This window comes from Aliivibrio friggae (assembly GCF_057368515.1).
Map to the genome: position 1 here is coordinate 633,491 of NZ_CM170648.1, position 922,746 is coordinate 1,556,236.

842 protein-coding genes, 19 tRNA genes, 1 other RNA gene, 5 pseudogenes, 1 riboswitch and 1 other annotated feature (2 of these 869 only partly in view) are annotated in these 922,746 nt (G+C 38.9%); of the genes and pseudogenes, 475 read left to right on the forward strand and 392 right to left on the reverse strand.

Features of this window, described 5'->3' with window-relative positions:
* From recB to AC2INI_RS02955, 3 genes are all read left to right on the forward strand, one after another.
* Positions 1-951, forward strand: partial view of an exodeoxyribonuclease V subunit beta gene (gene recB, locus AC2INI_RS02945; RefSeq protein WP_486305311.1) — the 3' end only. The gene continues 2,676 nt to the left of window position 1, outside the view; the window shows 951 of its 3,627 coding nt (coding positions 2,677-3,627); the start codon falls outside the window, past its left edge; it ends in the stop codon at positions 949-951.
* Positions 944-2,962, forward strand: a complete 2,019-nt coding sequence (gene recD, locus AC2INI_RS02950; RefSeq protein WP_122036066.1) for an exodeoxyribonuclease V subunit alpha — start codon at positions 944-946, stop codon at positions 2,960-2,962. Before recB ends, recD begins: the two co-directional genes overlap by 8 nt.
* Positions 2,963-3,190: 228 nt before the next feature.
* Positions 3,191-3,523 carry a DMT family transporter gene (locus AC2INI_RS02955; protein ID WP_371413447.1) on the forward strand — a complete coding sequence of 111 codons (333 nt, stop codon included), beginning with the start codon at positions 3,191-3,193 and terminating at the stop codon, positions 3,521-3,523.
* Between the two features lie 65 nt (positions 3,524-3,588).
* Here AC2INI_RS02955 and argA read toward each other — a convergent pair whose 3' ends face one another.
* Positions 3,589-4,929, reverse strand: a complete 1,341-nt coding sequence (argA, locus tag AC2INI_RS02960; RefSeq protein ID WP_122036062.1) for an amino-acid N-acetyltransferase — start codon at positions 4,927-4,929, stop codon at positions 3,589-3,591.
* A 153-nt stretch (positions 4,930-5,082) separates the two neighbouring features.
* On the opposite strand from argA, the gene AC2INI_RS02965 reads away from it, so the two are divergent.
* The 3 genes from AC2INI_RS02965 (at position 5,083) to tcdA (ending at position 7,628) form a co-directional block, all read left to right on the forward strand.
* The gene (locus AC2INI_RS02965; RefSeq protein ID WP_486305312.1) at positions 5,083-5,466 is read left to right on the forward strand and encodes a DUF2850 domain-containing protein; all 384 of its coding nucleotides are present in this window, start codon (positions 5,083-5,085) and stop codon (positions 5,464-5,466) included.
* Positions 5,467-5,640: 174 nt separating this feature from the next.
* Positions 5,641-6,741 (forward strand): murein transglycosylase A, encoded by a 1,101-nt coding sequence (mltA, locus tag AC2INI_RS02970; protein ID WP_122036058.1) that lies wholly within the window; start codon positions 5,641-5,643, stop codon positions 6,739-6,741.
* A gap of 77 nt (positions 6,742-6,818) precedes the next feature.
* A complete protein-coding gene (gene tcdA, locus AC2INI_RS02975) occupies positions 6,819-7,628 on the forward strand; it encodes a tRNA cyclic N6-threonylcarbamoyladenosine(37) synthase TcdA (RefSeq protein ID WP_122036055.1) in 810 nt (269 codons plus the stop codon).
* Positions 7,629-7,724: 96 nt separating this feature from the next.
* Here tcdA and csdE read toward each other — a convergent pair whose 3' ends face one another.
* The gene (csdE, locus tag AC2INI_RS02980) at positions 7,725-8,159 is read right to left on the reverse strand and encodes a cysteine desulfurase sulfur acceptor subunit CsdE (RefSeq protein ID WP_122036053.1); all 435 of its coding nucleotides are present in this window, start codon (positions 8,157-8,159) and stop codon (positions 7,725-7,727) included.
* Between the two features lie 24 nt (positions 8,160-8,183).
* Positions 8,184-9,401: a cysteine desulfurase CsdA gene (csdA, locus tag AC2INI_RS02985; RefSeq protein ID WP_486305313.1), complete on the reverse strand. Its 1,218-nt coding sequence runs from the start codon at positions 9,399-9,401 to the stop codon at positions 8,184-8,186.
* A gap of 369 nt (positions 9,402-9,770) precedes the next feature.
* On the opposite strand from csdA, the gene AC2INI_RS02990 reads away from it, so the two are divergent.
* Genes AC2INI_RS02990 through rlmM form a run of 3 tightly spaced genes read left to right on the forward strand, consistent with a single transcriptional unit; the run spans position 9,771 to position 12,146 of the window.
* Positions 9,771-10,679: a transcriptional regulator GcvA gene (locus tag AC2INI_RS02990; protein ID WP_122036050.1), complete on the forward strand. Its 909-nt coding sequence runs from the start codon at positions 9,771-9,773 to the stop codon at positions 10,677-10,679.
* Positions 10,672-11,058, forward strand: coding sequence for a DUF423 domain-containing protein (locus AC2INI_RS02995; RefSeq protein ID WP_486305314.1), 387 nt, complete (start codon positions 10,672-10,674; stop codon positions 11,056-11,058). Before AC2INI_RS02990 ends, AC2INI_RS02995 begins: the two co-directional genes overlap by 8 nt.
* Positions 11,055-12,146 carry a 23S rRNA (cytidine(2498)-2'-O)-methyltransferase RlmM gene (gene rlmM, locus AC2INI_RS03000; protein ID WP_105054109.1) on the forward strand — a complete coding sequence of 364 codons (1,092 nt, stop codon included), beginning with the start codon at positions 11,055-11,057 and terminating at the stop codon, positions 12,144-12,146. The genes AC2INI_RS02995 and rlmM overlap by 4 nt, the downstream gene beginning before the upstream one ends.
* Before the next feature lie 216 nt (positions 12,147-12,362).
* On the opposite strand, the gene xni is transcribed toward rlmM, so the two are convergent.
* The 5 genes from xni to queF form a co-directional block, all read right to left on the reverse strand.
* Positions 12,363-13,151 carry a flap endonuclease Xni gene (xni, locus tag AC2INI_RS03005; RefSeq protein ID WP_446703274.1) on the reverse strand — a complete coding sequence of 263 codons (789 nt, stop codon included), beginning with the start codon at positions 13,149-13,151 and terminating at the stop codon, positions 12,363-12,365.
* 93 nt (positions 13,152-13,244) lie between these two features.
* Positions 13,245-14,603, reverse strand: coding sequence for a nucleotide 5'-monophosphate nucleosidase PpnN (ppnN, locus tag AC2INI_RS03010; protein ID WP_122036044.1), 1,359 nt, complete (start codon positions 14,601-14,603; stop codon positions 13,245-13,247).
* A 95-nt stretch (positions 14,604-14,698) separates the two neighbouring features.
* Positions 14,699-16,261 (reverse strand): GGDEF domain-containing protein, encoded by a 1,563-nt coding sequence (locus AC2INI_RS03015; RefSeq protein WP_122036041.1) that lies wholly within the window; start codon positions 16,259-16,261, stop codon positions 14,699-14,701.
* Between the two features lie 173 nt (positions 16,262-16,434).
* Positions 16,435-18,657 (reverse strand): tetratricopeptide repeat protein, encoded by a 2,223-nt coding sequence (locus tag AC2INI_RS03020; protein WP_122036038.1) that lies wholly within the window; start codon positions 18,655-18,657, stop codon positions 16,435-16,437.
* A 95-nt stretch (positions 18,658-18,752) separates the two neighbouring features.
* The gene (gene queF / locus AC2INI_RS03025) at positions 18,753-19,598 is read right to left on the reverse strand and encodes an NADPH-dependent 7-cyano-7-deazaguanine reductase QueF (protein WP_122036036.1); all 846 of its coding nucleotides are present in this window, start codon (positions 19,596-19,598) and stop codon (positions 18,753-18,755) included.
* 107 nt (positions 19,599-19,705) lie between these two features.
* Here queF and syd point away from each other — a divergent pair, with 107 nt between their 5' ends.
* Both syd and AC2INI_RS03035 read left to right on the forward strand, forming a co-directional pair.
* Positions 19,706-20,254 (forward strand): SecY-interacting protein, encoded by a 549-nt coding sequence (syd, locus tag AC2INI_RS03030; protein ID WP_122036034.1) that lies wholly within the window; start codon positions 19,706-19,708, stop codon positions 20,252-20,254.
* Between the two features lie 99 nt (positions 20,255-20,353).
* A complete protein-coding gene (locus AC2INI_RS03035) occupies positions 20,354-21,127 on the forward strand; it encodes a Zn-ribbon-containing protein (protein ID WP_122036033.1) in 774 nt (257 codons plus the stop codon).
* 87 nt (positions 21,128-21,214) lie between these two features.
* On the opposite strand, the gene AC2INI_RS03040 is transcribed toward AC2INI_RS03035, so the two are convergent.
* A complete protein-coding gene (locus tag AC2INI_RS03040; protein WP_061005246.1) occupies positions 21,215-21,664 on the reverse strand; it encodes a YaiI/YqxD family protein in 450 nt (149 codons plus the stop codon).
* A complete protein-coding gene (locus AC2INI_RS03045) occupies positions 21,664-21,933 on the reverse strand; it encodes a hypothetical protein (RefSeq protein WP_122036031.1) in 270 nt (89 codons plus the stop codon). The genes AC2INI_RS03040 and AC2INI_RS03045 overlap by 1 nt, the downstream gene beginning before the upstream one ends.
* Positions 21,934-22,884: 951 nt before the next feature.
* On the opposite strand from AC2INI_RS03045, the gene AC2INI_RS03050 reads away from it, so the two are divergent.
* From AC2INI_RS03050 to AC2INI_RS03080, 7 genes are all read left to right on the forward strand, one after another.
* Positions 22,885-24,255, forward strand: a complete 1,371-nt coding sequence (locus tag AC2INI_RS03050; RefSeq protein WP_122036029.1) for a PTS sugar transporter subunit IIC — start codon at positions 22,885-22,887, stop codon at positions 24,253-24,255.
* Between the two features lie 32 nt (positions 24,256-24,287).
* Positions 24,288-24,593, forward strand: a complete 306-nt coding sequence (locus AC2INI_RS03055) for a PTS sugar transporter subunit IIB (protein ID WP_486305315.1) — start codon at positions 24,288-24,290, stop codon at positions 24,591-24,593.
* An 86-nt stretch (positions 24,594-24,679) separates the two neighbouring features.
* Positions 24,680-26,089 (forward strand): glycoside hydrolase family 1 protein, encoded by a 1,410-nt coding sequence (locus tag AC2INI_RS03060; protein WP_122036026.1) that lies wholly within the window; start codon positions 24,680-24,682, stop codon positions 26,087-26,089.
* Positions 26,090-26,115: 26 nt separating this feature from the next.
* A complete protein-coding gene (locus tag AC2INI_RS03065; protein WP_486305316.1) occupies positions 26,116-27,051 on the forward strand; it encodes an ROK family protein in 936 nt (311 codons plus the stop codon).
* 11 nt (positions 27,052-27,062) lie between these two features.
* Complete coding sequence (locus tag AC2INI_RS03070) at positions 27,063-27,386, forward strand: PTS lactose/cellobiose transporter subunit IIA (protein ID WP_122036022.1); 324 nt, start codon at positions 27,063-27,065, stop codon at positions 27,384-27,386.
* Between the two features lie 70 nt (positions 27,387-27,456).
* Entirely contained in the window at positions 27,457-28,461 is a 1,005-nt protein-coding gene (locus AC2INI_RS03075; RefSeq protein WP_122036020.1) for a LacI family DNA-binding transcriptional regulator, read from the forward strand.
* 255 nt (positions 28,462-28,716) lie between these two features.
* The gene (locus AC2INI_RS03080; RefSeq protein ID WP_486305317.1) at positions 28,717-29,994 is read left to right on the forward strand and encodes a carbohydrate porin; all 1,278 of its coding nucleotides are present in this window, start codon (positions 28,717-28,719) and stop codon (positions 29,992-29,994) included.
* Positions 29,995-30,069: 75 nt separating this feature from the next.
* Here the strand turns inward: AC2INI_RS03080 and AC2INI_RS03085 are convergent, their stop codons facing one another.
* Complete coding sequence (locus AC2INI_RS03085; protein WP_486305318.1) at positions 30,070-30,378, reverse strand: DUF3301 domain-containing protein; 309 nt, start codon at positions 30,376-30,378, stop codon at positions 30,070-30,072.
* A 4-nt stretch (positions 30,379-30,382) separates the two neighbouring features.
* Complete coding sequence (locus AC2INI_RS03090; protein ID WP_486305319.1) at positions 30,383-31,420, reverse strand: DUF3549 family protein; 1,038 nt, start codon at positions 31,418-31,420, stop codon at positions 30,383-30,385.
* A gap of 102 nt (positions 31,421-31,522) precedes the next feature.
* Between AC2INI_RS03090 and AC2INI_RS03095 the strand changes: the two genes are divergently transcribed.
* Both AC2INI_RS03095 and truC read left to right on the forward strand, forming a co-directional pair.
* The gene (locus AC2INI_RS03095; RefSeq protein ID WP_122036013.1) at positions 31,523-31,837 is read left to right on the forward strand and encodes a YqcC family protein; all 315 of its coding nucleotides are present in this window, start codon (positions 31,523-31,525) and stop codon (positions 31,835-31,837) included.
* Between the two features lie 22 nt (positions 31,838-31,859).
* Positions 31,860-32,624 (forward strand): tRNA pseudouridine(65) synthase TruC, encoded by a 765-nt coding sequence (gene truC, locus AC2INI_RS03100; RefSeq protein WP_486317278.1) that lies wholly within the window; start codon positions 31,860-31,862, stop codon positions 32,622-32,624.
* 99 nt (positions 32,625-32,723) lie between these two features.
* Here the strand turns inward: truC and suhB are convergent, their stop codons facing one another.
* Positions 32,724-33,527 (reverse strand): inositol-1-monophosphatase, encoded by an 804-nt coding sequence (gene suhB / locus AC2INI_RS03105; RefSeq protein WP_122036009.1) that lies wholly within the window; start codon positions 33,525-33,527, stop codon positions 32,724-32,726.
* Between the two features lie 207 nt (positions 33,528-33,734).
* Between suhB and trmJ the strand changes: the two genes are divergently transcribed.
* The 21 genes from trmJ (at position 33,735) to AC2INI_RS03210 (ending at position 52,822) form a co-directional block, all read left to right on the forward strand.
* Positions 33,735-34,472: a tRNA (cytosine(32)/uridine(32)-2'-O)-methyltransferase TrmJ gene (gene trmJ / locus AC2INI_RS03110; RefSeq protein WP_486305320.1), complete on the forward strand. Its 738-nt coding sequence runs from the start codon at positions 33,735-33,737 to the stop codon at positions 34,470-34,472.
* A gap of 96 nt (positions 34,473-34,568) precedes the next feature.
* Positions 34,569-35,075: a Fe-S cluster assembly transcriptional regulator IscR gene (gene iscR, locus AC2INI_RS03115; protein ID WP_122036005.1), complete on the forward strand. Its 507-nt coding sequence runs from the start codon at positions 34,569-34,571 to the stop codon at positions 35,073-35,075.
* Between the two features lie 31 nt (positions 35,076-35,106).
* Positions 35,107-36,321, forward strand: coding sequence for an IscS subfamily cysteine desulfurase (locus AC2INI_RS03120; RefSeq protein ID WP_122036003.1), 1,215 nt, complete (start codon positions 35,107-35,109; stop codon positions 36,319-36,321).
* A gap of 32 nt (positions 36,322-36,353) precedes the next feature.
* On the forward strand, positions 36,354-36,731 hold the full coding sequence (iscU, locus tag AC2INI_RS03125) for a Fe-S cluster assembly scaffold IscU (RefSeq protein ID WP_045101377.1): 378 nt from the start codon (positions 36,354-36,356) through the stop codon (positions 36,729-36,731).
* A gap of 127 nt (positions 36,732-36,858) precedes the next feature.
* Complete coding sequence (gene iscA, locus AC2INI_RS03130) at positions 36,859-37,182, forward strand: iron-sulfur cluster assembly protein IscA (protein ID WP_045101378.1); 324 nt, start codon at positions 36,859-36,861, stop codon at positions 37,180-37,182.
* Positions 37,183-37,197: 15 nt separating this feature from the next.
* On the forward strand, positions 37,198-37,713 hold the full coding sequence (gene hscB, locus AC2INI_RS03135; RefSeq protein ID WP_122036000.1) for a co-chaperone HscB: 516 nt from the start codon (positions 37,198-37,200) through the stop codon (positions 37,711-37,713).
* Between the two features lie 35 nt (positions 37,714-37,748).
* On the forward strand, positions 37,749-39,602 hold the full coding sequence (gene hscA, locus AC2INI_RS03140; RefSeq protein WP_486305321.1) for a Fe-S protein assembly chaperone HscA: 1,854 nt from the start codon (positions 37,749-37,751) through the stop codon (positions 39,600-39,602).
* Positions 39,603-39,604: 2 nt separating this feature from the next.
* The gene (fdx, locus tag AC2INI_RS03145; RefSeq protein WP_122035996.1) at positions 39,605-39,943 is read left to right on the forward strand and encodes an ISC system 2Fe-2S type ferredoxin; all 339 of its coding nucleotides are present in this window, start codon (positions 39,605-39,607) and stop codon (positions 39,941-39,943) included.
* Between the two features lie 115 nt (positions 39,944-40,058).
* Positions 40,059-40,259, forward strand: coding sequence for a Fe-S cluster assembly protein IscX (iscX, locus tag AC2INI_RS03150; RefSeq protein WP_122035993.1), 201 nt, complete (start codon positions 40,059-40,061; stop codon positions 40,257-40,259).
* A 230-nt stretch (positions 40,260-40,489) separates the two neighbouring features.
* Complete coding sequence (gene pepB / locus AC2INI_RS03155; protein ID WP_486305322.1) at positions 40,490-41,776, forward strand: aminopeptidase PepB; 1,287 nt, start codon at positions 40,490-40,492, stop codon at positions 41,774-41,776.
* Between the two features lie 143 nt (positions 41,777-41,919).
* Positions 41,920-42,354 carry a nucleoside-diphosphate kinase gene (gene ndk, locus AC2INI_RS03160; protein WP_122035990.1) on the forward strand — a complete coding sequence of 145 codons (435 nt, stop codon included), beginning with the start codon at positions 41,920-41,922 and terminating at the stop codon, positions 42,352-42,354.
* Positions 42,355-42,595: 241 nt separating this feature from the next.
* Complete coding sequence (gene rlmN, locus AC2INI_RS03165; RefSeq protein ID WP_122035988.1) at positions 42,596-43,714, forward strand: dual-specificity RNA methyltransferase RlmN; 1,119 nt, start codon at positions 42,596-42,598, stop codon at positions 43,712-43,714.
* 30 nt (positions 43,715-43,744) lie between these two features.
* Complete coding sequence (gene pilW / locus AC2INI_RS03170) at positions 43,745-44,506, forward strand: type IV pilus biogenesis/stability protein PilW (protein WP_122035986.1); 762 nt, start codon at positions 43,745-43,747, stop codon at positions 44,504-44,506.
* Positions 44,496-45,413 carry a cytoskeleton protein RodZ gene (rodZ, locus tag AC2INI_RS03175; RefSeq protein WP_486305323.1) on the forward strand — a complete coding sequence of 306 codons (918 nt, stop codon included), beginning with the start codon at positions 44,496-44,498 and terminating at the stop codon, positions 45,411-45,413. The genes pilW and rodZ overlap by 11 nt, the downstream gene beginning before the upstream one ends.
* Before the next feature lie 12 nt (positions 45,414-45,425).
* Complete coding sequence (gene ispG / locus AC2INI_RS03180) at positions 45,426-46,544, forward strand: flavodoxin-dependent (E)-4-hydroxy-3-methylbut-2-enyl-diphosphate synthase (RefSeq protein WP_122035983.1); 1,119 nt, start codon at positions 45,426-45,428, stop codon at positions 46,542-46,544.
* A gap of 41 nt (positions 46,545-46,585) precedes the next feature.
* The gene (gene hisS / locus AC2INI_RS03185) at positions 46,586-47,854 is read left to right on the forward strand and encodes a histidine--tRNA ligase (RefSeq protein ID WP_122035981.1); all 1,269 of its coding nucleotides are present in this window, start codon (positions 46,586-46,588) and stop codon (positions 47,852-47,854) included.
* 11 nt (positions 47,855-47,865) lie between these two features.
* Positions 47,866-48,477 carry a YfgM family protein gene (locus tag AC2INI_RS03190; protein WP_486305324.1) on the forward strand — a complete coding sequence of 204 codons (612 nt, stop codon included), beginning with the start codon at positions 47,866-47,868 and terminating at the stop codon, positions 48,475-48,477.
* 10 nt (positions 48,478-48,487) lie between these two features.
* Positions 48,488-49,645 carry an outer membrane protein assembly factor BamB gene (bamB, locus tag AC2INI_RS03195; protein ID WP_122035978.1) on the forward strand — a complete coding sequence of 386 codons (1,158 nt, stop codon included), beginning with the start codon at positions 48,488-48,490 and terminating at the stop codon, positions 49,643-49,645.
* Positions 49,646-49,825: 180 nt separating this feature from the next.
* Positions 49,826-51,328: a ribosome biogenesis GTPase Der gene (der, locus tag AC2INI_RS03200; protein ID WP_122035975.1), complete on the forward strand. Its 1,503-nt coding sequence runs from the start codon at positions 49,826-49,828 to the stop codon at positions 51,326-51,328.
* Positions 51,329-51,402: 74 nt separating this feature from the next.
* Positions 51,403-52,281, forward strand: coding sequence for an alanyl-tRNA editing protein (locus AC2INI_RS03205; protein WP_486305326.1), 879 nt, complete (start codon positions 51,403-51,405; stop codon positions 52,279-52,281).
* A gap of 307 nt (positions 52,282-52,588) precedes the next feature.
* Positions 52,589-52,822, forward strand: a complete 234-nt coding sequence (locus AC2INI_RS03210) for a zinc ribbon domain-containing protein (protein ID WP_486305327.1) — start codon at positions 52,589-52,591, stop codon at positions 52,820-52,822.
* On the opposite strand, the gene xseA is transcribed toward AC2INI_RS03210, so the two are convergent.
* Positions 52,815-54,149: an exodeoxyribonuclease VII large subunit gene (gene xseA / locus AC2INI_RS03215; protein WP_122035969.1), complete on the reverse strand. Its 1,335-nt coding sequence runs from the start codon at positions 54,147-54,149 to the stop codon at positions 52,815-52,817. The genes AC2INI_RS03210 and xseA overlap by 8 nt on opposite strands.
* Before the next feature lie 208 nt (positions 54,150-54,357).
* Here xseA and guaB point away from each other — a divergent pair, with 208 nt between their 5' ends.
* The 3 genes from guaB (at position 54,358) to AC2INI_RS03230 (ending at position 59,420) form a co-directional block, all read left to right on the forward strand.
* On the forward strand, positions 54,358-55,821 hold the full coding sequence (guaB, locus tag AC2INI_RS03220; RefSeq protein WP_045101396.1) for an IMP dehydrogenase: 1,464 nt from the start codon (positions 54,358-54,360) through the stop codon (positions 55,819-55,821).
* Positions 55,822-56,030: 209 nt separating this feature from the next.
* Positions 56,031-57,584 (forward strand): glutamine-hydrolyzing GMP synthase, encoded by a 1,554-nt coding sequence (guaA, locus tag AC2INI_RS03225; RefSeq protein WP_045101397.1) that lies wholly within the window; start codon positions 56,031-56,033, stop codon positions 57,582-57,584.
* 276 nt (positions 57,585-57,860) lie between these two features.
* Entirely contained in the window at positions 57,861-59,420 is a 1,560-nt protein-coding gene (locus tag AC2INI_RS03230; RefSeq protein ID WP_486305328.1) for an AbgT family transporter, read from the forward strand.
* A gap of 72 nt (positions 59,421-59,492) precedes the next feature.
* Here the strand turns inward: AC2INI_RS03230 and AC2INI_RS03235 are convergent, their stop codons facing one another.
* From AC2INI_RS03235 to AC2INI_RS03245, 3 genes are read right to left on the reverse strand one after another with little or no spacing between them, the layout of a single operon-like run.
* Positions 59,493-60,128, reverse strand: a complete 636-nt coding sequence (locus AC2INI_RS03235) for a helix-turn-helix transcriptional regulator (RefSeq protein WP_122035965.1) — start codon at positions 60,126-60,128, stop codon at positions 59,493-59,495.
* Between the two features lie 60 nt (positions 60,129-60,188).
* Positions 60,189-61,466 (reverse strand): L-cysteine desulfidase family protein, encoded by a 1,278-nt coding sequence (locus tag AC2INI_RS03240; RefSeq protein ID WP_486305329.1) that lies wholly within the window; start codon positions 61,464-61,466, stop codon positions 60,189-60,191.
* A 17-nt stretch (positions 61,467-61,483) separates the two neighbouring features.
* Positions 61,484-61,873 carry a Rid family detoxifying hydrolase gene (locus tag AC2INI_RS03245; protein ID WP_486305330.1) on the reverse strand — a complete coding sequence of 130 codons (390 nt, stop codon included), beginning with the start codon at positions 61,871-61,873 and terminating at the stop codon, positions 61,484-61,486.
* Between the two features lie 291 nt (positions 61,874-62,164).
* Here AC2INI_RS03245 and AC2INI_RS03250 point away from each other — a divergent pair, with 291 nt between their 5' ends.
* Positions 62,165-63,469 (forward strand): SLC5/6 family protein, encoded by a 1,305-nt coding sequence (locus tag AC2INI_RS03250; protein WP_122035959.1) that lies wholly within the window; start codon positions 62,165-62,167, stop codon positions 63,467-63,469.
* Positions 63,470-63,565: 96 nt separating this feature from the next.
* On the opposite strand, the gene fghA is transcribed toward AC2INI_RS03250, so the two are convergent.
* The 4 genes from fghA to AC2INI_RS03270 form a co-directional block, all read right to left on the reverse strand.
* Positions 63,566-64,408 carry an S-formylglutathione hydrolase gene (fghA, locus tag AC2INI_RS03255; protein WP_486305331.1) on the reverse strand — a complete coding sequence of 281 codons (843 nt, stop codon included), beginning with the start codon at positions 64,406-64,408 and terminating at the stop codon, positions 63,566-63,568.
* Between the two features lie 217 nt (positions 64,409-64,625).
* On the reverse strand, positions 64,626-65,774 hold the full coding sequence (locus tag AC2INI_RS03260; RefSeq protein ID WP_486305332.1) for an S-(hydroxymethyl)glutathione dehydrogenase/class III alcohol dehydrogenase: 1,149 nt from the start codon (positions 65,772-65,774) through the stop codon (positions 64,626-64,628).
* Positions 65,775-66,068: 294 nt separating this feature from the next.
* On the reverse strand, positions 66,069-67,358 hold the full coding sequence (locus tag AC2INI_RS03265; protein ID WP_122035953.1) for a dicarboxylate/amino acid:cation symporter: 1,290 nt from the start codon (positions 67,356-67,358) through the stop codon (positions 66,069-66,071).
* Between the two features lie 159 nt (positions 67,359-67,517).
* On the reverse strand, positions 67,518-68,666 hold the full coding sequence (locus AC2INI_RS03270; protein WP_486305333.1) for an S-(hydroxymethyl)glutathione dehydrogenase/class III alcohol dehydrogenase: 1,149 nt from the start codon (positions 68,664-68,666) through the stop codon (positions 67,518-67,520).
* 189 nt (positions 68,667-68,855) lie between these two features.
* Here AC2INI_RS03270 and AC2INI_RS03275 point away from each other — a divergent pair, with 189 nt between their 5' ends.
* Positions 68,856-69,728 carry a LysR substrate-binding domain-containing protein gene (locus tag AC2INI_RS03275; RefSeq protein ID WP_122035949.1) on the forward strand — a complete coding sequence of 291 codons (873 nt, stop codon included), beginning with the start codon at positions 68,856-68,858 and terminating at the stop codon, positions 69,726-69,728.
* 2 nt (positions 69,729-69,730) lie between these two features.
* Complete coding sequence (gene tadA, locus AC2INI_RS03280; protein WP_486305334.1) at positions 69,731-70,261, forward strand: tRNA adenosine(34) deaminase TadA; 531 nt, start codon at positions 69,731-69,733, stop codon at positions 70,259-70,261.
* Between the two features lie 94 nt (positions 70,262-70,355).
* Here tadA and AC2INI_RS03285 read toward each other — a convergent pair whose 3' ends face one another.
* The gene (locus AC2INI_RS03285; protein ID WP_162922543.1) at positions 70,356-70,514 is read right to left on the reverse strand and encodes a hypothetical protein; all 159 of its coding nucleotides are present in this window, start codon (positions 70,512-70,514) and stop codon (positions 70,356-70,358) included.
* Between the two features lie 163 nt (positions 70,515-70,677).
* The gene (gene mltF / locus AC2INI_RS03290; RefSeq protein WP_486305335.1) at positions 70,678-72,162 is read right to left on the reverse strand and encodes a membrane-bound lytic murein transglycosylase MltF; all 1,485 of its coding nucleotides are present in this window, start codon (positions 72,160-72,162) and stop codon (positions 70,678-70,680) included.
* 362 nt (positions 72,163-72,524) lie between these two features.
* Here mltF and purL point away from each other — a divergent pair, with 362 nt between their 5' ends.
* The 4 genes from purL to AC2INI_RS03310 all read left to right on the forward strand — a co-directional run bounded on the left by purL (position 72,525) and on the right by AC2INI_RS03310 (position 78,208).
* A complete protein-coding gene (gene purL, locus AC2INI_RS03295) occupies positions 72,525-76,421 on the forward strand; it encodes a phosphoribosylformylglycinamidine synthase (protein ID WP_486305336.1) in 3,897 nt (1,298 codons plus the stop codon).
* Positions 76,422-76,619: 198 nt separating this feature from the next.
* The gene (locus AC2INI_RS03300; RefSeq protein ID WP_122035941.1) at positions 76,620-77,129 is read left to right on the forward strand and encodes an RNA methyltransferase; all 510 of its coding nucleotides are present in this window, start codon (positions 76,620-76,622) and stop codon (positions 77,127-77,129) included.
* Positions 77,130-77,298: 169 nt separating this feature from the next.
* Positions 77,299-77,625, forward strand: coding sequence for a DUF3622 domain-containing protein (locus AC2INI_RS03305; protein ID WP_274443932.1), 327 nt, complete (start codon positions 77,299-77,301; stop codon positions 77,623-77,625).
* Positions 77,626-77,722: 97 nt separating this feature from the next.
* Positions 77,723-78,208 (forward strand): GreA/GreB family elongation factor, encoded by a 486-nt coding sequence (locus AC2INI_RS03310; RefSeq protein ID WP_486305337.1) that lies wholly within the window; start codon positions 77,723-77,725, stop codon positions 78,206-78,208.
* Positions 78,209-78,278: 70 nt separating this feature from the next.
* On the opposite strand, the gene AC2INI_RS03315 is transcribed toward AC2INI_RS03310, so the two are convergent.
* The 3 genes from AC2INI_RS03315 to AC2INI_RS03325 are packed head-to-tail and all read right to left on the reverse strand — an operon-like array spanning position 78,279 to position 80,678.
* Positions 78,279-79,346 carry a succinylglutamate desuccinylase/aspartoacylase family protein gene (locus AC2INI_RS03315; protein WP_486305338.1) on the reverse strand — a complete coding sequence of 356 codons (1,068 nt, stop codon included), beginning with the start codon at positions 79,344-79,346 and terminating at the stop codon, positions 78,279-78,281.
* A complete protein-coding gene (gene rimK, locus AC2INI_RS03320; RefSeq protein WP_122035937.1) occupies positions 79,333-80,238 on the reverse strand; it encodes a 30S ribosomal protein S6--L-glutamate ligase in 906 nt (301 codons plus the stop codon). Before rimK ends, AC2INI_RS03315 begins: the two co-directional genes overlap by 14 nt.
* Positions 80,238-80,678: an ATP-dependent zinc protease family protein gene (locus tag AC2INI_RS03325; RefSeq protein ID WP_122035935.1), complete on the reverse strand. Its 441-nt coding sequence runs from the start codon at positions 80,676-80,678 to the stop codon at positions 80,238-80,240. The genes rimK and AC2INI_RS03325 overlap by 1 nt, the downstream gene beginning before the upstream one ends.
* 492 nt (positions 80,679-81,170) lie before the next feature.
* Here AC2INI_RS03325 and AC2INI_RS03330 point away from each other — a divergent pair, with 492 nt between their 5' ends.
* Positions 81,171-82,517, forward strand: coding sequence for a sodium-dependent transporter (locus tag AC2INI_RS03330; protein WP_122035933.1), 1,347 nt, complete (start codon positions 81,171-81,173; stop codon positions 82,515-82,517).
* Between the two features lie 111 nt (positions 82,518-82,628).
* On the opposite strand, the gene AC2INI_RS03335 is transcribed toward AC2INI_RS03330, so the two are convergent.
* From AC2INI_RS03335 to AC2INI_RS03350, 4 genes are all read right to left on the reverse strand, one after another.
* Entirely contained in the window at positions 82,629-84,830 is a 2,202-nt protein-coding gene (locus tag AC2INI_RS03335; protein WP_486305339.1) for an immunoglobulin-like domain-containing protein, read from the reverse strand.
* A 460-nt stretch (positions 84,831-85,290) separates the two neighbouring features.
* On the reverse strand, positions 85,291-85,479 hold the full coding sequence (locus AC2INI_RS03340) for a DUF4250 domain-containing protein (protein WP_122035928.1): 189 nt from the start codon (positions 85,477-85,479) through the stop codon (positions 85,291-85,293).
* The gene (locus AC2INI_RS03345) at positions 85,479-85,685 is read right to left on the reverse strand and encodes a YaeP family protein (RefSeq protein WP_122035926.1); all 207 of its coding nucleotides are present in this window, start codon (positions 85,683-85,685) and stop codon (positions 85,479-85,481) included. The genes AC2INI_RS03340 and AC2INI_RS03345 overlap by 1 nt, the downstream gene beginning before the upstream one ends.
* Positions 85,686-85,813: 128 nt before the next feature.
* Positions 85,814-86,707 carry a dihydrodipicolinate synthase family protein gene (locus AC2INI_RS03350; RefSeq protein WP_486305340.1) on the reverse strand — a complete coding sequence of 298 codons (894 nt, stop codon included), beginning with the start codon at positions 86,705-86,707 and terminating at the stop codon, positions 85,814-85,816.
* A 291-nt stretch (positions 86,708-86,998) separates the two neighbouring features.
* Here AC2INI_RS03350 and AC2INI_RS03355 point away from each other — a divergent pair, with 291 nt between their 5' ends.
* The gene (locus AC2INI_RS03355) at positions 86,999-87,877 is read left to right on the forward strand and encodes a MurR/RpiR family transcriptional regulator (RefSeq protein WP_122035922.1); all 879 of its coding nucleotides are present in this window, start codon (positions 86,999-87,001) and stop codon (positions 87,875-87,877) included.
* A 60-nt stretch (positions 87,878-87,937) separates the two neighbouring features.
* On the opposite strand, the gene nagA (AC2INI_RS03360) is transcribed toward AC2INI_RS03355, so the two are convergent.
* Positions 87,938-89,098, reverse strand: a complete 1,161-nt coding sequence (nagA, locus tag AC2INI_RS03360) for an N-acetylglucosamine-6-phosphate deacetylase (RefSeq protein WP_486305341.1) — start codon at positions 89,096-89,098, stop codon at positions 87,938-87,940.
* A 257-nt stretch (positions 89,099-89,355) separates the two neighbouring features.
* On the opposite strand from nagA (AC2INI_RS03360), the gene AC2INI_RS03365 reads away from it, so the two are divergent.
* Genes AC2INI_RS03365 through nanQ form a run of 4 tightly spaced genes read left to right on the forward strand, consistent with a single transcriptional unit; the run spans position 89,356 to position 93,039 of the window.
* Entirely contained in the window at positions 89,356-90,063 is a 708-nt protein-coding gene (locus tag AC2INI_RS03365; protein ID WP_486305342.1) for an N-acetylmannosamine-6-phosphate 2-epimerase, read from the forward strand.
* Complete coding sequence (locus AC2INI_RS03370; protein ID WP_486305343.1) at positions 90,060-90,935, forward strand: N-acetylmannosamine kinase; 876 nt, start codon at positions 90,060-90,062, stop codon at positions 90,933-90,935. Before AC2INI_RS03365 ends, AC2INI_RS03370 begins: the two co-directional genes overlap by 4 nt.
* A 59-nt stretch (positions 90,936-90,994) precedes the next feature.
* A complete protein-coding gene (locus AC2INI_RS03375; protein WP_486305344.1) occupies positions 90,995-92,512 on the forward strand; it encodes a sodium:solute symporter family protein in 1,518 nt (505 codons plus the stop codon).
* Positions 92,513-92,568: 56 nt separating this feature from the next.
* Positions 92,569-93,039, forward strand: coding sequence for an N-acetylneuraminate anomerase (nanQ, locus tag AC2INI_RS03380; RefSeq protein ID WP_486305345.1), 471 nt, complete (start codon positions 92,569-92,571; stop codon positions 93,037-93,039).
* A 123-nt stretch (positions 93,040-93,162) separates the two neighbouring features.
* On the opposite strand, the gene AC2INI_RS03385 is transcribed toward nanQ, so the two are convergent.
* From AC2INI_RS03385 to tsaA, 15 genes are all read right to left on the reverse strand, one after another.
* Positions 93,163-94,431, reverse strand: a complete 1,269-nt coding sequence (locus tag AC2INI_RS03385; protein WP_486305346.1) for a RidA family protein — start codon at positions 94,429-94,431, stop codon at positions 93,163-93,165.
* 84 nt (positions 94,432-94,515) lie between these two features.
* On the reverse strand, positions 94,516-95,136 hold the full coding sequence (gene ureG / locus AC2INI_RS03390) for an urease accessory protein UreG (protein WP_122035906.1): 621 nt from the start codon (positions 95,134-95,136) through the stop codon (positions 94,516-94,518).
* Positions 95,137-95,146: 10 nt separating this feature from the next.
* Positions 95,147-95,812 (reverse strand): urease accessory protein UreF, encoded by a 666-nt coding sequence (locus tag AC2INI_RS03395; RefSeq protein WP_486305347.1) that lies wholly within the window; start codon positions 95,810-95,812, stop codon positions 95,147-95,149.
* Between the two features lie 11 nt (positions 95,813-95,823).
* Entirely contained in the window at positions 95,824-96,312 is a 489-nt protein-coding gene (gene ureE / locus AC2INI_RS03400; protein WP_486305348.1) for an urease accessory protein UreE, read from the reverse strand.
* A gap of 71 nt (positions 96,313-96,383) precedes the next feature.
* On the reverse strand, positions 96,384-98,087 hold the full coding sequence (ureC, locus tag AC2INI_RS03405) for an urease subunit alpha (RefSeq protein ID WP_486305349.1): 1,704 nt from the start codon (positions 98,085-98,087) through the stop codon (positions 96,384-96,386).
* Positions 98,087-98,440, reverse strand: a complete 354-nt coding sequence (locus AC2INI_RS03410) for an urease subunit beta (protein WP_486305350.1) — start codon at positions 98,438-98,440, stop codon at positions 98,087-98,089. The genes ureC and AC2INI_RS03410 overlap by 1 nt, the downstream gene beginning before the upstream one ends.
* Positions 98,441-98,450: 10 nt before the next feature.
* Positions 98,451-98,753 (reverse strand): urease subunit gamma, encoded by a 303-nt coding sequence (locus AC2INI_RS03415; RefSeq protein WP_122035896.1) that lies wholly within the window; start codon positions 98,751-98,753, stop codon positions 98,451-98,453.
* Between the two features lie 15 nt (positions 98,754-98,768).
* Positions 98,769-99,632: an urease accessory protein UreD gene (locus tag AC2INI_RS03420; RefSeq protein WP_486305351.1), complete on the reverse strand. Its 864-nt coding sequence runs from the start codon at positions 99,630-99,632 to the stop codon at positions 98,769-98,771.
* A 370-nt stretch (positions 99,633-100,002) separates the two neighbouring features.
* On the reverse strand, positions 100,003-100,590 hold the full coding sequence (locus AC2INI_RS03425; protein ID WP_486305352.1) for an ATP-binding cassette domain-containing protein: 588 nt from the start codon (positions 100,588-100,590) through the stop codon (positions 100,003-100,005).
* Entirely contained in the window at positions 100,574-101,335 is a 762-nt protein-coding gene (locus AC2INI_RS03430) for an ATP-binding cassette domain-containing protein (RefSeq protein WP_486305353.1), read from the reverse strand. The genes AC2INI_RS03425 and AC2INI_RS03430 overlap by 17 nt, the downstream gene beginning before the upstream one ends.
* A gap of 1 nt (position 101,336) precedes the next feature.
* Positions 101,337-102,104, reverse strand: a complete 768-nt coding sequence (locus tag AC2INI_RS03435) for an ABC transporter permease (RefSeq protein ID WP_486305354.1) — start codon at positions 102,102-102,104, stop codon at positions 101,337-101,339.
* A 16-nt stretch (positions 102,105-102,120) separates the two neighbouring features.
* Entirely contained in the window at positions 102,121-103,104 is a 984-nt protein-coding gene (locus tag AC2INI_RS03440) for an ABC transporter permease (RefSeq protein ID WP_486305355.1), read from the reverse strand.
* The gene (locus AC2INI_RS03445) at positions 103,095-104,699 is read right to left on the reverse strand and encodes an ABC transporter substrate-binding protein (protein ID WP_486305356.1); all 1,605 of its coding nucleotides are present in this window, start codon (positions 104,697-104,699) and stop codon (positions 103,095-103,097) included. Before AC2INI_RS03445 ends, AC2INI_RS03440 begins: the two co-directional genes overlap by 10 nt.
* 472 nt (positions 104,700-105,171) lie before the next feature.
* Entirely contained in the window at positions 105,172-106,887 is a 1,716-nt protein-coding gene (locus AC2INI_RS03450; protein ID WP_122035886.1) for a proline--tRNA ligase, read from the reverse strand.
* Positions 106,888-107,036: 149 nt separating this feature from the next.
* Positions 107,037-107,735, reverse strand: a complete 699-nt coding sequence (tsaA, locus tag AC2INI_RS03455; protein ID WP_486305357.1) for a tRNA (N6-threonylcarbamoyladenosine(37)-N6)-methyltransferase TrmO — start codon at positions 107,733-107,735, stop codon at positions 107,037-107,039.
* A 145-nt stretch (positions 107,736-107,880) separates the two neighbouring features.
* On the opposite strand from tsaA, the gene AC2INI_RS03460 reads away from it, so the two are divergent.
* Both AC2INI_RS03460 and ykgO read left to right on the forward strand, forming a co-directional pair.
* Entirely contained in the window at positions 107,881-108,138 is a 258-nt protein-coding gene (locus tag AC2INI_RS03460; protein ID WP_061005174.1) for a type B 50S ribosomal protein L31, read from the forward strand.
* On the forward strand, positions 108,138-108,275 hold the full coding sequence (ykgO, locus tag AC2INI_RS03465) for a type B 50S ribosomal protein L36 (protein WP_486305358.1): 138 nt from the start codon (positions 108,138-108,140) through the stop codon (positions 108,273-108,275). The genes AC2INI_RS03460 and ykgO overlap by 1 nt, the downstream gene beginning before the upstream one ends.
* Before the next feature lie 62 nt (positions 108,276-108,337).
* Here ykgO and AC2INI_RS03470 read toward each other — a convergent pair whose 3' ends face one another.
* Genes AC2INI_RS03470 through metN form a run of 3 tightly spaced genes read right to left on the reverse strand, consistent with a single transcriptional unit; the run spans position 108,338 to position 110,890 of the window.
* Entirely contained in the window at positions 108,338-109,147 is an 810-nt protein-coding gene (locus AC2INI_RS03470; RefSeq protein WP_486305359.1) for a MetQ/NlpA family lipoprotein, read from the reverse strand.
* A gap of 41 nt (positions 109,148-109,188) precedes the next feature.
* Positions 109,189-109,866: a methionine ABC transporter permease gene (locus tag AC2INI_RS03475; protein ID WP_061005169.1), complete on the reverse strand. Its 678-nt coding sequence runs from the start codon at positions 109,864-109,866 to the stop codon at positions 109,189-109,191.
* Positions 109,856-110,890 (reverse strand): methionine ABC transporter ATP-binding protein MetN, encoded by a 1,035-nt coding sequence (gene metN, locus AC2INI_RS03480; protein WP_122035880.1) that lies wholly within the window; start codon positions 110,888-110,890, stop codon positions 109,856-109,858. The genes AC2INI_RS03475 and metN overlap by 11 nt, the downstream gene beginning before the upstream one ends.
* Positions 110,891-111,132: 242 nt before the next feature.
* Between metN and gmhB the strand changes: the two genes are divergently transcribed.
* On the forward strand, positions 111,133-111,684 hold the full coding sequence (gmhB, locus tag AC2INI_RS03485; RefSeq protein ID WP_045101430.1) for a D-glycero-beta-D-manno-heptose 1,7-bisphosphate 7-phosphatase: 552 nt from the start codon (positions 111,133-111,135) through the stop codon (positions 111,682-111,684).
* Between the two features lie 68 nt (positions 111,685-111,752).
* On the opposite strand, the gene AC2INI_RS03490 is transcribed toward gmhB, so the two are convergent.
* Positions 111,753-112,637, reverse strand: coding sequence for a LysR family transcriptional regulator (locus AC2INI_RS03490; RefSeq protein ID WP_045101431.1), 885 nt, complete (start codon positions 112,635-112,637; stop codon positions 111,753-111,755).
* A 142-nt stretch (positions 112,638-112,779) separates the two neighbouring features.
* Here AC2INI_RS03490 and AC2INI_RS03495 point away from each other — a divergent pair, with 142 nt between their 5' ends.
* From AC2INI_RS03495 to AC2INI_RS03555, 13 genes are all read left to right on the forward strand, one after another.
* Positions 112,780-113,190 carry a RidA family protein gene (locus AC2INI_RS03495; RefSeq protein WP_371413440.1) on the forward strand — a complete coding sequence of 137 codons (411 nt, stop codon included), beginning with the start codon at positions 112,780-112,782 and terminating at the stop codon, positions 113,188-113,190.
* An 89-nt stretch (positions 113,191-113,279) separates the two neighbouring features.
* Positions 113,280-114,743, forward strand: a complete 1,464-nt coding sequence (locus tag AC2INI_RS03500; RefSeq protein WP_122035876.1) for an aldehyde dehydrogenase family protein — start codon at positions 113,280-113,282, stop codon at positions 114,741-114,743.
* Between the two features lie 56 nt (positions 114,744-114,799).
* The gene (locus AC2INI_RS03505; protein WP_122035874.1) at positions 114,800-115,789 is read left to right on the forward strand and encodes a membrane dipeptidase; all 990 of its coding nucleotides are present in this window, start codon (positions 114,800-114,802) and stop codon (positions 115,787-115,789) included.
* A gap of 99 nt (positions 115,790-115,888) precedes the next feature.
* Entirely contained in the window at positions 115,889-117,481 is a 1,593-nt protein-coding gene (locus tag AC2INI_RS03510; protein ID WP_486305360.1) for a BCCT family transporter, read from the forward strand.
* Between the two features lie 120 nt (positions 117,482-117,601).
* Positions 117,602-119,287: a hypothetical protein gene (locus AC2INI_RS03515; protein WP_486305361.1), complete on the forward strand. Its 1,686-nt coding sequence runs from the start codon at positions 117,602-117,604 to the stop codon at positions 119,285-119,287.
* Positions 119,284-120,015 carry a DUF3726 domain-containing protein gene (locus AC2INI_RS03520; RefSeq protein ID WP_122035868.1) on the forward strand — a complete coding sequence of 244 codons (732 nt, stop codon included), beginning with the start codon at positions 119,284-119,286 and terminating at the stop codon, positions 120,013-120,015. Before AC2INI_RS03515 ends, AC2INI_RS03520 begins: the two co-directional genes overlap by 4 nt.
* A gap of 165 nt (positions 120,016-120,180) precedes the next feature.
* Complete coding sequence (locus AC2INI_RS03525) at positions 120,181-120,348, forward strand: hypothetical protein (protein WP_162922540.1); 168 nt, start codon at positions 120,181-120,183, stop codon at positions 120,346-120,348.
* A 262-nt stretch (positions 120,349-120,610) separates the two neighbouring features.
* Positions 120,611-121,639, forward strand: a complete 1,029-nt coding sequence (locus AC2INI_RS03530; RefSeq protein WP_122035866.1) for an ABC transporter permease subunit — start codon at positions 120,611-120,613, stop codon at positions 121,637-121,639.
* Between the two features lie 3 nt (positions 121,640-121,642).
* The gene (locus AC2INI_RS03535; protein ID WP_122035865.1) at positions 121,643-122,695 is read left to right on the forward strand and encodes an ABC transporter permease; all 1,053 of its coding nucleotides are present in this window, start codon (positions 121,643-121,645) and stop codon (positions 122,693-122,695) included.
* 39 nt (positions 122,696-122,734) lie between these two features.
* Positions 122,735-124,579, forward strand: a complete 1,845-nt coding sequence (locus AC2INI_RS03540) for an extracellular solute-binding protein (RefSeq protein WP_486305362.1) — start codon at positions 122,735-122,737, stop codon at positions 124,577-124,579.
* Positions 124,580-124,653: 74 nt separating this feature from the next.
* Positions 124,654-125,661 (forward strand): ABC transporter ATP-binding protein, encoded by a 1,008-nt coding sequence (locus AC2INI_RS03545; RefSeq protein WP_122036163.1) that lies wholly within the window; start codon positions 124,654-124,656, stop codon positions 125,659-125,661.
* Positions 125,658-126,626 carry an ABC transporter ATP-binding protein gene (locus AC2INI_RS03550; protein ID WP_486305363.1) on the forward strand — a complete coding sequence of 323 codons (969 nt, stop codon included), beginning with the start codon at positions 125,658-125,660 and terminating at the stop codon, positions 126,624-126,626. Before AC2INI_RS03545 ends, AC2INI_RS03550 begins: the two co-directional genes overlap by 4 nt.
* 70 nt (positions 126,627-126,696) lie before the next feature.
* Entirely contained in the window at positions 126,697-127,023 is a 327-nt protein-coding gene (locus AC2INI_RS03555) for an MliC family protein (RefSeq protein WP_486305364.1), read from the forward strand.
* A gap of 81 nt (positions 127,024-127,104) precedes the next feature.
* Here AC2INI_RS03555 and AC2INI_RS03560 read toward each other — a convergent pair whose 3' ends face one another.
* Complete coding sequence (locus tag AC2INI_RS03560) at positions 127,105-127,713, reverse strand: YitT family protein (protein WP_122035858.1); 609 nt, start codon at positions 127,711-127,713, stop codon at positions 127,105-127,107.
* Positions 127,714-128,058: 345 nt separating this feature from the next.
* Here AC2INI_RS03560 and glyA point away from each other — a divergent pair, with 345 nt between their 5' ends.
* Both glyA and AC2INI_RS03570 read left to right on the forward strand, forming a co-directional pair.
* The gene (gene glyA, locus AC2INI_RS03565; protein ID WP_045101444.1) at positions 128,059-129,309 is read left to right on the forward strand and encodes a serine hydroxymethyltransferase; all 1,251 of its coding nucleotides are present in this window, start codon (positions 128,059-128,061) and stop codon (positions 129,307-129,309) included.
* A 255-nt stretch (positions 129,310-129,564) separates the two neighbouring features.
* Positions 129,565-134,052 (forward strand): SslE/AcfD family lipoprotein zinc metalloprotease, encoded by a 4,488-nt coding sequence (locus AC2INI_RS03570; RefSeq protein WP_486305365.1) that lies wholly within the window; start codon positions 129,565-129,567, stop codon positions 134,050-134,052.
* Positions 134,053-134,127: 75 nt separating this feature from the next.
* On the opposite strand, the gene AC2INI_RS03575 is transcribed toward AC2INI_RS03570, so the two are convergent.
* Both AC2INI_RS03575 and AC2INI_RS03580 read right to left on the reverse strand, forming a co-directional pair.
* Positions 134,128-134,454, reverse strand: coding sequence for a hypothetical protein (locus AC2INI_RS03575; RefSeq protein WP_122035855.1), 327 nt, complete (start codon positions 134,452-134,454; stop codon positions 134,128-134,130).
* An 84-nt stretch (positions 134,455-134,538) separates the two neighbouring features.
* Positions 134,539-136,527: a methyl-accepting chemotaxis protein gene (locus tag AC2INI_RS03580; RefSeq protein ID WP_486305366.1), complete on the reverse strand. Its 1,989-nt coding sequence runs from the start codon at positions 136,525-136,527 to the stop codon at positions 134,539-134,541.
* Between the two features lie 178 nt (positions 136,528-136,705).
* Between AC2INI_RS03580 and nrdR the strand changes: the two genes are divergently transcribed.
* The 10 genes from nrdR (at position 136,706) to AC2INI_RS03630 (ending at position 146,107) form a co-directional block, all read left to right on the forward strand.
* Positions 136,706-137,155: a transcriptional regulator NrdR gene (nrdR, locus tag AC2INI_RS03585; RefSeq protein WP_060993574.1), complete on the forward strand. Its 450-nt coding sequence runs from the start codon at positions 136,706-136,708 to the stop codon at positions 137,153-137,155.
* Position 137,156: 1 nt separating this feature from the next.
* Complete coding sequence (gene ribD / locus AC2INI_RS03590; protein WP_486305367.1) at positions 137,157-138,278, forward strand: bifunctional diaminohydroxyphosphoribosylaminopyrimidine deaminase/5-amino-6-(5-phosphoribosylamino)uracil reductase RibD; 1,122 nt, start codon at positions 137,157-137,159, stop codon at positions 138,276-138,278.
* Positions 138,279-138,281: 3 nt separating this feature from the next.
* Positions 138,282-138,938: a riboflavin synthase gene (locus tag AC2INI_RS03595; protein ID WP_122035850.1), complete on the forward strand. Its 657-nt coding sequence runs from the start codon at positions 138,282-138,284 to the stop codon at positions 138,936-138,938.
* 37 nt (positions 138,939-138,975) lie between these two features.
* Positions 138,976-140,085: a bifunctional 3,4-dihydroxy-2-butanone-4-phosphate synthase/GTP cyclohydrolase II gene (gene ribBA / locus AC2INI_RS03600; RefSeq protein WP_122035848.1), complete on the forward strand. Its 1,110-nt coding sequence runs from the start codon at positions 138,976-138,978 to the stop codon at positions 140,083-140,085.
* A gap of 149 nt (positions 140,086-140,234) precedes the next feature.
* Positions 140,235-140,705: a 6,7-dimethyl-8-ribityllumazine synthase gene (ribH, locus tag AC2INI_RS03605; RefSeq protein WP_122035847.1), complete on the forward strand. Its 471-nt coding sequence runs from the start codon at positions 140,235-140,237 to the stop codon at positions 140,703-140,705.
* Positions 140,705-141,172 carry a transcription antitermination factor NusB gene (gene nusB, locus AC2INI_RS03610; RefSeq protein ID WP_122035845.1) on the forward strand — a complete coding sequence of 156 codons (468 nt, stop codon included), beginning with the start codon at positions 140,705-140,707 and terminating at the stop codon, positions 141,170-141,172. The genes ribH and nusB overlap by 1 nt, the downstream gene beginning before the upstream one ends.
* An 84-nt stretch (positions 141,173-141,256) precedes the next feature.
* Positions 141,257-142,255, forward strand: coding sequence for a thiamine-phosphate kinase (gene thiL, locus AC2INI_RS03615; RefSeq protein ID WP_486305368.1), 999 nt, complete (start codon positions 141,257-141,259; stop codon positions 142,253-142,255).
* Positions 142,252-142,755, forward strand: coding sequence for a phosphatidylglycerophosphatase A (gene pgpA / locus AC2INI_RS03620; RefSeq protein WP_122035842.1), 504 nt, complete (start codon positions 142,252-142,254; stop codon positions 142,753-142,755). Before thiL ends, pgpA begins: the two co-directional genes overlap by 4 nt.
* Positions 142,756-142,758: 3 nt before the next feature.
* Positions 142,759-143,886 (forward strand): substrate-binding domain-containing protein, encoded by a 1,128-nt coding sequence (locus AC2INI_RS03625; protein WP_122035840.1) that lies wholly within the window; start codon positions 142,759-142,761, stop codon positions 143,884-143,886.
* Positions 143,879-146,107, forward strand: a complete 2,229-nt coding sequence (locus AC2INI_RS03630) for a LuxQ periplasmic sensor domain-containing protein (protein ID WP_486305369.1) — start codon at positions 143,879-143,881, stop codon at positions 146,105-146,107. The genes AC2INI_RS03625 and AC2INI_RS03630 overlap by 8 nt, the downstream gene beginning before the upstream one ends.
* Here AC2INI_RS03630 and AC2INI_RS03635 read toward each other — a convergent pair.
* The gene (locus AC2INI_RS03635) at positions 146,104-146,379 is read right to left on the reverse strand and encodes a hypothetical protein (RefSeq protein ID WP_446703369.1); all 276 of its coding nucleotides are present in this window, start codon (positions 146,377-146,379) and stop codon (positions 146,104-146,106) included. The two genes, AC2INI_RS03630 and AC2INI_RS03635, sit on opposite strands and share 4 nt — an antisense overlap.
* A gap of 83 nt (positions 146,380-146,462) precedes the next feature.
* Between AC2INI_RS03635 and AC2INI_RS03640 the strand changes: the two genes are divergently transcribed.
* A complete protein-coding gene (locus AC2INI_RS03640) occupies positions 146,463-146,813 on the forward strand; it encodes a putative quinol monooxygenase (RefSeq protein WP_486305370.1) in 351 nt (116 codons plus the stop codon).
* An 80-nt stretch (positions 146,814-146,893) separates the two neighbouring features.
* Here the strand turns inward: AC2INI_RS03640 and dxs are convergent, their stop codons facing one another.
* The 3 genes from dxs to xseB are packed head-to-tail and all read right to left on the reverse strand — an operon-like array spanning position 146,894 to position 149,929.
* Positions 146,894-148,777 (reverse strand): 1-deoxy-D-xylulose-5-phosphate synthase, encoded by a 1,884-nt coding sequence (dxs, locus tag AC2INI_RS03645; RefSeq protein WP_486305371.1) that lies wholly within the window; start codon positions 148,775-148,777, stop codon positions 146,894-146,896.
* A 20-nt stretch (positions 148,778-148,797) separates the two neighbouring features.
* On the reverse strand, positions 148,798-149,694 hold the full coding sequence (ispA, locus tag AC2INI_RS03650; protein WP_486305686.1) for a (2E,6E)-farnesyl diphosphate synthase: 897 nt from the start codon (positions 149,692-149,694) through the stop codon (positions 148,798-148,800).
* On the reverse strand, positions 149,687-149,929 hold the full coding sequence (gene xseB, locus AC2INI_RS03655; protein WP_122035830.1) for an exodeoxyribonuclease VII small subunit: 243 nt from the start codon (positions 149,927-149,929) through the stop codon (positions 149,687-149,689). The genes ispA and xseB overlap by 8 nt, the downstream gene beginning before the upstream one ends.
* 277 nt (positions 149,930-150,206) lie before the next feature.
* Between xseB and pomA the strand changes: the two genes are divergently transcribed.
* The 3 genes from pomA to thiI all read left to right on the forward strand — a co-directional run bounded on the left by pomA (position 150,207) and on the right by thiI (position 153,510).
* Positions 150,207-150,971, forward strand: coding sequence for a flagellar motor protein PomA (pomA, locus tag AC2INI_RS03660; RefSeq protein WP_122035828.1), 765 nt, complete (start codon positions 150,207-150,209; stop codon positions 150,969-150,971).
* Positions 150,972-150,986: 15 nt separating this feature from the next.
* The gene (locus AC2INI_RS03665; RefSeq protein WP_122035826.1) at positions 150,987-151,919 is read left to right on the forward strand and encodes a flagellar motor protein MotB; all 933 of its coding nucleotides are present in this window, start codon (positions 150,987-150,989) and stop codon (positions 151,917-151,919) included.
* Between the two features lie 142 nt (positions 151,920-152,061).
* Positions 152,062-153,510 (forward strand): tRNA uracil 4-sulfurtransferase ThiI, encoded by a 1,449-nt coding sequence (gene thiI, locus AC2INI_RS03670; RefSeq protein ID WP_122035823.1) that lies wholly within the window; start codon positions 152,062-152,064, stop codon positions 153,508-153,510.
* A gap of 47 nt (positions 153,511-153,557) precedes the next feature.
* Here thiI and AC2INI_RS03675 read toward each other — a convergent pair whose 3' ends face one another.
* Positions 153,558-154,490, reverse strand: a complete 933-nt coding sequence (locus AC2INI_RS03675) for a LysR family transcriptional regulator (RefSeq protein WP_486305372.1) — start codon at positions 154,488-154,490, stop codon at positions 153,558-153,560.
* Positions 154,491-154,704: 214 nt separating this feature from the next.
* Between AC2INI_RS03675 and AC2INI_RS03680 the strand changes: the two genes are divergently transcribed.
* Positions 154,705-155,508 carry a DMT family transporter gene (locus tag AC2INI_RS03680; protein WP_486305373.1) on the forward strand — a complete coding sequence of 268 codons (804 nt, stop codon included), beginning with the start codon at positions 154,705-154,707 and terminating at the stop codon, positions 155,506-155,508.
* A gap of 62 nt (positions 155,509-155,570) precedes the next feature.
* Here the strand turns inward: AC2INI_RS03680 and AC2INI_RS03685 are convergent, their stop codons facing one another.
* From AC2INI_RS03685 to AC2INI_RS03715, 7 genes are all read right to left on the reverse strand, one after another.
* Positions 155,571-156,161, reverse strand: a complete 591-nt coding sequence (locus AC2INI_RS03685) for a DJ-1 family glyoxalase III (RefSeq protein WP_122035817.1) — start codon at positions 156,159-156,161, stop codon at positions 155,571-155,573.
* Positions 156,158-157,051: a 2-dehydropantoate 2-reductase gene (gene panE, locus AC2INI_RS03690; RefSeq protein WP_486305374.1), complete on the reverse strand. Its 894-nt coding sequence runs from the start codon at positions 157,049-157,051 to the stop codon at positions 156,158-156,160. Before panE ends, AC2INI_RS03685 begins: the two co-directional genes overlap by 4 nt.
* Before the next feature lie 106 nt (positions 157,052-157,157).
* Positions 157,158-157,931 carry a nucleoside-specific channel-forming Tsx family protein gene (locus AC2INI_RS03695; protein ID WP_486305375.1) on the reverse strand — a complete coding sequence of 258 codons (774 nt, stop codon included), beginning with the start codon at positions 157,929-157,931 and terminating at the stop codon, positions 157,158-157,160.
* A 282-nt stretch (positions 157,932-158,213) separates the two neighbouring features.
* On the reverse strand, positions 158,214-159,557 hold the full coding sequence (locus AC2INI_RS03700; RefSeq protein WP_486305376.1) for an AmpG family muropeptide MFS transporter: 1,344 nt from the start codon (positions 159,555-159,557) through the stop codon (positions 158,214-158,216).
* A 91-nt stretch (positions 159,558-159,648) separates the two neighbouring features.
* Positions 159,649-160,209, reverse strand: a complete 561-nt coding sequence (locus AC2INI_RS03705) for a peptidylprolyl isomerase (RefSeq protein ID WP_486305377.1) — start codon at positions 160,207-160,209, stop codon at positions 159,649-159,651.
* The gene (locus tag AC2INI_RS03710; RefSeq protein WP_122035807.1) at positions 160,209-160,778 is read right to left on the reverse strand and encodes a YajG family lipoprotein; all 570 of its coding nucleotides are present in this window, start codon (positions 160,776-160,778) and stop codon (positions 160,209-160,211) included. The genes AC2INI_RS03705 and AC2INI_RS03710 overlap by 1 nt, the downstream gene beginning before the upstream one ends.
* Before the next feature lie 14 nt (positions 160,779-160,792).
* Complete coding sequence (locus AC2INI_RS03715) at positions 160,793-161,938, reverse strand: methyltransferase (protein WP_122035805.1); 1,146 nt, start codon at positions 161,936-161,938, stop codon at positions 160,793-160,795.
* 93 nt (positions 161,939-162,031) lie between these two features.
* Here AC2INI_RS03715 and bolA point away from each other — a divergent pair, with 93 nt between their 5' ends.
* The 11 genes from bolA to alr all read left to right on the forward strand — a co-directional run bounded on the left by bolA (position 162,032) and on the right by alr (position 172,677).
* A complete protein-coding gene (gene bolA / locus AC2INI_RS03720; RefSeq protein WP_122035803.1) occupies positions 162,032-162,346 on the forward strand; it encodes a transcriptional regulator BolA in 315 nt (104 codons plus the stop codon).
* A gap of 391 nt (positions 162,347-162,737) precedes the next feature.
* Positions 162,738-164,078 (forward strand): Na(+)-translocating NADH-quinone reductase subunit A, encoded by a 1,341-nt coding sequence (locus tag AC2INI_RS03725; protein WP_216822085.1) that lies wholly within the window; start codon positions 162,738-162,740, stop codon positions 164,076-164,078.
* Positions 164,079-164,081: 3 nt separating this feature from the next.
* Positions 164,082-165,326 carry an NADH:ubiquinone reductase (Na(+)-transporting) subunit B gene (locus tag AC2INI_RS03730; RefSeq protein WP_216822084.1) on the forward strand — a complete coding sequence of 415 codons (1,245 nt, stop codon included), beginning with the start codon at positions 164,082-164,084 and terminating at the stop codon, positions 165,324-165,326.
* A complete protein-coding gene (locus tag AC2INI_RS03735) occupies positions 165,316-166,083 on the forward strand; it encodes a Na(+)-translocating NADH-quinone reductase subunit C (RefSeq protein ID WP_122035801.1) in 768 nt (255 codons plus the stop codon). Before AC2INI_RS03730 ends, AC2INI_RS03735 begins: the two co-directional genes overlap by 11 nt.
* A complete protein-coding gene (locus tag AC2INI_RS03740) occupies positions 166,083-166,715 on the forward strand; it encodes an NADH:ubiquinone reductase (Na(+)-transporting) subunit D (protein WP_122035799.1) in 633 nt (210 codons plus the stop codon). Before AC2INI_RS03735 ends, AC2INI_RS03740 begins: the two co-directional genes overlap by 1 nt.
* Positions 166,716-166,722: 7 nt before the next feature.
* A complete protein-coding gene (gene nqrE, locus AC2INI_RS03745; RefSeq protein ID WP_045101477.1) occupies positions 166,723-167,319 on the forward strand; it encodes an NADH:ubiquinone reductase (Na(+)-transporting) subunit E in 597 nt (198 codons plus the stop codon).
* Positions 167,320-167,348: 29 nt separating this feature from the next.
* Positions 167,349-168,575 carry an NADH:ubiquinone reductase (Na(+)-transporting) subunit F gene (gene nqrF, locus AC2INI_RS03750; protein ID WP_045101478.1) on the forward strand — a complete coding sequence of 409 codons (1,227 nt, stop codon included), beginning with the start codon at positions 167,349-167,351 and terminating at the stop codon, positions 168,573-168,575.
* Between the two features lie 212 nt (positions 168,576-168,787).
* Complete coding sequence (locus AC2INI_RS03755) at positions 168,788-169,774, forward strand: FAD:protein FMN transferase (RefSeq protein ID WP_486305687.1); 987 nt, start codon at positions 168,788-168,790, stop codon at positions 169,772-169,774.
* Between the two features lie 11 nt (positions 169,775-169,785).
* The gene (gene nqrM, locus AC2INI_RS03760) at positions 169,786-170,019 is read left to right on the forward strand and encodes a (Na+)-NQR maturation NqrM (RefSeq protein WP_122035795.1); all 234 of its coding nucleotides are present in this window, start codon (positions 169,786-169,788) and stop codon (positions 170,017-170,019) included.
* Between the two features lie 146 nt (positions 170,020-170,165).
* The gene (gene dinB / locus AC2INI_RS03765) at positions 170,166-171,251 is read left to right on the forward strand and encodes a DNA polymerase IV (protein WP_174213448.1); all 1,086 of its coding nucleotides are present in this window, start codon (positions 170,166-170,168) and stop codon (positions 171,249-171,251) included.
* A 214-nt stretch (positions 171,252-171,465) separates the two neighbouring features.
* On the forward strand, positions 171,466-172,677 hold the full coding sequence (gene alr / locus AC2INI_RS03770; protein ID WP_122035791.1) for an alanine racemase: 1,212 nt from the start codon (positions 171,466-171,468) through the stop codon (positions 172,675-172,677).
* Between the two features lie 107 nt (positions 172,678-172,784).
* Here alr and AC2INI_RS03775 read toward each other — a convergent pair whose 3' ends face one another.
* Positions 172,785-174,239: an aminoacyl-histidine dipeptidase gene (locus AC2INI_RS03775; RefSeq protein WP_486305378.1), complete on the reverse strand. Its 1,455-nt coding sequence runs from the start codon at positions 174,237-174,239 to the stop codon at positions 172,785-172,787.
* 826 nt (positions 174,240-175,065) lie between these two features.
* Here AC2INI_RS03775 and AC2INI_RS03780 point away from each other — a divergent pair.
* From AC2INI_RS03780 to AC2INI_RS03800, 5 genes are all read left to right on the forward strand, one after another.
* Positions 175,066-176,358 carry an NCS2 family permease gene (locus tag AC2INI_RS03780; protein WP_122035787.1) on the forward strand — a complete coding sequence of 431 codons (1,293 nt, stop codon included), beginning with the start codon at positions 175,066-175,068 and terminating at the stop codon, positions 176,356-176,358.
* A gap of 37 nt (positions 176,359-176,395) precedes the next feature.
* A complete protein-coding gene (gene gpt, locus AC2INI_RS03785; RefSeq protein WP_045101484.1) occupies positions 176,396-176,854 on the forward strand; it encodes a xanthine phosphoribosyltransferase in 459 nt (152 codons plus the stop codon).
* Positions 176,855-176,997: 143 nt separating this feature from the next.
* Positions 176,998-178,242 carry an esterase FrsA gene (gene frsA / locus AC2INI_RS03790; protein WP_122035785.1) on the forward strand — a complete coding sequence of 415 codons (1,245 nt, stop codon included), beginning with the start codon at positions 176,998-177,000 and terminating at the stop codon, positions 178,240-178,242.
* 166 nt (positions 178,243-178,408) lie between these two features.
* A complete protein-coding gene (gene proB, locus AC2INI_RS03795; protein ID WP_122035783.1) occupies positions 178,409-179,518 on the forward strand; it encodes a glutamate 5-kinase in 1,110 nt (369 codons plus the stop codon).
* A gap of 15 nt (positions 179,519-179,533) precedes the next feature.
* On the forward strand, positions 179,534-180,790 hold the full coding sequence (locus tag AC2INI_RS03800; RefSeq protein ID WP_162922539.1) for a glutamate-5-semialdehyde dehydrogenase: 1,257 nt from the start codon (positions 179,534-179,536) through the stop codon (positions 180,788-180,790).
* Between the two features lie 82 nt (positions 180,791-180,872).
* On the opposite strand, the gene lipA is transcribed toward AC2INI_RS03800, so the two are convergent.
* The 12 genes from lipA to leuS all read right to left on the reverse strand — a co-directional run bounded on the left by lipA (position 180,873) and on the right by leuS (position 193,559).
* The gene (gene lipA, locus AC2INI_RS03805) at positions 180,873-181,838 is read right to left on the reverse strand and encodes a lipoyl synthase (RefSeq protein ID WP_122035781.1); all 966 of its coding nucleotides are present in this window, start codon (positions 181,836-181,838) and stop codon (positions 180,873-180,875) included.
* Complete coding sequence (gene lipB / locus AC2INI_RS03810) at positions 181,831-182,508, reverse strand: lipoyl(octanoyl) transferase LipB (RefSeq protein WP_486305379.1); 678 nt, start codon at positions 182,506-182,508, stop codon at positions 181,831-181,833. Before lipB ends, lipA begins: the two co-directional genes overlap by 8 nt.
* Positions 182,509-182,645: 137 nt before the next feature.
* A complete protein-coding gene (gene ybeD / locus AC2INI_RS03815; protein WP_060993532.1) occupies positions 182,646-182,915 on the reverse strand; it encodes a DUF493 family protein YbeD in 270 nt (89 codons plus the stop codon).
* 119 nt (positions 182,916-183,034) lie between these two features.
* Positions 183,035-184,210, reverse strand: a complete 1,176-nt coding sequence (locus tag AC2INI_RS03820; RefSeq protein ID WP_122035777.1) for a serine hydrolase — start codon at positions 184,208-184,210, stop codon at positions 183,035-183,037.
* Positions 184,211-184,469: 259 nt separating this feature from the next.
* Complete coding sequence (locus AC2INI_RS03825) at positions 184,470-185,276, reverse strand: septal ring lytic transglycosylase RlpA family protein (RefSeq protein ID WP_122035775.1); 807 nt, start codon at positions 185,274-185,276, stop codon at positions 184,470-184,472.
* Positions 185,276-186,397: a rod shape-determining protein RodA gene (gene rodA, locus AC2INI_RS03830; protein WP_122035773.1), complete on the reverse strand. Its 1,122-nt coding sequence runs from the start codon at positions 186,395-186,397 to the stop codon at positions 185,276-185,278. Before rodA ends, AC2INI_RS03825 begins: the two co-directional genes overlap by 1 nt.
* On the reverse strand, positions 186,397-188,274 hold the full coding sequence (gene mrdA / locus AC2INI_RS03835) for a penicillin-binding protein 2 (protein WP_122035771.1): 1,878 nt from the start codon (positions 188,272-188,274) through the stop codon (positions 186,397-186,399). Before mrdA ends, rodA begins: the two co-directional genes overlap by 1 nt.
* Positions 188,275-188,277: 3 nt before the next feature.
* The gene (gene rlmH / locus AC2INI_RS03840; protein WP_045101495.1) at positions 188,278-188,748 is read right to left on the reverse strand and encodes a 23S rRNA (pseudouridine(1915)-N(3))-methyltransferase RlmH; all 471 of its coding nucleotides are present in this window, start codon (positions 188,746-188,748) and stop codon (positions 188,278-188,280) included.
* A gap of 4 nt (positions 188,749-188,752) precedes the next feature.
* Positions 188,753-189,070, reverse strand: coding sequence for a ribosome silencing factor (gene rsfS / locus AC2INI_RS03845; protein WP_486305380.1), 318 nt, complete (start codon positions 189,068-189,070; stop codon positions 188,753-188,755).
* A 56-nt stretch (positions 189,071-189,126) separates the two neighbouring features.
* The gene (gene holA, locus AC2INI_RS03850; protein WP_486305381.1) at positions 189,127-190,161 is read right to left on the reverse strand and encodes a DNA polymerase III subunit delta; all 1,035 of its coding nucleotides are present in this window, start codon (positions 190,159-190,161) and stop codon (positions 189,127-189,129) included.
* 2 nt (positions 190,162-190,163) lie between these two features.
* Positions 190,164-190,721 carry an LPS-assembly lipoprotein LptE gene (locus tag AC2INI_RS03855; protein ID WP_162922561.1) on the reverse strand — a complete coding sequence of 186 codons (558 nt, stop codon included), beginning with the start codon at positions 190,719-190,721 and terminating at the stop codon, positions 190,164-190,166.
* A gap of 261 nt (positions 190,722-190,982) precedes the next feature.
* Positions 190,983-193,559 (reverse strand): leucine--tRNA ligase, encoded by a 2,577-nt coding sequence (gene leuS / locus AC2INI_RS03860; protein WP_486305382.1) that lies wholly within the window; start codon positions 193,557-193,559, stop codon positions 190,983-190,985.
* Between the two features lie 166 nt (positions 193,560-193,725).
* Here leuS and AC2INI_RS03865 point away from each other — a divergent pair, with 166 nt between their 5' ends.
* On the forward strand, positions 193,726-194,208 hold the full coding sequence (locus AC2INI_RS03865) for a zinc ribbon-containing protein (RefSeq protein WP_122035763.1): 483 nt from the start codon (positions 193,726-193,728) through the stop codon (positions 194,206-194,208).
* A gap of 68 nt (positions 194,209-194,276) precedes the next feature.
* On the opposite strand, the gene lnt is transcribed toward AC2INI_RS03865, so the two are convergent.
* The 5 genes from lnt to miaB form a co-directional block, all read right to left on the reverse strand.
* On the reverse strand, positions 194,277-195,782 hold the full coding sequence (gene lnt, locus AC2INI_RS03870; RefSeq protein ID WP_486305383.1) for an apolipoprotein N-acyltransferase: 1,506 nt from the start codon (positions 195,780-195,782) through the stop codon (positions 194,277-194,279).
* Positions 195,783-195,878: 96 nt separating this feature from the next.
* Positions 195,879-196,757, reverse strand: a complete 879-nt coding sequence (corC, locus tag AC2INI_RS03875) for a CNNM family magnesium/cobalt transport protein CorC (RefSeq protein WP_486305384.1) — start codon at positions 196,755-196,757, stop codon at positions 195,879-195,881.
* 69 nt (positions 196,758-196,826) lie between these two features.
* Complete coding sequence (ybeY, locus tag AC2INI_RS03880; protein ID WP_486305385.1) at positions 196,827-197,288, reverse strand: rRNA maturation RNase YbeY; 462 nt, start codon at positions 197,286-197,288, stop codon at positions 196,827-196,829.
* A 37-nt stretch (positions 197,289-197,325) separates the two neighbouring features.
* Positions 197,326-198,399 (reverse strand): PhoH family protein, encoded by a 1,074-nt coding sequence (locus tag AC2INI_RS03885; protein WP_486305386.1) that lies wholly within the window; start codon positions 198,397-198,399, stop codon positions 197,326-197,328.
* Between the two features lie 147 nt (positions 198,400-198,546).
* Complete coding sequence (miaB, locus tag AC2INI_RS03890) at positions 198,547-199,971, reverse strand: tRNA (N6-isopentenyl adenosine(37)-C2)-methylthiotransferase MiaB (protein WP_122035753.1); 1,425 nt, start codon at positions 199,969-199,971, stop codon at positions 198,547-198,549.
* 218 nt (positions 199,972-200,189) lie between these two features.
* Here miaB and AC2INI_RS03895 point away from each other — a divergent pair, with 218 nt between their 5' ends.
* Positions 200,190-201,344, forward strand: coding sequence for a 2-octaprenyl-3-methyl-6-methoxy-1,4-benzoquinol hydroxylase (locus tag AC2INI_RS03895; RefSeq protein ID WP_486305688.1), 1,155 nt, complete (start codon positions 200,190-200,192; stop codon positions 201,342-201,344).
* A gap of 220 nt (positions 201,345-201,564) precedes the next feature.
* On the opposite strand, the gene AC2INI_RS03900 is transcribed toward AC2INI_RS03895, so the two are convergent.
* The 20 genes from AC2INI_RS03900 to lolB form a co-directional block, all read right to left on the reverse strand.
* Positions 201,565-201,639, reverse strand: a tRNA-Gln gene (locus tag AC2INI_RS03900).
* A 50-nt stretch (positions 201,640-201,689) separates the two neighbouring features.
* Positions 201,690-201,774 (reverse strand) — tRNA-Leu (locus tag AC2INI_RS03905).
* A gap of 115 nt (positions 201,775-201,889) precedes the next feature.
* Positions 201,890-201,964 (reverse strand) — tRNA-Gln (locus tag AC2INI_RS03910).
* Between the two features lie 50 nt (positions 201,965-202,014).
* A tRNA-Leu gene (locus AC2INI_RS03915) sits at positions 202,015-202,099 on the reverse strand.
* 114 nt (positions 202,100-202,213) lie between these two features.
* Positions 202,214-202,288 (reverse strand) — tRNA-Gln (locus AC2INI_RS03920).
* Between the two features lie 50 nt (positions 202,289-202,338).
* Positions 202,339-202,423: transfer RNA gene (locus AC2INI_RS03925), tRNA-Leu, on the reverse strand.
* A gap of 130 nt (positions 202,424-202,553) precedes the next feature.
* A tRNA-Gln gene (locus tag AC2INI_RS03930) sits at positions 202,554-202,628 on the reverse strand.
* Positions 202,629-202,678: 50 nt separating this feature from the next.
* Positions 202,679-202,763 (reverse strand) — tRNA-Leu (locus AC2INI_RS03935).
* 76 nt (positions 202,764-202,839) lie between these two features.
* Positions 202,840-202,916 (reverse strand) — tRNA-Met (locus AC2INI_RS03940).
* Positions 202,917-202,948: 32 nt separating this feature from the next.
* A tRNA-Leu gene (locus AC2INI_RS03945) sits at positions 202,949-203,033 on the reverse strand.
* Between the two features lie 76 nt (positions 203,034-203,109).
* Positions 203,110-203,186: transfer RNA gene (locus tag AC2INI_RS03950), tRNA-Met, on the reverse strand.
* A 32-nt stretch (positions 203,187-203,218) separates the two neighbouring features.
* A tRNA-Leu gene (locus AC2INI_RS03955) sits at positions 203,219-203,303 on the reverse strand.
* 115 nt (positions 203,304-203,418) lie between these two features.
* Positions 203,419-203,493 (reverse strand) — tRNA-Gln (locus AC2INI_RS03960).
* A gap of 50 nt (positions 203,494-203,543) precedes the next feature.
* A tRNA-Leu gene (locus AC2INI_RS03965) sits at positions 203,544-203,628 on the reverse strand.
* A 99-nt stretch (positions 203,629-203,727) separates the two neighbouring features.
* Positions 203,728-203,804, reverse strand: a tRNA-Met gene (locus AC2INI_RS03970).
* A gap of 306 nt (positions 203,805-204,110) precedes the next feature.
* Positions 204,111-205,202, reverse strand: a complete 1,092-nt coding sequence (gene ychF / locus AC2INI_RS03975; protein ID WP_122035749.1) for a redox-regulated ATPase YchF — start codon at positions 205,200-205,202, stop codon at positions 204,111-204,113.
* 19 nt (positions 205,203-205,221) lie between these two features.
* On the reverse strand, positions 205,222-205,812 hold the full coding sequence (gene pth, locus AC2INI_RS03980; RefSeq protein ID WP_045101508.1) for an aminoacyl-tRNA hydrolase: 591 nt from the start codon (positions 205,810-205,812) through the stop codon (positions 205,222-205,224).
* A gap of 179 nt (positions 205,813-205,991) precedes the next feature.
* Positions 205,992-206,939: a ribose-phosphate pyrophosphokinase gene (locus tag AC2INI_RS03985; RefSeq protein WP_122036154.1), complete on the reverse strand. Its 948-nt coding sequence runs from the start codon at positions 206,937-206,939 to the stop codon at positions 205,992-205,994.
* 38 nt (positions 206,940-206,977) lie between these two features.
* A complete protein-coding gene (ispE, locus tag AC2INI_RS03990; RefSeq protein WP_486305387.1) occupies positions 206,978-207,844 on the reverse strand; it encodes a 4-(cytidine 5'-diphospho)-2-C-methyl-D-erythritol kinase in 867 nt (288 codons plus the stop codon).
* A complete protein-coding gene (lolB, locus tag AC2INI_RS03995) occupies positions 207,841-208,467 on the reverse strand; it encodes a lipoprotein insertase outer membrane protein LolB (RefSeq protein ID WP_486305388.1) in 627 nt (208 codons plus the stop codon). The genes ispE and lolB overlap by 4 nt, the downstream gene beginning before the upstream one ends.
* 168 nt (positions 208,468-208,635) lie before the next feature.
* Between lolB and hemA the strand changes: the two genes are divergently transcribed.
* Genes hemA through kdsA form a run of 6 tightly spaced genes read left to right on the forward strand, consistent with a single transcriptional unit; the run spans position 208,636 to position 213,953 of the window.
* Positions 208,636-209,892 (forward strand): glutamyl-tRNA reductase, encoded by a 1,257-nt coding sequence (gene hemA / locus AC2INI_RS04000; protein ID WP_045101511.1) that lies wholly within the window; start codon positions 208,636-208,638, stop codon positions 209,890-209,892.
* A gap of 38 nt (positions 209,893-209,930) precedes the next feature.
* Positions 209,931-211,019: a peptide chain release factor 1 gene (gene prfA, locus AC2INI_RS04005; protein WP_060990395.1), complete on the forward strand. Its 1,089-nt coding sequence runs from the start codon at positions 209,931-209,933 to the stop codon at positions 211,017-211,019.
* Positions 211,019-211,885, forward strand: coding sequence for a peptide chain release factor N(5)-glutamine methyltransferase (gene prmC, locus AC2INI_RS04010; protein WP_122035745.1), 867 nt, complete (start codon positions 211,019-211,021; stop codon positions 211,883-211,885). The genes prfA and prmC overlap by 1 nt, the downstream gene beginning before the upstream one ends.
* Before the next feature lie 3 nt (positions 211,886-211,888).
* A complete protein-coding gene (locus AC2INI_RS04015) occupies positions 211,889-212,272 on the forward strand; it encodes a SirB2 family protein (RefSeq protein WP_122035742.1) in 384 nt (127 codons plus the stop codon).
* 2 nt (positions 212,273-212,274) lie between these two features.
* Positions 212,275-213,087 carry a SirB1 family protein gene (locus tag AC2INI_RS04020; RefSeq protein WP_486305389.1) on the forward strand — a complete coding sequence of 271 codons (813 nt, stop codon included), beginning with the start codon at positions 212,275-212,277 and terminating at the stop codon, positions 213,085-213,087.
* Positions 213,088-213,098: 11 nt separating this feature from the next.
* Positions 213,099-213,953, forward strand: a complete 855-nt coding sequence (gene kdsA, locus AC2INI_RS04025; RefSeq protein ID WP_486305390.1) for a 3-deoxy-8-phosphooctulonate synthase — start codon at positions 213,099-213,101, stop codon at positions 213,951-213,953.
* 85 nt (positions 213,954-214,038) lie between these two features.
* Here the strand turns inward: kdsA and cobA are convergent, their stop codons facing one another.
* From cobA to AC2INI_RS04050, 5 genes are all read right to left on the reverse strand, one after another.
* Positions 214,039-214,824 (reverse strand): uroporphyrinogen-III C-methyltransferase, encoded by a 786-nt coding sequence (gene cobA / locus AC2INI_RS04030; RefSeq protein WP_486305391.1) that lies wholly within the window; start codon positions 214,822-214,824, stop codon positions 214,039-214,041.
* 128 nt (positions 214,825-214,952) lie between these two features.
* Positions 214,953-215,771, reverse strand: a complete 819-nt coding sequence (locus AC2INI_RS04035) for a formate/nitrite transporter family protein (RefSeq protein WP_122035736.1) — start codon at positions 215,769-215,771, stop codon at positions 214,953-214,955.
* Between the two features lie 96 nt (positions 215,772-215,867).
* Positions 215,868-216,197, reverse strand: coding sequence for a nitrite reductase small subunit NirD (gene nirD / locus AC2INI_RS04040; protein WP_486305392.1), 330 nt, complete (start codon positions 216,195-216,197; stop codon positions 215,868-215,870).
* A 17-nt stretch (positions 216,198-216,214) separates the two neighbouring features.
* A complete protein-coding gene (gene nirB, locus AC2INI_RS04045) occupies positions 216,215-218,776 on the reverse strand; it encodes a nitrite reductase large subunit NirB (protein WP_486305393.1) in 2,562 nt (853 codons plus the stop codon).
* Positions 218,777-219,068: 292 nt separating this feature from the next.
* The gene (locus AC2INI_RS04050) at positions 219,069-220,943 is read right to left on the reverse strand and encodes a methyl-accepting chemotaxis protein (RefSeq protein ID WP_486305394.1); all 1,875 of its coding nucleotides are present in this window, start codon (positions 220,941-220,943) and stop codon (positions 219,069-219,071) included.
* A gap of 396 nt (positions 220,944-221,339) precedes the next feature.
* On the opposite strand from AC2INI_RS04050, the gene ushA reads away from it, so the two are divergent.
* Complete coding sequence (gene ushA, locus AC2INI_RS04055) at positions 221,340-223,001, forward strand: bifunctional UDP-sugar hydrolase/5'-nucleotidase UshA (protein ID WP_162922537.1); 1,662 nt, start codon at positions 221,340-221,342, stop codon at positions 222,999-223,001.
* Between the two features lie 190 nt (positions 223,002-223,191).
* Positions 223,192-223,268 (forward strand) — tRNA-Pro (locus AC2INI_RS04060).
* A 124-nt stretch (positions 223,269-223,392) separates the two neighbouring features.
* Here the strand turns inward: AC2INI_RS04060 and AC2INI_RS04065 are convergent.
* Both AC2INI_RS04065 and AC2INI_RS04070 read right to left on the reverse strand, forming a co-directional pair.
* Entirely contained in the window at positions 223,393-223,827 is a 435-nt protein-coding gene (locus AC2INI_RS04065) for a DUF411 domain-containing protein (protein ID WP_486305395.1), read from the reverse strand.
* A gap of 110 nt (positions 223,828-223,937) precedes the next feature.
* Positions 223,938-226,640: a copper-translocating P-type ATPase gene (locus AC2INI_RS04070; protein ID WP_486311222.1), complete on the reverse strand. Its 2,703-nt coding sequence runs from the start codon at positions 226,638-226,640 to the stop codon at positions 223,938-223,940.
* Positions 226,641-226,722: 82 nt separating this feature from the next.
* Between AC2INI_RS04070 and cueR the strand changes: the two genes are divergently transcribed.
* Positions 226,723-227,124 (forward strand): Cu(I)-responsive transcriptional regulator, encoded by a 402-nt coding sequence (cueR, locus tag AC2INI_RS04075; protein ID WP_486305397.1) that lies wholly within the window; start codon positions 226,723-226,725, stop codon positions 227,122-227,124.
* A 31-nt stretch (positions 227,125-227,155) separates the two neighbouring features.
* Here the strand turns inward: cueR and AC2INI_RS04080 are convergent, their stop codons facing one another.
* The 6 genes from AC2INI_RS04080 to AC2INI_RS04105 all read right to left on the reverse strand — a co-directional run bounded on the left by AC2INI_RS04080 (position 227,156) and on the right by AC2INI_RS04105 (position 233,912).
* Positions 227,156-228,010, reverse strand: a complete 855-nt coding sequence (locus AC2INI_RS04080; protein WP_122035720.1) for a thioredoxin family protein — start codon at positions 228,008-228,010, stop codon at positions 227,156-227,158.
* 332 nt (positions 228,011-228,342) lie between these two features.
* Positions 228,343-229,170 (reverse strand): SDR family oxidoreductase, encoded by an 828-nt coding sequence (locus tag AC2INI_RS04085; RefSeq protein WP_122035718.1) that lies wholly within the window; start codon positions 229,168-229,170, stop codon positions 228,343-228,345.
* A gap of 154 nt (positions 229,171-229,324) precedes the next feature.
* The gene (gene proX, locus AC2INI_RS04090) at positions 229,325-230,332 is read right to left on the reverse strand and encodes a glycine betaine/L-proline ABC transporter substrate-binding protein ProX (protein ID WP_486305398.1); all 1,008 of its coding nucleotides are present in this window, start codon (positions 230,330-230,332) and stop codon (positions 229,325-229,327) included.
* A gap of 2 nt (positions 230,333-230,334) precedes the next feature.
* The gene (gene proW / locus AC2INI_RS04095; RefSeq protein ID WP_486305399.1) at positions 230,335-231,420 is read right to left on the reverse strand and encodes a glycine betaine/L-proline ABC transporter permease ProW; all 1,086 of its coding nucleotides are present in this window, start codon (positions 231,418-231,420) and stop codon (positions 230,335-230,337) included.
* A gap of 4 nt (positions 231,421-231,424) precedes the next feature.
* Positions 231,425-232,612 carry a glycine betaine/L-proline ABC transporter ATP-binding protein ProV gene (gene proV, locus AC2INI_RS04100; RefSeq protein WP_122035710.1) on the reverse strand — a complete coding sequence of 396 codons (1,188 nt, stop codon included), beginning with the start codon at positions 232,610-232,612 and terminating at the stop codon, positions 231,425-231,427.
* A gap of 394 nt (positions 232,613-233,006) precedes the next feature.
* Positions 233,007-233,912, reverse strand: coding sequence for a TIGR01777 family oxidoreductase (locus AC2INI_RS04105; RefSeq protein ID WP_486305400.1), 906 nt, complete (start codon positions 233,910-233,912; stop codon positions 233,007-233,009).
* Between the two features lie 133 nt (positions 233,913-234,045).
* On the opposite strand from AC2INI_RS04105, the gene yfcE reads away from it, so the two are divergent.
* Positions 234,046-234,594, forward strand: a complete 549-nt coding sequence (gene yfcE, locus AC2INI_RS04110; protein WP_122035705.1) for a phosphodiesterase — start codon at positions 234,046-234,048, stop codon at positions 234,592-234,594.
* A gap of 74 nt (positions 234,595-234,668) precedes the next feature.
* On the opposite strand, the gene AC2INI_RS04115 is transcribed toward yfcE, so the two are convergent.
* Both AC2INI_RS04115 and AC2INI_RS04120 read right to left on the reverse strand, forming a co-directional pair.
* Positions 234,669-235,214 (reverse strand): regulatory protein ToxS, encoded by a 546-nt coding sequence (locus AC2INI_RS04115; protein WP_122035703.1) that lies wholly within the window; start codon positions 235,212-235,214, stop codon positions 234,669-234,671.
* The gene (locus tag AC2INI_RS04120) at positions 235,205-236,086 is read right to left on the reverse strand and encodes a winged helix-turn-helix domain-containing protein (protein WP_486305401.1); all 882 of its coding nucleotides are present in this window, start codon (positions 236,084-236,086) and stop codon (positions 235,205-235,207) included. The genes AC2INI_RS04115 and AC2INI_RS04120 overlap by 10 nt, the downstream gene beginning before the upstream one ends.
* A gap of 216 nt (positions 236,087-236,302) precedes the next feature.
* Between AC2INI_RS04120 and htpG the strand changes: the two genes are divergently transcribed.
* The 10 genes from htpG to AC2INI_RS04170 all read left to right on the forward strand — a co-directional run bounded on the left by htpG (position 236,303) and on the right by AC2INI_RS04170 (position 249,394).
* Positions 236,303-238,201 carry a molecular chaperone HtpG gene (htpG, locus tag AC2INI_RS04125; RefSeq protein WP_122035699.1) on the forward strand — a complete coding sequence of 633 codons (1,899 nt, stop codon included), beginning with the start codon at positions 236,303-236,305 and terminating at the stop codon, positions 238,199-238,201.
* Positions 238,202-238,467: 266 nt separating this feature from the next.
* Entirely contained in the window at positions 238,468-239,112 is a 645-nt protein-coding gene (gene adk, locus AC2INI_RS04130) for an adenylate kinase (RefSeq protein ID WP_122035697.1), read from the forward strand.
* 83 nt (positions 239,113-239,195) lie between these two features.
* On the forward strand, positions 239,196-240,161 hold the full coding sequence (gene hemH, locus AC2INI_RS04135) for a ferrochelatase (RefSeq protein ID WP_486305402.1): 966 nt from the start codon (positions 239,196-239,198) through the stop codon (positions 240,159-240,161).
* A 350-nt stretch (positions 240,162-240,511) separates the two neighbouring features.
* Complete coding sequence (tig, locus tag AC2INI_RS04140) at positions 240,512-241,810, forward strand: trigger factor (RefSeq protein ID WP_486305403.1); 1,299 nt, start codon at positions 240,512-240,514, stop codon at positions 241,808-241,810.
* A gap of 105 nt (positions 241,811-241,915) precedes the next feature.
* Positions 241,916-242,539 carry an ATP-dependent Clp endopeptidase proteolytic subunit ClpP gene (clpP, locus tag AC2INI_RS04145; protein WP_012549607.1) on the forward strand — a complete coding sequence of 208 codons (624 nt, stop codon included), beginning with the start codon at positions 241,916-241,918 and terminating at the stop codon, positions 242,537-242,539.
* An 86-nt stretch (positions 242,540-242,625) separates the two neighbouring features.
* Positions 242,626-243,912: an ATP-dependent protease ATP-binding subunit ClpX gene (gene clpX, locus AC2INI_RS04150; protein ID WP_122035693.1), complete on the forward strand. Its 1,287-nt coding sequence runs from the start codon at positions 242,626-242,628 to the stop codon at positions 243,910-243,912.
* A 131-nt stretch (positions 243,913-244,043) separates the two neighbouring features.
* Positions 244,044-246,395 (forward strand): endopeptidase La, encoded by a 2,352-nt coding sequence (gene lon / locus AC2INI_RS04155; RefSeq protein ID WP_486305404.1) that lies wholly within the window; start codon positions 244,044-244,046, stop codon positions 246,393-246,395.
* Between the two features lie 173 nt (positions 246,396-246,568).
* Positions 246,569-246,841, forward strand: a complete 273-nt coding sequence (locus AC2INI_RS04160) for an HU family DNA-binding protein (protein WP_162922536.1) — start codon at positions 246,569-246,571, stop codon at positions 246,839-246,841.
* A 201-nt stretch (positions 246,842-247,042) separates the two neighbouring features.
* The gene (gene ppiD, locus AC2INI_RS04165) at positions 247,043-248,899 is read left to right on the forward strand and encodes a peptidylprolyl isomerase (RefSeq protein WP_122035687.1); all 1,857 of its coding nucleotides are present in this window, start codon (positions 247,043-247,045) and stop codon (positions 248,897-248,899) included.
* Positions 248,900-249,088: 189 nt separating this feature from the next.
* On the forward strand, positions 249,089-249,394 hold the full coding sequence (locus tag AC2INI_RS04170; protein WP_486305405.1) for a ComEA family DNA-binding protein: 306 nt from the start codon (positions 249,089-249,091) through the stop codon (positions 249,392-249,394).
* Between the two features lie 103 nt (positions 249,395-249,497).
* Here AC2INI_RS04170 and AC2INI_RS04175 read toward each other — a convergent pair whose 3' ends face one another.
* Positions 249,498-250,853, reverse strand: a complete 1,356-nt coding sequence (locus tag AC2INI_RS04175; protein ID WP_486305406.1) for a peptide MFS transporter — start codon at positions 250,851-250,853, stop codon at positions 249,498-249,500.
* A gap of 385 nt (positions 250,854-251,238) precedes the next feature.
* Here AC2INI_RS04175 and rfaH point away from each other — a divergent pair, with 385 nt between their 5' ends.
* Positions 251,239-251,733: a transcription/translation regulatory transformer protein RfaH gene (gene rfaH, locus AC2INI_RS04180; RefSeq protein WP_122035681.1), complete on the forward strand. Its 495-nt coding sequence runs from the start codon at positions 251,239-251,241 to the stop codon at positions 251,731-251,733.
* Positions 251,734-251,781: 48 nt separating this feature from the next.
* Here rfaH and asnB read toward each other — a convergent pair whose 3' ends face one another.
* From asnB to nagA (AC2INI_RS04200), 4 genes are all read right to left on the reverse strand, one after another.
* Entirely contained in the window at positions 251,782-253,449 is a 1,668-nt protein-coding gene (asnB, locus tag AC2INI_RS04185) for an asparagine synthase B (RefSeq protein WP_122035679.1), read from the reverse strand.
* A 288-nt stretch (positions 253,450-253,737) separates the two neighbouring features.
* A complete protein-coding gene (locus tag AC2INI_RS04190) occupies positions 253,738-255,342 on the reverse strand; it encodes a cation:proton antiporter domain-containing protein (protein WP_486305407.1) in 1,605 nt (534 codons plus the stop codon).
* 81 nt (positions 255,343-255,423) lie between these two features.
* A complete protein-coding gene (gene nagC / locus AC2INI_RS04195) occupies positions 255,424-256,638 on the reverse strand; it encodes a DNA-binding transcriptional regulator NagC (protein WP_486305408.1) in 1,215 nt (404 codons plus the stop codon).
* A 2-nt stretch (positions 256,639-256,640) separates the two neighbouring features.
* Positions 256,641-257,777 (reverse strand): N-acetylglucosamine-6-phosphate deacetylase, encoded by a 1,137-nt coding sequence (gene nagA, locus AC2INI_RS04200; RefSeq protein ID WP_122035673.1) that lies wholly within the window; start codon positions 257,775-257,777, stop codon positions 256,641-256,643.
* Positions 257,778-258,176: 399 nt separating this feature from the next.
* Here nagA (AC2INI_RS04200) and nagE point away from each other — a divergent pair, with 399 nt between their 5' ends.
* Both nagE and glnS read left to right on the forward strand, forming a co-directional pair.
* Complete coding sequence (gene nagE, locus AC2INI_RS04205; protein WP_122035671.1) at positions 258,177-259,667, forward strand: N-acetylglucosamine-specific PTS transporter subunit IIBC; 1,491 nt, start codon at positions 258,177-258,179, stop codon at positions 259,665-259,667.
* A 175-nt stretch (positions 259,668-259,842) separates the two neighbouring features.
* Positions 259,843-261,501, forward strand: a complete 1,659-nt coding sequence (gene glnS, locus AC2INI_RS04210) for a glutamine--tRNA ligase (RefSeq protein WP_486305409.1) — start codon at positions 259,843-259,845, stop codon at positions 261,499-261,501.
* 78 nt (positions 261,502-261,579) lie between these two features.
* On the opposite strand, the gene fcrX is transcribed toward glnS, so the two are convergent.
* Entirely contained in the window at positions 261,580-262,023 is a 444-nt protein-coding gene (fcrX, locus tag AC2INI_RS04215; RefSeq protein ID WP_122035667.1) for a ferric iron uptake transcriptional regulator FcrX, read from the reverse strand.
* Between the two features lie 180 nt (positions 262,024-262,203).
* Between fcrX and AC2INI_RS04220 the strand changes: the two genes are divergently transcribed.
* Complete coding sequence (locus AC2INI_RS04220; RefSeq protein WP_122035665.1) at positions 262,204-262,668, forward strand: hotdog fold domain-containing protein; 465 nt, start codon at positions 262,204-262,206, stop codon at positions 262,666-262,668.
* Positions 262,669-262,722: 54 nt separating this feature from the next.
* Here the strand turns inward: AC2INI_RS04220 and fldA are convergent, their stop codons facing one another.
* The 3 genes from fldA to AC2INI_RS04235 form a co-directional block, all read right to left on the reverse strand.
* Complete coding sequence (gene fldA / locus AC2INI_RS04225) at positions 262,723-263,250, reverse strand: flavodoxin FldA (RefSeq protein ID WP_122035663.1); 528 nt, start codon at positions 263,248-263,250, stop codon at positions 262,723-262,725.
* A gap of 58 nt (positions 263,251-263,308) precedes the next feature.
* Positions 263,309-263,530 carry a DUF2788 domain-containing protein gene (locus AC2INI_RS04230; RefSeq protein ID WP_122035661.1) on the reverse strand — a complete coding sequence of 74 codons (222 nt, stop codon included), beginning with the start codon at positions 263,528-263,530 and terminating at the stop codon, positions 263,309-263,311.
* An 86-nt stretch (positions 263,531-263,616) separates the two neighbouring features.
* On the reverse strand, positions 263,617-264,393 hold the full coding sequence (locus AC2INI_RS04235; RefSeq protein ID WP_486305410.1) for an alpha/beta fold hydrolase: 777 nt from the start codon (positions 264,391-264,393) through the stop codon (positions 263,617-263,619).
* Positions 264,394-264,487: 94 nt separating this feature from the next.
* On the opposite strand from AC2INI_RS04235, the gene seqA reads away from it, so the two are divergent.
* From seqA to AC2INI_RS04250, 3 genes are all read left to right on the forward strand, one after another.
* On the forward strand, positions 264,488-265,036 hold the full coding sequence (seqA, locus tag AC2INI_RS04240) for a replication initiation negative regulator SeqA (RefSeq protein WP_122035656.1): 549 nt from the start codon (positions 264,488-264,490) through the stop codon (positions 265,034-265,036).
* A 48-nt stretch (positions 265,037-265,084) separates the two neighbouring features.
* Positions 265,085-266,731: a phosphoglucomutase (alpha-D-glucose-1,6-bisphosphate-dependent) gene (gene pgm / locus AC2INI_RS04245; RefSeq protein WP_486305411.1), complete on the forward strand. Its 1,647-nt coding sequence runs from the start codon at positions 265,085-265,087 to the stop codon at positions 266,729-266,731.
* A 73-nt stretch (positions 266,732-266,804) separates the two neighbouring features.
* Positions 266,805-267,560: a Nif3-like dinuclear metal center hexameric protein gene (locus tag AC2INI_RS04250; RefSeq protein WP_486305689.1), complete on the forward strand. Its 756-nt coding sequence runs from the start codon at positions 266,805-266,807 to the stop codon at positions 267,558-267,560.
* 100 nt (positions 267,561-267,660) lie between these two features.
* On the opposite strand, the gene AC2INI_RS04255 is transcribed toward AC2INI_RS04250, so the two are convergent.
* On the reverse strand, positions 267,661-268,950 hold the full coding sequence (locus AC2INI_RS04255; protein WP_122035650.1) for a citrate synthase: 1,290 nt from the start codon (positions 268,948-268,950) through the stop codon (positions 267,661-267,663).
* 392 nt (positions 268,951-269,342) lie between these two features.
* On the opposite strand from AC2INI_RS04255, the gene sdhC reads away from it, so the two are divergent.
* The 9 genes from sdhC (at position 269,343) to AC2INI_RS04300 (ending at position 280,861) form a co-directional block, all read left to right on the forward strand.
* On the forward strand, positions 269,343-269,738 hold the full coding sequence (sdhC, locus tag AC2INI_RS04260; protein WP_486305690.1) for a succinate dehydrogenase cytochrome b556 subunit: 396 nt from the start codon (positions 269,343-269,345) through the stop codon (positions 269,736-269,738).
* Positions 269,732-270,079, forward strand: coding sequence for a succinate dehydrogenase, hydrophobic membrane anchor protein (gene sdhD / locus AC2INI_RS04265; RefSeq protein ID WP_122035645.1), 348 nt, complete (start codon positions 269,732-269,734; stop codon positions 270,077-270,079). The genes sdhC and sdhD overlap by 7 nt, the downstream gene beginning before the upstream one ends.
* The gene (gene sdhA / locus AC2INI_RS04270; RefSeq protein WP_122035643.1) at positions 270,079-271,845 is read left to right on the forward strand and encodes a succinate dehydrogenase flavoprotein subunit; all 1,767 of its coding nucleotides are present in this window, start codon (positions 270,079-270,081) and stop codon (positions 271,843-271,845) included. The genes sdhD and sdhA overlap by 1 nt, the downstream gene beginning before the upstream one ends.
* A gap of 12 nt (positions 271,846-271,857) precedes the next feature.
* Positions 271,858-272,571 carry a succinate dehydrogenase iron-sulfur subunit gene (locus AC2INI_RS04275; RefSeq protein ID WP_122035641.1) on the forward strand — a complete coding sequence of 238 codons (714 nt, stop codon included), beginning with the start codon at positions 271,858-271,860 and terminating at the stop codon, positions 272,569-272,571.
* Between the two features lie 122 nt (positions 272,572-272,693).
* Positions 272,694-275,510, forward strand: a complete 2,817-nt coding sequence (sucA, locus tag AC2INI_RS04280; RefSeq protein ID WP_122035639.1) for a 2-oxoglutarate dehydrogenase E1 component — start codon at positions 272,694-272,696, stop codon at positions 275,508-275,510.
* 19 nt (positions 275,511-275,529) lie between these two features.
* Complete coding sequence (gene odhB, locus AC2INI_RS04285) at positions 275,530-276,741, forward strand: 2-oxoglutarate dehydrogenase complex dihydrolipoyllysine-residue succinyltransferase (protein ID WP_486305412.1); 1,212 nt, start codon at positions 275,530-275,532, stop codon at positions 276,739-276,741.
* Between the two features lie 152 nt (positions 276,742-276,893).
* Complete coding sequence (gene sucC / locus AC2INI_RS04290) at positions 276,894-278,060, forward strand: ADP-forming succinate--CoA ligase subunit beta (protein ID WP_122035636.1); 1,167 nt, start codon at positions 276,894-276,896, stop codon at positions 278,058-278,060.
* Complete coding sequence (gene sucD / locus AC2INI_RS04295) at positions 278,060-278,932, forward strand: succinate--CoA ligase subunit alpha (RefSeq protein WP_122035635.1); 873 nt, start codon at positions 278,060-278,062, stop codon at positions 278,930-278,932. Before sucC ends, sucD begins: the two co-directional genes overlap by 1 nt.
* A 318-nt stretch (positions 278,933-279,250) precedes the next feature.
* Entirely contained in the window at positions 279,251-280,861 is a 1,611-nt protein-coding gene (locus tag AC2INI_RS04300) for a methyl-accepting chemotaxis protein (RefSeq protein ID WP_486305413.1), read from the forward strand.
* A 53-nt stretch (positions 280,862-280,914) separates the two neighbouring features.
* Here the strand turns inward: AC2INI_RS04300 and znuB are convergent, their stop codons facing one another.
* Together znuB and znuC are read right to left on the reverse strand one after the other, a co-directional pair.
* A complete protein-coding gene (gene znuB / locus AC2INI_RS04305; RefSeq protein WP_486305414.1) occupies positions 280,915-281,700 on the reverse strand; it encodes a zinc ABC transporter permease subunit ZnuB in 786 nt (261 codons plus the stop codon).
* Positions 281,697-282,467, reverse strand: a complete 771-nt coding sequence (gene znuC / locus AC2INI_RS04310) for a zinc ABC transporter ATP-binding protein ZnuC (RefSeq protein WP_122035632.1) — start codon at positions 282,465-282,467, stop codon at positions 281,697-281,699. Before znuC ends, znuB begins: the two co-directional genes overlap by 4 nt.
* Positions 282,468-282,555: 88 nt before the next feature.
* Here znuC and znuA point away from each other — a divergent pair, with 88 nt between their 5' ends.
* The 6 genes from znuA (at position 282,556) to AC2INI_RS04340 (ending at position 291,609) form a co-directional block, all read left to right on the forward strand.
* On the forward strand, positions 282,556-283,440 hold the full coding sequence (gene znuA, locus AC2INI_RS04315) for a zinc ABC transporter substrate-binding protein ZnuA (RefSeq protein ID WP_486305415.1): 885 nt from the start codon (positions 282,556-282,558) through the stop codon (positions 283,438-283,440).
* A complete protein-coding gene (gene mepM / locus AC2INI_RS04320) occupies positions 283,437-284,777 on the forward strand; it encodes a murein DD-endopeptidase MepM (protein ID WP_486305691.1) in 1,341 nt (446 codons plus the stop codon). Before znuA ends, mepM begins: the two co-directional genes overlap by 4 nt.
* A gap of 163 nt (positions 284,778-284,940) precedes the next feature.
* Entirely contained in the window at positions 284,941-288,345 is a 3,405-nt protein-coding gene (locus tag AC2INI_RS04325) for a helix-turn-helix domain-containing protein (protein WP_486305416.1), read from the forward strand.
* A gap of 519 nt (positions 288,346-288,864) precedes the next feature.
* A complete protein-coding gene (locus AC2INI_RS04330; RefSeq protein ID WP_045101569.1) occupies positions 288,865-289,092 on the forward strand; it encodes a FeoA family protein in 228 nt (75 codons plus the stop codon).
* A gap of 1 nt (position 289,093) precedes the next feature.
* A complete protein-coding gene (gene feoB / locus AC2INI_RS04335) occupies positions 289,094-291,370 on the forward strand; it encodes a Fe(2+) transporter permease subunit FeoB (RefSeq protein WP_486305417.1) in 2,277 nt (758 codons plus the stop codon).
* Positions 291,367-291,609 carry a FeoC-like transcriptional regulator gene (locus AC2INI_RS04340; protein ID WP_486305418.1) on the forward strand — a complete coding sequence of 81 codons (243 nt, stop codon included), beginning with the start codon at positions 291,367-291,369 and terminating at the stop codon, positions 291,607-291,609. The genes feoB and AC2INI_RS04340 overlap by 4 nt, the downstream gene beginning before the upstream one ends.
* Positions 291,610-291,943: 334 nt before the next feature.
* Here AC2INI_RS04340 and pta read toward each other — a convergent pair whose 3' ends face one another.
* Complete coding sequence (gene pta, locus AC2INI_RS04345) at positions 291,944-294,109, reverse strand: phosphate acetyltransferase (RefSeq protein ID WP_060990454.1); 2,166 nt, start codon at positions 294,107-294,109, stop codon at positions 291,944-291,946.
* A 101-nt stretch (positions 294,110-294,210) separates the two neighbouring features.
* Complete coding sequence (locus tag AC2INI_RS04350) at positions 294,211-295,407, reverse strand: acetate kinase (RefSeq protein WP_061001859.1); 1,197 nt, start codon at positions 295,405-295,407, stop codon at positions 294,211-294,213.
* A gap of 319 nt (positions 295,408-295,726) precedes the next feature.
* Between AC2INI_RS04350 and yfbV the strand changes: the two genes are divergently transcribed.
* Positions 295,727-296,176 (forward strand): terminus macrodomain insulation protein YfbV, encoded by a 450-nt coding sequence (yfbV, locus tag AC2INI_RS04355; protein ID WP_045101574.1) that lies wholly within the window; start codon positions 295,727-295,729, stop codon positions 296,174-296,176.
* A 113-nt stretch (positions 296,177-296,289) separates the two neighbouring features.
* On the opposite strand, the gene argS is transcribed toward yfbV, so the two are convergent.
* Positions 296,290-298,023, reverse strand: a complete 1,734-nt coding sequence (gene argS / locus AC2INI_RS04360; protein ID WP_486305419.1) for an arginine--tRNA ligase — start codon at positions 298,021-298,023, stop codon at positions 296,290-296,292.
* 183 nt (positions 298,024-298,206) lie between these two features.
* On the opposite strand from argS, the gene AC2INI_RS04365 reads away from it, so the two are divergent.
* Entirely contained in the window at positions 298,207-298,803 is a 597-nt protein-coding gene (locus AC2INI_RS04365; protein WP_486305420.1) for a VOC family protein, read from the forward strand.
* 79 nt (positions 298,804-298,882) lie between these two features.
* Here AC2INI_RS04365 and AC2INI_RS04370 read toward each other — a convergent pair whose 3' ends face one another.
* The 3 genes from AC2INI_RS04370 to AC2INI_RS04380 all read right to left on the reverse strand — a co-directional run bounded on the left by AC2INI_RS04370 (position 298,883) and on the right by AC2INI_RS04380 (position 301,897).
* On the reverse strand, positions 298,883-300,121 hold the full coding sequence (locus AC2INI_RS04370; protein WP_486305692.1) for an NAD(P)/FAD-dependent oxidoreductase: 1,239 nt from the start codon (positions 300,119-300,121) through the stop codon (positions 298,883-298,885).
* Positions 300,122-300,148: 27 nt separating this feature from the next.
* Positions 300,149-301,216 (reverse strand): methyltransferase, encoded by a 1,068-nt coding sequence (locus tag AC2INI_RS04375; RefSeq protein ID WP_486305421.1) that lies wholly within the window; start codon positions 301,214-301,216, stop codon positions 300,149-300,151.
* A gap of 105 nt (positions 301,217-301,321) precedes the next feature.
* Complete coding sequence (locus tag AC2INI_RS04380) at positions 301,322-301,897, reverse strand: hypothetical protein (protein WP_486305422.1); 576 nt, start codon at positions 301,895-301,897, stop codon at positions 301,322-301,324.
* Between the two features lie 139 nt (positions 301,898-302,036).
* Between AC2INI_RS04380 and AC2INI_RS04385 the strand changes: the two genes are divergently transcribed.
* Genes AC2INI_RS04385 through AC2INI_RS04465 form a run of 17 tightly spaced genes read left to right on the forward strand, consistent with a single transcriptional unit; the run spans position 302,037 to position 317,295 of the window.
* The gene (locus AC2INI_RS04385; RefSeq protein ID WP_486305423.1) at positions 302,037-302,756 is read left to right on the forward strand and encodes a beta-ketoacyl synthase chain length factor; all 720 of its coding nucleotides are present in this window, start codon (positions 302,037-302,039) and stop codon (positions 302,754-302,756) included.
* Between the two features lie 3 nt (positions 302,757-302,759).
* Positions 302,760-303,557: a lysophospholipid acyltransferase family protein gene (locus tag AC2INI_RS04390; protein WP_122035616.1), complete on the forward strand. Its 798-nt coding sequence runs from the start codon at positions 302,760-302,762 to the stop codon at positions 303,555-303,557.
* 7 nt (positions 303,558-303,564) lie between these two features.
* The gene (locus AC2INI_RS04395) at positions 303,565-303,822 is read left to right on the forward strand and encodes a phosphopantetheine-binding protein (RefSeq protein ID WP_242504782.1); all 258 of its coding nucleotides are present in this window, start codon (positions 303,565-303,567) and stop codon (positions 303,820-303,822) included.
* Positions 303,823-303,833: 11 nt separating this feature from the next.
* Positions 303,834-304,085 (forward strand): acyl carrier protein, encoded by a 252-nt coding sequence (locus tag AC2INI_RS04400; RefSeq protein ID WP_122035612.1) that lies wholly within the window; start codon positions 303,834-303,836, stop codon positions 304,083-304,085.
* A complete protein-coding gene (locus AC2INI_RS04405) occupies positions 304,085-304,645 on the forward strand; it encodes a COG4648 family protein (RefSeq protein ID WP_122035610.1) in 561 nt (186 codons plus the stop codon). The genes AC2INI_RS04400 and AC2INI_RS04405 overlap by 1 nt, the downstream gene beginning before the upstream one ends.
* A complete protein-coding gene (locus AC2INI_RS04410; protein WP_486305424.1) occupies positions 304,621-306,009 on the forward strand; it encodes an AMP-binding protein in 1,389 nt (462 codons plus the stop codon). The genes AC2INI_RS04405 and AC2INI_RS04410 overlap by 25 nt, the downstream gene beginning before the upstream one ends.
* An 11-nt stretch (positions 306,010-306,020) precedes the next feature.
* Complete coding sequence (locus tag AC2INI_RS04415; protein ID WP_122035605.1) at positions 306,021-306,395, forward strand: ApeI family dehydratase; 375 nt, start codon at positions 306,021-306,023, stop codon at positions 306,393-306,395.
* A 1-nt stretch (position 306,396) separates the two neighbouring features.
* Entirely contained in the window at positions 306,397-308,088 is a 1,692-nt protein-coding gene (locus AC2INI_RS04420) for a glycosyltransferase family 2 protein (RefSeq protein WP_486305425.1), read from the forward strand.
* Positions 308,078-309,613, forward strand: coding sequence for an HAL/PAL/TAL family ammonia-lyase (locus AC2INI_RS04425; protein ID WP_122035601.1), 1,536 nt, complete (start codon positions 308,078-308,080; stop codon positions 309,611-309,613). The genes AC2INI_RS04420 and AC2INI_RS04425 overlap by 11 nt, the downstream gene beginning before the upstream one ends.
* Positions 309,613-310,074, forward strand: coding sequence for an acyl-CoA thioesterase (locus tag AC2INI_RS04430; protein WP_122035598.1), 462 nt, complete (start codon positions 309,613-309,615; stop codon positions 310,072-310,074). The genes AC2INI_RS04425 and AC2INI_RS04430 overlap by 1 nt, the downstream gene beginning before the upstream one ends.
* Positions 310,067-310,687, forward strand: a complete 621-nt coding sequence (locus AC2INI_RS04435) for a LolA family protein (RefSeq protein WP_486305426.1) — start codon at positions 310,067-310,069, stop codon at positions 310,685-310,687. The genes AC2INI_RS04430 and AC2INI_RS04435 overlap by 8 nt, the downstream gene beginning before the upstream one ends.
* Before the next feature lie 13 nt (positions 310,688-310,700).
* The gene (locus tag AC2INI_RS04440) at positions 310,701-313,037 is read left to right on the forward strand and encodes an MMPL family transporter (RefSeq protein WP_486305427.1); all 2,337 of its coding nucleotides are present in this window, start codon (positions 310,701-310,703) and stop codon (positions 313,035-313,037) included.
* Positions 313,037-313,666 (forward strand): DUF3261 domain-containing protein, encoded by a 630-nt coding sequence (locus tag AC2INI_RS04445; RefSeq protein WP_486305428.1) that lies wholly within the window; start codon positions 313,037-313,039, stop codon positions 313,664-313,666. Before AC2INI_RS04440 ends, AC2INI_RS04445 begins: the two co-directional genes overlap by 1 nt.
* Before the next feature lie 5 nt (positions 313,667-313,671).
* Entirely contained in the window at positions 313,672-314,862 is a 1,191-nt protein-coding gene (locus AC2INI_RS04450) for a beta-ketoacyl-[acyl-carrier-protein] synthase family protein (RefSeq protein WP_486305429.1), read from the forward strand.
* Positions 314,859-315,329, forward strand: a complete 471-nt coding sequence (locus AC2INI_RS04455) for a hotdog family protein (RefSeq protein ID WP_045101592.1) — start codon at positions 314,859-314,861, stop codon at positions 315,327-315,329. The genes AC2INI_RS04450 and AC2INI_RS04455 overlap by 4 nt, the downstream gene beginning before the upstream one ends.
* Positions 315,330-315,337: 8 nt before the next feature.
* Positions 315,338-316,063 carry a 3-ketoacyl-ACP reductase FabG2 gene (locus tag AC2INI_RS04460; protein WP_122035585.1) on the forward strand — a complete coding sequence of 242 codons (726 nt, stop codon included), beginning with the start codon at positions 315,338-315,340 and terminating at the stop codon, positions 316,061-316,063.
* Entirely contained in the window at positions 316,060-317,295 is a 1,236-nt protein-coding gene (locus tag AC2INI_RS04465; RefSeq protein ID WP_486305430.1) for a beta-ketoacyl-ACP synthase, read from the forward strand. The genes AC2INI_RS04460 and AC2INI_RS04465 overlap by 4 nt, the downstream gene beginning before the upstream one ends.
* A 126-nt stretch (positions 317,296-317,421) precedes the next feature.
* On the opposite strand, the gene AC2INI_RS04470 is transcribed toward AC2INI_RS04465, so the two are convergent.
* On the reverse strand, positions 317,422-317,868 hold the full coding sequence (locus AC2INI_RS04470) for an META domain-containing protein (RefSeq protein WP_122035581.1): 447 nt from the start codon (positions 317,866-317,868) through the stop codon (positions 317,422-317,424).
* Between the two features lie 304 nt (positions 317,869-318,172).
* Positions 318,173-318,451 carry a 50S ribosomal protein L25 gene (gene rplY, locus AC2INI_RS04475; protein ID WP_060990479.1) on the reverse strand — a complete coding sequence of 93 codons (279 nt, stop codon included), beginning with the start codon at positions 318,449-318,451 and terminating at the stop codon, positions 318,173-318,175.
* Positions 318,452-318,675: 224 nt separating this feature from the next.
* On the opposite strand from rplY, the gene AC2INI_RS04480 reads away from it, so the two are divergent.
* The gene (locus tag AC2INI_RS04480) at positions 318,676-319,101 is read left to right on the forward strand and encodes a cytochrome c (RefSeq protein ID WP_486305431.1); all 426 of its coding nucleotides are present in this window, start codon (positions 318,676-318,678) and stop codon (positions 319,099-319,101) included.
* A gap of 35 nt (positions 319,102-319,136) precedes the next feature.
* Here AC2INI_RS04480 and radD read toward each other — a convergent pair whose 3' ends face one another.
* The gene (radD, locus tag AC2INI_RS04485; protein WP_486305432.1) at positions 319,137-320,861 is read right to left on the reverse strand and encodes a DNA repair helicase RadD; all 1,725 of its coding nucleotides are present in this window, start codon (positions 320,859-320,861) and stop codon (positions 319,137-319,139) included.
* A gap of 193 nt (positions 320,862-321,054) precedes the next feature.
* Here radD and AC2INI_RS04490 point away from each other — a divergent pair, with 193 nt between their 5' ends.
* On the forward strand, positions 321,055-322,206 hold the full coding sequence (locus AC2INI_RS04490) for a lipase family alpha/beta hydrolase (protein WP_486305693.1): 1,152 nt from the start codon (positions 321,055-321,057) through the stop codon (positions 322,204-322,206).
* Between the two features lie 94 nt (positions 322,207-322,300).
* Complete coding sequence (locus AC2INI_RS04495) at positions 322,301-323,833, forward strand: phospholipase D family protein (RefSeq protein ID WP_486305433.1); 1,533 nt, start codon at positions 322,301-322,303, stop codon at positions 323,831-323,833.
* A gap of 146 nt (positions 323,834-323,979) precedes the next feature.
* On the opposite strand, the gene AC2INI_RS04500 is transcribed toward AC2INI_RS04495, so the two are convergent.
* On the reverse strand, positions 323,980-324,471 hold the full coding sequence (locus AC2INI_RS04500) for a VOC family protein (protein WP_122035569.1): 492 nt from the start codon (positions 324,469-324,471) through the stop codon (positions 323,980-323,982).
* A gap of 324 nt (positions 324,472-324,795) precedes the next feature.
* Between AC2INI_RS04500 and AC2INI_RS04505 the strand changes: the two genes are divergently transcribed.
* Together AC2INI_RS04505 and AC2INI_RS04510 are read left to right on the forward strand one after the other, a co-directional pair.
* A complete protein-coding gene (locus AC2INI_RS04505) occupies positions 324,796-325,362 on the forward strand; it encodes a TetR/AcrR family transcriptional regulator (protein ID WP_486305434.1) in 567 nt (188 codons plus the stop codon).
* 99 nt (positions 325,363-325,461) lie between these two features.
* Positions 325,462-325,968: a GNAT family N-acetyltransferase gene (locus AC2INI_RS04510; RefSeq protein WP_486311223.1), complete on the forward strand. Its 507-nt coding sequence runs from the start codon at positions 325,462-325,464 to the stop codon at positions 325,966-325,968.
* Positions 325,969-326,118: 150 nt separating this feature from the next.
* On the opposite strand, the gene AC2INI_RS04515 is transcribed toward AC2INI_RS04510, so the two are convergent.
* The gene (locus AC2INI_RS04515; RefSeq protein ID WP_486305436.1) at positions 326,119-326,778 is read right to left on the reverse strand and encodes a CatA-like O-acetyltransferase; all 660 of its coding nucleotides are present in this window, start codon (positions 326,776-326,778) and stop codon (positions 326,119-326,121) included.
* A 166-nt stretch (positions 326,779-326,944) separates the two neighbouring features.
* Here AC2INI_RS04515 and AC2INI_RS04520 point away from each other — a divergent pair, with 166 nt between their 5' ends.
* The 4 genes from AC2INI_RS04520 to AC2INI_RS04535 all read left to right on the forward strand — a co-directional run bounded on the left by AC2INI_RS04520 (position 326,945) and on the right by AC2INI_RS04535 (position 331,616).
* Positions 326,945-327,439, forward strand: a complete 495-nt coding sequence (locus AC2INI_RS04520) for a YcxB family protein (RefSeq protein WP_486305437.1) — start codon at positions 326,945-326,947, stop codon at positions 327,437-327,439.
* A gap of 316 nt (positions 327,440-327,755) precedes the next feature.
* Entirely contained in the window at positions 327,756-328,850 is a 1,095-nt protein-coding gene (locus AC2INI_RS04525) for a Fic family protein (protein WP_486305438.1), read from the forward strand.
* Between the two features lie 386 nt (positions 328,851-329,236).
* The gene (locus AC2INI_RS04530) at positions 329,237-330,706 is read left to right on the forward strand and encodes a GIY-YIG nuclease family protein (RefSeq protein WP_486305439.1); all 1,470 of its coding nucleotides are present in this window, start codon (positions 329,237-329,239) and stop codon (positions 330,704-330,706) included.
* Entirely contained in the window at positions 330,699-331,616 is a 918-nt protein-coding gene (locus tag AC2INI_RS04535; RefSeq protein WP_190395073.1) for a hypothetical protein, read from the forward strand. The genes AC2INI_RS04530 and AC2INI_RS04535 overlap by 8 nt, the downstream gene beginning before the upstream one ends.
* 252 nt (positions 331,617-331,868) lie before the next feature.
* On the opposite strand, the gene secF is transcribed toward AC2INI_RS04535, so the two are convergent.
* From secF to AC2INI_RS04555, 4 genes are all read right to left on the reverse strand, one after another.
* Entirely contained in the window at positions 331,869-332,768 is a 900-nt protein-coding gene (secF, locus tag AC2INI_RS04540) for a protein translocase subunit SecF (RefSeq protein WP_122035557.1), read from the reverse strand.
* 3 nt (positions 332,769-332,771) lie between these two features.
* On the reverse strand, positions 332,772-334,595 hold the full coding sequence (gene secD / locus AC2INI_RS04545; RefSeq protein ID WP_486305440.1) for a protein translocase subunit SecD: 1,824 nt from the start codon (positions 334,593-334,595) through the stop codon (positions 332,772-332,774).
* Positions 334,596-334,707: 112 nt separating this feature from the next.
* Positions 334,708-335,250 (reverse strand): hypothetical protein, encoded by a 543-nt coding sequence (locus tag AC2INI_RS04550; RefSeq protein WP_486305441.1) that lies wholly within the window; start codon positions 335,248-335,250, stop codon positions 334,708-334,710.
* A gap of 71 nt (positions 335,251-335,321) precedes the next feature.
* Positions 335,322-336,236 (reverse strand): LysR family transcriptional regulator, encoded by a 915-nt coding sequence (locus tag AC2INI_RS04555; RefSeq protein ID WP_122035551.1) that lies wholly within the window; start codon positions 336,234-336,236, stop codon positions 335,322-335,324.
* Between the two features lie 160 nt (positions 336,237-336,396).
* On the opposite strand from AC2INI_RS04555, the gene AC2INI_RS04560 reads away from it, so the two are divergent.
* From AC2INI_RS04560 to AC2INI_RS04580, 5 genes are all read left to right on the forward strand, one after another.
* Positions 336,397-337,437: an HlyD family secretion protein gene (locus AC2INI_RS04560; protein WP_045101623.1), complete on the forward strand. Its 1,041-nt coding sequence runs from the start codon at positions 336,397-336,399 to the stop codon at positions 337,435-337,437.
* Positions 337,438-337,439: 2 nt separating this feature from the next.
* Entirely contained in the window at positions 337,440-339,044 is a 1,605-nt protein-coding gene (locus tag AC2INI_RS04565) for a DHA2 family efflux MFS transporter permease subunit (protein ID WP_486305442.1), read from the forward strand.
* A 69-nt stretch (positions 339,045-339,113) separates the two neighbouring features.
* Complete coding sequence (gene rsuA / locus AC2INI_RS04570) at positions 339,114-339,815, forward strand: 16S rRNA pseudouridine(516) synthase RsuA (protein ID WP_122035547.1); 702 nt, start codon at positions 339,114-339,116, stop codon at positions 339,813-339,815.
* 202 nt (positions 339,816-340,017) lie between these two features.
* Complete coding sequence (locus tag AC2INI_RS04575) at positions 340,018-341,223, forward strand: Bcr/CflA family multidrug efflux MFS transporter (RefSeq protein WP_122035545.1); 1,206 nt, start codon at positions 340,018-340,020, stop codon at positions 341,221-341,223.
* Positions 341,224-341,910, forward strand: a complete 687-nt coding sequence (locus AC2INI_RS04580) for a DUF2913 family protein (RefSeq protein WP_122035543.1) — start codon at positions 341,224-341,226, stop codon at positions 341,908-341,910.
* 77 nt (positions 341,911-341,987) lie between these two features.
* Here the strand turns inward: AC2INI_RS04580 and AC2INI_RS04585 are convergent, their stop codons facing one another.
* Positions 341,988-343,433: a DUF2867 domain-containing protein gene (locus AC2INI_RS04585; protein WP_486317274.1), complete on the reverse strand. Its 1,446-nt coding sequence runs from the start codon at positions 343,431-343,433 to the stop codon at positions 341,988-341,990.
* 126 nt (positions 343,434-343,559) lie between these two features.
* Between AC2INI_RS04585 and AC2INI_RS04590 the strand changes: the two genes are divergently transcribed.
* The 6 genes from AC2INI_RS04590 to fabV all read left to right on the forward strand — a co-directional run bounded on the left by AC2INI_RS04590 (position 343,560) and on the right by fabV (position 352,406).
* Entirely contained in the window at positions 343,560-344,939 is a 1,380-nt protein-coding gene (locus tag AC2INI_RS04590; RefSeq protein WP_486305444.1) for an MATE family efflux transporter, read from the forward strand.
* Positions 344,940-345,063: 124 nt separating this feature from the next.
* Positions 345,064-345,735 (forward strand): ABC transporter ATP-binding protein, encoded by a 672-nt coding sequence (locus AC2INI_RS04595; RefSeq protein ID WP_122035537.1) that lies wholly within the window; start codon positions 345,064-345,066, stop codon positions 345,733-345,735.
* Positions 345,716-348,169: an ABC transporter permease gene (locus tag AC2INI_RS04600; RefSeq protein WP_486305445.1), complete on the forward strand. Its 2,454-nt coding sequence runs from the start codon at positions 345,716-345,718 to the stop codon at positions 348,167-348,169. Before AC2INI_RS04595 ends, AC2INI_RS04600 begins: the two co-directional genes overlap by 20 nt.
* Positions 348,169-349,290, forward strand: coding sequence for a lipocalin-like domain-containing protein (locus AC2INI_RS04605; protein WP_486305446.1), 1,122 nt, complete (start codon positions 348,169-348,171; stop codon positions 349,288-349,290). Before AC2INI_RS04600 ends, AC2INI_RS04605 begins: the two co-directional genes overlap by 1 nt.
* Positions 349,291-349,455: 165 nt before the next feature.
* Positions 349,456-350,625 carry a Na+/H+ antiporter NhaA gene (gene nhaA / locus AC2INI_RS04610; protein ID WP_122035531.1) on the forward strand — a complete coding sequence of 390 codons (1,170 nt, stop codon included), beginning with the start codon at positions 349,456-349,458 and terminating at the stop codon, positions 350,623-350,625.
* A gap of 578 nt (positions 350,626-351,203) precedes the next feature.
* The gene (gene fabV, locus AC2INI_RS04615) at positions 351,204-352,406 is read left to right on the forward strand and encodes an enoyl-ACP reductase FabV (protein WP_122035529.1); all 1,203 of its coding nucleotides are present in this window, start codon (positions 351,204-351,206) and stop codon (positions 352,404-352,406) included.
* A gap of 116 nt (positions 352,407-352,522) precedes the next feature.
* Here fabV and AC2INI_RS04620 read toward each other — a convergent pair whose 3' ends face one another.
* From AC2INI_RS04620 to AC2INI_RS04650, 7 genes are all read right to left on the reverse strand, one after another.
* A complete protein-coding gene (locus AC2INI_RS04620) occupies positions 352,523-354,205 on the reverse strand; it encodes an aspartate:alanine antiporter (protein WP_122035527.1) in 1,683 nt (560 codons plus the stop codon).
* Between the two features lie 145 nt (positions 354,206-354,350).
* Positions 354,351-354,614, reverse strand: coding sequence for a GrxA family glutaredoxin (locus tag AC2INI_RS04625; protein ID WP_122035525.1), 264 nt, complete (start codon positions 354,612-354,614; stop codon positions 354,351-354,353).
* A gap of 226 nt (positions 354,615-354,840) precedes the next feature.
* Entirely contained in the window at positions 354,841-355,695 is an 855-nt protein-coding gene (locus tag AC2INI_RS04630) for a MurR/RpiR family transcriptional regulator (RefSeq protein ID WP_122035523.1), read from the reverse strand.
* 338 nt (positions 355,696-356,033) lie between these two features.
* Positions 356,034-357,677, reverse strand: coding sequence for a pyridoxal-dependent aspartate 1-decarboxylase PanP (gene panP, locus AC2INI_RS04635; RefSeq protein ID WP_122035521.1), 1,644 nt, complete (start codon positions 357,675-357,677; stop codon positions 356,034-356,036).
* Positions 357,678-357,839: 162 nt separating this feature from the next.
* Positions 357,840-358,352 carry a hypothetical protein gene (locus AC2INI_RS04640; RefSeq protein WP_122035520.1) on the reverse strand — a complete coding sequence of 171 codons (513 nt, stop codon included), beginning with the start codon at positions 358,350-358,352 and terminating at the stop codon, positions 357,840-357,842.
* Between the two features lie 122 nt (positions 358,353-358,474).
* Entirely contained in the window at positions 358,475-359,374 is a 900-nt protein-coding gene (locus AC2INI_RS04645; protein ID WP_122036144.1) for a LysO family transporter, read from the reverse strand.
* A gap of 87 nt (positions 359,375-359,461) precedes the next feature.
* The gene (locus tag AC2INI_RS04650) at positions 359,462-360,388 is read right to left on the reverse strand and encodes an HDOD domain-containing protein (RefSeq protein WP_486305447.1); all 927 of its coding nucleotides are present in this window, start codon (positions 360,386-360,388) and stop codon (positions 359,462-359,464) included.
* Between the two features lie 385 nt (positions 360,389-360,773).
* Between AC2INI_RS04650 and AC2INI_RS04655 the strand changes: the two genes are divergently transcribed.
* Positions 360,774-361,403 carry a TfoX/Sxy family DNA transformation protein gene (locus tag AC2INI_RS04655; protein ID WP_122035516.1) on the forward strand — a complete coding sequence of 210 codons (630 nt, stop codon included), beginning with the start codon at positions 360,774-360,776 and terminating at the stop codon, positions 361,401-361,403.
* A gap of 129 nt (positions 361,404-361,532) precedes the next feature.
* Here the strand turns inward: AC2INI_RS04655 and AC2INI_RS04660 are convergent, their stop codons facing one another.
* On the reverse strand, positions 361,533-362,084 hold the full coding sequence (locus AC2INI_RS04660) for a hypothetical protein (protein WP_122035515.1): 552 nt from the start codon (positions 362,082-362,084) through the stop codon (positions 361,533-361,535).
* A gap of 275 nt (positions 362,085-362,359) precedes the next feature.
* On the opposite strand from AC2INI_RS04660, the gene AC2INI_RS04665 reads away from it, so the two are divergent.
* Both AC2INI_RS04665 and serC read left to right on the forward strand, forming a co-directional pair.
* Entirely contained in the window at positions 362,360-363,661 is a 1,302-nt protein-coding gene (locus AC2INI_RS04665; RefSeq protein WP_486305448.1) for a DUF945 family protein, read from the forward strand.
* A gap of 183 nt (positions 363,662-363,844) precedes the next feature.
* Entirely contained in the window at positions 363,845-364,927 is a 1,083-nt protein-coding gene (gene serC / locus AC2INI_RS04670; protein ID WP_486305449.1) for a 3-phosphoserine/phosphohydroxythreonine transaminase, read from the forward strand.
* Between the two features lie 126 nt (positions 364,928-365,053).
* Here serC and cydC read toward each other — a convergent pair whose 3' ends face one another.
* The 4 genes from cydC to ald all read right to left on the reverse strand — a co-directional run bounded on the left by cydC (position 365,054) and on the right by ald (position 370,936).
* The gene (gene cydC / locus AC2INI_RS04675; protein ID WP_122035510.1) at positions 365,054-366,775 is read right to left on the reverse strand and encodes a heme ABC transporter ATP-binding protein/permease CydC; all 1,722 of its coding nucleotides are present in this window, start codon (positions 366,773-366,775) and stop codon (positions 365,054-365,056) included.
* On the reverse strand, positions 366,768-368,540 hold the full coding sequence (cydD, locus tag AC2INI_RS04680) for a heme ABC transporter permease/ATP-binding protein CydD (RefSeq protein WP_486305450.1): 1,773 nt from the start codon (positions 368,538-368,540) through the stop codon (positions 366,768-366,770). The genes cydC and cydD overlap by 8 nt, the downstream gene beginning before the upstream one ends.
* A 152-nt stretch (positions 368,541-368,692) precedes the next feature.
* The gene (trxB, locus tag AC2INI_RS04685; RefSeq protein WP_486305451.1) at positions 368,693-369,658 is read right to left on the reverse strand and encodes a thioredoxin-disulfide reductase; all 966 of its coding nucleotides are present in this window, start codon (positions 369,656-369,658) and stop codon (positions 368,693-368,695) included.
* 159 nt (positions 369,659-369,817) lie between these two features.
* A complete protein-coding gene (gene ald, locus AC2INI_RS04690) occupies positions 369,818-370,936 on the reverse strand; it encodes an alanine dehydrogenase (RefSeq protein WP_122035506.1) in 1,119 nt (372 codons plus the stop codon).
* 156 nt (positions 370,937-371,092) lie between these two features.
* On the opposite strand from ald, the gene lrp reads away from it, so the two are divergent.
* From lrp to serS, 5 genes are all read left to right on the forward strand, one after another.
* On the forward strand, positions 371,093-371,584 hold the full coding sequence (gene lrp / locus AC2INI_RS04695; protein WP_045101653.1) for a leucine-responsive transcriptional regulator Lrp: 492 nt from the start codon (positions 371,093-371,095) through the stop codon (positions 371,582-371,584).
* A gap of 281 nt (positions 371,585-371,865) precedes the next feature.
* Positions 371,866-375,153 carry a DNA translocase FtsK 4TM domain-containing protein gene (locus AC2INI_RS04700; protein WP_486305694.1) on the forward strand — a complete coding sequence of 1,096 codons (3,288 nt, stop codon included), beginning with the start codon at positions 371,866-371,868 and terminating at the stop codon, positions 375,151-375,153.
* Positions 375,154-375,195: 42 nt separating this feature from the next.
* On the forward strand, positions 375,196-375,807 hold the full coding sequence (gene lolA, locus AC2INI_RS04705) for an outer membrane lipoprotein periplasmic chaperone LolA (RefSeq protein WP_122035502.1): 612 nt from the start codon (positions 375,196-375,198) through the stop codon (positions 375,805-375,807).
* 19 nt (positions 375,808-375,826) lie between these two features.
* Positions 375,827-377,173 carry a replication-associated recombination protein A gene (locus AC2INI_RS04710; protein ID WP_486305452.1) on the forward strand — a complete coding sequence of 449 codons (1,347 nt, stop codon included), beginning with the start codon at positions 375,827-375,829 and terminating at the stop codon, positions 377,171-377,173.
* 121 nt (positions 377,174-377,294) lie between these two features.
* On the forward strand, positions 377,295-378,602 hold the full coding sequence (serS, locus tag AC2INI_RS04715) for a serine--tRNA ligase (protein WP_486305453.1): 1,308 nt from the start codon (positions 377,295-377,297) through the stop codon (positions 378,600-378,602).
* Between the two features lie 266 nt (positions 378,603-378,868).
* On the opposite strand, the gene trxC is transcribed toward serS, so the two are convergent.
* A complete protein-coding gene (gene trxC / locus AC2INI_RS04720) occupies positions 378,869-379,303 on the reverse strand; it encodes a thioredoxin TrxC (RefSeq protein WP_045101658.1) in 435 nt (144 codons plus the stop codon).
* 144 nt (positions 379,304-379,447) lie between these two features.
* Positions 379,448-379,771: an HI1450 family dsDNA-mimic protein gene (locus tag AC2INI_RS04725; protein WP_045101659.1), complete on the reverse strand. Its 324-nt coding sequence runs from the start codon at positions 379,769-379,771 to the stop codon at positions 379,448-379,450.
* A 183-nt stretch (positions 379,772-379,954) separates the two neighbouring features.
* On the opposite strand from AC2INI_RS04725, the gene AC2INI_RS04730 reads away from it, so the two are divergent.
* Positions 379,955-381,259 (forward strand): inosine/guanosine kinase, encoded by a 1,305-nt coding sequence (locus tag AC2INI_RS04730; RefSeq protein ID WP_122035496.1) that lies wholly within the window; start codon positions 379,955-379,957, stop codon positions 381,257-381,259.
* An 82-nt stretch (positions 381,260-381,341) separates the two neighbouring features.
* On the opposite strand, the gene AC2INI_RS04735 is transcribed toward AC2INI_RS04730, so the two are convergent.
* Together AC2INI_RS04735 and gap are read right to left on the reverse strand one after the other, a co-directional pair.
* Entirely contained in the window at positions 381,342-382,217 is an 876-nt protein-coding gene (locus AC2INI_RS04735; RefSeq protein ID WP_486305454.1) for a D-hexose-6-phosphate mutarotase, read from the reverse strand.
* Between the two features lie 247 nt (positions 382,218-382,464).
* A complete protein-coding gene (gap, locus tag AC2INI_RS04740; RefSeq protein ID WP_122035493.1) occupies positions 382,465-383,457 on the reverse strand; it encodes a type I glyceraldehyde-3-phosphate dehydrogenase in 993 nt (330 codons plus the stop codon).
* Positions 383,458-383,792: 335 nt separating this feature from the next.
* Here gap and msrB point away from each other — a divergent pair, with 335 nt between their 5' ends.
* Complete coding sequence (gene msrB, locus AC2INI_RS04745; protein ID WP_122035491.1) at positions 383,793-384,200, forward strand: peptide-methionine (R)-S-oxide reductase MsrB; 408 nt, start codon at positions 383,793-383,795, stop codon at positions 384,198-384,200.
* 92 nt (positions 384,201-384,292) lie between these two features.
* Here the strand turns inward: msrB and AC2INI_RS04750 are convergent, their stop codons facing one another.
* Entirely contained in the window at positions 384,293-385,129 is an 837-nt protein-coding gene (locus tag AC2INI_RS04750; RefSeq protein WP_486305455.1) for a DUF2989 domain-containing protein, read from the reverse strand.
* A 119-nt stretch (positions 385,130-385,248) separates the two neighbouring features.
* On the opposite strand from AC2INI_RS04750, the gene AC2INI_RS04755 reads away from it, so the two are divergent.
* Positions 385,249-385,530: a YeaC family protein gene (locus tag AC2INI_RS04755; protein ID WP_162922533.1), complete on the forward strand. Its 282-nt coding sequence runs from the start codon at positions 385,249-385,251 to the stop codon at positions 385,528-385,530.
* A gap of 134 nt (positions 385,531-385,664) precedes the next feature.
* Positions 385,665-385,814, forward strand: a complete 150-nt coding sequence (locus AC2INI_RS04760; RefSeq protein WP_162922532.1) for a hypothetical protein — start codon at positions 385,665-385,667, stop codon at positions 385,812-385,814.
* A 23-nt stretch (positions 385,815-385,837) separates the two neighbouring features.
* Here AC2INI_RS04760 and AC2INI_RS04765 read toward each other — a convergent pair whose 3' ends face one another.
* On the reverse strand, positions 385,838-386,683 hold the full coding sequence (locus AC2INI_RS04765; RefSeq protein WP_122036141.1) for an ion transporter: 846 nt from the start codon (positions 386,681-386,683) through the stop codon (positions 385,838-385,840).
* 584 nt (positions 386,684-387,267) lie between these two features.
* On the opposite strand from AC2INI_RS04765, the gene adhE reads away from it, so the two are divergent.
* Positions 387,268-389,919, forward strand: a complete 2,652-nt coding sequence (adhE, locus tag AC2INI_RS04770; protein ID WP_122035487.1) for a bifunctional acetaldehyde-CoA/alcohol dehydrogenase — start codon at positions 387,268-387,270, stop codon at positions 389,917-389,919.
* 169 nt (positions 389,920-390,088) lie between these two features.
* On the opposite strand, the gene AC2INI_RS04775 is transcribed toward adhE, so the two are convergent.
* The 3 genes from AC2INI_RS04775 to sodB form a co-directional block, all read right to left on the reverse strand.
* A complete protein-coding gene (locus tag AC2INI_RS04775) occupies positions 390,089-390,760 on the reverse strand; it encodes an SDR family oxidoreductase (RefSeq protein ID WP_486305456.1) in 672 nt (223 codons plus the stop codon).
* A 222-nt stretch (positions 390,761-390,982) separates the two neighbouring features.
* On the reverse strand, positions 390,983-391,489 hold the full coding sequence (locus AC2INI_RS04780) for a VC2046/SO_2500 family protein (protein ID WP_065591538.1): 507 nt from the start codon (positions 391,487-391,489) through the stop codon (positions 390,983-390,985).
* A gap of 208 nt (positions 391,490-391,697) precedes the next feature.
* The gene (gene sodB, locus AC2INI_RS04785; RefSeq protein WP_122035481.1) at positions 391,698-392,282 is read right to left on the reverse strand and encodes a superoxide dismutase [Fe]; all 585 of its coding nucleotides are present in this window, start codon (positions 392,280-392,282) and stop codon (positions 391,698-391,700) included.
* A 235-nt stretch (positions 392,283-392,517) separates the two neighbouring features.
* Here sodB and grxD point away from each other — a divergent pair, with 235 nt between their 5' ends.
* Positions 392,518-392,853, forward strand: coding sequence for a Grx4 family monothiol glutaredoxin (grxD, locus tag AC2INI_RS04790; protein WP_060990545.1), 336 nt, complete (start codon positions 392,518-392,520; stop codon positions 392,851-392,853).
* Positions 392,854-393,010: 157 nt separating this feature from the next.
* Here the strand turns inward: grxD and AC2INI_RS04795 are convergent, their stop codons facing one another.
* The 3 genes from AC2INI_RS04795 to rnt form a co-directional block, all read right to left on the reverse strand.
* Positions 393,011-394,324 carry a response regulator gene (locus tag AC2INI_RS04795; RefSeq protein ID WP_486305457.1) on the reverse strand — a complete coding sequence of 438 codons (1,314 nt, stop codon included), beginning with the start codon at positions 394,322-394,324 and terminating at the stop codon, positions 393,011-393,013.
* A 196-nt stretch (positions 394,325-394,520) separates the two neighbouring features.
* Positions 394,521-395,849 (reverse strand): Na+/H+ antiporter family protein, encoded by a 1,329-nt coding sequence (locus tag AC2INI_RS04800; RefSeq protein ID WP_122035477.1) that lies wholly within the window; start codon positions 395,847-395,849, stop codon positions 394,521-394,523.
* Positions 395,850-395,946: 97 nt separating this feature from the next.
* Positions 395,947-396,615, reverse strand: coding sequence for a ribonuclease T (gene rnt, locus AC2INI_RS04805; RefSeq protein ID WP_174213457.1), 669 nt, complete (start codon positions 396,613-396,615; stop codon positions 395,947-395,949).
* Between the two features lie 200 nt (positions 396,616-396,815).
* Here rnt and motY point away from each other — a divergent pair, with 200 nt between their 5' ends.
* Positions 396,816-397,694 carry a flagellar protein MotY gene (gene motY / locus AC2INI_RS04810; RefSeq protein WP_122035473.1) on the forward strand — a complete coding sequence of 293 codons (879 nt, stop codon included), beginning with the start codon at positions 396,816-396,818 and terminating at the stop codon, positions 397,692-397,694.
* Between the two features lie 70 nt (positions 397,695-397,764).
* On the opposite strand, the gene AC2INI_RS04815 is transcribed toward motY, so the two are convergent.
* The 10 genes from AC2INI_RS04815 to AC2INI_RS04860 all read right to left on the reverse strand — a co-directional run bounded on the left by AC2INI_RS04815 (position 397,765) and on the right by AC2INI_RS04860 (position 405,775).
* Positions 397,765-398,199 (reverse strand): DUF2753 domain-containing protein, encoded by a 435-nt coding sequence (locus AC2INI_RS04815; protein WP_486305458.1) that lies wholly within the window; start codon positions 398,197-398,199, stop codon positions 397,765-397,767.
* Positions 398,200-398,343: 144 nt separating this feature from the next.
* Positions 398,344-398,760, reverse strand: a complete 417-nt coding sequence (gene gloA, locus AC2INI_RS04820) for a lactoylglutathione lyase (RefSeq protein ID WP_446703581.1) — start codon at positions 398,758-398,760, stop codon at positions 398,344-398,346.
* Between the two features lie 44 nt (positions 398,761-398,804).
* Positions 398,805-399,440, reverse strand: coding sequence for an endonuclease III (gene nth, locus AC2INI_RS04825; RefSeq protein ID WP_122035468.1), 636 nt, complete (start codon positions 399,438-399,440; stop codon positions 398,805-398,807).
* An 18-nt stretch (positions 399,441-399,458) separates the two neighbouring features.
* Complete coding sequence (locus AC2INI_RS04830) at positions 399,459-400,145, reverse strand: electron transport complex subunit E (protein WP_122035466.1); 687 nt, start codon at positions 400,143-400,145, stop codon at positions 399,459-399,461.
* Complete coding sequence (rsxG, locus tag AC2INI_RS04835) at positions 400,145-400,777, reverse strand: electron transport complex subunit RsxG (protein ID WP_122035464.1); 633 nt, start codon at positions 400,775-400,777, stop codon at positions 400,145-400,147. Before rsxG ends, AC2INI_RS04830 begins: the two co-directional genes overlap by 1 nt.
* A 4-nt stretch (positions 400,778-400,781) precedes the next feature.
* Positions 400,782-401,837, reverse strand: coding sequence for an electron transport complex subunit RsxD (gene rsxD, locus AC2INI_RS04840; protein ID WP_122035462.1), 1,056 nt, complete (start codon positions 401,835-401,837; stop codon positions 400,782-400,784).
* 2 nt (positions 401,838-401,839) lie between these two features.
* A complete protein-coding gene (gene rsxC, locus AC2INI_RS04845) occupies positions 401,840-404,386 on the reverse strand; it encodes an electron transport complex subunit RsxC (RefSeq protein ID WP_486305459.1) in 2,547 nt (848 codons plus the stop codon).
* 3 nt (positions 404,387-404,389) lie between these two features.
* On the reverse strand, positions 404,390-404,971 hold the full coding sequence (rsxB, locus tag AC2INI_RS04850; protein ID WP_486305460.1) for an electron transport complex subunit RsxB: 582 nt from the start codon (positions 404,969-404,971) through the stop codon (positions 404,390-404,392).
* A 2-nt stretch (positions 404,972-404,973) separates the two neighbouring features.
* A complete protein-coding gene (rsxA, locus tag AC2INI_RS04855; protein WP_045101682.1) occupies positions 404,974-405,555 on the reverse strand; it encodes an electron transport complex subunit RsxA in 582 nt (193 codons plus the stop codon).
* A gap of 144 nt (positions 405,556-405,699) precedes the next feature.
* Positions 405,700-405,775 (reverse strand) — tRNA-Asn (locus AC2INI_RS04860).
* 475 nt (positions 405,776-406,250) lie between these two features.
* On the opposite strand from AC2INI_RS04860, the gene uvrB reads away from it, so the two are divergent.
* The 3 genes from uvrB (at position 406,251) to AC2INI_RS04875 (ending at position 410,350) form a co-directional block, all read left to right on the forward strand.
* A complete protein-coding gene (gene uvrB / locus AC2INI_RS04865) occupies positions 406,251-408,281 on the forward strand; it encodes an excinuclease ABC subunit UvrB (protein WP_486305461.1) in 2,031 nt (676 codons plus the stop codon).
* 300 nt (positions 408,282-408,581) lie between these two features.
* Entirely contained in the window at positions 408,582-410,003 is a 1,422-nt protein-coding gene (gene luxO, locus AC2INI_RS04870) for a quorum-sensing sigma-54 dependent transcriptional regulator LuxO (protein ID WP_122035454.1), read from the forward strand.
* 14 nt (positions 410,004-410,017) lie between these two features.
* Positions 410,018-410,350 carry an Hpt domain-containing protein gene (locus AC2INI_RS04875; protein ID WP_254052644.1) on the forward strand — a complete coding sequence of 111 codons (333 nt, stop codon included), beginning with the start codon at positions 410,018-410,020 and terminating at the stop codon, positions 410,348-410,350.
* On the opposite strand, the gene yvcK is transcribed toward AC2INI_RS04875, so the two are convergent.
* A complete protein-coding gene (gene yvcK, locus AC2INI_RS04880) occupies positions 410,343-411,221 on the reverse strand; it encodes a uridine diphosphate-N-acetylglucosamine-binding protein YvcK (RefSeq protein WP_122035450.1) in 879 nt (292 codons plus the stop codon). The two genes, AC2INI_RS04875 and yvcK, sit on opposite strands and share 8 nt — an antisense overlap.
* A gap of 254 nt (positions 411,222-411,475) precedes the next feature.
* Positions 411,476-411,623: riboswitch (molybdenum cofactor riboswitch) on the forward strand.
* On the opposite strand from yvcK, the gene moaA reads away from it, so the two are divergent.
* The 4 genes from moaA to moaE all read left to right on the forward strand — a co-directional run bounded on the left by moaA (position 411,612) and on the right by moaE (position 413,783).
* Positions 411,612-412,601 carry a GTP 3',8-cyclase MoaA gene (gene moaA, locus AC2INI_RS04885; protein WP_045101687.1) on the forward strand — a complete coding sequence of 330 codons (990 nt, stop codon included), beginning with the start codon at positions 411,612-411,614 and terminating at the stop codon, positions 412,599-412,601. Its footprint overlaps the riboswitch before it by 12 nt.
* Before the next feature lie 12 nt (positions 412,602-412,613).
* Positions 412,614-413,093, forward strand: coding sequence for a cyclic pyranopterin monophosphate synthase MoaC (gene moaC / locus AC2INI_RS04890; protein ID WP_045101688.1), 480 nt, complete (start codon positions 412,614-412,616; stop codon positions 413,091-413,093).
* Complete coding sequence (gene moaD, locus AC2INI_RS04895) at positions 413,090-413,335, forward strand: molybdopterin synthase sulfur carrier subunit (RefSeq protein WP_065591555.1); 246 nt, start codon at positions 413,090-413,092, stop codon at positions 413,333-413,335. The genes moaC and moaD overlap by 4 nt, the downstream gene beginning before the upstream one ends.
* A gap of 1 nt (position 413,336) precedes the next feature.
* Positions 413,337-413,783, forward strand: a complete 447-nt coding sequence (gene moaE / locus AC2INI_RS04900) for a molybdopterin synthase catalytic subunit MoaE (protein ID WP_486305462.1) — start codon at positions 413,337-413,339, stop codon at positions 413,781-413,783.
* A gap of 124 nt (positions 413,784-413,907) precedes the next feature.
* Here the strand turns inward: moaE and AC2INI_RS04905 are convergent, their stop codons facing one another.
* The 5 genes from AC2INI_RS04905 to cmoA all read right to left on the reverse strand — a co-directional run bounded on the left by AC2INI_RS04905 (position 413,908) and on the right by cmoA (position 419,094).
* Positions 413,908-414,873, reverse strand: a complete 966-nt coding sequence (locus AC2INI_RS04905; RefSeq protein WP_122035447.1) for an alpha-L-glutamate ligase-like protein — start codon at positions 414,871-414,873, stop codon at positions 413,908-413,910.
* A gap of 3 nt (positions 414,874-414,876) precedes the next feature.
* On the reverse strand, positions 414,877-416,385 hold the full coding sequence (locus tag AC2INI_RS04910) for an inactive transglutaminase family protein (protein WP_122035445.1): 1,509 nt from the start codon (positions 416,383-416,385) through the stop codon (positions 414,877-414,879).
* 108 nt (positions 416,386-416,493) lie between these two features.
* Positions 416,494-417,261, reverse strand: a complete 768-nt coding sequence (locus AC2INI_RS04915) for an ATP-dependent zinc protease family protein (protein WP_486305463.1) — start codon at positions 417,259-417,261, stop codon at positions 416,494-416,496.
* A gap of 79 nt (positions 417,262-417,340) precedes the next feature.
* Complete coding sequence (gene cmoB / locus AC2INI_RS04920) at positions 417,341-418,315, reverse strand: tRNA 5-methoxyuridine(34)/uridine 5-oxyacetic acid(34) synthase CmoB (RefSeq protein WP_122035441.1); 975 nt, start codon at positions 418,313-418,315, stop codon at positions 417,341-417,343.
* A 50-nt stretch (positions 418,316-418,365) separates the two neighbouring features.
* Positions 418,366-419,094: a carboxy-S-adenosyl-L-methionine synthase CmoA gene (cmoA, locus tag AC2INI_RS04925; protein WP_122035439.1), complete on the reverse strand. Its 729-nt coding sequence runs from the start codon at positions 419,092-419,094 to the stop codon at positions 418,366-418,368.
* Positions 419,095-419,462: 368 nt separating this feature from the next.
* Between cmoA and aspS the strand changes: the two genes are divergently transcribed.
* The 16 genes from aspS (at position 419,463) to nadA (ending at position 433,963) form a co-directional block, all read left to right on the forward strand.
* On the forward strand, positions 419,463-421,238 hold the full coding sequence (aspS, locus tag AC2INI_RS04930) for an aspartate--tRNA ligase (protein ID WP_045101696.1): 1,776 nt from the start codon (positions 419,463-419,465) through the stop codon (positions 421,236-421,238).
* A gap of 150 nt (positions 421,239-421,388) precedes the next feature.
* Positions 421,389-421,910 carry a crossover junction endodeoxyribonuclease RuvC gene (ruvC, locus tag AC2INI_RS04935; RefSeq protein WP_045101697.1) on the forward strand — a complete coding sequence of 174 codons (522 nt, stop codon included), beginning with the start codon at positions 421,389-421,391 and terminating at the stop codon, positions 421,908-421,910.
* 91 nt (positions 421,911-422,001) lie between these two features.
* Complete coding sequence (gene ruvA / locus AC2INI_RS04940) at positions 422,002-422,625, forward strand: Holliday junction branch migration protein RuvA (RefSeq protein ID WP_045101698.1); 624 nt, start codon at positions 422,002-422,004, stop codon at positions 422,623-422,625.
* A gap of 73 nt (positions 422,626-422,698) precedes the next feature.
* A complete protein-coding gene (gene ruvB, locus AC2INI_RS04945; protein ID WP_122035437.1) occupies positions 422,699-423,712 on the forward strand; it encodes a Holliday junction branch migration DNA helicase RuvB in 1,014 nt (337 codons plus the stop codon).
* Positions 423,713-424,089: 377 nt separating this feature from the next.
* Positions 424,090-425,676: a cytochrome ubiquinol oxidase subunit I gene (cydA, locus tag AC2INI_RS04950; protein WP_162922557.1), complete on the forward strand. Its 1,587-nt coding sequence runs from the start codon at positions 424,090-424,092 to the stop codon at positions 425,674-425,676.
* 17 nt (positions 425,677-425,693) lie between these two features.
* Entirely contained in the window at positions 425,694-426,830 is a 1,137-nt protein-coding gene (gene cydB, locus AC2INI_RS04955; protein WP_122035432.1) for a cytochrome d ubiquinol oxidase subunit II, read from the forward strand.
* An 11-nt stretch (positions 426,831-426,841) separates the two neighbouring features.
* Entirely contained in the window at positions 426,842-426,949 is a 108-nt protein-coding gene (cydX, locus tag AC2INI_RS04960; RefSeq protein WP_012550467.1) for a cytochrome bd-I oxidase subunit CydX, read from the forward strand.
* The gene (locus tag AC2INI_RS04965) at positions 426,942-427,244 is read left to right on the forward strand and encodes a cyd operon YbgE family protein (protein ID WP_122035430.1); all 303 of its coding nucleotides are present in this window, start codon (positions 426,942-426,944) and stop codon (positions 427,242-427,244) included. Before cydX ends, AC2INI_RS04965 begins: the two co-directional genes overlap by 8 nt.
* Positions 427,245-427,424: 180 nt before the next feature.
* Complete coding sequence (ybgC, locus tag AC2INI_RS04970; protein WP_122035427.1) at positions 427,425-427,835, forward strand: tol-pal system-associated acyl-CoA thioesterase; 411 nt, start codon at positions 427,425-427,427, stop codon at positions 427,833-427,835.
* The gene (tolQ, locus tag AC2INI_RS04975) at positions 427,825-428,508 is read left to right on the forward strand and encodes a protein TolQ (RefSeq protein ID WP_122035425.1); all 684 of its coding nucleotides are present in this window, start codon (positions 427,825-427,827) and stop codon (positions 428,506-428,508) included. Before ybgC ends, tolQ begins: the two co-directional genes overlap by 11 nt.
* Entirely contained in the window at positions 428,508-428,954 is a 447-nt protein-coding gene (gene tolR, locus AC2INI_RS04980; protein WP_122035423.1) for a protein TolR, read from the forward strand. The genes tolQ and tolR overlap by 1 nt, the downstream gene beginning before the upstream one ends.
* Positions 428,955-428,970: 16 nt before the next feature.
* Complete coding sequence (gene tolA / locus AC2INI_RS04985) at positions 428,971-430,047, forward strand: cell envelope integrity protein TolA (protein ID WP_486305464.1); 1,077 nt, start codon at positions 428,971-428,973, stop codon at positions 430,045-430,047.
* 10 nt (positions 430,048-430,057) lie between these two features.
* Positions 430,058-431,410: a Tol-Pal system beta propeller repeat protein TolB gene (tolB, locus tag AC2INI_RS04990; protein WP_486305465.1), complete on the forward strand. Its 1,353-nt coding sequence runs from the start codon at positions 430,058-430,060 to the stop codon at positions 431,408-431,410.
* Between the two features lie 33 nt (positions 431,411-431,443).
* Positions 431,444-432,007: a peptidoglycan-associated lipoprotein Pal gene (gene pal / locus AC2INI_RS04995; protein ID WP_122035416.1), complete on the forward strand. Its 564-nt coding sequence runs from the start codon at positions 431,444-431,446 to the stop codon at positions 432,005-432,007.
* Positions 432,008-432,032: 25 nt separating this feature from the next.
* Positions 432,033-432,803 carry a tol-pal system protein YbgF gene (gene ybgF, locus AC2INI_RS05000; RefSeq protein ID WP_122035414.1) on the forward strand — a complete coding sequence of 257 codons (771 nt, stop codon included), beginning with the start codon at positions 432,033-432,035 and terminating at the stop codon, positions 432,801-432,803.
* A 110-nt stretch (positions 432,804-432,913) separates the two neighbouring features.
* Complete coding sequence (nadA, locus tag AC2INI_RS05005) at positions 432,914-433,963, forward strand: quinolinate synthase NadA (RefSeq protein ID WP_122035412.1); 1,050 nt, start codon at positions 432,914-432,916, stop codon at positions 433,961-433,963.
* 85 nt (positions 433,964-434,048) lie between these two features.
* Here nadA and AC2INI_RS05010 read toward each other — a convergent pair whose 3' ends face one another.
* Complete coding sequence (locus tag AC2INI_RS05010) at positions 434,049-434,504, reverse strand: hypothetical protein (RefSeq protein WP_122035410.1); 456 nt, start codon at positions 434,502-434,504, stop codon at positions 434,049-434,051.
* Positions 434,505-434,723: 219 nt separating this feature from the next.
* On the opposite strand from AC2INI_RS05010, the gene AC2INI_RS05015 reads away from it, so the two are divergent.
* Positions 434,724-435,503 carry a hypothetical protein gene (locus AC2INI_RS05015; protein ID WP_486305466.1) on the forward strand — a complete coding sequence of 260 codons (780 nt, stop codon included), beginning with the start codon at positions 434,724-434,726 and terminating at the stop codon, positions 435,501-435,503.
* Positions 435,504-435,539: 36 nt separating this feature from the next.
* Here the strand turns inward: AC2INI_RS05015 and AC2INI_RS05020 are convergent, their stop codons facing one another.
* Positions 435,540-436,019: an ATP-dependent zinc protease family protein gene (locus AC2INI_RS05020; RefSeq protein ID WP_486305467.1), complete on the reverse strand. Its 480-nt coding sequence runs from the start codon at positions 436,017-436,019 to the stop codon at positions 435,540-435,542.
* Between the two features lie 279 nt (positions 436,020-436,298).
* Between AC2INI_RS05020 and AC2INI_RS05025 the strand changes: the two genes are divergently transcribed.
* The 4 genes from AC2INI_RS05025 to AC2INI_RS05040 all read left to right on the forward strand — a co-directional run bounded on the left by AC2INI_RS05025 (position 436,299) and on the right by AC2INI_RS05040 (position 441,116).
* Complete coding sequence (locus tag AC2INI_RS05025) at positions 436,299-437,315, forward strand: helix-turn-helix domain-containing protein (RefSeq protein ID WP_130086690.1); 1,017 nt, start codon at positions 436,299-436,301, stop codon at positions 437,313-437,315.
* Positions 437,316-437,492: 177 nt separating this feature from the next.
* On the forward strand, positions 437,493-438,869 hold the full coding sequence (locus tag AC2INI_RS05030) for a metal-dependent hydrolase family protein (protein WP_486305468.1): 1,377 nt from the start codon (positions 437,493-437,495) through the stop codon (positions 438,867-438,869).
* 58 nt (positions 438,870-438,927) lie between these two features.
* Entirely contained in the window at positions 438,928-439,569 is a 642-nt protein-coding gene (locus AC2INI_RS05035; protein ID WP_486305469.1) for a DUF3299 domain-containing protein, read from the forward strand.
* Positions 439,570-439,856: 287 nt separating this feature from the next.
* The gene (locus AC2INI_RS05040; RefSeq protein WP_122035404.1) at positions 439,857-441,116 is read left to right on the forward strand and encodes a metal-dependent hydrolase family protein; all 1,260 of its coding nucleotides are present in this window, start codon (positions 439,857-439,859) and stop codon (positions 441,114-441,116) included.
* A 30-nt stretch (positions 441,117-441,146) separates the two neighbouring features.
* Here AC2INI_RS05040 and AC2INI_RS05045 read toward each other — a convergent pair whose 3' ends face one another.
* Positions 441,147-442,154 (reverse strand): helix-turn-helix domain-containing protein, encoded by a 1,008-nt coding sequence (locus AC2INI_RS05045; RefSeq protein WP_486305470.1) that lies wholly within the window; start codon positions 442,152-442,154, stop codon positions 441,147-441,149.
* 276 nt (positions 442,155-442,430) lie between these two features.
* On the opposite strand from AC2INI_RS05045, the gene AC2INI_RS05050 reads away from it, so the two are divergent.
* From AC2INI_RS05050 to AC2INI_RS05065, 4 genes are read left to right on the forward strand one after another with little or no spacing between them, the layout of a single operon-like run.
* Positions 442,431-443,558, forward strand: coding sequence for an HlyD family secretion protein (locus tag AC2INI_RS05050; protein WP_486305471.1), 1,128 nt, complete (start codon positions 442,431-442,433; stop codon positions 443,556-443,558).
* Entirely contained in the window at positions 443,548-444,567 is a 1,020-nt protein-coding gene (locus tag AC2INI_RS05055) for a DUF2955 domain-containing protein (protein WP_486305472.1), read from the forward strand. Before AC2INI_RS05050 ends, AC2INI_RS05055 begins: the two co-directional genes overlap by 11 nt.
* A gap of 25 nt (positions 444,568-444,592) precedes the next feature.
* Positions 444,593-445,654, forward strand: a complete 1,062-nt coding sequence (locus AC2INI_RS05060) for an AI-2E family transporter (protein ID WP_122035397.1) — start codon at positions 444,593-444,595, stop codon at positions 445,652-445,654.
* A 2-nt stretch (positions 445,655-445,656) separates the two neighbouring features.
* Positions 445,657-446,310 (forward strand): potassium channel family protein, encoded by a 654-nt coding sequence (locus tag AC2INI_RS05065; RefSeq protein ID WP_486305473.1) that lies wholly within the window; start codon positions 445,657-445,659, stop codon positions 446,308-446,310.
* A gap of 52 nt (positions 446,311-446,362) precedes the next feature.
* Here the strand turns inward: AC2INI_RS05065 and AC2INI_RS05070 are convergent, their stop codons facing one another.
* Both AC2INI_RS05070 and AC2INI_RS05075 read right to left on the reverse strand, forming a co-directional pair.
* Positions 446,363-446,902 carry a DUF3332 family protein gene (locus tag AC2INI_RS05070; protein ID WP_486305474.1) on the reverse strand — a complete coding sequence of 180 codons (540 nt, stop codon included), beginning with the start codon at positions 446,900-446,902 and terminating at the stop codon, positions 446,363-446,365.
* Positions 446,903-447,334: 432 nt separating this feature from the next.
* A complete protein-coding gene (locus AC2INI_RS05075; RefSeq protein ID WP_122035391.1) occupies positions 447,335-447,925 on the reverse strand; it encodes a UPF0149 family protein in 591 nt (196 codons plus the stop codon).
* A 309-nt stretch (positions 447,926-448,234) separates the two neighbouring features.
* Here AC2INI_RS05075 and AC2INI_RS05080 point away from each other — a divergent pair, with 309 nt between their 5' ends.
* From AC2INI_RS05080 to AC2INI_RS05135, 12 genes are all read left to right on the forward strand, one after another.
* Positions 448,235-448,687, forward strand: a complete 453-nt coding sequence (locus AC2INI_RS05080; protein WP_486305475.1) for an L-alanine exporter AlaE — start codon at positions 448,235-448,237, stop codon at positions 448,685-448,687.
* A gap of 125 nt (positions 448,688-448,812) precedes the next feature.
* Positions 448,813-449,607: a DUF3450 domain-containing protein gene (locus AC2INI_RS05085; protein WP_486305476.1), complete on the forward strand. Its 795-nt coding sequence runs from the start codon at positions 448,813-448,815 to the stop codon at positions 449,605-449,607.
* Positions 449,607-450,926 (forward strand): MotA/TolQ/ExbB proton channel family protein, encoded by a 1,320-nt coding sequence (locus AC2INI_RS05090; RefSeq protein WP_486305477.1) that lies wholly within the window; start codon positions 449,607-449,609, stop codon positions 450,924-450,926. Before AC2INI_RS05085 ends, AC2INI_RS05090 begins: the two co-directional genes overlap by 1 nt.
* Positions 450,919-451,455 carry a MotA/TolQ/ExbB proton channel family protein gene (locus tag AC2INI_RS05095; RefSeq protein ID WP_122035382.1) on the forward strand — a complete coding sequence of 179 codons (537 nt, stop codon included), beginning with the start codon at positions 450,919-450,921 and terminating at the stop codon, positions 451,453-451,455. Before AC2INI_RS05090 ends, AC2INI_RS05095 begins: the two co-directional genes overlap by 8 nt.
* Positions 451,446-451,850 (forward strand): ExbD/TolR family protein, encoded by a 405-nt coding sequence (locus tag AC2INI_RS05100; protein WP_486305478.1) that lies wholly within the window; start codon positions 451,446-451,448, stop codon positions 451,848-451,850. The genes AC2INI_RS05095 and AC2INI_RS05100 overlap by 10 nt, the downstream gene beginning before the upstream one ends.
* On the forward strand, positions 451,850-452,467 hold the full coding sequence (locus AC2INI_RS05105) for an energy transducer TonB (RefSeq protein ID WP_486305479.1): 618 nt from the start codon (positions 451,850-451,852) through the stop codon (positions 452,465-452,467). The genes AC2INI_RS05100 and AC2INI_RS05105 overlap by 1 nt, the downstream gene beginning before the upstream one ends.
* Positions 452,464-453,684 carry a tetratricopeptide repeat protein gene (locus AC2INI_RS05110; RefSeq protein ID WP_486305480.1) on the forward strand — a complete coding sequence of 407 codons (1,221 nt, stop codon included), beginning with the start codon at positions 452,464-452,466 and terminating at the stop codon, positions 453,682-453,684. Before AC2INI_RS05105 ends, AC2INI_RS05110 begins: the two co-directional genes overlap by 4 nt.
* Positions 453,685-453,816: 132 nt before the next feature.
* Positions 453,817-453,904 (forward strand) — tRNA-Ser (locus AC2INI_RS05115).
* Between the two features lie 167 nt (positions 453,905-454,071).
* Positions 454,072-454,458 (forward strand): thiol-disulfide oxidoreductase DCC family protein, encoded by a 387-nt coding sequence (locus AC2INI_RS05120; RefSeq protein WP_486305481.1) that lies wholly within the window; start codon positions 454,072-454,074, stop codon positions 454,456-454,458.
* Positions 454,459-454,494: 36 nt separating this feature from the next.
* The gene (locus tag AC2INI_RS05125; RefSeq protein WP_486305482.1) at positions 454,495-455,202 is read left to right on the forward strand and encodes an SDR family oxidoreductase; all 708 of its coding nucleotides are present in this window, start codon (positions 454,495-454,497) and stop codon (positions 455,200-455,202) included.
* A gap of 179 nt (positions 455,203-455,381) precedes the next feature.
* Positions 455,382-456,743, forward strand: a complete 1,362-nt coding sequence (hflX, locus tag AC2INI_RS05130) for a GTPase HflX (protein WP_122035370.1) — start codon at positions 455,382-455,384, stop codon at positions 456,741-456,743.
* 411 nt (positions 456,744-457,154) lie between these two features.
* Positions 457,155-457,580 carry a GNAT family N-acetyltransferase gene (locus tag AC2INI_RS05135; RefSeq protein ID WP_486305483.1) on the forward strand — a complete coding sequence of 142 codons (426 nt, stop codon included), beginning with the start codon at positions 457,155-457,157 and terminating at the stop codon, positions 457,578-457,580.
* A gap of 98 nt (positions 457,581-457,678) precedes the next feature.
* Here the strand turns inward: AC2INI_RS05135 and AC2INI_RS05140 are convergent, their stop codons facing one another.
* From AC2INI_RS05140 to AC2INI_RS05150, 3 genes are all read right to left on the reverse strand, one after another.
* Positions 457,679-458,659 (reverse strand): zinc-dependent alcohol dehydrogenase family protein, encoded by a 981-nt coding sequence (locus AC2INI_RS05140; RefSeq protein WP_486305484.1) that lies wholly within the window; start codon positions 458,657-458,659, stop codon positions 457,679-457,681.
* 125 nt (positions 458,660-458,784) lie between these two features.
* Positions 458,785-459,102, reverse strand: a complete 318-nt coding sequence (locus AC2INI_RS05145; protein WP_274443341.1) for a hypothetical protein — start codon at positions 459,100-459,102, stop codon at positions 458,785-458,787.
* A gap of 63 nt (positions 459,103-459,165) precedes the next feature.
* Positions 459,166-460,326, reverse strand: coding sequence for an MFS transporter (locus tag AC2INI_RS05150; protein WP_486305485.1), 1,161 nt, complete (start codon positions 460,324-460,326; stop codon positions 459,166-459,168).
* A 396-nt stretch (positions 460,327-460,722) separates the two neighbouring features.
* On the opposite strand from AC2INI_RS05150, the gene AC2INI_RS05155 reads away from it, so the two are divergent.
* Both AC2INI_RS05155 and AC2INI_RS05160 read left to right on the forward strand, forming a co-directional pair.
* Positions 460,723-461,352 (forward strand): oxidase, encoded by a 630-nt coding sequence (locus tag AC2INI_RS05155; RefSeq protein WP_486305486.1) that lies wholly within the window; start codon positions 460,723-460,725, stop codon positions 461,350-461,352.
* A gap of 383 nt (positions 461,353-461,735) precedes the next feature.
* Positions 461,736-462,164, forward strand: coding sequence for a hypothetical protein (locus AC2INI_RS05160; protein ID WP_122035359.1), 429 nt, complete (start codon positions 461,736-461,738; stop codon positions 462,162-462,164).
* A gap of 281 nt (positions 462,165-462,445) precedes the next feature.
* On the opposite strand, the gene AC2INI_RS05165 is transcribed toward AC2INI_RS05160, so the two are convergent.
* On the reverse strand, positions 462,446-463,129 hold the full coding sequence (locus AC2INI_RS05165; RefSeq protein ID WP_122035356.1) for a transposase: 684 nt from the start codon (positions 463,127-463,129) through the stop codon (positions 462,446-462,448).
* Positions 463,130-463,407: 278 nt separating this feature from the next.
* Between AC2INI_RS05165 and AC2INI_RS05170 the strand changes: the two genes are divergently transcribed.
* Both AC2INI_RS05170 and AC2INI_RS05175 read left to right on the forward strand, forming a co-directional pair.
* On the forward strand, positions 463,408-464,421 hold the full coding sequence (locus AC2INI_RS05170) for a hypothetical protein (RefSeq protein WP_122035354.1): 1,014 nt from the start codon (positions 463,408-463,410) through the stop codon (positions 464,419-464,421).
* A 303-nt stretch (positions 464,422-464,724) separates the two neighbouring features.
* Complete coding sequence (locus AC2INI_RS05175) at positions 464,725-464,919, forward strand: hypothetical protein (RefSeq protein WP_254052643.1); 195 nt, start codon at positions 464,725-464,727, stop codon at positions 464,917-464,919.
* A gap of 271 nt (positions 464,920-465,190) precedes the next feature.
* Here the strand turns inward: AC2INI_RS05175 and AC2INI_RS05180 are convergent, their stop codons facing one another.
* The 4 genes from AC2INI_RS05180 to AC2INI_RS05195 all read right to left on the reverse strand — a co-directional run bounded on the left by AC2INI_RS05180 (position 465,191) and on the right by AC2INI_RS05195 (position 466,833).
* Positions 465,191-465,508 (reverse strand): CcdB family protein, encoded by a 318-nt coding sequence (locus tag AC2INI_RS05180; protein ID WP_122035352.1) that lies wholly within the window; start codon positions 465,506-465,508, stop codon positions 465,191-465,193.
* Positions 465,509-465,754 carry a type II toxin-antitoxin system CcdA family antitoxin gene (locus AC2INI_RS05185; protein ID WP_122035350.1) on the reverse strand — a complete coding sequence of 82 codons (246 nt, stop codon included), beginning with the start codon at positions 465,752-465,754 and terminating at the stop codon, positions 465,509-465,511. It abuts the gene before it with no gap.
* 293 nt (positions 465,755-466,047) lie between these two features.
* Positions 466,048-466,410 carry a DUF333 domain-containing protein gene (locus AC2INI_RS05190; protein ID WP_486305487.1) on the reverse strand — a complete coding sequence of 121 codons (363 nt, stop codon included), beginning with the start codon at positions 466,408-466,410 and terminating at the stop codon, positions 466,048-466,050.
* Between the two features lie 30 nt (positions 466,411-466,440).
* Positions 466,441-466,833: a cystatin domain-containing protein gene (locus AC2INI_RS05195; RefSeq protein ID WP_486305488.1), complete on the reverse strand. Its 393-nt coding sequence runs from the start codon at positions 466,831-466,833 to the stop codon at positions 466,441-466,443.
* 284 nt (positions 466,834-467,117) lie between these two features.
* Here AC2INI_RS05195 and AC2INI_RS05200 point away from each other — a divergent pair, with 284 nt between their 5' ends.
* The gene (locus AC2INI_RS05200; RefSeq protein WP_486305489.1) at positions 467,118-469,628 is read left to right on the forward strand and encodes a bifunctional diguanylate cyclase/phosphodiesterase; all 2,511 of its coding nucleotides are present in this window, start codon (positions 467,118-467,120) and stop codon (positions 469,626-469,628) included.
* A gap of 39 nt (positions 469,629-469,667) precedes the next feature.
* Here the strand turns inward: AC2INI_RS05200 and AC2INI_RS05205 are convergent, their stop codons facing one another.
* The 4 genes from AC2INI_RS05205 to AC2INI_RS05220 all read right to left on the reverse strand — a co-directional run bounded on the left by AC2INI_RS05205 (position 469,668) and on the right by AC2INI_RS05220 (position 475,487).
* Positions 469,668-470,579, reverse strand: a complete 912-nt coding sequence (locus AC2INI_RS05205) for a homocysteine S-methyltransferase family protein (RefSeq protein ID WP_486305490.1) — start codon at positions 470,577-470,579, stop codon at positions 469,668-469,670.
* A gap of 114 nt (positions 470,580-470,693) precedes the next feature.
* Complete coding sequence (locus tag AC2INI_RS05210) at positions 470,694-471,176, reverse strand: peptide-methionine (S)-S-oxide reductase (RefSeq protein WP_486305491.1); 483 nt, start codon at positions 471,174-471,176, stop codon at positions 470,694-470,696.
* A gap of 71 nt (positions 471,177-471,247) precedes the next feature.
* Positions 471,248-472,102, reverse strand: a complete 855-nt coding sequence (locus tag AC2INI_RS05215; RefSeq protein ID WP_122035340.1) for a carboxylate/amino acid/amine transporter — start codon at positions 472,100-472,102, stop codon at positions 471,248-471,250.
* 217 nt (positions 472,103-472,319) lie between these two features.
* A complete protein-coding gene (locus tag AC2INI_RS05220; RefSeq protein WP_486305492.1) occupies positions 472,320-475,487 on the reverse strand; it encodes a chitinase C-terminal domain-containing protein in 3,168 nt (1,055 codons plus the stop codon).
* A gap of 1,067 nt (positions 475,488-476,554) precedes the next feature.
* Here AC2INI_RS05220 and AC2INI_RS05225 point away from each other — a divergent pair.
* Positions 476,555-478,273, forward strand: coding sequence for a methyl-accepting chemotaxis protein (locus AC2INI_RS05225; RefSeq protein WP_486305493.1), 1,719 nt, complete (start codon positions 476,555-476,557; stop codon positions 478,271-478,273).
* A 124-nt stretch (positions 478,274-478,397) separates the two neighbouring features.
* On the opposite strand, the gene AC2INI_RS05230 is transcribed toward AC2INI_RS05225, so the two are convergent.
* Positions 478,398-478,889, reverse strand: coding sequence for a type II secretion system protein (locus tag AC2INI_RS05230; RefSeq protein ID WP_486305494.1), 492 nt, complete (start codon positions 478,887-478,889; stop codon positions 478,398-478,400).
* A gap of 166 nt (positions 478,890-479,055) precedes the next feature.
* Positions 479,056-479,152, reverse strand: an RNA gene (gene ffs / locus AC2INI_RS05235) — signal recognition particle sRNA small type.
* A gap of 410 nt (positions 479,153-479,562) precedes the next feature.
* Here ffs and AC2INI_RS05240 point away from each other — a divergent pair.
* A complete protein-coding gene (locus AC2INI_RS05240) occupies positions 479,563-481,455 on the forward strand; it encodes a sensor domain-containing diguanylate cyclase (protein WP_486305495.1) in 1,893 nt (630 codons plus the stop codon).
* 14 nt (positions 481,456-481,469) lie between these two features.
* Here AC2INI_RS05240 and rsmS read toward each other — a convergent pair whose 3' ends face one another.
* From rsmS to dinG, 4 genes are all read right to left on the reverse strand, one after another.
* The gene (rsmS, locus tag AC2INI_RS05245; RefSeq protein WP_486305695.1) at positions 481,470-481,631 is read right to left on the reverse strand and encodes a pleiotropic regulatory protein RsmS; all 162 of its coding nucleotides are present in this window, start codon (positions 481,629-481,631) and stop codon (positions 481,470-481,472) included.
* Between the two features lie 34 nt (positions 481,632-481,665).
* Positions 481,666-482,217: a primosomal replication protein gene (locus AC2INI_RS05250; protein ID WP_122035328.1), complete on the reverse strand. Its 552-nt coding sequence runs from the start codon at positions 482,215-482,217 to the stop codon at positions 481,666-481,668.
* Between the two features lie 14 nt (positions 482,218-482,231).
* Complete coding sequence (locus AC2INI_RS05255; protein WP_486305496.1) at positions 482,232-483,002, reverse strand: TSUP family transporter; 771 nt, start codon at positions 483,000-483,002, stop codon at positions 482,232-482,234.
* A gap of 104 nt (positions 483,003-483,106) precedes the next feature.
* Positions 483,107-485,191, reverse strand: a complete 2,085-nt coding sequence (gene dinG, locus AC2INI_RS05260) for an ATP-dependent DNA helicase DinG (RefSeq protein WP_486305497.1) — start codon at positions 485,189-485,191, stop codon at positions 483,107-483,109.
* Positions 485,192-485,718: 527 nt separating this feature from the next.
* Here dinG and AC2INI_RS05265 point away from each other — a divergent pair.
* The 15 genes from AC2INI_RS05265 to AC2INI_RS05335 all read left to right on the forward strand — a co-directional run bounded on the left by AC2INI_RS05265 (position 485,719) and on the right by AC2INI_RS05335 (position 499,581).
* Entirely contained in the window at positions 485,719-486,666 is a 948-nt protein-coding gene (locus AC2INI_RS05265) for a porin (RefSeq protein WP_122035322.1), read from the forward strand.
* Positions 486,667-486,743: 77 nt separating this feature from the next.
* Complete coding sequence (locus tag AC2INI_RS05270) at positions 486,744-487,364, forward strand: YccT family protein (RefSeq protein ID WP_486305498.1); 621 nt, start codon at positions 486,744-486,746, stop codon at positions 487,362-487,364.
* Between the two features lie 479 nt (positions 487,365-487,843).
* Positions 487,844-488,767: a porin gene (locus tag AC2INI_RS05275; RefSeq protein WP_486305499.1), complete on the forward strand. Its 924-nt coding sequence runs from the start codon at positions 487,844-487,846 to the stop codon at positions 488,765-488,767.
* A gap of 84 nt (positions 488,768-488,851) precedes the next feature.
* Complete coding sequence (locus tag AC2INI_RS05280; RefSeq protein WP_486305500.1) at positions 488,852-489,463, forward strand: DUF2057 family protein; 612 nt, start codon at positions 488,852-488,854, stop codon at positions 489,461-489,463.
* A 178-nt stretch (positions 489,464-489,641) separates the two neighbouring features.
* Positions 489,642-489,767 (forward strand) — a sequence feature (His leader region).
* Between the two features lie 72 nt (positions 489,768-489,839).
* Complete coding sequence (gene hisG, locus AC2INI_RS05285; protein ID WP_428194072.1) at positions 489,840-490,736, forward strand: ATP phosphoribosyltransferase; 897 nt, start codon at positions 489,840-489,842, stop codon at positions 490,734-490,736.
* 5 nt (positions 490,737-490,741) lie between these two features.
* The gene (hisD, locus tag AC2INI_RS05290; protein ID WP_486305501.1) at positions 490,742-492,061 is read left to right on the forward strand and encodes a histidinol dehydrogenase; all 1,320 of its coding nucleotides are present in this window, start codon (positions 490,742-490,744) and stop codon (positions 492,059-492,061) included.
* A 9-nt stretch (positions 492,062-492,070) separates the two neighbouring features.
* Positions 492,071-493,111 carry a histidinol-phosphate transaminase gene (hisC, locus tag AC2INI_RS05295; RefSeq protein ID WP_486305696.1) on the forward strand — a complete coding sequence of 347 codons (1,041 nt, stop codon included), beginning with the start codon at positions 492,071-492,073 and terminating at the stop codon, positions 493,109-493,111.
* Between the two features lie 66 nt (positions 493,112-493,177).
* Positions 493,178-494,251: a bifunctional histidinol-phosphatase/imidazoleglycerol-phosphate dehydratase HisB gene (gene hisB / locus AC2INI_RS05300; protein ID WP_486305502.1), complete on the forward strand. Its 1,074-nt coding sequence runs from the start codon at positions 493,178-493,180 to the stop codon at positions 494,249-494,251.
* Between the two features lie 8 nt (positions 494,252-494,259).
* Positions 494,260-494,874, forward strand: a complete 615-nt coding sequence (hisH, locus tag AC2INI_RS05305; protein WP_486305503.1) for an imidazole glycerol phosphate synthase subunit HisH — start codon at positions 494,260-494,262, stop codon at positions 494,872-494,874.
* A gap of 186 nt (positions 494,875-495,060) precedes the next feature.
* Positions 495,061-495,798: a 1-(5-phosphoribosyl)-5-[(5-phosphoribosylamino)methylideneamino]imidazole-4-carboxamide isomerase gene (hisA, locus tag AC2INI_RS05310; RefSeq protein ID WP_122035305.1), complete on the forward strand. Its 738-nt coding sequence runs from the start codon at positions 495,061-495,063 to the stop codon at positions 495,796-495,798.
* Complete coding sequence (gene hisF, locus AC2INI_RS05315; RefSeq protein ID WP_122035303.1) at positions 495,780-496,553, forward strand: imidazole glycerol phosphate synthase subunit HisF; 774 nt, start codon at positions 495,780-495,782, stop codon at positions 496,551-496,553. Before hisA ends, hisF begins: the two co-directional genes overlap by 19 nt.
* A complete protein-coding gene (gene hisIE / locus AC2INI_RS05320; protein ID WP_486305504.1) occupies positions 496,550-497,170 on the forward strand; it encodes a bifunctional phosphoribosyl-AMP cyclohydrolase/phosphoribosyl-ATP diphosphatase HisIE in 621 nt (206 codons plus the stop codon). Before hisF ends, hisIE begins: the two co-directional genes overlap by 4 nt.
* 147 nt (positions 497,171-497,317) lie before the next feature.
* The gene (locus AC2INI_RS05325; RefSeq protein ID WP_486305505.1) at positions 497,318-497,809 is read left to right on the forward strand and encodes a type II secretion system protein; all 492 of its coding nucleotides are present in this window, start codon (positions 497,318-497,320) and stop codon (positions 497,807-497,809) included.
* A 123-nt stretch (positions 497,810-497,932) separates the two neighbouring features.
* Positions 497,933-498,619, forward strand: coding sequence for a TIGR01621 family pseudouridine synthase (locus tag AC2INI_RS05330; protein WP_486305506.1), 687 nt, complete (start codon positions 497,933-497,935; stop codon positions 498,617-498,619).
* Positions 498,616-499,581, forward strand: a complete 966-nt coding sequence (locus tag AC2INI_RS05335; protein WP_486305507.1) for a class I SAM-dependent methyltransferase — start codon at positions 498,616-498,618, stop codon at positions 499,579-499,581. Before AC2INI_RS05330 ends, AC2INI_RS05335 begins: the two co-directional genes overlap by 4 nt.
* 83 nt (positions 499,582-499,664) lie before the next feature.
* Here AC2INI_RS05335 and AC2INI_RS05340 read toward each other — a convergent pair whose 3' ends face one another.
* The 11 genes and pseudogenes from AC2INI_RS05340 to AC2INI_RS05390 all read right to left on the reverse strand — a co-directional run bounded on the left by AC2INI_RS05340 (position 499,665) and on the right by AC2INI_RS05390 (position 510,014).
* Positions 499,665-500,066 carry a GspS/AspS pilotin family protein gene (locus tag AC2INI_RS05340; protein WP_486305508.1) on the reverse strand — a complete coding sequence of 134 codons (402 nt, stop codon included), beginning with the start codon at positions 500,064-500,066 and terminating at the stop codon, positions 499,665-499,667.
* Between the two features lie 78 nt (positions 500,067-500,144).
* Positions 500,145-500,447 carry a YciI family protein gene (locus AC2INI_RS05345; RefSeq protein ID WP_486305509.1) on the reverse strand — a complete coding sequence of 101 codons (303 nt, stop codon included), beginning with the start codon at positions 500,445-500,447 and terminating at the stop codon, positions 500,145-500,147.
* A gap of 104 nt (positions 500,448-500,551) precedes the next feature.
* Positions 500,552-500,899, reverse strand: coding sequence for an acyl-CoA thioester hydrolase YciA (gene yciA / locus AC2INI_RS05350; protein ID WP_254052654.1), 348 nt, complete (start codon positions 500,897-500,899; stop codon positions 500,552-500,554).
* Between the two features lie 178 nt (positions 500,900-501,077).
* Positions 501,078-501,623: a septation protein A gene (locus AC2INI_RS05355; protein WP_486305510.1), complete on the reverse strand. Its 546-nt coding sequence runs from the start codon at positions 501,621-501,623 to the stop codon at positions 501,078-501,080.
* Positions 501,624-501,811: 188 nt separating this feature from the next.
* Positions 501,812-503,062, reverse strand: a complete 1,251-nt coding sequence (locus AC2INI_RS05360; RefSeq protein ID WP_122035284.1) for a dicarboxylate/amino acid:cation symporter — start codon at positions 503,060-503,062, stop codon at positions 501,812-501,814.
* 316 nt (positions 503,063-503,378) lie between these two features.
* Complete coding sequence (gene trpA, locus AC2INI_RS05365; protein WP_486305511.1) at positions 503,379-504,185, reverse strand: tryptophan synthase subunit alpha; 807 nt, start codon at positions 504,183-504,185, stop codon at positions 503,379-503,381.
* Complete coding sequence (gene trpB / locus AC2INI_RS05370) at positions 504,185-505,375, reverse strand: tryptophan synthase subunit beta (RefSeq protein ID WP_045101776.1); 1,191 nt, start codon at positions 505,373-505,375, stop codon at positions 504,185-504,187. The genes trpA and trpB overlap by 1 nt, the downstream gene beginning before the upstream one ends.
* Before the next feature lie 10 nt (positions 505,376-505,385).
* Positions 505,386-506,797, reverse strand: a pseudogene (trpCF, locus tag AC2INI_RS05375) (bifunctional indole-3-glycerol-phosphate synthase TrpC/phosphoribosylanthranilate isomerase TrpF).
* A 4-nt stretch (positions 506,798-506,801) separates the two neighbouring features.
* Entirely contained in the window at positions 506,802-507,809 is a 1,008-nt protein-coding gene (trpD, locus tag AC2INI_RS05380; protein ID WP_486305512.1) for an anthranilate phosphoribosyltransferase, read from the reverse strand.
* Between the two features lie 10 nt (positions 507,810-507,819).
* Positions 507,820-508,428 carry an aminodeoxychorismate/anthranilate synthase component II gene (locus tag AC2INI_RS05385; RefSeq protein WP_486305513.1) on the reverse strand — a complete coding sequence of 203 codons (609 nt, stop codon included), beginning with the start codon at positions 508,426-508,428 and terminating at the stop codon, positions 507,820-507,822.
* The gene (locus AC2INI_RS05390) at positions 508,428-510,014 is read right to left on the reverse strand and encodes an anthranilate synthase component 1 (RefSeq protein WP_486305514.1); all 1,587 of its coding nucleotides are present in this window, start codon (positions 510,012-510,014) and stop codon (positions 508,428-508,430) included. The genes AC2INI_RS05385 and AC2INI_RS05390 overlap by 1 nt, the downstream gene beginning before the upstream one ends.
* Before the next feature lie 408 nt (positions 510,015-510,422).
* Between AC2INI_RS05390 and rnm the strand changes: the two genes are divergently transcribed.
* Both rnm and AC2INI_RS05400 read left to right on the forward strand, forming a co-directional pair.
* On the forward strand, positions 510,423-511,268 hold the full coding sequence (gene rnm / locus AC2INI_RS05395; RefSeq protein WP_486305515.1) for an RNase RNM: 846 nt from the start codon (positions 510,423-510,425) through the stop codon (positions 511,266-511,268).
* 46 nt (positions 511,269-511,314) lie between these two features.
* Entirely contained in the window at positions 511,315-511,935 is a 621-nt protein-coding gene (locus tag AC2INI_RS05400; protein WP_122035272.1) for an L-threonylcarbamoyladenylate synthase, read from the forward strand.
* 40 nt (positions 511,936-511,975) lie between these two features.
* On the opposite strand, the gene AC2INI_RS05405 is transcribed toward AC2INI_RS05400, so the two are convergent.
* The 4 genes from AC2INI_RS05405 to AC2INI_RS05420 all read right to left on the reverse strand — a co-directional run bounded on the left by AC2INI_RS05405 (position 511,976) and on the right by AC2INI_RS05420 (position 519,443).
* Entirely contained in the window at positions 511,976-514,333 is a 2,358-nt protein-coding gene (locus AC2INI_RS05405) for a response regulator (protein WP_486317275.1), read from the reverse strand.
* A gap of 116 nt (positions 514,334-514,449) precedes the next feature.
* Positions 514,450-515,604, reverse strand: coding sequence for an acyl-homoserine-lactone synthase (locus tag AC2INI_RS05410; RefSeq protein ID WP_486305697.1), 1,155 nt, complete (start codon positions 515,602-515,604; stop codon positions 514,450-514,452).
* A gap of 170 nt (positions 515,605-515,774) precedes the next feature.
* The gene (locus tag AC2INI_RS05415; RefSeq protein ID WP_486305517.1) at positions 515,775-518,231 is read right to left on the reverse strand and encodes a response regulator; all 2,457 of its coding nucleotides are present in this window, start codon (positions 518,229-518,231) and stop codon (positions 515,775-515,777) included.
* Positions 518,232-518,240: 9 nt separating this feature from the next.
* Positions 518,241-519,443: an acyl-homoserine-lactone synthase gene (locus AC2INI_RS05420; protein WP_486305518.1), complete on the reverse strand. Its 1,203-nt coding sequence runs from the start codon at positions 519,441-519,443 to the stop codon at positions 518,241-518,243.
* A 272-nt stretch (positions 519,444-519,715) separates the two neighbouring features.
* On the opposite strand from AC2INI_RS05420, the gene rluB reads away from it, so the two are divergent.
* Complete coding sequence (rluB, locus tag AC2INI_RS05425; protein ID WP_486305519.1) at positions 519,716-520,777, forward strand: 23S rRNA pseudouridine(2605) synthase RluB; 1,062 nt, start codon at positions 519,716-519,718, stop codon at positions 520,775-520,777.
* A gap of 113 nt (positions 520,778-520,890) precedes the next feature.
* Here the strand turns inward: rluB and AC2INI_RS05430 are convergent, their stop codons facing one another.
* Positions 520,891-521,631 carry a YciK family oxidoreductase gene (locus AC2INI_RS05430; RefSeq protein ID WP_486305520.1) on the reverse strand — a complete coding sequence of 247 codons (741 nt, stop codon included), beginning with the start codon at positions 521,629-521,631 and terminating at the stop codon, positions 520,891-520,893.
* Positions 521,632-521,793: 162 nt separating this feature from the next.
* On the opposite strand from AC2INI_RS05430, the gene sohB reads away from it, so the two are divergent.
* Positions 521,794-522,855: a protease SohB gene (sohB, locus tag AC2INI_RS05435; protein ID WP_122035260.1), complete on the forward strand. Its 1,062-nt coding sequence runs from the start codon at positions 521,794-521,796 to the stop codon at positions 522,853-522,855.
* Positions 522,856-522,927: 72 nt separating this feature from the next.
* On the opposite strand, the gene AC2INI_RS05440 is transcribed toward sohB, so the two are convergent.
* Positions 522,928-523,173 (reverse strand): YciN family protein, encoded by a 246-nt coding sequence (locus AC2INI_RS05440; RefSeq protein WP_122035258.1) that lies wholly within the window; start codon positions 523,171-523,173, stop codon positions 522,928-522,930.
* Positions 523,174-523,573: 400 nt separating this feature from the next.
* Between AC2INI_RS05440 and topA the strand changes: the two genes are divergently transcribed.
* The 4 genes from topA to AC2INI_RS05460 all read left to right on the forward strand — a co-directional run bounded on the left by topA (position 523,574) and on the right by AC2INI_RS05460 (position 529,634).
* Positions 523,574-526,213 carry a type I DNA topoisomerase gene (gene topA / locus AC2INI_RS05445; RefSeq protein WP_486305521.1) on the forward strand — a complete coding sequence of 880 codons (2,640 nt, stop codon included), beginning with the start codon at positions 523,574-523,576 and terminating at the stop codon, positions 526,211-526,213.
* Between the two features lie 198 nt (positions 526,214-526,411).
* Positions 526,412-527,830 carry an SLC13 family permease gene (locus tag AC2INI_RS05450; protein ID WP_486305522.1) on the forward strand — a complete coding sequence of 473 codons (1,419 nt, stop codon included), beginning with the start codon at positions 526,412-526,414 and terminating at the stop codon, positions 527,828-527,830.
* A 3-nt stretch (positions 527,831-527,833) separates the two neighbouring features.
* Positions 527,834-529,174, forward strand: a complete 1,341-nt coding sequence (locus tag AC2INI_RS05455) for an ATP-binding protein (RefSeq protein ID WP_122035254.1) — start codon at positions 527,834-527,836, stop codon at positions 529,172-529,174.
* Positions 529,161-529,634, forward strand: coding sequence for a response regulator (locus tag AC2INI_RS05460; RefSeq protein ID WP_122035252.1), 474 nt, complete (start codon positions 529,161-529,163; stop codon positions 529,632-529,634). The genes AC2INI_RS05455 and AC2INI_RS05460 overlap by 14 nt, the downstream gene beginning before the upstream one ends.
* Before the next feature lie 59 nt (positions 529,635-529,693).
* On the opposite strand, the gene AC2INI_RS05465 is transcribed toward AC2INI_RS05460, so the two are convergent.
* Complete coding sequence (locus tag AC2INI_RS05465; RefSeq protein ID WP_486305523.1) at positions 529,694-530,689, reverse strand: 2-hydroxyacid dehydrogenase; 996 nt, start codon at positions 530,687-530,689, stop codon at positions 529,694-529,696.
* A gap of 251 nt (positions 530,690-530,940) precedes the next feature.
* Between AC2INI_RS05465 and AC2INI_RS05470 the strand changes: the two genes are divergently transcribed.
* Positions 530,941-532,647, forward strand: coding sequence for a phospho-sugar mutase (locus tag AC2INI_RS05470; RefSeq protein WP_486305524.1), 1,707 nt, complete (start codon positions 530,941-530,943; stop codon positions 532,645-532,647).
* Between the two features lie 95 nt (positions 532,648-532,742).
* Here AC2INI_RS05470 and AC2INI_RS05475 read toward each other — a convergent pair whose 3' ends face one another.
* Positions 532,743-533,381 (reverse strand): LysE family translocator, encoded by a 639-nt coding sequence (locus AC2INI_RS05475; protein WP_122035246.1) that lies wholly within the window; start codon positions 533,379-533,381, stop codon positions 532,743-532,745.
* A gap of 222 nt (positions 533,382-533,603) precedes the next feature.
* On the opposite strand from AC2INI_RS05475, the gene AC2INI_RS05480 reads away from it, so the two are divergent.
* From AC2INI_RS05480 to AC2INI_RS05490, 3 genes are all read left to right on the forward strand, one after another.
* Positions 533,604-534,437 (forward strand): AraC family transcriptional regulator, encoded by an 834-nt coding sequence (locus AC2INI_RS05480; RefSeq protein ID WP_174213455.1) that lies wholly within the window; start codon positions 533,604-533,606, stop codon positions 534,435-534,437.
* Positions 534,438-534,509: 72 nt separating this feature from the next.
* On the forward strand, positions 534,510-535,223 hold the full coding sequence (locus tag AC2INI_RS05485; RefSeq protein ID WP_486305525.1) for an AzlC family ABC transporter permease: 714 nt from the start codon (positions 534,510-534,512) through the stop codon (positions 535,221-535,223).
* Complete coding sequence (locus AC2INI_RS05490) at positions 535,220-535,540, forward strand: AzlD domain-containing protein (RefSeq protein WP_486305526.1); 321 nt, start codon at positions 535,220-535,222, stop codon at positions 535,538-535,540. The genes AC2INI_RS05485 and AC2INI_RS05490 overlap by 4 nt, the downstream gene beginning before the upstream one ends.
* A gap of 20 nt (positions 535,541-535,560) precedes the next feature.
* Here AC2INI_RS05490 and AC2INI_RS05495 read toward each other — a convergent pair whose 3' ends face one another.
* Positions 535,561-536,175, reverse strand: a complete 615-nt coding sequence (locus AC2INI_RS05495) for a fumarylacetoacetate hydrolase family protein (RefSeq protein ID WP_122035239.1) — start codon at positions 536,173-536,175, stop codon at positions 535,561-535,563.
* Positions 536,176-536,382: 207 nt separating this feature from the next.
* Between AC2INI_RS05495 and AC2INI_RS05500 the strand changes: the two genes are divergently transcribed.
* Positions 536,383-537,213: a helix-turn-helix domain-containing protein gene (locus AC2INI_RS05500; RefSeq protein ID WP_486305698.1), complete on the forward strand. Its 831-nt coding sequence runs from the start codon at positions 536,383-536,385 to the stop codon at positions 537,211-537,213.
* Positions 537,214-537,300: 87 nt separating this feature from the next.
* Here the strand turns inward: AC2INI_RS05500 and AC2INI_RS05505 are convergent, their stop codons facing one another.
* Complete coding sequence (locus AC2INI_RS05505) at positions 537,301-538,110, reverse strand: GNAT family N-acetyltransferase (protein WP_486305527.1); 810 nt, start codon at positions 538,108-538,110, stop codon at positions 537,301-537,303.
* Between the two features lie 391 nt (positions 538,111-538,501).
* On the opposite strand from AC2INI_RS05505, the gene AC2INI_RS05510 reads away from it, so the two are divergent.
* The 9 genes from AC2INI_RS05510 to dcuC (AC2INI_RS05550) all read left to right on the forward strand — a co-directional run bounded on the left by AC2INI_RS05510 (position 538,502) and on the right by dcuC (AC2INI_RS05550) (position 547,659).
* Positions 538,502-539,458: an MBL fold metallo-hydrolase gene (locus AC2INI_RS05510; protein WP_486305528.1), complete on the forward strand. Its 957-nt coding sequence runs from the start codon at positions 538,502-538,504 to the stop codon at positions 539,456-539,458.
* Positions 539,448-539,756 carry a hypothetical protein gene (locus tag AC2INI_RS05515; RefSeq protein WP_122035233.1) on the forward strand — a complete coding sequence of 103 codons (309 nt, stop codon included), beginning with the start codon at positions 539,448-539,450 and terminating at the stop codon, positions 539,754-539,756. Before AC2INI_RS05510 ends, AC2INI_RS05515 begins: the two co-directional genes overlap by 11 nt.
* On the forward strand, positions 539,744-540,610 hold the full coding sequence (locus AC2INI_RS05520) for an MbnB/TglH/ChrH family RiPP precursor modification enzyme (RefSeq protein ID WP_486305529.1): 867 nt from the start codon (positions 539,744-539,746) through the stop codon (positions 540,608-540,610). The genes AC2INI_RS05515 and AC2INI_RS05520 overlap by 13 nt, the downstream gene beginning before the upstream one ends.
* Positions 540,603-541,331 (forward strand): HvfC/BufC family peptide modification chaperone, encoded by a 729-nt coding sequence (locus AC2INI_RS05525; RefSeq protein WP_486305530.1) that lies wholly within the window; start codon positions 540,603-540,605, stop codon positions 541,329-541,331. Before AC2INI_RS05520 ends, AC2INI_RS05525 begins: the two co-directional genes overlap by 8 nt.
* Positions 541,324-541,905 (forward strand): HvfX family Cu-binding RiPP maturation protein, encoded by a 582-nt coding sequence (locus AC2INI_RS05530; protein WP_122035227.1) that lies wholly within the window; start codon positions 541,324-541,326, stop codon positions 541,903-541,905. Before AC2INI_RS05525 ends, AC2INI_RS05530 begins: the two co-directional genes overlap by 8 nt.
* A 111-nt stretch (positions 541,906-542,016) precedes the next feature.
* Positions 542,017-543,597, forward strand: a complete 1,581-nt coding sequence (locus AC2INI_RS05535; protein WP_486305531.1) for a cytochrome ubiquinol oxidase subunit I — start codon at positions 542,017-542,019, stop codon at positions 543,595-543,597.
* A complete protein-coding gene (gene cydB / locus AC2INI_RS05540) occupies positions 543,597-544,733 on the forward strand; it encodes a cytochrome d ubiquinol oxidase subunit II (RefSeq protein WP_486305532.1) in 1,137 nt (378 codons plus the stop codon). The genes AC2INI_RS05535 and cydB (AC2INI_RS05540) overlap by 1 nt, the downstream gene beginning before the upstream one ends.
* Positions 544,734-545,062: 329 nt before the next feature.
* A complete protein-coding gene (pepT, locus tag AC2INI_RS05545) occupies positions 545,063-546,292 on the forward strand; it encodes a peptidase T (protein WP_486305533.1) in 1,230 nt (409 codons plus the stop codon).
* A gap of 2 nt (positions 546,293-546,294) precedes the next feature.
* The gene (gene dcuC, locus AC2INI_RS05550; RefSeq protein ID WP_122035217.1) at positions 546,295-547,659 is read left to right on the forward strand and encodes a C4-dicarboxylate transporter DcuC; all 1,365 of its coding nucleotides are present in this window, start codon (positions 546,295-546,297) and stop codon (positions 547,657-547,659) included.
* Positions 547,660-547,748: 89 nt separating this feature from the next.
* On the opposite strand, the gene AC2INI_RS05555 is transcribed toward dcuC (AC2INI_RS05550), so the two are convergent.
* Complete coding sequence (locus AC2INI_RS05555; protein WP_045101802.1) at positions 547,749-549,005, reverse strand: adenylosuccinate synthetase; 1,257 nt, start codon at positions 549,003-549,005, stop codon at positions 547,749-547,751.
* A 135-nt stretch (positions 549,006-549,140) separates the two neighbouring features.
* Here AC2INI_RS05555 and AC2INI_RS05560 point away from each other — a divergent pair, with 135 nt between their 5' ends.
* From AC2INI_RS05560 to AC2INI_RS05570, 3 genes are all read left to right on the forward strand, one after another.
* Positions 549,141-550,031, forward strand: a complete 891-nt coding sequence (locus tag AC2INI_RS05560) for a LysR family transcriptional regulator (RefSeq protein ID WP_162922529.1) — start codon at positions 549,141-549,143, stop codon at positions 550,029-550,031.
* A gap of 197 nt (positions 550,032-550,228) precedes the next feature.
* Positions 550,229-551,623, forward strand: coding sequence for a glutamate decarboxylase (gene gad / locus AC2INI_RS05565; protein ID WP_122035212.1), 1,395 nt, complete (start codon positions 550,229-550,231; stop codon positions 551,621-551,623).
* Between the two features lie 117 nt (positions 551,624-551,740).
* Positions 551,741-553,618: an aspartate:alanine exchanger family transporter gene (locus tag AC2INI_RS05570; protein ID WP_486305534.1), complete on the forward strand. Its 1,878-nt coding sequence runs from the start codon at positions 551,741-551,743 to the stop codon at positions 553,616-553,618.
* 90 nt (positions 553,619-553,708) lie between these two features.
* Here the strand turns inward: AC2INI_RS05570 and AC2INI_RS05575 are convergent, their stop codons facing one another.
* Positions 553,709-553,912: a hypothetical protein gene (locus AC2INI_RS05575; RefSeq protein WP_486305535.1), complete on the reverse strand. Its 204-nt coding sequence runs from the start codon at positions 553,910-553,912 to the stop codon at positions 553,709-553,711.
* A 184-nt stretch (positions 553,913-554,096) separates the two neighbouring features.
* On the opposite strand from AC2INI_RS05575, the gene AC2INI_RS05580 reads away from it, so the two are divergent.
* Positions 554,097-556,016: an alpha/beta fold hydrolase gene (locus AC2INI_RS05580; protein WP_486305536.1), complete on the forward strand. Its 1,920-nt coding sequence runs from the start codon at positions 554,097-554,099 to the stop codon at positions 556,014-556,016.
* 86 nt (positions 556,017-556,102) lie between these two features.
* Here the strand turns inward: AC2INI_RS05580 and AC2INI_RS05585 are convergent, their stop codons facing one another.
* Positions 556,103-557,701, reverse strand: a complete 1,599-nt coding sequence (locus tag AC2INI_RS05585) for a DUF1214 domain-containing protein (protein ID WP_486305537.1) — start codon at positions 557,699-557,701, stop codon at positions 556,103-556,105.
* 149 nt (positions 557,702-557,850) lie between these two features.
* Between AC2INI_RS05585 and AC2INI_RS05590 the strand changes: the two genes are divergently transcribed.
* Positions 557,851-558,783, forward strand: coding sequence for a LysR family transcriptional regulator (locus AC2INI_RS05590; protein ID WP_486305538.1), 933 nt, complete (start codon positions 557,851-557,853; stop codon positions 558,781-558,783).
* A 16-nt stretch (positions 558,784-558,799) separates the two neighbouring features.
* Here the strand turns inward: AC2INI_RS05590 and AC2INI_RS05595 are convergent, their stop codons facing one another.
* Positions 558,800-559,684 (reverse strand): LysR family transcriptional regulator, encoded by an 885-nt coding sequence (locus tag AC2INI_RS05595; protein ID WP_486305539.1) that lies wholly within the window; start codon positions 559,682-559,684, stop codon positions 558,800-558,802.
* A 135-nt stretch (positions 559,685-559,819) separates the two neighbouring features.
* Here AC2INI_RS05595 and AC2INI_RS05600 point away from each other — a divergent pair, with 135 nt between their 5' ends.
* Both AC2INI_RS05600 and AC2INI_RS05605 read left to right on the forward strand, forming a co-directional pair.
* Positions 559,820-560,125, forward strand: a complete 306-nt coding sequence (locus AC2INI_RS05600; protein WP_486305540.1) for a monooxygenase — start codon at positions 559,820-559,822, stop codon at positions 560,123-560,125.
* Between the two features lie 21 nt (positions 560,126-560,146).
* Positions 560,147-560,518, forward strand: coding sequence for a hypothetical protein (locus AC2INI_RS05605; protein WP_122035193.1), 372 nt, complete (start codon positions 560,147-560,149; stop codon positions 560,516-560,518).
* Between the two features lie 58 nt (positions 560,519-560,576).
* Here AC2INI_RS05605 and AC2INI_RS05610 read toward each other — a convergent pair whose 3' ends face one another.
* The 3 genes from AC2INI_RS05610 to AC2INI_RS05620 form a co-directional block, all read right to left on the reverse strand.
* Positions 560,577-561,530, reverse strand: a complete 954-nt coding sequence (locus AC2INI_RS05610; RefSeq protein ID WP_486305541.1) for a DUF2860 domain-containing protein — start codon at positions 561,528-561,530, stop codon at positions 560,577-560,579.
* Between the two features lie 85 nt (positions 561,531-561,615).
* Positions 561,616-562,425, reverse strand: a complete 810-nt coding sequence (locus AC2INI_RS05615; RefSeq protein ID WP_486305542.1) for an AraC family transcriptional regulator — start codon at positions 562,423-562,425, stop codon at positions 561,616-561,618.
* A 15-nt stretch (positions 562,426-562,440) separates the two neighbouring features.
* Positions 562,441-562,983, reverse strand: coding sequence for a LysE family translocator (locus tag AC2INI_RS05620; protein ID WP_486317276.1), 543 nt, complete (start codon positions 562,981-562,983; stop codon positions 562,441-562,443).
* A 213-nt stretch (positions 562,984-563,196) separates the two neighbouring features.
* Here AC2INI_RS05620 and blaALI point away from each other — a divergent pair, with 213 nt between their 5' ends.
* Entirely contained in the window at positions 563,197-563,937 is a 741-nt protein-coding gene (gene blaALI, locus AC2INI_RS05625; protein ID WP_486305544.1) for an ALI family subclass B1 metallo-beta-lactamase, read from the forward strand.
* A gap of 65 nt (positions 563,938-564,002) precedes the next feature.
* On the opposite strand, the gene AC2INI_RS05630 is transcribed toward blaALI, so the two are convergent.
* The gene (locus AC2INI_RS05630) at positions 564,003-564,527 is read right to left on the reverse strand and encodes a DUF1993 domain-containing protein (protein WP_486305545.1); all 525 of its coding nucleotides are present in this window, start codon (positions 564,525-564,527) and stop codon (positions 564,003-564,005) included.
* A gap of 599 nt (positions 564,528-565,126) precedes the next feature.
* Between AC2INI_RS05630 and brnQ the strand changes: the two genes are divergently transcribed.
* Together brnQ and AC2INI_RS05640 are read left to right on the forward strand one after the other, a co-directional pair.
* Positions 565,127-566,419, forward strand: coding sequence for a branched-chain amino acid transport system II carrier protein (gene brnQ / locus AC2INI_RS05635; RefSeq protein ID WP_486305546.1), 1,293 nt, complete (start codon positions 565,127-565,129; stop codon positions 566,417-566,419).
* Positions 566,420-566,729: 310 nt separating this feature from the next.
* Positions 566,730-567,197: a DUF2127 domain-containing protein gene (locus tag AC2INI_RS05640; RefSeq protein WP_486305547.1), complete on the forward strand. Its 468-nt coding sequence runs from the start codon at positions 566,730-566,732 to the stop codon at positions 567,195-567,197.
* Between the two features lie 115 nt (positions 567,198-567,312).
* Here the strand turns inward: AC2INI_RS05640 and AC2INI_RS05645 are convergent, their stop codons facing one another.
* Positions 567,313-567,927, reverse strand: coding sequence for a porin family protein (locus tag AC2INI_RS05645; protein WP_122035179.1), 615 nt, complete (start codon positions 567,925-567,927; stop codon positions 567,313-567,315).
* Between the two features lie 336 nt (positions 567,928-568,263).
* Between AC2INI_RS05645 and AC2INI_RS05650 the strand changes: the two genes are divergently transcribed.
* The 6 genes from AC2INI_RS05650 (at position 568,264) to AC2INI_RS05675 (ending at position 576,350) form a co-directional block, all read left to right on the forward strand.
* Positions 568,264-569,127, forward strand: a complete 864-nt coding sequence (locus AC2INI_RS05650; protein ID WP_122035177.1) for a winged helix-turn-helix domain-containing protein — start codon at positions 568,264-568,266, stop codon at positions 569,125-569,127.
* Positions 569,118-569,597 carry a hypothetical protein gene (locus tag AC2INI_RS05655; protein WP_122035175.1) on the forward strand — a complete coding sequence of 160 codons (480 nt, stop codon included), beginning with the start codon at positions 569,118-569,120 and terminating at the stop codon, positions 569,595-569,597. The genes AC2INI_RS05650 and AC2INI_RS05655 overlap by 10 nt, the downstream gene beginning before the upstream one ends.
* A gap of 285 nt (positions 569,598-569,882) precedes the next feature.
* A complete protein-coding gene (locus tag AC2INI_RS05660; protein WP_486305548.1) occupies positions 569,883-571,196 on the forward strand; it encodes an anaerobic C4-dicarboxylate transporter family protein in 1,314 nt (437 codons plus the stop codon).
* Positions 571,197-571,339: 143 nt separating this feature from the next.
* Positions 571,340-573,139 (forward strand): sulfatase-like hydrolase/transferase, encoded by a 1,800-nt coding sequence (locus AC2INI_RS05665; protein ID WP_486305549.1) that lies wholly within the window; start codon positions 571,340-571,342, stop codon positions 573,137-573,139.
* A gap of 287 nt (positions 573,140-573,426) precedes the next feature.
* On the forward strand, positions 573,427-574,359 hold the full coding sequence (locus tag AC2INI_RS05670) for a TAXI family TRAP transporter solute-binding subunit (RefSeq protein ID WP_486305550.1): 933 nt from the start codon (positions 573,427-573,429) through the stop codon (positions 574,357-574,359).
* A gap of 83 nt (positions 574,360-574,442) precedes the next feature.
* Positions 574,443-576,350: a TRAP transporter permease gene (locus tag AC2INI_RS05675; protein ID WP_486305551.1), complete on the forward strand. Its 1,908-nt coding sequence runs from the start codon at positions 574,443-574,445 to the stop codon at positions 576,348-576,350.
* A 78-nt stretch (positions 576,351-576,428) separates the two neighbouring features.
* Here AC2INI_RS05675 and AC2INI_RS05680 read toward each other — a convergent pair whose 3' ends face one another.
* Entirely contained in the window at positions 576,429-578,003 is a 1,575-nt protein-coding gene (locus tag AC2INI_RS05680) for a methyl-accepting chemotaxis protein (RefSeq protein WP_486305699.1), read from the reverse strand.
* A gap of 374 nt (positions 578,004-578,377) precedes the next feature.
* On the opposite strand from AC2INI_RS05680, the gene AC2INI_RS05685 reads away from it, so the two are divergent.
* Both AC2INI_RS05685 and AC2INI_RS05690 read left to right on the forward strand, forming a co-directional pair.
* A complete protein-coding gene (locus AC2INI_RS05685) occupies positions 578,378-579,478 on the forward strand; it encodes a transporter substrate-binding domain-containing protein (protein ID WP_486305552.1) in 1,101 nt (366 codons plus the stop codon).
* Between the two features lie 88 nt (positions 579,479-579,566).
* Positions 579,567-580,268 (forward strand): class I SAM-dependent DNA methyltransferase, encoded by a 702-nt coding sequence (locus tag AC2INI_RS05690; RefSeq protein WP_486305553.1) that lies wholly within the window; start codon positions 579,567-579,569, stop codon positions 580,266-580,268.
* An 82-nt stretch (positions 580,269-580,350) separates the two neighbouring features.
* On the opposite strand, the gene AC2INI_RS05695 is transcribed toward AC2INI_RS05690, so the two are convergent.
* Entirely contained in the window at positions 580,351-581,214 is an 864-nt protein-coding gene (locus AC2INI_RS05695; RefSeq protein ID WP_486305554.1) for a LysR family transcriptional regulator, read from the reverse strand.
* 99 nt (positions 581,215-581,313) lie between these two features.
* Here AC2INI_RS05695 and AC2INI_RS05700 point away from each other — a divergent pair, with 99 nt between their 5' ends.
* The 3 genes from AC2INI_RS05700 to AC2INI_RS05710 all read left to right on the forward strand — a co-directional run bounded on the left by AC2INI_RS05700 (position 581,314) and on the right by AC2INI_RS05710 (position 584,011).
* On the forward strand, positions 581,314-581,490 hold the full coding sequence (locus AC2INI_RS05700) for a hypothetical protein (RefSeq protein WP_162922527.1): 177 nt from the start codon (positions 581,314-581,316) through the stop codon (positions 581,488-581,490).
* 94 nt (positions 581,491-581,584) lie between these two features.
* Entirely contained in the window at positions 581,585-582,520 is a 936-nt protein-coding gene (locus AC2INI_RS05705; RefSeq protein ID WP_486305555.1) for a LysR family transcriptional regulator, read from the forward strand.
* Between the two features lie 285 nt (positions 582,521-582,805).
* Positions 582,806-584,011 (forward strand): NupC/NupG family nucleoside CNT transporter, encoded by a 1,206-nt coding sequence (locus AC2INI_RS05710; protein ID WP_486305556.1) that lies wholly within the window; start codon positions 582,806-582,808, stop codon positions 584,009-584,011.
* 234 nt (positions 584,012-584,245) lie between these two features.
* Here the strand turns inward: AC2INI_RS05710 and AC2INI_RS05715 are convergent, their stop codons facing one another.
* From AC2INI_RS05715 to AC2INI_RS05735, 5 genes are all read right to left on the reverse strand, one after another.
* Positions 584,246-585,154, reverse strand: a complete 909-nt coding sequence (locus AC2INI_RS05715) for a glucosaminidase domain-containing protein (RefSeq protein WP_486305557.1) — start codon at positions 585,152-585,154, stop codon at positions 584,246-584,248.
* Between the two features lie 92 nt (positions 585,155-585,246).
* Positions 585,247-585,744, reverse strand: coding sequence for a peptidylprolyl isomerase (locus tag AC2INI_RS05720; RefSeq protein ID WP_486305558.1), 498 nt, complete (start codon positions 585,742-585,744; stop codon positions 585,247-585,249).
* A 50-nt stretch (positions 585,745-585,794) separates the two neighbouring features.
* Positions 585,795-586,646, reverse strand: a complete 852-nt coding sequence (bla, locus tag AC2INI_RS05725) for a class A beta-lactamase (RefSeq protein WP_486305559.1) — start codon at positions 586,644-586,646, stop codon at positions 585,795-585,797.
* A gap of 42 nt (positions 586,647-586,688) precedes the next feature.
* A complete protein-coding gene (locus AC2INI_RS05730) occupies positions 586,689-587,606 on the reverse strand; it encodes a 1-aminocyclopropane-1-carboxylate deaminase/D-cysteine desulfhydrase (RefSeq protein ID WP_486305560.1) in 918 nt (305 codons plus the stop codon).
* A gap of 81 nt (positions 587,607-587,687) precedes the next feature.
* A complete protein-coding gene (locus AC2INI_RS05735) occupies positions 587,688-588,032 on the reverse strand; it encodes a YajD family HNH nuclease (RefSeq protein ID WP_065591705.1) in 345 nt (114 codons plus the stop codon).
* Between the two features lie 71 nt (positions 588,033-588,103).
* Here AC2INI_RS05735 and AC2INI_RS05740 point away from each other — a divergent pair, with 71 nt between their 5' ends.
* Positions 588,104-588,571, forward strand: a complete 468-nt coding sequence (locus AC2INI_RS05740; protein ID WP_122035145.1) for a methyltransferase family protein — start codon at positions 588,104-588,106, stop codon at positions 588,569-588,571.
* On the opposite strand, the gene AC2INI_RS05745 is transcribed toward AC2INI_RS05740, so the two are convergent.
* Entirely contained in the window at positions 588,568-588,831 is a 264-nt protein-coding gene (locus tag AC2INI_RS05745; protein WP_486305561.1) for a DUF2798 domain-containing protein, read from the reverse strand. The genes AC2INI_RS05740 and AC2INI_RS05745 overlap by 4 nt on opposite strands.
* Before the next feature lie 111 nt (positions 588,832-588,942).
* Between AC2INI_RS05745 and AC2INI_RS05750 the strand changes: the two genes are divergently transcribed.
* The 7 genes from AC2INI_RS05750 (at position 588,943) to AC2INI_RS05780 (ending at position 596,176) form a co-directional block, all read left to right on the forward strand.
* Positions 588,943-589,812, forward strand: a complete 870-nt coding sequence (locus tag AC2INI_RS05750; RefSeq protein WP_122035141.1) for a LysR family transcriptional regulator — start codon at positions 588,943-588,945, stop codon at positions 589,810-589,812.
* A 108-nt stretch (positions 589,813-589,920) separates the two neighbouring features.
* The gene (locus AC2INI_RS05755) at positions 589,921-590,697 is read left to right on the forward strand and encodes an outer membrane lipoprotein-sorting protein (RefSeq protein WP_045101835.1); all 777 of its coding nucleotides are present in this window, start codon (positions 589,921-589,923) and stop codon (positions 590,695-590,697) included.
* A gap of 34 nt (positions 590,698-590,731) precedes the next feature.
* Positions 590,732-591,961: an ABC transporter permease gene (locus AC2INI_RS05760; protein WP_486305562.1), complete on the forward strand. Its 1,230-nt coding sequence runs from the start codon at positions 590,732-590,734 to the stop codon at positions 591,959-591,961.
* The gene (locus tag AC2INI_RS05765; protein WP_486305563.1) at positions 591,951-593,183 is read left to right on the forward strand and encodes an ABC transporter permease; all 1,233 of its coding nucleotides are present in this window, start codon (positions 591,951-591,953) and stop codon (positions 593,181-593,183) included. The genes AC2INI_RS05760 and AC2INI_RS05765 overlap by 11 nt, the downstream gene beginning before the upstream one ends.
* Positions 593,184-593,193: 10 nt before the next feature.
* Positions 593,194-593,877 (forward strand): ABC transporter ATP-binding protein, encoded by a 684-nt coding sequence (locus AC2INI_RS05770; protein ID WP_486305564.1) that lies wholly within the window; start codon positions 593,194-593,196, stop codon positions 593,875-593,877.
* A gap of 131 nt (positions 593,878-594,008) precedes the next feature.
* The gene (locus AC2INI_RS05775) at positions 594,009-594,914 is read left to right on the forward strand and encodes a DnaJ C-terminal domain-containing protein (protein WP_122035131.1); all 906 of its coding nucleotides are present in this window, start codon (positions 594,009-594,011) and stop codon (positions 594,912-594,914) included.
* Between the two features lie 65 nt (positions 594,915-594,979).
* A complete protein-coding gene (locus AC2INI_RS05780; RefSeq protein ID WP_486305565.1) occupies positions 594,980-596,176 on the forward strand; it encodes a hypothetical protein in 1,197 nt (398 codons plus the stop codon).
* Here AC2INI_RS05780 and AC2INI_RS05785 read toward each other — a convergent pair.
* Positions 596,173-597,027, reverse strand: coding sequence for an SIS domain-containing protein (locus AC2INI_RS05785; protein WP_486305566.1), 855 nt, complete (start codon positions 597,025-597,027; stop codon positions 596,173-596,175). The two genes, AC2INI_RS05780 and AC2INI_RS05785, sit on opposite strands and share 4 nt — an antisense overlap.
* Positions 597,028-597,288: 261 nt before the next feature.
* On the opposite strand from AC2INI_RS05785, the gene murQ reads away from it, so the two are divergent.
* From murQ to AC2INI_RS05810, 5 genes are all read left to right on the forward strand, one after another.
* Positions 597,289-598,191, forward strand: coding sequence for an N-acetylmuramic acid 6-phosphate etherase (gene murQ / locus AC2INI_RS05790; RefSeq protein ID WP_486305700.1), 903 nt, complete (start codon positions 597,289-597,291; stop codon positions 598,189-598,191).
* Between the two features lie 63 nt (positions 598,192-598,254).
* Positions 598,255-599,706: a PTS N-acetylmuramic acid transporter subunit IIBC gene (gene murP, locus AC2INI_RS05795; protein ID WP_486305567.1), complete on the forward strand. Its 1,452-nt coding sequence runs from the start codon at positions 598,255-598,257 to the stop codon at positions 599,704-599,706.
* Between the two features lie 153 nt (positions 599,707-599,859).
* Positions 599,860-600,399: a YaeQ family protein gene (locus AC2INI_RS05800; protein WP_122035123.1), complete on the forward strand. Its 540-nt coding sequence runs from the start codon at positions 599,860-599,862 to the stop codon at positions 600,397-600,399.
* Between the two features lie 111 nt (positions 600,400-600,510).
* A complete protein-coding gene (locus AC2INI_RS05805) occupies positions 600,511-601,224 on the forward strand; it encodes a sulfite exporter TauE/SafE family protein (protein ID WP_122036121.1) in 714 nt (237 codons plus the stop codon).
* Between the two features lie 121 nt (positions 601,225-601,345).
* Positions 601,346-602,137: an arylamine N-acetyltransferase family protein gene (locus tag AC2INI_RS05810; RefSeq protein ID WP_486305568.1), complete on the forward strand. Its 792-nt coding sequence runs from the start codon at positions 601,346-601,348 to the stop codon at positions 602,135-602,137.
* Positions 602,138-602,310: 173 nt separating this feature from the next.
* Here the strand turns inward: AC2INI_RS05810 and AC2INI_RS05815 are convergent, their stop codons facing one another.
* Positions 602,311-604,263, reverse strand: a complete 1,953-nt coding sequence (locus AC2INI_RS05815) for a BCCT family transporter (protein ID WP_122035119.1) — start codon at positions 604,261-604,263, stop codon at positions 602,311-602,313.
* A 449-nt stretch (positions 604,264-604,712) separates the two neighbouring features.
* Here AC2INI_RS05815 and AC2INI_RS05820 point away from each other — a divergent pair, with 449 nt between their 5' ends.
* Entirely contained in the window at positions 604,713-606,749 is a 2,037-nt protein-coding gene (locus tag AC2INI_RS05820; RefSeq protein WP_486305569.1) for a prolyl oligopeptidase family serine peptidase, read from the forward strand.
* 131 nt (positions 606,750-606,880) lie between these two features.
* On the opposite strand, the gene AC2INI_RS05825 is transcribed toward AC2INI_RS05820, so the two are convergent.
* Positions 606,881-608,368: an oligopeptide:H+ symporter gene (locus tag AC2INI_RS05825; protein WP_486305570.1), complete on the reverse strand. Its 1,488-nt coding sequence runs from the start codon at positions 608,366-608,368 to the stop codon at positions 606,881-606,883.
* Between the two features lie 454 nt (positions 608,369-608,822).
* Between AC2INI_RS05825 and rsgA the strand changes: the two genes are divergently transcribed.
* The 8 genes from rsgA to AC2INI_RS05865 all read left to right on the forward strand — a co-directional run bounded on the left by rsgA (position 608,823) and on the right by AC2INI_RS05865 (position 620,158).
* Entirely contained in the window at positions 608,823-609,869 is a 1,047-nt protein-coding gene (gene rsgA, locus AC2INI_RS05830; RefSeq protein ID WP_486305571.1) for a ribosome small subunit-dependent GTPase A, read from the forward strand.
* A 316-nt stretch (positions 609,870-610,185) separates the two neighbouring features.
* Positions 610,186-611,790 (forward strand): BCCT family transporter, encoded by a 1,605-nt coding sequence (locus AC2INI_RS05835; RefSeq protein ID WP_486305572.1) that lies wholly within the window; start codon positions 610,186-610,188, stop codon positions 611,788-611,790.
* Positions 611,791-612,004: 214 nt separating this feature from the next.
* A complete protein-coding gene (locus tag AC2INI_RS05840) occupies positions 612,005-613,984 on the forward strand; it encodes an S-type pyocin domain-containing protein (RefSeq protein ID WP_486305573.1) in 1,980 nt (659 codons plus the stop codon).
* A 1-nt stretch (position 613,985) separates the two neighbouring features.
* Entirely contained in the window at positions 613,986-614,255 is a 270-nt protein-coding gene (locus AC2INI_RS05845) for a bacteriocin immunity protein (protein ID WP_486305574.1), read from the forward strand.
* A 267-nt stretch (positions 614,256-614,522) separates the two neighbouring features.
* Entirely contained in the window at positions 614,523-615,479 is a 957-nt protein-coding gene (locus AC2INI_RS05850) for a ComEC/Rec2 family competence protein (protein WP_486305575.1), read from the forward strand.
* The gene (locus AC2INI_RS05855; RefSeq protein WP_486305576.1) at positions 615,479-616,798 is read left to right on the forward strand and encodes a trypsin-like peptidase domain-containing protein; all 1,320 of its coding nucleotides are present in this window, start codon (positions 615,479-615,481) and stop codon (positions 616,796-616,798) included. Before AC2INI_RS05850 ends, AC2INI_RS05855 begins: the two co-directional genes overlap by 1 nt.
* Entirely contained in the window at positions 616,791-617,243 is a 453-nt protein-coding gene (locus AC2INI_RS05860; protein WP_486305577.1) for a hypothetical protein, read from the forward strand. Before AC2INI_RS05855 ends, AC2INI_RS05860 begins: the two co-directional genes overlap by 8 nt.
* Before the next feature lie 2 nt (positions 617,244-617,245).
* Entirely contained in the window at positions 617,246-620,158 is a 2,913-nt protein-coding gene (locus AC2INI_RS05865; RefSeq protein WP_486305578.1) for an AAA family ATPase, read from the forward strand.
* A gap of 159 nt (positions 620,159-620,317) precedes the next feature.
* On the opposite strand, the gene AC2INI_RS05870 is transcribed toward AC2INI_RS05865, so the two are convergent.
* Both AC2INI_RS05870 and AC2INI_RS05875 read right to left on the reverse strand, forming a co-directional pair.
* Positions 620,318-621,295: a phosphotransferase gene (locus AC2INI_RS05870; RefSeq protein ID WP_486305579.1), complete on the reverse strand. Its 978-nt coding sequence runs from the start codon at positions 621,293-621,295 to the stop codon at positions 620,318-620,320.
* A gap of 34 nt (positions 621,296-621,329) precedes the next feature.
* Positions 621,330-621,788, reverse strand: a complete 459-nt coding sequence (locus AC2INI_RS05875; protein ID WP_045101852.1) for an RNA methyltransferase — start codon at positions 621,786-621,788, stop codon at positions 621,330-621,332.
* Positions 621,789-621,882: 94 nt separating this feature from the next.
* Here AC2INI_RS05875 and AC2INI_RS05880 point away from each other — a divergent pair, with 94 nt between their 5' ends.
* Together AC2INI_RS05880 and AC2INI_RS05885 are read left to right on the forward strand one after the other, a co-directional pair.
* Positions 621,883-622,356, forward strand: coding sequence for a LabA-like NYN domain-containing protein (locus tag AC2INI_RS05880; RefSeq protein WP_300177848.1), 474 nt, complete (start codon positions 621,883-621,885; stop codon positions 622,354-622,356).
* Between the two features lie 163 nt (positions 622,357-622,519).
* Positions 622,520-623,902 carry an alpha-amylase family protein gene (locus AC2INI_RS05885; protein ID WP_486305580.1) on the forward strand — a complete coding sequence of 461 codons (1,383 nt, stop codon included), beginning with the start codon at positions 622,520-622,522 and terminating at the stop codon, positions 623,900-623,902.
* Between the two features lie 121 nt (positions 623,903-624,023).
* Here the strand turns inward: AC2INI_RS05885 and AC2INI_RS05890 are convergent, their stop codons facing one another.
* Both AC2INI_RS05890 and AC2INI_RS05895 read right to left on the reverse strand, forming a co-directional pair.
* Complete coding sequence (locus AC2INI_RS05890) at positions 624,024-625,031, reverse strand: OmpA family protein (protein WP_486305581.1); 1,008 nt, start codon at positions 625,029-625,031, stop codon at positions 624,024-624,026.
* 146 nt (positions 625,032-625,177) lie between these two features.
* Positions 625,178-627,169, reverse strand: a complete 1,992-nt coding sequence (locus AC2INI_RS05895) for a methyl-accepting chemotaxis protein (protein ID WP_486305582.1) — start codon at positions 627,167-627,169, stop codon at positions 625,178-625,180.
* A 290-nt stretch (positions 627,170-627,459) separates the two neighbouring features.
* Between AC2INI_RS05895 and hinT the strand changes: the two genes are divergently transcribed.
* From hinT to lpoB, 4 genes are all read left to right on the forward strand, one after another.
* Complete coding sequence (gene hinT, locus AC2INI_RS05900; RefSeq protein WP_122035091.1) at positions 627,460-627,810, forward strand: purine nucleoside phosphoramidase; 351 nt, start codon at positions 627,460-627,462, stop codon at positions 627,808-627,810.
* Positions 627,811-627,879: 69 nt separating this feature from the next.
* A complete protein-coding gene (locus tag AC2INI_RS05905; RefSeq protein WP_486305583.1) occupies positions 627,880-629,277 on the forward strand; it encodes a COG3014 family protein in 1,398 nt (465 codons plus the stop codon).
* A complete protein-coding gene (locus AC2INI_RS05910; RefSeq protein WP_122035087.1) occupies positions 629,277-629,666 on the forward strand; it encodes a YcfL family putative periplasmic lipoprotein in 390 nt (129 codons plus the stop codon). Before AC2INI_RS05905 ends, AC2INI_RS05910 begins: the two co-directional genes overlap by 1 nt.
* Positions 629,667-629,715: 49 nt before the next feature.
* Positions 629,716-630,306, forward strand: a complete 591-nt coding sequence (gene lpoB, locus AC2INI_RS05915) for a penicillin-binding protein activator LpoB (RefSeq protein ID WP_122035085.1) — start codon at positions 629,716-629,718, stop codon at positions 630,304-630,306.
* A 72-nt stretch (positions 630,307-630,378) separates the two neighbouring features.
* On the opposite strand, the gene AC2INI_RS05920 is transcribed toward lpoB, so the two are convergent.
* Entirely contained in the window at positions 630,379-632,139 is a 1,761-nt protein-coding gene (locus AC2INI_RS05920; protein WP_486305584.1) for a methyl-accepting chemotaxis protein, read from the reverse strand.
* 436 nt (positions 632,140-632,575) lie between these two features.
* Between AC2INI_RS05920 and AC2INI_RS05925 the strand changes: the two genes are divergently transcribed.
* Entirely contained in the window at positions 632,576-632,914 is a 339-nt protein-coding gene (locus tag AC2INI_RS05925; protein ID WP_045101861.1) for a YggL 50S ribosome-binding family protein, read from the forward strand.
* Between the two features lie 94 nt (positions 632,915-633,008).
* Here AC2INI_RS05925 and AC2INI_RS05930 read toward each other — a convergent pair whose 3' ends face one another.
* Positions 633,009-633,752, reverse strand: a complete 744-nt coding sequence (locus AC2INI_RS05930; protein ID WP_486305585.1) for a class I SAM-dependent DNA methyltransferase — start codon at positions 633,750-633,752, stop codon at positions 633,009-633,011.
* A gap of 441 nt (positions 633,753-634,193) precedes the next feature.
* On the opposite strand from AC2INI_RS05930, the gene AC2INI_RS05935 reads away from it, so the two are divergent.
* From AC2INI_RS05935 to AC2INI_RS05960, 6 genes are all read left to right on the forward strand, one after another.
* Positions 634,194-635,030 (forward strand): phosphotransferase, encoded by an 837-nt coding sequence (locus tag AC2INI_RS05935; protein ID WP_486305586.1) that lies wholly within the window; start codon positions 634,194-634,196, stop codon positions 635,028-635,030.
* Positions 635,031-635,158: 128 nt separating this feature from the next.
* Complete coding sequence (gene ycfP, locus AC2INI_RS05940; protein ID WP_122035077.1) at positions 635,159-635,710, forward strand: alpha/beta hydrolase YcfP; 552 nt, start codon at positions 635,159-635,161, stop codon at positions 635,708-635,710.
* Between the two features lie 380 nt (positions 635,711-636,090).
* Positions 636,091-637,380: an NAD(P)/FAD-dependent oxidoreductase gene (locus AC2INI_RS05945; RefSeq protein ID WP_122035075.1), complete on the forward strand. Its 1,290-nt coding sequence runs from the start codon at positions 636,091-636,093 to the stop codon at positions 637,378-637,380.
* A gap of 173 nt (positions 637,381-637,553) precedes the next feature.
* On the forward strand, positions 637,554-638,858 hold the full coding sequence (locus AC2INI_RS05950) for a DEAD/DEAH box helicase (RefSeq protein ID WP_122035073.1): 1,305 nt from the start codon (positions 637,554-637,556) through the stop codon (positions 638,856-638,858).
* Between the two features lie 9 nt (positions 638,859-638,867).
* Positions 638,868-639,314 carry an exoribonuclease R gene (locus AC2INI_RS05955; RefSeq protein ID WP_122035070.1) on the forward strand — a complete coding sequence of 149 codons (447 nt, stop codon included), beginning with the start codon at positions 638,868-638,870 and terminating at the stop codon, positions 639,312-639,314.
* 391 nt (positions 639,315-639,705) lie between these two features.
* On the forward strand, positions 639,706-642,075 hold the full coding sequence (locus AC2INI_RS05960) for a cellulose-binding domain-containing protein (RefSeq protein ID WP_486305587.1): 2,370 nt from the start codon (positions 639,706-639,708) through the stop codon (positions 642,073-642,075).
* A 131-nt stretch (positions 642,076-642,206) separates the two neighbouring features.
* Here the strand turns inward: AC2INI_RS05960 and AC2INI_RS05965 are convergent, their stop codons facing one another.
* The 3 genes from AC2INI_RS05965 to AC2INI_RS05975 form a co-directional block, all read right to left on the reverse strand.
* Positions 642,207-643,673: a carbon starvation CstA family protein gene (locus tag AC2INI_RS05965; protein WP_486305588.1), complete on the reverse strand. Its 1,467-nt coding sequence runs from the start codon at positions 643,671-643,673 to the stop codon at positions 642,207-642,209.
* A 157-nt stretch (positions 643,674-643,830) separates the two neighbouring features.
* Complete coding sequence (gene btsR, locus AC2INI_RS05970) at positions 643,831-644,547, reverse strand: two-component system response regulator BtsR (RefSeq protein ID WP_122035066.1); 717 nt, start codon at positions 644,545-644,547, stop codon at positions 643,831-643,833.
* Entirely contained in the window at positions 644,540-646,222 is a 1,683-nt protein-coding gene (locus tag AC2INI_RS05975) for a sensor histidine kinase (protein ID WP_122035064.1), read from the reverse strand. Before AC2INI_RS05975 ends, btsR begins: the two co-directional genes overlap by 8 nt.
* Positions 646,223-646,464: 242 nt before the next feature.
* Between AC2INI_RS05975 and AC2INI_RS05980 the strand changes: the two genes are divergently transcribed.
* Positions 646,465-647,055, forward strand: coding sequence for an acetate uptake transporter (locus tag AC2INI_RS05980; RefSeq protein ID WP_446703753.1), 591 nt, complete (start codon positions 646,465-646,467; stop codon positions 647,053-647,055).
* A gap of 77 nt (positions 647,056-647,132) precedes the next feature.
* On the opposite strand, the gene AC2INI_RS05985 is transcribed toward AC2INI_RS05980, so the two are convergent.
* Positions 647,133-647,294 (reverse strand): heat-shock protein HtpX, encoded by a 162-nt coding sequence (locus AC2INI_RS05985; RefSeq protein WP_122035060.1) that lies wholly within the window; start codon positions 647,292-647,294, stop codon positions 647,133-647,135.
* A gap of 304 nt (positions 647,295-647,598) precedes the next feature.
* Here AC2INI_RS05985 and htpX point away from each other — a divergent pair, with 304 nt between their 5' ends.
* Together htpX and AC2INI_RS05995 are read left to right on the forward strand one after the other, a co-directional pair.
* The gene (htpX, locus tag AC2INI_RS05990) at positions 647,599-648,474 is read left to right on the forward strand and encodes a protease HtpX (protein ID WP_122035058.1); all 876 of its coding nucleotides are present in this window, start codon (positions 647,599-647,601) and stop codon (positions 648,472-648,474) included.
* A gap of 141 nt (positions 648,475-648,615) precedes the next feature.
* The gene (locus AC2INI_RS05995) at positions 648,616-649,101 is read left to right on the forward strand and encodes a YehS family protein (RefSeq protein ID WP_122035056.1); all 486 of its coding nucleotides are present in this window, start codon (positions 648,616-648,618) and stop codon (positions 649,099-649,101) included.
* Positions 649,102-649,187: 86 nt separating this feature from the next.
* Here AC2INI_RS05995 and AC2INI_RS06000 read toward each other — a convergent pair whose 3' ends face one another.
* Both AC2INI_RS06000 and AC2INI_RS06005 read right to left on the reverse strand, forming a co-directional pair.
* Positions 649,188-649,712, reverse strand: a complete 525-nt coding sequence (locus AC2INI_RS06000; RefSeq protein ID WP_486305589.1) for a hypothetical protein — start codon at positions 649,710-649,712, stop codon at positions 649,188-649,190.
* A 108-nt stretch (positions 649,713-649,820) separates the two neighbouring features.
* Complete coding sequence (locus AC2INI_RS06005; protein ID WP_486305590.1) at positions 649,821-651,110, reverse strand: dicarboxylate/amino acid:cation symporter; 1,290 nt, start codon at positions 651,108-651,110, stop codon at positions 649,821-649,823.
* A 392-nt stretch (positions 651,111-651,502) separates the two neighbouring features.
* Between AC2INI_RS06005 and AC2INI_RS06010 the strand changes: the two genes are divergently transcribed.
* The 3 genes and pseudogenes from AC2INI_RS06010 to mepK all read left to right on the forward strand — a co-directional run bounded on the left by AC2INI_RS06010 (position 651,503) and on the right by mepK (position 655,326).
* Positions 651,503-652,912 carry an amidohydrolase gene (locus tag AC2INI_RS06010; RefSeq protein WP_122035050.1) on the forward strand — a complete coding sequence of 470 codons (1,410 nt, stop codon included), beginning with the start codon at positions 651,503-651,505 and terminating at the stop codon, positions 652,910-652,912.
* Between the two features lie 144 nt (positions 652,913-653,056).
* Entirely contained in the window at positions 653,057-654,598 is a 1,542-nt protein-coding gene (locus AC2INI_RS06015; RefSeq protein ID WP_486305591.1) for a L,D-transpeptidase family protein, read from the forward strand.
* Between the two features lie 175 nt (positions 654,599-654,773).
* Positions 654,774-655,326 (forward strand): annotated as a pseudogene (gene mepK / locus AC2INI_RS06020) (peptidoglycan L,D-endopeptidase MepK).
* Positions 655,327-655,441: 115 nt separating this feature from the next.
* Here mepK and asnS read toward each other — a convergent pair.
* A complete protein-coding gene (gene asnS / locus AC2INI_RS06025; protein WP_122035043.1) occupies positions 655,442-656,842 on the reverse strand; it encodes an asparagine--tRNA ligase in 1,401 nt (466 codons plus the stop codon).
* Between the two features lie 268 nt (positions 656,843-657,110).
* Between asnS and queD the strand changes: the two genes are divergently transcribed.
* The 6 genes from queD (at position 657,111) to AC2INI_RS06055 (ending at position 663,335) form a co-directional block, all read left to right on the forward strand.
* Positions 657,111-657,473 (forward strand): 6-carboxytetrahydropterin synthase QueD, encoded by a 363-nt coding sequence (queD, locus tag AC2INI_RS06030; protein ID WP_105054575.1) that lies wholly within the window; start codon positions 657,111-657,113, stop codon positions 657,471-657,473.
* Between the two features lie 225 nt (positions 657,474-657,698).
* Positions 657,699-658,847 (forward strand): efflux RND transporter periplasmic adaptor subunit, encoded by a 1,149-nt coding sequence (locus AC2INI_RS06035; RefSeq protein WP_122035041.1) that lies wholly within the window; start codon positions 657,699-657,701, stop codon positions 658,845-658,847.
* Positions 658,840-660,123, forward strand: a complete 1,284-nt coding sequence (locus tag AC2INI_RS06040; protein ID WP_486305592.1) for a TolC family protein — start codon at positions 658,840-658,842, stop codon at positions 660,121-660,123. Before AC2INI_RS06035 ends, AC2INI_RS06040 begins: the two co-directional genes overlap by 8 nt.
* Positions 660,120-661,337, forward strand: coding sequence for an ABC transporter permease (locus AC2INI_RS06045; RefSeq protein ID WP_122035036.1), 1,218 nt, complete (start codon positions 660,120-660,122; stop codon positions 661,335-661,337). The genes AC2INI_RS06040 and AC2INI_RS06045 overlap by 4 nt, the downstream gene beginning before the upstream one ends.
* Positions 661,338-661,339: 2 nt before the next feature.
* Positions 661,340-662,623, forward strand: coding sequence for an ABC transporter permease (locus AC2INI_RS06050; protein WP_486305593.1), 1,284 nt, complete (start codon positions 661,340-661,342; stop codon positions 662,621-662,623).
* Positions 662,624-662,663: 40 nt separating this feature from the next.
* Entirely contained in the window at positions 662,664-663,335 is a 672-nt protein-coding gene (locus AC2INI_RS06055; RefSeq protein WP_122036117.1) for an ABC transporter ATP-binding protein, read from the forward strand.
* Positions 663,336-663,408: 73 nt separating this feature from the next.
* Here the strand turns inward: AC2INI_RS06055 and AC2INI_RS06060 are convergent, their stop codons facing one another.
* Positions 663,409-664,425 (reverse strand): endonuclease/exonuclease/phosphatase family protein, encoded by a 1,017-nt coding sequence (locus AC2INI_RS06060; protein WP_486305594.1) that lies wholly within the window; start codon positions 664,423-664,425, stop codon positions 663,409-663,411.
* A gap of 184 nt (positions 664,426-664,609) precedes the next feature.
* Between AC2INI_RS06060 and sbcD the strand changes: the two genes are divergently transcribed.
* The 8 genes from sbcD to AC2INI_RS06100 all read left to right on the forward strand — a co-directional run bounded on the left by sbcD (position 664,610) and on the right by AC2INI_RS06100 (position 674,033).
* The gene (gene sbcD / locus AC2INI_RS06065; RefSeq protein ID WP_486305595.1) at positions 664,610-665,854 is read left to right on the forward strand and encodes an exonuclease subunit SbcD; all 1,245 of its coding nucleotides are present in this window, start codon (positions 664,610-664,612) and stop codon (positions 665,852-665,854) included.
* Positions 665,851-669,531, forward strand: a complete 3,681-nt coding sequence (locus AC2INI_RS06070) for an AAA family ATPase (protein WP_486305596.1) — start codon at positions 665,851-665,853, stop codon at positions 669,529-669,531. The genes sbcD and AC2INI_RS06070 overlap by 4 nt, the downstream gene beginning before the upstream one ends.
* A 57-nt stretch (positions 669,532-669,588) precedes the next feature.
* Positions 669,589-670,074, forward strand: a complete 486-nt coding sequence (locus AC2INI_RS06075) for an acyl-CoA thioesterase (RefSeq protein WP_065591754.1) — start codon at positions 669,589-669,591, stop codon at positions 670,072-670,074.
* A gap of 168 nt (positions 670,075-670,242) precedes the next feature.
* Positions 670,243-670,674: a DUF2000 domain-containing protein gene (locus tag AC2INI_RS06080; protein WP_486305701.1), complete on the forward strand. Its 432-nt coding sequence runs from the start codon at positions 670,243-670,245 to the stop codon at positions 670,672-670,674.
* 218 nt (positions 670,675-670,892) lie between these two features.
* Positions 670,893-671,057 (forward strand): hypothetical protein, encoded by a 165-nt coding sequence (locus tag AC2INI_RS06085; protein ID WP_486305597.1) that lies wholly within the window; start codon positions 670,893-670,895, stop codon positions 671,055-671,057.
* A 124-nt stretch (positions 671,058-671,181) separates the two neighbouring features.
* A complete protein-coding gene (locus tag AC2INI_RS06090) occupies positions 671,182-672,336 on the forward strand; it encodes an amino acid permease (protein WP_486305598.1) in 1,155 nt (384 codons plus the stop codon).
* A 101-nt stretch (positions 672,337-672,437) separates the two neighbouring features.
* Positions 672,438-673,604 carry an amino acid permease gene (locus AC2INI_RS06095; protein ID WP_122035025.1) on the forward strand — a complete coding sequence of 389 codons (1,167 nt, stop codon included), beginning with the start codon at positions 672,438-672,440 and terminating at the stop codon, positions 673,602-673,604.
* A gap of 69 nt (positions 673,605-673,673) precedes the next feature.
* Positions 673,674-674,033, forward strand: a complete 360-nt coding sequence (locus AC2INI_RS06100; protein WP_486305599.1) for a DUF2799 domain-containing protein — start codon at positions 673,674-673,676, stop codon at positions 674,031-674,033.
* Between the two features lie 79 nt (positions 674,034-674,112).
* Here the strand turns inward: AC2INI_RS06100 and AC2INI_RS06105 are convergent, their stop codons facing one another.
* The 5 genes from AC2INI_RS06105 to pabB all read right to left on the reverse strand — a co-directional run bounded on the left by AC2INI_RS06105 (position 674,113) and on the right by pabB (position 679,722).
* Complete coding sequence (locus AC2INI_RS06105) at positions 674,113-674,661, reverse strand: hypothetical protein (protein ID WP_122035018.1); 549 nt, start codon at positions 674,659-674,661, stop codon at positions 674,113-674,115.
* A gap of 191 nt (positions 674,662-674,852) precedes the next feature.
* Positions 674,853-676,214, reverse strand: a complete 1,362-nt coding sequence (locus AC2INI_RS06110; protein ID WP_122035016.1) for an L-serine ammonia-lyase — start codon at positions 676,212-676,214, stop codon at positions 674,853-674,855.
* Positions 676,215-676,310: 96 nt separating this feature from the next.
* Positions 676,311-677,561: an aromatic amino acid transport family protein gene (locus AC2INI_RS06115; protein ID WP_122035014.1), complete on the reverse strand. Its 1,251-nt coding sequence runs from the start codon at positions 677,559-677,561 to the stop codon at positions 676,311-676,313.
* A gap of 185 nt (positions 677,562-677,746) precedes the next feature.
* The gene (locus tag AC2INI_RS06120) at positions 677,747-678,328 is read right to left on the reverse strand and encodes a CoA pyrophosphatase (RefSeq protein WP_486305600.1); all 582 of its coding nucleotides are present in this window, start codon (positions 678,326-678,328) and stop codon (positions 677,747-677,749) included.
* A gap of 23 nt (positions 678,329-678,351) precedes the next feature.
* The gene (gene pabB, locus AC2INI_RS06125; protein WP_486305601.1) at positions 678,352-679,722 is read right to left on the reverse strand and encodes an aminodeoxychorismate synthase component I; all 1,371 of its coding nucleotides are present in this window, start codon (positions 679,720-679,722) and stop codon (positions 678,352-678,354) included.
* Between the two features lie 167 nt (positions 679,723-679,889).
* On the opposite strand from pabB, the gene AC2INI_RS06130 reads away from it, so the two are divergent.
* From AC2INI_RS06130 to AC2INI_RS06155, 6 genes are all read left to right on the forward strand, one after another.
* The gene (locus tag AC2INI_RS06130; RefSeq protein WP_486305602.1) at positions 679,890-681,416 is read left to right on the forward strand and encodes a fumarate hydratase; all 1,527 of its coding nucleotides are present in this window, start codon (positions 679,890-679,892) and stop codon (positions 681,414-681,416) included.
* A 148-nt stretch (positions 681,417-681,564) separates the two neighbouring features.
* The gene (locus AC2INI_RS06135; RefSeq protein ID WP_486305603.1) at positions 681,565-681,921 is read left to right on the forward strand and encodes a DUF2799 domain-containing protein; all 357 of its coding nucleotides are present in this window, start codon (positions 681,565-681,567) and stop codon (positions 681,919-681,921) included.
* Between the two features lie 151 nt (positions 681,922-682,072).
* On the forward strand, positions 682,073-683,107 hold the full coding sequence (locus AC2INI_RS06140) for an efflux RND transporter periplasmic adaptor subunit (protein ID WP_122035002.1): 1,035 nt from the start codon (positions 682,073-682,075) through the stop codon (positions 683,105-683,107).
* Positions 683,108-683,109: 2 nt separating this feature from the next.
* A complete protein-coding gene (locus tag AC2INI_RS06145) occupies positions 683,110-684,189 on the forward strand; it encodes an efflux RND transporter periplasmic adaptor subunit (RefSeq protein WP_122034999.1) in 1,080 nt (359 codons plus the stop codon).
* Positions 684,189-687,266 carry an efflux RND transporter permease subunit gene (locus AC2INI_RS06150; RefSeq protein WP_122034997.1) on the forward strand — a complete coding sequence of 1,026 codons (3,078 nt, stop codon included), beginning with the start codon at positions 684,189-684,191 and terminating at the stop codon, positions 687,264-687,266. The genes AC2INI_RS06145 and AC2INI_RS06150 overlap by 1 nt, the downstream gene beginning before the upstream one ends.
* Before the next feature lie 270 nt (positions 687,267-687,536).
* Entirely contained in the window at positions 687,537-687,923 is a 387-nt protein-coding gene (locus AC2INI_RS06155) for a DUF2750 domain-containing protein (protein ID WP_023603139.1), read from the forward strand.
* Positions 687,924-687,998: 75 nt separating this feature from the next.
* On the opposite strand, the gene AC2INI_RS06160 is transcribed toward AC2INI_RS06155, so the two are convergent.
* Positions 687,999-689,189 carry a cystathionine beta-lyase gene (locus AC2INI_RS06160; protein WP_486305604.1) on the reverse strand — a complete coding sequence of 397 codons (1,191 nt, stop codon included), beginning with the start codon at positions 689,187-689,189 and terminating at the stop codon, positions 687,999-688,001.
* Between the two features lie 159 nt (positions 689,190-689,348).
* On the opposite strand from AC2INI_RS06160, the gene AC2INI_RS06165 reads away from it, so the two are divergent.
* The 9 genes from AC2INI_RS06165 (at position 689,349) to AC2INI_RS06205 (ending at position 698,307) form a co-directional block, all read left to right on the forward strand.
* Entirely contained in the window at positions 689,349-689,699 is a 351-nt protein-coding gene (locus AC2INI_RS06165) for a hypothetical protein (protein ID WP_486305605.1), read from the forward strand.
* A gap of 238 nt (positions 689,700-689,937) precedes the next feature.
* Positions 689,938-691,083 carry an L-threonine dehydrogenase gene (gene yiaY, locus AC2INI_RS06170; protein ID WP_486305606.1) on the forward strand — a complete coding sequence of 382 codons (1,146 nt, stop codon included), beginning with the start codon at positions 689,938-689,940 and terminating at the stop codon, positions 691,081-691,083.
* 159 nt (positions 691,084-691,242) lie between these two features.
* Entirely contained in the window at positions 691,243-691,842 is a 600-nt protein-coding gene (locus AC2INI_RS06175; RefSeq protein WP_122034989.1) for a GTP cyclohydrolase II, read from the forward strand.
* A gap of 224 nt (positions 691,843-692,066) precedes the next feature.
* Positions 692,067-693,320 carry an imelysin family protein gene (locus tag AC2INI_RS06180; protein WP_486305607.1) on the forward strand — a complete coding sequence of 418 codons (1,254 nt, stop codon included), beginning with the start codon at positions 692,067-692,069 and terminating at the stop codon, positions 693,318-693,320.
* Positions 693,321-693,443: 123 nt separating this feature from the next.
* Positions 693,444-694,844, forward strand: a complete 1,401-nt coding sequence (locus AC2INI_RS06185) for a di-heme oxidoreductase family protein (protein WP_486305702.1) — start codon at positions 693,444-693,446, stop codon at positions 694,842-694,844.
* A 10-nt stretch (positions 694,845-694,854) separates the two neighbouring features.
* The gene (locus AC2INI_RS06190) at positions 694,855-695,874 is read left to right on the forward strand and encodes an imelysin family protein (protein WP_486305608.1); all 1,020 of its coding nucleotides are present in this window, start codon (positions 694,855-694,857) and stop codon (positions 695,872-695,874) included.
* Complete coding sequence (locus AC2INI_RS06195) at positions 695,864-696,979, forward strand: DUF1513 domain-containing protein (protein ID WP_486305609.1); 1,116 nt, start codon at positions 695,864-695,866, stop codon at positions 696,977-696,979. The genes AC2INI_RS06190 and AC2INI_RS06195 overlap by 11 nt, the downstream gene beginning before the upstream one ends.
* Positions 696,980-697,063: 84 nt before the next feature.
* Positions 697,064-697,717 (forward strand): MBL fold metallo-hydrolase, encoded by a 654-nt coding sequence (locus tag AC2INI_RS06200; RefSeq protein WP_486305610.1) that lies wholly within the window; start codon positions 697,064-697,066, stop codon positions 697,715-697,717.
* 203 nt (positions 697,718-697,920) lie between these two features.
* Positions 697,921-698,307 (forward strand): hypothetical protein, encoded by a 387-nt coding sequence (locus AC2INI_RS06205; RefSeq protein ID WP_122034978.1) that lies wholly within the window; start codon positions 697,921-697,923, stop codon positions 698,305-698,307.
* 162 nt (positions 698,308-698,469) lie between these two features.
* Here AC2INI_RS06205 and AC2INI_RS06210 read toward each other — a convergent pair whose 3' ends face one another.
* Both AC2INI_RS06210 and AC2INI_RS06215 read right to left on the reverse strand, forming a co-directional pair.
* On the reverse strand, positions 698,470-699,384 hold the full coding sequence (locus AC2INI_RS06210) for a DUF3943 domain-containing protein (protein ID WP_122034975.1): 915 nt from the start codon (positions 699,382-699,384) through the stop codon (positions 698,470-698,472).
* A gap of 180 nt (positions 699,385-699,564) precedes the next feature.
* Positions 699,565-700,737 (reverse strand): aromatic amino acid transport family protein, encoded by a 1,173-nt coding sequence (locus AC2INI_RS06215; RefSeq protein WP_486305611.1) that lies wholly within the window; start codon positions 700,735-700,737, stop codon positions 699,565-699,567.
* Between the two features lie 240 nt (positions 700,738-700,977).
* On the opposite strand from AC2INI_RS06215, the gene AC2INI_RS06220 reads away from it, so the two are divergent.
* Positions 700,978-702,213, forward strand: coding sequence for a CinA family nicotinamide mononucleotide deamidase-related protein (locus tag AC2INI_RS06220; RefSeq protein WP_122034971.1), 1,236 nt, complete (start codon positions 700,978-700,980; stop codon positions 702,211-702,213).
* A 51-nt stretch (positions 702,214-702,264) separates the two neighbouring features.
* On the opposite strand, the gene yfaE is transcribed toward AC2INI_RS06220, so the two are convergent.
* The 5 genes from yfaE to ubiG form a co-directional block, all read right to left on the reverse strand.
* Entirely contained in the window at positions 702,265-702,543 is a 279-nt protein-coding gene (gene yfaE / locus AC2INI_RS06225) for a class I ribonucleotide reductase maintenance protein YfaE (RefSeq protein ID WP_122034969.1), read from the reverse strand.
* 83 nt (positions 702,544-702,626) lie between these two features.
* Positions 702,627-704,699, reverse strand: coding sequence for a sensor domain-containing diguanylate cyclase (locus tag AC2INI_RS06230; RefSeq protein ID WP_486305612.1), 2,073 nt, complete (start codon positions 704,697-704,699; stop codon positions 702,627-702,629).
* Positions 704,700-704,879: 180 nt separating this feature from the next.
* The gene (gene nrdB / locus AC2INI_RS06235; RefSeq protein ID WP_486305613.1) at positions 704,880-706,013 is read right to left on the reverse strand and encodes a class Ia ribonucleoside-diphosphate reductase subunit beta; all 1,134 of its coding nucleotides are present in this window, start codon (positions 706,011-706,013) and stop codon (positions 704,880-704,882) included.
* A 173-nt stretch (positions 706,014-706,186) separates the two neighbouring features.
* Complete coding sequence (nrdA, locus tag AC2INI_RS06240) at positions 706,187-708,463, reverse strand: class 1a ribonucleoside-diphosphate reductase subunit alpha (protein ID WP_122034962.1); 2,277 nt, start codon at positions 708,461-708,463, stop codon at positions 706,187-706,189.
* Positions 708,464-708,961: 498 nt separating this feature from the next.
* Entirely contained in the window at positions 708,962-709,666 is a 705-nt protein-coding gene (gene ubiG / locus AC2INI_RS06245; RefSeq protein ID WP_122034960.1) for a bifunctional 2-polyprenyl-6-hydroxyphenol methylase/3-demethylubiquinol 3-O-methyltransferase UbiG, read from the reverse strand.
* A gap of 324 nt (positions 709,667-709,990) precedes the next feature.
* Between ubiG and gyrA the strand changes: the two genes are divergently transcribed.
* Entirely contained in the window at positions 709,991-712,627 is a 2,637-nt protein-coding gene (gyrA, locus tag AC2INI_RS06250; RefSeq protein ID WP_122034958.1) for a DNA topoisomerase (ATP-hydrolyzing) subunit A, read from the forward strand.
* A gap of 524 nt (positions 712,628-713,151) precedes the next feature.
* On the opposite strand, the gene AC2INI_RS06255 is transcribed toward gyrA, so the two are convergent.
* A complete protein-coding gene (locus tag AC2INI_RS06255; protein WP_122034956.1) occupies positions 713,152-713,859 on the reverse strand; it encodes a DUF3581 domain-containing protein in 708 nt (235 codons plus the stop codon).
* Between the two features lie 209 nt (positions 713,860-714,068).
* Between AC2INI_RS06255 and AC2INI_RS06260 the strand changes: the two genes are divergently transcribed.
* From AC2INI_RS06260 to rplT, 10 genes are all read left to right on the forward strand, one after another.
* The gene (locus tag AC2INI_RS06260) at positions 714,069-714,617 is read left to right on the forward strand and encodes a phosphatase PAP2 family protein (RefSeq protein ID WP_122034954.1); all 549 of its coding nucleotides are present in this window, start codon (positions 714,069-714,071) and stop codon (positions 714,615-714,617) included.
* Positions 714,618-714,678: 61 nt separating this feature from the next.
* Complete coding sequence (gene yegD / locus AC2INI_RS06265) at positions 714,679-716,031, forward strand: molecular chaperone (protein WP_122034952.1); 1,353 nt, start codon at positions 714,679-714,681, stop codon at positions 716,029-716,031.
* A 71-nt stretch (positions 716,032-716,102) separates the two neighbouring features.
* Positions 716,103-716,420, forward strand: coding sequence for a N(4)-acetylcytidine aminohydrolase (gene yqfB / locus AC2INI_RS06270; protein WP_122034950.1), 318 nt, complete (start codon positions 716,103-716,105; stop codon positions 716,418-716,420).
* A 77-nt stretch (positions 716,421-716,497) separates the two neighbouring features.
* Positions 716,498-717,682, forward strand: a complete 1,185-nt coding sequence (locus AC2INI_RS06275; RefSeq protein WP_486305614.1) for a multidrug effflux MFS transporter — start codon at positions 716,498-716,500, stop codon at positions 717,680-717,682.
* Between the two features lie 56 nt (positions 717,683-717,738).
* On the forward strand, positions 717,739-718,821 hold the full coding sequence (locus AC2INI_RS06280; RefSeq protein WP_122034948.1) for a site-2 protease family protein: 1,083 nt from the start codon (positions 717,739-717,741) through the stop codon (positions 718,819-718,821).
* Positions 718,822-718,846: 25 nt separating this feature from the next.
* Entirely contained in the window at positions 718,847-719,593 is a 747-nt protein-coding gene (locus AC2INI_RS06285) for a sporulation protein (protein WP_486305615.1), read from the forward strand.
* A gap of 228 nt (positions 719,594-719,821) precedes the next feature.
* Positions 719,822-721,750, forward strand: coding sequence for a threonine--tRNA ligase (gene thrS / locus AC2INI_RS06290; protein WP_122034944.1), 1,929 nt, complete (start codon positions 719,822-719,824; stop codon positions 721,748-721,750).
* Between the two features lie 84 nt (positions 721,751-721,834).
* Complete coding sequence (infC, locus tag AC2INI_RS06295; protein WP_486305616.1) at positions 721,835-722,305, forward strand: translation initiation factor IF-3; 471 nt, start codon at positions 721,835-721,837, stop codon at positions 722,303-722,305.
* Between the two features lie 108 nt (positions 722,306-722,413).
* A complete protein-coding gene (gene rpmI / locus AC2INI_RS06300; RefSeq protein ID WP_005419080.1) occupies positions 722,414-722,608 on the forward strand; it encodes a 50S ribosomal protein L35 in 195 nt (64 codons plus the stop codon).
* A 40-nt stretch (positions 722,609-722,648) separates the two neighbouring features.
* Positions 722,649-723,002 (forward strand): 50S ribosomal protein L20, encoded by a 354-nt coding sequence (gene rplT, locus AC2INI_RS06305; protein ID WP_122034940.1) that lies wholly within the window; start codon positions 722,649-722,651, stop codon positions 723,000-723,002.
* Between the two features lie 86 nt (positions 723,003-723,088).
* Here rplT and AC2INI_RS06310 read toward each other — a convergent pair whose 3' ends face one another.
* Genes AC2INI_RS06310 through AC2INI_RS06335 form a run of 6 tightly spaced genes read right to left on the reverse strand, consistent with a single transcriptional unit; the run spans position 723,089 to position 727,636 of the window.
* Positions 723,089-723,868 (reverse strand): heme ABC transporter ATP-binding protein, encoded by a 780-nt coding sequence (locus tag AC2INI_RS06310; RefSeq protein WP_486305617.1) that lies wholly within the window; start codon positions 723,866-723,868, stop codon positions 723,089-723,091.
* Positions 723,868-724,905, reverse strand: coding sequence for a FecCD family ABC transporter permease (locus tag AC2INI_RS06315; protein ID WP_486305618.1), 1,038 nt, complete (start codon positions 724,903-724,905; stop codon positions 723,868-723,870). Before AC2INI_RS06315 ends, AC2INI_RS06310 begins: the two co-directional genes overlap by 1 nt.
* A 12-nt stretch (positions 724,906-724,917) precedes the next feature.
* Positions 724,918-725,766, reverse strand: a complete 849-nt coding sequence (locus AC2INI_RS06320) for a heme/hemin ABC transporter substrate-binding protein (protein ID WP_486305619.1) — start codon at positions 725,764-725,766, stop codon at positions 724,918-724,920.
* Positions 725,763-726,182: an ExbD/TolR family protein gene (locus tag AC2INI_RS06325; protein ID WP_486305620.1), complete on the reverse strand. Its 420-nt coding sequence runs from the start codon at positions 726,180-726,182 to the stop codon at positions 725,763-725,765. The genes AC2INI_RS06320 and AC2INI_RS06325 overlap by 4 nt, the downstream gene beginning before the upstream one ends.
* Entirely contained in the window at positions 726,179-726,862 is a 684-nt protein-coding gene (locus AC2INI_RS06330; protein ID WP_486305621.1) for a MotA/TolQ/ExbB proton channel family protein, read from the reverse strand. The genes AC2INI_RS06325 and AC2INI_RS06330 overlap by 4 nt, the downstream gene beginning before the upstream one ends.
* Positions 726,863-726,883: 21 nt before the next feature.
* Complete coding sequence (locus AC2INI_RS06335; RefSeq protein WP_486305622.1) at positions 726,884-727,636, reverse strand: energy transducer TonB; 753 nt, start codon at positions 727,634-727,636, stop codon at positions 726,884-726,886.
* Positions 727,637-727,792: 156 nt separating this feature from the next.
* Between AC2INI_RS06335 and hutW the strand changes: the two genes are divergently transcribed.
* The 3 genes from hutW to hutZ are packed head-to-tail and all read left to right on the forward strand — an operon-like array spanning position 727,793 to position 730,233.
* Positions 727,793-729,151 (forward strand): heme anaerobic degradation radical SAM methyltransferase ChuW/HutW, encoded by a 1,359-nt coding sequence (hutW, locus tag AC2INI_RS06340; protein ID WP_122034926.1) that lies wholly within the window; start codon positions 727,793-727,795, stop codon positions 729,149-729,151.
* Positions 729,152-729,185: 34 nt separating this feature from the next.
* Positions 729,186-729,677, forward strand: a complete 492-nt coding sequence (hutX, locus tag AC2INI_RS06345) for a heme utilization cystosolic carrier protein HutX (RefSeq protein WP_486305623.1) — start codon at positions 729,186-729,188, stop codon at positions 729,675-729,677.
* A 28-nt stretch (positions 729,678-729,705) separates the two neighbouring features.
* Positions 729,706-730,233 carry a heme utilization protein HutZ gene (gene hutZ / locus AC2INI_RS06350; protein ID WP_122034921.1) on the forward strand — a complete coding sequence of 176 codons (528 nt, stop codon included), beginning with the start codon at positions 729,706-729,708 and terminating at the stop codon, positions 730,231-730,233.
* Positions 730,234-730,412: 179 nt separating this feature from the next.
* On the opposite strand, the gene AC2INI_RS06355 is transcribed toward hutZ, so the two are convergent.
* The gene (locus tag AC2INI_RS06355; RefSeq protein WP_486305624.1) at positions 730,413-732,611 is read right to left on the reverse strand and encodes a TonB-dependent hemoglobin/transferrin/lactoferrin family receptor; all 2,199 of its coding nucleotides are present in this window, start codon (positions 732,609-732,611) and stop codon (positions 730,413-730,415) included.
* 318 nt (positions 732,612-732,929) lie between these two features.
* On the opposite strand from AC2INI_RS06355, the gene pheS reads away from it, so the two are divergent.
* From pheS to AC2INI_RS06380, 5 genes are all read left to right on the forward strand, one after another.
* Entirely contained in the window at positions 732,930-733,913 is a 984-nt protein-coding gene (pheS, locus tag AC2INI_RS06360; RefSeq protein ID WP_045102137.1) for a phenylalanine--tRNA ligase subunit alpha, read from the forward strand.
* Between the two features lie 17 nt (positions 733,914-733,930).
* Entirely contained in the window at positions 733,931-736,318 is a 2,388-nt protein-coding gene (pheT, locus tag AC2INI_RS06365; protein WP_486305625.1) for a phenylalanine--tRNA ligase subunit beta, read from the forward strand.
* A 523-nt stretch (positions 736,319-736,841) separates the two neighbouring features.
* Positions 736,842-737,138 carry an integration host factor subunit alpha gene (locus AC2INI_RS06370; protein ID WP_060990903.1) on the forward strand — a complete coding sequence of 99 codons (297 nt, stop codon included), beginning with the start codon at positions 736,842-736,844 and terminating at the stop codon, positions 737,136-737,138.
* Positions 737,139-737,333: 195 nt separating this feature from the next.
* Positions 737,334-738,347 (forward strand): succinylglutamate desuccinylase, encoded by a 1,014-nt coding sequence (locus AC2INI_RS06375; protein ID WP_486305626.1) that lies wholly within the window; start codon positions 737,334-737,336, stop codon positions 738,345-738,347.
* Between the two features lie 86 nt (positions 738,348-738,433).
* Positions 738,434-740,215 carry a M3 family oligoendopeptidase gene (locus AC2INI_RS06380; RefSeq protein ID WP_486305627.1) on the forward strand — a complete coding sequence of 594 codons (1,782 nt, stop codon included), beginning with the start codon at positions 738,434-738,436 and terminating at the stop codon, positions 740,213-740,215.
* Between the two features lie 132 nt (positions 740,216-740,347).
* Here the strand turns inward: AC2INI_RS06380 and AC2INI_RS06385 are convergent, their stop codons facing one another.
* Both AC2INI_RS06385 and AC2INI_RS06390 read right to left on the reverse strand, forming a co-directional pair.
* Entirely contained in the window at positions 740,348-740,830 is a 483-nt protein-coding gene (locus AC2INI_RS06385) for a YajQ family cyclic di-GMP-binding protein (RefSeq protein ID WP_045102132.1), read from the reverse strand.
* 16 nt (positions 740,831-740,846) lie between these two features.
* Positions 740,847-741,899, reverse strand: a complete 1,053-nt coding sequence (locus AC2INI_RS06390) for a 3-deoxy-7-phosphoheptulonate synthase (RefSeq protein WP_122034906.1) — start codon at positions 741,897-741,899, stop codon at positions 740,847-740,849.
* A gap of 209 nt (positions 741,900-742,108) precedes the next feature.
* On the opposite strand from AC2INI_RS06390, the gene AC2INI_RS06395 reads away from it, so the two are divergent.
* Positions 742,109-742,993, forward strand: coding sequence for a putative PEP-binding protein (locus AC2INI_RS06395; RefSeq protein WP_486305628.1), 885 nt, complete (start codon positions 742,109-742,111; stop codon positions 742,991-742,993).
* A 79-nt stretch (positions 742,994-743,072) separates the two neighbouring features.
* Here AC2INI_RS06395 and AC2INI_RS06400 read toward each other — a convergent pair whose 3' ends face one another.
* Positions 743,073-744,425 (reverse strand): hypothetical protein, encoded by a 1,353-nt coding sequence (locus tag AC2INI_RS06400; RefSeq protein ID WP_486305629.1) that lies wholly within the window; start codon positions 744,423-744,425, stop codon positions 743,073-743,075.
* A gap of 89 nt (positions 744,426-744,514) precedes the next feature.
* Here AC2INI_RS06400 and AC2INI_RS06405 point away from each other — a divergent pair, with 89 nt between their 5' ends.
* On the forward strand, positions 744,515-745,363 hold the full coding sequence (locus AC2INI_RS06405) for a CvfB family protein (protein ID WP_162922522.1): 849 nt from the start codon (positions 744,515-744,517) through the stop codon (positions 745,361-745,363).
* Positions 745,364-745,526: 163 nt separating this feature from the next.
* Here the strand turns inward: AC2INI_RS06405 and AC2INI_RS06410 are convergent, their stop codons facing one another.
* Positions 745,527-747,080: a diguanylate cyclase gene (locus AC2INI_RS06410; protein WP_122034897.1), complete on the reverse strand. Its 1,554-nt coding sequence runs from the start codon at positions 747,078-747,080 to the stop codon at positions 745,527-745,529.
* 197 nt (positions 747,081-747,277) lie between these two features.
* Here AC2INI_RS06410 and AC2INI_RS06415 point away from each other — a divergent pair.
* The 13 genes from AC2INI_RS06415 (at position 747,278) to AC2INI_RS06475 (ending at position 769,011) form a co-directional block, all read left to right on the forward strand.
* Positions 747,278-747,354: transfer RNA gene (locus tag AC2INI_RS06415), tRNA-Val, on the forward strand.
* Between the two features lie 921 nt (positions 747,355-748,275).
* A complete protein-coding gene (locus AC2INI_RS06420; RefSeq protein WP_486305630.1) occupies positions 748,276-751,308 on the forward strand; it encodes a hypothetical protein in 3,033 nt (1,010 codons plus the stop codon).
* Positions 751,293-757,475: a DEAD/DEAH box helicase gene (locus AC2INI_RS06425; RefSeq protein WP_486305631.1), complete on the forward strand. Its 6,183-nt coding sequence runs from the start codon at positions 751,293-751,295 to the stop codon at positions 757,473-757,475. Before AC2INI_RS06420 ends, AC2INI_RS06425 begins: the two co-directional genes overlap by 16 nt.
* 22 nt (positions 757,476-757,497) lie before the next feature.
* Positions 757,498-759,156, forward strand: a complete 1,659-nt coding sequence (locus tag AC2INI_RS06430) for an NERD domain-containing protein (protein WP_486305632.1) — start codon at positions 757,498-757,500, stop codon at positions 759,154-759,156.
* 174 nt (positions 759,157-759,330) lie between these two features.
* The gene (locus AC2INI_RS06435; RefSeq protein ID WP_486305633.1) at positions 759,331-760,224 is read left to right on the forward strand and encodes a hypothetical protein; all 894 of its coding nucleotides are present in this window, start codon (positions 759,331-759,333) and stop codon (positions 760,222-760,224) included.
* A 363-nt stretch (positions 760,225-760,587) separates the two neighbouring features.
* Entirely contained in the window at positions 760,588-762,165 is a 1,578-nt protein-coding gene (locus AC2INI_RS06440; RefSeq protein WP_486305634.1) for a DNA cytosine methyltransferase, read from the forward strand.
* Between the two features lie 264 nt (positions 762,166-762,429).
* Complete coding sequence (locus AC2INI_RS06445; RefSeq protein ID WP_122034880.1) at positions 762,430-762,861, forward strand: LysM peptidoglycan-binding domain-containing protein; 432 nt, start codon at positions 762,430-762,432, stop codon at positions 762,859-762,861.
* Positions 762,862-763,062: 201 nt separating this feature from the next.
* Entirely contained in the window at positions 763,063-763,281 is a 219-nt protein-coding gene (locus AC2INI_RS06450; protein WP_486305635.1) for a uroporphyrinogen decarboxylase, read from the forward strand.
* Positions 763,282-763,285: 4 nt separating this feature from the next.
* A complete protein-coding gene (locus tag AC2INI_RS06455; protein WP_486305636.1) occupies positions 763,286-764,026 on the forward strand; it encodes a hypothetical protein in 741 nt (246 codons plus the stop codon).
* A gap of 269 nt (positions 764,027-764,295) precedes the next feature.
* Positions 764,296-765,147 carry a MurR/RpiR family transcriptional regulator gene (locus AC2INI_RS06460; RefSeq protein WP_486305637.1) on the forward strand — a complete coding sequence of 284 codons (852 nt, stop codon included), beginning with the start codon at positions 764,296-764,298 and terminating at the stop codon, positions 765,145-765,147.
* A 129-nt stretch (positions 765,148-765,276) separates the two neighbouring features.
* Entirely contained in the window at positions 765,277-766,638 is a 1,362-nt protein-coding gene (gene dcuC, locus AC2INI_RS06465; RefSeq protein ID WP_486305638.1) for a C4-dicarboxylate transporter DcuC, read from the forward strand.
* 63 nt (positions 766,639-766,701) lie between these two features.
* On the forward strand, positions 766,702-767,955 hold the full coding sequence (gene pepT, locus AC2INI_RS06470) for a peptidase T (RefSeq protein WP_486305639.1): 1,254 nt from the start codon (positions 766,702-766,704) through the stop codon (positions 767,953-767,955).
* A 183-nt stretch (positions 767,956-768,138) separates the two neighbouring features.
* Positions 768,139-769,011, forward strand: a complete 873-nt coding sequence (locus AC2INI_RS06475; RefSeq protein WP_122034868.1) for a DMT family transporter — start codon at positions 768,139-768,141, stop codon at positions 769,009-769,011.
* Positions 769,012-769,100: 89 nt separating this feature from the next.
* Here the strand turns inward: AC2INI_RS06475 and AC2INI_RS06480 are convergent, their stop codons facing one another.
* The 3 genes from AC2INI_RS06480 to AC2INI_RS06490 all read right to left on the reverse strand — a co-directional run bounded on the left by AC2INI_RS06480 (position 769,101) and on the right by AC2INI_RS06490 (position 772,896).
* Positions 769,101-770,273 (reverse strand): MalY/PatB family protein, encoded by a 1,173-nt coding sequence (locus tag AC2INI_RS06480; RefSeq protein WP_486305640.1) that lies wholly within the window; start codon positions 770,271-770,273, stop codon positions 769,101-769,103.
* A 9-nt stretch (positions 770,274-770,282) separates the two neighbouring features.
* Positions 770,283-771,737, reverse strand: coding sequence for a Na+/H+ antiporter NhaC (gene nhaC, locus AC2INI_RS06485; protein WP_486305641.1), 1,455 nt, complete (start codon positions 771,735-771,737; stop codon positions 770,283-770,285).
* Positions 771,738-771,873: 136 nt separating this feature from the next.
* The gene (locus AC2INI_RS06490) at positions 771,874-772,896 is read right to left on the reverse strand and encodes a LacI family DNA-binding transcriptional regulator (RefSeq protein WP_486305642.1); all 1,023 of its coding nucleotides are present in this window, start codon (positions 772,894-772,896) and stop codon (positions 771,874-771,876) included.
* Positions 772,897-773,112: 216 nt separating this feature from the next.
* On the opposite strand from AC2INI_RS06490, the gene yciA (AC2INI_RS06495) reads away from it, so the two are divergent.
* On the forward strand, positions 773,113-773,523 hold the full coding sequence (yciA, locus tag AC2INI_RS06495; RefSeq protein WP_486305643.1) for an acyl-CoA thioester hydrolase YciA: 411 nt from the start codon (positions 773,113-773,115) through the stop codon (positions 773,521-773,523).
* A 114-nt stretch (positions 773,524-773,637) separates the two neighbouring features.
* Here the strand turns inward: yciA (AC2INI_RS06495) and AC2INI_RS06500 are convergent, their stop codons facing one another.
* Positions 773,638-774,090, reverse strand: a complete 453-nt coding sequence (locus tag AC2INI_RS06500; protein ID WP_486305644.1) for a DUF417 family protein — start codon at positions 774,088-774,090, stop codon at positions 773,638-773,640.
* 125 nt (positions 774,091-774,215) lie between these two features.
* Here AC2INI_RS06500 and AC2INI_RS06505 point away from each other — a divergent pair, with 125 nt between their 5' ends.
* The 5 genes from AC2INI_RS06505 (at position 774,216) to AC2INI_RS06525 (ending at position 778,214) form a co-directional block, all read left to right on the forward strand.
* Positions 774,216-774,776 carry a TetR family transcriptional regulator gene (locus tag AC2INI_RS06505; RefSeq protein WP_486305645.1) on the forward strand — a complete coding sequence of 187 codons (561 nt, stop codon included), beginning with the start codon at positions 774,216-774,218 and terminating at the stop codon, positions 774,774-774,776.
* A 33-nt stretch (positions 774,777-774,809) separates the two neighbouring features.
* The gene (locus AC2INI_RS06510; RefSeq protein ID WP_122034854.1) at positions 774,810-775,190 is read left to right on the forward strand and encodes a VOC family protein; all 381 of its coding nucleotides are present in this window, start codon (positions 774,810-774,812) and stop codon (positions 775,188-775,190) included.
* A 172-nt stretch (positions 775,191-775,362) separates the two neighbouring features.
* A complete protein-coding gene (locus AC2INI_RS06515) occupies positions 775,363-775,938 on the forward strand; it encodes a glutaredoxin family protein (RefSeq protein WP_122034852.1) in 576 nt (191 codons plus the stop codon).
* Between the two features lie 2 nt (positions 775,939-775,940).
* Positions 775,941-776,627 (forward strand): TVP38/TMEM64 family protein, encoded by a 687-nt coding sequence (locus tag AC2INI_RS06520; RefSeq protein WP_122034850.1) that lies wholly within the window; start codon positions 775,941-775,943, stop codon positions 776,625-776,627.
* Positions 776,628-776,777: 150 nt separating this feature from the next.
* A complete protein-coding gene (locus AC2INI_RS06525) occupies positions 776,778-778,214 on the forward strand; it encodes an amidohydrolase (RefSeq protein ID WP_486305646.1) in 1,437 nt (478 codons plus the stop codon).
* Positions 778,215-778,266: 52 nt separating this feature from the next.
* On the opposite strand, the pseudogene AC2INI_RS06530 reads toward AC2INI_RS06525, so the two are convergent.
* A pseudogene (locus AC2INI_RS06530) lies at positions 778,267-779,611 on the reverse strand (MATE family efflux transporter).
* Between the two features lie 493 nt (positions 779,612-780,104).
* Between AC2INI_RS06530 and AC2INI_RS06535 the strand changes: the two are divergent.
* Positions 780,105-780,986, forward strand: coding sequence for a sulfite exporter TauE/SafE family protein (locus AC2INI_RS06535; protein WP_122034843.1), 882 nt, complete (start codon positions 780,105-780,107; stop codon positions 780,984-780,986).
* A gap of 85 nt (positions 780,987-781,071) precedes the next feature.
* Positions 781,072-781,638, forward strand: coding sequence for an elongation factor P-like protein EfpL (gene efpL, locus AC2INI_RS06540; protein WP_122034841.1), 567 nt, complete (start codon positions 781,072-781,074; stop codon positions 781,636-781,638).
* A gap of 192 nt (positions 781,639-781,830) precedes the next feature.
* Here efpL and AC2INI_RS06545 read toward each other — a convergent pair whose 3' ends face one another.
* The 5 genes from AC2INI_RS06545 to AC2INI_RS06565 form a co-directional block, all read right to left on the reverse strand.
* Positions 781,831-783,009, reverse strand: coding sequence for a threonine/serine exporter family protein (locus tag AC2INI_RS06545; RefSeq protein WP_486305647.1), 1,179 nt, complete (start codon positions 783,007-783,009; stop codon positions 781,831-781,833).
* Positions 783,010-783,095: 86 nt separating this feature from the next.
* Positions 783,096-784,517, reverse strand: a complete 1,422-nt coding sequence (gene rsmF, locus AC2INI_RS06550; RefSeq protein ID WP_486305648.1) for a 16S rRNA (cytosine(1407)-C(5))-methyltransferase RsmF — start codon at positions 784,515-784,517, stop codon at positions 783,096-783,098.
* Between the two features lie 144 nt (positions 784,518-784,661).
* Positions 784,662-787,298 (reverse strand): MlaD family protein, encoded by a 2,637-nt coding sequence (locus AC2INI_RS06555; RefSeq protein ID WP_122034835.1) that lies wholly within the window; start codon positions 787,296-787,298, stop codon positions 784,662-784,664.
* Positions 787,276-788,502 carry a PqiA/YebS family transporter subunit gene (locus AC2INI_RS06560; protein ID WP_486305649.1) on the reverse strand — a complete coding sequence of 409 codons (1,227 nt, stop codon included), beginning with the start codon at positions 788,500-788,502 and terminating at the stop codon, positions 787,276-787,278. The genes AC2INI_RS06555 and AC2INI_RS06560 overlap by 23 nt, the downstream gene beginning before the upstream one ends.
* A gap of 17 nt (positions 788,503-788,519) precedes the next feature.
* Positions 788,520-790,313 carry an ABC transporter ATP-binding protein gene (locus AC2INI_RS06565; RefSeq protein WP_486305650.1) on the reverse strand — a complete coding sequence of 598 codons (1,794 nt, stop codon included), beginning with the start codon at positions 790,311-790,313 and terminating at the stop codon, positions 788,520-788,522.
* Positions 790,314-790,409: 96 nt separating this feature from the next.
* Between AC2INI_RS06565 and AC2INI_RS06570 the strand changes: the two genes are divergently transcribed.
* The 14 genes from AC2INI_RS06570 (at position 790,410) to rmf (ending at position 811,388) form a co-directional block, all read left to right on the forward strand.
* The gene (locus tag AC2INI_RS06570) at positions 790,410-790,862 is read left to right on the forward strand and encodes a GAF domain-containing protein (protein WP_486305651.1); all 453 of its coding nucleotides are present in this window, start codon (positions 790,410-790,412) and stop codon (positions 790,860-790,862) included.
* A 105-nt stretch (positions 790,863-790,967) separates the two neighbouring features.
* Complete coding sequence (gene proQ, locus AC2INI_RS06575; protein WP_122034826.1) at positions 790,968-791,594, forward strand: RNA chaperone ProQ; 627 nt, start codon at positions 790,968-790,970, stop codon at positions 791,592-791,594.
* A 17-nt stretch (positions 791,595-791,611) separates the two neighbouring features.
* Positions 791,612-793,633 (forward strand): carboxy terminal-processing peptidase, encoded by a 2,022-nt coding sequence (gene prc / locus AC2INI_RS06580; protein WP_486305652.1) that lies wholly within the window; start codon positions 791,612-791,614, stop codon positions 793,631-793,633.
* Positions 793,634-793,787: 154 nt separating this feature from the next.
* Positions 793,788-794,459 (forward strand): hypothetical protein, encoded by a 672-nt coding sequence (locus tag AC2INI_RS06585; RefSeq protein WP_486305653.1) that lies wholly within the window; start codon positions 793,788-793,790, stop codon positions 794,457-794,459.
* Between the two features lie 157 nt (positions 794,460-794,616).
* Positions 794,617-797,220 carry an aminopeptidase N gene (pepN, locus tag AC2INI_RS06590; protein WP_486305654.1) on the forward strand — a complete coding sequence of 868 codons (2,604 nt, stop codon included), beginning with the start codon at positions 794,617-794,619 and terminating at the stop codon, positions 797,218-797,220.
* A gap of 107 nt (positions 797,221-797,327) precedes the next feature.
* Entirely contained in the window at positions 797,328-797,552 is a 225-nt protein-coding gene (locus tag AC2INI_RS06595; RefSeq protein WP_486305655.1) for a DUF2835 domain-containing protein, read from the forward strand.
* A 157-nt stretch (positions 797,553-797,709) separates the two neighbouring features.
* Positions 797,710-802,542 carry an NAD-glutamate dehydrogenase gene (locus tag AC2INI_RS06600; protein WP_486305656.1) on the forward strand — a complete coding sequence of 1,611 codons (4,833 nt, stop codon included), beginning with the start codon at positions 797,710-797,712 and terminating at the stop codon, positions 802,540-802,542.
* A 272-nt stretch (positions 802,543-802,814) separates the two neighbouring features.
* A complete protein-coding gene (pyrD, locus tag AC2INI_RS06605; protein ID WP_122034814.1) occupies positions 802,815-803,825 on the forward strand; it encodes a quinone-dependent dihydroorotate dehydrogenase in 1,011 nt (336 codons plus the stop codon).
* 217 nt (positions 803,826-804,042) lie between these two features.
* Positions 804,043-804,582 (forward strand): cell division protein ZapC, encoded by a 540-nt coding sequence (locus AC2INI_RS06610; protein WP_122034812.1) that lies wholly within the window; start codon positions 804,043-804,045, stop codon positions 804,580-804,582.
* Positions 804,583-805,079: 497 nt separating this feature from the next.
* A complete protein-coding gene (gene rlmKL, locus AC2INI_RS06615) occupies positions 805,080-807,197 on the forward strand; it encodes a bifunctional 23S rRNA (guanine(2069)-N(7))-methyltransferase RlmK/23S rRNA (guanine(2445)-N(2))-methyltransferase RlmL (RefSeq protein ID WP_486305657.1) in 2,118 nt (705 codons plus the stop codon).
* Positions 807,198-807,203: 6 nt separating this feature from the next.
* The gene (locus AC2INI_RS06620; RefSeq protein ID WP_065591114.1) at positions 807,204-807,446 is read left to right on the forward strand and encodes a glutaredoxin family protein; all 243 of its coding nucleotides are present in this window, start codon (positions 807,204-807,206) and stop codon (positions 807,444-807,446) included.
* Positions 807,427-809,340, forward strand: coding sequence for an ABC transporter ATP-binding protein (locus tag AC2INI_RS06625; RefSeq protein ID WP_486305658.1), 1,914 nt, complete (start codon positions 807,427-807,429; stop codon positions 809,338-809,340). The genes AC2INI_RS06620 and AC2INI_RS06625 overlap by 20 nt, the downstream gene beginning before the upstream one ends.
* 8 nt (positions 809,341-809,348) lie before the next feature.
* Positions 809,349-811,013 (forward strand): DUF3466 family protein, encoded by a 1,665-nt coding sequence (locus tag AC2INI_RS06630; protein WP_122034804.1) that lies wholly within the window; start codon positions 809,349-809,351, stop codon positions 811,011-811,013.
* A gap of 201 nt (positions 811,014-811,214) precedes the next feature.
* Positions 811,215-811,388 (forward strand): ribosome modulation factor, encoded by a 174-nt coding sequence (rmf, locus tag AC2INI_RS06635; protein WP_446703898.1) that lies wholly within the window; start codon positions 811,215-811,217, stop codon positions 811,386-811,388.
* 191 nt (positions 811,389-811,579) lie between these two features.
* Here the strand turns inward: rmf and fabA are convergent, their stop codons facing one another.
* On the reverse strand, positions 811,580-812,098 hold the full coding sequence (fabA, locus tag AC2INI_RS06640; protein ID WP_122034802.1) for a bifunctional 3-hydroxydecanoyl-ACP dehydratase/trans-2-decenoyl-ACP isomerase: 519 nt from the start codon (positions 812,096-812,098) through the stop codon (positions 811,580-811,582).
* Between the two features lie 65 nt (positions 812,099-812,163).
* Positions 812,164-813,831 (reverse strand): AAA family ATPase, encoded by a 1,668-nt coding sequence (locus AC2INI_RS06645; RefSeq protein ID WP_486305659.1) that lies wholly within the window; start codon positions 813,829-813,831, stop codon positions 812,164-812,166.
* A 180-nt stretch (positions 813,832-814,011) separates the two neighbouring features.
* Here AC2INI_RS06645 and matP point away from each other — a divergent pair, with 180 nt between their 5' ends.
* Positions 814,012-814,458 (forward strand): macrodomain Ter protein MatP, encoded by a 447-nt coding sequence (matP, locus tag AC2INI_RS06650; RefSeq protein ID WP_122034797.1) that lies wholly within the window; start codon positions 814,012-814,014, stop codon positions 814,456-814,458.
* Between the two features lie 69 nt (positions 814,459-814,527).
* On the opposite strand, the gene AC2INI_RS06655 is transcribed toward matP, so the two are convergent.
* Together AC2INI_RS06655 and AC2INI_RS06660 are read right to left on the reverse strand one after the other, a co-directional pair.
* Complete coding sequence (locus tag AC2INI_RS06655) at positions 814,528-815,082, reverse strand: YceB family lipoprotein (protein ID WP_486305660.1); 555 nt, start codon at positions 815,080-815,082, stop codon at positions 814,528-814,530.
* A gap of 672 nt (positions 815,083-815,754) precedes the next feature.
* Complete coding sequence (locus AC2INI_RS06660; RefSeq protein ID WP_486305661.1) at positions 815,755-816,210, reverse strand: hypothetical protein; 456 nt, start codon at positions 816,208-816,210, stop codon at positions 815,755-815,757.
* A gap of 268 nt (positions 816,211-816,478) precedes the next feature.
* Here AC2INI_RS06660 and ccoN point away from each other — a divergent pair, with 268 nt between their 5' ends.
* The 10 genes from ccoN to ttcA all read left to right on the forward strand — a co-directional run bounded on the left by ccoN (position 816,479) and on the right by ttcA (position 826,496).
* A complete protein-coding gene (ccoN, locus tag AC2INI_RS06665; protein WP_045102080.1) occupies positions 816,479-817,909 on the forward strand; it encodes a cytochrome-c oxidase, cbb3-type subunit I in 1,431 nt (476 codons plus the stop codon).
* A 12-nt stretch (positions 817,910-817,921) separates the two neighbouring features.
* The gene (gene ccoO / locus AC2INI_RS06670) at positions 817,922-818,533 is read left to right on the forward strand and encodes a cytochrome-c oxidase, cbb3-type subunit II (RefSeq protein WP_122034790.1); all 612 of its coding nucleotides are present in this window, start codon (positions 817,922-817,924) and stop codon (positions 818,531-818,533) included.
* A gap of 10 nt (positions 818,534-818,543) precedes the next feature.
* Complete coding sequence (locus AC2INI_RS06675) at positions 818,544-818,726, forward strand: cbb3-type cytochrome oxidase subunit 3 (protein ID WP_122034787.1); 183 nt, start codon at positions 818,544-818,546, stop codon at positions 818,724-818,726.
* Positions 818,723-819,694 carry a cytochrome-c oxidase, cbb3-type subunit III gene (gene ccoP, locus AC2INI_RS06680; RefSeq protein WP_486305662.1) on the forward strand — a complete coding sequence of 324 codons (972 nt, stop codon included), beginning with the start codon at positions 818,723-818,725 and terminating at the stop codon, positions 819,692-819,694. Before AC2INI_RS06675 ends, ccoP begins: the two co-directional genes overlap by 4 nt.
* 101 nt (positions 819,695-819,795) lie before the next feature.
* Complete coding sequence (locus AC2INI_RS06685) at positions 819,796-820,275, forward strand: FixH family protein (RefSeq protein WP_122034783.1); 480 nt, start codon at positions 819,796-819,798, stop codon at positions 820,273-820,275.
* 18 nt (positions 820,276-820,293) lie between these two features.
* Positions 820,294-822,672, forward strand: a complete 2,379-nt coding sequence (locus tag AC2INI_RS06690) for a heavy metal translocating P-type ATPase (RefSeq protein ID WP_486305663.1) — start codon at positions 820,294-820,296, stop codon at positions 822,670-822,672.
* Positions 822,665-823,498 carry a cbb3-type cytochrome oxidase assembly protein CcoS gene (gene ccoS / locus AC2INI_RS06695; RefSeq protein ID WP_486317277.1) on the forward strand — a complete coding sequence of 278 codons (834 nt, stop codon included), beginning with the start codon at positions 822,665-822,667 and terminating at the stop codon, positions 823,496-823,498. Before AC2INI_RS06690 ends, ccoS begins: the two co-directional genes overlap by 8 nt.
* A 95-nt stretch (positions 823,499-823,593) precedes the next feature.
* On the forward strand, positions 823,594-824,346 hold the full coding sequence (gene fnr / locus AC2INI_RS06700; protein WP_060990993.1) for a fumarate/nitrate reduction transcriptional regulator Fnr: 753 nt from the start codon (positions 823,594-823,596) through the stop codon (positions 824,344-824,346).
* A 149-nt stretch (positions 824,347-824,495) separates the two neighbouring features.
* The gene (gene uspE, locus AC2INI_RS06705) at positions 824,496-825,443 is read left to right on the forward strand and encodes a universal stress protein UspE (RefSeq protein ID WP_486305664.1); all 948 of its coding nucleotides are present in this window, start codon (positions 824,496-824,498) and stop codon (positions 825,441-825,443) included.
* 129 nt (positions 825,444-825,572) lie between these two features.
* On the forward strand, positions 825,573-826,496 hold the full coding sequence (gene ttcA, locus AC2INI_RS06710; protein ID WP_486305665.1) for a tRNA 2-thiocytidine(32) synthetase TtcA: 924 nt from the start codon (positions 825,573-825,575) through the stop codon (positions 826,494-826,496).
* 93 nt (positions 826,497-826,589) lie between these two features.
* Here ttcA and AC2INI_RS06715 read toward each other — a convergent pair whose 3' ends face one another.
* The 3 genes from AC2INI_RS06715 to AC2INI_RS06725 are packed head-to-tail and all read right to left on the reverse strand — an operon-like array spanning position 826,590 to position 828,831.
* A complete protein-coding gene (locus tag AC2INI_RS06715; RefSeq protein ID WP_486305666.1) occupies positions 826,590-827,237 on the reverse strand; it encodes a DUF2987 domain-containing protein in 648 nt (215 codons plus the stop codon).
* A gap of 1 nt (position 827,238) precedes the next feature.
* Positions 827,239-827,973 (reverse strand): glucosaminidase domain-containing protein, encoded by a 735-nt coding sequence (locus AC2INI_RS06720; RefSeq protein WP_122034771.1) that lies wholly within the window; start codon positions 827,971-827,973, stop codon positions 827,239-827,241.
* A 9-nt stretch (positions 827,974-827,982) separates the two neighbouring features.
* Complete coding sequence (locus AC2INI_RS06725; RefSeq protein ID WP_486305667.1) at positions 827,983-828,831, reverse strand: DUF2189 domain-containing protein; 849 nt, start codon at positions 828,829-828,831, stop codon at positions 827,983-827,985.
* Between the two features lie 326 nt (positions 828,832-829,157).
* On the opposite strand from AC2INI_RS06725, the gene potA reads away from it, so the two are divergent.
* From potA to AC2INI_RS06750, 5 genes are all read left to right on the forward strand, one after another.
* A complete protein-coding gene (gene potA, locus AC2INI_RS06730; RefSeq protein WP_122034767.1) occupies positions 829,158-830,276 on the forward strand; it encodes a spermidine/putrescine ABC transporter ATP-binding protein PotA in 1,119 nt (372 codons plus the stop codon).
* Complete coding sequence (potB, locus tag AC2INI_RS06735; RefSeq protein ID WP_045102066.1) at positions 830,260-831,117, forward strand: spermidine/putrescine ABC transporter permease PotB; 858 nt, start codon at positions 830,260-830,262, stop codon at positions 831,115-831,117. Before potA ends, potB begins: the two co-directional genes overlap by 17 nt.
* Positions 831,117-831,887 carry a spermidine/putrescine ABC transporter permease PotC gene (gene potC / locus AC2INI_RS06740; protein WP_122034765.1) on the forward strand — a complete coding sequence of 257 codons (771 nt, stop codon included), beginning with the start codon at positions 831,117-831,119 and terminating at the stop codon, positions 831,885-831,887. Before potB ends, potC begins: the two co-directional genes overlap by 1 nt.
* A 110-nt stretch (positions 831,888-831,997) precedes the next feature.
* Positions 831,998-833,032 (forward strand): extracellular solute-binding protein, encoded by a 1,035-nt coding sequence (locus AC2INI_RS06745; RefSeq protein ID WP_122034763.1) that lies wholly within the window; start codon positions 831,998-832,000, stop codon positions 833,030-833,032.
* A 209-nt stretch (positions 833,033-833,241) separates the two neighbouring features.
* Complete coding sequence (locus tag AC2INI_RS06750; protein ID WP_122034761.1) at positions 833,242-834,285, forward strand: extracellular solute-binding protein; 1,044 nt, start codon at positions 833,242-833,244, stop codon at positions 834,283-834,285.
* Positions 834,286-834,373: 88 nt separating this feature from the next.
* Here the strand turns inward: AC2INI_RS06750 and cobB are convergent, their stop codons facing one another.
* A complete protein-coding gene (cobB, locus tag AC2INI_RS06755) occupies positions 834,374-835,087 on the reverse strand; it encodes a Sir2 family NAD+-dependent deacetylase (protein ID WP_486305668.1) in 714 nt (237 codons plus the stop codon).
* A gap of 100 nt (positions 835,088-835,187) precedes the next feature.
* Entirely contained in the window at positions 835,188-835,298 is a 111-nt protein-coding gene (locus AC2INI_RS06760; RefSeq protein ID WP_371413437.1) for a DUF3894 domain-containing protein, read from the reverse strand.
* Here AC2INI_RS06760 and AC2INI_RS06765 point away from each other — a divergent pair.
* Complete coding sequence (locus AC2INI_RS06765) at positions 835,255-836,166, forward strand: LysR family transcriptional regulator (RefSeq protein WP_486305669.1); 912 nt, start codon at positions 835,255-835,257, stop codon at positions 836,164-836,166. The genes AC2INI_RS06760 and AC2INI_RS06765 overlap by 44 nt on opposite strands.
* A gap of 292 nt (positions 836,167-836,458) precedes the next feature.
* Positions 836,459-837,679: a NupC/NupG family nucleoside CNT transporter gene (locus AC2INI_RS06770; protein ID WP_486305670.1), complete on the forward strand. Its 1,221-nt coding sequence runs from the start codon at positions 836,459-836,461 to the stop codon at positions 837,677-837,679.
* A gap of 137 nt (positions 837,680-837,816) precedes the next feature.
* On the opposite strand, the gene AC2INI_RS06775 is transcribed toward AC2INI_RS06770, so the two are convergent.
* The 6 genes from AC2INI_RS06775 to AC2INI_RS06800 form a co-directional block, all read right to left on the reverse strand.
* The gene (locus AC2INI_RS06775; protein WP_045102058.1) at positions 837,817-838,107 is read right to left on the reverse strand and encodes a putative quinol monooxygenase; all 291 of its coding nucleotides are present in this window, start codon (positions 838,105-838,107) and stop codon (positions 837,817-837,819) included.
* Between the two features lie 75 nt (positions 838,108-838,182).
* Positions 838,183-838,494: a cupin domain-containing protein gene (locus tag AC2INI_RS06780; RefSeq protein WP_122034755.1), complete on the reverse strand. Its 312-nt coding sequence runs from the start codon at positions 838,492-838,494 to the stop codon at positions 838,183-838,185.
* 12 nt (positions 838,495-838,506) lie between these two features.
* The gene (locus AC2INI_RS06785) at positions 838,507-839,163 is read right to left on the reverse strand and encodes a Qnr family pentapeptide repeat protein (protein ID WP_122034753.1); all 657 of its coding nucleotides are present in this window, start codon (positions 839,161-839,163) and stop codon (positions 838,507-838,509) included.
* 179 nt (positions 839,164-839,342) lie between these two features.
* On the reverse strand, positions 839,343-839,774 hold the full coding sequence (locus AC2INI_RS06790; RefSeq protein ID WP_122034750.1) for a hypothetical protein: 432 nt from the start codon (positions 839,772-839,774) through the stop codon (positions 839,343-839,345).
* A gap of 149 nt (positions 839,775-839,923) precedes the next feature.
* Positions 839,924-840,535, reverse strand: coding sequence for a sugar O-acetyltransferase (locus AC2INI_RS06795; RefSeq protein WP_486305671.1), 612 nt, complete (start codon positions 840,533-840,535; stop codon positions 839,924-839,926).
* Positions 840,536-840,585: 50 nt separating this feature from the next.
* Positions 840,586-841,029, reverse strand: coding sequence for a PACE efflux transporter (locus AC2INI_RS06800; protein ID WP_486305672.1), 444 nt, complete (start codon positions 841,027-841,029; stop codon positions 840,586-840,588).
* Positions 841,030-841,213: 184 nt separating this feature from the next.
* On the opposite strand from AC2INI_RS06800, the gene AC2INI_RS06805 reads away from it, so the two are divergent.
* Positions 841,214-841,375 (forward strand): CCGSCS motif protein, encoded by a 162-nt coding sequence (locus AC2INI_RS06805; RefSeq protein ID WP_486305673.1) that lies wholly within the window; start codon positions 841,214-841,216, stop codon positions 841,373-841,375.
* Positions 841,376-841,422: 47 nt separating this feature from the next.
* On the opposite strand, the gene AC2INI_RS06810 is transcribed toward AC2INI_RS06805, so the two are convergent.
* Both AC2INI_RS06810 and AC2INI_RS06815 read right to left on the reverse strand, forming a co-directional pair.
* The gene (locus AC2INI_RS06810; RefSeq protein WP_486305674.1) at positions 841,423-841,749 is read right to left on the reverse strand and encodes a DUF4144 family protein; all 327 of its coding nucleotides are present in this window, start codon (positions 841,747-841,749) and stop codon (positions 841,423-841,425) included.
* Between the two features lie 21 nt (positions 841,750-841,770).
* On the reverse strand, positions 841,771-843,702 hold the full coding sequence (locus AC2INI_RS06815) for a transglycosylase SLT domain-containing protein (protein ID WP_486305675.1): 1,932 nt from the start codon (positions 843,700-843,702) through the stop codon (positions 841,771-841,773).
* Positions 843,703-844,018: 316 nt separating this feature from the next.
* Here AC2INI_RS06815 and AC2INI_RS06820 point away from each other — a divergent pair, with 316 nt between their 5' ends.
* Positions 844,019-845,326 (forward strand): polysaccharide deacetylase family protein, encoded by a 1,308-nt coding sequence (locus AC2INI_RS06820; protein ID WP_486305703.1) that lies wholly within the window; start codon positions 844,019-844,021, stop codon positions 845,324-845,326.
* 38 nt (positions 845,327-845,364) lie between these two features.
* Here AC2INI_RS06820 and AC2INI_RS06825 read toward each other — a convergent pair whose 3' ends face one another.
* From AC2INI_RS06825 to AC2INI_RS06845, 5 genes are all read right to left on the reverse strand, one after another.
* Entirely contained in the window at positions 845,365-845,763 is a 399-nt protein-coding gene (locus AC2INI_RS06825; protein WP_162922520.1) for a DUF3465 domain-containing protein, read from the reverse strand.
* 63 nt (positions 845,764-845,826) lie between these two features.
* On the reverse strand, positions 845,827-846,372 hold the full coding sequence (locus AC2INI_RS06830) for a VRR-NUC domain-containing protein (RefSeq protein ID WP_486305704.1): 546 nt from the start codon (positions 846,370-846,372) through the stop codon (positions 845,827-845,829).
* A 68-nt stretch (positions 846,373-846,440) separates the two neighbouring features.
* Positions 846,441-846,566, reverse strand: coding sequence for a hypothetical protein (locus tag AC2INI_RS06835; RefSeq protein WP_256372595.1), 126 nt, complete (start codon positions 846,564-846,566; stop codon positions 846,441-846,443).
* A gap of 160 nt (positions 846,567-846,726) precedes the next feature.
* Positions 846,727-847,383, reverse strand: coding sequence for a class I SAM-dependent methyltransferase (locus tag AC2INI_RS06840; protein ID WP_122034732.1), 657 nt, complete (start codon positions 847,381-847,383; stop codon positions 846,727-846,729).
* Between the two features lie 75 nt (positions 847,384-847,458).
* Positions 847,459-848,811 (reverse strand): MATE family efflux transporter, encoded by a 1,353-nt coding sequence (locus AC2INI_RS06845; protein ID WP_486304411.1) that lies wholly within the window; start codon positions 848,809-848,811, stop codon positions 847,459-847,461.
* Positions 848,812-848,934: 123 nt separating this feature from the next.
* On the opposite strand from AC2INI_RS06845, the gene AC2INI_RS06850 reads away from it, so the two are divergent.
* Both AC2INI_RS06850 and AC2INI_RS06855 read left to right on the forward strand, forming a co-directional pair.
* Positions 848,935-849,879, forward strand: coding sequence for a LysR family transcriptional regulator (locus AC2INI_RS06850; RefSeq protein WP_045102047.1), 945 nt, complete (start codon positions 848,935-848,937; stop codon positions 849,877-849,879).
* Between the two features lie 101 nt (positions 849,880-849,980).
* A complete protein-coding gene (locus AC2INI_RS06855; protein ID WP_486304412.1) occupies positions 849,981-851,591 on the forward strand; it encodes an NAD(P)/FAD-dependent oxidoreductase in 1,611 nt (536 codons plus the stop codon).
* 101 nt (positions 851,592-851,692) lie between these two features.
* Here AC2INI_RS06855 and AC2INI_RS06860 read toward each other — a convergent pair whose 3' ends face one another.
* The 6 genes from AC2INI_RS06860 to AC2INI_RS06885 form a co-directional block, all read right to left on the reverse strand.
* Positions 851,693-852,130: a PaaI family thioesterase gene (locus AC2INI_RS06860; RefSeq protein ID WP_045102045.1), complete on the reverse strand. Its 438-nt coding sequence runs from the start codon at positions 852,128-852,130 to the stop codon at positions 851,693-851,695.
* 133 nt (positions 852,131-852,263) lie between these two features.
* Positions 852,264-852,926: a hypothetical protein gene (locus AC2INI_RS06865; protein WP_486304413.1), complete on the reverse strand. Its 663-nt coding sequence runs from the start codon at positions 852,924-852,926 to the stop codon at positions 852,264-852,266.
* Positions 852,927-852,998: 72 nt separating this feature from the next.
* Entirely contained in the window at positions 852,999-853,799 is an 801-nt protein-coding gene (locus AC2INI_RS06870) for a PhzF family phenazine biosynthesis protein (protein ID WP_486304414.1), read from the reverse strand.
* A 16-nt stretch (positions 853,800-853,815) separates the two neighbouring features.
* Positions 853,816-854,241, reverse strand: a complete 426-nt coding sequence (locus tag AC2INI_RS06875) for a DUF1090 domain-containing protein (RefSeq protein ID WP_486304415.1) — start codon at positions 854,239-854,241, stop codon at positions 853,816-853,818.
* Between the two features lie 207 nt (positions 854,242-854,448).
* Positions 854,449-854,994: a sugar O-acetyltransferase gene (locus AC2INI_RS06880; RefSeq protein WP_486304416.1), complete on the reverse strand. Its 546-nt coding sequence runs from the start codon at positions 854,992-854,994 to the stop codon at positions 854,449-854,451.
* A gap of 107 nt (positions 854,995-855,101) precedes the next feature.
* A complete protein-coding gene (locus tag AC2INI_RS06885) occupies positions 855,102-855,365 on the reverse strand; it encodes a hypothetical protein (RefSeq protein WP_486304417.1) in 264 nt (87 codons plus the stop codon).
* 171 nt (positions 855,366-855,536) lie between these two features.
* Here AC2INI_RS06885 and AC2INI_RS06890 point away from each other — a divergent pair, with 171 nt between their 5' ends.
* The gene (locus AC2INI_RS06890) at positions 855,537-856,310 is read left to right on the forward strand and encodes a carbohydrate deacetylase (RefSeq protein WP_486304418.1); all 774 of its coding nucleotides are present in this window, start codon (positions 855,537-855,539) and stop codon (positions 856,308-856,310) included.
* Here the strand turns inward: AC2INI_RS06890 and AC2INI_RS06895 are convergent.
* The 3 genes from AC2INI_RS06895 to AC2INI_RS06905 all read right to left on the reverse strand — a co-directional run bounded on the left by AC2INI_RS06895 (position 856,300) and on the right by AC2INI_RS06905 (position 857,714).
* Positions 856,300-856,695: an ACT domain-containing protein gene (locus AC2INI_RS06895; protein ID WP_122034712.1), complete on the reverse strand. Its 396-nt coding sequence runs from the start codon at positions 856,693-856,695 to the stop codon at positions 856,300-856,302. The two genes, AC2INI_RS06890 and AC2INI_RS06895, sit on opposite strands and share 11 nt — an antisense overlap.
* A gap of 44 nt (positions 856,696-856,739) precedes the next feature.
* Complete coding sequence (locus AC2INI_RS06900; RefSeq protein ID WP_122034711.1) at positions 856,740-857,087, reverse strand: RidA family protein; 348 nt, start codon at positions 857,085-857,087, stop codon at positions 856,740-856,742.
* A gap of 120 nt (positions 857,088-857,207) precedes the next feature.
* Entirely contained in the window at positions 857,208-857,714 is a 507-nt protein-coding gene (locus AC2INI_RS06905; protein ID WP_486304419.1) for a hypothetical protein, read from the reverse strand.
* A 150-nt stretch (positions 857,715-857,864) separates the two neighbouring features.
* Here AC2INI_RS06905 and AC2INI_RS06910 point away from each other — a divergent pair, with 150 nt between their 5' ends.
* Positions 857,865-858,188, forward strand: a complete 324-nt coding sequence (locus tag AC2INI_RS06910) for a hypothetical protein (RefSeq protein WP_486304420.1) — start codon at positions 857,865-857,867, stop codon at positions 858,186-858,188.
* Here AC2INI_RS06910 and AC2INI_RS06915 read toward each other — a convergent pair.
* The 16 genes and pseudogenes from AC2INI_RS06915 to AC2INI_RS06990 form a co-directional block, all read right to left on the reverse strand.
* Positions 858,180-858,659: a hypothetical protein gene (locus AC2INI_RS06915; protein ID WP_122034707.1), complete on the reverse strand. Its 480-nt coding sequence runs from the start codon at positions 858,657-858,659 to the stop codon at positions 858,180-858,182. The two genes, AC2INI_RS06910 and AC2INI_RS06915, sit on opposite strands and share 9 nt — an antisense overlap.
* Entirely contained in the window at positions 858,660-859,013 is a 354-nt protein-coding gene (locus AC2INI_RS06920; RefSeq protein WP_486305705.1) for a YkgJ family cysteine cluster protein, read from the reverse strand.
* A 5-nt stretch (positions 859,014-859,018) separates the two neighbouring features.
* Entirely contained in the window at positions 859,019-859,354 is a 336-nt protein-coding gene (locus tag AC2INI_RS06925; RefSeq protein WP_122034703.1) for a zinc ribbon domain-containing protein YjdM, read from the reverse strand.
* A 108-nt stretch (positions 859,355-859,462) separates the two neighbouring features.
* Positions 859,463-859,594 carry a hypothetical protein gene (locus AC2INI_RS06930; protein ID WP_274443168.1) on the reverse strand — a complete coding sequence of 44 codons (132 nt, stop codon included), beginning with the start codon at positions 859,592-859,594 and terminating at the stop codon, positions 859,463-859,465.
* Between the two features lie 102 nt (positions 859,595-859,696).
* Positions 859,697-859,978 carry a hypothetical protein gene (locus AC2INI_RS06935; RefSeq protein ID WP_486304421.1) on the reverse strand — a complete coding sequence of 94 codons (282 nt, stop codon included), beginning with the start codon at positions 859,976-859,978 and terminating at the stop codon, positions 859,697-859,699.
* Positions 859,979-860,071: 93 nt separating this feature from the next.
* Positions 860,072-860,833 (reverse strand): ribonuclease H1 domain-containing protein, encoded by a 762-nt coding sequence (locus AC2INI_RS06940; protein ID WP_486304422.1) that lies wholly within the window; start codon positions 860,831-860,833, stop codon positions 860,072-860,074.
* Positions 860,834-860,944: 111 nt separating this feature from the next.
* Positions 860,945-861,826 carry a DMT family transporter gene (locus tag AC2INI_RS06945; RefSeq protein ID WP_486304423.1) on the reverse strand — a complete coding sequence of 294 codons (882 nt, stop codon included), beginning with the start codon at positions 861,824-861,826 and terminating at the stop codon, positions 860,945-860,947.
* Between the two features lie 23 nt (positions 861,827-861,849).
* A complete protein-coding gene (locus tag AC2INI_RS06950; protein WP_486304424.1) occupies positions 861,850-862,620 on the reverse strand; it encodes a GNAT family N-acetyltransferase in 771 nt (256 codons plus the stop codon).
* A gap of 52 nt (positions 862,621-862,672) precedes the next feature.
* Positions 862,673-863,269, reverse strand: a complete 597-nt coding sequence (locus tag AC2INI_RS06955; RefSeq protein ID WP_486304425.1) for a glutathione S-transferase family protein — start codon at positions 863,267-863,269, stop codon at positions 862,673-862,675.
* A gap of 203 nt (positions 863,270-863,472) precedes the next feature.
* Positions 863,473-863,964, reverse strand: coding sequence for a type II secretion system protein (locus AC2INI_RS06960; protein WP_486304426.1), 492 nt, complete (start codon positions 863,962-863,964; stop codon positions 863,473-863,475).
* Between the two features lie 244 nt (positions 863,965-864,208).
* Entirely contained in the window at positions 864,209-864,991 is a 783-nt protein-coding gene (locus AC2INI_RS06965) for a phosphotransferase (RefSeq protein ID WP_486304427.1), read from the reverse strand.
* Positions 864,992-865,017: 26 nt separating this feature from the next.
* Positions 865,018-865,200 carry a hypothetical protein gene (locus AC2INI_RS06970; protein ID WP_486305738.1) on the reverse strand — a complete coding sequence of 61 codons (183 nt, stop codon included), beginning with the start codon at positions 865,198-865,200 and terminating at the stop codon, positions 865,018-865,020.
* Positions 865,195-865,358, reverse strand: a pseudogene (locus AC2INI_RS06975) (transcriptional regulator); the annotation flags it as partial. The gene AC2INI_RS06970 and the pseudogene AC2INI_RS06975, both read right to left, overlap by 6 nt.
* A gap of 35 nt (positions 865,359-865,393) precedes the next feature.
* On the reverse strand, positions 865,394-865,846 hold the full coding sequence (locus tag AC2INI_RS06980; RefSeq protein ID WP_486304428.1) for an NUDIX hydrolase: 453 nt from the start codon (positions 865,844-865,846) through the stop codon (positions 865,394-865,396).
* 21 nt (positions 865,847-865,867) lie between these two features.
* A complete protein-coding gene (locus tag AC2INI_RS06985; RefSeq protein ID WP_045102021.1) occupies positions 865,868-866,200 on the reverse strand; it encodes a YnfA family protein in 333 nt (110 codons plus the stop codon).
* A gap of 78 nt (positions 866,201-866,278) precedes the next feature.
* Positions 866,279-866,680 carry a YunG family protein gene (locus AC2INI_RS06990; protein WP_122034671.1) on the reverse strand — a complete coding sequence of 134 codons (402 nt, stop codon included), beginning with the start codon at positions 866,678-866,680 and terminating at the stop codon, positions 866,279-866,281.
* Between the two features lie 236 nt (positions 866,681-866,916).
* Between AC2INI_RS06990 and AC2INI_RS06995 the strand changes: the two genes are divergently transcribed.
* Both AC2INI_RS06995 and AC2INI_RS07000 read left to right on the forward strand, forming a co-directional pair.
* Positions 866,917-867,189: a type II toxin-antitoxin system TacA family antitoxin gene (locus tag AC2INI_RS06995; protein ID WP_045102015.1), complete on the forward strand. Its 273-nt coding sequence runs from the start codon at positions 866,917-866,919 to the stop codon at positions 867,187-867,189.
* Positions 867,186-867,692 (forward strand): GNAT family N-acetyltransferase, encoded by a 507-nt coding sequence (locus AC2INI_RS07000; RefSeq protein ID WP_486305706.1) that lies wholly within the window; start codon positions 867,186-867,188, stop codon positions 867,690-867,692. Before AC2INI_RS06995 ends, AC2INI_RS07000 begins: the two co-directional genes overlap by 4 nt.
* A gap of 86 nt (positions 867,693-867,778) precedes the next feature.
* Here the strand turns inward: AC2INI_RS07000 and AC2INI_RS07005 are convergent, their stop codons facing one another.
* Positions 867,779-868,660, reverse strand: coding sequence for an NAD-dependent epimerase/dehydratase family protein (locus AC2INI_RS07005; RefSeq protein ID WP_486304429.1), 882 nt, complete (start codon positions 868,658-868,660; stop codon positions 867,779-867,781).
* Positions 868,661-868,785: 125 nt separating this feature from the next.
* Positions 868,786-869,316, reverse strand: coding sequence for a GNAT family N-acetyltransferase (locus tag AC2INI_RS07010; protein ID WP_486304430.1), 531 nt, complete (start codon positions 869,314-869,316; stop codon positions 868,786-868,788).
* A 359-nt stretch (positions 869,317-869,675) separates the two neighbouring features.
* On the opposite strand from AC2INI_RS07010, the gene AC2INI_RS07015 reads away from it, so the two are divergent.
* Both AC2INI_RS07015 and AC2INI_RS07020 read left to right on the forward strand, forming a co-directional pair.
* A complete protein-coding gene (locus AC2INI_RS07015; protein WP_486304431.1) occupies positions 869,676-869,924 on the forward strand; it encodes a type II toxin-antitoxin system Phd/YefM family antitoxin in 249 nt (82 codons plus the stop codon).
* Positions 869,914-870,197: pseudogene (locus AC2INI_RS07020) on the forward strand (type II toxin-antitoxin system RelE family toxin). The gene AC2INI_RS07015 and the pseudogene AC2INI_RS07020 overlap by 11 nt, the downstream one beginning before the upstream one ends.
* 241 nt (positions 870,198-870,438) lie before the next feature.
* Here AC2INI_RS07020 and AC2INI_RS07025 read toward each other — a convergent pair.
* From AC2INI_RS07025 to AC2INI_RS07110, 18 genes are all read right to left on the reverse strand, one after another.
* Positions 870,439-871,131 (reverse strand): hypothetical protein, encoded by a 693-nt coding sequence (locus AC2INI_RS07025; RefSeq protein ID WP_486304432.1) that lies wholly within the window; start codon positions 871,129-871,131, stop codon positions 870,439-870,441.
* A 7-nt stretch (positions 871,132-871,138) separates the two neighbouring features.
* Entirely contained in the window at positions 871,139-871,858 is a 720-nt protein-coding gene (locus AC2INI_RS07030) for a hypothetical protein (RefSeq protein ID WP_486304433.1), read from the reverse strand.
* A 766-nt stretch (positions 871,859-872,624) separates the two neighbouring features.
* The gene (locus AC2INI_RS07035; RefSeq protein ID WP_486304434.1) at positions 872,625-873,782 is read right to left on the reverse strand and encodes a hypothetical protein; all 1,158 of its coding nucleotides are present in this window, start codon (positions 873,780-873,782) and stop codon (positions 872,625-872,627) included.
* Between the two features lie 141 nt (positions 873,783-873,923).
* Complete coding sequence (locus tag AC2INI_RS07040; RefSeq protein ID WP_486304435.1) at positions 873,924-874,706, reverse strand: hypothetical protein; 783 nt, start codon at positions 874,704-874,706, stop codon at positions 873,924-873,926.
* A 234-nt stretch (positions 874,707-874,940) separates the two neighbouring features.
* Positions 874,941-876,227, reverse strand: coding sequence for an RES family NAD+ phosphorylase (locus tag AC2INI_RS07045; RefSeq protein WP_486304436.1), 1,287 nt, complete (start codon positions 876,225-876,227; stop codon positions 874,941-874,943).
* Positions 876,228-876,363: 136 nt separating this feature from the next.
* Entirely contained in the window at positions 876,364-877,173 is an 810-nt protein-coding gene (locus AC2INI_RS07050) for a class I SAM-dependent methyltransferase (RefSeq protein ID WP_486317268.1), read from the reverse strand.
* A gap of 142 nt (positions 877,174-877,315) precedes the next feature.
* Positions 877,316-878,077, reverse strand: coding sequence for a hypothetical protein (locus AC2INI_RS07055; protein WP_486304438.1), 762 nt, complete (start codon positions 878,075-878,077; stop codon positions 877,316-877,318).
* Positions 878,078-878,313: 236 nt separating this feature from the next.
* Positions 878,314-878,847, reverse strand: a complete 534-nt coding sequence (locus AC2INI_RS07060) for a GNAT family N-acetyltransferase (protein ID WP_486304439.1) — start codon at positions 878,845-878,847, stop codon at positions 878,314-878,316.
* A gap of 240 nt (positions 878,848-879,087) precedes the next feature.
* Positions 879,088-879,495: a VOC family protein gene (locus AC2INI_RS07065; RefSeq protein ID WP_486304440.1), complete on the reverse strand. Its 408-nt coding sequence runs from the start codon at positions 879,493-879,495 to the stop codon at positions 879,088-879,090.
* A gap of 388 nt (positions 879,496-879,883) precedes the next feature.
* On the reverse strand, positions 879,884-880,078 hold the full coding sequence (locus AC2INI_RS07070; RefSeq protein ID WP_486304441.1) for a zinc ribbon domain-containing protein: 195 nt from the start codon (positions 880,076-880,078) through the stop codon (positions 879,884-879,886).
* Between the two features lie 211 nt (positions 880,079-880,289).
* Positions 880,290-881,309 (reverse strand): formate dehydrogenase subunit gamma, encoded by a 1,020-nt coding sequence (locus tag AC2INI_RS07075; RefSeq protein WP_122034644.1) that lies wholly within the window; start codon positions 881,307-881,309, stop codon positions 880,290-880,292.
* A gap of 16 nt (positions 881,310-881,325) precedes the next feature.
* Complete coding sequence (gene fdh3B, locus AC2INI_RS07080) at positions 881,326-881,934, reverse strand: formate dehydrogenase FDH3 subunit beta (protein WP_045102000.1); 609 nt, start codon at positions 881,932-881,934, stop codon at positions 881,326-881,328.
* Between the two features lie 13 nt (positions 881,935-881,947).
* Positions 881,948-884,803 carry a formate dehydrogenase subunit alpha gene (locus AC2INI_RS07085; RefSeq protein ID WP_122034642.1) on the reverse strand — a complete coding sequence of 952 codons (2,856 nt, stop codon included), beginning with the start codon at positions 884,801-884,803 and terminating at the stop codon, positions 881,948-881,950.
* A 12-nt stretch (positions 884,804-884,815) separates the two neighbouring features.
* A complete protein-coding gene (locus tag AC2INI_RS07090) occupies positions 884,816-885,013 on the reverse strand; it encodes a twin-arginine translocation signal domain-containing protein (protein WP_045101998.1) in 198 nt (65 codons plus the stop codon).
* A 79-nt stretch (positions 885,014-885,092) separates the two neighbouring features.
* Positions 885,093-885,692 carry a TorD/DmsD family molecular chaperone gene (locus AC2INI_RS07095; RefSeq protein WP_486304442.1) on the reverse strand — a complete coding sequence of 200 codons (600 nt, stop codon included), beginning with the start codon at positions 885,690-885,692 and terminating at the stop codon, positions 885,093-885,095.
* Positions 885,693-885,697: 5 nt separating this feature from the next.
* The gene (locus AC2INI_RS07100) at positions 885,698-887,374 is read right to left on the reverse strand and encodes a 4Fe-4S dicluster domain-containing protein (RefSeq protein WP_486304443.1); all 1,677 of its coding nucleotides are present in this window, start codon (positions 887,372-887,374) and stop codon (positions 885,698-885,700) included.
* 203 nt (positions 887,375-887,577) lie between these two features.
* On the reverse strand, positions 887,578-888,150 hold the full coding sequence (locus tag AC2INI_RS07105) for a DUF3306 domain-containing protein (RefSeq protein ID WP_486304444.1): 573 nt from the start codon (positions 888,148-888,150) through the stop codon (positions 887,578-887,580).
* A complete protein-coding gene (locus tag AC2INI_RS07110) occupies positions 888,131-888,592 on the reverse strand; it encodes a DUF3305 domain-containing protein (RefSeq protein ID WP_486304445.1) in 462 nt (153 codons plus the stop codon). The genes AC2INI_RS07105 and AC2INI_RS07110 overlap by 20 nt, the downstream gene beginning before the upstream one ends.
* A 164-nt stretch (positions 888,593-888,756) precedes the next feature.
* Between AC2INI_RS07110 and AC2INI_RS07115 the strand changes: the two genes are divergently transcribed.
* Positions 888,757-889,596, forward strand: a complete 840-nt coding sequence (locus tag AC2INI_RS07115; RefSeq protein WP_486304446.1) for a formate dehydrogenase accessory sulfurtransferase FdhD — start codon at positions 888,757-888,759, stop codon at positions 889,594-889,596.
* A 124-nt stretch (positions 889,597-889,720) separates the two neighbouring features.
* Here the strand turns inward: AC2INI_RS07115 and AC2INI_RS07120 are convergent, their stop codons facing one another.
* The 11 genes from AC2INI_RS07120 to AC2INI_RS07170 all read right to left on the reverse strand — a co-directional run bounded on the left by AC2INI_RS07120 (position 889,721) and on the right by AC2INI_RS07170 (position 902,665).
* On the reverse strand, positions 889,721-891,778 hold the full coding sequence (locus AC2INI_RS07120) for an HD domain-containing phosphohydrolase (RefSeq protein WP_486304447.1): 2,058 nt from the start codon (positions 891,776-891,778) through the stop codon (positions 889,721-889,723).
* 174 nt (positions 891,779-891,952) lie between these two features.
* Complete coding sequence (gene mltC, locus AC2INI_RS07125) at positions 891,953-893,107, reverse strand: membrane-bound lytic murein transglycosylase MltC (protein ID WP_122034633.1); 1,155 nt, start codon at positions 893,105-893,107, stop codon at positions 891,953-891,955.
* Positions 893,108-893,346: 239 nt separating this feature from the next.
* Positions 893,347-895,239: a methyl-accepting chemotaxis protein gene (locus AC2INI_RS07130; protein WP_486304448.1), complete on the reverse strand. Its 1,893-nt coding sequence runs from the start codon at positions 895,237-895,239 to the stop codon at positions 893,347-893,349.
* Positions 895,240-895,596: 357 nt separating this feature from the next.
* Positions 895,597-896,235: a pyroglutamyl-peptidase I gene (gene pcp, locus AC2INI_RS07135; RefSeq protein WP_486304449.1), complete on the reverse strand. Its 639-nt coding sequence runs from the start codon at positions 896,233-896,235 to the stop codon at positions 895,597-895,599.
* A 9-nt stretch (positions 896,236-896,244) separates the two neighbouring features.
* Positions 896,245-897,150 (reverse strand): DUF979 domain-containing protein, encoded by a 906-nt coding sequence (locus AC2INI_RS07140; protein WP_122034628.1) that lies wholly within the window; start codon positions 897,148-897,150, stop codon positions 896,245-896,247.
* Positions 897,144-897,833, reverse strand: coding sequence for a DUF969 domain-containing protein (locus AC2INI_RS07145; RefSeq protein ID WP_486305707.1), 690 nt, complete (start codon positions 897,831-897,833; stop codon positions 897,144-897,146). Before AC2INI_RS07145 ends, AC2INI_RS07140 begins: the two co-directional genes overlap by 7 nt.
* A gap of 213 nt (positions 897,834-898,046) precedes the next feature.
* Positions 898,047-899,291, reverse strand: coding sequence for an NRAMP family divalent metal transporter (locus AC2INI_RS07150; RefSeq protein WP_122034625.1), 1,245 nt, complete (start codon positions 899,289-899,291; stop codon positions 898,047-898,049).
* Between the two features lie 114 nt (positions 899,292-899,405).
* Complete coding sequence (locus AC2INI_RS07155) at positions 899,406-900,362, reverse strand: 5-oxoprolinase subunit C family protein (protein WP_122034623.1); 957 nt, start codon at positions 900,360-900,362, stop codon at positions 899,406-899,408.
* Positions 900,359-901,075, reverse strand: coding sequence for a 5-oxoprolinase subunit PxpB (gene pxpB, locus AC2INI_RS07160; RefSeq protein WP_486304450.1), 717 nt, complete (start codon positions 901,073-901,075; stop codon positions 900,359-900,361). The genes AC2INI_RS07155 and pxpB overlap by 4 nt, the downstream gene beginning before the upstream one ends.
* A gap of 2 nt (positions 901,076-901,077) precedes the next feature.
* On the reverse strand, positions 901,078-901,818 hold the full coding sequence (locus tag AC2INI_RS07165) for a 5-oxoprolinase subunit PxpA (RefSeq protein WP_486304451.1): 741 nt from the start codon (positions 901,816-901,818) through the stop codon (positions 901,078-901,080).
* Positions 901,819-901,879: 61 nt separating this feature from the next.
* Positions 901,880-902,665: a putative hydro-lyase gene (locus tag AC2INI_RS07170; RefSeq protein WP_486304452.1), complete on the reverse strand. Its 786-nt coding sequence runs from the start codon at positions 902,663-902,665 to the stop codon at positions 901,880-901,882.
* A gap of 149 nt (positions 902,666-902,814) precedes the next feature.
* Here AC2INI_RS07170 and AC2INI_RS07175 point away from each other — a divergent pair, with 149 nt between their 5' ends.
* On the forward strand, positions 902,815-903,708 hold the full coding sequence (locus AC2INI_RS07175) for a LysR family transcriptional regulator (protein ID WP_486304453.1): 894 nt from the start codon (positions 902,815-902,817) through the stop codon (positions 903,706-903,708).
* 22 nt (positions 903,709-903,730) lie between these two features.
* Here AC2INI_RS07175 and AC2INI_RS07180 read toward each other — a convergent pair whose 3' ends face one another.
* The 4 genes from AC2INI_RS07180 to AC2INI_RS07195 all read right to left on the reverse strand — a co-directional run bounded on the left by AC2INI_RS07180 (position 903,731) and on the right by AC2INI_RS07195 (position 910,278).
* Entirely contained in the window at positions 903,731-906,622 is a 2,892-nt protein-coding gene (locus AC2INI_RS07180; RefSeq protein ID WP_486304454.1) for an alkaline phosphatase family protein, read from the reverse strand.
* A gap of 337 nt (positions 906,623-906,959) precedes the next feature.
* The gene (locus AC2INI_RS07185) at positions 906,960-907,310 is read right to left on the reverse strand and encodes a hypothetical protein (RefSeq protein WP_061002434.1); all 351 of its coding nucleotides are present in this window, start codon (positions 907,308-907,310) and stop codon (positions 906,960-906,962) included.
* A 63-nt stretch (positions 907,311-907,373) separates the two neighbouring features.
* Entirely contained in the window at positions 907,374-907,904 is a 531-nt protein-coding gene (locus tag AC2INI_RS07190; RefSeq protein WP_486304455.1) for a GNAT family N-acetyltransferase, read from the reverse strand.
* Positions 907,905-908,025: 121 nt separating this feature from the next.
* Positions 908,026-910,278, reverse strand: coding sequence for a peptidase U32 family protein (locus tag AC2INI_RS07195; protein WP_122036099.1), 2,253 nt, complete (start codon positions 910,276-910,278; stop codon positions 908,026-908,028).
* Positions 910,279-910,460: 182 nt separating this feature from the next.
* Between AC2INI_RS07195 and AC2INI_RS07200 the strand changes: the two genes are divergently transcribed.
* Complete coding sequence (locus AC2INI_RS07200; protein WP_486304456.1) at positions 910,461-911,111, forward strand: glutathione S-transferase; 651 nt, start codon at positions 910,461-910,463, stop codon at positions 911,109-911,111.
* 9 nt (positions 911,112-911,120) lie between these two features.
* On the opposite strand, the gene AC2INI_RS07205 is transcribed toward AC2INI_RS07200, so the two are convergent.
* The 7 genes from AC2INI_RS07205 to AC2INI_RS07235 all read right to left on the reverse strand — a co-directional run bounded on the left by AC2INI_RS07205 (position 911,121) and on the right by AC2INI_RS07235 (position 914,994).
* Complete coding sequence (locus AC2INI_RS07205; RefSeq protein ID WP_122034609.1) at positions 911,121-911,585, reverse strand: GNAT family N-acetyltransferase; 465 nt, start codon at positions 911,583-911,585, stop codon at positions 911,121-911,123.
* 129 nt (positions 911,586-911,714) lie between these two features.
* Complete coding sequence (locus tag AC2INI_RS07210; RefSeq protein WP_122034607.1) at positions 911,715-912,155, reverse strand: GNAT family N-acetyltransferase; 441 nt, start codon at positions 912,153-912,155, stop codon at positions 911,715-911,717.
* Positions 912,156-912,374 carry a DUF6500 family protein gene (locus tag AC2INI_RS07215; protein WP_486304457.1) on the reverse strand — a complete coding sequence of 73 codons (219 nt, stop codon included), beginning with the start codon at positions 912,372-912,374 and terminating at the stop codon, positions 912,156-912,158.
* An 18-nt stretch (positions 912,375-912,392) separates the two neighbouring features.
* On the reverse strand, positions 912,393-913,238 hold the full coding sequence (locus AC2INI_RS07220; RefSeq protein ID WP_486304458.1) for a sulfurtransferase: 846 nt from the start codon (positions 913,236-913,238) through the stop codon (positions 912,393-912,395).
* Between the two features lie 35 nt (positions 913,239-913,273).
* Positions 913,274-914,059: an SDR family oxidoreductase gene (locus tag AC2INI_RS07225; protein WP_486304459.1), complete on the reverse strand. Its 786-nt coding sequence runs from the start codon at positions 914,057-914,059 to the stop codon at positions 913,274-913,276.
* 12 nt (positions 914,060-914,071) lie between these two features.
* Entirely contained in the window at positions 914,072-914,491 is a 420-nt protein-coding gene (locus AC2INI_RS07230) for a GNAT family N-acetyltransferase (RefSeq protein WP_122034601.1), read from the reverse strand.
* Positions 914,492-914,547: 56 nt separating this feature from the next.
* Complete coding sequence (locus tag AC2INI_RS07235; protein ID WP_122034599.1) at positions 914,548-914,994, reverse strand: GNAT family N-acetyltransferase; 447 nt, start codon at positions 914,992-914,994, stop codon at positions 914,548-914,550.
* Positions 914,995-915,180: 186 nt separating this feature from the next.
* On the opposite strand from AC2INI_RS07235, the gene AC2INI_RS07240 reads away from it, so the two are divergent.
* On the forward strand, positions 915,181-916,860 hold the full coding sequence (locus tag AC2INI_RS07240; RefSeq protein WP_486304460.1) for a chitinase: 1,680 nt from the start codon (positions 915,181-915,183) through the stop codon (positions 916,858-916,860).
* A gap of 85 nt (positions 916,861-916,945) precedes the next feature.
* Here the strand turns inward: AC2INI_RS07240 and AC2INI_RS07245 are convergent, their stop codons facing one another.
* The 4 genes from AC2INI_RS07245 to AC2INI_RS07260 form a co-directional block, all read right to left on the reverse strand.
* Positions 916,946-917,437 carry a hypothetical protein gene (locus AC2INI_RS07245; RefSeq protein WP_254052628.1) on the reverse strand — a complete coding sequence of 164 codons (492 nt, stop codon included), beginning with the start codon at positions 917,435-917,437 and terminating at the stop codon, positions 916,946-916,948.
* A gap of 209 nt (positions 917,438-917,646) precedes the next feature.
* Positions 917,647-918,042 (reverse strand): copper resistance protein, encoded by a 396-nt coding sequence (locus AC2INI_RS07250; protein ID WP_122034593.1) that lies wholly within the window; start codon positions 918,040-918,042, stop codon positions 917,647-917,649.
* A gap of 120 nt (positions 918,043-918,162) precedes the next feature.
* Positions 918,163-918,597, reverse strand: coding sequence for a hypothetical protein (locus AC2INI_RS07255; protein ID WP_151655121.1), 435 nt, complete (start codon positions 918,595-918,597; stop codon positions 918,163-918,165).
* 136 nt (positions 918,598-918,733) lie between these two features.
* The gene (locus tag AC2INI_RS07260) at positions 918,734-920,290 is read right to left on the reverse strand and encodes a BCCT family transporter (RefSeq protein WP_486304461.1); all 1,557 of its coding nucleotides are present in this window, start codon (positions 920,288-920,290) and stop codon (positions 918,734-918,736) included.
* Between the two features lie 329 nt (positions 920,291-920,619).
* On the opposite strand from AC2INI_RS07260, the gene AC2INI_RS07265 reads away from it, so the two are divergent.
* The 3 genes in view from AC2INI_RS07265 to AC2INI_RS07275 are tightly spaced (at most 32 nt apart) and all read left to right on the forward strand, a layout consistent with a single transcriptional unit that may run on beyond the window.
* The gene (locus AC2INI_RS07265) at positions 920,620-921,009 is read left to right on the forward strand and encodes a PepSY domain-containing protein (protein ID WP_045101978.1); all 390 of its coding nucleotides are present in this window, start codon (positions 920,620-920,622) and stop codon (positions 921,007-921,009) included.
* A 32-nt stretch (positions 921,010-921,041) separates the two neighbouring features.
* Positions 921,042-921,698 (forward strand): response regulator transcription factor, encoded by a 657-nt coding sequence (locus AC2INI_RS07270; RefSeq protein WP_122034585.1) that lies wholly within the window; start codon positions 921,042-921,044, stop codon positions 921,696-921,698.
* A 15-nt stretch (positions 921,699-921,713) separates the two neighbouring features.
* Positions 921,714-922,746, forward strand: partial view of an ATP-binding protein gene (locus AC2INI_RS07275; protein ID WP_486304462.1) — the 5' portion only. Its footprint extends 332 nt past the window's final position; the window shows 1,033 of its 1,365 coding nt (coding positions 1-1,033); it begins with the start codon at positions 921,714-921,716; its stop codon lies off the right edge, out of view.

Sequence of the window (922,746 nt, forward strand, 5' to 3'; positions counted from 1 at the left end):
TTATACCAAGAAACTCAGGATGATCATAGTGAGTTACATGCCAGTAAATTAATTGAACCCGTTAAGAGTAATTGGTGGATGACCAGTTATTCAGGCTTGGTAAAACAAGGTAATCATCATAATGATGCCTCGTTAGAACTCATTAATTTGGATATCGATTCAGCTGAAGATAAAGACGAGAAAGAGTTAGATTTAGAGCCAGAGCGCACCATCTTTACTTTCCCTCGCGGTGCCAGAGCGGGTACGTTTTTACACTCATTATTTGAAGAGGTTGAATTTACTCAACCCATTAACAGCGAAGAAAATACACAAATAATTATTAAGCTTCTAGAGAAAGAAAATTACGATGTTGAATGGTTAGAGGTCGTTCAAACCATGATGCAGCGAGTGTTAGATTGCCCGTTGGATGGCCAAGATTTATGTTTATCAAATAAAGGCCCAACTCAACGCTTGGTCGAAATGGAGTTTTTACTTCCTATCACGTTATTGAACTCAAGCTTGGTTAATAAAACTATCGCGAAACATGATGAAGTTTCAGCACGAGCAGGGGATCTTGGTTTCTCTACGGTTAGCGGCATGCTAAAAGGTTTTATCGATTTAGTGTTTGAGCATGAAGGTAAATATTACGTTCTCGATTGGAAATCAAATCATCTGGGAGACTCCCCAGAATGTTACGGTGGAGAAGCCTTAGTTGAGGCGATGCGAGATCACCGTTATGACTTCCAATACCAATTATATGCTTTAGCGCTTCATCGATTCTTGAAAAGTCGCATTGCCGATTATGACTACGATACGCATTTTGGTGGTGCGTATTATATTTTCTTGCGCGGTGTTGAAGAGACTCACGAGGGGTATGATGCCAACGCTAATGGCGTATTTTATTCAAAACCGAGCAAAGTATTGTTAGAAGAGTTAGAGACATTGGTAGATGGAGAAACAATCGATGCTTAAGCAATTACAACACTTAATGGCTCATGGTGTACTTCGCCCATTGGATCTTCAATTTGCTAAATTTATCGCTCAACAAGAAAAAAATAGCGATAAAAATCTCATTATGCTGTTGTCTGCGATTACAAGTCATGAGTTAGGAAAAGGTCACGTCTGTATTGATATTGAGCAGATAGAACAGGGCGACCTTTTTACCTTACCTGCGAAATATCGTGATGCGCTATTAGAATTAGTTCCAGAAAAAAGTAGCTGGATTTCTGAGTTAACCAATGCTTCTACAGTATCAAATGGTACAGAAGCAAAGCCTTTAGCCTTTGATGGTGCTCGTTTGTATTTACAACGTTACTGGGCATTTGAACAACGAGTATCTAATCGTATTACTAAAGCGGCGCAAAGTGTTGCGGTAAACCTTCAGTTATCGAATACGTTGGATGAGCTATTTGCCCGTCAGTATCATTTCTTATTTTCAGCATTGAAAAAGTTAGAGAATAATAACCAAGTTTCTCGCCAACAATTAGTGTGCGATATGCTTGATGTTGTTCAGTCTGATGATCTGGATTGGCAGGCAATTGATGCAATTCTGTTAGCGGCGACTAAATCTTCTGAATTAGAAACGTTAGATCAATTAATTCCAAATAACCACTGTGTTAATTGGCAAAAAGTAGCAGCAGCTGTGGCGTTAACTCGTCGATTCTCTGTTATTTCTGGTGGTCCAGGAACGGGTAAAACAACCACAGTAACCAAGCTTTTGGCCTCCTTAGTGACACAAGCTCAGCAGGATAATAAAAGCATAGCGATTAAACTGGTTGCTCCAACCGGTAAAGCCGCGGCGCGTTTGACCGAGTCCATTGGTCAGGCGGTACAATCCATTGGTTTAGCACCTGAAGTGAAAGAAGCGATCCCAACTGATGCGAGTACACTGCATCGCTTACTTGGCTATATTCCCAATCAAGTGGATTTTCGTCATAACAAAGCCAATCCATTACACCTTGATGTATTGGTGGTGGATGAAGCGTCTATGGTCGATTTGCCTATGATGGCACGACTACTCGATGCGGTACCAGAGCATGCTCGCGTCATTTTATTGGGCGATAAAGATCAGCTTGCTTCGGTTGAAGCGGGAGCGGTGTTAGGTGATATCTGTCAGTTTACCAAAATGGGTTACAGTCAGAATCAAGCCCAACAATTATCTCAATTAACAGGCTTTAATCTACCGGCACAGTCGCATAATAACGCGGTTGCAGATAGCCTATGTATGCTGCAAAAGAGCTACCGTTTTGATGCGCGTTCAGGTATTGGGCAACTTGCCAAAGCCATTAATGAAGGCAGTAAATTTAAAGTAGAAGCTGTATGGGCCAAAGGGTTCTCAGACATTCGTTTTCATGATTTAAGTAATGATAGCTATAACGCAATGATCACCATGATGGTTAATGGTTACCGTAGTTATTTAGGTCATATTCACGCAGGTGATAAACCAGAAGTTGCATTGAAAGCCTTTAACCAAATTCAATTATTATGTGCAATGCGAGAAGGGGATTTCGGCGTTGTTGGTTTAAATCAACGTATTGAGAAAGCGCTGAAGAAATCCGATTTAATTCCTCATGGTGATGAAATTTGGTATTCAGGTCGTCCTGTCATGGTCACACAAAATGATTATGGCGTTGGTTTGTATAACGGTGATATTGGTATCGCAATGCCAGACCCTGTTGATCAACGTTTACGTGTTTATTTTGATATGCCAGACGGTTCAATTCGTGGTGTGTTACCAAGCCAGTTACCTGAGCATGAAACCGTTTATGCCATGACGATCCATAAATCTCAGGGCTCTGAATTTGAACATACTGTCTTGGCATTACCTGCTGAGTTCAGCCCAATTTTAACCCGAGAGTTAATTTATACTGGTGTGACTCGAGCAAAGAAAAAACTCGATCTGTTCGCAACAGAAAAAGTGGTGGCTCGAGGGGTGATGATTAAAACTCAGAGGAATAGTGGCTTAACGTCGTTGATGAGTTAGAGCAATAACAGTGGCTAGTAAAGGAAATAGTAGTCACTGTATTATTTCATATACGTAATAGTGATTTTCGTCAGCACCTCTAGTAAATCTTGAATAAATGCCTATAATTGCGCCTCTAAAATTCGGAAGGAATGCCGGATATTCTGTTTTTATTCCAATGTTATAAATTAGATGATTGATTACATTGGGTCTAAGGCGTTCACTTATATGTTTAAGTTACTTGTTTCAATGCCGCCTGCGATGGCGCTTATCATTGCGATTATTTCAGAAGTAATAGCAACCTCTTATATTCCTAAAACAGAGCAATTTACTAAGCTATCTCCAAGTATAATTGTCGCTGTGGGTTATGCGATTGCTTTCTTTTTACTTTCAGTAACAGTAAAAACCATGCCTGTAGGAATTGTTTACGCAATATGGAGTGGTGCTGGAATTGTCTTAGTGGCGGGTATTGGATACTTTGCATATGGGCAAAAACTAGATTTACCTGCAGTAGCGGGAATCGCCCTTATTCTATCTGGTGTACTCGTTGTTAATTTATTTTCTAACACTGCTGGTCACTAGAGTTTAAGCTTACTCGTTTTATAATAAAGGCCGCAACTGAATCACTCTATTGCGGCCTTTATTTATTATTGAGTCTTTAATACTAAAATTTTCGATTTACGCTGAAAGTTGTACAGTTTCTGCTTTGTCATTGGTAAGTGTGAAACATCAACTTCAACGAAGCCTTGCTCTCTAAACCAGTGGAGACTGCGAGTGGTCAGAACAAATAGTTGTGATAATTTGAACTGTTTTGCTTTAGTGCGTAAACGGGTAAGTAAGGTAACTCCGCGGTCACCATCTCTATAATCTGGATGAACGGCAACGCAACCCATCTCTGCCATTCCGTCTTCAGGAAAAGGATATAAAGCAGCGCAAGCAATCACTAACCCATCTTTTTCTATAATCGTAAATTGGGCAATCTCTTGCTCTAATTGTTCTCGAGATCGACGAACTAAAATACCTTCTTCTTCTAATGGATGGATTAAATCCATAATGCCACCGATATCATCAATCTCAGCATCACGAATTTGCTCTGAGCTCGCCATAACAACTTGAGTTCCAATACCATCAAAAGAAAATAGCTCTTGGATTAATGCGCCATCTTCTTTGTAACTGATCAAATGGCTACGAGGAACACCCGCTTTACATGCAGTGATTGAGCCTTTTAAAAATCGAATGGTTCCGGTTGAATTACCATCATTTAGATCTATGTTCTCTTCTAATCGTTTAAGAATAACTTCTGCTTCACTTGGAAATAGCTCTGCTAAAATTTGCCCATTTTCATTCAAAACGCCTTGCTCAGAACAAAATCCAATGAGTTTGTCTGCGTTCAGACGAATAGCAAGTTGTGTTGCGACATCTTCTGAAAGTAAGTTAAAACACTCACCAGTAACGGAGCTAGCAACAGGGCCAAGTAGAACGATAGATTGTTGGTCGAGCATTCTATTTATACCGTTAGTATCGATACGACGTACACGACCGCTGTGACAGTAATCGACACCATCATCAACACCAAGAGGTTGAGCAATAATAAAGTTGCCACTAATGACATTAATTTGTGCACCAGCCATCGGTGTATTGTTTAAACTCATCGATAAGCGGGCGGTAATATCGAGCTGAAGCTGACCTGCTACTTGTTTGACGAGCTCTAAGGTTTGCTCATCAGTAATTCTTATTCCTTTGTGGAAAGGCGCATGATGAGCAGTTGACTTAAGTTGTTCACGCATTTGAGGGCGAGTACCGTAAACAATGACAATACGTAAACCGAGTGAATTTAAAAGCGCGATATCATTAACGATGTTAGCAAAGTTAGGATTAGCAATGGCTTCGCCACCAAGCATAATCACAACGGTTTTATCGCGGTGAGCATTTACATAAGGAGCTGATTGACGAAAGCCTTTAACTAGCGCTGTGCTACGAAATTTCACTATACTTCATCCATGAGTGATTTTTTATGTTGTTATAATGACTATTTATTTACTTATCTACAAGTGTTTAGTACAAGGTCACATAAGTTTTTCTTAATATTTCTATTATTTGCCGATATGCTTATATATCTGTTGGTTTTATTAGGCATTACAATGAGTCAAGCTCAAGAAAAAGAGTTGAGAAAAAGAAAAATCCGATTAATGCTATTAATTGGTTTTGTTGCTGTGGGTTTAGTTGCTTCGATATTTGCGGCAATGTTTAGAGCGGGTGTTTTTGCACAAATGCCTGCGTCTCAATTGTATGGTAACTGGGTTGAGCAAGGAGTCCCAAGTTATGCTCGAGACAGTTTTACTATCAGTGCTGGTGGAATTTATACTCATGGGCGTCTAATTAGTACTAAGTTTGATTTTGATGGTAGTCAATTAAGCTATAAGCATGGTGGAACAACATACATCTATATGGTTGAAGATAATGATGGTGCGCAATTGCTTCGAACTAAACCTACGCATTATAAATCCAGCTTCCGTAAACAATAATCGTTATACCTTCCAAGTAAGTACTTTGTAGTGGCTTACTTGGATAATTCCCCACAGGTTTGTGTCAAGTTTTGTTAAAATTCTCCTTTTCTTACATTTATTGCAGTGTAAGGAATTGCTCTCCCTCTATTTGTTTGTCATTCTTCTCGCACTATTTATCAATAAGGCTTCATTGTGTTTCGTAAATTTTCTCTTGTATGTGTTCTTCTTGCTCTAGGTGGTTGTGCTGATCGTCCTACGGATCGCGCTCAGCAATATCTTGATGGTGGATTCAGTAATAACTTAAACGAAGTTAATGAGATTGAATCGGATAAGCCTTCTGATTTTAGTGCCTTTAAAAAACAAAGTGCAGAAGTTATTAAGCGTTCTGAGTCGATGTCATTACGTTATGAAGAACTGTACGTTCAATTGCAAAAATGGATCGATGAGAGCTCTAATCCAGCAGAGCTTTCAACCTATGGTATTCAATTTGCTCAAATGGGCGGCGGTGACAAGCAGGGGAATGTAATGTTCACTGGTTACTTTTCTCCTGTGATTGAAATGCGCCACACGCCAAATGAAACGTTTAAATATCCAGTTTATGATAAACCTGATTGTGGTTCAGATTGCCCAACACGAGCAGAAATTAATGCAGGTGCATTATCTGGTTTAGGTTTAGAGCTTGGTTACTCTGACAATATGATTGACCCGTTTATTATGGAAGTTCAGGGTAGTGGCTTTATTCATTTTGGTGATGATGACAAGCTTCAGTATTTTGCCTACGGTGGTAAAAATAATCACCCTTACGTAAGTATTGGTAAGGTATTGATTGAGCGTGGCGAAGTTGAACGTAAAGATATGTCACTTAAAGCAATTAAAGAGTGGGTTGCTAAAAATGATGAAGCGACGGTTCGTGAGCTGTTAGAAACCAACCCATCTTATGTGTTTTTCTCTCCACGAGACGCTCACCATGTACTAGGTACGGCTGGGATCCCTTTACTTGCTGGCGCGGCGGTTGCGGCGGATCGTACTTTATTGCCTATGGGAACCCCTATACTTGCAGAGGTACCTCAATTAGATAAAGACGGTAAGTGGACAGGTAAGCATGTGTTGAAAGTATTATTGGCATTAGACACCGGTGGAGCAGTAAAAGAAAATCATTTAGATCAGTATTATGGAATGGGATCTGAGGCGGGTATTGCTGCGGGTCACTTTAAACATTTTGGTCGTGTTTGGAAATTAGGCTTAATCGATACGGAAACAGAAAACCCGTGGGTAATGCCGAAAAAGAAATAATCGACATTGAACCTTGATCTTCTAAAAAAGAGTGCGTATAAATCGTGCTCTTTTTTGTTTTTGAGTAAGGTAACCCCATGCGCGAATTAACCACTCCTGCTTCTGAAAGTTATGACCAACGTTTTGGTGGCACTCGCCGTTTGTATGGTAATAGTGAAGTAGAAATTATGCGTGCTGCACATGTATGTGTTGTAGGTATTGGTGGTGTAGGCTCTTGGGCTGTTGAAGCGTTAGTTCGTACTGGCCTTGGTGAGATTACCTTGATTGATATGGATGATGTATGCGTCACTAATATTAATCGTCAAATTCATGCAATGACAGGTACTATTGGTCAAAGTAAAATTGAAGTAATGGCTGAACGTATTAAATTAATCAATCCTGAATGTAAGATTAACTTAATTGATGACTTTATTACGCCTGAAAACCAAGCTGAATACATTTCTAAAGAGTTTGATTACGTGCTTGATGCTATCGATAGCATGAAACCTAAAGCGGCATTACTGGCGTATTGTAAGAGTAATAAGATTAAAGTGATCACGACGGGTGGGGCGGGTGGTCAAACCGATCCGACTCAAATTCAAATCACTGATTTAACCAAAACAATTCAAGACCCATTAGCGAAAAAATTGCGTGACACTTTGCGTCGTCATCATAATTTTACGAAAAATCCAAAGCGTAAATTTGGCATTGATTGTGTTTACTCAACAGAGCATTTGAAATACCCACAAGCGGATGGCTCTGTATGTGCGACTAAAGCAACTGCTGACGGCCCAAAACGTATGGATTGTGCGAGTGGTTTTGGTGCAGCTACGGTGGTAACTGCGACCTTTGGTTTTGTTGCGGTGTCGAGAATTGTAGAGAAGTTGATTGAAAAGCACGGTAAATAGGGACTAGGATTCAGGACGGTCGCAAGCTCCCTCAAGGTTTCAGGTATAAGCGCTATTATTCCAACGCTCTCCCTGAATCCTTCAAGCGAAGCGGCCTTAAGCCTGCTCTATTAGTTCATTTATCGTTTCAATGATAGCTTTAAGTCCATTACCACGTGATGGGCTTAAATGTTCAATTAGCCCTAATTGAGCAAAATACCCATCCATATCAAACGTGCTAATCTCTTGTGCCGTTTTATTATTAACCGCAGCCATTACTAACGCGATAAGTCCGCGAACAATTCTTGCATCAGAATCAGCACAGAAAAAATAAACCCCATCGATTACTTCATGCTGTAGCCACACTTTGCTTTCACAGCCTGAAATCGTCACATTATCTTGTTGCAGTTCTTCAGGCATTTTAGGCAGTTTTTTACCTAATTGAATCACGTTACGGTAACGATCTTCCCACCCTTTTGCTTCACTCATTAAATTGAGAACAGTTGTGTGAGTAATATCAAAACCAAAAGGTGACGATGGGAATGTAGACATAAATAAAATACCTTAAATTTGAGCTTATAGCATATCTGCGGCTTTATTTAGCGCGTCGATAAAACGTTGAACATCTAGCTTCGTATTATACAAGGCAAATGAAACGCGTACAGTACCCGTTAGCCCTAATGCATCTAGCATAGGATGAGCGCAATGATTACCAGAGCGAACGGCAATGCCTTGTTGATCAAGTAGAGTCGCTATATCTTGGTGGTGGACGCCATCAATAACAAAAGAAAATAGGCTCGCGTTATCTTGTAAACCGATGAATCGTAAATCTTCAATACCTTTGATGCCATCAATAGCCATCTGGCGAAGTTCATTAATATGAGCATTAAGATCATCATGGGCGAATTGCTTAACCCAGTTAATCGCTGTAGCAAAAGCAATCGCACCAGCAACGTTTGGTGTACCAGCTTCAAATTTCCCTGGAAGCTCTGCAAAAGTGGTTTTCTCAAATGAGACTTTCTCAACCATTTTACCGCCACCATGCCACACTGGCATAGATTCTAATAAATGCTGTTTGCCATAGAGAGCACCAATGCCAGCTGGAGCAAATAATTTATGGCCAGAGAACACATAAAAATCGGCATCCATTGCTTGAACATCAATATCATGATGAACAATCCCTTGAGCACCATCAATAACAACAATAGCACCTATCTGATGTGCAGTTTTAATGATGTCATCAACGGGGTTTAATGTACCCGTTACATTAGTTACTTGAGCCACGGCAACAATTTTGGTGCGCTTGGTTACCAATGACTCAAATGCATCCATATCTAATGTGCAATCGGTTTTCATTGGAATTTTTACAACGGTTGCTCCCGTTTGCTCTGCGACAATTTGCCAAGGCACAATATTCGCGTGATGTTCTAATTCACTTACTAAGATCTCATCGCCTGCTTGCAGTGTGCTTCGCGCATAAGTTTGAGCAATTAAATTAATCGCTTCGGTTGCACCGCGAGTCCAAATGATTTCTTTACTGCTGTTGGCATTGATGAAGTGTTGAACGGTTTCACGAGCTTGTTCAAATTGCAGTGTTGCTGAGGCGGTTAAGCTATGACTGCCACGATGTACATTAGCATTACTTTTTTGGTAGTAATCTTGAATCGCATTTAATACCGATAATGGTTTTTGCGTAGTCGCTGCGCTATCAAAATAGGCAATCGGCTGACCATTAACATCTTGGGTTAAAGCGGGGAATTGAGAGCGAACAGCGTCAATAGTAAATGCAGTCATAGTGATTTCTTTAATAAGGGTAAGCAAACAGAGAGAATGATGCGGATTTCTGTCTCGTAAGTCAAAATTACAGACAAAAAAAAGCACCGTATTAAACGATGCTAATAATCTTTCTAACCAAAAGGTCAAAAATACAGGAAATAATTGGGTACTGTTTACAAATAGTTGTAATCAATACTCGGGCTCTAACAGTCGAGCCAATATGCAAACACAACATTGCAGTTTAGAGGGATAAAAAATACTCAGGGAGGAATATATGTCTTTCCTCTAAACTACGGGGGCAATATTAGGTTTTATCTGGTAGTTCGGCAATGGACAATTTATAATACTAGGTATTAAAAAAACTAATGGTTCAGAATGTGAGTTCTTATGTCTCGAAGATTACCACCTTTAAATTCTTTGCGTGTGTTTGAAGCGGCAGCTAGACACTTAAGCTTTACTCGTGCTGCGGAAGAATTGTTTGTTACTCAAGCTGCAGTTAGCCACCAAATCAAAGCGTTAGAAGAATTTCTTGGTTTGAAATTATTTCGACGTCGTAATCGTTCTTTACTGCTTACTGAAGAGGGGCAAAGTTACTTTTTAGATATTAAAGAAATTTTCTCTTCGTTGTCAGAAGCAACAGATAAAGTATTGGAAAGAAGTGCGAAGGGTGCACTAACCATTAGTTTACCGCCAAGTTTTGCTATTCAATGGCTTGTTCCACGTTTGTCGGATTTTAATAATAAAGAACCTGACATTGATGTTCGAATTAAAGCGGTTGATATGGATGAAGGCTCTTTGACTGAAGATGTGGATGTTGCTATCTATTATGGTCGTGGTAATTGGCCTGGTTTACGTGTTGATTTGTTATATCAAGAGCAACTATTACCATTATGTTCACCGCAAGTGTTGTTAAATGAAAAACCGTTAGCAACGATTGACGATCTACGTTTTCATACGTTATTGCATGATACATCACGTAAAGATTGGAAGTCGTTTGTAAAACAATACAATTTAGAAGGCATGAACGTTAATCATGGGCCTATTTTTAGTCATTCAACCATGGTGTTACAAGCGGCAGCTCATGGACAGGGAATCGCATTAGGAAATAATGTCCTTGCTCAACCAGAGTTAGACGCGGGTCGTTTGGTTGCTCCTTTTGAAGAAGTATTAGTAAGTAAAAATGCCTTTTATTTAGTATGTAGTGAAAAACAGGCTGACACTGGAAGAATTGCGACCTTTAGAGAGTGGATCTTAAGTAAAGCTCGCAGTGAACAAGAGATCATCGACGATGAATAGTCGCTTATGTCTACTTATTGCTAGCTTTAGTGGTGCAATAAGTGTTGGTTTAGGCGCTTTTGGTGCTCATGGTCTAAAGTCGGTTTTATCGCCATATCTACTTGATGTGTATGAGACTGCAGTGCAATATCAAATGTGGCATACGCTTGCTCTGTTTGGATGTGGAATTTTGTTGAGAAATTCATTTTCAAAAGGGGTATCATACGCCGCCTTGCTATTTACCATTGGAATATTACTTTTCAGTGGTAGTTTATATGCATTAGTGTTCACCGGAATAAAATGGTTTGGGCCAATTACTCCATTAGGTGGACTCTGTTTTATTATCGGTTGGCTAACGCTGGCTGTTTCAACTTATCGTTTGACTGAGGTTTCAAAGTGAAACAAGTAATGTTCTATTGTCGCTCTGGTTTTGAGAAAGAGTGTGCAGGTGAGATCCAAGATAAAGCCACTCAACTTGAAGTGTTTGGTTTTCCTCGCCTAAAAAATAATACAGGCTATGTGCTATTTGAATGCTACCAGGAAGGCGATGCAGATAAATTGATCCGTGAGATTAAATTTAATGAGCTGATTTTTGCTCGTCAAATGTTTGCGGTAGCAACTGAATTAAGTGATTTACCTTCAGAAGATCGTATCTCACCAATTTTGAATGCATTAGTTGATGTTGAAAATTTACCATGTTGTGGTGATATTCGTATTGAAACACCTGATACGAATGAAGCAAAAGAATTATTGAAATTCTGTCGTAAATTTACAGTACCAATGCGTATCGCATTACGTGGTAAAGAGATGCTAACACCAAGAGATTCAGACCGAATCCCTGTCATGCATATTTGTTTTATTGCACCGGGTCAGTGTTACGTTGGTTACTCTTATACCAACAATAACTCAAAATTCTTCATGGGTATTCCTCGTCTGAAGTTCCCGTCTGATGCGCCAAGCCGTTCAACACTTAAGTTGGAAGAAGCGTTTCACGTATTCATTCCACGAGATGAGTGGGATACTCGCTTAGCTTCTGGCATGTGGGGCGTTGATTTAGGTGCCTGTCCAGGTGGTTGGACTTACCAACTTGTTAAGCGTTCTATGTTTGTTCATGCAATTGATAACGGCATGATGGCACAGAGCTTAATGGATACAGGCCAAGTAAAACACCACATGGTTGATGGTTTTAAATTTGAACCAGCAAGAAAGAACGTAACGTGGATCGTGTGTGACATGATTGAAAAGCCTGCACGAGTTGCGCACCTTATGGGTGAATGGTTAATTAAAGGTTGGGCTAAAGAAGCACTATTTAACCTTAAATTGCCAATGAAAGGCCGTTACGATGAAGTACTTCAAGATATTGAAAACTTAAAAGAGTTTTTGAAGAAGAATAACTTCCAATACAAGCTTCAAGCGAAGCACTTGTATCATGACCGTGAAGAAATTACGGTTCATATCCAAGCGATTTCTAATATTTCTCCTCACTAATATTGATGTAATACCAATTATTGAGAGATAAAAATAAACGCCCGCAGGTCATTTGATCTGCGGGCGTTTTTATTTAAGATAAACTATGCACATAGAAGCTAATATGCTTTTCCTCAAAAGAAGGATGGCTATATTTGGTGCTGATGGCTCAGCAATGACAAACAGCTTTTTTGCTCCAAAGCACATTAGCTTCTATATATTGTGGGATTTATAATTCTAGTCCCTAGTCCCTAAATCAGGCTTTACATAGCGAATATCTTGCAAATTAAACCCAAGTTCAATATCGGTTCTTAACCCTGCAACCTTACGGCACAGAATAGCTGTGTCATAATGCTCATCAAACTTCTTACGATATTTTTTCGGTAACTCTTCAGATTCGTTTGCCGCTTCAATCGTTGGGAATTGAGTTAAAATTTCTAAGGCAGCTTTAGGACCTACACCTGGGATCCCCGTAATTTTACTTGAGCTAATTCCAGCCAGTCCCCAATAATCAGCTAATTGCTCAGGCTTTAGACCAAACTCTTTTTCAACAAAAGGGGCATCCAACCAACGATGTTGAAAGTAATCACGAATTCGCAGCGTTGGAGACAGTAATTGGCAATACCCTTTATCTGTCGAAATAATAGTGACTTGTTCATTATGGGAGGCAACTTTATTAGCAAGAGTTGCGACTAAATCATCGGCTTCATCACCATCAGATAACAAGGAATCAATGCCGAGTTTCCACCATGCATCTTGAATATCATCCATGCCTTTTTGTAGAGCTTCAGGCATTGGTTTTCTGTCTTCTTTATATTTCGGTAACACTTCTGCTCGCCAACCTCGATCTTGTAAGTGGTGGTCAAATACAGCGATGATATGGGTTGGTTCAGTTTCTTTTAAAATACGATTTATTGTGCGGCTCGTTGTGGTGATTACCGCTTGAATGTCATCTTGGTTTGGTTGAGCTGAGTGAACACGACGAATAAGATTTAATGCGTCAATAATAACCAGATGAATTGCCATAACGTATTCATTCCTATCTAGAAAAAAAGAAAAAGCCTATGCGTTTAGCATAGGCTTTATATTGTACGTTACAGAAGGGGAGATATTCCAGCCTTAATCTACAACGATTTCATAGCAAGGTTCGTATTTGGAACCTGGTAGTTTCATGCGACCCTGTTCAACAAAGTCTTGAAGAAGACGATCCATCTTTTTCATTAATATAGGATCACCGTGTAATTTAAACACGCCATGCTCTTCTATTTCAGCGATACCTTCAGCTTTGACATTACCAGCCACAATCCCTGAAAACGCTTGGCGTAGGTTGGCAGCAAGATTCTCTGTGGGCTGATCTAAATGTAAATCAAGTGAAGACATTGCTTCATGAGTCGGTTCGAACGGGTGTTGGAACTCAGATTCAATTTTTAGTGCCCAGTTAAAGCTATAAGAATCATCAGTCGCTTTACGATACTCTTTCACTTTCTTGATACCATGATTGATAATTATGGCTGCTTTTTCTGGATCACCAACCACAATCTCATAATAATGAGTTGCCTCTTCTCCAAGCGTTTCACGAATAAAGGTATCAATAGAAAGGAAGTAAGCTTCACTCTCTTCTGGCCCAGTTAACACAATTGGCATCGGTTGCTGGCGGTTAGCTGGATTCATCATGATACCTAAGATATACAACAATTCTTCTGCTGTACCAGGGCCGCCAGGAAAGATCACAATACCATGAGCCATACGAACGAAGGCTTCTAATCGTTTCTCAATGTCTGGCATGATGATCAGTTCATTTACGATAGGATTTGGTGGCTCAGCAGCGATGATTGAAGGTTCAGTTAATCCGACAAAACGACTGCTTGAATAACGTTGTTTCGCATGACCAATCGCAGCCCCTTTCATCGGTCCTTCCATTGCGCCAGGGCCACAGCCTGTGCAAATATTTAATTCACGTAACCCTAATTCATGGCCTACTTCTCGAGTGTATTGGTATTCAATTGGATTAATTGAATGACCGCCCCAGCAGACCACTAAATTTGGTTCTATTCCAGTATGTAGGGCTTTAGCATTGCGCAGAATACTGAAGACGAGATTAGTTAAATGGGTATCTTTGGTGAGATTTAGACGGTTATGATCCGCGATTTGCATATTAACGTAAATCATATCGCGTAAAACAGAAAAGAGATGTTCCTGTATTCCTTTAATAATATTTCCATCAACAAAGGCGTGTTCAGGTGGGTTACTTAGCTCAAGTTTAATACCTCGGTCACGACGAGTTACAGATACGTCAAAAGACTTGTATTTATTAAGGAGTTCTTTTGAACTGTCAGTATGACTGCCTGAGTTCAATACGGCTAATGTACAATTTCGGTACATTCGATATAAATCACTAGAAGCGGTTTTTTTTAATTGGTCGACTTCTAATTGTGATAGCAAATCCATGCTACCTGCCGGACTAATATGAGTGATCATATAGTGCCTCCCTAGCTGTTTTTATTATTGTTTAATTACTAAACTTACACAGCAATGGGAGGATTTGCGAGAAAAAGACAACAAAAATGAGAGGTTTACAAATATATGAGTTGCTCAGTACCTTTGGATTTCTGTTTGTACAGAGCATCAATAGCGCGCTTGATTACTTTTTCAGGAATATCACTGTTAGTAAATTCAGAGCTGCAAATAGAGACTGTTATCTGAACGTGGTCGTTTTTAAACTTGAAGGGAAGTTTTGAAATAGCCAATTGAATCGCTTTAAGTACTTTATTCCTTTCTTCTTTTTCGGTTTCTGTAAATAAGATTAAGAACTCTTCGCCACTAAAACGAGCAACAAAGTCAGTATCAGCGACTTGATTTTCAATAGTCTTGGCAATAATTGATAGCGCTTTATCACCAGCGAGATGACCAAAACGTTCATTAATACGTTTGAATTGATCAATATCTATCATCGTTAAAACAAGTGAGTGTTGATGACGAACCCAACGTTTGTACTCTAAGTCTAAACGTTCATGCATAGCTGCACGGTTGTATACTTTGGTTAGTGGGTCTTTAAATACGCGTTGCTGTTGATCATCTAACTGACGACGATATTCAAGTGTTTCTTCATACAAGTGGTTTAATTTTTTTGTTGTATATTCATGGCGCTCAATTAATGCAGACTCACGCTCTTGCATGGCATTATTTCGCTCTGATAAGTCTCGCATTTCACTTAACAGCATCGCCATTTTTTCTTTATGCTCTCGCTCGCTCGCTTTACTTTCTAATAGGCCTTCAGCTTGCTTAATTAAGAGCGAATACTCTTCATTAAGTAATGAGCGTTGTTCTAAGTAAGATTGTCCCTGAGCTTGGTTCTGCTCGCTGGTTTTTATAATCTGAGCGACTTGAGTATTAACATCACCAACGAAGACTTGTGATGCCTTACGTTCATTGTTCGTGCCTTCTAAAACTAATTGCAGCGTTTGCAATGCTAAATCAATAAGAGAGATTGCATCTGTGCCGGTTAATAGTTTATTGCGGATCTCAAGTAACTTATTACCTGATGAACTATTGAAATCAAGCTCTGAGATAAGATGCTGTAATTCGTTACTTAACTGCTCTTGAGTATCAACATCAATAATTTCATTGTTGTTGATTTCAGAAGAGAGTTTACCAACAGAAATGAATTTAATCGCACGTTCATATAATTCAACTAAGCGGACAATACGCTGAACATGCTTACAGCCATCTTGAGAAGGGTGTTGCAGAAGAATTCGCAAATCACGTTTAAGGCCAGCAGGAAGACCAACGACACGTTGAAGAGTTTCACCGCAGTATGAAATATGGTCATTCATAACTGCGTGCTCTCTTTGTACCGTCATTTTATAGCGGTTAATAAGGCGCTCAAAGGTGGCGATTTGTACCGTAAGATCGGACGTATTTTCTACTTGTTCGATACTTGATGCAAGTTCTACAATCTCTTTATCTAGCTCGCTATCATGATGTTTACACGCAGCACAAAAGCGCAAGATAATGCGTTTTAATAGCAATATTTCACGACGTGACTTCAAGGTAGAATCACGGTGTGATAAACGTGTTTGATCTAGCTGTTGCTTTAATTGACTTAATTCTGAGGCAACGATGGATACTTCAATCATAATAACCTAGGAGGCAATCCCTGTATTTATAAAAACTGTTAAACTATTGATAGGATCAATTTATTTATAATAACAAAATTATAAGTAACAGGTTTGAAAAAATGTAACATTTGTTTAATTGATAATCATTTAGTAATGAATATTATTAAATTTGTGATGTGTTAGCCAAATCATTAATTAATGCCTTGGCTTGTCACTTTAATCAAACCTTGATTAATCGCTTGCTCACACGCAGAGAGTATATTATTACTAGCAAAACTTGCCGCTGGAGCGTTATCTATTGCTCGGTAGTGAACCCATTGGCTTTCAGTACCTTCTTTATTATTGTTACACGCGTTGTTTGTTGCCATAAGAAGAATATCGATCAGTTCTCGATCATTAATAGCAGTATACGCTCGTGGTAAAAAAGGATACTCAACCATTCCTATATTTACGATTCTGTTTGTCATGGCTTTAGAGTCAAAATTATTAATCCAACGTTGAATTGTTTCAGCCATTTCTTGAGTACTACATGTTGAATCGGATTTATGCTCAATGTAAAGAAAACTTGCATCTGAGAAGTGATAAATGCGACTAGGTAAAGTAACTACGGTTGATAGATAATCGCCAAACTCTTTTTCAATGGCTAAGCCACCTTGGTAACCATGAGTAAAATACAGCTCTTGTAGCATGGGTACATGAAAGAGAGTAAAGCGAAGACGATCACTTAACGGTTCATTGATTAACTCACCTAAATGCCACTGTTCTATATTCGTACTACTTTGTTGTAAAGATGATGGTAATCTTTCGGTTAATAAACGGAAGTTACGTAATCCACTTCTTGGGTGTGTGTAGTACTTATTTAATAGCAGGTGTAAACGCTTTTTCAAAAAACGGTTTACTTGCTGTTTTCTGAAAGCATAGATAGAAATTACCGTTAATAATACAAGAAGAAAGCCGGCAATTTTTTGGATTTTTCGTGTTTGTAAGTGATTATCTTTTAATTGTAATTCTAAGCCTTGATAGTGCAAAAATTGTTCAACGATGCTTTTTTGTTGGCGAAATACTTCTTCATTAATTTCATTTTGAACCGCTTGAATCGATGAGTTTAATGTCTCATATTCTCTTTGGGACTTTAGCGCGAGTTCATATAGCCCCATTTTCTCATAGGTTGTAGAAAGCAATTTTTGAGATTGTAATTTTAACGAAACATCATTATCTCGTTTACTGTATTTAATGGCTTTTTGTATTTGTTCAATAGCAAGTTCTGCTTTATTTTTTACTAGATAAAGCTTGGCTTGCAAGAGCGCTGCATTGGCTTTTTGTTTTGGTAACTCGACATACTCATTAAGATTATTTGCTTGCTTAAGGTAGTGCTCACTTAACGCATAGTTATAAAGTGAAAAGTAGGTATTAGCGATATCTAAGCGTAGTGAAATGAGTTTGTTAACGTTGTTTTTTTCTTTTTCCTGATCCAGTGCATTAAAATATTGAACTAGTGCTAAGTTAAATCGACCTTGTTTTAAATGGATCTGAGCAATTAAAATTAAGACATTTGAGAGTTGCTCACTCTTATTATAACGACCATAAAATTCAGCAGATTGAGAGGCATGCTCTAATGCTTTATCTAGCACTTGTCTTTGGAAAAATAGTTGGCCAAGCAAAAAATTCGCACTGGCTAATTGACCACTTTGGTCGGCTTCAATCGATTGCCAATACGCGCTCAATAATTCAGTCAACGCTTGATCAAATTGTTTGTTTTTTAAAAAATGTTTACCATAAGACAGGTGATAATAAATCATGCTACTAGGGTCGTTAAGTGAACTTCCGTGAGATAGGGCCTGTTTATAATACTGTTGGGCTTTGCTGTTATTATCTTGTTTAGATTCAACTTCTGCATGGATTAATGCCAACCCAAAATAGAGCTTTTGATGAATCGCAATTTGCTTATCAAATTCATTTAACTCACGACTAATATCATCCAAAATAACATTCGTTTCATCGACGTCATTGGTTAAATTCCACCAAAGCCCCGCATAGATTAATTTTGACTCTAAGTAGCCAGCCTGTAAGTGAAACTCTTGAGCAAGTGATATTGCTTGTTTGATCGCTTTTATTGATTCGCGATTACGACCAAGGCGTTTATTTGCAAGTGCTTTAATTTGGAATGCTTCTACGGTGCTAATCGGAGTTCGAATAGTTCGTTCTGAATCATTATTAACCTGTATGCGATTAGGGTCTTGTTCTGGAGTGATCTGACGTTGCTCTAAATATTGTTCAGCAATAGTTCGGGATTGTTCAGGGTTTGTATCGAGCAATTGATAAGCGTCATTTAAAATAGGCGCAGAAAAAAATTTAGCCCAAGCTGAAAGCGGTAGAAAGAGAAAAATAAGAAGAAAGCATTGGCGCAAAGACATGTAAATAATCCATTAGAAAGCAACCGTTACATACTAGCGATGTGGTGAGATTTGTCTACTAAGATCTATTCTTAGTAGACAAAATAGAGCGTTTTTTACTGGCGAGCTAAACGAAGGTTGTGAGTTGGTTTCTCTATATGTGAACTGCGGAATGGATTAATATCTAAGCCGCCACGACGGGTATAACGAGCAAATACGGTTAACGAATTTGGCTTACAGAATTTCATAATATCAGTATAGATACGCTCAACACATTGTTCATGAAATTCATTGTGTTGGCGGAATGAGATTAAGTAGCGCAGTAGCTTCTCACGATCAATTTTATTGCCTATATAACTAATCTCAACACTGCCCCAATCTGGTTGGTTTGTAATTAAGCAGTTAGATTTCAATAAATGACTGTGTAAGGTTTCTTCAACTAACTCTTCAGACGTGCTTGATTGTAAGTATTCAGCATCAAACTCATAATTATCAATAATGATATCTTGGTTATCGATACATTCACCAGTCATATCAACAATAGGCTGTTGAGAGTAAGTTTGAACTGGGTGGATCTCAACCTTTACATCACCGCCTGCACAGGCACTTAAATCTTTAATTAAGGTGCGAGTAACGTCATCCCATGATGCAAATTTAGTTTGGTTAAAGCTGTTCAAATATAATTTAAATGACTTTGATTCAACAAGGTTTGGGCTGGTTGCAGGCAGAGTGACATCGCCAACGGCTACTTGAGGTAAACCGTTTTGGTTTAGCCAAGATAGTTCATAAAGCGTCCATACATCACAACCAACAAATGGCAGTTCATCACCTAAATTAAGATCGTCTCGGTTTAAACTACGAGGAACGGCTTGCAGCAATTCTGGTTCATAGCTGTGTTTATATTCGGTTTTTTGGCCAAGAGTCAGAGATTTTAGCTCATCAGCATTGGTGTATTTAGTCATATTGAAAATGCCAAAAGTAGATTAGAATAAGAATAACGGAGTAAACAGTCGTTATTCATTTAATGTAACCTAGTTTACTTGAATTTTTGCCTTATTAGGAGAATCGAATGCCACTTTCGGTAGAGCAAGCGCTTGCTAACTTTAGTCAACGTTATGTTGAAGCATGGAAAACAAAACATAATAGCCTTCCGATAAATGAAGAATTAGTGGGATTAGCTTCTCCTTGTATTGATGAAACTCGTGATTTAGAAATTTCATGGCAACCCGTTAATCGTGATGAAAGCATTCGCTTAGTTAATATTGAGCAAGGTATTGAGCTTGATTTACATGACGATTTCCATGCCTTTTATGGCGCACAATTCAGTGCTGATATGATGGCAAAATTTGGTGATATGAATGTAGAGTTGCTTCAAGTATGGAGTGATGAAGATTTAGAACGCTTACAAGGTAATATGTTAGGTCATCTTGTGATGCAACGCCGATTAAAATTAGTCCCAACATTATTTATTGCCGTCACCGATGATGAAATGGAAGTGATCTCTATTTGCAATCAAACAGGTGAAATTATTTTAGATACGGTTGGCACCAAGAAAAGAACTGTATTGGCTAAAACAATGACTGAGTTTTTAGAAAAGCTTGAACCTGTTGTTGAATAAGCTCGGTTATTAAGATAGATAAAGTGCCATGATTTAATAGATTCCGATAAACGTATTTGTCGGAATTTTTATTGTAAAGATGTTAGGAAAGAAGCGGTAATGTTTGTAACTGAATTAGATTTTGAAGTGTATTGTGATACCTCAATGGCAGCAGTAGAGAAAGCCATCAATTATTGTTTAGATTGTCTACGTTATAACGGACAAGTAATTGGGCGCGAGCTACCAGTGGTTATGAAAGGAACCAACTTTGTTGCTCGAGTGGTTTGTCCTGAAGAAGATTCACTTCACCCAGATAATCATAGTCCGCAAGTAAAACTAGCATTTAAACAATTAAGTGAATTTGGATTACTACAACCTAAAGTTAAGATTGTTGGTCAAGACATGAACTCTGATCCAAGTGATGAGAGTGAAAAGATAAGTTGGCAAATTCTTTATACTAGCCACTTACATACTTGTTCTCCGATCCGTCATGGTGAGACATTTCAGCCAATCCCACTCTATCGTTTACCTGCTGTTGCTAATGGCGATCAAAAACAGTTTATTAAATGGCAAGAAGATTGGAGTGCTTGTGATCAATTACAAATGAATGGTTCTGTTGTTGAGCATCCGTCTTTGCATGAAATTAGCTCAAGTAAAAGTCATTTATTTAAGCGTGGTTGGGATTTATGCCGCCGTATGGCTGTAGTTAGTGGTATTCCAACGTATTTATATATTTATCGTGTTGCTGGTGAAAGCAAAGAAAAAGAACTCGCTCGTAAATGTCCAGTATGTGACGGTGAGTGGGCGTTAGAAGAGCCAGTTCACGAAGTGTTTGATTTTAAATGTGATGAGTGTCGATTGGTCAGTAATCTGTCTTGGGATTTTAAAGACTGATATTAATAAAATACTTATTCCGATAAAAAAATGGGAGCTCATTGTGAGCTCCCATTTTTTATTTTTAACGTTCTATTTTTTAGCTATTTATTTTTTAAATTTAGCAAGAATACGATCTAGTTGATTGGCAAATTCACGTCGGTCAGTTTGTGACAGCGCTGCAGGGCCACCAGTTTGAATACCACTGGCGCGCATTGTCTCCATAAAATCACGGATGTTCAGTCGTGCTTTAATGGTTGCTTCTGTATATAGTTCACCACGAGGGTTTAATACTTGAACTTTCTTTGCGATTAACTCTGCTGCCAAAGGTATATCACCACTGATCACTAAATCACCCGCTTCTGAGCGTCTTACGATTTCATCATCTGCAACATCAAAGCCAGATTCAACCTGTATTGATTTAATGTTGAAAGCGGTTGGTACCGGAATATAGTGGTTTGCAACAAAAGTAAGTTGAATACCAGTACGTGTAGCGGCACGACAAAGTACTTCTTTGACGACTTTTGGACATGCATCAGCATCTACCCAAATTTGCATTATTTGTTCTCCAGAGCAGCTAAACGTTGTGACAACTCTTTTACTTGAAGTTCAAGTTGAGCAATACGTTCATCTGCTGTTAATGGGGTCTCTTTGACTTCAATTTTTGGAATGTTTGAAGTGGACTTAAAGGATTTAACCGCAGTAATAATGGCTGGCATTGGTACTTGAGTTGTTAATCGTGAGCGAACAAGAGCCGTTGTTGGTTTTTTTCCTTCATCGGTCAAGTCTTGCAATATTTTTTGCAGTTCATCCGTTACGTTTTTCATTATGACGTCCTATGTTTCATATGAACTCATGATAACTAAAGATCAACATTTCTACTATAAGAATAAATACGTGATCTAGATCTCTCTATTTTAGACGGAATAGTTAAAGAAAAATGGAAAAATAGGAATTAGTCTGTGCGAGATCTCTCACACAAAAGGTGAGAAATATCGTTTCTTTTATCATAAATAAACACCATTTGTTTGTTAAGTTACTGTTTTGTAAGGTTGGTTTCTTTTTGATTTGATATATTGAAACGAGAAGTAAATAAAAAAGTGTCGCTATACCATTGTTCAAAAAAGTCAAAAGCGTAATCTTATTGGTGTCGGAAGGATGCTGACACGGAACAGGAATTGACCAAGGATTTGGTACGCTTCAGGATGAGGCACTCGGTTACTTAGGATGAGTAATCGGCATGGAAAGCAAAATCGGACATTGAATGGATTCAATAGTAACTAGGATGGTTACTACTAAGGAAAGACAATGGACACCTCTAGGATAGAGGAAGGATTAAACATCAGGATGATGTAAAGGACACCGCTTAAGGATTAAGTGAAGAGAGTTAGCGAAGGATTGTTAACGGATCAGGATTAGATCATGGACACCGCTAGGACAGCGATGAAAGGAATACGCTGACGGATTTCAGCATACTATCAAGGATTTGATGTACGGAGCACCATAAGTAGCCGGATCGCTGCGAGTAGAGTTATGACCCCATTAGGCAAAAGCTTAATGGGGTTTTTCTTTTTAAATCACCTTAAACACTCCCTCCCAAAATAATCTAAGTAATAAATTTAAATTACGTAGATCACATTTTTATTATTCGTTTAATTAATAAGCGTGAGTTGAATCAAATTTGCTCAATCACGCAATGTAACCGGTTACTGAAACCGGTTACATTGGTTTCAAGTTAATTTAATTCGCATGTTTAAAATTCAATTCAGGGGTGAAAAATGAGTACGCAAGCGGCAACGATGCAAAGCACAATAATGGAGAAGGTAAATAAAATCCTTCCTAAACTCTTAAAGGTCGTTAATTCAAAACCAATTGTCGCCATTAAAGAAGGCTTCATGTTGACCATGCCACTGACCATTATTGGCTCAGTATTTTTATTACTTGCGTTCGTTCCTATTGATGGCTACGGCGAATTCATGGCTGGCATTTTCGGTGCTAATTGGTCAACACCACTATTCCAAGTTGTAGGCGCAACATTCGATATTTTGGCGCTAATTGGTGCTTTTGGTATCGCTTACACTTACGTTAAATATGAAGGGCACAATGGCGTAAATGCGGGGGTATTAGCTATTGTGTCTCTTCTTATTGTGATGAATGCGTTTGTTGTTGCTCCTGATGGCGTGACGCATATAGGTGGTGTTATACCAAAAGCTTTCCTTGGTGGTAAGGGCATGATTGCAGCTATTGTTATTGGCTTAGTTGTTGGCATGATTTACTCAATGGCCTTTAACCGTAACTGGGTTATTAAATTGCCAGACAGCGTACCTGAAGGGGTATCTAATGCCTTTAAATCTCTTATTCCTGGTTTTCTAATTATCACTCTTGCTTTCTTAACCTACATATTCTTTGAAGTCGTTTTTGAAAAAACCTTTATTGAAACCATTTATCACATCATCCAAACACCATTACAAAGTATGTCTGATTCATTCTTTGGGGCTGTCGGTATTGCTCTACTTATTTCTCTACTTTGGTGGTGTGGCGTTCATGGTCCAGTCATTGTTATGGGCATTATGGGACCAATCGTAACGGCGAATGCACTTCATAACCAATCAATAGTAAATGCAGGTGAAGTACTGATTGCTGGTGAGAATGGAAAGATAGTGACTAACCAATTTGTTGACCAATTTATTACCGTTGGTGGTTCAGGTCTAACGTTTGGTTTGGTGTGTTGTATGGTGCTATTTGCCCGTTCTATTCAGTTTAAACAACTAGGTCGTCTCTCTTTTATTCCAGGTATTTTCAATATCAATGAGCCTGTAATTTTTGCAACACCAATTATCTTTAACCCAATTATGTTTATTCCATTCGTAACGGCTCCTGTACTGTCTGCAATCATGGTTTATACCTCAATTAATATGGGGTTTGTTGGACCATTCACCGCAGTTCAAGTGCCATGGACAACACCAATAGTATTGAGTGGATTTATTGTTGGGGGGTGGAGTGCCGCAGTATTACAGGTTGCAGTTTTCTGTATGACGCTATGTGTGTACTTCCCATTCTTTAAGTATCTAGACAAATTAACGGCGCAAGAAGAAACGAAATCAGCAGCGCCAGAAACAGAATCTGTAACAACGACAGCAACAGCTTAATTGAAATTTATTGGATTATTATCGAGGTTATTATGAAAAAGATTTTACTACTATGCGCAGCGGGAATGTCAACATCTATGGTTGTAAAAAAAATGCGTGAATCAGCGGCACAACAGGGATTAGAGATTTATATCGAAGCCCATGGTGTTGAGACAATTCAAGACTATTTAGCTGAATATGATTTATTTCTATTAGGGCCACAAATCCGCTTTAAAAAAGATGAGCTGCAGAAATTAGCTGATGAAGTAAATAAGAAGGTCGAAGTTATCGACATGATGGATTACGGCATGATGAAAGGTGACAAAATCCTTAAAGATGCATTGGTACTTTTAGGTTAATAACATTCTAGGCCTAGGATGACTTAGGTTAAAACAAACATCAGTTGGCTATCGATTCGTTAGCAGCAGTAAAGCAGGAATTCGAGATGAAATTTGCAAATGATTTTTTATTAGGCGCAGCAACCGCTTCTTACCAAATAGAAGGTGCATGGGATCAAGATGGAAAAGGTCCAACAAACTGGGATGAGTTTACTAAAATCCCAGGAAAAACGTTCGAAGGTACTAATGGTGATGTCGCTATTGACCATTATAATCGTTATAAAGAAGACATTGCATTAATGGCTGAAATGGGGCTGGAGTCCTACCGTTTCTCAATATCTTGGGCTCGTATTTTCCCTAATGGTACTGGTGAGATTAATCAAAAAGGTATCGACTTTTATAACAACATAATTGATGAATGCTTAAAGTATGGCATCGTTCCTTTTGTTACTTTATATCACTGGGATTTACCACTAACACTAGAAAAAGAAGGTTCATGGTTAAATAAAGCAACTTGTGATGCGTATGTTGAGTTTGCAAAACTATGTTTTAATGAATTTGGAGATCGTGTTAAACATTTCATTACCTTTAATGAAACCGTAGTTTTCTGTGCGCTAGGTTACATGGCAGGCGCACATCCACCGGGGATCCAAAATGATCCTAAGAAATATTTCCAAGCTACACACAACGTATTTTATGCTCATGCTAAAGCGGTTATTGAATACAAAAAATTAAATCAATTTGGTGAAATTGGTTTGAGTCATGTATTTAGCCCTGCGTTTGGAGTAGATGATTCAGAGACGAGTCATTTTGCTGCAATGCATGCAAATCAATTTAGTATGAACTGGTTCTATGATCCTATTCTGCTTGGTAAATACCCAGAATACGTAGTTAAACAACTACAAGAAGAAGGGAACTTACCTGATTGGACAGATGAAGAGTTGCAAACTATTTTTGAAGCAGCGCCTTTGAATGACTTTATGGGGCTGAATTACTATCAACCACAGCGTGTTGAAAAAATTGAAGGTGGTGTAGCGTCTCGCACGATTACTCGTGAAAACTCAACAGGATCACCAGGCAATCCAAGTTACGATAATGTGTATCGCACAGTAAAAATGGACGATAAAAAATACACTAAATGGGATTGGGAAATTTCACCAGAAGGCTTTGTTGCTGGGCTTGAAATGATAAAAGAGCATTATGGTCAGATCAAGCTTTACATTACAGAAAATGGTTTGGGAGATGAAGACCCGATTATTGATGGTGAAGTGTGTGATATTCCACGAATTAACTTTATTAAAGATCATCTAGGCGCAGTTAAAGAAGCGGTTCGTCGAGGCGTTCATATTAAAGGGTATTACGCTTGGTCTGCGATTGATTTATTGAGCTGGTTAAATGGCTATAAAAAACAATATGGTTTTATTTATGTCGATCATCAAAATGGATTAGCACGTAAGAAAAAAGCGTCGTTCCATTGGTTTAAAGACGTTATCGCTACCCGTGGTGAAAACATTTAACGAAAATAAAGGGAGAGGCTCGTATTATGGCAACGTATATTTCATTTGATATTGGTGGTACAGACATAAAGTTTGGCGTGTTAAATGAGCAAGGACAAGTTCTTGAGCAAGGTAAGGTAAAAACCGAAGCTTGTGGTCAACAAATCATAGCCACGCTTGTCGATATAAAAGATCAGTGGTCAAAAAAGTATACGTTTGATGGTGCAGCTTTCTCTCTTCCTGGATTTGTTGATGTAAATACAGGGTATTTAAAAACCGGTGGAGCAATAGATGACTTTTATGGTTTTCAGTTTAAAGATGAGCTGACCAAAAGATTATCTTTACCTGTTGAGTTAGAGAATGATGTTAATTGCGTAGCCCTTGCTGAAAAATGGCGCGGCAAAGCACAAAATGTTGAGAATTTTATCTGTATTACGATAGGCACTGGAATTGGTGGCGCTATTTATATCAATAACCAAATGGTTCGAGGTCATTCTTTTATGGCTGGAGAATTTGGTTATATGTTTACCAAAAATATATTTGATATTGAAGATAAAGCAACAGCTAGTATGAGCTTTACTGCCTCCGTTAGAGAAGGGTTGAGACGTCGTTATTCGGATTTAAAAAATATTAATAGTATTGATGATTTATCAGGAAAAGATATTTTTAATCTCGCATCAACTGGTGATGACATTGCAATAAAAGTAATTGATGATTTTTATAATAATATTGCTATTGGATTATATAATCTTACTTTTATTTTAAATCCAGAAAAAATAATCATTGGTGGAGCAATAAGTAGTAGAGAAGACTTAATTTTTAACATTGAAGAAAAATTTAATCATATTATTAAAAGCCAAGGTTCAATTAATAAATTTAGTGTTAAAGAGTTAGTTTCGATTGAAAAAAGCACTTTCAATAATGACAGTGGATTAATCGGGGCGGTATATCACTTTTTAACGATGAAAAACAAATTTAAATAGGAATAAATAACATGTTAGTTGGTGAAGAATTAGAAACTACAGTAATGGAATTAATTATTAATGCAGGTGAATCAAAATCATGTGCAATGGAAGCATTGCGAGCGGCAAAATCTGGAGAGTGGGATAAAGTTGATGAGCTTTTAAAGCAATCTGCAGAAGCTTCAAAAAGAGCGCATGATGTACAAACACAACTCATTGGTATGGATGAAGGAGAAGGTAAAGTACCCGTTAATTTAATTATGGTGCATGCCCAAGATCATATTATGACCTCAATGCTTGCGAAAGAGATGATTCAAGAGTTAATTGAGATCCATCGCGCATTGCAGAATAAATAATAAAGTGTATTTAGCGTAATAACTTAGATATTATTACGCTAATTTCATATACATATTTTTGAGGGCTTCAATGGCAACAATCAATGACGTATGTAAGCTTGCTGGTGTCTCTAAAGCAACCGTTTCTCGAGTAATGAATGGGAAAGGACCAGTAAAAGAAGAAACAAAAAAACTGATTTTTGATGCAATGGAAACATTGAACTATAAACCGAGCCTCGTAGCTCAAGCATTGGCAACAAATAGTTCGAATAGTATTGGCCTTATTGTGTCTTTCTTTGATGGTTATTATTTTGGTATTTTACTCAAAGAGGCGACAAGAATTGCAGAAGAATCAGGAAAACAGTTAATTGTTACTGATGGTCATAACCAACTTGAAACTGAAATTGAAGCCATCAATTCATTAGTAGCAAGAAAGTGCGATGCTATTTTAATTTATAGTCGTACTATGACGGCTGATGATTATTGTGATATTCAAAAGAAATTGCTTATCCCACTTGTTGTTATTAACCGAACGTTACCTGATGGGCTAGGGCATGCAGTGGCTTTTGATCAATATGATGCAAGCCAAATGGCCATTGAGCATCTTATTGAATTAGGCCATAAAAAAATAGCAATGATTACCCTTAATCAGGGTTCAAGTACTGGGCAAATTCGCTTAAAAGGAGCGAAAGAAACGCTTACAAAACATGGTATTAATGATGATGAGAACTTAATTATTATAAAAAATGGTAAGTTAGAAGATGGATACCAAGCATGTAAGGAATTGCTTAAGCGTTCACGAGATATTACCGCTATTTTTTGTTTTAATGATCATTTAGCACTAGGGGCGATTAAAGCATTAAAAGAGATGAATATCCGCATTCCTGAAGATATTTCTATTGTGGGTATTGATAATGATGAGATTTCTGCTTTTTTATCTCCCGCATTAACAACAATTAATGTACCAATTCAAGAGATAACTCAATTAGCAATGAACAAAGCTTTAAAATTAATATCAGATAAAGAAGTTAAACCAACAACTGAAATATTAAAAGGTAAGTTAATTGTTCGAGATTCTAGTTGTAAACTTAAGTAAATATAAAAGGGTTATTTTAAATGTAACCCTTTTATATGTCGAATACTTGTTTTTAATATTGAAAATAAATCTAAAAATAAAATATATATAAATATAAAACATGCGTGATCAGGTTAATGTTTGAAATTAATTGTAGTTGAATAATATTTGTTTGAAAGTGAATAATTAAAATAGTTCATTAATGAGTCGGTATTTATAAATCGATAATATTATGAAAATTTGAAACTATTATTTAAATAGATTAAAGGAATTACAATGAAATTATTACCTATCGCTTTTGCTGTTGCGGCAACATTTACATCACCTTATATTTTGGCCGAAAAAGATCCATTAGATAATATTCAAGTAGATGATCAGCAACCGTTAGTTATTTCACCAGCAACAGACATTCCTGATGGAATCATTTTTTCTGGGTATGCTCGTTATGGTTTCCATTTCTCAGATGATGTAGAAAAGTACGTTTCTGCTGATGGGCAATTAATTGGAAATGCTACTGGGCGTTTGGGGAATGAAGGTAATGGTGGTGAGTTTCAATTTGCCAAAGGGTTTGTATCAGATAATGGTACGATTTGGGATGTTGTATTAATGCTAGAGCATTGGGGTGATGACGTTGGTTTGAAGAAATTCTATGCGGGGGCTACGAATGTTTTTGAATCACAACCTAATGCTTATATTTGGGCTGGCCGAGATTTCCACAACCGACCTCAAACAGGGTTGAACGATTATTTCTGGATGCAGAATGATGCTCAAGGTGCAGGTATTAAAAATCTTGAATTTGGAAGTGTAAAATTCGATATGGCTGCGGTAGCACAAGTTGATGAGAATGGCGGTACAGGCGATAGCGGAAACTATGCGATTACTTCTAAATTGCATGATATTAATTTAACAGGTGCTCTAGACCTTTCTTTTTACGCAAACTATGGCTTTTCCTCTAAAAATACTGAAACCGACAAGGATACCGAAACTTGTTCGGGTACGGGGGTAGCTAAACAGTGTTATGTGGATGATATTGATTCCTATCAACTAGCAATTGAATTAAATCATAGTGTTGGAATGTTAAGTAACAAATTTGTGACTCGCTATGGCAATAATGTCGATAATAATATCTTTAATAAAACAGAAGACCTTTCTACTTTACTAATGCAATTAGAAGGTAAGCTAGTGATGAGTAATCAAACTAATATTGAATATTTAGTTGGCTACCAGTCACTAGAAGATAAAAATGCCAGTCAAGATGATCGTGCGAACTACAGTGCAATTGTGCGCCCAACCTATGCATGGAACAGTATTCACTCAACTTGGTTAGAAGCGGGATATTCATTAGTTGATTTTGATAATCAAAGCGGAAAAAACGATGCATGGAAAGTAACGCTATCTCAAAATATTAGCTTTGATATGGATTCAGGTGCACGCCCAATGCTGAGACTTTATGCAACGGTGGGTGATTCAAATACAGAGGTTGATTTAACTCGTGGAGAAACGGGTAAACAAGATACCTTTGCTGTTGGTGCTATGTGGGAAGCTTGGTGGTAAGAGAAAGAGTATAAAATAAGGGGGGAATTGAGCAGGCTGCAACATTATGGGCCTGCTCAATTTTCATTAAAGCACTTAATATTCTTCTGCCATACGATATGGAGGTAAATTAAACTTTGCCGCTTTAAAGCCTACCATGATCAATTTGCCCGTATAGTGATCATCACCAACAGAAGAAAATTCAAATTCATACGTGGTATATAAGCGTTTCTTGCCACTTGGTAAGCGAAAACCATATGATCCTCTTGCGACACTTAATAGCTGTAGTTCCATTTTTTTACAGTATTGCTGGATAGCTTGATGTGCGTATTCTGATTGTCTTCTTTGTTGCCAAAAAAGAAAACAGAAAAAGGTTAAGCCAAGTATCGCAAAAAGATTATCCATATCATTAGCTCTTGGTGGTTTGCTGTAAAGTTAATAGTGCGTCTGCTAGTTTAGGATCCGCTTCACCATGAAGGATCTGTAGCATGCACATACGTAATTTAGGTTGCATTACTAAATCGGAAAACAGCTGGTTGAACAGTTGTTGATCGCCCGTTTGAGCTAAACGAAGTAAAAATAAATTCGCAGTCGCTATATCTTCTAATCCTGTCCAGCAACGACCAGCAATCGCTACCAATACTTCAGGGTGACTTAAACGTTCACTCGATAAAATTTGAGTTAATGCTTGAGATAAGATTTTTGTTTCCGCACCAGAAAGAGCACGAATATGTGCAGATAGTAAAAATAGATCAGTACCATCATCACTACAAAGATCGCTAATGATTTCTTGCTGCTTTAGCGCTAACTTCTCTGGCAGCTCAATGTGCTCTAAGCAGCCAAGAGTTGCATATAAAACCGTAGTGGGTAAATGCGGTAATGCTTTACGTAATGCAACGCCATTATTTTCTTTATCAAGATTTGCACAGACATCCGCTAAGCCCTGCACCCCAACAAACTGCCAGTTATCCCAACCATTATTACCAGAGAGGTAAGTTTGAGCATGCTCGTAATACTGACTCATAGGCTGTTTCAGCGTGGTACGTAATACACTGTGAAACATGGCCATCTTGTCATCTTTAGGCTTAAACGTGTATGGGTTACTTGAAAGCTTTTGTTGTTGCTCTTCGTTTAGATCGCCATTTAATGATACGCCAATAGCTTCAACAACATATTTAATAAAGTTACCGATATCACCTTGTTGTAATAAACCGCGTTCATCTAAAGGAAGTTTTAAAAACCAAATCCAAGGTTGTTTACTTTTATTCCAATATGCAATTGCTAAATGAGCATGACGTTGAAGAGGATAAGGATAAGGTTGCTGAGCCGCTTCTATGGATTCAAATTGTTTATTTGAAATAGGTTGTACACGACGACCTAAATCATAAATTGTGTATTCACAGTCTGATTGTTGTATCAGTTGGCTAAGCGTATAAATCTGGTCCATGATATGTCTTATTCTATGGTTAATATCGTGATTATACCCAAGCCTTGATAAGATGGTATCCTTTGTCATTAAAAGTATCAGAGAGTGCGAGTTCAATCGGTTATGACAGCATCGTTAGTATTATCAGAGTTACTAGAGCAGTTAGCTCAACAATTGGACTATCATGGGCACTGGCAAATTACAGCACCATCGATAGCTGATTTATCAAGTACAGAACCTTTTTCAATCGATACCTTATCTGCTACGGAATGGTTACAGTGGATTTTCATTCCAAAAATGAATCAGCTAATTTCTCATGGTCAACCGACGCCAAAAGGGTTTTCGATTGCGCCTTATATTGAAGAAGCATTAAAAGATGTTGATGGCTACATTGACATTGTTCGTTTATGTCACGCCATTGATGCATTAGGTAAATAAAGTGAATACAGAAGAAAACGCAGTGACTCACGATGAGTTATTAGAAGAGCAGGTTGAGCCAATTGAGCTTGAGATTGTTTATCGTGACGAGCACTTAATTGCGATTAACAAACCTGCGGGAATGCTAGTACACCGCTCGTGGCTTGATAAACATGAAACCGTATTTGCCATGCAGACATTGCGAGATCAAATTGGTCAACATGTCTTTCCATTACACCGTTTAGACAGACCAACGTCAGGCATACTTTTCTTTGCATTATCAAGTGAGATTGCCGCTCAAGTTTCGCCGCTATTTGCGAGTCGAGAAATTAAGAAAACGTATCATGCGATAGTTCGTGGTTGGATAGAAGAAGCGGATACGTTGGATTATCCTCTTAAAAAAGAGTTGGATAAAATAGCCGATAAAAAGGCCTCAAAAGAAGTTGAAGCAAAAGAGGCTATAACGGAATATAAGCCATTAGCTAAGGTGGAGTTACCTTATTCAACCGGTAAATTTCCAACCAGTCGTTATTGCTTAATGGAGCTTAAACCTCATACGGGTAGAAAGCATCAGCTTCGTCGTCATATGGCACACTTACGTCATCCAATCGTTGGGGACACGAGTCATGGTGATGGTAAGCATAATCGATTATTTAAAGAGAACTTGGATAGCCACCGTTTATTATTACATGCATCAGAACTAAGTTTTACTCATCCAATTACGAATGAAAACATAGTAATAAAAGCAAACGTTGATGAAACATGGCAGAGATTAATGGCAGAGTTTGGTTGGGATGTTGAGTTATAGAGCATCGGATTAAAGACAATAAAAAAGGGAAGTGAGATAAACTCACTTCCCTTTTTTTTAATTAAGATTTTTAATTCAAATCTTGATAATCAATTAAGATTATTTAGCCATTGCTTCGCTGCCGTTTTCACGGATTTTCTTAAGCATAGACTTAACGATACGTGGGCTACCAGCTACTAGGCTACCAGTTTTCATGTAGTCAGTGTTGCCAGTGAAGTCAGTACAGATAACGCCAGATTCACGAGCGATTAGGTCTGCTGCTGCCATTTCCCAAGGCTTAAGGCCAAGAGCGAAGAAACCATCGATGCGAGCTGCAGCTAGGTAACATAAATCTAGAGAAGGACAACCAGAGCTACGGATATCAGAACATTCAACAAACATTGCGCTCAATACTTTTGAGTAGCTTGCTGCGTGTTGTTTTTGACGGTATGGAAGACCAGTCGCAAGAATTGTTTCGTTCATGTCTTTTAATTCTTGAACACGAACACGTTGGTTGTTGCGTTGAGCACCAGCACCACGTTGAGCTGTGAATAATTCATTACGGATTGGATCGTATACACAAGCCACTTCTGTACGGCCTTTAATGCGAACCGCAATAGAGATAGAGAAGTGTGGGATACCTTTAACGAAGTTAGTCGTGCCATCTAATGGGTCAATGATCCATTGAACGTCAGCGTCTTTGCCTTCGATTAGGCCAGACTCTTCAGAAATGATGCTGTGATCAGGGTAAGATTTCTTGATCATGTCAACAAGCATGTATTGAGCATCGTTTTCGATGTTCGTAATAAACTCGTTATTGCCTTTTTTTGTTGTTTCAATTTTGTCAGTTTGCTCAAAAGATTTAGCAACAAAGTCACCGGCTTTACGCGCAGTACGTATAGCAATATTTAGCATTGGATGCATAGTTATATCCCAAAAGATGTTAAAGAACAGAAATCGCGGCGAGTATACACAAAGTAGTTATCAAAAGGAAGCGTTTATTTTTTGTTCAGTTGGTAGGTTTATTATAAAAAAATCGAGGCAAGGTTAAAATCTCGGGTATATAAAGAGGAAAGGGTAATTGCTTTATGATAGTATCCGGCGGCTCTTTTCATCAGATGGAAAAATAACATGTTAGATAGAATTCGTATTGTCCTTGTTGGTACCAGTCACTCAGGAAACATTGGTTCAGCAGCTCGCGCAATGAAAGTAATGGGGTTAACTAATATGGTATTAGTAGCACCAGAATGTGAAGTTGATGGCCAAGCCATTGCATTAGCAGCAGGCGCAAGTGATATTGCGAATCGAGCTCGTATTGTTGATACATTAGATGAAGCTATTTCAGACTGTGGTTTGGTTATTGGCTCTAGTGCTCGCTCAAGAACGCTTGAATGGCCAATGCTTGAACCACGTGAAGCAGGCGTTAAAGCGATTGAAGAAGCGCCAACGCACCCTATCGCATTTATTTTTGGTAGAGAAAGAGTTGGATTGACTAATGAAGAATTACAGAAATGTCATTTTCATGTGTGTATCCCAGCAAATCCTGAGTACAGCTCACTAAACTTAGCGATGGCTGTACAAACAATCAGTTATGAAGCTCGAGTTGCTTGGTTAGATAGTCAAGCATATAAAGGGGAATCAAAAGAAGTAGAATACCCTTTAAATTTTGAGTTAGAGCTATTCTATGAGCATCTTGAAAAAGTGATGACAGAGACTGACTTTATTAATAAGGCTCACCCTGGCCAAGTAATGAATAAAATGCGTCGTATGTTTAACCGTGCTCGTCCAGAAACGCATGAATTACGTACGTTACGTGGGATCTTGACTGCTGTAGAAAGAAGCATGAAAGACGAAAATATAAGCAAGTAATAATACCTGACTAAAATACTAGGTTAAATACTTGACCAAAACAGTCAGGTATGGGAAGATTCATTCCATACGAATAGTGTGGATATGAGGTAACTTATGAAATTAACTTCAAAGGGAAGATATGCAGTAACAGCAATGCTTGATGTTGCACTGCATGCCAAAGAAGGTCCTGTACCGCTTGCTGATATATCTGAGCGACAAGGGATTTCATTATCTTATCTTGAGCAATTATTCTCTAAATTACGTAAAGCTGGCTTGGTTGCAAGTGTCAGAGGTCCTGGTGGTGGTTATCGCTTAGGATTAAGTGCTGATAATATTGCGGTAGGAATGGTTATTTCTGCTGTTGATGAATCGGTTGATGCAACCAAATGCCATGGTAAAGAAGGCTGCCAAGGTGGAACTCGTTGTTTAACGCATACCTTGTGGCGTGATTTAAGTTCACGTATTAGTAGCTTTTTAGATGGAATTACACTTGGTGAACTGATGGTCGACAATGAAGTTCAACAAGTATCAGATAGACAAAATATCGATGCAGCCTTAAATAATGGGTTAGCAACGGGTTCTAAAATAATAAATTCTGTGGGTGTTAATGTCCGCCTTTGACGGTCAAACGTCTGTATTCTCGGAGATGAAAATGAAACTGCCAATTTACTTTGATTATTCGGCGACTTGTCCTGTTGATGAGCGTGTAGCGAATAAAATGGTTCAACATATGACAATGGATGGATGCTTTGGTAACCCAGCATCACGTTCGCACCGTTACGGCTGGCAGGCTGAAGAAGCGGTTGATACAGCTCGTGACAACATCGCTAGCCTACTAAATGCTGATCCTCGTGAGATCGTATTTACATCAGGCGCTACAGAATCAGATAACCTTGCAATTAAAGGTGCTGCGCATTTCTACCATAAGAAAGGCAAGCACGTAATTACTTGTAAAACTGAGCATAAAGCAGTTCTTGATCCGTGCCGTCAGCTTGAGCGTGAAGGGTATGAAGTTACTTACCTAGATCCAGAATCTAATGGTTTAGTTGACCTAGCTAAATTAGAAGCAGCGATGCGTGAAGACACCGTGCTTGTTTCTATTATGCATGTAAACAACGAAATTGGTGTGATTCAAGACATCACTGCAATTGGTGAGCTTTGTCGTTCACGTAAAATTATTTTCCATGTTGATGCAGCACAATCAGCAGGTAAAATCCCTCTTGATGTACAAGAAATGAAAGTGGACTTAATTTCTCTTTCTGCTCATAAAATGTATGGTCCTAAAGGGATTGGCGCATTGTACGTTCGTCGTAAACCGCGTATTCGTTTAGAAGCACAAATGCACGGTGGTGGTCATGAGCGTGGTTTCCGTTCTGGTACATTAGCAACTCATCAAATCGTTGGCATGGGTGAAGCGTGTCGTATCGCAAAAGAAGAGATGCAAAAAGATTATGACCATTGTTTAGCAATGCGCGATCGTCTTCTTGATGGTGTTAAAGATATGGAAGCTGTACATATTAATGGTGATTTAGACCAACGTGTACCACATAACTTAAACATCAGCTTCGAATTTGTTGAAGGTGAATCACTGCTAATGGCATTGAAAGATCTTGCGGTTTCTTCGGGTTCAGCATGTACGTCAGCAAGTCTTGAACCATCGTATGTATTACGTGCGTTAGGTCTAAATGATGAGCTAGCACACAGTTCAATTCGTTTCTCATTTGGTCGTTATACGACGGAAGAAGAGATTGATCATGCAATCACACAAATTAGCCAAGCAGTAAATAAACTGCGTGATATGTCTCCATTATGGGATATGTATAAAGAAGGCATCGACTTAAACACGGTTGAGTGGGCACACCACTAACACGGACGTTCCAGAATTTAGAGGTATTTATCATGGCTTATAGCGAAAAAGTAATCGATCACTACGAAAATCCACGTAACGTTGGTTCATTTGAAAAAGATGATCCATCAGTTGGTAGCGGTATGGTTGGTGCACCAGCGTGTGGTGATGTTATGAAATTGCAAATCAAAGTATCTCCAGAAGGTATTATTGAAGACGCAAAATTTAAAACATACGGTTGTGGTTCAGCAATCGCATCAAGCTCACTAGTTACTGAGTGGGTTAAAGGTAAAACATTAGACGAAGCAGCAGCGCTTAAAAATGCTGAAATCGCTGAAGAGCTAGAATTACCACCAGTGAAAGTTCACTGTTCAATCTTAGCGGAAGATGCGATTAAAGCAGCGGTATCTGATTACCGTAATAAACACTAAGATTAAGTAACGTTATAAAGCGTCTGTTTACGTGATATCGTGTAAATACGGCGCTTTATTGTCTAATATAGGTCGTTATTGATTAACGACACCCATGACCACAAACAAATATAGTAAAGGTTGTAGTATGGCCATTTCAGTAACTGAAGCAGCAGCAAGCCGTGTTCAAACATTTCTTGAAAACCGAGGAAAAGGCATTGGTCTACGTTTAGGCGTAAGAACCTCTGGTTGCTCTGGTATGGCGTATATTCTTGAATTTGTTGATGAACTAAACGAAGAAGACCAAGTATTTGAAGAGTTTGGGGTTAAGATTATCATCGATCCAAAAAGCTTAGCTTACATGGATGGAACTGAATTAGACTTTGCTAAAGAAGGTCTAAATGAAGGTTTCCAATTCAACAATCCAAACGTAAAAAGTGAATGTGGGTGTGGTGAAAGCTTCAACGTATAGAGCATAACGTTAACTATGAATCATTTTGAATTATTTGGGCTGCCAAACCAGTTTGAACTGGATGGTGGCCTTCTTTCTGCTCAATTCCGTGAATTGCAGAAACGATTCCACCCTGATAACTTCGCGACTTCGTCAGAACGTGACCGTTTACTTTCCGTTCAAAAAGCGGCGCAAATTAACGACGCTTATCAAACGCTAAAAAATCCAGTCTCCCGTGCAGAATACTTACTTTCAGAACAAGGTCATGACATTCGTGGTGAACAAACGACGATGCAAGATCCAATGTTTTTAATGCAACAAATGGAACTGCGAGAAGATCTAGAAGATATCTCATCAAGTTCAGATCCTGAAAGTGCGTTATTTGATTTTTCTGAAAATGTTTCCGCAATGCGTAAATCACAATTGTCTGAATTAAAAAAACAATTAGACGCGGATGCATGGCAAGAAGCGGCACAAAGCGTACGTAAATTGAAGTTTATTGATAAGCTCAATCAAGAAGTCGAAAAGTTAGAAGATAAATTATTAAATTAATCTTTGTTAGATTAATTAAGTGAAGGATATTACCCATGGCATTTCTACAAATTTCTGAGCCTGGACAAAGTGCTGCACCACATCAACATAAACTAGCAGTCGGCATCGATTTAGGCACAACTAACTCACTAGTCGCTTCGGTTCGAAGTGGTGAAGCAAAGACATTACCGGATACAAAAGGCAATGTAATTCTTCCGTCCGTAGTGCAATATCAAAACGATAAAATTTGTGTGGGTGCCAACGCTTACCAGTCTGCGGCTTTAGAGCCTCAAAATACCATTATTTCGGTAAAACGTTTAATGGGCCGTTCGCTGAAAGACATTCAAACACGTTACCCTGATTTACCTTACCAATTTAAAGAAAGTGATAATGGGTTACCTGTTATTAATACACCTCAAGGTGATGTGAACCCAGTTCAAGTATCAGCAGAGATCCTTAAATCATTATCTAACCGAGCTCAAGCAACGTTAGGTGGCGATCTTGAAGGCGTTGTCATTACAGTACCGGCTTATTTTGATGATGCTCAGCGCGCAGGAACCAAAGATGCAGCAACATTAGCTGGCTTAAATGTGCTTCGTCTATTAAATGAACCAACAGCCGCTGCGATTGCTTATGGCTTAGATTCAGGTCAAGAAGGCGTTATTGCAGTTTATGATCTTGGTGGTGGTACGTTTGATATTTCAATCCTACGTTTATCGAAAGGCGTATTTGAAGTATTAGCAACAGGTGGTGATTCTGCACTGGGGGGTGATGACTTTGATCATGCATTAGCGCAATGGATTAAAGACCAAGCAGGTATTACATCAGCACTTTCTAATCAAGAACAGCGTGAGCTTTTGACATTAGCAACAGAAACTAAAGTGGCATTGTCAGATGCAGACTCAGTGACTGTTTCTTTTAAAGAATGGTCAGGCAATATTACAGTTGATATTTTTAATCAATTAATTCAATCGTTAGTGAAGAAAACACTAATGGCTTGTCGCCGTGCATTAAAAGATGCAGATATTACCGCAGAAGAAGTAATGGAAGTGGTTATGGTTGGCGGTTCAACAAGAACACCTATCGTACGTAGCTCTGTTGGTGACTATTTTGGTAAAACGCCGTTAACCAGTATCGACCCTGATCAAGTAGTTGCTATTGGCGCTGCCATTCAAGCGGATATTTTAGTAGGTAATAAACCTGATGCTGAAATGTTATTGCTTGATGTTATTCCATTGTCTCTAGGTATAGAAACCATGGGCGGGTTGGTTGAAAAAATCATTCCGCGTAATACCACGATCCCTGTAGCGAAAGCACAAGAATTTACCACTTTTAAAGATGGTCAAACAGGCATGATGGTTCATGTCGTTCAAGGTGAGCGTGAAATGGTGGAAGATGGGCGCTCTCTTGCTCGCTTCTCATTGAAAGGTATTCCACCGATGACGGCGGGTGCTGCACATATCCGAGTGACTTACCAAGTGGATGCTGATGGTCTTTTATCTGTAACTGCAATGGAAAAAAGTACCGGTGTTCAATCTCATATTCAAGTTAAGCCTTCTTATGGTTTAAGTGATAATGAAGTAGCTAGCATGCTGAAAGATTCAATGACGTTTGCTAAAGAAGATATGCAAGCTCGTGCATTAGCAGAGCAGCAAGTTGAAGCTGACCGTGTTATCGAAGGATTAGTTGTCGCGCTTAATAATGATGGCGATGCATTACTATCCAAAGAAGAACAAGCAGAAGTTTTACAAGCAGTTGAAGCGTTGATCACAGTACGTCAAGGTACAGATACGCAAGCAATTGAAGATGGAATTAAACACGCTGATGAAGCAAGCCAAGAGTTTGCTGCGCGTCGAATGGATGCATCTATTCGCGCCGCATTAGCCGGTCAATCTATTGATGAGGTATAGAAATGCCAAAGATTATTGTTCTACCACACAATGAGTTATGCCCAGAAGGTGCAGTACTTGAAGCAAATGAAGGCGAAACGGTTTTAGATGTAGCCCTTAAAAATGGTATTGCGATTGAGCATGCGTGTGAGAAATCATGTGCATGTACAACGTGTCATATTGTTATCCGTGAAGGGTTTGATTCACTTGAAGAAAGTGATGAGCTTGAAGATGACATGCTAGATAAAGCATGGGGTCTAGAACCAGAATCTCGCCTTGGTTGCCAAGCGAGAATGGCAAAACAAGATTTAGTGGTAGAAATTCCAAAATATACACTAAACTTAGCATCAGAAGATCATTAATCTTCAAAACCTAAGATGTTAAATAAGAGGGCAAGTTTTGAGAAGTAAGTGATTACTCGCCTCAAGCTTGCCTTTTTTATTAGCTATAAAATGACCAATTTAAAAGGAGTTTACAATGAGTTTGAAATGGATAGATTCTAGAGAAATAGCGATTGAATTGTCAGATAAGTATCCGGATACGGATCCAAAAACAGTGCGGTTTACTGATTTGTGCCAATGGGTTTTAGAGTTAGATGACTTCGATGATGATCCTAAACATTCTGGAGAAAAAGTATTGGAAGCGATAGTGCTTTGTTGGATGGATGAATGGGATTAGTTCACTAAAATTAATCAATTCAGTTATAACGTCTAAATTCCCACCAACTGCTTAGATCAATCTCTTAGATTTTGCTGAAATTCCTTGTATCGCCAAGGTAAAGTAGGCAAATTATATTAAAAGAACATTCTGTTCGCTTATTACCGGTTTGTATTAACGCAATATAAATAATTGGCAGAGCTAATCTGTATGATTGTATGGAGTTATTGCGTGCTTAAAGGAGATTCACCATGTCACAAAAGTTGACTGTACAACTTTCATCAATTGCTGCACCTACTCATTGGGGTGACAACGCACCGCTTTCATTTACGGCTGAAGGTGCTGTTATCCACTGTACTGACAGCGACGTTTATAGTGCAATTCAGCGTGCAGCTCGAAAGTTAACAGGTCAAGGTATTGTTGCTGTTGAACTAGAAGGTTCAGAGTGGGATTTAGAGTCTATTTGGTCTTTTGTTCAAGGCTTCCGTGATTCGAAAAGCAATAATGACGTGACTTGGACTGGGCTTGCAGCGGCAGATGAAAAAGAGTTGAATGATCGTATTTTGACGACTAATTGGACTCGTGAAGTTATCAATAAAACGGCAGAAGAAGTAGCCCCTCGTCAGTTAACGACAATGGCTGCTGAGTTTATTAAGTCGGTGGCGCCTGCTGGTACCGTTACGGCGAAGATTGTTAAAGATAAAGATTTACTTACTGAAGGTTGGACGGGTATTTATGCGGTAGGTCGTGGCTCAGAACGTACTTCAGCGATGCTACAGTTAGATTACAACCCGACGGGCGACGAAAATGCACCAGTATTTGCATGTTTGGTTGGTAAAGGCATTACGTTCGATTCAGGTGGTTACAGTATTAAACCGTCTGGCGGCATGGCATCAATGAAAGCGGACATGGGCGGCTCTGCATTAGCGACGGCTGGCCTTGCAATGTCGATTCTTCGTGGTTTAGACAAACGTGTTAAATTGATTTTATGTTGTGCTGAAAACATGATTTCTGGTCGAGCATTAAAGCTAGGCGATATCATTACCTACAAAAATGGTAAAACAGTAGAGATCTTAAATACCGATGCAGAAGGTCGTTTAGTATTAGCTGATGGTCTTCAATTTGCTTCAGCACAAAACCCAGAGCTTATTATCGACTGTGCAACACTAACCGGTGCAGCTAAAATGGCAGTAGGTAATGATTTCCATTCATTATTAAGCTTTGATGATGAGTTAAGTCAAAAAGCACTTGCTTCTGCTCAGGAAGAAAATGAAGGGCTATGGCGCTTACCGTTAATGGAATTCCACCGAACTATGTTGCCATCAAGTTTTGCTGATTTAGCAAACATTGGATCTGGTCCATATTCACCAGGTGCAAGTACAGCTGCAGGTTTTCTTTCTTACTTTGTTGATGATTATAAGAAAGGATGGTTGCATATGGATTGTTCAGCAACTTACCGTACTGCCCCGTCAGATAAATGGTCAGCAGGAGCTACAGGGGTTGGTGTAAGAACATTAGCAAACCTTTTAACGAAATAAATAGAATGAAGATCGAGTCATGCTCGGTCTTCTTTTTTCTTTTAGATAATTCCCATCAGTATTTTTATTGTCGATTTAAGAGAATAGAGAGTACTGTTTAGAATTAATATAAGATCTAAAAAGACACTTTAAAGGAAAGTAAAATGACAATAGAACGTACTTTTTCAATTGTAAAACCAGACGCTGTTAAACGTAATTTAATTGGCGCTATTTATCGTCGTATTGAAAAAACAGGTATGCAAGTTGTAGCCGCGAAGATGCTTCTTTTAACCAAAGAGCAGGCGCAAGGTTTTTATGCTGAACATGAAGGTAAAGAGTTCTTTAATGCCTTAGTTGAATACATGACATCAGGACCTGTAATGGTTCAAGTACTTGAAGGTGAAGATGTAATTGTTCGTTACCGTGAGTTAATGGGAAAAACAAACCCAGAGCAAGCTGCATGCGGAACTATTCGTTCTGACTATGCAATAAGCATGCGTTACAACTCAGTTCATGGTTCAGATAGCCCAGAATCAGCGGCTCGTGAAATTGCGTATTTCTTCGCTGATGATGAAATTTGTTCTCGTCCAGCAGAATAAAGTCACGCTAAAAAGTGAGCTAAGCTTTCTATATTAACTAGAAACTAATCGCTTCACTTCCTATAAGAGCAGTGTAGCTTACGCTGTCTGCCTATCTGCTCTTATAGTATCCAGGCACGAAGTGCATATAGTTTCTATTCTTTGATTTTTCCTCATACCTCTACCTCTAGTAATATTCTCTCAAAACTTGTACAATTCTGCGCCCGATATTCGCGGTGATGTTATTTATCAGAGAGGCAACATGACTACAGCTAAAATCAATCTACTGGACTTTGATCGTAAAGGACTTCGAGCATTTTTTTCTGAGGAATTAGGAGAGAAAGCATTCAGAGCCGATCAAATTATGAAGTGGATGTATCACTTTGGTTGTGATGACTTCGATCAAATGAATAACATCAACAAAAAACTTCGTGAAAAACTAAAACATAAGTGTGAGATCCGTGCACCTTACGTATCTGAAGCTCAACATTCTGCTGATGGTACGATTAAGTGGGCAATGAAAGTTGGTGATCAAGACGTTGAAACGGTATATATCCCAGATGGAGACCGTGCAACATTATGTGTTTCTTCTCAAGTGGGTTGTGCACTAGCCTGTACATTCTGTTCAACGGCACAACAAGGTTTTAACCGTAACCTTAAAGTATCTGAAATTGTAGGCCAAATTTGGCGTGCAGCTCGTGAGATTGGTTTAGAGAAAGAAACAGGTCGCCGCCCAATTACCAATGTTGTAATGATGGGCATGGGTGAGCCACTACTAAACATGAAAAACTTGATCCCATCACTAGACATCATGCTTGATGATCTTGGTTTTGGTCTGTCTAAACGTCGTGTAACAGTATCTACATCAGGTGTTGTTTCAGGTTTAGAGCAAATGATTGGTAAAGTTGATGTTGCTTTAGCTATCTCTCTTCATGCACCAACGGATGAATTGCGCAGTGAAATCATGCCGATTAATGACCGTTGGAATATTGAAGCGTTTTTAGCGTGTGTACGTGAGTACATTGCTTCATCAAATGCTAACCGTGGTCGCGTGACCGTTGAGTATGTTCTGTTAGATCATGTTAATGATGATATGAACCATGCAAGACAACTCGCAGAACTATTAAAAGAAACGCCTGCGAAGATTAATTTGATTCCATTTAACCCATACCCTGGGTCACCATACAAGAAACCAAGTAATTCACGAATTGATCGATTCATGAAAACACTAATGGAATATGATTTTACGGTAACCGTTCGTAAAACACGTGGTGACGATATCGATGCTGCTTGTGGCCAGTTGGTTGGCGATGTAATCGATAGAACTAAACGTACTCAAGTTAAACAGCAAGGCGAAGGGATCCCTGTTAAAACTGTTTAATCTTGGTGTATAACAGCAAGGGAAGGCAGAATGAAAAAATGGCGAGCAGCACTAATAACGTTTGGATTATTGATTAGTGCTGGTTGTGTCACTGTTAATAAAATAGATGACATGAGTAAAGAAGAGGAAATTCGAGCAGCAGAAGCTCGAATTGCCCTTGGATTAAGCTATTTGAATGCGGGGGATATGATCAAAGCCCGTGAAAATTTGGAATTGGCTGCACAGTACGCCCCTAACTATTACCGTTCTCAAACCTCCCTCGCTTATTATTACCAACAAGTCCAAGAAACCGCTTTAGCTGAAAAGGCTTACAAACGAGCATTACGTTCTTCGTCAAAAAATGGTAATGTATTAAATAACTACGGCGTTTTTCTTTGTAAAAATGGCGAATATGAGAAAGCCCAGCAAAATTTTTCTCAAGCAATCGAATTACCTGACTACTATCTTGTTTCTACAAGTTATGAAAATGCCGCAATGTGTGCATTGAGTAGTGGGGATAAAGTGACAGCTAAAACGTATTTTGAGCGCTCGCTGGCTCATGATCCAAATCGTGTTCGTTCTACCCTTCAATTGGCAAAATTGAATATTGATGAAGGCAACTATTCAGAACCGAGAGTTTTACTGTTTAAATTTAATAAGAAGTACGGATATAAACCCATTAGCCTAAGCTTACTCATAGAATTAGAAAAAAAAGCAGGCAATATGCACTTAGTTAACAAGTACGCAAATATACTTGGGACAGAGTATCCGGACTCCATCGAATATCAGAACTATATAAATTATGACTACTGAAAATATTGAAACAACAAGTGAAGTAAAAGAGACTCTTATTGCTCCTGGGCAATTATTGAAAGAAGCCCGTGAAGAGCTAGGACTAACACTTGAGGAAGTCTCATCTCGCTTGCGTTTACGTGTCGAAGTTTTACAACAAATTGAAGCTGACGAATTTGACATGGGGAAATTAGCCACGTTTACTCGGGGTTATTATCGATCTTACGCCAAAGTGGTCAACGTACCAGAAGTTAAAGTATTAAATGCCTTAGATCAGCTTGGTAAAACCTTAATAGAAGAGCATGACATGCAAAGTTTTTCTCGTAAGACAAAAAGAGAAAAACATGACAATCGTATTATGAAACTAACATGGGTTATTTTTGCTCTGATCTTAAGTATGTCTGTTTTGTGGTGGTGGCAAGAGCAAGCTCAACTAGAAAGCACACAGGATGTTACGTTGATAAGTGATGTAGCAACGGCAGAAGCAATTGAACCAACAGAAAATGATGCTACTGCGACAGAGCTGGAACCAACATTAACAGAAGCTGAAATGCTTGAGTTAGATACTAAGGTTTCTGATCTAGAAACAGATCCTGCTGAACTTGAAAAGCAAATTGAAGCAGAGCCTAAGGCTGTTACTCCGGTTGAAGCAAAAGCTGAGAAAATTGTTGAGACAAAAATTATCGTGACTGAAGATGTGACGATGACCTTTAATAGCGATTGCTGGCTACAAGTTCAAGACGCTTCAAACAATCGTTTGTATTCTGGCGTAAAAAAAGCAAATCAAACATTAAAACTAACAGGTAAAGCCCCTTATAAATTAATTATTGGCGCACCAAGTGCCGTGACACTAACTTATAAAGGCAAACCTGTTGATTTATCTGCTTATCCAGCAGGTAAAGTTGCACGATTAACCTTACCTCAATAATGAGTTGATTCCATGCATATAGAGTCCCCAATTAAACGTCGCCAATCTACTCGCATTTATGTGGGTAATGTTCCTATTGGTGATGGAGCGCCTATCGCTGTTCAGTCAATGACAAATACATTAACGACTGATGTTGCTGCGACGGTAGCCCAAATTAAAGCACTTGAAAAAGTAGGCGCTGATATTGTTCGAGTTTCAGTGCCAACAATGGATGCTGCAGAAGCGTTTAAGATCATTAAACAGCAAGTATCTGTGCCATTAGTCGCTGATATTCATTTTGATTATCGTATCGCATTAAAAGTTGCAGAATATGGCGTGGATTGCTTACGTATTAATCCAGGCAATATTGGTAATGAACAACGAATTCGTTCTGTTGTTGATTGCGCAAGAGATAAAAATATTCCAATTCGTATTGGGGTGAATGGCGGCTCATTAGAAAAAGACATTCAAGTAAAATACAAAGAGCCAACAGCAGAAGCGTTACTTGAATCAGCAATGCGCCATGTAGATATCTTGGATCGAATGAACTTCGACCAATTTAAAGTCAGCGTAAAAGCATCAGATGTCTTTTTAGCGGTAGATTCTTATCGACTATTGGCTAAGCAAATATCTCAACCATTGCATTTAGGTATAACTGAAGCGGGCGGTGCACGTGCAGGCTCTGTGAAATCGGCAGTAGGCTTAGGTATACTTCTATCTGAAGGTATCGGTGACACATTGCGTATATCATTAGCTGCTGATCCAATTGAAGAGATCAAAGTTGGTTTTGATATTCTAAAATCATTACGTATTCGTTCTCGCGGTATTAACTTTATTGCGTGTCCAACGTGCTCTCGTCAAGAGTTTGATGTTATTAGTACGGTTAATGAGTTAGAACAGCGTCTAGAAGATTTAATCACACCAATGGATGTTTCTTTGATTGGTTGTGTGGTTAATGGCCCAGGTGAAGCAGAAGTGTCTCATTTAGGCATTGCCGGTAGTAATCGAAAAAGTGCATTCTATGAAGATGGCATTCGTCAAAAAGAACGCTTTGATAATGACAATATTGTGGACAAGCTAGAAGCGAAGATCCGTGCGAAAGCAGCAATGCTATCTAAAGAAAACCAAATTGATGTTAATCAGATCGACTGATTAGCAAACCAGATATAAATGAAATCCATCGGGAAGTGAACGTGGCTAAAGCAATCCAAGCAATTCGAGGCATGAATGACTGCCTTCCAACACAATCTCCATTGTGGCACAAAGTTGAAGATAGCGTAAAACGCGTAATTAGTGCATATGGTTACAACGAAGTACGTATGCCGATTGTTGAACAAACAAACTTATTCAAACGTGCTATTGGTGAAGTAACAGACGTTGTTGAAAAAGAGATGTACACGTTTGAAGACCGTAATGGCGACAGCCTAACGCTACGTCCAGAAGGGACTGCGGGTTGTGTACGTGCAGGAATTGAAAATGGTTTACTTTACAACCAAGAACAGCGTTTATGGTACATGGGTCCTATGTTCCGTCATGAGCGCCCTCAGAAAGGTCGTTACCGTCAATTCCATCAAGTAGGTGTTGAAGTCTTTGGCTTAAATGGCCCAGATGTTGATGCTGAACTTATCATGATGACTGCTCGTTTATGGCGTGAACTAGGTATTGATAAGCACGTACGTTTAGAACTTAACTCTATTGGTTCATTAGAGTCACGTGCTAACTACCGTATCGCATTAGTTGAATTTTTAGAACAGCATTTAGATGTGTTAGATGACGATTGTAAACGTCGTATGCATACAAACCCAATGCGTGTTCTTGATACGAAGAATCCAGATGTACAAGCTATTTTAGGTGATGCACCTAAGTTATCTGAGTACTTAGATGATGATTCAAAAGCACATTTTTCTGGATTATGTGAACTACTTGACGCTGCTGGCATCCAATATCAAGTTAATGAACGTTTAGTTCGTGGATTAGATTATTATAACCGTACTGTTTTTGAGTGGATCACTGAAAGTCTAGGTGCTCAAGGAACAGTATGTGGTGGCGGTCGTTACGATGGTCTTGTTGAACAACTAGGTGGTAAAGCAACTCCAGCTGTTGGTTTTGCAATGGGCCTAGAGCGTTTAGTGTTATTAATGGAAACATTAGAATTAACCAATGTACGTCGCTCAGTAGACGTGTACATGGTGACTTCTGGTGAAGGTACATTGATGGCTGGTATGAAGCTAGCTGAATCACTACGTGAACAAGTTCCAGGCTTACGCGTTATGTGCCACTTCGGTGGTGGTAATTTTAAAAAGCAATTTAAACGTGCAGATAATGCTGGTGCTGCGGTTGTTCTTATCTTAGGTGAGAGTGAAGTGGCTGAGCAAACGGTAAACGTTAAAAACTTACTTACTGGTGAGCAAGAAACTTTAGCTCAAGCAGATGTGTTCGCAAAATTAGCTGATTTGATTTAAGAGGATAGGACGTGGAAGCCTACGAAACTGAAGAACAACAAGTTGAAGCCATTAAAAGTTGGTGGAAAGAAAATGGCAAGGCAGTCGTTGTTGGTGGCGTTGTTGGTATAGGAGCTATTTTAGGCTGGAAATATTACCAATCAGCACAAGTTGAAGCGAAAGATATCGCTTCAATGTCTTATGAGAAAACACTAACGGCTTTACAAGCGTCTGGTGCAGAAGCGGCTGAATCGACTCAGGCGTTTATTAGCGCAAATGCAAGCAGTGAGTATGCAGTTCTTGCTGCCCTTCAGTTAGCAAAAGTACAAGTAGAAGCAGGCCAACTGGATGCGGCTCTTGAGCAATTAAACTGGATTGCAAGCAACAGCAAAGACGAGTCATTAATTGCTACGGCTCAAGTGCGTGCTGCTCGAATTCAAGCAGAACAAGCACAGTTTGATCTAGCATTAGCGACATTAGAGGGTGTTAAGCCTGCGAGCTGGGCTGCTCGTGTTGCTGAGTTAAAAGGTGATATTGCTCTTCGTCAAGGTGATGTAGCAACGGCTCGTTCTGCTTATACAGAAGCACTACAAGCTGGTATGAACCAAGCAGTTCAAATGAAACTGGATGACTTAGCAGAGTAAGGACAACTGAATGCGTAAGGTGTTAAAAAAAGCGGCATTATGTACCTTTGGTTTCTCCATGCTTTTTGGCTGTGCGAGCGAAGAAGATACAATCGTAATGGCACCGGTTCCTGTGGTTCAAAATCAATTTGAACCAACAACGGAATGGACAAGTTCAATTGGCGATGGTGTTGGGCATTATTTTTCTCGCTTAACGCCAGTGTATGCTTATCAAAAAGTTTATGTTGCAAGTCGAGATGGTCTTGTTAAAGCGCTTGATCCTGAAAATGGAAAAACCATTTGGGAAAAAGATTTAGAGCAAGATGATACCGCTCGTTTATCTGGCGGTTTAACTCTGACTTATGGCAAAGTCTTCATCGGTTCAGAAAATGGTGAGATAATCACTCTTGATGCTGAAACTGGGGAAGAGTTATGGCGTAAAAATGTAGATGGTGAAGTACTTGCTAAACCATTAGCAGACGAAGGTTATGTCATTATTCATACGAGTCGCGGTGCATTAATTGCTTTTGATGCTGAGACAGGCGATGAGAAATGGCAGATCAACAGTGAAGTGCCTAACTTAACCCTACGTGGTGATAGTGCGCCAGTTAGTATTTCTGGTGGTGTGTTCTGGGGTATGTCTAACGGTCGTTTAGCCGCTGCATTGATCTCTAAAGGTCAACTGTTATGGCAGCAACCAGTAGGTACACCAAAAGGCGCAACTGAAATTGATCGTTTAGTTGATGTTGATGCGTCTCCGCTTATTTTAGGTGGGCGATTATATACCATTGGTTATAATGGTCAGCTAATTGCATTGGAACTTCGTACTGGGCAACCAGCATGGAAGCGCAATTACTCATCAGCGATAAATATGTCATCAGATGGTAAACGTCTTTTCTTAGTAACAGAGAAAGATCACGTTGTGGCAGTAGATGCTCGAAGTGGTACTGAGCTTTGGAACAATGAAGAGCTTGAATACCGTCAGCTGACATCACCGATGATTATTGATAATTATATCGTTTTAGCTGACAGTGAAGGTTATCTACATTGGTTAGATAGAGATACTGGACTGTTCGTTTCTCAACAAGAGATCGACAGTGATGGTATCGCTGTATCCCCAATTATTGTTGAAGATGGCTTTTTAATTGTCACTCGCGAAGGCGATATCAAAAAAATGCGAATTAAATAAGTTTTATTTGCTATAATTGTGAATTGGCTCCAAGTCCTTTTGACTTTGGGGCCTTTTATTGTTTTTAGATAGTGAAAGATAATCCAATTTGGTGATGGTTTTTATCCGTTCATATTAAAAAAACTATTATCAAATTGGTATTAGCTCGCGCTATGCCTATGATTAAATTAAGAGGTATATATGATTCCTGTTGTTGCTCTGGTAGGGCGTCCAAATGTTGGTAAATCGACGCTGTTTAACCGTGTTACGCGTACAAGGGATGCATTAGTTGCTGACTTTCCAGGCTTAACTCGTGACCGTAAATACGGCCGTGCTAAGTTAGAAGAGCTTGAATTCATTTTGATCGATACCGGCGGTATTGATGGAACTGAAGAAGGTGTAGAAACTAAAATGGCAGAACAGTCATTAGCTGCGATTGAAGAAGCTGATGTTGTGCTATTTATGGTTGATGGCCGTGCTGGTTTAACATCATCTGATGAAGCGATTGCAAAACACTTACGTTCACGTGAAAAGCCAACGTTCTTAGTAGTAAATAAGATCGATGGTATTGATGCTGATGCGGCAAGTGCTGAATTTTGGCAATTAGGGATGAACAAAGTTTATCAAATTGCCGCTTCACATGGCCGTGGTGTAACGTCTCTACTTGAATTAGCGCTTGCTCCTTTCATGGAAGAGCTAATTGAAGAATCTTTGAAAGATGAAAATGGTGAGATCATGGATCTTACTGAATTTGAAGATTTCGAAGAAGAAGAAAAAGAACGCACAGAAGAAGACGCAGAAAATGATTTCTCACGTCTTCAAGATCAACCAATCAAACTTGCGATTATCGGTCGTCCTAACGTAGGTAAATCAACGCTAATTAACCGTATTTTAGGTGAAGAGCGTGTGGTTGTTTACGATATGCCTGGTACAACTCGTGACTCTATTTACATTCCAATGGAACGTGAAGGTCAAGAATACGTACTTATTGATACTGCAGGTGTTCGTCGCCGCGGTCGTATCAATGAAACGGTTGAGAAATTCTCTGTAATCAAAACATTGAAAGCGGTTGAAGATGCGAACGTAGTATTACTTGTTATCGATGCTCGTGAAAACATCTCAGATCAAGATCTAAGCTTATTAGGCTTTGCATTGAACGCGGGTCGTTCATTAGTTATTGCTGTGAATAAGTGGGATGGTCTTGATAATGAAGTTAAAGAGAAAGTGAAATCTGAGCTAGATCGTCGTCTAGGCTTTGTTGACTTTGCTCGTCTTCACTTCATCTCAGCTCTACATGGCACAGGTGTTGGTCATTTATATGAATCAGTACAAGAAGCTTATGTATCAGCGACTAAGCGTGTAGGTACATCTGTTCTTACTCGTATCATGAAGATGGCTCAAGATGATCACCAACCACCAATGGTTCGTGGCCGTCGTGTGAAACTGAAATATGCTCACGCAGGTGGTTATAACCCACCGCTTATCGTTATTCACGGTAACCAAGTAAAAGAACTGCCTTCTTCTTACAAACGTTTCTTAATGAACTACTTCCGTAAATCATTAGAAATTATGGGTACACCTATTCGTATTCAATTCCAGAATAGTGAAAACCCATTTGAAGATCGCGGTGGCAAGTTGACTCTATCTCAAGAGCGTCAACGTAAGCGTCTAGTTGGCGCAGTGAAAAACCGTCATAAAAAGTAATCGTAATTACTTTATTTATACATATTGAATAATAAAACGCCCATCTTGTTGGGCGTTTTTTTTAGGTAAAAATCATGAACGTATTATCTGCAACAGAGATTCTTTTTTGCCATAACACATGGCACCACACGTCACTTGTTCAACTGATTAAAGAAACAGAACAAGGTAAGTGGTTTGTAACCAAAGAAACGCCTTTTCATCCAGTTAGTCATATTTGGCCAGATCATCCAGAAGATAAAGGGGCTGTGCAAATCGGCGACAATGAATATTCAATCCTTGCCTGTCAAACGGGTGCGATTGAACTGGCAACCGGCGAATTATATATAGATAAAGACATTCCAATTAAACGTGGTGAAGCGGGATGGGTGTTTGTGGTTGCACATTTAATATCTGAAAATGTCGATTTATCAGTAGAAAATATTGTTACCTTACGGGTTGATAAAGAATATCAAGATGCGTTAAGTCGTGGCCATAGCGCGGGGCATATTGCTTATTTAGCTTTAAATAAAGTGCTTCATGCTAATTATTGGCGTAAAGATGCAGATAGAAAAGATGAGCTAGGCCACTACAACTTTAATAGTTACGCTCAAGAGACCAGTTTTGTCACAGAAGACCATTGTGAAGATGTTTATCGTTTAGGTAAAACACTGCGTAAGCGTGGGCTAAATAGTGCAGAAATGATGTCAGCGCTTGATTCAATTGAAGAGCAAGTAAATCAACAGATTAGTGTATGGTTAGCCTTAGAAAATGAGGTTTCTATCGAGTGTGAGGGTAAAGCGTTAACTGATTCACGTTACTGGATTGCAGATTTTGGTATAGATGGAATAGCTAAACTACCTTGTGGTGGAACTCACGTCTCTTCGTTTAAAGATTATCAAGAGATTAACGTTCAACTTAAAGCGCGAGGTGAACAAGAGCTATTGATGTTAACTCGCTCAACTAAACGAGTTTAAAATTGAAATTACATCAGATGTAACTCTTATTCTGTATATTATGTAATTTCCATTTTTTTGACAGAAATGGATATGTAAAATACTGATTGATGTGCTGGATCTTCTATTTTAAATGGTATTAATTGAAATTTAATATCGTTTAAAATTGAAAAACAGGATATGTAACTAATGCTTTCGGGGTGTGGTTATATAAATGTTCTTAAAGGGCATGATCGCTGATCAGATCCCTATAAGCATGAAGATCTGCACTTTTTGATGCATACAGAGACACAGTCTTTATTTGAAATAGATTAAGAAGGAAAAGACGATGCAAATAAACGAATGTCCTAAATGTCAGTCTGAATTACGCTGGCAGAGAGAAGGATATCATTGTGATTTTTGTCAGGTCGATTTTAAAAAAGTGGCTTATTGCCCAGATTGCAGTAAAGAGATGGAAAAGCTTAATGCGTGTGGTGCACCAAGCTATTTTTGTCATGATTGTAATGAGTTGAAATCAAAATCTCGTGCCAAAACAGAATTTGTAGAAACAAGTCTTAGTTAATTACGGTAGATGTAATTTCACCATCGACAAAGCGAGTGGTTATGTTCTCACCAGCTTCGACTTGCTTTGTTGATGTGACAACAGCCCCTTTCTTATTACGAGTAATGGAGTAGCCACGCTGTAATGTCGCTAATGGGCTGACGGTATCTAGTTTCTCAGCGGCCAATGCTAATTGATGACGTTGCATGAGTAGGTTTCTATCCATTGAATCTAATAAGCGACGTTTTAACTCTTCAATACGTAACTTATCTTGAGAGACTTTTTTTGCAGGTGATAGGTTGCTTAAACGTAAAGTCAGATTTTCAATTTTATGCTGATGACGCTGCAGGCGTTGCTGCATATACGTCATTAAACGTTGATTTAGGTCATCTAGCTTCTGGCTTTGACTGTTTAACTGCATTTGTGGATGCTGTTTTTCAAGACGATGTTGAAGTGCTGATAATTGACGTTGTTGCCCTGCTAAATAGCGATCCATTGCACTATTTAAACGGCGTTTCTGATGCGTTACGATTTGCAGTTGAGAAGATAAATCTCGGCTCACTAATTCGGCAGCAGCAGAAGGCGTTGGTGCTCTTACATCAGCAACAAAATCGGCAATAGTAATATCGATCTCATGACCAACAGCACTGACGATAGGGATCTCACTTGCCGCAATCGTTCTTGCAACGATCTCTTCATTAAAACACCAAAGATCTTCTAATGAACCGCCGCCACGTCCAACGATTAAAATATCACATTCATTACGACTGTTTGCTCGACCAATGGCTTGCGCTATTTGGATTGCAGCGTTGGCACCTTGCACTAAGGTTGGGTAGATAACCACTGGGAGGTTAGGATCGCGTCGTTTTAATACATTTAAGATATCAAATAGGGCTGCGCCTGTTTGTGAGGTAATGATACCGACACGTTTTGGTTGTTCCGGTAATGCTTTTTTTGCGGTTTGAGCGAATAGGCCTTCAGCAGCCAGTGACATTTTTAGTTGATCAAATTCTTGTTGAAGCCGACCGTCACCTTCTGGTTGCATACTCTCAATAATTATTTGATAGTCACCACGAGGTTCATAGAGAGAAAGGCGAGCTTTAACAAGAACTTGTTTACCGTTTTGTGGCTTAAAAGTAACGCGGCGGTTATTGCCCTTAAACATGGCACATTTAACTTGGGCGCGACTGTCTTTTAGGGTGAGATACCAGTGTCCAGAGACTGGAACGGTTAGATTTGATATTTCGCCAACAAGCCAAACAATACCCATCTCATTTTCTAATAATAAGCGGACTTCAGAGTTAAGACGAGAGACTGTAAAGATGCGAGGATTAGAATCGAGAGACATGTAAATGCCTTAGACATGAGTATAGGAATTAGCGGCAATATAATACATATCAAGGGGGGTAATGCAAATTAAAAATAAAAAAATGTGTAGCCAAGCGATTGCGCTGTGCGTATAATCCGTCTGCAATATCAAATCCAAAACACTTTATTATGCGAAACGATAAAGTGGGATTTATTCCTTTAAACACTTATGTTGTGAGATATTGCAAATGCTACGAATCGCAAAAGAAGCTTTAACCTTCGATGACGTTTTACTCGTCCCAGCACACTCCACAGTTCTTCCTAACACCGCTGATCTTCGCACTCAGTTAACGAAGACTATCTCTCTAAATATCCCAATGATTTCAGCATCAATGGATACAGTGACAGAAGCGCGCCTTGCTATTGCATTAGCGCAAGAGGGTGGCATCGGTTTTATCCACAAGAACATGTCTATTGAACAGCAAGCTGAACAAGTTCGCTTAGTAAAAATCTTTGAAGCAGGCGTTGTCTCTGCTCCAGTAACCGTTCGTCCTGACGCAACTATCCAAGATGTGAAAGAACTGACTGAAAAACACGGTTTTGCTGGCTTCCCTGTAGTAACTGAAACTAACGAACTTGTTGGTATAATTACTGGTCGTGATGTTCGTTTTGTAACAGACTTATCTAAGAAAGTTGACGTTGTAATGACGCCAAAAGCACGCCTAGCTTCTGTTAAAGAAGGTGCAACTCGTGAAGAAGTTCAAGAGAAAATGCATGAAGCGCGTGTAGAGAAAGTATTGGTAGTGAACGATGAGTTCCAACTAACCGGTATGATCACAGCAAAAGACTTCCATAAAGCAGAACGTAAACCAAATGCATGTAAAGATGAACGTGGTCGTCTACGTGTAGGTGCTGCGGTAGGCGCTGGTGCTGGTAACGAAGAGCGTGTTGCTGCTCTTGTTGAAGCAGGCGTTGATGTTTTACTTATCGATTCATCTCACGGTCATTCAGAAGGCGTTTTACAACGTATTCGTGAAACTCGTGCTTCATTCCCTGATCTACAAATCATTGGCGGTAACGTAGCTACTGGTGCAGGCGCTAAAGCATTAATCGATGCTGGTGTAAGTGCAGTTAAAGTAGGTATCGGCCCAGGTTCAATCTGTACTACTCGTATCGTTACGGGTGTTGGTGTTCCTCAAATTACCGCTATTTCAGACGCAGCAGAAGTTGCAACTGCTCATGGTATTCCTGTAATCGCTGATGGCGGTATCCGTTATTCTGGCGATATCTGTAAAGCAATTGCCGCTGGCGCATCATGTGTCATGGTTGGCTCAATGTTTGCTGGTACAGAAGAAGCACCTGGTGAAGTTATTCTTTATCAAGGTCGTTCATACAAATCTTACCGTGGCATGGGCTCTCTTGGCGCTATGTCTCAAGGTTCTTCAGACCGTTACTTCCAATCTGATAATGCAGCGGACAAACTTGTTCCTGAAGGTATCGAAGGTCGTATCGCTTATAAAGGTCGTTTAAAAGAGATCGTTCACCAACAAATGGGTGGTTTACGTTCAAGCATGGGCCTAACAGGTTCAGCAACGATTGAAGACATGCGTACTAAAGCTGAATTTGTTCGTATCTCTGGTGCGGGCATGAAAGAATCACACGTACATGATGTTCAGATCACGAAAGAAGCACCAAACTATCGTTTAGGTTAAGAGAAGCGCCTAGGCTAATTTTTCTTTGCAGAATTTTCCGGTTCGTTGTCAAAGGTACTCATTTACATTTGTAAACTCCGTACCTTTTCCTAGAGCTCGAATGATTCTGCTTTGAAATATAAAGAAAAAGACTTTGTACCAAATTCAATTTTAAGCGTGTGGTTTTATAGTGAAGCCACACTAAATAAATGACTTTTTGAGAAAGACTAATGACGACTAATATCCACGATCAACGCATTCTTATTTTAGATTTTGGTTCTCAATACACGCAGCTTGTTGCGCGTCGTATCCGTGAGATTGGTGTTTACTGTGAACTTTGGAGCTGGGATGTAGAAGAATCTGACATCCGTGATTTCAATCCAGATGGCATCATCTTATCTGGCGGTCCAGAAAGTGTGACTGAAGAAAATTCTCCTCGTGCTCCTCAATATGTATTTGATTCTGGTGTTCCTGTATTTGGTGTGTGTTACGGCATGCAAACAATGGCAGAGCAACTTGGCGGTAAAGTAGCAACATCTACTGAGCGTGAATTTGGTTATGCAGCAGTACAAGTAACAGGTGAATCTGCGCTATTTAAAGATCTTGAAGCAACTCAAGATGTTTGGATGAGCCACGGTGATAAAGTTGTTGAAATTCCAGCTGATTTCGTGAAAATTGCAGAGACAGAAACTTGTCCTTACGCTGCAATGGCGAATGAAGAGAAAAAATATTACGGTGTTCAATTCCACCCAGAAGTAACACACACTAAAAACGGCCTTAAAATGCTTGAGAACTTTGTTCTTAATGTATGTGGTTGTGAAGGTCTGTGGACTTCAGCATCGATTATTGAAGATGCTGTTGCTCGTATTAAAGAGCAAGTCGGTGATGATGAAGTCATTCTAGGTCTTTCTGGTGGTGTTGATTCATCAGTCGTTGCTATGCTTGCTCACCGTGCAATTGGCGATAAGCTAACATGTGTATTTGTTGATAACGGTTTACTTCGTTTAAATGAAGCTGAACAAGTTATGGAAATGTTTAGTGAAGGTTTTGGTCTTAAGATCATTCATGTTGAAGCTGAAGAACGTTTCTTAGCGGCGCTTGGTGGTGAATCAGATCCTGAAGCGAAACGTAAGATCATTGGTCACGTATTTGTAGATATTTTTGATGAAGAGTCGAAGAAACTATCAAATGCTAAGTGGCTAGCTCAAGGTACTATCTACCCAGATGTTATCGAGTCAGCAGCATCTAAAACCGGTAAAGCGCACGTTATCAAGTCTCATCACAACGTTGGTGGTCTTCCTGATGACATGGAAATGGGTCTTGTTGAGCCATTACGTGAACTGTTTAAAGATGAAGTACGTAAGATCGGTTTAGAATTAGGTCTTCCATACAATATGCTTTATCGCCACCCGTTCCCTGGACCTGGTTTAGGTGTTCGTGTTCTTGGTGAGATTAAAAAAGAGTACTGTGACTTATTACGTCGTGCTGATGCGATCTTCATTGAAGAGCTGCACAATGCGGATCTTTACCACAAAGTATCTCAAGCATTCACTGTATTCTTACCTGTACGTTCAGTTGGTGTTATGGGCGATGGTCGTAAATATGATTGGGTTGTCTCTCTACGTGCAGTAGAAACGATTGACTTTATGACGGCGCATTGGGCACATTTACCATACGATTTCCTAGGTAAAGTATCTAACCGTATTATTAATGAAGTTAGTGGCATTTCTCGTGTTGTTTATGACATTTCTGGTAAGCCACCAGCAACAATCGAATGGGAATAATCCCTGATTCAATGAATCTGGTTTAATTTAAGAAAGCGCCGAAAGGCGCTTTTTTTGTTTCAGTTGTAAAGTATAATGAACTATATTGTTGGCTATTTGTTTCGGTGAAAACTTATCTTACAAAATATATGTTTGCACTTCTAAATTATTCAACTAAATGCTCTATTTATTCTTTAAGTGGTTTACACTGTTTCAGCAAAAGAAAAGTTAAGAGAAGTCACATAATTTCCAAATTCTTTTCTGAAAATACAACATTAATAATAGATGGAGTTACGGATGAGTAGCCAAGCAGCAGAGAAAGCATCTAAGCCAAGTGGTATGGATCGTTTTCTAAATACAATCGAACGAGTAGGTAACAAGATCCCAGATCCTGCACTACTGTTTTTCTGGGGCCTTTTAATTGTTTGGGGTCTTTCAGCGCTATTATCACAAGTACAATTTGACTTGATTCATCCTGTTACTCAAGATGCAGTTCAAGTGAAAAACCTTTTAACTGGTGATTCTTTAGCAAACTTTTTAGCAACTATGGTAACTAACTTTACCGGTTTTGCTCCACTAGGTATCGTATTAGTGGCAATGCTAGGTGTTGGTGTTGCTGACTCTTCAGGCTTTATTCAAACTGGCCTAAAGAAAATGCTGAACTTCACTCCAGCTAAATTACTAACACCAATGCTTATTCTTGTTGCTATCGTGTCACACACAGCAGCAGATGCAGGTTATGTATTAGTTATTCCACTAGGTGGTATCATTTTCCACGCGGCGGGTCGTCATCCGTTAGCGGGTATTGCAGCAGCATTTGCCGGTGTATCAGGTGGTTTCTCTGCTAACTTTATCCCATCGGGTATTGATCCATTACTTGCTGGCTTTACACAAACAGCAGCACAAGTATTAGATACTTCTTACATCGTTAATCCATTAGCAAACATCTACTTTACTGGTCTTTCTTCAATTTTAATTGTTGTGATTGGTTGGTATGTAACCGAGAAAATCATTGAGCCTCGTTTAGCTAAAACACCAGTAGATAAAGATGCAGAAACAGCGCCAGATTTAGGTTCATTTACTGAGATTGAATCAAGAGCATTTAAATTTGCTGGTTGGGCAATGGTTGCAGGTATCGCGCTACTTATCGTGCTTATTTACCCTGAAGATTCAGCACTTCGTTCTCCTGATGGTGAAATTACCTCATTCTCTGCACCACTAATGAAGTCTATTGTTCCACTTATCTTCATTCTATTTATCATCCCTGGTATCGTTTTTGGACGTGTTTCTGGTACGTTTAAAAGCAGTAATGATGTAATTAAAGCAATGTCAGAAACAATGGGCACAATGGGTGCCTACATGGTTATGTCATTCTTCTGTGCGCAGTTCTTAGTTGCTTTTAGCCAATCAAATATCGGCACAATCTTAGCAATGTACGGTGCTGATGTACTTAAAGCAATGGAGCTTCCTGGTCAGCTAACCATTATTGGTATGATTTTGCTTACTGCGTTTGTAAATCTACTAATTGGTTCTGCATCAGCTAAATGGGCATTAATTGGTCCTGTACTAGTTCCAATGCTAATGGGTGTTGGTATCTCTCCTGAGCTATCTCAAGCGGCATACCGTGTAGGTGATTCTGTTTCAAATATCATCTCACCACTAATGGTGTTCTTCCCATTAGTTGTGGTTTACTGCCAACGTTACGTTAAATCAACGGGTATCGGTACACTGGCTTCTCTAATGATGCCTTTCTCTATCGCAATGCTAATTGGTTGGACAATCTTCTTACTAGCGTACTGGGCTCTAGGTATTCCACTAGGTATCCAAGCGCCATATACATATAACCTGCCGGGTTAATTTGTATTAGTAAAAATAAAAGCCCTGAGAATGATAAGTTCTCAGGGCTTTTTTGCATTTCAATGTTCGGTATTACTTAAATTTTCTTAGATAACGATAAACAGAGTCTTTAGATACATTTAGAATATTGGCGGTTATTTGAGTCGCATCTTTTATATTAAACGCCCCTTGATGATGTAAGCGCTCAACAATGGTTCTTACTCTTCGAGACACCGCAATACTTTCGTCTTCCAATACTTCGCTTTGTATTCTAGCTATCGAGTCTGTCAGCATTTCAATACTGTCTTTGGCAAAGGTTTCAGGTGACGCTGCTAATTGATTTGTTTGTGGGAATAGGTCCATAAAGAAGCTATTCATCGGCACATCAAGATTAGAATTAATACAAAGTAAAGCGATAGGAGTACCTGCCTCATTTCGAATCATCGAAGTAACAGAACGCATTAATTCACCTTTCTCTGTTCGGGTGAAATAAGGCGTTGATACATCGGATCCGGCTTTCAATTTTTCGAGTGCAAGATTGGTAATGGGCGCACCAATACCGCGACCAGTGACATGGCCATTAGCAATTTTAATGATTGATGGATTGTCAGAATCAAGAGAGTGCAGTACCACTTCAACATGTTTTCCAAACATAGCAGCAATGCCATCAACAATACTATAAGTTGATTTCAGTATGAGTTTATCGGCAGTAGAGAGTTTATGTAGCATATGTTTTCTTTATGTTGGTAAAAAGATGATGTCACTTAGCGTGTAAGTGACATCTTTTCATTATGACGCCATTATTTCAATGATTTCATGATCTATATTTGGCATTCCTGTGGTTATCATTCTACCGATGTTCTTAATGGTTTTTTCTACATCTTCAGCAATAACGCCCTGTTTTGTTACGCAATGATTATTCAAAGCGAGTAGGGATGACTTCATTGCTGATTGAGCACTGCTGCCTACTTTCATTGCACAGGTTGATTTCGCACCATCACAGATCATTCCGCTGGTATCACTAATGGTATTTTGAATTGCAGAGCAAGATTGTTCGAATGTACCACCAGCCAAATATACCATCGCCATTGCAGCAGCAGCAGAGGTTACGGCATTACCACAAAATGCTGATAGTGGTGGATAATGAGATTTAATATAAATAGCCCCAAGGTGACTCATAATAAATGCTCTTGCTAATGCTTCTTCATCTGCATTATAAAAGTCAGCCATTTTAACGACAGGAATTGTTGCTGCTATACCTTGATTACCGCTACCATAATTAGACATCGCCGGTAAGGTTGCACCGCCCATTCGAGCGTCAGATGCTGCAGAGGTATAGATTAAAATATCACTGTCTAAGCTTTTTGAAAGCAGCCCAGTATCTATGTTCTTTTGATAAGTTCGGCCCACTTCTAAGCCGTATGGGTTATCCAATCCTTCTTGAGCAAGAGCAATATTGAGTTCTTTAGCTTCAAGGATAAATTTAATGTCATCAAATTTGGCTTGAGTAGCGAAATCATAAATCGAGGAAATAGTGATATCGACGCCATCACAAATAGAAGCGGTAGAGGCTTTTGGTAATGAAGAATCAAGTGTATAGGTGACATTACCATCAAGTCGTTTTTCTACAATGAGAGTATGCCCCCCACAGATGGTAACCTCTGCGTGATGTTGTAAGCCTTTAACGATAACGCGACAATAGATAAATTCATCAGTGGCCTCTCGTTTTACTTGAACTCGACCTGCATCAATAAGCTGTTGTGCTTCATTTACTTGAGATTCTGTCAGTTTTGCAAGTACTTCTAATCCAGCATCTGGGTTTCCACCAGTGGCGCCAGTAGCTGCGGCAATAGCAAGACCAACTCTACCTGTTCTTGGAACAAAAACACCCATACTATTTTTATACAAATTATCAGAGACAAAAACATCAATAGTTTCTGGTTTTTCTCCAAGCATCTGTGTTGCTACGCTTGTCGCATAGGCTGCACAAATAGGTTCAGTACACCCAAGGGCTGGTTTCACAACATTTTTTAAAATAGTAATGTATTGCTTCCAGGTAGAGTTCATTTTGTTCACCTTTTTAGTTATACCGTTGTTTTCTTATGAGCAATTGCTTCGACTTCAACTAATACGCCAAGCGGAAGATCTTTTACCGCAAAGCAAGAGCGTGCAGGGCAGTCGGTATGAAAAACGGTTTTATATACTTCATTAAATGCAGCGAAATCAGTGATGTTAGCAAGGTAGCAGGTTGTTTTTAAAACCGTATTTACATCGCCGTCAGCAGCTTCGATTACTGAAATTAAGTTTTTAAGAGACATTTCAGATTGAGCGGTAATCCCTCCTTCTACAACAGTTCCTGTTGAACCATCTACCGGTAATTGACCTGATGTAAAGATAAGACCATTAAATGCGGTGCCGTGAGAGTAAGGACCGATTGCTTCTGGTGCTGATTTTGCCACGATAATTTGCTTCATATGTATTGTCCTTTTTTGCAACTATTTTTGATTTTAAGTTTCAACTCTAAATATGCAAAAATAATTGCATTTAGTTTGTGTGAGTTGAATTTATGCTTATTTGTAAGGGATTGCAATTACTTTGTAGCAATTTTTTGTTTATTTTACGAACTGAGATCTCGCTATCATTTCAAATAAATTTGCATTGTTATTTTTAAATTAGAGAGTAGATTCTTCAAAAGTTGCAAGTTGGCGGCGATTTGTCGCTTTAAAATTATAAAAATAGTGATCCCTACAAAGATGGAGTTTTATATGAACACAGCTACATTAGCAGGACTTGGTCGTGGTCAAAGTGATATGACTGATTCTGAATGGAAAAAGGCCACCAAATTCGATAGCGTTGATATTGGTTGGATTGTTATCAGTATTGGTATGGCTATAGGGGCTGGGATTGTCTTCTTGCCTGTTCAAGTTGGGATTATGGGGATTTGGGTTTTCCTTCTGTCTTCAATTATTGGCTACCCAGCAATGTATTTGTTTCAAAAACTTTTTATCAACACCCTTGCCGAAGCAAAAACATGTACAGATTACCCAGGTGTGATTACTGGATATTTAGGTAAAAACTGGGGTGTGGCTTTAGGTGCTCTTTATTTCATTATGTTGGTTATTTGGGTATTGGTTTATTCATTAGCGGTAACCAATGATAGTTCTTCATACTTACACTCGTTTGGCGTTACTGAAGGGCACTTAAATGAGAATGTTTTCTATGGTTTAGGGCTGATCTGTGTTCTTGCTTTTATTGGCTCTAAAGGTGAGAAATTACTATTTAAACTATCTGGCTTTATGGCTGTAACGGTACTTTCATTAGTTGCTGTTATGGGCTTATTACTGGTTTCTCGTTGGGATTTTGCTAACGTTCCTGCTATTGGTTCGTTTGGCCCAATGTTAAAAGATGCGATTATCACGCTTCCATTCACATTAACGTCTATTCTTTTTATTCAATCTCTTAGCCCTATGGTTATCTCATATCGCTCACGTGAGACATCAATTGAAGTTGCGCGTTACAAATCACTAAGAGCAATGAATATTGCTTTTTCAATCTTATTTGTTGTTGTTTTCTTCTTTGCGGTATCGTTTACTTTTGCTATCAGCCAAGAGCAAGCCGCTGAAGCGATGAATAAAAATATCTCCGCTCTAGCCATTATTGCTCATTACTTCCCAGGAAGCTGGGCAACAGTTACAGGTATCGTGATTAATATTTTTGCTGTAGTAACGTCATTCTTCGGTGTATTTATGGCATTCCAAGAAGCGTGTCGTGGTTTAGCGATGAATGTTTTACTAAGACGTATGGATGAGTCTGCAATTAACAAAGAGTTAGTTAATAAACTTATCACAGTATTTATTGTTTTACTGGCTTGGTCAGCAGTCGCATTAAATGCACCTATCTTATCTTTCACATCAATTTGTAGCCCTGTATTTGGTTTGGTTGGTTGTTTAATTCCGGCTTACCTTGTTCATAAGGTACCAACACTTCATAAGTACAAAGGCTTATCAACTAACCTAATTATTGTTACAGGTATTCTTCTTTGTATCTCTCCAGTGTTAGCGTTTATCTAATTATAGAAAATTAATATATAGACATAAAAAATCCCAGAGAAGGAGAACTTACTCTGGGATTTTGCTATTTATGCTTTTGCTTATCTTAAATCAGTATTATTTATTTAAATAAGCAGCATGAAACTCTAGATGTTCATCAATAAACGTCGAAATAAAGAAGTAGCTGTGGTCGTAACCTGGTTGCATTCTTACTTCTACATCGGCACCAGATTGCTCTGCAGAAGAAAGCAGATATTCAGGTTTTAATTGTTCTTCTAAGAAACCATCAGCTTCACCTTGGTCTACTAAAATTGGCAATTTAGAGCCTTTTTTAAGTAGTTCTGAGCTATCGTATTCTTTCCAAGTCTCTTTATTATCACCAAGATATAGGCCTAATGCTTTTTGACCCCAAGGACAATTGATTGGGCTAGAAATAGGGCTAAACGCAGAGATAGACTGATATGCATCTTGGTTTTTCAAGCCAATGGTAATTGCACCATGACCACCCATACTATGCCCTGAAATCGATTTTTTATTTGAAACAGGGAAGTGATCTTCAATTAAAGATGGCAGCTCTTTTGTTACGTAATCATACATATGGTAATGACGATTCCATGGCGCTTGAGTTGCATTTAAGTAGAACCCTGCACCCAGACCAAAATCGTAAGCTGCTTCTGCATCATCAGCAGCATCTTCACCACGAGGGCTCGTATCCATAGCAACAATAGCAATGCCTAAGTCAGCGGCTTTTTTGAATGCCCCTGCTTTTTGCATGAAGTTTTCATCAGTACAAGTTAAGCCTGATAACCAGTATAAAACAGGAACAGGATTACTTTCAGAAGCGTTCGCTGGTAGAAAGATAGCAAAGCGCATATCACAATTTAGTGTAGATGATGTATGTGTATATTGTTTGTGCCAACCACCGGCAACTTTTGCTTGGCTGATATTTTCGATTGTCATGATGAGCCCTTTTATATTTTGATTCATATCAGCGAGATCACTGTATTGAATAGAGATCTACTGGTTGATTTTGAAGTGCTTTAAAATGAAGAATGAAACCTTCGCAAGATTATCTATAAATTGCGCCACCCACGCAGATAAACATACTTTCTTGATATAAAGCACTTAAAGATCAAAAGTAGAATAGGGGCTAGAGTATCTAACCCCTCACTTTTACTTATTTATCCATATGTAGAACAGTACGGATAGATTTACCTTCGTGCATTAAGTCGAACGCTGCGTTTACATCAGCAAGACCCATAGTGTGAGTGATGAAGTCATCAAGAGCGAACTCACCTTGCATGTAACGGTCAACGATACCTGGAAGCTCAGTACGGCCTTTAACACCACCGAATGCAGAGCCACGCCATACACGACCAGTCACAAGTTGGAAAGGACGAGTTGAGATCTCTTGACCAGCACCAGCAACACCGATGATGATTGATTCACCCCAGCCTTTGTGACAACACTCAAGTGCAGCACGCATTACGTTTACGTTACCGATACACTCAAAAGAGTAATCCACGCCGCCATCAGTCATTTCAACAATTACTTCTTGAATTGGCTTATCGAAGTTTGTTGGGTTAATGCAATCAGTTGCACCTAATTTTTTAGCTAGCTCGTATTTGCTTTCGTTCAAGTCAACACCGATGATGCGGCTTGCACCCGCCATTTTAGCGCCGATGATAGCTGAAAGACCGATACCACCAAGACCGAATACAGCAACCGTGTCGCCTTTTTCAACTTTAGCCGTGTTAAGAACCGCACCCATACCAGTCGTTACGCCACAACCTAGAAGACAAACTTCTTCAAGTGGTGCTTCTTTAGAAACTTTCGCTAGAGAGATTTCAGGAAGTACTGTGAATTCAGAGAACGTAGAGCAACCCATGTAATGGAAGATAGTTTCACCGTTGATAGAGAAACGACTTGTTCCATCAGGCATAAGGCCTTGACCTTGAGTTTCACGAACCGCCTGACAAAGGTTAGTTTTGCCAGATTTACAGAATTTACACTCACCACACTCAGCAGTGTAAAGAGGGATAACGTGGTCACCAACTTCAACGCTTGTTACGCCTTCGCCGATCATTTCAACAATACCGCCGCCTTCATGGCCTAGGATTGAAGGGAAGATACCTTCTGGATCATCACCAGAAAGAGTAAATAAATCAGTGTGACATACGCCAGTTGCAACGATGCGAACTAAAACTTCACCAGCTTTAGGAAGTTGAACATCCACTTCTTCCATTTTAAGAGGTTCGCCAGCAGCCCAAGCTACCATTGCTTTAGATTTAATTGATGTTTGACCTGGTTTAATATCAAGAGCCATTGGTTTTTCCTTATTAATATATTCGGATGAGCAGTCAACTAAAGCGTAGTTGAGTTTTGTATTTCTGCCCTCTCGTTTTGATGTGGCTAGTATAGGTGTTTCTAAAGAATTGATAATCCCCCTAAAATGAAAATGATTTTTACGAAAATGTAATAATACTTAGACTTTTAGTTGATCACGGAGTCTTTATGATTAGAAAGGTAAATAATAAAGGGAGGTATGCGCTAATATCGAATAAAAAGTGTGAAGCATAAAACAGCCCGCTAGAGGTTATCCAACGGGCTTTCATAGAGGTTATGCGGAGTAAGATGTTTGAGATAATGATTGCTTTTCAGTTAGTGGCTTTTGTTTCTTCTGCCATTTATCAATGACTAAAGCGGCAATCATATCCCCCTCAACGTTAACCGCAGTACGGAAAGTATCAAGTGGACGTTCAATGATTAACAGGATTGCGATAGCTTCTAATGGGATCCCTGCAGCCAAAAGAACTAATTGCATGCCTGACATAGATCCTGATGGCATTCCGGGTGCACCAACAGAAGATACCATTGCCATAATAAAAATCATGACTAATCCTGAAGTTGTTAAATCAACCCCAAAAAGTTGAGCTAAGAATATAGCAGCAACACCTTCAAATAATGCAGTTCCATCCATATTCATTACCGCACCAAGGGGTAATACCATACTGCTTGTACTTTGTGATACACCAAGTTTTTCTTGGGCACTTTGCATTGCTAATGGCAAAGTTGCAGAGCTAGAAGAGGTAGCAAAAGCCATCGCCATAGGAGCGGATATTGCTTTAAATAAGGTTGTATATTTAATGCCTGTTGCTAGTTTTGCAATCGTTGGTAAAACAATAGCGCCATGAATTAAAGTAAGAATAAAAACCAGTAGAGCAAATAGAGCTAACTGTTCAAATAAAGACTCACCACCACGGATACTAAAATCAAAAATAATGGCAAATACTGCGAGTGGAGATAATTTAATTATCCAACCTACTATCGTATTAATACTTTTATTTAAGCCATTGAGTAGATCAAAAATAGGGTGTTTTTCTGGTAATGAGGAGAGTAAAGCTAATCCCAACATGAATGAAAACACAACGATAGCGAGCAAATTTCCCTGAGATAATGCAGCAACTGGATTTACAAAAGCCATATTTAGCAGTTTACCTGCAATGGCAGCGCCACCAGCGGACTCTTCGCTAATGAGCTGAACGTTGTCACCAACAGGTGCAAACTCCGTCAGAGGTTGCCATGCAGGTAATAGTAATGAGGCACCTAAACCAAGAGAAATGGCCAACAGTGTAGTAAAGCTATAGAACAGTAGGGTATTACGACCGACTTGCTTTAGGCGAGTGATAGAACCAATACTTGTTATGCCTTGAAGTAAAGAAAACATAACGACCAGACCAACTACCATTTTAAGCAAACCGATATAAGTGACTTTACCTAGCATCACTAATTGATACCAAGAAGCTTGTGTTACGTCAGTTGTCGGAGAAATAAATAGGGTAAAAAGCCATGCAAGTAATGCAGCTAGTAGCAATTGCAAAGGCAAAGATTGACGAAGGTTAGTCAACATAATCATGGTTTCCAGTGGTTTGGATAGGAGGCTTTATACGTTTATTGAAGGACTTTTCCTTTAATAAACATATGTACCTTTAAAAAATAAAGCCCGTTTGAAATGAATCTAACGGGCTTTACGTTTAGTTAATGATGGTTAAATTTTAAATGTTAGAGCTTATTTATCCATATGTAGAACAGTACGGATAGATTTACCTTCGTGCATTAGATCGAACGCTGCGTTTACATCAGCAAGACCCATAGTGTGAGTGATGAAATCATCAAGAGCGAATTCACCTTGCATGTAACGGTCAACGATACCTGGAAGCTCAGTACGGCCTTTAACACCACCGAATGCAGAGCCACGCCATACACGACCAGTCACAAGTTGGAATGGACGAGTTGAGATCTCTTGACCCGCACCAGCAACACCGATGATGATTGATTCACCCCAACCTTTGTGACAACACTCAAGTGCAGCACGCATTACGTTTACGTTACCGATACACTCAAAAGAGTAATCCACGCCGCCATCAGTCATTTCAACAATTACTTCTTGAATTGGCTTATCGAAGTTTGTTGGGTTGATGCAATCAGTTGCACCTAATTTTTTAGCCAGTTCATATTTGCTTTCGTTCAAGTCAACACCGATGATGCGGCTTGCACCCGCCATTTTCGCACCGATGATAGCGGAAAGACCGATACCACCAAGACCGAATACAGCAACCGTGTCGCCTTTTTCAACTTTAGCTGTGTTAAGAACCGCACCCATACCAGTCGTTACGCCACAACCTAGAAGACAAACTTCTTCAAGTGGTGCTTCTTTAGAAACTTTCGCTAAAGAGATTTCAGGAAGTACTGTGAATTCAGAGAACGTAGAGCAACCCATGTAATGGAAGATAGTTTCACCGTTGATAGAAAAACGACTTGTTCCATCAGGCATAAGGCCTTGACCTTGAGTTTCACGAACCGCCTGACAAAGGTTAGTTTTGCCAGATTTACAGAATTTACACTCACCACACTCAGCAGTGTAAAGAGGGATAACGTGGTCGCCAACTTCAACGCTTGTTACGCCTTCGCCGATCATTTCAACAATACCGCCGCCTTCATGGCCTAGGATTGATGGGAAGATACCTTCAGGATCATCACCAGAAAGAGTGAATAAGTCAGTGTGGCATACGCCAGTAGCAATGATGCGAACTAAAACTTCACCAGCTTTAGGAAGTTGAACATCTACTTCTTCCATTTTAAGAGGTTCGCCAGCAGCCCAAGCTACCATTGCTTTAGATTTGATGTGAGTTTGATTAGGTTTAATATCAAGAGCCATTGGTTTTTCCTTATTGGGATAATTTAATCGACGACATAAATAACAGTTTTATTTTAAGTGTAATGCAATTTTTTGTTTGTGCTCGTCGTCTTGTTGGGTGCCATTATAAGTATTTCCCACCAATTGATAATACGGTAGAATAGTAAATAATTTTTACGAATATGTAATAATACTAGTGGAGAACAGCCAGTGATTGATTGGGAAGGGGTAACTGAATTTGTTGCCGTTGCTGAAGCGCAAAGCTTTACAGGAGCAGCCAGAGCTCTTGATACATCGGTGGCTCAAATTAGTCGTAAAGTAGCAGCGTTAGAAGATCGTTTATCCATTAAGTTATTGATCCGAACAACGAGAAAAGTATCTGTAACTGAAGCAGGGCAAACCTATTATCAGCATTGTCGCCATTTAGTTGAGGGGTTAAAGCAAGCAGATAGAGCGATCACTGAGCTTAACGCAACGCCTCAGGGCCGCTTAAAGATCACGTCGTCAGTAACTTATGGTGAGCAGCTAATTGCACCACTGCTTAGCGATTTTATGCTGATGTACCCACAGCTTGAGCTTGAATTAATTTTATCAAATCAAACATTAGACTTGGTTGAACAGGATTTTGATCTAGCGATTCGATTAGGCCGATTAACCGATTCAACCATGATGGCAAAGCGTCTATCTAGCAGACAAGTTCGAGTGTGTGCCTCTCCTGGTTATATTGAGAAACATGGTGAGCCTCATACCTTATCTGAATTATCGCAACACAATTGCTTGGTTGGTAGCTTACCTATCTGGCGCTTTATCGAAAATAAAAAAGAAAAAAGCGTAAGAGTAAAAGGATCTGTTCACTGTAATAGCGGGGCCGCTTTAACGAATGCGGCATTAAAAGGTTTAGGCATTGTTCAGTTGCCTGATTTTTATGTTCAAGAGTCGATGGATAAAGGTGAGCTTGTAGAGATACTAGTACCTTATCGTGAGCCAAAAGAAGGGATCTGGGCGGTATATCCAAATAATCGACATCTTTCCACTAAGATTCGTTTATTGGTTGAGTTCCTAGCAAAAGAATTAGCAGAGTAACTATGACGGTTGAAATAGAAACTAAAGACGCACACCGCTATATGCAACGCGCTATGGAACTTGCCACGATAGCTGAAAAAGAGGGCGAAGTGCCAGTCGGAGCTGTGATTGTTTTAGATGGTAAGATCATTGGGGAAGGGTGGAACCGTTCAATTGGTACTCATGATGCCACTGCTCATGCTGAGATGATGGCGATTAAAGAGGCAGGTAAAACCATCGAAAATTATCGGCTAGTCGATGCGACTTTATATGTCACATTAGAACCATGCCCTATGTGTGCAGGTGCTATTGTTCACAGCCGCATTAAGGATGTGGTTTTTGGTGCGACAGATATGAAAACAGGCGCATCTGGCAGTGTGATTAATCTATTTACTTCTGCAACCGCATTTCATTTTGTGGAGTGTGAATCTGGAGTGATGGAAGAAGAGTGTAGAGCACAGCTACAAGCTTTTTTTAAACGTAGACGTAAAGAGAAAAAAGAAGAACGTAAGTTACAGCGGGAAGCTGAATTGAAAAATCAGATGATGGATTAATCGAGAAGATAAAGAAAATATAGTAGAGAAGGCAAATTGAATTATCGCAATTTGCCTTTTTACTGCGTGCGAATAAAAAATTGTCGCCTAAAGATTAGCGACAAGAGAATGCTTCGCCTTCATCAAACAGTGACATAGCATAAGTACGTTGACGATGAAGTACTTTCTTATGGTTATTTAACAGCTTACGTCGACGTTGAGTGCTGCCTTTTAGCGAGGTACTTGGTTTAAGTTTTCTTCTATTAGAGAGCATGGGCTCCCCCTTAATTTAACGAATAAAAATTAAAGTACGTTTAACTTTAATTGGCATGATCTTGAGAACAAGTTAATTCAGAGTATGTGTTAATTGTTACCGTAACATGAACATGCCATTTAGTAAGTTTTTTTAACAATTTTTATTACCAGCAAATAGAGACTTATTTGCTAGATGTGGCATTACTAATCGTCGCAGCTGCAGAAGAAAGTGGAACATCAATTACGGTTAAACCTTCAACCGTAATTTCTTCTTGGATCAACTTGTTTGCTTGTTCTTGTTCATAGCCAATAATACTTTGGTAATAACGGCGAATGTTCTCTACATAATTTTGAGCTTCATCGCCACGAGCAAAACCATAACGAAGATATTTGTAATAACGCTTCTGACGTAATAGCGGTAAGTTATCTTTTACATCAGTCCAAGAGTCTGGATCTCCACCTAAGCGCTTAGTTAATCGACGCGCATCCATCATGTGTCCAAAGCCAATATTGTAAGAGGCAAGGGCAAACCAAATCTTTTCATGTTCTGTTATTGAATCCGGTACTCGTTTTACTATACGACGTAAATATTCAGCTCCGCCGCGAATACTTTGCTCTGGGCTCAAGCGATTTTTAACGCCAACAGATTGAGCTGTTGGAAGCGTTAACATCATCATGCCTCGTACGCCTGTTGGTGATTTTGCTAACGGGTTCCAATGTGATTCTTGGTATGACAAAGCAGCTAAGAAACGCCAATCAAAGTCACCTGCGTACTTTTTAAATAGAGGTTCCCATTTAGGAAGTTTGCTCTCTAATGCACGAATGAAAGCGCGTGTATCAACATAATCAAACGATTCAACATGACCAAAATATTTTTCTTCTAAAAGAGCCAGTTTACCACTTTCTTTTAGCTCACCAAAAAATTCAATGACCAGAGCTTGTAAACTATCGTCCTCTGTTTTTTGTAAGAACCAAGCGACAGGCTGATCCTCGGTTAGCTCAAAAGCAACCGCTAACTCAGGGTGAATACGTTGTGTGAGTGATAATTCAACCGAGTCAGCTAGCGTGTAGTGAATTTCTCCATTAGCGACTTTTTTCAATAATTCACTAACATCGGTATCGGCTTCGGTATGCCACTCAAGTTTAGGGTGCTTCTCTTTTAACTTGGTTAACGTGCCTTCAAAACTTGAATCTTTAACGATAGTTACGTTTTCATCAAGTTGAGTTAAGTTCTTAATGTTACGCGGACGCCAACTGCCTTTTTTATAAACGACTTGTTGGCTGACATAGTAATAGACAGGCCCTGGATTATATTCAGCTAAGCGTTCAGGAGTAATAGTCATATTAGCTGCAATAATATCAACTTCATTACGATTGAGAGCAGGGAATAAGCCTGAGTAAGTATATGCAGGAGTGATCTCGAGTTTAACTTCCAATTTTTCAGCAAAGGCTTTTGCAAGATCGTAATCCAATCCTGTTGGGCCATTAGAACCAATATAATAAGAAAGCTGATTATTTAATGTACTGACTCGTAAAACACCGCGTTCTCTGACCTGCTCTAGCTTTGTTTTTGGCTCTGATTCTACTTGGCACCCTGTGAGGGTAAAAACCAGTGTAGAAATAACAAGGCAAGATTTTAGAAGACGATGATAAGGGATGCGGCTCAAGTCAGAATGCTCTTTTAAATAAGTAGGGCGTAGTTATATCAAATGGGATATCAAGAGGCAAAAGCACGGTAACAAATTACAACAATTATTAGAGATTGAGACAGTTTATTTTTATGGTTGTTTGTTTTTCATTCAAATTTATCTAATTAAGAGGACATTTACACTTTTTTTTAAAAAAATACGCAAACGGTTGCTTTTGGTGTTACTTCACAAAACAAAATCCTTTATAATGCGTTCGCAATAGCAGAGGTAACATCGGCATAGCCACATGAGTTATGAATATTTAATTGAGTTAAGTATTTATAACAGCATGAAACTATTCCAATATTACCTTTAATTCATTGCCAAAGAGACCTAAGTACATGAGAATTTTGCGTGGTTCACCTGCTCTATCTGAATTTCGTGTTAACAAGCTACTTGAGCTTTGTTGCGAGCTAAATTTACCTGTTACTGGTATTTATGCTGAATTTACCCATTTTGCTGATGTAACGGCAGACCTTGATGCGTCTGAGGTTGCTAAGTTAGAAAAATTACTGACTTACGGTCCAACGATTGAAGAACATGAGCCTGAAGGTTTATTGCTTCTTTCTACTCCTCGCCCGGGCACTATTTCTCCTTGGTCTTCAAAATCTACTGATATTGCTCGTAACTGTGGTTTAGTTAACATCGCACGTTTAGAGCGCGGCACAGCTTATTACGTAGAAACGTCTGAAACACTTTCTGAACTTCAATTAGTCGAACTAAAAGCCATTCTTCATGATCGCATGATGGAAGTGGTCTTTACTGATTTTGAATCAGCAGCGGCATTATTTACGGTAGCGGAGCCTGCACCATACGCAGAAGTTGATCTACTTGTTGGTGGCCGTAAAGCGCTAGAAAACGCAAACGTTACCCTTGGTCTTGCACTGGCTGAAGATGAAATAGATTACCTATTAGAAAGCTTTACTGAAAAGCTAGGTCGTAACCCAACTGACATCGAATTAATGATGTTTGCACAAGCGAACTCAGAGCATTGTCGTCACAAGATCTTCAATGCGGATTGGACTATCGATGGGGTTAAGCAAGATAAATCATTATTCAAAATGATCAAAAACACCTTCGAAGTAACCCCTGAAAACGTACTGTCTGCTTATAAAGATAACGCAGCTGTAATGACGGGTTCTACTGTCGGTCGCTTTTTCCCAGATCCAGAAACTCGTGGCTATGGTTACCATCAAGAGAAAACACACATCTTGATGAAAGTAGAAACGCATAACCACCCAACAGCAATCTCTCCTTGGCCGGGTGCGTCAACAGGTTCTGGCGGTGAAATCCGTGATGAAGGCGCAACAGGTATCGGTGGTAAACCAAAAGCAGGTTTAGTCGGTTTCTCTGTATCTAACTTAAAAATCCCTAATTTTGTTCAACCGTGGGAAACGGATTTTGGTAAGCCAAGCCGTATCGTTACTGCGCTTGATATTATGCTTGAAGGCCCTCTAGGTGGCGCGGCATTTAACAATGAATTTGGTCGTCCAAACCTATTAGGTTACTTCCGTACTTATGAAGAAAAAGTAAACTCTCATAATGGTGAGGAAGTACGTGGTTACCACAAACCAATCATGCTTGCGGGTGGTTTAGGTAATATTCGTGATGATCATGTTCAGAAGAAAGAGATCCCAGTAGGCGCAAGCTTAATCGTACTTGGTGGTCCTGCGATGAACATCGGCCTTGGCGGCGGTGCAGCATCTTCAATGGACTCAGGCTCTTCTTCTGAAGATCTAGATTTCGCTTCAGTACAACGTGAAAACCCAGAAATGGAACGTCGTTGTCAGGAAGTTATCGACCGTTGTTGGCAACTTGGTGATGCAAACCCAATCGCATTTATCCACGATGTGGGTGCGGGTGGTATTTCAAACGCATTACCTGAACTTGTTGATGATGGTGAGCGTGGCGGTATCTTTAACTTACGTGATGTTCCGAATGATGAGCCGGGCATGAGCCCACTTGAAATTTGGTGTAATGAATCTCAAGAGCGTTACGTAATGGCCGTTGCTGATAAAGACTTAGCGACATTTGAAGCGATTTGTAAGCGTGAACGTGCACCATATGCGGTAGTTGGTAAAGCAACTGAAGAGCGTGAGCTGAAATTAGAAGATTCACATTTCGACAATACACCAATTGATATGCCAATGGACATCCTTCTAGGCAAAACGCCTAAGATGCACCGTGATGCGAAAACACTAAAAGCGAATAACCCAGCCATTGATCGTTCAGGCATTGAAATGAATGATGCTATTGAGCGTGTTCTTCGTTTACCAACAGTGGCTGAGAAAACATTCTTAATCACGATTGGTGACCGTTCGGTGACAGGTCTTGTGGCTCGTGATCAAATGGTTGGCCCATGGCAGGTTCCTGTTGCTAACTGTGCGGTAACTGCGGCAAGTTATGATACTTACCACGGTGAAGCGATGTCTCTTGGTGAGCGTACACCCGTTGCTCTTCTAGACTTTGGAGCATCAGCTCGTTTAGCGGTTGGTGAAGCAATTACCAACATTGCAGCGACAAATATTGGCGATATTAAGAATATTAAATTATCTGCAAACTGGATGTCTCCAGCGGGTCACCCTGGTGAAGATGCAGGTCTTTACGAAGCCGTTAAAGCGGTAGGTGAAGAGCTTTGTCCGGCACTTGGTCTAACTATTCCAGTGGGCAAAGATTCAATGTCGATGAAGACTAAGTGGGAAGAGAATGGTGAGCAGAAAGAAGTTACTTCTCCTCTTTCTCTTGTTATTACTGCATTTGCTCGAATTGAAGATGTGCGTAAAACAATTACTCCTCAGCTTCGCACTGACAAAGGCAATACAAGCCTAGTTCTTATCGATTTAGGTAATGGTAAAAACCGTATGGGTGCGACAGCACTAGCGCAGGTTTACAAACAACTTGGTGATAAGCCAGCAGACGTAGACAACGCAGTACAGCTAAAAGGCTTCTACGAAGGCATTCAGACCTTAATCGCAAATGATCAAGTAGTGGCTTACCACGATAAAGGCGATGGCGGTTTATTTGTAACGCTTGCAGAAATGGCATTTGCTGGTCACTGTGGTGTGAGTGCGAACATTGAAGCATTAGGCGAAGATACATTAGCTGCATTATTTAACGAAGAGTTAGGTGCGGTAATCCAAGTTCGTAATGACGATTTAGATTCGGTGTTGTCAACATTAGCAGCAAATGAGCTAGGTGAATGTTCACACGTTATTGGTTCTGTTGAAGCGTCTGACGAAGTGGTTATTAAGTCTGGTGAGCAGGTTATAGTAGAACGTAACCGTACTGAATTACGTACTATCTGGGCAGAAACTACGCATAAAATGCAAGGTTTACGTGATAATCCTGTATGTGCAGACCAAGAACATGAAGCGAAGAAAGACAACTCAGACCCAGGTCTAAACGTTAGCCTAAGCTTTGATGTAAACGAAGATATTGCAGCGCCTTATATCAACCTAGGTGCTAAACCTAAGATGGCAATTCTACGTGAGCAAGGTGTTAACTCTCACGTTGAAATGGCAGCAGCGTTTGACCGCGCAGGCTTCGAAGCAACTGACATTCACATGAGTGATATCCTAACGGGTCAAGCGGTACTAGAAGAGTACAACGGTCTTGTGGCGTGTGGTGGCTTCTCTTACGGTGATGTACTAGGCGCTGGTGAAGGTTGGGCTAAATCAGTTCTGTTTAACGACTCTACGCGTGACCAATTTGAAAACTTCTTCAAGCGTGAAGATACGTTCTCTCTAGGTGTATGTAATGGTTGTCAGATGTTATCTAACCTACGTGAACTTATCCCTGGTGCAGAGTATTGGCCACGTTTCGTTCGTAACGAATCAGAGCGTTTTGAAGCGCGTTTCAGCCTAGTTGAAGTTCAGAAGTCTGATTCTGTATTTTTCAATGGGATGGAAGGTTCTCGTATGCCAATCGCTGTTTCTCACGGTGAAGGCCGCGTAGAAGTTCGTGATAACGACCACCTAAACGCGATTGAAAACTCAGGAACTGTTGCTCTACGTTATGTTGATAACAACGGTAATCAAACGCAGCAATATCCAAATAACCCGAACGGTTCACCAAACGCTATCACAGGTTTAACAACAACGGACGGTCGTGTAACGATCATGATGCCTCACCCAGAGCGTGTATTCCGTACTGTTGCTAACTCTTGGGCTCCTGAGACTTGGGGCGAGAATGGTGCTTGGATGCGTATGTTCCAAAACGCTCGTAAGAATATCGGTTAATTAGGTTCATACCTGACAAGTATTTATTAGGATGAATAAAAATTTGTGATAAATATTAAAATTTTTATGAATGCAATGTCCTATAATGAATAAAAGAGTTGGGTAAAGACGGCTCTTTTTAAAAAAAACCGCTGAGGCTTAGGCTTCAGCGGTTTTTTTGTTAGAATAACGCTTTATTTTTATCTGTTGGAAGAAACAATGAAAGATACGCACGTTACGATTGGTTTGAGTAACCCAAAAAGCCCAACGAATGTCGGCGCAGTGATGCGTGCTGCTGGTTGTTATCAAGTTGATGATGTTCGTTATACGGGTGAGAGATATGATCGTGCGGCAAAGTTTCAAACGGATACTAAAAAAGTAGCCAACAAGATCCCGCTAACCAGTGTTGAGTGTTTATTGGATGAATTACCAGCAGACATGAAAGTGGTGTGTGTTGAACTTGCTGAGGGAGCGATATCTCTTCCTGAGTTTCAACATCCAGACAAAGCAATTTATGTTTTTGGCCCTGAAGATGGTTCAATTACCCAACAGGTTGCAGATAGAGCAGATCATGTCGTTTATGTTCCAACCGTTGGTTGCATGAATTTAGCTGCGACTGTCAATGTACTTCTATATGATCGATTAGCAAAATCTGTTGATATTGTGAAAGGTGATGAGTTGATCCGCAGTAGTCGAGACAACCGCAATCATTTAGTTGTAAAAAAATAAGATCAACTTCTCCTTTAAAGCGCTTATAGATTGACATCTTTTTGATGCATTTTTGGCTAGATGTGTTCTAATAGCGGGCATTAAAGGGAATGCAGATATTGTACTGCAGTTATAGATGGATTTTTTAACAATGATCTATCCCTTAACTATCGAATTCTAGGAAAAAAAAATGGCAAAATTTGATTACCGTATTGTAGAAAAACGTAACGCTTGGGCTGCTGAAATTACGCGCCAAGTAACTTCTCGCAGAACGGTTGTATCTAAGCGTCAGCTTGGTTTTGAAAGCGAAGCAGAAGCAGTTGAATGGGCAGAGAAAGAGCTTGTTGAATTTGCAAAAACGCAAGCAGTTCGTAATGATCGTAAAGCGGAACAACGCAGCGAAAAAGAAGAAATGATCGCGCGTAAGAAAGAAAAATCAGCAGCACAAAAAGCGGAATATGAAGCCGCTCGTGATGCAGCAAACGATGAAGACGAATACGATTACGACGAAGAGTAATTTGTCATCACAGTAATGTGATAGAAAAATAGATATCATGAAATGGCAGTTATTCGTAACTGCCATTTTTTATATTTCCAATAAAGTAATTTCACTTATGATAGAAAAAGAAGCGTTATTAAGCTCCATCATTCAGGAGCTGCGTCAAATTCATCAAATGGCAGTAGAAGCCACGCAACGAGCCATTGATCAAGCGACAGATAAAGAAGCGATTGCACGCAGTAAGTATGAAACCTTTGGCTTAGAAGCCTCTTATTTAGCTCATGGGCAAGCACTACGAGTTGCTGAGTGTGAAGCTGATATTCTAGCGTATCGTAAATTACCGCGTTTAGAATATAGTGAAGAGAGTGCAATTAACCAATGCGCTTTAGTGACGCTTGTAAATCAAGATGATGTCGAGAGTATGTTTTTTATCGGTCCGTCAGCGGGTGGAGTAAAAGTAACTCATAATACAATGATATTTTCACTAATAACGCCGTCAGCTCCGCTTGGGAAAGCCATGATAGGGCAGCAACTTGGTGATGAGTTTGAATTGAATTTAGCTGGCAAGAAGCAGCAATATGAAATTATAGATGTGCAGTAATAACAGATAGTTCATTATAAAATAAGAGAGGTGAGCCTCTCTTATTAATAAGTAACGCTAGTAAAAAATACTAAAGTGTAGATGTCGTGATTTGACCGTTAGTTAATTGGTCAGTATCCGCTTCGATAATTTCATCGATATACGTTTCAACTGTTTGACCAACCATTTCATCGTCTTCAGTAAAGTAAGCAAGATGGAAAACAGCATCACCTTCATTAACTAAAGGTAAGGTTTGTTGACCAATAACGATGCCGCCTTTATGAGCTCGAAGTTCGATTTCACTGTGGCCTAATGGTGCGCTGATATAAGCCAAAACTTGACCTTTCTCAACTTGCTCACCCAGAGTTACAACCGTACGTAAGATACCGTCGCTTTCTGCGCGTAACCAACTTGTTGATTTAGCAATGATGGCTTCTGGTAAGCGTTTTCTGCTTGCTTTTAGCATACCAATAGCTTGCATCACACGTTGTACACCTACATAACCCGCATTAATAGCGATAGGCTCAAAGCGTAATGCTTCACCTGCCTCATACGTTAATACTGGGATCTCACATTTTTCAGCTTCACTACGAAGAGAACCATCTCGAAGAGGTGAATCTACAATCACTGGCGTGCCGAAAGCGTGTGCAATTCGTAACGTTTCAGGGTTGCTTAGATCCGCTCTAAGTTGAGGTAAATTCGTTCTGTGAATAGCACCAGTGTGTAAATCAACAATATAATCACAACGTTTTGCTATTTGGGTGAAGAAGGTATGTGCCATGCGAGATGCCAACGAACCTTTCTCTGAACCAGGGAAGCAACGGTTTAAATCACGGCGATCCGGAAGATAGCGTGATTTATGGATGAAACCAAAGACATTAACAATAGGTACTGCAATAAGCGTTCCTTTTAATGTCTTAGGATCAACGTTGTTAATTAACTGTCGAACAATTTCAACACCATTAAGTTCATCACCATGAATGGCAGCATTTACCATCAGGATTGGGCCAGCATGCTGGCCGTTAATGATCTCAACAGGGATCGATAGAGGTGAGTGTGTATAAAGCTTAGCGGCTTCAATCTCAATTACCTTTCTTTCACCAGGTGCAACCGAGTGCGTTAGTATTTCAAACGCTTGATTTTTTTTAGCCTTTGCCACGAGTTTTAGTCCTTTTAGTCGCTGCAGTTTTCTCAATAAAATCAATAATTAGGCCAGCAACATCTTTGCCTGTTGCTTTTTCAATGCCTTCTAAGCCCGGAGATGAGTTCACTTCCATAACTAGTGGACCACGCTCAGAGCGAAGTAAATCTACACCTGCTACATTTAGCCCCATGATATTTGCTGCAGCTACTGCTGTCTTACGCTCTTCTGGAGTTAATTTTACCAGTGACGCTGAACCACCACGGTGTAAGTTAGAGCGGAATTCGCCTTCTGCACCTTGACGCTTCATTGCTGCGATCACTTTGCCACCAATAACGAAACAACGGATATCTGCACCGCCAGCTTCCTTGATGAACTCTTGAACCATGATGTTCGCTTTTAAGCCCATGAATGCTTCAACAACACTTTCTGCTGCTTTACGCGTTTCTGCAAGAACAACACCTATTCCTTGAGTGCCTTCTAAGAGCTTGATCACAACTGGCGCACCGCCAACCATGTCTAATAGGTCTTTAACGTCATCAGGCTTACTTGCGAAGCCTGTAATAGGCATACCAATACCTTTGCGAGAAAGCAATTGCATTGAGCGTAGTTTGTCACGAGAACGAGTGATCGCAACTGATTCATTTACAGGGTATACACCCATCATTTCAAATTGACGTAATACTGCTGTTCCGTAGAACGTTACAGATGCGCCAATACGAGGAATGATTGCATCGTAATCAATAAGCTCTTCACCTTTAAAGTGGATCTGAGGTTTTTCTGAATTGATATTCATATAGCAACGTAATGCATCAATTACTTTTACTTCGTGTCCACGACTCTCAGCAGCTTCAATTAAGCGGCTAGTAGAGTAAAGAGATTGGTTGCGCGATAAAATACCGATTTTCATTATACAGTTTCCTCAAAATCAACAAGGTAAGATGACGATGGATCTACAACAATACGATCTTGCATTGCTGTTCTTCCTAGTAACATACGAAACACCATTGTTTCTCGGTTACTTAATGTAATTTCAACTGGCCATTCTTGGCCTGAGATTCGGATCATTGTTTTAATAACGTAGCGTAGTTCTTCTTGACCGCTTGAGCTTTTTACTTTTCGGCGGTCAACAATTGGTGCTTCACAAATTTGCACAAAATCGTTATTACGTTTTTCTGGATGAATCCAAAAACGGACCCAGTCTTCACCATCCTTTGTGAAGGGCTCTACTTTAAAAGCATGCAAGCAAGAAGTTTTGGCGCCAGTATCAACTTTTGCCTTAATTAATTTAATACCAAGTTCTGGAAGGCTTAATGATTCGCGCCATCCGACAATGATTTTATCTGTCATTAATTTGTCTCAAATAGAAAAAACCCACCCTAAGTATAGTTAATACTTGGTGGATATCTAACCCATTTGGCTACCATCTAGTTGTCTGAGTGTATAACTCAGTAGTCTGGAGTTTGGTGGAGTAAGTAGAGAGGTGTTATAGGATGTGTACACCGTGACTCAATGACGGCGAATTTATCAGTAGTTTTTAATTTCGTCAAATAAAAAATAGATTATAATTTTGACGCTTTTGTCATTACTTTTTCTAATGTACTTTTGTTGTTAATAGATTATGTGAAATTATTCGTATTGTTTAAAAAAAGAGCACTTAAATACCATTTTTTTTGATAAATAATGAACAGATATAATATTACTTATTCGTATTAACGAAGTAGGAAGCTCTGGACTTTTATTAGTGACGTAAATAAATGAGTTAATTAGAGATTTAAAACTGGTGTTTCATTATTAGTGAAGTTATCATGCCTGCATTGTACTAGTGTGGTGATACAGAGAATGACCAGTAACAGAGAAAGTTTTAGTTCACGTATAGGTTTTATATTAGCGGCGGCAGGCGCGGCTGTTGGGTTAGGTAACATTTGGGGATTCCCAACTCAAGCTGCTAGTAATGGTGGTGGGGCTTTCTTATTGGTTTATCTTATCATGATCCTTGTGGTGGCCTTTCCTATGCTTGTTGTTGAAATGGCGATTGGTCGTCATGGCCAAGCGAACCCAGTCGATAGTATGCGTTCATTGACTTCTAACCCAATAGGTAAGCGTGTCGGTGCTTTTGTTGGTTGGATTGGCTTGAGTGTCCCGAGTGCAGTGTTGATGTTCTATAGCATTGTTGGCGGATGGTTAATTTGTTTCTTGTTTGGTGCTATGGCGAACGTTGTTGGATTACATGATCTTGCTGAATGGTTTAAAGGTTTTAGTATTGAACGTAATTTACTGGGTACGATAATCTTTTATGTATTAACTATTCTAATCGTACAAGGTGGAATTAAAGACGGTATTGAGAAATGGTCAACGCGTTTAATGCCTGCTTTGTTTGTTTTATTTGGCTTATTGTTTGTTTATATCATGATGCAACAAGGTGCGATTGAAGGATTGAAGCATTATCTTATCCCTGATTTTGAAAAGGTAATGGATAAAAAATTGATCTTAGCAGCGATGGGACAAGGCTTTTTCTCGTTAACCATTGGTGGCTGTTCAATGCTTATCTATGGCTCATATTTAAGTAAGAAAGAAAACCTTCCTAAGATGGCAATGAACGTGACTTTAGTGGATACGGCTGTGGCATTTATTGCTGGATTAGTGGTAATGCCTGCAATGTTTGTTGCAATGGAGAAGGGCGTTCAAATCTATGCAGAAGATGGTTCATTAATCAGTTCTGATACCTTAGTATTTACTGTATTACCAATGATGTTTGATAGCTTAGGATTGTTTGGTGATCTGTTTGCGATTGTTTTCTTCTTACTATTAACGATTGCAGCATTAACCTCTTCAATTTCAATGCTTGAGTGTTCAGTCTCTTTAGTGAGTGAGCGATTCAAAACCAAAAGAACGCCAACAAGTTGGTTTTTAGGTGCTCTAATTGCTGTGTTCAGTGTGATAATTGTATTTAATTTTGGTGAGTTATTTGGTTTGGTTGCAATGGTTGCGACTCAGTACTTGCAACCTGTCGCAGCATTATTATTCTGTGTATTTGGTGGTTGGGTATGGAGCCGACATTCTAAAATCAAAGAACTTGAGCAAGGTTATCCAGAATTCCAACAGGGTTTCTTCGGTAAGATTTGGCCTCTGTATGTGAAATTTGTTTGTCCTATCTTAGTAATTACCGTTCTTTGGGCATCGTTCTAATATTAGTTAGGGCATTAATAAAATGAGTTAAATATAAAAAGCCAGCATTGATATGCTGGCTTTTTTCTATGTGTTACTTTTAAATACGTTTGTATATTTTAGCGCTTTTATTTATACCTTATCCCAAGCGTCAGCCCAGTATTGACTTTCTGCTGGAGCATAAGATGCACTTGAACACCATGGTGTGTATGGCCAAGGCTTACACTGATAAATGTTTCCATCAGAACCTAGAACTTGTTCGCCATCTGCGTATGTTTTACCTACTTCATATGCAGGAATATCGGTTGGTGGTGGTGTTGGCGTATCTTCAGAAACTAGATTAAAGCTGTAACGTTCTTCTACCGAGTCATCAGCGTTCGATGCTAATAAACGCATTGAGTAATAACCGGATTCAACGTTGTTTAACGTTAAAGAAACAGCTTGAATACCAGTTATTGAGGTTGATTCCGATGCAATGCTGTTGCCCATACGGTCAATGATATCAACCGTTACAGAAGCGGTATCATTTGTTGTAATAGAAAACGTTACGTTAGCAGTTGAGTTTACAATTGAATATTCATTGCTGAGATTTGTGATTTTTGCCGTTAACTCAATACCGGGTTCTGGAGTTACACCACCACAATCATTATCACCAATTTGTTTCCAAACTCCCCATTCTCCGGTTGTGCCGGGTTCATCCCCTTGTGTCCACCAGCCAGCTTGCCATGTTTTTCCGTTATGGCTTACTGTTTCGTCAGTTAAATAAACTTGATCGGCTTTCCATGGGTTAACACAAACTTGTGAACCATCATTTACCGTAATTGTACGCTGTGCTGTTGTAGTTTGGTTCGCACTGTCTGTTACTGAATAAGTTAATGTGTACTTACCTGCAAGAGAAGTATTTACTGTTCCTTCAATAGAGATCTGAGACGTTAAGTCTCCATCTTCAGCATCAGTTGCTTTTACGTTAGTTCGAGGGTTGAAATCTGAGCCTATTTTAATGGTTGTGTTTGCAACGCCTGTTAACTCAGGAAGCGCACTATAAACTTCAATATTACGAGCTTGTTTCGTTTCGTTACCATCAGAGTCAGTTACGCTATAAGCAAGTACATTGTCACCAAGAACCTGTGTGTTCACTGAGCCCTCAACCGTAATTGATGATGTTAGGTTACCGTCTTCTTTATCCATTGCGGTAACTCCCGCTAATGAATCAAATACACTACCGTGTGGAACTCGTGTATCAGTTAACCCTGTAAACACAGGTTTACCAACCACTGGTGGTGGTGGCGTTTGACTGTGAATATATGGGCCGTAAGCATTAATAAAGCTGCTGTTATATGGAGTACCAGCAGAATCAGTACCAATATCCCAGTTAATAGACCAAGTCATTACACCACGTAAAGGTTGTCCCTGCTGCTTTAGAGCATCAAATGCGTTGTAAAGATCTTGGGGTTCTTTAACAAATCCTGTTGCTGCAGCATCATTATTTGTTGGGATACCAAAAACAAGTTTGTCGTGAGGGATTTTGTGAAAACCACGAGTACCGTTGATCAATGAGTCAGAGATGTAGTAGATAAACTTCTCTTTCATTGCATCACTGTTTTGAGTAATCCATGCGTTCTCTTCATCAACCCAAATGCCATCGCCACCTTGGTTATAGAATTGTGGGTTAATCCAATCATAATACCCTTCTAAACGCTCAAGATAAGGAACGTATTTGTCACCAGCTTTTAGGTAAGGGAATTCTGGAGCCATCGTAATAAGGAAATTCTTCCCTTGCGATCTATAATGATCTTTTACTATTTTTAGTGCTTCTGGAATTACCCATTGGTTATCGGCAGCAGTTACAGCTGCTTGCTCTAAATCGATATCTAAGCCATCAAAACCATATAGTTCAACTAAGCGGATAACTTCGTCTGCAAATGGTATTTCATCCCCACGTTTTAATTCGATATGAGCGTCTGCACCGCCAAGTGCGATTAATACAGAGCGACCTTGAGTATTCAACTCTTGAATTTGTTCAATAAACTCAGCTTCACTCAAACCAACTGTTGGGTCAAGGCGAAAGGTCGGAATACGACCTTCGGAAGTGTCATAGACTTTCATAAATGAAATATCAACGACATTATACATAGGATTTGTTTCTTTTAATGTCATACAAGGAGCGTTACCACCTTGATAACCACGACCGTCGCACCAGTTATGCCAATAGCCAACAACAATACCGCCATCTGGGTTTATCATGTCATTTGCGTGTGATTGAACAGAGAAACCTGCTCCCAATAATGCTAATGCAATAGTGTTTAGCTTCATTTTTTTTGTTAGTAATGCCATACATAATTCACTTTTAATTGGTGGGTAATCTATTAACTAAATACTTAATTAACGATAAATATAAAGAAAAATAAAATTATCATGGATATTTGAAAGTTCTGATTTTATAAGTGTAACAAAATGTTTTTATCTTATTTTTGTTATATTAAATAGAAGTTAAATGGATGTTTAATTGTGATTAAAATGCAATTTATTAACTTAAGTTTTTGATTTTAATTGTTTTGTTTTTTGTTTCATTCTTATTTTTAAAGTGGAATAAATATCACTATTCCGATGTATTTAAATAAGATTAATAGCATTTTTGTATCATAATGATATGGGACCAATATCTCTTTTTATATTATTTTTTTATTGGTTAATAATAAGAATGTGCGTTCAAAGTTTCATGGCAATGGAAGGGGTATTGGAAATGTTTATATAGAAAAATAAGAGGGAAATATATACCCCTCTTATTTTATATTTATCTAAATTGTTTTGCTTCTTCTAAATATTCGAAGCCTGCTTCAGATAATCGTTTAACTAATACATTCTGATCTAGTTCATAGAACTTAACTAAGCAATAAAGATCTCCAAACTCATCTCGAATTTTCATGTTAACAATGCTCATCAACATAATTGGATCCATTGTAGCTACTTTTTCAGGTGTCATTACTCATCCTCAAAATCAGAAATTAATAAGTTTGCAGCGGCAAATGCGGCTTTTTCACGAGTTGCTTTTGGAAGCGTTTCGTCAGCAGCAATATCATTTAATGATTTAACTGCACACGTAATCGCTTGAGGGATGTAACCCTGATCGCCACTACCAATTAATGAATACAACTCACGAACCATCTCACAACAATCATATACTTTCATTAGACTTTCCATTTTAAAATGATAACTATCATGAAGTTTACACGTTGAAAAAGGGAAAACCTAGATCAAAAAAAGCTGAAAAACCTAGGGGGAAGTTTTTCAGCTCTAGAGCAAGAAGGTTTACTATATTATTGAATGAAGCCTGCAGCTCTCATTCTTTCTACAACGGTTGTTTTTTGTTCTGCACTTAATGGCATTAACGGTAAGCGAGGATCTCCTGCGTTGATATCGTGAAGCTCCATAGCAACTTTACCTGCAGCGACACCACCGAAATCTACTAAGACACGAATAAGCTCAATAACATTTGTCATCTTATTAAATACAGCTTCTTGATCACCACGATTAAACGCATCGATGATTGAATTGAAGTGAGGAGCGGCGTAGTTATAAGTACTGCCTACTGCGCTTTTAGCGCCAACCGCTAATGCACCTGGTAGATGCTCATCAACACCAAATGGCACATCAAACTTACCATCGCAAGCGCGAAGGCAACGTTGGTATTCGTATAGGTCACCGCTGTTAAATTTAAGTCCTGATAAATTAGGAATGCGCTTATCGGCTTGAATTAAAAACTCTTCCATATTTAAATTCACACCAGACATGCCTGAATGGTAATAGTAGAAGCCTTTTGATGGTGCTGCGGCAGCGATAGTTGCACAATATTCAACGAGATCAGCGACACTACCCGGCTTGAAGAAACATGGGCCAATTGCTGATGTTGCTAGAATATCGAGTGTATCTGCATGGCGTGTAAGCTCTAAAGTATCAACAATACTTAATGCACCAGTGTGAACGATAATATCTAATTGATTATCAGAAGCGCTTACCCAACGTTCAGCAATTGCTTTACGCTCTTCAACACTACAGTGAATGCCTTCACCCGTTGTACCACATACATAAATGCCTTTTACGCCATCTTTGATTAAATGCTTGGCGATTTTATCAATCTCTTCAAAATTTACGTTGTTTGAAGAATCAAAAGGTGTATGTGGAGCAGCAATTAAACCGGTTAACTTTTTCATTTAAGCCTCGTTAGTTTATCTATTTGAAGTTATTCTTCATTTAAATATCAATATTGGAGTTAAACTAATCTTATGGAGTAAAGTTTCATTTAGCAATATGAAAATCATACTTCGATGCCGTAAATGTGATCTGTAAGGGGAAAATAAGATCGAAATATTTTTATATTCTTCGATTTTATCCATTTTTAGTGTGGAAAAGAGGAATAATAATTATGGAGTTACACTTCACAAAATAGGAGTGGCGTGACAGAATGGAATGAGTAGGGTGTTTTATTCAAGGATTATTAACTGATGTCCAACCACAATATTCAAATAAAAGCGGGCAACATCATCGATACGATAGGCAGCCTTTATAATAGCCTAACCCCGTCTTCAAAACGTATTGCTGATTATGTTATGTCTAATGCGACTCAAGTGAGTAAGCATTCAATTGCGGAATTATCACAGATCGTTAATGCCGGTGATGCGACAATTATTCGCTTCTGTCGTACATTAGGTTTTAAAGGCTATCAAGATTTTAAAATGGAACTGGCGATAGAGGTCTCTAACCTTCAGGGGAGAGAGAAGGAGATTTTTGATACTGATGTAACCGCAGAAGATAATGCAGAAGTGATAGGGCATAAGCTGCAGTCAACCATTGAAAGCGTGTTGTCTGAAACCATGAACCTTCTTAATTTTCAATCTTTGGAATCGGTGTCTGAAGCGCTAAAAGATGCGAAAGCGATTTACTTTTTTGGTGTAGGCTCATCTGGCTTAACAGCCGAAAGTGCAAAACATAAATTTATGCGAATTGGCTTGAATGTGGATGCATTTACCAATAACCATTTTATGTATATTAAGTCATCGTTAATGCAACCGGGAGATTTTGCGGTAGGTCTTAGCCACTCGGGTAATTCTGTGGAAACAACCAAAGCTTTACGCTTAGCAAAAGAGAACGGTGCGACGACGATTGCTATTACGCATAATCCACGTTCGGATATCACTAAATATTCTGATTATGTATTAGTTAATGGTAATAGGCAGGGGCAACTTCAAGGTGACTCGATTGGTACTAAGATCTCGCAGTTGTTCGTATTGGATTTAATTTATACATTATTAGTCAAACGCGACATTAGTGGAGCAAAAGCCAATAAATTGAAAACGACAGAAGCGCTTTCAAATCAGTCATAAGTTTCTGGTAATATAAAATAATTAGGCCGTGAATATTAAGATATTTTCACGGCCTATTTTTTATTTCTGATAAACAAGCTTACCCATCTGAATCGTCGTCGTGATGTCATTATTACTGTCGATCAGGGTAATGTTTGCTTTGTAGTTTTCTTTTAACTGTCCGTATTCATCATCTATTTTTAATGCTTGAGCTGGGTATAAACTCGCCATTCTTAACGCTTCTTCTTTTGATAAACCCACATGATTAATTAAATTTCTAACCCCATCAATCATGGTAATTGCTGCACCCGCAATAGTTCCATCTTCATAATGACATTTTCCATCTGTCACATAGGCTTGAGTTCCTGCCATATCAAATTCAGTTAAATCCGTTCCTGCAGGCGTTACGGCATCGGTAACTAAAAAGAGTTTTTCTTTTAGTTGTTGGTGGGCAATTCGAACCGATGGGTAAGAAGCATGAATACCATCTACAATAATGCCAGCATGAGGCTTTTTATCGAAAATATAACCAACTACACCAGGTTCTCTTGAGCCAAGAGGTGTCATTGCATTATATAAATGCGTTGCCATACTAAAACCAGAACGTGAATTGACTTGATCGTACGTTGCGTTGGTATGTCCAATAGATACAGTGATCCCAGCATCAGTTAAACAATCTAAAACGTCTTGTTTGATATGCTCAGGGGCAAGCGTTAATACTTTTATGTGAGAGCTATGTTCTGCAAGTCGTTGAGCTGTTGTTAAGTCTAGCTCTCGAATGTATCGCGCTTGGTGAGCCCCTTTTTTTTCTATACTAATGAAAGGCCCTTCAAGGTGAAGTCCTAATACACCTTCTTGTTCTGCATTATCAAAACTAGTCATTAACGATAAAGTGTCATTGAGATCGACTTCAGTACTGGTGATCAATGTTGGCAAGTACTGAGTGGTTCCGTATTTCACATTGGTCTTATTCATCGTATCTAATGTAGACAAATTAATATCTGTATTTAGTAATACGCCGCCACAGCCATTAAGTTGAATATCAATAAAGCCAGCAGTAGCTAGTGCGCCATGGCCATCAATGCTTTCCATCGCTAAAGAGTGCGCTTTTTCCATTGTGATGATGGATGAAATGGAGTCATTATTGATAATAATAGCTTGTTTTTCTTCTATTTTTTGACCATTAAATACATCAATATTGGTAATCATATACTGATTATTTTGAGCATTTTTACTGTTCATTTATCTGCCTTATCAATCAAATATTTACTTTTATTGGAGTAATACTCCAAGTGTGATGTAATCAAAAATACAGTAATGTCACATTTCAATCAATTAAAATCCTTATAAATAAGGGTGTTTGTTCTTTTTTATTCTATGGTCTTTATTTTTTAGGAGATCTAGATCTCCATTTTTACATCTCGTTATTGAAGTATAACTCCATAAATATATATTGGAGCAATACTATTGTACTGTTATGAGATTTGGAGTTTGGCTTTATGGGAAGCAATATCAACAAAACACTGAATGCATTATCACAAGGTTTCGTTTCATCATGCCAGCCTGTTGATGATGGACCTATGGATAAACCTGAAATTGTCGCTGCTATGGCAATGGCAAGCATTGAAGGTGGTGCGGTTGGTCTAAGAATAGAAGGCATTGATAATCTAAAAGCAGTAAGACCTCATGTATCGGTTCCAATTATAGGCATTATTAAGCGTGACCTTGATGATTCAGAGGTACGAATTACTCCCTATATTGAGGATGTAATTGCATTAAAAGAGGCAGGAGCTGACATCATCGCCATTGATGCAACGCATCGATCTCGCCCTGTATCTGTTGAAGAGTTAGTGAAAAAGATTCAAAGCTTAGGTTGTGTAGTTATGGCAGATTCTTCGACTTATGAAGAAGGAATGTTCTGTCATGATCTTGGTGTTGAAATTATTGGCACGACATTGTCAGGTTATACGACCCCAATTACGCCAAAAGATCCAGATTTTAGATTTATTGAGCAACTTGCAAAACAAGGGTGTTTTGTAATGGCGGAAGGTCGATTTAATTCTCCTTTATTGGCTCGTCAGGCAATAGAAGCAGGGGCGTCATGTGTAACGGTAGGTTCTGCAATAACGCGGATTGAACATATTTGTGGTTGGTTTAAATCAGAAGTCGATCTAGGTAAAAAAAGTACTATTAAGGACATCGCATGAAGTCTTGCTTAACGGTAGATATTGGTGGAACTAAAATTGCGGCGGCAATAATTGAGTCAGGAAAAGTGATTCGCCGTCAGCAAACACCAACGCCTTCTTCTAGTAACCCTAAAGATATGGATAAGGCATTAGAGAGGTTATTAACGCCATTGATTAGCGAAGTTTCAACGGTTGCCGTTGCTTCAACGGGAATCATTAAAGACGGGATACTAACGGCGTTAAATCCTTTAAACCTTGGTGGATTAAATAATTATCCATTAAGAAAGGTTATTGAAAATATTACGAAAAAACCAACAGTCGCGATCAATGATGCACAAGCTGCTGCATGGGCAGAGTACCAGACTCTTGAGCTAAATAGAGTCAATATGGCTTTTATTACCGTATCTACGGGGGTTGGGGCAGGTGTTGTGATTAATAATGATTTGCTTATTGGGACTAATGGTATCGCAGGTCATGCTGGGCATACACTTGCTGATCCTAATGGACCGATATGTGGTTGTGGTCGTCGGGGCTGTGTCGAAAGCATTGCTTCAGGAACGGCGATAGGACAAGCCGGAAAAGCATTTTTTGGAGATGACTGTACAGGTGAAATAGTCTTTAAATATTTCTCTCAAAATGATCCGAATGCAATAGATATCGTTAATCGCTCCGCAAGGGCTATCGCTCATTTAATTGCCGATTTAAAAATGGTCCTAGACATTGAATTGGTTACTTTAGGTGGCAGTGTTGGTCTTGCTCCTCATTATTTAGATCGCGTACAGCACTACCTAGCACAACAACCTTCACCATACCAAACCAAGGTTCAGCATGCTCGTTGCGGTGGGGATGCAGGATTGATTGGTGCTGCTCATTGGGCTAGCACAACAGTTTAAATAAGAATTTATAAGAAATAGAAATTTAACCCTACAAAAATTATACAAGGTATATTCGAATGGAAGCACAATCATTTGGTACATTAAATTACATCGCTCTTTTTGCCTATCTAGCGGCAATTATGGCGGTGGGTGTTTACTTTGCTCGTCGTCAAAAATCAGCGGATGATTACTTTAAAGCAGGAGGAAGAATCCCCGGCTGGGCCGCAGGTTTCAGCGTTTTTGCTACTACTCTAAGTTCTATCACATTTATGTCTATTCCGGCAAAAGCGTACACCAGTGACTGGACATTTTTGATTGGACAATATGTTGCTATTGCTATTCTTCCTATTGTCTTTTGGTTCTACATTCCTTTTTTTAGAAAGTTGAATCTTACTTCTGTTTATGAATATTTAGAAAGACGTTTTGACGTAAGAATGCGTTTGTTTGGCAGCATTTCTTTTATGTTGTTTCATATTGGTCGTATTGCAATTGTTACTTATTTAACGGCGTTAGCACTAATGCCATTTATCGATATTAGCCCGCTAATGATTGTCTTCTTAATTGGTGTTCTTTGTATTATCTACACCTTCTTAGGTGGTATTGAAGGGGTTATCTGGACCGATGTAATCCAAGGTATTATGCTTTCTATTGCGGCTATTCTTATCTTTGTTGTTGTTTGTTTTAACGTAGATGGCGGTATTGTTGAAGTGTTTAGCATGTCAAATCAAGCAAACAAATACTTCCCAGCTGAGCAATTTAGTTGGAGTTGGACTGAAAGTACGATTCCGGTATTAATGATTGGTTTCTTCTTTGCTTCTCTACAACAATTCACAGCAAGCCAAGATGTGGTTCAACGTTATATCGTTACCGACAATATTGATGAAACTAAAAAAGCACTGATCACGAATGCAAAATTAGTCGCTTGTGTTCCTGTGTTCTTCTTTGCGGTTGGCTCTGCACTATTTGCTTACTACACTCAAAATCCAGAGCTGCTTCCTGCTGATTTCAATACTGGTGGTATTTTACCTTTCTATATTATTTCGCAAATGCCTGTCGGCGTTGCAGGCCTGATTATTGCCGCTATTTTTGCTGCATCACAATCAAGTATTTCAAGTAGCTTGAATAGTATTGCCGCGTGCTTCACCTCTGATATTTATGAGAAAGTAAGTAAAAACCCAACCTCTGAACAGAAATTAAGAGTGGGTAGAACCTTAACTGTTGTGGCAGGTATCCTGGGTGTTGTTGCCTCTACTTATTTGATTATGTCGAATGAAAGTGAAATCTGGGATGCGTTTAACAGCTTACTTGGTTTGATGGGTGGCCCAATGACAGGATTGTTTATGCTAGGCATCTTTATCCGCCGAGCAAATGCAAACAGTGCGTTACTAGGTGTGGTTGCAAGTATCGCTACTGTGCTGTGGGTTCGTTCTGCTACCGATTTAAACTTCTTCTTCTATGGTGTTATCGGGACGTTGATGGTGGTTATTGTTGGTTACTTAACGGCACCGATGTTTAAAAATAATTTAAATAGCGACGAAATTGATGAGTTAAGTGCAACGAAAGACAAGAACTCAAAATCAGCAGCAAAAGCATAATTGATAATTTACTTTGAGCCTTTGCATTTACCTAAAGGCTCTTTTAAGGACAGTTTATGATTTACGGTCATATTGAACATCAAAAAACAAACCAGTATTTACCAAGTGTGATTCAACAATGTTTAGCGTATTTAAATGAAACAGATTTAGAAGCGCTGCCAACAGGAAAGCACATTATTGATGGTGAGAGAATATTTGCTAATGTAATGGAGTTTGAAACAGGTGAAGCAAGTAGTAAGCAAGCTGAGGTTCACAAAGAGTATATCGATGTACAATGTTTAATTCGTGGGGAAGAACGTATTCAATATTCATTGGAAGATGCGGCAAATCCAATCGCTAAATCTTATGATGAAGAAAACGATTTTTACTTAGTTGAAAGTATGAATCAGTGTAATGAAGTCATTATGCATTCTAAAATGTTTGCTGTTTTTTTGCCTGAAGAGCCGCATAAACCGGGATGTGTAGTATCTCAATCTGGATTGATTAAAAAGATAGTGATTAAAGTTCACCGTAGTTTACTAACATAATTTACGAAGAGTTAAATAAACAAAGCCTCAAAACAAGCCTGTTATGGCAATACTTGTTATTGAGGCTTTCAATTATCTAGGAAGAGTTCTTTTTATTTAAATTCTCATCAGAAGAGTAATTTATTAATGTTTTATCAGAGGCGTCCCTTCAGCATTAGAAACAACGGCCTCTATTTGTATTAGTGAATTCATAGGTATAGCTGAAACTCCAATAACCGTTCTTGCTGGACGATCATTATTAAAGAACTGAACATAAACATCATCTACAATATCGATATCTGCAACATTTGTAAGTTGAATGTTTATTTTAACGATATCATCCATCGTGTGATTAATACTTTCTACGATCGCTTTAATGTTTTGTAAACACTGTTTTGCTTGTTCTTCTATATTGCCAATACTAATCTCAGAATTTGTTGGATTGATTGGTAATTGAGCTGAAATATGATTGTAATGAGAAAAAGCAACAGTTTGTGTAGACATTGAATTCTGAGGTGCATTGTCTGTATTGCTAGCTCTTATTACAATACCATGTCTATCTTCAACCGCTTGCGGAGGAGTACCGTCGCCATGTGACACGACAGCATCAATTTGTATCAATGCATTCATAGGCAATGCCGACGCAATAGTTACTGTTTGAGCTGGAACATAGGCAACAGATCTTGCAATAGCAGAGTCAGGGAAAAATGTAGAATATGCTTCATTTACAGCATCAATATCTTTAAGGTTTTTAAGATGAATGTTTATTTTAACAATATCATCAAGAGGGACATTAATACTTTCTAAAATAGCTTTAATATTGTTAAGGCACTGCTCTGTTTGTTCACTGATATTGTCAGAGATGATTAGGCCTGTTTTGGGATTTATAGGTAACTGTGCTGTGATGTTATTGTAATGAGAGAAAGCAACCGTTTGGGTGGATAAGGCATTTTTAGGGGCGCTATCTGTGTTTCTTGCCATTTTTATTAGTTGGCAAGGTTGTTGTGGATGCGTTCCTTCACCATTTGAAATTACAGCATCAATTTGCACTAAAGCCCCATCGATAGGTAAGGCTTCGACAGCAATAACCATACGCGTAGGATAATAATCTTGAAAGAAGTCGGCGTAAATATCATCGATAGCATCAATATCTAAAATATTAGTAAGGAAAATATTTATTTTTATAATATCCTCCTTTGCATGACCAATACTTTTTATAATTGACTCAAGGTTACTTAAACATTGATTTATTTGCTCTTTTATATCAGTACTAACAATTTTATTGGTTGTTGGAGCTATAGGTAACTGCGCTGAAATATTATTATAATGAGAAAAAGCAACGGTTTGTGAGTGTATAGTGTTTTGGGGTGCATTATGTGTATTTCTTGAAAGCTTAATAATTTTATGATTCATGATATTTCCTAAATTAATTTTTTAAATGTTGTTCGTAACTATGCCTATAATTTAAAGGCATCATTCTCTAGTTATTAAAGAAAACTATTTTTCATTTAACATGCCGCGCTCAATGATAAATTCGATAATTTTTTCTAGGCCGACGCCTTTTTTCAGGTTGGCAAACACGTATGGACGAGTAGGGCGCATACGAGCGGTATCTGATTCCATCACTTCAAGTGAAGCACCAACATACGGCGCTAAGTCGATTTTATTGATGATTAAAAGATCAGATTTAGTGATACCTGGACCACCTTTACGTGGGATCTTTTCGCCTTCAGCAACATCAATGACATAAATAGTTAAGTCGGCTAATTCAGGACTGAATGTCGCACTTAGGTTGTCACCGCCACTTTCTACAAATACGACGTCTAAGTTTTTATGGCGTTGGGCTAGCTCTTCAACGGCAGCTAAGTTCATTGATGCGTCTTCACGAATGGCGGTATGCGGGCAACCTCCCGTTTCAACTCCAATGATTCGATCTGCCGCTAGAGCTTCTGCTTGAGTTAGGATCTTTGCATCTTCTTGAGTGTAAATATCGTTAGTAACGACTGCGATTTGGTAAGTATCACGCAGTGTTTTACATAGGATTTCTAGGAGTGCTGTTTTACCTGAACCTACAGGACCACCAACGCCGATGCGTAAAGGTTGTTTATAATCTTGCATTTTCTTATCCTCATGATCTAAAAAGTCGAGCGTATTGACTCTCGTGTCGAGAACTTGCCAATACTTGCGCAGGGGTGAAACTACCAATTAAGTGTTCAGGCCAGTGCTGTGATTTTTCTACTGCTTCTAGAATAACGTCTGCCATTTCGAGCAGCAGTTGTTGCCCGGCACTTTGTCCTAATGGAACGAGCTTAATTCCTACAATAACGGCATTTTCAAGCCATCCCCAGGCATACGCGACTGCGAGTTTTTTAGGTGTTAATTGCCAGTGAGTCGCGACTAGTGCAAAGGCGGCGATTTGTGTTTGCTTTACCATCGGTAGGGTGGTTTTATTTAATTCAATCCCTATTTTTGGTAATAACATTGAGAAAGCTAACCCTCTCTGCCTTTCTTCAAGACGTAGCTCTTTGGTTTCTCGATTGGCAATAATGAAATCGCACCACTCTTGGGCGTCTTGCCACTTTTCTTCTTTTATTAATAGGGTCATTTTTGCTAAAATTGGCAACTCTAATGTGGCGATGCTGTCCATTAATTGATTGCTTAACCAATGCTTTAGTTCGGTAACATTGCTAACCCAACCTTTTTCAATTGCCCACTCTAATCCTTGTGAATAAGTAAATGATCCTACTGGAAGAGAGGGACTAATTAATTGATAGAGCCTTAAATCCTCTAGCATAATGGCCTCGCTTAGTGGTGATGACCATCGTGTGAACCCGCACTTGAACCACCATAGGCACCTGGCTCTGGTTGATATTTAGCTTGTTCAACTTTTACTATTAATCCTAAACGTTGCACCATGTCATCAAGTACATGATCGTGTAAGTAGCGACACCATCCTGCTTCAACTTGAAGAGGTACATGGCGATTACCTAGGTGGTAACACGCTTTAGCAAGTAATAGTAAATCATCGCTATGCACGGTAGATACAGTCTCTTCTACAGCGGTGATTTTGGCTTGAATACCATTATCACTTTCAACGATGTCGTGTTCTTTTAATACGGTGCCGCGAGGTAGAAATAGACCCGCATCAGATCCATCATTTAAAGTGATTTTTAAACGGCTTTTTGTACGCTCTAACATGGTTAAGCACAGAGTTAGTGTTACTGTGTTTTCGGTGTTCATCTGATCATGATTATCTGCGTCATGATGATGAACAAGATGAGTAAATTTAATCATGATTGTTCACTGTAAAAGGTGCCCCACCAGCAATAGGCAAACTGGCAGAGCGAGGTTTTTTGGTTAGTTATTTAAAATAAGAAATAACGTTGTGCCATCGGTAATTCTGTAGCTGGTTCACAGACAAGAGGAACACCGTCGGCTTTTACTACATAGGTTTGGCTATCTAATTCAATGTGTGGTGTATAGCTATTATGGATCATCGATTTTTTCGAGATATTACGACAACCTTTCACCTCACCAATTTGGCTTTGTAAATTCAGTTTTTCAGGTACACCTGCGTTAATACTGGCTTGTGACATAAATATCATTGATGACTTGTACATTGCTTTACCGTAGCACGCATACATTGGACGATAATGTACTGGTTGTGGTGTTGGTATTGCGCCATTGATGTCTCCCATTGGCGCATAAGCCACTAAACCACTTTTCATTATTAGTGATGGCTTAACCCCAAAGAAAGCAGGGTTCCATACAACAAGATCCGCTAATTTCCCTACTTCAACTGAACCGACTTCATGAGAGATCCCGTGAGCAATAGCCGGGTTGATGGTGTATTTAGCTATGTATCGCTTAATTCGATTGTTATCACTATTTTCATTATCGCCTTCTAAAGCACCACGTTGTAATTTCATTTTGTTCGCACATTGCCAAGTACGAATAATCACTTCACCAACACGGCCCATTGCTTGTGAGTCCGATGACATTACTGAAATAGCACCAAGATCATGAAGAATATCTTCAGCAGCAATGGTTTCACGGCGGATACGAGACTCTGCAAAGGCCACATCTTCAGGAATTGAAGGATCTAAGTGGTGGCATACCATTAACATATCTAAATGCTCATCGACGGTATTAATCGTATACGGCATAGTTGGATTAGTTGATGCCGGTAATATATTAGCTTCGCCAACAGATTTAATAACATCAGGAGCGTGGCCGCCACCTGCACCTTCAGTGTGGAAAACGTGAATAACACGATCCCCAATCGCTTTTACTGTTTCTTCGTAAAAACCACCTTCATTCAAGGTATCTGAATGAATGGCAATTTGAATATCCATCTCATCGGCAACAGTAAGGCAGGTATCAATAGCAGCAGGCGTTGCGCCCCAATCTTCATGAAGCTTTAATCCCATTGCGCCTGCTTCAATTTGTTCACGTAATGCTTCTGGTTTACTTGCGCAACCTTTACCAAAGAGACCAACGTTGATGGGTAGTTCGTCTACCGCCTCGAGCATACGGTGCATATTCCAAATACCGGGTGTTACTGTTGTTGCATTCGATCCTGCAACAGGACCTGTACCGCCACCAATAAAGGTCGTTAAGCCTGATGATAGTCCTTCTTCTGCTTGTTGAGGACAGATAAAGTGAATATGGGTATCAATACCACCTGCTGTAATTATTTTTCCTTCGCCTGCAACGACTTCTGTTGCAGGACCTACAACGATATCAATATTAGGCTGAACATCAGGATTCCCCGCTTTACCAATGCCTGAGATGCGACCATCTTTAATGCCGATATCTGCTTTTACGATCCCCCAATGGTCGACAATTAATGCATTGGTAATTAGGACATCGACGCAATCTTTATTTAGAACTTGGCTTTGACCCATACCATCACGGATCACTTTACCACCGCCAAATTTTACTTCTTCGCCGTAGGTGGTGAAATCTTTTTCTACTTCTAGAAATAGTTCAGTATCTGCCAAGCGTAGTCGGTCGCCTGTTGTCGGCCCAAACATATTTGCATAAGCTGTGCGAGAAATATGAGCCATTAGTTAACCTCTTTATTTTCTGTTTGTTCTGCAACGATAGGATCTAAAGGCCCCATGATTGCACCTTGGAATCCATAGATTTCACGCTTGCCTGCAAATGCAACTAATTCAATTGTTCTACGTTGGCCAGGCTCAAAGCGAATTGCCATACCTGCAGGAATATTTAAACGAAAGCCTCTAGTTGGTTCACGGTCAAAATGCAGCGACTCATTAACTTCGTAAAAATGATAATGGGAACCAACTTGAATAGGACGGTCGCCATAATTAGCAACAGAAAGAGTGGTTGTTGTTCGCCCTACATTTAACTCTATATGGCCAAGTTCATTATTAATTTTCACTTCACCAGGGATCATTGGTAACTCCTTAAATGATGGGTTCGTGGATAGACACAAGTTTAGTGCCATCAGGGAAAGTACATTCCACTTGAACATCTGGGATCATCTCAGGAATACCTTCCATTACATCGTCAGCGGTTAAGATGGTTCTGCCATAATTCATTAAATCAGCCACGGTACGCCCATCTCGAGCACCTTCCATTATTTCAAAACAGATCAAAGCAATCGCTTCTGGGTAATTTAATTTTAATCCGCGAGCTTTGCGTCTTTCTGCAATCATTCCAGCAGAAGCAAGGAGCAGCTTATCTTTTTCTCTTGGTGTTAATTCCATGATGATTCCAACTAATTATGTAGCCCAGATGCGCGGGACTTCGGGTAATGTTCCTAACCAATGTTGACGAGTGTGTTGCCATAAAGTACTGAAACAGGCCATCATCGGCTCTGTTTGATAACCTAAATAACGGATAACCAATAAGCCATCAATTTCAGTAATTCCACAAATAGGATCGCTATTGCCAAATAACCCAGTTTGTTCATGGAAATGTTCATTAATTAGTGTTCTTAATTTATCTTCTAATACATCAGAAGCGGGGTAGATATAAAGATTGCCAAACATTGGGTAATTTCGCATTCCCGCTGCGTGTTTAGTTTCATTTATTGAATCAATATAAATCGATTCAGAAAGTAATAATTTACCGTCAATCTGAATATTGGTTCGTCCTGTGATTAATCCTTGTGTAAATATTTCATTTAAAACAGGACGACCGAAGCAATTCATTTCCCAGCCAATAAAATGTGCGTTCTTATGAATATTTACTTGTGTCTTTATATGCGCTTGGCTATTTGGGAAAAATATATTTTCCTGTGGTAACCACTCCAAGAACCCATCGGAATCTACACTTAATCGTTGGGTTTGAGTTGATGTTGCTCCTGAGCTTCGATAAAACTTAGTTGCCCCAGGTGTTGTTATTAATGAATGTGCTTCAGAGGCAACGTGAATGTTGATGTTTAGTTGGTCGCCACCTACCACCCCACCTGGTGGGTGAAGTAGATAAGTATGAGCTATCCCTATTTCCGGATAAAAAGGGCGTTGAACCATTAGTGGACCAATTTGTTCACGATGAACCAGTTTGGTGTTAGAGCCTCTTTTTTCATAGAAAAGGGATATATCAGCCAGCCAACCAGAAGACGATGTATTTATTTTTAGCATAATTATCCCTGCCGATATGGCATATTTTCTTGAGAAAAGAAATAATGAAAACAAATAGCAAACACCTCCAGTTAAAAACTAGAGAAATAAGAATTTTAAATAAATTGTAATTACCTAAGTCTAGGCAGTGTTGAGTAAATTACTCATTTTACAGTAAAGGTAATTTATTTTATGTATACATGAATATGTGAAAATAAATTATCTTTAGAGATGATTGTTTGAACGACTTACAAAATAGATAGTAGTCCTATATTTTGTACTTGGCAATGATAAAATAAGTAAAAAACACGTTTTTTTTATCATTTTTTTTATTATGTTAATAAGTGAAAAACTATTCTTTTAAATACCATTTATGTCTGAATAAAAGTTCTTAATTTAGTGTAATTACTTTTTTGCAAATCGAACTTAATAATGAGGATTCGTGAGATATAACTAATAATCCAATATTTTGTCGAGTCGAAAAGTTAAGTAAGCTTTTCCAAATTGATATTTGAGTTAGTGGATCTAATTGAGCAGTGATTTCATCACACAACAAGTAACGAGTTGTTGGTAGTAAAGCACGAAATAGAGCTAGGCGTTGGAGTTGCCCTCCCGAGAGTTGTTTTGGGTAACAAGTAAGCCATTCTTTTTGAATATTAAAGTCGATAAGACGAGATTCAAATTCTGTATCTCGATAACTTTCCTTTAATGAACGTAAAATCGTCCATTTAGGATTAAAAGAAAGCTCAGGGTGTTGCCCAACCCATTGCACAGGATTGGCAGTATGTTTGTCATAGCAAGGGGTACAAACATGCCCCGTTTTTGGTAGAAGAAAACCAGAAAATAACATCGCAATAGTTGATTTTCCCGAGCCACTCTCTCCACTTAAGCCGATAATATCGCCTTGGTCAATCGCGATGTTAGGTAGACTAAGTATGGTTGATTGATATTGGACGGTGACATTAGTTAAGTGAATCATGATGACTCCAGTGTTCAGGTAGAGCTTGCCATAAAGCTTGGCTATAGCATTGACTGCTTCCTTGTTTGATTTCATTTGGTGTTGTGTGTTCTATTATGGATAAAGCATCGCTGTTATCTGTGCTTTGTAAAACAAGAATGCGATCAGCAATATCAATGACATGCTTTAAATCATGGCTCACCATAATAATGGCCTTTTTTTTAGGGCCATGAGCGAGCGATGCATAATGTTGGAACAAGGGGTGAGCGAACTCATCATTTACGCCACAACTGGGTTCATCAGCAATGATAATGTCGGTATTTTGAATGAAGGCCAATGCCGACATTACTCGTTTTGCCATTCCTCCAGATAATTGATAAGGGTACCGCTCTGCAACAACTGACGGCAACTGAGCTTGTGATAGTGCTGAGTTTATAAGCATTTTATTTTTTGAACGATACCACTTTTTATGTGGGTCGAATTGCGAGAGCTGATCTCCTATTTTAGTGGTTGGGTTCAGCGCTTCAACACTTTGCGGTACTAATGATATTCGAGTTTCTTCATCGTATTTGATTGAGCCAGATAATTCGAAAGTAGGAGGTAATACCCCCATTAATGCGTTAATCAAGACGCTTTTTCCACTACCACTGGTGCCTATAATACCCAGGACTTCTCCTTTTTTAATGGTTAAAGAGAGCCCAGAAAGTAAGGGTTTTATCTGCGAGCATTGCTTTATAGTAAGATTTGTTATTTGTAGGGCTATCACGCTATTCTCTTTTTAGTTTTTGCCCAATGGACATTAATAATAGTGAGCTAATGACTAATACGATGCCAGGGAACAGGGCTAACCACCATTGACCACTTAATAGATACTTGCTTGCTTCAGAAAGCATTCCACCCATAGAGGGAGTGGATGGTTCTATGCCTAATCCTAAAAAAGTCAAACCAGCCCCATGGACAAGTGCTTGGGGGTATAAAATTAAGGTTCCTGTCAATATCTGTGGCAAGACATGGGGTGTCAGGTGTGTAATGTAGCTTTTTGTCTTTGAATGTCCGAACGCTAATGCGTGTAAAATATAAGGCTTATTACGTAACTGCTCGATTTCTATTTTTAGTAGACGAGTTAATTTAGGCCAATGACTAAACGTAATCGCAATCACAAGTCCTTCAAATCCGCCGCCAGCTAAAACGGACAAGACAATCATAACTAGTAAGTGTGGAAGCGCACTCCAAGCATCAACTAACGTATTGACGGCATAGCTAAATGAACTATTTATATTGCCAATTAAAGCCAAACCCATGGATAAAAAAGCGCAGCATAATGACGATAGCCCCCCCATTGCTAAACTAAACAGTAAGGCTTTTAATGTTCGACTAAAAACATCTCTTCCAAGCCAATCAGTCCCAAACCAGTACTGCCAATTTGGTTGAAGGTTTTTGCTGAATAAATCGAGTGTTTCCCCATTATTTTGCCATGCAACAGCGATCACTAATAAAAGAGAAAACAGCAATAAAGGAAGATGCGTTGGTCGCATAAATCGATCCTTTAAATCATAAAGAAGTTGATAAAGAAAGCTGTCTACTTAACAACGATGCAATAGCATTACCAGTAAAAACAAACAGTGCAGAGCACAAAGTAATACCAAACAAGAGTGGCGTGTCACCACTTAATCCAGCCTTTACTAAGGTTTGCCCAATTCCTGGAAAGTTAAATACAGTTTCAACAATAACAGAGCCACTAAGAAGCTCTGAAAAGCCAGCCAGTTGAATAACAAGAGCGGGCACAATAGTATTTCTGATTAAATGAAACCGTATAATTGAGAAGGTCGATAAGCCATGAATACGAGCATAATGTACGTGTTGGCTATTATTAACTTCAATTACTTTCTCTTTGGTATGTAGAATAATAGGAGCAATTAAACTTAGGCATAGCGTCATTAAAGGCAGAATAAAATAAGTGGCTTGCTCTCTAACATTGAGTTCATCAGAAGATACTCCGATAGGAGCGATCCCTCCGGCTGGCATCCAGGATAACTTAATTGCAAACAGCGAAATTAATAATAAGCCAATCCAAAAGCTTGGTAATGAGTTCATCACCAATGCCAACTGAGACATCATTTTACTGAAAGGATTATTTGGGCTAATGCCAAGAACTAACCCAATGCTATAACCGAGTATCAAAGATAGTAAAGCGGCCCACCCCATTAAATAAATAGAGTGCTGGCTGCGTTGCCAAATAATGTCACTGACGGCTTGTTGATAATGAAGAGAGTATCCAAGCTCTCCATTTAATAACGCTTTGCCAAATGTTAGTACACGCTCTATTAGTGTTTGGTCTAACCCTAATTGTTGTATTAATTGCTCTTTTCTATCACCAAAGACAGCAAGAGCATTACCATCAAAATAAGCACTGATAGGATCTATCGGTGATAATGATAAGAGTAATGTCATTACTAATAACGCTAAACACAATTGCAGAGCAAGACGAACTAGACCAATACAGAAACCGTTAGAGTTAATGTGAATTACTGACATTGCCAACGCCACTCCTCAATATTAGCGGTTAATGGCCAGCCGTGATTGTGAGGCTCTGTCATTGGCGTTCCTAAATCTAAGCAATCGTTAGCAAGGTATAAATGATTTATATTTACCAGCCATGTCCAAGGACGATCTTTTTGAATTTGCTGTTGTGCTTGCTGCCAAAATGGGATGGATGTATTCCAAGAATCGGCTTTTAACGCATTATCAATGGCAGTATCTACGATGGTGTTTTTATATCCTCCTGAATTATAAAAATCAGTATTAGCAAAATCAGAATGATACACATACCTTACTTCACTAGCAGAGTGACTGCCAAATCCCATAAGGACGGGTGTTGTCGTCATCTGTTGAGCGATTACATTCCATTCAAGGCCTTTGACATCGACATGTATACCAACTTTTTTTGCCATTGAGCTTATTGCTAGTGCAAGTTGTTCTCTAACGCTGTCTCCCGCCTTATAGAGTAAAGTGAATGACGCTTCATAACCTTGCTTATCAATCGTACCGTTGTTATTACTGTCGTACCAGCCAGCTTGGTTCAATACGTTGCGTATATTTGTCGCATCGATAGTGGCTGGTTTGAGCTTTGTGGTATTTAGACCCCACGGCATATTGTCGGCAAGTGAATAAGCAGGTGTTGCATAACCATCTAATAATTTGTCTACGATTAGCTGTTTATCAATTAGGGATTCAAACGCTTTACGTATTGCAGGGTCTGAACTAACAAAAGTCATATCAGCACCTTTTTGATAAGACATTGGCCAAACAATACCGCGATTATCTAGGGTTGGCACTGCCCAGAGTTTGTATCCATCAATATGCTGAGTAGCATAACGTTGAGGTATGACGCTTAACTGCAATTGATGGGTCTTTAATTGCATAAAGCGTGACTCTTCACTACCAAAAACCGCAATAAGTTTTTTAAACTTTGGCTTTTTAGCGTAGTAAAGTGGATTAAATTTCATACTTACAAATTGATTCCTTTCCCATTGAGTCAATATGTAAGGGCCTGAACCGATGGGATGTTGGCCGTAACGAAAGCCATTATGATTTTGTTTTTCGTAGACGTGTTTAGGTACGATTCCAATTGAGGATAATCGGTCTAAAAAAGTAATGTCGGGTCTTTTTAAATGAAAAGCGACGGAGTAAGGTGTTAAAGGTTCAGCTACTTTTAATGCACTGAGATCGTGAGTACTGCTTTGAGTCAGAATTTGATTGTATGTGAAGGCGACATCTTCAGCGGTGAGTGGTTTACCATCACTAAATAGGACATCATCTCTAAGTGTGACGATCCAAGTTAGGTTCTCGTTAGTCAAACGCCACTTTGTAGCTAAATCACCCACAAAATTTAATTTATTGTCTCTTTTCAATAATGTAGATTGAAATAATGGATTACCATATTTCCCCCAACCTAAAATAGGATCAAATCCGGTTGTTGGTTCACCACCTAATGCGACTTTTAAGGTATCAGGCTGATTACTATCTGCAAAGGCTTGAGATGCAAAACCGACGGAAAGAAATAAAGGTAATATAAATAGAAAGCGGGGTAGTATTAATTTTCTATTTATTAAATTAGATAATATATTCACAACTTGTTTCCAATATAAAGAAAGTGAGTGCAGGTAAATGAAAGAGCGCATTTACGATCTGCATTAGAAATAAAGTAGTGATCTAGTTGAATTACACAGAAAGGGTTATTTAGGCTATTAAGTTCTACTCAACATAGTAATAAGCATTGTTAATAAAGAAGCAATGATATTTATAACGAGAATAGGACAACTATGTATAGACTTAACTGGTAAGAAAAAATAGATCGCATCTGGTGAATTTACAAAGATAGGTAAGGTACACCAAAGAGCTACAAGACTATAAAACTGTAAGATATATAAAGCCATAAAACCGTAGAACAACGGTAATAAAAGAGTATGGCTTTGTTGAGATAAATTCTATCAGTAGATTAAGTCATAACAAGGGGTAAATAATAAAATGGAAATTTATTTCATAGATATAAAAAAGGCTAAGTAAATTTACTTAGCCTTTGGTATTTAAAAGGTGATGAAATTAGCTTAATTGAGCTTTAATGTGCTCAACGATGTTTGCAATTTCTACGACTTCTTTTGTGTTTGCACGACGGTTCTTATATTCAAAGTTACCTTCGTCCATGCTGCGATCACCGATCACTACAGTATGTGGAATACCGATAAGTTCGATATCCTTGAACATAACACCTGGGCGCTCTTTACGGTCATCAAATAGAACGTCGATACCCATCGCTGTTAATTCTGCATACAGTTTTTCTGCTGCTTCTTTAACGCGGTCAGATTTGTACATGTTCATTGGAACGATAGCAACCGTAAATGGTGCAAGCGCTTCTGGCCATACAATGCCGTATTCGTCATTGTTTTGCTCGATAGCTGATGCAACAACACGTGAAACACCGATACCGTAACAACCCATCTCAAGGATAGAGTTTTTACCGTTAGCATCAAGTACGCCACAGTTCATTGCTTCTGAGTAGGCTGTACCTAATTGGAAGATGTGACCGACTTCGATACCGCGTTTCAGTTGTAGAGTACCTTGACCACATGGGCTTAGATCGCCTTCAACAACGTTACGTAGGTCTTCAACTTGACCAAGCTGTACATCACGCTCCCAGTTCACACCAAAGAAGTGCTTACCATCGATATTTGCGCCTGTACCAAAGTCACTCATTACTGCAACAGAGCGGTCAACGATGAATGGCAGTTCTAGGCCAACAGGACCAAGAGAACCAGCACCAGCACCGATTAGATCACGAAGTTGTGCTTCGTCAGCCATCTCTAGTGGAGATAACACTTGTGGAAGGTTTTCAGCTTTAACTTCGTTAAGCTCGTGATCACCACGGATGATAAGAGCAATGATATCAGCGTCAACTTCATCAGATGCTTTAACAAATAATGTTTTCACTGTTTTTTCAATTGCGATGCCGTGTTGCTCAACCAATTCTGCAATTGTTTTTGCGTTTGGTGTATCAACCGTTGTCATCTCTTGAGTAGGAGCAGCACGTTCAGTAGTTGGTGCTAGAGCTTCTGCTTTTTCGATGTTAGCTGCGTAATCAGATTCTGTTGAGAATGCGATCAAATCTTCGCCGCTTTCTGCAAGTACGTGGAACTCTTGAGAACCACTGCCGCCGATAGCGCCTGAGTCAGCCAATACTGGACGGTACTCAAGACCCATACGGTCAAATGCTTTACAGTAAGCATCGTGCATTGCATCGTAAGACTTTTGCAAGCCTTCTTTGTCGATATCAAAGCTGTACGCATCCATCATGCAGAATTCACGTGCACGCATTACGCCAAAGCGTGGACGACGTTCATCACGGAATTTAGTCTGAATTTGGTATAGGTTTAGCGGAAGTTGTTTGTAAGAGTTAACTTCGTTACGAACAAGGCTAGTGATAACCTCTTCTGCTGTTGGGCTAAGTACAAACGGACGAACATGACGGTCAGTAAAGCGAAGTAGTTCAGGACCCATCTTTTCAGAACGGCCTGTCTCTTCCCAAAGCTCAAACGGTTGAACTACGGGCATCAAAGTTTCGATTGCACCTGCATTGTCGATCTCTTGACGAACGATATTTTCGACTTTACGCAATACACGTAGACCTGTCGGTAGCCAAGTATATAAACCTGAAGCTAGACGACGGATCATACCTGCACGTAGCATGAGCTGGTGGCTCACTACTTCTGCGTCGTTTGGAGTCTCCTTCAGTGTTGAAAGAAGGTATTTGCTAGTGCGCATGTTTTCATCCATTTGTTAGTTATGAATATTGGAATACCTCGATTTAAACAGTTAAATCGAGAGGTCAATTTTAGCTTGGGCCAATTCTTTAATCAGAATGGAGTCAAATCTAAAATTAAGCCCTCTATGATATCAGCCTAAAAGCGATCTCAAAAGCGATCAATTGCAGTTACCGTGATGGAATTGCTATCTACAGTGAATTTTACGTTCAAATCAAACAAATTTACCGCGTATTCCTTAGTATCTGCTTTTCCTTTTTTATAAGCAGGACGAGGATCTTGCCCAAGTACTTCTTTTATCACCGCTTCAATATGTGTTCTTTGTGGGTGTGAGCTAAGTGATTTTTGGGCCTCTATCGATAAATACACATTAAGAACATTGGGTTCATTTTCGGCAAAACCACCTAAAGCATCAGGGATAGAATCGGAATAAGGGATGTAAGGTTTAATGTCTATGATTGGCGTGTTATCCACTAAATCAACGCTGCCCAATTCTAAATAGGTTTGATTGCCTTCTTGAACAACGCCTTTTAATTCAACCGCAGACATACCAATGCCATTTGGGCGAAAGGTCGCTCGTGAAGCAAATACGCCAATACGTTCGTTTCCACCTAAACGTGGTGGACGAACCGTTGGTCTCCATCCCGCATCGAGATTTTGGTCAAATAAGAAAAGAAGCCATAAATGAGAGAACTGCTCAATTCCACGAACGGCTTCTGGTGAATTAGCATCGCCTACCAGTTTTAGGCGAGATGTGGCACTAGGCGCTAAGCGAGGTTGACGAGGAACCGCAAACTTTTCTTTGTAAGGTGATTGGATAAAACCAACAGGATCGATGTGATAAGTCATTTATGTAAGCTCAACGGTGAATATGACTGAATTTTATCATAAGTAATGAAAAGGCACTTTTTTACTTTAGATGATAATAGTTCTCAAATGATAATTGTTATGTTATAACATAACAATTGGTGCGTAATTTGATATGGAGAAAAAGATGAAAGAAGGTATTCACCCAGAATACAGAAAGGTTATTTTCCACGATACGAGTGTGAATAAATACTTCCTTATTGGATCTACATTGCAGACAGATAGAAAAATGACATGGGAAGATGGTAAGGAATACCCTTATATGACATTAGATATCTCTTCTGAATCACACCCGTTTTATACCGGTGAGCAAAGAGTGGTATCCACTGAAGGTCGAGTTGCAAACTTCAATCGTCGATTTGGTGCATTAAAAGGGAAAGTATAATGAAAGTATTAAACTCATTGAAAAGTGCTAAATCTAGACATAAAGATTGTCAAATCGTAAAGCGAAAAGGGCGAATTTTTGTTATTTGTAAAACTAATCCTCGATTTAAAGCGGTTCAAGGGAAGAAGAAAAAGTAAGATATAAAAAAAGGTTGGCATCACTGCCAACCTTTTTAGGTTTGATTAAGTCAAAAGAGGAATTACCAACCTTTAACTACGCCGCCTTTAAATGTTTTTAGAGCAGCTTGGTAAACTTCGTCTGATTGGTACGCTTTAACAAACGTCTTTACGTTTTCAGTATTTACGTTATCAGTACGGCCAACAATTAGGTTTACGTATGGAGATTCTTTATCTTCAACAAAGATGCCATCTTTCTCTGGTGTAAGGTTCAGGCTACTTGCGTAAGTTGTGTTGATTACAGATAGAGCAACGTCATCAAGAGAACGAGGAAGTTGTGCAGCATCTAGTTCAACAATTGTGATGTTTTTAGGGTTAGCCGTAATATCACGAACCGTTGCAGCAAGACCTGAACCATCACGTAATGTGATTAGACCTTGTTCTTGAAGCAGAAGAAGAGAGCGACCAAGGTTAGTTGGATCGTTTGGTACAGCAATACGTGCACCATCTTCAATTTGGTCAACCGACGTTACTTGCTTAGAGTAACCTGCAATTGGGTAAACAAATGAATTACCAGCAACTTCAATTTTGTAGCCGCGGTCAGCCACTTGTTGATCAAGGTATGGCTTGTGTTGGAATGCATTTAGGTCGATAGAACCATCATCCAACGCAGCGTTTGGTGTTACGTAATCGGTAAATGTCACTAGCTCAACATCAAGACCGTATTGTTCTTTTGCAACTTTAGCGGCTACTTCTGCAACTTGCGCTTCAGCACCTGCCATTACACCTACTTTAATTAGGTTTGTGTTTGCTTCTTCTTGGCCACAGCCAGTTAGAATTAGTGTTGATGCTAGGCCAGCAGCTGCTGCCAGTGTTTTTAGGTTCAATTTCATTATTTACTCCTTAAAAATGAATTCCATATATAAAAATTAGATTAACGATGATCAACTTTCTTAACTAAAGCATCACCTACAGATTGAATGATTTGCACCAAAACAATCAGCATTACAACAGTCACAGCCATGATAGTTAAATCATAACGGTGGAAACCATATCGAATAGCAACATCACCTAAACCACCACCGCCAACCGTACCTGCCATTGCAGAGTAGCTAACTAGCGTTACTAGAGTGATAGTCACCGCATTTAAGATTGTTGGTAGTGCTTCAGGAAGCAATACTTTAGTAATAATTTGTAGCGGTGTTGCGCCCATAGATTGTGCTGCTTCAACTAAGCCACTTGGTACTTCAATTAATGCGCCTTCAATCAGACGAGCCACAAATGGGATAGCACCAATAGTCAGTGGAACGATTGCCGCTGTCGTACCAATAAAGCTACCAACAATCAATTTTGTTACTGGAATAATGGCAACCATTAGAACCAAGAAAGGCACTGAACGACCTACGTTTACAATAGCGCCAAGCACACTGTTAAATGCAGTGTTTTCCATTAAGCCGCCTTTTTTGGTGATATGTAAAACAACACCAAGAGGGATACCAATAGCAAAACCTACAATACCAGCAACCGCAACCATATAAAGCGTTTCGCCTGTTGCGTTTAATAACAGCTTGCTGTTTAAATCAAGCCATGCAGAAATCACATCAAATGACATAACCTAATACCTCTACTTTTACGTGATGATTGCGTAAGAATGCAATTGCTTGCTCTGTTGATTCTGGGTTACCGAAAAATTCCGCTAGCATAAGGCCGAATTTAACGCCGCCTGCATAATCAATATCTGCGTTTAATATACTGATATCAATATCAAATTCGCGAGATATTTGACTAATCACAGGAGCATCAACACTCGCACCAGTAAATTCCAAACGAATAAGAGGGTAACTGCCTTCTACATAGGTTTCTTGAAGACGAGATTTGAAATCATCAGGAATCGATAAATCTAATGTGGCACGGATAAACTCTTGTGCAAGCTTGGTCTTAGGGTGAGCAAAAATATCGCTTACAATGCCTTTTTCAACCAATTCACCACCACCGATAATCGCCACTTGATGACAGATGCTTTTTACAACTTCCATTTCATGCGTGATGATTAAAATCGTGATGTTTAATTTACGGTTTAGATCTTTAATCAGCTCTAAAATCGATTTTGTTGTCGCAGGATCAAGCGCACTGGTTGCCTCGTCGCAAAGCAATACTTTTGGATCCGTTGAAAGTGCACGAGCAATCGCTACACGTTGTTTTTGCCCACCACTTAAATTCGCAGGGTAGGTGTTGTGTTTGTCAGACAAACCAACAAGATCGAGCAGCTCATTTACTTTCTTTTGAATGTCTTGTTTTGATTTACCCGCTAACTCTAAAGGTAGAGCTACGTTTTCAAATACAGTTCGTGAAGCAAGAAGGTTAAAGTGTTGGAAGATCATCCCAATATTACGACGAGCTTTACTTAATTCGCTTGAAGACAGCTTAGTTAAATCAACACCATCAACAATAACTTCACCATTTGTTGGCTTCTCTAGCATGTTTACACAGCGTATCAGTGTACTTTTCCCTGCACCTGATGAGCCAATTACACCAAAAATGGTGCCTTGGGCAATATGTAGGTTAATATCTTTAAGGGCATTAATTTCCTTTGCACCTTGATAAAACACCTTATTAACGCGGTTTATTTCAATCATGATTCGCCTTGAACTGCATTTTTTGTAAAATAGAGAGCTAATGTAAATAGAAAGATGGCAAAGGTTAAAAAATCTGAGCAATCTCTCATTTTTTATATCCTACTGATGCTATTTCGGATATTGATTTAAGTCAATAGATATTTTTACGTCTAGACGGCTAAACGTATAAATAAGATGCTAAGAAATGAAAAGCGTGCGATAATTTTTTATTAACCGATTTGATTATAATAGAGGGTTTCACCTTGTCTAAACCAGCAGTATTTCTTGATAGAGACGGCGTGATTAACGTTGATCGTGGCTATGTTCATAAACGTGATGACTTTGAATACATTGATGGTGTATTTAATGCTGTTAAAAAATGCAAAGACATGGGTTACCTACTGGTATTGGTAACAAACCAATCAGGCATTGCTCGTGGCATGTTTACAGAAGAGCAATTTGAAACACTGACAGAGTGGATGGATTGGAATTTTGCTGAAAACGACATCGACTTTGATGGTATCTATTACTGCCCACACCACCCTGAAGCAACGGTAGAGCAATACAAAGAAGTGTGTGATTGCCGTAAACCAAACCCAGGCATGTTTATTTCTGCTCAAACTTTCTTAGATATCGACATGGAAAACTCTGTGATGATTGGTGATAAGAAAGAAGACATGATGGCAGCACAGGCGGCGGGTGTTGGTACTCGTATTCTTGTTCGCACAGGTAAGCCAGTAACTGAAGAAGGTGAAGCGTTAGCAACAACGGTTCTTGATAGCATTGCGGATGTGCCTAAGTTTTTGTTTGCTTAATTAAATAAAGCATACGACGGTAATTTTAGAAAGCCTACAGACTTTTTGTTTGTAGGCTTTTTTATTGGTTATTCTTTTTGATAATTTAAGTACTCAACGCACAGTTCATAGAATTGCTGAGCTTGTGGTGAGATGGTTCTGCCTGCTAACTGAAATATTCCAATTTGTCGTTCTAGTGGTGGATCAATCAAAGGGATCCAGACTAAACGGGTTTCATTGGTTGGGAAGGCTAATTTGGGTAAGGTCGTAATTCCAATACCGAGTTCTAATATTGAAAACAATGAGGTGATATTCTCTACAGAGTAGAGGGCTTGTTGGCTAAGTACGTGAGCAGGAGTGGAATTAAGTAAAGAGCAAGTCCCGTTCTTAATAAAAGGGTATGGGAGTAATGCCTGCCATTCAACACCGTCGAGGTTATTGGCAATCGGATGATCTTTTAAGCACACCACCCCAATAGGATCGGCGATAAGCGGAGTAAAGTGAATCGCTTCCTCTTCTAATTGCGAGTAATTCCCTAACGCTAAATCGACCTCGCCAGATAATAACCTTGCTTCAACAGCGGCGGCATTATCATCAATTAAACTGACTTCCACATTTGGGTACTTCTCACTAAACGCCCCCAGTACACTCGGGATTAATTTTGCAGCAACAGAAGGAACACTTGCGATACGGACCCGTCCTTGTTGGCCTGCCGCATCGGCACGTAAATCGTTGGTTAGCTGTTCATAAACCCCTAAGAACTGTTTTATTTTAGGAAAGCAGATCTCTCCAAAAGGCGTTAATTTCGATTTATTACCAGCTTCAAATAAAGGTTGTTCTAAAATACGTTCAAGTTCTTTAATTGAGGTTGATAACGCCGCTTGAGAACGATTTGCACGATTTGATGCAGCACGAAAGCCTCCTTCTTCTACGACTAAAGTAAAGTGTTTCAATTGTTGTAGCTTGATACTCATTTATCCTCCTTCCTTGTCAGCCCTTTATTTATCGAACTCTTACCAAAGTGATTAGTTTTTCTTATCGAATGTAAAAAATTTACCGTTAGATTTATCATCTGTCAATGTGCATTATTTAACTATATTGAAACATTGTTATTACATGGTAATTAAGAGAGTGACGACTAAAATGAAAAAGCATGCAGTAAAAACCGAGCTATTTGCATCAAAAGCACCTCTTGAGTGGGCAGTTGTAAATAATGGCACTTTATATACGGCTCAGATTCCGATTGATCAATCAGGAATGGTGGTCGAAGGAGGGATTGAAGCACAAACTCGTCAAACTCTAGATAACTTAGTTCACACATTAGAGTGTGCGGGAGAGTCGTTAGATTCCGTTCTGCAAGTATTGATTTATGTCACTGACAGAGAGTATCTCGCCACCGTAAATAAAGTGTATGCAGAATACTTTAACGCCCCTTATCCAAACCGTGCAGCAATGATTGTCGCAGGGTTAGCTCGTGAAGAAATGTTAGTTGAGTTGGTTGTTTATGCAGCTGTTCAATCAGAATAACGTTAAATTCACCCTCATTTAATATTAACGAATTAGATTATTTATTGTTTATTTTTGAAAGCAATAAATCTTAGAACAAGGAAGATAGCATGACAGTTCAAGCGCAAATTATCCAAGCGGAAAAATCATTATACATTGGTGGTGAGTGGCAATCTGGTATCAGTACGATAGCAAACATTAACCCATCAGATATCACGCAGAACTTAGGCCATTTTGCTCAAGCAAGTGAGCGCCAAGTTCAAGATGCGATTTCTGCAGCAAAAAAAGCACAACCAGAATGGGAGAAGACCCCACTAGAGCGTAAACAAGCAGTATTGCAGGCGATTGGTGATGAGTTAATTGCACGTTGTGATGAATTAGGGCGTTTGCTTTCAAGTGAAGAAGGCAAACCTTTTATGGAAGGGCGTGGTGAAATTTATCGTGCTGGTCAGTTTTTCCAATATTTTGCAGCCGAAGTATTACGTCAAATTGGTGATAGCGCAGATTCTGTCAGACCGGGTGTTTCTGTTGAAGTGACGCGTGAAGCCGTTGGGGTGATTGCGGTGATTTCTCCTTGGAATTTCCCGACAGCAACCGCAGCTTGGAAAATTGCCCCTGCATTGGCATTTGGCAACAGTGTGATCTGGAAGCCTGCGAATTTAACACCTGCAAGTGCGGTTGCCCTAACTGAAATTATTCATCGTCAAGGCCTACCTGAAGGTACTTTTAATCTGGTATTAGGTAATGGCTCTCAGGTGGGTAATGCGCTTATTAATTCAAAAGAGATCAATGGCGTGAGCTTTACGGGATCAGTTGATACGGGACGTAAAGTAGCAACGGCTACCGCGCCAAACTTTGTACGTTGCCAATTAGAAATGGGCAGTAAAAATGCGCTGGTTATTGCTGATGATGCGGATATTCAAACCGCGGTGGAAGCGACAATTGCTGGTTCTTTTTCTGGCGCAGGTCAGAAGTGTACCGCGTCGTCTCGTTTGGTTGTTATGGATGGCATTCACGATGCTTACGTAGACGCGCTAATCAAGCGTATGAGTGAATTAAAAGTCGGGCACGCACTGGAAGATGGCGTATTTATGGGGCCTGTGGTTGACGGTAATCAGTTGGATGCGAATTTTGGATGGATTGAAAATGCACGTCAAAGCGGCGCTGAATTAGCATTTGGTGGTGAGCGTTTAAATCTTGCTCATGATGGGTACTACATGTCGCCAACTCTGTTTATTAATACGGACAATAAATGGGAAGTAAACCAAGAAGAAGTATTTGCACCCATGGCAAGTGTGATCCGCGTGTCTGATTTAGAGGAAGCAATTGCAACGACCAATGACACTCGTTTTGGCTTAACAGGCGGCATCATTACGCAAAGTTTACGTACCAGTGCTTTATTCAAGCAACAAGCGCAAACGGGCTGTGTAATGGTCAATTTACCAACAGCGGGTACGGACTACCATGTGCCATTTGGTGGTCGTAAAGAATCAAGTTTTGGTCCACGAGAGCAAGGTCAATACGCAAAAGAATTTTATACGGTAGTGAAAACGGCTTATCAACGTCCTTATTAAAATGGATGGAAAATCTACTCAACTAGATGAAACTGAAATGAAATAAGGAGCGTGTTATGTATCAACAACGGATTGTTATCGATGGTTTGCAATACTGCAATTGGGATAGAGAGTATTTTCAGACTCTAAAAGCCAGTGGCATTACAGCGGTTCACGCCACCATGGTGTACCACGAAAACGCACGAGAAACGTTGAGTCGTTTTGCTGAGTGGAACTTACGCTTTGAGCAAAATGCAGATCTTATAATGCCAGTCTATTCAATGGCAGATATTGAAGAAGCAAAAGCGAAAGGAAAAGTAGGTATTTTCTTTGGCGCACAAAATTGCTCTCCCATTGAAGATGAAATTGGTTTAGTTGAAGTTATGCGTCAACAAGGGTTGTTGATCATGCAATTGACCTATAACAACCAAAGTCTACTCGCGACAGGATGTTATGAAAAAAATGATACTGGCATTACTCGTTTTGGTCAGCAAGTGATTGAAGAGATGAACCGTGTAGGGATGATCGTCGATATGTCTCACAGTGCGGAGCGTTCAACCCTTGAAGCGATTGATTTATCGTCACGGCCTATTTGTATTAGTCATGCCAATCCTTCTTTTGCTCATGATGCATTACGTAATAAATCAGACACGGTAATTAAAGCATTAGCAGAACGTGGTGGATTACTTGGTTTTAGTTTGTACCCATTTCATTTACCAAATGGCAGTCAATGTAGCCTAGATGATTTTTGCCAAATGGTAGCAACAACTGCCGATATGGTCGGAATAGAACACTTAGGTATTGGCAGTGATTTATGCTTAAACCAACCACAAGAAGTGTTGGAGTGGATGCGTAATGGTCGTTGGTCAAAAGCGATGAATTATGGTGAAGGGTCAGCGAGTAATTCAGGTTGGCCAGATGCGCTGCCGTGGTTTTGCGGTAGTGCTGGCATGGAAAATATTTACAATGGATTAATGCGTCACGGATTCAGTGAACCGGAAGCTGGGAAAGTTCTGGGTGAAAATTGGTTTAACTTTTTACAACAAGGACTAGAGCCTATTTCGTAAAGCGAGACCCATACATGGAGCAGCCGATTCAATATAAAAATAATAGAGTCGGTGGTAAATACACCTTTGCAGCTGCAAAGAATACCCTGGAGTCAGAGTATGTCTGATTTAATGAATAGCGTGAAAGAGTCAAGCAAGAGTACAGAGCAAAAAGGAACGAGAAAAGCACAATATAGTGAAACAACCGCGGAAAAATTAGGGCTTAATAACCCTGCCTTATGGTATAGCGGTGGTTTTATTGCCGCATTTGTTTTAATCGCTTTAGTTGATAGTGAACTGCTGTCTACCATTGTAAACACAGGTTTTGCTTGGGCAGTAAAAGTCTTTGGTCCTTACTGGCAATTACTATTGTTACTTACCTTTCTTATTGGTATTGGGCTTGCTGCGGGGCGTACTGGGCGAGTGATCTTAGGAGGGATTGATAAGCCAGAGATGGATGGTTTTCGTTGGATGGCGATTATCTTTTGTACCTTATTAGCTGGGGGCGGTGTTTTTTGGGCTGCTGCAGAACCGATTGCTCACTTTGTTAATCCTCCACCATTGTATGGTGCGCAAGTCGATGCCCAACAAGGTGCGGTGAACGCCTTATCACAATCTTTTATGCACTGGGGGTTCTTAGCATGGTCTATTGTGGGAAGTCTAACTTCTATCGTTGTTATGCACCTTCATTATGATAAGGGGCTACCACTAAAGCCAAGGATCTTACTTTATCCTGTTTTTGGAGAGCGAGTACTCAAAGGGCATACCGGAGCTCTGATTGATGCATGCTGTATTGTTGCGGTTGCAGCAGGAACCATTGGTCCTATTGGCTTTTTAGGTTTACAAGTGAGCTACGCGTTAAACGCTCTGTTTGATATTCCAGATGGCTTTACTACGCAATTTATTATCATCTTATTTGCTATCGCTTTATATACCATATCGGCACTGAGTGGCTTGAATCGTGGTATGCAAATGCTGAGTCGATATAACGTTATTTTAGCATCTGCATTAATGTTTTATATCCTTATCTTTGGACCTACAAACTTCATTGTAAACGGTTATATCCAAGGTGTGGGAAGCATGATTAATAACTTCATTCCAATGGCGACATACCGAGGTGATGAAGGTTGGTTAAGCTGGTGGACGGTTTTCTTCTGGGGATGGTTCTTAGGGTACGGTCCGATGATGGCCATATTTATTGCTCGTATCTCAAGAGGGCGCAGCATTCGCCAGTTGGTTACGACAATCAGTATTGTGGCGCCACTTGTTACGTGTTTTTGGTTCACGATTGTAGGTGGTTCTGGGTTGGCTTTTGAAATTGCTGAACCAGGTAGTGTCAGTAAAGCCTTTGAAGGGTTTAACTTACCAGGAGCATTACTTGCCGTAACTTCACAGCTACCGATGCCAATGGTTATGTCTATTTTGTTTTTAATCTTAACCACTATTTTTATTGTGACAACTGGGGATTCAATGACCTACACCATCAGTGTCGTTGTTAGTGGTGAGACCGAGCCTAATGCCATTATCAGAACCTTCTGGGGTGTGATGATGGGGGTGACGGCGATCATCTTAATCTCCCTTGGATCTGGTGGCATTTCAGCATTGCAGTCTTTTATTGTTATTACCGCCGTCCCCGTATCTTTAATTTTGCTCCCTTCATTGTGGAACGCACCACAAATAGCAATGAAGATGGCAAAGGAACAGGGCCTCTAAACTCCCTCAATAACGTGAAGCAAGAGCGGTAAATACGCCGCTCAAGTCGGCTCTAATAAAGACTCTAAGATAATAAAGAGCCTATCAATATACTTATAACTAGAAATGGTGGTGAGCAACATGGATGCACATCGTTCAACGTACGCTGAAACTCATCTGCGTAAACCTGAAATTGTCATGGCGCCGGAAAGATTGGGTGCTATGCATCAAAATAGGATCAGTTTTGTTCGTAGCTTAATACGAAAAATGGCACAACAAAATTGGCAGGTAACTAAACATGAATGGCAATTATCACCCCAAGGTTTTGGTCATGTTATTTATAAATTAGTTACGGGCAATCACACTTATCACCTCGTTGTATTTTGTGATGAGATAGCAGATGAAGAACGTAATGATCGTGTTATTGCTGAAAAGTGGGACGTGACCTTTGCATTAGTTCTTGGAGATGTGGATGTTGAGTTATTAAGTCGCTTAAAAGCTAATGTCCCATTGCAAGAAGCAGGAAGAAATCCGAATAATGTATTGGTGTTAGCCAGAGCAAATAAAAGTGTACGAGTGTTTGAACATCTTGTTTCTTATTTAGCTAAAGGGGAACAACCTGCCCAAAAAGTGCTTGCGGAGGTGGGTTATATCCTTCGAACGACCGCTGTTTATGGTAATGGTAAATTTGGCATTGCAGATTTTAAATTGCTGGAAAATAACCCTGATTTTAATCAGTCGTTTAGTGCTCAAATGTGTGCGGTTTATATGTTGCGCCAATTTAGTTTAGATTGGGTTCACTATTTAGCAACCGAGCAAGGTGGAGAAAAAGCCGTTAATTTAGATCGTCAACTGCAGCGCTACCTTGGGGTAGGCAACGCGACTGGCTTAGGGATGGCTCCTTATTTGATTAACCACCCTTGTATTGTTGATCAGTGGATGTTTGCTCGAGAGATGGCACTGGCTGAAGTTCTACATCATAGAGTTACATTAAATAAGAAAGCGCCTCTTAGTTACTTGTTGAAAAAATCAGTACAGCACTTAGAGCAGGTTATTACGATTAATGAGCTTCAGGATAACTTGAATCACATTGCAGCATCAGAATTAACGTCTTTAATTAATGCATTAGATGCTCTTCTTGCACAGAGCCGCACTTGGCAAGATGTGATGATGAACTCAAGTGACATGAGTCTAGAAGCACAAGAGATAGTACTGTCTTGTTTAATGGAAGTTCACCCAGAATTAGTGGATAGCTTTGAAGAGCAAATGAATTGCAGTGAGACCTTGTCCTTACCAAGTGGCAAGAAGGTCCAAGACTTAATTGCTATCTTAGAAAATAGTTATCAATGGGCCATTACTACCGATTTTACTCAAGCAGAAAATAATTATTGGTTTTGGTATCGCTCACAAGATAAAGAAGAGCCACGATTAGGTGTTCGAGGAGAAGAGAAGGGAGAGGACAGAGAGTTACCATTGGATATCGGTCGTCAAGTGTATCGCCTTTATCATGAACTAATGAAGTGTGAAACGAGTATGTCTCTGGCTGAATTTCTAGTAGAACACCCTCAGTATCGCGCCATTGCGCGTCGAGTGTGGACGTTAGGACATAAGGCGATGGGTGATATTCAAATGAATGTACTGCATAAGTCGTCTTTACCAATGCATTTATTACGCTGTAAATTGGCCGTCTTTGGGGCAACTAAGTTTGATCCTCGATCTGAACGTTGGGTTCGAGTCACGTTTTTTCAGGGAGCGCCATTATTAGATGAAATCCATGATGGGGAGTGGTTATTCCCATTACTGCCAAGTAAAGGAGAAGGCCAATGATCGTTTCACATAATGAACTTGTCGCGGTGACGAACAAAGCATTTTTAGGTATGCGACGTACGTGTGGAGAGGCGGACGTGATTGCGAATATGGTGGCAGATCTACAAATGATTGGTTTGAATGGGGTGAAACATTTTAATAATGCGACTCAATTTTTAACCGTAGAAGAAGATTGCCCAGCCGATATAAAGAGCATGGATTCAAGCCACCTTGTTGTTGATTTACATGGCGGTAGTGTTGCTTGTCATTTACCTGTGATAATTGATTATGCCGTTGAAAACATGGTGGGAGAAAAACAGTTAACCATCACGCTTAAAAAATGTCATAACCGTTGGTTGGCGTACAGTGAGCTTGTAAAGCTAGCGGCGAAAGGAATTGCGTGTAAGGCGTTTTGGGATAATGGAACCAGCCCTAAGAGAACGCTGTATATACTTAATCGAGGTTGTGTTTCTCCTGAGTTATTCCTATCGGATAGAGTTGATTTAAATAGTATAAATCTCAATGATATGACGATTGAATTATCGATAAGAGATTTTGATGTGGTGGCATTATCGGAAGGCTATAGCATTCACATTGATTCAACCGAATTACATGCTACACAAGAAAATGCATGGCGCAATGGCATTGCCGTTGATGACGTTGATTGGGAAAGTTTAAAAAAAACCGCGACCGCTATTTTAGTTGAGAACAGTGAGCAGTCTTTAAAAGGGGCAGGAGAGTTGGTTTAATTATTACTGATACTCAGTGGAGTGCTTAGCTCTGAATACAAAACGTTCATCATGAAAGTGATGGGCGTTTTTGTTTTGTCTCAAAATTAAAACAGAGATGGTGTTTTTTATAACGCAGAATCACTTACACTTAATGAATAAGTACTAAGGATTGGGTGAACTATTATGAATAAATTAGACAATACTAGCCAAGCAGTTTCAGGAGTAGAAACAACAAAAGCATTAAGTGAGCAAGACACTCAGACGGATAATACCGTAAATACATGGGATCTACTTACCGATGAGCAACAACAAGATATATTAGCTCACTTAACCGCGATGCCATTTCAATAAACTATTGGCTTAGTGTAGGCCTTTATTTTTCCTTGTGGATAATCTAATCCAATGAGGTTTATTTTGTGATACTTTTTTAACCACTGAGCCCAAAACTCGTCTTTCCCTTTCTAATTTTCTCACTATTCTGCAAACTGTTAACTCGCTTACACTCTCAATAGCTCTGATTGTAGTTGAAATGCTATTGAGCTAAGTTAATAAAACTATTATAAAAAACAAATGCAGCGGAGTCTGCAGATTAGATTTGGAGCAATAGTCACGGATGATATCTTACCTACTTAGACGACTTTTATTGGTTGTCCCAACCTTCATTGGAATTACCTTACTTATCTTTGCGCTAACGCGTTTTGTTCCTGGTGGTCCTGTAGAGCGTATGCTTTTAAGTTTACAAATGCAGGGGGCGTCTGAAACGGGAGGAACCAGCAGCGTTACCGATGGCAATAACGCATTATCTGAAGACCAGATCGCAGAACTTAATGCATTTTATGGTTTAGATAAGCCAGTTTTTGAAGCTTATTATGATTGGTTAACAAAATTAGTGGTTCTCGATCTTGGTGAGTCTACCCGCTACTATGAACCTGTTTGGGATATGATTGCAGAGCGTTTACCTGTCTCCTTATTTTATGGGGGAATGACCTTCTTATTAAGCTATTTAATTTCAATTCCTCTTGGTTACCTTAAAGCCTTAAAACACGGTTCCATTCTTGATTCTACCTCCTCTATTGCTATTTTTGTCGGCTTTGCACTACCTGGTTATGTCATTGGTGTTTTCTTAATTAGTTTGTTTAGCTATCAATTGGAATGGTTTCCAATGGGTGGTTTTGTTGGCGATGATTTTGATGACTTCGGAGTATTTGAGCAAATAAAAGACATTATGTGGCATGCCGTATTACCTCTATTTTGTTATCTCATCGGTGATTTTGCATTGCTTACCATGACCATGAAAAATAACTTAATGGAAAACTTAGCGGCAGACTATGTTCGTACCGCCATTGCTAAAGGCTTGCCATTTAGAAAAGCCGTTCGTCGACACGCATTAAGAAACAGCCTAATTCCTGTTGCGAGTCACTTTGGTAATTCACTGATGTTTTTTATGACGGGTTCATTTCTCATCGAGGTTATTTTCAATATTGATGGTATTGGCCTACTTGGTTATGAAGCCATTATAGAGAGAGATTACCCTGTTGTTATGGGACTTTTTGCAATCAATGCAATGATGCTAATGATTGGCAATATAGTATCGGATGTGTGTGTTGCAGCGGTTGATCCGCGTGTGAAATTTGGAGCTTAATGTATGTCATCTATTTTAAATTTAAGTCCACTAACACAAAAGAAGATCCAGAGATTTAAAGGGATTAAACGCAGTTATTGGTCATTGCTCATGTTATCGCTATTACTCGTGCTTTCTATTTTTGCAGAGGTATTGGTTAATAGCCGAGCATTGCTTGTGAGTTATCAAGGTGAATGGCATTTTCCAACGTATGGTGATGTGAAATCAGGAGAGACGTTTGGTTTAGATTATGTCCATGAAACTAACTATAGAGATCTACAGACCCATTTTGAGCAAGAAGATAAAGGGAACTTTGTCATTATGCCAATCGTACCTTGGAATCCTTATGAACAAGATTTTTCAGGGGACTTCCCTCCGACAGAGCCAAGTGCCAAAGAAAAACACTACTTAGGAACCGATACTATTGGTCGAGATATTGTATCGCGTTTGTTTTATGGTTTTCGAATTGCTATGGGCTTTGCTTTAATTACGTTAGTCATCTCTTATGCGATTGGCGTTTCAGTCGGTTGTGCGATGGGATTCTTTGGTGGCAAGTTTGATCTGTTTTTCCAACGCTTTATTGAAGTTTGGTCCATGGTACCTTTTTTATACGTCATCATGATTTTGGTGTCGATAATGAAACCGAGCTTTATGCTATTCACTCTAATTAATGTCATGTTTGGCTGGATGGGGATGACTTGGTACATGCGAACCATGACCTATAAAGAGAAAGCCCGAGAATATGTGATGGCAGCCAAAGCACTAGGGGCATCTAATTCTCGAATTTTATTCCATCATATTTTACCTAATACCATGGTGATGATTGTGACTTTAGCTCCATTTACTATAGTAGCAAATATTACCGCTCTTACGGCTTTGGATTATTTAGGCCTTGGCTTAATGCCTCCAACACCAAGTTGGGGAGAGTTATTGCAGCAAGGAAAATCCAATTTAGATTCACCTTGGATAGCGAGCTCGGTGGTGACGGCGATTGTGACGGTATTAATCATGGTGACCTTCATTGGCGAAGGGATCCGAGAAGCGTTTGATCCTAAAAAACACACTAGATACGTATAGCGTAACTTGATTATAAATAATAAGAATAGGAAGGAATCTATGACAATAAAAAGCAGACTTACGTTATTAACGGCATCAACCAGTGCTTTGTTGAGCTTTACTGCTTTTGCAGCCGATCTACCCACTAATTTAGAATGGCAGACTAACGATTCAGCCCCAACGTTTTCTTCACCTAAAGCGACTTTTGGTGGAACCTATCGAACCTATACATTGAGCTTTCCACAAACATTTCGCTCTGTTGGTCCAGATTCAAATGGCGCTTTTAGGGCGTGGGTACTAGAGGCAAACTTACCCCCATTAATCAAACATCCGAATACGGGTGAATGGCTGCCAGGTTTGGCACAGTCATGGGCGTTTGGAGATGATAATAAAACGGTTTATTTTAAATTAAACCCTAATGCGACGTGGAGTGATGGTAAACCGGTGACTGCAAAAGATTACCAATTTATGCTTAAACTAATGCGCTCAACAGACATTGTTGCGCCTTGGTATAATGACTTTTTCACCAATGAAATTTCGAACATTATTACCTTTGATAAGCATACCGTGGCAATCGTCTCTGCAAAACCAAGAAATCGTGATGAGTTAATTGAATACACCAACCTAATGCCTCGCCCTGAGCATTTTTATGGCAAACCTAAATTAGATGAAAACAATGACGGTATCGACGACAAATTCGTTCGTAAATATAACTTCAAACCTGAGCCAACAACAGGGGCTTACTACATCGATAAAATTAAAAAGGGTAAGAATATCACCTTGAAACATGTGGGTGAGGATTGGTGGGGTTATGAGAATAAATACAATCAAAATCGCTTTAACGTTGAGAAAATAAACATCAAGGTGATCCGTGATGCAGATATCGCCTTAAAACATTTTGAAAAAGGAAATCTAGATTCATTTGGATTAGTGCGCCCTGATCTGTGGCATGAAAAATCTAACGGTAAAAACTACCAAAGTGGCTATATTCAAAAAGCGTGGGTATACAACCAAGCTGCGGTAGGAGCCGGAGGATTATGGCTGAACACGGCAAAACCAATGCTGAACGATATTAATGTTCGCAAAGGCATTATGCATGCAACGGATTTTGACATGATGATCGAAAAAGTCCTTCGTGGAGACTATTCTCGTAAACCTAACGGGATGGGATTTGGTCATATTGGCTATGATAATACAGAGATTAAAGCTCCTAAATTTGATGCAAAAAAAGCCATCGAATATTTTGAAAAAGCAGGATTTACTAACATAGGGTCTGATGGTATTCGTCTTAATGATAAAGGCGAGCGTTTGAGCTTTGCAGTGACTTACTCTCAACAGACATTCACTCCTCGTGTTGCTGTTTTAAAAGAACGAGCAAAACTGGCCGGTTTAGATTTTGAACTGAACCTGATTGATGGCTCAAGTATGTTCAAATATGTGCTTGAGAAAAAGCATGACATCTCTTTTCATAATATGGGAACCGCTGATATCCCTGCTTATTGGGAATACTTTCATTCAGACAATGCCAATAAACCACAAACAAACCACTTTACCAATTTTACCTCTCAAGAGTTAGATAGCTTGATTGATTCATTTAAGAATGAATTTGATATTGAGAAAAAACGCGCCCTTTCTCGTAAGATCCAACAAGTGATTGCGGATGCTAACGTCATTGTTCCTGGTTACATGGTTCCTTATGCTCGCGCAGGTTACTGGCGTTGGATGAAATTGCCAGAAAATATGGCAACCAAACAAACGGGGTATTTATTCCATGGTTGGGGATTCTCTCAAACCTTCAGTACATTCTGGATTGATGACGCAATGAAAAAAGAGACGAAGGCCGCAATGAAATCAGGAAAAACGTTTGAGCCTGTCAGCATTATTGATGAGACCTATAAGCTCTAAGTTAGTATTTAAAAGCTAGGAGAGGGATCTCCTAGCGGTAAATGGATAAAAATAATAAAACAGTGAAGAAGCATATGGATAGAAAAATTGTTTTATCGGTAGAAAATTTAGTAACTGAATTTGAAACTGATGATGGAACCGTAACCGTACTTGATGGCGTCAGTTTTCAAGTGCCGAAAGGAAAAACCATTGGTATTGTTGGTGAATCCGGCTGCGGAAAAAGTGTCACAGCAATGTCGATTATGGGTCTATTACCAAAACCTTATGGCAATGTGGTGGGAGGACGAATTTTATATGGAGAGACAGATTTAGTTCAGTTAAGTCCTGATAAGTTGTATGAGATGCGTGGAAACCGTATTTCGATGATTTTTCAAGATCCAATGACCGCACTAAACCCAGTGCACACCATAGGAAAGCAGATAAATGAAGTGCTAGAACTTCATCGTCCAGATTTAGATAAAAAGCAGCGCCTTCGTTATTCTTTAGAAATGCTAGAAAAAGTAGGGATACCGTCACCCGATTCTCGTCTTCATGAATATCCTCACAATTTATCTGGTGGTATGCGTCAGCGTGTCATGATAGCCATTGCTTTGGCATGTGAACCTGACATTTTAATTTGTGATGAGCCGACAACAGCATTAGATGTCACGATCCAAGCTCAGATCTTAGAGTTAATGAATAAACTGCAAGATGAAACAGGTATGTCGATCATTTTTATTACGCATGATTTAGGTGTCGTTGCTGAAGTGTGTGATGAAGTCGTTGTGATGTATGCAGGGCGAGTGGCAGAACAAGCAGGGATTTTTGAGTTGTTTGATAACCCCAAGCATCCATACACACAAGGCTTAATGTCTTCAATGCCAAGTTTAAGCTTACAACCTAAAACAGAACTAGAGACTATTCAAGGAACCGTCCCTTCACTTAATGAGATGCCAAGTGGCTGTCGTTTCTCTACTCGTTGTAAATACAAGCAGGAGAGATGTGACACTGAAATTCCAATGATGAATGAAGTTGGGTTATTACACCATGTAAGCTGCCATTTTAGTAACGCATTAGTGCTTAATAATGAGGTGATAAAATGAATGAATTATTAAGAGTGGATGAGCTTAAACAGCATTTTTATTCAGGTAAAGGGATCTTTAATAAGGGATATGTGGTTCATGCCGTTGATGGGGTTTCGCTGAGTGTTAATAAAGGCGAAACCCTCGGGCTCGTCGGTGAGTCTGGCTGTGGTAAAAGTACACTAGGTCGTAGCCTTCTTAAATTATTTGAACCAACTGCAGGGCGTATATTTTTTGAAGGTCAGGATATTACTCATCTAAGCAATAAAGAGATGCGATCACTTCGCCAAGAAATGCAGATTATCTTTCAAGATCCAACCGAGTCATTAAATCCAAGACATACCGTTGAAATGATCTTGGAAGAACCGTTTGTTATTCATGGCGTCGGTTCAAAAGAAGAGCGTAAACAGTGGGTAGAAGAATTATTAATTAAAGTCGGTTTACCAGTAAGCGCTGTGACTCGTTATCCTCATGAGTTTTCAGGTGGCCAAAAACAACGAATTGGCATTGCAAGAGCGATAGCATTAAAGCCAAAATTGATAGTGTGTGATGAATCGGTGTCAGCCTTAGATGTGTCTGTTCAAGCTCAGATAGTGAATTTGTTATTAGACTTACAAAAAGAGATGAACTTAGCGTTGATTTTTATTGCTCATGATTTATCGGTAGTGAAGCATATCTCAGACAAAGTGGCTGTCATGTACTTAGGTAAAATTGTCGAATACGGTGATTCAGAAAGCTTATATCATTCGCCAAAGCACCCTTATACCGAAGCCTTACTTTCTGCAATACCTGTTACTCATCCTAGGTTTAGAGGAAAGGAGAGGATCATTTTAAAAGGAGATGTTCCTTCTCCCATTAATCCTCCCAAAGGATGTCGTTTTTCAACTCGTTGCCCAAAAGCAGAAAGTCAGTGCTTTACTAAAGAGCCGCTAAGACACATTATTTCCCAAGATGGGCATGAAGTAGCTTGCCATTTATATAAATAAATATCTTTTTTGAAACATCTGTATTTGCTTGTTTTATCCTATAGTTAATAAAAAAGTATGAGAGAAAATCATGAAGAAATTATTTGCTTTTACGGCTCTAGGGTTACTCGCTGGCTGTTCATCGTCAATGCCAGAGATGGGAACGGCACAACCTGTTCATTACGCATGTGACGCTGGGCGAAATTTTCAAATCACGTTTAATGAAGATAAAGCATTACTGCAACTGCCTAAAGAAGATTATGCTTTAAAGCGTGCCGTATCAGCATCAGGAATGAAGTACATTTCGGATGATGGAATGCCAGACATTAGTGCGGCGATAGTGTTTTTTGGAAAAGGCGATGAAGCACGATTAGAACTGGGACGAGTTGTTTTAGATCACTGTAAAGTAATCAAGTAATTATTGACTTGAGAAATAAAGAAAAGGCGAAGCATTTGATAATGTTTCGCCTTTTTAGTATTAAATGTTTACTGCTTTAATTTAGCTTCCATAAGTTACAATATAACGATTTGGTTTGTGATTCATAGCAAGGACGATATTCAGTACCACAGCACCAAGAACAGAGACGGCTAATAGCCAAGGTGTGATAAAGAAGAAAGAGGCACTTAGGATACAGAAATCGATCGCCATCTGAACTTTACCAACAGAGATACCAAATTTTTCCTGAATGAAAAGACATAGGACATTAAAGCCACCTAAGCTTGAGCGGTGTCTAAATAAAATTAGCATCCCTAATCCCATCAACAGACCTCCTGCAATAGCGCAGTAAATATCATTGATATGATCCACCGAGATCATCATATTTAAATGATCAGTCATGATAGAAACAAGGCCACCTGAAATTAGGCTAGTTAGTGCAAATCGTTTTCCAAATCGCTGCCAAGCCAGAGCATAAAATGGCAAGTTACAAATGAAGTATAAAATACCGAAACTGATCCCACTCATTTGGCTAATTAACAGTGCAAGTCCTGTCGTTCCGCCAGTTAAGAGATCGGCTGCTTGTAAAAAGAAAATGCCTTGAGAGACGAGAAAAGTGCCTGTAAGAATAGCAATGACATCTTCCTTGTGTGTGTGTTTTACTTTTTCCATAACGATAAGTCTATTTAATACCAACAAAATAATGGACGCCAGAATAGTAGGATTCTGAATTTATGCAATTATTTAAGCGTAAATATAAGCCTGTTTTTGTAGTAAACCCTTTACATAGTGTAAAGCTAAGAATTGACAGGTTACACCAACATGAGTGGATATTATGAGTCTCGTTCATGTTGATAATGAGTAATCCGCAACAAAAATAACAAAGAAACATACAAATTAGGGTATCTGATCCAGATCAAATTATGTAGAATACATCGCAGTTAAGACTAGTGACGTAATCGTTTGCGTCGCTGGGCTATTTTTGGGTTTTATATTTATCTGAGTCAGGAGATACAGATGCTTAAGCGTGATATGAACATTGCAGATTACGATGCAGACTTGTTTGCAGCAATCCAGGAAGAAACAGTACGTCAAGAAGAGCATATCGAGCTGATTGCTTCTGAAAACTACACTAGCCCACGAGTGATGGAAGCTCAAGGTTCACAATTAACAAATAAGTACGCAGAAGGTTATCCTGGCAAGCGTTACTACGGTGGTTGTGAGTTTGTTGATAAAGTTGAAACATTAGCTATCAACCGTGCATGTGAATTATTTGGTGCAGAGTACGCAAACGTACAACCACACTCTGGTTCTCAAGCGAACAACGCTGTTTACATGGCACTACTAAATGCTGGTGATACAGTACTAGGTATGAGCCTTGCTCACGGTGGCCACTTAACTCACGGTTCTCCAGTAAACTTCTCTGGTAAGCTTTACAACATTATTCCTTACGGTATTGATGAAGCTGGTCAGATTAACTATGAAGAAATGGAAGCACTAGCAGTAGAGCATAAGCCTAAAATGATCATTGGTGGTTTCTCTGCTTATTCTCAAGTATGTGATTGGGCGCGTATGCGTGAAATCGCAGACAAAGTTGGCGCTTACTTCTTCGTAGATATGGCTCACGTAGCGGGTCTTATTGCTGCTGGTGTTTACCCTAACCCAGTACCACACGCTCACGTAGTTACAACAACGACTCATAAAACACTTGCTGGTCCTCGTGGTGGTCTTATCCTTTCTAATGAAGGTGAAGATCTTTACAAGAAGCTGAACTCAGCAGTATTCCCTGGTGGTCAAGGTGGTCCTCTAATGCACGTTATCGCTGGTAAAGCGGTTGCATTTAAAGAAGCACTAGAGCCAGAGTTTAAAGAATACCAAACACGTGTTGTTGCTAACGCAAAAGCGATGGTTGCAGAGTTTCTTGCTCGCGGTTACAACATCGTTTCAGGCTCTACTGAAAACCACTTGTTCCTAGTTGATTTAATCGATAAAGACATCACTGGTAAAGAAGCAGATGCGGCACTAGGTTCAGCTAACATTACCGTTAACAAGAACTCTGTACCAAACGATCCACGTAGCCCGTTTGTTACTTCTGGTATCCGTGTTGGTTCTCCTTCTATCACTCGTCGTGGTTTCTCTGAAGCTGATGCGAAAGAACTTGCTGGCTGGATGTGTGACATTCTAGACAACATGGGTGATGAGTCTGTTATCGAAGCAACAAAAGCAAAAGTATTAGAAATCTGTAAGCGTCTACCTGTATACGCTTAATACTTTCGCGACACTAAATTTAAAAGGCTAGCCTGTGATGGGCTAGCCTTTTTTATTGGTTATTTATATGATTTTTTAGGTTAATAATTGTGAACTAAAGTACAGATAATTCATGATAAGCATGAGAAAGAATTTCTGATTCATGATTTTTATTCTATTTCTGTATTATTTGTGAGAATAAGTAAAAATAAATGTGGTATGTTTCGATCTCAGTGAACTGAACGTTTAGTTTCAGCACTTTTAAAAGGTTGAATCATGAGTAAAAAATTATTGTTAGCATCGTTGATATCAATGTTGCTTGCTGGCTGTAATCAGGAAAGTATAGAGCTTGGTGGTGGTAACCCGACTAAGCCTGAAATTATTCCGCCGACAGATATTATCCCACCGGAGCCTGAGCCTATTCCTCCTACGGATATTATTCCGCCAGCTACTTATGTTGGAACATTAGCAGCATCTGGAATACCAGTTATAGGTGATGTTGAATGTAATGGCATTGAGTTAGGTACAAGTTCGGGGACATTTACTGTTAAACAAGGAGTTGAATTCTCTTGTTTATTGGATGATGTGGTTTTAGGGACATTTAAAGCCCCTTTCCCATCAAAAGGAAAAACTTCAGTAGAAGATTTAGTTCCTCATAGTTTCGATGTAATTGGCATTTATGGTAAAAATGCAACCAGTGTTCTTATATCAATTAGTGATTGTAAAAACACCGATAATATTTGTCTTTCTCGTGTTAGTAGTGATGAAATTAGAAATATTTATAATGAAACTAGTTTAAAAGACGAGGAAGTAGTTAAGATATTTGTGTCTGGTAAAGCTACGGATGAAATAGGTAAAGCTCCGTCATCTCATGTTGATAGTTTAATCGTTCCTGAAGTTACACCGGGTACAAGTAATGATTTAAATAGTGGCTTTGTTTCTGCTAGTGCAGAAAATAGCTATGTCTATAAACCAAGTGCTGAAGCGAAAGTATTAACTAAAAGTAAGTTAACAGATAATACTGGTACCGTATTGGCAGGAATTAATTTCTTTTCAGCCAATACGGTAGGTATTACGGACGAAAATGGTGAATTCGAATATTTGTGGGGCGATAAGCTTACTTTTGGTATTGATACTTTTGAATTTGGTAGTGTTGCAGGTAATCAAGTTAGTTATAAGCTCACAGACGTTAGTGATAATGCAATCGTTAAAGCGAATATCCAATCGTTAATTATACGCTATGCAGAGAATAACAATAATGGGTTAGTTATTTCTAAAAAAGTTCAAGAGACATTTTCCCTTTACCCAAATGTAATCAACGAGCTGATTAATTTAAGTTTACCTAATGGTGGTAAAATTGAAGGAACAGAGTTTTTATTACCTAATGAATTTGATTCACAATTCCAAAATGGGTTAACTGCTGCTATTGATGCCGAGTTACAACAGCAACCAGTCTCATTTTATTCTTCAGATATCTCACATGTATTCTCACTAGATAGTGGTACTTATGTAACCGATTCTCTAACTAAAATATTTAGTGGGGTAACTAGCTTTCATGTCTTCAATGACAACGGCAGCTTTTATGGTGCTACGGGTTATACTCGAGGAATGCGAGCGTTAAATTTATCTAACCGAGCATTTCCTATTATGATGCCTCGTGCGGATATCAATAAGGATATTCCTTTTGGAGAGCAGCAAGCATGGACTCGTGAAGGCCGTCCTTATATTGCAACTTATCCTGGTACAGAAATGCCGCCGATCCCTCTTGTATCAAAAGATAACGCTACTTTTGGTTTTCCTTTTGTTACCGCTGGCGAAATTGGTTCTGGTAAAGTGGTATTTATGGGTAATAGCATGTACCCAAGCATTATTTCATGCCCTGATAACTATTGGGCTCATGAACTTGTGCGTATTGATAGTGAGGCACAACAATGTACATCATCATTTTATTTATTAAATGATGTGCGTAATGATCAAGGAAGTATGGGGATTTTTTTCTCTAATCTATTTACTTGGTTAAATGGTGGTAACTCGATCAAAGATATTAATGTTGCTACAAATATTACTAAAGCAACACTACTTAAACCTGGCACATCACACGGTACAGAATATGACTTCTTTGTAAACCGATCTTTTGGTTTCTCACCATTTGTCAAAATGTTAACTAAGGATGGATTCTCTGGACATTTATCAGTAAGTGAAACGCCGTTATTAATTCTTCAGGCTTATCCGCCTAAGCCTCAAGGTGATGGTATGAGCCATCGTTTTATTGCTGATTTAGAAAATCCCAATCTAAGCCAAGATGATATTACTGCTTTAATTACTTACATTAATGAAGGCGGCAGTGTTGTATTTATGGATGCAATTGATAAAGTGACTAACCCTGAACCAATTGGACGTTTAGCTGATTCAGCTGGTGTTTCATTAGGTGGGAGTAATGTTACCCCAACATCACAAGCATTTTGTGGTTCGTCATATTACTGTCAAGCGCCATCTCCCAATCTTCATGTGAAGAGTCAATATGAAATGGTGGTTCTTGAACGCTTCCAAGATGTCGATGGACAACAACCGTATACAGTAAATCAAGATGGTTCGGTTGAATGGACTAAAGATGAAACTAAGATTAAGTTTGAAATTCCAACTTATGAAATGATCAAACGTGATGATAAAGGTGCCCCTTTATTAGATAAAGATGGCGTTCCTATAGTAGAGACTAAGTTCGCTCGCATTTTTGTTAAGAATGGTGAAGAAAGAGCAGCTGCTATATCTGAATTACAAGAAGCATTTGAAGGAACACCTTTATGTACTCATTCTTATGAGTATGAATTTAATTGTATAGAAACTCGTCAAGGTGATGGTGTACAAGTTCGTGGTGCGTATGGGCGTGCTGATTTTGATCGCTATCAAATGAACCAAGATATTGTAGAAAGCATGGTTAAAGCTGCAAACCTTGGTGACAATTTTAATGCTTTAATGGAGCATGAAATGTATTACCGTACTAAAGGTAAGGAGGGTGCACGTTTATCTACCGTTGAGCTAAATCAGACGTACGATAATCTTTCAATTTGGATGTGGAACGATAACCCATACGCTTATGATCCTAATGTTCAAGATGAATTAGGATTTAAAACTGCGGTTAACTTCTTAAATTGTTATACAGATAACCAACATCAAACTGATGCTCAAGAAGCTGCTTGTCCGGTCGATCTAAAAGCAACATTAATCGCGAATGGTATGATTCATGGTGAAGGTGAATTAGCGGGACAAATGAACCCTAGTTACCCACTAAATTACATGGAAAAACCGTTAACTCGCATTATGTTAGGTCGTTCTTTCTGGGATCATGAAATAACGGTTGATACGACTAAATACCCTGGTCGAACCGTTGGCGCTACAACATCTGAAGTCGTTAATATTGAAACAGCTGGCAAAGCGGTAAGTTATTCAGCAGGAAATAACCAATCAACGGGCTTATGGGCACCTCAATTAAGTGAGGTGACGGTTAGTGATGGTGTAACTGCAATGATTACCGTTATGATGGCGGATGATTTAACAGGTAAGCCACAACACGAGACAAGTTTAAACCGTCCTCCTAGAATGCAGATGAGCTTTGCTCACGATGGTAATACAACAACATTTAAAGTTCCTTATGGTGGTTTAATTTATATTAAACCGACAGAAACATTAAGTGGTGCTTCAACAGTCGCTGAATTTAATTTGGACGGTGTTGAAAAAGCGGCATGGTGGAAAAAAGATCCTGCGAGTAACCTTGGTGAGTGGGTAAATACACCTGATTCTTCAACTGCGCCAATCGCAGAAATTGATACGGGTTCATTTATTTACACTACAGCTCTTAATAACGTTAAGACAGCTGATCTTAATGAATTCAGTAAAAATATGAACCGCTTTGCTGATGCAGCAAGTGATTTTTACGGTCGTGATGAAGTGAGTCTAGATGGTAAACATCGTCGCTTTACTTATCCAGAACTAAAAGAGTTCCGTCATCGTTTTGTGAATGATGTACAGATTTCGATTGGTGCGGCGCATTCAGGTTACCCTGTGATGAGTAGTTCATTTAATGTTGACTCAAATAAAATACCAACAAATGCAATTGATGATTGGTTGGTATGGCACGAAGTTGGTCATAACCTTGCTTCAGCACCATTCTCGGCGCCGGGTAGTACTGAAGTAACAAATAACCTCCTAGCTCTGTATATGCAAGAGTTGGAAGGCCGTAATGCTAACCCAGAAATGGATCGTATTAGAACGAGTATTCAAAAAGCGCCAACTTGGTTAAGCTCTAATAATGGTCACGCATGGAGTCATGGTGATGCTGGACTTCGTTTAGTGATGTTTGGTCAACTGAAGATTTGGGCTGAAAATCATTTCGACATTGATCGTTGGTATGCTGATGGCGAAACGAAACCAACTATCTACAACCAAGATCAAGGCTGGAATATGATCAAGCTGATGCACCGTTTAGCTCGTGATGGTAAAGAAACGGATGGCGGTAAGAATTACTGTAGTTCAACTCAAACTGGTTTATCTGGTGGTGATCTATTGATGGTGTGTAGCTCTTATGTGTCTGGTTATGACTTAAGTGAATTCTTCCAAACATGGAACGTTGGTGAAACATCAAGTACCAATACTGATGGCTCGAAGACATATTCTGGTGGTGTCACAGGTACAGTTAACCTGTTGTCTGGTTTAACATTACCTAAACCAAAGGTAAGTCCACTAACTATCAACACGCTACCTAATTAATAGGAAGTCATAACAAAAAAAGCCCCCGAACCATAAAGTTCGGGGGCTTTTTACAATAAGTAAGTAAATAAAAACTTACTTATTAATATTAATCAACGCGCCAGATTTACATTGGAAAGTGTAGTAACGGCTTGTTTCATTAAACTTACCTAGACCTTCACCTGTACAGTAATCAACGTTAATATCACGCATGATATCTAGCGTTTTCTCATTGTTTAATTGGAATTTAGAACCGTCGCTACAAATGATGCGAACACGGCCATCATCACTAACTGAATATACTTTCACTTCAGTATTACATAGCTCAAAAGAGGCATCTTGATAATTGTCTTGTTGTTTTGGTGCGCTGCTACAGCCAGCTAAAACTAGTGCAAACACACACGTTAAACTGATTTTTTTCATTATGATAATTCCCTTAAGCTACATTATCTTATAAATATATCGTGTATATCTACTGAATGCGAGTTTCAATCAAATAAATCAGAGCTAAACCTTAATGGTGTTAATTTGAGAGGTTAGCTCAGCCATTGTTTGTTCTATATGCTGCATTTCCGTTTCAAGATGATGAATAAGCTCGTTGGTTCCATTTGCTAGCGATGCTAAATCATCAATATCCGCATTTACCGCATTTGCTGTTTCAGATTGTTCTAATGTAGCCGCTGAGATACTGGTATTAAAATTGTCGATTTCAGAAACAGCAGAGTGCAATGAATCAATAAAGGCTGTTGAAGAATTTACACTATCTTGAGTTTTTGCACTTAGTGTTTTGCTCTCTTCCATTGAAGCAAATGAGTGTTTAGCACTATGACCAATTGTATCCAATAATTGACGGATATCACTGGTAGCTTCCTGGCTTCGTTGAGCTAACTTTCTTACTTCATCGGCAACGACTGCAAACCCTCGACCTTGTTCTCCTGCTCGAGCCGCTTCAATAGCCGCGTTTAGAGCAAGTAAATTAGTTTGCTCAGATACCGCAGTAATCGTATCTAAAATGTCAGAAACATTAAGAGTCTGTTGCCCTAAGTGTTCAACGTGCTCGTGGGTATTAATAATACTGCGATGTAAATCATTCACTATATCAGCGGTATTAATCGTGTGACTTTTACATTCTGTCGCATTGTTTGTTGCTTCGGTTGTTGTCTCATTCGCGCTGTTTGTTACGCCTGCAATTTCAGAGCTTGTTTGAGCCATTTCAGTCATGGCGGTAGCAATGCTATCGCAGTGAGTTAAAGTCGCTTGGCTTGATTTAGTTGCTTTTTGGAGGTGTTGGCTCAATAAATTAAGCTCATTTTGAGTTTGAGAGGCTACAGTATGAGCCGTTCGAAGTGGTAATGAAATACTTTCAATTAATGAATTAATATCTTTGGCAATATGATCAAATTCGTTTTCATTGTTATCTTCAAGCGTTAGCGTTAAATTCTTAGTTGCTGAAATCTCATTGATTCGACGACTAAAAGAGGCCATTCTCTGGCTGATTGAACGTGCGGTGGTGAAACTGATAAGGGTAATTGGAAGAATCAACAGCAGGGCAATCGCAATATAAATAGTACGATTAAGTTTTGCTTGGCTCATGTTCTCATTTGCTGCGGTATTCAGATCTTGAGATATGCTATCTGTGATCCCCTTAATAAGCCCAATTCGTTGTGTGGCAAGAGCAAACCACTCATTCGCATTTGGACCATCTAACGAGACTAAATTTTGTTTTTGAGATAGGTATCTCTGCTGAATATCAGAAACCTGTTTCCATGTATTTGAACGAGTTGCTGAGGCTAGTAATTCAATAAAATGAGAAGAGAGCACAGAGTTGGCTTTACGAATAGCAAGTGATTCTGTTGAAAGGTAATTATTGATGTCTGCATACTTATCTAAGCTAGATTTCTTACCTGCGAATGCACCATTTAACGCTCCTCGTGTTTTACCTGCTTCTTCTTTTACTTGTAAAAGTGCAGATAACCCTAACATTTCATTACGTAAATCTTGAGAATCGATACTTCCTATAATTACAGAGATAGAGTCGAGAGATAATTGATTCAATGTAGAGTAATAAACGAAAGGAGAGTCTGTAATTGATAGACTATCAACTTGAGAGCGAATGTTATTTTTATTGTTTAACTGCTTAATAATGTCTGACAGTACGAGGTTCACCATCTCTTTATCTAAAAACTCAGCGTTAAAACTACGGAGTGCTTGTTCGGCATCATCTGATTTTTTACGCTGGGCAATTAACTTATCTTTACCTGAAGTACCTTTAGAGGCAATAAACCCTGCAGTTAAACCTCGTTCAACGGCAAAGCTATGAGCAACATCATCAAGAGAATTAAAAAGGGTTACCGCTTCTAGTGAAAAGTTCGCATTATGGACATTACTGTTTTCCTGATTAAATAATTGAATTAAAAATGCAGAAATGATTAATGTAGGTAATAACGATATGACTAATAATCGGTATTTGATGCTTTTTAAAATAGATAACGTCATAGATAGCCTTAGAATAAAAATAGGTGTGTTTAATAACATCGGCAATATATATTGACACTTTAGTTACTTAGTGTTTTTTTATTGACATAACACTAACATATATCGTTGCTTAATCACTTGAGCATAGGCACAGTTCTGCTTTTCTTGTACACTAAATAAAAAAATATAGGAGGCAACTATGCATTGTCCATTTTGTAGCGCAACAGATACGAAAGTCATTGACTCGCGATTGGTTTCTGATGGCCATCAAGTACGTCGTCGTCGTCAATGTTTAGCGTGCAATGAACGTTTTACTACCTTTGAATCCGCCGAGTTAGTGATGCCAAAAGTGATAAAATCAAATGGCAATCGTGAACCGTTTAATGAAGATAAACTGTCAGGTGGGTTATATCGTTCATTAGAGAAGCGCCCTGTTAGTGCAGATTTAGTTGAGTTAGCATTAAATACCATTAAATCTCAATTACGAGCAACAGGTGAACGAGAAGTACCATCAGATATGATTGGTAATCTGGTTATGGACCAATTGAAAGAACTCGATAAAGTGGCATATATTCGTTTTGCTTCGGTTTATCGTAGTTTTGAAGATATCAAAGAGTTCGGTGAAGAAATCGCAAAATTAGAGAAATAACATGAAATTTACCTCCCAAGATCACCAAATGATGCAAAAGGCCATTTTACTGGCAAAGCAAGGTATTTATACCACCGCCCCAAACCCAAACGTTGGTTGTGTGCTGGTTAAAGATGGACAGATTATTGGAGAGGGAGCGCATTTAAAAGCGGGCGAACCGCATGCGGAAGTTCATGCATTACGTCAAGCAGGTGAAAATGCCAAAGGTTCTACTGCGTATGTTACGTTAGAACCTTGTTCTCATTACGGAAGAACTCCGCCTTGTGCTGAAGGGTTAATTAACGCTGGAGTAAGTAAAGTTATTTGTGCCATGGTTGATCCAAATCCTCAAGTCGCAGGACGAGGTTTAGCTATGTTAAATGCTGCTGGTATTGAGACCGCCTCAGGTTTATTAGAAGCAGATTCTAGAGCCCTAAACCCTTCATTTTTACAACGAATGGAAACAAAGAAACCATTTGTTCAATTAAAAATGGCTGCCAGCCTTGATGGAAAAACGGCTTTGGAAAATGGGGTGAGTCAATGGATAACCTCAAAAGAAGCGAGACAAGATGTTCAGCGTTATCGCGCTCAATCAGGGGCTATTTTATCTACATCGAAAACGGTGATTGAAGATAATGCCTCATTGAATGTGCGTTGGGAAGATCTTCCTGTATCGATACAAAAATCCTACCCAAAAGAAGCATTAAGACAGCCTTTACGTATTATCTTAGATCGCCAACACCAGCTAACTCCTGAACTTAAGTTATTTATGACAGAGGGAGAGGTTGCGACCGTTTCTTCTCAGCTTTCTCACTCCGTAGCTGCTCAAGAAAGTCATCTTCATTGCAATGTAGGCGATGACGAACAGCTGATATTATCTGAAGTCATAGATAAAATAGCACAAGAATATAACGTTAATCATATCTGGGTCGAAGCAGGTGCGACATTAGCGGCAAGCATGATAAAAGCAAATTTAGTTGATGAGTTGATCATTTATCTTGCGCCTAAGCTTATGGGTGCTGATGGACGCAGCTTATTGAATCTAGTTGGATTAAAAGCCATGTCTGAAGCAATAGACTTAGACATTACGGATGTTCGAATGGTCGGAAAAGACATTCGTATTACAGCAAAAATAGTAAGGTAACAGATGTTTACAGGAATTATTGAGTCAATAGGAACACTTCAGGCTATCACTCCAAAAGGTGAAGACATTAGTGTTACCGTCAATGTTGGTAAATTAGACATGGGCGATGTAAAGCTTGGAGATAGCATTGCCACCAACGGTGTGTGCTTAACGGTCGTTGCAATGACTGGGCATACCTATACTGCTGATTTATCGTTAGAGACTTTAAAACGTACCGGTTTTGTTGATTACAAAGCGGGCGATAAAGTGAATCTTGAAAAAGCCATGTTACCAACCACTCGCTTTGGTGGTCATATTGTCTCTGGTCATGTTGATGCGGTTGGTGAAATCATTGAACGCCATCAAACAGGTCGAGCGGTTGAGTTCTGGATCCAATTACCACAAAGTTTAGCCAAGTACGTGGTAGAAAAAGGATCTATAACGGTTGATGGCATAAGTCTAACGGTTAATGATTTACGTAAAAATGCATTTAAGTTGACGATTGTCCCTCATACGGCAGCTGAAACAACAATGGACAATTTCTCTGTAGGTCAAAAAGTGAACCTAGAAGTGGATGTCATTGCTCGATATTTAGAAAGACTTGTGATCGGACAGAAAGAAGAGCAACCTGAGTCTTCTGTTACGATGGATCTTTTGGCAAAATCAGGTTTCTTAAAATAACCACTTAACCTAACTTAATATATTAAAGGTATTTCACATGGCAATTAGCTCAGCAAAAGACATTATTGAAGATATTCGTTTAGGTAAGATGGTTATCCTAATGGATGATGAAGATCGTGAAAATGAAGGCGATTTGATCATTGCAGCAGAAAAAATAACACCAGAAGCAATCAATTTCATGGCAACACATGGTCGTGGTTTGATTTGTTTAACTCTGACGAAAGATCGTTGTGAAAATCTAGGTCTTCCACCAATGGTGCAAGATAATAACGCACAGTTTACGACTAACTTTACGGTTTCTATTGAAGCCGCTGAAGGCGTAACTACAGGCATTTCAGCAGCTGATCGTTCTCGTACGGTTGAAGCGGCAGTGGCAAAAAATGCAGTGGCAGCAGATTTAGTTCAACCTGGTCATATCTTCCCTCTTGCAGCACAAGAAGGTGGTGTACTAACTCGTGCAGGACATACTGAAGCAGGTTGTGATTTAGCGCGTTTAGCAGGTTTTGAACCAGCCGGTGTTATTGTTGAGATCTTAAATGATGACGGCACAATGGCTCGTCGCCCTGATTTAGAAGTATTTGCTGAAAAGCATGATATTAAGTTAGGCACAATTGCAGACTTAATTGAATACCGTAACGACAATGAAACAACGATTGAGCGTGTTGCTGAGTGTAAATTACCAACAGAATTTGGTGATTTTGATTTAGTTACTTACCGTGACACGATTGATAATCAACTTCATTATGCAATGAAGAAAGAAAATACGTCAGGTACTGCACCATTAGTTCGTGTGCATCTTCAGGATACGTTTACTGATATTCTTCATTCTGATCGCTGTGCTGAACGCAGCTGGACACTACCAACGGCAATGCAACGTATTGCAGATGAGGGTGGCGTACTTGTGATTTTAGGCAATGAAGAATCAACTGATAGCATTGTGCATAAAATTAAGGTACTAGAGCGTCAAGATAGCGGTGAAGCGCCGACGATGGCTAAGAAGCAAGGTACGTCACGCCGCGTTGGTGTCGGATCTCAAATCTTAGCTGATATGGGTATTTCTGATATGCGCCTGTTATCATCGTCTTCAAAGCGTTACCATTCATTATCAGGCTTTGGCCTTAATGTGGTTGAATACGTTTCAAAATAGCGTATTGATGGGCTCTATTGTGTAAATAGAGCCCAAATAATTAGATATTTGTCACAAAGCTGTGATAGAATCCGGCGATTCTCACTATGAATACGTAGTTGAAAATAGTTACCCAGTTTAATTGGAATAATATAGATACAGGAAGGCTTATGAACGTAATTGAAGGCGGCGTTGCTGCTCCTAATGCGAAAATTGCAATTGTCATTTCTCGCTTTAATAGCTTTATTAATGAAAGTCTACTTTCAGGCGCTATCGATACATTAACGCGTTTTGGTCAAGTATCTGAAGAAAACATCACAGTTGTTCGCTGCCCTGGCGCCGTAGAATTACCGTTAGTTGCTCAACGAGTAGCTAAAACAGCAAAATATGATGCAATTGTTTCATTGGGTTCTGTTATTCGTGGTGGTACACCACATTTTGACTATGTATGTAGTGAATGTAATAAGGGTCTAGCACAAGTATCTCTGGAATATAGCATTCCAGTGGCATTTGGTGTTCTGACTGTAGATACTATCGATCAAGCAATCGAGCGCGCCGGTACCAAGGCTGGTAATAAAGGGGCAGAGGCTGCACTAAGCGCACTCGAAATGATTAATGTTCTGTCTCAAATCGAATCCTAATGGGGGTTAGTGTGAAACCAGCCGCACGTCGTAATGCACGTCAATTTGCGCTTCAAGCAATTTATTCATGGCAATTAAGCAAAGAAAATGTTGCTGATATTGAAGAGCAGTTTTTAACTGCAGATAAGTATGATGAAGAAGAGCATCATGCAAAAGAGCCTAAGCTACAAGCTCCAGATACAGATGTAGCGTATTTTCGCGATCTTTTCTCTGGTGTTGCTCTTAACCACATTAAGTTAGACGGTAAAATGCGTCCATACTTATCTCGTCCACTTCAAGATCTTGATCAGATGGAACTTGCGTTATTACGTATGTCTATCTATGAAATGATGAATCGTGACGATGTACCTTACAAAGTTGTTATCAATGAAGCGATTGAACTTGCAAAAGTATTCGCAGCAGAAGATAGCCACAAATTTGTAAATGGTGTATTAGATAAAGCGGCTCCAACATTACGTAAAAAGTAAGTTGGATTTAGCATACTAATTAATAGTAAAGGTCAGCCTAATCGCTGGCCTTTTTTATAACTAAAAAACAGCATTTTATATACTATGAGTAGTGAATTTAATTTAATTGATAAGTTCTTTGTGCATGGGAACCTCACCAGAGAAGATGTAGATCTTGGTATTGGTGATGACTGTGCATTAGTGACCGTTCCTGAAAATCATCAAGTGGCTATTACAACAGATACGTTAGCTGCAGGAACCCACTTCTTAGCGACAGCGAACCCGATAAGTGTTGGTTATAAAGCATTAGCATCAAATCTTAGTGATATCGCCGCTATGGGGGCTAAGCCGACATGGGTTTCTCTCGCACTAACGCTGCCAGAGCCTGATGAAGAATGGCTTAATGGTTTTTGCGAAGGCTTCTTTGGTTTGGCCAAGCAACATCATGTCCAATTGATTGGTGGTGATACAACAAAAGGCCCGTTGAGTATTACAATAACGGTGCAAGGCATCCTTCCAAGAGGAGAAGCGTTAACTCGTAAAGGGGCAAAAGCAGGGGATGATATCTATGTTACTGGGCTTCTTGGTGATAGCGCTGCTGGTCTTGAGGTGCTATTAAATACATCTAAGCAGATAAAAACCGAGCTTGAACTAGAATTAGAACGCAGACATTATTACTCGACCCCAAGAGTTGAATTAGCTCAACGTTTACGTCACTTATGTCATTCAGCGCTTGATATATCTGATGGGCTAATCTCAGATCTTGCTCATATACTGAAACAATCGAATGTGAGAGCATATATTGATGTGGATCAGTTACCTATTTCTGATGAGTTAATGCAGTATTTCGCTGGAAGTAGAGAGCAATGCCAGAAAACAGCATTAACTAGTGGGGAAGAGTATGAGCTTTGTTTTACTGCTCCTAAAGAGAATAGAGAAGCAATTAAACAAATAACTACCCTTTTAAATCAAAACGTTAGTATAATTGGTGAAATAGTTGATCAGCCATTTACCAATATACGGGATAGTGTACAATTGCATAGGCAAATAAGTAAACTAGACTGGACGCTACATGGCTATGACCATTTTAGGAGTAATGTATGACAAACCCACTAGCATTAATTAGCTTAAAAAACCCGTGGCACTTGCTGGCAACTGGTTTTGGTAGTGGTTTAGCGCCCATAATTCCAGGAACAATGGGGACATTAGCGGCAATACCATTTTACTTATTGCTTGCTCAATTGCCTTTTTATCTTTTTGTTGTTGCTGTGATTATCTCAGCAATTGTGGGAATTAAAATCTGTGATGTAACCTCATCTGATATGAAAGTTCATGACCATGGCTCTATTGTTTGGGATGAATTCGTTGGGTTATGGATCACAATGAGTATTGTTCCTTATTTAAACTTATCAGTAACTGATTGGAAATGGTTACTTACAGGGTTTATCTTGTTTCGATTTTTCGACATGGTAAAACCTTGGCCAATTGGATGGCTAGATAACAAAGTTCATGGCGGCTTTGGCATTATGCTTGATGATATTGTCGCTGGATTTATGGCTCTAATTAGCCTTTGGGCTGTTGGAAAATATTCTGGTTGGTTATAAACAATGTGTAAAGTCAGGGCAAAAATTTGTTCTTTATTCTTAGTGTTGGTCACTTTTCTTAGTTATTCAAAAGCGGTACTTTCAGATCCTGTTCTAGTCGGTTATTGGGGCTATAATCAATATTTGGATAAATACCCAGAAGAAAAAAAAGTCATTGACTCTCTAAAGAGCATGGTGAAAGAAACTCCGGTTCCTTTAGCATTAAAGCAAGAAAAACCAGTGAAAATTTCATTTGTTTACCCTGGCGAGCAAGCCTCTGATTATTGGAAACGTAATTTAATTGCCTTTGAATCTCGTTTGAAGGCATTGAATATAAACTATGAACTAACGCCTGTTTCAACTCGACTTAATGTTGATTTTAAACAGCAAAGCCGTTCATTGTATGATGCTATTGAGAAAAAAGCAGACTATTTAATTTTTACATTAAATACCACTCGCCATCGCAAGTTTATCGAACACGTGATTCAAAGTCCTGATACGAAAATCATTTTGCAGAATATTACAACACCAGTGAAAGCATGGCGTGATAACCAGCCTTTATTATATGTTGGTTTTGACCATGTGCTAGGCACTAAATTACTGGCTAAATATTATCAGGAAAAATTCCCCCAAGGTGCTAAATATGCAATGTTGTATTATTCGTATGGCTATCTAAGTACAGCGAGAGGAGATGTATTTGTTCAATCAATGGATAATAAGAAATATACATTAACTTCCTCTTTCTATACTGAATCTACTGAAGAGAGTGCTTTTGACGCAACGAAGAGCATTATAAATAACAATAGCGATATTGATTTTATTTATGCCTCTTCGACCGATATTGCTTTAGGTACAGTAAAAGCACTAGAGAAAAGCTCAAAAACCAAACCTATTGTTAATGGTTGGGGAGGAGGTTCTCTAGAGTTAGCCGCGATAGAAAATGGCGAGCTAGGTGCTACAGTCATGCGAATGAATGATGACACTGGAGTGGCGATGGCTGAAGCTATAAAGCTGGATCTCGAAGGAAGAAGAGTACCTACCGTATTCTCTGGTGACTTTGAAATGGTAACATCAGAAACTTCACCTGAAGAACTTCAACGATTAAAAGAAAAAGCCTTTCGCTATTCTGGTGTAGATTTAAAACATGAGTAAAGGAAATATTTTAAAAAAAGCATCATTAGCGGATCTTATTTTCCGTGCTATTTTTATTATATTTTCTATCTTGACGGTAGGTATTACAATACATACTTACCAGTTAAGCATTAATACCATTAATGAAGAAGTAAAAAGAAACTTACAGCAAACATCGAACTTAATTATAAATCATCTAAACCATAGACTCTCTATTTTACAAATAAGGCAAGATACAGATGCCGGTAGTTTAGGTCTTCAAGATGATGAAAAACAAGATAAAATATTAAGTCTCGAACGTTACTTTTCAGATATTGAATCTAAATCCCCTTATAATTCACCTGATTTTAGATTTATTGAAATAGATAATTCTCTTTATTGGGATGATGGGAATAATTTATTTCTTGGCCTGATAGAAGATAATCTTCAAGATATTATTGATGAAAATATTCATATAAATACTTGGTATTATATGATGGTAGATAAATCCGCACCACAGGCTCACCTTTTAATAAGAAAGACCCCGATAGTATTTTCAAAAACAGGAAAAGTGAGAGGGTATTTATATAATGCTGCCATATTAAATAATAATATTTCCTTCATGCATGATTTAAAAACAATCAGTAACAGTCAAGGGATTCTTATTGTTAATGATAATAAGCCTATTGCATCAAGTATAAATAAAGGTTCTAAAGAATATGCTAATATAAAAAAAGCAATATTAAATCCTTCTTTAAGACTTCCAAATAAAATATTAAATATAACTGAAATAAATATAAAGTCGCTCAATGGAACATTATCTATAGTCTCTCTTAAAAATAGGGACAACATAGAGGCATTGGAGCAAAGATTTATATATAGTGTTGTATTGTCATTCTTTGTTCTTATTGCGCTTGCTGTTTTAATTAGAGGGTTGTTTGAGCATAAAATATTACTCGCCTTAAACTCGTTACTTAAGTATACCAATGAAGTGTCTAAAACTAATGCCAGTACTAAATATCAAGGCAGTGGCATTATGGAGTTTGATAACATAGGAAGTAAGCTTGAACAAACGTTTATAGAACTGATTAAAGCAAAAGAAGAAAGCTATAAAGCTCAAGCCGCTGCGGAAAAATCGACTCAAGTTAAGTCTGATTTTTTAGCAAGAATGAGTCATGAAATCCGTACGCCATTAAATGGAATATTGGGTATTTCTAGTCTATTAAAGCAAAGTAATTTAACTCTTGAGCAAGAGAAACAAATTAAAATATTACATCAGGGAGGGGAGCACCTTCTGGCTGTATTGAATGATGTTCTCGACTTCTCTCAAATAGAACAAGATAAACTCAATATTAATTGTGAGCCTTTTGTTTTAAATGAAGTATTAGAAACTATTAATGCTATTTATACGCCTATTTGTAGTGAAAAAGGAATTGAATTCGTTATTAATAATAGGATTGATAGTAAAGCTCTGATTAACTCAGATCAGGTTAGACTAACTCAAATATTGTTTAACTTATTGAGTAATGCAGTTAAGTTCACCGAGAAAGGTCAAGTAAAACTGACATTGACGTTAAAGAGTGACGAGTCAAAAACAAACTTGTGTCTTGTTGTAGAAGATACAGGGATAGGGATCAATGTTGATGAACAAGCTCGTATGTTTGAACCTTTTATCCAAGTCGAGTCAACTGAAATAAGAAAAGTTGGTGGGAGCGGGTTAGGTTTAGCCATAGTTAAACAATTATTAGATCTGCTTAACGGGGATATCTATGTTCAAAGTAGTATTAACGTAGGTTCTTCATTTTATGTGAACGTTCCGGTTTCAATGATAGAAACAGAGGAAAGGTCTCAAGAGTTAAGCCCAAACAATTATCAATCGCAGTTACCCTCTGATCTTAAAGTGTTACTTATTGAAGATAATAAATCAAACGCCTATATCGCTAAAGCTTACTGCCAAAAATATAATTTGAATGTTGAATGGGCAACCTCTGCAAAAGCAGGTATTGAAAGAATATCACAAAAGTCATTTGATTTAATTTTGATGGATAATCAAATGCCTGGAATGAGTGGTATTGAAGCGACTAAATACATACGCGAAGAACTTAAACTCACAATACCTATTTATGCTTATACCGCAGATGTTCTACAGGAAGCAAGAGATGAATTTTTATTAGCAGGAGCGAATTACATTATAACCAAGCCGATTAGAGAAAAGTCTATTCTTGATGCGTTGGTTTTTTATAAGTCGCAGAGTAATGATTAACTGCGTTTAATTCGCACAACTTTCATTACTTCTATATCAAATCCTGCAATTTTTTCAGAGAAAGGATAGTAAGTTAGATTTACTTTTGCCCCTTTGAGACTTTGGTAAGCTTTTGTTCTATTAAACTTAAATGGAACATTACAGTTTTCGATCATAATGGTATGCTGTATCCAATCACCAACGTCACGTTGGGTGTGGGACGTCACTTTTACATCAACACTATGCGTAAGTTGTTGATGTTTATTTAGCATTTTATCTACGTCTGATTTCATTAAAAGGCTCAATTAAGTTAGAAATAGTGTGTTTGATAATGAAAGATAAACGGATGTTAGTCAATTATTACAAGGGATCTCAAATGTCTAAGAAAGTATATTGTATTGCACAGTTTCTACCAAAAGAAGGTAAATTGGATGCATTATTTACGGTATTGCAAAATCTAGAACCAAATACAATGCGTGAAGATGGTTGTTTGCAATATACCGTGACTCGTCAGCTACAAAGTCCTTTTGCAGAAGGTGAAAGCTTTCCTATTGCATTTAATGAGATTTGGGCTGATAACGCAGCATTTGAGGCGCATTGCCAACGTGAAGAGATTAAGCAGTTTTTTGAGCAACAATGCATTGCAGAAGATGGCTTAGTTGATAAGTGGAACGTGTGTATTTATACCGATGAACCAACTAATTTCGATGCTCCAAAATTAGGCTAAATATAGCTAGATATCAAAAGAAAAAATGCCACAGAGTTGTGGCATTTTTTATGTCTCACCAAAAATCAGATAGGATGTGTTTAAAGATCAAGATAGTCTCTGATCTGTTTTTCAATACCTTGCGCATCTAATCCAAGTTCAGCGTGCATTTCTTCTTGTGTACCTTGAGCAATGAACTCATCAGGCAAACCTAATTGTAGAACAGGCTTAATTAAGCGATTCTTCATCAAGAATTCAATTACACCTGAACCAGCACCACCAGAAATCGCATTTTCTTCAATGGTAACTAACACATCGTGACTTGTGACTAGCTCACATAAAAGTGCTTCATCAAGAGGCTTGGCAAAGCGCATATCAGCAACGGTTGCATCGAGTTTTTCAGCCGCTTCTAAGCTACTTGCTAAGAAAGTACCGAAGTTTAAAATAGCAACACGTTCACCTTTTTCGCTAATCTTAGTTTCACGAACCAAACGACCTTTACCAATTTCTAATGGTTGCATATCTTTATCAACAGCAATGCCAGTAGCGCTACCTCTTGGGTAACGAACGGCACTTGGACCCGTATGTTTATGGCCAGTGTAGAGCATCTGACGACATTCGTTTTCATCACTTGGTGTCATGATCACCATATTTGGAATGCAACGCATAAAGCTGATATCAAACGCACCTTGGTGTGTTTGGCCATCAGCGCCAACTAAACCTGCACGATCAATGGCAAACATAACAGGAAGATTCATGATAGCGACATCATGGATCAGCTGATCATAACCACGTTGTAAAAATGTTGAGTAGATAGCAACGATAGGGTTATAGCCTGCGATAGCCATACCACTGGCTAGTGTCACTGCATGTTGTTCAGCAATCGCAGCATCAAAGTATTGGCTTGGGTATTCTTTTGAAAAACGAACCATACCAGAACCTTCACGCATTGCGGGAGTTATGGCCATTAGTTTATCGTCTTCTTTTGCCATATCACAAAGGAAATCACCAAACACATTTGAGAATGTTGGTTTACCACCTGATGCTTTTGGTAGAGAGTTATTACTTGGGTCGAATTTAGGTACACCATGATAGCTGATTGGATCTTTCTCAGCGGGCTCATAGCCTTTACCTTTTTTCGTCATGATGTGTAAAAACTGCGGCCCTTTAAGGTTACGCATATTTTTAAGGGTACGAACTAGCTCGTTCACATCATGTCCGTCGACAGGACCAATATAATTGAAACCGAGCTCTTCAAACATAGTACCAGGAACGACCATGCCTTTTAGGTGCTCTTCAGTACGTTTAAGCAGTTCTTTAATCGTAGGTGTGCCAGAAAGAACCTTTTTACCGCCTTCACGAATTGAGGTATATAAGCTGCCTGATAACACACGAGCAAGTTGATTATTTAGTGCACCGACATTTTCTGAAATTGACATCTCATTGTCATTTAAAACAACTAACATATCTGGGTGAATATCACCTGCGTGGTTTAAGGCTTCAAATGCCATACCAGCGGTAATTGCACCATCACCGATAACACTAACCACTTTGCGATTTGCTTGTTCTTTTTCAGCACAGATCGCTAAACCTAACGCGGCACTGATTGATGTAGATGAGTGACCGACAGAGAGAACGTCATATTCACTTTCATCTCGCCACGGGAATGGATGTAATCCATCTTTTTGGCGTATTGTCGATAGCTTTTCACGGCGACCTGTCAGTATTTTATGTGGGTAAGCCTGATGGCCAACATCCCAAATTAACTGATCAAAAGGTGTATTATAGACATAGTGCAAAGCAACGGTAAGTTCAACGACACCAAGCCCTGATGCTAAATGACCGCTAGATTTACTTACGGAATTTAAGAGATAAGTACGTAACTCATCACACAAAGTAGGTAGACTTTCTTTTGGCAAAGAACGTAATTCATCAGGCGTATTTGCCAAAGCCAGAATCGGGTATTTTGAAATATCTAGTGACATAGTATTAGCGCTTATCTGTTTTAGTTTTTACGCGCAATGACGTATTGGGCGAACGCTTGCATTGCATCCGTGTTATAAGGGATATCATTCAATGCATCAATTGCTGTTTGGTATAATTGTTCAGCTTTTTGTTGAGCACCTTCGAGTCCTAATAGGGCTGGATAAGTACTCTTCTCTAATTCTAGATCAGAACCTTGAGGTTTTCCGAGAGTCTCGGTATCGCTAGTAATGTCTAAAATATCATCTTGAACTTGAAAAGCTAGACCAATAGCGTCGGCGTATGTTTCAAGTTGAGGAAGAATTGCTTTGCCTTTTTCTCCAGCACATAAAGCGCCTAACTGAATAGCACTCTTTATTAATGCCCCTGTTTTATGGGCATGAATTTGTTCTAAAGAGGCAAGTTCAACTCGTTTTCCTTCCGCTTGTAAATCAAGAGATTGACCCATACACATACCAGAAGCACCAGAGGCTTTTGATAACACACGGATCATATCAATTCGAGATGACTCAGCTTCTGTTGCGAGATCACCATTAGCAAGGATTTCAAAAGCTAATGTTTGTAATGCATCACCAGCAAGAATAGCCGTCGCTTCATCAAATTTAATATGGCATGTCGCATGACCACGGCGTAGTTCATCATTATCCATTGCCGGCAAGTCATCATGAATTAATGAGTACGAGTGAATACACTCTACAGCGGCAGCGGCAGCATCAGCGTGTTCGGCATTGATACCTAACATTTTTGCCGTAATATAGACAAGATAAGGACGCGCACGCTTACCACCTAGTAATAACGCATATTTCATCGCTTCAGTAAGTGGCTGTTGTTGGATCGCAATTTTTTCAAGCCATTGATTCAGATGTTCAATGTTACGTTGTTGAAAAATTGGTAATTGTTGTTTAAGTGAATCAGTCATCATTGGTATCAAAAGGGGTTAGTTCCGCATTATCATCAGCTTGCAAAAGAATATCGACACGTTGCTCGGCATGAGTAAGTTTTTCTTGGCCAGCTCTTGCCAGTGAAATACCACGCTCAAATTTCTTTAGGGCATCTTCAAGAGGCAGATCGCCGCTTTCTAATTGGTTTACGACAGAATCCAGTTCTTCTATTGCCGCTTCAAATGATAAATTTTCCGGTTTTTTTACAGCCATAATGATTCACTCTTAAAATGATCCAAGAAAGGTAACTCAGAGAAGGTAACGGGTCAATTGAAGTGGTGAGAAAGTGATACATAAAAGTAAAATTTACTTAATAGGGGTTAATTTTCAAACAATCTATTGGTGAAGATGTTTTTTTTAATAAAAAAATTAAACCATTGATGTCTTTGGTCGATAAGAAAGAAGCGGCAAAAAAGTGATGATATTTATGGCTTAGTTTTTGCTTAGCTCATTATCAATAAACACAAGAAGCAAGATAGGGGAGCGCTCTGTGGATTTAGCAACATTAATAGGCTTAGTTGGTAGTTTTGCATTTATTATAATGGCAATGGTACTAGCAGGTGGCCTCGCCATTTTTATGGACACAACATCAGTACTTATCGTAGTGGGTGGCTCAGTATTTGTTGTATTGATGCAATTTACGGTAGGTCAGTTTTTTGGCGCAAGTAAAATTGCAGTAAAAGCATTTATGTTCAAAACCGACGAGCCCGTTGATTTGATCGTAACCATTGTTGAAATGGCAGATGCAGCACGTAAAGGTGGCTTTTTGGCATTAGAAGAAAAAGAAATCAGTAATTCATTTATGCAGAAAGGCATTGATTTACTGGTTGATGGCCATGATGCGGAAGTGGTTAAGGCAACACTACAAAAAGACATCGCATTGACTAATGAACGTCATGAAAAAGGTGTTGGCGTATTTACTGCTTTTGGTGATGTAGCTCCTGCAATGGGTATGATTGGTACGCTTATTGGTTTGGTTGGTATGCTTTCAAACATGGATGATCCTAAATCGATTGGTCCAGCAATGGCGGTTGCACTCTTAACCACATTATATGGTTCTGTTATTTCAAACATGATTGCATTCCCTATTGCATATAAATTGGAATTACGTAAGGAACAAGAGAAGCTAAATCGTCGCTTAATTCTAGATGGTATTCTAGCTATTCAAGATGGTCAGAATCCTCGAGTTATTGATAGTTATTTACGTAACTATTTAAACGAGAAGAAGCGTGTTGTTGATACTGGCGAAGAATAAGAGTAGGAGCTAACAATGGAAGGTGAAGATGATTGCAAATGTCCTCCTACTGGTGCCCCTAAATGGATGGCAACATTTGCTGATTTAGCAACATTACTTATGTGTTTCTTCGTACTATTACTTTCTTTCTCTGAAATGGATGTATTGAAGTTTAAACAAATTGCTGGCTCGATGAAGTTTGCTTTTGGTGTTCAAAATGTACTTGAAGTAAAAGACATACCAAAAGGTACTAGTGTTATTGCACAAGAATTTCGACCGGGCCGCCCTGAGCCGACCCCAATTGAAGTTATTATGCAACAAACCATCGATATTCCTCAGAAAACGTTAGATTTTCATGATGGAGAATCGGATCGCGCGGGTGGTACTAAGCGTGATGCAGGTAAACAAACGGGTGGCGAGTCATCTTCAACTTCGACTCAGACTAATTCTCAAAGTGAGTCAGAGTCAGAAAGTCAAAGCCAGACGCAGCAAGAATTAGAAGAAACGATTAAGAAAGCATTAGAGCGTGAAATTGATGATGGTGCTTTAGAAGTCGAGAATTTAGGTCAACAGCTAGTGATTAGAATTCGTGAAAAGGGTGCATTCCCTGCGGGCTCAGCTTTCTTACAACCTAAATTTCGCCCACTTATTCGTCAGATTGCCGAGTTAGTAAAAGACGTTCCAGGTATTATTCGAGTTTCTGGTCATACTGATAACCAACCATTAGATTCGGAATTATATCGTTCAAATTGGGATTTATCTGCTCAACGTGCTGTTTCTGTTGGTCATGAAATGATACGTGTTAAGGGGTTTGATAGTGACCGCTTACGAGTTAGAGGTATGGCATCAACAGAGCCATTAGGCCCGAATAAAACATCGGCTCAACGAGCTCGTAACCGTCGAGTTGAGATCAGTATCATGCAAGGTAAAGCGCATGAAAGTGATGAAGTGCCCAGTGCGCAGAAATAAGAGATAGTTTAAGTAAATGATGAAAGGAGAGTTGAATTAGCAACTCTCCTTTTTTTTCGGTATAATCTTGCGCCTTAGATTAGGTCTTAAATCCATTTAGTCTAACCTTTTGATTGTTATTCCACACCAGTGAAGCCTATATATGAAGTTTATCGTTAAGCCACATCCAGAAGTTTTTGTTAAAAGTGATTCAGTACGTAAGCGTTTTATTCGTATTCTTGAAACGAATCTACGCAGTATCATTAAACGCGAAACAAAAGGCGTTGAAGTGATTAACCGTCGTGATTACATTGAAGTTTCAGGTCTTGATGGTACATACCGTAATGAAGTACTTACGGCTGTTACTCATACACCAGGCATTCACCATGTACTAGAAGTTAAGCAGAGTGCTTTTGCGGATATGCATGATATCTATGAACAATGTTTAGAGATGAATCGTGAGATCATTGAAGGTAAAACGTTCTGTGTGCGAGTTAAACGTCGTGGTACACATGAATTTACTTCTATTGAATTAGAGCGTTATGTTGGTGGCGGTTTAAACCAAGCGGTTGAATCAGCAAAAGTACGATTAAAGAATCCAGAAGTCACTGTTAAGTTTGAAGTTGAGAATGAAAAACTGAACTTAGTGATTGCTCGTCATAAAGGACTTGGTGGTTTTCCTCTAGGTACTCAAGAAGATGTATTAAGCTTGATCTCTGGTGGCTTTGACTCGGGCGTTTCAAGTTACTTGCATATCAAACGTGGTTCAAAAGTACATTACATGTTCTTTAACCTAGGTGGCCCAGCTCACGAAATTGGTGTTAAACAAGTTTCTCATTTCTTATGGAAAAAATATGGTTCATCAGCAAAAGTAAAATTCATTGCTGTTGATTTTGAACCTGTTGTTGCTGAGATCCTTGAGAAAGTAGATGATGGCCAAATGGGCGTTATCCTGAAGCGTATGTTTATGCGTGCAGGTGGCATGGTTGCTGAGAAATTAGGTATCCAAGGTTTGGTGACTGGTGAAGCGCTAGGTCAAGTATCAAGCCAAACACTGACTAACTTACGCCATATTGATAATGTAACAGATACCTTGATCCTTCGTCCGCTAATCAACTGGGATAAAGAAGATATCATTAACGTAGCTCGTGAAATTGGCACAGAAGATTTTGCTAAAACGATGCCTGAGTATTGTGGTGTTATTTCTAAAAAACCAACGATCAAAGCTGAAAAATTCAAGTTAGAGAAAGAAGAAGCTAAGTTTGATTTCTCTATTCTTGAGCAAGTGGTTTATGATGCTCGCGTAATGGATATTCGTGCAATTGAAACTGAAAGCCAAGAACAAGCGCCTGAAGTTGAAATGGTCTCTGAGTTAGGTTCAAATGTTGTTGTTTTAGATATTCGTAGTGCGGAAGAAGAAGACGAAAATCCATTAGAAATTGATGGTGTAGAAGTTAAGCATTTGCCTTTCTTTAAGATTGCTACCCAATTTGGTGATTTAGACCAATCTAAAGAATACCTTTTATACTGTGATCGCGGTGTAATGAGCCGTCTTCAAGCATTATTGCTAATCGACAATGGCTATAAGAATGTAAAAGTTTACCGTCCATAACCTATGGTACTTTAACATTATAGAATGAAATGAAGAGAGCTGAGTAATTAGCTCTCTTTTTTTATTCTTATAGTTTCAAATTGTTGAGCCATGAAATCAATGAATACTCTTAATCGATTAGGCATATGCTTACTTCTTAAAAACTGCATCATAATATCACCGTGATAATTGCCTTGTACTTCCCAGTGAGATAGAACCTCGAGTAATAACCCTTGTTTTAGTTTTTCTTGAACAACAAAGCTAGGAAAAACACCAATCCCAAGATTGTGCATGACCGCGTCCAATCGCATTTCAGTATGATTAACCACAAAGCGTCCATCAACTTTGATTTGATAATACTCTGAACCTTGTTTAAATCCCCACTCGTTATCGTGTTGCGTTTCTCCAAGGGGTAAGCATTGATGTTTATCTAATTCTGAAGGGTGTTGAGGGATACCATTTGTTTGTAAGTATGTAGGTGTTGCACAAAGAACAAGGTCAATCTTAGCTAATGGCTTAGCGATTAAATTTTCTTGTGGCTGATTGGTTAAATTAAATATCACATCCAAATTATCATTGATGGGATCACAAGACTGATCGGTCACTTTTATTTTCAGTTTTATGTTTGGATATAGCTCAAGAAACTGTAGAAAAATAGGTTGTAATACTTGGTTTCCAAGTGCTTTTGGTGTTGAAACCCTTAATAATCCCTCTATGCTATTGCTGCTTTTATCTGAAATGTTAACCACTTCTTGAGCATTATCAACGATGCTCTTACAGTAATTATACGTTTCTTGTCCTGCGATAGTTAAGGTCTGTTTTCTTGTTGTTCTTTCTAATAATGTGAGTTGTAGAGCCTTTTCAAGCCGAGAAACCTGGCGGCTTACTCCTGATGGGGTCATATCAAGAACTTGTGCTGCTTTACTAAAGCTTTCTGACTCAACCACGGTTACAAAGGCGGCCATGTCTGGTAATAGGGTTACGAGTTTATTTATGTCCATGAGTCACAGAAGATTTGATTTATGTAGGGATTATTTAACTTATCAGCTTGCGGTATCTTGGTGCAAATAAGGATGTGATTTATGTTATCTCACAGGGAAGAAGAGAAGAGTGATGGAAAGGCGTATAGAAAGAGGGCGAGAGCTACCAGTTAATCAATACCTACCTTCAGTGATTCTACTACTTGTCGCGTTTTTTTGGGGAACAAGCTATGGAGTGGCAAAAGAAGCATTACTATTTACTAGTGTATTCGTTTTTTTAGTCATTCGGTTTGTAATGACAACTCTTGTCTTATTGCCAATTGTTATTTATCGAAAAAATATAGCGCATTGGAAATCCGTTATCCCAACAGGGGGTATTTTATTTTTGATCTTTGTTTGTGAAACCTATGGTATAAAAAATACGACAGCGTCTAATGCGGCTTTTCTTATTAGTTTATTTGTTGTATTTACGCCATTTATTGAATGGCTAGTAAATAAGAAGAAACCGACAAATAGATTGTTCTTTTTATCTATTATCTCTGTCGTTGGGGTACTTTTATTAACAAACATGACTACCCACGAACTTATTATAAATATGGGCGATATTCTAATGTTAATGGCGGCCTTATTGAGGGGAGTTATGGTTGTGTTTACTAAAAAAGTGATGGTCGATAAAGACGTTGACCCGATTATGGTGACAAGTATTCAATCAAGTGTAGTGTCGATTTTTTCTATAATATTGCTTTTATCCATCCATGGGTTTGAATGGATTAATTTGATACCACTTGATTTATCTTTCTGGCTATTAGCTATTTATCTTGTTTTATTTTGTACTGTTTTTGCTTTTTATGCTCAAAATTACAGTGTGAAAAAGATGTCGCCAACAAAAGTGTCGATCTTAATGGGCAGTGAACCGATATTTGGATCTCTGTTTGCTTTTTTATGGTTAAGTGAAAGTTTTACTATCGTGCAAATTATAGGGGCGAGTCTTATTTTTATCGCAACCTTTATAGCTACGAGGCAAGAAGTAAAGGCATAGTTTTTAGGGGCGAAAATACCAATGCCAATGTGATTTGGCATTGGGTCATTAAGATAGTTTTACTAGATTTGATGGTAATTTAAGTTTGGTAGAGTCACTAAATCTGCCGCTAGTTTTGCAGTGAGTTCTTTGCCACCCAGTAATGTGACGATTTCCATTGCAAATTCAAGAGCAGAGCCTGGACCTTGGCTTGTAATTAAATGATTTAACACGTCAGTAAATACACGTTTAATTCGCAAGTTATCTTTTGGGATGGTATTCATAAAACTTGGATAACAAGTCATTCGTGCATCAGGGTATAAATTGTGATGCTGAAGTACCACTGCTGGTGCTGCACAGATAGCCGCAACCCATTTCTCATCGTATTTTTGTTGTTTTAACATTTCGATAAGAAGAGTGCTATCTCTGAAGTTTTCTGCACCTTTAAGACCGCCGGGAAGCACGATACAATCAAATTCTTCATCCGCAACTTCAACCAATTTGACATCAGCAGTAAGAGTGACACGTTGTGCTGCTTTCATGGTTAATGCACCATCAAAAGCGGTGCTAGCAATTGTTACATCAAATTTAGCGCGCTCTAGAATATCTATCACGGTAATCGCTTCTAGCTCTTCTGTTCCAGGAGCAAGGCATACGAGAATTTTTGCTGTCATAGTGTGTTCTCTTCTAATTGTTTTATTTGATTATATAACGTTTGGTTGAGTGGCGCTGAAATACCATGTTGCTCTGCTCTTTGTAATAGATAACCAGTAATATTATCTATTTCAGTTTTTCGTTGATAAAAGCAATCACGATTCATTGAGGAGTAGTTTTCAGAGGTCGCTGATATTACTTGGTTTACGATTGAAACTAGCTCTGTCTCTGTCCACTCGACATCTTCTTGTTGTAATACTTGTTGTACTTCACTGCAAATACGAACGACATCTTTATGAATATCAGAGTGTGCTAAGTGCCCATTTTGACATTGATGAATTGCAGTTAGTGGATTAATCGCACAGTTAATGGCAAGCTTTTTCCATAATGCGACCTTAATTTCAGGGTTCCACTCAATACTTGGTAAGCTATGAGTAAGCACCTCTTGGATAAATTGGCATTGATTACCCAATGAGTTGAATGGACCAATAACGGTATGACCCAAGCCTGTGTGTTTTACGGTGTGATTGTTCTCTTTTAATGCACCATGTGTGGTGGTGGCTTGCAATACTGGATGGTGATTAATGTGCTCTTTTATTGCATCAATCGCCCCCATGCCATTATGCATAAAGAGTAATATGGTTTCTTGTGATAATAATGAAAGTAAAGGGAGTAGTGCGTGTTCTACCTGCCATGCTTTAACGGTAATAAAAAGCAGATCACAATGAATGAGTGATTCTTTGTCGTTACAAGAAAAAGAGTGGGATGAATTGTCTTTTGCATTTAAAGAAAGAGAATGTTCAGAAGGCGTTGAGCTTCTTGTCCATAACGAGACATTATGCCCTGCTTTTTGTAGGTAACACGCCCATAAAGAACCAACGGCTCCAGGGCCAAGAATGGTGATATTCACACGACTATCCATTAAGTATCAATAATAAAAGTAGTGTAATGGGTTTGCTAGAAAAAACAAAGGCGCTCATGATGAGCGCCTTAGTAAATAGGTATTCTAACTTAAATTAGAAGTTGTATTTAACTGTGTAAATTACCGCTTGGTCAAGTTCAGTTTGGCCTAGTTTGTTATCAGCGTAACGGTATTGAATACCAGTAGTGATAGCATCAGTAGCGTTCCACCAAAGAGCAACAGCACCATTTAGTGTTAGATCATCTGATTCACCAGAAGCTGCAAGGTAATCATCTTTACGACCAAATTCAGTTTCATGCCAGTTTGATAATGTGAATTTCTGCTCACCTAGGTTAAAGTTATAACCTAAAGCCCAACCAAACATACCACCATTCATACCACTGAATGATTTAGCTGCCAATTGGTTACCACTATTATCAAATTGGAATGAGTTAGTTGTAATTGTGTGGTGGAAACCAACCCAAGGATTGAAGTACCAGTTATCACCGCTGAAATTATATGAAACACCTGTAACTGTATTTTGAGCAGTGAAACCTGCAGAGTTTGTATTATAAAGTTGACCGTATAAACGTAGTTCTTCGATACCAGTTTTCCATGCAACACTACCTTTAATTGAAGTACGTGTTTCATCAAAACCATTTTCTAGGTTTTCAATATCAGCAAAACCGTATAGTTCACCCCAGCTATAACCTGAGCCACCTTCAAGCTCTAGGTAAGTAAAGTCTTCTTTACCAGAGCGGTCTGTTGTGTCGCTTGACCAATCTAGGTAGTTCACGCTCATATTTGCAAAGCCATATAGGTATTCAGCTTGAGCAGGGATAGCAACAGTGGTAGCAAGAACAGATAGAGCTAAAAGGGATTTACGCATAATGGTATCTCTATAGTTAGTATTACTAAAAAATAGGTCAGTAGGTTGAGTACTGATTTTAATATGCGCACATAATATCGATAAAGTTCACCCTTTTAAATGCAACTAATGTAAGGGTTATGTTGTATGTAGATCTTGATCGCGTTTATAAAGTTAACTGTAAAAGTAAGGTGATCTATATCACTTACTTGACATTTCTCTGACAGTAAATTGTGAACACAAACAGAAAAGCCTCCGAAATACGGAGGCTTTGGTTGCACAATTGTTATTTACATAGAGCGTTTAAGAACCTTGAGCTTTATCAAGTAGGGCTTTGAAATGCCCTTTAAGCATAAGTAACATAATTAAGCTTGGAATAACCATTACCGCTGTCAATATGAAGAATAATGGCCAACTATTTAGGTAGTCAACTAACTCACCACTAAATGAGGCTAGGGTAGTTCGCCCTAAGTTACCTAATGAAGCAAGCAATGCATATTGTGTTGCTGAAAATGCTTCGCCAGTTAATATAGTTAAGAAAGAAACAAAGGCAACAGTAGAGAAGGCCGTTGTAAAGTTATCTACAATAATAGTTGCTAAGAATAAATGCTCATTAGGACCAACATTAGCAATGAGTGCAAACATTAAATTACTTGCAGCCATGGCGATACCGCCGATCATCAGACCTTTAATGACACCAAAACGAACATTGATCAAACTGCCTAATAAAGTAAAGAAGACCGTTGCTCCCCAACCGATTAATTTTGAGTAATAACCAATCTGTTCATTACTGAATCCAATTTCTTTATAGAAGGTGATCGACATTCTACCCAGGAAAGCTTCACCAATTTTAAAGAGAAAAACAAACAACAATAGTGTACAAGCTGTTTTGACGCCATTGCGATTAAAGAAATCATAAAATGGTTCAATAACGGTTACAGTAAGCCAAGCAGCAACTTTAGAACCGACGACTTTATTATGACGCTCTTCTGCTTCATGTTGTAGCTCATCTCGTTTGGTTTTTGGCTCGCCAACAAGTAAGGTAAAGACCATGAGTAAGCCTACAATACCAGCCATGCCATAATAAACGCCATTCCAACCAATACTATCCGCATTAACAAACGCTAAATAACCTGGCAATGAATAGCCAGTCCACCAACCGATAACTGCCATTGCAGAAGCTTGTGGCATTTTGCTTGATTCTGACTTAGGGAAAGTGTCGATACGGAAGGCATCAATCGCAATGTCTTGTGTTGCTGATGCGGTTGCCACAGCAAGGGCGAACATCGAGGTTAGTGCTAAATTATTCGATGGATCTAAGCCTGCAATTTGTAAGGTACAAAATAGAACGATAGCTTGGCAAAGAAAAATCCAACTACGACGTTGACCTAATTTATTTCCCAAAAATGGGAGTTTTACTCGGTCTACGAGCGGTGCCCACATAAAGTTGATCGCATATACCGCGAATACAGAACCAAAGTAACCAATTGCAGCACGAGTTAAGCCTGCGTCTTTCAGCCAACCAGACATATTAGAACCAATCAGTACCCACGGGAAACCACTAGAGCAACCAAGCATGAAAACCCAAAGTAGACGTTTATCCATGTAGCTTTTAATCGCTGATTTCCATTGCATGGATTGAGACATGAAACGCTCCTTGTTTTTTATATTTATATGAGAAAAAACAAAGCAGCTCGTAAGCTGCTTTGATAATGAACCAGAATCAATAGTAACTAAATTATTTAATCAATGTTGCTTTAGTTATGATAATTGGCTCTACAGGGATATCACGCATCCCATTAGGTAATGCTTTCGTTGGTTTTGTTGCCATCTCTTGAATGACATCGAAGCCTTGGGTTACTTTACCAAAAACCGCATAACCTGATGGGCGTTGGCTCGCGTTTAAGAAACCATTGTTATTAAGGTTGATATAAAACTGACGAGTTGCAGAATCAGGATTATTGGTACGGGCCATAGCAACAGTAGCAGTGTCATTGTTTAAGCCATTATTGCCTTCATTTTTAATTGGGCCGTAACTTGATTTTTTTAGCATATCTTTATCAAAACCACCCCCTTGAGCCATAAAGCCAGGGATTACACGGTGGAATTGAGTGCCAACATAGCTACCATCTTCAACATAACGAATAAAGTTAGCAACAGAAAGCGGAGCTTTTTCTGAATTAAGTTCAATTGTGAAGTTACCTAATGTGGTTTCAAATTGTACTGATTCAGCCAGTGCTGCTTGAGTAAAACCAAGCGTTGCAATCAATAATGCAGCTTTAGAAGTCCATTTCATCATTAAAAGTTACCTTTAATGTAAGTTTGTAATTCTTCGTCAACGGCAATTTTATCTAACACTGCATTTAGAAGATCGTTAAGTACGCCTTCAATTGCTTCATTGTCAGCACTCATAGAGCCTGTTTTATCAGATACGCCATTGTATGTTTTTACAAATTTACCTTGTGGTGTTTCTGCAGTAATTTGTAGTTTTACTTGGGTTTTCATTTCATTGCTCATTAATGAATGTTGCACACTCACTAATGCTTCAATGATGTCTAAACGTAGTGTGTTATCGCTATCAACGGTAATGATGAAACCTTGTTCTTCTAATTGTGTTGATAGTGCATCTTCAAGCGTTACTCGTAAATTTTGTTTCGCATGAATAGGTTGAACGTTTTGGCGTCCATTATCAATAACAGCAACGTATTGTGCCGTACGTAAATCACTGCTATCTAACGTTAACTTTACACCATCAACGATTTGATGAGCACTGGAAGAAGCAACAGGTTGGATATCCAACTGTGGATCAGAAGGAGCACTACATGCAGCTAAAAATAGAGCAGAAAGGGCAATAATGGCCTTTTTCATTGGGATATCCTTTTTTATTTTGATTTCTCAGCTTTAACAGCTTCTAAAATAACGAATTTTGAATTACTAGCAACTGTGGTGACGTTTTCTTCACCGAACAAGCGACATAATTTATCATCATAATCAAGATGACGGTTTCCAATAACTAATAATTTCCCTTCTTTACATAAGATGTGCTTAGCATCACAAAACATTTGCCATGCAATATGGTCGGTAATAGCTTGGCCTTGATGAAAAGGAGGGTTACATAGTACTAAGTAACTACTGTGTTTTTTAAATCCATCTAAACAGTTGTTGGCGATGAATTGGAATTGACGCTCTTTCCCTAAGTTCACTTCTAAGTTACGACGAGCAGACTCGACAGCCATGAAACTCTCATCAACACAAGTAATGCGCGCTTCTGGGTTTAGTTGAGCAGCTTTAACACTAAGAACGCCATTTCCGCAGCCTAAATCAATAATATGACGTAGTTCAGGATCGACTGGAATATGCTCAAGCATAAAACGAGCACCTTGATCTAAACGTTCACCTGAGTAGACATTAGGGTAGTTTAGTAGGTCGATATCTTCATTATCGACACTCCAACATACGGCTTCTGCAATCGTTGCTGGGTTAGTCGCATTGGCATTAGAGAAAACTAAACGATGCTTTTTCCAAGCTAAAGACGTTTTTGTTTCGCCTAAGAAATCTTCAAAAAGCTCTAGTGTTGAACTGTGAATTTCTTTGGCTTTATTAACCCCAATAATCGGGCATTCAGCGGCCATTGATTGACGAAGTTGCTGTAATTGCCAAGTTAACATGCGATTGTTTTTTGGGATTTGCATTAAGACAAGATCGAAACCTTGCGGCATCTCTTCTGTTGCTGTAATTAACTGTACACGGTTGCAGTGATTACGTTGTAGATTTTTTAAGGTGCCACGCTGAGCAACAAAAGAATCGGTCATCATTGTTACGTTATGTTTTTCAGAGAACCAACAAGATAAAGCACCAAAATTATCGTTTAGGATAAGGATGTTTTTGCCATCTTCTAAGTTTAGTTCTTCTACATGCTTAATAATGTATTCATCACCAGCATCCCAAGCTTGTAATAATTCTTGAGCACGTTTTGGGTAACGCTGTAAATTTAAGCTTCGGTCAAACAAAGATAATTCGGTTTTCATAATTTAGATTCTTCAATAGGGAACGCTTCTGGCTATTGTCGCAAATGGTGTATAAAGTGGAAACAGAAGAATTGAAATAAAGAAGGGATTTATATGATTCAGCATCAAATTGAACAAAAATTACGCACAGAGTTGTCACCGTCATACTTAAAAGTGCTTAATGAGAGTTATATGCACAATGTACCTGAGGGGTCAGAAAGCCACTTTAAAGTGATTGTGGTCAGTGATGATTTTGAAGGGAAGCGCTTACTTGCTCGTCATCGTACGATTAATAGTATCTTAGCTGATGAGTTAGCTAACCACATTCATGCGCTTGCTATACATACCTATTCAGAAGCGGAATGGCAAGCGTTAGACTCTGAGCAGGTACCTAACTCTCCAGATTGCATGGGAGTTAACAAAGGTTAACAATGAAAGCGATATGTTTAATTTTTAACATAAAATAAATACCTATTGCTGCCAATTGTTAAGATTTAGGTGAAAGTTGGTGTCGTTGCTACTAAGGTGGTATTTTTTGATTTTGGACAATAAATGTGCACTGGATCTAAAATGCTTAAACCATTTCAATGATTTCTAACAATGAAGCGCAAAAATTTATGGGAATCTGGTCATTGAACATGGCATGTACACCATAAAAAATGCTAGAATCTTTCGCCTTAAAATAGCTTTTTCGTCTTTATGTAAAAAGCATATTGCTAAGTTGTTGCAGTCTTGAGGGTAAAATCTTAAGGTTGTGTGCATTAGCAATGTCGTGTCTTATATAGAATCCTTTTTCCCAATTAAATTAGTGCAAGTGCGTATGATTACAATAAAAAAGGGTTTGGATCTTCCTATTGCAGGAGTTCCAACTCAGGTGATTAATGATGGTAAATCCATCACTAAAGTCGCCTTGCTTGGCGAAGAGTACATTGGTATGCGTCCAACGATGCATGTCCGTGTGGAAGATGTAGTAAAAAAAGGTCAGATTCTTTTTGCTGATAAAAAGAATCCTGGTGTTATTTTTACTGCTCCAGTAAGTGGTAAAGTTGTTGAAATTAACCGTGGTGCAAAGCGTGTACTTCAATCTGTAGTTATTGCAGTTGAAGGCGAAGAGCAGGTTACTTTTAATAGCTATGCAGCGAATCAATTAGCTTCTCTTGACCGTGATACGGTTAAGCAACAGCTTATTGACTCTGGTGCATGGACTGCATTACGTACTCGTCCGTTCAGCAAGGTTCCAGCGATCGATTCTGAAACAAAGGCTATCTTTGTTACTGCTATGGATACTAATCCTCTAGCAGCTGATGCAGAAGTGATCATTAACCAACAAGAAGATGCTTTTGTTGCAGGCTTAGATCTATTATCTGTTTTAACAGGTGAGAAGGTTTATGTATGTAAGAAAGGAGGTAGCTTACCTCGTTCTTCTCAAAATAATGTTGAAGAACATGTGTTTGATGGACCTCATCCAGCAGGATTAGCAGGTACTCACATGCATTACTTGTATCCTGTAGATACAAATAATGTCGCATGGAGCATCGGCTACCAAGACGTTATTGCGTTTGGTCAACTATTCTTAACGGGTGAAATTTACTCGGATAGAATCGTTTCTCTCGCTGGACCTGCTGTAAATAATCCTCGTTTAGTTCGTACTATTAATGGTGCTAGCTTACTAGAATTAACTGACAGCGAAGTCATGCCTGGTGAAGTACGAATCATCTCTGGTTCTGTATTAAACGGTACTCAAGCGTCTGGTCCTCATGCCTACCTTGGTCGTTACCATCAGCAAGTATGTGTGCTTCGTGAAGGTCGTGAGAAAGAGTTATTTGGTTGGGCTGTCCCAGGCAAAAATAAATTCTCAGTTACTCGTTCATTCTTGAGTCACTTATTCTCAGGTCAATTGTTCAACATGACGACAACTACTAATGGTAGTGATCGTGCAATGGTGCCAATCGGTAATTACGAGCGTGTAATGCCATTAGACATGGAACCTACCATGTTATTGCGTGACCTTTGTGCTGGTGATGTTGACAGTGCAGCACGTTTAGGTGCATTAGAATTAGATGAAGATGATCTAGGTCTATGTACGTATGTGTGCCCTGGTAAATATGAGTATGGTCCAATGCTTCGTGAGATCTTGGATACCATCGAGAAGGAAGGGTAATCAATGAGCCTGTTAAAGATTATTGAAAAAATTGAACCTCATTTCGAACCTGGTGGAAAATATGAAAAATGGTTTGCTCTGTATGAAGCAGCGGCAACTCTTTTTTATACGCCTGGTTTAGTTACTAAAGGTGGTTCACATGTACGTGATAGCGTTGATTTAAAACGTATCATGATCATGGTGTGGTTTGCTGTATTCCCTGCAACATTCTGGGGTATGTACAACTCAGGTCATCAAGCAATTGTTGCTCTGGATCATATGTACCAAGGTGCTGAATTGGCAGCTGTTGTTGCTGGTGACTGGCACTACTGGTTAACCGAGATGCTTGGCGGCACGATAAGTGCTGATGCTGGCTGGGGCAGTAGCATGCTACTGGGGGCAACCTACTTCTTACCTATCTACGCAACAGTATTTATTGTTGGTGGCTTCTGGGAAGTATTGTTCTGTATGGTGCGTAAGCATGAAGTAAATGAAGGTTTCTTTGTTACTTCTATTCTTTTCGCATTGATCGTTCCACCAACGCTTCCTTTATGGCAAGCAGCACTAGGTATTACCTTTGGTGTTGTTGTTGCAAAAGAAATCTTCGGTGGTACAGGTCGTAACTTCCTAAACCCAGCGCTTGCGGGCCGTGCATTCTTATTCTTTGCATACCCAGCTCAAATTTCAGGTGATACAGTTTGGACTGCTGCTGATGGCTTCTCTGGTGCAACAGCACTTAGCCAATGGGCACAAGGCGGTCAAGGTGGCTTAGTTAATACAGTTACTGGCAACACTATCTCTTGGATGGACGCATTCATTGGTAATATCCCAGGTTCAATTGGTGAGGTTTCGACTCTTGCTCTGATCCTTGGTGGCCTAATGATCGTTTACATGCGTATTGCATCTTGGCGTATTATTGCGGGTGTTATGGTTGGTATGGTTGCAGTTTCAACACTGTTTAACTTAATCGGCTCTGATACAAACGCAATGTTTAGCATGCCTTGGCATTGGCACCTAGTTCTTGGTGGTTTTGCGTTTGGTATGATCTTTATGGCTACAGACCCAGTATCAGCGTCATTTACCAGCAAAGGTAAGTGGTGGTACGGTATTTTAATTGGTGCAATGGCTGTAATGATCCGTGTAGTTAACCCTGCATACCCTGAAGGTATGATGTTAGCTATTCTGTTTGCAAACTTATTTGCTCCACTGTTTGATAACCTTGTAGTTGAAGGTAACGTGAAACGGAGACTAAAACGCTATGGCAAGTAATAACGATAGCATTAAAAAAACACTCGGTGTTGTTATTGGTTTGAGCTTAGTGTGTTCAATCATCGTATCAACAGCTGCGGTTGTTCTTAAGCCGAAGCAACAAGCAAATGCCGTTCTAGATAAGCAAAGCAAAATCGTTGAAGTCGCAGGTATTACTGGCTCAGGTACTATTCCTGAACTATTTGCTGCGAACATCGAACCTCGTCTTGTTGATTTTAAAACAGGTGAGTTTGTTGATGGTGATGCTGCAACTTACGATCAACGTAAAGCAGCAAAAGATCCAAAACAATCTATCAAGCTAACTGCTGAGCAAGATAAAGCTAAGATCATTCGTCGTGCTAATTTAGGTGTTGTTTACCTAGTTAAGAGCGGTGATGAAGTATCTAAAGTTATCATTCCTGTTCACGGTACTGGCTTATGGTCAATGATGTATGCGTTTGTTGCTGTTGAGACTGATGGTAACACTGTTGCTGGTATCACTTACTACGAGCAAGGTGAAACTCCTGGGCTTGGTGGTGAAGTTGAAAACCCAACATGGCGTGCACAGTTTGTAGGTAAAACTCTGTTTGATGCAGATCATAACCCTGCAATTAAGATCGTTAAAGGCGGTGCTCCAGCTGGTTCTGAGCACGGTGTAGATGGTCTTTCTGGTGCAACGCTAACAGGCAACGGTGTTCAAAACACATTTGACTTCTGGTTAGGTAATGATGGTTTCGGCCCATTCTTAGCGAAAGTTCGTGATGGAGGTCTGAACTAATGGCGAGCGTAAAAGACATTAAAAAGAGCGTTTTAGCACCGGTATTGGATAACAACCCAATCGCGCTACAAGTTCTTGGTGTATGTTCAGCTTTAGCTGTAACAACTAAGCTTGAAACGGCTTTTGTTATGACAATTGCAGTAATGTTTGTTACTGCATTATCTAACTTATTCGTTTCGCTAATTCGTAACCACATGCCAAACAGTGTTCGTATCATCGTTCAGATGGCGATCATTGCCTCTTTGGTAATCGTTGTTGACCAAGTATTGAAAGCATATCTTTACGATATCTCTAAACAGCTTTCTGTATTTGTTAGTTTGATCATTACAAACTGTATTGTAATGGGTCGTGCTGAAGCGTTCGCAATGAAGTCTGCACCTCTTCCATCATTCATCGATGGTATTGGTAACGGTCTTGGTTACGGTTTTGTATTGATGACAGTTGCATTTTTCCGTGAACTTCTAGGTTCAGGTAAACTGTTTGGTGTTGAGGTTCTTCCACTTGTTTCTAACGGTGGCTGGTACCAACCAAATGGTCTAATGCTTCTAGCACCATCTGCATTCTTCTTAATTGGTTTTATGATTTGGGCTATCCGTATCATCAAGCCAGAACAAGTAGAAGCGAAGGAGTAAGGTCGAAATGGAACATTATATTAGTTTACTTGTTAAATCGATCTTCATTGAGAACATGGCGCTTTCGTTCTTCTTGGGTATGTGTACTTTCTTAGCCGTGTCTAAGAAAGTAAAAACATCGTTTGGTCTTGGTGTTGCTGTAGTTGTTGTATTAACAATCGCAGTACCATTGAACAACCTTGTTTACACTTACTTGTTGAAAGAAAATGCGATTGTTGCTGGTGTAGATTTAACATTCCTTAGCTTTATTACCTTTATTGGTGTTATCGCGGCACTTGTACAAATACTAGAAATGATCTTAGACCGTTTCTTCCCGCCTTTGTACAATGCGTTAGGTATTTTCCTTCCGTTAATCACAGTTAACTGTGCAATTTTCGGTGGTGTATCTTTCATGGTTCAACGTGACTATAACTTTGCTGAATCTGTAGTTTATGGATTTGGTTCTGGTGTTGGTTGGATGTTGGCTATTGTCGCACTTGCTGGTATTCGTGAGAAAATGAAGTATTCAGATGTACCTCCAGGTCTTCGTGGCTTAGGTATTACTTTCATTACAGTAGGTTTGATGGCGTTAGGCTTTATGTCTTTCTCTGGTGTTCAACTGTAGGGTAAGCACCCAGTAATAAGGAATAACAAATGCAAAGCATTATTCTTGGTGTAGCGATGTTTACCATAATTGTACTGGTTTTAGTTTTAGTGATTTTATTCGCTAAATCTAAACTAGTGCCATCAGGTGACATTACTATCTCTGTAAATGGTGATCCTGAAAAAGCGATCATTACACAGCCTGGTAGCAAATTACTTAACGCTCTTGGTAGCGCAGGTATCTTTGTATCATCAGCTTGTGGTGGCGGTGGCTCTTGTGGTCAGTGTCGTGTGAAAGTGAAATCTGGCGGTGGTGATATTCTACCTACAGAGCTTGATCACATTTCTAAAGGTGAGGCTCGCGAAGGTGAGCGTCTAGCATGTCAAGTTGCAATGAAAACTGACATGGAAATTGAACTTCCAGAAGAAATCTTTGGTGTTAAAAAGTGGGAATGTACGGTTATCTCTAATGATAACGAAGCTACTTTCATCAAAGAACTTGCTCTTGCTATCCCAGATGGTGAAGAAGTTCCATTCCGTGCTGGTGGTTACATTCAAATTGAAGCTGAACCACATCATGTGAAATACTCAGATTATGATATTCCTGAAGAATATCGTGGCGATTGGGATAAGTTTAACTTATTCCGTTACGAGTCAATCGTTAAAGAGCATTCGATTCGTGCATACTCTATGGCTTCATACCCAGAAGAGAAAGGCATCATCAAGCTTAACGTACGTATTGCAACTCCGCCGCCAAATAATCCTGATGTAGCTCCAGGTGTTATGTCATCTTATATCTGGTCTTTAAAAGAAGGCGACAAATGTACTATTTCTGGTCCATTTGGTGAGTTCTTTGCAAAAGATACTGATAATGAAATGGTATTCATCGGTGGTGGTGCAGGTATGGCGCCAATGCGTTCTCATATCTTTGACCAACTTTTACGTCTTAAATCAACACGTAAAATGTCTTACTGGTATGGTGCACGTTCTAAGCGTGAAATGTTCTACGTTGAAGACTTTGACGGCCTAGCGGCTAACAATGAAAACTTCGTATGGCATTGTGCTCTGTCTGATCCTATGCCAGAAGATAACTGGGATGGTTACACAGGCTTCATTCACAACGTACTTTATGAAAACTACTTGAAAGATCATGAAGCACCTGAAGATTGTGAATACTACATGTGTGGTCCACCAATGATGAACGCAGCTGTTATCGGCATGCTTAAAGATCTTGGTGTTGAAGATGAAAACATCTTACTAGATGACTTCGGTGGTTAATCTATTGAAGTAAGAAATATTGGCTGACTCATCACTGAGTCAGCCTTTTTTCGTATTAATGAGCGGTATTTAACCTGACAAAGTACAGGGTTATAGGTTTTGTAAATCTATATTCCTGTGTATTGTTTACGTTATTTTAATGTATTTAAATTAAGGAGTTGGCAGTGACTGTCAGTGTTACTCATTTAGTAAATAAAGCTAAAATTGTTTTATTGTCTTGCCTAGCGTTAGTGTTACTTTCTGGTTGTGGTGATCAACGTGAGCAAGTGTATATAAATGGCCCTACAATGGGGACAAGCTATAATATTAAATATATTGGTAAAGATGGATTACCTAAATCTGAAGTCGTTCATGCTGAGATAGATAAACGCTTAGAGTTAGTTAATGATCAAATGTCAACGTATCGAAAAGATTCAGAGTTAAGTCAATTTAATACAAGTGAAGAGTTAACTCCGTTTACCGTATCGAAAGACACAGCAACAGTGATTAAAGAAGCGATGCGTTTAAATGAAGTGACATTAGGGGCATTAGACGTAACGGTTGGACCTTTAGTCAATCTATGGGGATTTGGCCCAGAAGCTCGCCCTGAAGTAGTTCCAACAGAAGATGAATTAAATACTCGTCGTGCTATTGTTGGTATACAACACTTAAACGTAACAGAAACGACAGTAACAAAAGATATTCCAGAGCTGTATGTTGATTTATCAACCATAGCAAAAGGCTGGGGTGTCGATGTTGTTGCCAATTACCTAGAAGAGTTAGGCATTACTGATTACATGGTGGAAGTCGGCGGTGAAATGCGTGTTAAAGGCAATAATAAAGAGAACGTTGCTTGGCGTATCGCGATTGAAAAACCATCTGTCGATGAGCGTTCAATCCAAGAGATCATTGAACCTGGCCATCATGCTGTAGCGACATCTGGTGATTACCGTATTTATTTTGAAAAAGAGGGCGTTCGTTACTCTCATATTATCAATCCGATTACCGGTAAACCAATTGCGAATAAAGTTGTCTCAGTAACAGTACTTGATAAATCGTCGATGACAGCAGATGGACTAGCAACTGGCTTAATGGTATTAGGCGAAGAAAAAGGCATGGAAGTCGCAGAACAACATAATATTCCTGTTTTCATGATAGTGAAAACCCAAGATGGCTTTAAAGAAATCGCTTCCGAAGCCTTTAAGCCTTTTTTGAAATAAGTGAGTAAATAATGAATACATTTCTAATCACATTTTTTGTTTTCTTAGCGGTTATTTGTGCAATGGCAATTGGCTATATTGTGCAACGTAAAGTCGTGAAAGGTAGCTGTGGTGGTCTTGGTGCTGTTGGTATCGATAAAGTATGTAACTGCCCAGAGCCTTGTGATGCACGTAAAAAGCGTGAAGCAAAAGAAGCTATTCGAGCTGAGAAGTTGGCAGCTTGGGAGAAAGATCGTATCGCATAACTGCCGACAGTGAGTTATAGATAAATAAAAACAGCATCAGTAATGGTGCTGTTTTTTTTATTTGATGATTAATTATTTGAATAAAAAATAGTTCAGCGTTATTATTTGGCTGTGTATTTATACAGTTGTCTTATATGAACGTAAACATGGAAATCTCGCAACTAGAAGCTGAAAAAAAAGGGCGAAAAATAATTCATATTGATATGGATTGCTTTTACGCAGCAGTAGAAATGCGAGACAACCCAGCACTACGTAATGTTCCTTTAGCCGTTGGTGGTCATGAGAGGCAGCGTGGGGTTCTGAGTACTTGTAATTACGCCGCAAGAAAGTTTGGTATTCATTCAGCCATGCCGACAGGAAAAGCGCTAAAATTGTGTCCAAATCTCGTTGTTGTCCCAGGAAGGATGCAGGTATACAAAGAGGTATCCCATCATATCCACCGTATTTTTCGACGTTATACCGATAAAATAGAACCTCTCTCATTAGATGAAGCTTATTTAGATGTTAGTGATTGCTTACTTCTTCATGGTTCCGCAACTCTTATCGCAGAGCAGATCCGTAAAGATATTTTTAATGAGCTACAACTAACCGCTTCTGCAGGAATTGCACCACTTAAGTTTTTAGCAAAAATAGCCTCAGATCTGAATAAACCAAATGGGCAATACGTGATCACTCCAGATACTGTAATGGAGGAGATAAACAAGCTGCCATTAGAGAAAATTCCAGGTGTAGGAAAGGTGAGTTTAGAGCGCTTACATCAGTTTGGGTTATATACGTGTAGTGATGTTAAAAAAAGTGAGCAGAGAGATTTATTACTAAGGTTTGGAAAAATGGGGGCTTCACTATGGAAACGATCTCATGGGATTGATGAGCGTGAAGTGATTACAGAGAGGAATAGAAAGTCAGTGGGAGTAGAGAGGACCTTTACCCATAACATAAGCTCTTTCGATGAGTGTTGGTCTGTTATCCAGACTCGGCTATACCCTGAGTTAGAGAAGCGACTGCTTAAAGCTAATGGTTCATCTAGCATCGCGAAGCAAGGAATTAAAATTAAATTTGCCGATTTTCAGCAAACGACGATAGAGCATGTACATGCTAGCCTTACATTGCCTTTTTTTGAAGAGCTTCTGATTGAAGTGTTAGAGAGACAAAAAGGACGAGAAATCCGATTAATAGGGGTTAGTGTCATGCTAAAAGAAAAAGAAGCTTTTCAGCAGTTAAGTTTAATTTAGAAGCAGAATAACGGGTAATGCTGTAGCGTTAATGATACTTATGTTTATAAAATGAGATTCAAGTGTGGGCGATCCGTTTGGTAATGATCTTATGTTGTTAGCTGTAATTTATATACTTGTAATATAAATATTTTTTTCTAGAGCTTATAAAATCAGCACTATATAATTCTATTTCAAAATTTATAAGATAATAATTATATAAAAACGGTTGTTTATGAAATTTACAAAATGTGCGTTGGCGTTAAGTTTAGTTTTCCCTTCAGTGGCTATTTCTGCGCCTCTACTTTCTTTAGATACTTTGACAAATCAAGAGAAAATTCAACAAACCAATGCATGGTTAGAAATTGATACTAAAGCTTTTCAACATAATATCGATACCTTAAAACAAACATTATCAGAAAACACAAAAGTATGTGCAATCATGAAAGCAGATGCTTATGGTAATGGGATTGAAGGCTTAATGGCTTCAGTGATTGATCGCAATGTCGAGTGCATTGGTATTACGAGTAATGAAGAAGCGCGTATTGTTCGAGCTAAAGGTTTCGAAGGCGAAATCATGCGTGTACGCGCAGCAACACCTAATGAAATTCAATCAGGTTTAGAGTACCAAATTGAAGAGTTAATTGGTTCAAGTGAACAAGCTAATACCATTGCAAAGTTAGCTAAAAAAAATAATACGATCATTCCTGTTCATTTAGCAATTAATGCAGGTGGCATGGGACGTAATGGGCTGGATTTAACTCAGTTGCAAGGTAAAAAAGAGGCGCTAAATATTGCCTTTAATGGTCATGTTAATATCGTTGGGATCATGACACATTTTCCTAATGAATCAGTTGAAGAGATCCGCACAAAGCTGAACTTATTCAAACAAGAAAGCCAATGGCTGATTGATGAAGCTCAGCTAAATCGTGAAAATATTACTCTTCATGTTGCCAACTCTTACACCACCATTAATCTACCAGAAGCTCATTTAGATATGGTTCGCCCTGGTGGCCTACTGTATGGTGATATGCCAAGTAACCCTGAATACAAACGTATCGTTCGCTTTAAAACCTCTGTTGCCTCTTTAAATTACTTACCAAAAGGCAGCACTATTGGCTACAGCAGCACTTACGTACTAGGCCGAGATTCAATTCTAGCCAATTTACCATTAGGTTATTCTGATGGTTATGTACGCTCAATTGGTAATAACGGCTATGTATTAATTAATGGCCAGAAAGCAAATGTAGTGGGTGTGACGTCTATGAATACCACCATGGTTGATGTTACCGATATTGCAGATGTTCAACCGGGTGATGAAGTGGTTCTTTTTGGTTCTCAAAATGAAGAGACGATTGAAACTAAAGAAATGGAAGCATTTAGCAGTCGCAGTATGCCTGAACTATACGTTATCTGGGGCGCAACTAATCCAAAAGTTTATTTTTAATACCAATCCCAGTAATTAGCTAATTACTGGGATTGGTTCATTAATTGTATTAATATAAATAAAAACGGTCAGCATATGCTGACCGTTTTTTATTAACAAGTAATGGATTATTTCTTAGGAATGTTCTCTAAGATAGCTACCATTTGCTCCCAATAAAGAGCAACCGTATCAATTTTCACTTTCTCATCTGGAGAGTGAGGGAATTTGATTGTTGGACCGAATGAAATCATATCCATTTCTGGATAAGGCTTCTTAAATAGACCACACTCAAGACCTGCGTGAATAACCATAATATTTGGTTTATTTCCGTAGATACCTTCATAAACATCACGGAAAACATGCATGATTTCAGAATCAGCATCAGGCTTCCAGCCAGGGTAAGTACCAGAGAAGGTGACTTGTGCGCCTGCTAATTCAGCAACAGAAGAAAGCATACCTTCAACCATACTACGACCCGAGTCCATTAATGAACGGATAAGACAAAGAATAGTAATAGAATCTTCATCTGTCGTAATAACACCAACGTTCAAAGATGTTTCAACCACACCTTCAATATCATCACTCATACGGATCACACCGTTTGGACACGCATTCAATGTTGCAATAAAGCGTGCTTGAGTCGATGAAGTTAGACTTTTATCTGCAGAAACAGCTTCATTAAAGGTCACGATACCTGTTTCTACTCGGCCTAGTTCCGCTTTTAGCAAATCAGTATAAAACGTGAATAGCTCGGCAAGTTTTGCTTCGTTCTCAGCAGGAACGGCAACGGTTGCAAATGCTTCACGAGGAATCGCGTTACGTAAACTACCACCACGGAACTCAACAAGACGTAAATCAAGTTCAACAGCGTGACCAGCAAGGAAGCGTCCTAAGAGTTTGTTTGCGTTACCACGACCAGTGTGAATATCACAACCAGAGTGGCCGCCTTTTAGGCCTTTCAATGTAATTTGACGAGTCACATAACCTGTTGGTAGTGCTTCACGTTCGATATTCAGTTTGATAGCACCATCAGCACCACCAGCACAACCCATATAGATCTCACCTTCTTGCTCAGAATCTGTATTTAAAAGGATATCACCTTCTAACCAACCTGCTTCTAAACCGAAAGCACCCGTCATGCCCGCTTCTTCATCGATAGTAAGTAAAACTTCAAGAGGACCATGCTTGATCTCATTTGAAGCTAATACAGTTAGACAAGAAGCCATACCCATACCGTTGTCAGCGCCAAGTGTCGTTCCTTTCGCTGTTACCCACTCGCCATCAATGTAAGGCTGAATAGGATCTTTTGTGAAGTCATGATCAGTGTCTTCATTCTTTTGTGGAACCATGTCGATATGAGCTTGAAGAACAACCCCTTTACGATCTTCCATGCCTGCGGTTGCTGGCTTTTTAATGAATACATTGCCGGTTGGATCACGGCGAACATCTAGTCCTTCACTTGTTGCCCATTCAATGATGTATTGAGCTAATGCTTCTTCATGTTTAGAAGGGTGAGGGATAGAGCAAATTTTATCGAAAAACTGCCAAAGAGGTTGAGGGGTAAGTTGACTGATCTCAGACACAAGAATCTCCTTTTGAGAACATTATTTATTTAGGAATGCTCTATTTATTTGAGTTATTGGGTATTAATTAAAACAAGTATACCTATGAATCTAGCGAATTACTCTGTTTGATATCGTAAATCCATATACTGATTTTATGAACTTAAAGGTAAATAGTTTAAATTTTTAAATAGCAAACGGTTACGTAATAAAACTACACAATATGATGGTTTAGTGGGCGGTAATTGATATTTTTTGTGAGCTGGGTCATGTTTTTGTTGTAATTTTATTCCATAGTGATATAGTTGTCTTCTCTGCTGATACAGCAGATGTAAATGCTCAAAGGATGAGTCCGATTTATCGCCTCCAAGGAACCGAGATCAATTATTTTGTTTTTAACTGTCAATTGATAAGGTGATGTTATGTCTTTTTTAAGCTCTTCAAGTTTCTGGAACCAACGCTCTGTTTATACAAGTCAATTCGTATACCCAGCTTGCTTTGGTTACTAATAAAACCTCGGTTTTATACAGTAAAGTAATACCCCTATAATTGGAATTCAATTAAACCCATCTTGGGTGACTTAATTCTCCGCCAGCCAAATTTTTTGGGTGGCGTTTTTTTTGCTTTTAAATTATTACCGCACCGCATTCCATTTCTTTAATTTCTCATAACTTGTTGATTTACATTATTTAGTAGTATTAATTCTAAATAGTGCTTTCACTTTATTTATCATTAACTCATTAAAAGGGTAACTATCGCTAGAAATTCATATAATTCCTCTTTATAATCCTCAGCCAATCGATTACGCAAACGTTTAAATTGCATAAAATAGACTAGGACACCCCCAATGCTTGAGAAACTGTTTCAACTAAAAGAAAACGGTACGGATTTTCGTACTGAGGTTATTGCAGGATTAACTACCTTTTTAACCATGGCTTATGTCATTTTCGTTAATCCCGCAATTCTAGCTGATGCGGGAATGGATAAAGGCGCTGTATTTGTTGCAACCTGTATTGCTGCTGCAATTGGTTGTTTCATTATGGGGTTTGTTGCTAACTTTCCAATAGCTCAAGCACCTGGTATGGGGTTAAATGCCTTCTTCACCTATACCGTTGTTTTAGGTATGGGCCATACATGGCAGGTTGCACTAGCTGCTGTATTTATGTCTGGTGTCTTATTTATACTATTAAGTCTTTTTAAAATTAGAGAATTAATAATTAACTCTATCCCTCTTTCTTTACGAACGGGTATCTCTGCGGGTATTGGTTTATTTCTTGCTTTTATTGCATTGAAGAATTCAGGTATCGTGATTGATAACCCTGCAACATTAGTTTCAATGGGTAGTATTAATAGTTTTCCAGCAGCAATGGGCGCTTTAGCTTTCTTTTTGACTATTGCACTGGTTCATCGTGGCTATAAAGCAGCTGTTATGATTGCTATCTTAGCAGTAACCGCTATTTCATTACTTTTTGGTGATGTTCAATATGCCGGTATTATGTCAATGCCACCAAGCATCGCACCTACTTTTTTACAATTAGACTTTTCTAGTGCGTTTGAATTGAGCATGTTAACGGTTGTGTTTGCTTTCTTATTTGTTGATTTGTTTGATACCGCAGGAACTTTAGTCGGTGTTTCTCAAAAAGCAGGAATTATGGATAAAGACGGTAATATCCCTCGTCTAAATAAAGCATTATTAGCGGACTCAACGGCAACGTCAGTAGGTGCTTTATTAGGTACATCAAATACTACGTCATACATTGAAAGTGTTGCTGGTGTTGCAGCTGGTGGCCGTACTGGTTTAACAGCAGTTGTAGTTGGTATCCTATTTCTTTTAGCTCTATTTTTTGCACCACTTGCAGGAATGGTCCCTGCTTATGCAACCGCTGGCGCACTGTTCTATGTTGCAATTCTAATGATGTCTGGTCTTGTGAGCATTGATTGGCGAGATCTTACTGAAGCAGCCCCTGTTGTTGTGGTATGCTTACTTATGCCTTTAACCTTCTCTATTGCTGATGGAATTTCGCTAGGCTTTATCTCTTATGCTGCGATTAAGTTGCTAAGTGGTAAAGGTCGTGATGTTCATATCAGTGTTTGGGTTCTTGCTGCACTATTCACGCTGAAATTTATTTTTACGGCGTAGTCGCTACCGGCTATGCTTTTTAGAGGTTTTGTCTATTATGGCTAACAAATTTGTAATCACTTGGGATAACATGCAGATGTATACTCGTCAGCTTGCTGAACAGTTACTTCCTGCCGAGCAATGGAAAGGTATTTTGGCTGTGAGCCGTGGCGGTTTAGTGCCTGCTGCGATTTTAGCTCGTGAGTTGAATATTCGTTATGTTGATACAGTTTGTATTTCAAGCTACGATCATGATCACCAGCGTGATATGACGGTTGTTAAAGCAATGGAAGGTGATGGTGAAGGTTTTATCATCATTGATGACCTTGTTGATAGCGGTGATACAGCGGTTAAACTACGTGAAATGTACCCTAAAGGTAAATTAGTGACAGTATGTGCTAAACCAGCAGGCATTCATTTAGTTGATGCTTATGTTGTTGATATCCCACAAGATACATGGATTGAACAACCATGGGATATGGCGGTAACATACGTAGATCCTATTTGTAAAAAATAATTCAAATCAAATTGATAAAAATGACTCTCTTAGTAGGGTCATTTTTTTTGCCTTGAATTTGATTTTATTGCGCTCTGCGTATTTCTTATTTGTCTTTCAGTATATAGTAATAGCCATCAACCTTTGTATTACTGGTGTTTGGAATGACTCAACCTGAAAGTGAAAACCTCTCTGTTAAATTATTTAAAAATCAAAAGCAAGCCCTAGAGACGTCAGGTCTTGTTCCTTATCTTCCAAGTAGTGTGGAGCAAATGTCTTCCAATGATGATGATCGACGTTGGTATCGTGAACTTCGCCGTCCTCAATGGATTTGGCAAGGTGTCGAACCAATCGAATTAGAATCAGTTCTTGCTCGTATCGCCAACAGTGATAAAAATCGTACTCGTGATGAATGGCTCGATACCGTCAGTGGCTATCACTCTGGAAACTGGGCCTATGAGTGGATCCATGCAGGAATGGATCACCAAAAAAAAGCATCAGAATTAGAGGGCGATGAAGCTGCTGAGTCTTTATTTAAAGCAAGTTTATATTTTAGTATTGCTGGCTACCCACACATTAAAGGGGATAACCTAGCGACTCAAGCACAGGTTCTTGCAAATCAAGCTTATGATATGGCAGCGAAAGAAACTTCTCATCGAATAGAGAAGATCCAAGTGCCTTATGAAGGAAAGAAAATTACTTGTTATTTGCATTTACCAAATACAGAAAAGCCGTTACCAGTTGTCATTGTCAGTGGTGGAATGGATTCATTACAAACCGATATGTGGCGACTTTATCGTGATTTTCTTGCACCAAATAATATGGCGATGTTGACTCTTGATATGCCATCAATTGGCCACAGTTCTCATTGGCCATTAACGGAAGACTCTAGTTGTTTACATCAAGCCGTATTGAACCATTTACCAAATATTCCATGGGTTGACCGTTTTCATACCGCTGTGATGGGTTTTCGTTTCGGTGGTAACGCCGCGTTACGTCTCTCGTTTTTAGAACCAAGCAGATTAAAAGCGTGTGTGGCATTGGGTGCTCCTATCCATAATATATTGTCAGACTCTAGACTATTGAAAAAAATGCCGAAGATGTATTTAGATGTATTAGCGTCTCGACTGGCAAAGAAAGTCGTTGATATCAATAGTCTCACTAGCCAGATGCAAGCATGGTCTTTGAAGAACCAAGGCTTTCTTTCTGGAGGACGAAAAACATCAGTATCTATTCTTTCCATAGGTTTAAAAGGGGATCCGGTATCCCCTAAATCAGATAACAAATTGGCCGCTTTATTTAGTCAATATGGTAAAGGCATTGAGCTACAAAGTAAGACCTTGCATAGTGGCTATGAAGAGGCGTTAAATCAGATGATTGAGTGGATAAAAGAGGAGATGAAGCAATAATCTGACTTTAAATTCATCTTATTAAAGTGAAATGTTATTAAATGCTATTTTAAGCTTGTACTGTTCTGATTTGCTTGCTAAAAATAGGGCAGTTTTTCCATTATTATTACGATGAACAAAAATCGTAATTTAAAACATTATTAGTTAATAAATAGGTAGTAGGGAATTGAATACACAATCTCAAACCATAGTCGTTAAACTTGGTACAAGTGTACTCACCGGTGGCACATTAAAACTTGATAGAGCCCATATGGTTGAACTTGTTCGCCAGTGTGTGCATCTGAAAAAGTTAGGTCACCAAGTTATTGTTGTTACATCTGGAGCGATTGCTGCTGGTCGTGAACATCTTAACTACCCCGAACTACCCAAAACCATGGCCAATAAGCAGTTACTGGCTGCTGTTGGTCAAAGTTGCTTAATTCAAGCATGGCAGAGTTTATTTGGTATCTATGGTGTTGATGTCGGGCAAATGTTACTGACACGCGCAGATTTAGACGATCGTGAACGCTACTTAAATGCGCGAGATATGCTAACGGCTTTGCTCAAAAATAACATTGTGCCTATTGTTAATGAGAATGATGCGGTAGCAACTAATGAAATTAAAGTGGGCGATAATGATAATTTATCAGCATTAGTCGGAATTCTTGCTGGAGCAGATAAGCTGTTATTATTGACCGATCAGTCGGGACTATTTACGGCGGATCCACGAAAAGATCCTAAAGCTGAGTTGATCAAAGAAGTTCATACGATTGATGAAACATTACGAAAAATTGCCGGTGGTAGCGGAACGACGCTAGGTACTGGTGGTATGGCAACGAAACTGCAAGCGGCAGATATTGCTCGCCGTGCAGGTATCGAAGTTGTGATCGCAGCGGGTAGTGCAGAAAATGTGATCAGTGATGTTATACATTCAAAACCACAAGGAACGAAGTTCTTACCTGTTGAATGTGCACTTGAAAGTCGTAAGCGTTGGATTTTAGCTGGGCCTGCGTCTAACGGTCATATTGTGATTGATGATGGTGCTGTTAACGCTGTTCAACAAAAAGGCAGTAGCTTATTAAGTAAGGGTATTACTGAAGTTGCGGGTCATTTTGTTCGTGGTGGTGTTGCTAAGATTGTAAATACAAACGGCGAATTGATTGCTCGTGGTATTTCACGCTATTCAAGTGAAGATTTAAGTAAGATTTTAGGTAAGCACAGTCTGGATATTTACGCAGTATTGGGCTACGAATATGGGCCTGTAGCTATCCATCGTGATGATTTAGTACTGATTTAGTAATAAGGATATATTGTGAATTTAACAACTATGGGTCAGGCAGCAAAAGCCGCTGCATTTGACTTGGCTGTTGCTCCAACAGCACAAAAGAACAGAGCGCTTGCTATTATTGCTGACGAGCTTGAAGCAAATAAAGAAGCGATTCTTGCTGCAAATGCAAAAGATATTAAAGCCGCAGTAGAAGCGGGTATTTCAGCAGCGATGCAAGACAGATTATTACTGACAGAAGAGCGTTTAGTTGGCATTGCTAATGATGTTCGTAATGTGATTAATTTAAATGATCCTGTTGGTAGTGAAATCGATAGTAAAGTATTAGAAAATGGGATGTCTTTATCTCGTCGTCGCGTGCCAATTGGTGTGATTGGCGTTATTTACGAAGCTCGTCCAAACGTGACTATTGATATTGCTTCATTATGTTTAAAAACAGGCAATGCGAGCATTTTACGTGGTGGTAAAGAAACCTTCTTCTCTAACATGGAGTTGGTTAAGGTTATTCAAGTTGCGCTTGAAAAAGCAGGATTACCAGCGGCGTCTGTGCAATATATCGAAAAGCCTGATCGTGAGTTAGTTTCTCAACTGCTTACTCTTGATGATTATGTCGATATGATCATTCCACGTGGTGGTGCTGGTTTACATAAAATGTGTAAAGAAAACAGCTCCATTCCAGTCATCATTGGTGGCTTTGGTATTAGCCATGCGTTCGTTGATGATAGTGCTGACTTAGAAAGAGCATTAGCGGTTGTAGATAATTCAAAAGCACAACGTCCATCAGCATGTAATGCGTTAGATACGTTACTTGTTCATGAAGCAGTAGCTCCACAATTCTTAGCATTACTTGCTGATAACATGGCAGGCCGTGTTGAATTAGTTGCTGAGCCTAAAGCTTATGCACTATTAAAAGAGTTTGAAGGTGTATCGCTACGTGAAGCTCAAGAGGGCGATTTTGACACTGAATGGCTAAGTTACACATTAGGTGTAAAAGTCGTTGCTGATGTAAACGAAGCAGCGGCTCATATGCAAAAACACAACGCGAGCCATTCTGATACGATCTTAACGAATAATATTGAATCTGCTGAGAAGTTCATTAATACGGCGGGATCGGCTGCTGTCTATGTGAATGCTTCAACTCGCTTTACGGATGGCGCTCAGTTTGGTTTAGGCGCAGAAGTTGCGGTGTCTACTCAAAAGCTTCATGCTCGCGGTCCAATGGGCTTAGAAGAGCTAACAAGTTATAAATGGGTAGGTAAAGCAGATTATCTAATCCGTAGTTAATCGTTCTTCAGTTAGCTTATAGCAAATAAATAAAAAGGTTGGCGCCAAAACGTCAACCTTTTTTCATTTCTTGAATCCTGAACTATTTAACTTCTTCGCCTTTCGCTTGAAGATCGGCATGGTAAGAAGAACGAACAAATGGACCACAAGCAGCATGAGTAAACCCAAGCTCAAGTGCAATCTCTTTTAGCTCATCAAACTCAGCAGGTGGAACGTAACGTTCAACAGGAAGGTGATGACGACTTGGAGCTAAATATTGACCTAGAGTCAGCATTGTCACACCGTGAGCACGCAAGTCTTTTAATACTTGAACGATCTCTTCTTTAGTTTCACCTAACCCCATCATTACACCAGACTTAGTTGGTACAGTAGGGTGCTGTTCTTTAAATTTCTTTAATAAGTCCAGAGACCATTGGTAGTTAGCACCAGGACGAACCTTACGGTAGAGGCGAGGAGCTGTCTCTAAGTTATGGTTAAATACATCCGGTGGATTGCCATGCATTGCATCTAATGCGCGGTCCATACGACCACGGAAATCAGGGACTAACGTTTCAATACGGATGTCTGGATTTAATTCACGAATTTCGCGGTTACAATCAGCAAAGTGTTGTGCGCCACCATCACGCAAATCATCACGATCGACAGAGGTGATCACGACGTATTTTAGTTTCATATCTTGAATCGTTTTTGCCAGTTTTTTCGGCTCTTCAGATTCAGGAGTAACAGGACGGCCATGAGCAACGTCACAGAAAGGGCAACGACGAGTACAAATGGCACCTAAGATCATAAAGGTAGCAGTACCGTGATTAAAACATTCTGCTAAGTTCGGGCAAGAGGCTTCTTCACATACAGAGTTAAGCTTGTTTTTACGTAGTGCTGATTTGATTTCATCAATACGCTTACTGCTTGATGGAAGTTTTATTTTCATCCACTCAGGCTTACGTAATACTTCTTTTTTTTCTGTTGGCATATTTTTAACTGGAATTAGAGCCATTTTATCGGCATCGCGGTATTTCACGCCTTTTTCCATTTGAATTGGCTTACTCATGATCGCTGCTTTCCATTATGTACTCGATATCAGTGTAATCAAGTAATGTTGTTAATTCTTTAATGAGTAGAGAATGAACATCTTCAACGTGTTCTGCTTTGTTCTCTACGTTATCGTTTTCTTTGACTAAATCGTGCAGTTGTATCATTTCCATCCCAGCATAACCGCAAGGGTTAATACGAAGAAAAGGAGATAGATCCATATTTACATTTAGTGCTAGTCCGTGGAATGAGCATCCTTTTCGGATACGTAAACCAAGAGAGCAGATTTTCTTATTATCGACATACACACCCGGAGCATCAGGTCGTGCCGCTGATTCAATACCAAATTGATGTAAAGTATTAACCACTGTATTTTCAATGTGAGTGACTAATTCACGAACGCCCGTATTCTTACGGCGTAAATTGATTAACACATAAGCAACTAGTTGACCTGGTCCATGGTAGGTAACTTGCCCACCGCGATCACTTTTTACTATAGGGATATCACCAGCAGCAAGAACGTGTTCTTCTTTACCTGCCTGTCCTTGAGTAAATACAGGGTTATGTTCTACCAACCATACTTCATCGCATGTATTTTCATCACGCTCATCAGTAAAAGTATGCATTGCTTTCCATACCGGCTCATAATCTTGTCGGCCAAGGTTTTTAACAACGAGACGCTTGTTCAATAGAATCACACTTGATTTGAAAATTTGCGGTAATGATAGCAAGGATAGAAAGGAAGGAATAGATAAGAAATGTAGGGGTATATCAAAATTTTTAGAAGCTGAGTACTATTTATCTCTAAATAGCACTCAATATCTGATTATAAAACCATGCGAACCATTTCGATTTCTGCTAGTTCTTTATATAGCGTTTCTACTTGTTCAATCGATGTAGCTGTAATACTTACAGATACAGAATTGTAGTTACCTTTGCCACTTGCTTTTACTTGTGGAGTGTAATCACCAGGAGCATGACGTTGAATTACTTCAAGTACAAGTACTGGAAGGTCTTCGTGAGCAAGGCCAACGGCTTTATAAGTAAATTTACATGGGAATTCTAGAAGATCTTTTAGCTTTGGTTGCTCTTGCATAACCGTCTCCAATCGAGAGTGGATAAATAGTAAGAAGGGAATTTTACTGTGACCTAAGTCAGATAACAAGGGAAATAAAAAAAGGTGACCGAAGCCACCTTTTTTTAATTCGTTAGCTATTAGCTTAACCAACCTTTAAACATTAATACGATGTAATCGATTAGACGACTGAAAATGCCACCTTCTTCAACATCATTTAGTGCAAGCAGTGGGTATTCAGCAATGTCTTCACCGTCGACTTGGTAGAAAAGCTTACCAACAACATCACCTTTATAGATCGGCGCTTCAAGTGTTTTTTCTAGAACAAAACTTGCTGTCATCTTCTTAGCTTGACCACGAGGAAGAGTAACATAAGTATCTTCAGCAACGCCTAGAGCAACTTCATCAGTGCTACCCATCCATACTTTTTCAGTTACGAAGGTTTCGTTTGCTTTGTGTGGAGAAACTGTTTCGAAGAATCGGAAGCCGTAGTTAAGTAATTTTTTACTTTCAGCTTTACGTGCATTACCAGATTTAGTGCCCATAACTACAGCAACTAAACGCATTTTACCTTCAGTTGCAGAACTTACTAAGTTGTAACCGGCACCATCAGTATGACCCGTTTTAATACCATCAACATTCATGCTTTTATCCCACAATAAACCATTACGGTTATATTGAGTGATACCGTTGTAAGTATATGATTTTTGAGCATATACGCGGTATTCTTCTGGAACATCACGGATTAAAGCTTGTCCGATTAATGCCATATCATAAGGCGTAGAGTATAAATCATCGCTATCTAGGCCGTGAACATTGCCAAAATGAGTATTTTCAAGCTTTAGAGTTCTACCCCATGCATTCATTAGATCGACAAATGCATCTTCAGAGCCAGCAACGTGTTCAGCCATTGCAACACAAGCATCATTGCCAGATTGAACAATAATGCCTTGGTTTAAGTCGCGTACTTTAATTGTACTACCAACTTCGATGAACATCTTAGATGAACCAGGGAAGTTTTTAGCCCATGCATTTTTACTGATAACAACATCGTCATCCATCGAAATATTGCCACTTTCGATTTCTTGACCAATAACATAGCTTGTCATCATTTTAGTTAAACTTGCAGGGTTCATTCGGACGTTCATGTCTTTTTCAGCAAGAACTTTGCCTGAATGATAGTCCATTAGCACGTAGCCCTTTGCCGCAATTTGAGGTGCGTTAGGGATAACTGCTGGGGCAGCTACTGCAACAGTAGAGCCAAGAATGAAGCTCGATAAAATAATTCGTTTTAACTGTTTTGCTGATTTCTTCATAATAATAACTTTTGCACTTTGAGGTAGTGAACTGCGTACATAATAGCAGATTTGGATATCATGACCAGATGTGTAATTAAATAACTGATTTCTTATGAAAAGATAGCTAATAATAATTCATAACATGAGAATTGTTATTATGGCTATCTTATTGTTATGTAAAGACAATCATATTTTCAATTAGTTCAACTAATGTTTGTCTTATAAGTGAGTGCTGATATCTAGTTACAATATTCACTCAACGTTGACATTAAAAAGCCTATTTTTTTGCTTCTTGGATAATAAATGCCGATGAGTAATTAGTATTCTTCACTTTTAATAATTTTTTATCGGCAACATCACGATCAAGAAATGGACCTAAACGAACTCGAAATCCGTAATTTGATTTTATTATGTTCGTAGAGGTGTTGAATTTTTCTTGTAGTAGCAAAGCGGCTTTCTCTGCACTGTCTTTATTTTTCACTGCAACCATTTGGATATAGTATTGATTTGGATCTATCGCATGCCAATCTTGAATGTTGGTCGGCTTATCAATGGCAATATATTCAATCTTCACATTAGCTGTACCTGTTTTTATCACATCTAATTTCGTTGCTGCTGCAAAACTTAAATCAATAATGCGTCCCTCATGGAAAGGACCACGGTCATTAACACGAACAATCGCTGTTTTTCCATTGTCTTTATTGGTCACTTTAACATAGCTAGGGATTGGTAATGTTTTATGAGCAGCACTCATTGAGTACATATCATATACCTCACCATTAGAGGTTTTATGCCCATGGAACTTATTACCATACCAAGAGCTTTTTCCTTCTTGAGTAAAGCCTTTTGGTTCTTTAACTATTGGATAGTCTTGACCTAATAAAGTGTAATCTTTGTTGCCGTATAAACTTTTTGGCTCATAGCGTGGATGAGCATCCTCAATATGTTCAACTGATATAGGAGTCTGCGGAGCAACATCACTGTCTATTTGATAACGACCTGCATTAGGTTCGTCTTTATTTACTGTTGGTTCAGAAGCACAGCCTGCTAATACAAGAGAGAGTGCGAGTAAAAAAATGCGCATTAATTAGCCTTTGAGTGAACTTTTCTATGTGTATGAATTGACATGAGAATACCAAAACCAGCCATAAGGGTTACCATTGAGGTACCGCCGTAACTGACTAATGGAAGTGGAACGCCAACAACAGGAAGAATGCCGCTTACCATGCCTATATTTACGAAAATATAAACAAAGAAACTGAGAACAACACTTCCTCCCATCATTCGACCAAAAGCCGTTTGAGCTTGGCTTGCTAAGAATAAACCACGACCAATGATGAACAAATAAATAGAGAGCAGAGCCATGACGCCAATTAAGCCCCATTCTTCTGCTATAACAGCAAAAATGAAATCGGTATGGCGCTCAGGGATGAACTCTAATTGAGATTGTGTCCCATGTAACCATCCTTTACCACCTAGCCCACCAGAGCCAATTGCGATTTTTGATTGAATAATATGGTAGCCAGCACCAAGTGGGTCTGATTCTGGATTAAATAATGTTTGTACCCTTACTTTTTGATAGGGGCGCATTAAGAAGAACCATAAAATGGGGATAAAACCACCAACGGCTACCGCTGCCGCGCAGATTATTTTCCAACTGATCCCTGCTAGAAAAATCACAAAGATACCAGAAGCTGCAATTAAGATTGAGGTGCCTAAATCGGGCTGTTTGGCGATCATGATTGTTGGAATAAATACCATCAATAATGCACAGAAAAGTGTTTTTATTGTTGGAGGCAGTGCTTTATTACCAATATAACGAGCTACCATTAAAGGGACGGCGAGCTTTATTAATTCGGAAGGTTGAAAACGAACAAAGCCAAGATTAAGCCATCGTTGAGCGCCTTTAGAGGCCTCACCAAAAAAGAGAACGCCTAATAATAAAACGAGGCCAACTGTAAATAAATAAGGGGCGGCTGCTTCATAGGCTCTAGGAGATATTTGAGCTAATACAAACATGACGCCTAATGAGAGAAGCATACGCATCGCTTGCTTATCCATCATCAATAGGCTTTTGCCACTGGCACTGTACATAATGACAAGAGCGCAAGCCATTAATAACAAAATCCCTAATAGCAGTGGTAGGTCGATGTGGATACGGTGAAAAAAATCTCTATTTTTTCCTGATGCAATATCTACTCTCATTATTTCTTAGTTACCTCTTTTGGAGTTGGGAGCAGTACATGATCAAATACACTACGCGCAATAGGTCCACCTTGAGTTGAACCACCGCCACCATTTTCAAGAACCAATGAAATAATGACTTTTGGATCTTTTGCTGGAGCAAAGCCGGTAAATAAAGCGTGATCACGTAAACGTTCCGCAATTTCATCCGCATTATATTCTTGGCCATTTAAACCAAAGACTTGAGATGAGCCTGATTTACCTGCACTGACATAAGGCGTTCCAGCGAAAATACGTCTTGCTGTTCCTTTAGGGCCATTATTAACTAAAATCATGCCATCAACGGCCAGTTGCCAATAACTATCTTTAATCCCTTCAATGGGGGGGTATGGCTCTGGTTCAAAAGGCACTTCCGCTTTTTCATCAACAATCGCTTTGAGTAAATGGGGCGCCTGTACTTTGCCATGATTAACCAAGACTGACGTTGCTTTGGCTATTTGCATTGGGGTTGCGGTCCAATAACCTTGTCCAATACCTACAGGAATTGTATCGCCTTGATACCAAGGTGTGCGGAAGCGGGCTACTTTCCAGTCTCGAGTCGGCATATTTGCTTTACTTTCTTCGTGGATATCGATGCCGGTGTAATCACCAAAACCAAATTTCATCATCCAGGTAGATAAGCGATCAATACCCATATCAAAAGCGATTTGATAGAAAAAGGTATCAACCGATTCTTCAATGGCTTGTTTTAGATTAACGGTGCCATGGCCCCAGCGTTTCCAATCTCGAAAAGGCCTAGTTTTTGAATTAGGTATGCGCCAGTAACCAGGATCGTTACGTGTCGTATATGGCGTTACGATTTTATCTTCTAAAGCAGAAACGGCAATAAACGGCTTAACCGTAGATGCTGGAGGATAAATTCCTAAGGTTGCACGGTTAACTAGTGGGCGGTCAGGATCATTCAATAACGCGTTATAATTTTTACTTGAAATACCGTGAACAAATAAATTTGGGTCGTAACTAGGACTAGAGACCATAGCTAAAACAGCGCTGGTTTTAGGCTCAAGTACAATAGCGGCCCCTCGTCTACCATCTAATTGTTTTTCAACAAATTGTTGTAGTTCTATATCAAGGTTTAATACGATATCTTTTCCTGGGATAGGCGGGACGTATTTTAGAGTACGTACAACACGGCCGCGGCTATTAACCTCAACTTCTTGATAGCCAGCCGTTCCATGAAGCGTATCTTCGTAATAGCGCTCAATGCCTAATTTACCTATATCACGCGTTGCTTGGTAATTTGCGTCTTTTTCTTCTCGAGCTAAACGTGCAAGATCTCGATCATTAATTTTTGCGACATAACCCAGTACATGAGTAAACGTTTTCCCATAAGGATAAAAGCGTTTTAAATACGCTTTCACTTCAACACCGGAGAACTTGTGTTGGTTTACTGCAAAGACAGCAACTTGTTTCTGGGTTAACTGGGATAAAATCGGAATAGATTTAAAGCGACGAGTACGACGTCGTTCTTTTTTAAAGCTATCAATATCACTTTGAGTGATAGGTAAAATTGTTTGTAGTTCACTAAACAACAGTGACAAGTCTTTTACTTTATCTGGTGTGATTTCTAGATTAAATACAGGGCGGTTTTCCGCTAAAGGCTTATGATTACGGTCGTAAATAAGGCCACGATTTGGAGCGATAGGAACGACTTTGATACGGTTGTCGTTCGAACGTGTTTTATAATCTTGAAACTCATTAATTTGAATATTGTACAAATTGCTCAATAGCAGACCAATAAGCACAATGATCCCCGCAAACGAGACGATTGCGCGGGAAGCAAATAGTCTCGTTTCAGCGTGGTAATCACGAATTTGTGTGCGTTTGCGCTTAATCAACTCTTATTCTCTGTGGTAAGGGTGATTGGCTGTAATACTCCATGCTCGGTATAGGCTTTCTGCCATAACAACACGAACAAGAGGGTGTGGAAGAGTGAGTGGAGATAAAGACCAGCTTTGCTCTGCCGCGGCTTTACAAGCAGGAGATAGACCTTCAGGACCACCAATAAGAATAGATACGTCACGAGCATCTAATTTCCATACTTCTAACTGCTCTGCCAGTTGCTCTGTATCCCAACGCTTTCCTGGAATATCAAGAGTCACAATGCGATTGCCTTTTGGTACAGCAGCCAGCATTGCCTCTCCTTCTTTTTGAAGAATTCGTGCGATATCGGCATTTTTGCCACGTTTACCAGCGGTGATCTCTATAAGTTCAAGAGGCATATCTTTAGGGAAGCGACGGCTATATTCTTTGTAGCCTTCTTCTACCCATTTAGGCATTTTTGTCCCAACGGCAATTAACTGAAGCTTCATTAAATTAGCTCCACAGTTTTTCTAGTTGGTACAGATCACGGTGTTCTTCTTGCAAGATATGAATCATGACGTCACCCATATCAACAACAACCCATTCACCTTCTGCTTCACCGTCAACACCATAGGGAGTTAAGCCGACTTCTCTTGCTTTATTTGATACGTTCAAGGCAATAGAGCTAACATGGCGTTTTGAGGTACCAGTACAGACGATCATAAAATCTGTGATGCTTGATTTGTCACGAACATCAAGAGTAATGATGTTTTCAGCTTTCATATCATCAACATTGTTGAATAGAAAATCATGGAGTTCTTTATCTTGCAAAGTAATCACCTAGAAGAAATGGATTATTTATAATGGAGTATATCAGTGATACTCGATTAATGAGATAAGTTGGGTGTCACTGAAATGTGAATATTACACATATCTAAAGTCAATTGACTAAGTTGTGGCCAACAATTGGTATCGAAGTCTGTTTTTGTCGCGACTTCCATGCATGCCAGTGAGCGAATAAGCTGCTGTATTTGCATCATTGGTAATCGTTGTAATGCGGATTGATACAAAGGACGTCGGTTTTGCCATACCTTATAGCGATCAAAGACAGTAAACATAGCTTCGCCTTGAGTAATCGCTTGTTGGAAGGTTTGTAATAGAAATAGCTCTTTTTGTAGCGTTCTTAATAGAATCACAACTTCCATTCCTTCGCTCTCCAATTGACGAAGAATACGCTGTGCACGCTTCGCTTGGCCTGATAACAAGGTATCGAGCAATTGAAATGGAGTGAAATGGTTATTTCTATTTAAGGCTTCTTCTATGCGAATTAAAGTCAGTAAACCATCAGGATATAGCAGAGCTAATTTGTCTAAACTTTGAGCAAGAGCCAATAGGTTACCTTCATGCCACTGAGCTAGCATTTGTATTGCTTCTGCATCCGGTTTTAACTTGAGCTTTTTACAACGCTGTTGAATAAAGCGAGGAAGCTGTTGGTTGTCGGGTGTATTACAAGGTACAAATAAACCAAGTTGAACTAAGGCTTTAAACCACTGGCTATTTTCTTGAGCTTTATTAACTCTTGGCCCTTGAACGACCAACAAAATATCATCGTGAAGAGCAGGTACAAGCTCTTTAATCTTATTGGTATGTGCTGTTGTGATCCCTGTTTCAGGGATAGTCAGTTCAAGTATTTGTCGAGATGAAAATAAGCTTAAGGCTTGAGTGCAATCAAAGATCAATTCCCAATCGAGTTGCTTATCGAGTGTGAATTGATGCTTTTCTTCAAATCCATGTGCGAATGCCGTTTGGCGAACGATATCTAAGCTTTCTTGCTTTAATAGTGGTTCATTACCAAATAAAAGGTAGCACTGACGTAAACCACGTTCTAAATTTTGCGCTAATTGTTCTGGAAATACTCTCATTATTATTGATTATTTTCAGTTGATGGACTCATTGTTTTTATTACTTCTTGTGTCGAAACTTTGGTTTCGCTCTCATCGTTATTAGTAATCGTATCAGTGGATTCGGCTGGTTGATCATCTGCTTTTAATCGAGCCATTTGACGTAAGATCTGTTCTGCGGCTTGTGCGCGCATTTCATCTTCAATCATGTCTCGTTCAACCGATTTAGCCAGTGCCGTTAGTGGGTTATCAAGATAATTACGATTAACTGTAGTCGTGTAAGTTTTAATGTCATGTTCTGGGATAAGAACGCTATATCTAACGGTATAGGTCAGTTCTTTTTCTGCTGCTCGGCTATTTTGATAAAGAGATAAAGTACGCTCACCAAGGCTTTCGCTAATTAAATCTAAGCTAGGCGTTACAGTTGTTGGTGCCACTTGGCGGATCCCATTCATTCTTAACTGTTTTTGCACATTACGAGTTAAATCACTGTATTGGTCAAAGCTTGTTAAAGAAATATCATGCAATTCTTCAGGAAGAAGATAATTTCCACGTAGATGAAAGCCACACGCAGAGACCATAAGTGATAGCGTCAATACGATTGTCGTACGAAGAGAAAATAGAGATAAAAGTCGTTTCACCGAGTAACTCCTCAAGTGGTGATTAAATGCTTACTTAACTATTCTATCGACAATTTAATTTATTGCATAAGATAAAACAGTTAAATAAGCATAAGCAGATAAACTGCTTATGCTTTAAATAGAAAAGTAATAAGAAAAAAGGTTCAAATTACTTTTTAGCTAATAACGTAACTTTAACTAGTAAATCAGTTAATAGTTAAATTAGTTAGCTACGATGTTTAAAAGCTTGCCTGGTACATAGATAACTTTACGGATAGTTAGGCCATCTAGGAACTTAAGTGCGTTTTCATCTTTTAGACCAAGCTCTTTCACTTGTTCTTCTGTTGCATCAGCTGCAACAATCAGTTTTGCACGCAATTTACCGTTGATCATAACTACGATAGTTTTCTCATCTTCAACAAGTGCTTTTTCATCAAATGTTGGCCATGCAGCGGTATCGATGTTTGATTCACCTAGAGCATCCCACATTGCAAAGCTTGCGTGTGGAGTCATAGGGTAAAGCATAACAACAACCGCTTTTAATGCTTCATCAAGAAGAGCGCGATCTTGTGCTGAACCTTGAGGTGCTTTATTTAGTTTGTTCATCAATTCCATGATTGCAGCAATCGCAGTGTTGAATGTTTGGCGACGGCCAATATCATCACTTACTTTTGCAATCGTTTTATGAACATCACGGCGCAGTGCTTTTTGGTCACCAGATAGAGCGGCAACATCTAACGCTTCAGTTGCGCCTTTTGTTGTGTGCTCGTGAACTAATTTCCATACACGCTTAAGGAAACGACTTGCGCCTTCAACGCCTGATTCTTGCCATTCTAGAGTCATATCAGCAGGTGCTGCAAACATCATGAATAGACGTACTGTATCAGCGCCAAACTTATCAACCATTTCTTGAGGGTCGATACCGTTGTTTTTAGACTTAGACATTTTGATCATGCCAGAGTGGTCAACGTTACGGCCCTGGTTATCGACTGCTTTCTCAATGCGACCTTTTGCGTCACGCTCAATTGTTACATCTGTTGGTGCGATCCACTCTTTTGTGCCTTTTTCGTTTGTGTGGCTAAATGCATCAGCAAGTACCATACCTTGACATAAAAGTTGCTTGAATGGTTCGTCTGAATTTACATAACCCGCATCACGTAGAAGCTTATGGAAGAAGCGAGAGTAAAGAAGGTGCATACATGCGTGCTCAATACCACCAACGTATTGGTCTACTGGTAACCAGTAGTTTGCTTTTTCTGGGTCTAGAATATCGTCAGCTTGTGGTGAACAGTAACGTGCGTAGTACCAAGATGATTCCATGAAGGTATCAAAGGTGTCTGTTTCACGCAGTGCTGGTTCACCGTTGAATGTCGTTTTTGCCCATTCTTTGTCAGCTTTGATTGGGCTAGTTACGCCATCCATTACCACATCTTCAGGAAGAATTACTGGTAGTTGATCTGCTGGTACTGGGTGAACTTCACCATCTTCAGTTGTTACCATTGGGATTGGAGCACCCCAGTAACGTTGACGAGAAACACCCCAGTCACGTAGACGGAAGTTTACTGTTTTCTTGCCTTTACCGTCTGCTTCTAGTTTTGCCGCGATAGCATCAAATGCCTCTTGGAAAGCAAGGCCGTCGAATTCACCAGAATCAAACAGAACGCCTTTTTCAGTGTAAGCCGCTTCAGATACGTCTACATCAGAACCATCTTCAGGTTTGATTACTGGGATGATGTCTAAGTTGTATTTAGTTGCAAATTCATAGTCACGTTGATCGTGAGCAGGAACCGCCATTACCGCACCTGTGCCGTAATCCATTAATACGAAGTTTGCGACAAAAATTGGCACTTCACGACCGTTAAGAGGGTGGATAGCACGTAGGCCAGTATCCATACCTTTCTTTTCCATCGTTGCTAATTCAGCTTCAGCAACTTTAGTATTGCGACACTCTTCTGTGAATGCGAATAGCTCAGGGTTTGTTGCCGCTGCTTTCTCTGCAAGAGGGTGACCTGCTGCGATACCAACGTAAGTAACACCCATTAGCGTATCTGGACGTGTGGTATATACTTCTAAAGGAGCTTCTTCGCCGTTAACAGCAAAAGATAGCTCTACGCCTTCAGAACGACCAATCCAGTTGCGTTGCATGGTTTTAACCATTTCTGGCCAACCATCAAGGTTATCTAGATCATCAAGAAGTTCTTGTGCGTATTCAGTAATTTTAATGAACCACTGTGGAATCTTCTTTTGTTCAACAGGGGTATCACAACGCCAACAACAACCGTCTTCAACTTGTTCGTTTGCAAGAACAGTTTGGTCATTTGGACACCAGTTTACAGAAGAGGTTTTCTTATAAACTAAGCCTTTGTTGTACAGTTTTGTGAAGAACTCTTGTTCCCAACGGTAGTACTCAGGCGTACAAGTTGCGAACTCACGATTCCAATCGTAACCAAAGCCTAATAGCTTAAGTTGGTTTTTCATGTATTCGATGTTTTCGTATGTCCAAGGCGCTGGTGCTGTATTGTTTTTAACAGCTGCATTCTCAGCAGGAAGACCAAACGCATCCCAACCGATAGGTTGCATTACGTTTTTGCCTTGTAGACGTTGGTAACGAGAAACCACATCACCAATAGTGTAGTTACGAACGTGACCCATGTGTAGACGACCACTTGGGTATGGGAACATTGAGAGGCAGTAGAATTTTTCTTTGCTTGCGTCTTCAGTCACAACAAACGTTTTGTTGTCGTCCCAATGTTTTTGGATCTTCTGTTCTAGATCCTGTGGATTATATTGTTCTTGCATCGATTTACCCAGTTATGTCAGTGGATCACAAAAAATGTGAGATCGGTTTGATCAGATAATACTTGATCGGCATAGAATAACTAATGGAGCGCTTATACTCAAGCGACCTGATAACCTTTAACTCACTCTTCGCTATATAAATCTAGCGAATTCTTGGAGGTGACTTATGTCTAAGCAAAAAACAGGTTATAACGCCGTCTTAGAGCGTGTAATGAATGTATTGGAAAGAAGTCCTGAAGAATTTGAACATTGGGCTAAATCATCAGAAGAAGTGGTGGATGCGGCGTCTGATATGACCAAAGATGAACTCGCTTTAATTTCCAATTACGTGAAACGAGATATGAAAGAGTTTGCTCAAAATTATGAAGAGAGTAAAACCACCTTTCCTGACTCGCCATTTTATCGATTGATCTCTGACTCTATGTGGCATGCTTTACTTGAAATTACCGATAAAACACAAGTTGAATGGAAAGAAGTGTTTGATGATTTAGAACATCAAGGGGTTTATCAGGCGGGTGAAGTTGTGGGTTTGGGGATTTTAGTGTGTGAAAAATGCGGTCACCGTGAGCAATTTAACCATGCTCAAATTATTCAACCTTGCACGCACTGTGATAATAAAGAATTTACCCGAGTGTCTCTGAAGCCATAGTGTTTGCCGCTCTCATAAAGTAGCTGGTCTGTAGTTCAATTAAGAAATACAGACCAATAGCAATGTAATTAGGTTCGTTTTCGCCAAGCAATAACTAAAGATAAAAATACTAGCAGATACAAAGGTATTGAACCCCAATAACGATAAGGCGTTGTTCCTGTCGTAGGAATAACTTCACCTCGTAATACTGCAGTGGTGAACTGTGGGATTTGTTGAGTAATGTTGCCTCGATAATCAGTAATCGCAGTTACGCCATTGTTTGTTGAGCGAATAACCGGTTTTCCTGTTTCTAGTGCACGCATTTGTGCCATTTCCATATGTTGTAGTGGCCCAATCGAAGTACCAAACCAAGCATCATTAGAAAGCGTTAAAATATAATCGGTTTGCTCAGTAATGTTCTCTCTAACTTGTTCACCGTAGACTATTTCATAGCATAGCGCTGGAGCTAAGTGTGTACCACTGGCTTCGATATTAGGTTGGATGTAATCCCCACGACTAAATGATGACATTGGTAGATTAAAAATAGGGGCTATCGGGCGTAATATATTTTCAAAAGGAACAAATTCACCAAATGGCAGTAGGTGATGTTTACTGTATCTCGGTTGATCTTGATAGTTGTATCCTTTGGTACCATTTACACCAAGTGAAATAATATTGTTATAGAAGTTCCCGGTTGGACTTTGGCCAACAATACCAGTAATAACTGTGCTGTTATTCATGGTGGCTGCGCTATCAAGGTTGCGTAAAAAGCTTGGAATTTCAATCTCTAACGCAGGGATTGCCGCTTCTGGCCACACAATTAAATCTGCATCCCAATTCTTGCGCGTCAAATCCATGTATTTCATGATGGTTGGCCAACGCTCTCTTGGCAGCCATTTAATTGCTTGATTAACATTTCCTTGGATTAGAGCGACTTTGGTTGCTTTGTCTGGTTGCGGTGTAACCCAATCAAATGGCTTGATAGCAAAAGAAGTGGCAATAATGACCGCTGGGATCAGAAGTAAACTCCATTTTTTCTCCAGAAGGCTGTATATCATTGCCCCCACAGAAATCAGGATCATTAGCGTAATGCCTTCTACGCCGAATATGGCTCCCCAAGGAGAAAGAGGGCTATCAATTTGACTGTATCCTAGCCATAACCATGGGAACCCAGTAAATACCCAGCCACGTAGCCAATCAGTGACAAGCCAAAGTGCAGGAGCTGCTAATAAGTATTTAGTCAGTTTATGCTTGCTAAAAAATCGCTGTAAAAGAAATGAAAATAGCATCGGATATAACGCAAGATAACTGATTAGTCCGATCATTAAAAAGAGACTAGCAGCGACTGGCATACCACCAAAGTTGTCAATACTTACATGAACCCAACTCACTCCGGCGCCAAAGTAACCTAAGCCCCAAGAGAAGCCTAGCCACGTTGCTTTTTTTGTTGTCTGTTTATGCAATAGTAACAAAAGAAGCAAAGGAGCGATGAAAGCAAAAGGCCATAAAGAGTAGGGAGCAAAAGCAAGGATAGCACTTGCGCCTGAAAGTAGGGCAATAAGAAGTCGGATGAAGTAATGAGAAAGTAAAGGCATTGGCTATAACTCAAATAGATGTAAGTAGCGAAAAAGAGTTAGTCTTTGTAAGTTAGATAAAGTTCAGCCACTAGAGAGATCTAGTGGCTGTATTTTTTATTCTTCTTCAGCTTCTTTTTTTACCGATTCTTTATCTGGAATCGTAACTTGAAGTTGAATAATGCGACGATTGTCTGCTGCGGTTACTTTAAAAGTAAAACCAGAGATTTCAATAGTTTCGCCACTTTCAGGTAAATGCCCAAAACTGGTTAATACTAAACCTCCAACCGTATCAATTTCTTCATCACTAAAGTTTGTTGAGAAGATCTCGTTAAAGTCATCAATCTCAGTCAGCGCTTTCACAGCAAAAGTGTGCTTGCTTAACTGGCGGATGTCTTTTTCTTCTTCGTCATCAAACTCATCTTCAATATCCCCAACGATTTCTTCAAGGATATCTTCGATAGTAACTAAACCAGAAACCCCACCAAACTCATCGACTACGATGGCCATGTGGTAGCGCTCTTGTCTAAACTCTTTTAAAAGTTTATCAACACGTTTACTTTCAGGTACTACAACAGCAGGTCGAATAACTTGTTCGATCTCAAAGGCTTCACAATCGGAGCCTAGGTATCTAAGTAAGTCCTTCGCAAGGAGTATTCCTTCAACATGGTCTTTATCTTCACTGATCACAGGGTAGCGTGAGTGTGACGCTTCTATGATAGTTGCTATCAGTGATTCTAGATCTTGAGTTTTTTCAACTGTGACCATTTGAGAGCGCGGTAACATGATGTCTCGAACTCTCATTTCAGAAATTTCCATAACACCTTCGAGCATGTCTCGAGTGTCGTGGTCAATAACTTCATTCTCTTCAGAGTCTCTAAATACATCTACCAGTTCTTGGCGATCTTTAGGTTCCCCTTGGAATAGTTGAGAAAGGCGTCCTAAGAAGGACTTTCTACTCGGACCTTCTGTATTCTGTGAATTTTCGTCGTTCATGGCTTCTTTAAAAGTAGTTGCTATCAATGTGGATAGCTCACATAAGTAACTATTGGATTATTCCAACAATTATTTCTCAGCAAGATACGGGTCTTCAAATCCCATTTCTTGCATTAATTCGGTTTCGAGTGATTCCATTTCTTCAGCTTCTTCATCCTCGATATGGTCATAACCTAGCAGATGAAGACTGCCATGTACAACCATATGCGCCCAATGTGCTAATAAAGGCTTGTTTTGTTCAATAGCTTCTTTTTCAACAACTTGACGACAGATGATTAAATCACCTAACAAATCGATCTCAATTTCAGGAGGTGCTTCAAACGGAAACGATAATACATTGGTTGGTTTATCCATACCACGGTATTGATGGTTTAACTCATGACTTTCTTTTTCATCTACAATTCGGATTGTTAGCTCTGCTTGTGGTTGAAATTGAGGAAGTACTGCATTTAGCCAAGACATAATGTCTTTTTCTGAAGGCAGGTCTTTTTCATTTTCACATGCAATTTGTAGATCGAGTTCAATGCTCATGGTTCACCTAAATTTATTACTTATTACTTATTACTTATTACTTATTATTATCAGCGTCAGCTAAACGAGCATCACGCTCTTGCTTTCTGCGTATTTCTTCTAGTTTACGCTCTTTTTGATCTTTTGCTTCCCATTTTTCATAAGCATTTACGATACGAGCAACCACTGGATGACGGACGACATCATCGGCGATAAAGAAATTGAAACTGATTTCATCAACTTCTGATAATACTTCAGTCGCATGACGTAAACCGGACTTAGCCCCGCGAGGCAAATCTATTTGGGTAATATCGCCCGTAATCACTGCTCGAGAATTAAAGCCAATACGAGTTAAGAACATTTTCATTTGTTCTACAGTAGTGTTTTGGCTTTCATCTAAAATGATAAAGGCATCATTTAGAGTTCGCCCACGCATATAAGCCAGTGGAGCAACTTCGATAACACTTCGTTCAATTAACTTTTCAACACGCTCAAAGCCAAGCATTTCAAAAAGAGCATCGTAGAGAGGGCGAAGATAAGGATCGACCTTTTGACTTAAATCACCAGGTAAGAAGCCCAGTTTTTCACCGGCCTCTACTGCTGGTCGAGTTAAAAGAATACGACGAACTTCTTGGCGCTCTAATGCATCAACTGCGGCAGCAACAGCAAGGTACGTTTTACCTGTACCTGCAGGACCAATCCCAAAAGTGATATCGTGAGTCACTATATTAGTAACATATTGGGCTTGGTTTTCTGTTCTTGGTTTAATTAGGCCTTTTTTCGTTTTAATGAAGATCTCTTTACCATGAGGAATGGTAGAAACCTCACTTTTTTCTTGTTCAAGTATGCCTGATTCTTTTACGGCTAAGTGGATCTGTTCAGGCTCAATATCTGGGTACTGATTCTTAACGGGGGCCGTTTCTACGTAAAGATCTTTTAAGATATCAATTGCAGCTGAAACCGTATGAGGTTTACCCACGACAGTAAAAAGATTACCGCGATAGTTTACTTCGACACCTAAACGACGCTCAAGATGCTTTATGTTGTCATCAAATGGCCCACAAAGGTTGGATAAGCGTTGGTTATCTGCTGGCTCTAAGGTCAACTCTAATTTGGTTGTTTTAATGCTCAATGTCGCCTCTCAGAATATGAATAACTATGGGATACATCTATTATTTATTGGGCAAAGATGGAATTATCTCAAGGCTAAATAAGAAAAAAGATGATCAAGAAACCTTAATCATCTTTTTTTGTCTTTGGTTTTACTGATAATGTCACATTATGGTGTAAAAGTTCCAACACCTAGATCGTCTTCACGACGAGTCTTTTCCATCATTTCTGAAGGAGAGACAGCAACACGTAATCCCATGTCTTTTTCTGTACGAACTAGATCACCACGTAAAGAGTTCGTAAATGACTCTGTGATATGAATATCAACAAATTGGCCAATTAACTCAGGGCTACCAGTAAAGTTAACAACACGGTTGTTTTCAGTACGAGCACGTAATTCCATTGGGTTACGCTTTGATGGACCTTCAACTAATGCACGAACTTCTGTATCCAGCATTTGACGAGAGAAACGTGCTGATTGGAAGTTAATTTGCTGTTGAAGCTCAGCTAAACGGTCTTTTTTCGTTTGCTCTGGAATATCACATGGATAATCAGCAGCAGGCGTACCAGGACGAGGAGAAAAGACAAAGCTGTAGCTCATATCAAAATCAACGTCTTTAATTAGCTTCATTGTGTCTTGGAAGTCTTTTTCTGACTCACCAGGGAAAGCAACGATAAAGTCTGAGCTGATTAAAATATCAGGACGAGCTTTACGTAGCTTACGAATGATTGATTTGTACTCAATAGCAGTATGAGGACGTTTCATCATCGTTAGAATGCGATCTGAACCACTTTGAACTGGTAAATGTAAGAAGCTTACTAATTCTGGCGTGTCTTCATAAACTTCTACGATATCATCACCAAATTCTAGAGGGTGACTTGTCGTAAAGCGTAAGCGGTCGATACCATCAATTGAAGCAACCATGCGAAGTAATTCTGCAAAAGTACAGATATCACCATCGTACATTGGACCACGGTAAGCGTTTACGTTTTGACCTAGCAGGTTAACTTCACGTACACCTTGCTCGGCTAACTGTGCAATTTCAAATAACACATCATCTAACGGACGGCTAACTTCTTCGCCACGAGTATAAGGAACTACGCAGTAAGTACAGTATTTTGAACAGCCTTCCATGATAGAAACGAATGCAGATACGCCATCCGCTTTTGGTTCAGGAAGGTTATCGAATTTTTCGATCTCTGGAAATGAAATATCCATGACGGTTTTTTCATTAGAAAGTGATTGTCGGATCATTTCAGGCAAACGGTGAAGTGTTTGAGGGCCAAAAATAACGTCAACGTAAGGCGCTCGTTGGCGAATATGATCACCTTCTTGAGTCGCAACACAACCACCAACACCAATAACTAAGTCTGGTTTTTTATCTTTTAAATGTTTCCAGCGGCCCAGTTGGTGAAAAACTTTCTCTTGGGCTTTTTCACGAATTGAACAGGTATTTAATAACAGAACATCCGCTTCTTTTGGATCTTCAGTTAATTCATAACCATTTGCGGCACCTAAAAGATCGGCCATTTTAGATGAATCGTATTCGTTCATCTGGCAGCCCCAGGTTTTGATTAGCAGTTTCTTAGTCATGTAACTTTTTCACTCGTATTTTATTACTAGAATTCGGTACAGTTTTGAGAGACAGGCTCAATCAAAACGGATAGGGCGCGTATTGTACTGCTTTCCACGCTTAATGACTAGATGTAGACACCCTTGAATATTTTAAGGGTATTATTTGAATGATTTAGATTAAGAGTGAATCACGGTAGAATAAGGGAAATTATTGACTCATATAAGGTCTATGGATGATGAAAGAATATGATTATACGATCGTTGGTGGTGGAATGGTGGGGGCAGCTACAGCCATCGGTTTATCAAAATTAGGGTATCAAGTTGCTGTCATTGAGCATAAAGCGCCAGCTTCTTTTGATGATAGCCAACCAATGGATATTCGTGTTTCTGCTATTTCTCAATCTTCCGTTGATCTGCTTGAAGATTTAGGTGCTTGGCAATACATCAAAGAAATGCGTGTATGCCCTTATAAGCGCTTGGAAACATGGGAGCACCCTGAATGTCGAACTCGTTTTCATTCTGATGCATTAGAGATGGAGCAGCTTGGCTTTATTGTTGAAAACCGCCTTATTCAATTAGGGTTATGGCAGATGTTTTCTACTTATGAAAACCTGTCAGTTATTACTCCTGCAAAAATTGCTGAGCTTGAATTTTTTACTGACCACAATGTACTGACATTGGAAAATGGCGATAAAATTAAAACAAAATGGGTTATCGGTGCTGATGGCGCTAATTCTTATGTTCGTCAGAAAGCAAAAATAGGGATCACGGCTTGGGATTATCGCCAACATTGTATGTTAATCAATATAGATACTGCTGAAGCTCAACAAGACATAACTTGGCAGTGGTTTACTCCTTCTGGCCCTCGATCATTTCTTCCTTTGCATGGAAATAAAGGTTCTTTAGTTTGGTATGACTCACCCTCTCGTATTAAACAGCTTTCTGCTATGAGCTCTATTCAGTTAGAAAAAGAAATTAAAGCGTATTTTCCACAAGAATTGGGAGAATTCACCGTCGAGCAATCAGGCTCATTTCCTTTAACTCGTCGACATGCTAAAAAATACGTCGATCATCGTTGTGTTTTATTAGGGGATGCGGCCCATACGATTAACCCTTTAGCAGGACAAGGTGTGAATTTGGGTTTTAAAGACGTCAAAGTGCTGTTAGAAGAAATTGAAACGAAAGGAGCTGAGACAGATAAAGCCTTATTGTCTTATCAATCTAAACGAAAAATAGATAACTTAGCCATGCAAAGTAGTATGGATCTGTTTTACACCTTATTTAGTAACTCATTACCACCGGTTAAATTCCTGCGTAATGTTGGTTTAAAATTAGCCGACTCTTCAGGTGTATTAAAAACGCAAGCGTTGAAGTATGCGTTGGGGTTATAGAAATAATATTTAGGGACTAGAGCTTAGGGACGAGTAAAAGCTAGTCTACAGAAAGTAAGGTGATCATTAGGTCACCTTTTTTATTGCGTTAAAAACCATTTAATTCGTTTATTAATACTATTTAGATTGGTTTTATAGAGTAAGGATAAAAGGAATATTTATGAAGGTTGTCCAGACGAAAAAAAAAGCCCATCAAATTAATGATGAGCTTTCTTAAAAGTGGTTGGGATACCTGGATTTGAACCAGGGAATGCCGGCATCAAAAGCCGGTGCCTTACCGCTTGGCGATATCCCAACAGAGAAGATTACATTAGTAATTAAACCAAGATAATACATCTTTAAATATGGTGCGGACGGAGAGACTTGAACTCTCACACCTTACGGCGCCAGAACCTAAATCTGGTGCGTCTACCAATTCCGCCACGTCCGCGTTCTTCTAGTTGTTAATTAAAACAAAGAGTAGAAATTTTTGTAGTTAGAAGACGAATTGGAGAGTCTTTCTAACGTTGTCATAATTAATCAGGTTGCATCAATTATGTAAATAGTGGTTGGGATACCTGGATTTGAACCAGGGAATGCCGGCATCAAAAGCCGGTGCCTTACCGCTTGGCGATATCCCAACAGAGAAGATTACGTTAGTAATTAAACCAAGATAATACATCTTTAAATATGGTGCGGACGGAGAGACTTGAACTCTCACACCTTACGGCGCCAGAACCTAAATCTGGTGCGTCTACCAATTCCGCCACGTCCGCGTTCTTCTAGTTGTTAATAAAACAAAGAGTAGAAATTTTTGTAGTTAGAAGACGAATTGGAGAGTCTTTCTAACGTTGTCATAATTAATCAGGTTGCATCAATTATGTAAATAGTGGTTGGGATACCTGGATTTGAACCAGGGAATGCCGGCATCAAAAGCCGGTGCCTTACCGCTTGGCGATATCCCAACAGAGAAGATTATATTAGTAATTAAACCAAGATAATACATCTTTAAATATGGTGCGGACGGAGAGACTTGAACTCTCACACCTTGCGGCGCCAGAACCTAAATCTGGTGCGTCTACCAATTCCGCCACGTCCGCGTTCTGCTATTTGTTTATAAGAGCTAGGTCTTAAAACAAAAGTAGAAATCTTTTTTATAGTTAGAAGACGAATTGGAGAGTCTTTCTAGCGTTGTCATAATTAATCAGGTTGCATCAATTATGTAAATAGTGGTTGGGATACCTGGATTTGAACCAGGGAATGCCGGCATCAAAAGCCGGTGCCTTACCGCTTGGCGATATCCCAACAGAGAAGATTACATTAGTAATTAAACTAAGATAATACATCTTTAAATATGGTGCGGACGGAGAGACTTGAACTCTCACACCTTACGGCGCCAGAACCTAAATCTGGTGCGTCTACCAATTCCGCCACGTCCGCGTTCTATAGCTTACAATAGTAAGTAATAGATATTCTGTATTTTAATCGGTGAATGGTAAACCAATTAAAAGTTGTATGGTGGCTACTACGGGATTTGAACCTGTGACCCCATCATTATGAGTGATGTGCTCTAACCAGCTGAGCTAAGTAGCCAATGAATGTTTTTAATAAAACATTCAAAAATATGGTGCGGACGGAGAGACTTGAACTCTCACACCTTACGGCGCCAGAACCTAAATCTGGTGCGTCTACCAATTCCGCCACGTCCGCGTTCTATAGCTTACAGTAGTAAGTAATAGATATTCTGTATTTTAATCGGTGAATGGTAAACCAATTAAAAGTTGTATGGTGGCTACTACGGGATTTGAACCTGTGACCCCATCATTATGAGTGATGTGCTCTAACCAGCTGAGCTAAGTAGCCAATGAATGTTTTTAATAAAACATTCAAAAATATGGTGCGGACGGAGAGACTTGAACTCTCACACCTTACGGCGCCAGAACCTAAATCTGGTGCGTCTACCAATTCCGCCACGTCCGCGTTCTTCTAGTTGTTAATTAAAACAAAAAGTAGAAATTTTTGTAGTTAGAAGACGAATTGGAGAGTCTTTCTAACGTTGTCATAATTAATCAGGTTGCATCAATTATGTAAATAGTGGTTGGGATACCTGGATTTGAACCAGGGAATGCCGGCATCAAAAGCCGGTGCCTTACCGCTTGGCGATATCCCAACAGAGAAGATTACGTTAGTAATTAAACCAAGATAATACATCTTTAAATATGGTGCGGACGGAGAGACTTGAACTCTCACACCTTACGGCGCCAGAACCTAAATCTGGTGCGTCTACCAATTCCGCCACGTCCGCGTTCTACTGCTTGATTATTAAGAACAATAGTCACTTAATCTACAAAGAGTAGTTATTCTATATTTTAATCGGTGAATGGTAAACTAATTAAAAGTTGTATGGTGGCTACTACGGGATTTGAACCTGTGACCCCATCATTATGAGTGATGTGCTCTAACCAGCTGAGCTAAGTAGCCAAATTGTTTCTTTCTTTCTAACTCGTCTCTCTTCCGTCTTATCGGTGAGGACGGAGCGCATTATGCTTACCAGAGGCTTATGCGTCAACACTTTTTTGAAAAAAATATGAATTCTTTGTTTGTTCGAACGGATTTTAATCAAAGCGTACTTTTTCTATGCAAAATAGAGTGAATTAGAGCAAAAGAATAAGAATAAGAGTTGAAAACAAGATGTAGTGAATTGGGGTGGGTAGAATAATAATGGGTTTAACTGATTGAATTATAGACAAGTAATAAAAAGGCCAGCAAATATGCTGGCCTTTTTTATTATACGTTGAAGCGGAAATGTACTACATCGCCATCTTTAACGATGTAATCCTTTCCTTCAAGACGCCATTTACCCGCTTCTTTAGCACCGCTCTCGCCACTAAATTCAATAAAGTTGTCGTAACCTACAACTTCTGCACGGATGAAGCCTTTTTCAAAGTCCGTATGGATCTTACCTGCCGCTTGAGGAGCAGTTGCACCTACAGGGATAGTCCAAGCACGTACTTCTTTAACACCAGCGGTGAAATACGTCTGTAGAGTAAGTAACTCATAACCAGAACGGATAACACGGTTTAGACCTGGTTCTTCAATGCCCATATCAGCAAAGAATTCTTCACGATCTTCATCGTCAAGCTCAGAAAGCTCTGATTCAATAGAAGCACACACAGCAACAACAACGTTGTTTTCTTTTTCTGCGTACTCACGAACCATGTCTAAGAATGGATTATCTTCAAAACCATCTTCAGCAACGTTAGCAATATACATTGTTGGTTTTAGCGTTAGGAAGTTAAGGTAAGAAACCGATGCGATTTCTTCTTTTGAAAGCTCAACCGTACGAGCCATTCCACCTTCAGTGAAAACTGGAAGTAGTTTTTCAAGAACTGAGATCTCAAACTTAGCGTCTTGATCTCCGCCTTTTGCTTTCTTCGTTTGACGGAAAATAGCACGCTCACAAGAATCTAGATCCGCAAGAGCAAGCTCAAGGTTGATGATCTCGATATCTTCAATTGGAGAGATCTTACCTGCAACGTGAATGATGTTTTCATTTTCAAAACAACGAACAACATGGCCGATAGCATCAGTTTCACGGATGTTAGCAAGGAATTTATTACCTAGACCTTCACCTTTAGATGCGCCAGCAACTAGGCCTGCGATATCAACAAATTCCATTGTTGTAGGAAGAATACGCTCTGGATTTACGATTTTAGCTAATGCGTCTAAACGTAGATCAGGAACCGGAACCACACCCGTGTTTGGTTCAATTGTACAGAAAGGGAAGTTTGCCGCTTCGATTCCTGCTTTAGTTAGTGCGTTAAACAGTGTTGATTTACCAACGTTTGGAAGACCAACGATTCCGCATTTAAAACCCATGATGTAAACCTTATCTTTGTTATTCAGCTTTGAATGTATGTAAACGATTTTGTGCTTTACTTAATCCGTCTTTAAGCAAGATATCTAAGCAACGTGTAGATTCATCTACAGCAGCATCGATTAACTCTTGCTCTTTGGTAGGCGCTTTTCCTAAAACAAAACCGGCAACTTTATCTTTATGGCCTGGATGACCAATACCAATACGAAGTCGATAAAATTCTTTCGTATTGGCTAATTTACTAATCGTGTCACGCAAGCCATTATGGCCACCGTGTCCACCACCTTTTTTAAATTTCGCAACACCAGGAGGAAGATCTAACTCATCGTGAGCCACAAGGATCTCTTCTGGCTTTATTTGGTAAAACTTAGCTACAGCAGCAATAGCCTTACCAGATAAATTCATAAATGTTGTTGGGATCAACAAACGAAGATCCTGACCATTTGTTTGAATACGACCAGTTAAACCGAAGAATTTAGATTCTTCTCGCAGGGATACATTGTGTACACGAGCGAGTTCTTCAACAACCCAAGCGCCCGCATTATGACGAGTTCTTTTGTATTCAAGACCAGGGTTTGCTAGTCCAACAAGAAGTTTGATTTGATTGCTCAAAGACTTATCTCTCTATTTGGATACTAATATCATTAATACACTTATTTAGTGCCAATAGAACTAAAGACAATTAATGGTATTAGTATGTGCCATTAAAAAGGCGCGCCATATTACCACAAGAATCCCAAATACAAAAACGCCCCGCATAAGCAGGGCGTTTTATATAGTATTTGGTTTGATTAGTGATCAAACATTGCAGAGATAGACTCTTCATTGCTGATACGACGGATCGCTTCAGCTAGCATGCGAGAAAGGCTAAGTTCAGTCACTTTGCCTGTTGCTGCCATTTCTTTAGATAGAGTAATCGAGTCAGTAACAACTACTTGGTCTAATACTGAGTTTGCAATGTTTTCTGCTGCAGAACCAGAGAAAACAGCGTGAGTTGCGTAAGCAAATACACGTTTAGCACCACGTTCTTTCAGTGCTTCAGCTGCTTTACAAAGTGTGCCGCCTGTATCGATCATGTCATCAACGATAACACAGTCACGACCTTTAACATCACCAATTAGGTTCATTACTTCTGAAACGTTAGCACGTGGACGGCGCTTATCAACGATAGCGATATCAACATCACCTAATGCTTTAGCTGTTGCGCGAGCACGAACAACACCGCCTAAATCTGGAGATACAACAACAGGGTTTTCTAAACCACGAGTACGCATATCATCAAGCAGTACAGGAGTACCGAAAATGTTGTCTACAGGTACGTCGAAGAAACCTTGAATTTGTTCAGCATGTAGGTCGATAGTTAAAACGCGGTCAACACCAACGTTTGAAAGCATATCGGCAATTACTTTAGCTGTGATTGGTACACGAGCAGAACGTACACGACGGTCTTGACGAGCGTAACCAAAATAAGGGATAACCGCAGTAATACGACCTGCAGAAGCACGGCGAAGTGCATCGATCATCACTACTAATTCCATAATGTTGTCATTAGTAGGAGCACACGTAGATTGAATGATGAAAACATCACTACCACGTACGTTCTCGTTAATTTGAACAGCTACTTCGCCGTCAGAAAAACGATCTACAGTAGCGTCACCTAGTGAAATGTATAGTCGATCAGCGATACGTTGCGCTAGTTCAGGAGTTGCATTACCAGCAAATAGCTTCATGTCAGGCACGGTGGAAACCTCAGGGTTGCGTCCAAATTGTGAGAATTTTATATTTTGCATAATGATTTATACTCTTCCAATTGGCGGTTGAGTGGCGAGGTATTCATACCTCGGGCGATAAATCCTGTTGCATTATCAGGGATTAACGAGTAAACGGCTTGTGCATCTTCTTTACTGTTAAATTCAGCAAAAACACATGCGCCGGTTCCAGTCAATCTTGATGGTGCATATTCTAACAGCCATGAAAGTTGGTAATCAACCTCTGGATACACTCTTCTGACAATTTTTTCGCAATCGTTTTCGTAAGAGGCGTCTAAAAGTACACTAAGTGACTGTTTTGGTGTATTTCTAATCAAATCAGGATGAGTGAAAACATCAACCGTAGCGATACTTACTTCTGGCTTAATTAATACGTACCATAACTCTTTAGGAGTGGCTGGCTGTAATTTCTCTCCGATACCTTCAGCAAAAGCCGAAAAACCATGTACAAAAATCGGTACATCAGCACCTAGTTTTACACCTAAACCAGCTAATTCGTCATTACTAAGATTAAGTTGCCAAAGAAAATTTAATGCAACTAAGACGGTAGCTGCATTTGAAGAGCCTCCACCAATCCCACCACCCATCGGTAATATCTTTTCAATCTCAATATGAGCACCGAACATAGATTGGGTGTGCTGTTGAAGAAGCGTTGCGGCTTTCCAAATTAAATTATCTTCCGTTTTTACTCCGGGGATATCTGGAGCTAAGGTAATTTCCCCTGATTGATTTGGAGTGATTGTAAGGTAGTCGCATAAATCGATGAACTGAAACAGGGTTTGCAGCTCATGGTAACCATTCTCTTGTTGACCATTAATGTAGAGAAATAAGTTTAGTTTTGCTGGGGAGGGCCAGCGAGTCGATGTTTTTATCATTGAGAAACAGTCCAATTTGAGGCAATGATTTTAATGGTGGTGTTCAATTGAGTGAGCTTCATTGAATTAGGTAATAGCATGTTGTCTTTTTCAATATAGCTATTGTAGCGTAGGTGCCAGTTCGTTTGACCTATTTGCTTTGCGAGATGCTCAACGGTGTTAAGTTCGTTGAGTTGGAAATTATCAGCAGCGGTCGGCAAGCCTTTGATCCAGTCATTTAAATAGCCAATAGGAAGGTTAAGACCCGTTAGACTATACATGAGCCGGCCTGGGTCACTGCCTTCGAAGGTTTGGCCATCACCGGTTTCAATAAGGGTATGCGCATTATCTATAGTGACTTTTATAACAGTTTGCCCTAAAAATGTGGTGAGTAATAGCTGACTATTGTCTGATTTTTGGGTCCATTGAAAATTTAAACTATGGCGTTGTTCTGGGGATTGATAGCCAATTTTTCCCGTCACCTTATACTCTGTGATTGCTTCTAATTGGGCTTGATGTTTATCCCAATGAGTCGATTGTTGTGGGGTTAATGGAACACTAGAACAAGCGCTAAGAAAAAGCGAGAAGATGAGAATCACAAACGGAAGGCGGATAAAATGAGGAAACATTATTGATAATCTCATGTTTAATCTGAAATAGATTTTAGGATTGTAGCAAATTGTTCGTACATTTGGCGTTAAATAGTGTTTATTCACCACTAATTTTCGGACAGAGTGACCTGATGCCTTTTAAAATTCGGTCGTATCAAGTAAAATTCGCCCTTGTTATTTTTTTACTGGTCAGTTTGCCGAATGTCATTGCTTGTTATTGGAATCAATCATACGTCAGCCTCTGTTGATTTGCGCGAGAAAGTTGCTTTTTCTCCTGACAAATTAACTAAGGCACTAGACGAATTAAAAAACAGTGATGCAATTCAAAGTGGCGTGATCTTATCTACGTGTAACCGAACTGAAATTTACTGTGAAGTAAAAATTGGGATCAGCAGTGGTTACGTTATTAACTGGCTGGCTGAGTTTCACCTAGTCTCTTTAGATATATTGATGCCAAGTATCTATGTTTATGAAGAGCAAGCGGCTGTTAAACATCTTATGCGCGTTTCTTGTGGTTTAGATTCGTTGGTATTGGGTGAGCCGCAAATTTTAGGCCAAGTAAAAAAAGCGTTTTCAGATGCTCGCGAGCGAAATGCAGTTGAAGGAACCGTTGAAAAACTATTCCAAAGTGACTTTTCGGTAGCAAAGCGAGTTCGTACCGAAACCAATATTGGTGGTAATGCCGTTTCAGTGGCTTATGCCGCGTGTATTCTGGCTCGTCAAATATTTGAGTCTCTTGCTGATTCTACCGTACTTCTTGTTGGTGCTGGTGAAACAATTGAACTAGTAGCGAAACATTTAGATGCAGCAGGTTGTAAACAACTTATCGTTGCTAACCGTACTCGCGAGAGAGCGATGGGGCTTGCTGAGCAATTTAATGCAGACGTTATTAGCCTTCCTGAAATTCCAGAATATCTACCAAAAGCCGATATCATTATCAGTTCTACTGCCAGCCCATTACCGATTATTGGTAAAGGAATGGTTGAAAGCGCATTAAAACAACGTAGACATCAACCGATGTTATTTGTTGATATTGCCGTCCCTAGAGATATAGAAGGGGAAGTCGCTGAATTGAGTGATGCATATTTGTATTCGGTAGATGATCTTAAATCGATTATTGATCACAATATTGAGCAACGAAAAATAGAAGCGATTCAAGCGGAAGCTATCGTCAGTGAAGAGAGCGCTAGCTTTATGACGTGGATCCGTTCGCGTCAAGCAGTGAATAGCATTCGCCAATATCGAAATAACTCAGAAGCAATCAGAACTGAATTATTACAAAAAAGCATTCAAGCGTTAGCTTCTGGCCAAAATGTAGAAAAAGTATTGGCAGAGCTAAGTAACAAATTAACTAATAAACTCATTCATGCACCGACACTTGCGATGCAGCAGGCCGCCAAAAATGGTGAGCCGGAGAAACTTGCTGTGATCCGCTCAAGTATTGGTCTAGACAACTAAGTGTAGCGTTCGCTACCAACATAAAGAATAAATATTATATGAAAGCATCAATTCGAGTAAAACTGGAGACGCTGGTTGAGCGTTATGAAGAAGTTCAGCATTTATTAGGTGACCCTGGCGTTATTGGTGACCAAAATAAATTTCGAGCTTTATCTCGTGAATACTCTCAATTGGAAGAAGTAACACAGTGTTTCCAAGCGTATGAGCAAGCTCAAGAAGACTTAGTTGCCGCTGAAGAAATGGCGCAAGAAGACGATGCTGAAATGCGTGAAATGGCGCAAGATGAGATTAAAGAAGCAAAAGAAGCGATTGAGCGTCTTACTGATGAACTACAAGTTTTGCTTATTCCAAAAGATCCAAATGATGAGCGTAACTGTTTCTTAGAGATCCGTGCGGGTGCGGGTGGTGATGAAGCTGGTATCTTTGCTGGTAACCTTTTCCGTATGTATTCTCGTTTTGCAGAGAAAAAGGGCTGGCGTATCGAAGTCATGAGCTCGAATGTTTCTGAGCAAGGTGGCTTTAAAGAAATGATTGCAAAAGTAAGCGGCGATGGCGCTTATGGTGTCCTGAAATTTGAATCAGGCGGCCACCGTGTACAACGTGTTCCTGAGACTGAATCACAAGGTCGTGTACATACGTCTGCGTGTACTGTTGCAGTAATGGCTGAGATCCCAGAAGCGGATCTTCCTGAAATTAAAGCGGCAGATTTAAAAATTGATACCTTCCGTGCATCAGGCGCGGGTGGACAGCACGTTAACACCACCGATTCAGCAATCCGTATTACTCACTTACCAACAGGTACTGTTGTTGAGTGTCAAGATGAGCGTTCACAGCATAAAAACAAAGCAAAAGCGATGTCGGTTCTTGCTGCTCGAATTATTCAAGCTGAACAAGCTCGCCGTGCAGAAGCGGTATCAGATACACGTCGTAACTTATTAGGTTCTGGTGACCGTTCTGACCGTATTCGTACTTACAACTACCCACAAGGTCGTGTTTCTGATCACCGTATTAACCTAACAATTTACCGCTTAAATGAAGTATTAGAAGGTGATTTAGCGGCGTTGATTGAACCTGTAGTATTAGAATACCAAGCAGACCAATTAGCCGCATTAGCTGAAAATAACTAATGAGCCAATCTATTGATGCGCTATTAAAGCGTTCAATTCAATTGCTACAACTTGAGGGGAGTGATTCTCCTCAAGTTGATGCGTCTGTTCTGCTGTGTCATGTTTTAGATAAACCAAGAAGTTATCTACTAACTTGGCCTGAAAAAGAGTTAACAGACGCAGAGCTTGCTGCATTTGAATCATTACTATCTCGTCGTCTCTCAGGTGAACCTATTGCTTACATTGTAGGTTATCGAGAATTTTGGTCACTACCGTTAAAAGTATCACCAACCACGTTAATTCCTCGCCCTGATACAGAGCGTCTTGTTGAGATAGCTCTTGACCATCTTGATGCATCATCAACAAAAGTATTGGATTTAGGAACAGGGACTGGCGCTATAGCTCTAGCTATTGCTTCTGAAATGCCAAATCTTCATGTTATTGGCGTTGATTATCAGCAAGATGCGGTTGAATTAGCGCAAGGTAATGCCAAAAGTAACCATATTATGAATACTGAATTTCGTCAGGGAAGTTGGTTTACTCCAATTAAATCTGATGAACAGTTTTCTATTATTGTGAGTAATCCCCCTTATATTGATGGAAATGATCCTCATTTATCTCAAGGTGATGTACGGTTCGAACCTCAAACGGCATTAGTTGCAGAGCAAGAAGGCTTTGCCGATTTAATTCATATTATGGAACATAGCCGTACTTATTTAGTTGAGAATGGTTGGTTGCTAATGGAGCATGGCTTTGAGCAAGGTAAGCAATTACGTACTTATTTTGAAGCGCATGGCTTTGTTAATGTTAAAACAGAACAAGATTATGCTGGCAATGACCGAGTTACCTTAGGTCAATGGACAGTAAACACAGAGAATAAAGGATAATTCATGTATACCGCTGTTAAACATATTCACCTATTTATGATCGCTTGTAGCGTACTATTATTTGTCGTTCGCTATGTATTAATGATGGTTGATTCAGATCTTCGTAATAAAGCGTTTTTAAAGCGAGTGCCACACGTTGTTGACTCTGCGATGCTGCTCAGTGGTATTGTACTTATCTTTATTACTGGTTTTATTCCATTTACAGGTGCAGCTCCTTGGTTAACAGAGAAGCTGACGTGTGTGATGGTATACATCGCTTTGGCTTTTGTAACGTTGAATAACGGTAAGAATAAAGTATTTAAAACCTTTGCTTTCCTTGGTGCGTTAGGATGGTTAATGGTTGCAGCTAAGATTGCTGTTACTAAAGTACCGACATTTTTGGGGTAACTATGTTTCAATTGCTTGATGAAAATTTAGAAGACCTTAGTCTTGTTGAAGGTGCGCTTGCACTTAATTCAGCGATTGATTCTGAGACACAAAGAGAACAAATTACTGCTAAGTTACAAGAGATGTGTATTGCAGCAGAGCAAGTGCTAGCGGGTGAGATTAATGATGAAAAACGCTTGGAGCGATTGATCCAGCTTTTTTACGTTGAATGGGGTTATCAAGGTGATATTTACACCTATTTTAATTCTGAAAATGCATTTATTAGCCATGTACTTGAAAGTAAAAAAGGCATTCCTGTTACGTTAGGCGCTATTTTTCTATATCTGTGTGAATACGCAAAATTACCTGTGAGTGCGATTAATTTTCCGACGCAGTTAGTATTAAAAGTTGAATGGGAAGGAAAAGAAGACCTCTATTTAAACCCTTTTGATGGGCAGTATATTAATGCGCACTTAATGACCGCATGGCTTATTGGCTACGGTGGTCCATTAGCGAAAATATTACCGATCCACTTAGAGAAAATAGATAATCCAACTCTAATAGGTCGTTTACTTGCGGTAATTAAAACCGCGTGTATTAGAGAAAAGAAATTCTCTTTCGCTTTAACGTGCAGCGATCTCGCATTAACGATGGTTCCTGATGACCCATTTGAGATCCGTGATAGAGGTTTAATCTATCAACAGCTACACTGTAATGATGCAGCAAAAAATGATTTAACGTACTTTATTGAGCAGTGTCCTAATGATCCCTCAGCGATGCTGATGAAGCAGCAGGTCCAACTGTTACTAGAACAACACCCTACCGTTCTCCATTAAGAGTGAAGATAATGCAAAATCAAAAAACAGTAAAAATTGGCAATATCGATGTAGCAAATGATAAGCCGTTTACCTTATTTGCAGGTATGAACGTATTAGAATCTCGTGATCTAGCTATGCGTATGTGTGAAACATATGTTGAGATCACTGATCGTCTAGGAATTCCATACGTATTTAAAGCGTCTTTTGATAAAGCAAACCGTTCATCAGTGCATTCATACCGCGGTCCTGGTATGGAAGAAGGTTTGAAAATTTTCCAAGAATTGAAAGACACTTTTGGCGTTAAGATTATTACTGATGTTCATACTGAAGCACAAGCGCAACCAGTAGCTGATGTGGTGGATGTAATTCAACTTCCTGCTTTCCTTGCTCGTCAAACTGATTTAGTTGAGACTATGGCAAAAACAGGCGCTGTAATCAATGTGAAGAAACCTCAATTCATGAGCCCTGATCAAGTGGGTAATATCGTTGATAAGTTTGCAGAATGTGGTAACGAAAATATCATTCTTTGTGAGCGTGGTTCATGCATGGGTTACGACAACCTAGTGGTTGATATGCTTGGTTTTGGTGTAATGAAAAAAGCATCAAATGGTAGCCCAATCATCTTTGATGTGACGCATTCTCTACAGAACCGTGATCCAAGCGGTAAAGCGTCTGGTGGACGTCGTTCACAAACGGTTGAACTTGCTAAAGCTGGCCTAGCAACAGGTATTGCTGGTCTGTTTATTGAAGCGCACCCAAACCCAGATAAAGCACTGTGTGATGGACCTTCTGCATTACCATTAGATCAACTAGAACCTTTCTTGAAACAAATGAAAGCACTAGATGACTTAATTAAAGGTTTTGAGTACATCGATATTAAATAATATTGAGAGTAGCTAGATAAACTAAAGCCCAAGAGAGATAACTTTCTTGGGCTTTTTTTATTTAATGTCTTGTTCAGAAATGTACTTACTCATCGTTTGAATTAGGAGTAAACCAATCTAGTTTGTGGTGTAGTGTTGTTACACTGCCGATAACAATTAATGATGGGCTAATGGCTTTTTCTGCCATGTTAGCTAACTCAGCAATCGTTCCTGTAAATACTTTCTGCTTTTGTGTTGTGCCACGTTCAATAATGGCACAAGGGGTATCAGCAGCTAAACCATGTTTAATCAATTGAGTTGAGATATGCGGCGATTGTTTCAGTCCCATATAGAAGACCAAGGTATTGTTTGAACGAACTAAGGCATCCCACTCAATTTCAGCGCCATCTTTTTGAACATGAGCCGTAATAAACTGAACACTTTGTGCGTGATCTCGATGGGTGAGGGGAATACCCGCATAAGAGGTTGCCCCTGCCGCTGCAGTAATGCCTGGTACCACTTCAAATTTAACGCCATTCTCAGCTAGAGTTTCTAACTCTTCGCCACCACGACCAAAGATAAATGAATCACCACCTTTAAGGCGAACAACGTGTTTACCTTCTTGTGCTTTATCTACCAGTATTTGGTTTATTTTATCTTGTGGGACGAAATGAAAATCCAGTTTCTTACCAACATAAATCATTTCTGCACTGTCATTGGCAAGCGCTAAGATTTCTTTAGAAACAAGACGGTCATAAACCACAACATCAGCTTGCTGTATAAGGCGATGGCCTTTGACTGTTAATAGATCCGCATCACCAGGACCTGCGCCAACAAGAGAAACAAGTCCGTTTTGTTTTTTCTGCTCAGACTGAGCTTGAATACTTGGCATAATCGATTCCTGCATTATGTTTTTTATTTCACTCTAGTATGTAAGAGTCGATAAAAAAAATCACTCTTAATACTTGATTAAGAGTGATTTAATTTGAATGAGTTATAACTAACTTTATTCGTTACTGCTTATTTAACATCCAGTGATGGTGCTGTTTTTGCGTGAGTAAGATAAAGAGGGATACAAGTAAATAGTAGGCCGCCAACAACGTTGCCCAAAATAGTAGGAATAAGGTTGAAGTTTAACCATGTAGCAATACCAAAATCAGCACCTAGCATCATACCAAGTGGGAATAGGAACATGTTTACAACGGTGTGTTCAAATACTAGGGCAAAGAAGATGAAAATCGGGAACCACATCATAGCAACACGGCCAGCTACTGTGCGTGCCGTCATGTTACCAATTACACCTAGACATACCATTAGGTTACAGAAAATAGCGCGGACAAAACACGTGATCCAACCGTCCATTCCCATATTTTCAAAACCTAAGCTACGACCTGTTGATACAGCGATAAACTTTTTTGCTACTGCATTTAGTTCTAGAGAGAAGTTACCCGTAAGAGAAACCGCAACAAGATAAGCGACAATTAATGAACCAATAAGGTTACCTAGACCAACAAGACCCCAACAGCGGAAAATACGGCCCCAGGTAATACCTGGACGGTTATCAAATTTTGCTAACGGCGCAAGTCCAAATACACCAGTTACTAGGTCATAGCCCATTACGCTCAAAATAACAAAACCAACAGGGAAGACAAGCGCACCGACGATACCAATACCGGTCTGTACAATTGTCGTGATAGCCACAACAACCGCTAGAGATAAGATGATACCAGCCATTGTGCTTCGTATTAGAAGATCACGTGTACTTGTTTTTATTTTTGCTTCACCAACGTTAATCATTGTTTGTACAAATTCTGCTGGTTTAAAGTCATTAGTAGACATGAATGTGCCCTTATAAAAGTTAAAATTAAATAGTGAAAAACTCGCTGCTTTTATATGTTCTCATAGAGAAACAGCAAGCCTTTAAGCTATTGAATCTTATGCTGCGATTTCTACTTGACCTTTAGTAATGCGAGTTTTATACGCTTTTACGTTAAATTGTTTATCTTCCATACAAGCACCTGTAGTAAGGTTAAAGCGCTGTTTCTTAAGTGGACTTGCCACCCAAAGCTCACCTTGATGCTCAACAATTAAGCCACGCGATAATACGTTTGCTTGAAAGTAAGGGTCAGTGTTGCTGATTGCGAGTACTTCTTCGTCTTTTGATGGACGAAATACTGCAACTTGCTCACCATTCACTAGAGCACAAACACCAGTACCAGGAGCAATATCTTCTAGTTGACAGATTTTTACGAATTTAGAAGCCATAATTAATTCTCTCGCTCTTATTCAGTTGCTGCTACGTGTAGGATGTCACCCTTTGCTTCTGGGTGTTTTTCTGTAAAGGTTGCTGGACGGTGTTGTTCACGACCATCAGTAACGAATACCACATTGTCATCGCGATCATCAGCATTAATGAAGTGAGCAAAACGTTTTAGTTGAGCTTCATCATTGATGGTGTCTGTCCACTCACAAGCGAAGTTATTAACAAGGCTTGCAATATCTGCTTCAAGTTGGTCATTAAGATCAAGCTTGTTATCAACAATCACTTCACGTAGGTAGTCAACACCACCTTCAAGATTGTCCATCCATACAGAGGTACGTTGTAGTGGTGCAGCAGTACGAATGTAGAACATCATGAAACGGTCGATGTATTTGATTAAGGTTTCTTGGTCTAGATCGCTTGCTAGTAAGTCTGCGTGACGAGGTTTCATACCACCGTTACCACATACATACATGTTCCAGCCAGCGTCTGTTGCGATAATACCTAAGTCTTTACCTTGTGCTTCAGCACACTCACGAGTACAGCCAGAAACACCGAACTTCATTTTATGAGGAGTACGAATGCCTTTGTAGCGGTTTTCAATCATTACACCTAAGCCAACAGAATCTTGAACACCGTAACGACACCAAGTAGAGCCGACACAGGTTTTCGCCATACGCAGTGCTTTAGCATACGCTTGGCCTGTTTCGTAACCGGCAGCGATGAGTTTTTTCCAGATTGCAGGTAAGTCATCTTTTTGAGCACCGAATAGACCGATACGTTGAGCGCCAGTAATCTTGGTATAAAGATTATATTCAGCCGCAACGTCAGCTAATACACTTAATGCTTGAGGAGTGACTTCGCCACCCGCCATACGAGGAATAACAGAGTAAGTACCATCTTTTTGCATGTTACCTAGGAAGTTATCATTGGTATCGTGCAGTTTAACTAGTTCAGGTTTAAGGATGTGCTCACCCCAACAAGAAGCAAGAATAGAACCAGCAAGAGGTTTACATACTTCACAGCCGTAGCCTTTACCGTATTTCTCTAACAACTCTTCGAAGGTTTTGATCTCTTCGATACGGATAAGATGGAATAGTTCTTGGCGAGAGTAAGCAAAATGCTCACATACGTCGTTTTTTACTTCAATGCCCGATTTAGCTAATTCAGCATTAAGGACGGAAGTTACCAGAGGGATACAACCCCCACAGCCCGTACCCGCTCCAGTAACTGCCTTAATGTCTGCCATTGTGTGATGACCATCAGCAACCGCTTGAGCAATTTTTCCCTTGGTTACATCGAAACATGAACAAATAACCGCTGTTTCTGGTAATGAATCAGCACCTAATGATGGCTTTTCAGCACCAGCATGCGCCGGAAGAATTAATAGATCAGGGTGTTCTGGTAGATCAATATCATTAAGTTTTAATTGCAATAAATCGCCATAATCAGATGTATCGCCAACCATTACCGCACCAAGCAGTTTTTTACCGTCTTCAGAAACAATGATGCGTTTATATACTTCTTGTTCTTCATTTTGGTAAACGTAGCTCTTACAGCCAGGAGTTCGACCATTTGCATCACCAATTGAACCTACTTTTACACCTAGTAGTTTCAATTTGGCACTCATGTCTGCGCCTTCAAATGTGCTGTCGTTACCCAGTAAATGGTCAACGGCAACCGTAGCCATTTTATAGCCAGGAGCAACTAAACCGTAGAAAGTACGATTCCAAGAAGCACATTCGCCAATAGCGTATACATTACTATCTGTTGTTTGGCAGTTGTTATTGATTTCAACACCACCACGAGGAGCTACGCCTAAGCCCATTTGACGAGCTAATTTATCTTGAGGGCGAATACCTGCTGAGAATACGATGAAGTCAGTTTCAAGCTCTGTACCATCAGCAAAACGCATAACATTACGGGCGTCTTTGCCTTCTGGTGCAATTTCTAATGTATTTTTGCTGGTATGAACTTGAACACCCATGCGTTCAATCTTATTGCGTAGCTGTAAACCGCCTTGTTGATCAAGTTGTTCAGCCATTAGCACTGGTGCAAACTCAACAACGTGAGTAGTTACGCCTAATGCTTTAAGTGCACCAGCCGCTTCAAGACCAAGTAGACCACCACCAATAACTACACCGCTTTTACTGTTTTTAGCCGTAGCTTCGATAGATTTAAGATCTTCAATTGTGCGGTACACAAAGCAGTCTTTACTTTCATTGCCTTTAATCGGTGGAACAAATGGGAAAGAGCCAGTAGCAAGGACTAGCTTGTCGTATTGAATTTCACGACCAGTACTTGAATAAACAACTTGTTTTTCACGGTTGATATTAATAGCGCGTTCGCCAAGTAATACATTAATACCGTGTTTTTCGTAGAAACCTTCTTTTACAAGAGAGAGTTCATCAGCAGTATGATGAGAGAAGTATGAAGAAAGGTGAACACGGTCATAAGCGATACGTGGCTCTTCACAAAATACTGTAACATCCATATTTTGAACATCAGTTTTATCGACTAAATCTTCGATATAGCGATGACCAACCATGCCATTACCGATGATGACTAACTTCATCTTGCTCATAAGAGTTCCTATTATCATTGATATGCATATATGATGAATTATGAATGAATATGTCGACATGATGTGGATCAATTACGAAATAAAACTACCCCAAAGTGGTAGCTATAAGGTGGTAATGGTATTTGTTGTTTTAAAATCAATCAATTAACTGTAGCACGTGGCTTTTGCTTGTTGTTTTTTTACAATAAACAGTGGAATACTCTGAATTTAACTGGCATGTAGGTGGATTTTCTGAAAGAAAAAGACAGAATATGTCATTCATATTCTGTCTTAATTTATACGATTGTTGTAATTATAGTTTAAAGCGATCGATTTCTTGTTTTAATTCACTCGATAGTTCAGATAATTCTGACGCTTGAATAACCGATTGCTTTGTTTCTTCTGTTAACTCATTGGATACATCACGAACGGCTTCAGTATTTCGAGTTATCTCTTCAGTTACTGATGACTGTTCTTCTGCTGCCGCTGCAATTTGAGCTGCCATATCGCTGATCTGAGTTACTGAGTTAGTGATTTGTAATAAACTCGCTGAGGCAGATTGAGCATCTTCAACACTAGTATTAGCTAACGTTTGACTATCTTGCATGATCCCAACGGCTTTTTGAGTGGTTCCTTGTAGCGTTTCAATCATTTGTTGAATTTCTTGAGTCGATGCATGAGTACGTTGACTCAAAATACGAACTTCATCAGCTACCACAGCAAAACCACGACCTTGTTCGCCTGCTCGAGCTGCTTCAATGGCCGCATTCAATGCAAGCAAGTTAGTTTGTTCTGCAATATTTTGGATAGTTGAAAGAATCGTATTGATATTTTGAGCGTTGTGATGAAGCTCTTCAATCACGCCAGTCGCTGTTTCAACTTCTTTTGCTAAGTTATCAATTGAGTGTTGGCTTTGGCTTACTTGCTCCGCACCATGGCTTGATGCTGTAACCGTTTCTTCTGCTGTTTGAGCGGTATTATCAGCATTGCCTGCAATCTCTTGCGTTGCTGCAGCCATTTCATTGATTGCTGTTGCGACCATATTAATCTCATCCATCTGGTGTTGAATGCGAACATTACGTTCTTCAGCACTTTCTGCGGTTGAGTTTGCTTGGCTAGCTAAGGTTGTAGATATGTCACGTAGGCGACAGACCATTGAGTGCATATTTCCGACAAAGATATTGAAATTAATCGCTAGTTGACCAACTTCATCATTACTATTTGGCTCTAGGCGTTGTGTTAAATCACCTTCACCTGAAGATATTTCAGCAAGTGCATCAGAAACTCGAAGTAAATCTCTGAATAGAATATTTACTAATATTGTTACACCAATAGCAACAATAACGGTTAGAACAATACTAAGTAGAATAATTTCACGAAGTAGGGCTGTATGAGCAGCTTCTTCTGTTGCTTGTGTCATCTCAACAGCAAATGTCCAATTGGTGTTGGGTACTTTTGCAAAATACACTAATTTAGTGTCGCCATTGATTTCGGCAACATCGATACGCTTTAGAGAAATAGACTCTTGGATGCTTTGTGGAGTCATATCAGAGAAGTAGCGGTTTACTTCTTTTTTGATTAGAGATTTATTTGGATGAGCTAAGAAAGTCCCATCACTGTCAATCAGCATTGTAATAGTATCTTTACCTGCATCAAGGCTGATTACATCATCAATCAGTTGATCGATAAGTACATCAGCACCAATGACACCTAAGAAAGTACCATTCTTGTATGTTGGTTCCGCGATAGTTACTAGAAGGGATTGAGTAATTGCATCTTGATATGAAGAGGTAATGATTTGTTTGTTTTCTCGTTGTGCTTCTTGATACCAAGGACGCTGACGAGGGTCATAATCGGCACGGTTTCTTTCTGGATGAGAGCGGTACATATCACCTTGAGGAGTACCAAAGAAGATGTCATCGAACCCACCCGCTTTACGACTTAACTGTAAAAACGAAACAATATCATCTTCTTGGGTGTAGTCATTAGTTGCATGAGCAATTTCAGCTTTGATAGAAATCCAATTTGAGATCCCTGTAGTTGCCGCAGAAGTAACACTTTCTGCACGAGAGTATACCCCGTTACGAGTCTGTTCGAATAACTGACTTGAAGCAAGCCAAGTTAATGCTGATGCAGTAATTACGACAGCGAGTACACTTGCACCTATTAGTTTATGTTTTAGTTTCATTATACTACCTAAATCCATGGGTTAATTTTGCTAAAAAATAGTGCCTACTATTAATTTTTTTATAAGGCCTAATTTGTTATCGGAAAACATATGTAAAACTTAACCCATTTCATCTAAAACATATGAAAATATTTATTATATTAACCATAAATATTTTTTTGCCTCGTAACTTATTGACAAAGTAAACGTTTGCCTTGTGCGTTTAGTATTCTGCTACTTTTAGTTTTATTATTTCTTAGTAATTTATGAGCTATTTTTAGTGATCTAACAGACATATTTATGAAATCAATGTGAGAGTAAAACGTAATTCTTTTAAACTTGGTCAGGTTATTGGATTGAAGCACTCATAATTGATTGATTTGGTCTAGTTTATCCCCCTTAAATGAATGGTGAAACATGATGGAACGTCTTTCTCTAAAAACAGCGATTGCTGCTGCATTAGTTACAACGCTAGCAGGCTGTGCAACAACAACTGAGCATGCATGGCAAGAAGATACTACGTATAAGCTAACGGTGTTACATACAAACGATAACCACGGTCGTTTTTGGCAGAATAAATACGGTGAGTACGGCATGGCAGCGCGTAAAACGCTGATTGATGAGTTGCGTGCAGATGTTCAAGCTGAAGGCGGCAGTGTGCTTCTTCTTTCTGGTGGTGATATTAATACGGGTGTTCCAGAATCAGATCTTCAAGATGCTGAACCAGATTTTAAAGGTATGAATAAAATTGGTTATGATGCGATTGCATTAGGCAACCATGAGTTTGATAACCCATTAGATGTTCTTCAAAAGCAAATCAACTGGGCTGACTTCCCAATGTTGTCTGCAAATATTTATGATAAAGAAACCGGTGAGCGCAAATACCAAGCTTATGAAATCTTTGAAAAACAAGGTATTAAAATTGCCGTTGTTGGCTTTACTACCGAAGATACAGCTAAAATTGGTAACCCTGAATATATTGGTGAATTAGAATTCCGCGATCCTAAAGTTGAAGCGAAAAAGATCATTGCAGAATTAGAAGAAAATGAAAAACCGGATCTTATCTTTGCAGTAACGCATATGGGGCACTATGAGAATGGTCAACGCGGTATCAACGCCCCTGGCGATGTTGCACTAGCGCGTTCACTTGATTTAGGTGAACTAGACATGATTGTGGGTGGTCACTCACAAGAGCCTGTTTGTATGGAAGGCCCAAATGTGGCTAAAAAGAACTTTACGCCAGGTGATGAGTGTAAACCAGACCAACAAAATGGTACTTGGATTGTTCAGGCTCACGAATGGGGCAAATACGTAGGTAAAGCTGATTTTGAATTCCGTAATGGTGAATTAGAAATGGTTAGCTACAATCTAATTCCTGTTAACTTGAAGAAGAAAGTGAAGATCGACGGTAAAAAACAACGCGTCTTTATTCAAGAAGAAATTGCTCAAGATCCAGAATTACTTGCATTCTTAACTCCTTACCAAGAAAAAGGTCAAGGCCAGTTAAATGTAAAAATTGCATCAACTAACGGTAAGTTAGAAGGTGATCGTAATGTGGTTCGTTTCCAACAAACAAACCTAGGCCGTCTAATTGCAACTTCTCACATGACTCGTGCAAAAGCTGATTTCGCAGTAATGAACTCTGGCGGTGTACGTGATTCAATTGAAGCGGGTGATGTAACGTATAAAGACGTATTAACGGTTCAACCATTTGGCAACATTGTTACTTATGCAGATATGACAGGCCAAGAAGTGTTGGATTATTTGAATGTCGTGGCAACAAAACCTATTGATTCTGGTGCTTATGCTCAATTTGCGGGCATTAAGATGACAGTTGAGAATGGTAAAGTATCAAATGTATTTATCGGTGGTAAGCAATTACGTCTAGATAATACATACCGCTTTACTATCCCAAGCTATAATGCAGCGGGTGGTGATGGTTACCCTAAAATTTCAGATCACCCAGGCTATGTAAATACTGGTTTTGTGGATGCTGAAGTACTTAAAGAGTTCTTAGAAACAAACAGCCCAATTGATGTAAATAAGTTTGCCCCACGTGGTGAGATTACTTATAAATAATCAATAAAAGAAGATAAGCCTCTAATTCGTTATTGTTTTAGAGGCTTTTGTTTATGAATTCAACAGTTTGTCGGTTTTATAAGCGAACGAAAAGAAAAAACAAAATAATGCTTGTCAAAAAACTCACAGGCAGTATTATAGCCCTCGTTGACACAGACAAGGTATTTAAACCGACATCTAGTTAACATTTCGGTGAATAGCGCAGCTTGGTAGCGCATCTGGTTTGGGACCAGAGGGTCGGGGGTTCGAATCCCTCTTCACCGACCACTTTTAAAAAAGCCGCATCAGAAATGATGCGGCTTTTTTGCGTCTGTAATATAAATTCTAACCACTTTATTTGAGAAATTAATAGGTATTGATAGCTATCAACACCTATTATTCTTTAAAGACCCTAGTTATGAGTATTAAATAACGCTAATTTTCCATTCTCTTTAAATGCAACAACTTGGTATTTATCTTTCTTGTCACCATATTCCATTCCTGGTGAACCCATTGGCATTCCAGGGACAGCTAGGCCTTTAAAGTCTTTAGGGTTAGCTAAGAAATTTTTAATGTCTGCGGCTGGTATATGCCCCTCAAATACGTAGCCATCGATAACTGCTGTATGACAAGAAGCCAGACGCGGCTCTACGCCAAGTTTTTGTTTTATCGGATTCATGTCTTCATGATCTTCAATCTTCACATTAAATCCGTTATCTTCCATATGTTCGACCCACTCAGTACAGCAGCCACAATAAGGTGATTTGTAGGTCATAACTTCAGTAGCAGCAAAGGCCGAAGTGCTAAATAGAACAAATGGAAGTAAAGCTAATTTAAAGTTTTTCATAGTGGGTTTTCCAAAGGTTATTTTGAATTAGGTGATAGCCAAAACCAGTAAATAATGGCAATAATCAGAGCAATACCGAATAAATTAATCATGTGACGCTCCTTTGTTATTTAATGAAGATCTCGTTGAGAACGAGGGGTAAATAGTCGTAATCGATTTGCATTGGTTACGACGGTAATTGAAGATAATGCCATTGCAGCACCTGCAACCACTGGGCTTAGTAGCATGCCGGTGAATGGAAATAAAATGCCCGCAGCAATAGGAATGCCGACGGTGTTATAAACAAAAGCACCAAATAAATTCTGTTTCATGTTTTTCATTGTGGCTTTAGATAATTCAATGGCGCTTACAGCGGTGAGTAATGAGTGATTCATTAGCGTAAGATGAGCGCTTTCAATCGCAACATCACTGCCATTACCCATGGCGATACCAACCTCTGCTTGTGCGAGAGCTGGTGCATCATTAATACCATCACCAATCATGGCGACTTTTTTACCTTGGGCTTGTAGGGTTTGAATTGCCTGAGCTTTTCCATCAGGAAGTACACCTGCAATGACGTGTTTAATCCCTAATTCTTTTGCAACGTGTTGCGCTGTTTCTTGGCGATCTCCAGTCAACATAACCACATTGATACCAAGCTGGGTGAATTGATTAATCGCTAACGCAGAGTCTGCTCGAATTGAGTCACTGACTTCAATAACACCAATACACTCATTTTGAATGGCTACATACAGTGGTGTTGCTGATACAGAGACAGTGACGCCTGGAATATCAATGTTGTTATTTGCTAAATAAGTACGATTACCAATGTAAACCGTATTAGCATTAACAGTGGCTGAGGCTCCTAATCCTAATTGAGCGATAAAGTCGGTACTGTTGATATTATCCCAAGAATTTTTCTTTAAATAATTTATAACCGCTTGAGCTAATGGGTGCTCAGAGTGACTTTCTACCGCAGCGGCTAATGAGATAATATCAGCCTCTGTATGGCCATTAAAACCAGTGACTTTGGTTACTGTAGGTTTTCCTTCGGTTAATGTTCCTGTTTTATCAACAACAACAGTATCTATTGTACTTGCCGTTTGAAGTACATCTGCATCTTTGATCAGCGCACCAAATTCGGCGGCTTTACCTATGCCAACGGTGACTGACATTGGGGTTGCAAGACCAAGTGCACAAGGACAAGCAATAATAAGTACCGTTGTAGCAACAACTAGCATATAACTAGAAGTTGGCTCTGGTCCAAAGTTATACCAAATTAATGCCGATACAATAGCAATGATCATCACGCTTGGGACGAATACCGATGAAATTTGGTCAGCTAACTTCGCTAACTTTGGTTTGCTACTTTGTGCATTTCGGACCATTGAAATGATGCGTGCTAGCATGGTGTTTTCACCAACGTTTGTTGCAATAAACGTAAAGCTGCCTTGTTGATTAATCGTTCCAGCATGAACAGTGTCATCTTTGGATTTTAAACAAGGTAAAGGCTCACCAGTAAGCATGGCTTCATCTAGATAACTCTCACCACTAACAATAGAGCCATCAACAGGTATTTTTTCACCAGGTTTGATTTTAATTATCATGCCTTGAGTGACCTGAACTATTGGTAATACCAGCTCTTGACCATTTTGTATCACTGTTGCTGTCTGTGGTTGCAGATCCAACAGTTTTTCAATCGCGGTAGACGTGCGGTTTCGGGCTTTAGTTTCTATCAAGTTACCAAGTGTAATTAAGCCTAAAATCATCGCGGTGGCTTCAAAATAGACATGACGAGCTTGCAGTGGAAAAAACTCAGGTGAGATAACCAACGCCATAGAATAAAGCCAAGCAGAGCCTGTCCCTAATGCGACTAAAGTGTCCATGGTTGCTCTGTGATGAGTAAAGGCTTTCCATGCATTTACATAAAAGTGTTTACCCGCAGTAAGCAGTAAACCTAAACAAATCAGGCCAATAACTGCCCATGCTAATTGATCATTAACGGTGGTGATTTGCATATTGCCACCCAAAACACCCCACAACATTAGTGGTGCGCCAATGGCGAGTGAGATAATAGTGTTCTTTTTATGTGTACTGGTTGTTTTTAAAAATAATTCTTTTTGTCTTGCGCGACGTTGGTCTTCACTGAGACTTAGTTCTGCCCCATAGCCTCCAGCTTCTATCGCTTGAATGAGCTCTGTGACATTCACATCACCGTGGATGAGTGCGGTACGTTCAGCCAAGTTAACCGTTGCTGATTCAACATGATCAACATGTGTAATAATGCTCTCTACTGAGGCGACACAGCTGGCACAAGTCATGCCTGTTAATATCAATTGCGTTGTTTTTTTATCGATAGATTGCAGCGATTCTACAGAATTATTTATGCTTGGTTTTGATGGTGATTCATTGTTTGAATCGAGTGCGTTACCAACGTTAAATGGGGTAGTACTTGCTTGAAATCCGATTGATTCAATCAGCTCGATGATCAACTCTTGTGGTTGTGTAGTATTAAAGACAAGCTCTGTTGTTGAGATGACTTCAATGCTTGAATGGGAGAGTGTACTCAAGGCTTCTTTGGTTTTATTTATGCATTTATTGCAATTCAATCCTGCGAGATACAGTGACACTCGTTTTGGTTCAGGAATAGAATAACCGAGTTGCTCAATAATTTCAGCGATGTCTTGGTAAGTCAGTGTTGTCGTTAGTGCAAGTTCCGACTTGGTTACTGAGTATTGAGATATATTTGGGGTGTTAGCAAGCTCTTGTTCAACCTTTGCTACGCAACGACCACAGTTTAATCCTGATAATGGAAGAGTAAATTCCTGACTCATAATAACCTCGTTAACTATTCTTGATATTGCTAATAATAAACCTTACAGTAAATGGAAGGTCAAGAGATTAAATGAGTTTAAAATGAATATTAGTGAAGTAGCGAAGTTAACCGGATTAACAGCGAAAGCAATTCGATTTTATGAAAGTAAAGGTGTGATCAAAGAGGCGAGTCGAAGTGCTAATGGCTATCGTCAATATACAGCCGCTCAAGTGGAAGAATTACAGTTGATTAGGCGTTCAAGATTGGTGGGTTTTAGTCTAGAAGAGTGCCAAGAACTATTAAGTTTATCAAGTAATCCTAATCGTCGCAGCGCTGACGTAAAGAAAAAAACGTTAGAGAAAGTGGCAGAGATTGAAGCGAAGATCCAAGAACTTGAGGGAATGAAGCAAACATTATTAGAGTTAGCAAATGCGTGCCCTGGTGATGAAGGGCATGATTGTCCTATTATTAAAGGATTAACCTGCTGCCACGATAAAAAGTAGCAACAGGCTTATTGTTCGATAAATTAATAAATTAATAAAGTAATGAGTAAAGCTGGCGACGGTACTGACCTGCAATAGGGTTACCTTGACCAAGAGCGGATAAAATATCCATCATGGCTTTTTTCATTTGACCATCTTGGGCATTCAGATCTTTCAATAAAGCAGTCATTAGGATCTCTAATGCTTCTTCTTGACGGTTTACTTGGCTGTATTGGATCGCAAGCTCTAAAGCGACTTCATTATTGGTTGGATCTGCGCTGTAGGTATCTTCTAATGCTTGGATCTCTGGTGTATTTCCGGCTTGTTTATGTAACTCAAGTTTAGCGATTAATTCTTTGTATTTGCTGTCTTGATCTTGCATTAAAATTTCAGAAAGAATTGTTTCTGCTTGATCGTAAGCTTGAGTCTCAATATAACATTGCGCAATGTGCAGCTTAATTTGTCCATTACCACCAAAGTGCTCAAGTAATGCAAGAAGAGTAGGAAGAGCTGCTTGATATTCGCCTTCTTCAACCAGTTTAAAGGCTTGGCCTAATTGAAGTTCTTCTTGGCTTGGTAGGTGTTTGTTTAGCATCCCCTGAATAGCTTCGATGGTTTGAGGTCCACCCATACCATCGATGGCTTGGCTATTTTTAAATAAAGCTATCGTCGGTAAAGTTTGAACGCCAAATTGCTGAGCAAGACCTTGTTGTTCTTCGCAGTTAAGCATAACAAGAGTAACAGCATCACCGTATTGCTGGGAAAGTTGTTGTAAGCCTGGAATAACGGCAATACTTTCTTGGCTCATTGGCGCCCAGAAGTGGATTAGCACAGGGGTTTGCATTGAGCTTTCTAAAATTTGTTGGAAGTTTTGTTCGTTTAGTTCAACGCTATGTTCTGGTTGCATGATCTTTCCCTAAAAACAGTATTTATTCTTTATATAGATATATGGGAAGTTATATTGTTTTTCAAGGAAATAGAAAGAAGAAAGCCACTATAAAAGAAATTATAGTGGCTATTCAAAGTACAAGCGAAGACAATTGTTAGATCAGTATGAATACCGCAACAGCAACACTCACACAGATCCAGTTGATTTTACCTAGTGTCATATTCCCCCCGAAAAAACACCATCTACCGGATAGGAATGAATATACGTTTTCAATATGACACTAATATTACATTTTCACTCTTTTCTCATATTTATTAAATATTACACACTGATGACAGTATAAAGTTAGGTTAATCACTCTTATTTAAGATCATATCTAAGTACTTTGTTGGTAATAATCGTTTTAGAACCGCAAACAAATGAGTGGGGAAAGTGACGCGATAGCGGTTTTTTGGTCTTGATGAATTAAGTGCGTGGAGCAGGGGAGGAATAATAGAATCTGCCGGAAGGACAAAAGCACTACCGGACTGTTCTTTTTCAAGTCGTTGTTGTTGAATAAGGTACTTTTCTTTATGGTAACTATTATCTACATTTACCCATTTTTTAAATGCTTTCAGTGCATTAGAGCGGAATTCGGTTTCAATTGGACCTGGTTCAATTAAGCTAACCTTGATATTTGTCTCTGAGAGTTCTAGGCGTAATGTGTCAGTCCATCCTTCAATTGCGAACTTTGATGAGTTATAAGCCCCACGATATTTCATCGCAACAATACCTAATACAGAGCTGTTTTGAATGATACGGCCTTCACCTTGCTTTCTCATTACCGGAAGTAGTTCTGTGACTAATTGATGCCAACCAAAGAAGTTTGCCTCGAACTGCTCCTTTAATGCATCCCTTGGTAGATCTTCAAGGGCTCCAGCTTGACCATATGCGCCATTATTGAACAATCCGTATAATTTACCATCAGTAAGTCTAATTATATCCGCAACCGCGTTAGTAATACTTTGTGAGTCGCTATAGTCTAAATAAAGGCAGGTTAACCCTTCGCTTTGCAATCGTGCGACGTCTTCTTGTTTTCGGCACGAGGCTATAACGTTAAAGCCATGCTGCTGTAATTGATGGGCAGCGGTATAGCCAATACCTGTTGAACAGCCTGTAATAAATATGGTTCGCGTCATGAATTTTATCTCTAATGAGTAACGTTAAGATGAGTATAAAGCAGAGTTGAGTAGTCGTTCATTGATTTTTTAAATATAAAAAAGACCAATAGCAGATGCCATTGGTCTTTTTAGTGTTTTCAAATAATAAGGCTATTAATGTTAACTAGGTAAGTTAGATCGCTGCTTTTTTCGCTTCAGCTAACCAAGAGTTGAATAAAGGTCGATTTGCTTTTATCCAGCCATTAACGTGAGATTCAATATCAGCTGAGCTGTTTTTACCTTTACTCATCATCATGTTTTGTGCACTAACGTCATTAATGTTTAGTTTGATGATTTCAAATAATTTAGCTGCTGCAGGGTTTTGTGCCGCAAACTCTTTATTAGCAATGATGCGCATAGAGTTCATTTCAAAACCGTAGTTTTTACCATTAGATAGAGTAGTATCAACATCTTTACGATCCCCTGGAAGAGCAGAGAACGGTACTTCTAGCCATACTACATCTTTATTAGGAACAAGAACGCCACTTACCCAATAAGGTGTCCAAGTATAATAGATAACAGGCTCACCATTTTTGTAACGTGAAATGGTATCAGCAATGATTGCGGCATAGTTACCTTGGTTATGGCTGACGGTGTCTTCAAGTTGATAAGCACCAATTTGGTGTTCGATTACCATTTCACAACCCCAGCCAGGGTTACAGCCGGTAAGGTCTGCTTTACCATCACCATTTGCATCAAACAATTTTGCAATTTTTGGGTCTTTTAATTGACCAATATTAGTGATGCCGTATTTTTCAGCCGTTTTTTTATCAATTAAGTAACCTTGCGCTGCACCACTAACATATTGACCTTGGCGGTAAAATTTATCATCACCACCAGACATTTTGTATTTGTCAGCATGAAGAGGGAACCAACCTACCGCAAGAAAAGTCGCATCGCCTTTTGCGATTGAGGTATAAGCAACGTTGTAATCAACTTCTTTTGTTGGTTGAACATCGTAGCCTAGCTCTTCAAGTGCGCGGTTTACAATTGATGTTTGAAACGTCTCTTCAGCAACGGTTGATTGAAGAGCTTGAACAGTAACGCCTTCACCAGGTAGTTTTTCTGCCCATACATTTGACGATAAAGCCAAAGTGGAAACGATACTTACCGTTAGTGCTTTCTTCCATGAATTAATCATTCTTATTTCTCCTTAAGTTTTAATTCTGTTTTTAGTTCTTTTTTCTGAGCAAACATATTTAGTAAGATGGACACCGGTCCCATGTTGTACCAACGTAATTTAGTGTTACCTGCGTTTACCCCTAATACTTGGGTGATTCGGTCGAGTAAAATAGCAAGAATAACAATACCCAAACCACCAACAGCAGCCAGACCCATATCTAAGCGTCCGATACCTCTTAATACCATTTGACCTAATCCACCGACCGCGATCATTGACGCAATAACCACCATAGATAGTGATAGCATCAAGGTTTGGTTAACTCCTGCCATAATGGTAGGTAGTGCTAGTGGCAGTTGAATGCGATACAGCATTTGTTTTTTACTGGCACCAAATGAATGGCCAGCTTCGATTAACTCTTCTGGTACTTGTTGAATACCTAGGATAGTTAAACGTACAACGGGAGGTAATGCGAAAATGATAGTTACGACAACACCAGGAACATTACCGATACCAAATAGCATTACAATTGGTACTAAATAAACAAAAGCGGGTGTGGTTTGCATTGCATCTAAAACAGGTCGAACAAATTTGGCTGCCGTCTTGCTTCTTGCCAGCCAGATCCCCATAGGTAATCCGATAAGCAGACAGAAAAAGACTGAGGTCATTACGAGTGATAGTGTTGTCATCGCTTCAGACCAAGCACCGATAAGCCCAATTACGAGTAACGAAGCTGCTGTTGAGATACCTAACTTAAGGTTAGAAAATTGCCACGCGAGCAAAAATAGAATCATGAGCATAAAGGGCGCAGGCGTGGAGACTAGTGCCGTTTCAAAAGAGCCCAAGATGAAATCGATAGGAACACGAATAGCTTGAAATAATGGACGGCCATGTTCAACTAACCAGTTCAAGCCTGATTCTACCCAAACATCAACAGGAAGTACGGCTTCTTCAAATGGGTTTAATGGGTCAAAGGCTTTGGTTTCAACCACTTCGCTGCTTAACCAATCTGCTGACGCTGATGTATCGCTTGCTTGCCCCCATGGATCATCATTTGCTTGTGTTGTTGTTTGTGACCATGGGTCATTGTTTGTTTGATCTGATGACATCGTTCTACCCCTTATCTAACGTCTGAAGTAGTCGTGATTTCGTCACAACACCAAAATACTTACCATTTTCGTCAACCACAGGCACCGAGTAAGGTACATTCGCAACTAAACCTAAAATATCATTGATAGCTTGGTTTGGTTTGAGCGTTATACCATCAGCCAATTGTGCGCTGACTAACGATCTATTGTCGTTATGTGCTTCGCGAAGAGAATCTACAGAAACGATGCCAGAATAGAGACTGCTCTTATCGACAACGATGCCATATTCTCTGTCGTTATCCATTAGATACTGAAGAGCTGAGGCTGGACCATCGTGTTCTGATTTCTTAAACATAGCGGCAGGTTTTTTACGAGCAATGTCTTTGGCTGTTAAGACGTTTGCGACATTAACACCACGAAAGAAAGCTTCAACATAATCATTTGCAGGGTTGTTGAGGATGTCATCAGGAGTACCAACTTGAACTACTTCACCATTTTGCATGATGGCAATTCTGTCCCCAATACGCATCGCTTCATCTAAATCATGAGAAATAAAGACGATGGTACGTTTATCATCATTTTGTAGGCGAATCAGCTCATCTTGCATTTCCGTTCTAATCAACGGATCAAGAGCAGAAAATGCTTCGTCCATTAAAAGAATATCAGGATCACAAGCGAGTGCTCTTGCAAGACCGACACGCTGTTTCATACCGCCAGATAATTCATCAGGGTAAGATTCTGCATAAACATCAAGACCAACTCGTTCTAGTGCACTTAGAGCACATTTTTTGCGCTGTTCAACGTCAACACCCGCTAGCTCTAAACCAAAGGCTGCATTTTCAATGACAGTCATGTGTGGCATTAGGGCAAAATTTTGAAAAACCATTGAGATATTATTGCGGCGAACTTCGCGGAGTTCTTCTTCAGAGATGTGTGCAATGTCTTTTCCTCTGAGGAGTACATTGCCTTGAGTCGGTTCGATAAGTCGATTGAGAAGGCGAACTAGGGTGGATTTACCTGAACCAGAAAGGCCCATAATAACGAAAATCTCACCTTCATGAATACTGAGAGAGACGTCATTAACACCAATAGTTAATCCTGTTTTCTCAAACACGTCGTCTTTATTTGCGCCTTTCTTAATCATTGTGAAGGCGCGATCAGTGTCCTCTCCAAACACTTTGTACAGTCCCTTAACTTCCAGTATGGGATTCATTTTTAAGTCCTTTGTAAGCTATGCTTATTGAAAATTCGTTAGTACTATAATTAAATTTCCGTGACTTATCAATGATTGCCATGTTGTAAAATGGCTTGTTATTTATTTTTCTTTGGTTTTCTTATTAAAATAAAATAACTAAATCTACAGTATATCATTGTTTTTAATGGATTGATTGTGGGTGTGTCTTTGTGTGGTAACGTGTTTTGTTATATTTAAGATAAGAGGATATATCTGAATGGTTTTAATAGATTAACAGGGTATTTTTATAATTAATTTGAGTACGAATTAAATTTACTGAGTGATTTATTGTTCAATCACTCAGTAAATGATGTGGGGTTGTAACGTGGGTATGCGTAGAGGCTTGGTTATTGGCTTGCTAAGGCGATTTAACTTAGCTCAATAAGTGTTTCAACGCAGATTCAATTCGAGAGTAACGAAACTTAAATCCTTCATGTACGATTCGCTTTGGACGAACTCTTTGGCTGTCGGTTAATAAAACAGATGCTTCACCAAGAATTGATTTAATTACTATATTCGGTGTATACAGAAAGTGAGGGCGTTTTAGAGTTTTGGCGAGTGTTTGACTAAAGGTTTTATTAGTTACTGGGTGTGGTGCTGTTAAGTTATAAATTCCATTACTGTCATCTTGCTCTATTAAATGCAGTATTCCATGAACCATGTCATCAATATGTATCCAAGACATATATTGTTTGCCATTGCCAATAGGACCACCTAATCCGCATTGGTAGGGAAGTCGCATTTTTTTTAGTGCTCCACCAGATAGAGAGAGAACGACACCCGTCCGTAAGATACAAACACGAGTTAACTCATTTTGAGCTTGTAGTGCTTTATTCTCCCATTGTTGACAGACTTGATGAGCGAAATCGGTTGAGATAGTTTTTGTCGTTTCATCAACATCTTGCGATCCGTTATCACCATAATACCCAATCGCAGAGCCTGATATAAAACAACGTGGTGGCGTTGTAGAATTAAGGCAAAGCTTGGCTAATTTATCGGTTAGATCACATCGACTATCTGTAATGATTTTTTTTTGTTTTCGAGTCCATTTTTTATCAGCAATCGGCTCACCAGCTAGATTGATAATAATATCAATGTCGTTAACGTTAGAAAATGAAGAGAGATCTGAAATGAAATCGACATGGGGTAAAGCAAGATGACTTAACGTCGATTCTGCTTTTTCCATATCACGAGTTAAAAGCACTAGGTGATGGCCTTTAAGGTGGTCTAATAGCTGTTTCCCTATTAATCCAGTACTGCCTGTAATGAGTATTTTCATCTCGTCTCCTGCAAGATATTTATAATAGTAAACTATATTAAGTATAAATAGAGTTCACTGATTGGCAACTTTCATCTTGTTTTCCTTTATACTTTGGGTTTGAACTGTTTCTTAAGTATTTGTAAGGACTCTCGTGAAATTATTTTTTGCTTCTGATCTCCATGGCTCTTTAACTGCGACTCAACGAATGATTGATACGTTTGTGGCCTCTAAAGCGGATCATTTAATTCTTCTTGGTGATCTGATTAATTTCGGACCAAGAAATCCAATTCCTGAAGGCCATGATCCAATCGCGGTTGCTGAATTATTAAATCAATACGCAGAGTCTATCATTGCTGTAAGAGGGAATTGTGACAGTGAAGTCGATCAAATGCTGTTATCTTTTCCGATCATGGCTGATTACAATATTGTTTTGTTACCGACAGGGCAGAAGTTATTTTTAACGCATGGTCATGTTTATAATGCAGATAAACGTCCTTTATTAAAAAAAGGAGACATTATTGCTCATGGTCATACGCATATAACGGTAGCAGAATGGCAAGGGGAGCAAATTATCTTTAATCCAGGTTCAACGACGTTCCCACGTGGTGAGGAAAGTAAACCAAGCTACGGCCTACTTCATGACTCTAGATTATCGGTATTAGACTTTGATGGAAACGTTTTAAATACGATTACACTTTAATCTTAAGATATAAAAAAAGAAGCCACTGGCTTCTTTTTTTATATCTGACATTTATATTAATGGTGTTTCTATCATCAATGCGAGAATAAAATACCAGAACCGTAATTTAAGCTTGTTAATAGCAATGTTTTATCATTAATTACGTCAACACGTTTACTTTGTTGAGCATCCATTCTGAATACGCGCATAATGAGTTTTTTCTGTGGGCCAGAGAAATCTTTATTATCACTTGCAGTAACGTCTTTAAACTCAATCGGATCTATTAATAAATAATCACCACTGTAGTCCCAGTTGCCGGTTTCCATTACGTTAATCGTTAATGGATCGACATTCTCAGAAAGCGCACTAAAAATCGTTAAGGTTGATGATTTTGAGTACGTTTTATTAGGGAGATAAACGACATTTGATTTAATATCGGCACGCTTTAACGGACCCATATCACCATAATCAGTATCAATACGAACCGTACTCATACTTTGCCATTCTTTCGATGTTAATAGTTGTTCTACTTTACTGTCACTTTCCCAATAAAACCATCCACTGCCTATCATTGAAATAAGAAGAAGAGCGACAGGGAAAAAGCGCTTTGTAAATGGAAGTTGTTCGCTATTTAGCCACATACGTTATCTACCTCTTTTTGATCAATCAATAATCGGACACTAATGCTTTGATCGCTGTGTTCTTCATGATGAATATAATTCAATGTGATTTGATTTGGTTGACCACTCGTCGCAATAACTTCTATTGGTTTTAGCGTATCAACATGGTTTGAATTATAAAAGACAGTACATTGCTCAATCAGAGGTTGCCATTTATCGATATTAGGGTGGTTAACAGGGACGAAAATAGGTACTTCGTCATAATTTGCCACTTGTACAAATGCATCAGATTTTGGTGTGTGATTCACATAGGCAATAATAGGTAAAATAAATGCGATGATCAGTGTTAACGTACCAAGTAAAGACAAGTGAGCTTGAGGCTTGTGCGAATGTTTAGTAGTTACTGTTGATGTTTTAATGTCGTTATTATTATCGCTGCTACTTGCGACTGTTTCTTGCGATGTCTTTTCTTGATGTTCAGTTTCTGGAGCATCAATATCATTAACTACTACCGTATCTACTTCAACGCTAGATAATGATTCTTCACCCATTTGTGGAACGGCTGTTGAAATAAACTGATAGCCACGTTTAGGCACCGTTTTTACATAGACGGGTAGCTTTGTTGGGTCTTGTAGCATTTTTCGTAGTGTCGAAATAGCTTGTGTTAAACTAGAATCATCGACTTCAAATCCTTGATCTCGCCATACATATTCATGTAGTTCATGACGACTAACAACCTTCCCTGGTTCTTGAATAAGCAGGCTTAAAACGCGGCTCTCATTACCACCGATGCGGATAATTTCGTCATCATTTAATGTATCAATGAGGCTATTATCGTTTGGATCGAATAGAAACCGGTTGCCAATAATAATTTTGTTATTTTCTATATTCATTGGTTGTTAACTCAGTAATGGTGATTCTTATGAATGATATCTAAGTATCATTTTTAGAATGTCTATTTAATGTCAAAACTTATCATTGCGCATTTTATAGTATAAAAAAAGCAAAAAAACAGTGTTTTTTACATTCCTTTACCTTGAATTACGGTTTATAAGTCCATATTACACTTGTAAGTTAAATACATATTGTCCTATTTCGGAGTTTTATAGATGAGCGATCAAACGATTAATAACAAAGAAACACGCGGCTTTCAGTCAGAAGTTAAGCAACTACTTCATCTAATGATTCACTCTTTGTATTCAAATAAAGAGATTTTTTTACGTGAATTAATCTCAAATGCATCAGACGCATCGGATAAATTACGCTTCAAAGCACTATCAAATGGTGATTTATATGAAGGTAATGCAGAGCTTGGTGTAAAACTGTCTTTTAATGAAGCAGCCAACACATTAACTATTTCAGATAACGGCATTGGCATGAGTCGTGAAGATGTTATTGAGCATCTTGGAACAATTGCAAAATCAGGTACAGCTGATTTCTTTTCAAAATTATCAGACGATCAAAGTAAAGACTCTCAATTGATTGGTCAATTTGGTGTTGGTTTTTATTCTGCATTTATTGTAGCTGATGCAGTAACAGTACGCACGCGTGAAGCTGGTGTGTCAAAAGATCAAGCGGTTCAATGGCATTCAGAAGGTGAAGGCGACTACACTATTGAGGACATCACAAAAGAGACTCGTGGTACTGATATCATTCTTCATATGCGTGATGAAGGTAAAGAGTTTTTAAGTGAGTGGCGTCTAAAAGAAGTGATTGGTAAGTACTCTGATCACATCGGTATTCCTGTTTCTATCTGGACCGTTGAAAAAGACGAAGAAGGAAAAGATAAAGAGGGTAAGTGGGAGCAAGTAAACAAGGCGCAAGCACTTTGGACTCGCAGTAAATCAGAAATTGAAGATGCTGAGTACCAAGAGTTTTATAAGCACGTATCTCATGATTTTGCAGATCCACTTACTTGGAGCCACAACAAAGTAGAAGGTAAGAACGATTACACCAGTCTTCTATATATCCCTGCAAAAGCCCCATTTGATATGATGAATCGTGATCATAAAAGTGGTTTAAAACTGTATGTTCAACGCGTATTCATTATGGATGACGCAGAACAGTTTATGCCTAGCTACTTACGTTTTGTTAAGGGTTTGATTGACTCAAATGACCTACCACTAAACGTTTCTCGTGAAATTCTTCAAGATAATAAAGTGACTCAGTCATTACGTAGTGCATGTACTAAACGTGTACTAGGTATGCTTGAGAAAACGGCGAAGAAAGACGATGAAAAATACCTAACTTTCTGGAAAGAGTTTGGCCAAGTACTAAAAGAAGGCTTGGCTGAAGATTTTGCTAATAAAGATAAAATCGCTGGCCTTCTGCGTTTTGCTACGACAGAAAAAGACAGTGCAGAACAAGCAATAAGCCTAGCGGGTTATGTTGAGCGTATGAAAGAAGAGCAAGATAAGATCTTCTATCTAACGGCTGATAGTTATGCAGCAGCGAAAAACAGCCCACACCTAGAGCAATTTAAAGCTAAAGGCATTGAAGTTGTTCTAATGTACGATCGTATTGATGAGTGGCTGATGAGCTACTTAACTGAATTCGATGGTAAACAATTCCAATCAATTACCAAAGCAGGATTAGACTTAAGTAAGTTTGAGGATGATGCTGAAAAAGAGAAACAAAAAGAGACAGTAGAAGAGTTTAAATCTGTTGTTGAGCGCACTAAATCTTATTTAGGCGATCGAGTTAAAGAAGTTCGTACTACGTTTAAATTAGCAACAACACCTGCTGTTGTCGTTACTGATGACTTTGAAATGGGTACACAAATGGCGAAACTTTTAGAAGCTGCTGGCCAAGCGGCTCCTGAAGTGAAATACATTTTTGAAATTAACCCTGAGCATGCACTTATTAAGCAAATGGCTGATGAAGCAGATGAAGAAGCATTTGGTCGTTGGGTTGAAATGTTACTTGGTCAAGCAATGTTAGCAGAACGTGGCTCTTTAGATGATCCATCACAATTCTTAAGTGCGATGAATCAGTTATTATCAAAGTAATAGAGCAATCGCTGTAAAAATAAAATGAATGAGATCTTGAGTGGCAATAATGCACTAAGGTCTCATTGTTTTTTATTGAGAGCCGTTACATTCTAGAATCGTTAGAGTTCGCTATTTTCATCTCAAACTTGATAGCGTTCTCAGTTCCGTGTATCTTTCACGGCTTATTTTTAGAAATAAAACTTATACCTAAGTTTATAGATAGTAATTCATTCTATTTGTAAGGTTTGGTATAAATTCCAAGATTAAATTTTAAGGGGAAAACAATGCGTATCATCCTTTTAGGTGCACCTGGTGCGGGTAAAGGTACTCAAGCTCAGTTCATCATGGATAAATATGGTATTCCACAAATCTCTACAGGTGACATGTTACGTGCTGCGATTAAAGCGGGTACTGAGCTAGGCAAACAAGCTAAGTCTGTAATTGATGCTGGTCAACTTGTATCTGATGAGATCATTCTTGGTCTTGTTAAAGAGCGTATTGCTCAAGAAGATTGCGCTAAAGGTTTCCTACTAGATGGTTTCCCTCGTACGATCCCTCAAGCAGATGGCTTAAAAGAGAATGGTGTATCTATCGATTACGTTCTTGAATTTGATGTTGCTGACGAAGTAATCGTTGAGCGTATGTCTGGTCGTCGTGCTCACTTGCCTTCTGGTCGTACTTACCACGTTACATTTAACCCTTCTAAAGTTGAAGGTCAAGATGACGTAACTGGCGAGCCTCTTGTTATTCGTGAAGATGATAAACCAGAGACTGTTCTTGCTCGTCTTGGTATCTACCATGAGCAAACAGCACCACTTATTGCTTACTACAATAAAGAAGCTGAAGCAGGTAAAACTCAGTACCTTAAATTCGATGGTACTAAGTTAGTTGCAGAAGTTAGTGCTGAGATCGAAAAAGCACTTTCGTAATCTTACCTAACGAACAATTTATTGTTATATTGAAGGCGGCCTTATTGGTCGCCTTTTTTTTATAAAAATAATGGATAATGATTGTGAATAATAAGAAAGCAGGAGTGCTGTTAGTTAACCTTGGGACACCAACAGCGCCAACGGCATCGGCAGTAAAAACGTTCTTGTCTGAATTTTTACATGATAAGCGTGTTGTTGATATGACTCGTTTTCTTTGGTGTCCGTTGCTTCATGGTGTCATTCTTCCGATCAGAGCCCCTAAAGTAGCTAAGTTATATGAAAGTGTGTGGATGGATGAAGGCTCGCCTTTAATGGTTTATTCACAACGTCAAATGAGAGCGTTGCAAGAACATCTTTCTATACCTGTTGCTTTAGGTATGACTTATGGTCAACCGACAATTAAATCAGGGATTGAACAATTAGAAGAGCAAGGGTGCGAAGAAATCGTAATTTTACCTTTGTACCCCCAGTATTCTCGAACAACAACAGCGGCAGTATTTGATCAAATTGCTAAGCAATATAAAACCACCCCGGTGTTGCCTAATTTCTCGCTGGTTCATAACTATCATGATCACCCACTTTACATAAAAGCCTTGGCTGATTCGATTAAACGATCATGGGAAGAAAATGGCAAAGGGGACTACGTTTTATGTTCATATCATGGGATCCCACAACGCTTTGTTGATAATGGCGATGTGTATGCAAAGCACTGTGAACGCACAACTGAATTACTAGCAAAAGAGCTGAATCTGACGTCAGAACATATTGGTATGAGCTACCAATCTCGCTTTGGACGAGAAGCTTGGCTGCAGCCATATACGTCAGAAACATTAACTGAATTGGCACCAAAAGGGGTTACCTCTTTAGATATCATTAGCCCTGCTTTTTCTTCTGATTGTTTAGAGACATTAGAAGAGTTAGCGGAAGAGTGTAAAGAGATATTTATGGAAGCAGGCGGTCAAAAATACACCTTTATTCCTTGCTTGAATGATGACCAATTACATATTGAAATGATGGCCGATATCGTCAATAAGAAATTTTCTCAATAATTAGGTCTGTTTTTTAGAAAAAAAGCATTTATAAGGGTTGAAAAGTACAACTCATTGCCCAATTTCTTATTAAAGATTATCTACGTGAGTAGTGAGCCTCGACATAGATGGGTCAGATCGCTACAATATCGCGTCTTATTTTGCCACTTGGCTAAATGCCGTGTTTTATTTAATAAAATGCGCGATCTACTTATTATTCAAATAAGCAGATAAAAGAAGATACCCAATTTGGTATCACGAATCATAGGGGTTACGGTTTCTATTTTACTAGGCCTGTAACACAAGGATGCGGCACGTATTTTTTGTCGCAAACTCAGAGAACCTGAGTCGATTTTGAGGTTTATATAAACATGCAAGTTACTGTTGAAACTAAAGAAGGCCTAGAGCGCGTTCTAACTATTACTGTTCCTGCTGCAAACATTGAAGATGCTGTAAATGCAGAACTTCGTAACATCGCTAAAAATCGTCGCTTCGATGGCTTCCGTAAAGGTAAAGTGCCAATGAAGATGGTTGCTAAAATGTACGGCAGCGCTGTTCGTCACGACAAAATGGGTGAAGTTATGCAACGTCACTTCATTGAAGCGATCGTTAAAGACAAAATCAACCCAGCAGGCGCACCAACATTTGCACCAGTAGAATTTGCTGAAGGCCAAGATTTAGTATTCACTGCAACATTTGAAATCTACCCAGAAGTTACACTTCAAGGCCTAGACAAAGTTGTTGTTGAAAAACCACAAGTTGAAGTTAAAGACGAAGACGTAGCAGAAATGCTAGAAACGCTACGTAAGCAACAAGCAACTTGGGCTGACGCTGACGTTGCTGCTGAAGATGGTACTCGCGCTACAATCAACTTTGTTGGTTCTATCGATGGTGAACTATTTGAAGGCGGAAAAGCAGATAACTTCCCTCTAGAAATGGGTCAAGGTCGTATGATCCCTGGCTTCGAAGACGGTATCAAAGGTAAGAAAGCTGGCGACGAACTTACTATCGATGTTAACTTCCCAGAAGATTACCACGCTGAAAACCTAAAAGGTAAAGCGGCGCAATTCGCTATTACAGTAGTTAAAGTTGAAGCTCGTGAACTTCCAGAAATGAACGATGAGTTCGTAACTAAGTTCGGCGCTGAAGGCGGTGTTGAAGGTCTTAAAGCTGAAGTTCGTAAGAACATGGAGCGTGAATTAGCTCAAGCTGTTAAAAACAAGATCAAAGAACAAGCAATCAACGGTCTAGTTGAGCAAAACAACATTGATGTTCCTTCTGCTCTTATCGATCAAGAAGTTGAAGTTCTACGTCAACAAGCTGTTCAACGTTTTGGCGGCAACGCTGATACTGCACCAGAACTTCCACGTGAATTGTTCGAAGAACAAGCTAAACGTCGCGTAGTTGTGGGTCTTCTTCTTGGTGAAGTAATCAAGTCTGAAGAACTAAAAGCTGACGATGAGAAAGTAAAAGCACTTATCAACGAAATGGCTTCTGCTTACGAAGATCCAACTGAAGTTGTTGCTTACTACGAAGGTAACGAGCAAATGATGAACAACATGCGTAATGTTGCTCTAGAAGAACAAGCAGTTGAAGCAATTCTTGCTAAAGCACAAGTTTCTGATAAAGAAGTGCGCTTTAACGAACTAATGAATCAACAACCTGCTTAATTTCTTAATTAATTAAGTAGTTAGTTGACTTAGTTTCACAAGATCTGCTAATAATGGTTCGAATGAAGTGTCATTCGGACCATTTATTTTATAAGGGATACGGTTATGAGCTATCAAGAAAACAATGCAATGCCTTCTATTATGGATGCACTTGTTCCTATGGTTGTTGAACAAACTTCACGTGGTGAGCGTTCGTATGATATTTATTCCCGTCTGTTAAAAGAGCGCGTTATCTTTTTAACAGGTCAAGTTGAAGACCACATGGCCAACTTAGTTGTGGCACAGTTGCTTTTCCTTGAGTCTGAAAACCCTGATAAGGATATCTTCCTATACATTAACTCTCCAGGTGGTTCTGTTACTGCAGGTATGTCTATTTATGACACAATGCAGTTCATTAAACCAAATGTGAGCACAGTATGTATGGGTCAAGCATGTTCAATGGGTGCTTTCTTACTTGCAGGTGGTGCGCCAGGTAAACGTTATGTATTGCCTAACTCACGCGTAATGATCCACCAACCACTAGGTGGTTTCCAAGGCCAAGCATCTGATATTCAAATTCATGCTCAAGAAATCTTAACAATTAAGAAGAAATTGAATACGCTACTTGCTGAACATACTGGTCAGCCGTTAGAAGTGATCGAAAAAGATACCGATCGTGATAATTTCATGGCGGCTGATGATGCTGTGAAATATGGTCTTGTAGATGCTGTGTTAAATAAGCGTGACTAATTAATAAAAAAGCAGTAACGTTTACAGCAAAGAAGGTAAGTTAGTATAAACTTACAGCATAAAGACAACGTTTAAGAGGTTAGCAAATGACAGACAAGCGTAAAGACGAAAATAGTGGAAAGTTACTATATTGCTCTTTTTGCGGAAAAAGCCAGCATGAAGTTCGTAAACTAATTGCAGGTCCTTCTGTTTATGTTTGTGATGAGTGCGTTGATTTATGTAACGACATTATTCGCGAAGAGCTAAAAGATAATACTCTGTCTCCAAAAGAGACTAGTGAAGCATTGCCAACACCGCAAAACATTCGTGAGCATCTAGATGATTATGTTATCGGTCAAGAGCATGCGAAAAAAGTACTAGCGGTAGCGGTATATAATCACTACAAGCGTTTACGTAATGGCGATACTACAAAAGATGGCGTTGAATTAGGTAAGAGTAATATTCTTCTTATCGGTCCAACAGGTAGTGGTAAAACATTACTTGCTGAAACGCTAGCTCGCTTTTTGGATGTTCCGTTTACTATGGCGGATGCAACCACGTTAACAGAAGCTGGTTATGTAGGTGAAGATGTAGAAAACATCATTCAGAAGCTACTACAAAAATGCGACTACGACCCTGCGAAAGCGGAGCGTGGCATTGTATATATCGATGAAATAGATAAAATTTCTCGTAAGTCTGAAAACCCATCAATTACCCGTGATGTATCTGGTGAAGGTGTTCAGCAAGCGCTATTGAAATTGATTGAAGGTACAATTGCATCAGTACCACCTCAAGGTGGTCGTAAACACCCACAACAAGAGTTTTTACAAGTTGATACTTCTAAAATCTTATTTATCTGTGGTGGTGCGTTTGCAGGTTTAGATAAAGTAATTGAACAACGTGTTGCAACAGGAACTGGAATTGGCTTTGCTGCTGATGTTCGTTCTCAAGATGATAAAGCAACCGTTGGTGATTTACTGAAGCAAATTGAACCAGAAGATTTAGTTAAATTTGGTCTGATCCCAGAGTTTATTGGTCGTCTTCCAGTAACAACCACATTAACTGAATTAGACGAAGAAGCATTAATTCAAATTCTAAGTAAGCCAAAAAATGCATTAACTAAGCAATATGCTGCATTATTTGATTTAGAAGGCGCAGAACTTGAATTCCGTGAAGATGCTTTGAGAGCGATTGCTAAAAAAGCAATGAACCGTAAAACGGGTGCTCGTGGACTTCGCTCAATTTTAGAAGCAATATTACTAGATACTATGTATGAACTACCGTCAAAAGAAGGTGTTTCTAAAGTAGTTATCGATGAATCTGTAATCAATGGTGAATCAGAACCGCTGTTGATGTTTGAAAATACAGAGACAAAAGCAATATCTGCAGAATAGCGTATTTAGCTAATAAACAGACAAAAAGGAGGCATTGGCCTCCTTTTTTATTTTTAATTGAAAATAATGTTGATTCTTAGCGACTTGCCCCCATATTATTTCTAAAGATACTGACGGAAAGAGAGAAGAATATGAACCTGGAGCGTTCCGAGCGCATTGAGATACCAGTTCTACCACTACGTGATGTGGTGGTGTATCCGCATATGGTTATTCCACTATTTGTGGGCCGTGAGAAATCCATTCGTTGCTTAGAAGCGGCAATGGAACAGAACAAACAAGTCCTCCTTGTAGCACAAAAAGAAGCTGCAAAAGAAGAACCACAACTAGATGACTTGCACGGCGTTGGTACAATCGCAACTATTTTACAGTTATTAAAATTACCAGATGGCACTGTTAAAGTTCTAGTTGAAGGCCAGCAGCGTGCCAAAATCCACCAGTTTTTAGAAGCTGACTTCTTTACGGCGGATGCAGAGTTTTTACTAACACCTATTATTGATGATGCTGAACAAGAAGTGGTTATGCGTTCTGCAATTAACCAGTTTGAAGGTTTCATTAAGCTTAATAAAAAAATCCCACCAGAAGTACTTACGTCACTGAATGGGATTGAAGATGCCGCACGTCTTGCCGACACCATTGCCGCTCACATGCCTCTTAAATTAGTTGATAAACAAGAAGTTCTTGAATTGACTGATGTCATTGCACGTTTAGAGTTTCTAATGGGCATGATGGAATCGGAAATCGATTTATTACAAATCGAAAAACGTATCCGTGGCCGTGTTAAAAAGCAAATGGAAAAGAGCCAGCGTGAATACTATTTGAATGAGCAAATGAAGGCTATTCAAAAAGAGCTTGGCGACTTAGACGATGCACCTGATGAATTTGAAGCACTGCAGAAAAAAATTGCAGACGCTAAAATGCCAAAAGAAGCCCAAGACAAAGCAGAGCAAGAGCTACAGAAGCTGAAGATGATGTCACCGATGTCAGCAGAAGCAACAGTAGTACGTAGCTACATTGATTGCATGGTTGCTGTGCCTTGGTTTAAACGCTCTAAGGTGAAGAAAGACTTAGCTAAAGCTGAAGAGATATTAAACTCAGACCATTATGGCTTAGAACGCGTTAAAGAACGTATTCTTGAGTATTTAGCGGTTCAGAGTCGAGTCACTAAACTTAAAGGTCCAATTCTATGTTTGGTTGGTCCTCCTGGTGTAGGTAAAACGTCACTTGGTCAATCTATTGCTAAAGCGACGGGTCGTAAGTACACGCGTATGGCATTAGGTGGTGTTCGTGACGAGGCGGAGATCCGTGGTCACAGACGTACTTATATTGGTTCTTTACCGGGTAAACTAATTCAAAAACTATCAAAAGTTGAAGTGAAAAACCCACTTTTTCTATTAGATGAAATTGATAAGATGTCATCTGATATGCGTGGCGATCCAGCATCAGCGCTTCTTGAAGTTTTAGACCCTGAGCAAAACAATAAATTTAGCGATCATTACTTAGAGGTTGATTACGATCTTTCTGATGTTATGTTCGTTGCAACGTCAAACTCAATGAATATTCCTGGCCCATTATTGGACCGTATGGAAGTCATTCGTCTGTCGGGTTATACCGAAGATGAAAAGCTAAACATTGCCAAAAGCCATTTGTTGGATAAACAAATTAAACGTAATGGCTTAAAAGCAAATGAGATTGAAATTGATGATTCAGCCATTATGGGTATCATTCGTTACTACACTCGTGAAGCTGGTGTGCGTAGTTTAGAGCGTGAAATTTCTAAACTTTGCCGTAAAGCGGTAAAACAAATCTTATTGGATAAAACCATTAAGAAAGTCACAATAAATCAAGAGAATTTAAAAGATTTCTTAGGTGTTCAACGTTGTGATTATGGCAAAGCGGATGATGAAGATCGTATCGGTCAAGTTGTTGGTTTAGCTTGGACTGAAGTGGGCGGTGATCTACTGACAATTGAAGCTGAATCTATGATTGGCAAAGGCAAGTTAACTTACACAGGTTCACTTGGCGATGTAATGAAAGAATCGATTCAAGCTGCGATGACCGTAGTTCGTACTCGTGCTGATAAATTAGGTATTAACCCTGATTTTTATGAAAAGCGTGATATTCATGTTCACGTACCAGAAGGTGCAACACCTAAAGATGGCCCAAGTGCCGGTATTGGTATGTGTACAGCACTTGTTTCAAGCTTAACGGGTAATCCAGTACGTTCTGATGTTGCAATGACAGGTGAGATCACTCTTCGCGGTGAAGTACTTCCTATCGGTGGCTTGAAAGAAAAATTACTTGCAGCACATCGTGGTGGTATTAAAACTGTCATCATTCCAAAAGATAATGAACGTGATTTAGAAGAGATCCCAGCGAATGTCATTGCTGATTTAGCCGTGCATCCAGTGAAGTGGATTGATGAAGTATTAACCTTAGCGCTTAAGAATAATCCACAAGGCTTTAGTACAGAAGCTTCTAAATAGTGATGTATAGCAAAAAACACTGATATAACAGGGCTGGCAAGTCGAAATGACTTGTCAGTTTATATTGATATCGCTAAGTTAAACTTTATTGTGTGATGATAATTTCACTCATCAAATATTAAAATATGGACTCGTTCATTAATCATTGAATGAATAATTTAAAGGGGAATACCGTGAATAAATCTCAATTAGTTGATCAAATTGCTGACAATGCAGACATTTCTAAAGCAGCAGCTGCACGTGCTCTTGATGCATTAGTAGAAACAGTAACTGAGACACTAAAAGGTGGCGATCAAGTAACGCTTGTTGGTTTTGGTTCATTTGTTGTTCGTGAGCGAGCTGCTCGTACAGGTCGTAACCCAAAAACGGGCGAAGCGATTGAGATTTCTGCTGCTAAAGTTCCTGCATTCAAAGCAGGCAAAGCACTTAAAGATGCGTGTAACTAATCGAAATACCGATAAAACTCTACACATGCTAGCGCAAGGCTAGTAAACTAGAGATAGAGTCATAGGCGCATCCATGATGCGCTTTTTTATTGTTAAATGTTTCTTTTGTTGAACTATTTTAAATTATCACTATCAATAGACATGAACGTTATTCTTAAGAATAGAGTTATTCCATTCAGTGATTAGGAGTTAAGACATATTATGATGGATCGAATTCGCGAAGGTTCAACTGGCCTCGTAGTTAAGATCATTCTCGGTCTAATTATTTTCTCATTTGTATTTGCAGGTGTAGGTAGTTATTTAGTCGGTGGAAGCCAACCATTAGCAGCTAAAGTCGGTGAGAGAGAAATTACTCGAAATGACTTTGAGCAAGTTTACCAAAATGAACGTAATCGCATGCAGTCGCAGTTGGGAGAATATTTTTCAACGCTACTAGGTGATCCTGCTTATGTTGAGCAATTCCGTAAATCAGTATTAGACCGTATGGTTAATGATGCATTACTGGATAATCAAGCTCAAAACTTAGGTCTTCGAGTAAGTGATGAGCAAATTCGTCAAGCGATCATTTCGATGCCGCAATTCCAGAAAGATGGCAAATTTGATGAAGAAATCTATAATATTTCACTTCGTCGTGCCGGTTTTAGTTCTGATAGCTTTGCAGAATACCTGCGTCAAGATTTAGTTCGAAATCAATTAATTCTAGCTCTAGAGTCAACTGAATTTACGTTAGATAACGAAGTTCAAGCGCAAGGAGCATTAGAAGCTCAACAGCGTGAAATTCGTACAGTTACACTGGATACTGCTGAGTTTGCTAAAAAAGCAACAGTAACAGATGAAGAAATTCAAACCTACTATGATGAAAACAAACAACAGTTTGTACGTCCTGAACAAGTTAAAGTTTCTTACATTGAATTATCTGGTAATGCGTTAAAAGAACAAGCTCCAATTACCGATGAAGAAATTCAAACTTATTACAACCAGAATAAAGATAAATATTCAACGCAAGAAAAGCGTGAAGTAAGTCATATCTTAATTAATGGTGATGAAGCAGACGCTAACGCTGTACTTGCTCGTTTAGATGCAGGTGAAGATTTTGCAACAGTAGCAAAAGAAGAGTCACAAGATATCCCAACAGCTAAAGAAGGTGGTTCTTTAGGTTGGATTGAACGCGGCGTGATTGATCCTGAATTTGAAGATGCAGCTTTCCAATTAGTTAATATTGGTGATCATTCTGGTGTTGTTAAATCAGCGTTTGGTTACCACATCATTCAACTTGATGGTATTGAAGCACCGAAAACTAAAGCGCTTGCTGAAGTGAGTGCTGAAATCAAAACGTTCCTTGTTGATGAGCATGCAGCTGATGCGTTCTACAGTCTTCAAAGTGAATTAGCAGAAAAAGCATTTGAGTCTCCTGATTCATTAGATGATGCAGCAGAAGCCGTTAACGCTAAAATCGTTACTTCTGATTTCTTCTCTCAAGCTGATGCACCAGAAGTACTTTCTAATTCGTCTGTATTACAGGCTATCTATAGCCCTGAAGTGAAGGAAGATGGCTTGAACTCTGATGTTATTGAAATTGCACCAGAGCATATTGTTGTCGTTCGAGTTGAAGATGTACGCGAAGAAATGGTTTTACCTTTGGATGAAGTTAAGGCAGCGGTTGTTGCTCGTTTATCTCAATCAAAAGGTGAACAAAAAGCGCTAGAGCTTGCTCAGGGTGTTATTTCAGCTCTAGATAAAGGTGAAGTAAATTACCTTTCGGATAATGGTTTAAGTTTCACTAAAGCAAGAATGATTACCCGAGCGGATGAGTTGGCAAATGATGTATACCGTTTGCAGAAACCAGAACAAGGCCAATCTACTTACGCACAAGTAATGGATCGCCAAGGCAATCATGTTATTGTCGCTCTTGATGGTGTTTTAGAGTTGAGTAATGATGCAATGGCTGAGCAAGTCTCAACCCGTTTACTTAGAACTCAAACTCAACAAGATCTAACTGCAACGTTAGATACGCTTAAGGCAAGTTCTGATATCAGTTATCCATTATTAGAACAATAATCAATTTATTTGTAATTGATAAATATGACAGACGGGCCCCTTAATGGGGCCCGTCGTGTTTTTAGAGAAGCAGTTAATGTAGCAATAGGATTTATTGTTCAGTTTATTTATTCTTTTTTGATGATAGATAGAAGTCATATTTCTGAAGTATCTGTCATTACTATTTAAATAAATTAACAAGGAATTGTAATGAACCGTATAGTTAGCTTAATAAATTCTTTTCTTCTTGCTGTCATTTTATTATCGAGCAATGCCGCTCTGGCTAAAGATGAAAGTACCACTAAGCATGAAGGTATAGATATTGTTATTAATATCAATGAGGCGGGGGCAGAAGAGCTTAAAACACTGCTCATTGGTGTTGGTGACTCAAAGGCAAAAGCTATTATTGATTATCGAAAAATGAATGGGAAGTTTGTTGCTGTTGATGACTTATCAAACGTCAAAGGAATTGGAGATAAGTTAATAGAAAAGAATCGCAGTAGAATTGTGCTGTAATACCAATCACGGTAAGTAAGTGAACAGAAATAGCGAAGAAAAAAGGCTACCTTCTTAATTTTAGGTAGCCTTTAATTTTTAAGTTACACGTTGTCTTTATGTATTAATGTGCTTTTTCTGCACCATGCATCCAACGAATAAGTGTTCCTGAAATGATCAATAGTAGAACACCAGAGATAGCAGAGGTAATTGCGATACCCGCAAAGATATCTAATGCGCCAAGACTTTCAACATGAGAGCCGACTAAGCCAGCAATGTAATTAGAGATTGCATTGAAGCCAAACCATGTACCCATCATCAGTGAAGCTAAACGCAGTGGAGCTAATTTAGTCACCAATGAAAGCCCAATTGGAGATAAGCATAATTCCCCTAGTGTATGGAAGAAATAAGCACCTACCAACCAATACATAGATGTCTTAATAGTTAAATCGCCACCTTGCTCCATGACTGCACCGACCATACAAAGAAAACCAATGGCTAGGAAAAACAGCGCTAAAGCAAATTTCACTGGAGAGCTCGGCTCTTTTGGCCCTAGTTTTACCCATAACATCGCAATAAATGGAGCAAGAGTAATAATAAAGAAAGGATTTAAAGATTGGAACCATGCCGCAGGTATTTCAAATGAACCTAGCATACGATCAGTATATTGCTGAGAGTAGATGTTCATTAATCCACCAGCTTGTTCAAACCCAGCCCAGAATACAATAACAAACAATCCCATCACCATAATTACTTTAAGGCGATCGATCTCAATTTTACTTAGTACATGATGTGATGTACCTGCTGCCTCAGCATTTTCTTTTGCAATGTGAGCTGCAGGGCGGATACCTATGTCGCCAAGAAAACGTTGAGCAAATAGAGTCTGAATAATTAAGCTGATTACCATACCAATACCAGCTGCGGCGAATCCTGCTTTCCAGCCCCAGATCCCAGTAACAGAGCCTGATACCACACCAGCAAGCAATGAGCCTAGGTTAATACCCATATAGAAGATAGTGAAGGCACCGTCACGTCGATTATCTCCATCTTGGTATAAATCACCAACCATGGTGGATACATTTGGTTTAAATAAACCATTACCCGCAATTAGAAAACCAAGACCAGTATAAAATAGAGTTTCGATAGAAAGCGGAAGCATGTCATGAGGTAAGGCTAAGGTAAACTGACCAATAACCATTAGAAAGCCACCGATAAGTAATGATTTACGTTGACCTAAGTAATTATCAGCTAACCAACCACCAATGAGAGGAGTAATGTACATTAAAGCGGTATAAGTGCCGTATAAGCTTAAAGCGTCTTTAACGGTCCAGCCTAAGCCACCATTAATGGTTCTGTCTGTTAAATATAAAACAAGAATGGCTCTCATTGCATAATAAGAGAAGCGCTCCCATAATTCAGTACCAAAAAGTAAGAACAGTCCTTTTGGGTGTCCCATAATTAATTTGTTGTTATCCTGCATAGTGCTCTCTTCTATAATGAAATTTTATTCTTTTTATAATTAGTATAAATTTATACCCCTCGAATGTATCAACTGCAATGTTGTACAAAAAAATGTGACTTGGTTAACATATTAACTTGTTGAAATATTTAGAAACAAATATTTTTTGTTACATTTCAGCTCTCTAAATTATTGTGCTTTATCGATTTAATGTGCTGCTTTTTATTTTCTTTTCGATACTTTAATCTTATTTTAGGTTGATTATTAGTTGTAAGTGTTTATTTGATGCCTTTTTGTAAGTTTAACAATTTAAACAACGATTTAAGCATAAATGTACTCATCAATTGATTTTTTTGTAAGCGATGGCGTGCTATGCTCTTTAGTAGGCTAGCTAGGTATAAAAATAATGAAAGAATGGTATTTACTCTACTGCAAACGTGGTGAGCAGCAGAGAGCAAAACAACATTTAGAAAACCAACAAGTAGAATGCTTTTATCCTGAAATAGAAGTGGAGAAGATAACAAGAGGAAAGACAACAACGAAAAAAGAACCGTTGTTTCCTTGTTATATGTTTGTTCGATTTGATTTTAATGAAGGGCCTTCTTTCACGACGGTTCGTTCTACTCGTGGGGTGAGTGATTTTATTCGCTTTGGCGGGAAGCCAAAAGTATTGCAGGGCGATCTTATCTATTCATTAAAACAGTTAGATAAGCATGAAGATTCGGAAGTCGTTGAATTTTCACCTGAAGCAGGACAAAAGGTCGGGATCAAAGAAGGACCTTTTGTTGGGGTCGATGCTATATATAAAGAGTCAGATGGCGAAAAACGCTCAATTCTACTGATTACCTTAATTAATAAGAAAGTAGAAATTAAGGTTGATAATAGTAATTTAGACTATTAGTTATAAAAAAAGCGCCGTAGGGCGCTTTTTTTATGAGAGTTAACTTACTTAACTATAAGCTTCATTATGGACTGCTTGTACTGCTCGACCTGATGGGTCAACGCAGTTTTGGAATGATTCATCCCACTCAATTGCTTTTGCTGAAGAACAGGCTACTGATGGGCCACCAGGGACACATTTAGCCGCATCTTCAAGAGGGAATAGCTCTTCAAAGATTTCACGATACACATAGCCTTCCTTGGTGACTGGTGTATTGTAAGGGAAGCGGAATTTAGCTGATTCCATTTGTTGATCTGTCACTTTCGCTTCAGCTGTTTCTCGTAACGTATCAATCCAGCTATAACCTACGCCATCAGAGAATTGCTCTTTTTGTCTCCATGCAATAGCGGCTGGTAAATCATCTTCAAAACATTCACGAAGAATATGTTTTTCCATTTTACCGTTACCACACATTTTATCTTGTGGGTTTAGGCGCATAGCAATATCGATAAATTCTTTATCTAGGAAAGGAACACGACCTTCAACACCCCAAGCGGCAAGTGATTTGTTAGCTCGAGCACAATCAAACATGTTTAGAGCAAGCAGTTTACGAACCGTTTCTTCATGGAATTCTTGTTTGTTTGGTGCTTTATGGAAGTATAGGTAACCGCCAAATATTTCATCAGCGCCTTCACCAGAAAGGACCATCTTAATACCCATCGCTTTGATCTTACGACCCAATAAGTACATTGGTGTGGAAGCACGTATAGTCGTAACGTCATAAGTCTCAATGTGATAAATAACATCACGGATGGCATCAAGACCTTCTTGAATCGTATAAGTCATTTCGTGGTGGACTGTACCGATTTGATCAGCGACTTCTCGAGCTGCTTTTAAATCAGGAGCACCTTCTAGTCCTACCGCAAATGAATGAAGTTGAGGCCACCATGCTTGAGATTCTTCGTTGTCTTCAATACGCATTGCTGCAAATTTTTTGGCAACGGCTGATGTAATTGATGAATCAAGTCCACCAGATAAAAGTACACCGTAAGGAACATCTGTCATTAGTTGGCGTTTAACCGCATCTTCTAATGCTTTTTTAAGATCTTCTTTACTTGTCGGGTTGTCTTTAACTGCATCATATTCCATCCAATCACGTACATAATAACGTGTTGGTTCTGCATCTTTTGATGAGTAGAAGTGGCCAGGAGGAAACTCACTGATAGATTTACACACTGGAACCAAAGCTTTCATTTCAGAGGCAACGTAATAGTTACCATGCTCGTCATAGCCGTGATACATAGGAATAATACCGATATGGTCACGACCTACTAAATATTCGTCTTTTTCTTCATCATAAAGAATAAAAGCAAAAATACCGTTTAAGTCTTCTAGTAAGTCAGCCCCTTTTTCACGATATAGAGCTAAAATAACTTCACAATCAGAGTCTGTTTGAAATGCATAGTCATCTGCGTATTTGTCGCGTAATTCTTTATGGTTATAAATTTCGCCATTAACCGCTAAGATGTGCTTTTTATCTTCACTATAAAGAGGTTGAGCGCCACTGTTAACACCTACAATAGCCAGACGTTCATGCGCTAAAATTGCTTTATCTGATGAGTAAATACCAGACCAGTCAGGACCGCGATGACGAAGTTTCTTTGACATTTCAAGTGCGCTTGTACGAAGCGGCGCTGGATCAGTCTTTATATCTAGTATTCCAAAAATTGAGCACATAAGTTCCCTCTATCTCTTCTTAATTTTTATCATAAATTATTGTCTTGAATACAATTTGCCATCATCACTAAAAAAATCAACCCAGAAATACAAATAAAATCACAAATAGATAACCTGAGTGGAATATATTTAATATTTATGCTGTTTTGGTATGGGATCGTTAATTGTGAGCTGTTTTTTGTGCAATATATAGGGGCGGTTAAGAGGGGGGATGCAGATTAACGTTAAAATGACGTTAATCTGCATGTTAGTAGATAAATGGATTTTTAGTAATAATAGCCTGTCAGCTTAGTGTTTCATGTAGCTTTTTTGTTGATTAAACTCAGGTTTTAATTGTTCAGTTACATGACGAGCAAAACCACTGCCTGCTTCGTGATAGATATTAAAGGCAGCATCAACCCCTTGTTCAATTAATCCTTCAATTTGGTCATTATAAGCGGCAATTGCTGCTGTTTGGCCTTGGTAGTTTCGTGATTGTAATTGTTCTAGGGCAAATTGATTACCTTGATGATTTGGCATCGCTAACAAAACCAATTTTACGTGCGAGGTAGATAAAATGCGTTCCCAAAAATCAGGGTCGGTTGCATCACCAGATATCACATTACGGCCAAGATCTTGATGCTGTTTCGCTGATTCCTCACGAAGTTCAATACCTAAAATAATGTCACCGTATTTTTCTTTTAGTTCATCATACGCACCGCTACCAATGCGGCCCATACCAAGAATTAAGATCTGAGCTCGTCCTGGATTGATCAATTTATCCATTGGATTTAAACGTTCGGCAGTATGTTCTTTTAACCAATGGCGAGAACGTTGATAAATCGTATGACCAAAGTTATTTAAAGGGGCTGAAATAATAAAAGAGATAGAAACGGCAATGGCAATAGCAACAAGGCTGTCAGCAGGTAACCATCCCATTTTGAAGGCTAAACCACCGACAATAAGACCAAACTCACTGTAGTTGAATAATGTGAGAGAAGTAAGAAGGGAGGTTCTTACTCGGAACTTAAATTTATTAATGATAATAAAGTATAAGAAGCCTTTTACTGGCAGCAATAAAATAAGGAAAATAGCGAGTGTTAAGCCTGCTAATGTTGGTGCTGCAGATAAACCGATATTTAAGAAGAAACAGATAAGAAGTATCTCTTTTAAATTAAATAGTGATTTGGATAATTCAGAGGCTTTAGAGTGGCCTGCCAGTAACATGCCTAAAATAAGAGCACCAAGATCAGGTTTCATCCCAACCAGTTCAAAAGTTCCTGCTCCTGCAACAAGGGCTAAGAAAATACCGTAAAGTACCAGCATTTCACCATGACCAGCCCAATCTAACAACTTAAAGAATAAAGGTCTTAGAAGAGGGAGTGCAAATAAAGCGAGTGCGGTGATTTCTGGGATCTTTCCTGTTGAAGCGGTTAAAAATACAACCGCGAAGATATCTTGCATAACAAGAATACCAATGGCTAGAGTTCCGTAAGTTGCATTCATTTCACCTTTTTCTTGGAGAGCTTTAACGGCAAATACGGTACTAGAGAAAGACAGTGCAAAACCAAAGAGAACTAGCTGTGCAGTATCAATGTCTGCAAGCATAGTAATGCCAAGTAATTTAAGACCAAGAAGGGCAAAAGTAAAAAAGAGTGTAGAGAATACATTATGAAGTGTTGCACCTAACCAAATTTCTTTAGCGAGTAAGGTTTTTATATCTAACTTTAAGCCAATTGAGAAGAGAAGTAGGGTGACGCCAAGATCAGCAAAGGTAGATAGGGCATCGTTAGATTGAAAGCCAAGAGCATGTAATCCGAATCCAGCCAATAGAAAACCAACTAATGGAGGTAAATTAATTTTTAATGCTATAAACCCCATTACAAATGCTGCAATGATAAAAAGTAACTCCATATACTATTGTTCCTAAAAGTGGTCGAAAAAAAAGGGCCGCAAAAAGCAGCCCTAGAATAACATGTTAAAAATTATTTATGATTACTCATCTAATAATTTTTGTAACAATACGCCATTAAGCATTGCACGCTTCACCATTGAAAAAGCACCAATGGTTGGTTGCTCATGAAGCTCTGATGCAACGATAGGTAAATCTTTATGGAAAGCCGTTAATGATTGGTTTTTAATACAATTACGGATCGCAGCAAAAAGAATCTTATCTGATTGGGTGATTGCACCGGAAATGACAATTTTTTGTGGATTAAACAAGTTAATCGTCATTGCTATTGCTTTACCAAGTTGATTACCCACTCGTAGCAATGTTTGTGTTGCCAGTTCATCACCATGATTTGCGGCATGACAAATATCTGCCATTGTGATGTTGTCTAGCTGTGAAAGGCTTGAAGGGTAACCTTGTTCAAGTAAAGATTTGATGCGTGCGATAATTGCAGGGTTTGCCGCTACGGTTTCTAAACAACCGAAATTACCACATTGGCACTTATCGCCAATCGGATCGATCTGGATATGACCAATTTCACCGACATTGCGATTATGCCCAAGGAACACTTTACCGTTAACAATAATGCCCGCACCAGTGCCGCGATGAACACTGACTAATATTGAGTCATGGCAATCTTGCGAAGCCCCAAAATAATGCTCAGCTAGAGCTAAACCACGTACATCATTACCAACAAAACATTGTGTGTTGAAAGTATCTCTAATGACATCAGCCAATGCGAGTTTATCAATATCAGTGTTTGGCATGTACTCAACAACCCCAGTTTCAGGGTTAACCAGTCCAGGTAGAGTAATACCGATAGCGATTAATTGTTTAATCGTATCTTGATTGCGAGTGATAAAAATTTGGACTAATTGACTCAAACCCTCAAGTAGTTCTTGTTGGTGTGAGTAATTAAATTCATGATATTCAGAAGCCAATTCTTTTGTTGAAAGGTCAAAAAGGCTCAGCTGAATGTAATCTCGGCCTAAACGCACCGCGATAGAGTGAAAAGGTTCAGTTTCGGTAGTCAAAGAAATAGCTCTTCGGCCACCAGTTGACGCTTGTTGCGCGACTTCTTTAATTAAGCCGCGCTCCAATAATTGACGGGTTATTTTGGTAACACTTGCTGGAGCAAGCTGACTAACATCAGCGATTTGAATTCGAGATATCGGTCCTTTTTGGTCGATTAAACGATAAACAGCCGCACTGTTTAATTGTTTTACTAGATCTACATTACCAATTTGTCCGTCAGTCATAATTAACTTTGCTCGTATTGTCCGTTCACAACAGTCGCTTTTACATTGAAGTCACGATCAAAAATTGCAAGGTTTGCAACCATGTTCTTTTTGATTCGGCCAAGTTTATTATCTACACCCATTGCTTGAGCAGGATATAGAGTAGCCATACGTAGAGCTTCGTCTAAAGCGATACCAACGTGCTCAACTGTATTCTGAACTGCTTCAATCATAGTCAGAGCTGAGCCGCCTAATGTGCCATTTTCATCAACACATTTACCATCCTTGTAATATACTTTCTTACCCACAAAAATAAAGTATTCCATGTCAGCACCTGCAGGAGCTGTGGCATCCGTCACTAATACTAGTTTTTCTTTCTTTATTTTGTGTGCAATACGGATGTTTGCATAGTCAACATGGAAGCCATCCGCAATGATGCCAGCATAAACATCTGGTGTATCGTAGATAGCACCAACAACACCAGGTTCACGACCAACCATTGGCGTCATTGCATTGAATAAATGCGTAGCGAAAGTGATGCCTGATTCAAACCCTTGGCGAGCTTCAGCATAAGTTGCGTTAGTGTGACCAATAGAAACTACAATGCCAGCTTTATGAAGACGTTCAATGTGCTCAGGATCGTTTTGTTCAGGTGCCAGTGTTACTTTTGCAATTAAATCTGCGTTATCACAGATTAATTGGATCATATCAGAATCAGATGGACGGATATGGTCGACGCTATGAATGCCTTTTTTCATTACGTTTAAGTAAGGACCTTCAAGGTGTAAACCTAAAGATTGGTTTTGATACTTAGCGTGATATTCACGAGCTGCGGTAATTGAAGCGCGCATATCTTCATCTGAAGAGGTAATCAAAGTAGGTAAGAAGCTAGTACAACCAGATTTAAGGTTTGCTTCATGCATGATCTGCATTGTTTCTGCTGTGATTTCATCATTTAGCATCACACCGCCACAGCCATTTAATTGCAGGTCAATAAAACCAGGGCTAAGGTTGGCACCATTTAAATCTACTAATTCAATGCCTTGTGGTAGTTCTGAAGTGAGGCAGATGGCTTCGATTTCTGTTCCGTTAATGATAACAGAATGATCAACAAGAACATCGTTACCAGTATAAACCTTACAGTTAGTTAGCGCATACATAGCTTGAATCCTTAAGTTATAATTTAGAGTACGAAAAAATATGAACTTTTTTCGTTGAAATTTTTAAGCAAGTGAAAATAGAACTGCTTACTGAGCGGTACACTCAAATTGTCTAAATGTTACGTTCAGTAATGACAAAGTTTGACTCTATATAAGCCAAATATTATTCCTGATGCTCTATTCTTTCGAATGATAAAATAAGTTTTATGATCTCGCTAGCAAAAACCCCTAAATATTCGCTCTACAGGTGATAATGATCACAATTAGCTCGCTTTTAATTTGCGGGGCGAAATTAATCACTTACACTGACCCTGTTAATAACGAGTAACGAAATAAGTTTATAGTGAATTTATTACGCTATTCAAAAAAATCTAAAATCCTTATAGGGGGAATCTAAAGGTGAATATTTTAGGATATTTTCAAAAAGTAGGTAAAGCACTGATGGTACCAGTTGCTACACTACCTGCAGCAGCTATTTTAATGGGTATTGGTTACTGGATTGATCCAGTGGCTTGGGGCGGCAACAGTGCACTAGCAGCGTTTTTAATTAAAGCTGGTGCGGCTATCATCGACAACATGTCAGTACTGTTCGCAGTTGGTGTTGCTTATGGTATGTCTAAAGATAAAGATGGTGCAGCAGCACTTTCTGGTTTTGTTGGTTTCCTTGTTGTAACAACACTTCTTGCACCTGGTGCAGTAGCTCAAATTCAAGGTATTGACCCTTCTGCAGTTCCTGCTGCATTTGGTAAAATCAATAACCAATTTGTTGGTATCCTAGTTGGTATCGTATCTGCTGAGATCTACAACCGTTTCTCTGCTGTTGAACTGCATAAAGCACTTGCATTCTTCTCAGGTAAGCGTCTTGTACCTATCTTAACTTCTTTTGCAGGTATCTTAATCGCATTCGTACTAATGTACGTATGGCCTGCAATCTACGGTGGCCTTGTACACTTTGGTGAATCAATCCAAGGTATGGGTTCTGCAGGTGCTGGTATTTACGCATTCTTCAACCGTCTACTTATCCCTGTAGGTCTTCACCATGCACTTAACTCAGTGTTCTGGTTCGACGTTGCTGGTATTAACGACATCCCTAACTTCCTAGGTGGCGCTAAGTCTATCGCTGAAGGTACTGCAACTGTAGGTGTTACAGGTATGTACCAAGCTGGTTTCTTCCCAATCATGATGTTTGGTCTACCAGGTGCAGCACTAGCTATTTACCACACAGCTAAAGTTGAGAACAAAGAAAAAGTAGCATCAATCATGATTGCTGCAGGTTTCGCATCGTTCTTCACTGGTGTTACTGAACCACTTGAATTCTCATTCATGTTCCTTGCTCCTGCGCTATACGTAGTTCACGCAGCATTAACAGGTATCTCAGTATTCATCGCAGCTTCTATGCAGTGGATTGCAGGTTTCGGTTTCTCAGCAGGTCTAGTAGATATGGTTCTTTCTACTCGTAACCCACTAGCTGTTAACTGGTACATGCTAATTATCCAAGGTATCGTATTCTTCGCAATCTACTACTTCGTATTCCGCGCTGTAATCGTTAAGTTCAACCTTAAGACTCCAGGCCGTGAAGACGACGACGAAGAAGAAAGCTCAATCCGTGGTTCTAAAGAAACGGGTGAACTAGCTAAGCAATACCTTAAAGCTCTAGGTGGTCACGAGAATCTAGAAAACATCGATGCTTGTATCACACGTCTACGTCTAACTCTTAAAGACACTAGCGTAATCAGTGAGAAGCAACTTAAAGGTCTTGGTGCAATGGGTGTAGTGAAACTTGGTTCAAACAATGTTCAAGTTATCCTAGGTCCTCTTGCTGAAATCGTTGCTGGCGAAATGAAAAAAATCCCAGCTTCTGAAGACTTAAGTGCAGTAGCATTACCATAATTATTGAGTAAATAAACTCAAATAACGAAGCCGCTCTAGCTAGAGCGGCTTTTTTTATGCAAATAAAGAAACTATTTGATTCTATATATTGAGTATTGGCGCATAATTGTGGATCATAGGGCTATATGAACAATCTGTTCTTTTTGCAATTACTAATACCAATGAGGTGCTTTAGATGAGTGAAACTGAAACTCGTCCTACCAACTTTATCCGTCAAATTATTGATGAAGACCTAAAGTCAGGTAAACATTCCAGTGTCCATACTCGTTTCCCGCCAGAGCCAAATGGCTATCTGCATATCGGACACGCAAAATCTATCTGTTTGAATTTTGGTATTGCTCAAGATTACCAGGGACAGTGTAATCTACGTTTTGATGATACTAACCCTGAAAAAGAAGATATTGAATACGTTGAATCAATCAAAAATGACGTTAAATGGTTAGGTTTTGATTGGAGCGGTGATATTCATTACTCTTCAAACTATTTCGATAAACTGTATGGCTACGCGGTTGAATTGATTGAGAAAGGCTTAGCTTATGTTGATGAGTTAACGTCAGATCAAATCCGTGAGTACCGTGGTTCTCTGAAAGAGCCAGGTAAAAATAGCCCATACCGTGATCGTAGCGTAGAAGATAACCTTGCGCTATTTGAACAAATGCGTGATGGTAAATTTAAAGAAGGAACGATCTGCCTACGTGCAAAAATCGACATGGCTTCTTCTTTTATCGTAATGCGTGATCCTGTAATTTATCGTATTCGTTTCGCTTCTCATCACCAAACTGGTGATAAGTGGTGTATCTACCCAATGTACGATTTTACTCACTGTATTTCTGATGCGCTTGAAGGCATTACACATTCAATCTGTACGTTAGAATTCCAAGATAACCGTCGTTTATACGATTGGGTATTAGAAAATATTACAATTGATTGTCAACCACATCAGTATGAGTTTAGTCGTCTAAACTTAGAATACACAATCATGTCTAAGCGTAAGCTGAATGAACTTGTGACTGAAAAATTAGTAAACGGTTGGGATGATCCACGTATGCCTACCGTTTCAGGCTTACGTCGTCGTGGTTTTACTGCTGCATCTATTCGTGAGTTCTGTAAGCGTATTGGTGTGACTAAGCAAGAAAACATGATCGAATTTGGCTCATTAGAATCTTGTATTCGTGATGATTTGAATGAAAATGCACCTCGTGCAATGGCTGTTCTTGAACCTGTTAAAATCGTAATTGAAAACTACGAAGAAGGTAAAGTTGAGACACTTAGCGTAGCTAATCATCCTAACAAACCTGAAATGGGTAAACGCGATGTACCATTCACTCGTGAAGTGTACATAGAACAAGATGACTTCCGTGAAGAAGCAAACAAAAAATATAAGCGTTTGGTTCTTGGTAAAGAAGTTCGTCTACGTGGCGCTTATGTTATTCAAGCTGATCGTATTGAAAAAGACGAAGCAGGTAACATTACCACTATCTTCTGTAGCTATGATGCAGAAACGCTAGGTAAAAATCCAGCAGATGGCCGCAAAGTGAAGGGCGTAATTCATTGGGTATCAGCAGAGAAAGCAATTCCTGCAGAGATCCGTTTATACGATCGTTTATTCAACGTGCCAAATCCTGCCGCTTTAGAAGATTTCTCAGAGAGTATTAATCCTGAGTCATTGATTACTAAGAATGGTTTTGTAGAACCAAGCTTAGCAACAGCAGAAGCAGAAGCGGGCTATCAGTTTGAGCGTACTGGTTACTTCTGTATTGATAACAAAGATTCTACATCAGAGGCTCTTGTTTTCAACCGTACAGTAGGCTTACGTGATACTTGGGAAGGTTAATCTTCACTAAGTAATAAATAATAAAAAACCAGCAGAAATGCTGGTTTTTTTATGACTAGTATTTGTTACATTGAGCGATTAACAGTTATGAGCTTCATTATTTTCAATGCAGTCACCAGTAATACAGTGGCCGTATAGATATAAACTGTGGTTCGTTAGTCGTACATTATATTTTTGTGCTATTTCTTTTTGACGCTCTTCAATCATTTCATCAGAGAATTCGATCACTTTACCGCAATCTAGGCAAACTAAATGATCATGATGATGTTGAGTTGCTAATTCAAATACAGATTTACCACCTTCAAAGTGGTGACGAGTAACGATACCTGCATCATCAAATTGGTTTAATACGCGGTATACAGTAGCAAGGCCAATTTCTTCGCCAATATCTATTAATTTTTTATATAAATCTTCTGCACTGATGTGTTGGCAATCTGGTTGTTGAAGTACTTCTAAAATCTTCAGGCGTGGAAGAGTAACCTTTAAACCGGCTTTTTTTAGTGCTTGGTTGTTATCTGACATCGACTTTTCCTGTATTGACATTCTGCATCGATTTTTTGTGCAGTTTTAATAAGTTAATTATAGGGAACATTCAATCCAGTTGATACCTTATCTGCACGATCTCTTACAAAAAAATAGATGTTGATCTTTTGTGAATAAAACTATTATGATGAGGTCAGACCAGAATTAAGGATAATAAATATGTATAAGTACTTTACCCCAAAAATCGTTAGAAGGGCATTGAATATTTGGCCCCCATTTTGGGGGGCTGGGATCTCTATTCAAACTATAGCTCCTGATTTTCAAGAAGTGCGAGTCATATTAAAAGATCGCTTTTGGAATCGTAATGCAAATAGAAGCCAGTATGGAGGGAGTATTTTTTCTATGACAGATCCCGTATTTTCATTAATGTTAATGGGGATACTAAGAGAGGAGTATTTTGTTTGGGATAAGCAGTCTGAAATAGATTTTATTTCACCAGGTACTAGTGATTTGAATGCACACTTTGTAATCTCAAATGAGAAAATTAAAGAAATTAAGCAGCTTACTGAAGCTGGAGAGAAATGCTTTCCGAAATTTGAAGTGTATATATATGATAAAAAAGGAAAAGTGGTCGCGCGGGTGAATAGAACTTTGTATGTAAGAAAAAAACCAGAGTTTAGATGATGCTCTCTAATTTCTTATTATAAAAAATAAGATAGAGAGCATCATTAATGAGAATTAGTCTTCTAATTCTGCAAGACACATTTCTTCATGGATTTGGGTAACCCATGCAGTTACACGTGTGTCAGTTAGCTCAGGTTGACGATCTTCATCAATACATAAACCAACGAAATTATTTTCGTCTACTAATGCTTTAGATGCTTCAAATTCATAACCTTCAGTCGGCCAATGACCAATGATAGTCCCGCCTTTAGCTTCAACGATATCACGGATATTACCCATAGCATCACAGAAGTACTCTGCGTAATCTTCTTGATCACCACAACCAAAGATAGCAACAAGTTTAGTTGAGAAATCAATACCTTCTAATTCAGGAAAGAAATCATCCCAATCACATTGAGCTTCACCGTAGTACCATGTAGGGATACCTAAAAGAAGAAGATCGAAATTATCAATGTCTTCTTTGCTGCTTTTTGCAATGTCTTGAACATGAACCAGCTTTTTACCAAGCTGTTTTTGAATCATCTTGCCAATAGCTTCAGTGTTACCTGTATCGCTACCAAAGAAGAGTCCTACACTTGCCATATGATGAATACCTGTATTGTCTGTGTTAATTAAAAATAGTTAGTATTTGATCTGGATATCAACCAAGACCGGAACCTTCCCAGCTTAGTTGAATAAGTCCTTTTGCTATAAAGCCTGCACAACCTAAGAATAGAACAAGCCAAACAATTTTTCGGCCAAAAGGAGGAACATTTGCTTGTTTAAGGACATCTTTAATCGCCATGCCGATAAAGAAGAATATCGAGGCAAACAGTAAATCTAAGCCAATAGATTCAATGAGATCAAAATGTTCATACAGCATGAATCACCCTTATCTAAGTTAGCGACCTTAATTTGATCGAATAATTTGGCAAAACTATATCATAGCTTTGACTTTGTTGGTATGGATTATCGTAGAGCCACTTTTTCTATAAAACGATTTATGACTCGATAAATGGTGTCTGGTTTTTCTGCATGTAGCCAGTGGCCAGTGCCATTAACGACATGCGCTTTTGCATTTGGAAATTGCGCGATAATGTCTTGTTGGTAGTCGGCGATGATGTAATCGGAGTTCTGACCTTTTACAAACAGAACATTTCCACCGAACGGAGTTATTTTATCCCAACCAATAATATGAGAATAATTATCGAATAAGGCGCTTACATTAAAACGAAGCGCGAGGTGCTCGCCGTTTTTATACAGTGATTTACTTAAAAACTGACGCACACCCGGCTCAACAATAGAGCGAGCAAGTATCGTGTCTGCTTCTTTACGGCTGGCAGGTGGAGTCTCTATTAATTGCTGAAGACCAGAAAAGACAGCATCGTGCTTTCGCTCTGGATAAGCGATAGGAGCCATATCTAATACAACGAGTGAAGCCAGCAATGATGGTTTGATGTCAGCAATAGCCATAGCAACTTTACCGCCCATAGAGTGGCCAATAAGGTGCGCGGATGAAATGGACAAGTGTTCAAGTAATTGAATCACATCAGCGGCAAGCGCGTGGTAATTATGCTCGTCAGATTGAAATGAGTGTCCATGGTTTCGAAGATCAACACTGATCACTCGATAATCATTTTCAAATTGTCTCGCAAGTAACCCGAGATTATCTAAATTACCAAATAGGCCATGAATAAGGATCAAAGGATCCCCATTTCCTTGTTCTTTATAGTTAAGTAGCTTCATTTTTCTGCGTAGTGTTAGGTTTGTCGTAGAGTATCACGATTATACAATGTATAATCGTGCCTTCATAAATAGATTATAGAATACGAACCATATAATGAAGACAATTGAAGTAGACGAAGAACTATACCGCTTTATTGCGAGCCAAACTCAACACATCGGTGAAAGTGCCTCTGATATTTTACGTCGTCTCTTAATGCAGACATCACCTTTAGACTCTGCTATTTCTGTTTCTACTCCTGTTGAAGTTCAGAAAAAAGGCATTGTAGTCAGCAAAGATGCAGGTAAAGAGATATCAGTAGATCGTGTTAAAGCGGTACGTACCTTATTAATCTCTGATGAATTCTCAGCATTAGATAAAGCAATCGATCGTTTTTTAACGGTACTTTCAGAATTATATAAAATTGACTCAAAAGCATTCTCTGAAGCGACAGAAGTGAAGGGAAGAACTCGAGTTTATTTTGCAGACAATCAAGACACATTGATTGCAAGTGGTAAAACAACCAAGCCAAGAGAAATCAATGGCACTCCATTTTGGGTTATCACGAATACAAATACTAATCGCAAGCGCCACATGGTTGAATTGTTGATGGAGCGTATGGGTTTCCATCATGATTTGACAGAAAAAGTGTGCGCGGCGATTTAAATTTTTGAGTTACAGCTCAAAACATAATTTGTCACAAGGAATCGTCAAATGGCTATACATCCTCGCGCTGGGCAGAAAGCTCAGCAAGAAGATTTACACAACATCCCCGCATTAGTTGCTAATTACTTTTTATTAGAACCTGATGCAACTAACCCAGATCAAAAAGTTCAGTTTGGTACCTCTGGTCACCGAGGGACTTCTGATAAAGCAACGTTTAATCAGCACCATATTTGGGCGATTGCTCAAGCTGTTGCTGATGTTCGTAAAGAAACAGGGGTAACAGGCCCACTTTTCTTAGGTAAAGACACACACGCTTTATCTGAACCTGCATTTACTTCTACCATTGAAGTGCTTGTGGCTAATGGTGTTGAAGTGATTATCCAAGAAGATAATGGCTATACTCCAACACCTGGCATATCTCATGCAATTCTAACTCATAATGTTAAATGTGATCATAAAGCAGATGGTCTCGTTATTACCCCTTCGCATAATCCTCCTCAAGATGGTGGGATCAAATATAACCCGACACACGGTGGTCCAGCGGAAGGTGAGTTAACTACGGCGATTGAAAACCAAGCCAATGCCTATATCGCGAATGAGTTAAGTGGTGTGAAGCGCATTGCGATCAATGAAGCAATGAAATCTGATCTGGTTAAGCAAGTGGATTTAGTGAAGCCATATATTGATGATCTTAAAAACGTTATTAATATTGATGCGATTCAAAAAGCAAATCTTAAATTAGGTGTAGATCCACTTGGTGGTTCTGGTATTGAATACTGGCGTCAAATTGGTCAAGCATTTGATCTGGATTTAACTCTAGTAAGTGAAGCAATTGATCCTTCATTCCAATTTATGTCGTTAGATAAAGACGGCGTAGTACGTATGGATTGTTCTTCACCTTACGCAATGGCTGGTTTGTTGTCTTTAAAAGATGATTACGATTTAGCGTTTGGTAATGATCCTGATTATGATCGTCATGGTATCGTTACGCCATCAGGCTTAATGAATCCAAATCATTATCTAGCAGTATGTATTGATTACTTATATCGTAATCGTCCGGACTGGAAGCCAGAGGTTGCCGTAGGTAAAACTCTAGTGTCTTCAGCGATTATTGATAAAGTTGTTGCTGATTTGGGCCGTGATCTATGCGAAGTACCTGTTGGCTTTAAATGGTTTGTTGATGGACTGTACAATGGCAGTTTAGGCTTTGGTGGTGAAGAGAGTGCTGGTGCTTCTTTCTTGCGCTTTGATGGTACACCTTGGTCAACTGATAAAGATGGTATTCTTTTGTGTCTTCTTGCGGCTGAAATTACAGCGGTAACAGGTATGAACCCTCAAGAGTACTATAATAAACTTGCAGCTCAGCATGGCGAATCTAGCTATAACCGCATTCAAGCGGTTGCTAATAAAGCACAAAAATCAGTATTAAGTAAATTGTCTCCTGAAATGGTCTCAGCAACAACACTTGCTGGTGATGAGATCACGGCTCGTTTAACGCATGCTCCAGGTAATGGTGCAGCGATTGGCGGCCTCAAAGTCACGACAGCGAATGGTTGGTTTGCTGCTCGCCCATCGGGAACAGAAGAGATCTACAAGATTTACTGTGAAAGCTTTAAAGGTGCTGAACATTTAGCATTGATTGAACAAGAAGCTCAAGAGATTGTAAGTAACGTATTTAAAGACGCTGGCTTATAATTAAAACCAGTAAAGAATTAATAAAAAGCAGCGCATGTCGCTGCTTTTTTATTATTAAAAACGGACGATAATGATGAACAATTTTCAGCTAGAACAGCTATTAAATAAAGAGCTTAAACCTCAATTAATTAAAGACTATTGCCCAAACGGATTACAAGTCGAAGGCAAATCTGAAGTCAAAAAAATCATTACAGGTGTAACCGCTTCACAAGCATTAATTGATGCCGCTATTGAACAAAATGCAGATGCTTTGCTCGTTCACCATGGTTACTTTTGGAAAGGTGAAAGTGAGTCAATTAAAGGAATGAAGGGTAATCGTATTCGTTCTTTAATTAAACATGATATCAATTTACTTGCGTACCATCTTCCTTTAGATATTCACCCAACATTAGGTAACAATGCAGAATTAGCACGTTTATTCGCTATTTCAAATGTGGAAGGGCTAGAAGCAACTCCTCAATCTATCGCAATGAAAGGGGAGTTTGACGTTGCGTTATCTGGCGAAGAATTAGGCGCACGAATTGATCAAGTATTGAACAGAGCCCCTCTGCATATAACACCTGATGTTGATAAAGAGATAAAAACGGTAGCTTGGTGTTCTGGTGGTGGACAAGATTACATTGAGTTAGCTGCACAGCAAGGGATTGATGCGTTTATTTCTGGCGAGGTATCTGAAAGAACGACGTATATCGCGCGTGAATTAGGTATTCACTATTTTGCCGCTGGTCATCATGCGACCGAGCGCTATGGTGTTAAGGCTCTGGGTGAATGGTTAGCGAAAGAGTATGGTTTTGATGTGAAATTTATTGATATTGATAATCCAGTATAGTTTCTATTCTTGAACAATAAAAAAGGTTGATGCTAATACATCAACCTTTTTTGTTTATAAGTCTAACGATTTAAATCCGATTCTGAATTTAAGTTCTAACTTATTCACGCTCATGAAGTGGTTTAAACTCACGAAGCTCTTCACCTGTGTAAAGTTGACGCGGACGACCGATACGGTTATTTGGATCACTGTGCATTTCGCTCCAGTGTGCAATCCAGCCAACAGTACGAGACAGTGCGAAAATAACAGTAAACATAGACACAGGAATACCAATCGCTTTTAAGATAATACCTGAGTAAAAATCTACGTTTGGATATAGCTTCTTAGAAACAAAGTATTCATCAGAAAGCGCAATACGTTCAAGTTCCATTGCAACATCTAGCAGTGGATCTTTAATGTTTAGTTCTTTTAGTACTTCGTGACATGCTTCACGCATTACTGTTGCACGTGGGTCATAGTTTTTATAAACACGGTGACCAAAGCCCATTAAGCGGAAAGGGTCATCTTTGTCTTTTGCTTTTGCAACGTACTCATCGATATTGTCAAGAGAACCAATTTCTTCAAGCATGCGTAAACACGCTTCGTTTGCACCACCATGAGCAGGTCCCCATAGAGAAGCAATACCTGCAGCAATACAAGCAAATGGGTTAGCGCCAGAAGAGCCCGCTAAACGTACCGTTGATGTTGAAGCATTTTGTTCGTGGTCAGCATGTAGCGTAAAGATTTTATCCATAGCACGAGCGACAACAGGGTTCACTTCGTATTCTTCACATGGATTGGCAAACATCATGTGTAAGAAGTTTTCAGCGTACGTTAAGTCATTACGCGGATAGATAAACGGCTGACCAATAGAGTATTTATAACACATTGCAGAAAGTGTCGGCATCTTAGAAAGCAATCTAAATGCTGCAATTTCGCGGTGCTCATCATTACTAACATCTAATGAGTCATGGTAGAAAGCAGCTAATGCACCAACTACACCACACATAACGGCCATTGGGTGGGCATCACGACGGAAACCATGGAAGAAACTTGAAATTTGCTCATGTACCATTGTATGGCGAGTGACAATTTCTTTAAACGTTTCGTACTCATCACGGCTTGGCGCTTGTCCGTTAAGTAGTATGTAACAGACTTCTAAGTAATCTGCATTATTGGCTAATTCATCGATAGGGTAACCACGGTGCAGCAATACACCTTTGTCGCCATCGATATAAGTTATTTGAGACTCACAAGATGCAGTGGCAAGAAAACCTGGGTCAAATGTGAAGTAACCACTTGCTCCTAGTTTACGCACATCGATCACTTCAGGACCGATAGTTCCATCCATGATTGGCATGTCGATTGGGGCTTGTCCTTCAATGTGAAGAGTTGCCTTTTTATCTGCCATAACATTCTCCTTTTGTTATATTTTTATTTTATCCCGGATATGAGAGTGAGAACTTTGTACCCATTACACAACCTAATGTCAATTTTTGTGCGCTTATGTGTGCACTTGTTTATATTTTTAATGAAAAAAAAGTTAATTTTCTGTGGTGTGATGTAGGTATTATTTATAGGTTTGTAATCAGATGTTTCACATCGTATACTGCGGCTGAGTTTCTGGTCTGTCCCTTATGTAATATAGGGTTAACGTGATTTTCATCTCCTTAATAATAGAGTTTGATTTACAAAAAAGCTTATAAAAAGAGATGTCGCTCACAATGAAAGTTACGAAAATGTTAAATTTAACTAGCTTTTGATAGATCAGAGGTATCTATAACAATAATATGCTCAATGGAGCTGAGTGAGCCCCTTGTGAAAGTTAAAAAGTCAAGACCTGTCAATCTAGATCTACAAACGATCCGTTTTCCATTAACGGCTATCGCTTCAATTTTACATCGCGTAAGTGGTGTGATTACTTTTGTTTCTGTTGGAATACTGCTTTGGTTGTTAAACCTGTCGCTTTCTTCGCCTATTGGATTCACACAAGCCGCCGATCATATTGATGGTTTTTTTGTGACATTCATTATGTGGGGAATTCTGACCGCCCTTGCTTATCATATTGTGGTAGGTGTTCGTCATTTAATGATGGACATGGGTTACTTTGAAGAGCTTGAGTCTGGGACTCATAGTGCAAAGGTTGCATTTGCAATTACAGCGGTATTATCACTTTTAGCAGGAGTATTGGTATGGTAGCTAACGTATCTTCCTTCGGTCGTAATGGTGTACACGATTTTATCTTAATTCGTGCTAGCGCGATCATTCTTACCCTATACACAGTATATATCGTCGGTTTCTGCGCATTTGGCCCAGAGCTTACCTATCTATCATGGACAAATTTCTTCGGTGGCTTGTTCACAAAAGTATTTACTATGCTAGCGCTTCTTTCCATTCTTATCCATGCATGGATTGGCTTATGGCAAGTACTTACTGATTATATTAAACCTGTGATGTTGCGTGCTCTGCTTCAGCTTGGTTTAGTGTCAGTTCTTTTGGGATATTTCTTCTCTGGTTTAGTTATTGTGTGGGGTGTGTAGTGAGTATTGCTGTTAGAGAATTTGATGCCGTTGTAATCGGTGCTGGTGGTGCAGGTATGCGAGCTGCACTACAAATTTCAGAACAAGGTCTATCATGTGCCTTGTTATCAAAAGTATTTCCAACTCGTTCTCATACCGTATCTGCTCAAGGAGGTATTACTGTTGCTCTAGGTAATGCACACGAAGATCATTGGGAACAACATATGTATGATACGGTTAAAGGTTCTGATTATATCGGTGACCAAGACGCTATCGAATACATGTGTAAAAACGGCCCTGAGTCTGTTATTGAATTAGAAAAAATGGGATTGCCTTTTTCTCGTTTTGAAAACGGTACAATTTATCAGCGTCCGTTTGGTGGCCAATCTAAAAACTTTGGTGGTGAGCAAGCAGCACGAACCGCTGCAGCAGCAGACCGTACAGGTCATGCTTTGCTTCATACCTTATACCAACAAAATATTAAGCATAAAACGACCATCTTTTCTGAGTGGTATGCGCTTGATTTAGTTAAAAACGAAGATGGTGCCATCTTAGGTACAACTGCACTTTGTATGGAAACAGGTGAAGTATGCTACTTCAAAGCTAAGGCAACGATCTTAGCAACTGGTGGTGCGGGTCGTATTTACGCTTCTACAACTAATGCGCACATCAATACTGGTGATGGTGTTGGTATGGCTATTCGTGCTGGCGTTCCAATGCAAGATATTGAAATGTGGCAATTTCACCCAACGGGTATCGCAGGTGCAGGGGTTCTTGTAACTGAAGGTTGTCGTGGTGAAGGTGGTTACCTACTGAATAAAGATGGTGAACGCTTCATGGAGCGTTATGCTCCAAACGCGAAAGACCTAGCAGGCCGTGACGTTGTTGCTCGTTCAATGATGGTCGAAATCCGTGAAGGCCGTGGTTGTGATGGTCCTTGGGGTCCTCATATTAAGCTTAAATTGGATCACCTAGGTAAAGAAACGCTTGAGTCTCGTTTACCTGGTGTGTGTGAGTTGTCTCGTACCTTTGCTCACGTAGATCCAGTAAAAGAACCAATCCCAGTTATTCCTACTTGTCATTACATGATGGGTGGCGTACCAACACAAGTATCAGGTCAGGCGATTAAACAAGATGCCGCTGGTGCTGATGTTGAAATTCAAGGTCTATTTGCATGTGGTGAGATTGCCTCAGTATCAGTACATGGTGCTAACCGCTTAGGTGGTAACTCTCTGCTTGATTTAGTGGTATTTGGCCGTGCAACAGGGCTTCATTTAGGTGAAACACTGAAGAAGCAAGCTGAAGCTAAACCTGCGACTGATGCCGATATTGAAGCTTCTCTTGAGCGTTACAATCGTTGGGAAAACAGTACGGGTGGTGAAGATCCAGTTCAAATCCGTAAAGATTTACAACAATGTATGCAAAACAACTTCTCTGTATTCCGTGAAGGTGATGCAATGGCAAAAGGCCTTGAAGAGCTTAAAGTGATTCGTGAACGCCTTAAAAATGCTTACCTAGCTGATAAATCAACAGAATTTAACACGCAACGAATTGAGTGTTTAGAGTTAGAAAATTTGATGGAAACGGCATTTGCGACGGCAGTTGCAGCAAACTACCGTACAGAAAGTCGTGGAGCGCATGCTCGTTTTGACTTCCCTGAGCGTGATGATGCGAATTGGTTATGTCATTCAGTGTATAACCCTGAGACAGAATCGATGACTAAGCGTGGTGTGAACATGGAGCCTATCCATCGTGAAGCATTCCCACCTAAAGCACGTACGTACTAAGAGGGCAGAAAGATGAAATTAAATTTTTCAATCTACCGTTACAATCCGGATGTAGATAATGCTCCTCACATGAAGGCGTATACGTTAGAAGTGGAAGAAGGCTCTGACATGATGGTGCTTGATGCACTTATCCTACTTAAAGAGCAAGATCCTACTTTGTCATTCCGTCGTTCATGCCGAGAAGGTGTGTGTGGTTCTGATGGATTGAACATGAATGGTAAGAATGGTCTAGCTTGTGTTACGCCATTATCTGAGTTGATTGGTAAAGGGGATCTTGTTATTCGCCCATTACCAGGATTACCAGTTGTTCGTGACCTGATTGTTGATATGGGCCAGTTCTATGAAAACTATGAGAAGGTAAAACCTTTCTTAATTGATGATGGAGCAACACCGCCTTCAAGAGAAAACCTACAGTCTCCTGAAGAACGTGAGCACTTAGATGGGTTATATGAATGTATTATGTGTGCATGTTGTACAACATCATGCCCATCATTCTGGTGGAACCCTGATAAATTCATCGGACCTGCAGGGCTTCTTGCAGCTTATCGTTGGTTAATTGATAGCCGCGATACGGCGACAAATGAACGTTTGTCTAATTTAGACGATGCTTTCAGTGTTTTTCGTTGCCATGGCATAATGAATTGTGTAAGTGTATGTCCTAAAGGGTTAAACCCAACAAAAGCAATTGGTCATATTAAGACAATGCTATTGAAAAAAGCGGTATAACCATACTCCCTCAACTTACTTATTGATTTAGTAAATATTATTAGGCAGTAAGTAAGTTGAAGTTTATAAGCCCGGCACAGAAGACCGGGATAGACGTGAAACTACTGGATTAAGGGAAAATAATGCAGAATAGCGTGATGAAGGCATGGTTTGAGTCTTCACATTTAGCTGGCGCTAATGCAACGTACGTAGAAGACCTCTATGAACTCTATCTCAGTGACCCGGAAATCGTTAGCGATGAATGGAGAGAAGTTTTTGATACGCTTCCAGTCGAAAATACTGGCGCATCAGAGCAAGCTCATTCCCCTGTACGAGATTATTTCCGTCGTCTTGCGAAAGAAACAAAGCAAGTTAGTGCTCAAGTTAATGATCCAGATGTAGATGCTAAGCAAGTAAGAGTATTGCAGTTAATTAATGCATACCGTTTTCGTGGTCACCAAAATGCAAATTTAGACCCATTAGCACTACAACAACATGAATATGTTGCTGAATTAGAACCTTCTTTTCATAATTTGAATGACGAAGATTTCTCAGAAACATTTAACGTTGGTTCTTTTGCTTCAGGGCAAGAGACAATGAAACTTTCTGATCTGTATAACGCATTACGTGGCACTTATTGTGGCTCTGTTGGTGCGGAATACATGCATATTACTAATACAGAAGAAAAGCGTTGGATCCAACAGCGTTTAGAATCTGTAGCGGGTAATCCTGTTTTTACAGCACAAGAAAAATTAACGTTCCTTGAAGAGCTAACGGCTGCCGAAGGCTTAGAGCGTTATTTAGGCGCTAAATTCCCAGGTGCGAAGCGATTCTCATTGGAAGGTGGCGATGCCATGGTTCCTATGGTAAAAGAAATCATTCGCCGTGCTGGTGAAAATGGTGGTCGCGAAGTTGTTATCGGGATGGCTCACCGTGGTCGCTTGAACATGCTGATTAATGTTCTAGGTAAAAAACCACAAGACTTATTCGATGAATTTGCAGGTAAGCATGGCGAATCATGGGGTACTGGTGATGTTAAATACCACCAAGGCTTCTCTTCAGATTTTGCTACCCCTGGTGGTAATGTTCATTTAGCCCTTGCATTCAACCCATCTCACCTTGAAATTGTTAACCCTGTTGTTATTGGTTCTGTTCGTGCGCGACAAGACCGTTTAAATGACTCAGCTGGTGATAAAGTTATTCCAATTACTATTCATGGTGATTCTGCAATCGCGGGTCAAGGTGTGGTAGCTGAAACATTCAATATGTCTCAGGCTCGTGCATTCCAAGTGGGTGGTACGATTCGTATTGTTATTAATAACCAAGTTGGTTTTACAACATCGAATCCAAAAGATACACGTTCAACGCAATATTGTACTGATATCGCTAAAATGGTTCAGGCTCCAATTTTCCATGTAAATGCGGATGATCCAGAAGCGGTTGCCTTCGTTACTCGTATTGCTTTGGATTACCGCAATGAATTCAAACGTGATGTAGTGATTGATTTAGTATGTTATCGCCGCCATGGTCACAATGAAGCTGATGAACCAAATGCTACGCAGCCTTTGATGTATCAAAAAATCAAAAAGCACCCAACACCTCGTAAAATTTATGCGGATATGTTGGTTGCACGTCAAGAGCTTGAGCTGGAAATAACGACACAATTGATCAATGAGTACCGTGATGCGCTTGATCATGGTGAAGTTGTAGTGAAAGAGTGGCGACCAATGCAGCTACATAATGTGGATTGGACTCCTTTTATTGGTCATGACTGGAACATGGAATGGGCAAATGAATTTGATAAAGCGCGTCTAGTCGAGCTTGGCCAACGTGTTTGCCAGTATCCAGAAAGTCACAAGTTGCACAGTCGCGTAAATAAAATGTGTAATGACCGAACTTCGATGGTTGCTGGTGAAAAAGCCATTGATTGGGGTATGGCTGAAACATTAGCGTATGCAACGTTGGTTGATGAAGGTAAGCGTATTCGTATTACTGGCCAAGATTCTGGTCGTGGTACATTCTTCCATCGTCATGCTGTTCTTCATAATCAATCTGATGCAAGTACTTACGTACCATTAGCGAATATTCATGATAAACAAGGCCCATTTGAAGTGCATGATTCTGTACTTTCTGAAGCGGCAGTACTTGCTTTTGAATACGGCTATGCAACAGCAGAACCTGGCGGTTTAACTATTTGGGAAGCACAATTCGGTGATTTTGCTAACTGTGCACAAGTAGTTATTGACCAATTTATCTCATCAGGAGAACAAAAGTGGGGCCGTATGTGTGGTCTAACTATGTTGCTACCTCATGGTTATGAAGGTCAAGGTCCTGAGCATTCGTCAGCAAGGCTTGAACGATTTTTACAAATGTGTGCAGAACAAAACATGCAAGTGGTGGTTCCATCGACGCCTGCACAGGTGTACCACATGTTACGTCGTCAAGTTGTACGTCCAATGCGTCGTCCGCTGATTGTTATGTCACCTAAATCATTATTACGTCACCCACTGTGTACTTCATCATTAGAAGAATTAGCGGAAGGAAACTTCCAACCAGCAATTCCTGAAATTGATGCTTTAGACCCAGCACAAGTGAAACGTGTCGTATTTTGTTCTGGTAAAGTTTATTTTGATCTATTAGAGCAACGCCGCACTAATGAGCAAAGTGATGTTGCGATTGTTCGTATTGAACAGCTCTACCCATTCCCGAAAGAAGATGTAGAAGCTGCAATTGCACAATACACGAATGTTGAAGATTACGTTTGGTGTCAAGAAGAGCCTCAAAACCAAGGCGCTTGGTACTCGAGCCAACATAACTTCCGTTCAGCATTACCAGATAATGCAATCTTACATTATGCAGGACGTCCAGCGTCTGCCTCTCCGGCAGTTGGCTATATGTCAGTGCACGTGAAACAACAAAAAGCGTTAGTTGAAGACGCTCTGACCCTAAATAAGAACTAGAAAGTATAGGAAAACGGATATGACAATCGAAATTCTGGTTCCAGATTTACCTGAATCTGTAGCAGACGCTACTGTAGCAACATGGCATAAAAAACCTGGTGATGCAGTTGAGCGTGACGAAATACTTGTAGACATTGAAACGGATAAAGTGGTTCTAGAAGTACCAGCGCCTGAAGCTGGTGTACTAGAGGCTATTTTAGAAGAAGATGGTGCAACGGTTCTTTCTAAGCAATTACTTGCACGTCTTAAGCCAGGTGCAGTTGTTGGCGAACCAACAAAAGATGTAACAAATGATACTCAACCATCTCCAGATAAGCGCCATACAGCGTCTTTATCTGAAGAGAGTAATGATGCGTTAAGTCCTGCTGTTCGTCGCCTATTGGGTGAGCATGACATTGCTTCTTCTGATGTGAAAGGTACTGGTGTTGGTGGTCGTATTACTCGTGAAGATGTTGATGCTCACATTGCAGCATTAAAAGCGGCACCAAAAGCAGAAAAAGCAGCGGAAGTGCCAGCAGAAGCATTAGCACATCGCAGTCAAAAGCGCGTACCAATGACGCGTCTTCGTAAAACAGTAGCAAGACGTCTGTTAGAAGCGAAAAACAACACAGCAATGCTAACAACGTTTAATGAAGTAAACATGAAGCCAATCATGGAACTTCGTAAACAGTATCAAGAGCAGTTTGAAAAGCGTCACGGTACACGTTTAGGCTTCATGTCTTTCTATGTGAAAGCAGTAACTGAAGCACTTAAACGTTACCCTGAGGTTAACGCATCAATTGATGGTGATGATATTGTTTATCATAACTATTTTGATATCAGCATGGCGGTCTCTACACCGCGTGGTTTGGTAACTCCAGTACTAAAAGACTGTGATGCACTTGGCTTTGCTGATATTGAGAAAGGCATCAAAGAGCTTGCAATCAAAGGTCGTGACGGAAAGTTAGCGGTTGAAGATTTGATTGGTGGTAACTTTACTATCACAAATGGTGGTGTATTTGGTTCGCTTATGTCGACCCCAATTATTAACCCACCACAAGCAGCAATTCTAGGTATGCATAAAATTCAAGATCGCCCAATGGCGGTTGACGGAAAGGTAGAAATTCTACCAATGATGTACCTTGCATTATCTTACGATCACCGTCTTATTGATGGTCGTGAGTCGGTAGGTTTCCTTGTAACGATTAAAGAGTTGCTTGAAGATCCTGCTCGTTTACTGCTAGACGTTTAATAGTAAACTTTTAGTTATAAACAAAGGCTGCCATGCTCACGGCAGCCTCTTATTCAACTTCATTATTGGATAAAAATAGAAAGATGCCTTAGAGCGTCTTAGGACATTAAAAATTCCCATTAAAGGGAATAACATAAAATGGATAGAACATAATGAACTTACATGAATATCAAGCAAAGCAACTGTTTGCTGAATATGGCCTTCCTGTACCTGAAGGTTACGCATGCGATACAGCACAAGAAGCTTTTGAAGCAGCAGGACGAATCAGCACTGCTAAGAAAGTAGTAAAATGTCAAGTACACGCCGGTGGCCGTGGTAAAGCGGGTGGTGTTGAACTGCATGATACAAAAGAAGGCGTTAAAGAGTTCGCTCAAAAGTGGCTAGGTAAAAATCTAGTGACTTTCCAAACGGATGCTAACGGACAACCAGTAACTAAAGTTTTGGTTGAAGAAGCATCAAATATTGCAAACGAATTATATTTAGGTGCGGTTGTTGACCGTGCTACGCGTCGTATCGTTTTCATGGCATCTACTGAAGGTGGTGTGGATATCGAGAAGATTGCTGAAGAAACGCCAGAGTTAATTCACCAAGCAGCGATTGACCCACTAGTAGGTCCTCAAGCTTTCCAAGGTCGTGAATTAGCATTTAAGCTTGGTCTTGAAGGCGATCAAATTAAGCAATTTGTTAAGATCTTTTTAGGTCTTGGCAATATGTTTGCTGAGTACGACTTAGCTCTACTGGAAATTAACCCTCTTGTTGTGACAGCAGAAGGTAATCTTCTATGTCTAGATGGTAAAATTAACATTGATTCAAACGCAATGTACCGTCAACCAAAACTGCGTGAAATGCATGATCCATCTCAAGAAGATGAGCGCGAAGCGCATGCTGCACAGTGGGAACTAAACTACGTTGCTCTTGATGGTAGCATTGGTTGTATGGTTAACGGCGCTGGTCTTGCTATGGGCACAATGGACATCGTAAATCTACACGGTGGCCAACCTGCTAACTTCCTTGATGTTGGCGGCGGTGCGACAAAAGAGCGAGTAACTGAAGCGTTCAAAATTATTCTATCAGACAGCAATGTTAAAGCCGTTCTAGTAAACATCTTTGGTGGTATTGTACGTTGTGACCTAATTGCAGATGGCATCATTGGTGCTGTTGAAGAAGTGGGTGTAGAAGTTCCTGTTGTTGTTCGCCTTGAAGGTAACAACGCACCTCTTGGTTCACAAAAACTGGCTGAAAGTGGCCTAAATATCATTGCTGCTACTTCATTAACTGAAGCGGCTGAAAAAGTTGTTGCTGCTGCGGAGGGCAAATAATGTCTGTACTAATTAATAAAGATACAAAAGTTATCTGCCAAGGTTTCACTGGTGGTCAAGGTACTTTCCATTCTGAACAAGCTCTTGATTACGGTACAAAAATGGTTGGTGGAGTATCACCAGGCAAAGGCGGTCAAGTTCACCTTGGTCTTCCTGTATTTAACACGGTTCGTGATGCTGTTGAAGCAACTGGCGCAACGGCTTCTGTTATTTATGTACCGGCTCCTTTCTGTAAAGATGCAATCCTTGAAGCAATCGATGCGGGCATTAAGCTTATCGTAACGATTACAGAAGGTATTCCAACACTTGATCTTCTTGACGTTAAAGTTCGTCTAGATGCTGAAGGCGTAGTAATGATTGGTCCTAACTGTCCGGGTGTTATCACTCCTGATGAATGTAAGATTGGTATCATGCCTGGTCACATTCATAAGAAAGGTAAAGTTGGTATCGTATCTCGTTCAGGTACGCTGACTTATGAAGCAGTTAAGCAAACAACAGATGAAGGCTTTGGCCAATCAACGTGTGTTGGTATCGGTGGTGATCCAATTCCTGGTTCAAACTTCATTGATATCTTAAAACTGTTCCAAGAGGATCCAGAAACAGAAGCAATTGTAATGATTGGCGAGATCGGCGGAACTGCGGAAGAAGAAGCAGCTGAGTTTATTAAGCACAATGTTACAAAACCAGTTGTATCTTACATTGCTGGTGTTACTGCTCCTCCTGGTAAGCGCATGGGCCATGCCGGTGCGATTATTTCTGGTGGTAAAGGTACGGCTGAAGATAAGTTTGCAGCACTTGAAGAAGCAGGCGTTAAAACAGTAAAAAGCCTTGCTGATATCGGTAAAGCACTTCGTGAAGTGACTGGTTGGTAATCATTTAAACCAAGACATGAATGAAGCAAAAGCCATTTATAGAAATATGAATGGCTTTTTTGTATCTGTTACCTTATGAAATATTTGCTTACAAATGTGGTGAGAGAAAAAAGTATAAACAATAATCAATCCTTTGATAAGATTCGGCGCTTTTCTTTCTCAGGATACGCCTCATACCTATCTAAGTAAGTATATGATTTATTAAATTAATCAGAGCACTTGCTCAGTCCGTATAACAAAACTCAAGAATGAATAGCACTTAATGCCAATTTTAATATTGGTATAAATTATTAATAGTTATTTTATTTGAGAAGACACATGCAACTTAATACTACAACTAAGTATGTCATTATTTATCTGATTTTTTCTGCTGCAATGTTTGGGTCTATTATTATGGGCGCATACAACGTTAGGTATACGTTAGAAACAAACAATGTAACAAGGCTAGAAAACTTACTCACAAACGCTAAAAATACGATTGCGACTCTAGAGCAAAAAGTGGTTTCAGGTGAGTTGGATGAAGATAAAGCAAAGAAATTAGCTAGTGAGTTAATGCAAAGTTACGCATACTCGGATAATGAATATATTTGGATGACAGATGAAAATTTAGTCTTCTTAGCGGCACCTTTAGATCCTCAAATTATCGGCCAGTCATTTGAAAGCATTGTTAGTCTTGAAGCAAAAAGTCATATTATCAGTAACCTTACTGTAGCAGGGCAAGTTATTACCTACTCTTGGTTTACAACTCGCGAGAACATAACAACAGAAGTAAAATCTATAGCAGTTAAAACCAAGCATTGGAATTGGTACTTAGGCAGTGGTGTTCAAGAGAAAAAAGTAAATGACACTTTTAAAGCTTTTCTTCTTGAGGGGTTAGCCATTGGTTTTATTGTTAATGTATTTATTGGGCTTGTTATGTTTTTTGCGGTTCGAAAATATAACAAAACACTAGGCAATGATCCTGAGATTATTTTAAATGTTATTGATCGTATTTCTCGTGGTGACTTAACACATATAAATGCCACAAACAGTCGTCATATTGGTATTTATGGGCGTGTTCTTGAAATGGCGCAAAACATTAAAGAATTAGTGACAGATATTAATAAGTTAACCCTTGAATTAAGTGAATCGTCTCATCATTTATCTTCGTCAGCTCATACAATGAATATCAGTATGAAAGCTCAAATGGATCAATTAGGGCAAGCGGCTGTAGCGACAGATCAAATTGTGGTTAGTGTTGATGAAGTAACTAAAAGTGCCATTCAGGCTTCTGATTCGGCTTTAGAAGTTAATCATACTTCAAGTCATTGCATCAATACTATTGGGAATATGAATAGTGATATGCAGGCATTAGCAGTTAATATTAAAGATGTTTCATTAGTCATTGCGAATCTACAAGTCAAAACCGAGAACATAGGCAGCATATTAGATGTGATCCGTAGCATTGCAGACCAAACTAATTTGTTGGCCTTAAACGCGGCGATTGAAGCAGCAAGAGCGGGAGAGAGTGGAAGAGGTTTTGCTGTTGTTGCTGATGAGGTGAGATTGCTTGCAAGTAGAACCCAAGACAGTACCGCGCAAATATCGACTATGATTGCAGAGTTGCAAGATGAAGCCGTAAAATCAGTAACCTTGATGCAAAGTAATTCGGATGATGCGCATCAAATTGCGGAAAAAACGGTAGATACTCAACATACAGTAAGTTCTATTTTTGAGTCTGTTGCAATCATTCAAACAATGAATAGCCAAATTTCAGCATCTGCAGAAGAGCAATTAACTGCAACATCGAGCGTTAACCAATTAATTGCAGAAATTAATATTTTTGCGAAAGGAAATGCATCAGATGTAGATGCAACTGAACAGCAGTCGGAGAGATTAGGTTTGATGGCTGATAACTTAACAGTGATCGTAAGTCGATTTAAGCTTTAGATGCTATAGATAAAGCAATACTGCAATAGGCAGTATTGCTTTGTTTTATAGAATTAGGTACGTGCTTTTTTTAGTTGAGATAGCATAAATATAGCAGCACCAGAAACAACTACAGAAGGCCCTGCTGGAGTATCGTAATGCCATGACAGAGTTAAACCTGCAATAACAGCAATACAACCAAAAATAGAAGAAAGCAAAACCATTTGCTCTGGCGATCGAGAAAAACGTCTCGCGGTTGCCGCAGGAATGATCAGTAATGACGTAATGATCAACGCGCCTACAAATTTCATCGAAATAGCAATGACTAATCCAACCATCAGCATCAAGACTAAACGCATTAAATCTACATTTACTCCCTCAACTTGAGCCAACTCTTCACTAATTGTTGATGACAGTAGTGGTCGCCATACGATGTATATCAAGCCTAAAACAATGATGACGCCAGTATAGATATACATTAAGTCGTCATAAGTAACGGCAAGTAAATCACCAAACAAATAAGACATTAAATCAACTCGAACATTATCTAGAAAGCTAACTGCCACTAAACCTAACGATAGGGAGCTATGGGCTAAAATTCCAAGCAAGGTATCAGTTGCGACTAACCGTTGTTTTTGTAATGTCACTAATAATAATGCGATGGCAACACAACAGACAATCAAGGCTAAATTTAAATTGATATCGAATAAAAAACCAAGCGATAGGCCAAGTAGAGAAGCATGAGCAAGGGTATCACCAAAATACGCCATCTTTCGCCATACGACGAAAGAGCCCAATGGACCTGCAAGTAATGCAATACCTAATCCAGCTAAAAGAGCTGGAAGTAAAAACTCAATCATGATGACGCCTTTTTATTTTTATTGCAGCATGAGCCATCACTTGGCTCACCAGATAAATCATGGTCATGGCGATGGTCATGATGATAAAACGCGAGTTGTTGATCTCGTTGCTGACCAAATAATGCAATATATTTAGGATGTTTAGAGATAGAAGAAGGTGCACCAGAACAACAAATATGGTGCTGAAGACAAATTACTTCATCTGTTTTTGCCATTACAAGGTGTAGGTCATGTGAAACCATAAACACAGCACAATTAAAACGATGGCGAATAGATTCAATTAACGCATATAAGCTAATTTGTCCTTGAATATCGACACCTTGAGCTGGTTCATCAAGAACAAGTAAATCAGGGCGTTGCAATAAAGCTCTAGCAAGTAGTACACGTTGTGACTCTCCACCAGATAATTTATGCATATTAGAGTGAAGTAAGTGTTCAGCCTCGACTAGCTTTAATGCATCAAGGTGCTCTTGCTGGCTGTATTTTCCTGCTAGTTTTAAAAAACCTTGAACAGTAAGAGGAAGAGAATCATTTAAGTGCAGTTTTTGAGGTACATAACCAATACGTAATTTTTTTTCTCTTTTAATTAGGCCGCTAGTAGGTTTTTGTAAACCGAGAATAGCCTTCACTAATGTTGATTTTCCCGCGCCGTTAGGGCCGATCAGGGTAATGATCTTATTTGGTTCGATAGATAATGAGATATTATCAAGAACATGGCGGCCATCAAAGACAACGCAGACATCTTGTAAAGTAAGTAATGCAGTCATTTTTTAATAAGAGTCATTTGCAATTAGTAAGTGTTATAATGTAACATTTTAGAAATCCAATCGCCATCACATTTTTTAAGAGAAGCTCATGAGTAAAAAAATTCAATTTATAGCCTTGTGTTTATGCACTTTATTAGGGGCTCAAGCCCAAGCGATGACAGTGTTGTCTTCAGTGAAGCCTATTCACTTAATTGTGCAAGAATTAACACGTGGTGTATCAGATTCTTCTTATCTTGTACCTCAAAGTGCTTCTCCTCATGATTATGCATTACGCCCTTCAGATATAAAGAAAGTCAAAAAAGCAGATATGATCATTTGGTATGGAAATGATTTAGAACCTTTTTTAAGTAAAATATTAGAAGATCAAAAAAATGTAGTGACGATTAGCCAGTTTAGTTCGGTTGATTTTTTCCATTTTGATCAACATGCTCATGGTGAAGACGATGGTCATCATCACAATACCGACCCGCACTTTTGGTTAGGTCCAAAGGAATCATTAGGTGTCGCAAAAGAGATAACCGTACAGCTGATTAAAAAGGATCCATTGAATAAAGAACAATATCAGTCTAACCTTGCTGTGTTTGAAAATAAGTTAACACAGGCAGTGAAGACAATTTCAGACCAACTTAAGCCAGTGCAAGATAAAGGATACTTTGTATTTCATGATGCATATGGCTATTTTGAACGTTATTTTGGAATGAATAACTTGGGGCACTTTACGGTGAGTCCGGATAGAAAACCGGGTGCAAAAACTTTGATTAAGATAAAAAAATCACTTTTAAATCAGCAAGCAGTATGTGTCTTTGCAGAACCTCAGTTTGAACCAGCAATTGTAACAACAATTACCAGAGGTACTGAGGTGCATAAAGGTGAACTAGATCCTTTAGCGATACAGCAAGCAGATGAAGAGGGTGCTTATTTTATATTTTTATCAACCATCAGTAATGAGTTATCACGTTGTCTAAGTCAATAAAATATAAAGAAGTTATAGCAACTAGATTGGGTACGCTATCTAAAAGGCATAAGTTTGTTCTATTGTCTTTATTCCTATTTACTTGCGCTATTTTTATCTGGAAACCAACACATAGCTTACAGAGTACCTCTTCTGTTTCAAATAGAAATGAGGTTTCTTTATCAAGCGAAAATCTTCAAACATTAGCAGATCAAAACAGTGAACCAGTAGGTACGATTTTTGAACCTAATGATCCTGAATTTAATGCGCCTAAAGATGAACTAGATGAACAACTAGCCGCAAAAGATATCTTACACTCTCATACTGTAGCTTCAGGTGAGACATTAGGTGCTATTTTTAATCAATATGCATTGCCAATGTCTGATATGTATTCACTGCTTGAAGTGAATAAATCAGCGGCAAATATGCGTGTCGGTGTTGATTTAGAATGGCAACAGGATGAAGATGGAAAATTAACTGAGTTAAAAATTCATCGTAATATTAAAAACACTGATGTTTACGCTTGGAATGGAAACCAGTACACCTTTGATCAAGTAGAAGAGAAAGGTGAAATTAAACCGGTATTTCTAACAGGTAGAGTGACCAGTAATTTTTATAATTCAGCACGAGCAGCAGGTCTAACACCTGGTCAAATTCAGATACTAGCGAAGCAATTACAGTGGAAATTTGATTTTGGCAAAGAAGCGCGTAAAGGTGATAAATTTGCGGTAGAAATCAATAGAGAGTTTATTGATGGTAAAGCCGTGTCATCTGGTGATGTAGAAGCGGTATTGTATAAAAATGGTAATAGAGAAATCACATTACTTAAACATACCGATGGACATTATTATGATGTTCAAGGACGCAGTTTGAACCGAGCATTAGAACGTTACCCAACACATCAACGTTTTAGAGTTAGTTCGCCGTTTAATCCGTACCGTAAACACCCAATAACAGGGCGTATTTCACCACATAACGGAACCGATTTTGCCGCTCCTGTAGGAACTGCTGTTTACGCCACTGGTGATGGTGTTGTTGTGAGAGCTTTACATCACCCTCTTGCGGGTAACTATGTGATTATCAAACATGGGCGTGAGTACATGACGCGTTATCTTCATTTAAGTAAGATTTTAGTGAAGAAAGGGCAGAAAGTATCAATGGGAGATAAGATTGCCTTAAGTGGTAATACTGGTCGCTCAACTGGCCCTCACTTGCATTATGAGCTAATTAAAAATGGCCGTGCAGTAAATGCATTGAAAGTCCCATTACCTCAGGCGTCCCCCGTTGCTAAAGCGGAAAGAGCGCACTTTAAACAGCAAGCTCAATTAACGATTGATGCGTTACGCGATCAAGTTTAAGAATAGTTAATTAACTTCAATTAAAGCCCTTTTTATTTATTAAATAAAAAGGGCTTTTGTTTTTTCCTCTCACCAACATTGATAATCGAATTTCCTTCATTGCTATATAGGTAGACTTTTTCTATCATATTGAACCCTTTATTTTTTATCTCAAGGCGAGTAGATGTCTTTATTCAGAATACTTACGCTAAGTATTTTTCTCTCTTTCTCTACTTTTACTTCTTCTTTTGCAAGCAATACGATTTTCTATCCAATGCCAATTCATACTGATGGTCAGTATATAACGGCTCAGCAGCTTTTCTTACGCGATGATGGTGCAGTTTGGATGTACGACGTGTATGGACAAATTCATTTATTTGATGGACAAAATATTTTCACGCTAGGTGACAAATCAGGTACACAACGTCCCAAAGAAATTTCATATTTTGATGATAAATTTTGGTTTATTAAAGAGAATAAAATTCAGAGTTGGTCTGATCAGGCTGGTTTTAACATTGAATTCAAACTACCGCTGGACAGTAAACAACGCAGTTTACACCAAAGCAATGGTGTATTTTGGGGGCATGATGGAGAGCAATTTTTCATTTACGAACCTGAAGATAAATCATTCATTAGTGCGAATATTATAGGTTCGAATACTAGTTCTATTATCAATGAAATAGAAATAACGGATGCTATTTATATTGATAAACGCTGGCTAGTGGCAACTTCAGAAGGGTTATTTGAATTTGATCAGGAAACAAAAACGTATACCCCGCTATATTTGGGGCAGTACATTGATGCTATTTTTTATTCAGAAGAAAAAGGCCAAATCATTCTTGGCACACATGACAGTATTTGGTTAACAGAGTTAGTAGAAGAGCAGATAACGATCGCTCGCAAGATACCAATCAAAAAATCGTTATTGTCATTTGCTGAGACAAATCAATCGTTTTGGTTTGGAACCGATAATGGTTTATATAAATGGAATTTTTCAAGCCAACAACTTGAATACTTTCAATCGATTGTTCGAGATGATTACTCACTGGAAGGCAATAAAATTTATGCCTTACTCGAAGATAAGAATAATGGGGTTTGGGTTGCCACCGATAATGGTGTTAGCTATTACTCTGATGGCAGTCGATTATTTTCTCGTATTCGCTATAAAGAAGCGAATGGGAGACTAGATATGAATGAAATAACCGCTATTTTGCAGACCCCAGATGACAATGCCTGGTTTAGTTCTACGACGGGATTATTTTGGATAAATTCGTTGGACTTACAATCACCTATTCATGAAGTAATGTCACATCATGTAAATGATCTTAGCTATGGGCAAGGTTTTGTATGGGCTGGGACGACAACTGGTGTTTATCAAGTTGATAGAAAGACAAAAGAAATTAACCTGCCAAAGGGGCTTGAGGGAATTAAGAGTAAGAATATCGATAACTTGCTAATGGATTCTTCCGGTATTTTATGGTTTTCCAGTAATGATGGTTTATACAAATATAATACCAAGACCACTCAGTTGATGGACTTGGGTTTTTCTTGGGTTTTAGAGAAGAAATATTCTAGTAAAATTACTCATTTATATGAAAATAAAAATGGCCAACTATCTATTGGTACAAATATGGGTATGTATAGATACGAAAACGGCGCCCTGACATTTGATTACGTCTATGTTAGTGCTGGTAGCATTCTTGATATGGTCGATACTGAATATGGAAATTCATGGATAGTAAGTAACTATGGTTTGCAGATCAGTGAGCAAAATAAAGGGAGAAGAGACATCCCATTATCTGCAAAATATACGACGCCTCATTGTGTATTATCTACCAGTAATGGAGTCTGGTTGTCATCAAGTAAAGGTCTTTCTTTATATACTCACCAAGGTCGTTTAACCAAGCACTTTGGTAGTCAAAGAGGGCTCATTAATAATGAACTATTAACTGGGCTATGTTCTATTTCATCTAATGGAACAATGATGTTTGTGAGTAAAGATGGTCTTTTTTTAGCGAATGAACAAGAATTACTTGAGTATCAAATCACGAAACCACACGTTGTTTTTAGTCAGATTAATATCGATCATTCTACCGTAAGTTATGGATCTGATAAAAAGCGCTTAGAACCTATCCCGTATGGCGCAAGTATCTCTTTTTTATTCGGTGTTTTACCTGAGTTTCAAAACACGGCTCTCTCCTACCAGTTAGTTGGTGCTAGTGATGCAACATGGCAAAATATTGATGGCAACTCACTTATTTTTGATTCTTTAAAACCTGGAAAATATACCTTAAGAATTAAGCCTCGTAATATTGGTCAACGAACCAGTCAAGTCACCGAGTTTTTATTCTATGTAGAAGTCCCTTGGTTTTTCGCACCTTGGTTCATATTTGCAGTGTTTAGTTTTCTTCTACTTAGTGTGGTTGGTATTTATTTTTGGCGATCAAAAGAGATTAAAAAAAGTAATGAACAATTGAAAAAACGAGTAGAGCGGAAAACGCTTCAGTTGAGTAATCAAGGTAAGGCATTAATATCAAGCAATCGACAATTACAGAAGTTACTTACAGTAAGGCAGCATGTAATATCTGAAATGGCAGAACAAGCAGAGCAACCAATCAGAGAAATTCAAAGTAACTTACAAAAGAAAGGGTCATTAACTAATTTGCTTTTGGCGAATCAGTGTGAATACAGCTTAACGTTATTGAAGCAGTTAACGAATATTGAACCTTTTGTGATGCTACAAAAAAATAATCGAACCAATCAGGTATTTATGCCGTTACTAAGGGCTGCAGTTAAGAGCTGGAAAGATGAGTATCATACAAAAGGCATTGAGCTCTATTTAGATGATCATTCAACGAGTTGCTCTGTCTTTGTTCAGCCATTATTGATTGATGCGATTTTTAATAATTTACTTTTCAATTTATTAAAAAGAAGCCAGTTTGGTGAGCAAGTGACAATACGTATTGATTGTCATGATCAGAGAGTAATCGCTTACTTCTTGAGTGAAGGAGATAGCATTAGTGTCGATGAATTAGAAGAGTTGAAGCGAGTAGATTTAACCGAGGTTATAGAAGTACTCAACCAAGCTTTAGGGCTTTCTTCTGTTAAGCAATTAACAGTACAAAATGGAGGCCACTTTGAAATCACAAAAAACACACTTGGTGAAAATGAACTGGCACTCTCTTGGCCTATTGCCAGCGATATATTGAGTGATAAAACTCAATGTATAAAATCAGAAGGCAGTACTGCCGCTGAGAAAGACATACAACAGGAGTGGCTAATAGATGTCTATCAAATAGTTGAGGATAATTATCATGACTCTGCGTTTGGTACTCGTGCTGTAGCCAAAACATTATTTATCTCTGAGCGAAACTTTCAGCGTAAATTTAAGACGATAACTCAACGCTCATTTATGGAGTACTTGATTGAAGTGAAGTTAGAAAAAGCATGTGAGTTATTGATCTCAGGAAGTAAAGTCTCTGATGCGGCATTTGATTCGGGGTTTAATGATCCATCTTATTTTAGTAAACGATTTAAGCGTCATTATGGATTATCTCCAACGCAATTTGTCACTGAAAATGAAGAGTAATTGGATTGAAATTAGAAAAGTAGCTAAGAAAAAAAAGATCGCGACGTAGCCGGGGGGACTACGTCGCGGGCATCAAAGATACCTTCGCTTGCTGCCGAGGTAATAAGAGAAATCCTATTACCTCTATTAGAATAAAAAAGTTAAGAGGTTTCCCTCTCGATGTAAATAACTATACGTCGCCACGCTTATTTTACATATCAAAATAACGACAACTCTCTAGTACAAAAGCGACAAATTACCAAATTAAGTCATAAGGTGTTGATTTTAAATTGTTATTAACATGGTGTCGCTTTTGTCTTATTTCTAATTTATTTTAACGTCATTTGGTTTTTAAGTATTTTTAACGTAATTGACGTTAATTGATAGTGGAAATCCGAAAACTTATTTTTCTTTAAAATAGAACATTTATAGGATTTTTGTCAATTTACTGACAAAAATTGATTTAGCGCAAGAAAAATGTAAGCGTAAGTTATAGAATGAAACGAAATAATAATGATTCTCACTATCGTGGAGCTTGAGATGAAACTAACGCAATTAGATAGCGGAAAAAAAGCCGTAGTAACAGATATGTCTTTATTACCAACAGATACAAGAAAGAAACTAATGGTAATGGGAATGCTACCGCATACGGAAATCTCTATTTTGCGTAAAGCTCCAATGGGTGACCCATTACAAATTAGCGTAAGAGGTACTTCTCTCGCTATTCGTAAAAATTTAGCAGAACAGATCACAGTTAAGGAATTATAAGATGCAGTATCAAGTACTAACTGTAGGTAACCCAAACAGTGGTAAAACAACCTTATTTAATGGCCTAACTGGTGCAAAGCAACAAGTTGGTAACTGGGCTGGTGTAACAGTCGAAAAGAAAACAGGTAAATATACGTGTTCTGGTGATGAGTTTTTATTAACGGATTTACCTGGCATTTATGCACTAGACAGTGGTAATGATGTAAATAGCCTTGATGAAACGATCGCTTCGAGAGCGGTTCTAACACATGATGCCGACGTTATTATTAATGTGGTGGATGCCTCTTGTTTAGAACGTAGTTTATACATGACATTACAGCTGCGAGAATTGGGTCGCCCAATGATCGTTGTGCTGAATAAAATGGATGTATTAAAGCGCCAACGACAAGTTCTTGATATTAAAGGTTTAGAGAAAAAACTAGGTTGTCCAGTACTTGCACTTTCTGCAAACAACAATGGTCAAGTTCATAAGTTTAAAGAAAAACTTCATAAATCTATTGCCCAAGGCATCAAAATGGCTCCGCTTGAGTTGACGTATGGTGAGCAAGTTGAGGCGGCAATAGAGGAAGCGTCATCATTATTTACAAGTGATTATGCATCAAGTCGTTCACTGGCTATTCGTGCATTAGAAAATGACGCATTAGTATTGAATGCATTAGAAGCAGAAAAAAGAAATGCAGTGGTTAATATCGCTAATGTATTAACGACGCAAGTCGAAGCTGATTTTCATATTGCGGATTGTCGATACACATTTTTACATCAATTATGTCAGCAATTACGTCGCCAAGAAGGTGGTTTAAGCCACAGTGTTAGTGAGAAAATTGACCGTGTAATTTTGAATAAATGGATCGGTATTCCTTTCTTTTTCTTTGTCATGTACCTGATGTTTATGTTCTCTATTAACATTGGTAGTGCATTTATTGATTTCTTTGATATTGGTGTTGGTGCATTACTGGTTGATGGTAGCCATTATTTATTAGATGGTCATTTGCCTGTTTGGTTAGTTACACTTATCGCTGATGGTGTTGGTGGTGGTATTCAAACCGTTGCGACATTTATTCCTGTGATCGGTTGTTTATACTTATTCCTATCTTTACTTGAAAGCTCTGGTTATATGGCTCGTGCCGCTTTTGTGCTTGATAAAGTAATGCAGAAGATTGGTTTGCCAGGTAAAGCGTTTGTTCCTTTGGTTCTAGGCTTTGGTTGTAATGTTCCCGCTATCATGGCGACTCGTACGCTAGAGCAAGAGCGTGAACGTAAACTGGCAGCATCAATGGCTCCATTTATGTCATGTGGTGCACGTCTTCCTGTTTATGCTCTATTTGCTGCGGCTTTCTTTCCAGAAAATGGTCAGAACGTAGTCTTTGGTTTGTACTTCCTTGGTATTTTAGCTGCGGTATTTACAGGCTTATTGCTAAAACACACTATTTATCCGGGTCGTAGTGATACGTTTATCATGGAAATTCCAGATTATGAATTTCCAACAATGCGTAACATCATGATTAAAACATGGCAAAAACTGAAGCGCTTTGTTCTTGGTGCAGGTAAAACGATTGTTGTTGTTGTAACTATTTTAAGCTTCTTTAACTCATTGGGTATGGATGGTTCATTTGGTAACGAAGACAGTGAAAACTCTGTGTTATCAAAAGCAGCTCAAATTGTAACTCCAGTATTAGCACCTATTGGTATTCAAGAAGATAACTGGCCAGCAACGGTGGGTATTATTACCGGTATTTTTGCAAAAGAAGCGGTAGTCGGTACATTAAACAGTTTATATTCAGATCCTGCAGATGAAGGTGCTGAGTTTGATTTAATGGCAAGTCTTGAAGAAGCAGTGATGTCTATTCCTGACAACCTATCTGGCCTAAGTTATTCAGATCCTCTAGGTGTTGAAGTGGGTGACTTAACAGACTCTAATGCTGTTGCTGAAGATCAGGGTGTTGCTGATTCAATCTTTGGTAATCTACAATCTCACTTTGTGACAAGCGCAAGTGCGATGGCTTACTTAATCTTTATTCTGCTTTACACTCCATGTGTGGCTGCAATGGGTGCATATATGCGAGAGTTTGGTCGTCAGTACTCTTACTTTATTGCGGGTTGGACGATGTTATTAGCGTACGTATCATCAACGCTGTATTACCAAATTGCGAATTTTTCTAATGCACCAATGACAAGTAGCATGTGGATTGCAATTTCGCTAATCGCAATGGCAGTGACTTATCTTGCCTTGAAACACAAGAGCAAAGAAGTAGAGCAACAAGAGGCAGCCTTAGTATGATTTTAACAGAGCTTAAACAGTACATTGATGAACAAGGTCGAGTTGAACGTATTACTTTAGCTAAGAAGTTCAGTATGAGTGAAGATGGTGTCGATGCAATGCTTGAGCTCTGGGTGAAAAAAGGGAAGTTAACTCGTGAGCTTATTGGGTGTGAGAAGACTCAGTGCTGCCAAGAAGCAGAACGTGTCTGGTATCGGCCTGTATACAAAGATGAGTTAATGACAACTTACATACGATAGTCGCTTAACTTAGATTAAAGTGATAAATAAAAGCGAGAGCCAATTGGTTCTCGTTTTTTTATGGGCGAAAGGGGGGCTAGGGACGAGAATTTAGGGACTAGATAAGATCAAAAGAAAAGGTGGTTATTAATTTATTTATTCACTTACAATATTCTAGTTTCTAGTTTCTAGTTTCTAGTTTCTAGTTGCGAGGAGCTAGAGCTTGAGAGTTCTGCTCGCTTTTACCTAATTACTCGTACCTAGTCCCTGCTTTATAAGCACAAAAAAAGACACGCAATTTGCATCGCGTGTCTTTCTATTTTCGTTAACTAAACTCTATTGCTAGAGCATAAAATTAGTTAATTACTTTTTCTTCAGCTTGCTCAGCTTGAGAAGCTTGGATAGCCGTTAGAGCTACTGTGTAAACGATATCGTCTACTAGAGCGCCACGAGACAAGTCATTTACTGGCTTGCGCATACCTTGAAGCATTGGACCGATAGATACTAGGTCAGCAGAACGTTGAACGGCTTTGTATGTTGTGTTACCAGTGTTTAGGTCTGGGAATACAAATACAGTCGCTTTACCCGCAACAGGAGAGTTAGGTGCTTTAGAAGCAGCTACGTTTTCCATGATTGCAGCATCGTACTGAAGAGGACCATCGATCATTAGATCAGGACGTTTTGCTTGAGCAAGTTTTGTTGCTTCACGTACTTTATCAACGTCTGCGCCTTTACCAGATTCACCAGTAGAGTAAGAGATCATTGCAACGCGAGGGTCGATACCAAATGCCGCTGCAGAGTCAGCAGATTGGATAGCGATTTCAGCAAGTTGCTCAGCTGTTGGATCAGGGTTGATCGCACAGTCACCGTATACAAGAACTTGATCAGGCAGAAGCATGAAGAAGATTGAAGATACGATAGAAGCATCAGGTGCTGTTTTGATGATTTGGAATGGAGGAACGATAGTGTTTGCTGTGGTATGAACCGCACCAGATACAAGACCGTCAACTTCACCCGCTTCAAGCATCATAGTACCAAGGAATACTGAATCTTGTAGTTTCTCACGAGCCACAACTTCAGTCATGCCTTTCGCGCCACGTAGTTCAACTAAACGAGCAACGTAGTTTTCACGTACAGCTTCAGAATCGATGATTTCAACGCCAGCACCAAGTTCAACACCTTGTTGAGCAGCAACACGACGGATTTCTTCTGGGTTACCAAGAAGAACACAAGTCGCGATACCACGCTCAGCACAGATAGCCGCAGCTTTAACTGTACGAGGTTCATCACCTTCAGGAAGAACGATACGCTTAGCCGCTTTACGAGCAAATTCAGTTAACTGGTAACGGAATGCTGGTGGGCTTAGACGACGGATACCTTCAGTACCTTCAGATAGAGAGTCAATCCAAGGGCCATCAATGTGGCTAGCAACGTGTTCGTTAACAAACTCAATACGCTCTTTATCATCTGCAGGAACTTCAAGGCTGAAGCTTTGTAGATTTAGAGAAGTCTGCCAAGTGTTACCTTGCGCTGTGAAGATTGGAAGACCAGCATCTAGTGCAGGCTTACAAAGTTCAGCGATTGATTTAGGGATCTCGTAACCGCCAGTTAGTAAGATAGCACCGATTTCAACGCCGTTCATTGCAGCAAGACATGCAGCAACAATAACGTCAGGACGGTCAGCAGAAGTTACTAAAAGAGAACCTGGTTTGAAGTGCTCAATCATGTGCGGAAGAGAACGTGCACAGAAAGTGATGCTCTTAATACGACGAGTCGCGATTTCACCTTCGTTAATGATTTCAGCATTAAGGTGCTTAGCCATATCGATAGCACGCGTAGCGATTAGATCGATTTTCCAAGGCACACAACCAAGAACACGAATAGGGCTAGAGTTGAAGATTTGCATTACTTCAAGATTAGTCTTAGTCGTAGCATCTGCATCATCAAAGATTTCAGATAGGTCAGGGCGAGTACGGCCCGCTTCATCAACAGGTGCATTTAGTTTGTTGATGATAACGCCAGCGATTTGTTTGTTCTTAGTACCGCCGAAGTTAGAACATGCTACTTCGATACGCTCTTTAAGTTGAGAAGGATTATCTGTACCAGGAGTAGCTACAAACACAATCTCAGCGCCCAGAGTTTTTGCGATTTCACCATTTAATTGGTTAGCAAATGGGTGCTTACGAGTAGGAACAAGACCTTCGATAAGCGTCACATCAGTATCTTCACTGATAGACTTATAACGAGCAACGATTTCTTCTAAAAGAACATCAGTTTGATCGTTACGTAGAAGTTCTTCTGCACGAGAAACTGTTGTAGGTTCTGCTGCTTTAATATCGCTACTGCTAGTCACAATTGAAGTAGTTAGATCAGGTTGATCACCACCGTGACGAGGTTGAGAGATAGGTTTGTAAAAAGAAACGCTTACGCCTTTACGTTCCATAGAACGTAAAACACCCAAACTTGCGCTAGTTAGACCAACACCAGCACTGATTGGAACAAGCATAATAGTACGAGACATGGAAGATTCCTCTACACTATTGGGGCAAGAGACCTTATTGAAAAAATAAAGCCATAGAAAGAAAAAAGGCTAACCTAATGGCTAGCCTTTTAGGAGATATATTATAGACCAGTTAATTTAGCTGTGTCTTCTGCGATTACTAGCTCTTCGTTAGTAGAGATAACCATTGCAGGGATGCGGCTGTTTGCTGTAGTGATAGTACCTTCACCACCGAAACGTGCTTTAAGGTTAGCTTCGCTATCAACTTCGATACCGAAGATACCTAGACGGTTAAGAACCATTTCACGGATTGGAGCAGAGTTTTCACCGATGCCGCCAGTGAAAGTGATTGCGTCTAGACGACCTTCTAGAGTTGCTGTGTAACCTGCAACGTATTTAGCTAGACGGTGACAGAATACATCCATCGCACGAGTTGCTTCTTCTTTCTCACCGTAGTTGTCTTCAACGAAACGACAGTCAGAAGTCACTTGAGTTAGACCTTGTAGGCCAGACTCTTTAGTTAGCATCGTGTTGATTTGCTCAACAGAGTAACCTAGTGCGTCATGTAGGTGGAAAACGATCGCAGGATCGATATCGCCACAACGTGTACCCATTACTAGACCTTCAAGAGGAGTAAGACCCATAGAAGTGTCTACAGATTCGCCGTTCTTGATAGCACATACAGATGCGCCGTTACCTAGGTGACAGTTGATGATGTTAACTTCTTCAACTGGCTTGTTTAGTAGACCAGCAACTTCACGAGTGATGAACAGGTGAGAAGTACCGTGCATGCCGTAACGACGGATACCGTGATCTGTGTATAGGTTGTACGGTAGAGCGTATAGGTAAGACTCTGCAGGCATAGTTTGGTGGAAAGCAGTGTCAAATACAGCAACGTTTTGAAGTTCTGGGAAGTTATGCTTCGCAGCTTCGATACCGATGATGTGAGCAGGGTTATGAAGAGGTGCAAAAGTTGCAGCGTCTTGAATACCTTTAAGTACTTCGTCAGTGATTAGTGCTGACTTAGTGAATTGCTCACCACCGTGTACGATACGGTGACCGATAGCGCCTAGGTTAGCTTTAAGCTCTGGCTTAGAAGCAAGGATAGTTTCTACCATAAATGCTAGTGCTTCTTCGTGTGCTGCACCTTCACCTAGTTGAGCTTCATGCTTGCCATCAAGTTTCCACTTCATACGAGCTTCAGGAAGACCAAGACACTCAGCAAGACCAGTTAAGTGCTCAGCACCAGATTCTGCGTCAACAACCGCAAATTTAAGAGAAGAACTACCGCAGTTTAAAACTAAAACCAGCTTAGACATGTATAAATACCTATTTATTCATCAGTAATTAAAGTTATGTCGTAAATGACATAACAATGACAAATGCAGTTAATTTAAAAATTATTACCGCATTTGCATAAAAAAGTTGGCTATCCTTAGAAAGAGCATTACAGCAGTCCTTGCCGATTTATCCTATTTTAGCTTATAGTAGAACTACAGCTAAAAAATAAATCAGCGCATAGGATAACGATTGTGCGCTAAGATAACAAAAATATTTTAAGATAATATTAATTCTAATCAAGTTTATTCTCTGTTTTTTTGAATAATTAAACTTTTGTTTAGAAATTAAGGGGGCAATATGAGTGAAAACGGTTTTCTATTCCGATTTCGAGACGGCCAGACTTATATGGATGTTTGGCCTGAGCGAAAAGAGTTAGCTCCAATGTTCCCAGAGCAACGAGTGATTAAAGCCACTAAGTTTGCAGTAAAGGTGATGCCAGCCGTTGCTGTTATCAGTGTGCTGACTCAAATGGCTTTCAATAATACAGCAGGCTTGCCGCAAGCGATTATTATTGCTTTATTCGCACTAAGTATGCCACTACAAGGATTTTGGTGGTTAGGTAATCGAGCAAATACAGTATTACCACCAGCATTAGCAAGTTGGTATCGTGAGTTGTATCAAAAAATTATTGAATCAGGGGCTGCATTAGAGCCAATGAAGAGCCAACCTCGATACAAAGAGTTAGCGAACATTTTGAATAAAGCGTTTAAGCAGTTGGATAAATCTGCACTAGAACGCTGGTTTTAATAGTTTGTAACACTAAATCGACATAATAAAAAAGGAGCTAATATTAGCTCCTTTTTTGATCTTCGTTTATCACTACTCTGAATAAATAAGTATCCAGAGTAGTGAAATAGGAATTACATACGCTCTAGCGTTTCAATACCTAATAGGTCTAGACCTTGTTTGATTGTTTTAGCTGTTAGTGCAGCTAGTTTCAGGCGGCTTTGCTTAACAGCTTCGTCTTCATTGTTAAGAATTGGGCACGCTTCGTAGAAACTAGAGAATTGACCAGCAAGTTCAAATAGGTAAGCACACATTAAGTGAGGTTGACCTTCACTTGCTACTGCTTGAACTGCTTCTTCAAATTGCATTAACTTAGAAACAAGTGCTTTTTCTTTCTCGTCAGTGATCTTAACTTCACCAGTTAACTCATCCATAGACAAGCCAGCTTTGCTGAAGATAGAAGCAACACGAGTGTAAGCATATTGCATGTAAGGCGCTGTGTTGCCCTCAAATGCAAGCATGTTGTCCCAATCGAAGATGTAATCTGTCGTGCGGTGCTTAGAAAGATCAGAGTACTTAACCGCAGCCATTGCAACAGTCGTTGCAATCTTCGCTTTTTCTTCAGCAGATAGATCTTTGTTTTTCTCTTCGATTAGTGCTGTTGCGCGTTGCTCTGCTTCATCAAGAAGATCAGCAAGACGAACCGTACCACCTGCACGAGTTTTAAATGGACGCCCATCTTTACCTAGCATCATACCAAACGCGTGGTGCTCTAAAGATACGCTTTCAGGAACATAGCCTGCTTTACGAACAATAGTCCACGCTTGCATTAGATGCTGGTGTTGACGTGAATCGATGAAGTAAAGAACACGATCAGCATTCAGTTCTTCGAAACGGTATTTAGCACAAGCGATGTCAGTAGTTGTGTAAAGGAAGCCACCATCACGTTTTTGAACGATAACGCCCATAGGCTCGCCATCTTTGTTCTTATATTCGTCAAGGTAAACCACTTGAGCACCATCACTTTCAACCGCTAGGCCTTGTTTTTGAAGGTCAGCAACGATTGGAGCAAGCATGCTGTTGTACATGCTTTCGCCCATTACGTTCTCACGAGTCAGTGACACGTTTAGGCGATCGTAGTTACGTTGGTTTTGAACCATAGTAACGTCAACAAGTTTCTTCCACATCTCTGCGCAGAACTCATCACCGCCTTGAAGTTTAACAACGTAACCACGTGCAGTTACTGCAAACTCTTCGTCTTCGTCATACAGTTTTTTAGATTCACGGTAGAAACCTTCAAGATCAGACAGTTCCATAGAAACTTCGCCTTTCTCTTTTTGGATGCGCTCAAGGTTTGCGATAAGCATACCAAATTGAGTACCCCAGTCACCGATGTGGTTAGCACGAGTCACGTTGTGACCTAAAAACTCAAGAGTACGAACAACAGCATCACCAATGATAGTTGAGCGTAAGTGACCAACGTGCATCTCTTTTGCAACGTTTGGCGCAGAGTAATCGGCAACGATGTTTTGTTGTTTTTCTTTAGCAACACCTAAGCGCTCATCAGCTAATGCTGCTTCTGCTTGTTTTGCTAGAAATTCTTCAGACAAGAAAATATTGATAAAGCCAGGGCCTGCAATTTCAGTTTTGCTAGCGATGCCATCAAGATCTAAAACATCCAGTACTTTCTGAGCAAATTCTCGTGGGTTAGTACCTAGTCGTTTAGCTACGCCCATAACGCCGTTAGCTTGGTAGTCACCAAATTGAGCTTTTGCAGATTGACGAACTGCGGCAGGGCTGCCTGCTGGCGCGCCGGCTGCTTCTAAGGCTTGAGATACTTTGTCGTTAATAAGTGATTGAATATTCAAAGAGTTATCCTTCATATCGCTGTTAAACAGGAATGCTGTTGCATGGAAAGCAAAATAGTCGCTAATAATAGCAATAAAACAGGGGATATTTAATAGTTTCTGCTATTTTTTCTTAAGACTCTAAACATCAAGTAAAGAGGTTGATACAATTCGGTTTCTCTTTTTTACCGTTAGGTTGCCTTCATGTCATCGTTATTATTAAAACAACAACAATTAGAGCCTCAGCAGTTAATTAATGCGTTACCTGTGTTTATCGATAGAATTCAAAGTTTACTTGATGTGTTGGGATTAGATCTTACTGACTATCAAGCGGATCATATTGCATTACGAATTAATGATCGCGGTGTCGCTGAAGCCGCTCATCAAGCGTGGTTACAACAAGCTGAAGAATGGTCAAATAATGAGATTAATGGCCGCCCAATTATTGCTCTAGGCTTTAATCAACCTATCGAGGTGAGTGGTTGGTCTATTGAATGTTTAGAGTTGCCATATCCTGGTGAAAAAAGTTATCCGCAGCAAGGTTGGGAACATGTAGAGTGGGTCATCCCATGCGATGTTAATTCTCAAGAAGCGTTTCTGGAATATGTATTTAAAACGTTTCCAATGTTGGAAGAGAAGTGGGAGAGCTTGGCGTCTTTAGGCGTTAAAGTAAAACAGAGTTGTCCATCGGGTGATGCAGAGCGAATTGCAAATTATACCGTTGCTTTTAAATATCAAGGGGTATGTATTAAATTGCATCCACATAGCTTAAAAGCGGTTATCGAGAGTGAGCAGGCATAAGGCTTGATATCTCAATAATATAAAAGGCACCCAATGTAGAATTTGGATGCCTTTTTTAGGTATTTATCTATATGAAGATTTACTTCGTTAATGGATTACATAATTCAGCAATTACTCTTAAGCGTCGTTCAGGCTCTGCCACAAAAGGATTCTCTTCATCCCACGCATAACCGGCCAAAATAGCACTGATCATTTGTTTGATTTTAGGGTTTGAATCTTCATGGAAGATAACATCTTGGAATGAACCTTCGTACCAGCCTTCTACATAGCAGCGGAACGTATTTACGCCCTTCATTAGTTTATCTGAGTAATCAACCTGCCAATTAACCTCTTCTTGGTTAAATTGTTTAATCAACGACTCAGCAGCCAACTCTGCCGATTTCATCGCAATGGTTACACCAGAAGAAAATACAGGGTCAAGAAATTCACCAGCATTACCTAAAAGTGCAAAGTTACGATCAAACAGCTTGGTGACATTGGCTGAATAACCCATGATCTCACCACATGGATTTGGGTACTCGGCATTGATAAGTAATTGCTTGAGGTTGTTATCCTCAGTTGCCAACTGCTTTAATGCCTCGAGATTATCACTAGGGTAATCTGCAAAAAACTCAGGCTCGCCAACCACACCAAAAGAACAGGTTCCATTACTGAATGGGATTAGCCAGTACCACACTTGCGTGTTGATTGGATGGACAGAAATAAGGATTTTATCTCTGTCATAACCTTCGTTATCAATGTTGTCCGTAAGGTGAGTAAAAATGGCTTTTCGTGGTGGTAAACAAGAAGGTTCTTCTAGGTTTAACAATCTTGGTAAGACACGACCGAATCCACTCGCGTCCAAGATAAAATCTGCTTCAACTTGATAAGGGTTGCCTTGAGTATCTAATACAGAAAGGAGCGTTTTAGGTTGAGAAACATCAACATCAGTAATTTCATGTTGGTAACGAATTTCGACCCCTTGCTCTTGAGCGCTGTCAGCAAGTACTTTATCAAAGTTGCCACGCTGAACTTGGTAAGTTGTCCCTGCACCCTCTGAAAACTTATTCGTAAAATCAAATGAAGTAAACGTACCATCAAAATGAAAAGCAGCCCCGTTCTTATACTGAAAGCTGGCTTTTTCTACTGCCTCAAGCATTCCTGCTTTTTTAATTGATTCCATACAGGCAGGAAGCAAACTCTCACCAATTGAAAAGCGAGGAAATGTCGATTTCTCTAAGATGATGCAATCAATATTGTGTTTTTTTAATAACGCAGCAGCAATCGAACCCGACGGACCGGCACCAATAATAGCAACCTGAGTTGATTCTACGTTGATTGATTGTTTTGATAGCACAGGTGGCTCCTATTTAGTTCTAAGCTCAAGTAGCGTATGACCTAAACCAATATTATTAGTTTGTTCAACAACCGCAAAGCCAGCTTCTTCAATAATTTCTAAGAAATCGCTGCAACGATAGAAACGACTGTTACCGTTAGCTAAACACGTGAAGTATAGAGAGGTCGCATTTAGGCTGTATGACGCGGCATCGTATTTTTGCTCATCCCAAAATAGTTCAAGAATATAAACTTTTGCATCAGCAGACATTGCAGCACGAACACGCTTTAGAATACTTAAGATCTCCATAGGGGAGAAACAATCTAAAAATTGGCTCATCCACCAGACATCAGCGCCTTGAGGTAAAGGCAGTGTTTTATCTAGCATGTTGGTTGGATGACCATTAATACGATCAGCAAAGCCTTGTTGCTCTGCATTTTTTAGTGCCATTTCGATCTGTTGTGGCAAATCAATAATCGTGACATTCACATCTTGATCGTAGTTACAGCATTGCAGTGCCCATTTACCAGTGTTACCACCAATATCAAAAAGCCGCTTAGGTTTTTTGCTTAATACTTTTTCTAATAAAATAGGGAATGAACGGTCAGAATAGAAATGATCAAACTTAAACCAGCTCTCTTTTGCTTTTTCTGGCAATCGAGATAAACCTTCATAAATAGTTGGCCAATCACCAAGTTCTTTCAAACCTGCAGGTGTGCCTTCTTGAATTGCTTCTGTTAGGTGCATCATTGCGGCGTAACAAACATCAGCAGTGAAGTCTAAATTCGCATTAGTCATGCCATCGTGTAATAAAAAGTGTCCAAGATTAGCAAGTACGTAATTTGGCTCATTCCATGTCACAATATGTGCGCTAAGTGCCATATCTAGAAGAACTTTAACGCCATATTCAGAAACGCCAGTCTCTTGAGATAATTGCACAGCGTTTAATCCTTGATCGTTTGCTTTATCTAGCGCTGCAAGAATACCAAGATCTCTGAGAGTACGAGCGGTTTGAAAAACGATAGGGGCAAAAGAGAGTTTCTGTGCTTCTGTTTTTGCTTCTAGTGCATTAAAAGGGTCATTTTTATATTGAGTCACGAAATTAGCCATATTATTAGAAGATGAAAATGATCATATCAGTGGTTGCGAGTGAAACTTTGTTCAAAAGCAAGAAACCACTGATATTTACTAAAGATCAATAGATTAGTCTATGATATTAGAAACGGTATTATCTTTGAATTCGACTCTAAAAGTATTAAATCTATTCTTCCAATATAGCCATTCACTATTATTTAAGTCAGGTGTCTTATGCTCTGGTGGGAAGCCGATCGCATATTTAACGCCTTCCTTAGTCATACCTACTTTTACAACACCGTCTTTAATTCCTTGCTGATCTAACGTACTGAGTTTTTTAATTTTTGAACTATTACATTCAGTGCCAAAATAATTACTTAGATATTTTGAAAAATCAGGAGAAGACTTATGCTTTGCCAAAGTATATTGCTTATCTGTACTGCTAATCTTAAAGGTCAAATTTTTATTTGTTACATCAACAATATTAACTTGAGTACAAACAGGGATTAGACCATCTTGTTGAAAGTTAACAGAATAAAGTTTCATTCTTTTTTCATCAGGGTGGAGGTTAACCAAGGTATAAACGGGTTTATTGGTTTGAAATAAATCTTCACCTGTTACTTTATCGGTAAGGGGCATTACACTTGCACAGCCGGATAATATAAGAGCGCCAGCGGAGAGTAAGAGAGGTTTGTAAAATGACATGTTTAGTCCCTTATTATCTATTTTTATATTTATTTACCGTATGACTTGTCGCATTTGTATTTGCGCCAAGTCACTGAATTCATATATCCTATACGAGTAGGGTAACAAATTGTAATATTTTTACGACTAGATGGATATCATGGCATACGCAAATTTTAATATTATCGATTGGCACGCAATTTCTGCTGGGATAGAGACCAAAGCGGCCTGGCTGCAGTGGCAAGAAACTAATTTCACTTGGCCTGAGGGAGAAAAAGCCCCTGTCGATAAAATTCCCGCGATGGCTCGAAGAAGAATGAGCGCATTAAGTAAGCTTGCTGTTCAAACTGCGCTTACTTTAGTTCAAGAACAAGAGGTTGATTATTTAATCTTTGCTAGTCGTCATGGTGAATTAACCAGAACGTGTGCTTTATTAGAAGACATTTTAAAAGGCGAAGATGCCTCTCCAATGGCGTTCTCTCAGTCGGTTCATAACACCGCCGCAGGGTTATTTACTATTACAGCTAAAAAAGCGATTCCAGTGACTTCTATTGCGGCGGGCGAAAATACATTTCACTCAGCATTAATAGAAGCGGCTGCATATTTGAGTGATAACTCGAATCATAAAGTTCTCGTTATTGACTTTGATGAGCCACTTCCTTCACATTATCAAGAATTTGAACAACAAGAATATCAAGGCTATGCATTCGGACTTATATTGAGTGCTGGTAGTGATTATTCTCTACAATGGAACAATAAACCTGCAAACAAACATTATGAGATGCCTCATGGGTTGCAATGTATTTCTAAGTTAGTAGGATCACACTCTCAATGGATGATAGAGAGCTCATTAACGCAATGGACATGGACGCATAAATAACAAATGACTTTGATTTTACGTATTGACAAATGTTGGCGAATCGCAGCTACTGGACTCTGTTTTTCTTTATTTGGAATTGGTGCGCTTTGCTTAACGTTTATTATTTTTCCGCTATTAACGTTTACAGCAAAAAATACCAAACAACGTGAAATCAGAGTTCAAGCTATAATACAAAGAAGCTTTCTTCTCTTTTGTAAGACAATGCATTATAGCCGAGCTATCCGATATCAATTTGATGGTGCAGACTTATTAAAGAATGATAAAAATTGTTTGATAATCGCAAACCATCCCAGTTTGATTGATTATGTTTTAATTGCTTCACAATTGAAGCAGTGTGATTGTATTGTCAAAGCGGCGTTATGGCATAATCCGTTTATTCGAGGGATTGTGAGGGCGGCAGGTTATATTCCAAATCGAGAGCCTGAAGCGTTTTTAGAAGAGTGCTCAGAAAAATTAAATTCTGGAAATGTATTATTGGTTTTTCCAGAAGGTACTCGAACGACACCGGGTATCACATCGAAGCTTCAGCGTGGTGCTGCTCAAATAGCAGTGCGTAGTGAAAGTGATTTACGTATTGTTCATGTGTCAGTGACACCCAGCTTCTTAACCAAAGAAGCAAAATGGTATCAAGTACCAGATGTTCGTCCTTTTTTTCATATTGAAGTGAAAGAAAAGGTCGCCATTGCCCCTTTTATTGAAGACGCTGATTCATCATCCTCAGCGGCTCGAAACGTAAATCGATTTTTAGATACAGCCTTGTATCCACAAAATGAATTTAATACATCAAAAGAGAATAAGTAGGTCATTGATGGAAGCATTACACAACGAAATTAAACTATTAATTATTGAAGCGCTTAATTTAGAAGATATCTCAGTAGATGATATTGAAACAGATGCACCATTGTTTGGTGATGGCTTAGGGTTAGATTCTATCGATGCTCTAGAGTTAGGCTTAGCAATTAAGAAAAAATACAGCTTAGTATTAGATGCTGACGATACTCAAACTCGTGAACATTTTGCGTCAGTAGCAAACTTAGCTGCATATATTACTGCAAATAAAGCGTAAGAGAGTAAGTCATGACAGATGTAAATAGAGAGCAAGTATTAGAGCAAGTGACTGCGGCATTAGTTGAATTATTTGAAATCGATGAAGCAGATATTACGCCAGAAGCTCAGTTATACACTGATCTAGATTTAGACAGTATTGATGCTGTTGATTTAGTGGTTCACTTACAAAAAGTAACAGGAAAAAAAATCAAGCCAGAAGAGTTTAAAGAAGTTCGCACCGTTGATGATGTGGTTAACTCTGTAGCAGCGCTTCTAAAATAATGCGTTGGCTGACGGTATTGTCAGCCATTGCACTGCTTGCTTACCCGCTAGCGGTTTACTACGGTCTTCACTTTGGTGGAATTACGACAGTAGCAGGCGTGCTAGCGGTGTTGTTTCTGGTGCGAATGGTTGGTGGAAAACAAGTTCCAATAAAAGAGCTTAAATACATCGCAATGGTCAGTGGTGGAGCAGGGATTATTCTTGCTGGCTTAGGCTGGTTATTTCGATCAGAAGGGTGGTTTACGTTTTACCCTGTGATCGTTAACGTAGTGATGTTTACTGTCTTTTTTTGGACACTATCTCAACCTCAAAGCATGATTGAACGCTTTGCTCGCCTTCAAGAACCTGATCTTCCACCGAGTGGCGTTGCCTACACTAGAACCGTAACCAAAGTGTGGTGTGTTTTTTTTGTAATTAACGGTTCTATTTCACTCTCTACTTGTTTTTTAGATATGAAAGTATGGATGTTGTACAACGGTTTTATTAGCTATTTATTGATAGGGACTTTATTTGTCACTGAATGGCTAGTGCGTCAATGGATAAAGAGAAAAGAAGCATGACCTACACAGCACTTTCCCATCTTACCAATCAAGAAAATCTAACTCATAATGTGTGCTTTGATGAGCAGCACAGTTACGTGAGTTATGAGCAATTTCAGCATGATGTGCAACGGGTGTGTGGTTATTTATCTCATCAACCAGAAAAAAGATGGGCATTATGTTTTGACGACAGCTACCAGTTTGCTGTCTCTTTTCTTGCTTTAGCTCATGCTGGAAAACACATTATTTTACCAGGTAATCATCAACCTGCGGCACTAACCGAATTATCTGAACATTTTGATGCCTTGTTGCATGATGACATAATTCAAGTCATGCCATGCGAACATCATTGTCATTATCAAACCATTAGCGATAATGTCATAAGCGTATTATCCCCATTAGTGTTAGGTAACATCTGCCTTACTTTATTCACTTCTGGTTCTACTGATACTCCAAAACCAATCGAAAAAACATTGCAGTTATTGAGTAATGAAATTCAGCAGTTAGAGCAATTATGGGGTGACAAGCTAGACGCGACTGAGATTTATAGCACCGTTTCTCATCAACATATTTATGGTTTGTTATTTCGAGTGTTATGGCCATTGTGTGCTAGACGCGCTTTCTGTCGAACAAATTTCATTTACCCTGAGCAAATTTTATCCCATCAACCTGATCATAAGAAAACACTCATTTGCAGTCCTGCATTATTAAAACGTCTTGCTGATCATGAAGGTTACAATCGCTACCAAATGGTTTTTTCTTCAGGTGGTCCTTTAGCTATTGAAGGGGCAGAGCAGAGTGAAATAAAACTCTCTTTACGTCCATTTGAAGTCTACGGCAGTACCGAAACCGGCGGAATCGGTTATCGCCAACAAATAGAACCAACATCGCTTTGGACATTCTTTCCATCTCATCAAACTCGCTTAAATATTGAGCATTGCCTAGAATTGTTATCTCCTTTTATTGGTGAATCATTATGGTATCCGACCAGTGATTACTGTGATTTGTTGGATAATGGACAATTCATACTAAAAGGGCGAATTGATAGAGTCATCAAAATTGAAGAAAAACGATTATCACTTACTGAAGTTGAAAAGCGTTTAATGCAACTAGAATGGATTGATGAAGCGGTCGTGATCCCTATGGAAGAAGCCAAACGTACTGTATTAGGTGCGGTTATTGTTCTTTCAGATACTGGGAACAAATTAATGCGACAGGGCTCTAAAGGTAAGTTTTGGTTAAAATTACGCTCTGAATTAAGAGAGTGGCTAGAGCCTGTAGGTATTCCACGTCGTTTTAGAGCGGTTGAAGAGATCCCATTAAATAGTCAAGGTAAACGTCAAATGCACGATCTACAGCAGCTATTTAATGATGTTAATGATTAAAAGAAGTACTCATGACAAAACGTAAACCGACCATTATTTCTACGGAAATAGACACAGAAGATCAAAATCAGCCAAGTGTTGTTATTACAATGCGTGTGGATGATGACATTTTGGATTTTACAGGGCATTTTCTTGGCCATCCATTATTACCAGGAGTTACTCAGGTAGATTGGGCGATTTATTATGGTCAGATGCATCTACAAGCAAATTCTATTTTTCAAGGCATGGAAGTTTTAAAATTTCAAGAGCCAATTTTACCTAATACAGAAGTTGAACTAGAGCTTCGTTGGGTAAAAGACAAAGAAAAACTGTATTTTGCTTTTAGTTCTAAACAAGGCGAGAGTGTGAGTAAACATTCCTCTGGCCGAATTTTATTAGGACAATAACATGACAACCTTCCGTCCTTGTTTTCTTATTCCTTGTTATAACCACGGCAAAACAGTTCCAGCAGTGGTGAAATCATTACTCAGTTTTGGTTATCCAATGTTGATTGTTGATGATGGCAGCAATAGAGAAACAAAACAGATATTAATGGATGTAGCGGCAAGTAATAAAGGAGTAACCTTAATTACATTAGCTGAGAATCAAGGCAAAGGCGGAGCTGTAATTGCAGGGATAGAAGCTGCGTATCAGCAAAGCTTCAGCCATGCGATTCAAATTGATGCTGACGGTCAACATGATTTAGAAGCATTACCTAAGCTGATTCAAGAATCACAAGCTCATCCCACAGCGTTGATCTCTGGCCAACCAATCTATGATGAAAGCGTGCCTAAATCTCGCTTGTATGGGCGCTATGTTACTCATGTTTGGGTATGGATAGAGACGCTCTCTTTTGCGATTAAAGACAGTATGTGTGGTTTTCGTTCTTATCCAATAGGGCCAACTATTAGCGTTCTTGAGCGTGCTGTTTTGGGGCAAAGAATGGATTTCGATACTGAGATCATGGTTCGTATGTATTGGAATGATACGGATATCCGTTTTATTAATACTCGCGTGATTTATCCTGAAGATGGTATTTCTCATTTTGATGCTTTATGGGATAACGTCAAAATCAGTTGGATGCACACAAAGTTATTTTTTGGCATGTTGCCGCGGATCCCATCATTACTAAAACGAAAACCAATACAGGATGATCATTGGTCGTCTCATGCAGAGCGTGGCACTATTCTTGGAATGCAAGTGTTGTTGTGGGTTTACTCTACTTTTGGTCGTCATGTTTTCTCGTTATTGCTAAAACCCGTTATGGCGTATTACTACTTACGTGGTGGCCCTGTAAAACAAGCATCTGATGATTTTATTCAACAAGTAAATGCTTATGCACGAGTAAAAAATATTACGTTGGCTGAAAAATTATCTCCATATCGTCACCTAGTTTCATTTGGTGAAACCATGTTAGATAAATTGGCAGCATGGCGTGGCGATTTTTCTGAGAAGAATTTAGTTGTGCATGGCACTGAGCATTATGAAGCGTTATCCAAACGAGAAAAAGGCATTGTAATGCTAGGTTCTCATTTGGGTAATTTAGAGTTATGTCGTGCTCTGAGTCGTCGACATAAAGATCTTAAAATTAATGCTTTGGTGTTTACTGAGCACGCAGAGCGTTTTAATGCAGTAATGAAAGCGGTTAATCCTCAATCTGAAGTTAATGTGATTCAAGTCAGTAAAATGGGCCCTGATACCGCTATTTTATTACAACAAAAAATAGATGCAGGTGAGTGGATTGTTATTGTGGGTGACCGCACCTCCGTTACTAAAGAAGATCGTGTTATTTGGGCGGACTTCTTAGGTAAACCAGCACCGTTTCCACAGGGGCCATTTATGTTGGCGTCTATTTTAAAGCAACCGGTTTATTTGATGTTTGGATTACGTGACGATACACAAAAAGATCCACGTTTTGATGTGTATTTTGAACCGTTTTCAGAACAAATTATTTTACCTCGTGGACAGCGAGAAGAGGCTTTGCAAGAAGTCGTACAAAATTATGCCCAACGCTTGGAGCATTTCACATTAAAGGCACCATCACAGTGGTATAACTTTTTTAATTTTTGGCAGTTAACTGGAAAGAAAGATGACAACTAATTCAATTACATTTGGTAAGGGACGTCTGACGATTGAAGACGTTGTTGAGATTGCAAATGGTGCAGATGCACAATTAAATAACGCTGACGAATTCACTGCTAAAATTGATCGTGGTGTTGAGTTCCTTGAGCGACTTCTAAAAGAAGAAGGCGTTATCTATGGCGTAACAACGGGTTATGGTGATTCTTGTACGGTTGCGATCCCTATGGATTTAGTGGATGAGCTGCCATTACATTTAACTCGTTTTCATGGCTGTGGTTTAGGCGAAAACCTAGATGAACAACAATCTCGTGCGGTATTAGCTACTCGTTTGTGTTCTTTATCTCAAGGTGTCTCAGGCGTCACTCACGATTTGTTAAATCAAATTGTTACCCTAATTAATCACGGAATTTCACCGCGTATTCCTCAAGAAGGCTCCGTGGGCGCAAGTGGTGATTTAACCCCACTTTCTTACCTTGCTGCAGCATTAATAGGTGAACGTGAAGTTATCTATAAAGGTGAAATTCGCGCAACTGCCGATGTGTTTAAAGAGCTAAACATCACACCGATTAAGCTAAAACCAAAAGAAGGTTTAGCATTAATGAACGGTACATCAGTAATGACGGCATTGGCGTGTTTAGCGTATAAACGTGCAGAATACTTAGCGCAAATGGCAACGAAGATCACCGCAATGGTATCTGTTGGCATGCAGGGTAACGACTTCCATTTTGATGAGGCTTTATTTGCTGTAAAACCGCATCCGGGCCAACAACAAATTGCGTCATGGTTACGTTCTGATTTACACAATGAAACGCCACCAAGAAACAGTGATCGTCTACAAGACCGTTATTCTCTACGTTGTGCGCCACACGTGATTGGTGTTCTTCAAGATAGCCTACCGTTCTTACGTCAAATGATTGAGAACGAACTGAACAGCGCTAACGATAACCCAATTATTGATGGTGATAATGAGCGTGTTCTTCATGGCGGTCATTTCTACGGTGGTCACATTGCGATGGCGATGGACATGCTAAAAACAGCGGTTGCTAACATTGCTGATCTACTGGATCGTCAAATGGCACAGTTAATGGATTACAAGTTTAATAACGGCTTACCATTCAACCTGACTGGCGCAACTGGCGCTCGCAAACCAATTAACCATGGTTTTAAAGCGGTACAAATTGGTATCTCAGCATGGACGGCAGAAGCGCTAAAAGGCACGATGCCAGCAAGTGTATTCTCGCGTTCAACAGAGTGTCATAACCAAGATAAAGTAAGCATGGGAACTATTGCTTCACGTGATTGTTTACGTGTACTTCAACTGACAGAGCAAGTTACCTCTGCTTCTCTACTAGCGGCGACTCAAGCGTTAGTACTACGCGAGAGACAAGGCGAGTTAAGTGATGATGAGCTAAGTGTTGAGCTGAAAACCATGCGTGATGCCGTGTTGTCAGAGTTTACCTTTGTAGATGAAGATCGTCCGTTAGAGCAAGACTTACGTAACTTCATTGATAAAATCCAACAACAACATTGGACGCTATACTAATGTCAAACTCTGTAGTTAATGCTGAAGGTGCTGAAGGGAATACTCACGTATTAAGTGCAGAAGTGTTGATCACCACCGCCTTTCAGGATGCAGATCCTATGGGCGTGGTGTATCACGGTAATTATTTTCGTTTCTTCGAAAAAGCACGCCATGAAATGCTTGAGAAGATAGGGTATAGCTACCGAGATATGATGGCGTCAGGCTATGTTTGGCCCATCATTGACACTCGTGTGAAATATGTAAAATCCATTCCTTATGATCACACCATTCGCGTGGTGGCAACATTAACAGAATGGGAAAATCGTATGCGTGTAGATTACGTCATTTATGATGCCGACTCAGGCGTTAGAATGACAAAAGCTCATACGATGCAAGTCGCTGTTTCAATTGAAACTGAAGAGATGTGTTTTGTATCACCTCGTATATTTACGGATAAAGTAGAGGCTTACCAACATGGTTAATCGTCAACATCGCTGTGCATTATGGATTGCTTCGATCTTTTTATTATTTAGCGTGAATAGTTTTGCTTTTGGCATTAGTGATTTACAACAGCAATTAGCGCAATCGACACTGGTTCGTGGTGAGTTTCAGCAAGTTCGAACCATGCAGATGTTTAATCAGCCTTTATCGACATCAGGCACTTTTTTGTTGGATCATGAAAAAGGGCTGTTGTGGCAACAAACCAAGCCATTTCCAATTAATCTAACATTAACTCAGAACAAACTTCGCCAGTCTATTAATGGTGAAGCTCAAGTAATGAATGATTCTGAGAACCCGATGGCTTTCTATTTTACGCGTCTATTCTTGTCTCTGTTTAAAGGCGATACCGATGCGATAAAAGAGAATTTTACATTGCAACTCTCAGGTGAGAAAGACGTTTGGACATTGTTACTTATACCAAAAACTTCACCAATCGATAGTGTATTTAAATCGATTAAAATTGAAGGTGGGCAGTATCTGAACCGAGTCGTATTAAGCGAAGTTCGTGGTGATGTTACTGAAATGGTATTTACTCAACAATCCACTCAACCAAACACCTTAACTGAAAAAGAGTTAGCTGCATTTGCCTTCTAACGGTATTAAATAGATGATAATGAAACCGCGTTTGCTGGCGTTAATTTGGTCATTGGTATTGCTGATAATCTTGGGTGTGTTTGGCTATCAAGCCAGCACCAAAGGCGCATTACCGATTGAAACTAATATTCTAGCGCTACTGCCAGATAATCAACAAGATCCGGTCGCTCAACAAGCCTTTGATAATATTGCCAACACTATGAGTGATAAAGTGGTGTTTGTCGTGCATCAAACGCAGGGCCAAGATAAAACACTGATTACAGCGGTTGATAATTTTAGCCAAGCCTTAACTGAATTGCCGATGTTTGATTCAGTGACGGCAACGGTGAGCGAAAATCAGCAGCAGGCGTGGGGTCAATACTACTTTCCTGCACGAGCGCAATTGCTAAGCGAGAAACAGAAACAGCAGTTAACGGATAAACCAGAGCAGCAAATACAGCAAGTGTTGCATGCGTTATACAATCCTTTTTCTGGTGTCACTGGCGCTGAGTTAGAAAGTGATCCCTTTTTACTGTTTCGAGATTATTTATCTGGCTTGGTTCAAAGCTCAGGTAATATCCAAATTGAGAATGGCTACTTAACAGCCACGGTGGATCAACAGAAATACATCGTGATCACCGCCGATCTTGCCGGATCATCCTATCAGCTCTCTTTACAGCAGCAATTACCTGATTTACTGACAGTAGAGCAGAAGATAGAAACCCAGTTTGACGTTGATATTCAACATACTGGCGTTATCTTTTATGCAGCTCATGGAACAGAGAGTGCAAAAGGCGAGATCAGTACCATAGGTTTGGGCTCATTAATTGGTATTTTTGTACTGGTTTTAGTGGTCTATCGCAGTACGCTGCCATTAGCGTTAGCCCTGTTATCCATAACCACTGGCTTATTCTGTGCCTATGTATTAACTATTAGCTTATTTGGTTCTATTCATTTATTTAGTTTGGTATTTGGCGCCAGTTTAATCGGTGTCTCGATTGATTATGCGTTTCATTTTTTAACTGATCGTTTAAATGCCGGAGCTAAGTGGAACTCTGTCGAAGGCATTAAACAGCTTTTACCTGCAATCACACTGGGCTTAATTACCAGTTTAATTGGCTATCTTGGCATGTTGATTGCGCCGTTCCCTGGCTTACAGCAATTATCCCTCTTTTCTGCGATTGGCTTAACCGCCGCTTATTTTACCGTTGTCTGTTGGTATCCGGTATTAGCCAGTAAGCCGAGTAAGCACCATGTTATTCCTGCTCAACGAGCGTTAAGTCAATGGCTATTGGTATGGCAACAACCGCTTATCCGCTTAGTACTGCCATTTAGCCTTTTAATCGCTTCAGTATTTGGAGTAACACAGGCGAAATACGATGATGATATTCGCCAACTTCAAGCACTGCCTCAAGCATTACAGCAGCAAGAAAGAGAGATAAAAGCCATTACCGGTGTTGGCGGATCTCAACAATTATTGTTGGTTAGAGCAAAGACAGAAGAAGCGTTATTACAAAAGTTAGAGCGAGTATCAGATAAGCTTGAGCAGAGTGGTGACTTTGGTGGTTTCCAATCTATCAGCCGTTATGTACCATCACAAAAAACACAGCAAGAGAACTATCAACTCGTTACTGATTTATATAAACAGCAAGCAGATGCTTATCAAAAAGTGATACAGCAAAAGCAAGCACTGTCAGCATTACAGCCGTATCAAGCGCTAACGATTGAAGGGTTTTTAGCATCACCAATATCTGAAACTGTAGGCTTTTTGTGGCTTGGTCATATTGATGATGTGTTCGCTTCGGTGATCACCTTTAATCAAGAAGTAGATAGTGCAACATTGAATGAGTTTGCTAAAAATAATGACGCGACCTATCTCAATAAAGCCGAAGAGATTTCTACCTTATTTGCTCAATACCGCCAACGAATTACCGAACTGTTATTAATGGCCTATGGAGCAATATTTTTACTGCTATTGCCTCGCTATAAAGTCAAACAAGCGTTCTTAATTGTACTGCCTCCGTTTATCGCAGGTTGTGCAGGCCTTGCGGTGACAGTATTAACGGGTGTGCCATTAAACCTGTTTAATCTATTAGCGTTAATGCTAATTTTAGGAATAGGGATAGATTACACTCTCTTTTTTGCTGAGCAGAACAAGCAAGCAGATAACTCTCATAAAGAAAGTACCTTATTGGCGATTTCCTTATCGGCACTAACGACCATTCTTTCTTTTGGATTATTGGCATTAAGTGAAACCCAAGCGATCCACAGTTTTGGTATCACCGTATTAACAGGTATCATTGTCGCTTGGTTACTTGCACCACTCAGTCAATTAACACCCTCTCATACTCACAGTAAAAGGGATAAATAATGAAGAGTAAGCCGTTAACACTCCGTTATTTTAGTGTCTTTATTTTGTCGTTTATCCTTATGGGGTGTGCATCAAAACCGATCAAACAGCCTAATCAAGTTGAAGTGGCTCAAGGAACCTTTGTTACGCTACCTCAGCCAGAGCAATATGGCAGTGATTTATCGTTGAGTCAGCTTATCTCGGTTGAGTTTCAAGGTTCTAAACAACAACTTCCAGTGCAATTACAGTTAACTGGTAATGATCTTGTTCTTGCCGGTTTTGCTTCATGGGGCTCTCGTCTATTGAGTTTAGATTATGACGGTCTAACCTTAGAGACCTATGTGATGGCAGGGCTTGCGGATACGCTTCCGCCTCCAGAGCAAGTGTTGTTTAATGTGATGATTACCTTGTGGCCGCTGGATGCGTGGCAGCCATCATTGGATAGTATTAATTGGCAGTTAAGTGAGAATGGAAACCATCGCATACTGCGTGATGAGTCGGGTAATATTATCCTTGATGCTCGTTATGATTCAATCCAAGACAAGCTGAGTGGTGATATCACGCTAAGCAGCCCTCACTTGGGCTATATTATTACCATAAAAACGTTTTCACATTCGCAAGAAGCACAAACTCAAAAGAATAATGGATAAATAAAATGAGCGAATTTCCTGTATATATTCATGCCTGTGGTTCGCATTCCGCATTAGGCAAAGAGATAGCTGATATCCATCAGACTCTTCAAGGCACCAAAGCGCCATCAATGAGAGCAGAAGATGGTTGGCTAAATGATGGAAAATCGACCGTTGTTGGAAAAGCGGAAGGTGAGCTGCCTACCGTTCCATCACGTTTAGCCGCATTTGATACTCGGAATAATCAATTAGTGCTCTCAGCATTACAGCAAATCGAAGATCAAATTCAGCAAGCAAAAGAAAAGTACGGCGCTGATCGTATTGCGGTGGTAGTAGGAACAAGTACTTCTGGGATCTCTGATGGTGAAGTCGCACTTAGCGCAAAGCTAAATTCTGGTGAGTTTTCTGATGGCTATCATTACCATAAGCAAGAGTTGGGTAATCCTGCGGAATTTATTGCAGAGTATTTAGAACTTACAGGCCCAACGTATGCAATTTCGACGGCGTGTTCTTCTAGCGGTCGTGTTTTTTTATCGGCAAAGCGATTATTAAAATCAGGCTTTGTGGATGCGGTTATCGTTGGTGGCACAGATACGTTATGTAAGTTAACGCTAAACGGTTTTAATAGCCTTGAAGCGTTATCAAATACACCTTGTTTACCATTTAGTCCGAATAGAAAAGGAATTAACATCGGTGAAGCAAGTGCGTATATGCTATTGAGCGCAGAGCAAAAAGACTCCGATGATCCCATTGCTCTATTAGGCGCAGGTGATAGCTCAGATGCACATCATATCTCAGCCCCTCATCCAGAAGGAAAAGGCGCGATAGAAGCGATGGAAAAAGCCTTAAAAGATGCAGGGCTTAATGCTACGGACATTGGTTATATTAATGCTCACGGTACAGCGACACCATTGAACGATGCAATGGAATCGAAAGCTGCGCATGCTGTTTTTGGTTCTCAAACGCCAATCAGTTCAACCAAGCCATTAACTGGGCATACGCTAGGGGCGGCTGGTATTATTGAGGCTTCAATTTGTTGGCATATACTAAAATTCAATTTAGCATTACCTGCGCAAATCAACGATGGTGAGATTGATCCTGAATTAGCCGAGATTAACTTAGTTCAAAGCCAGAGTTTAGAAAAGAAAGCGATCATCAGTAACTCTTTTGCTTTTGGTGGCAACAATATTAGTTTAATTTTTGGGTATCATTCATGAGCCATATTCCAGATTTAATCGACCTTTTGCCTCATGATATGCCATTAGCTTTAGTTGATGAGTTGATTGATGTACAAGAGTTGTCTATTCACTGCAGAGTGACCATTAGCGATCAGAATATTTTCTTTAATCATGAAACAAAAACCATTCCTGCGTGGGTTGGTATTGAGTTCATGGCACAAAGTGTTGCAGGGTGGTCTGGTTACCACGCATGGAAAAAAGGTAATAAGTCACCGATAGGCTTTTTGCTTGGCAGCCGAAAATATAAAGCAGAGTGCAGTGAATTTCAACAAGGCGACACACTCGACATTTTTGCAGAGCAAGTACTTGAGAATAATGGCATGGCGGTATTCAGTTGCTATATTGAATCAAATGGTCAGCAAGTGGCTTCGAGCCAGCTTAATGTATTTGTACCAACAGAAGAAAAATTAGAAGAGCTTCTCGCTCCTAAGCAAGATAAGCAGTAGAGGGAACCATGACAAGACAAGTATTAGTGACCGGAGCCAGTAAAGGTATTGGTCGCGCTATCTCAGAGCAGCTAGCAAAAGATGGGTTTTATGTAGTTGTTCACTATATGAGTGATCAAGCAGGCGCAGAACAAACATTGGCGACGATTGAAGAAAACGGCGGTTCAGGCCGTTTAATTCAATTTGATATTAGTAATCGCGCACAGTGTAAAGAGAGATTAGAAAACGATATTGAAACTCATGGTGCGTATTATGGCGTTGTGAGTAATGCAGGTATTACTCGTGATACAGCATTCCCAGCAATGACAGAAGAAGAGTGGGATGGGGTAATTCATACCAATTTAGACAGCTTCTATAATGTACTTCATCCTTGCGTAATGCCTATGGTTCAACTGCGTAAAGGTGGCCGTATTGTGACACTAGCGTCAGTCTCGGGCATTGTAGGTAACCGTGGACAAACCAACTACAGCGCCGCTAAAGCGGGTGTGATTGGGGCGACTAAATCGTTAGCGTTAGAATTAGCGAAACGAAAAATTACCGTAAACTGTGTCGCTCCAGGTTTGATAGATACCGGTATGGTTGATGAACATGTAAAAGAACATGCCTTGCCACAAGTGCCACTGCGTCGTATGGGTGATCCAGAAGAAGTCGCAGGTCTTGTCAGCTACCTAATGTCAGATGTTGCGGGTTATGTGACTCGCCAAGTTATTTCAATCAATGGTGGTTTAGTATGAGTCGTCGTGTAGTTGTTACAGGCATGTCTGGCGTGACAGCCCTAGGCAGTGATTGGAACACCGTAGGCGAAAACCTTCGTAAGTGTGAAAATGCCACTCAATATATGCCAAGCTTTGAGGTTTATGATGGCCTAAATACAAAGCTTGCTGCACCGATTGATGACTTTACGTTACCAAAGCATTACACCCGTAAGAAGATTCGTTCAATGGGCCGAGTGTCACTACTATCTACAGTTGCTTCTGAGCAGGCACTAGAGCAGAGTGGTTTGATTGGTAATGACGTTTTAACCAATGGACAAACCGGTATTGCTTTTGGTTCATCGACAGGTTCAACAGACGCTGTTGGTGCATTTGGTGTCATGCTGAGTGAGAAAAGTACCAAAGCGATTACAGCAACGACTTACGTAAAAATGATGCCTCACACAGCTGCGGTAAACGTTGGTTTATTCTTTGGTTTACGTGGTCGTGTTATCCCAACCAGCAGTGCGTGTACGTCAGGTAGCCAAGCGATTGGTTATGCGTATGAAGCCATTAAACACGGTTACCAAACCGCAATGGTTGCTGGTGGTGCTGAAGAGTTATGCCCAACGGAATCTGCGGTATTTGATACTCTGTTTGCAACAAGCTTAAAAAATGATGAACCTAAAACCTCACCAAGCCCATATGATCAAGACCGAGATGGTCTAGTGATTGGCGAAGGGGCAGGCGCATTAGTATTAGAAGAATATGAACACGCCAAAGCTCGTGGAGCAACCATCTATGCTGAATTAGTTGGCTTTGCGAGCAACTGTGATGCAGCCCATGTAACACAACCTCAAATGGAAACCATGCAACTGTGTATGGAAATGTCATTAAAAGACGCAAACTTGTCGCCAGAGAGTATTGGCTATGTATCAGCCCACGGTACAGCGACTGAGCGTGGTGATATAGCAGAAAGTACAGCAACAGAAAACGTATTTGGTTCATCGATGCCAATCAGTTCACTGAAGTCTTACTTTGGTCATACATTAGGGGCTTGTGGTGCAATTGAAGCGTGGTTATCGATAGAGATGATGCGTAACAATTGGTTTAGCCCAACCTTAAACTTGAACAATATTGATGAGCGTTGTGGAAAGCTTGATTACATCACTGGCGCAGGTCGCGAGATTGATTGCAATTACATCATGAGCAATAACTTTGCTTTTGGTGGGATTAACACATCACTTATTTTTAAGCGTTGGATTGAAGCGTAGTTTTTCTTTTTAAGTGATAAATTTGAAATAACAGATAAGAAAAAACCGGTGAGGGGAATTCACCGGTTTTTTTGTATCTTCAGATTGGTTAGATCGAAGATAGAATAAGTTACACGATCTGATTGATTAGTTTACCCAATCACGCAGTGTGAATGTTAATTCGTGTTCTTGACCTTTAAGGATCAAGTTTTCTTTAGTAAGCGTAATGTCGCTCCATGTAGATAGAGTGCTAGACATAACTTGTTCAGTTGTCATCACATCACCCATACACATTTTCATTGTCATTCCCATTTTTTCAATGCGGAATTGACCTTCTTCATTTAGCTCACCTTGGCCAAAGAAGTTGTTACAGCCAGCGTTACCATTAGCTGTCATTTTCTCGCCAATCTCAAGACGTGGTGCTTCCATTTTTTCAGGAGTAGCAACGTCTTTACCGTCAACTTGAGTTAACTGCCAGTTGTGGTGTTGAAGCATATCTGCTGAAACTTGAGTGTCAGCCATTAGGTTGTCGCCATTGCTTGCACATGCAGCCATTAATACAGGTAAAGATACAGCCACTAATAATTTTTTCATTTTAACTCCTAACTGGTTTATGAAGTTTTGCTTTTTTTAATATACAGAAGTATAGAAGAGAATAACCCAATATTGTCAGTAAAAAGTAAAAAACACTGTCCAATAACAATTGTCTTATAAATTAGAATGCTAAATGGGAAGAAGATCTTAGTTTTTATATAAGAAGAAAATAGAGGGGCTCTGTGATTCTATACGCTAGATAGATTAAAGCCCCGATACTGGTAATATCAGGGCTTTAAAGGGGTTGTTATTTCAATTGGTAAGAAAGAAATAACATAATGCAAAAGAGTAAAAAAGACTCGAATTAGATGCGGATGAAGTCCATGTGCTCAACTTTAGGCTTAAACGCGTGACGTTGAACGTCTTGCGGCTTAACCTTAACAGTAGCGCCATCGATTACTAGCTCAATTGCTTCGTAAAATTCAGGCTTATCCATTTGGTTGATGATATCACTGTGGATTAGTTCGATTGATACTGGAGCTTCTGTGCCACCGTAAACGATTGCAGGGAATTTACCAGCGTGACGAAGGCGGCGGCTCGCACCCTTACCTTGTTCAGTACGTACTACTGCTTCAAATTTCATAGTCTTTACTCTCAAAATAGTAAAATAAAAAAATGCCATTAAGCTTAGCGACCTAACTTAACAGACTTTTCGTTTCGAAAAACGAGCGCGAATAGTACCATTCGATTATTTATCTAACAACCTATTTTCGTGTGTTTTTGCTAGGTTTTTGTTAATGTGAAAAAACTATCGTAAAATTAAAACGATGAATGCATAAACAATAAAATAACTGCATGGAGGCAAGTATGAAAAAAATAGGGATAGTCGCGTTATTTTCTTTTTCCGTGATAGCTGCGGATCACGCTCAAGAGATAGAGGCTCGACAGGATAATTTTCAACATCTTGATGCGACCGCTGATTTGTTAGATGATGAATTTGATAAAGACGTATTAAATTGGGATCGTATTATGCCGTTAGCCCAAAGTGCGCATTTAACAGTAGAAGAGCAGAAAACCCTGTTTCCAGAAGGCAGTGCAGACAACAGCCGAGCACGGACTAAAATTTGGGTTCAAAAAGCCGAATTTGAAGGCAAGTTTGATACGTTATCGCAGCAATTTATGTTAATCAGCGAAGCTGCAGTAGAACAAGATGAAGTTGCAGCACGAGCCGCCCTTGATAAAGCGTTCGCTCAGTGCCGCTCGTGTCATATGAATTATCGTTCACTGTGGTAATCGTGTTTTAAAAGCGGATGACTGTTATAAACAGATTACTCTTCAAAGATCTTATCGCGAATAGACCAAAACTTACCTTGTTTACGCGCAATCACAAAACTCGGTGGACGAAAACGGTGTTGGTTATTCGCGATTTTAATTGCGGTTGTTTCTTCAAATGGACGGTGTCTATCAACCAAATGAGGGCGAACAAAGTTATTCAAAAATAATTGCTTTTGTTTTTTAGTCGTCATTTGCCAGACTTCATGCAGCTCAGAATCATCATCACCTAAATAGGTCACTTTGATTTGTGGTTTATCGAACTGATTTTTCCCCGCGGTAAGGGTTAAGTCGATGCAGTTGAGGATCCTAGCATCTTTTAATTTTAGTGCTTCTTTTAGCTTTTTATCGGGATCAACTAAGATCGCATCACATTCATGACAAATACGTGCAGCAATATCATTATCTGCACCGCATTCATTGCAATATTTGGCTCTAAAGCGATAACCGCACTCTTCACGAGTCCCTTCATCATCTTCAAAATAGCCTTGGCAGCGACGTCCAAAGTGTTCAAGTAAAAAGCCATTACTGTCTAATTTACCCCAGAAGTTATTATTAAAACCACAGGCAGGGCAGGGAATAGTGATGATCTCACTGTTGCTGTCAGGTTTAGGGTCACCCACTTCAGGTTGGTAGAGATCGTAGCAATTACCCGCGTAATCTAAGATCGTACACTCTGTTTTTCCTTCCGCTAAACGTAATCCACGACCAATGATTTGTTGGTATAAACTGACCGATTCTGTTGGACGTAAAATAGCAATTAAATCAACATGAGGGGCATCAAAGCCCGTGGTTAATACCGAGACATTAACTAAAAATTTGGTTTGTTGTTTTTTGAAGCGTTGAATAATGGCATCACGTTCGACAACTTTAGTATCGCCAATTACCAGTTCAGATTGCTCTGGTGGTAGTAGTGACAATATTTCTTGAGCATGGCGAACCGTGGCAGCAAAGATCATCACACCTTTTCTGTCTTTGGCGTATTCCACTATTTGCTGAACAATTTGTGGGGTGGCGCGTTTGGATTCTTCAATCACCAAATCCAATTCTGATTCTTTGTATTTATCGGTAGAGGCTGGCTTTAATTGCGAGAAGTCATAACTTAATACTGGGGCATCTAAGAGTTTTGCCGGCGTTAAAAAGCCTTCATCCAATAGATATTGAATAGGCAATTCAAAAATACAATCACGGAAAAAACGAGGCGTGTCAGTTTTGACTTGGCCGCGAGTGTGATATTGGTAAATCCAACCAATCCCTAAACGATAAGGTGTCGCGGTTAAGCCAAGTACTTTAATACCCGCATTTTGGGTTTGTAAGTGCTCAATCACTTTACGGTAACTGGTGTCTTTGTTATCTGGCACGCGGTGGCACTCATCAATAACCAATAATGAAAATTGATCTTTAAATGAATCAAGATTACGCACCACAGATTGCACCGAGGCAAACACCACTTTCTTATCGGTTTCTTTACGACCTAACCCTGCAGAGAAAATAGAGGCTTCTTCACCATAGCCTTCGTACTTTTCATGGTTTTGTTCGACAAGCTCTTTAACGTGAGCAAGTACCAACACACGACCTTTTGCTATTCGTGCTAATTCAGCTATCACCAAGCTTTTTCCAGCACCCGTAGGCAGCACTAACACCGCAGGCGTTGTGTGTTTTCGGAAATAATGGATAACGGCTTTAACAGAATCTTGTTGGTAAGGTCGTAATGTATACATGGATATAAATACAGTGGTAAAGACAAGTTCGCATCATATCAGAATATAAAAAATTACTCTCTTTGTTTTCTTGCTAGTATTAAAACAGGTTGTTAATTTAAGGATGAGTACGACAGTGAGATCTCTATGTATTTTGTTATTACTGAGCTCAGTATTATCTGGTTGCAGTAATTTTAAAAACTTATCCCGTGAGATGAAGACGCTTGATTCATTGACCAATGAGTATACGCTTACCTTGAGTGAATCTGTTTCTGGGTCAGCAGTTGTGATCGAGCAAATTAAAGACATTAATAAGAGTGAGATTGATGGCTACGATGCCATTATTGGTAGCGAGAGTATTAATTTACAAATGTCGAATGACATCCATTATTTATTACTTTTTGAAGATAAAAATAAAGATTTAACACTGCAAGCTGACGAAGCATTTAGCCTTATTAATCTGCACGATTATAAAGAGAAAACGGAAATGCTTGTCACCCTAAATGTGAATGAAAAAACGATCCCTAAAGCATTTGTTGGACGCTCTTTATCGTCATTACTTAACATTGAATTAGATTTAGTAAATATTGGTAAAGTAGTCAATTTAAATGATCCACCGTTCGATAAAGAAAATGCAGAACTAGGCATGTGGCAGCCACTCACTTTTTTGCTTGAAAACAATACTGGGCTCTATTTTTTATCTGAATATGATCCAAATAAGATCCCAATTTTATTTGTTCATGGGATCAACTCAACGGCGTTAGAGCTCGCGCCGTTAATTGAAAAAGTAGATAAATCCAAATACCAAGTGTGGGTATTTAATTATCCTTCAGGCCTATCGTTGTCTTTAACCTCAAAAGGTCTTGCTAATGTGTTGTATACCGTGGCGAGTGAATACAATATCCAACAAATGCACATTGTCGCGCACAGCATGGGTGGCCTCGTCGTTGAAAACTATATGCGCCAATGTAATCTTGGAACACTGTGTGATTTCGTTAATAGTATTTCAACCATCTCTTCACCATTTGGTGGCGTCGAGTCAGCAAAACAGGGCGTAGAATACTCACCAGTCGTCATGCCGGTATGGGTTGATTTAAATCCAGATGGTGAGTTTATTGAAGAGCTATTCAAAGATAGAAATAAAGCCAACACTCCTCACTTTTTGTTGTTTGGTTATAACTCGGGTAATTTCATTAATACAGACAGCAATGATGGTGTGATTGATTTATCAAGTCAGTTAAACCGCCAAGCACAGTTACATGCGGAACAGATCCGCGGCTATGATGAAAACCATTTAAGTATTTTAAATAATGACGAGTTATTTGATGATTTATCGAATTTTTGGATAGAGACAGAGCGTGAGTGATGAGTCTGATATACTCTCTTTTTATAGAGAAATCGTCATCAATTTCAGACCTTTCAGGGTTAGTTATTCAATATTAAAAAAGGAAGTTTAATAAATGTCTGTGCTTAAACGCATTAATATCACCTTATTTTTCGTCGCTATTCTTTCAGGGTGTGGATCGCTTCCTGATGAGGTTCAGCATCCTAATGAGCCCATCGTTACTTCATTACCAAGTGCATTAACGGAATTGAGTAAGGTATATCAGCCTAAACCAGCGACAAAAGAAACCAGTGCAGTTTTATTACAAGATAAGGGTTGGGATGCATTAGCTCAACGCTTAGCATTAATAGAGACAGCAGAGCACAGCATTGATATTCAATATTATATTTGGAACTCAGATGCATCAGGTCATTACCTTGCAAGCCGTTTACTTGCAGCGGCTGATCGCGGTGTAAAAGTTCGCGTTATGCTCGATGACATCAACTTAAACGAGCGTGAAGATCTCTTGATTGCGCTTAACTCACATCCTCAAGTCGATATCCGTATATTCAACCCTATTCCAACTCGTCGTGGTGTTACCAAGTGGGTGAACTTCTTAGGGGATTTCTCTCGTCTAAATCGTCGTATGCATAATAAATCGTTTACCGTTGATGGGGCTTTCTCTGTGGTGGGTGGGCGTAATATTGGTGATGAATATTTTGATTTGTCTGAAGAGATTAATTTTCGTGATCGCGATGTATTGGTGATGGGCTCAGTGGTCGGTGATATTCAAACCAATTTTGCAGAATATTGGGACAGTACTTGGTCTTATCCTGTTGATTTGTTGGGTGAGGCAACATCACCAGATCAACCCGTATTGGATGAGATAGCAGCGCCAATTTACACAAATTATCCAGCGTTACCTGAGGGCAATAAAACCGCCTATCAGTTCTTAGAAGAGTTAACAGCAAAGATGACTTGGGTGAATGCACATTTTGTGTCTGACCGACCTGTTCCTTTAGATAAAGATAACACCAGTGAGCCAAAAGCAACGGCGAAAGCGCTTGCGAAATTAGCCAGTGAATCAGATAAAGAAATCTTATTAGAATCGGCGTATTTAATTTTTGATGATGCCCAATTAGAAGGATGGCAAGAATTGGTTAGTAAGGGCGTTGAGATAAAAGCGCTAACTAACTCAATGGCATCGAACGATTTAACCACCAATCATTCAGGTTATGCAGGCCGCCGTAAAGATATGCTTGAACATGGTATTCAGCTATATGAATTAAAACCAGAAGCTGGGTTATGTGAAGAATCGACCCGTGACATTACCAAATGTGCGCCAATATTACCTTATGGACTTCACGCTAAGTCTGCTGTTTTTGATGATCGTATCGCGAGTATCGGCTCTTTTAACTTCAATTTACGCTCAACTTATCTTAATACCGAATCCATTCTTATCATTGAAGATCAACAAATAGCAAAAAGCCTGGCGAGCGATATAGAACACGCAATGGATGATGAAAACAGCTGGCATCTAAAACTACAAAAAGGTGATGTTCGTTGGTATTCAGGCGATAAAAGCTGGGAGAAAGAACCAGAAACAGGGCGATGGGAGCGTTTTGAATCTCAGTTTTTGCAGCTGCTGCCAATAGAAAAGTATCTATGATGCGAATAATCTTAATGTACTACGTTGTGATTTAGTACTTACTACAAATTAAGCTATAGCAGGCTTATTAAACATTTTATTGTTTACATAGAAAAAGGATTGGTATCTCTACCAATCCTTTTTTAATGCAATTTTACGGAGAATGATTACTCGTAATCAGTCGCGTATGTATCTTCGTATGAGTGAGAGTAGAACTCGAACAGATTGCCAAATGGGTCTTCTAGGTAAACCATTTGTGCTTGTTTTAGTTCGTCTTCTGGGTGGTAACGCATGATGTCCATACGAACCTTGCCACCATATTCTTCAACACGCTTGATTGCAGTATCAAACTGCTCTTTTGGCACTTGTAGACAGAAGTGGAAGATGCCTAGACGAGAAAAGTCTACATCATGACGCTCTTGGCGCTCTTTCATTTCGAACAGCTCAATACCGATACCATCAGATGTCACTAGGTGCGCAATATTGAAGCCTTTAAAGCCTTCACCAAATACGGCGATACACATACGACCAATCGCCGATTCGCGCTCTTCGATTACTTTCGTGTTGTTCATTACGATTCTAAGACCTAAAGCCTGAGTGTAGAACTCAACAGCTTTGTCCATGTCACCAACCATGATACCAACGTGATTCATTTTCATAATGTACTCCAAATAAGTTTTAATAATTCGTTATGCTGTTTCGATGTAAGAGAGTATAGGCAAGGATGTGGATTACGTGAAATTATCAAATTTTATTGAAATAATAATATTTTGTTATTGAAATAAGGAAAGGTAATAATAATTTTTATGGTTAACTTTTGATTTAAGAATTCATCGCTTACTTAGCGATTAAACAATACCGTCTTTTTATAAAGCTTAAGAGGTTCCTATTTTTTAAACGCTTGCCAACGTTATTCTTCTAATATAATATTTCGCCATAATTACCGACCGGATAGTCGGTTTGTGAATTGAAGGGGTATTGTCATGGACAAAAAACAACAAACAATAAAAGCAGCAATTGAGCTGTTTGCAGTGCAAGGTTATGAGAAAACCTCTATTGCACAGATTTGTGAATCTGCAAACGTATCAAAAGGTTTAGTATTTCATCACTTTAAAAATAAAGAGGATTTACTGAAAGCCGTTTTTGTTCGTATGGCAGAGATCATTAGTAACGTTAGTGAAAATGCGAACTTGCTTAATGAAGAGGCGTCGGTAAAAGAGAAGTTTATTACTCTGTTAGAACACATCTTTTTATCAATGACAAACCCAGAGCAAAAATTATTTTATCAGTTTGACTATCAGGTGAAATGTCAGCCATCAATGAGGTTGATTCTGAAAGATTTATTAGACGAGCGTTATAAATTAATGATGGCATCTTTTGATGGGATTTTGTGCGATATACCTAACGCTAATCACTTTGTTGATAGTCATATGCTCATTGCAGAAATAGACGGTATTGCACTTAACTATTTGTTTTCAGATGAAGACTACCCACTACTGAAAATTAAAGAACGCTTTATCAAAAAATATCAGTTATTACTCGATTTATAACTGTTTTTAGCAAATTAACCATCGCTTTGGTGTTTCTGGTTAACGAATAATATTAGCAATACTCTATCTTAATAAAGATACAATTAAGGATTTATAAAAATGAAAACCCCTTACCAAATTCAATACGACACTTTCGCAGCAGCAGGTGGTATTTATGATGAAAGACACGCAAAACTGTATGCTGAATTTGCAGATAACCTAATTGCAGACGATAGCTTCTCTATCGTTTATGAAGGCGTCGCACATGCGTGTTATACACCTATTACTATAGATGCGGCACCACATTTAAAATGTTATGTAGTGGCTCCTTTAGCCGTATTACCAGGTTACCAACGTCAAGGCTACGCAACGAGATTAATGGAAGAGGCTGAAAAGCAGTTAGCACCAGATGTAGTGTTTATTATGGGTGAAATCCATCATTACGCGAAACGTTACAATACACCTCATAAAGTAGGACTTCCTGTGGAATCGTTAGCACCATTAGAGAATTGGTTTGCGTTAGCGTTGACTGAAGGTGCATTAGACGGTGTAGGTGAGTCGACATCAAGTATTACTGGTCCTTATTCTGAACCACAAATATGGAGTCATCCTTCCGAGCAAGTATAATTAATTGGGATGCTAAGCGTTCCAATTTTTCATTTATCTTAATATCCCTAACCTAATCACATTTTGATTTGAATAGGGTATCGATAGTATCATGGGATATTCTTTAAGATGAGCGCATTAACGCTCATCTTAGTCGAGATATAAACCTTATTAAGCTTGCTCAAGCAGTGATGGATTATCAAACATCGCTTGTAATGTCTGTATGAATTGCCCTACGTGTAAACCATCCATTAAACCATGATGCACTTCAACAGACAGTGGCATACGCCATTGTTCACCGTGTTGAACCAATTTCCCAAATGCCATTTTTGGCACGCTATCTGGGAAATTAACGTCTCTAGCATGAGTCATACTAGTGAAATCTACCCACGGCAATACCGTTAAATGAATCGTATTCTGCTTCATTTCTTGACCAATAAACTGCTCTACGATAAAAGGCATGTTCTTAATTCGGGTCTCGGCTTTCGTTGCGCTTATTGTAAAGTCAGCAAACGTAGGCTCATGGTCTAAATCGCAAAAACGCACCGTATTATCATCCGCTAGCAGCGCCACACTGACACACATAGGCGAGTAAATGCGAACTTCTTCACCCATAAGGCGATAGCTCATCGGTTCACATTTATTTAGCGCTTGCTGAGTTAGGTAAAGATAAGCGTGGAAGAAACGGTGATTGTGTTGCTTACAATATTGGTGCAGCGCCGTTACGTCGATATTGGAACAAATGTTATACCAAGGGTGACTAAAACCTTGATAAAATTTCAAGTGTTGAGCTCGTGCCCATTGACTGACATCTAGCACTTCATACGCCATTTGATTTCCCTATAGAGTTCACTGATTTTCGTTGGGCTGATTCTATATACCTAATCGACTTTAAGATATATTTGAATGTAGAAAAGCATTAAGAAACGGTACAATGCCTAAGTTGCGAGATCGCAGCATAGAGACTCATTCACATAAAACAGTAAAGTAGCCCTATATGTCTAAAGATTTTAGTGTCACCACAGAATACACTCTCGACAAGACTTTCTTTGCCGAGTGTTATGATCAAACAAGTCACCCTGTTAAATTTCCAAAAGCCTATTTAAAAGGAATTCTTTTTCTTCTTTTTGGTGTGGTTTTACTAAAACTTGAACTATTACCTAATGGATATGTTGGTTGGTTCTTTATTGTTTTGAGTATTATTGAGGGGCTTAGTATCTACTTTAAGAGAACGTGGTGGTTATGGCGACAAAAAATCAGCTCGCTCTCTGGGACTAAAGTGGTGTTTCAAACTGACGCTAAAGGAGTGAGTTATAAAAGCGCTAAAATCACTCGTAGCATCTCATGGGGTGAAATTGATCAACTTGAACAAAGCGATTTAGGGTTTATCTTGCATATGGGTAAACAGCGCCAATATGTCAGTAAATCGTGCTTAAATGATAAAGAGATCGCTTTCATTGCAGAGCAGCACGCAATAGCAAAAGCAAAGTAATACCAACTCCCCCGAACAACATAATGTGACTAACTCAAATAGTGCGACACTGTCGCACTATTTCGATTTACAACAAAAATTGACTCAGCCTAAACCAGATCTCCTAATATTCATCCGTATTCAAACTGAACGACTCAAGCAAATTTATCTCACTATTTTTCAATAATATGCACTTGTGATGCGAATAATACCTCTAATCAAATCACGTTTTGATGTGAATAGGTGGGTTAATCGTATCATGAAATGATTTGAATAAGTGAGCTATTCGCATCATACTGTGATTAGATTAAGAGAAATTGGATCAGAGGAAGGCATTATGTGGATATGGCAGCAAGATAAATGGCCTCACTTTTATTGGGATGAACGCGTTATTGAACCGTTATTAAGGTCGGTTAGATTTAATCAAGGGCTTTTATTAGGGAAGATGACGAGTCAAGACCAAGAAAAAACCATGCTTGATACGTTACTTGCCAATATTGTTCACTCAAGCGCGATTGAAGGTGAAACGTTAAATGCGTTTTCGGTGCGTTCTTCATTAGCTAATAAATTAGGGTTAAGTGAAGAAAGGCCTTTTCCAACCACAGAGCAGACCGATGGCCTTGCCGAGATCATGCTTGATGCGGTAGAAAACTTAGACACCTTTTTAACGCTAGATCGTATTTTACACTGGCATAATCGCTTATTTCCTCAAGGCTACACCATGTTTAACCCTGTGGTGGGTGGGCAATTACGAGGCGATGCACCTATGCAAGTTGTATCTGGTCGCATTGATCGTCCTGTTGTCCATTTTGAAGCGCCAAGCCGAGATATTCTTGATGCTGAATTGAATCAGTTTATTGATTGGTTCAATACATCAAAAAGCGATGCCTCATTAGATCCGCTATTAAGAGCAGCAATAACCCATCTGTGGTTTGTAACGCTTCATCCACTTGATGATGGTAATGGAAGAATTACTCGTCTACTTACGGATCTCGCATTAGCGCAAGCAGAGCAGCAATCGGTCCGATTCTATGCCATGTCCGTTGGTATCTTGGCGAACCGAAAAAGTTATTATGAGATTTTAGAGCAAACCCAAAAAGGGGACTTAGATATTACCGCTTGGCTACAATGGTTTTTTGAAACTCTTGATAGTACGTTTGCAGAAGTCTTTAACGAAATAGACAGAACCATTTTTAAAACCAACTTTTGGCGCAAGGTTGATCAAACCAAGCTGACAGAAGAGCAAGTAAAAGTGCTTAATCGAATGTTAGATGGCGATTTTGAAGAGGGCATTAACACCTCTCAATACCATAAAGTTGCAAAGGTAAGTAAGCCCACAGCATCTCGGCATTTAGCAACATTAGTTGAGCTTGGCTGTTTGGTTAAAACTGGGGCAGGTGGTCGAAGTACTCGTTATGTTTTGGGGGAGTAGAGAGTTTTCGGTAAATTTTCTTATATCAATTCGTAAGGTATGTAGAAATACTTCCTTTTATTTTATTCTGCTTACTCGTCTTTTAAATACCTTTGATGTTATTTTAATAAAAACATATGTTTGCAGTGATTTTTCTTTTGATGGTTGACTTGAAGAGTATTCAATCTCGATGCTTAGAATCTATACTTGGATTAATTAGATTTTCGCGACAGAATGTGTGGGATGTAACAATAAAAATCAAATATACATGTATCTGAATTAATGAAATATATTCCCGATTGACTAAGAGTTAGTCTCAAATATGCAGTAATCTTTTGCTATATATTTGACAATGAAGTATGTTTTTTTGTCTTAGAGTCTCATTATAAGAAAAGGAGATCTTAATCGTGACAGCTAAAGTGCAAAGCCTTTCCCCATTAGCTAATAAGATAGTTGATAAGTCCATCGATAATATTACTAGAAAATTAGTTGTGGGTGTTCGTAATAGAAAAAACTTACGTCCTGACGCTAAATCTTTAGATGTCAAATCCGAGCTAACCGATATTCTAAATGCATCCAATACTTCCAGCGCTATCGACATTGCGGGTCGAACATCGGATTGGAAGGAAGTTATTACCAAATCCTTTAGTCATGGTGTTAGCTCTCTTTCAACAATTACTTTTGACAGTGAGTTCACAGTGTCTGGCGGTGTGGCATCAGGTTTAGAGTCAGCGCATGATGGGCCTGGTGTTTACGTTGTCTATGATAAAAACGGTTCGCCAGTCTATGTTGGTGATGCTAAAGACGTGAAGAAACGCTGGACTGCTGGACATATCAATGAAAATAGACAAAAAACTCAAAGAGGTAAACAGTATAAGCTTTCAACTGAATTTGATGAAGGCTGCACGGTTAGAGTGCTTCATACTGATTCAGTAGAAACAGCTGCGGCGATTGAGGCTAATTTAATTTCCAATCATAAAGACGAGCTAATCAATAGCAAAGAAGAGTTAAAAAACAACCAAGGTACCCGCTCCAATATTGAAGCGAAAAAGATAAAGGATCGACTCAACTCTGCTGGTTCACTGGTCGCTGGTGCAACTAAAGAAGTTGGTGAGCAAGCTGTAGCCTCTGCCGTTGAAGCGCTCGTCGCATCAGCAATTAAGCACCTAAAAGTCGAATTAGTTGATCTTTTTAAGGGTGGTAAAACTAAAATAATTGACCGTGTGAAGCGCTTTTTATTAGCGGTATTTAATGATATTAAGAACTTGAAAAGCAACTTGAAGCAAATGCTAAAAGGTGTCTTGGACGCAATTATTGGATTGGTTAGCCAAACTCTTTCCCAAGTTTACAACCTTGCGCGTAATATTTTCGATTTGGCAGCAAACGCATACAGCATCTATAAAGGAAAAGGTTCGATGAGCACCGAACAGGTGCTTAATCGAATTATAGAAACTATTGTTATCTCGAGTTCTTTAGTTTTGTGGGACTCTCTAGATGTTATTATTGAAGGGCTGATATTTCCATATGTGGGACCTTTCACTGGAATCATTGCAGGTATTATATCAGCTATTGGCTTTGGCATGACTAGTCACATGCTATCCAAAATTGTTCCCTCATTGGTTCAGTTTATTTTGGGATTTGGTATGTCTCACCAAATGGCTTTTGAAGAGCGACGAGCTTCCTATTTATTGCTTGTTGATGGCTACAACCTAAACGAAGAATTATATGCATCCGCTGGGAAGCTATTGCAATCTGAGTTTCGATTGATGGAAAAAATGAATACAATGACAGCCAGTTTCAAAGTTCCAGTAAATGAGTTTAACTCAATAGAAAAAAGAGATTTTTTAAGTCAGTTAAAAGGATTTGATAATGAATGAAGTAGCGGTTAAACAAGAAAAAAAATCAGGTGAACTTGTTGAAAAAAGAGTAGGAGACTTGCTAGAACAACTGGACCAAATTGAAGAGTCTCTGAAAAATACACAAGATTTGACCAATAGAGCATTGGTTGTTGAAGAACAAGGGCGGTTCAAATCAATATGGTCTGGTATCTCTGGAAAATCTGACAAGGAACTTGCCAGTATTGTACGAGGCCTTGGTGCTAACGTAAAAGTTACGCAGCAGGTGGTCAAATTCCTGATTGAACTCGCACAGCATAAAAGTGTAATTCAGGAAGGCTTTTTGGGTGCCTTAGATAAGAAAATTAAAGATCAGCAAAATAAACTTCAACAGCTGGATCTGAATGATGGTTCTTTAGATGAGAATTCAAAACAAGTAGAGACGGCAGTACTAATACTTTACAAGCAAGTGCATGCTCAGGTTGAAAGTGAAGTAGAGCTTCGAAAAAATGTCGATAGAAATATGGAGAATATTGACGCTTTGTATGAAGCACTTAATTCAAAAGGCCAAACCGATGTGGAGCAATCAGAGCAAATTTCTCAGCTAATTAAGGCGATGCGCGAAAAAACACAAAAGCTAGAAAGTCTTCACTTTTCACTCGAAGCGAAAGAAAAGTATCTAGATGAGGTTGCACAAGATGTTCAAGAACAGAGTAAAAAACTTCAAGAACTAGAGCTCGGGTTAGAGTTAAAAGCAATAAAGCTTGGGCAAATTATTGACGATATTAAAGACAATACGACTGCTGATAGGTTAAGAGAAAAACGGATCGAAAAACTTGAAACCGATCTTGTAACTTTATCTAAACGCAAGATGCCACAAACCCCAGCTTACATTGCGACAGCGTTAGCTATTGTTGCTATAGGCAGTTCGATATATTTAAATTTTCTTTAAACCACCCAAAACAAAAGTAACTTGGTGGACTAGATCAATAGTTAACAACTAGCTTTCCCCAAAGCCACGTTATCTGAATTTGTTGGATTAGAGCAAAAAATATAAGTCATAGTTGTCTAATAATGAGTTAAGCCTAAAAAACAAACAGCATAAGCTCCACCCACACAAAAAAGGGATCCAGCCTAAACCAGATCCCCTCAACATCAGCCGCATTCCCTGCGGCTTTTTATCGTCTATTATCTAAACCCAATCTTACGGCTCTTCAGAAATAGGCTTCGGCTTATAGTGATCCGAATTCAAACCAAAGTACTCAGGTAGACTTGTACCTACCGAGATAGAAGACCAAGTCCCCGTCACGATACCGATGAACATCGCAATCGCAAAGCCTTCTAGTGGACCGCCACCTAATAACCATAAAGAACCAACCGTGATTAGGGTTGTTCCTGATGTCACCATAGTACGAGAGAAGGTTGCAGCAACCGCTTCGTTATTTACCTCTTGGATAGATAACTCAGGTTTGGCAATTAATAGCTCACGAATTCGGTCTGCAATGATGATCGAGTCATTTAACGAGTAACCTAAAATCGCCAAAATAGCGGCTAGGGTGGTTAAGTTAAACTCCATTTGAGTCGCAGCAAAGAAACCAAGTACAAACACGATATCGTGGGTTAGGGCAAACAGAGAACCAGATGCCAAACGCCATTCAAAGCGGTAACTCAAGTACGCTAAGATAACCAAAACTGACACTAATAGCGCCATGCCGCCTTGCTCAGTTAGCTCTTGGCCGACTTGTGGACCAACGATACTGGTATTTAATACTTGAACCTCTGAATGCAGCGGAGCAAGAACCTCAGTCAGTGGTGGAAGCTCAACGCCTTTTGGTGGAATCGCATAACGCAATACCCAACGACCCGGCTCACCAGAGGCAATAACCGCCACATCTTGTTTAAAGCTAGCATCTAATAACGGCGCAATTTCACTGCTTGTGATTTTGCTATCAATTTGAACTTCACTCACGATACCGCCAGTGAAATCCAAGCCCCAGTTAAGGCCTTTGGTTGCTATCATCGATAATGCAAAAATCATCAAACCGATAGAAACCACACTCGTCATGTGACGCCATTTTGTTGCATTTTTCATATTTATAAACATAACTTAAATCCTAACATCATGACGAGAATCACGACCCCAAACTAAATTGATAATGGCACGTGACGCGAAGATGCCTGTGAACATACTGGTTAATAGACCTAAGCCCAGAGTTAATGCGAAGCCTTGGATAGGGCCGTTACCGATAGTGTATAGAACCACCGCGGTAATCATTGTGGTGAAGTTGGCATCGAAAATGGTACCAAATGCACTACTAAAGCCTCTATCAATCGCTTGTGCTAATGTTCGACCTTCTTTCTGTTTATCTTTAATACGTTCAAAAATAAGTACGTTAGTATCAACCGCCATACCAACCGTCAGTACTAAACCTGCAATACCGGGAAGGGTAAGAACCGCCCCCGGAATAAGCGCAAGTAGACCAAATAGCATTACCATGTTGCCAACAAGGGCAATGTTAGCCACCCAACCTAAACGACGATACCAAAACGCCATAAACAGTAGAGTTAGACCAAGACCAAGACCTAAAGCAGCAAAACCATTTTGAATATTCTCAGCACCCAGTGTCGGGCCAATAGTACGCTCTTCAACGATAGTCACAGGCGCAGTTAGTGAGCCAGCACGAAGAAGTAGAGCAAGCTCTTGAGATTCTTGAAGTGAGCCAGAACCTGTGATTCTAAAGCGGCTACCAAGTTGACTTTGGATAGTTGCTACACTGATGATTTTGTTACTTTGAGTGGTTTCGCCTTTGCTGTTACGACCGTACTCGTTGTACGACGTTGCCATTGGTTTACCAACATTGTGACGAGAGAACTCAGACATGATTTTGCCGCCTGAACTATCAAGAACAATGTTTACTTCCGCCATGCCCATTTCGCCTAAGCTTGCACGAGCATCAACAATATGGTCACCACTTAGTACTGGTTTTCTACCTACACGTACAGGGCGGCCATTCTCATCAGGAACTTCCATTGTGCTGCCAGTGCCTTGTTCTTTTACTGCATAGAAAGCAAGACTCGCGGTAGCACCGATAACATTTTTTGCAGCAGCAGGATCTTGAACACCCGGAAGCTCGATACGAATTCGGTTTTCACCTTGACGTTGAACTAAGGCTTCAGTGATACCTAGCTCTTCAATACGGCTACGCATGGTTTGTAAGTTTTGTTGAACCGTAAGGTTACGAACCGCAATTTTTTCTTCTTCTTTTAGTGTTAGCTTAAGATCAAAGCCGTCACCGTTTGAGATTTGCCAAGTAGGGTAGTTTTTATGGATAAACTCACGAGCAGCGTGGCTTGCTTCTTCAGATGGAAGGCGAACCACTAAGCTATCAGTGCCTTCTTTTTGCATACGAACAGAACGAATGCGCTCTTCACGTAACTCTTGTTTTAAAGAATCTGAAAGCTCATTACGTTGTGCTTGGAAAACTTGGTTTACATCAACATCGAGTAAGAATTGCACACCGCCACGTAAATCCAAACCAAGTTTGATTGGTTCAAATCCCATGTTTTGTAACCAAGCAGGAGCTGCTGGCGCTAAAGATAACGCAATCGTTGTGCCTTTTTGGTCTTCGTCAATGACGCTACCAAGTACACTTTTTGCTTTTGCTTGCTGTGCTTCATCTTGCAAAATAACGATGGTTTTATCGCCTTTTTGTTCGATGCGTTTAACGGTAATTCCTTGGTCGGTTAACGTATTTTGTAATTGAACAATAGAAGGGATTTGTCCGTCTTTATTGGTGATTTGAACGGCAGCATCTTCACCATACCAAGTAGGGATAGCGCTTAATAATAAAATAATAAGGGTCGTAATAAGAACGATGTATTTCCATTTTGAATAATGGTTTAGTCGTTGTATCGGTTGTTTTCTTTGCATAATAATTTCACCTCACATACGAAGTTGCGTATGCGAAAAAGTCACAAATCTAGTTAGTTCGCAATAAACGAATAATAACTAAGTGATAAATCAATGGATTTTGAGTGTGAAATTAAGAGTGTGGGTATAACCGCTGGCTGTAGAGAAGGTTACTTTCCTTCCAAGCCGAAATTCGAGAAGTAGATGAATAGGTATTTAATGCCCAATTGACCGTTGGTTTTGGTTTTTCTTGATAACCAATGGTTAATTGTTCAGAGGGAATTGCTGGGATCTCTAACGCCAGTTCATAAACCGGAAAGACTTCTTCTGGCTCATGACGGGCCAAGTTCGCCATACGAGAAGCGTAGGCGATGCCTAAATTTACATCGTGGCTTTGAGAAGCGCTTTTAGAATGTAATGTCGTCGAGTCTGTTTGAGCACTATTGATGTTGCAAGTAACAAAATCAATAGATTGGATATGAGAGTTATCAACGGAAATCGTTACTGGAACCGTAGAGTGCTGTTCAATCGTCAGCTCTACAAAGTGGCTGTCGTCGTTTTGATGATATGCAGATGCCTGAGCAAGCGAACTTACCCCAAAGCAAAGACAAATTATCAATAATCGAAACAGTTGAACCACGAAAAATCCAATGATGATGTTAATAGACCATCGCATCGTATTCGATGTATGACCTTACTGGCAAGTGAAATTAATAAATTCAGAAAAATTGATGTAATTTTTGTTTATTAATCAGCGTTATTTTTCGGAGTGTTTTTTGATTCAAAGCGTTCAAGCACATGATCAATAAAGGCTCTTAATCGTTTCGGTAGTAACTTGTTCTGAGGGAAAACCAAACTGATAGCCACTCGAGGTAAATCCCAATCAGGTAATATTCGAATTAACTCGCCATTGTTTATGTGTTCTCGACATATGAACTCAGGTAAAGAGGCAATGCCTAAGCCACTTAAACAGGCTGATTTACAGGCCGTTACTGTATTGACCTTTAAGCGATAAGGTAGATTAACGCGAATAGCCTTATCTACCTGATTAAAATAAAGATTAGGGACTTTAACTGCGTTAACGACTTTAATTTGATGGTGAGGAGCTTGGAGATCTTCTGGTGTTTCAATATAGCCGTAATTGCTTAAATACTCAGGGCTTGCCGCAATAATACGTTCAGAAAAGTCGATGGTTCGTGCGACTAACGAAGAGTCGTTGATCTCACCAATTTGCACATAAAGATCGATACTGTCGCCAATGATATCGACTTCTCTATTGGTCATTTCAAGGTTAATAGAAACTTCAGGGTAGCGTTTAAGAAAGCTGTTGATGTAATCAGACATAACGTTGTGGCCGATCTCTACGGGCATGGCTAAATTAAGGTGACCACGAATTAAATTTTGATTTGCGGTCAGCTCTAATTCAGTTTGTTGCATGATATCAAGCACTTTGACGCTGGCTTGATAAAAAATCTCACCTTCTTGGGTTAACCCTAATTTTCTGGTTGAGCGAGTGATCAGCTTCACACCTAAATGCTCCTCAAGCTCAGCAAGCTTTCTACTTACTGTTGATTTTGTCATACCAAGGTTAGTAGCAGCTTGAGTAAAACTTCCAGAATCAATGACTTGATTTAATATAGTTATGTTATTCAAATCCATCATTAGGTTGTTCCTTATTGATTGGTAAGATTTATGCAACAGTGTTTCCTTTTTTTCCTATCTAATCAATAAATCATTTTCGTTTTATACTGTCGTTCTCTTATTTATTACATTCATGTTTATTGCAAACGTGAATGGCTTCATTTTCAAGTGGGTACGCGTAGTGGCAGAACAACAAAAGAAAAAAAATAAAGCACCTTTGATTGCGACAATCGTTATTATTTTATGTGGTCTTGCCGGTGGTGGTTATTGGTATGGTTATGGTCAATATTTCCAATCAACAGACAATGCGTATTTGCAAGGTGACATCACAACGATCAGCCCTAAAGTCGGTGGTTATATTGCCAAGACATTGGTTGAAGATAACCAAGTGGTAAAAGCGGGCGATTTATTGGCAACCATAGACAGTCGTGATTTTGAGGCTGAAAAAGAGAAAGCAGAAGCCAATGTATTAGTCAGTGAAGCGGCGATTAAAAATTTAGCGGCAGAGCGTAAGCTGCAAGACATTCGTATTCGTCAAGCGGCGAGTGAGATTGAATCAGCCAATGCTGAACATGAGCGTGCTCAGCAACAAGTTAAACGTACTAAAGCGTTAATCAAAAAGAATTATTCGTCACAAGATGAGTTAGATAATAACGTTTCCCACCTTAAAGTATCACTGGCAAATGTGGATGCGGCGAAGGCTAATTATCAAGCATCAAAAGAGCAAATCAATGTGATTGAAAGCGAGATTGCTCAAGCGGAGGCTGGATTAGCTCAAGCAAAAGCGGCGTTAGAACAAACTGAAATTAATCTCTCTTATACTAATATTTATGCGCCGATTGATGGTGTGGTTGGTAAACGTAGTTTGCGCAGCGGCTTATTGGTTCAAGCGGGTATGCCTTTACTTAGTCTAGTTCCAACAACAGAGGTGTGGATTGAAGCGAACTTTAAAGAAACACAGCTTGGTGATATTCATAAAGGCCAAAAAGTGTTTGTCGATTTAGATGCGTATCCAGATCTACACCTAAAAGGGATTGTAGATAGTTTCTCTCCTGCAACGGGCGCTAAATTTGCCTTACTGCCACCAGAGAATGCGACGGGTAACTTCACTAAAATTGTGCAACGTGTGCCGGTTAAAATCAGTATTTTAAATGCAGACTTATTAGAAGGTAAGTTGATCCCAGGTCTTTCAGTGGTTGCAACGGTTGATACTCGAGGTTAGTCATGACTCAAGAATTAACGGTGACAAATCAAAATGAATCTGTAGATGTACCGATAGAACCAGAAATACCAAGACGCCATTGGATAGCACTATTTGGTGGTTTGCTTGGTGCGTTTATGGCGATTCTGGATATTCAGATCACCAACTCGTCTCTAAAAGATATTCAAGGCGCGTTATCGGCAACCATGGATGAAAGTTCGTGGATATCGACTTCTTATCTTGTGGCTGAAATGATTGCGATCCCATTGAGTGGTTGGTTGTCAGTTGCCATTGGTAAGCGTCGTTATTTAACTTGGACCACGATCATTTTTGCTGTGGCGTCTGTGCTGTGTTCTGTGTCTTGGAACATGGGCTCAATGATTGTCTTTCGTGCTATTCAGGGTTTTAGTGGTGGGGCGTTAATCCCACTGGCTTTCTCTCTGGTTGTTCAGTTATTACCGTTAAATAAACGTGCGGTTGGGATGGCGTTATTTGGGGTAACAGCGACGTTTGCGCCGTCAATTGGTCCTACATTAGGTGGCTGGTTAACTGAAAATTTCTCGTGGCACTATATTTTCTATATCAATATTCCACCAGCCATCGCGCTTATCTGTATGGTCAATTATGGTCTTGATGATGAGCCGTTAAAATTAGACAGTTTATTAAAAGCCGATTGGTTTGGTATTACGACAATGGCGATTGGTCTTGGTTGCTTAGAAGTGGTACTAGAAGAGGGGAACCGTGAAGAGTGGTTTAGCTCTAGCTTCATTGTTACGTTATCGATTATTTCAGCCATCAGTCTTATCTATTTTGTGATTAATGAACTGCAGCATAAGAACCCCTTGGTGAATTTGCGGCTACTTAAACAAAGTCAGTTTGCAATGTCATGCATGGCCTATTTGATCTTAGGGATGGCGCTATTGGGATCTATCTACGTGCTGCCAATGTATATGATCCAAATTCAGGGGTATAACGCGCTAGAAATTGGTGAAGTATTAATGTGGATGGGGTTCCCTCAGCTGTTGATTTTCCCATTAGTACCGAAATTAACGCAGATCATTAAAGCGAAATATTTGGTGTTCTTTGGCTTCTCAATGTTTGGCATTAGCTGTTTTGTAAATACGCACATGAGCTATAACTTTGGTGGTGATCAGTTGATTTTCTCTATGTTATTACGTGCTATTGGCAGTCCATTTATTATGGTGCCTTTGTCACTGGTAGCGATGGAAGAGATCCAAAAACATCAAGTAGCAGATGCCTCAACCATTACCAATGTATTACGTAATTTGGGTGGTGCATTCAGTATTGCGATTATCGCGACCATGCTGGATAACAAAACCCGTGAACACTTAGGGCATATTAAAGAGACATTAACCAGTGTCAGTACGGATGGTTGGTATCAACTACAACAAAGCGCAGCAATGTTTGTCTCAAAGGGGAGCGATCCTGCAACTGCAATGCTGCAAGCTAAAGCCTCATTAACCATGACGATGCAGCGAGATGCCGCCATTATGGCGTACAACGATGTTTTCTTAATGATGACGTTCTTCTTAGGTTTTGCTGCTTTTATGATGTTTTTTGTTAAATCGAATTCGAATCCGGGCTCAATGGAAGGTGGAGCGCATTAATTTTTTATGTGTACTCGCATCTTTAAGTGGTTTGGGTATAATGCGGCAGAATATTGAAATGAGGTTCTCATGCGTTTAGATAAATTTTTGTGCGAAACAACAGGTGCCACTCGTAAAGAAGCAACTCGTATTATTAAAAGTGGTACGGTTACCGTTGATGGTGTGAAAACAAAAGTTACTTCAGTAAAAGTAACCGATGATTCAACCGTTGAGTGGGATGGTCGTGAACTTAAATTCCATGGTCCTCGTTATATTATGCTATTTAAGCCAGATGGCTACGTGTGTTCTCATGAAGACAATACGCACCCATCGGCATTAACCTTGTTAGATGAAGTTAACCTTGAGAAACTGCACTTTGCGGGTCGCCTTGATGTTGATACCACAGGTTTAGTGTTAATTACTGATGACGGTCAATGGTCACATAAGATCACATCACCAAAACGTAAGTGTTCAAAAACTTACCGTGTATGGTTAGCTGAATCTATTGGTGCTGATTACGCTGAGCAATTGGCTGAAGGCATTCAATTGAAGAGTGAAACAGGCTTAACAATGCCAGCGACAATGGAAATTGTTAATGAAGACGAAAATGAGCTTCTATTAACGATCCAAGAAGGCAAATATCATCAAGTTAAGCGTATGTTTGCAGCGCTTGGTAATAAAGTTGAAGGCTTACACCGTTCTCAAATCGGTCAGTTAGGACTTGATTATTCACTAGAGCCTGGTGAGTATCGTTACTTAACTGAAGAGGAAGTGATTGCCGTTCTTGGTTAATCAATTCTTAAGTTATTAAGCGACTTTCCTGCGTAATAAATAGATCATCTAATTAATTACATTGGTATAAAAACGGTATGATGTAATGTCATGCCGTTTTTTATTGTAAATTAATGAAAAGAGTTAGGATTAAGTAAGCGTACTTTTTGTTCTCATGATAAAATTTTAATTCTCATCGCTCTTTATCTTTTGTAGGTTATTTATGTCGACTTCTAGCTCTGCACCATCTGAAAGCCCACCTCTCAGTTTACTTTTAATTGTTATTTTAGGTGCAATTGCGGCATTAACTCCACTTGCGATTGATATGTATTTACCTGCTATGCCGAGTATTGCGGCTGATCTTGGAGTATCTGCAGGGTCGGTTCAAATGACATTAACGGCTTATACCGCAGGTTTTGCCATTGCTCAATTAATTCATGGGCCTTTAGCTGATAGCTATGGTCGCAGACCAGTCTTAATCATTGGTACAATTTTATTTGCTGTATGTGCGGTAATTGGTGCCTTGGTTGATAGCATTGAATCGTTAATGTATATCCGAGTATTACAAGGCGTTGCAGGCGCGGCATCCTCTGTGGTTATTCAAGCTATTGTTCGTGATATGTTTGATAAAGAAGACTTTGCTAGAACCATGGCCTTTATTACCTTGGTAATGACTGTTGCTCCTTTAGCGGCCCCTATGATTGGTGGTCACTTGGCGGTGTGGTTTGGTTGGCGTTCGATTTTTTGGTTGTTAGCGGTTTTCTCTGTATTAATCATTTTCGCTATTCTTTGGAAAATCCCTGAAACGTTAAAAGAAGAGAATCGAGAACCCTTTAAATTAAGTACCTCTTTTCGCAATTATCTTTCGTTATTTAAAAACCCAGTATCACTTGGGCTCATCTTTTCAGGGGCTTTTTCGTTTGCGGGTATGTTTGCGTTCTTAACGGCGGGATCGTTCGTATATATCGATTTATACCATGTAAGCGTATCTAGTTTTGGCTATTTATTTGGTTTAAATATTGTTTTTCTAATTGTAATGACAACTCTAAATGGGCGTCTTGTGAAGAAGATGGGCTCACACAATATGCTTAAGTTTGGGTTATCAATTCAATTGTTTGCTGGTTTATTAATGGTTCTTGGTCAGTGGTTACAATGGGGCTTGTGGGGAACGGTTGTTCCTGTTGTTCTGTTTGTTGGCTGTATTTCTACTATCGGTAGTAATAGTATGGCGCTATTGTTAAGTCATTATCCTAAAATGGCGGGGACAGCCTCTTCGCTTGCTGGTACATTACGTTTTGGTACTGGCTCATTAATAGGGGTTAGTATTGCGATGTTGCCGTCAGATTCGGCATGGCCTATGGTTGGCGCAATGACGGCGTGTTCTATTTTATCTTTTGGTTGTTATTTTGTTTTTGGGCGAAAAGCGTAAATGAGTGAAAAAAAATTAGTGCATTATTATCAAGAAGTTCAACATGTTATTAATGCGGCATTGGGTGATTTGCAAGAATCGAAAGACAGTGGTCGTTTACCTAAAAACCCAGTAAGTGCGAATCATTTTCTTATTCGTTGGGTAACAACAGCGATTAAATCACAGCGTTTTAACCGTTGTGTGGCTAAAGAGTTAATGACTTGGCAAAAAGAAGGACGCACTAAAGGAACAGGTACAGAGCTACCAATCCGTTTTGAGCATTACTCTCGTCTTTATGGTGAGCTTGCGCCTGTTGAAACGGTTAAGGCGATTACTAAAGATGCAGTTCTAGCATGGAGCGAATTTTTAGAAGAAGATAAAGAGTGGTGTGTAACGACTGAGTATGAAGTGCTAGAAAAAGCCTCTTTATTCTCGGATGGTGATCACTCGTTGATTATCTGTTCAACGCAGTTAGAGTCTTGTTTTGACGGTGAAGAAGGCTCTGCTGAGTTAGTGAAACCGCTGACGTGTTATGTTCGTGGTAATCACCATGAATTTATTGAATCGGCGTATGAGCATGGTTTAATTGTTCATAAACGTTCTGATTACAAATCAAAAGTGAAATATCACGGTGAATACCTGATTTTTCCTAATAACCATGGTTTGCAATTGGGTGAGATCCCATTCTCATTTAATGTGAAAAAATAGAGCTTTCAATTTATTTAAAAAAGCGCAGATCTTCTGCGCTTTTTTTATACCTACTGCTTCGAAGTTTTTCTTATTCTTTATAGCTCTTCGGCTTCTGCTTTTTTACAAATCGCTTTCACCATGCCTTTAAAGATAAATAGATGGGCAGGGAACATAGCGAACCAATACATTAATCCCCAAAAGCCTTTAGGATGCCACCATGCTCGAACATCTAATTGGCGATACCCCTCATCAATTTCTTTAATTGAAAACTCTAATCGTCCTAGTCCTGGAGCCGTCATTCCAAAAAGTAATGATAAGAATTTGTTCTCTTCGCAGCGGATCACTTTCCATGAGTCAATATGATCGCCTAGCTGAACTTTACCTGACTCAGGTCTTCTTCTGATTGGAAATGAACCACCAAGTAAAGGATCTAACCATTCTCTGGTTCGCCATAATGCGTTAGCGAAGAAATATCCCTCTTTACTGCCGAGACGTTCAATGACGGTCCATAATTGTTGAGGTGAGGCGGTGGTTGTAAAGCTTGCACCCGCTTGTTTTGGGTAATAACCGTAATCTGATTTCCACCGCTTTAATGCACTTGGGTCAAAGCCCCAAATTTCTGTTTTTATTGTTTCGTCATTGGTTTCTTGAGCTCGGTTTATTGCGTCAGATAAAGAGAGCAATGGTTGTGGGAATGCGTGTTCTATAACAGAATTATCAGCAATTAAATCATGATCAATTCCGGCTAATAATGCTCTTCCTAAATCAGACGGGACAGAGGTCACAACACCAAGCCATAAGCCAGCAAAAGAAGGGCTAATAAAGCGTGTTGGAATGATCTTTATAGAGCGATGATTCCGTTTAGCAATAAGGTAAAATAGGGTTTGGTAGCTTACGGTTTCAGGCCCACCCGCTTCAAAAGTGATGGATTCGGTCAGAGGATAATTAATGCATTGGATTAAGTAATAATTGAGGTTTTCTATCGCAATTGGGTTTGCTTGCGAGTTAATCCAAACAGGGCAGATCAATACAGGGAAATGATTAACAAAATCGGTCATGATTTCAAAAGCGGCTGATCCTGTACCAATGATTATTCCTGAGTTGATCTCTATGGTAGGAATGCCCGTTGAACGAAGTAATTCACCTGTTTTTTTACGAGCCAGTAAATGCTGAGATTGATAACCCTCAGGCTGTAGAGCACTTAAATAAATGATTTTTGATAGAGATGATTGTTTTGCTGCAGTTTTGAAGTTTTCAGCAAGAGAGACTTCATAATCAAGAAAGTCATGACCATGAGACATACCGTGAACTAAAAAATAGGCAATATCACAGTCTTTCATCAATGGAAGAATAGAATCTGAATCTTCTAAATCAAGGAAATTACATTGTAGGTTGGGATGCTCAGTCACCCTATCAAGTAGGTAATCAATATTACGAGCGCAAGCAATAACGCTATGTCCTTGCTGTAATAATTGTGGGATCAATTGAGAGCCAACATACCCTGATGCGCCAACAATGAGAATGGTACTTTTTTTATTCAAGACAGCTCCTTTACCTTGTGAATATAAATATTAATTACGTTTTGATTCTAGTACAATTTGTAGGCATATACCTAATGGATCTTGTGTAGTGCAAATGGTTAATTTGTTGTTTATTTGAGGTTCTTCATGTCTGTTTTTCTTTCTAATGTTATTGGTCATACTCGCGGCGAATTTCTCAAGCGATTATTGATGATTGCCATTCCCATTGCACTGCAAAATATTATGTTTTCTAGCCGTGGCTTAGTGGATGTTCTCATGCTTGGCCAATTAGGTGAAGCTGAGATTGCCGCTGTTGGTGTTGCGAGCCGAGCGACGTTTGTAACGACCATTATGTTAGTGGGCGTGACTACGGGTGGGGCGTTATTAACGGCGCAATATTGGGGGGCCCAGAACAAAGAAGGCGTGCGTCAAAGTACCGCGTTAACTTGGATGGTGAGTATGTCTATTGCGACGATTGCAGTAGCATTATTTTTACTTGTTCCTCATCAAATTATGTCATTAGCCACAGACTCTCAAGAAGTGATTGATCTTGGTGCTGAGTATCTATTTATTACCGCGCTAACTATGTATGTCGTTTCTTGTGGCAGTAGCATGGCCGTTGGTTTACGCTCTATTCATCAACCCGGTGTAAGTACCTTTTTTAGTGGCATTGGTATTGTCGCGAACGTCTTTTTTAACTGGGTATTAATCTTTGGTAATTTAGGCGCGCCTGCCATGGGAATTAAAGGGGCGGCGTTGGCTACTTTAATTAGTGGCGTTATAGAAATTGTCTTTTTATATGGTTATCTCTACAGCCGTTCGCATTTATTAAGTTTTGGGTTGGAAGAGATAAAAGCCGTATTAAATTGGCCTAAAATTTCTAAGTTTCTTTCTCTTTCCTTACCAACAACGTTCAATTTTTTAGTGTGGGCAGCAGGTATTTTTACCTACCACGCCATTATGGGGCAATCAGGGGTGCAAGGATTAGCGGCGTTATCGGTTATTTCTCCGATTGAATCTATAGCGCTGAGTTTTCTTATTGGTGCAGCGGGTGCGGCGTCAGTGCTTATAGGTAATCAACTGGGCGCGAAAAAATATGAAGCGGTTTATTATCAAAGTTGGGGCGTGTTAGCACTGAGTGTTATGACGAGTATTGTCATTGCTCTGTTTGTGATGATTTTCCAGCATCAAATTTTAGATATGTTCCCGGCGTTAACAGAAGAAACGAGAGCGATTGCTGAGAAGTTTATGGCTATTTTAGCCATTATTATCGTGATAAGAAGTGTTCCTCTTACTGCTATTGTTGGTGTATTGCGTGCGGGTGGTGATGTAAAATTCTGTTTGTATCAAGATATTGTCTCGCAGTGGTTTATTGGTATTCCAGTTGCGGCGCTTGGAGCATTAGTCTTAGGTTTTCCACCAGAGTACGTTTATGCACTGTTTGTGGTGGAAGAAATAGTGAAATGGTTTGGTTCAATCTATAGAATGAAATCTAAAAAATGGATTAAAAATCTGGTAGATGCGTAAGGAAAGTTTGTTTTTTAGTTGGTATTAGTAACAAGACAGCCCTATGACTATAAAAAGCTTTATGCTAGAAGGGTTATAGTGTAAATTCTGTTACCGATATCACATAAAAGCGTTGAGAGGGTACATGTTAAAACTGACAAACCTGAATAAGGGATATTTGGATGGTGGCGAGTTTCATCCTATTCTTCAAGGGGCAGAATTAACAATAGAGCAAGGTGCTCAAATTGCATTAATGGGTGAAAGTGGCTCAGGCAAAAGTACCCTTTTAAATCTTATTGCAGGGCTCGATAGTGTAGATGGTGGTGAAATTGATATCGCTGGTTTTTCTATGCACTCTCCAAAACAAAGTTCTCGCACTTCTTATCGCCGAAATAATATTGGTCTTGTTTTTCAACAGTTTAATCTCCTTCCTACGTTAACCATTGCTGATAATATCCGTTTTTGCCGTCAATTGAAGGGCTTACGTGATGATGATGCATTATGGCGTCAAATTATCTCAGCGTTAGATCTTATGCCATTATTGGGGCGCTATCCTGAGGAAGTCTCTGGTGGACAGCAGCAACGTGCTGCGATTGCACGCGCCTTGTATATGGAACCTAAATTGTTATTAGCCGATGAGCCAACGGGTAGTTTAGATGAAAAGAACGCTGAAGCGGTAATGCGGTTGCTGACTCGTTTGTCTCGTGATCTCCATTGTACATTGTTACTAGTAACTCACAGTGAAAAAGTGGCGGGTCATATGGATGGTTTGGTAAAACTTCAGGGAGGCACCTTGAATGTTATTTCCGGTAGCTAAGGCGCTTCTTGGACATTACCGCAGGCATCCATTACAAATATTTTTAGTATGGCTTGGTTTAACGCTTGGTGTTTCACTGCTTGTTGGTGTACTTGCGATTAATCACCACGCAAAAAACAGCTATAGTGAAGGGGAGAAATTATTTTCAAATCCATTCCCTAATCGTATTCGCTCAATTCAAGAAAATATTCCTATTCCCCAAGCGTTTTATATTAATTTGCGTCGTGCAGGTTATATCGATTGCATGCCTGTGCAAACGTTGCATTTAGAAACGACAGACGATATTGATATCTCATTAGTTGGTATTGATCCTGTTGCTTTGATGCAAATATCAGCTAAAAATTTAACGGGCAACAATGATATGTTGCCCTTAATGCGCCCACCATTTCCTGTCCTTGTTAGTCAACCTCTCGCTTCTTATTTTGGTATTACAGATGGCGATTATATTGAGTTGCAAAACCAATCGAATATTGGCCCAGTTATTGTCGATAAAAGTCAGCGTTTATCGGGATCTCGTCTTTTTTCAGATATCGCACTGACAAAAATGCTAGGTCATAAAGCCGGCTTTGATATTTTGCTTTGTGGCGAAATGTCAGACAATAAAAAAGAGCGTTTAGAGCGAATGCTACCACGAGGTTTGCAGCTTGAAACGCACAAAGAGTCTGGATTAACGGCATTAACAAAAGCCTTTCATACCAATTTATTTGCGATGGGAATGCTCTCTTTTGTGGTGGGTTTGTTTATTTTCTACCAAGCAATGTCTCTCTCTTTTATACAGCGACAGCCGCTAGTTGGAACGTTAAGACAAATCGGTGTGTCCACAAAAGAGCTAATTCTTGCTATGGGCATTGAAGTTAGCTTGTGGGCGATTATTGGTTGGATAAGCGGTAACTTTTTTGGTTTGTTATTAGCTAATCAGTTAATGCCAACGGTATCAAACAGTTTGTATTCTTTATATAACGCCGATGTTGATTTGCTTATTACGTGGAGTTGGAACTGGAGCTATCAAAGCTTATGGATGGCTATTTTAGGTTGTATTTTAGCTTGTGGTTGGCCGCTATATCGTTTGCTGAGTATTGAGCCTATTCGCTTAACTGCTCGCTTGTCATTAGCTCGATTTGCCGGTAAAGAGTTTGAAGTTCAAGCCATTGTTGCTGGTGTATTCTGTGCCGCTGCCTATTTAATTAATTTATTACCACACAGTCATGAGAATGGATTTATCTTGATTGGCTTTTTAATGATAAGTGTTGGCTTATTTACCCCTTTCATTATTTGGAAGTTTTTTGATTGGTTATCTTATAGATTACCGTCTGCTAAAGCGCGTTGGTTTTTCTCTGATTCTTCAGCAAGTTTGAGCTACCGTGGTGTAGCTGCAATGGCCTTTATGCTTGCGTTAGCATCTAATATTGGTGTTGAAACCATGGTGGGTAGCTTTAGAGCTACAACCAATAATTGGCTAGAGCAACGTCTTGCTGCCGATATTTATATTGAACCAAGTAAAGCATCGGCTAGCCGCATTAGTTATTGGCTTAAAAAACAGCCTGAGGTTGAATCGGTATGGCGACAATGGAAAATCGATTATCAAACCGAATACGGAAATTTAGAAATTTTAAGTTCAGGGACAACCTTGGGTGAAAAGAATGCGTTAACGATGAAAGTCGCGATCCCTGAATATTGGTATTCATTACACCATAAACGTAGCCTGCTGATTAGTGAGTCGATGGCTCTAAAGTGGGATTTGAAACCGGGTGATTATCTTGATTTACCCGCGCCTATGGGGGATAACTGGCAGATATCCGGTGTGTATTACGATTATGGTAATCCTTATAACCAGTTATTACTTTCCCATCAGGCTTGGCTAAAAGCATTTGGTGGTCAAGGTAAAACTGGGATTGGTGTTGTATTAAGGGACAAAGATAAACGTACGGAGTTAATTGGGCGGGTGTTAAAACAGTATCGATTATCGGCAGATCAAGTTAATGATAATCATAATATACAGGTCCAAGCCATGAAGGTATTTGATAGAACCTTTATCGTTACCGGAACATTAGGGAATCTAACGTTAGTTATTGCGGTGTTTGGTTTGTTCTTTGCTACCTTGGTAGGAGAGATCTCACGCCAGAAGCAAACGGCACTATTACGCTGTTTAGGATTGTCAGGAAAAGAGCTGATATTGCTGGGCGGCCTTCAATTATTGGCCATTGGCTTATTTACTATTTTGATAGCTCTACCTCTTGGCCTTGTTCTTTCACAGCTATTGATTGATATCGTGATGAAATACTCATTTGGTTGGACAATGGAAGTTAATTATTTCCCGATGGAATATATGATGACTTTTGCGTGGACATTGTTGGCATTAACGGTTGCAGGCGCTGCTACGGTTTGGCGAATCACTAGACGACAAGCGATTGTTTCACTGCGGGAGTCGTTATAATGAAAAAAAATAATATGCGTAAAAGTAACTTAAAAATATCGCTGACTATTTTTATTCTAATTCTTGGGTTTGCTGTTGCTTATTATGTTAATTGGAAAGACGTAGATACGGAAGGAGATAATGAGATTAACTCTATTTTTTCCCAATCTCCTGATGCGTATTTTGATCCTGTACTACCCAATAATCCATTACATTTCCCTGATGATTTTAACAGTCATCTAACCTTTCAACATGAAAAATGGATGATGACAGTTAATGCTATTAACCAAGAAGGGGACAGTGTTGGGATCCAATGGACAATGTTTCGTATTTCCAGTGATGACAGAGAAACAAAAGGTTGGTTAGATCCTCGTTTGTATGTAGCTAAAGTAGTTATCACTACGAAAGATGGTAAATGGGTTGGAGAACGTTTAGCGAGAGGTGGTATTGGTCAGGCGGGTGTTATGTCTCGTCCATATCGTATCTGGATCGATGATTGGCAATGGAGAAGCTTAGGAAGAACCCCTTTCCCTGGATTATTTTCAGCCGCTTCAGAGAGTTTTTCACTCAAATTATCGATTAATTCGAATAATAATCCAACCCAATTGGGTGAGTTTGGTTATTCAAAAAAACATGAATTGATACCTGTCGCATCCTATGAATATATTTTTCCTTTTCTTACTGTGCGTGGCAACATCACTCTAAATAATAAAGCCTATACTATTGCAGGCACGGCAATCTTAGAGCATGAGTGGGCCAGTGGTTTTTTAGATGAAAATCAGCAAGGATGGGATTGGTTTATTATTAATTTGAGTGATAGTAGAAAATTGCTTGTGACTCAATATAGACATAAAGATCAAACACCGTACCGATATGGTGCGCTTTTAGATAATCATGGAGGATTTATCTCATTAGGTGAAGATGATTTTACTCTACAGACACTTCCCGCTCGCCAGTTAAAAAATGGTCGGAAATTGCCTCTCCAGTGGATCATTAATGTACCTAAGTATAATATAAATTTAACAACACAAGTTGTCCGTAATGAACAATGGTTGGATACTCTCATTCCATATTGGCAAGGTCCAATAACGACGACTGGCTCCCATCAAGTAACAGGTTTTATGCAATTAACGGGATACTAGTATTAAATAGTTATTCCGATGCGAATAAAGCAGAGAGTAAGAGCTAACACTTCGGTTTTTCCGATGCTTTAGCTCTGAACAAGCGATTATTCTTGATCTAGAACAACGGGTAGACTTTTCTTATTCGTTTTTCTGTAAATTATTATAATAAATAAAGGGCATCTAATGAGTGATGTTATTAAGAATTTTTTTAAACTAGAGTCTGCCGGTGGGATTCTACTCGTGATTGCAGCAGCAATCGCAATGATGGTTGCTAACTCTTCTTTAGCGCCAATGTACGATACATTTTTACATACTTATATTGGTGGTATGTCTGTGTCTCATTGGATTAATGATGGGTTAATGGCTGTCTTTTTCTTCCTAATTGGTTTGGAAGTAAAAAGAGAGTTACTTGAAGGTGCGTTAAAGTCTAAAGAAACCGCAATTTTCCCAGCAATTGCTGCGGTCGGCGGTATGCTTGCTCCTGCACTTGTTTATGTTGCATTTAACCTGGGCGACCCAGAAGCGTTATCTGGTTGGGCCATTCCTGCTGCTACCGATATTGCTTTTGCTCTAGGTATCATGGCATTACTTGGTAACCGTGTTCCTGTGAGCTTAAAAGTATTCCTACTTGCTCTAGCAATTATTGATGACCTTGGCGTTGTTGTAATCATTGCCTTCTTCTACACGAGTGATTTATCAATCTTAGCGCTTGTGATTGGCTTTATTATGACAGGGGTTCTGTTCTTACTAAATGCGAAGCACGTCTCTAAGATCCGTTGGTACTTATTAGTTGGCTTTATCTTATGGGTAAGTGTTCTTCAATCTGGTGTTCACGCTACATTAGCAGGTGTTGTACTTGGCTTTGCGATCCCACTGAAGGGTAATAAAGGTGAGCGTTCTCCACTGAAACATATGGAACATGCGCTTCATCCTTATGTGGCGTTCTTGATTTTACCAATATTTGCTTTCGCTAATGCGGGTATTTCATTAGATGGCGTATCATTAGATAGCTTAACAACAACGTTACCACTAGGTGTTGCATTTGGCCTGTTTATTGGTAAACCACTAGGTATCTTTAGCTTCAGTTATATTGCAGTTAAATCAGGTGTAGCTAAATTACCGAAGGGTGTAAATATGATGCATATCTTCGCTGTATCGGTGTTATGTGGTATTGGTTTTACCATGTCAATTTTCATCTCATCACTTGCGTTTGGTAGTGTATATCCTGAATTTGATAAGTTAGCTCGCCTTGGTATTTTGATGGGCTCGACATTGGCGGCTGTGATTGGTTACTTGCTATTGAGTATATCTCTTCCAAAGAAAGCGAATGCCAATACTAATGCTGAAGCTTAAATAAAACATTGAGTTAAATATAAAACACCTCGTTTGATACGGGGTGTTTTTTTATCTGATGAGTAAGCTTAATTCCAGACAAAAAAAAGCCCAAACAAAGACTGAATGGGCAAAGGAATATAAGGAATTATGAAAAAGCAATGCAGTTGAATAAGATAAAATTTGGCGGCCTGCTAAATTTTAGTCGCTCTTTATCAACGGGTACTAATTCAGACTAGCCATATTTCATTTAGTTCAAAAAAGATTCATTTTTTATTATTTTTTTTTGAATGCTAGTTTTTGGGTAGGAAGCTAAGATAAATAACAGGCAAAGAAAAACCCACTATCGATAAAAGCCAAGAGGCTAGATAGTGGGTTACTTGAATTAATCAAGAAAAAGCAGTGGAATTATGAACATAACATCAGACTTCGTATTTTTCAGTTAGTTCAAAAAAAGTGAAGATAATTCCATTTTTTTAGAAAAAAGACGTTTCACACCTCCAACCACTCACTATTTTGACAAAAATTGTCATAAATGGGATGCGAACTGGATAAGAACCTTTTATCCTAGAAGGTAATTATTAAAAGGAAAGTTGAACATGATCATCAAACCTAGAATTCGTGGATTCATTTGTACAACCACTCACCCAGTTGGTTGTGAGCACAACGTTAAAGAACAAATTGCTCTGACTAAAGCACAAGGTCCAATTGTTAATGCACCAAAACGTGTATTGGTTGTTGGTTCTTCAAGTGGCTACGGTCTTTCTTCTCGTATTACTGCAGCATTCGGTGGCGGAGCGTCAACGATTGGTGTTTTCTTTGAAAAAGCAGCGACTGAGAAAAAACCAGGTACAGCAGGTTGGTACAATTCAGCAGCTTTTGATAAATTTGCTAAAGAAGAAGGCCTATACTCTAAGAGTTTAAATGGTGATGCTTTCTCTAATGAAGCAAAACAAAAAACAATTGATCTAATCAAAGAAGATTTAGGTCAGATTGATATGGTTGTTTACTCTCTGGCTTCTCCAGTGCGTAAAATGCCTGAAACAGGTGAAGTGATCCGTTCTTCATTAAAACCAATTGGTGATACATACACAGCAACCGCTGTTGATACCAATAAAGATGCAATCATTGAAGCATCGGTTGAACCTGCAACAGAACAAGAGATCCAAGACACGGTTACTGTAATGGGTGGCGAAGATTGGGAACTTTGGATGAATGCATTATCTGATGCTGGCGTTCTAGCTGATGGTTGTAAAACTGTTGCTTATAGCTACATCGGTACTGAGCTAACTTGGCCTATCTATTGGGATGGCGCGCTAGGTAAAGCGAAGATGGATTTAGATCGTGCAGCGACAGCGCTAAACGAGAAACTGTCAGCGACAGGCGGCACTGCAAACGTAGCGGTTCTTAAATCTGTTGTGACTCAAGCAAGTTCTGCAATTCCGGTTATGCCTCTTTATATCGCAATGGTATTTAAGAAAATGCGTGAAGAAGGCGTACACGAAGGTTGCCAAGAGCAAATCCTACGTATGTTTAGCCAACGTCTATATAAAGAAGATGGCTCAGCACCTGAAGTAGACGAGAACAACCGCCTACGTCTAGATGACTGGGAACTACGTGAAGACATTCAAAAACATTGTCGTGAGCTATGGCCACAAGTAACGACTGAGAACCTAAAAGATTTAACTGATTACGTTGAATACAAAGAAGAGTTCTTAAAACTGTTCGGTTTTGGCGTTGATGGTGTTGATTACGACGCTGACGTGAACCCATTAGTTGAGTTCGATGTTGCCGATATTTAATTAATTCTTTTGAGGATTAATAGCAGATAAAATAAAACCCCAGAGTGTTTAATCATTCTGGGGTTTTTTATTGCCTCTCATTTAATTACATTGGTGTAAATATGCAATCAATCAATTTAAGCAAGCAGGATCATAATAGTACCAGCAACGGTCATTAAGATATTTGCAATAGCATAAGTACCGGCATAGCCTAATGCTGGAATGGTACTACGTGCATGTTCGTTCACAACATCCATTGCAGGACCACAAGTACGAGCACCAATAATGGCACCAATCAATAAGGCACGGTTCATATTTAGAATATACGCACCAACAAGGTACGCCAAAATAACAGGAACAACGCTGACAATAAGTGCTGCGGCAAGTACTTTTAAGCCGTCTTCAGAGAAGTAATCTCCAATATTGCCACCAGCACTTAGACCTATGCCCACCATAAAGACTAATAAACCAAGGTTTTTCGCCATATTGAGTGCGCCTTGAGGTACATAGCCAAAGGTTGGGTGATTTGCTCTTAAGAAGCCTAATGTAATACCTGAGATCAATAGGCCAACGGCATTACCAAGCCCAAAGGTAACCTGACCAAAGCTCATAGTGATCATGCCGAACATGATACCTAGAATAAAGAAACTACAGAAAGCCAATAGATCCGATACCTGACTATGGATCGAGATAAAACCAATCTTGTCGGCAATGTGGTGAACTTTACTTTTCTCACCACTTACCTGAAGGATATCACCTTTCGCAAGGACGATATCATGCTCAATTGGCATTTCAATCTGTGCACGAACGACTCGGTTTAAGAAACAGCCATATTCAGACAGGTTTAATTCAGATAAGCGTTTTCCTGAAATATTGTCATTCTTTACAACGATCTCTTCTTCTGCAATACGTAGATCTAATAGATTACGGTCAAATACTTCTTTACCGTTTCTGAAGCTAGGATCTAGACGAGCATGGCTATCAGGGTAGCCTACTAACGCTATTTCATCACTTTGTTGTAGGATATAGTCGCCATCAGGGTTCGCAAGAATACCATTACGACGAATGCGTTCAATGTGGCAACCTGTTTGGCGGTGAATACCTAATTCACGTAAGTTCTTTCCATCAGTCCAATCGATAAGCTCTTGACCAACACGATAAGCTCGAATGATAGGAAGGTAAACTTTACGTTGGCCAGCACTGCCAATACCACGTTCTTGAGCGATTTGCATCGCACTGTCTTGTAGGTTTTGCTTTTGTAATTTTGGCAGTAAACGAGCTAATAATATTAAGCTGGTTAAACCGATCAAATAAGAGAAAGCATAACCAACACTTAGGTTATCAATTACTTTGCTAAATTCCACACCATCAGGAAGAACGGCTAAGCCAGAGTTAAGGGCATCTTTAGCACCAACAAGAACGGGGGTTGCTGTTAGAGCACCTGCCATCATACCTGTAGATAAGCCATAGCTGAGATTAAAGTAATGCCCAGTTAAAAAGCTTAATGAGATAGCAGAGATGAGAACGACAAGTACCAGTAATAGGTAGTGTTTACCATCACGTAGGAAGATACCAAAAAAGTTTGGACCGGCTTCAATACCAACACAGAAAATGAAGAGCATGAAACCTATGTTGAGAGAATCGGCACTAAAAGTATAACCAATACTTCCCATAAAGAGGGCGGTGATAAGCACACCAATAGAGCTACCCAATTGGAAACTGCCAATTCTAATTTTGGCTATGAATAAGCCAAGAGCGAGAACAACGAATATAAGTAAGATATCGTTTTGCGCTAACAAAGTAGCAACATCAATGTTCACTGTATTTTGCCTGAAATATGGAATAAGAAAGTGTGATGCAAGTCTAACTTAAAAATGGCGATTGTATAACCATATTTATAAAGAAAACAAAAAAAAATCACCGCTCAAGAGCAGTGATTTAAAATACATTGGTGCAGGCTATAGATTAATCAAAAAGACCTAGGTTCTCTTTAGCATATGCTTCAAATTCTGTGCAGCCGCCAATGTGCTCTTGGTCTACAAAAATTTGAGGAACAGTATCTACAGGCTTACCGACTGTTTTTTCTAGATCTGCTTTTGAGATCCCTTCTGCATGAATATCAACATAACGATAGTTAAAATCTTCACGTTTTTCTTTTAGCGTATCAGCGTGTTCTTTTGCACGAACACAAAATGGGCAACCAGGGCGACCAAAAATAACTACAAACATAGTGTTAACTCCAAATAGTAAGGGATGCGTGTTACTGCAATCAATAGGAATACTATGCCTACTGTTATCTGCAAAGTAAAGGTGATTTCACCTCTCTATCTAATAGGTAAAACCTATGAATTGAAAAATAATAAAAAGAAGAGATCTTAAATAGAATCAATGAGATTTATAAAAAAGAACCCACTTAATTAAAGTGGGTTCTTAAATGTTTTTTGAAATGAAAAAGTTAGAGAGTGTTGTCTTTTTCATAACGAGAGTCTTTTAACGCATCTTTTACACGCTTTAAATTGTCTCTAAAGCCAGCGCCACGACGTAAGGTAAAGCCTGTTGCTAATACATCGATAACTGTCATTTGTACAACACGGCTCGCCATTGGCATATAAACGTCAGTATCTTCTGGAACGTCTAAGCAAATAGCTAAAGAAGACATCTTTTCTAGTGGAGAGTCTTTCGCTGTAATAGCAATAACTGTCGCACCATTTGATTTAGCAAGTTCTGCAATCTCAACCAAACTCTTTGTGCGGCCAGTATGAGAGATTAATACTACAACGTCGTTTTCAGTACAGTTGATGCAACTCATACGCTGCATTACGATATCATCAAAACACGTAATTGGAATATTAAAGCGGAAGAACTTATTCATGGCATCGTGTGCAACAGAAGCTGATGCGCCAAGACCAAAAAATGAGATCTTTTTCGCTTGAGTTAATAAGTCGACAGCACGATTAACTTGCATTGGATCAAGACTATTCTTAGCAACATCTAAGCATGCCATTGTTGATTCGAAAATTTTGTGTGTATAGGCGTCTGGGCCATCATTTTCTTCAACGTTACGGTTCACATAAGGTGTGCCGTTCGCTAAACTTTGTGCTAAGTGAAGTTTAAAATCAGGAAAGCCTTTAGTGTCTAAACGACGACAAAAACGGTTAACAGTTGGCTCACTTACATCAGCCATTTTTGCTAATGTAGCGATACTAGAGTGAATGGCCGTTTGTGGTGAGGCCATGATTACTTCAGCAACTTTACGTTCTGATTTACTGAAGTTATCTAAATTATTTTGTATTCTTTCAATCGTATTCATATGCACTCTTCTACATTCTGCTCTTAGTATAACCCTAGCCAGAATAACCTACCTTGGTTTACTCTGGTTAACGCTATAAATATTTGATGAGATTAAGTATATACGTTTGTAGAGTGTGCCTCTAACAAATGACGGTCTTGAGTGTATTTTTATAACAATAATATGACAGAACTCTAAAAACACTTTCAATTTAGAAAGTGTTTTTATTTATAAATCGAGTTTTATTGTAAATATTGGCGTGATCTTGTGATTAAATTTCAGACTTTCAGGAAAATAATTACAAAATCCAGGTTACTTTATATGAGATAAAATAACCTGGATGAGGAGTTGTTGCTAAGCTAATTTAAGATTGAGTCGGTAAGAGTGAGTAATTGTGGAAGAGAAATCTCACTACTTTTTGCAATGCATCTTTGCTCGATTAGGACATTTTTTAAGATATCTTTTGTCGTTAAAGGATTGGCAAGTACTACTCGGAAAACAATCGTCGGTTGTGACTGGTAACTTTCCGGCGTTAAGCGTGTTCGAGAAACGAATGATTTACCCGTTTCACGTTGAGTTTTTTGGATATATTTAGTGAGATTATCCAAGTGCTCATAGATTTCAATTCTTTGCTCTGGTGTTGCCAATAATAAGGCTTCTTTTACTCGTTTTGGCACATAGCGATAAGTAAGTAGACAAAGCTCTGGTGCTGATATTAATTCAAAGTCATCTTGTTGTTGGATTAATTCAGAAAAATACTTAGCTTTCTCAATGCTTTGATTGATCAGTAGTTCATAACCTGGACGACTAATAACATTAAAGCAAGAGTACAATAGCATTGCCATGCCACTACGAGACCCTTCAAGTGTATGTCGGCCTAGATCTTTTGACCCTTTGCGTAAAATATATTCAGCGTGATGCTGAATAGATGACATAAGTTCAGGATCTTTAAATATCACCATGCCAGCTCCCATAGGGACATAAAGCTGCTTATGTGCATCAATGGTGACAGAATCGGCTAAATCAATACCATCTAAAAGGTGACGATAAGTGTTAGACATTAAAGTCGCACCGCCCCAAGCTGCATCGACATGAAAATGACAGTTTTCACGTTGAGCGACTTCTGCCAGTTGGCGTAATGGGTCAATGGTTCCTGTTTCAGTCGTACCAGCAACACCAATAATGGCTAATGGCTTAATATTATTTTCTTTAGCGGCTGCGATTTTTAATTCTAGATCAGCCAAACAGATTCGGTTGTTGTTGTCTGTTTTTACAGCAACGACACCATCTTGACCGATACCTAATACATCAGCGGCTTTTTTTACTGAATAGTGGCCACGCTCAGAAACAAATATAGCAAGTCCGCTGCATTTATAATGAGTTAAAGCAGCAAATAGACCTTGTTTAGCAATGCCTTCAAAATTACCTTCAGGTTTTAATAAACGGTTCCTTGCAACCCATAACGCGGTAATATTAGCGACAGTACCACCAGAGCAAAAAGCCCCCAGTGAGTGATCGGCGCTGTGCATCCAGTGATGGTAAAAACCGTCTTGCTCACCATAAATAAGGCGATGCAAAATACCCAAAACTTGTCGTTCTAATGGGGTAAATGCTTTTGATGTTTCAATTTTGACTAGATTTTGATTCAAGGCGATCATGATCTTAGACAGCGGCATTAAAAAGTAAGGCAATGCAGATGTCATGTGACCAATAAAGCTTGGAGCTGAAGTATGAACAGATTGAGAAACTAACGTATTCAATAAATGCTCAGTATGTTCAGAAACATACGTCGGCGATTCAGGCATTGAGGAATCCGTAAAATCTTTCTCTATTTCAGTCAGAGGTTTTTCCTCTGCAACAATATGCTCTCGTAAGAACTTATTTAGATTTTGAGAAAGTTCTTGCTCAATTTTACCAAGAGTAGAATCGGGCGCTTCCGGAACAGTAAAAATTCGCAGCATGCTTTCTAAGTTGGCATCCGCTGTTTTGTTGTCTGTTACCATGGTATCTGTTCTATTTGTTGATGATTGAAAAGTAAAGATGGGTTCTCTTTACTGGCTCTGAGAGCACAATTTAGATCAAAATGAGTAAAAAGTCTTGTCCAAATGTGCAACTCAGGCCTCTGAGGGAGATAAATCGATTCTCTTGATTAAATAACCAACAACTTATTGGCAGCTGATTTTGCTAATCTCTGTTATTTTTTGGTTGTAAGCATTTAATGGTGTTTCAATGTCTTTTGGGTGACTTAAAATATCAGCAAAAGCAGAACGCAATTCATAGTTTTGTTTATGAGGCTGAGATTGACGATCATCAAAAGTTACTTTTGCTATTTTGCCAAGTTCATCTTTATTGGCTGCTAATGCTTTAATTTCTTTTTGTTCTAACTGTAACCAAGATTCAATCGATTGGTTAGTTTTGACTTTTGATGGATCATTTTTTAGATAAAAATCAACCGCTGCACGATTTAATTCAAAGTGATGTTCACGACCTTCAAGAAACCATTCACCCACGCTATCTAATTTCGGATTTTTTTGAACTGTAATCGCAATGAGATCTTTATACCAAGTTAGCGATGCATCAACGTATTGGCTGTATTTGTTGCTTAAGCATTCAGTATCAGCAGCCTGAGCAGACGTTGTTAATAAAGCAAATGGTAAAATAAGAGCAGCAAGTTTCATTACAAATCCTTAGAAATGAATCATTATTATTGGCTGTGATTGTAGGCATCGTATTACTAAATGCAATTTAAACAACTCACAGTGTGATGCTTCCCTCTTAATTTATAATTGAAAAATTAATATTAGAGGGAAACAAAAAATAGCATTAAGAAAGGTACGGACAAACTTAGGATAAAGCCACTAACAATGGCAATTGGAACACAACGAATACCGCCACAGTTTTGAATAACAGGTAGGGTAAAGTCCATTGCTGTTGCGCCTGCGTAACCAATTGAAGTCACAGGGTAGCGATGGATGAGTGTTGGAATTAATAAGAGAGCGACCAGTTCACGCATGAGTTCGTTTAAGAAAGCTGCACCACCATAAACAGGCCCAAGAGCATCGCCCATTAAGATCCCTGCAAGCGAATACCAACCAAAGCCAGAGGCCATTGCTAGACCGTGCTGTAAAGGAATATCTAAAAATAGAGCTGCGATTAGGCCACCGATAAGTGACGTTGACATGATAACGGCAGCAATAATGATTCCATGTTTGTTAAGTAAAATTTGACGAAGAGATAAGCCACTATTTCTTAGCTGAATACCGATAAGAAAAAGTAAAAGCAATAAAATTAATTCACTGGCTTCTTCAACCCATGAAAGGTCAATGCCACTTAATAAACCCACTAATAAACCACCAGCCACAGCAAGTAGCAATTTCGCGGACTCAAGGATCATTTTGAATAATGGAAGTGTGTTTTTATTCCCTTCAGAATTAAGAGGGAAAATTTTATCCATAATAGGGAGGATAGCTAAATTACACACGCTGATAGAGACAAAAAACACAGCGGTAATTGTTACTATTTGATTTAGGTTTTGAGCTAAATTATCAAGCGCGGCGAGACTTAGCCCCATCAATGCAAGTATGACAGTAACTAAATGACTGGTTGCGGCGTTTATGTGCTGAAGAGGCTTCTTTTTATGAAGAGGTATTAGATAACCAAATAGCAGGGGTAAAAAAACGAATAGCATTCCAGAAAGCATAGTTTTGATCTCATCCATGAAGAAGCCTTGAGAATATCAAGGCTTATTAATGACATCAATATAAGTTATCTATTTTTAGTAATTAAATTACAAACCACTGCTTTTTAAGGTTTCTTTAATGCGATCGTTAAATTGACTGTTTGTAAGATTGCTTAGCGTATAGAGAGCTTCAGCTCCTTCTAGCGTAATTTCAATTTCATGTTCATCAAGGCTGTCATCTTTACTTCTAAACAATAATATATGATTAGCAATACGAGCAATATTTAAATAACTAACTTGTTCATCTGGCTTTAATTGCTGTTGAGTATTGGTTGCAACAGCTAAGAAATCGCTATCAAATTGCCAGTGATTTAGTACGTGATAACTAGTGTCGTTACACTCTTTATCAAAGATATAAAGCGCTAAGTCCAACTCTAAATAATTGCCTTTCTCAAGATAATCATAATACTCGTTAACGAGGCAAAATAGCCCAATATCCGCAAGTAACCCAGTAAGTAATGCTTTTTCTGGCTCCAAATAAGCGAGAGAATTATCATCAGATGCCGCTATCATTTCCTGACAAACCATGGTCATAACTGCAGAAAATTCACGAGAGCGAGCGGCACTTTTACGAAGTAGTGCATTACATTCTTTATTTAAATCACAAGAATGCTTTAGTTGCTCAATAGCTTGAGCTGTAACGATGTCTCGAACACGGAAAATACCAAGGCGTGAAACGGCGGTTAATACATCAGTACAAGTAATATTTCGACGATTGAAAACAACAGAATTAGCCATACGAATGACGATAGCTGTGAGACTTGGGTCCTCTAATAAAGTATCGGAGACATCTTTAATTAATGTGCCCTCAAGAGTACATAGCTTTTGAATTTTAAGTACAACATCAGGGATAGGAGGCAATTGAATGTTACCTGATGAGATACTCTGAGCAGCTAAGTCGCTAAACTCACTTCTTAATGCAGCTAGTACTTTTTCTTTATCGTGAGGTAACCAAAAAAACGATAAATGATCCATTCTTAATTCATACCTTTAAATGATGAATGAATCATACAGTATTTTTATGATATCGAAAAAGAAACTCAAGAAAATGAGACTACTTACTAAAAAAGAGCGTTATTTAAGTACACAACGCGTTGAAAAGTTATTACGCAGGAATAAATAAGGGGCTGGTTATTGATGGTGTAAATGTATTCTTGTGAAGTACATCAACGAATTAATAGGCACTCCTATGAGACTATAATGAGAGCTAAGTCGGTGAAACTACTTACTTGCCGACACGAATTAACATAGAGGATTGTGATCGCAGTTAGATAATTAACTGTAGATTCAATGCTTAATATAAAAATAATAGAAAATATAAAATTGTACGTTTATTATTCAATTGCTTGATGTCAAATTTATGACAGGGACGGGGGTCACTGAGTTTAAGATCAAGGAGATCGAAATGAGTCATCTAGAGGAACGCTTTTTTAATTTTGTAAAAAAACTGGGTCGATTTAATAAACGCTCGATGTTTGGTGGTGTTGGATTATTTACTGAAGACGCTATGTTTTCGCTCGTAACTGAAGGACGACTGTATGTTCGAGGTGGTGGGTTAGTTGATGAGCAATTTGAAAAGCTAGGCTGTGAACGTTTTAAGCACGTAAAGAAAACAACAATAGCGACAGTTAATTATTTTGATATCAGTGAGTTATTTGATAAAAAACCAGCGTTGCTTTTGAATATAATTAAAGAAGCGATGGAAAACTCACGAGCAGAAAGAGAGTTCAAGAAATCAAAAGAGAATCGTCGATTACGTGATTTGCCGAATATGCAATTAACATTAGAAAGAATGGTAAAGAAAGCAGGAATTCCAGATGTTAATGCTTTTTTGAACACTGGAGCTGTCGATGTATTTAGGAAAGTAAATACAACGTATGGTGGTGATGTTGATGTGAAATTGCTTTGGAAGTTTGCCGGTGCAGAGTCAGGTGTGCATTGGACATTATTGCAAGAACCAACAAAAAGAGCCTTATTACAACAAGTTTGAGTATACCAATAAAAAAACCTCGTTATTCCTTTTGATTTATAGGTATAACGAGGTTTTTTTTGCTCTAAACTTTAATAAGTAAGCTTAGTGCTTAGAAACTTAGTTCTTAAAAAATTAGCTCTTAAAAACTTAGTATTTAAAGCGTGCAGTTAGTAGTAACTGGTCGCCATAGATGCCATTGAATCGACCTTCAGCACCAATAGAGAATAGCTCTGTTGAGTGGAATCGACCATATACAGAGAATAACGTATCGTCATTATCATCAATTGATAGGTAACCTACTTTACCACCGACTTCTAGTTGAGGACCTAACCATTGGCGAACGCCTAAGTTAAGCTCCATACCTGTATCGTTTTTGTAGTGCTTGTTATCATCAACAACGCGAAGCAACATTTCACCAGTAATATCAGCCCAGTTATTTACTGGAGCATGAAAACCAAGACCTGTTGCTAAGTCGTAATCACCATCTAGTTCAGAATCAACTGAAACGATAGCGTGTGCGTTAGGGTGAATTGATTTACTAAAACCAGCACCAAATGTTGAAGGGCTAAATCCAATACGAGCTTCAACATAGTCATAGCTGAAGTTGCTCATGATTGCATTGTTTGGGTCATTATCTGCAGCCATTGACGTTGCTGAAATGAACATTAGGCTTGAAGCTAAAAGTGTCTTACGGATCATGATATTTGAAACCTATCAAATTGAGTGCTGTAATAAAAAATATGCTCTAGATACTAACAGAAATGGGTATTTTTGCTAGAAGGTAGTCTATAAATTTTAGAGTTACAGCAATTAGTCAAAAAATTAACGTGTATTCGTTTTGTTTTAAATAAGCAAAATATAAGCCAAGACAAGTTATTTTGCTGATTAGAAAGCAAGTTTATCTTATAAATAGAGTTGTATTGCAGTGAGTGACTTAGGTAAACTGACAAAAATGGATAAAATTGGATAACAATATGAACGAATTAAGAAAGTACGCTGCAATTGGTGGCGCGATTGCAATTATCGCTTGCTGGCCATTTGCCACAGGGAAGATTGGTGAAGCTATTTTTAAAGATGGGATAGCTTCTTATCATAATTCGATCATTGAGGTTGAATCTGTTTCTTATGATCGCGGTTATTTAAGCTCAACAGCGCAGAGCCGAATTCATGTGATTGATAAGGGATTGAGTGAAGAGTTAGAACATGCGGGTTACCCAACAGAAGTGATTATTAATCATGATATTTCTCATGGGCTATTCTCAGTATCTTCAGTGTCAACGTTTGATACAACGAGTGACACATCAGAGTTTATTAAAGGGCTAACATTAACCACTGAGAGCCAACTGACAGGAACGACAGAATTACTGCTATCAAGTAAAGACACGAATTTCATGACTGAAGACCTTCAAGCTCAAGGGGTTGAAAAGCTTTTCTTAGCGGCAAGTCAAGTTTCTGCTGTTATTGAAAAAGACGGTCAGTTCAATGTGTCATATCAATTGCCTAAAACTGAAATACGCTTAAATAACCAGTCTGAAATGATTATTGATAATGTTGCGGGTCAAAGCGCTGGTCATTATGTTGGTGATATTTTTATTGGTGAGGCGAATGTTAGCATTGAGAAAATGTTATTAAATGATATTGAAAGCCAAATTAATAATGAAGTGAAAGGACTTAAATACACAAGCAGTAATCACTTAACTGAAGTAAAAGATAAGGCTGAAGACAATACCTTTACCTCTCAAAATGTACTGACGTTAGCAGAAGTGAATACTGACGCTGGAGTGCTTAAAGAAGGTACTTTTGATATTAGTTTTGAAGACCTAAATTACGACGCATTAATTAAATTGGTTCCGCTACTTCAAGACCAAGAGCTAGACAATGATAAAATTCAGCAACTTATGTTGTCATTTGATTTGTTAGCAGCCAAAGGTTTTAAAGTTAATATCAATCAATTCAGTGCTGAAGTACTTGGTAGTAAAGTTGATAGCAGCATTAGATTAGCGCTACCAGCTGGTACGGCAAGAGCTTCTCAAAATGCAGATAAATTAGTTCAAACCCTAGAAGGGAAAACGGAATTAGTTATTGCAAAGAAATTAGTTGATGAGACGCCAGAGTTGCGTATGCAAATGGATGAATTATTGATTAATGAGTTTGCCGTAGAAGAGGGTGATAATTACCGTTTATCTGCAACGATTGCAAATGGTCAAATTGAGTTGCTTAACGGACAAAAAATGCCGTTGTTTATGCTATTAGGCTTTTTAAGCTATTTACGTTAATCGTCTTTTATTGAATCAAAATAGCTCACTAGGTGGGCTATTTTTTTATCTATAGATAATATTTGAGTGATTTAGTGAATTAGATCACTTTCTGATTTCCTTGTGAGAGAAAAGGTGGTATTAATTTCTATACATTATTTTATGTAAACATCTTTTATAAAATAGCAGGAGCCTTTGAGAAACATGGAAAAAGTATTTAACTTTTGTGCTGGTCCAGCAATGCTGCCAGTAGACGTTCTAGCCCAAGCTCAAAAGGAATTGGTGAATTGGAACGGTTTAGGCACTTCAGTTATGGAGATTAGCCACCGTAGTAAAGAGTTCATTAAAGTTGCGGAAGACTCTGAGCAAGATCTGCGTGATTTATTATCAATTCCTGAGAATTATAAGGTATTGTTTTGCCAAGGCGGCGCACGAGCACAATTTGCAGCGGTTCCATTGAATCTACTTGGTGGAAACACTAAAGCGGATTATGTGGATGCGGGGTATTGGGCTCAAAGTGCAGTGACTGAAGCAAAAAAATATTGTACGCCGAATGTCATTGAAACCATTATTACTGTCGATGGCAAAAAAGCCGTTCAGCCTGCTGCTGAATGGGCATTAAGTGATGATGCGGCTTATGTGCATTTTTGTCCAAATGAAACCATTGACGGTATCGAAATTAATGATTTACCGGTCACTGATAAACCAATTGTCGCTGATATGTCGTCTACGATCTTATCGCGTCAAATTGATGTATCAAAATATGGTGTCATTTATGCTGGTGCGCAAAAGAATATTGGACCAGCAGGCTTAACCATTGTAATTGTACGCGATGATTTACTTGAACTAGCAGCAGATGCACTTCCTAGCGTATTAAGCTATGGCGTATTGGCTGATAAAGAGTCAATGTTCAATACACCACCAACATACGCTTGGTATCTTTCGGGTTTAGTTTTCAAATGGCTAAAAGCTCATGGCGGCATTGAGGCTATGGAAGCGCATAACCGTAAGAAAGCAGCGGTACTATACGATTATATTGATCACTCTGATTTCTATCGTAACGATGTTCATGCAGATAACCGTTCGTTAATGAATGTTCCATTTCAGTTAGCTAATCCAGAGCTGGATGAGACATTCTTATCATTAGCAGATGATTCTGGTCTAAAAGCCTTAAAAGGACATAGAGCGGTGGGTGGTATGCGTGCATCTATTTATAACGCAATGCCATTAGAAGGTGTTCAAGCGTTAGTTGAATTTATGAAAGAATTTGAAACTAAATACGCATAGGTGTTGGTTTTATCTAATTAGTAGATGAGCTAAATACAGAGTAAATAAAAAGCCGATACTGAATAAACAGTATCGGCTTTTTTATGGTTTCAGAATAAGCAGGTGGTTAACGAGCTAATGCTTTATTTAAAAACGTTGCCATAGCTGATGGTAAGCCCCATTGAGTGCAAGTAAGCTCTCATGTGTGCCTTGTTCCGTTATTTCACCGTGATCCATAAGACAGATATGGTCCATGTTTTCTAAATTAACCAATCGGTGGGTAATAAATACCACGGTTTTATCTTTAATATGATCATTTAATACAGACATTATTTGTTGCTCTGTTTTTTGATCTAAGCCTTCGGTTGGTTCATCAAGTAACACGATAGGAGCGTTGTGTAATAAAGCTCGTGCAATACCAATACGGCGGCGTTCACCACCAGAAAGTTGACGTCCGCCATCTCCTAGCCAGGTATTTAAGCCCTCATCAGCAGTAAGATCGCCTAGGCCTACCTTATTTAGCGTTTGGGTTAATAACTCGTCATTTGCTTCATCGTTTGCGAGTAAGAGGTTATCTCTTAATGAGCCATTAAGAATATCAACACGCTGACTAACAACCGACATAGCGCTGCGTAGGCTTGATTCTTTCCATTTAGGCAGTTGGACACCATCAATGGCAATAGAGCCTGATTTAGGATCCCATTGACGAGTTAGTAACTGCAATAAGGTTGATTTACCTGAGCCTGTTTGACCCACGATCGCCATTTTTTGACCTGCAAGTAGATCGAGTGAGACGTGTGTGATCGCATCGGTATCCGCATCAAGATATTGGTAACTCACATCAGAGATCGTTAAGTTACCTTTTATCTCTTGAGTTACGCCATTTTCATCAAAGACAGTATCTGGTTCCGCGGTGATGATTTCATTTAAGCGACGAGCAGAACTTAATGTCTGGCCTAAATATTGGAAAGCGCCTGCAATTGGCATTAATAATTCAAAACTTGCCATTGTCGCAAAGGCAACCATAGCCACCATTGGATCTGGCGTCATACCAGCAATACCATCTGCAGAGATCCACAGCATTAATAGCAGTGTCCAGCCGTTAGCTAAAAGCAGCAGCCCATTAGCTAAGCCAGTCAATGTTGCCATGTGACGTTGATTAGATAACAGTGCGACTTGAGCATCAAGAATACGTTGGTGATATTGCTCTTCTGCACCAAAGATACGCAGTTCAGCATTACCTTGAAGCCAATCTAAGGTTTTAATTCTCAATGTGGCTTTATTTTGAGTAAGATCTGCACCATTTTGTTTGCCTAACTTATAGAAAAGGGTAGGCCAGATAAGCAGTAGAGAAAATAGAATCGCGCCAAGAGTCAGGCCTATAGTGACATCAAACCACGCAAGAAAAGCGGTTAGTCCGATAATGCCTAATGTACCAACAATAATTGGACTAATAAGACGCAGATAGACATGGTCCATCGCATCGACATCAGCAACAAGACGGTTTAATAAATCGGCGTCACGCAGCTTTGAAAAACGACCTGGAATTAACGGTATTAATTTTTTAAAGAAGAAAATACGTAATTCAGTTAGTAATTTAAAGGTAGCATTGTGACTAACGACTCGTTCTCCCCAACGACCAGCGGTTCGGCCGATAGAGAAACCACGTACCGCTCCCGCAGGAAGCATGTAGTTAAATGTTTCACGAGCAATGGTTAAACCAGCAAGAGCTGAAGCTGAAATAAACCAGCCTGAAATCGTTAATAAGCCGATAGATGCAAATAAGGTTGCAAAGCTAAGTAACATACCTAGTGTTAGGCCAAACCAATGTTTTTTGTATAATTTAATGTAAGGCAGTAAATCACGCATCAAGATCACCTTGCTTTGGTTGTTTTGCGGCAAGCATGGTTGCAAATAAGCCGGAGTCTTTAATTTCATCAAATGAACCAGATTGAACCACTTGACCTTTATCCATAACTAAAATGGTGTTCATCGCATGAAGTTGATCTAAACGATGGCTGATCATTAAGGTGGTTAGCCCTTGAGTCGCTTCATTTAAGCTCTTCATTACCAGACGTTCACTTTTAGCATCAAGGCTAGCGGTTGGCTCATCTAAAATCCATAAACGACCTTGCTGTAACAGTGCACGAGCTAACGCTAAACGTTGAGCCTGTCCAACAGATAAACCACCTGAGCGATCTGAAATAGCGTGCTGATAACCAAGATCATCAATAAATTCATTAGCAAAGGCTTGTTTGCTTGCTGAATCAAGTTGGTCTTTTGTGATCTCTTGTTTACCTAAGGTGATGTTTTCTTCGATGGTGCCATGAACTAGGGTAGGGTTTTGTCCAACCCAATTAATGTCTTGATACCACTGTTTCTTATCTAACTCAGACAGCTCTATGCCATTAATCTTAATGCTGCCTTGATAAGGTAAGAAACCTAATATGGCATTAATTAAGCTAGTTTTACCCGCGCCACTTGGACCGACTAACGCAGTTTGAGAACCTTCAAAAAGGTGAAAGCTAATAGGGCCTAATAACGTTTTGTCATCATGCGTAGTCACAATCAGATCGGTAACTTGAATATCAAGCGTGGTTGAATCAGACACTTTTTTAGTGCCATTAGTTTGAGCATTAGTGTCAGTATTTAAAAACTCAACAAGAGATTCAGCAGCGCCGACAGCTTGTGCTTTTGCGTGGTAAAAAGTACCTAAATCTCGCAGTGGTTGATAAAACTCTGGGGCAAGAATAAGAATAAATAAACCAGTAAATAGCGTAACTGTGGTTCCGTAATGGCCAAAGTCTAATTCACCTATAAAGGTAAAACCAAAGTAGACCGCTACGATAGCAATTGAAATTGAAGTGAAAAACTCTAATACCGCAGAGGATAAGAAAGCCAGTCTTAGTACTTCCATAGTGCGTTTACGAAAGATTTCAGAAGCACCATGTAAATGCTCGGTTTCTTGAGCGGTTTTATTGAATAAACGGATAGTCGTCATCGATTGCAGGCGGTCATAAAAATGGCCTGACAAACGTTGTAGCGCTTTAAAGTTACGGCGGTTAGCATCAGCAGCACCCATACCAACCAGAGCCATAAATAGTGGAACCAACGGCGCGGTTAATAGGAATACTAAACCTGCAGCCCAGTTTTGTGGGAAGACGACAATCAAAATGGCAAAAGGAATTAATACGGACAAAGACATCTGTGGCAGATAGCGAGAGAAGAAATCTTGCATGTCTTCTACTTGTTCGAGTAATAAGGTTGCCCATGTACCAGCTGGCTTGCCCTTTATATAGGCAGGGCCTAACTCTTGAAGTTTATTCATCACCAATTGGCGAATATGAACACGGACATACTCACCACATCGATAGCCAGCAATTTCACGACCCCAACTACAAGCTGCTCGAATAGCAACAATTGCGAGAATAGCGACAAAGTGGGAAATGAGTTCGTACTTATCTACTTGTTCAATAATCAGTTGGTGCAAGATATCGGCAAGTAATGCAGCTTGTGCTATAAGAAAAAGGCTAGAAAGAAAGCCAAGCCCGATAGAGAGGGTTAGCCATTTTTTTGCAAGTTTACTCTGACCTTTAAGCCATTGTCCTAACTCGCGCTGTTGATTTTTATCCATAATATGAAGGCTTACGTTTTGTATTATTTTACATACGTACAGTATCTATTTTAATAATTAGAATATAAGAAACCATATGTACATCAGTAAAATAAGATGAGCAAAAGAAACCCGAAGTATTCGCTTCGGGTTTAACGTTAACGGCAGACAGTTTAACTTTCTTTTGCTTCTAACGCATCTAAAAAGCGCTCTGCATCTAATGCAGCCATACAACCTGTACCAGCAGAGGTAATTGCTTGACGATAATTATGGTCCATAACGTCTCCCGCAGCGAAGATACCTTCAATACTCGTTTGAGTTGCATTGCCTTCAAGGCCTGATTTCACCTTAATGTAGCCATTTTCCATATTAAGTTGACCATTGAAAATAGCGGTATTTGGTTGATGACCAATAGCAATGAATGCGCCCATGACTTCTAAATCTTCAGTCGCATCAGATTTTGTGTCTTTTAATCGAACACCGGTAACACCCATTTCATCACCTAGTACTTCATCTAGCGTACGGTCGGTATGTAAGATGATATTGCCGTTTTCAACTTTATCCATTAAGCGGTCAATTAGGATTTTTTCAGAACGGAAGGTATCGCGACGATGGATCAAATGCACTTCAGCGGCGATGTTTGATAAGTACAATGCTTCTTCAACAGCAGTATTACCACCGCCAACAACCGCTACTTTTTGATTACGGTAGAAGAAACCGTCACACGTAGCACAAGCTGAAACGCCACGGCCTTTAAATGCTTCTTCAGATTCTAAGCCTAGATATTTAGCTGAAGCGCCAGTTGAGATGATTAAAGCATCACAGGTATATTCAGCAGAATCGCCTTTTAGGCGGAAAGGACGCTGGCTGAAATCAGTTTCGTTAATATGATCAAAAATCATTTCAGTATTGAAACGTTCCGCGTGTGCTTTCATCTCTTCCATTAAACCTGGGCCCGTCATATCTGCAGCGCCACCAGGCCAATTTTCAACTTCTGTCGTTGTGGTTAATTGTCCACCTTGCTGCATACCTGTGATCATTACAGGGTTTAGGTTTGCTCGTGCAGCATATACAGCAGCAGTATAACCAGCAGGGCCAGAGCCAAGGATCAATAATTTAGAATGCTTAACGTTGCTCATAGGATCTCCGAGCTAAAATCAAAAAACGAGAAATAAGGTGGGAACGACAAGGGTGTGTTCATCATCCTTAGTGATTAAGGTGATTGTATGGAATTTATTGCAGTAAAGAAAGGGCACCACAGCGGGTGCCCTCAAATGATTTTGTTATAGGATATGTTTTTACGCAGTTAGTGCTGCTTCTGGAGAGACATATTCTAAATCAAAGCTTTCTGCTACTTCTTTGCAAGTCACTTTACCGTGGATAACGTTTAGGCCATCTAGGAAGCCTTTATCTTCAAGAAGTGCTGCTTTATAGCCTTTATCTGCTAATTTAATAATATATGGAAGGGTTGCATTATTAAGCGCAAAAGTAGATGTGCGAGCAACGGCACCTGGCATGTTGGCAACACAGTAGTGAACCACTTCATCTACGATGTAAGTAGGGTCTGCGTGTGTAGTTGCATGAGACGTTTCAAAACAACCGCCTTGGTCAATAGCAACATCAACAACCGCCGCGCCTGGTTTCATACGTTTAATGTGATCAGCCGTAACCAGTTTAGGTGCAGCAGCACCAGGAATAAGTACAGCACCAATAACAAGGTCAGCTTCTAGTACGTGCTTCTCAATAGCATCAACGGTTGAGTAAACTACTTTAGCGCGCCCTTGGAACTCTTCATCTAGAGCTCGAAGTGTATCGATGTTACGATCTAAAATAGTTACGTCAGCACGCATACCAACAGCCATTCGTGCCGCATTTGCACCAACAACACCGCCGCCTACAACGACTACTTTTGCAGGTTCAACACCAGGTACACCACCAAGAAGTAGACCGCGACCACCGTTTGATTTTTCAAGAGTTTGAGCACCTGCTTGAATAGACATACGTCCTGCAACTTCAGACATTGGTGCTAATAGTGGCAGTCTACCCATATAATCTGTTACAGTCTCATATGCGATGCAGACAGCTTTACTCTTAATTAAGTCTTCTGTTTGTGGAAAATCTGGTGCAAGATGTAAATACGTGAATAAAATTTGCCCTTCACGTAGCATTGCACGTTCAATAGCTTGTGGCTCTTTAACTTTAACAATCATGTCAGCTTGAGCAAAAACGTCTTCGGCTGTAGGAAGAATGGATGCGCCTACCGCGATGTAATCATCGTCGGTAAAACCAATGCCAGAACCGGCTTTTGTTTCGACAAAAACGTCATGGCCATGGGATATTAATTCTCGAACACTCGCTGGGATCATGCCAACGCGGTATTCATGATTTTTTATTTCCTTAGGTACGCCAATGATCATCCTGATTTCCTTTTATGTTATGGTTATTATGACTGCTTGTAGGGTTTTTGTTTCGAATTTTTAACTAGTATAGTTTGTAATTAGCAAAATTTGATGCTAAATATTAAAAAGTTGTAGTATATTTTTTTGCAAGGAAGTAATAAGGTGGAATAAAAAATGGTAGATAATAAGAAACCGTCCAAGGAACTGGATCGTATCGATCGCAATATTTTAAATGAACTCCAAAAAGATGGACGAATTTCAAATGTTGAATTATCTAAGAGAGTGGGCTTATCACCAACTCCGTGTTTAGAGCGTGTTCGTCGTTTAGAGCGTCAAGGGTACATCAATGGCTATACTGCCTTGTTGAATCCACAATATTTAGATGCATCATTATTAGTATTTGTTGAGATCACACTGAACCGTGGTGCACCCGATGTGTTTGAACAATTTAATACAGCGGTACAGTTATTAGACGATATTCAAGAGTGTCACCTTGTTTCAGGTGATTTTGATTATCTTTTAAAGACTCGAGTATCAGATATGAGTGCTTATCGCCGATTGCTTGGTGATACACTGTTGCGTCTTCCTGGAGTAAACGACACACGTACTTACGTAGTCATGGAAGAGGTAAAACAGACTAACCATTTAGTGATTAAAACTCGCTAATGGTATCAAGGTTCTAAATTTTAGAGATTTTTTTGTTCTTTAATTTACAAAACCTTGAAGAGCTTAAAGGCTATTAGGTATATTCTACCTAAGATGCCTTTGAGTAATGACGAGCGGCGTTATGCCGCTCGACTTGTTTTTAATTTCTACAGATTTAGTGATCCTTGCTTTTTTCTCTTCGAATGCATTTATACATTAAAGAGGGATGACTAAATCTAAGCACAGTAACATTGGATAGTATTTTGTTTACAAAGATTAAAGAAAAGATTTCTGAGAGAAAAATTCAGCTGACAACGTTAAAAGTTGAAACCGTAGCTGAACCAGAAAAAGAACGATTAAATGGCAATCAACGTTTGCAAGAAGCACTATTTATTGTAGGTCTACTTGCGACTATCTTTATTGTCATCTCCTTATTTAGTTTTAATCCTGCGGATCCTTCATGGTCTCAGACTGCCTGGGATGGCAGTGTTGAGAATGCTGGTGGTTCCTTTGGAGCATGGATCGCTGATACGCTTTTCTTTGCCTTTGGTTCTTTAGCTTATCTATTACCGGTCATTCTTTTAGGCTGTACTTGGGTCGTTTTTCGTAAAAAAAACCAAGACCAAGAAGAGCGTGAGTTGGATCTAATGATGATCGGAACTCGCATCTTAGGTCTTTTAATTCTATTTTTAACCAGCTGTGCTTTAGCCGATACCAGTTTTGATGATTTATGGTATTTCTCATCTGGCGGTGTGGTTGGTGACGTACTTACTAGCCTAACAACCCCTATTTTGAATTTGCTTGGTTCAACGCTTATTTTCATGTTCTTATGGGGAGCGGGCTTAACATTATTTACAGGTGTTTCTTGGTTAACTATTGTTGACAACCTTGGTGGCATGGCGCTGGAAGGCGTTAGAACTATTGTAAATAAAATGAGAAAGACGGAAGACGAAACGTATGAAGTTGAAAGTGAGAATGATTACAAGCAAGAAGCAGTAGATACAGATCTGTCTCATTCATTTACTTCTGCACCATCTATTTCTTCTGCTGTCGAAAATACAGAGGTTGACCCATTTGAAACGCCTAAAATTTCGGCTCGTGAAGCCTCAATGTTTGCAGGTGAAAATACGTATTCAGATGACCCTCTATTCTCGACACCAAGCGATTATGCTTCTGAGCCAGTAGTTCATCAAGCAGAGACTTCATTAATAGAAATAGAGCAGGTTGAAGATAACGTTACTGAGAATAGTGTTCTTGAAAATAGCGTTGTCGCACCATCATTGTATGCCACAGAACAAAATGAACCGACGTCTCCGGAAATTTTAGAAGATGGATTGAATTTATCCATGCGTAGCAACGCGACAATTGCTGAATTAGATAATGAAGCATTAGTTCAAGATCCTCTATTAAGAAAAGTTGATGCAGAGAAGGCCTTTAATCCTAATCCTATTGTTAGTGCGGCAGTATTAAGCTCGACAGCAATGGCTGTTGGTGCAGAAGAAGTTGCTATTATTGATGAGCCTTTACTAATTGAAGATGAATTGACTCCTTTTGTTGATATCACGACTGAAAGCAACCACCTTGATTCATTAAATACTCAAGATAATGAACAAGCTGAATATCAAGAGATCAGTTCTTTTTCTAGTGCTACTGATGAATTTGTTGAACCGAGTGTGGTAGAGAATCAAGAAAGCGCTGAAACATTAAATGAATGGCAGAATGAATATCAAGAGACTTCTGCTAATCATGAAGATACGTTTACGGCTAATCTAGAGCAAGATGAAACCATTGAAGACAATATTCATTTCTCAGCACATGAAGAGCCTCAAGCAATAGAAGAAGAGTCATTTTCTTCATTTAGCGCGGTCGAGCAACAGACTCAAGAAACAGAGATTGAAGAAGTTGTTGAGCAAACGGTTGAAGAGACACTTCATGATGTTGTCATTGAAGAAGTACTTCCTGAAGAAAAACCAGAGCATTCAGATGCTGATATAGCGGCATTCCAAGCGTTAGTGGCAAAAGAGAAAGCGACACAAGCGGCATTACAAAATCCGTTCTTGGTTAACTCTGAACCTAATTTACCAAAACCAACGTCTCCAATGCCGACTCTGGAGCTATTGTACTCTCCTGACACTCGCGCAGAAATGGAGTCTCGTGAATCACTAGAGCATACGGCTCGTTTGGTTGAAGCAAAACTGGCTGATTACAAAATTAAAGCGCGAGTGGTGGATATCTTCCCAGGGCCTGTTATTACACGTTTTGAATTAGATTTAGCACCTGGTGTTAAGGTAAGCCGTATCTCAGGCCTTGCAACCGATTTAGCGCGTTCTTTATCTGCGATGGCGGTACGTGTTGTTGAAGTTATTCCGGGTAAACCTTACGTAGGTTTAGAGCTTCCTAACTTTAATCGTCAAACCGTGTTTTTCTCTGATGTGGTTGGTAGTGATACATTTAAAAATGCAAAATCACCAACAACCGTCGTTATGGGGCTTGATATTGCTGGTGAAGCGGTTATTGCTGATTTAGCAAAAATGCCTCACGTACTGGTTGCTGGTACTACGGGTTCTGGTAAATCGGTTGGTGTAAACGTCATGATTTTGAGTGTGTTGTATAAAGCGACCCCAGAAGATGTACGTTTTATCATGATTGATCCAAAAATGTTGGAACTTTCTATCTATGAAGGAATCCCACACCTATTGACTGAAGTTGTTACTGACATGAAAGACGCGGGTAATGCATTGCGTTGGTGTGTTGGTGAAATGGAACGTCGTTATAAATTAATGTCAGCGTTAGGGGTCCGTAACCTACAAGGCTTTAATGATAAATTGAAAATGGCAGCAGCAGCAGGGCACCCAATCCATGATCCATTATGGAAACCGGGTGATAGCATGGATGAGATGCCACCATTGTTAGAAAAACTGCCGTCTATTATTGTTATCGTCGATGAATTTGCTGATTTGATGATGGTTGTTGGTAAGAAAGTAGAAGAATTGATTGCTCGTTTGGCTCAAAAAGCGCGTGCAGCAGGTATTCACCTAATCTTGGCAACCCAACGTCCATCGGTAGATGTTATTACTGGTTTGATTAAAGCAAACATTCCAACACGTGTTGCGTTTACGGTATCAACTAAAACCGATTCAAGAACTATTCTTGACCAAGGTGGTGCTGAATCTCTACTTGGTATGGGTGATATGCTTTACTTAGCACCGGGTTCTAACCATACCGTTCGTGTTCACGGTGCGTTTGCATCAGATGATGATGTACATGCCGTCGTAAATGATTGGAAAGCGCGTGGTCGTCCAAATTACATTGAAGCGATTACTAAGAGTGAGCAAGGCGCAGAATCTTTACTGCCTGGTGAAAAGTCAGACAATGAAGAAGAGCTTGATCAATTGTTCGATCAAGTGGTTGAGTTTGTAACGACATCTCGAAGAGGCTCTGTATCTGGGGTTCAACGTCAATTTAGAATTGGGTATAACCGTGCTGCTCGTATTGTTGAGCAATTAGAGGCGCATGGGATCGTAAGTACTCCGGGCCATAATGGTAACCGTGAAGTGATAGCGCCACCGCCAGTAGGTAGCGGCGATTAATCGAATTGGCATTATTTCTATTTAGATAAGTGAAAATTATTGATGAAAAAGTTTTTAGTTTCTCTGTGTTTGTTAAGTTCTGGCGTATTTAGCGCTGCAGCGTTGGCGTCTCCTCAAAGTGAATTGACTGAGCGTTTAAATCAAAATGCTGGCTTTGAAGCGGTATTTACTCAAAAAGTAGTGAGCCCTGAAGGGGATGTATTAATGCAAGGCGAAGGGGATGTGAAAATTCTACGTCCTAATTTGTTTCGTTGGCATACACAGACTCCCGATGAGAATTTGTTGGTCACTGATGGCGAAACACTATGGTATTACAATCCATTTGTTGAACAAGTTACCTTAATGGGACTTGAAAAAGCCACAACACAGACCCCATTTGTATTATTAACACGTAATAAGTCTTCTGATTGGGATAATTATTCTGTGACGCAAAATGGTGATGCGTTCACCGTGTCTCCAAAATCTGATTCAGCAGTAAAAAGCGACTTTATTGTCAATATACAGCCATCAGGTAATGTCACTGGATTCTCTGTTGTAGAGCAAGATGGACAACGTAGTGACTTTAGCTTTACGAAATTTGAAGCGAAAAAACCAGCGCAAAGTAATTTCAGTTTTACTGTGCCAGCAGGTGTTGATATCGATGATCAACGCTAATGAAAGATAAAGGATAAACGTGAGTAACTTCAGTTTAGATTTTTCAGCAGGGGACGATTTTCGTCCCCTTGCTGCTAGAATGCGCCCTCAAAATATTGAGCAATACATTGGTCAGCAACATCTACTAGGTGTTGGTAAGCCGCTGCGTCGTGCGCTAGAAGCCGGACAGATCCACTCAATGATTTTATGGGGGCCTCCTGGCACCGGTAAAACAACATTAGCGGAAGTGGCTGCTAATTACACCAACGCAGAAGTGGAACGAGTATCGGCGGTCACTTCTGGCGTAAAAGACATTCGTGCTGCAATAGAAAAAGCGAAAGAGAATCAAACCACAGGCCGCAGAACGATTATGTTTGTGGATGAGGTCCATCGCTTTAATAAAAGCCAGCAAGATGCTTTTCTGCCGCACATAGAAGATGGCACGATTACTTTTATTGGTGCGACAACGGAAAATCCTTCTTTTGAGCTCAATAATGCATTGTTATCGCGAGCGCGAGTATACAAATTAAAATCATTAGAAAAACAAGATATCGTTCAGGTAATAGACCAAGCGCTTTTAGATAAAGATCGTGGTTTAAATGATGATAATTTTATACTTCCTGATGAGGTGAAATTACAACTGGCTGATTTGGTGTCGGGCGATGCTCGTATGTCACTCAATTACCTTGAGCTTCTGCACGATATGGCAGAAGAAGATCATGAAGGTAAGAAAGTGGTGGACTTGCCTTTATTAGCGGAAGTGGCGGGTGAAAAACTGGCACGTTTCGATAATAAAGGGGATATGTGGTACGACTTAATCTCAGCTGTTCATAAATCAATTCGTGGCTCTAATCCTGATGCGGCATTGTATTGGACTGCGCGTATTATTGCAGCAGGTGGTGATCCTTTGTATGTTGCGCGTCGTTTATTAGCGATTGCTTCTGAAGATATTGGTAATGCCGATCCTCGTGCGATGGAAATTGCGATGAATGCGTGGGATTGTTTTACACGAATTGGTCCCGCAGAAGGGGAAAGGGCTATAGCTCAAGCAGTGGTTTATTTGGCGTGTGCTCCTAAAAGTAATGCCGTTTATACCGCGTGGAAACAAGCGCAAATGGATGCGATTAACTCACCAGATTATGATGTTCCAAATCATTTACGTAATGCACCTACGTCATTAATGAAAGATATGGGGTATGGAGCTGACTATCGTTATGCTCATGATGAGCCAAATGCGTATGCTTCTGGTGAGAATTATTTTCCGCCTGAAATGCAGGATCGTAAGTACTACTTTCCAACAAAACGTGGTCTAGAAACCAAAATTAGCGAAAAGCTAGAGTATTTAGCTAAATTAGATCAAAACAGTCCCTTAAAACGCTACCAATAAAAGGGCATTTTCGGTATCTTATTCGAATCGCAATTTAGAAAAGAAAATTGCACAAAATTTTATTATTAAGTGGGTTCTGTTTACTTTGAACGCACAATGACCATAAGGCATAGGATTACAAATGCTTGATTCAAAATTACTTCGTACAGAGCTGGATGAAACAGCAGAGAAACTGGCACGTCGTGGCTTTAAGCTAGACGTAGAGACACTTCGCGATCTTGAAGAACAACGTAAGTCCCTTCAGATAAAAACTGAAGAGCTTCAAGCGCAGCGTAATTCCCGTTCGAAGTCCATTGGTCAAGCAAAAGCGAAGGGTGATCATGAAGAAGCGGCTCGCATTATGGCTGACGTTGCAACACTAGGTTCTGATCTAGATGAAGCAAAAGTAGCGCTTGCTGATCTTCAACAACAAATCGAAACTATCGCTTTGTCTGTACCAAACCTTCCTGATGATTCTGTACCTTATGGTAAAGATGAAGAAGAAAACGTTGAAGTATTACGTTGGGGCAACCCTCTAGCGTATGACTTTGAAGTGAAAGATCACGTTGAACTGGGTGAAATGGCTGATGGTCTTGATTTTGCAAGCGCAGTTAAAATTTCAGGCTCTCGTTTTATCGTAATGAAAGGTCAATTTGCACGTCTTCACCGTGCACTAGCACAATTTATGCTTGATCTTCATACTGAAGAGCACGGTTACATGGAAATGTATGTACCGTACTTAGTAAACCACGATAGCTTATATGGTACAGGTCAATTACCAAAGTTTGGTGAAGACCTATTCCACACAAGCCCATTAACAGAGCAAGTAAGTGATGTTCCTCTTAAGATGCTATCACTTATCCCAACAGCTGAAGTTCCAGTAACAAACATGGTGCGCGATACCATTACTGAAGAAGCTGATTTGCCTCTGAAAATGACAGCTCACACACCATGTTTCCGTTCTGAAGCAGGTTCTTACGGTCGTGATACTCGTGGTCTTATTCGTATGCACCAATTCGACAAAGTTGAATTAGTTCAAATTACGAAACCAGAAGATTCAATGGCTGCGCTTGAAGAACTAACAGGTCATGCTGAGAAAGTACTTCAACTACTAGAACTTCCATACCGTAAAGTTGTTCTTTGTACTGGCGACATGGGCTTCGGCTCTCGTAAAACTTACGATTTAGAAGTGTGGGTTCCAGCACAAGAAACGTACCGTGAAATTTCTTCTTGTTCAAACATGTGGGATTTCCAAGCTCGTCGTATGCAAGCGCGTTTCCGTCGTCAAGGCGAGAAGAAACCAGAATTGGTTCACACATTGAACGGTTCAGGTCTTGCTGTAGGTCGTACAATGGTTGCTATCCTAGAGAACTTCCAACAAGCTGATGGTAAGATTGCTATCCCTGAAGTACTACGTAAGTACATGAACGGTGTAGAATTCATCGGTTAATCTGTTCTATAACATAGACTAGATAAACACTAAAAAGCCGCTTTATGTTAAGTCATAAAGCGGCTTTTGTTTGTCTGCTATTTACATTATACCAATCTACATAAGTATTTGATCATTCTTGCTTGTTAAAATCGATTATATCTGTGTTATACCTTTCTATTGCAAAAATTAGGTGTAATTAGAACCACTAGTTACTGTAATTTATGCCTTGCTCTAATCGATTTTTCCTACGCAATTATCTGAACAACTGCTTATCCAGAATGGTATTATTTAAGCAGTGCTTGATTTAGCCACTGATCAAATTGACCTTTTGGTAATGCACCATTAATCATATCTACACGCTGGCCGTTCTTAAAGACCATAATCGTAGGGATAGAGCGGATCTGATATTGTGCAGCAATTTGTTGTTGAGCTTCCGTATTTACTTTTACACAACGAACTTGGCCATTGCGTTCAGCTGCAACGTCTTCAAATACCGGAGAGAATCCAACACATGGATTACACCACGGGGCCCAGAAGTCGATAACAACAGGTTTATCACTATTCATTAAAGCAGCAAGATTATCAGACGTACCCTCTAATGGTTTTCCATCTAATAGTTGTTCTTTACAACGACCACACGTAGCTGTGTCATTAATACGTTCAATAGGAAGGCGATTGAGTCCATTACACGATGGGCATCGAGATTGAAATTGAGACATGGTATTCCTTTATTATTTTCTGCTATCAGCAGTTTGTGAGCATAAAGAAATAATGGGGGTGCTAAGTGAGATATTCAATTAGAAAGAGTAATAAAAAAGGAGCAAATAGATGCTCCTTAGTATGAAATGGGAAGGTTGGTGAAATTAATCACGCTTCCATAGCATGTGGCAGAACTTGTGTTCAGGATCACGACTTACTAGCATGCGAGCAAAGACATCATCTAAAACATCAGATTCTTCATTAACTAAGCCAATTAAAACTTCAGCGTAGATTTCGCCATCGACATCAAAGCCAACTTGTTCAGACCAGTCATCACCAGTATCTACGACTTCAGCGGCGCCGCGGTCATCAAATTGCAGAGTGAATAATGCAACATCAGCAGGTTCAAGATTGTCTTGAGCCATTTCAAGGAAAATATCGTAAGCGACTTCGATTACGTCATCATAGCTAATTAGTTCAGTTGTCATGGTGGTTACCTTTAAAAAATACGCTCATAAATTATCACGAATGTCCTCTATAAGGCTAGAGCTATCAACAAATAGAAAGAGCAAACGTTTGCCTTTCGTTGAGGGTAATATCAGTAGTTGCGGCAGAGTTATTCAGCGGCTAAACTTCGCACTTCTTCCATTAGCCAGTTGAATGATTATTTTATGAAATTTCCAGGTCAGCGTAAATCCAAGCATTATTTTCCAGTTCACGCTCGTGATCCATTAGTTAGCCAAGCTCAAGAAACCAAAAAAATGTCGCGTACGCACATTATCGGTATTGATCAAACGTTAGTGGATATTGAAGCTCGAATTGATGATGCTTTTATTGAAAAGTATGGCTTGAGTAAAGGGCACTCACTGGTTATCGATAATGATAAAGCGGAAATGCTTTATAACGAGCTTAAAGATAACAACATGATCACCAACGAATTTGCTGGTGGTACAATTGGTAACACACTTCATAACTACTCAGTATTAGCAGATGATAAATCTACATTGCTAGGTGTGATGAGTGAAGACATTCATATTGGTAGCTACTCATACCGCTACTTATGTAATACGTCTAGCCGAATGGATTTGAACTACCTTCAACCGGTTCCTGGTGCAATTGGTCGCTGTTTTGCGCTTATTAGCCAAGACGGTGAGCGTACGTTTGCGATCAGCGAAGGTGACATGAACCAACTTCGTGCAGAAAGCATTCCAGAGAAAATCTTTAAAAATGCATCTGCATTAGTACTGACTGCTTATTTAGTTCGTTGTAAAGATGGCGACCCAATGCCAGCTGCTACGATGCAAGCTATTGAGTACGCGAAAAAGCATGACGTACCAGTAGTATTGACTATGGGTACTAAGTTTGTTGTTCAAGATGACCCACAATACTGGCGTGACTTCCTAAACGATCATGTGTCAGTGGTTGCTATGAACGAAGAGGAAGGAGAGGCGCTTACTGGTGCTTCAGATCCTCTAGAAGCAGCTGATAAGGCTCTTGAATGGGTTGATCTTGTATTGTGTACTGCGGGCCCTGTAGGGCTTTATATGGCGGGTTATACTGAAGACGAAGCGAAGCGTGAAACTTCTTTGCCATTGCTTCCTGGTACGATTGCGGAATTCAACCAATATGAATTTAGCCGTCCTGCTATTAAAGACAGCTGTGAAAACCCAATGAAGGTGTATTCTCATATTTCACCATACATGGGTGGCCCAGAAAAAATCAAGAATACCAATGGGGCAGGTGATGGAGCATTGTCGGCTTTATTACACGATATGGCAGCAAATCATTATCACCGTAATAATGTGCCTAACTCAAGTAAGCATCAGCACTCATACCTAACATACTCTTCGTTTTCTCAAGTATGTAAGTACTCAAACCGTGTAAGCTTTGAAGTATTAGCGCAACATTCACCACGTTTATCTCGTGGTTTACCAGAGCGTGAAGATTCGTTAGAAGAGTCGTACTGGGAAAGATAATTTCAGCATCTATTTAATATAGAAGTAGATGATATAAAAAACGGAAGCCTTAGAGCTTCCGTTTTTGTTTCTGGTTTTAAGATTAAGCGCTAATTTTTGTACTTAATACAAATGATTCATTAGGTTGAATTACTTTAGCTGTTTCTAGACTTGCTGCATGATAGGTTGATTCAACACACACCATAGTTTGATAACCATCATTGTTCATGTCACCCATAGATTCAGCGCCTTCAACCCACGGATTCCAGATAACCGCTGCATTGTGTCCTGAATTAGTAACAGACAATGTACGTTGTGTATCAGAGACTAGGACGGTGTTTTCTGGCTGAGTGTAAACACGATCAACAGCCGCATCAATCGATAATGTATCACCGCCCGAACATACTTTCCCTTCCAGTAAGCCATCAATATAGCTTGATCCCATACCGGTAATTGTTGTCGCGTTAATATCAGCAACATTTAGGTATGTGTGTAATGCTCCTGAGCAGTTCCACGCTTTATCATCTGTGTTTTTTGCATCAAGAGTAATCGTTAGCTGATCGCCAATTTCTACAGTTAAGCGCGCTTCAAATTCAAATGGCCAAATAGCTTTGGTTTCTTCAGACGTTTTTAACCCAAGAACCACCATAACGCCATTTTCGTTTTCACGATGCTCTACTAATGTCCAAGGGCTATTACGAGCAAAACCGTGTGCAGGGTTTGCGATACGACCAAACCAAGGCCAACATACAGGCACGCCCCCACGAATTGCTTTATCAGGGTTAAAAATAGCGTCGTTGCTCATCCAAATCAGGTCGTCTTGCCCTTTTGGAGTGAAAGATAATACATGACCACCGTGTAATGAAATTGCGGCTTCTGCTTTCTCATGAAGTACACGAACCACTTTTACATCGTCTAATTGAGCAATGGTAACGCAATCAGATAACACACTGATGGTTGGAAGGTGAGTAAGATTCATAGGTGACTCCTAAAATAGTAAATACGTATTCTTTTTTAGATACTTTCTACCAAGCTAATTGCAAAGGCCAGTGGTAGTCGATTATCGAAAAGGAATAGATACTTATATTAATGTAATAATCTACAGGCAATTCTCTAATTTGGCATTAAATTACAGATACAAAAAAGGCGACAATTAAGTCGCCTTTCATTCTTAAAAGATACTAAAACCTTTTAAGTTAGCTTTCAAAGAAAGTCTAAACTAATGCTTACTTAGAAACGTGAGCGATTAGGTCAAGAACTTTGTTTGAGTAACCGATTTCGTTGTCGTACCAAGATACAAGCTTAACGAATTTGTCAGTTAGAGCAACACCAGCTGCAGCATCAAATACTGAAGTTTGTGTTTCGCCGATGAAGTCTTGAGAAACAACAGCTTCGTCTGTGTAACCTAGAACGCCAGCGTATTCGTTTTCAGAAGCACGCTTCATTTCAGCACAGATTTCTTCGTAAGTTGCAGCAGTTTTTAGGTTAACTGTAAGGTCAACAACAGAAACGTTTGCAGTTGGTACGCGGAAAGCCATACCAGTTAGAAGGCCGTTAAGCTCAGGAATTACTTTACCTACTGCTTTAGCTGCACCAGTTGAAGATGGGATGATGTTTTGAGAAGCACCACGGCCACCACGCCAGTCTTTCGCAGAAGGACCATCTACAGTTTTTTGAGTTGCTGTAGTTGCGTGAACTGTAGTCATAAGACCAGATTCAATGCCCCACTTGTCGTTAAGTACTTTAGCGATAGGTGCAAGACAGTTAGTAGTACAAGAAGCGTTAGAAACGATATCTTGACCAGCGTAATCTGCAGCGTTAACGCCCATAACGAACATTGGTACGTCACCAGAAGGACCAGTAAGAACTACTTTCTTAGCGCCAGCTGTGATGTGTTTACGAGCAGTTTCGTCAGTAAGGAAAAGACCAGTAGCTTCAGCAACAACGTCAACGTTGATTGCATCCCACTTAAGTTCTTCTGGGTTACGTTCAGCTGTAACACGTACAGTTTTGCCGTTAACTACTAGGTTACCGTCAACTACTTCAACAGTACCGTTGAAACGGCCGTGAGTTGAATCGTACTTAAGCATGTAAGCCATGTATTCAACGTCGATAAGATCGTTAATACCAACAACTTCGATGTCATTGCGCTCTACAGATGCACGGAAAACAAAACGTCCAATACGGCCAAAACCGTTAATACCTACTTTGATAGTCATTATATGTTGCTCCACAACGTAAATTTGATTTTCAGGTTTAAATTAACTGGTAGTAAAATTACAAAATCCTGAGCCAACCTGCAAGCGAAAATGCCATTTATCTTGTTTAAAATCAAAAAAAAGACCATATTCTGTTAACATAAAGAAAAATTCTTACGTAATTTATAGAAAGTCTGGTTATTTAATAACCTTAGTGACATGTTATGAAAAATAGTGACATAACTGTTAATGTCATTTTGCTAGGTTGCTGTAAAATTACTTCAGCAAATTATGTGCTACAAAGGTGATTATAAGCAAGGTTTAATTTAAATAAGTATTAAGGGGTAGATAGAGATATGGACAAATCAAAATCGTTTTCAGATCTGACAGAAGCAGATTGGCGAGGTAAATTGACTCAAGAAGAGTTTGATATTTGCAGAAAACAAGGCACAGAAGCCCCTTTTTCTGGCAAGCTATTGCATAATAAAGCGACAGGTACTTATGCATGTACCTGTTGTCAGGCTGTGTTATTTTCTTCTGAAAACAAATATGACTCAGGGTGTGGTTGGCCAAGTTTTGATGCACCAGTAAATGATCAGGCTATTTTATATATAGAAGATAATAGTCATGGTATGCAAAGAACAGAGATCCGTTGTCGTCAGTGCGACAGTCATTTAGGTCATGTATTTAATGATGGGCCGAAAACGACAGGCGAGCGTTTTTGTGTAAACTCAGTTTCTTTGTTTTTCGGTGAGAAAGAGTAATCAATTAGTTTCTATTGTTTAATTTAAATGTAACTAGATCTAATTGAAGATAAAAAAAGGAGCAATGTGCTCCTTTTTTAGTTCTTAAACTGTTATTTATTTTCAGTAGGTAATAAAGAGGCCTTAAAAGCTAAGTTATCTATGCTCTCTTTTATTAGCTCACTTGCTTGTTTGAGTCTTTCTTTTTCAACGTCAGTAAATTGATATAACAAATCAAGTTGTTGTTCAGAGGCAACTTGTAATTCATACCCTTTTCCAACAAGCGCCCAAACATAAGCGTGCTCTTTGTTCTTTTCTTTATGATTAATACTGGCGAGTGATTTAATTACCGTCGTATGCTGATTGTTGTCATAATCTTGCTCAGTAAGTAGTTCTAGCGCATGGTTAAGTATAAGGATGGTCTTATTACCATCTCGCTGGGTATAAAAGGTTGCGAGTGCATATTGTAGCTCTGTTGTTTCAAGTGCACTGGTACCTTCTAACTGCAAGAAAGCGCGTAAGGCATTTTTATCACCAGTTGCCCAACGATAAAAAAGTACTTTTGGTTCCTTTGAGTCTTTTAGTTCTAAAGTAAGTGCATCAATTGCATCATACGTATCTAGCAAGGCTTCGGTTCGTTTTGATTTTATTTCTTTTGCAGTAATAGGTTCTATTTGCGCTGCTGATGTCAAGCAAGTCTGATATTGATGAGTTGCTTTGATCGTTTTTAATTTATCTAAGTCACTATTACTTTTTAATACATCAAATCGATTAAGGATAAGAGCATCACGTTGTGAGCGACATTGACCGTCATTCATATTCAGTTGAGCACATTGTAAAGCTTCATGATCTTCACACAGTTGTTCAGTTGTCGGCTTAGAATCAAAGCAAGCTGATAATAAAAATGCAGTGGGAATAAGTAGAGCGAGTCGTCGAATAGTTAAAAACATGGTAATCCTGTAGAAATAAAAAAGGAAACGTGATCCATTACACCAATTTATCGGCAGCTTATTGACTAACATTAATCAAAAGATATGGTTTGCTTGCTGTTCATATTAGAGAGTACATAATGGATATTAGTAAATTATTAGAGTCGATGACACCGGAAGTATTTCAAAATCTACAATATGCGGTAGAGACTGGAAAGTGGCACAATGGAACTGCATTATCGGCAGAGCAAAGAAGTACTTGTATGCAGGCGATGATGTTGTATCAATCAAAACATAATAAAGAAGCGCAACACATGACGGTAGCTAAAGGTGGCGAAATCAGTCTTAAATCCAAAGCAGAATTAAAAAAGCAATTTTCAAAAGGACAAGAAGATATTGTTCGGGTTAATGTATCGTCATAATGATTTTTTGGCTTAATATCTCATCGTTAAGAATATTAATGCAACATTGATCCCAAAAAGAATCTATAAAATTGTCGATAAGAGTTTACTCGCGTAAGTTGTCGGCAATATCATAAAACTGAAGAACAAGTACGATGAAAAAAACAAAAGGACAGGTTTTAACTAAATTTGCTGCCATTACTGCAGTGTTCATATTACTTGCTGTTATTGCTGCGCCAAAATTCTTAGGTAATGAGCCAGTAAGCAATACTGCTCAAGGCTCATTAACGCTTTACACTGAATAAAATAGTTTCAGTGAGTTAGAAAATTAACGCGAGTTTGTATTTACGACTCTTTCATGAGGTTCTGGAAGCTCGCTACCACAGTGCTTACAATGCATTGCATCAGATTCATGCCCTCCCTTTACACAGTTCGGACACCGAACTAGATCTCTATGAGTGTTCATCTCTTGATTTAATTCAGCGGTAATTATCCCTGTAGGTACTGCTAGAATTGAGTAACCAAGTAACATTGTTATCGACGCAATAGCTTTACCTAATGCGGTATGAGGCACTAGATCGCCATAGCCGACCGTTGTGATCGTCACAATTGCCCAATAAATGCTTTGTGGAATACTGGTAAATCCATTTTCAGGCCCTTCTATCACAAACATTAGCGATCCAAATACAGAAACTAAAATAGCGACGGTACTAAAGAAAATAAATATTTTTCGCTTTGCCATTAGTAGTGAGCGTAGAAGTATATTTGAGTCTTGTAAGTAGCGAACCAGTTTTAATACTCTGAAGATCCTCATTACTCGCAATAGTCGAATGATTGCAATGTAGCTAGCACTTGGGAAGAAGAGGGCTAGATACGTAGGTAAAATAGCGAGTAAATCAATTACCCCATAAAAGCTTTTCGCATATGAACTTGGTTTTGGTGAGCAATATAATCGTAAAATATATTCGAGTGTGAATATTGCGGTAAAAATATATTCTAAACGCCACAGTAGTTCTCCATAGACAGCGTTGACTGAACTAATAGAGTCTAAGATTAGTGTTGCTTGAGAAGTCAGGATCAACACAATTAAGGCGATATCAAATCTTTTCCCTCCTTTCGTATGAGTACCAAAAATGATGGTATATAAATAGTGCTTCATTCGTTTCGTTTTCATAAATGTTGTTAGCGTCCAAGTCATTGCTCTTGAATAAGAATAATGAAAAAAATAGTGACTCTCCACCTTAACTTTATGGGGATTCGTGCGTTATCCCTCTTAAGTAGTAAGAATATTAATAATATAGTGATCTAGCTCAAGTTATTAAGTGGATAAAAGATGTGAATTTAATACGAGTTATGCCACTCTTTAGTGGCACGGAGATTTCACCACAATTTGTCTTTTTTGGTCGTTATTGTGTAACTTTATTACAACTTAATTTTTTCGTATTAATATAATTATTATTAATACCTGTTGTGACTTAGATCTTAAGTGAATGTAAGTTTGTGATATAAATCACTTTTATTGTGAGGTATCCGTAAGGGGTAAGACGAAAGTGGTAAATAAATTCTCATAACTGATCTGAATCAATACTTTTCAAATTGTGAAAGAATATAATCAGTTTTGAAAGCAATTTACTAAGAAAGCAAAGCAAGGTAACTAAGATAAATGGTTAAGCTGAGCTGCAAAAAAGGATAAAAAGCAGAATCCTTACTAAATAGTTTTTAATGAATTTTATAGTTTTTATTTTTAGGAGAAACAATATGCCTGTAACTAATTTAGCTGAACTTGATGCTCTGGTAGCACGCGTTAAAGCGGCGCAAAAAGAATTTGCTAACTTTCCTCAAGAGAAAGTTGATGCAATCTTCCGTGCAGCATCTCTAGCAGCTTCAACAGCTCGTATTGAACTAGCAAAAATGGCAGCAACTGAATCTGGCATGGGTATCATGGAAGATAAAGTTATCAAAAACCACTTTGCTTCTGAGTTTATTTACAATAAATACAAAGATGAACTAACGTGTGGCATCATCGATCGTAACGATGAAGGTGGCACGATCACTATTGCTGAACCTCTAGGTATTGTTTGTGCAATCGTTCCAACAACAAACCCTACTTCAACAGCAATCTTTAAAGCGTTAATCTGTCTTAAAACTCGTAATGGTTGTATCTTCTCACCACACCCACGCGCTAAAAATGCAACTAACTACGCTGCTAAAGTAGTATTAGATGCAGCAATTAAAGCGGGTGCACCAAAAGACATCATTGGTTGGATTGACCAACCATCTGTTGAATTATCAAACGGCCTAATGAAGCATGACGATATCAACATGATCCTTGCTACTGGTGGTCCAGGCATGGTTAAAGCGGCTTACTCTTCAGGTAAACCTGCAATCGGTGTTGGCGCGGGTAACACACCTGTAGTTATCGACGAAACTGCTGATATCAAACGTGCTGTTTCTTCTATCCTAATGTCTAAAACATTCGATAACGGTGTTATCTGTGCTTCTGAGCAAGCGGCAATCGTTGTTGAATCTATTTACGACGAAGTTAAAGCTCGTTTCGCTAAATACGGCGCGGTTGTTCTAAGCAAAGAAGACGCAAATAAAGTACGTAAAGTACTGCTTATTGATGGCGCACTTAACGCTAACATCGTTGGCCAACCAGCATACAAAATTGCTGAGCTAGCAAATGTTAAAGTCCCTACTTCTACTAAAATTCTTATCGGTGAAGGCCTAGAAGCTTCATGGGATGACGAATTTGCTCATGAAAAACTATCTCCAACGCTAGGTCTATTCAAAGCGAAAGACTTTGAAGATGCAGTACGTCAAGCGGGCATCGTATTAGACATAGGTGGTGTTGGTCATACTTCAGTACTTTACACAGACCAAGATAATAACGAAGAGCGTATTACGTACTTCGGTGACAAAATGAAAACTGCTCGTATTCTTGTGAATACACCAGCATCTCAAGGTGGTATCGGTGACCTTTACAACTTTGAATTAGCACCTTCACTAACGTTAGGTTGTGGTTCTTGGGGTGGTAACGCTATCTCTGAAAACGTAGGTCCTAAGCACCTTATCAACAAGAAAATTGTAGCTAAGCGAGCAGAAAATATGTTGTGGCATAAACTACCAAAATCTATCTACTTCCGTCGCGGTTGTTTACCAATTGCAATGACAGACCTTGAAGGTAAAAAACGTGCATTAATCGTTACTGACCGTTTCTTATTCAACAACGGTTACATCGATGACCTACGCTCAATCTTAAAAGAGAAAGGCATGGAAGTTGAAGTATTCCATGAAGTAGAAGCGGATCCAACATTAGCTGTAGTTAAAGCTGGTGCTGAAGCATGTGCAAGCTACCAACCTGATGTTATCTTAGCGGTTGGTGGTGGTTCACCGATGGATGCTGCGAAAATCATGTGGGTTATGTACGAGCACCCAGAAACTGATTTCGAAGACCTATCTATGCGCTTTATGGATATCCGTAAACGTATTTACAAGTTCCCTAAAATGGGTCAAAAAGCTGAACTAGTATGTATCACAACTACTTCTGGTACAGGTTCTGAAGTTACACCATTTGCTGTTGTAACAGATGAAAAAACAGGTCAAAAATACCCATTAGCAGATTACGAGCTAACGCCAAACATGGCTGTTGTTGATGCTAACCTTGTAATGGATATGCCTAAGTCTTTATGTGCATTCGGTGGTTACGATGCAGTAACTCACGCATTAGAAGCTTACGTTTCTGTTCTTGCAAACGAATACTCAGACGGTCACGCTCTGCAATCACTTAAGATGCTTAAAGAGTACTTACCAAGCTCTTACGCTAACGGTAAGAAAGATCCAATCGCTCGTGAGAAAGTACACAATGCAGCAACAATCGCTGGTATGTCTTTTGCGCAGTCTTTCCTAGGTGTGTGTCACTCAATGGCGCATAAATTAGGTGCAGAATTCCACATTCCACACGGTCTTGCTAACGCGTTATTAATTGCTAACACAGTACGTTTTAATGCAACTAACAACCCAACTAAACAAGCTGCGTTCTCTCAGTACGACCGTCCTAAAGCACGTGCTCGTTACGCTGAAATCGCAGAGCATTTAGGTTACCGTGAAGGTAATACTGAAACGAAAGTTAATGCATTACTTGGTTGGTTAGAAGAGCTTAAAATTGCACTGGATATTCCAATGTCAATTCAAGCGGCTGGCGTTAACGAAGCTGAATTCATGGCAAAAGTGGATTCAATTGCTGAAGATGCGTTTGATGACCAATGTACTGGTGCTAACCCACGTTACCCATTGATCAAAGAGCTTAAAGAAGTATTAATCGCTTCTTACTACGGTACGGCTTACGCTGACGTAATGGATGCACCAGAAGTGAAAGCAGAAGTTAAAGCGAAAAAAGCAAAGAAATAATTCGATGCTAAATAAGCTAAGATGTTTTCATTAATAATTTGAAAATATTGAAATGAAAAAAACCACCTTACTTTATAAGGTGGTTTTTTTATGTCTGTAATTTAGGCTTAAGCTATTAGAAGGAGGTATCGCTCTGATGGTGGTTTAATTGGTAAAGAAGCGGTGTTCGTTAAGCGGTTGCTTCAATAATCCGACCATTAAAGTAATCATTTTCAAGAATATATTCTGTGTTTTTTATAAGTTCTTGGTTAATTAAATTGAAGTTAAGTTCTGAAGATGTAGAAGAGAAGCGAGGAGCTACGCCACCAATGCGGATATTGAAGGGATTTAATTCTTTAGCCCAACTTTTTGTTAATCCTGCGAGTAATGCGGTCGAGCTTTCAACCGTTTTATCTTGCTGTGAATGCTCGTGATACCCTAAATTTATGATAACGCCTTCTTTGTTATGATCGCGCATATGTTGAGCGGCAAATTGACCATAAGTAAATAGAGTTGTCGCTAATTCAGTTAATTGAAAAGAGCCATGATTTTGGTGAGGCGTGAATAAACTTGGAAGGGCAACGTCAGTGTAGTTATTAATTAATACATCGATACCATGAGAACACTTATCATCAATAGCATGAAATAAATGGCAGATACTCTCTGAAGATTGATCCTTTAACTCAAAACTGATCACATTTTTATTAAGCTGACTACAGAGGCGATCTGTTTCAGCAAGTGCATCGCTATTGGAGTCTGCAATAATAAGAAGAGCACCAAGTGAGGCAAAATGGCAAGCAACTGCTCGACCCATAAAATTGCCAGCTGATGTGATCAGAATGGTTGAATGTTCAATTTTCATAGCATCCTTCCTTAGAAGAGCAGAATTAACTGAAATAGGTGCTATTAATATGGGATAGAAATGGGATATCTGCTGTGAGGTTTGTTGAAAATGAGGTTTAAATTGCATTCAATGATAGGATTTATGCACTAACTCACATAATTTCTATGAATAGGTTGTAAGGGTAATGCAGTAAACAGTGATGAATAGAGTAGAGACTTAACAAAGAAGATTAAGTGAGAGTTAAACGTATAGATTCATTTCTGAATGACGCTTAGCAGTAACTAGTTCATTGTAAAGATCTTGAGGGATAGCATTAAAAATCTCGTTACCTGATTCTAATTGACGGCGTTGGTGTCCAGATAAATTGTGGTAAACATCTTCTGGTAAATCACACGTGTCTTGAGGCATATAAGCCATTGCATCTGGTGCTAGACCATATTGCAACTTAGCACTAGCTAAACCGCCATTATGAAACTGGTTCGCTTGAGAAGCGGCACGAGAATAGCTCTCTTCATTGCTACGTAATATTTGAGCATCTGCAAGTTGAAAGCGTTGACGAAGCAGATCTTCGGTTACTTTCTTTTCATCTATTTTTTCAACAGGTGTATTTTCACGTAAGTCATTAGACAGTAAAGACATCATTAGGGCGAAATCTGCACGGCGACCTGCTTCCATAGCATGGTTTAGGTTTGAACCGTATTGAATTTCACTGATTAACTCGGCTTTATCTAAAGTATGTACTTTCATGAATCAATTCCTCTTGATGATAAATACTTATCGGAAAAGGATTCAAAAACTTTAGTCTTTTTAGGAAAATAATTGCCGTTTTTTTAATTTATTTTATAGGTAGGGCAAAGTGTTACCGTAAAATAAGGAAAATAAAAAAGGCCAGTATAAATACTGACCTCTTTGAGGCGATAATAACCATGAACGAGTCTGGTTATTATGCAATAAATTATTTAGCTAGGTTTTCTTCTACGAAAGACCAGTTTACTAGAGACCAGAACGCACCCATGTAGTCAGGACGTACGTTACGGAAATCGATGTAGTAAGCGTGTTCCCATAGGTCAACAGTAAGAAGTGGTGTAACGCCTTCTTCTGTTAGTGGAGTGCCAGCGTTTGATGTGTTAACGATAGCTAGAGAACCGTCAGCGTTCTTAACAAGCCAAGTCCAAGAAGAACCAAAGTTGTTGATCGCAGAATCTGTGAATTGTGCTTTGAACTCTTCGAAAGAACCAAATGCAGCATCGATTGCAGCAGCAACAGCGCCAGTTGGTTGGCCGCCAGCGTTTGGAGCTAGACAGTTCCAGTAGAACGTGTGGTTCCAGATTTGAGCTGCGTTATTGAAAACACCACCAGTAGAAGTTTTGATGATCTCTTCTAGTGTTTTGCCTTCAAATTCAGTACCAGGGATAAGACCATTAAGTTTAACCACGTAAGTGTTGTGGTGTTTACCGTGGTGGTAATCTAAAGTCTCAGCTGAGATATGTGGTTCTAATGCGTCTTTTGCGAATGGTAGAGCTGGTAATTCAAATGACATTGCTCATGTCTCCATGTTGTAAGAGGTCTACGCCTCACTAAATTCCAAAAATATACACTCAACTGAGTGTAGAATTTATTCTGACTTCGATCTGATTCTAGCAAGTTTTGATTTTATTAAAAGAAAAAGTGGTGAATTTTCAATAAATAATACCACCACAAATATTAGGTATTTTTTTCTGGCTGCATAACAAGTAGAATGGATACAACTTAGTGTCGACCCATTAGAGGATACAATGGAAACTATCGATAAGATCAAGCAACAAATTGCTGAAAACCACATCATTCTATACATGAAAGGCTCACCTAAGCTTCCAAGCTGTGGTTTTTCATCTCAAGCTTCTCAAGCGCTAATGAATTGCGGCGAGAAATTTGCTTATGTAGATATCCTACAAAACCCAGACATTCGTGCTGAACTTCCAGCATACGCACAATGGCCTACCTTCCCACAACTTTGGGTTGAAGGTGAACTAATTGGCGGTTGTGATATCATTCTTGAAATGTTCCAAAAAGGCGAATTAAAGCCGTTAGTTCAAGAAGCTGCACAACGTAATGCTCCTGAAGCTGAGTAATAAGTTAGAACGGTCATAATTATTTATGATTTGTTTAAAAAAAGCCCCGTAAATGAATACGGGGCTTTTTTATTATCTAGAGATTAGTAACTAACCGCTTCAGAACTAAATTGTTCATTTACTTAAGGACATTAGTATTGGCATTACCTAATCAAGATCATGTAGATGCTTTGGCTTTTTCAAAAGCAAGAGTCTGTAATTTTGCTAAGGTAGAGGTACCTTTTTGCAATCTAGCAAGCCACTTCGTTTCAACATACTCTTTCTCATCATCAAGCTTCATCTCGCAATACACTAAATAAACAATATAAGCGGTTTCATAATCGGTAATATCAGTATGTTGAATATCTGAGATCAAGCGATTAGCCTCGCCATATCGGTTCATCTTTAATTGCCATAATGCCGAAAGTGCTCTTTGTGCAGAAGTGCAAGGGATCCCACGTAAGCGACCTTTTAATTTTGCACTAACACGTTGCCAAGCGCTTTCTGGAGACCATTCTTGTAGGATCTCTTCTGGCGCTAGAAATAGATCACCCCAGGCAGCCATAGCTCGCTTTCCTGCTGAATCAAAGGCCGAATGTGGTAATAAATAGGCGTATTTTGTCAGTAAGTCGAACGCATCATATCGTTCGCCTTTTGCTAGAAGCGCCCACGTTAAGTGACTAAATCGTAAGTAGGAATAGGGAGCAAGCTCGAATCCTTTTTTCCAATAGCGAATGGCAATAGATAAATTATCACGTTTAAAGGCAATTTGTGCTTTTAAGTCTAATAGGTGAAGACTGCTGGTTTCATTTTTTTGGAGTAATGAGTCAACTAATTGATTAGCAGAGTCAAAGTCATTTTGTGCTATGTAGATTTCTGCTTGCTGAATCTCAACATCAACAGACTCTTTAATGATAGATAACAAGGCTTTATTGACGCTTAAGGCTTCAGATAATCGGTTTACTTTAATTAAGCGAGAAGTAAGTTTACGCATTGAGTCTTTGAGAATTATCTTATTTGGTGCTTTAAAAATAAGGGGCTTAACTCCTGAAAGCCCGTCCTTTGTGTAAGCGGCGATCATCCCCATAGCGAATTGACGTTTAATTAAGTCATGGTTAATGACCTTGATGATCTCTTCTGGGCGGATTGGCTTTTGAATGTATTTTTCTGGGATGTAATCCGTGTAGGCTAACTCAATTTGTGGGTCTTCATTACCCGTCACTATATAAACAAGTGTGTTGTCAGTAATTAACTTTAGCAAACGCAGTTGTTCTAGCATTTGAAGGCCTGTACTTCCATGACCTAAATTGTGGTCGACGAAAAGGACATCAAATTTTTGTTGTTTACAGTTGCCAACGGCAGCACCAGCAGTTGGGCAACAAACAATATTATTTGTTGGAACGCCTATGCGACTAAGCAATGCTCTAATAGCATTTTGAATAACGGTACTGTCATCAATGATGAGAAAAGAGGAGAGCTTAATTAATTTCATGCAAGATAATAGGCCGTGATTAAGGAGAGCGAGAGTATAACAACTGTCTCTGTGAAATATAGATAAAGCAGAGGTATAGTGTGAAAAATATTTGATCTTAATGCAAAAAGCAGTAGGATTAACTGCTGCTTTTATGTGGTTTTCTGTTTATTCATCAATATGATAAATAAGCATTATATTGATTCATATAAATGAACTATAAAACCATTGCTGCAATCCAACCAAATGCGATTAGTGGTAGATTGTAGTGCAAGAAAGTTGGGACAACAGTTTCCCATACGTGCTCATGTTGCCCATCTGCATTTAGGCCAGACGTTGGACCTAAGGTTGAATCTGAAGCAGGAGAGCCAGCATCACCTAACGCAGCAGCGGTACCAACCAAGGCGATAGTTGCCATTGGAGAGAAACCAAATGCCACCGCAAGAGGTACATAAATAGTTGCAATAATTGGGATGGTAGAGAAAGAAGAACCAATCCCCATCGTTACCAATAAACCGACAATTAGCATAAGTAATGCAGCTAATGGTTTATTATCACCAATTGATGTTGATAACGCTTGTACAAGAGTTTCAACTCCGCCTGTCGCTTTCATTACCGCCGCAAAGCCTGCCGCAGAAATCATAATGAAACCAATCATAGCCATCATATGAACACCACGAGTAAAGACGTCTTGAGTCTCTTTCCAAGCAATGACACCACCAAAAGTGAATACCATGAAACCAGCTAGTGCACCAACAATCATTGAGCCTGTTGCTAATTGAACAGATAGCGCGGCAATAATAGCGACAATTGAGATTTGGATATGACGTTTATTAAACGTTGGCGTCGCATTTGTTGCTTGCATCTCTGCATTATCAATATCAGCATAAGTACGTGGCTTACGGTAAGAGATAAATACAGCAATAAGAAGGCCGGTTACCATTCCTAGAGCAGGCAGAGCCATCGCTAGGGGAACTTGGCTTGCAACGACATCTAGATTGTTGTCATGCAGATTCTTTAACAAAATATTGTTTAAAAAGATGCCACCAAAGCCAACAGGAAGGATCATGTATGGGGTTACTAGACCAAATGTTAGAACACAAGCAATTAAACGACGATCAAGTTTTAGCTTATTAAACACTTGGATTAGTGGTGGGATCAAGATTGGAATAAACGCGATGTGAACAGGTACCACGTTTTGAGATGAGATTGTAATTAATAAAATTAGGCAAAGTAAAAGATACTTAACACCCGTCGCGGCATGTAGATTGTCTTTGCCATTAATACGTTTAATTACGTTATGCGCTAATAAATCAGTAACACCTGATTTTGAAATAGCAACAGCAAACGCACCGAGCATAGCATAGCTTAATGCAATCGTTGCACCGCCACCTAAGCCACCTTCAAACGCTGAAATAGTATCAGATAATGATAAACCACCCACTAATCCACCGATTAGTGCACTGAACGTTAAGGCAACGACAACGTTAACTCTAAGTAAAGCGAGAATAAGCATTACTGAAACAGAAAGAATGATTGGATTCATTTTGTTTAGTTTCCCTGTAAATGTTGTGTAGTCATATTAACCAGTAAACAAGCACGATAACGGTGCTTGCTTCTGGTTGATATCAGCAAATAGCCAATTAATTATTATTAGTATTTTCTTCTTCAGTTTCTGGCAATAGAGGCCAGCCACCAAGGTCTTTCCACTTGTTCACAATATGACAGAATAATTCTGCTGTTTTTTCTGTATCGTAAAGTGCTGAGTGGGCTTCTTTTCCATCAAAATCAATCTTTGCGGTTTTACACGCTTTTGCCAATACTGTTTGACCAAGGGCTAAGCCACTGATTGCAGCAGTATCAAAGGTGCAGAAAGGATGGAAAGGAATGCGTTTTAATTTAGCTCGTTCAGAGGCTTCCATCACAAAGCTGTGATCGAAATTTGCATTATGAGCGACCATGATCGCGCGGCGACAATCATGCTGTTTTTGTTCTTTTCGGATCAGTTTGTAAATTTCTTTTAAAGCAACATCTTCGGTTACTGCGCCACGCAAAGGACTGAATGGGTCGCGGATACCATTAAATTCTAATGCTTCTTTTTCAAGATTCGCGCCTTCAAATGGAGCTACATGGTAATGAATAGTACTAGCCGGTTTTAAATAACCTTCTGCATCCATTGCAAGTGTGACTGCACAAATTTCAAGTAAAGCGTCAGTTTTTGAATTAAAACCAGCGGTCTCAACGTCAATAACTACAGGGAAATAACCACGAAATCGGTTTTTTAATAAATTATGTTGCTCTACTTCAGTCATCATTCGGTACGTAAGAAAATGTTGGCGCTATTATTACAGATTATCGTTAGCATAAAAACTGTAAATAAGGTGTGATGAGGATATATTTTTTGAAGATAGCGAAAGGATAAATCAAATGAAGAGTCGATGTGAGTATTGTTGGTCTAATTTTTGCTTGAGTTAAGCTATCGTCAACGGCATGACCCATAGATTTAGGTATTATGAAAAAAACACTATTAACTTCAGCTTTGTTAGTAAGCTCACTGATTGCTACGCCAGTATTAGCAAATAAGAATTATGTAGCTAAGCCTGAGCAATCAAAATGGTCGATGTTAGAAAACTCGCCATTGGAGTGTCGTTTATCTCACAATATTCCTAATTACGGAAATGCAGAATTCTCTTCGTTTGCTAATAAAAAGATGAATTTGGATTTTGAACTGAAAATGAATCGCCCAATGGGAGAGACTCGTTCAGTTAATTTAGTGTCTATGCCACCACGTTGGACCCCAGGTGAAAGCGCAGATTCAATGACAAATTTGAAATTCTTTAAACAATTTGATGGTTATGTTGGTGGAACGACGGCATGGTCAATGCTAGCTGAATTAGAAAATGGACGTTTTCCTACTTTTACTTATGCAGATTGGCAGAGTCCTAAGCAATTGATTGAAGTTGCTCTTTCTCCAGTCGTTTTTCAGAAAACCTACAACGTATTTAGCATGTGCATTGCTAACTTATTACCGTACAGCTTTGAAGATATCTCATTTACGATTCTACACTTTGATAAGAACAGTGATGAATTAAATAAAGCATCGAAAAAGCGCTTATCTCAAATTGCTGATTTCATTAAATACACCAAAGATGTGGATTTAGTTTTGGTTGCTACCTATACCGATTCGAGTGGTAGTAAAAACGTGAACCAACAAGTATCTGAACGACGAGCGGTGAAACTTCAAAATTATTTTGAATCGATTGGCTTACCTGCTGACCGTATTCGAGTTCAATCTTATGGTGAACGTCGTCCTATTGCTGATAACGCAACACCAATCGGTAAGAATAAAAACCGACGCGTGGTTATCTCTTTAGGTAGAACGATTATTTAATGGCTTTAAGTCATAGTGACTCTAAAAATTATAATGTTTAAAGAAAGGTGTCTATTGATAGGCACCTTTTTTATTGCAGCTTGAAACTGGCAATCAACTCACATTGTACTGTGGTATCTATGTGTTGGATGTGCTTTGCAATCGCTGGATTTGGGTGTCGTTTCATAAAGTCTAAAAGCGCATTTTTACAACAACCTAGGTTAGAAACAAACGATTCGCAATCACTTCTTGGGCACTGAGGTACAAGAGTAAGCACTTTTTCTGAGGCTATTTCTAAATATTTTAGTTCGAATCGATTGTCATTTTGACTTCGCCAGAACTGCGCTAGATTATGGCAAGAAATAACTGAGATTGTTATTTGATCAATAAGACTGACTTCATCGCGTTTTGTTAACTCTTCTGAAATAGCAAAGGCCTGTTGATAATGAAGAATGGTACGCCAGAAGTCTTTATTCTTAAAAGATTGTTCCGCTAATATAGTGTGTTTTTCCCATAGTTCTATCATGATATTCCCTCAATTGGTCTTCTTTCAATTATGGAAATACTCTAATTGAGAATAGTTGTCATTTAAATGATTGGATATAAAAAAACCTGCCTAGATCGCAGGTTTTATTCAATTGAGTGTTTATTATCCGATCAGGCTAAGAAATTAGCCCTCTAGACCAGCTGAAGCACTCTTATTTTGGATAAGTTCAATCATGTAGCCATCAGGATCTTTTACAAACGCAATATGTGTTGAGCCACCTTTTACTGGGCCTGCTTCACGAGTGACATTACCACCAACAGCTTTAATTGCATCACACGTTTGATATACATCATCAACACCAATGGCAATATGACCAAAAGCCGTACCCATATCATATGTTTCTGTGCCCCAGTTATACGTTAATTCGATAACTGCACCTTGAGACTCATCACCGTAACCAAGAAAGGCAAGAGTGTATTTGTATTCTTCATTCGTGTTTTGGCGAAGAAGATCCATACCCATTACTTTTGTGTAAAATTCGATTGATTTATCTAAATCACCGACACGGATCATTGTGTGTAAAATACGTCCATTAGCCATTGTTTTGCTCCAGTTTTTAGTCTTATTTTAAAATATCTGTTTTTTTAGATGTCTGTTTTTTCTTTGAATTCACAGAGATCTTCAATCATGCAACTGCCACAACGAGGTTTACGAGCGATGCAGGTATAGCGTCCATGTAAGATCAACCAGTGATGAACATCTAGTTTGAATTCTTTTGGGACTACTTTTAGTAATTTCTTCTCTACATCGTTAACGGTTTTACCCATTGCCAGTTTGGTTCGATTAGATACTCGATATATATGAGTATCAACCGCAATGGTTGGCCAACCAAATGCAGTGTTAAGCACTACATTTGCTGTTTTATGACCGACCCCCGGTAGCGCTTCTAATGCATCTTGATCTTCTGGGATCTCACTATCATGAAGATCAATCAACATCTGGCAGGTTTTGATGACATTTACAGCCTTAGTATTGAATAAACCAATGGTCTTAATATACGTTTTTAGGCCATCAACCCCTAAGTCTAAAATAGTTTGAGGCGTGTTTGCTACAGGATAAAGTTTACGAGTGGCTTTATTCACACTGACATCAGTTGCCTGCGCTGATAATAAAACTGCGATCAATAATTCAAACGGCGTAGACCATTCAAGCTCAGTTTGAGGATGTGGGTTATCGGCTCGTAAGCGTTCTAATATTTCTCGACGTTTTACATTATTCATTCCGCTTAATGTCCTTAATTATGATACTCGTGCTCGTTCGATTTTTTCTTTTTCTTGCTTAGGTTGGCGATCCGCTAACTTTTTATCAATGACATTTTTCAGAGCAATAAGAAAACCAACCCCTAAAAAAGCACCTGGTGGAAGCATGGCTAATAGGAAGTGGCTATCGACATGAAATAGCTCAATACGTAATATCGTTGCCCAATCGCCTAATAATAAATCAGCACCATCAAATAACGTACCGTTACCAAGCACTTCACGCATCGCACCTAATAGGACAAGCACCGCTGTCATACCAAGTCCCATCCATAATCCGTCAAGAGCTGCAGGTATAGGGTCATTTTTAGATGCGAACGCTTCTGCACGGCCTATGATGATACAGTTGGTTACAATAAGAGGAATAAATATGCCCAGTGATAGATATAAACCATAAGCATACGCATTCATTAATAATTGAACGCAGGTTACGAGTGATGCAATGATCATTACAAAGACAGGAATACGGACTTCTTGTGGGATCCACTGACGAACTAATGAAACGATCACGTTTGAGCCAACAAGAACTAAAGTTGTAGCTATGCCTAACCCTAGTGCATTGGTCACTGTTGCTGAAACGGCAAGTAAAGGACAGAGCCCTAATAATTGTACAAGGGCAGGGTTGTTATCCCATAAGCCATTTTTAATTAATTCTTTATGAAGTGCCATTAGTTAGCCTCGCAATTAAGGGGAAGAGTTTGTAACTCCTCTTGATGCGTTTTATAGAACCATACCGCTCTTTTTACCGCTTTTACAACAGCGCGTGGTGTGATAGTTGCCCCTGTGAATTGATCAAATTGGCCGCCATCTTTTTGAACAGCCCAGTTTTTATCTTCAAGGTTATCAACCGTTTTACCTAAGAATGCATCAACCCATCGAGTAATTCGTATATCAATCTTATCACCTAAACCAGGGGTTTCTTGATGAGATAATACTCGAACACCTGTCACCATCGCTTCAGAATCGACACCAACAATGATCTTAATTGCACCGCTGTAACCATCTGGCGCAATCGCTTCTATAGCTGCGCCTGAGTGCTTACCATCTAATGAAGCTAAATAAATAGGCATTGGTTGTTCAGAACCTAAAGCTTCTTGGTTTGTCACTAAGATGCACGCTTTATAGAGTTCATTGTCATGCTGTGCTTTTGGCACAACTTGGTTAAGTGTAGACAGCAATTGTTGTTGTTGCTGGTAAGCAATTTGATCTTTTGTCAGTGCGAAAGTAATCGTTACTAAAGCCGTTGACGCAATGGCGAAAAGCACCAGAACAAGGCTGCTTTTTTTCATGGTTTTTAGCATTGTCTTATCCTTTTGTATGACCGTATGTTCTTGGCTTTGTGTAGTAATCAATTAAAGGAACACACATGTTGGCTAAGAGAACCGCGAAAGCAACCCCATCAGGGAAACCACCCCAAGTACGGATGATATATACTAAGGCACCAATAAGAGCACCATAATATAGGCGACCTTTCGGTGTTGTTGCAGCAGAAACCGGATCGGTCGCAATAAAGAAAGCACCAAGCATGGTGGCGCCAGAGAATAAATTAAACAGCGGTGATGTTGCTGTATCGGGTGAAAATAGAGCAAATAAGCTACTAATCGCAAATAGGCTGACTAAAAAACTCACCGGAATATGCCAATGAATAATACGTTGTTGTAGAAGGAATAGCCCACCAAGTAAGAAACCAATATTAACCCAAAGCCAGCCTAGGCCTGCAAAGCCGTTAAAGATAGGAGAAGACAGTACTTCTGTTGTGGTTAGTCCTGACTTTAGTCCCGTTTTTATTGTGTCTAATGGGGTGGCCATTGTCATGCCATCGACATTCATCGTTAGCTGATGGACAGAGAAACCTTCTTGACTTAATCCATTGAGGATCAACCATATTGAATCTGAGAAGCTAATGGTTTCTGTCAGTAGCTCTTTCACTGGCAACCAAGTGGTCATTTGAACAGGGAAGGAGATAAGCAGAACAACATAAGCAGCCATTGCCGGATTAAATAGGTTTTGACCTAATCCGCCATATAAATGCTTAGCAATAACAATCGCAAAAACGACACCAATAACGGTTATCCACCAAGGGGCAAGTGGTGGAATAGCAAGAGCCAATAGCAGGCCTGTTAATAAGGCACTATTGTCACTTAAATAAGGCGCTAATGGGCGTTTTCGACATTTTAAAACCAGAGCTTCTGCCAAAACAGCAGTGATGATGGCAATCAAGACTTGTAAGAATGTACCCCAACCAAAAAAGTAGGTTTGAGCGAGTAATCCTGGGATAGTCGCTAATGCCACCATTTTCATTAGTGTTTTAGTGCTCTTTTTACTGTGAGCATGTGGTGAGCTAGTGATAAAAAAGGCCACTGTTACTCTTCCTTATTGTTTTTAATTTGTTGAGCAGCTTTACGCGCTTTAGCACGAGCAATGGCAGCAGCGACAGCGGCTTTTTTCGGGTCAACCGTTTCTGCGTTGTCATTGATTTCTTCTGCTTTGGTCTCGACAGGTTCAGACGTTGTTTCGTCTTTTTCTGCTTGAGCCGCTTTGCGCGCTTTAGCACGAGCAATGGCAGCAGCGACGGCGGCTTTTTTCGGATCAACGGGTTCTGCGTTGTCATCCGTTTCTGCTATTTTGGTCTCGACAGATTCAGACGTTGTTTCGTCTTTTTCTGCTTGAGCCGCTTTGCGCGCTTTAGCACGAGCAATGGCTGCGGCGACGGCGGCTTTTTTCGGATCAACGGGTTCTTCGTTGTCATCAGCTTCTGCTGCTTTAATCTCGACAGGTTCAGACGTTGTTTCGTCTTTTTCTGCTTGAGCTGCTTTGCGCGCTTTAGCACGAGCAATGGCAGCAGCGACAGCGGCCTTTTTCGGGTTAACGGGTTCTGCGTTGTCATCCGTTTCTGCTATTTTGGTCTCGACAGATTCAGAAGTTGTTTCGTCTTTTTCTGCTTGAGCCGCTTTGCGCGCTTTAGCACGAGCAATGGCTGCGGCGACGGCGGCTTTTTTCGGATCAACCGATTCTGCGTTGTCATCCGTTTCTGCTACTTTGGTCTCGACAGGTTCAGATGTTGTGTCTTCTTTTTCAGCTTGAGCTGCTTTACGTGCTTTAGCTCGAGCAATCGCTGCAGCAACGGCATCTTTCTTATCCGAAGAACCTGCAGGTGTTACTTCTGAATCGCCTGTTTCAGCAGCTAGCTTGGCCTTTTTTTCTCTTGCTTGCTGTTTACGTTCCTCACGCAACTTCATCATCTCAGTGTTATCTGGTTCATCTGAGTTTGATTTAGTTGCTTCTGCTTGTTTAGCTTTAGCACGAGCAATGGCAGCTGCAACAGCCGGTCTTGGAGCTGCAGTGCCTGATTCTTCTGCTGCTTTTTGAGCTTTTACTCTTGCAATAGCGGCCGCGATAGCATCATTACCTGAACCATTAGGCTTTTCTGCTTTCATCTCTTTACGACGATTCTCTGCGGCAAGTTTGAATTTGTTTTCACGCTCTAATTTATCTCGCTCCATTCGAGCATTTTTTTCTTCAAATCGTACTTTTGCACGATCAGCTGCCAATGAATCTTGTTTACGAGCGTATATCTCTGATTTCGCTTGGCGATAATACTGAACTAATGGGATTTCACTTGGACATACATAAGCGCAAGCACCACATTCGATACAATCAGATAAATTATATTCCTCACATTTATCAAACTCTTCTGATTTGGAGTACCAGTAAAGTTGTTGTGGTAGCAGTGATGCGGGGCAAGCATCAGCACAACTACTGCATCGAATACACGCCATTTCATGGTTATAAAGAGGAAGCTCTTTTCTATCTGGCGTAATAATACAGTTAGTGATTTTAGTGATTGGGATTTGCTGATGAGGAAGAGTAAAGCCCATTAATGACCCCCCCATAATAATACGAGGGTGTTTTTTATCCGCTTTATAACCGACAAGATCCATTAGGAATTGCACACTGCTTCCTAAGCGAACCCAATAGTTACCAGGTACATCAATGCTGTTACCTGTAAGAGTAACAACACGTTCAATTAGAGGCTCTGCATTACAGATAGCGCGTTTAACCGCAAAGACAGTTCCGATATTTTGCATAATAACGCCAATATCGGTTGAACGTCCGTTAGCTGGAACTTCTTTACCGGTTAAAATCTTAACCAATTGGCGAGAGCTACCTGATGGGTATTTTGTAGGAATAACGCGGATCAGAATATTATCGTGCTCTGAAATGACAGAGTTTAATGCTTTTACCGCTTCTGGCTTATTGTCTTCGATAGCAATAATAGCCAGTTTAGGCGTTAAAATATGCTGTAAGATCTTAATGCCAGTAACGATTTCACTTGCATAATCTTGCATTAAACGATCATCGGCGGTGATGTAAGGTTCACATTCAGCCGCATTGATAATTAAAATATCAGCTTTGCCTACACCACTTTGTAATTTACGGCTAGTAGGGAAACCAGCGCCCCCCATACCTGAAATACCCGATTGACGAATACGCTCAATAAGATCGATAGGATCTTCATTTAAGAAGTCACCGATTGGTTCACGATGTTCAATCCACTGATCATTGCCATCGGTTTCAATAACAATACAGAGATCGGTTAGGCCTGATGGATGAGCGACAGTTCGTGGTTCTATCGCGACAATTTTGCCAGAGGTTGGTGCATGAATAGGCACACACATGGCAATATTACCTTGTGTAAGTGGCTGACCTTTTAATACGGTTTGGCCTACTGTGACAAGGATATCGCCTTTACCACCAATATGCTGTTTTAATGGCAGGATCAACTCAGAAGGAATACCAGCGTGCTGAATGGCATTACGTGTAGAGATAACTTTATTTTCTGCAGGATGGATACCGCCATGAAAATCCCAAAGTTGACCTTGTTTAATTTGCTCGATAATGGACAACATGGGTTACTGCTCCGATGCTTGAGAAGGCTTATCTGCCGGAAGGTTAACAACAGGGATACTTTGTAAGTCCCATTTCCAGTTATCAGGGGTCGTGCTGACTGGTATCATTTCAATACAATCGGTAGGGCAGGGTGCAACGCATAAATCACAGCCGGTACATTCCGCTTGAATAACAGTATGTAACGCTTTTGTACCACCGACGATAGCATCAACAGGACACGCTTGAATGCATTTAGTACAACCAATACACATATCTTCGTGAATAAAGGCAATTGTTTTTACGTTGACTACATCATCATCTGCACTTGGAACATCAACGCCCATAAGATCCGCTAATTTTTCAATGGTGGCTTGGCCGCCAGGTGGGCATTTATTTATCACATCCCCATTAGCAATGGCTTCGGCATAAGGCTTACAGCCAGGATAGCCACATTGACCACATTGAGTTTGCGGAAGAATCGCATCGATTTGCTCAACAATAGGATCGGATTCAACTTTAAACTTAATTGACGCGAACCCCAGTATTAAACCAAATACTAAGGCAAGAACGGCAATGGCAATAACAGCAATAAGAATTGAACTCATGTTTATAATTTCACTAAACCAGTAAAGCCCATAAAGGCTAAAGACATTAAACCTGCGGTGATCATTGCAATAGAAGCACCTTTAAAAGGCAAAGGAACATCGGCTGCTGCAATTCGTTCACGCATAGCAGAAAAAAGAATGAGAACCAATGAAAAACCAACAGCAGCACCGAAGCCATAAATAATAGATTCGATGAAATTATGATTTTCCGTGACGTTAAGCAATGCAACACCAAGAACGGCACAGTTAGTCGTAATTAGGGGTAAGAAAATACCAAGAACACGGTACAACGTTGGGCTTGTTTTGTGCACGACCATTTCAGTGAATTGAACCACAACCGCGATCACAAGGATGAAACTCATGGTGCGTAAATACTCAATGCCAAGAGGCGCTAAAATGTAGGTTTCAATAAGGTATGAACATACTGAAGCAAGCGTTAGGACAAAAGTTGTCGCAAGGCCCATTCCAATTGCACTTTCTAGTTTTTTAGATACGCCCATAAATGGACAAAGACCTAAAAACTTAACCAATACAAAGTTGTTTACTAAAACAGTACCAACAAGTAGTAATAGATACTCAGTCATGCCAATGATTTTTATGATAATAGATGATCTGGTTATTATCGGACTTTAAGCGCGTGATAACAACCTTAGAAAGAATAGGTTTTTAAATTTTAAGCAAATAATAGGCAAAAAAAAGCCTCGTCATTAAGACAAGGCTCTAGAATTTGGCTCCCTTTGCTGGACTTGAACCAGCGACATACGGATTAACAGTCCGGCGTTCTACCAACTGAACTAAAAGGGAATCATTTGAACGGGTGCGATGATACCGACTCTAAATTGAGCTGTCAATAGTCAGACTAGCATAAAATACGAGCACTAATTTTGCATCTAAACAGAACAAAATTAGAGAAAAATTCGTTGACATCACCCTGAGAGTATATGTAGCAATGCTTGTGGGTAGTTATCCACTAAAACTGTGGATAAGTATGTTAATGAAACTAGATTAACTCTCTTAAGGCCAATAGTAGCAATGCTTTTAGTATCAGAGAAGGCTTCGTTTGAGTGTTTAGTAGACAGTAAATCAATGCGTTATAGATTTAGTGCTGTTTGAACGTTCGATCTGTATATTATTCGTTCATAAATAAGAAAGAAAAGCAATCTTGGCTGATATTTAACCGTTTGTGGGGAAAACTATCAATAACTGTTTCTATAAATGCAGGTTGTGATTTGATAGGGTATATTCATTTAAACGAATGAGCCCATGTGGAGTGCTTAAAATGGCCAATGCGTATGAATTAATATCGAGTTATCAGCCCGCGGGCGATCAGCCTGAGGCAATTAAGACGTTGAGTGAAGGTTTGGATAATGGCTTAGCGCATCAAACGTTATTAGGGGTAACTGGATCAGGAAAAACGTTTACATTAGCGAATGTGATTGCTAAATCTGGTCGTCCGACGGTTATCATGGCTCATAACAAGACATTAGCAGCTCAGTTATACGGCGAAATGAAGGCTTTTTTCCCAAATAATGCCGTTGAATATTTTGTGTCGTACTTTGATTATTATCAGCCAGAAGCTTATGTACCTACCACTGATACCTTTATTGAAAAAGATTCCTCAGTAAATGAACATATTGAACAAATGCGTTTATCAGCAACCAAGGCCTTATTAGAGCGTAAAGATGCCATTATTATTGCGTCAGTATCTGCTATTTATGGCTTAGGCGATCCTAAAGCCTATTTGAGTATGATGCTGCATTTACGACGTGGAGATGTTGTTAACCAAAGAGATCTTTTACGTCGTTTAGCTGAATTACAATATAAACGTAATGACATGGCTTTTGAGCGTGGGACTTTTCGAGTTCGTGGAGAGGTATTAGACGTTTTTCCTGCTGAGTCCGAGTATGAAGCGATTCGAATTGAACTGTTTGATGATGAAGTCGAGCGCATTAGTAAATTTGACCCATTAACGGGCTCTATTATTACTAAAGATATGCCTCGCTGTACTATTTATCCTAAAACGCATTACGTAACACCAAGAGAGAAGGTGCTAGAAGCGATTGATCAAATAAAGATTGATCTTGCTGCACGCCAGAAAGAATTATTATCCAATAATAAATTAGTTGAAGAGCAACGAATTACTCAACGAACGCAATTTGATATTGAAATGATGAATGAACTGGGCTTTTGTTCAGGTATTGAAAACTACTCTCGTTATTTAAGTGGTCGCCCCCAAGGCGAAGCGCCACCGACCTTATTTGATTATCTTCCAGATGATGGCCTATTAATTATCGATGAGTCGCATATTACCGTTTCTCAAATTGGAGCTATGTATAAAGGCGATCGCTCACGTAAAGAGAATCTGGTTGAGTATGGCTTTCGATTACCTTCAGCTTTAGACAATCGCCCAATGCGTTTTGATGAATTTGAAGCGCTTGCCCCACAAACCATTTACGTATCAGCAACGCCTGGTAATTATGAGATTGAAAAGTCAGATGGTGATATTGCAGAGCAAGTTGTTCGACCGACAGGATTACTGGATCCAATTATTGAAGTTCGCCCAGTGGATACACAAGTAGATGACTTGTTATCAGAGATCCGAATTCGCTCAAAAGTAGGTGAGCGTGTTTTAGTTACCACACTGACTAAGCGAATGGCGGAAGATCTGACTGAATATCTCGATGAGCATGGTGTTAAGGTACGTTATTTACATTCCGACATTGATACGGTTGAACGTGTTGAGATTATTCGTGATTTACGCCTAGGTAAGTTTGATGTGTTAGTCGGTATTAACTTACTCCGTGAAGGTTTGGATATGCCTGAAGTGTCTCTTGTGGCGATTTTAGACGCAGATAAAGAGGGCTTTTTACGTTCAGAGCGATCGTTAATTCAAACAATAGGTCGCGCAGCCCGTAACTTAGAAGGCAAAGCGATTTTATATGCAAATAGAATTACAGGGTCAATGGAAAAAGCGATTGGCGAAACAGAAAGAAGACGTGAAAAACAGATCTTACACAATAAAGCGTTAGGGATTGTGCCTACAGCATTGAAAAAAGATGTAGCCGATATTCTTGAGCTTGGTGATATGACCAAGAACAAACGTAAAGTAGTAGCACCTAAAATTAAACTGTCTGAGGTTGCAGAAGAAGGAGCTAATTATCGTTCTATGACACCACAGCAATTAGATAAAGAAGTTAAAAAATTAGAAACAAAAATGTATCAGCATGCAAAAGATTTAGAGTTTGAATTGGCTGCGCAGGTGAGAGATGAAATTGAGGCCTTAAGAGGACAATTCATAACCAATAGTTAATGATAGTTTTGTAAATTAAGGATTTTAGGAAAAAAAGAAGCCAACCGCAATATCCCGGTTGGCTTTATTGTTCATGTGAAAGTAAATTTCACTAACAACGTCAGTTGGCTAGGTGACCCTTTGGCTTAAAGGGTCACTATACATATAGCAGGTAGCGTGCCAACTTTTGCTTTTAAGAAAATAGCCATTTGAAGTCTAAAAAATAGACAAAATAGCTAAATTTTTGCATTTTGCGAATTGCGTTTTGCGTTTTGCAATTGCATAATGAAAATGTCTTGTTTTTATTACACGTGGTCATTCATGCAAAAGAAATATTTATTAATGGTCGAAGATACCGCCTCTGTCGCTGCTTTATATCGTTCATACTTAAATCCATTGGGTTTTGATATTGATGTAGTTGCTAAAGGTGTTGATGCTATCGAGAAAATTAAGCAACGAAGGCCAAATCTCGTTTTACTTGATTTACGTTTGCCTGATATGACTGGTTTTGAAGTATTAACAGAAATTCGAAAGATGAGTATAGATATTCCTGTCATCTTAATGACCGCTCATGGTTCAATAGATGCTGCTGTTGAAGCTATGCAATTAGGTGCTCAAGACTTTTTAATTAAGCCATGTGAAGCTGATCGATTAAGAGTTACAGTAAATAATGCACTACGTCAGGCCCAAAAAAGCTTAGATGATACAAAAGATAATACGAATAAACCAAACAAGCAGTATCAAGGTTTTATTGGTAGTAGCTCTCAAATGCATCAGGTATATCGAACCATTGATTCTGCTGCACCAAGTAAGGCAACTGTCTTTATCACGGGCGAGTCAGGGACAGGTAAAGAGGTGTGTGCAGAGGCAGTTCATGCAGCAAGTAAGCGCTATGATGGTGCTTTTATCGCGATAAACTGTGCAGCGATACCGAAAGATCTGATTGAGAGTGAGCTGTTTGGTCATGTTAAAGGTGCATTTACCGGCGCTTCTGTCGATCGAAAAGGTGCGGCAGAGCAAGCTGATGGAGGAACACTTTTTTTAGATGAATTGTGTGAAATGGATTTGGATTTACAAACTAAGCTATTACGATTTATTCAAACTGGTACTTTTCAAAAGGTAGGTTCTTCTAAAATGAGTCGGGTCGATGTGCGCTTTGTTTGTGCGACAAATAGAGACCCATGGCTTGAGGTTAAAGCAGGGCGTTTTCGTGAAGACCTCTATTATAGATTGCATGTTATTCCTTTAACATTACCACCGTTACGTGAGCGTGGGAATGATATTATCGAAATAGCACACTCAATTCTTGGTCATTTTTCAAACGAAGAAGGGCGTGAGTTTATTACGTTTAGCCCTCAAGTAACTGACAGATTTTTACATTACGATTGGCCTGGAAATGTCCGTGAACTGCAAAATGTGATCCGCAATGTCGTAGTATTAAATCGAGGAAAAGAAGTACTTATGTCTATGCTTCCGCTTCCATTGTCGATAGATAATAATCATGGTTCAAATATTGCATCTTCAGAAGTAATGAGTCGTTCTTTCAAATTAGAAAATGAAAGATCTGATGTCGTAGTTTCTAGCCTTGAAAAGGCAACGATTATGCCATTATGGAAGTCTGAGAAAATGCTCATTGAGGCAGCGATTGCATTATGTGATGGAAATATTCCACAAGCCGCTAAGCAACTAGAGGTGAGTCCATCTACACTGTATAGAAAACTACAATCATGGAACGATAAATAGCAGAGGGCATTACCGTGAGTCAGTACATAAATCAAATAGCAGTGAATCAATTAATGCAAGAAGTCGGGGATGAGAATGTTCCTTTTCTTTTTGGTATTTTTTGTGACGAGTTAGATGACTTCATTAGTACGCTTACTACTCATCCTGAAATTGAGAAAGTAAGAGAGATAAGTCATTGTTTAAAAAGTAGTGCGGGTAGCTTTGGTGCTGATAAATTAGCTAATATGGCTATTCATATTGAAGAAAAAGCAAAGCATAAACAGAAGGATTGGGTGGAGCGCAATATTTCTGAGTTTGTCAATATTGCGCGTGGTACAGAGCTCGCGTATCGTCAAATGATCAATTAAGTAATTCTACAATAGCTTGTTTCAATTTATCTCTATCATGTCTCCAATCGTGATTTAATGAAGCAAGATCAGTGGTTTTACAATGGTACTCCTGTTGTAGAGCCACTAACTCTTTATCTGTTAAGATCACATCTACTTTTCTTCCTGAGCATGCACGCTCACACCAATCTAGCATCATTTTGTGATCCATTTTTCCAGCAGGGCCAAACTCTTTTGATAGGTTATCAATAAAGACGACTTTAGCTTTTTTATTTGCCCCAATCGCCTTACCTAATCCAGGCAGAAGTAGTGGTGGCATGATACTAGTTAAGAAGCTTCCCGGGCCTAATAAAATTAGATCTGCATGGTTAACGGCATCAATCGCTTCAAGGGTTGCAGGGACTTCAGGGTCTAAAAAGAGTCGTAAAGGCAGTTCATCCATATCATCGACATTTGTCTCACCTGAAATCTTACGTAAATCAGTCGTTAGCGCCCCTAAATCAGATGGATGCTCTGACATTGGAATGATATGGGTCTCTACTTTTAGCATGTTACGAATGAGATTAATCGCATCGAGCGGACGTACACTAAGGTTATCTAATGCCGTTAACATCAAATTACCAAGGTTATGACCGTGAAGTTCACCTTGGCCTTTGAAGCGGTATTCGAACATCATTGAGCTAATTGATGGGTCGGTAATAAGTTGATTAATACAGTTACGAGTGTCTCCCCAAGCGATACCGCCTTGGCACTCTCGAATTCGCCCTGTAGAGCCACCATTATCTGTTGTGGCGACAATACCGGTCGCATTACTGCCAAAATCACTTAATGCTGCAAGAACACGTCCTAGGCCATGTCCGCCACCGATAGCAACAATCTTATGGTTACTCATAATATTTCTTATTGTGTATTTGAATTAATAGCAGTGTGGTTGATCTGGAAAGTGACAACAAGTAGTGATTAGTGAAATGTTGAATTAATCACAGTTTGTAGGTTGAATAACAGCATAAAAATAACATCTAGCAAACAAAATGGAGAAATATCGACTAATTAGGAAAAAAATTGGAAAACCATAGAAATATTGAGTATTTTAATAAGAGCACCAATTTGATCATTAGCTGTTGATAAAAAATAGTGGATTAGGTTTGGTTGCCATAACTCCGAGCTCAAGCGACTAAGTTGTTTTTAAGAAACACTCAATATGTAGCGTGAGCCAGTGACAATTCGGTCACAAGGGTTTGTTTGGAAATGAACAAGCCTCCCGTGTTTGGAAAGGTGTTCCGTGGCGAAACAATTTGAAGATAACTTTAATCGTAAGTTTTATTACTTACGGTTGTCGATTACAGACGTCTGTAATTTTAAATGTACTTATTGCTTACCTGATGGTTATAGACCTGAAAATGGTAAACGAGAGTCCTTCCTAGAGCTTGATGAAATCAAACGTACAGTTAGTGCGTTTGCGCGTTGTGGTACGTCAAAAGTACGTATTACGGGTGGTGAACCAAGTCTGCGTAAAGATTTTACTGAGATCATCCGCACTGTAGCCTCTCAACCTGGCATTACTAAAGTCGCGACGACGACGAATGGTTATCGTATGGAGAAGCATGTCGCTGAATGGCGAGAAGCGGGTCTTACGGATATTAATGTGAGTGTTGATAGTTTAAACCCTAATATGTTTTATCAGATCACAGGTGAAAATAAATTCGCCGAAGTTATGGCTGGTATTGATAAAGCAATTGAAGTGGGGTTTAAGCAGGTAAAAGTTAATACCGTTCTACTAAAAGATCTCAATAGCACCGAATTACCTCTATTTTTAAAATGGATTCAAACTCGTCCAATTCAATTACGTTTTATTGAATTAATGCAAACGGGTGAAATGAATGATCTGTTTAAAAATCATCATCAGTCTGGTGTGTCTATTCGTAATCACTTAATTGCTAATAGCTGGATATTAAAACCACGCGGTGAAAGTGATGGCCCAGCTCAAGTATTTACTCATCCCGATTATATGGGCGAGATTGGTTTAATCATGCCGTATGAAAAAGATTTCTGTCAGAGCTGTAATCGACTTCGTGTATCAGCAAAAGGCAAATTGCATATGTGCTTGTTTGGTGATTATGGGGTTGATTTACGAGAACTGTTGCAAGAAGACACACAGCAAGATGAATTAATTCAGCGCATTCAAACTCAGTTAGATAATAAAGCTGAAGGCCACTTTCTACATGATGGCCATGCAGGTATGACCCCACATTTAGCCTCTATTGGCGGATAATAAAGAAGAATTATGTCAAATTTTACTCATATTAATGCCTCTGGTGAGGCGAACATGGTTGATGTATCAGCTAAACAAGAAACGGTTCGTGAAGCGCGTGCAGAAGCATTTGTTCACATGGCTCCAGAAACCTTGAACCTAATTGTGTCTGGTTCTCACCATAAAGGTGATGTGTTTGCGACCGCACGTATTGCCGGTATTCAAGCGGCAAAAAAAACGTGGGATCTTATTCCACTATGCCACCCATTATTGCTAACTAAAGTTGAAGTACAATTAGAAGCGATTGAAGCTGAAAATATGGTTCGTATCGAATCTGTATGTAAACTAGCGGGTAAAACGGGTGTGGAAATGGAAGCATTAACTGCTGCGTCTGTTGCTGCATTAACTATTTATGACATGTGTAAAGCCGTTCAAAAAGACATGGTTATTGGTCAAGTTCGTTTATTAGAAAAAACGGGCGGTAAATCTGGACACTTTAAGGCAGACGCATGATCACAGTATTATTTTTCGCTCAAACTAAAGAGTTAGTAGGCACTGGAAAACTGGAACTTACTGGCGATTACGCAACTGCTGAAGCGATTCGTGAAGAGTTAAGTAAAAAAGAAGGTAAGTGGGATTTAGCCCTAGAGAAAGGCAAATTACTGGTTGCTATTAACCAAACGATTTCTAGCTTAGATTCAGCGGTTTCTGATGGTGATGAAGTCGCATTTTTTCCGCCAGTGACAGGTGGTTAATATGATTTCTGTTCAAGAGCATGATTTTAATGTTGGCGATGAATATCAATTATTAGCAGAAGGAACAGCAGCAGGAGCAGTTGTTACTTTTATTGGTAAAGTTCGAGATATGAATCTTGGTGATGATGTTACAGGGCTTTCTCTAGAACATTACCCAGGAATGACGGAAAAGTCTCTGAATAATATCGTTGCTCAAGCAAAATCGCGTTGGCCACTGCTTAAAGTGAAAGTGATTCATCGAGTCGGTGATTTAGAGCTTGGCGATCAAATTGTGTTTGTTGGTGTATCAAGTGCGCATCGTGGTGCGGCGTTTGACTCTTGTGAGTTCATAATGGATTACCTAAAAACCAATGCACCGTTCTGGAAAAAAGAGCGAACAACCAAAGAAGTTCGTTGGGTTGAATCAAGAGATACGGATAAATCAGCGGCGCAACGCTGGGAAAAGTAATTATTTGATTTAGGTATTTCTGTTGGTATTTCGCTTCGGAATTATTGATAGAAGATAAATAAAAAGGGAAGAGAGCATATGCTTTCTTCCCTTTTTTTATTTAGATTAAGCTAGTGACAATTTGTTATTTATTATAAATACCAAATTGCTCCATTGCATAAGCAACACGTGCTTCAGGAGTAGGGTATGGAACCGTCTCCTCTAAGCTTTCTATATGCTTTAAGCGAGGCAATAAACCAGTACCGTTAGCAATTTGAATCGCTAAACCAGGACGAGCATTAAGCTCAAGAACCATAGGGCCATATTTCTTATCTAGAACCATGTCCGTTCCCATGTAACCTAAGCCTGTCATTTCCCAAGCACTTGATGCAAGGGTTAACAGTTTATGCCAATGTGGAACTTCTAAGGTACTTAATAATTTGCCTGTATCAGGGTGTTTCTCAACAGGTAAGTCAAACTGTACTGCACGTACTGCTTTTCCTGTACCAATATCAATACCAACCCCAACAGCACCTTGGTGTAAGTTAGCCTTACCATCTGAATCCGTAGTTGATAAACGCATCATTGCCATTACAGGGTAGCCCTTAAATACAATAATACGTACATCAGGCACGCCTTCATAACTGAAGCCGTCAAACACATCATCAAACTCGATTAAGTTCTCAATCATTGCAACGTCATTTTTTCCACCAAGGGAGAAAAGACCCGCTAATGTATTGGTAATATGGCGTTCAACGTCTTGTTTGTTTGCTTCTGCTCCAGATGGCTTGTAATACACGCCATCTTTATGAGAAGTAACAACTAAAATACCTTTACCGCCACTGCCTTGGGCTGGCTTGATAACAAAACCAGGCCAGTCTTTAACGATGTTGTGAATGTTTTTTACTTCAGCTTGGCTATCAATCACGCCGATAAGCTTAGGCACAGTTGCCCCAGCTTTTTCAGCAATGATCTTTGTTTTTAATTTATCATCAACCAATGGGTACTTGCTTCGATCATTGTAACGGCCAATATAGCCACCGTTACGCTGGTTCATTCCCATGATCCCTTTCGCTTTTAGTTTTGCAGGAGACGTAAATCGACTAAACATAGGCTAGTCCTCCGCTAAAGGCTTAAAGCGACGAAGCTCACTTAAACGGTAACCCGTGTAATTACCTAGCATTAGAATTACCGCTAAGATAATTAATTGAACACCAATAAAGTTAAACGTTAAGTGCTGTACAAATGGGTTTGTCATTGCGATGTAGATTAATACTGCAGTTAGCAATGAACCACCACCTTGAGTTGCGACTTCTTTCCAACCTTCTTCTTCCCATAGGATAGACATACGTTCTACCGTCCAAGAAAGGATGATCATAGGGAAGAAAGTAATACTTAACCCTGCAGTTAGACCAATCTTAAAGGCAACAATCGTGAAGATCGAAATGATCATGATTACGGTAATGATTACCGCGGATATCCTGGCTACCAGAAGTAAGTTGAGTTTGGATAGATAGCTACGAATAACTAAACCTGTACCCACAATCAGTAAGAAACCTACAATACCTGTAACTAGTTGAGTCTGCACAAAAGCAACCGCAATAAGTACTGGCATGAAAGTACCAGAGGTTTTTAAACCAATGATAACTCGTAAGAACACAACCATTAGTGCGCCAATTGGAATAAGCATGATGGTTTTAAACATCGACTGCTCTTCAAGAGGCAAGCTATGGATAGAGAAGTTTAGTAGGTTATCGGCTTCTACTTTTTTCTCAGTTGCAGCAGTTGGAGAGATCTCTTGTGCAATCATTGAGAAGTTAATTTGGCTGTTCTTACCACCAACAACATCTAATAGAGAGACATTTGTTTCATCCCAAAGTAACAAGTTGTCTGGTTGACCTTGCTCACCTGTTGCAGGATTAAACAGTTGCCATTTCTCACCGTTCCATACTTCAACCATATGCTGAACAGATTGACGACGACGACCATCTTCTAACCAAAGAGCACCAACAACTTTATTATGAATTGCTTCATAACTTAATAATTTAGAGATAGCTTGAACTTTGGTTAAGTCATTAAGAAGCAATGATGCATTTTGATTATCAGGATCATTAAATTGCTTAATTAACTCACGAGTTAAGGTAATGTCATCAGAAGAACGAGCTCTTGCTTGATCTAATAATGAAATTGCAGCAGCTTCATGTGGTCCTTCAAATGTTACCGCCTCTGGTTTATCAGATTTTGGCGGCTCAATTATCGCTTCAGCGTATGGGTCAACTAAAATTTGAGTTTTATAGTAAAGAGTTTGTGGTCCGTCTGCTTGGCGGATAGTCCATTCCGCGCGACGTCCGTGCTCTGTTGTTAAATAAGCAATACCGTAGCCAGGAGAAGATGCACTCTCATCGACAATAGTAAAACCTGTTTGGTTTTGTGGTGCAGCCATAGATACCTTTACAGGTTTATTGACGGCATCAAATTGAATTCGGGCTTCTACATCCCAAACTTGGCTTCTCTCACCCGGCGTCCATGGCACTCCATATGAGTCATGGCGTAACCAGCTCAATGTAAGTCCTGCGACAATTAATAGTGAGATCAGAAAATAAAAAGGCACTCTTGATGGCATAACGTCCTCATTGTAATAGCGTATCGAAAAGATAATTATAATTGTAATTCAAGCGATAATTTATGCTACTAACATATTGAATAAATTACCGCTTATTTGAGGTCGGAGCTATTTTTTGCTTTGGACGAACTCTTTACTGACGTCAATAACAGCAATATCTTGAATAAACTCACGACCAAGTAAAACAGAATGGGTCATGTGAGAGCGATCGGCAAGGGTAAATTGAACTTTTTCATGGATTGCTCCAAGTTTGATCCATAATTCAACTACTGGACGGCGTTCTGCTTCTTCTGTGGTTGATTGGCGTATCTTCACATTACGAATAACAGGGGCGGTAATCCACTCCAATTTGCCATCTTCTTGTGCGTCTTGATTGATTAGATGGAAGCGTACCCATTGAGTACCATTTCGCTCAAATTCTTGAAGGTCGACGGCATTGAGAGAAGAGGTTGTTGCTCCCGTATCAATGCGAGCACTAAATTGCTGCTTAATATCAGCAATCTCAACATTTTCAATCGCACCTAAAATTAAGGTGTCTGTCAATGATTGAGTTTGCATAGAAACAGGGACCGGTGCTAGGCGAGTTTTTTTAGAGGTAGCTTGCTTTATACTTGCTTGAATTTTGTTTTGTTCAGTCCGAACCATTGATAGCTCTTCTGATACATTTGACAATTCTTTTTCTAATGTTGAAATATAGTCATTTTGAGTCTCAATTTTTGTTTCCATACCATCTAAACGAGTATTTAGATTAGTTTCCATAGACTTAATGGCTGCAACTGTTTCCGTATTATCTGAAGCGACTGGTGTTGCTTGTTGAGTCAGTGCGCAACCTGAAAGGCTTAAAATAGCAACCAATGGTAGAATTCGTTGGATCATTTTATGTTCCGTTGAGTTAAATTAACATGTGCATAGTAACGATAATAAATAGGGACGAATAGCCCCTAAATGTTAGCGTTTAGTCAGGTTTTCTTGCAATTAAGATCGCACGCTTAGGAGCAGGGTGGCCTTCAATTGTTTTTGTTGAGTCATTAGGGTCTAAATATTCAGGCAATGAATTGTGTTTCATCCATTCTGTTGAACGTTGTTCACCGATTGTAGTCACGCATTCATCAACAATTTTAACGTCTACAAATCCCACACTTTCAAGCCATACTTTTAATGCTCGTGCAGATGGGAAGAAGAAAACATTACGCATTTGAGCATAACGGTCAACAGGCATTAATACTGCGTTTTCATCACCATCAATAACCAGTGTTTCTAATACTAATTCACCACCAGCAACTAATTGGTTTTTTAATTGAATTAGGTGATCTAATGGAGAACGACGGTGATAAAGAACCCCCATGCTAAATACGGTATCAAACGCATTTAACTCAGGAAGCTGCTCAATACCTAATGGTAATAAATGTGCGCGTTGATCATCGCCCATTAATTTACGAATAGCTTCAAATTGAATTAAGAATAAATGTGATGGGTCAATACCAACACATAAACGAGCTTCTTCGCCTAGCATACGCCACATGTGGTAGCCATTACCGCAACCTACATCTAAAACTGAGCGGTTTTTAAGTGGAGTAATGTGAGGCAGTAGACGATCCCATTTCCAATCTGAGCGCCACTCTGTATCAATATGAATATCATGAACCGTAAAAGGCCCTTTACGCCAAGGATGAAAGGTTTGTAATAAGTTTTCTAATTTTTTACGCTGTCCATCCACTAAAGGCTCATTATTTGATAACGTCACCGATGTTTTTAAGTCAATGTTATCAGCGCATCCTTCAGGGATTTTTTTTAGCGCTTTCGTCCAGCGCTCAATATCACCATGCTCTGCGTTCTGCCAATCAGTGAGTTGCTGAGGAAGCACATTCAACCACGGCTGAAGAATAGTATCTTGAGAAATAAGAGTGTAAAAATTAGCAAAATTAATCATTGAGGTATCTTAAATTAATAAATTAGAAAAAATAAATGGCGATATTTCGATTATTTAATGGCAAACATAGAGCCGAAATTGAAGCACTGGAACCATACTTCAGCACTTTTAAAGCCAATTTCATTAAAGCGCTGTTTATGAGTTTCAATAGTGTCAGGTAGCATCACATGTTCGATAGCACTGCGCTTTTGGCTGATCTCTAGCTCACTGTAGCCATTTGCACGTTTGAAATCATGGTGCAGGTCGATAAGTAACTCGTTCGCGCTTTCATCTTCAAAGATATATTTCTCAGATAAAATAAGAATACCGCCAGGACGTAAACCGGCGTAAATCTTTTCAAGTAAAGCTCGACGATCGGCAGGAACTAAAAACTGTAAAGTAAAGTTAAGCACTACTACCGAGGCATCTTGAATATCGACATCTCGGATATCCGCTTCAATAATGGAGACTGGTGTATCAGAGCGATAAGCATTGATAAGTAGACGGCATCGCTCAACCATTGCTGATGAATTATCGACACCTATGATTTGGCAGCCTTCTTGATCAATATGACGACGCATAGAAAGTGTTGCAGCGCCTAATGAACAGCCTAAATCATAAACCGTTGAATGAGGTTTAGCATAACGTTCAGCCAGCATTCCAATTGCGGAAATAATATTACTGTAGCCTGGGATTGAACGTTGGATCATATCTGGAAAGACTTCAGCAACACGTTCATCAAACGTAAAATCACCAATTTTATCAATCGGTGCTGAAAATATTGTGTCTGGGTTAGCCATGGGGTTCTCACAAAGGCAGTTTTTATATCCATACGACATCATACAATTCTAGGTAAATATTGGTGTACTACTTACCTAGAATGGCATTTTCTTGTGCTCTCCTGCACATTAGGTCGCTATTGTAGTTAATTCTTATCTTAATGTCTTTAGGGCTATGAAAATTGAAAGTGAACTTTTTTTTCTCCTTGCTATGTCGTTAAAGGGATTTTCCTTTATAATGTCGCTATATTTTTGCGTTTAGCTTATTAATTCAGCAAGGTAGCTGTTTTATTCGTCATTTTAGCAAGCGTAAATCGGTTTATGAAAAGTGCAGTAACTCTTTTTACTGCATTTACTATTGATATGTATATTAGATTGGGAAAATCATCATGCGCACCCATTACTGTGGTAACCTGAACAAGTCCCTTGCAGGGCAAACTGTAGAACTTTGCGGCTGGGTAAACCGTCGCCGTGACTTAGGCGGTCTTATCTTTATTGATATGCGAGATCGTGAAGGTATCGTTCAGGTAGTTGTTGATCCAGATATGAAAGATATCTTTTCAATCGCTAACCAACTGCGCAATGAATTCTGTATCAAATTTACTGGTGAAGTACGTGTTCGTCCTGACAGCCAAGTAAATAAAGATATGGCTACAGGTGAAGTTGAACTTTACGCGACAGGTCTTGAGATCATCAACCGCTCAGAAGCGCTTCCACTGGATTTCAACCAAACAAACTCAGAAGAACAACGCCTGAAGTACCGTTACATTGATCTACGTCGTCCAGAAATGAGTGACCGCATCAAGTTACGTGCTCGCGCATCTAGCTTCGTTCGTCGTTTCTTAGATGAGAACTTGTTCTTAGATATTGAAACACCAGTACTAACTAAAGCAACACCAGAAGGTGCTCGTGATTACCTAGTACCAAGCCGTGTTCATAAAGGCAGTTTCTACGCACTTCCACAATCACCACAGCTGTTTAAGCAACTTCTGATGATGTCTGGTTTTGACCGTTACTACCAAATCGTTAAATGTTTCCGTGATGAAGATTTACGTGCTGACCGTCAACCTGAATTCACTCAAATCGATATCGAAACGTCTTTCTTATCATCGACTCAAGTTCGTGAAATCACAGAGCGTCTAGTTCATGATATGTGGAAAGAGCTATTAGATGTTGAACTTGGTCAATTCCCAATCATGCCATTCTCTGAAGCGATCCGTCGTTTTGGTTCTGATAAGCCAGATCTACGTAACCCACTAGAATTAGTTGACGTTGCTGATCTTCTTAAAGAAGTTGAATTCCAAGTATTCGCTGGTCCTGCTAACGATGAAAAAGGCCGTGTAGCGGTTATTCGCGTTCCTGGTGGCGCATCGCTTTCTCGTAAGCAAATTGATGAATACGGCAAGTTCGTAGGTATCTACGGCGCGAAAGGTCTAGCTTGGATGAAAGTGAACGATCGTGCTGCAGGATTTGAAGGTGTTCAATCTCCTGTTGCTAAGTTCCTAAGCGAAGATATCGTAAACAGCATTTTAGAGCGTACTGAAGCTGAAACTGGCGACATCATTCTATTTGGTGCCGATAAAGCTGGTATCGTTGCAGAAGCAATGGGCGCTTTACGTATTAAACTAGGTGATGATCTTGAGCTTACAGATAAGAAAGCGTGGGCTCCACTTTGGGTTATTGATTTCCCAATGTTTGAAGAAGATGGCGAAGGTAACTTGCACGCAATGCACCACCCATTCACTTCTCCATTAGGTATGACAGCGGAAGAGCTTAAAGCAAATCCAGCAGCAGCAAACTCTGATGCATACGACATGGTTATCAATGGCTATGAAGTTGGTGGTGGTTCAGTTCGTATCCACAATGCTGAAATGCAAACGGCAGTATTCAGTATTTTAGGTATTGAAGAAAAAGAGCAACAAGAGAAATTCGGTTTCTTACTTGAAGCGCTTAAATACGGTACGCCGCCACACGCAGGTCTTGCATTCGGTCTTGACCGTTTAGCTATGCTTCTTTGTGGAACTGAAAACATTCGTGATGTTATCGCATTCCCGAAAACAACAGCAGCAGCGTGTCTATTAACGAACGCACCAAGTCTTGCAAATCCTGAGTCTCTTACTGAGCTATCGATTGCAGTAAAACTTGCTGAGAAAAAAGACGCTTAATTAAGTTTTCTTTATTTTTAAAAATGCCCGCATTATGCGGGCATTTTTGTATCTGCTATATCTAAAATGAGAAAGTAGCACATGACTAATACCTTGAGTTTAGAAGGATACCTCGCTAATATACATGTATAAATAATCAGTGGTTTTACTATGTCTATCATTTTAGGGATCGATCCCGGCTCTCGCATTACCGGTTACGGCGTTATTCGTCAAAATGGCCGACACCTACAATATTTAGGTAGCGGTTGTATCCGTATGTCAGAAAAAGAACTTCCTGGTCGTTTAAAACAAATATACGCAGGTGTTTCTGAAATTATTACTCAGTTTCAACCTGATGTATTCGCTATAGAACAAGTTTTTATGTCTAAAAATGCAGATTCAGCATTAAAGTTAGGACAAGCACGAGGCAGTGCAATAGTGGCTGCTGTCAATGCGGATCTCCCTGTTTATGAATATGCAGCACGTTTAATTAAGCAAGCAGTAACAGGAACGGGTGGGGCAGATAAAGCACAAGTTCAACATATGGTGATGAGTATGTTGAAACTTCCAGCAAAACCACAAGCCGATGCCGCCGATGGGCTAGGGGTTGCGATTTGTCATGCCAATACCAATAAAACCTTAATAGCCTTGGCAGGCAAAGCAACGAGTGCCCGACGTGGGAGATATCGCTAGACACTGCCAAATTCTCATTTCTTTTACTGGATATCTATCCAGTTCTTTATTACTATTCGATATAGTTAATTTATTTTAAAGAGTATCTATTGTGATCGGACGCCTTCGTGGAAATCTATTAGAAAAACAACCACCAGAATTATTAATAGAAGTGAGTGGTATTGGCTATGAAGTCCAAATGCCAATGAGTTGTTTTTATGAGTTGCCAGAAATTGGCACTGAAGCGATTGTATACATCCACTATGTAGTTCGTGAAGATGCTCAACTGCTATATGGCTTTAATACTAAAAAAGAGCGTGCATTATTTAGAGAAGTCATTAAAGCAAATGGTGTGGGTCCTAAACTTGGCCTTGCTATTTTATCTGGAATGACAGCATCTCAATTTGTACAAAGCGTAGAGCGCGAAGATATTTCTACATTAGTAAAATTACCTGGTGTAGGAAAGAAAACAGCAGAGCGTTTAGTGGTTGAAATGAAAGACCGTCTTAAAGGATGGGGCGCTGGTGATTTATTTACTCCTGCGACTGATGCTGCGCCAATGGATGATGGCTCTGATTTGATTTCTTCTCCTCAAAGCGCACAAGATGAAGCCGTAAGTGCACTGATATCTCTTGGTTATAAGCCAGTACAAGCGTCTAAAATTGTTTCTCAAGTAGCTAAACCGGATATGACAAGCGAAGCTTTAATTCGTGAATCATTGAAATCGATGATCTAATCTTCGTCATTACTCGCTATGAATTGTTTTTTATTTACTACTATTTATTTATTGAATCGCTGAGTGCCATTTTATGATTGAAGCTGATCGCCTTATTGCTGCTGATAACCCTGTTTTTCGTGAAGAAGAAGTCATTGATCGAGCGATACGACCTAAGAAATTAGAAGACTATCGAGGTCAAGACCATGTCCGCAGCCAGATGGAGATTTTCATTAAAGCAGCACAAATGCGTAATGAACCCCTCGATCATCTATTAATTTTTGGTCCTCCTGGTTTAGGTAAGACAACACTCGCGAATATTGTGGCTAATGAAATGGAAGTCAATATTCGTACAACGTCGGGACCTGTTCTTGAAAAAGCAGGGGACCTAGCTGCACTTCTAACAAACTTAGAAGAAAACGACATTTTATTTATTGATGAGATCCATCGATTAAGCCCAGTTGTTGAAGAAATACTGTACCCAGCAATGGAAGATTATCAGTTAGATATTATGATTGGTGAAGGTCCTGCAGCTCGTTCGATTAAAATCGATTTGCCCCCTTTTACTCTTATCGGTGCAACGACGAGGGCGGGCTCACTAACGTCTCCATTGCGTGATCGTTTTGGTATTGTGCAACGATTAGAGTATTACAAAGTCGATGATCTTCAATATATTGTTCAACGTAGTGCAGATTGCCTGAATTTATCAATGGAATCAGAAGGCGCGCTTGAAGTTGCTCGTCGTGCTCGTGGCACTCCGCGAATTGCTAACCGATTATTACGTCGAGTACGAGATTATGCGGATGTAATGAGCGATAGTCATATATCTTCTGAGATTGCAGACAAAGCGTTGAACATGCTTGATGTTGATGTCCGTGGTTTTGATTACATGGATAGAAAGCTTTTATTAGCGATCATGGAAAAATTTGATGGTGGGCCTGTTGGTCTTGATAATGTTGCAGCAGCGATTGGTGAAGAAAGGGATACGATTGAAGATGTCATTGAACCCTATTTAATTCAACAAGGTTACCTTCAACGGACTCCCAGAGGGCGTATTGTCTCAGATCGAGCTTATCTCCACTTTGGAATTGATAGGCCTGATAAATAGACTGCTACTAGATATTCATATTTTGTAATATTCTATTAATAACTGTATCAATAAATTGAAAGCGGATGATCAAAATCATCCGTTTTTTTGTATCAAAAATGTGTAAAGTGTGAAAAGTGGTCGTTTATACAATTTTTATTGTAATTAACTTACAAAAAATGGACAAACCTTTTGAAAGAAACTGCTTTTACTATTAATATTAGCGTGTTCTATATTAGGTTAAGCTTAACATTAAGCTAACGTTTTTTATACAAGTATGTAACACTTTATGGTTATTAATACGGTTATAAATATTAAAACCAATGCATAAAGTATTACGCTCACCCAAAAGTGTGGAAGCACTGTGTCATTCAGCCTGACACAAAGGAGTTCTCATGATCTTTGATGTAGTGGAGTTATCGCGATTGCAGTTTGCAATGACAGCGATGTATCACTTCCTATTCGTTCCCCTGACTTTAGGTATGGCCTTCTTACTGGCTATCATGGAGTCTTTATATGTAATGACAGACAAGCAAATTTACAAGGACATGACAAAGTTCTGGGGTAAATTGTTTGGTATTAACTTCGCATTAGGCGTAGCTACAGGTCTAACGATGGAGTTCCAGTTTGGTACAAACTGGTCTTACTATTCTCACTATGTTGGTGATATTTTCGGGGCTCCTCTTGCCATCGAAGCACTAATGGCCTTCTTCTTAGAATCTACTTTTGTTGGTTTATTCTTCTTTGGTTGGGATCGTTTATCAAAACGTCAGCACCTTACTGTAACTTGGTTAGTGGCGTTAGGTTCAAACTTCTCAGCACTTTGGATTCTAGTAGCAAATGGCTGGATGCAAAACCCAGTTGGTGCAGAATTTAACTTTGAAACCATGCGTATGGAAATGGTGAGCTTTGCTGATGTGGTATTAAACCCAGTAGCTCAAGTTAAGTTCGTACATACAGTAGCATCAGGCTACACTTGTGGTGCAATGTTCGTGCTTGGTATCAGTTCTTACTACCTATTAAAAGGTCGTGATGTTGCGTTTGCTCGCCGCTCATTTGCTATTGCTGCCTCATTTGGTATGGCATCAATTCTATCTGTAATGGTACTTGGTGATGAATCTGGCTATGAGCTAGGTGAAGTTCAACAAGTTAAGCTAGCAGCAATTGAAGCTGAATGGCATACAGAAGAAGCACCTGCTGCATTTACCGTGTTTGGTTTACCAAATCAAGAATCAATGGAAACGGATTACGCAATTAAGATCCCATATGTAATGGGTATTATTGCTACGCGTTCATTGGATAAGCAAGTAACAGGTCTACGTGATTTAAAAGAACAGCACGAAGTACGTATCCGTAATGGTATGGTTGCTTATGAATTGCTAGAAAAATTACGTAATGGTGATAAAACACCTGAAAACATCGCTGCGTTTGATGATGTTAAACATGACTTAGGTTATGGCTTATTGCTTAAGCGTTATACTGACAAAGTTGTAGATGCAACAGAAGAGCAAATTAAAGCCGCTGCGGATGATTCAATCCCAACAGTTTGGCCGCTATTCTTTTCGTTCCGTATCATGGTTGCTTGTGGTGTAGCAATGCTACTTATCTTCGGTTTTGCCTTTGTTCAGACGTGTCGTCAAAAGATTGGTCAAAAATCATGGTTACTTAAAGCGGCCTTATTTGGTATGCCACTACCATGGATCGCAATTGAAGCCGGTTGGTTTGTCGCAGAATATGGCCGTCAACCATGGGCTGTTGGTGAAATATTACCAGTAAATGTTGCAGCGTCTGCATTGACGGTATCTGAGATTTTAATCTCGATGGCAATGATCATCGGTCTGTACACGATATTCTTGATTGCTGAAGTTTACCTAATGGTGAAATTCGCACGTAAAGGTCCTAGCAGCTTGAAAACTGGCCGTTATCACTTTGAGCAAGATGGTCAAGATTCAGAAGCGAAATTATCTCGCCAAGTAGAAGCATAACAACGGAGATTTGAGTAATGTTTGATTACGAAGTATTGCGATTTGTTTGGTGGGCATTGATCGGTGTATTACTGATTGGTTTCGCTGTAACAGATGGCTTTGATATGGGTGTAGGTGCATTAGTACCTATCATCGGTAAAACAGATACAGAACGTCGAGTGATGATTAATTCCATCGCTCCTCACTGGGAAGGTAACCAGGTTTGGTTAGTAACTGCTGGTGGTGCACTGTTTGCTGCATGGCCTTTAGTATACGCAGCATCATTCTCTGGCTTCTATTTAGCGATGATGCTGACGTTAGCTGCATTATGGTTTCGTCCAGTAGGTTTCGATTACCGTTCTAAAATTGAAGATAAGCGCTGGCGTTCTGCATGGGATGCTGCGATCTTCATTGGTAGCTTTGTTCCACCAATTATTTTTGGTGTTGCATTTGGTAACCTCCTTCAAGGGGTTCCATTTGAATTGAATAACCTAATGATGCTTAAATATCATGGTGGATTCTTTGACTTACTAAATCCGTTTGCATTAATTTGTGGTTTGGTGAGCTCAGCAATGTTTGTATTGCAGGGTGCTACTTGGTTACAAATGAAAACAACTGATCAAATTCATGCACGAGCAAGCAAAGTTTCAATGATTTGTTCAGCGCTGATTATCGTACTGTTTACGGTTGCAGGATTTTGGGCTCAAAGTATTGAAGGCTTTGTGATTACAAGTGTAATGGATCATAACGCACCATCTGACCCATTAAATAAAGATGTTATCCGTCAAGTAGGCGCTTTATTCTTAAACTTTAAAGAATACCCACTACTATGGATTGCACCAGCTCTTGCGGTTGTTATGCCTGTAATTGCTATGATTGCGACGAAGCTGAAAAAAGCATGGGTTGCGTTCATTGCATCAAGCCTAACCAATGCAGGTGTTATTTTAACATCTGGCTTTGCACTGTTCCCATTTGTAATGCCATCAAGCTTAAACCCAGATCATAGTTTGACTATGTGGGATTCAACATCAAGTGAGCTAACATTGAATATTATGACAGTAGTTGCAGTAGTAATGGTTCCGACTATTCTTGCTTACACTGCATGGACTTATTACAAAATGTTTGGCCGTATCGACACTAAGTTTGTTGAAGAAAACAAAAATTCGCTTTATTAAGGAGCATAACAATGTGGTATTTTGCATGGATCCTAGGCGTGCTACTAGCATGTTCATTTGCAATCATTAATGCTCTTTGGCTAGAGCATTCAGAAATGATGGACAAAGACAGTGAGTAATCTCGCTGACAAAATAGATAATGTTCAACGCCCAATTAATCATATTATCGTACGATTATTGTTAGTTGGGGCGGCTATCTTTCACATGGCAATGCTTATGTGGGAGCCAACAGTATATTCTGAACAAATTGGTGGCTTTGGTGGGTTATTAGCACCTAGTTTGATTTATTCGGTATGTACGGCGTTCATTTTTGCGGTTGGGTTTGTTCCGCAAAAATGGATTTGGAAATTGTTATTTAGTCCGTATTTTTCAATAATAATCTTAAGCTACTTTAGTTATCTCTATTTTATATAGGGCGTAACATGCAATAAGATTTGTATATTGGGACATCATACTTAGCGGTTTGTTACTTTTTTAGTAACAAACCGCTTTTTTTTTGACGATTTTGTCCATAAAAATAGATTTCATATGGTGACCAAATTCAATTTTAAGTTATAGTTAACGTCTGATTTTTCAATAAAAAGAGAAAACGCCATGGATAAAAGCGCATTTAAATGGCCTATTACCATTTATTATGAAGATACTGATGCAGGTGGCGTTGTTTATCATTCAAATTATCTGAAGTTTTTTGAACGTGCTCGAACAGAACTATTACGTCATCACGGTGTCTCTCAACACGTGCTGTTAGAAAAATCAGTTGGATTTGTAGTTAAAAACGTAAATATTGATTTTATGCAAGGTGCTCGTTTAGATGAGCAACTTATTGTAGAAACATTAATAACAGAAATCAAAAAGGTGTCATTAACCTTTTGTCAGTTATTGGTTAATTCTGAAGGTAAGGTATTGTGCAAAGCTACAGTTAAGGTAGCCTGTATTGATAACGCTAAGATGAAGCCAACAGCGATACCACTATTTATATTATCGGAGATATCTTGTGACAGGTGAACTATCAATTCTCGATCTATTTTTGCAAGCTAGTTTATTAGTTAAGGTCGTGATGCTTATCCTATTAAGCTTGTCTGTAATGTCATGGGCGATGATTTTTAAACGCTCAAAAGTCTTATCAGTAGCACGCACTGATTCTGAACGTTTTGAAAATAAATTTTGGTCAGGTATGGATCTGTCTCAATTATTTAATGAAGTAAAGGTTCGTAAAGACCGAATTAGTGGTACAGAGAAAATCTTTTACTCTGGTTTTAATGAATTTGCACGTCTGTCTCGAGTTAGTAACTCATCAGACGCTGTGATGGACGGAACATCTCGAGCTATGCGTGTAACCGTTTCTCGCGAAGTCGATCACCTAGAAACAAATCTACCATTTTTAGCAACCGTCGGTTCAATCACACCTTACATTGGTCTGTTTGGTACCGTTTGGGGCATCATGCACTCATTTATTGCTTTAGGTTCAGTAAAGCAAGCCACTCTTTCTATGGTTGCTCCTGGTATTGCCGAAGCATTAGTTGCAACAGCGATGGGCTTATTTGCTGCAATCCCAGCGGTTATTGCTTATAACCGCCTTAGCGTAAAAGTGGGTAAGTTAGAGCATAATTACGCTGCATTTATGGATGAATTCTCGAGTATCTTACATCGTCAAGCAATGGCAAGTCAGGAGAAGTAATGTCTGGCTACCAACCTAAAAAAAGAAAATTAACCGCAGAGATCAACGTTGTTCCTTATATTGATGTGATGTTGGTGTTATTGATTATCTTCATGGTAACCGCTCCGTTTGTCACTCAAGGAGTTGATGTTGAATTGCCAGAAATGACAAATACCAAATCAGCACAAGCGATGGCAGGGGAAGATCCAAATGCAACGTTTATTATTGTAGAGATCGATAAAGACGGTAATTTAGGATTAAGCGTTGATAATAAAGATGTTCGACGACCAATGTCGATGCAGGAAATGATCACTAACGTTAAAGCTGAATTAAGTATTAAACCTAACTCACCCGTTGCGGTTGGTGGTGATGCAAGTACGCCATATTCAGAGATAGTGCTCGTTCTTGACGAATTAAGTCGAGCAGGAGTGAGTAAAGTCGGGTTACTTACTGATCTTAAGGAATAGAAGTGAATCATAGACGATGAAGTCGGATAATAATTACACCTTTGCTATTGGTATTTCTGTTGGATTGCATTTACTGCTTGTCGTAGTACTTATTTTCAGCAGCGGCTTCGCTATGGATGAAAAACCAAAAACTAATACAATTCAAGCGGTAGTGATAGATCAAAACACCATTGCAAAACAAGCGTCTCAAATTCGTCAAGACAGAGAAAGAGCAGAACGCGTTGAAAATGAGCGTTTAAAAAGATTGAAACAGCAGGCGGATCAATTAGAAAAGAACCGTAAAGCTGAAGAAGAGCGTATTCGTGATCTTAAAGCTCAGCAAGTTAAAGAGAAAAAAGCGGCTCGCCAAGCAGAAGAGGCTCGTAAAAAGGCCGTAGCTGATGCAAAAAGAGAAAAAGAACGAGCGGTTGCAGCCGAAGCTGAGAGAAAGCGTAACGTTGAGACGGCAGCTAAAGTTGAAGCAGCAAGAGTTGCAAAGGTTAAAGCAGATCAAGAGAAAGCAGCGAAAGCCTCTGCAGAGAAAAAACGTGTAGAGAAAGAGAAAGCTGCAAAGGCCGAATCAGAGCGTTTGGCAAAAGAAAAATTAGCGAAAGAAAAAGCGGCGAAAGCTGAAGCTGAAGCTGAAGCTGAAAGAAAGGCCAAGGCTGAAGCTGATCGTGTGGCGAAAGCTAAAGTTGCCGCTGAAAAAGCACGTAAAGAAAAGGCTAGAGCAGCTAAAGCTGAAGCCGACCGTAAGCAAAAAGAAGCCGCATTGAATGACATTTTTGCTGGTTTAGAAGATGAAACAGTTCAAAATGGCTCGGCAAAACAGCAGCATATCGATGATGAAGTTCAACGATTTGGTGCCGTGTATAAGCAAATGATCCAACAAAATTTATTAATTGATGAAAGTTTTGTTGGTAAAAGTTGTCGAGTGAAAATGAAGTTAACCTCATCAGGATTACTGCTTTCTGTAACAACATTAAGTGGTGATGCACAAGTTTGTCGAGCGGCAAAAACAGCTGTAACAAAAGTAAATGTATTCCCGATGCCAAAAGATGCTGATATTGCAGCTAAACTTACAAATATAAACCTTACCGTTCAACCAGAATAAGGAAGAGCAAGTGCTTAAACGATGGATGTTAACTCTTTTTATCGCCTGTTTAGGATTTACTCAGGTAGCAAGAGCAGAATTAGAACTTGTCATTACTGAAGGTGTTGATTCAGCAAGACCAATAGGTATTGTGCCTTTCAAATGGCATGGTGAAGGCAAGTTACCGCAAGATATTTCAGCTATCATTTCGTCTGATTTACAGCGCAGTGGTAAATTTAGCCCTTTAGCTACCAATAAAATGCCACAAACACCGTATAAAGATTCGGATATTAATTACGAAGCTTGGACTAAAATGGGTGTAGATGCGATTGTTACTGGTGAAGTAAAGCTAAATGCTCAAGGCAAGTATGAAGTAACTTATAAGTTAATTGACGTTGTTCGAGGCCAATTAACTAAAGGAAACTCTAAAGCGTTAAATAGCGAAGGTAAGTTAGTATCAACTCAAGACCATGTTTTAGTAAACAAAGTTGCTACTTTATCTAAAAAACAGTTACGTAAATATGCACACCGTATTTCTGATGTTGTTTATGAAAAGCTGACGGGTGAAAGAGGTGCTTTTTTAACTCGTATCGCTTATGTTGTCGTGAACGATAAAGTGCAGTATCCATATCAGTTACGAATTGCTGATTATGATGGTTATAACGAACGTTTGGTACTGAAATCAAAACAACCAATCATGTCACCAGCATGGTCTCCTGATGGTAGAAAATTAGCTTATGTAAGTTTTGAAAATAGAAAATCACAAGTTTTTATTATGAATATCTATACGGGTAAGAGAGAATTAATCGCTTCTTATCCTCGTCATAATGGAGCACCTCGTTTTTCACATGATGGTAAAGAACTAGCGATAGTATTATCAAAAACGGGTAGCTTGAATGTTTATATCGTCAATTTGCAGACGAAGAAAATGCGTCAAATTACTCGTGGAAGATCGAATAATACGGAACCTTTTTGGGCTCCTGATAACAAGTCTTTAATATTTACTTCAGATCGGGGTGGTAAACCTCAGATTTATAGAGTAAATTTACAAGACGGTTCAACAAAACGTTTAACCTGGCAAGGCAGTCAAAATCTTGGTGGGCAGATTACTCCAGACGGTAAATTTATCGTTATGGTTAATCGCTCAGAGACTGGATTCAATCTAGCGAAACAAGATTTAGAAACTGGTGCCGTCCAGGTCTTAACCAAGACACTACTGGATGAGTCACCGAGTATTGCGCCAAATGGCGGCATGGTGATTTACAGTTCCATGTATAGAAAACAGAATGTACTTTCAATGGTTTCTATAGATGGCCGTTTTAAAGCTCGCTTACCAGCGACAAACGGACGTGTAAGGGCACCAGCGTGGTCGCCATTTTTATAGCTACTAAATATTTAGGAAAATAAGGAAAATATAATGCAACTAAATAAACTTCTTAAGAGTCTTTTAATCGCACTGCCTGTGGTTGCTCTTTCTGCTTGTAGTTCTAGCGACAGCGCAACTGACAGTACTGCTGGCCAAGAATCAACAAACGGCGTAGAAACTCAAACAACTGGCGCTGAAGGTCAAACAGATACTACTGTTGTAACTTCTGTTGAAGTTGATGAAGTAATGACTGAAGCTGAAGTTCGTGCTCAAGCTGAGCAAGAGCTTCGTAAAGTTCAAACAGTTTACTTCGCATTTGATAACTCAACTATCTCTTCTGAGTACCAAGACATGCTTGCTGCACACGCTGCTTTCTTAAGCGCGGATCCAGCAATCAAAGTAACGGTTGAAGGTCACGCGGATGAGCGTGGTACTCCTGAGTACAACATCGCACTAGGCGAGCGTCGTGCTAAAGCAGTTTCTAAATACCTACAAGCTCTAGGTGTTTCTGCTGACCAAATCTCTATCGTAAGCTACGGTGAAGAGAAGCCACTAGTACTAGGTCAAACTGCTGAAGATTATGCTAAAAACCGTCGCGCTGTATTAGTATACTAATCGACAGTTTATAAGGCAGACTTATATGAAATACAGTAACCTTAAGCGAATTATTCCGCTTACGTTGCTGGCGAGTGCGGCGACCCTTGTGGTCGCCGCTCCTGCTCCAGTCACTGATTTAAATGCAACAGCCACCTCTTCTGCTCCAGCATCTTCTACAAGCATTGAGCGCCTAGAACGCTTAATTAAAAGCCGTAATCAAATTCAACTGCAGTTACAACAACAACTTGATGGCTTATCGGAAGAATTGTCAGAAATGCGCGGTATGGTTGAACGTAATAGCTACGAGCTTGATCAAATGCTAGAGCGTCAGCGCCAGCTGTACATTGAAATCGATACACTGAGAACAGCAAAGCCAGTTCCAGTCGTTACACCAACAGAAGGCGCGGGTGACACTGGTGCTTCAGGTTCTTATGCGGCTGATACTAACGAAAATGAAGCTTACCAAAATGCGGTAGATCTTATTTTAAAGAAAAAAGACTACGCTGGAGCAACAAAGGCATTCCAAGAGTTTGTCGTTGCTTATCCTGATTCGGTATATAGCTCAAATGCCCATTACTGGTTAGGTCAACTTTACTTCGCACAAAAGAATGATATCGAAGCGGCAAAAAGTTTTGCTAAAGTCGTTAGTTATTCTGATTCAAATAAACGTGCAGATGCATTATTAAAGTTAGGCGAGCTTGCTAAACGTAACAATAACAAAGCAGCAGCAGAAAAATACTATCAGAAAGTATTAACAGAATACCCAGATAGTACGACAGCTAAAACAGCAGATAAGCAGCTAAAATCGTTATAGTCTAATAGAAAAAAGGAGCTAATTAGCTCCTTTTTTATTGCCTCAAACTTGCCGCCTATATCATAAGGGGTATAATGCCGAGATTATTTGAAGAATTAATGAGCTGAGCAATGGGCCATATTTTAGATCACGTCGATACTGTATATCCTTTTCCACCAAAACCTATCAAGCTATCTGCCGATGAAAAAACGCAGTACATCGCAAAAATCAAGCAGCTCCTGAAAGATAAAAATGCGGTATTGATTGCTCATTACTATACGGATCCAGAAATCCAAGCATTAGCTGAAGAGACGGGCGGTTTTGTTGGTGATTCACTTGAAATGGCTAAATTTGGTAATCGTCATGACGCGAAGACATTAGTTATTGCCGGTGTTCGTTTTATGGGTGAATCAGCAAAGATTTTAACGCCTGAAAAAACCATCTTAATGCCAACATTAGATGCGGAATGTTCACTTGATCTTGGTTGCCCTGCTGACAAGTTTACTGAGTTCTGTGATGCTCACCCTGATCACACCGTTGTTGTTTATGCCAATACATCAGCAGCAGTAAAAGCACGTGCTGATTGGGTAGTAACCTCAAGTATTGCTCTTGAAATTGTTGAACATCTTGATGATGAAGATAAGAAAATCATCTGGGGACCAGATCGTCATTTAGGTTCATACATTGCAAATAAAACTGGCGCGGACATGCTGCTATGGCAAGGTGAATGTATTGTCCATGATGAGTTTTCAGCAAAAGCATTAAAAGATGCAAAAGCACTTCATCCTGATGCAGCCGTATTGGTTCACCCTGAGTCTCCAGCAAGCGTGGTTGAATTAGCAGACGCTGTTGGTTCTACAAGCCAGTTAATAAAATCGGCAAAAGAGCTGCCACAACAAAAAATGATTGTAGCAACCGATAAAGGTATCTTCTTTAAAATGCAGCAAATGGTTCCAGAAAAAGAACTGTTAGAGGCTCCAACAGCCGGTGCTGGTGCAACGTGCCGTAGCTGTGCTCACTGTCCGTGGATGGCGATGAACGGTCTTGTAGCGATAGAGAAGGCGCTTAATGAAGGTGGTGCAGACCATGAAATCTTTGTTGATGAAGAGATCCGCGTAAAATCACTTATCCCATTGAATCGCATGTTAGATTTTGCAGAGCAATTAAACGCAAATAAGTAATTGAATAAACGATTTGATAAAAAATGGCGACCTATGTGGTCGCCATTTTTATTTATGAAGCATTCTTATTTTATAAAGGTCTTAATTATTTTTCTTTCTCACTTAGAGCAAAGTAAATTTTTGATACAGTGACTTCTGCAATTAGGATAGTAAATACCACTGCAAAGAAAGCGACGACACCGTTTAATGGCCCATCAAATGATACTTTGTCACCAAATAAAATATTAATGGCTTCTAGCATAATAAATTTACTACCAACCAAAATCGTATAGCTACTTAACCCACGATATATTTTTGGTGCTGTTCCTGGTTTAGATTTAAAATAATCTGCAATTCGGTGTTCTGCATTGATCGATAACTTTAATAATAACTGCAATAAAATCGCAGCAGCGAATGATATGGTAAATGATTCAATGTTTACAAAATCCCAATATTCATCAAAAAAATTCAATACTGTTAAATCAACAAGAACTGCTAGTGTATAGCCGACAAATAAACGTTGAGGAGTGTTAAAACCATATTCTTTAGTTGTTGAACTCATATTATATTCCTAATTATTTGTTAATTCATGTCATTCGTTTTCTGCTTATTATAGTGCCTAATTATTTATCATATTAAAAGTGCACTAAAATCTATTGGCGCGAAATGGTAAAAATATATATTAAATTACAGACTCAAGTCTAAATATAGTGATAATTGATTCATTAAACAAAATAAATGCTCTATATTATTTATGTGGTTGTAATTAATGGAATTATGTATGAAATATGGATTGTTTCTTTTTGTGATTTTTAGTACATCAGTTTTTGCAAAAGAGCAGGAGGAGTGGGACTTCCTGCTTGTTTTCCCAATGATGTGGGCACCTAGTATCGAAGGCAGTGTATCTTCTGGTGAGGATATTGTTCGTGTTGATGTTCCATTTGAAAATATATGGGACGGACTCGCTTTTGGTTTAATGGGGGATTTTTATGCTAGAAAAGGGAAGTGGTTAGTTGGTGCTCGTGCAAATTACCTATATATGAAAGACTCGGTGCAAACAGAAGGTTTAGATGGTCCTATAACGGGTACCGTTATCTCTCCTGGGCACGATATAACAACAAGAATGCATTTGTCGGTTAATGATTTATTTTTTGGGTATGAAGTCTATCCTAATCTAGAAATACTCACTGGTGTTCGCCATACATACAGTCAAGTTGAACTGGATATTAATGCATTATCAAATGATGGTTTTATTAATGTAAATGGGTCGGCTTTGTTGGCGAAAGAGCATCTATTTGATTGGCTTGTTGGTATTAAATACAACAAATATTTTGATGATCGCTGGGGTATATCAGTAAGTGCTGATTTTAATGTTATAGGCGATAACGACGTTAATCATGGCTTTAATATTATGGGAATTTATCAGTTTACAGAAGCTCACAACCTATGGTTTGGCTACCGTTATCTGAATATTGCCAATGAGATGAAAGCAGAAGGTGTGAATATAGAAATCGACCTAGTAGAAAAAGGGCCCCAACTGGGATACGCCTATCGATTCTAGTTCGCTTTCATCTCAAGTCATCGATAGTAATTAAGATTACAACGGTTGATTAATAGAGACATCAACAATAGCTCTATTTTCTAGAATATTTCGCCCAATAAGAACTGGGTATGTCATGTGACTTCTGTCTTTTAATGTAAATTCAGCAAAGATAGGTTCGCCTTGGATTACTACATTTAGATTAACAACCGGACGAGTCTTGATAGTATTACTGCTAGCCTGACGGATTTTTGCTACTCGTACTACCTTCTTTTTCATTTTGATTATCTCTCCATTAGGCAGGGGAAAGTCAAATGTAACCATTTCTTTCTCACTCTCAAAATGGGTTTTGATATTGATTGCATGAACAGAAGAGATCGTTGCTCCTGAGTCAATACGGCTTGGCAGTTGAGTTGATACATCTTCAATTTGCGTTTGCTCTATTTGTCCAAAGACTTGTAATCCTGATGTTTGAGCGGATAGAGCTGAAGATAAAAAAGCGGATGATATTGCAATAATAGCGATGTGTTTTTTCATTTTATAACCTCTTAAAGTATCGGTTAACTTTAAGATGGTGAGTACATTTTTACTTATCATTTTACGCCAACTATTATCTCTCTTAATTTAAGGCGATTTATTTCGGTATGGCGCGAAAGGTAATTTTAATATTGTTTTTCCATTATGGTAATTATTTTTAATAGAGAACGTCGATGATTATTTTATGTAAAATAAAAGACATTAATGAATTAGATTTTGAGATTGATTTGGCAGGCTTACTCCAAGAGTACTTGTTGATTCAGAGAAAGGAAGTCAGTTATGAATGATAGCAGTGATCCGCTTCAGCTAGTGACAAAAGAAAGCGTTAGATTTTTTTCATCCATAATTCAAGAATTAGACAGTAAGAGTTATTTATTGCTTAGAGAATCCATGATCCCAATCGATATTATGGAGGATGAGCGAGAATATACTTATCTACCAGAGTCATGCCTTAAGAATTTAATGGAAGTGCTTAGTCGTAATGTAGGAAATGATCGGCTTGGCGTTTTATTTTGGCGATTGTGTAAGGATAAGTATATTCCATCATTTCTTAAACGCTTGAACTATAGAGATGATTTGAAATCGACTTTAGATGGATTTTCAGATTTATTATCAAAAGAATCAACAGGCGCAAAAGTTTATGTGCAAGAAAGCGTCGGTTCTTGGTGGCTAGTTCGTGAGAAATCAGGGGTTGATGAACCTTGGTTTAAGTACGCTGAAATGTTTTCAGTGATATTCATGTCTGAATTATTAAGATCTTTAACTAAAAGTGAGTGGAGTCCAACACGGATCGGGATTCGCAGTAAGGATGACCATGATTTTTTGAATCTTCCTACGCTTAATAAAACACAGTTTTTTACAGAAAGACCAGTTACGGCATTAGAAATTCCAGCCTCTATTTTATTCTCTAAGGTAGCTGCTTATGAGAAAGAAAAGATCAATGTAAAACAAGATGTTGATCTTCAGAATATGACTTTTACCGATCAATTTAAAATAGCTATTTTCCCATATCTACCAGTAGGGAAATTACCAATTAAACTGGCTTCTGAAATTTTACGCATGAATGTGAGAACACTTCAACGTAAGTTAAAAAATGATGGCACAATCTATAAAACCCTAATTGAAGAAATGTGTTTTGAACAAATAGTCGCTGAGCTTGTTGAAACAAATAAGCCAATTACTGGCATAGCGACTAAATATGGCTACTCTGATGCTGGGCATTTTTCTCGTGCATTTAAGCGGATCTATGGGGTATCTCCGTCTCAATATCGTAAAGTTAATACTTTAATCGGATGACAGCTAAATAATCAATGTCGTCAAATGGCAAGTAAATAGCATTGAATTCCTTTATGTTACCAACTAATCTCTATTATGTTTTTGTTATGTTTCATTTTGCTGCTGTATATTTTTATTTAGTAGCATGATGAGCGAACAGAAGTTTTAGGGAATAATTTATATATTAAGGAATCTTTTATGAAAAATGTTCTAAGGCTTACCGCTCTTGCATTATCGTGTGGTGCTGTTTTTTCCGCATCAGCGTCATCAACTCTTTTTACTAATGTCGATATTTTTAATGGCACAGAAAACAAATTATATGAAGACCATTATGTTTTAGTTGAAAATAATCTAATTAAAGCGATTTCTGCTAAATCGATAGAAGCAGGTGATGCCGTGGTAATTAACGGTGAAGGTAAAACATTAATGCCAGGTTTGATTGAAGGTCATGGGCACCTTTTATTAAATGGTGGCACCTTGAATGACCATGAAAATAACAGAACCATTGAAGAGTTGGCATCTAGAGCAACCGTCAATGCCAATGCGGTATTTCAGTCAGGGTTTACAACGTGGCGTGATGCTGGTGGTTTAAATACAGGCTTACGCAAAACCATTGACTCTGGCATGCTTGAGGGACCTCGTTTATATACCTCTGGTGCGTTTATTGGACCAACAGGCTCTCACGCTGATTTTAGTAATTTAACCACGTTAAACCAACACCTTAATGGCCCGCAAACATCAATGAGTCGAAGCAACGTGAGTGTTAATACGGATACCGTGGGTGAGATCAAAGCCGCTGCTCGTCAAAACTTCAAACAAGGTAACTCTCAACTTAAAATCATGTCCTCTGGTGGTGTTGCATCGTCATTTGACCCGTGGCAACTAAATGCAATGTCAGCAGAAGAAATTGGTGCTGCTGTAGAAGTTGCAGATGCGTATGGATCTTATGTAATGTCGCATGCCTACAGTAAAAAAGCGATTTTACGAAATCTAGATGCTGGCGTTAAAACTATTGAACACGGTTTTATGTTCGATGGCGAAGTTAATAAAAAAATGAAAGAAAAGGGTGCTTATATTACAACGAATATGACGGCTTTCTCTCCTTATTTGAGCCAAATTGAAGCGATTAATAGTAACCCAGCGTCAAAACGCAAAGCTGAAACGGCGACTAAAGCATTTAAAAACTACATTTCTAATGTGAATAAATACCAACCTAAGTGGGGCTTCCACACTGACTGTGTTGGTGATGTAACTTCATGTATTAAACAAACGGACCATACTATTTACCTTGCAGGAAAAGAGTTAGGAAACTTCTATACCCTTAAAGGCATGACATCAGTAAATGGTGAGATTGTAAAACTTTCAGGAATCATGGACCCGTATCCAGAAGCTAAGCTAGGTGTGGTTGCAGTTGGTGCGTATGCCGATTTATTGGTGGTAGATGGAAATCCGCTTGAAGATTTATCCGTGATTGGTGCAAATGAAAAGTGGTTTGATGCAAAAGAGCGAGAGCCAGCACTTGATACAATTAAAGTCATCATGAAAGATGGAAAAATTTACAAGAATACGCTGTAGTCTGTTGGTATACCTTTCTCTATAGCCTACTTTGGTAGGCTATTTCTAAGGATCTGTAATGAAGAAAATTATTCTCCTGTTAATATTATCTCTTCCATTTTATGCAATGAGTGATGATTTTATTGAATTGAAATGGCAAGAGTTAGTCACTAAAAATAATGATGTAGATGTCAGTTTACCTGAATTGACTGACCAACAAAAATTAGCCCTTAAACAAATTTTGATTTTACAAAATGACGCTTCTAAACAAGCAGAAGAGCAGCGCTTACAATTAGCTGAGCAACTCAAAATCGAAGGCGTTGATGCAGGTGAGGCGATTGCCGCTAGACAGGCATATATGACGGCAAAACAAAATAATGCAGAAGCGATAACTCAAGAATACGATGGTAAAAAAGTACGTATGCCTGGTTTTATTGTTCCTATTGAATTTGATGGTTTAAAAACAACAGAGTTTTTATTAGTTCCAGTAGCGGGGGCTTGCATACATATGCCACCACCACCTGCTAACCAAATTGTTCGAGTTTCTTATCCTGAAGGTTTCACGGTTCAAAATGTGCAATACCCAGTATGGATTGAAGGCGATTTTCATTCAAAAAAAGTAACGGAAGAAGTTTTTTTAGTGGACGGAAAAAGCAATATCACCATGGGTTATGAAATGAACGCATCGTTAATTGAAGATTACTATGAGCCTGAAAGTTAATAAGCTAGGAGGTTACATTGAATCAGAATAATATAATTAAAAGTGTTTTGTTACTTACTGGGTTGGCTAACTAACAAGAAATTTCATATAAATAGAAAGGCGTCTAATAACTTAAATAAGCATACATTTTAATGGCTTATTTAAGTTGCTAGACGCCTTTTTTGGGTTGCCGTGTATCTAAAGATTAAATCAATAATACAAACTTCCACTTGTCGTCAAATGGCAATTCTCTGCGTTAAATTTAACCTATTATCTCTCTGTCCCCACAAAATTAAAGAGAGAAAAATATGACTACAGTAATTACTAACGCTAACGTATTTAACGGTGTAGATAATCAGTTACAAGAAAATGTATCTTTATTAATTGAAAATAACGTGATCACTCAAATCGGTGATGTTGACTTATCTCTAGCCAATGAAATTATTGATGCTAAAGGCGGTACAGTCATGCCAGGTCTGATGGATGCTCACGTACATATAACAATGTCAGCGCCTTTTCATGAGTTAGATAAGATGACCAGAGAAGAAGTCGCAATTCGCTCTGCAAAAGTGGCTGAAGGCATGTTAATGCGTGGTTTTACTACCGTTCGCGATGTTGCAGGTAATACACTTGGTCTTAAAAACTGTATCGATAATGGTTATGCGACCGGTCCAAGAATTTTGCCCTCTCAAGCGGCTATTTCGCAAACCTGTGGTCATTCTGATTATCGTCAAAACCAAGCACAAGAACGTACTGGTAGTCATGAAGATTCTCCAATAATGAAAACTGGCGCATTTAAAGTAGCAGATGGACGCTCAGAAGTGCTTAGAGCGGTACGTGAACAGTTATTTATGGGCGCATCTCAAATTAAAATGATGGCCGGTGGTGGTGCTTCATCGTCGTTTGATCCACTCGATACGATTCAATACACATTAGATGAAATGAAAGCAGCAGTTGAAGCTGCATCAGATTACGGTACATACGTGGCTGCGCATATTCATACTGCGGATGCCATGAGAAGAGCTGCTGAAGCGGGTGTTATGTCTTTTGAACATGCAACGATTATGGATGATGACATTGCTAAAACGATCAAAGATAAAGGGATCTTTGTGATTCCATCGTATTTCACCTCATCACTTATTGCTGAACGAAAAATCCCACTTGGTAATGAAACCTTGTACCAAAAAACAGAAAGAGTGGGTAAAGCGATGTTTAAATCGGCGGATCTCATTAAAAAATACGATATCCAAAATATTTGTTTTGGTACTGACTGTGTAGGCACACTTGATGTTCATAAAACACAATCAGAAGAGCTACAAGCGATTGAAACGGTATTTGATTCATTAACCGCTCTTAAAATGGTGACTTCGAACTGTGGTCGTTTGTTTGAGATGTCTACATACAAGCACCCATACCAAGAAGGAAAACTAGGCCAAATCACTGAAGGTGCTTACGCAGATTTACTTATTATTGAAGGAAATCCTTTAAATGGTGTTGAATGTGTAACAAACCCTAAAACGCAAAAATTAATCATGAAAGACGGTGTTGTGTATAAGAACGCTTTATAACCTCATAAAATGATTAAATATGGAAAACGACTAGGTTCGTAAACCAAGAATCGTTTTCTTATATAACTTAGGGGTTAACCCGCTGATCCGTTTAAATGCTCGAGAAAAGTGCGAGATATTATTGTAACCAAGTTGGTTTGATATATGGGTCAGCGAGTAACCCTCTTCCATTAATTCACATGAGACAGATAGCATAAGGCTCTCTTTTATCTGTCTAAATGAGGTTCGCTCTTCCTTTAAGCGTCGTTGGAGTGTCCTTGAGGTCATATTAAGAAGCTTTGCTGCTTGATCAACCGTTAACGAATGCTCTCTCACATAAGGAAGTAAAGCCGTAAAAACACTGTCACTAAAACTAGAATGCCATTCAATGAGTGGTTGTTTCTTTTCTGTGTCAGAACTTGATATGTGAATTTCTTTATTAAGTATGTCATCGTCAATTAATACTGCTGTTGTATTTTGACCTATAAACAACTGTGTTTTATTGTTTAACGAAGACAGTAAAGCATCGGCATCATTATGCTGAATTCGTACTTGTTCAGGGAACCAATCGGTCTTAGTTAAGGCCTGAATGAGCTCGATAATGTATAAGACAGCAAAAACCTCTCCCCACAAAAAGTAAACACTGTCCTCATAAGGTGCAGAGCGACAAAACCAATATTTACCATACTCTTGTTCAAATGAAATTGAACTGCCAGGAGAATCACTATTGAATATTTCAGTGGCTTTTCCAAGCGCGTCTTTAATGGTGATGGCACTATCAAACTGTGTTAATACTTGAGGAATAATTCGTTGTCGAAAGGCCAGTCTTAATAGGTCACTAAAATTATTAACTCCAACTTGAGATGACAGTAAATAGATTAAGCGTTTAACGGGCTCAGTAGGTAAAAATTCTTTGTCTGTATGAAAAAGATCTGGAGGTAAGCCCGAGTCTCGCAATACCTCTTGAATATGAATGCCGTGCTTTGAAAAAACATCAATTAAAATTTTTGTATAACCAGTACGAATCATTGGTAATGGTGCTGTTTTTTTATTCAACATTGTTTATATCTACCTACTTTTAAATATTAGGAGCCTTTTATAATTATTGGCGCAAAATGGTAAGTTTTCATTTGGTATTTGTTGATATATTTGTCTTTTATGTGAATTTGCGACAGACAACACAAAGTGGTGAGGTGCTTGTATATTGGAATCTATTAAGTCGCTATAAATAAACAACTAAATAATAAGTATTTTTTATGTAAATCCCTCGATTTTTTCCAAATAACAGCTATACATATAGTTGAGGAATGGATTCCATTAGCAGTAGGTAAAAATATGACTGAAGAAATAAAAACGCCAAAAGAAGAGAGTGAAAACACATCCGCAGATAATGCCGCTCAGAAAACAAATAAAGTTCGTAAAATAACTAACTACTTATTATTTACAGTTGCCGCTTTATTATTGTTTAGCATCGTATCTGATCGCATTATCCCTTTAACAGACAATGCGAGAGTAAAAGGTTACGTCGTTCCTATTAAACCTCAAGTCTCTGGTCAAGTATTAGATATTTTAGTCCAACCTAACCAATTAATTAAACAAGGTGACGTCCTTGCTAAATTAAACCCTGTTGATTATGAAATTGCATTACAGCAAGCCGAGCAAAGTTTAGAACTTGCAGGTCAAAATGTTGGGGCTCAAACGGCGGTTATTGCTTCATCACAAGCTAGGTTGACCAGTGCAAATGTTGAACTAGAAAATACCCGACTGCAATCTCATCGTATTCTTGAAATGGCTGAACGTGGTGTTGTATCGAAAGCCGATGCGGATAAAGCACGAGCATCATTAGCGACAGCGAAAGCAAATGTCGTCAATGCTCAAGCAGATCTAGAGAAGTCAAAGAAACAACTAGGCACTGATGGCGAAGACAATAGCCAAATTAAAGCGGCATTACTGGCACTAGAGCAAGCGCAAATTAATTTATCTCGAACAGAAATCAAAGCACCTACTGATGGAGGCGTATCAAACTTCAGTTTGTCTGAAGGTTTTTATGCTTCTGCTGGGCAACCTATAATGACGTTCGTATCAACCGAAAGTATTTGGATTGAAGCTTATTTTCGTGAGAACAGTTTAGGTAATGTGGAAGTTGGCGATAAGGTTGAAATGGCACTCGATTTTGCACCAGGTAAAGTGATCCAAGGAACGGTAACAAGTGTTGATTGGGGTGTTGATTGGGGACAAAACAATCAGGCGGGTAAGCTAGCCCAAGCAAATAATCAAACTGGCTGGCTACGACAAACACAGATGCTGCCAATTGCGATCGAGTTTGATCACTCACAAACTACAGGCCAATTACGTATCGGTGGGCAAGCGGATGTGATTGTATATAGTGGTGATAACGTTATTTTTAACTCGATAGGTAAGTTGTGGATCCGCTTTGTGAGTTTGATGTCTTATGTCAGATAACTTAATCGATGATCCTCAAATTCAAACGAAGATACTTAGATATACGGTAGGCGTTGGTCTTGCCGTATTCTTAGCCGCATTGATTAATTGGCCATTAGCGTTCGTCGCGCCTGTTTTTGTTGCGAAGTTTTTGATTGATAAACCGGAATTAAACAAAGAAACACTATATGAACTAACCGTTGCAATGGTAGCGACTATGGGGCTTGGCTTATTACTATCAAATGGCATTACTCAATATCCAATACCACTACTTATTTTAGTTGGATTGATGATGCTATGGGGGTATTACTTATTTACCGATCCTAAATGGAATCTGTTTGCTACGATATTGATTATTGCAATACTAATGCTTCCTTTTATGGCGATATCAAACCCAGGTATGTCGGTATTCCTTGCCACTGGGCTAGCAAGTTCAGGTGTTGTTGCGGTGATTATTTTTGCACTGGTTCATATTTACTTCCCTGAAGATGAATCGTCATTTGCAGGGTATCAACCTTCGCCTTTATCTAAGCAACAAAGATGGTATGCCGCTTTTAGAGCGATGATCGTCTCATTTCCTGTTGTGTGCTTTTTCTTTATTTTTCAAATATCAGAAGCATTGCTGACAATGATGTTTATTGCGTTATTGTCTTTGATGATAACCGGAGAGAAATCAATCAAATTAAGTGCGTTTTTAATTATTACTAACAGTATTGGTGGCGCTCTAGCTATTGGTGTTTTCTCTGTATTAAGTCTTGCTCCTAATGTCCTATTCTATACGCTATTTATCTCATTCATTGCTCTAATCATAGCAACTCAAATTTACACAAAACCTGCAAAAGCACCTATTTATGCGACAGCATTTAGTACCGTACTTGTACTCTTAGGAAGTACATTAATGAGTTCGGGAGATATTGATAGCAATATGATAATACGTATATTTCAATTATTTATGATTGGCGTTTATATGATTGCTGTTTCTTTTTTCTTAGAAACTCGGCAATGGGCGTTTCTAAAAATGCAGCCATAATTATTACTACGAACAAGGATTGTTTATGAAATTAGAAAGTGATTTTTCGAATAAGGCGATAGATGCATTTATTAAGATAGCAGCACTCGCTATTCTCGTATTTTGGTGTTTTTCTATCCTCAAGCCATTTATGTTACTTGTTGTATGGGGAGGGATAATCGCAACGGCGTTGTACCCAATTGTTACCTGGGGACATGATAAATTTGGCATTGGGAAAGGGAAGGTCAGTGCTGGTTTGGCTTTTATAGGGGTAGTGTTGTTAGTTATTCCCTTAATCGCGCTTTCAACGGGTCTATACACAAGCGGCTCTGAATTAGTGGTGGGTTATCAAAATGGCACCATCTCTATACCTAAACCGAGTTTATCCGTTAAAGATTGGCCGTTAGTGGGTGATAAAGCATATGCTTTTGGTATTCAAGCTTCTTCAAATTTAGAAAGTGTCCTATTAAAATATGGCGATGAAGTTAAAGCCATCGTGAGTAAATTAGCTTCTCTTGTCGGCTCTCTTGGTGGTGGATTCATTCAGTTTATTATTTCTACCATCATTGCGGGTGCTTTTATGGCGAATGCAGATAAGTGTGAGCGCGCTTTTGTATTAGTGGCCAATCGTTTAACGGGAGAGCATGGCGAAGCGTTAACAACCTTATCTAAAACAACAGTAAGAAGTGTTGTTCAAGGGGTTATTGGTGTCGCTGTTATTCAATCGGTGATGGCTGGGGTAGGGATGGCATTTGCTGGTGTCCCTGCTATTGGTTTATGGATGTTGCTTGTTATGCTTATTGCGATTATCCAACTTCCTCCTATTCTTGCGTTATTACCTGTCATTCTTTATGTCTTTAGTGTTGATACCACGACAACCGCTGTTCTTTTTCTAATATGGTGTATTGTTGTGAGTGGTAGTGATGCGGTATTAAAACCTATGTTGCTTAGTCGTGGCTCTGACACCCCTATGTTGGTTATTTTACTGGGTGCATTAGGGGGCATGGCAATGTCTGGCATTGTTGGTTTATTTGTTGGTGCAGTGATTTTAAGTTTAACTTATCAATTGTTTGTTGTTTGGTTAGATCATGAATCATCAGGTAAATAGCAATGAAAAAAGTGTCAGGTGATGATAATTTTTACTTTCTGCTTTTTGCACTACTAGGCTTGCTCTTTATGAGCGCTGTCATGCAGCAGCTCTTTAGTGGCGGCCAGAAAATGGTATTAGCATTAATTATTCTTTGTTTAGCCATCTCTATTGTCGGCGTGAATCGAAAGCAGGCATTGTATAGAACTTGGTATGGCTTTTTGTTGAGCATTGCTTCGATATCTGGAGGGATCTCTTTTCTAGAAGGGTATGATCTTTCTTTAATTACATTGGGAGCATTGTTGTTCTTTTTGTTATCTCATACTTACACCGCTTTAAAGCAAGTTATGTTGCCTGATAACGTGAGTCGAAACCAAATTGTTGGTTCTGTGTGTGTGTATTTATTGTTGGGTGTTTCTTGGGCCATTATTTATCTTATTCAAATAGAGCTTTTTCCGCATTCATTTAATGGAATAGAAGCTAAACCTTGGATTGATAATCTGTTTGATGCGATATATTTCAGCTTTATCACATTAACAACGGTGGGTTATGGGGATATTTCTCCGATATTGCCAATACCACGATTTTTTGTTTTTATTGAATCTATATTAGGTGGTTTTTATTTAGCGATAATGGTAGCGAGTTTGGTGAGTAGTCATCTAAACCAATCACGTTAAATTGAAAAAAATCCCCGTATTTAATAATGTAAATACGGGGATTAGTTATTAATTAAACACTTTCTTCTTGCAGTGCTTCTAATTGAGCTATGGTAGTCTGTGATATCAGCTCGTCATCAATATAGTAATTCACATTTTCATCATCACGGATCCCCGTTAATATACCAGTATCTCCATTGTTATATACGATATCCATTTGGATAGTGTTTTCATCAATGGCTTTCATTTCACCTGTTTTAATCATTCGATTATTCGTGATCGGTGCGATAGGCGCATCTCTTAACGATGGGTCTAGTTCATCATTCACTTTAAATTTAGTATCTACCTTTGAATCAAAGATGTGTGAATTACCACTAAGAGGGTTCTTACCTGTCCAGAACTCTAATGAGTTAAATAATGTATAATCAACGGCGGTCGTAATACCGTAGACAGGCGCAAGAAGTAGGTTAACTCCAGCTCTAGCGTAGCGGTTATCTACCACCTCTACATTAAACTTCATTACTTTCCCTGTAACGGCATTACTACCAATACAGCCTGTTAGTGTTGATGCAAGAATAATTATGCCAGCAGTTTTTACAAAGATATTTTTCATTTTAAATTCCAATAATTAATGTGCGATATAAGGTGTTTATTCCAGTTCTTCTATTTCATAACGTAGTTATAAGTCGATACTAATATCCAAGTGGAAAACTTTAGTATTGATAAACTTACTTTTATTGTGAAGTTAGTGACTGAAATTATTAATTCTTTAGAGACTTTTAAAATTTGAAATATATCAGTGTGTTTAAAATCGCTTAATGTCATTGTATTTCCCAACAGTTAGTGGCATCCGTTTCCTGATTAATGTTATTTGATGAAATGAATGATACGTTGAAATAAAAATGATATTTACCATTTTACGCCACAATGAAGATTATCTAGAAAAGGTACTTTATTCATGAAAGGGGGTATAGCTCTATATTGCAGATAAAAAAATGGCGACCAATTTGGTCGCCATTTTTATTTAATCGATGTTAAAGCAAGATTACGCTTCTTTTTCGGCATCAGCTTCAGCAAGTTCATAGCCACGCATTGTTAAGCCACAAAGCATCATAGGAACTGCTTTGTAAATTTCTACAAACTCATCTAAACCTTCAATACCTTGTTCTTTAAGCGTAGACAGGGCAGTTTCAGGATCAAAAAGCATGCTGATAGAAAGTAATACGCCGCCCAATAGAGCATTGTTTTCGCTCTCTTCTGGCATTAGCGTTTCCCAATCGTCACGCGTTAACTGCCAGCCTTGCAATAAACCTTCAGAAAACTGACGAGTTTGAGCAGTTACAATTTCTTCATCATCAAGCTGACAGGCTTCAGGCCATTGCCACTGACCAGAAAGAAAGGCTTCGCGGTATTCATTCCATAAGTTAACCACAGCATTAGCATAAGCTTCTAGCTCTTCAGCAGTAGTGAACGGTGAGGTTTCTTCACCACCCCACAAAAACGCTAGCCATTCATTAGGGCTAATCAGGTTTGGTGCTGCAGCCATTGCTGCAACAAAACCTTGAGTTTGCGCTTCAGTTAGCAGTTTATTTTCTAGTTCAGGATTTGAAAGAATCGCCGTAAGTGATAAAGACATAATATTCTCATTTCATTCAAGTTTTCTTTATTGTATCAAGAACTTTTCTCCTTGTCTGAAATGAAATATGTTTCAATTTTGTTGGTAATTTACTTACGAAAAAAGGCGGTAGCGGAAAAATCTGAATTCCAGAGCGAAAGTAGTTGTAAGTTTACTACATTAACTCAACTTCGAGATCTAATTCTAATAACATTGTGGTTTAATAGCGATAATTACTAGTGAGGTATTCCTGCCTAGTTCTATCGACTGCTAAATTATCAATCTAGCAGTTCATTAATCTAATTTATTGTGGTTGGAGAGAGAAAGTTAATGTCTAAGAAAGGGCCATTTTGTATCCGAAATGCAGCGGCGGATACATTTGCAATGGTGGTTTTTTGTTTTATTACGGGCATGTTTATTGAAATTTTAGTTTCAGGAATGACATTTGAGCAATCACTCGCTTCTCGAATGCTTTCTATTCCTGTTAATATCGCCATCGCATGGCCTTATGGTGTATTCCGTGACTTTATGCTTCGTCAAGGTTCACGTTTATCATCATCGTCATACATGAAGAATATGGCTGACTTAACTGCTTATGTACTGTTTCAATCGCCAGTATATGCTGGGATATTATTTGCCGTTGGTGCAAGTACTGATCAGATCATTACAGCAGTATCAAGTAATGCCGCAGTTTCATGCGTTATGGGGGTTTTCTACGGTTACTTTTTGGATGCGTGTCGTAAAGCATTCAAAGTTCCTGGACACACACCACAACCACATTAATGAAGATATTATTTCAATATTTAGAGCCAGCAGTTAACTGCTGGCTTTTTTGTATCTGAATACTCAAATGTTTTGAGCAAAAGTGCTATTCTTTGCCTAGCGTATTTATAAAGATTAACGGACTAATGAAAAAACATTTTTTAGCAATGCTGGCGCTTAGCGTCATTGGTTTTATTGGCATATCGACGGTTTCAGCGAATCCACTGACTCAAGCTCAGGCAATAGAAGCTAAAACTAACCACTCCTCTTTGAAAACTCAGCAGCATATTGATAAAGAAGCTCAGCAAATTTTAGATCTTCAAAATCAGATAGAGCAGGCAAACGAGACGTTATCCAACTTAAGTATTTATCGCGACCATTTAACTCAACTGGTGCATTCTCAAGAAAGTGAAAAACAACAGTTGAATACTCAAATTACACAAATAGAAGCGACGCGTCAGGGGATTATCCCTTTGATGTACCAAATGCTAAATGAATTAGAGCGTATTTTGCATTCCGATTTACCTATTCGCTTTAATGCAAGATCAGATCGTCTTAATCAACTCAATGAATTAATGATCCGAGCGGATATTAGCGATGCTGAAAAATTTCGTAGGTTATTAGAAGCATTTCAAATAGAGATGGATTACGGCTATAAAATGGGAACTTATCAACAAGAGATTACCCTTAATGATGGCAGTAAAAGAGTCGTTGAACAGTTGAATATTGGGCGAGTTATATTGATTGCTCGAAGCATTGATAACAAACAAGCTTGGCTTTGGTCACAAGAGTCACATACGTGGCAGGTGATGGCGACGGATGAACTCAATGACGTTAATCTGGCGTTTGATATAGCCAACAAACACAAAACACCTCAACTATTACGCTTACCACTTTCGATTTCATCTAACACTAAGTCTTTAAATAAGGAGAATAACTGATGCGTATTTCTTTAGTTATGGCCTTATTTTTTACTATTTCAGGCGCACTATTATCGGTTCAGGCTAATGATCTTTCGCAATTAGATAACAAAGCAAAAACCAGCCAGAAAGAGCAACAGCAACAAGATAGAACTCGAACTCAAAAGATAAAACAGACTCGTTTAGAGTTAGAGCGCCAGCTTACGACATTAAAGCGTTCAATCAAAAAGGTAGAAAAAGAAACCGATAAATTAAGTTCTACTTTTAGCCATAATGAAAAAACGCTGGTTGAGCTAGAAAAACAGCTACAGATAGAAACAGGCAGTCTCGGAGAAGTCTTTGGTGTTGTTCGTCAAGGGGCGGCAACGACCAAAAATACGATAATGGCTTCCTTTATTCAACCAAGTGAAGGGGTAAATGTAACGCCAATTGAAAGCGTTATTAATACTGATGCATTACCGTCTATCACCGTATTATCGCAATACGTGAATAGCATGCTTGCTTACATTGAGCAGAGTAAACACATCGAATTGGTTAATGTCCAACGACTGCAAGGGGATGGAATTGTCGTTGAAGAGCCGATGCTTCGTATTGGTGATATGGGGTTGCTTTCTGAACAAGGCTATATGAAATGGGATCGTACACAACCTCAAGCTGAGTCGTATTCTCGTTATCCAGAAGATGCCCCGACACTATCTAATGTTAATGCCTCTTCATTATTAATCGACGTCACTAGAGGAGGGTTGTTAACTCAATACGCTGAGCAACCAACGCTTATCCAGCGCATTGAGCAAGCCGGTATCGTTGGCCAAATTATCTTAGGCTTATTAGCGATTGGTTTAGTGATTTCGTTCTATCGTGGGATCGTTTTATTACGAATTCAAATGCAAATTACTAAGCAAATACGTAAGCCGAATGAACCAGATAACAATCCATTAGGACGTATTTTATCGGTTTATGACAAAGAAAAACGTCAAACGTTAGAGTCTTTAGAATTGCGCTTACTTGAAACGATTATGGATGAGCAACAGGGGTTAGAAAAAGGTCTATCCATGCTAAAGCTTTTAGCGGCATTAGCACCTATGTTGGGCTTATTAGGCACAGTAACTGGCATGATTGAGACTTTTCAAGTAATCACGCAATTTGGTAATGGCGATCCAAAAGTGATGGCTGGTGGGATATCTATGGCACTAACCACAACAGTATTAGGGCTAGTGGCGGCAATGCCATTATTGTTGGCTCATAATTTACTTTCTAGTCGCGCAGACAGTATTAATGCCGTTTTAGAAAAACAAGGGGTAAGTCTAGTCGCTGCAAAAGCTGAGAGCGACAATGCTTGAGTTATTTAGCCACTACTTTCCTGCCATTAGTGACTTTATGTCACAGGGTGGGGTGGTACTGTGGTGGTTGATGGCTATCGTGCTTATGGGATGGTTCTTAGTGATTGAGCGAATATTATTTCTACTATTTACGTTTCCAAAACATAAAAAGCAATGGCTAGAACAGTGGGAAAACCGCAAGGATAGAACCTCTTGGTATGCGATTGCTAACAAAGAAGGCATATTGCAATTAGCGAATGCTCAACTTTATCGCCACCTAAGTTTACTTAAAGTACTGGTCAGCTTGTGCCCCATGATTGGATTGCTAGGAACGGTGACTGGGATGATCTCCGTATTTGATATTATGGCGCAACAAGGCAGTAGCGATCCTAAGCTTATGGCATCAGGCATATCAATGGCGACACTACCCACAATGGCGGGAATGGTCGCGGCACTGGTGGGTTTATTTGCACACGCAAGATTATTAAAAGTCATCACTCGATACGAATATCGATTAGAACAAGCATTAAGGAGTGACGAATGCGCATAATTCGTCGAATAAAAGCCAAAGAAGAAGCGAGTATCGATCTTACACCAATGTTAGATATCGTCTTTATTATGTTGATCTTTTTCATAGTAACTAGCTCTTTTGTGCGAGAATCAGGAGTGGAAGTTAATCGCCCTCAAGCCGCTCATTCTATCGCTCAAAAAGAGGTGGGGATTTTTGTAGCGATTACCGCGAACAATCAAATTTTCATTGATAAACGCCGTGTGGATATTGAGCGAGTAGAAGCGATGTTATCTTCTCTTCATCTTGATAATCCACAAGCTAGTTTGGTGATCCAAGCGGATAAACATGCTTATAATGGCACCGTAGTTTCGGTGATGGATGCAGCAAAAGGTGTTGGTATAGAAAGCATCGCTTTGGCTACGGAGTCAAAATAATGCTTCGTAGTTTGCTTGCTCTTATTCTTGCTATCGTAATGACACTTGCTTTGTTTAGTTTTATGGCTTGGATGACCACTCAGCCTAAAAATAGTACAGCAACGAGCGCGACCTTACAGTTCGATGTGATAATGACTGAGCCAGACTCACAAAGCCAACGTCGTATTCGTCAATTACCTGAGCCACCCAAAACACCCAGCGCACCTCAATCTCAATCAAAACTATCATCACAAGTATCAAATGTGAATATAGAAAAAGAGACAACAATGCCTTCTGTTGAATTAGGAGAGATAGGGCTAAATGTCGCAGTGTCACTACCATCGTTTGAAGGGCTAGGCCAAAACCAGCAAGCGATGCCGTTATATCGAGTTGAGCCTAAATACCCATCGAGAGCCTTAAAACGAAAAATGGAAGGGTATGTTATTTTGCGTTTCACTATTGATGAATTAGGAAAGCCTACGGATATTGAAAGCATTGAAGCGGAGCCAAGTCGAGTGTTTGTTCGGCCTGCTATTCAGGCTTTAAAGCAATGGAAATATCAACCTAAGCTGGTAAAAGGAAAAGCAATCATTCAGCCAGGTCAGACGGTTAGGTTGGAGTATCGATTAAATCCATGAAAAAACATATCGTATCATTATTTCGTTTTGTGAGTTATGGGCTAGCCGTAAGCTTTTTGCTTACCGTAGGGCAAATACAAGCGGCGGATCTGAGCCGTTATCATGCCAAGAAAATTCAGTATGCCAGTCAGCTTCAGCAAGAAGGTAAATTGGCGGAAGCGATTGATGTATTAGCCTCATTAACACCAACTGCAAAGTTTGACCAAGCGTATATAGCAAGAGTCTTAGGGGTTTTCTATTGGCAAAATGAGCAAGAAAAAAAAGCGATTTCAGAGTTAGCTAAATCTGTATCTTTGGCGGCACTTGATAAACAATCGCAGTGGCAAACAGAAAAGATGCTGGCGGATATTTATTATTCTGACCATCAATTCTCACCAGCGATAACGCATTATCAACACTTACTAATAACTGAGTACCCAACAAAATCAGATAAGCAACGTGCTGAATTAGCATCAAATAAAAACGAAGTCTATTTACGATTGGCTAATGGCTACTATCAAAAACAAGCGTGGAAAAATTGCTTAACGCATATACGACACTTTGTGCCTAAAAATAGAGTTGAGAAAATACAAAAATACAAAATTCAATTAGTCAGTGAGTTGCAATTAGCGTACTGGTCCTCTGCTGAAAATACGGCTCAAGTATTAATTCAACTCGAACCAAATAATAAGATGTGGTGGCATCAACTCATCGCAGCGCAATTACAGCAGCAAAAATCAGATAAGGCACTGGTGAATTATTCTTTGGCAAAACAGCAAGGCATTCAATTTGAAGCCCAAGATTATAAAACTTTGTCTCAACTCTATAGCCAAAATAAATTACCAGATCGAGCTGCTCAAATAATGGGGGAGATGTTTATTCACTACCCAAGAACAAAGAGTGAATCAGCCATCGTTAGGCAAGCAACTTACTGGCAAATGGCAAAAGAGTGGGATAAAGCAGAGAAAGTGTGGCAACAAGCAGCAAAAATAAACAAAAAGCATTATTGGCCATTAGCTAAGCTACAGTCACAGCAAAAAGCGTATAAACGAGCTCTAGTAAGTACTGAGAGTGCTAAGTCAGTCATAGTAGAGTCAGAGTATCGATTAATGAAAGTTCGCCTTTATTATAAATTAGCACGCTTTAATGATGCTTTAGCACAAGCAAAAAAGCTGGATGAAATAGAGCCATCAGAAGAAGCTAAAGATTGGATCCGATATTTAAAGCATAAGGCATAGCACTTTATGCTTATAAGATGGGCAAACAGGGCAAAAATAAAGCAAACAATTGAGGTTATTAAAGAAACTCCTTGACCATGTCTACGTAAATCATTAAATTAGCGCTCGTTGTCTCGAAAAGAGCAATGATTTGGTGAGTTGTCCGAGTGGCTGAAGGAGCACGCCTGGAAAGTGTGTGTATGGCAACGTACCGAGAGTTCGAATCTCTCACTCACCACCACATTCGAAACCCTAGCAGAAATGCTGGGGTTTTTTCGTTTTAAGCCTCTAAAAACCCTCAGCTTATTCTTCCTCGCAATAAATACTTTTCAAGCAGTAATCTATTATTTTGATCTAAAAAGCAGCGAATAACGTAGAATTCAGTAATATTCAAAAATAGAGAATAGTATGTATCAGTTAACGATTTTTTATGATGGAACTTGCCCATTGTGTGTCAAAGAGATGAATGCACTTATTACGCAAGATAAGAAACAAAAGATTAAAATAATTGATATCTATAGCGAAGAATTTTCTGCTTATCCGCAAATTGACGCTAACGCTGCAAACACTGTATTGCATGGATTAAATGCAAATGGTGAGCTATTTCTTGGGTTAGATGTAACGTATAAAGCGTGGAGTTTAGTTGGAAAAGGTTGGCTCTACGCTCCATTACGTTGGCCTGCTATTAAGCCTGTTGCGGATTGGTGTTATCTTCGTTTTGCAAAAAATCGTTATCGCGTTTCATACTGGCTAACGGGAACCTCAAGTTGTAATGAAAATAGTTGCTTAAAATAGTACTGTTGATTGCCATACTCATAATGAGGTACAGCGATGAAAATATTGATTGTTGGGGGAAATGGAGGGATTGGATTCGCGATGCTGAAAGAGAGTCTTACAAGGTTTTCTGATGCTCAGATCCATGCTACTTACCGACAAACTAAGCCACAGTGGCACCATGAACGAGTGGTTTGGCACAAAATTGATGCGAGTAATGATGAAGAGGTTAAATCCTTGAGTGAGCAATTCAATGATATTGACTGGGTTATTAATTGTGTTGGTATGCTACATACTCCAGAGAAAGGACCAGAGAAAAATTTGGCTGCATTAGATAGTGTGTATTTTCAGCAAATGATTACTACCAACACACAACCAACATTATTATTAGCAAAATATTTTACACCAAAACTAAAAAAGGCAGATAAACCTAAATTTTCCGTCATCTCAGCCAAGGTTGGTAGTATTTCAGATAATCAATTGGGCGGATGGTACAGTTACAGAGTATCAAAAGCTGCTTTAAACATGTTCATCAAAACCATGTCAATTGAATGGCAGAGAGTGATAAAGAAGGGCGTGGTATTAGCACTTCATCCTGGAACGACAGATACCGGATTATCTAAACCTTTTCAAGGGAATGTCTCTAAAGGAAAGTTGTTTACTCCAGAGAGGGTCGCACATGATCTGATCGGGTTGATAGAATCAAGTACACCGCAAGAGAGTGGTTTATTTTTGGCTTATAACGGAGAACGATTACCTTGGTAGCGTTAAATTTTTGAAAAGGTGGTTTTCATTGCAGTGAGATACCAATGATTTATCACTAATTAAAGTAATATATGTATTTAGTTTTCTATTTCGCTATAAAGCTTATCCATAACAGCGTAGGATCAAGGTAACTTTAGATAAAAATCAGGTTTGCACTTAGGTGCACTAAGATAGAAATCATGAAATTAACAGAAAAACCATCACTTAATCACGCACTACTTATTTCCATTTGTACACCACAGTTTAAAGGTGCTGAAGCAAAAGACTCTCTTGCAGAGCTTGGTCGTTTAGTGACAACCCTAGGATTTAAAGTCGTAGGCACACAATCACAAAAACAAAGCTCTACTCAACGAGTCAATGTATTGGGCGCAGGCAAACTGGCTGAAATCGCGCACATTACGGGTAATCAAGGCGAGAATGATGACGCTGATACCGAAGATTTTTTTGATGAAACAGACTTTGACGATATTCCATCAGAAAACCTTCCATTTGGCAGTGCTGATGTGGTGGTTTTTGACTGTGATTTAAGTCCATCACAACTGCGTAATGTAGAAAACCAACTAGGTGTGAGAGTTTATGATCGCACCGGTATCATCATTGAGATCTTTAGTCGTCATGCTCGTACTCGTACTGCTCGATTACAAGTTGAAATGGCTCGTCTTAATTATGTTGCGCCGCGATTAAGAGAATCAACCGTTGGTGATAATGAACGCCAAATGGGTAAAGGTGCGGGTGAAACAGATTTAGAACTGGATCGCCGTAAAGTACGAGATCAATTAGCTGAATTAAGACGTGAGCTAGAAAGTGTTCAAGATGAGTTAAAAGGTCGCCGTAAACAACGTTCAGAGCTGTTCTGTGTTGCTTTAGTTGGTTATACCAATGCGGGTAAATCATCAATGATGCGAGCATTAACAGGCAGTGAAGTTCTTGTTGAAGATAAGCTGTTCGCAACGCTTGATACGACGGTACGTGCACTGTACCCAGTGACTCAGCCTCGAATTTTAGTATCAGATACCGTTGGCTTTATCAAAAAGCTACCGCACGATCTTGTCGCTTCATTCCATTCAACGTTAGCAGAAGCACATGATGCGTCATTACTTTTGTATGTAGTTGATGCATCAGATGCGACATTTAGAACGCAACTTGATGTGGTACATGAAGTGCTTGGTGAGGTTGGTGTTGATGGGATTGATAAATTATTAGTCTTAAACAAATCAGATCAACTGACTCCTGAAGAGCAAGAAGCATTGATGGAAGAATTTCCAGATGCGATGATGACATCCACTCGAAATCCGCTTGATGTAGCAAAATTGCATAAATACATTGTTAGGGCTTCTGAGCAAGGGATGATCGAAGAAGAGATCATTGTTCCTTATACCGCTAAAGGCATCATGGGTGAAATCCGCTCAAGTATGAGTGTTGTTACTGAAGAATATGAATATGATCATATCAAGCTAACAGTACGTTCAAGTGCGATTGATTTAGCAAGATTGAAAAAGCTGATGTCTAAAGTAGAAGACGATGGTGATGAGTTGCTATAACCATATTAGTTGGAGTTGGTAGCTTTACTTGTTCTACATAAAAAGACGCTTTAGAGCGTCTTTTTTTATATCTTTATATTCATATATTTGGCGGTGAAGTTGATGCTTATTTATCAACAATGGATACGCCATCTCAACAACCAGATGCGGATTGGGAAGCTGATGATGCATCTACCGTTGTTGCGGGTGTTTACTACAGCTTCTAAGTTGAAGATCTAATCTAACCAAATAGCAATAATCCACTGCACCTTGGTTTAAATGCCACACTTATTATTGAGTGTGGCATTTTTTTATTTGTTTTATTGCAAAATAAAGAGAGGGGTTAAGTAATGGTATTGGTAAAGATTATTTTGGGTTCGATCTTGAGTAAGGTAATATCAACAAAGAAGTAAATATATTGAGAGTACGAAGATGTTTGAGGTTAAAAACGTAAATTATACTGGTGAGAATGAACAAGCGATCCGCGAAGTGCGTGATACTGTGTTTATTCAAGAGCAAAGCATAGATCCTGATATTGAGTTTGACGGATTAGATGAATCAGCAGTACACGCAATTGTTTATAGTAATGCTCAGCCAGTTGGCACAGGCCGTATTTTAGACGATGGGCATATTGGACGTATTGCTATTTTGAAAGCATTTCGAGGACAGGGCCTAGGCTCTAAAATTGTTTTATCATTGATTGATGAAGCAACAAATAAAGGCTATCCACGAGTGTATTTAGGATCGCAAAAGCACGCGATAGATTTTTATACTAAATTGGGTTTTGAACCATTTGGTGACGAATTTATGGAAGCGGGGATCCCACATTTATCAATGGAAAAGCTGTTTAATAAATAATTGAGATACAGTTAAAGTGTAGGTAAATAGAGTGCGTTTTATTCTGCACTCTATCATTCTTTTGTGACTTAATAGCGGCTGTTATAAAGAGCGAGACCTTAAAAAGAAATCAGTATTTTCCCATTATTATTTACTGTTCTATTTTGTATTTCTTCAATAGCAGAGTGGAGAGATGTGATAGGTACTATTTTATCTATTTTTGTTTCTGCAATCCCTTCATGAACCAATCTCATTACCTCATTCAGTTTATGCTGAATATCCTTTTTTGAGGCAGAATGAACCCATTGTCTTAAATGAAAATATGAGAAATCAATATCAGGTCTTTCTTGCCAAAAATGTGTAGAGATAGGCACACCAGAGAGCAATCCATAGTTAATAAACTGTCCATTTTTCTTTAATAGCATTGCTTGTTCTAACGCTTGGTCCCCTCCAATACAATCCAAAATCGCATCAACGCCGCCGTGATCTTTGAGAGACTGAAATTGCTGATAAGCCATACTGTTTTGAGTATTTATAATAGCGCTTAGTTGGCAATTTTCAAAGAGAGCTTCAGTATTATCACGACGAACCAACGCAATAGGCACAACTCCTAAATGATTAAGCATACGTATTATCATTAGGCCAATAGCAGAGGTCGCGGCATTAATAACGAGAGACATTCCTTTTTTGATATTTAATTGTTCAGTCAACATTAACCAAGCTGTCATCGGATTTATGTAAGACGTTGCCGCTTGCTCGTCACTAAGATACTCAGGAATTGAGAAGCACCATTTCTCATCAATATTTCGATAGGTTTGCCATGATCCTGCACTGCCAATGGGTAATACACGGTCCCCAATAGAAAATGGTGATTTAGTATCATAACAATTATTGATGATCCCTATGCCTTCAAAGCCTGGAATAAAAGGCAATTGAATACGAGAGCGATATGCGCCAGAAATAGTAATAAGATCAGAGGGATTAATAGAGCTGTATTTCATTTTTAATTGAAGTTGATGAGGAGAAAGAGACTCAGGAGTGCTGTTTTCTAATTGAATGGACTCTAGTGGTGGACCAAATTTATTTACAATCGCTCTCATCAAGTATTACCTGCATACATTCTTAAAGTAGAAATCAGTATGTAATATATCAATAGCGATAAATAAATACAAAAAAGGCGCTGTGTAATTAAACACTGCGCCTTTCATTAAATCTCTTTGATTACTTAGTAATCGCCGTCGCTTGGCTCGATAAAGAACTCACCATCAACAGTTTCTGTTATTTCTAGGATTTTTACGATTTCGCCATTAATAGTGATATTGGCTAAACGAACAGGATCTTCATCATACGGGTGAAAAGGTGCCATTTGTAGTTCGATACGGTACTCTTCATCATCAGCGCCTTGGAACCAGCCTTCACCAAATTCTAGCTCTATCTCGTCACCTTCTTCAGGGCAAGTATGATAAGCCGAAACAAGTAGGGCACCTTCAAAATTAAGGGTCATCGTATCACCCCATTCTACAACGTATTGAGCATCTTCCATTGTTTATTACCTTTAGCGATTGTGGTGCGCATTGTAACGCGCACCCTTCGTAAATCCTACTGCTTATTCACCAGCTACCATTGGGCGGTGTTGGCGCATACTTGCTAATAACATATAAATAGCTGTCGCTAATAAAATTGCAAATAAGTAACTCATTAAACCTTCAGCCGTATTCATTAAGGTATTCGCAAGTACTGGACCGCATACTGAGCCAATGCTGTAGCTAAATAGCATTACTTGTGTTGCTGATACGATATAAGATTCATCTAGGGTATCGCACCCTAAAGAAATCGCGATAGGGTAAATAGCAAACGCTGCCATACCAAGCAGAACCAGTGCCGTAGCAAGAACCGCAGTGTTGTCGCTCAATGTCGTTAAACCAATCGAGAAAACGCCTAAAATACAAAATAGAGCCATTAGCAGTGTTTTTCCTAAGTGCTTAGATAAGTAAGACACAAGAGGTTGAACCGCCATTCCACCAAGAACAATTAATGCCATTAAGCTACCAATTTGTGTGGTGTTAATGTTTCGATGTTTCAGTTCTAAAGGCATTAAGCCATATACTGCACCAAGCAATAAACCAGAAACTACACAGCCCATGATTGATGCTTTGTTTAGTTTTAAAATTTGCTTCAGGTTTAACACATTGTGATGCTGTACTTGTGGTTGTGCACCTTTGCCAAACAATAAACAAGCAATAGCCACCATGATTAAACCAATGATCATGTAGTAAGGCAGTAAACCTTCAATACCGATAAAGCCGATACCAAGTTGACCTAAAGACGAGCCACCATAAAGCGCACCCATGTATAAACCAAGGCGTTTTGGACGGCTTTCTGCATCACCAATTAATAGCCAAGATTCAACAACAACAAATACGCCTGCAACCGCAATACCAGCAACAAAACGTGCAGTCATCCATACCCATTCAACAGGCATAGCAGGAAGGATCACAATTGTTGCAGCAAGTAATGCTAAGAATAATACAAACGCGTTCTTATGCCCAAGACGAGCAACAAACGGTTCAATAAGACCGGCACCAACAAGAAGGCCTGCATAAAATGCACTGGCTAACCAACTGGCGTATTTCGCCTCAATCCCATACTGGCTTAGCATCAATGGAATAAGGCTCATTAAATAGCCAGATGCGACAGCAAATAAAGAAAGTGCAATCACAGGGATAAGTAGAGCTGGTTGTGATTGAGTTGATGTTGTTGTGTTCACCGCAGTGCCTCAATAAAAGTAATAGAAGTAAGTAGATTTTCCGCGACTATGAGGCTAATAAGTATCCAAGTAAAACGAGTAATTTTATTGGTAAAGATAAATTTTTTTAATCAATAAACGGCGTTATAGAAAATAATTGATTGTATAAAAATGTGATAAAACCCATCGATAAAAACCCATAAATAACGGGGGGATTTCACTCGGATAATAGAGAGGGGAGAGTGCACTTATACCAGCATTTCAGAGGTTTTTACGATGATGTTTTTAAGTCTTTGATTAATGGAAGTTGAATAACCTTACTTTCTTGAATGTCTTATATGTCAGACATGCTACTCATTGCTATTTCATATACATAGGTAGATGATCACTGTCCGTAATCACCCTAGAGGCCTTATTTTGATTCAATTAATTCAACAAATTTTTCAACCAAGAAAAATACTATTTTATGTCGCCATTGTTTTTGTTCCTGCCGTTGCATTTTATGCCCTTTCTTTAATTGGATTAAATCAAGCGTTAGGGTTTACCCCAATGGAAGTCCTTCGAGATCTTGCACAGCAAACTGAAGTTCATAGCTTTCGTGGATTTTTATCAAACATAGGGGTTTGGTTTTGGGTGTCAGCATTATCAGTGGCTTACTTTAGTGCAATCTTTTTGCATCGTGGTAAGAAGCAACGATTACTTATACTAATGGGATTACTGGCATCTATCTTAGCAACTGACGACTTTTTCTTGATCCATGATCGCTATGTGAATCAATATATTTGTTACTTCTTCTACGTTGTCGTGGCGTTGGCTATATTGATACTTCATTTTAAAGACATTATCGAAATTGATGGTTTTTCATTCTTACTAGCGGGTGGTTTACTTGCAGGATCGATTGCGACTGATGTTATTCAGGGTTACTTACCGTTTGGTTATGAGACGACTCAGATCTTTGAAGAAGGTTGTAAATTTGTTGGCGCGGCTTCTTGGTTATACTTTACCTGCCGTGTTGCTTCATTTGGATGTAAACCAATTCAAAGTTAAGTTTGAAATTACACGATAAAGAAATGGGCATCATTTTAGATAAATGATGCCCATTTTTGTTTTTATTCAAAGCGTATTATTGATGGCGTAATCGTAAGCACTCATAAAGTTCTCAATGCTTTTGAGAAACGGTTATTTAGCAGGCATCATTTGTACTTTTAATAATTAACATACAATAGACTTTAGTTTGAATTTCTTCCATAAAGCGACAATATGTCGTAGATCATGAGTAACCTCACTAATGTGTATGATTTATTACATTGAATTTCAAATGACTTTACAACAGAATGGTATCTTTAATAGATCTATGAATAAATATTATAGGGGTACTATAAGACATTTTGTCGTAGATAAAGCGTTATGCATAGAAGGTAGGAGAAAAATTGAACAGTAATATAGTCGCTATAATTAGTGTAATAGTAACCGCGTTAGCCTCTGGATATGCAACTTATTCACAATCTGAAGCTAACAAAATACAGCAAGAAAATATTCTTTCTCTTGAGAAATACAAGCAAGAAACTCAACTGGAAGTAATTAATGCTAATGCAAAGGTTAGTCGATTCAAAGAGCATTGCGTGAAAATAGAAGCCGCTGTCAAAGATATCAATGCTATGCAAATTGAGCATACTTTGATTAAAGATGATGCTGAAAAGTCTTATAAAGTAGTAATGAGGGCAATGGGCTACTTATACTTACTTCCGTTAGATATACAGAATAACGTGATGGAATTTATTGATGACGGTAAGAGTGAAATCCGTTCCATCTACCTATGGACTCATGCCGAATATCAAAAGTGTATTGAGATAGATTGATTGATGAACAACGAAATATGCATAACAAATAAGGATTAAGCGCTGCGCAGCCAGCGTTAAATCCCGGGTGTTGAACAAGCCCGTAGCCACTTCTTTATAATAAATTGTACGATCTAGCTTGGTAGGTGCATCACCTTGAGTCTTTATTCAAGGCGAGTGAGGCCAAGATAGGATTACGATAGTAATTTTATCAATGGGTTAGCTATTTTTAAAATTGTCTTATTTGTTGTTTCTCCTCTGGTTTAACTTTAACCATTATCCTTATTATGTTTGCCTTTCGGCTATCTCGGTCGTGTTATTCCCACGCACTCCATGTCATTCTGACAGTGTGGGCAGGTTCGTATTGCTTTGGCTCGGATGGGTATAATGCTTGGCGGAGTTTGATAAAAAATACCAAGCATGAGTAATTGAATACGAACTCGCAGGGCTCTCGCTTGGCCACGTAAAAAACCGTAGTCACGTACTCGTTGTAAGCCTTTAGGCAGTACATGCTGTAAGATGAGCAGCAAGAACTCAAGGGTGGGTAAGCTACGGGTCTTTATTGCATTGGTTTTGCTTTCTTTGTAACGGAAGGTGACGTTATGATCATCACTGTGGATGATGTCGTTGTCTGGTAGTACGCCTCGGTAGAGGTAGCGCGAAAGGTATTCTAACGCAGGCTGACCATAACCTACGCTTTGACAGTCAACGACCCATTGTTTATTTAGAGTGTGGCGATAGAAAAAATGTAAGCCATTGCGGTCGAGTTTAACGGTGCTCCACGGGTGAGTGCTAATTAAACTGGCGAAGAAGCTTTTTAAATCAGTCGTGCTTAATGTATCGGGACAACGGTCAAAGAACTCGCTAATCCGGCGGACCGCTCGAGAATAGGCATCAATGGTAGCAGGTCGTTTACCTTGCAGAGTTAAGTTGGTAAGGTGTAATTCATAAAGGCGATGATATCGCTTTAGTTCAGTTGGGCTCATGGTGTTCACTCCTGTTATCTGCCATCGAAATGATGGAGGTACAGAGAGTATGGACGATGCAGGCTTTACTCTGCCGCGAAGCGGCTTCGTTCAACAAAGCATTTAAGAGTGATTCGCCACGCTTGGCATTTTCGGTTTGGGTTAAGTTCATTGATTACGGTGTCTAAATTGAGTTCTGTGATAGCGTGGCTCACACCTTAATGCGGCGTTAGTTGCTCATAATCAACATGACATCTGGTAGCTAATGTATAATACCGCGTATTATTAGTGAGGTGGTTATGCCAGAAGAAAATGTATCCAGAAATACAATCAAAAATATAGTGATAGGTGTTGTAATTGCGCTTATATCCTCTGTGGGTGGTTATTATGTGAACGAATTCTTAACTAGAGAACGTGTTTCCGTTGCCCATATCGGAATAAAGCCTAAGACAGTTGCGATAGCAGCTTCTAATGAATTTAAACAAAAAGTTAACCGATTAACTAATACTCTCTATATACACACCGTGTTTGATATAGAAAGCCAAACCCATTACAGTGCAGATCATATCAAGGGAATTTTAGAAAATCTCAGTACTGAGCTTTTTAATCTGAATGAGGGTAACGCTGTTTATTCTACCGAATTGGACCAGATTAAATCCATGCAAAATGGTGTGATTAACCCTGACGGTTTTTATAAAATAGGTTCAAAGTATCTTGATAGTTTTAATGTAGATAACCGCTCAGATCTTGGCGTGATCCAAGGAAATATTGAGATGCAAAGGGCTAGTAATGAAGAGCGTATAATTAAGGTAACTGAAGCAATAATGGTTATTGTAAATGAAGCGCTGAACTCCAACACTGAAAAAGAATTTCAAATTAATGTCATTGTACTTAATTCGGGTAAAACTCAAGCTTTGGTTAGAAATTCGGGCTATTTAAAGTTTGATGAGGATATTGTTTACTTAAAAAATAATGATGTTGATACTGATGTTGCGTATATCAAATTTTTAAGGCCTGCAATGTTATCAAATGGCGACTTCATTATTGTAAGAGAAAACGCATTCGACAGCCTCAATTTGGTAGTAGATAAGTATAATAATCGTCAACGAATGCTTGATCTTGTCAAGCGTGAATACTTGAACAGTAGCCGAATTGCGACTTTAGTTCTGACCGATGCTCAAGGAAATGAAATTTCATCAGAACCATTTATTTTTAGGAATGATTTAGAAGAAGATAGAAAAATTGGGCTATCAGAGTTTCTTGAAAATAACTACCGCCTATATATTGATCCAAATTATAGTAGTCGCAACTAACAAATAAGGATTAAGCGCTGCGCAGCCAGCGTTAAATCCCGGGTGTTGAACAAGCCCGTAGCCACTTCTTTATAGTAAATTGTACGATCTAGCTTGGTAGGTGCATCGCCTTGAGTCTTTATTCAAGGCGAGTGAGGCCAAGATAAGATTACGATAGTAATTTTATCAATGGGTTAGCTATTTTTTAAATCGTCTTATTTGTTGTTTCTCCTCTGGTTTAATTTTAGCCATTATCCTTATTATGTTTGCCTTTCGGCTATCTCGGTCGTGTTATTCCCACGCACTCCATGTCATGCAGACAGTGTGGGCAGATTCGTATTGCTTGCTGGTGGTTTGCTTGCAGGATCGATTGCGACTGATCTTATTCAGGGTTACTTACCGTTTGGTTATGAAACGACTCAGATCTTTGAAGAAGGGTGTAAATTTGTTGGCGCGGCTTCTTGGTTATACTTTACCTGCCGTGTTGCTTCATTTGGATTAAAACCAGTTAACCATTAATTCATCAGCACAAAAAGTCGTAAGTAAAAATGGGCATCACCTAATAAGTGATGCCCATTTTCATTTATTCATTGAATTAGTTAATGTTTAAATATACAAGGTTGACCGAATATTACCCACAACCATCAGGACGAAAAACCTTATTTAGCTGATAATAATTTTCACACACATTGCAAAGATTGGAGGATTCATGAAAGGTAAAGGGAAGTGTTTGTGTTTATGGAGCTATGGTTTAGTTCAGTGGCAGTGTTACTCACACCTTAATCTGGCGTTAAATGCCAGTGATTAAAAAATCGATTGCAGCAATTATTTCATTTCTGAAAGTCGATAATTCATTTACTGGATCGCTTAGGATCTTAACCGGAACGCTTGTCATTTGTTGAGTTAGCATGACAAAGTCACCTTCATCAATATGAATTGTAGGGCAAAGGTGACTTGGGATTTTTTTATCAAGTAATTCAATTGGCGTTAATGGAATGACTAAGCGAGTATTTAGGTTATCCAATAAATCATTTTGAACATTTACAAAATAAGGGTAGGTTTTAGCTGAGCTTTTGTCTTTGTTTTTATATAGCGTAAATTGTGACATTTAAAATACTCGGTATGAATCAGAAAAAAGACCGTGTTTCTCTGTTAGTTCGTTGCAAGTATTAATAGCTTCAGAGTTTTGCTCTAACCATTCTTGTCTTTTTAATTTACTCACTTCTTGTGAAAGTGCTTTTTCCATTGTTGCTGAAAGGTTTATTTTCAAACGTTTTGCTTCAGCTAGCAGGTCACTATTTAAAGTTAAATTGGTCGCTTTCTTTACCGCTTTTGTATTGTATTGGCTTTTCATAATGTTACCACCTATGCGCATAAAGTATGTGGATTTAGTATATGGTGTAAAAATGAATTTAACAAATACATCTATACAGTTTGCTACATTCGGCATTTTTGGTTTGAATCAAGTTTAGTGATTACGGCACAGTGGTTTAAGTAAGGAGGTTGCGTGACTCACACCTTAACAGGACGCTAGTTTTCTGGAGGGTATTGCTCTTGGGCGGTTAGCTCAGGCTAGACCGCCAAGATAGGGAATATAGCTAAGGGTGATGCAAATTGGCCAACTTTATTAGCACAATAAAGTCACTATTACTGGTTACTTTTGTAAAAGTCCCATGCATTAACCACTTCACCTGTTTTGAGTGTGCAATCACTGTTCTCTAAATTGTAAGAACCTGCTTGTTCAATGCAGTATTTTGCTGCAGGGTTTGGTTTCCCTACTGGTTTTGTCATTTCTTGTTTATGACTGCGGTAGTATTCCCATGCATTAATCACATCCCCATTACCTAATGTACAGTTGCCAGAGTCGAGATCATAAATGCCACGCTCTGCACAAAATTCAGCGGCAGGGTTCGCCATATCTGCTTTCGCTGGTTGTTCTTTTGTTTCTGAAGAGCTACAAGCTGCAAGAGAAAGCAGTAAGCTAAGAGTAATTACTATTTTTTTAAACATAAGAGCTCCGGAATTGAAAAATAAAAAGAGTTATTGGCAATCTTGAGTCATGCTGCCTTGTTGGGCAGGTTGAGTCATTGTAAATTTGCCGTTTAAATTTCTAAATACACGCGTATTCCAAATTTGGCCATCATCTAATTTAAAGTCAATTGCATAGTTTGTACCAGCGACAACTTGTGTTTTTACCGCTACTATTTCTTCAAGTTTGGCTGATGTATTCATCATACTCAGTACATAATTTGTGGCTTTTTCTACTTCAGGAGTCACGATAGAAGTATTCCAGCCACCAGCCATACCATTATCAACATTACATAATGGATTGATATTGTCAGAAGTCAGTGTTGTTTCTTGTTCTGTTTGTTGGGCACAACCCGCAGTGAACAGTAGAATGGAAGAGCAAGCCAAGATGGTCAATCGTTTCATTATGAACCTCGAGATAATCACAATTAAATGTATAAAAGTAATTTAGTCCTATCCAGAAGAAGAATCCAACCTATTTAACGCTATTTTATAATCATTCTTAATTTCAATTCATTTTCTTATGTGTATTCCCAATAGCAATATAAATAATACTCTTCTTGCTTTATTTTTGGCAGACTTCACAGCATACGTCACTACTATTGATTTATTTATAAATACTACTGTTATTAAGTTGTGAAATTATTAATAATAGCGCGTTTGTTTGCCTTCAGTAAAAAAGAGAGTGTATGTCGCGTCGTTCGGATAAAAAATTACTGACATTGATTTCTGTTATTCCTGTTATTTTGATAGGGATTTTTACGTTTATATTGAACACCGTCGTAATCCATGAGAACAGAACAAAAGTTGAAACCTTGATCAACGCTTTACACAGTGAATCAATAGAGAAAGAAAAGGCACAGATTAAGCATCAGGTTGAGACTATTTATCAACAAATTAGCTATCAAAGAAATCTAACAGAAAAGACATTAAAGCAGTCAATCAAATCACGGGTTGATGATGCCTTTAATACGCTAAGTTTTATCTATGAACAAAATAAAGAAAAGCCAAAGAATGAAATTATAGCGCTAATCTCAGATGCATTAAGAACTTCTCGCTTTAATGAGGGCCGTGGGTACTTTTTTATTTATGGTATGGATGGAACAAATTTAATGCATCCTATATTCCCTAGTTTGGAAGGTAGAAACCTACTAGACGTTCAAGATATTAGAGGGAAAAGAACTGTGCTAGATCATATTGCAATGATGAATGAAACTGGTGAGGGATTTAGTCATTGGTGGTATCCAAAGCCAGATGCAAAAAAAGAAGATTTTGAAAAGATTGGTTATGCAAAATTATTTTCGCCATTAGATATTTATATAGGTACGGGTGAATACATTGTTGATGTCGAAGAGGACATTAAAACTAAATTATTGCAGTGGATTACTGAAGTTCGATTTGATGAACATGGTTATATTTTCTTATTAGACCAATATGGCAATACGCTTGCTCATTATAATAAAGGTAAAATAGACCCAACAAAATACAGTAAAGAAAAACCAAACCAAGGCCCTATCACTCAAGAGATGCTATCTCTCTCTCAGAATGGTGGTGGCTTTATGCAATATATAAGCGCATTTAAACCCAGTTCAGCTGAAAATGCAGAAAAATTGAGCTTTATTAAAGGATATAGAGATTGGGGGTGGGCAATTGGGGCTGGTGTGTATATTGATGACAATAAATGGCTATTAGAAGAAAAAGAAGCCGTATTGTTGGAGCAAAATAAACTTGAATTAACTAAAATTCTTTTATTAACCTTAAGCCTTGCTCTGTTATTAACGGCATTATCACTAGGACTAAGCTGGTATGTTGGGATGCGTTTTGATAAGTTTAAAAAACAGATACACAATGACTTTACGTTATTAGAAAAAACAAAAAATGAGATGCAGCACATGGCTTTGCATGATGCTTTAACTCAGTTACCGAACCGATTAATGTTAGAATCAAAAATAGAATTAGGGATCCAGTACGCCCGTGAAAAAGGACAATCACTAGCGGTGATGTTTGTTGATTTAGACGATTTTAAAAAGATTAATGATCGGTTTGGCCATGAAGTCGGTGACATTTTATTGCAATCGATTAGTCATAAATTCAGTAATTTACTAAAACCTAATGACATAGTGTCACGTTTTGGTGGGGATGAATTTGTATTTTGTTTTCCATCATTAAGTTCGAAATTAGAAGCTGAATATAGGCTTAAAGAGATCCAATCTGTATTTAATGAAAACTTTGATATTAATGGGAAGTCAATTTCAACGAGTTGCAGTGTTGGGATAGCAATGTTCCCTGATAACGCAGATAACTCCCTCGATCTAATTTCGAAAGCTGACATTGTTTTATATAAATCAAAAGAAAAACATAAAGGTGGCGCTCTCTTTTTCGATCAAAGTATTGATGAGCAAGTAAGTTATGAATTTAGCTTAGAAGAAGAGCTTAGAACAGCATTAGATAACAATGAGATTTCTGTGGTTTATCAACCTCAAATAGATATTGAAACAGGCCTTTTATGTGGTGTTGAAGCTTTATCGCGGTGGCATAATAAAACATTAGGGTTTGTATCTCCTGTTGATTTTATTGCTGTAGCAGAAGAGATTGAAGTCATACATAGTATTGGTGATTTTGTTTTGCAGAAAGCGTGTGAAGACATGCTAAGGTTTATGCCTAATGGACCTGATGCAGCTTTGGTTTCGGTTAACTTATCCCCTAAACAGATTATTCAACCTGGTTTTGTAGACAGGGTTGAGGAGATAGTAAATAAAACCGGCATTGATATATCTAGAGTTACTTTAGAGATCACTGAAAATATTTTGATCAGTGATTTAGCAAATGTTTCGCCTATTCTGAAAAAATTACAACAAACTGGTTTTGGCATTTCATTGGATGATTTTGGGACTGGTTACTCATCGCTGAGTTACTTAAACATTTTACCGATTACAGAGATCAAAATTGATCGCAGCTTTATTAATGGATTATTCATTAATGAACAGAGCGAAACCTTAGTTAAAGCGATTATTGCCATCGGCGCTTCATGCCAGATGACGGTGGTGGCTGAAGGGGTAGAGAATAAAGCACAGCTTGATAAGCTTATCGAATACCAATGTGATTTAGTTCAAGGGTATTATTTTGATAAACCACTTCCGATTAAAGAATTATGTGAAAAGTATCGTGAAAAACACAACCACACTGCTGCCTTAGGTTAAAAGAGGGGAGATGCTATTAATACATCTCCCTTTTTTGATTTAACAACACTCACTGTGTTTCCAATCGGTTAAGGCTTGTATATGTGCAGGACCAATACCACAGCAACCACCAATGGTCGTTGCACCCAGTGAATACCAGTGTTTTGCATAAGCGAGGTACTCTTTTGGGGTAAGCTCTCGCATAGACTGCAATGTATCATTAGCTTCATGCTCCGCTTTAATTGGCATAAAGTTATTGGCATATACCCCGATCTCTAAATTGGAATTATATTCTTCAATAATTGCTTTAGCATCAATAATAGCTTGTTCCATTACTTCTGGAATAGAGCAGTTAAAGAAGATCCCTTTAGCTTTAGTAAAACAACATAGGGCGGTAACTAATTTTACCGATTGGCCTGAACGAATGGTGGCTTCGGTTGTACGATTGTCTTCTAAACTAAAGGCGTAATATGCCTCTTTTTTTGAGTTTTTTAGAACAGAATGAATAACCTCGAACTCTTGCACGCTTGAGATCGTTTCCGCTATCCATAAATCAATGTGAGGCTCTTGAGCATGAAAAAGGGTAGTGTAAATATCCTTTGCTTCTTTTGCTTTAAAAAGATCGGGACGGTAGCTACCAAAGGCTGGAGGAATAACACCCGCTACACGTGATTGCTTGCCTTGGCTAGAGTAGTTTTTGGATGCGATCTGCTGGGCGATAGCTGCTGCTTTTGTTGCGAGTTTTGCACCATCGGAATAGTAGCGTTCTTCTCCGAGATGGAAAGGAACACAAGCGTAGCTGTTTGCGGTGATGATCTCAGAACCAGCATCAATAAAGTGTTGATGTGCTTGGCTCACATATTCTGGCGATTCAATGAGAGCTTGAGCGCTCCAAAGCGGCTGCGAGAATGGGGCTCCCATTTCTTGAAGCTCTCGTCCCATTCCGCCATCGAGTATAGTTAAATTTTTCATAATAGGGCTAAACGCTCGTTTTTGATTTTAATGAATACCAGACTATTAAGTCGGGTGGGCGATATTTATGAGTCTTCTAAACACTAACAGAGAAAAGCAAAGCGCACTGTACTTTTAAGAAGGCTTATACTTTCGTAAAAGTGACCATGGGATATGACAAAGTGAGTGATTTTCAGGGTAGTGAGATAGATGATGTTGGTGAATTGCCTCACTAGGTACATAGTTAGTTAAAGGCAGTACTTCAAGCGCAATTTTTTCAGCATCGTCACGAGAAGCAATATAGTGCTTAGCTATATCCAAATGATGAGTATGTTGGCTATAAATTCCCGTTCTGTATTTTATTCCCGTATCATTACCCTGTTTGTTGAGGCTATAGGGATCGATTATTTCAAATAAATGGTCAATAAGTTTTTGTACAGAAATAATAGAAGGGTCAAAAGTGACTTTTACGCACTCAGCATAACCATCATATTCTCCATGTATTGTCGCTGTTAATCCGTTAGAGCGCCCCGCTTCAGTCTGATAGACTCCGGGAACATACTTAATGAATTCTTGAACACCCCATAAGCACCCACCAGCGAGATAAATATCTTCCATTTAGTTTTACCTTTTATGACATTATTGCGGGGCTTATTATTGTATAAATAACCCCCGTAGCGATGGACATATTATTGTGGACGACGTTTTTCTAATTGCTGGTTTACCAATAGAGCAATAAGGATTAAACCTCCACCTAAGCTTAAGCGTAGAAGATCTGCATCACGGTTCCAGATTAATAGATTAACCAGAATACCAGCAGGAATAAGCAAATTATTCATCACCGCTAAAACGCCCACGTTAACAATCGTAGCCCCTTTATTCCACATAAAATAACCAAAGCCAGAAGCAATCGTACCTAGATAAATGAGAACTCCCCATTGAGTTGATGTGGTTGGTAGTTTTTCGCTGTTACCAAAAATGGCATAACAAACAGCGGCAACAATTAAGGCTCCGATAAAGAAGAAACCAAAGACCGTTTTCTGTTCAATTGATTGTTCTTTCATTAATCGCTTATAGCAAACTTGCCCAATAGCAAAACATAAATTAGCGCCTTGAACCATCGCAAAGCCTAATAAGAAGCCAGAGTCTATCCCGTTATAACGTATAGCAACGGCACCTAGTGTGGCAATGACGGCACTAATCATAAAATGAGGATGAAACTTACCTTCAAATGCGTCATTTAATAGAGTGATATAAATGGGTGTCATTACGGTAAATAAAAGTACTTCTGGTACGGTAAGATAAAGGAATGATTGGTAATAAAAAACGTACATTAAGCCGAGTTGTATAGCGCCAATCAACATAAGCTTTATCGCAACAGGCACAGGAACTTGCTTTGGACGAAGAAAAGGGAGAAAGACTAATGTGGCTAAGCCAATACGCATTAATACTGAGAACCAAGCATCAACTTGTCCTGCTAAATAAACGCCAATTAAGCTAAAAGAGAATGCCCAAAGCAGGGTAATAGGAAGTAAATATGACATGAATGTTCCATTTCTGTAAATAATGGGTGCATTCTAAATAAGATTCACTCCCAGTAAAGAAAAAGTAACTAAAAAAGCTGATTTTTTCTCAGCCTAACGCTATTCACGATTACCTAATGTATCACTTTTACTTCTTTTGATTCTTAAATCAAAAACCGAACAACGGATTAACGTTGTTCGGTTTTTATTTAGGGTGTAAAGCTATGTGGATTAATCGCTAAAGGTTACACACCTTAGCCCAACTACCATCACTGCCTGGCGTTGCTGCTGTCCACCAATTTGCTTGATAGATAACGTTGTTATGAATCACTTGATCGCCAGTGTTTGCGTGGCTTGGATTACCGGCCCAATCTGTTTGTGGAAGATTAGGATAAGTCACTAAGCCCGTTGCATCACAATTTGCATCAGGTACGCCGCCATTATCACCACCGCCTGTATTTCCACCAGAAGACAAATCAGCTAATGGTAGATCTGGCTGCTCAAACTTAAAGGCATAATCAACATTGTTGATCGTCACTGTATAGTTTGCAGGGCCTGAGATCGGTAGGTAATACACCATGTCTAGTTCATATACACCACCGGCAGGGAGAGCTTCCCATGCTGGAAGAGTAAAGGCTACTCGGTGCATGGTGCCATCAAAACCACCGATGTTATCTGCACGAGTATGACCAGAGGCAATCACCTGTAAACCACCTCCTGATTGATCTTTGGCATTATCAGGAGCAGACACGGGGATATCAAATTGGAACTCAGTTCCTCCAGGGATATCTTGGTCTGTGTTATTGGTAAAGTTAATTTTTGGATTAATAGGGTAGTTCTGATCACCCACTTTAAATCCACCCACACTTACTGCAATATCTACGGTTTCAGTTGGAATCGCTCCAGTTGCTACCGTATTACCATATGGCGTTGCTGATTTAAATTTCTCATAAATCGCTTTTGTCATGGTGTTACCCATGTGGTATTCACCATTGCCGGTTTGACAAGCTGCTTCTGTTGCATCAACAGACGTTCGGTTACCATTCGCATCTAGAACATAACAGCTGTAATCGCCTGCAAGTTCCCAGAACATGATGCCACCAATTTCGTGGTCAATAACGTAGTCAGCTTTCACGTTAATAGAGTCTTTATCTTCGGTAGATAAGAATACTTTTTTCTCTGCATTCCATAACCATGGTGCTACAGCGACATTATCGTAATGACGAGTGTAAGTACCTACTAATTGGTCTGCTGGATCATTCGCTGGGTCTAAGCCATAGATATTTGCGTAAGAACCAAAGATACCTTCTTGAAGGTTTTTAGCATGCCACATAGGGTTAGAACCCGCGCCCATTTCTTGGCCGTATGAGTTCTTATCGTGCCACATGTTATCGATACCTAATGCACCGTAACCACAGTTGTTTTTCTCACCTTCACCAGTTCCCGCATCACATTGGGCTTGGTCTGGTAATGGAGCGCGACCCCATAGGCCATTCTCGCCACCAGTAACACCTTGCCAACCGCGAGTATAATAAGGTACGCCAATATTGATACGACCTGCAGGCATTGAACCGCGGAAGTAGTGATAAGCCCAGTCAGTATTTAAGTAACCAATACCACCGTAAGCTTCAGTATCATAAACGTTCCACTGAGCTAATTCTGAATCTTTACCTGTATCATATAATGCCGCATTGTGACCTACGTGATCATTCCAAGCACCGTGTAAGTCATAAGACATGATGTTGACGTAATCTAAGTATTGAGTCACATCAAAGGTTTCCATACCACGTAATAAATAACCTGAAGATGGCGCTGCGATAGTGAGCATATAATGCTGGCCATCTTGTGCAGAGATAACATCCAGCTTTTCACGAAGTGTTTTCATTAATACTTGATATGATGCCCATAAATATTGACGACGAGGCTCCATGAATGCTTTATCGTCAGGATTACCAGCACCGGCCATTGACGTTGGGTATTCGTAATCAATATCTAAACCATCAAACTTGTATTTACGCATCATTTCAACAGCTGATGCGGCAAACTTCTCAATACCTGCATGGTTGATGCTGCCATCGGCGTTGGTTGTCATGCTATAGAAACCACCATCAGCCACTCGATTACCATCAGTGCCAAAGTGACCGCCAGTTTCAGCCCAACCACCAATAGAGATAAGTGTTTTAACTCCGTGTTTTTCTTTAGCGGTTGCAAGTGCCCCAAAATGACCTTTAAAGCCAAGTGTTGGGTCAACCTCAACCCCTGACCATTCTTTGCCTGTTGCCGCGTTATTTGGATCGGTAACATCACCAACATTGACTTTGCCATCAGAGCCAATACTCACAAATGCATAGTTGATGTGTGTTAGTTGCTCCCAAGGAATGTCTTTTACTAGGTAGCTATTTTGCTCGTCGCCGCCATCTCGCCAACTAGTAAAGTAACCAATAACACGACGAGGGTGATCAGCCCCCATTAGTTCACGGCCTTCTTTGTCATAAGTCGTACAGTAAGGAACGCTAACCCCTTCTGTTTGATACAAACCATCAGGACGGCAATTATCAGCAATAGGTAATGAACTCGTTACGGTTAATGTAGAGCTCGTTGAATTGGTTGAGGCGCCTAAATCATCTGTGGCTTTGGCGTAAATCGATAGAGAGCCTGCAGAAGTTGTTGTGTAATCAAGAGTATAAGGGGCGGTGGCTACAGTACCAACAAGAGCACTGTCGATATAAAAATCAACTTTATCTATAGAGCCATCTGAATCGGTGGCATCAGCAGTTAGAGTGACTACAGCGCCAAGCTCAATACTGGTTGCTGACAAACTTAATGTTGCAGTGGGTGCGATATTATCAACAGGGCTGTTGGTTACGTTTACCGACACTGAACTGACAGTACTTACGGCTCCTTTATCATCATAAGACTGGGTACTGAAAGTATGAGCCCCTTCAAGAGCTGTCCAAGCCGCGCTATAAGGTGAGGTAGTTGATGAAGATATAACTAAACCATCAACCAAAAAGTCAACGCGCGCAATGGTTCCATCGCTGTCTGATGCTGAGGCTGTTAAGGTAACAACATCACCGGTGGTTATTTTATCGGTGGCGCTAGGAGAGGTTAAATCAACGGTTGGTGCGGCATTAGCTACTTCACCAGAACAAACACCCAAGTCTTGCCATGCTCCCCATTCACCGGCGGTCGCAGGATCATTATTTTGAGTCCAGTATTTTGCTTTATAGGCATTAGCCCCTTGCTTTACTTCTTCTCCGCCATTGTAAGCCTTATTTGCATCCCAAGTTGCTAGAGGATCACAATCGACCGCTGCTTGAGCATTAAATGCCATTAAACAAGAGAGGGTTAGGGTTGAGAGAGTAAATTTATTATTGGATTTTTTTCTTAAAGTTGAAAGTTCCATTTCATATCCTTAAAGGTAATTCAAAACATCAATCTACTTTTTAATTGATGTGAAATAAGATTAGGATAGAAATTGATATGTGCGAGAGTGGATTTATAAATTACAGGACAGATCGCAATAAAACTAATGTTAGTTAACAAGGTTACATTAATTTTTGTATGAGTATTGTGTGTTTATTATGCGCCTATGCGATTAACAGTCTGTATTGATAATTTGAAAAATAGGTAGTGCATTTTTGGCTTTATTATTGGAATACTAGTCTGCTGTATCTATATGGATCTTTTTATCGTTTGCAAAATAATTTATTTTTCGACTTAAGATAATAATATAATTGAGCCCTTAACTTCTTCGGCATAGAGGTAATAATTAATTTTATTAGTGTATTCCTTTATAACTTATAGTGCACTTCGTAATAAATAATATTTATTATGTCATTTTAATGGAGGTTTTAAATAACGCTTTCGCGGTTTTATATAAAGTTGTGTATTTATATATATTTATAATTAAATTTAACCTGGTGTAACTTATTGATATTTAGTTTGATTTTGTGTGTTTGTCTTTTTGTGTTTTTCATGAGTTGCTTGGTTAGTGTATTTCTTGTGTTTATTTTCATTATTTTCATTATTTTCATTATTCATTATTTATATTTGTTGGGGATTTGTTTTCCTCTATGCTCATCTTTATAAGTAGAAGTATAATAAGGTTCATTCCTTGTTATGCTTTTTGTTGTTAAATGTAAATAAGTAACTTGTAGGATGCTTAGCTAGGGATAGATCACGTTATTAATATTTTTCAAATTTAAATATCTATTTATTATATTATAAGGTTCAAAAATGAGTGCATTAATACGATATTACCGTGACTCGCTGAAATTACGCTTTCAGCTTATGGTTCCCTTTGTTGGAACGTTTATTATCTTTTTCTGCAGCGCCACCTTTTTACATTCTAATCTTGTGCTAACAGAAGAAAATATAGAATCGTCCATTATGAGTAATGAGGTTTCAGAGGCCTATACTGAACTTGACGCTTTATTTTCCAGATTGAGAACCACAGCGATACGTAGTGAAATGTTTAATCCTGAGCTCGGATTAACAGAGTTTAATCAAGCCTATCCAAAAATTTTGGCTGATAAAGATCGTGTAATTTCTGAATTAAAAACTATGGATGCGCTATCAAGCCAAGATGTGGCTGAGTTAGATCTCATTTCAAAAGCGTTTAATGACTTCTATCAAGTCTCTCAAAAAATGATGGACGAAAGAATGGAAGGTTATACTATCTTTTTGGAAGTATTACCTTGGCTTGCTCCCTATCTTGAAAATTTAGATGTAAATCATCATCCTTCAAATGCAGAAGAATGGCCTAATATACGTAATAAATTATCAGTCATATCAGAAGGTATTGGTTATAAATCATCTGGTGTGTTTTATGCTCGTTTGCAAGAAGATGGTAAAGAACTTCATGCATTACTAAATGACATGGAGGCATTAATTGAACCGATGTACAAAGGCCCAGCTCTTAAAAAATTACAATCAGAGTTTATTGATGTATGGCGCAAAGAATTAAGCACGTTAGAAAATATTACCAATCGCTGGGTTGTGTACCAAAAAGAGAGAGCGCGAATTAGGCAAAGTGCGGTAAGTTTGATTAATGGAGCCGTTGCAGAAAGCCAAGAGTATTTAGATACGAACCTTATAAATACAATAAATAATGCGGAAGACAGTATTACTGTAAACATCGTAGGATTATTAGTTGGTGCACTACTTGCCTCTATTTTAGTCACTGTATTAACGCGTATTATTATCTCTCAATTAGCATCAGTGCAAACCGTGATCAGTGGTTTAGCCGATCGTAATTTAACTGCTAATACTTACTTGAAAGGTGATAATGAAGTCTCTCAATTGGGTGAAAACACCGATATTACGATTAATACATTGCAATGTACGATTAAAGAATTAAGTGCTCACGGTCAAGAGTTAGCATCTGCGTCACTGCAGTTACGTTCAGTTATGGAATTAAGTGCAGAAAATAGTACAACACAAAATGATCAAGTTAGTATGATTGCCGCAGCAATTACGGAATTATCGGCTTCAGCAAATGAAGTTGAAGTGTCTGCTAAATCGGCAGAAACACGCATGAGCGGAGTGCAAGACCTTTGTCGATTAGAAATGCGTTCATCTAATGAAAATGGTGATCGTGCAAGTGCATTGCAAAGTCAACTGAATGAAACATCATCAGTGGTTGAACACTTAAATAAAGAGTGTGAGCAAATTGGTAATGTGATTGCTGTGATCCAAAATATTTCTGAACAAACCAATTTATTGGCATTAAATGCGGCGATTGAAGCAGCACGTGCTGGTGAAATGGGGCGTGGTTTTGCAGTGGTTGCAGATGAAGTGCGTGTGTTAGCAACAAGAACACAAGATTCAACAGAAACCATCCAGCGTATTATCGAGCAACTACAAAATAAATCAGCTAATGCACAACAGAACATGCAACGTTGTTTGGTGATGATTGATGAAACGGCCGTCTCCGTATTAAAGTCACGTGACCAACTGTCCTCAATGAATGAAGCAATGGATGAGCTATCACAATCCAATACAGAAGTAGTGACAGCAATTTCAGAGCAATCTCGTACCATGGTTGAGATAAGTGAAAACATTACCATGATCCGTGATATTACTAATCAAAATGTTGCGGGAATTGAAGAAGCGACAGTAACAAGCACGCATTTGTCTGAGTTAGCAGAGAGACAACAACAACAATTAGCGACATTTAAAATCGGTTAATATCAACGATTATTAGAGTGTTATGAATGGGTAAGAAATTATTGTTTTCTTACCCATTTTTTATATACAGAGTTTGAGTTTATGGACACCAGATTAATTTTATAAACATCATGCGTTTGTATAATTAACAGCCAGTATTAACAAACTCAAAAGTAGGTGGAGTATTTTCGTCTGCCGCTTCCGTATATTTGATATGGCACTCATCGCCACTGTATTTTTTACTTTTATGCATAAAGGTAATAAAAGGTTTACTCGTATCATTATGGAAATACCAGTCAGATGGAGTGGTGTCGTGATATTGCGAATCAATAAAAACCTGATTCATTAAGTGATTCCATGCTTTGGCTGCGTCTGCTTTTGGATATCCATAAACAATATGAATTTTATCACCTTCAATGGTGATAGCGGCACTCACTTGACTATCCATGCCAGCAAGAATTGTTTTAGGGTGAAGTTGATTTGCTGCACCTGTCATCTCTGCTTTTAGCCCTTGAAGAGCCGACATACGAGCATCGCGTTGCAGGTTAATAAACTTAGTTGCTGCTGTTACTGATAAAATGCCAAGGATGACAATAACAATAACCAATTCGATAAGAGTAAAACCTTTTTGCTTCATGGTGTGCTGTCCTTAAACTATGAAGCCATATTGTAAATATAGAATAGCCAACAGTAAAGTTATGATTTCTGGGATTGATCAATGATGAGAGTTAGAGCAAGAGATTGATTTTAAAAGTATTAGATAGCAAAACGCCGCTAATAAAAGCGGCGTTTTAAATAGGTGGAAGCCCCAGCCACATCCCGGCACACACGTCACTCGCTGCGGCTGCTTCCTTCCGGATCTGACCGAGTTCACAAGTTAGTGTTGCGAGAGGACCAGGGCCTCCATAGATTCTGTTGTTCCTGAGAACGAGAGGGATTATTGTACATACGTATTGATAATGCAAGAAGAAATCATAAAAAAGTAGTTAAGTGATTAATAAATAAGCGAATGGAAAGGTTGCCTTTGGTGATAGGTGAAGAATATATTCATCATTAGTGTTGTTGCTACAAGTAAGAGCATGATGAAATCTATAGAACAACCAGTTTAAATTACGATCTCTAATATTTTATTTTTATTATGGCGTTAAGAAAGATAACTAAGTATGTCATTTTTCTTGCGTCACATAAATGGCGTCAATAATAAATTAATTAAAATCAACATATTCATAATAACTATTAGAGCATGATCACTAATATTTTTTATTTATTTGATAGAATAACTAAAAAAGTTGGCTGTTTTGAACAATTGTATGATTTACAAACAAATTAAATATTTCATTATTACTATTTTATTGATAGGGATTACTCCTATCTTTTATTTATGGGGCCAATACAAGGCTGAGTTGAACGTAATTCAATTCGAAAGAGAAAGTGCAGCTAAACATCAGCTCAACTTTAGTCAAAAAGAGGTGTACTCTATTGCTTCAGAGTTGGGTACTTCTTTAAAGCTACTGTCGGATAATCGGGTATTATTAGAGTTTATACAGGATCCGTCATCAAAAAATAGATCATTGCTTGAATCCCTTTTAGCGCTTACTGCGACCAACTATTCTTACATTTCTCAGGTGCGCTTTATTAGCGTTGATGGAAAAGAGATTTCTCGTATAAATGAAGATAATGACAAACTTATCATTGTTCCAATAAATGAACTTCAAGATAAATCCAATCGAGATTATTTTATTTATGCACAGACGCTTAAGGCTGATGCGTTGGGTTTCTTTGGTATTGATTTGGAAGTAGAGCATGGAAAAGTTGTGATTCCGCTACAGCCATCCTTACGTATTTTCACCCCAGTTGAAATTGATAATGAACGTAAAGGGTATCTCTTTTTTAACTTAGATATATATGAAATTGTAGCTCAAGTCGAAGCATCATTAGAGACTGGCTATCAATTAGAGTTTATTAATGAAGAAGGGTATTACCTTGCATCTCAAGATAAACATAAAACACTAGGACACCTGATTTCAGAGCGAGACAGTTATAATATTCTTATAGAAACGCCCGAGTTATGGAATAAAATGAAAGCTCAAGATGTAGGGGAGTTTTTTGATAATCAATTCTTTTATTCATTTTCTAAGATCACGCTTGGTGGTCATTTTGATAGCAGTTCACTTTATTTAATTTTAAGAAGTGACAGCAGTTTAGAGGCGACAAACTTAGATCATAAACTGACGTTCATTATTTATGAAGGCATTCTAGCAATACTGTTTATTATTTTTATTTCAATTTTAATTGCTCGATATATAGCTAAGCACAGGACGACGAGTCTTGAAAGTCAGTTAGCGTTAGCTGCATTAAATGGAATGTCTGCGATTGTGATTACAGATAAAAATAATCGTATTATCAAAGTAAATGAAGAGTTTACTCGCTTAAGTGGTTGGAGAGAGGATGAAGTTCTTGGGCAACCTCCATCGATGTTTCAATCAGGAAATCACAAAAAAGACTTTTATTCAACAATGTGGAAGACCATTAAATCAGAAGGTTTATGGGAAGGCGAAGTTACCAATAAGCGAAAAGATGGCAGCTTATTAACTGAGATTTTACGTATTCAAGCGATTTGTAATAATGATGGGAAAATGGAATATTTTATTGCGTCATTTGTAGATATTACCGCAAGAAAAGAGTTAGAGAATCGCCTTAGAGATCTCAGTGAAAAGGATTCATTAACTCAATGCTGGAATCGCCGTAAGTTTGAACATGAGTTTTCAAATATTATTGGTAACGGTTCGTTCACCAAAGAAATGGGCCCTTCATGTTTAGCGATAGTAGACATTGACCATTTTAAACGTATTAATGATAAATATGGTCATGATGTTGGTGATAAAGTAATTACAGAAGTCGGTAGGATTTTAGGCTCTGAAAGCCGTCGCAGTGATTTTGTCGCCCGCATTGGTGGCGAAGAGTTTGCAATTATCTTACCTAATACGCAATTACAAGAAGCTGAAATTATTTTAAATAGATTGAGAGTGGCTGTTTATCTATATGACGATATTAAAGTGACCATCAGTGGTGGCGTGACTGATATCAGCAACAGCAGTGAAGCCAGTTATAAACGTGCCGATCTTGCGTTATACGAATCAAAAACGGCAGGACGAAATCAGATTTCTTGTTTTAGTTCAGACGAAATGGCCCAAATAGCCTAGCGAGAATATGAACTTTATTTGTTCTTATAATCATTAAGCACAATTTCTAACGCTTTAATTGCTGTTTCTTTTTTTACTTCGTTATTTTCTAGTAGATAAATCAAATCAACAGCAAGTTTAATTTCATCCGGAGCGTTATCTAAAGGACTAGGGTTGGCATTTTGTTCTACTTCAATGCTGGTTTCTATTTCTTGGTTATCAGTGTCATTGTTAGTCATGTTGCTCTCGATAAGTAATTTGTTGTTCTAAACGTTTCATCGCTTCTTTACAGCGCTGTAGGCGTTTTTCTGTTGTTAGCAGCGTTCTTTGTAATTCTTGTTGTTGTGAGAAAGAGTGGCAATTATTTACGGCGCTTTCTTGTTCTCGTACCATTTGACTTAGTCGGCGCTCCCACTCTTGATGTTGGGCTAAATCTTGGTACATATCACTAATTGGTTTTCTATAACTGCCTTTAGGTCGTGGTTCATTAGAACGAATACGCTGAGTTGCAACTTCACGCTGAATCGCTTCTATCTGGGAAACTAACATCTTTGTTAGATATTCTGCACGCTGAGCCGTGAGGATATTGGCCTTTTCCTCACGTTGAATAGAGGCGAGGGTTGATTTAGTTTCGTTAATGCAAGGAATAAGATATCGGCTTCGACAGCCAAAGAGTCTCTCATCAAAAAGAGGCAAGCGTTGTTCGCCTCGACGATGATCGATCTCTGCTGCTGTTTTACTTAATTGTTCAAGCATTATTTCAATGGAACTGAAGTTTGTCATATTACTCTCTCAATCTAGAACCATGCATCTAGCGCGAGTTTAGCCGCTAAAATACAAACAACAGTTACAAACACTGGACGAATAAATTTAGAACCAAATCGGATAGCAGAGTGTGCTCCAATAAAAGCACCAACCATTAAGCATACTCCCATGGTTAATCCAAGAGCCCAGTTAATATGACCAAGAGTGGCAAAAGTAACTAGTGAGGTGAAATTACTGGTGAAGTTCATCGCTTTTGCTAAGCCTGAAGCCAATAATATATTAAGACGGTACATCGCCATGCTACTTACTGTCCAAAACGCCCCAGTACCAGGACCAGCAACACCATCATAAAACCCAAGCGTTAACCCTTGAATAATTTGCTGTTTCTTTAGTTTAGGTGTTTTTTCTGGTAAATGATTTTGTTCAGAGGTCACACTTTTTGGCCAAATGGTATATAAAGCAGCACCTAGGATAATAAGAGGTAGCCCTTTTTCTAACCATTCGGTCGAAATGTAGTTAACTAATAAAGTTCCGAAAGTTGCACCAATAAGTGTTGATATAAAAGAGGCTTTCCAAAAGCTAGGATCGAATAACTTCTTTTTAAAATAGGTAAGTGCTGCGGTTGATGAGGCGAATGTCGCTGCTAATTTATTTGTCCCTAGAGCAATATGGGGTGGTAGTCCAATAGACAATAAAGCGGGTACAGTTAACATTCCGCCGCCGCCAGCAACAGCATCGATAAATCCAGCAATAAAAGCAACCAACCCTAAAACGATTAAGGTACTTGGTTCAAGAAATTCCATATAGGCTCTTAGTTATTATTAGTATAGGTAGAATCGCACTCTGAATGTGCGACAGTTAGTAGAAACAACATGTAAATATAATGCTTTTTAGCAAATAAGAACGTTTACTCTATCACTCTCTTGAAAGGAGGTAATGCATCTAAAAGCGCTTTGCCATACCGTTTAGTTATAACGCGGCGATCAAACAGCACAACTCTACCAGAATCTTCTTCTTTACGCAGTAATCGTCCAACAGATTGGATTAATTTTTTACTCGCTTCTGGAACGCTGATCTGCATAAATGGATTGCCACCTCGGCTTTCAATATATTCAGAATGCGCTTCTTCTACCGGTGAGGTCGGAACACCAAATGGGATCTTGGTGATGATTAAATTGGTTAATAGATTTCCGGGTAAATCCAAACCTTCTGAAAAGCTACCGGTGCCAAATAAAATGCTGATTTTATTAGCTTCACAAAGCTTCTTATGCTTTTTCAGGATCTCTTGACGAGACTCTTGTCCTTGAATTAATAAACTCCAGCCATGTTTCTTTGCTATTTTTTCAATGCCTTCTGCGACTTTATTCATTTGCCAATAAGAAGAGAACAGAACCAAGCTTGAGGTTTGATCAGCAAGATAAAAAGGTAACTCTTCGATTAACAGGTCAGTAAAGCCGGGTGCTGATGGCTCCATTGGTAGTTTTGGAATAACCAATTGTGCATTTTCTTGATAATTAAACGGAGAAGCCAAAGAGAGAAAACGAACGCCATCCTCAGGTTTCTCTGATATACCTGCTTGTCTACAGAAGAATGAGTAACTATTTAGGGCACGCATGGTTGCAGACACAATGACAGCACCAGCAGCACGACTCCAAAGATTTTGATCTAACTGCCAGCCTACTTCGAGTGGAGAGACATTAATGACAACGTCACTTTCTCTGTCTTTGCTTTTTTCTAGCCAACGAGCGAGTGGGGCCCCTTTATCGCTGTTTGGTTTTGCCATTAAGAACCAGACTTGCGCTAAGTTTTCTAATCGTTGCAGATAGAAGCCTGTTTCTGCCAATACGGGCTCGGCCATTCTTGGAGCGAGTTCGCCGTCCTTCATTCGTTCAGAGATTAAATCACTGATTTTAGCTAAGGCTTGATTAGCTTTAGTTGAGAGATCTTTTAAATCTTTAGCTTGATCGGCAAGCCAAGTCGGGATTTCACCATGCTCAAAACGGTAAATACCATCGTCATTAAATAACGTTGGGTCAAATTGCTTACTTAGTTGATTTAAAGAGGGGATAAGCTCTTGTAGATTCTCGTGGAGTGTATTTTGAAAGCGATTCACACGTTTTTGATCGGCAAGATTACAGAATTTACTGACCGATTTGTTTAACGATTCCAACCAAGAAGCGGTTCCTTTTAAACTTGCTGCTGCAGAAGAGTGCTCACGCGCCACATTAGGTAAGTGATGTGCTTCATCGAATATATAGATGGTTTGCTCAGGTTCAGAGAGAACCACGCCACCACCTAAATCAATATCAGCCATAACAAGGCTATGATTTGCGATTACCACATCGGCTTTGTCCAGATGTTCACGCGCTTTTTGGAATGGGCAGTCACGGTGCATTGGTAATCCGTTATGACAGCTGTATTTATCTGAGATAATAGTTTGCCATATAGAAGACGGAATGGTTGTTGGCCAGCTATCGCTATCTCCATCCCATTTCCCTTCAGAAAGCGCTTTATGCATTCTTCTCAAAAGTTCTAAATCTTTCTTTTTAGGTTTTTCTGTAAACAAAGCGGCTTGTTTATCTTCTTCGTGATTGGTTTCTACTAAAAGTGCAAGTTTATGGCTACAACAATAACGTTGCCTTCCTTTTGCAATAATAAAAGAGAAAGGAAGTGGTGAAATTCGACGATAAAAAGGCAAGTCTTTATGACCCAGTTGCTCTTGCAGCGCGACTGTTGCCGTAGAAATAATCACTTTCTTATTATTCAGTTTGGCAAAAGGAATAACACTTAGTAGATAAGCTAAGGATTTTCCAATGCCTGTACCTGCTTCTGCCACAATCATGCGATGCGTATCACTGTATTCACCCGCAAGTGATTTAGCGATTTCTGCTACTAAATAGTTCTGTGCACGGCGAGGTATAAAGCCTGGCAATTGATCTTGTAGTGTTTTATAGCTTTCGCGAATGCAATCAGTAACCGCTTTGTTCAGCATGATGAGCTCTAGTGAAGATAAAAAACCATTGTAGCACGCGCTATCTAATGTGATCTCCTGCAAAGAATAGATTCTTATGTATTTAAATCGAGATATACGTCACGAAAATAAGATGAACCAATATAAAAGACCTAAATGTTAATTTTTAGAACGAGTGAAACCTAGTTTATTTCAAAAATTAAGGTTAATTATGCTGGCGTGAGTGTTTAAAGGTGTTTTTTTTAGTGCTTTATTCTTTTGTGTCGAGAAATAAATATTTACATTAGGTTTCATTTTGATGTGTGCGGCGAGTCGAAAAAGAACATTAAATTAGATAACTTCATGTATTTAAAGGGTTTATGTTTTTTTATGTATATTTTAGTTGACCGTTGACATGTGGGCCAAGATTTTGCAAAGTAGCTCTCGAATTCAGAAGTACTGATTAATCACACAGTTAGATGTGTTGGTCGATACGGAATAAAAATACATAAATACATGGAACCGGAAATCGGATTTCCAAATCTTTTAAGAAAAGGCAGTGGATTATTATGAAAAAGACTCTAGTAGCATTATCAGTATTAGCGGCATCAGCTGGTTCAGCACAAGCATTTGAAATTTATAACCAAGATGGCGTAACAGTAAATATGGGTGGCGACATTGAAGTTGTGTACCTACAAAAAACTGAAAAAGATCACGATTTCCAACAAGAAATTCAAGATGCTGATGTTAAATTTGATGTGCGTTATGCAATGAATGATGATCTACAGTTCGGTGGTTTCTTCGAGCTACAAGATACAGGCATGAACGAAGGTGATGCATATGTAGCACTTTACTCTGATACTATTGGTTCTATTAAAGTTGGTCGTACTTGTACTGCTCTTGATGATGCGGGTATTGGTTCGGATTACCAATTTGGTATTACTACATTCTTCAATGGTGCTGATATGTACTGTGGTGATGAAGTTGTTCGTTGGGATCTTGATAAAGAAAACTTTTATGCAACAGTTGCTTTTGCTCAAGATAAGAATGGTTCAACGTATGTAAGTGAAGATGGTACTTATTTTGATGCTCGTGTTGGTTACCGTGTGGCGTCTTTTGACTTTACTCTTCTTGGTGGTACTGGTGAAGCAGAAGATAAATCAGGTACTCCAGCTGTTATCACAGGTACACATGATGAAACACTTCTAGGTGCTGAAGCGCGTTTTAATGGTGTTGAAAACTTAGGCTTAGCAGCTGCGGTTTATACTTTAGATAATGAAACTATTAAGACTACTACATTTGGTCTTGCTGCTACTTACCAACTTGATGTTGTTGCTTTAGCCGCTGGTTATAGCTTATCTTCTGATGATGTTGATGCAAATGATGATATTAATACTTGGTATGTAAATGCGGGTTACCCAATTGCTCCAAACACAACAGCATATGTTGAGGTTGGTGGTAATGATGTTACTGATAGCCAAACAGGTTTCGCAATGGGTGTTAAAGCTGCATTCTAATCTTAGTTAATTAAGATATACTTGAAACCACCCTTATAGGGTGGTTTTTTTTTAGGGATGAAATATTTGGAGTTAATATGAAATTTAAATTAGGACTTTTAAGCTTAATGCTTGCGTCTTCAACTCAGGCTGCAACATTGACTCCTAAAAAAGGGGTAGAGATCTTATTTGTTAATGGCATTAAAACAGAAGAAAAACGAGATACGATAGAAGTTGATGCAATTAATACGCAGTTAGTACTTCGTTATAGTCAAAAAGTAGGGAATGGAAATTCAGCTAAAATTTTTGATTCGGCACCATTTATATTATCACTCGATATCCCTGAATCAGATTTAGTTATTAAAGGTCCAAAAGTTCATAGTTATGAGCAAGGGAAAAAGAAATTTAAGACTCAGCCTGCATGGGAAATTATTAACTCTAATGATGATGAAATTCCGTATCAACAAGAGAAGCTGAAACCTGAAGATGGTTTTATGCCATATTACGATCTTGAAACTATGTTGAAAAAACACAATCAAGAAAATGGACTTGTTTTTGGTTCTGCAGCAACGTTATCTGCGAGTGCATTAACTGTAGAAAACTACAATAGTACCGCAGATAATAAGGTTTCTAACCTTGAGCAACTTCAAGCTTGGTACACTAAAGCCTCAAAGGAAGAGCGTAAGGCCTTCCAAAAGTGGATCATAGATCACAATTAATTTTTAGCCTTTCTTACAAAATCTGTATTGTCATTCTGAAAATTGGAAAATATTTACTCAGAATGACAATTATTTTTAGACCACATTTCCTCTCAATTTCTATTTATAAACATTAATGGCACTCGCTGGTCAAATCGCGGCCATTTAGAACTATTTATGTTTTTACTTCTTTTTTATCTGTGGTTTAGCGCTAATGCCCCTCTTCTTACTGTTGTGCGTATTTACCTAAATTTATATTTTGCAGCTTGATCTGTGTCACAAATTTAAATGTATTACTCTAAGCCTCTGTATTTGATGTCTTTATTATTTTTTACTTTCCTTGACTTTGCGCGTTGACACGATGAGAAATCTTTAGCAAAGTAGCGTCCAGAAACAGAGACGCTAACAAGTCGCACATTAGATGCAACTGTAGCGCTCTTAAAATAAGGGAACCGGAAATCGGATTTCCAATCTTTCTAAGAAAAGGCAGTGGACTTATTATGAAAAAGACTCTTTTAGCGCTATCTGTATTTGCAGCAGCTACTTCAGCTCAAGCATTTGAATTATACAACCAAGACGGTGTAACTGTAGGCATGGGTGGCGACATCGAAGTTGTTTACATGCAAGGTCTAGAAAAAGATAGCGAATTCCAACAAGAAATCCAAGATGCAGACGTTAACTTTGATGTTCGTTACGCAATGAATGATAGTGTTCAATTTGGTGCATTTTTCCAAATCGAAGATACAGGCCAGAACGTAGGTGATACATACGTAGCTTTATACACAGAAACTATGGGTTCTATTAAAGTTGGTAAATTATGTACATCTCTTGATGATGCAGGTATCGGTGCCGATTACCAATATGGTATCACTACATTCTTTAAAGGCGCGAGCGATGGTAATTTCTGTGTACCAGAAGCAGTTCGTTACGATATCGACACTGGTAGCTTCTACGCAACAGTAGCAATGGCTCAAGATAAAGCAGACACTAATGCTGCGATTGGTACGAATTCTGTTTTCATCGATACTCGTATGGGTTACCGTGTAGCTGATTTTGATTTCACCGTTCTTGGTGGAACAACAGAAACTGATGCTAAAGAGACTGAAACATTGTTAGGTGCAGAAGTACGTTTTGCAGGTATTGAAAATCTAAACCTAGCAGCTGCTTACTACTCAATGGATTTCGACAACGAAACTTCTGATACAGTAGCTCTTGCTGCTGAATACCAATTAGATGTTGTTGCTCTAGCAGCAGGTTACAGCTTCTCATCTTCAGATGTTAAAACTACTGAAGATTTAAATACTTGGTATGTAAATGCTGGTTACCCGATTGCACCAAACACAACTGCTTATGTTGAAGTTGGTGGCAACGATGAGAAAGACAGCAATACAGGTCTTGCTATCGGTGTTAAAGCTGAATTCTAATCTTAATTAGTTAAGATATAATGAAACCACTCTATTTTGTAGGGTGGTTTTTTTTTAGATGAACAAATAGAAAGGTCTATAGAAATGAAAATAAAAATGATAATTGCGAGTATTTTTTTTGTATCGTCAGTACAGGCAGCAACATTAATTCCAGCAACGGGTGTTGAGATTCTATTTGTTAATGGCGTTAAAAATGAGGAAAAGCGAGAGGCTGTTAATGTAGATGCTTCAAAAGTACAATTACTATTAAGATATAATAAACAAGTTGGCTCAGGTAATAGTAAAAAGGTATTTGATTCAGCCCCTTATATTATGGGTCTAGACATGGAAGAATCTAATCTTACCATTACAGCGCCTAAAGTTTACAGTTATGAACAAGCAAAACTAGAGTTTAAAAACACACCTAAGTGGATAATTACTGATTCAAAAGGTACTGCTGTTTCTTATACGCAAATTAAATTGCCACCAGAAGAAGGTTTTATGCCTTATTATGATCTGGAGACAATGCTAACAAAGTACAATAAAGCTCAAAATGTATCTTTTACAGCAAGTGAAGGTAGTTTAAATCAAATTAATTCTACAAATCCTAGAGATGGCCAAACCATACCGAGTTTAGAGCAATTAAAAAAAGATTACTTACTCATAAATAAAACAGATCGTAAAGCTTTCCAGAAATGGATTATTGATCAAGACTAGATTTAATCACGTCGATTGATCTGTACAAGCAGTATTTTAACAGAATCTAACTTTCTTTAAAAAATATGATCTTTTTTGTTGAAATAAAACCACAGTTTGATAATGTGTTTACAAGGTTAAAAACAAAATCAATTTGTTACTAAAGGTTTATAATTATGCGTATTCAAGGTCTGAACATTCATCATCACCATCATCCTGAGTAGTCTTTCGGGAGGATATGCATATCCGGAAGGCAATTAGAATTTCCTTCCGATGAATACAATTTCAAACCCTCGGAAGGTAAAACTTCTGAGGGTTTTTTCGTTTTATGACCAAATAATTGAGCAATTGATAGTTAACAACAAATTTAGAATTACATTTTTACAAGGAAGAAATTATGTCAGCACAACGTTTACGCATCGCGATTCAAAAGAAAGGCCGTTTATCTAAAGAGTGCCAAGAGTTATTTAAGCGCTGCGGCATGAAATTTAATATCTCGGGTGAGCGCCTAGTGGTTCATTCTGAAAACATGCCAATTGATTTATTGTTAGTTCGTGATGACGATATTCCAAGTCTAATCATGGATGGCGTGGTTGATTTAGGTGTGATTGGTGAAAATGAATTAGAAGAAGTACGTCTAGAGCGTAAAGCGCTTGGTGAGCCTTCAGCATTTACTACTCTACGTCGTTTAGATTTTGGTGGCTGTCGTCTATCTATCGCTATTGATAAAGATGAAACGTACAACGGCCCACAAGATCTTGCAGGTAAACGTATTGCAACGACTTACCCACAACTGCTTAAAAGCTTTATGGACGAGCAAGGTATTCCATTTTCTACCTGTATTCTAAACGGTTCTGTTGAAGTCGCTCCACGTGCAGGCCTTTCTGATGCAATTGCCGATTTAGTATCAACAGGCGCAACGCTTGAAGCAAATGGCTTAAAAGAAGCTGAAGTGATTTTCCGCTCTAAAGCAACGCTAATTCAACGTGAAGGCGAGTTCGATGCAGATAAAGCAGCACTAATTGAAAAACTACTGACACGCATGCAAGGCTGTATTCAAGCCAAAGAATCTAAATACATCATGCTACACGCGCCAACAGATAAGCTAGAAGCGATTAAATCACTACTGCCGGGAGCAGAAGATCCAACGGTACTTCCTCTATCAAGTGATGGTGCAAAAGTAGCGGTTCACCTAGTAAGTACTGAAAATCTATTCTGGGAAACAATGGAACAGCTAAAAGCACTGGGTGCGAGCTCTATTCTTGTTCTTCCAATTGAGAAGATGATGGAGTAACCATTATGAAAACCCTAGTTTGGCAATCACTTAGTGACTCACAGCAAGATACTGTCTTACAACGTCCTGCTATTACCGAAGGTGCAAATATTACCGCTGCGGTAACTAGCGTGATTAATACCGTAAAGCAAGACGGCGATGCTGGTGTGTTAGCGTTGACTGAAAAGTTTGATGGTGTGAAACCTGAATCAATTCGAGTTTCTAATTCTGAGATTGAAGCGGCAAGTGAACGTTTATCTGAAGAGATGAAAGCGGCGCTACAACAAGCGTACAGTAATATCTCAAAGTTTCACAAAGCACAAAAACCACAGCCGTTAAAAGTGGAGACGCAACCGGGTGTGGTGTGTGAACAAATCACGATGCCGATCAACAAAGTTGGTTTGTATATTCCAGGTGGCAGTGCACCATTGCCTTCAACGGTATTAATGTTAGGTATTCCTGCTCAAATCGCTGGTTGTCATAAAGTGGTTCTATGTTCACCACCACCAATTGCAGATGAAATTTTATACGTTGCAAAACTATGTAAAATTGATGAAGTGTATAACATTGGTGGCGCTCAAGCGGTTGCGGCTATGGCTTACGGCACAAAATCAGTGTCTAAAGTCGATAAGATCTTTGGCCCTGGTAATGCGTACGTAACGGAAGCAAAGCGCCAAGTATCTAATGATTTCCGTGGTGCGGCGATCGACATGCCTGCTGGCCCATCTGAAGTGTTAGTTATTGCTGATGAAACGGCAGATCCAGACTTTATTGCTGCGGATCTTTTAAGCCAAGCAGAGCATGGTCCTGATTCACAAGTGGTTCTTGTTACTCCATCTCCGATCATCGCTGATCAAGTGGCTGATGCAGTAGAGAAACAGCTAAAAGAGCTGACTCGTGCTGACATTGCACGCCAAGCGCTAGGTTCAAGTTTATTGATTATTGCAGAGTCTCTAACTCAGTGTGTTTCAATATCAAACTTTTATGGCCCTGAGCACTTAATTGTTCAAACCAAAAATCCACGTGAATTACTGCCGCTTCTTGATAATGCAGGTTCAATCTTTTTAGGGGATTACTCACCAGAATCAGCAGGGGATTACGCTTCTGGCACCAATCATGTACTACCAACCTATGGTTATACAAAAACTTACTCAAGCTTAGGTTTGGCTGATTTTTCTAAACGAATGACAGTACAAGAACTCACTGCGGATGGTTTAAAAGGATTAGCGCCTACAGTGGTAACAATGGCGGATGCAGAAGGACTTGATGCACACAAACGAGCGGTTACAATCAGAATTGAAAAAGTAGCTAAGTTAGAAGCTAATCAGCTAGATACGAAACAATAGGAATTCATGATGGAAAAGTTAGCCAGAAAACAAGTGCAAGCATTAACGCCTTATCTCTCAGCCCGTCGCATTGGCGGCACAGGGGATGTGTGGTTAAACGCCAATGAATCTCCATTTGATAATGAATACAAATTCAATTTTGCACGCCTTAACCGTTACAGTGAATGTCAGCCACCAGAGTTGCTCAATGCTTATGCCGCTTATGCAAAAGTAAAACCAGAGCAAGTGCTAACGTCACGCGGTGCTGATGAAGGTATTGAGTTATTAGTTCGTGCGTTCTGTGAGCCAAATGAAGACGCAATTCTATATTGTCCACCAACTTATGGTATGTACTCAATCAGCGCAGAAACCATTGGTGTAGAGACTAAAACGGTTCCACTTACTTCTGATTGGCAGCTAGATCTTCCTGCAATAGAAGCAAGCTTAGAAAACGTCAAAGTTGTGTTTGTGTGCAGTCCAAATAACCCAACAGGCAACATCGTTAATCGTAAAGACATTCTTTCATTGCTTGAGATGACAAAAGATCGTGCCATTGTCGTAATGGATGAAGCTTATATCGATTTTTGTATGGAGAAGTCTACGGTCGATTTACTGGCTGATTATCCACACCTCGCTATTTTGCGTACGTTGTCAAAAGCCTTTGCATTGGCTGGCTTACGTTGTGGTTTTACATTAGCAAATGAAGAACTGATTAATGTATTACTTAAAGTGATTGCGCCGTATCCAGTGCCAGTTCCTGTGGCTGAAATTGCGACTCAAGCCTTATCAGAAGCTGGGTTAGCTCGCATGAAATACCAAATGCTTGATTTAAGTGCTAACCGTGCTTATTTACACGCAGGGTTAATGGTATTGAATGGTGTCACTGTTCATGAGGGTTGGGGTAACTATTTATTAGTTCAGTTCTCTGATGGCGATGCAATATTTAAAGCAGCGTGGGATCACGGCATTATTTTACGTAATTCACCAATTAAAGATTGTGTGCGTATTAGTGTGGGTAACCGCGAAGAGTGTGAGAAAACACTTGGATTTATTCGTAATCAATTAATGTAATTTTATCCCCAAGCTTAGGAATAAGGCTTGGGGGTTATCAAGAATAAAAATTAAAAGGACGTTCCTGTGAGCAAACAACAAAAGATTTTATTTATCGACCGCGATGGCACCTTAATTGTTGAGCCACCTGTCGATTTTCAAGTAGACCGTTTAGATAAGCTAAAATTTGAACCTTTGGTTATCCCATCTCTACTTTCTCTACAAGACGCTGGTTATCGTTTAGTGATGGTGACGAACCAAGATGGTTTAGGAACAGATAGCTACCCACAAGATGAGTTCGATGCGCCACACAATATGATGATGGAGTTTTTTGAATCTCAAGGTGTGAAGTTTGACGATGTTCTGATCTGTCCTCACTTTGAAGAAGACAACTGCTCATGCCGTAAACCTAAACTGGGTATGGTTAAAGAGTATCTTCAAGGCGGAAAAGTCGATTTTCAACACTCGGTAGTCATTGGTGATCGCCAAACGGATCTTCAACTGGCTGAGAACATGGCGATCCGTGGTATTCAATATAACCCTGAGACAATGAACTGGCCTGCGATCTTAAAAGATCTGACCGTAAATGCACGTACTGCAGAAGTGATCCGCACAACTAAAGAAACGGACATTAAAGTGTTTGTGAATTTGGATGAGCAGGGTGGAAATGAGATCACTACGGGTCTTGGTTTCTTTGATCACATGCTTGATCAAATTGCTACGCACGGCGGATTCCAAATGAAGATCAATGTCGAGGGCGACTTACACATTGATGATCACCACACCATTGAAGATACGGCTCTTGCACTAGGCGAAGCGTTAAAAGTAGCTTTGGGTGATAAACGCGGTATTGGTCGTTTTGGTTTTAGCTTACCAATGGATGAGTGTTTAGCGCAGTGTGCACTGGATTTATCTGGCCGTCCATATCTGAAATTTGATGCGGAATTTAGCCGTGATCAAGTAGGTGATTTATCCACAGAAATGGTGGTTCACTTTTTCCGCTCATTAACAGATACCCTTGCTTGTACATTACACCTTTCTTCTGCCGGTCATAATGATCACCACATTATTGAAAGCCTATTTAAAGCGTTTGGTCGTACATTACGCCAAACGATTAAAGTTGAAGGTAATGAACTGCCAAGCTCAAAAGGCGTATTGTAGGAGTGACTATGACAAAGCAAAATGTCGTTATTATTGATACAGGCTGCTCTAACGTATCGTCAGTGAGATTTGCGATTGAGCGTTTGGGTTATGACGTTACGATAAGCCGAGATCCTCAAGTGGTTCTGGCTGCAGATAAGCTGTTTTTACCGGGCGTTGGCACAGCAAGCGAAGCGATGAAGAACTTAGCTGAACGTGATCTTATTGAGTTGGTTAAGCAAGTTGAAAAACCGCTATTGGGTATCTGTTTAGGTATGCAACTTTTGGGTAAGCTTTCTGAAGAGAAAGGCCAAAAAGCAGATCAAATTGTGGATTGTTTAGGCTTATGTGACGGTGAAGTTCGTAAGCTTCAAACGGGTGATTTACCACTGCCTCACATGGGGTGGAACACTATTAAACCCGTTGAAGGTCATCCGCTGTTTAAAGATATTCCAGAGAACAGTTACTTTTACTTCGTACACAGCTTTGGCATGCAAGTGGGTGATTATACGATTGCCTCTTGTGAATATGGACAATCCTTTACCGCTGCACTACAAGCGGGTAATTACTACGGTGTTCAGTTTCACCCAGAGCGCTCAAGTAAAGTGGGTTCAAAGCTTATTCAGAACTTTTTGGAGCTATAAAAGGCAGGGTTCAGATCGGTCGCAAGCTCCCTCAAAGGGTTCAGGGGTGGGTAGGGGTTAATCCTAATATCACAACAACTACCCTGAAACCTGCAAGCGAAGCGCCCTGAATCCTAAATCTTTTAGTAGCGATAGAGTTAAAAAAGAAATAGGACTCTCCACGAGTGAGAGCTAAAAGGAATTAGAATGATCATTCCAGCATTAGATTTAATTGAAGGCCAAGTAGTTCGCCTATTTCAAGGCGACTACGGGCAAGTAACAGAATACAAAGTTGATCCGGCTGAACAGTTCAATTTGTATCACCAAGCAGGCGCTAATTGGCTGCACCTTGTTGATTTAACTGGCGCAAAAGACACAACAGCGCGTCAATTGGGTTTGATCGCACGTTTGTTAGCAAGTACCCCAGCCAATATCCAAATTGGTGGTGGCGTACGTAATGAAGCAGACGTTCAAGATTTATTAAACGCCGGTGCACAACGTGTGGTTGTGGGTTCTACCGCGGTAAAGCAGCCAGAATTAGTTAAAGGTTGGATGGAAAAATACGGCGCAGAAAAAATCGTATTGGCGCTAGATATTAACATTGATGAAAACGGCACACGTAATGTAGCTATTTCAGGCTGGCAAGAAGATTCTGGTGTGACTATTGAAGCGCTGCTTGAAGATTATCTAACGGTTGGTCTTAAGCACGTATTATGTACTGATATTTCACGCGATGGCACGTTGCAAGGCTCGAATGTAGAACTCTACGTAGACCTATGTAAACAGTACCCACAAGTGCAATTTCAATCATCAGGTGGTATAGGGTCACTGGATGATATCGCCGCGCTGAAAGGCTCTGGTGTTGCTGGTGTCATTGTGGGTCGAGCACTGCTTGATGGCAAGTTCACCGCAGAGGAGGCATTCCAATGTTGGCAAAGCGAATAGTTCCTTGTCTTGATGTTAAAGATGGACAAGTGGTCAAAGGCGTTCAATTCCGTAATCATGAAATCATTGGTGATATCGTTCCGTTAGCACAGCGTTACGCTGAAGAGGGGGCCGATGAATTGGTATTTTATGACATTACCGCATCAAGTGATGGCCGCGTAGTAGACAAAAGCTGGGTCGCACGCGTCGCTGAGGTGATTGATATTCCATTCTGTGTGGCAGGTGGAATTAAAACTGCAGAAGATGCTGCGAAGATTTTAGAATTTGGTGCTGACAAAGTATCAATTAACTCTCCTGCATTAGCGAACCCAGAACTTATCACAGAACTTGCCGATAAATTTGGTGTTCAGTGCATCGTCGTGGGTATTGATTCTTACTTTGATAAAGATACGGGTAAATACCAAGTTTATCAATTTACTGGTGATGAAGAGCGTACCAAAGCAACCAAATGGGAAACCAAAGATTGGGTGCAAGAAGTTCAAAAACGTGGAGCAGGCGAAATCGTATTAAACATGATGAACCAAGATGGCGTTCGTAATGGTTACGATTTAGAACAATTAAAAATGGTACGAGAAGTGTGCCATGTTCCATTAATTGCGTCAGGTGGTGCTGGTGAAATGGTTCACTTTGCGGATGCTTATAAAAAAACCAATGTTGATGGTGCGTTAGCAGCGTCAGTATTTCACAAACAAATCATCAATATTGGTGAATTGAAAGAATATTTAGCCGAACAGGATGTAGAGGTACGCCGATGAGCCAACAAGAATTAGCAACACGAATTGATTGGGAAAAAGTGGATGGTTTAGTACCTGCTATTATTCAAGATTTTGGTTCAAGCCAAGTATTGATGATGGGGTACATGAACCAAGAAGCCTTGGCGAAAACGCTAGAGACAGAAAAAGTGACGTTTTTCTCTCGTACTAAAAATCGTTTATGGACCAAAGGTGAAGAGTCGGGGAACAGTTTAAATCTGGTGAATATTTCTCTAGATTGCGATAACGATACTCTGCTTATTAAAGTAAACCCTGTTGGTCCAACGTGCCATACAGGAGCAACTACCTGTTGGGATAGCGATAAAACTGAAGAAACGCAATTGGTGTGGCTTCATCAGTTGGAACAACTACTTGCCGAGCGTAAGAATGCTGATCCTGACTCATCTTATACAGCAAGTCTCTATGCCCGTGGCACCAAACGTATTTCGCAGAAAGTTGGTGAAGAAGGCGTTGAAGTCGCGCTTGCAGCGACGTCGGGTGACAAGGCGGAGTTAGTGTGTGAATCAGCAGATTTAATGTATCACTTGTTTGTTCTGCTTCAAGATCAAGGCCTATCGTTCGATGATGTTATTAATAAACTGAAAGAACGTCATAAGTGAAAATATAATTCAAAGTAATGAAATGCTGGCAAATATGTCAGCATTTTTTTTATTTTAAGAATATATATAAAATGAGACATCGTTCATTTGTAAAATTAGTTTTTAACCTGTAAGTGTACGTAAATTTATAATTAGTCAGAGACGGGTATGCAAAAAAAATCTGGTTTTACATTAATTGAATTAGTCGTTGTCATTGTTATATTAGGCATTCTTGCCGTTGTTGCTGCACCTAAGTTTTTAAATCTACAGAATGATGCAAAAGCTGCAGCGATTAATGGATTAAAAGGTGAGATGGAAGGGGCGATAAGTCTTACATATTCTAAAGCTGCCATATTAGGTATTGAGAAAGAAAATTCAGCTATTCAGGATGGAATTACTTATTCTTACGGATACCCAGTTTACGATCAGTGGACTAAGTATATGGAAATTGATTATGAGCCGTATACCGTGGATAAAGAATGGACTGGTGGTTCAATAAATGATAACGATGGTGTTGCTGAGTATATTTCATTATCTAGGATTGTAGGTACTTATGACCAAATGGATTCAGTAAAAAAGACAAATTGTTATGTTAAGTATGTTGAGGCTAAATCTGTTGATGAACCTTATCAGCTATCGACGGTAACAACAGGCTGCTAGCTCTTCATTCGTTATTTACGATGTTAAGTGAGAGTTCTTAAGGTTTTAATGATAAATATCTATAGGCTCTCGCATAATCCCTTCGCTTCGGTATATACTCTGCGCTCAATTTTAGGAGCGCCAATGTTCGATATCCTTTATCAAAATTCAGATTTTCTTGTTATAAATAAGCACCCAAACATCAGTGTTCATAAAGACGATGGTGAAACCTCATTATTGATTGAGTTAGCTAAAGTTACTGGTGATAAGCAGCTTTATTTAATTCATCGTTTAGACAAGATGACGTCAGGGCTATTGCTGATTGGTCGTAATCAGTCTGCTGCAAGTGAATTATCACAATTGTTCGCAAAGCGTTTGGTTGAAAAATATTACCTCGCTATTGGTGATAAAAAGCCTAAGAAAAAACAAGGTCTGGTTATTGGCGATATGGAACGTTCACGTAGAGCGTCATGGAAGCTGATCAACAGTAAAGACAACCCTGCAATTACTCAGTTTTTCTCAACGGCTGCACATAATAGCAATCGTCTATTTTTATGTAAGCCTCATACTGGTAAAACTCATCAAATTCGAGTCGCATTAAAGAGTGTCGGTTCGGGGATTTTGGGTGATTCAATTTATAGCTCATCTAAAGCAGATCGCGGTTATCTTCATGCATATGCTTTACGCTTTACTTATCAAGAGCAAGCGTTTGAATTTGTTGAAACACCAAAGCAAGGTGAAGAGTGGCAAGATGACACTATTCAAGCAGGATTAGCGCAGTGGCAAACTCCGTGGACATTAACTTGGCCAGAGATTAAGAAGAAATCATGAAGATAGAAGCATTAGATACGTTATTTACTCACTTAGAAGCACAGCTAGTAACCCCACAGAATGAGCTTCGTCGTTTATTTCATGGCCGTGGTCAGTGCTTTGAAGGCTTAGAACAGCTCACTGTTGATTGGCTTCAAGGTCAGGGTTCTCAAAGTCAGAGCTCTCAAGGTCAACTAGTGGTGGCGTTATTTAAAGAGCAAGAGCCTACTTTTGTTGAAGCTTTAGAATCAAAGCTGAACGCATTTGCTGGATCTGATACATGGAAAAATGCTAAAGGCCAAGCCATTTTATTGCAACATCGTTATCAAGAGTTAGCACCAACTCAAGTCGTGTGGGGCAGTGAAGAGACTTTCCCTGTTGCTGTAGAAAATGGTTTGAAATATCAGCTAGAGCTTAAAAAGAACCAGAACATGGGGCTATTTTTAGATATGCGCTATGGTCGAAAATGGGTTCAAGCACACAGTGAAGGCAAATCAGTGTTAAACCTGTTTGCATATACGTGTGGCTTTTCTGTTGCTGCAATTGCGGGTGGCGCGACTCAAGTGGTTAATTTAGATATGGCGAAAGGGCCGTTGAGTCGTGGTCGTGATAATCATCGTTTAAATGATCATGATCTGTCTAAAGTTAAGTTCTTAGGTCATGATATTTTTAAATCGTGGGGTAAGATTAAGAAGTTAGGTTTGTATGATCTGATCATTATTGATCCACCTAGTTTCCAAAAAGGCAGCTTTGCACTGACCAAAGATTACCAAAAGATCTTACGTCGTTTACCAAGTTTATTGAGTGAAACGGGTGAAGTGTTAGCTTGTGTGAATTCGCCAGCGGTATCTACTGATTTCTTAATTGATGGTATGGCTGAAGAAGCGCCAGAGCTGAAGTTTGTAGAGCGTTTAGATAACCCGCCAGAGTTTGCAGATATTAATCCTGAAAGCGGCTTAAAAGTGATGCGTTTTACGCGTTAGTTTGCAAGGTAGCAGTATAGATTTAGAAAAGCCCTCTCATTATGATTAGTGAGAGGGCTTTTATTATTTATCGGTATTGAACTCTATTTTTCTTCGTTCATCTGTTCACGATCTAAACAAGATTGTTCTGTGACTAAGATATCGTTTTGTTTTTGACCGCGAGAATTACGAATCAAATAACGATAAGAAACGCCTTTTTCTAGTACAGGGCGGATTTCTTTATCATTACAGTAGGTGGCGATACTGTTTTCAATAATTTGATTAGTACTCATTTCACCAGAGCCACCATCTAAAAATACCATTTCAACCACACCTTGTTTCTCTTTTACTTGAATTAAGGTGAGTGGCCCCATTTCTAGAGGGACGGTACTTGAAAGAATACTGGCGCGATAATCAGCCAACATTTCTATTTCTTGTTGTTGTTCGTTAGAGGCACAACCTGAAAGCAGGATTGCGCTTAACGCGATAAGAATGATTTTTTTCATTAGGTTTCTTTTTAATAAAATTGCTTTTAGTAAATGGCTTTAGTAATTAGCTTTTAGCGTAATAAAGGCTATTAGTTGTTAAGCAGGAAGCACTGTTTTAAATGGTTTTACGATGACATTCGCATAAACCCCAGCATCAATATATGGGTCGTTATTTGCCCATTCTTTGGCTGCATCTAGTGAATCAAATTCTGCAATCACGGTGGAACCAGTAAAGCCTGCTTCACCAGGGTTTTCTGAATCGATTGCTGGCATTGGACCTGCTACTAATAAACGACCTTCATTTTGTAGTAGAGTAAGGCGCTCTAGATGTTTATCACGAACACTTAAGCGACGTTCTAAACTGTTTTCAACATCTTGAGAAAAGATTACATACCACATAGTTGAGTCCTTTTATTCTGTATCATCATTGATATAACCATCATAAAAAAAGCTCCGGCTATAAACCAGAGCTTTTTACTAATTAATCAGAAAAATTCTAATAACTACGCAGTTTTAGGGATTGGACGCGGTTTTCCTTTCGCATCAATCGCAACATAGTTAAATGTGGCGTCACATACCATAAAGCGGTCACCAATACCGTGCTCTTTAATTGGCTTAACCCACACCTCAAGATTAATCGACATTGAAGTACGGCCAATTTTTACACATTCGCCATAGCAACAAACAACATCACCTACTTTTACTGGCTTTTTAAAAGTAATACTAGAAACAGACACTGTAACAATACGACCACCAGAAATTTCTTTGGCTAAAATACCACCAGCTAAATCCAGTTGTGACATGATCCATCCGCCAAAGATATCACCATTGGCATTGGTGTCTGCTGGCATTGAAAGAGTACGTAGAAGGAGTTGGCCTTTAGGCGCTTGTCCAAGAGATGATGGAGTTGTCAAATTGATTTCCAATACAACTAAAATGAAATTATGCAGAGTTTATCATAAAAAAACAGATATAAAAAAGCCGTGCGATAAAGCAGCACGGCTTATGTCTTTTTGTTTGAGTTTTTAGTTACTCTTGCTCTTCTTTTTTCTCTTTTGGCATGTGTTTGTAAACGTACATACCAGTAAGTAGTGTATATAAGAAGGTTAATCCAAGTAAGCCGAAGACCTTAAAGTTAACCCATACATCTAATGGCATTTCGAATGCTACGTATAAGTTGGCAATTGCACATACGGTGAAAAATAAGATCCAAGCGTAGTTGATCTTGTTCCACTGAGGGTCAGTAAGCGTCACTTCTTTGCCTAGCATACCTTTGATTACAGGCTTGCCAATGATCTGAGAAACCAGTAAACCAGCAGCAAAAACACAATATACAATCGTTACTTTCCATTTAATGAAGTTATCATCATGTAAGAAGATCGTCATACCACCGAAGACGGTTACCATAAGGAAGGTGATTAGCTGCATTTTTTCAACTTTCTTATAAAGAACGTAAGTCAAAACAAGTTGAACAGCTGTTGCTATGATAAGTGCGCCTGTTGCGGTGTAAATATCGTACATTTTGTACAGGGTAAAAAAGATAATCAGTGGGATAAAATCTAAAATCTGTTTCATATTTATAGGTTGAGCCAATAATTAATTATGTAGCGAGTGTATCTAAAATTTAGAGGGGAGGGAATCGCTAAAAATTGCTTGTTACATTTTATGCGTGCTTGTTGGTGAAAAAGAAAAGCCAACTCATATGCTTTCAACGAGAAAGAGTGAGTTGGCTTAATAATATCTAATGTAAAGAAGTAATGAATCTACGCTTCTTTATTTTCTGTCGTTGTTTCTGCTGTTTCTTCAACCATTGAGTCAACAATCACGGCACACGCAGCATCACCAGTGATGTTCAGAGCGGTACGGATCATATCGAAGATACGGTCTAATGCGAATAGAAGTGGTAGACCTTCGATTGGAATACCAGCAGCAAGTAGAACAGCAACGACTAGGAAAGAGGGGCCAGGAACACCGGCTTGACCAACAGCACCCAGTGTTGATGTCACAATAATTGCTACATAAGCCCCAATTGACAGATCAATGTTGAACAGCTGAGCAAAGAAGATAGCGACTAGACCGTAGTAAATTGCATTACCAGACATGTTGATCGTTGCGCCTAATGGCAGGACAAATGATGCGGTAGAGTTACGAACACCTAAGTCTTTCTCAACGGTTTCCATAGTTACAGGAAGTGTTGCCATTGATGATGCAGTTGATAATGCAACAGCTTGTGGCTTCTTCATTGCAATCAGGAATTTCTTTGCAGAGGTTTTAGTTAGTAGGCCAACCATTAATGGATACGCAATAAAACCAAATACAAGAATAGCAGCAACATAAACAACGAATAGTTTAAACACGACCATTAACGCGCCAAAACCAAACGTACCCACGGCCTCAGCCATTAAACCAAACACACCGATAGGGGCGATGATCATTACTTTATTGATCATCCAAACCATAATATCAACAATGCTATTAACCGCATTGATCATTGGCTCACGACGTTTCTTTTCTAGTTTAGAAAGACCAATGCCAAAAAATAAGCAGAAAACGAGAATTTGTAGAATGTTTGCTTCATTTAATGATTGGAAAACGTTAGTTGGGATCATACCAGTGATGGTCGCCCAGAACGTTGGCAGCTCACCTTTCGCGGCATACGCTGATGAGAACATACCTTCAACGCCAGAGACATCGATGCCTTTACCCGGCTCAAAAATCTCACCCATGAACAGTGCAAGTGCAACCGCAAGTGCTGAAGTGATACCAAAGTAACCTAAAGTAGTTAACCCCACTTTACCTGCATTACTGCTATTACCTAGACCAGCAGCACCAGAGATTAGAGCAACAGCAACCAGTGGGATCACTAGCATTTTTATTAGGTTAATAAAGATTGTACCTAAAGGAGCAAACATAGCGGCAGATTGCCCCATTGTTGCACCAACCATGGTACCTACGATCATGGCAATAACGACTTGAACGCCAATATTGTTGAGAAGTCCTTTTTGTTGTAACACTTTGATTACCTCTATGCTGTTTTTTTAACAAGATAAAGTTTATGTATCTTGTTAAATATGTAATTGTTAGTTGAATATATTGGGTGATGTTTTACACGTAACTTTTACATCTATCAATGGTTTTATCAAATACTTCTCAATTTATGTAGTCATATGTAGGCTTTTTGTTTCTTTTTTGTGCGTCGTGAGGTTTGTTGTTACTTTTTGGTAAGTGGACTCTAATGAATATTTATTATGGCAAAGTCAGTATAGAAAAGGGAAGAATAAAAAAAGAGCTCGTGATGAGCTCTTTTGGGATGAGATAATATGTTAAATGTTATTTTTGTGTTGCCGCTTTCATCGATAAAGTAAACGATGAAAGAGCTTTAAGTAAAGCGGCTGGATTATTTTGATTTTGTTCAATGATCTTTACGGTCGCAGAGCCAGAAATAGCCCCTGCTGCGCCTGCTTTAATCGCTTCTTCAACTTGTGCAGGCTCTGAAATACCAAAACCTAAGATAGCTGGTGGTGCATCAAATTGGTTTAAGCGCTCTAATAGTTGAGCAACAGGCATACCTGCTTTGGTTTCTGCGCCAGTAACACCAGCACGAGAAAGAAGGTAGGTGTAGCCGCCACCTAATTTAGCAACGGTTTCTAACGTTTCATCCGATGCTGATGGTGGAGCTATAAAGATTGGATGAACATTATGCTTGAGTGCACTTGCTCTAAATTCTTCAGACTCATTGGTTGGTACATCAGCAATTAGTACTGAATCTACACCAGCTTGTTGGCATTTAGCATAGAAAGTATCGATGCCATTTGCGAACACAAGATTTGCGTACACTAAAAGACCGATTGGTGTTTCAGGGTATTTAGCTCGGATTTTTGAGATCAATTCAAAACAAACGGCAGGTGTTGTTTTACTGTCTAATGCACGAATGTTTGCACCTTGGATAGTAGGGCCATCCGCTAAAGGATCAGAAAATGGAATGCCTAATTCAAGGGCATCTGCTCCTGATTCAACTAACGTTTCCATTATCTGGTAAGAGAGCTCGGGATTTGGATCGCCAATGGTTACAAAAGGAACAAAGGCACCTTGGTTTTTGTCTGCTAATTTAGCAAATAGGTCTTGATAACGATCCATTAGATTTCTCCCTTTTCTTTTAGAATGTCATGAACAGTGAAGATATCTTTGTCACCACGGCCTGATAGGTTAACCACTAACAACTGTTCTTTTTCTGGTTCAGCATGCGCTAGCTGAAGTGCATAAGCCAGAGCATGAGATGATTCTAATGCAGGAATAATCCCTTCGCCTTTTGCTAAGGTTTGGAATGCCTCTAGTGCTTCATCATCGGTAACTGATCCATATTCTGCACGGCCAATGGCATTCAAATGTGCGTGTTGTGGGCCAACTGATGGGAAATCAAGCCCAGCAGATACAGAGTAAGACTCTTCAATTTGACCATGTTCATCCTGCATCAATGGTGCTTTCATACCAAAGAAGATACCCGTTTTACCATGCTTAAGTGGCGCACCATGTTGGTCGGTATCAATACCTTTACCGGCAGGCTCTACACCAATCAGTTTTACATCTTCTTCTTCAATAAAATCAGCAAACATACCAATCGCGTTTGAACCACCACCAACACAAGCAATAACCGCATCAGGAAGACGGCCTTCACGAGCAAGGATCTGCATTTTTGTTTCTTCGCCAATCATTCGTTGGAAATCACGAACAATCGTCGGGAATGGGTGAGGGCCAGCTGCTGTACCTAATAGATAATGCGCAGTTTCATAAGTTGCAGACCAGTCACGTAGTGCTTCATTACAGGCATCTTTTAGCGTTGATGAACCTGAATGAACAGGGATCACTGTTGCACCCATTAACTCCATGCGGAATACATTCGGGCTTTGACGTTCAATATCTTTAGCGCCCATGTAAACACGACATTTTAAGCCAAGCAGAGCACAAGCAAGAGCAGTTGCAACGCCGTGTTGACCTGCACCCGTTTCAGCAATGATCTCTTCTTTACCCATGCGTTTTGCAAGTAGCGCCTGACCTAATACTTGGTTAGTTTTGTGAGCGCCACCGTGCAGCAAATCTTCACGCTTTAGGTACAGTTTAGTTTTAGTCCCCTTGGTTAGGTTACGGCAAAGAGTAAGTGCGGTAGGACGGCCTGCGTATTCTTGCAGTAACGTCATAAACTCAGCTCGGAAATCTTCATCTGCTTGAGCATCAATAAAGGCTTGCTCAAGTTGGTCCAATGCAGGTACTAAAATTTGTGGAACGTATTGACCACCATATTCACCGAAGTAGGCATCTAATTTTGCCATGATATTTTCCTTAATAATCTCGTAATGCGCTAAATACGGCGCGTAATTTTTTGTGATCTTTTTTCCTGGTGCCGATTCGACACCAGAGTTGAAATCTAATCCGTAACAACCAAGTTGTGCAGCTTGTTTGGTATTTTCTAGTGATAAACCACCGGCTAGCATAATGTTGCTATGTGGTAGTTTATCCCAATCAAAACTAACGCCAGTCCCGCCTGCTTGAGTGCCTACTTTACAATCTACCAACACTTTATCAGCAAGACTTTGAGGAAGGGAAATGCTTTGTGCATCATCTGACACAGAAATAACATTCCACACTTGGCAACCTGCTGGTAGCTGTTGTTTTAGTTCTGCAATGTATTCTTCGCTTTCAGAACCATGCAATTGAACCACCGCAAGAGATAGTTCGTTCGCTCGTTGTGCAACAGTAGACACTGCATCGTTTTGGAAAACGCCTACATAATTCAACGTGGTTGATTGAGTTATGGCTTTTGCTGTCTCTAATGAAACAAAACGCGGTGATTTTTCAACAAAGATAAGTCCGCCATATACGGCACCAGAGTCATAAACTGCTTTTGCATCTTCAACAGACGTTAAGCCGCATACTTTGTTTTCACCTAGGATCACTTTTCGTGCTGCCAGTTCTAGGTTTTCTTCTGCCATTAATGAGCTGCCAATTAAAAAACCTGCTGCGTGTTTTGCCAGATCTTTTACTTGTTGGTGGTTATAAATACCAGACTCAGAAATAATGGTTGTGCCTTTTGGCAGTAATGGTGCAAGCTCTTTTGTGCGGTTCAAATCGGTTGATAAATCACGTAGGTTACGGTTGTTTATACCAATCACTTGCGCTTCTAATGCGACCGCTCGGTGTAACTCTTCTTCATTACTGACTTCAGTGAGTACACCCATGCCAAATGAATGAGCGACTTCTGCAAGCTCTTTGTATTCTTCATCGTTAAGCACTGAAAGCATGAGTAGAATGGCATCTGCACCGTAATGGCGAGCTAAATAGACTTGGTATGCATCAATCATAAAATCTTTGCACAGAATAGGCTGATTAACTTGGTCACGAATAATGGGTAAGAAATCAAAACTGCCTTGGAAATACTTTTCGTCCGTTAACACAGAAATCGCACTGGCGTGTTTGTTATAGACTGAAGCAATGTAGTTAAGATCAAAATCTTGTCGGATTAATCCTTTTGATGGTGATGCTTTTTTACATTCAAGAATAAACTCAGTTTTTCCCGTTTTTAATGCTTGGTAAAAACTGCGATCAGAGCTAGTTAGGCCATTCTTAAAGGTATCAAGAGGCTGTGTTTCTTTGCGCTCATTTATCCAAATTGCTTTATCTTTGACAATTTTTACAAGCACTTCAGCCATTTGGGTATTTTCTACTGAGATGTGCTCAGACAATTGTTGTGTCATCTTTCTATCCTCGTGCAGCCAGTTGTTGAACTAGCTCAAATGCTTTACCTGAGTTCATCGCATCAATGGCTTTTTGTGCATTGGCTTTTAAATCTTCATGACCAAACAGACGCATTAATAGTGAAACATTAACCGCAATAGCGCCCAGTTGAGCGTCAGTGCCTTTACCTGTCAGAATATCAGTAATAATCGCTCTGTTTTCTTCTGGCTCTCCGCCTTTAATTGCTTCAAGCGGATGAGTGTCTAGACCAAAATCTTCAGGCGTTAATGTGTATTCTTTGATTTCACCATCAATAATTTCAGCGACGGTTGTTGGGCCATGAATAGCAACCTCATCTAAACCAGAACCAAAGACAACCGCTGCGCGTTTCATTCCCATATTCACCATGGTTTCTGCGATAGGGCGAACCAGAGACTCATCATACACACCCATTAATTCAATGTTTGGACGAGCGGGGTTGATCAGCGGACCAAGGATATTAAAGATGGTGCGGGTTTTCATGGTTTGACGGACTGGCATCGCATGTCGAACACCACCGTGATAGTGAGGCGCAAATAAGAAAGCAACGCCTAAATCATCAACCGCTTTTCGTGTGTCTTCTGCTGACATGGCTAAATTAATACCAAAAGAATCTAATAAGTCAGAAGAACCTGATTTACTTGATACGCCGCGATTGCCATGTTTTGCGATTTTTAATCCACATGCCGCAGCAACAAACGCCGCTGTGGTGGAAATATTTATCGTATTTGAACCGTCACCACCTGTACCAACAATGTCGGCGAAATCGTAATCAGGACGAGGGAATTCATTGGCATTATCAAGCAGTGCTTTTGCTGCACCTGCAATTTCGTTTGGTGTTTCACCTTTGATTTTCAAACAGGTTAGGGCAGCGGTAAGTAGAATAGGCTCTAACTCGCCTTTAATAATGGCATCAAAAAGAACTTGGCTTTCTGTTTCTGAAAGCGAAGTTTGATCATACAGTTTAGTGAAAATGGCTTCAATTTGAGTCATACGAATATCCTTATTCTTTATTGTCTGAACGGCTTGAATCTAAATTTAAAGCCCAGTTTAATGTATTAATTAGTAGCTCAGCGCCTTGCGTCGTTAAAATGGATTCAGGATGAAATTGGAATCCACACACTTTATCTTCTTCTTGGATCACAGCCATGACTAAATCATCAACGGTTGCTGTAATGGTTAATTGGTCGGTTACCTTTGTCGCCACCAAAGAGTGATAACGAGCAATAGAGAGTGGGTTTGGTAACCCATCAAAAATTGCGTGTTGGTTATGGCTCATCATTGCTGATTTACCATGAACGATTTCACCTGCTCCAGCAACTGTCCCATCATATGCTTCTACAATCGCTTGATGACCAAGACAAATCCCAATCATAGGTACTTTGCCTTTTAAGCGTTGAATGACTTCAGGCATACAGCCGGCTTCTGATGGCGCGCCTGGTCCTGGAGATAGTACAACTACCGGATTTTCTAGTTTATTTACCGCCTCTTCAAAAGCCGCGGCTGACAAACTATTTCGATAAATAGTGACTGGGTAACCAAGTGAGCGAAATTGATCAACCAAGTTATAAGTAAAGGAGTCGAAATTATCGAGTAATACAATATGAGCCATTAGTTTTTCTCCTTAGTGCTTACTGGTTGAGCTAAGTGCGCTTTTTGAATTGCTGAGATCACTGCTTGGGCTTTTCCACGAGTTTCATCGGCTTCAGCTTGTGGATCAGAGTCATACACCACACCAGCTCCGGCTTGAACTTGAGCGATACCGTCTTCAACATAGGCTGAACGAATAACAATACAAGTATCCATGTTGCCATCGCCTGTTAAATAACCCACAGCGCCACCATAAGTGCCTCGGCGTGTTTTTTCTACGTCACGAATGAGCTGCATAGCACGGATCTTTGGTGCGCCAGTTAATGTCCCCATATTCATACATGCTTGGTAAGCATGAAGGGCATCAAGATCCCCTCGAAGTTGACCAACAACACGAGAAACCAGATGCATAACATGGCTGTAGCGGTCTACTTTTAATAAATCAGCCACATAGCGGGTGCCAGCTTCAGAAATACGAGCCACATCATTACGAGCCAAATCAACTAGCATCATGTGTTCTGCGTTTTCTTTGGTATCACAACGCAGTTCTAATTCAATGCGGCTGTCTAAATCATGGTTGATAGAGCCATCGCTGTTTTTACCACGTTGACGTGTGCCTGCGATTGGGTAAATCTCAACTTGGTTGGTTTCTTTGCCATATTTTAATGCAGATTCAGGCGATGCACCAAACAGGGTGAAATCGCGATCTTGCAGATAAAACATATAAGGGCTTGGGTTACCTATTTTCAGTTCACGGTAAGCCGCTAATGGCGCGGGACAAGGAAGAGTGAATCGACGAGAAGGTACAACTTGGAAAATATCGCCTTTAATAACAAATTCTTTTAAATCTAATACGGTTTGACAGAAATCTTCATCGGAGACACTTGGAACCGCTTCACAATTTTCTAGCGTTGGGGCTGCAGGAACCGTATGTGGCTCTGAGCAAAATTCTTTAATTTCAAGAAGTCGAGCAGAAACACTGGTTTTGATAGTCTCATCAGAATTAAACAGTGAGCCCTGAAGTACCGAAGACTCGGTTTGGTGATCGATGACCAAAAGTGATTCCGCTACATAAAACACATAATCAGGACACTTATTGGTTGTTTCTGCATTACCAAGGTTTTCAAAATTCGCCACTAAATCATAAGCAAATAAACCGCCTAAAAATAGCGCGTTAGAGGGTAACCCAGTTACATCAAAGTGATTTTGAATAAAACGCAGAGCATCAAAAGAAGAAAGCTCACGTAAACGGCTGTCTTCATCCAGATCTTGGTTAATCTCTGGAAAGTGCAGCGTGAGTAGAGTTTGAGAAGATAGAGTAATCAAAGAAGGAGGTAGAGATAGCGCTAAGGTCTGTAATAAACGTTCACCGTTCAGCGTTAGGGCTTCTAAGGTAACGTCTTTATCAAAACAATGAATTCGTACCGCCGCATCAATCAGCATTAAGCTTATAATGTTTTGCTTAGAGTTTACTTCAGCCCCTTCGAGCAACAAGCTCATCTCTTTATTCTCACACAACGTAGAGTAAAGTTGGGTTGGATCGGAAACGTATGGAACGTCAAGGGAAAGAACTTCTAGCTGACCATCATTGGGTATTACTGACTGCATTCCAGCCTCCCTGCTAATGCGTTGAATTGATGTTACATTTTTATTAGTTTTCATAGTCGCATATTTCACTTTTGTTGCCACTCTTTTCTTAAAACTTGTGAGGGCTGAATGACTGACTGTTTAGATTTTCATCTATTATTAGTTTTACTGATTGGTTGTGCTTAAGGCATAAAAAAACCCGCTAGATGGCGGGCAAGGTTTTATGTCACTTAACTAAGCACAAAACACTACCCGAAGTAGTGCCACCAACGTTTAGTCATCACGCTAGTTTTTAAGAATGCTTGTTGTTTGCTAAGCTGTGACATAAAGTACCTACTATTAAAACAAAGATAATATCAATTATTCATTGAGAAAGTGTTTAACTGCGTACCAGTAAACTAGTACGCGAGGTGAAAGTCAAGAATTATTATGAAAATAGACCTACATAGTCACACAACTGCGTCGGATGGACGTATGTCTCCTGCTGAATTAGTAGAAAGAGCCGTAAGTTTTGATGTAAAAGTCTTAGCAATTACCGATCATGATACGGTCGCTGGCTTAGCAGAAGCCCACCAAACGATCAAAGAAAAAGAATTACCAGTGCATTTAATTGATGGTATTGAAATTTCTACATTATGGAGCAACAAGGATATTCATGTTGTAGGCCTTAATGTTGACGTTAATCACCCTGAATTAATTGCATTGATAGAAGAACAAGCGCAACGTAGAGACTCACGAGCACGAAAAATGGCTGAGCGTCTTGAGAAAGCCGGATATGTGGGAGCATTTGAAGGTGCTGTGGCTCTTGCTAATGGTGGTTCATTAACACGAGCGCATTTTGGCAAGTGGTTAGTTGACCAAGGTCACGCAAAAACCATGCAAGCGGTATTTAAAAAGTTCTTAACACGCAATAACATAGGGTATGTTCCGCCGGATTGGTGCTCAATCGAAGAAGCCGTTAAAGTGATTCATAATGCGGGAGGAACGGCAGTATTAGCTCATCCTGGGCGTTATAATTTAACAGCAAAGTGGATTAAACGATTGTTAGTTGCTTTTGTTGAAGCAAAAGGGGACGCAATGGAAGTTGCTCTACCTCAGCAAGGCGTACAAGAGCGACGAGTGCTGGCAAACTATGCAATTGATTATGAATTACAAGCGTCACAAGGTTCAGATTTCCATTATCCGTCCCCTTGGACTGAGCTTGGAAGAAATTTATGGCTGCCTGAAGGGGTGGTTCCAGTATGGCAAGAATGGGATTTACCAACATTTGAGTAGGCTTAATCCTTAAATAATAACAATGACCTGCTAGGCAGGAGGAATGATGAGCCAATTTTTTTATGTACATCCAGATAATCCACAAGCCCGCTTAATTAGCCAAGCGGTTGCTATCATTCGTGATGGTGGAGTGGTTATTTATCCAACCGATTCAGGTTATGCATTAGGTTGTCAGCTTGAGAATAAACAGGCATTAGAACGTATTTGTCAGATCCGTCGTTTAGACGATAAACATAACTTTACTTTGTTATGCCGCGATCTTTCTGAGCTTTCAATTTATGCTCGTGTTGATAACAGTGTTTTCCGTTTATTAAAAAATAATACGCCAGGTGCGTACACATTTATTTTTAAAGGCACTAAAGAAGTCCCTCGCCGTCTTATGAACCCAAAACGTAAGACAATTGGTATGCGTGTTCCTGACAATAAAATTGCGTTAGATCTGCTCGAAGCATTAGGGGAGCCTCTAATGTCGACAACTTTGATCTTGCCGGGTAACGAGGTGGCAGAGTCTGATCCTGAGGCGATTCGTGATCAACTTGAGCATGCGGTGGATTTGATTATGAATGGTGGTTACTTAGGTGAACAACCAACAACTGTTGTTGATTTTAGTGATGATGAAATCAATGTGGTTCGTATTGGTGCTGGGGATCCTAGCCCGTTTCAATAATTAAAAAGAATAGAGTGTATAAATAGCCAGCAGTGTCTGGCTATTTTTTTATCCATTTTTCGAGAGTGTGCAGCAATTGTGGTTTAGATATTGGTTTGGTTAAATAATCATCCATTACTGATGTGATGTTTACTATCTCTTCATGACCAGATTCACCAGTAAGAGCGATGATAGGAATTGATGGGTGAGTCGCTTTAATTTTTTCAGCCGCTTCAGTTCCATTCATCACAGGCATACGGGAATCCATGAAGATCAGGTCAATATCTATTTTATCTACAATTTGAACCGCTTCAGCTCCGTTTTCGGCTTGAATAATAGTGAGATGATCATTGGCAATGAAGGTTTGTATTAACATTCGTTGTACTTTTTTATCATCAACAATAAGTATTGTTCTTTCTGAGTTGTTATTTGTAATATTCGTTTCGAATGTAATGTCTTGTTGTACTTGTCGAGGCTGAGTTATTGGCTGAATATCATTATTTACTTTAGGAAAACTCAGAACGAATTCAGTAAATTCTCCTTTTTTTGAATAGCAGGCAATATTGCCACCAAAGGAGTGCATAACTCTTAGGCAATAAGATAGCCCTAAACCAGTGCCTCCTTTCTTATTATGAGTAAAAAAGTCATCAAAGATATTTGGTAATATATTTGGATCAATTTCAGGCCCAGTATCTCTAAAGATTAAAGAATTTGTCGTGTTCCCTTTAGTTAACTGTATTGATATCTTACAGTCTAAGTTATCAAAATAATGAATGGAGTTACGTAATAAATTAAAGAGGATAAAACCAAATAAAGTATCGTTAGCATGTATGGTGAAATCATCGCTTAGATTAACGTTAATACGGTTACGAATCTTTTCTGAGTCAAAAGCATATTCATTTATAAACTGATTGGTTAATTCTGAAATGGAATAATACTTAAATAAATGTTGGTTTATTTCTGAACCTTTACTTTCACTGAGAATGATATCAATGAGTTGGGCACCACGTTGGATCGCCAATTTGCCTTTTTGTAATTCATCATTGATCGTTGTTTCTTTTGAGTGTGCGCCAATACGTTCAAAGTGGTATTGAAGTTGTGATAAAGGGTTACGCATCTCATGGGCGATAGAGTTAGCAAGTGCTTGAGACTGGCGTACTTTACGTTCACTTTCAATATACCCTTGAACCTTGGTTAATACCCACTGTACAGCGGTAATCTCTTCATTAGAAAAAGTAGAGCCATCTTGTTTGTTTGCAGAGATAAGCAAATGAGAAATCAGCTTATTTTTTCCAAAAACAGGTAGTATTAAGGCTGTTTTATGGGAATCCATCTCTTTTTGTACTTGATGCAGCTCAGAATGATTTGATTCTGGAGCATAGTGAATTTGATAATCTAACTCATCTTTCACCAATGCAGAATTTGATTGGTTCAAATGTGGTATGAAGATATTGTAGTTTGTGTTTTTACCGACTAAGAGTAAGTCATCTTGTGGTGTTCCAAGCAGAGAAGCCAGTTTCTCGATAGCATGTTGAGTGGAATATTTAAATTCATCTGCTATTTCATATATTTTATCTACCGGCGTTTTTTTGTCTTTGTATATTAATAAACTAGAGAGCATTTTAGCTTTTGAAAGTATTTTATTCCAAAATAAGCCAGTGAAAATTATCAATAAAATACTACTATAGAATAAACCGCTTTCTTGGTGGTTATTATAGAAATACAGAAAAGGGCTAAGGAAGATGATTAAGGTCATCGTATAGGATGCTACCCAAAAAGAGATATAACGGAAGCTGTATAAGCGATGATAAAGCAACGTATAACCAATTAAAACGGCTTCTGTAACGGAAAGGGCGGGTGGTATCCAAGCAAATGAAAAGTCGTGCCATACCGTAGGTATGATAATCTGAGAAATAATAGTTGAAGACATAAAGATTAAAATACCAAACAATAAGTAAGTAGATTTTTCTTTATTCAGTTTTATTTTACTTTTTCTTAATTTTGTAAAATTATAAATAATCAAGCCAATAAATACAAAGGCATTAAGAAAAAATAGAGTAGCTAATGGGCCGAAATGAATAGTAAAAAGGCCTTTATCAACAATAGTAACACCAGTAACGGTTAAGTTTGGTATCAGATTGATGGCAAGAGCAAACGTTGTTTCAGCATAAAAAAGAACCACTTGCCACGTTTTTAATTTTTTGTTTTTCTCTGTTGATACCAGTCGACAGGAAAATAAGAAGGCAAAACTAAACGCAAAATATGAGCTTAAGTTAGCAAGTAGTGCTACTTGTATCGCGGTACGCTCAGTAAATTTAACTAATAGATCAGATTGAAAATAGTAATTAGTTAAAATCCAAAGAACGATAAAAATAGAGTAGGCAATATATGGATGATAAACTTTAGGGTCAACTTCCATCCGATCTTTAAACAAAGAGCGAATAAAGTAGGCCACCCATAATAAGATAAAGACGGCAATAAACAGTAATAAATTATCTTTTGGGAGGCCACTTAACATTTATAACAAACTCATCATTATTTTAATACTTTTCTTCTTTGGATAATTTTAACATTATATTCTTTAAAATTATATTGATTGAAAACATAACGGGCATTTTTTGTAAGACAAATTCCTTTATGTGTGACTAATCCTGAGTTATTTATATCTTGATAACCAGTAAAAACAAAAGGCATATGCTCTCTTTCTACGTTATTCATCTCTTGATAGAAAAGTATCATTGCGGGCTGTTCTATAATAGAAAAAATCATATCTCTTCCTGAAAGGAACAGAGCGTTTGCTAGGCCTTTTTGTGCGAGATACATATGATAGTTCAGTTTCATTTTAGGTCCGTTGACGGTAAAGCGAATAACGCCACACATGCGTGTTTTATCTACTATAGAAGAAAACATTGCATTTTCGAGTTCAGAACAAGAAAGCGTATTAAAATAATCACATGGTTGGTTTTTTTGGGAAGATAAGTCTGGAAAATATTGGGTAATAGCTTCTGAACTTTCTGCTTTATTCCATTTGTTACTTTGAAAAAAATCATCGAAGAATAGCCAGTTTTTCTTTTGATGATAAGGTTCAATAAGCGCTGATGAAATAATTTTAGGGTAGTCATTTTCGTCATCAAATTGATACAAGATGAAATGTTCCCCTTTTGACGAAATATTAAGGATCTTGAGCATTTCATACCATTTGTGTTCTTTAATGAACGTAGCAATATTTATCAGAACAATAGCATCAGAGAGTAATAGTGGTTGCTCACAAAATTCAGTATGAAATAGGCGAGTATCTAATGCAGTATCACTAACAATCTCATAATGATAATGCTCATTTATGACTTGAGCGCTTGGGTACGTTTGTCGTTGTTTTTTGTTATTGCAGATTTGATTTGAATTTTGAATGGTTCTAAATATTTCGAATTCTGTCCAACATATCAATAAGCAGCCAAAAATACGTTGAGAGAGTTGCTCAATAATAAAGTATTGTTCGGGGAGTTGCTTACAAGGGGATTTTGCTATCAACTCTTTAGCTTCTGGTGTTGAGAATATAGAAGCAAGATTTCCTGAGTGACTGCAGTCTATTTTGCCTAATATGGTCTCTTTTCTATACTCGATTATTTCTTGAAAAATGTGTGGGTTATCTATTTCTTTACTGTATTGATAAATGACTTCAATGAGTTCTATTGAATGGTTTTTTTTGGGTTACTTCATTATCAAGACAAGAAGTAATTGATATATATAATTGATGTAAAGTCTTCATTTTTATTCCTTTTGATGATAGAAGTTGCTGTTATACACTCAGCATTTTTATCATACTGGAAATCAGTATCAGTAATGACTTTTTGTTTAAATTTTCATATCCATTTATCTAAAACTTGCAGTAGTTGTGATTTAGAAATCGGTTTAGTTAAGTGATCATCCATAATTATTGATATTATTTTTAGTTCGGCATGATCTGCCTCACCAGTTAAAGCGATGATAGGAAGCGATGGGTAAGTGTGCTTTATTGTTTTAGCCGCTTGAATTCCATTCATCACAGGCATACGCGAATCCATAAGGATGAGGTCAATGTTATTATTATTAACTATATCGATAGCTTGAGCACCGTTCTCAGCTTGTAAGGTATTAACGTTATCATTTGAAATAAATGTTTGGATTAACATTCTCTGTACTTTTTTGTCATCAACAATAAGAATGGTTTTAATCGATTTATTTATTATATTTTGTTCTTGAGTTTTATTTTTCTGATAAATAACGTCAGTTTTACTATGAATTATTGTATTTGAATTTTTTTCATCCTGAATTTTTGGAAAGCTAAGAACAAATTCAGTAAATTCACCTTTCTTTGAATAACAAGAAATATTCCCTCCAAAAGAATTCATCGCTCTTAAGCAATAAGATAGCCCTAAACCACTGCCTCCTTCTTTATTGTAGGTAAAGAAATCATCAAAGATATTCGGTAATATATTAGAGTCTATACCAGGACCTGTATCTCTGAAAATTAAGGAGTTAACAGTATTTCCTTGAATTATTTTTATTGATATTTCGCTGTCACTATTTCTAAAATAATGAATAGCATTGCGTAACAAATTAAAGAGAATGAAACCAAAAAGAGTATCATTAACATTAATGGTAAAATCATCACTAAGATTGATCTTTATGCGACTGCGAATATCTTCTGATTCAAAAGCGTACTCATTTATAAATTGATTTGTTAATGCTGAGATTGAGTAATGTTTAAATAAATCCTGATTGATTTCAGATCCTTTACTTTCACTTAAAATAACATCAATTAGTTGAGCTCCACGCTGAATCGCTAGTTTACCTTGTTGCAACTCAGCATTGATAACGGCTTCGTTTGAATGTGCGCCAATGCGTTCAAAATGGTATTGGAGTTGTGATAGTGGATTTCGCATCTCATGAGCTATAGAGCTTGCTAATGCTTGAGATTGATTTACTTTACGCTCGCTTTCAATATAGCCTTGAACTTTGCTTAGCACCCATTGAATTGCTGTAATCTCTTCATTTGAAAAGGTAGTACCATCTCGTTTATTCGATGAGATAAGTAGATGCGTGATAAGTTTATTTTTTCCAAAAATAGGAAGAATTAATGCTGTTTTTGTTGAGTCCATTTCTTTTTGAACTTGATGAAGTTCTGCTTGAGAATACTGAGATGCATAATGGAGTTGGTAGTCTAATTCGTCCTTTACTAATGCTGAATTTGATTGATTAAGATGGGGTATGAAAATATTATAATTTGCATTCTGCCCTACTAGCAGAAGGTCTTCTTGTGGTGTGCTGAGCAATAGAGCAAGTTTTTTCATTGCCTCATTACTAGAATATTTAAATTCTTCAGCAATCTCAAATATTTGTTCTACTGGTGTTTTTTTATTCTTATATATTAATAAGCTAGATAAGATTTTTGCTTTATTAAGCGTACGTTTCCATAGTAGGCCGATAGATACCCCAAACCCGATTAACAATAAATTGAATGTTAAATCCATAGTATAGAGTACTGCGATAGGTATTAGATAAATAACGACATTCATTGCATAGGATAATGCCCAATAAGAAATATACCTTAAGCTATAAAGGCGATGGTAAACTAATGTATAACCAATTAATAATGCTTCGGTTATTGATAGTGCTGGTGGTAGCCATGTATAAGAAAAATCATTCCAGAGTACAGGGATAACTATCTGTGAGGCAATAGTTGAAGACATATAAACAAAAATACCAAATAATAAATAGATGGACTTTTCTCTGTTGAGCTTGATGTCGCTTTTTCTTAATTTTATGAAATTAAAAATAGTGAGAATAATAAAAAGAAAGGCATTAGCAAAAAAGAAAGGCGCGAAAGGTCCAAACTCAATGGTAAAATTACCTGGGGATACAATATCAACACCAGTTACAGTCTGATTAGGTGTTAAATTTAGTATAAATGCGAGTACCGTTGCTGTAGTTGCTAACCAAAATTGCCACGGAGATAGTTTTTTATCAGTTCTATTAGATGAAAGATAGCACGAGAATAAAAAGGCAAATGCAAAAGCAAGGTAGGAGGTAATATTGGCAATAATAGCCATTATTATTGCCATGTTTTCATTAAATCGGACTAATAATGAAGACTGAAAGTAAGCATTGCTTAGTATCCATAATACGATAAATACAGCATAAAGAACGTATGAAAAGTAAATGTTAGTATTAACCTTTGTCCGTTCTTTATAGTGAGAACGGACAAAAAAGCCAACCCAAAGCAATACCGTTGCACTGGTTAGTAGTAATAAATAAACTTTAGGTAAGGCTAGTTGCATTTATAAAGCTCAATGGTTTCGTAGTAGTTTTCTTAACCCAATAATCTTAACATTATACTCTTTAAAATTATATTGATTAAAAGCAAGTGTTGCATTCTTCAGGAGCCAAATACCTTTATAGGTGACAACCCCGTTTTTATTGATATCTTGTGCACTAGTAAAAAGATAGGGAGATGCTTCTGGAGTATCAATATTCATTGATTGATAGAACAAAACCATCGCGGGCTTCTCTATGATAGTAAAAACTACATCACGTCCACTCTCTTTTAAGGCATTTGCTAACCCTTTTTGTGCCAAATATAAGTAAAAATTAGCTTTTGATTTTGAGCCACTGACAGTGAGTCTAATGGCTTCACATACTTTTGTGTGATCTAAAATAGAAGAAAATATGCTTTTTTCAATATCATCTGATGATTTATTCATTAATTGAGACTTACCTAGTGTTGTTGAGATTTTAGTTGCACACTCTAAATTGAGGATCGAATACGATTGATGGATTGGCTGCCACTTTGAACTTTGGAAAAAATCATCAAAAAAAAGCCAATTACGAGAAGTGGGGGCTGAGTTAATTAAGGCAGAAGAAATGATATTTGGGTAGGCACTTTTGTCGTTAAATTGATATAAAATAAAGTGCTCACCTTTTGATGAAATATTGAGCATACCTAGCATTTCATACCATTGATGCTCTTTAATAAATGTGGCGATATTAATGAGTACAATAGCATCAGAAAGCCGCAATGGTTGATCACAAAACTCAGTATGAAATAGTCGAGTATCTAATGCAATATCTGCAACTATTTCATAATGGAAGTGTTCATTTATTACTGGAGAATTGTAAGTATGATGAGCATTATCTGCATTTTGTATAATGGTAAGGGTGGAGTTTTTAATGGTTCTGAAGATTTCCAATTCGGTCCAGCAGGACAGCAAGCAACCAAAAAGGCGTAGGGCAACTTGTTCAATAAGAAAATAGTGTTTGGGTAGCGTGGGACTAGCTTGTTTTCCTATGATATCTTTTGCGGCTTGAGTCGAAAATAGATCGGCTAAATTGCCTATGTTAGATTCACCAAGTTGATTTGAAATAAACGTTTTCCTGTTTTCTATAATCTCTTGTAGAAGAGTGTGATTATCTGTTTCATTACAGTGTGAATCGAATATTTCTATAAAATAATCACACTGGTTTTTTTTGTGCGGCCCCATTTTCAAGATCACGAGATAAAGCATTAAGTAAACGGTTTAATTTTTCCATTTGAATTTCCTTTTTGTATTAATAAAATGCTGTCATACGTTCAGCATTTCTAATCATACTGGAAATCATTTTAAGCCATAAATTTTTGCTTAATTTTTTACCATTCGTCACAACCTTATTGTATAATCACCCTCCATAGAATTTTAAAGTGATTGAGAAATACTATCTAAAATAGCTAGGTTCTTGATTAATAAAGTTAATTGACGCCTGTGAAGGCGACATAATAAGGTAAAAAATGAGCGAAAAATTACAGAAAGTATTAGCACGAGCTGGTCTTGGTTCTCGTCGTGAATTAGAAACGATGATTCAGTCTAATCGTGTTAGTGTTGATGGTCAGATTGCAAAGCTAGGTGATCGCCTAGAAAATGTTGATGCGAAAATTCGTATCGATGGCCATGTTGTATCGGTAAAAGAGTCTACTGAAGTAATCTGTCGTGTTCTTGCTTACCATAAACCAGAAGGTGAGTTATGTACTCGCCACGATCCAGAAGGTCGTCGTACCGTTTTTGATCGTTTACCAAAAATCAAAGATTCTCGTTGGGTATCTGTTGGTCGTCTAGATGCAAACACCGCTGGTCTGTTGTTATTTACAACTGATGGTGAGCTAGCAAACCGTTTAATGCACCCAAGTCGTAAAGTTGAACGTGAATACATGTGCCGTGTATTTGGTGATGTTAACGACAAAATGGTTAAAAACCTTGTTTCTGGTGTAAAACTAGAAGATGGTGAAGCTCGTTTTGAAGACGTAATGTATGCTGGCGGCGAAGGTATGAATCATACTTTCTATGTGGTAATCAATGAAGGTCGTAACCGTGAAGTTCGTCGTTTATGGGATTCTCAAGGCGTAACAGTTAGCCGTCTAAAACGTGTTCGTTACGGTGATATTTTCCTAGAGAAAGCATTGCCTCGTGGCGGTTGGATGGAGCTTGAACTGAAGGATGTTAACTACCTTCGTGAAATGGTTGAGCTACCACATGAAAAAGAAAGTCTTTTAGATGTAGATAAAGAATCACGTAAGCGTGCTAAATCTAAATCTCAAAAGATCCGTCGCGCAGTTAAGCGTTATGATGAGCGTACAACAGAGGAGCGTAACGTTCCTGCTGGTCGTCGTGGTCGCAACAATAAGAAACCAGTGGGTAGTTCATTACCTTCTGCAAAACGCAGTTCAACGGGTGATGCTAAACCTACAGGTAAGCCAAGCGGTAAAGGCAAGAAGCCAGCACCAGGTGTTAAACCAGTAAGAAGTAAATTCTCACCAAATGGTAAAGCGCCTAAATCAGCACCAAGACAGCGTTAAGTTGAATTGTTGAGTTGACTTAGAAAACAGACAAATAAAAAGGGTTGAAGCCATATGGTTTCAACCCTTTTTTATTTTTTAGATACGCATACTAATATAAATTAACTTATTATTTATTTCGGTTGTGCATCAATACATTGGCCATTAACGTCAAGGCTTTCAGGAGCCATTAAATAAACATACAACGGCATTAGATCTTTAGGTGTCTTCAGTAAGCTAATATCTTCAGCAGGGAAAGCTTGTGCACGCATGCGAGTGTGAGTACCACCCGGATTAATAGCATTTACTTTAACTTGAGTGCCTTCCATTTCATGAGCCAATGTTTGCATCATGCCTTCTGTTGCAAATTTAGAGATAGCATAAGCACCCCAAAAAGCACGGCCTTGATGACCAACGGTAGAAGTCGTAAAAATAATGCGAGCGTCATCAGACTGCTGTAATACAGGAAGCAAAGCTTGAGTCATTAAGAATTGTGCTTTAACGTTGATTTGCATTACTTCATCAAAGATAGCTTCTTCAAATTGCTCAAATGGACTTAGCATACCAAGAAGGCCTGCATTATGTAGTAAGCCATCTAATTTGCCGAATTGACTCTGAATTGTTTCAGCCATATCAACATAATGTTGTTTTGTTGCTCCTTTTAAATCTAAAGGAACAATGGCTGGGGTCGGGTAGCCCGCCGCTTCAATTTCATCATAAACCGCTTCTAACTTAGCGACAGTACGTCCTAGAAGGATCACGGTAGCGCCATGTTGAGCGTAATGTAATGCTGCTTGTTTACCAATGCCATCTCCTGCACCAGTAACGAGAATTGTTTTGTTTTTTAATGCGTCAGCTGAAACCTGATAGTCCACTCTGTAATCCTTGTATTTCAACGCTCATCCTAAGTAATTCTGTAAATTTTTGCGATATATAGGTGTAAAAATAAACATTTAGTGTGAATTTCTATCATAAGATGAATTAACTTTGGGTTAAGTTAGGTACAATACACGAAACATACTTCAGAGGGTATTACATTGGAATTTTTGTTTGATTACGGTCTCTTTTTGGCAAAGATAGCGACAGTGGTTGTTTCTATTATCGCCATTTTAGTTGTCGCTAAAGCGGTAGGTGGTAAATCTGCAAGTGCTAAAGGCGAGTTAGAAGTGACTAATTTAACTGAGCAGTATAAAGATACAGTTGCAGAGTTAGAGCATCATTTATTCGATGATGCGGAGTTAAAAGCACGCGCAAAAGCAGAGAAAAAAACGGCGAAAGAAACTGAAAAAGCAAAACAAAAGGAAGTGAAGCAGGCAGCAAAATCTGGTGCTTTAGAGTTTAAACGTGATGCTCGTTTATTTGTTTTAGATTTTAAAGGCAGTATTGATGCCAAAGAAGTAGCAAGCCTTCGTGAAGAAGTTTCAGCTATCTTAGCTATCGCCGTTGAGGGGGATGAAGTTCTTGTTCGCCTTGAAAGTGGTGGCGGTATGGTCCACGGCTATGGTCTTGCTTCATCACAATTGGATCGTTTACGTGATGCTAATATTACACTAACGATTTCAGTCGATAAAGTAGCCGCATCTGGTGGTTACATGATGGCATGTATTGGCGAGAAAATCATTGCAGCGCCATTTGCGATTGTTGGTTCTATTGGTGTCGTTGCACAATTACCAAACTTTAGTAAGCTACTGAAAAAGAATGATATTGAGTTTGAACAACTGACCGCTGGTGAGTACAAGCGTACCTTAACAATGTTTGGTGAAAACAGTGATAAAGCACGTGAGAAATTTCAATTAGAGCTAGAAGAAACTCACGTATTATTTAAAGATTTCATCCATGAACACCGTGCAGAATTAGACCTTGAAAAGGTGGCTACCGGTGAGCATTGGTTTGGTAAACAAGCGCTAGAATTGGGTCTGATTGATGCGATTCAAACATCAGATGATTATCTAACTAAAGCATGTAAGGATCGCGAAGTATTAGCGATTCATTACGTACAGAAGAAAAAGTTAGGGGCTAAAATTGCAGGTATTGCAGGGCAGTCTGCAGAAAATGTATTTATGCGTTTAATCAGTAAAGGACAACGTCCAATCGTTTAATTTGGGTGACGTATTTTATATTAAAAAAGGCTGATTATTTCAGCCTTTTTTGTTGTTTGTAATTAGTGGTAATTACTTAACGCTAAACTCTTTTGATAATTGATGAGCAAGGTGTTTAAACATATTAAATACAGCGGTTGTCTTCTCAGTTGGCAGGCCTTGGTCAGACAAAAAATACTCGCCTTTAAATACTAAAACTTCTTCTTTTTCTTCAACACTCGTTGCTCGCATACCTTCAACGTAGTTTTCGTGATCTTGAATGATTTGGTTGGCAATTAATAGTAAATCAGCCTCAGAAATGGATTTTTTATTGCTCATATCTCACTCATTTTTTGCTATATAAAAGAGGGATTTTAAGCATAAAGAATTAAAAATACAATTGATGTAAATCATGACGAGTAAAATAAAAATTAATGAAAGATCTGCAATTTTATTGTGAGCCAGTGCAAGGTATTGAGCTCACGTTTTGAGCTATTAGTCAGTAAATGATAATAGAGACGGCCTGTAAAAAGGAAGTTTGATGATGGGTTTATTTGTAATTACATCTAGTTAACAACTGCCCAAACTACGACCATTCAGTAGCGATTGTAAAAAAAGTGGTTGACGTAGTGCCATCCTCCCTCAATAGTAATATATAGATAAAAGTTCAATTTATAGCTGTGGACATCGTTATTTTCGACAGCATTGTATTTCAGCACGAGGACGTTAGTGAGACATTATGGGTAAATCTCTAGTTATCGTGGAGTCACCAGCCAAAGCAAAAACAATTAATAAATACCTTGGCAAAGACTTCATCGTAAAATCCAGTGTAGGTCACGTTCGTGATTTGCCTATGGGTTCGACAAGCACTGGTAAAAAAGCAGCAGCACCGTCGACCAAAGGTATGAGTGTTGAAGATAAAGCACGCATTAAGAAAGAAAGAGATAAAAAGAACCTGATCAATAAAATGGGTATTGACCCATACAATGACTGGGCCGCTAATTATCAAATTTTGCCAGGCAAAGAAAAAGTCGTCGCTGAATTACAAAAGCTGGCTGAAAATGCAGACACTATCTATCTCGCAACCGATTTAGACCGTGAAGGGGAAGCTATTGCGTGGCACCTTCGCGAGATCATCGGTGGTGATGATTCACGCTATAAACGAGTAGTTTTTAACGAAATTACAAAAAATGCGATTCAACAAGCGTTTGAAACTCCGGGCGAGCTAAGCATGCCTGGTGTAAACGCTCAACAAGCACGTCGCTTCCTAGACCGTGTTGTTGGTTTCATGGCATCACCATTGCTATGGAAAAAAGTAGCTCGTGGTTTATCTGCAGGTCGTGTTCAATCGGTTGCTGTTAAAGTCTTGGTTGAACGTGAACGTGAAATCAATGCGTTTATTCCTGAAGAGTTCTGGGATATTCATGCAGACACGTTAACCGCTGGCAAAGAAAACTTCCGTCTACAAGTTGCGCAGCGTAATGGTTCTGTATTTAAAACACTAACGCAAGCGGATACGGAAGCGGCAGTAAGTATTCTTGAAAAAGCAGAATATGAAGTATGTAAGCGTGAAGATCGCCCTACAAAAAGTAAGCCGTCAGCACCTTATATCACGTCAACTTTGCAACAAGCAGCAAGTACACGCTTAGGTTACGGCGTGAAAAAGACCATGATGTTAGCTCAGCGCCTTTATGAGGGTGGTTACATCACTTATATGCGTACTGACTCAACTAACTTAAGTAAAGAGGCTGTAGAGGCGTTACGTGAGTTTATTGGTTCTGAGTATGGCGACAGTTATTTACCTTCAGCGCCAATTTTTTATGGCAGCAAAGAAGGCGCACAAGAAGCTCACGAAGCGATTCGTCCTTCAAGTGTCGATGTGAAAGTAGACGACCTACAAGGTATGGAAGCGGACGCACACAAACTTTACAACCTAATTTGGAATCAATTTGTGTCGTGTCAAATGACCCCAGCACAATACGATTCAACCACATTGAGCGTAAAAGCCGATGAATTCACCCTAAAAGCGAAAGGTCGTATCCTTAAGTTTGATGGTTGGACTCGTGTGCAACGCCCAATGGGTAAGAACGAAGACCAATTATTACCAGCCGTTCAACTTGGCGATAAGCTAAAACTAGAACAGCTTGATCCAAAGCAACACTTTACTAAGCCACCAGCGCGTTTCACAGAAGCCGCATTGGTTAAAGAACTTGAGAAAAAAGGCATTGGTCGCCCATCGACTTACGCATCAATCATCTCAACAATTCAAGACCGTGGTTACGTTCGTGTTGAAAGCCGTCGTTTCTATGCAGAGAAAATGGGTGAGATCGTAACTGACCGTCTAAATCAATCGTTTGATGATTTAATGGATTACGACTTTACTGCTCGTATGGAAGGCAATTTAGATAAGATTGCTGAAGGCGACAAAGATTGGAAAGATGTACTTAACGCGTTCTTCCAAGATTTCACTGATGATATCGCTAAAGCTGAGCTTGATGAATCAGAAGGCGGCATGTCACCAAATAATATCGTAGAAACTGATATTAAATGTCCGACGTGTGACCGTAATATGGGTATTCGTACTGCATCAACTGGGGTATTCCTTGGTTGTTCTGGTTACGCATTACCACCAAAAGAGCGCTGTAAGAAAACCATTAACTTAGGCAATGAAGAGGGCATTATTAATGTTCTTGAAGAAGACGTAGAAACCGCAGCATTACGTGCGAAGAAGCGTTGTCCTAAGTGTGAAACAGCAATGGACCCTTACCTGATAGATCAAGATCGTAAACTGCATGTTTGTGGTAATAACCCGAACTGTGATGGTTACATTGTAGAGAAAGGTGAGTTCCAACTTAAAGGCTATGATGGTCCAATTGTCGAGTGTGACAAGTGTGGCTCAGACATGGAACTTAAGAACGGTCGCTTTGGTAAATATATGGATTGTACGAGTGAGACATGTAAAAACACTCGTAAGATCCTTAAAAATGGCGAAGTTGCGCCACCAAAAGAAGATCCTGTTCATCTTCCTGAATTGGAATGTGAAAAATCAGACGCGTACTTTGTATTGCGTGATGGTGCATCAGGCTTATTCTTGGCAGCAAGTACGTTCCCTAAATCACGTGAAACACGTGCACCGTTAGTGGAAGAGTTAGTGCGCTTTAAAGATCGTTTGTCTCCTAAGTTTACTTACTTAACGGAAGCGCCAACGCACGATCCTGACGGTAAGCCTGCGGTAGTTCGTTTTAGCCGTAAAACGAAAGAAAATTACGTTCGTACTGAAAATGATGGTAAGCCATCAGGTTGGACTGGGTTATATATCGACGGAAAATGGGCAATTACCGATAAGCGTAAAAAGCCAAAAGCTGAGAAAGAGTCTTAATTATTAAGGCATTATAATCAGATAAAATAATGAGAGCTGCAGAAATGCAGCTCTTTTTTTATGATACAAGTGTCACAAAATTCTATATTTGTTCTTATTTTGAAACAATGATTGATCTAACACGGTATACCGAATGGTTGATGAAGGAGATAATTCTCGTTATTACTCTTAAATTGTTCTATGGAAGTCGGTAGCGTTATGCGTCAATACATGAAGTATTTAATCCCAACAATTATCCCACTCATCATTCTTTTAATGCCTTTGTCAGCTTTTCCTTTTGAAGGAATGACGATCATTCAGCAGCGTGTTATTGCTATCTTTTTATTGGCAGCACTGTGCTGGGTATTTGAACCAATTCCAATTTACGCAACCTCAGTAGTCATTATTGTTTTAGAGCTTTTAATGGTTTCTGATAAAGGATTTATTTTATTTAAGATGAATCAAGATGCGCCTCATTTTGGAGAGTTGCTAAATTACAGTGATATTATGGCAACCTTTGCCAGTCCGATAATTATGCTGTTCTTAGGTGGTTTCTTCCTCGCAATGGCTGCAACGAAATATCGATTAGATGTCAACTTAGCCAGAGTATTACTTAAACCGTTCGGAACCGATCCAAAATTTGTAATGCTGGGGTTGATGCTGATCACGGGTATTTTCTCGATGTTCATGTCAAACACCGCGACAACAGCAATGATGTTATCGATCTTAACGCCTGTTATTGCTGTATTTGGTCCTAAAGATCCCGGTCGAATTGCGTTTGCTTTATGTATCCCTATTGCGGCAAATATTGGCGGTATTGGAACTCCGATTGGAACGCCACCGAATGCTATCGCACTAAAATATCTCGTGGGTGATAACTTAATTACTTTTGGTGAGTGGATGGTATTTGGGGTGCCATTTGTCATTGTAATGATGGCGCTTGCTTGGTTTTTAATTACCTATTTGTACCCAGCAAAGCAAGCCACAATGAATTTAGATATCAAAGGTAAGTTCTTAAAAACACCAAAAGCGATCATGGTGTACATCACTTTCGCAGGAACGATCCTTTTATGGTTAATGGGATCAAGTCATGGCATGAACTCATATACTGTTGCGCTAATTCCAGTTGCGGTTTTCTCTCTGACTGGGATCATCAACAAAGAAGATCTTAAGAAAATATCATGGGATGTGCTGTGGTTAGTTTCAGGTGGTATCGCACTTGGTTTAGCTTTAGACAAAACAGGCTTGGCTAAGTTAGTGGTTCACAGTATTCCTTTTGATGCTTATTCTCCTTATGTGGTTTTATTTGGTGCGGCATTCCTATGTTTAGTCATGGCAAACTTCATGTCTCATACAGCAACGGCCAACTTATTGATGCCGATCATGGCAGCGTTAGGTACTTCAATGACGTCATTGACCCCATTAGGTGGTGAGCTAACCTTAATACTGATAGTTACATTTGCAGCCTCTCTAGGTATGTCATTACCAATCAGTACACCTCCGAATGCGTTAGCCCATGCTACGGGTAATGTTGAAAGTAGCCAAATGGCAAAAACAGGTGTGATATTGGGTGTCGTTGGTGTGTTATTAAGCTTTGTTATGGTATGGATCCTTCATACTGTTGGTCATATTGGATAGCCTATGAATCAAGAGAAGTTTCAGCGTTTGATTGATGCTTATTTCAGTCAAGAAGAGCGAAGAATTGTCATTCCTGCTGGTGAGACGATCTTAGAGCAAGGCGCAGATAATGATCGGCTCTACTATGTTTGTTCTGGTGAGTTAGAAGGGTTTTATCAAGAAGAAGACAGTGAAAGCCAAGCCATGGTATTTAGTGCCTCTAAAGGTGCATTTATTGGGGTTCACAGTTTTTTTTCTGAAACATTAATCGCTTCTTCAACGGTAATCAGTAAAACAGAAAGCGAGTTAGGGTGGATAGATACAAAAACTACGGCGGTTGAATTAGAGCGTTATGGGCCACTTACGGCGCAGTTTACCCCTATTATTGTTAATGAACTTTCTCGTAGGCAGCGCAGAGCCATGCAAGAATCGATAGAGAAAGAAAAAGCGTTACAAAAACTCTATTCGGCAGAGCAAATGACCACACTTGGTCAACTGGCTGCGGGTATTGCTCATGAGCTTAATAATGCGGTTGGGGTCTTAAGTAGTAAAACAGAACGACTGCAATCTATTATTTTAGAGTTACTGGAAGAGATACACCCAGAGGCGAGTAGTTTTGTTGATCAAGGTTTGATGAATGGTCAAAATATTAGCTCATCAGAGGTACGTACAAGAGGACGTGAAATAGAAGAGCGCTATGGTCTTGAAAGAGATCTTGCTCGTGAATTAGCTCGTGCGGTACCTCGTGGAGATTTATCAACGTATTGGTTAAGGTCTCCTGAGCAAGCTATACGCTATTGGCATATTGGGCGAGACTTGCATGATATGCGGTTGGCGGCAAGGCATTCTGTTGGTATTGTTCGTTCAGTGAAGCAACTTGGTCGAACAGATATAGATACAGATGAGATTCTTGATGTGAATGACAGCATTAATAAAGCGCTCGTCTTATTGCAGAGTGATTTGAGACGAGTGTCAGTACATTTGAGTCCTGCTGCAATGCCGATGGTAAAAGCATCAGCAACAGAGTTAGTTCAGATCTGGGCGAATGTCATTAAAAATGCCAGCGATGCCATGGAGAAAACACAAACACCTGAAATTGAAATTTCAACGCGAGTATCAGACCGATTTGTTTTAGTGACTATTGCTAATAATGGCCCTGAAATAGATGAGGTAACTCGACGTAAAATATTCCAACCGAATTTTACCACCAAAAAGGGCGGACTTTCTTTTGGTTTAGGGCTCGGTCTAGCCATCGTAAAGCGGATCATTACAGGATACGGTGGCTCAATTGCAGTAAAGAGCAATCAAGAGAAAACCATTTTTAGAATTAAATTGCCAGTCGAGGACGGTCATGGAAAAGCTTAATCTGATTTGTGTAGATGATCAAAGGGAAGTGCTGAGTGCCGTTTTGCAAGATCTTACGCCACTTAAATCATGGATTAATATCGAGGAATGTGAATCTGCGGATGAAGCATTGGACTTGATGGATGAGTTAGACAGCGAAGGAGGATATATTGCTTTAGTACTATCCGATCACGTAATGCCAGGAAAAAATGGTGTTGAATTATTGACTGATGTTTCTCACGATTATCGTTTCTTAAGAACAAAAAAAGTATTATTAACAGGGCAAGCGACGCACCAAGATACCATTACAGCGATTAATCGTGCACGTATTGAAAGTTATATTGAAAAACCATGGAATGGCGACGAATTAAGAGCCTTAGTAACGCGTTTAGTCACCGAATATATTTTTGATAAAGGGTTAGAATATACGGATTATCAAGAGCATTTAGACCAGCAGGTAGTATTAAGCCGATTGAGATAAGCACATTGATAACACGCCTTACATAAGTCAATTATGTAAGGCGCTTATATTAATAGTAACTAAGCTTGGATCAATTCGTTTCCAGAGCTTTCACCCTTCAAAAATGCATCAATACTACCTAGTGTTGTCGCGGCTATATTGTCTAATGCTTCTTCAGTTAAGAAGGCTTGGTGGCCTGTGAAAAGTACATTATGGCAAGCAGATAAACGACGGAAAACATCATCGGTAATAATGTCGTTTGATTTATCTTGGAAGAAAAGCTCTTTCTCGTGATCATAAACGTCTAATCCTAACGCGCCGATTTTTCCTGCTTTTAGGGCTTCAATTGCATTGGCTGAATTAAGTAATCCGCCACGACTGGTATTAATGATCATTACGCCATCTTTCATTTTTTCAAATGAATCAGTATCTAATAAATGCGTGTTTTCAGACGTTAATGGACAATGCAGTGTAATTACATCTGATTTAGCAAAAATCTCATCAAGGGTGGTGTATTCCACCCCTAAATCCATCGCTACTTGGCTTGGGTATGGGTCATAACACAAGATATCCATTCCTAAACCTTTAAGAATTCGCATTGTTGCTAGACCAATTTTTCCCGAGCCGATAACCCCGACCGTTTTACCAAAGAAATTAAACCCAGTTAACCCTTCTAGAGAGAAGTTGGCATCACGGGTTCGTTGGTATGCTTTATGAAAGCGACGGTTAAGACACATCATCATCCCAACGGCGTGTTCTGCGATCGCTTCTGGAGAATACGCAGGAACTCGAACTACTTGAAGGCCAAGTTCTTTAGCTGCTTGAAGATCTACGCGATCAAAGCCAGCACAACGCATCGCGATTAATTTCGTACCTTGCTCAGCGAGTTTAGCTAGGACTGGCGCAGATAAATCATCATTAACAAATGCACAAACCACATCGGCACCATCTGCAATTGGTGCTGTACTTTCAGTGAGTTGGAAGTTGAAATATTGACATTCGAATTGGTAATTTTGATTGATACTATTGAAAGAAACTTCATCATAAGATTTAGTACTGAACATTGCGATTTTCATATAATATCCTTACAAATAAACAGGTTATAATAATGCTAACTCTTTCCACTTTACCACTTCTTTAACTAAAAATAAGATAAAACTCATGAATAAAATGTTTTAATGTTTATGGTATTAAGAGTATTTACGTATCAGAACTATAATTTGTTCATAGTTAACTATTATTTTCTTGAGTTTAGCGATTGCGCTCATGTAATTGATAATAGATATCATCTAGACTTAATGAATATTCAGTAATGAGGCTTTTTATTATGATGCAGAAAATAACAAATTGGTTGAGTAGAGATCCAGAACCAAGAACTCGAGAAGAACTTCAGTACCTTGTCGATATTGGAAACATGGCAGAATTAAAAGATCGCTTCTCTTCTCGACTTCAATTTGGTACCGCTGGATTGCGAGGAATGGTCGGATCTGGGCCTAATCGAATGAATCGTCTGGTGATTCAAGAAACAGCCACTGGATTAGGTCATTATTTAATAGACAACATCACGAATGCTAGCGAAAGAGGTGTTGTTATTGGTTATGACGGTCGTACTGATTCTCAACAATTCGCTCATGATACCGCCAGTGTATTAACTGCATTAGGTATTAAGGTATTCTTAACAACAAAAGTCGCAGCGACACCTATTGTGGCTTATGGGATCAAGAAGTTTAATGCAGCCGGAGCCGTCGTGGTTACCGCAAGCCACAACCCACCAGAATATAATGGTTTTAAAGTGTATTGGGAGAATGGGGCGCAAATTATTCCGCCGCATGATTCAGGTATTGCCAATGAGATCGATATTGCAGCCACAAAACCCATTCCACTAATGTCATTGAGTGATGCTGAGGCTCGAGGGCTTTTAGTCTGGCTAGATGATGAATATTATCAAAGCTACCGCGATACCATGAACAGTAATCCATTGCTTTCAAACCATACTAATCCATCAGCCATTTCGATTGCCTATACCGCAATGCATGGTGTGGGTGCCGATATGGCAGAGACCTTATTACGTGATGCTGGATTTAATCATGTGGTGAGTGTGGCAGAACAAAGAGAGCCAGATGGCACTTTCCCAACGGTAAATTTTCCCAACCCTGAAGAAAAAGGGGCAATGGATATGGTTATTGCGTTAGCCGATTCAGTACAGGCAGAGCTTGCATGCGCTAATGATCCTGATGCAGACCGTTTTGCACTTGCTGCGCGAAAAGCAGATGGCAGTTATCAAATGCTCACAGGTGATCAGGTAGGTATTCTATTTGGGCACTATCTGTTGAAACATACAGAACCAAGTAAGCAGCTTGTTGGTAATACCATCGTTTCGTCCACGCTATTGAAAAAGATTGCTGAATCGAAAGGGGCCGAGTATTTCCAAACGCTAACAGGCTTTAAATGGTTAACTAATGTTGCGATGCAAAAACAAAGTGAAGAGAAACAATTTCTTTTTGCCTATGAGGAAGCGCTTGGGTACACCATTGGCAGTGAAGTGTGGGATAAAGATGGTTTATCTGCTTTAGTTGCTTTTGCTCAATTAACGGCAGAGCTTTCAACACAAGGTAAGAGCGTTTGGGATGAGTTGGAATTAATTTATCGCACTCACGGATTGTATATAAATGCACAGCGTAGTATCGCTTTAGCACCAAACTCTCCACCGGTCGGAGATAAGTTAAGGGCTAATCCACCAAAACAAATTGCTGGAGTGAATATTGCGGTTACTGAAGATTTAAAAGCGTCACTGCGATATCTTTCAAATGGCACGACAGAATCAATCGATTTACCAGCCAGTGATGTCGTGATTTATCATTTAGAAGATGGCTCTCGTATTATTATTCGCCCATCAGGTACTGAGCCAAAACTGAAGTGTTATTACGAAGTGGTGGCAGCGATTGCACCAACAGATGAATACTCGGTCATTCAAACTAAAGCTAATGAAGCGATGGATCATTTAATTGAAGAGCATCAAAAGAGCCTAGTTTAAAAGTGAGAAGATCAAAAAACTAAGCTTTTAAAAAGTAGGTTAGAAACAAAAACGGTGAGCTTAATGCTCACCGTTTTTATATATATTGAATTGTATTAAAGCGCAGTAACAAAAGAACTTAACATCCATAGCGCAAGAATGATAAAAATCCCGCCCATGAATTTATGCTGATACGTTCTGAATTTCACGTTATTGATTAGCGACTTTCCAAGTGTTCCCACTAACGCTACCAAGATTAAGTTAAACAATAAACCAAGAACGTTAAGCAATAAGCCAAGCACCAACATTTGCTCGCCAGAGGTTGCAGCAATATTGGTAGAAACAAATTGTGGTAAAAACATCACAAAGAAGACTAACGCTTTAGGGTTCAATAAATTACTGACTAAAGCACGTTGGTAAAACGTGGTCGCCATCGTCGAACCTTGTTGTAATTCTGGTGCTTCATCTGCTTCTGCTCGAATACAATCCCAACCCATTTTTAATAAGTAGGCACCACCAACGAGATGTAATGCTTTTAAGGCAATAGGGCTCATCGCAATCAGTGCAGATACGCCTAAAGCAGCAAGCAAGGTTAAAATAATACCTGAGGTCGCATTACCTAAGCTGGCAAATAATCCGACTTTACGGCCGTAACTCATGCTTGAACTAGCAATCAACAGCATATCAGGGCCTGGTAATAAAAGTAGGGCGATAACAGCGGTTAAGTAAACCGGAAGAATAGTAATATCAATCATTATTTTATTTTGAATTATAAATCAGGAGGCGGATTTTATAGTAGTGAAGAGGTAAGATCCATGATTAAAAAGTCGCCTAGTGATATAAAATCGATACATTAAAAAATATAGATATTATTGTTAATAATATTAAAGAATAATAATGCGCAATTTTGTACAAAAGAAATGAGAGGGCTTACTATATACTTTAGTAAATAGGGATAAATGTGTTCATGATGAATGATGGCAAATGAGAAAGTAAAAAAAGAAATAGCACACTACCAAGTAGCAGAAGAGCTTGGAGGGCTTGAAATATTAAATGCTGATTATGAAAAGCAGACTTTCTCACGTCACAGTCATGAAGGATATACGATTGGAGTGATTGAACGTGGTGCGCAAAATTTTTATCGCACTGGGGGGAATCATACCGCACCGCAAGACAGTATTATCTTAATTAATGCCGATGATATACACAGTGGACATTCTGCAACGGATGGTGGTTGGGGATATAAAGCGATGTATCCACTGCCTGAACAATTAGAAAGCATTAGTAAAGAGCTAAGCCGTGGGCAGTTTGGAGCTCCATATTTTGCAGAGCCAGTAGTTTATGATCCAGAGCTAGCGAACCAACTTAGATTAGTATTTACCATGTTAGAGCAGTCAGATAACCGTTTATTAAGGGAAACCTTAGTCTATGGCGCTTTGGTTAAGCTTATGTGCAAACATAGCCGTGCACGTTACACCGAGACTGCAATCTCTAAAGCTCAAAGGCCTCTTTATTTAGTGAAAGAGTTTTTAGACGATTTTCCTCAAGCTGACGTGTCATTAGATGATTTATCACGCTTAAGTGAGTTGAGTGCTTATCACCTAGTTAGATCATTTCAAAAAGCGTTTGGTCTTCCTCCTCATAGTTATCAAATTCAATCTCGCTTACGAATGGCCAGAAAGCTTCTTAAGCAAGGGCATTCGTTGTCTGATACTGCACAAGAAACGGGATTTCATGATCAGAGCCATTTACACCGTCATTTTAAAAAAGCGATGGGTATAACTCCGGGACAATACCTCAAATTGTTTTAGCAAGTTTGTACAATCTTAGGTAAAGGAATACAGCTCTAATATAGGCTGATTTGATTTAATAAAGAGTAGTTTATGGATATAAATACCGCCGTACAGCCTTGTTCAAATTATCGTCTTTTTTGGCAAGGAACATTAGCGATGATCCCACTTAGCATCGCAGTATTACCATGGGGGTTATTAGCCGGTTCATTTGCTATTGATGTAGGTCTTACTCCTTTTGAAGGGCAAGCCATGTCAGCAATTTTGTTTGCAGGTTCGGCTCAGTTAGTCGCCATGGGAATGATTAAAGCTGGCGCAGGGTTAACAACCATGTTGCTGACAACTTTTTTTATTACCTCGCGCCATTTTTTATACAGTGTCTCGATGAGAGATAAAATTAGCCCTTTACCGCTTCGTTGGCGTTTATCCCTTGGCTTTTTATTAACCGATGAACTGTTTGCTGTATGTGGACACCAATCAGAAAAACAATTTAATCGTTGGTACGCACTAGGTGCAGGATTCAGTTTCTATTTCTTTTGGAATGCCGCAACCTTAGCTGGAATTGTTGCGGGTAGTTATATTCCCTCATTGAATGAGCTTGGGTTAGAGTTTGCGGTGGCAGCGACCTTTATTGCCATTGTTGTACCTACCATTAAAAATAGCCCAGTATTGGTTTCTGTTATTAGTGCCTTAATCTTGTCTGTCACACTGACGTATTTTTCAGTTGAAGGCAGCTTAATGATAGCGAGTATTGGCGGTATGATAGCAGGGTATTTAACAGAGACATTAAGAGGGAAAAGAGGATGATTTTCATATCAATTTTAGCAATGACGGCGTTAGTGTTTTTAAGTCGCTACTTGTTTTTAGAACCCAAATTACCCCTTAGATTAAACGCTCAAACTCAGAAGTTATTAAGCTATTCAAGTCCTGCTGTTTTAACCGCGATTTGGGCTCCAATTGTATTTATGCCTGACAATGAATTATCGTTTTCTGGGTCGAACCCGTATTTGTGGGCGGCATTAACTGCAGCTCTCATTGCATGGAAAACTAAGAATGTACTACTGACAACGATTATTAGCATGATCGTATTCTTAGTGTTTAACTTATGGGTATTTTCAGCATAGGGTCAAAGAGTGGGAGGCTATTATCTTGCTACCCACTCAGCTTCAATCAGTGTCTTTCCATCTAGCTTTAAGCGGCTAAGAAATATATCCCCCATATGAATTTCACCAACGCCTTGAGGTGTACCAGTCATGATGACATCGCCATCATACAATTGGGTATAGGATTTTAAATCAGCAAGGATAGTTTCTGGAGAGTAAATCATTTGGCTAACTTGGCCACATTGGACTCTCATACTGTTAATGAATAGCTCAATTTGAAGTTGATTACTGTCGATACCATCAAGAGGGATGAAACGGCTAAATACCGCTGAGCCATCAAAGGCTTTCGCTCGCTCCCAAGGAAGTCCTTTGTTTTTTAGCTCAGATTGCAAGTCTCGTTTGGTTAAATCAAAACCTATTGCAACGGCAGATAGCTGCTCTTTTTCAATCAAAAAACAGATCTCAACTTCATAATGTAAACGCTCTTGATGGAAAGAAGATAGGGTAGAAGTGATGCATGAATTTGGTTTATTAAACACCACCATTTGCTCAGGGATCGTATTATTTAACTCATTAATATGGGCAACGTAATTACGGCCAATACATAATAATTTAGATGGAGTAATTAATTTTTCTCCAAAACGAACCGAATTCATTTTCCTATCCTTGGTTTTTAAATATGCAATGCAGAGTGTACCTGAACTCCTCTTTTTTCAATCGAACTCTGTTGAGTTTTTAGTCAAAAATCAGATCTCTAGCTCAACTACGAATAGGATCATATAGATAATTATGGTGATCTGTTGTGCTGTTAATGAGATAAGTCAGTTAGAATGGTTATTCCTTTCTCTTTAACGGTATTAATGATGATCAATTGGATTCACCCCCCTAAAAATTCGGATGTGGCTAAACTGATCGATTGTTATTGGTTTTTAGAAAGACCTGAAGAGACAGACAGTAACCCATTTCCAAAATTAAACCCTGAGCCTGCAGGGCATTTGATCATTGCTATTCCTGAGCAGCATTATCATTATGATATTGAATCTGATCGATTAAAGGGAAAAGGGTCACATTGGTTATACCCATACAGCAAGACATTACAGATGGATCACTCGCATGGCTTTGCGATCATCGGGGTTAAATTTCATGTTGGTGCGTTGTACTTATTAAACCAAGAACCACAACAATTAGTAGCAGATACTATTGTTTCAGCAGATTTGAATCTGTTATTTGGAACTGAAGGGATAAATGAAATAGATCTGATTGAGCTAGCCAAACAAGATCCTCAAAGGCTTTGTACTAAGTTAGATGAGATATTGTTACCGTGGTTATCTAAAGTAGAAGAAGATAAACATTATCAACTGACAACAAAAGCGCTACCTCTATTAGCGAAAACGCCCATTGCTCAACTAGGGGGGTTATTGCATTGCTCACAAAGAACGTTAGAGCGAAGTTTTGTTCGAGTTACTGGGTTTACTTTAAAACAATGCCAGTCAATGAATCGATTGGAAGCGTTAATTACGTATCTGTATCAGCGAGAAGAAACCGATATTGATTGGTTAATGGTTGCTTACGAGTTTGGTTTTAGTGATCAGCCACATTTGATCCGTTATTTGAAAAGTACTTTGGGAGTTACCCCTGGGGAGTACGCAAAGCAACGAGATCTTACGATTGATATTTATGGTGGAATTGAATAACCAATAACCATTATAGTAAGAATATAAAGCTAATGACTCAAAGAATAAGTCACTAGCTTTAGTATTTAAGTTGATCTGTTGATGAGTTTAAAAATCAAACTGAACAATGCGATGTGAAGAAGTAAGACCGGCACGAGTAATGGCTTTTTGTGAGGCAATATTCGTTTTCTCAGTTGAACACATGGCGATTACCCCTTTATCGTTTGCTAAAGCAATCAAGTAAGTGAGTACTTGAGTTGCAATGCCTTGACCGCGTTCAGATTCAGCAACAACCATTCCCAAATCAGCATACTCTGTTTGATACTCGTCAAACAAACGACATTCACCAGCAGCCAGTAACTCATTATTCTTCCAGTAACCAAACAACTCTTGGCGACTAATCAGGTTTGCATAATACCCAGTAACCCATTCCTCAGGTGCACCTATGTTTACTTTTGCAAATTCAACAAATTCGGCTAGCTGTTCAACCGTTGCTGCTGCCATTGGTAAGTCAGTCTTTTGCTTTATGGTTTTTTCGATTTGTTGATACATCAGCGTATTTACCTGATTTTTAGCTGCATGATCAAGACATAATGATAAATAATGCGTTTCTGCAGTACTAGAAAAAGCGCCAATCACATCACCAATAAGCTGGTTTTCTTTATTGATAATAGAAGTGAAAATATCATCAGCAAGAGCCTGATTTGGTTGGTTTACGTAAAACTGAAGTAGGTAACTATCGCTATTTAAACAACAAAATCCAATCAACTCTTCATTTTTATAAAAACCAAAATGGTCTGCCATTGGTGCAAATCCGCATAACCACATACCATCTAGTGGCGCTGTAGCTTGCTTAACGTACTCTTTTTTTAGTGTGCTTAATTCTTCTAGCTGTTCAATTTTTACGATAGTGATCATTTTCTATTGCCTATCTTTGATGGTGGTAACTATTTAGTAATTGTGTGGATAAGCCCATAAGTGATGAGCTGTTCTTGAGTGAATAATAAATAAAAGAGAAAAACAAAGATTGAATAAAAGCGACAGTTTGAAATTGAAAGTAATAAACGAGGTAATTATACGTATTTGAATTTTTGTAAATAGAACCTTGTTTTCTTTCCATTTAAGAATCAGTAGTCCTCATGTCGTTTAGTTTAACTTAATGGTTTGTTAAAAATACAAATATATATTTAACTATGGAGATCGTTTACTTTATGTCTTGCTTTGATTTACATCAAATAATAATGATTTAGTAACGTAACTTTTGATAGCTCACCCAAAAGTTTTCATAATCAGATATGAGGTAATAAATATGAAACAGCCTTTAAAAGCACTTGTTATTGCGCTTGGTTTCACTTTCGGTGCAGCAAATGCCTACGCCATTAGTATGGAACCATTAGACAAGGAATACACGTTACAAGTATTAGGATCGGGTGGTCCTATTTCTGATGATCTTCGTGCCTCTTCCGCTGCTGTCATTTGGTGGAAAGGAAAATCTAGATTTATGATTGATGCCGGAGGTGGTGCCTATCTTCGTTTTGGACAATCAGGTGCAAAACTTGAAGATTTAGACTTTTTAGGTATCACTCACTTCCATACCGATCATGTAACAGATTTACCTGCCATTTTAAAAGGTGGATTCTTCTTTAATCGTGAGGATGCGTTAGATATTTCAGGACCAACCGCAGGTGCTGGATTTCCAAGTTTAACTGAATACATGGATGCGCAATTCAATTCAGACAAAGGCGCTTATGCTTACCTTAATGGCTTGCTTACTGGCGAAGGGATCTTTCCTGTCACCTTGATTGACGTTCCATACCAATCAAAAAATGAAACCAAAGTATACGATAAAGATGGAGTGGTAATCACTGCATTTGGTATTCCTCACGGCAATGTTCCTTGTCTTGCTTATCGAATTGAAACTAGTGAAGGTGTGTTTGTTGTTTCTGCTGATCAAAACGGAACTAACCCCGGGTTTGTTGATTTTGCAAAGGGCGCTGACATTTTAATGATGCCAATGGCAATTGCTGAAAGTGCAGACGAAGAAGTTTCGGCATTTATGCATGCAAAACCATCGACGGTTGGGAAAATAACCGCTCAAATAAACCCTAAGCTACTTGTTGTTGACCACATGATGGGCCTGAGCTTGAAATTTAAAGCAGAGTCTCTAGACATTATAAAACAATATTACAAAGGTGAAGTGATAGCGGCGCGTGATCTCTCTAGTTTTCCAATGAATGCAGTTAAGGATAAAACCAATGAACAATAAACTTACTTTATCAATTGTTATGACCTCTGTGATTGCGCTTAATTCAGGGATGGTTTCTGCTGCAGAACCAGTAGAAGAAGCTATTGTAGCGCAAGCCAGTTCTGGTAATGGTGGTCATTGTGCTGCAGGTAAATGTGGTACTGAAAAACGCTTTGGAAAAGCAGATTTAAACGGTGATCCACAAGGTCGTTTAGTGAGAGCGAGAGACGGTAAGTGCGGCCTGTCAGGAGAGGGGATTAATGCCCCTGCTGTGATTACAGATAAAAGTAAAATTACAGGTGGGTTATGCGGTCAATAATCGATACAAGTAAAGGTATTGGATTACGCAGTGAGCATATTGAAGAGCTATGTACATCTCCAAAACATAAAGACATTGATTTTCTTGAATTAGCGCCTGAAAACTGGATGAACATAGGAGGGCAGCGACGTGAATCTTTAAAGCAGATTGCAGAACATTATCCATTGATAGCGCATGGTCTAACGTTATCTATTGGTGATGGCCAGCCTCTGAATAGAGAGTTTATACAGCAAGTTGCTCGTTTCCTTAATGAATTTAATATTGAGATGTATAGCGATCATTTAAGTATGTCGCGTGATAAGCAAGGGTATTTATATGATCTTCTTCCAATCCCTAGACGTAAAGAAAACATCTCTTATTTAGTCGATAGAATTCAGTGCGTGCAAGATATTATTCAGCGTCCATTAATACTAGAGAACATCTCTTACTATCACGATTATGGGAATGAGATGCCAGAAGGTGATTTCTTCTCGGAAATTATAAATCGAAGTGACTGTAAGTTATTGCTAGATATAAATAATATTTACGTAAATAGCCATAATCAGAGTTACTGTCCTTATGAAATGCTAAGAGCCTTACCGAGTGATTCAATTGCTTATTATCACATCGCTGGGCACCTAAAAGATGACAATAATTTCCTTTTAGATACCCACGGTAAATCAGTACAAGGGGAGGTGGTGGAGTTAGCAAAATATACGTTTGAGGTTCATGGTTGTAAGCCTTTATTACTTGAGAGAGATAATAACTTACCGCCATTAAATGAATTAACAAGCGAGCTTTGCACTATTCATCAGAATATTCTCAATCAACAACGAGGATTGAATCAAGCAAGTGAGGGAGGTCATTATGCTTAATACTCCTGCAACGATGTTGACCGAAATTGAATTATTTTCTAAGGCGATTCGACAGCAACCAAAACAGAAGTCTACTCGCCGTTACCATGAGTTTGTTTGTGAAAATATTGTAGGGGTAATTGAAAATACTTTCCCTTTATTCTCAGGGACACAGAGTGCTGATGATCTTAATCAGTTAGCTAATGAGTTTATTTATTATCACAGCGCAACTGAACCAGAGTTTCATCAAATAGCGACAGAGTTTGTTCAATTTATTCAAAACAAAGTGGAGTTAATGCCACGGCTGTTGAAATTAATTGAGTACGAGTGGGTCACTTTTAATGTCGAAATAGCAATGATAAGAACGGACGAAACACACTCATCATGGGAAGAAATTTCAGCTCAACCTAACGCTTTTACATTGAGTTGTAATGCAGTGATGCAATTGATAGAGGTTCCATTTTTAGTTGAAGAAGACGCGGTTAATTTTCTTTCTAAAGATGAAGACTCCGTTGTGTACGGTGTTTATCGAACAAAAGAAAACATCGTCGTATCTCAAAAGCTTAGGGATATTGATGTTGCGATTATTCAACTTATTTCTCAAACACCCAAAATCACATTAACAAAAGCAGAGCAGCATATACATACACACTTAGCAGGGTTTGATTTTATGTATTGGGTGCATTCTTTTACTCAAAACCAACTTATTACGATTCAGTTTTTAGGAGATAAACATGATTAATTCAATTATCGATGGGTATGACAATTTTATTGTGAAATGCAAGAAATGGGACTTTGTTGTTTTACTTGGTATTCGATTATTTCTTATTCCAGTTATTTATGTAGGAGCACATTCAAAAGTAACAGGCTTCGATGGTGCGGTTCAATTAATGGTCGAACTTGGTCTTCCTTTTCCTACTTTTATGGCCTTTGCAGCAGCAGCGACAGAAGTTATTGGCTGTATTTGTATCGCTATGGGGTTATTTACTCGAATTATTTCTATCCCAATGATCTTTTTAATGAGTGCTGCAAGCTTAACGGTGCACTGGAAGCATGGCTGGGATGCGATAGCAACAGGAAGTATGGAATCAACATGGCGTTTGAATGGGTTTATTGAGTGGTTATCTGCTAATTACCCTGGTCGTTATAACTACATTACAGAGTTGGGTGACCCTGTGATGCTGAACAATGGCATGGAGTTCGCGACGACCTATTTTGTCATGCTTGCCGTGTTATTTATTTATGGTGGTGGCCGTTACGTAAGTATGGATTATTGGTTGAAAAAGAAATTTAACCGTAAAGAAATAAAAGGATAAGTGGGATTAATAGGGGAGGCTGACCCCTATTTTTCATTACTTTATATAGTTAGTTATTAATCAAAAGCGGTTAAATATCGCTGATTATATCGACGTTGGGAAAGAAGTATTATGTTAACAGATGTCGTTGATCTCTCACGATTTCAATTTGCAAGCGTGGCTTTATATCATTTCATTTTTGTGCCACTGACTATTGGTCTGTCATTTTTATTAGCAGTGATGGAAACTATTTATCTCGTTACCGGAAAAACGGTTTATAGAGACATGACTAAGTTTTGGGGGAAATTATTCGGCATTAACTTTGCCATGGGGGTCGCGACTGGATTAACCATGGAGTTCCAGTTTGGGACTAATTGGTCATACTATTCCCATTATTCTGGTGATGTTTTTGGTGCTCCATTAGCAATAGAAGCGATGCTTGCCTTTTTCCTTGAATCGACGTTAGTAGGGATGTTTTTCTTTGGTTGGGATCGTATGTCCAAAGGAAAGCATGCTCTATGTACATGGTTAACCGCAATTGGTTCTAATTTTTCTGGTTTTTGGATCTTAACTGCCAATGGTTGGATGCAAAACCCTGTGGGTGCGGAATTTAATTATGAAACCATGCGTATGGAAATGACGAGTTTTATGGATGTTATTTTAAACCCGATCACTCAAGTTAAGTTCTTACATACTGTTTCTGCCGGTTATGTCACTGGTGCCATGTTTATTATGGGGATAAGTGCTTATTACCTATTGAAGGGGCAAGATCGCTCATTTGCACTTCGCTCCTTTACTGTGGCGTGTTGCTTTGGCTTAGTAACTATTATTTCAACGCTATTTTTGGGAGATGAGTCAGGCTATGAAGCAGGCCAATATCAACCAGTAAAATTGGCAGCAATGGAAGCCGAATGGGAAACCGAAGAAGCTCCTGCATCATTCACATTATTGGGTTTGCCTAATCAAGATACAATGGAAACCGATTATGCAATAAAGATCCCTTATATAATGGGCCTGATTGCAACACGATCTACCGATACTCCCGTTGTTGGATTAAATGATCTAGTGAAGACGAATGAACAACGTGTTCGTAATGGTATGGTCGCTTATGGGTTACTCAAAACACTACCAGAGAATATGGATAAGTTTAACGAGCTAAAAGGCGACCTCGGTTATGGCCTATTACTGAAAAAATACACAGATAATGTTATTGATGCGACAGAAGACCAAATACAGCAAGCGGCAAAAGACACCATCCCTAATGTCTCTCCAATTTTTTGGAGCTTCAGAATAATGGTTGCATCGGGGATGTTGATGTTTGGCTTGTTATTGCTTTCTTTCTGGTACATGTGTCGAAATCGTTTGGAAGATAAACGCTGGTTATTAAAAGCCTGTCTTTTGGCAATGCCACTGCCTTGGATAGCGATTGAGTGCGGCTGGTTAGTGTCAGAATATGGTCGCCAACCATGGTCGATTCAAGAAATACTGCCAACAGCAATGGCGGCATCGGATCTAACCGTTAATCAAATACTAGCGTCATTAGCCGTTGCTTTTGGGTTATACACCTTCTTACTTATTATCGAAGTTCGTCTGATGGTTAAGTATGCGCGTATTGGACCTAGTGCACTAAAAACAGGTCAATATCACTTTGAAAGAGAAAACACAGATGAACATGAATTAATGTTAATTTCATACCAAGGAGGAAATAAATAATGTTTGATTATGAATGGTTACGTTTATTTACTTGGGGAGCGATTGGGGTTTTATTAATTGGATTTATTATTACCGATGGCTTTGATATGGGGGTTGCCGCATTACTTCCTATTATTGGAAAGACGAACAATGAACGCCGAGTAATGATTAACTCTGTAGCGCCACATTGGGATGGTAATCAGGTGTGGTTGATTACGGCTGGTGGTGCCATCTTTGCCATTTGGCCTACAGTTTATGCGGTATCATTCTCTGGGTTTTATATCGCAATGATGTTGGCGCTTGCTGCATTGTGGCTACGACCGGCAAGTTTTGAGTATCGTGCAAAAGTGGATAGCTCATCATGGCGTAAAAAGTGCGATATTGGCTTAATGATAAGTGGCATTGTTCCTCCTATTATTTTCGGTGTAGGTTTTGGGAACCTCTTAGTCGGCGTGCCATTTGATATGAACTATTTAATGATGATTCATTACAGTGGCAGTTTTTGGGATTTACTAACCGTTTTTCCAATAGTCTGTGGGCTTCTGTCTCTATTTATGGTGCTATCTCAAGGTGCGGCTTATCTACAGTTAAAAACAACACTAGGGATCAGAGAAAGAAGTCAGAAAGTGACAATCATATGCTCAATGGTATGTGTCGGACTGTTTATACTCGGTGGTTTTTTAGCGGTAAATATGAATGGTTATATTATAACGAGTGAGGTTATTACTCACTTACCATCAAACCCATTACATAAAGAAGTTGCTAGCGTTACTAATGGTCTATTGCATAACTACAGTGATAATAACCTGCTGTATCTTATACCGATACTAGGTGTTGGCATGTACCTATTAACGATTGTATTTTCTTACATTCGTTCTAGTGGCTTTGCATTCTTAACATCAAGCTTAGCGATGGTTTGTATTATTTTGACCGCAGGTATTGCACTGTTTCCTATGATCATTCCATCCAGTATTAGCCCAGACCATAGTCTGACTATTTGGGATGCAACATCAAGTGAGCTAACACTGCAAATTATCTCAATTGTCGTGGTATTGGTTGTCCCCGTTATTCTTGGATACACAGTGTGGTGTTATTCAAAAATGTTTGGTCGTATTGATACGAATTACGTTAAAGAAAACAGCGCTCGATTATATTAATAGGAGAAGAGTATGTGGATTATTATGTGGGTCTTCATTGTATTAGTGGCTTGTGGTTTTGGAATGATAACGTGCATCTATCAAGAGAATCATAAAGGCTATTTTGATAAGGAATAAGAGTATATTTACTTAATAGTACTCTTATTCGACTTTACAAAAATACCGCTTATATAAGTAAGTGGTATTTATTTTTAGATAAGGTTCTTAGTACGGTTATTTTTGAAAGCTAAATAACCACTTTTAAATTATGGTTATTGAGATAATAGTCACTTAAAAAAAATTAAAAAATCGTAATATCTTTGTTTTATAAGTAATTTTGGATTAAAACAATGAATGTAGTAGAACGTTTTTTAGGTTACACAAAGATCAATACAACCACAAATCAAGCGAATGGTGCTGCTGGTATCATGCCTTCAAGTGCAGGCCAATATGAATTAGCGTGTTTGGTTAAAAAGCAATTAGAAGATCTAGGTTGTGTTGATATTGCTCTTCGAGATACCGCTATTCTTACCGCTACTTTACCGTCTAACTCTAAAAAACAATTACCAACTGTTGCCTTCTTTGGACATCTTGATACCAGTTCAGAGCGAATTGAAGATACGCATGCAGAGGTGGTTCGTTATGAAGGGGGAGATATTCCATTATCTACTGGTCCAATTCTTTCTCTAAAAGAGCAGCCAGAACTTGCAAATTATGTTGGGCAAGAAATCATAGTGAGTGATGGACAATCATTACTCGGTGCTGATGATAAAGCGGCGATTGCTGCTATTTTAAATGCATTGCAGTTTTTCCACGAAAATCCAGAAGTTGAGCATGGAACGGTAAAGGTGGGTTTTGTTCCTGATGAAGAGCAAGGGCTTCTGGGAGCAAATGCATTTGATGTTAATGAGTTTGGTGCTGATTTTGCTTACACACTAGACTGCTGTGGAATTGGTGAATTTGTTTGTGAAAACTGGAATGCAGGTAATGCAGTGGTTACATTTACAGGACAATCTGCACATCCGATGAATTCAAAAGGTAATTTGATCAATTCTTTGTTGTTAGCCAATTCTTTCATGACCCAGTTCCCCGCAAAAGAAACGCCAGAACACACCGAGGGGCGTGAAGGTTATTATTGGATGAAGAAACTTGCAGGAAACTCAGCAAAAACCATTCTTAATATGGATATTCGAGATTTTACGGAAGAAGGTTATGCATATCGAAAAGCCTTTATTGCCGAACAAGTAAGTATGTTTAATGAAGCGAATAACAATCGAGCCGTTCTTGAAATGAGTGATCGTTATAGCAACGTGCATAACTTTTTAAAAGACTCTACATTAGCTGTTGATTTAGCAATGGCGGCTTATAAAGAAAATGGCATAGAACCAAAAGTGATCCCTATGCGTGGTGGTTACGATGGGGCAGTGCTTTCAGAAAAAGGTTTGCCATGCCCTAACATTTTTACTGGCGCTCATAACTTCCACTCAATATTTGAGTATTTGCCTGTTCCATCACTAGTGGCTGCAAGTAACGTGGTTAAGACAATTATTATCAATTTAACTGAGCATGAAGGTATATAAATATGGCTCAGTTAATATTGGTTCTTATTGTTGTCGTTATTGCCGCCAGAATGATTCTAAAAGGCTACAAAGCAGAGCCTACCTTATTAATGTCAGGGACTGTTTTAATTTTTGCTACTGGGATATTTGGTTGGGGACCGATGCTACCAGCTTCTGTGGCATCGACTAATTTTTCAGGATTTGACCCGTTTAAGTATATCCAATTTTTGATGGGATATCGTGCGGGAGCATTAGGCTTGATGATAATGGCGTTAGTCGGATTTGCTGATTATATGAGTCATATTGGTGCTAATGATGTCGTCGTTCGCTTAGCCACAAAACCATTAAGTCGCATTAAAAATAAAAATATCATGTTGTTCTTTGCTTATTGTATGGCGAGTATTCTTCAACTCGCAATTCCATCAGCAACTGGATTAGGCGTGTTATTAATGGGCACCCTGTATCCTGTAATGTTGGGCTTAGGTCTTTCTCGTGGTAGTGCTGCAGCGGTTATTGCTAGCTCATTGGCGGTAAGCTTTACCCCAACGGGTGTTGATGCTATTCGTGCCAGTGAAGCATTAGGAATGGATTTAATGAGTTACGTTTCTCATTACCAAGCGCCAACATCGATTGCAACAATGGTAGTGATTGGGATTATGCATGTTATCTGGCAAACCCATGTAGATAAAAAACACCCCGAGCAATTTGAAGAAGCTGCATTAACTGAATCAAAAGAGGGGGCTTCTGCACCGAGTTACTATGTAATGCTACCTTTACTTCCTATTATTATGGCGATAGTTTTCTCTAAATTAGTGGTTTCAACCATTAATATGGATGTGACAACAATCGTTTTTGTTTCCATGTTTGTCGCCATGCTGTGTGAATGCGTTACAAAAAGAAGCTTAAAGGTTGTGTTTGATGGCTTTGGTGTCTTTTCAAAAGGAATGGGGAGTGCGTTTAGTAGCGTCGTTGTTTTACTCGTGGCAGCCGGTGTTTTTGCTTATGGTATTCAAGCAACGGGTGCTATTGCTAACTTAATCATGCTTGCCGAATCGGTTGGTTTACCAAGTGTTGCTATGACGTTAGTTTTTGCTGTTGTTACCCTATTGGCTGCAGTGATAATGGGGTCAGGTAATGCACCATTCTTAGCGTTTGTTGAATTAATTCCAACTATCGCATCAAGCATGGGAGCAAATACCGCAGCGATGTTAATGCCAATGCAACAAGCCTCAGCAATTGGTCGTGCGATGTCCCCAGTGTCGGCGGTTGTTATTGCGTCAGCAACAGGAGCGAAGTTAAGTCCTTTTGATGTCGCCAAACGGACTTCAGTACCTGTGTTAGTTGGTTTTGTGTTCCACTTTATTATCGTATATGCATTTTATAGCTAAATTACGTTTATATTTTTGATACAAAAAAGCCACACAACCTAAAATTCCCAAAAGGTTGCGTGGCTTTGTTATTTTTAGAGAACGTCCGATTAACGGATGATCATTTGTTCACGTTCAGGACCAACAGACACCATACTTACTGGCACGCCCATTAGTTCTTCAATACGTAATACATACGCTTGAGCTGCTTTTGGTAGACTTTCAAAAGTACGACAACCTGTGATGTCTTCTTGCCATGCTTCCATGTTTTCGTAAACAGGGCTTAATGCTGAAGTTTGAGGCCAGATTGGATTCTCAGTGTGTTCGCCAGCATAAGACGTACAAATTTTAAGATCCGCCATACCACTTAAACAGTCAATTTTTGTTAGTGCGATTTCAGTTGCTGCTTGTAGTTCAACACCGTTGCGCGTTGCTACTGCATCAAAGTAGCCCATATCACGTGGACGACCTGTTACTGCGCCATATTCGTTAGCCGCTTCACGGAAGTTATCTTGCTCTTCCATGGCAGTAACTAATGTACCTGTACCAACAGATGAGCTGAAAGATTTAGCAACGGCAATAATACGTTCAGGACGCAAAGCAGGTAAACCACTACCGATACCAGCATAAGCTGCTGTTACGTTTGAAGAGGTAGTCCATGGATATTCACCGTAAACTAAATCACGACCAGCGCCTAACTGTGCTTCAAACAATAAATTTGCATCGTTTTTCTGCATTACTTTTAGAGGCTCAGTCACGTTACAGATGAATTTACGCCAAGGAGCAGTCACTTCTAATAGCCATTCTGTCATTTCTTCTGCCGTTTGGCTGAAATCACACGTTGGGTATAGAGCGTTAAGTTGTGGCATTTTCCAATCAAGCATGAATTGAATGCGTTCAAGTAATACTTCAGGTTGCATTAACCAACCCACAAGGATGCCTTTTTTCATTACACGATCACCATACGCAGGAGCAATACCTTGACGAGTTGAACCGTAAGCACCGTCGCCTAAACGTAATTCTTCAAGTGTATCTTCAAGCGCATGAAGAGGAAGGCAAAGTGTAGCACGATCAGAAATGTGCATTTTTACTTCAATGCCAGCGGCTTTAACTTCTGCGATTTCTTCGCTTAATGCCGCAGGGCTAATTACCATGCCAGGGCCAAGAACCGCTGTACAATCTGGGTTAAAAATACCGCTTGGAAGTTGGTGTAGCTTAAAGGTACCGAAGTCATTTACCACAGTATGACCGGCGTTATTACCGCCCTGAAAACGAATACTTGCAGACGCATCCGCAGCAAGAAAATCAACGATACGACCTTTACCTTCATCGCCCCAATTAGCACCAACAACAACAATAGACGGCATAACACAAACTCCTAAATGATTAAGACGCTATGCTAATCCCAATAAGTTAATATGAGAAATTAATTATAATTATCGACTTGATAATAAATCCATATATCATATTGGGTGAAATGTATTCAAAAAGAGAGTATGGGAATGCTTGATCTCCATTGGCTTAAAACATTTGTCACGTTAGCTGAATTAAAACACTTTGGTAAAACAGCGACAGCACTTCATATGACACAACCTAATGTTAGCTTACACATCAAACAGTTAGAAAGTACCACTCGAGTAAAGTTGATTGAGAGAAACCCTTTTCATTTAACGGAAGCAGGGGCTCGTTTACTACAAACCAGCCAAGACACACTAATGGCATTGCAAGTGTGCCAAGCCGATTTGAATGCGATTAATGATATGAGCCGTGGAACACTAACCATTGCGGCTAGTGATATTATTTCGCGCTTATTATTGATTGGGCCATTCCAATTATTTAAGCAAGAGTTCCCGGGTATCGATTTTTCTCTGCTTAATACCACCTCTTCGCAAGCGTCTGAATTAGTGAAAAGTGCAGAGGCCGATTTAGGCTTTGTTATTGCACAGAAAGAAAGTCAGCCTCTGCATTTTACTGAATTACAGCAAATAAAATGGTGTGCACTGGGTAATCATCTTGAAGAGTGGCAACAAGCGAATCTTGATCCTACAATTACTCTAGATGATGAACCAACATTGATTTTATTAGGTCACGATACGCGAACACGAGACTTACTTGATTTAGCTTTACCATCTTTAAATCTACCTAAATATCGTATCATGGAGGTGGGTAGTGTAGATGCCCAGATTGATTGGGCTGAGGCGGGATTCGGAGTGGCGATAGTCCCTGAATTCTCTATTCATCCAAAGCGAAATCTTAAAGCGACGGTAACCCCATTACCTAAGTTTCCGACGACTAGCTTAGGGTATATTGTTAGGCAAAATCAGGTGTTGTCTAAAGCAATTAAACAACTGCTAAAATGGGTAGATGAAGAGATAATTCGTTCACAAAAATAGTCATCTTAACGACACATATGTTTTATAAAGTGGAATAAAGTACATTGACATTCATAACTAAAGGGTCTAGAAATGTAACTAAATATTAATGGATAACTAATTGACACTATTGTAATTAGTTATTAATTAAGGCCGAATTTAATTAATTCGACAGTTTATATTCTTATTGTTTGTTCAATTCAATGGAGCTAAAACGTATGCCTCTTCACTCTAAAGATACAGTCAGAGATGATCTTCTTGATGATGTTTATTCGTCAGCTGACCTTTCGTTATCTATGCCAAAATACAAAATGCCTGAACAAGAACATGACCCCCGTCATGCCTACCAAGTCGTTCATGATGAGCTCATGATGGATGGTAATTCTCGACAGAACTTAGCTACGTTTTGCCAAACTTGGGTTGAAGATGAAGTTCATAAATTAATGGACGAATGCATCGATAAGAACATGATCGATAAGGATGAGTATCCTCAAACCGCTGAACTTGAAGCACGTTGTGTGCATATGTTAGCGGATTTATGGAACTCTCCAGACGCAGAAAATACGTTAGGTTGTTCTACTACAGGGTCAAGTGAAGCAGCAATGCTAGGCGGAATGGCCTTAAAATGGGCTTGGCGCGAAAAAATGAAAAAGCTTGGCAAACCAACAGACAAGCCAAATATGATCTGTGGTCCTGTTCAAGTGTGCTGGCATAAATTTGCGCGTTATTGGGACATTGAATTACGTGAGATCCCAATGGAAGGCGATCGCTTAATCATGACGCCTGAAGAGGTGATTAAACGCTGTGATGAAAATACCATTGGTGTTGTTCCAACATTGGGTGTGACATTTACTTGTCAGTATGAGCCTGTAAAAGCGGTGCATGAAGCGTTAGATAAATTACAAGAAGACACTGGATTAGATATCCCAATGCACATTGATGCGGCGAGTGGTGGTTTCTTAGCCCCATTCTGCGATCCTGACTTAGAGTGGGATTTCCGTCTTCCTCGAGTGAAATCGATTAATGCATCTGGCCATAAATTCGGTTTAAGCCCACTAGGTGTGGGTTGGGTGATATGGCGTGATGCGTCTGCATTGCATGAAGACCTGATTTTCAATGTGAACTATCTAGGTGGCAACATGCCGACCTTTGCATTGAACTTCTCTCGTCCTGGTGGCCAAATTGTAGCTCAATATTATAACTTCCTACGCTTAGGTAAAGAAGGCTACCGTAAAATCCATCAAGCCTGTTACGACACCGCTGTTTATTTATCCGCGGAAATTGAAAAACTGGGTATGTTTGAGATTATCTATGATGGTAATGGTGGAATTCCTGCAATGAGTTGGTCATTGAAAGAAGGGGTTAATCCTGGTTTTAACTTATTTGACCTATCGGATCGAATTCGTTCTCGTGGTTGGCAAATTGCCGCGTATGCGATGCCACCAAAGCGTGAAGACTTAGTGATTATGCGTATTTTAGTTCGTCATGGTTTCAGTCGAGATCAAGCTGATTTATTAGTTGCTGACTTAAAACATTGTGTTGAGTTTTTTGCTAAGCATCCTATTTCCCACGGCAGTGATGAGTTGGAATCTTCAGGCTTTAATCACGGTTAATATCTTTTGGGCCACGTTTCTAGTGGCCCATTACTCCCCATTCGTTTCAATTAATATTTATATGAAATTAGTGTTAATTGAAACCTAGTTTGTCTTTATTCTGTATGGAAAATAATTATGAATATTGAACAATTAAGTAATGCCTTACGCTGGATTAAATCTCAACGTTGGACTTTATTATTTACTCTTTCACTTTTTACCTTCTCTACTAACCTTATGGCTGCTGAAAATATTGAAGCGTTAGCTGCACATGACGCATCTGGTGTTTTTGGTTTTCTATTTTTTTATATCGCTCACAATCCTTTTGTGTTTCTTTTCTTAAGTATTGCCATTGGCTATCCGTTAGGAAAAGTAACAATTAAGGGGATTAATTTAGGCTCAACGGCTGGGACCTTGGTTGTTGGGGTTGCTATCGCATTAACCGCTTTCTCTGTTTATGGTTTGCATATCGATGCACCGGGTTTGGTGTCTGATATCTTCCTAATGATGTTCATGTACGCAATAGGTATGAAAGTTGGACCTCAATTCTTCTCTGGTTTAGCAAGAGGTGGGTTGGATTTTGTCGTTATTGGCTTAATTGTTGTGTTCAGTAACTTCATTATCGTTTTCTTTGGCGCTAAATTATTGGATTTAGCTCCAGGTTATGCCGCAGGGATTATCTCGGGTAGTTACACGGTAACTGCGGTGATGGGGGTAGCTCAATCAGCGATTGATTCTGGAGCCGTTAAAGCACCCGCTGGAATGACGCTTGATCAGATCAGTGCCAATATCGCTGCGGGTTATGCCATTAGCTATATTTTATCTAGCGTATTTATTATCTTACTTATTAAATATCTGCCTGCCATGTTTGGTGTCGATCCGGTTAAAGCCGGTAAAAATGCAGAGGCAGAATTTGGTGCTGGTGGCGATACAGAAGCACTACCGAGTACCAATGGGTTCTCTAATTTAGGGGTTCTTCCGCTAGATATTCGAGCTTATCGTGTTGATCATCAAGAGTTGGTCGGCCAAAGTGTTGAAGCGCTATTTCACCGTTATCCTCACGCTGCAATTCTTAAAGTGGTTCGTGGTGATGAAGTCATTGATTCTGCGGATAACCCACAGCTACAGCTTGGTGATATTATCGGTATTCGCGGTGATTATCATGTTTTAATCGAAGGTGGCGAATCCACGGTTGGTGTTGAAGTTGATGAACCAAGAGCACGTAATGTAGATATAGAAGTGGCTGATATTCATCTAGGTAAATCAGAATATACAGGCAAAACAATTGAAGCTATAAGTAAAGATGTCGGCTTTGGTATCTATATGAAATCTTTATTTAGACAAGGGCATCAGTTACCTATGTTACCTCAGACTGTGGTTGAGGTAGGGGATGTTATTCGTGTTGCAGGTTCTGATTGGTGTGTTCAGCAAACCGCGAAGAAACTGAACAGTAATCCAATCGTTGAAAGTACACTGACAGAAACCTTCTACTTAGCACTTTCTCTATTGATTGGTTATGTATGTGGTCACTTTAGCGTCACGCTAGGTGGGATCCCATTTGCCTTAGGTACATCTGCAGGTTGTATGTTAACGGGGATTATATTCTCATTCTTACGCACTCGTAATCCAGCATTTGGTGGGCCTATGAGTGAAGGGGCGCGTAGCTTCTTACAAGATATTGGTTTGAGTTTGTTTGTTGCGGTATTAGCTGCGACAGTAGGACCTAAAATATTGGCATCATTCCAAGGTATTGTGGTTATTAAAATCGCAGGCCTAGGTTTAGTGGCGGCGTTACTTCCACCGTTGCTTGCTTGGATCTACGGTTTCTATTTCAGAAAAATGAACCCTGCAATTCTCGCTGGTGCTTGTGCGGGTGGACGTAATAGTACTCCTGCAATGAAAGGGGCTCAGGATGAATGTCAGAGTGATATGCCTGCGGTAGGCTACCCTGTTCCTTATGCGTTAACATCTATGATTGTTCTCGTATTAGGTTATCTGACAATGGTCTTGTATTAACAGGTAATAAGTATGACAAGCGTTTGATGATTACAGCCAAGGCCGTTTCGTTAAACAAAAAAGCCATAGTGATGTTCATCATTATGGCTTTTATACTCTTCTTTTCTTTCTCTTTTTTGGTCTTTTTTTCTCGAGTACTTTAGTGAGTAGTTCCCTTTGTGGCTCTGAGATCGGGAATCTATCCATCAATTGGTTTTGTGCATTTAAAAGCAGTGTTTTTTCCCATGCTTTAAAGACATCGAACTCAAGTAAAATAGCATCATTGATTTTGATGAAAAGTTCATAGTCGTTCATAAAGCTCCTTACTTAGAGGAGAACCATAACACAGGTAATTGTTAAATATCAGACTATGAAAATAGTTTATTTATTTGTAGTAGCGCATTAGCTCTATATTTATAGAGTGGCATTTAATTCTGCTAGATTTATAGCGCTATGGCATAATTGGTGAATATAAATACTCTATCGAAAATGGGCAAATATGATGGGCGAACATTATTCGATCAGTAAAAACAGTTTTGATGTTTTTCGTTTTTCTAAAAGAGAAGTCGATAAAATTGCGTTAGTTACTGAGGGGGGCGGTCAAAGAGGTGTATTTACGGCCGGTGTTCTTGATAGCTTCTTACAGGCTAACTTTAATCCATTTGATTTATTGATTGGTACCTCTGCTGGCTCACTGAATTTAGCGTCTTATATTTGTGGGCATAAAGGGCACGCTTATCGCATCATTGACCAAGTGACTCGCAGTCCTGATTTTTTCAAATTATCTCGCTTCTTATTGACTGGCGAAGGGATGGATTTGGATTGGTTGATTGATAAAACTGAAGCTGATATTCCCTTAAATTGGAAAGTTGGAGAAACGCATCTAACGACCAAACAAGTTCTTGCTGTTGCGGCTCATGCTACCAACTTTGAAACCAAGTATTTTGATCTTTCAACCAGTAACTGGAAAGATATCCTTCGTGCATCTTGCGCTATTCCTGCGTTACATAAACAACCCGTTATAATGGAAGAAAAGCGCTGGCTTGATGGTGGGTTAACCACGCCTATTCCAGTACAAGCGGCGTATGATCGAGGTTTTCGCCATATTGTTGTTATTCGCACTGTCCCTGTCGATTTTACCGAAAATCATGACTGGTTAATCTCTCTTGCTAAGATGACAAAGAACAGTACATTGGATCATATGGCAGCAATGCTCGTGACTCATGAAGAGAACTACCGTAAGACTCAAGCGTTTTTAGCGAACCCACCAGATGATGTCATCATTTATGAAATATCACCGAATAGAAGCCTTCAATCTAAAGTGCTTGGCAGTACGAAAAAACAATTAGATGCGGATTATCATCATGGTAAAGACGTGGGTAAACTATTTCTTGAGACCATTGCGCCAAAGCTGAACTTAGCGCATTTATCACAAGAACGTTTTTTAGTGAAAACGCGTGAAGATCGTTTTACGGATGAAGTGAAACAGCAAGAATACAATGATCAAATTGATGCTATTTGGAATAATAAAAAGTGTGGCGAAGTTTTAGGTGTCGAGCGTATTCCATTAAAGTGGATTAATGTTAACCCTAACGATAAAAAGCAAACACTGGTTATTGTGAATGGTCGTAATGAAAGTTATTGGAAATATAAAGAAGTGATTCTTGAGTTAAGTCAGTATTTCAATATTTATGCTTATGATCACCGCGGCCAAGGTGAATCGGGACGAATGACACAAGATCATGAATTAGGCCATGTGGATGATTTTCATGATTATGTTATGGATCTTTATATTTTTATGGAGAGAGTCGTGAGGCCAGATCTTGAGGGCGAATGTTTTATGCTTTCTCACTCAATGGGGGCAGCGGTAATGACTCAGTACTTATCGACGTTCGATCATCCGGTGAAAGCATCGGCTGCTACTTCTCCTATGTTTGGTGTATACATATCAGGAAAAGCTCACGGTTTAAAAAAGCAGACCTTAAATTTATTGGATGTGTTAGCAAGTAAACCAAATTATGCATTAGGCCAAAGCCACTTTAAAAAAGTTCGATATAAAGACAATGTATTAACTCACAGTGAAGTTAGATACAAAATGTTTGTTGATCTATTTTTAGATAAACCAAATTTAAGATTAGGTGGGCCGAGCACTCATTGGATAACCGAATCTATTAAAGCGGGTAAAAAATGCATCGCGAATGCGCATAAAGTAAAAATTCCAATATTGATCCTTCAAGCTGGGGACGATTTGGTGGTGAGTAATGTTGCACAAGCTGAATTCCATGAGAAGTGCCATACAAGCCATTTAGAACCCATTGCAGGTGCTTATCATGACATGTTAATTGAAAAAGATACCTACCGAGATATAGCGATTAATAAGTTACTGGATTTTTATACTAGTGATTATCGTTATTATTGATAAAAAAGCCTTCTAGTTTTATAAACTAGAAGGCTTTTATTTGTTATCTAGATCTTATTTCATTTCTTCAAAGTTTAATTGGTTGGTTATTTCACACAGTCAATTTTTTCAAATTCACCCGGAACCCAAGAACCATCAAATAAGCTTTGTTGAGGTCCATAAAAGCGGATCAGAGAGAACCAGCTGTCATTATCAAATTGCAACCAGTTGTATTTGGCTAATTGAGCATTCTCTGGTGCAGTTGGACCAAAGAATAACGTGACAGACTCATCGTTGTTTTTAATTGGCTGATCGCGATCACCTAATGACGGCCATTGATGATTTTCAACATTAACACCTGCGGCAGTTGCAGCATCGTAAGCAGTGACTGACCAGAATAAACTAGCAGGTACATCTGCCGGGATACGTAAAGAGTAATTACAAGAGCCAATTAACGGATTAAGATCTTTGTCTTTATATGCGCCAGCGTATTTAGCACCTGCACCAACCTTCGCATTAATCATTCCTGTAGACATTGAATAGTGGTTTGTGTACATGTGAGTGATGGCATCGACATTAGTGTAACCAGTTTTTATATTGTGATAATAAGGATCTGATAACGCATGATACTGATTACCTTTGTCAGTTAATGCGTGAGCTACCCATGATGGTGCTTCTTTCCAAAACCAAGTGTCGCCAGTGGTTTTACTTGATTTCTCATCAAAGTTAAGGGCAATTTCTTTACTTATTTTCCAACCGGTTTGAGCGGCTTTTGTTAGCGTCTCTTTTTGATCTTCAGTTGGTGTAAATTCAACGCCTTTACTGATCCCAATAGCCGCCATGACACCATTCATGTATGGGTCAAACGTAGCTAGTTCCATATTTTGAACGGCTCTGTCTAATGTTTCATAGAATCGATAATCGTTATCCCAAATGGATTTAGAAGGAACATCAGATACATTAAAGAATTCCATTGATTCAGTATGGCCATTTAATGGATAAACTTTGATTTCTTTTACTCGACTAACTGCTGGTTCAAGGTTATTCATATCTTTAAAGAAAGAACGCAAGAATAAGAATACTTCAGAGGTATTTGACTCATAAATAAAGTACTTACCTGCAAGCTGTGCATAATCTTCACGTTTTTTATTTGGCGGCAAGATTAAAAACTTAGCTGCTTTGCCTTTATCTGGGCCGGCATTTCCAATATCCCCTAAATATTGTCCACCAGGTTGATTCTTATCTAATGGACCACGTAATGGATGGTGATACATATCATCCATAAGTGATTGTAATCCAGCGGGATGTTCTATGACCAAAGGACCTGTGTCTTTCATATCAAGCCAGCCCATTGCATAAATTACATCTGAATTTGGTGTTGTTATTAATGTATTTGGTTTCAAACGATCTTGATAAATGGCAATTTTGTTGTAGGCGGTACCATTCATTAATTCGGCGTGACCTTCTTGCATCGCTTTCATATTCACAATTGGAAGAGCCCATTGATAAAGCATGGATGCTCGTTGAAAATAGCTTTCTTGTTGTAATATCTCTTGACTTTTTTCGGTAGGAAATCCGCCATTCATTTCTAGATTAGCTAATTCTGAATACCTATCAGAAGTAGAAGAAACTGCATCAGGAGAAGCACTCGCAGCTGCATTACATGTGATTGTGATAAGTGACAAAGCAAGTAATGTTTTTTTCATAGGGACTCCAAGAAAATGTGGTGAAGAAAGTTTTTCGTTCAACTGGGTTCTATTTTTATCCATTTTTGATAACTTGAATAATGAATTGAAAGGATAAGAGATATATCATTTAGTCATTGTTGATTATGTGATCAAAAATAGGGCAGAGAATGAAGAATAAAATTCATCAATTAGATCTTAATTTACTAAAGGTGTTTACGGTTTTATTAGACGTTCGTAATACACGAAAAGCATCTGAACGCTTGTTTTTAAGTCAACCCGGTGTCAGTAGGGCGCTTGCACGATTAAGAGATTTTTTTGAAGATGAACTGTTTATACGAAGTCATTATGGATTAACGCCAACCCCTAAAGCACTAGAAATTGGGGACAATATTAGGCCTGCGATGGCAACGCTTTTCGCGGCTTTAGAACCATTAGATGAATTTGATAGTTCGGTGTTAGAGGGAAGAATTAATATTGCAATGAATGGTTTTATTGCACCGTCTATTGCCTCTAGTTTATGCGGCATTATTTTAGAGAAAGCACCGAATGTTGAAGTTGTTTTTTCTAATTGGGACAGAGCAACGCCTGAAAATATTCTTCATGATCAAATACAGCTAGGCTTAAATTATTTTCCGCTAGAAATATCAAAACAACTTTCTCAATCGGTACTAGCAACGGATCGCTTTGTATTAATAGGACGTAAAGAACATCCATTAATTACGGGTAAAGAAAGTTTTGAAAATACCATTCAATTAGATATAGCAACACTGGTTATACCAAATTGGAATGAGCACAAAGCGTATGTAGTTAATTCACTGAAGTCATTAAATAAAGAGTGTCGTATTAGGTTGAGAAGCAGCTACCTTGATGTGATTTTAAACTCAGTACAAAGAACTGATATGCTGTTTCCTTGCTCTGAATCTTTAGCGAATACGTTAGGTGATGATTTTCAAAAGCTGCCTTTACCTGAAGAGATTGTTCAACCAGGAGGAGACATAGGGCTTGTTGTCGCGAGTAAAAACCGCCGTACTCCTTTAATTAAGTGGTTGAAGGAATGTACGCACGAAGCGATTGCAGAAATGGAAATGATAAAAAAATAGCATTTGCTGTTAAGTGCTACTCTCTTGTTTGAACGGATTTCATGAGTAATTGATAAAGGTATTTTGCAGCGGGTCCTGTTTTTGCACCTTTTGGAAGCGTGAGGTGTAAGGGGACTTGGTAGGTGGTTGAATTTTCTATATCCAAAATAATCATATTTCTATCGTTATGAAGTTCAATAATATGTAATGGAAGACGACAATATCCTAACCCTTGTCTGGTGGCTTGCCATGCATGGTCAAAATTATCTACGGTAATGCGCTGGTTTGATTTTAGCCAACCCACATTTTGTTTATTCTCTAAGCCCAAATCTCGAATGACAATTTGGCAGCTGGTTGTAAGATCGGCCAAACAAGGGGCTGAATATGAAGCTAATGGATGGTGTTTAGCAACAACAGGATACATCTCAACCATGCCAAAAGCCTCGCAAGGGTGATTGGTAATCGGCAAAGTAATAATAGAAATATCGGCACTTTCAGAAGTTACCATGTTGGTTGTTTTAGAGAGTGAGGTTTCAATGACTTGAACAGAAGTCGTGCTGTTGTCTTTAAGAAATTCGGACATGGCGGAATATAACCATGAACGATCACATAGGTGATCTATCGCGACGGTGATTTCAGCTTCAATACCTTGAGATAGCTGTGTGCTGATCTCTTCAAGCGCTTTGGCCTGTTCAAGCATTGACTGTGCTCTGCGTAATAATGACTTACCATCATCTGTTAATACCGCTCTACGCCCCTCAACTTTAAGCAATGAAACTCCAAGTTGGTCTTCCAGTTTTTTTACGGCATAAATAAGTGTGGTATGGCTTTTATTTAGTGCGATAGCGGCTGCTTGAATACTGCCAGCCTTGTCTATTTCAAACAAAGTTAACCATTGATCTAGCGTTGTTTTTAATCTCATATGTCTAAAATACTCACAGTTATACGCAGTTTTATGAACTTTTCTGTTTAATTTTTATAGGTATTATAGCACTTATCGCAAGGGAGAAGACACGCTAAGTGCTATTCCTAATTGCTTAATTAGTTGGAGATAAAGATGAGTAAATTATTGCAAGTTGATTTTGATTTTACAGGCCCATTTGGTGATGAAATGACAGCTATGATGACAGGTTTAGCTGAGTCTATTAACCAAGAACCAGGTGTTATTTGGAAGATTTGGACGACAAGTGAGCAATCTCAACTTGGCGGAGGTATTTATTTGTTTGAAGACGAAGCCTCTGCTCAAGCTTATTTAACAATGCATACTGCGCGTTTAATTAGTATGGGGATCACTAATATCCGAGGTTATATTTTTGATATTAACGAATCGTTATCAATGATTAATAACGGCCCAATCGCATAATTTAATTGGATATATAGAATAATGACTAACAAAACTTTCTTAACTGTTCATGGTGCAATTTATAGCGTATTTGCTTTGGCTTTGTTTTTTGGTCCGCATTTAATGTGGCCAATGTATGGTGTTGAGCTTAATGATCAATACGCTGTATTTTTATCTCAGCATACGAGCATTTTCCTTGGTGGGATTGCTGCGATAAGTCTATTACTGCGTGATATTGACTCAAACCCTATTGCAAAAAAGCTGTTACTTGCTTTATTGATTACCAATAGTTTAGGTGTAGTGATCACCCTATATGCAGGGGTAATCGGAATATTTGTTGGCTTTGGTTGGAGCGATCCTGCTTTCTTTACTCTGCTCTCTATTCTGACGTACTTACAGTTTAGAAAAATATAGTCATTAATAAAAAGCCCTGCTGAATACTATCAGTAGGGCTTTTATGCTATTTATAATATTAGAACTTGTAATTGAGACCTACAGTAACAATGTATTCTGATTCATCATAAAAAGTAATGTTTGAATCAGTTGAGCTGTAACCTGCAAAAGAGATGAACGACCAATCTTGCCAATCCATGAATTTAGTGTATTCGTAAGCAGCAAATAAGCTCAGCTTATCGTCTTTACGTGTCTTTCCATAAATAGGACTATCTGCACCGAAGTTTCGTTGATTATAGCCAGCGGTTAATACTAGTTGGTGTCTTTCCATTATTTTAAAGAAACTGACTTCAGCACCGTATTGATCGTAAGAGCTTGCTTTGCCGTCCGCAGATGAAGATTGGTAAATAACAGAAGGTAGGACGAATGAAGTGCGACTTAATGGTAAACGATATTGACCTTTTAAATAGATTGTATCTGCGTCTCTTTTTAATTCTTCGATAACGTCATCATTCTCAATGCCTTTAGTTGCATAAGCACTATCAACAGTGAAATTTGACCCTGCGATATTTTCGACTTTAAAACGAAATGCATTGCCTGATGCATCTGTTTCTTTACGAGCTGAGCCAACCAAATATGGGTTTGCCCATGTTTTGCTAGACATAATGGTTGGTAGAATAGAAACATCTATCGCCATTCTTGATTCAAATTGATATTTATAACCGACCTCAAGAACAACAGTACCTGTTGCTACATCTTGACGAGTTGTACCGGCATACACTTGCTGGTTTAACTCTTCGCTAAAGGTATAGGCAATATTCCCAAGGGGAAAAGCCATAAAACCGTTATCGCTAGAGCCTTTCTGGTGCACAGAGGTAATTGTATCTTCACCTTCGGTATTAAAATTGGATGTTGAAGAGACAAACCCTGTGGTTAATGCAATTTCACCACTAATACCTTCTTTATCTGCAAGTTGAGCCATTGCCGAAGGTGTAATTACGCATAAAATGAATGAGAAATTACGTAGATTCATAAAAGGCCATTCCTTGAGTTATTATTTAATTAACTATATTGAAACAGTAACGTATAAATATCAACAAGGAAGTGGTATTTAGAAGTTATAAACTCTGTTTATATTGCTTCGGCGTTGCGGCAACCATATTTTTAAAGTTGCGATGGAAATGACTTTGGTCGGTGAAACCGAGATCAGTGGCAATAGAAGCGATATTTTCACCTTCTTTTAGTAAGGCTTTTGCTTTATTTATTCGCATTACTATTTGGTAAGCGTGAGGGGTAATACCATATTGCTTTTTGAACGAATGAATAAGGTAATAATCACTTAAGCCAGAAGTTTCAGCAATCTCAGAAATAGAAATATTTTTATCAAAATTATCTGAAATATAGTGATAGGCACACTCAATGGCTTTTTTCGATATAATATCAAGGGAAGGGTTATCACTGCCTTTTAGAATTAACTCAGAGAAAAAATTAATCGCAGTTTGTTCAACTTTGATTGCAGATTCATCTTCTATTAGAGTTTTAGCCAGTGATTGAAATCCTCGATATAAGAAAGGGCAATCACTGTGTGTCATTTGAATTGGTTGAAACTCTTGGTGGCTTCCATTCGATATTTGAGATTGGAGATCAGCAATCCATTCTGGTTCAACATAGAGCATTTTGTAGCTCCAGTTCGTGCCTTTTTGTGGATTGCATGAATGGACTTCTTCCGGATTCACGATAACGGTAGAACCCGGTCGAATGGTTTGTTTTATATTTTGATTTACATACTCACTAATCCCACTATCTACTACACCAATCGAAAACTCTGGGTGAGTGTGTTTTTTATAGCAAGCGTTTGAATTATCGGAATACCGTAATTCAAACGGAAGAATAGATGATCTTAAAAAGTGAGGATTTGAATTAGCCAACGTAACGTCCATTTATTATTTTGATATAAAGAATACATATACTACTGTCAGTGCAAGCAAGCCCCCCATCGCGCGATTAAAAATCTTATAGTGAATAGGGTGCTCAAGGTATTTACCTATGGTTAAGCCTAACAGAGCCCAAGTTGATATACAGCAGTAACATACGATAAAAAATATCACACTAAATGCACCGAGGTCTTCGAGAGGAATCACACCGTTACTAGAAAATACGGTGACGCCAGACAAAGATACAATCCAAGCTTTTGGATTCAACCATTGACACAATAAGCCTTGTAACATGGTTGGGGCATCGTCCTTTTTGTTTTTATTTTGTTCGGTTCTTTCGCTAGTTGCTACTTTATAAGCCAAATAAAGTAGAAAAGCGCTACCAAGGTAATTTAGAACTAGCGTTGCTGTATGCGAATCATCAAAGGCTTGTATTAGCCCTAACCCCAATATAATTAGGATAGACACAAAGCCCACAGTTGCACCAAAAATATGTGGAATAGTTCTGGTATAGCCATGATTAGCTCCAGTAACGGTTGCCAGTATATTCACCGGACCTGAGAGAGAGAGGTTACCAAGGCGAACATCGCCATAGCTAAAAATAGAGTCATGCGTGTGTCTTTTTTTGGGGGGAATTTATGCCAAATAGAATAAGCGTTCAGAATATGTTAGTTATTGTACAAAATTGTTTTTTTACATTTAACTAACACTTCTCAAAGGAATTATGTTGTATCTTTGTGACACACTAACAAAGGAATGGAATTCATGTTTAAAATAACGTTAGCGCTATTAAGTGCTGTTATTGGCTTTAATGCTTCTGCCGCAGATGAGTTAGTAAAACCACTTCAATTTGAAGAAATTACGAATAATGTTTTTTTGGTTAAATCGTATCGTGAATTTAAAAATTTACAGAACCCAGATAAGCCTATTTTAATGGACGCTAATTCATTGGTATATGTTGATGGGAAGGATGTATATTTAATTGATACACCATGGAATGCATCGAACATGCCTCAACTGATGACGTGGATTGAAAACAGAGGCTTAACGTTAAAGAAAACAGTATTTTCTCATTTTCATGAAGATCAAACTGGTGGTTTAGAATATCTGCAAGAACATAACTTTGAGACCTATGCCTCTGCATTAACCAACACATTTTTGAAAGGTGATAATAAGAAAGCTACTAATCATCAATTTTCAGATGATAATTTTGTGCTATTAGAAAATAAGATTGAAGTTTTCTATCCGGGAGCGGGTCACACGAAAGATAATGCAGTTGTATGGTTACCCAAAGAGCAAGTATTGCTTGGTGGCTGTTTAATGCGAGCGAATGAAGTTAATACGATTGGATGGACTGGTGACGCAGATAAGAAAGAATGGGCAAACTCAGTTCAGAAAGTATTAACAAAATACCCTGAAGCGCGATTTGTCGTTCCTGGACATGGTAACGTTGGTGAGGGAACCAGCATTATTAGCCACACTTTCGATATTGCTAAAAGTTTGTAAGTTGTCATAAAATATGAAAGCCCTGTTTAGTGTTCATTAAGCAGGGCTTTTTTATAAAGCGATATTTATTCTGAAGCGCTAAGCGATAGTGCACCGATAAAATCTATTTTACTTAACGGAACGCCTTCTTTACGCAGTAAGTTGTATAGCGTGGTTTGATGAAAATATAGGTTTGGTGTTGAGAATGAAGTAATAAAACCTTCAGCAGTAAATGGCATTGGTCGTTCTGGGTAGTGGAAAATAATGGTTTCCCCAGCCCGTGCGTTAATTTCGTTTACAGTGATAGCGTTTAACTCTTTTTGTGTGCTTTTTAGGACATCAATTAAACCATCAAAATCAATCTCCCCTAAAGGTGATGGAATATAAAAATTACCACTTAATGCTGCTTTTGTTGCTCCAAGCGTGTGATGACAAATGGCATTTACTTGGAATGAAAGAGGAAGCATATCGTCAACTAATTGAAGATCAACGATGTCATTTGTATTTCGATTTTGTGCCTCAAAATGCGCTTTTGCTTTAGTCATTAAATGAATGGCAACATTTAATGAATTAGAAAAAGGAGTAAGAGTGATATCAGAAAGCATAGTCATGAGAGTTCCTTTATTAATGACGAAAGTCAGTTCAATGTAGGTAAATAATAACTAATTTGCAAATGTAGTAGTAAATAGAGTCTTAACCATCACTCTGCTGGTAATGCTCTTGCTTCCTTAAGTTATGAAAAAGTTTCGCTTATGCGTGATCAATTAGCGATACGCTACTTGCTATGCTTAATGAGGAATAAAAACACATTCTAGATTGGGTTGCTGAAAAATAGAATCCGCTAATGAGTAAAGTTATTTAAACTAGGATATTCGCTAATCGCTGATATTTTTAACTATTGAGTGTTTACTTTATAAATTATTACTTATATATTGATTTGGTTACCACGACAAACGACTAGGATACATTCATGCTTTCTTCTACAGCCCTACAATTTGCTGCTTTGTGCAAAACAATGCTCGGTGCTGTATCGTGTGTAACATTATCTATTATTGCTGTCATTCTAGTGATTATTAACTAGGCTGGCGGCACTTCCGTCAGCCAGGCTGATGGGAGACTGCTTTGTTCTCTTCTTGTTTTTCTCAGCCAATCTGACGGTCCACAATAAAAGCTACTAGGGTTAAGCCCAATAGCAATAAGGACTATGACATTGAAAACACAAAATTTACTTGCTATCGGTTTAATGACTTTCGCCATGTTTCTTGGCGCCGGAAATATCATCTTTCCGCCTTTTTTAGGCCTTGAAGCAGGAACTCAATTTCTCCCAGCAATGCTTGGTTTTTTACTTACTGCTGTTGGACTCCCAGCGTTAACATTAATTGTTTTAGGGCGATTAAGTGATAGTGGCCAATTAACTCAAGCGTTACCTAAGCCATTGGCGGTTACTTTTTGGGTATTGCTTTTTATTGCAATAGGCCCTGCATTTGGAATGCCACGAGCAGTAACTGTTGCTTATGAAATGGGTATTAAGCCTTTCTTTATTGGTGACCACTTAATGATTTTCTCTGCTTTATTTGTTGGTACAACATTATTGTTGGCTTTCCAAAGAGGCAAGTTGGTTGACTACATTGGAAAGGTGATGACGCCATTGCTTGTTCTTATGCTGGCTGCGTTAGCATTAGCTGCGATTATTACGCCGCTAGGAGTGCTTGGTGATCCGAGTATTGATTATCAACATAAAGCAGTGACAAGCGGTTTGATCCAAGGCTATATGACGATGGATGCGATTGCGGCTGTTGGATTTGGTTGGGTAATTATTAAAGCCATTTGTGATAAAGGCTGTGAGTCAGCGCAAGATGTTTTTCAAGCCACACTTAAAGTCACGTTAATTTATGCACTACTAATGTCTGCGTGCTACTTAGCAATGGCCTATGTTGGTGCAACATCAACCTCTATTGCTGAAGGCGCAACTAATGGTGGAGAGTTATTAACGCGTTATGTTGCTGCGATATTCGGGCCTTTAGGACAATACTTATTGGCAGGTATTATCATCATGGCATGTTTAACTACAACCGTAGGATTAACCAATGCATGTGCAGAATACAGTCAACAAACATTTCGTATTCCGTTTGCAATTAGTGCAACTGTTGTGACAGTGATGACAGGCATTGTTGCCAATTTTGGTTTAGAGCAAATTCTAGCCATCAGCCTACCTGCCATACTTATACTGTGCCCAGTGGCGATTGCTTTAGTATTAGCTGCGTGGTTTTTACCTACGACGAAACACAACACTATTTCATACGTTAGTGTTGTGATGATTAGCGTTGTATTTGGTGGATTAGATGCATTGCATATCTTGGGCTTATTACCTGAATCTTTATCAACACCTTTAACTCGTTATGTCCCTTTATTTTCGGCTCATGCGAGTTGGTTCTTACCTGTTGTGCTAGCAGTATTTATTAGCTTACTGTTAAACCGACAATCAAGAGTAGTTAAAGCTTAAGCAGAAGTGTAGATAGGTCTATGATTCAACAGATCCCTGTAATTTAATTTCAGGGGTCATGAATACAAAATGTATTTAATTGGCTAATTAATTATATTACTCGTTGTTTTGGTTAAGATTTCGTGACTTCCTGCTGGTTGTTGTAAATGCACTTATTATCTTAATTGTTATTATTAACAATAGAGTCTAGTCCTGTGATATTTCATTTATTTATAAAGGTTTATTTGCTTTTAAAAATGGAATTTAAGGAGGATACTCATTCTATTAAATGGCTTTTGCCATCAAAAAATATTGAGTGAAAGAGAGCGGTATGACAACAATAAAGAAAGGGTTACGTGCGGTTGCCGTATTGGAAGCAAGTAAGGGGATTGTATCTCTATTAGTTGCTTTTGGGGTACATGCTTTAGCGGGTCATAATTTACGCCATTTAGCTGAGTTAATAGTGAGTCGTTTGCACTTAAATCCGGCAAGTCATTTATCTTGTGTATTTATTAATGCCGCGAGTGGATTAACTGATGCCAAAATCCTGTTTTTTACCATTGGTGCAGTGGTGTATTCAATCATTAGACTGGTTGAAGCTTATGGATTATGGCGAGCACAAGTGTGGACAGAATGGTTTGCTTTGGTGAGTGGAGCAATCTATATCCCGTTTGAGCTGTATGAAATTATTTTCCGCACAAGTATTCTTAGTATCGGTGCATTCATTATTAATATTGTGATTGTGGGATATATGGCTTATGTGATCTTTGATAAGAAGAAAGTCGCGCCAATAGCTTGATCGTTAATTTACCTTCAAATACGCACTGAAAGAGTTTTGTCATAAATACAAAAAAATCCCCTTACTCTTAAAAAGTAAGGGGATTTATCTATTCGCCAACTAACGATTGTGATTATTAGAATTTGTAAGTTGCGCCAGCGTAAAAAGTACCAATGTTCATTGCATAATCGTCTGAGTAGCTGTAGGAATTATTTCCTTGATATACATTTTCTTCAATGAAAAGATCGCCTTCATAAGCCACACGGAAAGCTAAACCACCTAAGGCTTTTGGTGCGTATTCAACACCTACACCGTAGTGGAAAGAAGTGTTGTTTTCACTAAGAGAGTGGCCTAATACGTCTGTTGATGACTCTAACGAACCTAAACCAACGATACCAAATGGACGCCAGCCGCTATCAAATGTGTAACCAAGGTTAGCTGCAAGGGAGATAGAAGAAGATTCAATATCGATACCTTTGAAACCACCCGCTTGAGCCACAGGATGGTTTACATTGATATCTCCGTATTTTGTATATTGAAGCTCTACAGCAACAATGCGATTAAATTGATAGCCACCCATAAACTTAAGAGTTGAATCATCAGCATTAATAGATGCACCCGTGTAATCAAATGCACCACCATCATCAAAAGTGGTAGTACCTAAACCTGCACCTAAGTAGAAGCCTGAGATGTTATCGTTGGCATGAGTAAATGCCGAAAATAGTACGAATAAAAGTGCAATTTTTTTCATGGGTTTCTCGTTAAATTGAATGTATAAAAGTTAAGCGAATTATAAGATACTGGGTAAGTTAAACTAAATGGAATTCACACATTTGATTTTTGTTTGATTTATATTTATTGATAACTAAATATGTTGAAAGGTTTTCTTGCATTAAGTCCTTGATTGTTTTGTTTTTTCTTTATTTTAAAGACAGTAAAAGTAGTGATGCGTTGATTTGTGTTGTTTATTAGGTAAACTTCTCTTTTTATAAATGAGCCATATGAAAGCTTTGTAAGGCTTGTTTTTTATTTTTATTAGTTCTCTTAAAAAGAATAAATAGACTCTTTGTATCGCTATAAGGCTTAAATGCAGAAAATAATTATCGCCAATTTGATTTTAGATCCTGAAACTAGGACGTTAATCAATCAGGTTGGAGAGGCAATCATATTAAGGCCATTACCTTACAATGTACTTGTGCTACTGCTTGATAGAAAAGAGCAGAGTGTCTCGCGAGATCAACTTTTTGATGGGTGTTGGGAAGGTGCAGTCGTTACTGATCAAGCATTAACCAATGTTATTTCAGGTTTAAGACGAAATTTTGTCCAATTAAAAGCCGTAGGTATTGAGATAAAGACAGTGAGTAAAATAGGATATTTACTCACTATTGATGCTGAGTATCCTGTTGTCGCTCATCAAGAACCATTAAATTCTCTTCTTTCAAAAAAAGCTGACTTAAACCAAATATCAGAGTTACTTTCAAATAATGAGAGTAAAAAAGAAGTACCAAAACAGGCTTTAATTCGTCAGGGTATCCTCGTAAAGCCATCAATAGCTTCAGTGCTTGTTGCATTATGTCTAGTGGTTACTATTGCTGTCGTATATTGGAATCAAACACGATTATCTCTCCCTCACTTTTTAATGAAAGACAACTATCAGCATTTTGATATTAATAATACTGATTACTACTTACTGAATAAGACCCGAAAGCAGTTGGATGTTGATTTGATTCAATCGCAACTTGAATCTATGGAGTTAGCGGAGTGTAATGCTGAAGTTTATATCAGAATTTATGATTCAGCCTATGAAGATGATACGTACTCTTTACGAGGTTTTATGCTATCTAAGAGTAGTAGTAGAAATGGTAATTATGCATTAAGCCAATTTTCGCATCAGGATTTACCGAAGATTATGGCAAACGCGCTAACAAGAGCAAAACTAATATGCGATTAGTTAATTTTTTATTGATATTGGCCCTTATTGGTTTTATTGCTTACCAATGGATATTTAATACAACAGAACTTTCAGGTTCTCGTTGGAGCTGTAATGAGCTTTCTAGTAACTTTATCTCCGAACCATATAAAAAATACCAAGAGATAGGTGAACGAGACATACTTTATTTTGCATCTTCATCTAACTTAACTATTTTTCAAACTGGTGAGCTAGTTTTTAAAAATGGTAGCCGTGAAAAATATGAAGTCATTATGGATGTGAGCTATAAAGTAAAAAAGAACAAGTTATCTTTATTATATAAAAATATTGATTGGCATAAAAAACCAGAAAATGCACCTGTGTTTGTTAAGGATACAGAGTCATTAGAAGGGTTTGAATCAGATATTAAGTTCATTATTGATGATGAACAGCTTTATTTTTATAATCGGAAAAAGAATGAAGACAACAATTTTATCTGTTTCGCTGTCTAGCTTCATTTAGCTAATCTCCTTATCCTAGTGATAAAAATAATAAAGATATTATGATAACAAAGGTAGCTAGCTTGTTATCTGTTTGTAGTAATTAACTCCATAAATAATAGATAGTTATAGATATTTGTTTTATTTTTTATAAATTTGAATGATGTGTGATCTGTCGCTATTTATTGAATTTATAAGATGATTATTATCCTCTCGATTTTTGGAGTTTAAATTACTGACACCATACGCAGTAATTTAAAAAATAGTTATATAAAAGCTATCATCAGGGAGATTGATATGTTTTTAATCGAGTTTTTAATTGTACTTGTTTGTATTTTAGTTGGTGCCCGAATTGGTGGTATCGGTTTAGGTGTTATGGGCGGTATTGGTCTAGCCATACTGAGTTTTGTTTTTGGTTTACAACCGACAAGCCCACCTATTGATGTAATGTTGATGATCATGGCCGTTGTTGCAGCAGCAGCAGCAATGCAAGCGGCTGGCGGTCTTGAATATTTAATCAAAATTGCTTCAAATATTCTTCGTAAAAACCCACGTCATATTACTTTCATTGCTCCTTTAGTGACGTATATGTTCACCTTCTTAGCAGGTACTGGACATGTTGCTTATTCTGTACTACCTGTAATTGCAGAAGTAAGTCGTCGTAGTGGTGTTCGCCCTGAGCGTCCATTAGGTATGGCGGTTATCGCGTCGCAATTTGCGATCGTAGCAAGTCCAATTGCTGCAGCTGTTGTTGCTTTGGTTGCTTTTTTAGAGCCTCAAGGCATTACACTAGCAAACGTATTGATGATAACAATCCCTGGTACTTTTTGTGGTTTAGCGGTTGCTTGCGTTATCGTAAACAAGATCGGTAAAGACTTAAAAGACGATCCTGAATACCAACGTCGTATGGAAGATCCTAAGTTCCGTAGCGAGATGGAAAAAGAAGTTAAAGTTGAAGAGATTGAGATTAAACCGGGCGCTAAAAAAGCAGTAGGTCTATTCTTGTTCGGCGCAATTGTGGTGGTGGTTATGGGTGCATTCCCATCGCTGCGTCCTAACTTCAATGGTTCACCAATGGGAATGGCGCACACAATTGAAATCGTCATGTTAGCAATGGCTGCATTGATTATTCTATTATGTAAGCCTGATGGTAACGAGATCACTCAAGGTTCAGTGTTCCATGCTGGTATGCGTGCCATCGTCGCTATCTTTGGTATTGCATGGTTAGGCGACACATTTATTGCTGGTCACTATGAAATGGTTAAAGAGGCGGTTTCAGGTTTAGTTGAAGTGGCGCCATGGACTTTCGCTTTTGCACTGTTTGGTTTATCTGTAATGGTAAACAGCCAAGGAGCAACAACAGCAGTATTAGTGCCTGTTGGTATCACACTAGGTCTTCCACCTGAAGTGATTATCGCGACATTTGTTGCTGTAAATGGTTACTTCTTTATTCCAAACTACGGTCCAATCATTGCTTCTATTGACTTTGACCGCACAGGTACGACTAAGATTGGTAAATACATATTCAACCACAGCTTTATGATCCCAGGTCTATTAAGCATGGTATTTAGTATTATCTTTGGTTTCATCTTTGCAAGTATGGTTTTATAGCTGATATGTAAATGATGATGTGTATGAGCATCGAATAAAAGAAAAGCGATCAGTAAATACTGGTCGCTTTTTTTATAATGATTTTGTAGTTAACGTAGATAACTGGAATATAGTCAAAAGCTTAACTAACCTTAGATAAAAGGATGGGTAACAAAAATAGACAAGGAGTCTGGATGACTAATACGTATAAACGTTTTCAGCGATATATTTCTCCTTTTATTTTTGTTTTACTCTTTTGTATTAACCTTTCCCTTTGGTTACGTGGATTATCTTCTAATCCGATAGTAAATTCATTGTCTATACTTTTCATTTCAATGTTGTGGCCATTATTCTTTTTTACTCAAAAATCGGTAGTAGTAAAAAGGGTAGTCATTTTTAATTTATTAATATTTACGGTTGGACTCTATTCGTATCAACGTTTTTTTGATGCAGAAACTGAATTAACAACCTTTACAGTACTTTCCTGTTTTTGGCTCATTACGTTAATTAGCCTACTTGAACTAAAAAAAGTAGAGAGAACAAAGGTTATTCGATGGGGATTCTATGTTCTAGTAGGGGCTTTTTGGTTAGTGACTTTTGGTTTGTTTTTTACTTATAAAACTTATGGGGATCTTGATAAAGGCTTTATTTTTGCTCTTATGCAAACGAACCCAAATGAGTCATTAGAATATTTTTTAGATGTTCTCTGGAATTGGCAGTTAATAGGTTATGTCTCATTGTTTATTGGCGGGTTCTTTTTTTATTTGAAAGTGGCATCTAAGTCGTACCGTTCATCACAGATTCCCTATGTTCTTCTTGTTATTTCTTTTCTATTTTTAGGCATTTCATCTCAAAATGAATCATCGTTTGGAGGTGTGAAGCGTGCGTATGGCTACGTAAAAGAGTATCAGTATGAATTAAGCCAACTCCAAAAGGTTATCTCAGAACGGCAATTGCTTAATCACCAATATTCTGCAGTGGCAACCTCAGAAGGGAAGTTGCATATTATGGTGATTGGGGAGTCTTTAGCTAAATCTCATCTATCCAGTTACGGCTATCATGTCACGACAACGCCGTGGATCGATGCGAGTGATAAAATTCTATTTACCAATGCTTACTCTAATCATACGCACACGATGGAATCTTTGTCTCTCGCCTTAACTCAAAGTAATCAATATAACGACCTTCCGTATTATGAGAGCGTATCCTTAATATCATTGCTTAATCAGGCTAAATTTCAAACTGCATGGCTTAGCAATCAAGTATCCGCAAGTGAGTGGGATAATTTAGTATCGGCCTTAGCTTATGAAAGCTCTTATGTTCGCTTTATTAATAATAACATTGGGAAATCGGATAGGACGAATAAGTTGGATAAAGCCTTAATTGGTGAGTTATCTCAGTATCTTGCAACGATAGATAAGACAAAAAACCATTTTATAGTTTTACACATGATGGGGAGTCATATTAGCTATTGTGACCGAGTGAAAGGCGAGAATATTGAGTTACCAGAGAACGACTTTTATACGACTTCAGATAAAGATTTGCGTTGTTATGACCAGACAGTAAAAAGTACAGATAACTTCTTAAATCAAATTCTTAATTTAGTTAAAGAAGAAAAGGGCTTTTCAAGCTTGACCTACTTTTCTGACCACGGTGAAGATGTGAAAAATGGGTTGGGGCATGATGCAAAACAATTTACAGAGGCAATGAGTGAAATTCCTTTTTTAATTTGGACTGGAAAAGGGTTAAACAATAAAACACGTGAGCAGTTAATGAGTAATAGGCATAAAATATTTACTAATGACCTAATATTCGACACGATGATTGGGCTTATTGGTATTGAAAATAATGTGTATCAACCAGAATTTGATATGAGTTCAGAGCATTATTATTTACCGAAAGAGATAGCGGCAACATTGCATAACAAAGTGCTTATTTCTCGGTTGCCGGGACAAAAGAAATAACGGAGGTAAGTCTACCTCTATCCTCTATAGAGATAAAAATATCTGTAAATAGCCGTGAAACCTCACAACCACAGCTACCTTGATTTATTTATTAGTATTGTTACCAATTCAACTTTGTGGAAACAGCCGTTTCTTATTTGACATTTTTAACACTTATATCACATTTCGGGATCTAATCAGTTGGACTTTTTTGTCATGACGAGTACGGTATTATTGCTTGAAAATTAATCTATTATAAACGGGTTTATCTAGGGCTAATATCTAGATAAAGCCTAATAATCAAGGAGATGATTGTGTTTAAACGTAACTTACTATTAGCTTTATTGTTTATATTGCCATCAGCGGTAAACGCTGAAAACTACTCAATTGGTACAGGTGGGCAAAGTGGGATTTATTATCCATTTGGTGGTGCACTAGCGAAAGTATGGTCAGAGCATGTGCCAGATGTGAATGCCAAAGCGGAAGTCACGGCAGCCTCGGTAGAAAACACAATTAAAGTGGTTCGTGGTGATATGATCGCAGGTATCGCAATGGGGAATGTGGTGCTTGATGCTTATGAAGGGGAAGGTAAATTTCCAACAAAAATGCCTGTAAATACACTTTTTGCACTGTATCCAAACCTAGTGCATACCTTAACTCTTGAAAAATCAGGCATTACGTCATTATCACAACTAAAAGGCAAACGAGTTTCTTTAGGCGCACCAGCAAGTGGTACCGCCGTGACGTCAGCAGCCTTGCTCGAATCACTCGGTATTGATGTAAAAAAAGACATTGATGCAGTGTACTTAAACTATTCTGAAACCACGAACGCATTGGCTAATGGTCAAATTGATGCAGGCTTTATTGTTGGTGGACAAGGAGTAGGGGCTGTTACACAAATCGCGCTAACACATAAAATTAAAGTGCTTTCAATTACAGCAGAAGAAAGTGCAATGTTTATGAAAAAATACCCAGCATACAGCAGTTATGATATTCCTGCGGACGTATACAACAACGTTGGTGAAGTATCGACATTAAGCGTTTGGAACGTATTAGTGGTAAATGCAAAAATGAGTGATGACATGGCCTACAACTTAACGAAAGCCGCGTATGAAAATATGGGTGATGTTCGTAAAGTAGTAAAAATGGCAGAGATGACAACACCAAAAAATGCAGACCGTTTACAAGGTGTCCCTCTTCATCCTGGTGCTCAAAAATACCTTGATTCAATCATGAAATAATAAGCACCAAATACACGTAAAACGAAAGGGTAAGTGTCTTGCTTACCTTTTCTTCTTTTCTGACTTTATCCAAAGGCATTAATATGGATATTATGACCGATAAAAACCAACCTGATATAGAGCATTTACCTCATGAAAGAACAGTAAATCTATTTGGGTATCTTATTTTAGGTATTGCCGTTGCATTATCTGTTTTTCAAATTTGGCAAGGAATAAGCTCAACCATTTCTGCGACGTACTTTAGACCAATCCATCTCTGTTGGGTTCTTATTCTTATTTTCTTACACTACCCATTGATAACAAATCGAAAGAGCTCATTTTATCTTGCAGGACGAGTCATTGATCTTGCGTTATGTGGCTTGATTGTTTTTGCAGCTTATCGCATGTCGATATTTGATTATAACGACATAAATCATCTGTTTTATGGCTTACAGTTACCCGATATGATCGCAGGTTGCTCATTACTTTTACTATTAATGGAGGGGTGCCGTAGAACGGTCGGCTGGGTAATGGTCCTTATCGCAGTACTATTCTTATCCTACAGTGCATTTGGTGATTTATTACCGAGTGGTTTTGCAATTAAGTCGTACTCTCTGCAAGAACTGATTCAATTTCAAATATTTTCGGCTAACGGTGTTTTTGGTTCTGCCTTAGGGATCGCGGCAACAACGGTGTTTATCTTTGTTTTATTTGGGGCATTCTTAGAGGTCACAGGGGCAGGAAAATTCTTTATTGATCTAGCATTCTCTATTGCCGGTAAATATCGTGGTGGTCCAGCGAAAGCGGCAGTATTGGCCTCGGCAGGGTTAGGTTCAATTTCAGGATCAGCAATAGCAAATACCGTAACTACAGGCTCAATCACCATTCCTATGATGAAAAAGCTGGGTTATAAACCGGAACAAGCCGCAGGGATTGAAGCGGCGGCCTCAACGGGTGGGCAGATAATGCCACCAATTATGGGGGCGGGTGCGTTTGTAATGGCGCAGTTTACCGGTGTGCCTTACAGCGAGATCATGCTTGCTTCTATCGCGCCTGCGATTTTGTATTTCTTCTGTACCTTGTTATATGTGCATTTAATGGCATGTAAGCTTGATCTTAAAGCGGTAAGTCGAACAGAAGCCGTTATTAGTGTGATGAAAGATGGCGCGCATCACTTAATTCCACTAGCGCTAATCACTACCTTATTAATGATGGCATATTCTCCATTATTAGTGGGTGTTGCAGGTTGTGCTGCGATTTTAGTGACGGCAGCGCTGCGAAAACACAGCCGTATTGGATTAAAAAAATTCATTGAAGGCATGAAAAATGGTGCCTTAATGGCATTACCAATTTCCGCAGCGTGTGGTGCTGCGGGTATTATAGTTGGTGTGGTTGGACAAACGGGGATAGGCTTACAGTTCACTCAATTTGTGATGGATTTCTCTGGTGGCTACATGCTAATTGCTTTGGGTTTAATAAGCCTTGTGGCTTTAGTGTTAGGTATGGGGCTTCCTGTTACTGCGGCATATATTGTATTAGCAGTAATGGCAGTGCCAATGTTAAGTGATTTTGGTTTACCATTATTAACAGCACATCTTATCGTTTTTTGGTTATCGCAAACCTCAAACGTAACCCCTCCGATTGCTTTAGCTGCCTTTGCTGGTGCTGGTGTTGCAAATGCCAATCCAATGAAGTCGTCTGTTGAGGCATTTAAATTGGCCGGTGGTTTATTCATTATTCCAATTATGATGGCGTATACCGATCTTGCTAATTCAGATGCTGGAGTCGTTGATTTAACGTTTTCAATCATTCAGACGTTAACCATTATTATGGCTATTGCGGTTGCTATTGAAGGGTATTTATTACGCCCATTAACTAGGGTTGAAAGGTTATTGGCATTCTTTACCATTCCGCTAATTATGCTGAACCCTTTTGGCGTCGGTTTCTTAGGCGTTGTAATTATGCTTGGTTTGATTTTAGTTCAGTGGCGTGGGCAAGCTCAAACAAGTTAATTTCTGTGAGTATTAGAAGAAGCCCTTAGAAATAAGATCCTAAGGGCTTTTTTATGACTCATCGAAGACTCGCGTAAGTTAGATTTTAAAAAACGCGAGTTCTTCTTTTTGTGATACAGCCAGTTGAGATAGCTCTTTAGCTGCCTGCTGAGTTTGATTAATCGCCGCTACATTCTGATTAACAAGATCAAAGGTATTGGTTGTATTCAGCGCAATTCGTTCTGTCAGTGTAAACTGCTCTTGAGAAGTACTTGCCACTAAGGTGTTCATTTTAGAGATTGATTGAACTGAATTTTCAATATAGCTAAAAGAGGTTTTTACATTCTCAGATAAAGTAACTGATTCTTGAATAAGCTCAACATTGCTTATCATGTTGTCGTTTGCTTTTTCAGATTGAGCTTGTAGTTGAGCAATGATCTCTTGGATGCTCTGTGTTGATTCTTGAGTTTTAGAAGCGAGATTACGAACTTCATCCGCGACTACCGCAAATCCACGACCATATTCACCGGCACGAGCGGCTTCAATGGCGGCGTTCAATGCAAGTAAATTGGTTTGATCAGAGATAGTGCTGATAACCGCAGTGACTTCACCAATATCCATCGCGTTGGTTTTTAGCTCAGCAATCATACTTGCTGTTTGTTGTACGGAGTCATTGATTTTTTGTGTTAACAGAATCGACTCATCAAGTGTTTGGTTGCCTTGAGATACGCTATCAATTGCTTTACTTACTTCTTCTTCTGCATGAACGGCATTCGACGTTACTTCTTTTGATGTGATTGATAGCTCACTGATTGCGTGTGAAATCTCTTCTACCTGAGCTAATTCATGCTGTGCATTGTTTGCTGTGTTTTGCATAACATCAGTTAATTGTTCCGAAGCCGTCGCTACATGAGTCGAAATATCGCTACTGTTTTTAATTGCAGCACCGACTTTGTCATTCAAAATAATTAAAGAATGGTAGATACCTACAGCTTGTGAAGCGTTTTTAAATGATTGAGATAAGTTACCTTCAGAGATCTTTTTAATCATCTCTGAAAGCTCCCATGGTTCACCACCTAAAGACGAACGGAAACTGCGTTCAATCATCAAACCAATAAATAAAGACATTGCTAGAGCAAACGTACTTAGTAATAGCATTAATTGCTGGAAACCACCGGCAACATTTCTCGCTTCTGGCGTCAGGATTTGATTACGTTCTTCTTGATAATCAATAAATTCATTGATTACTTTTAACCATTGAATAAAAGCGGGGCGAGCTTCATCTAAAATAGTATCAGTCATTACTGAGTCAGATTTCTTATCATTAATAATACGATCGACTAAAGGTAAGGTTTGTTGTTGAACTTTTTCAATTTCAGTAAGAATTCTTTGTTCTGTTGGCGTGAACATCACACCCTGTGAACGCATTTGGTTCATCTTCATTTCAGATTGATGATAGAAATCTTTTAATTGATTAATTTCTTGTTCTAATTTAGAAATCTCTTGAGGCGTTCTTGCAATAGCAATGTCTCGAATTGCAATTGCACGGTCATGCACACTACCACGATAGTTAATGGCGTAACGTTGCTTAACCGAATTTACATCAGTCATTTCTGTCAAGGTATGATCGATAATATTTACTTTTTGAATGCCTAGAATAGTAAGTAATAGCATTAAAAATAAAGTCACACCAAACCCAATAATGAGTCGAGTTCTAATCGTTAGTTTTGAAAGATTGTCCAAAGTTTGTTCTCTTTTAATTATGTGTTTTTTGTCAGGGCTACAGGTATTTCAGTCTTCTTATCTAGAAGTTTGCGCGTAAACGTTGAGCATGCCCTGAGGGTATATTTTAGATGAGCAGTGTAGCCGATACTATTTATTAAGCTAGTCAATTTATATCTTCTTTAGTAATTAAAATTAAAGGGGATTTTTTGTCTATGCTTCTACATATTGAGTTCGATAATTAGAAGAATAGCCATTCAACTGCTACCTTTTAATAAGAGAATCAATTCAATAGGGCGTTTTCGACGTATGGATAGGAGAGTGTTATGTATGATGAGAAAAGGTTTTTTCGTCATGGTTTGGTTTCAATGGTTATCTTTGTGGTAGCAATGCTTATAGGGATAGAAAAAAGTGAAGCGAATACCGAGCTTAAAGTAGGAACCTATCACTGTCCCCCTTTTATTTTTCATCAAAATTCTCAACAATATGATGGCTTAAGCATGGTTCTGTGGCAACGAATTTCAGAGATCATGAAGGTTGACTATTCAATTCAAAATTATGAACTGGACGATCTATTACTAGCTGCAGAAAAAGGAGATATTGATGTTGGCGTTTCTTGCATATCTATTACTCCTGACAGAGAAGAACATGTCGATTTCTCCCACTCATTTTACGAAACACACCTTGCCATCGCGGTAAAAAACCGTGGTTATCTTGATTCATTTATTAGTATTATTACCAATAAAACCTTGTGGAAAGCGCTTGGTGTATTTTTCTTTGTAGCGATAAGTGTTGGGGCTTTCTATTATTTTCTTGAGCGTAAAAATAACGACAAACTCTACTCGATGCCAACCAAGCGAGGTCGGTTAGCTGAAGCCTTGATCCTTGGTGTGCTATTTATTACCAAAGGGCCTTTCAACTACTTTGAATTTAAAACCTTATCTGCACGAATAATGACGGTATTGATTGCCATGTTTTCTACCGTTTTCATTGCCAGTATTACTGCGATATTGGCAAGTTCGTTAACACTAGAGCAACTACGGTTTGATGTAAAAGGAGTTAATGACTTATCAAAATTAAAAACGGGAGCGAAACAAGCAACAACGGCTTCTTTGTTATTGAGTGATCACAGTATTGCTCATGAAACCTATTCTAATATGCGGGAGTTATTAGTTGCTCTAGATAATGGAGAGGTGGATGCTATCGTGGCCGATGATGCGGTACTGCGTTATATGATTAAACAAGGAAAAGCAAAAGAGACGTTTGCCGATTTAGTCGTTCTGCCATATCAACTTGAAAAACAAAATTATGGTCTAGTTTTAGTTGAAAATAGTGAGTACGAAGAAGAAATTAACCGTGCTTTGCTGCAAATACGAGAAACAACAGAATGGCATCAGATCTTGTTAGAATATTTTACAGAAAAGTAGCTTAAATGAGTGGCTTAATTTGGGATAGATCTCGTATGATGAGATCCCATGAATCACACCGCCATAAGTTATATTCTGAGAGATAACCATGTCTAAAATGTATACGACATTTGCTGAGCAATATGATTCAGCAGTACAAGATAATATCTATAATGCACATTTAGAAAGACCGTCATTACAAGCCATTATTGGTGATGTTAATGCGTTAGATATTATTGATTTAGGCTGTGGAACGGGTGTTTATGCTGAGTACTTGATCAGTAAAGGTGCAGGTAAGTTAACCTGTATTGATTACTCTCAAGAGATGGTTAATATGGTACAACGTAAATTTGGTGAACGAATTACGGCGTACGCGCAAGATGCATCAATAGGGCTTGTTAAAGAAGAGAGCGAAAGTGCTGACCTGATTATTTCACCATTAATGATCCATTACCTTGACGATCTATCTACACTATTTACAGACATTGCTCGTGTATTAAAAAAAGGGGGGAGTTTTGCTTTTTCAACTCACCACCCATTTGCGGATTTTGAATGTTCATTATCAGGAAATTACTTTGAAAGAGAGTTGATAACTGAAATGTGGGATACCGTAGGTGAGCCAATCGAAGTTCAATTTTACCGTCGTTCGTTAACTGAGTTAGTCCAAGCACTGACAAATTCAGGACTTGTCGTCACTGCTATTTCTGAAGGTAAAGTCTCTGAAAAAGTAAAAACTATTTCTGAAGAAAGATATGAACACTTATCTAAGAATCCAAATTTTATCTTTATTAAATGTCAAAAGTTGGGTTAGCTATTAAGGTTTAATACAAGTAATTCAATGCTATTAATTATGTGAAGATGATTATTTAGTAGCATTGAATGGTTAACTGTATTTATAGCTCAAACATTTCTACAGAGTGTTGATATAACCATGAATGAGCTTGGCCAAGATTATGATTTTTTATCACGACACGGTCTATATGTAAGAGCCAATTTTTCTCTTCTGAGTCTACATCGAGTATCTTTAATGCTTGATTCTTATTTGTTAGATGGTCAGGAACAAACCCCCAACAATCATCAACCGTCAATAATGATTGCAGAGCATTTACATTGTTCGTTTTAGTTACCGAAGATGAGAAATGAACATTCCAAGGGCTATGCATATTAGTCAATAATATTTGATGGTATCGCTTTAATTCATTGAGATGAATAGATTTTTGTGAGTGAAGAGGGTGATCTTTATTGGCTACCATCGAAATAGGTAAATAACCTACCAAACCAAGCTCGACTTTTTTAGGAAGAGCATCATTACACAGCATAAATCCAATAGAGGCTTTTCCTTGTGCTACTAATTCAGATATTTCTTGATTCTCTGCGGTATTAATATTCAACTCAGTATGTGGAAATTGCTGATAAAATTCGTTTATCACTTTGAAAAACGTCGGAGTCAGTAATAACTCATTTATAACGATGGTTAATGTATCTTCTATTCCGAGACTAAAAGAGTTGAGCATGGTCTCAATGTCTTTCGCTTGGGATAGTAAATGGATGGATTGGATATACAAACGCTTACCGTGAGGTGTCAGTGTAGGTATTCGGGTCGAACGGTCAAAGATCTCCACTCCGGTGTCTATCTCTAAGTTAGCAATAGCAGTACTAATAGCTGATTGTGCTTTTCCCAATTTTCGTGCCGCAGCAGAAAAAGAACCAGATTCAACACATTCAATAAGCGTTTCAAGTTGCTGAAGATTAAACATAACATCCATCTATTTATTAGATACTAATTAATTACAATATATCAAAATTTTGAATGAAAATAGTGAAACTTAATTTTAGTACATAAATAGGTTGTCTTTATGACTCATTCAGTTTCTCAAGAAAAAAGTTCGGTTCAGCAAGAGATGGAAGCATTAAAAGCGCGTTTAAATCAAAACAAACAAGTAATGCAAGGTTCAACAAAAAAATCGGAATCAACAGAATTCATGTCTTTAATGATTAAAAGTGCAGGCACATTTGAAAAAGAGTCAAAATAAAAGAATGGATATTCTTACTCTCATTTCTTTTAATTGAGGAGGTAAGTGTTATTATCCGCCGCCCGTATTCCCTTTGAAATAAAGGACAAGAGAGATGCATGATCGTGCCAGCCAAATGGTGATATTTTACGCCTTAGCCAAAGCGGGTAGTTTTACTGCTGCAGCAAAACAAATGGGTGTGTCTACCTCTCATGTAAGTAAGCAACTGGGAGTACTAGAGGCGAATTTGAATGTGAAATTAGTTCAAAGAACGACTCGTTCGCTCATTCTTACGGATGCAGGGCAACAGTTTTATCTGTACTGCGAAAAAATGTACAGTGCGATGACCGAAGCCAGCGCAATTATGGATAATGAACGTGACGGTGTTGCAGGTATTTTGCGGCTAGGGCTATCGCAGTCTTTTGGCACTATGCATATTATCCCTGCGATTGATAAATTACGTCAGCAATATCCTGAGCTACAAGTGGAAGTTCGCTTGTTTGATCACCGAGCAGATATGCTTAAAGAGGGGTTGGATTTATGGGTGACAAACTTTGAAGACTTGCCTGAGGGCTATGTTGCTCAACGTTTAGCAGATTCACACTTTGTATTGGCAGCATCGCCCGATTATCTAATTGATAAAGCAGTCCCTCACCATCCTCAAGATCTCACGGAGCACAATTGCTTAACGTATCAGAGCCGTCACCGTGATTACAGTAATTGGGATTTCAGCAAAGGCAATGAAGAGTTGTGTGTCAAAGTTTCTGGGAACTATCGTGTTGACTTAGCAGAAGCGGTAAGGGACGCGGCTATTTCAGGGTGGGGCGTCGCCTATTTAGCCAGTTATTTATTAACCAATGAATTTAATGATGGCAAATTGATTCAGCTCTTACCTGACTGGAAAGCGAGTCAAAAAATGCCAATTTATGCGGTTTACCCAAGTCGTAAACACTTGCCAAGAAAGATAAGTGCGGCCATTGATTTCTTACGTCAGCATATTGGTCAACAGCCATATTGGGATAAAGCGTTAATGAAATGGGTTAAGTTATAATCAAAGTATTATATGGTCGATATTGGCATTGATTAAATTAAATACAGCGCAATGATGCCTTTTTAATCAATGACTTAAATTCATTATCAGCCTTGAAATAAATATATTTTCCATACAGCAACAATACCCTTTCCAAATACCGCTCTTATTTTATAAATCAATAAGTTAAGATGACCTACAAAACGTGATCTAAATCTCATTAACAGGGCGTTAGCAACCTCGACTTGCACGCAAACCTTTGCGCATTAGAATGCAGGCTCATTTTCGATAGCACAGGTTTCTATCATGACATCGCTACTTGGTATTTTTGCCATTTTACTATTTGCTTACCTATGTTCGACTGATCGCCGTAATATCCCTTTAAGAACTGTCTCTTTGGCGTTTGGCTTACAAATCCTATTTGCTCTATTGGTACTTTACGTTCCTGCTGGTAAAGAAGTTCTAAATTCAGTAACCGCAGGCGTTTCAGGCGTGATTGACTATGGCCAACAAGGAATCGCGTTTCTGTTCGGTGGCTTAGCGACAGGTAAAGTCGGTTTTGTATTTGCCATTAACGTACTTGGCATTATTATTTTCTTCTCCGCGCTAATTTCAGCACTTTACCATCTTGGTATTATGCCTAGAGTAATCAATTTTATTGGCGGTGGATTACAACGCTTATTAGGCACAGGACGCGCAGAATCACTTGCAGCGACGGCAAATATCTTTGTGAGTATGGTAGAGGCTCCACTTGTCGTTAAACCTTATTTGAAGCACATGAGTGATTCGCAGTTCTTTGCGGTGATGACCTGTGGTTTAGCGTCAGTAGCTGGCGGTACTATGGTAGGTTACGCATCTCTTGGTGTGGATCTTAACTTCCTTATCTCAGCGGCATTTATGTCGGCACCAGCTGGCTTATTAATGGCTAAAATGATGGTTCCACCGGGTGATGAAGCCAATAATGACGATGAAATTACTTCAGTAGAAATCGATCACGCAACCAATGTATTTGAAGCACTAGCGGATGGCGCAATGTCTGGTTTACGTATTGCAGTAGCAGTAGGTACCACGTTATTAGCATTCGTAAGTGTCATTGCCTTATTAAATGGTTTGCTTGGCCATGTCGGTGATTTCTTTGGCTTAAAACTAAGCTTTGAATTGATCCTTGGTTACCTATTTGCACCAGTCGCTTTCTTATTAGGCGTGCCATGGAACGAAGCGATCCTTGCGGGTTCATTGATTGGTAATAAGATCGTAGTCAATGAGTTTGTTGCCTTTATTCAATTGATGGAAGTGAAAGATCAACTAAGCCCACATTCTGTTGCGATTGTTACCTTTGCTTTGTGTGGTTTTGCCAATATCTCAACAATGGCGATCTTGATTGGTGGTTTGGGTAGTCTTGTTCCTGAGCGCCGTCCGTTCATTGCAAAAATGGGTTTCAGAGCGATTACTGCAGGCGTATTAGCAAACTTGATGAGTGCCGCGATTGCCGGTGTGATTTTGTCGCTTTAAGATTATACCAATCTACATAAGTATTTGATCATTCTTGCTTGTTAAAATCGATTATATCTGCGTTTTAAATTTTGTAATTAGATCCACTAGTTACTGTAATTTATGCCTTGCTCTAATCGATTTTTCCTACGCAATTATCTGAACAACTACTTATCCAGAATGGTGTTAATTACTCAATTTCAAATAAAGAAAAGGTTGCGATCAAAAAGTCGCAACCTTTATTTTTTCTAGATCCTAGTCCTCAAATCTCACTCGAATCGGCGTTGAGCTATCAAATGTAACCTGATCAAAACTATCTAATTTATGATGCTTAATTAGAGATTGTAAATTTTCAACATAAGCGTCACCACGAGTAGAGTAGTGAGATAAAGCCTCGACTAACTCATACCCTGATAATTTACCTTCACGACTTAGTTTTTTACGTAAAATCCAAAGATCTTTATAAGCCGATGTCGTATTTAGGTTATACATATAACGAGCAGTTCCTGCGAACAGGTTATCAAATGCAGCAACTTTTACATGCCCACCAGGGGTACTTAAATACTTACCGCCTTTAGAAGATAAATGCTCTCCATATAATCCATTCCCTTTAACTGCGAAATAACTGGTTCCCCAGCCACTTTCATCAATTCCTTGAGCGAGAACCATACCGACAGGAATAATATCTAGGCGTAAAAGCAGGTCATCAATGCTGTTTGATTTAATATCATAAGACGTCATTAACTCATTTAGCCATACTGTTTCTTCTTTCGACCATTCACTTTTAGGCTGTTTCGATAGCGTAATTACGTCATTTCTAACCGCACTTATGCGTTTATTCACCTCAATAATTGTAGGCAGTAATAAACGAATAAACCCTGAAATTTTCTCTTGAACAGGTAACGAATTTAAATCACTAGGAAGATTCTCAACAAAGAACGCTGGGATTTGATCCGTGCTGCTAACATTCGCTAATTGATACTGATGCAGCTTAAATTGATTGATAAGCGATTGAGCTGAGTTAAGTGTGGTGACTTTTACTTCAGGGTAGGGATTGTGGATCTTCTCTGGTGAAATAGGCAATTGAGTATCCGCAAGAGTGCTAGAAGATGCGATGAGAAGTAAAGAGGCAGAGATATGTTTTAACTTTTTAGATAAAGACATAAATGGAGTTCCATTTTAATATTAATCGGATCGAAAACGGCGCTATATTCAGCACCGTTTTTAGTGTTTATGTGGAGTTAACAGTCGCTCTGTTATTCTTCTACAATAGTCACTTTCTCGATCACAATACTCTCTTTTGGAACATCGTCAAACTCACCGATAGATTTAGTTTTAATTTTTGCAATTTTCTTAACTACATCCATACCAATAGTGACTTCACCAAATACTGCATAGCCCCAACCAGCGTTAGTGGTGGCAGTGTGATCAAGAAAAGTATTGTTGGCGATGTTGATAAAGAACTCACTGGTTGCAGAATGAGGTGCATCAGTACGCGCCATAGCGATAGTGCCGTTTAAGTTTTTCAAACCACGGTTCGCTTCATTCACAATCGGTGCGCGCATTTCTTTTTCTTGCATGTCCGCAGTAAAACCACCGCCTTGGATCATAAAGCCTTTGATAACACGGTGAAAAATAGTGCCTTCGTAAAAACCCTCTTGGCAGTATTTTAAGAAGTTTTTTGAGCTTACCGGTGCTTTTTTTTTGTTAAGCTCAATGTGAATGTCGCCAAAATTGGTGGTTAAAATGATCATATAGTTAATGTCTATTTAAAAGTTAATTGAGAAAGATTATACGTAGTTTCTTAGTTTATGTTGAACTCTTTGAATATAGCGTTACCCACTTCCACAATAATTTGGTTGCGTGAGGCCATATCTAAATTTGTTTGAGTTAAGTAGATAGAGATAATGATAGGGGCGCGTTTGTTACTCCAAACAATGGCCGTGATCCCACGCGATCCAAATCCACCAGCGCCAGAGCGATCAGCAATTGACCACTTAGCAGGTAAAATAGAACGTAATAGCGGATCAGATACCTTGTTATCGACCATCCAGACCTTTAGTGTGCGTTTGTCTTTGGTATTAAGTGTTTGACCAAATAATAATTCGTTGAGTGTATTTGTCATCGCATTCGGAGTAGTCGTATCTCTAACATCTCCCTTTTGAGCTTCATTTAATGCAGGTTCAATACGGTCTAATCGAGTGATATTGTCTCCAATTAAACGTAAGAAAAGCGTGAGTGAGCTAGGGGTTCCAATCTCAGCTAGTACGATATTTACAGCCGTGTTATCGCTCATTAGCATGGTCGCTTCACAGGCTTTTTCTGTACTAATCGTCTCGCCGATTAACTTTTCAGTGATAGGGGACCATGGAATAATGGATTCTTTGGTGATCCTTGTTAGCGCATCTTTATCCAAGAGATCATTGCTTGAGTTATAAAGCATCTGAGCACAAGCCAGAGTTTTAAAGGTACTCATCATAGGAAAGCGATGGTCGCCTTTATAACTCCATGTTGTATTTGTTTCGGTATCTAGAACTGAAACACCGATAGTGCCAGAACTTGATAATTCAATGGCTTCAACGGTTTCTAATAGAGAAGAAGCCATTGCGGTGTGAGAGAGCAAAGTTAAACAAAAAAGAAGAGTGATACGTTTCATTATTACGCCTAAAGGGAGGGCTGTTGTATATACAGTGATAGATTAATCAAATTTTCGTTGATAGCGAGGCAGCATACTTTCATTACCTAACAAACCACCTTGGTGGATGTACAGTAGAGTCTGATTGGTGTTGTTTAGTAACCAATCACTCAAGCAACGCCACATCAAAGGATCGTATAGAAGCTCAAATTCAACGTCAGTTTGTAAGAGAAGCGTTTTCCACATCTCGTAATCGTGACGATATAACTTCCCAAAATGGTGTTTTTTCGTTGGCGTGAGAATTTCAGGATGATCTGTTTCACCAAGCTCTAAAAATTGCTCGGTAAGATAAGAGTTTCCGCCGACACAAGCACAGGTAATCACTTTTATATCATGAGCTTTTAAGTGCTTATGAAGAAACAGTGCGGTTGTTCCTGTACCAGAAGGCAAAGCCACCGTCAGAGAGGAGAGTTTTTGTTCCTTCTTCCATTCAATAAGCTCAATGGCCAGTTGCTTTACCCCACTTTCAGCTAAACCACAGCGTCCACCTTCAGGCACAAATAACTCATGCTTTTTTGGTTGCCTAACTTGTTGAATGTAATCCAAGCTGCCTAGCGTGCTACCGTTATCTAGTTTGGCATTTTCAGTGTCATTCAAGGCAATAATATTAGCCCCAAGATCTAACGCAGCGCGATAGTTTCCTTTTGGATTTTCTTGTAAAAACGACGGGATATGATCAACGTAAAAGTCTAATTGCCAGCCTTTTAATTGAGCCAGTGCCGCTAACGAGTAAAGTGAGTTTGCCTGTGGTGAACCATAGCCAATAATCGTGGTAATCGCAGGGAAATCACCGTCTAACAATCCCATAAACTTACGAGCTTTGTTGCCAGAAAATTGAGGGTGAAGTTTATCATCGCGCTTTAAATAGAAATCGACACCATTAAATTGATGCTGAGTTACTGGGCTGTTTTGGATTTTCATGATGAGATATAAATATAGAGTGTAGGGAAGGAGAAATGACCTTTCAGTGGGTTGAAAGGCCATATAAATCTGTAATGAGAATTACTTTTTCATCATTGATTTTAAAGCAGCAAACGGGTTGTGCGTTGCGCCTTGGTGATCATCTTCACCCGCTTTAATTTGAGATCCGTATTGATCATGCTCTGTGTATTTAGAATGCTCATGATCGTGACAGAAAAGACAAAGAAGCTCCCAGTTACTGCCATCATTTGGGTTATTAGTATGATCGTGATCTTTATGGTGAACCGTTAATTCACGTAAGTTTGAATAGACAAATTCACGCGCACAATTACCACAAACCCAAGGGTACAGTTTTAATGCTTTTTCACGGTAACCAACTTCTTGACGGGCATAAGTGGCACTAGAGCCATAAAAATCTGATGACATATAAATCTCGACTGCTAAAGTTAATACAATAATTATATGGAAAGAATATACCACGTTTTTAAGGAGAATAAATGCTATCAAAACTAGAACTGAGAATTCCACCGCCGTTAGTCATGCTACTGTTTATGGTAACTGTATTTGGCTTTGATAAAATAATGCCATTTACTCTATTTTATCTACCATGGTTAACTTACGCTTCGGTTATTAGCTTAGTCACGCTTGGTGGTGTCATTGCATTGTGGGGAGTGAAAGAGTTTAAAGATGCCAAAACAACAGTCAATCCACTCAAGCCAGAAAGCAGCTCATCATTAGTAAGTTCAGGTATTTATCAATACACACGCAATCCTATGTATCTTGGTTTGTTACTTATCTTATTGAGTGCAGTGATTTATAGCCAACACCCACTAGGGCTGGTGAGTGCACTAGGTTTTGTTGCTTACATGAATCGCTTTCAAATTGAACCAGAAGAAAAAATGCTAGTTAAGCTATTTGGTGATGAGTTTGTTGATTATAGTAATCAAGTAAAACGTTGGTTCTAATTTGCCATTTTAGATTGCGTCGTTGCTGTGTTGGTTTTGTTATCTCGACATAACCACGCGGCGAGTTCGCGAATCTTCGGTAAAATAGTTATGTTAGCAAATATCGCAACAGGCCAAGCAATAGTAAACCCATTCATCCACGCAGATACCCATTCCGAACTAAATCCACCCATTCTAATCGCAGACATTGAACCAGACATTATTAATGCCATTGTGACTGAAGACAGTAAGGCTGAAAGCCAAAATTGTTTTTTACTCATAAATATCTCTCTCTTTATTAACGAATTATTTTTTAACACTAATCGTGCTTGTTTCGATAGAGTGAAGTATATTAATTTCATTAATGATAAAAAATAGCGAGGAATAAAACCATGAATTCCATATTTGGAAGTATTGATGATCTGTTTTTATTTTGTAAAGTGGTTCAGCTTGGATCTCAGCAAGGCGCAGCCAAAGAGTTAAAACTACCAGTATCAACCGTGTCCCGACGACTCTCTTTAATGGAAGAAAAACTCGGTGTTCGCTTGTTAGAAAAAAAGGGGCGAGAGCTTGTTGCAACAGAAACAGGTCAGCAATATTACCAACTGCTTGAAAGTCAGTTTACCGATTTAGAAAGTCACTGCCATCAGTTAAAAGATCATAAAGAGGAAGTAACAGGCACGTTACGTTTATCCCTGCCTTATCGTTTTTATAATAGCTATGTTAGAGAGCTGATTACTGATTTCTTATTGGAATTTCCTCACACTCAAATAGAAGTCAATTTATGTGCTGAAGACGCTTTACCAGAAACAGATCGAGATTTAGTGCTAACTTTTGATATTAGCCGAGCCGAAGGGATGATCGCTCGTCCGCTATTTTTAGCAAAGCATAGCGTATTTGTCTCTCAATCGTATTGGCAAAATAATGACGTAACAGATATAGAAACTATCGATTGGATCCGCTTAGATGACCAGAAAAGTTTAACGTATACCGATGCAAAGCAAACACTAAAACAGATTAATGTACACCCTCGTCTGCAAGTGAACGATTTGGATCAAGTCATGCATGCGGTTATTAAAGGATTAGGCGCGGCACGATTACCCATTCATCTTGTCACTCCAGAGATGGATCTCGTTGAGGTTTTTTCTGAATATCAATTTCCACCAAGGCAATCTTATCTGGTCTATAAACAACGAAAATTTCAACCCAAAGCACTAACCATATTAATCGAACGCATAATGAATGCTATGGAACGAATTTGACATTTTCATGACAGAGATTTAGATAATTTCGTCTTAGAGGTCACGAAATACCCAGTCTAAATATCCTATTATATGTCTAGAAATTAAGCATCATGGCTGGGGTGTTATATGAAACAAAAAATTAAATTTATCATTAAAATTGTCCTGTTTTTTGCCTTTTTCGGTGTGGTTACCCACGTGTTCGCAGCAGAAAAACTCAGTGCAAATGCAATAGTCGAAAAATCAGATGAGCAGATGCGTGGTGATTCGAGTTACACCGAATTAACCATGAATATTATACGTCCTGATTGGACACGTAGCATGAGCATGAAGAGTTGGACTAAAGAACAAAACCTCTCTTTAGTGCTGATTACTGGACCAGCAAAAGATCGTGGCAGTGCTTCTCTTAAGCGTGATAAAGAGATGTGGAGTTGGATACCAAATATTGAACGAGTGATAAAAATAGCCCCTTCAATGCTGGGTCAATCATGGATGGGCTCTGATTTTACCAATGATGATTTGATCAACCAATCTTCAATTGTGGTGGATTACGACCACAAAATGGTTAAACAAGAAGTGATCGACGGCGATAAAACATGGGTGATTGATGCAATAGCAAAACCAGATGCGCCAGTAGTGTGGAGTAAAGTGCGTTTGTGGATCTCACAAGAGACGTTTTTACAACGTAAAGTAGAGTCATATGATGAATTCGATGAGCTAGTTAATACGATGACAACCTATGATATTAAAGAAATGGGGAATCGTATGGTAGCAACAAGAATGGAAATGGTTCCTGCCGATAAGCCAGGCAATAAAACTGAAATGCTCACTCATAAAGCGCAATTTAATTTTCTGATCAATGATGATTTTTTCTCACAAGGGCAAATGAAGTCATTACGTAATTAATATCTCAAATCATTTTACTTACTAGGCGGTAAACATGCTCATTAAGTTAGCTTGGCGAAACCTATGGCGACAAAAAAGAAGAACTTTATTAACGGCCTCTGCATTAGCATTGGCCTTACTGCTTTCTTTATTAATGCGAAGCATTCAAGAGGGCAGTTACACCGCAAATATTGAAAATGCGGCGCGTTTATCTACGGGTCTTATTCAACTGCAAAATCCAGAGTTTAAAGAAAGCCAAAGCATTGATGATTTATTGCCAATGAGCGATGACTTTATCAAGCCAACCAAGCAACAGTCTAATATTGAATTTGCACTTCCTCGTATTGAAACCTTTTCTCTTGCTGCCGCGAATGATAAATCAAAAGGCGTAATGGTGGTGGGAGTTGATCCAAATCCAGAAACCAGTTATTCCGGTTTGGCAGAGAAAGTGATTAAAGGAGAATATCTTTCACGAGATGATAAATCCGTATTGATGTCTGAGGGGCTGGCTCAATTTTTTAATCTCACCATTGGTGATGAAATTGTGCTGTATGGCCAAGGTTATCGGGGTCAAACTGCTGCAGGGTTATATCTCATTAAGGGGATTGTGCATTTTCCGATGCCAGAGCTGAACAATCAACTTATCTATTTACCCATCAAAGAAGCTTCCAATTTATTTAGCACAGAAGATCAAGTCACTGCTTGGGTATTACATACTCGTGATTTTTCACAATTGCCACAAACGGTGGATGATCTACAAATAGGGTATGGAGCAAGTGTGGCGGTTCGGCCTTGGAATGATCTTAGCCCCGAAATGGAACAACAGATCCAAATTGATCGGGTGAGCGGCATTATTATGATGTACCTCCTATATGGCATTGTTGGCTTTGGTCTATTCGCTACTCTATTAATGATGACCTTAGAAAGACAACGTGAGTTTGGCGTCATGCTAGCCACAGGAATGGTTCGAGCAAAGCTATTAAAATTATTGGCTCTTGAATCCCTTTTTATAGGCTTGTTAGGTATTGCTATTGGGCTAATTATCGCGGCTCCAATCTTAGGCTATTTGTATATTAACCCTATTACTTTAACCGGAGATACGGCACAAGCCATGCTTGAAATGGGCTATGAACCAATTATTCCGGTATTAATTAGTTCGTGGCTGTTTATTGATCAAATTATGATCGTGATAGGGCTGTTACTGCTTTGTCTTATTTATCCATTATGGCGTATTTATCATTTAGATATTGTTACAGCGTTAAAAGGAGGTTCGCATGCTGGTTAAATTAGCGTGGCGTAATGTATGGCGAAATAAATTACGAACCTCCATTATGTTAGGTGCGATGATCTTTGGTGTCGTTGGTGTAATGCTAATGATGGGATTTATGAATGGTATAATCGATAACCTCGTTAAAAATACCATTCAGTGGCAAACCAGTCATATTCAAATTCATCAGAAAAATTACGCATTAAATCCAGACATTAATCTGGTGATTGATAATGAAGCTGAAATAACAAAGTGGTTAGAACAAGCACCACAAGTAAAAGCGTGGACAAGCAGAACCTTAGTTAACGGCATGATAGCGTCAGCTCGCAGTACTCGTGGTATTCAAGTTAATGGTATTGATTTAGAGTCAGAGCCAAAGATAACACCGATAGCAGAGCACATTCTTGAAGGGGAATGGCTTGATGATAAAGGGCGTAACCCTATTTTAGTATCACAGAAAACCGCGGATCGATTAAAGCTGAGAGTCGGTTCTAAAATAGTACTTACGTTTACGGATACGACAGGTGATGTTACGGGTGCTGCGTTTCGGGTAAGAGGGGTTTTTAAGACCTCATCCAGCACCTTTGATGATGCTAATGTATATGTTAGAAAAGCCGATATTCAACAGCTTGGCCAAGTGCATTATGATCATGAAATCGCGATCTTACTGCATGATGAAGATCAAGTGAGTGATTTTCGCGATCAGTTAAGCCATACCATTTCAAATAACTATTCTTCAAATAACAATAGCGTGCAAGATTGGCTGCAATTACAACCTCTGCTATCTACCATGATGAGCTCGATGAATGCCGGTAATCAAGTGATCTTAGTTATCTTTGTTATCGCAATGGGCTTTGGCATCATCAATATTCTTTTGATGTCGGTCTTTGAGCGCACTAGAGAATTCGGTGTATTGATGGCGGTGGGAATGAAAAAAGGCAATATTCGCCGATTAATCATTTTAGAGTCTGGCTTTATTGGTCTCATCGGAGCGGGTTCTGGCGTTATATGTGCCTTATTTTTGATGTTTATTTTAAACCAAACAGGTATTCCGCTTGAAGCAATGGCAGAAGGATTAAATGCATTTGGTATTGATTCTGTCTTATATCCAAGTGTCTCCTTTAGTGATTATGTTACCGTTTTTGTGATGGTGTGGTGTGTCAGTGTATGGGCTGGCCTTTATCCGGCTCATCAAATTATTAAGAAGAAACCCGTCGAAGCTATGGCAGAGAAACAATAAGGTAAAAAGTATGACGATAAAAATTGAGCAGTTATGCAAAACCTATAACCCGGAGTCGGATTTCCCTGTTCATGCGGTTGATCACCTTGATTTGATGATTGAACAAGGGGAGTTTGTGGCCGTGATTGGTCCATCTGGCTCAGGGAAAACGACGCTGTTAAATATGCTTGGCGGAATAGACAGCGTTACCTCAGGAAAAGTGAGTATTGATGGAAATGAGCTGACGCAGTTGGATGAAAAGAAGTTGATAGAGTTTCGTCGTGACAATATAGGATTCATCTTTCAAGACTACAGTTTATTACCGGTATTGACTGCATTAGAGAATGTGGAGTTTGTCATGCAGTTACAGGGTCACGCTGAGGGTGAGTGTAAACAAAGAGCGCAAGACTTACTGAAAAAAGTGGGCTTAGAAGATCAGCAACATAAAAGACCCGCTCAACTCTCTGGGGGGCAGCAACAACGAGTTGCAGTTGCACGAGCGCTTGCCCCAAGACCACGCTTTATTATGGCCGATGAACCAACGGCAAACCTAGATGCTAAAAGCACCGCAGAGCTGCTTGATATAATGGAAAGCTTGAATAAAGAAGAGGGGACGACGTTCATTTTCTCAACTCATGATTCAAGGGTCTTTAATCGAGCGAAGCGGGTTATTGTATTTGAAGATGGGCAACTGAAAGAAGATAAACAACAATAACTGCCGCATTTTGTGAGATAGATCTTGACCTTAATCTGATAGGACATAAACTCCTTTGATTAGATTTATTCAAAGAAAGGCATAAGCGATTCCGTTTTATGTCTGTTTCTATTCATTGACGAGGTTAAGTCATGTCTAAACGTGATTATTATGAAGTCCTTGGTGTCTCCAAAAGCAGCACAGAAAAAGAGATCAAAAAAGCATACAAACGTCTTGCGATGAAATACCACCCAGATAAGAACCCGGGTGATGCGCAAGCTGCAGACAAATTTAAAGAGATAAAAGAAGCGTACGAAATTCTAACTGATGCCGATAAACGCGGCCAGTATGATGACTATGGTCACGCAGCATTCCAAAATGGTGGCATGGGTGGAGGCGGTGGCTTTGGTGGCGGTCATAGCCAAGGTTACGGCGGATTTGAAGATATTTTCGGTGGCGCATTTGGTGGTCGTTCACGTGGTGGTTTTGGCGGCGGCGGCGGTTTTGAAGATATGTTCTCTCAACAGCGTCAACCACGCCCACAAAAAGGTCAAGATCGTCAGTTTAGCTTAACGGTTGAATTTGCTGAAGCGATTAACGGCTGTGAGCAAGTGATTGAACTGCCAGTGAATGGCGTGAATAAGAAAATCAACGTTAAAGTACCTGCAGGTATTGAAGACGGTGAAAAAATTCGTTTCGCAGGTAAAGGCGAAGCGGGCGCATACGGTGGCCCAGCAGGTGACTTATTAATTCAAATTCATGTTCGTGCACATACACACTTAAAACGTGAAGGTAATGATTTAATTTGTCCAGTAACGACTGATTTTGTGACAGCAGCACTGGGTGGTGAGGTTGAAATTCAAACCTTAGAAAGCCGCTTTAAATTAAAAGTGCCAGCAGGGACTCAAAATGGTCGTAAATTCCGCATGAAAGAAAAAGGCGTGAAGAGCCGTAAAGGTGCGACGGGCGATCTAATGGTTGTCATTACTGTGGCAACACCGACGAATCTGACTGAAGAGCAGAAAGAACTGTTGATAAAGTTCAAGGAACTGTCGTAACCTAATCATTATCAAGCAGACATAATACTTATCTAGAATAGGTATCACTAAGAGGGCATGAACTGATGAAGAAAGTATTCACAAGGTTTGTGCCTTTTTTATTGTTCAGTAGCCTATCGAGCTATGCTCAAATCCCAGGCTTAACCCCAGAGAAAAGTTGGGATTTAAACGGTTATGTAAAATACATGGCAACCAGTACCATCCCTAATTCTGGCGAGACTATTTTTGATAATATCGTCCATCAACGTTTTAATTTTGAATACCGATTTAATGATCAGTTACGAGTGAATTTGGGTATGCGTAATCGTCTGTTATTTGGTGATAGCGCAGAGTACTCAAGTTATGGTGATTTCATCTCTTATGATCCCGGCTACGTTGATTTATCTAAAAATTGGATAGATAAAAAGGGCGTGGTGGGGAATTCTCAATTTGATCGCGCCTACCTCAATTGGAATAAAGATGATTGGCAATTTAAAGCAGGACGCTTTCGTATTAATTGGGGAATGACCACCGTATGGAACCCAAACGATATCTTCAACTCATACTCGATTTATGATTTTGATTATGAAGAGCGCCCAGGAACCGATGCGATAATGGTAAGTAAAAAACTCGGTTTCGCGAGTTCCATTGACTTGGTCTTTAATCCCAATTCTGACAGTGAGTTAGACAGCTATGCAGCGCGATATCTGTTTAATAAACAGGGATGGGACATGCAGGTTCTGCTAGGTAAATCCCAGTTAGATTATGTGGTAGGTGCAGGCTTTGCAGGGGATATTTATGGCGCTGGGTTGCGTGGTGAGTTCAGTTGGTTTGAACCGACACAAGATAGCTATCAATCACAAAATAGCACTCAACAAGAAGAGTTAATCGCATCAAGTGTCTCAAGCGTTGAGATGGATTATCGCTTTGATGGAACTCAAAACTGGGTGATTCAAGGCTCTCTCATGCATATCTCAGAGCCTCAAGATGCCGATAATGCAATGGCATACTTAAATTTACCACTCAGTGCCAGAACCCTTAGCTTTACCCATTGGACATGGTATTCAAGCTTAGGTGTGGATTTATCGCCATTATCAAGACTTACCTTTATGAACAGTTATTACGATGATAGATCTTTCTTTGTTGGTGTTAATCAGACCTACTCATTGGCCGATGATTGGCAATTAATTGGTGTTGTGCAATATTTTGATGGGGCGAGCGACAGCGTGTTTGGCGAAAACCCAAGCACCTTGCTATACGCTCAAATCAAATGGAGTTTTTAGCGCACTTTATCAATAGAAGATGAAATATCATTAATCAACAGTTTTGCCGTATCACTTCGTGATTGAAACAAGGTCATAAATATCAAATCAGTAACGACATTCTGCGCGGTTCTAGATGAGATAGACGAACTACGAAACTGCCGTTCATCAGCAATGGTATCAATACAATAACTTGCAATTTTTCTTAATGGGTTTTTCTTTGTTGAAGTTAAGGCAATAACGGTAGCGCCTTTCTCTAATGCAGTTTGTGCTGCGACTAATATTTCCTTTCGATTGCCTGAATAAGAGATCACTATCTGGATATCTCCAACCGAGAGCGTATTCGCTGTGGCTATTTGAACATGGCTGTCTTGCTCTGATAGTGCAATCATGCCAAGTTTAAGCAGTTTAAAAGCCAGATCTTTTGCGGTTAATGCTGAGCCACCAATCCCCACAATTTGAATTCGATTCGCTCTGTTTAATAATGAAATAATGGTTTCAAATTCGCTGTAATCAATTGCATTAGTCGTTGCAATGAGCGCGTGATGTTTTTCTTGAATCAATTTTTGCGCCATGGTTTGAGAAGAGTCATCACTGTGGATTTTATTATGGATAGGGCGTTCAGGCTCTAGAATCGCTTGTTTTCTTCCAAGGTCTTCAATGATCGCCAACTTAAAAGCCGTGAACCCTTTAAAACCTAATCGTTGAGTTAGCTTAACTATGCTTGATTGCGATACGCCCACTTTGCTGGCCAATTCTTGACTGGAATATGATCCAATTGAAGAGGGGGCCTCAAGTATGAAATCTAAAATTTTGATCCCATTGGTTGATAAGCTGCTTCTTTGTTTTTGTATTTTTTCTAAAATGCTCATAGTTCCTATCTTTTTTTGAATTAATTATTCCAAATCTTTTTCTATTATTCTTTGTGGTTTAATTCTTTTTAAGTGATTGTAATTTAACTAGATAATTTGCATGTTCTCTCTGGTTTTTCTTATTGTTATTTTTGTTTATTCCATCTATTTTGAGAGTTTAGAATAACTTTTGTTGTGATTTTGGTCACTAAATGGAATTTTTTATTCTTTATGATGGCAACCATTGAAATTGAGAATTTATCTTTTGAAGAGAACCTAATAATGAAAATTGACTTAACTACATTAGTAACAGAAAGCCGTAATCAAGCCAGTGAAAAAATCGATGTATTATCAACGGTTGAAATGCTGACAGTGATTAATCAAGAAGATCAAAAAGTCGCTTTAGCTGTTGAAGCCATTCTTCCTCAAATCGCAGAAGTGGTCGATGCCATTGCAATCGCATTTCAATCAGGTGGACGCTTAATCTATACCGGTGCAGGCACATCAGGTCGTTTAGGTATTTTAGATGCAAGTGAATGTCCTCCGACTTATGGTTCTAACCCTGATTTAGTGGTTGGTCTAATTGCTGGTGGCCATAGAGCGATTCTAAAAGCAGTAGAGAACGCAGAAGATAATCGTGAACTAGGCGCTTCAGATCTACAAGATTTAGGCCTCAATGAGAAAGACGTATTAGTTGGTATTGCAGCGAGTGGTCGTACTCCTTATGTTCTTGGTGCGATGGAATACGCAAAATCAGTGGGTGCAACAGTTGCGACGTTAAGCTGCAACCCAAACAGCCCAATGGCAGAGCTTGCCGATATTAATATGACACCAGTCGTAGGCCCTGAAGTGGTTACAGGCTCTTCTCGTATGAAAGCAGGAACGGCTCAAAAGTTAGTGCTGAATATGCTAACGACAGGGGCGATGATCCGTACGGGTAAAGTATTTGGCAACTTAATGGTTGACGTAGAAGCAACCAACGCAAAATTAGTACAACGCCAAAAGAACATTGTAATAGAAGCAACAGGCTGCCAAGAAACAGAAGCGACTGAGGCTCTATCTCAATGTGATAATCACTGTAAAACAGCCATTTTAATGGTTTTGTCTGGGTTAGATGCAAAAAGCGCGAAAGCAAAGTTAGCAAAACATAATGGCTTTATTCGCAACGCGCTTTCAGATCAATAATGGCTAAGCGATAACAAGGCCATAAGTGGCCTTTATACTGAGAAAATTGAAAGGGAACAGGACATGGCTAAAATAACCACTTCCATGATTCAAGAAATACTCTCTGCAATTGGTGGCAAAAATAATGTCATTAAATGCGGAAACTGCATGACTCGTTTACGTTTAACATTACACAATGATGATCTTGCAGACAGAGATACAATTAAGCGCATTGCAGGCGTGATGGGATTAGTAGAAAGTGACGATCAATTTCAAATCGTTTTAGGTCCGGGTAAAGCACAAACCGCCGCTGAAATGATGAATGAGATGATGGAAGGTGACGAAGAGTCAACGCCAGTAACCTCAGAAAATCGAGATTTAAAAGATGTAGCTTCTGAACATAAGCAGAAACTGAAAAAGAAACAGACCAGTGCGACACAGCGATTTTTAAGTAAATTCGCGACCATTTTTACACCGTTAATTCCAGGATTTATTGCTGCTGGTTTGTTATTAGGTTTTGCAACATTATTGGACCAAGTTTACGTGATGGGTAATGAGTCACCAAATGCTAATTTGGTTGATTTGATTCTCTACATGAAGGTCTTTAGTAAAGGTCTGTTTAGCTTTTTAAGTATTTTAATTGGTTACAACGCACAACAAGCTTTTGGTGGTTCAGGTGTAAACGGTGCGATTTTAGCCTCTCTATTTGTTCTTGGTTATAACCCGGAAGCCACCTCTGGCATTTACTCAGGCATGACGGATTTCTTTGGTCATGGTATTGACCCTAGAGGCAATATTATTGGGGTATTGATTGCTGCGATAGTTGGTGCGGCTGTTGAGAAAAAAGTACGTCAATACATGCCAGATAACCTAGACATGATTTTAACCTCAGTGGTTACGCTGCTTATCATGGGTGCAGTTACCTTTGTGGTTATCATGCCTATTGGTGGTGTGTTATTCCAAGGTATGTCTTGGTTATTCATTAACTTAAATGGTAATCCATTTGGTAGTGCTATTCTGGCTGGTTTATTCCTAATATCGGTAATGTTTGGTATTCACCAAGGCTTTGTTCCTGTGTATTTTGCACTAATGGATGCTCAAGGGTTTAATTCACTATTCCCAATCCTAGCAATGGCAGGTGCAGGGCAAGTCGGTGCGGCATTAGCGCTTTATTCAAAAGCAGGTAAAGACGCACTATTACGTACACAAGTTAAAGGCGCTATTATTCCTGGGTTCTTAGGAATAGGTGAGCCGCTTATTTATGGCGTAACATTACCAAGAGTAAAACCATTTATTACTGCGTGTGTGGGCGGGGCAACTGGTGGCTTCTTTATTGGGCTTGTTTCGTATATGGGGCTACCTGTTGGCTTAAACACTGTATTTGGTCCATCAGGTATTGTGGCATTGCCGCTTATGACATCTAGTTCAGGTATCTTTGCTGGTATGTTGGTATTCGCCGCAGGTTTGGTTATTTCATACGTAGCTGGTTTTGTTGCAACGTGGTTTTTTGGAATAAAGAACGTTGATTTAAGCTAAACTTAGTATTAGAAAAATAAAGAATTAATAAGTACTTTCCCCTATAAGTACGCAAAGGCCTCACAGGTACCACTGTGAGGCCTTTTTTTATGCCTAGCTAACCAACAAGAATCGCGTACAATGCCCTCAATTCTCAAATAGTTAGGAAAGCCAGTGGCTATCAAACCAACCATCTACAAATTTCGTGTCGCATTAACAGACATGAATCGTGATCATTATGATTCAGTAAGCTTAACCATCGCTCAGCATCCATCAGAAAGTGAAGAGCGTATGATGGCTCGTGTATTGGCATTTTGTTTGAATGCAGAAGAGCGCCTAACGTTTACGAAAGGGTTGTCTGCGATTGATGAGCCTGATATTTGGGTTCGTGAATATGATGATACGATCTCTCTTTGGATTGATGCAGGTGAACCTGATCCTGAGCGCATGAAGAAAGCATCACGTCAGTCAAAAGTAACTAAAGTGTACAGCTTCAATTCAAAATCTGAAGTGTGGTGGAAACAGAACGAAAGCAAATATAAACAATATCCTGTTGATGTGGTTCGCTTTGACTCTGAGCAAATTCACTCATTTTCTGCATTATTAGAAAGAACGATGGAAATGTCAGTGATGATCACGGGTGATTCTGCGTTTATTTCAACAGAGAAAGGCGACTGTGAAGTGACGTGGGAAACTCTGCAATCGGTTGAATAATAATGAAAGGGTAAAGAGTGTAATACTGCTATTTCCTTTCTAAAATCTAGTTCATAATGCTTTCTGTTTTATATTAATAATCAGAAGGCATTTTTTATGGAACTACCACTGATGGATCTTGGTTTACTCTTCGCAATGATCCTGATTTTTATTGGCTCATTTGTGCAAAGCGCCATTGGTTTTGGCTTAGCCATTGTTACTGCTCCACTATTATTTTTAATCTCGCCAAATTATGTGCCGGGCCCAATCGTAATTGTCGGTTTATTCTTATCCATAATTAATGCCTATAAATACAAAGCGAATGTCTCTTTTCGCGGCTTAGGCTATGCCTTTTTAGGTCGAATTCCCGGTTCTGTATTTGGTGGTTTACTGCTTTATTATGTAGATGCAAAACTGCTGTCTCTTTGGATTGGCGTGGTTGTATTACTTGCTGTTGCGATTAGCTTGCTTCCATTTCGTATCGAACCAAATAACTCAAGAATGACGATTGCGGGTTTCTTCTCTGGCCTATTCGGGACCAGTTCAGGTATTGGTGGACCTCCAATGGCTCTGTTATTACAGCATCAAGAAGCAAATTTAATTCGTGCTAATTTATCAGCGTTCTTTGTGGTGAGTAGCTTTATATCTCTAGTGGTACAAGTTCCAGCTGGATACATGAGCTTGAATCATTTATATCTTACGTTGCCATTGCTCCCTGCTTCGGTTATCGGTTATCTGGTCGCTATGAAAGTAGTGGATAGAATTGACAAAGGAACAATAAGAAAGGTTTCTTTGGTAATGTGCTCAGTATCAGGTGTGGCAGCGATTGTGTTAGGAATGAGGTAATTTGCTGTAAGGGGACTCTTAAATTTATTTGAAATAAAGCTTTACCTCAACTTAACTTTAGGTATTAAGCTGTGTTTTTAAGTTCGACAGATAATTTTAAGATTAGAAACAAGGGTATGAAATGAATCAAGAAATGTTAACTCATTATTTTAATCGAATTGGTTTACCTAAAGAGACGGCAGTAACGATTGAAAACTTAAAAGCGATACATCGTGCTCAGCATAGAACTATCCCATTTGAGAACTTTGATATTGTAAATGGAGAGTCAATTCAACTGTCTGAAGAGGTTATTTATAACAAACTTGTGAATAAGAACCGAGGTGGGTATTGTCATGAGTTAAACGGGTTACTTTTTAATGTATTAAAGACCTTAGGCTTTGAAGGCCGAACATTATTAGGAAGAGTTCATTTATCGCCAGAACCAACAGGGCGTGGGCACCGTGTAACACTAATAACGATAAATAGTCAGCAATGGTTAGTAGATGCCGGCTTTGGTACCTTTACACCAAGAGAGCCATTACCTATAGAGTTTGATAAAGAGCTGAAGACGGATCTTCAAACCTTTCGTTTTCTTCGTGATAAACATTATGGTGTTTTACTGCAGATTAAAGAATCAGGTGAATGGTTGAGTATATACAGTTTTGATATGGGCTATGTATGTCAGGGCGATTTAGAGTATGCAAATCACTTTTCCTCGACTCATTCAGATTCTGTTTTTACTTCTGGTGCGATAGCTGCGTTATCGACGGAGGAGGGAATTAATACTTTGTCGAACCAACAGTTAAAAATTAAGAAAAATGGGGTAACGCAACAAATTACGTTAAGGGATGAAGCTTCATATTTTAAGGCATTAAAAGACTACGTTGGGTTAGAGCCTAACTTGCCTTATCAAAAAATTGAACAGTATTTCTAACATTTTATTTATTCGTTATAACCTCGTTATTTTTTAATCATGTCCTTGGTTTAAAACGGCAAAAATAAGATCGAATAAGCAAAAAAAACCGCTTTAAATTTAGCGGTTTTTTTGTATTTAGTTTTAGGACTAATGTCTGCATATTCAGTGCAGACATTAACCACAAAGGTAGATTAGCTTGGCGTATTTAATCTTGTTTTAATCGCCAATTTAACATCTTCATTCGCTTGCAAAGTTTCGTCTTCAACCTTTTGACGCATTAGTGCATCAAAAGAAACACGCGCTTCTTGAGCAAGATCAGACGCTGCTAATTTCGCTTCTTTCGCTTTGGTTGAATCATCCGTTAGCTGACGAAGTTGCTCAATAATTTCATCAGGCGCATCGCCTAAATCAACGCTTGATTCACCACGTGCTAATGCTTCTTTACGTAATTGTTTTTTTAGCATCCAAATAGCATCGTTCGCTTCACGCTCAAGATCGGCTGCTTCAATTGCGTTATCACGTAGTTGCTCAAAGCGAGCCAATGCTTGGCCTTCTTTGCTCCAAGGATCAACATCTGGTAGATCAGAAATGTTGATCACAGGATCCACGTAATCATCTTGGTGTGATAAGTCTAGCATTGCCGCTTTAACACCAGATATCATTAACATAACTGCGATAACCAATAGTGGTAAACCACCAACAATTGCCGCTGTTTGTAATGTTGCCAAGCCGCCCATAAACATCAACGCCGATGGCATAAATGATAGAGTGAAAGCCCAGAACAGGCGGTTCCAACGCATTGGATCTTCAGTTACGTTAGTTTGAACTACTGACGCTAAAATATAAGAGATAGAGTCAAACGTTGTCGCGGTGAAAATCACACATAACAAGGTAAACAAAGCAATAACGAAAGTACTAAACGGCAGTGTTTCTAAAGTAGCGAAGATGGCACGAGTAGCGCCCTCGGAATTCAGAATTCCTACCACATCTAACTCACCCGATAACTGCAGTGATAAACCGTAGTTACCTAGAATGATGAAGTACATTGAACAGCCTAGAGAGCCGAAGAACACCGCCCCAGATACCATTTGCTTAATTGTTCTACCGCGTGAAATACGAGCTACGAATAGACCCATACTTGGTGCAAATACTAGCCACCACGCCCAGTAGAAAATAGTCCAATCTTGTGGGAAGTGAGTATCTTCAAAAGGACCCATGCCACCAAAAGGTTCAGCCCAAGTTGCCATTACAAAGAAGTTAGACAGCATACGACCGATTGAATCTAGACCTGTTTCCAACATAAAGATTGTTGGACCACAAACCAATACAAACAGCAATAAACCTAACGCACCCCAGAAGTTAATGTTACTTAAAATCTTAATGCCTTTGTCCATGCCCATGTACGATGAGTAAGCAAAGATAGCGGTACAAACCATAAGTACAGCAATTTGGCTGCCAGTTGATGCCGGAATACCAAATAAGTAGCTAATACCTTCGTTAATCAGTGGTGCTGCTAAGCCTAAGGTTGTAGCCGCGCCGCCTAATAAACCAAAGATAAACAGTACATCAATGACTTTACCTAACTTACCAAAACTGTTTGCTTCACCAATAACAGGCATAAGTGCAGCAGAGACTTTTAGTACAGGTTGTTTACGCACATAGAAGAAGTAAGCGATTGGAATTGCAGGGATCATATAGATACACCAAGCAATTGGACCCCAATGGAACAGGCCATAAGTCGCAGCCCAACGGATTGCTTCTTCACTGCCAGCTTCTAGTTGAAACGGTGGGTTTTGGTAGTAGTATGCCCATTCAATAGTACCCCAGTACAAAATACTTGCACCGATGCCACCACAAAATAGCATTGCCGCCCAAGACGCTAATGCAAATTCAGGTTTTTCATCTGGGTCACCAAGTTTGATCTGACCGATATCAGAAAAAACGATGTAGATCATGAAGAAAAATGCTGCCAAACCTAGACCTAAATAAGCAAAGCCTAGTTTGTCGGTCATAAATGTTTTAGCAACAGCTATCCACGCAGCCCCTTCTTCTGGAAATACCAGTAAAGGAATTACAACAGCACAAAGCAATAATATTGCGCCGAAAAAAGTGGGTTTATCGATAAGCTCGAAGTGTTTTTTCATTTTTATTGTCCGTAATAAAAACAGAGTCAATGTTAAGTTCGCGCACCAACAACTCCCCGTACTGAGGGGATCAGACGGGTTTAACTTAAAATTAATAGAGTATAAATAGTGTATGCGGACGGTTTTTTGTGAGTAATATAGCGCTCGAAAATTGTCCAAATCACGATTGATGTGGATTCGAGATAAAATAGTGCTAATTCTTCAATCTGTCGACAAACTTACTTCTTTATTTTATAAAAAGTGTGACACATGTATCATAAAATATTAATCCCCAAAACAAGCTGATTAATAAACATTCTAAAGTGTTCAAAAGCCTTAAATACATCATCATAGACAGAGCCGTAGCGCGCGTCGTATCAATAACTAGGCTTAAATCATCAAACAGTTGCATTCCTATTTTTAATGAGCGTATTCTACGAACAGACAATTAATTATAAATAGGATGTATCATGATCTATCCTTTCACAAAACAAGACTCAACACTTGACCACTACTTTTCTCATACCATTGCTGACCCATATCGTTGGCTAGAAGATGATAGAAGCAAAGAAACAGAAGCGTGGGTAAATAAACAAAATGACGTCACCTTTGATTATCTTTCTCATGTCGATTTTCGTGATGATATTCGCGCTTTAATTGCAAAAGGTCAGGATTACCAAAAAACCTCACAGCCATTCAAGCGTGGTGATTACACTTACTTCTATCAAAATGACGGCTTACAAAATCAAAGTGTGTTGTATCGCTCAAAAGAGGGCGGAGAAATTGACGTTTTTCTTGATCCAAATACCTTCAGTGAAGAGGGAACCACTTCGTTAGGTGCGGTTAGCTTTTCTAAAGATATGTCATTAGTGGCTTATTCAATTTCAGAAGCGGGCAGTGATTGGCGCAAAATCTTCGTATTAAATACAGAAACCAAAGAGCAGATCGAAGCACCTATTATTGATGCGAAATTTACCGACATCTCATGGTTAGGCTCAAAAGGCTTTTACTACTCAAGTTATGACAAGCCAACAGGCAGTGAACTATCAGCAAGAACCGAGCAGCATAAACTCTATTTTCATGAGATAGGTAAACCGCAAGCAGACGATGTTGTGGTGTTTGGTGCCACAGAAGAAGAGAAGCATCGTTATGTCAGTGGCTATACAACAGAAGACGATGCATATTTGGTTATATCAGCCGCGACCTCGACCTCTGGTAATAAGCTTTATCTTGAGCGTTTAAGTTGTGAGAACCCAACTCGAATTACCGTATTAGATCATACTGATTCAGATACTTACGTTATTGAGAATGAAGACACTCGTCTATTAATGTACACCAACCTAAATGCACCAAACGGTAAGATCGTTTCTTATAACGCAGTCACCTGTGATTGGATGGACGTTATCCCAGAGCAACCACAGCCTCTTGAAATCAGCGTTGGTGGTGGCACCTTATTTGCGCATTACATGATGGATGTTTTAAGCAAAATTAAACAATATGATTTTTCAGGTAACTTGCTGCGTGATATTGAGTTACCGGGAGAAGGGCAAGTGACGGGATTATCGGGTAAGAAAGATCAAACGGATCTATTTTTCACCTTTACCAACTACGTCACCCCACCAACGATTTACCAATTTGATGTCAAAACAGGTCATACCGAGTTGTATTTAGCCTCTGCATCGCCTTTTGATTCTGAAAAGTTTGAGTCGAAACAAGTGTTCTATACCTCAAAAGATGGCACTCAAGTTCCAATGATCATTTCTTACCGTAAAGGATTGGAGTTAAATGGCACCAATCCCACCATTCTTTACGGCTACGGGGGCTTTAACGTCAGCCTAACACCAAGCTTTAGTGGCGTAATGGCAAGTTGGTTGGAGTTAGGTGGTGTTTATGCTATTCCCAATATTCGCGGTGGCGGTGAGTATGGAAAAGAATGGCACAATGCAGGAACACAGCAGAAAAAACAAAACGTATTTGATGATTTTATTTCAGCCGCGGAATACTTAATCGACACGGGTTACACTGACTCATCACATTTGGCAATTCGTGGTGGCTCAAATGGTGGTTTATTGGTTGGCGCATGTATGACTCAACGACCTGAGTTATTTAAAGTTGCTCTGCCAGCTGTCGGTGTATTAGACATGCTTCGTTACCACACTTTTACCTCTGGTGAGGGCTGGGCTTACGATTTTGGTACATCAGAACAAAGTGAAGAGATGTTTGAGTATTTACTCAATTACTCGCCAGTGCATAACGTGAAAGAGGGCGTTGAATACCCTGCAACATTAGTGACCACTGCTGATCATGATGACCGCGTCGTTCCTGCACATTCTTATAAGTTCATTGCCGAGCTACAAGCCAAGCAATCCGGTGACAATCCTGTGTTAATTCGTATTGATGTAAACGCAGGTCATGGTGCTGGTATGCCAATTTCAAAATCAATGGATTTAATGGCAGATGTATATGCCTTTACGTTAAGTAATATGAAGGTGGATCCGTTTAAGTGATTTGAATATTTATTAGTAATAATCGAATTGCAGTAAATAGGAATCAGCAATAAAAAGCAGAATGAGCATCACGCTTCATTCTGCTTTTTTTATTAAATAACTTATCTATTAAGTCATTGAGCGAATACTAATTAATGCTGCTCGACCAGTTCAATTTCTTCAGGCTGTGAACTTGTCATCATACGATTAAGTTTTGGTGCTGTAATTGCCATTACGATAGCAACCGCTAGAGTCACAAAACCGATATTTTGGAACAGCTCAGTATAGACAGGTAGGGTATCTAGAGGATCAGTAAGATGCTCAGGTGTCGCACTGAATGTAGCAATGTAACCACCAATGATGAACGAAGCCGCTTGAGTTAAGAACCATGCACCCATAGTGAAACCCATTAAACGTTGCGGAACTAAGCTTGCTACCATTGCAAGGCCAAGACCACTGATCATCAACTCACCTAAGCTTTGGAATAAGTAAACCAGAACCATCCACCAAACCGAAACCATACCGGCTTGGTCAGCAAACCAATTACCAGCGGCAGCAACAAATAAGAAACCAAAGGCACACATAAACATACCAACAGTAAATTTACCTGGCATAGATAAGTCTTTATTTTGGTTACCGTAGTAGGTGTATAAGTAAGCCAAGATAGGGCTACAGAATACCACCCAGAATGGATTTAACGCTTGTAAGCTAACAGGGTTAATATCAATACCGAACAATTCAGTATGAACGTTATTAATCGCAAAGAAGTTTAGTGACGTTGGCATTTGTGCGTATAGCACGTAGAAAATAATCGCTTGTAGCATAAGAATGAAAGCCACAATCATTTTGTTACGTTGTTCGCCTGTCTCTTTAAAGGTTTCTTTTAAAAAGAAGCCAACTACACCAACACCAATGACACCTAGTGCTAGGTTTGCCATCATAATATTTTGCAGTAACCATGCACACACTAGAGTCGATGCAACAGTGCCGATTAAAACGATTAAGGCTTTGGTTTTATTTAGCGGCAGGGTATCAGGTTCAGAACCAATGCCTTGTACTGTGCTACGTAATGCAAAGTAGCTAAATAAACTGGCAACAAGACCTAGACCACAGATTAGAAAGGCATATTCATAGCCATAATTATTCGCAATAACAGGGCTTAGAGAAAGCGAAACTAAAGAGCCAATGTTGATTGACATATAGTAAAGGGTAAATGCGCCATCTAAGCGGGAATCACCTTTTTCATAACACTTTGCTAATAGGCTTGATGGGTTTGCTTTAAATAAGCCATTACCAACCGCGATAGCACCTAGAGCCAAATAAATAAAGTTAGGATTTAAAATTGAAAATCCCATTAAAAAATAGCCGAGAGCAAGAACGACAGCACCAAAAACCATGGTGCGCTTAGTACCTAGAACATAATCACCGACGTAGCCACCGACAGAGACAAGACCATAAACTAAAGCAGCAAATGCACCAAAGGTAACAAAAGAGTCTTGCATGCTGAAACCGAGTTTATCTACAAAATAGACGGCGAGTATCCCTTGAAGTCCGTAGTAACCAAACCGCTCCCATAGTTCAATGAAAAATATCATTTTAAATGGCTTTGGTTGGTTTAATATACTTGTTTTATTATCCATATTAGTTATTTCACCTAGCTGTTTGTAATTGTGCTGGCATTAAAAACTAATTTTATAAATTAAAACGTGATATTTGTTTGCTTTGAAATTTTTCTCTGTGATTCATGTCGCATTAGATTAAATGCTCTAATAATTAACCATTAGTAATATTTGAGTTAATAGTTCAATTAAGTATCTGTTAGGTTATCTAAGTTGCTGAAAGGTTAGTAGTTGATGTTTCTTATGTGATTTTGTTCTGTTTTAGTGCGATAAAATAAATTAGGTTTGCTAATCAATAATGAATATTTTTCTAACGCGCATAAAGAGTGAGCACTTGGTGTATAAGGCTTTTGCTATCGGGAGTGAGGTAGTTAGATATTGGTTAAGTTACTTATAAACTGTCGCTTTTGTTCAATCTTTGCTGATAAGGTTTCTTTATGATGAGTACAACTACTTAGATATGAGAGCACAGCCAATGAGCAGCCAAATTTCAACACTTCAACAACTTGGTTGGAAACCTTTTTTCCAACAACAATTGAGCTTAGAAGACCTAACTGATTTTAATATAGGTCGCGTGATTGAACAGCATCGTGATCGTATCGTAGTGATGTCGGATCAAGGTCAACAAAGTCTCACTTTTACGGTAAATGACGAAAAAATATGTGTTGGTGATTGGTTGTTATTTGATGAGCAGCTCAGAGTGCATAGAAGTTTAGATCGTCAATCCCTATTTGAACGTAAAGCGCCGGGTTCTAAGGTAACGACTCAGTTGATCGCATCGAATATTGATAGTGTCATGATTGTCTCTTCCCTAAATAATGATTTTAGTCTGAGTCGAATTGAGCGTTATCTTACTTTGGCCCGAGAGGCGATGGTTGAGCCTGTGATTATTTTAACTAAGGCCGACCTATGTGAAGATGCCGATGTTAAGCGAGAGCAAGTGCAGAAATTAGATCCAATGCTAGAGGTTCACACGCTTAATGCGCTCGATAGTCAAAGTATTCAACAGCTTGGAATACACTGTCGTAATGGCAAAACGATTGCATTTTTGGGCTCATCGGGCGTAGGTAAATCAACCCTAGTCAATGGCTTACTGGGTTTTGAGTCTCAACAAACGGGAGGGATTCGTGAAGATGATAGTAAAGGACGTCACACCACAACGCATCGAGCCCTAAAAATATTGCCAAGTGGTGGTGTTTTAATGGACACCCCTGGGATGCGAGAGCTACAACTTGGCAGCAGTGAACATGGTATCAGCGAAACATTTTCTGAGATCGCAGAGCTTGCTGAGCAATGTCGTTTTTCAGATTGCTCACACGGTAATGAGCCTGGTTGCGCCGTTCAACGGGCAATTAAAAATGGAGACTTGGCAGAAAGACGTTTGCATAGCTTTCAAAAATTACTTAGAGAACAAGCCCAAAACGGAGCAACACTAGCAGAGAAACGCTCTAAAGATAAGGCTCTGGGTAAGCTAATTAACCATACTCAGAGTGTATCTAAGCGATTAAAGAAAGGATATTGATCTCGAAAGGTGGTCGAATTTAATACTTCAAATATCGCATGCTTCTATATTTTTATACGCGATAAATTGGGCTCCTTAATTCATACAATGGTAGGGGAGCCAGTCTCTGAAAAACCTACAGAGTCACTCTAATCACCAATAACTACTCATTTTGTGTTATAATTCGCCGCTTGGGGTTGAGAAAAAGAGCAATTAATCACCTATAGTGGTGATTTTTATCATGTTTATTTACATGGTCCCGCTACTCAATCAAATAGTAATTGGATAAGGAGTTGTCCTTGTATTCGTTAATTCGGATATCTGAACATTATCATTTATGGGTTTTAAATCAGAAAAGTACAGTATTGAATCGACAGATTATGAAGTCGGTCAAGATAACATTAGTAAATGGGGCATGGATGTCCATAACACAGTTTTTATAGCCTCAGTCGGCTTATCTCTTCTCTTCATTATCACACTTCTCGCATTACCACCTGCAGACGCAAAAGCCGCCATTGATTCTCTTAAAGGCTCTGTATTATCAAATTTTGACTTCCTCTTTATGTGGGGAGCTAACATATTATTAATTTTAGCCATTATTATCGCGTTTTCACCTTTGGGTAAAATTCGTTTAGGTGGTGAAAGTGCAAAACCAGATTACTCCAAAGCCTCTTGGATCTCGATGCTATTTGCCGCAGGTATGGGTATTGGGCTTATTTTCTGGGGTGTTGCAGAGCCTACGGCGTTCTTTACCAACTGGTTTGGAACCCCGCTTAATGTAGAACCTTTTACAGAAGCAGGTCGTGAATTAGCATTAGGTGCAACTGTCTTCCACTGGGGCTTACATGCGTGGGCTATCTATGGCATGACAGCACTTTGCCTTGCTTATTTTGTTTATAACAAAGGGCTACCATTATCAATGCGCTCGGTGTTTTATCCACTATTAGGGGATCGAGTTTGGGGTAAAACCGGTGATGTGATTGATATCTTAACCGTGTTAGTTACCTTATTTGGTCTTGCAACGTCTCTTGGTTTAGGCGGCTCACAAGCGGCGAGTGGTATTAGCCATGTTTTCGGAATGGAAAATAATATCTATCTTCAACAGGCTATTATCGTATTGATTATGGGCTTAGCTATTATCTCTGTTCTACGTGGTATGGATGGGGGCGTTAAGTTTCTGAGTAACCTAAATATGGTTATTGCCTTTATCTTCCTTGGTCTGATTGCTGTGTTGAACTTCACAACCGTATTGGATTCATTAGTTACCGCATTGACAGGGTATGTGAAGAACATTGTTCCACTAAGCCAAAGTTCTGGCCGTGAAGACACCACTTGGTTGCATGGTTGGACTGTGTTCTATTGGGCATGGTGGGTTGCGTATGCACCTTTCTTTGGTATGTTCGTAGCGCGTATCTCTAGAGGTCGTACTGTTCGTGAATTCCTTCTTTGTGTAATGCTTATTCCGACTATGGTAACAACGGCTTGGATGTCTATCTTTGGCGGAGTGGCTATTCAACAAGTGATCGATAAAGTTGGATTGTTGGGTACTCAACAAGGTATTAGCGATGTTTCTCTAAGCTTGTTCCACATGCTAGATGCTTATCCGTTCGGAGATATTTTATCTTTCATTGCGGTAGCATTGATCATCGTTTTCTTTGTGACAACGTTGGACTCAGGCTCTATCGTTATTGATGGCATGACAGCTGGTGGTAAATTAGAAGTACCAGTTAAACAGAAAGTAGTTTGGGCTGTTATCTCTGGTGCTATCGCTATGATTATGTTGTGGATTGGTGGTACTGAATCTATTCAATCGTTGCAATCAATTACCATTATTGCAGCAATGCCGTTTACCATTATTCTGTTGTTAGGCAGTGCAAGTCTACTTAAAGGGCTATTGACGGAAGTTGATAAGCCAAAGGTAGCCACTAAGCGAGTTAACTAATTAGGTTAGTTTGTAGCTAGATTAAGAGCTAAAGTAAAAGTTAGACCTACAATAAAACTCGCTGGTACTTTGTGCTAGGGAGTTTTTTTATGTCCGGATATCATTAATACAATCTAACTGGTATTTTGGTTACTTTATCTATTGGGTTCAGTAAAAACGCATTTGAGTTTTCATTTATCATTACAGATGAGGTTTAAGTAATGATAGGGATTACATGGAAAAGAAAACGACAAAATTTATAAATGCTTATTTTCCATGGAATGAAGAGCTGGCAAAAGAAACGAAGCCTGATGCTCCTCATTATGAACCAGTTACAGATCCGCAAGCTAAAGCCGCTGCTTTTGAATACTCAATTGAAATCGCTTGCTCTCAAGATGAATTGAATACTTATCAAGTTGGTGTTTTTTCTTTAGGTAAAACTAAGGAAGAAGCAAACATACCTTCATGGAATAAAACTCAAACCGACGAAGGTTTTACACGACTAACCACTAGCGTAAATATTGATGAACCGAAAAAACTGTCTCGTGAATTTTTTGGTTTAAGTGGTGAGGCAATATCATTTGATGATGTAAAGCCAGTGAAAGCAGGATCTGGAAGTCATACTGAATCTTTTGTTCCTATTAAGCCTGCTGTTCAAGTAGGGGAGCGTTTAGGGTGGCCAACGGAAGGTTATTTTTATCATTTTATTGATGATGTATTAAGTTATGAATATAAATTAAAAGGCTCAGGAAAATGGGCGTTTCAAGTTACTTGCTCAACGAAAGAAGCTCTCACTGATGAGTTAGTATCGGCTCATGATTATGCTTTCATTTTACTGCCTTGGAAAATCAATAATACAGTGATTGCACGTCAGCATTTACTTTATCTTCCGCAAAAAATGTCTTCTGAGCAATTTAAAGATATTGATTCAAATTGGCTTGATACACACGCTTGTTTGCTTGATGTTAATGCTATCGTCCAAAGCAAACACGAAAACAAGTTAGTTCATGAGCAAGAAGACGAGACGCTTCCTGCAGTAAAAATTCAAAATATTGGACAATCAATAAGCTTTGCTAATACTTGTACATCGGCATCTACTCCACAGCTTCGTCATAATGTAAAAGCTGCGATTAATGATAATGCGATACCGCAACAAACGCCGATATTGAATGTATGTAAGATAGATCCAATGGCTAAAGCTACAGAGTTTGGTGACATGGCGGTTCTTGCCTTGCCTGCATCAAGCGCCACTGGCGGTAGTTTATTAGGCACGCTAAGCAGTAATGTCAGTAAACCTATGGGGAGTTGGATTTTATCTGATGCAGCAGTTAGCGGCATGGCTCGTTTAGGTGGTGGTCTTATTACTGCATTATGGCCGTCACAGTTAGGGGATGGTTCGCTTGATGGCAGTCTTCAATTTGATACCTCAGATGCAATAAATACAACCGTTCGTTTTAATTTATACAAAGATGAAAATGGGGTTGAACAAGTCGTTGGTATACATTCTGGTGATGGGTATGCTTATGGTGAAAGAGTAAAAAAGAAAGTTGCTGATCGAGATGGTGATAAGTTCGTTATTGATCTTGAAGAGGGTATTACACTAACGTGGGTACCCGATGGTGAAGAGTATAAGCTAGACCCAAGCACAGAGCGTCCAGAGTATGACGGCTTAGATGTCCATGATGTATGGGTAAGGCCAATAGAAGAGCATGAACAAGAATTAGGGACGGTACTTTACCCAGAAGATGAATTAGTTGAGTATATCGTTACATTTCCTGCTGATGCAGGTTTACCACCGTTATATTTGGTGTTTAAAAAGACTGCCCGTGATGAATCAGGCGTTGTTACAGGAAAAGGGGAAGATATTACGGGCATTTGGCTAGCTAATGCAGGTAAAGATTTAGGCGCTCCGATCCCGTCACAAATTGCAGATAAATTGCGAGGTCAAGAATTTAGTAATTTTGATGCGTTCAGGAGGAAGTTTTGGATTGAGGTATCTCAAGATTTAGCTTTAACATCGCAATTTTCATCACAAAACCAAAGAATGATGAGAAAAGGGCGAGCTCCATTTGCTTTGCCTTCAGATCATGTAGGGAAGAGAGGTCGATTTGAAATTCACCATAAACAAGAAATTCAATATGGTGGAGCAGTGATGGATGTTGATAATTTAAGTATTTTAACACCTAAAAGACATATAGATATTCATAGGACATAATATGCAGTTATTGAAAAATAATTTGAGTGATTATACTGAAGATGAATTTCTTTCATTTTTAGAAGCCTTCTGGAATGGGGAAGGAACTGAAGATGAAGAAGATGAGTTTATATATAAATTTAATCAAATAGTGAAACATCCAGATAAAAGTGGATTAATAACTCATCCTAAATTACCTGAGAATGATTCGCCTAACGGGGTTATCTCTGAAATTAAAACGTGGTATGCGGATCAAGGCCTTCCATGCTTTAAAAATAACAATTCGAAATAATTCCTATAAAGTGACTTTAGAAGGGGTCACTTTATTTCATCATCTATATTCAGTCAAAGCTCTCTAACTACGTTAGTATGATTTGGTTGGTTCTTGATGTAACATGCTGTATATACTAATTTAGTCGCTATCCAGTTCCAATACCTTTTGACTACTATGATGACTACTTAGTGTTCTAGACCTCAAACTCTTGTCATTATATTAACTACGATATATGCAACTGTGATAAATTATTGATAGATATTTTATTACAGTTGCACAATAATTATGATTGGAAACATAGAACTTACAACACTCACGGATTCAAATGCAGACTCTTTCCTCCTAAAACTGTTGGGGACGTCGGGGCATAAACATATTTTAATCGATGGTGGTTTTAAAGGAGATGGCAGGAAAGCATTAAAGTTAATTGAGAAGATACATGAAGAGGGTGGCAAAATTGACTTAGTCATATTAACGCACGTCGATAAGGATCATGTTAATGGTCTTTTAGCGCTATTTGAAAGTGATAGCGTTAACAGTCAGAGTATTGGCAAAGTTGTCTTTAATGTGCCTCACAGTGAAGCAGAAATAAAGGTAATTAAAGAAAAGAGTACTCAGTGCGGCTATCAAGAAGGTAACACTCTTCTTGGATTGATCATAAATAAAGGTATAGAGCTCGTTCAAGTGTATCAAGGCTGTAAGCTTGAGATCGATGAGAATATAGTTATAGATATTCTGTCTCCAACTAAAGAGGCATTGGAAGCTAATCATGATAATTGGCGAGAAACTAACATCGGCCATGATGAAGATGAAGAGTACGATAAAGATGTGCTAATTACTAAGAAGTACAAGGAAGACGATAAGCCACAGAACTTATCCAGTATTGTCTGTTTGATAACTTGTGATGAACAGAAAATGTTGTTTTGTGGGGACAGTGTTCCTAGCCAAATACTAAGTGCTGACATCGAATGTACACCAGTTTCACTATTCAAGATTCCGCATCATGGGAGCAAGTACAATATTTCGAAAGAACTGTTGGATAAATTTCCTACGGTTAAGTATCTAATACCTGGAAATAGAAGTTCATATCCAAATTATTATACTGTTGCTCTAATAGAGGAAAAATCAAAGAATTCCGAAGTTTTAGTACCGAAAGGTTCATGGGTTCATAGTAAACGTCGAAATAAAGAGATCGAACTGAATTTCTTGGAATATGAGTTTGGGACAAAGGTTAAATTATAATGGTTGATGTTGGATGTTTACACTCTGCATTAGTTAAGGTGAAGTCTAAGTTAACTGGAAGCGGTGTGTGGATTAGCTTAGGATTTGCCGAGCATTCCTATGTACTTACGGCAGAGCATAATATTGATAGTCATGATTTTGAGGTTTTCGATAGTACAGGTAGAAAGCTCGATTCAAGTTATGTTTGCAAATTGGATGGATTGGATATATCAATTCTAAAAATTAATGAAAGGTGCACAAATAAAGTTGAACTGTGTCTAGAAGATTCTGCCAGAATAGATAAAGACTCTAGCTGCTGGATATTAGGCTATCCTAAATCATTGGTTAAAACCTCTGATTTTAAAGCTATTGAACATGAAGGAACTATCCTGATTGATAATGAGAATATTTTCTTTAGGATTGACGAGAGCCTTCCTAATTATTCTGATAGAGATAATGTTGAAGGCTTCTCTGGGGGGCCTGTATTTCAGGTTTCAAGGAACGTAATATATTTGAAAGCTATTATTACTGATAGCTTTGACGACAATTTTTCATATCAAAGAATATACGGTGTAAGATCAAAGGATATATACACAGGACTACCTAAAGACATAGTTAGTGAATTATATAATAAGGAGTGCATAGAAGGAATAGTTGATAAATCTTGTAAAGTTCTAGATGAAAAAATAATTGAATATATTATTAATGGTAACTTTCTAGATAAATTAAATTGTATAGATTTAAATAGATTGGAAAGTTGCGAGTATTTTTATCTTCCTGACGATAAAGACAAAAGCACACAACATGTATCTTTATTAAGAAACGAAGAATCTCTTAAGTCATATATACATTCAAGAATTATCTCAATGGTTATGGATGAGACATTGTCAAATATCAGCTTCAATCCGACTAAATTTGAAAGCAATAAATTATTCACTATACATGTAACGGATTTTACTGAAACACATCAGTTGATTGCTAAATTAATAAAGCAAGAGAATAGTCTTGACTATTCAAATGCAATTATAATGATAATGTACTCTACAGATGACAATGATCTAAGTTATGTAAAGAAAAAAAGAATATCCAAAGTTATTGCTGACTTTGCGGATGGTAGAGAACCTGAACTATATCACGATTCCATTCCAATCAATGAAAAGATGAAATTAAAAAGTTTCCTTGAAACTCGAAAGATTGCAGGTATGAAGTTCTCAATTATAAACATAAAATTCTTAGTAAAAATGATCGTAGAAAAAGTAAAGAATGAGCTATATGGTGAGTGTTATAATCAGCAAGAGCTTCAAAGAGAAGTTATAGAGGTTGTAAAATATTATGAATAGTATCAATTGTGAAGATTTACAGTTTGATGATATGCCTTCCGCTGTGAAATTTACTTCAGAAAACGAGATCAAAATTTTCTCAGATGAGGGGGATTTGATTCTTTGTTATATGGATTCATCAGAAGGTATAAAGAAAAATTGGAATAACATAACAACTAGAACAGCACTTGATTTTCAATCTAATCTTGTGGACCAAGTAATATCAAGAAATCTACTACTTGTTTTTTGCTCTAGTGAAGAAATTGATATTGATACAAAAAAAGAAATACAATCTGACACATATTGTTGTAGGAAGATAGCTAGAAGTAATGTTGAAAATTTAGATAGTAGTATAAAGGAATTGATTTTCTATGGAATGGAGAAAAAAGAAAAAATAAATAAGAGTTCCCTAAAAGAAATAATAGAAAAAAAACACCCTGAAGTATTTCAATTGATGGCTATGTAGTGATGAACAAAAATAAAATAAAGAAGATAACATTGGATAGTTTCAGAGCTTTTTCTGATCAGAAAGAATTAGATTTTGAAATTGACAATAAAGTTGCTGATATAGTCGTTGTTTATGCTCCAAATGGCACTGGAAAAACTAGTACTATTGAAGGTATAGAGTGGGCAACTACGGGGAAAATATCTAGATTAGATACAATCATTTCTAATAATAATGCAAGGAATAGAAATCCTAAAGAAGGAAATATATTAAAAAATAGATATAGTGGTAAAAAAATGGGTTCTGTTACGTTGGAACTTGAAAATGGACAATTAATACATAGAGAAACTAAACCAAAAAATAAGAGAAACCACGATTACTGTGAAGGAATATTCAAAAGTTCTATAAAGGAATTTGGGGATTTTAATAATAATATCCTTAGCCAAGGGGCAATTAGTAAATTTTCTTATGAAGCGAGTAGCGGTAGTCTTTTTCAATCATTAATTAATAGTAAAGGCAATTCAGAAGATGTTGAGGTATATGATAAGCTCAATTCAATTAAAAGTAGCATAGATAAATCCAACTCAGAGAGAAAAACTGAAATATCATACATTAATTCTCTGATATTAAAAGAAAATGAAGATGTCTCTTTGCTTGAGAATAGTACCACAGATGAGTCTGGTTTTTATTCTTCTGAAGAGTATTTATTATTTAGTAAAAACTTTACATGTTATGAGGATATGTCTAAAAAGAATGTTAGTGACTCTATTAATTATCTTTCTGAAGTTAAAGTATCGTTTGATAACCTCAAGTTAAAACTAATAGATTTTGATCTGAATGACTATAGAGAACATTCTAAAAATTATTTTAATGCATCTAAAGTAACACAATTAGAAAGTGTGTTGATAGAGAAAAATGCTGAGTTTGAACGTATTGAAACTCAGTCTGCTAATATTGGGTCAGAAAAGGAAGTATTAGATAATTTTATTTCGCCTAAGAATATTGAAAATATAAATAATAAAATAAATAAATTCAATGAGATTAATTCTAATATTACTAAGTGTAGCTCCTACATTGATAAGCTTTCCAATTTAAATGGGATTGTGCAGAAAAGTGTAAAGAATGTAAGTTTAATAGACTTGATAGATAGGGATAAAAAACTCTCTATTGCTGAAGGGTTGATTAACGTTCTATTTGGAAAGGTTGATAATGATGAAATTACGCTTCTAGATGAAAAGCAATTTATAAGTAAAATAAATGATAAAATAAGCTCTAAGTCTAGAGTATTTGGCTCTATAACAAAGAAATCATTTATTAACGAAAACCGTGATCTCAAACATGTTTTGGAATTGGACAAGAAATCACTTGCTCTTGAACAATTAAATATAAAGATAAAAAACTTACATAGCGAGAAAGAGAAAATAATTTCATTTGAAGAAAAGCTTGGAATTATCAAATCTTATGTTATAGAAGTTATAAATGAAAGAACCTTGAGTAGTTGTCCAGCCTGTGGGGTTGATTATGATGATACAAATAAACTAATAGAGTCAGTAAACAGCTTAAAAACTGATTCAAGACAACTCATTGATGGGGCGATAGATACCCTTAACAATCAAAAGCTCGAACTAATTGCTGAGATTAAGACCTTAAACGATATGATCGATAACCAAGTTTCGGTGATAAAACAAGGAGTGCATAAAGAAATTGAACAATTTAGAGAAAGAAAACAGCAAGCATTGAATCTTTACTCTTGTTTGTCAGATCTAAATATTCAGTATACGAAATTTAATATAATTGGTTTGCTGAAAGAAATTTTATCGTTCAAAAATTCGATCGAAAGTCGATTATCTGTGCTTTCTAGAAGAAAAGATAAATATGAACGTTGGTCTGAACGAATCAGTTTTCAGTTATCTGGAAAATCACAAGAGCTATCTATATATGAAAGAGAATTTAAAAGTTTAATCGTTACGATTAAAATGCAATTTGATCTAAGCATCAATGAGTTAATTTTAAAATCAAGTTCGTATCATGTTTGTCTCTTTGAGTATAATAAGCTGAAGAAAGTTGATAAGAAAGTAACAAGTGAACTTAAATTTTTTGAAAAACAGTTAGCAGAATTAAAAGAAAATATTTCAAATCTGAAAGTTCATGCAGGTTTTTCCAAAGATATGATTATGAGAGATGTTATTGAAATTGCTCAGAAAAAGAAGAGAATTATTAGAGCAGATTATAATTATATAAACAGCCAAGTTGTATCATATAGAACGAGAAATAATTTATTTTTCGTTGATCTCATCGTTAGTATTGAACAAAAGTTTTCGGCATTCTTAGGCAATCTCTTAACGTCACAAAAAATAATGAGCAAGAAAGAAAGTATTATCGAGAATGAAAAATTATTGGAAGCTAAAGATAGAGATCTAAAAGAAGGTAATTCTAAGTTACAAAAGGTCAACCTAGCATTAGGTGAGACAATGTCTTATTTCTCAGAGTTAGCAAGTGATAGTATTAATAGTGAAGTTTTGAATGATATGTTTATGTATATTGAACCTCATTTAAAATATGATGAAATATCACTTCGTGTTGACCTGAATGGTAATAACAAAGGCATTTATATCCAAGCTAGATCTAACTCTATGGATGATGACAATACCCCCATTTATTACCTGAGTGAAGCTCAAAATAATATATTGTCGATTTGTATTTTCCTTGCTGACCATGCAAGAGAAGTTGAATCTTCTATCAATTCAATTGTAATTGATGATCCTGTACAAAGTATGGATGATTTAAATAGCTATGCTTTAATAGATTTATGCAAAATCTTTTCAAGAAGGTTTAATAAGCAAATAATAATAACTACTCACAATAGAAGTTTCTTTAATTTGTTTAGAAATAAATTACCTGAAGAACGTTACTCAACTAAGTTCATTAGTTTGTAGTTTGGAAAGAGCCAGTAGTTGGCTCTTTTTTTATGTAACTAAAATAGTTTTTTCGTAATTCCGATAGAAAATGAACGACCCTAAAATTAAATAATGTACTGAGCCCCCAACAAAATTAATGGTCAATTTTACATGATAATTACGGAATTGAAACTTTCCCTACAACCCCTTTAACGCTCTTTCTTTAAGCTCTTCCGTATACCCATTAATCTTCCAATGCTCTGGGCTCCAGCCTTTTACAAAGCGTTGAAAATCAGCCCAAGCAATGCAGAACAGTGGTCGCCACTCTTGCTCAATATCGTCACTTGCTTTTGTGTTGCCTAAACGTAATAGGGCGGTGTTAAGTTGCGTAAAGTAATGATCCAGTAATTCATTCTCAAGCTCTGCGCACTGTTCTGGCTTTACTGCACTGCTGATAAATAAGATCACATCCTTCATGCCACAGCCTTTTCCTATGTATTGGAAATCTACTGCAGCGACCTGATTACCATCTTTAGAAAAGCAGAAGTTCGCTAACTTAGCATCACCATGTACCAAGGTTTGGTAGCGGCTGTTTTTTAGTGTTTCATCAATTTTAACTGCGGTTTGTTTTAATGGTAAATCCGTTAAGGCTTCAAGCTCATCAGGGCGCGTGTCTAAATGCCAATAAGTGCCTGTTTGCCATAATCCTGTAGGTTTTACATTAAGATGTTCTGCGTGAAAGTTCGCAAGCCACGTTAAGCAAGCTTTGGTTTCGTTTATTGAGGCGCTGGTTTGTAATGGTCCAGTTTTTACGATTGGAAAACCGCAGGTTGCTAAATCTTCCAATACCAAGATTAGCTCGTTATCACGTTGCTCTACGTATAAACAGCGCGGCACAGGACAATGGGTAGAAACCGCATTGGCGTAATCTTGATACCAATTGAGTTCCACTTGATAAGAGTCGAGTTTACGTTGGTGTGATAAATCCGTATTCCAACCTCTAGGGTGCACTTTAGGCTTGGGTAAGGTGATCTGTTTAATGATAATAGAAGAGGTGGGTGCTTGGGTTAAATGCAAACGCACCAACTCCCCATAGCCGCCCCACAAGGTTTGTAGGGTATCGGTTTGGGTAATTGATGCGTTTTCGAAACCCGAAATACGTGATAAATCAAACATGTCGAGTTCCTTTATTCATCTAGCTTAACGTAGATTATTTATGGTTGGAGAAGTTTTCGCCTTTTGCCATGCGATCATACATGATCACGTTCACAGCAGCGGCTAAGTTCATGCAACCATTGGTTGGGACATAAATAGTCTCACGGCAGAAATCTGTGATCTCTTTTTTCAATGTACCGTCTTCAGGGCCAAAAATGTAAAACGCACGTGGTGGGTGCTTGTAATCTGGCAGAGGTTTTGCGCCTTCAATAAGATCGACAGCAACTGGTACGCAATCTAAAGGAATGATGTCTTTTAGATCTTCAACGCCGATCAATGGAACGTTAAGATGCTGGCTTTTTGTATCCGTACAAAACTGCTTTGCGATATCGTAACGTTTACCTGTGTAAAAAACAGAGTTTACATTATAGCAGCCTGCCGCTCGCATTACCGAGCCTACGTTTTCAGGTGTTTTTGGGTTTACCAATCCAATACAAGAATAGCCTTTAGTCATTTTACCGTTTTTCCAATACAAAATTTGCGCGAAGTATACCTAAATTAAAGGGATTCATATAGACTCATTGGATAATTTCCTAGGAAGGTGAAATATGAAAACGGTTGCAATTCTTGTTGATGTGCAAAACATTTACTACACCACGCGTGATGTCTACCAACGTCATTTTGATTACAACGCATTATGGGCAAAAGTAACCGATGGTCGTACCGTCGTCGGTGCTAATGCTTATGCCATTGCGCGTAGTGATGATAAACAGAAGCAATTTCATAATATCCTTCGTGGTATTGGTTTTGATGTGAAGCTAAAACCTTTTATTCAGCGTCGTGATGGTTCAGCAAAAGGCGATTGGGATGTAGGTATTGCCCTTGATGCTATTGAGATGGCTGAGCAGGCGGATATTGTGGTTATTTTGTCGGGCGATGGCGATTTTGACTTACTCGTTAAGCGAATTCAGTCACGTTTTAATAAAGAAGTTGAAGTGTATGGCGTGCAGAATTTAACCGCTAATTCTCTTATCGAGGCGGCTGATCGCTTTATTCCAATTGAAGATAACTTGTTATTATAGAATAAGTTAATTGTTGGTATTCGTGACGGTATCGTTATGAAGTACTGCTTATACTCCTCGTCTACGCCTTAGATCTCCTACTGAATTTTATAGAGTTAGGGAGGAGGGAAGGCAAATGGGAACTTTTTATAATTGAATGATGTTATGTAATGGATAAAAAATAATGGATCAGCAAACACAATGGCATTCAGTTGAAGTTCCTGCGATGAGTAATGTCATCCTACATGCTTTTGATTGGAATTATGACTACATCACAGAGCAAGCCGAATTGATTGCCAGTTTAGGGTATCGCTCAGTGTTGGTGTCGCCTGCAATGAAATCATTAAGCTTACCTTCTGGTTCAAAGTGGTGGCAGAGATATCAACCACAAGATTACCGCCTGATTGATAATCCTCTTGGCAACACGCTTGATTTTAAACGCATGGTTGAGCGATTAGCTGAACTAAGCATCTGGGTTTATGTTGATGTGGTGTTTAATCACATGGCCAATGAATCGGATATTAGAGCGGATCTTGAATACCCAAATCAGTGGGATAGAGAAGATTACGCCCGTGATCCAGAAAAGTATGAAGCATTAAAATTATTTGGTGATTTATCTGAGCCGCTGTTTTCTGAATCTGATTTTGTCGAAGCCTTTGGGATCGAAAATTGGAACGATAAGTGGGAAGTTCAGAATGGCCGAATTTCAGGTGGGCCTCATGATCCGGGTTTACCAACGTTAGCCGATAATGATCATGTTATTGAGCAACAGCGTTCATACCTAAAGGCGTTAAAACAGATTGGTGTGAAAGGCTTTCGTATTGATGCAGCCAAGCACATGAGTTTAGAACATCTTAAGAAAGTATGGGATGAAGAGATCACTCATGACATTCATATTTTTGGTGAGATCATTACCGATGGTGGTGCCACCAAAGAAGAGTATGAAACGTTTTTGAATCCATACTTACAAGAAACAAAGTTAGGCGCTTATGATTTCCCATTGTTTAATACACTGTATCAAGCATTAGAAAAAGATGGCTCTCTAACCAGTTTAATCGACCCATATATTTATGGAATGGCAATGTCTCCACTACGAGCGATTACCTTTGCGACCACTCATGATATTCCAAATAACCACGTGTTTAAGTCTTTGGTGATGAGTGAGGAAAATGAGTGGCTTGCTTATGCGTATTTGTTCGGGCGTGATGGCGGCATTCCTCTTATTTATTCAGAGTTTGATGTCAGTGGTATAAAAAACAGTGCCGGTGAAGCTCGATGGAAAGAAGAGTGGTGCTCTGAACGCATGGCAACACTGATTGCTTTTCATCATGATATGTATAGCGAATCACAGGGACATGTCGCAGCCAGTGATGATCACTTAGTCTTCGAGAGAGGAGAGAGTGGTATCGTAGCGATAAATAAATCGGGTCATAATATTGAAGTGAATATGCCAGTAAGCTCTGATGTTGTGTGGCTAGAAAGAACGTCACACACTTATTATGCGCCGCAACAGGGAAATCTTAGATTCTTTATTCCTGCAAACTCTTATCTGCTGTTTTCACGCTAGTCATTACTAGAGTAGAAGTCATAAGAAGTAAGCATAAAAAAGGTGGATAATTTATCCACCTTTTTGTTATCTGCAATAATAAAATGTGACAGAAAATTGGAGCAGATACACTGGGTGAGTATTAATATTCAAAATTAGGGATATCGATATCTACTCGACGGTTTTGACTTCTTCCCTCGGCTGTTTTGTTGGTTGCGATTGGGTTTGATTCTCCTTCACCACTTGCGTTTATTTGCTCTTCTTTTACCCCTTGTTCTTGTAAATATTTAGAGACAGAATTTGCTCGGTCTTCTGATATTTTTTGGTTGTAAGCTTCTGAGCCAGATGAATCGGTATGGCCAACAATGTTTACACTTGCTTGTGGGTGTGCAACTAAAATAGCTGCGATTGAATTAAGTTCGGCATAGCTTTCTGGTGCGAGTTCAGAACCATTATTTTTAAATAAGTTTTGATGTGATTTAGATTGTTCTTGCTTGATTGGAGCTGGCTCCATTGGTTTTTCTTCCATAGGCTCAGCCATTTGCTTTTCTGGTTCTGGCACGACTTCAACTTCTTCCTCTTCTTCTATTGATGTCGCTTTTGAGGCGTTTCCAAAGGTGTAAGTAAGACCTAGTGAGATAAAGTGTGATGATAAATCATAGATGTAACTATCATCGATATCGTCAAAGTATTGGTACTCTAGGCGTAGGGCTAAGCTTTCATTAAGCGCTAATTCACTGCCTAAGCCTGCAGTGAATACAGTATCATTTGCGTTGCTATAGTCCATATACGCGGCACCCGCCTTGAGGAATACGTCAATGGTATCGGTAGCAGAGAAAGTATAACGAGGAGCTAATGAGAGAGCGGTAAGACGACTATCAACGTACTTTGTTGTGCCGTTATAAGAATGACTAGATTCAAACTCGCCAATAGAATCAAATCCAAGCTCTAGGCCCCATCGTTCTGTAAAGTGGTAACCACCGTATGCCCCAAAGCCAAATGCATCATCATCACAGGGCCCAGAAGAAGCACACGCATCATCAATGAGGCCAAGACCTAATTTAGCACCGACGTATGTTTCGGCGAGCAAGGGGGAAGAGAAACCTATAGAGGTGAGAGTTATAGCAGCAAGTAAAGATGATCTTTTCATATTTCTTTCCTTCTATTTCAAAACACACAAGTAGCACCGTACGTTTAAATAGTAGAACAGGAAAAGCATCTCTGTCGGTTTTAGGTTGTATTTTATATGATTCTATTTTTTAGTTGAGGGAAAAGTTTTCCCTCAACGTATGTTAATTACACTTTAAATTGATGCACGATATCGCTTTGTTGGTGTGCTAATTCATTCAGTGTTGAGCTGACATTGGCAATATCATTCATTGCTGTTTGGTTGTCTTCTGCAATGTGGCTAATGTCTTCAAGACTGCGTGCAATCTCTGTGGTTGTTGCACTTTGCTCGTTGGCTGCTTGAGAAATATGATTACTCATGTGGCTTATCTCATCAATCAAGCTTTGGATCATCACCATTGCATTATTTGCTTCATTCGTTTGAATTACGCTTTGCTGCATATCTTCCACGCAACTCTCAATCACAACGGTTGTTGTTTTAGAGCTAGATTGCAAGTTAGCTATCATGGCTTCAATTTCCGACGTCGATTTTGCGGTACGTTGAGCAAGAATACGAACTTCATCGGCAACGACAGCAAAGCCACGGCCTTGTTCGCCAGCGCGTGCTGCTTCAATTGCGGCATTAAGTGCAAGTAGGTTAGTTTGCTCGGCAATCTTGTTAATTACATCAAGAATTGAGCCTATTTCACTGCTGACTTTTTGTAAATTACCCACGGCTTGTACCGATTCATCAAGACGGCTTGATAGCTGCTCAATGGTTTGTAAGTTACTTCGCATTACTTGCTGCCCATGTTCAGAGGCCGCTTCTACTTCTTGAACCTTAAGTAGTGAGCTTTCTGAGCTTGAGGCTACTTCAACAACAGAATGTTCCATTTGAGTCATGGCTGCGGCGACGCTCGTGGTTTGTTCACGTTGATTAAATAGCTGTTGCTTGGCTCTTTCTGCCGTTGCACTGTTATTTTGAGCCACTTCAGTTAACTCATCAGAAGCACCACTAAGTTGCAGTAATACTTTTTGTAGATTATCTGCCAGTGTATTGATGTGGCGAGAAACTCGGCTAAATTCAGTATTGTGCTTTGTTTCAATTCGTTGAGTCATGTCACCTGAAGTTAACGACTCTAAAATCTTAAGCATGTTTTGTAATGGTGTTCTTACTGATGAGGCTAAGTGGAAGCCAACAAAGGTAGCTAATAGTGAGACGACAACACCAAGTACAAGTGCTTTATAAACACTCTGTTGGTAAATATCCTCAGCAACTTGCAGCGATTGTTGTAGGTCTTGGTTTGCTAATTCATTGAACGATTTTAGTAAAACAAGAGCGCTATCGATTTGGCGAGCCAGATTTGAAATATTGCTATAAAGGGTATCTGTTGCATCTAAATAGGCGAAGTGCGTATTAAGAATACCTTCTTTTTTGCCAACTTCTAGACTGAATTGGCTAACAGGATCATCAAAGGTTTCTTTTAGCTGAGGCAGCTGATTTACCAAACCACGGTAAGCGTAATTTAGGTGAGTAACGGCTTTTTTGTTTTGGTTCACGGCTTTTTTTACAAACTCAATGTCATTGCTTGCTAATGCATCAGAAGTGATTAGCTCTGCATCTTCAAGTTTAACAAAGTAGCTCTTTGCCATCATTTTTACGGCAATGCTCTCTTGATCGTTAACATACTCTTTCATGCGCACACTTAATTCAGTGTATAGACGCTGGAAGTTACGGATTGATTTTTGTTTTTCATCTTCAGCAAGTAATAGCGCTTGGTAGTTATCCATCGCAGTTTTTGCTTCAGTGAAATAAGCTTGCTGTATAGCAGACAACTCTGTTCGTTGTTGCTCTCCGGTATTCTTCTGTTCTGCAACATTCACTAAACGCTGGAAAGTAGTATTAAAAATCTCTTCTGCAGCAATAAATTGTTGCTTTGATTGCTGCATTTGAGCAGGGTCGCGTGTCGTTAGAAAGTCTTTAAATGATTTGTCCGCTGCTAAGAGGGACACGCTGGTTTCATTTGATAAGCTAACTAATGGTAAGGAATCAGAAGATACAGATTTCATTTGGTTGTGGATATTATTCGTGCCGTTTAGCATGAGGACAACCGTCGTTATAAACAGAATAACAATAAGTGAAAATCCTGCATACATTCGACGTATAACGGAACTGTTCATGTTTCATCTCTCTTTTTTGTTAACGCAAGACTAAAGTTGTATTTGTAGGGAAGTCTTAATAATGTGAACGTATAGCATTAATAGTATGGAGAATCGCCCCTACATGCTGTGACTAATCTATAAAATTAATAATGCTGATAGAGATATCAGTCTCATTTATGAAATGTGATTTTTGTCATTACTAAGTAATTTGTCGCTAACTTAATCGTCAAGTTATTGTTTTCGAGAAATTTGTGACGCATACTAGAGCTAATAGTAAATAAAAAACTGTGTTTTATTGGAGAAGCTTCATGGCTGAAGAAACGATTTTTAGTAAAATTATTCGCAAAGAGATCCCTGCGGATGTGGTTTATCAAGATGATTTAGTTACTGCGTTTCGTGATATTAACCCACGAGCACCAAGCCACGTTCTAATCATTCCAAACAAATTGATCCCAACCACTAATGATATAGAGGCTGAGGATGAGTTAGTCATGGGTCGCTTATTTACGGTTGCTAAGAAAATAGCAAAAGAAGAAGGCATTGCTGATGAAGGTTACCGTTTAATCGTTAACTGTAATCCACACGGTGGCCAAGAAGTTTATCATATTCATATGCACCTTGTGGGCGGACGTCCATTAGGTCCAATGCTGTTAAGTTAATAGTTCTCTATAATAAGGCTCCTATGTTTGGGGCCTTACTTTTTTCAACTAAAGAGCTAATTTATTTAAATGACATCATTATTTAAAAAATCCATCATTCTCTCTTTTACCCTAATGCTTTCGGGGTGTGCCAACCTGTCTGTTGGAAATCTATTCAGTCATTACTCTGCTCAAACTGACGAAACATACCAATTAGTTAAAAATGGTGAGGCTAAGATTGCCTATAGCGAAGAAGCCCCTGAAGCGGGTGGGCCAATTTTAGATAATTTAGAGCGTGGTCGTATCGCTTTATTGAGTGAACAATATGCAGAAAGTAAAGCGGATTTTGAAGGGGCAGAACAAGCAGTAAGAGTGCAAAGTGACCAAGCTGTCATCTCTGTATCAGATTCTGCGAACCAAGCCGGTTCATTAGTGACTAACGATAACTTGATCGATTATAAACCTGCAGATTATGAGTTGGGTTATTTGCACCTTTATCTTTCATTGAATTATTTAAAAAATAATGATTTAGAAGGCGCGTTGATTGAAGTTAGAAAAGCAAACTATATTCAAGAACAAGCGAAGCGAGACAGGGAAAAAGAGTTACGCTCAGCAGAAAAAGACGCTAAAAAGGAAGGGGTCGACGCTAATGTCGGCGCAATCTTAGCTAACTATCCTGATGTTGGTAATAAGCTGGCTGCTGTTCAGAATGGCTACCTTTTCTACTATTCTGGCTTGTTGTTTGAAACGAATCGAAATTATAGTGATGCTTATATTGATTATAAGCGAGCACTTGCGGTTGCTCCGAACAATAAAACAGTGATTGAATCTGTACAACGTCTCGCTCGCCGACTTGGCATGAGTAATGACATTAAGATGTTAGAGAAACAGTATGGGGCGTATCAAGCTCCTAATCGCTCTGATAGCCGTGTGATCATTATTGATGAGCAAGGAATAGTACCTCAGTTATCTGATTGGCGATTACGTTTGCCAATGTGGGACAGCCAAGGTAATTTTGTTCAGTATAATTTATCGTTACCTTACTATAAGCAAGTGAAGCTTGAAGCCTTCTCACCACTTAAAGTGAACGAGCAAAGTGTCACATCTGATCGTTTATCTGACGTTACATTGATGGCGCGTAATGATCTTAATGAACGAATGCCTGCCATGGTTATTCGCCAAGCGCTGCGAGTCGTAGCAAAAGATGAATTGCGAAAAACATCAAGAAATACTAAAGAAGAAGAGTTAGCGAATGCACTATTAACTATTTTTAACTCACTCACAGAGCAGCCTGATACTCGTAGCTGGCAAACATTGCCATCACTAATTAGCGTAACCAGTTTGAATGTTGATGCGGGTGAAAATAAAATTCAATACCTAGGGAATGAGCTAGACTTTACAGTAAAAGAAGGACATACCGTTGTAGTTTGGGTTTCAAGGCAAGGAAACGCTGTCACATGGTGGCATAAACAATTAGGAGAAATATAATGAAAAAATGGCTTATCGTATTGTTGTTACCATTGGCACTAGCAGCATGTAGCTCAAGTCAAACGGCTGGCATTAGCGTGGATAGCAGTACTCAAAAAGTTCTTTTTGGTGATAATGTTCTTGGACATCGTTTATCGGTAGAGCAGATTAGCACTCAAGACAATAACGGTTTGGTTCGAGGTATTGTGTCAGTTACAAGTAAATTCTCAGGGGATCAACAACTTCAATACCGTTTTTATTGGTATGATGCTCAAGGGCTAGAAGTGAATGGTTCTGATTCACCTTGGCGTACTTTTATTGTTCGTGGTTTAGATACGATGAGCATTCAAGGTGTGGCAATAAAACCTGAAGCGACTCAATTTCGTGTTCAAATTCGTACATTAGAATAGACCAATTCTATTCATTTAAGATAGAAACCACTTACTAGAGGTAAATAAAATGAAAAAAAGTGTTGTTGCATTATTAGGCTTGGCTGTATTACTCGGTGGTTGTTCTAATAAAGTAAGTTACGGTGATGCTCAAGCTGTTGAAACAACAACAGTAGATTTTGGCTCAACGGATCTACAAAAGATTGCGGGTGAGATGACAGAAAGCATGTTGTCTTCTGGCGCTGTTGCTCAAATTACTCAAGGCAATCGTCCAATCGTTTTTGTTGAGAGCATCAAGAACAAAACAAGCGAGCACATTGATACTGAATCAGTAACAGATTCAATCAGTACTAAACTGCTTAATTCTGGTAAGTTCCGTTTTGTAGATATGGATCGTGTAGAAGCAGTACGTTCACAACTTAACTTCCAAAATAATGATGAGCTAGTAAACCAAAACACAGCAATTCAATTTGGTAAAATGGTCGGCGCTCAATACATGCTTTATGGCAACCTTTCTAGCATCGTGAAAAATGCAGGTAGCGACAAAGACGTTTACTACAAAATGACAATGCGTTTAATGGATTTAGAAACAGGCCTTATTGAATGGGCTGATGAAACTGAGATCCGTAAGCAGCAAGAGAAAAGCTTATTAGGTTGGTAATTACTAAACTCTAATTTGATGAGATGAAAGCCAGAGCGGGAAAGTGCTCTGGCTTTTTTATATTTAGTACTATTAATTAGACACTTTGAAGAAGCCGACTTCTGTTTTTAACTCTTCAACTAATGCAACCATTTCTGTGTTCGCATCAATTGCTTGAGTTACACCTGATAAATTATCAACAACCATATTTTTAATATCTTCAACATTATGGGCAATATTTTGGTTCACAATTGATTGCTCTTCAGATGCTGTTGCAACGGATGAATTAATATCAACCAGTAACGTTACTTTCTCTGAAATATGATTAAATGCGTTTTCAATCTTACTTGATATTTTTGCTAAATCATCAGTCAGGTGTAAGTTGTTTTCCATTGAATCAACAGCTTTTGTTGCTTCAATTTGTAGGGTTGAAATAATGGTCTGAATATTTGCAGTCGAGTCTTGAGTTTTAACTGCCAGAGCCCTAACTTCATCAGCAACAACGGCAAATCCTCGGCCTTGCTCTCCTGCTCGAGCTGCTTCAATTGCGGCATTTAAAGCGAGCAGGTTAGTTTGGTCTGAAATGTTTCCAATAACATCAACCACAGAACTGATGTTGTCTGATAAGATTTTTAATTCTTCAATAATACAAGAAGACTCTTTAACAGAAGATGAAACACGTTCAACGATAGATGATGACTCTTGTAGTGTTTTTAAACTATTAGAAGAGAGAATTAAGGTAGAGCTAGTTTCTCCCTCTGCAGATAGCGCATTCGCTGCAATATCGTTTGCGGTTGTTGCCATCTCAGTTATTGCTGCTGCGATATGGTCAATATGCTGAAGTTCTGATTCAGAACGCATCACATTGTTATTAGTAACCTCTGAGATTTGTTCCTGATGTTCAGATAATTTGTACATGATTATATTGGTTTTTGCCATAACATCAGAAATACGTGATTGTAAGCTTTCTAACGATTCAGTGATTAAATCTATTTCGTTCCCTGTTTTAGGTATTGATAGATTGGTAAAATCACCACCAGCCATCAATTGAATGTTTTTTACAACACTTGGGATATGTGAAAGCTCTCTACGAACAATAATAAATTGAGCAAGAGTCAGAATTAAGCCAAGAGCAATAAGCACGCTAATTAAAGTAGCTTGAATATTTTGAGCATTTTGAAAGGTAATCGTTTGGTTAGTAAATATGTAACCGATAATCCCGTGAGAGAATGGTACTCTTACTAAACTAAAATAGTCCCCATCGCCAGTATCAATAAACATTGGACTGTCTGTCACTTCTTTATATGACGGTCGAATGTCAAATAAGTTTTTATTTACCCAATTAGTTGATTTCCTATCAGCCGCAACGATATATCCATCTTCAGTCGTTAACGCGAATTCTATGCCGTTGTCAGGTATTAAGGTATTTAAGTTAACGCCAACAGCTATTACGCCAACGACTTGGTTGTTAAATAGAAGCGGGGCACTGGCTGTGATCTCATAGGAATTGCTGTTTGATCGGTAAGGTGCTGATATATTTACTTCTTTTTTATCATTAATAATGGTGTTGAACCATTCTCTATTGCCCTTTATGGCATTAAAATTTGGATTCCAGCCATTTGCACTAACAGAGAAAACATCGCCATTTAGGTTTGATATGATGGTATTACTGTATGCATTGTTTGATTTTACGATATTTTTTATATTATTTAATATCAGCTCTTCATCGAAAGGTTGATTTGGGTCTAATTCTAAGGCGGCAGACAATGACTTTATAGAGCCATATATTCCATTTATTGCTGTATTATAATTAGCTTGTGTCACATTGAGCGCAATCTTACTTGCATGGGTCATATTACTTTCTTTATATGACGTTAAAAATTTCTCCGATGCAATAATAGTTAAAGTAAGGATTATTAGTATAATTGAGCAGAAAATTAAGGTTATTTTTTTAATCATTTTGAAGGTTTATAATAGTTTGAGGCCGCACACCTTACACTGCTATTTTCAGGTTTGAAAATGAAATTTTCTTCTATTTAATAGGTTTTATTTTTTTTTATAAATAATATAAATCAACTCGTGTTTATCTTCTGTTTTTTATCATTATTCATATTCAATTTATTGTTTAGTAAAGGTTTTTATTTTCATTCTTTAGGGAGTGGTCATTGAATCAGTTACTTCCTATACAAGGTTTTCTTTGCGGTGTTGAACGATTATTTTCAATCAAAGCTTGGGAAAGCTGATGGAAAGGAGTATAAGTAGTGTTAGATAAATCAAAGAGAGAAATGCTATGAAACTGAATAAGTTAGAAAGTAAAAATCGTCGTATTCGTAAAAAGTTATACTTAGGTGAGTTTGCGATTCTTGGTTTTGAAGTAAGCTGTACTACTGAATTTAAAGACTTTGACCAATATGATGTATTCGTAGATGACTTCATTGATTACATCAACAGCATTGAGCTATGTTTTGGTGGTGGTGGCCTAGAGCTATTTGAAGGCTTTATCTGTTCAACTGAGCGTTACCGTTCAGCAACAGCAGAAGAGCAGCTTCTAGTGGCTAACTGGTTAGACAGCCGTCCTGAAGTGAAAAAAGTAGAGATCAGCGAATTAGTTGATGCTAACTACCTGTAATACCTACTCAGAGTCAATTCTATTCTGATGAGTTATTAAAGAAAAATCCGCCTTGGTTGGCGGATTTTTTATATGTTAACAATTGAAAGTAGGACTATTTTTTCACACAAACAACGATAGCATTGCCTGAACCATCATTTAATGGTGTGATTTTTTCATAATCATGTTCAAACATGTGAACCTCAAAGTAAGGTTCTAGCAGTGTTTTTAGTTGCTCAAAATCAACCGCAACCATTGGGTGCTTGTCATCCCAAACTTCTGTTACACCATCCGTTGTCTTTTCTATTTTAAGCAATAAGTGTTGTTGTTCACCTTCACCGCAATAGTTCCAACCTGATTGGAAGGAAAACTGGCTGCCTTCATGCTCTGCTGGATGCTTTACAAATGATCGATTGTCGATCTTGTTTCTTGCTACAGAGTTAAAACACAGCACGCCTTCTGGCTTTAATGCTGCATGAACACTGGCAATGCATTCTGACAGTTTTTCAATATTCGCATTGTAGTGAATCGAGTAAAGAAAACAGGTGATTAAATCCAGAGGTTCTTCAACCTTGAAGTTACTCATGTCATGCAAAATAAACTCAGCTTCAGGGTTACGCTGTTTTGCAATATCAAGCATAGGTTGGTTTATGTCTAACCCTTTTGCATGATATCCATAATTAATAAAGTGTTTAACGTGAGGGCCTGTACCACACGCTAAATCGAGATAATCTCTTCCTTGATTACCAAAGATTTGATGTATACGGCGAACAAAGTTACTTTGCTCTTGATAATCGATATCCGCACACATTAAATCGTAATAGCCAGATAAATCAGTATATAAAGCGTTAGAGGACATTATAGTCTATCCAAAATAACACCAGTCTACTTTAAGTGTTTGATTAACCGCTTATTTGGAAAGGTATGTAATACCAATCGTAGTAAATAACTGTTCATCATAACTGGTTAAAATGCTCGATAACTACGTTGAAATTTTTGATTGTAGAATAACTACTTATCGAAAAATGTCGCCTTGTTCTCAAGCATTTTTCCTGCGTTATTTCTGATCACTTACTTACTGTGATTGGTATAAGAAGTACGTCTGATAAGGAGCTGTATTATTAGCCTTAAAGAGACGCGTAGGGCGCGGATAATAATTCAATTCTTTACGTTTGAATAGCGAAAACTATTAAGATTTTGAAATCAATTTTCACTGCAAATTAGAGACAAAATAAAAGCTATTGCTTAATTGTGATAAACTTTTATAAGCTTATGTTATTACGAGACTTATGGAGTAGATATGGATATTAATTTTGATGACTTTGGTTTACAAACAACGAAAGTGTCATTGCTGTCTGGTGGATTAACTAATGCCTGTTTAAAAGTCAAAGCGAAAGAGGGGACTTTTGTTTGGCGCCCTGTTTCTGAACAAGCGACATTACTTGGTGCGGATAGAGATAAAGAGCGAGATATATTAACAGCATTAGACGCAGTGCCTTTTGCACCTAAGGTTTACGATTCAAATGACGAGGGTTTGTTGGTTGAGTGGTTCAAGGGAGAAGTAATTGAACTTAATAAAGCCAAAGACGTTGCAGTTGAACTATTGGTATCAGTTCACCAACTTGCTTTGGATGGGTTTAACGATGAACTTAAAAATGATGTGATGAGCTTAAAATCACGTATTTTGAGTTATTGGTCATCATTAGAACCAGAAAACCAAACAAATGAAATGCATGCTTATGTTGATTATTTTTCTCAAGAAGATGAACAGCCATTGTTTGCTCCTTGCTTATGTCACTTCGACATTGGTGCTTATAATATTATTGTCAAAGAGCAAGGGTATGGCTTAATTGATTGGGAATATGCTTCTATCGGGGATCCGAGTCAAGATCTAGCAACGATGATCATCGCGAATCAATTTGATGTTGATGAAGTTATTCACCGTTATTGCCAGCTACAAGACTTTGATGAAAAGAAATGGAAGCAGGCGGTAAATACATGGACGCCTTGGGTCTGTTTTATGGGGGCGTTATGGTTTTCGTTAGGTCACCAATTACTCAAAGACGATTGCTATCAAGATCTGGCTGAGCGAGAAATGAGCAAGCTCAAGAAATTATTACCATTAATTAAGAAATAAATCGGCAATTATCTAGGGTAGATCACTGTTCTCATTATTGCTCAAGTTAAGGGCTTTAAAACCTTATTTTTCATGGTAGATTAAATTTACTATATGGAAAATTCTTATTCAGGAAACAGGGGGAATACATGATTATTTATCTTCACGGCTTTGACTCAACAAGCCCTGGTAATCATGAAAAGATTATGCAGCTTCAGTTTATTGATGAAGACGTGCGCTTTATTAACTACAGTACTCTGCATCCTAAACATGACATGCAGTACTTATTAAAAGAAGTACATAAGGTTATTGAACAAGCTGGCGATCCAAGCCCAATTATTTGTGGTGTTGGCCTTGGTGGTTTTTGGGCTGAACGTATTGGTTTTTTATGTGGTATCCGTCAGGTTATCTTTAATCCTAACTTACACCCAGAAGTGAATATGGAAGGTCGTATTGATCGTCCTGAAGAGTATGCAGACATTGCGACTAAGTGTGTAGAAAAATTCCGTCAAAAGAATAAAGAACATTGTTTATGTATTTTATCTAAAAGTGATGAAATACGTGATAATGCAGAGGCGGCCGCAGAACTTGAACCTTATTACCAAGTTATTTGGGATGAAAATGAAACTCATAAGTTCAAGAAAATTTCTCAGCATCTTCAAGCAATGAAGGCATTTAAAGAGGCCGAAACCTTAATTTAATGCCTGTTTTGTAAATTCTATTTGGGTATAAGAACGACTGGCAACATAATAAAAACCTTACATTATCGTGAGGTTTTTTTGATCTAAACCAAAGAAATCACTTTTCGTTACAAAAAAACACAATTTCATCATTTATTTTACACCTCAAAAGAAATCTTCTATATAACATCTATATATGCTTGATAACATCCGAAATACGGATATATAATGCAAAAAATAAAATAAAGAAGCATAAATTGCTCAAGTTAGCGTAACGTGAACGCTGTTTCCTCAAGACTCTGATGTTTGAACTGCTTAGTTAGCAAAACAAAGAGAGCACAAATTTTTTAATCTGAGTTACTCAGGTTAATACCGTTTTTATTTTTTAGAGGAAGATTGCAATGACTAAGATTGTTATTGTTGGTGGTGGAGCTGGTGGTCTAGAGCTTGCTACTAAATTTGGTCGTACATTAGGTCGTAAAGGTCGTGCAGAAGTTACTTTGGTTGATCGTAAAGCAAGCCATTTATGGAAACCATTGCTTCATGAAGTAGCAACTGGCTCTTTAGATGAAGGTGTTGATGCAATCAGTTACCGTGCTCATGCAAAAAATCATTCTTTTGATTTTCAAATGGGTAGCTTATGCGATATCAATCGCGAACGTAAATTCATCACACTGGCTGAAATTAAAGACGAGCACGATGAAGTACTTATTCCGACAAGAGAAATTGAATACGACTATTTGATTCTTGCGATTGGTTCTATATCTAATGATTTCAATACGCCTGGGGTTCGAGATAACTGTATCTTCCTAGACAGTCCTGAGCAAGCTCACCGTTTCCGTACTGAAATGAATAACCAGTTCTTAAAACTTCACATGCACCCAACACAAAAAACAGTCGACATTGCGATTGTTGGTGCTGGTGCAACAGGTGTTGAGCTTTCTGCTGAGCTTCATAATGCGGTTAAAGAACTGCGTTTATATGGTTTCGGTGACTTAGATTCTGCAAAACTAAACGTAAACCTAGTGGAAGCGGGTGAGCGTATTCTTCCTGCATTACCACCACGTATTTCTGCTGCAGCACACAGTGAGTTAACTAAACTGGGTGTAAATGTAAGAACGACAACAATGGTAACAAAGGCAGATTCTGAAGGTTTGCATACCAAAGATGGTGAGCTTATTCCTGCTCAGATCATGGTTTGGGCTGCGGGCATCAAGGCTCCAGATTTCATGAAAGACATTGCAGGTTTAGAAACTAACCGTATTAATCAGCTTGTTGTTAAACCAACGCTACAAACGACGCGTGATGACGATATTTTCGTTATTGGTGATTTAGCATCATGTGAAAAAGCAGATGGTGGTTTTGTTCCTCCTCGTGCTCAAGCTGCTCACCAAATGGCAAGTCATGCGTTTAAAAACATTGTTGCTAAAATGACAGACCGTGACATGAAACCATACGTATATAAAGATCATGGTTCTTTAGTTTCACTAAGTAACTTCTCAACGGTTGGTAGCTTAATGGGGAATTTAACTAAAGGCTCTATGATGGTTGAAGGTCGTATTGCACGCGTTGTATACATTTCACTGTATCGTATGCACCAGATTGCATTGCATGGTGTGTTTAAAACAACCTTAATTATGTTGGTTGGCCGTATTAACCGAGTACTGCGCCCAAACTTAAAACTTCACTAATAACGACGTTTTAAAAATAAATGAGTGAAAAGGCAGAGATACTTTGGTATTTCTGCCTTTTTTTATGATGGAATAACAAAAAATGTGCGCTAACTCACCGTAAATCATCTATAATGCGCGGCTAAATTATAGATCATTGAATACATAGACTGTTCGCTTAAGGAATCCACTTTATGTCATTTTCATCTCAAGGTTTTTCGCCTGAAGTCGTAAAAGCATTAACTGAATGTGGTTATCAGAAATTAACCCCAATCCAGCAAAAAGCCATTCCTTTGGCACGTAAAGGTCATGATATTCTTGCGAATGCTCAAACCGGTACTGGTAAAACGGCTGCATTTGCACTGCCTGTTATTCAGCAATTGCTTGATTCTAAAAAACTAGCGACTCGTCGCTCGGCGCGTGCATTAATCTTAGCGCCAACTCGTGAGCTTGCAGAGCAGATCGCAGGTAATATCGCTGATTACACAAAATACACATCGTTATCAGTAACGGCGGTATTTGGTGGTAAAAAAATGTCTTCTCAAGAGAGAGCATTAGATCCGGGTGTTGATATCTTGGTTGCGACTCCAGGTCGTCTTCAAGAGCACATCGAAGAGGGTAATGTCTCTATCGCTAATCTTGAATTTTTAGTTTTTGATGAAGCTGACCGTATGTTAGATATGGGCTTTGTTAACGCTATCCGTAATATCATGATGGAAGTGAACTCTGCACCACAAATCATGCTGTTCTCTGCGACATCTTCAGCGCAGATGAACAAGTTAGCAAGCGATATTCTACGTCGTCCAAAACGTGTTTCTGTTGATCGTGAAAACATGACGGCATCGACTATTGCTCACGTTGTTTATCCTGTCGATGAAGAGCGTAAAACTGAATTATTATCAGAATTGATTGGCCGTAAAAACTGGCAGCAAGTTCTGGTATTTGTAAACTACAAAGAGACAGCAAATAACATCGTTAAAGAGCTTAAACTTGATGGTATTAAAGCGGTTATTTGTCATGGTGATAAAGCGCAAAGTGCTCGTCGCCGTGCATTAGAAGAATTTAAAGAAGGCAAAGCACGCGTAATGGTTGCAACAGATGTTGCAGCTCGTGGTCTTGATATTGCTGACTTACCACACGTAATTAACTACGATATGCCTTTCTTGGCTGAAGATTATGTTCACCGTATTGGTCGTACTGGTCGTGCTGGTAAAAAAGGTCATGCGGTTTCATTTGTTAGCCGTGAAGAAGAACTGACGGTTGTTCAAGTTGAAACGCTAATTCAGCAACGTATTCACCGTGTAGTTCAAGCAGGTTACGAGCCTAAGAGCCGTGATGCTTACATTGAAAAAGTGAATACTAAAGCAGGATTTAGAGATCGTAAAGGTCGTACAAATAACGCGACTAATGTGAATCAAGATCAAGCTTCTGCAGAACGTCGTATGCGTTTGAAAAATGTAATTCAAAAGAAAGCTGGTATTACTAAGCTTAAAAAGTAGGAGAGTAAAATGGAACGTGATTATACTTTCTCTTGTTTAGTAACAATGCCGCGTCATGATCTTGAAGAGTTCAGTCATCGTGTGATTAGTCGTATGGTGCCTGAAGAGACAATAAAAGAGATCTTTACGTTTGAACAAGAAGAAACTGCAGATCCAGATCGTATGCAAACGGCTCAATTAGATGCCATGCTTCGTCTTGCTGCTGTCGCTCTTGGTGAAGTGACTCATGCATTTTCAGAGTCTGAAAACTCACAACAAAATAGCTTACGTATGATGCGTCTTGTTTTATGGCATGCTTATGCAATGCTATTTAATTTAGAAGAAGCGGTATCGTTAGAAGAGCACTGTGAATTGGTTGAGAAAATTTTAGCGAAACCGCCGACAGATGCGTTAAATTGGTTACCAGTACTGTCTAAATTATTAAGTGACTATGCGGCGATTGCTGCGAAAAAATAAGTGATTTAATAGCACTAAACGGAAGGTTGAACGTGAAATCGTTCAGCCTTTTTTTATATCTAAATAAAAAAGCGGATATTCTTCCCGATTCACTGCATATGTATTTATATCTCAAAATATATAGTGATACTAGAACAAAAAATTACTGAAATACGTATTTAGAGTCATTTCACATTTATAAACTATCCATACTCTTATTACCTATTTTTTCTTTGATGTGCCAACCATATTTCATCAGTTAAATCAAAGGGATATTGTGGTGTTTTATTTACCATGTTACATACGTAAATAATGATTCGAAGAAAATTGCACGGAGTGCAATGGTTAATAATCAATGAGAATCAGATATTTGATTTGTTGAAATATGTAAACATGGAAAGAAATAAAAATTATGAAAAAAATAAATAAAATAACTCTAGCAATATTGAGTTCTATGCTTAGTGGCTATGTATATGCATCGGATGAAATCCAAACAACTAATGTTGTTCCTTTTATTTCTGGTGGGCTATGTGAAAGTTTCAATGTGTATCCAGATTGGACACGTGGCGATCATGCAACAAATGGTGACATTATGGTGCATAAAAATATCGCTTATTCGGCAGTTTACTGGACACAAAGTATTCCTGGAAGTGATAGTTCATGGGCTCTCCACTTAAATTGTGATGGTTCAGAACCTGGTACTGCGCCAGTCCTTTCTTTACCAAATCCTCTGGATCCTATTCGTTTAGAAGTTGCTGGTTGGCCAAATACATTTGTGGTAGCTAGCCCATCTACATTAGCACCTGCGACACTAATTATTCAGACTAATAATAGCGATGTGTTAGCTGACGTGGAACAGCTTACGCGTGCGTTTGTGTCTATTATCGAGCAAGCTGAGACTGCTGGCAGTACATCGGTCATTATTAATTCAGATGTGTTGGATCTTGCAACCCGAGATAAAGGCGAATCTTTCGGTGCTATAGCAGTAAAACAAGCACTGATTAACGCAATTGACATCACGAACAGTAGCATTGATATTACAGCTATCAATGAACTATCTGATGATCTAAAAGGTTGGGCTCAAGCGCATAACCTAATTCTTAGCACTTTGGCTCCTACAATAAGTTTTGGTTGGTCACTGAGTGTTGGTGATTTTGTATACGATACACATTCTGGTCGTCAATCAGTGTGGGATAAAGCGTCAGTATTCAGTGCTGATCTACTCGCTACGCTAGATTTATACGAACTAGGATCTGTAAACAAAGCTGATTTTATTGCGTTTACTAAATCAAGTACAACAGCAGCACTGACAAGTGAGCAATGGCATAACGCGTTAGAGTACGTGAAGCAAGTATCTGATTACGTTAAGAGCCCTGTGATGTTGGCTAATATGCCGACAAACCAAGCAGTAGACTACTTTATGGGGAATTCTGATAATAAACCTCAACTACGTAAAGCCGCATTTAGTAATGTATTTGCTCTAACGTTTGATCAAGATAGCCAAGATTTGGCAACTAAGATTGAGCATTATCAAAGTGCGAAAGTTCCATTGTACTACGTAGGCGAAGAGCTAGAGAAAGGATCATTAACTCGTATCGAAGCACTAAACCAACAGTTAGCTGCTGCTGAAAATGCGATGGACAATGAAGCGTTTTTATATGAAACACCACAATCACAGTGGGTTCCATCAACCGTGTATAAGTGGAATGATTTTCTAGATGGTTTGAATGCAATGCACAACATTGGTGTTGCAGGTAACAAGTTCTGGTTAATGAATGATGAAGTTGATGACGAAACAAACATCAAATATGCCAAAATTGCGATTGCAGCTTTCTTAGCACAAAGTATGCAAGAAACCATTCGCTACAATGCGTGTGATGAAAATAACTGGTCTGAAGTGAAGTATGGTGCACCAACCGATTACCCGATGACAGCTAGCTGCGGTCAACTTGGTCAGAAGTATGCAGATTACGGTGTGAACCCAGTGTCAGGTTTAGATTATGCCTACTCTTGTCCTCGTGACAATAAGATGGAAGTCACTGCCTTGACGCATGCTAAATGGTATGGCGCTCCTGCTCCAGTCTTTGCTGCTCCAGATGCTGTACTTGAAGAGCGTGGTTTATTGGTAAATGGACATGCTGGTCGTTGGACAAATAACGGCCACTGTAATGTAGTGCCAGAAAAAGTAGATACTTCTAAACAAGTATGGGAGCGTGATGAATGTAAAATTTACGTTGGTCAAAAAGCTGGTACGTTCATTTGGGATGGTAGTAGCCAAGAGAGTGTGGAAGGTTGCGGTTGGTGGGGACGTGGTGTTATCCAAACAACGGGTCGTCAAAACTTCGGTACACTTAACCACTACTTGGGACGCTCACATGTTGATCCCGAAACAATTGGTACAACGATTGATGGTGTAATGGTTGAAGCGCCACCAGCAAATCCACTTTATGCAGAGCTTGATTTTTGTTCAAATCCAGGTTTGATTTGTAGCTCTGAAGAGAACAAAGAAATTAAGTGGATCGCAGGCTTGTTCTACTGGGTAACATCAGTACAGGCATACAATGATGAAGGTGGTCAATATGGTGACTGGAACTATTATAACGAGCTTAAAAAGTACGTAGATAGTGGCTTGAAAGGAACTCAATTTATTGATGATGTTTCTGGTATTGTAAACCGTGGTTGTCCTGATACAACGTGTTCAACAGGCGATGTTCATAACATTAAAGAGCGTCAAGATAACTTCAAATTAGTATTACAAAAATTAGGTCTTAACCCACAATAAACAGTCAATCCTGTTTAATATAATTATTTTTTGAGCTGATGCCGAACGCTTAAGAAATTAAAAGGGTAGTACTAATATATGAAAATCCCCATTAATAATGATTAATGGGGATTTTTTATTGAACCGGACAATTAAGATTGAAGACCCTCTTCTTCCGAATCAATCTCGCCTTTGCCTTTTGATTTTACAATCACTAGACCTGCAATTACACATGCTGAAACAACGCCCGTAATGGTAGATAGCGTCATCGGTAAGCCAAAGCCAAGTTGACTGTTATTTAAGATGAATGTGATACATACGCTTGTCATGAATACGGCTGGTACCGTCGCAACCCAATGTAACTTGTTATGACGAAGTAGGTAAGCAGAAGCGGTCCATAGCATCATTACAGCCGTTGTTTGGTTAGCAAAACCGAAGTAGCGCCAGATAATGCCGAAATCTACTTGAGTTAAGATACCACCAAGAACGAACAGTGGAAGCGCCATAAGTAGTCGATTACGCAGTGTTTTCTGTTCCATGTTGAAATATTCAGCAAGGATTAAACGGCTTGAACGGAATGCAGTATCACCAGAGGTAATTGGTAGAATAACTACACCTAAGAACGCTAGGATGCCACCAAATGTACCTAGAAGACCGAATGATGATGTGTAAACTACGTTACCAGGACCACCGTTTGCAACCGCTGCTTGAAGTGCTTCCATACCATCAAAGAAAGACAGAGCGATAGCACACCAGATCAGAGCGATAATACCTTCACCAATCATTGCGCCGTAGAATACAAAACGACCATTCTTTTCATTTTCCATACAACGCGCCATTAGCGGAGATTGCGTTGCGTGGAAACCAGAGATAGCACCACAAGCGATAGTGATAAATAGTGCAGGCCATAATGGTAAGTCGTTCGGGTTCATGTTGGTAAACATCTCACTTGGCTCATAGCCACCAAGCACAGAATGATCACTTGATAGTGCGATTGCAGAAATTAAGCCAACAGACATGAAGATTAATAGAGCACCAAATAGCGGATAGAAGCGTCCGATAATTTTATCAACTGGTACAATGGTCGCCAATATGTAGTAACCAAAAATGATAACAACCATCGCTGTCATGGTGATGCCTAAATCAAATTGATCATTCATTAGGTTAGTTAGCATGCTTGCAGGAGCAGAAACAAATACCACACCAACAAGAAGTAAAAGAACAATCGCGAACACATTCATAAAGTGTTTTGCGCCATTACCTAGGTATTTACCAGTAATAGTAGGAACTGACGCACCACCATTACGAATAGACAGCATACCTGAGAAGTAATCGTGTACTGCACCTGCAAAAATACAGCCTAGTACAATCCATAACATAGCTGCAGGGCCGTAAAGGGCACCCATGATTGGGCCAAAAATTGGACCGACGCCTGCAATATTAAGAAGTTGAACTAGGTATACTTTTGGTGTCGACATTGGAACAAAGTCTACGCCATCTGTTTTTGTATGAGCGGGGGTTTTTCTGTCTTCTTTAATACCAAAGATTTTTTCAATAAACGCACCGTAGATGAAGTAACCACCGATAAGTGCTGCAACGCAGGTTAGAAACCAAACCATAATTTATTCCTTGTTTGAATTACTGGTTAAATAGATAAATTAATATGCTGGCTATCATACTGATGGGCGTAAAGAGTTCACGCCCAAAAAAGGTGAGTGGTTATGAGGAGGGGTTAAGTGGTGTTATTTAATCTTGAGTGGTTTTAAACCATTTTTATTAATGCTGAATTCCTAATCGCTCTTTGATTTCTTTTAGGTAACGTCGGCTGACTTGAGCTATATGACCACTTTGAGTGAGGATCTCACTTGTACCATTATCATGTAATTTAATCTCTCGAATGAAATGAGGGTTAATTAAAAATTGGCGATGGCAGCGAATGAGTGGGGTTTTCTCTTCAAGCACTTTTAATGTTAATTGTGTACAAGCGGTTTCTGTTTTTGTTAGCAGTTGAACCCCTGAAGCTTGAATACTTGCAACCTCAAGTTCTTGTGCTGGCAAAAGAAGGATCCTATTGTGTCCAGAGCAGGGGATTAGAGCGATCTCGGTCTGCGCGATAGGGGATAAATCTTGTTTGGTTTCTGCAGCTAATAAGCGTTTTACTGTTTTTTCAAGGCGGCAAGGCTCGATTGGTTTGAGTAGATAATCAAAGGCATTATCTTCAAAGGCTTTTACAGCAAACTCATCATAAGCGGTAACAAAAACCACATTTGGCATGGTTTCAGGATCAAGCATGCTAATTAAGTCCATCCCTGTGATCTTTGGCATTTGGATATCAAGAAAGACCACATCAGGCTTTAGTTGATTTATCTGCTTTAATCCATCAATTGCGTTACCACACTCGGCAATAACATCAATGTGACCAATTTCATTTAATTGTTCAATTAACTCTTCACGAGCAAACAGTTCGTCGTCAATCACAATGGCTTTAAGCATGATTTATCGTCTCTAATGGTAAGTGAATAGTGGCTTTGGTTTGTTTGTTTTCAATACAAGATAGCGTTAATCCAAACGCATCACCAAATTGATTTTTTAAGCGTTTATCAACAATGGTTGTGCCTAAGCCATCGCTGCTGGTTTGTTCTACGTATAGTCCTGCATTATCTATAACCTCAAGAATGACTTGATGGTGGGATAGATAAGCGTTGATTTTTATCTCTCCTTCTTCAAACATATTAGACGTTCCATGTTTGATCGCATTCTCGACTAAAGGTTGAAGAGTGAATGTAGGAAGTTTTAATGAGTATAAGCTTTCATCTACATCGATAGTGACGGTTAGTCTATCTGCAAAGCGAGCCAGTTCAATTTCTAGATAAGATTGTACGTGATGCAGTTCTTCTTTTAAGGTAACTTGCTCAAAGTTCTGCTTTAAATTTCGACGGAAAAATTGTGATAAATGCTGAATTAATTCACGGGCCCGATTGGGATCTCGTCGAATTACGGCACTAATGGTATTTAATGCATTGAATAAGAAATGAGGATTGACCTGAGCTTGTAATAAACGCAATTCGGCTTGGGTTAATAGCGTTTGTTGTTGTAAATATCGCCCAGCTAGAATTTGGTTAGAGAGCAATTTAGCAATGCCTTCGCCTAATGTTAGGTTGATATATGAAAATAGTTTCAGTTTTGGCTCATACAGTTTAATAGTACCAATAACCTCATTATTCACCCCAATAAGAGGAATAACCAGTGCTGATCCGAGTTTACATTTGTCATCAATAGAGCATTGATAAGGGTATTCATCCCCATCGATGTACATCACTTTACTTTGCTTTATGGCTTTTCGAGTGTAATCAGAAGCGATAGGAGTGCCAGGTAAGTGGTGGTCATCTCCAATACCAATAAAAGCTAATATTTTCTCTTTATCGGTAATAGATACCGCACCAACACCTGTCTCTTCGTAGATGATTTTTGCAATTTGCTCACTGTTTTCTTGATTGAAACCTTGGCTTAATATACCGACAGAACGTTGAGCAATATTAAGGGCTTTATTAGAGAATGCTGCGGAGTATTTTTCATAAATCGTTTTTCTATCTTGGATAATACTCATGAACATGGCGGCCCCAACTGAGTTGGCAACAACCATAGGTAAAATTATAGAGGAGACAAGTGCATAGGCTTGATCAAATGGTTTGGCTACTATTAGAATGATGGTCATTTGTAATAGCTCTGCAATAAAGGCAATCATTAAAACAGTTCTTGGTTTAAATAATTGATCTATTTGATTTTTACGAACAAAGTATAAATGAAACAATCCACCAAGAAGCCCCTCAGCTGTCGTTGATATAGCACAGGCTAGATCGGTGAATCCTCCCATAGAGTATCGATGTAAGCCTCCCGTTAGGCCAACAAAAAAACCAACTAAAGGGCCACCTAGCACTCCTCCCATTACTGCACCAATTGCTCTTGTATTAGCAATCGCATCTTGAATAGCAAGGCCAAAATAAGTACCTAAAATACAGAAGCCAGAAAAGATGATGTAGCAAAGAAAACGGTGGCTCCAACGTCCTGAAATAGTCGTAATAGGAAGAAATAGAGGGGTCTTACTTAATAAATAAGCAAGAACAAGATAAACACTCAATTGTTGTAGCAGGGAAAACACCAATTCCATGAAGATTCTCAACTAATATGCAAGATCTCTAGTGTAATCGTAATTAGGTATACTGTCTAAATAGAAGAGGGGGAAACTGGATGTAATGAGTTATAAAAAATGGTGCTAGCGACTTAAATTTAAGAATGCAATAAATGAAATGTAAGATTTCATAAATGATACTTGTGATCTTTGCTGCTCGTAAATAGAATGCGCTTCCTAAACATTTTTTTAACTATTACACCTTTTTTTGAGGCATCGAAATGTCGAACAAACTTGCAAATCCAGCACCATTAGGCTTAATGGCTTTTGGTATGACAACTGTGTTATTAAACCTGCATAATGCTGGTTTCTTTCCTTTAAATACTGCGATCTTATCAATGGGTATTTTTTACGGTGGTCTTGCACAAGTAATTGCAGGCATCATGGAGTATAAAAAGGGTAATACATTTGGTACTACAGCATTTACTTCTTACGGTTTCTTCTGGTTATCTCTTGTTGGCTTAATTCTTATGCCAGAAATGGGTCTAGGCCAAGCAACGTCAGCAGCATTCATGGGTTGGTACCTTGCAATGTGGGGTGTATTAACATTCTTCTTATTCTTGGGTACATTCAACTACCCACGTGCTAAGCAAGTTGTATTCGGTAGCTTAACTATCTTGTTCGCATTGCTTTCAGCTCGCGACTTCACTGGTAGCGTATTAATTGGCCACATGGCTGGTTATGTTGGTCTATTCTGTGGTTTAAGTGCTATGTACTTCTCTATGGCTCAAGTAATTAATGGTGAATACGGTCGTACTGTATTACCTGTTGGTGAAATGAAAGCAAAAGAAACAGCTGCAGTTACTGCATAAGTTTCTATTCATAAAATAGCAAAAGGCAGCTTACTATTAGTTAGTAAGCTGCCTTTTTTGTATGTGCTATATTTCAATTAGCGATATAAACCCATCAATGCTTCTTGAGTATCAGCAATCTGACTTTCGATATTCGTTTGATCTTCAATTCCCAATTGCTTTTGGGCTTCTTCTTTTGATAACCCCAGATGGCAGCAAAGCATGTCAATCGCCATTAGGTAAGTTTCTTTCTCTGTCATGTTCGGTCCTTGAGCATTATTTATTTTGATTGATTAAGGACAAGTTAAACCTAAATAAAAAAGCGTGCAATACGACTTAAGTCTAACCCTCTAATTTACCATTCAGGCTTTAGTTGTTTAAAAAGTAGTGAATAAAGGTAAATAGGAGATAAGAAAGTGTATCAAAGTGCGTCAAGCCCTTGTGTTTATAGGAAATGGCACTATCTTATGGGTATACCTATTAAGCGTGCTAGATGCGTTTGGTTCCAACTCAAAATAAAAAAATAAATGAGTTGAATTAATTATTAACTGGAGAGAAAGATAAATGAAGCGTATTGCGCTGTTTTTAGCAACAAACTTAGCTGTGATGATTGTATTCAGTATTGTTCTGAATATTGTTTATGCGGTTACGGGGATTCAACAAGGTAGCCTTTCTGGTTTACTTGTTATGGCTGTATTGTTCGGTTTTGGTGGTTCGTTAGTTTCTCTAATGATGTCAAAATCAATGGCATTGCGTTCAGTAGGTGGTGAGGTTATTGAACAACCTCGTAATGAAACTGAACATTGGTTAATGCAGACGGTAGCTCGTCAAGCGCAGCAAGTTGGTATTGGTATGCCAACGGTTGCAATTTACGACTCGCCTGATATGAATGCTTTTGCTACTGGTGCTAAGCGTGATGATTCATTGGTTGCAGTATCAACAGGCTTACTTCACAGCATGACTCGTGATGAAGCTGAAGCGGTTCTTGCTCATGAAGTGAGTCACATTGCAAATGGCGATATGATAACAATGACGTTAATGCAAGGTGTCGTGAATACCTTTGTTATTTTCTTATCACGTATGATTGCAAATGCTGTTAGTGGTTTTACGTCAAACGATGAAGAAGGTGAGGGCGAAGGTGGTAGTTTTATGACGTATTTCATCGTTTCTACTATTCTTGAAATTGCGTTTGGTTTCTTAGCAAGCTTCTTGACGATGTGGTTTAGTCGTCATCGCGAATTCCATGCTGATGCAGGTGCTGCACAGTTGGTTGGTAAAGAGAAAATGATCGCGGCATTAGAGCGCTTACGTACGGGACAGGAGTCTCAACTAGAAGGTTCTATGATGGCTTTCGGCATTAACGGTAAGCACACATTAATGGAATTACTAATGAGCCACCCGCCATTAGATAAACGTATTAATGCATTACGCCAAATGTAATTTAGTAAGATCATAAGATATTTAATAAGCCCGAGGTAAATCTCGGGTTTTTTCTGTCTTGAGATCACATAAATCTTTTACCTATGCGCATTAAGAGTTATAGTCTGCCTCTAATTTAAATTAAGACATTTAGGATCTACCTTGACTAATAACGACGTTCTACGACGCATTCGCTATACTTTTGATTTTGACGATACAAAAATGATCGCACTGTTTGGTGCCGCTGATCTTAAAGTAACTCGTGAAGAAGTATGTAACTGGTTAAAAGCGGATGACGATAAAGACTATAAAAGTTGTCAAGATGTTCAATTAGCAACGTTTCTAAATGGTTTAATCAATGATCGTCGTGGTAAGCGTGAAGGCGAGCAACCAAAGCCTGAAGAAAAACTAACGAACAACATCATTCTTAAAAAACTACAAATTGCTTTAAACTTAAAAGCAGATGATGTTTTAGATCTTATGAAGTTAGTTAACTTCCGTCTGAGTAAGCACGAATTAAGCGCTTTCTTCCGCAAGCCAGATCATAAACACTACCGTATTTGTAAAGACCAAGTTCTACGTAACTTTTTACAAGGCGTTCAACAAGATCTACGTGGTGAAGCAGAACCTGAACTAGAAAGCGAATAAGCTTTTTCTTTACCATAATAAAAAACCACGATTATCATTTAATGAGTCGTGGTTTTTTGTATTTCTTAGCTAGTATTTTTATGAAGTTAGAAACTCCATTGCATACTCATAACGATAATGCCGGGTAGAATAAACCCGGCTTCTACGCCAAAATAATCGGTGAAATTGTATTGTGCCGCATGATAGATATAAGGGGCAAAAGCAACACCGAACTTCTCTTTTGAGGTTTTATATATCCCGCCGTCACCACAATCTTCAAAGGCATCGACAAAGAATTCACCTGCGTATGAATACATCCCTTTAATCACAAGTTTGCTATTCACGCGATACCAGTCTTTTCGAACACCAATAAGCATACAGCGATTGGCTTGGCTATTTAAAAAGGTTCCTAGCATGAAGCTGTAATCAGAATCTTCCGAAAATTTTCGCTCAACAGAAAAATATTGATTACCAAAGTATTGATGAGAGTCTGGATCGTAGGGAACTAAATGATAGAGGAATGACCCTGTGTTTACAGAGTAAAGGGATAATTCACTAGGTTCCTCTTCCGCGCTGATCTCAACAGGAAGTAATGAAATAAAAAATAACAAAGATAAAAAGTAAGGCTTCATAACTCAAAAATGTGAAAAAAATGTAGATGCATTATAAAGATATTTTTTCTAAATAAAAGAGAGAGCTAGTTAGCTCTCTCATATATTTATCTTTTTTGGAACGTTTGTTTAGTTACTCACTTGTTGAACAAATGTTTCTTCTTTTCTTTCTTCTTCTGTTTCTTTGCCAATTTTGCCTTCAGATTTAGCAACAATTGTATTTACTGCAGTATCACCAACAACATTTGATGAAGTACAGAACATATCATTGATACGGTCAACGGCAGCAACAATAGCAAGACCTTCGGGTGGAAGACCTAGTTGATGCAAGATAACACCAACCATTACAACACCACCACCAGGAACGCCACCAGCACCAATAGATAACAGTAGAATTGTGAAGCCTAGAGTAAATAAGTCTGCAGTATTAATTGGTTGGCCAAATGCATTAGCAACAAAGATAGCGGCAAGTGCAATATAGATAGATACGCCAGACATATTCATCGTTGCACCCAGCGGTACACCAAAGCCTGCTACTGATTTAGAGACATCTAATTTATCTGTTAACGTACGCATAGTCACAGGGATTGTTGCATTCGAACTTGCTGTTGATAATGAAAACAAGATTTGTTCACGTACTGCGCGTAAGAATGTTTTTGGTGAAATTCCTGTTGTTAAAGCAACCATGAATGGATAGAAAACAAAAATCCAGAAGACAAGCATTGCAATAACAAGTGCAACGTAGCCTGCAACAGACATTAATGTGTTCGCATCTAATGTTGCACCTAGTTGGATCATTAATGCAAATACACCATAAGGAGCAAGACTCATTACTAGGCTAATTAGCTTCATCATGATTTCGTTAGCGACTTTAAAGGTTTTAATCGCAGGACCGCCACGATGATCAAGCGCTTGAATCGCTAGACCCGTTAGGATTGCCATAAAGATGATTTGTAGCATATCACCGCTAGCAAAAGCTTCTACAGGATTACTAGGAACAATATTAGTAATCAATGAGAAGATGTCAGGGGTTTCAGTTGCTTTTAGCTCTACAGAGCCAGCGACAACAGTTCCTGCTAAGTTAGCGTCTGCGCCTGGCGCAAATATCATACCCACAGTTAGTGCTGCAGTGATCGCGATAATGGTATTAATAAGGTAAAGAGCAAAAGTTTTACCACCAAGGCGACCAAATGAAGCAATGTCTTTTAGTTCAACGATACCGCAAACAATTGAAACATAAACCAACGGAACTACCAGTAATTTGATGAGTGAAACAAACATTCCACCAACGCCTTCTGCTGATCCTAAAAGAAACGAGTCAAAAAACGCAACACCATTAAACATGTATTGAATAGCTGTACCGATTAATAGGCCAGCGAATAAACCTATAAAAATTCTACTTGAAAGTGACTTTTTCATAATGTACCTGTTCTCCAGAATATTGTGCTCACTAATAGGTGAGTCCTTGCAATGTTTCTCTATTAACTGAGAAATCAACAGAATGTTTACATATTGTTAATATAAATAAAAGGGATAATAGTAATGAGCTGTCAGTAGTTTTAGTTATATTGTGCGATTTTATTGATTGATTTAACATTTATAGTTTATTAAAACCAATTACTTAACTAGGTATCGTTTGCGGTTTGCTATGTTGTTATTTTGTATTCACGACACATATTGAATTTCATAAAGTATGAGGTCGATCACTACTTTCAATTAATGTTGTGTGTAGTTACTGACAATTAACTTGATAAAAAAATATTAACGTATACCATCCTCGCGAATTATTCTTACTTTTTGCGAGTCAGTCCATGTATTTAAAAAAGACATTAGTAGCAGCTGCAATTGCAGCAAATGCGTTTACTGCTTTTTCTGCGTTTGCAGCTCAACAAGTTGATCTGTTGATCACTGATGCAACATTGTTAACAATGAACGAATCTAAACAAACATTTGAAAATGGTGTTGTTGCAATTAAAGGTAATAAAATTATTGCGGTTGGTGACCAAAGTATCGCAAAAAATTACACGGCAAAAACAGTGTTAGATGTAGATGGCGATATTGTTTTACCCGGTTTAATTAATACACATACACATGCCTCAATGACCGTTTTTCGCTCATTGGGTGATGATGTTCCTGACCGTTTACACCGTTATATTTTCCCTCTAGAGAAAAAGTTAGTATCGCGCGACATGGTTCGTATTGGTGCTAACTTAGGTAATGTAGAGATGGTTAAAGGTGGGGTAACCACTTATGCTGATATGTACTATTTTGAAGACGAAGTAGCTAAAACCGTTGATAAGATCGGTATGCGTGCAATTCTAGGTGAAAGCGTAATTAAATTCCCAGTGGCAGATGCAGCAAATGCAGACGAGGGTATTCAATACGCGCTAAACTTTATTGAAGAATATAAAGACCATCCTCGAATCACACCAGCATTTGCTCCTCATGCTCCATATACAAATACAACTGAAACGCTACAAAAAATTGCAAAGCTATCATTAGAGCTAGACGTTCCTGTTATGATTCATTTAGCAGAATCTCATCGTGAAGAAGAAGTGATTGCAGAGCGTTCGGATGGACTGTCTCCAGTTGAATACATGCATAGCATTGGGGCTCTTAATAAGAATCTGATTGGCGCTCATATGATCTTAATTGATGATAAAGATATTGAGTTAGTTAAAGAATCTGATATGGGTGTTGCTCATAATATGAGTGCTAACATTAAATCGGCAAAAGGCGTGTCTCCTGCACTTAAAATGTACGATGAAAATGTGCGTATTGGTTTAGGAACCGATGGCCCAATGTCAGGCAATACATTAAGCATTATTGATGAATTTAACCAAGTTGCTAAAGTTCATAAACTAGTAAACAAAGATCGTGCAGCAATGCCTCCAATCAAGGTGATTGATATGGCAACAATGGGGGCGGCTAAAGCACTTCATATGGAAGATAAAATTGGTTCTATTGAAGTTGGTAAGCTAGCGGATATTATTGTTGTTGATACTAAGGCACCGAATATGTTGCCAGTATATAACCCATATTCAGCATTGGTTTACTCTGCAAATTCAGGCAATGTTCGCCATACGATTGTTGATGGTAATATCTTGATGAAAGATCGTGAAATGCTAACGGTTGATGAAGATAAAATCCGCCAAGAAGTGATTGAGTTTACAAAGATAGTGCGTAAGACAGTTATTGAAAGCGGTGAAGTTGTTCAATAAACAAGCATCTTGATGTATTTAAAAAAGGTCGAATTATTCGGCCTTTTTTTATATTACCTTAAAGTGAATGTCGTCTATCAACTTGATATTTAAAGCATGAATACTAGTATCAAAGTAGTAGCGTGTTATTAGGCAGGGCTTTTTATGGTTAGATTAATTATTTTATTTTCCGTTTTTCTTATGCTTATGCCACTTAACGCTCAGGCTTCAACTCGTGCCAGTAGCTATATTAATCAGTATGAAATACAGTTATTTTATCCAGAATTGGTTTCTCATTTTTATCAAGATGAACAACGTAAATGGTACTCACCAAGCGCACGGAAAAACTTAGAAAATCAATTGGCGTTATTGGTTCTTGCTGATCTTAATAATGATCTTGAGCAACGCTATTATCGTTTACAAAGAACGACTGACTTGGAATACGATATTTTAGCAACAGACACGCTAATTTATCTTCTTACTTATCAATCTCAAATATCTAAAAAAGGAACTAGTTGGTTTTTTGGAGGAAGGCTTGATGAGCATTTAGGTGAACCCTACCCACAGGTTATCTCTTCAATAAACAGTGCTTTTACTGGTGGTCGATTGGATTACCTTACCCAAACTTTAGTGCCTAATTCAGAAAAGTACGAAATATTTTATCAACGCTTGCTGAGTTATTACGATCCTTACGGTGAGCCAATTGAGAAACTAACCTCTTTTAAACTTATAAGGCCTAACCAAGTTATCTCTTATGCTTCTCTTGTTAATCGTCTTCATGTTGCCGGTGAGCTGACAAAAGAAGAAAGTAGAGAAATTCTGCTGCATGATAACGGCCTTTATAATGCAGAGCTTGTTGACGTTGTGATACGTTTTCAAAAACGCCACGGTTTATTACCTGATGGGATCATTGGTCCTAAAACTAAATATTGGTTGAACATGTCGGCAAAAGAGCGTGTTCGTATCATGGCACTAAATATTCAGCGATTACGATTGTGGGAAAATAAGAAAGCGCGTTTTGTGCTTGTGAATATACCATCCTACGAAATGCAGTATTGGCAAGAAGATGAACTGTTGTTCCATAGTAAAGTGATTGTAGGGAAACCAGAAAGAAAAACGCCATTGTTTTCGACATATCTTGATTCCATCGTTTTCAATCCTAATTGGAAAGTACCAACGAAAATCATGAGAGAAGATATTTTACCAAAAGCGTTTAATGATAAGGGCTTTTTACTATCACAAAACTTTGAAATTGTACCCACTTGGTTAAGCGATGATGTTATTCCTATTGAAGATATCGATTGGGAGCAGGAGAGTGTCGAAACTTTTCCTTATAAATTAAGACAAAAATCAGGCAATAGTAATGCGCTTGGGCGCTATAAGTTTAACACCCCAAATAGGAATGCCATTTATTTGCACGATACCCCTTCACGGTCGTTGTTTAAAAAACAGAGTCGAGCTTATAGTTCTGGGTGCATTCGAGTAGAAAGGGCTTCTGAATTTGCACAACTGCTAATGAAAGAGTCTCATTTTTCTAAAAAAGAGTACCGTAACTATCATCAGTTACCTGAAACTAAAGAGGCTTTTTTATCTCAAATGATCTCGGTATATACGATTTATCAGACAGCGTGGATTGATGAAAAAAACCAAGTTCAGTTTAGAGATGATATCTATGAGTATGATAAATGGAGTAAGTCTAAAAATTGACCAATAATTGACATTTTAGTATTACGTCTAAAAGTAGATATAGTTCAATAAGTAAGCGGATTCCTGTATTTTTAGTTAAAAAATAACGCTGTTCATTATTTGACCATTAATAGGTAAGTGTGTATCTTCTCGCTCAGTTATTGATTGATCTATTTATAAGTGAGCTGTTTACTGCATGTCTGAATTTAGTCCATTACGCCGTAAAATCCTTCTTGGTGGCGCTGCTACTGTTGGTTTAAGTCTATTTCCTACTTTATCTTTCGCATCACAATTTGAAGAGTCACCACGTAAACTTGCATTAAATAATTTGCATACAGGTGAAGAGCTACAGACTGAATATTTCAATGGACGAGGTTATCAGAGCGCAGAGTTAGCAAAACTAAATCATTTATGCCGTGATTTCAGACGTAATGAAAGTATAGCGATGGATACGGGTTTGTTTGACCAACTTTCAGCGATTCAAAAAGTGATTGGATGTGATACTCAGGTACAAATAATATCTGGCTATCGTTCACCGGCAACCAATGAGATGCTGCGTGGTAAATCACATGGCGGAGTCGCTAAGAAAAGCATGCACATGTTAGGAAAAGCAATGGATTTCCGTCTAGAAGGTGTGCCGTTGGATGAAGTAAGAAAAGCGGCGTTATCATTAAAAGCGGGCGGAGTAGGGTATTATCCAGGGCAGTAACTTTGTTCATATCGACACTGGTAGGGTACGTTTCTGGTAATAATACCTAAAAATAAACAGTTAAAAAAATGGCGACCGCATTGGTCGCCATTTTTGTATTCATACTTTCTACTTAATCTATTCTTACAGAGCTAATGCCCTATAAGAAAAGCCAATTAGAAGTTAGCTGAACGTGGAGTACGTGGGAACGGGATAACGTCACGAACGTTGCCCATACCTGTTACGTAAGATACTAAGCGCTCAAAGCCAAGGCCGAAACCAGCATGAGGAACAGTACCGTAACGGCGTAAATCACGGTACCAGCCCATGTGCTCAGGGTCGATACCCATAGCAATCATACGCTCATCAAGGATGTCTAAACGCTCTTCACGTTGTGCACCACCAATGATCTCACCAATACCAGGTGCAAGAACATCCATTGCTGCTACTGTTTTACCATCGTCATTTAAGCGCATGTAGAAAGCTTTGATGTCTTTCGGGTAGTTCTTAACGATAACAGGTGCTTTGAAGTGCTCTTCAGCAAGGTAACGCTCATGCTCAGAAGACATGTCGATGCCCCACTCAACGTCGAATTCAAATTTCTTACCAGAATCGATAAGGATTTGGATTGCGTCAGTGTAGTCAACTTGTGCGAAATCTGCGTCTACAAATTGCTCAAGACGAGTGATCGCCTCTTTATCAATGCGAGAAGCAAAGAATTCAAGATCATCACGACGCTCTTCAAGAACTGCTGCAAAAACGTATTTAAGCATGTCTTCAGCTAGTTTTGCTACGTCATTTAGATCAGCAAAAGCAACTTCAGGTTCAACCATCCAGAATTCAGCTAGGTGGCGGCTAGTGTTTGAGTTTTCAGCACGGAAAGTAGGTCCGAATGTGTATACTTTGCTTAATGCACAAGCATAAGCTTCCGCATTTAGTTGACCAGATACAGTAAGGAACGTCTCTTTACCAAAGAAGTCTTTATCGTAATCAACATTGCCTTTGTCATCTAAAGGAAGGTTGTTATGATCAAGCGTTGACACGCGGAACATTTCACCTGCGCCTTCAGCATCAGATGCTGTAATAAGCGGAGCTGAAGTCCAGAAGAACCCTTGCTCGTGGTAGAAACGGTGAATCGCTTGAGACAAACAGTTACGAACACGTGATACCGCGCCGATTACGTTAGTACGTGGACGAAGGTGTGCTACTTCACGTAAATACTCAATAGAGTGACGAGTTTTCGCCATTGGGTAAGTGTCTGCATCTTCAACCCAACCCACTACTTTTACTGCTGTTGCAGCAAGCTCGAAATCTTGACCTTTAGCAGGAGAAGCAACGATAGTACCTGTTACTTCAACAGAACAACCCGTTGTTAGTTTTAGAACTTCTTCATTGTAATTATTTAAGTCATTAGGAACTACGGCCTGAATCGGATCGAAACAAGAACCGTCATAAATAGCTAGAAATGAGATTCCAGCTTTTGAGTCGCGACGTGAACGGATCCAACCGCGAACAGTTACTTCACTGTCTACCGCTAGTTTGCCGCTTAGTACGTCTGTTACAGGCGCGTAAGTCATGTTAATTACATTCTCCATTGTTGTGCTACATGCACGAATATTTTTTATTTCAAGATAGACATATTACCTTTCTTATTAATAGCTTCAAGTGTTGTTATGCGATAAAGATAAAAATTCAGGATAAGAATCAATTTTCGTTATAAATTCGCCGAAAAAATCGCCAACATTACAAGGTAATAGGGAACTTACAGGTTGTGAGTCTTGTTGTTTGGTAGGGAAGTAGAGTACTATCCCTGCTTCATAATATAGGTAATAGAGATTTTAACTAATGACAACTGAACTATATAAAGACTTCATGTTTGAAGCAGCACACCATTTACCACATGTACCAGAAGGTCATAAATGTGGTCGTCTTCATGGTCACTCTTTTTTAGTTCGTTTGTATGTTGAAGGTGAAGTTGACCAACATACGGGTTGGGTAATTGATTTCTCTGAAATTAAAGCAGCATTTAAACCAACGTATGATCGTCTTGACCATTATTACTTAAACGACATTGAAGGGTTAGAAAACCCAACAAGTGAAGTATTAGCTAAGTGGATTTGGAACGAAGTAAAACCAACACTTCCATTGCTAAGCAAAATTGAAATTAAAGAGACATGTACAGCAGGTTGTACTTACCGCGGTGAGTAATTAATGTATATTTGTTAATTGATGAAAGGCGTCTATATAGTTAGACGCCTTTTTTCTTTATTCTAATCAAACCTTCTACGCAATTATCTGACCACTGACTTATTCAAGTTGGTATAAATACAAATCCATACATTTAATTTATAAAAATTATACTATTATAGTTGGATTGAACATAACAAACCTCTGCTTGTCCTATGTTTATTAATATTATCATTCAGTTTTTATATGGAATTCATTATGAAAAAGCGTTGGCTCTTTATGGTTTTATTATCTACATCTATTGCCGGAGCAGGGTATTATTTTTCGACACAATCAGCAGTGAAAAATGAGGCATTCCCGTTTGTAGTTGCCTCTCTTGGCTCTGTTGAGAAGAAAGCGGTAGCTGTAGGTCATGTTGTTCCTGCTCATTCCATTTCAATTAAGTCGCAAATAGATGGAATTGTCGGAGAAATATATCATCAAGTCGGTGAAGTCGTTACCGCTAATACCCCCTTAATTAAAGTTCGACCAAATCCAACGCCAGCTGCATTAATGCTAGCAAATACGGATTTAATGCAAAGTGAAGCAAGACTAGAATCAGTGCAAAAAAAGCTAGAGAATCTTAACCAATTAATTGAGCAAAATATAATCCCTAAAAATTATGGAGAATATATTCAAGCTAAATCTGATGTAAAATCTAGCAAGGCAGATGTACAGCAAAAAAGACAAAATCTTGATCTGATCCGTAGTGGAGAGTCTTCTGTTGGTAATTCTAAATTGAACTCAACAATTGTTGCGCCAATTAATGGAACTATATTGAATCTAAAAGTTGAAATTGGTGAACCAATTATATCTACAGTATCAAACCAAGTCGCAACGGTGATGATGTCGATTGCAGATATGAGCGATATTATTTTCAAAGGTAGTGTCAGTGAGCATGATGCTGCTCAACTAACCATTGGAACCCCAGTAACGATTATTTTAGCCCCGTATCCAGATATTGTCCTATTAGGAAAATTAAGTAAAGTTGCAGTGCAATCAGAAAAATTAAATTTGACCGCAACTAATAGCGTGAAAAGTTTTGATAATGGTTTTCAAGTTGAAGTCGATCAGATTCAGTTTCCAAAGAATTTAATTATTCGCTCAGGTTTTTCAGCAACAGCTCAAATTATTCTTCAGCAATCTACTAATGTAATCATTATTCCAGAGCGTTCGTTACAATTTAAACGAGGTGAACCAGAGGTTTTGGTTATTGATGATAGTGAAGATGGTTATTCACCTAAAGTTGTGACGCTCGGTTTATCTGATGGAGTCATGGTAGAAGTACTTTCTGGATTAGAAGAGGGTGACGAAATTGTTGATATAAGTATGATGATGGGTGAGCCAAATGCGTAATAAATTCTCAGAAAAAAATGCCATTCGGATTCTTTTTTTTGCTCTTATTGCTAATAGTCTAAGTACGATGAGTTATGCGTTAACTATTGAAGAGGCATGGCAAGCGACAAAGCAATATGATCCAAAATATTTACAGGCACAATTAGATGAAAAGATAAGTGAAACTGAAATACGCTTAAATAGAAGCGCTCTACTTCCGAGAGCAGGGATTACTGCAGGTTCTACTTGGAATGAAGGTAATGATAATAGCAATAATTACGAAATTAGCCTAAATCAAACCATTTGGGATAGCCGTAAATGGTCAGTACTTGATCAATCTCAAGCCTCATTATTGGCTTCTCAATTGAAAGTAAAACAGAGTCATAATGAGCTAGCTGAACGATTAATTAATGCATATCTTGATCTTGCCCAATCTCAAGGAGACCTCCGCTTAGCACAGCAAAAGTTTGATGAAGGTACAAAAATGTTACGTATCATTGAGCTACGTTACAAAGCTGGGAAAATTCAATCTGTTGAATTGGAGGATATGCGATCTAATCATCTTGACGAAGAAGCAGAGATATTAACGAGTCGATCACGAGTTGAAGATAAGAAAGCTAGTTTGATTGGGTTAATCAATATGGAACCTACTCAAGTTGATGAAATTAAGACTACTAACTTATCACCGCCGAAATTGATAGTGAACAGTAAACAAGAGTGGCTGAAATTAGCAAGTAATCATAGCCCTGAATTATTAGCGGCAAAACAAAGTATTCGAATTGCAGAGTTGGAGACAGAGCAGGCTAAAACAGGTTATTACCCTACGATTACAGGGTCTGTGGGCTATAACGACAGTACTCACTCAGATGATGAACTGAACGCAAATTTAAACTTGAGTTTACCTCTTGATTTAAATGGTTCAACAGCAGCCAGTGTTGATCGTGCTAAGTTAAACGTTCGTCGTGCTAAACAAGATGTTCGAGCGGTAGAGATCAGAATAAAAAGTACTATTTCTAACCAGTATACTCAGCTCTCGTTGAATTGGCAACGTGTTGAAATGGCAGAGAAACAAGTTGCGTCGAGAGAACGTGTGTTAAAAAGTAAACAAGCGATTTATAAAGCAGGTATGGCAGAAGCATCTGATGTTATTGATGCACATAATCGTTTGTTTAGCAGTAAAAATACTTTGCAATCATTGCTTTATCAATATTGGCAATATCGTATTTCTTTACTTAAGTCTGTTGGTAAATTAGATAATGAAACCATAGCCTTGATTTCACAGGCATTGCAATCATGATAGCTTTATTATCTCAAACGATACAGACCTTATTGGCTCATCGCTTGAGAAGTTTTCTGGCTATCCTCGCCATTGTATGGGGCATTATTTCAGTTTTGGTTTTAGTTGCTCTTGGTGAGGGGTTCTACCAGACAAATACAAAATCTTTTGCCCTATTAATGAATGATACTCAGATAGTATTTCCGGGGCAAACCACCAAGGAATGGAAAGGAAGGTCTGCAAGAAGGTTAATTTTGCCTTCTGAATTAGAAGCCCGTCAAATGCTTAATCACCCCGCGATTGAGAATCTATCAGTGATATATGGTAAATGGGATGCTAACGTTACGGATTATCAAGGTAGCTCTTTACCGGGTAATGTTACAGGTATCGATGATCAATTTACTGAATTGCGAAATGTCAAACTAAACAAGGGTTCACGACAAATTAATCGTAGTGATTTGATTAATCATAATCGTGTTGCCTTGGTTGGTTGGCAGTTAGCAGAGATAGGTTCTTTACATATAGGAAGTTCTTTAAATATTAATGGTATCCCTTTTAATGTTATTGGTATTACAAAGAAAAATGAAGGTGGGATTTCATTAAATGATGATGCGAGTCAAGCAATGATCCCAAGTACAACTTTTACTGATTTGTGGAAGAGTAAACCAAATATGTTGCTCATTTCCCCTGTTGAAGGTGCTTCTGGTTGGCTATTAAGAAAGAGTATATTGTCATTTTTTGCTAATCAGCAACATTTTGATCCTAATGATAAAGATGCGATGTATATGCCTGACTTTGGACAAGAATCGGCATTTTTTAAAAAACTATTAAGGGGCATTCAACTGTTCTTAGGAGCAAGTGGTGCCATGACTCTAGCTGTTGGATCGCTAGGTGTCGCAAATATAATGTTTTTGTCAGTAACTGAACGAACTAGAGAAATTGGAGTTCGACTTGCGATAGGTGCAACACCGAATAATATTTTAGGTCAATTCCTAATAGAAGGAGGGATCCTCGTTGCGTGCGGAACCGTTATTGGAATTACATTCTCCTATGGCATAGTCATGCTATTAATTATGATTGGTATGCCTGAATGGCTTGGCGACCCAATGATCACACTCGGTGCTATTAAAATATCATTAGGAGTAACGGCTGTATTTGCATTGTTAGCCGCGTATTTTCCTGCACGTCGAGCGTCGAACTTACTTCCTGTAATTGCCTTAAGTGCGAGGGCTTGATAATGCTATTGCCAATGAGACAAATATTTCAAGAAATGGCCGCCGAGAAAGTACGTTTGAGTTTAACTATCTTGGCAGTGGCATGGGCGACATTATGTATTGCAACCATGCTTGCTGCCGGTGAAGGTTTACGCCAAGGGTTGATCCGAAGTTCAGAGAGTGGCAATGGGAAATTAATCTACATTACCGGAGGTTATGCCACTATAAATTCAGGTAATTTCTACACAGGTAAAGAATTGCAGATTAAATCGGAAGACTTAGACGTAATAAAAGCCTTACCAAGTGTAAAGCATGCTCAACCAAGTGCTATTTGGGATGAACGTGCAAGTTATAAAGATCATCGGACTTGGCAAAACCCACTTGCCGTATCCCCTGGCTATCAAGCATTAACTGGCTTAAAAATAGTATCAGGAGGGCGATGGTTTAATCCTTTAGATATCAAAGAACAGCGTAAAGTGATTATATTAGGTGAAAGCGCCGCTATTTCTTTATTCAATGAGTCGGATGACTTTGATTGGATTAATACCCCGAAATTAGAGGTTAATCCGGTTGGTAAAAAAGTAAAAGTAGGCAGTGAAGAGTTTACCATCATTGGTTTAATTAAGCGCAGTAGTGCAAATATAGAGCAAGGTATACCCCTTAATGAATCTCTTTTTGTACCGTTTACTACTTGGAAGCGTTTTCATCAAAACAGTGCCATTTCTGCCATTAATATAGAGCCAATAGCGAGTGCAGATCGCATACAAGTTGCGAAAACAGTTAAACAAGTGATTGCTAGAAAGTACGGTGCAAGCATTGAAGATGATCAATTGGTTCAAGTTCAAGATATGTTATTAAGACAAAAAACCATGCGACAATTTTTAATTGGTTTACAAAGTTTTTTAGGCATTATTGGTTTAGTTACCTTGGGTGTCGCAGGGATTGGGATTGCAAATGTAATGTACGCTACAGTTAAACGAGCGACTAAAGATATTGGTGTCAGAATGGCAATTGGGGCAACACCAACAACCATACGTTTGCACTATTTAACGCAATCATTGTTTACTATGAGCATTGGAGGCTTGTTGGGCTTAGGCTTAGCTTATTTGTTGATTGTATTAATGCAAGCGCTCCCTTTAGCAGGAAATGGTTTGTATGATGAACTAGGTAAACCAACACCAGAACTCTCTTTACCTATTGTTGGTTTAGTTATATTTGCTTTAGGATTTGTCGGTATCTTAGCTGCTTGGTTCCCCGCAAATAGAGCTGCAGGAATAACTCCATTAGAGGCATTACAAAGTGAATAGTAATAACAATACAGCTATATCTGGATCTGAATATTTAGTAATGTTGCATGATATTAGCAAGCATTATAAGAGCGGAGAAGAAGAAGTTCGAGCTTTAGATTGCGTATCTCTCTCAATTAAAAAAGGGGAATTTCTTTCGATTTTAGGGCCATCAGGATCTGGAAAATCAACCTTGATGAATATGCTAGGTTGTTTAGATACACCGACAATGGGTGAGTATTATCTGGATAGTAAAGATGTATCAGCCTTGAGTAGTCACCAGTTAGCAGGAATACGAAATCAGAGTATTGGTTTTATATTTCAAAGCTTTAATTTATTAGAGTATGCGAGTGCACTTGAGAATGTAGCATTACCTTTGGTTTATCGTGGAGTTAAATCCGCAGAAAGGAAAAAGAAAGCCGCAGCTCTACTAGAGCGAGTTGGACTAGGTGATAGGATGAATCATAAACCGAATCAGCTATCTGGTGGACAAAAACAGCGTGTAGCGATTGCGAGAGCTTTAGTTAATGATCCTCAAATTATATTGGCTGATGAACCAACAGGGGCTTTGGATTCAAAGTCAGGGGCAGACATAGAAGCGCTCTTTAATGAACTGCATCAGGAAGGACGAACCTTAATTATTGTAACTCACGATAATGCCCTAGCTCAGAGAACAAAGCGCATTATCAATATTAAAGATGGAAAAATAATTGCAGATGAGCGTTTAGCTTAGTTTCACTGGTATATTCATATTGAATATCAGGCGTTTGATATTATCCAAATAGGTAAGATGTTAAACGCCTTTTTTATGCTTGTCGTATACGGGCAGTAATCGAAACTAGCGCATGATCGGTACTGAATTGGTCAATCTCGAATCTTGGATTCACAATGTGCTGATCTGTTACTGTGTAATCAACAACTTCTAAAATACTGCCCGAAAATGAGCTATCAAATTCGTTAGATAACAAGATGTAATCCAATACCGAGCCTTTTGCTCCGTAATAATGGGTACTTACTCGCTCTTCCAATAAATCTGCGCCTTTTAACCCACAGTAAATATCCCAACTGTCTTTAAGTTGAAATCGAGTTAAATAATCAGTACTAAATTTATCAAACCGTAACTCATGAGACAGTAGTCCTTTAAATTCATCATGAAACAAAGGTTTATTAAAATCGCCCATCATAATAACGGGTTGGTTTGATTCTTTACGTTGTTGAATTATATGATTATGTAAGATATTCGCTTCTAATCCACGCTGAACAGTCGAAAGCCAAGATCCTAGCTGTTCATCATGAAGTCGATGAAGGGGAGAGCTGTTTGCTTCATCCGTTTCGTTACTCTCTTCTGGCTCTTTAGGACGTTGAGACTTGAAGTGCACCACATAACAGTCAGTAATCCCAAGATGAGGCAGTTCAATAGAAGCATGGACAGGTACGCGATTAAATTCAAACTCAATCCCAAAGCGAGATAATTGAGCTTGTTCGGCAATCACTGGTTGAGCATTTAGAATTGGATAACGCGAAGCAAAGGCAACAACAGGAGAGTTGAAAACATAGCCATCTTCAGATTTTGGCTCATCGACAGTGGCAAAGTATGAATAACCAAGCTCGTTAACTAAAGCCTCTAAAGCGCTTGGACTAAAGACTTCTTGAAACCCAATCACATCAGAGTTTAATGCCGTGATCTTATCCTTAAACCAGCCCTGTTTCTTCAGCCATTCCTCTTGAGTTAGTATATTTTCAAAATCGTAATACGCATTAGGCGGCTCAACAAAGTTGAACATATTGATGGTGGTAAATGTTAGGCTTTCAGGAGATGGCAAATTAGATACTCATGTTGTTATTATCGATGGACTCGACGTTTATTAAATAAAGTATAACAGCATGAAGTAAGGTCAACACCTGCTAATAGTTTTAAGTTTAAAAGCTTATAAAAGTACATAGTTTGTCTTTCAGATGGTATAACTGAGTCATAGTATTCTTCATCTAGCGAACAAGTTGATATATATGCGTATTTTACATACTTCCGATTGGCATTTAGGTCAAAATTTCTTCACAAAAAGTCGTCGTAATGAACATCAAAAATTCATTGCATGGTTACTTGAGCAAGTACAAGAAAATGCCATTAACGCGGTGATTATTGCCGGAGATGTGTTTGATACGGGCGCGCCACCAAGTTACGCGCGTGAAATGTATAATCAATTTGTGGTGGAGATGAACAAAGTAAACTGCGAATTGATCGTGCTTGGTGGAAACCATGACTCAGTTTCAACGCTAAATGAATCTAAACAATTATTGGCTCACTTGAACGCGCGAGTGATTGCTAATACTAATGATGATTTATCCACTCAATTATTAACGCTTCCAGACAGTGATGGAGCCGTGGGCGCTATTTTATGCGCGGTTCCATTTATTCGTCCGCGTGACGTTGTCACTAGTGTGGCAGGTTCAACCGGTGTAGAGAAACAACAAGCACTCGGCGAAGCCATCAAGCAGCACTATCATCAACTGTATCAAAAAGCGCTAGAGTTAAGATCTGAATTAGATCTTGATGTACCTATTATCGCTACTGGTCATCTAACGGCATTAGGCGTTAAACAATCAGATTCGGTTCGTGATATCTACATTGGCACATTGGATGGCTTTGCTGCCGATGGTTTCCCACCTGCAGATTACATCGCGCTTGGTCATATTCACCGCCCGCAATTGGTGGCAAAATCTGATCATATCCGTTACTCAGGATCGCCAATACCATTAAGCTTTGATGAGCTTAAATCTCAGAAACAAGTGGTGATGGTGGAGTTTGATAAAGCAAGCGTAACTCAAATTACACCAATTAATGCGCCTATGTTTCAACAAATGAAGGCATTAAAAGGGGATTTGGAAACCATCGAAAAAGAGTTAGCACAATTTAAAGAGTGCGAAGAAACCACATGGTTATGCATTGAAGTGGAAGTTCAAGATTATTTATCTGATCTACAGCAACGTATCCAAACATTAACTCAAGATTTGAATGTAGAAGTGCTGCAATTGCGTCGTGCAAGAAACCGCAGTGAACAAACCCTAGCGCAAGAAAAAACAGAAACGCTAGCGGAGTTAACGCCTTTTGATGTGTTTACTAAACGTATAGAGCAAGAGACGTTTGAGACAGAAAAAGAGCAGCAACGCGCAGAAAGAATGACAATGAAATTTAAACAGATTTTGTCAGAAGTAGAACACAAAGATACCGATTCACAAGAAGGTGATGCATGAGAATTTTAAGCCTAAGTTTTTCTAATTTAAACTCACTAAAAGGTGAATGGAAAATTGACTTCTCAGCGTCTCCCTTTGCTGAAAATGGATTGTTTGCGATTACCGGCCCAACGGGTGCAGGTAAGACAACAATCTTAGATGCGATTTGTTTAGCTCTTTATCATAAAACCCCACGACTTGGTGGTATTTCAACCTCAAGCAATGAAATCATGACTCGTGGTACAGCGGAATGTTCTGCAGAAGTGGAGTTTGAAGTTAAAGGCAAAGCGTACCGTGCGTTTTGGAGTCAGCGTCGTTCACGTGGCAAAGTGGATGGTAACTTACAATCAGCCACCGTTGAGCTTGCTGAAGTCGACTCTGAAAAAGTATTAGCAACGCAAGTAAAAAAGAAAGATGAGTTGATTAATACCATTACAGGCTTAGATTTCTCTCGTTTTACAAAGTCCATGATGCTTTCTCAAGGTCAATTTGCGGCGTTTTTAAATGCTGACGCTAATGATCGTGCCGGTTTATTAGAAGAACTGACAGGCACTGAGATCTATGGTCAGATCTCAGAGAAGGTGCATGAGCATTACACCGCATCAAAACAAAAATTAGCTGAGCTTAAAGCCAAAGCTGAAGGGGTAGAGCTGCTTTCTGAAGAAGATAAGCAAGCGTTAATCGATGAGCAAGCTGAACTGCAAACGAACCAAAAACAGCAACAAACTCAACTTGCAGATTGGCAAGCACATGTTGAGTGGTGGATTGCAGATGCGAAAAACCAACTCCAGTGGCAGCAAGCGGTTGATAATAATCAATTAGCATTAGAGAAAGAAAAACAAGCCAGCGAACAATTACATCGTTTAGCACAAAGTGAACCTGCTGAAAAACTGCGTACGCCATATCAACTATGGCAAGAAGCACAAACTCGCTTTGAAGAGTTGGTTAAAGAATTAAAGACGACAGAGCAATCTCACCAACAAAAGGCCAGTGATAAAAAAGCACTTGAGTCTCATGTTACACAGCTAAAACAAGAGCTTGATACTATTAAAGGTGAGAGTAAAACATTAGAAAACTTAATTAATGATTCGGTGCAACCGCTAGATACTGCGATTGCTCAACTGACTCAACAATCTCAAGAGAAGCAGCATCAAATCGCAAACCTTACTGCGCGTCTTGAGGACGGTAATAAAAAGCAACAAGGTCTAACAGCAACATTATCTGACATAACAGAGAAACTTTCTTTATTGGCCAATTATGTTGAAGAGCATAAAGCTGATCTGCAAATTGAACGTTATTTAGGTCAGTGGAAGAACCAAGTTAGCCATATTTTACAACAAGATAAAGATTATGCCTCTTTAGATGGTCAATTGACATCAGCGAATGCAGCGCTAGAGACTCTGCTTGATGCTATCAACAAAAAAGAAGCAGAATTAAATCAAGTTCAAATTATTGTGAATAACGAAATAGAAGCGACGAAGTGCGCAGAGCTTGAATTACAACAATGGCAAGATAAAGGGTCAGAAACACAACTGACTGAGCAGATAACGGCACTAACGACTCGTCATCAATACCGTGTTGAATTAACTTATACTAATAATGAGTATTTACGAGCGACAAAAGAACTGAAAATGCTTGCCACCGTGCAGAAAGCACAAGCTAATGACATTGAAAAGTTGGATGTGCAGCGTACTGAACTGGCGACTAAGTTTAAGCAACAAGAGCAGCAAGTCATCGATTTAACTACCTTAATTGAGCAAGAAGGCGAGTTAGCAAAATATCGAGCAGAATTAGCAAAAGATCAAGATTGTCCGTTGTGTGGTTCAACGCATCATCCACTATTAGAGCAAACGCAATTGCTTGATTTGAGCGCGACAATACAACGTAAAAAAGAAGCTGAGCAGAAACGTGTAGAGATTGTTGAACAAGGTAAATCAGTACGTGAACAATTAGATTCGCTCAAAGTAAAACAAGATCATTGCCAATCTCAATCAGTGCAGTGGCAACAAACGGTTGAATCCACGCAAAAGCAATGGTCTACGTTATTAGAAACAACGCAACTCACTCTAACCTTAGGTGATACTGATTCGATTAATCAGTTCATTAGTGAGTGTGAAGCCTCTTTATCTACGCTTAATGAGCAAGCAAAGCAATTACGCCAAGCGGGTGATAAGGTTCGAGTACAACAAAGCCAATTACAACAAGTTCAGCATCGTCTTGACGCAGTCACTGCGGCGTTAAATTTTGATCGTCAATCACACCAAACGGCGCTTCAACAGCAACAAGATAACAATCAAAAAAGAGAACAGCTGCAATTGCGTCAAACGGAATTTAAGCAACAATTGGTCACCGAAATTGAGCAAGCAGGTTTTAATGCTCCAGAGTTAACTGAAATTGCATCTTGGTTTGAACAAAAAGAGCAAGACTTACAACAAATTCAGGAAAAAATCGCGCAGCAACAAGTGCAAACTCAACAGCAGCAAACGCTACAAAGTGATCACGCTCATTTAGTTGAGCAATTGGTTGAATTGAACACTCAACAACAACAATCACAAACTGAAATGTCAGCATTAACAACAGAGTTAGAGAAGCAACAAGCAAAACGTATTGAGTTGTTTGGAACACAAGAGATCAAAACAGCACGCTTTATGATGACAGAAAAGTTGTCAGTCTCAGAGCAAACTTATGATGTTGAGCAGCAGAAATTACAAGCATTAGTACAAGAACTTGCGGCTTTAGATGGCAAGTTGACTAGTCTTAAAGAGAGTTATTTAAGTTGTGAAAAACTATCGGTAGATCGTTCTGATGTATGGAAAGACGCTTTATTACAAAGCCCATTTGAAACGCTTGAGTTATTTCAAGCGGCGTTGATTTCAGAAGAAGAACGCCAACAATTATTAAGCTTAAAAACGGAAATACAACAAGCGATTGAGCGAACTGGCGCTTTGCTAGAGAGTGCACAGCAAATCAAAGAACACCATTATCAAGCGCCAAAAGCAGCAGAGTGGCAATTAATGCCAAAAGAAGCGGTTGAGGCAGAATTAACTCAAGTGAAATCTAAATCTGAAACATTAGTTAAACGTGAAGGTGAAATAGCTCAAGCGTTGCGTTCAGATGGTGAGCGTAAAACCAATCAAAAAGCCTTGTTTGAAGCGATTGAAGCGTATCAATCTGAGTATGATGATATTCAATATTTACATTCATTAATTGGTTCACAAAAAGGGGATAAATTCCGTAAATTTGCCCAAGGATTAACGTTAGAGAACTTGGTGTATTTAGCCAATAAGCAGTTAACTCGATTGCATGGCCGCTATGAGCTTAAACGTAAAGCCAGCGATGGTTTAGAACTTCAAGTTGTCGATACATGGCAGGGTGATGTAGTTCGTGATACTAAAACCTTATCAGGTGGAGAGAGTTTCTTGGTAAGTTTAGCTCTCGCTTTGGCCCTTTCTGATTTAGTGAGTCACAAAACAAGCATTGATTCACTGTTCTTAGATGAAGGTTTTGGTACGCTAGACAGTGAAACGTTAGACATGGCGCTTGATGCGCTAGATAACTTAAATGCCTCAGGAAAAATGATTGGTGTGATAAGCCACATCGAAGCGATGAAAGAACGTATTCCAGTCCAAATAAAAGTCACCAAACGCAGTGGTTTAGGCGTGAGTGAACTAGAAAAACAATATAAAAAAGTCAGTTAATTTTGTTGCTCGTTACATTATTAGAAAAATGATAATACAGATTAAAAGGAAGTAAGAATGGGAAAGAATAAGCGCGAAGTGACATTACGTTTTCTTGCAGAACCAGGAGATGTGAACTTTGGTGGTAAAGTTCACGGTGGTGCTGTAATGAAATGGGTCGATTTAGCTGCCTATGCGTGTTCTGCTGGGTGGAGTGGTAAATATTGTATTACCGCTTATGCTGGTGGTATTCGTTTTGTTCAGCCTATTCATGTGGGTAACCTTGTTGAGGTGACGGGTAAAGTTATTTATACCGGAAAATCATCAATGCACATTGCTATTGATGTGCAAGCCAGTGATCCAAAAGAATTAGAAAATAGATTAACGACTCACTGTATTGTCATTATGGTTGCCGTTGATGAACATGGTAAACCAACAGAAGTACCTGAGTGGATCCCTCAAACCAAAGAAGATATTCATTTACGCGAATCAGCCATCCGATTGATGAATATGCGTAAAGAGATTGGCGAAGAGATGGAAGCACACGTTAAGTATTTAAAATAACGCTATATTTCTCATTAATCTTCATCTACGTAATATATCTTCACTTTAGTTACTCTTGGTGGTGGTTTATTGCGTATCTTTATTTTATGACGTAGATGTAGGCATAAAATTTACTTTGTTGTGTATTAAGATAATAAAACATACACAGTAAGGTAGAGGCATATGTTAATGACATCATTACCCGACGAAAATCAAAAGCGTTTTGTTGCAATCTTAAATAAAAAAATGGATCTAGGGCGTACGCTTAATGTACTAGGCCATATTAGTGTTGGCTTGTCTGATTTGCTTGAAGAACAAGATGCGACATATGTTGACTATCATGATCGCGATAAAGCTCTTCATCCTAATGTTTCTCATTATCCATTTATTGCTTTAAAGGCTGATAACTCAAATAAAATAAGAAAAGTACGTGAGCAAGCGATAGAGCTTGGTATTACGTTTACTGATTTTACCCATACAATGGTTGAAGGTGGTTCAACGGTTCAACAGCAAATAACCAGTGAAACGAAAGATGAAGATTTTGAATATCTTGGTATTTGTTTATTTGGAAATACGGAAACTATTAAAGCAATAACAAAGAAATTCAGTTTGTATAAATAAGGTGGTGGTTATGGTGATTGTTTGTGCTTATCGTTTAAAAAGTAAGAAATGGATAAATAATCTAGTTGAGAAAGAAACATAGGAAAAACTTGTACTTTAAGGGCTTGCATTGAAAGCCTCATTATATAGAATGGATCGGGCTGCTATATTGGTAGTTCGGTCAGTAAAGGATTTACTGTCCTTGTATAAAATGGAATGTGACTAATTAGGATGTACACATGATTTTCCAACTAACATCAGGCCCATTATTAGAGCCTACAGAAGGTTCACCACACGCTATCTGCTCTGCATCGACAGCATTGACTTCTCCACGCTTCCTTTCTGCTCAGTTTCTTGCGTTTCGCTTCCTCTCGTATTTTCGATTTCTCCGTTTTTATTCGTAATTAATCAGACCTAATTTCAACCGCTTACTCTCATTTGTGGTGTACTTTTGTGCGCGTTGAATTTGAAAAGCTAAAAATAAACTAGAACTAAAGCTCAAACTCGAATAAAAACGAAGGAACAATTATGAATTTAAAATTAATCGGCAGCTCTCTTATTATTTCAGGTACTGCACTGGGTGCTGGTATGCTTGCAATTCCTATGGTTTTGGCTCAATTTGGCCTGCTGTGGGGGACTGCGTTAATGTTGTTTATCTTTATTGGAACAACTTATGCCGCTTTATTGTTGCTAGAAGCAAGTATTAATGTGGGTGGTGGTTTGGGTATGAACACCATCGCTCGTAAAAGTTTAGGTAAGGGAGGACAGTTAGTTACCAATGGCTTACTGTATGCGTTACTTATTTGTCTGCTGATGGCCTATATCTTAGGCGCTGGCGATCTACTTAATAAGTTACTCCGTAATATTGGATTAGATTTAAGCTTGGTGCAAAGCCAAATAGCATTTACATTAATTGCAGGGGTGATCGTTGCCTCGGGAACCGCAGTAATAGATAAGATTAATCGCGCTTTATTTGCCATCATGCTATTCATGTTATTGCTGACTCTTGTCTTTTTGGTTCCAGGTATTTCATTAGATAACATGACTCAAGTGTCTAATTCAAATCCATCAGAATTGATACAAACCAGTGCGATTATTTTTACTAGCTTTGGTTTTATGGTTGTTATTCCGTCATTAGTTTCTTACAACCATGAGGCAACACCTAAGCAGTTGAGAAACATGGTTATTGTTGGCTCTTCTATTCCTTTAGTTTGTTACCTAGTATGGCTATATGCGGTGGTTGGTAACTTAACCCCTGAGCAAATCACCCATTTCTCTAATGTGTCTGAGCTAATTTCAGTATTTAGTGCTGAACATTCATTTATCAATCTTGTACTATCGAGCTTTACAGGACTTGCATTACTGACTTCTTTCTTAGGAGTGGCAATGGCACTGTTTACGCAAAATGAAGATACATTTAAACAAAACAAAGTGGTTACTTATGTGATCAGCTTTATCCTACCTCTTGCTGGTGCTATTTTTGCAGCAGATCAATTTTTAGCGGTATTAAGTTATGCCGGTATTATTCTGGTTTTCCTTGCGGTATTTATTCCACTCGCAATGGTTATTAAGCTTCGTCAAACAGATGGCCAAACAGAAAATTACTTAGCTGAAGGGGGAGTGGCAATGCTAATTTTCTCGTTCATTTTCGGTTGTTTCTTACTGATCTCACAAGTTATCTAGTTATCACGTTCTCTAGTTGTATTGTGCTCTACTTTTTTATGAGTAGAGCACCTCTTTTCCGCTCTTTATGAGCCTCTAATCTCTAAAATTAAGAATAAATAATGAATTTTAAATTATTTGGCAGTGCATTGATTTTATCTGGCACGGCACTTGGCGCTGGAATGTTAGCGATTCCAATGGTATTAGCGCAATTTGGTCTGTTTTACAGCACGTTACTGATGCTTGCTATTTGTGCAGGCACAACATATTCAGCTTTGCTATTGACAGAAGCATGTTCTAAAACAGAATTAGCTTTTGGTATTAATACCGTTGCGAATAGAACTTTAGGTAAGGGTGGCCAAGTGGTCACCAATATTTTGTTTTATTTGCTGCTATTTTGTATGTTAATTGCCTATATTTTAGGAGCTGCTGACTTAATTAAGCGTATCTTCTCAATGTTTACTATTGAGATGAGTATTGAAACGGCTCAAATTGGTTTTACTCTTGTCGCTAGTGTATTTGTGGTGTGTGGTACTCAAATAATCGATAAGTTAAATCGTGTTTTGTTTTTGTTCATGGTTTCAATGCTTGCGATTACATTAGTGATACTAGTCCCTGGTATTTCAGTAGATAACTTAACGCAAGTAACGAATACAGATAAAGGAATGCTGCTTAATACCAGCACTATTTTATTTACTAGTTTTGCCTCTATGCCAGTTATCCCATCGCTTGTTGCGTATAACAAAGAAGCGACAAGTAAACAGCTTAGAAATATGGTTATTTTAGGATCAATCATTCCTCTTATCTGTTATCTCGTTTGGTTGTATGCTGTTGTCGGTAACCTAAATGCGGATGATATTACGCATTTTTCTAATATTTCAGATTTAATCCAAACCTTTAGCGCTAAGAACGAATACATTGAAATCATTCTTTCTGTTTTTACATCATTAGCCTTATTAACATCATTCCTAGGTGTGGCAATGGCACTTTATAATCAAAATAAAGATATGATTTCACACAATAAAGTTGTGACGTATGTGTGTACTTTTATTCTTCCACTGCTAGGTGCCAGTCTTGCTGCTGATCAGTTCTTGTCAGTATTGGGTTATGCAGGGGTGATCTTAGTATTCCTCGCTATTTTTATTCCATTAGCGATGGTTATTGCTTTAAGAAAGAAAGTAAAAGAAGAAGATAACTTAATGCCTCATACTTATCAGGCCGAAGGCGGAAAATTTGCATTAGGCTTAACATTACTGTTTGGTCTGTTGTTATTAATAAGCCAAATTTAATAGAAATTATGATCTAATCCTCTACAATTAACGTAAAAGATAATGTGTTCTTTGTAGAGGGTCAGCAAAATGAAATTTTTAATAATTAGTATCGCTGCTTTATTACTTGCAGCATGTTCAAGTACACCTCCACCAACATCAAACGTAGATAGTGATTGGCAAGCCTTTGGCTATGAAAGAGCAATGAAAGGTTGGATTGTTCAGTCCGAATCAAAATTGACTAAATTAGCAGATGGAAAAACTGTCAGCGAGGCAAACTATCAAGCATATACAGCAGGTTATAATAAAGGTCAGGAAGAGTACTGTGAGCAAAGTGCTTACATGCTAGGTGTTGTTGGTAAACAGTATAATGGTATCTGTGACAAATCAGACCCCTTCTTCCGCCAAGATTATGTTAGTGGAATGCAATCTACGGCTGGTGGGATGTAATGTAGTTACTTTATATTATTGGATGAATTAATAAAAAAATGGCGGATAATTATCCGCCATTTTTATATGAAGATTTAAATTAGAGAACTTTAACGATATTAAAGCGGCCCATCTTTTTTAAAATAGGTAAAAAATCTTTGTTTACTTCTAGCATGACTTTTTTGGCTTTACTGTAAGCACTTAATTTATCATTACCATTACCATGAGAGAATAAACGACTCTTTGGTTTATATTCGCCATCAACGATCTCTTTCCAGCGAACAATATAATAATCAGTGGTACGAACTTCGCCAGAGTGTAGGGTGCGTTTTTTCGTGATGATATCAGGCTCAAGGCTGTGTGGCAGGCGTTCAAATAGACTAGGGTAGTTAAGCACCATGCTCCAACAATTGCCCCATAGCTCTTTACCAACTTTATTTCGTTGTTTAATCGCTTCTTTTAAGGCTTTTTCTCGGCCTTCTTTTAGGCAGCCAACAGAGCGGTTGTACATACCATCATCAGGAGTATGTATATGGATTTTGACGCAATTAAATGAATGAGAAATAAAGCGATGCTCGCTGTCCATTCCTGTCCATTCAGCTCGTAATTTCTGTGCTCTTGGGGAAAGAGTATGTTTTTTCTTATTCATAATTGAAATGTACTAATTATTTGCATAACGGCATTATTGCAGTAACTGATTCATTTGTTAATAGTAAAGGTGCTTTATTCACCAATTTATTGCATATATTTAGTATAGGAGATGTAGCGGGGAAATGGAGAAATAAAAAGAGGGCGATATACGCCCTCATTATCAAGTAACTACAGTTAAAGTATGTGCTTTTAGCAGATAACTTTAATTGCTAAACCACCTTGAGAAGTTTCACGGTATTTAGCGTTCATGTCTTTACCAGTCTCAAGCATTGTCTCGATAACTTTATCAAGAGAAACACGAGGAGCTGATGAACGACGAAGCGCCATACGAGTAGCGTTGATTGCTTTAACTGCAGCAATACCGTTACGTTCAATACAAGGTACTTGTACTTGGCCTGCAACAGGATCACACGTTAAGCCAAGGTTATGCTCCATTCCAATTTCAGCAGCCATACAGACTTGCTCAGGGCTTCCACCCATCAATTCAGCAAGACCAGCAGCAGCCATAGAACAGGCAACACCCACTTCACCTTGGCAGCCTACTTCAGCACCAGAGATTGAAGCATTTTGCTTATAAAGACCACCGATAGCGCCTGAAGCTGCGAAGTAACGGATGTAATCTTTCTCAGTTACTGTTTGAATAAACTTATCGTAGTAAGCTAAAACAGCAGGGATGATGCCACATGCGCCATTTGTTGGAGCAGTAACAACACGACCGCCAGCTGCGTTTTCTTCGTTTACAGCAAATGCATACATGTTTACCCAATCAACGACTTCCATTGGATCTTTAGACGTTTTTTCAGAAGTCAGTAGTTGTTGACGAAGTGCCGCAGCACGACGAGGTACACGTAGAGGCCCAGGAAGAATACCTTCAGTGTTCATGCCTTTCTCCATGCAATCACGCATGGTTTTCCAGATCTTAGCGAAATAAGTACGAACTTCATCTTCTGCAAGAATCGCGTGTTCGTTTTTCATCACTAATGTACTAATAGATAAGCCGTTTTCTTTACATAAATCAACAAGTTCCTCTGCAGTATTAAATGCGTAAGGTACTTGAATTGATGATTCTACTTCTTTACCGAAGTGTTCTTCATCAACAATAAAACCACCACCGATAGAGTAGTATGTTTTAGAGTAAACAACGTCGCCATCAACCCACGCATGTATTTGCATACCATTTTCGTGAAGTGAAAGGTTAGATGTGTGGAAATTCATTCCACCGTCTTTTGGAAATTCAACCGTATGGCAATGCATGCCCACAGGTAAGCGCTCTGTTTCTTCAACACGAGCGATGAAGCCCGGAATAGAGTCAATATCTACGTGTTCTGGCGTGTTACCTGCCAGACCCATAATGATAGCGATATCAGTATGGTGACCTTTCCCTGTCAGTGATAATGAACCGTAAACATCAACAGTGATTTTAGTGATATCACGCAGTTTGCCCATGCCACGTAAATCGTCGATAAACTCTTTACCTGCTTTCATTGGACCAACGGTGTGGGAGCTAGAAGGACCAACTCCGATTTTGTAGATATCAAAAACACTAATCATGTTATTACCTCGAATAAGCCCCCAAAAAAGGGGGCTTTATTATCATTATTATTAACTTCGTGTAACTAATGCTTATAAGGATTTATAAACTAGTTATTAAAGAGCGCCGTAGATTACAGAAGTAATCGCCGCAACACCACATAATGCTGTAAAGATTTGCACAGGTGCTGAAGTTTTGTACTTAGCCATAGCAGGTACTTTACGCATAGCAAAGATAGGTAGCAGGAATAGGATAGCTGCAATCATCGGTGCGCCCATTGTTTCAATCATTCCAAGGATGCTTGGGTTGATGATAGAAACGATCCACGTAGTAATAACGATGAAGATAAGTGAGAATTTCTCAAGCTTAGCAACTGGAGCATTTGAACGAGACTTAGCTAGACCAACAAGACCTTCATGAGCACCAAGGAAGTGACCGAAGTAGCTTGAAGTAATCGCAGCGAAAGCAACGATTGGGCCCATGATAGAAATCATTGGAGATTCATGAACGTTAGCTAGGTAAGAAAGAACAGAGATGTTTTGTGCTTGCGCTTGTGCTAGTTGCTCTGGAGATAAAGAAAGAACTACAGAGAAAACGAAGAACATTACAAAGCTCATTAGCATCATAGCTGCACCACCAGTGATCATGTCAGTTTTACCAACTGCATCTTCACCGTAAACGCGGCGTTGTTCTTTAGCAAACTGGCTAATTACTGGGCTGTGGTTGAAAGAGAACACAATAATTGGAATTGCTAACCAAACAACAGAAGGCATTGAACCCCAATCAGGAGAAACAGACATCATAGATGTGTTCCAACCAGGAATTAAGTAAATAGATAATGCCATTAGGATGAATACAAGAGGGTAAACCATTGCTGATGTTGCTTTCAGCATTAGTTCTTTACCAAATACAACACCACATGTCATCAGAGTGATAAGAACACCTGAAAGCAACCAGCGTGGAATTGATTCCATACCTAGCTGATTAACCATGAAAGAGTCTACTGTGTTTGTAATACCAACACCGTAAATAAGTACAATTGGGTAAATCGCGAAAAAGTAGGCAAAAGTGATTAGGTTCGCGCCTGTCTTACCAAAATGCTCTTCTACTGTATCAGTAATATCTGCATCTGGGTTCTTAGCAGAAAGAACGAAACGAGCTAAACTTTTGTGTGCAAACCAAGTCATTGGTGCAGCGATTAATGCAAGGATAACTAGAGGCCAAAAACCACCAGCGCCAGCTTTGATTGGAAGGAATAAAACACCAGCACCAACAGCGGTACCGAATAGGGAAAGACACCAAGTGAAATCTTTATAAGTCCACTTTGCTTTTTTTGCACTTGTAGATGCAGTATTAGTTGTTTGCATAATTTTTCTCTTAATTTTTAGAACAGGAATTTTGGGAACGGCGCTATTGTCGTTATTTTGGCGAGAAAAACTTTGACCCAGATCGGATAATGAAAAAAGATGAACGGAGATCGGAAAATAATTGATAATGATCACAATAGATGTAAATTTGATATTAGTAAAACTTATCAATAATGCTAATTTTTCTAAGTTGAAATGTAATTCATAGAGTGAATGATTTCGGCTGTGATACCCCAAATGAGTTTTTTCTCAAATGGGATAAAAATTAGTTCGTACGTATGTTTTTTGTTAAAAACTTTGTGCTTCGTCGTATTTATTGGGTTAAGTAGATGGATGAGTGGTGCTTCAAATGTGCTACTAACCTCACCGTAATCGATTGCGGTGGTATAATTTTCATCAATGATAGCAATGATAGGGGTCACTTTGTAACCGGATATTGTTGGTATAGTGTTAAGTTTTACTAATGGTTTGATCTGCGAGGCTTGAATGCCTATCTCTTCATTTGTTTCACGAATAGCGGTATGAATTAGGGATAAATCAGAGGGTTCAACCTTGCCTCCAGGGAAACTAATTTGCCCTGGATGGTGACGTAAATGTGACGCTCGTTGAGTTAAAATTAGGTGCAAACCAGAGGGTCTTTGAACGAGAGGAACAAGGACCGCAGCAGGTTTAAAATTGTCATTTTTAAAGCGAGGATGAGCGAGTAATTCCTCGCTGTAAGAATTCGGCTTATTTAACAACAAATGAGAAAGTAAATGTGTATCCATACGCCGGATCCTTAAATTTAAAATTACAATATAGGCAGAATTTTGCTCAATTTATGCAAAGTCTCTTGATATTCTAGTTCAACTTGACTGTCAGCAACAATGCCACCACCAGCAGAAGCATATAAAGTCTCTTCATACGCAATTAAGGTTCGTATGGTGATGCTGGTATCCATTGTGCCGCAACGGCTTATATAACCAATACTGCCACAATATAAGTTACGACGATGTGGTTCTAACTCTTCAATAATCGCCATAGCCCTAATTTTTGGAGCCCCAGTGATTGATCCTCCGGGAAAAGAAGCACTCAATAAATCACTAATAGTATAGTTGTCATCTAATTCGCCGGTAATTGTACTTACTAAATGATGAACAGCAGGAAAGCTTTCAATATCAAATAATTTAGGAACTTTTACCGATCCAGGCTTGGATACTCGTCCAATGTCATTGCGCAGTAAATCCACAATCATTAAGTTTTCAGAACGATCTTTAGCGCTATGACGAAGTATCTCTGCTTCTTTAGCATCTAATTCAGGATCATTTGAGCGAGGACGAGTCCCTTTAATGGGCTTTGTTTCTATTTTACGCTCTCTAACTTGTAAAAAACGCTCTGGTGATACTGACAATATGGCGACCTCAGGTGTTCTAATAAAAGCAGAGAAGGGAGCGCCATTTTGAGTCGCTAATTTTTGATACGCTTGCCATTCAGAACCTTGGTATTGAGCATGAAAACGTTGTGCAAGGTTAATTTGGTAGCAATCTCCTGATTTTAGATAATCTTGAATCACAGTGAATTTAGTCGCGTATTCGTCCTCTGTCATATTTGATTGCCACTCAGAGGACAAACTAAACTCTGTTTTATCTTCTTTTATAGCGAAAAATTGCTGTAACCAAGCAAGACGATTACTCCCTTGTGGTTGTATTAAAGTGAGTGTCGACGCTTTATGATCAGCAATTAGAGTCCAGTCATAGATCCCAACGGCCATATCAGCGGTTGGAATATCTTGCTCTGCTATATTAGGAATAGATTCTACTCGGCGGCCCAAGTCATAACTGAAGTAACCTAATGCCCCACCAATAAAAGGGAAGCCTTCTATAGAGTGGCAATGAGGCGTTAAGCGTTCTTGATAATGAGCAAGTAGCTTAAAAGGGCAGGCTTCACTGGTTACAGGTTGTTTACCCACAACGTTAATTCTGGTGACGTTATGATGCGTCTGTAATGTTGCGATAGGGTCAGCAACTAAAATATCATAGCGATTATCGACATGATCTTTTGCTGACGAGTGCAATAACATCGCCCAAGGTTGGCTTTCAATAGCTGAAAAAAAATCAACCACAGAAGAAGAGTGATAATCAAGTTGGGTGATGAGTAAGTTTGCATCTAATTGATTGTTCATTTTGAGTTTTATAACCAGAATGTGATGAGCAACGATAGCCTTGAATGGAGAGCAAGAGTATCATACTGCAAGTTCTAAAAGAAAATAATAGATGGCGAATGCTCACGTCATCATATAAAAACATACATACTTTACACGCCATGGAAGCATATATATAAGAGGGTCTAATGATGACTGTTGGTAAAGAAACTATCATCCGTAATGAAGATGTGATCAGCTCAGTTGCTGATGCATTGCAATATATTTCTTACTATCATCCACTTGATTTTGTTCAAGCGTTAGAAAAAGCATATCACAGAGAACAAAGCCAAGCTGCGAAAGACGCAATCGCTCAAATTTTGATAAATTCACGTATGTCGGCAGAAGGGCGTCGTCCTATTTGTCAAGATACGGGGATCGTAACCTGTTTTGTTAATATAGGTATGAACGTTCGCTGGGAAGGCGATATGACCGTCCAGCAAATGATCGATGAAGGTACACGACAAGCGTATCTTAATCCGGATAATCCGCTTCGAGCGTCGATCTTATCTGATCCTGCAGGCAAACGTATTAACACCAAAGACAATACACCGTCGGTTGTGCACATTAATATGGTACCTGGCGATAAAGTGGAAATTCAAATCGCAGCAAAAGGCGGCGGTTCTGAAAATAAAACGAAAATGGTGATGTTAAATCCATCAGATGATATTGCTGAGTGGGTAGAAAAAACCTTACCGTTAATGGGCGCTGGTTGGTGTCCGCCTGGTATGCTAGGAATAGGTATCGGTGGTACAGCAGAAAAAGCGGCAGTATTAGCAAAAGAATCGTTAATGGGACACATCGATATTCAAGAATTAATTGATCGTGGTCCAGAGAATGCAGAAGAAGAGCTTCGTCTTGATATCTTTAATCGAGTAAATAAACTGGGTATTGGCGCACAAGGCCTTGGTGGTTTAACTACGGTTGTTGATGTGAAAATTAAATCAGCACCGACTCACGCAGCTTCTAAACCTGTATGTATGATCCCGAACTGTGCAGCGACTCGTCACGTTCATTTTACTCTTGATGGTTCAGGTCCTGCAGACTTACAACCACCAAAACTAGAAGAATGGCCAGATATTACTTGGGAAGCTGGTGCAAACACTCGTCGTGTGAATCTAGATACGATTACAAAAGAAGAAGTACAAGAGTGGCGAACTGGTGAAACGGTTCTACTAACAGGAAAAATTTTAACTGGTCGTGATGCCGCACATAAGCGCCTTCAAGGTATGATTGAAAGTGGTGAAGGCTTGCCTGAGGGTGTTGACTTTAATGGTAAATTTATTTACTACGTTGGTCCAGTTGATGCAGTACGTGATGAAGCCGTTGGTCCTGCGGGGCCTACAACCTCAACGCGAATGGATAAATTCACCGATATGATGCTTGATACTGGCTTAATGGGCATGATTGGTAAAGCAGAGCGTGGTCCAGCAACCGTAGCTTCTATTAAAGAGAAGAAAGCCGTGTATTTAATGGCGGTTGGTGGTGCTGCTTATTTAGTTGCTAAAGCGATTAAAAAAGCGCGTGTTGTTGCCTTTGAAGAATTAGGAATGGAAGCAATTTATGAATTTGATGTTGAAGACATGCCAGTCACGGTAGCTGTTGATTCAACAGGTGCTAATGCTCATCAAATTGGTCCTGATACTTGGAAAGTAAAAATAGCTGAAATGGAATAATCGAGTTTTAGGTTTTTCTATAATTTAAGAAAGCACTCATAAATTGAGTGCTTTTTTTATACTTGTATTTTTAATGTTAACTATTTAAGTCTAAACTGAGTTAATATGTTGTTGATATTGTGTGATTTAGATTGTTCTTGGAGAGGGTATGAAGCATAAGATTGTTGCCGTAATGATGTTGTTATTAGTTGGTTGTACAGCTTCGCAATCTGAAGTAAAAGAAAAAAATGCCGATGATTGGTATGAGTATGGTGAGCAGAGAGCGAAAAATGGCTTTTTAGTCCAAGAGAGAGAAGTATTAGAGGAGGTAAACTCAGAAGATACGATTACGGGAGAGTTCTATAATGCTTATAGCCAAGGACATTCTTCGGGTGCTGTGATCTATTGCTCTCAAAATGCCTATATTTTAGGGCTCAGTGAAGCACCATATTTTGGTCTTTGCGATCAAATTACACCTGAATTTCGTACAGAGTATGAAAAAGGGAAAAATCATAAAAAAGAATAAATAAGAATGTTTTTATAACTTATTATTCTTATTGACTGGATGACGATAGGAATATAAGTAATAATTCTTTATATACAATTGTTTATATAATCAAATCTATTGAGAACATAGCGATAGTTTGGTTGATTATTACCATTACAAGGAACGGTTTATGTTCAAAAAAACGATGGTAGCGACGCTGTTAAGTTCAACTCTTCTCATGGGGTGTGACAAGCAAGCGCCTGTGATTGCAGAGCCTGAATCGCGTCCCGCTAAGATAATGACCGTCAGCGTTGGCGATCATGAAACTTCTCGCTTATTTCCAGCTCAAGCAGAGGCTGGAGATAAAGCAGTCCTTGCCTTTCGAGTTCCGGGACAGCTTAACAGTTTAGATGTCCATGCGGGGCAATTGGTGACAAAAGGGCAGCTGTTGGCAACAATAAATCCTGATGAGTACCGTTTGATCCAAAAACAAGCGCAAGCACAATATCGATTGATTGACGTACAATATCAACGAATTAAAAAGCTACGTAAAGATAAAGTCGTTTCAGAACAAGATTACGACAGCGCAGTAGCTAATCGAAAAACAGCCAAAGCTACATTAGATCAAACTAGTGCCAACTTGAGTTATACCCAATTAATCGCGCCTTATGATGGTACGATTTCATTACTACCTTCTGAAAACTTTGAATACGTAACAGCAAAGCAATCTATCATGCATATTCAAACCAATGATATTTTGTATGTTGCTTTTCAGCTTCCTGACTATCTATTACAGCGTTTTAGTTTTGCTGAGGTTTCTGCTTCAGTTACCTTCGATTCGTTCCCTACTGTTAGCTTTCCTTTAGAATTTGAAGAAATTGATACAGAAGCAGACAGCAAAACCTCAAGTTATACCGTAAAAATGAGCATGCCAAGACCTAAAGACTTAGGCATATTGCCGGGAATGTCAGGCCAAGTGAAAGTGACAATACCAAAAGGTGGCAGTGAGAAACTTCCGCTTTCAGCGATTGAACAAGATGGCGAGACTACTTATGTATGGCGTGTTTCTGAGCAAGGTATCGTTGAGAAAGTTGCGATAGAGTTGAATGAAAAACGACAAGTAATTTCGGGACTTAATGATTCTGAGCAAATTGTTTCTTCAGGCATTTCTGGATTAGAAGAAGGAATGAAAGTGCGTAAATGGGTTAAGGAGAGAGGGCTATAATTATGCAGAAATTAATGAAATTATCCTTACTTTCAACTGCGATATTGCTGACTGCTTGTAGCCCTGCGCCTATGGATACAGAAATAGAGGTCCCTAATGTTATTGTTAAAGATATTAATTCAGGCTTAGTTAGTGACAGTCTCTATCTTCCTGCTGTGGCGACAGCGGCCGATCGTTCTCATTTAAGTTTTCGTCTTTCGGGTGAAGTTAAAGAGTTGAACGTTCGTGCTGGTGAAACCGTTAAAAAAGGTCAAGTTCTTGCGGTGTTAGATAAAACGGATTACAACATTGATGTTGATAATGCCCGAGCACGTTATACCGTAGCGAACAGTCAATACAGACGTTCAAAACCGTTAGTTGATAAAGGGTTACTTGCAAAGTCACAATTTGATGAGTTAGCTGCACAGCGTCAAATTGCATTGGCAGATTTAGAGTTGGCGAAACTTCGTTTGAGCTTTACTGAATTAAAAGCGCCAATTGATGGAATTATTTCACGAGTTAGTGTTGAACAATTTGAGACAATTCAAGTTGGTCAGCAGATAGTGAATATACACAATCGAAATGAAGTAGATATTATTGTTCAAGTGCCAGATAAATTATATTCAAAGCAACCGAACCAAGGGGTTATTGAGCAAATCAAAGCCTCAGTACGTCTTGATAGTGGAGTGTCTTACGACGCAAAGGTTAAAGAATATACGACAGAGCCAGATCCAGAGTCGGGCGCTTATCTCGTTACCTTAACGATGCCAATGCCAGAAGATCAATTTATTCTAGATGGTATGGCAGTAGAAGTAACCACTGAACAAAGTTCGTTAAATGTAGGCAGCCAATTTGGACTTATTATCCCGATTGAAGCTGTATTTAATGAAGACGGTGATGAGATTGACCAAAAAGAGAAATACGTTTGGATAATTGATTCTGATAATAAAGTAAGGAAACAAAAAGTAACAACAACGAAAGCAACTTCGTTTGGGTTACGAGTTGTCGATGGTGTATCAACTGGAGATCGTATTGTTATCGCAGGTGTTTCACGCTTACGTGATGGTCTAGAAGTGAATATCATCAATACGGAGGAGAAATAATGAGTCAAGAAAAAGGAATTGCGGCTTACTTTATACAAAATAAAGTCATTAGCTGGATGTTGACTCTGATCTTTATGATTGGTGGTACATCTGCTTTCTTTGGTTTGGGGCGATTAGAAGACCCAGCCTTTACCATTAAAGATGCCATGGTAGTAACCAACTACCCAGGTGCAACCCCTGAGCAAGTGGAAGAAGAGGTTACTTATCCTTTAGAGAAGGCGATCCAACAATTAACTTATGTTGATGAAGTGAATTCGCTTTCAAGTCGTGGATTATCGCAAATAACGGTAACCATGAAAAACAATTATGGACCTGATGACCTTCCACAAATTTGGGATGAACTGCGCCGAAAAGTGAATGACTTAAAACGTCAATTGCCACCGGGAGTTGGAGAACCATCTGTTATTGATGATTTTGGTGATGTTTATGGGGTGCTTTTAGCCGTTACAGGTCAAGGGTATTCCTATAAAGAGTTGCTTGATTATGTTGATTATTTACGTCGTGAACTAGAGCTTGTTGATGGTGTAAGTAAAGTCTCTGTATCTGGCGTACAACAAGAGCAAGTCTTTATTGAAGCCTCTTTAAAGCGCATGACAAGCTTAGGTATCTCACCGCAGACGCTGTACAGCTTACTTTCAAATCAAAATACAGTATCTAGTGCTGGTGCAGTCAAGATTGGTTCTGAATACATTCAAATACACCCAACGGGCGAGTTTGAAGATGTATCACAGTTAGGTGATTTAATTATTACCGAAGGCGGCGCGCAGGGGCTTATTTATCTAAAAGATATTGCTGAAGTAAAACGTGGTTATGTTGAAGTACCGAGTAATTTGGTTAACTTTAATGGTAATTTTGCCTTGAATATGGGTGTTTCATTCAGTGCTGGCGTTAACGTTGTCGAGATCGGGAAACTCGTTGATCAGCGAATGTTAGAGCTGAAAGAGCAGCAGCCAATCGGCATTGATATTTCAGAGATATATAGCCAACCAAAAGAAGTAGATAAATCAGTAAGTGGCTTTGTGGTCAGTCTTGGGCAAGCCGTTGCTATCGTTATCATTGTACTATTGTTCTTTATGGGGGTTCGCTCAGGCTTATTGATTGGACTTATCCTGTTACTAACGGTATCGGGTACTTTTGTTTTCATGAAGTACTTTGCAATCGACTTACAACGTATTTCATTAGGCGCTTTAGTTATTGCCTTAGGGATGTTGGTAGATAATGCCATTGTGGTGGTCGAAGGGATTCTCATCGGTATGCAAAAAGGCCGAACGAGAATGCAAGCGGCAACCGACATTGTAACGCAGACAAAATGGCCACTGCTAGGTGCGACAGTTATTGCGGTAACAGCGTTCGCTCCAATAGGTCTATCTGATGATGCAACGGGTGAGTACTGTGGAACTCTGTTTACCGTTCTACTTATCTCACTGATGCTGAGCTGGTTTACTGCTATTTCTCTCACACCATTCTTTGCTTCTTTATTTTTTAAAGAAACAGTACAAAATGAAGAGGAAAGCTTAGAAGAAAAAGACCCATATAATGGGATGATCTTTGTGATCTACAAGCGTTTCCTTGAGTTTTGTATGCGCTATTCGTTAGCAACCATGCTTATCTTGGTTGTTGCGCTTGGCGGTAGCATGTATGGCTTTACGAAAGTTAAACAGTCTTTCTTTCCATCTTCAACCACGCCAATCTTTATGGTTGATGTATGGATGCCTGAAGGTACGGATATTCGCTCAACTAACGACACATTAAAAGAGTTAGAAGAATGGATACTAGAGCAAAAACATATTGAGCATGTAACGACGACAGCCGGTAAAGGCTTGCAAAGATTCATGCTGACTTACGCACCGGAGAAGAGTTACGCCGCTTATGGCGAAATTATGACAAGAGTTGATGATTATCAAGCTCTACCGGATTTAATGGCGAAGTTCCGTCTGCACATTGAAGCCAACTATCCTCAAGTCCAATACAAATTGAAACAAATTGAATTAGGCCCAGGTGGTGGTGCGAAAGTTGAAGCAAGAATTGTAGGTGCCGATCCTACAATACTTCGTGGTTTAGCTGCGCAAGTGATTGAAGTGATGCATAACGATTCTGGCGCGACAAACGTTCGTCATGATTGGCGTGAACGTACTAAAGTGCTTGAACCTCAATTTAACGAAAGTCAGGCTCGTCGTTACGGTATTTCAAAAACAGATGTTAATGAACTGCTTGAAATGGCGTTCTCTGGCAAAGCGATTGGTGTTTATCGTGATGGCACAACATTGATGCCTATCGTTACTCGTTTACCTGAAAATGAACGTGTTGATATCAGCACCATTGAAGGGATGAAAATTTGGAGCCCAGCGCTGTCACAATACATTCCACTACAACAAGTAGTATTGGGTTATGACGTAATTTGGGAAGATCCACTGATCGTGCGTAAAAACCGTAAACGTATGTTAACCGTAATGGCAGATCCAGATATCCTTGGTGAAGAAACAGCAGCAACATTACAAAAACGTTTACAACCACAAATTGAAGCGATTGATTTCCCTACAGGTTACAGCTTGGAGTGGGGCGGTGAGTATGAATCGTCTCGTGATGCTCAAGCGTCATTATTCCAAACTATGCCAATGGGTTACCTGTTCATGTTCTTGGTGACTGTGTTCTTGTTTAATAGTGTGAAAGAGTCGGTGATTGTTTGGTTAACCGTGCCATTAGCACTGATTGGCGTAACCAGTGGTCTACTCTTGCTTAATACCCCATTTGGCTTTATGGCACTACTTGGCTTCTTGAGTTTAAGTGGCATGCTGTTGAAAAACGGCATCGTACTACTTGATCAAATTGAGATAGAAATACACTCAGGAAAAGAACCGTATCATGCAGTAGTTGATGCCGCATTGAGTCGTGTTCGTCCGGTTTGTATGGCGGCGATCACTACGATTCTAGGTATGATCCCACTATTGCCAGATACCTTCTTCAAACCAATGGCCGTAACCATTATGTTTGGTTTAGGTTTCGCAACCGTACTGACCTTGATTGTGGTTCCTGTGCTGTACCGCATGTTCCATAAAATTAAAGTCGTCGAATATTAATCAAAGATTGCTATAAACTCTAATTGAAGCCCACATTGTCATACGCAGTGTGGGCTTTTTTTGGTATTATCCTAAATATCAATCTACATAAATATTTGATCATTCTTGCTTGTTAAAATCGATTATAGCTGCGTTATAAATTGAAAAAATTAGACCCACTAGTTATTACAATTTATGCCTTGCTCTAACTGATTTTTCCTATGCAATTATCTGCTCAACTACTTATCCAGATTGGTATAATATAATCTTTCCCACTGATAGGAATTGGTAATGAGCCAACTAGATCAACAAGCAATGGACAAAATCGTAAATTCTCATGAAGAAGAGCGTTTTACTTATTTTATGAAAGAAGTTGTCGCTAATCGTGAGATTTGGATTTTGACTGATGAGCACGGTTGTGTGATGTTGAATACCGAAGAAGAAGATTGCGTTCCTGTATGGCCAAATAAAGAGTTTGCAGAAGCATGGGCAACAGGCGAATGGGATGTATGTAAAGCTGAATCTATCTCTCTAAACAAATGGCACAGCCGTTGGACGACAGGTCTTGAAGATGATGAATTAGCGGTTGTTGTATTCCCTAATCAAAATGAAGAAGGGCAAGTGTTGTTCCCTGACGAATTTGATTTTGAATTAACAAAACAAGAAAGAAAGCGTTAATATTGAATTAATATAAATAAAAATGGCGACCCATTTAGGAGTCGCCATTTTTGTAAGTAAACGATATAAACTGAATTAAGCAGATAACATCTCTTGATATCGAGCTAAACCTTGCTCTAAATCTTCAATCAAATCATCCACATCTTCTAATCCAATATGTACGCGGATCAACGTGCCTTCAAATTGAGGATGAGCAACGGTTCTTAATGCATTAAAGCTTTTTGGCTCATTTGCTAAGATCAAACTTTCAAATCCACCCCAAGAATAACCCATACTAAAATGACTCATGCCATCAAGCAGTGCCGTTGTCGCTTTGCTATCAGACTGTTTTAATACAAAAGAGAACAAGCCATTACAGCCTTTAAAATCACGTTGGTAAATATCATTACCTGGGCAGCTTTCAAGTGCAGGGTGACGAACATGATCAATCAGTGGGTGCTCTGCTAACCAATGAGCAACTTTAATACTGCTTGCTTCATGTTGCTTTAGACGAACGCCCATCGTTCGTAAACCACGCATAGCAAGATACGCATCATCAGGTGAAATACACTGGCCCATTAAGTAGCTTTGCTCACGCAGTTGATCCCAATGCTTTTCATTCGCTACTGCGGTACCAAGCATCACATCAGAGTGACCGACAATGTATTTGGTTGCCGCTTGAATTGAGATATCAACGCCATGATCAAACGGTGAGAAGTTCACACCCGCAGCCCAAGTATTATCAAGCATAACCACAATGTCAGATTCATGCGCGATACGAGCAAGTAGCGGTACATCTTGCACTTCCATCGTGATAGAACAAGGCGATTCAGTGAATAGCACCGTGGTATTTGGTTTAATTAAATCACGAATGCCTTCACCAATCATTGGATCGTAATAGGTAGTTTCAATCCCTATTTTCTTCAAGATGGTGTCACAGTAATCCCGAGTCGGTTCATAACAACCATCGACCATTAAAATATGATCGCCCGTTTTTACAAAACATAAAATAGCATTGGCAATCGCAGCCGTACCACAAGGATACAACGCACAGCCTGTACCACCTTCGAGCTCAACCATCGCATCTTGTAGGGCGAAGTGAGTTTCAGTGCCACGGCGCCCATAAAATAGTGTTTGTTTTGCGCGGTTTATCATGGCGTGCGTTTTTTCAGCAACGGTATTAAATACCACGGTAGAGGCACGTTGAACCGGTGGATTTACCACGCCTTTTGTCCATTTTTTACTGCGACCGGCGGTAACGTATTTGGTATCTAATTTATCTGACATCTGAATCCATTCAATAATAAGTAAATAATATCTCCATAAAGCCAAAGTGAAGGCAAAATATCAAGGATTAAAACGAATTCCGGTCGAATAAATTTTTATTGCTGCTAAAATTACCGCATCTATCTAAAATGTTGAATAAAAAACAAGAGTTGATTAAAAATGCAACAGAATGAATTTGAAACACTAGTTAAAGAGTTATGCCAAAAAGAAAACCTTCCTCAAGTGCTAGAAGCATTAAAAGCATACGAAGACCAAGATATTGTTGATGCAGCACAATCGCTAGCTGGTCAATTCCGTCTTGCTGAAGTAGAAGGCGAGCAACGTATTTATCATGTATTTAATGATGAAGACGAAAATGGCGAAGCACAAGAACTTGCAGAGTGGATCATGAACGAAGGTGACGATGTCATTAAATTCGTTGCTTGGTTCTTCTATGCAATGTTCGACATCAAGCAAAAAGAAACGTACCAAGCCGCAGGTAAAACATACCAGCAGCCAAAGCGTTCTTAGGAATAGTTCATACTTTTTAAAGCCAATAATTAGTTTTATTGGCTTTTTTATCAATTAATTAACGTATTCTCTTCTTTTTTCTATTCGCCTACCTACAAAGTATGATGCAAGTCTCGATTTTACTGTAACGTATAGTTACTTATTGCAGAAGTTGTCTTAGATCAAAAAGTTATTAACCTTATCAATGTTACAACATAATCAGTTCTTAAAATTTATATAAATTATATTGGAGTTGGTTATGAGTGCATTTTTTATCCCTAGCGTAAATTTAATGGGTGCTGGTTGTCTTGCTGAGTCAATGGATAGCATTAAATCTCAAGGCTACAAAAAAGCGTTAATCGTGACTGATAACGTATTAGTCGCTATCGGCATGGTAAAACAAGTTTCTGATTTATTAGCTGAGCGCGGCGTAGAAGTTGCGGTGTTTAACGGTACTCAGCCAAACCCAACCATTGGTAATGTAAACGCAGGTCTTAAAATCCTACAAGAAAATCACTGTGACTTAGTTATATCTTTAGGTGGTGGCTCTCCACATGATTGCGCTAAAGGTATTGCGTTAGTTGCAGCTAATGGCGGTGAAATTGGGGATTACGAAGGCGTAGATCAATCGCCAAAACCTCAAATGCCACTTGTTGCTATTAATACAACGGCAGGCACGGCATCAGAAATGACGCGTTTCTGTATCATTACTGATGAAGTTCGTCACATTAAAATGGCTATTGTTGATAAGCATACAACCCCATTAATGTCAGTGAACGATCCTGAATTGATGCTTGCTAAACCAGCATCATTAACGGCAGCAACAGGTATGGATGCATTAACACATGCAATCGAAGCGTATGTATCAATTGCTGCAACACCTGTGACTGATGCGGTAGCGATTAAAGCGATGGAATTGATCCAAGCGCATTTACGTACCGCAGTAGAAGATGGACAAAATCTTGAAGCTCGTGAGCAAATGGCATATGCACAGTTCATGGCGGGTATGGCATTTAACAATGCATCTTTAGGCTATGTTCACGCAATGGCGCATCAGTTGGGTGGTTTTTACGACCTTCCACATGGGGTATGTAATGCAATCCTTCTTCCTCATGTACAAAGCTACAATGCTAAAGTATGTCCTGAGCGTTTAAAAGACGTAGCAAAAGCAATGGGCGTAAATGTTGAAGGCATGACCAATGAAGAAGGTGCTCAAGCGGCATTGGATGCAATTAAAGTGCTATCAACTGACGTAGGTATCCCTTCTGGCCTGACAGCGCTGAATGCAAAAGAAGAAGATTTCGATACGCTAGCTGAAAATGCATTGAAAGATGCGTGTGGTTTTACTAACCCAAAACAAGCAACGCATGAAGAAATTGTGAGCATTTTTAAAGCGGCTATGTAATCGCTTATTTATAAAAGTATTAATTAAGTACGTAAAGGTCTAACATTTGTTGGGCCTTTTTTTTGATTCTTGCATATTTGCTAGGTATGCTTATGATCTTTTTATCTGATTAAATCGTAGAAGGTCTGATCTTCTCATTGAAAAAGGCAGTAAATCAGCATGGCAAACGTAAGAGCTCGTATAGAATTAAAAGTAGGGCAAAGAAGCAATATCCCTGCAGAGATGCTTTCATTTGAAGGGTTAGAGACTGAAAAAGAGCATGTTGCTGTTATCTTTAATCATGCAGATAAGAATCAAACATCGCCTCTGGTTCGCATGCATTCAGAATGTCTAACAGGGGACGTATTTCACTCATCACGTTGTGATTGCGGTGAGCAGTTAGAAGAAACTATTAATCGTATGTCTGAAAGTGGCGGTATTATTTTATATCTTCGCCAAGAGGGACGTGGTATTGGTTTGTATAATAAATTGGATGCTTATGAGCTTCAAAGCCAAGGCATGAATACCTATGAGGCTAATAACCACTTAGGTTTTGGTGATGACTTACGTGACTTTAAAGAAGCAGCTCAAATGCTTGAAGCGTTAGGCCTTTCTAAGATTAAATTAGTCACTAATAACCCAAAGAAAATTGAAGATATTCAAAACTATGGCATCGAACTTGAGTCTGTGGTTAATACGCATGCACATATTAAACAAGGCAATGAGCATTACTTGAAAGCTAAGGCTGCTCATGGTCATAAACTTGATTTAGATGAATAAACTATTGTTTAGATAATGACTCTAAAAGTTATAATTTAAGAGCCTCATCACTTGATGGGGCTTTTTTGCATCTATAGTTCAATATCAAATCTAAATGATAAATATTTGCATTCCTATTTGTTTTGGGTATATTACGCGAATAAAAATTATTATCATTAATAAATTCTTACAGATTTTACTTAATGGTTTACATATTCTATTCATTTGCTCAACAAGGACGATTTATGAACCACGTCAAATTTGCTCGAAATATCATTACAGTATCACTTTTTGTATTACCGACTTTTTCTTATGCAGCAACAGAAGCGGATGTGGTAGAGCATTATGCTGACATTGCACACGCGGTATACAGTGATTCACTAACGACAGCTCAGCAACTTGATAAAGCCATTCACACTTTTTTAAATAACCCATCTGAGAAAGGCTTACAAACGGTTAAAACAGCATGGAAAGCAGCGCGAGTACCTTACCAACAATCAGAAGTGTTCCGTTTTGGTAATGCGATAGTTGATGATTGGGAAGGGCAATTAAACGCATGGCCATTAGATGAAGGCTTAATTGATTATGTGGCTGATGATTATCAATATGAATTAGGTAATGATGGCGCTAAAGCAAATATCGTTGCTTCTACCTCAATCAAAATTGGTGCAGAAACTCTGGATGTGAAAAGCATTGAAGCGGATAAATTGGCTGATCTTAATGAGCTTGGTGGTTCAGAGGCAAACGTAGCAACAGGTTACCATGCGATTGAGTTTCTTCTATGGGGCCAAGATCTAAATGGCACGAATGCAGGGGCAGGTGAGCGTCCATATACCGATTATGTTATTGGATCTGCATGTACTAATGGAAACTGTGAGCGTCGTGCTGAGTATTTAAAATCGGCTTCTGAGTTGTTAATTAAAGATTTATCTTGGATGGAAAAACAGTGGAAAGAAGGTGAGAAAAACTACCGAGCTGAGCTGCTATCTGAGTCTTCAACACAAGGTTTACGCAAAATGTTGTTTGGCATGGGCTCATTATCGCTAGGTGAACTGGCTGGTGAGCGTATGAAAGTAGCATTAGAAGCAAATTCTACCGAAGATGAGCACGATTGTTTCTCTGATAACACGCACAACTCTCATTATTATAATGAGCAAGGTATCTATAACGTTTACACAGGTACTTATACGCGTGCTGATGGCTCTCTATTATCTGGCCCAAGTATCCATGATCTTGTTGCTAAAACAGATAAAAAAGCAGCGAAAGAAATTAAACAACAATTTGATGCAACGCGCACTCAAGTTGGTACGTTAGTGTCAGCGGCTGAAAAAGATAACCAACATTTCGACCAGTTGATTGCATCAGATAATGCAGCGGGTAATGCATTGGTAAACAAATCAATCATGTCACTAGTATTGCAAACGGCATCCATTGAGCGCGCAGCAAATGTGATTGGTATTACAAGCTTAAACCCTGATACCGCGGATCACGAATTTTAATTCTAAGAAAAAGCAGTAGTAGTAATATACCAACCTAAAAATATAGGTATTAGCTCGACCACTTCTCTCGATGTAGTGGTTGAGCTATTTTGTTTTTTAATGATGATCAGGATGTTCGATATTATGAAACCCGCAATGCTTGGAGCAATAGCTTTACTTTCAACGCTTTCTTTCTCTGCTTCTTCAAATAACACTTCTATGGATATCGCGTCTGGTGGTAAAACGAGTGTGAAGAAGGAGGGCCAAAACGCATTTTCTTTACCCGCCGCAAATCTACCTATGAGTAAGCGGTTAGATTTTAGTGTCGGTAACAGTTTTTTTCGTAACCCTTGGGTACAAGCTCCAGCGTCTACTGATGCTAGAGATGGTCTAGGTCCTCTGTTTAATACGAATGGTTGTCAGAATTGCCATATTAAAGATGGCCGAGGTCATGCGCCAAGAGAAGGTGATACAAATTCTGTGTCTATGTTGGTGCGATTAAGTATTCCGGCATTAACGCCTGAGCAAAAAAGGCGTGTCATTTTAGAAGGGGTGATCCCTGAGCCTATTTATGGTGGTCAGTTGCAAGACTTTTCACTGTCTGGAGCAAAACCAGAGGGGCAAATCCATATAACTTACACATCATTACCGATTACGCTTGCTGATGGTGACGTTGTCACGTTACGTAAGCCAAATTTATCAATCACAGAATTAGCGTATGGAGATATGGCAGATAATGTATTGATGTCTGCACGTATTGCGCCGCCAATGATTGGTTTAGGGTTATTAGAATCTATCCCTGAATCAACGATTTTAGGGTTTGCTGAGCAACAGAAACAAGAGAATCACGGGATTTCAGGTAAAGCTAATCAAGTATGGGATGCTAGGGCTCAAGAGTTAGCATTAGGACGTTTTGGTTGGAAAGCAGGACAACCAACACTAATGCAGCAGAATGCCGCGGCGTTTAATGGTGATTTAGGCTTAACCAGTAATATGTTCCCTAAAGATGATTGTACTCAAGCTCAAACTGTTTGTGAAAAACTGCCTCATGGCGGAACTCCAGAAGTGAGTGATAAGATTTTAAATTTTGTTGAATTCTATTCACAACATTTAGCCGTGCCTATTCGTCGAAATGTTCAAGATCCTCAAGTCATTAAAGGGCAAGAGTTATTTAAAGATATCGGTTGTGAAAGTTGTCATAAAACGAATATTAAAACAGCAAAAATTGAAGGCAGACCGGCGTTATCTGATCAGGTAATTCATCCTTATACGGACATGTTACTTCATGACATGGGACAAGGTCTGTCTGATAATCGACCAGAGTTCTTAGCTAATGGTCAAGAGTGGCGAACACCACCGTTATGGGGGCTTGGTTACACACAAGAGGTGAATGGCCATACTGAGATGCTACATGATGGTAGAGCTCGAAATGTACTAGAAGCTGTTTTATGGCACGGCGGTGAAGCACAACAAGCGCGAGATAAAGTCGTGCAGTTATCAACACAAGATCGTAATGCGTTATTGGCATTTTTAGATTCGTTATAAGGTGTAAGTAATGAAAAGTATCTATCTATTGTTAAGCAGCACGGTGTTACTGACTGCCTGCCAAAGTACCAATGAGGCTAATCAAGTTCCTAAAGCAACCAATATGATTGACCATGTTTATTATATTGAACAACAATCAGCCCAACGTTTACTTGAATCTAGCCAACGATTGGCTGAGAGTTTTGAAGGGTATTGTTCGAATCAAACAACAAAAGAACCGGTGGTTATGCAATGGCAACAAACCATGCAATCGTGGATGGCGTTGCAAGGTCAAGAGAGAGGTCCAGAAGCAGCATTGAGCTTAAATTGGAATATTCAATTTTGGCCTGATAAGAAAAACACCACTGGACGAAAAATGTCTCAACTGTTGAAAAAAGATCAAACTTGGAATAGTGAGTTGATCCAACAACAGAGTGTGACGACCCAAGGTTTAGGTGCGGTGGAGTGGTTATTATTTGAGCCTGCATCGACGTTGCCAGCAGAAGAGTCGTGTCAATTAGGTCAAGCTATTACTGCAAATTTGGCGCTTAATACGAAAAAAATGGCTCAAGCATGGCAAGTAAACCCATGGACACAGTTAGATGAAACCATGTGGTTAAATGAATACATAGCATTGCTTGCTAATCAACTTGATTACAGTATGAAAAAGCTCAGTCGTCCGTTAGCAAAAATAGGGCAGCCTAGACCTTATTTTTCTGAATCGTGGCGATCAGAAACGTCTCTAATTTGGCTTAAATATAATGTAATGGCTATGCGTGATCTTTATTTAGCAAATGGTGTTGGGCTTAATCGTTATTTACAAGAGCAAGGACACTCAGACTTAGCTGAAAGAATAGAAGACCATTTTAACTCTACGTTAGAGACATGGCCTGAGTCGTCATCACTATTTGCGGAATTACAGACCAAATCTGGTTATCAAAATACCTTGGCTTTGTACAATAAATTAGAATATTTGAAATACCTGATCCATGAAGAAGTTGCTATCGAATTGGACATTGCTATAGGGTTTAATGCAACTGATGGCGATTAATAATGAAAGACGAAAATTATTGAAAGGCAGTTTTGGGGCGGTCGCATTATCTCCTTGGTTAACAGCGTGTTCGTCGGTCTCGAATTTAGATAAAAAAGCGGCTTTAATCTCTTGCTCCCGAACGGCTAATGGTCGTTTTGGCGCAGTGGTGGCTGACAGTGAAGGTTATCCAATCCATTCTGTCCCTTTACCAGAAAGAGGCCATGGTGTTGCGATTACGCCTAATGGTGACTTGGCGGTTGCCTTTGCGCGTCGTCCGGGTAATTACATGCAACTGTTTAATATAAAAACCGGTGTGAGCTATTCCATTACACCATCTATGCCTAATCGATATTTTTATGGGCATGGGGTGTTCTCTTCTGATGGCTTAACACTTTATACGACAGAGGGAGAGAAAGAGACTAGCCAAGGCGTGATTGGTGTTTATCAATTGCAAGGAACTCAATTAATAAAAATGAAAGAGTTCTCAGGGTTTGGTATTGGCCCACATGAGGTGATTCGTGTTGATGATACAACTTTAGCGATTGGGGTTGGTGGGGTTCATACTAAAGGTAGAGTACCTATTAATTTAGAATCAATGGAACCTGCCTTAGTTTACTTATCTACAGAAACGGGAGAGGTACTCGAATCGGTTGGTTTGCCTGATCATAAATTGAGTATTCGTCATTTATCATTAACCCATGATGGACGCGTATTATGTGGGCAGCAATATCGTGGGGAGCCAGAAGATGGCGCGCCACTGGTTGCCGTGCATCGACGCGGAGAGCCCTTGAAGCAATTAAATGCAGAGCCTGAACAGTGGCTCCGTTTTAATCATTATATTGCCAGTATTGCTGTTCTTGGGGATCATGTTGTAGCAACGTCACCAAGAGGTAATTGTTATGGGGTATGGAACCTAAAGACTAATCAGTTAGTTGAGATTACCTCTTTAGCTGATGCCTCTGGAGTGGTGGCTAATAAGCGTCATCATGGCTTACCACAATGGCATATTAGTTCAGGTACAGGAAAGGTGATCCACAGAACGGAAAATGGAGAAGTGACAAGCCAGCAAACCAATGTCATGTGGGACAATCATTGGAGCCAGATCCCATTCGCTCATAGTTAGTGTTTTACCCATAAAAAATATCTGAATTCCCCTTAAATAACAGCCGTGGTATTCTTAGCGTAATTATTTTAGGAAGAGAAAGCTATGAGTTTACAATATCAAATTATTCCAGTGACTCCTTATGAGCAAAACTGTTCAATTGTATGGTGCGATGAAACCATGAAAGGGGTAGTTATCGATCCAGGTGGTGATGTTCACTTGCTAAAACAAGCGATTGATGCATTAAATATTGATGTTGTACACATGGTATTAACTCATGGTCATCTCGATCATGTTGGTGGTACTGAAGACCTAGCTGCGATTACTAATGCATCGATTATTGGTCCACATAAAGAAGATAACTTTTGGTTACAAGGGCTTCCAAATCAAAGTGAACGATTTGGTTTCCCTCACACTGATGCATTCGAGCCTAATCAATGGCTGAATGAAGGTGATGTTGTTGAATTTGGTAATCAAAAGCTAGATGTTTTACACACTCCAGGTCATACGCCAGGGCATGTCGTGTTATTTAACCAAGAGGCTAAAATGGCATTTGTTGGTGATGTGCTGTTTAAAGGAGCTATTGGTCGCTCGGATTTCCCTCGTGGCGATTACGAGACTCTGATTGCTTCAATTAAAACAAAATTGTGGCCATTAGGAAATGATATGAAATTTGTTCCGGGTCACGGACCTGAATCAACATTTGGTTATGAGCGTAAAACAAACCCATTTGTCGCGGATAAAATGCCACTTTGGTAAGAAAGTTGGCAAAAGTGCGGTACTTTTCGCCATACAGTGCCATCCTCTCTATAAATATTGCGCGTTTTTTGGTATAAAACGCGCTTCGCCAATTCCAATACAACTATTTGAGTTTCACTTTAGGAATTGACATCTTTTTTCCGCTACTATTTTTGAGCACTTATTGTTTGAAAATAGAGTTAGCGCAACGGAGTTTAAGTTTCATGAAAATTGCTCACAAACGTAAAGTACAGTCTAAGCTGCATAAACGCATTAAAGCAACTGCACCAAAAACTGAAGTGAAAAAAGCAGCTAACCCTGCAAAAGTAGCTAAACCAGTTGAAAAGAAAGTGGAAGCAGTAGTTGCAGCAGCACCTAAAGCGGTGGCAGTAGCGACAGATATCGCTCTAACGCCAAAGCAACAGACTGTATTTGATATTGTTTGCCAGAACCCTGAAGGTATCAATTCAAAAGATATTGGTCTTGCAGCAGGTCAAGAAGAAGCAAAAGCGGCAGCATGGGCAACAGGTGGCTTGAAAAAGCTAGTTGAAGAAAACCTAGTTGTACGTGAACAACTTGCTGGTAATAAAGTAAGCTATAAAGCAGCGTAATCAATACGTTAGTTTAGCTTATTTTAAGACACAAAAAGGCCGAGGTAATCTCGGTTTTTTTGTGTCTTAAATTCGCCCATAAAAAAAGGACACCGCGTGGTGTCCTTTTTTATTGTTTATTCAGGTTATTATTAAAGTGACTACTTATTATTGGAATAGGTATTAGAACTTCAATTTAACTTCAAGACCCACAAATTGGTCTGTATAAGGCATACCAGCATCATAAGCAAATTGTGCAGCATCACCATTACTAAACCAAGCGTTGTAAGCTAGGTTAACTTCAGTGTCGCCACCCCATGCATCCGTTACCCAGTAATGAATATGGCCTACAGGGTTTAAGAAGAACAGACTCACGCTACCTAGTGTATCTGAGCCCATGACCTCGCCGCCATTATCAGTGATGCGTAATTCTTGTTGCAACATCAATTCACCAACCACAGCACCGAAGAATGGCGTTACGAATAGATCTTGAATAGAAGGAACTTCTGCAAAGGCTTCTACACCATACTCCCAGAAGAAGGTCGACATTGTTGTTGAGTATAAGAAAGACTCGAATTCATTAAAGCCAGCATGACGTGCAGCAGTATAATAAACACCACCAAAGTATGGATGCATAATGTAGTTTAAGAAATGCTCATCTTTATCCCAAACAGGACCAGAGCTCACATTATCCTTCCATTTACTACCAAGACCTTTAAGGCTTGAATCTTCAGAATCCCACTTTGTAATACTTTCAGGTAGGAAGGTCATTAAGCCTACTGTTGCAACACTTAAACCAAGAATGGTATAAGATTGCTCCATAAGGTAATCCCAATCACGCTCGTCAGACACGCGTAAATAATGTGGCAATTGGGTGCTTTCTGCATAAGTATCTGTTTCGGCAACTTTTGATGGTGTTTCACCATCTAAACGCATTGGCGAAATAGTAAAAGAATCATTAGAACAGTAGCTCGAGTAAATATTTGTTGAACAGTCGCGTTGATAATCCATCTCATAGGCGCTATTGATATCTAGAGCATAGGCTTGCGTTGAAGCTACACACCCTAAAAGCAAACTGACTATTGCTTGTTTTTTCACGGAAAGTCCTTAATTAAATCAAATACTGAGCTAGATCACAATTATCTACTATTAATCAAAAAATGCAAAACATAAAAGCAAAAAAGGCCTATTTACTATTCATTTTGATGAGTAAATAGGCCTTAAATACAGGAGCTTATAATATATGTGTTTAGTTCATTTTTTGTGATGTGTTCCCAGCTATAAAGAACTGAATAATTGACTGCCTATAATTATTAATCCAAAGATTAAAACAATGACTAAAGCTGGGGTGCCACCAATAACAGTATATTCAGACTCTTGGTGTCTTCTTCGCGCTGATACAACGAGAGCCACAGGTAAGAATAGAGCTAATATTACAAGTGCTATTGCGGCGTAACCTAATGCTGTAATAAAACCTTGTGGGTAAAATAAAGCAAACATCAACGGTGGAGTGTAGGTTAATAAAGCCGTCACAATGGATGATTTTTGCCATTTCTTTGATGAGTCACGTAGGAATTCAAATAAGCCTAAACTAACGCCAATAAAAGAAGTTAGCAGTGCTAAATCGGCAAACAGTGATAAAGCCACCTGTATAAATTGATGGTCAATAGATTGTTGGATGGTGGTAATAAATTGGTTTAGGCCATTAATTTGTTCAAATTCAGACTGAGATAACTGACCTAGGGTAATACCTTGCCAAAATAAGTAGATAACTAAAGGAAGTGAAGAACCAATGAGTAAACTGATTTTGATCTTCTTTATATCTAATTCAAGGTAATTAACAATGGCCGGAATACTGCCATGAAAACCAAAAGAGGTAAAAATCACAGGAAGAGCAGTAATAAATACGCCTTGATGTACGGGAAGTGACATTAAGTATTCACCAGTAATGTTTGGCGTTAAGAAAAACAGAATCGTTACTAGCATGATTAATTTTAAGGTAAATAATCCTCGGTTAATCACATCAACCGTTTTTGTTCCCAAGGCAATGATAACAGCTACGATGACGGTGAATAGAATAGTAGAGATTGTTTTTGACAACTCGAAAGGCGCAATTAGATTGATTTTTGCATGAAATTGTTCACTTCCGCCGGCTATGTAAGCGGCACATAATGCGTAAAAAAGAAACAACATTGAAAAAGTAGCAATTCGTTGTCCATTCTTCCCTAAGAATTGATATGCAAGACTGTGCAATGTTGCGCTACGGTGTCCATACTGGTGAACCTCTAGCATTAACAAGCTTGTGTAGCTCATGATCACCCAAATACCGACCATTAATAGACTCGCTGTAAAGAAACCTAAACTTGCAGAAACAAGAGGTAGGGCTAGCATACCTGCCCCAATAGTGGTTCCTGCGATTATTAGCGCGCTTCCTAGTACTTTTGTCTTCATTTATACCACTTCTTATACTGAATCAATTAAAATTTGAGTCTTATTCCAATGATGAGAATGTACGCGCAATTGAAATTTAACTCAATACATTTGTACAATTTAAAATACACTTAATGTAATTAATTCTTTACGGCTACCCTAAAAAGGAAGATTTACTAGAATTGAAACAAGATAGGTTTTTTAAATCGCTTAATGTGATAAATTAGAAGTAATTATAGAAATATCAAAGAGGAAAAGTGCATGTTGCAAGTAGCAATGATTAGCACAGGCGAAGAGATCTTACATGGTGATATTGTAGATACTAATGCCGCATGGTTATCTCAACAATTTTATCAACATGGTTTTAAGTTATCTAATCGTTCAACTGTTGGTGACAGCATTGATGCATTAGTTGCTGAGATACAGCACCAAGCTAAGAATGCGTCAGTTGTTATTGTAAATGGTGGATTAGGTCCTACGTCGGATGATATTTCTAGTGAAGCGGCAGCAAAGGTATTAAATACACCACTGGTGATGTCTCAATATTGGTTAGACAGAATGCAAGCTCAATACCTTAACCAAGGTAGAGAGATGCCACACAGTAATATTAAACAAGCAATGTTGCCTGAAGGGGCGCAATTGATTGATAACCCTGTAGGGACAGCTTGTGGCTTTTTTATTGAAGTTAATAAATCAATAGTGATATTCACACCAGGTGTACCGTCTGAGTTTAAAGTGATGGTAGAGCATCAAATTTTACCTAGAATGAAGCAATGGCACCCTATGGTTGAAGCATCTGAATGCAGTCGACTGTTTACTTTTGGTTTATCAGAATCAGGTATTCAGGATACATTGCAACAGGTTCGCTTACCTCATGGCTTTGAGATTGGCTATCGCTCATCTCTTCCTTTTATCGAAGTAAAATTATTTGGTCCTGCAAACCATGATAGCCGATTTCCTATTTTAGAAAGGATCTATCATTTACTTGGTGATAATGTTGTTAGTGTTGATGAATCGATGCTGCCAAATGTGGGGGCATTGTTGAGTGAGTTTTCGTTAAATATTACCGTAGCAGAACAAGCAACAGGTGGTTGGTTAACGAATTGGTTGCAAGAAGATGAACAGATTAGAATGAATATGAAGCAGGGATGGATCCTCTCTTCTCAGGTTGATCAGCAAATGGCAGGGCAAGATCCCCTTGCGGCTGCACTGGCGTTGGCTGCAGCAACTCGTGAGAGAACTAAAACGGCGATTGGTTTATCTTCAGGCCCTGTGATTCAAGGTAAAGTTGCAGTGGCATTATCGACACCTTACGGTGAGTGGGGGCAGTTGGTTAGTTTAAAGCGTAATTATAGCTATAACGAAATGCGTTCAATTTTATCAACATTAATGTTGGATATGCTGCGTCGTTGTCTAGAGAAGAAACCGATGTTTGGTCAGTATCAGTCGATCAATCGAGAGTCTGAAATTTATGTTCCACAGAGTGCTTTACAATAAATAAAATATCTCAGTCAATAAAAGAGAAGCGATCCCATTTGGGGTCGTTTTTTATGCCTTTTTAGCCATTATCTGAAAATTAACTCCCTCAAGTACCAGGTCTGTTTTTGCTTTGCATACGCAAGGTAAAATTTCGTTTGGGGCTAAAAATGCCAGCGGAAATGATTGATAAGTCACTTCACCAGAGACTAGCGTACAACGGCAAGTACCACAGTCACCATTTCGACAATGAGACTCAACTTGCATTCCCTGATCTTCCATGACCTCTAGTAGAGATCTATGTGTTTGATTGTTTAATGTCACAATACTATTGATGTGTATCTTTGTCATATGGTCAAGGGTTGCTTAGATAAAATGAAGGCAAAAGAATACCACAACCAATATCAATAATAGAGAGATTAATAGTAGGGGTATTAGGTTAACGCCTCTATTTTATTATGTTCAAAATAACAATTACGGCCACTTTTTTTAGCGATATACAATGCTTTATCAGCTTGTTCAATTAATTGGTTTAGAGTTAGCGTATTGAAATAATCAGTGGCATAACTTAGCCCAATAGAGACTGACACGTAATTAGAACAGGTCGATGCCTCATGTGGGATCAATAATGTTTTGATCTGATTGAGCAATGAAGTCAGTTTCTCATTCATTTTATCCTGTTCTATGGTTGAAACTAGGATAAAAAATTCATCTCCACCATATCTATAAACTTGAGTATTCAGCCCGTGGAAGTGCTCTTTGATTAAGTTACTTACCTTAATTAAAACCTTATCCCCAGCAATATGCCCATAGGTATCGTTGTATTCTTTATAGTGATCAATATCGAGCATGATCCCTGTGTACTTTTGAGTTAACTGACTTTTAAGTTGATTAAACCGTGAATCAAGAGAGCTACGATTCCACAATTGAGTTAAGTGGTCTGTTTGTGACAATAAGACCAGCTGTTGTCGGTTGTATTGATTTTCAAGAGAAATTGAGATGTAGCTTATTAGTTGAGTAAATAACTCAAAATGAAAAGCTTGATACTGGTAACTATCCTTCGCTTGAACAGTAAAGCAGGCCTTAATTTCATTATTTATGCTTATAGGCGAAAACATAATTGATTTAAAATGAACTTGTTTATCACAGTTATCGCCTAGCATAGCTACTTTTTGCTCACTATTCATATGATTATAGTAAAACGAAGAGTCGCTTTTGATGCAGTAACTCATATAAGTACTCTCACTCTCACAATTAGAGATATAAGAGCTTTTCTTTGAGTTATCAGTATTATAATAATCAATGGTTATTTGATCTTTTTCTTTATCAAAAAAACCTAATGCTAATGTATCTATTTGAAATAGAGCCGAAAGCTCTTGCTGTATTGTTGGTAAAACATCTTGTATATCAGAACAATTATTGATGTATTGACCAATTTTATTGATTACAGCTAAATTGTTAGAAAGAGATTTCATTGTACTCAACTCTAATTTTGCGACATTTAAGCGGTACAATTGCTGAAGGTAATCACTTTCTCTTTTAAGAAGTTCTCTTCTAGAGTTTAATAATGATGACGTTAATGTTTGATAGTGTTTTTCTCGATATTCTGGGTCATCAATATCTTTAATGCGGAGTAAGATAATATCATTGAAACCATCAATTAGTTTGTCGCTTTCAATGGCTTTTGCAATAGATAATCCTTTTTCAATGTAAGTATCTAACTTATCATAACGATGATAACTAGTTAGAAAATGGCAATACTCTAAAATCATTTCTGAAATGTAATAGTCGTACTGGCAGGCTTGCATATTCTCAATTGAAAGAAGGTGAAAGTGTTCTGCTTGCTCTATTTGCTCCATTCCATTTGATATTTCAGCTTTTATTTTATAGTAAAACCCTAGGAATTTTGGTTCTGACTTAATATCAGGATATAAAAAATCGAGTATTTCTTGAGCTTCTGAAAATAAAAATTGTTTGGCTTTGATATCAGCGATATTAAACAGTGATAGGGCGGATGAGTGTTTAGGACCGTGCTCGGTAAGCAGGGCTGTTGCCTCATTTAAGTAAGCAAGGGCTTCATTAAAGTTACCAATTTGGCTAAAGATATCACCAATGTTATTTTTAATGATACCAGAGATGTAATCGTCACAAAATTGTTCTGATCTTTCGGCTTTAGCTAAAAACTTATGGGCATAGAAATAGTTACCGAGCATGCCATAAAGAGTACCGATGTTGTAGTGGCAAAAACAGATCAGAAACTCTTGCTTAGCTTGTTGAGCAAAAGTGATAGCATCAAAAAATAAGCTAATAGATTCAATGAGCCTTCCTGAACGAGACAGAAGGTAAGCATGGAATATATGCTCAAATTGAGGTGCGATTACTTGTTTTTGTTTTAGTGTTTCAACAGTGATGGTATTCAGTTGATATTGAACGTGCTCTTTTGATGTCGCCATTGGTAACTGGCGAACTTGTTCTAATAAGTAATTGTTCCATGAGTCTTTAGCCATAATTTGTTTTATTATTTTTATAATATTACAAGGGATTATGGCACAAGGAGATTTTTATATGAAGCAAAGTCTCACTAATGGGATTTTTATCATGAAAAAGTGTGGTGTAAGTCAAATTGTCGAATGTAAAAAGCCGAGTAAAAATACTCGGCTTTTTATGTCTATGAATAGTTGTGAGTTTTAAAGCTCAAAGTCACCTAAGTCATCGTCATCCATGTCATTATCAATTTGACCAACAAGGTATGAACTAATTTCAGTCTCTTGAGGAGCAACTTGAACATTATCAGAACTTAACCAAGAGTTAATCCATGGGATAGGGTTTTGAGTTGCGCCTTCATATGCACTGCTTAGACCAACAGCCTTCATACGTAAGTTAGTAATGTATTCAACATATTGGCAAAGAATATCTTTATTTAAACCAATCATTGAACCATCTTTAAATAGGTAGTGTGCCCATTCTTTTTCTTGCTCAGCGGCTGCTTTAAATAAATCAAAACATTCTTGCTCACATTCTGCTGCAATTTCTAAAAACTCAGGATCATCTTGACCTGTTCGAAGTAGGTTAACCATATGCTGAGTACTGGTTAAGTGAAGCGCTTCATCACGAGCGATCAGTTTGATAATTTTTGCATTACCTTCCATTAATTTACGTTCTGCAAATGCGAAAGAGCAAGCAAAGCTAACATAGAAACGAATTGCTTCTAGTGCATTTACAGACATCAAACAAAGATAAAGTTTTTTCTTTAGTTCACGTTTTGAGACGATAACTTCTTCATCGTTGATGGTATGGGTACCTTCACCTAAACGATGGTAATCATTGGTCGCTTGGATCAAGTTATCATAATAGTGTGCAATGTCTTTTGCACGCTTTAGAATTTCTTCATTTTCAACGATGTCATCAAAAATTATTGAAGGATTATTAACGATATTACGTACAATATGAGTGTATGAACGCGAGTGGATCGTTTCAGAGAAAGACCATGTTTCAATCCATGTCTCTAATTCAGGAATAGACACTAAAGGCAATAAAGCGACATTTGGACTACGACCTTGAATAGAATCTAACAATGTTTGATATTTTAGATTACTAATAAAAATGTGTTGTTCGTGTTCTGGTAGGTTATTGTAATCAATACGATCACCAGATACATCGACTTCTTCTGGACGCCAGAAAAATGAAAGCTGCTTTTCGATAAGTTTTTCAAAGATCTGAAATTTTTGCTGGTCATAACGAGCAACGTTTACCGAATTACCTAAAAACATAGGTTCTTTCAATTGATCATTTTTTTCTTGTCGAAAAGTACTGTACGCCATGGAAACCTCAATGTGATTAAAGCCAAAGAAATAGATAAGGGCTTCTTAATTTAAAAATTATGCCGATAAATACCTATACGAACTTAGGCACATATTGGATTAATAATTATAGATTTTTGAGCTAAAAGATAAATAAGCCCGCCATAAAGCGGGCTTAATTTTAAAGTGAAACGTTAGATCTTACAACCGCCGCCTGCACAGTCGTCATCTTGTCCAAGATCACCTTGTGAGTCACTAGCACCATCACGAGTGTTATGGTAGTACAGCGTTTTTAGACCTAATTTATAAGCAGTTAGTAGATCTTTAAGTAACAGCTTCATTGGTACTTTGCCGTTTGGCTGAATGTTAGGATCATAGTTTGTATTTGCAGAGATAGCTTGGTCAACAAACTTCTGCATAATGCCTACAAGTTGTAGGTAACCATCATTTGAACCAATGTTCCAAAGTAACTCATAGTTATCTTTTAAATTTACATAATCAGGAACAACTTGCTTCAAGATACCATCTTTAGATGCTTTAACTGATACGAATCCACGTGGTGGTTCAATACCATTCGTTGCATTAGAGATTTGAGAAGAGGTCTCTGAAGGCATTAATGCAGACAGGGTTGAGTTACGTAGACCATGTGTCTTGATCTCTTCACGTAATGTTTCCCAATCTAAATGTAATTGCTCAGTACATACGTTATCAATATCTTTCTTGTAAGAATCGATTGGTAGAATACCTTGAGCATAAGTTGTTTCATTGAATGCAGGACAAGCGCCTTGCTCTTTTGCTAAACCAACAGATGCTTTTAGAAGATAGAACTGGATTGCTTCAAACGTTTTATGTGTTAAACCGTTTGCGCTGCCATCGGAGTACTTAACGCCATTTTTTGCAAGGTAGTAAGCATAGTTGATAACACCCACACCTAGCGTACGACGGTTCATTGTTGACTTGTACGCAGCAGGAAGAGGGTAGTCTTGGTAATCAAGTAGTGCATCAAGAGCACGTACTGCAAGCTCTGCTAATTCTTCAAGTTCTTCTAGCTTTTCAATCGCACCTAAGTTAAATGCAGACAGAGTACAAAGTGCAATCTCACCTTCTTCATCATTAACGTGTGTTAGTGGTTTAGTTGGTAAAGCAATTTCTAAACATAAGTTAGATTGACGAATAGGCGCAACACTTGGGTCGAATGGACTATGTGTATTACAATGATCGACGTTTTGAATGTAGATACGACCTGTAGATGCGCGCTCTTGCATAAGCAAAGAGAAAAGATCAATCGCTTTTATTGTTTCACGCTTGATTGATGTATCTTGCTCGTAGATATCATATAGACGTTCAAATTCAACTTGGTCAGCAAAGAATGCATCATATAAACCAGGTACATCTGATGGTGAGAATAAGCTAATGTGACCACCTTTAATAAGGCGAGTGTACATTAGTTTATTAATTTGTACGCCGTAGTCCATATGACGAACACGGTTTTCTTCTACACCACGGTTATTTTTAAGAACCAATAGCGATTCTACTTCACGGTGCCAGATAGGGTAGAACAATGTTGCTGCGCCGCCACGAACACCACCTTGAGAACAACATTTTACTGCTGTTTGGAAGTATTTGTAGAATGGGATACACCCTGTATGGAAAGCTTCACCATCACGGATCTCAGAGCCAAGAGCACGAATACGACCAGCATTGATACCAATACCAGCACGTTGAGATACGTAACGAACGATAGAGCCTGCCGTCGCGTTAATTGAATCTAGGCTATCGTCACATTCAATAAGTACACATGAGCTAAATTGACGAGTAGGAGTACGTACACCAGACATAATTGGTGTAGGTAATGAAATCTTAAATTTAGAAGTCGCATCATAAAAACGTTGAATGTAATCAAGACGCGTATCTTTCGGGTACTTAGCAAATAAGCAAGCAGCCACTAAAATATAAAGGAATTGTGCACTTTCGTAGATCGCGCCCGTTACACGGTTCTGAACGAAGTATTTACCTTCAAGTTGTTTCACTGCAGCGTAAGAGAAATCCATATCACGATTATGATCGATCATTTGATCCATCAAGTTGAATTCTGCTTCGGTGTAGTCTTCCACTATATGCTTATCGTATTTACCTAGTTCGATTAGGTTATTAACGTGCGTAAACAGTGTTGGCGGTTCAAATTGGCCATACGCTTTTTTACGAAGGTGAAAAACAGACAAACGAGCTGCAAGATATTGGTAATCTGGCGTTTCTTCTGAGATAAGATCGGCAGCTGCTTTGATGATAGTCTCATGAATATCTGAGGTCTTCATACCCTCATAGAATTGGATATGAGACTTCATTTCAACTTGTGATACTGAAACGTTATCTAGACCTTCTGCAGCCCAGGTGATCACTTTATGGATCTTGTCTAAATTGATCTTTTCTGTGGTGCCATTTCGCTTCGTAACGGTAAGCTGATGAGTCATTTGTCTACTTTTCCTTAGGATGAGGAACGAAAGATGTAATATTTGTAATTTTCGTTATTAATTTGTGATCAAGCTCATAGTGTTGAATTTGCAACTAAACACTACATATAGGGCTTAATAAATAATTGACTACAAGATAATGATAAAATGAGCAGTGATCAAGTCTGAAATTGAGGGAGGCCTGTGGATAACCTATGAATTAAAAAAAACAGTAAGTAGGCACTAACCGAGTGAGATTAGCTATATCAAGACATCGGAAATAACGTATTTCAGAATGGTGGATAAGTAGGCAGTAAAAAAAATATTTTTCTTGATTTTTGTGGTTTCGGTGGATCTCTAAGAATCAAAAAAAATTGCTGATTTGTTGTTCTAAATTTGGCATTAATGGAGCTTTAGTAAACAAGATAAGAATTAGGAGATTTAGCAAAAAAATCCCTCTTTATTTGTATTAAGAATACAGATAAAGAAGGATAAATATGATAAGTGGTTGAGTGGGGCTTATAAAGTTGTATGGACGATGTAATTTACATCCACATTTTTGCCTAATGAATAGACATCTGTTAATGGGTTGTAATGTAAACCTGTGATACCTTTTTCTTGTAGAGCGGTTTGATCTAACATTTTTAATAGCTCAGAAGGACGAATGAATTTATCGTGATCATGCGTACCTTTAGGAACCAATTTAAGTAGTTGTTCTGCACCAACAATGGCAAATAAGTAGGATTTAATATTACGATTTAATGTTGAGAAAAATACGTGGCCACCAGGTTTAACCATCTTTGCACATGAGCGAATAACTGAAAGAGGGTCGGGAACGTGTTCAAGCATCTCCATGCAAGTAATAACGTCATACGTCTCAGGGTTCTCTTCAGCGTGCTGTTCGGCTGTTGACTGAATATATTCTAATGTAGTACCTGTTTCTAAAGCGTGTAAACGAGCAACGGTTAGAGGCTCTTTACCCATATCTAACCCGATAACATCAGCGCCTTGATTTGCCATGCTCTCAGCTAGAATGCCGCCGCCACAGCCTACATCTAATACCTTTTTACCAAATAAGCCATTGGCATTGTCTAATACATAGTTCAGACGCAATGGGTTGATTTGATGTAGTGGTTTAAACTCACCTTCAAGATCCCACCAACGAGACGCCATATCTTCGAATTTTTTTATTTCTGCCGGGTCGACATTTAACTGCTGAGTCATACTTCATATTCCTTTTTTAACTCCCTCTATTATATACAGAAAAAAAACAGAAAGAGAGTCTTTAAAATGATGTTTTTTTCACCACTATTTTTGAGGTTTTTCAAGAATATGACGCTTAACGATGTGACTTGCTCCTGATTTCGCGGGATTCTTAAGCTTAAGAGCTATTTTACGAATTAAAACGATGCGAAATAGAAGTGTTATGTGCTATATTTTGTAATCTTGCACGTTTATCAGTATCAATTACTTTATCTTTATAGATAGTATGATTGATAAAGTAATTGATATTGGTACGACAGAACTAATTTGAGGGATATTGGCTCTATGAGCGATCTTGCTAAAGGGATCACGCCCGTAAATATTGAAGATGAGCTTCGAGGTTCATACCTAGACTATGCGATGTCAGTAATCGTTGGTCGTGCTCTTCCAGATGTGCGTGATGGTCTAAAACCTGTACACCGCCGTGTTTTATTCGCGATGGATGTATTAGGTAATGATTGGAATAAACCATATAAAAAATCTGCCCGTGTAGTCGGCGACGTAATCGGTAAGTATCACCCACATGGTGATAGTGCTGTATACGATACGATAGTACGTATGGCGCAGCCGTTCTCACTACGCTATATGCTTGTTGATGGCCAAGGTAACTTTGGTTCTATCGATGGGGATTCAGCGGCGGCGATGCGTTATACCGAAGTTCGTATGTCAAAAATCGCTCACGAACTGTTGGCTGATTTAGACAAAGAAACTGTTGATTATGTTCCGAACTATGATGGTACAGAACAAATCCCTGCGGTATTACCAACTCGTGTTCCTAACTTATTAGTTAATGGTGCATCAGGTATCGCCGTTGGTATGGCAACAAACATTCCACCTCACAACTTAACTGAAGTGGTTAATGGTTGTTTAGCATTCATCGAGAATGAAGATATCACCATCGATGAGCTAATAAACTACATTCCAGGTCCTGACTTTCCGACAGCTGCATTAATCAGTGGTCGTAAAGGCATCGTTGATGCATATAAAACAGGCCGCGGTAAAGTTTACATGCGTTCTAAAGCAAATATCGAAGCTGACAAGAATGGTAAAGAAACTATTGTTGTTACTGAGATCCCTTATCAAGTAAACAAAGCTCGTGTAATTGAAAAAATTGCTGAACTTGTTAAAGATAAGAAAGTAGAAGGCATTTCAGCACTACGTGACGAATCTGATAAAGATGGTATGCGTATTGTTATCGAATGTAAGCGTGATGCAGTAGGTGAGGTGGTTCTTAATAACCTTTACTCATTAACTCAGCTTCAAACTACATTCGGCGTAAACATGGTTGCACTAGACAACGGCCAACCAAAACTGTTCAACTTAAAAGAAATGTTGAAATGTTTTGTTGATCACCGTCGTGAAGTGGTAACTCGCCGTACTATTTTTGAATTACGCAAAGCGCGTGATCGTGCTCATATCCTTGAAGGTTTAGCGCTGGCATTAGCAAACATTGATGAGATCATTGACCTTATCAAAAATGCGCCAACGCCAGCAGAAGCAAAACTAGGCCTAGTCGCTCGCGGTTGGGATCTTGGTAATGTAGCTGACATGCTAGAGCGTGCAGGTACAGATGCAGCTCGCCCTGATTGGTTAGAGCCAGAGTTTGGTATTCGTGAAGGCAAATACTTCTTAACGGAACAACAAGCTCAAGCAATTCTAGAACTTCGCCTACACCGTTTAACTGGTTTAGAGCATGAAAAGATTCTAGACGAATACAAAGCTTTATTGGACGAGATCGCAGAGCTAATGCATATCCTTGCAAGCACTGAGCGTCTAATGGAAGTTATCCGTGACGAATTAGTAGCCGTTCGTGATACTTATGGTGATGAGCGTCGCACTGAAATTGGTGCTGCAATTCACGATATCGACATGGAAGACTTAATCACACAAGAAGACGTAGTAGTAACGCTTTCTCGTGAAGGTTATGTTAAGTACCAAATTTTAGGTGACTACGAAGCTCAACGTCGTGGTGGTAAAGGTAAGAGTGCAACTAAGATGAAGGACACCGATTATATCGAGCGTCTACTTGTTGCTAATACTCATGATAATATCCTTTGCTTCTCTACGCGTGGTAAAGCATACAGCTTGAAAGTATTCCAACTTCCTCAAGCTAGCCGAACTGCTCGTGGTAAGCCTATCGTTAACATTCTTCCTTTAGAAGAAGGTGAGCGTATTACAGCGATTCTACCAGTATCTGAATACTCTGAAGATAAATTTATCTTTATGGCAACAGGTGATGGTACGGTTAAGAAAACATCACTGGATCAATTTGCTAAAGTTCGTGCGAATGGCTTGATTGCGGTTAATCTACGTGAAGATGATTCATTAATCGGTGTTGATATCACTGATGGTTCAAATGAAATCATGTTGTTCTCTAAAGCAGGTAAAGTCGTTCGTTTCAACGAAGAACATGTTCGTGGAATGGGCCGTACTGCTTCGGGTGTTCGTGGTATGAAACTGACTGGTGAAGATCAGGTTGTTTCGTTAATTGTTCCTTCAAATGAAGGTGACATTTTAACAGTTACAGAAAATGGTTACGGTAAACGTACTAAACTTTCTGAATACCCAACGAAGAGTCGTGCAACACAAGGTGTTGTATCTATCAAGGTTTCTGATCGTAACGGCAGTGTTGTCGGTGCGGTTCAAACTGAAGATGGTGATGAGTTCATGATGATCACGGATGCAGGTACGCTAGTTCGTACTCGCGTATCAGAAGTTAGCCAAGTGGGTCGTAATACCCAGGGTGTTACTCTGATCCGTACTGCTGAAGATGAAAATGTAGTTGGTCTACAACGCATTGATGAACCAGAAGAGCTTGAAATCATTGAAGGTGAAGAGGGTGAGATAACTGAAGCGACAGTAGATACTGAAGTTTCGGAGATGCCTCAAGCTGAATCTGATGAAGATACAACAGAAGAGTAATATCTTACTGTAATGTACGAAAAGCCCGCTTAGAAATAAGCGGGCTTTTTTATGTCTGGTATTAAATTAAAGTATGATATGAGGCTTATGGAAAAGAATTTGACTTTATTCAGTTGGTATTAAAAAACATCATACTTTCCTCGTTCAGAATATAAACTTGTAATAATTACAAATTTATCTTTTCCACATGCAATACAGGTAGGTTTGCCGTACCAAGCAGCATAACACTCACAGCATGTATAATGATTATTCATCAACGAAGGTGTTGTTTGTTCAAAAAGGGAAGCGTATAAAGAAGAACGCCTGAATTGGCTCTGCTCTTTTGTATTAATTATTGATTTCATTCTAGCCAGCTTTCGTAATGTTATGAAGCTCGTAGCATTCATAATCGTTATAAGTCTAAGCTAAGTATCCTATGATATGTATCGTAAAACAATAGTGCAGAACGTGATTTATCTTGCTTTATTTGCAAAAAAAAGGAGCAAAAATGCTCCTTTTTATAAATGACTTATTGGGTTATAAATCTAGTTGTTATAAGCCACTTTCAAAGCGGTGAAACGATTCACAAGATCATTAATAGCGACTTGATCATAAGCCTTTAGACCTGTTGCGATCATACGTTTAGTACCATGACCTACTTCTTCACCATTTTCAGTAAATTTAAAGTTTAATTTAACAAGACCACGCTTTCCTTCGATGTCCATCGTTGCGCCAGTAAATTCAACTTTTGGCGCCGTAATATCTAAGCGAGTGAATTCTAAATCCATGCTTTGATAAATTACTAAAGGACGTTGGCAGTTAATCATTAACTGTTTCTCTTCCATTAGTGGAACCATAATGTGAGGGAAGTTCATTCCAGAAAATTGAACATACTGTTTTACTACGTGTTCAATAAATTCAGGTTCTAAATTCTTTTCACCGCTACGCTCAACATGAAGGTACTGTTTATCATTGTCGTCAGATAAAGAATACTCACCTTCGGCTGTATGGTTTATATGCAAAGCAGTATCGCCAGCAACCATACCAGCAAAATCAAAATGCATTTTGTTACTAATGCCTGTTTTAGAAAGTAAAACAGCAAACAGTAAATCGCCAGGAACACAAAAACGTTTAGAGTCTACGTCGTGTATTGGATTGAAATCACCAGCTACTTTTTTCGCAAAGTCACTTGCTTGTTGACGGGTAAATTCAAATGAATTATCTGTTTGTGAAAAATATTGATTTAACTGCATAATATATTTGGTAAAAACCTAGATAATGAAATAACACCATTAGTATAACCAATCTATCATCATGAAATGGTCTATCCAGTCATAATAAAAGTAAAAACAGTCATTTAAACGTTTCAAATTGTAGATAAATTGACAATTACTTCACGTTCAACTCGTTATAATCCGAAAATAACACCTAAATACTGTGATTGATTAAATATAGGCTAAAAATGAAACCGTTAGTAAAAATAGCAATAACAAGTTCATTGATCATAATGAGTTCTTTTGTGTATGCAGAAGATAATCAGCCTGGTGATATGGCAGCTAATATTGGAGCGGTAGGAATTCCCGCCATTGCTGGTTCCATTGCATTATATAAAGAAGACTATGATGGCTTTTGGATGTTTGCTAAAGGAGCAACTTATACATTAGCTGCAACACAAGCATTAAAGTATACAGTAAGAGAAGAGCGACCGAATGGTGAGGATGATTTAAGCTTCCCCTCAGGGCATTCGTCTGCTGCGTTTCAAGGGGCCTCTTATTTGCAATTTCGCTACGGTTGGGAATATGGTCTTCCTGCTTATATAGGGGCTGGTTTAGTTGGATATTCAAGAGTAGAGAATGAACATCACTATTGGCGCGATGTGATTGCTGGTGCAGTATTGGCAACAAGCATCCAATATTTAGTGACAGATAAGTACATCGATACTAACCAAGTGATGATTGTGCCCATAATTAATCAAGATCAAGTGGGAATTGCAGCATCTTTCTCATTTTGATTGGCAAAGGCGTAACAAGCGAGTAAAATCAGCTCCCTTTTATCGAAGCTAGGTGTACAACATGTTTATTGGATTTGACTACGGAACCGCTAACTGCTCAGTGGCGACTATTCTGGATAATCAAGCGAAGCTATTAAAGCTAGAAGGAGATAGTACTTTTATTCCTTCTGCATTATGTGCGCCTACAAGAGAAGCCGTTTCTGAATATCTTTACCGCATTTGGGGTGTTCAACCAAGTACAGATATCAATGAGCGTTTACTTCATACTGCAATCTCTTTTAACCGTGAAGAAGATATTGACGTTGATGCTGAATCAATGACATTTGGTCAAGCAGCATTAAATACCTATATTGAAGATCCTGAAGATGTTTACTATGTAAAATCACCAAAGTCTTTCTTAGGGGTTTCAGGTCTACGTGATGTTCAGGTGAGTTTGTTTGAAGATCTTGTGACTGCAATGATGAAGAACATCAAAAATAAAGCAGAGCAAGAGCTTCAACAAGAGATTACATCAACCGTTATTGGGCGTCCTGTAAACTTCCAAGGTGCTGCAAGTGACGAGGCAAACAGTCAAGCGATTTCAATTTTATCACGTGCTGCTATACGTGTAGGATTTAAGAATATTGAATTTCAATTTGAACCTGTTGCTGCTGGTTTAGATTACGAACAAACGCTTAATGAAGATAAAACGGTTCTTATTGTTGATATTGGCGGTGGTACAACAGACTGTTCAATGATCCAAATGGGACCATCATGGCGTGATTATCATGACCGTACCAAAGGGATCTTATCTCACAGTGGTTCACGAATTGGTGGTAATGATTTAGATATTCATTTAGCCCATCGTCAATTAATGCCATTATTAGGATCTCAAAGTCGTACGCACAAAGGACTTGAGTTACCAATGACACAGTTCTGGAACCCAATAGCAGTTAATAATATTGTAGCTCAGTTGGAGTTCTTTGGTTTTGGTAACCGTAAGCATCTTTTACAAATGATGAACGACACTAAAGAGCCAGAGAAACTAGCTCGTTTAATTAAATTGTACGATGAGAAACTAAGTTATAAATTACTGCGTGATGCTGAACAAACAAAAATTGCATTGTCAGAGCATTTAGAGCATGCAGTTGATTTAAGCTATTTAGACGAAGGTTTATCGTTATCAATCAGTCAGTCAGATTTAATAGAAGCGATAGCTAAACCACAAGAAAACATTAACAAACTAGTAAAAGAAGCGATTCAGCAAGCAGGTAAAACACCAGATATTATTTATGTTACTGGTGGTTCTGCTCGTTCACCAATTTTACAAGCGGCATTGAAACAACAACTACCAAACATTGAAATTGTGGGTGGTAATTACTTTGGCTCAGTAACTGCCGGTTTGGCTCATTGGGCAAATTACTGCTTCGCTTAACGTTACGTATTTTTATCAATATTTCTCTTTGAGCTGCATTGTCGCAGCTCGAATTGCATTAGGAAAAGACAATGAAATCAGCACCAACAAGCATGACCTTTTTTGAACGTTTTGAATCTGATATTTTATCGGGGAAAAAAGTTATTACCATTCGTGACGAATCAGAAAAAGATTACGTGGTAGGAACTGAAGTTGAAGTCAGTACTTATGAAGATAACCGTCGCTTTTGTCGATTAGCAATTGATGCTGTTGATCCAATTAACTTTGATGATTTGGATCAGTATCATGCTGAACAAGAAAACATGACATTAGAAGAGCTTAAAAACATCATTGAAGAGATCTATCCTAATAAAGGTCAGCTTTACGTTGTTTCTTATCATTTAGTATAAACAGCTCAATAAGATAATATGAAGATATTAATGCCATGAGGGAGTAGGTATTAACATGGAATGGCAGTCGTATAATAATGAGTAGTATTCTTAACACTCATATGAAAAGCATTTTACTTGCATGCTTAATTATTAGTATTGGCCAGTTAAGTATGGGATTGGTTTTCCCATCATTACCTTGGATAGCAAAAGATTTTAATATTAGTCTTAATGAAACACAGCTGCTGGTTAGTGTGTATTTATTGGGTTTTGGACCGTCTCAATTTATTTATGGGCCAGTGTCTGATGCTTTAGGGCGCAAAAAAGTATTAATCTTTGGTTTGTCTATTGCTTTACTTGGCATTATTTTTATTCTTATATTTCAGCATAGCTTCCAAGGAATTATTTTTGGCCGTTTTCTACAAGGGCTTGGGACTGGGTGCTGTGCGGTTTTAGCAAGAGCCTCTACGCGAGATCGATTTAATGGGGCCGAGTTACCTGTAGCAATGTCGTATATAGCTATGGCTGCATCGATAACGCCAATGATAGCGCCCGTTATCGGCGGGTTTATTAATTATCATTTTGGATGGAGTATTATTTTTGTTTCATTATTTGGCTATGTAGTTATCGCATTAGTCGTGATTCTGGTTCAATTCAAAGAAACGTTAACTCAGATATCTTCAATACCGTCTCCTGTAAAAATAATAAATCAATACTGGGTCCTATTGACGTCTCGCTACTTTATAAGCTTTGCGAGTATTGGTTGGCTTAATTTTACGTTAATGATCACCACGGTATCTGTCATGCCTTTTATTATGCAAAATCAAATTGGTATGAGTTCTGCTGAATATGCGGTATGGGCGTTAATTCCAGCGATTGGAATGCTATTAGGAACAAGTATTTGTAACCACGTCCGGCCTAAAATTGGCACAAAGAATATGCTGCTATGTACTCCTGTCTTGCATTTTGTTGCGGCTATATGGCTATTTTTAGTGCCATTAGAACCGATGTATTTAATGCTTGGGCAAGGTTTAATGATCTTGGGGAATGGTATTGCTTTACCGTGTGCTCAAGCGATGGTAATGCAGCCTTATAAGAAACAAGCAGGGGCTGCGGCAGCTATGTCTGGTGGAGGGCAAATGATAGTTTCGGCCTTAGTCAGTATGTTACTAGTAAAAATTGGCTTGAATGCGGTATGGCACCTTTCAATCGTTATTGTTGTATTTGGTGTCATCACTGTGTGTAATATTTATCGTGGTTTCTCTATATTGGAAGAACAATAGCGATTGATGCTTCCTTTAAAAAAAACAATATAATCATCTATATCTTAAGGTAAATAATGGAATTATTATCAATTAACTTTCTAGGGCAACCATTACGCTTAGAAGGTTCAATGGCTGGATGGCAACAAGTCTTTTGGAATAACACTCTAGTCGCTCAACAAGCGGCTTCTGCTGATCATCAAGATCATTATGTACATGAGTTTCAGTTGAATAATGGAGAGGTGGTGATCACTTGTCGTCTAGAGGCGAAAGTGACATGGCAGCCGTTTTTAATTGAATATCGAGCAATGGTTGATGATGAACTAATAGCTGAAGGCTCACGTAATACTAAAGATATAGAACAACAAGTGCCACATACACCAATTAAAGCAGAACGAAAATTCAGCCTAATTGGTCTTGTCTCATTAGGAATGAAAGCATTAAAAAGCGTAAAGCTGATCAAAGTAGTATTGGCCTCTGCCAGTATTGCCGCCTATTCCTGGTTATTCTCTATTGAATTTGCATTATCACTAATTGCCTGTCTTGTGTTTCATGAGTATGGTCATATTCGAGCAATGAAATACTTTGGAATGAAAACGAAAGGTATTTATTTAATTCCATTTTTAGGGGGATTAGCCCTTAGCGATGAGAAAATAAACACGCGTTGGCAGGATGTGGTTATCTCCATCATGGGTCCATTTTTTGGCTTGATCCTCTCATTAATATTAATGGTTGTTTATTGGATTACCGGTGAGATGTTCTTTGCGGGTCTTGCTGTATTTAATGCTTTCTTAAATCTATTTAATTTGCTGCCAATACTTCCTTTAGATGGAGGCCATGTTCTTAAGAGTATTAGCTTTTCAATGAACAGTAAGCTAGGTATAACCTTGTGTGCGTTGGCTGCAATTAGTGGGGTCATATTGAGTTACCAATTAGGACTCGCACTTTTTGGTTTCTTACTTATTATGGGAAGTCTTGAAATAGTATTTGAGTGGCGTGCTCGTCATCATAGCCATTTATTACCATTAGATAAGTATGGACAGATTGTATCAACAGCATGGTACGTAGGATTAGTAAGTTCACTTATCGCGATTATTTGGTATTTCGCTAGTAGCGGTGATGCATTGTTACAATTACCAATGCAGATTTTAGGAACGTAATCTAAACATTTAAAAGGACACAGGTATGTTTAAAAAATTAAAAGCCTCATTAGGTATAGGTGCCGCAAAGGTAGATACCATTTTAGAAAATCCAGAGTTATTTCAAGGTGACACACTAATAGGGACTGTTCATATCCAAGGTGGTGATGTTGAACAGCAGATTGATGCGATTCACCTAAAACTCAATACAGAAGTTAAAGTAGAAAACGATAACGGTACTAGTTATCAAACATTGACCTTGTTTCATACTCAAGCAGTGAATCCTTTTGTGATCCAAGCAGGGGAGAAGCAGGAGATGCGATTCACGATTAAACTGCCTGATGAAACGCCGATCACAGGATTGAATGTTCGTAATAATCATTGTGATGTTTGGGTTGAGACCGTATTAGATATTGATTTTGCAATTGATCCAACCGATCGTGATTTACTAATTGTTAAACCAATGACCGTTGCTGCGACGATCATTCATCAAATAGAGCAAGCAGGCTTTAGTATGGTGAAAGCAGATGTCGAGCAGGGTTACCTTAATGGTGGTCACTTTAAATCTCATTCGGGTGGTTACCAAGAGATTGAATTTAGAAGTAGCGGATTCATCAATAAAAAAGAGATTGAGTTGTCATTTATTCTCGATGGGCAAGTTCTTCATTGTTTAGCGGAAGTCGATCGTTCGATGGGGTTTAACAGAGGTGATCAATATGTGTCGTTTTCACTAAATACAAATGCTTCAAGTGCAGAAATTCATAATGCGGTGCAAAAAATATTGCGTGTGTAGTTAGTACTTTTTATTTTCAAATATAATAAAAGAATCGATATCATTTTTGTGATCTCGATTCTTTTTTGCATTAGCTGATTAAGAGTCGTACAATGTCCGACTTGTAAGTGTTCCCGACCTTTGTGTGGTTGATTGATCCTTACATCATATATAGACAATCTATTATTTAGACTTATTAATTTTTAGCATGTGTTGCTTCGTATGCAACACCACTGTAAAGGATAAAACATGCCTGTAATTACTCTTCCAGACGGTTCTCAACGTCAATTCGATAATGCTGTTTCTACTATGGATGTTGCTGCTGACATCGGCCCAGGTCTTGCGAAAGCTTGTATCGCTGGTCGTGTTGACGGTGTTCGTGTTGATGCGTGTGATTTAATTGAAAATGACGCACAACTTGAAATCATCACAGCAAAAGATGAAGACGGTTTAGAAATCATTCGCCACTCTTGTGCGCACCTTTTAGGTCACGCAGTTAAGCAGCTTTTCCCAGAAGCTAAAATGGCGATTGGTCCTACTATCGATAATGGTTTCTACTACGATATCGATATGGAGCATTCTTTAACGCAAGAAGATCTTGATAAGATTGAAAAGCGTATGAAAGACCTTGCTAAAACCAAGTATCAAGTAATCAAGAAGAACGTAAGCTGGCAAGAAGCTCGCGATGCATTCGATGCTCGTGGCGAAACTTACAAAATTGAAATCCTTGACGAAAACGTTTCTAAAGACGATCGTCCAGGGTTATACCACCATGAAGAATACATCGACATGTGTCGTGGTCCTCACGTTCCAAACATGAGCTTCTGCCAGAACTTTAAGATTCTGAGTGTAGCTGGTGCATACTGGCGTGGTAATAGCGACAACAAAATGCTTCAACGTATCTACGGCACAGCATTCCAAGATAAGAAACTGCTTAAAGCACACCTTATCCGCCTAGAAGAAGCCGCAAAGCGTGATCACCGTAAAATTGGTAAGCACCTTGATCTGTTCCATATGCAGCAAGAAGCTCCGGGTATGGTTTTCTGGCACCACAACGGTTGGACTATCTTCCGTGAGTTAGAAGTATTTATCCGTGAAAAACTAACAGAATACGATTACCAAGAAGTAAAAGGGCCATTAATGATGGACCGTGTACTTTGGGAGCGTTCTGGTCACTGGGACAAATACGCAGAAGCGATGTTCACAACAAGTTCTGAGAACCGTGAATACGCAATTAAGCCAATGAACTGCCCAGGTCATGTTCAAATCTTTAACCAAGGTCTGAAATCATACCGTGATCTGCCATTACGTATGGCTGAGTTCGGTTCATGTCACCGTAATGAGCCATCAGGCGCTCTACACGGCATCATGCGTGTTCGTGGCTTTACTCAGGATGATGCTCACGTATTCTGTACAGAAGCTCAAGTACAAGCTGAAGTGAAGTCTTGTATCGAAATGGTTTATGATACATATACTACATTTGGTTTTGAAAACATCGTAGTTAAGTTATCTACACGTCCTGAACAACGTGTGGGTTCTGACGAAATGTGGGACAAAGCAGAAGCCGATTTAATCCTTGCTCTAGAGTCGATGAATATCGCTTATGAGCTTCAAGAGGGTGAAGGTGCATTCTACGGACCGAAAATTGAATTTACTTTGCATGATTGTCTGGACCGTGCGTGGCAATGTGGTACAGTACAGCTCGATTTTGCATTACCAGAGCGTTTAGGGGCAACTTACGTAGGTGAAGATAACGAACGTCACACACCAGTGATGATTCACCGCGCGATTTTAGGTTCTCTTGAGCGTTTCATCGGTATCTTAATTGAAGACTACGCAGGCTTTTTCCCAACATGGTTGGCGCCAGAACAAGCAATTGTAATGGGCATTACAGACAAACAAGCTGATTATGTACAAGAAATTGCAAAAAAACTGCAAAAAAATGGATTTAGAGTCAAAGCGGACTTGAGAAATGAGAAGATTGGCTTTAAAATCAGGGAACATACTTTGAAGCGCGTTCCGTATATGCTTGTTTGTGGTGACCAAGAAATGGAAGCCGGAGAAATAGCAGTACGTACTCGCAAAGGTAAAGATTTGGGTAAATTTAAAATTGATGATTTTGTTGCATTCCTGCAGCAAGAAGTTAGTACCCGAACGCTCAATACTGTGGAGGAATAAGGTATTAAAGGCGGAAAAAGAGGCCAGCAACCGGCAAAACAAAATGCTCATCGTCTAAACGGTGAGATTAATGGCGTTAAAGAAGTGCGCCTTACAGGTCTAGATGGCGAGTCAGTTGGTGTCGTTTCACTAAATGAAGCGTTAGACGTTGCACTTGCAGCAGGTGTCGATCTAGTTGAAATCAGCCCGAATGCCGAGCCACCAGTTTGTCGTGTGATGGACTATGGCAAATTCCTCTTCGAAAAGGCCAAGGCTGCTAAAGAACAGAAGAAGAAGCAAAAACAGGTTCAGACTAAAGAAATTAAATTTAGACCTGGAACTGATATTGGAGACTATCAGGTAAAACTACGCAACCTGACTGGTTTCCTTGAAGACGGCAACAAAGTGAAGGTAACAATTCGCTTCCGTGGCCGCGAAATGGCTCACCAAAACATCGGTGTTGACGTTCTTAATCGTTTGAAAGCGGATACTGAAGAGTTTGCTCTAGTTGAATCTTTCCCAACGAGAATTGAAGGTCGCCAGATGATTATGGTGTTGGCCCCTAAGAAGAAGTAATTTAGTGCATTCAAGTAGTAAAGTAGGGTAGCTGCTCGCAGTTATCCTGTTTTATTCGCCTAATTACTATTATGTTTAATCACGCAACAATGCGGAGTTATATTCATCATGCCTAAGATGAAATCGAACAAAGGTGCTTCTAAGCGTTTTAAGAAAACTGCTGGCGGTATCAAATTTAAGCACGCTACGAAACGTCACATCCTGACTAAACGTACTACTAAAAACAAGCGTCAGCTTCGTCCAAACTCTCTACTTCCAAAATGTGAAGTAGCAGCAGTTGCACGTATGCTTCCATACGCATAATTTTTAGTATTTATTTTAATTTTAGTTTAGGAGAGACACAATGCCTCGCGTAAAACGTGGTGTACAAGCTCGTGCACGTCATAAGAAAGTTCTAAAACAAGCTAAAGGTTACTACGGAGCACGTTCACGTGTTTATCGTGTAGCTTTCCAGGCAGTTACTAAAGCAGGTCAATATGCTTACCGTGACCGTCGCAACAAAAAGCGTGTTTTCCGTCAACTTTGGATCGCTCGTATCAATGCTGCAGCTCGTCAAAACGAGATGTCTTACAGCCGTTTCATTAACGGTCTTAAGAAAGCATCTATTGAAATCGATCGTAAGATCCTAGCTGACATCGCTGTATTCGACAAAGCGGCATTCGCTGCTCTTGTTGCTAAGGCGAAAGCTGCTCTTTAATTAGAACAGTTTCAAAGGCTTTAAGACTAAATAAGGAGAGCACTAGCTCTCCTTTTTTTATACCTGTAATTTGAAGAATAGATAATCTAAGCTGCATACACCACAGGAAAATCATACATCGGGTGTGCTTGTATTAACGTTTTATGTCCGTAAACATCCTCAATCATTTCTGCAGTTATCGCTTCCCAAGGCTTCCCATCCGCTTGCAGTTTTCCATCTTTCAATACGATCACTCTGTCTGAATATTGAGCCGTTAAATTCAAATCATGTAATACCACCACAACTGCAGCTCCTTCCGCAGCTAATTCTCGAGCCAAACGTAATGTATTATGTTGATGAGAAAGATCCAATGCCGAAGTTGGCTCATCGAGCATGACAATTTTTTGTTGATACTGGCTTACTTGCGTTAATACACGAGCTAAATGTACACGCTGCTTTTCACCACCAGAGAGAGAAGGGTAGAGTCTTTCCGCTAAATGCTCGATCCCTGTTTTTTGCATCATTGATCGTGTAAGCGGTGCTAATGTTTTATTGGGAAGATCCAAAGGTAAACCACCAAGCTCTACCACTTCACTCACACTAAATGCAAAAGATAGACTACTTTGTTGAGGGAGAATACCTAATTGCTGTGCTAATAATGATTTATTCCACCTTTCTTTTTTCTTATTGAAATAACGGATCTCATTGTTAGATTCAATTTCATCACACAATATCTTAAGTAGGGTACTCTTTCCGGCTCCATTAGGGCCAAGTAGTGTTGTAACCTCCCCACAATGAAGATCTAAATTGATATCATCTAAAATGATTTTATTATTTAATTGATAAGAGATGTTTTTTGCTGAAATAGCGACAGAGTGATCGTGCATTAGATCTTTCCTCTTTGAGTAAAAAGTAGATATAAAAAGAAAGGTGCACCAATAATTGCAGTCACAATACCAACAGGAAGTTCGGCAGGACTAACTGCAACGCGGGCAAACATGTCTGCACAAGTCAGTAATAGACCACCTAGAAGCGCTGAGAGAGGCAGTAATGTTTTATGGTTAGGACCTGCGATCATGCGTCCAAGGTGAGGGATAATCAGACCAATAAAACCAATCATGCCAGATAAACTGACAGTTATTCCCACGCCAACCGCACTTAAAATGATCATACGTTTTTTCAATGATTGAACATTTACCCCTAAGTGTTTAGCTTCTGCTTCACCAAGTAATAATGCATTTAATCCCGATGCGTTTCGCATAAAGAGAGAGAGCAGAATGATAAGGCCAGCGGCAGCCAAAAATAAATCAGGCCATTTTGCTCCTGCTAGGGAACCCATTGACCACAAAGAAAGGTCACGCAACATTTGATCATCAGCGATGAAATTTAAATAGCCAATCCCAGCTCCAGATAAGGCACTAATGGCAACACCTGCTAACAGCATAACCGTAATAGAGGTACCGAACTTACTGGTTCCTAACCGATAGACAATCAAAGTTGTAATCGCACCACCAAGAAAGGCAAAGATGGGTACGGCTGCAAAATTCATAAAGACAGGGTATTGTTCAGCCAAAGAAGAAAAAAGAACAATAGCCATTGCAGCACCAAGCGCAGCACCAGCAGACACGCCTATAATACCTGGCTCTGCTAATGGATTACGAAAGAGCCCCTGCATCACCACCCCTGAAATCGCTAAAATAGCCCCAACAAGCATACATAATAGGGTTCTAGGCAATCTAACTTGATGAATGATCAAATCAATATGAGCAGGCGTCTCAATACTAGACCAAGGCACTAAGCTGTTAAAGCTGTCACTTAAGCTAATATTCATTGGCCCTGTGGCAATAGAGCTAAGAGCAATAAAGACAAGAAAAAAAGCACTAAGGCTTAATAACTTTGAATAAGGAATGTATTTCAACAACATAATGCATTCATCCTATGGGTAAAGCAGAGTATTAAGACGAGCGGCTTCATCAAGCGTAGCTAAACCAAGCCCACCAACGAGTGCGGAACCACTAACTCCGATGATTTGTTTGTTGATACCAGCAGGAGTTGATGTCAAGGTAGGAATGGATTTAATAATGTTATCAATACCCTCTAACTTAATTAAACTGCGATTGCTAACCAAAATCACATCAGGCTGCATTGAGATCATTGCTTCTATAGAAAGGGGCTTAAAAGATGAAATTAACGGTTGAGCAGGATTAATTGCACCAGCAAGGCGGATCATTTCATCCATTGTGGTATCACTTCCTGCTACGTAAGGCGCTCGTCCTTCATGTAACAATAAATAAAGTACTTTTTTCTGCTTAGTTTTAACTGGAATATTACTTTTCAATTGAGCGACTTTTTTATTTACTTTATCTTTAATTTGTTGTGAATTTTCTTGATGATGGGTGAGTAACGCTATTTCATCAATACGCTCTAGTAGACCAGTAATCGTAGGCTTTGTGTTTACCACATTTACTTTTATATCGGATTGAGTCAGTAAATCTAATGTCGTTTGTGGTCCCATCTCATCAGAGCCAATAATTTGAGTTGGTTGTAAAGCTAATAAACCCTCAGTAGAGAGTTGGCGATGATAACCAATTTTTGGTAACGGCTCTGTTTGTGGCATTTTACTCGTGACATCTACAGCTATGAGAGAATCTTGAGCATTTAACGCGTAAATTAATTCAGTTACAGCACTACCAGCACTAATGATTCGCTCTTGAGCCAGAGCAATAGAAGAGCTAGAGATAAGCGTAAAAGCAAGTAGGGCTGAGGTGAATTTTGAGTTAATCATGATTTATTTTCATCCATTAAAATTTGAGTCGCTTTAATATTGTTGTCTTGTAAAAAGGCTAATAACTTAACCATGTGTTGAATTTCAGCCGTTTTATCAGAGGCGATAACCACTTGAAACTCTGGGTTGTTTTTTACTTTTTGTAGTAATGCGCGAGTAAAAGAGTGCCAAGTTGAATAAGAATGGCCATCTAACCCCCAATAAGGTGGTTGCTCTAATATATTGATGGTAAAAGACTTACTATCGATGTCGCTTACGGATTCAGTGTCTGCCGTTGGTAAACTCACTTCTAAAGATTGAAGTTTCACCGTTGCGGTTAGTAATAAAAAGACCATTACGATAAAAATAATGTCGAGTAAAGGCGTGAAGTCAGGCTGAATGGATTCTTCAGTATGGGGTGAAGGAGACTTAATCATGCATTTACCTTGATGATTTTATGTTGGATGTTTTCACTTACTGAATTATTTGATGTGAACACACCTTCAATCCATAAATTTGTGTAATTTAATGAATGCTCTAAACGTGACAATATACGATCAGCCCATAGTCCCAGAAGTTGTGAGCTTGCGATCGCAGGTAAAGCTATGATCAAACCAATTGCAGTCGTTCGCATCGCAAGTCCCAGCCCATCAGCCAGAATATTCGGTGTAATAGAGCCTGTTGTTGCTGCGACATCTTTAAACATATCAATCAGACCAAGAACGGTACCTAGTAACCCTAATAATGGGCTTATCATGCCAATAAGTGCTAAAAGGCGGAGTCCAGAGCGTAATTGATGGCGTTTTTCTTGAAGCCATAATCCTGCCACATCCTCTCGTAACCCTTTTTCAAAATCACGATGAGCAAGTAGCATGGCATTGCCTTTTGCTGAAAGGGCACGACGTTTTTTTAACTCTTTAATAAATGATTGAATTCCTTGTGCATCGTCTTTTTCTAATTCACTTAATGTTGACTGTATTTTTTTATTAGAGCAGCCAGAAAAAAGTAAAAGTTGAATGGTTCGCTCTAGCAATAAGGCTAGAGTGAGTAAGGAACAAGCTATTAGAGGGAAAGCCATAATGCCAAGTTGTGAATATAAGTGTGAAAAGTTAAGCATAGTTAAATCCGGTATAACTGATTAATTAAGTGAAAATCGGACAGGGATCTGCACACGGTGTGCAATCGCTTTGCCATCGATAAGTTGAGGTGAAAATTGCCAATCACGAATTGCACTAAGGGCTGCTTCATCAAGGACTTGTGCTCCTGATGAGGTGATTAATTCTTGTTTGATTTGTTTGCCATTTTCATTTAACCAGATCTCATATAACGCAGTACCTTCAATGCCTTTACGCTGCGCTATGCGAGGGTAACGTGGTGCATTAGGACGTTTTAAGAAACTCGGTTTTTGGACTAATTGTGGTTTTTCTGTTGCTCCTGATTTAGAAGCGACGGGTTTTGCTGTTGACTTTTTTTCTACAGGCTTGTCTTTTTTCTTAACCGTATTCGTTGTCGGTTTGGTTTCTACTTTTTCTTTAAGAATCTTTTTTTTGGGTTCAACTGGTTCTGAAACGGTTGGTTTTTTTACCATTTTATTTTTTGGTTTAGGCTTTTGCTTAGACTTTACAGCTTTCTTTTTTACCACTTGTTTTTGAACTTTCTTTTCAACTGTGGCTTGTTGCTTTGGTTGTTCTTTAGGTTTTGTTACCTCATTTTTTTCCGTTTGTATTGATTGAGGCGTAGGAACACTTGGTGCGACAAACTGAATGTTTACTTGTGATGAAATACTACCTGTTGGCATAGCAAAGGCTTTTTTTTCAGGAACAGACCAGATAAGAGCGGTATGAATAGCTAATGAAATACCAGCTGCCGCGAGGTAACGAAAGTTCAGCACGAATGTCTCCATGTAATTCAGTACTTTTTAAGATGACAACATTATAAACAAAACAAGAATGAGATCAATTATCAATTGCATTCTCATTTGAAAATACTTTATGATATAAAAAGAAGCAAAACTCTTTGAAGTAACGAGTTAAAAAGAATTGAAATTATGAAAACAGAAATTGACTTAAATCAGCTGCCTATTTCACTTGTTGGTGAAAGCACACCAGAACCATTGCTTTATGCTTTTCAAAGAAAAGCGTCTGCTCATGCAGGGGGAGGCGCAATGCCTATCTCGTCGGATGTATTTAATGAGCGCTTTATTTCCGTATCTACTGAAACAACAGACATCAATAAACATCGTTGTTTATATGTCCATATTCCTTTTTGTCGTGTGCGATGTACTTATTGTAATTTCTTTCAGCACGCTTCAAGCAAACAGCTAGTTCAAGATTATTTTGATGCTTTATTAGTTGAGCTGAAATGGAAAGCGCAATTACCTTGGACACAGGCTGCTCCATTTCACGCGGTATACATTGGTGGTGGAACGCCAACGGATCTTACTGCTGATCAAATTGAACAGCTAGGTAAAGCCATTCGTTCTCAGTTTCCCTTAACACCAGATTGTGAAATTACCTTAGAAGGGCGAATTAACCGTTTCGATGAAGAGATGTTTGATAAGTCGTTAGAAGGTGGCTTTAATCGTTTTTCATTTGGTGTACAAAGCTTTAATACAAAAGTAAGACGCTCAGCCAAAAGGCTGGATGATAAAGAGTATGTATTACGCCGTATACAAGAGTTGAGTGACTCAGAGCAAGCACCAATTGTGGTTGATTTACTTTATGGTCTTCCTTATCAAACATCAGAGATTTGGCAGCAAGATCTTAACGATTTTTTAGAGACAAATGCACATGGTGTAGATCTTTATCAGCTGATTGAAATGGGAGGAACACCCATGAAAGGCATGATTGATAAAGGTAAATTACCTCAACCAGCTTCAACCGAAGAAAAAGCGTATATGTATAAATATGGTGTGGAATTCATGAATAAACATCATCTTAATCGTTTGAGTGTTAACCACTGGGCTCGAAGTAATCGTGAAAGAAGTATCTACAACAGTTTGGCTAAAACCACAGCAGAGGTATTGCCTGTGGGTTGTGGTGCTGGCGGTAACCTTGGTGGAGTAGGCATTATGCAACATCGAACATTAACGTCATATATAGAATCGATTAAAGCTAATCAAATGCCAATAGCAATGATGACGCAATCGACAGACTCTGCAGGCTTATTTTCTATGATAAAAGCAGGCTTTGATCGTGGTGTATTATCTCGTCGTCAATTATTACAACACACCTCTCACGATATATTTCATTACCTTATGCCGCTATTTAAACATTGGCAAAAGAATGGATTAGTAACAGTAGATGATCATTATTTAAGTTTGACATTAGCTGGGGAGTTTTGGGTAGTAACATTAGCTCAGGGGGTAATTTCTGCGTTATCTCAAGTAAATGAAAAAGCAGCATAATCATAAAAATCATCATCAAAATAGAGAATTAATCGTGAATAAAGACGTTATTAAGTTACTAGAAAATGACCCAGGGTTATTACCAAAAGACATTGCAAAAGAATTGAATTTATCAGAAGCAGAGGTCGTGAAATCATTACCAAGAGACATGGTAACTTTAGTTGCTGGAAATAAAGCACAGGATATTCTAGAGGGACTGGTTGGCTTTGGTGATGTAACAACGATAGTGCATTCTTTTGGATCTATCTTTGAAGTAAAAGCACCATTCCCAAAAGGTAAGCTTGCTCATGGCTACTATAATTTAATGGGGCGAAATGGTGAGTTACACGGTCACTTAAAATTAGATCTAATTACAGATATCGCTTTGGTAAGCAAACCATTTAGAGGATCTGAAAGTCATTATTTTGGTTTTTTTGATCAAGATGGACACTCTGTATTTAAGATTTACTTAGGACGAGATAAAAAACGTCAATTAATTCCAGAACAAGTCAGTGCTTTCAATGCATTAAAACAAGAATATAAATAGTAAATACCAAATTCAAAAGGAAATAGAAATGAACTCAAACGTTAAGCAAGAAAGATTACAAAATCGTCTTGGTCCAGAAATTCAAGAGTTTCGTGATTCACGTAAAACCCTTCAATTAGCAACCGTGGATTGTGAGGGGAAGCCAAACGTAAGCTATGCGCCCTTTGTTTTATTAGACGATGGTTACTATATATTGATTTCAGAAATAGCACGTCACGCAAGGAATCTTCTGCAAAACCCTGATGCATCACTAATGCTCGTAGAAGATGAAGATTCATCAAAGCAACTATTTGCGCGTAAAAGACTGACGTTCGATGCAACCGCTATTCTAATTGATAGAGAAGAAGAAAATTGGCAGTTAGCCGTTGATGAAATGAAGCAACGCTTTGGCGATATTATCGATGGCTTGAGTTCATTAGAAGATTTTAAAATGTTTCGATTAAAACCAATTCAAGGTTTATTTGTAAAAGGATTTGGTCAAGCATTTCAAGTAAGTGGTGATGATCTTGTTGATTTTGTTCATTTAGAACAAGGGCATAAGAAGAGAACAGCGTAATTTAGCTCTCACATAATTAATCGATTTAAAGCTCAAGCACTTGGGCTTTTTTTATGTCTATCGATTGTGAATGTAGGCTCATTTTTTAAATGGTAAATGGTATATATTTTTGTGATGAACCAAAAAAGCGGCAATGATGCCGCTTTGAACTAGCTAATTAACGTTGAGTGCTATTCATTTTAAAATTTATAGTCTAACTCAATACCCCAATTACGACCTGCTTGAGCTTGACGGTCAATCCCATCTTCACCGGCTTCAGTACCAATCATGTCGTTGTATAGCCAGTACTGCTTATCAAACGCATTAAATAAACCACCACGAAGTGTTAAATCCTTCATTGGCTTATAGTAAGCGGTAAGGTCAACCAAGGTGTAACCAGCAACATCGATATTTTCATAACCTTCATTTGACCACTTATCTTTACCTGCAACCATGTTTATGTTTAGTAGAGCACCGTAAGTATAGCCAACAGAGTCATAACCTAAACCTAGATTTGAAGTTAGTGGGGCAACACTGTCTATTGATGCGCCAGTTTTTTTATCTCGCCCTTCAGCATAAGCAATACTTAGCTTCGAGTAGGTTCCTTGAGGTGCATCAAACGCTTCATCTAATAAATAAGTAGAACTAAATTCAACACCATAAATTTCCACAGAATCGATATTTTCTTTTGTGTAATGTTCTTTTCCATCGTTCGGGCCACCAACGACTTTACCTAAGTATTGTTGATTGATGAAATCAGAATAATCATTGTAGAAAGCGATTAATTCAAGTTGTGCAGCATTAGATTGCGCTCGAATACCTGTTTCATAAGAGATACTGCTTTCTGCTTTAAGGTCTGGGTTTGCATCAATGACAGCGCCACTGTCATAGAAGTAGTACATGTCTTGTAGGGTAGGGGCTTTAAAGCCTTGGCTGACTTGAGCAAGTACACTGAAATTATTGTTTATATGATAAACCGACCCTAATTTAGCCGTAAAAGCGTCATTTTTGCTGTCAGGATATTCTGTTTTAAAACCGTCATTGGTTTCTGGTTTTGCTTCAAATGAGTCATAACGTAAACCAGCAGTTAGCACTAACTGCTCATCAAGTAGGAAAGCTTGGTCCTGTGCAAAAATACCGTATTGAGTCATTGTTGCATCAGGCATATCAGTGTGCCCTGGTCCAACGGTTCCTTTATCGTATTTGTAATCGGTATTTTCAGTTGCGAACTTGTTTTGTCTAAAGCTCAGGCCATAAGTGATTTGATGGAAACCTTCTCCAAACTCGGCGATTTTATCAAACTGTGCGTCAAATTGGATTGAATCATCGTTAGCAATACGTTCACGCATCCGGCGACCACTGCCGTAAGGTCCAGTTGAAGTATCATAGTTTTCAGATAATGATTCAGTTTGTTGTACATTTAATTTTGATTCTAGCGTATCGAATAGCGCATTATTAGCTGTCCATTCATGCTCTAAACCAACGCGTAATCGAGTTGTTGTGTCCTTATTGTAGTTATCGTAATAAGTAATGATAGGTACCCCTCTACTCATCATAGAATAACCATTTTGGGAAAGCTCATCTTCATCATATTGAGAGGTGTAATATTCCACAGTCGTGCCGATGCGATGCGAATCATTTAATTGGTAAAAGGCTTTTGCTAATAAGTTGCCAATTTGTGCATCTGCTGGGTTTGCAGCTCCACGATCTGGGCCTTCAATATCTGCACCGTTAGAATGGGTTTGTGATTCACTGCTTTTTTTATATGTCAGCATTACTAGAGTTTCTAGCTCAGCAGCACGCATTGCCCATGTCCCTGTAGTTTTCGTGCTTGAATCTACGCTGTTATAACCTGTTTTTACTTCAAAAGCGTTTTCGTCTCCTTCGGTTCTTAAAATGTCTTCAGGATTTTTAGTCTCCATTAGAACGGTACCGCCAAGAGAGTCTGAACCATACAGAGTAGAAGATGGGCCTTTGTTTACTTCAATTGCTTTTAACGTATCAATTTCAATAGTGCTTGGGTATTTACGCTGTTCATTTGAACCGGGGTTGTACGGGGTAGGTTGCTGAACACCATCTACAAGTACTTTAATTCGGCTATCACTCATACCACGAATGGTAAATCCAGATAAGCCAAAGCGACCACCGCCATTAGCTGTTACACCAGGTGTATATTTTAAAGCATCTTGAACACTGGTTGCCATTGTCTTATCAATGTCTTCGGCAGTTACTTTTGATATTGAGCTCGATACGTCTTTAATACTTTGCTCTGTTCGGGTTGCAGAAACAACAACCTCATCAAACATTGTCGCATTCCCATTCGAAGAGGTTTCTGCATGAAGGATAGGGGAGATAGCAACTAAAATAGACGCAGCTAAAAGCGTTTTTTTATTAGACATGTTAATTCCTTGAAAGTGTGTAGTCTCATAATTCGGAAAAGATAATACATACTGCGAATGATAATTACTATCATTTTCATTTGATCTTTTGGTTTTTTGTTCTATGACGTGAAAAATTGAATAAAATAAAAACGATAGCCATATAAAAAGAAGGGAATTGATAGGCGTTCTATGGCCATTTGGCTAAGAAAAGTACTTTTTTCTATTAGATCAGCTATTTTATCCAATTCAGTTTGGATTTAGCGCTGTGATTTATTACTATGTGCTGATATGTATTTTACTCGCAACGGATACCACCTATAAGTGGATGAGGAAACGATGCAACATCTAGACGAGATCATTGCCAATGCAACGGCAGAAATTGAACAAGCAGGCTCTTTAGTCGCTCTGGACGAAGTCCGTGTTCAATACTTAGGTAAAAAAGGGCATTTGACACTTCAGCTTCAAGGACTAGGTAAACTAGACCCTTCAGAGCGTCGTGAAGCAGGTCAATTGATCAATAAAGCAAAGCAAGCGGTTCAAACGTTATTAGTTGAACGTAAAGACTCTCTTCAAACTGCAGAGCTTGAAGCGAAACTTGCTGCTGAAACTATCGATGTAAGCCTTCCAGGCCGTCGTATCGAGAACGGTGGTTTACACCCAGTTACTCGTACCGTTGAGCGTATTGAGCAATTCTTTGGTGAATTAGGTTTCAGCACTGAATCTGGCCCTGAAATTGAAGATGCATTCCATAACTTCGATGCGCTAAATATTGCAGACGATCACCCAGCACGTACTGACCACGATACGTTCTTCTTTAACCCTGATCTAATGCTACGTACGCATACATCAGGTGTTCAGATCCGTACAATGGAAAATGGCAAACCACCATTCCGTTTCATTGCTCCTGGTCGTGTTTACCGTAACGATTACGATCAAACTCACACACCAATGTTCCACCAAGTGGAAGGTATGTTAGTTGATGAGAACGTTAACTTTGCACAACTTAAAGGTATTCTTCACGATTTCCTTTGTAATTTCTTTGAAGAAGAAGTTGAAGTGCGTTTCCGTCCTTCATTCTTCCCATTCACAGAACCTTCTGCTGAAGTTGATGTGAAGCGTAAAGATGGCAAATGGTTAGAAGTATTAGGTTGTGGCATGGTTCACCCTAACGTACTTCGCTCTGTTGGCATCGACCCTGAAAAATACTCAGGCTTTGCGTTTGGTATGGGTGTTGAGCGTCTAACTATGCTTCGTTACGGCGTAAATGACCTTCGTGCGTTCTTCGAGAACGACCTTCGTTTCCTTAAACAATTCAAGTAATTCGGGGCTAGAAATTTATGAAATTCAGTGAATCTTGGCTACGCGAGTGGGTTAAACCTGCTATTAACAGCGAAGAGCTAGCTCACCAAATCACAATGGCTGGTTTGGAAGTTGATGAAGTTGCACCTGTTGCTGGTGAGTTCACCGGTGTTAAAGTAGGTAAAGTGGTTGAGTGTGGTCAACACCCAGACGCAGACAAACTTCGTGTAACTAAAATTGATATCGGCGAAGAAGAGCTTTTAGACATCGTTTGTGGTGCATCTAACTGTCGTCTAGGCCTAACGGTTGCTGTTGCGACGGTTGGTGCTGTACTTCCTGGTGACTTCAAAATTAAGAAAGCAAAACTACGTGGTGTTCCATCACACGGTATGCTTTGTTCTTTCTCTGAGCTAGGTATTGATGTTGAATCTGACGGTATTTTAGAATTACCTGAAGGCTCTACATTAGGTATGGACGTTCGTGAGCTACTTGAGCTTAATGACGTTGCTATCGATGTTGACTTAACAGCAAACCGTGCTGACTGTTTCAGCATTCGTGGTTTAGCTCGTGAAGTGGGTGTACTTAACCGTGCAGACGTAGTTGAACCAACTATTGAAGCAGTAGCAACAAGTATTGAAGATACAGTTTCTATTGACGTTAAAGCAACTGAAGCGTGTCCACGTTACCTTGGTCGTGTAATCAAGAACGTAAATGCAAAAGCTGAAACACCAATCTGGATGCAAGAGAAACTGCGTCGTTGTGGTATCCGTTCAATCGATGCGATTGTTGATATTACAAACTACGTAATGCTTGAGCAAGGCCAACCAATGCACGCGTTTGATCTGTCTAAGATCGATGGCGGCATTGTGGTTCGTATGGCTGAACAAGATGAGAAACTAACTCTTCTTGATGGCAACGAAGCGAAGCTAAACAACAATACATTAGTTATTGCAGACCAAAACAAAGCACTAGCAATCGCTGGTATCTTTGGTGGTAAAGAGTCTGGTGTAACGACTGAAACAACTGACATCATGCTTGAGTGTGCATTCTTCGCACCTGATCACATCCGTGGTCGTGCTCGTGCATACGGTCTACACACTGATTCTTCTCTACGTTTTGAGCGTGGCGTTGACTCTACATTACAAGCAACAGCGATGGAGCGTGCAACACAGCTTCTTGTTGAACTTTGTGGTGGCGAAGTAGCTCCTATCTCTGCTGCAGAATCTGATGCCGATCTTCCAACAGCAAACACAGTTGAATTACGTCGCAGCAAGTTAGATGGCCTATTAGGTCATCACATCCCATCAACAGATGTGGTTGAGATCTTAACGCGTCTAGGTTGTTCTGTTGAAACGACAGATACTGGCTGGACTGCAACATCTCCATCATGGCGTTTTGATATTGCAATCGAGCAAGACCTAATTGAAGAAGTGGGTCGTATCTACGGTTACAATAACATTCCAAACCAAGCCCCAGTTGCTGCACTAAACATGAACGATCACAAAGAAGCAAACCAGCCGCTTAAGCGTGTTCGTGATCTTCTTGTTGACCGTGGTTACCACGAAGCAATCACATACAGCTTCGTAGAGCCTGAGCAACAAAAACTGATCGTGCCTGAAATTGAGCCGTTAATTCTGCCATTCCCAATTTCAGCTGACATGTCAGCAATGCGTTTAAGCCTATGGACTGGTTTGATCAATACCGTTGTTCATAACCAAAAACGTCAGCAACCACGTGTTCGTTTATTCGAATCTGGTCTGCGTTTTATTCCTGAAGAATCAGCAGAAAACGGCATGCGTCAAGAAATGATGCTTGCTGGTATCATCGCTGGTACTCGTGGTGAAGAACACTGGGATATCGCAACTAACACGGTTGATTTCTTCGACCTTAAAGGCGATTTAGAAGCGGTTCTTGAATTAACTGCTAACGAATTAGCGTACGAGTTTAAAGCGGCTAAACACCCAGCACTTCATCCAGGCCAAACAGCAGCTATCGTTGTTGGCGGAAAAGAAGTTGGTTTCATCGGTACAGTACACCCAGAGCTAGAGCGTAAGTTTGGCTTGAACGGTCGTACAATCATGTTTGAAATCGAGTGGGATGCAATCAATACTCGCGTTATCCCTGAAGCGGCAGCAGTATCTAAGTTCCCTGCAAACCGTCGTGATATCGCAATCGTTGCAGACGAAGCAATTGCTTCTGGTGACATCGTTGCTGAATGTTTAGCATCAGGTGGCGAGCTATTAACTAGCGCTAAACTGTTCGATGTGTACCGTGGTCAAGGCGTTGAAGACGGTAAGAAGAGTCTTGCAATCGCACTGACACTTCAATCAGTTGAACGTACGCTAGAAGAGGCTGATATCACTTCAGCTGTTGACGCTATCGTTGCAGCAATTGGTGAGAAGTTCTCAGCAACATTGCGTGACTAATTAGCAGCGAACACTGAATAAATAAAGTAAACCCAGCATTGAGCGATCAATGCTGGGTTTTTTATTATTAGTCAAAACTAAAGTTCATAATTCAAGCTCAGTATATAATTCTGAAACAAAAGACAATTTTTGTGTTTAGTTATTGTCGCTCTAAAATTTGCCTAAAACTAACTTGTTCACAATCAAATAGATGCCTTATTTTCAATTCTATTAATAAATATCTGCGTGGTATCACAAATTTACATACAGACAAATGAACTAAAAAAGGCGAAGTAACTAGTGTTAAATACCAAATCAACAACTTAGCTTAGGTGGATGTAAGATATCTTAATGTAAATAGCTTATAAATTTGATCGCTATCTCATAAATAGTGCATGATTTTTAAGAAAAAAGTTGGCGAAAATCAGATGGTTGGCATACACTGTCCTTAGTTGATGCAATGTTAAGTCGTTGTTCTAACAATTCAGTTTCCGGTTGCAGTAAATACTGTAACTATCTCTAACGTAACCTGAGGGTAGTTTTTATGGCACTCACTAAAGCTGATTTGGCTGAGACCTTATTTGAAAAAGTTGGATTAAGTAAACGCGACGCCAAGGAAACGGTAGAAGTATTTTTCGAAGAGATTAAGCAAGCTCTAGAGAGTGGTGAGCAAGTGAAATTATCTGGTTTTGGTAATTTTGACTTACGCGAAAAGAGTGAGCGACCTGGACGTAACCCAAAAACTGGGGAAGATATTCCAATTTCTGCACGCCGAGTTGTTACATTTAAACCGGGTCAGAAACTGAAAGCTCGTGTTGAGAGTCTACCGGTAGAAAAATAATCTTGCCATCTTGAGCTAAGAAAAATGAAAGCTGTATAACATTAATCTGTTGTGCAGCTTTTTTATTATCTATATATCCTAAATCCGATATAAGCGATGTTTGAACTCACACAAATGTTGTTATCTTGTTATTTTATTGTGTTACTAGTGGTACAGTTTTTTGGTTGAATATATTACCAAGGAAGAGAAGTACCAATGGAACATATTTCATTCATTCAAAATACATTAGATTTATCTATCCCAGTAAAAGAAGAGACTTGGCAACTTGCTAACGGGACTCATGTTATTTTACACAGTCGTGGCGTGGTGGAGTTTGTTCCTGAATTGGATTTTGAACCTCATCGAGCCATCGTGCTGTCATCAGGTATTCATGGTAACGAAACCTCACCAATAGAACTGCTTGATCAGATCATTGCAGATATACAAAGTGGGAGGGTATCACTTTCTCAGCCTTGCTTATTTATCTATGGTCATCCCGCGGCAACTCACCAACACACTCGTTTTATTGATACCAACCTAAATCGACTTTTTAGCCATCATCAAGATGAAAATAAAGATATTGTTGAAATCGACTTAGCCAATCGTTTAATGAGAAGCGTGGATAGCTTTTTTACCAAACATAATGCAAAAGAAAAATGGCATTTAGATTTACACTGCGCTATTCGTTCATCTCAGCACTATACCTTTGCGATACACCCATACAATCAACATTATAAGCGCTCAGAGCCATTATTAGATTTTCTATCACGCAGTAAAATAGAAGCCTGTTTATACGCAGAAGCGTCAGCGTCCACGTTTAGTTGGTACAGTGCAGAGCATCATGGCGCTCATGCCGCAACCGTTGAGCTTGGTAAAGTATCAAAAATGGGGGAGAACGACTTAACCTTACTTTCTGAGTTTAACGAAGCATTAAGAGATTTGATCAGTCACGCTGATTATTTTGAGCAGGCGTCATCTGATTCGACATTGATAGAATACCAAGTCACTCGAAGCATTATGAAACAAAGCGATCAATTTACGTTTCATTTCCCTAGTGATCTCGCTAATTTCACGTCATTTACTGAAAATGACTTACTTGCTACCGATGGCGATGTGAAATATACCGCTCAAGCCGGAGGAGAAAGCGTGGTCTTTCCTAATGCCAATGTAGAAAACGGGCATCGAGCGTGCTTATTGGTTCAAAAAATTGAGAAAAGTAAGACGAATTAACTCAAAAGATGAGATCAATTCAGAGGCGCTGTTATCAATCTAAATCAATTGCTATGATGATGAAAACAAAATAAAAGGACACAATCATGACTGCACCAAGTTGGGATCTCTCTATTGCCTTCCAATCCCTTAATGATCCAAAGTTAATAGACACGATAGCGTCTATTGAACAGTGCATTACAGATTTTTCTGGTAGTGACATTACTTTAGACGTTAACGATTTACAGCAAGCGATTATTGAAAAAGAGTCGATTTCAGTGCAATTGGCAACCGTAGCGAGTTATGGGAATTGCATTGCTTCTGTCGATGCTTCAAACGCACAAGCCAAAGCGTTAGTGAACCAAATGACTAAGTTATCTTCGGATCTTTCACAAGCCTTCAGCCCGTATTTAGATGCGATTGTGAATGCACCAACGGAGTTGTTTGAATCAGTATTATCGTTGAGTGAAGATCTAGAAGCACAACGCTTCTTATTAGAAGAAGAGAGAAAACTAGTCGCAACACGATTAAGCGTGAAAGAAGAGCAATTACTGTCAGCCATGAGTGTGGATGGTAAAAATGCCTGGGGCCGTTTATACGACAATATTACAGGCTCCATGAAAGTGACCCTGCAACTTTCTAATGGCACTGATGAAACGATGGGCTTATCACAAGCTGCTAGTATTTTATATGGCAGTGATACGCTTCGTAGAGAGCCTGCCTGGCGTGCAATACAACTAGCAATGGCACAGAACAAAGAAAGTTTTTCGGCTATCTTAAATGCGCTAGCGGGCTGGAGATTAACGGAATATAAAAAACGTAGCGCCATAAATAGCGTGCATTTTCTTGAGCCGAGCTTACATGGCAGCCGTATTGAGCAAGCCACACTTGATAGCATGATGTCGGTAGCGAAAAAGAATCGTGAAGTCGGCCAAAAAGCAGGGCGCTTAATGGCGAAGATGTTTGGGACTGAGCAGTTAACCCCTTGGGACCAACTTGCCTCTATGCCTCCGCTTATTGGAGAAGCCTCTCAGTACAGCTTTGATGAAGCGATTGATATCATTAAGGATGCATTTGCAGGTGTTTCGCAAGAGATGGCCGATTTTGTTGATTTGATGGTAAAAAATGGTTGGATAGATGCCGCGCCACAAGAAACAAAACGTCTTGGCGCTTACTGTACTAAATTTGCTGACTCTAGAACGCCATTGGTCTTTATGACATGGGGCAATAGCATGTCAGATGTATTAACGCTCGCGCATGAACTAGGTCACGCCTTCCATAATTGGGTGATGCGAGACATGCCGTTGTGTAAAACTAAATACCCAATGACGTTGGCAGAAACCGCATCGATCTTTGCTGAAAATGTTGTACGTGATGCGCTGCTTGCTAAAGCAAAAACCAAAGAAGACAAAATTGAAATGCTATGGGAAGAGTTATCTTCTGCGCTAGCACTTACGATTAATATTCCTGTTCGCTATGAGTTTGAAAAAGCGTTTTATGAGCAACGTTCAAATAAAGAGCTAGGACCAGAACAATTATCTCGTTTGATGGGAGACACTTGGACGGAATGGTATGGAGACTCGATGTCTGAGCCTGATCCTCTATTTTGGGCAAGTAAACTGCATTTTAGTATTCCAGAAGTAAGTTTCTATAACTACCCATACTTATTCGGTTACTTATTCAGTATTGGCGTGTACGCACAACGAGAAGCAAAAGGTGAACACTTCTACACTGATTACGTGAGTTTACTGCGTGATACTGGCTCTATGAGAGCTGAAGAGGTGGTTCAAAAGCATTTGCAGATGGATTTAACCCAAGAAACGTTTTGGCAGCAGAGCTTAGATAGAGTAAGCCAACAAATTGATGAGTTTGAACGATTAGTCAGCTAATTTTAAACTAGAGCCCAACGAACACTATAATCGAAAATAATAAAAAAGCGCCTCACTGATAAACAGTAGAAGCGCTTTTTTTATATCTATCAAACAACACTGTTTTTTAGATAATTACTCTATGAAACTTGATTAGTCACGGAAGTTCGTGAACTGGAAAGGTTGACCAAAGTCACCTTCACGAACAAGTGCCATCGCCGCTTGAAGATCATCACGGTTCTTACCAGTAATGCGAAGTTGTTCGCCTTGGATTGCCGCTTGCACTTTAATTTTTGATGCTTTGATTTCTTTTACTAATTTCTTAGCGATAAGCGTATCAACACCTTGTTTAAAGTCGATGTCTTGGTAAAAGTTCTTACCAGAGTGAACGGCGTCTTTAATGTCCATAGAGCGAGCATCAACGCCACGCTTAGCAAGGTTACCACGTAGGATATCTACTAACTGAGACAGTTGGAAATCATCTTCGGCTTTAATCTTGATGTTTTCGCCTTTAAGTTCAAAGCTTGCGTCAACGCCACGAAAATCGAAACGAGTAGCTAATTCACGAGTAGCATTATCTACCGCATTTTTTAGTTCAACATTATCAACTTCAGAAACGATATCAAAAGCAGGCATAGTTTAAATCCTTAAATTAACGAGATGTTTTAATAGTATTTGATAACATGTCTAACATAGTCACGGTATCTTCCCAGCTTAGGCATGGATCAGTAATAGACTGGCCATAAGTTAGGTTATTCAAATCAGTCATTGGTTGGTTGCCTTCAATAATGAAGCTTTCAGCCATAATACCAACAACTTTATTGCTGCCAGACTCGATTTGAGCACAAATATCTTTGGCTACATCAAGCTGACGACGATGTTGTTTCTCACAGTTCGCGTGGCTAAAATCAACAATAAGATGAGGCGGTAAATCAACTCCTTCTAAACGTTGGCAAGCATCGGTAACTGAATCAATATCAAAGTTTGGTTTGTCGCTACCACCACGTAAAATCACATGACCAAATGGGTTACCCGCAGTGCGGTATACCGTCATACGACCTTGTTTATCAGGAGAGTAGAAGAAATGTGAAGCCTTAGCTGCACGAATAGCATCCATCGCAATTTGCGTGTTGCCATTAGTACCATTTTTAAAACCAACCGGACAAGATAGGGCAGATGCCATTTCACGGTGAATTTGAGATTCAGTCGTACGTGCGCCAATAGCACCCCACGTAATAAGATCTGAAATATATTGACCAGTGATCATATCTAAAAACTCAGTAGCCGTAGCTAAACCCAGTTTATTAATATCAAGCAACAGTTTACGAGCTTTATGTAAACCCGCTTCAAGTGCATAACTGCCATCAAGATTAGGATCAGTAATTAAGCCTTTCCAACCCACAATCGTGCGTGGTTTTTCAAAGTAAGTACGCATAACGATGAATAGCTCATCTTTATACTGATCTTGAATATTGGCTAAGCGCTGTGCGTAATCCAGTGCTGCTTCTGTATCATGAACAGAGCATGGCCCCACAATAACTAAAAGACGTTTATCTTTGCCAGTTAAAATTGCTTCAACCTGTGCGCGAGATTGCTCAATATGTTCAGCAACATCGTCGGTAATAGGGTGAGCAGTCGTTAGCTCAGCGGGTGTTGGCATTGGCCCTAAAGGCTGAGTACGAAGTTCATCTGTTTGAAATGGCATAGTGTCGCCTGTTAATTCTTTAATACACCTGAGTAAGATAACGGAAAATTAAAATGGATGAAACCCAAAATTTTTATAGAAAGGCAGAACAGTAAAGAAAAGTTAACGTATTGTATCTTTTAGACTTGAGTTGTTGCTCATGTATCGGTATGTTCAACATAAATAACATTAAATAATGAAAACGAATTACTGAGTTTATTGGAGCAAGCATGACGGATACTATTTTACCAACGCTAACACGCATGGCGAGTTTGCCTTCTTATCAATCACAAAACGATTCAGAAGCATCACTGTATGTTTCAATTGCTGGATTAATTCAAGAACATTTATTTTATCATCCAAAAGCTGTGATTAAAGCACCAGCGATGAGTGATATTGATGCACAGAGTCTAGCTGCTATCATTGAAGGCGCAGCAGATGGTAAAGCACACTTTGTTGATACGTTAGCAGATGTGATTTTAGCGGCTACCAATGAATCAACTAAAGAGATCAAAATCTTGTTCTCTGATGCAGACAGCGCGGCATTTGCAGGTTTACTTGCAGGTCAACTTGAAGCAACAGAAGCAAATCCAATCATGGGCGTTCGTGGTGTAACTCGTTTTGCCTCTGATGCAAGTTCTGAGCAATTTGCTTTAGAGTGTGCAGTGATTAAGAAAGTCATGGCAGCAACCACGGCAAGTGTGCAAATTGTTGTTCCATTTGTACGTAACTTAAGTGATGCAGCAACCATTATTGACCGCTTAGCTATTTATGGTTTACCACGTGGCTTAAATGGCCTTAAAGTGCATTTCGTTTGTGATGTACCAGCCGCAGCATTAATGGCAGATAAATTACTGCAATACTTTGATGGATTGGTTGTAAACGTAGATACACTTACTCAATTCACTTTAGGTGTAGATAAGCAAAATGAAGCGTTAGAGCATCACTTTGATCCACAAAACGATGCTGTACTTCATCTTGTTGGGCATGCGATTCAAGCAGCTAACAAAGCAAACAAACCAGTGGTTACTACGATTGATGAGCTTGCTCAAAACCCAAGAGTTCAAGACTTACTTGATCAGTTAAATGCAACAGACGTTGTTGTTACTGCATAACTTAACGTATCAATCTAGAACATAAAAAAACGCCTTTAGTGTAAAGCTAAAGGCGTTTTTATTGAGTTGATATAAATTATTAGTCTATTTTAATCTTTTCAATATCAATAATTTTAGAGCGGTTAACCACAATTTTCCAACGGTGTAGCTGAGTACTGTAATCATCCATGGTTTCACGCACAATTAAATTAATTAAGTGACGCTTCTCAACCGACTCTTTCGTGACTTGCCCCTCGTTTAAGTGGTAGATCTTTTGAGAGCCTTTCTCCATTAAACGTGCGATAGGACGTAGGTCAATTAGCATTGTTTCGCGGGTTTGTTCATACCCACTCATAAACTTAGTAATTGCCATTTTAGTTTGGCTTTTATAAGAGAGAACGACTTCTTCACGTTGAACCACACGGTTTTTACGCAATTTCTGAATGTCACTGTCTAGCTCTGAGAACGTCATGTAATCAAGCCATTCTAGCTTTCTTCCCACATAAGTATTGGTGGTAGGATCAAGATAGCGTTTACGCCATTTAGGCTGTCCTTTACGGATCCAACGCCACATTACATCACGCAAATCATCTTTAAAGACCTCACGCATGGCATAGATAAATGAAACTGCAAAGATGAAAGAGGCGGTAATTTCACCCAAAAAACCACGCGCTTGGATCACCATTAATGATACAAAGATCATCACAACCGCTGTTGCTCCGCCTTTAACCATTCGCTTGATATGTTTACCAAGGGCTAAGTTCTTTTCTTTAAGTACGATAGGGAACTCGATTAAACGACGTAACAGACGCATCTTATTTGACATACGCGTCATGTCTTCTCGAGCTTTACTTGAGTTATAACTCTTATCTAGACGGTGCAGTGCTTCTTGCTCACAGATATCAACAAGGCGTTCTTTAACCAGCTTATAATCTTCATTTCTTGGCATATGAGCAAGTAAAGAAAGAAAACGTTGTTCAGTGTACCAAGATAAATAGTTATCGATATTGGCATAGTAGCGCTTTAACGTGTCGTCATAAGGTACGTTACGGCGTAACTTTCTGAGAATATCAATAGCCAGATCGATTGCATCGTCAACTTCTTGATGAGTGATATCGTCACGAGAAGTATCATTAAGCTGCTGTACGGCTTTCTCTAAAGCGAGGGCGTATTGATAAGCGTATAAACTCAAACTTAAACGATATTGTTCAGTAGACAGACGGCCACGTTGCGCGAGACGAGAGTGCACAAGGGGGAGGTGATTTTTATCACTGAAATACGTACGCTGGCTCTGAATTGAGTTGTAGTAAAACTCTGATTCAGAAACCATGTCTTTGTTTAAACCAAGCTCGCCGGGAATGAAAAGATACATTTCCAGTTCATGTTGCTTAGATTCTTCAACGATATGTGAGATTTTTAGTGATAAGCCATCTTTCTTACCAACTGTAATCACAGGAAATTCCTATAAAAATGGTAATTCATACAGCAAGCATATCAGAGTTCAGGTATAATCGCCGAGTATTTTATTTAGGAATTGAAGTAATGATTAAAATTGGTCAAATCAACAAATTAGAAGTAACAAAAGCTGTAGATTTTGGTGTCTTTTTAGATGGCGATGATTATGGTTCTATTCTTCTTCCAAGTCGTTTTGTTCCAGAAGGCACAGAAGTAGGCGAAGCGCTTGATGTGTTTATTTATCTTGATTCAGAAAATGAAGTGGTTGCTTCAACAGAAACACCAAAAGCACAAGTAGGTCAATTCGGTTTAATGAACGTAATTGGCACAAACAGCATTGGTGCTTTCGTTGATTGGGGTATTGCTAAAAAAGACTTATTGGTTCCATTTAGTGAGCAACGTGGCCGCTTAAACGAAGGTCAAAATATCCTTGTATATGTATACATTGATAAAGCATCTAGTCGTATTGTTGGTACAACTCGTTTTAACAAGTGGTTGGATAATACACCTGCGAATTATGAGAAAGGTCAGCAAGTAGATATCTTAATTGCAGAACGTACTGATCTTGGCTACAAAGCAGTTATCAATGGCGAGCATTGGGGTTTAATCTTCCATTCAGATGTATTTGGTAAGCTTTTCATTGGTAAGCAACTTAAAGCGTTCATCGCAGAAATGCGTGAAGACGGTAAGATTTCACTTTCTCTACAACGTCCAGGCGTAGCACGTATGGATGATTTAAGCGAAAAAGTTATCGCAACGTTAGAGAAAAAAGAAGGCTTCTTACCTCTAACAGATAAATCATCTCCAGATGCGATCTTTACTGAATTTAGAACAAGTAAAGGTACGTTTAAAAAGACAATTGGTGGTTTATATAAAGCGGGTAAAATTACTATTGAAAAAGATGGTATCTACCTAGTAGCCGCTAAATCTGAATAAAGCAGATAATTGCCCTAAAAAATAGCCCGTAACGATTCCTGGTTACGGGCTTAGGGAAACGGCTCGATGAGCCTTGCGCTAATTTAAATGGAGAACATACTTTATTTAGCGTAGTACAGCATCAATACTTGTCCAGTTTTCCCCTCTATCTTTCATATCTCATTTATAACTCTTGGTAATGAACAACCTTATTACGGCCCGTATTTTTTGCGTGATATAGCGCTTTATCTGCTTGATCAATCACATCATCTAACAACACGTTTGGCTTATTTATCGTTGTTATACCAGCACTTAATGTGATCTTCTCATGTAACGTATTGTATTGGTCGATCTTTTGACGTACTTGCTCAGTAAAGCGAATCGCGTGTTTTGGATCACTAATGGTTGTAAATAATACAAATTCTTCACCACCATAGCGTGCCGCTAAAATATGTGGGTATTGTGAAATAGCTTTACCTACAATCGCAATAATTTTATCACCAACAATATGACCATAAGTGTCATTAATGCGTTTAAAGAAATCAATGTCTAATAAGATAATAGAGTAGGGAGTAAACGTAGTAGGGTGATGCTTATCACTGATCAGTTTTGATGCCATATCATGAAACGCCCTGCGATTTAGCAACCCTGTTAAATAGTCACAATTAAGGACGTTAACTAGTTTATTATGACGATGATTAAGCAGAAGCAATAGAACGATGATGATCGTAGTTAAGCTTAAAATCAGTGCTAGTGAACTATATAACAACGTATTTGTTGGGCGGTTAAGCTCATCACGAGAGATCCCTGAGACAATTGCCCAATCTAGATATGGATAATAGATATATAGAACATCTTTTTGATAGGTGTTGTTATCCATTGTTATTGTATAAGTGTAATCTTCAACAGTAGCCGCATGAAACGTCGCTTCTGATGAGCCGTTAATTAAATTCATTTGTAAGCTATGACGATTAGCAGATTGTCGGATTTTTTTAAGTAAACCATCCGCGTTTTCACCAATCAAGCTGCGTATGTTCTCACCTTCATAGCTAGGGTGAAGGATAAGCTCACCAGTTAAGTTAATTACGTAAACATAGCCTGTTTTACCATACTGATATTTACTTAACTTATCTTTTAAGATGGTTTTATCTATAAAGTGTAGAAACTCATCTTTATAAGCACTTGCCGAGATAACATAATCAAGCTCTTCTACATAAATAGAATAGGCCAGTTTTCTGCGTGGCTTCTCTTCTCCTGGGTTAGTCCATAAATACTCAACAAAGTGATCATCATTATCGATTTGCTCTTGAATATGACGATACTCACTGACATTACGGCCCTGAAAAATAGGGTGGAACACTAATTGTCCCTTAGAATTTAATACATAAGGGTAGCCAGTATCCCCAATTTTATTGGAGTTAATGTACTTTTGAATTAGCGCTGTCTTCTGCTCTTGTGTCAGCGAGGGAGATTTTTGAATTTGAGTAATAAACTTAGCAGAAGTGAGTACAATCCCTCGCAAATAGCGCTTTATTGATTCATTGAGTGCGGTATCAACAATATCGTAACTGGCTTCAATAGAGTTGTTGAACGCTTTAAATGAAGAGGTTCGGATCGTTTTCTCGACAGATTGAAAACTTTGAATGCTAAAAGTTAGCGAGATAATCGCAATGCCAACAAGTAATAGAACTAGAATAGGCTGTAAGAATTTTAGGTGATGAAAACGAGATTGAGGCATGAGATAAATCCTTTTAACGGTATGGTGATTCTATTTTAAAAGGAGACAACTAGCAAGCTGAGCTGTTTTTGAACAGTTTGGATAATAAATAGTCAAACGATTGATAATAATAAAAAAAGGCTTGCAGAGATAAAAAGAACTCGATATTATCCATCTCGTTCTCAAGGAGAAGTCAATTACTTCCTGGTTAACGATTTGCCCGCTTAGCTCAGTTGGTTAGAGTACTTGCATGACATGCAAGGTGTCACTGGTTCGAGTCCAGTAGCGGGCACCATATTCGTTCTTTATGAACAAACAAAAAAGCCCACCTAGTGTGGGCTTTTTTGTGCCTGTAATTCCTTGTTATCTACTCAGCAGATCTAGCCAATTCTTTTTACACTCTTTAATCACGGGAATCTGTACTAAGAGTTCAATTTAAAGAACAATATACTTATGGTGATAATATTCTTCTAAATTAATGAAGTTTTGATTTGCTATACAAGATTGTCTTAATTAACACTATCCATTATAAGAAAATAGTTCTTTCCTGCAGTTTAGATATCTCCTTTAGGTCATTTATGATGATTAACTAAGGAACCACTTTTACCTCACAGATCTCTTTTATTTTGCTAAGGGATGAAGACTTAGCGACTCTAGTATAATTCCAATAGTTACCTAAAACGACCAAATCTAGCCTCATCTTGAAGTAAGACATCAACGATTTATAGTCTAATATGGTGAGGTGTCTAAGGAATATTTATATTTGATAATTTTTGTATGAAAGTAACTTTTCAAGTACGGGAGATTAGGTAATCTTATCTCTATTTTAATGGTTTACTTTTTGAAACAGATACTTTTTAAAATCAGTTTTAATAAGACTATTCTAATGAAATCTTACAATAGTTTGGTACCGTGAGATTATATTTTTATTTTATTAATATAAATTATTCCGAGATAATCACAGTATTAATTAAATCAATATGTTATTGATCATAAATAGAACGTAAGGATAAAATAATCAACCTAAAATCAGTGGTGTTTTATCTTGGGGTATCGAGATTAGTTGAGCTGCTTGGAGCTGCAGTATCAGTTATTTTTCAAATAACCAGTAGCTGTTAATTTGGTGTAGGGCTTTTCAACATTACACGTTGGTCTACGTAGGCCTAAAGATAGTCTTTATAAATCGATTAGCTCTTTAAGAAATGAAGGATGTAATGTGTCGTTATTTATTGAGTGGAACTCACTGTTACTAGAAGAATACTTTTCGCCAGAAAAAGTTGACCAAGACGTTTGGATTCAGACTACTAGGATTGAACTTGAAGGGATTGGGGCCCACAAAGGAGGTACTAGTGGTTTAATTGAAGCCGTAAAACAAGGCCCCCATTGGTTACATGGCAATGATAATATTGCAGTTAAAGCCCAAAAATTAGTTCAACAACGCTCATGGCCTAGCAAACGTCCGGAAGCATATAGTGATCCTGGGCTCTATTTGAATAACTACGAAGGTTGTAGCGCTCCGACTTATTTACCATACATTGCATTATGGGTACTCGCAAAATCTGAAACGGAAGGTTCTGGCTTCTATTCTACAGTTAGCGACCTAATTGGTGAATCATTTCCTAATAATGTAAGGAATGATATGGAAGCAGTTTGGGTTGATTTGAATTCTTGGTCTGTTAGAAAACAAAAAGGAAGATTTGGCAGATTTACACTTAATGTCTTAGGTGCGCATAGATATATTGGAATGGCCCACGCTCAATCAATGATAACCCACAAGGACATTGAAGGGATCGATAGGCTGTTTGGAAGTTGCAAGTTATATTCTGGACAAAATTTAGACGATGATAAATTCTTCCAATTGATTGAGGAAGGTAAACGCTCCTATTATTTAAGTGCAGGCCTTAAAGAAGCAATGGGGAAGGCGGAGTACAATGATCACTTAAGACAGTTTCTTAGTAGGCAGCTGGACTTTTGGGATGGATACATCCCTAAACCGACTAGAATTAGTGTTAATGAGTACAATCAAAGGTTTGAACCGCAAGGTAGGCTAAATGATGAGTTGGCAATCATTTTAAAAGTCAACTGTGATGAAGAAATTCCCTATTGGCAAATCGGTTGGCGCCTTCCAGCTAACGTAACGGGCTTGAACTATAGGATCAAAACTAAAGGTGGCTCGGAAGAAAAAGCTAAATTGGAATTCACTGGTTCTCATATTCATGCGATTTATTCAGTAAATCAAGAAAATGCGAGGCGGGTGCTAAACCAATCCTCATCTTCGAACGTTGAGTCTAGCCTGTTGTACACAGGAACTGATGGTGAATGCAATGAGAGGAAAATATACTTACGACAAGATAAGGTTAGAGTCTTTGTATGGGACACCCCAGACCCCTCATTGAATGATTCACTTATTGAACGAGAATTACCAATTTCAGGTCCTGCATATCTTTTATATTCGCTCGATAAGTATTCAAATCTAGAGTTATACCTAACCAATGAAAATATTGAGCATACGATTGTTGAGTATGATGGCTTACCTGACCAATGGAGTCTGGTTTGTATCAATGCCACAGATGTTCTTACATCCAATCAGCGTGCTGAGATTGTTGATGAAGAGCCTGCGGTTATAGAAAAAGCACGTATCAGATTAGTTGGAGGCCGTCCAATTATTGGTGCTGGTAGTAAAAAATATGCTTATTACGACCTACCTATTATTGAGTTAGAAGGCCCTTTAGAAGCAGAGCTTATAGCCGACGGTTTGACCTTCACAGAGTTAGAAAGTAGTGATGCTTACTCCGTAAGACGGTTTAAATATAGTTTGAATGATGGAAGCAGTTGTTCCTTTAAAATTAAGGCTGAAATAGATGGTCAGGTGCTATGTTCTGCAGGTTTACAGTTGCTGGCTATCGGTGGGGTTTCTATTTCCAACCGATTTAACTTTTCGATTGATAATTTTGGAAGGACATTAACTAATACGACAGGTTTACTTGGCGCAATGGTTGATGGAATTAATTTAGCAAAGTCAGACACAGCCATTGATAAATTTGAAGTTGATGAAGTTACTTTATCTGACAGTAATGGAGAGTGTATTTGGCAGTGCATGGAATCTAATGTCTCATCTAGATTTCTTGATTCAATCGCAACAACTAAAAATGGTTCAATGACGTATGGGGCTGCTCGAGATCAAATAATGAGGCTAGCTAACAGTTTTGGTATTGATGACGTCCAGCCTGTTCTTTTGATACGCGAGCTCCGGCGAAGGGGCCATGTAGAAATAGATACTGATGTAAAAGGACACATGGTTAGGGTATGTGCAGTGCCAGCGACTCTTTATAGCCTACCTATTACTGATACTGAACAACGTCAATTGTATGGCGTTTGTGGAAGTTTAAGACTGCAGCAATGGAAAGAGCTAGTACAGGCTTCTGATGTAAGAATTACCGTAGAAGCAGAACCAACACATAATTTCCCCGTGGTTCGTCTTGCACCTTTTGCCGGTTCCGCGATTAAGACTATTGCCGAATTTGCAAACTTTCAAGTGGTAGATTTACCAGCACAGGAACTTTCTAAATGGGTGGGCTCTGTACAAGAGATAAAAGAGGCACTTTCGTGGTATCCAGAACAAGGTTTCATTCCTAATGCTTTGGCAAGACTGAATCCAAATACAGGTATTTTTAACAATTCTGGCAGTACTTCGGTTGACCCTGAACGGAAGTTCGAATTCTTCAGGTACGAGGACCCGATGAGCGCAGGGTTACAGGTTTATAAACTTGGAAGAAACCTTGGAGATGGTTTGTCAAAATATAGTTTCATTCAGGATTCAAGATGGGGTATATGGATGGTTGTTAATGCTTTCGCTGAGTTTGTGAAATCCATCGGAGTGGTTGATGCCTGCCCTTGGCCTATCCATTACAACATTGTAACAGGTTGTCTTTGGCTACCTGCAAGAATGGAACCTCCTTTTGTTATCGAGCGAGTTTTGACACTCTGCTCTGCATCTGGGCCAGTCGTAGTTCAAACTGAAGGTGAGTCTATCGGCGACTCAATTTTACTCTCAGAAAAGGGAAAACACACGATAGCAAATATAAGTTGTGTTTACGACAAAATGTCAAGCGGTAAGTGGCTTAGATATCGTTGGGTGCCAAAAGAAATCGCAAGTCATATAGCCCACTTACTCGGTGGCGAAATTAAATTAATTAGTTCGAACTTTATAGCCAGAGAGCTAGAGGATACAAAATGCCAGTTAGCATAGATAAAGACCCAATTGGTGCATGGGAAGACTTGAACGATAATTTAAAAAAGTATGTGAAGTCGGCATTCGGGACTAACTCCAAATCATTTGAAGAGGAGCGTCAATGTTTGTTAGATACATCTGGTGTCCTATTTCAGGAGCCATATCTAGAAGTGCTACCTACTTATGTTTCAGGTAAAAAGTTGGATGAGCTAAACGTAGAAGACTTACCTACGATGTCCTCAGATGCGATAGATGCTTTTTGTAAAGTTGCAGGTGCATCTCTTATCTCAAGTAAGTTTAGTTTGTATAAGCACCAAGAGGTGATGTTAACCAAAGCAATGAGTAAGGAAAGAAAGCACTGTGTTGTGGTAACTGGAACTGGTTCTGGTAAAACTGAGGCCTTCCTTTTGCCGGTTCTAGCATCGATTATAAAAGAGGCAATTGGGTGTTGGAAACGACCTGGAACACAGAGTGCTGTATGGGGAGAAAGTCTAAAGTGGGATAGCAATAGAGCAGCAGTACGTAATGAAAGCCGAACTCCAGCGGTTCGAGCTTTGTTGCTCTACCCAATGAATGCTCTAGTTGAAGACCAGATTTCAAGGTTAAGAGCTGCCTTAGATGCTGATGAATCATTATCTGCAATGGATGAAGCTTTGCAAGGCAACCGAATTCGATTTGGCCGCTACAACGGCTCGACTCCAGTTTCTGGTCATCCGTTTAAGGCTAATGGTGAGATCAATTCATCGAAGAGATCTGAACTTAGTAAAAAAATCAAACAAGCCCGAAGTGAATATGAAGAATATATAACTTTGCTAGAAAGTGCTCGTAGCGCGTTAGAACAGGCTATTAGAGAGAAAGATAAGGAAAGTATATCATTAAAGGAGAAGGCGTTAGATTCGTTGCTCGAGCAACGTGACTTTATTCCTAGGATGGAAATTGACTCTTGTGAAATGTTCCATCGCTGGGAGATGCAAGAGACCCCGCCTGATTTACTCATCACTAACATTAGTATGTTGTCTATCATGTTGATGCGACATAAAGATGATAACTTGCCTAACGATAGAGCGGATTCGCAGATATTTGATTCAACAAGAGAATGGCTAGCAGAAGATAGAGAAAATCATGTTTTCCAACTGGTTGTTGATGAACTGCATTTGTATCGTGGGTCTTCGGGTACTGAAGTCGGGTATTTGCTAAGGTTGTTGATGGATCGCCTTGGGTTATCACCCGATAGCTCACAGCTTCAAATTCTAGCTTCTAGTGCCTCTTTGGCTGAAGACGATGATTCTTATAGTTTTCTCGGAGGAATGTTTGGGTTATCACTGCAAGAATCAAAAGACCGTTTTCATATTGAAAGTGGAGAATCGGTATATACAGCAGATAACGAAGAAAGAAGCTTTGCTTCGAGCGTCAGTTCAACTTGTTTCGCATTAGGCGAATCATTAAGTGAAAATGTTGAGCCCGATAGCGGTTTAGTTCAAGAACTGATCACTCTTGAAAATTTAGAAGCGATTACTTACAGCTTCTTCGATAGTTTAAGTAGTCGTTTTACATCAAAGTCATTGGCAAGCTTAAAAAGTAAGTGGTTTCCCCATTTATCGACTTTGGACCAAAATACATCTACAAGAGGTTTACTTTTCGCCTTAGGTCAAGCAACCGACTCTCAAAATAGAGGTGAAAGATATCAAAATGTTATTCTACCTCGACTTCGTTTTCATTGGATGGCCAAAAATCTTGATGGTTTGTGGGCTACTCCTGAGATACCCAATAAAACTGATGACCAACGAAGAGTAGGTAAGTTATTGCCAGAGCCAAGAGTTATGTATAAAGGAAAGCGGTCATTAGAGGTTTTGTATTGTGAGTGCTGTGGGACTCAATTACTGGCAGGTTATAAAATGAAGGCTGGTGGAACGATACCAAACCCGAAATTTGAACTTGCACCATTACCTACTGCTATCGCAGGTATGCCAGAGGCTGCACCACAAGGGCGTACTGATGTACAAGAATACAAAGATATGGGAGTTGTATTCTTAATTTCCGGTGAGTATCCAAATTTGGATAACTTAAACTGGGAACAAGGTTCTGTTGAACGTTCAGGTCAAAATGGGCGTGTCGGTAATCCTTGTAAAGTCGCCGCGGCTAAGTGGAGTATTGCATCGATTGACCCGAAAACAGGTGTAGTTGAGGTAGGTGTTAATAACCCTGACAAAACAAAATGTCTATGGTTTAGTGTTGATGATAGCGATTGGGGAAAAGATTTTCACTTACCTGCTATGCCACAGATGTGCCCATCTTGCCAGACTAGTTACTCTGAAAGGAAAGGCGGAAAACCATCGCCAATAAGAGCATTCGCAACAGGTTTAAATCAAATGTCGTTGCTGCTTGCAAAGCATTTGATGTCTATATTACCTAGTGATTTTCGTAAGCTCGTTACATTTTCAGATAGTAGGCAAGCTGCGGCTAAATTAGCAAACGGGATTGAATCAGGTCAATGGGATAGTCTCTTACAGTATTTCATCCTAGATGAAATACGTCGTATGTCTGCCGGTTCAATTGAGGAGCTAAAAAAAGAGATTTTAAAGATACTTAGAAAGGGAGGGGATGTTAATAAAGAGCTTGCTCAAATTATCAATCAAGCTCCAAATTTGGAATCGAGTGATGACTTAAAAGCTTTTACTAGTGTAGCAATAGCCGTAATCGATGATAGCTTCTTCGTGACTGAAGGTAATAAAACGGAAGTTAAAAACGTTGAGAATTACCAACCTGGTTATGTCCGACTAGACCGCTTTTTGAATCATTTGAATGATCAGGATTTAGAACTTCCCGTTATTTGGAAACGAATGCTTAAGCTAGGCATAAACCCAGGAGGTTCAGGTGTTGATGTGAAGTATCATAAACTAAATGATAGTTCCTTTGGGTGGGTAGAGCTCATCAATTTCGATGATGGTTCCGTAGTTAACAATCTAACTCAAGACAGAATTAGCTTCCTTAATCAGATGAATAATAAATTGAGGAAAAAAGCTTGGAAGGTAATTTCCGGTCGTTTGCTGTACAACTTAGAGGCAAAAGGTTTCGGTCATCTTTCATTGTCAGCTCAGTTTAATAAATTGGGTCCGATGTGCATGCCGCATAGTGTGTTTAGGAATATTACTGAAAGTGTACTTCGCATTCTGTCGGAAGAATATTTTACAGCCCCATATGAATATGATCAATTCGGACCCAGAGAAGAGTGGGATGATTGTCACCCGAATGAACATACGAAACAGATAGCGAAGAAACGAGTAAAAAATTATTTAGAGGTTTGCGCGAAAAAAAATCAAGTTAGTTATGAATTGTTGAGAATTGCTGTACGCGATGCGCTTAAAGGTGAAGGTCATCAGTGGGGAGTTGTTAGACTAGAGCAATTATGGGTACGTAAGATTAACCCTCAAGATAAAGCTTGGATATGTGATAATTGCACCCAGATTCATTGGCATGCTTCAGGAGGTATTTGCGCCCGATGTACTACTCCTCTAACAGCTGATCCTAATGGCGATAAGACAGCAGAAACGATTGAGAAAGAACACTATTATGCCAATCTATCGAAGAATACCGATTTTGAGTTTCGGATTCATGCCGAGGAATTGACTGGGCAAACTGATAATCAAGCACAACGTCAACGTCATTTTAGAGATATCTTTTTTAAGGGAGAGAAGCTGGATGATGTTGTCCCCCGTAATGTTAACCGAAAAGTAGATAGTATCGATTTACTATCGGTTACAACGACGATGGAAGTGGGAGTTGATATTGGTTCATTACTATCAGTGTTTCAAGCCAATATGCCACCAGAACGTTTTAATTATCAGCAGCGTTCTGGACGAGCAGGTCGAAAAAAGCAGGCATTTTCGGCTGCTTTGACTTATTGTCGAGGGCAAACTCATGACCGTATTCATTTTGAACATCCAGAAGAGATGACAAGTGGGATACCTCCACAGCCGAGCATCTCAGTTAGTGAAGATCAAAAAATATTAGCAGAAAGGTTATTCAATAAAGAGGTTTTACGTCGTGCATTTCAAGCGTCTGGCTTAACCTGGGCTGCTTGCGGGTCTAGACCTGATACTCATGGTGAGATGGGCGGAGTTCAAGAGTTTATTGATAACAGCAGCTCTCGACGTGATTTAATTGTTGATTGGTTAAGTACTAATGGAAAAATTGTTTCTGAAATTGCTAGAGTCATTACACGTGGTACGTATATCAGCCCTGAGGCTCTAGTCAATGAATGCGATTTAATTAAGCGCATCGATATCGAAGCAGAAAAGGAACAAGATAAAACACGTGGTTTGGCAAATACTTTGGCAGATGCTGGGATACTCCCAATGTATGGCATGCCAACCATGGTTAGGGATTTATATTTTGGGTTACCAGACGATAAGGAAAGCTCTAAGGAAGCTAAGACTTTAGACCGTTCCATTGAGCAGGCTATAACTGATTATTCTCCTGGCTCAGAGCGAGTATGGGATAAACGTCTGTTAACTCCGGTGGGTCTTGTAGGTTCTATCCATCATAAGAACAGAAACCAATGGGTTTCAAACGAACAACCGGTTGGAGAAACTACCTGGCAAGTTTTTTGCAATGTGTGCAGAAACCTTACTGTTGATCTGATTAGTATCGAAGAAGCTGCAGACAGAGCGCATTCTCAAATATGTCCAACTTGTGGGCAAGATAACGCAAGCTCTTATCTAGCTGTCGTCCCCACGGGCTTTATGACCGATTTTGATCTTAGTAAACCGGCTGATACTGGTCAATCTAATGGTGGTACAGGTGTAACATCTTTTGTGGCTTCACCACAGATAAAAGGTATTGAACCAAATCCTGTTGGCGGCGCTGAACTCACTTTTTCAGGTCAAGGAAAAGTATATAGAATTACTCAAAGTAAAAACAGAAGGCCCTTTTCTTTTAAAATAGCAGATACCTACAGAACTCCGAATAATCAGTGGGTTAATGCCAATATGTGGATTGAAGATGATACCAGTGAAGACGTATACGCCTCATTAGCTGCATCTAAAACAACAGATCTTTTGAGTATTAGGTTACTTGATAGAGAGGGGCTTGGTTTTTTCGATATAGAAAAAGAGCTAGCTAGTAAAAAAGCAGCATGGTTCTCTGCCGCGACAATTCTTCAACGAGCGATAGCTTTAGAGTTAGATGTCGATTCACTTGATATTGAGATCGCATCGGTTCATCAATACAGAAGTGAAAGTAAAAGCGGAGCAGAGCTTTATTTATCAGATGAACACCCTAATGGTGCCGGTTTGGTTCACTGGGCTTCAGAGCAGTGGTCTGAATTAATTGCAGGTTGTACTGAACCTGACAAATATACAAAGTTCTCTAAGCTAGGCCGATTTATTAGAGATGAATGTGAACGATCTCAACTCGAGGGCCAGGAGTGGAGAAGTCCTGACTTACTTCTCAAAGGTTTCCGTAACCGCCATTTGCATCCTTTGTTAGATTGGCGGCTTGGCCTAGAGCTACTCTTGGTAATGCGTGATTCTAGTTATGTACCAGGTGTCACGCCATACTTTGAATTATGGAATTTTGGGTTAAAAAGCGCACAGGAAGAATTTGAAGATATAGCTAAAAATTATTGTTCGACATTTGGTGATGAAAAGCTTATCCCAATAACAGATGGCTCCTACCTACATGGTTGGATCACTGTAGATGAAGATGTTTTAGACGTGGTTGCGCATCCTTTATGGGAGTTTGACCAATTATTAAGAGATAAAGTGTCTGAATCTATAGCTGTATTTGCAAGAAAACAATCAAACGTCAGGTATGTTCGTTTACTTGATTCGTTTAATCTTTCAAGAAGAATGTCATGGGTGAGAGGAAACTTATCACACTACTTAAAGTACGATATATCACCTTCTGCCAAGGCTAATAACTCTAATTGTAATATGAATCAGCTTATCCCTAAATTGTTATTAGGAAGCATCTTTGAGTATGGCGGCAGCACTTGGGAGAGAGTATTGGATCAAGATGTATGGTCGGCATCCAAAGGCACTTATATTGTAAAGAAAGGTGAATTAGACCCTTTTATAGTAAAAGTATTTGTGATGCCAGGAAACACAATTGTAAAACCATCAGGTGAGGGAGCTTTGGATAAAGCTACTTGGGCAGGTTTGAAGCTACTGGCTTGCCGTCAATAAATATTTATAGGAATTGTAATTTATGCCACGAGTAATTGGGCCTGTCCCTTCAGATAAGTGGGAAAGAGAAGTGCGTAGACAGTTGTTAAAACAACTGCCAGAGAACTGGATTGTTGTGTGTAATGTTTCTTGGGCTCTAAAAGATGATTTAGGCATAGTTAGAGACGGTCAAGCAGATTTTGTGGTTTTGGCACCAGAGCTGGGGTTAGCCGTTGTTGAGGTTAAAGGGTCTAAATCGATTCGTGTTGATGAAAATGGTATGTGGTATAGGAAAGTTAGTGATTCACAAGAAGATATGCTCAAAGAGTCACCTCCTGAACAGGCCAATCGCAATCTCCATACCCTTGCTAAGGTTGTTGGTGAAGAGCTGTCATTTACTTCAAATAGTTCATTTCCAGGTTTACACGCGTGGTTGGTGGTCTATCCAAACGGTAAAATCGATGGGTTCACTAATCTTTATGATGATTCAACGATTGTCCCCAAGAAAAAAATGCACCAATTAGGTGGAACTATTAGGCAGGCATTGTTGGCAAAAGGCAGTGAAGGAATAGGAAAAAAATTTACGAAAGCACTCGCAGATGAAGCCGCTAAAATATTAACCAATCAACGCTTTAGAGTAATCTCAGTTGATACGGAACTTGATTCTCATAAAGATGAGCATGATATTGATGAACTTACTCGTCAACAGTTTGCTGCTTTACGTGGGGCATTTGAATTACCGCGCGTTGCTATTATCGGGCCGGCAGGTTCAGGAAAAACGTTATTGGCTTTTTGGAAGTTATCAGCGTTACTGGAAGAGGGGAAAAAGACAATTTTAGTCTGTTATAATAAAGTGTTAGCTGAAAATTTAAGGATCAAACACCCTAATATAGCCGACTATATTTTTAGCGTTGATTCACTTTTTTGGAACATTGTGGATGACCATACAGGAAGCAATGGAAAAGATTTTTACTCAAAAACATTACCTGAGAGGGTAATGGATGGCTTTTATCGAGAAGATGATAAATATGATGCAATTATCATTGACGAAGGACAGGATTTTGGCGATGACAGGGTTATAGCTTTATATCAGCTGCTTAAAGAAAGAAACGATTCGCAATGGCTTTACTTTGGAGATGACAAGCAGGATTTATATAAGCAAGGTACTAATGATACGTTAGGTGCAGAAGTTACTTTTCGCCTTTACCACAATTGTAGAAATACAGAACGAGTAAATACAGCAACTAATAAAGTTTGTAGTGGTGTCGTTAAGTCTATGCCAGGCGTTCCTAGTGGTGAAGAGCCATACATTGGTATTTGTAAAGCGGAGCATATGGCTCAACAAGCCTGGGACCTAGTTCATGAATTAAGTGCTGATGGGGGAGCGGTAATCCTTTCTCCGTTTAAGCTAGAAAACTCATGTATGGACGGAATAAGGAAATCCTATGGACTCAATCTGACAGAAGATATAAGCAAGCTCGGTGTTGCTGGATACGTATTTTATTCAACTATTAAATCTTTTAAAGGACTAGAAGCAAGGCATGTGATTTTTGTTAATGCAGATAAACCAGGAATAACACCCGCTTTAACAGAAGAAGACATGTATGTAGCTTTTACTCGTGCAACTGCAAGACTAGATATACTAACAGCTAACTCTGAGGCAATGTCTTGGTTTAAAGAGAAGCTTGAGTACCTATCTTGAACTATTTAAATCCCAAGTAAAAAGAAGGACTTTTCGAAGTTTACAACGCTCTAGATCATACAATAATGAACTCAAAATTTTTAATTTCTCTGGAAAAATTGCGAGAAACTAATCGGTATGAATGTTTCGAGAAAAACACACGGGCGTTCGTGTTGTCTAGTTAAGGAATATAAAATGAATGCGGTAGAACAATTGAGAAAGGTAGTGGTAACAGAGCTACTTATGTTAGCGACGATGAAGAAAGTCTGGCCTGCTTGGCAACCTAGCTTTCAAGCTATAGCGAAAGGTAAATCATTGTCAGCAAGGGAATTACAGACAATCGGGAATGAGTTGTACAATATATTTAGATCATCTTCTACAGGACGAAGCCAGTCCGATGTGTCAGGCGGAGGGGCTGCATGGGAGTCTTTAGTTTGTTGGTACATTAACCTTTGTTTGCTGGGAAGCAACACTGTAGTTATAAAATCTAAAAAAGCCAATATTCCGCCTAGCATATCTCATGCTATCAGTGTTAATTATGGTAACTTTACTTCTAACACTGAGAGCGATCTTTTAGCTATTACTTTTCCTGCTGATCCTAGCTTGTCAGCAGATTTCTCGGGAACTCATAGTGAGTTAATGGAACTTTTAAATTTTGTTATCGAGTCGAGATTTATAGAGACAGAGCTAGGTGTAATTCAATGTAAAACTAATTGGAATGATAATGCACAGATTCCAATGTTATGGGACCTGATCTATGCTTCGAGTGGATTCTCATCTAATGCAACCGTCGGAAGTCATGGCTTTAGTCATACGAAATTTAAAAAGTTCACATATTCATTTGTTACCGTACCGACAGTTAACCCAGAAAAAATTAAACCAACTTCAACCTCTGTGATGCGAGTCAAAAATCTATCAGGTGGTAACTATTGGGGCTTACCTTCGAAAACCGGTATTGCATCGAATATCTTTAATATTATTCAAAGTAATTTTTCTACGAGTCATAGTTGCTACTCTAATGGGTGGCATAAAGATATAGGTAATGAAATAGTAACAATGCTACAGACCGGAAACTATTTTAAGCTCTAGCTTTTACTGAGTACTGTATCAGTATTTCTTGAAGTGCTGGCTTCAGCTATTAATAATGGCGGGGCAGCATTTATTATTCTAGTCATAAGTAGAATTCAATCGGGTGCTATACTAGACAATAACGCCCGATTTTTTTTTGTTTTTCAGAGTTGTATACGATTGTAGGTAATAATTAGGATAATTGTTAATTAATTCGGATAAATTGGCAGGGTGATGCTTTGTATGCAATGATTTATTTTTTAATAAGTCATTGTTAAGTATGGTTTATATTGTAGTGTAATTTGATATGAGTAAATTAACCCTGAACTTTTTCTTTTTGTTTGAATAGAATTGCGAGATTAAATCATATTTATGGGGTCTTTAGTGAATCATATTGAGTTATTTTCAGGCTGTGGTGGTCTTTCTTTAGGTTTAAAGCAAAGCGGTTTTAATCTTACACTGGCAAATGAGCTTTCGCCTATGGCTGCAGAATCATTTGCATACAATTTTTTTAATGAAAATTTAGAGGAGTTGGCTCGAGAAAGACAGCAGGCAGAGCATACATTGTGGTTGAATAGTAATTTGGCTGAATTACAATCAAGGCTACGTGAAAACCCATTCACATTCCCTGCATTTGATGATGAAGGTTATAGTGACATTCCTGCCCAAACTAATGAATTACAAGGAAAGTTGGTTGTTGGTAGTATCATTGAGTTAAACCGATTTCTGGATGAAAATAATGAATTAGTAGAGAAGTTAAGAACCTCTTTTGGATCTGAACGTGGTCTCGATTTAGTTTCAGGAGGGCCACCCTGTCAAAGTTTTAGTATGGCAGGATTACGTCAACGTGATTGTGAAAAAAATACACTGCCATGGGAGTTCGCTAAATTTGTTCAGCATACTCAACCTAAAATAGCGATGCTTGAAAATGTAACGGGTATTTTACGTGCTTTTAAGGATGAAGAAGGGAACAGTTTTCATGCTTGGTATGAAGTGGCGAAAGTGTTTGCTTCAATTGGTTATGTACCACTTTGTTTACATGTTAATGCTCGCTTAGTTGGAGTCGCACAGAACAGACCGCGCTTTATAATGATTGCGGTTAGATTAGATCACTATAATAATATAGCAAAAAGCTTTGATATTAATGGTGTAGAATCTCGTATGTTTTCTCCTTCCTTGGAGTTTTACCATTTAGTTCAAGTGCATGGTGATGAGCTACCATTTGGCCATTTAGACTATTTTGATGCAACTAAGTCTGGGCAGCGTAGTTTATTTGAAGAATCTTTTTTAGCTGGGCTTGTTAATGGAGAAGAAGTGACTGTTCTTGAAGCTTTAGATGATCTTAAGCAGAATCATCCAACCTTGCCTTCAGAGTTTATATTAAATTTAAATACAACGTTTGACTTCTTACTTCAACGTAACACCTTATCAAATCATGATTTTCGAAATAATGGTGAAGTAGTACAGCGTCGATTTAGACTTTATCAAATATTACAGAATATTGGTAAACGCTCTATTACTAAAGCTGTTTTTAGTGTCTTGAAAGGGGATGCTACTGAATTGTCTGATGAAGTGTGGTCCGCATGTAGAGAGTATAATTACTTACAAAAAAATGGTGAACTGCAGTCATTCAATAATAAAAAGGAGTTTATTGATTATCTTCTAGCGCATCCTACAAAAAAACAGACCCAAAAAGCATTAATAGCAAATGCTCCTGCTCCCGCTGCATTGTCTATACCTGATGATGCTTGTCATTATGACGAACATGAACTTCGTGTGCTTACTGTTCGAGAAATGGCGCGCATTCAATCATTTCCAGATAACTTTATTTTTAGGTCCAAAATAACGACGGGGGGGAAAATGCGTAAGTTTGAAGTTCCTCAATATACACAGGTAGGCAATGCTGTTCCTCCTTTGCTTGGACTAAAGTTAGGGGAATGTATCGCTAAGCTACTTGACTGAGTACTTTAAATTTTTAATTAATAGAAGTGATGACAATGCGGTAACTTTTTTCCCCTGTAATTTCTGGCTTACAGGCCTAAATTATCTTTATTCATTGTATTTTTAAACTCTGAGCCACTAGGTAGGAAATTAACTAAGATTGACGATGTTCTAATTAAACTGTCACCAAACAACCAATAAAGCTATTTATTACTTGTGCATACATCTTATTTTTATGACAATAGTCGAAGTTATTTGGCAAGTAGATGAAGTAGAGAGAAAAGTATGAAACAGAAAAAAAATATAATTCTGCTAGCGTCACTAATGTCTTCATTAGTTCTTACTGGTTGTGCTTCAAATGATGAGCTTATTGCCCAGCAAAAGAATCAGACAGAACAAATGAGTGCATTAGAGTCAAAAGTTAGCACGTTAGAAACACAAGTCGGTACATTAGAATCTGAGCTTCAAAAGCAGAAAGATACAGACAGTGAACTTTACCAAACGGTTCGTAAGCTAGATGCGGCGCAGGGTGAATTAAAAGCTCAAGCACAGCAAGAAGCTGATGAAGCGGTTATGTATTACACAATCAAACAAGATGATACGTTATACAGCATCGCAAAAGAGCATGGGATCGCATTAGATGATTTACTTCAATTAAATCCTCAAATCGAGAACCCTAAACGTTTGCTTATCGGCGATGTGCTTAATATTAAGTAATTACATTCGTCATTAAGAGTGAATGATTATAAAGACCACTATATTTAATGTAGTGGTCTTTTTTTATGTGCAATCTAAGTTGGATAACTATAAATCGGCCGTTGCATTTTTTGCAAAACAGCTTTGCCTTTCATTGATATTGTTATGAATAGCCTCAAGAGATACTCTTTTTTCTCGGTTATTTAGTGAAGGGTAAACAGCATGACAATGACAATTTTAGGTTACTTAGCATCAGTTCTAATCATTGGTTCTCTACTAATGAAGGATATTAAAAAATTACGCTATGTGAATTTAGTAGGGTGCAGTATTTACGTATTCTATGGGGTTGTGATTCAAGCATGGCCAATATTTTTTATGAATTTAATTTGTGTAGGTATTAATTTATACAGAATTAACTCTTTAGCTAAAGAGAAAAATTAACCTAATGCAAATGGTTAAAATGCAGCAATTGTCAGAGCTAGCAAAGAGAAGAAGGGAGCACACACCTAAAGGGTTTAAAAGTATTTCTGATTACTATAACGGGGCATACGATTGTGATTTTGTGTCACCTTATAGTAAATCAGCGGGCAACTTGGATGCTAAGGTTATGGTTGTATTGCAAGATTGGTGTTCTGATGATTATCTGTCTCAACCTTTTAACCATAACTTAGAAAAACACGGATTAGAGCCAAGCTTACCGACTAGTCGAAATTTAGAGAAACGGCTCAATGAGTATTTTTCTATATCCTTAGATGAGACGTATGGAACCAATCAGTTTCCTTTTGTGAAGCAAGGTAAGATGGCGAGTCGATTGCCAATCATAGAGCTTAAAAAAACAGCAAAAATATATACGCTGCCTGAAATTTATATTATTCAACCAAAGTGTGTTATTGCTTTTGGTCTATCTACTTACAATGCATTGTTAGCTGCAAGTATTGATGAAGGATATATCAAAGATAATGGTATTAAATCGGTAAAGAATCTGAATGATGCGATTAACCAACCGATAAATATCGTTTTTAATGCTGAATATAATGTATGGATTTTTGCTCAATCTCATCCTGGGGGGCTAGGGACAGCATCTAGAAATCGAGGTGGAGTTGATCGTGTGAGACAAGATTGGTCAACAATGCAGAGTTATATTAACGACCTTAATTTATTTGGGAATAAGTCTGTAAGTAAATAATTCCCCGTAAAATAGATTAATATTTATCTATTTTAGATAGTAATTATAAGTATGGTAAAAGATCACTAAATCTAGTGGTCTTTTTTTTGGATAAAATTCAGCATATCTAATTGTTGTTATTTATAGTGCTTATTTTAACAAGATGTTAATTCCTTACTTTTTGTGTGTGTTTGTCACAATTTAAGTATGGGAAAATTTAATTCCCTTGAAAGTATCATGCCATTGGTGGAAATATGTCCCATAGATTACATATTTGGGAAATAATCCCCATGGATAAAAAAGACTTCATTAATGCAGTAAATGGATTGGGGGCGCTAACCGAGGCAGAAAAGCGCATTATTCAGTATTTTATGAAGCATTACACCATGTTGCCATTTGCCAAGATTGATGAGCTCTGTAAGCAAATAGGCGTAGGGAAGGCGACATTAGGACGTTTTCTACAGCATTTAGGTTTTAGCGGTTTTTTAGAGTTTAAAAAGCACGTTGCTGATGATTTAGCATTAACACTGACGACACCAGTAGAGCGCTATGAAACGCTTCAACCTACTGATAATAAAAATAATGTACTAAAAAATCATTATGATGAAGTCATGTCTAATATGACGAGAACCTTCGAGATGATCTCTGAGCCTGACTTTGATCGTGCTATTGAATATATGCAAGATCCGAAAGGGAAGTTATACGTTATTGGTAGTGCGTCATCAGAGGCGCTAGCAAATTATTTTTACTTACTAGCAAGGTACTTACGTAAGGATGTGGTGTGGCTAAAAGCCGATATTTCAACATTACCGCATCAATTGGTAGATGTGAGTAAAGACGATATTTTATTTGCTATTTCTTATCATCGATTTTCAACCATAACGATACGTTTAGTTAAATGGTTCCATCAATTTGGCGGAAGAATTATTTTAGTGACTGATCAGCCTGTAAACCCTTTTGTGGCTTATTGTGATATCCAGTTTTCTGTCGAGAGTGCAAGTGATGGCTTCTTTAATAATAGAGCCTCAGGGTTTGCATTAATTGAGGCATTTATTAAAGGCTTATCGAAACAAAAAGAAAAAAACGATCGATTTCAGCGTATCGAAGGGTTATTTGACGAGTTTAGTATTTTTACTAAATAAAGATTCAATGTAATGAAATGAAAATATAACTGCTGTTATTTACTGGCAGGGAATTGTTGCACTTTTAATTTATGCTTATTTATTTAATGAGCATCTCTATTCTATATTTATAATATAATGAGGTTTGTTATGATTACTTTTCTAGCGTTACCAATAATATGTGGTGTCGGGTATTTTATTATAAAAAAATACAATACTCAGGCGGTATTATTTCTGTCTGGTTTATTAATGATAGGTTTGGGTGTTCTTAATGGAACGACCGATTTTTTACCTAAAGGTGGCACACCAACAGGGTCGATCATTGTTGATTTTTTTGAAGTCATAAAAGTTATTTCATCATCAACCCTTGCGAAGCTAGGTCTTATCATCATGGCGGTTGGTGGCTTCTCTAAATACATGGGTCACATTGGTGCGGCAAATGCGATGGTGCAAATTGCGACTAAACCGCTTTCTTATATTAAAAACCCATATTTAGTGTTGGCATTTGCCTACATTATTGGTCAATTAATCAATATCTTTATTCCAAGTGCTACAGGGTTAGCTCTGTTACTACTTATCGCTATGTATCCAGTGCTTGTTGGTGTTGGTTGTAACCCTGCAGCAGCGGCTGCGGTGGTCGCTACGACTGGTTGTTTAGATTTAGGTCCTGCGTCTTCTGCAGCAAACAAAGCGGCTGAAGTGTCTGGTATTGATGTCGCGACGTATTTTGCAAGTTACCAACTTCCAGTTGCGATGGCAGCAATGGCAGTGATTGCTACTCTGCATTATGTTTGTCAGCGTTACTTTGATAAAAAAGACGAAGAGAAAGGCGTGACTCATGAGTTCAATCTTGATGCAAAAGAGCAACGTAAAGCGCCTAAGTGGTTCGCAATTTTACCTGTATTGCCATTATTGCTTCTATTAACCTTCAGTAAATTTGCGGTGACATCGGTTCGTATGGATGTAGTGACAGCGATGTTTATCTCTCTGTTTATCGCAATGGTGTGTGATTATCTTTATACCCGTGATGGCAAAGAAGTAGCAGCTTCTTTAAAGGTATATTTAGAAGGCATGGGTAACGTATTTACTGGCGTGGTAAGTTTAATTATCTCGGCACAAGTATTTGTTACCGGTTTAACTACGATTGGTTTTATTGCTTTATTACTCGACTCTGCATCAAACATGGGACTAGGGTATTTAGCCATGGTTCTTGTTCTTGTGGTTATTATTGTTCTTGTCACCATGTTATCTGGCTCTGGTAACGCATCATTCTTTAGCTTCTCAAACTTAGCACCAGATGTGGCTGCTCAAGTTGGTACGGCGGCAGCTCATGTTGCGCTTCCTATGCAACTAGCAGCAGGTTTAATGCGTTCAGCTTCTCCAGTTGCAGGTGTGGTTATTGCGTGTGCGGGTGTGGCAAACGTATCACCAATTGAGTTAGCTAAACGAACCATTATCCCAATGACGGGTGGTTTGATTACCGTACTAATTTGTTCACAGATTTTAGTGTGATAGTTGAACACATCGTATGTTATCGAATATTTATTGAGAATGAATAAAGCATTGGAGTTACCCATGGATATTATTGAACGTTTTTTAAGTTACACACGCATTAATACAACAACGAGCAGAGAGAAAGGCGCGGCGGGCATTATGCCTTCTTCTGATGGTCAAATGGTTCTTGCTCAATTATTAGCAAAAGAACTGACTGCTTTAGGAATGGAAGACGTTGTTCTACGTGATACTGCAATATTGACGGCGACATTGCCTGCGAATATAGAAACAAGCGAAGATTCAAAACCTATTCCTACGGTTTCTTTCTTTGCGCATTTAGATACGAGTGCAGAGCAAAGCAATGATACAAAAGCACACATTGTGAATTATCAAGGCGGTGATATCTGTTTGAATGCAGGATCAAATATCTTCTTAAAAGAGACTGAGTTTCCTGAATTAGTGGATTACATTGGCGATGATATTATTGTAACGGATGGAACAAGTTTATTAGGTGCTGATGATAAAGCCGCGATTGCTGCAATCATGAATGCACTGCAAGTGTTAAAGGCGAATCCTGATATTCCTCATGGAACGGTCAAAGTCGCTTTTGTTCCTGATGAAGAGCAAGGCTTACGAGGGGCTAAAGCGTTTGATGTAGAAAGCTTCGGTGCTGATTTTGGTTACACGCTTGATTGTTGTGGCATTGGTGAGTTTGTTCATGAAAACTGGAATGCAGGTGATGCAATCATTACGTTTACTGGGCAATCTGCACATCCAATGTCTGCAAAAGGGAAGCTAAAGAACTCGTTATTAATGGCTCATCAATTCATTAGTATGGTTCCTGGTGGTGAAGCGCCTCAATATACTGAAGGTCGTGAAGGCTATTATTGGGTGAAAGAGTTATCTGGCAACAGTGCTAAAACGGTACTAAAAATGGATGTGCGCGATTTCTATAAAGATGGTTATCGTGATCGCATGACATTTTTACAAAATCTGTCAGACAGCTTTGCGAAGTTATGGGGTGAGTCAAGTATCTCTATCAACCTAAGTGATCGCTATGAGAATGTAGCAAACAGTTTGGAGGGGGATGCAAGCTTTCCTATTACTATCGCTAAAGAAGCGTATGAGAGAAATGGCATTACGATGAAGGCGGTGCCTATGCGTGGTGGCTATGATGGTGCAGTATTGTCACAGAAAGGATTGCCATGTCCGAACATATTTACTGGGGCGCACAATTTCCATTCTATATATGAATATTTGCCAGTTAACTCATTAAAGGCGGCAAGTAATGTGGTGGTAGAGGTTATAAAGATCACGGCAGAAGGGCATAAATAATAAGGCTTTAGTGACAGCGTAACGCTTGTGGGCTAATAATATATTAAAGAGCACGTTGATAATTTCAATATGCTCTTTTTTTATTACGACTAAATGATAAATTAGTTTATAAATCTGTATGTCTCGCTTGATGCGTATTAAAATACCCACCATTTTCTGTCTTCATCACAATTAAGTGTCTTTATGCTAACTAAACTTCGTGCTGAGCCTGTTTTAATTATCACCACTCTTTTGGCTGGGGCTGGATGGGTTTTCTCAAAAGAGGCAATCCAAGAGCTACCTCCGTTTGCTTTTATTGGCATTCGTTTTGTTATGGCCTCACTGTGTTTATTGCCATTTTGTTTTAGTGCCTTGAAAAAAGCATTATGGCAAGATTGTCTTCGTTCTATGGGAGTTGGCGTATTACTTTCTTCAGCCTTATTTTGTTGGATACATGCAATATCAATCAGCGACACTTTAGGTGAAGGGGCATTTATTATGAGCCTCTCTATGCTATTTGTTCCTTTACTTGCTTGGCCACTGTTTGGTAATAGGCCTCCAAGAGCATTTTGGTTTGCGTTGCCAATTGCTATTTCTGGCCTGTTCTTATTAGCATGGAATGACGGGTGGAATGTATCGGCAAGTCAAATATGGTTTATCTGTGCAGCAATAGGTCTTGCGACACATTTTAATTTTAACAGTAAGTATTCGGCCAGTTTACCGACGATTTTATTAACGACATTACAACTATTTACGGTTGGTTGCTTGGGTGTCGTGTTATCACTTTTATTAGAAACATGGCCACAAGAGGTGAGCCTAATTACGTGGAAGTGGGTCGTATTAAGTGTGGTGCTTGCAACGAGTCTGCGCTATTTATTGCAAACGGTAGGGCAGAAATGGGTAACACCGACTAATGCAGCCATCCTAATGCTACTTGAGCCTATCTGGACAATGCTACTTAGTGTTTGGATATATGATGAATCAATGCCGTTAAATAAACTGGTTGGCTGTGGTTTATTGCTTCTGTCTTTGGTTTTCTATCGCTTTAGCCAAGTGAGGCATAATCTGCGTGGATAGTTTTTATTTGTAATTAATAGCTAAAAATATACCCGATGAAGTTCACCGGGTATTTTGTTTAAACTAACTTGTAAGTTATCTAAAGCCGATTAGTTACTTAGCGCTACTTTAATTCTCTGCATGGCTTGAACTAACACTTCACGAGGGCAACCTAGGTTTAAACGAATAAAGCCAGATCCTTCACTACCAAAAGCGATCCCCATGCTTGGGACTATTCCGGCTTCAACTAATTTCAGTTCTAATTCTTTATCTGTTAACCCAAGAGCACGACAATCTACCCATGCTAAATAGCCCGCTTCTGGGGTTGTAAAGTTCAGCTCTGGCAGCTCGGTTTGAATAAAGCGTGATAGGGTGCTTATATTCTCTTGTAAGTATGTTTTCAGTTCATTTAACCAAGGTGCTGAAGTTTGATAAGCGGCGGTTGCTGCACACATTGCTAAGCTATTATAAACATCCATACCATGAGCATCTAAACGGCGAACTAAACGTGTTTTTAATTCTTGATTTGGGATCATGAAATTGGAAATACGCACTGAAGATAAACCAAATGTTTTGCTTGCCGCGGTAGCTACAATCAGTTTTTGTTTCAGTGCATCTGGTAATGACAATGCTGAATGGTAAATGTTATCTCCCATTGCAAGATCGCCCCAGATCTCATCACTAAGCAGCCACACATCATATTGATGACATAGCTCTGCTACAGCGGTTATCTCTTCTTTTGACCATGCTTTACCAACAGGGTTGTGAGGGTTACAGAAGATCATCACTTTAGCGCCTTGCTGAAAACAAGATTCTAAGTGAACAAGATCGAGTGAGTAAGTTCCTTGCTGTTCAAGTAATGGGTTTTCAACTAATACTCGGTCATTAAATTCAACGATTTTACGAAACGAGCCATAACCCGGTGTTTGCATTACCACTTTATCATTGGTTTCAGTCAGCAATTGGATTGCCATTGAAAGCCCTGGTAATACGCCGTGTACTGTAGTTATCCACTCTTTTTCAATTTGAATGTGATGTTGCTCTTGATACCAAGTGATGATCGCTTGGTAATAGTCATCATTACGTTCTGCATAACCAAAAATGCCATGGTCAATGCGATTATGAAGCGCTTCTAATACGTGTGGTGGCGCTTGAAAGTCATAATCAGACACCCACATAGGTAGTCGGTCTGTACCATCTAATCCGAGTTTTTCTTTCATGAAATCCCATTTTAATGAGCCGGTGTTGCAACGGTTGTGAATGCAGTCAAAAGAAGTTGTCATGAGATAGCCTTATTTTACGTCAACTGGAGATAGAGAATCGTTGTCTTGAGTTACTGGCGCTTTTGCAATACCAAAGCCAGTGAAACCATAAATGATGGCGAAAATCACGCCGGTGTAACATTGAATTGCCCATGGAAGGTAATCAAGCGTTGCTACGCCTAGTGTGCTTGCCATGTAAATACCTGCTGCAGTCCAAGGAACTAATGGTTCGATAATGGTGCCAGCATCTTCAATCGTTCGAGATAGATTTTTTGTATCTAATCCCATTTTGCGATAAGCGTTTTGGAACAATTCACCTGGGATTAATAGGGCAAGTTTGCCATCAGAGGTTGTGAAGACCACTGTAATTGTAGCAATCACGGTTGATAGAATTAACTGACCAGTGCTGTGGATTAGATGTAAAAAGCGACCTAATACTACATTTAGAGCACCTGTTAGGCTTAAAATACCCGCGAAAGCGAAGGCACAAAATACAAGAAGAATGGTGCTCATCATAGAGAATAGGCCACCACGGTTAAGCAGTTTTGCAATGTCAGGAACTAAGCCGTCAGTAGTGTGGCCATTTGCGTTTAGCATATCGATATTAAAGCCATTAACAAACGCTTGCAGTGCTTGTTGTAGGCTGAAGCCTTGTAAAAATACACCGATAAGTAGGGCAAGAGCAGAAGCCGCAAGCATTAATGGAAGTACTGGTTTCTTAGTAAATGCACCCCATAAGATCATGATTGGTGGCACAATTAATAGAATATTAAGGTTATATAGGCTTTCTAATCCTGCAAGTATGTCGAGTACTTTTTGAGGTTCGCTTACATTTGCAACATCGCCGTATTGGCCAGCAAAGAAGAAGACAACAGAAGCAATAACAAATCCCGGTAGTGTTGTATAAAGCATGTGTTGGATGTGTTCATACAATGTGGTGCCAGAAACGATAGGTGCAAAGTTTGTTGAATCAGAAAGAGGAGAGATTTTATCACCAAAGTAAGCACCAGAAACCACCGCACCAGCGGCAGCTGCCATTGATACATCAAGACCTGCGGCTACGCCCATTAGAGCAACACCGACCGTACCTGCTGAGCCCCATGATGTACCTGTACACACAGAAACCACACTGGTAACAAAGAAAGCAGCGATCAAGATATATTGAGGACTAATAACTTTTAAACCCCAATACACCATGTAAGGAATGGTGCCACTGACCATCCAACTTGCGATTAGGCCACCAACCGATACTAAAATTAAGATAACCGGCATTGCTTTCGCCAGTTTCTCAACAATGGCGTTCATTATCTCATCCCAGTTGTATCCCATTTTATATGCAATAAAACCAGTGAAGGTTGCTGAAGTAAGTAGTAGTGCTTCAATTTGTAGACCAAATAGGCCATATCCAATTGCCAGTAAACCAAACATTACAGCGATAGGTGCTATTGCTAATGCAAAGGATGGAAGAGGCTTTGATTGTGTCATTTTGTATTCCTCGTAAACAGATGTAGGGTTGTTTTGTTTTTATGAGGTCATAATAAGAGTTCTATTAATTGGAATATGAGAGATAGGTAACGCACTCATGTAAGCGCTTACATGGGGTTGTTACCTAAGATGTTCATCACACTTTTAGGGCTTGCTTTGTTGAATAAGGTGCAACAGTCTGGCGCTGAACTAAGGTGGCATTAAAGCAATGTTTTTGTGGTGGAATATAACCTGTGTTTTTTATTTTTAATGCTAAATCAGCAGCATAGCTAGACATTTCATCAATAGGGTTGTGCATGGTGGTTAAGCGTGGATAGAGATATCGAGCCAATAAAACATCGTCAAACCCAATAATAGAAATATCGTCAGGTACGCGGATATTGTTTTCATGTAAATTTGCCATTAAACCTGCGGCCATTACATCGTTAAAGGTAACCACCGCGGTGATCTCAGGGCATTGAGATAATAATTGTTCACCTGCCAGTTCTCCGCCTTGTTCACTAAAGTTCTGATTTATTATCCAGTTAGGCTCAATGGTGATATTGGCTTCTTTCATCGCATCGCGATAACCGTTAAGTCGCTCTGTTCTGTCTTCAATAGGAAGATCACTGGTGACACAGGCGATCTTGCGATGACCTTGCTCAATTAAGTGAACCACCGATTCTTTAGCACCGGCTCTATTATCAATATAGACAGAGCGGTTGGATATTTGTGGAATGGTACGATTGAGCAATACCATAGAAGGTAATTGGGCACTGTATCTAAGTAGGGTGGCATCATCTAGCATCTTGGCGTGAACCACCATGGCTTCGCATCCTTGGCTGATCAAAAAATCCAACCCTTCTTTTTCTCGCTGTGCATCATGGCCTCCGCTTACCACGACTAATTGGCATTTATGCTTACGTGCCACTTCTTCTACGTGTTTGGCTATTAGGGCAAAGAAAGGATCTGCTAGGTTGCCGGTGAGTAGACCAAGGGTGTTATTTGTCTTTTTAGCTAAGGCGCTGGCTCTCGCATCTCGTTGGTAATTAAGTTCTCGAATGGCGCTTTGTACTCGCTCAAGAGTCACAGGCTCAACATAAGCCGAGTTATTGATAACACGAGATACAGTAGCGGTCGATACGCCAGCTAACTTTGCTACGTCACTGATTGTCGCCATGATTGCAACTCAAGGTGATTAAAATGGAACAGGAGTGTAGCGCGGGTTTTTCGGTAAAGATGTTAGGATCATCAAATTATGCGTCTTTGCTAAGCGCTATTGAATGAGCATCGTATTGTTTGTTTTATAAAAAGACGTGAGATTGAAGCCAATAGCCCTGACGATAAGCTCTATGTGTGATATGGTTCACAGAATTATTTTATATGGGGAATCATTTTGAGAACTGAATTAAATACTGGTCAAGCACCTAAAGGACAGCTTCTTCTTCGAACTCTTTCTATGCCAGCAGATACTAATGCTAATGGTGATATTTTTGGTGGCTGGATTATGTCTCAGCTTGATTTAGCTGGTGCAATTTTAGCACAAGAAATATCAGGTGGGCGTATTGTGACAGTGTCAGTGTCTAGCATTACATTTAAAAAGCCAGTAAGTGTTGGTGATGTGGTTTGTTGCTATGGTGAATGTACCAAAATTGGACGAACGTCTATGTCGATTGATTTAGAGGTGTGGGTTAAACCAATTAAAGAAGACGAAGTTAGTCATCGTTTTCAAGTCTGTGAAGCAACATTTAACTATGTAGCAATTGATTCAAGCGGTAAACCAAGAGCAATTCCTAAGCATTCATAAATATATATGATTGGATTGGTATTAAGTAGAGCTTACTCAGTTTTATTGTGATCTCTGTTTAACATCAAAAATAATAGCCTGCTTAATGAGAATTGAGCAGGCTGTTTTTATTTATTATGCGTGTTTTTTATTATGTTCAATCACCAGTAGTGATACAGAGATAAACACAATGTCTTTAAGTAAAAAGAAGTTGGTTGTTAATACACCATCAACGACTTTCCATGTATTCGGTGTTGTTGCTAAAAAGCTAAGTGTCGCAATAAATGTGAGTAAGGCAAGGATCCCTGAATAGTAACCAATTTTAGGGTTAAAAAAGCCTGCGATAAGTCCTATTGCAATCGCAATTTCAGTCAATCCAATGATATTCGATACCATTTGTACTGACATAAATCCGTATATCCAGCCCATTAAAGGGTGGTTTGCAACTAATGGCTCGATAGCTGCTGCTTCTGTTGGGGTAAATTTAAAAATACCTATCCAAAGTAGGGTAAGTACGACACCAAAGACACCAATTTTATAACCTAATGACGTTTCTGCTGAGATGGCTTTACAAGTTTGAGTATTCATTTTTATCTCCTGATAATTAAACTAAACTGTTTAGTTTAATTTAGCGTTTATTTTGATACTGTCAATCAATTTTTGAACTAAACGGTTTATTTTGCTAAAATTACAGCATTAATGGAGAGTGATGTATGAAAGAAGAAAAAAGAGTAAACGCACTTAAAAAGACAATAGAACTGTGCGCAATACATGGTTTTCATGGTACGAGCATGGATAAAATCACCGCTGCGACAGGGTTATCTAAAGCGACCATTTATAAGTATTTTCAGTCTAAAGAGAATTTAATTGCTAACGCATTAGAGTTGTTTAGTCAACAGTCTCTTTCTCACGTTCAAGCTTTGTTTGAAAATACAGATCTAACATTAGAAGAAAAAATAGCGCTCCGCTTTGAAGGTCTTGCAGGGTGTATTGATATCGAATCATTTAATGGCTGTTATTTTCAACTAGCGTACAGTGAATACAGCAGTGAAGACCAAGGCATTACTGAGGTAAGCGCGCAGTATAAACAACGGACTCAAGAGCTATTGATTGAGCTGTTTAAAAGGCACGATATTGAAGATGCAGAGCTAAAAGCCAAAAAAGCAGGGCTAGTTTATAACGGGTTGTTGGCATCGTTACAGCTAACAAAAGATGCAGAGCTTATCGAATTAGCTCATCAAATGTTTTTAGGTATTATCTCTAAATCTGAATAGTGTTTTACGCTTTTGTTTCATAGGGAATGAATCATGAGAGTTATGCGTGTAGATCATCTTGTATTAACCGTTAAAAATATTGAAGTAACGAGCCAATTTTATTCAAAGGTGCTCGGAATGGATATTGTCACCTTTGGTGAGGGCAGGGTCGCCCTTACTTTTGGTGAGCAAAAGATAAACCTTCATCAATTAGGAAATGAGTTTGAACCCAAGGCGGCACAGGTTCAAAGCGGCAGTGCTGATCTCTGCTTTATCACTCATACGCCCATTAATGAAGTTCAAAGCCATATTGAGTCACAAGGCGTGGCTATCATTGATGGTCCAATTCAACGAACAGGAGCGCTAGGCAAGATAATCTCAGTCTATTTACGAGATCCTGACGGTAATTTAATTGAACTCTCTAATTATTTGTAACTCTTATTAAAATAAGAAGCGTTCCTTACAGCGCAATATTTTTCTTAGCATATACTTATATATTGCAACATAAATAAATCATAAAGGTTGACTTAAATTGAAATTCAACTAAATTAAACTAAACGGTTCAGTTTAATTTTAATAAGTCAGTTTGCTGATAGGGGAAGTCACAATGAAACCAATAAAAATCACATTATATCGCTGGGCAGGCAGTTGGGGCCCGTTCAAAGTAAACATCCCTTGTGGGGAATGCACTTTAACTAAAGACATTCTTCAAGATACTTTTGAGACAGAGCTTGCTGGCATTCCTATTGAGCTTGAGGTTAAAGATTGGTTATCCCACTGGTGGGAGCCTTTAAAGCTCAAAGCATGGCACGCGCCAATTATTATTGTTGAAGATAAAGTGATCAGCGAAGGGGAAGCCTTAAATCGTGGGGTTCTTGTTCAGGCTGTTATTGCTCAAGTGGCCAAGCGTGATGATATAAAAGGAAATGTTGTATTTGGTAAAGCAACGTGCCCATTTTGTATAAAAGCTAAAGCCGCACTTGATGCCGCTGGCGTTGAGTATACTTATCATGATGTGGTCAAAGACAGTGCTGCACTATATAGAATGATCCCAGAAGTAAAAGCAATTATTGGTGAGAAAACGCCAGTAACTGTACCTCAGATCTGGATAGATGGTAAGTATGTTGGTGGTTTTGATAATTTGACTAAAACAATGAATACTGACGTGAAAGCAGGGAGTTAATTATGAATAAAAAACTGATCTTATTAGCGGTTTTACTGGTTTCATTTTCTGTCGTGTATTTTAATTTTGGGCACCTTCTGACGCTTGAACAAATTAAAGGCTTTCATCAGTCACTCCAAAGCGACATTCAAGAAAACCTGTTCTTTTATAGTGGGGCTTATTTTGCTGCTTATGTGGTGGTTACTGCCTTATCTATTCCAGGTGCTGCGGTAGTCACCTTACTAGGTGCTGCGTTGTTTGGTTTTTGGTGGAGCCTCTTACTCGTTTCTTTCGCGAGTAGTATTGGGGCAACGATTGCATTTCTAAGTAGCCGCTACCTATTAAGAGAGTGGGTAGACAGTAAGTTTAAAGATAAGCTGGTTCCTATTAATCAAGGTGTAGAAAAGGATGGCGCGTTTTATCTGCTGACATTACGATTGATCCCTGTATTTCCATTCTTCTTAATTAATCTATTAATGGGATTAACCAAAATATCGGTAGGTCGTTTTTATTTATTTAGTCAGCTAGGTATGCTTCCCGGGACGATGGTCTATCTAAACGCAGGTACGCAATTGTCAGAAATAACCTCGCTGTCAGGATTAATTTCACCACAAATTTTAGGTTCTCTAGCCTTACTTGGCTTATTCCCAATAATGATTAAATTTGTGATGGCTCAAATTCAAAAGCGCCGTTCTCAAGTAAAAGAGTAGTAAATAGAGAGACCTATCCCACAATATTATTGTTTGATAGGAAGAATCGTCTCGTAATCATTATATTTATCAATTAAATTAACCAAAGAAAGAAGCATTTTCCCCAATGCTTCTTTTTTTTATCTATGGGGGCATGATTAAGGTTTAGGAATGAAGCTTAAAAGCTTGGTATTGAGTATTAGCGCCGTATTGTTATCTGGCTGTGGAACGATGATGAAGCAGCAAGAATATAATGCAGATTTGATCATTAATAACGGACAAGTGTTAACCGTAAATGCCGATATGCAAGTGATTGATGATGGTGTCGTGGTGGTTAAAAACGATAAAATTATTGCAGTAGGTGATGCGACATTACTGGAACAATATTATGCGCCAAAAAATATTGATGCGAATGACGGTATTGTAATGCCGGGAATGATTAACGCTCACAACCACCTTCCTATGATTGCATTTCGTGGTTTAGGCGAAGAAGGCATTTCTAATCGATTATTTGCCTATTTCTTTCCATTAGAAGCGCAAAAGTTAAGTCGTGAACTAATTTATAATGCCACTAAGCTCGGCGCTATCGATTTAGCGCAAAGCGGTGTTACCACTTATGCCGATATGTATTACCACATGGATGAAATGGCTAAAGCAACCAAAGAAGTTGGATTAAGAGCCGTACTTGGTGAAACCGTTATTAAATTCCCAGTGGTGGATGCAAAACAACCGTACGGTGGTATTCAATATGCCAAGTCATTTATTGAAGAATATCAAAATGATCCATTAATCACGCCAGCTTATGCGCCTCATGCTGTGTACACGGTAAGTAAAGAAAAGCTTCAAGAGATTAATCAGCTTTCAGAAGAGTATGATGTGCCGGTTTTAATCCATGTGGCTGAATTTCCAAATGAAGAGACAAGAATTAAAGATCCAACCAAAGCTACCTCTCCAGTTGAATATCTAGATGAGATTGGTGTACTTGATAAGCGCATGGTGATTGCTCATGGCATTCATTTATCTCAACATGATCAAGAGCTATTAAAACAAGCAGGTGCCGGTGTGGTTTACAACCCAATGGCGAATGCGAAAGGTGCAACAGGTATTGCTCCTGCTTGGGATATGTTTCGTGCCGATATGCGAATTGGTTTAGGCACTGATGGGCCGATGAGCTCAAACCAAGTGGATTTATGGCGAACCTTAAGTTATGCCGCAAATATGCAGCGTTTAAAGCACTCAGATAGAACCATTATGATCCCAGAGCAAGTGATTGAGATGGCTACCATTGGTGGTGCAAAAGCATTGCACATGGAAGATGAAATTGGTTCTTTAGAAGTTGGAAAGAAAGCAGACATCATTATTATTGAGACTCAATCAGCGAATATGATGCCAAGTTATGATCCATACGCGACATTGGTTTATCAAGCCAATCCAAGTAATGTAGATACAACGATTGTAAATGGCAAAGTGGTCATGGAACAGCGTCAGATGCAGACTGTTCAATTGGATGAAATTCGACAAAGTGTTGAAGCGTTTGAATCAGATATCGCTGATTTTGCCAAAGAGTTGTCTAAAAAAGCGATAAAATCAAAAAGTTTAATGGATTAGTTTTACGATATTAATAGCATGGGCAGAGATATTCATCTTTGCCCATTTTTATTTAGATCAGATTAAATTTGGTCCATACTTTCGATCGCCAACGGCGAACCATAATTATTCCTTGAACCCATTCATCTGCAGCTAATGCAAGCCATGCGCCTAGTACACCAAATCCAAAATGAACGCCAAGTAGGTAGGTTAGGCTAACTGCCACTCCCAACATGCTCAGTATCCCTAATTGAACTGGAAACTTAATATCTCCTGCGCCTTTTAGTGCGGATATGAAGACAAGATTAAAGACTCGGCCTGCTTCCACCAAGATAGAACCTGCAATTAAACCAGCGGTTAAGGCTATGACTTCTGGATCTTGCGTAAATAGGTCGAGCAATTCATAGCGAAAGAAAAAGACAATACAAGTAAGGGCAACAGACACGGCAAAAGAGACTAAAAAGTAGAGTTGAACTCGTGTCAGGATTTGCTCAATCCATTTTTTTCCAACGTAATAGCTGGTTTGTATTTGGCTTGCTTGCCCAACCGCTAATGCGAAAGCAAAAGAGACTCGAGCAATATTTTGAGCGTAGGTAAAAGCGGTCAGTGAAGCGGTGCCCATTCTAACCACTAGATAAACAATGACCATCTGTGACAAGTTATAAGAAAGCATTTCACCTGCATTCATCACTCCAATTTTCATGATCTTTTGATAGGTTGCTTTCGGTATTTTCTTAAAGTTCATCATTGGCAGTGCAATGTGTTTTCTATGGATCATTATCCATAAAATAATGGTATTAATCACTTGGCTAACTGCGGTAGCAATGGCCACTCCTTGCACACCATAAACGGGTAACCCAAAAGGTTGGTATAAGGCGCAGTAGTTACCAATAATATTAAGCCCACCAGTGAGAAGGTTTACTAACATTGGTGTTCGAGAATATCCATTACTGCGTAATATGGTAGAGAAGACAATACCAAGGGTTACCGTTAAAGTGAAAGAGCCAGTAATGATCAAATAATCGTAGGCAAAAGTTGCAACGTCACTTTCTAGTCCATACATGATGACAATAGGATTCGCGGAAAAAAAAGGCGAACAAACTGAGGCAAAGTCCTAATATCCCACCAAGTACAACGCTGGCTACCGCCACATCGGTTGATTGCAGTGGTCGTCCGGAGCCATTATATTGACCAATAAGAATGCCAGTACCTGTACTTACCATCATCGAAATGATCATTAAAAAGAAAATGATCTGAGAGATAACTCCAATAGCCGATACTGCCAAATCAGAATAGCCACTCAACATGAATACATCACTGGTACTAATAGCAGTACGCAGTAAAATTTCCACTAGGATCGGCCACGCTAATGTCGTGATCTGCATTCGGCGTTCAATAGGATTGCTTTTATCAAGCATAGTTTGTCCTTAAAAAAGGGAAGAGTGGATGCTCTTCACCATACAGCTTAGGAAGGAGGTTTAAAGGTGCCTACTTTGAAGAAGTTCACTCTCACAATCTGGGAGCTAGAACTCGTTTTTGGATAGTATACTAATTTAAGTAACTATCGATAAAAATAGTGAAGAGAGTTAGCATCAAATTATAGAAATATTTGTTTTTTAGCATTAGCTATTTTTATTTATTAAATTAACCAACAAAAACATCATTATTTTGCAAAGAAATTGATTAAATTACTTTAAAAGTAACGGTAAAAAAACATAAGTATGGAATGTGTAAAGTTGATATTTATTTAATAGCTTAAATCAATCAATTTCACCGTAATTAAATGTAAAAGAGATGGAATTATTGTTATCTATTAAATAGGCTAACCCTTTAGTGCATAAGGGATGCTCTGGTTTTTATCATTAATCTGAATTACTATTCTCGGCATTATTTCAGCGATGTGATGTATTAATGACTGTTTTATTACTTTTACAAATAGGTCTTGTTATTGGAGGCCTAACATTTCTTTTTATGCTTGTCTCATTATGGTTAAAGAAGAAGGCCTCAGAAAAAGACACTAATATATGGGCGATTGGCCTTATTGGTGGGTTTGCAAATTTTTGTGACACTCTTGGCGTGGGAAGTTTTGCTATTAAAACCGCTGGATATAAGCAGTTTAATTTAATAGATGACAAAGTATTACCGGGAACCTTGAACGCTCAAGCAACCATGGCGACTGTGTTTCAAGCCTTAATTTTCCTTACTGCGGTTAATGTGGACTTAACGACATTGCTTAGTTTAATTATTGCGGCGTGTGCTGGTGCGACAGTTGGAGCGCGCTTAGTATCAAATTTTGACCGTCAGTTGATCCGTTTGATCATGGCTGGTGCCTTGTTGATTGTTGCGTTTCTTATGTTTGCTGGTCGTTTAGATTTATTTCCATTAGGTGGTGAAGCGTTGGGATTAAGTGGTGAGAAATTGGTTATCGGTATCGTTGGGAACTTTATTTTTGGCGCATTAATGACAGTAGGGATTGGCTTATACGCACCGTGTATGACGATGATTTACTTATTAGGAATGAATCCATTAGCAGCATTTCCCATTATGATGTGCTCATGTGCTTTTTTATGTTTCTTCTCTGCCGGTGGTTTTATTAAGCAGAAAGCCGTAAATTCAAGAGCCTCTTTAGTGGTGGCGATTACCGGTCCTATTGGCGTGTTAATTGCGGCATTTATTGTTAAATCGCTTGATGTGGATATGCTTGCTTGGTTAGTCGCCTTTGTGGTTCTTTATACGTCAATTATGATGTTGCGTTCATGGCAGCAAGGCCGAGTGATAAATAAAGCGCTATAAAATGCGAGTTTCTATCACATAATTATTGGAGATATAAAAAGTTCATGGTATTTTTCACTCACCAATTATTTATGGATTTTTTATCATGCCAAAGGCAAGTGACATTAAAAAAGGTTCAGCAATTGAACACAACGGTAAAGTGTTTTTCGTTAAAGAAATCAGTAAGCTAACACCAAGTGGTCGTGCTGGTGCAACGTTATTCCGCATGCGTATGTATGATGTTGCAACTGGTTCAAAAGCAGATGAGAGCTTTAAAGCAGATGATATTATCACTTTAGCTGATTTTAGCCGTCGTAGTGCAACTTTCTCTTATGTTGATGGTAATGAGTATGTATTCATGGATGCAGAAGATTACACGCCATACAACTTTAACAAAGAAGCTATCGAAGAAGAGTTACTTTTCATCTCTGAAGAAACTCAAGGTCTACAAATTTTAATCGTTGATGGTGCGCCAGTTGCGATTGAATTACCTTCAGCTGTTGATTTAGTTATTGTTGATACAGCGCCTTCAATTAAAGGCGCTTCTGCAAGTGCTCGTACTAAACCAGCGACAATGACAACTGGTTTAACTGTACAGGTTCCAGAGTACATTGCTAATGGCGAGAAAGTGAAAATCAACACGACTGAACACAAGTTCATGAGCCGTGCTTAATCGCTTTAAACAGCATGTTTTACACTGCTAAAATTAAAGAAAAGGCCAGTTATTATTTAATATCTGGCCTTTTTATTATCGTTAATTTTTTCTTGTAGAATAAAAACTTCTCGAAAAAATTGCCTTGTTCTCAAGCCTTTTTTCTTCGCTATTTTGGGTTACTTATTGTGGTCGGTATTACAAGAGCTTAAATTATAAATCTCGCTCGATTTTGGGTGAGTAAATTGAATAAGCGGTAATTTGCCCTGCAACAATAGCAGAGAACATAAACAGAGCGGATAATCCAATACTAGGAATAGGAAGTATGGATTGCTCAAACACACTTTGGCTTGCACTCACTAAGACACGACTTCCCGGAACAAGAATAATGATCCCTTGTACGATGAATATAATCCCAGTTAGGTTTAACCGCCTAGCAATCCAAGTTCCATAAAGTGTGATTAATACGGTTGTAACCCATGTACCGACAACCCAGCCACCATCAAAGCCAAGATAAAATGGTCCCCACATGCCTAATACCGCTACAGGTAAACTATAAACTGTATCAATAGGCCGGGCTTTAAACATTACGCCTAATGAGAATGAAATAATCGGTAAACCTAGTATTTGTAGCCATATTGGGAATTCGTTTTGATAATCAATAGATTCGGCTGTGCCAAAAATAGCTTCGCCAATGTGTAAACCAATAATGATCCCAATAAGAAGTTTTATTAAAGTGAGAAAGCACTGGCCAAGTAAGCTGGTACCAGAGACGAGATCATTAAAAGCCAAACACTCTAGAGCATTTGAGATGGAGAGTCCGGGAACAAAAAGAACCACGGCGGCGATACAAAGCCCAAGAATGGGAATTGGGACACCAAGGCTAGCAATAAACGCAACAGTAAAGGCAACAATTAAGGCGCCAAAAAACTCAACAGCAATACTACGACGTTTACTACAAAAAACTTGAGACAACCAGACTAAAAAACCAAGTAAAAAGCTGACACATAAAGCTTCGTATGTTGATCCAACCAACATAAGAAAGGCTGGGGGAATACAAGTATTAGCTAAAGCAATAGCCCATGAAGGGTAAGAGATCCCTTCGGCTGGAGCTAGTGGGACAGGGGTTAATGGTTGCTGTAATTGAATGATGGTATTTGCGAGTAAACCCAAATCAATACTTGCGGGTTTATGACGTTTCATGATGACGGCGTTATTGTCATCAGGAAATTGATAGTTAATTGAAGTTGGTGTTGCTTGGATCATACAATTAACGCCATATTTATTGGCGTAAAAGGTAGTGTAACGTTCTACTTTATAGGGAGCACAGCCACAACGATGTAGAGTATCCCCGATATCAACAATTCTATTTATTCTATACTGTGAAGGCATGTCCATGTTCCCAATTCAGTTGTATATAACCCACCGTACAGTTTATCTTAAGTCCTTAAACAGTACGATGGGCATAAGTTGGTTAACTAGAATAAATTACCATCTCTAACTAATTCTCTAGGAAGTCCATTTTTAATTCGGTTTCCTACCCATTTGCCTAATCCAATGACGGCGCCAGAGTAAGTTACGATCGTTTCCCCTTTACCTACTGATTCAGGGCGAACGTCACGGCCCATATACCATTCACGAGCTTCTTCTATTGTTAATTCCGTAGCAGTAGGATTACTTGCTGTCGCTAATGCCATGATAGCTTCATGTTGCCAGCGATAGCCTTTCTTATGAGTTTCTGCCAGTTTAAAACCAATGCGGTGGTAACGCATTTCACCAATTAATGGTTTCATTCGTTTTGGAAAAGCCCATACCTCTTTGTCTCGGATCCATAGCTCATTTGCTTCTGGAATAGTCAGCGCTAGGGTTGATTGTAATTCTGCTTCAATATCTTTGGCTTCTTTACTTGATGCCGCCACAAATGGGAATTTACCTAAGCGTTTTTTCACTTCAGGAGGTGTCGTTGCTGAATTTTTACGAATCTTTGCGACGAAGAATCCTTCGCTATCAAAGATCTGTGGGTAAATGTGTAAGAAGCCTTCTTGTGTTAATGCTTTTTCGGCATTCTCAAAAAGATCACCTAATGGTTCAAACGTGACCGCGTCACCAAACTGTTCGACTAAGTGATGGCAAATATTCTGGTTTTCTTGATGATTCAATGTACAAGTTGAGTAGACCATTAGACCACCCGGTTTAAGGGCGTGAAAGGCACTCTCAATCAGGTCACGTTGAGTATCACCAATCTCGATGACTGATTCAGGACTCCAATTGTGCATGGCGTCTGGATCTTTACGAATCGTTCCTTCACCAGAACAAGGTGCATCTAATAAAATAGAATCAAAGGTTTCTGGTAACCAACCGCCGAAAACGCGACCATCAAAATGAGTCAGAGCTACGTTACTTACACCACAACGTTGTACGTTAGAGCATAATACTTTTACACGGCTTGATGAAAACTCATTGGCAACTAATGCTCCTTGATTTTTCATACCAGCAGCAAGTTGTGTGGTTTTAGATCCAGGCGCAGAGGCCATATCTAAAGCCATCTCAATACTATCATTGTCTTTTAATAATGCTGTTACTGGCATCATAGAACTGGCTTCTTGGATATAGAATAATCCAGACATGTGTTCGGCAGTGCTGCCTAATTTTACTGTGTCTGCTTCTGGTCTTGTGATCCAAAATCCAGTATCACACCAAGGCACAGGCTCTAGTAGCCATTGCTTTTCATCGGCACGTTGTTTGAATTCTTCTACGCTGTTTTTTAATGTATTAACGCGAATGCTACGGCGTAAAGGGCGCTTACAAGCGGCAACAAAGTCTTCCATTGAAAGGTGGGAAGGCATGGTTTCTTGCACTTGTGTTAGGAAGGCTTCAGGTAGAAAAATATTATCGTGCACGGATGAATCTCATAGGATGATGTTATGGCAGGGAGTGTAAACGCAATTAGTGCTGTTGTCTAAATGGAATCTGTAGTTATAGGGAAAATTAAGGACTTAAATTAAAAAAGACAGCCAATGTGTAGATTGACTGCCTGAATTTGATTATTTGTTTGGATTAGGAATGGCTGCATTCCACAATGGCCAATCTTCTTCTGCTGTTTTATACAGTAGGTACGATTTATTTTCTTTTGCTTGTGGTTGCAACTCTTCATCATCGGGAGTGGAGAAGGCAATGCCGCCACGTAAGATACTATCTACAGTACCCGCTTGAACTTTTGCTCCACTTAATCCAATAGACATATTCACTCCTGATACATTCCAAAACACTGTATTTTGGCGCACAAGATAACTGAAATCTGGATTGACACCGATAGTGAAAATAACACGGTCAGATAAATCGCCTAATCGAACATCGGTTACTTCGCCAACTTCCATTTCTCTAAATAGGATAGGGGTTCCGACTTTGACTGAACCTCGAGTGATGGACTCAAGAGTATAAGTCGCTAATGTGTCACCTTGAGATTGGTCAGTGAGTAAAAATTGAGTTTTTGTTTTTCCCTTTCCTGGAGTTACTTGAATGTAGCTACCTAATAAGGTATCAAGATTTTCAGCACCAGATAGGCTAATACTTGGTTTTACGACCCAGAAGTGACTGCCTGAAATAGCAATTTGGTTCACATATTCAGGGTAAATACGAGCCTGTATATAAACATTACTCTGCTTAAAGTTTGGTGATACTTTACTGACTTCACCGACAGAGACACCTTTATATTTAATCAGTGTTCCTTTAGAGATTGAATTACTGTCTTTCGCTGTAAAGGCAATGATTCGGCCAAACTCTTGAGCTTCAGATAGGTTTGAGTAGAGCTTCCACTTTTTACCTAATTTGTTTTCTACGCCTTGCATATTATCAAAGCCAATACCACCACGGATCATCGACATCAGTGGAGCAGCTTGAATATTCACACCACTCAAACTTGCTTCAACATTTACACCAGAGTAATTCCAAAAAACAGTGTTATCTTTAATTAGATGAGCGTATTGCTTTTCAATATTGATTTTAATATTTACGCCATCATTACCCAAATCAAAATCGGTGACTTTACCCACAACGAGGTTGCGATAAAGGATAGGGCTGTTTTTAGTAATAGGCGGTAATTCAGAGCTAAACAGAGTCAGTTCAGTACTTTTTTCTGTTTTGAATTGCGCTAATTCAGCTAATGAATTGTTTTTAAATAAAGTGTAACTCTTTTGTTTGTAGCCTTTGCCTTCACTAGTAAAGCTTATAGAGCCAGAGATCAGTGCCTGAGTTGGTGGAATATCAATATTTACACCAGAGTCAGTTAACTCAGCAGATACACTGCCAGAGACAAAGAATTTATTGTTTGATTTGATTAGATGCTTATATTTTTCAAGGATCATGACATCAAATTTAACTCTGTCATTAACCAATGCCACATGAGTCACTGAACCTACTTTTATGCCTTTATATGAGATTGCAGTATCTGGTGTTAAGCCAAAAGAGCGGTCTGCGTATAATGAAAAGGTGAGTGCTTTTGCATCCTGTTTAATCAGTTCTTGTTTTCGAATGGCTGTAAATGCACGTGATTTATCACCGCTACCTGGGATTAAGGTAAGGAAGTTGCCACGAACGAGATTACCAATGTTTTCAACGCCGGATAAGCCCAGCTTTGCTTCTTCTAATACAAAGCGAGATCCATCATTTAAGTAATCTGTGAATGCAGGCTCAACCGTTGCAGAAGCAATGATGTCTTTTTTATCATCAGACAGCTTTAAACTGTTTATTTGGCCTATTTCAAGGCCACGATACATAATGGCTGATCCATTAGGGCTGATTTGATTATTGTCAGGCAGAGTGATCTTGATTGAAATACCGCGACCAGCCGTTTTGATATTACTGTATAGACGGAACTCTTTGCCGTTTTCTATCTCGGCACCATCATCGGGTGAGTCCACCGCAATAGCGCCGCCAATTAATGCTGACAAACTTTCAAGTTGAACATCTACGCCATTAAAGCCAACGCTTGCGCCAATGCCACTGGCATTCCAGAAACGACTTTTTGATGTAATTAAATGCGAATATTCTTCTTGGATAAGCACTTTAATTCTAACGTTATCGCTTTTATGATCGAGTTTAAAGTTATAGACTTCCCCAATAGGGATTTTTTTATAATAGATTTTTGAACCAACAGAAATTGAACCTAAATCCTTAGAGCGAAGAGTTACGCTTAAACCAGTGGAATCAGGTTGAATTGCAGGTGAGTTTGCCAATGCGGTGAATTTAGTTTTTGCTTCACCAGTTCCCGGTAAAATTGCAATATAGTTACCAGAAACTAAAGCATCTAATCCTGAGATACCTGTTAATGATGCTTGCGGTTTAACCAACCAAAATTGAGTGTTATCTTTTAAAAGATCGGCAGCTTCGGGATAAATATCAGCATCAACGTAAATATTAGAGAGATCTTTAGATAAGGTGATGTTTTTAACCATACCCACTTCAAGACCCTGATAACGAATAGTTGTTCGGCCTGCTATTAGTCCTTGCGCGTCATCAAAATAGATTTGAACACGTTGACCCGCTTCAATAATGGCAGAATAGACTAGCCATCCCCCAAGACAGAGAGCAAGTAGAGGCAGTATCCACAATGGTGAGATACCGCGTTCATTTTTGATGTTTACTTGTTCAACAGTAGAATCAAGATTTTTCGGTTCGTTCATAATTATCCCAAATCAGACGAGAATCAAAACTTTCAGCGGCCAGCATGGTGAATACCACAACTAGTCCGAAGGCAACGGCACCAAGGCCTGGGGTAAAATCTAAAATTTGTCCGCGATCAATCAATGTCATCATAATAGAAATTACGAATAAATCCATGACTGACCATTTACCAATCCATTTTACTGCCACATAAATAGACATTCGTTGGCGGTGAAATATGCTGCGTTTGAATTGAACACATAATAGTAGGTAGCCAAGACCTAAGATCTTAGCAACAGGAACCACAATACTGGCAACAAATATAATAATGGCAATACCGTACATATCGGTTCTAATTAATCCGGCAACCCCAGAGAAAATCGTGTCTTCTAATCTCTTTCCATTAGTTAATAAAATAGAAATGGAAAGAATGTTGGCTGGAATAATAAAAATGGCTGCCGTGATCAGGTAAGTCCATGTTTTTTGGATAGAGTTTGGTTTTCGCGCGTGAATAGGGCGAGAGCAGCGAATACAATGGCTGCCTTTTTGTTGAGTAAAGTGACAATGCCCACAATGAACAGAATGCTCAGGTTCAATAATCGGAGCTTCGATTTCTTTTTGATGTTTTCGTTGCCAAGCGCGCCAATAACGTCTTGCACTTACGTGTGTAAGCAGTAAAGAGGTAACGAATTGAAGTAAGAGTAATCCATAGAGTCCTGAACCGACAAAGATATCGGCATGATCTTGAATTTTAAAGCAGGCAATAGCCAAGCTTACTAAGAATACATCTAGCATCATCCAATCTTTTAAGTGCTGAACAGTCGAAATGCTACTTCTAAATAACTTAAACAGTTTTAATCGTAATGCGATGTGTGCGGTGACAACAGATCCACAAACAAGAAAAGGAACGATTGAGCTGCAAAATAAGATAAGTAACCCAAGCATAGGGAACCCTTCACCCATTAAGGTAATTGTACCTGAAGGGAGAGTTGCAGGGATCATCACACCAAACAATTGAATGGTAACTAAAGGAAAAAAATGTGACGGGATAAAAAGTAACAAAGCAGCAATAGCGATGGCTAAATCGCTATTTAATGAGATTCGATTACCACGGTACAGTTGTGTATTGCAGCGAGGGCAGTGCGCGTTTTGCTTTTTATCTACCTTCGCTACTTTAACAACGAGATCACAGCCGTGGCAGCGACGAAATTTAGCGTCTTCCACGGTTGTTGTCCAATTGATTAACTTTGAATTGATCCATACAGTGTTTGATACAGTCCTTGCTGTGTAACCAGTTCATGGTGTGTGCCTGATTGAGACACTTTACCATCATCTAAAACGTAAATGGTATCGGCTTGTTTTACCGCACTTAAACGGTGTGCCACAATTAATGTTGTACGGCCAACTAAGAAATCACTTAAGGCTTTATGGAGCTCTGCTTCTGTTGCGGTATCGAGTGCAGAGGTCGCTTCATCTAAAATAACAAATTTTGGATTCGTTAACACCATTCTTGCAATTGCTAATCGCTGACGTTGTCCACCAGAAAGTTTAACGCCCTGACGACCAATTTGGGTATCAAGCCCATCGGTTAACTGAATCACGACATCTTGCAGTTGGGCAACATCGAGTGCATTCCACAGTAAGTCATCAGAGTAATCTTCGCCTAATGTCAGATTATGCCTCAATGTGTCATTAAATAGTATAGGTTGTTGTAATACAACTGAGATTTGATTGCGGATGTTTTCAAAACCAACCTCTTTTGTACTATGCCCATTAAAGAGGATCTCCCCGTTAGTTGGCTGATAAAGCCCTAATAATAGTTGAATAAGGGTTGATTTACCGCCTCCACTAGCACCAACCAGAGCGACTTTTTCACCTGGTCTAATAGTGAGTGATAGGTCATTTAACACCTGAACTTCGTCGTTATAGCTAAAATTTAAATTGTTAATGGTTATTTCAGTAGCAGTATTTACATTAAACGGGTCAATATCTGATTGGATCTTTGGCTCTTCACCTATGTGCAATAGAGCGTTTACTCGTTTTAGTGCAGCAGAAGCACCATACCAAGAAAATTGAATGCTTAATAATTCTTGGATTGGAGAAAGCATTACCCAAAGGTAGCTGAAAATGGCAAACATTTGACCGATACTTAGATCACTCAGCAGTACCATAATCATTGCAGCAGCACGAAATAACTCAAAACCTAGTAAGAATAAAAGGAAAGAGAGGCGTCCAGCGGCTTCTGATTGCCATGAGAATTGATCGGCACTGTGTCTTATCTCATCGGCTTGGCTTTTAAGTTGGTTTAAGAATGCGCGTTCACGGTTTGATGCTCGTAATTGATAAATGCCATCAAGTGTTTCAATTAATCGGGTTTGAAAACGCTCATAAGATTGATTTTCTTTGCGTTTTAAATCTTTTACACGATTACCTAGCTTGCGTGAAAAATAGATAACAATGGGATTTACCAGAAGAATAAATAATCCGAGTTGCCAATTTATCCAAAGAAGTACGCCAGCGGTTCCTATTACCGTTAAGAAAGAGACAATAAAACGGCTTAATGTAGGACCGAGGAACTTATCGATAGTATCAATGTCTGTAATGATATGAGAGTTAATACCGCCACTGCCACGCGACTCATACTCTTTCATGCTAATAAGGCTGAGTTTATCGAGTAATTGCAGACGAATTTGATAGGTAATGGTTTTTGAGACTAAGCTAAATTGTCTTCCTTGATAGATATTCAGCATCTGGCTGACAATACGCATCACAATGACCATAACGAGAACTAATAGGATATAACCAATGGCTCCTTGCCAAGCACTAGGGAGCATTGAGTTTAATAGTTCAACTCCGGTTGACGGTTTGTGTAATAAAACTTCGTCCACCATTAATGGCATCAATAGTGGGATAGGGACACTGATAAGTGTGGCTACAATAGCGATGATATTTGCAACAATTAAACGACTTTTATAGGTTTTTGCTTGCCTAAATAGCCAATTCCAGTTAATTGTAGAAGACGTAGTATTGCTCATGGTGAGAATGATTCCTATTATTATCTTTTCCATTGGCATTGTACTCAGTATAAATAGAGTCGCAAGTGATTGGTACAAATACAGGAAAATATAAAAATGGAATTAAAGCATTACGAGCGATTAACGCAACAAGCACTTTGTCTTATTGATGGTGAAACGGATCTAATCGCTAATTTGGCAAATATAAGTGCGCTATTAAATATGGAACTGGACGACATTAACTGGGTGGGTTTTTACCTATTTAAAGATAATGAATTAGTATTAGGTCCATTCCAAGGCAAACCTGCTTGTATTCGAATTACCGTTGGAAAAGGGGTATGTGGCACTGCTTTTTCTACTAAAACGGTTCAACGTGTCGATGATGTTCATCAATTTGCTGGTCATATCGCGTGTGATGCGGAAAGTAACTCTGAAATTGTTATTCCATTTTATAAAGATGGAGAATTATTTGGAGTGCTGGATATTGATAGCCCAAATATTGCACGATTTAGCGAAATTGATGAAAAAGGACTGGTTGATTTCATGAAAGAAGCAGAAAAGAGACTTTAATTTTCTTTCAGTAGTGGTTTTTCACGCTTAAGTATCTATAATAGCGGAATATCTTTACTAGAAATACACCTAAATACGGGCTAAACCGTACTATCAGGAAACTACATGGAAAACTCTGAAAAATTAGCGAACAGCAAAGAAGTAATTGCATACATTGCTGAACGCTTCCCGAAATGCTTTATCTTAGAAGGCGAAGCTAAACCTCTTAAAATTGGTATCTTCCAAGACTTATCTGAGCGTTTAAGCGATGATCCTAAAGTAAGTAAAACTCAGCTACGTGCTGGTTTACGTCAATACACCTCTTCTTGGCGTTACCTACACGGTGTTAAGCCGGGCGCATCTCGTGTTGATTTAGATGGTAACCCTTGTGGTGAACTAGAAGAAGAGCACATTGAACACGCTAAAACAACTTTAGATGAAAGCAAAGCTAAAGTTGCTGCTCGTCGTAAAGAGCAAGCTAAAAAAGTAAGAGAAGAAGCAAAAGCTAAGAAAACAGCTCGTGCTGCTACTCCACCTAAGCGTCGTCCTCAACCTGCTGCTAAGAAAGTTGAACAGCCAGTTGAAACTCGTGCTCTAAACGCTGATGAAATTACTGTTGGTAACAACGTAAGCGTGAACATGGGTAAAGGTAATATGCCTGCGACAATCGTTGAAATTAACAAGGATGATGTACGAATTCGCTTATCAAATGGCCTACAAATGGTTGTTAAAGCGGAGAATCTTCGTTCATAAAGGAGCACTCCCGACGCATGAATTGTCGATTAAGAGTCTCGCTGATTGCTGCTGGCGTTATGCTAGCAGCTTCTGCGCACGCACTTGAAGCTAAGGTATTAGACGCCAAGTATTCCGAAACTGACTTACCAGTATTAACCGCAGAAACGCAGCATGCCACTGCCAGTAAGCGTGTTACTTCTCGTTTTACTCGTTCTCATTATAAGCATTTCTCATTAGATGATGACTTTTCAGTTGCCATTTATGAGCGATATTTAGACATGCTTGATTATAATAGAAATATTTTCATTCAAGCCGATCTTACTTCATTCGCCCCGTTATCAACTAAGTTAGATGATCAATTAAAGATTGGGGACTCCCAAGCCGCTTTTGATATCTATAACTTGTCATTGAAGCGTCGTTTTGAGCGTTATGTTTACGCACTTTCTCTTTTAGATAAAGAATTCGATTATACGGTTGATGAATCTCTTGAATTGGATCGCTCTGAAGCGGCTTGGCCAAAAGATGAAGCTGAGTTAAATGAGCTATGGCGTAAACGTGTTAAATATGATGCTCTGAACTTGTCTATGACAGGTAAAGATTGGCCTGAAATCCAAGAGATGTTAGGTAAGCGTTATAATAATGCGTTAAAGCGTTTGACTCAAAGTCACAATGAAGATGCGTTCCAACTTTATATTAATGCGTTTGCACGTGAAGTTGATCCTCACACGAGTTATTTATCTCCTCGTAATGCAGAGCAATTCCAATCAGAAATGAATCTTTCATTAGAAGGAATTGGGGCAGTATTACAGGCTACTGATGATTACACTGTCATTCGTTCTTTAGTTGCGGGCGGTCCAGCTCAAAACAGTAAGCAACTGTCTGAGGGTGATCGTATTATCGGTGTTGCTCAAGATGGTGAAAAATCTGTTGATATTATTGGCTGGCGTTTAGACGACGTCGTTCAACTTATCAAAGGAGCGAAAGGGACAAAAGTGCACCTAGATATCTTGCCAGAAGGTAAAGATTCAAAAAGTCACACTGTCACAATCGTTCGAGATAAGATCCGTTTAGAAGATAGAGCTGTTAAATCTGAAGTGATTGAGCAAGATGGCAAGAAAATTGGTGTATTAGAAGTACCTAGTTTCTATGTCGGTCTAGCTGAAGACACTAAAAAACAGATTGATGAACTCAAAAAGCAAGATATTACCGGTATCATTGTTGATTTACGCAATAATGGTGGCGGTGCATTAACTGAAGCAACCGCGTTATCAGGATTATTTATTACTTCTGGTCCAGTTGTTCAAGTTCGTGATAGCTACGGACGCGTTAATGTGAATGCGGATACTGACGGTGAAATTTCATATACCGGTCCAATGACGGTATTAGTGAATCGCTACAGTGCATCTGCGTCTGAGATTTTTGCTGCAGCAATGCAAGATTATGGCCGTGCCGTTATCTTAGGTGAAAACTCATTCGGTAAAGGAACGGTTCAACAACATAGATCATTAAATCATATTTATGATCTATTTGATAAACCACTTGGCCATGTTCAATATACGATTCAAAAGTTCTATCGAATCAATGGTGGTAGTACGCAAAACTTAGGTGTTGTTCCTGATATTGCGTTCCCAACAGCGATTGATCCGAAAGAAACTGGTGAAAGTGTTGAAGATAATGCGCTTCCTTGGGATAGCATTAAAGCGGCAAACTATGCGCAAACGAATCAGATCGTAAATACGATTGAGCCACTAGCGAAGAAACATGTTGAACGAATTAAAACTGACGAAGAGTTTGGTTTTATTCAGGAAGACATTGCTCGCTATAAAGCGGATAAAGACATCACAACGATTTCACTGAATAAAGCGGTTCGTGAAAAAGAAAGTGATGATGCAGACGTTCGTCGTTTAGAGCGTGTTAATCAAAGACAAAAACATCTTGAAAAAGAAGAGTTTAAGACTATTGATGACATTCCAAAAGATTACGAAGTTCCTGATGCATATCTTAATGAAGCGGTTTCAATTACGATTGATTTAGCATTGATGAATCAAAAAAGTTAATAGCGTTACAGCTCCTATAAAAACAGAAGTCATTTGGCTTCTGTTTTTTTATGCCTAAAAAACAGCGAATTAATCAAATCTAATCTAGGCTTATATTATGGCAGTCAACCATGGTCGTTGATCATTCTTTTTTATTGAATGTGGAGCTTTAATTATGAAATCAGTCCTTTTGTCTTTTTGGTTAATTTTACTGAGCCCATTTTCTTATGCTGATGAAGTGGCGTTAGATCTCGAATCAAACTCACTAACGTATTTTGAAAATCCGTTTCTTATTGGTGATTGGTATTTTTTCAAACCGGCTCATATCGAGAATGACTACGATGTACTTCATATTTCATTAAGTTCTACTCATCAGTTTGTTATTGAGATGATTGAAATGTCGACCAACACGGCTGAAGAGTGGAGTGGTACTTTTGAATTATCACAAGAGAGTATTCGTTTTGGAAAAGAGGGCGAGGAGTCACAAGTTTATCAATATGAAGTGAGCCATAATCGACTTTATCTCAATGGTGTAGAATTTTTTAAGGTTGTTCCTGAATCGATTATTGGTTCATGGAATTCTAAACTTGTTTCTGGTGAAGATATAATGGTGAGTAATGTTCAATCATTAAATTTGAAGTTGCGTTCTGATTTTATATTTTTACTGGAGGTCGTCTCTCACTCGGGAAAAAGAAACCAACAGATAGGCTATTATTATTTTGAAAATAGCGATTTAGTTTTACTTTATGAAGAGGGAGAGCAAGAGTCGACATTTCAGATCACAGAGAACCAACTCGAATTAAAAAATGAACAATTTGGGATGTACGCATTACTGGTAAGAGAATGACCAAAAAGGAATAGAATAATGTGACTTTAAGGATAGAATTATGAGCCTTAAAATCTTTTTATTAACAAATTAACTGGATCTTATGCGAGAATAGGAGGGTTAAATAGTAACTATCACTCATTCTGTTTTTTAGTGGTAGACATCATAAGGATATATTATGAGCCAACAACCTCAGGCTAAGTTTCGCAATGATTATCAATCTCCAGAATTCACCATTTCAGACATCGATTTAGTTTTTGATCTTGATGATACAAAAACATTTATTTCAGCGACTTCAAAAGTACAACAACTAAAACAATCAACTGATCTTCTTCTTGAAGGGGAAGGGATGACATTGGTATCGTTGAAAATAAATAATGTAGATCATAAAGATTATACGTTATCTGATACGCAGTTAATCATTCATAATGTAAGTGGTGATTTTACACTTACAATAGTTACCGAAGTAAATCCACAAGAGAACACAGCACTTGAAGGTTTATACAAATCAGGTGATGGTTTCTGTACTCAATGTGAAGCAGAAGGTTTCCGTCGTATTACTTATTATATGGATCGCCCTGATGTATTGGCGCGTTTCACCACAAAAGTAATTGCAGATAAAGAGTCATACCCTCATTTATTAAGTAATGGTAATCGCATTAGTCACGGTGATCTTGAAGGTGGAAAACACTTTGTTCATTGGCAAGACCCATTCCCAAAACCGGCTTATCTTTTTGCCTTAGTTGCTGGTAATTTTGACGTACTCACTGATACGTATAAAACTAAATCAGGTCGTGATGTTGCACTTGAAATCTATGTTGACCAAGGCAATTTAGATCGTACTCCTCATGCAATGACATCATTAATTAACTCCATGAAGTGGGATGAAGATCGTTTTGATCTTGAGTATGATCTTGATATCTACATGATCGTTGCGGTTGATTTTTTCAACATGGGCGCAATGGAAAACAAAGGCTTAAATGTCTTTAACTCTAAGTTTGTGTTAGCAAAACAAGAGACAGCAACCGATACTGATTATCTAGGTATTGAAGCGGTAATTGGTCACGAATACTTCCATAACTGGACAGGAAATCGTGTTACTTGTCGTGATTGGTTCCAATTAAGTTTAAAAGAAGGCTTAACGGTTTTCCGTGATCAAGAGTTCTCTTCTGATCTTGGTTCTCGTTCAGTTAACCGCATTAACAATGTTCGCATTGTTCGTGGTCCACAGTTTGCTGAAGACGCAAGTCCGATGGCACACCCAATTCGTCCAGAAAAAGTAATAGAAATGAATAACTTCTATACGCTTACAGTGTATGAAAAGGGCAGTGAAGTTATTCGCATGATGCATACTCTATTAGGTGAAGTGAATTTCCAAAAAGGAATGAAGCTGTACTTTGAGCGTCATGATGGTACTGCGGCAACATGTGAAGATTTTGTACTAGCGATGGAAAATGCGTCGGGTGTTGACCTTACTCAATTCCGCCGTTGGTATAGCCAATCAGGTACGCCAATCTTGTCGGTAGCTTCTAACTATAATGAAGTAACGCAAGAATACACATTGACGGTGAAACAACATACACCAGCAACAGAAGAGCAGCCTGAAAAACTTCCATTACACATCCCACTTGATATTGAGCTTTACGCACAAGATGGCAGTGTTATTGAGTTACGTTGTAACAATGAAACTATTGGTAATGTTCTTAATGTAACTCAAGAAGAGCAGACTTTTGTATTTCAACAAGTTGCAGAAAAACCAGTGGTCTCTTTACTTCGTGAATTCTCTGCACCAGTTAAATTAAATTACGCTTACAAAGATGAAGAGCTGATTTTCTTAATGGTTCACGCGCAAAATGATTTTGCTCGTTGGGATGCAGGCCAAATGCTTTTGGCTAATTACATTCGTTCAAACATTATCAATGTACAAAAAAATCAACCGCTTGAATTATCAGAAGCGCTAGTTGATGCGTTCCGTGGTGTGCTATTAAATACGGATCTAGAGCAGGCATTTATTGCTGAAATGTTTGTACTACCAAATCATAATGAGATCACAGGTTGGTTTGATACGGTGGATGTTGATGCTATTGATAAGGCACTTGGTTTTATTAAACAGACATTAGCAACAGAGCTTAAAGATGAGTTTTCTGCAATCTATCACAGTCTAAAGCAGGGTGATTACTCTGTTGATCATGATGCGATTGGTAAACGTGCATTACGTAATTGTGCGTTAAGTTATTTAGCGAAAACAGATATTGGTGAAGCGTTAGTTGAAGCACAATATCAAACTGCAGATAACATGACAGATACAATGGCTGCGATGGTTTCTGCTAATTCAGCTGAACTTTCTATCCGTCAAACGTTAATGGATGACTTTAGTGATAAATGGTCACATGATGGTCTAGTTATGGATAAGTGGTTCATTTTACAGGGTTCTAACCCAAATAGTGATGCACTAACTACCATTAAAGCGACGATGGATCATAAAGCATTCAGCCTGAAAAATCCAAACCGCACTCGCAGTTTGATTGGTTCTTTTGCTGCAAATAATGCGGTAAATTTCCATAGTAAATCAGGTGAAGGTTATGCATTCTTAGGTGATATCTTACTTGATCTTAATGTAAGTAACCCGCAAGTCGCTTCACGTTTAATAGATCCATTATTGAAGTTTAAGAAGTATGATAGTGATCGCCAAGATCTAATGAAGGCTCAGCTTCAGCGTTTGGCTGATCTTGATAACCTAGCAAAAGATCTGTTTGAAAAAGTAACCAAAGCACTAGCATAATATGCTGAGCTTATTGTTATTCTAAAATCGAAATGGTCAGTTTTTTTACTGGCCATTTTTTTATTTCAACGCCACAATAGCATTCTAATTATTAGAGATTTAAATGAATGAACAAATTCTACTACTTTAGAGTAAATGTAAGCTATCAGGCCTTTTTAAGCCATTATTCAGGGTCTGCAAGTACGGTAGTGGTAATGACAGAGCAGGGACTTAAACTGCAATTACCCGCTTCTCGTTTTCGCTCTTTTTTAACTCAATTAGGCGTGAAAGGGCGCTTTCGTTTAACTACTGACCAAAACAATCGTTTTCTAAACTTAGAACAAGTAGGATAAATCGCTACCTTAATCACACTTCTAACTATAAAGCCTCTTTAACGCAAAAAAGTCATAACGTTTTAGTCATATTCTCCCTACAATATGAGGCGCACAAGCAGTACCAACTGCTACACTATAATTAATAATTCTAATTAAGAAACGGAGCATTCGCTTTATGACGACGCGTGATCCTATCGTTCCTGTACTACTTGAGAAAGTGTACGCTCTAATTGCTGAAAAGCTTGAAATGCCTCAACAATCCCTAGTAACGCAACTTGCTCAGCGTTTATTTGCCAATATTGATGATGATGATTTACAGCAACGTAATGAATCAGATATGTATGGGGCAACCCTCAGTCTTTGGAACCATTTATCTGATGTTAACTTGTCTGATATTTCGGTTCGTGTTTTCAATCCAAAGTTAAGCCAAGATGGTTGGCAGTCAACCCACACAGTGGTAGAGATTGTTGTTCCTGATGGCCCATTTTTAGTCGATTCCGTTAAGATGGCGCTTACCCGTCTTGATATGACAAGCCACTTTATGTTACATGGTCCACATTGCTTTACTCGTGATGAGAGCGGTGAGATTATTTCGATATGTAGCAGTGATGGTAAAATGCAACAAACTCTGTTCCATTTTGAAGTCGATCATATGAATGATCCTGCTGAAATGGACGCGCTTCAAGCTGAACTATTATTAGTTCTTGAAGATATTCGCCGTGTAGTGAATGAATGGCAACCAATGTCAGATAAACTGACTGAAGTTATTCAAGAGCTTAAAGATAATGACTCTCCAATTGCTAAAGATGCGGTAAATGAAGCGATTGAGTTTTTAACCTGGCTTCAAAATCATAACTTTACTCTAATGGGGTATAAGAATTTTGATTTAACAGCGGTAGAAGGTGATCATGAATTAACACCTACAGCAGAGGCTGGTTTAGGTTTATTCTCTTTAGCTTCACGTATTCATATGACGAGGCTTTCTGAGATGCCATCGTCGGCTCGTGCTGCAGCAAAGAAATCAGATCTATTAATCTTAACAAAATCAAATACGAAGTCTCGTATCCATCGTCCTGCCTATACAGATTACATTGGTATTAAGCGTTTAAATAAAGAAGGTAAAGTTATTGGTGAGCATCGCTTCACTGGGCTTTATACCTCAACGGCTTATAACCAAAGTGTGTCTAATATTCCACTACTTAGTAATAAAGTAGAACGTATTTTAGAGACAAGCCAGTACATTAAAGGCTCGCATTCTTATAAAGCATTAAGCAACATCCTTGAAACTTACCCTCGTGATGAACTCTTCCAAGCAACAGAAGAAGAGATGTTAGAAGTGGGTATGGGCGTTGTTAAGATGCAAGATCGTGATTTATTACGTTTATTTGTTCGTCGTGATCCATTTGGTCGTTTCTTCTCATGCATGGTGTACGTAACAAAAGAGCGTTACAACACAGAGCTTCGTCGTCAAACTCAACGAATTCTTAAAAACTACTTTGGTTCTAATCAAGAAGTAGAGTTTACGACATTCTTCTCTGAGAGTGCATTAGCGAGAACGCATTACATTATTCGTGTAGACAATAATAACGGCGACATTAATGTGAAAGATATTGAAAATAATTTAATGGAAGCAGCATCTACTTGGGATGATCGTCTTTGTGATGTGATTGTTGCTAACTTAGGTGAGAGTACAGGTACCGCAATTGCGAAGAAATACCAACGTGCATTCCCTCGTTCATACAAAGAAGCAACACTTCCTGGCTCTGCTGTTGCTGATATTGAACGTCTTGAATTGTTAAGTGATGACAACAAACTCGGTATGTTGTTTTATCGTCCGCAAGAAGAGAAGAAAGGCTCTGCGAACGTTAAATTAAAACTGTTCCACCGTGATGAGCCGATTCATTTATCAGATGTTATGCCTATGCTTGAAAACTTAGGTTTGCGTGTTATTGGTGAATCACCATATGCCGTTAAGAAGAGTGATGGTTCGGTTGATTGGATCTTAGATTTCTCTATGATTCATAATGGTTCTGAAGAAGTCGATCTTCGTCAAGCTCGTGATCGTTTCCAAGAAGCGTTTGCTCAGATCTGGAATGGTCAATTAGAGAGTGATGGCTTTAACCGTTTGGTTCTTGGTGCGGGTCTGTCTGGCCGTGAAGTGACGATTCTACGTTCTTATGCTCGTTATATGCGTCAAGTTGGCTTCCCATTTAGTCAGCAATACATTGAAGATACACTGTCAACGCATACCAAACTTGCGGTTGCTGTGGTTAATTTGTTTGAGTTCCGTTTTGATCCAAGTGTTGCATGGTCAGAGAAGAAACAACAAAAACAACTTGATGCGATTTACTCAAGCCTAGATAAAGTAGAAAGCTTGGATGATGACCGTATTATCCGTCGTTATGTTGAGATGATCTTAGCTACGTTACGTACTAACTATTATCAACAAGCGGAGAATGGTCTACCAAAACCATGGCTATCTCTAAAGCTTCAGCCATCAATTATCCCAGAAATCCCTGCACCAGTGCCGGCGTTTGAGATCTTCGTTTATGCGCCTGATATTGAAGGTGTGCATTTACGTGGTGGTAAAGTAGCACGTGGTGGTTTACGTTGGTCAGATCGTCAAGAGGATTTCCGTACCGAAGTTCTTGGTCTGGTTAAAGCTCAACAAGTTAAGAACACCGTAATTGTTCCTGTGGGTGCAAAAGGTGGTTTTGTTTGTAAGAAACAGCATAATTTCACAACTCGTGATGATATTTTTGCCGAAGGCCAACGCTGTTATAAGCAGTTTATTTGTGCGCTATTAGATGTATCAGACAACATCATTGAAGGTGAAGTCGTACCTCCAAAGAATGTGGTTCGTCATGATGATGATGATCCGTATTTGGTTGTTGCCGCAGATAAAGGTACTGCAACCTTCTCTGATTTAGCTAACTCAGTATCAGAAGAGTACAACTTCTGGCTAGGTGATGCGTTTGCTTCTGGTGGCTCTAATGGCTACGACCATAAAGCGATGGGTATTACAGCAAAAGGGGCGTGGGAATCAGTTAAACGTCACTTCCGTGAAATGGATATTGATTGTCAAACAACAGACTTCACCGTTGCTGGTGTTGGTGATATGGCGGGAGATGTGTTTGGTAATGGTATGTTGCTATCAAAACATATTCGCCTTCAAGCGGCATTTAACCATATGCATATCTTCATTGACCCGAATCCAAATTCAGAACTGACTTGGCCAGAGCGTGCTCGTTTATTCGAATTACCTCGTTCAAGCTGGGAAGATTACAATAAAGATCTGATCTCTCAAGGTGGTGGAATTTTCTCTCGTCGTGCTAAGTCGATAGATCTTTCTCCTGAAATTCAGAAGATGTTAGGTACCCGTAAGCAGTCATTAGCTCCAAACGATTTAATCCAGATGATCTTAAAAATGAATGTGGATCTATTATGGAATGGCGGGATCGGAACATACGTTAAATCAGAAAAAGAGACCAGTGCTGATGTTGGTGACCGTGCTAATGATTCTTTACGAATCAATGGTTCAGAGCTAAATGCGAAGGTTGTTGGTGAGGGCGGTAACTTAGGCATGACTCAATTGGGTCGTATTGAATATGGCCAGAAAGGTGGACGTGTTAATACCGATTTTGTTGATAACGTAGGCGGTGTTGACTGTTCTGATAATGAAGTAAACATTAAGATCTTACTGAATGGTTTAGTGGCTAATGGTGATCTAACCTATAAGCAACGTAATGTTCTGCTTCAGAAAATGGAAGATGAAGTAGGTGAGATTGTTCTTGATGATGCATATTGTCAGGCAGAATCAATTTCAGTTGCTGAGCAACAAGGTACATCGTTAGTTAAAGAACAAATTCGTTTTATTCATAACCTAGAGAAGAAAGGTCAATTGGATCGCGGATTAGAGTTTATTCCTGATGATGAAACTCTGATTGAACGTGAAAAAATGGGGCAGGGTCTAACTCGTCCAGAGCTTTCAGTTCTTGTTGCTTATGGAAAAATGGTTCTAAAAGATGAGCTAGCCTGTGATGAGATTGCAAATAATCCATACCATGCTGATTTACTAACGACTTACTTCCCAACTGAGTTACAACGTAACTATAAAGCAGAAATGGATAATCATCCACTTCGTTCAGAAATCATCGCGACTTGTTTAGCAAATCAGATGGTTAATGAGATGGGCTGTAATTTCATCACTCGTTTGCAAGAAGAGACAGGTTACACCGTCACTGATATTGCGAATGCGTATTCAGCAACTCGAGCTATCTTTGATTTTGGTGATTTATTTAAAGAGATCCGTAATCTCGATAATATCTCAACGACAGAAGCTCAGTACGAAGCGTTATTTGCCATGCGCAGAACCATTCGTCGAGTGACTCGTTGGTTATTACGTAATGGCTCACAAAATATGTCAATTCAGCAGCTTATCGAAAAATATAAGCCTGCAGTTAATGAGATTAAAGATAACCTTGATAGTTACTTAGTTAACGATGAAGTGGTTGAGCACATTGAACAAGCAAATCACTATCTAGAAATGGGTGTACCTTGCGAGTTAGGTAATGTACTTGCTCGTCTAAGTAGCCTGTACTCTGCGATGGACATTTCAGCTGTTGCGGTAGATATGAAGCAACCAGTTTCAACGACAGCGCGTTTATACTATGTTCTGGGTGATAAGTTATCTCTGCATTGGTTCTTAAAACAGATTAATAACCAAGGTGTTGATAACCATTGGCAAGCGCTTGCTCGTGCTTCTTTCCGTGAAGACCTAGATTGGCAGCAACGTCAATTGACTCAATTAGTACTTGCTGAGTACAAAGATACCGAGTCAGTTGAAAAGGCCATTGAAGAGTGGTGTGAAAAGAACGCGGCCTCTGTAGGACGTTGGGATAATATCTTGAATGAGTTTAAGGTCGGTTCAGTCCATGAATTCGCTAAATTCTCGGTAGCATTAAGAGAACTTACGTTATTAAACTTAAGCTGTACGTCAAAACAGTAAAGCAACAATTAAGCTGATTATTATAATCAGATAAACGTTTGCTTAATGAAGGGGAAAGTGAGTTTATATTCACTTTCCCTTTTTATTTCCCCGAGAATTTTCTAATTTATCTATATTAATAAGCGTTTTTTGTGATTTATTATTCTTTATGTCATTTAAGGGCGAAAAATAAGCCATAAATATTAATGAATAAAGTACGATTAAGTTTGAATTGTGAATAAAATCAGTGAATAATGACTCCCCGTTTATACGGGACTTATTTTGGAGTTACAATGTTATATCGCATCGCCAGAGCTGGCATTTTCAAACTTGATGCTGAAAAAGCACATGACCTAGCAATTCAAAATTTCAAACGCTTTACCGGCACTCCTCTCGATCTCTTCTATCGTCAAAAATTGGCTTCTAAACCTGTAGAAGTTATGGGCATTACCTTTAAAAATCCACTTGGCCTTGCGGCTGGTCTTGATAAAAACGGCGAATGTATTGAAGCATTTGGCGCAATGGGTTTTGGTTTTATTGAAGTGGGAACTGTAACTCCTCGTCCTCAAGCAGGTAATGATAAACCTCGTCTATTCCGTCTTATTGAAGCGGAAGGCATTATCAACCGTATGGGTTTCAATAACCTTGGTGTTGATAATCTTGTTGAGAACGTAAAGAAAGCAAAGTTTGATGGTGTTATTGGTATTAACATTGGCAAAAACAAAGATACGCCAATTGAAAAGGGTACGGAAGATTACCTAATTTGTATGGAGAAGGTATATCAATACGCTGGTTACATTGCGATTAATATCTCATCACCAAACACTCCAGGACTTCGTACGCTTCAATATGGCGAAGCATTAGATGATCTTCTTTCTCAATTAAAAGAGAAGCAAAAAGAATTAGCAGAGAAATACGGTAAGTACGTACCGATTGCGCTAAAGATTGCCCCGGACTTAGATGACAACGAATTATCTCAAATTGCAGCATCATTAATTAAGTTTAAGGTTGATGGTGTGATTGCAACCAATACAACATTAGATCGTTCTATGGTTGAAGGCATGAAGCACGCAGAAGAAATGGGAGGCTTAAGTGGCCGTCCTGTTCAAACTCGTAGTACTGAAGTGGTTCGTCGTCTTAAAGAACTACTTGGTGATAACTTACCAATCATTGGGGTAGGTGGCGTTGACTCTTATGTTGCTGCAAAAGAGAAAATGGTTGCTGGTGCAGATCTAGTTCAAGTATATTCTGGCTTCATCTATAAAGGCCCTGGTCTAGTTAGAGATATCGTAAATAATATTTAAGAAGCATAAAAAGTAGCGAAAGTTGCTTACAGACTGTTCGATTGGAAGGGGGAATGTGAATTTCCCCTTTTTTTATTCCTAAGCTCTTGTAAAATTAGAAGTTAATTGCATCAGTATATTTTTGACTGAAAATAAACACACTTTTTCAGCATAATTTGCAGTAATTGATGATTGGCTTACGAAGGGACTCTTCCCATTTTTCAAGAGAGAAACCATAATGCTTAAACCCAGTGATACATGGAATTGGTATTACGATAATAAAGCACAATCTCTAATGCTCGATTTGGGTATGGATATGGTCTTTCGTGTGAACTTACCTTGTAAAGTTCTTATCGATGGTGCTTTTGAGCAATGCAAATTCTCTGTCGATGATGCCTCTGCCTATCAAATGTTCGTAGAATACATTTCATTTCTTCCGCTATCGGAACCTCGCAAAGTGGAGCTTGCCCTTAACTGTGTTGCAGCAAAGCGCTTTCATAAACCTATGTTACCTAAAAGTTGGTTCTTTGAGCCACAAGGTGAGGGATATTGCCCTGAAGAAGGGGAAGTGGTCTCTCTTAAAAATGATTTAGGTGAAGGACATTTCATTATTGTTGAGAACTACGAATGTGCCAGTATGTGTATGTTGGTAGATATGGACTCGTTTGCACTTAACCCAACCAAATACATGGCATTTTGTGAACCTATTAAAGTGATGCACGATCGCATGGCTAAGATGCAAGTGGTTAACTCTGCTTACTATGCATTAGTAGGGTAGTAAGCCTTTCTTTTCTATTTTAGCCTCTCTTTAGTTTTACTCTTCATTCAAGCAAACGCCTTATCTCACCTTTAAAGTGCTATTCAAACCTCCCAAAAGAAGTAATTCTCGCTTTTAGCTTACCTATTTAGCGTTAATTTTCCCGTATTACTATCTCTTATAAATGAGATCTAGCCCCAATATTCCGCATATTTATTTTTAATATCCCATTGATAAAATCATCTGAAATATAAATAAATTCCTTATTTACGCCTATTTGTAATTAAATAACCTATGTAAAAACTAAGTGGTATAGTCCAGTTTATGTATCTTTTTGTTGTCTGTGTTTGTTTCCATTTAGAAACGCAGTAAAAAAGGGTTAGCATGATTAATTGTTAACTGTATGTTTTCTAAGATATTAGTTGGGTGGTGAGCTTTGTGTTTATCTACAATCTAATTGTCCTCTTTCAACTAGATTCATGTATAATGCGAGGTAATTTAATAACCAAAAGAATCTCATGAAAAAATACTTAGCCATCACTTCTAAAGGCCTTGAAAACCTACTCGCTGACGAACTTATTGCACTTGGTGTTACAGACCCAAAATTGGTTTATGCAGGGGTAATGTTTGAAGCTCCAACAGACGTTGTTTATCGTTGTTGCTTATGGAGTCGTATCGCGTCACGTTTTATTCAAGTTCTGTCTGAGTTTGATGTTCGTGATGATATGGATTTATACCTAGGTGCTTCTGCAATCAATTGGCCTAATTATTTCAGTGCTGATAAAACATTGGTGGTGGACTTTAACGGTACTAACCGTGAGATTCGAAACAGCCAATACGGCGCATTAAAAGTAAAAGATGCGATTGTTGACCGTTTTACAAAAGCTGACTTAGAGCGTCCAAACATTGATAAAGCTGAGCCTGATTTGCGTGTACATATGCGTTTGTCTGGTGAGAAAGGGATTCTTGGCTTTGACTTAATTGGTTCAGGTTTACATCAACGTGGCTACCGTACTGAAGCAGGTCGTGCACCACTACGTGAAACATTAGCTGCAGCCTTAGTACTTCGTAGTACTTGGGATGAGAGCAAACCATTATTAGATCCAATGTGTGGTTCAGGTACGTTACTGATTGAAGCGGCACTAATGGCTTGTGAAATGGCACCTGGTGTTAAGCGTGAGAAATGGTGTTTTGAAGCACTGAATGATTTTGATGAAGAGCTATGGACTGAAATTCGCTCAGAAGCTCGTGTTAAGAGTCGTCGTGGCGTTAAGAAAGTAGATACTCATTTCTACGGATTTGATCGTGATTACCGTGTTATTCAAACCGCTCGTGAAAATGCCCGTCGTGCTGGCGTTGAAGATTTAATTACGTTTGATGTTGGTGATGCAACTAAGATTGAGCGTCCAGAAGCATTTGAAAATGGCGTAGTGATTTGTAACCCACCATATGGTGAGCGTTTAAGTACTGAGCCTGCATTGATTGCGTTGTACAGTGAGTTTGGCCGCCAACTTAAAGAACAGTTTGGTGGTTGTACTGCATCAATCTATTCAAGTAATGATGATTTATTAGCATGTATACGTATGCGTGCTGATAAGCAATTTAAACTGAACAATGGTGCATTACCGTGTGTTCAGAAAAACTACTCAATTACTGAATCTGCTGAACGTAAAGAAGCCGCTAACGTTGAAGTTGCTCCTGAATTCATGAACCGTCTTAAAAAGAACCTAGGTAAGATTGGTAAGTGGGCTCGTAAAGAGAAACTAGATTGTTACCGTCTTTATGATGCAGATTTACCAGATTACAATGCTGCGATTGATGTATATAAAGATTACATCATCATTCAAGAATACGCGGCACCAAAAACAATTTCTGAAGATAAAACACGTCGTCGTTTAACAGATATGATCCGAGCAACGGTTCTGGTTACCGGCGTAGAAACAAATAACGTGATTTTGAAAGTTCGTCAAAAGCAATCAGGTAAAAATCAATATCAAAAACTGGCTGAGAAATCTCGCTCTTTTGATGTTGATGAGTACGGCGTAAAACTGATCGTTAACCTACAAGATTACCTAGATACAGGCTTATTCTTAGATCATAAGTTAACTCGTAAAATGATTGGTGAAATGGCAGCAGGTAAAGATTTCTTAAACCTATTTGCTTACACCGGTTCAGCAACCGTTCATGCGGCTTGTGGTGGTGCAAAATCTACCATGACAATTGATATGTCTCGTACCTACCTAGAGTGGGCACAGAAGAACATGAATACCAATGATCAAACGGGTACTCAGCATCAGTTCTTACAAGCAGACTGTCTACAATGGCTACAACAAGCAGAAGGCGAGTTTGATTTAATCTTTATCGATCCACCTACGTTTTCTAACTCTAAGCGTATGGAACAGACGTTTGATGTTCAACGTGATCACATCATGTTACTTGAGAACCTAAAACGTATGCTACGTGAGAACGGAACGATCGTATTCTCAAACAATAAACGTAACTTCAAAATGGATGACGAAGCACTACAGAAAGCAGGCCTTAAAGCTAAGAATATTTCTAAGCAAACATTGCCGCTTGATTTTGCTCGTAACAAACACATTCATAACTGTTGGATTATTACTCACAAGGAAGACTAGAGACGAATGATTACTCTCTATAGCACGGAAGGCTGCCATCTTTGCGAGCAAGCATTTGACTTGCTTGTGGAGGTGGGTGTAGATATCGAAAAAGTAGACACGGTAGACATAGCGTTCAACGATGAGCTTTTCTCTCGTTACGGTGTCACAATACCTGTGGTGGCCAATGGCTTATCTGAGCTGAATTGGCCATTCAATATATCGCAATTAAAGAATTGGTTAGAAGACAATGGCATTACTTACAATTAATAACGGTCAATTAGCGTTTGGTGATCATCCGCTATTAGACAAATCTGATTTCGCTTTACAAGAAAATGAGCGTGTGTGTTTAGTTGGCCGTAACGGTGCAGGTAAATCAACGCTAATGAAAGTAATTGCTGGTGACATCATTATGGATGACGGCAAACTTCAAATTAATCAAGATGTGGTGGTTTCTCGTCTAGAACAAGATCCACCGCGTAATGAGAGCGGTACTGTATTTGATTATGTATCAGAAGGTTTAGCAGAGGCGGGTAAATACTTAAAAGAGTATCACCGTCTTCTTGATTTACTAGAAACTGATCCAAGTGAATCAAACATTAATAAGCTATCTCGTGCTCAAGAAAAAATTGATCACCTTAATGCATGGCATTTTGATATGCGTATTCAATCAGTTCTTGAATCATTGAAACTGGATGGTCATACGCTACTAACTGATTTATCTGGTGGTTGGCAACGTAAAGCGGCATTAGCTCGTGCTTTGGTTTCTGATCCTGATGTATTACTTCTTGATGAACCAACCAACCACTTAGACGTAACGACGATTGAATGGCTTGAAACTTTCTTAAAAGATTTTAAAGGTTCAATTATCTTTATCTCGCATGACCGTGCGTTTATTCAATCAATGGCGACACGTATTGTAGATTTAGACCGTGGTAACTTATCGTCTTACCCTGGTAACTATGAAGAATACTTACTAGCAAAAGAAGAAGCACTACGTGTAGAAGCTGATCAAAACGCACAGTTTGATAAAGTTCTTGCTCAAGAAGAAGCATGGATCCGTGAAGGTATTAAAGCACGTCGTACTCGTAATGAAGGTCGTGTTCGTGCATTAAAACAATTACGTCGTGAGCGTTCAGAGCGTCGTGAAGTAATGGGTAAAGCCAATATCCAAGTGGATGAGTCAAATCGTTCAGGTAAAATTGTATTTGAAGCTGAAAACCTTCATTACTCAATTGATGGCAAAAACATTGTTAAGAACTTCAGCTTCAATGTTATGCGTGGCGACCGTATTGCCCTAATTGGTGCGAATGGTTGTGGTAAGAGTACGTTACTTAAACTGATGCTTGACCAACTGCAACCTGATTCAGGTAAATTGCATTGTGGTACGAAATTGGAAGTGGCTTACTTTGACCAATATCGTGAAGCATTAGATCCTGAAAAAACGGTTATTGATAACCTAGCAGATGGTAAACAGGAAGTAACTGTTGGTGGCCGTGAGCGTCATGCATTAAGTTATTTACAAGATTTCTTATTCTCGCCAAAACGTGCTCGCCAGCCTGTTAAAGCATTGTCTGGTGGTGAGAAAAACCGTCTATTACTTGCGCGTTTGTTCCTTCGTCCAAACAATTTATTGATTCTTGATGAACCAACCAATGATTTAGATATCGAAACATTGGAACTTTTAGAAGAATTACTTGCCAACTATCAGGGTACATTATTATTAGTAAGTCACGATCGTCAGTTCGTTGATAACACAGTAATGACCAGTTGGATCTTTGAAGGTGAGGGCCAGATCGAAGAATTCGTAGGTGGCTATCACGATGCACAGCGTCAACGTGCTAATGTACAGGCGACTCGTGATGCAATGGCTCCAACAGTAAAAGTAAAAGCGGAACCAGTTGCTGCTACAACTCAAAAAGTAGAGCAGGTGGCTAAGCCAAAGAAATTATCATATAAGTTACAGCGTGAGCTTGAACAGTTACCTGAAACATTAGAAAAATTAGAAAATGAAATTACTGAACTTCAAGAGAAAGTGAACAGCGCGACTTTCTTCCAACAAGACCCTAAAAAGACTGATGAAGTCTTAGGACGTTTAGCAGAAGCTGAGCAAGAGTTGGAAGTGGCATTCGAGCGTTGGGAAGAACTTGAAGCTCTACAATAGGAAGTTAAATGAGTAGTAAATTACAATTAACCACATTAGCTGTTTTGGTGTCCGCTGCGCTTCCTGCGCAAGCGGCGCTTTATAAAGTGGTGGAAGTAACTCCAGCAGGTGTAACTGGATCTGAGTATTATGGAACAGCAATTCAGCCTTCAGCTGTAGGTGTGAACTGTTTTGATTCAGGAGCTTTACCTACTACACCAGCTACATGTGAAGATTATAAACTAGCTGGTGAAACTCGAAACTGGGCAGAGGGCGTTTCTTATCGCGAAGAAGTCGCTTTTGCTATAGATAATTCTTTTGATTATATTGAAGATGGCTATGATGGCTTTGAAGACTATTGCTTCTTTCAATTAGGTTATACTACTTGCGAGTCTTGGGCTTCGAATCAATGGAATGGTTGGAAAAGAGAATTAAATGGAGGCTCTACACCTCCAAACAATTCTTCTGCATTCATTGAAAACTCACCTATTAATAGCTCTAAAGTAAATGTAGTTATTAATAGTTTAGTGTCAGACACTGAAGCTATAGGTAATTACAATTCATCGACGACTCGAAACCAAGCATTTAATTCCGTTGAATTAGCTAATGGAACTGGCCAACAATCTAGAGCATGGGCTAAGAAAAAGTCATATACAGTAGGCAGCATTTCATCTAGTAGTAATTACTTAAATAATTTTTCTAAAGCAGCTATATGGGATGGGAGTAATGCTCCAATTGAATTAGATTGGAAAAACACCTCAGATAACGGTAGTGGAAATGATGTTTATGCTCAAGGTAGTGCTCGTGATTTAATTATCGATGCTAATGATTCAGATCGCATGTATATCGTTGGATATAATAGTACTGCAGATGGCGATTCACGTTTAATGCAAGCAACTATATTTAAACAAAAAATAGTTGCTAATGGTATCAGTGCTAACAACTGGGATTCCAATACTGTTGTAAATGCTCAAGCTGAGATTGGTGGTGATTTTATTCACTCTAACTCTGTTGTCACAAATATAAATGAAAACTTAGTTGCGGTTGGTCAAGCAAAGCGTTCGGGCAATTACCCTGAAAATGGTGCTGTCGCAAATCGTTTATTTGTTATTCCTAATGCGGCATCCCCAAGTGCTAGTTTCTTTTCTGGTGGGATCTTCTTTAATGGCGCTGGTGGACAAATGGGTGGAATTAACAATTTTAATGAGATTGTTGGTCGTATCGATATAGAAAATAACCGTGAATACGATGGTAAACAGCGTCGTCAACGTGCGTTTATTTACCCATATAACGGCAATGGAACAGATGTAGACAGAGCTAAGATCTTTAACAACAAAGCTTGGATAATTGATGACTTAACCAATGATGGTAAAGTCTCTGGAACAACGGATAACAACAACCAATTTCGTATCTACGATGCAACTGACATCAATGATGCCGGTGTTATCTCTGCTACGGCACTTAAATGTGTCGGCGGTTATGATTCTGTAGCGAGTGATTCTTATTGTGGTAACGGAAGTACAGCTGAAAAGATTGTTGCAGTTAAGTTAGTTCCAATTTCAGATCCTACACAACGTAGTATTCAGGCTCGTCCATTTGAGAACAGTACTATCGAACGTCAAGGTGGTTCACTTGGCTTTGGCGCTATAACATTGCTTGGTTTATTTGGTTTAATGCGAAAGCGAATTAAATAAAAGCAATTAATAAGACTAAGCCCGAAGTCACAAATTGAGACTTCGGGCTTTTTTTATACTTGAAAAAAGGCTCAAATTGTCCGATTCTTAATATTGTCATCATGAAATGTTCGTGATGAACCCTAACGGAATAAAAGGGTATCAGTAGTAAAGTAGTATATTTATTGAAGCATTATGCCTTCCATCTATGAGGACTGAACTATGAAGAGACAAAAGCGTGACCGTTTAGAGCGAGCACAATCACAAGGCTACAAAGCTGGTTTAAATGGCCGTTCATCAGAGAACTGCCCATATCAAACAATGGATGCTCGTTCATGTTGGCTAGGGGGCTGGCGGGACGCAAGAGATGACAAACATTCCGGTTTGTTTAAATAACTAAACATTAAATAGAATTCTAAATTAAAGCCTCTTTATGGGGCTTTAATTTTATCTAGAGCAAAGAAATGGGACAACAAAAGCAGCTCATAGATGAATATAAATATGCGCATAATGCACTATAACTTAATTGATCTATATAAAAATAAAGCCAGCACAAGGCTAGCTTTATCAATCAATAAATTCTTTAATTAGAACTTTGATGTATCTTGGAAAAGACCCACTTTAAGATCTTTAGCAACGTAGATTTCTTTACCATCAACTAGAACGCGACCATCTGCTAGGCCCATTACTAATTTACGGTTGATAACACGTTTAAAATCAATTTCATACGTTACTTTTTTAGCAGTAGGTAGAACTTGACCTGTAAACTTAACTTCACCCACACCTAAAGCACGACCTTTACCTTCGCCGCCAATCCAGCCAAGGAAGAAACCAACAAGTTGCCACATTGCATCAAGGCCAAGACAACCAGGCATTACTGGGTCACCAGGGAAATGACAATCGAAGAACCAAAGGTCTGGAGTAATATCTAGCTCAGCGATAACTTTACCTTTACCAAATAGACCTTCTGTTTCAGACATAAGAGGGATGCGATCCATCATTAACATGTTTGGTGCAGGTAGTTGTGGTCCGTTTGCGCCAAATAATTCGCCACGGCTTGATGCTAGTAAATCTTCACGATTGTATGAACTAGGTTTATTTTGCATTAAAGTATTACTCCTAAATAAGTTGCTGAGATTCTAGCTAACACTTGTACGCTTATCAAGTCTGATCAGCGCTGGTTAAACCAGTTCTTAATACGACAGAATAAAGCGGAACACTGATTCGGATTATGTTCAACATCTTCAATATGTTGAGCAATTAAAGAGAAAATCGATTCGTGTTCTTCAGATTGTAATGGCAACCCTGTTAATAATTCCACAGCTTGTTCAACATGACTAACAAGATGAATAGTAAACTGTTTTTCGTTAACGGCTTGAATTACCTCATCGGAAAGTACAAGATTAATTCCATTTGTTTCTGGGATAATAACACCTTGCTCACCAGTTAACCCGCGTTTTTCACACAGCTGGAAGAAGGCTTCAATCTTTTCATTTACACCGCCAATAGGTTGAATCATACCAAACTGATCGACAGAACCAGTAATAGCTAAACTTTGATTAATTGGCTTTATTGCAAGGGCACTTAAAAATGCACAGAGCTCTGCTAAGCTTGCGCTGTCACCATCAACTTCACAGTAAGATTGCTCAAATACCATCGAGGCAGTAAAAGGCAGAGGTTCATGAGTTTTTAATTGGCTAAGTATATAAGCTTGCATTATCAACATACCCTTAGCATGAAGATCGCCACCTAACTCTACTTTGCGTTCTACATCTGATAACTCACCATCACCAGCATGTACGACACATGTAATTCGAGAAGGTTCACCATAAGAAATAGGGTGCCCAGGTACAGACACTACGGTTAACCCATTAATCTGACCGACTTGCTCACCTTGGGTCTCAATAAAAATATTTTGTTCTAAAATATCATCGAGAGCTCGTGATGGTAAATAGGATTCAATATTATACTTGGTTTTAAATGATTGGTTAAAATCATCAGCAGTAATATATTCTTTTGATAATGACGCTAAAGAGGCATGCGCTAAAATAGAGTTCAACCATAACAAGCATAAGTTAAGTCGAGTCTGGTCTTCACATTCTCTGGCACCAGCTTTGAGCAATGGTAATAAAGCAGACCCATTTTCTAGTGGTAAGTGTTTATGTTTAGTAGAGAGTGAGCTAATCAGTTTTACATAGTCAGTTACCGTGTCACTTTCCAGGGTGGTATCAAACTCATATTCTGCAAACATTGACATGCCAGCAAGTAAGTCGGGCTCTAATTGCTCGATTTCACCAAGTAGAGCGCGATCACTAACAATAATCAATTTCACATCAACTGTTAAGGTGTGTGTATCCGGCATTGGTGACTTTGAATCACTTGCTGAAATTGTTACAGGGTGACCTTGTAATAAACTTTTAAGTCTTGGCCAAAAGTGTGGATTTGCCAGCAGGAGACTTGGTGAAATAATTAGAAATCCACCATTGGTTTTTTGTAATAAGCCATGTTCAAGAACGTCACTTTTATTATGATAAACACCGAAAAGCTCTGCTTCAGTGGCACTTTCAATGACAACAACAGGAGCTGTTTCATCATTAGTTAAGCGATTTGATGTATTCAAGCATAACCAGTTCGCGATATATTCACGGTAGACGTGATTATCCAACGCATTGATTTGCAGTATATTAATGCCATTTATATGAGAGAAAACCTCTAAAGCTTGAGTCAATCTTGGCTGCAGAGAATAGGGTGATTGTGCGTCGATTGAGTGAGATTGATCCAAGGCATCTTGAATATGATCGTACTGAGGTTCGATTAGAAATGGCGTGTCTAACTGCATGCTTACTTATTAATAAAAAATAAAACTGATTATACATGACATAACTACACACGTCTGATTTTTCAGTAGTTACATTATCAATTAGATCTTAATCTCATTATCCGCGAAGAATGTTGCTGATAATGCAAACTAGAGTTACACTGTCACCCAAATTTATTCTCTTTAATATGAGTGCTTTATATGAAATACCAACAACTTGAAAATCTAGAAGCCGGTTGGAAATGGATGTATTTATTTAATAAGCATCGTATGGGGGAATCAATTACGTGTTATATCGATTCTAGTGAGCAACAACAACAGGTTAATGAGTTCTTAAAGTTAGAGCATGAGCCGGTTAAATCACTCGAATGGATTCAAAAACATATGAATCCTGATTTAGAGAACAAGCTAAAGCAGGCTATCAGAGCAAAAAGAAAGCGTCACTTTAATGCAGAGCAAGAGCATACGCGTAAGAAATCAATCGACTTAGATTATCGTGTGTGGGAAAAACTGTCTCTTAGAGCACAAGACTTAGATTCAACACTGTCAGATACGATTGAGTATTTATTAAGTGAGGCCTCAAGAACAGAAAAGGCGAGCCAAACGGTGTCATCACTTAAAGCCGATCTACATGAGCTGTTAAAGTAACAACTCATGTATTAGCAGTGTAAAATTAATTAAGCGCACCCTAGAGCACTATAACTAGAATACTTATTATTAATCAAATAACTCAATCACAAGCTTATTGTTTTTTATTACCAAATTAGGTTCAGCTGACTTTATAAGAAATTCCTTCAGTCTATCAGCATTTAACTTATATGCCGGTTCATTAGATAACGCATAACCAATGATGGAAACGGCTGGTTTTAATAATGACGTCAGTTCTGGCGATAGTTGTTTATTCTTATCTTCAAATTTCTCTAATCGTAGAGACTTCAAATAAATCTCTCCAGTTTCTTTATCGTATTCAGGTACAGCACTAAATTCCAAGGTGAGTGATAGGTTTTGTTTTAACTCATCCATCATTTGGATATCAGCAGTTGTGTTTGCGAAAACACTGATCCTATTAGTATCAATACGTCCAATTTGAACGTCAACGTTTTCTACATTAACTTGAGCATAGAGTAATCCTGGGATCCCAACAGACTTTTCAACATGAATTTCATCGGACAGATAATCCGTCATTTCTTTTTCTGTAATAGAATAACTAGCACAGCCAGAAAGCAGTAAACTGGAAAGTAACGCAAGGAGAGTCAGTTTATTATTTTTCATTTAAAACCTTAGGTAAACACTTGAGCACAAAGCAAAGTTGAAGCTGATTGTGACGAGGTAACAATCATATAATTAAGTTTAGTGTAACTGACTAAGCTAAGCAGATACAAATTCAAAAGAAAAAAATAACAGATAATTGACTAAAACTGATGGTTATCAGTAAATTACCTTCTATTATAACAATACACCCCAGTGCGCATTATGTATATTATGTTAAATAAGATTTAATGGTACTTGATATTCACATATTCCAGCTTCCCCATCACTATTGATTCTTTCAATAACAGCTAATTTAACCATAATCGTATTTACCATAAAATAGCTAATAATCACTAAATAATACTTCGTATTTATCTAATGATTATTAGCTTAGAACATGTATCTATTCTTAATACTTTTTACAATGCTAGTTACACTGTAACTAGCAAAATTAAAGGTAACAAACCAGTAAATACTCTCTAAGTTTAAATTAGAACTGTTGGTTCAATTACTTACTTTGTTACGTAGTAAACTTTAATCAAACCAGTCTGTTCGCGAATATTACGATACTAAATTTGATTAAAGCTACTATGTAGAAAAACTCTATATAACCTTCATTTTCATATGCTAATCCTATCTTTCTTTACGAGTGCCTAGTTTTTAACCATATACTTTTTAACGCTATGAAATTATTTACTTTATTGAGTTGAAACTAACATTTATAGTCTCGTCTCCATTCGATATGTTGATCATCCATTTCATCTCATTGTGTTTACATTTTGGTAAAAAAACAGAGTACTTATCTTCAGAGTTATCTGCATTTAAATGCAGAAATTTCAATTTTCCCATATTCATGTTGATACCTTCAGCCTCTAAAGACCACTCGGTATCAAGACCTGAAATTGAAAGATTCATTTCAGTGTTCTGCATAATTGGACGTTCTTTCACATCAATAACGACCTGATTACTATCTATATTAAAGGTACAGGCTTGTTCTGTAATGTTACAAGCCTCTGATTTAATAATCTTAACCTTGGTATCATTTGGATCGACATAGGTAATTGTTCTCCAAGTAAATGCACTGATCAGTACGATTAATAAGAAAATAAGTTGATATAAACGAGGACCTGTTAACTTTTCTATAGCCATAGTTGAAAAAACCTGTGTTATCTAGTTCAAAAAAAATGAAAAAATGTTGCTTAACCGTAAAATTACTATGGGCATCAACTATGATTCATTTTTGAAGTGCAGTATCATTGACGCCGAAAATGCCATTTTTGCATTAAAAAGGAATATTTCAAAATAAAAGGGTCACAAATCCAATTATTTGAAGTTGAATTTTGGGTGGCATTGCGAACAATTTGTTCGCACTATGGAAAGTAAAGTGTAGTTATAATAAAAGTGGAAGCATGCAATTATGAGCCAAGTACAGCAGCATGAACAAAACTACAACTATACCGTTGTTCGTCAGTTCTCTTTAGTTACCATACTATGGGGTATTGTTGGCATGGGTGTGGGTGTACTAATTGCCGCTCAATTAGTTTGGCCGCAACTTAATTTCGACACACCGTGGCTTACGTATAGCCGTCTGCGTCCTCTGCATACAAATGCAGTAATTTTCGCATTCGGTACAAGTGCCCTGTTCGCAACATCTTATTATGTTGTTCAGCGCACTTGTCAAACACGTTTGTTCGGTGGTCCATTAGTTGCGTTCACCTTCTGGGGTTGGCAAGCAATTATCTTAGCAGCAGCGATTACGTTGCCTCTAGGTATGACATCAGGTAAAGAATACGCAGAATTAGAGTGGCCGATTGATATCGCAATCACTTTAGTTTGGGTTGCGTATGCTATCGTTTTCTTTGGAACTTTGTTTAAACGTAAGACATCACATATCTACGTTGCAAACTGGTTCTTTGGAGCCTTCATTTTAACCGTTGCAGTTCTTCATATTGTGAATAGCCTTGCTGTTCCAGTATCGATGACAAAATCGTATTCGATTTATTCTGGTGCTGTTGATGCGATGGTTCAATGGTGGTACGGCCATAATGCAGTAGGCTTCCTACTGACAGCCGGCTTCCTTGGCATGATGTATTACTTTGTACCAAAACAAGCGGAACGTCCTGTATATTCTTACCGTTTATCTATTGTTCACTTCTGGGCATTAGTATCACTTTATATCTGGGCCGGTCCTCACCACTTACATTACACAGCTTTACCTGACTGGACTCAGTCACTAGGTATGGTTATGTCATTGGTCCTATTCGCACCATCTTGGGGCGGCATGATCAATGGTATAATGACGCTGTCTGGTGCTTGGCATAAACTTCGTTATGACCCTATTCTTCGATTCTTAATTGTTTCTCTGTCTTTCTATGGTATGTCTACCTTTGAAGGTCCGATGATGGCGATTAAATCTGTAAACGCCCTATCTCACTACACTGACTGGACTATCGGTCATGTGCATTCTGGTGCGTTAGGCTGGGTTGCAATGGTTTCAATTGGTTCTTTATATCACTTAATTCCTAAGCTATTTGGTCAAGAGCGTATGTACTCTGTATCACTAATCAATGTTCATTTCTGGTTAGCGACTATCGGTACGGTTCTTTACATCGTAGCAATGTGGATTTCAGGTGTTATGCAAGGTCTAATGTGGCGTGCAGTAAATGCGGATGGCACATTAACGTACAGCTTTGTGGAATCACTAGAAGCATCTTACCCATTCTACTTTGTTCGCTTCTTAGGCGGTCTAATCTTCTTATCAGGAATGTTCTTACTTGCGTACAACGCATACAAGACTATCTCTGCTCCGAAGAACAGCCTAAAAGCAATTCCACAGCCAGTGTTATAAGGAGACCATGTTATGAGTTCTAATCGTCATGAAATCATAGAAAAAAATGTGGGTCTTCTTGCCGTTTTAATCGTCGTTGCTATCAGTTTTGGTGCATTAGTTGAGATCACTCCTCTAATTTTCCAAAAACAAACGACTGAGCCGGTAGAAAACTTACGAGTTTACACTCCACTAGAAATGGAAGGTCGTGATATTTACATCCGTGAAGGTTGTAACGTTTGTCATAGCCAAATGATCCGTCCATTCCGTGCAGAAACGGAACGTTACGGTCATTACTCTGTTGCTGGTGAAAGCGTTTGGGAACATCCATTCTTATGGGGTTCTAAACGTACAGGTCCAGACCTAGCTCGTGTTGGTGATCGTTATTCTGATGAATGGCATCGTGTTCACCTAATCAACCCTCGTGATGTGGTTCCTGAATCCAACATGCCAGGCTTCCCTTGGTTGGAAGAAAACGTGTTAGATGGTGAATTAACATCGCAAAAAATTGCTATTTTCCGTAACAACTTTGGTGTTCCATACACTGAAGAAGACGTAAAAAATGCGGCTGATGCGGTTAAAGGCAAGACTGAGATGGATGCGATTATCGCTTATCTTCAATCTCTTGGTCATGCAATGAAGTAAGGAGGTCCACATGGACGCTGGAACTATTCATGCAATTTGGACTGTCATTCTGTTCTGCAGCATGATAGGTATTATTTTCTGGGCTTACAGTAAAAAACAGACAGCTCGTTTCGATGAAGCGGCTAACTTGGTTTTTGCTGATGAACAAGAAGATACTTCAAGCCAAAACAAGACAGGAGTTGATAAACAATGAGTACTTTTTGGAGTCTCTGGATAAGTATCATTAGTATTGGTACATTAATTGGTTGTGGCCTACTTCTTCGTTTCTGCTTGAAAAATACGACAGGAGTTGAAGAAGGTGAAGATATGGGTCATGAATACGATGGTATTCGTGAACTCAATAATCCACTGCCAAAATGGTGGACTTACATGTTCTGGGCTACCATCGTCTTTGCGGTTGTTTACTTAATTCTTTATCCTGGATTAGGTAACTTTAAAGGCATTTTAGGTTGGACAAGTTCAGACCAAACCGTTCGTACTGTAGAAGAATCACGCGCATCGATTGAGCGTTCTCATAAAGAGAAAACACTTGATCAATTTGCTCGTGAATTAGATGACGCAAATACGAATTTTGGCGAAACTTTTTCAAAGCTTGCATATAAGCCAGGAACCTCTGAGTTCCGAGCTATTACTGATATTGCAAATGACGAAGAAGCATTAAAAGTAGGTCAACGTTTATTCCTACAAAACTGTTCTCAATGTCATAGCTCTGATGCAAGAGGCATGAAAGGCTTCCCTAACCTAACCGATAATGCATGGTTATATGGTGGTGAGCCTCAAGCAATCAAAACAACTATTATGAATGGTCGTATTGGGAACATGCCAGCTTGGGGAGATGCTTTAGGTGCTGATGGTGTTAAAGAAGTAGTAAGTTATACTCTTAGCCTATCTGGTCGTAAAGTAAACGTTAAAGAAGCCGCTGCAGGTAAACAACGATTTATCGTTTGTGCTGCTTGTCATGGTACAGATGGTAAAGGTAACCCTGCTCTGGGTGCACCAGATCTAACTGACAATGATTGGTTATTTGGCGATTCTCGTGCCGATGTTACTGAAACAGTAGCTAATGGCCGTCAAGGTGTAATGCCAGCTTGGAAAGACATATTAGGTGAAGAGAAGATTCAACTTCTTTCTGCATATGTCTGGAGCTTAAGTAACAAATAATAAAAATAATAGCCCCTGCATGTACAGGGGCTTTTTTCCTTTTTATATTGAATCTCTAATATAAAATCATAATAACTAGATCTTTAATAGGAATCATTACTATGTCTCAACCTTGGTATAAGCAGTTCTGGCCTTGGTTTCTCATCATCCTTCCTGGTACCGTTGTCGTTGCATGTATATCAACTTACATTTTATTTGTAGAGCATGATGTCGATCTGGTCGCAGAAGACTATTACAAGAAAGGCAAAGCAATAAACGTCGATCTTTCAAAAATCAAAGTTGCTCAAGAACTTTCAATTTTTGCTAAGGTTCGTAGTGTAGGTAATACAATTGAAATTGAAATTGATAAAGGCAAGTTAGAGCATAACCCTGCAATTAACGCTACTTTCACCCATAGAACGTTACCAAACCACGATTTCTCGCAATTATTAACATCAGATGCGAAAAATATTTATCGTATTAACCTAGATGAACCATTAGCAGGCCCTTGGTTTATTGAATTATTACCTCATGATAGTTCATGGATGATTCAAGGCCGCACAAACTTTCCAACTGAAGATTTTTTCCCCTTAGGTAAATAGATAAGGTAAATAAACCATATGTCGAAGGATTGTTATCACTGCAGTGAGCCTGTACCTTCAGGCTCTAGTTTTCAAATCGATATTTTAGGTGAAACCCGTGATATGTGTTGCCCAGGCTGTGAATCAGTAGCGCAAACTATCGTTGAAAATGGCCTATCTTCTTATTATCAATATCGTACGGCCCCTGCCGATAAAGCAGATTTAGTCCCAGAACAACTAAAAGCCCTAGCTCATTATGATCATAATGAGATTCAAAAAGAGTTCATACGTACGAATAACAACTTCAAAGAAGTGACACTGTCACTCGATGGCGTTTCTTGTGCTGCATGTGCTTGGTTAATCGAAAAGCAACTTACTAATGCACAAGGTATTCATCAAATAAAAGTGAACACCTCTACACATCGAGCATTGCTGAGTTGGAACCCAGAAGAAACTAAATTAAGTACCCTTCTTACTCTTATTCATCAACTGGGATATAAAGCAGCTCCATTTGAAGCAGACAAACAAGAAGAAGAATATCACCGTTCAATGAAGCAATACTTATATCGTTTAGGTGTTGCAGGTTTAGCTACGATGCAAGTCATGATGCTTGCCGTTGCTTTATATCTTGAAGTCTTTGGTGATCTTGATGCCGAGTTTAGAAATTACCTACGCTATGTTAGTTTAGTTTTTGCAACGCCGGTTATGCTCTACTCTGCACTGCCATTTTATATGAATGCATGGCGCAGTTTAAAAGCCAGAACCCTAGGAATGGATGTTCCCGTATCAATTGCTATGTTATTTGCTTATTTCGCAAGTGTCGTAGCAACCGTTACTGAATCTGGCGAAGTTTTCTTTGAATCTGTCGCCATGTTTACCTTCTTTTTATTGCTCGGTCGATTCCTTGAAATGCGCGCACGTCGAAAAGCAGCTGCAATTACAGGAAACCTGTTAAAGCTTATTCCAGTAATGGCAACATTAACATCAGGTAAGAAAGTGCCTGCTCGAACACTTGATGTAGATGATACGGTAATTGTTCCTCCTGGAGAGCATCTCCCTGCTGATGGTATTGTTATTTCAGGGTACAGTGCAATTGATGAGTCTATGTTTACTGGTGAATCAATGCCGGTAGCAAAAAAAGAAGCCGATCCAGTTTATGCTGGCACCATCAATGGCGATGGTAACTTAACAATAAAAGTAACCAAAACTAAAGCCGATTCTTTGATATCAAACATTGTAAAACTTCAAGATGAAGCGCAAATGTCTAAACCTAAAGTTGCTGAAATTGCAGATCTGGTCGCTCGTTATTTTGTGGCTGGTATTCTAATCATCTCTGCATTTACTTGGTTTTACTGGCACGAAACAAAACCAGACGATGCTTTTTGGATCATGCTTTCAGTTCTTGTGGCTACTTGTCCTTGTGCGTTATCACTAGCAACACCGACAGCCATTACTTGTTCAACTTCTCGTTTAGCACAGCTTGGTTTAATGCTTCGTCGTGGCCATGTTTTAGAAACACTGTGTAAAGTTAACCGTTTAGTTATTGATAAAACAGGCACGTTAACCGAAGGGAATATTAGATTAACCCAAGTTCATTCCTTTACTGATATGTCAGAAGACACAACAAAAATGATAGCAGCTGAAATGGAATCTTTTGCTAATCACCCTATTGCTCGTGCTTTCTCACAATACAGAGACTCAACTCAAACTCACTTTGATAGCGTTGAAAATATCATTGGATCTGGTTTACAAGGGTTTATTGGCAATGATGAATGGAAAATTGGTCATAAAGCTTTTGCCGCGAAAGATTGTGAATTAGAAAACCATCAAGATTATCAAGTATGGTTGTCTAAAAATGGACAAGCAGTTGCCGCTTTTGTATTGGATGATCCTATTCGCCAAGAAAGCCAAGCCTTAATTCAATCATTACACCACTTAGGTATTAAAGTAACCATGCTCACTGGAGACAGCAGCTCTTCTGTGGAAAAAGTAGCTAAAGCTTTAGATATCGATGAAGTTATTTCCGGTGCAACTCCGCAAGGTAAACTGGATTATTTAAAATCGTTACCAAAACAAGAAGTGAGTTTAATGGTTGGTGATGGCATTAATGATGCCCCGACCCTCGCTGGCGCGCATCTATCAATAGCAATGGGCTCAGGAACCGATGTAGCAAAAGCTTCCGCAGATATGATCCTTCTTGGTGATAATCTTTCTCGACTTATTGAAGCGCGAGAACTTGCGATGAAAACACGAAAAATCATCCGTGAAAACTTAGCGTGGGCTTTAGGCTATAATGCCATTATATTACCGTTAGCGGTGATGGGCTTAGTTGCTCCTTATATTGCAGTTGTAGGAATGTCTGGTAGCTCTATTATTGTTGTTTCTAATTCTCTTAGGTTATTAAAAGAAAATGGCTAGTTTATATTTATTAATCCCAATCGCTATTATGTTGGTATGTGTCGCTGTTGCTGTTTTCATTTGGGCAGTAAAAAGTGACCAATTTGAAGATCTTGACCGTCAAGGAACAGAAATCTTATTTGATGAAGAAACACCAATAAAAAGAAAAAAGATGAACATTGATTTTATCGGTGCGTTTGTTGTTGGATTAATGGGAGCCGGCCATTGCATTGGAATGTGCGGTGGTATTTCTGCTGTAATTTCAATGAATTCAGTAAAAACTGGCTACCCTCGCTGGCTATTTATTCTTCTATATAATGTTGGAAGAATTGTATCGTATACTATCTTTGGGTTTATCATTGGTGGGTTGTTCGTCTCTATAGCCTCAACATCAGAAAGTTATAGTGCATTAGTTTACTTGCGTATCTTTGCCGGTTTACTAATGTGTCTACTTGCTCTTTATATTGCTAATTGGTGGAAAGGCCTTGTTTATATAGAAGTGATTGGTAAGAAACTTTGGCAATATATATCACCTCTTACTAAGCCGTTGCTTCCTTTAAAATCCCCATTTCATGCTATCCCTTTTGGATTTCTCTGGGGATGGTTACCATGTGGATTAGTTTATTCAACCTTAAGCTGGGCGGCGGTTTCAGGTAGCGCTCTCAACGGTTCTTTAGTCATGCTAGCGTTTGGACTTGGTACATTACCAGCCATGTTTTTAGTGGGTATTGGTGCACACACCTTTCATACACTAATAAATCATAAACTAACCAAAAACATAAGTGCTACTTTATTGCTCATCTATGGCATTCATACCGTTTATATTGCGTTACAACAATTAATTTAATTACAAATTTTTGCATACTTTTGTTTTTATGCTACCACTTTGGTACTGGTTAGTGCTAAAATTGACATATATCAATTATAAGAGCATTGAATCAGATGATGTCAGATAACTCAGCAAACAAACGAATCCAATCAGGCGGATGTGCTATTCACTGTCAAGATTGCAGTATCAGTCAATTATGTATTCCATTTACTTTGAATGAATCAGAATTGGATCAACTTGACGAAATTATTGAGCGTAAGAAGCCAATTCAAAAAGGCCAAGAGTTATTTAAAGCCGGTGATGAGTTACGTTCATTGTATGCGATTCGTTCAGGTACGATCAAAAGCTATACTATCACTGAGCAAGGTGACGAGCAGATTACTGCTTTCCATTTAGCTGGTGACCTTGTTGGGTTTGATGCTATTACTGATGCTGAACACCCAAGCTTTGCTCAAGCGCTAGAAACTTCAATGGTTTGTGAAATCCCATACGAAATTCTTGATGATTTATCAGGAAAAATGCCAAAGCTACGTCAACAAATCATGCGTTTAATGAGTAATGAAATTAAAGGCGATCAAGAAATGATTTTGTTACTGTCTAAGAAAAATGCTGAAGAACGTTTGGCTGCTTTCTTATACAACCTATCGACTCGTTTCCACCAACGTGGTTTTTCTCCAAGAGAGTTTCGTTTAACTATGACTCGTGGTGATATTGGTAACTACCTTGGTTTAACCGTTGAAACTATTAGCCGTTTACTTGGTCGTTTCCAAAAAACAGAGATGCTAACGGTTAAAGGCAAATACATTACGATCAATGATCATGATGCATTGGCTGAGCTTGCTGGCTCTGCTAAAGAAATCAAATAAGCCATCTTAATTAAACAATTAAAAGTGAGGTATATCTCTTGATGTACCTCACTTTTTTGTATTCTAAGCCAACAAACCTCCGACTAAACTGCTAAAGTAAATGTATCAGAACAGTTTTATGTATTTGGTTTTTACCAAGGGAGGTTAGTATGAACCGCTACCGTAAAATACTCGTTGCTGGGATCATTGAACAAAGTGAACAACCTGCTCTCGAGCGTGCATTAGAGATAGCTAAACGTAGCACCAAGCCATCTCAGATTACCCTATTCTGCACAACCTATGATTTCTCCTATGAAATGACATCAATGCTTTCTGCCGATGAAAGAACGGCAATGAGAAATGGTGTTGTTGCACAAAAAACCAAACTATTTGACGATATTGTTGAAAGCTATGATATTCCTGAGCACACCACTATTACGGTAAAAATGGTGTGGCACAATCGACCATATGAAGCGATCATCAATGAAATTTTCGATGGTGGTTATCAACTATTGGTTAAATCAACTCGCGAACATGCAAAATTAGAAACAGTCTTCTTTACTCCGACTGATTGGCATTTATTGCGTAAATCCCCTATTCCTGTTCTTTTAGTAAAAGAAAGATCTTGGCCTGATAATGGAAACATTCTTGCTTCTGTACATGTCGGCTCTGAAAACCCTGCACACCTACAGCTTAATGATAAAATGGTTGAAGAAGCGATTTACTTTGCTGACGTACTAAATTCAACACCACATTTAGTTAACGCCTATCCATCAACGCCGCCTTCTATACATGCGGAGCTTCCTGAATTTGATGTAGTCCAATATAAAGACGCGATACGTGGACACCATTTAACTCAGATGAAAGCTCTTCGTCAAAAGCATGGTCTACCAGAAGAGCAAACTCATGTTTATGAAGGTCAAACAGAAGAAGTAATTTCCGAAGTTGAAGATGAATTGCACGCGGGACTTGTTATTCTAGGGACAACAGGACGAGCTGGTTTATCAGCCATCTTTATTGGCAATACGGCTGAAAATACACTTAATTTATTAAACAGTGATATCTTAGCGCTAAAACCTGATGGCTACATAAGTCCATTAGACCCTAACCACATCTAATCAAATTGAGGGCTATTTATTAGCCCTCAACTTTCCTTCTTAAAATAATCTTTGTTGAAACTCGCATATTGACCTTGATTGGGTATAATACCCGCCTTATCGGTTCCATCATTAGGTTAGAGTAAATAAATGAGCGAATTAACCAAAGCGCAGCAATTCAATTTCAATAAACTTCAAAAGAAAATCCGTCGTAATACAGGTAATGCAATCGCTGATTACAATATGATTGAAGATGGCGACCGCATCATGGTTTGTCTATCTGGTGGTAAAGACAGCTTTACCATGCTTGATATTCTTATGGGCTTAAAGAAAAGTGCGCCTATCTCATTTGATCTAATCGCAGTGAACCTTGATCAAAAGCAACCAGGCTTTCCTTCGGAAATTTTACCAGAGTACCTAGAAAAATTAGGTGTTGAATACAAGATCGTAGAAGAAGATACCTACTCGATTGTTCAAGATAAACTGGTTGAAGGTAAAACGACTTGTTCTTTATGCTCACGTTTACGTCGTGGTATTTTATATCGTACAGCGAAAGAGCTAGGCGCAACTAAAATTGCACTTGGTCACCACCGCGATGATATTTTAGAAACGATGTTCTTAAACATGTTCTATGGCGGCAAGCTAAAAGGTATGCCACCAAAGTTAGTTTCTGATAATGGTGAGCACGTTGTTATCCGTCCGCTTGCTTACTGTCGTGAAAAAGACATTATCAAATACGCTGACATGGCTGACTACCCTATTATTCCTTGTAACCTTTGTGGTTCACAACCAAATATGCAACGTCAAAATATCAAGCAAATGCTAAATACTTGGGATACACAATTCCCAGGACGTATTGAATCTATGTTTACAGCGATGCAAAACGTAGTTCCAAGCCACCTTGCAGATTTTAACATGTTTGATTTTAAGAGCATTAACCGTGACTCAGGGATCATTAATGGTGGTGATATCGGTTTTGATAAAGAAGAAATGCCAGTTCAAACTATTGATAATGACGATGCTGTTACCGAGTTTGACCCATCTCTTCAACTAGATGTCGTTAACGTTCAGTAGTCTTGTTAATATAAACTACAAACAATAAAAATGGCGCTACTTAATAATAAGTAGCGCCATTTTTTATACATTTAAGAACCTAAAAGCTTGGTATTATTTCACAAGCCATGGGGTTACTTTCAATGCTGTTGCTGGTAACTCAAAAGAAACATTCTCATTAAACTTTCTAAGATCAATCGTCGCTTTTGCATTTTCAACAGGAATAACCGTACCATCAGAGACTTTTATTGACGACGTTACATTGTCACTAAAAACAAAGCGAACCCCTTCAACATCTGGCATGAAATATTTAGAGAACATACCACCAATATCAGAAAGCATTGCATCCATTTCAGTCGTTAATAAAGCCAGTTCATTAAAGCTGACAGAACCAGATAACGCTTTATCTGCTAATACTTCCATCGAAATATCGCATTGCTTACCTTCTTTTGTTTGAATATAAACCAATGGATTGGCTGATTTTAGATTGTCATCAATTGGAAGAGGCAATTCCTGACTACTTGGGATTGTAAATTCCTCGTAATGCTCTTCTTTTTCCATCCATGCTTTTGTTATATGACACGCTTTACCAGTTTGTGAGTCATTAAAAAACAGTGCCATACGAACGTTATCATGACCTTCTTTCTGATTCACTTTTAACTGGTAATACAGTTTCGAATATGTAAAACGATACTGCTCAGCTTTAACTGGTAACGCCAAACACAACAGTGACAACGTTGTCGCACCAATCCATTTTTTCATCTTATCTCCAATACTGACTATTATGTCGGATCATCGCTTGGATCTCTTCAACGTAAGCTTCGCCACGCTCAGAGTAACGAATAAGTCCATTTGCTAATGCATTCGCTTCTTGTTCTGGTGTTAACGCTTCAGGGGAGCTATGTAGCTTCGCTCGAATAATACGAAGTTCTGCATACGCATTATTACGATTTACATTCATAAAGTACGCATGAACTGCGCCTTGAGATGAATCAAACTTAGCGACTTCATGAGCAGCACCTTCATTACGCTTACTTGGTACTACACCACAACCTTTAGTGTAACACCATTGACCAAAGTAGTTATTGGCTTCACGAGCAAAACGAGAAGTCCCCCACGCTGATTCATTCGCACCTTGGCTTAATACAAGCGGTGCTGGAATATAGTCAACTTTAACAAGCATTGCATTGACCCAATCAGCTGTAATACCAGAATCAGTCAACGTCTCTTTATATAACGTTGATAACTCAGTTGCTCGTTCTAGCTCTTTAGAAGAAACGTCAGTGTCATTATCTAGTTTCATCACTAATGACTCTAAGAATTCACGTTCTTCTTTTACTCGGGCATTTTCAGCAATAACAGCTGGGTACATAAAGTTAAAGAAAGCCGCTTTTTTCTCTTTTACATCAGTAAAAGCTTTAAAATCAGGCACGTCTTCTTTTGGCGTACATGCAGCAATCATTAGTACTGTTGATAATATCAGAATTTTTTTAATCATTTTTAATACTCACGCGTTGAAAATATTATTGTTTACATCTTTATTTTGGCGGTGCTGAGCCTCACCATCGTTACTGCCACCATTACTATCGTTATCATGGTCATCATCAGATACCATTACTTTCAATGTAATACCAAACATATTTCGATATAAGATCCCTTTTACATTAAAGATAAATGGCATAACCACGATTAAACCCACACCATATAATGCAATACCAAACACTAAAGCCAACATGATCACGACATGAATAAGCAGCATCGAGGTTAGTTTTTTATTTGTCGCTCTAAAAGAGAGTAATAATGCTTTTAATGGCGGAATTTTTTTCTCACACACTAATAATAGAGCAAAACCAAAGGCCATCGATAAATACAAGGCAATCATAGGCAAATAAATATTCACTAAACCCTGAAGGACTTCAGAAAGAATCGTCACTAACGCAACCATCCCTGCAGATGCAATACCCTTAAAAATATAGCTTGAACGACACTTCAACCCAGCAGCGTGACTCATCCCCATTAAGCTAGCACCAGCAGTTAATGGCGAAACGATGACTTGTGCACTCAAACCGGCAACGAATGCCGCATACGAAATTTGAGTCGTTAGCTCTGTTTCACCTAAAAAAGCACGAAATAACACAGCCGGATCACCGAGTTGTACTTGTAAGGCTATAAAAAATACCGCCATATAAGAAAAGGTTAATAATAAGATTGCTGGAGAAAACGTAAAAAAATGCGTAACGGTATTCTTCCAAGCTTCTTGGAGTACGCTCACAGGACTTAATTCTACTTGCCCTGAGATTGCTTTCTCAATACTTCCACCAAGAAGAAAGGTTTTTTCTTTTAGTTGATCGCTCATTTCTGTGTACCACAATAAAACATGCTGCGATTATACGGTGTTCATTCACTTAGTGCAGTAGACAAAAAAAAGAAATTTACGAATCCTTTAAAAGTAATGATTTTTAATTGTAACAAAATGGAGCAACTTACTGATTTTTGTCTATAATAAAGCTCAAGTTATATACACTAAACCATTAAATGATGCCGTGTAATAAAAAAAATTGAATAATCAAATAAAAAACCCTTTTCATATCGTAACTTGGGGTCTATTATGCGCCCGAAATCCCATCTTACATTCATAACACTAAGCGCGGTATCACTACCCAAGGCGGAGATAAAAAGACATTGAACGTTACACAACAATCCGAAAAAGAAGCCGTTATTAAATTAACAGGCATTTCAAAAAGTTTTGATGGCAAAGAAGTGATCTCTAAATTTGATTTAGATGTAAATCACGGTGAATTCTTAACAATTCTTGGCCCGTCAGGTTGTGGTAAAACCACAGTGTTACGCATGATCGCAGGTTTTGAAACCGCTGATGCAGGAACAATTTTACTGGATTCGACAGATGTAACGTCAATACCCGCAGAACAGAGGCATGTGAATACCGTATTCCAAAGCTATGCCCTATTCCCACATATGACGGTATTTGAAAACGTTGCGTTTGGTCTACGTATGCAAAATGTGCCAAGTAATGAAATTGAACCTCGCGTAACTGAAGCGTTACAGATGGTTCGACTAGCACAAATGGCAAATCGTAAACCTCATCAGTTATCTGGTGGACAACAGCAACGTATCGCTATTGCACGCGCAGTAGTAAATAAGCCTAAGGTTCTACTATTAGATGAATCTTTATCTGCTCTTGATTACAAATTACGTAAACAAATGCAAATTGAGCTTAAACAATTACAACGTCAGCTGGGTATTACTTTTATCTTTGTAACTCACGATCAGGAAGAAGCTCTTTCGATGTCAGACCGCATTATTGTTATGCGTGATGGTATTATCGAACAAGACGGAACGCCTCGTGAAATTTACGAAGAACCTAAGAACTTATTCGTTGCTCGCTTTATCGGTGAAATTAACGTGTTCGCAGCTACTGTACTAGAACGCCTTGATGAAAAACGCATTAAAGCTGAAATCGAAGATACGTCTGCAATTGTTTACTGTGAACTGGATGTTAATCCTGGTGACAAAGTAAAAGTATTGCTGCGTCCTGAAGATTTACGACTTGAAGAAATTAAAGAATCAGATACTAAAGGCATCACAGGTTACGTTCGTGAACGTACCTACAAAGGGATGACATTAGATTCTGTACTTGAATTAGATTCTGGTATGAGAGTAATGATCAGTGAGTTCTTTAATGAAGATGATCCAGATGTTGATCACTCTTTAGGTCAAAAAGTAGCAATTACTTGGGTTGAAAGCTGGGAAGTGGTGTTAGCAGATGAACAAGAAGTTTAATCTCCAAAATATCATCATCACAATTATTGTAACTTGGTTACTGCTGTTCGTTTTCATTCCAAATGTAATGATTATTGGCACCAGTTTCTTAACTCGTGATGAAGCAAATTTAATTGAAATGACGTTTACGATGGATAACTATCTACGTCTTTTTGATCCCCTATATGCAAAAGTACTGTGGCACTCATTTTATATGGCCATTGTTGCAACGCTAATATGTTTAGTTGTGGGTTACCCATTCGCTTACATTGTTGCAAAAATGCCTGAAAAATGGCGTCCATTTATGCTGTTTTTGATCATTGTTCCTTTTTGGACTAACTCATTGATCCGTACTTACGGGTTAAAAATAGTGTTAGGCACGCAAGGTATCTTGAATAAAAGCTTAATTGCTATGGATATCATCGATAAACCAATACGTATTATGTACACAGAAAGTGCAGTTATGATTGGTTTGGTCTATATCCTATTGCCTTTTATGATCTTGCCACTGTATTCCGCCATTGAAAAACTGGATGGTACATATTTAGAGGCTGCTCGTGATTTAGGTGCAAACAAACTTCAAACATTATGGAAGATTGTTTTGCCACTAACAATGCCAGGAATTATCGGTGGGTGTCTGTTAGTTCTTCTACCTGCATTAGGGATGTTCTACATTTCTGATCTACTAGGTGGCGCGAAAAACCTATTAATTGGTAACGTTATTAAGAGTCAGGTTCTTAATGCTCGTGACTGGCCATTTGGTGCAGCAACCAGTATTGCCCTAACCTTAGCAATGGCATTGATGCTGTACGCATACTATCGTGCAGGCAAGTTATTAAATAAAAAGGCGGATCTAGATTAATGGGACGCACAATAAAATTCAGTTTCATGAGTTTGGTATATATTTTCTTATACCTACCAATCATTGTTTTGATTGTGAACTCATTTAACGCAAGTAAATTTGGCATGAAATGGGGCGGCTTCACAACTAAATGGTATGAAGCGCTATTAAATAATGACAGTTTAATGCAAGCGGCTTGGCACTCAATCACTATTGCAGTGATTTCAGGTACAGCAGCAACCGTTATTGGTAGCTTAACGGCAGTAGCCCTATTCCGTTACCAATTTAAAGGCAAGAAATTCGTTAACGGTTTATTGTTTATCGTAATGATGTCACCTGATATCGTGATGGCAATTTCATTATTGGCTATCTTCTTGGTGATCGGCTTTGAACTTGGCTTTTTAACCCTGTTAATTGCTCACATTACTTTCTGTCTGCCATTTGTGGTTGTGACAGTATACAGCCGCTTAAAAGGCTTTGATGTGAAGATGCTAGAAGCAGCCCGTGATTTAGGGGCAAGTGAATGGGTAATTCTAAAACAGATTATCTTACCGCTTGCAAAACCAGCCGTTGCTGCAGGTTGGCTATTGAGCTTTACATTATCTCTTGATGACGTAATTATTAGTTCATTTGTAACGGGGCCAACTTATGAAATTTTACCTCTGAAGATATACTCAATGGTAAAAGTTGGTATTTCACCTGAGGTCAATGCCCTAGCAACAGTAATGTTAATTGTTTCACTTGCTTTAGTTGTACTATCTCAATTACTAGCAAGAGAAAAAATAAAGTAAATTACAAATTAATTTTAAAATCAATTGTTTAGTATAAACAATAGAATCTGGAAGACATGCCTTTTGTTCGACATGTCTTCTTTTTTATCACTCTAATGGAGAGTCAATCAATGAACAAAATGGCTGCGTTTTTTACTGGAACCGCCTGTGCTTTAGCACTAACAATGAATGTTGCTAACGCAAAAGAAAATGATGAATTGGTATTCATGAACTGGGGACCATACATCAACAGTGATATCTTAGAAGAATTTACTAAAGAAACTGGCATTAAAGTTATCTACTCTACTTATGAGTCTAACGAAACTTTATACGCAAAAATGAAGGCTCATAACAAGGGTTACGATCTTGTTGTTCCTTCAACTTATTTCGTTGCAAAAATGCGTGACGAAAAAATGCTACAACCAATTGATAAATCAAAAATTTCAAACTTTAATGGCTTAGATACAAACTACCTAGATAAAGCATTCGATCCAAAAAATGAATACTCTATCCCACACGTAGTTGCTATTACAGGTCTTGCCGTAAATACTGAAATGTATAATCCAGACGATTTTAATAGCTGGAGCGACCTTTGGAACCCAGAATTTGAAGGTCAATTAATGTTAATGGATGACACTCGTGAAGTGTTCCACATTGCATTACGTAAATTAGGCTACTCTGGTAACTCAACAAATCCAAAAGAAATTGATGAGGCTTACGCTGAACTGCAAAAACTAATGCCAAACGTATTAGTGTTTAACTCTGATAACCCTGCAGCACCATACATGGCTGGAGAAGTTGGTCTTGGTATGCTTTGGAATGGTTCAGCGGCGGCTGCACAAGCAGAAGGTCTACCAATCAAATTAATCTTCCCTAAAGAAGGTGGCATTGGTTGGGTTGATAACTTTGCTATTCCTTCTGGTGCAAAAAACGTAGAAGCATCACATAAGATGATCGACTTCCTACTTCGCCCAGAAATTGCGGCACGCATTTCAGGTGATACTGGTTACTTAACAGCAGTTAAAGCATCAAATGATAAATTTAAAGATGTAGCTCCACTGTTCCCATCTCAAGAAGATCTTGACCGTGTTGAATGGCAATCTGCCGTTGGTGATATGACAGTGAAATACGAAGAGTACTTCTTAAAACTGAAAGCCGGACAGTAACCTAACCCTTTACTGACCTTAATTAATGGCAGCGTTTACGCTGCCATTTTTATATTTATAGATAGCGTATATTCACTCTTTACTCCCTCTTCTTTCCTTAAAAACTAATCTATATCAAGCCCTTGATTTATAAACCCATGAAGTCTGTCTCAATTATTGCTATAATGTTCGGCTAATTAATGGAAATCCCTCTGATATAGGAGAAGGAAATGAAAAAGTGGACCACTCTCGTCTCTACAGGACTGTGCGCTGCAGCCTTAATCGCTGGTAATGCACAAGCTGCAGATAAAGAGCTCTATTTTTACAACTGGTCAGAATACATCCCTAATGAAGTACTAGAAGACTTCACCAAAGAAACTGGTATCAAAGTCTATTATTCAACTTATGAGTCTAACGAAAGCATGTATGCCAAGTTAAAAACTCAAGGTTCTGGGTATGATCTAATTGTTCCTTCAACTTACTTTGTGTCTAAAATGCGCAAAGAAGGTATGCTACAAAAAATTGATAAAACAAAACTGGCTCATTTTAAAGATTTGGATCCGAACTACTTAAATAAGCCGTTTGACCCAAATAATAACTACTCTATTCCTTATATTTGGGGCGCGACAGGTATCGGTGTTAATGCTGATATGATGAACCCGAATGAACTTCACTCTTGGAATGATTTCTGGGATGAAAAGTGGCAAGGTCAGTTAATGATGATGGATGACTCACGTGAAGTGTTCCACATCGCTTTAACAAAGCTTGGTTACTCAGCAAATACAACCAATCCAGATGAAATCAAAGCCGCTTATGAAGAACTTAAAAAACTGATGCCAAACGTATTAGTATTTAACTCTGATTTCCCTGCAAACCCATATCTAGCAGGTGAAACAAGCGTTGGTATGCTTTGGAATGGCTCAGCTTACATGGCTCGTGAAGAAGGCGCTGACATTCAAATCGTTTGGCCTGACAAAGGCACTATTTTCTGGATGGATAGCCTAGCAATTCCTGCTGGTGCTAAAAACGTAGATGCAGCTCATCAAATGATGGATTTCCTACTTCGTCCTGAAAATGCAGCAAAAATTGCATTAGAAATTGGTTACCCAACACCAGTTAAATCAGCATACCCTCTTCTTCCAAAAGAATTTGCTAATGATCCAAACATCTTCCCACCACAAGAAGTAATGGATTCAGGCGAATGGCAAGATGAAGTCGGTGAAGCAAGCGCGCTTTATGATGAATACTTCCAACGTCTAAAAGTAGATATGTAAAATAATTCTACTTAACTTCATCAAGATTGAAGTTACCCAATAAAAGCCAATGAATCACAGCATTCATTGGCTTTTTTAATGATAAGGCTTAGTTCTCTAATAACTCGGAGACTAACTCAGGAACTAACACCCCAGCCTTACCATAACGCTTCTCTTCAAACTCATCATCAACTGCACTTGGCTCTAGATTGATTTCAATCGTATGCGCACCATGAAGTTTCGCTTCATGCACAAAACCCGCTGCCGGATACACAGAGCCAGACGTGCCTATTGAAATAAACAGATCAGCTTTACTTAACGCATCGTGAATCTGTCCCATATCTAATGGCATTTCACCAAACCAAACTACATGAGGTCGTAATTGTGCGGGGATCTGGCAACAATGGCAGAGATCGCCAGTATGAATATCATCCGTACACGTAATCACTTGATTTGATTCTTCACAGCGTATTTTATTCAATTCACCATGCATATGAATCACATTTGAACTGCCACCACGTTCGTGCAAATTATCAATATTTTGCGTCACAATAGTAACCGTGCCATCGAGCTCTTTTTCAAGCTTAGCGAGCGCTTTATGAGCCGCATTGGGCTGTATAGCATCGCTTTTTAACAGAGCACGGCGCTTATTATAAAAGTCTTGAACTAAATCAGGATCCTTTAAAAAACCTTCAGGTGTCGCTACGTCTTCAATTCGATGATTTTCCCATAAGCCATCACTTGCACGAAACGTTTGAATTCCTGATTCAGCAGAGATCCCTGCTCCTGTTAAAATAACAATATTCTTATATGGAAATAGCATTTCATTATCCTTAGCCGCCGTCTTTTATCCCTAAACACTATCATGAAAAAACGATGCCTTTTCAATAGATAACTTAAAACAAAGACACAACTCACTTTATTCAATTCAATCGCTCTATTACAATAGAGATGTTCTTTTTACTGTTAAAGTTACCAATAGAGAAGCCTATGTTAAAGCAAGCCAAACAAATGATCGTGTTCAATGCGCTCACTCAGCAGAAAAGCTTTACCAAGGCCGCTCAGCTTCTGGATATTTCGAGAACGCAAGTTAGTCTTCAAATTCAGCTCCTTGAAGAGCGTTTAGGTGTTCAGTTAGTACAACGAACTACGCGCTCTTTTTCCCTTACTGAAGCAGGTCAATCGTTCGCAGTGCATTGTGCCAATATCGCCGATGAAATTAACGAAGCTGAAAATGAGCTGCTTTCTAATATCGATACACTAAATGGTAAGTTACGTGTCGGTATCGCACAGTCTTTTGCAACCAATCATATATTGCCGTATTTATCTGAGCTTCATCAGCGCTATCCACAGCTTAATATAGAGATAACTTTGTTTGATCATAAGATTGATGTGATTGCAGAGCAATTAGACTTATGGATAGGTGTGATGGATTCTCCTCCTGAAGGATTTGTCGCAAGGCATCTTATTGATTGTCATTTTGTGCTAGTCGCTAACTCTACCTATCTAGCTAAACATGGGATCCCTTATCACCCTTATGATCTTAAGAAGCATAACTGTCTAACTTACATGAGTCGTGAGCGTAAAGATAATGTGTGGGGTTTCCATAGAGGAGATGAGAATCTACAAATAAAAGTGTCAGGGAATTATCGAATTGATTCTGCCGATGCGATTCGTAACGCGACCGTGTCAGGGAATGGTATAGGCTACATTGCAACTTATCTGCTTTCTGATGAATTACGAACAGGTAAGCTTGTGCAACTTCTTCCTGATTGGGAATTAAATCAATCAATGCCTCTTTATGCTGTTTATCCGCGTCGTAAATTCTTAGCCAAAAAAGTACAGATCTTTATGGAGTTTGTTCGCCACCACATTAATGCAGAGAAGATTGATAATGTGTAATGGTTACCTAATCAACTTTTTAATCTTTGCTAATTAGATTAATCGGTAAAAAACCACCACACTTTAGGGATAATAATCATAATTAAACCCCAACATTATCCCATATAGTAACAACTGACTCTTTTATATGTGATAAAGCTCTCAAATAGGCTTTTATTGATGAAACTATAAACAAATCACCTTATTTTTGTTATGGCTATGTAGTTTCAATAACATTTTGATCCTTGTCACACTTTTATTTTTGACTAGAATACCCCCGCAATCATTAACTAAATACTATTGGAGTTTGACCTTGAACTTTTTGGTCAGTATTTTAGGCATTGTTTGCCTATTCGCGATTGCGTTTCTTTTTTCTGAAAACCGACAAGCCATCAAATGGCGCACTGTATTAGGCGCGTTCTTAATTCAGTTATTGTTCGCCGGGTTCATCCTCTACGTACCAATTGGCCAAACTATCCTTAATAGTATCTCCATGGCTGTTTCAGACATTATTGCTTATGGACGTGTAGGCACAGAATTCCTCTTTGGTGATTTAGCCCAATACAAATTAGGCTTTATTTTTGCTGTCAACGTTTTGCCTACCATCGTTTTCTTCTCTGCATTAATCTCTGTTCTTTACTACTTAGGTATCATGGGATGGATAATTAAAATTATTGGCGGCGGTTTACAGCGCTTCCTTGGTACAACTCGTACAGAATCAATGTCAGCAACCGCCAATATCTTTGTTGGATCTGTTGAAGCACCGTTAGTTGTTCGCCCTTTCCTTGCTAAAATGTCACGTTCTGAATTGTTTGCCGTAATGGTGGGTGGTTTAGCCTCTGTCGCTGGTGGAACAATGGTAGGTTATGCCGGTTTAGGGGTTGAATTACGTTACTTAATCGCCGCAAGCTTTATGTCAGCTCCTGCTGGGTTAATGATGGCTAAACTTATTGTCCCACAAACCGAAGAAATTAATGAAGCGGATCAATACGAAGAAGATACCATTGATGATGCACCTGTAAATATTATTGATGCAGCCTCACAAGGTGCATTAAACGGATTACAAATTGTCTTCGCAGTAGGTGCAAGCTTACTGGCTATTATTAGCTTAATTGCCCTAGTAAATGGTGGATTACATAAAGTTGGCTTATTAGTTGGTTTTGATAACTTAAGCTTAGATCTTATTTTTGGTTACCTATTTGCCCCTGTTGCATGGTTAATCGGTGTTCCATGGTCAGAAGCAACCGTTGCTGCAAGTTTAATTGGTAAAAAAATCGCGATTAATGAATTTGTCGCCTTTGCAGATTTAATGGCAGTAAAAGACCAATTAAGTGAGCATTCTCAAGCTATCGTTACTTTTGCTTTATGTGGCTTTGCAAACTTAACTTCTATTGCCATGCTAATGGGTGGATTAGGTGGCGTAGTACCAAGTCGTCGTCCAGATATTGCACGCCTAGGGATGAAAGCCATCTTTGCCGCAACATTAGCAAACTTAATGAGCGCAACAGTTGCTGGTATCTTCCTTTCCTTCTAAGGGAGTCGATACTAAAAAATACATAAGATATAAAAAAGCCACTCATGATGATACGTGAGTGGCTTTTTCTTATTCATGACTTATTAGCTATACAATAAGCTTGCTGCATCTAATAAATCGTCGGTGTTTAATCTATACTAGAGCTTCGTCATGCGATTAAGCACAAATGAGGCGACTGAGCCATCTACCGCTTTTACATACTCAGCAATATGAGCCGCATTTAAATGATCTTGTAAAAGCGCTTCGCTTTCCCATTGCTCATGGAACACAAATACACACGGGTTGTCATTGTCTTGATGTAAATCATACTGAATACAACCAACTTCTTTGCGTGTTGGTTCAAGTAACTTAAGCATTTCTGCTTTAACAAATTCCGCTTTACCTTCTTGTGCTTCAATTCTTGCAACAATAGTCAGTGTTTGAGTCATTATATTTGTTCCGCTCTATTAATAGAGAAGACAGAGTAAACGATTAAAAGCCCAAATGTAAGAACCTTCATTTACTCAATAGAAGACCGCTAACCAAATCGTTAAATTATCAGGATCTGTTTTACTCACTTTATGCTTTTGATGTGCAGGGATAGTTAAATAATCCCCCTTACATAAGGTTTTCTCTGTTCCATCTTCAAATACAATCGTACCAAAACCTTCAAGTACTAAAACCCATTCATTCTCATCTTGATCATACCAACCAGATTCAGGAGAGCTTTGGCCTGACGATACTATTCTCTCTATACGCACAGAATGACTTGTCACTAAATCAGTAAATACCTCATTGCTGAGATCATTAGGAAGGTTTGTAAACAAATTATCCATCCAACTCTCCTATTAATCAGGTAAAACAACTAAACCCAGTGGTTCTAATAATTGCTCTTGTTGCCAACCACAAATTTTAACGCCTGTTAAATCAACCCTACGAGGATCTAAGCCTTCTAATTCACAATGACACAAATTAGCATCTTGCATTTTAAATTGACCCCATACGTCTTCAGAGAATGAACCACGAGATAAATCTGAGCCCTTAAATGAAGCCCCCTGTAAATTAGCACCGTTCCATTTATTCTCAAATAAATCACACTTTTCTATGCACAAACGTTCAAAGTTTGCATAAGACAAGTTACAACCCGTGATATAAGCAGAGCAGAAATACATTTGATGGCTAATTTGATTTACAAAACTGGCTTGAGAAAAATTAGCCCCTTTTAGATCGCAATCTCTGAACTCTACTCCGAATCCATTTGCGCCTTTAAAGTTAGCCATGGTTAAGCGACAGTTTTTAAACGAAGCATCACGCAAGTCGCTGTAATCAAAATGGCAGCCTTCAATTGCACCTTGTTCAATGAAAGTACAATCAACAAATCGAGCGTCTCTAAGGTTTGCGCGGCTAAAATTACAACAATAAAACTTACACCCTTCATAATAAGAGTCACTTAAATCTTGGCGTGAGAAATCTATTTTATCGAATACTTCATTATATATAGCCATGTTTAACCTCTCTAATTTGTGTCAGAGAAGACTATCAGTATCTCTAATAAATACCAATAAATATAAAACCTTTAAATACAGTAAGTTAAAACCATGCTAAATCGCTAATTTAACCCACTAAATACACTCTGTCGGCAACAGTAATTAGATGAAAACCCGAGAATCTCAATAAAAAAGTTTTAGCTTGTAACGCGCATTAGAGAGAGATTCATATGAACTGATTTAATTGTTGAAACTAGATACGTATTTTTACTTTTTGAGCGAAGAAAGAATATCACTTGCTTACTACGAGGAAGGTTCAACTTTAAGATACTATCGCAACAATACATAAGTAATTGTGTTGCCTTATTTTCCCACTCTTCTTTTGTGTCTTCTGTAGACATTGACGCATACAAATTCGTTTTTTGATCTAATCGTTCAGTCATCAAAATAGCTTTTGAATTAAAAATAACGTCTTCACATGCTTTGACCTGACTTTCAGCCAATAACCTTTTTACAAGAATGGCCTGTGCAGCACTGCTTAAAGTAATCGTACTGACAAAGTCATGCTCATTGAAGTAAAGATCAATAGCCCTATTTAATTGATGTAATGCGATTGCTACATTGTCCATAACTGCCTCCTTGGCTATGCAATCGATAGACTATATCCCAATAATAAGCCTACCAATTTATAGTCTAAGAGATTTTATAAACGCATAATGCAATCGCGATCACTAATAACATAAGTTGTTCAAAAAAAAGACAATTGTTAATTCTATCTTTAATTATGTACGTCAAACAATGGCAACCACATTTCATCTAATTCTTCATTTGTCGGCATTTTACTATGAGAAATTGACTTAATTACACGACAAGGATTACCAACAGCAACACAATCAGAAGGAATGTCTTTGGTGACAATACTCCCCGCTCCAATAATGCTTCTATTACCAATGGTTACCCCATCCAGAATAACACTATTAGCACCAATCCATACATTATCGCCAATAACAATAGGATTACCTGTAGCAATAGGAAGCACTCGTTCAGCAAGATCAAAAGGATGTCCGGCAGTGCTAATGACCACATTAGGGCCAATTTGAACGTATTCACCAATAGTTACGGGAGCAAGGTCAAGAATAGTGACGCCTGTGTTTAAAAAACCGCCTTGTTTAAAGCGAATATTTTTCCCCATATCACAATAAAAAGGAGGAATGATGGTAACTCCGTTATTACTTCCTAAGAGATTATCCAATAGTTCTTGTCTAAGTACGCCTTGCGACGGGCGGCTATGGTTAAAATCATAGAGTTTTTCTTCTACTTGGTTTTGAAAATCCATCAATTCACGATCAATAGGAATATGCACACTAAAATCTGACAATTTATGACTCATTCTCACTCCTTGTTAAACGAGACTCCCTATTTAAATCCAACCAAATAAAACTATATTGTTACGTTCTCATTCTTTAACTGAGTTTTATGCTGTATAGGGAAAGCTTTATCATAAGCCAAGTTATAGATATAAGCATAAAACAGATAAAACACAACGAGACCAATATCTAAAATAAAGGCTTCAACTAGGCTGACATTTAAGAACCATGCTATTGCAGGAATAGTAAGAACCAATAACCCCCCTTCAAAACCTAAACTGTGCATAACACGATTCATCGTCGTTTTTACTGTGCTACCTGTTCTTCTTACCATGTAGTTATCAAATAAAATGTTATAGACATAGTTCCATCCCGTAGCCACCACAGAGAAAACAACTCCCATAATACCCACATGCCCCATTTCAAAGCCAAACTGACTTAAGACACCAACAATCAATACCAAACCAATTAATTCAAATAAAATAGCGTGACGAATACGATCTAGACGGCTTCTCATTATATAACTCCAAACGTTAATGTTGGATACATTATATCTACAGAATCGAATATAAATAGTTAGATACCATCTAAATATCAGATGGGTTAAGAGTGATAAGAATGTACTCTTGACTAATCAATAAACAACCAATAAGATGCATTTAAAATACACCTTATTAATCATCTAATCATCAGGAGTTCTTATGACATTCTCACTTAAAAAGATTTTCAAAAAAGAAGAAACTAACAAAGAAACAAAAGCGGTAATTCAACAGCAGGCATCAACTAAAAGCACTGAAGACAATAATGCAGAGAAAAAAGGAAAACACGGTGAACCTGGAGTTTGTTGCGGTTCGTGTTCATAATTTTCGCGTATGAAAACCTCGAGGTATACTTTACCATCGAGGTTTCTTTATGACTCTTTTACAGAATCAATCGCGTCTTTAATGGAGTCAAAACCAACTTTAGCGGCGCAACATAAACCTAAAGAAGATTGATGCTCTTTAATTAGCTCAAGTAAAATATCCATCGTTATTGTTTTGTTGGTACTAATAATCTTAGTCATATTATTGATTGGGTCATTCAAACTAAATATAGCCCCCGTCGAATCAACCAAGATGTCTTTGTCTTGATAGCCTAAATAATGTAATTCCGATTCTATTTTCCATTCGCTTTCACTAGAAATGTAATCAAGCTCTGAATCACCTTCAAATTTTACAATTGCGGGCCAAACTACCATTTATTATCTTCCTCTGTTGTATTAATTACTTTTCTTAAAGCCCCATTCTGAATCATTTAAAAAATCACCCTTTACACCTAAGACATAGCGGTAATACTCTTCAAACATTAGTATGTTTTTAACATAAACTCTTGTTTCTTTAAACGTTATAGATTCAATATAAACAAAAATATCCATCTCATCACTTGCTTGTTTTCGCCATACCCCAGCCATAGTAGGTCCTGCGTTATAAGCTGAAAATGCCAGGGCTCTGTTTTGTTTATAACGTCTTAACAAGGAACTTAAATACTGACTGCCTATCGCTATGTTTTTCTCTGCATCGAACAAATCAGTAGGCTGCTTATACTTTGATTTGTATTTATCTGCCATATACTTAGCGGTACTTGGTAATACTTGCATCACACCCAACGCACCAACGGGTGATTGAGATAAAGAATTAAATCCACTCTCTTGTCTTGCTAGCGCCAATAAGGTAATTGGGTCTATCTTATGTTTTTTCCCATAATGCTTAAACAAAGAGTAATAACGAACGGGAAAACGTAAATCTATATAGTCCCATAGCTCTCCACGCAACGTACTTTCAAATGAGAAGTCATGCCAGCCCTCTTGCTTAGCATAAGCTGCCAGCTTGGCTCTATCGTCATGGCTAGCTCTCGCTATTAAGTATCTCCACTGACTTTTTGCCGGTGCCTCTTTACCTAAACGGAGTAATTCATTAACCCTTTGAAGATCTGGATGGTAATGAATTAGATCATCGAATTGAAAATCAACATTAGCAATTGGGTATTTAATTGCTCTATTTAATGTGATTGCTGCTGCAAAGCTATAAAAGTGTCGATACCCCATTATCCGTTTCAAACGAGCTTCACCTTTCTCTGTTTCTTTTAAGGCGATTTCACTCCTTGCTAACCAATACTGCCAACGATACGTTGCTTGTGCTTCATCTGATAAACGAGCAATCCAGAAGTAAGCCTCTTGCCACTTTGTTTTACTTATGGCTAAACGAACCCTTTGTTCTAATACATAATCGTTATCCGAATGTTTAAAAACGTCGTCTCTCCATGTTATTTCTTTATCATCTGTACTTTGTAAAAGTCGAACCGCAATAAATTCTGACGTATTTTGGATCTCATCGCCTTTATAAGAGTAATGGTCTGTTATATGAGTAAATGCTAAGTACGCTTTATCTATGTAATTCCGAGCCAAATGTTTTAATAGGACTTGAGCATAGTCTCGATTAAATGGCGTATCGTCTTTAGTTGTAAATGCCTTAGTTACTCTGATTGGGTTTTGATACAACATATACATTTCATTAAGGATCAAACGATCGGCTTTAGTTGAAACCAGTTTCGCAAGGTATTTTATTAACTTAGGATTTCGTTTTTCAATAGACAGCAAAGCTCGTTGCTTTATCACATCATCGGTTCTTAACCCGGCATTTGCCCAATGTTGAAACAGCTCATCGCAGGCACTAGAAACACTCTTTCCATTTAGCCATAAAGATTTAGCGCCATCAAAGGCAATATCTTTTTTCCCTTGATGATAAAAGGCAGTGTAATAATAACATTGGTAGTTTTGGTCTTTAGGCAGCTCTTTCTGATAGTCTAATAGATTACCCCAGTTTCTCGTGGCTATCATGGCATTAAGATAATCAACACGTATAGATACAGAGAATGGATAATCAAAAAAATCTTGTGAGAATTGATTCACTTGTTGAGGGGTTTTGTTATTTATATCAAATAAGAAAGCGCGGTAATCAGTATAAGCTGCTAGCGGGTAGTCATCTATACTCGAACGCTTTCTATGATAAACAGAAATGTCTTTGTTATTAAACCCCTGTTGAATCGCATCATAAGCATAGCGATTTAGCCATAATTCAGATACAGCAACAGAGCTTGGGGAGCTAAACATCCCAATAAAAATAACAAACCAATTCACTTTAACTAACCGCATTGAAAATCCTTTTCCATAAATGCATAGATTGAGTTTGGTTCAGTTATATCAAATTATCTAGCCTACTGTCGTTCCATTTTTTAAAAATATCATTTGTAATAAGATTTTCTTTTTCCCCTCCAACTATTAACAATATAATCAGCATTTCTTTTAATTTCTTTTAGTTACACCTCATGGTGAATAACGTCGCAGATTTACACACGCCTATATAAAGCTCTTACTCATTATTTGTTTTGTAATCGGCATTTACTACACTCTTTTTTCATTTTGAAAAGGAATTTGTAAAGTGACAAAATTAACGATATCCAAGATTTCAATGCTAAGCTGCGTACTAGCCCTTAATTCACTACCAACACAAGCTTTTCCTATCGTTAGCGATAACGTTCCTCCCTCATCAGAGTCACCTATTCCAGTATCAAAAACGCCTATGTTTGTTAGTTTAGGTTTTGATGACAATGTAGAATCTGATGGTTTGATATGGGTAATGAATCAATTGGCAGATACAACTAACCCGATAGGAAATGATAAATACGCCGAACAGCCATTATCAGCCTCTTTCTTTATGCATTGCGAGCCAGCAAGAGACAAGGACGAAATAAAGTCATTATGGCGACAACTTGTCATCACAGGTCACGATATAGGTAACCACACAGAAACTCACCCTGATGATAAGGTTAACTATAATCCTCTTCAATCATGGATGACTTCAGAACAATGGCAGCAAGAGGTGGAGAGCTGTAACTCCTGGTTAAAACAATCGATTAAAGATGGAGGGATTGGGGTACAAAGTATTTCTGGGTTTCGATCTCCATATATGACTTATAACGACAATACGCTTAAAGCCATCGTAAATGAGAAAATTCGTTATGATGTCAGCTTTCCCGCAGGAATTACTTCAGAACAAAATGGTCTTAACAATTATTGGCCGTTTACTTTAGATAACGGCAGTCCATCGCATAATCAAGCAGTAAACGGTTGGTGGAAACCTAGTATCAATAACTACCCAGGTCTATGGGAGATCCCTTTACACACATTAATCGTTCCGCCAGACAGTGAATTAGAAAATTATGGATTAAATTATTCCCTCAGAGACAAAATAGCGAGTCGTATTGGCTATTTTGATCCTATCTCAGGCAAAGGAGATAATTTTGACTGGAACCTCTATACCACGCCAAACTGGGGAGCGGCTGGTCTTAATGAAAATGATGTAGTTGCCATATATAGCTACAACCTAGACCTTCGCTTAAAAGGCAATAGAGCACCACTTGTTCTTGGGCTACATTCTGCTTTTTATGGTTACATAAATGGAGAAGAGCATGTTGGCATGCCAGAAACAACCGTTAAGAGCCGTCAAAATGTATTAAAACGATTTATCAAGTATGCACTAACAAAACCAGAAGTAAGATTTGTAAACCACAAGCAGATCATTGATTGGATGGTTTCTCCTGAGCCATTAACATTATGCCCGCAAAAAGAATGGCAAGTGCATAATGTTTATCAAAAAGGCAATACGGTCACTTACCAAGGAAAAATGTGGCAAGCTCAATGGTGGACACAGTTAGAAATCCCTGGGCTCGTAGAAAACTCGCCATGGGAAATAATTAAAACTTGCACACCCTTATAATGAAAATCCCCTTCTGTTTAGGAAGGGGGTTTAAATTTCTATTCGTAAGTACGTCCGTTGTGCTTTAACCATCCATGAGTATGACGATTTCCTGGATCAAGATGGGTCCAATGTACGACACCGCCTTTATTTGAATATTCATACTCACCATAAAACTTAACAGTATCGCCTTTTCTTAAGTTTGGAATTCTCGGTGCTAAGTCAATATTATGTGCAATCAAAATGGTTAAGCGATTATCTAAACGAAGTATAAACTTTTGATGTCTTGAACCTTTATTATCATCCGGCAACACTCGAACAACCTCTCCAGCCCCCTCAACTTGAACATCACTACGTTGAGAATCAAAAGCACGCTTCACGTCAGCGTTACTTGCCCACGCTGAAGATGAAAACAGACCTAGAAAAAATAAGAAACTGACTAATATACGTTTGACCATAATGGACTCTATTACCTACTGCTTAATAAACATATTAAAAATTCGAGTTAATATATAAAAGAATTACACACCTAATGGGTTTGGAAATTGAACAACTTTAATATCATAACTTTTGGGAGTATAAAGGCTGCGTTCTTCTGCAAGATAGGCAACCTCTACATCACATTCTAATACTGATTTAATGTTTGATAAACAGATTAACTCGGCGTCTGAAAGATATTCATCCTCTTTTTTTACCACCACAAACAATATAGAACCATCTGTTTTATATAAGAACAAATCAGGCTCTCCAGAAGTTACTCCTGTTCGTAATCCTTTAAAAAGAGATAACTTATTCGGATTTATATATTGTGCCAGTAAAATTCGTCCTTCAGTATACAAAGGGTTATCTGGTTCCCAATTGCCTAAAGCATAAAACGCCGTACCTAGCCAACCTTGTTTCATATATTGAGATAATCCAAAATACGCCCCAAAATACTCATTGGGTTGCTGCTCAACCACTGTTGGGGTAAATAAACTCAACGGTAACCACTCTCTCTTTCCCTTTATCCAATCATCAAGTAGTCGTTGATGATAGGTAAATACCGTTTCTTTAATCGTGTGAATCATCATAAATTCCTTTTCATAGATACAACAATACTTTTCACTTGGCATGAATCATTACAGAATAGATAGACTCATTTTTTTGAATCTTCGTACTCTTGATATTTCTTTTCTATCCAACGATGCAAATGCAGTCCCGTCTTCTTTCTTACCATGTAAGCGATAAGAGCCAGTAGTACTAAGCCTATTACTGTTCCCATTACATCCCCTTGATTTAAAACATTTAACATAGAGATAAATTACCATGAATTTAGGGTGCAATTTGTGAACTTATTTAAATATCTAGAATGAAAAAAGAAGAGTTTGAGAAGAAGCACTCAGCACATTAGAATGCTGAGTGCTAAATAGCAGGTGATTTTGTTATTTTTTTCGAGCAGAAAAGAGAGCCACACAACCAATAATATTAATTTCCACATCAACAAAAGTATCGTTCAATACCGTTTCTAACGTGTGAACGTCATCGTCTTCATTAGTAAAAATCCCCTTCTTGTTATAGAAGTTCATTAATTTACTTGCAAACACATTTTTCGGAATGCCTTGGCCTAAAATAGTACTGCCAAATAACACCCCACCATCATTTAGCACCTCATGTAGATGCGTAAAAACAACGCTTTTTTCCGATAACTCTCCAGGTAAGCAATGCAGTAAATAATTGATGCTGATTGAATCAAATTTCTCACATTTAAGCTCTAGAGGATCCAGTATATTTCTACGATATACTTCTGGGTTAAAATGTTGAATAGCAGTTGCTGTTGATTCAAGGCTATTTTCATTAAGATCGACTAAAGCGACTCGTCTCTCTGTTAACGATAAGTGGTTTTTTAAATAATACCCCGTACCAACCCCTACATCTAAATGGTTCTTTGATGCAAGCTCAATAAACTGTTGGCTAATTAACTTCGTTGGGCATTTCCATAAATAATGGTTTGAAAAACCTAATACCCATAAATCATAGATAGAGAGTACTTTTTTAGAATACACCGCCTGTCCAGCAAACGTTGCTGACTCTTTATTCATTACTTGTACCCGAAACTGTTTATATAAAGGAACTCGAATTTACCTGAAATACACCAGTTAGCACATCTTACCAGACTAGCTCACTGCATGAATAGTATGGTTCTTTATACCGTTATGACGACGAATAGCGATCATTAGGTGTATAAGTAACAATATCCCTGTTACTCCTAACCCAACGCCAATACCAGCCCAGATCCCCGCTAGCCCAAATAAAGGCGTGAGTAACCACGCCGCAGGTAAACCAAATACCCAATAACCAATCGCCGTCATAACAGTTGGCATAGAGACTATCTTCATCCCACGCAATAGATTAATGGCTAACAACTGCCATGCATCCACAATAAAGCACAAAGCCACAACCCAAATGACAGAGGACAATAATTCCGACATATTATTGGTGCCATCATCCAGCTGGAACAATTCTGCCACCGCTTCTGGCCAAATAATGAAAAGGGCAGATAAGAACACACTTAATACCGTGACTAAGGTAAAACTGTGCAACGAGGTACGCTTTATGCCTTCATAATTCTCTGAGCCGAAGTCACGCCCCACTAGAATGGCTGCCGCTTGTGAGAAACCAAAATTAAAATTCCACGTAAAACTTAAACACTGCAATAAAATTTGATGCAGTGCTAAAGAAGCAATACTGATGGTTCCCGCCATTAGCGTACCACCATAAATTAAGCCATGTTCAAGTAAGGCTGCGACTGCAATTGGTAATCCCATCACGAGTAGCGGAACCATTAATTTCAATGAATACTCTTCAAGATGTAACCAAGGAGCAAATTGTTGATACTCTGCTTGCTTAAATACCCATAAGCCATAACCAATCATCACAACAAAGGCTGATATTGCCGTTCCTAACCCTAAACCAGTAAGACCCATATCAAATTGAAACGTTAAGACATAGCTGATCGGAACATTAAGAATCACAGTAATAACTGACATCACCATAATCGATCTTACATTACCCAATGCACAGGTTAGTCCACGCAGTACAAGTAATATGAATGATGGGAACATAACCCATTTCAAAGCGTGAACGTATTCCATTGCTAAAGTAACCATTTCTTCAGGTTGATTTGCCGCTGTTAATACAAGCGGTGCGTATGAAAAACTAAACATCAATAGCACACTGAGAACAACAGAAAGTAAAACCGCCCCTTTAACCGCAAAGCGGATCTGTTGATTGCCATAATCAGGTCTTGCTAAGCGTTGACCATAAGCAATCGCGATTAAGTTAGCGACACAGCCAACGGTGCTACTACCGATAATAAAAATAAAAAAGTAGATTGAAGCGCCCAGACCACCACCTGCCAATGCAGAAACACTTAACCGCGACATCATCCAAACATCAGTCAGCACCAATGCCATAGAAATAAGTTGTGAGATGATGAGTGGGAATGCGAGTGACAGTATTTTTTTCATAAAAAGAGAATTCTTATATTAATTAAACCAAGGTATCAATTAGCCAAAGTTAAAGGGTTAGAGACTGGTATTCAATTGATATATCCGTCACACTGACATTCCAAAAACTCATGTGAATAAATTATGACCCCTTATCCCAATTTACCGTACTCACATAATGGACTAAAAACCTTTGAATCCGTGGCGCGCCTAATGAGTTTTACCTCTGCCGCCAATGAATTGAATGTGACTCAAAGTGCAGTAAGTCGTCAAGTAAAGCAGCTTGAAGATGATCTCAGTGCATCCCTGATTATACGAAAGCATCGAGCCATTGAACTGACTTTACAAGGATTAGAGCTTTATCATGCGTTACAAGGTAACTATTCCACATTAGAATCAATCATTTCATCTTGGCAAGAGCCAAAACAGAAACGAATCGTTATCAAAGCAACGCTCAGCTTTGCTACTCGGGTACTCATTCCTAAAGTTCGAGAGCTTAATGAACGTTACCCTGATTACGAAATCGTAATTATCCCTTCTTTAGAAGAAGACGAATGTTTAGATAACCCAGATTATGATCTACTGATCTTCCATACACGCTTAAAAGATCATTACGACAACAAAGAAAATATGTTCCTTCTTCGAGAAGAGTTTATGGCCCCAGTGTGTGCCGCAAGTATCGCAACAGAGCATACTAATATAGATTCAATTTTAACGATGCCAAGATTGCACCCTACGCTTGATCATCACGATTGGAAGATGTGGCTAGCAGATGTCGCTATGCCCCCGTATCAACAGATAAGAAATACCAGTTTTCTTTCTCTAGATCTCGCATTAAGTGCCTGTTTATCAGGACAAGGTGTAACCGTTACCGATTTATTGTTAATACTTCAAGAATTAGAAAGAGGCTTCTTCTATTGCCCTGAAAATGTGAAAATTCAGCACAGTGCATGGACCTATTATGGACACCAACGAACCCATTCAGCCGTAATTGATGATCTAATCGAATGGTTAAAAGTGAGTTCAGAAAATGAAATTACATTATTGAAAAAACTGGCAAAAAAACATCATTGGTATGGTGTGATATAAAATGAGTACTTTTGCCGTTTTTAAGCGGTAATATTGATTACATTTTTGAGATAGATCACGTAAACTACGCGCTTATTTTCATGCCAACTATCAGGTGAATTATGATACGTATCAACCAAGTTAAATTACCGCTGGATCACAGTGAAGACGAACTGAAAAATACAGTTTTAAGCACACTGTCTATTACTGAAGAACAGCTGGTTGATATCCATGTATTTAAACGTGGCTATGACGCACGTAAAAAGAATCAAATTTTCTTAATCTACACACTAGATATTACTCTGCAAGACGTGAATGAAGAGCAGCTACTAGGCAACTTTGAAGACAACCATAATATTCGTGTTTCACCTGACACAGAATACAAATACGTTGCCACTGCTCCTGCTGATCTAACTGAGCGCCCTATCGTTATTGGTATGGGCCCATGTGGTTTATTTGTTGCACTTATCTTAGCGCAAATGGGATTCAAACCAATCGTATTAGAACGTGGTAAGTCAGTACATGAACGTGCAAAAGATACCTTCCGTTTTTGGCGTACCAGTGAATTAAACACAGAATCAAACGTTCAGTTTGGTGAAGGCGGCGCAGGCACTTTCTCTGATGGCAAGCTATACAGCCAAGTGAAAGATCCAGGCTTCCTAGGACTTAAAGTAAAAACAGAATTTGTTGCAGCCGGTGCTCCTGCTGAAATCATCTACGTAAGTAAGCCTCATATCGGTACTTATAAGTTAGTGACGATGGTTTCACAAATGCGCAGTAAAATCATTGATCTAGGCGGTGACATTCGTTTTGAAACTCGCGTTGATGAAATCAATATCGAAGACGGACAAGTGACAGGCGTGACACTAAACGGTGGCGAAGTCATTAATAGTAAACACGTTGTTGCTGCGATTGGCCATAGTGCGCGTGATACATTCCAAATGCTACATGACAAAGGTGTTCGTATGGACGCTCAATCATTCTCAATTGGTTTCCGTGTTGAACACAAACAAGAGATGATTGACCAAGCTCGATTTGGTAAAAATGCAGGCCACCCACTTCTAGGCGCAGCTGATTACAAACTCGTGCACCACTGTAAAAATGGCCGCTCTGTATACAGCTTCTGTATGTGTCCGGGTGGTGTTGTTGTTGCTGCTACGTCAGAAGAACATGCAGTAGTAACTAACGGTATGAGCCAATATTCACGTAGTGAGCGTAATGCAAACAGTGCAATCGTTGTTGGTATCTCACCTGAAGACTTTAATAATGATCCGCTGCAAGGTATTGCTCTACAACGTAAGCTAGAACGCCATGCATACGTAATGGGCGGAAGTAACTATGATGCTCCAGCTCAAATGGTGGGTGACTTCCTTGCGGCTGGTAAAGGTAAGCCGTTTGAAAACGTTGAACCATCTTATAAGCCTAACGTTAAAATGACAGATCTTAGCGATGCACTTCCAGATTTTGCGATTGAAGCGATTCGTGAAGCTCTGCCTGCATTTGCTAAGAAAATCCGTGGATTTGACAGTAAAGATGCCATGCTAACTGGCGTAGAAACTCGTACCTCATCTCCGGTACAAATCAAACGTGGCGCAGACTTCCAAAGTCTAAACACGAAAGGATTATACCCAGGTGGTGAAGGCGCAGGTTATGCGGGTGGTATTTTATCTGCAGGTATTGATGGAATTAAAATCGCTGAGGCGGTTGCTCTAGATATGCTAAAAAACGCGTAATCGAGTATCCAAAATAAACGAATAAAACTAAGAGTGGTATGGTTAATATACCGCTCTTAGCTGTTTAACCCTTTTCTCTTATTTACTCTTATAAATCGCTCTTACTTATCCCGATAGATCATACAAGTTGCGGTCGCATGGGCATATAAAGTCCCTTTTTCATCTTTCAAACTTCCTTCCGATATCCCCAAAGAATAACCAGATTGAATCACCCGGCTTTCTGCAATCAATAACGTATTTTTAGGGATGGCTCTGAGCATCTTTACATGCAAATCAATCGTTCCATACCCAATATTCGGCTCTAATGTCGTATGAACAGCGCAACCTGTCACTAAATCCATCACCGTTGCGAAGAAACCACCATGTACGCCACCAAGTGGGTTTAAGTGTCGTTCGTCAGCCATCGCTTCAAACACCACGTTGCCATATTCTGCTGAGATAATTTTCATTGGAACAACATCAGCCATTGATGGATGAGGAAAATCCCCCGTCACCATTGCCTGCATTAATTCTAAGCCTGATAGCTTTTCAGTGAGCATCACATTTCCTTATGTATTTTATTAGTATTGTTATCTACATTAATAAAAATACCGCTTAAATAAAGAAACGCTATTATCCCTTAGTCATAGTGTGAGCCAGGTTCTATCTGGACCGACCACTAATCAAGTCAGATCATTCAGATTGTCTCTCCATCTTTAACTCTGCAGATACTTTAGTCACACGAACTGAAATTGCAATACAGATCAAATAAGGGCTCAAATACCAAAATAGCTCTTCTAATGGGTGTTTCTTTGTTTCTAATACCGTACTTTCATAGACATATTTTTGAGTCTGATAATTATCAAACATGCCTTGCAACCACATGACATCCGAATCGATCAAATCAGAACTAAATGTGATTTTTGGCAAACTATCAAACGTCACATTGGGTAATTCGTTAAAATTTATTGATTGTAAATAGCGCGCAGATTCAGAAAGCCATAAGCAAGATTGTTGCGATGCAATCCCCTCATCGACTCTTGCATCATTCGCACATAAGAAACTGTTTAATTGATTCACGGTATAATCATTTATAGATTCTAGACTTAACACCGCTCGTGTATGTTCAGTATCAGCCCAATCACTCGCCACTCTTGATCTGACTTCAGAAACCGTCCCCATCAAACCAATACCAGCAACAATAGGCCAAAGATAATCAATTTTTTTCCATTGTATTTTAGACAAATTTTTACCGCACCAAAGCGGAATATGAAGAAAGCCAGTAAGTAATAACGTCATAAAGAAAAAGAAGGTCGAATTAGAGAGAATAATCTCACTACTAAAAAAGCTGTCCATAACTACCTATTTAAAAACAGAAATACAAAGGTGAAGCCATTAACCTTAACCCTTTTTATTTATAAATGACGCCTATATTATCAATTTACCTTTTATTGTTGTTACCGCAGAACCAATTAACTTAATTCGACCCGTTGGTAATAATTCAGTACTAATATAACCACCACGAGATGAGGCTTGGTAACCATTCAAGAGCAATTTATTTAATTTATTAGACCAATACACGGTTAATGCACAATGCGCGGAACCCGTAACAGGGTCTTCATTAATCCCTACCCACGGAGCAAAGTAACGAGAAACAAAATCTAACTCATCAGATAATGATTCTGCAGTAACAAGTACACCACGACCAGCCAGTTGCTTTAATCCATCAAAATTAGGCGAAAGATTACGTAACGCTGCTTCACTTTTAATTTCAATAAAATCTTTAGTATCGAATTGACCAAATGATACGACGTCTTTCTCTTCAATACCTAAATGTAGAAGTAAGTCTTTCTTTTTAATATCAGTAAATGTCAGCTCTGTAGCAGGAAAATCGAGCGCTATGCTTGAGTCTTGTAATTTTGCCGACAATACTCCTGACAAGGTATTAAAGATAATGGTGTCATCAATACTCGCTATTCCTATTTCTTTTAAGATATGCGCAACAGCCAAGGTTCCATGACCGCATAAATTCACTTCCACTTCTGGAGTAAACCATCTTAACTTCATATCAAAAAGAGAAAGAAATGCCGTTTCTGAAACCGCCATTTCCTCAGCAATTGACAACATAAGCGCTTCTGTTAATCCATGCTCTGTAATACACACTCCTGCAGGATTTCCTTTAAACGCTTCTGTAGTGAATGAATCCACTTGATAGATATCTAAATCCATTATCGACCCCTGATTTTTATTTAATTCTCATTAACTCTTTTTTAAGCTTTTCAATCTCTTGCTCTTTTTCTTTAATCTTACGTTGATATTTATCTACTTTATCTGCTTTTTGATCTTGCTTCGCTTCAATCAAATCTGAATGGTCTTCCGCTATTTCTTCATTCAGCTCTTCAATCTCTTCTTTTAAATCGCTTTTAATGTTCTCATTAGTACAATAGGTATGCACTTCTTCAAGCGCAATATTTAATCCTTTTAATTTGTGTCCATTTCCATTCTCTTTAGCAAAAGAGATCTGTTTTTCAATTTCACAGCTTTTTTGGTCACAACCAACTTTAGTACTGCAATCAGTAAGAGATGACGTTTGAGCCATTACCGCTCCTGAAAAAAAGGCACCACAGCTCATTGTAGAAACTAAAAGTAAGCGTAATGTTTTCTGTCTCATGATCATTATCCTAATATTTATAATTCCATTAATTTACATCATGTTGGTTCTACTTATGTGAAATATAGGTAAGAGTTTCTGGTATAACGACAATTCTAGTTCATAGTTTAAGCAGTATCGTTTTACTTTCATTTCTTTTTATTTAAAAATAAAACACCCAATAACCTAAGGCCACTGGGTGCATAATAAATACCGTTTTTTCATCGCTTAAATGGATTTGATCACCCGACAAGGATTACCAACAGCAACACTATTATCTGGGATGTCACGGTTAACGACACTGCCCGCTCCAATCACGCAATTATTACCAATCTTAACACCTGGTAAAATAGAAACATTACCGCCAACCCAAACATCATTGCCGATAGAAATACTCACACCATATTCTGTTTTTTGGCGCTCAATAGGGTTTAAAGGATGGGTACCCGTTGAGATCATTACATGCGGACCAAATAATACGTTATCACCAATCGTCACTTTGCATACATCAACAATCGTCAGATTATGATTTGAGTAAAAGTTGCTGCCAATTTCAATATTATAGCCATAGTCACAAAAAAAGTTAGGTTCCATATGAGCTTGGTCTTTAATACATAAAAGCCCTTTTAGAATCGCCATTCTTTCATCTAGTTGAGTTGGATCTGCTAGGTTAAATTTATGGCAAACTGCCTTAGCATTCATACGATCATTTAATAATGTTTTATCCCAAGCATCGTACGGAAGACCGGCTAACATCTTTTCTTTTTCAGTCATTTAAAATCCCAGAAAGTTTAATAAAAACAATTATCTTAGAATTATACTCAACATCAAAAGCACAGAACGTGACACACACTTATTAATCTGATTATTTTACTTTGCCATCACTTAGCACGAAACAGGCAGTGCGATAATTTAGCACCCAACATAAAGAAAACACTCGCAGCAATAAAAAACAGAACACAAGTTACAATGTAACTAATACTTACGGATAACCCGAGTCCAAAGGACAGAGAAAAGGCAATGCCTTGAAATGCTTCGTAAGGCCACTGATATATTGGGAAATGAGAACCAATAGACATCGCAGTAATAAGTCCAATTAAACCTAAAAATGAAATGACCATTCCCATGATTGTTGCTTTGTTCATATAATTCACGCTTAACCTTAATACTTATCTAATATCTTAAAAAACCGAGGGATCTATCACGCATTAGCCTTCGTTATTCACGAGGTTATTATACTCACTTGTCAATTCCGATTAAATGACTTACTAATAGACTTAGCAGCCCAAGAAATAATGATATTAGGATAAATAGTCATGAAATTAATCATGAATGCCGATGATTTTGGCTTATCAGAAAGTGTGAATAATGGCATCGTTGAATGCTTTAAGTCAGGTATCGTTACCTCAACCACAATAATGATGAATCAAAAAGGCGTTAAGCACGCAACATTGCTGTATAAACAAGGCTTAGTTCCTGAGATTGGTCTGCACTTTACCGTCACTGCAGGGCAACCATTGTCAGATCCTGCCACAGTTTCAAGCCTAATTGATGCTAATGGGTACTTCCTCAATAGAAAAATACTAATGACTAAAAATGTCTGCGAAGAAGAGGTCTATATTGAGCTTAAGGCGCAGTATAATGCCGCAATTAAGGCAGGTTTTGACATTAATCATATTGATAGTCACCATTTCGCTGGTGTATACCCGCCATTAAAAAAAGCATTTATTCGATTTGCTAATGAAACTGGACTTCCTGTTCGTCGCATAGATAATATTGTAAGTGGCCAAGATGGACTAACAGTACCTACTCCAGATGCATTTGGCGCTCAATTTTTTGATGACGGAGTATCTCTTGAGCAGTTACAAGCCCTACTTTTAACCTATAAAGACACGCTTTCTTCTAATGGTATTTTAGAACTCATGTGCCATCCAAGTACAGAAGATAACTCTGACCTTACTGAACTAACAAGCTATCTAGCTATGCGTGTGGTAGAGAGAGATTTATTAACATCACCCGAGTTATTACATTGGCTTAAGGCTGAAGGAATTGAATGTGTAGGCTTTAATGCCTTAGCTTTTAGCTGCTAAATTCTTTTAAAGCAGTTAATGCGAGCTCGGCCTTCTCTTTTTGAATAAAAATATGATCATGGTAATAAGCGGCAATGACATTTGCACTAATGCCATATGATTTCAGTTTGTTTGCAACCGCAGCAGTTAAGCCTACTGCATCCAAACTAGAATGTACCATTAGAGTGATTAAACGATAAACACCGTCGAATTCAAACTTACCTCGACGTGCTTCCTCTAGGCTTAACACTAATGTTAGGCCCTCACGTTCTTGATATGTTGCTAGCGGGTTATATTGAACGTATTCACTCAATGCCCCCTTCACAGTACAAAAAACATAGTCGCCATCCATTAATTGTGGCGACATTGATGTTAATAGCATATCTAAATCCGTCATCCCTGACATCTTAACTCCTACTTATCTATCTTAAAATCGAATGAAAACGAACATTACTTAACAGCTGCCACGAATGCAATTTCCACTAAATACGCAGGATCTGCCAACTCAACTTTTAGACACGCTCGACTTGGTGCGCACCCTTCTGGTAACCAGTTGATCCACGCTTCGTTTAAAATACTTAGGTTTGCAAAATCCGTTACATAGATAGTCACAGACACAAGGCGTGATTTGTCACTATTCACACTTGCTAGCATCTCTTCAGCTTGTGCAAATACTTGTTCTACTTGACCTAACATATCTGCCGTTTCATCAAATGGCACTTCAACAAAGTGTGCCATCTTATTAAAAACAGTTACATCAGACCATTTAGCGCTTGGATTAATACGTTGGATATCCATTGTTCAATAACACTCAGTTATAAATTATCGAGGCGCATTTTGCTCAACATTTGATCTTTTGTCACCATAATTTTATAAAAAATAATCACTATTTATGCCGCGTTAATGATGTCCATCACACTATGGTAGTAACGTATTAATATCTGGGTCTTTATTGTATTCAAACCAAAAATCAAACGCGTCACTAATAATGCGTTCATCCTCAGTGGAATTAAAATCAATCTCTATCTTTTGCTTAATTGAACTTATCGAAACCACGGTTGCTTGTAGATCTGTCGCGACAAGAGCTTTCATATCACGATGCTCAACACGCTTATAGGCATTCAGTAATTGATCTAGTTGGTATAGGACTGGATGCTTTCGTTTGATTCTTTCTAGAATAAGATTACGTTGGCTATCATTCCATCCTTGCGATTCTTTTTGCTCATGGAAGAAGTAGTCCAAAACAGTATTCATCGATTCCATGGCATTAAGAAGCAATCGAAGTCGATGATAGTTTGCTGTTAAATCGAAACTCTTCTGTTTTCTCTGTGATTCCACCAAACCAAAGTATTCAAAACAGTTTTCTAATGCAATGTAATTTAAGTAATTCTGATGACTGTCTAAAGGGCCATTTAAAAGAGACATAATCGCGCACCTCCTACTCCTTTATTAACTCTATTATAGTAGATTTTCTATTATCTACTTTTAGGGTTCTTTTGATTGCAATATTAGTTATCACTTATAATAACCTTACTTATGCTATCTTAACCTATTATAAAATTGAGTTAATTTATCATGGTTCATATTTCCCAAATCGTACCACTTATCGAAAAACAACTTCGAGAGCTACAGCCAAAAGAAGCAATTCAATTCAAAACGTATAAAAAAGATCGCGGCTTTCTTATCTACTGTATCAATACAACAGAGTATCAAATCATAGAGAATGGATTTAAAAATGCATCATTTATTGGAGACGCTGCAAGCACTAAAAAACAAGCCAAGAAATCTCTAAAACGAGAGTTTCCACGAAGCAATAGTGTTTGGGTTGAATACTTTCAAAACCTAAGCTCACCATTAGATATCAAAACGCATCATTCAGATCAAATGACATTATTCTAATAACGTGCTCTCAAGCTTATCCGACATAGCATCAAACTGATCGATTATTTGTTTATAGCCGTATTGCGAAGGGAGTTCCCTATTCTCACAGCTCGATTTAGTAAGAACACCCGGTATTAATTGCAGTTGAAAACGAGCCTTATTATCTCGTGCCATTAATCGAAAATCATATTCAGAGTAACAATATAATTCGCTTGTTGGTGAGGTTTTCCAACCGATAACACCTTTACCTATCAAAGTACCATTTGTTTGGTTAGCTACTCGAATAACTGGTTGGCTTTGCCCGTACATTTTAAGAATGTGTTTACGTGCTTTTCCCCATAACACATTTTGCTTAGCATTAAGTTCATTATAAGTATAAGTCTGTGGTTGAATATCAGATGCCAAAATTGGCAGTTCTAATGGCGTTAAATGTGTGCAGCCAACAAGTACAGAGCTCACGATTAGAGCGATAATAGATACTGTTTTCATTTAAACCAGTACTTGGCGTGTATTTCTATTAAAATGATGCACTAACTTCTCAATGTTCTCATCAACCATTTCCTCTGGTCGACAACCATTAGGACAAGCCAGACGTGGTGTTGTACCAAACAAACGACAAATTAATGGACGCTCTCCATACACAGTACAACCATGAGGTCCCAAATGCACGCAGTTATATTCTTCTAATGCAGTTTCATGCTCGGCATCTGTTTTTACAGGCAAACGGCGCATTTCTTCCGCAGACGCAGTGACTGGCCCACAACAATCGTGACACCCTTTTGTGCATTCAAATGATGGAATATGGCTACGTAAGATTTCAATTACCTCTCCATTATTACTCATCACCGTTAGGCCTTTTTTACAAACTGAGCGGTAACCATCATTTCACCAACGCCATCAACTTTACAATCTAATTGATGATCTTTTCCATCGACGATGCGTTTAACAATGGCTTTTGTGCCGACTTTAATCACTAAAGAACTGCCTTTTACTTTTAGATCTTTCGCTACCGTAACTTTATCGCCTTCTTCCAATAATGTTCCATTTGCGTCTTTTACGATGACTCTTGCCTCCATTAACGCTTCTTCAGGGTTCCATTCATGAGCGCATTCAGGACAAATAAGATTATTTTGGTCTTGGTAAACGAATTCTGAGTTACATACAGGGCAAGGAGGAAGAGACATGTTCATTACTTCTTATTGATTAAACTTATCCCTATAGTAATAGGTCTATTTTATCATTGCGAGTAGATTCGAGTGTTTAAATAAACGCACTCATTATATAAAATGCGCTTAGTCGTGGTTTTTACTATCTAAATGATCTTGATATTTTTTAGTAATCCATTGGTGTAAATGTAGGCCAGTGTTCTTTTTTACTAAGAACGCAATTAATGCCAAAACACCTATTCCGATAACGGTACCCATGACACACTCCTTGTTAATAACTAAAAATCTTAGATGCAATCAGTATAAATCGCCTTTAGCAGACGATATATACATATCAATGTGTAAACCTAGTTAGGCATACTAAAGCAGCGCAACACCTTCTATTTCGATCACTGAATTGGCATCAGCTCTCTCAATAACTTTCAACAATGTTGTTTGAATCAATTCATTTTCTCTTATTTCAGTCTCACAAGAGAAGCGTTCTTCTTGTGCGCTATCACCTTCTCCCATCGTGAATTGAACCACCACTTCGGTTGCACAATCTTTCGTTGCTCCGTAATAAGCCAACGTAATTTTAGGGTAGCCATGGAAACCTTTCTTAACCTGTTTAGCGATGCGTTTTTTAGCTTTATCCAAATTCATACTACTTCCTTTTTATTACCAAACCAGAGAAAAACCAGAGTGTGTCACTAAAATTAGAACACATTTATTTCTATAAAATTGTGTATGTATTTCTTAACCTGCACGAAGCGCTAAAATTTTCGCTATGTCTGTCGTTTCTCGATAAAGAGTTAACGACGCATCTTTAGATTCAATCGCTACAATCGACATTCTATCCGCCAATTCATTGCCTTCAATGCCAACGTGACCGTTAACATGATAGATTTCCACTTTGCTCGCTATCTCTTGATACAACGCATACATTGGTTTAATGATGTCTAAGTTTTTGATTTCTCCACTTGCTTTCGTCCAGCCTTTCTTTGCCCAGCCTTCAGCCCATTGAGTTATACTTTGTATCGCATAAGTAGAGTCACAGTAGATAGCAACTGAATGCCCTTTCGCCATTTTCTCTTTTGCCAATATAAAAGCTTGATGCAATCCATTTAACTCAGCAGTATTGTTTGTACCTACCGCTTGATAAATACCATACCACAATTCACTTATCTTATTATTCTCATAGATCGCAATACCAGCACCCGCCTCACCAGGGTTAGGGACACTTGCCCCATCCGTGAAGATTTTAATATCAAATAGCATATCCGTTATTTGTTTTTGAGTAAGAGGCGTCTTTTTTGACTTACTTGGTGTTTTCGCCGTCTTAGCAGCAGATGATTGAATACTCGATTTATTGCCAAAAGCCGATTCAGCCTCAACTAATGAAGGAAATGATTTATACCTCGCTCCGGCAAATTTATCGACTTGAGCTTTACATTGAGCCCATGTTGTAAATATTCCTGTTTCGCGACCTTCCCAGACTACGTAGTATTTTTGAGCCAATCTATTTCCCTTACTTAAAATATGCAATTAAGCCTAAATTTACCACTTAATACGGTAAACCCAAAACCAATCTAAGAATATCGAATCAAGTAAACCGTGTTGATATGATTATTACGCTCGTTTATGTGCAAATTTCCATCGACCAATCAGCACAGTTAAGATCCCACCAAGGACAAGTAAGCATGCTATAACTAGCCGAAGACTAATTGATTCTGAGACAAATATAACCCCACCGATTGCTGCTATAACGGGAACCGATAATTGAACAACGGCAGCCTCTATTTCTGATAAACCACCTAGTGCGACATACCAAATTGTATAACCTAACGCTGACGCGAAAGCACCTGAAAGAATCGCTAATACCACCCCATAAAATGAAATCTCCATCATTGGGAAGGTAATGGCAATCAAGCATAAAACTAAAGGGATGGTATATTTAAAATTAAGCGCACTATCTCCCATAGGATCAACCGATCCACGACCAGACAATGTGTATATTCCCCAGGCAATACCTGACAATCCCATTAAAACAAAGCCTGAGAAGCTAGGTGTCGTCAGTGTCGGATAAACTAAATAAGCAAGACCACTAAAAGAGATAGCAATGCCTAGCCACTCCGAGACATGTAATTTATTTCCCTTCACTATACTGGTGATTATCATTGTAAGTTGAACAGCACCAAATAAAACAAGCGCACCCGTCCCTGTATCCAATAATATATACGCAAATGAAAAGGTAATCGCATAGAGAAAAAGCATAAATCCTGTTTTCCAGTGACCGCCTTTCTTTTCAGAAATACTGGGGAATGATTTAGTTTTGAAACGAAACAAGATGAAAAACATGAGAACGCCAGATAAAAGACGTATCGCAGTAAAGCTTGATGCATCAATGGCATCATCTTTCAGTGCTATTCTGCATAGTACCGAATTTGCAGCAAACGCAATTAATGCAGCAATGGTATATCCCATCGTTTGAATGTTTTTTATATTTATCACCTATCTTAATCTCTTTGGGTATATCAAATTTTAGTCCTCAACGTATATGGCGTTGTTTTCGCAACAAATTGAAAACCATACTTTTCTACAATTGGTTTACTCATATCAGACGCATCAATAATTAAATACTGGATATCACGCTTGATAGCATCATTAATTCGCTGATGCAAAAGAGTCGAATAATAGCCCTTGCCTCGGTACTCTTTAAGTGTACTGCCACCCCAGATCCCTGCAAATGGACTATTGGCCGTATAAACAACCCACCCAGACGCAACGGGTAAATCATTTTCATAAATAACATAGATTGTTAAATCATCAGGGGCTGATTTTTTCGCATTAATAAGTTGAGCTAATTGGCCGCTAAAGTCGCCGCCCCATACTTGCTCTTGGACAGAAATAGCATCCTTTATTCCTTGTTTGTCACTCACCTCGATACATGCATCGTGATCAACATCTATCATAGAAAGCTCATCTAAACTAAGCGCCATGAAGGATTCTGACTCACCCTTTTCAAATCCATGGGATATCAATTTTTTATCAATTGAGGTTGGTAAATCAGTATCGTAAACCTTCCACTCAAAAGATAGATCACGCTGTGCAAAATACGCTTTTTCTCTTTCGATAACACTGTCTATATTTTCATCATTTAGGTCAAAGAATGATATAAAACTGCCATATTGGGTACCAGAAACAAATTTAACGACCTCAGGAGTGACTACTTTTGTATAGCCACCGAGAGTGCTTCCTTTTCGTTCGTATTCATTATAAATACGAGTAACTTCCTGTATGTTCATATTTACTTCAAAACAGTTAATTGCTCATTATCTTTGCTTTGTTAACTCTAAATTACGCCATACCAACGTACCCTGATGTTAATTGAATACGGCGACACCAATCTTGAATTGCTGGATAACGAGTTAAATCAAAACCACCTTCATCGGCAACATGGCTATAAGCATAAAGAGAAATATCAGCAATGGTCATTTCATTGCCAACTAAATACTTAGTTTGGGTTAATTGATTTTCCATTAATTGAAGCGCTTTATGTCCACCCTTTTGAAGTGAAAGATATTCGTCTTCCCTTTCTTTAGGCATACCTAAGTATTTTTGAATAAAACGAGCGACCGCAATGAAAGGCTCATGGCTATATTGTTCAAAGAATAACCACTCATACACCTTGGCTTTCAAATAGGTATCTGTTGGTAGGAATACCGTGTTCTCAGAAAAATACCCTAAGATGGCATTCGATTCACACAGATAACGACCATCATCCAATTCTACTGCTGGGATTTTTCCATTGGGGTATTTAGATAGGAATTCAGCGGTTTTTGTTTCACCATCTAAAATATTCACATGAATCCACTCATGCTCAATATTTAAAAAGGATAATAACATCTTAACTTTTAAACAGTTTCCGGATTGTAGGTCACCATACACTTTCATTTACGTCCTCCTTGACGATTTTATTTAACGCCTGAAAACACACTAGCCAGTATGCAGATTAGACCTAAACTTATCACTTAAACACGATAAACCCAAAGAAACCTTGAATCCCGAATGTAGTAAATCGTGTTGATGAACAAGCAATTGTCTCTGTGACTTCAACTAGTAACCAAGTTTCAGGATAGAAGCCTCGGTATTATGAGTTAACAATCTCGGTAATATTTAGTGATCTTTAAGTCACCGTAAGCGAGTTGATTATTAGCACCAAAATTACCAAAACTTCTTGAAATCATAACAAAGCATTGCTCCGTTCTCGATTTACTAAAATCGACATCCTCCCCCAAGCCAATCATTAGTAGTGGAATATTATTGCCCATAAAATTCTCCATTGAATAGCCTGTCGTATTCATCGCATTTTTTACATTATCGGCTTTTAAACTGATATAACCACGGTTCACGTACACATCAGTTCCGGGCAATAAAACGTCACCATCGCTATCATCAACTCCCGTAATGGCCGCTTTGCTCACTGCTATGGTATCTGCCGTATGGAACTGTGCAATAAAACCATCCAATGCAGCGATACGTGCATCTGATTGTGAATTGAGAAATTTAGGTGCGGCAACGACTGAAAGAATACCAAGAAGAACGATTACGACGACGAGCTCTATTAGAGTAAAACCACTGCTTTTCATTATTTACCTAGCGAATTATACTGATCTATTTATTATTTATAAAACATAACACATTTGATAAGTTCGATCAGGCGTAGAAAGTAATAATTCACAAAATGAATGTTGATTGCCTTTTTATTCACCAGTAAACATAGAGATCTGAGAAAACAGCTATCATTGGTTGCATTAGAAAAGTGGTTGTAACTCTAAATTCGATGTGAGAGGTGAAGGTATGCGGAATGAAAAGCACCAAGCGTTGTTATAATCACTTTTTACCAACCAATACATCGGTAATATACTGCTTATTGTCACTCAAATATTGGATATCTGCTAGGTACGCTAAATGATGACCATCTCTGATATTTTCGATAAAAGCTTGATTGCCATTACTTGCTTCATTATGCATATGGTCAACCAACGCTTGAACTCTCTCTGTCATTGCTTTAACTAAAGCCAAACGATCAACATCAAGCAAACCATAAGCATCACAAAACTGCTTAGCTCGTATAGATTGAGATCCTAAATTCCCCATTGCATCGTATTCATTGGTTTTGAATGGAGCCCAACAATACACGGCATAAGCGATATCCCAAACTCTCGGCGCTGGATGCGCAGTATCAAAATCGATAATACCCACGACTTCTAAGCCAATCAGAGCAACATTGTATGGCGCGTAGTCTCCATGACAGATAACTTCCATGGGCTCTCTACTAGGGAGCATCCACTCTAGTGATTCAACCGAATGATTTAATAGAAACGAACTCGATGCATCGTGGTATAAACGAAGAAGTTTAGCAGCCGAAGTTAGTGCTTCAGTCGTGGCAATATTACCTTTTAGCGGATAATTGAAAACGTCTCCTTCGACATAAGATAAGATTTCATTATCTTTATCATCAAAACCGTAAGGCTTAGGGGCTGCATTAAAGCCATTCTCGGTAATATGGGACAACAAACTATGTATAGTTTCAGACCACTTACCACGTGGTCGATAAACCTTGTGTTCAGAGCGAAAAACCTGCCCTTCACGGCCACCTTGAAGTTCTTCCATGAATTTCCTTATGAGTGATTTATTTGTTAGGCTTTTATCGACTTAACCATTTGAAGGTCATTTAGAATAGTGCCATCAAGACGTTCTTTACCAACTCGATTATTGGTTATATTTTCAACTTTCTTAAATACTAAATCACAAGCTTTCGACGTTAATTCAACTTGTAGCTTCCGAAATAATTTCCAATCTTTCTCTGAGACAGATGACATATTGAGTTGCTCCCGAATACTGACGATTTCCTCTGGTGAGACATTTAGTTCACTGAGTCATTTACTTGGTGAGTTTTGAGAGTAACTTTACCCTCTGAATGCTCTTTAGCTTCAACAAGAGCTGAACTTAACGCTGAAAATAGATCACGATTGCTCATGCCGCCATTCCTCCATAGAAGATTTAAATGGTTTATTAGCCAACATCTACCCGATAAAGCGCATTGACTGGCTTTTCTACAAAATACGACCACACGTGCTTAAACACTGCGTGCTGATTTGGAAATGGGGCCAACCCTAGCGCGTCTTCTAAACTACACCACTTATATTCTGTATGCTCTTCATTTAGAACCACCTCTTGCTCTGGTGGGCACATCACAACGAAAACAGGGATAAGCTGAATTACATTCACACTCGCTTCATAAAACTGCTCTAAAAACTGAGCGTTGTATAGGTTTGAGACTTCAATTTGAGTCTCTTCCTTAAACTCACGAACGATAGCATCAATGCCAGTTTCATCTTCTTCAATTGAGCCAGCGACATGACACCAAAAGCCACCTTTTACTCTTTTCATGAGTAGCATTTTCACTTCGCCATCAATTTTAGATAATGCCACGCCTGACACAATTGATGTATTTAATGGGATCATAATTAACCTCTTAAAGTGTTGTTATGTCGTTCTTGGGGCAAACATTATGATTGCCATTCCTAGTATCGCGACTGAAGCACCTACAATATCCCACAAGCTAGGACGAATGCCATCTACGACCCACAACCATAAAATTGCGACAAAAATATAGACACCACCGTAAGCGGCATAAACCCTACCAGCAGCTGTCGGATGTAAAGACAATAACCATGCAAATAGAGCAAGACAGAAAGCTGCAGGCACTAATAACCAGATAGATTTATCTTCTTTTAACCAAAGGTATGGCAAGTAGCAGCCCAATATTTCTGCAATAGCGGTTACAAAGAAAAGCCCTATGGTTTTGATTTCTAGCAATTTAAACTCCTATTTTTTCTGCAACCGAACAACGCCTTCATAACACGTTTGCTACCATGTAGATTATCATTTAAATTGTTAGGTAGAGACTTCCGCTTCTACCCGATAACTTTCCAATTTACTACGAACCAAATTTGATAAGTTCAAATACCGGTCAGCTCCATTCTTTGGTGGTTTATCTGGTCTTTCAAATGAAGAAGGTTCTTTTAGTTCTTCACTTTCCCAGAATTGATCGCCAGTTGAATCAAGTAGAGTACCATCGGGTAACTCGTTTGAGTAATGAAAGCCAACTTGCTCTTCACGCAAAAATACCTTCCATAGAACTAGTTTTCCGCCAAAATAGTCGTTAATTATGAGCGCAGATATTCCACATTGCCCACGACTTGGATTAGATTGAGTCCAGTTTTCTGGTTCCTCAGTGCTTTCTAAAGACCAGCTATCCTGAAGAGCTTTTAATACATCACTTATACTTGGTTTCATATGCTCTACTTGAAACTCCTTAGTTACCTAACGCCTGCATAACACGTTTACTACTATACAATCATACTTGAAATTGACGCCTTAAAACGAGAAACCCCAGACAACCTGAGATGCCGAGTATAGTAAAACGTGTTGATGCATTTTTTAACTGCGTGCCAAAGTGACACCAACTTGTCATCGTATAATAATTAAACTAGAATTCACTTGTGCCACTTTGACACGGAATGGAGATTATTATGGCGACTGCATTACCTCGTATTACAGCACGTGTAGATATTGAGACACAAGAACTACTGTCTCAAGCTGCGGCTATTGCCGGTATGTCTAGCATTAACTCATTTGTGCTGAGTGCGGCTGTAGAAAAAGCAAAAACCATTATGGAACGTGAACGTGCCTTACAACTAAGTCAGCAAGATGCTATGAGTTTAATGACTGCGTTAGACCAACCAGCCAAACCAAATAGCAAGTTACAACAAGCCGCTTCACGTTATATGAATAAAACTCAATAATGAATACTGTCCAATTAGAAAAAGCTAAACATGACCGAAACCGTTTTGATTGTGGTATTACCTCACTCAATAATTACTTGAAAGTTATGGCAAGCCAACAAGCTAAGAAAGACAATACTCGTACCTTTGTTCTTGAAGATAAACAATGTCCTGTGCACATTATTGGTTATTACACATTAACCATGACTCCGATTGATATTCAGAATTTACCTCCTAAATTACAGAAGAAACATCACAGTGTAACTTCTGGTGGTTTGATTGCCCGCTTAGCCGTTGACCATAGATACAAAGGTCAGGGGTTCGGTGAATGGCTTTTGATTGATGCGCTTAGAAAACTATTAATGGCAAGTGAAACAGTCGCCTTCCCTGTTGTCATAGTTGACGCAAAAGATGGCGCTGAATATTTCTATGAAAAATACGGTTTTACTGCGTTCAAAGACGCTGATAACAAACTGTTTATTACAATTGCAGACATTAGAGCCAGTATCGGTGAATTAATTTAAACCGAGAACCAGTTAACGAGACTGTAGGATTTCTCCTTCACCCAGCCCCAATAAAAAACCTACCAACATTTCATCATAGTCGTTTGTTAGCTGCGTTTCAAAATTGGTAATACTTCTGCTGTTTCAGTATCTAGCATGTCCAAAACACTTTCAAAACCATGTATAGGTAACCAGCCTAATTTCTCACGTGCGGACGATGAATCATATACGCGATCTAAGCTTTGAGGTAACTGCCAATTTCTTTGTTTAAATGCTAGCGCGATTTCAGGGCACTTACGCTTGATGACAGCTCCAGCATCAGTATATAGAGCTTCGCAATCAGAAAGATGAAAAGGTGTTGCCCCTGAGATGATAAAACGATTAAAACCACTTAGCCGTTTTTCCACAGCAGATAAATGAGCATTTGCTACATCGCGAGCATCAATACCACGAGTCAAACGAAATACTGCCATTGCATCCGCAGGCTCAGGAAAGCATCTCGACATTTGGAGCACAGTCACTGGAAGCTGAAACAGATTTGAAATTTCTTCTAGCTTAGTCTCAGCCGCAATTTTACTTTTATGATAAATCGACTTGGGTTGCGGGATAACTTCCTCATCAACCCAACCTGCAATACTTTTAGGCGTCGAAGCATAGCCGTATAATGCAGTTGTACTGGTAAAAATAAAGTGCTTAATACCTGCTTTTACACCAGCCAAAGCCAGTTGTTCAGTCGCGTCTACGTTGATAGATTGAAACTCTGAATCAGGTACTAATCCAACATGAGGGGCATGAAGAGCCGCTGTATGAATGATGACATCGATATTTTCAAGAACCCCATCCATCATAGCACTATCACGAATATCACCAACGTAATCAGCTGTTGAGCAAGGCGTTTTATCAATGCCTACTACGTCATGTGTTCGCATTAATTTAATATAGATTGCACGCCCAACTCTACCCGCAGAGCCTGTTACCAAGATTCTCATTTAAGACACCTTACTAATTGTTGACCTCAAAGCAGCGAAGGCCACGTTAAACACAAAACCCAACGATAAAATGAAAAAAGCCATGCGTTGGAAATCTGTCTTAACGCATTTTTTATAATTTGTGGTTAAGACAACACACATTCGTAGAAAATGGCGCCATTGCCACCCTCTTGAGTTGCAACAAAACCAACTTTTTCAAGTAACTTTGCCGAAACTACATTTCCAATATCTACACCACCAATAAGTTTTTCTACTAATTGGTTATCACGACAGCTTTTAAGTAAACCAAATAATAACTCACTACCGTAACCTTGATGCCAACTAGATTCAGCTAATAGATAACCTAAATGAGCTGTAGCATTAGCTGATTCATAAAGGAAAACGAAACCAATAATCGGGTCAAAACCTTTACGTTTAACTGAAAACAAATGGCTTTCTGATACCATTTTCAAAAGCCAGATTTCAGCATCTGATTCAGTATTAATATCATGAAAATATGGAGGTAATGATTCAACAACTGAGGGAGAAAGTAAGTTAACAATTTCAGACAATAACTGTGATTTCAGCAATCCTGACGCCAAATAAGAGTCAACATTTTCAACCTCAAGTCTCGTTGTCGTAAATGCTATAGATTTCAACTTTGATCTATTAATCATATTGTTACCTTAAAAAAATCTAGGCTTAAGATGGTTAGGGACGTCTCGCAAGTTATCCTTTGAGTATAACTCATTCAATACGCAGGATTCTTCTTTGTTGCCATTCCAACGAAGTTCATGAGTCCTATCTGTTACTGTTAAATGACTTACAACATCATAATACAAATCTGGGGTACCCCTAGCTTCGAGCTTCACAATTGGAATACCCATTCTATTAGTTAACTGGATGCAACAATATCTTTTTTTAAAGTTAACAGATTCCATATAACCACTCCGAATGTAATAAATCGTGTGATTGCTTTGTTAAACCGCAATGACACGCTATTATGACCGAATAATCAACCTAATTAGAGACCGTTATGACTACTAGAATTTTAGCTGATGTTGCTGCAAGTATTACCGAGTTTAAAGCTAACCCAATGAAAGTAGCTTCAAGTGCTAATGGCGAAGCTGTTGCTATACTAAACAGGAATGAGCCTGCATTTTATTGTGTGCCAGCAGAAGCTTATGAACTATTGATGGATCGAATTGAAGACCTTGAACTATTATCTCTTGCCGCAGAACGAGAGAATGAAGAAACGATTTCGGTAAACATCCATGACTTATAAGTTAGATTTCAAAAAGAGCGCATATAAAGAATAGAATAAACTAGGTGCAACGCTTCGTGAGCAATTTAAGAAAAACTATTAGAACGCTTAGATAATCCTCACGTGCCAGCGTCAAAGCTATCAGGCGCTGATAATTTATACAAAATTAAGCTGCGACAGTCTGGTTACCGATTAGTATATAAAGTTGAGGATGACGTAATTATTGTCACCGTTTTAACTGTTGGTAAAAGAGAACGCAGTGACGTATACAAAAAAGCGATGCACAGGATTTGAAAATGAGGGGAACGAAAAAAACGTACTAAAAAATAGCTGGAATACAGTATTTCTTAATTTCATAGATTTCTCATTAGTTAGTAAAAAATTTGATTGCGCTATTCGGCTCACATAACGCCGCATTAAGGTGTGAGCAACGCAATACTGAAGCCGCCGCACACCACCTTAATCACTAAAATCAAGGCATAGTGAAAATGCCACGCGTTGCGAATTACTCTTAAACAGTTTGTTAGCTTTGTCTTTATGCTTGCGGTGAGGTTATATTTTGAATCATATTTTGAATAAGCTGCTCATCAGTTTCAATAGAGTCACCCCAATCGGTTTTAATTGCGAGCTTTACTAGGGGGATATACTCATGTTCACCAGGCCTAACCATATAGGTAGCTACTTTACCGTTAATTTTATACATATTTATTTCCATGGTGTTGTCATCTCTATTTAGGTTGACCTGAAACCCATTATTGTCTCCATATGTACGCTTATCATAAACAGCAAACTGCCATGCATACATTCTAAATAATCCGTTTGATAACTCTATAAACAAACTTGCCACATCAATAAAGTCTTCTACTTCATCTCTTGATGGAGATACGAAATCATGCTCAAGTGCATTTCTCAATTTGTTTAACCTTTTGAGAATCCTAGGAGCTACCAATCCTATTTCATTAATTTTTTCTAATTTTGCGGGAAACTGTTTGGCCTTCTTAAGTGACAAAACTTCAATAATAGCTTCAACTTGACAATCAATAGCTCTTTTAGCGTTGGTCAAAGCATTGATGTTGCCGCGCAGATCGTTAGTTGAAAGATCTTCCTCTGCAATATTCAAGAAATGCTGTGCATGTATCTCGAATGGAAACTCCAAGTCGGTAAACGACATTCTTTCATAACAATCTAATGGCTGCTTGTAATTTATTAAAAACTCTTTTAAGCGCATAATCTCTCTAAACTACCTCAAGAACTTCGTGGCATAATTCATCAAAGACAGAATCAGGGTCAATGTCCCATAAACTAAGTTTTATAAAGGCTCGAAGTAAAGGAATGTAGTCACTCTTTGAACTGTTAATTCGATAATTCATAACTTCTGAATAATCAACAACACCTATAGCCTGTATGTGAGGCCTCCCTTTTTCATGAAATAGAATTTTGAAACCGTGCTTAGCACTTCCTAACCAACTATATTTATTGATCTTATTCCAATTAGGGGGGCTTTCATGAGAACTCATCTCAAAATCTTGAAAAAAATTATTCATAAACCTTTTTGTGGTTTTGATATAGAGACTGGTTATATCTAGCTGGTTTTCTAGCTTTTCTTTTTTTTCATCTTCGCCATAATTTTCTAAGCTGTTATGTAAACCTTCAATTTTCACTAAAATTCTTGGGGCTAAAATTCCGAGCTGATTTACTAAGGAGATCTGCACTTGAAAAGCTTTTGGTTCTTTTATCCCCAGCTTGTTTAACAAAGAAACTGTTTGAGTTTCTATTGATTTAGTTAATAACCTATGAACTTCGGAAAAATCATCATTTTCTAACAATGCTTTTTCAGCTTTATGCAAAAGAGATTCAGGTTCTGTTAAATAATCATCGACTAAGCTACCCAGTCCGCTTAGACCATAGTCAGTTAGATTTTTCTTGTTTTCTAGCAGAAACTTATTGAGTTTCAAAGTGCTTTCCTTTTCTATAAACCTATAAATGAGCCGAAATTTAAACTAGAAGCTAACGCCGCATTAAGTAGTGAGCAACACTACCACCTTACTAAACCATTACACCGTAAACACTAAACTCAACTTGAATTGAAAACGCCAAGTGTTGCGAATCTGTCTTAAATGCCTTGTTAGTTTACCTACATGATGCAGCCTAAGTTTAGCACCAAGGTGCTGAATTGGTTACAAAACTACTGACTTAGATCACAAATGTAAAACCGAAGACTACAAAACTCAGACCCAACCAACAAAATGTTCTTAGCTAAGAAGCGACATACGCAAAAAACCACAGTTCGAAGTATTTTTACTGGCAAAGGATTCGTTTGACTAACCTGACAACCAAGTGCGACTAAAACCAATATTCATGAATTAGCCACCAAGAAAAAGAAACCACACCAAAGAACTATCACGAAAAAGTTAGAGCCAGTAAGTGACTGCACTACCCCGAACGCTTCCCATATAGTGCCACCGGAAAGTTCCTGTGATTAGCAAACCAACAGGTGAAAAGCACAATAACCTGACAATCTCTTGGAATAAAATCCCTTGCTACTCTTGTAAACTAACGCCGCATTAAGGTGTGAGCAACGCAATACTGATGCCGCCGCATACCACCTTAAACACTAAACGTAACGCATAGTAAAAATGCCACGCGTTGCGAATTACTCTTAAACAGTTTGTTAAATGATTAAACCCACCAAATTTTCTAAACGTTTGTTGCGTATAGAAGTCAAGAAGATCTGCGATGATGATCAATCACCTCTCTCGCCCATTTGTCAAAGCTGCCGCAATATGGAAACACTGTAACGCCTCTTTTCTCGTTAACGTGAGGAAAAATACTCGATATTTTAGACAACTGCTCTTCCTCCGAAGATATGTCTACATAGAATATTACTTTATTATCACCATCTACTCGATCTTCAGCAAACTGCTTAACTAAAAATCGAATCAGTGCATCTTCTTCTGGTAAGCTATATCCAACTATAACTAAGATTCTAGACTCTTGAAGTAGGCGAATGGATTTTGGGAACAGAGCTTTAAAATATTCTTGTTTATAATCCTGCTCGTTTGATGGCAACATTATTTGAGGTGGATTGCTCCTTGATTGCTCAAAATCACGGCACCTGTAATCCAATTCGAATTGATTATTATTTTGGAAAATTTCAAAGCCACCATTAACTTTGAACAAGCTATTAACTAACCAATTATCATGGACTACTGTTGGGTTTTCATTACCTGATATTCGATGTGGCGTAATACCTCTATACGTGTAAAGCAAAAATGAGTCATCAGGTGCTAGGATTGAATCTAAAATAGCCTCGGGAATAAAATCGTAATTTGTGGTTAATATATGACTTCGTATCCCTTCAGTCACTCCTTGTGAACCATCACCTTCACGCATTAACATATCAAACAACCCCATTATTGAATCTTGAGCCTCATTTAGCTCATGTTCAAATTCAATTTTATGTGTATCTTCATTGTAATAGTAAAGTGGCGCCATACTCTTAAACTTCTCTAATACAAGAGCACGCAATTCAGATTCAACTAGTTGTATATTCCCATCGTCAATATATCTAGGTCTTATTTCTGGATATTTTTTATACATACCAAGTTGGTAAACAATCTCTTTAAACTTAACCGGCGTAATATCCTCAAAAAAGTCATATCCATGTGTTGTTAGGTATGGTTCTAAATATCTACATTTAGAACTCCAGTAATCATACTCAAGATTAAAAAGTTGATTACCAACAGGAAATCTCTCATCCCATGATTTTGAAAAACCTGCACCTAGAAAAAACGTTATATTATTAAGACCTGCTTTGCTTTTCCCCTTATAGCTAAACTCACCAATAATCTTTGAAAATATTTCAGATGATAGCTCCACAATAACTCCTATTCATTTAACGCCGCATTAAGGTGTAAGCAACGCTACCACTAAACTAAACCATAGCGCCATAAACACTAAACTTGCTTGAAGTGAGAGCGCCAAGCGTTGTGAATCACTCTTAAATTTCTTGTTATATTTTTATTCGTCTCGTTCCAACCTCACTCCTATTACAATTGAAAGTAGCGTAAGTAACGACATTACAATCAACTTAAGGGATTCTAGAGAGTCTACTTTGCTATTGTAACGTTCTAGGACTTGTTCATATATATTCAAAAAGTAATGTGATTGCTCAGCGAGCTTTCTTACAAATTCAAATAGATCGCTATTATTTTTGAGAAATAATAACTCACTCGAATACAGCTCTTTGAGCACTGTTATCTGCTTAACAGTAATATCAACCTTTTCATCATCAGTCATTTGTTCATAATCAAACGAAAACAATTCAATTAGTTTGGGATAATACTCTTCCAGAGCTTTTTCTCGTTGAGTATGCTCATTAAGCAAAGCTTCTAACTTCTTCCACTCATCACCAAAGCTCTCGACATCATCGGTGGTATGAAAACCGTACTTTGACATTTCTTCAATATCAGTAATGATATTCAGGGGAATTTGATATTGATATTGGAGTACACGAAGTATGTCTTTCATCTCCCTATGGTACGAGTGAAGATTAACGAAAAACTCTTTATTCACTTTTACTTGTTGATCTCCAAGTATCAACTGACTTGCAGAACCAGATTCACGCACTCTTCTGAACTTGTCGTGTAAGTTACCAGCCCAATAATTAAGCTGAAAACTATAAGCATAAGCTTTGGATTCCTTGGTATTACCAGCTCCATCAAACATAAACTCTTGGCAAATGTAAAGTGCTGCAGCTAGGGCTCCGCCAAGGTACACTAAACTCAACTTTTTTTGGCTCATATACATGTCTCATTTGATAGCAAATAAAAATCACTTTAGATACATGTGTGTATATACACCACTGGTTTTATTGACATATTTAAATTTTGTGACGTACTCCAAGAAAATATAACGCCCAATTAAGGTGTGAAGCACTCTACCCCTACACCCAATTTGAACACCGTAAACACTGAACTAGATTCAAACCAAAAATGCCAAACGTGCTGAATCACTCTTAAATTGTTTGTTAGAATATTAACTCACAGACACTTCAATGTTTATATCTTCAGTTGTTGTAATAACTGCTTTGACCTTTGACAATACTAAACTGCCATCAACAAATTTCAACATGGCTTGAGGGTACGTTGTAGATATTGATGGTGCGTCGCCTTTTGTTACTGAATAGTAGTAACTTTGAAATTCATAAAAATCCATGTGATGCTCACTGATTGATATAACATCCTGAGAGCATTTTTCAGATGGAATAGTTTTTGAACATTCAGGGAAAAACACTACATTAGTACCATTTGAGTCAGTCTGTACTGAGTTAAAAATTAATCCAGAAAACTTGTCACCAAACTTTATTGATAAATATTCAAAAATAACTTGTGTAGATAAGTAACTCGACGAATTATTTTTAGACGCAGGCTTAGACATAAGAAACATTAAGTCTTTTAAGAACTCACTCTTATGCGAGAAATCAGAAAAACTCTCGTGAAATGGGTCAACAGTGAGCCGACTTAACTCATGAATTTTTGTTAGATCTAAGAACTTCATTTCTTGCGTTGGTTGAAAGACTCCTGATATAACGATATCACCTGTGATCGCACGAACTTCGCTAAAGCAAGTTTCACGCTCAAGTGCACAATAAAGTGAAGAAATTCCCGTTGGTGTCATCCTTTGATCACTAGCCAACCATTCAGGTACTGCACCTAACTGGGATGCAGGATTGGCAACTATTTGCTTTCTAGTGAATTCATCGTTCGCAATTCTTGCGCGAAAAAGCTGTGTAGATGTATCTAATGAAGTAATTAAATTATCTCTAACTTTTCCATTATCTAATACTGTCTCAAATAGGTCATCCAAGAACACTTTCGCATTTTTGTTGAAAAATCGATGCTTATGAGCGGTAGATTCAACAAAGTCACTCCACTTAGATTTATAAGAGTTATTACTATGCTCACCATAATCTAAAATGAATAAGTCTTCCTTACTTTCAGAGGTACTATAAACATAATCGGCTAATTCATCCTCAAAACCTTCATCACCAACATCTAAATCTTGAATGATATACGCAATCTCAGTAAATGGATGTTCATCACTACCACACTCGAAGAACATTCCTCTTTCGTAATCTGTCGCATCATCAATTGAGTATAATGATGCAACCAATCTATCACCGGCAAATTTAATAAGCTTATCAGCACTAACTATTTTACCCCCTTGTTCTCCGCAATAATTGCAGGTTCCGTTTAAATCAGAATTATCTAAGTACAATTTAAGAATTGTATTATTTACGCATTTAGCACATATATATTTCATATTTTCACTTAATATTCTAACGCCGCATTAAGTGGTGAACAACGCGACCACCTAAGCCTAAACCTTGCCACATTCAGCACTAAAGCCGACCCAAACTGAAATTGCCAAGCGTTGATAATCCGTCTTAAATGCTTTGTTATACAAATGGTTGCTTCAAATGCACTACGTACGCATACCTTTGACCATCATTTTTCTTGATGCTTTGGCAAAACTTCAGTTCTAAGCTTTCGTTTAAACCTTTTTCAATTATATCAAGTGCATTTACCGGACTAACTAAAAGTGAATGGTACTCTTCCCCTACCTTTACTGTGTACTCAGGGTACTTTGCGGTGTATTCAGGTTCGATATCGGCGATAATGAGGGAGCCATTAGGCTTGAGCAAATTTGCAGCTTTCTTTATATCGAATTGATATGGAAGAGATGTCAAAACAAAAGAAACGACGATAGCATCAAATTTGTCATCGCATTTATTTAAAAAATCATTTAAATCAGACATTTTTGCAGTGAATTGGAAGTCTGCCATTTCTACATTTTTCTCAAATGCAGTTTTCATTTCTGCTGATGCGTCAACATAATTCCATGTAACGTTACTACGATTAAAAAAGTGTGCCGCAACATTAATTCCAGTGCCACCACCTAGATCTAGCACTGACGCAGAGTCCAGATCATCAATGGCTTTTTTCAAATGCTTTACTGTGTTGATATGAGATTCTTTTAAAAACTGAGTGTTGCGCTCGTCATAGTCTTTAGCAATTTTCCCATAAAAACGAGGAGCATCTTCACGACCATAAGCCGTGTTTTTTCTCTTTTCGCTATGCATTATAGTGAAAAATGCGATAGCACTACCTATGGTGACGATTAAAGGCTCATAAGTAAATTCAGAAGCCGCCCATCCAATCGAAATGAGGAATGCTAAGGCTGATAATATTTGGATTAAAACTTTCAAAGTACTCTCACTAGATAAATTTGTATAACGCCCAATTAAGGTGTGAGCCACGCTACCACGTCACTCAACTTGGACACCGTAAACACTAAACTCAACCCAAACCAAAAATGCCAAGCGTGGGGAATCACTCTTAAATTGTTTGTTAGCACTTTAGTGTGCCGCGTACGAATTTGATGAACTCCTGATGAAGTTCATAGCATTGACGAGAAAGTTCATTAAGCTCATCAATTGGTTTTTCGACGTGTTCTGGCAAGGTAAACGCCCCTCGAAAGCCATCAGGTACACAACTTAAAATTGGACCGCCATTTATATAATGTGCTTTAAGTGCTAACTTATGGTTAAAAACAACACAATTTGTATGTAGCTCTTTTCTTTTCATCTCTATGTCTTCGTCTAAAAACTCCATCTCAGCAGTATTCCAAGTACCAACAAATTCATCGAGTTTATCCACAGAGTTGTGATGGAAACCATTGTAAAAATCATGATCTCTCAACAACTCAAGACTTACGCCATTTGAGGGAAAGTCCTTTAGAAAAGATGCGAATAATACTTTATCTGTTTCAACTTGAGCTTGTTTAGTGATCTGAGCTGGCTTTACAATTGAAATATAGTTGAGATATTTATTTGATAAATTATAGGCTAGAGCAAGAAATATAAGCCCAAAACCAATAATGGAGTCAGTATAACTCGACTCTAACTCAGCTAAAGTTACTAATTCACCAGAATTCAAATTAAGAGTATTTATTAACCAGTTTATTAGCACTTCTTTAAGAACTGTTGGCGTAAGTAAAATCGTTCCGCCAAGCGAAGTAACGAACCAAGTTAATTTATTTGTGAAGTCAGGAAAAAACCACTTTTTCCCATATTTTATCAAAAACGTTTTTACTTCTTCTTGTGTAAACACTCTATCTCCTTCGGACTTGGGGTGCTAACGCTCTTTCTACGACAAAATGCCTTATAGTTCCCTACCACATTTGTCTCTAGTTATTCTATTAAGGCTTACTAGCCTTTTCATTAAACTTAAATAAATCAAAATGATAAGCCACTCGACATTCATCGCTGAATTCATGCTATGCGACAACGTGTCGCTTTATGCGGTAAACCCAAACTTTAATCATATTTTGGATTATGTTATTGGCACTAAACCTGCTTCGATAAACCATACACAGCATGGTTGATAATACGACCATTCAGGTTTTCGCGATTAGAAATGATGCCTTCTAATGTCATACCCAAACGCTCACAAACTTTACGGCTTGGTAGGTTATTCTCGCCTGCTGCTATTTGAATTTTCTCAAGCTGTAAATCTGTGAAAGCAATCTCGATTAACTTAGAGACAGCGCGAGTAATAATGCCCTTACCTTGATAAGACTCACTGAGCCAATAACCAATCTCAGCCATTTTTAAATTATGATTAATCGTATTGAAGCTGACATTACCGACTAATTCACCTTGGTAAATCATGGCACAAACCATTCCTTTGCCTTCGGCATAATCAAGTAACGATTTACGTACAAAGCGTAGAAAGAAATCTTCTGATTTTGCGTGTGGTGGCCAAGCTAGCCATTGAGACAAATAGGCCTCTTCCTTTGATACGATGTCAAAGTACTTTTTCGCAAAAGATGGCTCAATAAGTGCCAATTTCAATTCACTATCAATTTCCACTGTAAACATAATTCACCTTTTGCCAATATAACCCTTATACATACACCCCTAATTCTCAACGAACTTATTGATTTCTAATCTTGTCGTTAAAAATTAATGACGATGTATGTTTTTCATTCGTATATCATACCCTTTCATAACTGGATTTCATTCTATTTCTTTTCATTTTGCTTTCGAACTCATACTTTTTGATGATTCAACCTATTGATAGTATTGGTAATAGCCTGAAGGATATTGATTGGGTTTTTGCTAAGTTAAGGTATCTCCCTTATTAGGTGCGCTCTTCAGTTTCCAAGGTGGGTTCAAACGATTTTCACCAGCCCAATATAATTTTATTCTGTTTCCTGAAGGATCACTTAATGCCGCTTCTTTCCATAGGTAAGATTGCATTGTCAGTTCTTGAGAAAAGACTATATCTTTACTTTTTAGCGACTCTACCAATTGTTCGAGTTCTTCATGCTCAAAGTAAATAATAGCTCGACAATCAAGCCTCCTTTTATCAGTATCTAGGTAAATAGAGAATGTTGCATCACCATCAGGAAACGAAAAACGGGCGTAGTGTTCATTACCAACAATTTGAGTTAACCCAAGAGCTTTATAAAAATCGACAGCCAAATTTATGTCATGAACCGCCAACGTAACTTGATTAAAATTCATTTACTTCCCTTATATAAATATTGATTACGTTCTTCCATGTGATTTTTCAAATACCATATTTCGTTTAAATCAAAAAAAACCAACCAGAAACACCGCTGCAATTAGCCCAGAAAAAAAGCTTGGGTAATGAAATGTACGTTTTCTTGAGTTGATATATTCTCTGGTTATCTCTTTCTGATAACTCTTAATTGCTAATTCTTTTATGTAGTTATTTTGCATAGCCTATCCCCTTCTTTTTATTTGGGGTAAGCATAAAACCTCAAGCTAAGTTTAGATCAAGAGAATTTTTACTGGATTATTAAAATGGCAACGCATATCTATTTTAGTAGAGACTACGACTACTCTTTATTCAGAAAAAATACCAGACATCACATCTAAGTATGACCGATTAGGCATCATTTTCATCATAGGTCATCACCATTAATTCATCATTGATGTTGGTGGTAACCTGAACTCTAATCGGCTGGCAACAAACGCTGCAATCTTCAATATATTCTTGGTCAAGATCTTCAGAGTTAACGACAATTACAATCACTTCATTGCAATAAGGGCAACATACTTTTTCTTCATGTAATAGTTCCATTTCGCCTCCCTTCTACACAAATCAACAGCGTTCTTAGTATTATTTATTCAAGATTAATTTTTGAGAACATTATAAATATAGCAAAGATAAATAGGACCGACATCGTGACTAAGTGTGAGAAGGCTGTTTTTTAAACGTCAAAAAGCCGAGCAAGTTACCCTGCTCGGCTTTTAGTTTTACAAATTTTCGCTATACGAATCTTAACTCGTTATTAGCTGTTTTTATCTTTTGGCTGATTCTCTGGTAAGTCTTTTACTTCTTCATACCATAAATCGTGGTGTTCTTTAGCCCATGTTTCGTCAACATCGCCTGTCACCATGCCTTCTAGTCCAGCTTCCATACCGAATAAACCGATGTAGATGTGGAAGATGAAACCACAAATCAAGATCAACGCTGCAAGCATATGGATTAAGCTCGATAATTCCATATCACGGCGTAATTGGCCGAAGATAGGGAAATCTAGTACAAACCCACTGATCGCTGCGATTGCACCAAACCAGATTAGAAGCCAGAAAATCGCTTTTTCACCACCGTTTGAGAAACCTGCTGATGGGTGCGAGCCTTTATGCTTACCAACCATACCGCCCATTTTCATGAACCATTGAATGTCAGTTTTGTTTACAATGGATTTTCTCCACCATTTCACTAAAACAGTCATTAATAGAATGCCAAAGATTGGGCCCATGTAGTTGTGATACTGCTTCGCGGCATAAATAATCATGCCCCAAATATCGGTTGGTAATACTGGTTTTAAAAAGTGCTTACCATAAATCAAACATAAACCACTGAACGCCAGTGTTAAAAACGTGAACGCCATGCTCCAATGCAATGCACGGTCCATTTTGCTCCAACGCTGAATTCGACGTCCTGTTTTTGGTTTGCTTAATTTTAGGGGACCAATGGTAAAATACGCCAGTGTCACCATTGCTAAACTACCAAAGATCGCTAATGCACCTAATGGTGACATCCACTTCTCTTTTAACACATACCACGTTTCGCCAGCCGTACTGATAAGCACACCATGCTCTGGTGATTGTGAGGTCGTATAGCCTTCTTCGCCCGCTCTTACTTGACGCCAAAAATCAGCACCACCAAGTTGGGTCATCTCTTTCTCTGCACTTTTCGCGGCTACACTGTCATTTGCCATGCTAGGCATAGCAAATGTCAGTGTTAATGCTGCCAATACTGGCAGCAATAACGAAAGAGAAAGACGTTTTAGTTGTTTCAACATCGCTCTCTCCACCGGATTAGCTCTTAGTCGCATCGAACGATAAGTCTTCACCGTTTGTCCAACCTGCGTCTTTTGCGCCACGCTCTACAACACGTTGACGGAAGATGTCAGATACTTTCTCTGCATCACCAGCAAGCAGTGCTTTGGTTGAACATAATGAAGCACACATTGGCAATTTGCCTTCTGCGATACGGTTTGCGCCGTATTTTTCACGCTCTTCTTTTGAACCTGCTTCTGTTTCTGGTCCACCGGCACAGAATGTACATTTGTCCATTTTGCCACGCTCAGCAAACGCACCCTGTTTAGGGAACTGCGGCGCACCAAATGGGCAAGCAAATAGGCAGTAACCACAACCGATACAAAGATCTTTGTTATGCAATACAATGCCGTCTTCTGTGTGTTCAAAACAATCCGCAGGACAAACCGCCATACAAGGCGCATCTGTACAGTGCATACATGCAACAGAGATTGATGTTTCACCCGGCTCACCGTCGTTTAGTGTTACTACGCGACGACGTTGGATGCCCCACTCAAGTGCATCATCATTTTCATTTTTACATGCTGTGACACAGCCGTTACATTCAATACAACGCTTGGTGTCACATAAGAATTTCATTCTAGCCATTTTATATCACCCCTTACGCTTTCGTGATTTTACATAGTGTCACTTTGGTTTCCTGCATTTGTGTTACAGGATCATAACCATAAGTGGTTGCTGTGTTTGCTGCTTCGCCAATAACGTATGGAACTGTCCCTTCTGGGTACTTAGTCGTTAAGTCTTCACCTTGGAATTTACCGCCAAAGTGGAATGGTACGAACGCTAAGCCAGGTTTAACACGACGTGTCACCATTGCTTTAACGTGAATTCGACCTTTCTCTGCACCTTCAACCCAAACCATGTCACCGTCTTTAAAGCCGATGTCGTTTGCGTCTTTCGGGTTAACTTCGACAAACATTTCTTGTTGAAGCTCTGCAAGCCATGGGTTTGAACGTGTTTCTTCACCACCACCTTCGTACTCAACCAGACGACCTGAAGTCAGAATAATTGGGTATTCTTTTGACTTATCTTGGTCTTGAATTGTTTTGTACAATGTTGGAATACGGAAGTTAGCCGCGCGGTCATCCCATGTTGGGTAATCAGCAACTAAATCACGACGTGGTGTGTATAACGGCTCACGGTGTTGTGGAACACGGTCAGGGAACGTCCATACAATCGCACGTGCTTTTGCATTACCAAAAGGCATACAACCGTGTTTAATAGCAACACGTTGAATACCGCCAGATAGATCGGTTTTCCAGTTTTTACCTTCTGCTGCTGCTTTTTCAGCTGGAGTCAGATCGTCCCACCAACCAAGTTGCTTAAGCAGTTTGTCAGTGAATTCTGGGTGACCATCTTCAATCTCACAACCTACTGGGTAGCTGTCTTCTGCTAGTAAGCTTTCGCCTTCAAATTCCACACCAAAACGAGTACGGAAGTTACCGCCGCCTTGCGCTACAGGTTTAGACGTATCATAAAGAATGTGCGTACCTGGGTGCTTCATTTCTGGCGTGCCCCAACAAGGCCAAGGAAGACCGTAGGTTTCACCATTAACTGGGCCGCCTTCTGCTTCTAGCGTTGTTTTGTGGAACGTGTGCCAGTTTTGTGTGTGCGCTTTAATACGCTCTGGGCTTTGACCTGTGTAGCCAATTGTCCACATACCTTTGTTGAATTCACGAGTAATGTCTTCAATTACAGGTTGATTGTTCTCATCAATTTTGATGTTTTTGAACAGTTGATCTGAGTAACCTAACTTTTTAGTCAGTAGGTACATGATCTCGTGATCAGGTTTTGATTCAAACAACGGCTGAATTACTTGCTCACGCCATTGGAATGAACGGTTTGATGCCGTTACTGAACCGTGCGTTTCAAACTGCGTTGTTGCAGGAAGAAGGTATACGCCGTCAGTACGATCATTCATTACAGCAGCAACGGTTGGGTATGGATCAACGATGACCATCATATCCAGTTGTTTCATTGCTTTTCTGATCTCAGTACCACGTGTTTGTGAGTTTACTGCGTGACCCCAGTAAAACATTGCACGGATATTGTCGTTTTGTTCGATGTTTGCTTTGTCTTCTAAAACACCATCAACCCAACGAGATACAGGAATACCAAAGTTGTTCATCGGCGTTTTGCCGTTGTATTTGCCTTGATCGAAGCGGCCTTTCACCCACTCAAAATCAAGATCCCATACTTTAGTCCAGTGTTTCCATGCGCCTTCACCAACACCGTAGTAGCCAGGAAGCGTATCTGAAAGAACACCTAAATCCGTTGCGCCTTGTACGTTATCGTGACCACGGAAGATGTTTGCGCCGCCACCTGATTTACCCATGTTACCAAGTGCAAGTTCTAGCACACAGTAAGCACGCGTGTTGTTGTTACCTGTTGTATGTTGAGTACCACCCATACACCAAACAACACAACCTGGACGGTTTTCTGAAAGCAATTTTGCAGTTTCGTACACTTCAGCTTCTGTAATGCCTGTTACGCGCTCAACTTCTGCTGGATTCCATTTTGCTACTTCTGTGCGGATCTCATCCATACCAAACACACGTTGGTTAATGAATTCTTGATCTTCCCATTTGTTTGCAAAAACGTGGTACAAAACGCCCCAAATGAAGGCAACGTCTGAACCCGGACGCAATGAAACATAGTGATCCGCTTTTGCTGCTGTACGTGTACGACGTGGGTCGGCAACAACGATCTTACAACCATTCTTCTCTTTTGCGATCAGAATATGTTGCATTGCTACTGGGTGAGCTTCTGCAGGGTTTGAACCAATGAATAGCATAGATTTACAGTTATGCATGTCATTGAATGAGTTCGTCATTGCACCATAGCCCCAAGTGTTTGCAACACCGGCTACTGTGGTTGAGTGACAAATACGCGCTTGGTGATCGACGTTGTTTGTACCCCATAGTGATGCCATTTTACGGTACAAATACGCTTGTTCGTTGTTGTGCTTCGCAGAACCTAACCAGTACACTGAATCTGGACCTGATTCTTTGCGGATCTCAAGTGCTTTGTTGCCGATCTCTTCGATCGCTTGATCCCAAGACAGTTTTACCCATTTGCCATTTTCTAGCTTCATTGGGTATTTTAGACGACGTTCGCCATGACCATGCTCACGCAGTGCTGCGCCTTTTGCACAGTGACCGCCTGCGTTAAATGGGTGATCAAATGCTGGCTCTTGACCAGTCCATACGCCATTTTGTACTTCAGCGTAGATACCACAACCGACAGAACAGTGTGAACAAATTGTACGTTTCACTTCTGTTGGCGCATCAACTGGCACTTCTTTCGCTTGTGCTTTTTTCATCATGCTTGGAACAAACATGCTTGCACTTGCTACTGCACCCGCAGCAATCGTTGAAGTACGCATGAACATACGACGTGTAATGCCCAGCTGGTTCTCTTGCTTTTGTACCGAATCGGAACGTTTAGTCAATTTCATTATTAAGCTCCGTTATAGGCTATCGTAATAGTCACGAATGTGTTGAGTTTCGCGATATCCATCGCCTTTCTTCTCAACGTCTTTTTTATCCGTTACTGTGCTTGCACTTGCTGTTCCTGAAACGGCTGCGGCTACTGTTCCTGCGGCAGCTGCAGTTGCAAGGCCCTTCAGTAACGTGCGGCGGTTTAGGTCCGTATTTTTATTGCTCATTCAATGCTCCTTTGCTTCCAATTCACTTGGAATGGGCGTCTGTTTTTATGGTTTTAATTCTTTTAAGTCACAACAACTTTTATACTTCTGTGACTTCAATTGCGTTTGGATTTTTTGCAAAGCGCGTTTGTTCTACAATGAAAAACGCCTCAACTAGTTGTGCCACTGATTTGTAGAAATCCGCATTTTCAGCGTTATTGATTTGCTCACACAGTGCGACATACCAAGGTTGAATATGACGGTTAAAGAATCGTTGTTGCAGAACTTCTGCATCATTCGCTTCAATAAGCATAGCCATAACTTCACATAATGCTGAGATATGATCTTCAGGCTCTTTTACGTCATCTGCTCGCTCAAAACCTAATTGCATTAGATCTTGTCGAAGGGCAACTAACGGTTTTTCCATTAAAGCGCCCGCTATGTGCCATGAGCCAAACGGCATCACTTCACCACGGCCAACGCCAATGAATAGGTTTTGGTATTCGTCTGTTAGTGCTTCTTGATTTGATTCTTGAGCCGCTTTTGAAACCGCAACCCATGCTTGACTCATCTCATGATTGTCATTGCCTTCAACTTCAAGGGTACTTAACCAATCAATCACCATTTGATCTGGTGCAATACGAAACAAATGCGCTAATAAACCATAGATTTCTTGTCTTACTTGTTGTTGTTCATTCATGGTCATTACACCTTTAATTGTTTTTCTGGGTTTGCAGACAGATCGGTAAAGATGTCTTTCACTCGACAATCTTCACACATGTATAGACGACTGATAGAAGCTTCATCACTAAAGTGAGGGTTACCCTGTAACTTAACTCTTAGCATTTCAATCATTGATGCTGGAGCGAAAGGCGTTCCACAAGTAATACAACAAGCGGCATCTTCTTTATGCATGATTTGTGTTTCTTGACGCTCTGCTTGGCTCCAGTTCATTTGCACTTTCATGCTCAATACTTTTTCTGGACAGGCGCTAACACAAAGGCCACATTGAACACAATCTTGCTCAATGAATTTTAATGTTGGTGAATCTGGATCACTGTGCAGTGCACGAGTCGGACAAACCGCCACACAACTCATACATAAAGTACAGTCTTTAGTTTCACAGCTCACACTGCCATAAGGCGCATGAGAAGGAAGAGATTGAATTTCGGTAATTTCGATATTATTTGAAGTCGCATCAGCAGCAAGGTGATCTAACGCGCCCATTAAACGTGCACGCTTATTGCCTGTTAAAGGTTGTTCAATTACCGCTAATGGCGTATCGACAAGCGTCATTTCGTGTAACGCTTCCATGTAAACCACTTGGATGCGTTGAGGATCTAACCCTAATTGAGATAAGAAAACCTGTGCGATTTCAACTTCTTGCGTTAATACACGCTGAATGGTTTCTGGCATTCTGCGGCTGGCAATGAAAAGGATTTGTGCGGCACCATTAACAAGTGCAGAGAACCATGTATCAATACCGACAGAAAGAAGCTCATCAAGAACTACTGGGATAACATGATCTGGCATGGTTTTTAGTGCCATCACATTAAAGTTTTCATGGCGATCACTACAGAAAGCGATAATTGGTGTTTCACCACCCTCTTTCTTGTAGTTTGCTAATAGACGAGTTGCGAAGTTTTGTGTTTTTTCCGCTTCTGGTAATGCATAGCTAATAGCTTCAGTCGGACAAGCCGTGGCACAGGTACCAACACCTTGACAAAGGTATGGGTTAATTTGAATGTGGTGGCCTGTTTGCTCAGAGCCTTCACTAGTTAGTGCGCCAGCAGGACAAGCATCAACACAACGCTCACACCCTTTTACACCACGTGAACTGTGTGCACATAACTCTGGATTTAAGCGAAAGTATTTTGGTTTATCAAACGTACCAACAAGCGCTGGTAATTCATCAAGCACTTGTGCAAGTGTTGGGTAGCCACGACCTACAGGATAGTAACCAGGTACTGGCACTTGCTCTGACATTACACTGTCTAGTTTCATGTCTAACACAAGATCGAATGCAGCGGCACCAATGGTTGCTTTTGCTAGATTAACGCGTTCACCATTTAGCGTACACTCAACATCAAATGCGCCTAAAAAGCCTTTAATGCTTAAATCTTTAGCATGGTAAACCGTTCTTTCAGTCTCTTTATCGTGTGCATCGGATTCGGTTGATACCAGTGTGATGCTGTTCAGCTCTGAGAACTGCTCGGCAACATCAACAATAATGCTGGTAGGTCCAATGATGATCAAGTTACCACGGCTTTCGTAACTAACCGTTGGTGGGATTAAGTTGTTTAACTCAACGGTTTGCGCAATAGCGAACTGACGCGCTTTGGCATTCGTTGTTTCAGATTGTGCTAAAAATTGGGTTAACATTGCTTCACCTATTCTTGACCCCATTTGGGCCTATTCAGTTCTGTGACTGGTTTCTAGGTGTTATATCGCAATAACCGTACCAACTTAATGGGTAATAATGAGAAATATTAATAGGATAAAATGCGCAATTTTTAGACTATTTGGCAGGCGGTGTTTTTTGTCGGGACATTTTGTCTCACCTTGGTTCAAAATGTCCCGATTGTTTAAGTGGTCTTTTTTGTCTCACTTGAGGCTATTTCGTTGCCAGTAACGTATTGATATTCATTATCATTACTGTTTGATGCTTCATTTTTAACGGTTAATTCTTGTTGTTGTTCTGATGCTTCTTTTGATAATGGTTCTGATAATTGCTCTACCACTGATTCTTGCTCACTCTCGCCTTCTTCTTCAACAGGCTCTACCATCCAATCTCGTAATTTGGCTGCAGTTTCGCTATCCAATTTGGGTGGTGTTGAGTAGTTTGGCTCATCTTCCATTGCAAATTCAGGGTTCAAAAACATCTTACGCAATGCGGCTTTTTTCAGATTTTTATCTACCCCTGTTGCCATAAATTGGCTGACATCGCTGGTTCCTGTAATTTCACCTAGATCGGCCTCGGTAGGCAGATCTATCTCAGGCGTTGATTCTGCCTCTTCTAGAATTGATGCTGTTTCAACATCATCGACAGAAGCGTCAATAACAGGTGTTGACGGTGCTTGAATCGGCTCATCACTGACCTCTTCACCTTGTTTTACCTTCTGTTTTCTCAGTGCCCATCTACTTAGGAAGTTGCTCACTTGCGCGCCCCGCACCTTTACGTTTCTTTCTACGAACTTCTATCAGTTCACCGTTTTTGCCAATAAAAGCTTCTAGCCATGCTTGTACAGGTAGTGGCATTCCAATCGATAGCACAACGTAATCACCATCCATGTATTGCCCTATCAAGCTTTGTGAAGCCGTGATCATTACTGGGGTAAGTACGTCATTATCATTTTCAAAGGCAAAAAATAGCTTTGGATCTTGAGAGCTTAAATTAAAACGGTAATCGGTTCGTTCATCTAAGAATATTTCTAGCTCACGCTCAAACAAGATGCTGTTACTTTGCGCTGCTTGTGTGTTTTTCTCATAAAGATGAATGTCACCAATATGCCAAGATGGCGCACTCCAACGTCCTACTTGTTTGGTTTCTTCAATCACTTCAAACTGAAGTGGCCATTGGTTTTCTGTTTTTTGATCCACAAGTCACCCTTCTTTTTATGAGGCTTTTTTATCTCTATTCACACTATAAAGCAATCCTTATACCAACAACGGTTTATTTCTAATTTAACCACAACTCATCCTGTGGTATAAAATTTGCGTGTAATACGTTAATTACCTTAAAACTCATTAATTTGGAGCTTACTTTGAGCCAATCAGCAAGAATAATAACTACTGGCGCTGTACCTAAACAAACTCTTACTGTGGATGTTTATGATGAATACGGTGAGAAGCTAACAAAAGAAGTCGCGTGTGAACAACCATTAACGGTTATGTTGAATTGGCAAGAAGTGGTGACTCTAATGACGTTAGGCGCACGCCCTGCTGAATTAGTCGTTGGCTATTTAAAGAATCAACATTTTATTAGCGATGTGACGTTATTAGAATCCATCATGATTGATTGGGAAACCAAAACAGCCGCGGTGAATACTAAAGAGACCACCGAACACGTTAAAGAGAATTTAAAGAAGAAGACGGTTACCTCTGGCTGCGGTCAAGGCACCATGTATGGCAATGTTATGAAGCAACTTGAAAATTATCAAGTACCTCAAGTAACAATTAATCAATCAGATCTTTATGCATCACTAGAAGCGCTGACTTATCATAATGACACCTATAAAGCGGCTGGTGCGGTTCATGGCTGTGCGATTTGTGAAAACAACCAAGTGCTTTCTTTTGTGGAAGATGTAGGCCGTCATAATGCGGTTGATACACTTGCGGGTGAATTATGGTTAAACCGTGGTACGGGCGACAATAAGCTGTTTTACACCACAGGTCGTTTAACCTCTGAAATGGTGATCAAAGTTGCTCAAATGGGTATTCCCGTTTTACTATCTCGCTCAGGCGTAACGCAAATGGGTTTAGATTTGGCGCAGAAATTTGGCATTACGATTATTGCTCGCGCTAAAGGTAAACGCTTCCAAGTATTTGCTGGCCATGAAAAAATCAATTTTGATGTGAAAGGCGAAGCTGCGCTTGGGGACTAGAAGCTAGGGACTAAGGACTAGAAAAAGCAGGGACGAGTAAGAGCCAAAAGCAGTTACTCGTCCCTAGAAACTAGTCCCTGCTCTTACTAATCCCTACCCCCTAAAAACTAGCCCCTGCTTCTACCTACTGATTATTCTCAAAAATAGCTCTAAACTCTTCATGATTATGTAAAAACAGATCAACAATCATAGGGTCAAAAGAGACACCTCTTTCCTCGGCAATAATCTCTATTGCAACCTCATGAGTAAACCCTTCTTTATAAACCCGTTTTTGTCTTAGTGCATCATACACATCAACAATACTCACGATTCTTGCTTCAATTGGAATATCTTCACCAACTAAGTTTAAATACCCTTTTCCATTCCACTTTTCATGATGATAAAGCACGATATTTTTAGTTATTAGACTAAGATCAGTATTCTTTATAATCTCATAGCCAATGTTAACATGTTGCTTCATCACATCGAATTCATCAGGGTCAAGCTTACCTGGTTTCTTTAAAATGTAATGAGGGATACCAATTTTGCCGATATCATGCAGAGAAGCGATCATACGAATGTCCTCTACAAACTCTTTTGGCATCTTCAAAAGAGTCGACAAATATTCAGAGTAAATATTAATCCGCTTATTGTGCTCACTGGTCTCTTCATCACTGTACAAAGACGCCATCTCTAATGAACCAATCAAGGACTCATTCATAGTTAACAGTCGGTGCTGTGTTTTTTTCGCAAGAAAATCTCGTATAAGTAAAAGAACGATAATGAGTATACAAACACTAAAAACCATGATTAATGCCCATAGATCATTTCTTTGGTACTTTTCATTTTCATTAATATAGATATTTTTAATTAGGCGTTCATTATCCGAGCTTATTGAAATAAGGTTAATCGCATCAAATAACGCCTTATGCTCTTTTTTTACCGCTATATAAACAGAGGATTTTTCTGTTAACGTGCCAGCTACTTTTAGATCGAACATATCATGATTAATAGTGTGATTAAGTAATAATCGTTGATCACCAAAGGCGTAATCGACGATCCCATCATCTACGGCTTTAATTATTTCTTCAAAAGTATCAAAAAATACCATTTTCACATTTAACGTATTATTTTTTACATAATCGTAGTAATACGCATTTTTCAACATTCCAACGGTTGAGTAGTTAACATCCCCAATTTCTGAAATAAAATTCCCTTCTAACTTATTAAAAACCGATAGCTCAAAGGTATAATATGGCTTGGTTAAGAAGTAGTTGTCTGTTATGCACTTATTATTATACACCGACAACAAAACATCATACTCGTTGCACTCTCCGATTACTGGTTCAATAAACGTCACAACATCTTTAAATATTAATTTAATACTGTCAAAAAGTGTTGGGGCTATTCCATGATATTCATTATTAACATAGTAACTGGTAGGAAACTCATTAGTACCATACCCAACACTAACCGTTAAGCCTTTAAGCTCTTCGCTCTTTTTAAATAAATAGATGAAGTAATCTTCGCGAGATTTTATAACCATCTCTTTTACTTCTTTTGACTCTAGTTCAGTAAAATATTTGATTAAGATGCTGTTGAGTTCAATGTAATCTTTTGAGATTGCAAATGACGTATATAAATTCTGTAACCGAGGTAAATTAAGAGTCGGATACGCTTTGTCTGTGATCACCTGTGTATCAGCAACAAAAGCATCAATCTCTCCCGCATTGAGTGCTGCAACTAATTCACTTAGCGTATTAAATTTAACCGGAATATAATCTATTTCGTCAGCGTATTGATTTACAAAGTTAGTGGTGGAGTACCAATCATCAATAAGACCTACTTTCTTATTATTCAAACTAACTAGATCTTCAATAATTGAGGTATCTCTAAAGAATACTTTTGTACTCACTCTATATAGTGTAGGGACAAAAAAGTAGCTTTCACGTCTCTCTTTTGTATTCGCAAAATCAAAATACACACCAGAATCAAAATTATTAAACTTGTCATGTAATACATCAATATCTTCAATTTGCACGGTGAAATTTGTATTTAATTTCTTATTAATGTCCGCAACTAAATAGCTGTATAACCCTTTTTGAATGCCATTTTCAATAAAGAAAAGTCTTGAATCATAATTATCATTATAAAATGTAAAGTTTTTATTATTTTTAAGCCATTCACTTTCTTCTTTGGTCAATTCAAGTGACCATGAAAGTGAAGAATATAAACACAGTAAACAAAAGAGAATCTGTTTCAACCTGTCGTTACCACCAACTAAATTAGAGTGAAGTTTTCATAGACCGAGAAGCTAACAAATTAAACTATTAATGTATAATTCAATTTATTCATCCTCTCAATCAACATATTCTATCTACGCTTTTTCATTAAATTCTTTTTGAAACTTCAACACTTTTTCAAGGTATCGACGCGCTTCTGCTTTTGGGTGTTTATTGGTTAATGCCCAATATAACTGCTCCGGTTTTAAACTATTTATCTCGCTGATAGCTTTAGTTTTGCTTGTATCAAACGTAGAAAATACGCCTCCAGATCCCCCGTTATAGGCAGAAATCATGCTGTAATGTTTATTGGTTGCATGAGTGATATCTCGTAAGTATCTATTCTTTAAAATATAAAAATAGGCTGTGCCTGTATCTATGTTGTTTGCTGGATTAAACAAATACTCTTTTGTTGGGATACCTGATTTGTTTTTCACTAATTTAAATACATCTGCGCCTGCCGTTTTTGGGATCACCTGCATTAAACCATAGGCACCAGCATGACTTACTGCATAAGGGTTGAAGCTACTTTCCGTCTGGATAATGGCGTAAATTAAATCGATTGAAATATCGTATTCTTTCGACGCTTTTTTGATCAAATCTGCATATTGGAATTCACGTTGCTCTAAATGGTCATCCACCATTGAGATCTCAACGTAATACGCTTTTCCATTTTTGATGGTTTTCGTTTTAAGTTTATTTTCAATTAAATAGTCCGCGTATTGCCCTGCACGCCAAGGCCATTCAATGTCTTTGTTTTCTTGATCTTTAATTTGACCGAGTAAAAAAGGACGGCCACGTAAAGGAATTGACTTATCACTGAATAAATCCACATGCGATGGATCTGCAGGCATTAAAACTGTACCTATAATGGCTTTTTTGAGTGCCTCTTTAGGTTGATATTGAGAAATAGTCGATACATAGATCTTACCTTTATCAAAATCAATATGTGCGCGAGTACGATAACCATCAAGATACTTTACGTAACGGTGCTTACCGGCTTCAAGAAACTCTTTGTCACCCCATTTATTATGAACTTGATTAGCAAGATTTTCTAATTGCTCTTCGACCGACTGGGTTGGTTTTGATGCGCTTGGCTTTGATGAACCGGGCTGCCATGTATTTGGTTTTGATACACCACCACTACAATCGCATGATTCTGAATTTGATTGATTGTAATTACCATCAAAAATTGGAGTACAAGAAGTCGTGACTAAAGAAATAACAAGGGCAAGTAATGCGTTTTTCATTTATATCCTAAAAAGTGTATTCGTCTTTATTTTCAATACACTGGAATAGTTCACACATAGTGTGTTAGCCGATAAGGAGGCGTATTCTACACCTTGTTTTACTTTTGGGAATAGTTAATGAAAGATGTTTATAAAATATTTTATAAGTTGTTCCTACCTCTTTCTTTTTGAACGAAAATCACGGATTTTTGACACAAAAAAACCGTCAAAAAATGACGGTTTTTATTAAGTTTTTACGTTTAAAGCTTATAACGTTTGATCTCTTCTTCTAATGAATCAGCTAACGATTTTAATGCCTCTGCTTGCTGTGCTGCAGTTTCTGCTTCACTCGCCATTTGGTTTGCAACTTCTTGCACTCCTTCTGTATTGCGACTGATCTCTGCGGTTACACTTGACTGCTCTTCTGCTGCCGAAGCGATCTGTGTCGCCATATCACTAATCACATTAATTTGAGCTGCTATATTCTCAATACTTATACCAGCGTCATCGACATCTTTCACACTGGTTTCTGCCAAGTGATGGCTGTCCGACATAACAGAGACGGCTTCTTGTGTTGTCGACTGCAATGTTTCAATCATTGATTGAATTTCTTCTGTTGAGGTATGAGTTCGTTGAGATAACACACGGACCTCATCAGCAACAACTGCAAACCCACGCCCTTGTTCTCCAGCTCGTGCTGCTTCTATTGCGGCATTCAATGCCAGTAAATTCGTTTGTTCTGCAATTGAACGAATGGTGGCAAGAATTGAGCTGATCTTTTGTGCATGACCATTCAAATCTTCAATGATGCCTACCGCACTGTTTACTTCACGCGCAAGATTACCAATTGATGCTTGGCTTTGGTTTGCTTGATTATGCCCTTCTTGGGTTAAGCCTACCGCTTGCTCTGCAGATTTTGCTGTATTCTCTGCATTGCCTGCTATCTCTTGGGTTGCACTTGCCATTTCTGTTACTGCAGTCGCGACCATGGTAATTTCATCTTGTTGATGACGAATATTTTGGCTACGTTGAAATGCTGAATCTGCTGAGTCCGCAGCAGAACGATTAAGCTCTAATGTGATTTCGCGTAAATTCGATGCCATTGTATGAAGACGAGAAACAAACTGGTTAAAGTTTTCAGCAAGCTTACCCACTTCATCATCTGATTTAACGTTAATACGAACGGTTAAATCCCCTTCACCATTTGCAATATCTGCTAACGCTTCTGATACGGTACCTAATTCACGCAGTTGACGTGTAACTAACCAGCCGGTAAATAATGAAACAAACAATAAAATTAAACCGCCAATAAGTATTAATTTAAATAGCATTGCATTTAACGGCGCTTCTAAGGTTTCTTTATCCATCACTAACGCAATTGCCCAATTCGTATGAGGCACTGCTGTTATCATTACCGCTTCTTCTCTACCGTTCTCTTCGGTGAAGAAAAAACCATCGGATGATATTTCTTTATTTAGGTTATTCGCATCAAAACCTTTACCAAGATCTGCAATCGGTTTTAAGGCAATTTTTTCATTAGGGTGAGCAACAACAATCTTATTACTGATATCAAGTAACATTGCGTAGCCTTTCCCTGGTACAGGAATGTCTAATACATCATCAATTAAAGCTCCAAGTGCTAAGTTTGATGCTGTCACACCTACAATTCGGCCATTTTCACGCACAGGCTCTGTTAGTGTAACCACGAGTGCTTGCATGGTATGGCTAACATAAGGCTTTGTGGTAATCGCTTTGTTGGCTGCTAGAGTTTCTTTATACCAACCACGAGTTCGTGGGTCATAACCTGCTTTATTCAATGATGGATCTTGACGTTGCATTACGCCCTCTGCATCACCATAGTAGCTCAGTCCAAAACCACCCGAAGTAAAGGTTTGTTTTAAGTGTGCCACCATATCTAAATTCGGATTTCGCTCTATGGCTTCTTTCATTGCCGTAATCGCATCTTGACGGCCTTTGAACCAATCCCCAACCCCTAAACTGTATGCTTTTGCAGTATTCCCACTCTCACTACGAATACCATCCCAGGCTTGTGTTTTCATCGTTTGATATGAAAATGTACCCAACGAGATAATCGTTAAAACGATAAGAGCGACACTTGTTATTACAAGCTTTGTTTTTAATGTTAAATGCATAATATGTCTACTTTTTATAATTCTAAATAATATAAAGCAATGTAGAATTATCAGTGGAGCCTACACCCCCTACATTGCATAACTCACTAATGAAACAAGTGGTTACATTCTGAGTCATCTTAGCAGTCTTATTATTTAAAAATGTGCCCTTTTTCACAAACGGAACCCAAAAATAAGCGAAAATTTACTCTTGATTTTTTGAGCAAGAAAACACTTAGCATCATAAACACACACACTTAACGCCGCATTCACAACTCACTGAAATATCATAGTTATTTATATAGTTATCATTAAAAAACCCAACAATATAAATAATTGTTGGGTTCTAAAATAAAGATAGAATTATCTGTTTTTAAATCAACAAATAGTACCGGCCCCTTCTTGAATATCTTCACTATTATCAATGATAGCTTGTGCTGCAATAGCTAAGCCCTCTGCTATTTGCTCTAACTTCATTGTTGGTTGGGAGCCATCCACTGATTGCTCTGGTAATAATGGAATATGAATAAACCCATGACGAATATTGGTATCTTTTAAATAATGCTGTATCCCGTAGAACAGATGGTTGCATACAAAAGTACCTGCCGTATTTGATACTTGAGCTGGGATCCCTTTTTGTTGTATTTCTCTCACCATCGCTTTGATTGGTAATGTTGTAAAATAAGCATCTGGGCCTCCCTCTATGACTGGTTCATCAATCACTTGAATACCGTCATTATCTGGGATCCGGAAGTCATCAACATTAATCGCAATTCGCTCTGGTGTTATTGCTGTGCGACCCGAAGCTTGACCAACAGTGATCACTGCATAGGGTTGTTGATCTTCAATCGCTTTTTTTACTGTTTCAATAGACTTATAGCGCACAACTGGCACTTGGCAAATACTGATCTCACCGCCATTAAGTTTACGGCCTGCAATTAGCTTTACGGCCTCTAGCGCAGGGTTAATTTTATCATTACCAAAAGGTTCGAAACCTGTAATTAAAATCTTTTTCATCGTTAATCCCTAAAAGGCAAAAAAGTACATAAAGGTAGTGTTAATTAGTAGCATAATAAAACCGGGAATAAACTGAGTGATAATCACTTGGTTTTTATTATCGAGTTCTAACAAAGCGGCAGGTACTACATTAAAATTAGCCGCCATTGGCGTCATTAAGGTTCCACAATAACCAGAAACCATGCCTAGTACACCCACTACGATAGGATCTCCCCCCATTTCAACAATTAATAGTGGGATACCAATACCTGCGGTAATAACAGCAAAAGCGGCAAACGCGTTACCCATTACAATGGTGAAAATAGCCATACCAAACGTGTACGCAATCACATAGGCTAAAACGCTACCATGTGGCACGATCTCTTTTACTATTTGTGAAACCGTATCACCTACACCAGCCTGGCCAAATAAATAGCCTAATGCCGCTAAGAATTGCGATAAAATCGCTGCCCAACCAATAGTATCAATTAATCGACGTCCTTCATGGATACTTTGAACAGGCTTACACTTAGTCAGCCAATTAGCGACAAACAATGAAAGAACAGAGCTTATCCCTAAGCCAATAAGTGCACTTTCACCGGTTACTTGGCTCCATAAAATCGTACCAACAGGGACAATAATCGCGGGAAGAAACAGCATATTCTGTAAAGATTTGGCACTGCTTTTTCTAAACTCATTGTCACTTGAATTGTATGACCCAATACCCATTAAACCCACTGAAGCAATTAACGTCATAATAAGTACTAATACGCCAACAACCCAATCAGGTAATACGCTACCTAAACAGAAAGAAACACCATAGGCTAGCCAGAAAAGCCCTGTCCCTATTGCTTTCGGATTCTTTTTATCCATAAAACTTTGAAGAGAAAACGCAATAAGAAGTAAGCCTGTCGCTTGATAAATATACTCTAACATTCTTCTTGCTCCTGCTTACCAGCTTTTGCCAAGCGTGAATCTTCTATCCATGCTCGAACATGAAATACGACACACGAGGCTAAAGCTGTGGGGATCGCCCACATAAACATGTCATTTAAAGCAACACTGTAACCATGCTCTTCAAGCACACCTTTAATTAATAACAAACCGCCAGCACCAATAAAAATTAATTGGCTAAAGAAATTAGCAAAGTTTTCACTCATTGCAGCCAGTGCACGAAGGTGCTGTCTTTCTTTATTCGTTAATGGTTTTCTATTTTTCTCAGCAGCGGCTTCTGCCATTGGGGCAACTAAAGGACGGATCATGGATGGATGCCCTCCCAAGTTTAAACCTAATGCATTCGTTACTTTCCGTAGTAATAAATACGTAAACATAACTCGGCCAGCAGAAGCTTGTTTGATTGAGCCAATCAGTGTTTCTGCACGTTCTCTTAAGCCAAATCGTTCTAATACCCCAATCATAGGCAACACTAGAATAAATAAAGACATGTAACGGTTTTGAGTAAATGAAGCGCCTAGAATGGATAAAATTTCAATAAAATCAATCTTTGCAACTAACCCTGTCACTATCCCTGCAGTTAAAATAACCAATAGTGTATTTAAACGTAAAGCGAGCCCAAGAGTAATTATCACCACTCCAATCAACGGCCAGAAATCAATCATCATATATCCTTATTTGTTTTATCTCAGCCTTACATCATGATGGGCTGATACTTATAAATCTCACATTGCGTTAAAACCTATGAGGCCCTAACACGTCGGTAAACATATTAGGGCCTGCGATTTAGTATATTTAAAATCAAGCAGATAAAAAGCCATTATCTGAATAATAATTCTAAAATATAACTATATTCTCAATATCACTCGTCAACTTGATTAAAAAAACATCACATACAAGGTATATATACTCATAAGAGCCATCATTGCAGTGATTAACCAGCCAAAGACTGACATCCAAACTGGGTGCTTATAGTCACCAACAATTGATGGTTTAGTTGCAGCAATCAACATAAGCCCTAGCGTTACTGGTAAGATAAATCCATTTAAAGCACCTGCTACAATCAATAACATGACAGGCTTACCAATAAAGCAAAATATAAATGTGGATACCACAATAAAGCCAATGATAAATCGACGTGAATGCAACTCAATCGTTGGGTGTAATGTTTTTAAGAATGATACTGACGTATATGCAGCACCAATAACAGAGGTGATCGCAGCGGCCCAAAGAACTAAGCCAAAGATCTTATAACCTACATTACCTGCGGCATGCTTAAACATCGATGCAGGAGGATTTGTTGGATCTAACGTGACCCCAGAACTAATCACCCCCAATGCTGCTAAAAATAAAATAACACGAACCACTGAAGCTAAACTGATTGCAGAGACAGAACCTCGGTTAACTTGTGGTAGTGCTTCTTGACCCGTGACACCCGCATCAATCAAACGGTGCGCACCCGCAAAAGTAATGTAACCACCAACCGTGCCACCAACTAATGTAATAATCGCAAGTACATTAAGCTTCTCTGGCCATACTGCACGATATAAGGCCTCACCAACCGGAGGAGAAGTTGAAAATAGTACATATAATGTCATTGCTATTAACGCAGCCCCCATTACGATAGTAAAACGGTCCATAACTTTAGCAGCATCTTTCAACATGAAGATAGCAACGGCAACCACGGCACTAATAGCTGCGCCTACTATTGGTGTGATATCAGGAAATAAAACGTTCATCCCCATCCCTGCACCACCGATATTACCAATATTAAAAGCTAAACCACCAATGGCAACCATACCTGCAATCACGTAACCAAGACCGGGGAAAATATCATTCGCGATATCTTGCGCTCGTTTTTTAGACACAACAATGATTCGCCAAATATTAAGCTGAGCACCAATATCTAAAATGATAGAAATAAGGATAACAAAGGCAAAGCTTGCACCTAATGTTTGAGTAAACACAGTAGTTTGAGTTAAAAACCCCGGTCCTACCGCTGAGGTTGCCATTAAAAAAGCAGCCCCCATAATCAATGACCAACTAAAGCCCGAGCGTGCTGCTGGTTTTCCTTCATCTTGCGTCATGCTAGACGGCTGAGATTCAATTTTTTCTAATGACATACGATTTCCTTTTGTGGTCACTCTTCTGCATGTTTCTATTGCAGCGTATTCTCGTTAATCGAGATTTTTGTATTAATATTTTTATCTTAGATATTGAGGGAGCTGTTCGTTGTTCTAAGAGTTATACGAAGTAAAAAACTGGCGCTGTATCATCAATTCGGCTTCTGCACTGTAGAGTTCTTTTTCATAAAATTGCACTGTTGAACCCGGTAAACATTGCGCTAAACGACTAATATCAGCATGAACAACACACCCTATTTTTGGGTATCCTCCTATAGTTTGGCGATCTCGCATCAGCACAATTGGCTGACCATCACTCGGAATTTGAATTGCTCCAAGCGCGATCCCTTCCGAAATTAAATTATTACGCTGACAGTGAATAGCCTCACCAGATAAGCGATAACCCATTCGATCAATATTGGTTGAGACCGTATAAATTGATGAAAAAAATCGTTCACGATCAGCAATCAAAAAGTCATCATATTGATAGCTTGGGATAACACCGATATTAATATGGCGTTCATAACTTGGGATAAATCGACTCGGTACTTGCTTACGTAATCTTGGCTCAGAAAAAGAGGTTGATAACTGTGATACATCAACTGAATAACGAATCAAACTGTTTACCGTTAATGGAGTGCCTTTACCATCATAGCCACCTAATCCATCACGAATTACCGTCGCTGAACTTCCTAAAATTGTTTCAACTTTAAATCCACCACTCACAGCAAGATAAGCTCGTAACCCTGATTGAGCGATGCTCATTTCCAATTTATCACCGGAATTAATCGCGTAACTTTGCCAAGGCCTGATCGCTTCACCGTTAAGCTTCGCTCCCATGTCAGCACCAGTTAAAGCTATTGTAGTTGCGGCATAAAACGTACAACTAAACTGTCCTAGGGTAATTTCGATTTGAGTGGCATTTAAATCGTTATCGACTAATTTATTCGCCCAGTCAAACGCATGTTCATCCATTGGTCCACCCGGTGTCACTCCTACAGATTGGTGACCATATCGGCCTTTATCTTGAAGCAATGCTAATGGGCCCGTACTGTGAATTCGTAATGTCATGCTTTATCATCCTCTTCCACTAATGAGACCTCTGGTAACTCGCCTCCCATCTCTAGATACTCTTCTCGTGAAATAGGATTAAAAGTCACTTTTGCCCCCATCTCAAAAACCGTCAGGTTGTCGCGATTAAAATCAATCAAGTTAACAGGCGTTCGCCCTATCACTTGCCACCCTCCCGGTGACGATTTTGGGTAAATAGCGGTTTGTTGCTCCGCAATAGCTAAACTGCCAGCGGGCACTTTCAAGCGCGGTGTGCTTTTACGAGGAATATGAATACGAGGGTCAGTATTACCTAAATAAGCAAAACCCGGAGCAAAGCCAATAGCATACACTCGATATTCTTGGGATGAGTGAATAGAAATAATCTCATCAAATGATAACCCGGTATGGCGACTTATTTCTTCAGCATCAAGAGAGACTTCTGGTCCGTAATAAACCGGTAACTCAATAACCATAGAAGAGGATAATTGAGTTTCTTTGTTATCTTGCTGAAGGTATTGATTTAGTCGAGACATAAACGTTCGTAGTTCTATTCGAGTTAAATCATAAGTGATTAAAATAGAAGTATATGACGGCACCATATCAACAACGAACAAATCCGGATGTTGATTAATAACGCTAACAGATTGAGCAATAATATCTGCAGTTTCAGGGCTAACGCTATCGGCAAATACCACTAAAACGGTCGATTCATTAACGGCTGATATTTTCATTATTATTGAGCCTTTTTCTGAAGCTTTTTATGCAAATATACGGCTGTCGGCACAGAAAAAGGACCATCACCATGAATGCATAATGTGTCGGCATGGATCGTTATTTTCTTTCCAGTTAGCGTTGTAACACAACCTTGATCAATCAATTGATCTGCTTGGTGTTGAATTGCTTCATTCGTATGATGGCTTGAGTTAGGTACACTACGCGGAACTAATCGCCCTTCTTCGTCATAAGTCCGATCTACAAATGCTTCAAACCATAATGTAATGCCAAATTTATCGGCCAATGCTTGGTAACGAGCGTGATCAGGAACAGCCATAATAACCAATGGCAATGTGACATCGTAACGTTGAAGTGCTGATAACAAGGTCTCAAGAATAGCGTCATCCTTCATCATCATGTTATAAAGCGCGCCGTGAGGTTTTACATAGCTTAGTTTTGTATTCTGGCTTTGACATATTCCTTGTAGTGCACCTAGCTGATAGATAAACAACGACGCAAGATCAACAGAACTCATCGCTATGTCTCGTCGTCCAAAACCTTGTAAATCGTCATATCCAGGATGTGCTCCAATCATTACACTATGCTCTTTTGCTAACGCGACCGTTTTCATCATCACGCTGGGATCAGAAGCATGCATACCACAGGCAATGTTTGCCATATCTAACGCAGGCATGACAGCGGCATCATCGCCTAGCGTCCATAGCCCAAAACTTTCACCCATATCACAATTAATTTTCATTCCCTTTCCTTAATTATTTTTGGCGACTTAATAACAACGATGTAAAAAGAACGTTTACTGACTACAGCACTGCAAATTCGGAACTTAAACGATCTGTAATCAACATTTTTCCGGGCGCATGAGTGATGCAGAAAGGAGGACGACTTTGACGAATAACATTTTGAGGAGTCACGCCACACGCCCAAAACACAGGAACCTCCCCTGAATTGATCTGTACAGCATCGCCATAATTAGGGTTAGCAATATCAGAGATACCAATCGAATCAGGGTCACCAAAATGCACTGGTGCACCGTGAGATTTAGGAAAACGAGTCGTGATTTGAATCGCACGTATTGCATCTTTAGGAGTGAATGGACGCATAGAGACCACAAAGCTACCGTTAAACTTACCTGCTGGCTCGCAAGGAATGTTAGTGTCGTACATGGAGACATTTTTGCCTTCATCAATATTTCGAATAGACAAACCAGATTGAATTAGCGCTTCTTCAAATGAGAAAGAGCATCCTAAAACAAACGTAACTAAGTCGTCTTGCCATAATTCGGTAAGATCAGAGACTGAAGTTTCAAAATTACCCTCATAGAACACATGATATTCAGGAACATCCGTAGATAAATCAATATCAGCCCCAATAGAAGGAAGGTATCTCTCCCCCGCTTGAGTGACATCAATCAACGGGCAGGCCACAGGGTTCTTCTGACAGAAAAGTAAAAAATCAGCCGCCCAAAGCGCAGGTAATATGACAAGATTGGCTTGTAAATAACCAGATGCATAGCCTGAAGTTGCACCAGTAAATTCGTTATTTCTGATTTTTTCACGCAGTTGATTAAGCGATATATCCTTATCCATCCAACTCTCCCTTATGAGCCTTGTAACTCCATCGTTAACTAAAGGTTACATTACTGCTTATTTTAATAATGTCTATTCGTATTTTTCTGCTATTCTTGATAAATATTTTTTATCACCTAGCAACAGAATAAATCTAAGGGAGGTATGTTGTGCTAAATTTAAAACAACTTGAAACCTTTGTATGGATAGCGCATTTAGGCAGCTTCAGAAAGGCTGCAAAGCACTTATGTACAACACAGCCTGCAATTTCAACCCGTATTTCAAACCTTGAAGAAACCTTAAATGTGCCACTGTTTTTTCGTGATACAGGTTCAATATCGTTAACAGCAAAAGGACGAGAACTGCTTCCTTTTGCTGAAAAACTGTTAAGTAATGCAGACCAATTTCATGCGCTAGCAAATAATTCAGAGGCTATTTCGGGGATATTACGAGTTGGAGTATCAGAAACAATCGTTCATACATGGTTGCCACAGTATCTTTCTTTAATTCACCAAAACTTGCCTCATTTAGAGGTTGAGCTAATCGTGGATGCAACGATCAATCTTAGAAAAGAACTGTTAGCTCGCAACATTGATATTGCGATTTTATTAGGAGACGTTGTTGAACCGAATGTGGTTAGCCAACATATTTGTGATTATTCTTTGCATTGGGTAGCGAGCCCTACGATACAACGAACGTCATTGCATGCCACGACCAATTTCTCTCATTGGCCAATCATTACCTACGCAAGAAATACGAGCCCTTATCATGAAGTAGAACGTTACTTTAAAAAGCATAACAATCAGCCTACACGGTTTTATTCCGCTAGCTCGCTCTCTGCAAGTATTCGCTTAGCCGAAAGTGGCGTCGGTATTGCAATGTTACCTAAAGAAGTGATTGTCGAAGCACTTAAAAATAACACATTAAAGATAATTGAATCTGATTGGACTCCTAGCCCTTTACAGTTTTCTATCGCTTATCTCGACACACCGATTAACCTAATGACAATTGAAGCCGCAAAACTTACCTTTGAGGCAGCAGAGCAATATCAAACGTTAAGTTAATCGATGACTCTATTTTCTTTTATTATTTACTTGATTGTATGTCTAACTCACTGAGCAAAGAAGGAAAGCCCCATCCGTTTTCATTCTTAATTACGGTTTCTTGAGTAAGGTATTCATATAATGTGGGAGCCAATGACCCGTTCGCATCGCTCTTCAATGGCGTAACATTCGAGCCGATAGGTGTCCCCCAAAATCCTAAAAAGGCGTCTTTTTCTAAGTAATGTTCTCCTGCATGTCTCCCCGGAACTTTAGTATTAAACCCAACCCCAAATTTAGGGAATAAGTTTATCGTTCCTGCTCGATCTTCTTCATACAATTTAGCTAATTGATTCACGGAATCTGGTCGCACCGTGTAAGCCGTCAGGTTTCTCCACTCTTGCTCTGTACACCATGAATCCACATTGTCATTAACGGCAGAGACCATGCATCGTTGATATAACGCTTGGTATGATGCTAATTCAGCTTTATTTGGCTGCGATTTATAAGGATTCAGAACATCGAGTTCAAGTAATTGGGATGAACCAATAACAGGCTGATAAAGTAATCTGTCCCCTTTTTTAGTGATTAATTCATCAACTCTAACACCGTCTTTAAAACCAATAACTCGAACATTACATTCATCTAACGTGCAGTTTGTTTCTCTAACAACGAGATAATCTAACGACTCTTGTAAACGTGAAGAAACTTCATTAATCACATTGATAGACTTACCTTTTGGCGCATTCACTGGTGTCCATGTTGTTAGTTCTACGTACGTTGGTTGCACTTTCCAGCCTTCGGCTGAATTAAAGAAATCCATCATAAAATTACCGCCGGCAGTAGAGGCTACCACCACATCTACCTTTTTATTACTTTCATAATTAAGCGCGTTGGTAATTTTAGGCCCTTCCCCTTCATCCGAAGAGATCTTCTTAACCACTAACGGATAACCAAGCTCTGTTTGAAGAGAATCGAACACCTGTTTTTCTGGATTAAGAGAGTAATACACGGGCGCTAAACCATGATCACCTGCCATACCCCAAAGCGTTCTGTCGTATACGCCCGCCTCTTTATATACGTTGGTAAATTGCGTTAACCAATAATCTAGTCGATTCAATTCCCCTGTAGGCATGAGGATTTCATCACTAAATGGCCCAGTGAAATGGGCAAAATGATCAGGCCATGGGTTATAGATTAAGGCGTAGTCTGGCATGCCTTTTTGTTCTAGTTTAGAGAGGGATTTTAAGTTTTGTTGGATCTTCCATTTTTGAGTTAACTTGCTGTAAATATCCAAGACAAAGATATCGTCATAAATTCGAATATCGTCAATTAACTCTGATCGCATCTTAACAATCGTTTTTTCTACTTTGGCTCGTTGTGTTAACTCTCGTAAACAACGCTTTTCACCAAAGTCTCGTAAACTCTCACCGGCTCCTAGATTCACTAAGCCATCATAAGTCGTATGTGCATTCCAATCGTATTGGGCATTGCAGTTTAGAGTGACTAGATAATCCAAGCGATCGAACATGGTTTGAACTTTGTTCGCGTCTATTAGACGATCAAGTTGCAAAGCATCGTTACCGAAAAAGTAATATGCACGATCTTCTTTTCTATCAACAAAATGGAAATTCGGTATTCCTGTGCCTCCTTCACCAGACACTTTTGCACCCGTTTTTATTATCGGTAAATTGCGAACACTGATAGTCGGTGTTGATGAAATGCCCACATCGACAATACTTTTATCGTACTTTTGGTATAACTCAGTAAAAAATGGCAAGTAAGATGAGTCGTTATACTCTTTCTCTGTCAGCCTTTTTAAGAATGATAATTGCTGTTCATGCTCTGGCTGCGTGGTGATTTCATTCTGAGGCTTATAGGTTTCATGCTTAAGATGATCTTTATACACCTGTTTGATAAATGGCTTTTCAATCGGTGACATTAGCCCTTCAAGCAGACCTTGTTGCAAACCATCAACAGTGACCTGAACAGCTAGTCGACGTTGCTGACGAGATTCTAAATAAGCAATAACCGTCTCTGGGTTCTCTTTAAAGCTCTCTTGTAACCATTTATTCAGCACCTCTTGTCGCTGCTCTTGGTAAACAAACTGACGGTATGATTTCAATACATTAAGACGAACAAAATCAATAAGAGTAATGGTTAATGCTTCTGCTTTATTATTCACAGAGCCTTTATGCTCAGGCTTACCCTCTTCAATGATTTGTTCTAACGCCCCACGCATTTCTCCCTCATCCATACTTGTGACCGCTTTTGTCATTCCAGCAATGATGATTGGTTGAATTTTATCTATTATTTTCCGGTCTTCTGGAGTATCAGAGAGATAAGTATAGCGCTCGGGTAAAACCTCAAGATCCTTCCATTCACCAATTTGCACTAATTCATCATAAACAATCACCATGTTCGCAATGAATTTACGATCAATATTTAGCCCTTGATGATGGCTATCAGCTAACTCTGGTTTCTCTTCTTTTTTAACATCATTTAAAGTAAACAAAGAATGACTGAAACCATTAAGTGTTTCTTCATCATATTGAGTTTTTAAATAGGCTTTAAAAGCATCTTCATTATCCATATCTCCGTATTTATCAACAAAGGTATAAAGAAAATGACCTAAAGGGATCGCGTATGAGGGGTTAGAGAGCTTTGCAATGATACTTTTCTTAACATCGCTATCCAATGGAAGAGATAAAATATAAGCATCTAAGGTGATGCCTGCAATAGTAAAAATAGCGGCATCACGAACCGTTTTCGTTGTATATATTACAGAAGAATGTATCTGATTTTTAAGTATTTCGGCTGAGTTAACAACTCCACCAACGACAGGAATTGAGCTGACGTTGGCCAAACTGTTTGCACTCAAAATCGAAAGAGATAACACACTGATCGTAAATATTGACGAAAACGGTCTGTATTTCACTTTAACTTCCTTTTATAGCGATTTAAATAAGTTATTGTTCAGAGCCGCTTAGTATACAGAATTATCAAATAGTTAATTCGAAGATGTTAGATAATATTGAATGATTTGCTTCATTGGCGGCATTCTTAAATAGTTATAATTACACATTTAAATATAATGAAGAGGTTAGAATAGCAAAGGAGGAGTGATGGATCTTGCTGTGAGATGATCAATGGAAGTCCTCTACAAAACTCATAATATGAATTTTATAGAATACTCCCATTGCAATTTAATTCTGGTTAGCTCACCAATATTACGATGCAGCTATAACTATCCTGTAATTGATAGTTTTAATCTATTACAGTCCGAAACCGATTTTAGGTTGACGACGAACAGAACGAACACCCCATGGACCTAGATCTGGTTTTGGTTGACCTTCAAAATCACCAAGACAAATATAGCCCTTAGAAAGGTAACGGAATAAGAAATCACCGCCATCTAATGAGCCTGTTTTATCATCACCAAAAGGTAAATGAATACGCTCAACACGAAGATCTTGAGCTTTCTTAAATGCTGGATAAGCCGTTGAGTTAATTTGGTATGCGTCTAAATTTTTCAGCAACGCTTTATCTGACATCTTTGCTTTCATACGAGCAAAGATCATTATTAGACGTTTCTGTTTTTCAGAAGAGACGATGATCATTTCCATTATAGGAATTCCTTTGAAACAAGAAAGTATATAGCAACCCCTGCTTTAGAGCTATATCTCACTCTATATCACTGTCGACAACTGCTTAATTACACAGCGATATTCATAACAATCAATAATTTCACCGTCGACAATGGTAAACTCAGGTCTAAAACCCGCTTGTTTAAAACCATTCTTGGTTAACACTCTTTGGGATGCCAAATTATCCGTCGATGCCGTAGCCAATAATGACCCTAATGTTAATCTTTCTTTCGCAATTTCAATTAACGCTTTAGTTGCGTATGTTGCGATTCCTTTTCCTGTAAACTCTTCACCTATTCGATAACCAATATAGGCCGACTCTTTCTCTTGGTTAATATTATAAAGATTCGCACGACCACAAATAACACCCTGCTCGTCTTTTAATAGCATTGGATAGATCTTGCCATTTTTATACTCAGAAAGACAAAAAGCGATGTGTTCATTAATGCCTTTTTCGCTAAAAAAATCTTCTTCTCTTGCTTCAATAAAAGACTCAAACCACTCCTTATTAAGTAGTTCAAACGCTAATAAATCTACCGCATCTTCTATTACGAGTAACTGTAATGTCACCATAACCAATCCCTCTTATTTTTATTCTAACCAAGACGTTTATACCTAGCTCTATCTGAATTATAGACAAAAAAAAGCCACGATGTGTGATCGCGGCTTCATCTTTTAAGCTATCGGTTAAATCTTACAAACCTTGTTGATATTGGTCGTTAGTATTAATCGGAACCATGGTATACAGCTCTTCTTTCACACTAGTATCGCCATTGATCAATTTCTCAAAGTGTTTAACTAACTCAACTTTATCGGCTTGCTCTTTAGAACCACCACCGATGTTTGTTAAATCAATGAAGAACTCATCAAACAGACCAGAGAAGTCATTCACAATATCCATATTTAGGAATTGTTCGTGGTTATAGATGCTTGGGTAGCCACCTTTTTGTTTATCTACCGCGAACGAAATGCCTTTCACGTTAGTAATTGTGGTGGCTTTCTCACACTTCAGCATACAACCCGCTTCAATCGCTGGTTTATTACACCCTACTGTTTGTTGGAAGAAACACTGACGGCTTGTCATCATTAAAATTGGGTGATAAATACTGTACGCCAATTTGAAGTTTTCAGGACGACGAATGTGCTTCATCTGACCTTTATTGATCTCATTTGAAATAAACGCACCTGCACAATTTAGTGTTTCTTTCATTGTCACTAAAGCGTGTGAGTTCGTTGTATTTAAGAATGGACCAGCAACCCACTCAATACCCATTTCAAAGGCTTTGTACGCTATACCCGTGTTATTGGTTACGATACGAGCCGGTTTTACTTCTTCAAGTACTTTAACGGCTTCGTCGTAGTCTTTACCAATAAGAACCGCTGGGAACCATGGGATCAAACGTGGGTTTTCTAAGAAAATATTGATGTACTTACGATCACGTTTTTTGAAGCTTTCTGGTAACTTGAAGTAAATATCGGCATCTGTTGCATCGCAGACATTTAAGTCAGCAACATCAGCAATCAGCATTGATAACTTAGGCTTCTCTTCCACTTTTGGGTAGACTGGCAATGCGTCAACTTCAGTATGTTTAATAACTTCTTTAGACCCATTCATCAGGAAAGCGACTTGATCTTTAATTTCTGTCAATTCTCGGAATGGAACCGCTAAGTTTTCACCTAACTCAGAGAAATCATAACCTAGTAATTCATAGTTAGGGTTAATCACGCCTTTAAAGCGTTTTTCTAGCTCTTTTTCTGTAATCGCTTTTTGACCAGCTTCGCTCAGTAGTGATGTTGATTTCACTTCAAACGTTTCTTGATCATCTTGGCTTGGCGTTACAACGACCGTTAATGGTTCGCCTAACGTTGCCTTGAAAGCAATAGTAACCGCAATTTTATCGATGCTTAATGACTTCACTTTTTCTTCAAGTGTCGCACCCAGTGCATTCTTAGCGCTGTAAAGATCTTGTTTAACTTCTTGAATTTGTACTACATCAATCGAGTTACTCTGCTCAACCGCGTAGTTTACGCTGTTATCACGAGGGTTATCGATGAACATGTCTTTAGTCAAATTGCCTTTCAAGAATTTGTTGGTTAAGCCACGGTTGAATACTTTATGAAGATTAGAGTCATCTTCATATAGCTCACCTGTCTCAACAAATTTATTGATATTTTTACGCCAGTTTTCAACCACGGTATATACGTAGTGAGCGCCTTTAATACGGCCTTCAATTTTCAATGAGTCGACTTTTGCATCAACTAATTCAGGAAGGTCAAAATACGCTGAGTTATCTTTTAAGTTCAGAGGGTACTTAGTGCCTACGTTTGTTACTTCGTATTCATCACGACACGCTTGACTACAACGGCCACGGTTACCTGAGTTACCCACACTTACTGAGCTTGAGTAACATTGACCAGAGAATGCAATACACAAAGAACCGTGAACAAATACTTCTGTTAGCATGTCATGTTCATGAGCAACCGCTGTCATCTCTTTAATTTCATCAATGTTCAATTCACGAGATAAGTTAACACGTGACGCGCCAACTTTTGAAAGGAAATGAAGTTGACCTTCATTGTGTGTCGTTAACTGAGTAGAAGCGTGAACATCTAATGTTGGGAAGTGCTTTTTGATTAGGTTAAAGACACCTAAATCTTGCACGATAATGCCATCAAGTGTTGTATTAACTAATTGATTTAGTAACTTAACTAATGATTTGATTTCGTGCTCTAAAATAACAACATTTAGGGTCAGAAATACTTCACAACCGTATTCATGAGCTAGTCGCAATACACCATTTAGCTCATCAAATGAAAGATTGGATGCGCGGTTACGGGCGTTAAAGATATCTAAACCACAGTACACGGCATTTGCCCCTGCAACGATGGCCGCTTTAATCGCTTCAACATCACCACCAGGTGCCAATAATTCAAGTTTTCTACTCATTATGAAATTGCTCGCTTCGGTTTTTATGTAATAATTTTTTTGAGGGGGCATTCTACTCGCCTCACGCTTTTATTACCACTCATTCGGCTTTTATTGATCTAGATCATAAAGAAATAAGGCTGGATCTAGCCATTTATTCCGTTAATATCGTTTTAATTGCTTTAACTTTTGAGTATTTCATCATGACAACGCCTATTCTTTACTCTCTTCGACAGTGTCCATATGCGATGCGTTCTCGTCTTGCTATTTTGCATGCACAACAGACTGTGGTGCTGCGCGATATTGATATGAACAATAAACCTGAAGAAATGTTGTCGATTTCATCAAAAGGCACAGTTCCTGTATTGCTACTGAGTGATGGCTCTGTAATAGATGAAAGTCTTGATGTGATGGTATGGGCGCTCACCCAATCAGATCCTAATAATTTGCTCTATTCACACGATGAGACAAAATTAACTCAGATGCTTGATATCATTAATCAAAGTGATAATGAGTTTGTGGATGCATTGCAAAAATATCGTGCAGCCTCTCGCTATCATGATACGAATGAAGTTGATTGCAGAGAACGGTGTTGTGAATGGTTAATGACTATCGAACTGGCGTTATCTCAGCATGCTTATATTATGGGAGAAACACCGAGTTTGGTGGATTACGCTATCTTACCCTTTATTCGTCAGTTTTCACGAGTCGATAAGAAGTGGTACGCTCAAGCTCCGCTCCCTTATTTAAGAGCGTGGTTGGTGAATCATTATAATGACCCTACTTTTTCAAAAGCGATGTTTACACACCCAAAATGGCAGAAAGGATCTGAGAAGATTATTTTTGGGGAATAACCGTCTTTGTTAACTCCCAAGTTGTCCAGAATAAAGCAGTGAATGTTCCATCTCGACAAAGTGTTCATCTTCTCCGACAATTTTATACCCTAATCCGTGATAAAACTGGATAGCTTTAGGGTTATTTTTAAATGAAGAAAGGCTTATCTTAGTGACCCTGTCACTGAAATGATGCTGATAACATCTCATGACAGAAGCACCTACTCCTTTGTTTTGGTATTTTTTAAAAATGATAAACAGATGAACATGTGCTTTGTTAAGATCCAAATGAGTACAAATTAACCCTAAACGCTCTCCGCTAAACATAACCCAATCAAACCACTCTTGAGGGTATGAATCGAAAAAACGTTGTTGTTGAAACATTTCATCCCAGCCAAGTGAGCCTTCAATTATAGAGTGAAAATACGTTTTATATATCCCAAACAATGAGGGATATTCACACGTTGTGACTTTTTTAAACGTAATTCTTTCCATTGAATCATCCTTTATTCTGAGCTTATTATTTCAAAGTATCATCTGTAATAACTTGGTTTACCTATTCTTTGATTGTAGACCATAAAGAGTGATTTTTTACTCTAGTTCAACCTAGCTCTTTACTATACGTTAGCTGATCATTCTTTTTATAAACATAATTTTACTTTTATCTGTTGTTCCTTTGTCTTCGTAACCAGAAACATGATAACCACTTGAAATCAGTAGCTGTAACATTGCTGGATAACGGTTCATCGATTTGACGCTAATCGCTGTATAACCCTGATTATGCGCCCAAGACTCCTGTGCTAAACGTAGTTGTGTCGCTATACCATTTTTGCGAGCTGTTGGAATAACGCCACCAAGCCAGCTGTAAAATTCAAAGTGTGATAATTCATAACCCATTTTATACGCCACAGGTTGCTCATTATGCGTCGCTATTAAAATCAAATGTGTTATATCACTTAACCGTTGTTCTAGTTTCTCTTTGGTATTTCGACCATCAAATTCTGGGATCTGAGCATCTACCTCGAGTACATCTTCTATTGTGCCTTGGCGAATTTCTATTTTCATTTATTGCCCATCTTGAATCATTGCTTTTATCTTAATTGCTTTTTCAAAGTGATCTAATTTATGGGTAGCAATCCACCACGTGGCCGCTTCCATTAATAACTCTGGATCATCGTTTTTATTGGCAAAAAAAGCATAAAAAGATAAGCCTACATTATCCCCTTTTAGCTCTATTTTCTTATCACACACCGTGATGATTTTGGCTCTTAAAATGTCTCTCATAGATCACTCTTACTTTAATTACTCTATCGGCAACGAGTGATTAGTTCCCCAATCAGCCCATGAGCCATCGTATAAAACGACCTCTTTATAACCAATAGATACGGCTGCTAACATTAAGATGCATGCGGTAATACCTGAGCCACAACTGAAATAGGTTTTTGTATCTATTGAAGGTACTCTTTCTGCAAAAATAGCTCGTAATGTCTCTTCATCTTGATAGGTATAATTATCTAACAATATGGAAAATGGGATATTTTTCGAGCTTGGAATATGACCACTACGAACTCCCTCTCGTGGTTCTGGTGCCTTACCTAAAAAGCGCATTTCTCCACGCGCATCTAAAATTGCAACATCGGTATTTATTACGCTAAGTACTTCGTCCGAATCACATGCTAAGCCTTTCACCGCTTTCACAGTGGCATTGCCTAATATCGATGTTGTTGTGTATTCTGATGCCGTTTCTCTTCCCTCTTTTAGCCATTGAGGTAATCCACCATCCAGAACGTAAACATGTTCAAATCCCATCACTTTAAACGTCCACCACGCTCTAGGAGCAGAGTAAATACCTTGGTTATCGTATAAAACAACGATTGAATCTGAATTAATGCCTAGTTTCTGTATTGCTTGAGTAAACTGCGCTTCAGTCGGTAATGTATGAGTCTGAGCAGAGGCGTGATCACAAAATTCAACTTCTACATCAAGCTTGCGAGCGTTAGGTAAACAAGAGAATGCCTCATAAACTAAAGGCTCTTTACCAACGATATTCGCCATATAAGCATCGACGATGACCAGTTTTTCATCATTAAGGTGTTCAGCTAACCATGTGCTTGTTATTAATGGGCTTGTCACTGATGAGTTCTTCATTATTCTGTCCTTAGTTAGAATCGCGCTTTGGTGAATTAACATTCGTCGTAAGTAATTTTCATCACATCGGGATAAATAAACTCATACCCTAATGTGTCTTTAATCTTTTGATTACTGATGATTTTAAAAGTTTGTTCATCTGATTCGATAAAACAAGGCGGAGCAATGCCTATACGTTGCGAGGCTTGTGTATAAAACTCTCGTTTTGTTGGGTGCGTATCAGCACAGGCATTAAAGATAGTGTTCCATTTCTCTTGTTTTATGATCTGCTTAATTAACTCAACGCAATCATCTTGGTGGATCATATTAACTGGTGCGTCTGGGTTACTCACTGAGCGCCCACTTTTAGCAAAGAATCGTCCAGGATTTCGTGAATAACCTACCAAACCGCTAAAGCGAATAATAGTAGTACTAAAAGCCGTTGATTGGGTAAATAAAGACTCTATTTGATATAAGACTGAAGCGTTTAATGCCGATTGTTCTTCAGTGACTACCCCATTGTTATCAGCATAAACCGACGTTGAACTCACAAACACAAGGTGCTTAATTGAAGACTGCTCTATTAAAGCAATAAGAGAGGAAAAGCCCTCAATATTCTTCGATGGTATCGCGATAACAAGAATATCTGAATGTAAAAACGGCGCCCAATCTTGCTCTTGCTTATCAAGGTCTAAGACATAGGGAATAACAGAAATTTTCTTTAATGCTTCTGCTTTTTCCTCACTTCTCACAGAGCCTTTAACTTGAAAGAGATCATTCACTAAACCTTTAGCTAGAGGTAAACCTAACCAACCACAACCTAATACACTAATTGATGTCATTTTATTACCTTGCTAGAAAAGAGCCAATTGACTTGCATCAGATAAAACCCATGCGCTATTGTGAGCTTCAAACCCAATTTTTGGGTAATACCCTTCTGCCTTTGGTGCAGCAAGTAAGATTAATTTGCAATCAGGTGTCAGTTCCTCTTTAGTCACCAAGATAAGATATTTTCCAATCCCGACAGATTGAATACTTTCGTCTACTGCTAAGTCGGATAAATAACAACAAAAGTTAAAATCAGTAACTGAGCGAGCAATACCAATCAATTCCCCATCGCCCCATGCGGTCACAATTAGGTTTGAGTTATCAAGCATGGCTTGTATTTTTTCAACATCATCAATGGGACGACGGACACCTAAAGAGGTTTTCTTCAATAAAGTAATAAACTGCTCTGCAGTAATAGGTTCATTGACTTTGTAAACGATTTCCATGCTCTCTCCATCTTTAATGTTATCTATTTTTTATTCTTAAAAGATACAATAACAAGTTACTTTGCAATATCCAGAGCTAAAACAAGACGGCCTTCACCAATATCGAAATAGTCTTGCTCTTCTTCTAATAAATAAAAACCATACGATTGATACAAAGCATATGCACCTGTGTTTTTCGGGCATACCGTTAAGAGTAATCGTTTATATCCTTTGGCATTCTCAATCGCTGTTTCTAGTAATTGTTTACCAAGCCCAATACCTTGTGCTTTCTTTGCCACAGCCAATGATAGTACCCATGCATCTCCTTTTATTGCGCTTGATGGCACTTGTAAAAGATAGCCTACAATTTCCTTCTCTTTTTTGGCAACTAGCAGTCCATTAGTCCAGCAATCAAAAGCCTGTCTAATGAAAAAAGATGGATATCCATGATTACCAAACGCTTCTGTTTCTATTTCATAGATCTTTTTTAAATCGATTTTCTCTGCTGCCCTGATGCTTATCATTAATACATTTCCCTGACTGTAGTGCTAATCACATTGTGAATATGCTTTTACTTATAATTTATACTCTTTGAAACAACTCGCATAGTTAAAACTGATTCATATTTCTAGATAACCGAACTTTATAAAAACTTCTATAGTTATTCTAACTTATTTTTATTTTATAATTAACGACAAGGAAAGTTATCCATGTTCAAACTCGCTATACTCCCATCATTACTTGCCTGCAGTTTTGCAGCCAATAGTTTCACTATGAACCCTCAGCCTGATCCTGAAAACCCAACAGGTTATATTGTTTCTAAAGCAGAAATTAAAGCTGCCGAAGATGCGAAAACATTAGACCCTATGTATGACGTCTGGGCTAAAGCATTAGAAACATTACCAAATACCGCAGTAGAAGCGATTGATGCTGGTGTTGCAACAAATCCTGCGAACGTGAAACGTGTTGAGCGTGTTTTTCCTCAATCTGAATGGTTTTTCTTAACTCAAATGGCAGCGCCTGAATACACTTATACTCGTTTCTTACGTGCAATTGGCAAGTTCCCTGCTTTTTGTGGTGACTATACGGATGGGCGTGATGCTGATGCCATTTGTAAAAAATCCATCGTAACGGCATTTGCGCATTTCTCTCAAGAGACTGGCGGTCACATTGCCGTTGATAACGTATCTGACAACCCCCTTGCGCTTGAAGAGTGGCAACAAGCCTTAGTGCACGTTCGTGAAATGGGATGGTCTGAAGGTCAAGAAGGATACACTACTGGTTGTGGCCAAAATGATTGGCAAAATAAACGCTGGCCCTGTGCCGCAGGTGAAGGCTATTTCGGCCGTGGTGCTAAACAATTATCTTACCACTTTAACTACGGCGCTTTCTCTGAAGTTATGTACGATGGTGATGCGACAGTATTGCTAAATAATCCAGGGCTAGTCGCTGATTCTTGGTTAAATCTTGCCTCTGCTATTTGGTTCTTTTTAACACCCCAAGCACCAAAACCTGCCATGCTACATGTTATCGACCGTACTTGGACCCCTTCTCAACGAGAAACTGATGCAGGTATCGGCTACGGATTTGGTACAACGATTAACGTGATTAATGGCGGTATTGAATGTGGAGAGCAAAACAAAGATAAAGGCCAACCCGTTAACCGCATTCGCTATTGGGAGGGTTTAGCAAAACATTACCAAATTCCAGTAGAAGCGGATGAAGCAAATACCTGTTGGCAACAAACCCCTTATGGCAGTTTGAATTTAAATGGTGCAACCGATGTGCTTTATACTAACTGGGATGGTAATTGGAAATACTATTCTGATCGTCCAGAAGGTGCTTCTTTTGAATGTGAATTAGTGGGCTTCCAGACTGCATATTCTGCGCTTGTCCCTGGTGATTATGAGAAATGTGTTACTAACTTCTATGAGTCTCACGCTAATTGGCCTGTGACTCGTGTGGTTGATTCTTTACCAACAGACCCGACTGATCCCACCGATCCGGTAGATCCAACAAATACTTGGGATACAAATAAGGTTTATAACACTGGCGATCAAGTAGTTGTAAGTGGTGTAACTTACCAAGCTAAATGGTGGAACCAAGGTGATAACCCAGCAACAAGTACAACTGGTGTTTGGGAAGTGATCAGCGGAACTACAACTGAAAATCCAGTAGAACCGGCTCCTATTGAACCAACTCCGCCTACTCCAGTAGAGCCAACACCTCCAACAGTACCCGTAGATCCTGATTCAACATGGGATGTAACTGCAAGTTATAATAGCGGTGACCAAGTGACCGTTAACGGCGTAACTTATCAAGCTCAGTGGTGGACTCAAGGTAATAACCCTGAAGCTTCTGGTGAATGGGGAGTTTGGAAAAGAGTGTAATACTATCTAATTAAATAGATGTTTAGGTGTTTAAACGTAAAAAGCCCTTCAGCGTTAACTGAAGGGCTTTATCATATTTAGTGAACTAAGCAGTAACTGGTGTTAACGACTTAGCTTGTGTCTCTACATACCAAAATGCCAATAATGATACACCCCAAAATTGGAACAAATATTGAACATCTGAAGCCCCTGCTAATGTTTGAGAAACAGCCATTGATGCTGTAACAAACAAAGAAGACAACAAACCTGCTTTCAATAAAGTTTTAGGTCTATTTGGTAATATCTCTAGTTTCAAGAATGAAACAATTAGAAGAACAACAGGTAAAATCTGTAGAGCAATTAATACAGGAAACAAATAGTCATACATAGGTACCAATAATGTGTTTGTTAATGGCTTTTGCGACCATGTACCTGCTATATACTCTTTCCAGCCATCCCAACTGTCACCGTGTCGTGTTCCAAATAAAATGCCATAAAACTTATCAACCACCCCGTTTGAAAACCAAAATGGTGCAAACAACATATAGAATGGTAAATATTTAATAACATCAATCGCTTTTTCTAATTTTTTCATCATAATTTCCTAAGTAAAATAAAAATAATTCATTCATTTTTATACCAATATAATTAGTTAGATAACCTATTTATTACGCAGGAAAATTACTTAAACGAAGGCGAATATTTACTATGTAGTGATTCTACAATACGTATTTTTCGCGCAACTATTGAGTGATTTAACCAGCAATAATGATCAGATAACTATTGGAATTGGTATTACTTAAGTTTTTATTCCAGAAAGACACAAAATCGAAGATGCCGCCGTCGAACCTTTTGAACTTGCTGTTCTAGTGGCTCAAAAAGTAAGGGAGGGGCATGTAAAAGAGGGATAAGAAGTAGTGCAACACCAAGCAGCAGCCACGCACATAACAAAAGATCATTCATGCTATTTTCAAATGACAGTAAGTGTTCAACTAAATCACATTTCTGAGCAACTTGTTGAGACCCAGTATCAATAGTCGAATCAAGTTGGTGCACTCTCGCTTGCGCTTCAATTAAATGGTCTTGGCAACTAGATGTAACTCCAACCAATTGACTAAAGCAAATGAACACACTTAAAAGAACAAAGCTTAATAATAACTTTGCTCTAAAATGTTTATCTCTATTTGAAATAAGTGCGGTCATAATAATCATAATAGTAAATCGAACGACAATTAGACCAGTCTGAAAAAATAAACTCTATGATGCGTATCAGTTTTTACTTTATAAATAACAAATTACGTAAATTACAATAAATAAATTAACCTACACTCTCGTCTGAGCTAACTTAAGATAGGAATGCAACTCGTCATTTTTATATTCAATAGCAGAATGAATGTTAACGCTAGAGTTTGCGACAATTACAAAATCGTATTGGTTTTCACCTTTAAATATTGATACATACAATAAGCCATCATCTAATACCCAATGGCCCACCGTCTTTAATCTATCAAATAAAGTAAACTCAGTTAAGCTGCCATTTTTGGTGAAAATCAGCTCTGTTATATACCCTGCCGTACAACTTTTTATCCAATGAGCATCATAGATTTCTGGTAGCTGAAACTCTCTCTTTGTTGCTAACCATTTTTTATATTCATTATCTACAAATTCGCCACCATCAAGAGCTGACTTATCAATTATAGAAGTCTCTTTTATTTCACGGTAAAAAAGTTGCAGTAGTATTTGATCTTTGTCTAACATCTATTTACTCCTAATAATTGAAGAATGCCCCCTCCCTGACCTTGGAAAGAGTAACCATTACACTCAAATAGCAGGCAATAAAAAAGGCCTACCACAGATTATGTGATAAGCCTCTCATTCGTTCTATGTTTCTATCTTATACTGTCGCTGTTTTTTGATTAACTGCTTCAGATTGATTCTCTTGCTCGGCACTTTTCATTCGTAATACAGCAATAGGTGCTGAAATAAACGTAAAGCCAAGTAAGATTGAAACTGGAACCGCCGTGATCACAATGAAAGATTGTAGAGCGTTTAATCCACCATCCCCTGCAATCAATAGTACGCCAGCAACCACACCCATCATTAATGCCCAAAACAGACGTTGGAAACGTGACGGCTTATCCGTTCCTTCAACTGCCATTGCAATTGAGTACGCCATTGAATCACCCGTTGTAGCAACAAATGTCGTAGTCAGTACTAAGAATGCAGGAATTAACAACCAGCTTAATGGCAGTTGTTCTAATGACGCCAATAATACCGCAGGTAAGCCCGCTTCTTGCAATGGTCCAGAAATACTGCCCGGAGTTTGTAGCTCAAGGAAGATACCTGTGCCACCCAATGCAGAGAACCAGAAGTTTGTCGCGATAGGAGCAATAATTGCTACTGTAATCACAAGCTCACGGATACTACGACCTTTAGAAATACGCGCAATAAAGATAGCCATCATTGGAGCAAAACCAATAAACCAACCCCAGAAGAACCATGTCCACCACGAGTTCCATGCAGGATCTGCAGTACTTAAGCTCATTTCCGGTAGGTGTTGAATATAGTTACCAAATGCAAGACCAAACTCAGTAAAGATAAAGCTTGTTGGGCCTAGCACCAAAATTGCAACTAATAACGTAACAGCGCCAATAACATTCATTCGGCTTAACCACTGTAAGCCCTTGTCCATCCCTGTGAAGGCAGAAACTGAATAAATTGCCACAATCATAGATAAAAGACCGATTTGGCTCATCAGCGAGCTTTCAAGGCCTGTTAGCACGGTTAAACTATAACTAAGTTGCGTAGCTAAGAAACCAATTGGTCCAATCGTACCTGCGGCAACCGCAATAATTGAACAAGCATCAATCACTGAGCCTAACCAATGGTTTTCAAGTTTGTTACCTAAGATTGGGTATAGCAGCGCACGAGGACGTAATTTAACACCGCAGTTATAATGTGCGTACATTAGTACAATCGTACTTAATGTACCTAAGACAGCCCATGCTAGGAAACCCCAATGTAAAAAACTTTGGCTTAATGCAGGTGTTACTGCTGCAAGAGTGCCGGTTTTAACATCAGAAAAAGTTGGAGAAGGAGTAATGAAGTGAAAGATTGGTTCAGCGGCTGACCAAAAAACGCCCCCGCCTGCAAGTAAGGTACACATGATCATTGCGACCCATTTGAACGTACCGAACGTTGGTTTCTCTTCGCCACCCATTTTGATTTTGCCATAACTGCTCATCGCAATGATAAGAGCTAAAACAAACGTGATGATCATTAACCACTGCCACCACAAACCAAACATTGTCGATGCCGACATAAACACGGTTTGAATCGTTGCAGTAAATGTTGATAGATCAACAAGAGCAAAGAGAAGAAATAAAAGGATAAATCCTATAGTAAGTGTTGGAACTAGTTTATCGCTATTTTCATTGCTATTTTTAAACATGGGTATCCCACTTGATGCGTGAGGGATGGGACTCTAGCAGCTTGAAAAACGTAAAACCAGTGAAATATTTTTAAAAAAGGCAAAAAAACAGTCATATAATTATGATTACCATCACACAATTTAAAAATTAAAATTTAAAATCAACAACTTATAAATAACACCATGAAATACTACAACAACCCAGAATAATTTACACATTTATCAAAATAACTCATTATGATTAGAGTAAATTGAGCTTTCCTTATTAAATTTTCTTCTGAATAAAATTCATGTTCTATTCATCTTCGCTGTTTTATACTTCTCCTATATTGACTTAATTAGGAAGCATCATGCTAAAAAAACCAGCCATATACCTTGCTGCCCTATTCACTTTTTTCCCATTATCACAAAGTGCTTTTGCTAATGATCACCCTGATGGGCATCAGCTCATTCAAGATGTTCAGCAAAATGGCGCTAAAATAGATATAGATGAAGATCAAGATGAAGTTTATGACGCAGTTCAAGCCGGTTTAGTAAAGCCATTTTCTGAGCTTTACGCTATGGTTGAGAAAGACTTTCATGGCCGAATAATCAAAGTAGAACTGGATGAAGACGACAATGAATGGACCTACGAATTAAAACTGGTTCATGAGAGTAATATAATCAAAGTTGAATATGATGCAGCAACCTTAGCTATCACAGAAATCAAAGGCCGCGATATTCGCGCAGCTCTTAAATAACAACAAAAAAGATAATTACTAAGAGAATAATAATGAAAATTTTAGTCGTAGAAGATGACCCACGTTTAGGCGAACAAATCATTGAAACCTTAGAAAGTGCTGACTGGGTTCCTGAGTTATCCCAAGACGGTATTGATGCCTTATATCGCGCAACAACTGAGGAGTGGGATGCGATTGTCTTAGATCTCGGGCTCCCTAAGTTAAATGGACTAACCGTATTGAAAAGTATTCGAGATGAAAACATCAATACACCCGTCATTATTCTAAGTGCTCGCGACACCCTATCTCAACGTGTTGAAGGACTTAATGCAGGAGCTGATGATTATTTGACCAAGCCTTTTGAAATGGTTGAATTGATCGCTCGTATTCGTGCTCAATTACGTCGCGCTTCTGGTAACGCTTCTCCTATTTTAAAAATTGGGGAATTAAGTTTAGATACACGTAGCTCAAAAGTGTTATGGCAAGAACAAGCAGTAAGCTTAACGGCATTAGAGTACAAAGTTGTTGCCTACTTTATGCATAATCCCGATAAAGTTATTTCAAGAACCACACTTGTAGAGCATATTTATAAGCAAGATTTTGATCGTGATTCAAACACGGTGGAAGTATTTATCGGTCGTATTCGTAAAAAAATTGCGCCACAAATTATTAAAACGGTTCGTGGCCTTGGTTATCAATTAAATCCTTAAATATAAAGGTCTACTGTGAATACATCACCGAGACAATTTAAACATACCTTTAAAAAATTGAGCTTAAAAAGCCGCTTGCTTCTTGCTGCGGCTTTTTGGCTGTCTGCCATGATATTTGCTGCGGGAATTGGTATCCCTAAATTAGTAAACGATTATCTAGTCCAAGATGTAAAAAGTCAGCTATTACTGTCAATGGATGAGATCACCGCTAATGTCGAAGTAAATAGCAAAGGCAACCTCATCATGCCATCGCGTTTATCTGATCCTCGCTTTAGTCAGCCTTACAGTGGTCTTTATTGGACGGCATCAACCAAAGGAGATGAACTACGTTCGCGTTCATTGTGGGATAAAAAGCTCACATTCAAAGAAGATGGCTTATCTATTAAACCAAAAGTGAAAGGCGCTAATAACGAGGAACTGATTTATATACAAAAAAACATTTACCTTCCTGAAATTAAGCAGCCAATAACTATCACTGTTGGTCTTGATGAAGATCCATTAGAAAAAACCTTACATCAACTTACAGGCCAGCTCTGGATCATTCTTGGCTTATTATTCAGTGGGGTACTATTTCTTATCGGTATTCAAGTCAGTTGGTCACTGCGCCCTTTAGCTAAAATGCAATCTGAGTTAGTGATGCTGCGTAAAGGTGAACAACAGGCATTAAGTCAACATTATCCTCAAGAAATCGCGCCATTGGTTTCTGATCTCAACGCACTATTATTTCATTACCAAGAGTTACTTGAACGTGCTCGTCATCATGCAGGTAATTTATCTCATTCATTAAAGACGCCTCTATCGGTACTTAAAAATGAATTAGAATATTTGAGCCTTGAAGATAAAAATCGTCTGTCTGCCCCTATTGCTCAACTGCAAGCACATATTGATTATCACCTTAGTCGTGCTCGCATGGCAGGTTCAATGAATATCCTCTCAGTGGCTACCTCACCCTCTGAACGAGTAGATGCGATCTCAATGGCATTTGATAAAGTCTATGCTGAACGTGAAGTGATATTAATTAATGAACTAGATAGTGAAGATCATATCG

What these genes read in the sequence shown, in the direction of transcription:
- recD (WP_122036066.1), top strand. Translation starts at nt 944, where the DNA reads ATGCTTAAGCAATTACAACACTTAATGGCTCATGGTGTACTTCGCCCA.
- AC2INI_RS02955 (WP_371413447.1), top strand. Translation starts at nt 3,191, where the DNA reads ATGCCGCCTGCGATGGCGCTTATCATTGCGATTATTTCAGAAGTAATA.
- AC2INI_RS02965 (WP_486305312.1), top strand. Translation starts at nt 5,083, where the DNA reads ATGAGTCAAGCTCAAGAAAAAGAGTTGAGAAAAAGAAAAATCCGATTA.
- tcdA (WP_122036055.1), top strand. Translation starts at nt 6,819, where the DNA reads ATGCGCGAATTAACCACTCCTGCTTCTGAAAGTTATGACCAACGTTTT.
- csdE (WP_122036053.1), bottom strand. Translation starts at nt 8,159, where the DNA reads ATGTCTACATTCCCATCGTCACCTTTTGGTTTTGATATTACTCACACA.
- csdA (WP_486305313.1), bottom strand. Translation starts at nt 9,401, where the DNA reads ATGACTGCATTTACTATTGACGCTGTTCGCTCTCAATTCCCCGCTTTA.
- AC2INI_RS02990 (WP_122036050.1), top strand. Translation starts at nt 9,771, where the DNA reads ATGTCTCGAAGATTACCACCTTTAAATTCTTTGCGTGTGTTTGAAGCG.
- AC2INI_RS02995 (WP_486305314.1), top strand. Translation starts at nt 10,672, where the DNA reads ATGAATAGTCGCTTATGTCTACTTATTGCTAGCTTTAGTGGTGCAATA.
- xni (WP_446703274.1), bottom strand. Translation starts at nt 13,151, where the DNA reads ATGGCAATTCATCTGGTTATTATTGACGCATTAAATCTTATTCGTCGT.
- ppnN (WP_122036044.1), bottom strand. Translation starts at nt 14,603, where the DNA reads ATGATCACTCATATTAGTCCGGCAGGTAGCATGGATTTGCTATCACAA.
- AC2INI_RS03015 (WP_122036041.1), bottom strand. Translation starts at nt 16,261, where the DNA reads ATGATTGAAGTATCCATCGTTGCCTCAGAATTAAGTCAATTAAAGCAA.
- AC2INI_RS03020 (WP_122036038.1), bottom strand. Translation starts at nt 18,657, where the DNA reads ATGTCTTTGCGCCAATGCTTTCTTCTTATTTTTCTCTTTCTACCGCTT.
- queF (WP_122036036.1), bottom strand. Translation starts at nt 19,598, where the DNA reads ATGACTAAATACACCAATGCTGATGAGCTAAAATCTCTGACTCTTGGC.
- syd (WP_122036034.1), top strand. Translation starts at nt 19,706, where the DNA reads ATGCCACTTTCGGTAGAGCAAGCGCTTGCTAACTTTAGTCAACGTTAT.
- AC2INI_RS03035 (WP_122036033.1), top strand. Translation starts at nt 20,354, where the DNA reads ATGTTTGTAACTGAATTAGATTTTGAAGTGTATTGTGATACCTCAATG.
- AC2INI_RS03040 (WP_061005246.1), bottom strand. Translation starts at nt 21,664, where the DNA reads ATGCAAATTTGGGTAGATGCTGATGCATGTCCAAAAGTCGTCAAAGAA.
- AC2INI_RS03045 (WP_122036031.1), bottom strand. Translation starts at nt 21,933, where the DNA reads ATGAAAAACGTAACGGATGAACTGCAAAAAATATTGCAAGACTTGACC.
- AC2INI_RS03050 (WP_122036029.1), top strand. Translation starts at nt 22,885, where the DNA reads ATGAGTACGCAAGCGGCAACGATGCAAAGCACAATAATGGAGAAGGTA.
- AC2INI_RS03055 (WP_486305315.1), top strand. Translation starts at nt 24,288, where the DNA reads ATGAAAAAGATTTTACTACTATGCGCAGCGGGAATGTCAACATCTATG.
- AC2INI_RS03060 (WP_122036026.1), top strand. Translation starts at nt 24,680, where the DNA reads ATGAAATTTGCAAATGATTTTTTATTAGGCGCAGCAACCGCTTCTTAC.
- AC2INI_RS03065 (WP_486305316.1), top strand. Translation starts at nt 26,116, where the DNA reads ATGGCAACGTATATTTCATTTGATATTGGTGGTACAGACATAAAGTTT.
- AC2INI_RS03070 (WP_122036022.1), top strand. Translation starts at nt 27,063, where the DNA reads ATGTTAGTTGGTGAAGAATTAGAAACTACAGTAATGGAATTAATTATT.
- AC2INI_RS03075 (WP_122036020.1), top strand. Translation starts at nt 27,457, where the DNA reads ATGGCAACAATCAATGACGTATGTAAGCTTGCTGGTGTCTCTAAAGCA.
- AC2INI_RS03080 (WP_486305317.1), top strand. Translation starts at nt 28,717, where the DNA reads ATGAAATTATTACCTATCGCTTTTGCTGTTGCGGCAACATTTACATCA.
- AC2INI_RS03085 (WP_486305318.1), bottom strand. Translation starts at nt 30,378, where the DNA reads ATGGATAATCTTTTTGCGATACTTGGCTTAACCTTTTTCTGTTTTCTT.
- AC2INI_RS03090 (WP_486305319.1), bottom strand. Translation starts at nt 31,420, where the DNA reads ATGGACCAGATTTATACGCTTAGCCAACTGATACAACAATCAGACTGT.
- AC2INI_RS03095 (WP_122036013.1), top strand. Translation starts at nt 31,523, where the DNA reads ATGACAGCATCGTTAGTATTATCAGAGTTACTAGAGCAGTTAGCTCAA.
- suhB (WP_122036009.1), bottom strand. Translation starts at nt 33,527, where the DNA reads ATGCATCCAATGCTAAATATTGCTATACGTACTGCGCGTAAAGCCGGT.
- trmJ (WP_486305320.1), top strand. Translation starts at nt 33,735, where the DNA reads ATGTTAGATAGAATTCGTATTGTCCTTGTTGGTACCAGTCACTCAGGA.
- iscR (WP_122036005.1), top strand. Translation starts at nt 34,569, where the DNA reads ATGAAATTAACTTCAAAGGGAAGATATGCAGTAACAGCAATGCTTGAT.
- AC2INI_RS03120 (WP_122036003.1), top strand. Translation starts at nt 35,107, where the DNA reads ATGAAACTGCCAATTTACTTTGATTATTCGGCGACTTGTCCTGTTGAT.
- iscU (WP_045101377.1), top strand. Translation starts at nt 36,354, where the DNA reads ATGGCTTATAGCGAAAAAGTAATCGATCACTACGAAAATCCACGTAAC.
- iscA (WP_045101378.1), top strand. Translation starts at nt 36,859, where the DNA reads ATGGCCATTTCAGTAACTGAAGCAGCAGCAAGCCGTGTTCAAACATTT.
- hscB (WP_122036000.1), top strand. Translation starts at nt 37,198, where the DNA reads ATGAATCATTTTGAATTATTTGGGCTGCCAAACCAGTTTGAACTGGAT.
- hscA (WP_486305321.1), top strand. Translation starts at nt 37,749, where the DNA reads ATGGCATTTCTACAAATTTCTGAGCCTGGACAAAGTGCTGCACCACAT.
- fdx (WP_122035996.1), top strand. Translation starts at nt 39,605, where the DNA reads ATGCCAAAGATTATTGTTCTACCACACAATGAGTTATGCCCAGAAGGT.
- iscX (WP_122035993.1), top strand. Translation starts at nt 40,059, where the DNA reads ATGAGTTTGAAATGGATAGATTCTAGAGAAATAGCGATTGAATTGTCA.
- pepB (WP_486305322.1), top strand. Translation starts at nt 40,490, where the DNA reads ATGTCACAAAAGTTGACTGTACAACTTTCATCAATTGCTGCACCTACT.
- ndk (WP_122035990.1), top strand. Translation starts at nt 41,920, where the DNA reads ATGACAATAGAACGTACTTTTTCAATTGTAAAACCAGACGCTGTTAAA.
- rlmN (WP_122035988.1), top strand. Translation starts at nt 42,596, where the DNA reads ATGACTACAGCTAAAATCAATCTACTGGACTTTGATCGTAAAGGACTT.
- pilW (WP_122035986.1), top strand. Translation starts at nt 43,745, where the DNA reads ATGAAAAAATGGCGAGCAGCACTAATAACGTTTGGATTATTGATTAGT.
- rodZ (WP_486305323.1), top strand. Translation starts at nt 44,496, where the DNA reads ATGACTACTGAAAATATTGAAACAACAAGTGAAGTAAAAGAGACTCTT.
- ispG (WP_122035983.1), top strand. Translation starts at nt 45,426, where the DNA reads ATGCATATAGAGTCCCCAATTAAACGTCGCCAATCTACTCGCATTTAT.
- bamB (WP_122035978.1), top strand. Translation starts at nt 48,488, where the DNA reads ATGCGTAAGGTGTTAAAAAAAGCGGCATTATGTACCTTTGGTTTCTCC.
- der (WP_122035975.1), top strand. Translation starts at nt 49,826, where the DNA reads ATGATTCCTGTTGTTGCTCTGGTAGGGCGTCCAAATGTTGGTAAATCG.
- AC2INI_RS03205 (WP_486305326.1), top strand. Translation starts at nt 51,403, where the DNA reads ATGAACGTATTATCTGCAACAGAGATTCTTTTTTGCCATAACACATGG.
- AC2INI_RS03210 (WP_486305327.1), top strand. Translation starts at nt 52,589, where the DNA reads ATGCAAATAAACGAATGTCCTAAATGTCAGTCTGAATTACGCTGGCAG.
- xseA (WP_122035969.1), bottom strand. Translation starts at nt 54,149, where the DNA reads ATGTCTCTCGATTCTAATCCTCGCATCTTTACAGTCTCTCGTCTTAAC.
- guaB (WP_045101396.1), top strand. Translation starts at nt 54,358, where the DNA reads ATGCTACGAATCGCAAAAGAAGCTTTAACCTTCGATGACGTTTTACTC.
- guaA (WP_045101397.1), top strand. Translation starts at nt 56,031, where the DNA reads ATGACGACTAATATCCACGATCAACGCATTCTTATTTTAGATTTTGGT.
- AC2INI_RS03230 (WP_486305328.1), top strand. Translation starts at nt 57,861, where the DNA reads ATGAGTAGCCAAGCAGCAGAGAAAGCATCTAAGCCAAGTGGTATGGAT.
- AC2INI_RS03235 (WP_122035965.1), bottom strand. Translation starts at nt 60,128, where the DNA reads ATGCTACATAAACTCTCTACTGCCGATAAACTCATACTGAAATCAACT.
- AC2INI_RS03240 (WP_486305329.1), bottom strand. Translation starts at nt 61,466, where the DNA reads ATGAACTCTACCTGGAAGCAATACATTACTATTTTAAAAAATGTTGTG.
- AC2INI_RS03245 (WP_486305330.1), bottom strand. Translation starts at nt 61,873, where the DNA reads ATGAAGCAAATTATCGTGGCAAAATCAGCACCAGAAGCAATCGGTCCT.
- AC2INI_RS03250 (WP_122035959.1), top strand. Translation starts at nt 62,165, where the DNA reads ATGAACACAGCTACATTAGCAGGACTTGGTCGTGGTCAAAGTGATATG.
- fghA (WP_486305331.1), bottom strand. Translation starts at nt 64,408, where the DNA reads ATGACAATCGAAAATATCAGCCAAGCAAAAGTTGCCGGTGGTTGGCAC.
- AC2INI_RS03260 (WP_486305332.1), bottom strand. Translation starts at nt 65,774, where the DNA reads ATGGCTCTTGATATTAAACCAGGTCAAACATCAATTAAATCTAAAGCA.
- AC2INI_RS03265 (WP_122035953.1), bottom strand. Translation starts at nt 67,358, where the DNA reads ATGTTGACTAACCTTCGTCAATCTTTGCCTTTGCAATTGCTACTAGCT.
- AC2INI_RS03270 (WP_486305333.1), bottom strand. Translation starts at nt 68,666, where the DNA reads ATGGCTCTTGATATTAAACCTAATCAAACTCACATCAAATCTAAAGCA.
- tadA (WP_486305334.1), top strand. Translation starts at nt 69,731, where the DNA reads ATGACGGTTGAAATAGAAACTAAAGACGCACACCGCTATATGCAACGC.
- AC2INI_RS03285 (WP_162922543.1), bottom strand. Translation starts at nt 70,514, where the DNA reads ATGCTCTCTAATAGAAGAAAACTTAAACCAAGTACCTCGCTAAAAGGC.
- purL (WP_486305336.1), top strand. Translation starts at nt 72,525, where the DNA reads ATGAGAATTTTGCGTGGTTCACCTGCTCTATCTGAATTTCGTGTTAAC.
- AC2INI_RS03300 (WP_122035941.1), top strand. Translation starts at nt 76,620, where the DNA reads ATGAAAGATACGCACGTTACGATTGGTTTGAGTAACCCAAAAAGCCCA.
- AC2INI_RS03305 (WP_274443932.1), top strand. Translation starts at nt 77,299, where the DNA reads ATGGCAAAATTTGATTACCGTATTGTAGAAAAACGTAACGCTTGGGCT.
- AC2INI_RS03310 (WP_486305337.1), top strand. Translation starts at nt 77,723, where the DNA reads ATGATAGAAAAAGAAGCGTTATTAAGCTCCATCATTCAGGAGCTGCGT.
- rimK (WP_122035937.1), bottom strand. Translation starts at nt 80,238, where the DNA reads ATGAAAATCGGTATTTTATCGCGCAACCAATCTCTTTACTCTACTAGC.
- AC2INI_RS03325 (WP_122035935.1), bottom strand. Translation starts at nt 80,678, where the DNA reads ATGACAGATAAAATCATTGTCGGATGGCGCGAATCATTAAGCCTTCCA.
- AC2INI_RS03330 (WP_122035933.1), top strand. Translation starts at nt 81,171, where the DNA reads ATGACCAGTAACAGAGAAAGTTTTAGTTCACGTATAGGTTTTATATTA.
- AC2INI_RS03335 (WP_486305339.1), bottom strand. Translation starts at nt 84,830, where the DNA reads ATGGCATTACTAACAAAAAAAATGAAGCTAAACACTATTGCATTAGCA.
- AC2INI_RS03340 (WP_122035928.1), bottom strand. Translation starts at nt 85,479, where the DNA reads ATGACACCTGAAAAAGTAGCTACAATGGATCCAATTATGTTGATGAGC.
- AC2INI_RS03345 (WP_122035926.1), bottom strand. Translation starts at nt 85,685, where the DNA reads ATGAAAGTATATGATTGTTGTGAGATGGTTCGTGAGTTGTATTCATTA.
- AC2INI_RS03350 (WP_486305340.1), bottom strand. Translation starts at nt 86,707, where the DNA reads ATGAAAAAGTTAACCGGTTTAATTGCTGCTCCACATACACCTTTTGAT.
- AC2INI_RS03355 (WP_122035922.1), top strand. Translation starts at nt 86,999, where the DNA reads ATGTCCAACCACAATATTCAAATAAAAGCGGGCAACATCATCGATACG.
- nagA (WP_486305341.1), bottom strand. Translation starts at nt 89,098, where the DNA reads ATGAACAGTAAAAATGCTCAAAATAATCAGTATATGATTACCAATATT.
- AC2INI_RS03365 (WP_486305342.1), top strand. Translation starts at nt 89,356, where the DNA reads ATGGGAAGCAATATCAACAAAACACTGAATGCATTATCACAAGGTTTC.
- AC2INI_RS03370 (WP_486305343.1), top strand. Translation starts at nt 90,060, where the DNA reads ATGAAGTCTTGCTTAACGGTAGATATTGGTGGAACTAAAATTGCGGCG.
- AC2INI_RS03375 (WP_486305344.1), top strand. Translation starts at nt 90,995, where the DNA reads ATGGAAGCACAATCATTTGGTACATTAAATTACATCGCTCTTTTTGCC.
- nanQ (WP_486305345.1), top strand. Translation starts at nt 92,569, where the DNA reads ATGATTTACGGTCATATTGAACATCAAAAAACAAACCAGTATTTACCA.
- AC2INI_RS03385 (WP_486305346.1), bottom strand. Translation starts at nt 94,431, where the DNA reads ATGAATCATAAAATTATTAAGCTTTCAAGAAATACACATAATGCACCC.
- ureG (WP_122035906.1), bottom strand. Translation starts at nt 95,136, where the DNA reads ATGCAAGATTATAAACAACCTTTACGCATCGGCGTTGGTGGTCCTGTA.
- AC2INI_RS03395 (WP_486305347.1), bottom strand. Translation starts at nt 95,812, where the DNA reads ATGCTAGAGGATTTAAGGCTCTATCAATTAATTAGTCCCTCTCTTCCA.
- ureE (WP_486305348.1), bottom strand. Translation starts at nt 96,312, where the DNA reads ATGATTAAATTTACTCATCTTGTTCATCATCATGACGCAGATAATCAT.
- ureC (WP_486305349.1), bottom strand. Translation starts at nt 98,087, where the DNA reads ATGGCTCATATTTCTCGCACAGCTTATGCAAATATGTTTGGGCCGACA.
- AC2INI_RS03410 (WP_486305350.1), bottom strand. Translation starts at nt 98,440, where the DNA reads ATGATCCCTGGTGAAGTGAAAATTAATAATGAACTTGGCCATATAGAG.
- AC2INI_RS03415 (WP_122035896.1), bottom strand. Translation starts at nt 98,753, where the DNA reads ATGGAATTAACACCAAGAGAAAAAGATAAGCTGCTCCTTGCTTCTGCT.
- AC2INI_RS03420 (WP_486305351.1), bottom strand. Translation starts at nt 99,632, where the DNA reads ATGCTAAAAATAAATACATCGTCTTCTGGTTGGCTGGCTGATATATCC.
- AC2INI_RS03425 (WP_486305352.1), bottom strand. Translation starts at nt 100,590, where the DNA reads ATGATTCACTTAACTAATGTCACCGTCCAATATCAATCAACCATACTT.
- AC2INI_RS03435 (WP_486305354.1), bottom strand. Translation starts at nt 102,104, where the DNA reads ATGCGACCAACGCATCTTCCTTTATTGCTGTTTTCTCTTTTATTAGTG.
- AC2INI_RS03440 (WP_486305355.1), bottom strand. Translation starts at nt 103,104, where the DNA reads ATGTCAGTAATTCACATTAACTCTAACGGTTTCTGTATTGGTCTAGTT.
- AC2INI_RS03450 (WP_122035886.1), bottom strand. Translation starts at nt 106,887, where the DNA reads ATGCGCACTAGCAAATACCTTCTTTCAACACTGAAGGAGACTCCAAAC.
- tsaA (WP_486305357.1), bottom strand. Translation starts at nt 107,735, where the DNA reads ATGACTTATCACATCGATCCTGTTGGTTTTATCCAATCACCTTACAAA.
- AC2INI_RS03460 (WP_061005174.1), top strand. Translation starts at nt 107,881, where the DNA reads ATGAAAGAAGGTATTCACCCAGAATACAGAAAGGTTATTTTCCACGAT.
- ykgO (WP_486305358.1), top strand. Translation starts at nt 108,138, where the DNA reads ATGAAAGTATTAAACTCATTGAAAAGTGCTAAATCTAGACATAAAGAT.
- AC2INI_RS03470 (WP_486305359.1), bottom strand. Translation starts at nt 109,147, where the DNA reads ATGAAATTGAACCTAAAAACACTGGCAGCAGCTGCTGGCCTAGCATCA.
- AC2INI_RS03475 (WP_061005169.1), bottom strand. Translation starts at nt 109,866, where the DNA reads ATGTCATTTGATGTGATTTCTGCATGGCTTGATTTAAACAGCAAGCTG.
- metN (WP_122035880.1), bottom strand. Translation starts at nt 110,890, where the DNA reads ATGATTGAAATAAACCGCGTTAATAAGGTGTTTTATCAAGGTGCAAAG.
- AC2INI_RS03490 (WP_045101431.1), bottom strand. Translation starts at nt 112,637, where the DNA reads ATGAGTATCAAGCTACAACAATTGAAACACTTTACTTTAGTCGTAGAA.
- AC2INI_RS03495 (WP_371413440.1), top strand. Translation starts at nt 112,780, where the DNA reads ATGGTAATTAAGAGAGTGACGACTAAAATGAAAAAGCATGCAGTAAAA.
- AC2INI_RS03500 (WP_122035876.1), top strand. Translation starts at nt 113,280, where the DNA reads ATGACAGTTCAAGCGCAAATTATCCAAGCGGAAAAATCATTATACATT.
- AC2INI_RS03505 (WP_122035874.1), top strand. Translation starts at nt 114,800, where the DNA reads ATGTATCAACAACGGATTGTTATCGATGGTTTGCAATACTGCAATTGG.
- AC2INI_RS03510 (WP_486305360.1), top strand. Translation starts at nt 115,889, where the DNA reads ATGTCTGATTTAATGAATAGCGTGAAAGAGTCAAGCAAGAGTACAGAG.
- AC2INI_RS03515 (WP_486305361.1), top strand. Translation starts at nt 117,602, where the DNA reads ATGGATGCACATCGTTCAACGTACGCTGAAACTCATCTGCGTAAACCT.
- AC2INI_RS03520 (WP_122035868.1), top strand. Translation starts at nt 119,284, where the DNA reads ATGATCGTTTCACATAATGAACTTGTCGCGGTGACGAACAAAGCATTT.
- AC2INI_RS03525 (WP_162922540.1), top strand. Translation starts at nt 120,181, where the DNA reads ATGAATAAATTAGACAATACTAGCCAAGCAGTTTCAGGAGTAGAAACA.
- AC2INI_RS03530 (WP_122035866.1), top strand. Translation starts at nt 120,611, where the DNA reads ATGATATCTTACCTACTTAGACGACTTTTATTGGTTGTCCCAACCTTC.
- AC2INI_RS03535 (WP_122035865.1), top strand. Translation starts at nt 121,643, where the DNA reads ATGTCATCTATTTTAAATTTAAGTCCACTAACACAAAAGAAGATCCAG.
- AC2INI_RS03540 (WP_486305362.1), top strand. Translation starts at nt 122,735, where the DNA reads ATGACAATAAAAAGCAGACTTACGTTATTAACGGCATCAACCAGTGCT.
- AC2INI_RS03545 (WP_122036163.1), top strand. Translation starts at nt 124,654, where the DNA reads ATGGATAGAAAAATTGTTTTATCGGTAGAAAATTTAGTAACTGAATTT.
- AC2INI_RS03550 (WP_486305363.1), top strand. Translation starts at nt 125,658, where the DNA reads ATGAATGAATTATTAAGAGTGGATGAGCTTAAACAGCATTTTTATTCA.
- AC2INI_RS03555 (WP_486305364.1), top strand. Translation starts at nt 126,697, where the DNA reads ATGAAGAAATTATTTGCTTTTACGGCTCTAGGGTTACTCGCTGGCTGT.
- AC2INI_RS03560 (WP_122035858.1), bottom strand. Translation starts at nt 127,713, where the DNA reads ATGGAAAAAGTAAAACACACACACAAGGAAGATGTCATTGCTATTCTT.
- glyA (WP_045101444.1), top strand. Translation starts at nt 128,059, where the DNA reads ATGCTTAAGCGTGATATGAACATTGCAGATTACGATGCAGACTTGTTT.
- AC2INI_RS03570 (WP_486305365.1), top strand. Translation starts at nt 129,565, where the DNA reads ATGAGTAAAAAATTATTGTTAGCATCGTTGATATCAATGTTGCTTGCT.
- AC2INI_RS03575 (WP_122035855.1), bottom strand. Translation starts at nt 134,454, where the DNA reads ATGAAAAAAATCAGTTTAACGTGTGTGTTTGCACTAGTTTTAGCTGGC.
- AC2INI_RS03580 (WP_486305366.1), bottom strand. Translation starts at nt 136,527, where the DNA reads ATGACGTTATCTATTTTAAAAAGCATCAAATACCGATTATTAGTCATA.
- nrdR (WP_060993574.1), top strand. Translation starts at nt 136,706, where the DNA reads ATGCATTGTCCATTTTGTAGCGCAACAGATACGAAAGTCATTGACTCG.
- ribD (WP_486305367.1), top strand. Translation starts at nt 137,157, where the DNA reads ATGAAATTTACCTCCCAAGATCACCAAATGATGCAAAAGGCCATTTTA.
- AC2INI_RS03595 (WP_122035850.1), top strand. Translation starts at nt 138,282, where the DNA reads ATGTTTACAGGAATTATTGAGTCAATAGGAACACTTCAGGCTATCACT.
- ribBA (WP_122035848.1), top strand. Translation starts at nt 138,976, where the DNA reads ATGGCAATTAGCTCAGCAAAAGACATTATTGAAGATATTCGTTTAGGT.
- ribH (WP_122035847.1), top strand. Translation starts at nt 140,235, where the DNA reads ATGAACGTAATTGAAGGCGGCGTTGCTGCTCCTAATGCGAAAATTGCA.
- nusB (WP_122035845.1), top strand. Translation starts at nt 140,705, where the DNA reads ATGGGGGTTAGTGTGAAACCAGCCGCACGTCGTAATGCACGTCAATTT.
- thiL (WP_486305368.1), top strand. Translation starts at nt 141,257, where the DNA reads ATGAGTAGTGAATTTAATTTAATTGATAAGTTCTTTGTGCATGGGAAC.
- pgpA (WP_122035842.1), top strand. Translation starts at nt 142,252, where the DNA reads ATGACAAACCCACTAGCATTAATTAGCTTAAAAAACCCGTGGCACTTG.
- AC2INI_RS03625 (WP_122035840.1), top strand. Translation starts at nt 142,759, where the DNA reads ATGTGTAAAGTCAGGGCAAAAATTTGTTCTTTATTCTTAGTGTTGGTC.
- AC2INI_RS03630 (WP_486305369.1), top strand. Translation starts at nt 143,879, where the DNA reads ATGAGTAAAGGAAATATTTTAAAAAAAGCATCATTAGCGGATCTTATT.
- AC2INI_RS03635 (WP_446703369.1), bottom strand. Translation starts at nt 146,379, where the DNA reads ATGAAATCAGACGTAGATAAAATGCTAAATAAACATCAACAACTTACG.
- AC2INI_RS03640 (WP_486305370.1), top strand. Translation starts at nt 146,463, where the DNA reads ATGTCTAAGAAAGTATATTGTATTGCACAGTTTCTACCAAAAGAAGGT.
- dxs (WP_486305371.1), bottom strand. Translation starts at nt 148,777, where the DNA reads ATGTCACTAGATATTTCAAAATACCCGATTCTGGCTTTGGCAAATACG.
- ispA (WP_486305686.1), bottom strand. Translation starts at nt 149,694, where the DNA reads ATGACTGATTCACTTAAACAACAATTACCAATTTTTCAACAACGTAAC.
- xseB (WP_122035830.1), bottom strand. Translation starts at nt 149,929, where the DNA reads ATGGCTGTAAAAAAACCGGAAAATTTATCATTTGAAGCGGCAATAGAA.
- AC2INI_RS03665 (WP_122035826.1), top strand. Translation starts at nt 150,987, where the DNA reads ATGGAAGGTGAAGATGATTGCAAATGTCCTCCTACTGGTGCCCCTAAA.
- thiI (WP_122035823.1), top strand. Translation starts at nt 152,062, where the DNA reads ATGAAGTTTATCGTTAAGCCACATCCAGAAGTTTTTGTTAAAAGTGAT.
- AC2INI_RS03675 (WP_486305372.1), bottom strand. Translation starts at nt 154,490, where the DNA reads ATGGACATAAATAAACTCGTAACCCTATTACCAGACATGGCCGCCTTT.
- AC2INI_RS03685 (WP_122035817.1), bottom strand. Translation starts at nt 156,161, where the DNA reads ATGACAGCAAAAATTCTCGTATGCCTTGCTCCTGGAACAGAAGAGCTA.
- AC2INI_RS03695 (WP_486305375.1), bottom strand. Translation starts at nt 157,931, where the DNA reads ATGCGTAAATCCCTTTTAGCTCTATCTGTTCTTGCTACCACTGTTGCT.
- AC2INI_RS03700 (WP_486305376.1), bottom strand. Translation starts at nt 159,557, where the DNA reads ATGTCTCAATCCATGCAATGGAAATCAGCGATTAAAAGCTACATGGAT.
- AC2INI_RS03705 (WP_486305377.1), bottom strand. Translation starts at nt 160,209, where the DNA reads ATGATGAAATGGACTTCTAAAGCTGCATTATTGATTGCAACGCTTGGT.
- AC2INI_RS03710 (WP_122035807.1), bottom strand. Translation starts at nt 160,778, where the DNA reads ATGAAAAAGGCCATTATTGCCCTTTCTGCTCTATTTTTAGCTGCATGT.
- AC2INI_RS03715 (WP_122035805.1), bottom strand. Translation starts at nt 161,938, where the DNA reads ATGAAAACCGAATTATCTTTGTTTGACCGAAGCTTAAATTTACAGCGT.
- bolA (WP_122035803.1), top strand. Translation starts at nt 162,032, where the DNA reads ATGATTCAGCATCAAATTGAACAAAAATTACGCACAGAGTTGTCACCG.
- AC2INI_RS03725 (WP_216822085.1), top strand. Translation starts at nt 162,738, where the DNA reads ATGATTACAATAAAAAAGGGTTTGGATCTTCCTATTGCAGGAGTTCCA.
- AC2INI_RS03730 (WP_216822084.1), top strand. Translation starts at nt 164,082, where the DNA reads ATGAGCCTGTTAAAGATTATTGAAAAAATTGAACCTCATTTCGAACCT.
- AC2INI_RS03735 (WP_122035801.1), top strand. Translation starts at nt 165,316, where the DNA reads ATGGCAAGTAATAACGATAGCATTAAAAAAACACTCGGTGTTGTTATT.
- AC2INI_RS03740 (WP_122035799.1), top strand. Translation starts at nt 166,083, where the DNA reads ATGGCGAGCGTAAAAGACATTAAAAAGAGCGTTTTAGCACCGGTATTG.
- nqrE (WP_045101477.1), top strand. Translation starts at nt 166,723, where the DNA reads ATGGAACATTATATTAGTTTACTTGTTAAATCGATCTTCATTGAGAAC.
- nqrF (WP_045101478.1), top strand. Translation starts at nt 167,349, where the DNA reads ATGCAAAGCATTATTCTTGGTGTAGCGATGTTTACCATAATTGTACTG.
- nqrM (WP_122035795.1), top strand. Translation starts at nt 169,786, where the DNA reads ATGAATACATTTCTAATCACATTTTTTGTTTTCTTAGCGGTTATTTGT.
- dinB (WP_174213448.1), top strand. Translation starts at nt 170,166, where the DNA reads ATGGAAATCTCGCAACTAGAAGCTGAAAAAAAAGGGCGAAAAATAATT.
- alr (WP_122035791.1), top strand. Translation starts at nt 171,466, where the DNA reads ATGAAATTTACAAAATGTGCGTTGGCGTTAAGTTTAGTTTTCCCTTCA.
- AC2INI_RS03780 (WP_122035787.1), top strand. Translation starts at nt 175,066, where the DNA reads ATGCTTGAGAAACTGTTTCAACTAAAAGAAAACGGTACGGATTTTCGT.
- gpt (WP_045101484.1), top strand. Translation starts at nt 176,396, where the DNA reads ATGGCTAACAAATTTGTAATCACTTGGGATAACATGCAGATGTATACT.
- frsA (WP_122035785.1), top strand. Translation starts at nt 176,998, where the DNA reads ATGACTCAACCTGAAAGTGAAAACCTCTCTGTTAAATTATTTAAAAAT.
- lipA (WP_122035781.1), bottom strand. Translation starts at nt 181,838, where the DNA reads ATGAGTAAGCCAATTCAAATGGAAAAAGGCGTGAAATACCGCGATGCC.
- ybeD (WP_060993532.1), bottom strand. Translation starts at nt 182,915, where the DNA reads ATGCAAGAGCAACCAAAGCTAAAAGATCTTCTAGAATTCCCATGTAAA.
- AC2INI_RS03820 (WP_122035777.1), bottom strand. Translation starts at nt 184,210, where the DNA reads ATGAAGAAATCAGCAAAACAGTTAAAACGAATTATTTTATCGAGCTTC.
- AC2INI_RS03825 (WP_122035775.1), bottom strand. Translation starts at nt 185,276, where the DNA reads ATGCGCATTTTTTTACTCGCACTCTCTCTTGTATTAGCAGGCTGTGCT.
- rodA (WP_122035773.1), bottom strand. Translation starts at nt 186,397, where the DNA reads ATGAGAGTAGATATTGCATCAGGAAAAAATAGAGATTTTTTTCACCGT.
- rlmH (WP_045101495.1), bottom strand. Translation starts at nt 188,748, where the DNA reads ATGAAGCTTCAGTTAATTGCCGTTGGGACAAAAATGCCTAAATGGGTA.
- holA (WP_486305381.1), bottom strand. Translation starts at nt 190,161, where the DNA reads ATGAGAGTATTTCCAGAACAATTAGCGCAAAATTTAGAACGTGGTTTA.
- AC2INI_RS03855 (WP_162922561.1), bottom strand. Translation starts at nt 190,721, where the DNA reads ATGGTCTCTGCGTGTGGCTTTCATCTACGTGGAAATTATCTTCTTCCT.
- leuS (WP_486305382.1), bottom strand. Translation starts at nt 193,559, where the DNA reads ATGCAAGAACAATATAATCCACAGGATCTAGAACAGAAGATCCAAAAA.
- AC2INI_RS03865 (WP_122035763.1), top strand. Translation starts at nt 193,726, where the DNA reads ATGTCTAAGCAAAAAACAGGTTATAACGCCGTCTTAGAGCGTGTAATG.
- lnt (WP_486305383.1), bottom strand. Translation starts at nt 195,782, where the DNA reads ATGCCTTTACTTTCTCATTACTTCATCCGACTTCTTATTGCCCTACTT.
- corC (WP_486305384.1), bottom strand. Translation starts at nt 196,757, where the DNA reads ATGAACGACGAAAATTCACAGAATACAGAAGGTCCGAGTAGAAAGTCC.
- ybeY (WP_486305385.1), bottom strand. Translation starts at nt 197,288, where the DNA reads ATGAGCATTGAACTCGATCTACAAATTGCATGTGAAAATGAAAAAGAC.
- miaB (WP_122035753.1), bottom strand. Translation starts at nt 199,971, where the DNA reads ATGACTAAGAAACTGCTAATCAAAACCTGGGGCTGCCAGATGAACGAA.
- AC2INI_RS03895 (WP_486305688.1), top strand. Translation starts at nt 200,190, where the DNA reads ATGAAAGAATATGATTATACGATCGTTGGTGGTGGAATGGTGGGGGCA.
- ychF (WP_122035749.1), bottom strand. Translation starts at nt 205,202, where the DNA reads ATGGGTTTTAAATGCGGAATCGTTGGTCTTCCAAACGTTGGTAAATCA.
- ispE (WP_486305387.1), bottom strand. Translation starts at nt 207,844, where the DNA reads ATGATAAAAACATCGACTCGCTGGCCCTCCCCAGCAAAACTAAACTTA.
- lolB (WP_486305388.1), bottom strand. Translation starts at nt 208,467, where the DNA reads ATGAGATTATCAATAATGTTTCCTCATTTTATCCGCCTTCCGTTTGTG.
- hemA (WP_045101511.1), top strand. Translation starts at nt 208,636, where the DNA reads ATGTCATTGCTTGTTATTGGAATCAATCATACGTCAGCCTCTGTTGAT.
- prfA (WP_060990395.1), top strand. Translation starts at nt 209,931, where the DNA reads ATGAAAGCATCAATTCGAGTAAAACTGGAGACGCTGGTTGAGCGTTAT.
- prmC (WP_122035745.1), top strand. Translation starts at nt 211,019, where the DNA reads ATGAGCCAATCTATTGATGCGCTATTAAAGCGTTCAATTCAATTGCTA.
- AC2INI_RS04015 (WP_122035742.1), top strand. Translation starts at nt 211,889, where the DNA reads ATGTATACCGCTGTTAAACATATTCACCTATTTATGATCGCTTGTAGC.
- AC2INI_RS04020 (WP_486305389.1), top strand. Translation starts at nt 212,275, where the DNA reads ATGTTTCAATTGCTTGATGAAAATTTAGAAGACCTTAGTCTTGTTGAA.
- kdsA (WP_486305390.1), top strand. Translation starts at nt 213,099, where the DNA reads ATGCAAAATCAAAAAACAGTAAAAATTGGCAATATCGATGTAGCAAAT.
- cobA (WP_486305391.1), bottom strand. Translation starts at nt 214,824, where the DNA reads ATGCCAAGTATTCAAGCTCAGTCTGAGCAGAAAAAACAAAACGGACTT.
- AC2INI_RS04035 (WP_122035736.1), bottom strand. Translation starts at nt 215,771, where the DNA reads ATGTCTACTAATGACTTTAAACCAGCAGAATTTGTACAAACAATGATT.
- nirD (WP_486305392.1), bottom strand. Translation starts at nt 216,197, where the DNA reads ATGGCTTCTAAATTCGTAAAAATCTGTCAACTAGAAGATATTGCTCCT.
- nirB (WP_486305393.1), bottom strand. Translation starts at nt 218,776, where the DNA reads ATGAGCAAGATGAAGTTAGTCATCATCGGTAATGGCATGGTTGGTCAT.
- AC2INI_RS04050 (WP_486305394.1), bottom strand. Translation starts at nt 220,943, where the DNA reads ATGAAACTAAAACATAAACTAATAGGTGCAAGTGTACTCGCTGTCGTA.
- ushA (WP_162922537.1), top strand. Translation starts at nt 221,340, where the DNA reads ATGATGGAACGTCTTTCTCTAAAAACAGCGATTGCTGCTGCATTAGTT.
- AC2INI_RS04065 (WP_486305395.1), bottom strand. Translation starts at nt 223,827, where the DNA reads ATGAAAAACTTTAAATTAGCTTTACTTCCATTTGTTCTATTTAGCACT.
- AC2INI_RS04070 (WP_486311222.1), bottom strand. Translation starts at nt 226,640, where the DNA reads ATGAGTCAGGAATTTACTCTTCCATTATCAGGATTAAACTGTGGTCGT.
- cueR (WP_486305397.1), top strand. Translation starts at nt 226,723, where the DNA reads ATGAATATTAGTGAAGTAGCGAAGTTAACCGGATTAACAGCGAAAGCA.
- AC2INI_RS04080 (WP_122035720.1), bottom strand. Translation starts at nt 228,010, where the DNA reads ATGCAACCAGAACATAGCGTTGAACTAAACGAACAAAACTTCCAACAA.
- AC2INI_RS04085 (WP_122035718.1), bottom strand. Translation starts at nt 229,170, where the DNA reads ATGACGCGAACCATATTTATTACAGGCTGTTCAACAGGTATTGGCTAT.
- proX (WP_486305398.1), bottom strand. Translation starts at nt 230,332, where the DNA reads ATGATTAATTCATGGAAGAAAGCACTAACGGTAAGTATCGTTTCCACT.
- proW (WP_486305399.1), bottom strand. Translation starts at nt 231,420, where the DNA reads ATGTCATCAGATCAAACAAACAATGACCCATGGTCACAAACAACAACA.
- proV (WP_122035710.1), bottom strand. Translation starts at nt 232,612, where the DNA reads ATGAATCCCATACTGGAAGTTAAGGGACTGTACAAAGTGTTTGGAGAG.
- AC2INI_RS04105 (WP_486305400.1), bottom strand. Translation starts at nt 233,912, where the DNA reads ATGAAAATACTCATTACAGGCAGTACTGGATTAATAGGGAAACAGCTA.
- AC2INI_RS04115 (WP_122035703.1), bottom strand. Translation starts at nt 235,214, where the DNA reads ATGTGGCTAAATAGCGAACAACTTCCATTTACAAAGCGCTTTTTCCCT.
- AC2INI_RS04120 (WP_486305401.1), bottom strand. Translation starts at nt 236,086, where the DNA reads ATGAATATAGAAAATAACAAAATTATTATTGGCAACCGGTTTCTATTC.
- htpG (WP_122035699.1), top strand. Translation starts at nt 236,303, where the DNA reads ATGAGCGATCAAACGATTAATAACAAAGAAACACGCGGCTTTCAGTCA.
- adk (WP_122035697.1), top strand. Translation starts at nt 238,468, where the DNA reads ATGCGTATCATCCTTTTAGGTGCACCTGGTGCGGGTAAAGGTACTCAA.
- tig (WP_486305403.1), top strand. Translation starts at nt 240,512, where the DNA reads ATGCAAGTTACTGTTGAAACTAAAGAAGGCCTAGAGCGCGTTCTAACT.
- clpP (WP_012549607.1), top strand. Translation starts at nt 241,916, where the DNA reads ATGAGCTATCAAGAAAACAATGCAATGCCTTCTATTATGGATGCACTT.
- clpX (WP_122035693.1), top strand. Translation starts at nt 242,626, where the DNA reads ATGACAGACAAGCGTAAAGACGAAAATAGTGGAAAGTTACTATATTGC.
- lon (WP_486305404.1), top strand. Translation starts at nt 244,044, where the DNA reads ATGAACCTGGAGCGTTCCGAGCGCATTGAGATACCAGTTCTACCACTA.
- ppiD (WP_122035687.1), top strand. Translation starts at nt 247,043, where the DNA reads ATGATGGATCGAATTCGCGAAGGTTCAACTGGCCTCGTAGTTAAGATC.
- AC2INI_RS04170 (WP_486305405.1), top strand. Translation starts at nt 249,089, where the DNA reads ATGAACCGTATAGTTAGCTTAATAAATTCTTTTCTTCTTGCTGTCATT.
- AC2INI_RS04175 (WP_486305406.1), bottom strand. Translation starts at nt 250,853, where the DNA reads ATGCAGGATAACAACAAATTAATTATGGGACACCCAAAAGGACTGTTC.
- rfaH (WP_122035681.1), top strand. Translation starts at nt 251,239, where the DNA reads ATGAAAGAATGGTATTTACTCTACTGCAAACGTGGTGAGCAGCAGAGA.
- asnB (WP_122035679.1), bottom strand. Translation starts at nt 253,449, where the DNA reads ATGTGCTCAATTTTTGGAATACTAGATATAAAGACTGATCCAGCGCCG.
- AC2INI_RS04190 (WP_486305407.1), bottom strand. Translation starts at nt 255,342, where the DNA reads ATGGAGTTACTTTTTATCATTGCAGCATTTGTAATGGGGTTTATAGCA.
- nagC (WP_486305408.1), bottom strand. Translation starts at nt 256,638, where the DNA reads ATGACTGACGGACAAATTGGTAATGTAGATCTAGTAAAACAATTAAAC.
- nagA (WP_122035673.1), bottom strand. Translation starts at nt 257,777, where the DNA reads ATGTATGCGCTAACTAACTGTAAGGTTTATACTGGTAACGATGTTCTT.
- glnS (WP_486305409.1), top strand. Translation starts at nt 259,843, where the DNA reads ATGAGTGAAACTGAAACTCGTCCTACCAACTTTATCCGTCAAATTATT.
- fcrX (WP_122035667.1), bottom strand. Translation starts at nt 262,023, where the DNA reads ATGTCAGATAACAACCAAGCACTAAAAAAAGCCGGTTTAAAGGTTACT.
- AC2INI_RS04220 (WP_122035665.1), top strand. Translation starts at nt 262,204, where the DNA reads ATGTATAAGTACTTTACCCCAAAAATCGTTAGAAGGGCATTGAATATT.
- fldA (WP_122035663.1), bottom strand. Translation starts at nt 263,250, where the DNA reads ATGGCAAGTGTAGGACTCTTCTTTGGTAGCGATACAGGTAACACTGAA.
- AC2INI_RS04230 (WP_122035661.1), bottom strand. Translation starts at nt 263,530, where the DNA reads ATGCTGTATGAACATTTTGATCTCATTGAATCTATTGGCTTAGATTTA.
- AC2INI_RS04235 (WP_486305410.1), bottom strand. Translation starts at nt 264,393, where the DNA reads ATGAAGCTACTTAACTATAAAGAACAAGGAAATGGGGATCCTTTGATC.
- seqA (WP_122035656.1), top strand. Translation starts at nt 264,488, where the DNA reads ATGAAGACAATTGAAGTAGACGAAGAACTATACCGCTTTATTGCGAGC.
- pgm (WP_486305411.1), top strand. Translation starts at nt 265,085, where the DNA reads ATGGCTATACATCCTCGCGCTGGGCAGAAAGCTCAGCAAGAAGATTTA.
- AC2INI_RS04250 (WP_486305689.1), top strand. Translation starts at nt 266,805, where the DNA reads ATGAACAATTTTCAGCTAGAACAGCTATTAAATAAAGAGCTTAAACCT.
- AC2INI_RS04255 (WP_122035650.1), bottom strand. Translation starts at nt 268,950, where the DNA reads ATGGCAGATAAAAAGGCAACTCTTCACATTGAAGGACAAGCCCCAATC.
- sdhD (WP_122035645.1), top strand. Translation starts at nt 269,732, where the DNA reads ATGGTAGCTAACGTATCTTCCTTCGGTCGTAATGGTGTACACGATTTT.
- AC2INI_RS04275 (WP_122035641.1), top strand. Translation starts at nt 271,858, where the DNA reads ATGAAATTAAATTTTTCAATCTACCGTTACAATCCGGATGTAGATAAT.
- sucA (WP_122035639.1), top strand. Translation starts at nt 272,694, where the DNA reads ATGCAGAATAGCGTGATGAAGGCATGGTTTGAGTCTTCACATTTAGCT.
- odhB (WP_486305412.1), top strand. Translation starts at nt 275,530, where the DNA reads ATGACAATCGAAATTCTGGTTCCAGATTTACCTGAATCTGTAGCAGAC.
- sucC (WP_122035636.1), top strand. Translation starts at nt 276,894, where the DNA reads ATGAACTTACATGAATATCAAGCAAAGCAACTGTTTGCTGAATATGGC.
- sucD (WP_122035635.1), top strand. Translation starts at nt 278,060, where the DNA reads ATGTCTGTACTAATTAATAAAGATACAAAAGTTATCTGCCAAGGTTTC.
- AC2INI_RS04300 (WP_486305413.1), top strand. Translation starts at nt 279,251, where the DNA reads ATGCAACTTAATACTACAACTAAGTATGTCATTATTTATCTGATTTTT.
- znuB (WP_486305414.1), bottom strand. Translation starts at nt 281,700, where the DNA reads ATGATTGAGTTTTTACTTCCAGCTCTTTTAGCTGGATTAGGTATTGCA.
- znuC (WP_122035632.1), bottom strand. Translation starts at nt 282,467, where the DNA reads ATGACTGCATTACTTACTTTACAAGATGTCTGCGTTGTCTTTGATGGC.
- znuA (WP_486305415.1), top strand. Translation starts at nt 282,556, where the DNA reads ATGAGTAAAAAAATTCAATTTATAGCCTTGTGTTTATGCACTTTATTA.
- AC2INI_RS04325 (WP_486305416.1), top strand. Translation starts at nt 284,941, where the DNA reads ATGTCTTTATTCAGAATACTTACGCTAAGTATTTTTCTCTCTTTCTCT.
- AC2INI_RS04330 (WP_045101569.1), top strand. Translation starts at nt 288,865, where the DNA reads ATGAAACTAACGCAATTAGATAGCGGAAAAAAAGCCGTAGTAACAGAT.
- feoB (WP_486305417.1), top strand. Translation starts at nt 289,094, where the DNA reads ATGCAGTATCAAGTACTAACTGTAGGTAACCCAAACAGTGGTAAAACA.
- AC2INI_RS04340 (WP_486305418.1), top strand. Translation starts at nt 291,367, where the DNA reads ATGATTTTAACAGAGCTTAAACAGTACATTGATGAACAAGGTCGAGTT.
- pta (WP_060990454.1), bottom strand. Translation starts at nt 294,109, where the DNA reads ATGTCTCGTACTATTATGCTTGTTCCAATCAGTGCTGGTGTTGGTCTA.
- AC2INI_RS04350 (WP_061001859.1), bottom strand. Translation starts at nt 295,407, where the DNA reads ATGTCTAAGCTGGTTTTAGTTTTAAACTGCGGTAGTTCTTCTCTTAAA.
- yfbV (WP_045101574.1), top strand. Translation starts at nt 295,727, where the DNA reads ATGAGTGAAAACGGTTTTCTATTCCGATTTCGAGACGGCCAGACTTAT.
- AC2INI_RS04365 (WP_486305420.1), top strand. Translation starts at nt 298,207, where the DNA reads ATGTCATCGTTATTATTAAAACAACAACAATTAGAGCCTCAGCAGTTA.
- AC2INI_RS04380 (WP_486305422.1), bottom strand. Translation starts at nt 301,897, where the DNA reads ATGTCATTTTACAAACCTCTCTTACTCTCCGCTGGCGCTCTTATATTA.
- AC2INI_RS04385 (WP_486305423.1), top strand. Translation starts at nt 302,037, where the DNA reads ATGGCATACGCAAATTTTAATATTATCGATTGGCACGCAATTTCTGCT.
- AC2INI_RS04390 (WP_122035616.1), top strand. Translation starts at nt 302,760, where the DNA reads ATGACTTTGATTTTACGTATTGACAAATGTTGGCGAATCGCAGCTACT.
- AC2INI_RS04395 (WP_242504782.1), top strand. Translation starts at nt 303,565, where the DNA reads ATGGAAGCATTACACAACGAAATTAAACTATTAATTATTGAAGCGCTT.
- AC2INI_RS04400 (WP_122035612.1), top strand. Translation starts at nt 303,834, where the DNA reads ATGACAGATGTAAATAGAGAGCAAGTATTAGAGCAAGTGACTGCGGCA.
- AC2INI_RS04405 (WP_122035610.1), top strand. Translation starts at nt 304,085, where the DNA reads ATGCGTTGGCTGACGGTATTGTCAGCCATTGCACTGCTTGCTTACCCG.
- AC2INI_RS04410 (WP_486305424.1), top strand. Translation starts at nt 304,621, where the DNA reads ATGGATAAAGAGAAAAGAAGCATGACCTACACAGCACTTTCCCATCTT.
- AC2INI_RS04415 (WP_122035605.1), top strand. Translation starts at nt 306,021, where the DNA reads ATGACAAAACGTAAACCGACCATTATTTCTACGGAAATAGACACAGAA.
- AC2INI_RS04420 (WP_486305425.1), top strand. Translation starts at nt 306,397, where the DNA reads ATGACAACCTTCCGTCCTTGTTTTCTTATTCCTTGTTATAACCACGGC.
- AC2INI_RS04425 (WP_122035601.1), top strand. Translation starts at nt 308,078, where the DNA reads ATGACAACTAATTCAATTACATTTGGTAAGGGACGTCTGACGATTGAA.
- AC2INI_RS04430 (WP_122035598.1), top strand. Translation starts at nt 309,613, where the DNA reads ATGTCAAACTCTGTAGTTAATGCTGAAGGTGCTGAAGGGAATACTCAC.
- AC2INI_RS04435 (WP_486305426.1), top strand. Translation starts at nt 310,067, where the DNA reads ATGGTTAATCGTCAACATCGCTGTGCATTATGGATTGCTTCGATCTTT.
- AC2INI_RS04440 (WP_486305427.1), top strand. Translation starts at nt 310,701, where the DNA reads ATGATAATGAAACCGCGTTTGCTGGCGTTAATTTGGTCATTGGTATTG.
- AC2INI_RS04445 (WP_486305428.1), top strand. Translation starts at nt 313,037, where the DNA reads ATGAAGAGTAAGCCGTTAACACTCCGTTATTTTAGTGTCTTTATTTTG.
- AC2INI_RS04450 (WP_486305429.1), top strand. Translation starts at nt 313,672, where the DNA reads ATGAGCGAATTTCCTGTATATATTCATGCCTGTGGTTCGCATTCCGCA.
- AC2INI_RS04455 (WP_045101592.1), top strand. Translation starts at nt 314,859, where the DNA reads ATGAGCCATATTCCAGATTTAATCGACCTTTTGCCTCATGATATGCCA.
- AC2INI_RS04460 (WP_122035585.1), top strand. Translation starts at nt 315,338, where the DNA reads ATGACAAGACAAGTATTAGTGACCGGAGCCAGTAAAGGTATTGGTCGC.
- AC2INI_RS04465 (WP_486305430.1), top strand. Translation starts at nt 316,060, where the DNA reads ATGAGTCGTCGTGTAGTTGTTACAGGCATGTCTGGCGTGACAGCCCTA.
- AC2INI_RS04470 (WP_122035581.1), bottom strand. Translation starts at nt 317,868, where the DNA reads ATGAAAAAATTATTAGTGGCTGTATCTTTACCTGTATTAATGGCTGCA.
- rplY (WP_060990479.1), bottom strand. Translation starts at nt 318,451, where the DNA reads ATGAAATTTGAAGCAGTAGTACGTACTGAACAAGGTAAGGGTGCGAGC.
- AC2INI_RS04480 (WP_486305431.1), top strand. Translation starts at nt 318,676, where the DNA reads ATGAAAAAAATAGGGATAGTCGCGTTATTTTCTTTTTCCGTGATAGCT.
- radD (WP_486305432.1), bottom strand. Translation starts at nt 320,861, where the DNA reads ATGTATACATTACGACCTTACCAACAAGATTCTGTTAAAGCCGTTATC.
- AC2INI_RS04490 (WP_486305693.1), top strand. Translation starts at nt 321,055, where the DNA reads ATGAAGACGCTTGATTCATTGACCAATGAGTATACGCTTACCTTGAGT.
- AC2INI_RS04495 (WP_486305433.1), top strand. Translation starts at nt 322,301, where the DNA reads ATGTCTGTGCTTAAACGCATTAATATCACCTTATTTTTCGTCGCTATT.
- AC2INI_RS04500 (WP_122035569.1), bottom strand. Translation starts at nt 324,471, where the DNA reads ATGAAAATGAATCACGTTGGTATCATGGTTGGTGACATGGACAAAGCT.
- AC2INI_RS04505 (WP_486305434.1), top strand. Translation starts at nt 324,796, where the DNA reads ATGGACAAAAAACAACAAACAATAAAAGCAGCAATTGAGCTGTTTGCA.
- AC2INI_RS04510 (WP_486311223.1), top strand. Translation starts at nt 325,462, where the DNA reads ATGAAAACCCCTTACCAAATTCAATACGACACTTTCGCAGCAGCAGGT.
- AC2INI_RS04515 (WP_486305436.1), bottom strand. Translation starts at nt 326,778, where the DNA reads ATGGCGTATGAAGTGCTAGATGTCAGTCAATGGGCACGAGCTCAACAC.
- AC2INI_RS04520 (WP_486305437.1), top strand. Translation starts at nt 326,945, where the DNA reads ATGTCTAAAGATTTTAGTGTCACCACAGAATACACTCTCGACAAGACT.
- AC2INI_RS04525 (WP_486305438.1), top strand. Translation starts at nt 327,756, where the DNA reads ATGTGGATATGGCAGCAAGATAAATGGCCTCACTTTTATTGGGATGAA.
- AC2INI_RS04535 (WP_190395073.1), top strand. Translation starts at nt 330,699, where the DNA reads ATGAATGAAGTAGCGGTTAAACAAGAAAAAAAATCAGGTGAACTTGTT.
- secF (WP_122035557.1), bottom strand. Translation starts at nt 332,768, where the DNA reads ATGTTTATAAATATGAAAAATGCAACAAAATGGCGTCACATGACGAGT.
- secD (WP_486305440.1), bottom strand. Translation starts at nt 334,595, where the DNA reads ATGCAAAGAAAACAACCGATACAACGACTAAACCATTATTCAAAATGG.
- AC2INI_RS04550 (WP_486305441.1), bottom strand. Translation starts at nt 335,250, where the DNA reads ATGCGATGGTCTATTAACATCATCATTGGATTTTTCGTGGTTCAACTG.
- AC2INI_RS04555 (WP_122035551.1), bottom strand. Translation starts at nt 336,236, where the DNA reads ATGATGGATTTGAATAACATAACTATATTAAATCAAGTCATTGATTCT.
- AC2INI_RS04565 (WP_486305442.1), top strand. Translation starts at nt 337,440, where the DNA reads ATGACTCAAGAATTAACGGTGACAAATCAAAATGAATCTGTAGATGTA.
- rsuA (WP_122035547.1), top strand. Translation starts at nt 339,114, where the DNA reads ATGCGTTTAGATAAATTTTTGTGCGAAACAACAGGTGCCACTCGTAAA.
- AC2INI_RS04575 (WP_122035545.1), top strand. Translation starts at nt 340,018, where the DNA reads ATGTCGACTTCTAGCTCTGCACCATCTGAAAGCCCACCTCTCAGTTTA.
- AC2INI_RS04580 (WP_122035543.1), top strand. Translation starts at nt 341,224, where the DNA reads ATGAGTGAAAAAAAATTAGTGCATTATTATCAAGAAGTTCAACATGTT.
- AC2INI_RS04590 (WP_486305444.1), top strand. Translation starts at nt 343,560, where the DNA reads ATGTCTGTTTTTCTTTCTAATGTTATTGGTCATACTCGCGGCGAATTT.
- AC2INI_RS04595 (WP_122035537.1), top strand. Translation starts at nt 345,064, where the DNA reads ATGTTAAAACTGACAAACCTGAATAAGGGATATTTGGATGGTGGCGAG.
- AC2INI_RS04600 (WP_486305445.1), top strand. Translation starts at nt 345,716, where the DNA reads ATGTTATTTCCGGTAGCTAAGGCGCTTCTTGGACATTACCGCAGGCAT.
- AC2INI_RS04605 (WP_486305446.1), top strand. Translation starts at nt 348,169, where the DNA reads ATGAAAAAAAATAATATGCGTAAAAGTAACTTAAAAATATCGCTGACT.
- nhaA (WP_122035531.1), top strand. Translation starts at nt 349,456, where the DNA reads ATGAGTGATGTTATTAAGAATTTTTTTAAACTAGAGTCTGCCGGTGGG.
- fabV (WP_122035529.1), top strand. Translation starts at nt 351,204, where the DNA reads ATGATCATCAAACCTAGAATTCGTGGATTCATTTGTACAACCACTCAC.
- AC2INI_RS04625 (WP_122035525.1), bottom strand. Translation starts at nt 354,614, where the DNA reads ATGTTTGTAGTTATTTTTGGTCGCCCTGGTTGCCCATTTTGTGTTCGT.
- AC2INI_RS04630 (WP_122035523.1), bottom strand. Translation starts at nt 355,695, where the DNA reads ATGAATACGATTGAAAGAATACAAAATAATTTAGATAACTTCAGTAAA.
- panP (WP_122035521.1), bottom strand. Translation starts at nt 357,677, where the DNA reads ATGGTAACAGACAACAAAACAGCGGATGCCAACTTAGAAAGCATGCTG.
- AC2INI_RS04640 (WP_122035520.1), bottom strand. Translation starts at nt 358,352, where the DNA reads ATGAAACTTGCTGCTCTTATTTTACCATTTGCTTTATTAACAACGTCT.
- AC2INI_RS04645 (WP_122036144.1), bottom strand. Translation starts at nt 359,374, where the DNA reads ATGCTTTCTGGAATGCTATTCGTTTTTTTACCCCTGCTATTTGGTTAT.
- AC2INI_RS04650 (WP_486305447.1), bottom strand. Translation starts at nt 360,388, where the DNA reads ATGGATCATTTATCGTTTTTTTGGTTACCTCACGATAAAGAAAAAGTA.
- AC2INI_RS04655 (WP_122035516.1), top strand. Translation starts at nt 360,774, where the DNA reads ATGACAGGGACGGGGGTCACTGAGTTTAAGATCAAGGAGATCGAAATG.
- AC2INI_RS04660 (WP_122035515.1), bottom strand. Translation starts at nt 362,084, where the DNA reads ATGATCCGTAAGACACTTTTAGCTTCAAGCCTAATGTTCATTTCAGCA.
- AC2INI_RS04665 (WP_486305448.1), top strand. Translation starts at nt 362,360, where the DNA reads ATGAACGAATTAAGAAAGTACGCTGCAATTGGTGGCGCGATTGCAATT.
- serC (WP_486305449.1), top strand. Translation starts at nt 363,845, where the DNA reads ATGGAAAAAGTATTTAACTTTTGTGCTGGTCCAGCAATGCTGCCAGTA.
- cydC (WP_122035510.1), bottom strand. Translation starts at nt 366,775, where the DNA reads ATGCGTGATTTACTGCCTTACATTAAATTATACAAAAAACATTGGTTT.
- cydD (WP_486305450.1), bottom strand. Translation starts at nt 368,540, where the DNA reads ATGGATAAAAATCAACAGCGCGAGTTAGGACAATGGCTTAAAGGTCAG.
- trxB (WP_486305451.1), bottom strand. Translation starts at nt 369,658, where the DNA reads ATGAGCAACGTTAAGCATTCTAAATTATTGATCCTTGGCTCTGGCCCT.
- ald (WP_122035506.1), bottom strand. Translation starts at nt 370,936, where the DNA reads ATGATCATTGGCGTACCTAAGGAAATAAAAAATCATGAATACCGCGTT.
- lrp (WP_045101653.1), top strand. Translation starts at nt 371,093, where the DNA reads ATGGTAGATAATAAGAAACCGTCCAAGGAACTGGATCGTATCGATCGC.
- lolA (WP_122035502.1), top strand. Translation starts at nt 375,196, where the DNA reads ATGAAAAAGTTTTTAGTTTCTCTGTGTTTGTTAAGTTCTGGCGTATTT.
- serS (WP_486305453.1), top strand. Translation starts at nt 377,295, where the DNA reads ATGCTTGATTCAAAATTACTTCGTACAGAGCTGGATGAAACAGCAGAG.
- trxC (WP_045101658.1), bottom strand. Translation starts at nt 379,303, where the DNA reads ATGTCTCAATTTCAATCTCGATGCCCATCGTGTAATGGACTCAATCGC.
- AC2INI_RS04725 (WP_045101659.1), bottom strand. Translation starts at nt 379,771, where the DNA reads ATGACAACTGAACTAATTAGCTATGATGACGTAATCGAAGTCGCTTAC.
- AC2INI_RS04730 (WP_122035496.1), top strand. Translation starts at nt 379,955, where the DNA reads ATGAAATTTCCAGGTCAGCGTAAATCCAAGCATTATTTTCCAGTTCAC.
- AC2INI_RS04735 (WP_486305454.1), bottom strand. Translation starts at nt 382,217, where the DNA reads ATGAATCTTACTCACCTTCCAACCATCAGTGTGTTATCTGATTGCGTT.
- gap (WP_122035493.1), bottom strand. Translation starts at nt 383,457, where the DNA reads ATGACTATCAAAGTAGGTATTAACGGTTTTGGCCGTATTGGACGTTTT.
- msrB (WP_122035491.1), top strand. Translation starts at nt 383,793, where the DNA reads ATGGACAAATCAAAATCGTTTTCAGATCTGACAGAAGCAGATTGGCGA.
- AC2INI_RS04750 (WP_486305455.1), bottom strand. Translation starts at nt 385,129, where the DNA reads ATGTTTTTAACTATTCGACGACTCGCTCTACTTATTCCCACTGCATTT.
- AC2INI_RS04755 (WP_162922533.1), top strand. Translation starts at nt 385,249, where the DNA reads ATGGATATTAGTAAATTATTAGAGTCGATGACACCGGAAGTATTTCAA.
- AC2INI_RS04760 (WP_162922532.1), top strand. Translation starts at nt 385,665, where the DNA reads ATGAAAAAAACAAAAGGACAGGTTTTAACTAAATTTGCTGCCATTACT.
- AC2INI_RS04765 (WP_122036141.1), bottom strand. Translation starts at nt 386,683, where the DNA reads ATGAAAACGAAACGAATGAAGCACTATTTATATACCATCATTTTTGGT.
- adhE (WP_122035487.1), top strand. Translation starts at nt 387,268, where the DNA reads ATGCCTGTAACTAATTTAGCTGAACTTGATGCTCTGGTAGCACGCGTT.
- AC2INI_RS04775 (WP_486305456.1), bottom strand. Translation starts at nt 390,760, where the DNA reads ATGAAAATTGAACATTCAACCATTCTGATCACATCAGCTGGCAATTTT.
- AC2INI_RS04780 (WP_065591538.1), bottom strand. Translation starts at nt 391,489, where the DNA reads ATGAAAGTACATACTTTAGATAAAGCCGAGTTAATCAGTGAAATTCAA.
- sodB (WP_122035481.1), bottom strand. Translation starts at nt 392,282, where the DNA reads ATGTCATTTGAATTACCAGCTCTACCATTCGCAAAAGACGCATTAGAA.
- grxD (WP_060990545.1), top strand. Translation starts at nt 392,518, where the DNA reads ATGGAAACTATCGATAAGATCAAGCAACAAATTGCTGAAAACCACATC.
- AC2INI_RS04795 (WP_486305457.1), bottom strand. Translation starts at nt 394,324, where the DNA reads ATGAAATTAATTAAGCTCTCCTCTTTTCTCATCATTGATGACAGTACC.
- AC2INI_RS04800 (WP_122035477.1), bottom strand. Translation starts at nt 395,849, where the DNA reads ATGAATCCAATCATTCTTTCTGTTTCAGTAATGCTTATTCTCGCTTTA.
- rnt (WP_174213457.1), bottom strand. Translation starts at nt 396,615, where the DNA reads ATGACTGAAGTAGAGCAACATAATTTATTAAAAAACCGATTTCGTGGT.
- motY (WP_122035473.1), top strand. Translation starts at nt 396,816, where the DNA reads ATGAAAAAAACACTATTAACTTCAGCTTTGTTAGTAAGCTCACTGATT.
- AC2INI_RS04815 (WP_486305458.1), bottom strand. Translation starts at nt 398,199, where the DNA reads ATGATAGAACTATGGGAAAAACACACTATATTAGCGGAACAATCTTTT.
- gloA (WP_446703581.1), bottom strand. Translation starts at nt 398,760, where the DNA reads ATGGCTAATGGACGTATTTTACACACAATGATCCGTGTCGGTGATTTA.
- nth (WP_122035468.1), bottom strand. Translation starts at nt 399,440, where the DNA reads ATGAATAATGTAAAACGTCGAGAAATATTAGAACGCTTACGAGCCGAT.
- AC2INI_RS04830 (WP_122035466.1), bottom strand. Translation starts at nt 400,145, where the DNA reads ATGGCACTTCATAAAGAATTAATTAAAAATGGCTTATGGGATAACAAC.
- rsxG (WP_122035464.1), bottom strand. Translation starts at nt 400,777, where the DNA reads ATGCTAAAAACCATGAAAAAAAGCAGCCTTGTTCTGGTGCTTTTCGCC.
- rsxC (WP_486305459.1), bottom strand. Translation starts at nt 404,386, where the DNA reads ATGTTGTCCATTATCGAGCAAATTAAACAAGGTCAACTTTGGGATTTT.
- rsxB (WP_486305460.1), bottom strand. Translation starts at nt 404,971, where the DNA reads ATGAGTTCAATTCTTATTGCTGTTATTGCCATTGCCGTTCTTGCCTTA.
- rsxA (WP_045101682.1), bottom strand. Translation starts at nt 405,555, where the DNA reads ATGACTGAGTATCTATTACTACTTGTTGGTACTGTTTTAGTAAACAAC.
- uvrB (WP_486305461.1), top strand. Translation starts at nt 406,251, where the DNA reads ATGGCCAATGCGTATGAATTAATATCGAGTTATCAGCCCGCGGGCGAT.
- luxO (WP_122035454.1), top strand. Translation starts at nt 408,582, where the DNA reads ATGCAAAAGAAATATTTATTAATGGTCGAAGATACCGCCTCTGTCGCT.
- yvcK (WP_122035450.1), bottom strand. Translation starts at nt 411,221, where the DNA reads ATGAGTAACCATAAGATTGTTGCTATCGGTGGCGGACATGGCCTAGGA.
- moaC (WP_045101688.1), top strand. Translation starts at nt 412,614, where the DNA reads ATGTCAAATTTTACTCATATTAATGCCTCTGGTGAGGCGAACATGGTT.
- moaD (WP_065591555.1), top strand. Translation starts at nt 413,090, where the DNA reads ATGATCACAGTATTATTTTTCGCTCAAACTAAAGAGTTAGTAGGCACT.
- moaE (WP_486305462.1), top strand. Translation starts at nt 413,337, where the DNA reads ATGATTTCTGTTCAAGAGCATGATTTTAATGTTGGCGATGAATATCAA.
- AC2INI_RS04905 (WP_122035447.1), bottom strand. Translation starts at nt 414,873, where the DNA reads ATGTTTAGTCGATTTACGTCTCCTGCAAAACTAAAAGCGAAAGGGATC.
- AC2INI_RS04910 (WP_122035445.1), bottom strand. Translation starts at nt 416,385, where the DNA reads ATGCCATCAAGAGTGCCTTTTTATTTTCTGATCTCACTATTAATTGTC.
- AC2INI_RS04915 (WP_486305463.1), bottom strand. Translation starts at nt 417,261, where the DNA reads ATGATCCAACGAATTCTACCATTGGTTGCTATTTTAAGCCTTTCAGGT.
- cmoB (WP_122035441.1), bottom strand. Translation starts at nt 418,315, where the DNA reads ATGATTAATTTTGCTAATTTTTACACTCTTATTTCTCAAGATACTATT.
- cmoA (WP_122035439.1), bottom strand. Translation starts at nt 419,094, where the DNA reads ATGGCTAACCCAGACACAATATTTTCAGCACCGATTGATAAAATTGGT.
- aspS (WP_045101696.1), top strand. Translation starts at nt 419,463, where the DNA reads ATGCGCACCCATTACTGTGGTAACCTGAACAAGTCCCTTGCAGGGCAA.
- ruvC (WP_045101697.1), top strand. Translation starts at nt 421,389, where the DNA reads ATGTCTATCATTTTAGGGATCGATCCCGGCTCTCGCATTACCGGTTAC.
- ruvB (WP_122035437.1), top strand. Translation starts at nt 422,699, where the DNA reads ATGATTGAAGCTGATCGCCTTATTGCTGCTGATAACCCTGTTTTTCGT.
- cydB (WP_122035432.1), top strand. Translation starts at nt 425,694, where the DNA reads ATGTTTGATTACGAAGTATTGCGATTTGTTTGGTGGGCATTGATCGGT.
- cydX (WP_012550467.1), top strand. Translation starts at nt 426,842, where the DNA reads ATGTGGTATTTTGCATGGATCCTAGGCGTGCTACTAGCATGTTCATTT.
- ybgC (WP_122035427.1), top strand. Translation starts at nt 427,425, where the DNA reads ATGGATAAAAGCGCATTTAAATGGCCTATTACCATTTATTATGAAGAT.
- tolR (WP_122035423.1), top strand. Translation starts at nt 428,508, where the DNA reads ATGTCTGGCTACCAACCTAAAAAAAGAAAATTAACCGCAGAGATCAAC.
- tolA (WP_486305464.1), top strand. Translation starts at nt 428,971, where the DNA reads ATGAAGTCGGATAATAATTACACCTTTGCTATTGGTATTTCTGTTGGA.
- pal (WP_122035416.1), top strand. Translation starts at nt 431,444, where the DNA reads ATGCAACTAAATAAACTTCTTAAGAGTCTTTTAATCGCACTGCCTGTG.
- ybgF (WP_122035414.1), top strand. Translation starts at nt 432,033, where the DNA reads ATGAAATACAGTAACCTTAAGCGAATTATTCCGCTTACGTTGCTGGCG.
- nadA (WP_122035412.1), top strand. Translation starts at nt 432,914, where the DNA reads ATGGGCCATATTTTAGATCACGTCGATACTGTATATCCTTTTCCACCA.
- AC2INI_RS05010 (WP_122035410.1), bottom strand. Translation starts at nt 434,504, where the DNA reads ATGAGTTCAACAACTAAAGAATATGGTTTTAACACTCCTCAACGTTTA.
- AC2INI_RS05015 (WP_486305466.1), top strand. Translation starts at nt 434,724, where the DNA reads ATGAAATATGGATTGTTTCTTTTTGTGATTTTTAGTACATCAGTTTTT.
- AC2INI_RS05020 (WP_486305467.1), bottom strand. Translation starts at nt 436,019, where the DNA reads ATGAAAAAACACATCGCTATTATTGCAATATCATCCGCTTTTTTATCT.
- AC2INI_RS05025 (WP_130086690.1), top strand. Translation starts at nt 436,299, where the DNA reads ATGAATGATAGCAGTGATCCGCTTCAGCTAGTGACAAAAGAAAGCGTT.
- AC2INI_RS05030 (WP_486305468.1), top strand. Translation starts at nt 437,493, where the DNA reads ATGAAAAATGTTCTAAGGCTTACCGCTCTTGCATTATCGTGTGGTGCT.
- AC2INI_RS05035 (WP_486305469.1), top strand. Translation starts at nt 438,928, where the DNA reads ATGAAGAAAATTATTCTCCTGTTAATATTATCTCTTCCATTTTATGCA.
- AC2INI_RS05040 (WP_122035404.1), top strand. Translation starts at nt 439,857, where the DNA reads ATGACTACAGTAATTACTAACGCTAACGTATTTAACGGTGTAGATAAT.
- AC2INI_RS05045 (WP_486305470.1), bottom strand. Translation starts at nt 442,154, where the DNA reads ATGTTGAATAAAAAAACAGCACCATTACCAATGATTCGTACTGGTTAT.
- AC2INI_RS05050 (WP_486305471.1), top strand. Translation starts at nt 442,431, where the DNA reads ATGACTGAAGAAATAAAAACGCCAAAAGAAGAGAGTGAAAACACATCC.
- AC2INI_RS05055 (WP_486305472.1), top strand. Translation starts at nt 443,548, where the DNA reads ATGTCAGATAACTTAATCGATGATCCTCAAATTCAAACGAAGATACTT.
- AC2INI_RS05060 (WP_122035397.1), top strand. Translation starts at nt 444,593, where the DNA reads ATGAAATTAGAAAGTGATTTTTCGAATAAGGCGATAGATGCATTTATT.
- AC2INI_RS05065 (WP_486305473.1), top strand. Translation starts at nt 445,657, where the DNA reads ATGAAAAAAGTGTCAGGTGATGATAATTTTTACTTTCTGCTTTTTGCA.
- AC2INI_RS05070 (WP_486305474.1), bottom strand. Translation starts at nt 446,902, where the DNA reads ATGAAAAATATCTTTGTAAAAACTGCTGGCATAATTATTCTTGCATCA.
- AC2INI_RS05075 (WP_122035391.1), bottom strand. Translation starts at nt 447,925, where the DNA reads ATGTCTTTATCACTTACGGCGATTCTTTCAAATCCTGAACTAGAAAAT.
- AC2INI_RS05080 (WP_486305475.1), top strand. Translation starts at nt 448,235, where the DNA reads ATGTCTAAGAAAGGGCCATTTTGTATCCGAAATGCAGCGGCGGATACA.
- AC2INI_RS05085 (WP_486305476.1), top strand. Translation starts at nt 448,813, where the DNA reads ATGAAAAAACATTTTTTAGCAATGCTGGCGCTTAGCGTCATTGGTTTT.
- AC2INI_RS05090 (WP_486305477.1), top strand. Translation starts at nt 449,607, where the DNA reads ATGCGTATTTCTTTAGTTATGGCCTTATTTTTTACTATTTCAGGCGCA.
- AC2INI_RS05095 (WP_122035382.1), top strand. Translation starts at nt 450,919, where the DNA reads ATGCTTGAGTTATTTAGCCACTACTTTCCTGCCATTAGTGACTTTATG.
- AC2INI_RS05100 (WP_486305478.1), top strand. Translation starts at nt 451,446, where the DNA reads ATGCGCATAATTCGTCGAATAAAAGCCAAAGAAGAAGCGAGTATCGAT.
- AC2INI_RS05105 (WP_486305479.1), top strand. Translation starts at nt 451,850, where the DNA reads ATGCTTCGTAGTTTGCTTGCTCTTATTCTTGCTATCGTAATGACACTT.
- AC2INI_RS05110 (WP_486305480.1), top strand. Translation starts at nt 452,464, where the DNA reads ATGAAAAAACATATCGTATCATTATTTCGTTTTGTGAGTTATGGGCTA.
- AC2INI_RS05120 (WP_486305481.1), top strand. Translation starts at nt 454,072, where the DNA reads ATGTATCAGTTAACGATTTTTTATGATGGAACTTGCCCATTGTGTGTC.
- AC2INI_RS05125 (WP_486305482.1), top strand. Translation starts at nt 454,495, where the DNA reads ATGAAAATATTGATTGTTGGGGGAAATGGAGGGATTGGATTCGCGATG.
- hflX (WP_122035370.1), top strand. Translation starts at nt 455,382, where the DNA reads ATGAAATTAACAGAAAAACCATCACTTAATCACGCACTACTTATTTCC.
- AC2INI_RS05135 (WP_486305483.1), top strand. Translation starts at nt 457,155, where the DNA reads ATGTTTGAGGTTAAAAACGTAAATTATACTGGTGAGAATGAACAAGCG.
- AC2INI_RS05140 (WP_486305484.1), bottom strand. Translation starts at nt 458,659, where the DNA reads ATGAGAGCGATTGTAAATAAATTTGGTCCACCACTAGAGTCCATTCAA.
- AC2INI_RS05145 (WP_274443341.1), bottom strand. Translation starts at nt 459,102, where the DNA reads ATGGAAGATGCTCAATACGTTGTAGAATGGGGTGATACGATGACCCTT.
- AC2INI_RS05165 (WP_122035356.1), bottom strand. Translation starts at nt 463,129, where the DNA reads ATGAGCCCAACTGAACTAAAGCGATATCATCGCCTTTATGAATTACAC.
- AC2INI_RS05170 (WP_122035354.1), top strand. Translation starts at nt 463,408, where the DNA reads ATGCCAGAAGAAAATGTATCCAGAAATACAATCAAAAATATAGTGATA.
- AC2INI_RS05180 (WP_122035352.1), bottom strand. Translation starts at nt 465,508, where the DNA reads ATGTCACAATTTACGCTATATAAAAACAAAGACAAAAGCTCAGCTAAA.
- AC2INI_RS05185 (WP_122035350.1), bottom strand. Translation starts at nt 465,754, where the DNA reads ATGAAAAGCCAATACAATACAAAAGCGGTAAAGAAAGCGACCAATTTA.
- AC2INI_RS05190 (WP_486305487.1), bottom strand. Translation starts at nt 466,410, where the DNA reads ATGTTTAAAAAAATAGTAATTACTCTTAGCTTACTGCTTTCTCTTGCA.
- AC2INI_RS05195 (WP_486305488.1), bottom strand. Translation starts at nt 466,833, where the DNA reads ATGAAACGATTGACCATCTTGGCTTGCTCTTCCATTCTACTGTTCACT.
- AC2INI_RS05200 (WP_486305489.1), top strand. Translation starts at nt 467,118, where the DNA reads ATGTCGCGTCGTTCGGATAAAAAATTACTGACATTGATTTCTGTTATT.
- AC2INI_RS05205 (WP_486305490.1), bottom strand. Translation starts at nt 470,579, where the DNA reads ATGAAAAATTTAACTATACTCGATGGCGGAATGGGACGAGAGCTTCAA.
- AC2INI_RS05210 (WP_486305491.1), bottom strand. Translation starts at nt 471,176, where the DNA reads ATGGAAGATATTTATCTCGCTGGTGGGTGCTTATGGGGTGTTCAAGAA.
- AC2INI_RS05215 (WP_122035340.1), bottom strand. Translation starts at nt 472,102, where the DNA reads ATGTCATATTTACTTCCTATTACCCTGCTTTGGGCATTCTCTTTTAGC.
- AC2INI_RS05220 (WP_486305492.1), bottom strand. Translation starts at nt 475,487, where the DNA reads ATGGAACTTTCAACTTTAAGAAAAAAATCCAATAATAAATTTACTCTC.
- AC2INI_RS05225 (WP_486305493.1), top strand. Translation starts at nt 476,555, where the DNA reads ATGTTTAATCCTGAGCTCGGATTAACAGAGTTTAATCAAGCCTATCCA.
- AC2INI_RS05230 (WP_486305494.1), bottom strand. Translation starts at nt 478,889, where the DNA reads ATGAAGCAAAAAGGTTTTACTCTTATCGAATTGGTTATTGTTATTGTC.
- AC2INI_RS05240 (WP_486305495.1), top strand. Translation starts at nt 479,563, where the DNA reads ATGATTTACAAACAAATTAAATATTTCATTATTACTATTTTATTGATA.
- AC2INI_RS05250 (WP_122035328.1), bottom strand. Translation starts at nt 482,217, where the DNA reads ATGACAAACTTCAGTTCCATTGAAATAATGCTTGAACAATTAAGTAAA.
- AC2INI_RS05255 (WP_486305496.1), bottom strand. Translation starts at nt 483,002, where the DNA reads ATGGAATTTCTTGAACCAAGTACCTTAATCGTTTTAGGGTTGGTTGCT.
- dinG (WP_486305497.1), bottom strand. Translation starts at nt 485,191, where the DNA reads ATGCTGAACAAAGCGGTTACTGATTGCATTCGCGAAAGCTATAAAACA.
- AC2INI_RS05265 (WP_122035322.1), top strand. Translation starts at nt 485,719, where the DNA reads ATGAAAAAGACTCTAGTAGCATTATCAGTATTAGCGGCATCAGCTGGT.
- AC2INI_RS05270 (WP_486305498.1), top strand. Translation starts at nt 486,744, where the DNA reads ATGAAATTTAAATTAGGACTTTTAAGCTTAATGCTTGCGTCTTCAACT.
- AC2INI_RS05275 (WP_486305499.1), top strand. Translation starts at nt 487,844, where the DNA reads ATGAAAAAGACTCTTTTAGCGCTATCTGTATTTGCAGCAGCTACTTCA.
- AC2INI_RS05280 (WP_486305500.1), top strand. Translation starts at nt 488,852, where the DNA reads ATGAAAATAAAAATGATAATTGCGAGTATTTTTTTTGTATCGTCAGTA.
- hisG (WP_428194072.1), top strand. Translation starts at nt 489,840, where the DNA reads ATGTCAGCACAACGTTTACGCATCGCGATTCAAAAGAAAGGCCGTTTA.
- hisD (WP_486305501.1), top strand. Translation starts at nt 490,742, where the DNA reads ATGAAAACCCTAGTTTGGCAATCACTTAGTGACTCACAGCAAGATACT.
- hisC (WP_486305696.1), top strand. Translation starts at nt 492,071, where the DNA reads ATGGAAAAGTTAGCCAGAAAACAAGTGCAAGCATTAACGCCTTATCTC.
- hisH (WP_486305503.1), top strand. Translation starts at nt 494,260, where the DNA reads ATGACAAAGCAAAATGTCGTTATTATTGATACAGGCTGCTCTAACGTA.
- hisA (WP_122035305.1), top strand. Translation starts at nt 495,061, where the DNA reads ATGATCATTCCAGCATTAGATTTAATTGAAGGCCAAGTAGTTCGCCTA.
- hisF (WP_122035303.1), top strand. Translation starts at nt 495,780, where the DNA reads ATGTTGGCAAAGCGAATAGTTCCTTGTCTTGATGTTAAAGATGGACAA.
- hisIE (WP_486305504.1), top strand. Translation starts at nt 496,550, where the DNA reads ATGAGCCAACAAGAATTAGCAACACGAATTGATTGGGAAAAAGTGGAT.
- AC2INI_RS05325 (WP_486305505.1), top strand. Translation starts at nt 497,318, where the DNA reads ATGCAAAAAAAATCTGGTTTTACATTAATTGAATTAGTCGTTGTCATT.
- AC2INI_RS05330 (WP_486305506.1), top strand. Translation starts at nt 497,933, where the DNA reads ATGTTCGATATCCTTTATCAAAATTCAGATTTTCTTGTTATAAATAAG.
- AC2INI_RS05335 (WP_486305507.1), top strand. Translation starts at nt 498,616, where the DNA reads ATGAAGATAGAAGCATTAGATACGTTATTTACTCACTTAGAAGCACAG.
- AC2INI_RS05340 (WP_486305508.1), bottom strand. Translation starts at nt 500,066, where the DNA reads ATGAAAAAAATCATTCTTATCGCGTTAAGCGCAATCCTGCTTTCAGGT.
- AC2INI_RS05345 (WP_486305509.1), bottom strand. Translation starts at nt 500,447, where the DNA reads ATGTGGTATGTAATCTTTTCTCAAGATGTTGAAAACAGTTTAGAACGT.
- yciA (WP_254052654.1), bottom strand. Translation starts at nt 500,899, where the DNA reads ATGCCAGCAGACACCAATGCCAATGGTGATATCTTTGGCGGATGGATC.
- AC2INI_RS05355 (WP_486305510.1), bottom strand. Translation starts at nt 501,623, where the DNA reads ATGAAACAGATTTTAGATTTTATCCCACTGATTATCTTTTTTACCCTG.
- trpA (WP_486305511.1), bottom strand. Translation starts at nt 504,185, where the DNA reads ATGGATCGTTATCAAGACCTATTTGCTAAATTAGCAGACAAAAACCAA.
- trpB (WP_045101776.1), bottom strand. Translation starts at nt 505,375, where the DNA reads ATGGCAAAATTAGATGCCTACTTCGGTGAATATGGTGGTCAATACGTT.
- trpD (WP_486305512.1), bottom strand. Translation starts at nt 507,809, where the DNA reads ATGACTCAAATTGAAGCCATTTTCACTAAACTGTATGATCAAACTTCG.
- AC2INI_RS05385 (WP_486305513.1), bottom strand. Translation starts at nt 508,428, where the DNA reads ATGGCTCATATTGTATTACTCGATAATTTCGACTCCTTTACTTATAAC.
- AC2INI_RS05390 (WP_486305514.1), bottom strand. Translation starts at nt 510,014, where the DNA reads ATGCAGTCAGTAATACCCAATGATGGTCAGCTAGAAGTTCTTTCCCTT.
- rnm (WP_486305515.1), top strand. Translation starts at nt 510,423, where the DNA reads ATGAAAATAGACCTACATAGTCACACAACTGCGTCGGATGGACGTATG.
- AC2INI_RS05400 (WP_122035272.1), top strand. Translation starts at nt 511,315, where the DNA reads ATGAGCCAATTTTTTTATGTACATCCAGATAATCCACAAGCCCGCTTA.
- AC2INI_RS05405 (WP_486317275.1), bottom strand. Translation starts at nt 514,333, where the DNA reads ATGGAAGTTGACCCTAAAGTTTATCATCCATATATTGCCTACTCTATT.
- AC2INI_RS05415 (WP_486305517.1), bottom strand. Translation starts at nt 518,231, where the DNA reads ATGCAACTAGCCTTACCTAAAGTTTATTTATTACTACTAACCAGTGCA.
- rluB (WP_486305519.1), top strand. Translation starts at nt 519,716, where the DNA reads ATGAGCGAAAAATTACAGAAAGTATTAGCACGAGCTGGTCTTGGTTCT.
- AC2INI_RS05440 (WP_122035258.1), bottom strand. Translation starts at nt 523,173, where the DNA reads ATGAGCAATAAAAAATCCATTTCTGAGGCTGATTTACTATTAATTGCC.
- topA (WP_486305521.1), top strand. Translation starts at nt 523,574, where the DNA reads ATGGGTAAATCTCTAGTTATCGTGGAGTCACCAGCCAAAGCAAAAACA.
- AC2INI_RS05450 (WP_486305522.1), top strand. Translation starts at nt 526,412, where the DNA reads ATGCGTCAATACATGAAGTATTTAATCCCAACAATTATCCCACTCATC.
- AC2INI_RS05455 (WP_122035254.1), top strand. Translation starts at nt 527,834, where the DNA reads ATGAATCAAGAGAAGTTTCAGCGTTTGATTGATGCTTATTTCAGTCAA.
- AC2INI_RS05460 (WP_122035252.1), top strand. Translation starts at nt 529,161, where the DNA reads ATGGAAAAGCTTAATCTGATTTGTGTAGATGATCAAAGGGAAGTGCTG.
- AC2INI_RS05465 (WP_486305523.1), bottom strand. Translation starts at nt 530,689, where the DNA reads ATGAAAATCGCAATGTTCAGTACTAAATCTTATGATGAAGTTTCTTTC.
- AC2INI_RS05470 (WP_486305524.1), top strand. Translation starts at nt 530,941, where the DNA reads ATGATGCAGAAAATAACAAATTGGTTGAGTAGAGATCCAGAACCAAGA.
- AC2INI_RS05475 (WP_122035246.1), bottom strand. Translation starts at nt 533,381, where the DNA reads ATGATTGATATTACTATTCTTCCGGTTTACTTAACCGCTGTTATCGCC.
- AC2INI_RS05480 (WP_174213455.1), top strand. Translation starts at nt 533,604, where the DNA reads ATGGCAAATGAGAAAGTAAAAAAAGAAATAGCACACTACCAAGTAGCA.
- AC2INI_RS05485 (WP_486305525.1), top strand. Translation starts at nt 534,510, where the DNA reads ATGGATATAAATACCGCCGTACAGCCTTGTTCAAATTATCGTCTTTTT.
- AC2INI_RS05490 (WP_486305526.1), top strand. Translation starts at nt 535,220, where the DNA reads ATGATTTTCATATCAATTTTAGCAATGACGGCGTTAGTGTTTTTAAGT.
- AC2INI_RS05495 (WP_122035239.1), bottom strand. Translation starts at nt 536,175, where the DNA reads ATGAATTCGGTTCGTTTTGGAGAAAAATTAATTACTCCATCTAAATTA.
- AC2INI_RS05500 (WP_486305698.1), top strand. Translation starts at nt 536,383, where the DNA reads ATGATCAATTGGATTCACCCCCCTAAAAATTCGGATGTGGCTAAACTG.
- AC2INI_RS05505 (WP_486305527.1), bottom strand. Translation starts at nt 538,110, where the DNA reads ATGATCACTATCGTAAAAATTGAACAGCTAGAAGAATTAAGCACACTA.
- AC2INI_RS05510 (WP_486305528.1), top strand. Translation starts at nt 538,502, where the DNA reads ATGAAACAGCCTTTAAAAGCACTTGTTATTGCGCTTGGTTTCACTTTC.
- AC2INI_RS05515 (WP_122035233.1), top strand. Translation starts at nt 539,448, where the DNA reads ATGAACAATAAACTTACTTTATCAATTGTTATGACCTCTGTGATTGCG.
- AC2INI_RS05520 (WP_486305529.1), top strand. Translation starts at nt 539,744, where the DNA reads ATGCGGTCAATAATCGATACAAGTAAAGGTATTGGATTACGCAGTGAG.
- AC2INI_RS05525 (WP_486305530.1), top strand. Translation starts at nt 540,603, where the DNA reads ATGCTTAATACTCCTGCAACGATGTTGACCGAAATTGAATTATTTTCT.
- AC2INI_RS05530 (WP_122035227.1), top strand. Translation starts at nt 541,324, where the DNA reads ATGATTAATTCAATTATCGATGGGTATGACAATTTTATTGTGAAATGC.
- AC2INI_RS05535 (WP_486305531.1), top strand. Translation starts at nt 542,017, where the DNA reads ATGTTAACAGATGTCGTTGATCTCTCACGATTTCAATTTGCAAGCGTG.
- cydB (WP_486305532.1), top strand. Translation starts at nt 543,597, where the DNA reads ATGTTTGATTATGAATGGTTACGTTTATTTACTTGGGGAGCGATTGGG.
- pepT (WP_486305533.1), top strand. Translation starts at nt 545,063, where the DNA reads ATGAATGTAGTAGAACGTTTTTTAGGTTACACAAAGATCAATACAACC.
- dcuC (WP_122035217.1), top strand. Translation starts at nt 546,295, where the DNA reads ATGGCTCAGTTAATATTGGTTCTTATTGTTGTCGTTATTGCCGCCAGA.
- AC2INI_RS05555 (WP_045101802.1), bottom strand. Translation starts at nt 549,005, where the DNA reads ATGCCGTCTATTGTTGTTGTTGGTGCTAATTGGGGCGATGAAGGTAAA.
- AC2INI_RS05560 (WP_162922529.1), top strand. Translation starts at nt 549,141, where the DNA reads ATGCTTGATCTCCATTGGCTTAAAACATTTGTCACGTTAGCTGAATTA.
- gad (WP_122035212.1), top strand. Translation starts at nt 550,229, where the DNA reads ATGCCTCTTCACTCTAAAGATACAGTCAGAGATGATCTTCTTGATGAT.
- AC2INI_RS05570 (WP_486305534.1), top strand. Translation starts at nt 551,741, where the DNA reads ATGAATATTGAACAATTAAGTAATGCCTTACGCTGGATTAAATCTCAA.
- AC2INI_RS05575 (WP_486305535.1), bottom strand. Translation starts at nt 553,912, where the DNA reads ATGAACGACTATGAACTTTTCATCAAAATCAATGATGCTATTTTACTT.
- AC2INI_RS05580 (WP_486305536.1), top strand. Translation starts at nt 554,097, where the DNA reads ATGATGGGCGAACATTATTCGATCAGTAAAAACAGTTTTGATGTTTTT.
- AC2INI_RS05585 (WP_486305537.1), bottom strand. Translation starts at nt 557,701, where the DNA reads ATGAAAAAAACATTACTTGCTTTGTCACTTATCACAATCACATGTAAT.
- AC2INI_RS05590 (WP_486305538.1), top strand. Translation starts at nt 557,851, where the DNA reads ATGAAGAATAAAATTCATCAATTAGATCTTAATTTACTAAAGGTGTTT.
- AC2INI_RS05595 (WP_486305539.1), bottom strand. Translation starts at nt 559,684, where the DNA reads ATGAGATTAAAAACAACGCTAGATCAATGGTTAACTTTGTTTGAAATA.
- AC2INI_RS05600 (WP_486305540.1), top strand. Translation starts at nt 559,820, where the DNA reads ATGAGTAAATTATTGCAAGTTGATTTTGATTTTACAGGCCCATTTGGT.
- AC2INI_RS05605 (WP_122035193.1), top strand. Translation starts at nt 560,147, where the DNA reads ATGACTAACAAAACTTTCTTAACTGTTCATGGTGCAATTTATAGCGTA.
- AC2INI_RS05610 (WP_486305541.1), bottom strand. Translation starts at nt 561,530, where the DNA reads ATGAATCTACGTAATTTCTCATTCATTTTATGCGTAATTACACCTTCG.
- blaALI (WP_486305544.1), top strand. Translation starts at nt 563,197, where the DNA reads ATGTTTAAAATAACGTTAGCGCTATTAAGTGCTGTTATTGGCTTTAAT.
- AC2INI_RS05630 (WP_486305545.1), bottom strand. Translation starts at nt 564,527, where the DNA reads ATGACTATGCTTTCTGATATCACTCTTACTCCTTTTTCTAATTCATTA.
- AC2INI_RS05640 (WP_486305547.1), top strand. Translation starts at nt 566,730, where the DNA reads ATGACAACAATAAAGAAAGGGTTACGTGCGGTTGCCGTATTGGAAGCA.
- AC2INI_RS05645 (WP_122035179.1), bottom strand. Translation starts at nt 567,927, where the DNA reads ATGAAAAAAATTGCACTTTTATTCGTACTATTTTCGGCATTTACTCAT.
- AC2INI_RS05650 (WP_122035177.1), top strand. Translation starts at nt 568,264, where the DNA reads ATGCAGAAAATAATTATCGCCAATTTGATTTTAGATCCTGAAACTAGG.
- AC2INI_RS05655 (WP_122035175.1), top strand. Translation starts at nt 569,118, where the DNA reads ATGCGATTAGTTAATTTTTTATTGATATTGGCCCTTATTGGTTTTATT.
- AC2INI_RS05660 (WP_486305548.1), top strand. Translation starts at nt 569,883, where the DNA reads ATGTTTTTAATCGAGTTTTTAATTGTACTTGTTTGTATTTTAGTTGGT.
- AC2INI_RS05665 (WP_486305549.1), top strand. Translation starts at nt 571,340, where the DNA reads ATGGGTAACAAAAATAGACAAGGAGTCTGGATGACTAATACGTATAAA.
- AC2INI_RS05670 (WP_486305550.1), top strand. Translation starts at nt 573,427, where the DNA reads ATGATTGTGTTTAAACGTAACTTACTATTAGCTTTATTGTTTATATTG.
- AC2INI_RS05675 (WP_486305551.1), top strand. Translation starts at nt 574,443, where the DNA reads ATGGATATTATGACCGATAAAAACCAACCTGATATAGAGCATTTACCT.
- AC2INI_RS05680 (WP_486305699.1), bottom strand. Translation starts at nt 578,003, where the DNA reads ATGCTATTACTTACTATTCTAGGCATTCAAAAAGTAAATATTATCGAT.
- AC2INI_RS05685 (WP_486305552.1), top strand. Translation starts at nt 578,378, where the DNA reads ATGTATGATGAGAAAAGGTTTTTTCGTCATGGTTTGGTTTCAATGGTT.
- AC2INI_RS05690 (WP_486305553.1), top strand. Translation starts at nt 579,567, where the DNA reads ATGTCTAAAATGTATACGACATTTGCTGAGCAATATGATTCAGCAGTA.
- AC2INI_RS05695 (WP_486305554.1), bottom strand. Translation starts at nt 581,214, where the DNA reads ATGTTTAATCTTCAGCAACTTGAAACGCTTATTGAATGTGTTGAATCT.
- AC2INI_RS05700 (WP_162922527.1), top strand. Translation starts at nt 581,314, where the DNA reads ATGACTCATTCAGTTTCTCAAGAAAAAAGTTCGGTTCAGCAAGAGATG.
- AC2INI_RS05705 (WP_486305555.1), top strand. Translation starts at nt 581,585, where the DNA reads ATGCATGATCGTGCCAGCCAAATGGTGATATTTTACGCCTTAGCCAAA.
- AC2INI_RS05710 (WP_486305556.1), top strand. Translation starts at nt 582,806, where the DNA reads ATGACATCGCTACTTGGTATTTTTGCCATTTTACTATTTGCTTACCTA.
- AC2INI_RS05715 (WP_486305557.1), bottom strand. Translation starts at nt 585,154, where the DNA reads ATGTCTTTATCTAAAAAGTTAAAACATATCTCTGCCTCTTTACTTCTC.
- AC2INI_RS05720 (WP_486305558.1), bottom strand. Translation starts at nt 585,744, where the DNA reads ATGATCATTTTAACCACCAATTTTGGCGACATTCACATTGAGCTTAAC.
- bla (WP_486305559.1), bottom strand. Translation starts at nt 586,646, where the DNA reads ATGAAACGTATCACTCTTCTTTTTTGTTTAACTTTGCTCTCTCACACC.
- AC2INI_RS05730 (WP_486305560.1), bottom strand. Translation starts at nt 587,606, where the DNA reads ATGAAAATCCAAAACAGCCCAGTAACTCAGCATCAATTTAATGGTGTC.
- AC2INI_RS05735 (WP_065591705.1), bottom strand. Translation starts at nt 588,032, where the DNA reads ATGTCATCAGATTTTTATGGCTCTAGTGCCACTTATGCCCGTCAAGAA.
- AC2INI_RS05740 (WP_122035145.1), top strand. Translation starts at nt 588,104, where the DNA reads ATGCTATCAAAACTAGAACTGAGAATTCCACCGCCGTTAGTCATGCTA.
- AC2INI_RS05745 (WP_486305561.1), bottom strand. Translation starts at nt 588,831, where the DNA reads ATGAGTAAAAAACAATTTTGGCTTTCAGCCTTACTGTCTTCAGTCACA.
- AC2INI_RS05750 (WP_122035141.1), top strand. Translation starts at nt 588,943, where the DNA reads ATGAATTCCATATTTGGAAGTATTGATGATCTGTTTTTATTTTGTAAA.
- AC2INI_RS05755 (WP_045101835.1), top strand. Translation starts at nt 589,921, where the DNA reads ATGAAACAAAAAATTAAATTTATCATTAAAATTGTCCTGTTTTTTGCC.
- AC2INI_RS05760 (WP_486305562.1), top strand. Translation starts at nt 590,732, where the DNA reads ATGCTCATTAAGTTAGCTTGGCGAAACCTATGGCGACAAAAAAGAAGA.
- AC2INI_RS05765 (WP_486305563.1), top strand. Translation starts at nt 591,951, where the DNA reads ATGCTGGTTAAATTAGCGTGGCGTAATGTATGGCGAAATAAATTACGA.
- AC2INI_RS05770 (WP_486305564.1), top strand. Translation starts at nt 593,194, where the DNA reads ATGACGATAAAAATTGAGCAGTTATGCAAAACCTATAACCCGGAGTCG.
- AC2INI_RS05775 (WP_122035131.1), top strand. Translation starts at nt 594,009, where the DNA reads ATGTCTAAACGTGATTATTATGAAGTCCTTGGTGTCTCCAAAAGCAGC.
- AC2INI_RS05780 (WP_486305565.1), top strand. Translation starts at nt 594,980, where the DNA reads ATGAAGAAAGTATTCACAAGGTTTGTGCCTTTTTTATTGTTCAGTAGC.
- AC2INI_RS05785 (WP_486305566.1), bottom strand. Translation starts at nt 597,027, where the DNA reads ATGAGCATTTTAGAAAAAATACAAAAACAAAGAAGCAGCTTATCAACC.
- murQ (WP_486305700.1), top strand. Translation starts at nt 597,289, where the DNA reads ATGAAAATTGACTTAACTACATTAGTAACAGAAAGCCGTAATCAAGCC.
- murP (WP_486305567.1), top strand. Translation starts at nt 598,255, where the DNA reads ATGGCTAAAATAACCACTTCCATGATTCAAGAAATACTCTCTGCAATT.
- AC2INI_RS05805 (WP_122036121.1), top strand. Translation starts at nt 600,511, where the DNA reads ATGGATCTTGGTTTACTCTTCGCAATGATCCTGATTTTTATTGGCTCA.
- AC2INI_RS05810 (WP_486305568.1), top strand. Translation starts at nt 601,346, where the DNA reads ATGAATCAAGAAATGTTAACTCATTATTTTAATCGAATTGGTTTACCT.
- AC2INI_RS05815 (WP_122035119.1), bottom strand. Translation starts at nt 604,263, where the DNA reads ATGAAAAAACACTTCGAGCTTATCGATAAACCCACTTTTTTCGGCGCA.
- AC2INI_RS05820 (WP_486305569.1), top strand. Translation starts at nt 604,713, where the DNA reads ATGATCTATCCTTTCACAAAACAAGACTCAACACTTGACCACTACTTT.
- AC2INI_RS05825 (WP_486305570.1), bottom strand. Translation starts at nt 608,368, where the DNA reads ATGGATAATAAAACAAGTATATTAAACCAACCAAAGCCATTTAAAATG.
- rsgA (WP_486305571.1), top strand. Translation starts at nt 608,823, where the DNA reads ATGAGCAGCCAAATTTCAACACTTCAACAACTTGGTTGGAAACCTTTT.
- AC2INI_RS05835 (WP_486305572.1), top strand. Translation starts at nt 610,186, where the DNA reads ATGGGTTTTAAATCAGAAAAGTACAGTATTGAATCGACAGATTATGAA.
- AC2INI_RS05840 (WP_486305573.1), top strand. Translation starts at nt 612,005, where the DNA reads ATGGAAAAGAAAACGACAAAATTTATAAATGCTTATTTTCCATGGAAT.
- AC2INI_RS05845 (WP_486305574.1), top strand. Translation starts at nt 613,986, where the DNA reads ATGCAGTTATTGAAAAATAATTTGAGTGATTATACTGAAGATGAATTT.
- AC2INI_RS05850 (WP_486305575.1), top strand. Translation starts at nt 614,523, where the DNA reads ATGATTGGAAACATAGAACTTACAACACTCACGGATTCAAATGCAGAC.
- AC2INI_RS05855 (WP_486305576.1), top strand. Translation starts at nt 615,479, where the DNA reads ATGGTTGATGTTGGATGTTTACACTCTGCATTAGTTAAGGTGAAGTCT.
- AC2INI_RS05860 (WP_486305577.1), top strand. Translation starts at nt 616,791, where the DNA reads ATGAATAGTATCAATTGTGAAGATTTACAGTTTGATGATATGCCTTCC.
- AC2INI_RS05865 (WP_486305578.1), top strand. Translation starts at nt 617,246, where the DNA reads ATGAACAAAAATAAAATAAAGAAGATAACATTGGATAGTTTCAGAGCT.
- AC2INI_RS05870 (WP_486305579.1), bottom strand. Translation starts at nt 621,295, where the DNA reads ATGTTTGATTTATCACGTATTTCGGGTTTCGAAAACGCATCAATTACC.
- AC2INI_RS05875 (WP_045101852.1), bottom strand. Translation starts at nt 621,788, where the DNA reads ATGACTAAAGGCTATTCTTGTATTGGATTGGTAAACCCAAAAACACCT.
- AC2INI_RS05880 (WP_300177848.1), top strand. Translation starts at nt 621,883, where the DNA reads ATGAAAACGGTTGCAATTCTTGTTGATGTGCAAAACATTTACTACACC.
- AC2INI_RS05885 (WP_486305580.1), top strand. Translation starts at nt 622,520, where the DNA reads ATGGATCAGCAAACACAATGGCATTCAGTTGAAGTTCCTGCGATGAGT.
- AC2INI_RS05890 (WP_486305581.1), bottom strand. Translation starts at nt 625,031, where the DNA reads ATGAAAAGATCATCTTTACTTGCTGCTATAACTCTCACCTCTATAGGT.
- AC2INI_RS05895 (WP_486305582.1), bottom strand. Translation starts at nt 627,169, where the DNA reads ATGAACAGTTCCGTTATACGTCGAATGTATGCAGGATTTTCACTTATT.
- hinT (WP_122035091.1), top strand. Translation starts at nt 627,460, where the DNA reads ATGGCTGAAGAAACGATTTTTAGTAAAATTATTCGCAAAGAGATCCCT.
- AC2INI_RS05905 (WP_486305583.1), top strand. Translation starts at nt 627,880, where the DNA reads ATGACATCATTATTTAAAAAATCCATCATTCTCTCTTTTACCCTAATG.
- AC2INI_RS05910 (WP_122035087.1), top strand. Translation starts at nt 629,277, where the DNA reads ATGAAAAAATGGCTTATCGTATTGTTGTTACCATTGGCACTAGCAGCA.
- lpoB (WP_122035085.1), top strand. Translation starts at nt 629,716, where the DNA reads ATGAAAAAAAGTGTTGTTGCATTATTAGGCTTGGCTGTATTACTCGGT.
- AC2INI_RS05920 (WP_486305584.1), bottom strand. Translation starts at nt 632,139, where the DNA reads ATGACCCATGCAAGTAAGATTGCGCTCAATGTGACACAAGCTAATTAT.
- AC2INI_RS05925 (WP_045101861.1), top strand. Translation starts at nt 632,576, where the DNA reads ATGAAACTGAATAAGTTAGAAAGTAAAAATCGTCGTATTCGTAAAAAG.
- AC2INI_RS05930 (WP_486305585.1), bottom strand. Translation starts at nt 633,752, where the DNA reads ATGTCCTCTAACGCTTTATATACTGATTTATCTGGCTATTACGATTTA.
- AC2INI_RS05935 (WP_486305586.1), top strand. Translation starts at nt 634,194, where the DNA reads ATGGATATTAATTTTGATGACTTTGGTTTACAAACAACGAAAGTGTCA.
- ycfP (WP_122035077.1), top strand. Translation starts at nt 635,159, where the DNA reads ATGATTATTTATCTTCACGGCTTTGACTCAACAAGCCCTGGTAATCAT.
- AC2INI_RS05945 (WP_122035075.1), top strand. Translation starts at nt 636,091, where the DNA reads ATGACTAAGATTGTTATTGTTGGTGGTGGAGCTGGTGGTCTAGAGCTT.
- AC2INI_RS05950 (WP_122035073.1), top strand. Translation starts at nt 637,554, where the DNA reads ATGTCATTTTCATCTCAAGGTTTTTCGCCTGAAGTCGTAAAAGCATTA.
- AC2INI_RS05955 (WP_122035070.1), top strand. Translation starts at nt 638,868, where the DNA reads ATGGAACGTGATTATACTTTCTCTTGTTTAGTAACAATGCCGCGTCAT.
- AC2INI_RS05960 (WP_486305587.1), top strand. Translation starts at nt 639,706, where the DNA reads ATGAAAAAAATAAATAAAATAACTCTAGCAATATTGAGTTCTATGCTT.
- AC2INI_RS05965 (WP_486305588.1), bottom strand. Translation starts at nt 643,673, where the DNA reads ATGGTTTGGTTTCTAACCTGCGTTGCAGCACTTATCGGTGGTTACTTC.
- btsR (WP_122035066.1), bottom strand. Translation starts at nt 644,547, where the DNA reads ATGCTTAAAGCCATTGTGATTGACGACGAACTGTTTGCTCGTGAAGAG.
- AC2INI_RS05975 (WP_122035064.1), bottom strand. Translation starts at nt 646,222, where the DNA reads ATGGAATTGGTGTTTTCCCTGCTACAACAATTGAGTGTTTATCTTGTT.
- AC2INI_RS05980 (WP_446703753.1), top strand. Translation starts at nt 646,465, where the DNA reads ATGTCGAACAAACTTGCAAATCCAGCACCATTAGGCTTAATGGCTTTT.
- AC2INI_RS05985 (WP_122035060.1), bottom strand. Translation starts at nt 647,294, where the DNA reads ATGACAGAGAAAGAAACTTACCTAATGGCGATTGACATGCTTTGCTGC.
- htpX (WP_122035058.1), top strand. Translation starts at nt 647,599, where the DNA reads ATGAAGCGTATTGCGCTGTTTTTAGCAACAAACTTAGCTGTGATGATT.
- AC2INI_RS06000 (WP_486305589.1), bottom strand. Translation starts at nt 649,712, where the DNA reads ATGAAGCCTTACTTTTTATCTTTGTTATTTTTTATTTCATTACTTCCT.
- AC2INI_RS06005 (WP_486305590.1), bottom strand. Translation starts at nt 651,110, where the DNA reads ATGAAAAAGTCACTTTCAAGTAGAATTTTTATAGGTTTATTCGCTGGC.
- AC2INI_RS06010 (WP_122035050.1), top strand. Translation starts at nt 651,503, where the DNA reads ATGTATTTAAAAAAGACATTAGTAGCAGCTGCAATTGCAGCAAATGCG.
- AC2INI_RS06015 (WP_486305591.1), top strand. Translation starts at nt 653,057, where the DNA reads ATGGTTAGATTAATTATTTTATTTTCCGTTTTTCTTATGCTTATGCCA.
- asnS (WP_122035043.1), bottom strand. Translation starts at nt 656,842, where the DNA reads ATGACTTACGCGCCTGTAACAGACGTACTAAGCGGCAAACTAGCGGTA.
- queD (WP_105054575.1), top strand. Translation starts at nt 657,111, where the DNA reads ATGACAACTGAACTATATAAAGACTTCATGTTTGAAGCAGCACACCAT.
- AC2INI_RS06035 (WP_122035041.1), top strand. Translation starts at nt 657,699, where the DNA reads ATGGAATTCATTATGAAAAAGCGTTGGCTCTTTATGGTTTTATTATCT.
- AC2INI_RS06040 (WP_486305592.1), top strand. Translation starts at nt 658,840, where the DNA reads ATGCGTAATAAATTCTCAGAAAAAAATGCCATTCGGATTCTTTTTTTT.
- AC2INI_RS06045 (WP_122035036.1), top strand. Translation starts at nt 660,120, where the DNA reads ATGATAGCTTTATTATCTCAAACGATACAGACCTTATTGGCTCATCGC.
- AC2INI_RS06050 (WP_486305593.1), top strand. Translation starts at nt 661,340, where the DNA reads ATGCTATTGCCAATGAGACAAATATTTCAAGAAATGGCCGCCGAGAAA.
- AC2INI_RS06055 (WP_122036117.1), top strand. Translation starts at nt 662,664, where the DNA reads ATGTTGCATGATATTAGCAAGCATTATAAGAGCGGAGAAGAAGAAGTT.
- sbcD (WP_486305595.1), top strand. Translation starts at nt 664,610, where the DNA reads ATGCGTATTTTACATACTTCCGATTGGCATTTAGGTCAAAATTTCTTC.
- AC2INI_RS06070 (WP_486305596.1), top strand. Translation starts at nt 665,851, where the DNA reads ATGAGAATTTTAAGCCTAAGTTTTTCTAATTTAAACTCACTAAAAGGT.
- AC2INI_RS06075 (WP_065591754.1), top strand. Translation starts at nt 669,589, where the DNA reads ATGGGAAAGAATAAGCGCGAAGTGACATTACGTTTTCTTGCAGAACCA.
- AC2INI_RS06080 (WP_486305701.1), top strand. Translation starts at nt 670,243, where the DNA reads ATGACATCATTACCCGACGAAAATCAAAAGCGTTTTGTTGCAATCTTA.
- AC2INI_RS06085 (WP_486305597.1), top strand. Translation starts at nt 670,893, where the DNA reads ATGATTTTCCAACTAACATCAGGCCCATTATTAGAGCCTACAGAAGGT.
- AC2INI_RS06090 (WP_486305598.1), top strand. Translation starts at nt 671,182, where the DNA reads ATGAATTTAAAATTAATCGGCAGCTCTCTTATTATTTCAGGTACTGCA.
- AC2INI_RS06095 (WP_122035025.1), top strand. Translation starts at nt 672,438, where the DNA reads ATGAATTTTAAATTATTTGGCAGTGCATTGATTTTATCTGGCACGGCA.
- AC2INI_RS06100 (WP_486305599.1), top strand. Translation starts at nt 673,674, where the DNA reads ATGAAATTTTTAATAATTAGTATCGCTGCTTTATTACTTGCAGCATGT.
- AC2INI_RS06105 (WP_122035018.1), bottom strand. Translation starts at nt 674,661, where the DNA reads ATGAATAAGAAAAAACATACTCTTTCCCCAAGAGCACAGAAATTACGA.
- AC2INI_RS06110 (WP_122035016.1), bottom strand. Translation starts at nt 676,214, where the DNA reads ATGATTAGTGTTTTTGATATCTACAAAATCGGAGTTGGTCCTTCTAGC.
- AC2INI_RS06115 (WP_122035014.1), bottom strand. Translation starts at nt 677,561, where the DNA reads ATGCAAACAACTAATACTGCATCTACAAGTGCAAAAAAAGCAAAGTGG.
- AC2INI_RS06120 (WP_486305600.1), bottom strand. Translation starts at nt 678,328, where the DNA reads ATGGATACACATTTACTTTCTCATTTGTTGTTAAATAAGCCGAATTCT.
- pabB (WP_486305601.1), bottom strand. Translation starts at nt 679,722, where the DNA reads ATGAACAATCAATTAGATGCAAACTTACTCATCACCCAACTTGATTAT.
- AC2INI_RS06130 (WP_486305602.1), top strand. Translation starts at nt 679,890, where the DNA reads ATGATGACTGTTGGTAAAGAAACTATCATCCGTAATGAAGATGTGATC.
- AC2INI_RS06135 (WP_486305603.1), top strand. Translation starts at nt 681,565, where the DNA reads ATGAAGCATAAGATTGTTGCCGTAATGATGTTGTTATTAGTTGGTTGT.
- AC2INI_RS06140 (WP_122035002.1), top strand. Translation starts at nt 682,073, where the DNA reads ATGTTCAAAAAAACGATGGTAGCGACGCTGTTAAGTTCAACTCTTCTC.
- AC2INI_RS06145 (WP_122034999.1), top strand. Translation starts at nt 683,110, where the DNA reads ATGCAGAAATTAATGAAATTATCCTTACTTTCAACTGCGATATTGCTG.
- AC2INI_RS06150 (WP_122034997.1), top strand. Translation starts at nt 684,189, where the DNA reads ATGAGTCAAGAAAAAGGAATTGCGGCTTACTTTATACAAAATAAAGTC.
- AC2INI_RS06155 (WP_023603139.1), top strand. Translation starts at nt 687,537, where the DNA reads ATGAGCCAACTAGATCAACAAGCAATGGACAAAATCGTAAATTCTCAT.
- AC2INI_RS06160 (WP_486305604.1), bottom strand. Translation starts at nt 689,189, where the DNA reads ATGTCAGATAAATTAGATACCAAATACGTTACCGCCGGTCGCAGTAAA.
- AC2INI_RS06165 (WP_486305605.1), top strand. Translation starts at nt 689,349, where the DNA reads ATGCAACAGAATGAATTTGAAACACTAGTTAAAGAGTTATGCCAAAAA.
- yiaY (WP_486305606.1), top strand. Translation starts at nt 689,938, where the DNA reads ATGAGTGCATTTTTTATCCCTAGCGTAAATTTAATGGGTGCTGGTTGT.
- AC2INI_RS06175 (WP_122034989.1), top strand. Translation starts at nt 691,243, where the DNA reads ATGGCAAACGTAAGAGCTCGTATAGAATTAAAAGTAGGGCAAAGAAGC.
- AC2INI_RS06180 (WP_486305607.1), top strand. Translation starts at nt 692,067, where the DNA reads ATGAACCACGTCAAATTTGCTCGAAATATCATTACAGTATCACTTTTT.
- AC2INI_RS06185 (WP_486305702.1), top strand. Translation starts at nt 693,444, where the DNA reads ATGAAACCCGCAATGCTTGGAGCAATAGCTTTACTTTCAACGCTTTCT.
- AC2INI_RS06190 (WP_486305608.1), top strand. Translation starts at nt 694,855, where the DNA reads ATGAAAAGTATCTATCTATTGTTAAGCAGCACGGTGTTACTGACTGCC.
- AC2INI_RS06195 (WP_486305609.1), top strand. Translation starts at nt 695,864, where the DNA reads ATGGCGATTAATAATGAAAGACGAAAATTATTGAAAGGCAGTTTTGGG.
- AC2INI_RS06200 (WP_486305610.1), top strand. Translation starts at nt 697,064, where the DNA reads ATGAGTTTACAATATCAAATTATTCCAGTGACTCCTTATGAGCAAAAC.
- AC2INI_RS06205 (WP_122034978.1), top strand. Translation starts at nt 697,921, where the DNA reads ATGAAAATTGCTCACAAACGTAAAGTACAGTCTAAGCTGCATAAACGC.
- AC2INI_RS06215 (WP_486305611.1), bottom strand. Translation starts at nt 700,737, where the DNA reads ATGAAGACAAAAGTACTAGGAAGCGCGCTAATAATCGCAGGAACCACT.
- AC2INI_RS06220 (WP_122034971.1), top strand. Translation starts at nt 700,978, where the DNA reads ATGTTGCAAGTAGCAATGATTAGCACAGGCGAAGAGATCTTACATGGT.
- yfaE (WP_122034969.1), bottom strand. Translation starts at nt 702,543, where the DNA reads ATGACAAAGATACACATCAATAGTATTGTGACATTAAACAATCAAACA.
- AC2INI_RS06230 (WP_486305612.1), bottom strand. Translation starts at nt 704,699, where the DNA reads ATGGCTAAAGACTCATGGAACAATTACTTATTAGAACAAGTTCGCCAG.
- nrdB (WP_486305613.1), bottom strand. Translation starts at nt 706,013, where the DNA reads ATGGCGTACAGTACTTTTCGACAAGAAAAAAATGATCAATTGAAAGAA.
- nrdA (WP_122034962.1), bottom strand. Translation starts at nt 708,463, where the DNA reads ATGACTCATCAGCTTACCGTTACGAAGCGAAATGGCACCACAGAAAAG.
- ubiG (WP_122034960.1), bottom strand. Translation starts at nt 709,666, where the DNA reads ATGACTCAGCAGTTAAATGTCGACCCGGCAGAAATAAAAAAATTCGAA.
- gyrA (WP_122034958.1), top strand. Translation starts at nt 709,991, where the DNA reads ATGAGCGATCTTGCTAAAGGGATCACGCCCGTAAATATTGAAGATGAG.
- AC2INI_RS06255 (WP_122034956.1), bottom strand. Translation starts at nt 713,859, where the DNA reads ATGCAGTTAAATCAATATTTTTCACAAACAGATAATTCATTTGAATTT.
- AC2INI_RS06260 (WP_122034954.1), top strand. Translation starts at nt 714,069, where the DNA reads ATGAAACCGTTAGTAAAAATAGCAATAACAAGTTCATTGATCATAATG.
- yegD (WP_122034952.1), top strand. Translation starts at nt 714,679, where the DNA reads ATGTTTATTGGATTTGACTACGGAACCGCTAACTGCTCAGTGGCGACT.
- yqfB (WP_122034950.1), top strand. Translation starts at nt 716,103, where the DNA reads ATGAAATCAGCACCAACAAGCATGACCTTTTTTGAACGTTTTGAATCT.
- AC2INI_RS06275 (WP_486305614.1), top strand. Translation starts at nt 716,498, where the DNA reads ATGAGTAGTATTCTTAACACTCATATGAAAAGCATTTTACTTGCATGC.
- AC2INI_RS06280 (WP_122034948.1), top strand. Translation starts at nt 717,739, where the DNA reads ATGGAATTATTATCAATTAACTTTCTAGGGCAACCATTACGCTTAGAA.
- AC2INI_RS06285 (WP_486305615.1), top strand. Translation starts at nt 718,847, where the DNA reads ATGTTTAAAAAATTAAAAGCCTCATTAGGTATAGGTGCCGCAAAGGTA.
- thrS (WP_122034944.1), top strand. Translation starts at nt 719,822, where the DNA reads ATGCCTGTAATTACTCTTCCAGACGGTTCTCAACGTCAATTCGATAAT.
- rpmI (WP_005419080.1), top strand. Translation starts at nt 722,414, where the DNA reads ATGCCTAAGATGAAATCGAACAAAGGTGCTTCTAAGCGTTTTAAGAAA.
- rplT (WP_122034940.1), top strand. Translation starts at nt 722,649, where the DNA reads ATGCCTCGCGTAAAACGTGGTGTACAAGCTCGTGCACGTCATAAGAAA.
- AC2INI_RS06310 (WP_486305617.1), bottom strand. Translation starts at nt 723,868, where the DNA reads ATGCACGATCACTCTGTCGCTATTTCAGCAAAAAACATCTCTTATCAA.
- AC2INI_RS06315 (WP_486305618.1), bottom strand. Translation starts at nt 724,905, where the DNA reads ATGTTGTTGAAATACATTCCTTATTCAAAGTTATTAAGCCTTAGTGCT.
- AC2INI_RS06320 (WP_486305619.1), bottom strand. Translation starts at nt 725,766, where the DNA reads ATGATTAACTCAAAATTCACCTCAGCCCTACTTGCTTTTACGCTTATC.
- AC2INI_RS06325 (WP_486305620.1), bottom strand. Translation starts at nt 726,182, where the DNA reads ATGATTAAGTCTCCTTCACCCCATACTGAAGAATCCATTCAGCCTGAC.
- AC2INI_RS06330 (WP_486305621.1), bottom strand. Translation starts at nt 726,862, where the DNA reads ATGCTTAACTTTTCACACTTATATTCACAACTTGGCATTATGGCTTTC.
- hutW (WP_122034926.1), top strand. Translation starts at nt 727,793, where the DNA reads ATGAAAACAGAAATTGACTTAAATCAGCTGCCTATTTCACTTGTTGGT.
- hutZ (WP_122034921.1), top strand. Translation starts at nt 729,706, where the DNA reads ATGAACTCAAACGTTAAGCAAGAAAGATTACAAAATCGTCTTGGTCCA.
- AC2INI_RS06355 (WP_486305624.1), bottom strand. Translation starts at nt 732,611, where the DNA reads ATGTCTAATAAAAAAACGCTTTTAGCTGCGTCTATTTTAGTTGCTATC.
- pheS (WP_045102137.1), top strand. Translation starts at nt 732,930, where the DNA reads ATGCAACATCTAGACGAGATCATTGCCAATGCAACGGCAGAAATTGAA.
- pheT (WP_486305625.1), top strand. Translation starts at nt 733,931, where the DNA reads ATGAAATTCAGTGAATCTTGGCTACGCGAGTGGGTTAAACCTGCTATT.
- AC2INI_RS06370 (WP_060990903.1), top strand. Translation starts at nt 736,842, where the DNA reads ATGGCACTCACTAAAGCTGATTTGGCTGAGACCTTATTTGAAAAAGTT.
- AC2INI_RS06375 (WP_486305626.1), top strand. Translation starts at nt 737,334, where the DNA reads ATGGAACATATTTCATTCATTCAAAATACATTAGATTTATCTATCCCA.
- AC2INI_RS06380 (WP_486305627.1), top strand. Translation starts at nt 738,434, where the DNA reads ATGACTGCACCAAGTTGGGATCTCTCTATTGCCTTCCAATCCCTTAAT.
- AC2INI_RS06385 (WP_045102132.1), bottom strand. Translation starts at nt 740,830, where the DNA reads ATGCCTGCTTTTGATATCGTTTCTGAAGTTGATAATGTTGAACTAAAA.
- AC2INI_RS06390 (WP_122034906.1), bottom strand. Translation starts at nt 741,899, where the DNA reads ATGCCATTTCAAACAGATGAACTTCGTACTCAGCCTTTAGGGCCAATG.
- AC2INI_RS06395 (WP_486305628.1), top strand. Translation starts at nt 742,109, where the DNA reads ATGACGGATACTATTTTACCAACGCTAACACGCATGGCGAGTTTGCCT.
- AC2INI_RS06405 (WP_162922522.1), top strand. Translation starts at nt 744,515, where the DNA reads ATGATTAAAATTGGTCAAATCAACAAATTAGAAGTAACAAAAGCTGTA.
- AC2INI_RS06410 (WP_122034897.1), bottom strand. Translation starts at nt 747,080, where the DNA reads ATGCCTCAATCTCGTTTTCATCACCTAAAATTCTTACAGCCTATTCTA.
- AC2INI_RS06425 (WP_486305631.1), top strand. Translation starts at nt 751,293, where the DNA reads ATGCCAGTTAGCATAGATAAAGACCCAATTGGTGCATGGGAAGACTTG.
- AC2INI_RS06430 (WP_486305632.1), top strand. Translation starts at nt 757,498, where the DNA reads ATGCCACGAGTAATTGGGCCTGTCCCTTCAGATAAGTGGGAAAGAGAA.
- AC2INI_RS06435 (WP_486305633.1), top strand. Translation starts at nt 759,331, where the DNA reads ATGAATGCGGTAGAACAATTGAGAAAGGTAGTGGTAACAGAGCTACTT.
- AC2INI_RS06445 (WP_122034880.1), top strand. Translation starts at nt 762,430, where the DNA reads ATGAAACAGAAAAAAAATATAATTCTGCTAGCGTCACTAATGTCTTCA.
- AC2INI_RS06450 (WP_486305635.1), top strand. Translation starts at nt 763,063, where the DNA reads ATGACAATGACAATTTTAGGTTACTTAGCATCAGTTCTAATCATTGGT.
- AC2INI_RS06455 (WP_486305636.1), top strand. Translation starts at nt 763,286, where the DNA reads ATGCAAATGGTTAAAATGCAGCAATTGTCAGAGCTAGCAAAGAGAAGA.
- AC2INI_RS06460 (WP_486305637.1), top strand. Translation starts at nt 764,296, where the DNA reads ATGGATAAAAAAGACTTCATTAATGCAGTAAATGGATTGGGGGCGCTA.
- dcuC (WP_486305638.1), top strand. Translation starts at nt 765,277, where the DNA reads ATGATTACTTTTCTAGCGTTACCAATAATATGTGGTGTCGGGTATTTT.
- pepT (WP_486305639.1), top strand. Translation starts at nt 766,702, where the DNA reads ATGGATATTATTGAACGTTTTTTAAGTTACACACGCATTAATACAACA.
- AC2INI_RS06475 (WP_122034868.1), top strand. Translation starts at nt 768,139, where the DNA reads ATGCTAACTAAACTTCGTGCTGAGCCTGTTTTAATTATCACCACTCTT.
- AC2INI_RS06480 (WP_486305640.1), bottom strand. Translation starts at nt 770,273, where the DNA reads ATGACAACTTCTTTTGACTGCATTCACAACCGTTGCAACACCGGCTCA.
- nhaC (WP_486305641.1), bottom strand. Translation starts at nt 771,737, where the DNA reads ATGACACAATCAAAGCCTCTTCCATCCTTTGCATTAGCAATAGCACCT.
- AC2INI_RS06490 (WP_486305642.1), bottom strand. Translation starts at nt 772,896, where the DNA reads ATGGCGACAATCAGTGACGTAGCAAAGTTAGCTGGCGTATCGACCGCT.
- AC2INI_RS06500 (WP_486305644.1), bottom strand. Translation starts at nt 774,090, where the DNA reads ATGAATACTCAAACTTGTAAAGCCATCTCAGCAGAAACGTCATTAGGT.
- AC2INI_RS06505 (WP_486305645.1), top strand. Translation starts at nt 774,216, where the DNA reads ATGAAAGAAGAAAAAAGAGTAAACGCACTTAAAAAGACAATAGAACTG.
- AC2INI_RS06510 (WP_122034854.1), top strand. Translation starts at nt 774,810, where the DNA reads ATGAGAGTTATGCGTGTAGATCATCTTGTATTAACCGTTAAAAATATT.
- AC2INI_RS06515 (WP_122034852.1), top strand. Translation starts at nt 775,363, where the DNA reads ATGAAACCAATAAAAATCACATTATATCGCTGGGCAGGCAGTTGGGGC.
- AC2INI_RS06520 (WP_122034850.1), top strand. Translation starts at nt 775,941, where the DNA reads ATGAATAAAAAACTGATCTTATTAGCGGTTTTACTGGTTTCATTTTCT.
- AC2INI_RS06525 (WP_486305646.1), top strand. Translation starts at nt 776,778, where the DNA reads ATGAAGCTTAAAAGCTTGGTATTGAGTATTAGCGCCGTATTGTTATCT.
- AC2INI_RS06535 (WP_122034843.1), top strand. Translation starts at nt 780,105, where the DNA reads ATGACTGTTTTATTACTTTTACAAATAGGTCTTGTTATTGGAGGCCTA.
- efpL (WP_122034841.1), top strand. Translation starts at nt 781,072, where the DNA reads ATGCCAAAGGCAAGTGACATTAAAAAAGGTTCAGCAATTGAACACAAC.
- AC2INI_RS06545 (WP_486305647.1), bottom strand. Translation starts at nt 783,009, where the DNA reads ATGCCTTCACAGTATAGAATAAATAGAATTGTTGATATCGGGGATACT.
- AC2INI_RS06555 (WP_122034835.1), bottom strand. Translation starts at nt 787,298, where the DNA reads ATGAACGAACCGAAAAATCTTGATTCTACTGTTGAACAAGTAAACATC.
- AC2INI_RS06565 (WP_486305650.1), bottom strand. Translation starts at nt 790,313, where the DNA reads ATGAGCAATACTACGTCTTCTACAATTAACTGGAATTGGCTATTTAGG.
- AC2INI_RS06570 (WP_486305651.1), top strand. Translation starts at nt 790,410, where the DNA reads ATGGAATTAAAGCATTACGAGCGATTAACGCAACAAGCACTTTGTCTT.
- proQ (WP_122034826.1), top strand. Translation starts at nt 790,968, where the DNA reads ATGGAAAACTCTGAAAAATTAGCGAACAGCAAAGAAGTAATTGCATAC.
- prc (WP_486305652.1), top strand. Translation starts at nt 791,612, where the DNA reads ATGAATTGTCGATTAAGAGTCTCGCTGATTGCTGCTGGCGTTATGCTA.
- AC2INI_RS06585 (WP_486305653.1), top strand. Translation starts at nt 793,788, where the DNA reads ATGAAATCAGTCCTTTTGTCTTTTTGGTTAATTTTACTGAGCCCATTT.
- pepN (WP_486305654.1), top strand. Translation starts at nt 794,617, where the DNA reads ATGAGCCAACAACCTCAGGCTAAGTTTCGCAATGATTATCAATCTCCA.
- AC2INI_RS06595 (WP_486305655.1), top strand. Translation starts at nt 797,328, where the DNA reads ATGAACAAATTCTACTACTTTAGAGTAAATGTAAGCTATCAGGCCTTT.
- AC2INI_RS06600 (WP_486305656.1), top strand. Translation starts at nt 797,710, where the DNA reads ATGACGACGCGTGATCCTATCGTTCCTGTACTACTTGAGAAAGTGTAC.
- pyrD (WP_122034814.1), top strand. Translation starts at nt 802,815, where the DNA reads ATGTTATATCGCATCGCCAGAGCTGGCATTTTCAAACTTGATGCTGAA.
- AC2INI_RS06610 (WP_122034812.1), top strand. Translation starts at nt 804,043, where the DNA reads ATGCTTAAACCCAGTGATACATGGAATTGGTATTACGATAATAAAGCA.
- rlmKL (WP_486305657.1), top strand. Translation starts at nt 805,080, where the DNA reads ATGAAAAAATACTTAGCCATCACTTCTAAAGGCCTTGAAAACCTACTC.
- AC2INI_RS06620 (WP_065591114.1), top strand. Translation starts at nt 807,204, where the DNA reads ATGATTACTCTCTATAGCACGGAAGGCTGCCATCTTTGCGAGCAAGCA.
- AC2INI_RS06625 (WP_486305658.1), top strand. Translation starts at nt 807,427, where the DNA reads ATGGCATTACTTACAATTAATAACGGTCAATTAGCGTTTGGTGATCAT.
- AC2INI_RS06630 (WP_122034804.1), top strand. Translation starts at nt 809,349, where the DNA reads ATGAGTAGTAAATTACAATTAACCACATTAGCTGTTTTGGTGTCCGCT.
- rmf (WP_446703898.1), top strand. Translation starts at nt 811,215, where the DNA reads ATGAAGAGACAAAAGCGTGACCGTTTAGAGCGAGCACAATCACAAGGC.
- fabA (WP_122034802.1), bottom strand. Translation starts at nt 812,098, where the DNA reads ATGCAAAATAAACCTAGTTCATACAATCGTGAAGATTTACTAGCATCA.
- AC2INI_RS06645 (WP_486305659.1), bottom strand. Translation starts at nt 813,831, where the DNA reads ATGCAGTTAGACACGCCATTTCTAATCGAACCTCAGTACGATCATATT.
- matP (WP_122034797.1), top strand. Translation starts at nt 814,012, where the DNA reads ATGAAATACCAACAACTTGAAAATCTAGAAGCCGGTTGGAAATGGATG.
- AC2INI_RS06655 (WP_486305660.1), bottom strand. Translation starts at nt 815,082, where the DNA reads ATGAAAAATAATAAACTGACTCTCCTTGCGTTACTTTCCAGTTTACTG.
- AC2INI_RS06660 (WP_486305661.1), bottom strand. Translation starts at nt 816,210, where the DNA reads ATGGCTATAGAAAAGTTAACAGGTCCTCGTTTATATCAACTTATTTTC.
- ccoN (WP_045102080.1), top strand. Translation starts at nt 816,479, where the DNA reads ATGAGCCAAGTACAGCAGCATGAACAAAACTACAACTATACCGTTGTT.
- ccoO (WP_122034790.1), top strand. Translation starts at nt 817,922, where the DNA reads ATGAGTTCTAATCGTCATGAAATCATAGAAAAAAATGTGGGTCTTCTT.
- AC2INI_RS06675 (WP_122034787.1), top strand. Translation starts at nt 818,544, where the DNA reads ATGGACGCTGGAACTATTCATGCAATTTGGACTGTCATTCTGTTCTGC.
- ccoP (WP_486305662.1), top strand. Translation starts at nt 818,723, where the DNA reads ATGAGTACTTTTTGGAGTCTCTGGATAAGTATCATTAGTATTGGTACA.
- AC2INI_RS06685 (WP_122034783.1), top strand. Translation starts at nt 819,796, where the DNA reads ATGTCTCAACCTTGGTATAAGCAGTTCTGGCCTTGGTTTCTCATCATC.
- AC2INI_RS06690 (WP_486305663.1), top strand. Translation starts at nt 820,294, where the DNA reads ATGTCGAAGGATTGTTATCACTGCAGTGAGCCTGTACCTTCAGGCTCT.
- ccoS (WP_486317277.1), top strand. Translation starts at nt 822,665, where the DNA reads ATGGCTAGTTTATATTTATTAATCCCAATCGCTATTATGTTGGTATGT.
- fnr (WP_060990993.1), top strand. Translation starts at nt 823,594, where the DNA reads ATGATGTCAGATAACTCAGCAAACAAACGAATCCAATCAGGCGGATGT.
- uspE (WP_486305664.1), top strand. Translation starts at nt 824,496, where the DNA reads ATGAACCGCTACCGTAAAATACTCGTTGCTGGGATCATTGAACAAAGT.
- ttcA (WP_486305665.1), top strand. Translation starts at nt 825,573, where the DNA reads ATGAGCGAATTAACCAAAGCGCAGCAATTCAATTTCAATAAACTTCAA.
- AC2INI_RS06715 (WP_486305666.1), bottom strand. Translation starts at nt 827,237, where the DNA reads ATGAAAAAATGGATTGGTGCGACAACGTTGTCACTGTTGTGTTTGGCG.
- AC2INI_RS06720 (WP_122034771.1), bottom strand. Translation starts at nt 827,973, where the DNA reads ATGATTAAAAAAATTCTGATATTATCAACAGTACTAATGATTGCTGCA.
- AC2INI_RS06725 (WP_486305667.1), bottom strand. Translation starts at nt 828,831, where the DNA reads ATGAGCGATCAACTAAAAGAAAAAACCTTTCTTCTTGGTGGAAGTATT.
- potB (WP_045102066.1), top strand. Translation starts at nt 830,260, where the DNA reads ATGAACAAGAAGTTTAATCTCCAAAATATCATCATCACAATTATTGTA.
- potC (WP_122034765.1), top strand. Translation starts at nt 831,117, where the DNA reads ATGGGACGCACAATAAAATTCAGTTTCATGAGTTTGGTATATATTTTC.
- AC2INI_RS06745 (WP_122034763.1), top strand. Translation starts at nt 831,998, where the DNA reads ATGAACAAAATGGCTGCGTTTTTTACTGGAACCGCCTGTGCTTTAGCA.
- AC2INI_RS06750 (WP_122034761.1), top strand. Translation starts at nt 833,242, where the DNA reads ATGAAAAAGTGGACCACTCTCGTCTCTACAGGACTGTGCGCTGCAGCC.
- cobB (WP_486305668.1), bottom strand. Translation starts at nt 835,087, where the DNA reads ATGCTATTTCCATATAAGAATATTGTTATTTTAACAGGAGCAGGGATC.
- AC2INI_RS06765 (WP_486305669.1), top strand. Translation starts at nt 835,255, where the DNA reads ATGTTAAAGCAAGCCAAACAAATGATCGTGTTCAATGCGCTCACTCAG.
- AC2INI_RS06775 (WP_045102058.1), bottom strand. Translation starts at nt 838,107, where the DNA reads ATGACTCAAACACTGACTATTGTTGCAAGAATTGAAGCACAAGAAGGT.
- AC2INI_RS06780 (WP_122034755.1), bottom strand. Translation starts at nt 838,494, where the DNA reads ATGGATAATTTGTTTACAAACCTTCCTAATGATCTCAGCAATGAGGTA.
- AC2INI_RS06785 (WP_122034753.1), bottom strand. Translation starts at nt 839,163, where the DNA reads ATGGCTATATATAATGAAGTATTCGATAAAATAGATTTCTCACGCCAA.
- AC2INI_RS06790 (WP_122034750.1), bottom strand. Translation starts at nt 839,774, where the DNA reads ATGGACAATGTAGCAATCGCATTACATCAATTAAATAGGGCTATTGAT.
- AC2INI_RS06795 (WP_486305671.1), bottom strand. Translation starts at nt 840,535, where the DNA reads ATGAGTCATAAATTGTCAGATTTTAGTGTGCATATTCCTATTGATCGT.
- AC2INI_RS06800 (WP_486305672.1), bottom strand. Translation starts at nt 841,029, where the DNA reads ATGAGAAGCCGTCTAGATCGTATTCGTCACGCTATTTTATTTGAATTA.
- AC2INI_RS06805 (WP_486305673.1), top strand. Translation starts at nt 841,214, where the DNA reads ATGACATTCTCACTTAAAAAGATTTTCAAAAAAGAAGAAACTAACAAA.
- AC2INI_RS06810 (WP_486305674.1), bottom strand. Translation starts at nt 841,749, where the DNA reads ATGGTAGTTTGGCCCGCAATTGTAAAATTTGAAGGTGATTCAGAGCTT.
- AC2INI_RS06815 (WP_486305675.1), bottom strand. Translation starts at nt 843,702, where the DNA reads ATGCGGTTAGTTAAAGTGAATTGGTTTGTTATTTTTATTGGGATGTTT.
- AC2INI_RS06820 (WP_486305703.1), top strand. Translation starts at nt 844,019, where the DNA reads ATGCTAAGCTGCGTACTAGCCCTTAATTCACTACCAACACAAGCTTTT.
- AC2INI_RS06825 (WP_162922520.1), bottom strand. Translation starts at nt 845,763, where the DNA reads ATGGTCAAACGTATATTAGTCAGTTTCTTATTTTTTCTAGGTCTGTTT.
- AC2INI_RS06830 (WP_486305704.1), bottom strand. Translation starts at nt 846,372, where the DNA reads ATGATTCACACGATTAAAGAAACGGTATTTACCTATCATCAACGACTA.
- AC2INI_RS06835 (WP_256372595.1), bottom strand. Translation starts at nt 846,566, where the DNA reads ATGGGAACAGTAATAGGCTTAGTACTACTGGCTCTTATCGCTTACATG.
- AC2INI_RS06840 (WP_122034732.1), bottom strand. Translation starts at nt 847,383, where the DNA reads ATGAATAAAGAGTCAGCAACGTTTGCTGGACAGGCGGTGTATTCTAAA.
- AC2INI_RS06845 (WP_486304411.1), bottom strand. Translation starts at nt 848,811, where the DNA reads ATGAAAAAAATACTGTCACTCGCATTCCCACTCATCATCTCACAACTT.
- AC2INI_RS06850 (WP_045102047.1), top strand. Translation starts at nt 848,935, where the DNA reads ATGACCCCTTATCCCAATTTACCGTACTCACATAATGGACTAAAAACC.
- AC2INI_RS06855 (WP_486304412.1), top strand. Translation starts at nt 849,981, where the DNA reads ATGATACGTATCAACCAAGTTAAATTACCGCTGGATCACAGTGAAGAC.
- AC2INI_RS06860 (WP_045102045.1), bottom strand. Translation starts at nt 852,130, where the DNA reads ATGCTCACTGAAAAGCTATCAGGCTTAGAATTAATGCAGGCAATGGTG.
- AC2INI_RS06865 (WP_486304413.1), bottom strand. Translation starts at nt 852,926, where the DNA reads ATGGACAGCTTTTTTAGTAGTGAGATTATTCTCTCTAATTCGACCTTC.
- AC2INI_RS06870 (WP_486304414.1), bottom strand. Translation starts at nt 853,799, where the DNA reads ATGGATTTAGATATCTATCAAGTGGATTCATTCACTACAGAAGCGTTT.
- AC2INI_RS06875 (WP_486304415.1), bottom strand. Translation starts at nt 854,241, where the DNA reads ATGAGACAGAAAACATTACGCTTACTTTTAGTTTCTACAATGAGCTGT.
- AC2INI_RS06880 (WP_486304416.1), bottom strand. Translation starts at nt 854,994, where the DNA reads ATGACTGAAAAAGAAAAGATGTTAGCCGGTCTTCCGTACGATGCTTGG.
- AC2INI_RS06885 (WP_486304417.1), bottom strand. Translation starts at nt 855,365, where the DNA reads ATGAACAAAGCAACAATCATGGGAATGGTCATTTCATTTTTAGGTTTA.
- AC2INI_RS06890 (WP_486304418.1), top strand. Translation starts at nt 855,537, where the DNA reads ATGAAATTAATCATGAATGCCGATGATTTTGGCTTATCAGAAAGTGTG.
- AC2INI_RS06895 (WP_122034712.1), bottom strand. Translation starts at nt 856,695, where the DNA reads ATGTCAGGGATGACGGATTTAGATATGCTATTAACATCAATGTCGCCA.
- AC2INI_RS06900 (WP_122034711.1), bottom strand. Translation starts at nt 857,087, where the DNA reads ATGGATATCCAACGTATTAATCCAAGCGCTAAATGGTCTGATGTAACT.
- AC2INI_RS06905 (WP_486304419.1), bottom strand. Translation starts at nt 857,714, where the DNA reads ATGTCTCTTTTAAATGGCCCTTTAGACAGTCATCAGAATTACTTAAAT.
- AC2INI_RS06910 (WP_486304420.1), top strand. Translation starts at nt 857,865, where the DNA reads ATGGTTCATATTTCCCAAATCGTACCACTTATCGAAAAACAACTTCGA.
- AC2INI_RS06915 (WP_122034707.1), bottom strand. Translation starts at nt 858,659, where the DNA reads ATGAAAACAGTATCTATTATCGCTCTAATCGTGAGCTCTGTACTTGTT.
- AC2INI_RS06920 (WP_486305705.1), bottom strand. Translation starts at nt 859,013, where the DNA reads ATGAGTAATAATGGAGAGGTAATTGAAATCTTACGTAGCCATATTCCA.
- AC2INI_RS06925 (WP_122034703.1), bottom strand. Translation starts at nt 859,354, where the DNA reads ATGTCTCTTCCTCCTTGCCCTGTATGTAACTCAGAATTCGTTTACCAA.
- AC2INI_RS06930 (WP_274443168.1), bottom strand. Translation starts at nt 859,594, where the DNA reads ATGGGTACCGTTATCGGAATAGGTGTTTTGGCATTAATTGCGTTCTTA.
- AC2INI_RS06935 (WP_486304421.1), bottom strand. Translation starts at nt 859,978, where the DNA reads ATGAATTTGGATAAAGCTAAAAAACGCATCGCTAAACAGGTTAAGAAA.
- AC2INI_RS06950 (WP_486304424.1), bottom strand. Translation starts at nt 862,620, where the DNA reads ATGAACATACAGGAAGTTACTCGTATTTATAATGAATACGAACGAAAA.
- AC2INI_RS06955 (WP_486304425.1), bottom strand. Translation starts at nt 863,269, where the DNA reads ATGAAAGTGTATGGTGACCTACAATCCGGAAACTGTTTAAAAGTTAAG.
- AC2INI_RS06960 (WP_486304426.1), bottom strand. Translation starts at nt 863,964, where the DNA reads ATGAAAAGCAGTGGTTTTACTCTAATAGAGCTCGTCGTCGTAATCGTT.
- AC2INI_RS06965 (WP_486304427.1), bottom strand. Translation starts at nt 864,991, where the DNA reads ATGGAAGAACTTCAAGGTGGCCGTGAAGGGCAGGTTTTTCGCTCTGAA.
- AC2INI_RS06970 (WP_486305738.1), bottom strand. Translation starts at nt 865,200, where the DNA reads ATGTCATCTGTCTCAGAGAAAGATTGGAAATTATTTCGGAAGCTACAA.
- AC2INI_RS06980 (WP_486304428.1), bottom strand. Translation starts at nt 865,846, where the DNA reads ATGATCCCATTAAATACATCAATTGTGTCAGGCGTGGCATTATCTAAA.
- AC2INI_RS06990 (WP_122034671.1), bottom strand. Translation starts at nt 866,680, where the DNA reads ATGAAACCAAGTATAAGTGATGTATTAAAAGCTCTTCAGGATAGCTGG.
- AC2INI_RS06995 (WP_045102015.1), top strand. Translation starts at nt 866,917, where the DNA reads ATGGCGACTGCATTACCTCGTATTACAGCACGTGTAGATATTGAGACA.
- AC2INI_RS07005 (WP_486304429.1), bottom strand. Translation starts at nt 868,660, where the DNA reads ATGAGAATCTTGGTAACAGGCTCTGCGGGTAGAGTTGGGCGTGCAATC.
- AC2INI_RS07010 (WP_486304430.1), bottom strand. Translation starts at nt 869,316, where the DNA reads ATGATTAATAGATCAAAGTTGAAATCTATAGCATTTACGACAACGAGA.
- AC2INI_RS07015 (WP_486304431.1), top strand. Translation starts at nt 869,676, where the DNA reads ATGACTACTAGAATTTTAGCTGATGTTGCTGCAAGTATTACCGAGTTT.
- AC2INI_RS07025 (WP_486304432.1), bottom strand. Translation starts at nt 871,131, where the DNA reads ATGCGCTTAAAAGAGTTTTTAATAAATTACAAGCAGCCATTAGATTGT.
- AC2INI_RS07040 (WP_486304435.1), bottom strand. Translation starts at nt 874,706, where the DNA reads ATGAGCCAAAAAAAGTTGAGTTTAGTGTACCTTGGCGGAGCCCTAGCT.
- AC2INI_RS07045 (WP_486304436.1), bottom strand. Translation starts at nt 876,227, where the DNA reads ATGAAATATATATGTGCTAAATGCGTAAATAATACAATTCTTAAATTG.
- AC2INI_RS07060 (WP_486304439.1), bottom strand. Translation starts at nt 878,847, where the DNA reads ATGTTTACAGTGGAAATTGATAGTGAATTGAAATTGGCACTTATTGAG.
- AC2INI_RS07065 (WP_486304440.1), bottom strand. Translation starts at nt 879,495, where the DNA reads ATGAATTTTAATCAAGTTACGTTGGCGGTTCATGACATAAATTTGGCT.
- AC2INI_RS07070 (WP_486304441.1), bottom strand. Translation starts at nt 880,078, where the DNA reads ATGGAACTATTACATGAAGAAAAAGTATGTTGCCCTTATTGCAATGAA.
- AC2INI_RS07075 (WP_122034644.1), bottom strand. Translation starts at nt 881,309, where the DNA reads ATGTTGAAACAACTAAAACGTCTTTCTCTTTCGTTATTGCTGCCAGTA.
- fdh3B (WP_045102000.1), bottom strand. Translation starts at nt 881,934, where the DNA reads ATGGCTAGAATGAAATTCTTATGTGACACCAAGCGTTGTATTGAATGT.
- AC2INI_RS07085 (WP_122034642.1), bottom strand. Translation starts at nt 884,803, where the DNA reads ATGAAATTGACTAAACGTTCCGATTCGGTACAAAAGCAAGAGAACCAG.
- AC2INI_RS07090 (WP_045101998.1), bottom strand. Translation starts at nt 885,013, where the DNA reads ATGAGCAATAAAAATACGGACCTAAACCGCCGCACGTTACTGAAGGGC.
- AC2INI_RS07095 (WP_486304442.1), bottom strand. Translation starts at nt 885,692, where the DNA reads ATGAATGAACAACAACAAGTAAGACAAGAAATCTATGGTTTATTAGCG.
- AC2INI_RS07100 (WP_486304443.1), bottom strand. Translation starts at nt 887,374, where the DNA reads ATGTTAACCCAATTTTTAGCACAATCTGAAACAACGAATGCCAAAGCG.
- mltC (WP_122034633.1), bottom strand. Translation starts at nt 893,107, where the DNA reads ATGAAAAACGCATTACTTGCCCTTGTTATTTCTTTAGTCACGACTTCT.
- AC2INI_RS07130 (WP_486304448.1), bottom strand. Translation starts at nt 895,239, where the DNA reads ATGCATTTAACATTAAAAACAAAGCTTGTAATAACAAGTGTCGCTCTT.
- pcp (WP_486304449.1), bottom strand. Translation starts at nt 896,235, where the DNA reads ATGAAAAAGATTTTAATTACAGGTTTCGAACCTTTTGGTAATGATAAA.
- AC2INI_RS07140 (WP_122034628.1), bottom strand. Translation starts at nt 897,150, where the DNA reads ATGTTAGAGTATATTTATCAAGCGACAGGCTTACTTCTTATTGCGTTT.
- AC2INI_RS07145 (WP_486305707.1), bottom strand. Translation starts at nt 897,833, where the DNA reads ATGATTGATTTCTGGCCGTTGATTGGAGTGGTGATAATTACTCTTGGG.
- AC2INI_RS07150 (WP_122034625.1), bottom strand. Translation starts at nt 899,291, where the DNA reads ATGTCATTAGAAAAAATTGAATCTCAGCCGTCTAGCATGACGCAAGAT.
- AC2INI_RS07155 (WP_122034623.1), bottom strand. Translation starts at nt 900,362, where the DNA reads ATGACATTACGAATTCACAGTACGGGCCCATTAGCATTGCTTCAAGAT.
- pxpB (WP_486304450.1), bottom strand. Translation starts at nt 901,075, where the DNA reads ATGAAAATATCAGCCGTTAATGAATCGACCGTTTTAGTGGTATTTGCC.
- AC2INI_RS07165 (WP_486304451.1), bottom strand. Translation starts at nt 901,818, where the DNA reads ATGAAAATTAATTGTGATATGGGTGAAAGTTTTGGGCTATGGACGCTA.
- AC2INI_RS07170 (WP_486304452.1), bottom strand. Translation starts at nt 902,665, where the DNA reads ATGGATAAGGATATATCGCTTAATCAACTGCGTGAAAAAATCAGAAAT.
- AC2INI_RS07185 (WP_061002434.1), bottom strand. Translation starts at nt 907,310, where the DNA reads ATGGAAATGATCATCGTCTCTTCTGAAAAACAGAAACGTCTAATAATG.
- AC2INI_RS07190 (WP_486304455.1), bottom strand. Translation starts at nt 907,904, where the DNA reads ATGGTGACATTACAGTTACTCGTAATAGAAGATGCGGTAGATTTATTA.
- AC2INI_RS07195 (WP_122036099.1), bottom strand. Translation starts at nt 910,278, where the DNA reads ATGAGTAGAAAACTTGAATTATTGGCACCTGGTGGTGATGTTGAAGCG.
- AC2INI_RS07200 (WP_486304456.1), top strand. Translation starts at nt 910,461, where the DNA reads ATGACAACGCCTATTCTTTACTCTCTTCGACAGTGTCCATATGCGATG.
- AC2INI_RS07205 (WP_122034609.1), bottom strand. Translation starts at nt 911,585, where the DNA reads ATGGAAAGAATTACGTTTAAAAAAGTCACAACGTGTGAATATCCCTCA.
- AC2INI_RS07210 (WP_122034607.1), bottom strand. Translation starts at nt 912,155, where the DNA reads ATGAAAATAGAAATTCGCCAAGGCACAATAGAAGATGTACTCGAGGTA.
- AC2INI_RS07215 (WP_486304457.1), bottom strand. Translation starts at nt 912,374, where the DNA reads ATGAGAGACATTTTAAGAGCCAAAATCATCACGGTGTGTGATAAGAAA.
- AC2INI_RS07220 (WP_486304458.1), bottom strand. Translation starts at nt 913,238, where the DNA reads ATGAAGAACTCATCAGTGACAAGCCCATTAATAACAAGCACATGGTTA.
- AC2INI_RS07225 (WP_486304459.1), bottom strand. Translation starts at nt 914,059, where the DNA reads ATGACATCAATTAGTGTATTAGGTTGTGGTTGGTTAGGTTTACCTCTA.
- AC2INI_RS07230 (WP_122034601.1), bottom strand. Translation starts at nt 914,491, where the DNA reads ATGGAAATCGTTTACAAAGTCAATGAACCTATTACTGCAGAGCAGTTT.
- AC2INI_RS07235 (WP_122034599.1), bottom strand. Translation starts at nt 914,994, where the DNA reads ATGATAAGCATCAGGGCAGCAGAGAAAATCGATTTAAAAAAGATCTAT.
- AC2INI_RS07240 (WP_486304460.1), top strand. Translation starts at nt 915,181, where the DNA reads ATGTTCAAACTCGCTATACTCCCATCATTACTTGCCTGCAGTTTTGCA.
- AC2INI_RS07245 (WP_254052628.1), bottom strand. Translation starts at nt 917,437, where the DNA reads ATGATGAAAAAATTAGAAAAAGCGATTGATGTTATTAAATATTTACCA.
- AC2INI_RS07250 (WP_122034593.1), bottom strand. Translation starts at nt 918,042, where the DNA reads ATGACCGCACTTATTTCAAATAGAGATAAACATTTTAGAGCAAAGTTA.
- AC2INI_RS07255 (WP_151655121.1), bottom strand. Translation starts at nt 918,597, where the DNA reads ATGTTAGACAAAGATCAAATACTACTGCAACTTTTTTACCGTGAAATA.
- AC2INI_RS07260 (WP_486304461.1), bottom strand. Translation starts at nt 920,290, where the DNA reads ATGTTTAAAAATAGCAATGAAAATAGCGATAAACTAGTTCCAACACTT.
- AC2INI_RS07265 (WP_045101978.1), top strand. Translation starts at nt 920,620, where the DNA reads ATGCTAAAAAAACCAGCCATATACCTTGCTGCCCTATTCACTTTTTTC.
- AC2INI_RS07270 (WP_122034585.1), top strand. Translation starts at nt 921,042, where the DNA reads ATGAAAATTTTAGTCGTAGAAGATGACCCACGTTTAGGCGAACAAATC.